Below are 922,746 nucleotides of genomic sequence, written 5' to 3' on the forward strand. Positions count from 1 at the left end.
CTGCGATGCTGGTGGCTGCGCAAGGGGAAGATGAAATTGCCACGGCGGCAAAACTGGCGGCTATTCTTGAGGAGCCGCCGCGTGGAGGCAACAGCGATCTGGGGCAGGCTTTTTCGCGCAATCAGGGAAACTGGCAGCAGCGGGCGCAGCAGCTGAGCAAACGCCTGAATAGCCGGGGAGGAGCGCCTGACAGCGATAAGATTGCCTTCCTGCTGGCCCAGGCCTTCCCGGACAGGATTGCGCGTCGGCGCGGGCTGGACGGTCGCTACCAGCTGGCAAACGGCATGGGTGCGATGCTGGACAGCGATGACGCCCTGACGCGTCATGAGTGGCTGATTGCGCCGCTCCTGCTGCAGGGCAGCCATTCTCCGGATGCGCGTATCCTGCAGGCGATAGCCGTAGATATTGACGCCCTGACGCGTACCTGTCCGCAGCTGCTTCAGCAATCTGATACCGTGGAGTGGGATGACGCCCAGGGCACGCTTAAGGCGTTTCGTCGCAGCCAGATTGGAAAGCTGACGCTTGGAACGAAGCCGCTGGCGAAGCCGTCGGAAGAAGAGCTGCATCAGGCGATGCTGAACGGTATTCGGGAAAAAGGGTTGAGTGCCCTGAACTGGACGCCGGAAGCGGATCAGTACCGCATTCGTCTGCACTGCGCCGCGAAGTGGCTACCGGAATATAGTTGGCCTGCGGTGGATGACGAGACGCTGCTGGCTACGCTTGAGCACTGGCTACTGCCGCAGATGAGCGGCGTACACTCTCTGCGAGCCCTTAAGGCGCTTGATGTTAAGACTGCGTTACAGAATTTACTGAACTGGTCATTACGTCAACGTCTGGATAGTGAACTGCCAGGGCATTACACTGTGCCGACCGGAAGCCGGATTACTATCCGTTATCATGAGGAAAATCCGCCGGCGCTGGCGGTTCGGATGCAGGAGATGTTTGGTGAAGCCACCACGCCGTCCATTGCGGAAGGGCGCGTGCCGTTGGTGCTTGAACTGCTGTCGCCTGCGCATCGCCCCTTGCAGATCACCCGAGATTTAGGGGCGTTCTGGGCGGGGAGCTACCGTGACGTGCAGAAAGAGATGAAGGGGCGATATCCCAAACACGTCTGGCCGGACGATCCGGCGAATACGGCGCCGACGCGGCGAACGAAGAAATATTCGTAAAAGGGAGTGTGGCCTGATGCCCTCACCCCGGCTCTCTCCCACGGGGAGAGGGAGAAAACAAATTTTGAGAGATTTCTTCTTTCACAGGCCTGTGAAAGAAAAGAAAATCTGGCCTTTGCGCCTGAAAGTTGCGGAGAAAAAGCATGGCGGGGAATGACCGCGAGCCAATAGGACGTAAGGGAAAACCAACGCGTCCGGCGAAGGAAAAAGTAAGCCGTCGTCGCCTCAGAGATGAGGACTATGACGATGACTATGAAGACGATGATGAGGATGAAGAACCGATGCCGCGTAAAGGGAAAGGCAAAGGGCGTAAGCCTCGGGGCAAGCGCGGCTGGTTCTGGCTGCTGCTGAAGCTGTTTATTGTTTTTGTCGTGCTGATGGCGATTTACGGCGTGTATCTCGATCAGAAGATCCGCAGCCGTATCGACGGTAAAGTCTGGCAGTTACCTGCGGCAGTGTATGGCCGTATGGTGAACCTTGAGCCAGATATGTCCATCACTAAGAACGAGATGGTTAAACTGCTGGAAGCCACCCAGTATCGTCAGGTGTCAAAAATGACGAGGCCTGGCGAATTTACCGTGCAGGCGAACAGCATTGAGATGATCCGTCGTCCGTTTGATTTCCCGGACAGCAAAGAGGGTCAGGTGCGAGCGCGTCTGACCTTTGACGGCGATCGTCTGGATACCATCGAGAACATGGATAATAACCGCCAGTTCGGTTTCTTCCGTCTAGATCCGCGTCTGATCACCATGCTCTCGTCGGCAAACGGCGAGCAGCGTCTGTTCGTGGCGCGTAATGGCTTCCCGGATCTGCTGGTCGATACCCTGCTGGCAACCGAAGACCGTCACTTCTACGAGCACGACGGCATCAGCCTCTACTCGATTGGTCGTGCGGTGCTGGCGAACCTGACGGCGGGTCGTACCGTGCAGGGGGCGAGTACGCTGACCCAGCAGCTGGTGAAGAACCTGTTCCTCTCCAGCGAGCGCTCCTACTGGCGTAAAGCGAACGAAGCCTATATGGCCGTGCTGATGGATGCGCGCTACAGCAAGGATCGTATCCTTGAGCTGTACATGAACGAGGTCTACCTCGGTCAGAGCGGCGATAACGAAATCCGCGGCTTCCCGCTGGCGAGCCTGTACTACTTTGGCCGTCCGGTGGAAGAGCTGAGCCTGGATCAGCAGGCGCTGCTGGTGGGCATGGTGAAAGGGGCGTCCATTTATAACCCGTGGCGTAACCCGAAACTGGCGCTGGAGCGTCGTAACCTGGTGCTGCGTCTGCTGCAACAACAGCAGGTGATCGACCAGGAGCTGTACGACATGCTGAGCGCACGTCCGCTTGGCGTTCAGCCGCGCGGTGGGGTGATCTCGCCTCAGCCTGCATTTATGCAGCTGGTGCGTCAGGAACTGCAAAGCAAGCTTGGCGATAAGGTCAAAGATCTCTCCGGCGTGAAGATCTTCACCACCTTTGACTCCGTGGCGCAGGATGCGGCAGAAAAAGCAGCGGTAGAAGGCATTCCGGCGCTGAAGAAACAGCGTAAGCTCTCCGATCTGGAAACCGCGATGGTGGTGGTTGACCGTAACACTGGCGAAGTTCGCGCGATGGTGGGCGGTGCCGAGCCGCAGTTTGCTGGCTATAACCGCGCCATGCAGGCGCGTCGCTCAATCGGTTCTCTGGCAAAACCAGCAACCTATCTCACTGCCCTGAGTCAGCCAAATCAGTATCGCCTGAATACCTGGATTGCGGATGCGCCGATCTCCCTGCGCCAGCCCAACGGCCAGGTCTGGTCACCGCAGAACGATGATAAACAGTTCAGCGGGCAGGTCATGCTGGTGGATGCGTTGACCCGTTCCATGAACGTGCCAACGGTGAACCTGGGCATGTCGCTGGGACTGCCAGCGATTGTCGATACCTGGCAAAAACTTGGCGTGGCGAAAGATCAGCTGCACCCGGTACCGGCGATGATCCTCGGGGCGCTTAACCTGACGCCAATCGAAGTGGCGCAGGCGTTCCAGACCATCGCCAGCGGCGGTAACCGCGCGCCGCTCTCCGCCCTGCGTTCGGTGATTGCCGAAGATGGCTCCGTGCTGTATCAGAGCTTCCCGCAGGCGGAGCGTGCAGTTCCTGCTCAGGCCGCCTATATGACGCTGTGGACGATGCAGCAGGTAGTGCAGCGCGGTACCGGGCGTCAGCTGGGTGCGAAGTATCCGGGTCTGCATCTGGCGGGTAAAACCGGGACCACCAACAACAACGTCGATACCTGGTTTGCCGGGATTGATGGCCGTGAAGTGGTGATCACTTGGGTAGGCCGCGATAACAACCAGCCGACCAAGCTGTACGGCGCGAGCGGGGCGATGTCGATTTACCAGCGCTATCTGGCAAATCAGTCCCCGGTGCCGCTGAACCTTGTCGCGCCGGAAGATATCGTCGATATGGGCGTGGACAGCTCCGGTAACTTCGTCTGCGGCGGCGGAATGCGTACTCTGCCGGTCTGGACAACCAACCCGGATTCCCTGTGCCAGCAGAGCCAGCCTGAACAGCCGACCGGTAACCCGTTCGACCAGTCTTCTCAGCCACAGCAGCCGCAGCAGCAACAGCCGCAGCAGCAGAATGAGAAGAAAGACAGCGACGGTGTTGCGGGCTGGATTAAAGACATGTTCGGCGGTAACTAACCTTGTAAAGCCCTCTTCCCCGGAAGGGGGCTTTTTTTACCCGTAGACCTCATTTAGTTAACCCTCGTTTTAACTCTGATTAACCCTTCGTTTTCTCTTGATGATTTCTTAAACCCTTAATTCTCATAGGGCCGCTTACTGCTTGCTATGCAACCAGCGTTTCGCATATTATTCTGGCGCTCATAATAATAATTCTCGTTTACGTTATCATTCACTTTCACATCAGAGATTCAACATGGCGCTTTCCAATACTGCTCAGCCAATGAACACGTCGCTGCGTAAACTCGCGGTCGTCGTCGCTACAGCGGTTGCCGGCATGTCAACTTATGCACATGCTGCCGAAACCCCGAAAAAAGAAGAAACCATTACGGTAACAGCAGCTCCTGCGGCACAGGAAAGTGCCTGGGGTCCTGCTGCTACCATCGCCGCAAGGCAATCCGCGACCGGAACCAAAACGGATACCCCTATTCAAAAGGTTCCGCAGTCTATTTCTGTCGTCACTGCCGAAGAGATGGCTCTGCATCAGCCGCGCTCGGTGAAAGAAGCCCTGAGCTATACGCCGGGCGTTGCGGTAGGCACGCGCGGTGCGTCTAACACCTATGACTATCTGATTATTCGCGGCTTCGCAGCCGATGGTCAGACGCAGAATAACTACCTCGACGGCATGAAAATGCAGGGGAACTTCTATAACGACGCGGTGATTGATCCGTATATGCTGGAGCGCGCCGAGATCATGCGCGGTCCGGTTTCCGTTCTGTACGGCAAAAGCAGCCCAGGCGGGTTGCTGAACATGGTCAGTAAGCGCCCAACAACCGAGCCCCTGAAAGAGATCCAGTTCAAAGTCGGCACGGACAGCCTGTTCCAGACCGGGTTCGACTTTAGCGATGCAATCGACGATGACGGCGTTTACTCTTACCGTTTAACGGGCGTTGCGCGTTCTAATAATTCCCAGCAGGAAGGTAAGGGCGAGCAGCGTTACGCCATCGCGCCATCGTTCTCCTGGCGTCCGGATGATAAAACCACCTTCACGTTCCTCTCCTATTTCCAGAACGAGCCTGAAACGGGCTACTACGGCTGGCTGCCAAAAGAGGGAACGGTTGATCCGCTGCCGAACGGCGATCGTCTGCCGACGAACTTCAACGAAGGCGCGAAGAACAATACCTATTCCCGTAACCAGAAAATGGTGGGATATAGCTTCGACCACGAGTTCAACGATACCTTTACCGTGCGTCAGAACCTGCGCTATGCGCAGAATAAAACTTCCCAAAACAGCGTCTACGGCTACGGCATGTGTTCCGATCCGCTCTACTCGAGTAATCCGGCATCCAGCCCTTGCGCGAGCGTTCCTCAGTCGCAGTGGGGTCATACGCTGACTCGCCAGTATGTGATCGATAACGAGAAGCTGGAAAACTTCACTGTTGATACGCAGTTGCAGAGCAAGTTCGCGACAGGTTCACTCGATCATACTCTGCTGACTGGGGTGGATTTCATGCGCATGCGTAATGACATCGACTCGTGGTTCGGCTATGCCGGTTCCGTTGCGCCATCTGATATCTATAACCTCGATCGTAGCGATTTCGATTTCGGTTCACATCCTGGACCGTCAGGTGCCTATCAGGTGTTGAACAAGCAAAAACAGACCGGCGTTTACGCTCAGGATCAAATTGAGTGGGACAAAGTCCTGGTAACCCTGGGCGGTCGTTATGACTGGGCCGATCAGGAATCCTACAACCGCGTGACGAACACCACCTCCAAACGTGATGATACCCAGTTCACCTGGCGCGGTGGCGTTAACTACCTGTTTGATAACGGTATAACCCCGTACTTTAGCTATAGCGAGTCGTTTGAACCGGCTTCTCAGACCGGAGCGAACGGCAACGTCTTTGCACCGTCTAAAGGCAAACAGTACGAAGCGGGCGTGAAATACGTGCCGAACGATCGTCCGATCGTCGTCACCGGTGCGTTGTACCAGTTGACCAAAACCAACAACCTGATGGCGGACCCGGCGGGCTCCTTCTTCTCGGTACAGGGCGGTGAAATCCGCGCGCGTGGCGTAGAGGTGGAAGCGAAAGCGGCACTGTCTGCGAGCGTTAACCTGGTGGGTTCTTATACCTATACCGATGCCGAATACACCACAGACACCACTTATAAAGGCAACACGCCTGCTCAGGTTCCAAAACACATGGCATCGCTGTGGGGTGATTACACGCTGTTTGACGGTACGCTGTCTGGCCTGACGCTGGGTACCGGCGTGCGTTACACGGGCTCAAGCTATGGCGATCCGGCGAACTCCTTCAAGGTGGGCAGCTATACCGTTGTCGATGCGCTGGTCAGATACGATCTGGCACGCGTTGGCATGGCTGGCTCAAACGTGGCGCTGCACGTGAACAACCTGTTCGATCGTGAGTACGTTGCCAGCTGCTTCAATACCTACGGCTGCTTCTGGGGTGCTGAACGTCAGGTTGTTGCCACCGCGACCTTCCGCTTCTAATCTCTCTTCGGGCACGGTTCGCCGTGCCCTTTTTATTTAAGTTGGCTGATATGCAGGATATTCAAACGCAACCCGACACCACCTTTACGCTCAACCATCTCTCCTTTCGCGTACCCGGGCGCACGCTGCTGCATCCGCTCTCTCTGACGTTTCCGGCCGGTAAAGTGACGGGACTGATTGGTCACAACGGTTCCGGTAAATCCACGCTGCTCAAGATGCTGGGGCGCCATCAGCCGCCTTCAGAAGGCGATATTCTGCTGGATGACCAACCGCTGGAGAGCTGGAGCAGTAAAGCCTTTGCCCGCAAAGTGGCCTATCTGCCGCAGCAGCTGCCGCAGGCGGAAGGGATGACGGTGCGTGAGCTGGTGGCAATTGGGCGTTATCCCTGGCACGGGGCGCTTGGGCGCTTTGGCGTTGCTGACAGAGAGAAAGTGGAAGAGGCGATTGCGCTGGTCGGGCTGAAACCGCTGGCGCACCGTCTGGTGGATAGCCTGTCCGGCGGCGAACGCCAGCGCGCGTGGATTGCGATGCTGGTGGCGCAGGACAGCCGCTGCCTGCTGCTGGATGAGCCAACCTCCGCGCTGGATATTGCCCATCAGGTCGACGTGCTGGCGCTGGTGCACCGCTTAAGCCAGGAACGTGGCCTGACGGTCATTGCGGTCCTGCACGATATCAACATGGCCGCGCGCTATTGTGACTACCTCGTCGCGCTGCGCGGGGGCGAGATGATTGCCCAGGGGACACCGGCCGAGCTGATGCGCAGCGAAACGCTGGAACATATTTACGGTATTCCGATGGGTATTCTGCCTCACCCGGCCGGGGCTGCACCGGTGAGCTTTGTCTACTGATGCTGAATAACACACGCATTAGCCGCCGTCGCCTGCTGACGGCGATGGCGCTCTCGCCGCTGCTGTTAAAAATGAATACGGCGCGTGCCGCCGCCGTCGATCCGCACCGTATTGTGGCCCTGGAGTGGCTGCCGGTTGAACTGATGATGGCGCTCGGCGTCACGCCCTATGGCGTGGCGGACATTCCTAACTATAACCTCTGGGTGAACGAGCCAAAGCTGCCGGACTCGGTAATCGACGTCGGTCTGCGAACGGAGCCAAACCTTGAGCTTCTCACCCAGATGAAACCCTCGTTCCTGTTCTGGTCAGCGGGCTACGGCCCGTCAGAGGAGACTATTGCGCGCATTGCGCCAGGACGTGGATTTGCTTTCAGCGACGGTAAAAAACCGCTGGCCGTGGCGAAAAACTCGATTAACGAGATGGCGCATTTCCTCAACCGCGAAGCGGAGGCCAAAAAGCATCTCGACGAATTTGATGCCCTGATAGACTCGCTGAAGCCGCGCTTTGCTCACCGGGGCGATCGTCCGCTGCTGATGGTGACGCTGCTGGATGCCCGCCATATGCTGGTTTTCGGTAAAAACTGTCTGTTCCAGGAGGTGCTGGACAGCTTCGGCATTCGCAATGCCTGGGAAGGGGAGATGACCTTCTGGGGCAGTACCGCCGTGGGTATCGATCGTCTGGCGGCGTTTCGCGATGTGGACGTGCTCTGTTTCGACCACGGTAACGAACGCGACATGCAAACCCTGATGGCGACCCCGCTCTGGCAGGCGATGCCGTTTGTACGCGAGAAGCGCTTCCAGCGCGCCCCGGCGGTCTGGTTCTACGGTGCGACGCTTTCGGCCATGCATTTTGCCCGCGTGCTGGATAACGCCCTGGGAGGTAAAGCATGAGTACGCGTATCGCCCACTTCCCGGCGCTGCTGTTATCCCTGCTTTTTCTGGTTGCGCTGGTATTAACCGGATTCAACCTCTCCGCGGCCTTACCACGCGCGCAGTGGGGGGCCGCTCTGGCCTCGCCGGATATCAACAATATTCAGCAGATGCTGTTCCACTACAGCCTGCTGCCGCGTCTGGCGATCTCCCTTTTGGTCGGGGCCGGCTTAGGGCTGGTGGGCGTGCTGTTCCAGCAGGTTTTACGTAACCCGCTGGCAGAGCCAACCACGCTCGGCGTCGCGACCGGCGCGCAGCTTGGGATCACCATCACCACGCTGTGGGCGCTGCCGGGAGCGTTAACCTCGCAGTTTGCGGCACTCGCGGGGGCGTGCGTGGTGGGCGCGCTGGTCTTTGGCGTGGCCTGGGGCAAGCGCCTTTCTCCCGTGACGCTTATTCTGGCCGGGCTGGTGGTGAGCCTGTACTGCGGGGCGATTAACCAGCTGCTGGTGCTGTTCCATCACGATCGGCTGCAAAGCATGTTCCTGTGGAGTACCGGCACGCTCACCCAAACCGACTGGAGCGTTGTCCTGCACCTGTGGCCGCAGCTGGCTGGCGGTGTCGTGCTGACGCTGCTGCTCCTGCGCCCTCTGACGCTCATGGGGCTGGATGATGGCGTGGCGCGTAACCTGGGGCTGGCGCTGTCGCTGGCTCGTCTGGCGGCGCTGACGCTGGCGATTGTATTAAGCGCCCTGCTGGTAAACGCGGTCGGCATCATCGGGTTTATCGGCCTGTTTGCGCCGCTGCTGGCGAAAATGCTCGGGGCGCGTCGCCTGCTGGCGCGTCTGATGCTGGCGCCGCTGATTGGGGCCCTGATCCTCTGGCTTTCCGATCAGCTTGTTCTCTGGCTGGCGCAGGTCTGGAGGGAAGTGTCCACCGGCTCGGTGACCGCGCTTATCGGGGCGCCGCTGCTGCTGTGGCTGCTCCCGCGCCTGCGCAGCATGAGCGCACCGGCGATGGACGCTGGCGACAAAGTCTACGCTGAACGTCAGTCGGTGCTGTGGTTTAGCCTTGCCGGTCTGGCGGTGCTGATTATCGCCTCGTTCGCGGCGCTCTCATTCGGACGCGATGCCTCGGGCTGGCACTGGGCAACGGGCGATTTACTCAACGACCTGCTGCAGTGGCGCTGGCCGCGTATCTTTGCTGCGCTGATCGCAGGGGTAATGCTGGCGGTAGCGGGGTGCATTATTCAGCGTCTTACCGGCAACCCGATGGCGAGCCCGGAAGTGCTTGGGATCAGCTCCGGCGCCGCCTTTGGCGTGGTGCTGATGCTATTCTTTGTGCCGGGGAATGCGTTTGGCTGGCTGATGCCTGCCGGCAGTCTCGGTGCGGCAGTTACGCTGATGATTATCCTGATTGCCGCCGGTCGCGGCGGGTTTTCACCGCACCGCATGCTGCTGGCGGGGATGGCGCTCAGCACCGCGTTCACGATGCTGCTGATGATGCTGCAGGCGAGCGGCGATCCGCGTATGGCGAAGATCCTGACCTGGATTTCCGGCTCAACGTACAACGCCACCGGCAGCCAGGTAATCTGGTCCGGGATCTCGATGTTCGTGCTGCTGGCGTTTGTGCCGCTGTGCCGCCGCTGGATGACCATTCTGCCGCTCGGCGGCGAAACCGCGCGCGCGGTGGGAATGGCGCTGACGCCAGCGCGCGTGGCCCTGCTGCTGCTGGCGGCGTGCCTGACGGCGACGGCAACCCTGACGATTGGACCGCTGAGCTTTGTCGGGTTAATGGCGCCGCACATTGCCAGAATGATGGGATTTCGCCGGACGATGCCGCATATCGTCATGTCGGCCCTGACGGGCGGGGTGATGCTGGTGTTCGCGGACTGGTGCGGAAGAATGGTGCTGTTCCCGTATCAGATCCCGGCGGGTCTGCTGTCGACCTTTATAGGTGCGCCGTACTTTATTTATCTGTTGAGAAAGCAGAGTCGGTAATAAAAGTAAACGGCAATCCTTTGATTGCCGTTTTAGTGTTTGCTCCCTCTCCCCGTGGGAGAGGGTTGGGGTGAGGGCATCAAGCCGCACATCTTACAGTTTCGCAAACACCTTACGCGCCGCGTCAATGGTGTTATTGATATCTTCTTCGCTGTGCGCCACGGACATAAAGCCCGCCTCGAATGCGGACGGTGCCAGGTAGACGCCTTCTTCCAGCATCAGATGGAAGAAGCGCTTGAAGCGTTCAACGTCGCACTTCACCACGTCCTGATAGCAGGTCACGGTTTTCGCGTCGGTGAAGAAAATCCCGAACATCCCGCCTACGTGGTTAACCACCAGCGGAATGCCGGCCTCTTCTGCCGCTTCCAGCAGGCCGTTTGCCAGCTGCGTGGTACGGTCGGTCAGGGTTTCGTGAATGCCTGGCTGAGCCACTTCGGTCAGGCAGGCAAAGCCCGCCGCCATGGCGATTGGGTTACCGGAGAGCGTGCCCGCCTGGTAAACCGGGCCGGTTGGCGCCAGAGCTTCCATCACGTCCTTACGCCCACCGAATGCGCCGACCGGCATGCCGCCGCCGATGATTTTGCCGAGGCAGGTCAGGTCCGGCTCGACGTTGTAGTAAGACTGGGCACCCGCCAGCGCCACGCGGAAGCCGGTCATGACTTCATCGATGATCAGCAGCGCGCCGAACTCGTCGCACAGGGCACGCAGGCCCGGCAGGAAGTCAGGCTGCGGTGGAATGCAGTTCATGTTGCCGGCAACCGGCTCAACGATGATGCAGGCGATCTCCTGCGGATACTGCTCGAACGCCGCGCGAACGGTAGCAAGATCGTTGTAGGTGCAGGTCAGGGTGTGCTTCGCGAAATCTGCCGGTACGCCCGGGGAGTTCGGCTGGCCGAGCGTCAGCGCGCCGGAACCGGCTTTCACCAGCAGGCAGTCCGCATGACCATGGTAACAGCCTTCAAACTTGATGATTTTATCGCGGCCGGTAAAACCGCGCGCCAGGCGGATGGCGCTCATGGTGGCTTCGGTACCGGAGTTCACCATACGCACCATGTCCATGGTAGGCACCAGTTCAGTCACCAGCTCCGCCATTTTCACTTCCATTTCGGTTGGCGCGCCGAAGCTCAGGCCGCGCTGGGCGGCTTCAATTACCGCGTTACGAATAGCCGGGTGGTTGTGACCCAGCACCATCGGGCCCCAGGAGCCGACGTAATCGATATAGGCTTTGCCATCGACATCATACAGATACGCGCCGTCAGCACGTTCGATAAACAGCGGCGTACCGCCCACGCCGGTGAAGGCGCGCACAGGTGAGTTCACGCCACCCGGAATAAGCTCGCGGGCTGCACTGTAGAGGTTTTCAGACTTGCTCATGGCGTCGTTCCTGGTTCGTATAAAATGGTTAAGCCCACTATTCTAAGTGATTCGGGGATGGTTATGAAATTTTTAGCCGGGTAATGCTTTAAGATTTGTTAAGTAATTTTCAGGAGACGGTAGGGCAGTCTCTGGTAAAATCCTCGCAGCTTTTTGTATGACGAATAAGAACAGGACATGAAATCAGATTCTCCGTCTTTTGAAGAACAACAGTTTACGCGCGCTCAGCACCGAATCAGCATTCGGCGGCTGCTTAACCGCGATAAAACGCCGCTGGCGATCCTTCTGGCTGCTGCCGTGGTGGGAACACTCGCCGGGCTGGTGGGCGTGGCGTTTGAAAAAGCGGTTAATGCCGTGCTCAACTGGCGAGTGGGCACCGTGGCCGGTTTCGCCGACAGCGAATGGCTGGTCTGGGTGTGGGCATTCGGGCTGTCCGCGCTGTTTGCCATGGTGGGGTATTTTCTGGTGCGTAAATTCGCGCCGGAGGCGGGGGGATCGGGCATCCCGGAAATTGAGGGCGCGCTCGAGGAGCTGCGTCCGGTGCGCTGGTGGCGGGTGATTCCGGTTAAGTTCATCGGCGGCATGGGGACTCTGGGCGCGGGAATGGTGCTTGGACGGGAAGGACCCACGGTACAGCTGGGGGGAAACGTCGGCCGCATGGTGGGCGATCTGTTTCGGATGCGAAGCGCCGAAGCGCGCCATACGCTGCTGGCAACCGGCGCGGCGGCGGGGCTTTCCGCCGCGTTTAACGCGCCGCTGGCAGGCATTTTGTTTATTATTGAAGAGATGCGCGCGCAGTTCCGCTACAACCTGATCTCGATTAAAGCGGTGTTTACCGGCGTCATTATGTCGAGCATCGTGTTTCGCATCTTTAATGGCGAGGGCGCGGTCATAGAGGTGGGTAAACTCACCAACGCGCCGGTCAACACCCTGTGGCTTTACCTGATCCTCGGCATGATTTTTGGCGTGGTGGGGCCGCTGTTTAACACCTTTATCCTGCGCGCTCAGGATATGTTCCAGCGCATTCACGGCGGGAACACCACGAAATGGGTGCTGATGGGCGGTTTGCTGGGTGGAATGTGCGGCGTACTCGGGTTTATCGAGCCGAATGCCGCAGGCGGCGGGTTCGGGCTGATTCCCATTGCGGCGGCGGGGAATTTCAGCGTGGGTCTGCTGCTGTTTATGTTTATCTCCCGGGTTATCACGACGGTACTGTGCTTCTCTTCCGGCGCGCCCGGGGGGATTTTTGCCCCGATGCTGGCGCTGGGTACGCTGCTCGGCACCGCATTTGGTATGGCGGCCGAAGTGGGCTTTCCCGCCTATCACCTTGAAGCCGGGACCTTTGCGGTGGCCGGAATGGGGGCGCTGCTGGCCGCGTCCCTGCGTGCGCCCTTGACCGGGATCGTGCTGGTGCTGGAGATGACGGACAATTACCAGCTCATTTTGCCAATGATCATTACCTGTCTCGGCGCGACACTATTAGCCCAGTTCCTGGGTGGAAAACCGCTATACTCCACCATCCTTGCGCGTACTCTGGCAAAACAAGAGGCGGAGCGGGCCGCCGCGCAGAATACTTGAATGAATTACCAGGGTATTAGATAATGACGAAAAGAATTGGGTGAATTTTACCCAATAGCAGTATTCATGGGAGCATAAGATGAGTGATGACGTAGCTGTGCCGCTGGAATTTACCGAAGCAGCAGCCAACAAAGTGAAAACCCTGATTGCCGACGAAGACAATCCGGATCTGAAACTGCGTGTTTATATTACCGGTGGTGGCTGCAGCGGCTTCCAGTATGGTTTTACCTTTGACGACCAGGTTAACGATGGCGATATGACTATCGAGAAACAGGGCGTCGCGCTGGTGGTTGACCCGATGAGCCTGCAATATCTGGTAGGCGGTTCGGTGGATTACACCGAGGGTCTGGAAGGTTCGCGCTTTGTGGTGACCAACCCGAACGCCACAAGCACCTGCGGGTGTGGGTCTTCGTTCAGCATCTAAGAGAGTGCGGGCTGATGCCCTCACTCCGGCCCTCTCTCACAGGGAGAGGGAGAAATACTAAAAACGGTAACCTGACGGTTACCGTTTTGCTTTTATCTTGCATTATCATCCAGCGCAAACGTCGGCAGCTTCAGGTGCCAGCGTATCGCCGCTAAACGTATCACCAGCGTCACGACCATCCCCAGCATTGCGGCGTTTTCCAGCGGAATTGCAAAGGTGTAGTACGCGGTCGCGTGAACAATGCCGCCCGCAATACAGGCCGTCGCGTAAATTTCAGTACGCAGGATCATCGGCACTTCACGCGCCAGAATGTCGCGAATGATGCCGCCGCCCACGCCGGTTAATACGCCCATGCAGATTGCCACCATCGGACCGGTGCCCGCATTAAACGCCTTATTGACGCCAATACCGGCAAACACGGCCAGACCGACGGCATCCAGTACCGGTAATATCCATTTTGGTAATCGGCGGGGCTGGCGAACCAGCACAATGGTTAACAGGCAGGTGACCATTGCGACCACCAGATCGGTCGGATCTTTCACCCAAAACACCGGCCCATTCGCCAGCGCCATATCGCGGATAGTCCCGCCGCCCACGGCGGTCACGACGCCCAGCACCAGCACGCCAAACGGATCCATGCGTAGTTTTCCGGCGAGCAGGACGCCGGAGATAGCAAAAACGGCTGTGCCAAGAATATCCAGCCAATAAACGAGCATCGTTAAATCCTCGAAAAGGGTCTTATGTTAGTGACTCTCTGCCAGCGCGGCACAGAGCTGTTTTGCGGCGAGGATAATACGCGGGCTGGCGCGTTCAAACCAGTCGCTGTTGAGAGGTATCACCGGTATTTTTAGCTGTCTTTGCCAGAATTGCTCAATTTTGGGAATTTCGCTCGCATTTCCGACCACGACGATGGCCTGTGGCTGGCGCGCCAGAACCTGCTCACGGCTTACCTGAGGCCACGGCACCCGGCTGGCTGCAAAGATGTTTTCACCGCCACAGACTTCCAGCACCTGGTTCTGAATCGACCCTTTCCCGGTGGTAAACAGCGGCTGGCTGCCAAACTGAAGGAAGATGCGCTTTTTAACAGGGGTATCGTATCGGGATTTCAGCGCCGCATAGTCGCTCAGCATCTGTTTTGCCGCGGCCTCTGCTTTTTTGGGGGTAGGGCTATAGGGTGCCAGGGCGCGGAGCGCCTGAGCGACCTGCTCAATGCTGACGGCATCTATCCACATCACCTTTATGCCAAGGGAAGTGAGCTGGTTGACCTGCCGCTCGGCGTTGCCGCCACGCCAGGCCAGCACGAGATCCGGTTTAAGCGCCACGATGCGCTCAAGGTTCATCCCCTGCCAGGTTGCCACTTGTTCAATACCCGCGGCCTGCGGTGGGTAATCCGAAAAGCTGCTCACGCCAACGGGAGTGATCCCGGCGGCAAATGCCAGTTCCGTATTCGCGGGAGAGAGGGTAATTACGCGCGGTAGCGCATAGAGCCACAGCGGTGCGAAAAGAAGCAGGGCGGCAAGCGCCCTGAGGGTATGTTTAGCCACGTGCCAGATTCTGCACCAGGCGTTCCACCATCACGGTGGACTGTTTTGCCGCAACGGTCAGGAACTCGTCGAAGCTGATGTGGGACTGCTGGTCTGCCACGTCAGAGATGGCGCGAACCACCACAAACGGTACGCTGAAGTTATGGCAAACGTGAGCAATCGCGGTCGCTTCCATCTCAACGGCTACCGCCTGAGGGAAGTTATGACGGATTTTCGCCAGACCCACGGAACCATTGATGAACGCATCACCGCTGACAATCAGACCGCGTACCGCGTTGAGGTTGAGCTCCGCAATGCAGGTCTCTGCCGCCGCAATCAGTTTGTCGTCAGCCTTAAATCCTGCCGGGCAGCCAGGAAGCTGGCCGTACTCGTAACCGAACGCGGTGACGTCCGCATCGTGATAGCGCGCTTCGTCGGAAACAACGATATCACCCACCTTCAGCGTCGGCGCCAGGCCGCCCGCAGAGCCGGTATTAATGATTACGTCCGGCTTGCAGCGCTCAAGCAGCAGGGTGGCACCCAGCGCCGCAGCGACTTTACCGATGCCTGATTTCAGCAGAGCCACGTCAACACCGTTTAGCTGACCGGTATAGATCTCACAACCACCCAGAGAGAGGGTCTGACGGTTCTCAATTTTGTCACGCAGGAGCGTAACTTCTTCTTCCATTGCACCAATAATGCCGATTTTCATAGATTTACTCGCGATGTGCCTTGTTAAGATGCATAGTCTATCATGCGGTTAAGGGGAAACGCATTCTCACGCGGGGGAGCACATGTCACCAATCGATTTTCGCACCAAAATTAACTGGCACCGACGTTTCCGTTCGCCGCAGGGCGACAAGAGCGAACATGAGATCCTGCGTATCTTTGAAAGCGATCGCGGGCGGATCGTTAACTCGCCCGCCATCCGCCGTCTGCAGCAAAAGACCCAGGTCTTTCCGCTGGAACGTAACGCCGCGGTGCGCACGCGTTTAACCCACTCCATGGAGGTGCAGCAGGTCGGGCGCTACATTGCCAAGGAGGTTTTGAGCCGTCTCAAAGAGCAGCGTTTACTGGAAACCTATGGTCTGGACGAGCTGACGGGGCCTTTTGAGAGCATCGTTGAGATGGCCTGCCTGATGCATGACATCGGCAACCCGCCTTTCGGTCACTTTGGTGAGGCGGCTATCAATGACTGGTTTAAACAACGGCTTTACCCTTCGGATGCGGTGAGCCAGCCGCTGAGCGACGATCGCTGCATCGTACGCGATTTACGCCTGCGTGAAGGCGAAGAGGGGCTGAACGATCTGCGCCGCAAGATACGTCAGGATCTTTGTCATTTTGAAGGCAACGCGCAGGGGATCCGTCTGGTCCACTCCCTGATGCGCATGAACCTGACCTGGGCACAGGTCGGCTGCATTCTAAAATATACGCGCCCCGCGTGGTGGATGGGGGATCCCCCCGCGTCCCACAGTTATTTAATGAAAAAACCGGGCTATTACCTTTCCGAAGAGGCCTATATTGAGCGGCTGCGTAAAGAACTTTCATTGACGCCAAACGGTCGTTTTCCATTGACCTGGATTATGGAAGCCGCCGATGATATCTCCTATTGCGTGGCCGATCTGGAAGATGCCGTTGAGAAAAGAATTTTCAGCGTCGAGGAGCTTTATCAGCATCTTTATGCGGCCTGGGGTACTCACGAAAAAGGCTCGCTGTTTGCGCAGGTTGTCGAAAATGCCTGGGAAAAATCGCGGTCAAATACATTAAGCCGCAGTACGGAAGACCAGTTCTTTATGTATTTGCGGGTCAATACATTAAATAAACTGGTGCCATACGCGGCGTCGCGCTTTATTGATAATTTGCCGCTCATTTTCAGCGGGGAATTCAACCACGCGCTGCTGGAAGATGACAGCAGTTTCAGCCAGCTCCTTGAGCTTTATAAACATGTTGCGATGCGGCATGTATTCAGCCATCCGGATGTCGAGCAGCTAGAGCTGCAGGGCTATCGGGTAATCAGTGGGTTACTGGAAATTTATTCCCCGTTGCTTCAGCTGTCGGTCGATGAATTCAGCGAGCTCGTGGAACACGAGCGCGTGCGCAGAATACCCATCGAATCGCGGCTTTATCAAAAACTCTCTACCCGGCATCGTCTGGCGTATGTCGAAGCGATTGGCAAGCTGGAACGCAACTCTCCCGAATGGCCGGTAATGGAATATTATTATCGCTGCCGTCTTATCCAGGACTATATCAGCGGTATGACGGATTTGTATGCCTGGGATGAATACCGCAAGCTGATGGCGGTGGAATAATCCCGGAGTTTTGTAAAGACGGCCAATAAATTTTTACCTTTTCCATAAACTTATCGCCGGAACTAAGCGGTATAAAACGAATCTGAGTTACACAGCAATTTTGCGTTACCTGTAAATCGAGATTGAGAAACATGAAAAAAACCACATTAGCAATGAGTGCACTGGCTCTGAGTTTAGGTTTAGCGCTGTCTCCTCTGACTGCTACTGCAGCCGAGACCGCGTCGTCGGCAGCAACCGCGCAGCAGATGCCAAGCCTGGCACCGATGCTCGAAAAAGTGATGCCATCGGTGGTGAGTATTAACGTTGAGGGCAGCACGACCGTCAATACGCCGCGTATGCCGCGTAACTTCCAGCAGTTCTTCGGCGACAATTCGCCGTTCTGCCAGGACGGTTCGCCATTCCAGAGCTCTCCGTTCTGTCAGGGCGGCGGTGCAGGGGATGACAGCCAGGGCGGCGGCCAGCAGCAGAAATTCATGGCGCTTGGCTCGGGGGTAATCATTGATGCAGCGAAAGGCTACGTCGTTACCAACAACCACGTTGTCGATAACGCTAACAGCATTAAGGTTCAGCTGAGCGATGGCCGTAAGTTTGACGCCAAAGTGGTCGGCAAAGACCCGCGCTCCGACATCGCGCTGATCCAGATCCAGGATCCGAAAAACCTGACGGCGATTAAAATTGCCGACTCCGACGCGCTGCGCGTGGGTGACTACACCGTGGCGATCGGTAACCCGTTTGGTCTGGGTGAAACCGTGACATCCGGTATCGTCTCTGCACTGGGCCGTAGCGGCCTCAATGCCGAAAACTATGAAAACTTCATCCAGACGGATGCAGCGATTAACCGCGGTAACTCCGGCGGTGCGCTGGTGAACCTCAACGGTGAGCTGATCGGTATCAACACCGCTATCCTGGCACCGGACGGCGGCAACATCGGGATCGGCTTTGCTATCCCAAGTAACATGGTGAAAAACCTGACCGCGCAGATGGTGCAGTATGGCCAGGTGAAACGCGGCGAGCTGGGTATCCTCGGTACGGAGCTGAACTCCGAACTGGCTAAGGCGATGAAAGTTGACGCCCAGCGCGGGGCATTCGTCAGCCAGGTGATGCCGAATTCCTCTGCGGCGAAAGCGGGCATTAAAGCAGGGGATGTGATCACCTCCCTGAACGGTAAGCCGATCAGCAGCTTTGCCGCCCTGCGCGCCGAAGTGGGCTCAATGCCGATTGGCAGTAAAGTGACCCTCGGCCTGCTGCGCGACGGTAAGCCGGTTAACGTGAGCCTGGAGCTGCAGCAGAGCAGCCAGAATCAGGTGGATTCCAGCACCATCTTCAGCGGGATTGAAGGTGCCGAGATGAGCAATAAAGGCGCAGACAAAGGCGTGGTGGTGAATAACGTGAAAGCGAATTCACCGGCAGCCCGTATCGGCCTGAAAAAAGGCGATGTGATCATGGGCGCTAACCAGCAGCCGGTTAAAAACATCGCTGAACTGCGCAAAATTCTCGACAGCAAGCCTTCCGTGCTGGCGCTGAATATCCAGCGTGGTGATACCTCTCTTTATCTGCTGATGCAGTAATCCTCTGAAGCCCCTGTTCGCAGGGGCTTTCTCGTTTCTGTGACTGTAACCACAACTCCATACTTTTCCCTCTCTCTTTGTGCATTTGCACAATGCAGCCGCAGCTGAACTTCCCTATGCTTGAGCTCTGCTCACGGGAGGGTTGCATGGCTGGCTGGCATCTTGATACCAAAATGGCGCAGGATATCGTGGCGCGCACCATGTGCATCATTGATACCAATATCAACGTGATGGATGCTCGCGGGCGCATTATCGGCAGCGGCGATCGCGAGCGTATTGGGGAATTGCACGAAGGTGCGCTGCTCGTGCTTTCTCAGGGGCGGGTAGTGGATATCGACGATGCGGTAGCGAAACACCTGCACGGCGTCCGTCAGGGCATCAATTTACCGCTGCGCCTTGAAGGTGAGATTGTGGGGGTCATCGGCCTCACCGGCGAGCCCGAGTCGCTGCGAAAATATGGTGAGCTGGTCTGCATGACGGCAGAGATGATGCTGGAACAGTCGCGCCTGATGCACCTGCTCGCTCAGGACAGCCGCCTGCGCGAAGAGCTGGTGATGAACCTTATTCAGGCGGAAGAGCATACGCCTGCACTGAGTGAATGGGCCCAGCGTCTGGGGATCGATCTAAACCAGCCGCGCGTGGTGGCGGTGATTGAGGTCGATAGCGGCCAGCTTGGCGTGGACAGCGCGATGGCCGAGCTGCAGCAGCTGCAAAATGCGCTGGCGACGCCGGAGCGCGATAACCTGGTGGCGATCGTTTCTCTGACGGAAATGGTGGTGCTCAAACCGGCGCTCAATGCGTTTGGCCGCTGGGATGCGGACGATCATCGTCGTCGCGTGGAGCTGCTGATCTCCCGGATGAAGGAGAATGGTCAGCTGCGTTTTCGCGTTGCGCTGGGCAACTACTTTACCGGGCCGGGCAGTATCGCCCGCTCCTGGCGTACCGCGCGAACCACCATGATGGTGGGCAAGCAGCGGATGCCGGAGAGCCGCAGTTATTTCTATCAGGATCTGATGCTGCCGGTGCTGCTCGACAGCCTGCGCGGGGGCTGGCAGGCCAATGAGCTGGCGCGGCCATTGGCGCGTCTGAAAGCCATGGACAACAACGGCCTGCTGCGCCGGACGCTGCAGGCGTGGTTCCGCCATAACGTGCAGCCGCTGGCGACCTCAAAGGCGCTGTTTATTCACCGCAATACGCTTGAGTATCGGTTAAACCGGATTTCAGAGCTGACGGGGCTGGATCTGGGAAACTTTGACGACAGGCTGCTGCTGTATGTGGCGCTTCAGCTGGACGAACAGAGATGACTGAGTGCGGTCTGGTGCACTTACCCCATCCCTCTCCGACGGGGAGAGGGCGCAAACACTAAAAACGGCAATCAAGGATTGCCGTTTTGCTTTTATTTCCGCGTTAATTTCTCAAGATCCGCTTCAATCTCGCTGATCTTATTTGTTACAACGCTTTCAAGGTGACGCAGATCGTCAAGGATCTTACGCTTGAGATCGACTTCGGTGCGGTCGCGCTGGCAGATCTGATCGAGTTCATCGATCACATAGCGCAGGTTAGGGCTGATTTCCTGTACTTCTTTGTAGCCCTGTCCTACACCGTCAGCCACAACGGTCTTACGCTGGCGTGGATATTTAAACTTCACGCTTTTGGCGAAAAACTCTCCTTTGTCCTTGTGAAAATAGATTTTCAGAATATCGTTATTGGCTTCCTGACGGAGGCTGTAACGATCAATTTCATCAGGATTGGTAATGCCCAGACTTTTCAGATTATCGTACATAGCGGTACCCTTGATCTCAACATAACCTTTGAATAATTAACGAAAAAATCTATTTTCGCCACCCTCAGATATAAAAAAAGCGGGGTTGCCCCCGCTTTTTGTTATACCCGATTAATCGATGGTGCGCAGCAATTCGTTGATGCCCACTTTACCGCGCGTTTTCGCATCCACTTTCTTCACGATAACCGCACAGTACAGGCTGTATTTGCCATCTTTTGACGGCAGGTTGCCGGAAACCACCACGGAGCCCGCCGGAACGCGACCGTAGTGAACTTCACCGGTTTCACGGTCGTAAATACGGGTGCTCTGACCGATGTAAACGCCCATGGAGATCACGGAGCCTTCTTCAACGATCACGCCTTCAACCACTTCAGAGCGCGCGCCGATGAAGCAGTTGTCTTCGATAATGGTCGGGTTAGCCTGCAGTGGCTCCAGAACACCACCGATGCCCACGCCGCCGGACAGGTGAACGTTTTTACCGATCTGCGCGCAGGAACCGACGGTCGCCCAGGTGTCGACCATGGTGCCTTCGTCAACGTAGGCACCGATGTTCACGTAGGATGGCATCAGCACGGTGTTACGTGCGATGAACGCACCCTGGCGAACCGCCGCAGGCGGTACCACGCGGAATCCTTCTTTCTGGAAACGCGCTTCGTCGTAGTCAGCGAATTTCATTGGCACTTTATCGAAGTAGCGGCTTTCTGCTCCGTCGATAACCTGGTTATCGTTGATGCGGAAAGAGAGCAGTACGGCTTTCTTCAGCCATTGATGAGTGACCCACTGACCGTCGATTTTTTCTGCCACGCGCAGCGCGCCGGAATCCAGAAGGGAAATCACCTGGTTTACCGCTTCACGGGTCACGGTATCCACATTTGCCGGGGTAATCTCGGCGCGACGCTCAAAAGCGGACTCAATAACGTTCTGTAACTGCTGCATTGTTTACTCTTTCCATTTCACTAAAAAACATATCACCCTTTATCGTTTGGATTGAGGGCTGCTGTCAACCGTTGTTGCACTTCAAGCTGCAGGTCATTATTAAGGGCACGCCGGTCGGCGGTGGCGATTATAAATAAATCTTCTACTCGCTCGCCAATCGTTGTAATTCGGGCCCCATGAAGCGAAATTCCCAGATCGGCAAAAACCTGGCCGACGCGGGCAAGCAGCCCTGGCTGGTCGAGCGCGATCAGCTCCAGGAACGATTTTCGGTCGGTGTGGGTCGGCAGGAAATTGACCTCGGTATCGACGGTAAAGTGGCGCAATTTCGCAGGCTGGCGACGCGGCTGCGGAGGCTGCCAGCTGCGCTGGGTAATCGCCTGCTCCAGACCAAAACGTATCCCTTCATGCCTGTCCGCCGAGAGCGGGCTGCCGTCCGGCTCAAGCACGATAAAGGTGTCCATCGCCATACCGTCGCGGGTGGTGAAGATCTGCGCGTCGTGAACGCTCAGATTACGCCTGTCCAGCTCGGCGCAGACCGCAGCAAACAGATAAGGGCGGTCCGGGCTCCAGATGAAAATCTCCGTCCCGCCGCGGGTGGCCTGCGGGCTCAGCAGGATCATCGGCTGGGACAGATCGTGCTTGAGCAGATGCCGCGCGTGCCACGCCAGCTGGTTTGGGCTGTGGCGGACAAAATAGTTGGCGCGACAGCGGGCCCAAATCTGATGCAGCGCCTCTTCATCAATGTTATCCATCCGCAGCAGCGCCAGCGCCTGCAGCTGATGATGGCGTACGCGTTCGCGCATATCCGGGGTGTTTTGCATCCCGCGGCGCAGCTGTTTTTCTGTGGCGAAGTACAGCTCGCGCAGCAGGCTCTGCTTCCAGCTGTTCCACAGGGTCTCGTTGGTGGCGCAGATATCGGCCACCGTCAGGCAGACCAGATAGCGCAGACGGTTTTCAGTCTGAACCTCTTCGGCGAACTGCTTAATGACTTCCGGGTCCTGAATATCCCGACGCTGCGCGGTGACCGACATCAGCAGGTGATGGCGCACCAGCCAGGCCACCAGCTGCGTTTCACGCGAGTTCAGGCCGTGCAGTTCGGCAAATTTCAGTACGTCCTGCGCGCCCAGCACCGAATGGTCACCGCCGCGACCTTTGGCGATATCGTGGAACAGGGCGGCAATCAGGATCAGTTCCGGATGGGTCAGGCGCGGCCACAGCTCCACGCACAGCGGGTGGCGGGAGCGCGTCTCTTCTTTCGCAAAGCTCTCCAGCTTGAGCATCACGCGGATCGTGTGTTCATCCACCGTGTAGGCGTGGAACAGATCGAACTGCATCTGCCCGACGATGTGCGACCACTGCGGCATATAGGCCCACAGCACGCTGTGACGGTGCATCGGCAGCAGCCCACGACTTACGGCACCCGGGTGGCGGAGCATGCTCAGGAACAGCGAACGCGCTTCCGGGATATAGCACAGCGGCTGCGTCAGATGACGGCGCGCATGACGCAGATGGCGCAGGGTGGTGGAATAGATCCCGGTGATGGTGCTGTTGCGCACCATGGTATAGAACATCCGCAGGATCGCTTCCGGCTCGCGGATGAACAATGTTTCGTCGCGCAGATCGATAAGCGTGCCGCGCAGCTGGAATTCGTCATCAATCGGGCGCGGCTTTTCGTCGGCCGTCAGGGCCAGAATGGCCTCGTCGAACAGCTGCAACAGCATCTGGTTCAGCTCGGTCACCCGGCGGGTGACGCGGAAGAAATCCTTCATCATCTGCTCAACCGGCTCGTTACCTTCGCCCTGGTAATTCAGGCGCTGAGCCACGCTGAGCTGGCGGTCAAACAGCAGACGGTTATCGTAGCGCGTAACTTCCAGATGCAGGGCAAAGCGGATGCGCCAGAGCAGGTGCAGGCACTCGTTTAGCTCGTTACGCTCGGCCTCGGTTAAAAAGCCGAAGCCGACCATCTCGTCCATCGAGGTGGCGCCAAAATGGCGGCGGGCGACCCACTGTAAAGTGTGGATGTCGCGCAGGCCGCCGGGGCTGCTTTTTATATCGGGTTCAAGATTATAGCTGGTGCCGTGATAGCGCTGGTGGCGCTGGTTTTGCTCCTCGACCTTCGCGGCGAAGAACTTTTCTGACGGCCAGAAGCCGTCGCTGAAGATGTGTTTTTGCAGCTCCAGGAACAGGGCAACGTCACCAATCAGCAGGCGGGTTTCAATCAGGTTGGTGGCGACGGTCAGGTCCGATAACCCTTCCAGCAGACACTCTTCCAGGGTGCGCACGCTGTGGCCCACCTCCAGCTTCACGTCCCAAAGCAGCGTCAGCAGTTCGCCAATTTTTTGCGCCTGTTCGTCCGGCAGCTTTTTGCGGCTCAAGATCAGCAGATCGATATCGGAAAGCGGATGCAGCTCACCGCGGCCGTAGCCCCCGACGGCAACCAGCGCAACATCGCTGATTTGCCCAAACCCATAATCGATCCACAGGCGCTGCAGCAGCTGGTCGATAAATTCGGTGCGCGCCTCAATCAGCTGTTCTGCCGATATGCCCGCATCAAATGCGCTGCCCAGCCAGCGGTGAAAGACATCCATGTGCGCCTTGATGCCGGCACAGGTCAGCTCGTGCGACGGCCAGACGCCCGGGTTATCGGGCTGGTCGGGGAGGGTGGGAAGTGCTGTGTTAGCATACTGTTCGGGTAAAAGATTACTCATCGTGCGCCACCCATAAGAAAAAGCTATAGCCATTAAAAAAGCCGGCATTTGCCGGCTTTTTTATCATTCATCGTGCGTCAGTATCGCCGGGATGGTGTCATCCTTGCGCAACGTCATAATTTCGCAGCCGTTGTCTGTTACCACAATAGTATGCTCGTACTGCGCAGACAAGCTTCTGTCTTTGGTTTTCACCGTCCAGCCGTCTTTCATGGTACGGATGCGATAGTCACCCGCGTTGACCATCGGCTCAATGGTAAAGGTCATGCCTTTTTGCAGCACCACGCCGCCGTCATCTGCATCATAGTGCAGGACCTGCGGTTCTTCATGGAAGACGCGACCAATGCCGTGACCGCAGTACTCGCGCACCACGGAGAAACCTTCCGCTTCCACAAACTTCTGGATTGCCGCACCTATGGTACGCAGGCGAATACCCGGTTTAACCATTTTCAGCGCCAGATAGAGGCTCTCTTGCGTCACTTTGCACAGACGCTCGCCAAGAATAGTCGGCTTGCCAACGATGAACATTTTTGAGGTGTCACCGTGGTATTCGTCTTTAATGACGGTCACGTCGATGTTAACGATGTCGCCGTCTTTCAGCAGTTTTTCATCGTCCGGAATACCGTGACACACCACTTCATTAATAGAGATGCAGACGGATTTCGGGAAACCGTGGTAGCCGAGGCAGGCGGAAACCGCGTGCTGCTCGTTCACGATATAGTCGTTACAGATTCGGTCCAGCTCACCGGTGCTGACGCCCGGCTTCACAAACGGCTCGATCATTTCCAGCACTTCCGCGGCCAGACGACCGGCGACGCGCATCTTTTCAATTTCTTCAGGTGTCTTAATAGAGATAGCCATGTAATCTGTCCATCGGTGTCGATTTTTTCGACAATACTAGTCTAAGTGTCGTCAATGGTATCAGTCAGGTACGCTCCGTGCCAAATTGAGAATCATTAACAGCACACTCCGCCAACAACTGTTGGTTTCTGGTCGTGTTTTGTGGTATAAAGCGCGCCGGACTTCCGATCCATCTCAGATACACAGGCTGGACGGAAGCGACAAATCTCACTTTGTGTAACAACACACACGTATCGGCACATATTCCGGGGTGCCCTTCGGGGTCGGTAATATGGGATACGTGGAGGCATAACCCCAACTTTCAATATAGAGGTTTTAAACATGGCAACTGTTTCCATGCGCGACATGCTCAAGGCTGGTGTTCACTTTGGTCACCAGACCCGTTACTGGAACCCGAAAATGAAGCCTTTCATCTTCGGCGCACGTAACAAAGTTCACATCATCAACCTTGAGAAAACTGTACCAATGTTCAACGAAGCCCTGGCTGAGCTGAACAAGATCTCTTCCCGTAAAGGTAAGATTCTGTTCGTTGGTACTAAGCGCGCTGCAAGCGAAGCTGTGAAAGATGCTGCTAACAGCTGCGACCAGTTCTTCGTGAACCATCGCTGGTTGGGCGGCATGCTGACCAACTGGAAAACTGTTCGTCAGTCCATCAAACGCCTGAAAGATCTGGAAACCCAGTCTCAGGACGGTACTTTCGACAAGCTGACTAAGAAAGAAGCGCTGATGCGCACTCGTGAACTGGACAAGCTGGAAAACAGCCTGGGCGGTATCAAAGATATGGGCGGCCTGCCAGACGCGCTGTTCGTAATCGATGCAGACCACGAGCACATCGCAATCAAAGAAGCTAACAACCTGGGTATCCCGGTATTCGCTATCGTTGATACCAACTCCGATCCGGACGGTGTTGACTTCGTTATCCCGGGTAACGACGACGCAATCCGTGCTGTTAGCCTGTACCTGAGCGCTGTAGCTGCTACCGTTCGTGAAGGCCGTTCCCAGGATCTGGCTTCTCAGGCGGAAGAAAGCTTCGTAGAAGCTGAATAATAAGGTTTTACCCCTTATTAGTACCGTGTATGAATAGGGGCCCATTACCGGCCCCTTTTTTCAATTTACACTGTTTGGCCTCCGGCCGGGCAGTTCACATCTCCCGAGGATTTAAGAATGGCTGAAATTACCGCATCCCTGGTAAAAGAGCTGCGCGAGCGTACTGGCGCAGGCATGATGGATTGCAAAAAAGCGCTGACTGAAGCGAACGGCGACATCGAGCTGGCAATCGAAAACATGCGTAAATCCGGTGCGATCAAAGCAGCTAAAAAAGCAGGCAACGTTGCTGCTGACGGCGTGATCATCACTAAGATCGACGGCAACTACGGCATCATTCTGGAAGTTAACTGCCAGACTGACTTCGTTGCTAAAGATGGCGGTTTCCAGGCATTTGCTAACAAAGTTCTGGACGCAGCTGTTGCTGGTAAAATCACTGACGTTGAAGTTCTGAAAGCACAGTTCGAAGAAGAACGTGTTGCGCTGGTTGCTAAAATCGGTGAGAACATCAACATCCGTCGCGTATCTTCGCTGGAAGGTGACGTTCTGGGCTCTTACCAGCACGGTGCACGTATCGGTGTTCTGGTTGCGGCTAAAGGCGCTGACGAAGAGCTGGTTAAACAGCTGGCAATGCACATCGCTGCAAGCAAGCCAGAATTCGTTAAGCCAGAAGACGTGTCTGCTGAAGTGGTAGAGAAAGAGTACCAGGTTCAGCTGGACATCGCGATGCAGTCTGGTAAACCAAAAGAAATCGCAGAGAAAATGGTTGAAGGCCGCATGAAGAAATTCACCGGCGAAGTTTCTCTGACTGGCCAACCATTCGTAATGGACCCAAGCAAGTCTGTTGCTCAGCTGCTGAAAGAGCACAACGCTGACGTAACTGGCTTCATCCGCTTCGAAGTGGGCGAAGGCATCGAGAAAGTTGAGACTGACTTCGCAGCAGAAGTTGCTGCAATGTCCAAGCAGTCTTAATGATTGAAAAGGAGCCGCCTGAGGGCGGCTTCTTTTTGTCACCCGTCACAGGAAATCAGACAGGCTCCAGTATCGCTGTACTGATTTGCGGCATATCATGTCGCCAGAATTAACCCCCATCTTAATCGTTGACAGTCTCAGGAAAGAAACATGGCTACCAATGCAAAACCCGTGTACAAACGCATTCTGCTTAAGCTGAGTGGCGAAGCGCTGCAGGGATCGGAAGGCTTCGGTATTGACGCAAGCATCCTTGATCGCATGGCACAGGAAATCAAAGAACTGGTCGAACTGGGTATCCAGGTTGGCGTGGTCATTGGCGGTGGCAACCTTTTCCGTGGTGCTGGTCTGGCGAAAGCGGGGATGAACCGCGTTGTGGGCGACCACATGGGTATGCTGGCAACCGTCATGAATGGCCTGGCGATGCGTGATGCGCTCCATCGCGCCTATGTGAACGCCCGCCTGATGTCCGCTATTCCACTGAATGGCGTATGCGATAATTACAGCTGGGCAGAAGCCATCAGCCTGCTGCGCAACAACCGCGTGGTGATCCTCTCCGCCGGTACGGGTAACCCGTTCTTTACGACCGATTCCGCTGCCTGTCTGCGCGGTATCGAGATCGAAGCCGATGTGGTACTGAAAGCGACCAAAGTTGACGGCGTGTTTACTGCCGACCCGGCAAAAGATCCTTCTGCCACCATGTACGATCAGCTGAGCTACAGCGAAGTGCTGGATAAAGAGCTGAAAGTGATGGATCTTGCCGCCTTCACGCTGGCTCGCGACCACAAACTGCCGATCCGTGTCTTCAACATGAACAAACCAGGCGCACTGCGTCGCGTGGTCATGGGCGAAAAAGAAGGCACTTTGATCACGGAATAATTTCCGTCGACGATAAATACAGGTAAGATTCCGCTTTATTTTGTAGTGGTATCTTACCCGGGCGCGCCTTTGGCGTTGTCATGAATTAAACGCGACTATACTTAGCACACCTGTAGCGCTGTGCTGGCGGATAGTCTGCCTGAGACAAGTTTTCAAGGATTCGTAACGTGATTAACGACATCAGAAAAGATGCTGAAGTACGCATGGAAAAATGCGTAGAAGCGTTCAAAACCCAAATCAGCAAAATCCGTACTGGCCGTGCTTCTCCAAGCCTGCTGGATGGCATCATTGTTGAGTACTACGGTACGCCAACTCCTCTGCGTCAGCTGGCGAGCGTAACGGTAGAAGATACCCGTACGCTGAAAATCAACGTGTTCGATCGTTCTATGGGCCCGGCGGTTGAGAAAGCGATCATGGCGTCTGACCTTGGTCTGAACCCAAGCTCTGCGGGCGCAGACATCCGCGTTCCACTGCCACCGCTGACCGAAGAGCGTCGTAAAGACCTGATCAAAGTGGTACGTGGCGAAGCTGAGCAGGGCCGTGTATCCGTGCGTAACGTCCGTCGCGACGCGAACGATAAAGTAAAAGCGCTGCTGAAAGAAAAAGAGATCAGTGAAGATGACGATCGTCGTTCTCAGGACGACATTCAGAAAATGACCGACGCTGCCATCAAGAAAATTGATGCGGCGCTGGCAGATAAAGAAGCGGAACTGATGCAGTTCTGATTTCTGTCGTACACTGATAAACGCCGTTCAGAGGGACTTCGGGTCTTGCTGGCGGCGTTTTGCTTTTATCTGGTCTAACTTTTCGGGCATCCCATGAAGCATTTAACACTCCTCGGCTCAACTGGTTCCATCGGTTGCAGCACTCTCGACGTTGTTCGCCATAATCCTGAACTTTACACCGTTACAGCGCTGGTGGCCGGTAAGAATGTGCAGCGAATGGTTGAGCAATGCCTGGAGTTTACGCCCCGCTATGCGGTGATGGATGACGAAGAGAGCGCGCGTCTGCTCAGAGCACGGCTGATTGAACAGGGCAGCCGAACCGAGGTGCTGAGTGGCCAACAGGCGGCCTGCGAGATGGCGGCGCTGAATGAGGTGGATCAGGTGATGGCGGCCATTGTCGGGGCGGCAGGATTATTGCCGACGCTTGCCGCGATTGATGCCGGTAAGGACGTTCTGCTGGCCAATAAAGAGTCGCTGGTCACCTGCGGACGCCTGTTTATGGACGCGGTGAAGCAGCGCGGCGCGCGTCTTTTGCCCGTCGACAGCGAGCACAACGCGATTTTTCAGAGTTTACCGCAACCTTTTCAACAGAACCTGGGGTACGCTGACCTGGAGCAGAATGGCGTAGTGTCGATTCTGCTTACCGGGTCTGGTGGCCCGTTCCGTGACACGCCACTGTCTGAACTGCGCGCCATGACGCCGGATCAGGCGTGCCGTCATCCGAACTGGTCGATGGGGCGTAAAATCTCCGTTGACTCTGCCACCATGATGAACAAAGGTCTGGAATACATTGAAGCGCGCTGGTTGTTTAATGCGTCAGCGAAACAGATGGAAGTACTGATTCACCCGCAATCGGTGATTCATTCGATGGTGCGTTATCAGGATGGCAGCGTGCTGGCACAGCTGGGTGAGCCGGACATGCGTACGCCGATTGCCCATTCAATGGCGTGGCCAAATCGAGTGAAATCCGGCGTGAAGCCGCTTGATTTCTGCAAGCTAAGTTCCCTGACGTTCAGTGAACCAGATTACGATCGCTATCCTTGTCTGAAGCTTGCGATGACTGCCTTTGACCAGGGGCAGGCGGCGACAACGGCACTTAATGCAGCCAATGAAATTACCGTTGAGGCATTTCTGAATCAGCAAATTCGTTTTACCGATATCGCGTCGTTAAATTTATCGGTACTGGAGATGATGGATTTGCGCGAACCACAAAGCGTGGAAGAGGTGCTGGCGGTGGATGCAGCTGCGCGTAATATTGCGCGCCAACAGGTGACACGTCTCGCAAGCTGGTGATAAAGCAAGCACTAGTCGTCGTGCTATTTGTTAGCGTTGGGCTTCAGTGATATAGTCTGCGCCACCTGATCGCAGGTATTTGACTTAATGTGGTCAGGTGAGCCGTGGTTTGACACGGCTTTTTTATGTATAGGCTTCAGTATTCCTGAGTACCGTTAAATCCTTTTCAGGGACAAAAAACGCGTTATGTTGTCTGCGAATCAACCAATAAGCGAAAATTTGCCAGCTCATGGCTGCCGTCATGTAGCAATCATTATGGATGGCAATGGCCGCTGGGCGAAAAGACAAGGGAAGATACGAGCCTTTGGGCATAAAGCGGGGGCGAAATCCGTTCGTCGCGCCGTTTCTTTTGCCGCCAACAACGGCATTGATGCGTTAACGCTCTATGCTTTTAGCAGTGAAAACTGGAATCGGCCTCTGCAGGAAGTGACTGCGTTGATGGAATTGTTTGTGTGGGCGCTAGACAGCGAAGTAAAAAGCCTGCACCGCCACAACGTCCGCCTGCGTATCATTGGCGATACCAGTCGTTTTAACTCACGTTTGCAGGAACGGATTCGTAAAGCAGAAGCGCTGACGGAAAATAATACCGGTCTTACGCTGAATATTGCGGCGAATTACGGCGGACGCTGGGATATTATCCAGGGCGTTCGGCATCTGGCCGAACAGGTTCAGGAAGGGCTGTTGAGACCCGACCAAATTGATGAAGAGGCGCTGAGCAAGCAAATCTGCATGAATGAACAGGCTCCCGTGGATTTGGTAATTAGGACAGGGGGGGAACATCGCATAAGTAACTTTTTGATATGGCAAATTGCCTATGCCGAACTTTACTTTACGGATGTTCTTTGGCCCGATTTTGATGAACAAGACTTTGAAGGTGCGCTGCATGCCTTTGCCAATCGAGAGCGTCGTTTCGGCGGCACCGAGCCTGGTGGCGACAAAGCCTGATGGGGGTAGCTTTTGCTGAAGTATCGCCTGATTTCCGCTTTTGTATTAATACCCATTGTCATTGCGGCGCTGTTTTTACTGCCCCCGGTGGGATTCGCTATTGTCACGCTGGTGGTGTGTATGCTCGCCGCGTGGGAATGGGGACAGTTTAGCGGCTTTACCTCGCGCACTCAGCGAGTATGGCTTGCGGTACTTTGTGGCTTTATCCTGGCCATAATGCTGTTTACGTTGCCTGAATATCACCATGATATTCATCAGCCACTGGTTGCCGGTTCCTTGTGGATATCGTTGGCCTGGTGGGTTGCCGCGCTGTTGCTGGTTCTTTTTTATCCAGGTTCTGCGGCATTATGGCGTAATTCAAAAGTGCTGCGACTGATTTTTGGTTTGCTCACAATTATTCCTTTTTTCTGGGGTATGGTTGCGCTGCGAGCCTGGCACTACGACGAAAACCACTACAGCGGTGCGATCTGGCTGCTTTATGTAATGATTCTGGTCTGGGGTGCTGACTCCGGGGCCTATATGTTTGGTAAACTGTTTGGCAAACATAAGCTGGCACCGAAGGTTTCTCCGGGCAAAACCTGGCAAGGATTCATCGGCGGCCTGTTTACGGCAGCGATCATCTCCTGGGGCTACGGCGTCTGGGCGAATCTTGAAGTGGCACCGTCAATACTGCTGGTGTGCTCGATTTTTGCTGCGCTTGCCTCCGTGCTCGGTGATTTGACCGAAAGTATGTTTAAGCGCGAAGCAGGGATTAAGGATAGCGGACACCTGATTCCAGGGCATGGCGGTATACTGGATCGCATTGATAGCCTGACAGCGGCTGTTCCAGTGTTTGCGTGTTTGCTTTTACTGGTATTCGGGACGATTTAACGGAAGGTTTTATGCTGAGCATTCTCTGGAATCTGGCGGCGTTCATTGTTGCACTGGGTGTACTGATTACCGTGCATGAATTTGGCCATTTCTGGGTTGCTCGCCGCTGTGGCGTGCGCGTAGAGCGGTTTTCCATCGGTTTTGGTAAATCACTCTGGACGCGCACAGATCGTCATGGCACAGAGTTTGTCATCGCCCTTATTCCGCTGGGCGGCTACGTCAAAATGCTCGACGAACGCGTCGAGCCTGTCGCTCCTGAGCTGCGACACAGCGCATTCAACAATAAAACCGTTGGACAACGCGCCGCCATCATTGCTGCCGGACCGGTAGCCAACTTCATCTTTGCGATTTTTGCGTACTGGCTGGTGTTTATCATCGGCGTCCCTGGCGTACGTCCTGTAGTGGGTGAAATTGCCCCCAACTCCATCGCGGCGAGTGCGCAAATTACATCCGGGATGGAACTTAAAGCGATTGATGGCATCGAAACCCCTGATTGGGATGCCGTGCGACTGCAGCTGGTAGCCAAAATTGGCGATCCGCAGACCACCATCAGCGTATCGCCGTTTGGTTCTGATACGCGTCAGGACAAAGTACTTGATTTACGCCACTGGCGTTTCGAGCCAGACAAAGAGGATCCCGTCGCTGCGCTGGGCATTCGTCCGCGCGGCCCGCAGATCGAGCCGGTATTAGCCGAAGTACAGGCAAATTCGGCAGCGAGCAAAGCGGGTTTGCAAGCGGGCGACAGGATCGTTAAAGTCGATGGTCAACCATTAACAGAGTGGATGACCTTTGTTACTCTGGTGCGCGATAATCCGGGAACGTCTCTCGCGCTGGAAGTTGAAAGACAGGGTAGTCCGCTTTCGCTGACGCTGATTCCGGATACGAAGTCGGTCGGCAAAAAGGCAGAAGGGTTTGCAGGTGTTGTGCCAAAAGTGATCCCGCTGCCAGATGAGTACAAGACAATACGCCAGTATGGGCCGTTCAGCGCCATCCTTGAAGCCACGGATAAAATATGGCAACTGATGAAGCTGACGGTCAACATGTTGGGGAAATTGATAACCGGTGATGTGAAACTGAACAACCTCAGTGGGCCAATTTCGATTGCTCAGGGGGCTGGGATGTCAGCGGAATTCGGGGTGATTTACTATCTCATGTTCCTCGCGCTCATTAGCGTGAACCTTGGGATAATCAACCTGTTCCCGCTTCCCGTTTTAGACGGGGGTCATCTGCTGTTTTTAGCGATTGAAAAGCTAAAAGGCGGACCGGTATCCGAGCGAGTTCAAGACTTTAGTTATCGCATTGGCTCGATTCTGCTGGTGCTGTTAATGGGGCTTGCACTTTTCAATGATTTCTCTCGGTTGTAAGAGAGTGTTAGGAAGAACGCATAATAACGATGGCGATGAAAAAGTTGCTCATAGCGTCGCTGCTGTTTAGCAGCGCCACCGTATACGGTGCTGACGGGTTCGTAGTGAAAGACATTCATTTCGAAGGCCTCCAGCGTGTCGCCGTTGGTGCGGCCCTCCTCAGTATGCCTGTACGCCCCGGCGATACGGTTAATGATGATGATATCAGTAACACCATCCGTGCTCTGTTTGCCACCGGCAACTTTGAGGACGTTCGCGTCCTGCGCGATGGTGATACGCTGCTGGTACAGGTAAAAGAACGTCCAACGATCGCCAGTATCACTTTCTCCGGTAACAAGTCGGTGAAAGATGACATGCTCAAGCAAAACCTTGAAGCATCGGGTGTTCGTGTGGGTGAATCTCTGGACCGCACAACCCTTTCAGACATTGAAAAAGGTCTGGAAGACTTCTACTACAGCGTCGGTAAATACAGCGCCAGCGTGAAAGCGGTTGTTACTCCGCTGCCACGTAACCGTGTTGACCTGAAGCTGGTCTTCCAGGAAGGTGTTTCTGCGAAGATCCAGCAGATCAACATTGTCGGCAACCATGCGTTCAGCACCGACGAACTGATCTCCACCTTCCAGCTGCGCGATGAAGTGCCATGGTGGAACGTGGTAGGCGATCGCAAATATCAGAAACAGAAACTGGCGGGCGACCTTGAAACCCTGCGCAGCTACTATCTCGATCGTGGCTATGCGCGTTTCAACATCGACTCGACTCAGGTCAGTCTGACTCCGGACAAGAAAGGCATCTACATTACGGTTAACATCACTGAAGGCGAGCAGTACAAGCTTTCTGGTGTTGAAGTGAGTGGTAATCTGGCGGGGCATTCTGCTGAAATCGAATCGCTGACCAAAATTCAGCCAGGCGACCTGTATAGCGGTTCCAAAGTAACCAAAATGGAAGACAGCATTAAGAAGCTGCTCGGCCGCTATGGTTATGCCTATCCGCGCGTACAGACTCAGCCTGAAATCAATGACGCGGATAAAACCGTTAAGCTGCATGTGAATGTTGATGCGGGCAACCGTTTCTACGTGCGTAAGATCCGCTTCGTCGGTAACGACACCTCCAAAGATTCCGTTCTGCGTCGCGAAATGCGTCAGATGGAAGGCGCATGGTTGGGTAGCGACCTCGTTGATCAGGGTAAAGAGCGTCTGAACCGTCTGGGTTATTTTGAAACGGTGGATACCGATACCCAGCGCGTACCGGGCAGCCCGGATCAGGTTGATGTCGTTTATAAAGTGAAAGAGCGCAATACCGGTAGCTTCAACTTCGGTGTGGGCTACGGTACTGAAAGCGGCGTCAGCTTCCAGGTCGGCGTGCAGCAGGATAACTGGCTGGGTACAGGTTACTCTGTCGGTATTAACGGCACCAAAAACGACTACCAGACCTACTCTGAGTTCTCTGTAACTAACCCATACTTCACCGTAGACGGTGTGAGCCTGGGCGGTCGTATTTTCTATAACGACTTTAAAGCAGACGACGCGGATCTGTCTTCTTACACCAACAAGAGTTATGGTGTAGACGGTACGCTTGGCTTCCCGGTTAACGAATACAACACCCTGCGTGCGGGCTTAGGTTACGTGCATAACGACCTGTCCAACATGCAACCTCAGGTGGCGATGTGGCGTTATCTGGACTCTATCGGCCAGTCAACCAGCAAAACTGGTCATGACAATGGCTTCGCGGCGGATGACTTCACCTTTAACTATGGTTGGACCTATAACCGTCTCGACCGCGGCTACTTCCCAACGGAAGGTTCTCGCGTCAACCTGAACGGTAAAGTTACAGTTCCGGGTTCCGATAACGAGTTCTATAAGGTCACGCTTGATACCGCATCCTACTTCCCGATCGATGACGATCATAAGTGGGTGGTTCTGGGTCGTACCCGTTGGGGCTATGGCGATGGTCTGGGTGGCAAAGAACTGCCGTTCTATGAAAACTTCTATGCGGGTGGCTCCAGCACCGTTCGTGGTTTCCAGTCCAACAACATTGGTCCGAAAGCGGTTTACTACGGCGGGAACGACAAAGATAACTGTAATAAGTCTTCCTCTTCCGAAGTCTGTAGCTCTGATGACGCGGTGGGCGGTAACGCCATGGCCGTTGCCAGCCTGGAGTTCATCACGCCAACGCCGTTTATCAGTGATAAATACGCGAACTCGGTCCGTACGTCCTTCTTCTGGGATGCAGGTACCGTGTGGGATACCAACTGGCAGAATACTGCCCAGATGCGCGCAGAGGGCGTTCCAGACTACAGCGATCCGAGCAATATTCGCATGTCTGCCGGTATCGCATTACAATGGATGTCACCGCTGGGGCCGTTGGTCTTCTCTTACGCCCAGCCGTTTAAGAAATACGATGGAGACAAAGCGGAGCAATTCCAGTTTAACATTGGTAAAACCTGGTAATAATCCGCTGCAAAGGAATGCGTTGGCAGTGTAGCGCTGACAACTGGCGATCGGTAACACGGTCGCCTTGCCACGCAAAGAACGGTACCTTCTGGTGCCAATGGGATGGTAAGGAGTTAATTGTGAAAAAGTGGTTATTAGCTGCAGGTCTCGGTTTAGCGATGGCAACTTCTGCTCAGGCAGCAGACAAAATTGCAATCGTCAACATGGGTAATTTGTTCCAGCAGGTTGCACAGAAAACAGGTGTTTCTGCGACTCTGGAAAACGAATTCAAAGGCCGTGCAAGCGAACTGCAGGGTATGGAAAACGATCTTCAGTCCAAAATGCAGCGTCTGCAGCGTGATGGTTCTACCATGAAAGCAAGCGACCGCAGCAAGCTGGAAAAAGACGTAATGGCTCAGCGCCAGACGTTCTCCCAGAAAGCGCAGGCTTTCGAGCAGGATCGTCAGCGTCGTTCTAACGAAGAACGCGGCAAGCTGGTGACTCGCATTCAGACCGCTGTTAAAGCAGTGGCTGCCGATCAGAGCATCGATCTGGTTGTTGATGCGAACGCCGTTGCTTTCAACAGCAAAGATGTTAAAGACATCACTGCTGATGTTCTGAAACAGGTTAAATAAGTAATGCCTTCAATTCGACTGGCTGATTTAGCTCAGCAGTTGGATGCAGAATTACACGGTGATGGCGATATCGTCATCACCGCTGTTGCGTCCATGCAATCTGCTAAAGCTGGCACGATTACCTTCATGGTAAGCCCTAAGTACCGTGAGCAACTGGCTCAATGCCAGGCGTCAGCTGTTGTACTGACGCAGGACGATCTTCCATTTGCCACTGTAAGCGCGCTGGTAGTGAAAAACCCCTACCTGACGTATGCACGCATGGCTCAAATTCTCGATACCACGCCGCAGCCGGCCCAGAACATTGCTGCCAGTGCAGCGATTGATGCGACGGCCAGGCTGGGTAACAACGTCGCCGTTGGCGCGAATGCGGTTATCGAATCCGGCGTTGTGCTGGGCGATAACGTCGTCATTGGCCCAGGTTGCTTCGTTGGGAAAAATACGAAAATCGGCGCCGGGACCCGTTTATGGGCCAACGTGTCCGTTTATCATGACGTTGAAATTGGCGAAAATTGCCTCGTCCAGTCCAGCACCGTGATTGGTTCCGATGGCTTTGGTTACGCTAACGATCGCGGTAACTGGGTTAAGATCCCGCAGCTTGGTCGCGTTATTATTGGCGATCGCGTAGAGATCGGCGCCTGTACCACCATTGACCGTGGCGCGCTTGACGACACGATCATTGGCAATGGTGTTATCATCGATAACCAGTGCCAGATTGCGCATAACGTTGTGATTGGCGACAATACCGCGGTTGCGGGTGGCGTCATCATGGCAGGCAGCCTGAAAATTGGCCGTTATTGCATGATTGGCGGCGCGAGCGTGATTAATGGCCATATGGAAATATGCGACAAGGTCACCGTGACGGGAATGGGCATGGTAATGCGTCCTATCACTGAACCTGGCGTCTATTCCTCGGGCATTCCGCTACAACCCAACAAGGTATGGCGTAAAACAGCAGCTCTGGTGATGAACATTGATGATATGAACAAGCGCCTCAAGTCTCTTGAGCGTAAGATCGATCAACAAGATTAAGCGTCATCCGTTTAACGCTATTTTTCCCGGCCTGTCGGCTTTCTAATAAACCGGCAGGCCGTGTTATTATTGTTATCAGTACATTTTGACAGGAAGAGTATTTTGACTACTGACACTCATACTCTGCATATTGAAGAGATTTTAGAACTTCTGCCGCACCGCTACCCGTTTCTGCTGGTAGACCGTGTGCTGGATTTTGAAGAAGGTCGTTTTCTGCGCGCAGTGAAAAATGTTTCCGTGAACGAGCCGTTCTTCCAGGGGCACTTCCCTGGGAAGCCTATCTTCCCGGGTGTGTTGATTCTGGAAGCGATGGCTCAGGCTACCGGTATCCTGGCGTTTAAAAGCGTCGGTAAACTGGAGCCAGGTGAGCTGTATTACTTCGCGGGTATTGATGAAGCGCGCTTTAAGCGCCCTGTCGTGCCTGGTGATCAGATGATCATGGAAGTCACTTTTGAAAAAACGCGTCGTGGCCTGACTCGCTTCAAAGGCGTAGCGCTGGTTGACGGCAAAGTTGTTTGCGAAGCGACGATGATGTGTGCTCGTAGCCGGGAGTCCTGATACGTGATTGATAAATCCGCCTTTATTCATCCTACCGCTATTGTGGAAACCGGTGCCATCATTGGCGCTAACGTCCATATTGGCCCGTTTTGTATTGTTGGACCCCATGTCGAAATTGGTGAGGGTACAGTACTGAAATCTCACGTTGTCGTGAACGGTCACACGACCATTGGCTGCAATAACGAGATCTATCAGTTCGCTTCCATCGGCGAAGTTAACCAGGATCTGAAATATGCTGGTGAGTCGACCCGACTGGAAATTGGCGATCGTAACCGTATTCGCGAAAGCGTCACCATTCATCGTGGAACAGTACAGGGTGGTGGGTTGACGAAGGTGGGCAGCGATAACCTGTTTATGGTTAATGCGCATATCGCGCACGACTGTACCGTAGGTGACCGCTGTATTCTTGCCAACAACGCAACGCTGGCAGGACACGTATCGGTTGATGACTTCGCAATTATTGGCGGCATGACCGCTGTCCATCAGTTCTGCATCATTGGTGCGCACGTGATGGTTGGCGGATGCTCCGGTGTGGCGCAGGACGTCCCACCGTATGTGATTGCGCAGGGCAACCATGCCACGCCGTTTGGCGTGAACATCGAAGGCCTCAAGCGTCGTGGTTTTAGTCGCGAAGCGATTACTGCCATCCGCAACGCGTACAAACTGCTGTACCGTAGCGGTAAAACGCTGGAAGAGGCGAAGCCGGAAATTGCCGAGCTGGCGAATAAGCACCCGGAAGTGAACGCGTTCATGGAATTCTTTGACCGTTCCACAAGGGGTCTGATTCGTTAATGGTCGACAGTCGTCCGCTTACGATAGCCCTGGTCGCCGGAGAAACCTCCGGCGATATTCTTGGTGCCGGTCTCATCCGCGCACTTAAGGCGCGTGTACCCAATGCTCGCTTTGTCGGCGTTGCTGGCCCGCTAATGCAGGCCGAAGGCTGTGAAGCCTGGTATGAAATGGAAGAGCTCGCCGTGATGGGCATCGTTGAGGTGCTGGGGCGGCTACGCCGTTTGCTACACATCCGCGCCGATCTCACCCGTCGTTTTACCGAACTCAAACCCGATGTGTTTGTCGGTATCGATGCGCCTGATTTCAACATTACCCTCGAAGGGAATCTGAAAAAGCAGGGTATCAAAACGATTCACTACGTCAGTCCGTCCGTCTGGGCGTGGCGACAGAAACGCGTTTTCAAAATCGGACGGTCCACCAACCTGGTGCTGGCTTTTCTGCCTTTCGAAAAAGCGTTTTACGACAGATTTAATGTTCCGTGCCGTTTTATCGGTCATACCATGGCGGATGCGATGCCCTTGGATCCGGATAAAAACGCGGCGCGCGACGTGCTGGGCATTCCCCATGATGTGCACTGTCTGGCCTTGCTGCCGGGCAGCCGTGGCGCAGAAGTGGAGATGCTGAGCGCCGATTTCCTCAAGACAGCGCAAATTCTTCGCCAGACGTACCCCGATCTCGAAGTGGTCGTGCCGCTGGTGAATGCCAAACGCCGCGAGCAGTTTGAGCGCATCAAAGCGGAAGTCGCCCCGGATCTCCACGTCCGTCTTCTGGACGGCAAAGGGCGGGAAGCGATGTATGCGAGCGATGCCGCGCTGCTGGCCTCCGGCACGGCGGCGCTGGAATGCATGCTGGCGAAATGTCCGATGGTGGTCGGTTATCGCATGAAGCCGTTCACTTTCTGGCTGGCAAAACGTCTGGTGAAAACGGATTATGTCTCCCTGCCGAACCTGCTTGCCGGGCGCGAGCTGGTGAAAGAACTGCTGCAGGATGAGTGCCAGCCGCAGGCGCTTGCCGATGCGCTGCTGCCGCTGCTCGCCAACGGCAAGACCAGCCACCAGATGCACGATACCTTCCGCGAGCTGCATCAACTGATCCGCTGTAATGCTGATGAGCAAGCGGCCGATGCGGTGCTGGAGTTAGCAAAATGATGGAATTTGTTTATCCTCACACCCATCTTGTGGCGGGCGTGGACGAAGTGGGTCGTGGTCCGTTAGTCGGGGCAGTGGTGACCGCTGCGGTGATCCTCGATCCGGCTCGGCCGATCGTCGGGCTGAACGACTCTAAAAAATTGTCTGAAAAGCGCCGGCTGGCGCTGTTTAGTGAGATTCAGGAGAAGGCGCTGGCCTGGAGCCTGGGGCGCGCTGAACCGCATGAAATAGATGAACTGAATATTTTGCACGCCACGATGCTGGCGATGCAGCGTGCGGTAGCGGGCCTGAAAATTTCCCCGGAATATGTCCTGATTGACGGCAACCGCTGTCCGGCATTGCCCATGCCTTCAATGGCGGTCGTCAAAGGCGATAGCCGGGTCGCAGAAATTAGCGCAGCTTCTATTATTGCCAAAGTGACGCGCGACGCCGAAATGGCCGTGCTGGACCTCACTTACCCTCAGTACGGTTTCGCCCAGCACAAGGGGTATCCCACACCTTTCCACCTGGAGAGGCTGGCTGAACATGGCGCAACCGAACACCACCGGCGCAGTTTCGGCCCGGTGAAACGCGCGCTGGGACGGGTGTCCTGAATCAATACGCAAGCAATTAAGTAACGCGGAATCTGAAGATGGCTGAACCACGTTTCGTACACCTGCGGGTGCATAGCGACTACTCCATGATCGATGGGCTGGCGAAGACCGGGCCGCTGGTAAAAAAGGCGGCCACCCTTGGCATGCCTGCGCTGGCGATCACCGATTTTACCAACCTGTGTGGCCTGGTGAAGTTCTACGGAACAGCGCACGGCGCGGGGATAAAGCCCATCGTCGGCGCGGATTTCCACGTGCAGAGCGACCTCATCGGGGATGAACTGACGCAAATCTCCGTGCTGGCGATGAACAACACGGGTTACCAAAACCTCACGCTGCTTATCTCAAAAGCCTATCAGCGCGGATATGGTGCGCTGGGCCCGTGGATCGACCGCGACTGGCTGGCCGAGCTCAACGAAGGGCTGCTGCTGATCTCCGGTGGCCGTATGGGTGACGTCGGCAAATCACTGCTGCGCGGTAACAGCGCGCTGGTGGATCAATGCGTCTCGTTCTACGAAGAGTATTTCCCGGATCGTTATTATCTGGAGTTGATCCGCACCGGTCGCCAGGACGAAGAGAGCTATCTTCATGCGGCGGTCGCACTTGCGGAAGAACGCGGTCTGCCCGTCGTCGCGACAAACGATGTACGCTTTCTCGAACCGGGAGATTTTGACGCGCACGAAATCCGCGTGGCGATCCACGATGGCTTTACGCTCGACGATCCGAAGCGGCCGCGTAATTACTCCGCTCAACAGTACATGCGCAGCGAGGAGGAGATGTGTGAACTCTTCTCCGATATTCCCGAAGCGCTGGAAAACAGCGTAGAGATCGCCAAGCGCTGCAACGTTACCGTCCGCCTCGGCGAATACTTCCTGCCGCAGTTCCCGACGGGTGACATGACCACGGAAGATTTCCTGGTCGCGAAATCAAAAGAAGGTCTGGAAGAGCGTCTGGAATTCCTGTTCCCGGATGAAGAAGAGCGTAAAAAGCGTCGTCCTGAGTATGACGAACGCCTGGACATTGAACTCCAGGTGATCAACCAGATGGGCTTCCCGGGCTACTTCCTGATCGTTATGGAGTTTATCCAGTGGTCGAAAGATAACGGCGTGCCGGTCGGGCCAGGGCGTGGCTCCGGTGCAGGTTCGCTGGTGGCGTATGCGCTGAAAATTACCGACCTCGATCCGCTGGAATTCGACCTGCTGTTCGAACGTTTCCTCAACCCGGAACGTGTCTCGATGCCCGACTTCGACGTCGACTTCTGCATGGAGAAACGCGACCAGGTGATTGAGCACGTGGCCGATATGTACGGCCGTGACGCGGTATCGCAGATCATTACCTTCGGTACGATGGCGGCAAAAGCGGTTATCCGCGACGTGGGCCGCGTGCTGGGCCACCCGTACGGGTTTGTCGATCGCATTTCTAAGCTGGTGCCGCCCGATCCGGGCATGACGCTGGCAAAAGCGTTTGAAGCCGAGCCGCAGCTGCCTGAAATCTACGAGGCGGACGAAGAGGTCAAAGCGCTGATCGACATGGCGCGCAAGCTTGAAGGCGTCACGCGTAACGCCGGTAAGCATGCGGGGGGCGTGGTTATTGCGCCGACCAAAATTACCGACTTCGCGCCGCTCTACTGCGATGAAGCCGGTGAGCATCCGGTTACTCAGTTTGATAAGAACGACGTGGAATACGCCGGGCTGGTGAAGTTTGACTTCCTCGGCCTGCGCACGCTGACGATCATCGACTGGGCGCTGAAGATGATCAACCCGCGCCGGGAAAAGCAGGGTCTTGAGCCGATAGACATTGCCGCCATCCCGCTGGATGACAAGAAAAGTTTCGACATGCTGCAGCGCTCGGAGACGACAGCCGTCTTCCAGCTTGAATCCCGCGGCATGAAAGATCTGATTAAACGTCTGCAGCCTGACTGCTTTGAAGATATGATCGCACTGGTCGCCCTGTTCCGTCCGGGCCCACTGCAGTCGGGGATGGTAGATAACTTTATCGACCGTAAGCACGGTCGCGAAGAGATTTCTTACCCGGACGTTCAGTGGCAGCACGAAAGCCTGAAGCCGGTACTGGAACCAACATACGGCATCATCCTGTATCAGGAACAGGTCATGCAGATTGCCCAGGTGCTTTCCGGCTATACGCTCGGCGGCGCGGACATGCTGCGTCGTGCGATGGGTAAGAAAAAGCCGGAAGAGATGGCCAAGCAGCGCTCCATTTTTGAAGACGGGGCGAAGAAAAACGGCGTTGACGGCGAGCTGGCGATGAAAATCTTCGACCTGGTGGAGAAATTCGCCGGGTACGGATTTAACAAATCTCACTCCGCCGCCTATGCTTTGGTGTCGTATCAAACGCTGTGGCTGAAGGCGCACTATCCTGCTGAATTTATGGCGGCGGTAATGACGGCCGATATGGATAACACCGAGAAGGTGGTTGGCCTGGTGGACGAGTGCTGGCGCATGGGACTCAAGATCCTGCCGCCGGATATTAACTCAGGGCTCTACCACTTCCACGTCAACGATGACGGAGAGATCGTTTACGGGATCGGCGCGATCAAAGGCGTAGGTGAAGGTCCGATCGAGGCGATCATCGAGGCGCGTAACAACGGCGGGTATTTCCGCGAGCTGTTCGATCTTTGCGCCCGTACCGATACCAAAAAACTGAACCGTCGCGTGCTGGAAAAACTGATCATGTCCGGCGCGTTTGACAGGCTGGGGCCGCACCGCGCCGCGCTGATGAATTCCCTCGGCGACGCCCTGAAAGCGGCGGATCAGCACGCAAAAGCGGAAGCCATTGGTCAGGCGGATATGTTCGGTGTGCTGGCGGAAGAGCCAGAGCAGATCGAGCAATCTTATTCCAACTGCCAGCCGTGGCCAGAACAGGTGGTACTGGATGGGGAGCGTGAAACGTTAGGCTTGTACCTGACGGGGCACCCGATCAACCAGTACATTAAAGAAATTGAGCGCTATGTCGGCGGCCACAGGCTTAAAGACATGCATCCGACAGAACGTGGTAAAATCACCACGGCTGCGGGGCTCGTGATTGCTGCAAGGGTTATGGTCACCAAGCGCGGCAATCGTATCGGCATCTGTACGTTGGATGACCGTTCCGGGCGTCTGGAGGTGATGCTGTTCACCGACGCGTTGGATAAATACCAGCAATTGCTGGAAAAAGACCGCATACTTATCGTCAGCGGACAGGTCAGCTTTGATGACTTCAGTGGGGGGCTTAAAATGACCGCCCGCGAAGTGATGGACATTGACGAAGCCCGGGAAAAATATGCTCGCGGGCTTGCTATCTCGCTGACGGACAGGCAAATTGATGACCAGCTTTTAAACCGACTCCGTCAGTCTCTGGAACCCCACCGCTCGGGGACAATTCCAGTACATCTCTACTATCAGAGGGCGGATGCACGTGCGCGGTTGCGCTTTGGTGCAACGTGGCGTGTCTCTCCGAGCGATCGTTTACTGAACGATCTCCGTGGCCTCATTGGTTCGGAGCAGGTGGAACTGGAGTTTGACTAATACAGGAATACTATGAGTCTGAATTTCCTTGATTTCGAACAGCCGATTGCTGAGCTGGAAGCGAAAATCGATTCTCTGACAGCGGTAAGCCGTCAGGATGAAAAACTGGATATTAACATCGACGAAGAAGTGCATCGTCTGCGCGAGAAAAGCGTAGAGCTGACGCGCAAAATCTTTGCCGATCTCGGCGCATGGCAGGTGGCCCAGCTGGCTCGCCATCCACAGCGTCCGTACACCCTGGATTATGTCCGCCTGGCGTTTGACGAATTTGACGAACTGGCAGGCGATCGCGCATACGCTGACGATAAAGCTATCGTTGGCGGTATCGCGCGTCTGGACGGACGCCCGGTGATGATCATTGGTCATCAGAAGGGTCGTGAAACCAAAGAGAAAATCCGTCGTAACTTCGGTATGCCAGCACCAGAAGGCTACCGTAAAGCCCTGCGTCTGATGGAGATGGCTGAGCGTTTCAACATGCCAATCATCACCTTCATCGACACCCCGGGGGCTTACCCTGGCGTGGGCGCGGAAGAGCGCGGTCAGTCTGAAGCCATCGCGCGCAACCTGCGCGAGATGTCTCGTCTGAAGGTGCCGGTCATCTGTACCGTTATCGGTGAAGGTGGCTCCGGCGGTGCGCTGGCAATTGGCGTGGGCGATAAAGTGAATATGCTGCAGTACAGTACCTATTCCGTTATCTCCCCTGAAGGCTGTGCGTCCATTCTGTGGAAAAGCGCCGACAAAGCGCCGCTGGCTGCAGAAGCAATGGGCATCATTGCGCCACGCCTGAAAGAGCTGAAGCTGATCGATTCCATCATCCCGGAACCGCTGGGTGGTGCACATCGTAAGCCGGAAGTGATGGCAGCGTCTCTGAAAGCGCAGCTACTGGCTGACCTGGCAGACCTGGACGTGCTGAGCAAAGACGATCTGCTCAACCGTCGTTACCAGCGTCTGATGACCTACGGTTACGCGTAAGCTTCACAATTATCTGAAAAGCCGCACACTGTTGCGGCTTTTTTTATACCTGCGGTTTAGCCGGACTATGCTTAGCTAATGTTTTTTAAGGAGGAAGCCCATGAATATCATTGCCATTATGGGGCCACACGGCGTCTTTTATAAAGATGAGCCGATTAAGGAGCTGGAGCAAGCTCTGCAGTCGCGTGGGTATCAGCTAATCTGGCCGCACAACAGCGCCGACCTGCTGAAGTTCATCGAGCATAACCCGCGTATCTGCGGCGTGATCTTCGACTGGGACGAATATGATCTCGAACTGTGCAGCGACATCAACAAGCTGAACGAATACCTCCCGCTGTACGCATTTATTAATACTCACTCAACCATGGACGTCAGCGCCAATGATATGCGTATGGCGCTGTGGTTTTTTGAATATTCCCTCGGCGTGGCGGATGATATTGCGACCCGAATTCAGCAATACACGAATGAATATCTCGATAACATCACTCCGCCGTTTACCCGCGCGCTCTTCACCTACGTGAAGGAGGGGAAATATACCTTCTGTACGCCAGGCCATATGGCGGGGACGGCCTACCAAAAAAGCCCGGTGGGCTGCCTGTTCTATGATTTCTTTGGTGGCAACACGCTGAAAGCGGACGTGTCAATTTCGGTCACCGAATTAGGCTCTCTGCTGGATCACACCGGCCCTCATCTGGAAGCCGAAGAGTATATCGCCCGCACCTTTGGGGCCGAGCAGAGCTATATGGTGACCAACGGCACCTCGACCTCGAACAAAATCGTCGGGATGTACGCCGCGCCTGCCGGCAGCACCCTGCTGATTGACCGTAACTGCCATAAATCGCTGGCGCACCTGCTGATGATGAGCGACGTCGTACCGCTCTGGCTGTCGCCCACGCGTAACGCGCTCGGTATTCTTGGCGGCATTCCGCGCCGGGAGTTTACCCATGAAGCCATTGAAAGTAAGGTCGCGGCAATTCCTGGCGCAAGCTGGCCTGTTCATGCGGTCATCACCAACTCGACCTATGACGGTCTGCTGTACAACACGAACTGGATCAAAAAGACGCTGGACGTGCCGTCGATCCACTTCGATTCCGCATGGGTGCCTTACACTAATTTCCACCCGATTTACGCGGGTAAAAGCGGCATGAGCGGCGAGCGCGTGCCGGGTAAAGTATTCTTCGAAACGCAGTCGACGCACAAAATGCTGGCGGCGTTTTCCCAGGCTTCGCTTATTCACATTAAAGGCGAGTACGACGAGGAGACCTTTAACGAAGCCTTTATGATGCATACCACCACCTCGCCGAGCTATCCGCTGGTGGCGTCTATCGAAACGGCCGCGGCGATGCTGCGCGGCAACCCGGGTAAACGTCTCATCAACCGTTCGGTGGAGCGCGCGCTGCATTTCCGTAAAGAGGTGCAGCGGCTGAAAGATGAAGCCGACGGCTGGTTCTTTGATATCTGGCAGCCGGAAGAGATTGATGAGGCAGAATGCTGGCCCGTCTCGCCCGGCGAAGACTGGCATGGTTTCCGGGATGCCGATAGCGACCATATGTTCCTCGACCCGGTAAAAGTGACGATCCTGACGCCGGGCATGGACGAGCAGGGCAGGATGAGCGATGAAGGTATTCCGGCCGCGCTGGTCGCGAAATTCCTTGATGAACGTGGCGTGGTGGTGGAGAAAACCGGTCCCTATAACCTGCTGTTCCTGTTCAGCATCGGGATCGACAAAACCCGGGCGATGGGATTGCTGCGCGGGCTGATGGAGTTTAAGCGAGCCTACGATCTCAACCTGCGGGTGAAGAACATGCTGCCGGATCTCTACGCGGAGGATCCTGACTTCTACCGTAATATGCGCATTCAGGATCTGGCCCAGGGGATCCACAGGCTGATCCGTCAGCACGATCTGCCGCGTCTGATGCTTCAGGCGTTCGATGTCTTACCGGAGATGAAGTTTATCCCGCACAAGGCATGGCAGCGCCAGGTGAAAGGGGAGGTCGAAACCGTTGAGCTGGAAAACCTGGTCGGGCGCGTATCGGCGAACATGATCCTGCCCTACCCGCCGGGCGTACCGCTCCTGATGCCGGGAGAGATGATTACCGAAGATAGTCGGGCCGTGCTCGATTTCCTGCTGATGCTCTGTTCGGTAGGGCGTCACTATCCCGGTTTTGAGACGGATATCCACGGTGCGAAGCGCGACGAAAACGGCGTTTACTGGGTGCGAGTCCTAAAATAAGGGTGACCGCTTGCATGGTGCGGGTTTTCGGTTGTAACGTTCAGGGATCATAAAAAGGAGAAGCTATGCTGGGTTTAAAAGCTGTTCATCATATTGCGATCATTGCGACCGATTACGCGAAAAGTAAGGCCTTCTACTGCGACATCCTTGGCTTCACGCTTATGAGTGAGGCCTACCGCGAGGAGCGCGACTCCTGGAAGGGTGACCTGGCGTTAAACGGGCAGTATGTGATTGAACTGTTCTCTTTTCCTTTTCCGCCTGCTCGTCCGTCCCGCCCGGAAGCCTGCGGCCTGCGCCATCTCGCCTTCAGCGTCGATGACCTGGATAGCGCGGTAAAACATCTGGAGGCGCACGGCGTGACGTGCGAAGCGATACGCGTCGATCCGTTCACCGACAAGCGTTTTACCTTTTTCAACGACCCGGACGGCCTGCCCCTGGAGCTTTATCAGCAGTAATGGTTGTCCTGTGTGATAATGCCCGCTCAGTTCGGGCATTTTTTATGTGTAATCTCCTATGACCTTACCCGCTATCGCACAAGCCGTTTCACCGTACCGCCAGCTGCTGGTGGGGTTTAGCGGTGGCTTGGATTCTACCGTGTTGCTGCATCGTCTAAAGCTTTGGCGCGATCGGGAACCTGACGTCCAGCTTCGGGCGATGCATATTCACCACGGATTAAGTCCTCACGCAGAGGCGTGGGTGGCGCACTGCGAAGCCTTGTGTGCGGCCTGGGCGATCCCGCTCATCGTTGAACGCGTCATGCTTGCGGAGGAAGGGCTGGGCATCGAGGCGCAGGCGCGGAAAGCCCGCTATGCCGCGTTTGCCGGGGCATTACGTGCTGGAGAAGCGCTGGTCACGGCTCAGCACCTGGACGATCAGTGTGAAACCTTTCTGCTGGCGCTTAAGCGGGGCAGCGGGCCGGCGGGGCTTTCTGCCATGCCGGCGCGTTCTGAATTTGCCGGCACAACGTTACTGCGTCCGCTGCTTGGCGAGACGCGCGCCTCGCTTGAAGCCTGGGCGCGAGAACATCAGCTGAGCTGGATCGAAGATGAGAGCAACCAGGATGACGGCTATGACCGCAACTTCCTGCGTCTGCGCGTCCTTCCGCTTTTAAGCGAACGCTGGCCGCATTTCGCCGACGCGACGGCAAGAAGCGCTATGCTGTGCGCCGAACAGGAGTCGCTGCTGGACGAGCTGTTGAGCGACGAGCTGGCGGAACTGATTTCTGAAGACGGAGCGCTAGCCATTGTACCGCTGACAGCGATGAGCCCGGTACGTCGCGCCGCGCTGCTACGACGCTGGCTGGCCTCTCATCACGCTGCGATGCCGTCGCGGGCGATGCTGAGCCGTATCTGGGACGAAGTTGCCATGGCGCGGGATGATGCTTCCCCGAGTGTCCACCTGAACGGTTTTGACGTTAGACGCTATAAAGGGGAACTCTGGTGGATAAAGTCCATGCCCTCGCTGACTGATGTGGTGCTCGACTGGCTTTCTCCTGACGAACTGCTGGTATTGCCCGGTGAGGCAGGACGCGTTTCTCTCCTGTCGTCTGGTCATGTGCGGCTGCCGAAGCCCGGTGAACCGGTAACGGTGCGTTTTAAGGCTGGGGGCATGCTGCATATTGCCGGGCGCAACGGGGGACGCAAGCTGAAGAAAATCTGGCAGGAGTGCAACGTGCCGCCGTGGCTGCGCGACACCACGCCGCTGCTGTTCTATGGTGAAACGCTTATCGCTGCGGCAGGGGTTTTCATTACGGAAGAGGGTTGGACAGAAGAGGGTGTCCGTTTTGAGTGGCAGAAAGCGTAACGGGCAGCCAGGCTGCCCGTTAGTGTCATCAGGATTCGCTCACCACGACGGTGCCGATTTGCGGGTGGCTGAAGCTGGCTATTTTGTCCAGGCGCAGCTCACGCGTCGCACCGGCATCTTCCACTATCAGGTATTCCACATTCTTGCGTGAAACCAGATCGCTGGCTTTTGCCTTCAACACTTCGCCATCTTTTAGCTCCAGCGTCAGTAATAAATGATGCTGGCAGGCGAGTTCGAGGTTGTCATAGTCATCACAATTGATGGGTTGATAAGTATCATTCATCGACATAATCGCTCACCAGTAAATTCGCCGCAGCATAAGCTGCTTTTTCCCTGACCGACTCTGAAAGGCTCTCATCAGAGGCCACTTCATTAAGCACTTTCAATACACAGCCCAACGCGTCCGGGACATACCCCAGATCTCCGCTGGCGATTTCCGCATACCGTTTGCGAATTAACTCACAATAATTATTCACATCCCCTCCCGCCAGCGCACTGACTTACTGTGAGATATCATTAAGCCTACGAAGATAAACTCGGTTTAGCAAGGTGACTATACCATACTCATTTAAGCAATATCAGCGCCTTGATAGCGGTGTATTTATCACCCCATAACAGCCTTTTGCCGCGGTTTTCGCTACAATGAGCGCCTGATTCGAATGGAGTTCTCTCATGGCGCTGAAAGCGACAATTTATAAAGCAGTGGTCAATGTGGCCGATCTTGATCGCAACCAGTTCCTCGACGCGTCGCTTACACTGGCACGCCATCCCTCCGAAACCCAGGAGCGCATGATGCTGCGCCTGCTGGCGTGGATTAAGTACGCCGACGAGCGTCTGCAGTTTACCCGTGGGTTAAGCGCAGAAGACGAGCCTGAAGCCTGGCTGCGCAACGATCATCTGGGTATCGACTTGTGGATCGAACTCGGCCTGCCTGACGAGCGCAGAATTAAGAAGGCCTGCACCCAGTCCGCTGAAGTGGCCTTATTCGCGTATAATCAGCGTGCTGCGGAGATTTGGTGGCAGCAAAACAAGAGCAAGTGCGGACAGTTTAAAAATCTCACGGTTTGGTATCTGGATGATGAGCAGCTGGCTCAGCTGAGCGAGTTTGCCAGCCGGACCATGGTGTTGCAGGCGACGATTCAGGATGGCGCCATCTGGCTCTCTGGTTCTCAGAATAATCTGGAAATTCATTTGACGGCGTGGCAGCCCGCGTCATGATCGTCTTGTCCCGTAACGTCAGCATTCCTGACAACGAGCTGGAGATTACCGCCATCCGTGCTCAGGGGGCCGGTGGGCAGCACGTCAACAAGGCGTCGACGGCTATCCATTTGCGTTTTGACATTCGGGCCTCGAGCCTGCCAGAGTATTATAAAGACAGCCTGCTTGCTGCCAGCCATCACCTGATCACCAGCGATGGTGTGATTGTGATCAAAGCCCAGGAGTACCGCAGCCAGGAGCTCAACCGGGAAGCGGCGATAGCCAGGCTGGTGGCGGTCATCAAAGAATTAACGGCAGTACAAAAAAGCCGCCGGGCAACGCGGCCAACCCGCGCATCGAAAGAGCGTCGGCTGTCCTCGAAGGCCCAAAAATCCACAGTGAAAGCACTACGCGGTAAAGTTCGTCGCCCAACAGAGTGACGAAAGGGAACACAATTTTCATAAGGAATTCATTGTGAAAAAAGCATTATGGTCAGCGATGGCAGTGAGCACGCTGTTTGCGCTTTTCGGGTGTAACAACCGCTCCGAAACGCAGATGTTACAACCCACGCAAACGGAAGAGTTAAAACCAATGCAGCAGAGCTGGCGCGGCGTATTGCCTTGCGCAGACTGCGAAGGCATTGAAACGTCTCTGTTCCTGCAAAAAGACGGCACCTGGGTAATGAACCAGCGCTATCAGGGCGCTAAAGAACCCTCGTCATTTGCAACTTACGGAACATGGGCGCGTACGGCTGAGAAGCTGGTTCTGACGGATACCTCCGGTGAGAAAACCTTTTTCCGCGCCAAAGGCGAGGGAATGGAGATGCTTGACCGCGAAGGCAACCCGATTGAATCCCAGTTCAACTACACGCTTGCGCCGGTAAAAGCGGCTCTGCCTGCCACGCCTATGGCAATGCGGGGGATGTACTTCTATATGGCGGATGCGGCGATCTTTACCGACTGCGCAACCGGCAGGAAGGTTAGCGTGGCAAACAATGCGCAGCTTGAACGTGATTACGCCGTGGCACGCGGTAATGACAGCAAGCCGGTATTGCTGACGGTTGACGGTCACTTTACGCTTGAAGCAAACCCGGATAGCGGAGAGATGGTGAAAACGCTGGTGGCGGATAAAGGCGCGAAATTTATTGCGGGCAAAGACTGTAACAGTAAATAAGCTGACGTAGCACCATTAAAAAACCCCGCCTGAGCGGGGTTTTTTTGTTTAGCCTTTAATGGCTTTCACCAGGTAATCAAGGATATCGCCGGTCTTGATCATCTGTTTTTCGCCGCTGCGACGGTATTTGTATTCAATCTCATCGCTGTCGAGGTTACGGTCGCCGATAACGACGGTATGTGGGATGCCGATCAGTTCCATATCGGCGAACATCACGCCCGGACGCTCTTTACGGTCATCCATCAGCACTTCGATGCCCTGAGCGCGCAGCTCGGCATACAGCTTCTCGGCCAGCTCCTGCACGCGGTAAGACTTGTGCATGTTCATTGGCAGAATGGCGACCTGGAACGGCGCGATATTGTCCGGCCAGACGATGCCGCGCTCGTCGTAGTTCTGCTCAATCGCCGCAGCCACCACGCGCGTCACCCCGATACCGTAGCAACCCATGGTCAGGATCTGGTTACGGCCATCTTCGCCCTGAACGGCGGCGTTCAGCGCACGAGAGTATTTATCGCCCAGCTGGAAGATGTGACCGACCTCGATGCCGCGCTTAATCATCAGGGTACCCTGACCGTCCGGGCTTGGATCACCTGCAACCACGTTACGGATGTCAGCCACTTCCGGCGTCGCCACGTCGCGATCCCAGTTGATGCCGAAGTAGTGTTTACCGTCGATGTTCGCACCAGCGGAGAAGTCGCTCATTGCAGCAACCGTGCGGTCAATAACAACCGGCACCGGCAGATTGACTGGACCCAGTGAACCTGGACCCGCATTCACCACGGCGCGGATTTCCGCTTCCGTGGCGAACGTCAGCGGGCTGGCGACCTGCGGCAGCTTCTCGGCTTTCACTTCGTTCAGCTCATGATCGCCACGCACCAGCAGGGCAACCAGCGGGTAAGCGCTGCCTTCGGTGGATTTCACCAGCAGCGTTTTCACGGTTTTTTCAACTGGCAGATTGAACTGCTCAACCAGCTCGGCGATGGTTTTCGCGTTTGGCGTATCAACCAGCGTCATCTCTTGCGTTGCTGCAGCACGCGGTTCTTTTGGTGCCAGCGCTTCTGCAAATTCGATGTTCGCCGCGTAGTCTGAAGAGTCAGAGAAGATCACATCGTCTTCACCGCTCTGCGCCAGTACCTGGAACTCATGGGATGCGCTACCGCCGATGGAGCCGGTATCAGCCTGCACAGCGCGGAAATCCAGACCCATACGGGAGAAGATTTTGCTGTATGCCGCGTACATTGCGTCGTAAGTCTCTTGCAGTGATTCCTGAGAGGTATGGAAAGAGTAGGCATCTTTCATCAGGAATTCGCGAGAGCGCATGACGCCGAAACGCGGGCGAACTTCGTCACGGAACTTGGTCTGGATCTGGAAGAAGTTCAGCGGCAGCTGTTTGTAAGAGCTCAGCTCATTACGAATCAGGTCGGTAATAACTTCTTCATGCGTTGGGCCGAGAACGAACGGACGCTCGCCGCGATCGACGAAGCGCAGCAGTTCAGGACCATATTGTTCCCAACGGCCACTCTCCTGCCACAGGTCAGCGGGCTGAACCACAGGCATGGACACCTCGATAGCACCGGCGTTGTTCATCTCTTCACGCACGATGTTTTCGACTTTTTTCAGGACGCGCACGCCGGTCGGCAGCCAGGTATATAACCCGGAGGCCAGCTTGCGGATCATCCCGGCGCGCAGCATCAGCTGATGGCTGATCACTTCGGCGTCGGCAGGCGTCTCCTTCAGAGTGGAGAGCAGATATTGGCTAGTACGCATGTTGTTACGGTTCCATTTCGACGATTGGAACAGGCTGAAACACCAGCCTGACACAAAAAAGTGGTTTAGTTTACCAGTGTGGCAAAGATGCCAAAAGAGAGGAGAACAAAATTACCTGGGTTCAAGGGCAAACACTTCAAAACCTGCCCCGGAGACGCGCCAGCGAACGTTAAAATCCATCAGCCAGACGGCGTACGTTTTTCCTGCTTCCTCTTCTTTACGGTAGGCCGGGCGCGGGTCCTGTGCCAGAACTTCGGTGATGAAATCCCGTAAGCGAGGATAGCGTTTCTCCAGCTGACCGAGCTGTGCGGTTATCTCAGGCGTAAAATACACCGGCATGTCCGCCTGTGGTGCGTCCTGAGCATAACTTGCACGCGCGTTCGGGAGCGCTTCGGCGAAGGGCAAATAGGGCTTGATGTCGATAACCGGCGTGCCGTCGACCAGGTCCAGGCTACCTAACTCCAGTATCACCCGATCTTTCTGGCAGCGTATGCCTTTCAGTTCAACCAGCGACATGCCAACCGGGTTTGGACGGAAGGTCGAGCGCGTTGCAAACACGCCCATTCTCGCATTGCCGCCAAGACGAGGAGGACGCACGGTAGGTCGCCAGCCGCCTTCCATCGTCTGGTGAAACACGAACACCACCCATAAATGGCTGAAAGCCTCGAGCCCGCGTACCGCATCGGCCTGATTGTAAGGCGCAATCAGGTGAAGCTCACCGCTTCCGCTGGTGACCAGACCGGGCTGGCGAGGGACGGCGAACTTCTCTTTATAAGGAGAGTGGATAACGCCTATCTGCTCGAACTGAAATGCACTCATTTCGCCGTGATGTTCAGCGCAGAACCGATGCAAACCGCCTGACGGTAGCAGCCCGGCGTGCCGCTGGTGACTTCACAGCTGTGCAGCAGAACCGCGTTAGCTTTCATTTTTGCGGCATTAATCTGCATGCGTTTACGCGCTGTCGGAATATTTGGTGGTGAGTCCTGATTGGTCGCCTGACAGGATTCGCCGCTCACTTCGCCCAGCTCACGGAACGGTTTACCGACGAGTTCGTCCGCTTTCGTGATAATGCGAACCGGCGCAGGGCGAACCACTTTCGGTTTCGCAGGCTCGGTCTTTGGCGGGGTTGCCGTGCTTTGAACAGGTTCAACGGGAGATCTGCTTAGCATAGAACAGCCGCTCAGCATGAGTGCTAAAAGACAGATCGGTAAAGCACGCATAATATTTCCTCAATGGATAATCAAAACGTCAGATATTGAATCAGTTGACTGCACAAATGACAAGACGGGCATAAGCCCGTCCTGATGATATTACACTGAGGTGAGATTACCAGCCTTTAACAGCGCCGCCGTTAAACACTTTGTTGGCTTCCTGGTAAACTTCATCTGACTGATAGGCCTGAACGAATTTCTTCACGTTTTCCGCGTCCTTGTTGTCTTCGCGAGTCACGATCAGGTTAACGTACGGGGAGTCTTTATCTTCAACGAAGATACCGTCTTTGGCTGGCGTCAGGCCAATCTGGCTGGCGTACGTGGTGTTGATAACGGCCAGAGCAATCTGTGCATCGTCCAGAGAACGTGGCAGCTGCGGTGCTTCCAGTTCAACGATTTTCAGATTTTTCGGGTTCTCGGTGACGTCCAGAACGGTTGGCAGCAGGCCAACACCGTCTTTCAGTTTGATCAGGCCCACTTTCTGCAGCAGCAGCAGGGAACGACCAAGGTTAGTTGGGTCGTTAGGGACGGCAACCTGAGAGCCCGGCTGCAGCTCGTCCAGGGATTTAATTTTCTTAGAGTAACCGGCAATTGGATAAACGAAGGTATTACCCACGCCCACCAGTTTATAGCCGCGATCTTTAATCTGCTGATCCAGGTATGGCTTATGCTGGAAGGCATTCGCGTCGATATCGCCTTTGCTCAGCGCTTCGTTCGGCAGAACGTAATCGTTGAAGGTGACCAGCTCTACGTCCAGGCCATACTTCTCTTTTGCTACTTTCTGAGCAACTTCTGCAACCTGCTGTTCTGCACCCACGATAACGCCCACTTTAATGTGGTTTGGATCCTTTTCGTCCTGACCGCAACCCACCAGTGCCAGAGAGCCGATCAGCGCGCCTACTGCTGCGAAGGTCTTTAATTTAAACGCCATGTTTTATCCTTAACTCGTAGAGTTTGTGTTGTGTGTAACGTTATTTGTGCGTAACAGCCCGGACGATGCGATCGCCAGAGAACTGGATTAAGTAAACCAGAACAACCAGCAATACCAGAACGGTATTCATCACGGTAGCGTTATATCCAATATAGCCGTACTGGTAACCAATCTGACCTAAACCGCCGGCACCAACGGCACCGCCCATCGCGGAATAACCGACCAGGGTGATAAGCGTAATAGTTGCCGCATTCACCAGCCCTGGCAGCGCCTCCGGCAGGAGAACCTTGCGGACGATCTGCATCGGTGTGGCACCCATCGCACGGGAAGCTTCGATCAAACCGGTTGGGATTTCCAGCAGGGCGTTCTCCACCATACGGGCGATAAACGGCGCAGCGCCAACGGTCAGCGGAACGATCGCCGCCTGCAGACCGATAGACGTTCCGACGATCACGCGGGTAAACGGAATCATCCACACCAGTAAAATAATGAACGGGATAGAACGAAAGATGTTCACCAGCGCAGAGAGCGTACGGTACAGCTTCGCGTTCTCAATGATTTGACCCGGACGCGTCACGTACAGCAACACGCCGACCGGCAGGCCAATCACAAAACCAAAGAAGCCAGAGACAAAGGTCATTGCCAGCGTTTCCCAAACGCCGCGAACCAGCAGCCACATCATCGGCTCAGACATAACCCAGTACCTCTACTTTTACGTGATGTTCTTGCAGCCAGGCAATAGCTGCCTGGGTTTCTTCTTGTGTGCCGTGCATTTCTGTCAGCATGATGCCGAACTTCACGCCACCGGCGTAATCCATCTGCGCGCTGATGATGTTGTTGTTCACGTTAAAGCGACGCGCGGTTTCGGAAAGCAGGGGAGCATCAACGGACTGACCGGTGAACTCCATGCGCAGCATCGGGACGCTGTCAGCAGCGGGTTCGGTCTTCAAACGCTCCAGATAGTCTTCCGGGATATCCAGATGCAGGGTGGACTGGATGAACTGCTGCGCCAGCGGGGTTTTCGGATGCGAGAACACTTCACTTACCGTGTCCTGCTCGATCAGTTCACCGTTGCTAATGACCGCCACGCAGTCGCAGATGCGTTTCACCACATCCATCTCGTGCGTAATAAGGAGGATCGTCAGGCCCAGACGACGATTAATGTCTTTCAGCAGTTCCAGAATAGAACGCGTGGTTGCGGGATCCAGTGCGCTGGTGGCCTCATCGCACAGCAGTACCTTAGGATTGCTGGCCAGCGCGCGGGCGATGGCCACACGTTGTTTTTGCCCTCCGGACAGATTTGCCGGGTAGCTATCATGTTTATCGCCCAGACCCACGAGGTCGAGCAGCTCGGTGACGCGACGCTTCACTTCTTCTTTCGGCGTGTTATCCAGCTCAAGCGGTAAGGCAACGTTGCCGAACACGGTGCGGGAAGCCAGCAGGTTAAAGTGCTGGAAAATCATGCCAATCTGACGACGCGCTTTGGTGAGTTCTTTCTCTGAAAGGGCGGTGAGTTCCTGACCGCCAACTTCTACGCTGCCCTGGGTTGGACGCTCAAGCAGGTTAACACAACGGATCAGCGTGCTTTTACCTGCACCCGATGCGCCAATGACGCCATAAATTTGGCCAGCAGGAACATGCAGGCTGACATTGTTCAGAGCCTGAATGGTTCGGTTCCCCTGCTGGAACACTTTGGTGATATTGGAAAGTTTAATCATTAGATTATTTTTATCGTATGTAAGTTAGCCGTGGCATTTTCTTCTGCCAGATACGGGTGATGGCCGTAAACAAAACGGATGTTAAGGCATCCAGACGTCTAAATCAATCCAACTATGCACGATGAGCACTTTATTGCGCTGCGATTCATGAGATACTAGTTGAACATGCCTTTTTCAGGAGCAAACCGGTGGCAAAATCAGTACCCGCAATTTTTCTCGATCGTGATGGCACTATTAATGTGGATCACGGTTATGTCCATGAGATTGATGAGTTCGAGTTTATTGAGGGCGCAATAGATGCCATGCGCCAGCTGAAAGAGATGGGGTATGCGCTGGTGGTCGTGACGAACCAGTCCGGTATTGCACGCGGTAAATTCACCGAAGCGCAGTTCGAAACGCTGACGGAATGGATGGACTGGTCGCTGGCCGACCGCGGTGTGGATCTCGATGGCATCTACTATTGTCCGCACCACCCACAGGGAACCGTAGAAGAGTATCGTCAGACCTGTGATTGCCGTAAACCGCATCCGGGGATGTTCATCTCTGCGCAGGAGTTCCTGCACATTGATATGGCGGCTTCTTATATGGTGGGCGATAAACTGGAAGATATGCAGGCAGCCACAGCAGCGGGTGTAGGGACCAAAATATTAGTGCGCACCGGCAAGCCTGTGACGCCAGAAGCTGAGAATGCGGCGGATTGGGTAATTAATAGTCTGGCCGAGCTGCCAAAAGAGATTAAAAAGCACCAAAAATAGCCTTTCTGGTGAAAAGATGAGCGGTTGAAATAAAAATGCATTTTTCCGCTTGTCATTCCTCGGCGGCCCCCTATAATGCGCCTCCATCGACACGGCGGATGTGAATCACTTCACAAACAGCCCAGTCGGTTGAAGAGAAAAAATCCTGAAATAACGGGTTGACTCTGAAAGAAGAAAGCGTAATATACGCCACCTCGCAACGGTGAGCAAAAGCCGCGTTGCACTGCTCTTTAACAATTTATCAGACAATCTGTGTGGGCACTCAAAGTGACATGGATTCTTAACGTCCTCGGACGAAAAATGAATACCAAGTCTCTGAGTGAACATACGTAATTCATTACGAAGTTTAATTCACGAGCATCAAACTTAAATTGAAGAGTTTGATCATGGCTCAGATTGAACGCTGGCGGCAGGCCTAACACATGCAAGTCGAGCGGTAACACAGGGAGCTTGCTCCTGGGTGACGAGCGGCGGACGGGTGAGTAATGTCTGGGAAACTGCCTGATGGAGGGGGATAACTACTGGAAACGGTAGCTAATACCGCATAACGTCGCAAGACCAAAGAGGGGGACCTTCGGGCCTCTTGCCATCAGATGTGCCCAGATGGGATTAGCTAGTAGGTGGGGTAATGGCTCACCTAGGCGACGATCCCTAGCTGGTCTGAGAGGATGACCAGCCACACTGGAACTGAGACACGGTCCAGACTCCTACGGGAGGCAGCAGTGGGGAATATTGCACAATGGGCGCAAGCCTGATGCAGCCATGCCGCGTGTATGAAGAAGGCCTTCGGGTTGTAAAGTACTTTCAGCGGGGAGGAAGGCGTTGAGGTTAATAACCTCAGCGATTGACGTTACCCGCAGAAGAAGCACCGGCTAACTCCGTGCCAGCAGCCGCGGTAATACGGAGGGTGCAAGCGTTAATCGGAATTACTGGGCGTAAAGCGCACGCAGGCGGTCTGTCAAGTCGGATGTGAAATCCCCGGGCTCAACCTGGGAACTGCATTCGAAACTGGCAGGCTAGAGTCTTGTAGAGGGGGGTAGAATTCCAGGTGTAGCGGTGAAATGCGTAGAGATCTGGAGGAATACCGGTGGCGAAGGCGGCCCCCTGGACAAAGACTGACGCTCAGGTGCGAAAGCGTGGGGAGCAAACAGGATTAGATACCCTGGTAGTCCACGCCGTAAACGATGTCGACTTGGAGGTTGTGCCCTTGAGGCGTGGCTTCCGGAGCTAACGCGTTAAGTCGACCGCCTGGGGAGTACGGCCGCAAGGTTAAAACTCAAATGAATTGACGGGGGCCCGCACAAGCGGTGGAGCATGTGGTTTAATTCGATGCAACGCGAAGAACCTTACCTACTCTTGACATCCAGAGAACTTTCCAGAGATGGATTGGTGCCTTCGGGAACTCTGAGACAGGTGCTGCATGGCTGTCGTCAGCTCGTGTTGTGAAATGTTGGGTTAAGTCCCGCAACGAGCGCAACCCTTATCCTTTGTTGCCAGCGGTTAGGCCGGGAACTCAAAGGAGACTGCCAGTGATAAACTGGAGGAAGGTGGGGATGACGTCAAGTCATCATGGCCCTTACGAGTAGGGCTACACACGTGCTACAATGGCGCATACAAAGAGAAGCGACCTCGCGAGAGCAAGCGGACCTCATAAAGTGCGTCGTAGTCCGGATTGGAGTCTGCAACTCGACTCCATGAAGTCGGAATCGCTAGTAATCGTAGATCAGAATGCTACGGTGAATACGTTCCCGGGCCTTGTACACACCGCCCGTCACACCATGGGAGTGGGTTGCAAAAGAAGTAGGTAGCTTAACCTTCGGGAGGGCGCTTACCACTTTGTGATTCATGACTGGGGTGAAGTCGTAACAAGGTAACCGTAGGGGAACCTGCGGTTGGATCACCTCCTTACCTTAAAGAACCTGCCTTTGTAGTGCTCACACAGATTGTCTGATGAAAAACAGCAGTAAAAATCTCTGCAGGCTTGTAGCTCAGGTGGTTAGAGCGCACCCCTGATAAGGGTGAGGTCGGTGGTTCAAGTCCACTCAGGCCTACCAAATTTTCCCTGATACTGCGTTGCGGCAACGCTCACATACTGATGTATGCTTCGCGTTACCACGCCTTGTCTCAGGAAAAATTACCGGTACAGAGATTGCAAACGATGGGGCTATAGCTCAGCTGGGAGAGCGCCTGCTTTGCACGCAGGAGGTCTGCGGTTCGATCCCGCATAGCTCCACCATCTTTTACTGCAAACACAAGAAAACTTCAGAGTGAACCTGAAAAGGTGCACTGCGAAGTTTTGCTCTTTAAAAATCTGGATCAAGCTGAAAATTGAAACGACACATCTTAATGGTGTGTTCGAGTCTCTCAAATTTTCGCAATCAGAAGTGAAACATCTTCGGGTTGTGAGGTTAAGCGACTAAGCGTACACGGTGGATGCCCTGGCAGTCAGAGGCGATGAAGGACGTGCTAATCTGCGAAAAGCGCCGGCGAGGTGATATGAACCTTTGACCCGGCGATGTCCGAATGGGGAAACCCAGTGCAATTCGTTGCACTATCGTTAACTGAATACATAGGTTAACGAGGCGAACCGGGGGAACTGAAACATCTAAGTACCCCGAGGAAAAGAAATCAACCGAGATTCCCCCAGTAGCGGCGAGCGAACGGGGAGCAGCCCAGAGTCTGAATCAGCTTGTGTGTTAGTGGAAGCGTCTGGAAAGTCGCACGGTACAGGGTGACAGTCCCGTACACGAAAGCACACAGGCTGTGAACTCGAAGAGTAGGGCGGGACACGTGGTATCCTGTCTGAATATGGGGGGACCATCCTCCAAGGCTAAATACTCCTGACTGACCGATAGTGAACCAGTACCGTGAGGGAAAGGCGAAAAGAACCCCGGCGAGGGGAGTGAAAAAGAACCTGAAACCGTGTACGTACAAGCAGTGGGAGCACCTTCGTGGTGTGACTGCGTACCTTTTGTATAATGGGTCAGCGACTTATATTCTGTAGCAAGGTTAACCGTATAGGGGAGCCGAAGGGAAACCGAGTCTTAACTGGGCGTTAAGTTGCAGGGTATAGACCCGAAACCCGGTGATCTAGCCATGGGCAGGTTGAAGGTTGGGTAACACTAACTGGAGGACCGAACCGACTAATGTTGAAAAATTAGCGGATGACTTGTGGCTGGGGGTGAAAGGCCAATCAAACCGGGAGATAGCTGGTTCTCCCCGAAAGCTATTTAGGTAGCGCCTCGTGAACTCATCTTCGGGGGTAGAGCACTGTTTCGGCTAGGGGGCCATCCCGGCTTACCAACCCGATGCAAACTACGAATACCGAAGAATGTTATCACGGGAGACACACGGCGGGTGCTAACGTCCGTCGTGAAGAGGGAAACAACCCAGACCGCCAGCTAAGGTCCCAAAGTCATGGTTAAGTGGGAAACGATGTGGGAAGGCACAGACAGCCAGGATGTTGGCTTAGAAGCAGCCATCATTTAAAGAAAGCGTAATAGCTCACTGGTCGAGTCGGCCTGCGCGGAAGATGTAACGGGGCTAAACCATGCACCGAAGCTGCGGCAGCGACACTATGTGTTGTTGGGTAGGGGAGCGTTCTGTAAGCCGTTGAAGGTGTGCTGTGAGGCATGCTGGAGGTATCAGAAGTGCGAATGCTGACATAAGTAACGATAAAGCGGGTGAAAAGCCCGCTCGCCGGAAGACCAAGGGTTCCTGTCCAACGTTAATCGGGGCAGGGTGAGTCGACCCCTAAGGCGAGGCCGAAAGGCGTAGTCGATGGGAAACAGGTTAATATTCCTGTACTTGGTGTTACTGCGAAGGGGGGACGGAGAAGGCTATGTTAGCCGGGCGACGGTTGTCCCGGTTTAAGCATGTAGGCGGAGGTTCCAGGTAAATCCGGTACCTTATTAACGCTGAGGTGTGATGACGAGGCACTACGGTGCTGAAGTAACAAATGCCCTGCTTCCAGGAAAAGCCTCTAAGCATCAGGTAACACGAAATCGTACCCCAAACCGACACAGGTGGTCAGGTAGAGAATACCAAGGCGCTTGAGAGAACTCGGGTGAAGGAACTAGGCAAAATGGTGCCGTAACTTCGGGAGAAGGCACGCTGATATGTAGGTGAAGCCCCTGCGGGTGGAGCTGAAATCAGTCGAAGATACCAGCTGGCTGCAACTGTTTATTAAAAACACAGCACTGTGCAAACACGAAAGTGGACGTATACGGTGTGACGCCTGCCCGGTGCCGGAAGGTTAATTGATGGGGTTAGCGGCAACGCGAAGCTCTTGATCGAAGCCCCGGTAAACGGCGGCCGTAACTATAACGGTCCTAAGGTAGCGAAATTCCTTGTCGGGTAAGTTCCGACCTGCACGAATGGCGTAATGATGGCCAGGCTGTCTCCACCCGAGACTCAGTGAAATTGAACTCGCTGTGAAGATGCAGTGTACCCGCGGCAAGACGGAAAGACCCCGTGAACCTTTACTATAGCTTGACACTGAACACTGGTCCTTGATGTGTAGGATAGGTGGGAGGCTTTGAAGCGTGGACGCCAGTCTGCGTGGAGCCGTCCTTGAAATACCACCCTTTAATGGCTGGTGTTCTAACGTAGACCCGTGATCCGGGTTGCGGACAGTGTCTGGTGGGTAGTTTGACTGGGGCGGTCTCCTCCCAAAGAGTAACGGAGGAGCACGAAGGTTAGCTAATCCTGGTCGGACATCAGGAGGTTAGTGCAATGGCATAAGCTAGCTTGACTGCGAGAGTGACGGCTCGAGCAGGTGCGAAAGCAGGTCATAGTGATCCGGTGGTTCTGAATGGAAGGGCCATCGCTCAACGGATAAAAGGTACTCCGGGGATAACAGGCTGATACCGCCCAAGAGTTCATATCGACGGCGGTGTTTGGCACCTCGATGTCGGCTCATCACATCCTGGGGCTGAAGTAGGTCCCAAGGGTATGGCTGTTCGCCATTTAAAGTGGTACGCGAGCTGGGTTTAGAACGTCGTGAGACAGTTCGGTCCCTATCTGCCGTGGGCGCTGGAGAATTGAGGGGGGCTGCTCCTAGTACGAGAGGACCGGAGTGGACGCATCACTGGTGTTCGGGTTGTCATGCCAATGGCACTGCCCGGTAGCTAAATGCGGAAAAGATAAGTGCTGAAAGCATCTAAGCACGAAACTTGCCCCGAGATGAGTTCTCCCTGAGACTTTAAGTCTCCTGAAGGAACGTTAAAGACTATGACGTTGATAGGTCGGGTGTGTAAGCGCAGCGATGCGTTGAGCTAACCGATACTAATGAACCGTGAGGCTTAACCTTACAACGCCGAAGATGTTTTGGCGAAGAGACAGAACAATCAAATTTCAGCCTGATACAGATTTAACAGAATTTGCCTGGCGGCTTTAGCGCGGTGGTCCCACCTGACCCCATGCCGAACTCAGAAGTGAAACGCCGTAGCGCCGATGGTAGTGTGGGGTCTCCCCATGTGAGAGTAGGGAACTGCCAGGCATCAAATTAAGTAGTAAGCCGGTGCATTAATCCGGTGGTTACAAGCAGTCTTCGGTGGAGCGGTAGTTCAGTCGGTTAGAATACCTGCCTGTCACGCAGGGGGTCGCGGGTTCGAGTCCCGTCCGTTCCGCCACTTATTAAAAGCCCTGAGCGTTAGCTCAGGGCTTTTTTCTTATCTGACGCTTAATTATTGCGAAATCAGCAAAAATCCTCTGCGTTTTGCGATCTTTTTCTCTATAACAACGCCAGCGATAATCGTCCTCAGTTTACGAACATAACGATTGAGGAATAGTATGACTCTCCCCGCATTTGGTCTGGGCACTTTCCGCCTGAAAGACGACGTTGTTATTGCATCAGTTAAAACCGCACTCGAACTGGGCTATCGCGCGGTTGATACGGCGCAGATCTATGAAAACGAAGCTGCCGTAGGACAAGCTCTCGAAGAGAGTGGTGTACCGCGTAATGAGCTGTTCATCACCACGAAAATCTGGATTGAGAATCTCAGCAAAGACAAGCTGATCCCAAGCCTGAAAGAAAGCCTGAAAAAACTGCGTACTGACTATGTAGATTTGACGCTGATCCACTGGCCATCACCGAATGATGCCGTCTCCGTGGAAGAATTCATGCAGGCATTGCTGGAAGCGAAAAAGCAGGGATTAACCCGCGAAATTGGGATCTCCAACTTCACGATCCCGCTGATGGAAAAAGCTATTGCTGCTGTTGGCGAAGAAAATATTGCGACCAACCAGATTGAGCTGTCTCCGTACCTGCAAAATCGTAAAGTCGTGGACTGGGCAAAACAGCACGGGATCCACATCACCTCATACATGACGCTGGCCTACGGTAAGGCGCTGAAAGATGAAGTGATTACGCGTATCGCTGAGAAACATAACGCGACTGCCGCGCAGGTCATTCTGGCATGGGCAATGGGTGAAGGTTATGCTGTGATCCCATCATCAACTAAGCGTGAAAACCTGGCCAGCAACCTGTTAGCAACGGATCTTCATCTGGATGCTGACGATAAAAAAGCGATTGCCGCGCTGGAGTGCAACGATCGTCTGGTCAGCCCGGAAGGTTTAGCTCCTGACTGGGATTAAGTTTGACCCGCCCTCTGTAACCTGAACCCTCACACCGCTCCTCCGGGAGCTGTTTTTATATGTTCACTCAGAAAATCAATAAAGGCACGAATGCGCGTACTCACAGCTCTGTCACTGTAATACACCGCGCTAAAAGGCATTTCGACCGGCAGGCGTTTATCGGCCATCAATTCCACCAGCTCACCCCGGGCAATCTCCTTATCAATCATATAGTCTGACAAGCAGGCGATACCATTTCCTTCAAGGCACAGCTGCTTCAGCGTTTCCCCGCTGTTAGATGACAATCCGCTCGTAATTTCATGAAGTTGACCATCATGACAGGCGACAGGCCAGGTGTTCAGCGATACCGGCTCCGTAAAGCCCAGGCACAGATGCTGCTTCAGTTCTTCAACCGTCTCCGGTTTACCATGTTCAGCAATATACTGTGGCGACGCGATAATTTTACGGTAGCTGGCAAACAGAGGGCGGGCACGCAAGCTTGAATCGGTCAGCGTTCCCGCCCGAATAGCCACATCCACTTTACGCTCGATGAGGTTAATAAACGTCTCTGAGGAGACGAGAGAAAGCGTCATCTCCGGATAGCGTTCGCGGAAAGGTTTAATCAGCGGCATCAGAAAGTGAAGCACAACCGGCGTGGCTGCATCAATGCGCAGCAATCCGCGCGGCGTGCTGCGGGTCTCCATTATCTCGGTCTCCGCTGCGGCCATCTCCTGCAGTACCGACTGCACGCGGCGAAAATAACGCTCTCCTTCTTCCGTCAGGCTCAGCTGTCGCGTCGTTCGGTTGAGTAGACTCACTCCAAGCTTCATCTCCAGTTTTTTTACCGAACGGCTAATGGCTGAGTTAGCCTGTCCCAGCTGGTCGGCCGCGCGGCTAAAGCTGCCGCTTTCAACGACGGCGACAAAGATTGTCAGCTCTTCCGATGTAGCTTTCATTGTTGCACCACCTGCAAAATTCTATTGAGATTTTGACCATTTTTGTTATTTAAGCACTGGCGCATACTGCCTGTCATCTTAATCCTGATGATACGGAGTATTTTATGCCACTGGCGCTACTTGCCCTGACGATCAGTGCCTTTGCAATTGGCACGACCGAATTTGTTATCGTGGGACTGGTTCCCACTATTGCTAATCAGCTTGCGATCTCGTTACCTTCTGCCGGGCTGTTGGTGTCTATCTACGCCCTGGGCGTCGCCGTCGGGGCGCCAGTGCTGACTGCACTGACCGGGCGTTTTCCGCGTAAGCAGCTGTTAGTCGCGCTGATGGTGCTGTTCACCGCCGGCAACATTCTGGCCTGGCAGGCGCCGGACTACACCACGCTGGTGATTGCCCGTCTGTTGACCGGCCTTGCGCACGGGGTGTTCTTCTCGATTGGTTCCACTATTGCAACCAGCCTGGTACCCAAAGAGAAAGCGGCCTCCGCCATTGCGATCATGTTTGGTGGACTTACCGTTGCACTCGTTACGGGCGTACCGCTGGGAACGTTCATCGGACAACACTTCGGCTGGCGCGAAACGTTCCTGGCCGTCTCCTTACTGGGGGTCATCGCCCTGGTGACCAGCCTGCTGCTGGTGCCGTCGAATATTCCAGGCCGGGCGAGCGCCAGCCTGCGCGATCAGCTGAAGGTGCTTACGCATCCGCGTTTGCTGATCATCTACGCGGTAACTGCATTGGGTTATGGCGGCGTATTCACCGCTTTCACCTTCCTGGCTCCGATGATGCAGGATCTGGCTGGCTTCTCCCCCAATGCCGTAAGCTGGATTTTGCTGGGATACGGTATTTCCGTTGCCATTGGCAATATCTGGGGCGGCAAGCTTGCAGATAAGCATGGCGCGGTACCAGCGCTGAAATTTATCTTCGCCGCGCTGGTTGTTCTGCTGATGATTTTCCAGTTCACCGCTTCGATACACTACGCCGCGCTGGTCACGGTACTGGTCATGGGGATCTTCGCCTTTGGCAATGTGCCCGGGCTTCAGGTTTACGTTGTCCAGAAAGCCGAGCTTTATACGCCTAATGCAGTGGATGTGGCTTCCGGCCTGAATATTGCCGCTTTTAATATTGGTATCGCGCTGGGCTCCATCGTTGGTGGGCAAACCGTCGAACACTTCGGATTAACCCAGACCCCGTGGATTGGAGCGGTGATTGTCCTGGTGGCCTTCCTGCTGATTGGCCTGAGTGGGCGCCTTGATAAACCTGCTCGCGTCGCGCTGGGTTAATATAAGTAAGCGCTTGCTTACAAAACTGGAAAGCGGTTTCTCAGAAATTGCGTTGAAAGTGTGACCTAAAGTCCCTATAACATTAGAACCAGTCCGTTTTCCGGACTGGTTCATGTTACAGAGGCTGTTTCCAAAAGTGCGAAAAAATACCTATGCCATGCGTTATGTAGCCGGAATGCCCGCGGAGAGGATCTTGCCTCCGGGGTCATTTGCGAGCATAAGCCAGGCATTACCCGCCGGCACGCCGTTAAGCAGCGATGAAAAAATCCGCGTACTGGTGTGGAATATCTTTAAGCAGCAGCGTGCCGAATGGTTATCGGTACTCAAGAATTTTGGAAAAGATGCCCACCTGGTTCTGCTCCAGGAGGCGCAAACCACCCCGGAGCTGGTACGGTTTGCCACCACGAACTATCTTGCCGCCGACCAGGTGCCTGCATTTGTTCTGCCGCAACATCCCTCAGGCGTGATGACGCTTTCTGCAGCACATCCCGTCTATTGCTGTCCGCTGCGCGAACGCGAGCCTATCCTGCGTCTGGCGAAATCGGCGCTGGTGACGGTCTATCCGCTGCCGGATACCAGAATGCTGATGGTTGTGAATATCCATGCGGTAAACTTCAGCCTGGGCGTGGATGTCTACAGTAAGCAGTTACTTCCGATCGGCGATCAGATAGCGCATCACAGCGGGCCCATCATTATGGCCGGCGATTTCAATGCCTGGAGCCGTCCTCGCATGAATGCGCTCTATCGCTTCGCGCGCGAAATGTCGCTGCGTGAAGTTCGTTTTAGCGACGACCAGCGCAAAAAAGCCTTTGGTCGTCCTCTCGATTTCGTCTTCTATCGTGGTTTGAGCGTGCACGATGCCTCTGTTCTGGTGACGCGCGCCTCGGATCATAACCCTCTACTCGTCGAATTCAGTCCCGGCAAACCTGATAAATAATGGTGTGTCAGGTCTGCCGTGGGGCAGGCCTGCGCGGGTGCTGCCCTTTATTTTTCACTCACAAAGGACAGTACGATGACAACAACACACTCCCATCATGACAACGTAGAAAGACAGTTTGGTTCTCAGGCAAGTGCCTATCTGAGCAGCGCTGTACACGCTTCAGGCCGCGATCTGGTGCGTCTCGGTGAGCGCCTGTCGGCATTTCCGCAGGCGCACGTGCTGGATTTAGGCTGCGGGGCAGGGCATGCCAGCTTTACGGCTGCGCAGCAGGTGGCACACGTTACCGCGTATGACTTATCCAGCCAGATGCTGGAGGTGGTTGCTGAAGCGGCGAAAGCGAAGGGGCTGGACAACATCAATACGCGCCAGGGCTATGCCGAATCCTTACCGTTTGATGATGCGTCGTTTGAGGTGGTTATCAGCCGTTATTCCGCTCACCACTGGCATGATGTCGGCCAGGCATTACGCGAGGTCAAACGCGTTCTGAAGCCGGGCGGCACATTCATCATTATGGATGTGATGTCACCTGGGCATCCGGTGCGCAATATCTGGCTGCAAACGGTAGAAGCGCTGCGCGATACCTCGCACGTGCAAAACTACTCCAGCGGAGAGTGGTTGTCGCTTATTACTGAAGCGGGGCTGATCGCGCGCGCGTTGATTACCGATCGCTTACCGCTGGAGTTCAGTTCCTGGATCGCTCGTATGCGCACCCCGGAAGTATTAAGTCAGGCGATCAGGCTGTATCAGGAGAGTGCATCCGCGGAGGTAAAGGCGTATTTTGAACTGCAGAACGATGGTTCATTCACCAGCGATACCATCATGGCTGAAGCGCAAAAAGCGGGATAAACAAAAAAGGCACCGAGGGGAATCGGTGCCTTTTTATCTTTCGATCGTGCTATCAGGAGTCTGGCGTAGCGCTGTTCTTCACAAACAGCGTCAGCTGGTCGCCAGGTTTCAGATTGTCAGTATCATTGTTCCAGCGCATCACATCCTTGATGTTTACGCCGTGTCGTTTTGCGATACTGGACAGTGAATCGCCCTTGCGCACGCGATAGGTAATGCTATCGCTGTTGCTGGCGAGACGCTGTGCGCTGCTACCTGCACCTACCGTCAGAGTCTGACCCACTTTCAGGCCGGAGCTGCGCAGATTATTCCACTGCTGCAGATCTTTCGCATTCACGCCAAGACGTGACGCAATGCCCGAAAGCGTATCACCTGAACGAACCTTATAGCTGCGGCTGTTGACTGATGATGCATCCGCGATCAGCGTTGACTGAACGGCGGCGATTTCACCAGAAGCTAAAGACTCACGTAACTGGTCAGCATGTTTCTGCGGAACCATTACATACTGCGGGCCACTTGCCCCCAGGGTTGAGCCTTTAACGCCAGCATTAAAGGTTTTCAATTTACTTACCGACATACCCGTCATATCAGCAACCTGTTGAATATCAACTGGATTGCTGAGGCGAACACGCGCCAGTGCACGACTTTCGTCTGGTGTTGGCAGTTGTACACCATAACGCTTGCTGTTCTTGAGAATATCGCTCAAAGCCAGCATTTTCGGTACGTAAATCTTTGTTTCCTGTGGCAGTGAGAGCGACCAAAAATCGGTGGATTTACCCCGTGCTTTATTCGCTTTCATTGCCTTCAGTACACGACCTTCGCCACTATTATACGCTGCGACCGTTAACAGCCAGTCGCCGTCAAACATCTTGTTCAGACGTTGCATCATGTCGAGAGCGGCTGTCGTTGAAGCGACAACATCGCGACGCGCATCATAGTTGCGGGTCTGTTTCAGACCATAGTTTCGCCCTGTGCTCGGAATGATCTGCCAAATGCCTGCGGCATTGGCGCCAGACGTCGCGTGTGGGTCAAAAGCGCTCTCCACTATGGGTAGGAGTACCAGCTCCATAGGCATGTTACGTTTCTTAACTTGCCCGGCTATCCAGTACATATACGGCTCTGCCCGTAACGTTACATCGTGGAGATAGCTCTTATTTCTTAAATACTTCTGTTTCTGTTCGCGAATCCGGGTATTTTCCGGAATTCCCATCTTTAGCTCGTCGCCAATAGAGGTCCACAAGTCTTGATCCTGCGCGAAAGATGTTCCATCGTCCATCCAGCGCGCCGAACTTGCAAACTTCCCTGCTTCCCCTTGACCAGCTGCAGAAAGGCTCTGTGCGTGCTGTTGTACGTTGCTGCCATTCTGTGACTGGCAACCTACAAGCAGGACAGAGGCGAGTAATATCGCTTTTGCCTTCATGTGTGTGTCAATAGTTGCTTAAAAGACGAGCGATGATAACGGCGAAATTTTGAAAAGGCAACCCGCAATTATCTGAAGTTATCTTTCTTTGACCTTAACCATGCAAATCGCTGTTCTGGTTGTTGCAAATTTGTTTCTTGGTTAATTTTATTAATTAAATCAGTATCATCTGTTCGTAAAAATAAATTAATTTGGCGCTCGTTTTTCAGAATTACGGGGAGTGTTTTTTGGTTTTTTGCACGTAACTCCTTCACTTTGTGATAATAATCCTGAATCGCCCGATCCTCAGGCAACAGGCTGACGGCAAACTTCATATTTCCTAATGTATACTCATGAGCGCAACAAATAACGGTGTCATCGGGCAATGCGTTAATCTTCTGTAAAGACTGGTACATTTGCGCTGGCGTACCTTCAAACAATCTTCCGCAGCCTCCGGAGAACAGGGTATCGCCGCAAAAAAGATAAGGCTTACTGTAGAAACACAGATGTCCCAAAGTGTGACCCGGTGTAGCAAATACGGAAAACTCCCACTCACGTATGAGGATATTTTCGCCTTCTTCGACTACATGCGTGATTCCCTTATCTTGTGCTTCTGCCGGTCCGTAAACCACAAGATGCGGAAAATGAGCGTGCAGTTCAGGCACGCCGCCAGTGTGATCGTTATGATGATGCGTCAACAGAATGGCTTCTGGCTGCCAGTCGTTCTCTTTTATTGCGCGCAGAACAGGGGCCGATTCTCCGGGATCGACAATGACGCATCGACGATCGTCGTCAACCAAAACCCAGATGTAATTGTCCTGAAACGCTGGAATACTGATAAGATTCATACATTACCTCTTATAGCGTGGCGGGTGTTTTGATGAAACCGGCAAGGATACCTCAGACTGTCGCAGCACCGGAACGTTGGGCGGAATTGCCCTGGGGTGAATATTATCGCGAAGCGTTAGAACAACAGCTGAAGCCCTGGCTTGCGAAAATGTATGGCTTTCACCTGCTTAAGATTGGCAATCTCAGCGCGGAAATCAATACCGAAAGCTGCGCTATCTCGCATCAGGTCAACGTCTCTCTCGGCGGATCGCCGGTTCAGGTAAAAGCAGATCCGTTGCATCTGCCGTTTGCGGAAAAATCCGTTGATGCGTGTTTACTCGCTCACACGCTGCCCTGGTGCAGCGATCCGCATCGTCTGCTTCGTGAAGCCGATCGCGTGCTTATTGATGACGGCTGGCTGGTACTTAGCGGATTCAATCCGTTAAGCCTGATGGGGCTGCGTAAGCTGGTGCCGGTGCTACGCAGGAATCCACCTTACAACAGCCGGATGTTCACCATGATGCGCCAGCTCGACTGGCTTTCACTGCTGAACTTTGAAGTGCTCTGCTACGGTGGTTTTCAGGTGCTGCCCTGGGCGCGTCAGGGTGGCGTGGTGCTGAGCACCCATCTCCCCGCCCTGGGCTGTTTGCAGTTTATCGTCGCGCGTAAGCGAACCATTCCCCTTACGCTTAACCCCATGAAGCAGAGCAAATCGAAAACGCCAATCCGCCAGACCGTTGGCGCCACGCGGCAATACAAAAAGCCGTGATCAGGATTCGGGCTGATAGCCCGCGTCCTCATGCGCAGGGTTAGCGGCCGCCGCACGCGCCAGCTCGTCACAACGTTCGTTTTCCGGATGGCCGGCGTGCCCTTTAACCCACTCCCATTTAATCTGGTGCTGACCCAGCGCAGCATCAAGACGTTTCCAGAGATCGACGTTCTTGACCGGTTTCTTATCGGCGGTTTTCCAGCCGCGTTTTTTCCAGTTATGGATCCACTGGGTGATCCCCTGACGCACGTACTGACTGTCGGTACTTAACACCACGTCACAATGTTCTTTTAATGCCTCCAGCGCCACGATGGCCGCCATCAACTCCATCCGGTTGTTGGTGGTCAGAAAATAGCCTTCACTAAAGGTTTTTTCGTGCTGGCGATAGCGCATAATCGCGCCGTAGCCGCCGGGCCCTGGGTTACCGAGACAAGATCCATCGGTGAAAATTTCTACCTGTTTACGCATCTCTGGTAGACTTCCTGTATTCGAAACGTTCAGTTAAACGATAAGTCTGACATAAATGACCGCTATGAGCACTGCAATTACTCGCCAGATCGTCCTCGATACCGAAACCACCGGTATGAACCAGATCGGCGCGCACTACGAAGGGCATAAGATCATCGAGATCGGCGCCGTTGAAGTGGTGAACCGTCGTCTTACGGGGAACAACTTCCACGTTTACCTCAAGCCCGATCGGCTGGTGGACCCCGACGCGTTCGGCGTTCACGGGATTGCCGATGAGTTCTTGCTGGATAAGCCGACGTTTGCGGATGTGGCTGACGAGTTCCTGGAATACATCAAGGGCGCCGAGCTTGTCATCCATAACGCCTCGTTCGATATCGGCTTTATAGACTATGAATTCAGCAAGCTTAATCGTGATATCCCGAAGACGAACACCTTCTGTAAGGTGACGGACAGTCTGGCGCTGGCAAGGAAGATGTTCCCCGGCAAGCGTAACAGCCTGGATGCACTCTGCTCGCGCTACGAGATAGACAATACCAAGCGAACGCTCCACGGGGCGTTGCTCGATGCCCAGATCCTGGCCGATGTCTATCTGACGATGACCGGCGGGCAGACGTCAATGAAGTTCAGTATGGAAAATGAGTCTCAGCAGACGCAGGGCGAAGCGGGTATTCAGCGTGTTGTCCGTCAGGCAAGCCGGCTACGGGTTGTTTTAGCCAGTGATGAAGAGCTGCTTAACCACGAATCCCGTCTTGATCTGGTGCAGAAGAAGGGCGGCAGCTGTCTGTGGCGTGCCTGAAAAAACGCCGGAATGCCTGTAAAATCATCGTTTGGGCGATTTTTGCAGCAAACGATTCAAAACGCGAGAAAAAGCGTTGACGAGATCGGAGGCGCACCGTAATATGCGCCTCGTTCCCCAAACGGGAACAGTGGAGCGGTAGTTCAGTCGGTTAGAATACCTGCCTGTCACGCAGGGGGTCGCGGGTTCGAGTCCCGTCCGTTCCGCCACTATTCAGAAGGCCTGAATCAGAAATGATTCAGGCCTTCGTCGTTTCAGCGTTCTGTAATCTCATCCTCTCTCTTTTCGTTAATAAAAAGTTAATGTTTTTAGTGCAATTAATTAACAATTGCACGGATGTGGTGCGTTATTTGCACTGTTGTTGTGCATTTTTCCACCGCGCCTCTCTTCAGACCTCATTCAGAATGTGTCTTTCTGTAAAAAAATCACGCAAAATCATTTGGTTATCTCCCGCGCCCAAAAAAAGACCGAACCAATTCAGTATTGGTTTGTTTATTGCTTAATCATTAGCACGATAAGCGTCATTCCATATCAATAACTTATCGTTAATAAAAATAAAGCAATGATGAAAGCGAGCGAACCAATATGGAAAAACCGTCACGGTTTCTGGCCAATTCCAGCACCGCGCTTGAGCAGTTGCGCGGGCTTATCAACCAGCACGAGTCAACACCAGGCATACCGCTGCCCACGGAACGTGAGCTGTCGGACACTCTCGGCGTAGGGCGACGTGAAGTGCGTCGTGCGCTCGACGTGCTGGAAGAAGAGGGGCGCATCTGGCGTAAGCAGGGCAAAGGGACCTTTATTGGCCCGGCGGCACCCGTTGAACCGCTGGCCCTTCAGGGATTGGTTCAGCAGACCAACCTTCTGGAAGTGATGGAAGCTCGTCTACAGCTCGAACCCGGCTTAGCCCGGCTTGCGGCACTGCGTGCCACCAGGGAAAACCTCGCGCTTATGCAGCGCATGCTGGAACGCATCGACAAGGTCAGCCCGGACGACCGCGATCTCAACGAACTCTGGGATAGCGCCTTTCACCGGGCTATTGCCGAGGCTGCGGGCAACCGCCTGATGCTCGGCCTGTTTGATGCCATTGATGCCGTTCGGCGCGAACCGGGCTGGCAGCATCTTCGTGAATTAGCCCGCACGCCCGAACGTGTCGACAGCTATAACGACCACCACCATAAGATCATGTCTGCGATTATCCATCGCCAGCCTAATGAAGCCGCGGCCGCCATGCGCGAACACCTGCTCAGCCTGCAAACCGCCCTGATTCAGGCGATCCACCTTGAGGACGACTTCACGCCATGACGACAATCCCCTTTAAGGACGCCACGCCCGTACTGCAAGTACAAAACCTCAACGTTACGTTCGCGGGCTCGCCGGTTAGCGTGCTTGACGGTATCTCGTTGACCGTCAGGGCGGGCGAAACGCTGGCGCTGGTGGGAGAATCCGGCTGTGGGAAAAGTATCACCTCCCTGGCGCTGATGGGGTTACTGCCCGCCAGCGCACGGATCGTCAGCGGGGAGATGCAGTTTCGTCGCCACGATCTGCGCAAGCTCTCGCTGCGGGAATATGCCGACCTGCGCGGCAGCGAGCTGGCGATGGTTTTTCAGGAGCCGATGACCTCGCTCAATCCGGCATTTACGCTGGGGGATCAGCTGAGCGAAGCGGTTATGCGACACCAGAACGTCTCGCGCGCAGAGGCGATGAAGGTCGCGCTGCAGATCCTCGAGAAAGTGCAGATCCCAGCGGCAGAGATGCGCCTCAAGGCTTATCCTCACCAGCTTTCCGGCGGCATGCGCCAGCGGGTGATGATTGCAATGGCGCTGATTAACCACCCCAAACTGCTGATTGCCGACGAACCGACCACTGCGCTCGACGTCACCATCCAGGCGCAAATCCTCGCCTTGCTCAACACCTTAAAAGAAGAAACCGGCACGGCGGTACTGATGATCACCCACGATTTGGGCGTGGTGGCAGAAGTCGCCCAGCAGGTAGCGGTGATGTATGCCGGACAGGTGGTAGAGCAGGGAAGCGTCGAGGCGATATTTGCCGATCCGCAGCACCCTTACACCATCGGCCTGATGGGCTCGATTCCCTCCCTTGGCGCACGCAAGGGCCAGCTCTCCACCATTCCCGGCGCGGTCCCGCTCCCGGAATCCATGCCGCAAGGCTGCCGTTTTGCGACGCGCTGCCCGTTTGCGCAGTCGCGCTGCCATGATGAAAAACCGCAGCTCACCACGCTCGGCGCGGGCCATCGGGTCGCCTGCTTCCGCGTGCCGCTCGAACATCACATTGCCCTGGGAGAGACCGCATGACCACGCCCATACTTGAAGCCCGTGACCTCAGCAAGCTTTTCCCAGGCCCCAAAAAGCTCTTTACTCCGGCGCGGTTTGTCACGGCGGTCGATCGCGTGTCGCTTGCCGTCATGCCGGGCGAAACGCTGGCGATTGTCGGCGAGTCCGGTTCCGGAAAATCCACGCTTGGCCGTCTGCTGCTGCGCCTGCTGGCCGCCAGCGAAGGGCGCGTATTTTATCAGGGGGAAGAGATCACCCACGCCTCGGGCGCGCGCCTCAATCAGCTCCGCCGCGAGCTGCAGATCATCTTTCAGGATCCCTTCGCCTCCCTGAACCCGCGCATGACGGTGGAGCAGATCGTCGGCGAGCCGCTGTGGCTGCACCAGAACATGAAGAAAGCGGACCGCCAGTACCGCGTTGCCGAGCTGCTTAAAACCGTGGGCTTGCCTGCCGCCTGGGCCGGGCGCTATCCGCACGAGTTTTCCGGCGGACAACGCCAGCGTATCGGCATTGCGCGCGCGCTGGCCTCGGGACCGAAGCTGCTGCTGGGGGATGAGCCGGTTTCCGCGCTGGACGTCTCCGTCCAGGCGCAGGTGGTTAACCTGCTGGAGAGCCTGAAGAACCAGCTGGGGCTGACGATGGTGATTGTCGCCCACGGTCTGGCGGTGATCCGCCACATGAGCGATCGCGTGGCGGTCATGTATCTCGGGCAAATCGTCGAGCTTGCCACCGTTGACGAGATTTTTGACGCGCCGCTGCACCCCTATACTCAGGCGCTGATCGCCTCGGCGCCGCAGATGCAGCCGGGCACTGAACGCGACGCGCCGCTGCTGCAGGGGGATCTGCCCAATCCGGCCAGCCCGCCGTCCGGCTGCCGTTTCCACACCCGCTGCCCGTACGTCACCGACGAATGCCGCCAGGTCGTGCCGATCAATCAGGTGCTCGACGGTGGACGTCAGGTTGCCTGCCACCGCTGGCAGGAGATCAACCGCGATCGCAGCGTTATTCAGATCGCACCGCCATCCGCCGCATTTCTGCGCCGCCGCGCGCTGTTTGAACACGCGGTTACCCACTCGTCCCTTCCTTCAAGGAACTCATGATAATGACAATCCGTAATTCTCTTTTGACCGTACTGGGAAGCGTTATGTTGCTTGGCGCGGTGCTGCCCGCCCATTCTGAAAGCGTGCTGCGTATTGGACTCGGGGCAGACCCGGACATGCTCGACCCGCATCTGGCGCGCACCTACTATGGCCGCTTCGTCTTCGCCTCCCTGTGCGACAGGCTGGTGGACTTGGATGAAAACCTGAAGGTCGTCCCCGGTCTGGCCAAAGACTGGGCGTGGAGTGACGACGGTAAAACCCTGACGCTCAATCTGCGCGAAGGCGTCACCTTCCACGACGGTGAGAAATTCGATGCTGCCGCGGCAAAATACAACCTCGACCGCGCCCTGACCTTAAAAGGCTCTCTGCGTAAAAGCGAGATCTCCTCCGTTGAATCGGTAGAGGTCACCGGCCCGATGCAGATTGCGCTGCACCTGAAAACGCCTGATGCCGCGCTGCTGATGCAACTCACCGACCGTGCGGGCGCCATGATGGCCCCTGAAGCGGCGAAAAAGCCTGACTTTGCCGCCCATCCGGTCTGCTCCGGCCCGTATAAATTCGACAGCCGCGTGTCCCAGGACCGCATCGTTTTGAGCCGCTTCGATAACTACTGGAACAAAGACGCCTACCACTTCGACAAAATTATCTATCTGCCGATCCCGGATGCCTCCGTGCGTCTGGCGAACCTGCGCGCGGGCGATCTTGACCTGACCGAAGGCATCGCCGCCAGCGACGTTAAAACCGTCGAAGCCGACAGCAAGCTGGCGCTGGCGAAGATAACCGGCCTGGGCTATCAGGGCATTACCTTCAACATCAACAACGGCAAGATGCCGGCCAACGACCCGTTCAAAGATGCCCGCGTGCGCGAGGCATTTTCTCAGGCTATCGACCGCGATGCGCTAAACCAGGTGGTCTTTGAAGGGTTGTATACGCCAGCCAACCAGGCGTTTTCGACGGTGAGTCCGTATCACGTCAACCTGCCGGTCCCGCCGCGTGACGTCGATAAAGCCAAAGCCCTGCTCAAAGCGGCAGGCGTCACCGCGCCGCTGACCGTCAACCTGCTGGTGCCGAACAATTCCACCTCACAGCAGGTGGGGCAGGTGCTGCAGGCGATGGTCGCCGAGGCGGGTTTTAACCTGAACCTGCAGATGACCGAATTCGCCACGCTGCTGGACCGCCAGCAGAGCGGGGATTATCAGCTGAGCTTCTCTGGCTGGTCGGGGCGCCCGGACCCGGACGGCAGCATCTACGGCTTTATCAACAGCAAAGGCACGCTTAACGACGGCCGCTACAGCAACGTGCAGGTCGATGAGTGGCTGATCCAGGCGCGCCAGAGCACCGACCAGGCCGCACGCCAGCCGCTGTACGACAAGGTGGTGAAGCAGCTGCAAACGGATATGCCGATTGCCTACCTCTACTTCGAGCCGCGCATTTTCGGTCTGAACAAAAGCGTGCAGGGCTTTAAGCCATACCCGGACGGCATCGTGCGTCTGGCGGGTTTGACGCTGGCGAAATAAACGTCCCGAGGAGAACCCATGCTGGAACTGATTTGCAAACGTCTGCTGCTGGCTATTCCGACGCTACTGCTGGTGAGCATGATGGTATTCGGGCTGCAAAAGCTGCTGCCCGGTGATCCGCTGATTGCTATGGCCGGCGAGGAACGCGATCCGGCGGTGATCGCCCAGCTGCGCGCGGAGCTGAACCTGGATGCGCCGATCCCGGTTCAGTATTTCCACTGGCTGACGCGGGCGCTGCAGGGCGATCTGGGCGTCTCCTTACGTACGCATGAACCGGTGACGCAGCTGATCGCCAGCAAGCTGCCGGTCACGCTGGAGCTGTCGCTGCTGGCGATGATTATCGCGCTGGTGTTTGGCATCAGCATGGGGATCCTCGCGGCGGTGAACAAAAACAGCTGGGTCGATCACGGGGCGAACTTCGTGGCGATCTCGGGGATCTCGATCCCGCACTTCTGGCTGGGGATCCTGCTGATTCTGGTCTTTTCGGTAAACCTGCAGTGGCTCCCCGCGTCCGGCTATGTGCCGTTCAGTGAAGATCCGCTCCAGAACCTGCGCACGCTGCTGCTCCCCGCATCCGTGCTCGGAACGGGTCTCGCGGCAACGCTGATGCGCCACACCCGCGCCTCGATGATTGCCGTGCTGAAGGCGGACTATATCCGCACCGCGCGGGCGAAAGGGCTACTACCGAAAGCGGTGATCCTGAAGCACGCCTTTCGCAACGCGCTGGTGCCGGTAATCACCCTCACCACGCTGCTGTTCGGCGAGCTGCTGGGCGGCGCGGTGCTGACCGAGCAGGTTTTCACCATTCCGGGCTTCGGCAAGATGATCGTTGATTCGGTTTTCAACCGTGACTACGCGGTGGTGCAGGGCGTAGTGCTGATTGTGGCAATCGGCTTCCTGATGCTCAACCTGCTGGCGGACGTGCTCTACGTCCTTATCAATCCGAAAATGCGAGGGTAACCATGGCGGAACTGACGACGCAAACCGTTGTGCCCGCGCTGCCGCGGGCGCAAAACCGGGTGCTGAAGAAATTCCTCGGCAATAAAAGCGCGGTGATCGGTGCGGTGGTGGTGGGTTTCTTTGTGCTGGTGGCGCTGCTGGCGCCGTGGATCGCCCCGTTTGACCCGGTTAAAGCTAACTTCCTGGCGGTGCGCAAAGCGCCGTCGGCGATGTACTGGTTCGGCACCGACGAACTGGGGCGCGACATTCTATCCCGCATTATCTGGGGGGCGCGCACCTCGCTGATGGCGGGCTGTATGTCGGTCGTTATCGCGGTGGTTATCGGCGTGCCGCTGGGGCTGGTGGCGGGCTACTTCCAGAAGATGTGGGACGGCGTGATCTCGCGGTTTATCGAGGCGCTGCTGGCGTGTCCGTTCCTGATCATGGCGATCGCGCTGGGGGCGTTTTTGGGCCCGAGCCTGACGAACGCCATGATCGCCATCGGTCTTTCGGCGATGCCGATCTTCGCCCGCCTGACGCGCGGTCAGGTGATCGCTATTCGCAACGAAGAGTATATCGACGGCGCGCGGGCGATTGGCCTGCCGGATCGCTGGATCATCATCAAATACGTCCTGCCCAACGTGATGTCGCCGATCCTGGTGCAGGCCACGCTGGCGATTGCCTCAGCGATTATCGCCGAAGCCAGCCTGTCGTTTTTAGGGCTGGGGCAGCAGCCGCCCAATCCGTCCTGGGGCTCAATGCTCAACACCGCGAAAGGGTTTCTTGAGCAGGCGCCGTGGATGTCTGTTTTCCCCGGCGTGGCGATTTTCCTTGCCGTGCAGGGCTTTAATTTACTTGGCGACGGGCTGCGCGATGCGCTCGATCCGCGCCACGACTAAGGAGTCATGATGACCAAAGCGCTTGATTTTACGTCCGGTTACGCTTCACGACGCCCGCCAATGATGGGCCATAATGCTGTTGCCACGTCGCAACCCCTGGCGGCGCAGGCGGGGATGAAGATGCTGCAGCTGGGCGGCAACGCCGTTGATGCGGCCATTGCCACCGCGATGGCGCTGACGGTGGTAGAGCCGACCGGTAACGGGATCGGCAGCGACGCCTTTGCCATCGTCTGGGACGGTGAAAAGCTGCACGGCCTGAACGCCTCCGGTCGTTCGCCTGCGAGCTGGCATGCGGATCTGTTTGCCGGTAAAACCGCGGTGCCGGAAATTGGCTGGGACGCGGTGACCGTGCCGGGTGCGGTATCCGGCTGGGTCGCGCTGGCGGAACGCTTCGGCACCCTGCCGCTGACCACGCTAGCGCAGCCCGCCATTGACTACGCGCGCAACGGTTTCCCGGTCTCCCCGCTGATTGGGCATCTCTGGCAGCGCGGCTATAGCAAGCTGAAAGATCAGCCGGGCTTCAGCGCCTGCTTCGCGCCGGAAGGCCGCGCCCCGCGCGTGGGGGAGATCTTCCGTAACCCGGCGCAGGCGAACTCGCTGGAGCTGATCGCCCGCACCAACGGCGAAGCCTTTTACCGCGGCGAGCTGGCGCAGAAAATTGCTGCCTTCGCCAAAGAGCATGGCGCGCACCTGACGGCCGAGGATCTGGCGAGCCATCGCGTGGACTGGGTAGAGCTGCTGTCGCGCGACTTCGCGGGCGGTTCGGTGCAGGAGCTGCCGCCAAACGGCCAGGGGATCGCCACGCTGATTGCGCTCGGCATTCTTGAGCAGTGCGGCATTGAGAAGCATCATCCGGATTCCGTGCAGTCCCTGCACCTGTCCATTGAGGCGATGAAGCTGGCGCTGGCGGATCTCGACCGCTACGTGGCGGATGAAGACCATATGGCGTTCGCGGCGAAAGAGCTGCTGAGCGACCATTATCTGAAGTCACGCGCGGCGCTTATCGATCATGACAAGGCGTCCGATTTTGTCTACGGTTCCCCGACCCAGAGCGGCACGGTCTACATCAGCACCGCCGACGCCAGCGGGATGATGGTGTCGTTTATTCAGTCCAACTACATGGGCTTCGGTTCAGGCATCGTGGTGCCTGACACCGGCATCAGCCTGCAAAACCGGGGCTGTGGTTTTTCGCTTGATCCCAGTCACCCGAACGCGCTGGCGGGCAGCAAGCGCCCGTTCCACACCATCATTCCGGGCTTTGCGATGGACGGCAACGGCCAGCCGCTGATGTCCTTCGGCGTGATGGGCGGCCCGATGCAGGCGCAGGGGCACATGCAGATGGCGCTGCGCATTATGCTGCACGGGCAAAACCCGCAGGCGGCAATCGACGCCCCGCGCTGGCGCGTGGTGCAGGGCAGGGAGGTGATCGTTGAATCGACGTTCGATCGCAACACGATTTCCGCCCTGCGCGAGCGCGGACATCAGATTGTGGTGGAAGATCCGCTTCATGATTACAACTTCGGTGGCGCGCAGGTAATTTACCGCCTGCCGGAAGGACACTACGTGGCCGCGACGGAAAGCCGCAAGGACGGGCAGGCGCTGGTGAGTTAATATTTTATCCTCCCTCTCCCTTTGGGAGAGGGGCGGGGTGAGGGGATAATTTCACTCAATGCTAAACGGGTCCGCATCCTGCCACGCCGGGAACTTCTCCCGATACTCCTTCAGCGCCGTCAACGACAGTTCGGCATCAATGCGCGTTGCCTGGTGCGGCTCGGCGGTGGCGATGATCTCGCCCTGCGGATTCACCACCCGGCTGTCGCCGCGATAGTGATGCCCGTTACCGTCCGTCCCCACGCGGTTGCAGCCCACCACGTACGCCTGGTTCTCAATCGCGCGCGCCACCAGCAGCGACTGCCAGTGCAGGGAGCGCGGTGCAGGCCAGTTGGCAACATACAGCGCCAGGTCATAATCGTTGCGGTTACGCGACCACACCGGGAAACGCAGGTCGTAGCAGACCAGCGGCAAAATACGCCAGCCGCGCCATTCAAACACCACGCGCTCGTTACCGGCTTCATAGTGATGATGCTCATCCGCCATGCGGAACAGGTGGCGTTTATCGTAGAAATGCACTTTCCCTTCCGGCTCCACCAGCAGGAAGCGGTTCACCGGCCCGCGTTCGGTCTGCAGAGCGGCGCTTCCGGCAATCAGCGCGTTGGTCTGCTGCGCTTTGGCGTGCATCCAGGCGACCACCTCATCCTGAGGCATTGACTGTTTTGCCGCTTCCATGGCGAAGCCGGTGGTGAACATTTCCGGCAGGACAATCACATCACGCCCGGTAATGTCTTCCAGTTGACGATCAAAGTGGCGCAGGTTGGCGGGGCCATCCATCCACACTAAAGGTTGCTGCAAAATAGAAATCTTCAGACCAGGCACAATTCAGACTCCTCACACGACCACTTTTTGACACTGTAGCACGACATAACGAGAAAATGTGGCAATAAAAAACCCCGCGCGAGGCGGGGTTTGTATAAGCGAAACGCGTTATGCCGCTTCAGGTTTGCGGTGCTTCTCCGGCAGCTTTACCGGCTGCGTCGCCAGCTCGTCCGGTTCGAAATCATCCACGTTAATGCTGCGCAGACGGCTCTCTTCGGCTTTCACCAGCAGAGCGGCTTCATCTTTATTGATAATACCGCCTGCGAGCGCCTGTTTTGCCAGTTCGTCCAGACGGGTAAACGGCAGGTTTTTGCCCAGCTGTTTACAGATCTTCTGATGAATCGGGTCGGCAGCCATCACGTCCAGCAGCGCCTCTTCCAGCAGACCCACCGGGTTATGCTGCGTCGGTGCCAGATACTGACCGCGACCGATGCGGGAGCGGGTTGCGCTCGGAACCTGCAGGATCTTCGCCACCTTGTGGTCCAGCTTGTCGGACGGCGCCAGATGGTGACGACCGGTCGGGAAGATCACCGCGCGCAGGGCACCCGCCACGAAGCGGTTCGGGAAGTTTGCCAGCAGATCGTCAATCGCCTGTTCAGCCTGATACATCGCATCCTGAACGCCCCAGTGTACCAGCGGCAGATCCGCTTCCTGACGGCCTTCATCGTCGTAGCGTTTCAGGACCGCAGAGGCCAGGAAGATCTGGCTCAACACATCGCCCAGACGGGCAGAGATACGCTCGCGACGCTTCAGGCTGCCGCCCAGCACCGCCATGGAGACGTCAGACAGCAGGGCCAGGTTGGCGCTCAGACGGTTCAGATGCTGGTAATAACGTTTGGTTGCATCGCCGGTCGGCGTGGCGCTGGTAAGGCCGCGCGTCAGGCCCAGCCAGAAGCTACGTACCTTGTTGCTGCCCACGTGACCGATATGTTTGAACAGCAGCTTATCGAAGGCATCCACGTCGTTGTTCTGCGCGGCGGCCATCTCTTCCAGCACGTACGGATGGCAGCGAATTGCGCCCTGACCGAAGATCATCATGCTGCGGGTCAGGATGTTTGCCCCTTCCACGGTGATGGCAATCGGTGCGCCCTGATAGCCGCGCGCCAGGAAGTTGCCTTCGCCGAGCATAATGCCTTTACCGCCAGCGATATCCATCGCGTCAATAATTGACTGCTGCGCGCGGTGGGTACAGTGGTACTTCACAATGGCCGACAGTACGGCTGGTTTTTCGCCCAGCATAATGCCGTAGGTAATCAGCGTGGCTGCGGCGTCCATCACGTAGGCATTGCCCGCGATACGCGCCAGCGGCTCTTCGATACCTTCCATCTTGCCGATGGAAATTTTGAACTGACGACGGATGTGCGCGTAGGCACCAATCCCCATCGCCACAGACTTCAGACCGCCGGTTGAGTTCGACGGCAGGGTAATGCCGCGACCCACAGACAGACATTCCACCAGCATACGCCAGCCCTGACCGGCCATTTTCGGACCACCGATGATATAGTCAATCGGAACAAAGATATCCTGGCCGCGTGTCGGACCGTTCTGGAACGGTACGTTCAGCGGGAAGTGACGACGACCAATTTCAACGCCTGGGGTAGAGGTTGGGATCAGCGCACAGGTAATGCCCAGATCTTCTTCGCCGCCCAGCAGTCTTTCCGGATCAGAGAGCTTAAAGGCCAGACCCAGCACGGTGGCGATAGGCGCCAGGGTGATATAACGTTTGTTCCAGGTCAGGCGCATACCCAGTACCTGCTCGCCCTGCCACTCGCCCATGCAGACCACGCCGGTATCCGGGATTGCGCCCGCATCGGAGCCCGCTTCCGGACTGGTCAGCGCGAAGCAAGGGATTTCCTGACCGCGTGCCAGACGCGGCAGGTAGTGATCTTTCTGCTCTTCAGTACCGTAATGCTGCAGCAGTTCGCCCGGGCCTAAGGAGTTAGGCACGCCAACGGTAATCGCCAGGATCCCGGAGACGCCCGCCAGCTTTTGCAGGACGCGGGCCTGAGCGTAGGCGGAGAACTCCAGGCCGCCGTACTCTTTCTTGATGATCATCGCGAAGAAGCGATGCTCTTTCAGGTACGCCCACAGTTCCGGCGGCAGGTCGGCCATTTCATGGGTGATGGCAAAGTCGTTTGCCATGCGGCACGCTTCTTCCACCGGGCCGTCAATAAAGGCCTGTTCTTCAGCGGTCAGGCGCGGCTGCGGATAGTTATGCAGCTTTTTCCAGTCCGGGTTGCCCTGGAACAGATCGCCTTCCCACCAGGTAGTGCCTGCGTCAATCGCTTCTTTCTCGGTACGCGACATTGGCGGCATCACTTTGCGAAATCCCTTGAACACCGGCGCAGAGATCATTGATTTACGCATCGGGGCAAAGTTAAACGGCAGAAGAATGATGGCAAGAGGGACTAAAAGCCAGATATTCCAGAGGCCTGCGACGCCAAGCGCAGCCGTCCAGGCCAGAAGAATCAGGCTGCTCAGGAATAAACTCACGCGGTGATAGAACAACACACCGAGCAGAACAACGGTTGCGAGAATGCTCAAAATCATCATAAAGAAAAGCTCCCTTGCTTGTAGGAGGTCTGACCACTTGTGATGATATGGTTGTAGTTGATGTGAATTCCTTTAGCAATGTGTTTACAAAATAATTACAACCTGGTTCACATTGTTCGTGTTTTAGCCGGCACAAAAAATCAAAACGCCGGACGATTCGCATGGCTTTAGCTTCTCGCTTTTCCCGCTATCCGGTACACTCCACTATGTTATTTCATCAATACTGAAGGATTATCCTCATGTACCAGGATCTTATTCGTAACGAACTGAACGAAGCGGCGGAAACGCTGGCTAACTTTCTGAAAGATGATGCCAATATTCACGCTATTCAGCGCGCAGCGGTCCTGCTGGCCGACAGCTTCAAAGCGGGTGGCAAAGTGCTCTCCTGCGGTAACGGCGGCTCTCACTGTGACGCGATGCACTTCGCAGAAGAGCTGACCGGACGCTATCGCGAAAACCGTCCTGGCTACCCGGCGATTGCGATTTCCGACGTGAGCCATATCTCCTGCGTGGGCAACGACTTCGGTTACGATCACATCTTCTCCCGCTATGTTGAAGCGGTAGGCCGTGAAGGCGACGTGCTGCTGGGGATTTCTACCTCCGGTAACTCCGGCAACGTGATCAAAGCGATCGCCGCCGCGCGTGAAAAAGGGATGAAAGTCATCACCCTGACGGGTAAAGATGGCGGTAAGATGGACGGTACGGCGGATGTCGAAATTCGCGTTCCGCACTTCGGTTATGCTGACCGCATTCAGGAAATTCACATCAAAGTGATCCACATCCTGATCCAGCTGATCGAAAAAGAGATGGCTAAGTAAGACTTCGCTGGGGGCATTCTTGCCCCCGCAGTTGTGGAGGTGATGTATGTGCGAACTGCTCGGGATGAGCGCGAATGTGCCAACCGATATCTGCTTTAGTTTCACCGGGCTGGTGCAGCGCGGTGGAGGAACCGGGCCGCATAAAGACGGCTGGGGCATCACCTTCTACGAAGGAAAAGGGTGTCGCACGTTCAAAGATCCACAGCCCAGCTTTAATTCACCGATTGCCAAACTGGTGCAGGACTACCCCATCAAGTCCCGCTCGGTGATCGCCCACATCCGCCAGGCTAACCGCGGCGAAGTGGCGCTGGAAAATACCCATCCGTTTACCCGCGAGCTGTGGGGCCGTAACTGGACCTATGCGCACAACGGGCAACTCACGGGCTATAAATCGCTGGAGACGGGCAATTTTCGCCCTGTTGGCGAAACGGACAGCGAAAAAGCCTTCTGCTGGCTGCTGCACAAGCTGACGGAGCGCTATCCCCGCACGCCCGGCAACATGACTGCCGTGTTCAAATATATCGCGACGCTGGCAACTGAACTGCGTGAAAAAGGCGTGTTCAACATGCTGCTCTCTGACGGCCGCTATGTGATGGCGTTCTGCTCGACGAATCTGTTCTGGATCACCCGCCGTGCGCCGTTTGGCGTTGCGACGCTTCTCGATCAGGATGTGGAGATAGATTTTCAGAAGGAGACCACACCGAACGATGTGGTCACTGTTATCGCAACGCAGCCGCTGACGGGCAACGAAACCTGGCAAAAGATTATGCCAGGCGAGTGGGTGCTATTTTGTCTCGGGGACCGTGTAATTTGACGCCAGCTGTGGATGGACGACTTCGTGGCTCAGCGGTTTGCTGACCACGTAACGGCCATCGACGATAGAGACCACCGGCGGCTTGTGGGTCTGCTCAAAATAGTCGTACCCTGGCTTCAGCTGTTTCCAGAAATCCGCGTAGTAAGAATATTTGTGACGCGCCATGTTGGCGTCCGTCATGCGGAACGGATAGATGCTGACCTGTACGTTAGGCTGCCCAAAGACCAGCGCGCCCGTCACGAACTGGAAAATCTCATCAATGCCGGAGTCGGTCATCGCATAACAGCCGATAGACACGCAGGCACCGTGGATCATCAGATATTTACCTTCATAACCGTGTGCACGGTCATAGGCATTCGGGAAGCCGATGTTAATGGCTTTATAGAAGCGGCTGTCAGGCTTGAGCTGGCTGCGCTGAACGTTGTAGAACCCTTCCGGACTTTTGAAATCGCCCTGACGCTGTTTTGGCCCCAGTCCGCCGGAGTAGTTACAAATTTTGTAACTATCAAGCAGCTGATATGTCTCGCCCATTTTCACAAACAGATCGAGAGTGCGCTCTTCCTTGAAGATCTGAATATAAACCGGCGATCCCATTAACTGCTGTTTATATTCCTTGCTGACCGGCGTCGTTGAGCTATTACTGCTGAGCAGTCCGGCAAACGACATGTACGGCATCAGAAGCATCGCAATGAACAATGCGATTTTACGCATACTACTAGTTCCTTGATAAAACCATGACCAACTTGCCAGGACGGCAAAAGAGACCCGAAATCAGATTATTCTGTTAGGAGCGCTCACATTAGCACCGCTATAGATTTTCGCAAGAGCCGGGCGGTGAGTTTACAAATTAGTTTTACTTAATAAACCATCAAAATTGCGATGGCTCCAGAAACTTTGCGCATTAGCTCGCAATTTGGCACGCGCAATGGCGGATACCCTGCCCGCGGAAAGGGGAAAATGTTACACTTTGCGCCCACTGGATTGTTGTTCATGGAAACCTGCTAACCACATGTTTAAAATAAAAAAAGGACTTGATCTGCCGATTGCAGGCGTGCCCGCGCAGCACGTTTCGACAGGCGCAAGCGTCCGTCATGTCGCCATTTTGGGCGACGACTATCTGGGAATGCGCCCTTCAATGCTTGTACAGGAGGGCGATCGCGTGATCAAAGGACAGGCGCTCTTCGAGGACAAAAAAAATCCCGGCGTGATGTTCACGGCCCCCACGAGCGGCACCGTTGTGGCCATCAACCGTGGCGAACGGCGCGTTCTGCAGTCGGTGGTTATCCGCATTGAAGGCGATGAAAAGCGTGAGTTTGCCCATTATGACGCCGCAGAACTCGCTGCGCTGAACCGTGACGCCGTTCAGGCTCAGCTTCTGGCGTCCGGTTTATGGACCGCGCTTCGTACGCGTCCCTTCAGCAAATCCCCTGTTCCGGGCACGGAACCGGCCGCGATTTTCGTCACGGCAATCGACACCAACCCGCTCAGCGTGGATCCGCAGCCGGTTATTCTGGCGCAGCGCAAAGCCTTTGATGCCGGACTGACCGTTTTAACCCGCCTGACTTCGGGGAAAGTCCACGTTTGCCAGGCCGGCGGCGGCAAGCTTGGGGGGCATCCGCAAGGGCAGGTCACGTTTAATGAGTTTGCTGGCCCGCATCCGGCGGGGCTGGTCGGGACGCACATCCATTTCCTTGAGCCAGTAAGCCTGACGAAACAGGTCTGGCACCTTAATTATCAGGACGTCATCGCCATCGGTAAGCTTTTCACCGCTGGTGAACTCTGCGCTGAACGGATAATCGCCATCGGTGGACCGCAGGCTGCAAACCCGCGCCTGGTGAAGACGTTGCTGGGGGCAGACATCAATGAACTGCTGGTGGGGGAAATGAAAGAGGGTGAAAACCGCCTGATTTCCGGTTCGGTCCTCAGTGGCCGCCATGCTGTCAATGCGCACGCGTATCTGGGACGTTTCCATCTGCAGGTCAGCATTGTGCAGGAAGGGCGCGAAAAAGAGCTGTTCGGCTGGGTGCTGCCCGGTGCGGAAAAATACTCCGTCACCCGGACTACGCTGGGCCACTTCCTGCGTAATAAGCTGTTTAGCTTCTCGACCAGCACGCACGGCGGCGAGCGCGCCATGGTCCCGATTGGCAACTACGAGCGCGTCATGCCGCTGGATATTCTGCCTACCATGCTGCTGCGCGATCTGCTCGCTGGGGATACCGATAGCGCGCAGGCGCTGGGCTGTCTGGAACTGGACGAAGAAGATCTGGCGCTCTGTACCTATGTCTGTCCGGGCAAATACGAATATGGACCGGTATTGCGCGAGGTGTTAACCCGCATTGAGCAGGAAGGATAACCGATGGGCTTAAAACACCTCTTTGAAAAAATTGAGCCGCACTTTACCGAAGGGAAGCTCAAAAAGTACTACCCGTTGTATGAAGCCACGATGACTATTTTCTACACGCCGGGGCTGGTGACGAAAGGGGCGGCGCACGTTCGCGATGCCATCGACCTTAAGCGCATGATGATCCTGGTATGGTTTGCGGTCTTCCCGGCGATGTTCTGGGGCATGTACAACGTCGGTCTGCAGACCATTCCGGCGCTGCACCATATGTACGATGCCCAGCAGCTGGCGCATGTGATCCAGTCTGACTGGCACTACCGCCTGGCGCAGTCGCTAGGGGTAAGCTTTGCTGCAGACGCGGGCTGGCTGAGCATGATGACGCTGGGCGCGGTGTTCTTCATGCCGATTTACATCACGGTATTTATCGTGGGTGGCTTCTGGGAAGTGCTGTTCGCCATCATCCGTAAACATGAGATCAACGAAGGTTTCTTCGTGACCTCGATTCTGTTTGCCCTGATTGTCCCGCCAACCTTACCGCTCTGGCAGGCGGCGCTGGGCATCAGTTTCGGCGTGGTCATTGCTAAAGAAATTTTCGGCGGCACCGGGCGGAACTTCCTCAACCCGGCGCTGGCGGGACGTGCGTTCCTCTTCTTTGCCTATCCGGCGCAAATCTCAGGCGATCTGGTCTGGACGGCGGCAGACGGCTTTTCCGGCGCGACGCCGCTTTCACAGTGGGCCGCACACGGCGGCGAAACGCTGGTGAACAACGCGACGGGTCAGCCCGTGACCTGGTTTGATGCCTTTATTGGCAACATTCCGGGCTCCATCGGAGAAGTCTCTACGCTGATGATTTTGCTCGGCGGCGCGATCATTCTTTTTGGCCGCGTGGCCTCCTGGCGAATTGTTGCGGGCGTGATGATCGGCATGGTGCTGACCGCCACCCTGTTCAACGTTATCGGTTCGACCACCAATCCGATGTTCTCCATGCCGTGGTACTGGCATCTGGTGCTGGGTGGCTTCGCGTTCGGCATGATGTTCATGGCAACCGACCCGGTCTCGGCCTCCTTCACTGACAAAGGTAAATGGAGCTATGGCGTGCTCATTGGCGCAATGTGTGTCCTGATCCGCGTGGTCAACCCGGCGTACCCGGAGGGGATGATGCTGGCCATTCTGTTTGCCAACCTGTTTGCGCCGCTATTCGATTACCTGGTGGTGCGGGCCAACATCAAGCGGAGGAAGGCGCGTGGCTGAAGTAAAAAATAACGACAGCATCAGCAAGACGCTGCTGGTGGTGCTGGTGCTTTGCCTGGTCTGCTCCATTGTCGTAGCCGGCTCTGCCGTGGGGTTAAAACCCCTGCAGCAGGAGCAACGTGCGCTGGATAAACAGCGCAACATTCTGGCCGTCGCCGGGCTGATGCAGGAAGGAATGAGCGCAGACGACGTTTCTGCCGTCTTTGCTGAACGTATTTCGGCGCGTCTGGTGGATTTAAAAACGGGTGAACTGCTCGATAAAGACCCGGCAAAATTCAACCAGGCGCTGGCGCTTAAAGATCCGCAGATGAGCCTGACGCTGGAGGCATCCCAGGATCCCGCGGGGATTAAGCGTCGCAGCAACCTTGCCGAAGTTTATCTGGTTCGCGATCCCCAAAAACGCATTCAGGAAGTGGTACTTCCTGTTTACGGTAATGGTCTGTGGTCAATGATGTATGCCTTTGTCGCTCTTGATACCGATGGCCGCACGGTCAAAGGCATTACGTATTACGACCAGGGCGAAACCCCGGGGCTGGGTGGTGAAGTTGAGAACCCTAACTGGCGGGCACAGTTTGTCGGCAAGAAAGTGCTCGACGATAACGGCCTGCCTGCGCTGAAGGTGATGAAAGGGGCGGCTCGTCCCGGTGACGACTACGCCGTTGACGGGCTTTCCGGCGCCACGCTCACATCAAAAGGCGTGCAGCACAGTTTTGATTTCTGGATGGGCGAGCTGGGCTTTGGTCCTTTCCTGAAAAACGTACGTGAAGGAGCGCTGAACAATGGCTGATACCGGTGAACTGAAAGAAGTCAAAAAAGTACTCATTGGCCCACTGCTCGCCAATAACCCGATCACGCTGCAGGTGCTGGGCGTCTGTTCAGCCCTGGCGGTGACGACCAAACTGGAAACGGCGGTAGTGATGACGCTGGCGGTTACGCTGGTCACGGCGTTCTCCAGCATGTTTATCTCGATGATCCGCCACCACATCCCCAACAGCGTGAGGATCATCGTCCAGATGGCGATCATCGCCTCGCTGGTGATCGTGGTCGATCAGCTGCTGCGCGCCTTTGCCTATGAAACCTCCAAACAGCTCTCGGTGTTTGTCGGGCTGATTATCACTAACTGTATCGTCATGGGGCGTGCGGAAGCCTACGCCATGAAAATGCCGCCGCTGGCGAGCTTTATGGACGGCATCGGCAACGGCCTCGGCTACGGCGTGATCCTGCTTACGGTTGGGTTTCTGCGCGAGCTGATTGGCAGCGGCAAGCTGTTTGGCATCACGGTGCTGGACACGGTGCAAAACGGCGGATGGTATCTGCCAAACGGCCTGTTCCTGCTGGCCCCTAGCGCATTTTTCATTATCGGTTTGTTGATCTGGCTGATTCGTACGTTGAAACCAGAACAGCAGGAAAAGGAGTAACCGACGATGGCTCATTACCTGAGTTTGTTTGTGCGCGCGGTGTTTGTTGAAAACATGGCGCTCGCGTTTTTCCTCGGCATGTGTACGTTCCTTGCTGTGTCTAAAAAGGTCTCCACGGCATTTGGCCTGGGCGTGGCAGTCACCGTTGTGTTGGGGCTTTCGGTTCCGATTAACAATCTGGTGTACAACTTCGTGCTGCGGGATGGCGCGCTGGTGGAGGGGGTTGATCTCAGCTTCCTGAACTTCATCACCTTTATCGGGGTGATCGCGGCGCTGGTGCAAATCCTGGAGATGATCCTCGATAAGTACTTCCCTTCACTCTACAACGCGCTGGGGATCTTCCTCCCGCTGATCGCGGTGAACTGCGCCATCTTTGGTGGCGTCTCGTTTATGGTTCAGCGTGATTACAACTTCAGTGAATCCGTGGTGTACGGTTTTGGTTCCGGCATCGGCTGGATGCTGGCGATTGTCACCATGGCGGGGATCCGCGAGAAAATGAAATATGCCAACGTGCCTGCGGGTCTGCGTGGCTTAGGGATCACCTTTATCACCACCGGGCTGATGGCGCTGGGCTTTATGTCCTTCTCCGGTGTGCAGCTATAAGGGCTAACAGATGGAAATTATTCTTGGCGTGGTGATGTTTACGCTGATCGTACTGGTGCTGTCAGGGTTAATTCTGGCGGCGCGCGCGAAGCTGGTGAATTCCGGTGACGTGGTGATTGATATTAACGACGACCCGCAGAGTCAGATCCGCACGCCAGCGGGTGACAAACTGCTCAATACGCTCTCGGGCAATGGGATCTTTGTCTCGTCAGCCTGCGGCGGTGGCGGCTCCTGCGGGCAGTGCCGCGTGACGGTAAAAGAGGGCGGTGGCGATATTCTGCCAACAGAGCTGGCGCATATCACAAAGCGTGAGGCAAAAGAGGGCTGCCGTCTGGCCTGCCAGGTCGCGGTGCGTCAGAACATGAAGATTGAGCTGCCGGAAGAGATCTTCGGCGTCAAAAAATGGGAGTGCGAGGTTATCTCAAATGATAACAAAGCCACCTTTATTAAAGAGCTGAAACTGCGGGTACCGGAAGGGGAAGATGTTCCGTTCCGCGCCGGAGGATACATTCAGATTGAGTGTCCTGAACATACCGTGGCGTATGCGGACTTCGACGTGCCGGATGAGTACCGCGCCGACTGGGACAAATTCAATCTCTTCCGTTTTGTATCGGAGGTAAAAGAGCCGACGCTGCGCGCCTACTCGATGGCTAACTACCCGGAAGAGAAAGGCATCATCATGCTCAACGTGCGTATCGCCACGCCGCCACCGAATGTGCCGGATGCACCGCCGGGCGTGATGTCGTCATACATCTGGTCCCTGAAGCCTGGCGATAAGGTGACTATCTCCGGTCCGTTCGGGGAGTTTTTCGCGAAAGATACCGACGCGGAAATGGTCTTTATCGGCGGCGGTGCCGGTATGGCCCCGATGCGCTCGCACATTTTTGACCAGCTCAAGCGGCTCGGCAGCAAGCGTAAAATCAGCTTCTGGTACGGGGCGCGCTCGCTGCGCGAGATGTTCTACGACGACGAGTTTGAACAGCTGGCGCGTGAAAACCCGAACTTTACCTTCCACGTTGCGCTTTCCGATCCGCAGCCGGAAGATAACTGGACGGGCTATAAGGGGTTCATCCACAACGTGCTGTATGAAAACTACCTCAAACAGCACCCGGCACCCGAGGACTGCGAGTTCTATATGTGTGGTCCGCCGATGATGAACGCCGCCGTGATTAAGATGCTGAAAGATCTCGGTGTCGAAGATGAGAACATCTTGCTCGACGACTTTGGAGGTTGATGATGCTGACGTTTCTGGCAACCTTTGTGGTTTTTGTGCTTGTCATCTTCGGCATGTCGTTAGGCTGGATCGTTAAGCGGAAAAGCATTCAGGGCAGCTGCGGCGGTATCTCCTCTATTGGGATGGAAAAGGTTTGCGACTGCCCGGAACCGTGCGATGCGCGGAAGAAAAGGATGGCCCGCGAACAGCAGCGCATTATTTAGTCTTGTCTGTCGGGTAAGGCGAAGCCGTCACCCGACAATTTCCACGCACGCTTCTCAACCCTCATTTGTTTACTGTATACTTATCCAGTGATAAGTGAGGGCATACTATGCGCAAAATAATCCATGTTGATATGGACTGCTTTTTTGCCGCAGTGGAGATGCGAGACAACCCGGCGCTGCGGGATATTCCCATCGCCATTGGCGGCAGCCGCGTTCAGCGTGGCGTCATCAGCACCGCCAACTATCCTGCGCGCAAATTTGGCGTGCGCAGCGCCATGCCGACGGCGATGGCCTTAAAGCTTTGTCCTCATCTCACGCTTCTGCCCGGCCGGTTTGAAGCCTATAAAGAGGCTTCCCTTCACATCCGGGAAATCTTCTCCCGCTATACCTCTCTCATAGAGCCGCTGTCGCTCGACGAAGCCTATCTGGACGTGACCGACAGCGTTCACTGCCACGGCTCCGCCACGCTGATGGCGAAGGAGATCCGCCAGACGATTTTCAACGAGCTGAATCTGACGGCGTCGGCGGGCGTCGCGCCCGTTAAATTCCTTGCCAAAATCGCCTCCGATTTAAATAAGCCCAACGGTCAGTACGTCATCACACCGGAAGAGGTGCCTGCATTTTTAAAAACGCTGCCGCTCGGCAAAATTCCCGGGGTAGGAAAAGTTTCTGCCGCAAAGCTGGAAAGCATGGGGCTACGGACCTGTGAAGACGTGCAGCAAAGCGATCTCGCCATGCTGCTCAAGCGTTTCGGGAAGTTTGGCCGCGTGCTGTGGGAGCGCAGCCAGGGAATTGACGATCGCGATGTGAACAGCGAGCGGCTCCGTAAATCCGTCGGCGTTGAGCGCACCCTCATTGAAGATATACATGACTGGTCCGAATGCGAAATGATCATCACGGAACAGCTTTATCCGGAGCTGGAACGGCGTTTAATCAAGGTGAAGCCGGACCTGCTGATTGCCCGTCAGGGTATCAAATTAAAATTCAACGACTTCCAGCAGACCACGCAGGAACACGTCTGGCCGCGACTGAATAAAGACGATCTTATCGCGACGGCAAAAAAGGCCTGGGAAGAGCGCCGGGGTGGGCGAGGGGTAAGGCTGGTGGGATTGCACGTCACGCTGCTGGATCCGCAGCTAGAGCGACAGCTGGTTCTGGGATTGTAAAAAAGCCCGGTGCGCTACGCTTACCGGGCCTGGATTTTTCACCCTCTTCCACAGGAAGAGGGCTGGGATGAAGATGTTATTTCGCAGGGATCGCTTTCAGCAGTTCAGTCAGCAGCGTCCAGTAGTGACCGACGCTTTCGATATGAACCTGCTCATCCGGCGAGTGTGGACCGGTAATGGTTGGCCCGATGGACACCATATCCATATCCGGATACGGTTTCTTGAACAGACCACATTCCAGACCCGCGTGGATCACCTGAATGTTTGGCGTGCTGTTGAACAGACGCTGGTAAGTTTCACGCACCAGCGCCATCACCGGAGAGCTTGCATCCGGCTGCCAGCCCGGGTAGCTGCCTTTTGCAGACGTTTTCGCGCCCGCCAGCGTGCCCAGAGACTCCAGCATGCTCACCACGTACTCTTTACCGCTGTCGATCAGCGAGCGGATCAGGCAGATGATTTCCGCGCTGTCGTCGCTCATGGTCACCACGCCCACGTTCAGTGAGGTTTCCACCACGCCTTTCGCCACGTCAGAGTTGCGGATCACGCCGTTTGGCGTCGCGTTCAGCAGCTGAACGAAGGTGTCACGAGACTGTACGGTCAGCGCGGCTTTATCTGTAGAAACAGATTCCAGCACTACGGTCAGGTTTTTCTCTTTCGCCGACAGTTCGTTTTTCAGGATATCCAGGTATACGGTGGAGAGTTTTTTCAGCTCGTCCGCTTTTGCTGCTGGAACCGCTACGGTGGCGAACGCTTCGCGTGGGATCGCGTTACGCAGGGTACCGCCGTTGAAATCCACCAGACGCAGATCCAGCTCGGCCGCATGGCCTGCCAGGAAGCGTGCCAGCAGCTTGTTGGCATTGCCCAGACCCAGGTGAATATCGCCGCCGGAGTGGCCGCCTTTCAGACCTTTCAGCGTCAGCTTGAAGGTCTGGAAGCCCGCAGGTATCGCTTCGCGAGACAGCGGCAGGGTAGAGATAAAATCAATCCCGCCCGCGCAGCCCATGTAGATCTCGCCTTCTTCTTCTGAGTCGGTGTTGATCAGGATATCCGCCTGCAGCCAGTTCGCCTGCAGACCGAACGCGCCGTCCATGCCCGCTTCTTCGGTCATGGTCAGCAGCACTTCCAGTGGACCGTGCTCAACGCTGTCGTCAGCCAGCACCGCCAGCGCAGACGCCATACCGATGCCGTTATCCGCGCCCAGCGTGGTACCGCGTGCTTTCACCCAGTCGCCGTCGATGTACGGTTGAATCGGGTCTTTGGTGAAGTCATGAACGGTATCGTTGTTCTTCTGTGGGACCATGTCCAGGTGCGCCTGCAGCACAACCGGTTTGCGGTTTTCCATGCCTGCGGTTGCAGGTTTGCGGATCAGAATATTGCCAACCTGGTCGCGTTCAGCATGCAGACCTTTTTCCTTCGCCCAGCCCATAATATGTTCGGCAAGCTGTTCTTCATGGTAGGAAGGGTGTGGAATGGAGCAGATTTTGGCAAAAATATCCCACAGCGGCTGCGGAGATAGTTGAGACAGTTCAGACACGATAAGTCTCCTTGTCGAGGCGCTGCAAACAGGGTTGCAGGTCACAGGGTTAGCAGGTTAATAGTTACCACAAGTCAGGCTTGCGAGATGAAACTGAGAATACCACTTTCTCTGCTGGCTGGTAGCATAAAGCATGTAAAAACTCAGGCAGAGGGCGCTAAACACTGGTTTTTAGTGCGTCAGATCTCTATAATCTCGCGCAACCTATTTCCCCCTCGAACACTTTTTAAGCCGTATAAAAACAGGCTGGGACACTTCACATGAGCGAAAAATACGTCGTCACCTGGGACATGTTGCAGATTCACGCACGCAAACTGGCTGCGCGTCTGATGCCTTCCGAACAGTGGAAAGGCATTATTGCCGTCAGCCGTGGCGGTCTGGTACCGGGGGCGCTGCTGGCACGTGAGCTGGGTATTCGTCATGTCGATACCGTTTGCATCTCCAGCTATGACCATGACAACCAGCGCGAGCTGACCGTGCTGAAACGTGCGGAAGGTGACGGTGAAGGCTTCATCGTTATTGATGACCTGGTGGATACCGGCGGTACTGCGGTCGCTATCCGCGAAATGTATCCTAAAGCGCACTTCGTCACTATCTTCGCTAAACCGGCTGGCCGCCCGCTGGTTGACGATTACGTGATTGATATCCCGCAGGATACCTGGATTGAACAGCCATGGGATATGGGCGTGGTCTTTGTACCGCCGATTTCAGGCCGTTAATACCAGTACGTAACTTTACACGCCCGGCTATGTCGGGCGTTGTTCTTTTTGGCCTGCCACGCGTTACAATAGTCTTCATATGACGTATTCATGGAGGCAACGCAATGACGCAGGCGAATCTCACCGAGACTCTCTTCAAACCCCGTTTCAAACACCCTGAAACGTCGACGCTGGTGCGTCGCTTTAATCCGGGTACCCAGCCTGCCGTCCAGTCCGCGTTAGACGGTAAAAACGTGCCTCACTGGTATCGCATGATTAACCGCCTGATGTGGATCTGGCGCGGTATCGACCCCCGTGAAATCCTCGATGTGCAGGCACGTATCGTGATGAGTGAAGCCGAGCGTACCGACAGCGAACTCTATGATACCGTGGTGGGCTACCGTGGCGGAAACTGGATCTATGAGTGGTCTAAACAGGCGATGGTTTGGCAGCAAAAAGCCAGCCAGGAAGAGGATGCCACGCGCAGCGGCAAGCACTGGCTGCATGCGGCCAATCTCTACGCCATTGCCGCGTATCCACATCTGAAAGGTGATGAGCTGGCTGAGCAGGCACAAGCGCTGGCGAATCGCGCTTACGAAGAGGCGGCTCAACGCCTGCCGGGCCAGATGCGCGAACTCGAGTTTACCATTCCGGGTGGGTCATCCATCACCGGGTTCCTGCATATGCCTGAAGGTGAAGGCCCGTTCCCGACTGTCCTCATGTGCGGGGGGCTGGATTCGCTGCAAATCGACTATTACAGCCTGTATGAGCGCTACTTCGCACCAAAAGGGATCGCGATGCTGACGCTTGATATGCCTTCAATTGGTTTCTCATCCAAATGGAAACTGACTCAGGATTCCAGCCTGCTGCACCAGCATGCGCTAAAAGCGCTGGAAAACATTCCGTGGGTTGATCACACCCGCGTGGCGGCATTCGGCTTCCGTTTCGGCGCTAACGTCGCGGTGCGTCTGGCTTACCTTGAATCTTCTCGCCTTAAAGCCGTCGCCTGCCTCGGCCCGGTCGTACACGCCCTGCTCAGCGATCCTGCCCGTCAGGGCAACGTACCTGAAATGTACCTTGATGTGCTGGCCAGCCGTCTTGGCATGCATGATGCATCAGACGAAGCGCTGCGCGTTGAGCTCAATCGCTACTCGTTAAAAACGCAAGGCTTGCTGGGACGTCGCTGCCCAACGCCGATGCTGTCGGGGTTCTGGAAAAACGATCCGTTTAGCCCGGAAGAAGAGTCGCGCTTAATCACTTCGTCATCTGCGGATGGCAAATTGCTTGAGGTGCCGTTCAGCCCGGTCTATCAGAATTTCGACAAAGCACTGAAAGAGATTACGCGCTGGATCGCTCAGAGATTGTGTTAATAGATTGCTAAATTTCGCTGGTTTGGTAAAACAGTGGCTTCACAAAAGGAGATCGCAATGACGTTACCGAGTGGACACCCGAAAAGTAGATTGATTAAGAAGTTCATGGCTCTTGGCCCGTATATTCGAGAAGAGCAGTGTGAAGAGAATCGCTTTTTTTTCGACTGCCTGGCTGTATGCGTCAACGTGAAGCCTGCACCCGAAAAACGTGAATTCTGGGGCTGGTGGATGGAAATGGAAGCAGAGGAAAAACGCTTTACGTATAGCTACCAGTTTGGCCTGTTTAATAAAGACGGCAACTGGCAGGCGACCACCATTAAAGATCAGGAAGTCATTGACCGCCTGGAATACACCCTGAAAGAGTTTCACGACAAAGCGAGCGCACTGCTGGCGACTCTGGATCTCAAGTTCGAACCCGCAGATGACTTTTCCAGCGAAGCGGTGAAGCTGACTGCCTGATAGCGTCACAGCGCCACCGGGCAAAAAAAATCCCGGCTCAACTGCCGGGATTTTCTTATTCGGATAATCTTAGAACTGGTAAGTCATACCCAGTGCAACGATGTCATCGCTGCTCACGCCCAGTTTATTTTTGTCGTCAATTTGGTTGATTTTATAATCAACAAAAGCGGACATATTTTTGTTGAAGTAATAGGTCGCGCCAACGTCAATATATTTGACCAGATCTTCGTCGCCAATACCTTCGATATCTTTGCCTTTAGACTGGACATAACCCAGGGACGGGCGCAGACCGAAGTCGAACTGATATTGTGCGACCACTTCAAAGTTCTGCGCTTTATTTGCAAACCCACCGGAAATTGGCGTCATATTGCGGGTTTCTGAATACATTGCAGCCAGATAAATATCGTTCGCGTCATATTTCAGACCGGTTGCCCAGGCTTCTGCTTTCTGGCCCTGGCCACGCGCCAGCAGGTTCTGAGCGTTGGTGCGGTCAGAGTTGGTGTAGGCGCCGCTGACGGCGAAATCGCTGCCGCCGAAGTCATAGGTCAGAGAGGTACCAAAACCGTCACCGTTCTGTTTCTTGGCGTCACGGTTTTCGTTTTTACCCTGGTACTGCAGGGTCATGTCCAGGCCGTCAACCGCGCCGAAGAAGTCGGTGTTACGGTAAGTGGCAAGACCGGTCGCACGCTTGGTCATGAAGTTATCGGTCTGCGCGGAAGAGTCGCCACCGAACTCAGGGAACATATCGGTCCATGCTTCGACGTCATACAGGGCACCCAGGTTACGACCGTAATCCAGTGAACCAAAGTTTTTCAGCTTCAGGCCTGCGAACGCCAGACGCGTCTTCTGAGTAGAGTCGCTCTCGGCTTTGTTACCTGCAAATTCAGATTCCCAACGGCCATAGCCCGTCAGCTGATCGTTAATCTGCGTTTCGCCTTTAAAACCGAAACGAACGTAAGTCTGATCGCCATCTTTGGTAGCATCATCGCTGATGTAGTGCATGGCTTTCACTTTGCCGTACACGTCCAGCTTATTACCATTTTTATTATAAACTTCAGCTGCGTGAACGGATGCAGAAGCCACTACGCCCATAACCATTAATGCCAGAGTGCTCTTTTTCATTTTCGATCCTGTCTTATAAACGCGCTAAAAAATTCGCTGGACGATAAGCTCATGCTTAAGTCCCGTGAAAAAACAGGAAGGGTTTTATCGTTCTGGAATGAAACTTTTATGACAAACTAAGAATAATTTTAAAAAACTGTGATTTATTATTTCGGTAATAAAACTGTCATATTCTCCCGCTACGCTTCCTGATCCCGCGCAACAAAGTGTTTCGCGATGTGCTAAGGCAGTTGGCAACGGGGCTGACTCCTGTTAAAACGTTCGTTTGACATTACTTTCCCTTATCGTTGAACGGCAGAGAATCATGAGTGACAGCCAGACGCTGGTGGTAAAACTCGGTACCAGTGTTTTAACAGGCGGATCGCGCCGCCTAAATCGCGCCCACATTGTTGAGCTTGTACGTCAGTGCGCTCAGTTACATGCCGCAGGGCATCGTATTGTGATTGTGACCTCCGGGGCGATTGCCGCCGGGCGTGAACACCTGGGTTACCCCGAACTCCCCGCGACGATCGCCTCCAAACAGCTGCTGGCCGCCGTGGGACAAAGCCGACTCATTCAACTCTGGGAACAGCTGTTCTCTATCTATGGCATTCATGTCGGGCAGATGCTGCTGACGCGTGCGGATATGGAAGACAGAGAGCGCTTCCTGAACGCCCGCGATACCCTGCGCGCGCTGCTGGACAATAATATCGTTCCGGTCATTAACGAGAATGATGCCGTTGCTACCGCTGAAATCAAAGTGGGTGATAACGATAACCTCTCTGCGCTGGCCGCTATTCTGGCTGGCGCCGATAAATTACTGTTGCTGACCGATCAGCAGGGGCTGTTCACCGCCGATCCGCGCGCTAACCCGGAAGCCGAGCTGATTACCGACGTTCACGGCATCGATGATGCGCTGCGCGCCATCGCCGGTGACAGCGTGTCCGGCCTCGGAACGGGCGGTATGGGGACCAAGCTGCAGGCCGCTGACGTGGCGTGCCGCGCCGGTATCGACACCATTATTGCGGCCGGCAGCCGCCCTGGCGTGATTGGCGACGTGATGGAAGGCATCTCCGTCGGCACCCGCTTCCACGCTCAGGAATCCCCGCTGGAAAACCGTAAGCGCTGGATATTTGGCGCGCCGCCTGCGGGCGAACTCGTCGTCGATGAAGGGGCAACCGCCGCGATTCTGGAACGAGGAAGTTCATTACTTCCTAAAGGAATTAAAAGCGTGACAGGCAACTTCTCCCGTGGTGAAGTGATCCGTATTCGTAACCTCGAAGGCCGCGACATCGCCCACGGCGTAAGCCGCTATAACAGCGATGCCCTGCGCCGCATCGCGGGTCACCATTCGCAGCAGATCGACGCCATTCTGGGCTATGAATATGGCCCGGTTGCCGTGCATCGCGATGACATGATTATTCGTTAAGGAGCCAGAACATGCTGGAACAAATGGGCGCCGCCGCGAAGGCCGCCTCTTATAAACTGGCGCTCCTTTCCAGCCGCGAGAAAAACCGCGTGCTGGAAAAAATCGCTGATTATCTCGAATCACAGTCCCAGGAGATTTTGCTCGCCAACGAGCAGGATTTACTGGAAGCGCGCCGCAACGGTCTGAGCGAAGCGATGCTCGACCGTCTGGCGTTGACCCCGGCCCGCCTGAAAGGGATTGCCGACGATGTTCGTCAGGTATGCAATCTGGCCGACCCGGTAGGGCAGGTGATTGACGGTGGGCTGCTGGACAGCGGTTTACGCCTGGAGCGCCGTCGCGTGCCGCTCGGCGTTATCGGCGTTATTTATGAAGCCCGTCCAAACGTGACGGTGGATGTCGCCTCCCTGTGCCTGAAAACCGGCAACGCCGCCATTCTGCGCGGTGGGAAAGAGACCTGGCGCACCAACGCCGCGACGGTGAAAGTCATTCAGCAGGCGCTGGAAGAGTGTGGCTTACCGGCGGGTGCCGTACAGGCCATCGAGAGCCCGGACCGCGCGCTGGTCAACGAAATGCTGCGCATGGACAAATACATCGACATGCTGATCCCACGCGGTGGCGCGGGCCTGCACAAGCTGTGCCGCGAGCAGTCGACGATTCCGGTGATCACCGGCGGTATTGGCGTGTGCCATATAGTGGTAGACGACAGCGCTGAGATTGCACCGGCGCTGAAGATTATCGTTAACGCGAAGACCCAGCGTCCGAGCACCTGTAACACCGTGGAAACGCTGCTGGTGCATCAGGACATTGCAAACGCCTTCCTGCCGGCCCTGAGCAAACAGATGGCAGAGAGCGGCGTGACGCTGCATGCTGACGCCAGTGCGCTCGCACTGCTGCAGGATGGCCCGGCTAACGTCGTTCCCGTCAACGCGGAGCAGTACGACGATGAGTTCCTGTCACTGGATCTGAACGTGAAAATCGTGAGCGATCTCGACGACGCCATTGCGCACATCCGTGAGCATGGCACGCAGCATTCTGACGCCATCCTGACGCGTACGCTGCGCAATGCCGATCGCTTCGTGAACGAAGTGGATTCTTCTGCGGTGTATGTGAATGCCTCCACCCGCTTCACCGACGGCGGTCAGTTCGGACTCGGCGCTGAGGTGGCGGTCAGCACGCAGAAACTGCACGCGCGCGGTCCGATGGGGCTGGAAGCACTGACCACGTATAAGTGGATCGGCTTCGGTGACGATACGATTCGTGCGTAAATAATCGCGGGTGATGCAAAAGTAGCCGTTTGATTCAAAAGGGCATTGACGCATCACCCGGTTAGATCTAACCTTTTGCCACGTGGTTACACTCGTAACCGGCCTCTCAGGGCCGATATAGCTCAGTTGGTAGAGCAGCGCATTCGTAATGCGAAGGTCGTAGGTTCGACTCCTATTATCGGCACCATCTCAACTTCCCCAAACGTCCGTATCAATCCATAAACACTCTGTTTTATCACGGTTTTACTAGGTTTTAGTCCATCGTAGTCCGTAACCATCCAGTAGAATCCGATACAGAATGTGTATAGGATTGTATATATGTTCCTGTTCGGTCTGCGCAGTCCGTGGTTAAACAACCAACAGATCTTCGTCATCATTTGCGTTCGGATGGGACGCTAATGTGGGTTGTCTGTCATCTTTCGCAGCAGTGTGCTTTCTTCTCAGTGTGCAGAACCCGTTCCTAATAGCCACACAACCGGCCATTACCTTCTATATTCGTGTCTTTGCCAGGTTTCCGGAATGAGCGATAATGTGGCACATAACGGTAGCGTAAAAGGGGCAACATGCTTCATCACAGCCAGGCAATGTCACTGGACGACATCTACCTTGAGGACATTCCTCACATTATTCACCCGGATACGGCGGCAGGAGACCTCGCAGATACTGCAAGGCCTAACCGCATCATTCAGGAGTGGAATTTGCCACAGGGCTACTCCCGGTTTGTCAGCCGGTATCAACTGTACCACTGGCAACATCCCTGGATGGCATACCGTGACACGCTCGACGACATCAAATCCGGGAAGCTCGTTCTGCTGAGAAAAGACATCACCGGCCATGTCATTTCGGGCGTGCTGACGACATCCGGTGACCTTCGCAATGACCTGCCTCTGTTCCTTCAAACCCGACTCCGACACATTCTGTCCCGGCAACTGAATCGCCCGAGATATCAGGTCCGCCATGCGGCACCGGTGCAACATGCCCAGACCGCAAAAACCATCAACAGCAAAACTGCCGGTCGGTTGCTGGCCGCGGGTGGGATCTATAATGGCAATATCGAGGGATTCCGTCAGACCGCGCAGCAGCTTGGTGGTGATGCACCGGCGGGTTACGATCAGGTTATGGATAATAAAGGGCTGATTATCGCTGGTGCTTCTTTTGCTGCGGGCCTTGGCCTGGGCAGACTGGGGACGGCGAGAGAGCTTAGCAATCTTCATGTTCTGGGAAAAGTCGAGGGTGAGTACTCGATGATAAAACCCGGACCATTACCTAAAGAGCTGGCTGAAACCTTCTCCAGTGGTACATATAAAGAGATCACGCTATCAACAGACACGAGTTTCTACAGAGGTGGCATTGAGGGCCGACCATTAGGTCAGTTTTTCGGATATGAACAACCTCAGGGAGTGCTCCAGACCAGAATAGATAAGGCCCTGCTCCCCAAATGGCCTAACGGAAGTGAATCCCCTCTTGATAGCTATCACAAGATACAAATACCCGCTGGAACGAAAGTATATGTTGGAGAAGTTGGCTATCAAACAGACCTTTTTTCCGGTGGCTCTGAGCAAGTTGTGATACCTACCCCGTGGAAAATACCTGGCGTTAAGATACTTGGAAGTGGTGGTTTGAAATGAAAAATGAAATAAAGAAAACGGTAACAGATATCATCAAAATCCTCTCCTCAAATGATGAGGCTTCATGGGCAAAAACATTCGAAAAACTAGCCATCGAGCTCGATGTTGATTGTGAGTCATCCATTTACTCGTTGAAAAAACTCTACGGCGGGATGGGATCATTTAACGATATTGTTCTTCATAAAAATGGATTACCTCTAATTCGGGAAAATGACGAGTTAGACGATTTGAGACACAAACTCTACAAGCAGCTTGACCATGCAATCGTTTTGTTAAAAGCACGTGATTTACCATAGCGTTAGTTTCCAGCGCCGCCAGTAAATTATTGGGTACGCCTCCAGCCTGACAGGGGAAGCGCAGAACCTTAAAACAGGCTCATGTGTGTTCGTCTCGTCAGCATCGATGCCCCCGAAAAGAACCTGCCCTTTGGGCAGCGTTCCCGGCAGACATTCTCATCGATAGTGGCGCAGTGTGCCGTCTCCATAACGTGCAGGAACGCAGATTTCTATGGTCCTCTGCTGGATACGGTGTGGCCTCACATGGAAAGCGCACAAAATAATGAAAGGCCGGTAGGCTTCTCACACCCGCTCCTGCCAGATGGAAACCATCAACACTTCTTACGCATCATGCGCCAGGTTCCTCTGACAGCCCCGACAAACCATCACACATCTCCTGCAACTCATTAAACATCCTTGCCACATGGAAGCCATCGCACACTGAATGATGGACCTGCACCGCGAGCGGCAGCAGTACTTTTCCATCCTGTTCGTAGTATTTTCCAAACGTGAACATAGGCGAAAAGAAGTTCTTCATGTGCGCAATGTTCATATTAAAGTTGGTAAACGTTACCCACGGAATAGACGAGACGAAAAAGACATTTTCCCGGGATTCTTCCTTAGGCCAGTACGAAAGGATATTTCCATAGCGGGCCGTATCTTCTGCATACGTGTTCTGGAAGTGATGAATATTGCCGTCATAGTGGCTCCACAATGACGAAAACGTCTCAGTTTCAGGGTGGAAAATGGTGTAGCTGGGATGAACTTCATTCCATATGACAAGCTCATTGTCCTTCATAGCCATGCGGAACTCAGGATGCCTGTTCATAATTTCAGACAGGAGAAAAATGATCGTCGGGTAAAACTTCCAGCCAACTTCTTTGATGTGTTTTCTCAGCGCGGTAATGTCGATCAGAACGGTTTGGTTAATTGTGCATTCAGCAAATGACTGGAAGACTTCAAAATGCTCCTTCCTTGGCCAACGAGATAAATCAACAGGCGTATAGGCCGGGGCTGTTTTTTTCATTGCTTAACCTTTGATTATCAATCGTCTATATGATTTTGGGCCATAAACTACCGGACAACCATTTCAACCGTATCTAATCTTACTGTCAATCTCAGCCTGGGGTTTTCCGAACAGGTATCCCTGCACGAGATCGCAGCCAAGCGCCTGAAGGCGTTCAAGCTGCGCTTCGGTTTCAACACCTTCTGCAATAACCCGCATATTGAGGCTCTTCGCCATGCCGGTAATTAACTTAACGATATTAAGGGCATCATCCTGCGTAGATATCGGATTCACAAAGGATTTGTCGATTTTTATTTTATCAAAATTGAGTTCGCTCAGTCGTGAGAGTGACGAATAACCCGTTCCGAAATCATCGATAGAAATTTTTACACCCAGCGCTCTGAGCTTTTTGAGAATAGTGATCGGCATGTTGCTGTCACTGAAGAGTGAAGACTCCGTTACCTCTAACTCAAGTCGGCTAGCCGGTAACCCAGTCTCTTTCAGGATGGACTGCACCATCGTTGTAAAAGATTTATTACCCAACTGAATAGGCGAAACGTTTACAGAGATCCTTGCCGGAACGGCCCAGGAAACTGCTTCCCGGCAGGCAAGCTCAAGCACGGTTTTGCCGATCTGATTGATCATCCCCGTTTTTTCAGCGACGGAAATAAAATAATCTGGGGCAAGCATCCCCTTCACCGGGTGTATCCAGCGAATCAGCGCTTCATAGCCGTAAATCTCATTGCTGAATGAATCGACAATAGGCTGATAATAAACAACGAATTCACGGTTATCGATCGCCAGTGCCATATCATGTTCAAGAGTTCTGCTTTCCTGCAACTTTTGCAGCATCCATTGACGGAAAACTTTTATCTGCTGTGAACCCTCTTTTTTGGCTTCGTAGAGCGCCAGATCGGCAAATTTATAAAGATAATCAGAGCGTCGTTCATTATCAGATAAAACGATACCCACGCAGGTGGCGATTTTTATCAGCTGGTTATTTATCGTGTAGGGCTGGCTAATATGCTCGCTGATTTCTTTGGCGCGTGAAACGGCAGCAGTTTCGGTGAGTCCACTCGACAGAAGGGCGAACTCGTCTCCGCCTAAACGGTAAAACGTATCCGTTGCGCTGCTCATCGAGGTCAGCCGTCGGGATACCTGATTCAGGAGCAAATCTCCCGTATCGTGGCCATAGGTATCGTTGACCTCTTTGAAGCGGTCTAAATCAAATAACATCACCGTGACGGGGACATGATTTTTATCTGCCTGAAGATTAATTTTGTTGAGATCGTCCCAGAAGAAAAGGCGGTTTTTCATGCCGGTGAGGGAGTCATGATAAACATCATACTCCAGCTTCGAGTTCTGAATTTGCAGTTTTTCTTTTGATATTTGAAGTTCATCAGCCAGGCTTTTGACCTGCATATGTGCTTTCAGAATGTTTTTATTCTGGTAGATCATTAGGAAGCCAAGAATAAAGCTTAAAATAACCAGGAGCAAAGAAAGTGCGGAGTAAATATAATACAGTATTTGTATTTTGTTGTTGGATTCATTAACAGTGTTAATATCTTTTGTTAATGCCGTTGCAGACAGCTGGCTGAGCGGTGCATCGAGCTCATGCATATTTGTAAGGTATGCCTTTAACTCCGGATGGCTCATTTTTTCAAGATGACTATCGAGATAGGTCAGTATTTTTTCTAAGCGTAAAGCCAGCTCCTGATGCGTTTTATCGCTGTCAATGTAGCGACCTAAATCTCCCCCCTTCATTAAATCGGCCTGGCTAAGCATAATTTCGAGGCGCATGCGGACCTGGTCTATCGTAACGTCATCGGTATCGGTTGCGTATAGACCAAGCCATGATTCAAAACGGTAATACTCTGATACCAGTTGTGCCACGGACCAGGACTCAGTGTATTGAGTCAGTTTTTGCAATTCCTGCTGTCGATCGTAAACAAGGAATGCAATATATCCTGTCGTGATAAAAAGAGAAAAAATGATACCAACCAGTATCCTGTTCATTATGTTCTCCTGAACGACTACTCAATCTTCATTTTGCTAACCTGCCATGCTGATCGTGAGTAATAAATCTGATTATTCAACTCAGGAAGACTGTCATAGGGGTATACAATGAACGATGGGCCTTTATCGCGGATGCGCATATATTCGCCATTGACCTTTAAGGCAAGTATGGCGTTGTATTTTTTAAAGTCGCTGAGAGGGATGACGGTTGAGTAATCATTGAGCGCAATAACATTAACGTTTGTACCTTTTGCACCCACATAATCCATGAGCTTGCTCATTGGGACACCCTCAAACTTCGTACGACCGTTATACCAGGGGGAGGTCGTCTCGAAACTCACTACTCCAAGTTTTTCAAGGCTGGCGAGATCAAACACTGCTTTTCCATTTTCGTTGGTATTTTCTATATTACCGTAAATCGTTAAAATGGGTTTACCAACTGGTTTTGGCAGGTCGCCAGCCCAGGTTACACTTTGTACAAGACAGCATAACAGCAGTAGGGTTAATCGCATTTTGACCTCCACCTTTTTAACGTAAGTATAAGAATTATAATTTAGATATCACACGAGTTGATATATTTTGTTGGGAAGTAAGGGGTTTTATCGTTTTTATTGATATAAACTCATTTTAATCAATGAGTTAGGTGTTGCAGGTGGCAGGGTGTTTGATACTCGAGCGACGCTTAACTTTTTGATAAAAGCTAAAATTGCGGGCATAAATGCTCTTCTGTTTAAAAAATAATCGCTTTAATTGATTGATATTAACTTCCGCGACAATTTTTGGATGTCCGTGGCTTTTTGGGACGCGAATCTGGAGACTAAATACGCGCCCCGGTTGTGTCCGTAGTTTCAGGATGACGTTGATAAGCGAGGACACGAACATCAGATTGTGCGTATCCCATACCGCTTTGCTTACTTGAGGCCATCCTGGGTGGCCGCCGCCGACTTACCCCCTTTCGCCATGCTGGAAAACACTGCGTCCCGGTAGATCCATGCATGAACGAGTGCCGCAGAGAGATGGACCAGCACCACAGCAAAAAGCAGCTTTGCCAGAAGCCTATGGGCGTCGTGACACCAGGCATACAGTGCTGGACTGGCAGGGACAATCGCCGGCAGGTTGACGCCATCAAACATCACAATCGGCAGGCCGGCTGCCGACAGTTGCGCCCAGCCCAGCAGCGGCATTGCCAGCATTAGCGCATACAGCATCCAGTGTGATGCCTTTGCGGCAAGCACCTGCCAGACGGGCAAATCGGCAGGAAGTGGCGGCGTCCGGCTAAGAAGCCGGTTGACCAGACGCACCAGTGCCAGCAGTAAAATGGCGACACCCAGCGGCCGGTGCAGGTCGATTAACCAAATCCGGTGATGCAACGACGTCATCATCGCGACACCGATGAACAGCATCGCCAGGATCATCACCGCCATCAGCCAGTGCAGGCTTCGCGCCAGGATATTGAAATGCTGCGGCGCGTGCTCTCGCATATCTTTATTCGAGCTCATTTTACCTCCTGCTTTTGCACGGCTTCGGTGGCCTTGCCGTAGCCGATTTCCCGCTCGCGGCGGCTGAAAGAGTGGGAGTAGGCAGCAGAGCGGGCGTTTAAGATGGGATCGTCAGACACCGCAACGCCTGCTGGAACGACAGAAGGATCAAAGTTAACGTCGCGGCACGCGCCTGTGGATTGTGCTTCGACGCGCGTCACTTCCAGCGTGCCGGCCACCATCTTTTTGCGATCGTCCGGCCATGGCTGGGAAGGATCGTCTACCGGATCGCCCGGCTGTGCGAGCTGCAAAACGTAATCCCAGTAGAGCGGCTTCTGCGCCAGGCGCTGACGCAGGTTTTCAAACAGGAAGTTGTCATCGGCTTTCTGTCGTTGCTCATCGCTTATCGACAGGAAAGGCTCGTGCGGACGCATCATCCAGCGAACGGCCTGGCGATCCCCCTGCGCGTTCACAAGGTAAAAGGCGTTAATGCTGTAAAACGTCGCGCCCGCGAAGCTGCCGGGCGCGGGTTTTTGTGCCGCCCATTTAAGATATTTCTCCGCCTCAGGGTACGCTTTTAAAAAGTCTTTGAGACGCTGCGGGTCCGGTTTTCCGGTGGCTGCATCAATAGCAGTGGCTTTTCGCAAGGCCAGAAAACCTTCCGGGCTGTGCGTGGCGAAGAAAGGCTCGTTGTTCATCGCCATTCGCCATTGTTGCTTGTCATCTGTCTTCAGCAGCAGCGCCATGCTCAGGGTTTTGGTCGTACTATCCGGGGCATGGGGATCGCCAGTACCAATAGAGAATCGGCCCACCACGGGCACTTCCTGCTGCGAGAAGAGGCGGGAGGTTGAAAGGGAATCAGCCGAGCCGTTTGGCGTAAAGGTACCGGCAAAGCAGACGCCTTTTCCATGCGCGCGACGAAAACCTGGCGGGAAGGGTTTCGGTGTTTCACCCACCAGTGCCTGGCTGACCGTGCGTGACCCAAGCCAGCCCGCCGTCCATGCAAAAGCAGAAGCCAGCGTACCGGCGACAACGGCGATCGCAGCCAGCGCGCCCCAGGTTTTTTTGGACCTCAAATCCAGTTTCGACATAGACGTTTTTCCAGAACAAAATACCATCACCTGTCATGCACAACGTATCGTGCATGACATGTGGTAATACAGTGGCGAATATGGCTCGAGTATAGGAACTAAGGGGCGTAAAGAAAGAATATCACGAAAAGTTTAAATCTTTCCGCTGTCATAAGACCGAATTACTCATCGTGTCGGAAATTTTGACCGAGTCGGTGACCCAGCGTGAAATAGTGGCGAAATATGTAATAGAGGGGGTTCCATTTCTCCACATTAAATTTTACACCTCTCTGAGTACGAATTAATAATGCTTCAGATATGTGGACGCAGGTTATCATGGCATCAACGGACACCAGGCTCCCCTGCGAACCGGTCAGCGGCGATCTTCCACAAACTTTAGCCTCTATTTGTACAGGACACTCCTTAATTCTCAACGAGTTAATCGTTACCGCCTTTTCTTTGTGGAAATTTCCGCAGCTAAACTTGTCCTGTTCAAAAACATATCCCATCTTTTTCTTCCATTCCGGTGGCGATGCTTTCCCCGTTTTATCTGCGATAGCTTCAATATTCTGCCAGAGCCTGCTGTCCGGTATGTTCAGGACAATATCGGGATTACCCGTGATATTTTCATAACACTTTCCGGAGGTGCCAAGCCCGAACACGATATTCCGGTCAAGGATCCACCACGACGAGATCGGGCTCAGGTTTGTTGAACCGTCAGGATTTTGGCTGGAGATAATGGCGACCGGTGTACCAAAATATAAAGAAGCAAAATCGACCTGCTGGGTTTTCATTTTTTATCCTTTGAGTAGCGGAGGCCCAGCCTACTTTGTGCAAACGTGCGTTACTTCGGTGAAGCGCGAAGTAAAACGCGCCTCACTACAATTCCCTGGAACGTAATCTTCACCACTTCCTTCTGAGCGGGAGAAAGACATCACGTGCAGCTTTTAAGGAAATAAAATCATCTGAAATTATGAGCCCATTTATGCTGGGCTCCTGGTTTACTTGCTCTTATTTTTGTAAAGCACTGAGAGGCAAGCGCCACAAATCATAGCGTTCTTCCCCCGGTTTAACGGCTCCCGCGAAGTGGTCATTGAGGCGACTCGAGGTAAATACCAGGTCTCCGTTCGGACGGATTGCCGGCGTGTCTGGCCAGCGCACCTCTTCGCTTGCCGCAATCAGCGACATGGAATGGGTTTTAGGATCGTATCTGACGATGCCATTGCGTGTAACATCGGTAATGTAGAGGTTACCTTTTACATCTGTCACCATTCCGTCGGTGTTGCCCCCCACGCTCCCCAGATTGCGGATCTGCCCGGCAATTTGCGCATCGGTTGACGCGGGCTGCCTCAGTATCGCAGTCGGTACCGCATAGGCGTGCGTGCCGGTTGTCACCGTCCAGTACAGCGTGCCCGCATCGGGTGAAAGCGCAATGCCATTGATACCTATCAGTAATGGTTTACCAGGCCAGACTTCAGTCCCGTGCGAGACGACGTTAACGCCAGGCTCAATCTGCAGCGCAGGATGACGATCGAGCACGCGTCGAGCCATACCGGCGGCGAAATCAACGATAATTAGTCCTACCTGGTTTTCAGGAGCACTCCGCGAGCCGCTGTCGGAGATATAGGCGACACGGCGGTTCTCATCGACAACCACATCATTAAGGAAACTTGCCTTGCGGTCCGCTACGCCGTCCAGGGCGATACGTTTAATGGTTCGGCCTGAGCTGAGATCCAGCACGACCAGTTTTTGCGACCCCACGGGGGACTCTGTTTCCCCTGCAACAAACCCCATGTCCAGCGCCCATAGCCAGCCGTTTTTACGGTCAATATAAAAACCGAGCACGTTACGCAGGCTCTGAGCGGGATCGGTGTTCACCGCATTCCCCTCGCGGGAGGGAAACGCCGTCAGGCGGGCAGGGCCGGACTGTACCGTTGTATCCAGAATGCTTAACGTGGCGGGTGCTGCGGCGGAAACCAGCCGGGGCGTGCTGACAAAGGCCCGGTCCTTTGCATCAAAGTGGATACCCGCAATAGGAGCATTGACCGAACCGGAGAACGCCGCCGGTATCTTTCCGTCTTGAGCGGTATCCCAGCTCACACCGGCATAGCTTCGCCAGCGATCCAGAGGCGCGTGGTTCGCCGCGTTGACAACACTCGGGAAAGAGAACAGCGCCGCCATTGCGATGGCGGGCAGAATAAGGGGGCGGTTGAACATTGACAGGCTCCAGTGGAACGTTCAGGTGATGAATGCTGGCCACTTTACTCATCGCCCAACGGGAGATAAATTAGCCAAATTGAAAAACATTTGTTCCTGAGAGAGCAAAATGAGCCGGAAATTCGATTACCTAGGCGACGTTGAAGTGTTCATTGCTGTGGTTGAACACGGCTCATTTACGGGCGCAGCGGTTGCCCTTTCAACCACCCCTTCGGTACTGAGCCGCGCGGTTACTCGCCTGGAGGCGCGTCTTGGACGACAGATGTTACAGCGCACGACCCGCCGGGTGGGGCTGACCGAAGCCGGACGCGTCTATCTTGAGCAGGCTCGCTCAGCGTTTTCTCTTCTCGATGACGCCGAACGCGTTGGCCGGGGTCAGGAGGGGGAGCTGACCGGTCGCGTGAGAATGAGTGTCCCGACCACCTATGCCCATTACCGCCTGCCGCCGCTGCTGGCGCACTATAATCAACGTTACCCGCGCGTACAGGTGGAGCTGAACATTACTAATCGCAACGTTGACCTGATCGCAGAGGGGTTCGATCTGGCGATCCGTCTGGGGCAGTTGCCTGACAGCGGGCTGGTGGCGCGTAAGCTGGAAGACGCGGCATTGCTTCTGGTCGCCTCTCCGGACTACCTGCATCGGAGAGGAAAGCCTCGGACGCTGGAAGAGCTGCAGCGACATCAGTGCCTGCCGTTTATCATGCCGCGCACCGGGCGTATCGCCCCCTGGGTATTTCATGACGAAGGGCGCGATATTGACTGGATGCCGGGTTCAACTATCGAAATATCAGACGATGTACTCGGCGTGGTTTCGCTGGCGGAGCAGGGGATGGGGATCTGCCAGAGCTATGAATTTATCGTTCGCGACAGAATAGAGCGCGGCCAGTTAGTTGAGGTGCTGCCGCACCTTCGGGGACGATCGCGACCTTTCTCCGTGCTGTTTGCCCCGCACCCACGTCAGTCAGCAGCCACCCGGGCAATGATTGACCTTCTGACCCGACAAGAATGACAAGGACGAGTCCACCATGAAAAAAGCGCGTTTTTCCTTGTGGATCCCTCTCATCGCGGGCGGGATAGCATTGATATCGGGTTTTGTGGTCTGGTCAGTCAACATTTACCGCGTGACATACCTTTCGATCCGCGGGGAGCAGTACCTTGCCTGTGGGACGTTGCTGCTGGCGCTGGTGCCGATGGTCTATTTCATCAGAAAGGGGAGACTGAAAGGTAAGCGCCTTGCTGACGCGGTAAAAATCTACCTCGGCTTCTTTATTTGCAGCCTGCCGGTTGCCATGTTCGTGGTCTTTACAACGGCCTGGCTGCTGGAGGGGGTCTATTCGGCCTGGAGCAAACCTTACCGGTATGAGTCCAGTACCCGCCACAGCTGCTCGGGTGCGGAAGTCTACGAGCCGGAATTAAAAAAAGAGATCCGCATCTGTAACCCGCAGGGTAACGTTTATTCCGATACCACCCTGTATGTGGAAAAGCGGAGCAATGCCCTGGGGATTGTGGTGCTTTGGGCTATCACGCGCGCCTGAATCGGGGAAAGTCAGGGCGCGAGAATCAGCGTCAGCCCGCCTCCAGCATTCCAAAACTCACAATCCGCGCGCGTCCCAGCTCTTTTGCCCGGTATAGCGCCACATCCGCAGCGCGCAGCAGGTTGTCGGTCTGGGCATGTTGTGGGTAGCTGGCAATGCCAATCGACACGTCCACCGGCCCAATCTCGGTCAGCCCGTAGCGAATCGACAGCTCATGCACGCTGGTGTAAATCTTCTGCGCGCAGGCGTACGCTTCTGCTTCATCGGCACCGGAAAGCAGCACCAGAAACTCCTCGCCCCCGTAGCGGAATGCCAGCCCGTTATCATGTGCGGCCCGCTGAACAATTGACGCCACGCTTTTGATCACCAGATCGCCTGCTTCATGACCGAAACGGTCGTTGATGCTCTTGAAGTGGTCAATATCAATCATCATGCAGCTTAACGGTACGCCAGTGCGTATCGCCTGCGCCGTTTGGGTTTGCAGGGTATCTTCCAGATGATGACGGTTACGCAGGCCGGTGAGCGGGTCAAACAACGCTTTTTCCAGCAACGCGTCGCGCAGACGCTGGTTGGCCAGCGCGAGCCCGAGCGCCTCGGCCATCAGTTCCAGATACGCGCGAGAAGGGGCATTGTCCGCTGTGATATTCTGGAAGGAGAGCAGGCCAATGGCCTCGCCCTGAGCGATAAGCGGCACGCAAAGCGCGCTTTCCGCCTGTGATGCGGGAAGATGGTAGCAGGCAATATCCGGCTCGCCGTTCACCGGCGGGTGACTCTGCCCGCGACGCACGGCCCAGCACTCGTCCGGATGGAACGTCGTCTCTTCCCCAACCGGCGAGAGCCATTGCGCTACGCAGCGCATCTGCCACGGTTCGCGGTCAAGGACGTAGAGTCGGCCCGCGATCCCCGGCGCGATATTGGGAGCAAACAGCTCCGCCACGTTAATCACATCGTTAAAGTTCTCACACCCCTGCAGCCGCTGGGTCATGCGCGCCAGCAGCTCGCGGATGGCCCAGTCGGCATCGCGCTCTTTTTCCAGACGCTGCCGCGCCAGGCCGTTTTCACGAAAGATGCTGATGGCCTGTGCCATATCGCCTATCTCATCAATCTGGTTGAAATTGGGCGTTTCAACCGCGTAATCCTGGGATGCCAGACGGTGCACCACGTCGCTCAGGCGGACCACGGGGCGCAGCACGCGGCGTTTTAATATAAAGCCGAGCACAAACAGGAACAGCAGGGCGGTCAGGCCGACCGTCAGCTCAGAGGCGGTACGCAGCGCTTTCGATTTTTTTGTCGCCTCCTGAACGGCGGCGATGACGCGCTTATCGAGTATCTGGCGGAAGTGATCGAGTTGATTCTGCGCGCGCTCAAGCTCCTGCTCATAGGGCTGACCATAGAGCAAGGCTACGGCCTGGGCGTCTTCTCCGCGTTCAAGGCTGGCGAGGGCGGTTTGCTGTTCGTCCTGCAGCTCATCGACGATCTTTATTCCTTCATGCAGCAGGGCCAGTTCTTCATCCGATGCGCCATTATCCTGCAGCTTTTCCAGCCGAAGCTCGATGCGCTTCAGACTGTTTTCTGCCTGGTTATATTCCTTGAGAGCCTGAGGATCTTTTTTGATGACGTACAGCCGTGCTAAATCAGACTGCGCCCAGATATCGGTTTCAATATCTTCCGTCAGCTGATCAAATTTCTGCCGTTGTTCAACGGCCTGGCGCTCGAGGTTATCCGCATTGGACGCCATCAGCATGATGATGCCGGAGGCGATGGTCAGGCAGACCGTGGCCCCATAGGCCCAGTTTGTTATCGTCGCGATTCGCACCAGATGATCCTTTTACGACATGAGTAGGATGGCGTTCTTCAAATTATAGAAAACGTCTGATTTAAGGCGAAAAAAAAGGCGGCTCAGTGCCGCCTGGTGTGGTCTTTATCGTCACGACCTTACAAATCTGGAGGATTTTTTCCTTCTTCGATGAAGTCGGGGTCCAGCTCTTCGGCGTTACCTTCGTGATCGCGCCCTGAGAAGAGGTTCCAGCAGGCGATAAACAGCGCGGCAATGAGCGGCCCAATCACAAAGCCGTTAATGCCGTACAGCTCCATGCCGCCGAGGGTGGAGATCAGAATCAGGTAGTCCGGCATTTTGGTGTCTTTTCCGACCAGCAGCGGGCGCAGGATATTGTCCACCAGTCCGACGACTATCACGAAGAAACCGACAATAAACAGCCCCTGCCAGATCTGGTGCGTGGCGAACAGGAAGATTGCGGCGGGCACCCAGACAATCGCCGAGCCGATGGCGGGCACCAGGGAAAGGAATGCCATCAGAGCGCCCCAGAGCACGCTGCCGTCAATACCGGCAATAGCAAACGCAATCCCGCCGAGGATGCCCTGAACAACCGCCACCGCCGCCGTACCTTTTACCGTGGCCCGCGACACGCCGACGAATTTGGCGAACAGGTGCTGCTTGGCGAAATCAGACAGCGGCAGAGAGTCGAGGATCTGGCGCACCAGATACGGGCCGTCTTTCAGCAGGAAGAACAGCAGATAAAGCATAATGCCGAAGCTAATCGCAAAGCCAAACGTGCCTTTGCCGATCAGGAACGCGCTGCCGGCGAGATATTGCCCGCCCTGTAGGGCGACATCGGAGAGTTTTTTCTGAATCTGCGCCGCGTTGGTCAGATTGTGGTCCGCCAGGAAGCCGCTGGCCCAGTCAGGCAGGTGGTTGAAGATGCTCGCCACCACTTCCGGGAACTGGGTATTGTTCTCCTGCAGTTTGGTGTAAACCACGTTCAGCTCAATGGCGAGCGAGGAGAGGATCACCATCAGCGGAATAAAGACGATCAGGCAGATAATACCGATGGTCAACAGCGAGGCCAGCCCGTTGCGATCCCCCAGCGCGGCGCGCAGCTTGTTTTTTACCGGATTGAAGATAACGGTCAGAATGGCGGCCCACAGAATGGCGGAGAAGTAGGGCGACAGCACGTCGAAGAAGGCCCAGGTGACGAGGGCGAGAATGAAAATAAAGAAACCTTTAGTCAGTCCATTAAAGCGCATAGTGATTCCTGGTAACGAATAAGCAGTGTCGACTATAGAACTGATTGTGAGAATTACCAACCCTTGCGCCGGGCAGTGTTGCGGTATGACTCCGCTCTTCACGGATACCACTTTCGACTGACCGAAGTTCGCCTTTTCCCGCACCATGCTGTAAGTATCTGCTTGCGGAGGTGCTTATGGCCTGGCGTCCGATTCTCTATGTGATCCTCACAACCCACCCCAGACTCAGCGCGCGGCGCGCCCGTTTGCGTCTGGTCATCTAGCTTTTTATTAACAATCGCGGTATAACACACCTTCTTTGGATGTTTAGATGTCCATACGTATAGAAGGTAATATGCAAACACAACAAGAAAATGGGCAGCTTAAGCGCACCATGAAAACACGCCACCTGATTATGCTCTCGCTGGGTGGCGTGATTGGGACAGGGTTATTCTTCAATACCGGCTACATCATTTCCACGACCGGGGCAGCGGGCACGCTGCTGGCCTACCTGATAGGCGCGCTGGTGGTCTGGCTGGTGATGCAGTGTCTGGGCGAACTTTCCGTGGCGATGCCGGAAACCGGCGCGTTCCACGTCTATGCCGCTCGCTATCTTGGCCCGGCGACGGGCTACACCGTGGCATGGCTCTACTGGCTCACCTGGACGGTAGCGCTCGGCTCGAGCTTCACCGCCGCGGGTTTCTGTATGCAGTACTGGTTCCCGCATGTGCCCGTCTGGGCGTGGTGCGTGGTCTTCTGCGTGGTGATTTTTGGCCTGAACGTCATCTCGACGCGCTTCTTTGCTGAAGGCGAATTCTGGTTCTCGCTGGTGAAAGTCATCACCATCATCGCCTTTATTATTCTTGGCGGCGCGGCGGTCTTTGGCTTTATCCCGATGCAGGATGGTTCACCCGCGCCGGGCTTAAGCAACATCACCGCCGAGGGCTGGTTCCCGCACGGCGGCCTGCCGATCCTGATGACCATGGTGGCGGTGAACTTTGCCTTCTCCGGGACCGAGCTCATCGGTATTGCGGCGGGGGAAACTGAAAATCCGCACAAGGTGATTCCGGTCGCGATCCGCACTACCATTGCGCGCCTCATTATCTTCTTTATCGGTACCGTGTTTGTGCTGGCGGCGCTGATCCCGATGCAGCAGGCGGGCGTGGAAAAGAGCCCGTTCGTGCTGGTGTTTGAAAAGGTCGGTATTCCTTACGCGGCGGATATTTTTAACTTCGTGATCCTGACGGCGATCCTCTCGGCGGCGAACTCCGGGCTGTACGCCTCCGGGCGCATGCTGTGGTCGCTTTCTAATGAGAAAACGCTCCCGCGCTGTTTTGCCCGCGTAAATAAAAACGGCGTGCCGCTGACGGCGCTGTCGGTTTCTATGCTCGGCGGCGTGCTGGCGCTGTTCTCAAGCGTGGTGGCGCCGGACACGGTGTTTGTCGCGCTCTCGGCGATTTCTGGCTTTGCGGTGGTGGCCGTCTGGATCAGCATCTGCGCGTCGCACTTCGTTTTCCGTCGTCGCCATCTGCAGTCCGGGCAGCCGCTCTCTGCGCTGCAGTACCGCGCGCCGTGCTATCCGCTGGTGCCGGTGCTCGGGTTTATCCTCTGCGTAGTGGCCTGTGTCGGCCTGTGGTTTGACCCAAGCCAGCGCATTGCCCTTTATTGCGGGATCCCGTTTGTCGCCCTGTGTTATGGTGCCTACTACCTGACCCGAAATATGACATCGCAGGAGCCTGAACATGTCGCAGAATAATCCGCTTACCGCCATCCTTGAAAAACAGCCGTTTGTGGTGCTGGATGGCGCGATGGCGACGGAGCTGGAAGCGCGCGGCTGTAACCTGGCAGACAGCCTCTGGTCTGCCAAAGTGCTGATGGAAAACCCGGAGCTTATCCGCGAAGTGCATCTGGATTACTACCGCGCGGGCGCGCAGGTGGCGATCACCGCCAGCTATCAGGCCACGCCTGCGGGCTTTGCGGCACGCGGCCTCGACGAGGCGCAGTCCCGGGCGCTTATTGGCAGAAGCGTGGAGCTGGCACGTAAGGCGCGTGAAGCGTATCTGGCTGAAAATCCGCATGCGGGCACGCTGCTGGTGGCGGGATCCGTTGGGCCGTATGGCGCGTATCTGGCGGATGGCTCAGAGTATCGCGGCGACTACGTGCGCAGTGCGGAAGCATTTACCGACTTCCACCGGCCGCGCGTGGAAGCGCTGCTGGACGCGGGCGCTGACCTGCTGGCCTGCGAAACGCTGCCCTCGTTTGCCGAGACTAAGGCGCTGGCGGCGCTTCTGGCCGAGTATCCCCGCGCCCGGGCGTGGTTCTCCTTTACCCTGCGGGACAGCGAGCACCTGAGCGACGGTACGCCGCTGCGTGACGTGGTCAGCGTGCTGGCAAACTCGCCGCACATTGTCGCACTGGGCATTAACTGTATCGCTCTGGAAAACACCACGGCCGCGCTGAAGCATCTGCAAAGCCTGACGCCGCTGCCGCTGGTGGTCTACCCGAACTCGGGCGAGCATTATGACGCGGTGACCAAAACCTGGCACCACCACGGTGAAGCCTGCGAGACGCTGGCGGGGTATCTGCCGCAGTGGCTGGAAGCCGGCGCGAAGCTGATTGGCGGATGCTGTCGCACCACGCCGAAGGATATTGCTGAGCTGAACGCGCAGCGCTGATGCCCTCACCCTGACCCTCTCCCACGGGGAGAGGGGAAAAAACGAACCGCACAAAACCAACTATCCTTTCCCGCTTTTTATCTAAAAACGAATCGTTATGAGCGATTCATTTTTATTCCTTTATCAAAATTCCCGCGTTGGAAATACTGCCCTCATAACAACAAGGGGAGCAGGCACTATGGCAATTTCATCGCGAATCACACTTCTCGGCGCACTGGCGCTGTGGGCATTTCAGGCGCAGGCGGTGGACGTCACCGTCGCGTATCAAACTTCTGCGGAACCGGCGAAAGTCGCGCAGGCGGACAACACCTTTGCCAAAGAGAGCGGCGCGAAAGTCGACTGGCGCAAGTTCGACAGCGGCGCGTCCGTGGTGCGTGCGCTAGCCTCCGGCGACGTGCAGATCGGCAATATCGGTTCCAGCCCGCTGGCGGTTGCGGCCAGCCAGCAGGTGCCGATTGAGGTGTTCCTGCTCGCCTCGCAGCTCGGTAACTCTGAAGCGCTGGTGGTGAAGAAAAGCATCACCAAACCGGAAGACCTGATCGGCAAACGCATCGCCGTGCCGTTTATCTCTACCACCCACTACAGCCTGCTGGCGGCGCTAAAACACTGGGGCATCAAACCGGGGCAGGTACAAATTATCAACCTGCAGCCACCGGCGATTATCGCGGCCTGGCAGCGTGGCGACATTGACGGGGCCTATGTGTGGGCACCTGCGGTGAACGAGCTGGAAAAAGACGGCACCGTGCTGACCGACTCCGAAAAAGTGGGCCAGTGGGGGGCGCCAACGCTCGACGTGTGGGTCGTACGTAAAGACTTCGCCGAGAAACATCCTGAGGTGGTGAAAGCCTTCGCCAAAAGCGCGATTGACGCTCAGCAGCCGTACATCAGCAACCCGGATGAATGGCTGAAGCAGCCCGCCAACCTGGAAAAACTCTCCCGCCTGAGCGGCGTGCCGGAAGCGGACGTGCCGGGGCTGGTGAAGGGCAATACCTATCTGACCCCCGCGCAGCAGGTGCAGCAGCTGACCGGGCCGGTAAACAAAGCGATTGTAGATACCGCCACCTTCCTGAAAGAGCAGGGCAAAGTGCCCGCGGTGGCGACGGATTACAGCCAGTACGTAACCGATCGTTTTGTGAAATAAGGAGTCCGCCATGCTGAATATTACAAATCTGTCTGCTGATTACGGTGGTAAACCCGCGCTGGAAGATATCAACCTGACGCTGGACAGCGGTGAACTGCTGGTGGTGCTGGGTCCGTCCGGGTGCGGAAAAACCACGCTGCTGAATCTGATCGCCGGGTTTGTCCCTTATCAGCATGGCACCATTCAGCTGGAAGGCAAAAAGGTGGAAGGCCCCGGCGCCGAGCGCGGCGTGGTCTTCCAGAATGAAGGCCTGCTCCCGTGGCGCAACGTGCAGGAAAACGTGGCGTTTGGGCTGCAGCTTGCGGGCATCAATCGTGAACAGCGGCTGGAAACGGCGCGGGCGATGCTGAAAAAAGTGGGGCTGGAAGGGGCGGAAAAACGCTATATCTGGCAGCTTTCCGGCGGCCAGCGACAGCGTGTCGGGATTGCCCGCGCGCTGGCAGCGAATCCGCAGCTGTTGCTGCTGGACGAGCCGTTCGGGGCGCTCGACGCCTTCACCCGCGAGCAGATGCAAACCCTGCTGTTGCGCCTTTGGCATGAGACGGGCAAGCAGGTGCTGTTGATTACCCACGATATCGAAGAGGCGGTATTTATGGCCACCGAGCTGGTGCTGCTCTCGCCGGGGCCGGGCCGCGTGCTGGAGCGTTTGCCGCTGGATTTCGCCCGCCGCTACGTCGCCGGGGAACCCGTGCGCGGCATCAAATCCGATCCGCTGTTTATCGAACAGCGTGAGTACGTTTTAAGCCGCGTGTTTGAACAGCGGGAGGCTTTCTCATGAGCATCGTCTTCAGTGAAAAAACGCGCCGCACGCGTCTGGCGCTGCGCTGGCCTTTCTCACGTCAAATCACGTTGAGCGTCGGTACGCTGCTGGTGCTGCTGGCGGTGTGGTGGGCAGTTGCTGCCCTGCAGTGGGTCAGCCCGCTGTTTCTGCCGCCGCCGGGACAGGTGCTGGCCAAACTCATTACCATCGCCGGCCCGCAGGGCTTTATGGATGCCACGCTCTGGCAGCACTTAGGCGCTAGCCTGGCGCGCATTCTGGTGGCGCTGCTGGCGGCGGTGATTATCGGCATTCCCGTGGGGATTGCGATGGGGCTGAGCCCGACGGTGCGCGGCATCCTCGACCCGCTGATTGAGCTTTACCGTCCGGTCCCGCCGCTGGCCTATCTGCCGCTGATGGTGATCTGGTTCGGCATCGGTGAAACCTCAAAAATCCTGCTGATTTATCTGGCGATTTTCGCCCCGGTGGCCATGTCGGCGCTGGCGGGCGTGAAGAGCGCCCAGCAGGTGCGGATCCGCGCGGCGCAGTCGCTGGGAGCCAGCCGCACGCAGGTGCTGCTGTTCGTTATTTTACCGGGCGCACTGCCGGAGATTTTAACCGGGCTGCGCATCGGCCTTGGCGTGGGCTGGTCCACGCTGGTGGCCGCAGAGCTTATTGCGGCCACGCGCGGCCTTGGCTTTATGGTGCAGTCGGCGGGGGAGTTCCTGGCGACTGACGTGGTGCTGGCAGGGATCGCGGTGATCGCCGCGATCGCCTTCGGATTAGAACTGGGGCTGCGTGCGTTACAGCGCCGTCTGACGCCCTGGCATGGAGAAATACAATGAGTGAACGTCTGACCATTACCCCGCTGGGGCCGCACATTGGCGCACAGGTATCGGGCCTGGATGTGACCCGTCCGCTGAGCGATAACCAGTTCGAGCAGCTGTACCACGCGGTGCTGCGTCATCAGGTAGTATTCCTGCGCGAGCAGGCGATCACTCCGCAGCAGCAGCGCGCGCTGGCCCTGCGCTTTGGCGATCTGCATATTCACCCCGTCTATCCGCATGCGGAAGGGGTGGAGGAGATTATCGTCCTCGACACCCACAACGATAATCCGCCGGACAACGACAACTGGCATACCGACGTAACCTTTATCGAGACGCCGCCTGCGGGGGCGATTCTGGCGGCAAAGCTGCTGCCGGATACGGGGGGCGATACGCTGTGGGCCAGCGGGATTGCGGCGTATGAGGCGCTGTCAGTGCCGTTCCGGACGCTGCTGAGCGGGCTGCGGGCGGAGCACGACTTCAAAAAATCATTCCAGGAATACAAGTATCGCAAGAGTGAAGAGGAACATCAGCGCTGGCAGGAGGCGGTTGCGAAACATCCTCCGCTGCTGCACCCGGTGGTGCGGACCCATCCGGTCACGGGCAAGCAGGCGCTGTTTGTGAACGAAGGATTCACGACGCGCATTGTGGATGTGTCCGAGAAAGAGAGCGAGGCGCTGTTAGGTTTCCTGTTCGCGCATATCACCAAACCGGAGTTCCAGGTACGCTGGCGCTGGCAGGAGAATGACCTGGCGATCTGGGATAACCGCGTGACGCAGCACTACGCCAATGCGGACTATCTTCCGCAACGCCGGATTATGCAGCGGGCGACGATTTTGGGGGATAAGCCGTTTTACCGTGCGCCTTGATCCCCTTACCCTAACCCTCTCCCTTTTAGGGAGAGGGCTGTAAATGCGCCTCAATATACCGCTGATAGCGGTTCGCCTTCAGATAACACAAATCCACCAGCACCAGCCCGTCAACACAGTTGCTGAACGCCGGGTCGCTGCCAAAATCAATAAACTGCACGCCGCCGGGCTCGCACAGCTCGGAATATTGCTTGTAGAGCGGCGGAATGCCGCACCCAAGATTGCCGAGCAGGGATTTCAGCTTTGTCAGATCGTCCACGTAATCCACGCCGCCAAACTGCGCGAGCACGTCCGGCAGCGATGCGGGATACGGCTGACGTGACGCGGCCAGCGGATGCGTCGCCGGGAACCACAGGCGATAAAATGCCACCAGCAGATCCCGCGCGGCAGGCGGTAAGCCGCCGGAAATGGAGACCGGGCCAAACAGGTAGCGGTAGTGCGGATAACGCGCCAGATAGGCACCAATGCCGGACCATAAATAGTCCAGGCCGCGGCGTCCCCAGTAGCGTGGCTGGATAAAGCTACGCCCCAGCTCAATGCCGTGCTCCAGCACGTCCTGCATTTTGTCGTCGTAGTGGAACAGACTATAGCTGTACAGCCCCTCAACGCCGCGCTTTTCGATCTGCATGGCCGTCGGCATAAAGCGATACGCCCCGACGATCTCCAGATCGTCCTCATCCCACAGGATCAGGTGCAGATAATCATCGTCGTAGCTGTCGGTGTCCCGGCGTTTGCCGCTCCCTTCCTCCACCGCGCGAAAGGCAATCTCGCGCAGGCGGCCCAGCTCGCGCAGCAGCGGGGCGTCTTCCTGGCCGTTTCGCTGCCAAAGATAGATGGTTTTACCGTCGCTGGTTTTTCCCAGGCTCTCGGCCTGCGCCAGCGCGCGTTTCAGTGTGGCCCGGTCTTCCGGACGGGCAATCGCGCACTGGGTTTTAAAGACCCCGGGCAATCCCTTGCCAAGACGCATCACGTGCTGACGGCACTGCTCGGCCATCTCACGCGACGAAAGGTTAGCGCTGTGCCAGTGATGCCACGTAATCTGCTGGCCGATTTTGATCGGCAGCTGGCTGTGGCGGCGGCGGAACATCTGCTGCATCAGCAGCAGCATCGACAGCGTCGGAGAGACCAGCGTGCTGGCATAAAAGAGCAGGCTGTTATGCGCCTGAATATGCACCGGCAGCAGCGGGGCGCGCAGCTTGCCGGCGAGTTTGATAAAGCCGGAGTGCCATTTCTTATCGCGAATGCCCTTGAGCGTAGGGCGGGAAACTTCTCCGGCCGGGAAGAAGATCAGCACGCCCGCGTTTTGCAGATGCTGTTCCATCTGCACCAGGGACGATTTCGCCGTCCTGCCGCCCATATTGTCCACCGGAATAAACAGCGAGCTGAGGGGCTCAAGGTGGGTCAGCATCCGGTTGGTTACGACTTTAACATCGCGCCGCACGCGGGAGACGGCATACAGCAGCGCCAGGCCGTCCAGCGTACCCGTCGGGTGGTTGGCAATGATGACCAGCGGGCCATGTTCGGGGATTTGTTCGAGATCGCGGGCGGAAACGGTGCAGAGAATATCAAGGTGCTCCAGAACCTGCTCCACCATATCCAGGCCTTTCAGGTGGCGGTGGGCTGCGGCAAATTGCTGAAATTCGTCTTCGTAGAACAGTCTTTTTAACAGACTTTTTTGCCAGGGGGCGGGCCTCGCCTGAGGCCAAAGATCGTCGAGAACGCTATCGAGGCTAAACATGGTTACTCCTCCTGCCGTCTTGCGAAGACAGTAGAAGGAGCAGATGTCGATTGTATTGCAGTTGGGTGAAGATTTGAGCAGAGAACAGGCCGGGCCAGGCGAAGCCGCCACCCGGCGCTAAAGCGGATTAACGCAGAATTTTTTTCTCGGCCAGATCCAGCGCGAAGTAGCTGAAGATCAGATCCGCGCCCGCGCGTTTGATCGCGCCCAGGCTTTCCAGGACCACTTTCTCTTCATCAATGGCACCCGCCAGGGCGGCGAATTTGATCATCGCGTACTCACCGCTGACCTGGTAAGCGCCCAGCGGCAGCTCGGTGCGATCGCGGATGTCGCGCAGGATATCGAGATACGCGCCAGCCGGTTTCACCATCAGGCTGTCTGCGCCCTGGGCTTCATCGAGCAGGGATTCACGAATCGCTTCCCGACGGTTCAGCGGGTTCATCTGATAGGTTTTACGATCGCCTTTCAGCGCCGTTCCCGCCGCTTCGCGGAACGGGCCGTAGAAGGAGGAGGCAAATTTGGTGGAGTAAGACATGATGGCGGTGTCGGTGAAACCGGCCGCGTCAAGGGCCTGACGAATCGCCTGAACCTGTCCGTCCATTGCGGCAGATGGCGCGATGAAGTCCGCACCCGCAGCGGCCGCGACGACCGCCTGCTTGCCGAGGTTCAGCAGGGTAGCATCGTTATCCACGCCGTGATCGCACAGCACGCCGCAGTGGCCGTGAGAGGTATATTCACAGAAGCAGGTGTCGGACATCACCACCATTTCCGGCACGGTCTCTTTGCAGATGCGGGACATGCGGGCGACGAGGCCATCTTCTTTCCACGCGTCGCTGCCGGTGGCGTCAGTATGGTGGGAGATGCCGAAGGTCATCACCGAGCGGATACCCGCGTTGGCGATACGTTCGATCTCACGCGCCAGATATTTCTCCGGAATGCGCATTACGCCCGGCATGGCTTCGATGGCTTTGTAGTCATCGATCTCTTCTTCGACAAAAATCGGCAACACCAGATCGTTTAAGGTCAGGGTTGTCTCTTCAAACATAGCGCGCAGTGCAGGTGACTTGCGCAGGCGGCGGGGACGTGCAATTAAATCGGTCATGGTATGCCTGATGTTTGTGGAACAAAGAAGGCTAGTGTACCTCAAAGTGGCGACGGGTGTTTTACTAAAGTGGGCATTTTGCTTTTGCAAAATGCGGCAGGTGAGTTTGCCTGTTACCAATAATATATAATGCAGGTCACTATAACTCTGAGAGAAGAATGAGATATTCGTGTTATTTCTATATGGTAATGAATGCATAATCAAAAATAATTTATTATTTTTATGGTGTTTTTTCGATTGATTTGGCCGTGCATTAACATTCTGTTTTTATAATATTTATTTTATGACGCCTTATGCTTTGTGGTCTGGATGTGTTTTTTGTCTGAATACGGACTTAATGGAAACATTCATTGAACCTTTTCGAAGTGAAACTGCATAATTCCCTCCGCAATTAAATATTGCAAATTCATTGATGGACAAACTTGCTTACGTCCCTGAGGAGGGATGACCCAATGCAAACATGGAAAAAGAAACTGGTTGTATCTCAACTTGCATTAGCCTGCACCCTGGCTATCGCTTCTCAGGCCAATGCGAAGGATATTTCTGGTACGACATATAATACCTTCGGATACGATAATACAGCGTCCAACCCCTGGTATTATGGTTATGCCGACTGGGATTACTCAGATGCCATCCACGATGGTGATATTTATCCTGTGATTAATAAAGCCACCGTGAATGGCGTTATTTCAACGTATTATCTTGATGATGGTATCAATGGTCGGGCAAATGCGTTGAGCATTTCCAACAGCACCATTAATGGCTTGATCACTTCTGAATGTATGACCGCCTCGTGTGCTGATGGTATAGATACCGACGGCACGGCCCATTCTCAGTACGATCGTTTTAGCCTGACCGTGGATAACTCTACGATCAACGATACCTATGAGCATTACGCTTATGACGTCGTAAATGGTCAGAGCACAGAAACGCATTATCTGGACACCTATGCTCTCGGTAACGCGATTACCCTGGATGTTGAATCTGATATTGTGATCCAGAATAACTCCCACGTTGCGGGGATTACCCTGACGCAGGGGTATCAGGAACTGGATAATACCCCATACGACGGAGTTGAAGGCGTAGCCAACAGCAGCAAAGTCTTTACCGACACGCTAGTTGTGAAAGATTCGGTACTGACTTCCGGTGCGTACAGCGATTTAGGGACCAGCGGATTCTACGGTCAAAGCGCGAAGCCGAGCGACTACGGTGAAACTAACGCGACAGCGGCAGATGATGCGGCGCTGATTGTGGCCGCCAGCGCGTCTGATAACGCGATGCAGACCACCGCCACGTTCGATCACTCCACCGTGACTGGCGATATTCTGTTCTCCAGCACCTTCGACAACAACTTCTTCCCGAACGGCGATCCGGCAACCGATACCACCGCAGACGGCATCTCTAACCCTACTACCAACGGCTGGGATGGCACCGATAAGCTGGATGTTACTCTCACCAACGGCAGCAAATGGGTCGGTGCAGCGCAGTCCAGCGTCGAGGCTATTGGCACGGCGCAGATGTATGGCCAGGGCTACAGCAACGTAGACTGGAGCACTCTGTCTCCTAACAGCATTTGGCCGGATTCCACCTATGACAGCAACGGACACGTTGCGGGCGAAGCGGTGTATCAGAGCGGTCTGTTTAACATCGCGCTGGATAACGGCTCCGAGTGGGATACCCGTAAGATGTCTAACATCGACACGCTGACGGTAAACAACCATTCTCAGGTCAATGTTGAAAGCTCTGGCCTGCTGGCGGATACCATCACTCTGACCAATGCTTCCTCATTGAATATCGGCGACAGCGGCGACGTAGCCACCGACCATCTGTATCTGGACAGCTATAGCCGTGCGGCACTGACGGAAGAAACGGCCGATCTTTATGCCAACACTATCACCGTGGATAACGGTGCAGAACTGGCGCTGGGGCTGGGCCAGGTTGATACGCACAATATGGTACTGACCGATGGCGGTGTGTTAAACGTTGCCAGCCGTGATTACGTGCTGAACAGCGATCTGAACAACGCTCGCTATATCACCAACGATAAGCGCAGCGCCGATTATGACTACGGCGTTGTGGCCATTAACTCTGACGGCCATCTGGCGGTGAACGGTGATGTTGCAGGCAACTACCAGGTCCGTATTGACGGCGCGACCGGAGCAGGTTCCGTTGCTGATTACAAAAACAAAGAGATTATTCGCGTTTATGACAATAACGCGGATACCACAGCCAGCTTCACTGCCGCAAACAGAGCCGATTTAGGTGCTTACACTTACCAGGCGCAGCAGCAGGGTGACTCCGTTGTCCTCCAGCAGAAAGCGCTGACCGACTACGCGAATATGGCGCTGAGCATTCCTTCTGCCAATACCAATATCTGGAATCTGCAGCAGGATACCGTAGGCTCGCGTCTGACAAACAGCCGTCACGGCCTGGCGGATAACGGCGGAGCGTGGGTGAGCTACTTCGGCGGCAACTTCGACGGTGACAGTGGCGTTATCAGCTACGATCAGGACGTGAGCGGTATTATGGTGGGTCTGGATACCCAGATTGACGGTAATAACGCGAAGTGGATCGTCGGTGGTGCGGCAGGTTTCGCGAAGGGTGATATCAGCGATCGTACCGGTCAGGTCGATCAGGACAGCCAGACGGCGATGATCTACGCGTCAGCCAAGTTCATGAACGACCTGTTCCTCGACAGCTCCCTGAGCTACACCCGCTTCAACAGCGATCTTTCCGCTAACATGAGCAACGGTCAGTATGTTGACGGTAATACCACCAGCGACGCTGTTGGTTTTGGGCTGAAGCTGGGCTATGACTGGAAACCAAACCTCTCTGGCTACGTTACGCCATACGCAGCCGTATCGGGTCTGTTCCAGTCTGGTGATGATTATCGTCTGAGCAATGACATGCGCATGGATGGGCAATCTTACGACAGCCTTCGTTATGAACTCGGTGTTGATACGGGTTATACCTTCAACTACGGCGGCGATCAGGCTCTGACCCCTTACTTCAAACTGGCCTACGTCTATGACGACGCCGATAACAATGCCGATATTAACGGCGACGGCATTGATAACGGCGTGAAAGGTTCAGCTGTTCGAGTTGGGCTGGGCACCCAGTTCAGCTTCACGAAGAACTTCAGTGCTTACACTGATGCCACTTATCTGGGCGGCGGTGACGTTGACCAGAACTGGGGCGCAAACCTGGGTGTGAAATATAACTGGTAATGCATAAAAGCGGGGGAGGGATGACCTCCCCACTTTTCCAAAAGCAATAAAAATAATATTGAACCGACAAATACGGATGTTTTGAGGTCTGCATGAACGTTAATGCGAAACCGCTTTCTGAATTACGCCGGCTCGAACAGTGTTTAATATCGGCCAGTACTCCTTTTACATGTACGCCCCAACAATTAATAACGTCAGATGAATGGAATGAGCCTCGTACGATTGTATTACAAACCGGTGTTATTGAGGTCTACCGTTCCTCTGATGAGCTGCTGGTTGGAATTGCGACTGCTCCTTTTATTTTCGGTCTGTCGACGGTGATGATTCATCACTCTCAGGAATATAGGGTGATGGCAAAAACAGCCTGTACCGGTTTTTATTTGTCTACGGAAACCACCCGTCAACTCATTCAACAGAATTCACTCTGGAAAGAGGCCTTCTGCTGGTTATCGTGGATAAATTACATTCTTGAAAAACGCGATATGCAGCTGGTTGGCAATAACTCCTATCACCAGATCCGCGCGATGCTGTTAAATATGGCAGAGTGGGATGAAACGCTGCGTTCAAAAATCGGTGTGATGAATCATATTCAGCAAAGCACACGTATTTCACGTTCTGTTGTTGCCGAGGTTCTGGCCGCCCTGCGACAGGGAAACTATATCAATATGAGCCGGGGCAAGCTGGTCAGCATCAACCGCTTGCCCACGGAATATTAATATCAGTTGGACGCGGTAAGAACCTGGGCTTTATTGGCGCTCAGCTCAGCCACCAGGTTATTAATCCCGTCACTCATATTGACGAAACGCGTATGCGGGGAGCGGGTCACCACCACAAACGCGCCCACGTTTGACTGGGGGATCATCGCCATATAGGTGATGAACCCGCCACCGCCACCAGTTTTCTGAATAATACCCGGACGGCCATTTTTTGGCGCCATATAGACCCAGCCCATGCCGAGCGCATCGGCTTTACCCGGCACGTCCATCCCGATGACGCGGTGCAGCTGGGTACGCTGATAAATCAGGGTTTGCATACGATCGGCCTGGCTGCTGCGAGCGTAGAAATCCGAGGAAAGGAACTGCTGCATCCAGCGCATCATGTCGCCAGGCGTGGAATAGACCCCGCCGCTGCCCACGGCCGCGAGCGTGTTATTACAGGGGCTTGCGCCTTTCTCCGCCACCATCAGGCGACGGCACTGATCCGGGGACGGGGTAAAGGTGGTGTCTTTCATGCCCAGCGGACGGGTTATCTGCTCTTCAAACAGCTGCGTATAAGGTTTGCCAGCCGCCGTTGAAAGGGCGTCCGCCAGCAGGTCAAAGGCCAGGTTTGAATAAGAGGCCTGCGAACCCGGAGCCGCCTTCAGCGTGGCGGTACTCAGATAGCTCCAGCGCTGGTCGCGCGTTGGCCAGACAAATACGTCACGGTGCGCCGCCCCGCCCGGCTGCTCACGCGGCAGGGCGCTGGTGTGGGTGGCAAGGTTCACAAGCCGAATCGGCGTACCCTGATAGGTTGGAACCCGGGCGCCTGGAGGCGCGTATTTGCTGAGCGGGTCGTCGAGCTTCACCACGCCCTGGTCGAGCAGTTTCACCAGCATTTCGCTGGTCATCAGCTTGGTTAAGGACGCGATGCGGATAACGGAATCCAGCTGCGGATGAATGTTATTTCCCGGGCGCGTTTCGCCAAAGCTGCGGAACACGCGCTGGTTTCCGTCGATGACGACCATCGCCATTCCGGTCGCGCCGCTGCCGTAATAGATAAGGTTCGCGTAGCGATCGGCAATATCTGAAGCTAAAACGGGAGCCGTCAGCGGTTGGGCTGCCTGGGCGGTAGAAAAGCTCACCGCACACAGCGCGGCAAAAGAGAGCAGACAACGTTTCAACGAAAAGCATCCATGAAGTGAAATAGGAAAGTTATGGGTATTTATACTACTAAACGGTACCGCGCAATGCCCCGAATTGCATAACGATAGCGAGAAAAACGTAACCATGGGTAAATATGAACAATTTACTTACGAGCCATCTCCCATTTTGTGACATCGGGCTTATGATAGGCACCAGTGTCACTCAATCTTACGGAGAACGGTATGTCTGAGAAGCGTGTGGTTATGGTTGTCGATATGCAGAACGGGGTATTTGAAACCCCTCGTCATCAGCGCGAAAAGTGTGTTTCTCTGATCAACCAGCTTACGCAGGCTGCCGACAAGGTGATTTTTATTCAGCACACCGAGGCCGGGGGGCTGGAAGAGGGAAGTGAAGGGTTTGCGCTACTGCCTGAACTCCATCAGCCGGCTGACGCGCTTTACGTGACCAAAACGGCCTGCGATGCCTTCTACAACACCGGGCTTGAGACGCTGCTGCGTGACCAGGGCATTCGCGAGTTTGTCATCTGCGGCTGCGCCACCGATTACTGCGTCGATGCGACGATCAAGAACGGCGTTAGCCGGGGTTATCACATCACAGTTGCGGAAGATGCCCATACCACATCCAACCGCCCGGCTGCTGAAGCACAGATCCTGATTAACCATCACAACGACGTCTGGCGTAACTTCATTGCGCCAGCGAACCCTCTCGCAGTGAAACGCACCGAAACAATTCTTGAAAACTGGAAAGCGAACTAATAATCAACCCTCGGGTCTGACCTTTTTGCCTGAGCCGGGAGGCTGGCCTGGGCAGGTATTTCGTTTGGTAACGTGTTGTGCACAGCAACAGCCATAACAACAAGAAGGAAGCATTATGTTTAAGTCTTTTTTCCCAAAGCCGGGGCCTTTTTTCCTGTCGGCATTTATTTGGGCACTGATCGCTGTCATTTTCTGGCAGGCGGGCGGGGGCGCATGGCTGACGCGCATCACGGGAGCGACAGGCGAGGTACCGATTAGCGCGGCGCGCTTCTGGTCACTCAGCTACCTGCTGTTTTATGCCTACTACACGGTGTGCGTAGGGCTGTTTGCCCTTTTTTGGTTTGTCTATTCTCCGCACCGCTGGCAGTACTGGTCGATCCTCGGCACATCGCTGATTATCTTCGTGACCTGGTTCCTGGTGGAAGTGGGCGTGGCGGTTAACGCCTGGTATGCGCCGTTCTACGATCTGATCCAGACCGCGCTGAGCTCGCCGCATAAGGTGACCATCAATCAGTTCTACCATGAAGTTGGCGTCTTCCTCGGCATCGCCCTGATTGCGGTTATCATCGGCGTGATGAACAATTTCTTCGTCAGCCACTACGTTTTCCGCTGGCGTACCGCGATGAACGAACATTATATGGCGCACTGGCAGCACCTGCGCCATATCGAAGGTGCCGCACAGCGTGTGCAGGAAGACACCATGCGTTTTGCCTCCACGCTTGAAGACATGGGCGTCAGCTTTATCAACGCCATTATGACGCTGATTGCCTTCCTGCCGGTGCTGGTAACGCTCTCGGCGCATGTACCGGATTTGCCGATTGTCGGCCATATTCCGTATGGTCTGGTGATTGCCGCGATCGTCTGGTCGCTGATGGGGACGGGCCTGCTGGCGGTGGTGGGGATCAAACTGCCGGGGCTGGAGTTTAAAAATCAACGCGTCGAAGCCGCATATCGTAAAGAGCTGGTTTATGGCGAAGACGATGCCAACCGCGCCTCGCCGCCGACCGTCCGCGAGCTGTTTGGCGCCGTGCGTCGCAACTATTTCCGTCTCTACTTCCACTATATGTATTTCAACATCGCGCGTATTTTGTATCTGCAGGTGGATAACGTTTTCGGTTTGTTCCTGCTGTTTCCGTCCATTGTTGCGGGTACGATTACGCTCGGTCTGATGACGCAGATCACCAACGTTTTCGGTCAGGTTCGCGGGTCGTTCCAGTACCTGATCAGCTCCTGGACCACGCTGGTAGAACTGATGTCCATCTACAAACGTCTGCGCAGCTTTGAACGCGAGCTGGACGATCGTGACCTGCAGGAAGTCACCAACACATTTAGCTAATACAGGAAGTTGCTATGTCTTTTGCCGTACCGCGCGCGTTACCGTTGACCATTCTGGCCGCTTTTGTACTGGCAGGCTGTGCCGAAAAGGGGGCTGCTCCGCTCAAAAAGGGCGAGAAGCCCGTTGATGTGGCGAGCGTTGTGCGGCAGAAAATGCCCGCCAGCGTAAAGGATCGCAATGCGTGGGCAGACGCGCTGGCAAAAACCTTTGAAAGCCAAAAGATCGCGCCGACCGAGGAGAACATCTGTTCGGTGCTGGCGGTGGCGCAGCAGGAGTCAATGTACCAGTCAGATCCGGCTGTGCCGGGTCTGAACAAAATCGCCTGGAAAGAGATCGACCGCCGCGCGGAGTCCATGCATATCCCGGTGTTCCTCGTGCATACCGCGCTTAAAATCACCTCACCGAACGGCAAAAGCTACAGCGAACGGCTGGATACGGTGAAAACCGAAAAACAGCTTAGCGCCATCTTTGATGATTTCATCAGCATGGTCCCAATGGGGCAGAAGCTGTTTGGCTCACTGAACCCGGTCCACACCGGTGGCCCAATGCAGGTAAGCATCGCGTTCGCGGAGAAACACACCGACGGCTATCCGTGGAAAATCGACGGTACGGTGCGTCAGGAGGTCTTCTCCCTGCGCGGAGGACTGTGGTTCGGCACGTATCACCTGTTGAACTATCCGGCGAACTACGATGAGCCGCTGTACCGCTTTGCCGACTTTAACGCCGGCTGGTATGCCAGCCGTAATGCGGCATTCCAGAGTGCGGTCAGCCGCGCAAGCGGCGTCAAGCTCGCGCTGGACGGCGATCTCATCGCTTACGGCAGCAGCGAAGCAGGGAGCACCGAGCTGGCCGTGCGGAAACTTTCGAGAACGCTGGGTCTGAGCAACAGCGACATTCGCCGTCAGCTTGAGAAAGGCGATAGTCTGGCCTTTGAGAGAACGGATCTGTACAAGAAGGTGTTTGCGCTCGCAGAGCAGAAAAGCGGGAAAACGTTACCGAGGGCTATCCTGCCGGGCATTCAGCTGGAAAGCCCGAAGATCACGCGTAACCTGACCACCGCGTGGTTCGCAAAACGCGTGGACGATCGTCGGGCTCGCTGTATGGGGCTTTAATGGCGACGGCGAAAGCGCAGGACGAGCGCGACAACGCCTAAAATCATGCATCCCGCGAGGAAGGGGATCAGGCCGAACAGGGTGCTGACGCCAAAGCCAATCTCAACTCGCGGGCGTCCGTTATCCTGCACCTGCATCAGATGTTCATAAACGCCAGGCGCATGGACCAGCATATTGAGCAGCTGTGAGCCGGCCCAGAAGCAGAACAGGACAAACAGGGCATACGCGATATTACCCGCCGTAGAGGTTTTTGGTTTTCCGCCAAAAATCGGTTTCGACAATGTAAAGTCAGCCATGATGACCTCCGGATAAATCGCTCTGTTAATACGCTTCGTACAGGGTGAGTTTGACAGGTCATCGCATTTGTCAATATCAGAATCGTGGTAATTTACGCGCCGGAATCCTCCTGGATTGTTGATTTCTGCAGCACGTCACAATTTATTAACTTAAGTGAAATTGCGTCGCGTTTCAGAATTTCCGTATCTGCCACAGACCTGGCCGTAAAACTGTGAGAGGATGTCTTTTTTTCCTGCCGGAGTTGTTATGAAGCTCACGTCCAAACTACGCCGTGACTGGCACTACTACGCCTTCGCTATCGGGCTGATCTTTATTCTTAACGGTGTTGTGGGCCTGTTGGGGTTTGAAGCAAAAGGCTGGCAAACGTATGCCGTAGGGCTGGTGACCTGGGTCATTAGTTTCTGGCTGGCGGGGTTGATTATCCGCCGTCGCCCTGAAGAGACGACAGCGGATGAGGCTGAGTCGGCGAAGCGCGCCGATTAACCGTTTACGGAACTTTTAAGCGCGCTGTCGGCGGCGTGACGCTCCAGCGCCAGCTCGATCAGGCGGGTGATCAATTCCGGGTAGCTCAGGCCGCTCGCCTGCCACAGCTTCGGATACATGCTGATGTTAGTGAACCCCGGCAGCGTGTTAATTTCATTGATCACCACCTCGTTTTCCGCCGTCAGGAACACATCCACGCGCGCCATGCCGCAGCAGCCGAGCGTCTGATAAGCGCGAATGGCGATCGCCCGGATCTTATCGTTAACCGCCGGATCGAGATCCGCAGGCACGACAACCTGCGCGCCTTTATCATCAATGTATTTGGTGTCGTACGAGTAGAAGTCGCTGTTTAAGACCACTTCACCGCAGGTGCTCGCCTGGGGAAAATCGTTGCCCAGCACGGCGCACTCAATTTCACGACCTTTGATGCCCTGCTCAACCACCACTTTATGGTCGAACTCAAACGCCAGGCGGACGGCTTGCGTGAACTCAGCTTCGCTGGTCACTTTGCTGACGCCCACGGAGGAGCCCTGGTTTGCAGGCTTCACAAACAGCGGCAGACCCAGCTCTGCGCTGATTTGCGTGAAGCTGTGTTTGTCGCGGTTGGCGCGGGTGAGCGTCACGAACGGCGCAATATTCAGCCCGGCATCGCGCAGCAGGCGTTTGGTGACGTCTTTGTCCATGCACGCGGCTGAGCCGAGGACGTCCGAGCCGACGAACGGCAGGTTGGCCATGCGCAGCATTCCCTGCAGGGAACCATCTTCGCCCAGGGTGCCGTGAACAATCGGGAAGACGACGTCGATCTGGGCGAGAGCCTGCGCATTGCCGGCGTCGATGAGCTGCCCTTTAACGACGCCGGGTACGGTGGCGACGCTAATTTCTGAAGGATTCAGGGCGATATGTGCCGGATCGTGGGCATTCAGCAGATACTGGCTGGCATCGTTAACGTGCCACTGGCCCTGTTTATCAATGCCCAGCAGCACCACGTCGAAACGGCTTTTATCGATCGCATCAACGATATTTTTGGCCGATTGCAATGACACTTCGTGTTCCGCTGATTTTCCCCCAAAGACAATACCTACGCGCTGCTTAGCCATCTCACTCTCTTCCAGTATGACGAAAAGCCAATAACATACCACGATGCCCGGCGGGTTTCGCGGCCTTCTGCCATAATGTTTTGGGGAATGTTGAGGGGGGAGTGTGAAAGGAAAAACGCTGCTGACCGTATTTATCATTTTGGCCATTGCAACGGTGGGTTACCGCTGGTTGCCGCCTTACTACAACCCTTTCATGCCGTTGACGCTTGACGACCCGCCGGGTCGAATCACCCAGTATAAGCTTCGGCGTTTAACCCCCGAGGCGTGCGCGAGCCTGCTCGCACAGGCTAATCAACGCGATCTCATCCGCACCCGGCCGGTGGCTGACAGCGGCGGCGCGTGTCCGCTTAATAACGTCGTGCGCGTGAGTGACTTCGGCCCGGTCGGGCTGAACAGCAGTTTTCTTGCCAGCTGCCCGCTGGCGCTCAGCTCAGCCCTCTATATCAGCCAGCAGGCCCGGCCGCTGACAAAACGTTATACGGGCAGTGACCTGGCGCGTATCGACCACCTCGGCAGCTTTGCCTGCCGCAATATTTATCATCGCCCTGACGCGCGCCGCAGTGAACATGCCACGGCGGAGGCGCTGGATATCGCTGCTTTTCGTCTGGCGAACGGTGAACGCGTCACGGTGCTGAACGGCTGGAAGGCGGCCACCACGCAGCCCTGGCTGAAGGCCATGCTGGCGGCGAGCTGTGGGTACTACGGAAACGGACTGGGGCCGGAGTATAACGCGGCGCATGCCAACCATTTTCATCTGGGAATGCGCGGTTTTGGCCTCTGCCATTGAAGCATAATATTCCGCCAGAAAATGGATGAATTGTGACTTATTTCACAAATATGATGACTGGGGAGATAAAACACCAAAGTCAGTCGGGCCGCATCTCTGGTGCGACGTTAATACGCGTAACTTGCTAATCTGTCGGCGAATTCGCCTAAAAATAAAGACTATTTCTTTATGGAATCCTGGAAAGTTAATCTCATCTCGGTTTGGTTCGGCTGCTTCTTTACCGGACTGGCCATTAGCCAGATTTTGCCGTTCCTGCCTCTGTACGTGTCGCAGCTGGGGGTGACCTCGCATGAAGCACTTTCCATGTGGTCCGGTCTGACGTTCAGCGTCACGTTTCTGGTTTCCGCCATTGTGTCACCGATGTGGGGCAGCCTGGCGGATCGGAAAGGCCGTAAGCTGATGCTTCTACGCGCTTCGCTCGGGATGGCGATCGCCATTCTGCTGCAGGCCTTCGCCACCAACGTCTGGCAGCTGTTCTTCCTGCGGGCGGTGATGGGGTTGACGTCCGGGTATATTCCAAACGCCATGGCGCTTGTCGCCTCGCAGGTGCCGCGCGAGCGTAGCGGCTGGGCGCTGAGTACGCTCTCCACGGCACAGATCAGCGGCGTCATCGGTGGGCCGCTGCTGGGGGGCTTTCTGGCGGACCACGTCGGACTGCGCGCGGTATTTATCATCACTGCGGTTCTGCTGGTGGTCAGTTTTCTGGTCACGCTCTTTCTGATTAAAGAAGGGGGCCGCCCGGTTATCAGTAAGTCTGAACGCCTCAGCGGCAAGGCCGTTTTCGCCTCGCTGCCTTATCCGGGCCTGATGATCAGCCTGTTTGTGACCACTATGGTGATCCAGCTCTGTAATGGTTCGGTGGGGCCGATTCTGGCGCTGTTTATCAAGTCGATGGAGCCGGAGAGCACGAATATCGCTTTTCTTAGCGGCATGATTGCCGCCGTGCCGGGCGTATCTGCCCTGATTTCCGCGCCGCGTCTGGGAAAACTGGGGGACAGGATCGGCACGGCGCGCATCCTGATGGCGACGCTGATCTTTGCGGTGGTGCTCTTCTTCGCGATGTCGTTTGTCACCTCTCCGCTTCAGCTTGGCATATTGCGATTTCTGCTCGGCTTTGCTGATGGCGCCATGTTGCCTGCGGTACAGACCCTGCTGGTCAAATATTCCAGCGACCAGGTGACGGGGCGTATTTTTGGATATAACCAGTCGTTTATGTATCTGGGGAATGTTGCCGGCCCGCTTATTGGCGCATCCGTTTCTGCGATGGCCGGTTTTCGTTGGGTATTTGCGGCGACAGCGATTGTCGTTTTAATCAATATTATCCAGCTGGCTATTGCGCTGCGACGCCGCAGACAAATAGCGGAGGCCAAATCGGCGAGATAACACTTTAGTTGATGTATTATATATTCTTATGGTAGCCGCATTTTTATATAACAAAATGCGGCGTCTTTTTTTAGAAAAACGTTTCGCTCACGGCGCTACCTCTTTATTTTTGTTCCTGTGTCACTTTTGCATACCATAATTAATTTCTTCTCTTTGCAATAGGGATTCAGAGTGATAACGTCAGACAAAACTGAAAAGGAACTGGCACGATGAAAAACCTCATTGCTGAATTGCTGGTCAAGCTTGCACAAAAGGAAGAAGAGTCAAAAGAGCTGGTGGCTCAGGTCGAAGCGCTTGAGATTGTGGTCACCGCGCTGCTGCGACAAATGGCGAAAACCGATCAGCAGGCGTTGATTGAGAGCGTGGAAGGCGCGCTGGAGAGCGTCAGGCCTGAATCGCAGGTACCGGTAGAGGATGCGGAGATGCTTCACCAGTACGTAAAGAAGCTGTTAAGGCATCCGCGCAGCTAAACCGTCACAGGACGTAACGACGTGTCATAGAATTGTCATGCAGGATGCCTATAGTCGCTCTGTTTTTATTTTTATGTATTTGTACATGGAGAAAATAAATTGAAACAGAGCGCACTTTTCATCGCATTACTTCCCCTGTTAATTACCCCTGCCATTTATGCTGATACGACGCAAACCAGCGTGCTGGATAATCGTGCGGCAAAAGGGGATATCACCCAGCCTGGCGGCGCGCGTCGTTTATCAGAAGATCAAACTGCTGCTATTCGCGCTTCGCTGAATGATAAGCCGGCGAAAAATATTATTCTGCTGATTGGCGATGGAATGGGGGATTCCGAAATCACGGCGGCGCGAAATTATGCCGAGGGTGCGGGCGGCTTTTTTAAAGGTATCGACGCATTACCGTTGACCGGACAATATACCCACTACGCGCTGGATAAAAAAACCGGTAAACCGGATTACGTAACGGACTCCGCGGCCTCTGCCACGGCGTGGTCCACCGGCGTGAAAACCTATAATGGTGCGCTGGGCGTGGATATTCACGAAAAAGATCATCAAACCCTTCTGGAGATGGCAAAAGCGGCGGGCCTGGCGACCGGCAACGTCTCCACCGCTGAACTTCAGGATGCGACGCCTGCGGCGCTGGTGGCACACGTGACCTCGCGTAAGTGCTACGGCCCGTCAGTGACCAGCGAAAAATGCCCTACAAATGCGCTGGAAAAAGGCGGCAAAGGTTCGATTACGGAACAGCTGCTGAACGCGCGTCCTGACGTGACGCTGGGCGGCGGCGCGAAAACCTTCGCGGAAACCGCGACGGCGGGCGAGTGGCAGGGCAAAACGCTGCGCGAGCAGGCGCAGGCTCGCGGCTATCAGCTGGTGAGTGACGCAAATGCTCTGGCGGCGATAAGCGAGGCGAACCAGGATAAACCGCTGCTGGGGCTGTTCTCTGACGGCAACATGCCCGTGCGCTGGGAAGGACCAAAAGCCTCGTATCACGGCAATATCGATAAGCCTGCGGTGACTTGTACGCCAAACCCGAAACGCACGGACAGCGTACCGACGCTGGCGGCGATGACCGATAAAGCGATCTCTCTGCTGAGCAAGAGCGAAAAAGGGTTCTTCCTGCAGGTAGAAGGCGCGTCGATCGATAAGCAGGATCATGCGGCAAATCCGTGCGGTCAGATTGGCGAAACCGTCGATCTGGACGAAGCGGTGCAGAAGGCGCTCGCGTTCGCGAAAAAAGACGGTAACACCCTGGTGATCGTCACCGCGGACCACGCGCACGCCAGCCAGATCGTTCCGCCAGATACCAAAGCCCCTGGCCTGACGCAGGCGCTGAACACCAAAGATGGTGCCGTCATGGTGATGAGCTACGGTAACTCTGAAGAAGAGTCCATGGAGCACACGGGCACCCAGCTGCGTATTGCCGCCTACGGCCCGCACGCGGCCAACGTGGTAGGCCTGACCGATCAAACGGATCTGTTCTACACCATGAAGGCGGCGCTGGGCCTTAAATAATAAAATCCCGGCGGAAATCACATCTGCCGGGTGGTTTTTTTCCTGTCACGAACCAGACTTACAGGGAATGTTCACAAAAGGATGGTGCAATGAAAACAACATTACTGGTTACTCTGCTCTCCGGCCTGTTCCTGGTCGCATCGGCGAACGCGGAAGAGAAAACGTTAACGCCGCAGCAGCAGCGTATGACCACCTGTAATCAACAGGCGACGTCTCAGAGTCTTAAGGGCGATGCTCGTAAGACCTATATGAGCGACTGCCTCAAAAACGGCGCCTCGAAGCCGGCTGAAAAAAGCCTCACGCCTCAGCAGCAAAAGATGCGCGAGTGTAATGCCAAGGCAACCGAACAGTCCCTTAAAGGGGATGACCGCAGCAAGTTCATGAGTGCCTGCCTGAAGAAAAAAGTGTAGTTCGAACGGGTGAGCGGCATCGGCGGCTCACCCGAAATTTCATACTTTCCCCGCAGACCCCCTCTCTATAATTTGGGAAAATGTTTCAGAATATTCCCAAAAATGATGAATGATGAAACGTATTACAACAAAAAGCGCATTCGGGAAGAGTGGAATTTAACCCTTTCTCAGGATGACCCTCACCGCGCCGGCATTCAGTTTGCCCGGCGAGTTCGGCTGGCGCGCGCCGCGGGGCTGGCAGCGATGTTTTTCCCGGTTGCGGGAATGCTGGTCACCCATTTTTTACCCGGAGGCTGGTGGCTTTTACTGGTCGGTTGGGCGTTCGTATGGCCCCATTTCGCCTGGCAGTTATCCTGCCGGGCCGCGTCACCTCAACAGCAGGAAGTGTTCAATCTTAAGATCGATGCCATCATTGCCGGGCTCTGGATCGGCGTGATGGGGATGAATGCGTTACCCTCGGCAGCGCTGGTGATGATGGTAGGGATGAATATGATGGGCTCAGGGGGCTGTCGTCTGTTTATCCCGGGGATCCTGTTGACCCTGCTCTCCGCGCTGGTGACGCTGCCGCTTGTCGGGAGCGTGGCCGTCTTCAGGCCCGACCCGGTAGAGTGGGGCCTAACGCTGCCCGTACTGGTGCTTTATCCCATGCTGTTTGCCTGGCTCAGCCACCGCACCGCCGTCAGGCTTGCAGAACACAAGCAGCGGCTGGAAATGATGAGCACCCGTGACGGCATGACCGGGGTCTTTAATCGCCGCCACTGGGAAATGCTGCTGCGAAATGAATTTGAGCATTGCCGCCGCGACCACTGCACCGCCACGATTTTGCTGATTGATATCGACCACTTTAAAAACATCAACGACACCTGGGGGCACGCTGTGGGCGACGAGGCGATCATCGCCATTACGCGTCAGCTCCAGCGGTCAGTACGGTCAGGCGATGCTATAGGCCGGTTTGGTGGGGATGAGTTTGCGGTGATTATGTCGCAGACCGCGGCGGAAAGCGCCATCGCGGTGATGTCGCGGTTGCATGAGCGGCTGGAAAAACTGACGTTACCGTGCGCACCAAAAGAGGCGCTGCGCATCAGCGTAGGCGTTGCCCCCTGGGGGCCGCAGTTTGGACATTATCGGGAATGGCTGAAGGCGGCTGACGTGGCGCTGTACAGGGCGAAAAATGCCGGGCGCGGCCGCACCGAAGTGGCCGCCTGACGCCCGGTCAGAAATCAGGATTTACTCAGCTTCTCTGATTTTTCCATGCATTTTGCCATTGCCTCAATGACGGCCGAGCGGAACCCGCGCTCCTCCAGCACCCGCACCGCTTCAATGGTGGTACCGCCAGGGGAGCAGACCATATCTTTCAGCTCACCCGGGTGTTTACCGGTCTCCAGCACCATTTTGGCGGAGCCCATGACGGCCTGCGCGGCGAACTTATACGCCTGGGCGCGCGGCATTCCGCCAAGCACGGCGGCATCGGCCATCGCTTCTAAAAACATGAAGACATACGCAGGGGCTGATCCACTGACGCCGACCACCGGATGGATCATCGATTCGGCAATCACTTCTGCTTCGCCGAAGCAGCGGAAAATGTTCAGTACATCAGCCACTTCTTCTGAGGTCACCAGCGCGTTAGACGTGACGGAGGTCATGCCGGCGTTGACCAGCGAAGGGGTATTGGGCATCGCGCGGACGATTTTACGATCGTGACCCAGCGCGCGCGCCAGCTGATCGAGGGTGACGCCCGCGGCAATCGACACGACCAGCGTCTCTTTATTCAGGCTGGAGGTGATGTCACTCAGCACTTTGATCATGATGTTCGGCTTGACGGCGCCAAAGACGATATCGGCGACCTGGGCCACTTCCTGCGCGCTTTCGGCGGCGTTGATCCCGTACTGATCGCGCAACGCTGCGACCTTGTCCGGTGACGGGGTATAGACCCAAATCTGACCCGGCAGCACCTGCCCGCTGGCGATCAGGCCGCCCAGGATGGCTTTGCCCATGTTACCGCAGCCGATAAACCCGATTTTCTTGTCCATCACGATTCTCCGTCATTATGCGTTGTTTTCTCTGATTGATAGCTTAACAACGAAATGCAGGCGACAATAGTCGGCAGAGTTATTATGGGGAGACAATATGGCGATTTGGGTTGATGCGGACGCGTGTCCGAATGTGATTAAAGAGATTTTATTTCGCGCCGCCGAGCGCGTTCAGATGCCGCTGACGCTGGTGGCGAACCAGAATATTCGCGTACCGCCTTCGCGCTTCATCCGCTCTTTGCGCGTGCCGGCCGGGTTCGACGTGGCGGATAACGAAATTGTCCGCCTGTGCAGCGCGGAGGATCTGGTGATCACGGCGGATATTCCGCTGGCTGCCGAAGTGCTGGAAAAAGGGGCGGCGGCGCTCAATCCGCGCGGAGAGCGATACTCGCCGTCGACCATTCGCGAGAAGCTCACCATGCGCGATTTTATGGATACGATGCGGGCCAGCGGCGTGCAGACCGGGGGACCGGACAGCCTGTCACAGCGCGATCGTCAGCAGTTTGCTGCCGAACTGGATAAATGGCTGCTGGAAGTGAAGCGCCGCACAGCGTAATGATAATTATTGTCAATTTGTGGTACAGTGTGGCTTCCACAGGGTTGTCATCCCGTACCGCTTTGCAGTAAAGTAATCGCAACATCTTCTGCAATTATTTCTTTACACTCTTCAGCCATCCGGCATCAAGGGGAACACCTGGCTATGACCCAACCCATCTTTTTAGTTGGCCCCCGCGGCTGTGGGAAAACCACCGTTGGCCTGGACCTGGCACGCGTGTGTCATCGCCAGTTTGTGGATACCGACCACTGGCTGCAAACCGAGGCTGGAAAAACCATCGCTGAGATTGTTGAGCAAGAGGGATGGGAGAGCTTTCGCGCGCGCGAAACGGCCGCGCTGAAAGCGGTCACCACCCCGTCTGCCGTGATCGCGACCGGGGGTGGCATTGTTCTGGCGGAGTGTAATCGTCACTTTATGCGCGAAAAGGGGATTGTGATCTACCTTAGCGCGCCGGTGTCGGCCCTGGTTGGGCGTCTGGAAGCCTTTCCGGAAGAGGGGCAACGCCCTGCGCTGACCTCCAGGCCGCTGAACGAAGAGGTGAGTGAAGTGCTGGCGGAACGCGATGCGTTATACCGCGAAGCGGCTCACCACGTGGTGGATGCGTCAGCCTCTCCTGAAGACGTTGTGATTCAGATTATTACCGCCCTGCGTTTGGCTTGTGCCAGCTAAGCGGCGTCTATACTTATAGCTCAGACATAAAAAAAGGATGAGCTATGCCAACCAGACCTCCCTATCCGCGTGAAGCGCGCATTGTAACCGTTGAAAAAGGCCATACGGGTCATACCGTGACCTGGTATCAACTGCGTGCCGATCACCCCAAGCCGGACTCGCTGATCAGTGAACACGAGACTGAACAGGAAGCGCTGGATGCGAAACGGCGCTATGAAGATCCCGACATAACCTGAATGTTTTCCTAAACGCTCCAGGATCGTGCCTGAATCACACTTTTTACTCATCGTGAAAGTTAAGCAGGAGTTAATATTTAGTTATTACAAGTAACTCTGGTATCGGCAGGCGATCTTTACATTTCGATGTCGGGATCACCTGCTACGCTTGGTGCTGTTTTGTTGAAAAAACGAACTGTGCAGCGTAGTGAGCCTGTACCTGTGTGCACGATGTTGGAGTAATGGAAGGCGATAAAGATGAAGGCAACGTTGGCGATCCTCACCATTGGTGTGGTCCCTGTAAGCGAAGTGTTACCGCTCTTAACCGAGCATGTATCTGAACAACAGATAACGCATCTTAGCCTGCTGGGGAAGATGAGTCGGGAAGAGGTCATGGAGGACTACGCTGTCGAGGCGGGGGAGGATCCCCTGGCGACGTTATTAAGTGACGGTAAACTGGCGCACGTTTCACGCCAGAAAATCGAGCGCTCGCTGCAGGGCGTGATAGAAGTGCTCGATAATCAAGGTTATGACGTTATTTTGCTGATGAGCACGGCTCCCATTAAGGGGCTCACGGCGCGCAATGCGATTTTGCTGGAACCTATGCGGATCATTCCGCCGCTGGTGGCCTCCATCGTGGATGGTCATCAGGTGGGGGTGATTGTCCCCATCGAGGAGCTCATGGATAACCAGGAGGCAAAATGGCACGTGCTGGAAAAAGTGCCCTTGTACGCGCTGGCGAATCCGTTCTGGGACAGCGAGGCCAAACTCATTGCGGCCGGGAAGGAACTGCTGGAGAGAGGGGCCGATGTCCTGATTCTGGACTGCCTGGGTTTCCACCAGCATCATCGTGATTTACTGCAAAAAGCGCTGGATGTCCCGGTGCTGTTATCCAACGTTCTGATGGCTCGCCTGGCCTCGGAACTGCTCGTGTAATGATTTTGCGTGACAGGTGATGAGCATGGCCCCTATAGTGAATTTTTATTTAAAAATATAAGGGCCAGTTCATGCTTCAGAGTAACGAATACTTTTCCGGTAAAGTGAAATCCATTGGTTTTACCAGCAGCAGCACTGGCCGCGCCAGCGTTGGCGTAATGGCGGAAGGGGAATACACCTTTGGCACGGCGGAAGCGGAAGAAATGACGGTCGTCAGCGGTGCGCTGAACGTCCTGCTGCCGGGCGAAACGGAATGGAAAGTTTACGCTGCCGGGCAAGTTTTCAACGTCCCTGGCCACAGCGAATTTCATTTGCAGGTGGCTGAGCCCACCTCTTATCTGTGCCGCTACCTGAAATAAAAAATTAGCCGGGTGGCGCTAACGCTTACCCGGCCTACGTTTTGCCCGTTATCGCTGCGCTTCGCCGCCGAGACCTTCCACCAGATTCTGAATCAACGCGGCCAGCTCGCCGGTCATCAGGATGAAATCCGCGTCAAAACGCTGGGCGTAATCTTCCCTGTCGATATCTTCGTTCTGATCGCGCAGCTCGTCGCAGAACTTCAGACGCTTCACGGAGCCGTCGTCGCACATCACGAACTGGATGCGCTGCTGCCAGTCGAGCGCCAGCTTGGTGACCACTTTACCCGCTTCGATGTGTACGGCGATCTCGTCGCTGACCAGATCCTGCTTCTTCGCGCGGATCACGCCGCCATCTTCCAGCAGGGCTTTCAGCTCGGCTTCATCAAGGATCTGGAAGCCCTGGGCCGCAGCGCCGCTGCGTACCCATTCGGTCAGCGTCAGCTCGATCGGCGTTTCCAGCGCCAGTGGAACGACCGGTAAAGATCCGATGCTTTTGCGCAGCAGGGCCAGCGTATCTTCTGCTTTCTTGGCGCTGGCGCAGTCCACCATGATCAGCCCGTTGACGGTGTCGATCCACATCATGGTCTGGCTGAAGCGGCTAAAGGCGCGCGGCAGCAGGGAGTGCAGTACTTCGTCCTTCAGCGAATCTTTTTCGGTTTTTTTCAGCTTGCGGCCCTGTTCGGCTTCCAGCTTAAAAATTTTCGCCTCGAGCGCCTGCTTAACCACCGGCGTCGGCAGGATTTTCTCTTCTTTACGGGCACAGACGATAATTTGACCCGTGCTGCTGGCGTGGGTCAGTGCATCGCTTTGTGAACCCATTGGCGGAACCCAACCGGTTTTTGCCATATCCTGGCTACCGCAAGGGGAAAAGGTATAAGCGGCTAACTGTTTTTCCATCTCTTCTGCACGCAGCGAAACGTCGCGGCTGAGACGGTAAACCATCAAATTTTTGAACCACAGCATGATAATTTCCACGGCCTTGTCGTTAAATCAGCGGGCATGATAACGAATTGTCGCATCGCTTGCATTGCTAATCGGGATGCGTGCTTCTACTCTGTTGATAATCAAAATAATGAGGAGAGTCTTGTGCGTATTGGGATCGATTTGGGTGGCACCAAAACAGAAGTTATCGCACTGAGCGAGCAGGGGCAGCAGCTGTTTCGCCATCGTCTGCCAACGCCGCGCGATGATTATCGCCAGACTATCGAGACGATTGCTCAACTGGTTGAGATGGCCGAGCAGGCGACAGGGCAAACCGGGAGCGTAGGGATGGGGATCCCGGGGTCGATCTCGCCGTATACCGGCGTGGTTAAAAATGCCAACTCCACCTGGCTCAACGGTCAGCCGTTCGATAAAGATTTGAGCCAACGTCTGAACCGGGAAGTGCGTCTGGCCAACGACGCTAACTGTCTGGCGGTCTCCGAGGCCATCGACGGCGCGGCGGCAGGTGCCCAGACCGTGTTTGCCGTGATCGTCGGTACCGGCTGCGGTGCGGGCGTGGCGTTTGGCGGACGCGCCCATATCGGCGGTAACGGCACCGCGGGTGAGTGGGGTCACAACCCGCTGCCGTGGATGGATGAAGACGAGCTTAAATACCGCGCTGAAGTGCCGTGCTACTGCGGAAAGCAGGGCTGTATTGAGACGTTTATCTCCGGTACCGGTTTTGCGACCGACTACCATCGCCTGAGCGGCCAGCAGCTTAAGGGAAATGAGATTATGCGTCTGGTCGAAGCACAGGATCCGGTGGCGGAGCTGGCGCTGAGCCGCTACGAAATGCGGCTGGCGAAATCGCTGGCCCATGTGGTGAATATTCTCGATCCAGACGTGATTGTGCTCGGCGGCGGCATGAGCAACGTCGACCGGCTGTACGCCACGGTACCGAACCTGGTGAAGCAGTGGGTCTTCGGCGGCGAGTGTGAAACCCCGATCCGCAAAGCTGTCCACGGTGACTCCAGCGGCGTGCGCGGCGCGGCGTGGCTGTGGCCGGAATAAAAGCAAATAGTGTTTATTCCCTCTCCCTGTGGGAGAGGGCAAGGGTGAGGGGCACCAGAACGCACCGTTCCACCCTTCACCCCACCGCAAATTCCTTATCCAGCCTGCTATACCCCAGCCCGTTAATTTTCTTCACCTTGATCTGCACCGGAATACGCTCTTTCATCGCCTCTACGTGGCTGATCACGCCGATGGTTTTCCCGGTGGCGTTCAGTGCGTCGAGCGCATCCAGCGCCGTATCCAGCGTCTCACTGTCGAGCGTGCCGAACCCTTCATCCAGGAACAGGGAATCGATCCGCGTTTTATGACTCACAAGATCGGAAAGCGCCAGCGCCAGCGCCAGGCTGACCAGGAAGCTCTCGCCGCCTGAGAGCGTGCGGGTATCGCGAACCGCATCCGCCTGCCACGTATCCACCACTTCCAGCTCCAGCGCGTCGCTGGCCTTACGCTGCAATAAATAACGCCCGTGCAGGCGGTTAAGCTGCTGGTTAGCAAGCCAGACAAGATTGTCCAGCGTCAGCCCCTGGGCGAACTTGCGGAACTTGTCGCCGGTGCTCGAGCCGATCAGCGCGTTCAGGTACCCCCAGTCGTCTGCCTGGCGCGCGGCCTCTTCAATTTCCTGCATCAACGCCAGCTGGTGCTGCCGGTTATCGCTGTCCTGCTTAAGCTGCTGACGGATCTCACCCTGATGTGTGGTGTTCTCGCGAAGCCGTTGCGCCAGCTGCTGCAGCTGGCTTTGCAGCGCAGGAGCATCTTCGTTGAGCCCTTCCGGCCGCAGCGCCAGATGAGCCTGCAGCTGCTGATTAGCCTGCCCGGAAAGGGCCGCGGCCTGCTGTATCTGATTTTCCAGCGATTGCTTCAGCTGTTCGAGGCGACGAATAGCGTCGTCATCCAGCAGGGCGGCAAGGAACGCCTCCCGATCGGCAAAGCAGCTCGCTGCGAGCGCCGCGGTGAACTGCGTCTGCGACTGCTGCAGGCGCTCTTGCTCCAGCTTTTCCTGCTGCTGCTGCGCGGTGAGCTGGCTTTGCAGCGACACGCATTCGTCGTGGATGGCGCGCCAGTTATCAGGGATAACCGGTTCGGCCTCTTCGCTGTGCGTTTCCGGAAGCGCGTCGAGCAGCGGCTTCAGGGCGTTTATGCGTTCCTGAAGCACGCCGTGCTGCGCGTGCTTCTCCTGCCACTGCGCGAATTCAGCTTCACGGGCCTGAAGCCAGGCGCCTTCCTGACCCTCTTCAGGTGCGTTAAGTGAGAGCGCGAGCAGGACATGTTCCAGCGCCTGGCGCGTGGCAGCCTGCTGCTGCTGATACTGCCGCTCCTGCGCTTCCTGTTCGTTCAGCTGGTTTTGCAGGGTCAGACGCTGACTGAGCTGATAAAGCTGGCGCTCGTACTGTTCCTGTTCGTTCAGCCATGGCGCGATATCATCCTGAATATTCAACGCAATGTTCAGGGACGTGCAGGCCGCCATCCACTCTTTAGTGAGCGCTTGCTCTTCCTGAGAAAGCGTCTGCGCGTCGTCTGTTTCACGCTGGATCTGCTGAGTCAGGGCATTAACCTGTCCCAGCACCAGCAGGCCTTCCTCTTTAAGCGCGGCGACCTCTTTTTCCAGGGCATCACGGCGGCGCTGGTTATCCGTCAGCTCAAGCGACTGATATTGCTCAACGGCCGGATGTTCGCAGGAACCGCACAGCGGACAGGGTTTACCCGCCTCAAGCTGCGAACGGTAATGCTCCAGCTTCTTGATTGTTGCTTCGGTTTCGCACAGGGCTTTCAGGTCGAGATAGTGCTGGTTTTTTTCTTTGTACTGCTGGCGGCGCAGCGTCAGCGTTTCATTGAGTTTATTTTGTTCGGCCTGCGCCTTCTGCACGCTTTCACCGCTCTGACGCAGGCGCTTTTGCAGCGGCTGATAGCGGGCATGCAGCGACGTCAGCTGCTGGCGCAGCGTGCGTGACCGGGACTGCTGCTCCATGGCTACGCTGACTTCGTCCGCCGTTAGCGTCAGCGCATTTTCCGGCATCGCAGCCAGCCTGTTGCGTAATTCACTTATCCGCGCCGCAAGCGAGGCTAACTGCGTTATATCGCGGTTAAGCTGCGAGAACTGGGCACGCCATCCGGCGATCTCCTGCCCCAGCAGGCGATAACGCTCGTGCTCCGCCAGCCACTGCGCCAGCGCCGTCAGTTCGGTCTGAAGCTGCTCGTGGTTACGCAGGGCGGTATTGCGAATACGCGAACGCAGCGCGGTTCTGGCTTGTAAGCGAGTATTTACTTCGATAATACGCTGCTGCGTTTGCGTCAGGCGTGCGGTTTGTTCCTGCTGATGCTCCCAAAGCGGTCGAAGTTGGGCGGCGGGCAGAGCAAGCTGGAGTTTTGCCAGCTCAGGTGCTGCGTCCGCCATCGCCTGTTGCGCATGCTGCTGGAGCGCGTTGACGCGCTGTTGCTCTCTTACGAGCTCTTCATGGCGCGTAAGCCACTGAAAATCTTTCTGTTGGCTTTGCTGCTGTTCCAGCAGGATTTTCTCTTCGTCAGTAAGTGCCTGCAAACTTTGCTGTAACTGCTGCTGTTGCTCTTCACTCAACAGCACGACGCCCGCCGCCTGCGCCTCGCATTTTTCAAGCACGCTGCGGGCGGCTTTGTGTTTTTCAAACACCATGGCGGAAATCTGGCCGTAGATCTCGGTGCCGGTCAGCTCTTCCAGCAGCTCGGCGCGATCGCTCGGCTTGGCATTAAGGAAGGCGGCAAACTGCCCCTGTGAGAGCAGCATCGAGCGGGTAAAGCGGCCATAGTCCAGCCCGGTGAGCGCGGCGGTTTGCTCCAGTTTATCCGTCACTTTGTCGGCCAGGATTTTGCCATCTTCGCAGCGCGCCAGCTCAACGCGCGGTGCCTGCAGGTTGCCGTCCGGCTGGTTGCGCGCCCGGTTCTGGCTCCAGAAGGCGCGGTAGGCGATGCCTTTTACCTCGAACTCCACTTCCGCCAGGCACTCGGCGGTGTCGCGCGTCATCAGATCGTTTTGCGCCTGGGAGACCTTATTCAGGCGCGGCGTTTCGTGATAAAGCGCCAGACAGATGGCGTCGAGCAGGGTAGTTTTACCTGCCCCGGTCGCGCCGGTGATGGCAAACAGCCCGTTGCTGGCAAACGGCTCAGCGGTAAAGTCAATTTTCCACTCGCCCTTGAGGGAGTTGATATTTTTCAGGCGCAGGCTCAGAATTTTCACGCGTTTTCTTCCTCATCATTGAGCGCATGCAGGGTATGGCTGAACAGTTCGCTGAGCCTTGCGCGCTTCGTGTCGTCGATTTCCTCCTGCGAGAGCCTGCGTTCAAACACCTCTTCAACCCGAAGCTCACTGAGCGTTTCGCGTTGAGCGCTTAACAGTATTTTCTCGCGCTGCTCGCGGCTGCGGCGCACCAGTAACACCTCTACCGGCAAGTCTTCGGTCAGCGCCTGGATTTTTCGCTGCATATCGTGCAGGTAGTCGTCGGTGGTGATTTCGATATCCAGCCAGATGGGGGGATCTTGCTCGACGCCGCGCCACTGCTCCAGCTGGGCGGTAATGGCGTCGAGATCGCCCTTTAGCACCGCCAGCGGCTGGGTGACGGGCACCTCCAGCGTGTCGACGGCGCTGAGTTTTCCGTCAGAGAAGGTCACCAGATGCACGGATTTGGCTTTGCCCGTTTCGTCAAAGCTGAGCGAAAGGGGGGAGCCGCAGTAGCGGATGTGCTCGCAGCCACCGACGATCTGCGCCCGGTGAATGTGGCCGAGCGCGATGTAGTCGGCTGGCGGGAAGTTTTGCGCCGGAAAGGCATCCAGCGTGCCGATATAGATGTCGCGCACGGCGTCACTTTTACTGGCCCCGACCGTGGTGAGATGCCCGGTTGCAATCACCGGTATCGGCTGGTCACCGCGCAATGCACAAGCTTCGGCGTGCTGCTGGTGGTAATAGTCGGTGATGGCCTGCAATAAATGCTGCTGCTTTTCCGCGCCCGACAGCCCCGCCTGGCTTTGCACGATGTCCCGTGGACGTAAAAAGGGAATCGGACACAGCACCGCCCCCGGCGACCCGTCGCGTTTTTTCAGGATCTGCGGGGCGTGCCCGGCGCTGGCGACGACGGTGGTATTGAGAAACGCCAGGATGTCGCGGGATTCATTCAGCGTTGCGACGGAATCGTGGTTGCCGGCGACAATCACCAGATGACACCCTGTTTGTTGCAAATTCACCACGAAGCGGTTGTACAGCTCGCGCGCATAGCTCGGCGGCGAGCCGGTATCAAAGATGTCACCCGCCACGATAATCGCATCCACCTCGTGCGTCCGGGCCGTTTCCAGCAGCCAGCCCAGGAACGCTTCATGTTCAGCCGCACGGCTTTTGCTGTAAAAATTTTGACCCAGATGCCAGTCCGAGGTGTGAAGTATGCGCATAGCTGATCCGTGGCAAAAAAGAGAAAGCAGGATTATAAACGTTCAGAGAAGGGAAAATAACCGCTGTAATAAAACAACGGTTTGCCCGTTAACGTGGTACTGTTTTTCATAAATCTGTCATAAATCTGACGCATAATGGCGCCGAATTACAAACTTGTAACGTAAATAAGATAAGACAGGGCAAAGTATGGCGAGACGTATTCTGGTCGTAGAAGATGAAGCTCCAATTCGTGAAATGGTGTGCTTCGTGCTCGAGCAAAACGGCTTCCAGCCGGTTGAAGCGGAAGATTATGACAGCGCAGTGAACCAGCTGAATGAACCCTGGCCCGATCTGATTCTGCTGGACTGGATGTTGCCCGGCGGCTCCGGACTGCAGTTTATCAAACACCTGAAGCGTGAAGCGCTGACCCGCGATATCCCGGTTGTGATGCTCACGGCGCGCGGAGAAGAAGAGGATCGCGTGCGCGGTCTGGAGACCGGTGCGGACGATTACATTACTAAACCGTTCTCCCCAAAAGAGCTGGTGGCTCGCATTAAAGCCGTGATGCGCCGTATTTCGCCGATGGCGGTGGAAGAGGTGATCGAAATGCAGGGGCTGAGCCTTGATCCTACTTCTCACCGTGTGATGACCGGTGAAAATCCCCTCGACATGGGGCCAACCGAATTTAAACTCCTGCACTTCTTTATGACCCACCCGGAGCGCGTTTACAGCCGCGAGCAGTTGCTGAATAACGTCTGGGGAACTAACGTGTATGTCGAAGACCGGACGGTTGACGTACATATCCGCCGACTGCGAAAAGCGCTGGAACTGAGCGGCCACGATCGCATGGTGCAGACGGTCCGCGGCACGGGTTATCGTTTTTCTACCCGTTTCTGAACAATGACAGGAGTGTGACGCGTGCTGGAACGTCTGTCATGGAAAAGGCTCGTCTTTGAACTGATCTTATGCTGTATTCCGGCCTTCATTCTGGGGGCCTTTCTTGGACACCTGCCGTGGTTTCTGCTGGCGTCGGTCACCGGGCTGCTCATCTGGCATTTCTGGAACCTGCTGCGCCTCTCCTGGTGGCTGTGGGTTGACCGAAGCATGACGCCGCCGCCGGGAAGCGGCAGCTGGGAGCCGTTGCTTTACGGTCTGCATCAGATGCAGATGCGTAATAAAAAGCGTCGCCGCGAGCTGGGAAGCCTGATTAAGCGTTTTCGCAGCGGTGCAGAGTCGCTGCCGGATGCCGTGATCCTGACCACCGAAGAAGGGACGATCTTCTGGTGTAACGGCCTGGCGCAGCAGCTGCTGGGCCTGCGCTGGCCGGATGACAATGGCCAGAATATCCTCAACCTTCTGCGTTATCCCGAGTTCACGCTGTATCTGAAAAAGCGTGATTTCACCCGTCCGCACAATCTTAAGCTCAATAATGGCCGCCATCTGGAAATACGCGTGATGCCCTACAGCGATAAGCAGTGGCTGATGGTGGCGCGCGATGTTACCCAGATGCACCAGCTGGAAGGGGCGCGTCGCAACTTCTTCGCCAACGTCAGTCACGAACTGCGTACCCCGCTGACCGTGCTTCAGGGCTACCTGGAGATGATGCAGGAGCAAACGCTTGAAGGTGCGCCGCGTGAAAAAGCGCTGCACACCATGCGCGAGCAAACGCACCGGATGGAAGGCCTGGTGAAGCAGCTGCTGACGCTCTCTAAGATTGAAGCGGCGCCAACGCTCGCGCTGAATGACACCATTGATGTCCCGATGATGCTGCGGGTCGTGGAGCGTGAAGCGCAGACGTTAAGCCACAAAAAGCATCACCTGACCTTTGACGTCGACAACACGCTGAAGGTGCTGGGCAGCGAAGATGAGCTGCGCAGCGCCATTTCCAACCTGGTATATAACGCGGTGAATCATACGCCGGAGGGGACGGATATCGTGGTGCGCTGGCACCATACCCCAACGGGGGCCGAGTTTAGCGTGGAGGACAACGGGCCGGGGATTGCGCCGGAGCATATTCCGCGTCTGACCGAGCGCTTTTACCGTGTGGATAAAGCGCGATCGCGCCAGACGGGCGGAAGCGGCCTGGGGCTGGCAATTGTGAAACACGCGGTCAATCACCATGAAAGCCGTCTCGATATTCAGAGTACGCTGGGTAAAGGAACCCGCTTCAGTTTCGTTATTCCGGAACGATTAATTGCCAAAAAGATCGCCTGACGGCAGGCGTGTCATTTTACCTTTCCACGGGGCAGCCATCGCTGGCCCGTTTGCTTTGCAGTCAAGCGAAACGCGGATGAATTTTATACGGCTGGCTGTTTTTTGTTCGCATGATTAGCCATGGGTTTTTCTTATAAACAGCGTATTGTGCTGGTGCGTATTTTCATGCTGGCATATTGTTCTGGTTTTGCGATCCCACCTTGCCTTTAAACGTTATAAGCGTTTAAATTGCGCCCCAGATACTGTCAGACCGACTGTATTTGCGTGGTAAATCGAAAAACTATTCTTCTCCACGCCAGGACGGGAGCATTTCCCGCTGAAATTGAGCAAATTTTCGGCTGTATCGTCCCGTGAGGGATATCGAAAATCTCAATGTTTTCAACACCACATCCACAGGCAGTAAGGTTTTATGACCCATCACTTAAAATCGCGTGACATCATCGCGCTGGGCTTTATGACATTTGCGCTGTTCGTTGGCGCAGGCAACATCATTTTCCCTCCAATGGTTGGCTTACAGGCGGGTGAACACGTCTGGACCGCCGCGTTTGGTTTCCTGATTACTGCCGTGGGTCTGCCGGTGCTGACCGTCATCGCGCTGGCGAAAGTCGGCGGCGGTGTGGATAGCCTCAGCACCCCGATTGGCAAAGTGGCGGGCGTTCTGCTGGCAACCGTCTGCTATCTCGCCGTTGGCCCGCTGTTTGCGACCCCGCGTACGGCAACCGTGTCCTTCGAAGTGGGTATTGCTCCCCTGACCGGTGACGGTGCGATGCCGCTGTTTATCTACAGCCTGATCTACTTCGCGATCGTGATTCTGGTTTCCCTCTATCCGGGCAAGCTGCTGGATACCGTGGGTAACTTCCTGGCTCCGCTGAAAATTGTGGCGCTGATTGTTCTGGCGGTAGCGGCCATCGTCTGGCCAGCCGGCCCGATTAGCGACGCGATGGACGCCTATAAAAACGCCGCGTTCTCTAACGGCTTTGTGAACGGCTACCTGACGATGGACACGCTGGGCGCGATGGTGTTTGGTATCGTGATCGTTAACGCCGCGCGTTCCCGCGGTGTGACCGAAGCGCGTCTGCTGACCCGCTACACCATCTGGGCTGGCCTGATGGCCGGTGTGGGGCTGACCCTGCTGTATCTGGCGCTGTTCCGTCTGGGTTCCGATAGCGCCATGCTGGTTGAGCAGAACGCCAACGGTGCGGCTATCCTTCACGCCTACGTGCAGCACACCTTCGGCGGTGCGGGCAGTATGCTGCTGGCAGCGCTGATCTTCCTGGCCTGTCTGGTTACCGCGGTTGGCCTGACCTGCGCCTGCGCAGAGTTCTTTGCACAGTATCTGCCGCTTTCTTACCGCACCCTGGTATTTATCCTCGGTATCTTCTCCATGGCGGTGTCTAACCTCGGTCTGAGCCACCTGATTCAGGTCTCTATTCCGGTGTTGACGGCGATTTATCCGCCGTGCATCGTACTGGTAGTGCTGAGCTTTACTCGTCCGTGGTGGAACAACTCTTCACGAATTATTGCGCCAGCCATGTTTATCAGCCTGATTTTTGGTATCCTTGACGGGATTAAAGCATCAGCTTTCGCGCACATACTGCCGGCATGGACACAGCGTCTGCCGCTGTCCGAGCAGGGTCTGGCCTGGTTGATGCCTACCGTTGTTGCACTGGTTCTGGCGATTATCTGGGACCGTGCTGCAGGGCGTCAGGTCGCATCGAACGCTCATTAATCAACGGCAACAAACTGTTTAACCACGGGGCTTAAGGCCCCGTGGTTTTTTGTTTTTTTCGTGTTGAATGGCAAGATTTAAATGGAAAGCACTAACAAACTTAAACGTGGATTGAGCACGCGCCACATCCGCTTTATGGCGCTGGGTTCTGCTATCGGCACCGGTCTTTTTTATGGCTCGGCAGATGCCATCAAAATGGCCGGTCCTAGCGTTCTGCTGGCGTACATTATCGGCGGCGTGGCGGCGTATATCATCATGCGCGCCCTCGGCGAAATGTCGGTTCACAACCCCTCCGCCAGCTCATTCTCCCGCTACGCGCAGGAAAACCTCGGCCCGCTGGCCGGGTTTATCACCGGCTGGACCTACTGCTTCGAAATCCTGATTGTTGCGATTGCCGACGTGACGGCGTTTGGCATCTACATGGGCGTCTGGTTCCCGGCGGTACCGCACTGGATTTGGGTGCTGAGCGTGGTGCTGATCATTTGCGCCGTCAACCTGATGAGCGTGAAGGTGTTCGGCGAGCTGGAGTTCTGGTTCTCCTTCTTCAAGGTCGCGACCATCATCATCATGATTGTGGCCGGTTTCGGGATTATTATCTGGGGGATTGGCAACGGCGGGCAGCCGACCGGGATCCACAACCTCTGGAGCAACGGCGGCTTCTTCAGCAACGGCTGGCTCGGGATGGTGATGTCGCTGCAGATGGTGATGTTCGCCTACGGCGGTATCGAGATTATCGGTATCACCGCCGGGGAAGCGAAAGATCCGGAGAAATCCATTCCGCGTGCCATCAACTCTGTGCCGATGCGTATTCTGGTGTTCTACGTGGGTACGCTGTTCGTGATTATGTCCATCTACCCGTGGAACCAGGTAGGCACCAACGGTAGCCCGTTTGTCCTGACCTTCCAGCATATGGGCATTGCGTTTGCGGCCAGCATTCTGAACTTTGTGGTGCTGACCGCGTCGCTTTCGGCGATTAACAGTGACGTCTTTGGCGTAGGCCGTATGCTGCACGGCATGGCGGAGCAGGGCAGTGCGCCGAAGGTATTCGCCAAAACCTCACGCCGCGGCACGCCGTGGGTGACCGTCGTGGTGATGACCGTGGCGCTGCTGTTCTCGGTTTACCTGAACTACATCATGCCGGAGAACGTCTTCCTGGTGATTGCGTCCCTGGCGACCTTCGCAACCGTCTGGGTGTGGATCATGATCCTGCTGTCGCAGATTGCCTTCCGCCGTCGCCTGTCGCCGGATGAGGCGAAAGCGCTGAAGTTCAAAGTACCGGGCGGCGTTGCGACGACCGTCGTGGGGCTGATCTTCCTGGTGTTTATCATTGGCCTGATTGGCTACCATCCGGACACCCGCATTTCACTGTACGTGGGCTGCGCGTGGATTGTGCTGCTGCTGGTGGGCTGGGTGTTTAAATGCCGCCGCGACCGTCAGCTGGCGGAAGCGCAGTAATCTTTTTTTCTCCCTCTCCTTGTGGGAGAGGGTTGGGGTGAGGGCATCAGGCTGCACTGGTGCCTCCTCCCCCGTCCTCCTCCCCCAATAAATCCCATCATGGTGAGCTATCCTTAACCACCCTGTGGCAAGGTGACGTCAATTTCATCAAAGGGGATTCGTGATGTTAAACGCCTGGCACCTTCCGGTTGCCCCATTTGTTAAGCAAAACAAAGACAACCTGGTGATTACGCTCTGGCTGGCGGGTGAAAACCAGCCTGAACGCGTGACGCTCCGCGCCGAAATCGATAACGAAGAGACCGGGTTGAAAATGCACAAGCTGCGCAGCCAGCCGCAGCCTGGCATCACGGCCTGGCGGGCGAATATCGACCTGCGCAGCGGGCAGCCGCGTCGCCGTTACAGCTTTAAGCTTTTATGGAACAACCGCCAGCTGTGGTTTACCCCGCAGGGATTTAGTCGTTTCCCGCCCGCACGGCTGGAACAGTTTGCGGTCGATTACCCGGATAACGGCCCGCAGTGGGTTAACGATCAGGTCTTTTACCAGATTTTCCCGGACCGTTTTGCGCGCAGCGAAAAGCGCACTGCCGACCAGGATAAGATCTATCACCACCATGCGGCGGGTCATGACATTATTCTGAAAGCGTGGGACGAGCCATTAACCGCGCAGGCGGGCGGATCGACCTTCTACGGCGGCGATCTCGACGGCATCAGCGAAAAGCTGCCGTACCTGAAAAAACTCGGCGTGACGGCGCTGTATCTCAACCCGGTGTTTAAAGCCCCGAGCGTACACAAATACGATACCGAAGATTATCGCCACGTTGACGCGCAGTTTGGCGGTGACGAGGCGCTGCTGCGCCTGCGTAGGAACACCCAAAACGAAGGCATGCGCCTGATTCTGGACGGCGTGTTCAACCACAGCGGAGATTCGCATACGTGGTTTGACCGGCATAACCAGTCGATGGGCGGGGCATGTCATAACCCGGACTCGCCGCAGCGCGACTGGTACAGCTTTAACGAGGAGGGGCGTGCGCTGGACTGGCTGGGTTACCCAAGCCTGCCGAAGCTGGATTTCCAGTCGCCGTCTCTGGTGAACGAGATTTACGGCGGGGAAGACAGCATCGTGCGCCACTGGCTGAAGGCACCATGGAATATGGACGGCTGGCGCCTGGACGTGGTGCATATGCTCGGTGAAGCGGGCGGAGCGCGGAATAACCTTCAGCACGTCGCCGGGATCACGCGCTCGGCGAAAGCGGCTCAGCCGGAGGCGTTCGTCTTTGGCGAGCACTTTGGTGACGCGCGCCAGTGGCTGCAGAACGATGCGGAAGATGCGGCGATGAACTATCGCGGCTTTACCTTCCCGCTGTGGGGATTCCTCGCCAACACCGATATCTCCTACGATCCAAATCATATCGACGCGGAAACCTGCATGGCGTGGATGGAGAACTACCGCGCCGGGCTGTCGCATCAGCAGCAGCTGCGGATGTTTAACCAGCTCGATAGTCACGACACCGCGCGCTTTAAATCCCTGCTCGGCAAGGATGTCGCGCGTCTGCCGCTGGCGGTGACCTGGCTCTTTACCTGGCCGGGCGTGCCGTGTATCTACTACGGAGACGAGGTGGGGCTGGACGGCAACAACGATCCGTTCTGCCGCAAAACTTTCCCCTGGGAGCCAGCGAAACAGGACAAGGTGCTGTTCAGCCTGTATCAGCGCCTGGCGAAGCTGCGTAAGCAGAGTCTCGCCCTGCGCTATGGCGGCTGTCAGGTGGTGTACGCCCACGATAACGTGGTGGTGTTTGCTCGCATCTATAACCAGCAGCGCGTGCTGGTGGCGATAAACCGGGGCGAGGCCTGCGAAGTGGTGCTGGATGATTCGCCGCTGCTGAAGGTGGCAGCATGGAAGAGTAAAGAGGGCAAGGCCACGATTCAGGACGGCGTGCTGGCGCTGCCTGCGATATCCGCGACGATCTGGTTCGGCAGCTAATGCGCTAATGTTTCCACCTTTTAAGATGGCGCAAATGCAACGATTTGTGTCAATCTTAACAGATCGTTTACGGTGAAGGTGGAAACATGGACGAGCTTTACATCCTTGGCTGTTTATTCCTGGTTTTTGCGCTGCTGGTTGCGCCCGTGCTTGCGGTTATCGGGTTTAATCGAAGTACGGCAGCGCGGCAGGAGATAGCCCTGCTGCGCCAGCGCATTGAGGCGCTTGAGCTGCGCGGCGTGTCTAAGAACGCGCCGGAACCGGTGCAGACCGCCGCGCCGGAGGCTGTTACCGCGCCGATAGTGGAGGAAGCTCCCGCGGCTGTTGACCCCTGGCGCCCCGATATTTCCGCTTCCGTGGCAGAACCCGCTCTGGCGCCTGCGCCAGCGGCAAAACAGCCTTCAGCCTTTGGCGGCATCCTGACGTCGCTGGCGCGCTGGTTCATGCAGGGCAATCCGCTGGCGAAGCTTGGCATTCTGCTGCTCTTCCTCGGCCTCTCTTTCCTGCTGCGCTATACCGTCGAACATTCCCTGTTCCCGCTTGAGCTGCGCCTCGTGGCAACGGCGCTGTTTGCCGTTGTTCTGCTGGCGATTGGGTGGCGGGTGCGGCACAGGCAGCGCGTCTATGCGCTGATCCTCCAGGGCGGGGCGACCGGCGTGCTCTACCTGACGGTGTTTGGTGCATTTCGGCTCTGGCAAATGTTGCCGATGACGCTGGCCTTTACGCTGCTGGTGGTGATTTGCGCGGCGAGCGTCGGGCTGGCGGTGCTGCAGAAGGCGCTGAGTCTTGCCATGCTGGCGAGCCTTGGCGGATATCTCGCACCGCTGCTCTTATCTACCGGGGGCGGCAGCTTTGTCGCGCTGTTCTCTTTCTATCTTCTGCTGTCCATCGGCATTCTCGCGATCAGCATCTGGCAGCACTGGCGCGAGCTGAACCTGCTCGGGCTGCTGTTTACGTTCGGCGTGGGCGGCCTGTGGGGGCTGAATGACTACCAGCCTGAAGACTATTGGATCTGCCAGCTGTTCCTGATTGCCAATACGCTGATATTCGGCGTGCTGAGCGTGGCGCTGTCGCTGCGGGCGCAGGAGAAAGGGAAGCAGATTATCGACGGCGTGCTGCTGTTTGCCCCGCCGCTGATCGGCTTCGGGATGCAGTACGGCATGACCCGACACTGGGAATATGGCCCGGCGCTGAGCGCGCTGGGATACGGAGCATTTTATCTCACCCTCGCATACCTCGCGCTGCGTCGCTATCCCTCCCTCGGACGACCGCTGGTCATGGCGGCGCTGGCGATCGGCGGCGGGTTCGCCACGCTCGCCATTCCGCTGGCGCTGTCGGCGCGCTGGACGGCGATGGCCTGGGCGCTGGAGGGGCTGGGGATTCTCTGGCTGGGCGTGCAGCAGCATCAGCGTCGCATGAGCTATAGCGGGACGGCGCTGCTGGTGCTGGCGCTCGGCAGCGCGCTGTGGGCACAAACGGACGGCGTTACGGCGCTGAGCCTGTTCCTCATCTTCGCCATCCTCAGCCTTTGCTGGCTGGCTGCGGCCTGGCTGTGGCGGACTCTCTTCCTGCCGGTCAGCTGGGCGCTGCTGGCAGGCGGGCTGCTGTTCTGGATAGTGGCGCAGCTGGGCGCGTCGCAGCTGGTACTGACGAAGGAATTACCGATTCTGGCGGGCGTGCTGGCGCTGACGGCGGCGTCGGTCTGGGGCTGGCGGCAGGTGGCTGCTCGCCTGACGTGGCGGGAGCTGAACGCCAGCAAATGGCTGCTGTGGCCGGTTATGCTGCTGATGGTGGGTTATCAGCTCTGGCATCAGCAGATCGTTACCGCCGGCTGGTCAAACCTGGCCTGGTGCGTTGCGCTTCCTGCCGCGCTAATGCTGTTGCGGCGCGATGGTGAAAGACTCCTGCCGCGCATCGCGATGGGGCTGCATTTGTCGCTGTTCTGGATGATTTTGCTGGCGCTGGCCGCGGAGCTTTACTGGTTTGCCCGGTCTCTGCCGTGGGGAATGGCGGCCTGGGGAAGCGGATTAGCGATGGCCGCAGGTGGCGGGATTATTATGGCACTTTCTGCAGCAGTACGGCGTCGCGTGTGGCCGTTCCGGGAGTGGCCTGCGCTCTATGCGTGTCTGGCACCGATCCCTGTCGTCGTGGCGCTGCTGGTATTGCTGGTGGTGACCAATTTCCAGGACGGCGTGGTCTATCGTCAGACCTGGCTGCCGCTGGTGAACCCGCTCGAGGAAGGTGCTGCGTTCGCGTTGCTGGGGCTGGTGGTCTTTTATCGGGTGGTGGATCGCTACTACCCGTCATGGCTTGCGCAAGCGCGCCCGTGGCCTGCCGTCGCGATTATGGCGTTTGGCTTCTGGTGGCTAAACGGTGTGCTGATGCGCGCCCTGGCCTGGTACGGCGACGTGGCCTGGAATATGGCATCGCTGTGGGATTCGCGGCTGATCCAGACAAGCTTTGCCCTGTTCTGGATGTTGAGCGCGCTGGTGGTCATGATCCATGCCACCCGCAGGGCTTCCCGGCAGGAGTGGCTTTGCGGTGCCGCGCTGCTGGGTGTGGTGATGGTGAAACTGATGCTGGTGGACAGCGCGGGCGGAGGCGGTCTGTCGCGCGCGGTGGCGTTTATCGGCGTGGCGATACTGGTACTGATAGTGGGCTATTTCTCGCCGCTACCGCCAAAAACAGGAGATGAAAAATGAAATGGATGAAAGCGGTTGCGTGTACCGCGCTGCTGGCGCTTTCCGGCCCGGCGTTCTGCGACGAAGTACCAACGGAATCGCCCCGTGACTATGCCTTTGGTCGTTCAATTGACACGTCCGTTCCTTCCCGGTGGTATCGGGTAATGCTGCCGCTTGCCGTCTATGAGCAAAGCACGTCGCCGGATCTGCACGATGTCCGCGTCTTTAACCAGTCGGGTGAGCCGGTTCCCTTTAGCCTGATCGCCGCGACGCGCCCGCAGGCGACAGCGCAGTCCACGGCGCTGCGCCTCTTTCCGCTGGATGCCTCGCCGCTCGCGGCTGCCTCAGACGCCGGTGACAGCGATAAGATCCGGCTCCGTTCCCGAAACGGCATTGAGATTGTGCTGGAGGGGCAAAAAGCCGCCGCGGCCGGGCAACATTACCTGCTGACCCTGCCGGAGCAGACGATGGGTGAACTGGCTATATCCCAGCTGCAGCTCCTCTGGAATACCCATGAGACGCCGTGGCAGGGAACGGCGTCGGTCTATTACAGCGAGGATCTCAAGCGGTGGTATACCCTGCGCGAGGATATGCCGCTGCTGGACGTCGTCAGCGGTCAGGATCGTCTTAAGCTCGATCGGCTCGATACCGATACGGTTTTATCTCCCGATGCGAATCGCTATCTCATGGTGGTGCTGAATACGCAGAGCCAGGGGGTAACGTTGACCGGCGTAAACGCAATCAGCGCACCTGCCCAGGCGGCCCCGGAAGAGATTAGTCTTGAAGGGGAAGGTGAGCAGCTATCGACAAGTGAAGCTCAGTGGCGCTGGGCGCGCCCGCAGCCGCTGAGTGCTGTCAGCATCTCGCTGAACGGCGATGGCGTCCTTCCCGTGGAGATAGCGTGGCGGAGTACCGAAAAAGAGGCATGGCACCCCCTGAAGAAAGAAGTGATTTACCGTCTGGAGGGGAAAACGTCCGGACCGGTTTCGCTTAGCGGGGGCCCGGTGCAGGCAGTGAAAATCACGACGCTGAATGCGCGTCTGCCAGAATACCTGCCGAGCGTTACGGGGCATCGCGACCGCTATGATCTTGTGTTCAACGCGCAGGGGAAAGCGCCGTACGTCCTCGCATGGGGCAACGGTGCCGCAAAGCCTGCCAGCGTGGAGCCTGACATGCTGATCCCAGCCGACCTGCGCAAGACCTATGATATGGCGAACCTGCCGCAGGCCGATATTGTGGATGATGTCGCGTTGGGCGGCGAGGGGCGGCTGAACGCCACCTCTGCAGCTGAGCGGGCGAGCTGGATGAACGCCCTGCTGGTATGGGGCGTACTGATTGCGGGCGTGATCCTGCTTGCGGGCATGGCCTGGCGCATCTGGCGAGAGACGCAGCGTAAGGCATAAAAAAAGGCCCGCATAAGCGGGCCTTTTTCGTAAACCGTGCCGATTACAGGCTGGATACGTTCTCAGACAGGTATTTAGCTACGCCGTCTGGGGAAGCAGCCATACCTTCTTTACCTTTTTCCCACTGAGCCGGGCACACTTCGCCGTGCTCTTCGTGGAACTGCAGCGCGTCAACCATGCGCAGCATTTCGTCGATGTTACGGCCCAGCGGCAGATCGTTCACAACCTGGTGACGAACGATGCCGTTCGCGTCGATCAGGAAGGAACCGCGCAGCGCAACGCCAGCGTCCGGATGTTCGATACCGTAAGCCTGCTGGATTTCGCGTTTGATGTCCGCAACCATTGCGTATTTCACCGCACCGATGCCGCCTTTGTCGACAGGGGTGTTACGCCATGCGTTGTGTACAAACTCAGAGTCGAAGGAGACGCCAACAACTTCCACGCCACGCTTCTGGAATTCTTCATAACGTTTGTCGAATGCGATCAGCTCAGACGGGCAAACGAAAGTGAAGTCCATTGGCCAGAAGAACAGAACGGTCGCTTTACCGTTGGTGTGCTGTTTGAAGTTGAAGTTTTCAACGATTTCACCGTTGCCCAGAACTGCTGCAGCTGTAAAATCCGGAGCCGGACGAGTTACCAGAACCATATGATTCTCCTGTAGATACTAAGGTTATTTGGAACGCAACGCGAGCCAGTATAGAGAGTGTGCATGGATAAGACAAAGAGGTGGTGACAATCGTTCCGCCAGCTTTTACCTATCAATGTGAATTCTGTTACAGCTGTTTGTTTTTCGCCTGCACCATCATGCGCGGGTAAAACTGCCAGAAGCGGGTCTCCAGCGCATCGTAATGTTTATCCAGGTCATACCAGGAATCCCGCAGCGCATCCAGGCGCGGGCGACGGCTCGCCATCCCATTCAACACGTTCTGAATGAAGTCCATCTCACGATAGCGCTCCAGCCAGCGTTCTGACCACAGGTAGTTATTCAGATTCACAAAGCGCGGCGGCGAGTCGGGCAGAATGATCGACACCTGCTGATGGGCATAACGCACAAATTCCGGCAGGGATAGCTCCGGCGAGAGCTGTGCCCAGTGGCGCGACAGGAAGTGATCCCACATCACGTCGAGGGTAATCGGCGCAACGCGGCGCGTTTCCGGCCGAAACCACGCTTTGGCTTCCGTCACTTCCGGCAGCTTATCCGTCAGCACGTCGATGCGGCGGTGCATAAAAATCCCGTCGACAACCTCAGGGGAGTAGTCCTCCGCGGGATTACCGCGTACGAAATCGGCCAGCAAATTGCCGGAAAGGGAGCTGTCAGCGAGGTGCGCGAGATGCAGGTGAGCGAGAAAATTCATGCGTTTTATTTGTCCGGGGGCGGCTAGTTGTTGCAGCAAAAGGGTGTGAGCACTAGACTATGCCGCCTGTTTTTAAGTCACGAGTATACGTCATGCGCGTCGCCGATTTCTCCTTTGAACTACCTGAATCCCTGATTGCTCACTATCCCATGCCTGAGCGCAGCAGCTGTCGCTTACTGTCACTGGATGGGCCAACGGGCGAGCTGACGCACGGTACTTTCACCGATTTGCTCGACAAGCTCAACCCTGGCGATCTGCTGGTCTTTAACAATACCCGCGTGATCCCGGCGCGCCTGTTCGGCCGCAAAGCCAGCGGCGGCAAGATAGAAGTGCTGGTCGAACGTATGCTCGATGATAAACGTATTCTGGCACATATTCGCGCATCTAAGGCGCCAAAGCCGGGTGCGGAGCTGCTGCTGGGCGATGATGAGAGCATCAAGGCGACCATGACCGCGCGCCACGACGCGCTGTTCGAGGTGGAGTTCAACGACGAACGCACGGTGCTCGATATCCTGAACGCCATCGGCCACATGCCGCTGCCGCCGTATATTGAGCGTCCGGACGAAGAGGCTGACCGCGAGCTGTACCAGACCGTCTACAGCCAGAAGCCTGGCGCCGTCGCTGCGCCGACCGCGGGCCTGCATTTTGATGAGCCGCTGCTGGAGAAACTGCGCGCGAAGGGCGTGGAGATGGCGTTCGTGACGCTCCACGTCGGCGCGGGGACCTTCCAGCCGGTGCGCGTGGACAGCATTGAAGATCACATCATGCACTCTGAGTATGCCGAAGTGCCGCAGGACGTAGTGGACGCGGTGCTGGCGGCGAAAGCGCGCGGCAGCCGCGTCGTGGCGGTCGGTACGACGTCCGTGCGCTCACTTGAGAGCGCCGCGCAGGCAGCGAAGAACGATCTTATTGAGCCATTCTTTGGCGATACGCAGATCTTTATCTACCCGGGCTATCAGTACAAAGTGATTGACGCGCTGGTGACCAACTTCCATCTGCCTGAATCGACGCTGATTATGCTGGTTTCCGCGTTTGCCGGTTATCAGCACACTATGGCGGCCTACAAGTCTGCGGTAGAACAAAAATATCGCTTTTTTAGCTACGGGGACGCGATGTTTATCACGTACAATCCGCTGGCTTTGAATGAGCGTGTCGGGGAATAAGTCCGCGGCACCGTGTTACAACGTTGGACTGTTTTTCTGACGTCGGAGAAAAAATGAAATTTGAACTCGATACCACCGACGGTCGCGCGCGTCGCGGTCGCCTGGTGTTTGATCGCGGCGTGGTGGAAACCCCCGCGTTTATGCCTGTGGGCACGTACGGCACCGTAAAAGGGATGACGCCGGAAGAAGTAGAAGCCACGGGCGCACAGATTATCCTCGGCAACACCTTCCACCTGTGGCTGCGTCCGGGTCAGGAGATCATGAAGCTCCACGGCGATCTGCACGATTTCATGCAGTGGAAAGGCCCTATCCTGACCGACTCCGGCGGCTTCCAGGTCTTCAGCCTGGGCGATATCCGTAAGATCACCGAACAGGGCGTTCACTTCCGTAACCCGATCAACGGCGATCCGATTTTCCTCGATCCGGAAAAATCGATGGAGATTCAGTACGATCTCGGATCTGATATCGTGATGATCTTCGACGAATGTACGCCATACCCGGCCGACTGGGATTACGCCAAGCGTTCAATGGAGATGTCTCTGCGCTGGGCGAAGCGAAGCCGTGACCGTTTTGACTCCCTGCAGAACAAAAATGCGCTGTTCGGCATTATCCAGGGCAGCGTTTACGAAGATTTACGCGATATCTCGGTTAAAGGTCTGGTAGAGATAGGTTTTGATGGCTACGCTGTCGGCGGTTTGGCTGTGGGTGAGCCGAAGGAAGACATGCACCGCATTCTGGAGCATGTCTGCCCGCAAATCCCGGCGGATAAACCACGATACCTGATGGGCGTGGGGAAACCGGAAGATCTGGTTGAAGGCGTACGCCGCGGCATTGATATGTTCGACTGCGTCATGCCAACCCGCAACGCGCGTAACGGCCATTTGTTCGTTACCGATGGCGTGGTGAAAATCCGTAACGCGAAGCATAAGAGTGACACCAGCCCGCTCGATTCCGAGTGCGATTGCTATACCTGTCGCAATTATTCTCGCGCGTATCTGCATCATCTCGATCGTTGCAACGAGATTTTGGGCGCGCGTCTCAATACCATTCATAATCTTCGTTATTATCAGCGCTTAATGGCTGGTTTACGTAAGGCTATCGAAGAGGGTAAATTAGAGAGCTTCGTGACCGATTTCTACCAACGTCAGGGGCGGGATGTTCCACCGTTGAACGTTGATTAATTTTAATAATGAGGGAATTTGAATGAGCTTTTTTATTTCTGATGCGGTAGCGGCAACAGGTGCTCCAGCGCAGGGCAGCCCGATGTCTCTGATTCTGATGCTGGTTGTGTTCGGTCTGATCTTCTACTTCATGATCCTGCGTCCACAGCAGAAGCGCACCAAAGAGCACAAAAACCTGATGAACTCCATTGCGAAAGGCGATGAAGTGCTGACTAACGGTGGTCTGGTCGGTCGCGTAACCAAAGTGGCTGAAAACGGCTACATTGCTATCGCCCTGAACGACACCACTGAAGTGGTCATCAAACGTGACTTCGTAGCTGCCGTTCTGCCGAAAGGCACCATGAAGGCGCTGTAATCCCAACTTTTCCCAAAGGGAACTGCCGTGTTAAACCGTTATCCTTTGTGGAAGTACATCATGCTGGTCGTCGTGATTCTCGTCGGCCTGCTGTACGCGCTTCCCAACCTGTATGGTGAGGATCCGGCTGTTCAAATCACTGGCGCGCGCGGTGTCGCCGCCAGTGAGCAAACGCTGATCCAGGTCCAGAAAACGTTACAAGAAGAAAAAATTACCGCTAAGTCTGTGGCTCTGGAAGAGGGCGCAATTCTTGCTCGCTTCGACACCACCGACACGCAGCTCCGCGCTCGCGAAGCGCTGATGGGCGTGCTGGGTGACAAATACGTCGTGGCGCTTAACCTTGCCCCTGCAACCCCGCGTTGGCTGGCTGCGATGAAAGCAGAGCCAATGAAACTCGGTCTTGACCTGCGTGGCGGCGTTCACTTCCTGATGGAAGTGGATATGGATACCGCGCTCGGCAAGCTGCAGGAACAGAATATCGACAGCCTGCGCAGCGATCTGCGTGATAAAGGCATCGCTTACACCACCGTGCGTAAAGAAGATAACTACGGCATGAGCATCACGTTCCGCGACAGCGCGGCGCGCGATCAGGCTGTAGATTATCTGACTCAACGTCACCGTGACCTGGTGATCTCCTCGCAGGGCAGCAACCAGCTGCGTGCGGTGATGACCGATGCGCGCCTGAAAGAAGCGCGTGAATATGCCGTTCAGCAGAACATCAACATTCTGCGTAACCGTGTAAACCAACTGGGTGTGGCCGAGCCGCTGGTACAGCGTCAGGGTGCTGACCGTATCGTGGTTGAACTGCCGGGTATTCAGGACACCGCGCGTGCGAAAGAGATTCTGGGTGCGACCGCAACCCTGGAATTCCGTCTGGTGAATACCAACGTTGACCAGTCTGCTGCCGCTTCTGGCCGTATTCCGGGTGACTCCGAAGTGAAACAGACCCGCGAAGGTCAGCCGGTTGTGCTGTACAAACGCGTGATTCTGACCGGTGATCACATCACCGACTCCACGTCGAGCCAGGACGAATACAACCAGCCGCAGGTTAACATCTCGCTCGATAGCGCGGGTGGTAACATCATGTCTAACTTCACCAAGGACAACATCGGTAAACCGATGGCAACCCTGTTCGTGGAGTACAAAGACAGCGGTAAGAAAGATGCAAACGGTCGTGCTGTGCTGGTGAAAGAGGAAGAGGTGATTAACATCGCCAATATCCAGTCTCGTCTGGGTAACAGCTTCCGTATCACCGGCATCAACAACCCGAACGAAGCGCGTCAGCTCTCCCTGCTGCTGCGTGCCGGTGCGCTGATTGCGCCAATTCAGATTGTTGAAGAACGTACCATTGGTCCAACTCTGGGTATGCAAAACATCCAGCAGGGCCTGGAAGCGTGTCTGGCCGGTCTGGTGGTCTCTATTCTGTTCATGATCTTCTTCTATAAGAAGTTTGGTCTGATTGCGACCTCTGCGCTGATTGCGAACCTGGTGCTGATTATCGGCATCATGTCCCTGCTGCCGGGGGCGACGCTGACCATGCCGGGTATTGCGGGTATCGTTCTGACCCTTGCGGTGGCGGTCGACGCCAACGTACTGATTAACGAACGTATCAAAGAAGAGTTGAGCAACGGTCGTTCTGTTCAGCAGGCGATTGACGAAGGTTATAAAGGCGCGTTCAGCTCTATCTTCGATGCGAACGTAACAACACTGATCAAGGTTCTTATCCTGTATGCAGTGGGTACCGGCGCTATCAAAGGCTTTGCGATTACAACCGGTATCGGTGTCGCAACGTCAATGTTTACCGCTATTGTCGGCACCCGTGCCATCGTGAACCTGCTGTACGGCGGCAAGCGCGTCAAAAAGCTGTCTATCTGAGGAGTGCGTTGTGGCACAGGAATATACTGTTGAACAATTGAACCACGGCCGTAAAGTCTGGGACTTTATGCGCTGGGACTACTGGGCCTTCGGCATTTCAGGTTTCCTGCTGATTCTGTCCATCGTCATTATGGGCGTGAAAGGCTTTAACTGGGGGCTCGATTTTACCGGTGGTACGGTAATTGAAATCTCCCTGGAAAAACCGGTCGATATGGACCAGATGCGCGAATCGCTGCAGAAAGCGGGCTTTGAAGAGCCGCTGCTGCAGAACTTCGGCAGCAGCCGCGACATTATGGTACGTATGCCGCCGGTGCACGATGCCAACGGCAGCCAGGAGCTGGGCAGTAAGGTTGTTAGCGTGATTAACGAAACAACCAGCCAGAACGCGGCGGTTAAGCGTATTGAGTTCGTCGGCCCAAGCGTAGGTGCTGACCTGGCGCAGACCGGCGCGATGGCGCTGCTGGTGGCGCTGATCTCCATCCTGGTGTACGTCGGTTTCCGCTTTGAGTGGCGACTGGCGGCCGGTGTGGTTATCGCCCTGGCGCACGACGTGGTGATCACCATGGGCATACTGTCGCTGTTCCACATTGAGATTGACCTGACGATCGTGGCATCACTGATGTCCGTTATCGGTTACTCGCTGAACGACAGTATCGTGGTATCTGACCGTATCCGTGAAAACTTCCGTAAGATCCGTCGCGGTACGCCGTACGAGATCTTTAACGTGTCGTTGACCCAGACGCTGCACCGTACCTTGATCACATCCGGTACCACCCTGATGGTGATCCTGATGCTGTTCCTCTTCGGTGGTCCGGTACTGGAAGGCTTCTCGCTGACCATGCTGATTGGTGTCACCATCGGTACGGCGTCGTCTATCTACGTTGCGTCCGCCCTGGCACTGAAACTCGGCATGAAGCGCGAGCACCTGCTCCAGCAGAAAGTCGAGAAAGAAGGGGCGGATCAGCCGTCCATTCTGCCGTAAGGCGACGTTTAGCGCGTTATCGAAATCCCGGTCGGTTGACCGGGATTTTTTTTATCTTCTCCTGACAAACACTCCTGACAGTATGCTGTCAGGAGCCCTGTCGTAGACTCCTTCTGAACCCAAACAACAGGCAGGAGGATGTATGAAACGCGTCGTTAACTGGTTTGAAATTCCGGTCTCGGATATGGATCGCGCGATTAAATTTTATGAGCCGGTGATGCAGCTCGCGCTGCGTCGCGAGAAAATGGACTGCGCGGAGCTGGCGGTTTTCCCGCATGAGGATCCCGCCACCGGAGGCGCACTGGCAAAATTTGACGGCATTACACCGTCTTTGCAGGGCGCTATTATTTACCTGCATACTGACAATCTGGCGGCCACGCTCGATCGCATCGCCTCTGCGGGCGGCGAGTGCGTGTTTGGTCCGCTGGAACTGCCGCATGGCATTGGCACTATCGCCTTGTTTACCGACAGCGAGGGCAACCGCGTCGGGCTCCATCAACCTGCCTGAGAGCGGACAAAGTTATGACCCGACGCGCTGACCGTTTGTTTCAGATTGTGCAGATCCTGCGGGGCAGGCGTCTGACAACGGCAGCGCATCTGGCGGACCGGCTTGGCGTCTCCGAGCGCACGGTTTACCGCGATATCCGCGACCTGTCGCTTTCCGGCGTGCCGGTGGAAGGTGAGGCGGGGAGTGGATATCGGCTGATGTCGGGCTTTGACCTGCCGCCGCTGATGCTGACAAATAAGGAGTCCGAGGCGTTGATCGTCGCGATTCGCCTGCTCAAAACCTGGGGTGGGGAATCGCTGTCGCGCGAGCTGGAGTCGGCTCAGGAGAAGGTGCTGGCTATCCTGCCCGAGGAGAGCCGCCGAAAGGCGGAGCAGACGCGGATCTACGCCCCGGATTTTTGCATGCAAAGCCACTCCCGCAGCGATTTTGACATGATTCATCAGGCGATTTCCGCCCAGCGCGTGCTGGCGCTGCATTACCGTGATGAAGCAGGACAGCTCTCAAAGCGCGAGGTTCAGCCGCTGGGCTTGTTCTTCTGGGGGGAGCGCTGGCTGCTGGCCGCGTGGTGTGAACGGCGCGATGACTATCGCTGTTTCCGGCTCGACCGATGCCTCAATATTGTGGCTACGGAAAGGCGGTTTAGCGAAAGTGCGGACAGGTCTCTGGCGGATTTTTTGCGGAAGGTGAAGCAGTAAAAAGCCGGGTGGCGGCTACGCCTTACCCGGCCTACATTTGGGTCGTAGGCCCGGTAAGCGTAGCGCCACCGGGCGAAACCCACACTGATTAGAAGTTGTAACCTACAACCAGGTAACCACCCCAACCGGTAGAACGGACGTTTTCTTTCATCCAATTCAGGTCGGCGTCGTCGTTCCACTGACCGCCGTTGTGCCAGTAACGCGCCACTACAGAGTAGTGCCAGTGATCGTAGTTCAGCGCCAGGATGTGGCTGGAGGCGATGGAGTCGTTAGTACGCTGTTTAATACCGTTCTCTGCGTAACCGCTCTTATCTCCCAGTTCTGAACCCCAGTCGAAGTTGGTGAAGCCGATGTAGCTCAGGTTACCGCCCCACAGCTGAGTGATTGGTACAAAGTATTTCACTTTGAAACGGTAGCCATCCCACTCATTCTGGTTTTCTGCACCGTAGTTCTGCCACTGGTATTTCGCGTAAACGTTCAGGGACAGGCTCATTGGCAGGCCGGTGTCAACATCGGTACCTAGACCCATATACCAGGTGCTCTGACGACCAGACTCGTTGCGGCCCATGTCGTAGATATAGTTGTTCGCGAAGTACCACTCTTTGAACGGACCGAAGCTGAGGTCGGTGCCGGTCAGCTTGTCGATGGAGAAGCGCGGCTCGATCTCCATGAACAGCGGAGAACCGTGGTTCCAGATACCTTTTGCCTGAGAGTTACCGCCGAAGAAGACCGGTGCATCCATGTAGCCGTAGAAATCAAACCAGTCTTTCTTGGCGAATGCTTCGTACTCCAGGTAGGTATCGTTGCGGATCTGTGGTCCGAAACGGGTGTGGTAGCTGCCGACTACGTTAACGCTCTGGTGCCACCAGTCGGAGAGGTATTGTGGTTTATCGTTTTCCGCTGCGTTAACAGTGAAAGAGGAAGAAAGTGCCAGCACGGCGCCAGCTGCGAGTAATGTTTTTTTCATAATCATGCCACTGATTGAAATTCCCTTTCGGGAGTGAAAAATGCGCGAATTGCGTTTCTAAATATTTCGTGTTTCTGCGGTGCCTATTATAGGAATCCCTGCTCACAAAAATATGTGTTGTTTCACATATCTCTCACACGCGTAATCGATTGCGTTCACGTTTGCGTACTTTAAACGGGCGGGATTGTAGCGGCAATCATTTATGTTGCCAATCCATACGAAATGTAAATGTTAGCGGAGTGACATTGCGCTCCGCTAAAAAGGAGGGGATTAGTGCGCGGCGGGTTGAATGTCGTGAATGCGGATAAAGCCTAACTGTTCCGGCGTAACGCCGCTTAACTGAAGCGGAATATCCACATCGCTTGGTGCTAAAACACTGGCCGGGGCAGTGAATAGCTGATTCTTCACGTTCACCTCCTGGTAATTCTCCGTTGTGCCCTGGATCTGGCCCCACTCGACGGTGCCGCTGAAGGCCGGAAGCGGATCGTTGGACTCTCCCTGGATGCGTAATGTTGCGCGAGTACCATCTGCGTTCGCCGCCACATTCACCAGAGACATTTTTAGCGTGCCGATCTGACTATTGAGACGCGCAGGCGTATTCGCGCCCGGCAGCAGATAAACCCCGCTGCTGGATTTGGCATTCAGCGCGTTTTGCTGGGTGATTTTCACCGTTTCTTTGTTCAGCTTGTCCATCGCCGTATTGAGCGTATTGACGCTCTGTTTCAACTGACGGACTTCGGTTTGCTGTGCACAGCCGCTAAGGGTGAAGAGGCTCCCCACCAGCAATATTTTCAGGTAACGTCTTGTCATTGCGTTTATTTCCTTGAAATAACGGATCGCCTTAATGGTAGCCAGCATCATCATGTGAGATATAGATCCTTTGTCTCAAAAAGCTCTTCCTTTGTTGTCAGGCCAGATCAGGGTAAAATGAAAATTAGTTAACCAGATAACAGGGATACCGTATGCATTGCCCATTCTGCTCCGCTGTGGATACCAAAGTCATCGACTCTCGTCTTGTGGGCGAAGGGTCATCCGTACGCCGTCGTCGGCAGTGTCTGGTGTGCAACGAGCGTTTCACGACCTTTGAGGTTGCAGAGCTGGTAATGCCGCGCGTGGTAAAAAGTAACGACGTGCGCGAGCCGTTTAACGAAGAGAAACTGCGCAGCGGGATGCTGAAGGCCCTCGAAAAACGTCCCGTCAGCGCAGACGACGTGGAGATGGCGTTAAACCACATAAAATCTTACCTTCGTGGTTTGGGTGAGCGTGAAGTGCCAAGCAAAATGATCGGCAACCTGGTGATGGAGCAGTTGAAAAAGCTCGATAAGGTCGCCTATATCCGCTTCGCCTCGGTCTACCGTAGCTTCGAAGACATCAAAGAGTTTGGCGAAGAGATCGCCCGCTTACAGGATTAAGCTCATGCAGGATGAGATTTACATGGCGCGAGCCATGAAGCTGGCGCAGCGCGGTCGTTTTACTACCCATCCCAACCCGAACGTCGGGTGCGTTATCGTCAACGATGGCGAGATTGTCGGAGAGGGGTTTCACTATCGGGCGGGCGAACCGCATGCCGAGGTTCATGCGTTGCGCATGGCCGGTGAGAAGGCGCGCGGTGCCACAGCCTACGTCACGCTGGAGCCCTGCAGCCATCACGGGCGTACGCCGCCGTGCTGTGAAGCGTTGATCGCGGCGGGTGTTTCACGCGTGGTCGCATCGATGCAGGACCCAAATCCGCAGGTGGCTGGACGCGGTCTGTATCGCCTGCAGCAGGAAGGCATTGACGTCAGTCATGGTCTGATGATGCAGGATGCGGAAGCGCTTAATAAAGGTTTCCTGAAGCGCATGCGCACGGGGTTCCCTTATATTCAGCTCAAGCTGGGCGCCTCGCTGGACGGCCGTACGGCAATGGCAAACGGTGAAAGCCAGTGGATCACTTCTCCACAGGCAAGGCGCGATGTGCAACGTCTGCGCGCGCAAAGCCATGCTATTCTCACCAGCAGTGAAACCGTTCTGGCTGACGATCCGGCCATGACCGTGCGCTGGGACGAGCTGAATGCCGATACCCAGGACCTGTACCCGCATGAGAACCTGCGTCAGCCGCTGCGTATTGTCATTGATAGCCAGAACCGCGTGACGCCGGAGCACCGCATCGTGCAGCAGCCGGGGGAAACCTGGATTGCCCGCACCAAAGAAGATACGCGCGAATGGCCGGAAGGCGTGCGCAGCATTCTGGTGCCGGAGCATAACGGCCATCTGGATCTGGTGGTGCTGATGATGCTGCTCGGCAAGCAGCAGGTGAACAGCATCTGGGTAGAGGCGGGGCCAACGCTCGCCGGTGCGTTCTTACAGGCCGGGCTGGTGGATGAACTGCTTGTTTACGTTGCGCCTAAACTGTTAGGCCACGACGCGCGCGGCCTGTTTGTGCTGCCCGGCCTTGAAAAACTGGCCGACGCACCGCAACTCACATTTAGCGAGATTCGTCCGGTAGGTCCGGATGTCTGCCTCCACTTAACGACAGCGTAATTGCTCCTGAAATAGGGAAGCAGTGCGCAAAGTATTATGATAAAATCCGCCCCCCTGCGGGGCCAAATGAACCCGTAAAGGAAGAGTATGAACATTATTGAAGCTGCTGTAGCTACCCCGGACGCTCGCGTCGCCATCACCATTGCGCGTTTCAACAACTTCATCAACGACAGCCTGCTGGAAGGTGCGATTGACGCCCTGAAACGTATCGGCCAGGTTAAAGATGACAACATTACCGTTGTTTGGGTTCCAGGCGCTTACGAACTGCCACTGGCGGCAGGCGCGCTGGCGAAAACCGGTAAATACGACGCGGTGATTGCGCTGGGTACCGTTATTCGTGGCGGCACTGCGCACTTCGAATACGTTGCGGGCGGTGCAAGCAACGGCCTGGCACACGTTGCGCAGGATGCTGAAATTCCTGTCGCATTCGGCGTGCTGACCACCGAAAGTATTGAACAAGCCATCGAACGTGCTGGCACCAAAGCCGGTAACAAAGGTGCAGAAGCTGCACTGACCGCGCTTGAAATGATTAATGTATTGAAAGCCATCAAGGCCTGATTTTTTTGTAAGGGGAATTCCGTGAAACCTGCTGCTCGTCGCCGCGCCCGTGAATGTGCCGTCCAGGCACTTTACTCCTGGCAGTTGTCCCAGAACGACATCGCTGATGTTGAATACCAGTTCTTGTCAGAACAGGACGTGAAAGACGTTGACGTTCTGTACTTCCGTGAACTGCTGTCGGGAGTGGCGACTAATAGCGCGTATCTCGATGGTCTGATGAAGCCTTATCTGTCCCGTCTGCTCGAAGAGCTGGGCCAGGTAGAAAAAGCAGTGTTGCGTATTGCGCTGTTTGAGCTGTCTAAACGTGATGATGTGCCGTACAAAGTGGCCATCAACGAAGCGATCGAACTGGCGAAAACCTTCGGCGCTGAAGACAGCCACAAGTTTGTAAACGGCGTACTTGATAAAGCTGCACCTGCGATCCGTCCCCACAAAAAGTGATCCGCAAACCGGAGTTCTGCATTGCCTGACGGGCGGTGCGGCTCCGGTTTTTTCTTTTATTTGCTGAGGCATAACGTATGGCATGCGGCGAATTCTCCCTGATTGCCCGTTATTTCGACCGTGTCAGAACCTCTCGTCTTGATGTTGAAACCGGCATCGGCGATGACTGTGCACTTCTCAATATTCCCGAAAAACAGACGCTGGCAATCAGCACCGACACCTTAGTGTGCGGACGTCATTTTTTACCGGATATCGATCCTGCCGATCTGGCCTATAAGGCGCTGGCGGTTAACGTCAGCGATCTGGCGGCGATGGGTGCCGATCCCGCGTGGTTAACGCTGGCGCTGACGCTGCCTGAGGTGGACGAATCCTGGCTTGAAGCTTTCAGCGATGCGCTGTTTGAGCAGCTTAACTACTACGATATGCAGCTGATTGGCGGTGATACCACTGCCGGGCCGCTGTCGATGACGCTGGCGATCCACGGCTATGTGCCGCTCGGCCGCGCCCTGAAGCGCTCGGGTGCAAAACCCGGCGACTGGATCTACGTCACCGGTACGCCGGGTGACAGTGCGGCAGGGCTGGCGATTCTCCAGGATCGCTTAACCGTAAAGGATGCCGACGACGCGGCGTATCTGGTGAAACGCCATCTGCGCCCGACGCCGCGTATTCTGCACGGCCAGGCGCTGCGCGAGCGCGCGAGCTCTGCTATCGACCTCTCTGACGGGCTGATCTCAGACCTTGGCCATATTTTAAAGGCCAGCGGCGTTGGGGCGCGCGTTGATCTGGATCTGTTCCCGCTGTCAGAGGAACTGCTTCGTCATGTCGAACCTGCGCAGGCGCTGCGCTGGGCGCTGTCCGGTGGTGAAGACTACGAGCTGTGCTTTACCGTTCCGGAGCTGAACCGTGGAACGCTCGACGTGGCGTTAGCGCACCTTGGTGCGAAATTCACCTGCATAGGTCAGATCATGCCGGAGAGTGAAGGGCTGAAGTTTGTGAAAGACGGTGCGCCGGTTACGCTGGACTGGAAAGGGTACGATCACTTCGCGTGATGTTGTACGCTCTGTATTGCCGGGCGGCGGCTCCGCCTTACCCGGCCTACAAAAGATGGGGCTTATTTAAACCCCACCACCGGATGCGGCTGATACGGGGTCTCCAGCTCGGCAACCTGTTCGGGCGTCAGCGTGATATCCACCGCGTTTAACAGTTCGTCCAACTGCTCTTCCCGGGACGTGCCGATAATGGGAGCCGCGACGCCGCGCTTGCCCAGCAGCCACGCCAGCGCCACCTGGGCGCGGGTTGCGCCGGTATCGTCGGCAATCCCGGCCAGGCGTTCGGCAATCAGTGCATCGCTGGCCTCTGTTCCTTCATAGAGATTTTTTCCCACTTCATCCGATACCAGGCGAGCCGTGGTTTCCCCCCACGGACGGGTCAGGCGGCCGCGCGCCAGCGGGCTCCACGGGATAACCGCCACGCCCTCCTGATGGCACAGCGGCAGCATCTCGCGCTCTTCTTCACGATAGATCAGATTGTAGTGATCCTGCATGGTGACAAAGCGCGCCCAGCCGTGTTGGGCCTGGAGATCCAGCGCCTGGGCAAACTGCGACGCGTGCATAGACGACGCGCCGATGTAGCGTGCTTTACCGGCTTTGACCACGTCGTTGAGCGCCTCAAGCGTCTCCTCGACTGGCGTGTTGTAATCCCAGCGGTGAATTTGCAGCAGGTCGACGTAATCCATGTTCAGGCGTCTGAGGCTGTCATCAATGGAGCGCAGGATCTGCGCGCGAGAAAGGCCCTGCGGCAGGTCACCCACCGGGTAGTAGACCTTGGTGGCAACGACGATGTCATCCCGACGGGCAAAATCGCGCAGGGCGCGGCCGACAATCTCCTCGCTGCTGCCGTCGGAGTAGCTGTTGGCGGTGTCAAAGAAGTTAATGCCGCCCTCGATGGCGCGTTTGATAATCGGACGGCTGCTCTCTTCCGGCAGCGTCCAGGCGTGGTTCCCCCGATCGGGCTCGCCAAAGGTCATGCAGCCCAGGCAAAGTCGGGAAACCTTAAGGTCCGTTTTTCCTAATGTTGTGTATTGCACGGTTCCGCTCCTGCTGTTTAAACACCAGGTTTAAGCATAGCAGGAGCGGAAAAGGGGAGGGATCAGTCCAGCCAGGCGCGGATTTTAGCTTCGATACCGGCAGCGTCCAGGCCAATCGCCGCGCGGGCTTCGTCCTGGGTACCTTGCGGAATGAAATGATCCGGCAGGCCGAGGTTCAGCACCGGCACGGCTTTACGATTTGCCATCAGTACCTCGTTCACGCCGCTGCCCGCACCGCCCATGATGGCGTTTTCTTCCAGCGTCACCAGCACGTCGTGGGCCTCAGCCATACTCAGGATCAGAGATTCGTCGAGCGGCTTCACAAAGCGCATATCCACCAGCGTGGCATTCAGCGTTTCAGCCACTTTCGCGGCCTCGGGCATCAACGTGCCGAAGTTCAGGATCGCCACTTTTTCACCGCGACGCTTAACCACTCCTTTACCAAGCGGCAGTTTTTCCAGCGGCTGAAGCTCAACGCCTACCGCATTGCCGCGCGGGTAGCGAACGGCGCTTGGGCCATCCTGATAGTGGTAGCCGGTAAACAGCATCTGACGACATTCGTTCTCGTCGCTTGGCGTCATGACAACCATATCCGGAATACAGCGCAGGAACGACAGGTCAAACGCGCCCTGGTGCGTCTGGCCGTCTGCACCGACGATGCCCGCACGATCGATAGCAAACAGAACCGGCAGCTTCTGGATCGCCACGTCGTGAATCACCTGATCGTAGGCGCGCTGCAGGAAGGTGGAATAGATAGCGACAACCGGCTTGTAGCCGCCGATCGCCAGGCCCGCTGCAAACGTCACCGCGTGCTGCTCGGCAATGGCCACGTCGAAATACTGGTCAGGGTATTTTCTGGAGAACTCCACCATGCCGGAGCCTTCGCGCATGGCCGGGGTGATCGCCATCAGCTTGTTGTCTTTTGCGGCGATTTCGCACAGCCAGTCGCCGAAGATTTTTGAATAGCTCGGCATGCCGCCGCTGCTTTTTGGCAGACAGCCGCTGGACGGGTCAAATTTAGGCACCGCGTGGAAGGTGATCGGATCTTTTTCCGCCGGTTCGTAGCCACGCCCTTTTTTGGTCATGATGTGCAGGAACTGCGGGCCTTTCAGGTCGCGCATGTTCTTGAGCGTGGTCACCAGACCCAGCACGTCGTGACCGTCAACCGGCCCAATATAGTTAAAGCCCAGTTCTTCAAACAGGGTGCCCGGCACGACCATGCCTTTGATGTGCTCTTCGGTGCGCTTGAGCAGCTCTTTAATCGGCGGTACGCCAGAGAAGACTTTCTTGCCGCCTTCACGCAGCGAGGAGTAAAGCTTGCCGGAGAGTAGCTGCGCCAGATGGTTATTCAGCGCGCCGACGTTTTCGGAAATCGACATTTCGTTATCGTTGAGGATAACCAGCATGTCCGGCTTGATGTCGCCCGCGTGGTTCATGGCTTCGAAGGCCATACCGGCGGTGATGGCGCCGTCGCCAATCACGCAGACGGTGCGGCGCTGCTTGTTCTCTTTCTCGGCGGCAACGGCAATACCGATGCCCGCCGAAATGGAGGTAGAGGAGTGGCCGACGCTCAGCACGTCGTACTCGCTCTCACCGCGCCACGGGAACGGGTGCAAGCCGCCTTTCTGACGAATGGTACCAATTTTATCGCGACGTCCGGTCAGAATTTTGTGCGGATAGGCCTGGTGACCCACGTCCCAGATGAGCTGATCGAACGGCGTGTTATAGACGTAGTGCAGCGCCACGGTCAGCTCTACCGTGCCAAGCCCGGAGGCGAAATGGCCGCTGGAGCGGCTTACGCTGTCGAGCAGGTAGCGACGCAGCTCGTCGCACAGCTTCGGCAGGCTCTCTTTCGGCAACAGACGTAACTCCTGGGTGGAGTCAACTAACGCCAGTGTCGGGTATTTGGCAATATCAAAACTCATCAAAGGCTCATCGAGATATATAGTTTATTTATCACGCTGGATTATATAGTCCGCTAGCGCTTCCAGTGCCGAGGTATCCAGCGATTGCGCAGCCAGTTCATTCAGCGACTGGCGGGCATCGTCAATCAGATCCCGGGCTTTACGTTGGGCTTGCTCAAGGCCCAGCAGGGCGGGGTAGGTACTTTTGCCAAGCTGCTGGTCCGCACCCTGACGTTTACCCAATGTTGCAGTATCGCCCACCACATCCAGAATGTCATCCTGAACCTGGAATGCCAGACCGATACTTTCTGCGTATCTGTCCAGAATCGGCAGGGCTTTGCGCCCTTGTTCACCCGCGCTCAGCGCGCCCAGGCGAACGGCGGAACGAATCAGTGCCCCGGTTTTATGGCGATGAATACGCTCCAGCTGTTCCAGATTAACCTGACGTCCTTCCGCTTCAAGATCCAGCGCCTGTCCGCCGCACATGCCGGCCACGCCGCTGGCCATTGCCAGCTCGGAGATCATCGCCAGACGGTCGCGGTCAGCCACTTCCGCCATTGGCGCGTCGCTCAGAATCGAGAACGCCAGCGTTTGCAGGGCATCACCCGCCAGGATGGCATTCGCCTCGCCAAACTTGATATGGCAGGTGGGTTTACCCCGACGCAAATCGTCGTCGTCCATGGCCGGGAGATCGTCGTGGATCAGCGAGTAGGCGTGAATGCACTCAACGGCGGCTGCCGGAGCGTCCAGCGTGCTATCGCTGATGCCAAACATATTGCCGGTGGCATACACCAGGAACGGGCGCAGGCGCTTTCCACCCAAGAGTGCGCCATAGTGCATGGCTTCAACCAGTGGAGTGTTCTGAAAAGGCTGTGGCGCAATAAAACGGCGCAGGGCGTCGTTGGCGCGTACGACACGCGCCTGAAGCTCGTTGGCAAAATCCATTTACTCGGCGTCCGGTGTGAAAGGCGTGGTTTTCGCGTCTTCGCTGTCGGAAAGCAGGATCTGCACGCGCTGCTCGGCCTGCTGCAGCTTGACCTGCCCCTGGCGCGCCAGCTGCACGCCACGCTCGAATTCGTTGAGCGCCTCTTCCAGCGGGAGATCGCCGCTCTCAAGACGGGTAACAATTTGCTCCAGTTCACTCAGCGCAGTTTCAAAACTGGCCGGTGCGTCGTTCTTCTTCGGCATAGTGAATTGACTCTTATATTCTTCGCCCCGACATGGTAACGGACTCGGGCGGATAAGCAAATAACGCGCAATGTGCACAGGAGCGGCGCGATGGTGGTATACTTGCGCGCCTGGATGCAGCCACGGGTGTGGGCTGCTGTACTCTTTTCCATTACAAGCCTTAACAGGCTTGCCTAAGAAACATTGCCGCCATGAAGTTTATCATTAAATTGTTCCCTGAAATCACCATCAAAAGCCAATCTGTGCGTTTGCGCTTTATTAAAATTCTCACCGGGAACATTCGTAACGTATTAAAGCACTACGACGAAACCCTCGCCGTGGTGCGCCACTGGGACCACGTTGAGGTCCGTGCGAAAGACGAAAACAAACGTCAGGATATTCGCGACGCGCTGACCCGTATTCCGGGGATCCACCATATCCTGGAAGTGGAAGATGTTCCGTTCAGCGATATGCATGACATCTTCGAGAAAGCGCTGGTCCAGTACCGTGACCAGATCGAAGGCAAAACCTTCTGCGTGCGCGTCAAGCGTCGCGGTAAGCACGAATTCAGCTCCATTGAAGTGGAACGTTATGTCGGCGGCGGTTTAAACCAGCACGTTGAAACGGCGCGCGTACGTCTGACCAACCCGGACGTGACGGTGAACCTGGAGATCGAAAACGATCGCCTGCTGCTGGTGAAAGGGCGCTATGAAGGTATCGGCGGCTTCCCTATTGGCACCCAGGAAGACGTATTATCCCTGATCTCTGGCGGCTTCGACTCCGGCGTCTCCAGCTATATGTTGATGCGTCGCGGCTGCCGTGTGCACTACTGCTTCTTCAACCTGGGCGGCGCGGCGCACGAAATCGGCGTTCGTCAGGTGGCGCATTACCTGTGGAACCGCTTCGGCAGCTCCCACCGCGTGCGTTTCGTGGCAATCAATTTCGAACCTGTGGTCGGCGAAATCCTCGAGAAAGTGGACGACGGTCAGATGGGCGTCATCCTTAAGCGCATGATGGTGCGTGCGGCGTCCAAAGTGGCTGAACGCTACGGCGTGCAGGCGCTGGTCACCGGCGAAGCGCTGGGCCAGGTCTCCAGCCAGACGCTGACCAACCTGCGTCTGATCGACAACGTATCTGATACGCTGATCCTGCGTCCGCTCATCTCCCATGACAAAGAGCACATCATCGATCTGGCGCGCGAAATCGGCACCGAAGATTTTGCCCGCACCATGCCGGAATACTGCGGCGTGATCTCTAAAAGCCCAACGGTGAAAGCGGTGAAGGCGAAGATCGAAGCGGAAGAAGAGAACTTCGATTTCAGCATTCTGGATAAAGTGGTGGAAGAAGCGTCCAACATTGATATCCGCGAGATTGCCCAGCAGACCGAGCAGGAAGTGGTTGAAGTGGAGACCGTGAGCGGTTTCGGCGCGAACGACGCTATTCTGGATATTCGCTCTATTGACGAGCAGGATGACAAGCCGCTGCAGGTGGAAGGCGTCGAAGTGGTTTCTCTGCCGTTCTACAAGCTGAGCACGAAGTTTGGCGATCTCGACCAGAGCAAAACGTATCTGCTGTGGTGTGAGCGCGGGGTGATGAGTCGCCTGCAGGCGCTGTATCTGCGCGAGCAGGGCTTTGCGAATGTGAAGGTGTATCGCCCGTAGTTTCTCGCCCGGTGGCGCTTCGCTTACCGGGCCTACGGTACCGTGCATTTGTAGGCTGGGTAAGGCGTAGCCGCCACCCGGCTTTTTTTATGCACTACTCTTCATAGTAATTATAAATCCCCGCAGGCATCACCAGCGATGATGCCACTTCGTAGGCCTTCTCGCGCCCGACCAGCAGGTCAATAATCTTTAAGCCAAAATCAATCGCAGTGCCAGGCCCCTGGCTGGTCAACAGGTTTACGCGCGGGTCCCAGACGACGCGTTTGTCCACCCAATGTTCTTCCGGGATCGTATCCTTCAGCCCCGGGAAGCCGGTCATATTGCCGACGGGGAAGATATCGTGCGGAACCAGAACCGTTCCCGCGGCGGCGCAGATAGCCGCGACGATACGGCCTGACAGATGGAACTGACGCACGGTCTCGACCAGCAGCGGGCTGTCGCGAAAACATTCCGCGCCTTTTAGGCCGCCGGGCAGCACGATGATGTCGTAATCTCCGTCTGCCACCTGAACAAGCGGCGCGTCTGCCAGGATTTTCACCCCGCGTGAACAGGTGATTGCAAGATTGCCGTCGCTGGCGACGCTGGCGGTGGTGATCTTAATTCCGCCGCGCACCATCAAATCAATGGTGGTGACCGCTTCCATCTCTTCGCTACCAGGGGCGAGGCAGATCAGTGCTGACGCGCTCATATTCACTCTCCTTACGTTTAACCAGGTCATACAGACGGGCGTTTTCCGGCACGGAAATGCCGTGTGCGCGGGCGCGTTTTAGCAGATAGCCGGTAATGTAGTCGATCTCCGTGTGGCGTAATGCCCGAACATCCTGCAGCATTGAGGAGATGTTTTCTGCTGTACTCTCAATGACCTGCTCGACATAGCAGCGCAAATCGTCTGCCGAGGTATGCAGCCCTTCCCGCTCAACGACCGCCGCGACTTCCGCACACAAAATGGCAACGTCCTGCGGATGATTTTTCAGCTCCCCGTTCGGGCAGTTCCACAGCGCCGTCAGCGGATTGATCACGCAGTTTACCGCAAGCTTACGCCACAGCTGAGGGCGGATGTTGTTGTGCCATGCGACGTCCGGCAAGACCTTTTGCAGAACATCGGCAAGATAGCTGTAGTCGCCATCCTGTGGTCTGGCAGGACCCATGTGCGTCACGCCGCTGGCGACATGCACAATGATGTTGCCGTCGCGACGGGCAGCGTGCGTGGTTGTCGCCATCAGCAGGGGCTGCGGGACGCTTTTCAGCTCATCGAGGGTACCCATGCCATTATGCAGCAACAGTATGGGCGAAGTGGGGGGGAGCTGCGCGGCCAGTGTCTTTACCGCGTCTGAGACCTGCCAGGCCTTGAGCGTCACCAGTAAAAGGTCGCTTTGCGCCAGGAAATCAGGATCGTTGGCGGTGAGAGATTCGTTAAAGATGCTTCCGTCTTCACCAATCAGGTTTACACTGCAGTAGGGTTGGGGCACTCGCAGCCAGCCCTGAACCTCATGTCCGTGCTTGCACAGCGCGGTCAGCCACAGCTGACCAAGCGCTCCGCATCCGAGCACCGTAATTTTCATTGTTCCTCCTCACCTGCAACTGCGCCAGGTGTTACAGCTTAATTATACAGCTAAGCTTCTGTTGAGTTATGCCTCGTAGCGGGTATTATGCAACGCAACAAAAGTGAAGGGAGAAGAAAAGATGCCATCTTTCGATATTGTTTCCGAAGTTGATATCCAGGAAGTTCGCAACGGCGTAGAGAACGCAACCCGCGAAGTTGAGTCACGTTTCGATTTTCGTGGCGTTGAGGCGTCGTTTGAGCTGAACGATGCAAATAAGACCATTAAGGTGCTGAGCGAGTCTGATTTCCAGGTGAATCAGCTGCTCGACATTCTGCGCGCCAAGCTGTTAAAGCGCGGCATCGAAGGGACGTCTCTCGATGTGCCGGAAGAGTTCGTGCACAGCGGTAAGAACTGGTTTGTAGAAGCCAAGCTGAAGCAGGGTATTGAGAGTGCGGTGCAGAAGAAAATCGTTAAGCTCATAAAAGACAGCAAGCTGAAGGTGCAGGCGCAGATCCAGGGTGAAGAAATTCGCGTGACCGGTAAGTCCCGCGACGATCTCCAGTCCGTAATGGCGCTGGTGCGCGGCGGCGATTTGGGACAACCGTTCCAGTTTAAAAACTTCCGCGATTAATATAAAAAGCCCGGTTAAACCGGGCTTTTTATCACGCCTTGAGCGCCTGCTCGACTTCGAAGCGGTTAGTCATTTTACTGTCTATCTTGACGTAAGCGCTGCGCTCTTCCGGGACAATGAGCACGTCCGTCACGCCCTCTTTTTCTTCCAGACGCTGCTTAAGCGCATCGCTGATTTCCACATCATCCGGGATTTCTATCCGCAGGCTGCTCACGTAGCGCGGCTCTTTCATGGTGCTGGCGACCAGCAGCCAGACTGTCGCTAACAGCGCACCGGCGAGAAACACGGTTTGTGAATCAAACAGGCCGTCCACCCAGCCGCCGAGCGAGCCGCCGATCGCCACGCCGAGAAACTGGCTGGTGGAGTAAATACCCATTGCCGTACCTTTGTAACCGGCGGGCGACTCTTTGCTGATAAGCGACGGCAGCAGGGCTTCCATCAGGTTAAAGGCCAGGAAGAACAGCTGCACGCCGGCAATCAGCTCCCAGAAGTGCGGACCGGCACCCCAGAGCACGATTTCGGCAATCAGCAGGACCGCCACGCAGCCCACGAAGACGCGCTTCATTTTGCGCTTCACTTCGGCGTAGATGATGAACGGCACGACGGAGACAAACGAAATCAGCATCGTGACCAGATAGATTTTCCAGTGCTCAGCCGCCGGGAAACCCGCTGCCGCAAGCTGGCCGGGCAGGGCGACAAAGGTCGACATCAGCAGGATGTGCAGACACATAATGCCAAAGTTCAGCTTCAGAAGGCGCGGCTCGACAATCACTTTGCTGAAGCAGCCTTTTACCATCCCGGATTCACGGTTGAGGACGTGGTTTTTGCTGTCCGGCACGACCCACAGGGTTAACGCAATACCAATGGTTGCCAGCACGGCAATCATCCAGAACAGGGCGTGCAGACCCAACGTGTGCGTAATGATGGGGCCAAGCACCATCGCAATCGCAAACGTTACGCCAAAGCTCACGCCGATGAACGCCATTGCTTTGGTGCGGTTTTGCTCGCGGGTTAAGTCGGACAGCAGCGCCATCACCGCGGCGGCAATCGCGCCGGAGCCCTGCAGGGCGCGGCCAAGAATAATCCCCCAGATGGAGTGGGAGAGGGCGGCAATCACGCTACCGAGCACAAAGACCAGCAGCCCGCCGACAATCAGCGGCTTTCTGCCCACCCGGTCAGAGAGCAGGCCAAACGGGATCTGGAAAACCGCCTGCGCCAGGCCGTAGATGCCGATCGCGAGTCCAATCAGCGCCTCGCTGGCCCCCTGCAGCGCCATACCGTACGTGGTCAGAACAGGCAGGACCATAAACATGCCAAGCATCCGTAGCGAGAAGACAGTCCCTAAGCCCCAGGTCGCGCGTAGCTCGCCTGGCGTCATTTTATAATCGTTCATTACCACCTCAGTTCAAAAGCAGGCCATAGTGTAGTGCGGGGAAGGGGCGGGGTAAATAAAGGGTTATTTAACAAATATTACATGCGTTATTAGTAGATTCAGTGAATAAAAAAGGGTGCCGAAGCACCCTTTTTTTGACCTGTTTGGCTTACCAGACGTAAGTCAGCAGGTTATGTGAATCCGGCACCATAAAGTCTACGGACATCATCACGGAAAGCGAGGTGATGGCCACAATCGAGAACACAAACAGCTTGCGCGCCCAGACTTTGTCATCTTCCACTTTGTAACCGCGCAGCGCCATACCGAGCCACCAGACGCTCACCGCAGCCGCTACCGCCAGATATTTATATCCAGCGTAACCACCCAGAGAGAGCATCAGCGTTGCCACGGCAAAGGCGATGATGTACAGCGTGATGTGGTTCTTGGCAACCGAAATGCCCTTCACGACCGGCAGAACCGGGATGTTCGCTGCCTGATAATCCTTAAAGCGGAAAATCGCGATGGCATAGGAGTGCGGCATCTGCCACAGGCTAAAGATAGCCAGCAGGATCAGCGCACCGCTGTCGAACTCGTTCGTGACCGCACAGTAGCCAATCACCGGCGGCGCAGCGCCGGAGAGAGAACCAATCAGCGTGCCGTAGACGGAGTGGCGTTTCATATACAGGCTGTAGACGCCCACATACACCACGAACCCCATCACCCCCAGCCAGCAGGCCAGTGGGTTAGCACCAAACCACAGCAGCATAAAGCCAGCAATACCCAGCAAGGTGGCGTACACCAGCGAGACGGAAGGGGCGATCAGGCCTTTCACCAGCACCCGATTTTTGGTCCTTTCCATCTTCTTGTCGATATCCATGTCGATGTAGTTGTTAAATACACAACCGGACGCAACAACCAGTGACACACCGACCAGCGTGTAGATAAAGAGGGTGTAATCAATGCTGCCCTTAGAGGCCAGCAGGAACCCTCCGATCACGGAGATCAGGTTGCCAAAGATGATGCCTGGTTTCGTTACTTGCAGGTATTGCTTAAACATACTCGCCGCTCTTAGTGAACCATCATGTTGTAGTTGAGGTTCCACATAATCCAGATGGAACCGACTACCAGGATAGCGATGATAATCACGGTAAAGATAAAGGCGGTCATATTCCAGCCTTCATCGGACTTGGTGTTCATGTGCAGGAAGCAAACCAGATGCACCAGAATCTGAATCACAGCGGTTACCAGGATTGCACCCAGGATAACCGGCTTAGACGCAGAACCGCTCATCACCATCCAGAACGGGATCACCGTCAGGATGATCGACAGGATGAAACCTGTCATGTAGGTTTTTACGCTGCCGTGGGAAGCGCCATGATCGTTAGAATGACTCATTACATCGCCCCCATCAGATAGACAACAGAGAACACACAGATCCACACCACGTCCAGGAAGTGCCAGAACAGGCTCAGGCACAGGATACGGGTACGGTTAGTACTGGTCAGGCCGCGACGGGAGATCTGGAACATCAGGACTGCCATCCAGATCAGACCGGAGGTCACGTGCAGACCGTGAGTGCCGACCAGCGCGAAGAACGCGGACAGGAAGCCACTGCGATCCGGGCCGAAGCCTTCCATGATCAGGTGATGGAATTCATAGATTTCCATCCCGATAAATCCAGCACCAAACAACCAGGTCAACGCCAGCCAGGAAACAACCTGGCTCTTGTTGTTTTTGTACATGGCGATAGCCGCCATGCCGTAGGTGATGGAGCTGAATAACAGCAGTGCGGTTTCAACCAGAACGAACGGCAGTTCAAAAATGTCCTTGCCGGTCGGGCCGCCCGCTGTGCCGTTCACCAGAACGGCATAGGTTGCGAACAGACAGCAGAACAGAATGCAGTCGCTCATCAGATAGATCCAGAAACCGAAGACTTTTGTCGGTCCTGTATCGTGGTGCGCATGTTCATGCGCGTGGGCAGTTGAGTGTGCCAGAGTATCAGTTGCCATTTTTCAGCCCCGCTTTAGAAATCTCGTCGAAATGCTGATTTTCCAGCTTCTCAACTTCACGGACTGGTACGTAGTAGTCCACGTCCTCGTCAAAGCTCTTCACAATCCAGCTGATTACGATGCCGGCGAAGCCAACAATCGCCATCCACCAGATGTGCCAGATCATTGCGAAACCAAATACCGTTGCGAAGGCGGCAATCACGATGCCCGCACCGCTGTTTTTCGGCATGTGAATCTCTTCGTAATGAGCAGGTTGCTTGTACGCTTCACCTTTCTCTTTCATTTCCCAGAATGCGTCACGTTCATGAACCTGCGGCACAATGGCGAAGTTATAGAAAGGAGGTGGAGAAGAGGTCGCCCACTCCAGCGTACGGCCACCCCATGGGTCACCGGTCAGGTCACGGTTCTGATCGCGGTCGCGAATAGACACGTAGAACTGAATCAGCTGAGACGCGATACCACAGGCAATCAGCACGGCACCGCCCGCTGCAACCATCAGCATTGGGTGGAACTGCGGATCGATCTGCTGGCTCAGGCGACGGGTCATACCCATGAAGCCCAGCACGTACAGCGGCATAAATGCTACGAAGAAGCCGATGATCCAGAACCAGAACGCGCGTTTACCCCATTTTTCGTTCAGCGTGAAGCCGAACGCTTTTGGCCACCAGTAGGTTACGCCAGCGAAGCAGCCGAAGACCACGCCACCGATGATAACGTTATGGAAGTGCGCAATCAGGAACAGGCTGTTGTGCAGAACGAAGTCAGCGCCCGGTACCGCCAGCAGTACGCCGGTCATCCCACCTACGGAGAAGGTTACGATGAAGCCGATGGTCCACAGCATCGCTGAGTGGAACACGATACGGCCCTGGTACATGGTGAACAGCCAGTTGAAGATCTTCACCCCGGTAGGGATGGCGATAATCATGGTGGTGATACCGAAGAAGGCGTTTACGTTCGCGCCCGCACCCATGGTGAAGAAGTGGTGCAGCCAAACGATGAACGACAGAACGGTAATACACACGGTTGCCCACACCAGAGAGGTGTAACCAAACAGACGTTTACGCGAGAAGGTTGCCGCGATTTCGGAGAACACACCGAACACAGGCAGAACCAGAATGTACACTTCCGGGTGACCCCAGGCCCAAATCAGGTTGATGTACATCATCATGTTGCCACCCATATCATTCGTGAAGAAATGGGTGCCCAGATAGCGATCCAGGGTCAGCAGCGCGATGGTGACGGTCAGAATTGGGAAGGAGGCAATAATCAGGATGTTGGCGCACAGAGATGCCCAGGTAAATACCGGCATCTTGAACATGGTCATGCCAGGGGCACGCATCTTGATAATGGTCACGAAGAAGTTGATACCGGTCAGGGTTGTACCAACACCGGAGAGCTGAAGCGCCCAAATCCAGTAGTCGACGCCAACGCCAGGACTGTACTCAATTCCTGACAGCGGTGGGTAAGCCAGCCAACCGGTCTGCGCGAATTCGCCCACACCCAGTGACAGGTTAACCAGGATAACGCCGACAACCGTGAACCAGAAGCTCAGGTTGTTCAGGAACGGGAACGCCACGTCGCGTGCGCCGATTTGCAGCGGAACGACAACGTTCATCAGACCGATAACCAGCGGCATCGCCACGAAGAAGATCATGATAACGCCGTGGGCGGTAAAGATCTGATCGTAGTGGTGCGGCGGCAGGAAGCCGGCTTCACCCGCAGAAGCGAGTGCCTGCTGGCTACGCATCATGATCGCATCCGCAAAGCCACGAATTAACATGACGATACCGACGATGCAGTACATGATACCGAGTTTTTTGTGGTCAACCGAAGTCAGCCACTCGTTCCACAGGTAGCTCCACTTACCGAAGTAAGTGATCAGGGCCAGTAAGGCCGCGCCACCAATGATAATTGCAGCCACCGTAACCACGATAATCGGTTCATGGTAGGGCACTGCATCCAGTGTCAATTTTCCGAACATTTTCTTCCTCGGCCCCTTAGTGAGCGGTTTCCGCGTGGCTCATGTCCATGCCTTCCATACCTTCGTGCGCGCTGTGCTCGCCTTCTGGCTGGGTCATGTCCATGCTCTTGCCGTGATCCATAAATTTGCCAATAACATCTTTGAACAAATCAGGTTTCACATTAGAGAAGTACTCCACCTTGTTGTATTCGCTTGGTGCAGCCACTTTTTCGAACGCCGCCATGTCAGACATGGTGTTTGGAGACTGCTTCGCTTTTTCAACCCACTGGTCGAAAGCGGCACGGTCTGGCGTCGCAATAGCTTTGAACTTCATACCTGAGAAGCCCGGGCCGCTATAGCTGGCGGAGATACCATCATAGGTGCCTGCTTCATTCGCGATCAGATGCAGGTTGGTCTGCATACCGGCCATCGCGTAAATCTGGCTACCCAGACGTGGGATGAAGAAGGAGTTCATTACGGAGTTGGAGGTCACTTTGAACTGAACCGGAGTGTTCGCCGGGAAGGCGATTTCATTCACGGTAGCAATACCCTGCTCTGGATAGATGAAGAACCATTTCCAGTCCATGGAGACCACTTCAATGGTAATAGGTTTCTCATCGTGAACCAGCGGTTTGCTTGGCTCAAGTGCGTGAGTGGTTTTCCAGGTCAGCACGGCAAGGAACAGGATGATCAGAATAGGTACCGTCCAGACCACAGCTTCCACTTTATTGGAGTGTGACCAGTTAGGGCTATACTTCGCATCTTTATTGCTCGCACGATACTTCCAGGCGAAACCAACAGCCATCAAAATGGCAGGAATAACCACAATCAACATCAGGCCAAAAGCCGTCAATATCAGTGAACGTTGTTCCAGTCCAATCTGTCCTTTGGGGTCTAGTAGTGCAGAATCACAGCCACTGAGTAATACAGTGCCCGCGAATAATGACAACCATCCCAAACTTTTATTGTATTTCCCGAGTCTCATTTAACGACCTCAATTCCACGGAGTCTGGTGGCGTTTAAAGTGTGCGGGCATTTTACGGGAAGGTTACATTACTGTAAACATCATTAGGCCTGTGTCAGGAAGGTGTTACCGGGTTCTGCCGCACGTGTCACAAGTGTTGCAAATTATGTCGGTTTTTATGACCGAAGCCGCACGGCATGGGCTTTATAACGAAAGGACCCCCAAGCATACCCTAAAAGGGGCAATTGGTATAACCATTGTTGAAAATAAACAAAAAATTAACAATTAATTATCAATAAAAAGACATATAAAAAACGAAAAATCAAACTATCGTATGCTGAATCGTTTAATGAAAAATAGCGTTTTGGAATAGGAACCAATAATTTCCAAATCCTATCCCGCACAAAACAACAAATATTTTTTTTGTGCCTGGCGGCTATTTCGTCGTTATAATTTCGGTTAGTGATTACAACGGGAAATAACCTTTCGCATTTTTCTTCAGGTCATCTGCGTTTTACGCAACGCCATGAAATCAAGCAGACCTCCGATCAGGATCCCGGCGATAGCCAGCAGGGCGCCTGCGTCCAGCAGAAGGGCTTCGAAAGGGAGTGCCAGAGAGGTGCTGGCATTGATAATAAGCACCGCGAGCCAGAGCGCCAGAGCAATGCAGCCCGCCATTAACAGACGTAACGCAAAACGGTAGGCGCGGTGATATTCGGTGCGCGGCATAAAGTGTTCTGTTCGCTGGGTATATTCCAGCGTCTGACGGCAGACCAGCAGCAATAAAATTCCCGGCACGGCAGCTACGACCGAGAAGAGATAAAATGTTGGCCAGCCATGGGCTTCCACGAACCAGCCGGCAATCGGGCCAACGTACACCCGGCCAACGGCTGAGAGCGCCGAGAGCAGAGCGAACTGGGTGGCTGAAAACGACTTATTGCACAGGGTCATCAGCAGGGCGACAAACGCCGCAGTGCCCATGCCGCCGCAGAGGTTTTCGAAGAATACCGCTGTGGCCATGCTGATCGTATGTTTGTCGGTAATCGACAGCAGCCAGTAGCCTGCGTTAGAGGCACCCTGAAGGATGCCGAAAATTAGCAGCGCGCGAAACAGCGTCAGACGCTGCATCAGCACGCCGCCATAAAGCGCGCCGACGATGGTCGCAAACAGCCCAAGCGTTTTATTCACCACGCCTACTTCACCGGCGTCAAAACCGACGCCGCGGATCAGGAAGGTGGTGGTCAGGCTCATGGCGAAAGCATCGCCCAGCTTATAAAGGACGATAAGCAACAGGATCAGCCAGGCGTTGTTGCGGCCAAAAAAGTCACGCAGCGGTTCGGCGACGGCCTGCTCCAGCGAGCGGGGTACCGGAATAACGTCACTCGGTTCGGGCGCGAACAGCGTCGCGATAATGCAGGGGACAAGCAGGGCGGCCATCAGCCAGTACATACCCTGCCAGCCGAGGTACCTGTCGGCGAGCCACAGCGCCAGCCCGCCGGAAACCAGCATCCCGAGGCGATAGCCCAGCACGCTGATTGCTGCACCAGCACCGCGCTCTTCCGCAGGTAACACGTCCGTCTTCCAGGCGTCGAACACGATATCCTGAGAGGCGGAACAGAAAGCAATCACTACCGCAAGTGCGGCCATCCAGCGAAGCTGGGTGGTGGGTTCAAGAAGGCCCATACCCGCGATAGCCAGCAGCAGCAGAATTTGCGTCATCACTAACCAGCCGCGCCGACGCCCGAGGAAAGGCGGCGTGTAGCGATCCATGACCGGAGACCACAGGAACTTAAAGACATAGGCCTGGCCGACAAGCGAGAAGAACCCAATGGTTTTAAGATCGATGTTTTCAACCGTCATCCACGCCTGAAGCGTGCCGGAAGTGAGCGCGAGGGGTAAACCGGAGGCAAAGCCGAGGATCAGCAGAATCGCTGATTTCGGTTGCTGGAAAATGCGTAAGTAATGGCTGGACATGTTCTTATAAAACTGACCCGGTGATACACCGGGTCAGCGAGCGGGTTTAACGCGCGTTCTGCTTGATGAAGTCGTGAATGCTGGTGTCCTGCGCCATATCGGCGATGGTATCGGTCAGCACGCTGTTAACGGCGTTAGCAATGTTCTGGTTGGAGGCCTGGAACGCACCTTCAACAGAATAGCTGGCGCGGTAGTTTTTGGTCATCTTGTTGCCATTCTTCGCGGTGGCAATGATGGCGATATCCGCTTTGGTCGCGATGTTGTAGCGCACGTTGCCCTGAGACACGTCAGCGTACAGGTTGTTCACGATGATCTGCAGATCGACCGCGCCGCTTGGGCCAATCATATACCCGCGAGCGGTCATCTGTTTCTCCAGCACTTCCTGCAACAGGAAGCGCAGGTCGCGGGACGCGGTGAGGGTAACCTGCTGGTTATCGCGGGTCACTTTAGCCAGCGCTTGATCCTGACGCTGATCGGCGCCGTTAATGCTCACGGTGACGCCCATCAGGCTTGGGTCCTGCTGAGGCAGGGTGATTTTTGGTGAGACATCAATAGTGGTTGGCGGGGTAGCGCAGCCTGCCAGCATAAAAAGGGCTACCAACGGAAAGAAGAGTTTTTTTAACATTTTCGGGTTCTCAACGAATCGTAAGCATATAAAGAGAAAAATTGTCGCCATCATAACATCGCCAACGGCAAGGGGAAGTGGTCAATGCATGTAAATTCATCGCCTTGTCCGAAAACTGACCAGTTCACCGTTTTTCTCAAACCGTGTATGACAAAACGTATGAGTCTCACAGTGAACTTCATTCGTTTGAATGAGAAAATCAGACGAAAGCTAAATATTTGTTGTCAAGGTGTAATGGAAACGGTAAAAGCGGCTAACATTTAAAGGGATGGGTGACATCCTGGCGTTGTCGGAGGAGTAATTTCATGATGATACGTGAGCATATAGAAGATAAATTAAGGGCAGCGTTCAACCCTGTGTTCCTCGAAGTCGTCGACGAAAGCTATCGTCATAACGTGCCGGCAGGTTCTGAAAGCCACTTTAAAGTGGTTCTGGTTAGCGATCGCTTCACGGGAGAACGTTTCCTGAATCGACACCGCTTGATCTACAGCACCTTGACGGAAGAACTCTCCACGACCGTGCATGCGCTGGCGCTGCATACCTACACCATTAAGGAATGGGAAGGTCTGCAGGATACGGTTTTCGCATCGCCACCTTGTCGCGGTGCAGGCACTATCGCCTGATAAATCGGATTTGCAACGGCTGGAGCTTTTCCAGTATGTTGCTTAGAGATTTCCTCAAAACGGCCTCCGGGCCGTTTTGTTTTGTCTACGTTTTGAGCGGATGGTGCGATTTTAAGGCTAAAAATAGCCTTAAAGTGTGAAAAAAGCCGCAGCAACATGCCCCAACCGTTCTCGACTCACCTAAGTGATGCCGCTATAATGCCGCGTCTTATTGAATGTCTTCGGGATGATTCTGGCGACAGGGAATGTGAATCTGCACTAAGAGAGCATCCCGGTATAACAGACAGATTCAGAGTTGACCGAGCACTGTGATTTTTTTGAGGTAACAAGATGCAAGTTTCAGTTGAAACCACTCAAGGCCTTGGCCGCCGTGTAACGATTACTATCGCTGCTGACAGCATCGAAACTGCTGTGAAAAGCGAGCTGGTCAACGTAGCAAAAAAAGTACGTATTGACGGCTTCCGCAAGGGCAAAGTACCAATGAATGTTGTTGCTCAGCGTTATGGCGCTTCCGTGCGTCAGGATGTGCTGGGTGAACTGATGAGCCGCAACTTTATCGATGCGATCATCAAAGAAAAAATCAATCCGGCCGGCGCGCCGAACTACGTTCCAGGCGAATACAAACTGGGCGAAGACTTCACCTACTCCGTAGAGTTCGAAGTGTACCCGGAAGTTGAGCTGAAAGGTCTGGAATCTATCGAAGTTGAAAAGCCAGTTGTTTCCGTGACTGACGAAGATGTTGACGGCATGCTGGAAACCCTGCGCAAGCAGCAGGCGAACTGGAAAGAGAAAGAAGGCGCTGTTGACGCTGAAGACCGTGTCACCATCGACTTCACCGGTTCTGTAGACGGCGAAGAGTTCGAAGGCGGTAAAGCGTCTGACTTCGTACTGGCAATGGGCCAAGGGCGTATGATCCCAGGCTTCGAAGACGGTATCAAAGGCCACAAGGCTGGCGAAGAGTTCACCATCGACGTGACCTTCCCGGAAGAATACCACGCTGAAAACCTGAAAGGGAAAGCAGCGAAGTTCGCTATCAACCTGAAGAAAGTTGAAGAGCGCGAACTGCCAGAACTGACTGAAGAATTCATCAAGCGTTTCGGCGTGGAAGATGGTTCCGTAGCGGGTCTGCGTACCGAAGTGCGTAAGAACATGGAACGCGAACTGAACGGCGCGGTGCGTAACCGTGTGAAATCTCAGGCGATCGAAGGTCTGGTTAAAGCCAACGAAATCGACGTTCCAGCTGCCCTGATCGACAGCGAAATCGACGTTCTGCGCCGTCAGGCTGCACAGCGTTTCGGTGGCAACCAGCAGCAAGCGATGGAACTGCCGCGCGAGCTGTTCGAAGAGCAAGCGAAACGCCGCGTTGTTGTTGGCCTGCTGCTGGGCGAAGTGATTCGTACCCACGAGCTGAAAGCTGACGAAGAGCGTGTGAAAGGCCTGATCGAAGAGATGGCTTCTGCATACGAAGATCCATCAGAAGTGATCGAGTTCTACGGTAAGAACAAAGAGTTGATGGACAACATGCGCAACGTTGCCCTGGAAGAGCAGGCTGTTGAAGCGGTACTGGCGAAAGCGAAAGTGACCGAAAAAGCGACCTCTTTCAACGAACTGATGAACCAGCAGGCGTAATTTCGCCCCAACGGTTTAAAGTTTGAACAGAAAACCCGTTGCCTTGCGGCAGCGGGTTTTTTTTATCGCAGCTATAGCCCAGGAAGAGTGCTAAAACGCCCTTTCGGTGTTAGCGTAACAACAAAAGGTTGTTATGCTTGAAATAGGGCACTGTAAACCCCATAAGTACGTAATCACGATGAATGAGACTGGCTGATAATCCGTCCGTAAGGTTACAATCAGTACAGCAGGTGTTTTCAATTTTGATCCAGGAGACGGAAATGTCATACAGTGGCGAACGAGATAACTTTGCACCCCATATGGCTCTGGTGCCAATGGTTATTGAACAGACCTCACGTGGTGAGCGTTCTTTTGATATCTATTCCCGTCTGCTCAAGGAACGCGTTATCTTTCTGACTGGCCAGGTGGAAGACCATATGGCTAACCTGATCGTGGCGCAGATGCTGTTTCTGGAAGCGGAAAACCCGGAAAAAGACATTTACCTGTACATTAACTCCCCGGGTGGCGTGATTACAGCAGGGATGTCCATTTATGACACCATGCAATTCATCAAACCTGATGTAAGCACTATCTGTATGGGTCAGGCTGCATCTATGGGCGCGTTCCTGTTAACAGCAGGAGCGAAGGGTAAGCGTTTCTGCTTGCCAAATTCCCGCGTGATGATTCACCAGCCGCTGGGCGGTTATCAGGGGCAGGCGACGGATATCGAAATCCACGCCCGCGAAATTCTGAAAGTAAAAGCGCGCATGAATGAACTTATGGCGCAGCATACGGGTCAACCACTCGAGCAGATCGAGCGCGATACCGAGCGCGATCGCTTCCTCTCTGCTCCAGAGGCAGTTGAGTACGGCTTAGTCGACTCCGTGTTGACCCATCGTAATTGATGCCCGCGACGCGAGTGTGCCGCTATACTAAGGTAGGGCGGCACGCTGCTCATTGCAGCTTGCGTCTTAGAATGGCATTTGCGTCGTCATGTGCGGCACAAAGAACTTAAAAAGAGGTTTGGACTCATGACAGATAAACGCAAAGATGGTTCGGGCAAACTGCTGTACTGCTCTTTTTGCGGCAAAAGCCAGCATGAAGTGCGTAAACTGATTGCCGGGCCGTCCGTGTATATCTGCGACGAATGTGTCGATTTATGTAACGACATTATTCGCGAAGAGATTAAAGAAGTCGCACCGCACCGTGAGCGCAGCGCGCTGCCAACGCCGCATGAAATTCGTCATCACCTTGACGACTACGTCATCGGACAGGAGCAGGCCAAGAAAGTGCTGGCGGTAGCGGTCTATAACCACTACAAACGTCTGCGTAACGGCGACACCAGCAATGGCGTAGAACTGGGTAAAAGTAACATTCTGCTGATCGGCCCAACCGGTTCCGGTAAAACGCTGCTGGCTGAAACCCTGGCGCGTCTGCTCGATGTTCCGTTCACGATGGCGGATGCCACCACCCTGACCGAGGCCGGTTACGTGGGTGAGGACGTTGAAAACATCATTCAGAAACTGCTGCAGAAGTGCGATTACGACGTACAGAAAGCCCAGCGCGGGATTGTTTACATCGATGAGATCGACAAGATCTCCCGTAAATCAGACAACCCGTCCATCACCCGTGACGTATCGGGTGAAGGCGTACAGCAGGCACTGCTGAAGCTGATTGAAGGTACGGTTGCCGCCGTTCCGCCACAGGGTGGTCGTAAACATCCGCAGCAGGAGTTCCTGCAGGTTGATACCTCCAAGATCCTGTTCATCTGTGGTGGTGCGTTTGCTGGTCTGGATAAAGTCATCTCCCACCGTGTTGAAACCGGCTCCGGCATTGGTTTTGGCGCAACGGTGAAATCGACGTCCGAAAAACCAAACGAAGGCGAGCTGCTGTCTCAGGTTGAACCGGAAGATCTGATCAAATTCGGTCTGATCCCTGAGTTCATCGGCCGTCTGCCGGTTGTGGCAACGCTGAATGAGCTGAGTGAAGACGCGCTGATCCAGATCCTGAAAGAACCGAAAAATGCGCTGACCAAGCAGTATCAGGCGCTGTTCAATCTGGAAGGCGTTGACCTGGAATTCCGCGACGAAGCGCTGGATGCTATTGCCAAGAAAGCGATGGTCCGTAAAACCGGTGCTCGTGGTCTGCGTTCAATTGTTGAAGCAGCACTGCTCGACACCATGTACGATCTGCCGTCGATGGAAGATGTTGAGAAAGTGGTGATTGACGAGTCCGTTATTAGCGGTCAAACCAAGCCGCTGCTGATTTACGGCAAACCGGAAGCGCAGCAGGCATCTGGCGAATAATTCACCAAACCATACAAGCAGTTAATCAAAAAGGGGGGATTTTATCTCCCCTTTACTTTTTCCGTATTCATAGCGTTGAATGTGTGGGAAACATCCCCATATACTGGATACATGTTAATGGTTATGTGAAGCACAGTGACATGACCAGCTTACCTGGCGGACACTAACTAAGAGAGAGCTCTATGAATCCTGAGCGTTCTGAACGCATTGAAATCCCCGTATTGCCGTTGCGCGATGTGGTGGTTTATCCGCACATGGTCATACCCTTATTTGTAGGGCGGGAAAAATCTATCCGTTGCCTTGAAGCCGCCATGGATCATGATAAAAAAATCATGCTGGTGGCGCAGAAAGAAGCATCAACGGATGAGCCGGGTGTAAACGATCTTTTCACCGTCGGGACCGTGGCCTCTATTTTGCAGATGCTGAAGCTGCCTGACGGCACCGTGAAGGTGCTGGTAGAAGGCCTGCAGCGTGCGCGTATTACCACTCTGTCAGACGACGGCGAACACTTCTCTGCCAAGGCAGAGTACCTTGATTCGCCTGAGCTTGATGAGCGCGAGCAGGAAGTACTGGTTCGCACCGCGATTAGCCAGTTTGAAGGCTACATCAAGCTGAACAAGAAAATCCCACCAGAAGTGCTGACGTCGCTGAACAGCATCGACGATCCTGCGCGCCTGGCGGACACCATCGCTGCCCATATGCCGCTGAAGCTGGCTGACAAGCAGTCCGTGCTGGAAATGTCCGACGTTAACGAGCGTCTGGAATACCTGATGGCGATGATGGAGTCTGAAATCGATCTGCTGCAGGTTGAGAAGCGTATTCGCAACCGCGTGAAAAAGCAGATGGAGAAATCTCAGCGTGAGTACTATCTGAATGAGCAAATGAAGGCCATTCAGAAAGAACTGGGCGAGATGGACGACGCGCCGGACGAAAACGAAGCCCTGAAGCGTAAGATCGACGCGGCGAAGATGCCGAAAGAGGCGAAAGAGAAGGCCGAAGCAGAACTGCAGAAGCTGAAAATGATGTCTCCAATGTCGGCTGAAGCGACCGTTGTACGCGGCTACATTGAGTGGATGGTGCAGGTTCCGTGGAACGCCCGCAGCAAGGTCAAAAAAGATCTGCGTCAGGCACAGGAAATCCTGGATACCGACCACTACGGCCTGGAACGCGTGAAAGACCGCATTCTTGAGTACCTCGCGGTACAAAGCCGTGTAAACAAAATTAAAGGCCCAATTCTGTGCCTGGTAGGACCGCCGGGGGTGGGTAAAACCTCTCTGGGTCAGTCCATCGCCAAAGCGACCGGACGTAAGTATATCCGTATGGCGCTGGGTGGCGTGCGCGATGAAGCGGAAATCCGCGGTCACCGCCGTACCTACATCGGTTCTATGCCGGGTAAACTGATCCAGAAGATGGCGAAAGTGGGAGTTAAAAACCCGCTGTTCCTGCTCGATGAGATCGACAAAATGTCGTCGGACATGCGTGGCGACCCTGCATCTGCACTGTTGGAAGTGCTTGATCCAGAACAGAACGTGGCGTTCAGCGATCACTACCTGGAAGTGGACTACGACCTGAGCGATGTGATGTTCGTAGCGACCTCCAACTCCATGAACATTCCGGCCCCGCTGCTGGACCGTATGGAAGTGATCCGTCTCTCGGGCTATACCGAAGACGAGAAGCTGAATATTGCTAAGCAGCACCTGCTGCCGAAACAGATTGAGCGTAACGCGCTGAAAGCCAATGAGCTGACCGTTGAGGACAGCGCGATTATCGGCATCATTCGTTACTACACCCGTGAAGCGGGCGTGCGTAGCCTTGAGCGTGAAATCTCGAAGCTGTGTCGTAAAGCGGTGAAACAGCTGCTGCTGGATAAGAGCCTGAAACACATTGTGATTAACGGCGACAATCTGCATGCCTATCTCGGCGTTCAGCGCTTCGACTACGGCCGCGCGGACAACGAAAACCGCGTTGGTCAGGTGACCGGACTCGCATGGACGGAAGTGGGCGGCGATCTGCTGACCATCGAAACCGCCTGTGTACCGGGTAAAGGCAAACTGACCTACACCGGCTCGCTGGGTGAAGTGATGCAGGAATCTATCCAGGCTGCGCTGACCGTGGTGCGTGCGCGTGCGGAGAAACTGGGAATTAACCCTGATTTCTACGAAAAACGCGACATCCACGTGCACGTACCTGAAGGGGCGACGCCAAAAGATGGTCCAAGCGCGGGTATTGCCATGTGTACCGCTCTGGTTTCCTGCCTGACCGGGAACCCTGTGCGTGCCGATGTGGCAATGACCGGTGAAATTACGCTGCGTGGCCAGGTTCTGCCGATTGGTGGTTTAAAAGAAAAACTGCTGGCGGCACACCGCGGTGGGATCAAAACCGTATTGATCCCTTACGAAAACAAACGCGATCTGGAAGAGATTCCGGACAACGTGATTGCCGATCTGCAGATCCATCCTGTTAAGCGAATTGAGGAAGTTCTCAGTCTCGCTTTGCAGAATGAACCCTCCGGAATGCAGGTTGTAACCGCAAAATAGTGACCTCGCGCAAAGAGCGTCAATAAAAACAAGGCTGGTAAGTGATTTCGCACTTGCCAGCCTTTTTTTGTATAGCTAATTTAGATTGCTGATTAGGTCAGCCATCAACAACGGGTGTTGTAAGGTCATGGCAGGCCTGATATAACTGCTGCGCGGTCGCGTTGTGAAGGATTCAGGCGCGATATAAATTATAAAGAGAGGAAGAGAACAGTGAATAAATCTCAACTGATTGACAAAATTGCTGCTGGTGCTGATATTTCTAAAGCTGCAGCTGGACGTGCGTTAGATGCATTAATTGCTTCTGTTACTGAATCTCTGCAGGCTGGGGACGACGTTGCACTGGTAGGCTTCGGTACTTTTGCTGTTAAAGAGCGTGCTGCCCGTACTGGCCGCAACCCTCAGACCGGTAAAGAGATCACCATTGCTGCTGCTAAAGTGCCGGGTTTCCGTGCAGGTAAAGCGCTGAAAGACGCAGTAAACTGATTGCTTTCCCGTTTCAGGGAAGCCGGAAAGTACAAGGGCGCATCATTTGATGTGCCTTTTTTGTTTGTCCAGACCTGATTTGTGCGAGTTTATGCGAGTTGTGGGCTGACAATCGCCCCGTTTTCTTGTCACAATACGCCTTCACGCGCGACGGGCAGGATTTTCCGTCAGCGTCAGGTAACCAGTCACCTACAGCGGAGTGTTGTTACACCATGATGGACAGCTTACGCACGGCTGCTAACAGTCTCGTGCTCAAGATTATTTTCGGTATCATTATCGTGTCGTTCATATTGACCGGCGTGAGCAGTTACCTTATTGGCGGTGGCGCAAACTACGCCGCAAAAGTGAATGGCCAGGAGATCAGCCGCGGTCAGTTCGAGAATGCTTTTGCCGGTGAACGTAACCGTATGCAGCAACAGCTGGGCGACCAATTCTCTGAACTGGCGGCGAACGAAGGGTACATGAAGACTCTGCGCCAACAGACGTTGAACCGTCTTATCGACGAAGCGCTGCTCGATCAGTATGCCAAAAAACTCGGCCTTGGCATTAGTGATGAGCAGGTAAAAAAAGCCATCTTCTCCACCCAGGCCTTCCAGTCTAACGGTAAATTCGACAACGCGCGTTACAACAGTATCGTCAACCAGATGGGGATGACGGCCGATCAGTACGCTCAGGCGCTGCGTAACCAGCTGACCACCCAGCAGCTCATCAATGCTGTCGTGGGCACCGATTTCATGCTCAAAGGTGAAACGGACGAACTGGCCGCGCTGGTGGCACAGCAGCGTGTTGTACGCGAAGCGACCATTGATGTTAACGCCCTGGCGGCGAAACAGCAGGTGAGCGACGCTGACGTTAACGCCTGGTACGAACAGAACAAGAATTCTTTTGTTTCTCCAGAGCAGTTCCGCGTGAGCTACATCAAGCTGGATGCGGCCGCGCTGCAGGAAAACGCGTCTGATGCAGAGATCCAGTCTTACTACGATCAGCATCAGGATCAGTTCACTCAGCCCCAGCGTAACCGCTACAGCGTGATTCAGACGAAAACCGAGGCTGATGCTAAAGCAGCGCTGGATGAGCTGAACAAAGGCGCTGATTTCGCGACCGTTGCGAAAGCGAAATCCACCGACATTATCTCGGCGAAAAACGGCGGTGATATGGGCTGGCTGGAAGACGCGACCACGCCTGACGAGCTGAAAAATGCCGGTCTGAAAGAGAAAGGCCAGCTTTCTGGCGTCATTAAGTCTTCCGTCGGTTTCCTGGTCGTGCGTCTGGACGACATCACCGCGGCGAAAACCAAGCCGCTGGCTGACGTCCGCGATGATATCGCAGCGAAAGTGAAACAGGAAAAAGCGCTGGATGCCTACTACGCGCTGCAGCAGAAGGTTAGCGATGCTGCCAGCAACGACAACGAATCTCTGGCAGGTGCAGAGCAGGCGGCGGGCGTGAAGGCGGTTGAAACTGGCTGGTTTGGTCGTGACAACCTGCCGGAAGAGCTGAACTTCAAACCGGTTTCCGATGCCATCTTCAACGGTGGTCTGGTGGGCGAGAACGGCACGCCGGGCAGTAACTCTGACATCATTACCGTCGACGGCGATCGTGCGTTTGTGTTGCGCGTCAGCGAGCATAAGCCAGAAGCGGTCAAACCGCTGGCGGAAGTGAAGGATCAGGTCATCGCTCAGGTTAAGCACAACAAAGCTGAACAGCAGGCGAAACTGGATGCTGAGAAGATTCTGTCCGATCTGAAAGCGGGTAAAGAAGACGCGCTGAAAGCGGCTGGCCTGAGCTTCGGTGAAGCGAAAACGCTGAGCCGTACCGGTCAGGACCCTATCAGCCAGGCCGCGTTTGGTCTGACTCTGCCTGCGAAGGACAAGCCAAGCTTCGGTACCACTACCGATGCGCAGGGTAACGTCGTTCTGCTGGCGCTGGATGAAGTGAAAGCCGGCACCTTACCAGAAGCGCAGAAGAAAGCGATGGTTCAGGGAATTACCCAGAACAATGCCCAGATTGCCTTCGAAGCCATGATGAGCAACCTGCGTAAAGAAGCCAAAATCAAGCTGGGTGATGTAATGACTCAGCAGCAGTAATTACGTGTCTGCTCGCAGATTTTCGTAACGCTCTGCAAAAACTAAAGGCCGCTTTCGCGGCCTTTTCCATTTCTGCAATCTGCTGTTTGTGCCGGTTTGAACTGGCGGCTATCGTGACGTGGCTGTCAACAAACAAGGAGATAACAGCATGAAATGTGGAATCAAAGCACTGTTAATTACGCTGGCTATTGCCACCACCGGGATGAGCGCGGGCGCGATGGCGTCGGCTCCCGCCGCCAAATCACAAACTACCCAGAGCAAGTCCGACGCGGCAGCGCCGGTGCAAGGGCAAACCAAAGCGATTGACGCCGGTAAAAATGCGGATGATGACGGTACGCGGGTCAGTATCAATTCTGCCTCTGCGGAAGATCTGGCCCGCGCGATGAATGGTGTCGGCCTGAAAAAAGCGCAGGCCATCGTCAGCTACCGCGAAGAGTATGGTCCTTTCAAAACGGTCGACGATCTCAAACAGGTGCCGGGCATGGGCAGCGCGCTGGTTGAGCGCAACCTCTCACACCTGACATTGTAATTACGCAATTTCTTGCACTGCGGCAAAATTTTGCCAGGATAAAGAGGTCATACCAGTTATGACCTCTCATCCTACAATAACAGTAAAGGCTATTGCGCTATGCAGACAAAAATCAAAGTACGCGGTTTTCATCTCGACGTTTATCAGCATGTGAACAATGCCCGCTATCTTGAGTTTCTTGAAGAAGCCCGCTGGGACGGGCTGGAAAATAGCGAAAGCTTTCAGTGGCTGACCGCGCACAACATCGCGTTCGTGGTCGTCAATATCAATATCAACTACCGCCGTCCGGCCGTGCTGGGCGATGTGCTCACGGTGACAAGCCAGGTGCAGCAAATCAATGGCAAAAGCGGGGTGTTAAGCCAGGTGGTGACGCTCGATCCAGAAGGGCAGGTGGTGGCTGATGCGCTGATCACCTTTGTCTGTATCGATCTGAAAACGCAGAAAGCGCTGCCGCTGGAAGGGGAGTTGCGTGAAAAGCTGGAGTTGATGATCGCGTAAGACTTGTTAAGGCGTACTCGTGCTGTCGACACCCGTTTTGCGACAGCACGGTCAAGTAGCCCTATTTTAGGCCGGTCTTTTTCTGCATCGCGGCCATCACGCCGGCTTTATCGGCAAGATAGTGGTTCAGTCCGTTAGCGCGAAGATTACAGGCCGCGCACTGGCCGCAACCGTCGCCTTTGATACCGTTATAGCAGGTGAGCGTTTCGCTGCGAACCAGGTCCAGCTTGCCCCAGTAATCCGCCAGCGCCCAGGTTTCGGCTTTATCCAGCCACATGAGCGGAGTTTCAAAGCGCGTCTCTTTCGCCATCCCCAGATTGACGGCGTGGTTTAGCGCTTTCACGAACTCATCACGACAGTCCGGGTAGCCGGAGAAATCGGTCTCGCAAACGCCCGTGATCACCGCTTCGGCTTTTACCTGGTAGGCGTAGATCGCCGTCAGGGTCAGGAAGAGGATATTACGGCCCGGCACGAAGGTATTCGGAATGCCGCTGGCATCAGGTTCGTAGTCCGGGACGGGAATACTGTCGCGTGTGAGGCTGCTCACGGCCAGTTCATTTAACAGCGTAACGTCCAGCACCTTGTGCGCGCGTGCACCCAGTTTCAGGGCAAGTTCACGGGCAACGTCGATTTCAGCGCGGTGGCGCTGACCATAATCGAAAGTGACACAGTGAACTTCATCGTACTGATGAAGGGCCTGAACCAGGCAGGTAGTAGAGTCTTGTCCTCCACTGAACACGACGACGGCACGTTTCATAAATCATCTCGACTGTTACGGTAAAAACGTTATGTTACCGTCTGCCTGTGGCGGCGACCAGCTTCTTCACGATTTAGGGGCGGGCAGCCAGGCTTCGGTAAAGTCAAACCAGCCGCGGGTATTGAGGCGTATACCATTCACGCCAGGCGGAGCACTGATTTGGTATTGATAATTAAAGAGTGGTGTCAGCACCGCACTTTCCATTAACCGGTTAAAGATGGCTTGCAGTCCCGCGTGTCTATCCCGAGCCTCTGCCTGCGTCTGTACCGCATCCAGCGTCGCTTGCAAATGGGCGTAAGCCGGTGCGCTAAGAACGTGCGGCCAGAGGGCATCGCAGCGCAGCCACTGTTCCAGCGTATATTCTGGCGCTTCGCCAATAAGCCTGTCGCCCATCATGATGTCTGCATCGGCAAGCTCCAGGCATCCGTCCCACGTCTTGGCGTCGTGAAAGATGACGGTCAGTTCACACCCCTGTAGCGCCAGGTATGTCTTCAACTGGCTGGCCATAGTGTGAAGCTCAACAGGTAGATGATAAACCAGCGTCAATGCTTCAGGGAGGGTTACGCCCGATAAATCAGGCCATTCGGGGATGGTCCACCCGGGAAGCAGCTCCTGGGTGGGCGTGATGAGCCCTTCGTTTAGCGGAAGTGTGTGAAGAAGCCTGGAGAGATGAATGATATTGATAAGCCGCTTTGCCTGGATCTCACTCAGGCGCGCGCTCTGTTTAAGCGTGAGGTAGCAGAACCCCAGGCTGGTGCTGCTGCTTACCAGCCGCAGACTTTCCAGCTCGTCGGCCTCGCCGATCGCGATTTGCACCGGGTGACGACAGCTGGTGCCCAGGCTGTAATCAAAAAGCTGGGGAGTGATCCAGTATTCGATGGCTTTGAGCAGCGGATGGCTCAGGTGATACTGCTCATGGCTTTCCAGACGAACCAGGTCGGGCTCAAAAGCGGCCAGCCGAAAGGGGCCACTGCCAACCGCAGGATGGTCGGGATGCGCCAGACGGCTACAGTAGGTTGCCAGCCTGTGCGGCAGCCAGTAGTCCGGTTGATGCAGCGTAAACGTCAGACACTGAGGATGCGTTGTTTCAATACATAAGACGCTCTGAAACAGAGTGCGCAGGGCAGGAAGCGTCAACAGCGCTGTCAGACTTCGCTGGAGTTGTGCCGTTTCTATTTTATCGCCGTTATGCCAGTGCAGGGTGGAGCGAATGTAGAAATGCCAGCGCATGCCGTCAGCAGAGACATCCCAGTGATGCGCCAGATCGCCCGTGGGTTCACTGCTGTTACCGTTAAAACGCGTCAGGCCTGAGAACACCTGTCCTGCCAGATGCTGCTCCGCCCGACCAGGTAAGAACCCCGGCTGCAGCGGCTCCAGGGAGCGATAGTAAGGAATGCGCAGCGTCGGCGTATCGTTTTGCCACTGCCCGCCCAAAAAAGGATGCAGTAATGACCGCAGCGCTTCAGGGGCAAGCTGGGCCAGTTCCAGCGCGTTATGCTGCTGCCCGCTCTTCAGCGCCTCCTCCATCATCGCATTGCGCAGTGACTCCGGCGCGACATGGAACGTCAGCTCACCGCGCTTACCGCGGCCAGACTGCGCTCGCCAGCTCAGCCAGCCCGCCTCCTGGGCCTGACGCAGCAACGTTCGGACATGCCGCTCGCTGCAAAAACAGCGAGCAGCCAGCTCGCTGATAGTGACCTGTTGCGTTGCACCCAGGGAAGGCTGCCAGAGGCGGTGATACTGATTGAGTCGATTGAGCTGGCGCATAAGAAACCCGGAACAATAATTTTCATCTATTCACTATTACTTCCGTATATCTCACACGATACTGATGCACAAGTTAACCGCATCACATTTCGGGAGTAATCATGGCTCGGCTCGCTGCATTTGATATGGACGGTACGCTGTTAATGCCGGATCACCGTTTAGGGGAAAAAACCCTGAACACGCTGAAGCGCCTGCACGAGCGTGATGTTACCCTGACGTTTGCCACTGGCCGCCATGTGCTGGAGATGCGCCATCTGCTTGGTGCGTTTTCCCTCGACGCTTTTCTGATTACCGGCAACGGGACGCGAATTCATTCTATAGAAGGCGATGTACTGCACCGTCAGGATCTCAATCCGGAAGTGGCGGATATCGTGCTGCACAGCACCTGGGACACTAAGGCCAGCGTCCACGTCTTTAACGATCGCGGCTGGTTTACCGGAAGCGAAATCCCGGAATTATTGCACGCGCATGTATACAGCGGCTTCAGGTACCAGCTTATCGATCTGCGTCGGATCCCCGCCCATGCGGTCACTAAGATCTGTTTCTGTGGCGATCACGACGATCTGTGTCGCTTACGGATTCAGCTGAATGAGGCGCTAGGCGACCGGGCGCATCTGACCTTCTCGGCGGTTGATTGTCTGGAAGTGCTGCCGGTGGGCTGTAACAAAGGTTCCGCTCTGGCGGTTCTGAGCGACCACCTGGGCTTAACGCTCCAGGAGTGTATGGCGTTTGGTGATGCCATGAACGACCGCGAAATGCTGGGTAGCGTAGGTCGCGGTCTGATCATGGGAAATGCGATGGCGCGGCTGAAAGCAGAACTTCCCCATCTGCCGGTTATTGGCCACTGCCGCAATGAAGCAGTGTCTCATTTTTTGACTCATTGGCTGGACAACAACAATCTCCCGTATTCCCCCGAATAGTGAGACCCTTCCAGCAAGCCAGACTTCGGTCTGGCTTTTTTTATTTCACCAGTTCTGCAATCTGCGCTTTCCACGGGGCGATATCGCCGATGTTGGCCTGCACCCACTCCGCATTGTAGTAAGTTTCAAGGTAGCGCTCTCCACTGTCGCACAGCAGCGTGACGATGGAACCGGTGCGGCCCTGTTCGCGCATGCGTGCGGCAAGCTGCAGTGCTCCCCACATATTGGTGCCCGTCGATGCGCCCACTTTGCGGCCCAGCTGCGTTTCCAGCCAGTGTGCCGTTGCCACGCTTGCGGCATCTGCCACGCGCATCATCTCGTCCACCACGTCGGGGATGAAAGAGGGCTCCACGCGCGGGCGGCCAATCCCTTCAATTTTACTGCCCACCGGGCTGCGCAGGCCGGCATCGCGATTTTGCCAGTAGTCGAGGAACACGGAGTTTTGCGGGTCAACCACCATCAGCTGGGTATCGTAACCCTGACAGCGGATGTAGCGTCCGATCGTGGCTGACGTGCCGCCGGTACCGGCGCTCATGACGATATAGGACGGAACCGGATGTGGTTCGTGGGTCATCTGGCGGAAAATACTGTCGGCAATGTTGTTATTGCCGCGCCAGTCCGTCGCGCGCTCGGCGAAGGTGAACTGGTCCATATAGTGGCCGTTCAGCTCGCGGGCCAGCATTTCAGAGGCGGCGTAGATTTCGCAGGCGCTTTCCACAAAGTGGCAGCGTCCGCCGTAAAATTCGATCTGTTCGATTTTGCGTTTTGCGGTGCAGGACGGCATTACCGCGATAAACGGCAGGCCCAGCAGGCGGGCAAAATAGGCTTCGGACACCGCCGTTGAACCGGACGAAGATTCAATGATAGTCGTGCCTTCTTTAATCCAGCCGTTACATAAACCGTATAAAAACAGCGAGCGCGCCAGGCGATGCTTCAGGCTGCCGGTAGGATGGGTGCTTTCATCTTTCAGATAGAGCTGAATGCCGTCAAATCCCGGCAGGGAAAGGCGAATCAGGTGCGTATCCGCCGAGCGCTGATAGTCGGCATTGATTTCGCTGATCGCATGTTTAACCCAGGTGCTATTCATCATCGTTATCCGTTTGTCATTTTGTGCCTAGGATAGCGAAAAGCACAGAAAAAATTGTTGCTATCTGGCCTTTAAAATAGAATGAAGGGAGAAAAATTTTCTCTGAGAGGTGGGTATGCTAGATAAAATTGACCGCAAGCTCCTTTCATTGCTGCAAAATGACTGTACCCTCTCTTTGCAGGCGCTGGCAGATGCCGTTAATCTGACCACCACCCCGTGCTGGAAGCGTCTTAAGAAGCTGGAAGATGACGGCATTCTTCTGGGGCGCGTCGCGTTGTTAGATCCCGAAAAGCTGGGGCTTGGGTTGACCGCATTTGTGCTGATAAAAACTCAGCATCACAGCAGCGAGTGGTATTGCCGCTTCGTCACCCAGGTGTCTGAGATGCCCGAAGTGCTCGGTTTCTGGCGCATGGCCGGCGAGTACGATTACCTGATGCGCGTCCAGGTGGCCGACATGAAGCGCTATGATGACTTCTACAAGCGGCTGGTGAACAGCGTGCCGGGGTTATCGGACGTCACCTCAAGCTTCGCCATGGAACAGATTAAATACACCACAGCATTACCTATTGAATAACTTAGTAAAATACCTTCAGGAACAAACCGCGTGCGATTATTTGCCCAATTAAGCTGGTACTTTCGTCGGGAGTGGCAACGCTACCTCGGTGCAGTCGCCCTGCTTATTATCATTGCCATCCTGCAGCTGATCCCGCCGAAAGTGGTGGGCTACGTCGTGGATGGCGTCACCGAACAGCATTACACCACCGCACGGGTGTTGATGTGGGTTGGCACGCTGGTGCTGACGGCGGTCATTGTTTATCTGCTGCGCTACGTCTGGCGCGTGCTGCTGTTTGGTGCGTCCTATCAGCTGGCCGTTGAGCTACGTGAAGATTTTTACCGCCAGCTGAGCCGACAGCATCCCGAATTTTATCTGCGCCATCGCACCGGGGATCTCATCGCCCGCGCGACGAACGACGTCGATCGCGTGGTCTTTGCCGCCGGGGAAGGGGTGCTGACGCTGGTGGACTCGCTGGTGATGGGCTGTGCGGTGCTGATCGTGATGTCCACGCAGATCAGCTGGCAGTTGACCCTGCTCGCCCTGCTGCCGATGCCGCTCATGGCTCTGGCGATTAATCGCTATGGTGAACAGCTACACGAGCGTTTTAAGCTGGCGCAGGCGGCGTTTTCGTCGCTGAACGATCGCACCCAGGAGAGCATGACCAGCATCCGCATGATCAAAGCGTTTGGTCTGGAAGACCGGCAGTCTGCGCTGTTTGCCGCCGATGCGGCAGACACGGGGGCGAAAAACATGCGCGTCGCGCGTATCGACGCCCGTTTCGATCCGACGATTTATATCGCAATCGGCATGGCAAATATGTTGGCCATTGGCGGCGGAAGCTGGATGGTAGTGCAGGGCACGCTTACCCTGGGGCAATTGACAAGCTTTGCGATGTATCTGGGTCTCATGATCTGGCCGATGCTGGCGCTGGCCTGGATGTTTAACATCGTGGAGCGCGGCAGCGCCGCCTACAGCCGTATTCGCGCCATGCTGGCCGAAGCGCCGGTGGTCAATGACGGCAGCGAAGTCGTACCGGAAGGACGCGGCGTCATGCATGTCGACGTCCGCAAGTTTGTCTATCCACAAACGGAGCATCCGGTGCTGGAGAACGTCAGCTTTACGCTTCAGCCGGGCCAGATGCTGGGCATCTGCGGCCCGACGGGAGCCGGTAAAAGTACCGTGCTCTCTCTGCTCCAGCGCCACTTTGACGTCACCGAGGGCGATATTCGTTTCCATGATATCCCCCTGACGAATCTGCTGCTGGACGAGTGGCGTGGTCGCCTGGCGGTCGTCAGCCAGACGCCGTTTTTATTTTCGGACACCGTGGCGAACAACATCGCCCTTGGCCGCCCTGGGGCGACGCAGGAAGAGATTGAACACGTGGCGCGTCTGGCCAGCGTTCATGATGATATTTTGCGTCTGCCGCAGGGGTACGAGACGGAAGTCGGGGAACGCGGCGTCATGCTGTCCGGCGGGCAAAAACAGCGTATCTCCATTGCCCGCGCGCTGCTGCTGAATGCTGAAATCCTGATTCTGGATGATGCACTTTCCGCCGTGGACGGCCGTACCGAGCATCAAATTCTGCATAACCTGCGCCAGTGGGGCGACGGACGCACGGTCATTATCAGCGCCCACCGTTTGTCTGCGCTAACCGAAGCCAGCGAAATTCTGGTCATGCAGCACGGGCACATTGCCCAGCGCGGGCAGCATGAAACGCTTGCCGAGCAGCCGGGCTGGTATCGCGATATGTACCGCTATCAACAGCTTGAGGCGGCGCTGGACGATGCGCCGGAAGAAGATGAGGAGGCCGCCAATGCGTAAGCTCGGAACGATGTGGCCGACGCTCAAACGTCTGCTGGCCTACGGCTCGCCGTGGCGTAAACCGCTCTCCGTTGCCGTGCTTTTACTCTGGATTGCGGCGATTGCTGAAGTGAGCGGTCCTTTGCTCATTAGCTACTTCATCGACAATATGGTCGCCAAAAGCTATCTGCCCCTGGGGCTGGTGGCGGGGTTAGGCGTGGCCTACGTTGGCCTTCAGCTGGCGGCGGCAGGGCTGCACTATGCTCAGTCGCTGCTGTTTAACCGTGCTGCCGTGGGCGTTGTTCAGCAACTGCGTACGGATGTGATGGACGCGGCGCTTCGCCAGCCGCTCAGCGAGTTTGATATCCAGCCGGTTGGGCAGGTAATTTCGCGCGTGACCAACGATACCGAGGTGATCCGCGATCTGTACGTCACCGTTGTGGCGACCGTATTGCGCAGCGCGGCGCTGATTGGCGCGATGCTGGTTGCGATGTTCAGCCTTGACTGGCGCATGGCGCTGGTGGCGATCACCATCTTCCCGGCGGTATTGATCGTCATGGTGATTTACCAGCGTTACAGCACGCCGATTGTGCGCCGTGTTCGCGCCTATCTGGCCGACATCAACGATGGCTTCAACGAAGTGATTAACGGTATGAGCGTCATCCAGCAGTTCCGCCAGCAGGCCCGCTTTGGCGAACGCATGGGAGAAGCCAGCCGTTCGCACTATATGGCGCGTATGCAGACGCTGCGGCTTGATGGTTTCCTGCTGCGTCCGCTGCTGAGCCTTTTCTCGGCGCTGGTGCTTTGCGGGCTGCTGATGCTCTTTGGGCTGAGCTCAAACGGTACGATTGAGGTGGGCGTGCTGTACGCCTTTATTAGCTATCTGGGACGCCTTAACGAGCCGCTGATCGAGCTCACTACCCAGCAATCGATGCTGCAGCAGGCGGTGGTCGCCGGTGAGCGCGTGTTTGAGCTGATGGACAGGCCGCGTCAGGCCTACGGCAATGACGAGCAACCTCTGCAAAGCGGGACTATCGCCTTTGATAACGTCTCGTTTGCCTATCGTGAAGACCGGCTGGTGCTGCAGGACATCACGCTTGACGTTCCGTCGCGCGGTTTCGTGGCGCTGGTGGGGCATACCGGCAGCGGTAAGAGCACGCTTGCCAGCCTGTTGATGGGCTATTACCCGGTCACGCGCGGCGAAATCCGCCTCGACGGGCGCCCGCTCGCGTCTCTCAGCCACACCGTGTTGCGTAAAGGCGTCGCGATGGTGCAACAGGATCCGGTCGTGCTGGCCGATACCTTCTACGCCAACGTGACTCTGGGGCGAGACTACACTCAGGAACAGGTCTGGGACGTGCTGGAAAAAGTGCAGCTGGCAGAGCTGGCGCGCGGGTTTAGCGATGGGATAAATACCAGACTGGGCGAGCAGGGGAATAATCTCTCTGTCGGGCAAAAGCAGCTCCTGGCGCTGGCGCGGGTGCTGATTGAAACGCCGCAGATCCTGATTCTGGATGAAGCCACTGCCAGTATTGACTCCGGCACCGAGCAGGCCATCCAGCAGGCACTCTCCGCCGTACGCGACCATACGACGCTGGTGGTGATTGCCCACCGTCTTTCCACCATCGTCGATGCCGATACCATTCTGGTGCTACATCGCGGACAGGCCGTTGAGAGTGGTACCCACCGTGAACTGCTGGAAGCAAAAGGGCGCTACTGGCAGATGTACCAGCTGCAGCTGGCGGGCGAAGAGCTGGCGGCCAGCGTGCGCGATGAAGAGTCGCTTAGCGCCTGATGCACCAAAAAGAGGCGGCGCGCTAACAGTCATTCCTGTTGGTGCAAAACTGAAACGCACCATGCACCGGCATGGTGCGTTTTTTTTCATCAGTTCGATTATCAAGGCCGTGTAATGCTCTGTGCGCCGCCGTTCCTCCTCGTTTTCATTTCTGGCACATCCCTTGCAATACCTTCAGCGTAAGCTACGGCCATTACCGAATTCTGACTGGAGGGGATCTATGAAGCTGGTTACGGTTGTAATCAAACCATTCAAACTCGAAGACGTGCGTGAAGCGTTGTCTTCAATGGGTATTCAGGGACTGACTGTCACCGAAGTGAAAGGCTTTGGTCGTCAGAAGGGTCATGCCGAGCTTTATCGCGGGGCGGAATACAGCGTTAACTTTCTGCCAAAAGTAAAAATTGATGTCGCGATTGCTGACGATCAGCTTGATGAAGTCATTGATGTCATTAGCAAAGCGGCCTATACCGGCAAAATTGGCGACGGCAAAATTTTCGTTGCCGAACTGCAGCGCGTCATTCGCATCCGTACCGGCGAATCTGACGAAGCGGCATTGTAAATAACGCCTGGCACACAGTGATAGGGATCGAGAAAATGAAGATAGCAACACTTAAAACGGGTCTGGGTTCGCTGGCGCTGCTGCCGGGCCTGGCGCTGGCTGCTGCCCCTGCGGTGGCTGATAAAGCCGATAACGCCTTTATGATGATCAGCACCGCGCTGGTGCTTTTCATGTCCATTCCGGGCATTGCGCTGTTCTACGGCGGCCTGATCCGTGGCAAAAACGTTCTCTCCATGCTGACGCAGGTTGCCGTGACGTTTGCGCTGGTCTGCGTGCTGTGGGTGGTTTACGGTTACTCGCTGGCGTTCGGTACGGGCAACGCGTTCTTTGGTAACTTCGACTGGGTGATGCTGAAAAATATTGAGCTGACCGCGCTGATGGGCAGCTTCTATCAGTATATTCACGTGGCGTTCCAGGGCTCCTTCGCCTGTATTACCGTTGGGCTTATTGTGGGCGCGCTGGCGGAGCGTATTCGTTTCTCTGCCGTTCTGATCTTCGTGGTGGTCTGGCTGACGCTCTCCTATGTGCCGATTGCGCACATGGTCTGGGGTGGCGGTCTGCTGGCAACGCACGGTGCGCTGGACTTCGCGGGCGGTACCGTTGTACACATCAACGCCGCGGTAGCGGGTCTGGTGGGGGCCTACCTGATTGGCAAACGCGTGGGCTTCGGTAAAGAAGCGTTTAAACCGCACAACCTGCCGATGGTGTTTACCGGTACAGCTATCCTCTACTTTGGCTGGTTTGGCTTCAACGCCGGCTCTGCGAGTGCGGCCAACGAAATCGCCGCGCTGGCCTTCGTGAACACCGTTGTTGCCACGGCGGGTGCGATTCTCTCCTGGGTGTTTGGCGAGTGGGCGGTGCGCGGTAAACCTTCTCTGCTGGGTGCCTGTTCGGGTGCGATTGCCGGTCTGGTTGGTATCACCCCTGCTTGTGGTTATGTCGGTGTCGGCGGTGCGCTGCTGGTCGGCCTGGTGTCGGGTCTGGCGGGTCTGTGGGGTGTCACCGCACTGAAACGTGTGCTGCGCGTCGACGACCCATGCGATGTATTCGGCGTGCACGGCGTGTGCGGCATAGTCGGTTGTATCATGACCGGTATCTTCGCGGCGAAATCGCTCGGTGGCGTGGGTTACGCGGAAGGTGTCACCATGGTTCATCAGGTGCTGGTGCAGCTGGAAAGTATTGCTATCACCGTTGTCTGGTCTGCCGTTGTGGCCTTCATTGGCTATAAGCTGGCGGATATGACGGTGGGTCTGCGCGTACCGGAAGAGCAGGAGCGCGAAGGTCTGGACGTCAACAGCCACGGCGAGAATGCGTATAACGCCTGATAAACTGCAAAACGGCAACTTCGGTTGCCGTTTTTAATGTGTATTCCCTCTCCCGGTGGGAGAGGGTGAGGGCATCAATCACCCGCGATTACGCATCACCCCTTCCTGCACCGTCGAAGCGACCAGCACGCCGTCCTGAGTATAAAATTCTCCACGCACAAATCCGCGCGCGCTCGACGCTGACGTGCTCTCCACGCTGTAAAGCAGCCACTCATTCATGTTGAACGGACGGTGGAACCACATGGAGTGATCGATCGTCGCGACCTGCATCCCTTTTTCCAGGAAACCAACGCCGTGCGGCTGCAGCGCCACCGGCAGGAAGTTGAAGTCAGACGCATAGCCCAGCAGATACTGATGGACGCGGAAATCTTCCGGCACGGTCCCGTTGGCACGGATCCAAACCTGGCGTTTCGGCTCTGCGGTATGGCCTTTCATCGGGTTGTGGAACTCAACCGGGCGGATCTCCAGCGGCTTATCGCAGAGAAACTTCTCTTTGACCTGCGGGGGAAGCAGATGCGCCAGCGCGCGAGCAATATCCGTCTCTGATTTTAAAGAGTCAGGTGACGGAGCCGGGGGCATCACTTTCTGATGCTCGTAGCCCGGCTCCGGCGCCTGGAAAGAGGCCGTCATGTAAAAGATCGGCTTGCCGCTCTGAATGGCCGCTACGCGGCGCGCGCTGAAGCTGTTGCCGTCTCGCAGAACTTCAACGTCATACACAATCGGTTTTGCGCTATCGCCAGGGCGTAAGAAGTAGCTGTGGAATGAATGCACCAGACGGTCTGCCGGGACAGTCTCCTTTGCTGCGTACAGTGCCTGTCCGACGACTTGCCCCCCGAATACCTGGCGTAAGCCGAGATCTTCGCTCTGTCCGCGAAAGAGTCCTTCCTCAATTTTTTCCAGATTTAGTAATGTCAGCAGATTGTTCAGTGCCTGACTCATAGTTGTCCTCAATAAACGCCGCAGCGAAAGATAGGCAGAGTATAACGCAGAAATGAAAGTGGTCCGATGGGTAGAATAATCTGAATATCGGCACGTTTTCAGGCATAAATCGGTGATCTGTGCCACACTTGAATACGTTATGTGATTGAAACGACATCGGATGGGATCGATCCCGCTGGTGCATTGATAAGGAGACTTCAATGAAACTCGTGCCCATGCTTAGTGGTGTAGCTATTGCGGTGGCGTTGTCCGCCTGTGCCGGTAAGAGCGCCCAGGTGCCGGTTCCAGCTGCAGATCCGAACGGGATTAACACCCTTTCACAGCAGTCCATTCAGCAGCCTAACGTTTCCGGTACAATCTGGATCAAGCAGAGAGTCGCTCTGCCACCGGACGCGGTACTAACGGTAACGCTGTCTGATGCTTCCCTGGCCGACGCGCCGTCTAAAGTCGTGGCCCAGCGTGCGGTCCGTACAGAAGGTAAGCAGGCGCCATTTAGCTTCGTGTTGCCGTATAACCCGTCGGACGTGCAGCCTAACGCCCGTATTCTGCTGAGTGCAGCGGTAACCATCAACGGTAAGCTGGTCTTTATCACCGATACGGTTCAGGAAGCAATCAACAACGGTGGGACAAAAATCGACCTGAACCTGGTGCCGGTGCAGCAGACCGAAGTACCGGTCGCACCGCAGACCAATCAGCCGTCTCTGCCAACCCCACCGACTCAGATGTAATTCCTGCATTTCCCCTCTCCTCCGGGAGAGGGGTCAATATATCCAGCGAAACTTCTGCAAATCAATCTGACCCGACCCTGTCACCTGGACACCCTCTGAAAGTAACGCCTGACGCTGACGCTGAAGATCCGGCCCGGTGAGCGAAATGGCGCCATGACGATTCACCACCCGATGCCAGGGCAGCGTACTGCCTTCCGGCAGCCGTTTCAGGACGCCGCCAACCTGTCGCGCCGCGCGCGGGGAACCGGCCAGGCGCGCAACATCACCATAGGTAGTGACATAGCCTTCCGGGATTGAGGCCACGATTTGCCATACGCGCTGTGGAAAGGAGTCGTGTTCGTCCATACCTTCACCTGTGGGGGGAGTTTCTGGAACGCTATGGTAAACGAAGATCTTCATGATTGCTGCGCCTGTTTGCGCAAGAAACCAGCATCCGGTTCCTGGTCACTTGCAATTGGGCTTTAGCACAGGGATAATGCGCCAGCGCGTTGGTTATCAACGCTCTCAATGGGGGCTCTGTTGGTTCTCCCGCAACGCTACTCTGTTCACCAGGTCAGGTCCGGAAGGAAGCAGCCAGGGCAGACGACGTGTGTGCCGGGATGTAGCTGGCAGGGCCCCCACCCATTTGTGCTCCCAATAATTCCTGTTTTCAGTGTTTCCCTGGTGCGGCGCAAGTGGCGTATCAATGCCTGCTGGATGTGAGCAGCTTGATGCTGTCGATCACGAGATGCGGTTTCCCACTAACCGTATATTTTTTCATTTATGAGTACTCAGAAATGGATAATTCTCTCAGACGTTTGTCACCTTTATTGAAAAGTGCCGTAGGAACGCCAGGTAAAGCAGGAAACTTTCAGCGCGACGTGATTATCGTGCAATACCTGTTTAATCTCATTAAGCCTATCATCCAGTATGACATCCCAGAAGATGGGATTATTTCCCCGACATTGATCAGAACCATCAGCCAGTTTCAGTCCATTCATTTGCGTTTCCAGCATCCCGATGGGGTTATTGAGCCAGAAGGGAAGACTTTCCGTGGATTAGTTGCTGCTGCGATGAAATATCCCCTTGCGTCTCAACAATCGTCTTTCACGTCTTCATTTTTTAGGCAACCTTCTGCCAATGAAAATAGCGTCCGTCAGCTGGTTAACGATTATCTGAGAAAAGAGCGCTACAACGTAGCAGATGAAACCCTTGAGCGAAGCAAGCTGATGGCACCTGGAATTGATGGGGCTGTATCGCTGACGGAACAGGACTTTACTGAAGCCTGGGAAAATCTTAATCGTCGGGTAGAACTGAATATCATCAAAGCTTTTTCTATTGTGGAGTCGGGCGGACGATCTGGGTTTAATGCTTTAAATCTACCGATTATTGCGTATGAAGGGCATATTTTCCGTAAATACACCAAAAGGAAATACGATCAAACCCACCCTTTTTTGTCTTATAAATATGTAAAGAAAGCGGGTCCGGAATGGCAAAAAAACAATATCGACCAGCTTTCTGCATGGAATACCCTGGCGAAGGCTTACGCACTTGATGCCGAAGCTGCGATAAAATCGTGTTCATGGGGGATGTTCCAGATTATGGGGTTTAATTACGAATCGTGCGGTTATAAAGATCTCGGCACATTTTTAAAAGATATGAAGTCAAATGCCGGTAAGCAATTAAATGCTTTTTTACATTTGTGCAATAGGAACAGCTCACTACTGTCGGCAATGGTAAATAAGGACTTTTATAATATGGCATTCAACTATAACGGAAGCGATTTCGGTGATTATGACGTTAAAATTCGCAGAACTTATGAAAACCTGGAGAAGGGGCGGAGATGAAAATTAAAATGATGCGCATAGTTTGCGGTTTTTCAGTTTTAATGGCGGCGTTTTCTTCGTATGCCACGACGCTACAGTCTGGCGTATATGAAAGTTTGTTACTCGCCGTCTCTCCGACGGGCAATATCACCGGGTATTACTCTGAATCGGCTGAAGACAGCGTAAAACGTACCTGCACTTTCTTTCTGACAGGCCATGTTTCAGCGCAACAGCCAGACACCATCACTTCATGGTCTTCATCTGTGCTCGCGGGCCATATTGCCGCGAATACCGCGGGTGTCACATTAGCCATTCCTGATGGGCAAAACCATGCTGGGTGTATGAATGTGCTGATGCCTGAAATTGCGACAGGTCTGGAACTGGAGAGGACGCGGCAGACACAGTGGCAAACGCTGATGAAGGTAAGCAGCCCGCGGGCTTATCTGAGCTCCACGCCTGATGCCGCGACCCGGCGTAAAGCCTGGATCGTTAAAGGAGACGTAGTAGGGGTAATACAAACCCAGGCTGGCTGGGCAGAGGTAGAGTTTGTCGCCCGTAGCGGAAAAACGACGCACGGCTGGGTGAATAGCAATGACGTTCAGCCGTTAACGCCTCCTGCATCCTGATCGATTTATTTCTCACCCTGAATTCAATATTGCCGGGCGATGCTTTCGCATCGGCAATCTCATTAAGCTAATCCGTAACGCTATTTTCCCCGCATGACCGCACCCTATGACACTGAAAATAAGAGTATAGCTAGCCGTCAAGGGCCCACCCATTTGTGCGACAGATATTCCGCTCCCGCTCTCACGGTAGATGAGATCGAACATGCCCGTCGTATGGCCCTGGCAGGTAAAATTGAAGCGTTCACACAATTTGTGAACTCTTGCCGGAGCGTGATCAAAAACTATTAGCCGCCAGTGTTCAAGTACACAGGGGAAAATGTGGTCGCTTTATCTTCTTGTACGGAGGTATCTTTAAGGACTGGGGTTAGTCGTCTGTATTATGGTTATGTTAAAAAAGCCGTAAAAGATGAACAGCCAGAAGACCTATTTACAGTCAAAGGCAGCAATACGAACCTCCAACCACTGATTGAAGAGGTTGGGCGATCCTACATGGTAGTGGAAAATGTGGCTTAGATGGAGTTTGGTCAAAAGCCATACAAAGCCGGGTCAGCCCCGGTTTTTTGTGTCTGTCGCATGAGAAAACGGCTTGCCAGTGTATACTTTTGGTGATACAAAATCATTGCCCCACCGCTTTTTAGTGCATTGAAATACATAGGTTTTGTTAGAAAAAGCTTAGCTGGCAGGGCCCCCACCCATTTCCGCCCTCATAAAATCTTCCTGCTTTCACCTCTCACTTTTGACTGCTATCCCACAATAATACTATGCCTATATCGTGTAATATATATTTCATCGTGCTGAAATATTATTGTCATAAACCTGTAATAATAGACTGTCATTTTATAATTGGACGTCTATTTTCTTCCATAACTCGAAAAAATTTATATCTGGATAACATTGTTAACTTCGTGTATTAAATAAAGTACTTATTCCGAAGGGAAGTGACAAACATGGCTACAGCGGTATTAAACGTTAAGATTGATGACGCGCTAAAAGAAAGGCTTCGCCACTATGCGGAACTCAATAACGAGAATTTAAGCGTGACAACAGAGAAACTGCTGCTGCTGGCATTCGAAGCAGTAGAAGAGGCGGGAGTATCGGAAGAGGATATTGATAATCAGCATACGGAAGAAGAGAGTGTTTCTCCTTTTACTCCTAAAGAAATCAAGGCTCTGCGTAAACTTCTGAAGAAGAGAAAATGAAACAACAACTGTCAACTGCCAGTGACTACAACGAGGCCTGCGATCTGTTGCGTTCAGGCTACGTGAAGCACGTACGTCTTGGCTGGAATGTTGGAAGCGATGAGTTCTTTCGTATTGCGTCTGACTGGTGTGATACCGGTGCAAAAATAAAGAAAGACGGTGATAATTTCGTTATTTCACTAAAAGGCTTTCCTATTCCTCCTCAGCATTAAACACTGACCAGTGAAAACTGCTGACTGCATATATTACAGTCAGCAGTTTTTATTTTATGATCTGCTTCAAATATTTAAATATTAGATTACGCTGCGTTTTAACGATGGCACGTTTTTATTCAGGGCGAGCCATAACGGTTTGATCCTCAGTAACGCCTGCTCAAGCTCTGTCGATTCCAGCGAGAAGGGCATACGTAAATAGCGGTCAAACGCCCCCGATAAACCAAATCGCGTCCCGGTTCCAAGGTTAATCCCGATTATTTCTGCCCGTGCGGCAAGCTGTGTCGCCAGCATGCCCGGTAGCTCTATCCAGTAGGAGAGCCCGCCTTGCGCCTCGTGGAATTTCCACTCCGGGAAATGTTCTCGCAGCAGGTCACCGCATCGATCGCGCCGTTCCGCCAGCATCTTCCGGCGTGCGGGCAGAAACGTCTCGCTGTTGTTAATGAGCCACTGCATTGCCAGCTGTTCCAGCAGCGGCGAGCCTAAATCCAGCGTATCCCGCGTCTGGGCAAGCGTGGCGATGGTGCGCGATGAGGCGCGGATCCAGCCTAGACGCAGCCCTCCCCAGAAGCTTTTGCCGGCGGAGCCTAAAGTGATGACGGTGGCCTGCGGGTTGAAGGCAGCCAGCGGTGGCGGGGGAGGCGCATCAAACCAGAGATCCACCATCGTTTCATCCACCACCAGCGCCGTGCGGGTTTGGGCTGCAATATCCGTGATGGCCTGACGGGTGGCAATATCCATACAGCGCCCGGTCGGATTATGAAAATCCGGCATCAGGTACGCCAGGCGCGGCGCGGTTTGGGCAAGCGTGGCGGCGAAGCCATCCGTATCCCAGCCGGTTTCCGGCAGCGACACCCCCACGGGCCGACACTGCGCGCCCTGAATGGCGGCAATCGCCAGCGGATAGGTGGGATGATCGACCACGACGCGATCCCCGGGCCCGGTCATCATCCGCAGGACCAGCGCGAAGCCGCTGACGGCGCCATTGACCACCATCACTTCGTCCGCGCGGGTGGGAAGACCACGCGCGGTATAGCGTGCAGCGATGGCTTCCCGCAGCGTCGGCAGCCCTAGCTGATCGTAGCCCGTCAGCGAGAGATGCTGGGTAATGGCCGTGAGCGCATGGGTATACGCCTGATGGATCTCCGGCCCGGCATTGAGGGCGGCAGTGGAGAGATCCAGTGCCGCGCTCGCCGCGGAAAGAGTGGGAACGGCACGCGTATCCGGGAGGATCACGCGTGACCCGCTGCCGTGGCGGCTTTCAAGATATCCCTCTTCACGCAGATGGGCGAGCGCGCTGCTGACGGTGGTACGGCTCACGTCCAGCGCCGCGGCCAGCTCACGCTCGCCCGGCAGCCGCGTATTCAGTGCCAGCCGTCCATCAAGGATTAATAAACGCAGCGCGTCGGCCAGCTGTCGCCAGAGCGGGGTTCGGGATGAAGCTTGTTGCCAGTGGCCTAAAAGGCGTACCAGAGACTGGCTTCCGAAGCGGCGTGATGACATATGCAGTCCACTATTTGAAAACTGGACATTAATCATAGTGCCATTTTAGGTCAGCATGAAAGCCTGGTTCACTGGAGAAGATAAAAATGGTACGTCGTCTGCTACAACTCTATGTCGGTTTAGGACTGTATGGCCTGTCCACCGCGATGTTTATTCGTTCCGATTTGGGCGTCGACCCCTGGGATGTATTTCACCTTGGGGTGGGGTTACAGCTGGGAATGACTATCGGAACGGTGATTATTGTGACCGGCGCTGCGGTGCTGCTGCTGTGGATCCCGCTGCGCCAGATGCCGGGGCTTGGCACGATCAGTAACGTGATTTGTATCGGTCTGGCGGCGGACGCCAGCATGGCGCTTATCCCGGAACTGGAATCGTTACCCGTTCGAATCGCTTTCCTGGTGTCGGGCATCGTGATGAACGCGATTGCGACCAGCATGTACATCGGGGCCGGTTTCGGGCCAGGCCCGCGCGACGGTCTGATGACCGGCATTCACGCCCGGCTGGGGTGGTCCATTCGTAGCGTGCGCACCTCAATTGAAGTGTCCGTCCTGCTGATTGGGTGCGTGCTTGGCGGCACCTTTGGCGTGGGAACCGTACTTTATGCCCTGACCATTGGCCCGCTTATCCAGCTCTGCCTGCCCTGGTTCCGCCAGAAGCCGCGCATTGCGGAAATACCCCAGCCGGAGCGGGTTGTTTAATTTTGCGAAGCGCTCACATGTTTTAACGGCGTCGCTGTGCCACAATAATGGGCCCCGACTCACGCGATGCCACAATGCATGAAAGCTATCACTCTCTATGATGTCGCCCTCCTTGCGGGGGTTTCTTATCAGACCGTTTCTCGCGTCATTAACGACGCGGAGCATGTTTCTGCCCGCACGCGGGAAAAGGTGCAGCAGGCGATGGCGGAGCTACACTACGTGCCTAACCTGCGCGCACAGCAGCTGGCGGGTAAACGCACCCGCACGCTGGGACTTATCACCACCGATCTGGCCCTGCATGCGCCCTCGCAAATTGTGTCGGCGGTAAAATCCCGCGCGGCGGAACAGGGGGCGAGCGTTCTTATCTCCATGGTGGAACAGCCGCAGCACTGTCAGGTCGCGCTTCAGGCGCTACTGGCGCAGCGGGTGGACGCGCTGCTGGTGAATGTTCCGCTTGACGATCGTGACGCTGAAGAACTCAGGGCACTGGCGTCGCCCGTCCCGGTGCTGTTCCTCGATGTGGCGCCTTCAGCGCGGGTAAACAGCCTCGTGTTTAACGCGGAGCAGGGGGCGCGTCTGGGCGTTGAGCATCTGCTTTCGCTGGGGCATCGACATATTGCTCTGCTGAGCGGGCCGGAAAGCTCGGTCTCTGCTCGGGCGCGTCTGGCGGGGTGGAGAGCCGCTCTGGCCCGCGCGGGGTATGAAGCCGCTGAGGTGGCTTACGGTGACTGGAGCGCCGCAAGCGGCTATGAGAAAGGGCATGTTCTTCTGTCGGGGACGGTATTACCGGATGCCATTCTGGTGGCTAACGATCAGATGGCGCTCGGGGTAATGCGCGCCTGCGCGGAAAAAGGGGTCGCTATTCCTGGCCAGATGTCGGTGGTCGGGTTTGACGATACGGCCGACAGCGCCTGGTTTTCCCCGCCGCTGACGACCATTCGTCAGGCGTTTCGCGATGCGGGTGAACGCAGCGTGGAATGGCTGCTGGCCCCCACCGGGGAGGAGGCGTGCTGGCAGGTTCAACTGCCGGTGACGCTGGTTACCCGTCATTCAAGCGCACGCCGCAACCCTAAGCAGGCTGAACGCGAGGATCTGGCGGAGCAGCTGAGAAGCCTGGCACTCCTTGCCGAGCAGATTGCCCGCAAATAAAACTTTGTGATCTGACTCGCTACCCTGCGAATGGGCGCTTTACCATCGCCGGGTGCCAGGGCATGTTAACCAAAATTGTGAGCGCTTCGCAAAGAGGTTACTATGTCCACCACTTCACCGCTGACCCTCAGCGCCATTCTGGCCCGTCGGGACTGGGAAAACCCCGGCGTCACCCAGTGGTACCGTCTGGCCGCACATGCGCCGTTACACAGCTGGCGCAATGAATCTTCCGCCAGAGATGACGCCGGATCTACCAGCAGGCGCTCTCTCAACGGGCTATGGCGGTTTAGCTATTTTTCAGCGCCGGAGCAGGTTCCTCAAGCATGGGCAATCGAAGATTGCGCGGATGCCGTCGCGATGCCCGTACCGTCGAACTGGCAGATGCAGGGGTTCGACACGCCCATCTACACCAATGTCACCTATCCCATCCCCGTTAACCCACCTTTTGTGCCGCAGGAAAACCCGACCGGTTGTTACTCGCTCACATTTGAAATGGATGACGCCTGGCTTCAGAGCGGGCAAACCCGAATTATTTTTGACGGTGTGAACTCGGCGTTCCATCTGTGGTGCAACGGGAAGTGGATAGGCTATTCCCAGGACAGTCGGCTGCCCGCCGAATTTGACCTCTCGGCGGCATTACGCCCCGGGCAGAACCGCCTGGCGGTCATGGTATTGCGCTGGTGCGACGGCAGCTATCTTGAAGATCAGGACATGTGGCGCATGAGCGGCATTTTCCGCGATGTGACTTTGCTGCATAAACCCGATACCCGGATTGCCGATTATCACGTGGTGACGGACCTGAATAAGGAGCTGGACCGCGCGGTGCTGAAGGTTGATGTCGCGCTGGCAGGCGCTGGCTTTGCAGACTGCGAGGTGGTTTTTACCCTGTGGCGCGCGGAGGAAAAATGCGCCTGCGTTTCCCGGCGTCCAGGGTCAGCCATCGTCGACGAGCGCGGCAGCTGGGCAGAGCGCTTAACGGCGGCGATGCCCGTTGAACAGCCCGCGCTCTGGAGCGCTGAAACGCCAGAACTGTATCGCCTGACGATTGCGCTTATCAACCCGCAGGGTGAAGTGCTTGAGATTGAGGCGTGCGACGTGGGCTTCCGCCGCGTTGATATCAGCAATGGCCTGCTGAAGCTCAACGGTAAACCGCTGCTGATCCGAGGGGTTAACCGGCACGAGCATCACCCGGAAAACGGCCAGGTGATGGACGAAGCGACCATGCGCCGCGATATCGAAATCATGAAGCAGCACAACTTCAACGCCGTGCGCTGCTCGCACTACCCGAACCATCCGCTGTGGTACCGGCTTTGCGACCGCTACGGGCTGTACGTTGTTGATGAAGCCAACATCGAAACCCACGGTATGGTGCCGATGAGCCGCCTTGCAGACGATCCGCGCTGGCTGCCCGCCATGAGCGAACGCGTGACCCGCATGGTGCAGCGCGATCGTAATCATCCCTCAATAATCATTTGGTCGCTGGGCAATGAGTCCGGGCACGGCGCAAACCACGACGCACTGTATCGCTGGGTGAAATCTACGGATCCGACGCGTCCGGTGCAGTATGAAGGCGGCGGCGCGAATACGGCGGCTACCGATATTGTTTGTCCGATGTACGCCCGTGTCGATCAGGATCAGCCCTTCCCGGCGGTGCCTAAATGGTCAATCAAAAAATGGATCGGTATGCCGGACGAAACGCGTCCGCTGATCCTCTGTGAATACGCTCACGCGATGGGAAATAGCTTTGGCGGGTTCGCGAAATACTGGCAGGCGTTTCGCAGCCACCCTCGCCTGCAGGGGGGATTTGTCTGGGACTGGGTCGATCAGGCCCTGACGAAACAGGACGAAGCTGGCAACGCGTTCTGGGCCTACGGGGGAGACTTTGGCGATAAGCCGAACGATCGGCAGTTCTGCCTCAATGGCCTGGTATTCCCCGATCGCACGCCGCACCCGGCGCTGTACGAGGCGCAGCGCGCCCAGCAGTTCTTTACCTTTACGCGGGTCAGCACCTCGCCGCTGGTGATTGAGGTGCAAAGCGGCTACCTGTTCCGCCACACCGATAACGAAGTGCTGAGCTGGACGGTTGCCCGGGACGGGGACGTGCTGGCCGAGGGCGAGGTGACGCTCTCGATGTCGCCTGAAGGCACCCAGCTTCTGGAGATCGACCTGCCGGAGCTGAAAGCCGGGCCGGGTGAGGTCTGGCTGAACGTAGAAGTACGCCAGCCGCGGGCAACGCCGTGGTCACCGGCTGACCATCGCTGCGCGTGGGAGCAGTGGCCGCTGCCGGCTCCACTCTTTATTGCTCCGCCAGCTCCGGTGGGCGAGCCGCCGGTCTTGACGCAAAACGATCGCGTTCAGGAGATCTCCCATCGTCAACAGCGCTGGCAATTCGATCGCGCAACCGGAAATCTGACTCAATGGTGGCGAAATGGCGTTGAAACGCTGCTTTCACCTCTGACGGATAACGTCAGCCGCGCGCCGCTGGACAACGACATTGGCGTAAGTGAAGCGACGAAGATCGATCCGAACGCCTGGGTTGAACGCTGGAAAGCGGCGGGCATGTACGATCTCACCTCGCGCGTTCTGCACTGTGAGGCAGAGCAGCACGCAGACGAGGTGGTGGTCACAACCCAGCACGTCCTTGAGTATCGCGGCAAAGCCCTGTTCATGAGCCGTAAAGTCTGGCGGGTGGACGAGCGAGGCGTTCTGCATGGCGATATTCAGGTTGATATTGCATCTGATATCCCGGAGCCTGCGCGCGTTGGCCTGAGCGTTCATCTTGCCGAAACGCCGGAAAACGTCTTCTGGCTGGGACTGGGGCCGCATGAAAACTATCCGGACAGAAAGCTGGCGGCACGGCAGGGGCGCTGGACATTACCCCTGGCGGAGATGCACACACCGTATATCTTCCCGACGGAAAATGGTTTGCGCTGTGATACGCGGGAGCTGACGCTGGGAACGCATCAGCTAAATGGCCAGTTCCACTTCTCGGTGAGCCGCTACAGCCAGCAGCAGCTGCGGAAGACAACCCACCACCATCTGCTGCGGGAAGAGCCGGGATGCTGGCTTAACCTCGATGCGTTCCATATGGGCGTGGGCGGCGACGACTCCTGGAGCCCCAGCGTTGCACCGGAATTCATTCTGCAGACACGTCAGCTTCGCTATACCTTCAGCTGGCAGCAGAACCCTTAACTGACCCTGGAGAGGCGGCCACAGAGCGTGGCCGCATGCTTACGCCAGAATGCCGCTCAGGCCATGCAGGCTCATGTAAATTCCTACCACGGTAATCAGCGCAGCGGAGATCCACGGTGCCTTACGGGAGAATTCGCTAAACCCGGGCCAGCGTTTGGTCGCGTGCTTGAGGCTTAAGGCGGCAATCGCGCCGGAAGCGACCAGCGTTAACGCCAGACCAATACTGAAGCTGAACACCAGCGTCGCGCCGAGGGCGAAATGCTTCAGCTGCAGGCAGATCAGCAGCACGGTGATGGACGCCGGGCAGGGGATAAGTCCGCCGGTCAGGCCAAACATCACAATCTGTCCGGTGGTGACATTTTGACCGCTGAAGCGGCGGTTAATATCCTGCGCGTGAGCGCGCTGGTGGGCGTCCTGCCACTCTTCTTCAATCAGCGTGTGTTCGTGGTGATGATGATCATGATGGTGGTCATGTTCATGTTCATGTTCATGTTCATGTTCATGGTCGTGGTGGTGATGGCTATCATGGTCGTGATGATGATCGTGCGGCTGGCTCTCTTTCCAGGTTCGCCACGCCATCCACAGGGCGATCGCAACGATCAGCACCCCGGAGATCAGCTGGAACCAGGGTTCGGACGTATGCGCATCCCAGCCCCGACCAAACCATAATCCCGCCATCGCAACGAGCCAGACCACCGCCGTATGGGAGAGCGTTGCCGCCAGGCCAAGCAGTACCGCCTGTTTCAGCGTGCCGCGGATGGCAACAATAAAGGCTGCCATCATTGTTTTTGAATGGCCCGGTTCCAGGCCATGCAGCGCACCGAGCAGGATAGCGCTGGGAACAAACAGCCAGGCATTGCCCTGCTGAAGAAGTGAAGCAAAATCGGTCATGGAAATTTCCGGAGTGGAAAGCGTGCGGAGATACTACTCCCCCCCAGTAGCGTAATACTACCCCCCAGTAGAAAAATACTCAGGGGGAGTAGAGCGTGATATGCTTTAAAAGCTAAAAAATTAGGGATACAGAGATGTCACATACCGTTAGAGACAAGAAGATGTTACTGACTCGCCTGAAGAAAATTCAGGGGCAAAGCACCGCGCTGGAAAAAATGCTTAACAGCGATCACGAATGCGCCGAGGTGTTACAGCAGCTGGCGGCGATCCGGGGGGCGGTCAATGGCATGATGATGCAGGTGATCGAAGGACATTTAACCGATCACGTGGTGAAAGAGCCTGAAGAAGCGCAGCGTGAAGCCGATCTTGGCGTGGTGTTGCGGGTGATCAAATCCTATCTTAAGTAGCGTGCGTGCCGAGGTTATTTTCTGCCCAAAGAATAAATTCCGTTTTTGGCAGTGCCTTGCTGTAGTACCACCCCTGCCCGTACTGCACGCCGTGACGGTGTAGCCAGGCGAGCTGCCCTGCGGTCTCGATGCCCTCCGCCACCATCGCCAGCTTCAACGACTTTGCGATTTCAATGATGTGCGGCGTCACGTTTTTATACTCCAGCGCATCGACGAACGATTTATCAATTTTTAGCGTGTCGACGTCCAGATCCTGCAGATAGCTCAGGCTGGAATAGCCCGTGCCAAAATCATCAATATAGACAGGATGCCCCGAACGGCGGAATGCGGCGATAGCCGGCGCGCTGATTTTGGGATCGGCAAAGCCGCGCTCGGTGAGCTCAAGGGCGATTTGTCGGGGTTGTATTTGCCACTTATTTAGTAGCTGACTCAGTAAAGGTGGCAGGATGCCGGAGGTTAAATCGGCAGGGGCGAGGTTAATGGAGATATGCTGATCGGGATGGCGTTGCAGCCAGTGGCCCATATCTTCAAACACCTTTTCGATGACTAACTGCGTCAGCTGTGAGATGAGCCCCGTTTGCTCGGCAAGGGGGACAAAAATATCCGGCGATAGGCTGCTTCCGTCTGGCTGTGGCCAGCGCGTCAGCGCTTCTGCGCCCACAATTTTTCCGCTACTGAGCGCCACGATGGGCTGATAGTGAACCACAAAATCCCGGCTGTTAATGGCGTCAAGCAGGCGATTGCGCGGCGACTGGATACGACGCAGGATCCGCAGGACAAACAGCGCGGCGAGCAGACTTATTAACATGCCGAACGGTAACCAGAAAAGAAGCTGCCGGTGCCAGGTTTCAGCCAGCGGTTTGAGCGTTGCCCATGCGACGACGGTAAATCCAAGCTCAGGTACAGACTTCATGACGTACATTGAACCGTTGTACTGCACGCTTTTGACATCCCGCTCCTGAACCATGTCGCGGATGTGAGAATTGAGCTTACTGCTGCTGGCGAATATGCGGTGTGTTGTAGTGCCTACCAGGGCGGCATCAATCGCTATCTCGCCGAAAGGAATAACGTCCACCAGCGAGGCAGGATCGACCATGACAAGGTAGTGGCCTTTTCCCAGCACTGCCATGTAGCGGTTAAACCCAAGATCGTTTTGCGTGGTCAGCCATGCGCTGTAGCCATCTTCGGTAATGCGCATCGGCGGCGGGAAAGGGGCTGCATGGCTGGTTTGCTCCAGGGAGGAGCAGAGCGGCTGAAGGTTATCGATATAAATCACTTCCTGAACATATCGCCACGAGAAAGCGACCCGGCGCATCTCTCTTAACTGCAACGGGCTACACGGCACCCCTTCAAAGGCCTGCAGGTGATCGAGCGCTTCTTTTGCCTGATCCACAACTCTGTCGGTTCTTACCAACACGCGTGACGCATAGTTATCCAGCGCATTGGCAAACTTATCTTCCGCCTGGCGATGGGCCAGCCAGATGCTCAGGCAAATGGGAACCAGCACAGAAAAGATAAGTATGCCAGTCACCAGACTGACCAGATGTCGGGTTTTCATGCTGTCGTGTCCTTCCTCGTATACCCGTTCCTGGGCATTGAGTTCCTTGCCTGAAGAGAAAGATTTTACCGCGAAATGATATAGTTATAGCACGTGGGCAGCCAGGTTTTCATTTTATCTCTGGCAAACGAGAAAATATCGCCTGGCGAGAGGGGGTTGTTTTTTCGAACTGGCCTGGATATCATTTTGTTATGTTATAACAAAACACAAAGGATTTACGATGAAGCCTGATATCCATCCAGCCTATCGCACCGTGGTATTCCACGACACCAGCGCTAATGAATACTTCAAGGTTGGCTCAACCATTAAGACCGACCGCGAAATTGAACTCGACGGTGAAACGTATCCGTACATCACCATTGAGGTTTCTTCAAAATCGCACCCGTTTTATACCGGCAAGCAGAAAACGTTCTCCACGGACGGTAGCGCCGCGCGCTTCCGCAAGCGTTTTGGCGGTTTTCTCAATGCGAAGCGGGGCTAACCATGCAGGTACTTAACTCATTACGCAGTGCAAAGCAGCGTCACCCGGATTGCCAGATAGTCAAACGCAAGGGACGCTTATACGTGATTTGCAAATCTAATCCGCGCTTTAAGGCGGTTCAGGGACGTAAAAAAAGACGCTAGACGCGCGTTTCTCGCCAGCTTTCCAGGGATCTTTTCTGTTTGCCATCGGCAGTAAAATTGTCGGTGGCAAGCCAGCTTTCAAAGGCGCTCGCCAGCGCCGGCCACTCTTTGTCGAGAATAGAAAACCAGTCGGTATCCCGGTTACGGCCTTTTATGACCAGCGCCTGGCGAAAGCGCCCCTCAAACTGAAAGCCCAGACGCAGCGCCGCTTTACGGGAAGGCTCGTTCAGGCTATTGCACTTCCATTCATAACGCCGGTAGCCCAGGGTATCGAACACGTACCGCATCAGCAGATATTGCGCCTCTGTCGACCCTGGCGTGCGGCTTAACAGAGGAGAGAAGTGAACGTGCCCCACTTCCACGACCCCGTTTTTAGGATCAATCCGCATCAGGGACAGCGTCCCGACAGGAGACTGGGTCTGGTTATCCATAACGGTAAAATGGATGGGATCGGATAACTCACTTACGCTCGCCACCCATTTGGCAAACTCTTCTGCGGTGGCATCGGGTTCACGCAGTAGCCACGTCCAGCTGCGGGTATCTTCGGCCAGGGAATAGGCGGAGAACAACGCGTGGGCATGCTCCACGCGCAGCGGCTCAAGCCGACAGTAGTGACCCTGAAGGACCACCCGGGACGGGTGTTGACGAGGTTGCCAGTCGATAAGGGCTTCACCTACAGGCTGTCCAAACTCATTGAATGTATCCATTTTTAATTCCATGGCGTTGAAAAGAACTCCAGATTAGTGAATTGCTGGTTCCTTAAAAAGAACCACCAGGCTATGTTTTTCTGGTACCACAAGGAGGGAAGATGAATATACCGGGTGATGAGCTTTACACTTTGCTCCATGCTGCGCTGAAAAAGCGTGGGCAAGAGACGCTCCAGCGCACGCTCTATCATGCTTTGCGGGAGGCGATACTGTGCGGCAGGCTCCAGTCCGGCAGCCAGCTGCCCGGTTCGCGAACGCTGGCGCAGCAGATCTCGGTTTCCCGAAACACCGTCAATGCGGCGCTGGACCAGCTCACGCTCGAAGGTTATTTGCTGCGTAACCGTCAGGGGACACGGGTGGGGCAATTAGCTCATCGTACGATTGCCCGGACGCTGCCCGATCCTGACGTCAGGCTGACAAAACGTGTCGCCCTGCTGCCCGCGCCTGTGCCGCGCGACACCCCTGTGATGGCGTTCACGCCGGGAACGCCTGCCATTAACTATTTTCCCTTGCCGCTGTGGCGGCGATTGTACGATCGTGTTCTGCGCGAGGAAGGAAGTGTCCTGTTAGGCTATGGCGATCCGGCCGGTGAACCGTCTCTGCGGGCAGCGATTGCCCGGCATCTTGCCTTGTCCCGCGGTATCGACTGCGACGCCAGCCAGATTGTGCTCACCGAAGGTGCGCTTGAGGGGGTCAATCTCTGCACGATGCTGTTAAGCGAGCCTGGCGATGTCGCCTGGGTAGAAAACCCTGGCTACAGCGGGGCAAAGAGTGCGTTTGTTAAAACCGGCCTGGCGATGACGGGGATACCGGTTGATGACGAGGGAATGTGCTGGGAAGGGCTGGATGCGCCTGCCCCCTCAATGATCTTTACATCGCCTTCGCATCAGTTCCCTTACGGGAGCGTGCTCAGCGCGCGGCGGCGGCTGGCGCTGCTTGACCTGGCCCGGCAGCACAACGCTTGGATCATTGAAGATGATTACGACAGCGAGTTCCGTTATGCCGGTGAGCCCGTACCGGCGATGCTGGGAATGGTCAACAATGCGCCCGTTGTGTATCTGGGGACGTTCAGTAAAACGCTGTTTCCGTCACTTCGCATGGGGTTCATGGTGTTACCGCCAGCGCTGGCTAAGGCGGTTCGTCCGGCCATCGGCTCGCTGTTGCGGGGTGGGCATCGTGCCGAACAGCGTACCCTGGCGCTGTTCATTGAAGAAGGTCATTACGCCCGCCACCTTGCCGCCATGCGTCGGCTCTATCGTAAACGCTACCGCCAGCTGCGGGAGGTGCTGGGCGCCGAGCTTCATTCTCCGCACCGCATTCTGGCAGGCGAAGGTGGGATGCATCTGACGCTGGCGATAGACGGTATTGACGACCTGAGGCTGGTGGCGAAGGCGAGAGCGTTTCAGCTGGCACCCGCTGCACTGAGCGGGTATTACCTGGAGGCGAAGCAGGGGCAAACCGGGCTGGTTTTAGGTTACGGTAATACCTCTGCTTCTCAGTTTGCGCCGGGGATCCGACGTCTGCAGGCGTTAATTACGCAGCAGCAGGGCGGGAAAGGGTAAAGACATCATAGAAAGAGAGCTGTCCTTTGGTGGAAACCATTTTCTGCAGCTTCTCTTTTTGCCCGGCTTCAACTGCCGGAGAGTGCATGATGTTTTCGATCAGCTCCTCTGGCACGTAACGCGTGTTGTACCATTCGCCGTTATAGCAGACCCGAAAATCGAGCACGTCGATATCTTCGTAACGGTAGCGCGGATTCACGTCGAAAAAGAAAAAGGCGTTAAAGACGACAAACAGTACAACCAGCAGCCAGACGGAGTCCACCAGCGTTTCGGACTTCAGCATAACAATAAGCGTCGCCAGCCAGGCGGCATACATGGCGACAAACAGGCCAGGATGTTTGCGAATAAAGCTAATGCTAAAGCGCGGGCGATTATCGCGCTTTTCGCGGAGGTTAAGATCGTCGATGGTGGCGGTAAGCAGGCGCTGTATCTCGGTCATTTTTTGCCTTCATGAGAGTTGACAATACAGGGTGTCTGCCAATTTTAGGGGAGCCATCAGGCTGAAAAAAGTAACAGTCTGGCGCTAAAAGACTATAACAGTTGACTCCCCGCGACTTCACAGCGTTTTGATAATTTTTGCCGGGTTGCCGCCAACCACGACGTTAGCCGGGACGTCTTTCGTCACGACCGCGCCGGAGGCCACCACCACATTATCACCAATGGTGACGCCAGGGTTAATGACCGCCCGGCCACCAATCCAGACGTTATTTCCAATATTGACGGGTTTTCCAAACTCCACGCCGCTGTTTCGTTCCTCCGCGTCCAGCGGGTGGGTTGCCGTATAAATATGAACACCCGGCGCGAGCATACAGTTATCGCCAATATGAACCGGGCAGACATCCAGCATCACGCAGTCGAAGTTAGCGTAAAAGTTTTTGCCCAGATAAATGTTATATCCGTAGTCGCAGCGGAAACTCGGTTCGATATAAGCGCCTTCGCTTTGCCCCAGCAGTTCCGCCAGGATGTTCTGGCGTTCTGTCTTTTCATCAGGCGCAGTGTGGTTATAGCGGTAAACAAGATGGCGGGCCCGCAGTCGGTCAGCCCGTAATGTCTCATCGCCGGGGCGATAATGTTCACCGGCAATCATTTTCTGTTTTTCTAAGCTCACTGGAAACCTCTCTGGATGTTATTACCGCAGATTAATCGGAACAGGCCAGGAGGGGAACGTTCCCGGAAAGCCAATGTGACTGGAGTCACAACATTGCTGCTGAACACGTTTTACACGGAGACCTGGCTTACGCACAGGGAGCATAACGGGATAGGTAAATACTCAGAACGAGGCGTAGAACTCTACAGACACCCTTCAAAGATTAACGGACAAATTTCCACACAGATGTAGGGATTTTGTCATACAGCTTATTCATTGTCAGTTCAGCAAGACGATGGTCAGCGGCTGAATAAAATACCGCCAGTTCATTATCAGAAAGCTCGTATTTATTCTTTTCAATGACGCGTTCAAGCGTGTCAATTGACTGACAACGTCGTAAGCGCATCAAATAATCGATCTTTGTGAGTGGTTTATCAGACATAAATTCACCTTAGTAATTGTAATAATTTTAACAGGAAAGACTCACCGGGTTAGCTCTGCTCACGTTGACGAAACAGCGGAATAGCCGATTTCCCGATTTACGCCATTTTTGCAAATCCTGAGCGTTAATGCCGTAACTGCTGAACAACATAAAGGTGTCGTCCAGGTATTCATCAATTTGCTCGATGAGCTTATTATCTTCATTGTACTTAATTTTATAATTAAGTGCGAAGGTTGCGATATGCTCTATCAGCTCATTCAACTGTAAATTGATGGCAGACGTTGGATCGTTTACCCAGCCATGGTTACTTTCATCAAGATTGGCAAGGCAGTCATGGTACAAGGATTCGCAGAGAAATTTCAACTGCGCGATATCATGCCTTTTTGGCGAGTACTCGTCCATAGCGCATCCCCTTCTGAGTGATTTCTTACTCACCGAACATCATTGTCGGGATGGATACAACTGACTTAGCTACATGAGTGCTGTGTTCCTGATAACCTAACTATAAGCCACTCCTTCCTGGATTTCACCGCGCTATTACGAAAAATTACAAATAAAACCGCAGGCTGGGAGCTTGAACGCAAATGGTCGTCCTGGACTCAACGTTTTTATCCAAATTAACGACGGTGCTTTATCGCTTCCTTACGTTTCATTGGCTTAGCAAAAATGATGAGAAAAGTTTAGATTCAGACTTATCTTTGTAAGAACTTCTTATTAGGAATATTCCTAATACTTTAAGCGGGGAAATGAAATTAAAAAAATCCCGATTTCACCGATTAAGTTATCAGTTAATTACGATATGTCTATTTAAGATGGCAGAAAATAAATTGAACCTCAATAAGCGTAATTTATGATTTTTTCTGAAAATGAAAAAGGCCGCTAATGCGGCCTTTTTATCATGTGAAACCGGTATCAGTGAGGTTCTACCGAATGACTGTGTTCAACATCTTCATTCTTTCGGCTAAAGCGGCGGCGAACCACCACGAAGAACACCGGTACGAAGAAGATGGCCAATACGGTCGCGGTAACCATACCGCCCATCACACCAGTACCTACTGCGTTCTGCGCACCGGAGCCCGCTCCGGAACTGATAACCAGCGGCAGTACGCCGAGGATAAACGCCAGTGACGTCATCAGGATCGGGCGCAGACGCATACGAACCGCCTCAAGCGTCGCCTCAATAAGACCTTTGCCTTCTTTCTCCATCAGATCTTTGGCGAATTCAACGATAAGTATCGCGTTCTTCGCCGACAGGCCAATGGTTGTCAGCAGGCCTACCTGGAAGTAAACGTCGTTGGTCAACCCACGGAACGTCGCCGCAAGCAGCGCACCGATAACCCCGAGTGGAACCACCAGCATAACGGAGAACGGAATCGACCAGCTCTCGTACAGTGCCGCCAGACACAGGAAGACCACAATCAGTGAAATGGCGTACAGAGCAGGGGCCTGGTTACCGGACAGACGTTCCTGATAGGACATACCGGTCCAGTCATAGCCGATACCCGCAGGCAGTTTGCTCGCCAGCTCTTCCATCAGGTTCATGGCTTCACCGGTGCTTCGGCCCGGTGCGGCCTGACCCAGGATCTCCATAGACGGCAGACCGTTATAGCGTTCCAGACGCGGTGAACCGTATTCCCAGCGTGACGTTGAGAACGCCGAGAACGGAACCATCTGACCATTGCTGCCGCGCACGAACCAGCTGTTGATATCGTTCGGCAACATACGGTACTGCGCCTCTGACATCACGTACACTTTCTTCACACGACCGCGATCGATGAAGTCGTTAACGTAGCTACCGCCCCAGGCTGCGCCCAGCGTGGTGTTGATGTCACTGATGGATACGCCCAGCGCCTGGGCTTTCTCCTGATCGATATCGATTTTGTACTGTGGCGTATCTTCCAGGCCGTTTGGACGCACGCCGACCAGCAGGTCAGGGTGTTTAGCGACTTCACCAAACAGCTGGTTACGCGCCTGCGTCAGTTTTTCGTGACCCAGACCGCCCTGGTCAATCAGCTGGAAGTCGAAGCCGGTCGCGGTACCCAGTTCAACAATCGCTGGCAGGTTAAAGGCGAATACCATCGCATCTTTAATCTGCGAGAAGGTGCCCATTGCACGGCCGGTGATGGCTTCAACCTTGTTCTTTTCGCCCGGACGTTCAGACCAGTCTTTCAGAGAAACGAAGGCAATACCGGTGTTCTGACCACGACCCGCAAAGCCAAAGCCGTTAACCGCAAACACGGATTCAACGTTGTCTTTCTCTTTGGTGAGATAGTAGTCCGTCACTTCATCCAGCACTTTCTGGGTACGCTCTTGCGAGGCACCTGCCGGAAGCTGCGCCATCGTCAGGAACACGCCCTGGTCTTCATCCGGCAGGAACGAGCTTGGCAGACGAACGAACAGGAAAGCCATGCCCACCACGATGATGATATAGAGCAGCAGGTAACGACCGGTGCTGCGCAGGATGTTACCCACGCTGTCGGTGTAGTGGTGCGTGCTTTTATCGAACATGCGGTTAAACCAGCCGAAGAACCCTTTATGCTCGCCGTGACCGCCTTTCTGAATCGGCTTCAGCATGGTGGCACACAGGGCAGGGGTCAGGATCAACGCCACCAGCACCGACAGCGCCATCGCGGAAACGATGGTAATGGAGAACTGACGGTAAATCGCACCGGTAGAGCCCCCGAAGAAGGCCATCGGAATAAATACCGCAGACAGCACCATCGCGATACCGACCAGCGCGCCCTGGATCTGACCCATCGATTTACGGGTGGCTTCCTTCGGCGGCAGACCTTCTTCCGCCATCACGCGCTCGACGTTCTCGACCACCACGATGGCGTCATCCACCAGCAGGCCGATGGCGAGCACCATCCCGAACATCGTCAGGGTGTTTATCGAGTAGCCAAATATCGACAGGATCGCAAAGGTCCCGAGCAGAACAACCGGCACGGCAATCGTTGGGATAAGCGTCGCGCGGAAGTTTTGCAGGAACAGGTACATAACCAGGAAGACGAGGATGATCGCCTCAACCAGCGTCTTAACCACTTCGTGAATCGAAATTTTGACGAACGGCGTGGTGTCGTACGGGTAAACGATTTTCAGACCTGACGGGAAGAACGGCTCCATCTTCTTCAGCTCTGCGCGGATCGCCGTGGCGGTATCCAGGGCGTTAGCGCCTGTCGCCAGTTTGATACCCAGACCGGAAGCCGGTTTACCGTTAAACTTCGCGATGATGTCGTAGTTCTCACCGCCCAGCTCGACTTTCGCCACGTCGCGCAGGCGAACCTGCGAGCCGTCCTGGTTCACTTTCAGCAGAATTTTGCTGAACTCATCGGCAGAGGTCAGACGGGTCTGCGCGATGATCGAGGCGTTAAGCTGCTGGCCTTTCACCGGCGGCGTACCGCCTAACTGACCGGCCGCTACCTGGGCGTTCTGCGCTTTAATCGCACTGATCACGTCAACCGGGGTCAGCTGGAAGTTGTTCAGCTTGTTCGGATCCATCCAGATACGCATCGCGTACTGGGAACCGAACAGCTGCACGTCACCCACACCGGAAGTACGGCTGATGGCGTCCTTCATGTTGGCGCCCACGTAGTCGGAAATATCCTCCTGCGTCATGGTGCCGTTGGTGTTGATAACGCCGACAACCATCAGGAAGCTACTGGACGATTTCTCGACGCTCACACCCTGCTGTTGTACTTCCTGCGGCAGCAAAGGCATCGCCAGCTGCAGTTTGTTCTGCACCTGAACCTGCGCAATGTCAGCATCCGTACCTGACTGGAAGGTCAGGGTGATCTGCACCGTACCGGTAGAGTCACTGTTTGAGGACATGTACATCAGGTTATCGATACCGTTCATGTTCTGTTCGATAACCTGGGTGACGGTGTCCTGCACCGTTTTCGCATCAGCCCCCGGGTAGGTTGCGGAAATTGTCACCGCCGGTGGCGCAATCGTAGGATATTGCGCGACAGGCAGCTTCAGGATCGCAAGTCCCCCGGCCAGCATGATGATAATGGCGATCACCCATGCAAATATGGGGCGATCGATAAAGAAATTAGGCATGTCTTAACGGCTCCTGTTTAAGTTAAGACTTGGTTTGTTCTGACTGGCCAGCGGCCGAAGCTTGTTGTTTATCGTCAGATTTCACTTCCTGTGCTTTAACCTGCGCGCCAGGACGAACTTTTTGCAAACCAGAAACAATTACGCGATCGCCATCTTTCAGACCTTCCGTCACCAGCCATTTATCGCCAATCGCCTGGGTGGCGGTGATATTGCGCGTTTCGACTTTGTTATCAGCCCCAACAACCAGCGCGCTCGCATCGCCGCGTGGCGTACGGGTCACACCCTGCTGTGGAACCAGAAGTGCGGTTGGATTTGTTCCTTCCTCCAGACGTGCGCGAACGAACATACCTGGCAGCAGATTTTTGTCAGGGTTCGGGAAAATCGCACGTAAGGTGATGGAACCGGTGGTCTGGTCGACCGTCACATCAGAGAATTCCAGGGTACCTTCCTGCGGGAACTTGATACCGTCGTTGGTAATCAGCTCCACCTTGGCTTTGCCGTTTTCCTGTTTCAGGGTGCCGTTAGCCAGCTCCTGTTTCAGGCGCAGGAAATCGTTGCTGGACTGCGTCACGTCAACGTAGATCGGATCGAGCTGCTGCACGGTCGCCAGCGCAGTGGTCTGACCGTTCTGCACCAGAGCCCCTTCCGTGACGGAAGACTTACCAATACGACCGCTAATCGGGGAGGTCACTTTGGTATAGGCAAGGTTAATGCGCGCGGTTTCGACGGCCGCTTTGGCTGCCACCACGGCTGCGTTAGCCTGCTGTGCATCTGCCAGGGCGGTATCGTAATCCTGTTGGCTGATGTACTTAGTGCCGAGCAGTTTTTGGTAGCGGTTCAACGTCAGCTGAGCAATTTTAGCCGCGGCCTGTGCTTTAGCCAGATCGCCTTTCGCGCTTTCATAAGACGCCTGATAGGTTGCGGGATCAATCTGATACAGAGACTCACCGGCCTTCACATCACCGCCTTCGGTGAAGTTACGCTTCAGGATAATGCCGCTAACCTGAGGACGCACTTCCGCAATGCGGTAAGCATTTGTACGGCCTGGTAATTCGGTGGTGATTTGTAGAGGTTCAGATTTGAGCGTAACAACGCCTACTTCTGGCGCCTGCTGAGCTCCTTGTTGAGCCGGTTTGTCGTCACATCCTGTTAGCGCTAAGCTGCCTGAGAGCATCAGAACGACCGCCAGAGGCGTTAACCCTCTGTTTTTGTTCATATGTAAACCTCGAGTGTCCGATTTCAAATTGATCAAGGGTCCTGAGTCTAAAACCCATTGCTGCGTTTATATTATCGTCATGCTATGGTACATACATTCACAAATGTATGTAAATCTGACTCCTGTAAATTCACCCACCTATGGCACGAAAAACTAAACAACAAGCGCTGGAAACCCGACAACACATTCTGGATGTGGCAATACGTTTGTTCTCGCAGCAGGGTGTTTCATCCACCTCGCTGGCGCAGATTGCTCAGGCTGCCGGTGTGACGCGAGGAGCGATTTACTGGCATTTTAAAGATAAGTCAGATCTGTTCAGTGAAATCTGGGAGCTTTCAGAGTCCAGCATTAGCGATCTCGAGAGTGAGTATCGGGCAAAATTCCCTGACGATCCACTCTCAGTATTGAGAGAAATATTAGTATATATCCTTGAAGCAACGGTAGTTGAAGAACGTCGCAGATTGATGATGGAGATTATTTTTCATAAATGCGAGTTCGTGGGCGAGATGGCGGTTGTGCAGCAGGCACAGCGCAGCCTAAGCCTGGAGAGCTATGACCGTATTGAACAGAACCTGAACCTGTGTATGCAGGCAAAACTATTACCGGCCAATCTCTTGACCCGACGGGCGGCAATCCTGATGCGCAGCTACATTTCCGGTCTGATGGAAAACTGGCTTTTCGCGCCGCAATCCTTTGACCTTAAAGAGGAAGCCCGCAGCTACGTGGCGATTTTACTGGAAATGCTACAGCTCTGCCCCACGCTGCGCAGCGACGCGCCTTCGCTAACGGCCTGATCCCTTTCCAGGATTTATCTCAGAGGATAACGTTCGCGCTATTCTGCTTTCGGCGAGCGTGATATTCTTCACGCCGGACTATTTTCGGTCATCTTCTGACATCATTCACAACTATGCTGCCCATCAATCGCTCGCAACATCCTGTTTTTGCATTGCTCTTTGCGATGCTGTTTTTCTTCGCCACGGCGCCGCTGACCTGGGCCCGCGCCGATAACAGCAACGATATTCCCTCGCGCGGCGATGTTCAGTCGCAGCTCGACACGCTGAACAAACAAAAAGATCTCTCCCCTCAGGAGAAACTCGTCCAGCAGGATCTGACAGAAACGCTGGAAACGCTGGATAAAATTGAACGCATAAAAGCAGAAACCGTCCAGCTTCGCCAGAAGGTGGCGCAGGCACCTGAAAACATGCGTAAGGCCACCGAAGCGCTGAATGCCCTCAGCGATGTGGATAACGACGACGAGACGCGCAAGACGCTCTCGACGCTCTCCTTACGTCAGCTCGAGTCCCGCGTGGCTCAACTGCTCGACGACCTGCAAACCGCACAGTCGGATCTCGCAACGTATAACAGCCAGCTTGTCTCTCTGCAGACCCAGCCCGAGCGCGTGCAAAACGCGATGTACGCCGCGTCTCAGCAGCTGCAGCAAATCCGCAACCGCCTCAACGGCACGACGGTAGGCGAAGGCACGCTGCGCCCGACGCAGAATACCCTGCTGCTGGTGCAGCAGACGTTGCTCAATGCGCAAATCGAACAGCAGCGTAAAAGCCTGGAAGGGAATACGGTGCTGCAGGACACCCTGCAGAAACAGCGCGATTACGTCACCGCGAATATTAATCGCCTCGAACACCAGCTTCAGCTGCTGCAGGAAGCGGTTAACAGCAAGCGCCTGACGCTAACGGAAAAAACCGCCCAGGAGGCCGTATCGCCTGACGAAACCGCCCGCATTCAGGCGAATCCGCTGGTGAAACAGGAGCTCGAGGCCAACCACCAGCTTAGCCAGCGCCTGATACTGGCAACGGAAAACGGCAACTCGCTGGTTCAGCAAAATATCAAGGTGAAGAACTGGCTGGATCGCGCCCTGCAGGCTGAACGCAACATCAAAGAGCAGATTGCTGTTCTGAAAGGCAGCCTCCTGCTGTCGCGTATTCTCTACCAGCAGCAGCAGACGCTCCCGTCCGCCGACGAGCTGGAGGACATGACCAACCGTATCGCGGATTTACGTCTGGAACAGTTTGACGTTAACCAGCAGCGCGATGCCCTTTTCCAGAGCGATACTTTTGTCGCCAAAATTGAAGAGGGGCATTCAAGCGACGTTAACCCGGAAGTGCACGATGCGCTGCTCCAGGTTGTGGATATGCGTCGCGAACTGCTGGACCAGCTCAACAAGCAGCTGGGCAACCAGCTGATGATGGCCATAAACCTGCAGATCAACCAGCAGCAGCTGGTGAGCGTCTCGAAAAGTCTGCAGGAAATCCTGACCCAGCAGATTTTCTGGGTGAACAGCAACAAGCCGATGGACTGGGACTGGGTCAAATCCTTCCCTGAGACGCTGAAAACGCAGATCAAGAGCATGAAGATCACCGTTAACTGGGAGAAAGCCTGGCCTGCGGTAATGATTGCTTTCCTGGCCGGTTTACCGCTGCTGCTGATTGCCGGCCTGATCCGCTGGCGTCTGGGCTGGCTGAAAAAATACCAGGCGAAGCTGGCCTCCGAAGTAGGACAGCTGCGCAACGATAGCCAGCTCCATACGCCAAAAGCGATTCTGATCGATCTCATCCGCGCCCTGCCGGTGTGTCTGATTATTCTGGCCGTGGGCCTGATTCTGCTCACCATGCAGCTCAACGTCAGCGATCTGCTGTGGGCGTTCAGTAAAAAACTGGCGCTGTTCTGGCTGGTGTTTGGCGTGTGCTGGAAGGTGCTGGAAAAAGACGGCGTGGCGGTGCGTCATTTCAACATGCCTGCGCAGCTGACCAGCCACTGGCGTCGGCAGATTGTGCGCATCAGCCTCGCGCTTCTGCCGCTGCACTTCTGGTCGGTTGTCTCTGAACTTTCCCCGCTGCATCTGATGGATGATGTGCTGGGCCAGCTGGTGATCCTGCTGAACCTGCTGCTGATTGCGATCCTGATGTGGCCGATGTGCCGTGACAGCTGGCGTGATAAAGAGTCCCACAATATTCGCCTGGTCACCGTGACGGTGCTGGCGATCATTCCGCTGGCGCTGATGGTGTTGACGGCAACGGGTTACTTCTATACCACGCTGCGCCTGTCCGGGCGCTGGATTGAAACGGTCTATCTGGTGATCGTCTGGAACCTGCTTTATCAGACCGTGCTGCGCGGCCTGAGTGTGGCGGCCCGCCGCATTGCCTATCGCCGCGCCATCGCGCGTCGTCAGCATCAGGTGAAAGAGGGGGCGGAAGGCGCGGAGCCACAGGAAGAGCCGACCATCGCGCTGGAGCAGGTTAACCAGCAGACGCTGCGTATTACCATGCTGGTGATGATCGCCCTGTTTGCCGTGATGTTCTGGGCTATCTGGTCCGATCTTATTACCGTTTTCGCCTATCTCGACAGTATTACCCTCTGGCAATACAACGGTACCGAAGCGGGCGCTGCGGTCATGAAAAGCGTGACCATGGGCAGCCTGCTGTTTGCGCTGGTGTCGTCGGTTGTAGCCTGGGCGTTGATCCGCAACCTGCCAGGCCTGCTTGAAGTGCTGCTCCTGTCACGTCTGAATCTCCGCCAGGGGGCGTCCTACGCCATTACCACGATCCTCAACTACGTGATCATTATTGTTGGGGCGATGACGGTCTTTGGCTCGCTTGGCGTCTCGTGGGATAAACTGCAGTGGCTGGCGGCGGCCCTCTCGGTCGGTCTTGGTTTTGGCCTGCAGGAGATCTTCGGTAACTTCGTGTCCGGCCTGATCATCCTGTTCGAACGTCCGGTACGTATCGGCGATACCGTCACTATCGGCACGTTCTCGGGAACGGTCAGCAAGATCCGCATTCGCGCTACCACCATTACCGACTTCGATCGTAAAGAGGTGATCATCCCGAACAAAGCGTTCGTGACCGAGCGTCTGATCAACTGGTCGCTCTCGGATACGGTAACGCGCGTGGTGATCCGCCTGGGCGTAGCCTATGGATCGGATCTGGATAAGGTGAAAGAGGTGTTGCTGAAGGCGGCGTCTGAGCATCCGAAAGTGATGCACGATCCGGCTCCGGCGGTGTTCTTTACCACCTTTGGGCCGAGTACGCTGGATCACGAGCTGCGTTTATACGTGCGTGAACTGCGCGACCGCAGCTACACGGTGGATGAGCTTAATCGCTCTATCGATCGTCTGTGTCGTGAAAACGATATTAATATCGCCTTCAACCAGCTTGAGGTTCACCTGCGTAACGAGAAAGGTGATGAGCATACGGAAGTGAAGCGCGACATTAAGGGCGACGACCCGACTCCGGCTTAATCTATTTTCCCTCTCCCACAGGGAGAGGGTTAGGGTGAGGGGGAAGTTTCCCCTCAAAATCCCGCCGCACAATCTCCAGCGCCTTAAGCACCGTCCCGGCGGGGATCTCATGATTCTCCAGCAGCATAATCAAATCGACGGCCAGCTTGACCTCATCGGGTGCATTTTCCAGTGACATGGGTGTGGCTCCTGTTAACGGGTCAAACGTTCAATGACGCGCTCAATTTCATCCAGCGCCTGACGGCAGCGGACGATGCGCCCTTCCAGCGCGCTAATCTCGCGCATTAATAGCTGCTGCTCTTCCAGCGTTTCGCTGTGGTTCAGACGCACCTCGCGTTCGCGCTTCATCTCAAACAGCCGGCGCTCAAACTCCTGGTTCTCCAGCCGCTTGCGCTGCCATTTACCGAGCCCCGGCGAGGCGCTGTCCCAGGCGCGCAGCGGCCAGGCGGTAATTTCGCGATCCAGGGCGGTGATCTGCTCAGTGAGATGCTCTGCAAGCCACGCCACCTGCTCCTGCTGTTCACTCTCAACCGCATGGCGAAGCTCGTCGAGGTTCGTCTGCGCTTCAGCAAGATAATCCCGAATGACGGTGCTGCGGGTACGAAAAAGCTGCCGGTCAAAGCGCGGCTTCAGCGTGGCGTGCCCCATTAGCGGCGTGGCCTGCTCCCGCAGAGCAATCAGCTGATTTTGCAGCCTCTCAAGAAGCAGTGCTGTTTTCAAGGCGCTCTCCAGTGGTAAAGTAGCCGTTCAGTTTGATAACGATTCGCATTATGCAGCGTACTATTTTAATCATCATTGGCTGGCTCGCGGTAGTGCTTGGCACGCTGGGGGTGTTTTTACCCTTGCTGCCGACCACGCCATTTATCCTGCTGGCGGCCTGGTGCTTCGCCCGCTCGTCGCCGCGTTTTCACCACTGGCTGCTCTACCGCTCATGGTTTGGCGGCTATCTGCGGCACTGGCAAAAACACCGGGCCATGCCGCCCGGCGCGAAGCCGCGCGCGATCGCAGCGATCCTCATCACCTTCGCTATTTCATTATGGCTGGTGAAAATGATGTGGGTGCGGATCCTGCTGCTGGTCATCCTGATCTGTCTGCTTATCTTTATGTGGCGGATCCCCGTGGTTGATGAAAAGCAACAAAAGCACTGAAGCCTCATCATGGCTGTTGCAATTATCACGCGCAGCCAGTAAATTCGACCGTTTTCGAGCACAGGTGCGCCTGGTCAAAGGTTAAACAATTGTTGCCTTGGCCGACTCGTTGCGCGCTGTGAGTAACACTGTTTCATTTAGGCAAAACCGATGACCGCAACTGCACAGCAGCTTGAATATCTGAAAAACAGCATCAAAAGCATCCAGGACTATCCAAAGCCTGGCATTCTTTTCCGTGATGTCACCAGCTTGCTGGAAGACCCGAAAGCGTACGCGCTCAGCATTGAACTGCTGGTCGAGCGTTATAAAAACGCCGGGATCACCAAAGTAGTAGGTACCGAAGCCCGTGGCTTCCTGTTTGGCGCACCGGTTGCGCTGGCAATGGGCGTGGGTTTTGTGCCGGTGCGTAAGCCGCGCAAGCTGCCGCGTGAAACCATCGCAGAAAGCTACGAGCTGGAGTACGGCACCGATCAGCTTGAGATCCACGTTGACGCGATCAAGCCTGGCGACAAAGTGCTGGTGGTTGACGATCTGCTGGCGACCGGCGGCACCATTGAAGCGACCGTGAAGCTGATCCGCCGTCTGGGTGGCGAAGTGACCGACGCGGCCTTCATCATCAACCTGTTCGATCTCGGCGGTGAACAGCGCCTGGAAAAACAGGGTATTACCAGCTACAGCCTGGTGCCTTTCCCGGGTCACTAATCCCGGTTTTCACAACCTCGCTCAATGGGTGAGGTTGTGATAGCATTCCCCTCCATAAATTCACCTTCCAGCGTTGCAGAGCCTGCCCATGAGTTATCAGGTGTTAGCCCGTAAATGGCGACCACAAACCTTTGCTGACGTTGTCGGTCAGGAACATGTGCTGACGGCCCTGGCGAACGGCTTGTCGCTAGGTCGCATCCATCACGCCTATCTTTTTTCCGGCACCCGCGGCGTCGGTAAGACCTCTATTGCCCGTTTGCTGGCAAAAGGTCTTAACTGCGAAACCGGGATCACCGCCACGCCGTGCGGCGTGTGTGATAACTGTCGGGAGATCGAGCAGGGGCGTTTTGTCGATCTGATCGAGATCGACGCCGCCTCGCGCACTAAAGTGGAAGATACGCGCGACCTGCTGGACAACGTCCAGTACGCCCCGGCGCGCGGCCGCTTCAAGGTCTACCTGATCGATGAAGTGCACATGCTGTCGCGCCACAGCTTTAACGCTCTGCTGAAGACGCTGGAAGAGCCGCCCGCGCACGTGAAGTTCCTGCTGGCGACTACCGATCCGCAAAAGCTGCCGGTCACGATTTTATCGCGCTGCCTGCAGTTCCATCTGAAGGCGCTGGACGTTGAGCAGATCCGCGCGCAGCTTGAGCATATTCTTGATGAAGAGAAGATTGTCCACGAACCGCGCGCCCTGCAGCTGCTGGCCCGCGCGGCGGACGGCAGCCTGCGTGATGCGCTCAGCCTGACCGACCAGGCGATTGCCAGCGGTGACGGGAAGCTTTCCACCGAGGCGGTCAGCACCATGCTCGGCACGCTGGATGACGATCAGGCGCTGTCGCTTATCGAAGCGATGATTGCCGCCAACGGCGAACGCGTGATGTCGCTGGTGAATGCCGCCGCTGCCCGGGGTATTGAATGGGAAGGACTGCTGGTTGAGATGCTCAGCCTGCTGCACCGCGTGGCGATGCTGCAGCTTTCTCCGTCCGCCATCGGTGCGGATATGGCTACCATTGAACAGCGGATGCGTGAGCTCGCGCGCACCGTGCCGCCTGCCGACGTGCAGCTGTATTACCAGACGCTGCTGATTGGCCGCAAAGAGTTACCGTTCGCGCCGGACCCGAGGATGGGCGTTGAAATGACGCTGCTGCGCGCGCTGGCGTTTCATCCGCGTATGCCATTGCCGGAGCCGGAAGTGCCGCGGCAGTCTTTCGCGCCGGTCGCCCCTACGGCGGTGATGTCGCCGCAGCAGGTCCCACCGCAGACGACACCGCCGCCGCAGCAAAACGTGCCGCTGTCGGATGCCACCAGTTCGGTGCTTGCCGCACGCAGCCAGCTGCAGCGTGCGCAAGGAGTAACCAAACCAAAAAAGAGTGAACCGGCAGCGCCAGGAAGAGCGCGGCCGGTGAACAACGCCGCGCTTGAACGACTGGCCTCGGTAACGGAGCGCGTACAGTCGCGTCCGGCACCGTCCTCGCTCGAGCAGAAAGCCCCGGTGAAAGAAGAGGCTTACCGCTGGAAGGCAACCACCATCACCGAAGCGGTGAAGGAAGAGGTCGCCACGCCGAAAGCGCTGAAAAAGGCGCTGGAGCATGAAAAAACGCCGGAGCTTTCCGCGAAGCTTGCCGAAGAGTCCATCGCGCGCGACGCCTGGGCCGCCGAGGTCAGTAAGCTCCAGCTGCCGAAGCTGGTCGAGCAGGTCGCGCTGAACGCCTGGAAAGAGCAGGACGGCAATCAGGTACGTCTGCACCTGCGTCCAGGCCAACGGCACCTCAATTCCCCTGGCGCGCAAAAGGCGCTGGCCGAGGCGCTCGCCGCATTACAGGGTGCGCCGGTTGAATTGACTATCATTGAAGATGATAATCCGGCAGTGAAAACGCCGCTCGAGTGGCGCCAGGCCATTTATGAAGAGAAGCTCGCGCAGGCGCGCGAGGCGATTATTGCGGATAACAACATTCAGACTCTGCGCCGGTTCTTCGACGCCGATCTGGATGAAGAGAGTATTCGCCCCATTTGATCGTGAGTCTGACTTACGGTTGTAATCCCTTAAATGTGAAAGAAGAGAGAAGCCTATGTTTGGTGGAAAAGGCGGTCTGGGTGGCCTGATGAAGCAGGCTCAGCAGATGCAGGAAAAAATGCAGAAGATGCAGGAAGAGATCGCTCAGCTGGAAGTCACGGGTGAGTCCGGAGCCGGTCTGGTCAAGGTGACCATCAACGGTGCGCACAACTGCCGTCGCGTTGAAATCGACCCGAGCCTGCTCGAAGACGACAAAGAGATGCTGGAAGATCTGGTTGCAGCCGCGTTTAACGATGCAGCTCGCCGTATCGACGAAACCCAGAAAGAGAAAATGGCCTCCGTTTCCAGCGGCATGCAGCTGCCGCCTGGCTTCAAGATGCCGTTCTGATGCAAACCAGTCCGCTGCTCACGCAGTTAATGGAAGCACTGCGCTGCCTGCCGGGCGTTGGCCCGAAGTCGGCGCAGCGCATGGCGTTTACGCTATTGCAGCGCGACCGCAGCGGCGGGATGCGCCTGGCGCAGGCTTTAACCCGCGCCATGTCAGAAATTGGTCACTGTGCGGATTGCCGTACCTTTACCGAGCAGGACGTGTGTAACATCTGCACGAACCCGCGTCGTCAGGAAAACGGCCAGATTTGCGTGGTGGAGAGTCCGGCGGACATCTACGCCATCGAACAAACCGGGCAGTTTTCCGGGCGCTATTTCGTGCTGATGGGGCATCTCTCCCCGCTGGACGGTATTGGCCCGGACGATATCGGTCTTGACCGCCTTGAACAGCGTCTTGAGTCCGAAACGATCAAAGAGGTGATCCTCGCCACTAACCCCACGGTGGAAGGGGAGGCAACCGCCAACTACATCGCCGAGCTGTGCTCGCAGTATGGCGTTGACGCCAGCCGCATCGCCCACGGCGTGCCGGTCGGCGGCGAGCTGGAGATGGTGGACGGCACCACGCTGTCACACTCCCTGGCCGGACGTCACAAGATTATTTTCTGACCAAACGGAGGCTGCGCGCGCGGCCTCCGCTTGAAAATTTCCCCCCGTATCCCCATCTCTCACTCAACGTTTTAAAACCCCATTAAATGGCATTGTTGAGGTCGACATAGATGAAAGGACAAGAAACCCGTGGTTTCCAGTCAGAAGTAAAACAGCTTCTGCACCTGATGATCCATTCCCTGTATTCCAACAAAGAAATTTTCCTGCGTGAGCTGATTTCCAACGCCTCGGATGCGGCGGACAAGCTGCGCTTCCGCGCGCTGTCTAACCCGGACCTGTACGAAGGCGACGGCGAGCTGCGCGTGCGCGTCTCGTTTAATAAAGAGAACCGCACCCTGACCATCGCCGATAACGGCATCGGGATGAACCGCGACGAGGTGATCGACCACCTCGGGACCATCGCGAAATCCGGCACCAAGGCGTTCCTGGAGTCCATGGGCTCAGACCAGGCGAAAGACAGCCAGCTGATCGGCCAGTTTGGCGTCGGTTTCTACTCGGCGTTCATCGTGGCGGATAAAGTCACCGTGCGCACCCGCGCGGCGGGCGACAGCGCTGAAAACGGCGTGCTGTGGGAATCCAAAGGGGAAGGCGAATACACCGTTGATGACATCACCAAAGCGGACCGCGGCACCGAAATCACCCTGCACCTGCGTGAAGGCGAAGATGATTTCCTGAACGACTGGCGCGTGCGCTCCATCATCAGCAAATATTCCGACCATATCGCCCTGCCGGTTGAGATTGAAAAACAGGAAGAGAAGGACGGTGAAACCATCGTTTCCTGGGAGAAAATCAACAAGGCGCAGGCGCTGTGGACGCGCAACAAGGCTGAAATCAAGGACGACGAGTACAACGAATTCTACAAGCACATCGCCCACGATTTTACCGACCCGCTGACCTGGAGCCACAACCGTGTGGAAGGTAAGCAGGAGTACACCAGCCTGCTGTACATCCCGGCACAGGCACCTTGGGACATGTGGAACCGCGATCACAAGCACGGCCTGAAGCTGTACGTGCAGCGCGTCTTCATCATGGACGATGCCGAGCAGTTCATGCCGAACTACCTGCGCTTCGTGCGCGGTCTGATAGATTCCAACGACCTGCCGCTGAACGTCTCCCGTGAAATTCTGCAGGACAGCGCCGTCACCCGTAACCTGCGCAACGCCCTGACCAAACGTGCGCTGCAGATGCTGGAAAAACTGGCGAAAGACGATGCGGAAAAATATCAGACCTTCTGGAAACAGTTCGGTCTGGTGCTGAAAGAAGGCCCGGCTGAAGACATGGCGAACGTTGAAACCATCGCCAAACTGCTGCGCTTCGCCTCTACGCACACCGACTCCTCCGCTCAGACCGTGTCGCTGGAAGAGTACGTCTCCCGCATGAAAGAAGGGCAGGAGAAGATCTACTACATCACCGCCGACAGCTACGCCGCGGCGAAGAGCAGCCCGCACCTGGAGCTGCTGCGTAAGAAAGGCATCGAAGTGCTGCTGCTTTCCGACCGCATCGACGAGTGGATGATGAACTACCTGACCGAGTTCGACGGTAAGGCGTTCCAGTCCGTTGCCAAAGCCGATGAGTCCATCGACAAGCTGGCAGATGAAGTGGATGAAAATGCGAAAGAAGCCGAGAAGGCGCTGGAGCCGTTCGTTGAGCGCGTGAAAACCCTGCTGGGCGACCGCGTGAAAGAGGTGCGTTTCACTCACCGTCTGACCGACACTCCGGCCATTGTCACCACCGATGCCGACGAAATGAGCACCCAGATGGCGAAGCTGTTCGCGGCGGCGGGCCAGGCGGTACCGGAAGTGAAATATATCTTTGAGCTTAATCCGGATCATCCGCTGGTGAAACGCGCGGCGGATACCCAGGACGACGCCCGCTTTGCCGAGTGGGTTGAACTCCTGCTGGATCAGTCCCTGCTGGCCGAACGCGGCACGCTGGAAGATCCTAACCTGTTCATTAAACGTGTGAATGCGCTGCTGCTGGCGTAACTGACCACGCCTCCCCTGGTCTTCTCCCTCTCCCTGTGGGAGTGGGCCGGGGTGAGGGCACCAGACCGCACTATCCCAAATTATCTCCCCCCATTAACCGTTTCAGCCTTCCCGCCTTCCTTGAGCGATGCCTGTTCTGGTGGTATTGTTTAGCGCTTTTGAAAAATTGAAACGACTTTTGAGGGGATTTTCGCAATGCGTATTATTCTGCTTGGCGCTCCGGGCGCGGGTAAAGGAACTCAGGCTCAGTTCATCATGGAGAAATACGGTATTCCGCAAATCTCCACCGGTGATATGCTGCGCGCCGCTGTTAAATCTGGCTCCGAGCTGGGTAAACAGGCGAAAGACATCATGGACGCAGGCAAGCTGGTGACCGACGAGCTGGTGATTGCTCTGGTTAAAGAGCGCATTGCTCAGGAAGACTGCCGTAACGGCTTCCTGCTGGACGGCTTCCCACGTACCATTCCTCAGGCTGACGCCATGAAAGAAGCGGGCATCAACGTGGACTACGTTCTGGAGTTCGACGTACCGGACGAGCTGATCGTTGACCGTATCGTTGGCCGTCGCGTACACGCTGCTTCTGGCCGCGTTTACCACATCAAATTCAACCCACCTAAGGTTGAAGGCAAAGATGACGTGACCGGCGAAGAGCTGACTACCCGTAAAGACGATCAGGAAGAGACCGTGCGTAAACGCCTGGTGGAATACCATCAGATGACCGCGCCGCTGATCGGCTACTACACCAAAGAAGCGCAGGCGGGTAACACCAAATACGCCAAAGTTGACGGCACCAAAGCCGTGGCTGACGTACGTGCAGAGCTGGAAAAAATCCTCGGCTAATCGCGCGCCTCTCACCCGGTCTTCCGGGTGAGAAATATTCTCATCTTACCTATTACAGCAATGGGTTTCGTTTAAACGCATTTCCGCTACAATTGACAACCTATCAAATGGTTAAGAGGCGTGAATGAGTCAGGCGAAAACCGGCATCCTGCTTGCCAATCTGGGCACTCCAGAAGCACCTACATCAGACGCGGTAAAACGCTACCTGCGACAATTTTTAAGCGACACGCGCGTCGTGGATTTCCCGCGACTGCTGTGGTGGCCGCTGCTGCGTGGCGTCATTCTGCCGATTCGTTCCCCGCGCGTCGCCAAACTCTATCAGTCCGTCTGGATGGAAGAGGGCTCGCCGCTGATGGTCTACAGCCGTCGCCAGGAAAAAGCGCTGGCCGCCCGCCTGCCGGATATGCCCGTCGCGCTCGGCATGAGCTATGGAAAACCGTCCCTGGAAAGCGCGGTGGAATCCCTGCTGGCGCAGGGCGTGGACCATATCGTGGTGCTGGCGCTCTACCCGCAGTACTCCTGCTCGACGGTGGCCGCCGTCTGGGACGAGCTGGCGCGCATACTGGCGACCCGCCGCCGCATTCCGGGCGTGACCTTTATTCGCGACTACGCGGATAACGAGCTCTACATCAAGGCGCTTGCTAACAGCGCGCGCGCGTCGTTTGAAAAACACGGCGAGCCGGATCTGCTGCTGCTCTCCTATCACGGGATCCCGCAGCGCTTCGCCAATGAAGGGGATGATTACCCGCAGCGCTGCCGCGATACCACCCGCGAGCTGGTCTCCGCCCTTGGCCTGCCGCCTGAGAAGGTGATGATGACCTTCCAGTCGCGCTTCGGCCGCGAGCCGTGGCTGACGCCGTACACCGATGAAACCCTCAAAATGCTGGGCGAGAAGGGCGTGAAGCACATTCAGGTGATGTCGCCGGGCTTCTCGGCCGACTGTCTGGAAACGCTGGAGGAGATTGCGGTGCAAAACCGGGAATTTTTCCTTGAGGCTGGCGGCGAAAAGTACGAATACATTCCGGCGCTTAACGACTCGCCTGAGCATATCGACATGATGGTCTCGCTGGTAACGAACGGTCGCTAATCGCACTTCGGGCCGGGTTTGTGCTACCATTCCCGGCCCATATTCTTCGTACAGTTCAGACCATGAAATTTCCCGGTAAACGCAAATCCAAACACTACTTCCCCGTCGATGCCCGCGATCCGCTCCTGCAGCAAATCCAGCCTGAAAATGAAACCAGTGCCGCATGGGTGGTGGGTATCGATCAGACGCTGGTGGATATTGAAGCCAAAGTGGATGATGCGTTTGTTGCCCGTTACGGTCTGAGCGCCGGCCACTCGCTGGTGATTGAGGATGATGTTGCCGAAGCGCTGTACCAGGAGCTGGTGCGCGAAAACCTGATTACCCACCAGTTCGCCGGCGGTACCATCGGCAATACCATGCACAACTACTCCGTGCTGGCAGACGACCGTTCGGTGCTGCTCGGCGTGATGTGCAGCAACATTGAAATCGGTGGCTATGCCTACCGCTATCTCTGCAACACCTCTAGCCGCACCGATTTGAACTACCTGCAGGGCGTCGACGGCCCGATTGGCCGCTGCTTTACCCTGATCGGTGAATCCGGCGAGCGCACCTTCGCCATCAGCCCGGGTCATATGAACAAGCTGCGCGCCGAGAGTATTCCGGAAGAGGTGATTGCGGGTGCCTCGGCGCTGGTGCTGACTTCCTATCTGGTGCGCTGTAAGCCGGGCGAGCCGATGCCGGAAGCGACCATGAAGGCGATTGAGTACGCGAAGAAGTACGACGTGCCCGTCGTTCTTACACTGGGTACTAAATTCGTTATCGCCGATAATCCTGAATGGTGGCAGGCGTTCCTGAAAGAGCACGTCTCGATTCTGGCGATGAACGAAGAAGAGGCCGAAGCGCTGACCGGCGAAAGCGATCCGCTGCTGGCGTCTGACAAAGCGCTGGACTGGGTGGATCTGGTGCTCTGCACCGCGGGCCCGGTTGGGCTGTATATGGCAGGCTTCACGGAAGAAGAGAGCAAACGCAAAACCCAGCACCCGCTGCTGCCCGGCGCGATTGCCGAGTTTAACCAGTACGAGTTCAGCCGCGGCATGCGTTATAAAGATTGCATTAACCCGCTTCGCATCTACTCGCACATCGCCCCTTACATGGGCGGACCGGAGAAGATCATGAACACCAACGGTGCGGGCGACGGCGCGCTGGCCGCGCTGCTGCACGACATTACCGCCAATGCCTACCACAAAACCAACGTGCCAAATTCCAGCAAGCATAAGTTCAGCTGGCTGACCTATTCGTCGCTGGCGCAGGTATGCAAGTACGCCAACCGCGTAAGCTATCAGGTGCTGAACCAGCACTCACCGCGCTTAACGCGTGGCCTGCCTGAACGGGAAGACAGCCTCGAAGAGGCTTATTGGGACAGGTAAAATCAAAACGGCAACCCAGGTTGCCGTTTTTAGTGTTTATTCCCTCTCCCTGTGGGAGAGGGCAAGGGTGAGGGGACCAGATCGCACCAAACTTACCCCGTCACCGCCTCTTCAACCGGTGGTTTCTCCAGCAGCGTCAGCATGGTGTTAGCAATCTCGCGCTCGCCCATCACCACTTTATCTGCACCGCGCTCGGTAATGTACTCCACCTCGTCGTCATAGTGCGCCCGGGCGATAATCTCAATCGTTGGGCACTTCGCGCGCGCGGAGGCCACAATCTCACCCGCTTCATAGCCGTTGGGTATGGTCAGCAGCAGCCAGCGCGCGCAGTCCAGATGCGCCAGATTCATAATCTCTTCGTTCGCCGCGTTGCCCAGTACCGCACGAATACCGCGCTCGCGAAGCTCGTCGACGCGGGTGCGTGAGGTTTCAATCACCACCAGCGGAATGCCCTGCGCCATCAGCTTCTCGCCGAGCAGGCTGCCCACGCGGCCAAAGCCGACCAGCAGGGCATGATTGCAAATATCAACCGGGATCTGCTTCTCTTCTTCGATGGCTTCTTCAAGCGTCTGCTCTTCCAGCGTTTCGGTTTTATCGAGGTATTTTTCCAGCAGGGCAAACAGCACCGGGTTCAGCATAATCGACAGGATCGCCCCCGCCAGCACCAGGTTTTGCCCCGCCTGCGGCAGCAGGTTCAGGGCCATGCCCAGACCGGCCAGAATAAAGGCGAACTCACCGATCTGCGCCAGGCTGGCGGCAATGGTCAGCGCCGTACGCGGGGAGTGGCCGAACATCCGCACCAGGAAGAAGGCGGCAAGCGACTTACCAAAAATAATGATCGCCAGCGTGCCCAGCACGGCCAGCGGCTGCTGGATCAGCACCAGCGGATCGAACAGCATCCCGACGGAGACGAAGAACAGCACGGCAAACGCATCGCGCAGCGGCAGCGTGTCGTGCGCCGCACGGTGGCTCAGCTCTGACTCGTTTAACACCATCCCGGCGAAGAACGCACCCAGGGCAAAGGAGACATCAAACAGCTCAACGGCACCAAAGGCGATACCCAGCGCCAGCGCCAGCACGGAGAGGGTGAACAGCTCGCGGGAGCCGGTTGCCGCGCTGCGGGACATGATCCACGGTACCAGACGGCGGCCCACCAGCATCATGATGGCGATAAACGCCACCACTTTACCGATGGTGATGCTCATATCCAGCGCCAGCGAGGCGAAGCCGACGTTGTCTTTTTCCATCATTCCGGCGACGGCGGGCAGCAGCACCAGCGTCAGGACCATGACCAGATCTTCAACAATCAGCCAGCCAATCGCGATCTGCCCGCGCTGGCTGTCAATCAGCTGTCTCTCCTCAAGCGCGCGCAGCAGCACCACGGTACTGGCGGTTGAGAGACACAGCCCAAATACGATGCCGGTCATCAACGACCAGCCCAGCACGGCCGAAAGCGCCATCCCAAGCAGCGTCGCCACCCCTATCTGGGCGATCGCTCCCGGTATGGCAATCGACTTTACCGCCATCAAATCCTTCAGGGAAAAATGCAGACCGACGCCAAACATCAGCAGAATCACGCCCAATTCCGCCAGCTCAGGGGCCAGTTTGGTATCCGCAACAAAACCTGGGGTAAACGGTCCCGCCAGCACACCTGCCAGCAGATAACCGACAAGAGGAGAAATACGCAGTTTATTGGCAATCATGCCGAGGATAAAAGCGAGCACAAGTCCACCAACAATGGTGGTGATAAGCGGTGTGGCGTGGTGCATTCCGTCTCCTTTCGTTGTGGGTGTTCCTTTTTGGTGAAAAACCAAAAAACCGAGTAATAGTTTATGACAATTTTTACCCTTATGTTTATGAATAATTGTTGAAGTTTGAATAAAACAGCAATATGCACGTAAAAAAGCGCATTTTGATAAATTCAGCGAGTGGAGAAAGAAGAAACCCTTATGGCATCAGGGTGTCAGGCAGCCAAAGTCAAACTTTGGCTGCCCGTAATTTACGCTTTGTGGCGGTTATCAGGCAGGAATATGGTCAACATCCCAAGAAGTGGCAGGAAAGCGCAGATTTTATAAACCAGGAAGATGCTGGTGTGATCCGCAACCATCCCTAAAACCGCTGCCCCAAGCCCCCCCATGCCGAAAGCGAAACCGAAAAACAGTCCGGAAACCATACCGATACGTCCGGGCAGCAGCTCCTGGGCATAGACCAGAATGGCGGAAAACGCGGAGGCGAGGATAAAACCAATAATCACGGTTAAAATGCCCGTCCATTCAAGGCTGGCGTACGGCAAAATGAGGGTAAAGGGCGCCACGCCGAGGATAGAGCCCCAAATGACATATTTACGCCCGATCTTATCACCCACGGGACCGCCAATGACCGTACCGGCCGCGACGGCGAACAGGAAGGCAAACAGGTGGATCTGCGCGTTTTGTACCGATAATCCGAATTTTTGCATCAGATAAAAGGTGTAATAGCTGCTGATGCTCGCCATATAGAAGTATTTCGAGAAAATCAGCAACAGCAGGATGGCAACCGCCAGGATAACCTTATTGCGCGGCAGGGGATTGATAGCCTTCGCTTTAGGTTTTCCTTTATTGACGCGATGCTGAGCGGCATACCAGCGGCTAATCTGTGCCAGCACGATAATCGCCAGCAGCGCGGCCAGCACAAACCACGCCACGTTGCCTTTACCGTACGGGGCAATAATCACCGCGGCCAGCAGCGGGCCGAGAGAGCTACCAAAATTACCGCCCACCTGGAAAAGTGACTGCGCCAGGCCATGACGACCGCCGGACGCCATGCGCGCCACGCGGGAAGACTCCGGATGGAACACGGACGAGCCGGTGCCTACCAGCGCGGCGGCGATCAGCACGGCTTCAAAACTCCCGGCCATGGCCAGCAGCACCAGGCCGCTTAGGGTAAAGCACATGCCTATGGGCAGCGACCACGGCATCGGGTATTTATCCGTCCAGTAGCCCACCACCGGCTGCAGCAGCGAGGAAGCCAGCTGGAAGGTCAGGGTGATCATCCCGATCTGCACGAAGGTTAACGAAAATTCGGACTGCAGCAGCGGGTAAATTGCCAGAATCAACGACTGGATCATATCGTTGAGCAGGTGCGAGAGACTGATTGCGCCTAAGACTTTAAAGGAGGTGCGCGATGCAGGCGGCGACGCCGGCGCGCCCGGAACGGGCTGAGTTGATTCACTGATTGCCATAGAGAGAAGTACCACGTCTTTAGTTATTAGAGGTGCAGGGTGTAATTATTATCCGACTAACATACCCGCCCGGGACATTTGAAGAAAGTCGCAATTCTGAAAACTTATTTGTCTATTCTTATTAGTCACTGTAATTTCTGCCTTTGTCTATTGGTCAGGGAGAGAGAAGATGAAGTTAATGAAGCGGGGCGTCGCGCTGGCGCTCATCGCGGCGTGGGGGCTGGTAAGCCTGCCCGCGCAGGCGTATGAAAAAGACAAAACCTATAAAATCACCATTCTGCATACCAACGACCACCACGGCCATTTCTGGCGCAGTGAATACGGCGAATATGGCCTGTCGGCGCAAAAAACGCTGGTGGACGGCATTCGTAAAGAGGTGGCAGCCCAGGGTGGCAGCGTGCTGTTGCTCTCAGGCGGCGATATCAATACCGGCGTGCCGGAATCCGACCTGCAGGACGCCGAGCCCGATTTCCGCGGCATGAACCTGATTGGCTACGACGCGATGGCCGTCGGTAACCATGAGTTTGATAATCCGCTGAGCGTCCTGCGTCAGCAGGAGAAGTGGGCCAAATTCCCGTTCCTCTCCGCCAACATTTACCAGAAAAGCACCGGCGAACGCCTGTTCAAGCCGTGGGCGCTGTTTAAGCGTCAGGATCTGAAGATCGCGGTCATCGGCTTAACCACCGACGATACGGCGAAAATTGGCAACCCTGAGTTCTTCACCGATATCGAATTCCGCAAACCGGCAGACGAAGCGAAGCTGGTGATTCAGGAGCTGCAGCAAAACGAAAAGCCGGACGTGATTATCGCCACCACGCACATGGGGCACTACGACAACGGTGAGCACGGCTCCAATGCGCCGGGCGACGTGGAGATGGCGCGCAGCCTGCCGGCGGGCTCGCTGGCGATGATTGTGGGTGGTCACTCACAGGATCCGGTTTGCATGGCGTCGGAGAATAAAAAGCAGGTGGACTACGTGCCGGGCACGCCGTGTGCGCCAGACCGTCAGAACGGTATCTGGATTGTGCAGGCGCACGAGTGGGGCAAATACGTAGGCCGGGCGGACTTTGAGTTCCGGAACGGAGAGATGAAGCTGGTGCATTATCAGCTCATTCCGGTCAACCTGAAGAAGAAAGTGACCTACCCGGACGGGAAGAGCGAGCGCGTACTTTACACGCCAGAAATCGCAGAAAACCAGCAGATGCTCTCCCTGCTGACGCCGTTCCAGAACAAAGGCAAGGCGCAGCTGGACGTGAAAATCGGCACGCTGAACGGGCGTCTGGAGGGGGACCGCAGTAAAGTTCGCTTCGTGCAGACCAACATGGGTCACCTGGTGCTGGCGGCGCAAATGGCGCGCACCGGGGCTGATTTTGGGGTGATGAGCGGCGGCGGTATTCGAGATTCCATCGAAGGTGGAAACATCACCTATAAAGACGTTCTGAAGGTGCAGCCGTTCGGCAACGTGGTGGTTTATGCTGACATGAGCGGAAAAGAGGTCATTGACTACCTCACCGCCGTGGCGCAGATGAAGCCGGATTCCGGGGCCTATCCGCAGTTTGCCAACGTGAGCTTCGTAGCGAAAGACGGCAAGCTTAACGATCTCAAGATCAAAGGCGAACCGGTTGACCCGGCGAAAACCTACCGTCTGGCGACGTTAAGCTTTAACGCCACCGGCGGCGACGGCTATCCGCATATTGATAATAAGCCGGGATACGTGAATACCGGCTTTATCGATGCGGAAGTGCTGAAGCAGTATATCGAGCAGAATTCGCCGATTGACGTGAATGCGTATGAGCCGAAAGGCGAGGTGAGCTGGCAGTAGTGCGGGGGTTGTGTGCCGGGTGGCGGCTTCGCCTTACCCGGCCTACATCCAAACCGTAGGCCCGGTAAGCGCAGCGCCACCGGGCAATTTCCTCAATCCCGGCGGGCAATATCCGCAAATTTCGCGTCCAGCATTTTTGCCAGATCGCCCGCGGCAAGCTCAATGTCCAGCCCGCGTTTGCCGCCGGAGATAAAGATGGTCTCAAATTCCTGTGAAGGGGCATCGATCAGCGTCGGCAGGCGTTTTTTCTGTCCGAGCGGACTGATCCCGCCCACCAGGTAGCCCGTGGTGCGTTGCGCCACCATGGGATCCGCCATATCCACCTTCTTCGCCCCCAGCGCTTTGGCGACCTTCTTCAGATCCAGCTGTCCTGCCACGGGCGTCACCGCGACGGCGAGGTGCTTCATATCGCCGTTCACCGCCACCAGCAGCGTTTTATAAACCTGGTCAGCGTTCAGCCCCAGCTTGCGCACCACTTCATCACCAAAGTTGGTTTCATTCGGATCGTGATCGTAGGTGTGAATCCGGAAAGAAATGTTGTTTTTTTCGAGTAATTTAACGGCGGGAGTCATAGCTATCCTTCTTACGACAGACAATTCATGCAGCCAGCATACGCCTGACGTTTGTCTAAAAAATAGCACCATCTTGCGCAATAGTATTGGCAGTGATGGTCACTTTGAGCGACAATCGGCTCAACCGAAGGTCTCCTTCGGCATAATAAAAACGATGAAATTCCTCTTTGACGGGCCAATAGAAATATTGGCCATTTTTTTATTTCAGCAACGACGGCAAGTTCCCTTCCCCGTACAAATGTAACGCCCCAACCGCCACCACGTAATGCCCCGCAGGTAAAGCATGCAGCGTCTCTCGCCAGGCTTTGTTACGCGCATTCATCAGCACATCATACAGCGATTCGCTGAACGTTGACGGTAACGCTAGCCTGCCGTCCGCGGGCGGCGCATCCAGCCACCAGCCAATCATCGTTTGCAGCAGGCGCGCGTTGGTGTGCCAGTGGGTCAGCGTATCGTCCAGCAGCATCAGACCGTCGTCGGGAAGCTGTCGCAGGAGCGCAATCTGGCTGTCCGTTCCTTCCAGCTCGATGATGGGCAGGCTGCGCGCCCTTGCCGCGTTCAGCAGCTGGTAATCAATACCGTAATCACCGCGCAGGCCCAGACGCTGCGCCTGCGTAGCCTGCAATACCATCGCGATTTGCCACAGCGGCAGGGTGTCAATCATGGAGAGCGAGACGCCCGTCTCATCGGCGACGCGCGTCAGTTCCGCAAGCTGGGCATCATCCAGACGTTCCGCCAGGGTGAGATCGCTCTCGAGCCCGGCAAACGGTGACTCCTGACCCGAAATGTCCGCCTCAACGACCAGCGCATCGGCGTGTTTCAGCAGTTTAATCAGGCCGGGAGGCAGGGGAGACATATCCTGCGTGCCCATATGGATGCTGCCAACCAGGTGCAGGTGTTGCCCGCCGGGAAGCGAGATATCCAGACCGGGCCAGGCGTAACGGCGAGGGAAAAGGGCGCGAAACGATGTTTTTATACGATGAAACAGACCCATACGCGCTCCATAAACGGAAAGGTTCATGCTAGCGCGTACGGGTACAAGGTTCAATCCTTCGGTTTAAAGCGCAACAGTCGGTTGGCGTTGCTGACCACGGTGATGGAGGAGAGCGCCATCGCCGCACCCGCGACGACCGGATTAAGCAGCGTGCCGGTCAGCGGCCACAAAATACCGGCAGCAATCGGAATACCGAGCGAGTTGTAGATAAACGCCCCCAGCAGGTTCTGCTTCATGTTGCGCAGCGTGGCTTTCGAAATGGCCAGCGCATCGGCCACGCCCATCAGGCTGTGGCGCATCAGCGTGATGGCCGCGGTTTCGATGGCCACGTCGCTGCCGCCGCCCATTGCGATCCCCACGTCCGCCTGGGCCAGCGCCGGGGCATCGTTAATGCCGTCGCCGACCATCGCCACCTGACGGCCCTGACTTTGCAGTTTCTTGATGGCGTCCGCTTTGCCGTCCGGCAGTACGCCTGCAATGACCTCATCAATACCGGCCTCTTTCGCGATGGCGTTGGCGGTGGTCGGGTTATCCCCGGTCAACATCACCAGACGATAGCCCGCACGGTGCAGGCGCTGTAAGGCATCCACGCTGTCCTGGCGAAGCGGATCGCGCACGGCCAGCAGCGCGGCGGCTTTGCCATCCACCGCCAGCAGAACCGGGGTGGCGCCCTGTGACGCCTGCGCCTTCAGCTCGTTTTCCAGCGCGGCGGTATCAATGCCGTTTTCATTGAGCAACGCCTGGTTGCCCAGCAGCAGCGCGTGGCCTTCTGCTTCACCGCTCACGCCGAGCCCGCGCAGGGTGCGGAACTGATTCACCTGCGGCAGGGCAGACGCATTGGCTTTATCGAGAATGGCGCGCGCCAGCGGATGGCTGGAGCCTTGCTCCAGCGCGGCTGCAAGACGCAGCGCATCCTCTTCCGAAATGCCCACGCAGTGGACGGCGACCACCTGCGGTTTACCTTCCGTCAGTGTGCCGGTTTTATCAAACACCAGCGTGTCCAGGGTGCTGGCCCGCTGCAGCGCGTCCGCGTCCCGCACCAGCACGCCAAATTCGGCCGCGCGGCCTACGCCGGAGATAATCGACATTGGCGTCGCCAGACCAAGGGCGCAAGGGCAGGCGATGATCAGCACCGTGGTGGCGATCACCAGGGTATACACAATCTGCGGCGCCGGGCCGAAGAAGTACCAGATCGCCGCACTCAGCAGGGCAATGCCGACCACAACCGGCACAAAAATGGCCGAGATTTTATCAGCAAGCTGGCCAATTTCCGGCTTGCTGCTCTGCGCCTGGCGCACCATGCGGATAATACGCGACAGCGTCGTATGGCTGCCGACGGCGCTGGCGGTAAACAGCACGCTGCCGTCCTGCACGACCGTACCAGCATGCACGGCGTCGCCGTCTGATTTCTGCTGAGGGATAGGCTCCCCGGTCAGCATCGCTTCATCCAGCCAGGCTTCGCCCTGGGTTATCTTACCGTCAACGGGAACCCGGTCGCCGGTGGTCAGACGCAGCGTCATGCCGGGCTGAACCTCGGCCAGCGGAACGCTTTTTTCCCCTTCGTCCGTGACCACGCGGGCCGTCGGTGGGGTTAAATCAAGCAATCTTTCCAGCGCTTTCGAGGAGCGCTGGCGGGCGCGCGCTTCCAGCATATGGCCTAAGTTAATCAGGCCGATAATCATCGCGCTCGCTTCATAATAGAGATGCCGCGCTTCCATCGGGAACCAATGGGGCCAGACGTTCACGCTCATCGAATAGAGCCACGCCGCGCCGGTACCGAGGGCGACCAGGGTATCCATCGTCGCGGTACGATTTTTCAGGCTCTTCCAGGCGCTGGTATAGAAATGTCCGCCTGCGAACACCATCACCGCAAGGGTAATCAAACCAATCACCAGCCACAGCGTGCGGTTGTCGTCGGTGACCATCATGTTGTCGCCGAGCATGCCCCACACCATCACCGGAATACCGACCAGCAGGGCGACAATCGCCTGCCAGCGGAAGCGCTTCATGGTGGCGATAGCCGTTTCCTGCTGGCGCTCGCGGCGTTCGGCATCATCTTCGATGGCCTCCGCGCCGTAGCCCGCTTTCTCAACGGCCTGCACTAACTCTGCGGCGGAGGCGCTGCCCATTACCAGCGCAGTACGCTCCGCAAGATTGACCCGTGCCTGCGCGACACCCGGTACCGCCTGCAGGGCGTTTTGTACCCGGGAGACGCAGCTGGCGCAGCTCATGCCGTTGATCAGCAGCTGTTGGCTGTCATCAATATCATCCGCTGCCGGAAGCTCAGGAGTGGCCGCTGTCAGTGCTTCCGACGGGGATGATGACTCTGCCAGCGGTTTAGCCTTTGGGTGGCTTAACTCCGCCCCGTAACCGGCCTGCTTGATGGTATCAATCAGCGCATCCGCGCTGGCGCTGCCGGTGACGGCTGCATGATCGATAGTCACGTCAGCGCTTTCAACGTCAGGGCGCTGTTCCAGGCTTTCTTTAACGCGTTTGACACAGTGGCCGCATGAGAGGCCGTCCAGCGTCAGGTCGATAGTGTGAGACATAACAAAACTCCCGTATAATGAACTGGTCAGTAGTTGACCGGAGTAACGCTTTTCGCTAACTGTTATGAAGGTTAAACCTTCCATCAAGGGGAAGGTCAAGGGGGAAATGTGAATATCAGTGATGTGGCAAAAAAAACCGGCTTAACCAGCAAAGCAATTCGCTTTTATGAAGAGAAGGGGCTGGTGACGCCGCCGCTGCGCAGTGAAAACGGCTACCGCAGCTACACGCAGCTGCATCTGGATGAGCTGACGCTGCTTCGCCAGGCAAGACAGGTCGGTTTTAATCTGGAAGAGTGCGGCGAGCTGGTAAACCTGTTCAACAATCCGAAGCGTCACAGCGCCGACGTGAAAAAACGCACGCTGGAAAAGGTGGCCGAAATTGAACGCCACATCGTCGAGCTGCAGGCGATGCGCGAACAGCTGCTGCAGCTCGCGGACTCCTGTCCGGGGGATGACAGCGCCGACTGCCCGATTATCGATAACCTTGCCGGCTGCTGCCACCGTAAAACCCACGCTTAGCAGGCTTTCACCCGCAGGGTAATACCTTCCACGGCAATGACCTCCACCCGCGTGCCGGCGCTGAGGTCATCGTCGGCCACCACCGGCCACGAGCTGTCGCCCACCCGCATGTGTCCGCGTCCGTTCACCAGCGCGGTGTCGAGCGTAAAACGCTTGCCGACAATCTGCTGTCCGCGCTGGTTAAGGTGGGCGTCGACCGGTTTCTGCTCTTTGACCCGCCGGTTAAGCCAGCGCCACCACAGCCAGGCGGCCACCAGCGTCAACGCGGCGAACAGCGCGCCCTGCCACGCCCAGTCCAGGGGAAGGATCCAGACCAGAAGACCCGTAATGACGGCGGCAACACCGCTCCAGAGCAGGTAGCCGTTGCCGCCCAGCATCTCCGCCGCCAGCAATAAGCCGCCGAGGCTTAGCCAGAAGGCGTGAGGATGTGCAACAATCAGCTCAATCATTTTTTACGCTCGTTTCCGCTGTCCTTGATCAGTTCGGCTATGCCCGCGATAGAGCCCATCAGGTTGCTGGCGTCCAGCGGCATCATCACCACTTTGCTGTTGTTCGCCGAGCCGATCTCTTTCAGCGCGTCGGTATATTTTTGCGCCACAAAGTAGTTCACGGCCTGGATATCACCGGCGGCGATTGCCTCGGACACCATCTGGGTGGCGCGGGCTTCCGCTTCGGCTGAACGTTCACGCGCTTCCGCCTGCAAAAACGCGGACTGACGGTCGCCTTCCGCTTTCAGGATCTGCGACTGTTTTTCCCCTTCCGCTTTGAGGATCTCCGCCTGGCGTACCCCTTCGGCTTCCAGAATGTAGGCTCGCTTGGTTCGCTCGGCCTTCATCTGGGCGTTCATGGAGGCAATCAGCTCCGCTGGCGGGCGCACGTCGCGGATCTCAATACGGGTAACTTTGATCCCCCACGGGTTGGTGGCCTCATCAACAATGTGCAGCAGGCGGGTGTTGATGCTGTCGCGCTGGGAAAGCATCTCGTCCAGCTCCATCGAGCCGAGCACGGTACGGATGTTGGTCATCGTCAGGTTGACGATCGCCAGCTCCAGGTTGCTGACCTCATAGGCCGCCTTCGGCGCGTCAATCACCTGAATAAAGCACACGGCGTCGATGGTGACGTTGGCGTTATCCTTTGAGATCACTTCCTGGGAAGGAATGTCCAGCACCTGTTCCATCATGTTGATCTTGCGTCCAATTCTGTCCATGAACGGGACAATCAGGCTTAAGCCGGGCTGGAGCGTGTTGGTGTATCGGCCGAAACGCTCGACGGTCCACTGATAACCCTGAGGGACAATTTTGACGCCAGCGCCCACGATAACCAGCGCAACGAAAATAAGGACGGGAACAACGATAAGCATAAAAACCTCCTGTTTTGCATGCCGTGATGAGTGAAAGTGTGTGTTTATTGCTCGTAAGTATAGGTAAAGTCAGAGATGAAGCCATCACCCGCTTCGGCAATGGCTTTGGATAATCCCTGGTAGTAATTCTCCAGCCCCAGCGCTTCGATGCGCTGGATCTGTTCGCGAATGGGGGCGCAGAACAGAACGGCATTTCCCGCCTCAACGCGTTTGTTATTCGGTGGAAGGTCGCCCGCGATGGCTTTAAACCAGGTTCTGATGCCCTGCTTTAAATTATGCGGCGCTTTTGTCAGGTTATCCATGCCCGTCAGGATCTGCAGAGTCGGGAACTCATCGGCCAGCACGGCGGTTTTCATGCGCGCAAAGAACTGGCTGAACAGCTCGAACGATCCCAGATCGGTGACGCGGGGTTTGGTGGTTTTACCGTTTTTATTGCCGATTTTGCCTGCCGCTGACGCCGCGGCCGGAACCGCATTCACCTTTTCCAGCTCCAGCCCGAATAACAAATTACAGTGCGCACGGCGCGCTTTCAGCGGGTATGACATCAGGACCTCAATGAACCGGGTGGCTTTCACATCCGCAAGATCGTGGTTGATAAGCCACTGTGTGCGTGAAAATTCCGCCGGAGAGACGAACCAGTCCGGCACTTCATTGAAGCGTTTTGATTTGCCTTTACCGTCAAATTCAAGGAAGTGTGTCCCGTTGTCGAAGGCGAAATAGCAATTTTTGAAGCTGCCGATAGTGGTGTTCACGATGAGCGCCTTCTTAACAAAGTCCACCACCTCTGCACCTATCACAAACCGCGTGAGCTCCGACGATTTGATGACTTCCATTAATGTTTCGACATCAGGAACACCAGGCTTCAGGGAAGGAAACTCATAAAAGATATGTGCCATGCTGCATACTTCCTGTAGTGATGGTGGTGACAATTTATAAACAAAAAGTTTAACACTTGCTTCAGCGTGAGGCTATTCGCGCTGTGCGGGCGAAAGGATTATGCTACAGGCGGTTATTACACGAAGCGGTTAACGGAAGCGCAATGAACGATAAAAAAAACCTTTTGCATCTCAGGGACGTCGGGTTTCGAGTCGGGGAAAACACGATCCTGCAGCACGTCGGGTTTAGCCTGTCGCCGGGCGAGTTTAAATTAATCACGGGTCCCTCAGGCTGTGGGAAAAGCACGCTGCTGAAGATTGTGGCGTCACTCCTCAGCCCGACGGAGGGAGCCATTCTGTTTGAAGGCGAGGATATCGCGTCGCTTTCCCCGGAAAGCTATCGCCAGCAGGTCTCGTACTGCGTGCAAACGCCCGCGCTTTTTGGCGATACGGTTTACGACAACCTGATTTTCCCGTGGCAAATTCGCAATAAAACGCCGGAGCCGGAAAAGTTTATCCAGGATCTGGCCCGCTTTGGCCTGGCGCAGGAGACGCTGACCAAATCCATCAACGCGCTGTCGGGCGGCGAAAAGCAGCGGGTCTCGCTGATCCGCAACCTGCAGTTTTTACCGAAGGTGTTGTTGCTGGACGAAATCACCAGCGCGCTCGATGACGTCAACAAGCGCAACGTTAACGAGATTATTCATCGTTACGCCCGGGAGCAGAACATTGCCGTGCTGTGGGTGACGCACGACGCTAACGAAATAACCCATGCGGATGACGTGATTACGCTCCAGCCGCACGGCGGAAAAATGCAGGAGGCAAACCATGGGTGAACATAACATTACCAACGAATCTCTGGCCTTTTCGATGGTGCTGGTGCTGATTGCGATTGTGGTCAGCTACCGGGAAAAGCTGGGGCTGGAAAAAGATATCGTGTGGAGTATCTGCCGCGCGGTGGTTCAGCTCATCATCGTCGGCTATGTGCTGAAGTATATCTTCAACGTTAACCACGCGGTGCTGACGCTGCTGATGGTGCTCTTTATCTGCTTTAACGCGGCGTGGAATGCGCAAAAGCGCAGCAAATACATTGATAAAGCGTTTGTTTCGTCGTTTATCGCGATTACCACCGGAACGGCGCTCACGCTGGCGGTGCTGGTGCTCTCCGGCTCGATTGAGTTTACGCCGATGCAGGTTATCCCTATCTCGGGGATGATCGCGGGGAACGCGATGGTGGCCGTTGGGCTCTGTTACAACAATCTCGGCCAGCGTTTCAGCAGCGAACAGCAGCAGCTGCAGGAAAAGCTAAGCCTGGGGGCGACGCCTAAAGTGGCCTCGGCGCGGCTGATTCGCGAGAGCATTCGCTCATCGCTGATCCCGACCGTGGATTCCGCCAAAACGGTGGGGCTGGTGAGCCTGCCGGGCATGATGTCGGGGCTGATTTTTGCCGGTATCGATCCGGTAAAAGCGATTAAGTATCAGATCATGGTGACGTTTATGCTGCTTTCCACGGCAAGCCTGTCGACCATCATTGCCTGCTACCTGACCTATCGGAAGTTCTACAACGCGCGCCACCAGCTGGTGGTGACGCAGTTGAAAAAGACGGGGTAATATCGGCATTTCCAGGCCCGGTAAGGCGAAGCCGCCACCGGGCTTTTTTTATCAGTACAGCAGCGCGTACAGCTGACGACGATACTTCGACGCCAGCGCGTCTCCGGTGCCCAGCGCGGCCAGGATCTCCTGGAACATCTTGCGCGCCTGACCGTCCGCGGCGGCTAAATCTTTTTGCAGATGGCTGAACAGCAGCTCAAGCGCTTCTTCGTTACGCCCCACCTGATGCAGCTGCAGCGCCAGCTGGCTTGCCAGCGCGGCATCCGCCGGGTTGTCGGCAACCTGCTGCTGCAGCTGCTGAATTTCCGGGGTATCCGCCGCCTGGTTCAGCAGCTCAATTTGTGCAACCAGCCCCTGATAGCGAGTGTCCTGATCCTGGAGCGGAACTGTCTTGAGTACGGCTTCTGCGTCTTCTGAGCGGTGCAGGGCGATCTGCGTTTCCGCCAGCAGCAGGCCAATCTGACTGTTCTGTTTTGACAGCTGCCATGCCTCTTTGAGCAGCGGCAGCGCCTCGTCGTATTTGCCTTCCTGCATCAGCGCCATGCCTTCCTGCGCTTTCAGCTCTTCTTCGCGCGGCAGCACTTTATCCAGCAGGGCGCGGATCGCCTCTTCCGGCTGCGGCCCCTGGAAACCATCAACAGGCTGGCCGTTCTGGAACAGATAGACGGTCGGGATGGCGCGCAGGCCAAACTGAGACGCGACCATCGGCTCGGCGTCACAGTCCAGCTTGGCGAGAATGAACTGACCGTTGTACTGGGCGGCAAGGCTTTCCAGCACCGGCGTCAGCTGCAGGCAGTGTTGGCTGCGTTCAGACCAGAAGTAGAACAGAACCGGTTTGGTCATCGACTGTTCAAGGGTCTGTTGCAGGTTAGCTTCTGTGATATTGACGATATTCTGTACGGACATGCGGCTTTCTCTTTTGTCGGTTTGTTCTTTACATGGGGATGAGCGTCGTCGCTTCAACTCAACCGCGCAAAATTTTGTCCATTATCCGGCCCGGCAGCAGGCGCTTTAACCAGCCTACGGCGTGGGTGACCAGCGTTACCGGATAGCGCATTTTGGGATGTTCACTCTCAAAAGCATGGCGCACTTTGGCTACCACCGCCTCTGGCCCGAGGGTAAAACGCGCGGCGATGCTGGGGTTTTCGACCGGTTTATCTGCCTGCGTCTGGTTCACGTTTTCGGTAAAGCGGGTGCGGATCGGGCCGGGCTCAATCAGGCTGACCTTAATGCCGCTGTGGCGTAACTCCATGCGCAGGGCGTCGGACCAGGCCTCCAGCGCATATTTGCTGGCGGCGTAGGCGCCGCGGCCCGGGGTGGAAATCAGTCCCATCACCGACGACGTCATCACGATGCGCCCTTCACCGTGCGGCAGCATCGCAGGGAGCAGACGCATGGTGAGCTGATGCACGCCGAAGAAGTTGGTCGAAAACTGCTTCTCCAGCGTTTCGCGGGAGAGCGTATCCAGCGGGCCATACACGCCGTAGCCGGCATTATTAAACAGCCCGTACAGACGATTACCGGTCAGCGCGATCACCTCATCGGCGGCGCGTTCAACGCTTTCCGGCGAGTCCATATCCAGCAGCACGCCGGTAAAGCCCAGGCTGTTCATGCGTTCGACGTCGTCAGGTTTACGACAGGCCGCCAGAACCCGAAACCCCTGGCGCTTCAGTTCGAGCGCGCTTTCCAGGCCGATTCCACTGGAACATCCTGTAATTAAGACCGATTTTTGCATAACTTTACCTGTCAGGATCTCCGCTTAATCAGGAGTCATGTTTAACTAAAGGAGCCAGCCGCGTTGCCATCCAGTCGGCAATAAACGGCTGCGCATCGCGATTGGGGTGGATCCCGTCGTCTTGCATCCACTGGGGTTTGAGATAGACCTCTTCCATGAAAAATGGCAGCAGCGGAATATCAAACTCTTTGGCAAGCTTAGGGTAGATCGCGCTAAAGGCCTCATTATACCGACGACCGTAGTTGGCGGGCAGGCGAATTTGCATCAGCAGCGGCTGGGAGTTTGCCGCCTTGATGTCCTGCAAAATGGTACGCAGCGTTTGCTCGGTTTGCTGAGGCTGGAAACCGCGCAGGCCATCATTACCGCCAAGCTCAACCAGCACCCACCGTGGCTGATGCTGTTTGAGCAGCGCAGGCAGGCGCGACAGGCCCTGCTGCGAGGTATCGCCGCTGATGCTGGCGTTGATTACAGCGGTCTTGCTCTGCCATTTGTCATTGAGCAGGGCGGGCCAGGCCGCGCTGGCCGCCATGCGATAGCCTGCGCTCAGGCTGTCGCCGAGAACCAGTAACGTGTCCGCTGCCGCCGCGCGGAAGGTCATCAGAATCAAAAACAGGAAGGGCAAATGCCAGCGGAAAACAGTGTTGAAGTTCATCATCTTAAGAAGTCCGTCGGTCAGGGGGAACACGAGCTTTCCATCCTTACCGGAGTTGAACTCGTTGTCAAACGCGCTGAAACCATCGCGCTGATTGGCGAATCCGGTTCCGGCAAGTCCACGCTGCTGGCGATTTTAGCCGGTCTGGACGACGGCAGCAGCGGCGAGGTCCACCTTGTCGGGCAGCCGCTGCATCAGCTTGATGAAGAGGCGCGGGCCGCGCTGCGCGCGCGTCACGTTGGTTTTGTCTTTCAGTCCTTTATGCTGATCCCGACCCTGAACGCCCTGGAAAACGTTGAGCTCCCGGCGCTGCTGCGCGGTGAAAATAGCCGTGAAAGCCGCGCTCACGCGAAGGCGCTGCTGGAGCAGCTCGGTCTGGGTAAACGTCTCGACCATCTTCCCGCCCAGCTTTCCGGCGGTGAGCAGCAGCGCGTGGCGCTGGCCCGCGCGTTTAACGGCCGCCCTGAGGTGCTGTTTGCCGATGAGCCTACCGGCAACCTTGACCGTAAAACCGGCGACAGGATTGCCGACCTGCTGTTTTCGCTCAACCGCGAGCACGGCACTACGCTTATCCTCGTGACCCACGATCCGCAGCTCGCGGCGCGCTGCGACCGTCGCCTGCGGCTGGTCAACGGTGTTCTGCAGGAGGAAGCATGATTACCCGCTGGTTCTGGCGCGAGTGGCGCTCGCCCTCGCTGCTGATTGTCTGGCTGGCGCTCAGCCTGGCGGTGGCCTGCGTGCTGGCGCTCGGCAGCGTCAGTGACCGCATGGAAAAAGGGCTCAGCCAGCAGAGCCGGGAGTTTATGGCGGGAGACAGGGCGCTGGAAAGCTCCCGCCCCGTGCCGTCGGGCTGGATTGAAGCAGCGCGCAAAGAAGGGCTGAAGGTGGGGGAACAAATCACCTTCCAGACCATGACCTTCGCGGGCGACACGCCGCAGCTGGCGAGCGTCAAGGCCGTCGATGATATCTACCCGATGTACGGTGACTTACAGACCAGCCCGCCGGGATTAAAGCCGACGCCCGGTACGGTGCTGCTGGCATCGCGTCTGATGGCGCTGCTGAACCTGAAACCTGGAGACAGTATCGACGTGGGCGACGCCACGCTGAAAATCGCCGGAGAAGTGGTGCAGGAGCCCGACGGCGGTTTTAACCCGTTCCAGCTTGCGCCTCGCCTGCTGATGAACACCGCTGATGTCGCGGCAACCCATGCGGTACAGCCGGGCAGCCGCGTCACCTGGCGCTATAAGTTTGGCGGCACGCCCGCCCAGCTTGCCGCGTATGAAAAATGGCTTCTGCCGCAGCTCAAACCGGAACACCGCTGGTACGGGCTGGAGCAGGACGAAGGGGCGCTGGGTAAATCTCTGGAGCGCTCTCAGCAGTTCCTGCTGCTGTCGGCACTGTTGACCCTGCTGCTGGCGGTGGCGGCGGTGGCCGTGGCGATGGGGCACTACTGCCGCAGCCGCTACGATCTGGTGGCGATCCTCAAAACCCTGGGCGCTGGAAGGGCGCAGCTGCGCAAGCTGATTGTCGGCCAGTGGCTGATGCTGCTGATCCTGTCCGCGCTGACCGGCGGAATAATAGGGCTGCTGTTTGAAAAACTGCTGATGGTGATGCTGAAACCGGTGCTCCCGGCCGCACTGCCGCCGGCCAGCCTCTGGCCGTGGCTGTGGGCGATGGGCGCGATGACGGTGATCTCGGTGCTGGTGGGGCTCCGACCCTACCGCCTGCTGCTCGCCACGCAGCCGCTGCGCGTGCTCCGCAACGATGTGGTGGCGAACGTCTGGCCGCTGAAGTTCTACCTACCGGTGATTATTGCGGTGGCGGTGGGGCTGCTGGCGTGGCTGATGGGGGGCAGCACGCTGCTGTGGGCGGTGCTGGCCGGAGCGGTTGTGCTGGCGCTGCTGTGCGGCGTGCTGGGCTGGATCCTACTCAACCTCCTGAAAAGGGTGACGGTAAAATCGCTGCCCGTGCGCCTGGCGGTCAACCGACTGCTGCACCAGCCCTGGTCTACGCTCAGCCAGCTGTCGGCGTTCTCGCTGTCGTTTATGCTGCTGGCACTGCTGCTGGTGCTGCGCGGCGATCTGCTCGATCGCTGGCAGCAGCAGCTTCCACCGGAAAGCCCGAACTATTTCCTGATCAATATCGCGCCTGAGCAGGTTACGCCGCTGAAGGGCTTCCTGGCGGAGCATCACATCATTCCCGAGTCGTTCTACCCCATCGTTCGCGCGCGTCTGACGCAGATCAACGGCCAGCCAACGGAGGGGAACAAGGACGAGTCGCTTAACCGCGAGCTGAACCTGACCTGGCAGGAGAAACGCCCTGGCCACAACCCGATAACCGCCGGCACCTGGCCGCCAAAAGCGGGGGAGGTGTCGATGGAGGAGGGGCTGGCGACGCGCCTGAACGTGAAGCTGGGGGACAGCGTCACCTTTACCGGCGATACCCAGGATTTTACCGCGAAGGTCACCAGCCTGCGTAAAGTGGACTGGGAAAGCCTGCGGCCCAACTTCTTCTTTATCTTCCCGCCGGGGGCGCTGGACGGGCAGCCGCAGAGCTGGCTGACCAGCTTCCGCTGGGAAAACGGCAACGGCATGCTGACCCAGCTCAACCGGGAGTTTCCGACGGTCAGCCTGCTGGATATCGGCGCGATCCTCAAACAGGTGGGGCAGGTGCTGGAGCAGGTGAGCCGTGCGCTGGAGGTCATGGTGGTGCTGGTAACGATCTGCGGCGTGCTGTTGCTGCTGGCCCAGGTGCAGGTGGGCATGCGCCAGCGCCATCAGGAGCTGGTGGTTTACCGCACGCTGGGGGCCGGAAAGCGGCTGCTGCGAATGACGCTCTGGAGCGAGTTTGCGCTGCTGGGGCTGGTGGCCGGTCTGGTGGCCGCCATTGGCGCAGAGACGGCGCTGGCGGTGCTGCAGACAAAGGTCTTCGACTTCCCGTGGGAGCCTGACTGGCGTCTTTGGTTGATCCTGCCTCTGTGCGGCGCTGCGCTGCTTTCTCTCTGCGGAGGCTGGCTCGGCACGCGGCTGTTAAAGGGCAAAGCCCTGTTCCGTCAATTTGCGAGTTGATTTAGTACGGTGATAATTACGCACCGGATTTTTATGCCGGTGCGTAGTGTTTAAATAGCACAAAGTGATAATACCCACTCATTTAGTAGCACAAAACATTAAAAACCCAACCACACAGCCCGATTATTTCCAGTTAATATTCACCCGCTAAATATTTAGCAGCGTGTCTATTAAGGAAAAATAATGACTATAAAAAAATCAGCGCTGGCGGCAACGATCGGCGCGGCAGTGGCATTGACTACTTTCGCTTCTCAGGCGGAAATCACGGTTCTTAAGCAGGATCCTCAGGCGGGTAACCCGCTGAGCCGCCTGAACTTCACCGTTGGCGGCAGCATTCGTCCTCAGTTCCAGAACATGACCGGCGACGACGGTAAAAACAGCTACAAGCGTAACGGTTTTGACGGCGGTACCCGCTTCCGTTTCGCTGCAGATTACTACCTGTTTGATGATATCAGCTGGGTAAGCTACTACGAGCTGGGCGTGAACTTCCCTGCAATGTTCAACTGGGATAACCACTACAGCGAGAGCGATCACGACACGACGCGTCGTATGCTCTACACCGGTCTCAAGAGCGACACCTGGGGTACGCTGACCTTCGGTCAACAGAACAGCGTTTACTATGATGTGGTGGGCGCGAAAACCGATATCTGGGACTACGACATGATTGGTCAGGCGCCGGGTAACGGGATCAAAGGCGATTACGACGGTTCTTACCGTTCACGTAAAATGCTGAAATATAAGAAAACCGTGGGCGATGCTGACATTTATGCATCCTACCTGTTTGAAGACAGTGAATACCTGCCGGGCAACGGCCTGCGCTACAAGCGTAAAGGCGGCGGCTCGCTGGGCCTGGATTACCACCTGACTACCGACCTGACCTGGGGCGCCGCGTGGAACTACACCCGCGCCGACATGCGTAACCCGGACAACGGCGACAGCAAAACCTACGACCAGAACATTCTCGGTACCGCGCTGAGCTGGACCCCGGACAACTGGACCTTCTCCGCAGGCGGCGGCTGGTATCAGAACTTCCTGACCACCAAAAAAGTGTCTGTTAACGATTACTTTGCGGGCGACGCGTGGGGTATTGAGTACTTCGCCGGTTATAAATTCCCAGTCGGTCAGTACGCGGTTAAATCCATCCAGCCTTACTTCATGGGTGATCGCATTGAGTACGTGAACGGCCGTAACTACCAGCGCATCGACAACGGCGTGGGTATCAGCTTCCAGCTGGATTACGGTTTCCGCGTGGATTACGAACACGTGTTCACTTCCAGCACCGACAACCTGGGCGACATGAACCTGGTGCGTCTGCGTTACGACTTCTAAGCCGTCTGTTCCCCGGTGGCGCTGCGCTTACCGGGGCTACAAATGCACGTGTAGGCCGGGTGAGGCGTAGCCACCACCCGGCTTTTTTCAGCGATTAAGCCAGTCAGCGACCTCGCCGTACGTCCCGCGATAGACAATCTTCTCCACCTTTTTCTCCAGCTGATAGCCGTACATCGGGTCGTAATAGTCGTTCAGCAGCGGCGCAAGCCAGCTGAAGTGCGCGTCCGTGCGGCCAGATCGTTGCTGTTCCAACAGCGCGGAATCTAGCAGCGCGGTGAATTCCGCATACCGCTGCAGCCCCAGACGGCGGCGAATGGCGAACAGGCCGTGATGCAGGTACTCGCTGTATTCTTTCCATCCCGCTTCTTCACCGTAGGCCGCAGAAAAATCCGCCCACATATGGTCGAAATACTCTTCGCGCAGCCGTTCAAGACGGATCTCAAACGGATCCTCGACCACCACGATAGGGGCTTCAACCATGCGGTCGCGCAGGCACTCCGGCAGGTGGTTGGAGCCAATCATCCGGCCTTCGTCTTCCAGCACCCAGCGTGCGGCGTCTTTTTTCAGGAGCTCAGCCGCAAGGTGGTTTTCAAAGCTGGCCTGGGAAAGCTGCGGCGTGAGCGTGCGGCCAAACGACGAACCGCGATGGTGCGCCAGCCCTTCCAGATCGATACCCTGCGCGTGCTGCTTCACCAGCAGGGTTTTACCGTTCCCGGTACAGCCGCCAATAAGCACCATCGGCTTTTGCGACTGCTCAATGGTCACCTGAATCGCCGTCTGGCGCAGGGCCTTATAGCCGCCGCGGATCAGCGGGTAGTCGATACCCGCCTCTTTCAGCCAGGCCTGCGAGATATGCGAGCGCTGGCCGCCGCGCGCGCAGCAGAGAAAACCCTCAGGATGGGCAAGACTGGCTTCCCGCCAGGCGTTGATGCGTGCTTCACGCGTGTTGCCGTTCACCAGGCGATGGCCGAGCGCCAGCGCGGCCTCGGGGCCCTGGCGTTTATAGCAGGTGCCGACGGCGGCGCGCTCGTCGTCATTCATCAACGGCAGATTAATGGCGGCGGGCATCGCACCCTGGGCAAATTCGATCGGCGCGCGAACGTCGATTAAAGGGGTATCAGACGCGAGGATCGCGCGATAGTCCGTTCCATCGTTCATGGTTATTCCAGAAGAAAACTCAGCAGCAATGGGCGGGGATTTTACGCCGGGGAAGGGGAAGGTCAACTCCCCGGCGCAGATGTCTTACTTGAGCTTTGACTGTGCCCAGACAATACCGCTCGCGTATTCCGGCGGCAGGAGAGGGATCATGGCTTCCAGGGTGGCGCTCAGGCGGCCCGTGTCGCTGTCGTTCAGGTTCAGGTGACCGACCTTACGACCCGCGCGAACCTCTTTGTCATACCAGTGCAGATGCACGAGCGGCAGCTTCAGCCAGTCGTAGTTCAGATCGGTGCCGATCAGGTTGATCATCACCGACGGGCTATTGACCACCGGCTGCGGCAGCGGCAGGTTGGTGATGGCGCGCAGGTGCAGTTCGAACTGGCTGATGGACGCGCCATTTTGCGTCCAGTGGCCGCTGTTGTGCACGCGCGGTGCCAGCTCGTTGATTAGCAGACCAGACGGCGTCACAAAACACTCCATCGCCATGACGCCCACGTAGCCCAGCTCGTGCATGATGGCAGAGAGCATCTCTTCCGCCTGCGCCTGCTGGTCAGCATTGGCGTGCGGGAAGGCGACGCTGGTGCGCAGAATGCCGTCCTGATGCAGGTTATGCGTCAGCGGATAAAACACCGTGCGGCCGTCATGCCCGCGCGCGCCAACCAGCGAGACTTCACCGCTGAAGTTAATGCCCTGCTCAACAATGCATTCGCCGTAGCAGTCGTCCGGCAGCTCGGCGGTGTCGTTTGCGCGAAGGCGCCACTGGCCGCGGCCGTCGTAGCCGCCCACGCGGCGCTTCACGATCGCCTGCTCGCCCAGCATGGCGAAGACGTCGTTCCACTCGCTTTTATCGGACAGGAGCTGCCACGGTGCGGTCGGCAAACCGAGCTTGTCGAACAGCTGCTTTTGCGTCAGACGGTCGGCAATGATTGGGAACACGTCGCGGTTAACAAAAGCGTTGTGACGCGCCAGCTCGCGGGTCAGAGCGGTCTCCGGCCAGCGTTCGATCTCGGCGGTGATCACGCTCTGGTGGAATGGGACGGCTTCCGGCTCGGCGTCCAGCCCGACGGGCCAGACGGCAATCCCCAGAGGTTCACCGGCCTGACGCAGCATGCGGCCTAACTGGCCATTACCGAGGACGCAAACCTGCTTCATGCCGCACCCCGCGGGTCTGGATTGTCCAGCACTTCGTCGGTCTGGGCTTTACGCCACTCCGCCAGACGCTGATGCAACGCTTTATCGTGTGTCGCCAGGATCTGCGCAGCCAGCAGGGCGGCATTGGCGGCACCCGCTTTGCCAATAGCCAGCGTGCCGACAGGAATACCGCGCGGCATCTGGACGATGGAGTAGAGGCTATCCACACCGCTTAACGCGGCGCTTTGTACCGGGACGCCCAGAACCGGTACCAGGGTTTTGGCGGCAATCATGCCCGGCAGATGTGCTGCGCCGCCCGCGCCGGCAATGATCACCTCATAACCATTCTCTTCGGCGCTTTCTGCGAAGCTGAACAGTTTGTCAGGCGTACGGTGCGCGGAGACCACTTCAACGTGGTGCGGAACATTCAGGATTTCAAAGATTTCGGCGGCGAACTGCATGGTAGCCCAGTCGCTTTTGGACCCCATCACGATGGCGACACGCGCCGGATTATTGCGGGAAGACATGCGTCTTAAAACTCCTGTGGTGCGAAACACACTGCTTTCGAGGGCACAGAGAATAGCATGTTATACGGGCAAGGAAAACGGTTGCGCGGTTAAATCTTGAGCCGTTGTTGCCGTCAATTCATAACAAAACAGACCGCATTCTGGCGGTCTGTTTTCGTCGATGGGCAATCATTATTTCGTCAGTTCTGCGGTCATATAGACGCGGTTGTCGACCTTCGCGCTGGTGATTTTGTAAGACGCACCCTGCTCAGCAGCCTGTGCAGCGATTTTCGCTTCTGCGCGGTCAAGGGTAGAGGCAGTTGCGCTCACGCTTTGAGCGAAAGAACCGAAAGAAGCCAGAGAAAGAGCAGCAACTGCAACGAAAGTTTTGATGGATTTCATGGTCGTATTCCTTAAGTGTTTTGTTTGGGATAGGGCGTTTTCCCTGATGTGATAAATAGTAGACCGACCACGGACTGATTAAAATCGAAACAATTTGCCGATATTGTTCAAAAAAATAGAATGATTTTTGAGGGGTTAAAACGGGAAAGCGATCAGCTCGACGCCCTCTGGCGTGACTTTGACCATGGAGCCTTCGGTGTGCCAGGCACCCAACACCACGCGATGGGCCGGTTCGCCGTTGGCGATAAGGGAATGGACGTCTGGACGATGGGTATGACCGTGGATCAACCACTGAACGCCATGCTTTTCCATCACGCTTACCACGGCCTGCGGATTCACGTCCATGATGGTCATGGATTTGCTGCTGTTGGCGGCTTTACTGCCCGCACGCATTCTGGCGGCGATACGGTTGCGGATAAACAGCGGCAGGGCAAGGAACACCTTCTGGATCCACGGGGTGTGGACTTTGGCGCGAAACGCCAGGTAGCCGGTATCGTCGGTGCAGAGCGTGTCGCCGTGCATGATCAGGACCCTGCGGCCATAGAGATCGAGCACCTGTTCTTCCGGCAGCAGCGTCATGCCGCTTTCGCGGGCGTAGCGCTTGCCGATCAGAAAATCACGGTTGCCGTGAATGAAGTAGCAGGGGACGCCGGAATCTACCAGCGCGTGAATGGCGGCGGCCATTTCACGGTGCAGCGGGTTAGGGTCGTCGTCGCCAATCCAGGCTTCAAACAGGTCGCCCAGGATGTACAGCGCATCGGCGCTTTTCGCTTCACCGCGTAAAAAACGCAGAAAACCGGCGGTAATCGCCGGTTCTTCTGTTTGCAGATGCAGATCTGCAATAAAGAGTGTCGCCACCAATTACTCGCTGACGGTCACGCTTGTAATCACAACGTCTTCTTTCGGAACGTCCTGGTGCATACCGCTGCGGCCAGTAGCGACGGCTTTGATCTTGTCAACCACGTCCATACCTTCAACCACTTCTGCGAATACGCAGTAGCCCCAACCCTGCAGGCTTTCGCCGGAGAAGTTCAGGAAGTCGTTGTCAGCCACGTTAATGAAGAACTGCGCGGTAGCAGAGTGAGGTGCCTGAGTACGCGCCATCGCCAGCGTGCCGCGGGTGTTTTTCAGGCCGTTGTTCGCTTCGTTTTTGATCGCTTCTTTGGTGGCTTTCTGGTTCATGCCAGGTTCGAAACCGCCGCCCTGGATCATAAAACCGTTGATCACGCGGTGGAAAATGGTGTTGTTGTAGAAACCTTCGCGGCAGTAGTCCAGGAAGTTTTTAACTGTTTCAGGCGCTTTGTCATCAAAGGTTTTGATTACGATATCGCCATGATTAGTGTGGAAAGTAACCATTTTTGCATCCTGTTCCGTTATTGTGGTACGTCGACCCGCGTTCGGGTCATCTATAGGGGCTTGTTATAGCATAACCACAGGATGCGATCACCTTGCATTGTGTGCTGCTTCGGGTTTGAATTACGGGTAGAATAGCCGGTTTTCAACCACACACGTGTTTACATGGAATCTTCGATGTTAAAAATCTTTAATACAATGACGCGCCAGAAAGAGGAATTTAAACCTATCCATGCCGGGGAAGTCGGCATGTACGTGTGTGGTATTACGGTTTACGATCTCTGTCACATTGGCCATGGCCGTACCTTTGTCGCTTTTGACGTGGTGTCACGCTACCTGCGTTTTCTGGGCTATACCCTTAAATACGTGCGTAACATCACCGACATCGACGACAAAATCATCAAGCGCGCAAATGAAAACGGCGAAAGCTTCGTTGCGCTGGTCGATCGCATGATCGTCGAGATGCATAAAGATTTTGACGCCCTGAATATTCAGCGCCCGGACAGCGAGCCGCGCGCGACCCACCACATTCACGAAATTATTGAGATCACCGAAAAGCTGATCGCACGCGGCCACGCGTACGTTGCGGACAACGGTGACGTGATGTTCTCCGTGCCGACGGACCCCACCTACGGTGCGCTTTCCCGTCAGGATCTGGATCAGCTGCAGGCCGGCGCGCGCGTTGACGTGGTTGACGTGAAGCGTAACCCGATGGACTTCGTGCTGTGGAAGATGTCCAAAGAGGGTGAACCAAGCTGGCCATCCCCGTGGGGCGAAGGCCGTCCGGGCTGGCACATTGAATGTTCCGCGATGAACTGCAAACAGCTGGGCAAACACTTCGACATTCACGGCGGCGGCTCAGACCTGATGTTCCCGCACCACGAAAACGAAATCGCGCAGTCCACCTGCGCCCACGGCGGCGAGTACGTGAACTACTGGATGCACTCCGGCATGGTAATGGTTGACCGCGAGAAGATGTCTAAATCGCTGGGTAACTTCTTCACCGTGCGCGACGTGCTGAAGTATTACGATGCGGAAACCGTGCGCTATTTCCTGATGTCCGGCCACTATCGCAGCCAGCTGAACTACAGCGAAGAGAACCTGAAACAGGCGCGCTCGGCGCTGGAGCGCCTGTATACCGCGCTGCGCGGTACCGACAGGTCTGTTCCTGCTGCAGGCGGCGAAGCGTTTGAAGCCCGCTTTGTTGAGGTGATGAACGACGACTTCAACACCCCGGAAGCGTACTCCGTGCTGTTCGACATGGCGCGCGAAGTGAACCGCCTGAAGTCAGAAGATATGGCAGCGGCGAATGCGCTGGCGTCCCATCTGCGTAAGCTCTCCTCCGTGCTCGGCCTGCTGGAGCAGGATCCGGACGCGTTCCTGCAGAGCGGTGCGCAGGCGGATGACGGTGAAGTGGCGGAAATTGAAGCGTTGATCAAAGCGCGTCTGGAAGCGCGTCAGGCAAAAGACTGGGCGGCGGCAGATGCGGCGCGCAATCGTCTGACCGAGATGGGAATCATTCTGGAAGATGGCCCGCAGGGAACGACCTGGCGTCGTAAGTAAGTCTGTAACGCCCGGTGGCGCTCACGCTTGCCGGGCCTACAGGCAAAAGTAGGCCGGGTAAGGCGTAGCCGCCACCCGGCTTTTTTTACCTTCTTTTCCACCACAACATTCCCATCAGCACCACCCCCGGCAGCCACACCCACAGCAGTTCCGAGATAATGACCTCATGCCCGTACGGCGTGGTATAGCGCGACAGCGCAAACGGCGCCACCTTAATCACCTGCCACGGCGCAAAGAAGCGTTCATCAGACCACGGCCACAGCCAGCCGACGCCTTTCCCGCCCGTGGTAATCGAATCCAGCAGGCTGTGCGACAGCAGTGACACGGTTAAAAACAGCCAGCATCGCGTCAGGCTGGTTCTGAACCAACGTCGTCCAGTCAGCACGCAAAGTATCGGCACTACAAAGGCAAACAGCAGGGAGTGGGTAAAGCCGCGGTGGCCGAAAACATTGCCGTACGCGACGCCAAATTTAAATGCCAGCACGTCGGCATCCGGAAGCATGGCGAGGATAATCCCGGCAAACAGCAGGCGGGGAGGAATCACTTTGGTTCCCAGGCCTAAGCCCAGGCAAAGCGGAACAGCAGCGTGCGTAATAACGGTAGGCATTGTAATTATCCATGGTAAATCATGGAAATATAGCAGTCATCCCGCGCTAAAAAACCTGTGCGAAATTCTGAATTTACGCCGACTCGCGTGCGATAAGCTGCCCGGAGAGCGTAATTCGCTGGGTTTGCAGCGTCGGCTCCTTCAGCGTGCGGATAATCAGCCCGGCCGCCTGACGCCCCGTCTCTTCGCTGGCGGACGAGACGTAGGTAAACGAGGGTGAGGTGAGGTTAACGTGGAGCATATCTTCGAAACCGACCAGCGCGACCTGCTGCGTCAGAAACACATCTTTACCCACCGTACGCCCGACCTGATGAATACCGGAGATGGAGCCGATCATGGCATCCGGCGAGTGGCAGAGCAGGGCGGTGATGGTGTTGTTTTTTTCCAGCAGCTGGCGGGTGGCGAAACCCGCGGCCAGCGTGTCATCGCTGCAGGCCGGAGAGTATTCATCGCGCCAGACCAGCCCGTTTTGCGCCATCGCGCTGCGAAAACCGCGCAGGCGCTGTTCGCGGATAAGGCAGCCTTCGCGTCCGCCAATGTAGGCAATATTGCGGTGACCGCGCTCGATAAGATAACGCACCGCCAGACTGGCCGCCTGTCGGTTATCGCGCATCACCAGATTGCATTTTTCATCCAGCAGAGACTGCGAGACCACCACCAGCGGCAGCGGGCAGCGGCGAATCTGTTCCGGCAGGGTAGACGTGCGGGTATCCGAGGCCAGATAGATAACTCCGGCGACGCCCTGCTGCTTAAACGACAGCAGGCAGCGCTCAAGATGGTCATGGTCGTTCTGGGGCTGACCGAGAAAAACCATATACCCCTGTTTTTCGAGATCCTGAACGATGCTCGCCATCACCTTGATGGAGAAACTGTCGCTAAAGTCACGGAGGATCAGGCCAATCAGGTTGGAGGTATTGGCGCGAAGGTTGGCAGCGGCAACGTTATGAACATAGCCCAGAGTATTGATGGCAGCGTTGACCTTCTCGATCGTTGCCTCTGAGATTTTCCCTTTCTGGCGCAGCACCAGCGAGACGGTGGAAACCGACACGCCCGCGTGCTTCGCGACATCAATAATGCTGACTTTCTTCAAAACCGCTCCCTGAAATTAACCGATTATCAGCCAGATAAAACACGTCTCCCAGCGTACAGGAGACGTGTCGTTCAGGTATCTTATTATTTGCCGATCATGGTGGACATGGTCTGGGCGATAAACTGTGCTCTGGCACCGAAAATCACCTGAATACCGTTGTCGCCGACAAACACTACGCCGCGCGCGCCGAGTCCGTTCAGGCCGTCTTTATCCACTGCCTCGCTTTTTGTCACTTCCAGGCGAAGACGAGTGATACAGGCGCCGACGGAGTCGATGTTATGCGCGCCGCCCAGCAGGGTGATGATCTCGGTCGCGAGTTCGGAATCCGATTTCTCATCCGCGTTGGCGGTTACTTCAGTGCGGCCCGGCGTTTTCACGTCGAAACGACGGATCACAAAGCGGAACGTGAAGTAATAAATCAGGCCCATTGGAATGCCGATGATAATGGCGCTCAGGAAGTGGGTCTGGTAGCCGTTAAAGGACGGCAGGATCCCGAATGACAGATAGTCGATAAAGCCCGCGGAGAACGACTTGGCGATATGCGCATGCAGCAGGTACATGGTCATGTAGGCCAGGCCCGCCATGATGGCGTTAAAGACGTACAGGATCGGCGCCACGAAGATAAAGGTAAACTCAACCGGTTCGGTGATCCCCGTCAGGAAGCAGGTCAGCGCCGCGGAGAACAGAATACCGGCCGCGATTTTCTTATTCTTCGTATGGGCTTCGTGATACATCGCCAGGCATGCCGCAGGCAGCGCGAACAGCATCAGCGGGAATTCACCCTGCATGAACTTACCAGCGTTCTGGTAGGTGTCGCTGCTGAAGGATTTCACCCCTTCTTCCAGCATCTTGAACCAGATGGTCTGGTCGCCGTGGATCACCTGGCCTGCCTGGGTGGTGTAATCCCCAAACGAATACCAGAAGGACGGATACCAGATATGGTGCAGACCTAGCGGGATCAGCGCGCGCTCTACCAGACCGAAGATAAAGGTCGACGCCGCCTGATTATCACCGTTCACCACCACGGAGAGCGCGTCGATACCGGCCTGAATATGCTGCCAGACGTATGGCAGCAGCAGCCCCATCAGGAACGAGAGGAACGCCGTTGCAATCGCCACGAAGCGCTTGCCGGAGAAGAAGCCGAGGAACTCCGGCAGCTGCATGGTGTGGAAGCGGTTATAGCACCAGGCCGCGAGAATACCGCAGATTAGGCCGCCGAAGACGCCCATCTGCAGCGTCGGAATGCCCACCACCATGGCGTATTTCCCGCCCTGAGAGGCCATTTCCGGCGTGATGCTCAGCACGGTGCTGATGGTGATATTCGTGACAAACACCGATACCGCCGCAGACAGCGCCGCGATGCCGGATTCTGACGCCAGACCCACGGCGGAGCCAATGGCAAACAGCATCGGCAGGTTATCAAAAATAACCCCGCCCGCGTTCATCATCAGCGGCAGGTGGAACTTATCGCCGAAGGCCAGCAGCAGGCCCGCAGCGGGGAGCAGTGAAATTGGCAGCATTAAGGCGCGACCAATCATCGATAACTTAGACAGCGATTTAACAAACCCTGATATCAGACTCATGCTGATTTCCCCCGAGTAGCGCTTTTTTTGCGCTGTTATTGTAAGTAGAACGTTTTAGTAGAACGTTCTACTTATCGTGGGCAAAGCGTGAAAAACGCGCAACTGAATTTTCACTTTTCAACAGACGAAATACTGATTATTTGAAGTGGATCGATAAATAACCGTGATGGGTGTGAGGGGATTTTATATCCCCTCTCCCTGTGGGAGAGGGTTAGGGTGAGGGCATCAAACGGCTCAGGCCGTAACGGTTACGCTCTGTCCTTCAAAGCTCACGGTCTGACCCGCGACAATCTTGCAGCGCTTGCGCGTTTCTACCACGCCGTCGACTAAAACCCGCCCGTCGGCGATAACGATTTTCGCCTGTGCGCCGCTTTCGCTCCAGCCTTCCAGCTTGAGCAGGTCGCACAGCTCAACGTGCGGGTGTTTACCTAATGAAAAAGTCGCCATCTTACGCATCCTCTACGTCGTGATATTCTTCGCACGCCTGCAGCGTGTTCTGAATCAGCGTTGCTACGGTCATCGGGCCTACGCCGCCCGGTACGGGGGTAATGTAAGACGCGCGCGCGGCGGCATCTTCATACACCACGTCGCCGACCACTTTGCCGTTTTCCAGACGGTTAATTCCGACGTCCACGACAATCGCGCCCTCTTTGATCCACTCGCCCGGAATAAAGCCCGGCTTGCCGACCGCGACGATCAGCAGATCGGCGTTCTCGACGTGGTGACGCAGGTTTTTGGTGAAGCGGTGGGTGACGGTGGTGGTGCAGCCGGCCAGCAGCAGCTCCATGCTCATCGGACGGCCCACGATGTTGGACGCGCCGATGACCACGGCATTCAGACCGTAGGTGTCGATATTATAACGCTCAAGCAGCGTCACGATACCGCGCGGCGTGCACGGGCGCAGACGCGGCGCACGCTGGCACAGGCGGCCAACGTTGTACGGGTGGAAACCGTCCACGTCTTTATCCGGTGCGATACGCTCCAGCACCTTCACGTTGTCGATACCGGCGGGTAGCGGCAGCTGAACCAGAATACCGTCGATTTCTTTATCGGCGTTCAGGGTGTCAATAAGTTCCAGCAGTTCTGCTTCGCTGGTGGTTTCCGGCAAATCGTAAGAGCGGGAGACGAAGCCCACTTCTTCACACGCTTTGCGCTTGCTGCCGACATAAATTTGCGATGCCGGGTTGCTGCCAACCAGCACAACGGCCAGCCCGGGGGCGCGTTTTCCGGCAGCTTTACGCGCCTTCACTTTTTCCGCGACCTCAGAGCGCACCTGCTGCGCAATCGTTTTACCGTCAATAATCTTTGCTGCCATCAGAGAGAAGATTCCGTCTGTAACGTTTGAAAGGGGGGATGGCGTGTATTTTGTCAGAAGCGAGCGTCGCTGTCAGTCACCCTTTACGCGTTTTTATCAGCGTGACGCAAAAACCCTTCTTAAGGGATGGTCAATTTCTTAGGCGGGATTAGGATGTGACCTGGCGAAATGGCAGCGTTTTGACATATTTAAAAACCGTGTCCTGAGCTACTTTGTCTCCTCCGAAATAAGCTTTCAATTCATCAATTGAACGTATTTCTTATTCCCGATTATTCGCGGGAAGGGTTATTTACATTTTAAAGGAATAGACATGAAACTCAGCAACATTGCTTCTACTGTTATTGCAACTTTGGCCCTGGTTGCGGGTGCCGCAAATGCAGCGGATCCTGCTGCGCCGGTTTCCGTAAATGGCGGTACCGTACATTTTAAAGGTGAGCTGGTTAATGCTGCTTGTTCAGTAAATACTGATTCTTCCGAGCAGACCGTTAATCTGGGTCAGTATCGTACCGCGAAATTCACCAAAGTGGGCGACACCACCTCTAATATCCCATTCAACATTGAACTGAACGATTGCGATCCGCTGGTTGCCAAAACTGCAGCCGTTGCGTTCACCGGTCAGATCGACCCAACCGACAAAACCCTGCTGGCCGTCACCTCCGGTAACAACGACAACACCGCGAAAGGCGTGGGTATCGAGATCCTCGACAGCAAATCCAGCGTTCTGACCCCGGACGGCGCGACCTTCTCTGCTGCGCAGACGCTGATCGAAGGGACGAACACCCTGAAGTTCACCGCGCGTTACAAATCAACGGCTGCCACCACTGAGCCAGGCCAGGCGAACGCTGACGCCACCTTCGTAATGAAATACGAGTAATTCCTCCGCACAGGGATGTTCAGGCCTCAGGGACGAGGCCCGTCATACGCTAATGCCAGGAACGAAGGATGACAAGGACTGGAACACTACTGCTGTTAACCCTTGCGATGGCTTGCCCGGCATCAGCGCATACCGTGGTGATCGAAGGCGGCAAGGTTCATCTCAGAGGTGAACTGGTGAACGGCGGCTGCGCCGTGGCGCCCGACAGCCAGAATATGCGCATCGACATGGGCCAGTACCGAACCAATTCATTTTCCGGTGTGGGCAGTTTTTCCACGGTGAATGTGCCTTTCACCGTACGGCTGCTGGACTGCAGCGTTGATGTTTCGCGCACCGTGGGGATCCAGTTTCAGGGCGTCACACCCGCAGAGGATCCGCAGGTCTTTCTGGCGACATCGCGGCCGGGTGAAACACCCGTCAGCAGCGGCGTCGGGCTGGCGCTCTTTGACGAACAGCAACGTCAGATAATCCCAAACGCTACGGCCGTCAGCTGGCTGCCTGTCGATACCCGCGAGCTCGCGTTCCATTTTAGCGCCCGCTATCGGGCTATTTCCGAACATCTCGAGCCAGGCAAAATTCAGTCGGATGTCTGGTTTACGTTGATTTATCCATAACACCTGCGAACACATTATTAAAGGTACGGTTGTGATGAATACCCTAATTAAACCAGGACTTTTTTTATCGTTTATTTTGATGATGGTTTCTGCATGCGCAAATGCATCCGGCGGTATTGCACTGGGGGCCACGCGCGTTATTTATCCGGCAGAGGCGAAGCAAACGTCGCTGGCGATCACCAACAGCAACAAACAGGAACGTTATTTAATTAACGCGTGGATCGAAAATGCAAGCGGGCAAAAAGAAAAAACGTTTGCCGTCACTCCGCCCCTTTTTGTTAGCGAGCCGAACAGCGAAAACACGCTGCGTATTATTTACGCCGGGCCGGCGCTGCCTGCCGATCGCGAATCGCTCTTTTACATGAACGTGAAGGCGATCCCGTCGGTGAACAAAGCGAAAACGGAAAACAATAACGTGCTGCAGCTGGCTATCCTTTCACGCATCAAGCTGTTTGTGCGCCCGAACAACCTGGCGATGCAGCCGGAAGAGGCGCTTTCCCAGCTGCGGTTTGAGCGCACGGGCAACCATCTCAAAGTCAGCAACGCGTCCCCGTATTACATCACGCTCGTTAATCTGAAGCTGGGCGGGCAGGCGCTGGACAACCTGATGGTTGCGCCGAAAAGTTCGTCTCAGCAGGTGCTGCCAGCCGGTGCCAGCGGTACGCTTTCCTGGCAGAGCGTGAATGACTACGGTGCCATCACCCCGGCGCGTAGCGTCAACCTGTGAGCAGAGTCAGGGCGATGAAAAACCACCAGGGACGTTACTGCCCGGTTGCACTGGCGCTGATGGCTGCGCTCTGGCCGCAGGCTGGCTGGAGCGAAAGTTATTTCAACCCGGCCTTTTTGTCCGACGATACCGCCAGCGTGGCGGATTTGTCGCGTTTTGAACAAGGACACCAGCAGGCACCCGGCGTTTATCGCGTGGATATCTGGCGTAACGATGAGTTTATCGGTACCCAGGACGTGCGTTTTGAGCAGGCAGAGAACACGCCGCCGGTGGCGGGCGGTTTGTCGGCGTGCATTACGCGCGCGATGCTCGATCGCTTTGGCGTCAACGTCGCGGCGTTTCCCGAGCTGGCTAAGGTGCAGGGCGAGACCTGCGTTCCGCTGACCACGGCTATACCCGGCAGCGAAACGGTATTCAACTTTGCCTCGCAGCGTCTGGACGTCAGCCTGCCGCAGGTGGCTTTGCAAAACAGCGCCCGGGGCTATATTCCGCCTGAACAGTGGGATGAAGGTATCCCCGCCGCACTGGTGAACTACAGCTTCTCCGGTAACCGGGGAAGCGAAGACGACAGCTATTACCTCAACCTGCAAAGCGGATTGAACTATGGCGCCTGGCGTTTACGTAACAACGGCGCATGGCGGTACACGCAGAATAACGGGCAGCGGCACAGCGAGTGGCAGAATATTGGCACCTGGGCGCAGCGCACCGTCATCCCGCTGAAAAGTGAACTGGTGCTGGGCGACAGCAATACCGGGAATGACGTCTTCGACAGCATGGGTTTTCGCGGCGGGCGGCTTTTCTCGTCTGACAGCATGTATCCGGACAGCCTGCAGGGCTACGCGCCGACCGTGCGCGGGATCGCCCGTACGCCCGCCAAAGTGGTCGTTCGACAGAATGGCTACGTTATCTATCAAAGCTATGTGCAGCCGGGCGCATTTGCCATCACCGATCTTAACCCCACCTCCTCAAGCGGTGACCTGGAAGTCACGGTCGAAGAGAAAGACGGCACCCAGCAGCGCTATACCGTGCCGTACTCCACCGTGCCGCTTCTGCAGCGTGAAGGGCGCTGGAAGTATGACCTCGTGGCGGGGGATTACCGCAGCGGTAACAGCGATCAGGATACGCCATTCTTCACCCAGGGAACCCTGATTACCGGTCTCGCCAACGGTTACACGCTCTACGGCGGAACTCAGCTGGCATCGCGCTATACCGCGGTGGCCGTCGGGGCCGGAAAAAACCTGGGCGATTGGGGCGCGGTCTCGCTCGATATCACCCACGCCCGCAGCCAGCTCGCGGACGACAGCAAGCATGAAGGGCAGTCTCTGCGCTTCCTCTACGCGAAATCCCTTAACGGCTTCGGCACCAACTTCCAGCTGCTGGGCTACCGCTACTCCACAAAAGGGTTTTACACCCTTGACGATGTGGCCTGGCGCTCAATGGAGGGCTATCAGTATGCCGATAGCAAGAACGATAACGATGTGCCGGACGTGCAGAGTTATCACAACCTGACGTGGAATAAAAAAGGTCGCTTCCAGCTCAACGTTTCTCAGTCGCTGGGGGACTATGGCTCGGTCTATATCTCCGGTAGCGAGCAGACCTACTGGGGAACAGACGAGACGAATCTCTGGTACCAGCTGGGCTACGCGGGAGGCATGAAGGGGATCAACTACTCCGTCTCGTGGTCGTGGAACAAATCCGTCGGGATCGACGGCACCGACCGCATCGCGTCGTTTAACGTCTCCGTGCCGTTCAGTATCTTTACCCGTCAGGGCTATCGCCGGGACAGCGCGATTGACCGCGCCTACGCTACGGCATCCGCCAGCCGGAACAGCGATGGCGACACAAGCTGGCAAACCGGCGTCAGCGGCACGCTGCTGGAAGACCGCAACCTGAACTACAGCGTGACCCAGGGACACGCCAGCACCAACGGCTCAAGCGGAAGCGCCAGCGCCAACTGGCAGGCGACCTACGGCACGTTGGGCGTCGGCTACAACTACAGCGACGATCAGCACGATCTCAACTGGCAGCTCTCCGGCGGGGTGGTCGGCCACGCCGATGGCGTGACCTTCAGCCAGCCGTTGGGGGACACCAACGTGCTGATCAAAGCTCCGGGGGCATCTGGCGTCAGCGTGGAAAACCAGACCGGCGTGAGAACCGACTGGCGTGGTTACGCGGTGATGCCGTATGCCACTGTCTACCGCTACAACCGTGTGGCGCTGGATACCAACACCATGAGAAACAACACCGATATCGAAAACAACGTGAGCAGCGTGGTGCCGACCAAAGGCGCGCTGGTGCGCGCCAGCTTTGATACCCGCATCGGCGTGCGCGCCCTGCTGACGGTGATGCGCGGCAACCAGCCGGTGCCGTTCGGCGCGGTGGTTCGCGAAAACCGAAGCGGCGTGACCAGCATGGTGGGGGATGACGGGCAAATTTACCTGAGCGGGCTGCCGCTGGAAGGCGAACTGCTGATCCAGTGGGGCGACGGGGCGCAATCCCAGTGTCGCGCGCCTTACAGCTTGTCTGAAAAGAGCCTGCAACAGGCAATCACACTTAAGGGGATCGGCTGTGATTAAAACTCAAATCTTTGCTTTGTCGCTTCTGGCGTTACTGCCCGCGACAAACGCATTAGCGACCGTGTGCGTCAATGAAAAAGGCGTGCCGACGGAAGTCCATTACGATCTGACGGATAAATTCAACAGCTCGAATAACCAGATCGGACAGGTCGTGACGCTCAGCGAGAAGTCGCAGTGGGTAGGGGTCAATGCCGTCTGCCCGAAGGGCACCGTCGGGAATACCACCAAGCGTAGCTATGTGACCGATTATCAGGTAACAGGAACGAGCGATGGCTACCAGTATCTGAAGCTTAACGACTATCTGGACGGGGCCATGAAAATCACGGACAGCTATGCTGGCGTGTTTTATCCGCCAAAAAGCTATATCCAGATGGGGAGCCATCCTAACGTCTCTAAAAACAAACCGTTTGGCGTTCAGGACTCCAGCCTTGTCTTCCGCCTTAAGGTGACCCGGCGTTTTATTAACATGGTCGTTATCCCGCGCGCCACCATGTTCCGCGTCTACGTCACCACCACCTCCTCGGATCCGCTCACCACGCCGGTCTATACCATTAGCTACAGCGGAACCATTCAGGTGCCGCAAAGCTGCGCCATTAATGCCGGTAACGTGGTGGAATTTGATTTCGGCGACATTGGCGCCTCCCTGTTCAGCAAGGCGGGCGTAGGTAACAAACCGGAGGGCGTCTCATCGCAGAGTAAAACCATCGCCATTAAATGCACCAACGTAGAGGCGAACGCCATGCTGACGATGCGCGTCGAGGCGGAAAAAGTCTCTGATAATGTGCTGGTGTCGGATAACCCGGATGTGGGATTCATCATTGCTAATCAGAGCGGGGCGCCGCTGACGCCTAACAACCTGACAAGTAAAATTCCGTTCCGCCTTGACGACAGCGCGCAGGCGCAGGTGGGGATCCGAGTCTGGCCGGTGAGCGTGACGGGCAATAAGCCTGCGGAAGGGCGCTTCACCTCGCGCGGGTATTTGCGCGTGGATTACGATTAAGGAGCCGATATGCGAAACGGGATCCGTTTAATCACTGTGGCGCTCTTTGCGCTTTGCACACAGGCCCAGGCGGACACCGCGTTGGGTGAGATCAACATTCGGCTCTACGGCAATATTGTCGATTTTACCTGCGTCGCGGAAGGCAGCGACAGCGACAAGACCGTCACGCTGGGCACCTGGCCCACCAAACAGCTCAGCACCACCGGGAGCCGCACGCAGCCCATGCCGTTTACGCTGAAGCTGACCGGCTGTCCGCCGGGCTCGGCGTCCATCACGTTTTCGGGTAAAGCCGACGGGAGCAATAGCGGCCTGCTGGCGCTGAATGACGCCAGTACTGCAAGTCGTGTCGCGGTAGAGATCAGGGATGCGGATAAAACGCGCCTGGCTCTCCAGCAGGCCAGCCAGCCGGTCTCGGTTGATGCGCAGGGGAATGCGATACTGTCGTTTTATGCTAATTATATTGCCACTGCCGATAACCCTCAGCCCGGACGAGCCGATGCGGATGCCACCTTTATGATTAACTATAATTAGCACTGACCGCACTCCCTGCAGCTCAGATAAGCTGCAGGGAGTGAATTCAGGTTAAAGCAGTTCGTGCGCTTTGGCGTAATCAATTAATTCCACGATGCTTTGCACACCCAGCTTGGAATAAATATTGGATTTATGCGCGCTAATGGTTTTGTTGCTTAATAGTAGCTGTTCAGCAATTTCCTTATTGGATAATCCATTCGCCAGATATCGTAATACCGTGACCTCGCGGTTCGATAATGGCATATCTACTGCCATCCCTTTCCCTGAACCCAAATGGTTTATAAAGTTCAGCGTTTCTGACGGGAAAAAGGAATAGCCCATCAGGATCATTTCTACGGCGTTGTAGATCTCACCCAAATCTTTACGCTTACTGACGAAGCCATTTGCCCCGGCGCGAATGGCGCGACCCGCGTAAAATAACTCTGATTTAGACGAGAGAAACAGAACCTTAATGTCTTTGTTTAAGTTTCTGATTCTCTTAAGCAAAGCGAAAGCATCCGTGCCCGTGAGTTCAATGTCAAGGATCACCAGATCGATAGGGTGATTGCGGATACAGTCAAGGACTTCATGGCTATCGCCAGACTTGAGCTTGACTGTGATATTCTTATTTTTCTGTAGCAGGACTTCTATCGACATTCTGACGATAGGATGTTCGTCCATAATGATAACGGATGCCGGTTTCATTTTTAATGCCTCAGATTGTTAAAAGCGTTGTGCAGAGTTTGTAAAACTCTCGAAATGCCGGAAGGATATAATGTGCAGATCCCTATACCGTAGTATTTCCCTGGAAAGAGCGAAAGCATCCTTGTTTACGTAATGAAAAGAACTATGCCTCAGCGCGGTCATCTCATTAGGCTGGTGTTGGCAAAAAGGTTTTTCTTATTCAGATTTGATACGCATCTTATTATACAGGGTAAGTTTTTTCCGAAAACCCTGTAAATTAATATCCGCTTATGGGTTTGTATTATCTTCTGGATCTGAATCGCTATTTTTTTAAATTTAGCGGAAATATCCTGTTATCTCATTTACCGCATATTTTCATCTTTATGTAATAACAAAAAATAACAGATATCTCTTTATGTTGATTAATTGTTAACGAAAATACCCATCATTTAGGGGGACTAACCCACGCTGATGAGCTCAACAATTGCCCTCGCAGGCCGCCAGTCCTTCATCTGAAAGCGCGCTGGTTGATTAGAAGGTCCGCATCTCCTGCACAGGAGAACATGTTATCCGCTTTGCTTTTTCCTCCCTGACGTTGCCGCTAAGCTGCTTGTTTTTACATCATTATCATCTTGTTAACGCTATCTGCATTCACTTAACGGATGGAGTAAAGTGCTGCCGTTTGTTCATTCTGTGGCATTTCACAATGTTCGCGTCCTTAAATTAGGAATAGTTATAAATTCGATTTAATTGTTAAAAATTAACATTTATGCAACGCAAGTGGTAAGTAAATTCCTAAACAGCTTTAGGAAATAAGGGGTTAGGACGTGAGTGAAAATGTGCAGTCTGAGAGGTTATTAAGAAGATGCAGCAATTCCTGACGATGGCTCAGCCCGAGCTTCACCAGGATGCAGCTGAGACGATAGATAATACGGCTATAGGGACGATTCTGCATAAGGGCAATCTGACGTAACGTCTTGCCCCGGGAAAGCTCCTGCAGGATGGGCCATTCGTTGCGTGAAAACCAGTCTTTCTCCGTACCCTGCGGAGGGAGGGTATCCAGCAGGCTCTGCTGGAGCGCAGCGGCATTCAGCTGGCGTTCGAGAACATGAAAGGGACCTGCCGCTTTGCAGAAGAGGCGGGTGTCGTAATTATCGGCCCTGACCAACAGCCAGGGCGTCAGGAACGGAGGAAACAGACTATGCCGTCTCAACTGATCCAGTTTCTCCAGAAGCCCCGTGGACCGGCTTTCAATATCCACGACCAGACGGGCTGAGGGCCACTGCGTCTGAGCGATGAGGGCATCGTCCAGCGTGGCGTAGTCGCAGCAGCTGCTCAGGGGAAATTGCCCGTTGAGAAAACCGGTGCGCAGGTAGTGATCCTCAGTCACCAGAAGGATAAAAGGGGCGTCTGTTTTGCGGGGCTGGCTGATGGACTGGCTCAAGAATTCGAGCCGGTCGAAAAAGGGGGGAGCAAAAGGTGAGCGCGTAAATCCCAGTGCATCACTTCCTGTACGCCGCCGCCGGTAACGGCGCACTGTCATTCGCATGGTCTCCCTCCTGGAAATGGCTTTCTAATCCTCCGGCCATGTCCAGGACGGCCAGTAATACCCCTGGCCGAGATCTGCGCCTGCCTGCAGTGCACAGGTACGATCGCGTTCAGTCTCAATACCTTCAATAAGCACTTTCCCGGCAAGCTGAAAGCAAAGGGAAACCAGTTGCCTCAACTCAGGGGTGTCGCGTAAACGCCAGAATGCTTCCTTATCTATTTTGATGCCGCTTAACGGGAGTCGAAAGGATAAAAACGACTGCACTAAGACGTCATCGATGTCGTCCAGCCAGATTGCGTGCCCTCGTCTGCTCAACTGATGGAGATTCTGAACCACGAACTGCTTCTGTGCGACGGAAAGCGCCAAAATGGACGCGGGGTCGACAAACTCAATATTGAGCGGCACGCAGGATAATCTTATAAGTCGCTGAAAAGACGTGGGCTCTGTCAGAACGGTTATCGGCAGATTAATAAAAAGGTTATGACCGTGCGGCGTATTTTTTAACGCGGCAAGCTGCGCTTCAAGCAGCGTTATCGACCAGTCTGCGGACCGATCGCAAAAAAAGTCCTCACTGTGCCGCGTGTCGGCCAGAACGCTAAGGACCTCGACGCCAACCTGACGTAAGGAGGTAAGGGCGACGATGGGCTCAAGCTTAATGCCGACGATGTCCTGAGATATGTACTGTAACCGGGGGGGCGTATCGATCAGGTTTTGCGCTGTCACTCCATTGTCCTGTTGTCTGTCAGCCTCCAGGCGGCCGGGATACCTGACTCTAGTGTGACGAGCTGACGTTCGGGAAAACAGCAGGCGTTACTTAAATGCAACTAAGCCTTTTCGCAGCGCTAAATTTTACGGTGAAACAGGACAAAATGTTGAGAAAATAGCCGTATTTACAATCGGCTAGCGGTAATTGACTCTGAAAACGGAAAAGGCATTGACTCACCTGCCATTGACCGTATAATTCTTCGCGTTTCACCGCCGCGAAGTACACACTTCTCAGTGCGCCCTTAGCTCAGTTGGATAGAGCAACGGCCTTCTAAGCCGTAGGTCGTAGGTTCGAATCCTACAGGGCGTGCCATTTAATTTCATAGAGTTACGCCTCCTTCACATCCTCCTGATTTCCATTGTGGGACATATTTGGGACATCACCCCTAAAACTTACCGGTCATGAAGGACATTTATGTGGTATCTACTCGCAACTTCGCTTGCCGCACTCTCTCTTAATAAAAGCCTGGCTTACCTGATGCTGGGATTAACGGCATTTCTCGGCTGGAAACAGAGTATTCTTGACGCCCCGGCGCTGCTGGTTATTGCATCAATCGTTGTTGGCTGGTCTGTTGTTGAATGGCTACGTAATAAAAATAATAAATACACATATCTGGTCGAAGGCCTGTGCGTGGTCATCGCCGTTGCCCTGGTTTTGCATGTGATCCCGGGTTTTCATAACCCAAAGGTGCTGGATGCTGTCGTCGTTGGTCCGCAAAGCAAACCGTTCAGTATGTACTTTAATATGGACAAGGCGGTGGTGCCGTTCTTTTTAATTACGTGTATGCCAACGTTATTCGTAGCAAAACCCCTCTATAAAGCTGGCAAGGTCGGCTGGGCGATATTGGTTCTTGCGGTACCCGCGCTGTTACTTCTGGCTGTGGCGTTGGGCGGGCTGAGAATTGAGCCACATGCGCCAGAATGGTTCGCGCAATTTGCCCTTGCGAATGTTTTCTTCGTCTCTTTGGCCGAGGAAGCCTTGTTCAGAGGCTACCTTCAGCAGCGATTGTCCCGGATCGTTCATCCTGTTGTCGCGCTGTTGATTGCCTCAGTCATCTTTGGGCTGATGCATTATAGCGGCGGTTTACTGCTGATTATTTTTGCCAGCCTCTCAGGCATTATTTACGGCCTGGCGTGGATGTGGAGCGGCAGGCTCTGGGTTGCAACGTTATTCCATTTTGGGCTGAACGGCCTGCATTTATTGTTCTTCACCTATCCTGTGTATGCCCCTCATGCGGTTATGTGATGCTTTTTAAATGAGTAGCCTTATAAATTTAGCTACCTCCGGATAAGCATACAAAGCCCCGCAATATCGGGGCTTTTATATCTGCCGGGCGCATGAATAACAGATTTACCTTCGCGTTATAATAAATAGAAGGCTAATTAATTCATTACAGGCAGGCTTAAGGTTTTCTTAATCTAATAATTATCTCTCATTAAAATTTGGATTTTTATCATTCTAAAATCTTCTAAAAAGAAATTTTACACTTTTACGACTAAACTCGATTGATACTAATTATCATTAGCGTTGTTGTATGCTTTAATCCTGTCCCACAAAGCTATGAGTGGTTACTCCCGTTGGTCTATTAAGGATATGTTCATGAATTCTCGCCTGCTGTCCTGCTTCTCGCTTGCCTTGTTGTCTTCCTCCCTTTTCTTTTCCACACAATCGGTTGCCGCCGATAACAACGAAGGTATCGTTGTTTATAACGCGCAGCACGAAAACCTGGTGAAGTCGTGGGTTGACGGTTTTACTAAAGAAACCGGTATTAAAGTCACGCTACGTAATGGTGATGACAGCGAGCTGGGTAACCAGCTGGTGCAGGAGGGCAGCGCGTCGCCGGCAGACGTATTCCTGACGGAGAACTCGCCGTCCATGGTGCTGGTGGATAATGCAAACCTGTTTGCGCCGCTGGATCCAGACACCCTGAAGCAGGTACCGGCGGAATATCGTCCTGCGCACGGCCGCTGGATCGGCATTGCCGCCCGCAGCACGGTATTTGTGTATAACCCGGCAAAACTCAGCGAACAGCAGCTGCCTAAGTCGCTGATGGATCTGGCGAAACCCGAGTGGAAAGGCCGCTGGGCGGCATCTCCTTCAGGCGCGGATTTCCAGGCCATCGTGAGCGCGATGCTGGCCCTGAAGGGCGAGAAGGCCACCCTGGAATGGCTTAAAGCGATGAAAGCCAATTTCGTTGCCTATAAAGGCAACAGCACCGTGATGAAGGCAGTCAATGCCGGCCAGATTGATGGCGGCGTGATTTATCACTACTACCGCTTTGTCGACCAGTCCAAAACCGGTGAAAACAGCAAAAACACTCAGCTCTACTACTTCAAACACCAGGATCCGGGCGCGTTCGTAAGCCTTTCCGGCGGTGGCGTGCTGGCGTCCAGCAAACACAAAGCGCAGGCGCAGGCCTTCATCAAGTACATTACCGGCAAAGAAGGTCAGGAAAGTCTGCGTACCAACAACGCCTTTGAGTATGCAGTGGGCGTGAACGCGGCCTCCAACCCGAAACTGGTTCCGCTGAAAGATCTTGATGCACCGAAAGTTGAACCTTCAACGCTCAACAGTAAAAAAGTTATCGAGCTGATGACGCAAGCCGGTCTGCTGTGATCCTGAGAGTGAAGTGAACGTCTTATGTCTGGTCTGAGTCTCGACATCGGAAAAAACAGAGTGCAGGAGCCTGTCCGCAGGCGTCCTGCACTGCCGATGGTTGCGTTAGCTGTGTTGTTTTCATTAATGGCGCTTCTGCCTTTGGGTTTTATCATTGCCATTGGCATTGAGACCGGCTGGGAAACCATTAAGGCGCTGGTGTTTCGCCCGCGTGTGGCTGAGCTGCTCGGCAACACGCTGTGGCTGACGGCCCTGGCGGTTCCGCTGTGTATCGTGACGGGCGTGGTGATAGCCTGGCTCACAGAGCGCACGCAGCTTGCCGGACGGGGCATCTGGTCCGCGCTGGCGGTCGCTCCGCTGGCCATTCCGGCGTTTGTGCAAAGCTATGCCTGGGTGAGCGTTGTTCCCTCCATGCACGGGCTCTCTGCGGGCGTGTTCCTTTCCGTACTTGCCTACTATCCGTTTATCTATATGCCGGTTGCGGCGGTGCTGCGTCGCCTTGACCCGACGCTTGAAGATGTCGCCGCGTCGCTCGGCACGCCGCCGTGGAAGGTCTTTTTCCGCGTGGTGCTGCCCCAGCTCAAGCTGGCTATCTGCGGCGGCGCGCTGCTGGTGGCGCTGCACCTGCTGGCGGAATATGGCCTGTACGTGATGATCCGCTTTGATACCTTCACCACGGCCATTTATGACCAGTTTCAGTCTACCTTCAGCGGTCCGGCGGCAAACATGCTGGCGGGCGTGCTGGCCTTGTGCTGCCTGGCTATATTAATGCTGGAAGGCGTGACGCGTGGAAAAGCCCGCTACGCGCGAATTGGCGCCGGGGCCGCGCGCGAGCAGAAACGCTGGCCGCTGAAGCCTGCGGCGGCCGCGCTGGGTCAGCTGTTTTTCATCGTGCTGATCGTGCTGGCGCTGGGCGTGCCGTTAATTGTTCTGTGTCGCTGGGTTTGGCTCGGCGGCGTGCAAAACTGGATGAGTGCCGATCTCTGGCACTCCCTGCGCCAGACGCTGATGCTCGGCGTGGGCGGCGCACTTCTCACGACCGTGTGCGTGATCCCCATCGCGTGGCTCGGTATCCGCTATCCACACCGCATCTTCCGGATGCTGGAAGGGTGCATCTATATCACCAGTTCGCTGCCGGGCATTGTCACGGCGCTGGCGCTGGTCACCGTCACTATTCATTACGCCCGTCCCATTTACCAGACGGAAATTACCCTGTTCCTGGCCTACCTGCTGATGTTTATGCCCCGTGCGCTCATCAACCTGCGGGCGGGGATTGCTCAGGCGCCGGTTGAGCTGGAAAACGTGGCGCGCAGCCTGGGCAGCACGCCCGCGAAGGCGCTCTGGAGCGTCACGATGCGGCTTGCCGCGCCGGGTGCGGCGGCGGGTTCCGCGCTGGTTTTCCTCGGCGTCAGCAACGAGTTGACCGCCACGCTGTTGCTCTCTCCTCTGGGCACGCGCACGCTCTCAACCGGATTCTGGGCGTTGACCAGCGAAATTGATTATGTGGCTGCAGCGCCTTACGCGATGCTGATGATCCTGATTTCACTCCCGCTGACCGCCATTCTCTATATGCAGTCGAAGAAAATTGCAGGGCTATGACATGCTTGAATTAACCGCCATTTCTAAATCGTTTTCTGATGTGCAGGTGCTCGACAGCTTAAACCTGAGCGTTGCGCCGGGGAGCAGGACGGCGATTGTCGGGCCGTCCGGGTCGGGTAAAACCACGCTGCTGCGTATTCTTGCTGGCTTTGAAACGCCCGACACGGGGCGCATTGTCATGCAGGGGAGAACGCTGTTTGATGAAAACAACTTTGTTCCCGCCCACCTGCGCCGGATCGGTTTTGTACCTCAGGAAGGGGCGCTTTTCCCCCACCTTAATGTGGCAGACAACATTGCCTGGGGGCTGGACGGTACCCGCCACGAGAAGCGCCAGCGCGTTGAGGCGCTGATGGAGATGGTCTCTCTGGACAGGCAGCTCGCAACGCACTGGCCCCATGAGATTTCCGGCGGACAGCAGCAGCGCGTGGCGCTTGCCCGTGCGCTGGCCCAGCGTCCTTCACTGATGCTGCTGGATGAACCTTTCTCGGCGCTGGACACCGGCCTGCGCGCCATGACCCGTAAAGCCACGGCCGATCTGCTGGCCGAAGCGGGCGTGGCCTCGATTCTGGTCACCCACGATCAGAACGAAGCGTTGTCCTTTGCCACGCAGGTCGCGGTCATGCGCTCCGGGCGCTTCACGCAGGTCGGGACGCCTTATGAGGTGTACACCCGTCCGGTTGACGAAGAGACGGCGCTGTTTCTTGGCGATGCGCTGATCCTGCCTGCGCAGCTCACCGCGGGCTACGCCCTGTGCGCCCTGGGTGAGGTGCCCACGGACAACGCGCAGGCTACAGGGCAGGGCAGAGTGATGCTGCGCCCGGAACAGCTGAGCGTGACGGCATGTGCCTCCCATGAAAGCCCAATCTCGATTCTTGATGTGGACTTCACCGGCCAGCTGTCGACGCTCACCCTTGGGCTCGCCGGGCAGCACGAGCCCGTGACCCTGAAGACCGTCAGCCAGCCTGGATGGAACCCTGGCACGGCGGTACGCATTGATATTGCTGGCACCGCGCGTGTATTCGAATATTCTTAATATTCGTTAGTAATTTCATGCAACGGGTTGTTATAAAAGATTTTTCCCGAACGTATGGCATTCTCTGAGATTCTCTACCATGCTCATAAAACCTCACCGCAATGCGTGAGGTTTTTCGTAGTTGCTGATTAATCTCAAGGAAAAAGGTTATGAAAAAGACGACTGCTATTTTGTTGGGAACGGCGTTACTGTTTACAACCAATGCTTTTGCTGCACAGCTACTCACTAAAAGCGAGTTCAAAAAAGTTGCATCTCAATATAAAAAAATCGGTACGGTAAACACCTCGAATGAAGTATCGGTGGATGATGCAAAAAAAGAACTGATTGAGAAAGCCGATAAGAAAGGCGCGGATGTCCTGGTGCTCACTTCAGGGAACACCAACAATAAAATTCACGGTACGGCCAATATCTACAAGAAAAAATAACGTCATTGCAGCCACCCCGAAACGGGGTGGTTGTTCACCCTCTTTTCTCGCCATACCTCCTCATGAACGCGGTTACACTTGCTAATGCATTTATAATGCGTATAGTTCTCATTTGCATTTCAGCAAACACATTCTAAGGCCCGACAACGGGTCATTTTTGCGCGCACTTTCAAATGAGTTAACGATGAACAACACCATCATGCACAAAACGCTGCTGGCGCTCGCCGTTGGCGCAATAACACATTCAGCCTTCGCGGCTGACGATCAAAAAGAAGATACCCTCATCGTGCAGGCTAAGCCTGCCAGCGAGTTCAAACCCGGTGGCGACCAGCTGGTACCGGCCTTCCTTGACGGACAGGTGGCGAACGGCGGACGCATGGGAATGCTGGGCCAGCAGAACGCCATGGACGTGCCGTTCAACATCATCAGCTACACCTCAAAGCTGGTGGAAGATCAGCAGGCGAAAACCATTGCTGACGTGGTCGCTAACGACGCGGGCGTGCAGTTCGTTCAGGGGTATGGCAACAGCGCGGAAACCTACCGCATCCGCGGCCTGAAGTTTGACGGTGACGACATGACCTTTGGCGGTCTGTCCGGCGTGCTGCCGCGGCAGGTAGTAGATACCCAGATGGTCGATCGCATCGAGATCTTCAAAGGGGCCAACTCGCTGATGAACGGCGCGGCGAGCTCCGGCGTGGGCGGGATGATCAACCTTGAGCCTAAACACGCGGGCGAACTCCCGCAGGCGAAAGTGGGCATCGACTATACCTCTGATTCCCAGATTGGCACCACGCTGGATGCGGGCCGTCGCTACGGTGACAGCGACCAGTTTGGCGCGCGGGTGAACCTGGTCCATCGAGAAGGGGAAACCGGCATACCGAATGACCGCCGCCGCACCACGCTGCTCTCTACCGGCCTGGATTACAGCGGTGACCGCTTCCGCACCTCGCTGGATCTCGGCTATCAGAAGAAAACCTTCCACGGCAGCCCGACCAGCGTTAATATCTCCGCGGTGGATTTCGTACCCGAGCCGCCGAAAAACGATCGCAACTTCTCTCAGAAGTGGGCCTACAGCGACATCGAAAACGAGTTTGGGATGTGGCGCAGCGAGTACGACATCACCGACGGCTGGACCGCCTACACCGGCCTGGGCGCGCAGCACGCGCACGAGGAAGGGATCTACAGCGCGCCGAAGCTGGTGGATAAAAGCGGCAAGGCAACGGTCAGCCGCCTTGATACCAACCGTATCAGCGATTCCGTCAGCGGCATGGCGGGCATTCGCGGTAACTTTGATACCGGTTTTATCTCGCACAAGGTCAACGTCGGCTATTCTGCGATGACCAAAAACGAAAAAATCGCGTGGAAAATGTCGGCTGCGAAGGATAACCCGACCACCAACATCTACCACAATACCGGCGTCGATATGCCGGACAGCACTAACTTCAACGGCTCCGGCGGAAAGTACAGCGACCCGCTGACCAGCGGACGCACGCGCACCCAGGGCTGGCTGCTGAGCGATACGCTGGGCGTGCTGGACGACAAACTGCTGTTCACCGCAGGCGCCCGCCATCAGAAGGTGGTCATTCGCGGCTATAACAAAATTACCGGTGCGGAAAACGCGGCGGATGGCTTCGACGGCAGCCGCTGGATGCCAACCTATGGTGTGGTCTACAAGCCGTGGGAGACGATCTCCCTCTATGCCAACCATACCGAAGCGCTGCAGCCGGGCAAAACCGCGCCTAATACCGCCACCAACTACGGCCAGAGCACCGGTATCGTTCACTCTAAGCAGAATGAAGTGGGCGTGAAGGCGGACTTTGGCCGCGTAGGCGGCTCGCTTGCGCTGTTCGAAATCAAAATGCCGTCGGCGATCCTCGACGACAGCGGTCACTACGGCCTTGACGCTGAACAGCGTAACCGTGGCGTGGAGCTGAACGTCTTCGGCGAGCCAATGCTGGGGATGCGTCTGAACGCCAGCGCTACCTGGCTGCAGGCTGAGCTAACCAAAACCAAAAACGGCGTAAATCAGGGTAACGATGCGATCGGTATTCCGAACTTTTACGCCGTGCTGGGCGCAGAGTACGACATTAAGCCGATTGACGGCCTGACTGCCACCGCCCGCGTGAATCACTCCGGCGCGCAATATGCTGACCTTGCAAACACCAAAAAGCTGGACAGCTACACCACGCTGGATCTGGGGATGCGCTATCGCTTCGCGGTGAACCACAATGCAAACCAGATGACCGTGCGCGCGGGCATCGACAACGTGACCAATGAAAACTACTGGGCCAGCGTGGACGATTCCGGTACCTATATTACGCAGGGCGAACCGCGCACCTTTAAGGTCTCGGTTGGCTACGAATTCTAAGCGTTCCATCTCGTTATCCGGGGCAGGGATGCCCCAATCCCTTGCTACCTCCAGCATGAAGTGTTAAAACGTGCCCCTTCTAAAAAAGAGACAGGGGTAGGACGTGAAAGACGCGTCATCCGCTTCAGGCCATGGTAGCGCCGAAGCCTCGTCGGATCAGAATCCGACGCTGCAACGTGGGTTGCAAAATCGACATATTCAGTTAATTGCCCTTGGCGGCGCAATCGGTACCGGGCTGTTTCTCGGCATAGGCCCCGCTATTCAGATGGCTGGCCCGGCGGTTCTGCTGGGTTATGGTATCGCCGGGATTATTGCCTTCCTGATCATGCGCCAGCTTGGCGAGATGGTCGTTGAAGAGCCGGTTTCAGGCTCCTTCGCGCACTTTGCTTATAAATACTGGGGCCCGTTTGCCGGCTTCCTGTCCGGCTGGAACTACTGGGTAATGTTCGTGCTGGTGGGGATGGCGGAGTTAACCGCCGCAGGCATCTATATGCAGTACTGGCTGCCGGATGTCCCGACGTGGGTCTGGGCGGCGGCCTTCTTCATCATTATTAACGCCGTTAACCTCGTCAACGTCCGCCTGTATGGCGAAACCGAATTCTGGTTTGCGCTGATCAAGGTGCTGGCGATTATCGGCATGATCGGCTTTGGCCTGTGGCTGCTGTTCTCTGGCCACGGCGGCGAGCGCGCCACGATCGACAACCTGTGGCAGCACGGCGGCTTCCTCGCCACCGGCTGGAAAGGGCTGATTCTCTCCCTGGCGGTGATCATGTTCTCCTTCGGTGGGCTGGAGCTAATTGGCATTACCGCCGCCGAAGCGCGCGACCCGCATAAAAGCATTCCCAAAGCGGTTAACCAGGTGGTGTATCGGATCCTGCTGTTCTACATCGGCTCGCTGGTGGTCTTGCTGGCCCTCTATCCGTGGGTGGAAGTGAAGTCCGACAGCAGCCCGTTCGTGATGATTTTCCACGATCTGAACAGCAACGTGGTCGCCTCGGCGCTGAACTTCGTCATTCTGGTGGCGTCGCTGTCGGTCTATAACAGCGGCGTTTACTCCAACAGCCGTATGCTGTTTGGCCTCTCCGTACAGGGCAACGCACCGCGCTTTTTAACCCGCGTTAGCCGTCGCGGCGTGCCGGTGAACTCTTTGTTGCTGTCAGGGGCCATCACGTCGCTGGTGGTGCTGATCAACTACCTCCTGCCGAAAGAGGCCTTCGGCCTGCTGATGGCGCTGGTTGTCGCCACGCTGCTGCTGAACTGGATCATGATCTGCCTGGCGCACCTGCGCTTTCGCGCCGCGATGCGCCGCAAGGGACGCGAAACGCAGTTCAAAGCGCTCCTTTACCCGGCGGGGAACTACATCTGTATCGCTTTCCTGGGGCTGATTCTGGTGCTGATGTGCACCATGGATGAGATGCGCCTGTCCGCGATGCTGCTGCCGGTGTGGGTTATATTCCTGTTTGTGGCGTTTAAGCTATCCCGAAAAAAGTGATCTGCTTTTCACCCTCTCCCCGTGGGAGAGGGCCGGGGTGAGGGCACCAGACCGCACCTGCCTTCACGCCCGGTGTCCGAAACTGATTATCTGACGATGACCCCCGACAGGGAGCGAATATCATTCCCCGTCGGCGACTGGTGAATACGCAAACCAAATTCATCCACCACCGCGAAAATATGGTCGAAGATGTCGGCCTGTATCTCCTCATATTCTGCCCAGACCACCGTATTGGTAAAGGCATATATTTCAATCGGCAAGCCATTCGCGTCAGGCGCCAACTGACGCACCATCAGCGTCATATCTTTGCGAATGCGCGGGTGGTTGCGAAGATATTCGTTCAGGTAGGCGCGGAAGGTGCCGATATTGGTCATCTTGCGAAGGTTTAATACCGATTCTCCTTCACCGTTCTTCTGATTCCACAGGTTTATTTCCTCATGTCGAGCGGCCAGATAGGGCTTAAGCAGTTTCGCCTGAATAAGTTTCTGCTGTTCCTGCTCGTCGAGAAAATGAATGCTGGTGGTATCAATGTTCAGGCTGCGCTTAATGCGTCGACCGCCGGAGGCCGACATGCCGCTCCAGTTGATAAAGGCGTCGGAGACCAGCGCCCACGTCGGAATGGTCGTAATCGTATTATCGAAATTTCGCACCTTAACGGTGGTCAGGCCGATGTCCGTCACCGTGCCGTTGGCACCGTATTTCGGCATCTCCAGCCAGTCGCCGAGCTTGAGCATGTCGTTGGCGGAAAGCTGAATCCCCGCCACAAGTCCGAGTATCGGGTCTTTAAACACCAGCATCAGAACGGCAGCCATGGCGCCCAGACCGCTGATCAGAATCGCCGGGGACTGGCCGATGAGCAGGGAGATAATCAATATCCCCACCAGGATGGCGCTCACCAGCTTGATGCCCTGGAAGATCCCCTTCAGCGGCAGCTGTGATGCGGTGGCCATTTTCTGCGACAGATTAAAAATCACGTCCAGCAGCGAGAAGAAGGAGAGCAGGGCATACACCATGACCCACAGCTTTGCGCATGTCGTGAGAATTTCCGCCGCTTCGCTGCCTTTTTGCAGCCACAGTACCGCCTGAACGTTGACGATTATCCCCTGAAGGGTGAAGGCCAGACGGTGAAATAATTTATTCTGGGTGATGATCTGCAGCCACAAATGGCTGCTGGCCTGCGCGCGTTTTTCGAAAGCGCGAAGCACCACTTTGTGCAGAATAAAATGAACGATGATGGCGGTAAGAAAAATAATACCAAAGATAATCACTAAAGAGGTGGTGTGATTAATTTCAATGCCTAACTCTTCAACCTGAGCAATTAATTCCTGCATAACGTCTCCTGTATTGATGCAGCCCCATAATGGCGGCTGCGGATCTATTATGCAAATTCACGGGCTTATTTGGTGGCCTGGCAGACCTTTACCACCGGCAGGCACAGGCGATGGCGGATGCGCAGCGTCGCCAGGGCAAGCACCACCATCATCGCCGTTTCCACCAACAGGAAGACGTTCACCGCCTGGGTGTAATCCCCGTGATGGTTCTGCAGCGCGTGGAGCAAAATCGCGCCGAAAATGGCCGGGCCAAGCCCCAGCGCGGCCTGCTGCAGGGTACTGAGAATGGCGCTCGCGGCCCCGGCATCGTCAGGCTGAATATCGCGCATCCCGATGCGGTAGAAACTGTTCACGATCAGCGCCTGACCGTAGCCCACCAGTCCGGTGGCGGGTGCCAGCGTCAGGGGGGTATTTTCCACGCCCCAAATGCGGAACGTGGCGATCAGAGCCAGCAGGCCGATAATCTGGATTGCCAGACCCGTCAGCAGAATAGTGCTGGTGCTGTAGCGGGCAATCAGCCGCGGCGCGAACCAGGCCGAAACAAAGTAGGTCACGCCAAGGGCGATAAAACTGTTTCCGGACTGCCATGGGGCCATCCCCAGACCGGTTTGCATGGTGAGCGCCATACAGAACATAAACCCGGACCAGACGCTGAAAAAGAGCATCGCAATCAGAATGCCAAAGCGAACGCTGCGAAGCGAAAGCAGGCGCGGCGGGATAAGCGGGTGAGCATTCTCACGCTCCTTTTTGCGCGCATTCAGCGCCGTCAGCCAGCCCAGCGGAATAATGGCGAGAAGCATAACCTTCAGCGGCCACGACCAGTGCCACTGTGGGCCGAGCGCCATCGGGAACAGCAGGCAGCAAAGAATGATCGCCAGCAGCACGGTTCCGGTCCAGTCGATGCGTGACGGCGTCTCGCGACGGGTTTCGGGTACGAAATGGCGACTTAGCGCCAGCACCACCAGACAGATCGGCACGTTGATAAAGAAGGCGTTACGCCAGCCCAGCCCGGCGATATCCGCCGACACCAGCCAGCCGCCGCCCATCTGGCCGACGATAAACGCAATCCCACCGATGCCGCCAAACAGGCTGATGGCTTTTGCGTGGGCGGTACCTTTCAGCGTCACGTGCAGCGTGACAAGAATTTGCGGCATGATGAGTGCGGCACCCGCGCCCTGAACGATGCGCGCGGCCAGCAGCTGTTCAATGTTCCCCGCTATTCCGCAGAGCAGCGAGGCCAGGCCAAAGCTCGCCACACCCCACATGAACAGACGGCGACGGCCAAAATTATCCCCCAGCTTGCTGCCGAGCGCGAGGCAGACGGCAAAGGCCACGCCGTAGAGCGCGACGATCAGCTCCAGCTCGGTGGCGGTAGCGTGCAGTGAATGGGTAATGGCGTCCAGCGCCACGTTGGTGATTGAGGTATCAATCATCGGCAGCATCTGGCCGGTTAACAGCAATATCAGGCCAGCGCGACCCGGTGAAACAACTGACGTATTCATGGTAACTCCATTGCGTCATTCAGCAGATGGTCGTAGCATCTACCATCAGATAAACGGGTACCAGTTCTTGCTTATACTGGTACTGGCACTACCATGCAGGGGGATTTATGGCGCTGATGTCTGAACCTGTCGTCTCACTTCAGGATGACACCCGAAAACAGCTCGGGGCATTTTTACGCGCCCGGCGTGAAAGCCTCGATCCGCAGCGTCTCGGCCTGCCGCGCAGCGGTCGTCGCCGCACGCCGGGTCTGCGCCGGGAAGAGGTGGCGATGCTCGCTGACGTGGGCGTGACCTGGTACACCTGGCTTGAGCAGGGCAGGGACGTCAATCCGTCCAGCGCGGTGATGGCGGCCGTGGCAAAAGCGCTGCAATGTACCCCAACTGAAGCCCGGCACCTGTTTGTATTAGCCGGTTTACCGCCGGGTGAAGCGCCGCAGGCGGTCTGCTGCGAGGGCATCAGCGAAGGCACGCGCCGCCTGCTGGATACGCTGATGCCGAAACCCGCCAGCATTCAGAAACCGAACTTCGATATCGTGGCGTGGAACGACAGCTTCGGGCATCTGATGGGCGTCGATTTCAATGACATCCCTCCCGAAGATCGCAACTGTATTTATCTGTTCCTCACCCATCCGGCGTGGCGCGCCCGCCTCGGCAGACGCGACGACGTGCTGCCCATCTTTGTCTCCTATTTCCGGGCGGCGATGGCCGAACACCGGGGCGATCCTCTGTGGGAGGCCAAACTGGCGCGCTTCTTTGCGGTGTCCGAAGAGTTTAAAACCCTGTGGCACCAGCGCAACGACGTGCGCGGCGTGGAGAACCAGCTCAAGCTGTTTACCCATCCCGAGCTGGGGGATTTTACGCTGCAGCAGATGTACTGGTATTCCGCGCCGCGAAACGGCTCGCGGTTGCTGGTGTATCTGCCGGTGGATGAGGCCGGGGAGCGGGCGATGGCGTGGCTGGCGGCGCAGGGGAAATAAGTTTTTTGCGAGACGGTTTCAGGGAATAAGAGCCGAATCTGCTAAGTGGAGGAGACCGGTGTAATGTTGGGTTTAGCTTAAACCCATCGACTGAATCGACATCATTTCGACGAGGTGTTAAGTCGTCTATACTCTCGCCATGAGCAACCACCATGTTGCCACTGATGATTGATTCCGCAGATTTCAGCCAAAAATTAGGCCTTATCTCCCGAAACGTCGAACATACCGAAGCGTTTCTTGCGCGGGGTACGGTGGATTTTCATCTGCCCGGATTTATGCTGCCGGTGGGATATCGCCTGATAAAATCGCGCTACGGTAATGAATATCGTCTCGTCACCATCGACGACGGAAAACCCTATACGGCGTATGCCGTTAGGTTGACGTTTCATAAAGAAATTACCTTTCCCCACGGGGCTGCGACACAGGTTATGGTCTGGCGTACGCCACGCGCTGTCCATCAGCGGGTAATCAGTGGATTACCCCAATCCTTCTTCCAGTGGGTGCTAAGCGAATACGACATTGTGGTTTCTGACAGCGAGCAAACCGGTGACGGACAGTGGTTTTGGTTACGCATGATCGACTGGGCGTTCAGCATGAATTATCGGATAAGCGTGGCGGACGGTACGGTAGGGGAAGAGTGGCACTTAACACCGGTGAGTTCATATGCCGAACTGGAGGAGCGCTGGATTGCGTTTGCCTGGAGATACGATCGCGACGTGCATCCACATCCCAGGTTAGTCATCAGTAAAGCGTAACGGGCCGCACAGAGCGGCCCGTGTTGATCAGCACTCGGTCACAATCGTGCTCAGCGGCAGGCGAGATTTTGGCAGCGTGGCGTTGAAATCTTCAACGCTGTGATGCCCAACCGGCACCACCACCAGGCTGGTGAAGCCCTTCTCTTTCAGGCCAAACTCTTCGTCGAGGATCGCGGCGTCGAAACCTTCAATCGGTACTGCGTCCAGGCCCAGCGCAGCAACGCCCAGCAGGAAGTTACCGACGTTCAGGTAAACCTGCTTCGCCATCCACTGGTCGTCATCTTTCAGATCCACGCGGTGCATGTCGGCGAAGTAGGTGCGGCCCTTATGGTTCGCGGCTTTAGCTTCCGGCGTGTTGAAACGGCCATCGGCCTCTTCCTGGTCGACAACGCGCTCCAGCCATGCATCGTCCATCGCGGTTTTCGCGCAGAACACCACCACGTGAGAGGCATCCAGCATTTTGCGTTCGTTGAACACATAGGTGCCCGCAGCGGATTTCGCCACGCGCGCTTTTCCTTCCTCGGTGCTGGCCACGATGAAGTGCCACGGCTGGGAGTTGGTGCTTGACGGGCTGTACTGCAGCAGGGTTTTGATTTTTTCCGCTTCTTCAGCGGTCAGTTTTTTGCTTGCGTCGAACGCCTTGGTGGAGTGGCGTTTCAGCGCAACAGAAATGATATCCATAACAACTCCTGATGATGAAATTCGCCCGCGTGCGGGCGCGAAAGGTGAGCAGATTACAGCGGGACGCGGAAAAAGATAAGGGCAATTCGAGCGCTTAATCTGTTCGTCTCAGACGAACAATCAGACCGGCCGGATCCACTTCTGGTCTTTTTTCGGCAGTTTATCCACCACCAGATGCCAGGAATCATTAATGAGATCGGTAACCAGTTCCGGCGTCACGTCTTCAGTGCCGTAAAGGGAAATCCAGTGCTTTTTGTTGAGGTGATAGCCCGGTTCAACGCCGCGATAAATCTGCTGATTTAACAGCGATTTTTCCGGGGCTGACTTCAGGCTGACGTGCGGCCGCCCGTGTGCGACGGCCACAATCATGAAAATTTTTCCACCCACTTTAAACACGTCAAACTCCGGCCCAAACGGCCAGCAGTGTTCGGTGAACGGCAGCTCCAGCGCCACGCGTTTTGCGTGCTCCTGCAACGTTTTACTGTCCATCGCTCTCTTCCTGGGCAAGCCCGCGCCACATCACCTCAAAGCCGAGCGCTTTAAACTCAACGGCGCGGGACGGATCGCGGGTGGCAAATTCCATCGTGGATTCGGCCAGCGATAAGAAAAGCGCATCGCCAAACGTTTTAAATTCATCAGACATAAACACCTGACGCACCGAGCGGCGGCAGAGTTCATGCAGCTCCGGGAACATCTCTTTCACCGCCTGTTCCGTTTCGGCGCTCAGCTTTTCACTGACGCCAATCTGGCGGATCGCCGCATGCGCAACGGGGTTACGAATACCCCAGTCCACATAGCTGTTCCAGATATTGCGGGTATGTTCTTTAGGCAGCGTGATGGTGCGATCGAGGTTCGCGAGCATGGTCTGGCAGAGATCTTGCTTCAGGTGCAGATAGAGGGCATTCAGCAGATCGTCTTTCGTAGCAAAGTAGCGGAACAGGGTGCCTTCGGCGACGCCCGCCTTACGGGCAATAAGCGCCGTTGAGGCGGCAATACCTGACTGTGCAAACGCCACCGTTGCGGCTTCCAGTAAGGCCTGTTTTTTATCTTCACTCTTCGGACGTGCCACTAAATTTTTCCTCCTGTCAATTATAAAAACCCTGATTGAAACACGTGCTTTGACACGCTGCAACGCGGAATGTCAAAGATCGAAAACGTCTTGACGACTTTATCATCATATCTATAATGAGTGCTTACTCACTCATAATCAAGTTTACCCTGCGCACGCTATCGGATGGGGCGCGTTTTCGGGTCAGGATATGAAAAAACCTCTCTTCATCTGCGTGGTGTTAATCATGATTATTGCTTCAGCCGCGAGTTTACCGTTTGTTCTGAATGCCGGATTCGGCCAGCCGCCGCAGGGTGAAAGGCTCACTGAAGTGGAGGCCTCCCCACAGTATCGCGAGGGGAAATTCCACAACACGCTGCCGACGCCGGGTTATAACGGTGACAAAAATATGCTGGTCGCGATGTGGGAGTTTCTGACCAAAAAAACCGAAAACGCCCGCCCGACCCGGCCGCTGCCGCTGGTGAAAACCGATCTTGCGAGCCTGCCGCTGGAGCAGGACACACTGGTGTGGCTCGGTCACTCATCGTGGTATCTGCAGCTCGCGGGTAAACGCATCCTGATTGACCCGGTTCTTGGCAACTATGCCGCGCCGTTCTCGTTCCTCAATAAGGCCTTTGCCGGCGAGTATCCGTGGCGCGCTGAACGCATGCCGGAGATCGACCTGCTGATTATTTCGCACGATCACTACGATCATCTGGATTACGCAACCATCCGGGCGCTAATGCCGAAGGTAAAGCGCGTGGTGACGCCGCTGGGCGTAGGATCCCACCTGCGCTACTGGGGGATGAAGTCCGAGATTATTGACGAGCGCGACTGGAACCAGTCGGTAAGCATCAGCGATGAATTGACGGTGCACGTTCTGCCAGCGCGTCACTTCTCCGGTCGCGGCATCAAACGCGATCGCACATTGTGGGGCAGCTTCATGTTCGTTACGCCAGAGCAGAATGTTTACTACAGCGGGGATTCCGGTTACGGCCCGCACTTCAAGGCCATCGGTGAACAGTTTGGCGAAGTGGACGTAGCCATCATGGAAAACGGCCAGTACGACCAGGACTGGAAGTACATCCACATGCTGCCGGAGGAAACGGCGCAGGCCTCGGCGGACCTGAACGCGAAAGCCGTGGTGCCGGGGCATAACGGACGCTTCGTGCTGGCGAAACACGCCTGGAACGATCCGCTGATCCAGCTGGCAAAAGCCAGCAAGGATAAAAATTATCGGTTGCTGACGCCGGAACTGGGCGAGCCCGTCCGGGTAAGCGACAGCGCACAAACCTTTCGTGCGTGGTGGGAATAATGTTTAAGCGAGAAGCAGAGGGGGACAGCAGTATGACCATTTCCGCTCAAGTCATCGACACTATCGTCGAATGGATCGACGACAATCTGCACCAGCCATTACGAATAGAAGAGATTGCCCGCCACGCGGGTTACTCGAAATGGCACCTGCAGCGGCTGTTTATGCAGTACAAAGGGGAGAGTCTGGGGCGTTATATCCGTGAACGTAAGCTGCTGCTGGCGGCGCGCGATCTGCGTGAATCCGACGCCCGGGTGTACGACATCTGCCTGCGTTACGGGTTTGACTCGCAGCAGACGTTTACCCGTATCTTCACCCGTACGTTCAACCAGCCGCCTGGAGCGTACCGCAAGGAGAACCACAGCCGGGCGCATTGAACGCAAACCAAAACAAGCCGGGCCAGGCGAAGCCGCCACCCGGCTTTTTTATTGGCTCAGGACGCGAGTGAAAACCAGCGTCGCCAGACGAAACGCAGCACGAAGAACTCAATCGCCCCGAGCAGTAAAAACCACACGCAGAACAGAATGGTATAGAGCTGGTTAAGATCGACCATGTGAAAGGTCTGAACCAGCTTCTGCGCCAGCACCAGACCCAGCGACGGTGCGGGTAACAGCAGGCAGGAAAGCAGGGCCAGTAATAAAATGCCGCCTGCGGTGAGCAGCGATTCTAGCGGGTGTTTCATCGTAATGTTAAGCGTCAGTTAAAAATGTCATTGTCCGGCATTCTGTAACGTAAAGCAATATCAGCCCCGCTGACCTTTTTGAATAAAACAAAGACATTATTACTGCGCGCAAATAACAACATACGACCCGGCGTTTATATTAATATCGCGTTATGTAAATAAACGTCCGCATCAGGAAAATAATTTTACAAATGTATAGGTGCTATAACCAATTAACGTGGCAATAACAATGGTCGCGATAACGTATAACACCAGTCTGCGCCCGCGATAAATACCCCACATGGTTCCCCCTCGTTTAGTTTTGGTTTAGAAATATTTTGTAAAAATCGGGTCATCGAAATAGTTTTAATCAATTTTGAATAACCGAGAAGTCATTATATTGCGGTAGATCAATTTTACCCGCAAGACTTTAAAATGAATTTATTTAAGCCCGAAAGGAATTCAGGCTTCTGTTCACCGGAAATTGAAGGAAAAATACGATGACTGAAAAAAAATTGACTCCTAACGTGCCGCCTTCCGGCGGGCTGGCATACCAGCAGACCGTAGAGCAGGCTCTTGCACATGCGCAGAGCCAGGCAAGCGGTCTGGACCGTGCAGAGGCGCAGGCGCGTCTGCAAAAAACAGGTCCGAACGCGCTGCCGGAGAAAAAAGGCAAACCCGCCTGGCTGCGTTTCTTAGCCCATTTTAATGATGTGCTGATTTATGTCCTGCTGGCCGCCGCCGTATTAACGGCAGTAATGGGCCACTGGGTTGATACGCTGGTTATTTTGGGCGTCGCGGTAATCAATGCTCTAATTGGTCATATTCAGGAAAGCAACGCGGAAAAATCCCTGAAGAGTATTCGTAATATGCTCGCCAGCGAGGCGCGCGTTGTTCGTAACGGCAGTCACGAAACAATCCCCACAACTGAAATCGTCCCGGGCGATATTATTGTATTACGCGCGGGGGATCGTATTCCGGCGGATATGCGTTTAATCGAAGCGCATAATTTACGCGTGGAAGAGGCGATTCTGACCGGTGAATCCACCGTGGTGGATAAACACGTTAATCCACTTAGCGGGGAATTACCGCTGGGCGATCGCACCAACATGGTCTTCTCCGGGACGACCGTCAGCGCGGGCGGCGGTATCGGTGTGGTCACCGCGACCGGTAAAGATACGGAACTCGGCCACATCAACCAGATGATGGCGGGTATCGAAAAGCACCGTACGCCGCTGCTGGTGCAGATGGACAAGCTGGGTAAAGCGATTTTCGTGATTATTCTGGCGATGATGGCCGCGCTGTTTGTCTTCAGCCTGGCGTTCCGCGAGATCCCGATGGGCGAGCTCCTGCTCTCCCTGATTAGCCTGGCGGTGGCCTCCGTACCGGAAGGTCTGCCGGCCATTATCTCCATCATCCTTTCGCTGGGCGTGCAGGCGATGGCGCGCAAGCGGGCGATTATCCGCAAGCTGCCGACGGTTGAAACGCTCGGCGCGATGACCGTGGTCTGCTCGGATAAAACCGGCACCCTGACCATGAACGAGATGACGGTTAAAGCGATCATCACCGCCGACGCCTGCTACCGCGTGGACGGCAACAGCTACGAGCCGGTAGGCAACATCTATCTGGAAGGTAGCGACGAGCCGGTCCACATCCAGCCGGGCACCGTGCTGGAGCAGTACCTGCGTACCATCGACCTGTGTAACGACAGCCAGCTGATTCAGGACGAGCGCGGCCTGTGGGGCATCACCGGTGGGCCGACCGAGGGCGCGCTGAAGGTGCTGGCGGCGAAGGCCAGCCTTGAGCCGGTAATGACCACGCTGGTTAACAAGATCCCGTTCGACTCGCAGTACAAGTACATGAGCACCCACTACCAGATTGGCAGCGAGGAGCAGATCCTGATCACCGGCGCGCCGGACGTGATTTTTGCCCTGTGTTCGCAGCAGCAGACCCGTCACGGTGCAGAAGCCTTCAACCGCACGTACTGGGAAAGTGAGATGGAGCGCTATGCGCGTCAGGGGCTGCGCATGGTTGCCGCGGCGTTCAAGCCGGCGAACGGCGAGCAGGAACTGACGCACGAAGACCTGAGCCACGGCCTGATCTTCCTCGGCATCGCCGGGATGATGGATCCGCCGCGCCCGGAAGCGATTGATGCGATTAACGCCTGCCAGCAGGCGGGGATCCGCGTGAAGATGATCACCGGGGATCACCCGCAGACGGCGATGAGCATCGGCCAGATGCTGGGGATCGCCAACAGCGAGCAGGCGGTCACCGGCTACGAGCTGGAGACGATGGACGACGCCGCGCTGGCGGAAGCCGCGGTGAAGTATGACATCTTCGCCCGCACCAGCCCGGAGCATAAGCTGCGCCTGGTGAAAGCGCTGCAGGACAAAGGCGAAATCGTTGGCATGACCGGCGACGGCGTAAACGACGCCCCGGCGCTGCGTCAGGCGGACGTGGGCATCGCGATGGGCATCAAGGGCACGGAAGTGACCAAAGAGGCGGCGGATATGGTCCTGACGGACGATAACTTCGCCACCATCGCCAGCGCGGTGAAAGAGGGGCGTCGCGTTTACGACAACCTGAAGAAGACCATCCTGTTCATCATGCCGACCAACCTGGCGCAGGGGCTGCTGATTGTGATTGCGCTGCTGGCGGGGAACATTATTCCGCTGACGCCGGTGCTGATTCTGTGGATGAACATGGCCACCTCAGCCACGCTCTCCTTCGGCCTGGCCTTCGAAGCTGCCGAGCGCAACATCATGCGCCGCCCGCCGCGTCAGACCGGGCAGCACGTGATGGATGCCTACGCCGTCTGGCGCGTGGCTTTCGTCGGTACCATGATTGCCATCGCCGCCTTTGCGCTGGAAGCCTGGCTGGCTCCGCGCGGCCACAGCGCGGAGTTCATCCGCACCGTGCTGCTGCAGATGCTGGTCTGCGCCCAGTGGGTATACATGATTAACTGCCGCAACACCGAAGGGTTCTCCCTCAACCGTGGTCTGCTGGCAAACAAAGGGATCTGGCTGGTGACGGGCGTGCTGTTCCTGCTCCAGGCGGCGATTATCTACCTGCCGTTTATGCAGATGCTGTTCGGCACCGAAGCCCTGCCGCTGCGCTACTGGTTTGTGACCCTGGCCGTTGCAGGCGTAATGTTCTTCGTCGTCGAAATCGAGAAGCGACTGACCCGCAGGTTCCGTAAGTCTGCATAACTAAAACCTTACCCCTCACCCTAACCCTCTCCCCACAGGGGAGAGGGGGCAGTCTGATACTCTCCCTTGGGCTCGGTTTTCTCCCTCGCCCCTGTGGGGCGAGGGCCGGGGTGAGGGGAGACAACGCTGAGGTACTCCCATGAAACTTCCACTCCTGTTCGCACTTCTTGTCAGTACCCTGCAACCCGTCTTCGCTGCCGCGATCCCCGTTCGCGTCGCCACCGTGGAGCAAACCGCCCACGCCGCCGAGCGCCAGATCCCGGGCCGCATCGAAGCCATCCACACCGTTGAGCTACGGGCGCGTACGGAAGGCATGATTACCAAAATTAACTTCCGCGACGGGCAGTATGTGAAAAAAGGTGACGTGCTGTTTGAGCTGGACGACGCCGAGCCGCGCGCAGCCCTGCGCCTGGCGCAGGCCGAAGTGAAAAGCGCCGAAGCCACGCTGCGCCAGGCGCAGCAGCAGCTTTCCCGCTTTGAAAGCCTGGGCAGCAGCAACGCCATCAGCCGTCACGACGTGGACAACGCCCGCATGCAGCGGGACGTGGCGAGCGCCGCGCTGGAGCAGGCAAAAGCCCGGCTCGAAACCCGTAATGTTACTCTGAACTACACCCGCATCACCTCACCGATTGACGGTCGCGTAGGGCACAGCCGGTTCCACGTCGGCAGCCTGGTCAACCCTGCCAGCGGCGTGCTGGTGGAGGTGGTGCAGCTCGATCCCATCCGCATCGCCTTTGCGCTGGAAGAGGGGGCATTTTCCACCAAAGCCGGACAGCATGCGGATATCAACGCCATGAAGCGTGCCTGGCAGGCGCTGATCGACAGCAACGGACAGCGCGTCAGCGGCGAGCTGACGTCAGTGGATAACCGCATTGACCCGCGTACCGCCAGCGTGATGCTGCGCGCCGAGTTTGCCAACCCGCGCCATCAGCTGCTGCCCGGCGGCAATGTGAACGTGTTTTTGCGTCCGGCAAGCGAGCAGCCGGTGCTGACCCTGCCTGCCGCAGCGGTGCAGCAGAACGGCGACGGGTTTTTTGCCTGGGTGGTAAATGCCGACGGAAAAGCCGAAATGCGCCCGCTGAAGGTCGCCGGACAGATCGGCCAGCAGTTCCGGATTTTATCCGGCGTGAAGTCCGGTGAGCGAGCGATTACTGACGGTGCGCAGCGCGTGCAGCCCGGCGCTGCCGTCCAGATACTGAATTAAGGAGCCATCATGCTGACGTTTTTCATCAAACGCCCGCGCTTCGCGATGGTGATTGCGCTGGTCATCACCCTGCTGGGGGCCATTGCGCTGAGGATTATTCCGGTGGAGCAGTACCCGCAGATCGCGCCGCCGGTGGTGAACGTCTCTGCCAGCTGGCCGGGCGCCAGCTCGGCTGACGTGGCGGAGGCCATCGCCACGCCGCTGGAGACGCAGCTGAACGGCGTGGACCATATGCTCTACATGGAGTCCACCAGTTCGGACGAAGGCACTTACAGCCTGAACATTACCTTTGCGGCGGGCACGGATCCGGATCTCGCGGCCATCGACGTGCAAAACCGCGTGGCGCAGGCCGTGGCGCAGCTGCCGACCGAGGCGCAGCAAAATGGCGTGCAGGTGCGCAAGCGTGCCACCAACCTGATGATGGGGGTAAGTCTTTACTCACCGAACAACACCCACACGCCGCTGTTCGTCAGCAACTACGCCAGCACCCAGGTGCGCGAGGCGCTGTCGCGTCTGCCCGGCGTGGGGCAGGTGCAGATGTTCGGCGCGCGCGACTACAGCATGCGCATCTGGCTGCGCCCGGACCGCATGAACGCCCTGAACGTCACCACCGACGACGTGGCGCAGGCGCTGCGCGAGCAGAACGTGCAGGGTGCGGCGGGCCAGGTGGGCACGCCGCCGGTGTTTAACGGCCAGCAGCAGACCCTGACCATCAACGGGCTGGGGCGCTTAAGCCAGGCCGACGACTTTGCCGATATCATCATCCGCGCGGGCGAGATGGGCCAGCTGGTGCGCCTGAAGGACGTCGCCACCATCGAGCTCGGCTCGCGCAGCTACAGCTCCGGCGCGCAGCTGAACGGGCACGATTCCGCCTACCTCGGCATCTACCCGACGCCGTCCGCCAACGCCCTGCGCGTGGCCGACGCGGTGCGCGCGGAGCTGGAGCGCCTCTCGACGCGCTTCCCGGACGACCTGGTCTACGAGGTGAAGTTCGACACCACCTCCTTTGTTGCCGCGACCATTAAAGAGATCGGCGTCTCGCTGGCGCTGACGATGCTGGCGGTGGTGATGGTCGTTTCCCTGTTCCTGCAGAGCTGGCGCGCGACGCTGATTGTCGCCCTCGCCATTCCGGTGTCGCTGGTGGGCACCTTCGCGGTGCTCTACACGCTCGGCTACTCCGCCAACACGCTCAGCCTGTTTGCCATTATTCTGGCGCTGACCATGGTGGTGGATGACGCCATCGTGGTGGTGGAGAGCGTCGAAACGCTGATGGCGGAAGGGCAGAGCCGCACGGCGGCGACCGCGCTGGCGCTGCGCCAGATTGCCGGGCCGGTCATCGCGACGACGCTGGTGCTGCTGGCGGTATTTGTGCCGGTGGCGCTGCTGCCGGGGATTGTCGGCGAACTCTACCGCCAGTTCGCGGTGACGCTCTCCACCGCCGTGACGCTCTCAAGCCTGGTGGCGCTGACCCTGACGCCCGCGCTGTGCGCGATGCTGCTGCTTCCGCGTCCGGAGAAACCTGCGGCCGTTTATCGCGCCTTCAACCGCGGGCTGGACGCTACGCGCGGTTTCTACACCCGCCTCGTGCATGTCTTAAACCTGCGTCCGTGGCTGGCGCTGCTGGCCACCGCAGGCGCGGCGGCAGTCGTGCTGTTCAGCTTTACGTCGATGCCAAAAGGCTTCCTGCCGCAGGAGGACCAGGGCTACTTCTTCGCCAGCGTTCAGCTGCCGGAAGCGGCTTCGCTGGAGCGCACCGAAGCGGTGATGACCACCGCACGGGAGCTGATCGCCCAAAATCCGGCGGTGGAGGACGTCATTCAGGTCTCCGGATTTAACATCCTCAACGGCACCAGCGCCTCCAACGGTGGGTTTATCTCCATCATGCTGAAGGACTGGAGCGAGCGTCCGCCGCTGGAGGAGGTGATGGGCAACCTGCAGCGCCAGCTGCTGGCCCTGCCGGAAGCCACCATCATGACCTTCGCGCCGCCGACGCTGCCGGGGCTGGGCAACGCCTCCGGCTTTGACCTGCGCATCCAGGCTCAGGCGGGGCAGAGCCCGGCGGAGCTGGAGCGCGTGACGCGTGAAGTGCTGGCGAAAGCCAACCAGCATCCGCAGCTGAGCCGCGTGTTCACCACCTGGAGCAGCAACGTGCCGCAGCTGACGCTGACCGTTGACCGCGAGCGCGCCGCGCGCCTCGACGTGCCGGTGTCGCGCATCTTCAGCAGCCTGCAAACCGCCTTTGGCGGCACGCGCGCCGGGGATTTCAGCGTCAACAACCGCGTCTACCACGTAGTGATGCAGAACGAGATGCAGTGGCGCGAGCGCGCCGAGCAGATCGGCGAGCTGTTCGTGCGCAGCAACAGCGGCGAGCGGGTACGCCTGAGCAACCTCGTCACCATCACGCCGACCGTCGGCGCGCCGTTCCTGCAGCAGTACAACCAGTTCCCGTCCGTTTCGGTGAGCGGCTCGGCAGCGGCTGGGGTGAGCAGCAGCACGGCGATGGCGGCGATGGGCGAGATTCTGGCGGAGAATTTGCCAGCGGGGTACGACTACGCCTGGAGCGGAATGTCGTATCAGGAGCAGCAGACCGGCAATCAGGCGATATGGATTGTGCTGGCGGCGGTGGTGATGGCGTGGCTGTTCCTCGTTGCCCAGTACGAGAGCTGGACGCTCCCGGCGAGCGTGATGCTCTCGGTGCTTTTCGCCATCGGCGGGGCGCTGGTCTGGCTGTGGTTGGCGGGCTACGCCAACGACGTGTACGTGCAGATTGGTCTGGTGCTGTTGATAGCCCTTGCCGCCAAGAACGCGATCCTGATCGTGGAGTTCGCCCGCGCGCGGCGCATGGACGGAATGGCGATTGTCGATGCCGCGCGGGAAGGGGCATCGCGCCGCTTCCGCGCGGTGATGATGACCGCCGTGTCGTTCATTATCGGCGTATTGCCGATGATGCTGGCGACCGGGGCGGGTGCCCAGAGCCGCCGCATCATCGGCACCACGGTGTTCAGCGGCATGCTGGTGGCGACCGTGGTGGGGATCCTGTTTATCCCCGCGCTGTTCGTGCTGTTCCAGCGCCTGCGCGAGTGGGGCCACGGACTTACGGACTCGTCGCCCACAGCTCGCAGTGCTTCTGAACCAGAGAAATCAGCGAGCCACCGTCGGCGATAAACTCCCGCATGCGCTGCGCCTCGCTCTTGCCCTGCTTTAACAGCAGGGCAATTTCATTGATTGCGCTCGTTGCGCCGAGCTTCTCGGCCGACGGTGCCACCTGCTCCAGCAGCCAGGCGATGTCTTCCGCCACGGTTTTTTGCTCCCCGGTATGCACGTCCGTCAGGATGCCTTCCAGCCCGTAGCGACACGCCTGAAAACGGTTAAAACGGTAGAGCAGAAAATCCCGTTCCTGATGCTTATACGGCCGCGTGGTCAGCAGCCAGTGCGACGTGGCCTGAATCAATCCGGCGATGTTAATCGCGTGGCCGAGCGTCAGCGGCGTATCCATCACCCGCACCTCCACGGTGCCAAAATGCGGGCTGGGGCGAATATCCCAGTGCAGATCTTTGATGCTGTCGATCATGCTGGTGGCGCTCAGGCGGCGGAACAGCCCTTCAAACTCCTGCCAGCTGTTGACCCACGGCATCTGTCCGTTATCCGGAAATCCCGAGAAGATGTTGAGCCGCGACGAGGAGAACTTCGTGTCCGTGCCCTGCATATACGGCGAGGCGGCCGCCAGGGCGATAAAGTGCGGCACGAAGCGCGACAGGCCGTGCAGGAGGTAAATGGCGTCATCCCCGGTCCGGCAGCCGACGTGAACGTGCTGACCGAACACCGTCGCCTGCAAAATCAGATAGCCAAAGCGCTCCAGCGTGACGTTATAGCGCTCGTCGTCGCACACCTCCTGGCGCTGCCATTTCTGGAACGGATGCGTCCCGCCGCCGCAGATCTGAATGTGCTGCTCCGCCGCGGCGCGCAGGATGCTCTGCTGCATCACCGAGAACTGCGCCGCCGCCTGGTCGATGGTCTGACACACGCCGGTGGCGATTTCGAGCATGCTTTCGGTGATGTCGTGTTTGACTTCACCGCCTTTAATGTCGTCTTTGACGGCGGCGATGAGCGCGGAGGAGTCCTGGCTGAGATCGTACCCCGGCGGGTTAACCACCTGCAGTTCGAGCTCGATGCCAAGGGTGAATGGTTCAGAGGATTTGAAATCGGGTAAAGGCATGGCGCACTCCGTTGTCTGTAGAGTGTTGAGTATAGACAACGGGTGTGGCGCGCTCGTCTCAGGGTGGTATAACTGATAGCAGGCTTAGCAAAAGGGGAGTGAATCATGTCTGACTATCCAACCGTTGCGCTGATAGGACCCGGTGCGATTGGCACCACCATTGCCGCGGTACTGCATGACGCTGACCGCACGCCATTGCTCTGCGGACGGACCGCGCATCCGAAATTACGCCTGTGCCACGACGAAGGTGAAACGGTGGTGCCCGGTCCGGTACTAACCGACCCGACGGCCATTACGCGTCCCGTTGATCTCGTGTTTATCGCAGTGAAAACGACGCAAAATGCCGACAGCGCCGGATGGCTGCGCGCGCTGTGCGATGAAAATACGGTGGTCTGCGCCCTGCAAAACGGCGTAGAGCAGAAGGCTCAGCTTGAGCATTTGGTCAGTGGCGCAACGGTGCTGCCGTCGGTAGTCTGGTTCCCGGCGCAGCGCGAGCCGGATGCCTCCGTCTGGCTGCGCGCCAAACCGCGCCTGACGCTGCCGGATGTGCCGCAGGCACAGCGGGTGGTGGAGGCGCTTCGCGGTACGCGCTGTGAAGTTGAACTCTCGGCAGATTTCCCCACCGTCGCCTGGCGCAAGCTGCTGCAAAACGCGGTCGCCGGGCTGATGGTGCTCGCCAACCGCCGCGCCGGGATGTTCAGGCGCGAGGATATCAGCGAACTTTCGCTGGCCTACCTGCGCGAGGGGCTGGCCGTCGCCCGCGCCGAAGGGGCGAAGCTGAACGATGACGTGGCGCAGGAGATTCTGGCGAACTTTCAGCGCGCGCCCGTGGACCTGGGTACGTCGATTCTGGCTGACCGTCAGGCGGATCGCCCGATGGAGTGGGATATCCGCAACGGCGTCATCCAGCGCTACGGCCGCAAACACGGCATTGCGGTGCCCATCAGCGACGTGGTGGTACCGCTGCTGGCGGCAGGGAGCGAGGGGCCGGGTTAACGGTTACTGTTTTTCCGTTCGGCGAGGGCTGGCGTTGGGCAATAATCTGGGGATAGTCAGCCTTAAACACATATGCGAAACTTGCCGCTTCTGAAAATATGTGGTGGGACCCGCTCAATGTCAGAACTACATTCGCAGTGCCTTTTCAGTGAAGGACAGATCACCTTTCCTGAGGGTTATCAGGATCGTACCGTCAACGTATTCGCGCCGCCCGCTGCGGATGCGCCGGCGTTCAATATCTCCCGCGATACCCTCAACCCCGGCGAAGCGCTTGCCGCGTATATCGATCGCCAGCTTGCCCTGATGGAAAAACACATCAAGGGCTGGAAGCAGGGTGAGCGCAGCGCCGCTACGCTTGGCGACAATCTTTCCCAGGGTGAAATTGTCCATGCCAGCTACCTGCGCGACGGGAAACGCATCTGGCAGCGGCAGGCCGTATTTAATGTCGACAGCGATAAAATTCTGGTCTTCACCATGACCTGCACCCGCGCGCTGGGCGATGCCGACAGCGCGCTGTTTGGCGATCTTCTCAGGAGCTTCCGCTTCCACCATTAACACCAGGGACAGTTGTTATGTTTGAAGCAGCACGCGTTGGCGATGATATCGGACACTCCGGTGCGCTGGCCGGGATGATTGCCGGAACGATTGTCGGTGGCCTGATTGCCGCCGCCGGGGGCATTCTGGCGGGGGCCATGTTTATTGCCGGTCTCGGCGCATCCTGTCTTGGCGTGGGCGTCCTGCTCGTCGGCGCCAGCCTGGCCGTGGGGTATTATACCGGGGAGCTGGCGACCGCCGCCCGGGACAGCATCGCGGACGCCGGGGCATCCAGCATGACGAAGAAAGGCGTCATCACCTCCGGCTCGCCGAACGTGTTTATCAACGGTAAACCCGCCGCGCTTGCCACCGATAGCACCGTCGACTGTTCTGACGACGGCTCGCAGCAGATGGCCGAAGGCTCTAAGCGCGTCTCCATTAACAGCCAGCCAGCCTCCCGCATCGGGGATCGCACCACCTGCGACGCGAAGGTCATGACCGGTTCGAACAACGTCATTATCGGCGGCGACCCGCAGCAAACCCTGCCCATTCAGTCTGAAGTGCCCGAGTGGCTCTACAAAGTCTCCGATCTTACCCTGCTGTTCGCCGGGCTTATCGGCGGCTGGGGCGGGGCCGCTGGCAAAGTCGGGGCGCTCTCTAAGCTGCTGGGCAAAATCCCCGGTATCAACAAGCTGGCCCGTATCGCCTGTCGCGCCGGCACGCTGATGACCGGCGTGGCGGCCGCGGGGATCATCGCCCGCCCGGTGGATATCGTCAGCGGACAGAAGTTTCTCAGCGGGGATGATGAGCTGGACTTCGTCCTGCCTTCCCGTCTTCCGGTGCGCTGGCAGCGCTACTGGCGCAGCGGCAACCCCGGCGACAGCGTGCTGGGCCGCGGCTGGAGCCTGTTCTGGGAAAGCCGCCTGGAGCCGTATCAGGACGGCCTGGTGTGGCGCGCGCCGTCCGGCGATTACGTCGCCTTCCCGAAGGTCCCGAAAGGGCTGCGCAGCTACTGCGAAAGCGAAAAGAACTGGCTTGAACATCACCAGGACGACAGCTGGTCGGTGTATGACGTCAGCGGCGAGCGCTGGCACTATGCGCCGCTGCGGGATGACGCCCCGTCGCTGCTCCAGCGCATCTCTGAATCCTGCGGCAACGATATCCTCTTCGAGTGGAACGCTGATAATACCCTGCATGCCCTGACCGACAGCGCGGGCCAGCGCGTGGTCTGCCGCTATGACCGCGACAGGCTCACCGGCGCCTGGCTGGATGACGAGATCTGCCTGGTCAGTTACGCTTATGATGAACAGCGCCAGCTGGTCTGTGTGACCGGCCGGGGCGGTAGCGTGCGCCGACGCTTCTGCTGGCAGGACGGGCTGATGAGCGCCCACGAGGACGCCAACGGCCTGCTGAGCGAATACCGCTGGCGCGAGATTGACGGCCTGCCGCGCGTGGTCGGCTTTCGCCACAGCGGCGGCGAACAGCTGACGTTCGAATATGATTTTGATAACGGCACCCGCCGCGCGACCCGCGAAGACGGCGCGCAGGCGCACTGGCTGGTGGATGACGACGACAACGTTGCCCGCTTCACGGATTACGACGGTCGCCAGACGACGTTTGTCTACCGCGACGGCGAGCTCTGCGACGTCATCCTGCCCGGCGGTGCGATGCGCCGCAGCACGTGGGACAAATACGGCCGCATGACCAGCGAGACGGACCCGGCGGGCCGCCGCACGGAGTATCACTGGCATCGCCTGACCGACCGCATCACCCGCACGGTCTACCCGGACGGTACCTCATCGCAGGCCATCTACGACCTTCGCGGTCGCCTGCTGTCGGAAACCGACCCGGCCGGTAGCACCACCGCGTATCGCTATCCCGACGATGAAGAAAACCTGCCGGAGAGCATCACCGACGCCATCGGCGGCGTGGTGCGCCTGGTCTGGAACCACCAGGGGCTGCTGACGCAGCGCACCGACTGCTCCGGCAGCGTGACCCGCTTCACCTACGACCGATTCGGGCAGCTGGTTGCCAGCGAGGATGCGGAAGGGAATATCACGCGCCGGGAGTGGAGCCGTGCCGGACTTTTGAGCGCCGTGATCCATCCGGACGGCAGCCGCGAGTCGCTGGTGTGGAACGAACGCGGCCAGCTCACGGGCTGGCGCGACCCGCTGGAAAGCGAGGTGAGCTGGGCCTATAACGCGCTCGGCCTCCCGGTCAGCCTCACCGACCGTATTGGCCGCGTGCGCCAGTGGCGCTACGACCCGCGCGGTAACCTGCTGCGGCTTGATAACGGCAACGGGGCGGAATACCGCTTCACCTACGACGCCGTGGGCCGCCCGCTCAGCGAAACGCGCCCGGACGAGACCGTGCGCCATATGGAATGGGACGCGCGAGGGTTCCTCTGCGCGCTCGAAGAAAACGGCCGGCCTGCCGCCGACGGCGGCATCGCCCGTCGCGTCCAGCAGTTCAGCTATGACGACAGCGGGCTGCTGATCGGGCGCACTCAGCGCCACGCGGAGTACCGCTACGTCCGTGACCTGAGCGGCCAGATCACCCGCATCCGCCGCACGCCAACAGCCGAAGGCGTTGCGCTGGGTATCGAAAGCGATGAGATTGCATACCGCCATGATGCCGCCGGGCGCGTGCTGAGCGAATCCGGCATTAACGGCGCGGTGGGCTATGAATGGGATGCCCTGAGTAACCTGACCGGCCTGACGCTGCCCGGCGAGCAAAAGCTGGCCTGGCTGCACTATGGCTCCGGCCATGTCAGCGCCATCCGCTTCGGGCAGCAGTTGGTGACCGAGTTCACCCGCGACCGCCTGCACCGCGAGGTGCGCCGCACCCAGGGCGCGCGCGAGCAGTTCCGCCAATATGACAGCCTTGGCAGACGTACCCTGCAGCGCAGTGAGCTAAGTACGGACGTGACCCTGCCGGAGCAGGCGATGCTGGAACGCCTGTATCGCTACACCGCACGCGGTGAGCTTTCCGGCGTTAGCGACACCCTGCGCGGTGAGGTGGATTACGGCTACGACGCCGAAGGACGTCTGCTGAAGCACTACGAGGCCCGACAGGGGCACAGCCGCGCGCAGTTCAGCTATGACGCCGCGGATAACCTCGCCGCCAATGACGATGCGGTACCGGTCACGGATAACCGCCTGCAGCACTGGCAGGCGCTGTTTATGAAATACGACCACTGGGGCAACCTGGTCAGCCGCCGCAACGGGCTGTATGAACAGCATTATGCGTATGATGCCGAGAACCGGCTGGTATCCGCCCGCGGAACCGGGCCGGAAGGGCGGTTTGAGGCGCACTATCACTACGACGCGCTGGGCCGCCGTACACGCAAAATCGTCACCACCGCGCACGGCACCACCGAAACGCGCTTCCTGTGGCAGGGCTACCGTCTGTTGCAGGAGCAGCAGGAGAGCGGGCTGTGCAGTACGTATATTTATGACCCGAATGAAGCCTGGAGCCCGCTGGCGCGCGTGGATCATCTCCGAGACCAGAGCAGCGGTGAGATTTACTGGTTCAACACCGACCTGAACGGCGCGCCGCTGGAAGTGACCGACGAGCGCGGCGCGGTGCGCTGGAGCGGCCAGTACGGCAGCTTTGGCGAGGTGCGCCATCAGAGCGAAGGGTTCTCACGGGTTGTGAATCGCACAGCGATGGCGCATCAACCGCTTCGATATGCAGGACAGTACGCTGACGGTGAGACGGGGCTGCACTATAACCTGTTCCGCTACTACGACCCGCAGGTCGGGCGGTTTATTGTGCAGGATCCGATTGGGCTGAATGGCGGGTGGAACCTTTATCAGTATGCGCCGAATCCGTTGGGGTGGATTGATCCTACTGGTCTTTCACGGTACCCAGGGGTAGATTTTTCAGGCAGTGATGCTTTATATCCACATGGAGAAAGTATCGTTAAAATTAAGATGACCGGCAGCAGATATGGTGATTTCAAGGCAGCTAATGAAATTGCAGGATATGCAAATGCTTCAGGTAATATCACTGGAAAATCACATCCGGAAAATTATACTTGGCACCATTTGAATGATTACGACCCTGTGACGAATACTTCCACAATGCAGCTTGTCAAAACTAGCGCGCATGAAGCGTCTTTCCCGCACTCAGGGTCTGTAAGCCAATTCGAAAAACATCATGGAGTTAAGTACGAGTCTGTTGAAGCTAAGAAAACCGCCAAATCATTGAATTGCAAATAAAATAGGAGGCGCAATGTCACTTGAACTGGATTTTTATGAAGACGATGAAGGTGTTTCAGTCGATTTAGTATTATCGGTATTTGGTCCTTCTCTCGTCCAGTGCATAAACCTTGAATCTGATTCGGTCGATGAAAAAATGAAAAAAGACATCGATTTTCTTATTAAGAAACAGAAAGATTTTTTCGAGAAAATCGCAACTGAAACCCATGTATATAGCAAGCGTATATATGGTGCGGATGCAAAGGACTTGATTTTGCTGAAAGTTTACCTTTCCCCAGATGAGGACAATGAATTTGGGTTCATGTTCTCGACCGATTTGGATCAGGAACATGGGATTGGCATCAAATTTAAAGGGCTTGAAGTGAAGAAAATTGGTAGTGGCGAAACAGCATTTTTATAAAATTAATTATGTCTATCCGATAGGGCAGACCCATTCCTGTGGCAGGACTACCGCCTGCTGCAGGATGCCGGGCTCTGCCGTACTTATATTTACAACCGAATGAAACCTGGATCTCCCTGACACGAGGTAACATCTTCGTGACTAGAGCAGTGGTGACATTTCCTGGTTCTAACAACCTTTTTATCTTGATGATCTACTCGCTCAGGATATGCATTTAATCGATGCCAGCGGTAAATCAATGACCACCATTTTTCCCGGATTTCATCCGATCCAGGCTGGGAAAGTACTTTAGCATGTCGTCTGGTGATGGATAGTGTTCCTTTTTTAGTACCCGGTAAAGATCGTCCAGAGCGGGTGCTTGATTAGGAAATTGTCTGGTGGCTGCGTCGAAAGGCGCTCTTGAGACTACGTGCATCCTTGCCCCTTGTTTTCAGACAGGAAACATTATAGGTGATGGTTGGTGGGTTGATAATGTAGAAACATTGATGGAGTGCAGTATTCATATGCTCGTGATGAAGGCGCTCATTTAATGTGTGCGAACACTTTATGAGGTGACTGTGAAAGAAATGTCCGCTTTGTGCCAGGAGCGGACGTTGTTAAAACAGCTTCTTTTTTTATTCGGGAGTTATTTAAGGATTTAATGTTCCCTCGCACTGCGTAATACGTGAACTTAAAATGATGTTGTAATACCCTGAAAAAGTTACTATCAGTAATGAAGTTCAGTTCATGCATTCAGCTACGGCTACGAGCTTAAAGAGGAAAAATGGATAAGTATGCGGAACGACTTACAGGATTTATGCGAGCTGTAGGCTGTATGAATGATGCGGCAAATCGTGTATCTGATTATTTTGTAGTAAAACTTAATAAAAGTGACAGCATTCTGACTTCTTTGGCGAGGTACCATTCATCCATTACAAATAAGTTTCCGGCCGCATACTGGCACCCACAACTTGAAGAATGTTCGCAAAAAATAGTTATGGAAACAGTAAAAAGATGGTTCTTTGAACATGAGGACATGCAGCTTCTGCCATCCACATTGAAGGAGAATATCCTCGCCAATTTCCTGGACGATCTCAATGAAATGACTGGTAATGCGCTTTTCTACAGCCTCATCACTAGTCCACCAGTGTGGTATGGCTCCCTACACGAAGAGTTTGTCATCGAATCACAATATGGCAGATACCTCATTCATTTCAGTTGTCACTGACCTCTTTGTCACAATTCAACGTCAGCAAACCTTTCCTCCGGTTAGCGAAATAGGCTGAATGCTTGGCTCGCTTGAGAAATGAAAAAACACCATAAATTATTCATTACTAATATCCGCTCCTCGCTCTATACGGACATCGTGCCCAGACGAGACGCAAGCGCCCTCCTCAGGTATATACCAGTAGTCACTACTTCCTTGACGTCAGACCCGGTACGCCGGGGATCCGAAGGAGGACACCTGACTTTAGAGAGTTTCAGGTTTAATGATCATGAAACCGGGGACGCAACTCCATTTATCGCGCGGGTTTTAAACGTGAAATATTTCCGGTCGCCATAACGGCGACCGGTTCAATTAAAACGACCAGCGCACACCCGCGTTGTAACGCCATCCTTTCGCGCCGTTGCCGTCGATCTCTTTGCGGTAAACCGCGCAGCGTATGAGTCAAGCCATTGCATAATCAATAAGCCCCGACTTTATTGTCATTAATCTCTGGCGAATAAGGCTTTAACTCCGCCGTCCTCGACAGTAAGATAGGGAACATCAAACCTTGCGCAGCCACAAGGCTTAGTAACAACGGATTTAATTTGAACACAAAGTATTCCTCAACAAAGTAAGAGAATGCGCGCAACGGCGTTCCGCTGCGCTGGAAGTTAAGTCGCCGATATACTTTACTTCAGAAATTTAATGTTTGGCGTCTGGTGGAATGAGTATCTACGTATTGCACGGGAAACGTCTAATTTGAGTTAAGTAATTGTGAGGCGGGAGATGGGATTTAGGAAGTTGGCTTGGAGCAATAATATAATTTTTGGAACTAAAAATAAGTAAGGCTGGTTATTGAATATTCTAAACAGCCCAACTTATAACTCTAAAAACTATCTGGCAGGCTTCAAGGCGAAATTAGCAGGCATTGCTTCCTTCTTCTCTGAATATATCCCATTATAAGTCTTAGTAGCTGGCGTGACATGATCATGAAATCTTAAATGACAAAATTTTACACCCGGATATATTTTAATTGAATTGCAGGAGTTATTAATTATTTCAAAAGTAATTGATGATGGTTTATTTTCACCAAAAGATGCCGCAACATGACATGAGCTAAAATTAACTCCAAGACCTATACGAGCATAGCAAGATAGTTGGTAAAGTTCGGCACAAACTGTATGATCCAATGAAATCATTTCGACTGATGATGCTAATACAAACTCCCCGGGATGAATTATTATCCCATTATCGTCCAAGTCAATCTCATCAAAAAACACTGAAGTATCTGTATGTTTAGTATCTATCAATGACTCAGTTTTTTTCATCCGAAATATTTTTTTGTCCATCCTGAGCAAATAACTTGATGGCCTCATACATTCATCAGAGTAGTTAGCAATCGTTATCGATCCTGCCTCAACTTTTGAAATGATGTCTATATTGGAATAAATCATGACTTAATCTCCGTGTAGTAATCTTTACTACCAAAACCATAAGATTCTTTCTTAAAAGAAAAGTTAGATAATATCTCAGGAGGAATAATTAGTGCTTTTGGTTTTACATTTTCTAATATATCTAAAGCTTCAGAGTCCAGTAAATAATTCCCAACCACCTCTACAGATTTCAACCTAATGTTCTCTATACTCCACTCAGTCACTTTGGTGGGTGTATTAAAACCTACATAATATGTTGGCGCACCTTCCTTTATAAACAGGATAAGATCGGCTTCAACTATTGGTGCAACACTGGCAGCAAGGCTGTCAGTTGATAGAGTGTTGGGATTGGGCTTAATGAAATAGCATGAATAATTACTATAATTGGGATCATCCAAGCCGTCCAGACCGACTTCCACAGGACAAACTTGTACATCACGTTCAATTAAACTTCCAATAAGAATTTTATGCAGGACGCTCACAATTTCACATCCAACTTCCGATGTAATTTTATCATCCAGATTAATTGCATTAGAGAAGTTGGTATACATGAAAGCACCGACTCCTCCCGAAATAAAATAAAAAATACAATCAGGATTAGATTTTATAATACTGGATATTCCTAAGTAAAATTCAGGGTCGATATGAAACCCCCTATATCCCCACCAAGAAATATCTTGATGTTGATTTTTTTCTTTAATTCTTCCACCACCAGGAAGTCTTATGATTATCTTATTCACTTATATACCCCAATCTCTCCATGATTAATGATGCACCTTGAGTGAACTCGTGCTTCATTGAACTTAATTTATCTAAAGGCACCCATTCAAGATATTCTATTTCTGTACCATCAAAATCAATATTGCTAATATCTTTAATTTGATTTGAATAAAAAATATACCAATCATGCAAGTCTAAACCATGTCGGCACTTATCGTGAACTTCTACTTCCTTTTTAATGAAACAATAGCTATCCAACTTAATCCCAATTTCTTCTCTAACCTCTCTTTTTATCGCCTCTACTGGACTTTCACCATTTTCTAAATGACCGGCTACTATACTTAATTTATTACCATAAGCCTTGTCAGACTTCCTAATCATCAACAAACTGTTATCTTTAACAAATATTGTAGCAACAGTTATATGATATAAATTCCCAATATTGTTTTGTCCAACAAAGATCCCCGGAGTTTTACATGAGTTATACCTTTTCGTATATATTTCGCATAAGTCAAGATTTAATCCTAAGCTAATTTTCACTTCATCTCTGGCTTTACGAAGAGAATTAGTTATTTTATCAATTCTCAAAAGAAATTTGTCATCAACAATTTTTGCCATTAACATATCTCTATGCTTTAGCATTTTTTCAGGTGTCACTCCCCTTTCTAGAAGCCAAAGAGTTAGCTCAGATAACGCTTCATTTTCAAAGTTATTCAACCTATCAGAAATTAAGGGTACTTCCTCAACAAACTCACTATTCTCTTTATATATGTTAACTTTATTTAAAACATCATTAAATAGACTTGATGAGTCGGTCTCAACTCCAAACCTATATAAGTTATTTGCGTATGAAAGATTCCCTGGTTGAATCTGTATAAACTTGCTATTTTTTAGCACCTTCAACTTAAGGCCTGGATACTCTTTTTTAAAAATATTCACTTCTATTGAAACTTTTTTTTCATTAGAAAACTCAACCAAATTATGAATTGAGCTAATTATTTTCAATACACGCCTCGTCGCATCCATTTCGATATCAACAGTCCCTGTTTCATTTTGGATAAACTGCATTTTTGGCGTTGCAAACGAAGGATTATTATACTCAGAAAACATACTTCTTATTGCACCATGCTTCAGTATAAAAGGACTGCAAATATAGAAATTAAACTTTTTTATACTAGAGTGATGGCTCGATATAATATTTATCATTCCAGAAGACACTTGCGATGTAGTGCTAAAGATAATTATCTCGTCATCTTTAGAAGCTAAGATCCGTTTATAAAATGAATCATCCGATTCACTTTTCAATTCTTCAGCCACATGATATTTGTTATCATTTAAAAGTAAGATTTCTTTATTATTACACCCTAAGTTTTGCAAGGAATTAGACAAAAGTATTGTCCTATACTGAATATTCATAGCTGCCTTTCTAGCTATTTCTCTAAAGTCACTAACAGAAAGATCAGGTGCTATCGTGAATGGATTTTTTTCATCCTGCATTGCAAACATTAGCGCTGCACACTCATAGTCAGAAGACTTATCAATGAATTTTTTATCAAGAATTTCTTTTTCGAAGTATTTTTTAACATCAATTTTTAGTTTCGTAACTAGACTTGGAATGTTAAAGCTTTCTTGATAACTATCAATAGTTTTCTTTAAGTTTCGTTTAAACACCTCTCTCTTACTGAAGTAAATTATTTTATCTAAAACTTTAGGGTCTGCTATTGGTATTGAAATTAGCGAAATTATAAACGATCCCAGACAACTGTATAGAACTTCTTGATTTAAATATAACTTAAGAAAACCCATGGCACATAGAAATATAAAACAATATGTAATAACACGCCGAGTTACAATTGACATAAGGCATCCTTTTTTGAAAAAAACCTATAGAATATTCAGACTACTGAACGCTAATCGGCCAAGCCGCCACTCCCTATATCTCCTTCAACACAAACATACTTTGCATCTCTTTAATCACTGACAATCTAAGAATCACCGACATCGCGAAATCCGCATACGCACCCATATCTGCCGCGACCACTTGAAATAAGAAATCCGCATAGCCAACGATGCTGTAGCAGGAAACCACATTATCTAGCGCCATCACTTCTTGTTCGAATTTGCGTGCTTCGGCTTCGCTGTAGCTATCAATGGTGACGCGTACAAATACCATAACATCAAGGCCAATCTTTTTTCGAGTAAACACGGCGCGATAACCTTGGATCACATCGTCCTCTTCCAGCTTTCGGACTTTGCGCCAGGTCGGCGATGCGGAGAGACCAATTTCATCGGCGAGGTGTTGATTGGTGATGCGTGCGTCCTGCTGCAACTGTTGGAGGATTTGAATATCTGTCATGCTCAAGCTCATTAGAGGAATATCCTTTCCATATATTTGCGGTTAGCGAATGATTTATCACTAATTAACTATTTTTTCACTGCATTACGCAAGCACCTTTCTCGCGCCCTGCCGCATACTGTTTGGACATTAACCGCTTAAGTGAGAAGCCCATGGAATTCGGCGCAAACACGCATCGCTGCACTATCGTGATCGATCAACAGCTGCCCGCTGGATTGGCAATGAATGCTGCAAGTGTTATCGGCATCAGTTTTAGAAAGTTGATGGGTAATTAAGTTGGAGCGGACCAATTAAGCGCGGATATCGTGAATTATCCCGGCGTGATTGTTGCGCCGCTACCAGCGTTATTGGCGGAAGCCAAGTATCTGCGCGAGTTGCAGCAGGTGAGCAGCGCGGACAGCGAGATTGTCGCCATGCCGTTTAGCGTGTTGGCACAATCATGCAAAACCTACGCGGAATATGGCGAATGCATCTGACCTGCTCCCTGTTTAATACACCACGTTTTAAGTAATGACTTCACTATACTGCGAATGTCTTCTCCTCGCTCTTAACGGACATTCAACAGACAACATTGTACTTTGCGTAAGGCCGAAACCCTGCTTTTACCTAGCAGAACCTCGGCCTCCCATCCCCCGCCTCAGTGCGCCGAAATATACGGCTCCTTCACAAAATCCGCCAACAGCCAGACCATATCATGCAGTAGCCCGACGAGTTCTTTCACCACGCTCGCAGGCAGTGTCCCGCCCATCACCGCCAGCGTTAACGCCACGGCATAATCCACCTGCAACGTCGTTTCCTGCCAGCAGTCCGGCACGCAGGAGGTAATCTTTTCCCCTGCGATCAACTGTTCAACAAGATACTGCGGAAGTTCATCATCGCAGCATTCCCGCAGCCGCTTCAGCACAGCCAGCAATCGCTCACAGAGTGTGGCAAACGTCACCGCGTCGTCGGTTTCCACCAGCACGCTAACATACGCAGTGCAGGCGTCTGCCAGCTCAAAGAGATCCGCAGAATCGGGAAGTTGTACGTGGAGAAGGTGATAAACAGCGCTTTCTTCAGTAAGCGCGTAAGAAAATCTAGGGATAGTAGCCATAAGGCATCCTCTTTATGCAAAAAAATATTAACCGCCCGATGAGTTCCTACGCTCAGAGGGGGTAGCGCTGACGGAGGTAGGAATACCGTGCATAAAGAAAAACGGCCAGCCTTGCGGCTGCTCCGTCAGCGCCACCGTGATTCTAACGGGATATGCGCTGTCGCGACAAAAAATATCGCTTTATGCTAACGGGTTCCTACGCCCGGTTACGGATGTGCCGCAACGCAAGCACTTTACGACCGCGAAGAAGGGATGAAAAGGGATGCCCATGAATTACATAAGGTTGCTTGCAGGTTTGCGAGGCGGCTTCCAGAAGGGCATTGCCGGATGGCGGTTACGCCGTATCCGACCTACAAAAACCACCAACCAAACCGGCCGCTACTCCTCGCTTATCATCGTCAAGAACCGCTTCACCGTCCGCGAGCGTTCAAAGCGCCGCCAGCAGAGCGCGATATCGGTATAAAGCTCGGGTGAACTCAGCGCGTGGTAGGTGACATTCGGCGGAGAGATGGCCGCCATCGATTTCGGCACCAGCGCGAATCCACCGCCTGCAGAGACCATGCTCAGGGAGGACGAGAGCTGAGACGACTGCAGCGCGTGCTGTACGTCTATTCCGGCCCGTTCGCAGCAGCTGTAAACCCGGTCGAACAGGCCGGGCGCGACCTCCTGCGGGAACAGCACCACTGGCGTATCCCGGAGCTGCTCCAGCGCCAGATCGCCGCTTGTTGCGAGCGGATGGTCGCGATGCAGCGCCACCACCATCGGCTCCCGGTCGAGGATTTTTAACTCGAATGCCTTGCTGCTCTCACACGGCAGCCGCACGAAGGCGATATCCAGTTCCCCCTCCGCCAGCATCGCCGTCAGAGAAGACATATTGGCCTCCACCTGGTGTACCTGCACCGCCATGTTCTGTACCTGAAACTGACGAATGAGCGCGAAAATTTTGGGATGAAAAGCATCTGAACTGGTGATGCCAATCGACAGGTTACCGTTCAGACCGCGCGCGATGCCGCGGGCTTTCTCCAGCGCGGCGTCGCTCAGCGCCAGGATCTTACAGGCGTCCTCGTAGAAGGCTTCTCCCGCTTCGGTTAGCTCCACACCTCTCGTCAGACGCCTGAACAGCGGCGTGCCCACTTCCTCTTCGAGCCGTTTGATCTGCTGACTCAGAGGAGGCTGTGAAATACCCAGCGCTTTGGCCGCCCTGGTGAAGTGTCGCTCGCGTGCAACCGCGACAAAATACCGCAGATAACGAAGTTCCATATCTAAAACGTCTCAAACCAGCATGGATTCTATATTGGAACTCTCTGCTGAATCGGGTCAACATTTATTTAACCTTTATAAATAAAGTTGAAGAGGACGAGCATGATGATGCACTCATCTGCCTGCGACTGTGAAGCCAGCCTGTGCGAGACCCTGCGCGGGTTCTCTGCCCAGCATCCTGACAGCGTGATCTATCAGACATCGCTAATGAGCGCCCTGCTAAGCGGCGTGTATGAAGGAGAGACCACCATCGCCGATCTGCTGGCACACGGTGATTTTGGTCTGGGCACCTTCAACGAGCTGGACGGCGAAATGATTGCCTTCAGCAGCCAGGTGTACCAGCTGCGCGCCGACGGCAGCGCCCGGGCCGCGAAGCCGGAGCAGAAAACGCCGTTCGCGGTGATGACCTGGTTCCAGCCGCAGTACCGTAAAACCTTCGACGCGCCGGTCAGCCGTCAGCAGATCCACGACGTCATCGACCAGCAGATCCCCTCCGATAACCTGTTCTGCGCGCTGCGCATTGACGGCAACTTCCGCCATGCCCACACCCGCACCGTACCGCGCCAGACGCCGCCGTACCGCGCGATGACCGACGTGCTGGACGACCAGCCGGTGTTCCGCTTTAACCAGCGCGAAGGGGTGCTGGTCGGGTTCCGCACGCCGCAGCATATGCAGGGGATCAACGTGGCGGGTTACCACGAACACTTCATCACCGACGATCGTCAGGGCGGGGGCCATCTGCTTGACTACCAGCTGGAGAGCGGCGTGCTCACCTTCGGTGAAATTCACAAGCTGATGATTGACCTGCCCGCCGACAGCGCTTTTTTACAGGCCAACCTTCACCCCAGCAATCTGGACGCAGCGATCCGTTCCGTCGAAAACTAACAGGAGAACTATCGTGAACAGTGAGAAACAGTCACGTCAGTGGGCGCACGGCGCCGATTTGGTTGTCGGCCAGCTGGAAGCGCAGGGCGTGAAGCAGGTGTTCGGGATCCCGGGGGCGAAAATCGACAAGGTCTTTGACTCCCTGCTGGACTCCTCCATCGAGATTATTCCGGTGCGTCACGAAGCCAACGCGGCGTTCATGGCGGCGGCGGTAGGGCGTCTGACCGGCAAGGCCGGGGTGGCGCTGGTGACCTCCGGGCCCGGCTGTTCGAACCTGATCACCGGCATTGCCACCGCCAACAGCGAAGGCGACCCGGTCGTGGCGCTGGGCGGGGCGGTGAAGCGGGCAGATAAAGCCAAACTGGTGCACCAGAGCATGGACACCGTTGCCATGTTCAGCCCGGTCACCAAATACGCCGTCGAAGTGAGTGCGCCGGACGCGATTGCTGAGGTGGTTTCCAACGCGTTTCGCGCCGCCGAGCACGGCAGGCCGGGGAGCGCGTTCGTCAGCCTGCCGCAGGATATTGTCGATCAGCCCGCCACGGGGGCGATTTTGCCTGCCAGCGGCCCGGCGCTGATGGGCCCGGCACCGGAATCCGCCATTAACGACGTGGCGAAGCTTATCGAAAAGGCCAAAAACCCGGTCATCCTGCTGGGGCTGATGGCGAGCCAGCCCGCCAACAGCGCCGCGCTGCGTAAGCTGCTGGAGAAAAGCCGTATTCCGGTCACCAGCACCTATCAGGCCGCCGGGGCGGTGAATCAGGAGCACTTCACCCGCTTCGCCGGACGCGTCGGTCTGTTCAATAACCAGGCGGGCGACCGGCTGCTCCATCTGGCGGATCTGATTATCTGCATCGGCTACAGCCCGGTGGAGTACGAGCCGTCCATGTGGAACAGCGGTGACGCCACGCTGGTGCACATCGACGTGCTGCCTGCCTATGAAGAACGTAACTACGTGCCGGATCTGGAGCTGGTGGGGGACATTGCCGAAACGCTGAATCTGCTCGCTAACCGTATCGATCATAAGCTCGAGCTGAGCCAGCGGGCCTCCGAAATTCTGGTCGATCGCCAGCATCAGCGCGATCTGCTCGATCGTCGCGGCGCCTCGCTCAACCAGTTTGCCCTGCACCCGCTGCGCATCGTGCGGGCCATGCAGGACATCGTGAATAACGACGTGACGCTCACCGTCGACATGGGCAGCTTCCACATCTGGATCGCCCGCTACCTCTACAGCTTCCGTGCACGTCAGGTGATGATCTCCAACGGTCAGCAGACCATGGGCGTCGCGCTGCCGTGGGCGATTGGCGCGTGGCTGGTCAACCCGCGCCGCAAGGTGGTGTCGGTCTCCGGCGACGGCGGCTTCCTGCAGTCAAGCATGGAGCTGGAAACCGCGGTGCGCCTCAACGCTAACGTGCTGCACATCATCTGGGTGGATAACGGCTACAACATGGTTGCTATTCAGGAAGAGAAAAAATACCAGCGTCTTTCCGGCGTCGAGTTCGGCCCGGTCGATTTCAAAGTCTATGCCGACGCCTTTGGCGCGAAAGGCTTTGCCGTGGAGAGCGCCGACGCGCTCGAACCCACGCTGCGCGCGGCGATGGATGTGGATGGCCCGGCCGTGGTGGCCATTCCCGTCGACTACAGCGATAACCCGCTGCTGATGGGCCAGCTCCATCTCAGCCAGATTTTGTGACTCAACATAAGGACAGAGAAATGCAAAAAGTTGCTCTCGTAACAGGCTCAGGCCAGGGGATTGGTAAAGCGATTGCGCTTCGCCTGGTGAAAGATGGCTTTGCCGTCGCCATCGCCGACTATAACGCGGAGACGGCCAGAGCCGTAGCCGATGAAATCATCCGTAACGGCGGGAAAGCCGTTGCCGTGAAGGTGGACGTCTCTGACCGCGAGCAGGTATTTGCGGCGGTAGAGAAAGCCCGCACCGCGCTGGGCGGTTTCCACGTGATCGTCAATAACGCCGGGGTTGCGCCGTCCACGCCAATCGAATCCATCACGCCGGAGATTGTCGACAAGGTCTACAACATCAACGTGAAAGGGGTGATCTGGGGGATCCAGGCCGCGATTGACGCGTTCCGCAAAGAGGGGCACGGCGGCAAGATCATCAACGCCTGCTCCCAGGCGGGCCACACCGGTAACCCGGAGCTGGCCGTCTACAGTTCCAGTAAATTCGCGGTGCGCGGCCTAACCCAGACCGCCGCGCGGGATCTTGCTCCGCTGGGGATCACCGTTAACGCCTACTGCCCGGGCATCGTGAAAACGCCGATGTGGGCGGAGATCGACCGTCAGGTCTCCGAGGCGGCGGGTAAACCGCTCGGCTACGGTACCGAAACCTTTGCCAAACGCATCACGCTTGGCCGCCTGTCCGAACCGGAAGATGTCGCCGCCTGCGTTTCATACCTGGCGGGACCGGATTCCGACTACATGACCGGCCAGTCTCTGCTCATCGATGGCGGGATGGTGTTCAACTAAATTCTAATAAGCTCTGACATGAGTTTTCCCCTGCACCCGTGCAGGGGCTTTTTTTTGTCTCCTCATCCATTGTGCATTACACTGCGCGCTGCAAAACTTTAGTCATTACGATCTGACAGGCGGTAACAGCGATGAACGGTACAATCACAACGTGGTTTAAAGATAAAGGCTTTGGATTTATCAAAGATGAAAACGGCGACAACCGCTATTTTCATGTGATTAAGGTCGCGAACCCCGATCTGATTAAGAAAGATGCCGCGGTGACCTTCGAGCCAACCACCAACAACAAAGGCCTTTCCGCCTACGCGGTGAAGGTGATCCCCGAAAGCAAACATCTCTATATCGCAGGCGAGCGCGTGAAGCTCAGCTCGATCAAGTCCTTCGTGGTGTTCAGCGAAGAAGAGCCTGCCGATACCAAAATCGACAAAGAGAATGCGGTGCTGTCGGTGGGGCTGCTGATGAACAGCATCAAGCCGAAATCTGATAAAAAGCCGGGCGAAATGCGCACGGTGAAGAAGCTGGCGATCACCACCTTCCAGAACACGACGCTGATCTTCACCGAAGATGAGATCGACATTGATGCCACGGTGAAGCTGCTGAAGTAATTGTAGGCCGGGTGGCGGCGATGCCTTACCCGGCCTGGAAAACCCGCGCCGCCGCACGGTTTACCCCATCCTGTGCTCGCCTCTTAACATAGTCTCACGGTCAAACACCTTCTGGATCGCCCCGTGCGCCATAAACGCCGCCCGGTCGGACATATGAGCAATCACGTCCGCGTCGTGGCTCACCAGCAGATAGGTCATCTCGTGCTCGGCCTTAAGACGGTTGAGCAGGTTCAGGATCTCTGCCTGCACCGACATATCCAGCGCCGAGGTCGGCTCGTCCAGCAGCAGAAGCTGCGGGCGCAGCAGCAGCGCGCGGGCAATAGCCACGCGCTGGCGCTGGCCGCCGGAAAGCTGGTGCGGGTAGCGCCTGCCCGCGTCGGCGGAAAGCCCCACCTGCTGCAGCGCATCCGCCACCTTTTCGGCAATCTGCGTTTCGCCGTGGATTTTTAACGGCTCCGACAGGGTGCGCGCAATGGTGTGGTTCGGGTGCAGCGACGCCCACGGATCCTGAAATACCATCTGCACGTTGCGGCGAAGCTCGCCTTCAAAACGTCGTCCTGGCGTTAACGCTTCTCCCAGTAGCGCAATACTGCCGCGCCACTCGCGCTGCAGCCCAGCCAGCACGCGCAGAAGGGTAGATTTGCCGCAGCCGGATTCACCGATCAGGCTGAACGTCTCGCCTCTCTCAATGCTAAAGCTGGCGGCCGAAACCGCCGTTTTTTCCCCAAAGGTGACCTGCACCTGGTTAACCTCAACGAGCGCCATCGTTGGCCTCCTTCCACGGCTGCGAACGATCGAGCGTCGGCAGCATCTGTCCATAGGTATTGGCGTCTGGACGACAGGTCCACAGGGTTCGCGTGTACGGATGCGTCGCCTGCGGGAGATGGCTTGCCGCCATCTCATCAACCTTTTCGCCCTGATACATCACCAGCACGCGGTCGCAGTGCTCCGCCACCAGCGGCAGATCGTGGCTGATTAACAGCATCGCCATCTGGCGTTCTTCGCACTGCTGCACCAGCAGCTCGAGGATCTGGTTGCGCAGGCGGGCGTCCAGCGCGGAGGTGGGTTCATCGGCAATCAGCACCTGCGGGTTGTTGATCAGCGCCATCGCAATCATCACCCGCTGGCCCATGCCCCCGGAGAGTTCGCCGGGGTAGCGCTGGAGGACATGTTCGTTGAGTCCGACGGCGCGGAGGATGTCGTGAATGCGCGCCAGGCGTTCAGCGCGGGGCAGGCGCTGATGCAGGGTCAGCGCCTCATCAAGCTGAGCGGCGACGTTTTTCGCCGGATTCAGCGCGTAGCGCGGGTCCTGCAGGACCATCGCAATCCCGTTACCGCGCAGCGCCTGCCAGCGGCGGGCGTTCAGGGTCAGCAGGTCGTTGCCAAGCACGTTAAGCCGGTTGGCGCTCACGATACCGGGTTTTCGCACCAGACCCATCAGCGCGCGGGCGGACATGGACTTGCCGGAGCCGGATTCCCCCACCAGCGCCAGCCGCTCGTTGCCAAGCGTAAAGCTCAGGTTGTTGACCACGCGCGCGGCGGGGTAGTCGATATTCAGCGCATCGACGATGACGCGGGGTTCAGTCATGCTGTGGCTCCAGTACGTCGCGCAGGCCATCGCCCAGCAGGTTAAACGCCAGGCTGGCAAACAGGATGGCCCCGCCCGGAATGGCGGCAATCCACCACTGGTCGAAAATCACCTGCATGCCGTCGGCAATCATCGCTCCCCATTCGGCCATGGGCGGACGTGCGCCAAGGCCGAGGAAGCCGAGACCGGCGGCGGCCAGAATAATGCCTGCCAGATCCAGCGCCAGCCGCACAATCGCGGACGGCAAACACAGGGGCAGAATATGCCCGACCAGCAGGCGCAGGCCGCGAATGCCCATCATCTCCGCGGCGGCCAGGTAATCGCTGTGGCGCAGACGCTGAATTTCACTCCGCGCCTGACGCGCGTATGCGGGCCAGGTGGTTAAGGCCAGCGCCAGCGCGCCGTTGACCAGCCCCGGGCCAAGCATCGCCACAAACGCGAAGGCGAGGATCAGGCGCGGCATTGACATCACCACGTCGGTAAAACGCATCAGGATGCGCTCCAGCCAGCCGTCGTAGTAGCCGGACAAAATTCCCACCAGCAGCCCGGCGGGCAGGGTAATAACGGTGACTAACGCCACCAGCCCGAGCGCCGGACGGGTGCCGTAAATCAGGCGCGAAAGCAGATCGCGACCGTAGCTGTCTGTGCCCAGCCAGTGCTGGCCGTTCGGTGCCTGCAGGCGCGCGGCGGCGTCCTGCCAGTTCGGGTCAACCGGCGCCAGCCACGGCGCGAACAGGGCAATAACCCCCAGCAGCGTGATGGCAACCAGCCCGCAAAATGCGGCAGGGGAGCGGCGCAGCCGGCGTAAGAAGAGATATAACGGCATCAGCGTACCCTGGGATCGGTTGCCCGCACGAGCAGGTCGGTAAGGTTATTGATCAGGACAAAGCAGACGCCAATCAGCAGCGTGCCGCCCATGACCGCGGTGGTGTCTCCTGCGAACAGGGCGGTGGTGAGATAGCGCCCGATCCCCGGCCATGAGAAGACGGTTTCGGTTAATACCGCGCCCTCCAGCATGCTGGTGTAGGCCAGGGCAATCACCGTCAGTAGGGTGCCGCGAATGTTCGGCAGCACGTGTCGCAGCAGGATGGCCATCTCCCCGGCACCTTTTGCGCGGGCAAGCAGGATGTACTCTTTGTTCATCTCGCTCAGGCAGGCCGAGCGCGTCAGGCGGGTAATGCTTGCCAGCGAGTAATAGGCCAGCAGCAGCACCGGCAGCACCAGGTGGCTGAGGGCGTTGCGGAACGCCTCGCGATCGCCGTAAAGCCAGGTATCTATCAGCGCAAAGCCGGTGCGCTGCTCGACGGTGAACTGCCAGATATCGTCCAGCCTGCCGGGGCCTGCGCTCCACTGCAGCTTCGCGTAGAACAGGGCCAGCATCAGCAGGCCGAGCCAGAAGATCGGCACCGAGTTGCCGAGCAGGGTGAGGGTTCTGATGGCTAAATCGAGCGGCGAACCGGCGTAGCGAGCGCACAGCACTCCGGCAGTCACGCCGAGCACGGCGCCGATGATTAACGCCAGCGTTGCCAGCTCCAGCGTGGCGGGGAAGGCGTGCAGCAGATCCTGCAGCACCGGCTGTCCGGTGGCGCTGGCGGTGCCTAAATCCCCGTGGGCGAGGTTTTGCAGGTAGTGCCAGAACTGCACGGGCAGGGGACGATCCAGCCCAAGCTGGTGGCGAACCTGATCGTACGTCGACTGGCTGGCGTGATCGCCGACGATCTGCAGCACGCGATCGACCGGTGAAAACGCCGAGAGCGCAAAGGTGACGAGCAGCAGCCCGAAGAGCGTGAGCAGCAGGGTCAGCAGACCCTGAAGCACGCGGGTGGAAAGATGTGGCATGGGAAATCTCTTCATGCCGGGTGCGGCTTCGCCTTACCCGGCCTACAAAAACCGAGAACACAGGCCGGGTCAGCGCAGCGCCACCCGGCAACAAGGGCTATTTCGTGACGCGATCGTACCAGACCATATCCGCGTTCAGCCCCTGCTGATACCCCTTCACGTTATCGCGCACCACGATCTGGGTTTTGCCCTGATCGACGAACACGTACGGCGAGCTCTGCTGAAGCTGTTCCTGCATTTTCTTGTACAGGTCCAGACGCTTCGCCGGATCCGGCTCGGCAACCGCCGCCAGCGTGGCCTTGTTCAGCTCCGGGATTTTCCAGCCGTTCAGACCGGCCACGGTGCTGGATTTACCGTCGTTCCACGCGAAGGCGCTGGCATTGGAGTGCGCATCGAAGTAGTCAGGGATCCACAAACGAATCGCCGCCTGATGCTGCTTAGCGCGCACGCGGGCATAGACCTGGCTCCCGGCTGCAGGCAGCAGATCCACCTTCACGCCGCCCTGCGCAAAGCTCGCCTGCATTGACTGGGCAATGGTGATAAACGGCGGCTTGTTCTCCACGTCCAGCGTGAAGTGCGCGTCCTTAATGCCCGCTTTGGCGAGGATGTCTTTCGCTTTTGCAGGGTCAAACTTAAACGGGTTGTCTTCCAGCGCGCCCGGCAGCCCGACCGGCAGGAAGCTCTGATGAACAAAATACTGGCCTTTCAGCAGATTTTTGGTGATGCCTTCATAATCGACCAGCCAGCGCGAGGCTTCCCAGAACGCCGGGTTGTTCAGAAGCGGGTTGGCGCTGTTGCCGGTGTTAAACACCAGGTAATTCTGCTCCGCAGACGGGATGCTCAGCACCTTCACGCCCGGCTTGCCGTCCAGGGCGCTTATCTGATCTGCACCGAGATCGCGCGCCACGTCCGCATCACCCTGCTGGATCAGCAGGCGGCGCGAAGCCGGATCGGGGACGTTTTTAATGATGATGCTTTTCAGCTTCGGCGCGCCGCCGGGGGCGGAGTCGTTGGCTTCCAGCACGATGGCCTGATGCGGCTGATAGACGCGCATTTTGAACGCGCCGCTGCCCGCCGAGTGCATTTTTAGCCACGCGTTACCGAAGTCATTATCCTTCACGTTCGCGGCGACCTGTTTTTCATCCACGATAGAGGCAATCGGCGTGGAGAGAATATTCAGCGCCACCGACGGGCTGACGTCCGCCGTCCAGTGAAGCTGGAGGGTGTGCTCGTCCACCTTTTTCAGCTGGCTGGCGATGTTGCTCGCGTCCCAGCCCAGTACGTTGAGGATAAAGGCCGGGGATTTGTTCAGCGTCACGGCGCGGGTATAAGAGAAGATCACGTCTTCCGGGCGCAGCGGGTTGCCGGAGGCGAATTTCGCATCGGGCTTAAGCTTGATGGTCAGGGTTTTTGCTGCCGCGTCCGCTTCCCAGCTTTCTGCCAGAATCGGCGTGATTTTTTCCGGATTATCGCGGTCCGGCTGCACCAGACGCTGGTACAGGCTCGGCACGGTCTGGATGCTGGAGAGCTCGTTGGCTTCGGCCGGGTCGAGGCTCACGATGTCATCAAGCCCCTGGGCAACCACCAGCGTGTTGGGCGGAGTAGCGGCGTGGGCTGCGCCTGCGAGCGCAGTCAGTACCAGTAACGGCAGCAGTTTTTTCGTCATAGCGATCCCTGAGAAGAATATATTGTGATTGTTTTATGCTCCGCTACGTTAGGTCGAGTGTGACATTCCGCAAAGTCGAAATTCAGCTTTACTTATGCCTTCCGGGAATATCGCATGCGCTCGTGCTATTAAAACACGCTGCTTTTCGCCTGCTTTTTAACCTGCTATAACAAACTCCTTACCTTTCAGGGAGTCACCGCGTGCTGGGTCATAGCGAAGGTGATGGACGATGAGTTGGCGCCATTTGCCGTCATTGACTTACGCACCGAACGTGCGGCTGGAGTGGAAGTGCGATTCGATGAACGTTGCCTAACGCAGGGCGGCTTGAGGCGTTTCGGTTATAAGTTTTTTATGTAGGGTACAGCGTAAGCGCGCGGCTAATCCGCGGAAATTGCGATTTCAATCAGGTTGGTTTTTCCTGACTGTAGCCCGCGCGTCACCGCTTCGGCGATATCTGCAGCCTCGGTTACCCGGCAGCAGTGGACGCCCATGGCGGTGGCAAGCGACTGAAAATCAATATGCGGGTTCACCAGGTCCATCCCGATAAAACGCCCCAGCCGCGTTGAGCTGTAGTCAGCCTGGCTCTTCATAAAGTTTTTCAGGATGTTGTACTCCCTGTTATTCATGACGATAAAGGTGACCGGCAGATTTTCGTGTGCCGCCGTCCAGAGCGCCTGCGGCGAGTACAGAGAGGCCCCGTCGCCTATCAGGCAGACCACCGGCTCCCGTCCGCGTCCCAGCGAGTGCCCTACTGAGGCAGGCATCCCCCAGCCCAGTCCGCCGCCGCGCATAAAGTAGTAGCGCTGGTGCTGCTGGTCAGAGATGAACCGGCGGACATGCCTGGCGGTCGCTATCGCCTCATCAACGATGGTGGTACCCGCCGGAATGGATCGGATGACTTCCCAGGCTGCGACCATCGGGGAGATCGCCGGGCGTAGCCGCTCGGCGGCCAGACGTTCCTCCTGCTGCTGCCACTCCTTCTCCCGTTCGTCGCGGGCCGCAACCAGCAGCCGCTGGTGGACCAGCGTGCTGGCGATCAGTCGCTGCTTAAGCTTTGGCAGTAGTTCATGCAGGGACAGTTTGATATCCCCCATCACTGAAAGGCGAGTGGCATAGGTGCGGCCAAGCTCGTGCATATCCGCCGAAAGCTGATATACCGCGCAGGTTTCCGGAATGGCCTCGCCCTCGCTGTACAAAATGGTGATCAGGCTTCTGCCGCCGATGATAAATACGGCATCGTAGGCGTTGATGATGCTGGCGATTTCGCTGGCGGTGGTGGGCATATTGCCCCGCCAGAGCGCATGCTGCGTAGGGAAGGGCAAATTCAGGGGCCAGGAGGAGCCGTAGACATGGGCGCTGAGCGCTTCAGCAAGCTGGACAATCTCCTGCGTCGAGCCGCTGGAGTGAACTTCATCTCCCGCCACAATCATGATCCTGCCCGGGGTGACTTCGCTGAGCGCCTCCGCCAGCTCGTCCAGCGAGCCCGCCACGGTGTGGTAGTTCACTTTTGAGGCCGTCTGTATCCCGGCGTCGCTCAGCTCTTCCATGACGTTCATCGGGAGTGAAAGCAGGACCGGGCCACCCGGAGGGTAGCTGGCCGCGTGAAACGCGCGGCGCACAAGAACCGGGAGCTGGTCGGCGCTGGTAACCTCCTGCGCCCATTTCATGACCGGGGAGCCTATGGAAACAATATCGTCATACAGCAGCGGGTCGCGGACGTAGTGCCGCGTGTCCTGCTGTCCGACGGTGACCACCAGCGGAGTTTTCATGATCCGCGAATTAATGAGGTTCCCCATGCCGTGCCCCAGGCCGCTGGCGGTATGCAAATTAATAAAGCCCGTTTTGCCGGAGGCTTTTGCGTAGCCGTCGGCAATGGCCACTACGGTGCTTTCCTGAAGCGCGAGAATATAGTGAATATTTTCATGGCGAAGCAGGGCATCAATGAGCGGAAGTTCGGTTGTTCCGGGGTTGCCAAAAATATATTCCACCCCTTCACTCTCCAGCACTTCAAGAAGAATGTCGGCACCCGATCGCATATTTAAATCTGATAAGGACGTTAATGATTTAATCATAATGACACCTCATTCAGCATTATTTAACGCCGGCTAAAATTCTTCCTGCGTCGGACGAACAACAATTTCATTAATATCAACGTCGCCAGGCTGTTCAATAGCAAATAAAACCGCGCGGGCAATTGCGTCAGCCGGAATAGCCTGCTTGTAAAATTCATGCAGGAACTGTTTGCTTGGGGCATCAGAGCTGCCGAACTGCAGTTCGCTTTCGACGGCACCGGGAGAAATAAGCGTCGTGCGGATGGTTTTACCCGCCTCCTGACGTAAGCCTTCACTCAGCGCGCGGACGGCGAATTTCGTGGCGCTATACACCACGCCGCCAGGGGCCAGCACTTTGATGCCCGCGACGGAGGCAACGTTTATAAAATGCCCGCGGCCCTGACGCTGGAACACCGGGAAAGCCGCGGCGATGCCGTACAGCACCCCTTTCAGATTGGTATCAATCATCTTGTCCCATTCGTCGGTTTTCAGCTCGCTGAGCGGGGCGATAGCCATAAAGCCCGCGTTATTGATCAGCACATCCACGCGCTGGTAGGCGGCAACGGCAGCGTCAATGGCGCGCTGCACCTCTTCCTGACGGGTGACATCGGCTTTTACGGCTATCGCCTGGCCACCCTGCTGGATGATGCGGTCCACCAGGGCATTAATTTTCTCCAGACGACGGGCAACAAGCACCAGTGAAAAAGGTTTATCTGCCAGATGAAGGGCGATGGCCTCACCAATACCGCTGCTGGCGCCGGTGATAACAACAACTTTGTTTGCACTATTATTCATGATCTTATCTCGCTATTGAGTGATGCAAAAAATAAAAGGCAGAGAAGCGTTAATGAATAATGACAAATTCATTAACGCGGTTTTTGATATATTGTGTATCAGGAATAAAAGGATGTTCGTATAAAACTTAATGGAGTGCGGAAGAGTCTGTCAATGTCGTTTTTTTACAATTAAACTAATTGCAGGCCTAATATTTAATTCTTATAGGTAACCGAGAATAGCATATAAATGAAATGGGGTCACGATAGCGGCCCTGCGAACAGGGCCTGAGGATTACAATTTGCCACTGTAAAGCACCGGGCCTGTGGGGAGCCCAGTGGGCGATCCGCCCTCTGGTTCAAGGCTTATGGCTATCGTGGCGTCAGGAGGGAGCGTTGTGTTCCTGAGGGTGACGCGTGTCGGTATGTCGTTATGCAGCAGCCCCATGGAGACCGGCGCCTGCCCGCCTGGGATCAGCCAAAGCTGCAGGCTGTGTTGCGCCGCGACGGCCGTCGGCCGAAGAGGGGCAATGCTCAAGTGCTGGCGGCTGGCATCCGCGCTGACGACCCACTCCCCGTGCTGTTGGGCATCGTTGAGGACCATCAGCGGAACGAGTTCCGGTGTACGGGTGGCATACCAGGCTACGACCGTCAGGGCGGCGAGGGAGGCCGCAACCATCCAGCCGAGATAAGGCCGACTTTGGCGTAAAGGCTTTTTGGGCGGCAGGTCGAGGGTGATTCTTTTCCACACCGTCTCGGGTGGAGGGACGGGCACAAGATGACTATCCAGCGTGCTGAACATTTCCTGCCAGTACGCGACGCGGGCGGCCAGGGCGGGTTCATGGGCAACCCGTTTCTGGAACTGAAGCCGCGCTCCTCCCCGCAGCGTGCCGAGGGCATACTCTGCTGCCAGCATGTCGTCGCGTTTTTCTGCGTCATTCATAGCCCGACACACTCCCGAAGATGGTCCATTGCCCGACGTATCCAGCTTTTCACCGAGCCAAGAGGCTGCTGGAGCCAGTCGGCAATGTCGCTGTGAGACATTCCCTGATAGTAGGCGAGCGTAATGCTCTGGCGCTGCTCGCTGCTCAAATGTTCGAGACACTGCCTGAGCCGTGCTGCCTGCGCGTCGTCGTGCCAGTTATTCTGCTCATCGTTCTCGCAAGGCAAAAGCGCTTCGTTATACGCCGTCTCGCGGTCGGCAGCCCGGGTTTGCCCGCTTCGCAGCCAGTCGATACAGCGGTTGCGCACAATATGCGTAAGCCAGGTCATCGGGGAGCTCAGTGCAGCGTTGTAGGTTTCAGCTTTACTCCAGACGGTGATAAAACAGTCGTGAAGGATCTCTTCTGCCCATGCGCGGTCGTGCAGCATGCGCAGCGCAACGGCAAACAGGTGTGGCGATGTGAGTCGATAAAGTTGTTCAAATGCACGGCGATCGCCGTTTGCGACCGCCTGCATTAATTTCAGCTGCTGTTCAGCCAGCGCGTTATCCATATTATTCCCGGAAGGCAACGTCACACTTCCGAAGTATAGACAACTACTTAGGCATCAGGACGGTATCAATCACATCGATCACGCCGTTTTTTTGATGAACGTCATAGGTGCTAATGTTCGCCACATTACCTTTACCATCCTTAAGCTGAATATTGTGCGGGCCGTTGCTCATGATCCACAGCGGCTGACCGTTAACGGTCTTCAGCTCCGCGCGGCCGCCGCCCTGTTTAATTTTCTGCTCCAGCGCTTTCATATCGTAATTACCGGCGACCACGTGATAGGTCAGGATGCTGGTGAGCGTGGCTTTGTTTTCGGGTTTGACCAGGTTCTCGACGGTGCCGGCAGGCAATTTCGCAAACGCCGCATTGGTTGGGGCAAACACGGTGAATGGCCCTTTGCTCTGGAGCGTATCCACCAGCCCGGCCGCTTTGACGGCGGTCACCAGCGTGGTGTGATCTTTCGAGTTCACGGCGTTTTCAACAATATTTTTGCTCGGGTACATTTCCGCTCCGCCCACCATCACGGAGCCTGACGTCATGGCTGCTGATGCGCCTGCACAGAAGAGTAAAGCGCTGGTTACGAATGCAACACGGGTTAGCTTTTTCATCATCTTTCCTCGGATTAGGGAGCAAAGGGGTTGCTCACATATGCATATACGAGGGGAGGGGGGAAACTGGATGCAGGAAAATACAAAAATTTTGGGTGGGAAGATAAACGCCCTCTCCCTTGAGGGAGAGGGCTCGGGTGAGGGGAAATATCCTCAGCGGCGAACCGGCGCCCCGTTGGCCACATAATACGCGGCCGTACTTTTTGCCAGCGGCTCGCGCCCGCGAATGGCGTCGGCAATCTTTTCACCGATCATAATAGTGGTGGCGTTCAGGTTGCCGGTGATGATCTGCGGCATAATCGACGCATCCACCACGCGCAGCCCTTCCAGCCCGTGAACGCGGCCTTCGCCGTCGACCACCGCCATCTCGTCGTAACCCATCTTGCAGGTGCCGCACGGGTGGAACGCGGTTTCGGCGTGGTTACGCACGAACTCGTCCAGCTGCTCGTCGGTCTGGCAGTCAATACCCGGACTGATTTCACGGCCGCGGTACTTGTCCAGCGCGGGCTGGTGCATGATCTCGCGGGTGATGCGGATCGCGTCGCGGAACTCCTGCCAGTCCTGCTCGTGGGACATATAGTTGAACAGGATCGCCGGATGCTGGTGCGGATCGCGCGACTTAATGCGCACGTGCCCGCGGCTCGGGGAGCGCATGGAGCCAACGTGGCACTGGAAGCCGTGCTCTTTCACCGCGTTCGAGCCGTTGTAGTTAATCGCCACCGGCAGGAAGTGGTACTGAATGTTCGGCCACTCGAACTCCTCGCGGCTGCGGATAAACCCGCCCGCTTCGAAGTGGTTGCTCGCGCCCACGCCGGTGCCGCCAAACAGCCACTCGGCGCCAATCTTCGGCTGGTTCCACCACTGCAGGGCAGGGTAGAGAGAGACCGGCTCTTTGCATTCATACTGGAGGTACATCTCCAGGTGATCCTGCAGATTTTCCCCCACGCCGGGCAGGTCGTGCACCAGCGGGATATCAAACTGCTTCAGCAGGTCAGCGTTGCCCACGCCGGAGCGCTGGAGGATCTGCGGGGAGGCAATCGCCCCGGCGCTCAGCAGCACTTCTTTCTTCGCCGTTGCTTTGGACGGAATGGTGCTTTCGCCCTCCAGCCACTCGACACCCACGGCGCGCTTGCCGTCAAACAGAATGCGATCGGTCATGGCGTGGGTGCGGATGGTCAGATTCGGACGGGGTTTCGCCTGATCCAGATAGCCGCGCGCGGTGCTGGCGCGTCGGCCCTGCGGCGTGACCGTGCGGTCCATCGGGCCGAAGCCTTCCTGCTGATAGCCGTTGAGATCGTCGGTGCGCGGATAGCCCGCCTGCACGCCCGCTTCCACCATCGCCTCAAACAGCGGGTTCACGCCCGGCTTCGAGGTGGTGACGCTCACCGGACCGTCGCCGCCGTGATAGTCGTTCGGCCCCACGTCGCGGGTCTCTGCCTTGCGGTAGTAGGGCAGGCAGTTGAGGTAGCTCCAGTGCTCCAGGCCCGGCTCTTTTGCCCAGTGGTCGAGGTCCATCGCGTTACCGCGGATGTAGCACATGCCGTTGATCAGCGACGAGCCGCCCAGCCCTTTGCCGCGCCCGCACTCCATGCGGCGGTTGTTCATGTACGGCTCTGGCTCGGTTTCGTACGCCCAGTTATAGCGCTTGCCCTGCAGCGGGAACGCCAGCGCGGCGGGCATCTGGGTTCGGAAGTCAAAGCGGTAGTCCGGCCCGCCTGCCTCAAGCAGCAGGACGGTAGTGTTCGGATCTTCAGTCAGTCGTGTAGCCAGCACGTTGCCGGCAGAGCCGGCCCCGATAATGATGTAGTCAAATTGCAAATAAACCTCCCGGTTAAAATATGGACTGGAATTTACCCATCTCAACCTGGATGGACTTCACCTGGGTGTAGCTCTGGAGCGTCATGACGCCGTTCTCGCGGCCAATGCCGGAGTGCTTGTAGCCGCCGACCGGCATCTCTGCAGCGGATTCACCCCAGGTGTTGATCCAGCAGATGCCCGCTTCGAGCTGATGAATGGCGCCGTGGGCGCGGTTCAGGTCTGTCGTGACGATGCCCGCCGCCAGACCGTAGTCGGTATCGTTGGCGCGGCGAATCGCTTCTTCATCGGTGTCATAGGTCAGGATGGACATCACCGGGCCGAAGATCTCTTCGCGCACGATGGTCATCTTGTCGGTGCAGTCGGTGAACACGGTCGGGGCCACCCACGCGCCGTTATCGAAGCCTTCGCCCTTCAGCACGTCGCCGCCGCACAGCACGCGCGCGCCTTCCTCTTTGCCTTTGGCGATGTAGCGCATCACGCTGTCGCGGTGCGGGAAGCTGACCATCGGACCAAAGTTAGTGGTTTCATCGAACAGATCGCCCGCTCGGATGCGGCCCACGCGCTCAACGATTTTCTGCTCAAACACGGCTTTGAACTTAGCCGGAACAAACACGCGGGTGCCGTTGGTGCACACCTGGCCGGAGCTGAAGAAGTTGGCCATCATGGCGATGTCCGCCGCGAGATCGAGATCGGCATCGTCGAAAATAATCAGCGGGGATTTGCCGCCCAGCTCCATCGTCACCTCTTTCAGGGACGAGGCCGCCGAGTTGGCCATCACTTTTTTGCCGCTGGCGACGCCGCCGGTAAAGGAGACTTTGGCGATGCCCGGATGCTCGGTCAGGTACTGACCGGTCTCCGCGCCCACGCCCGGCAGGACGTTAAACACGCCGTCCGGCAGGCCCGCTTCGGTGTAGATCTCTGCAAGCTTCAGGGCGGTAAGCGGCGTCACTTCGCTCGGCTTGAAGATCATTGCGTTGCCCGCCGCCAGCGCCGGGGCGGATTTCCACAGGGCTATCTGGATCGGGTAGTTCCACGCGCCGATGCCCGCCACCACGCCCAGCGGCTCGCGGCGGGTGTAGACGAACGAGGTCTCACGCAGCGGGATCTGGCTGCCTTCCAGCGCCGGGATCAGCCCCGCGTAGTATTCCAGCACGTCCGCGCCGGTGACGATGTCGACGGTTGAGGTTTCGGAATACGCTTTACCGGTGTCGAGGGTTTCCAGCTTTGCCAGCTCGTCGTTGCGCTCGCGCAGGATGTCGACGGCGCGACGCAGGATGCGCGAGCGCTCCATGGCGGTCATCGCCGCCCAGACTTTTTGCCCGCGCGTTGCGCTTTCTACGGCGCGATCGATGTCCTCGCGCCCGGCGGCCTGTACGGTCGCCAGGACTTCACCGTTGGCCGGGTTGATGGTCTCGAAGGTGCGACCGCTGGTGGCCGATGTATAACCACCATTGATATAAAGCTGCTGTTCTGCCATTCGGGACATAAATTCTCCTCGGTTATTCGGTCGGTAAATGCTGGCTGATAAAGTGGCTGGTCAGTGACTGGGCCTGGGTCTTATCCAGCGGTTTGCCACTCAGCGCGGCGCGCAGCCACAGCCCGTCGATCAGCGCCGCCAGCCCGTAGCCCGCCTCCTGGGCCTGTTCGCGCGGAAGCTCGCGGCGGAACTCGTACACCAGGTTCGACAGCAGGCGGCGGCTGCTCACCTGCTGCAGACGGTAGAGCATCGGCTGGTGCATGCTGCTCGCCCAGAAGGCCAGCCAGGCCTTCATTGCCGCGCCGCTGGTCTGGGTTTCATCAAAATTGCCGCCGACAATCGCCTGCAGACGCTGCTCCGCGCTGCCGTTCGGCAGGGCGTGCAGGCGGCTCAAAACCGCGTCGCGCAGCTGGCCGGTGATGTCGCGCATGGTCGCTTCCAGCAGGCCGTTTTTGTCTTTGAAGTAGTGACTGATGATCCCCGTGGAAACGCCCGCCCGACGGGCGATCTGCGCGATCGTCGCGTCATGCATTCCCACTTCATTTATTGCTTCCAGCGTGGCGTCGATAAGCTGCCTGCGCCGGATCGGCTGCATCCCCACTTTGGGCATTGTTGCCACTCCATTCATCAGCGTTGGTTATACATTAAAGCGGTTTTTGATTGGACGTTCAATATAAAATGTGTCTTAATTGTTGCTGATTTGGATTTTAATAGTTACAAAAACAGTGAGGATACTGGATGACAGACCTTTCACAGGACAGAGAAAAAGACAAAATCAACCCGGTCGTTTTTTATACGTCCGCCGGGCTGATTTTGTTGTTTTCCCTGACAACGATCTTCTTTCGTGATTTTTCTGCCGAGTGGATTGGGCGCACCCTGAACTGGGTGTCGAAGACCTTCGGCTGGTACTACCTGCTGGCGGCGACGCTCTATATTGTCTTCGTGGTCTGCATTGCCTGCTCGCGCTTTGGTTCGGTAAAGCTCGGGCCTGAGCAGTCCAAGCCCGAGTTCAGCCTGCTGAGCTGGGCCGCAATGCTGTTTGCCGCGGGCATCGGCATCGACCTGATGTTCTTCTCCGTGGCGGAACCGGTCACGCAGTATATGCAGCCGCCGGAAGGGGCAGGGCAGACGATGGAGGCCGCGCGCCAGGCGATGGTCTGGACGCTGTTCCACTACGGACTGACGGGCTGGTCGATGTACGCCCTGATGGGCATGGCGCTGGGATACTTTAGCTATCGTTATAATTTACCCCTCACCATTCGCTCTGCGCTCTACCCGATCTTCGGTAAAAAGATTAACGGCCCGATTGGCCACAGCGTCGACATTGCGGCGGTGATCGGCACTATCTTCGGCATCGCGACAACGCTCGGGATCGGCGTGGTGCAGCTCAACTACGGGCTGAGCGTGCTGTTTGATATTCCGGACTCGATGGCGGCGAAAGCGGCGCTGATCGCGCTCTCCGTCATTATCGCCACCATTTCGGTGACGTCGGGTGTCGATAAGGGCATCCGCGTACTCTCCGAGCTGAACGTGGCGCTGGCGCTGGGCCTGATCCTGTTCGTGCTGTTTATGGGTGATACCTCGTTCCTGCTCAATGCCTTAGTGCTGAACGTGGGCGACTACGTGAACCGCTTTATGGGCATGACGCTGAACAGCTTCGCCTTCGACCGCCCGGTAGAGTGGATGAACAACTGGACGCTGTTCTTCTGGGCGTGGTGGGTGGCGTGGTCGCCGTTTGTTGGCCTGTTCCTCGCGCGCATTTCGCGTGGCCGCACCATTCGTCAGTTCGTAATGGGCACGCTGATTATCCCGTTCACCTTTACCCTGCTGTGGCTGTCGATTTTCGGCAACAGCGCGCTGCACGAGATCATCCACGGCAATGCAACCTTCGCGCAGGAAGCGATGGCGCACCCGGAGCGCGGCTTCTACAGCCTGCTGGCGCAGTACCCGGCGTTTACCTTTAGCGCCTCCGTGGCGACCATCACCGGCCTGCTGTTTTACGTCACCTCGGCCGATTCCGGGGCGCTGGTGCTGGGCAACTTCACCTCGAAGCTCAAAGACATCAACAGCGACGCGCCGAACTGGCTGCGCATCTTCTGGTCCGTCGCCATTGGCCTGCTGACGCTCGGGATGCTGATGACCAACGGCATCTCGGCGCTGCAGAACACCACGGTGATCATGGGGCTGCCGTTCAGCTTCGTCATCTTCTTTGTGATGGCCGGGCTGTATAAATCGCTCAAGGTGGAAGACTACCGCCGCGTCAGCGCCAGCCGCGACACCGCGCCGCGTCCGATGGGGGCGCAGGACAGGCTGAGCTGGAAGAAACGCCTGTCGCGACTGATGAACTACCCGGGCACGCGCTACACCAAACAGATGATGGAGACCGTCTGCTTCCCTGCGATGGAAGAGGTGGCGCAGGAGCTTAAGCTGCGTGGCGCCTACGTGGAGCTCAAAAATCTGCCGCCGGAGGAGGGCGAGACCCTGGGGCACCTGGATCTGCTGGTGCACATGGGCGACGAGCAGAACTTTGTCTACCAGATCTGGCCGCAGCAGTACTCGGTGCCCGGGTTTACCTACCGGGCGCGCAGCGGGAAGTCGACCTACTACCGGCTGGAGACCTTCCTGCTGGAAGGAAGCCAGGGGAATGATTTGATGGACTACAGCAAGGAGCAGGTGATTACGGACATTCTGGATCAGTATGAACGGCACCTGAACTTTATCCATCTCCACAGGGAAGCGCCGGGTAATAGCGTGATGTTCCCGGATGTTTGAGCCTTGATCTGAAGAACGTATAAAGGCATCGCCGCTGTCCTCATGCCGGGTGGCACTGCGCTTACCCGGCCTACAAACCGCTTTACTGTAGGCCTGATAAGCGTTGCGCCATCAGGCTTTTAGCAGTGTCCACACGCTCGTATCATTATTCTGCCAGATGAGGGTGAAGCGTTTACCCTCAGGATAGTCTCCAGCCGGGTGCGAAAGCGCCAGCGTGATTGTTTTTTCCGTTAACTCTGTGACTCTCGCCCACTCAAACCCCATAAAAGTCTTCACCTGCGGAAAGAACGCCTTAAACAAACTTTCTTTGGCGCTAAAAGTGAGCGTCAGCGCCAGCGCAAAAGGGTAGCCCGAGTGCGTCAGGCACATCGCTTCCTGTGCATCAATGATGCCGTCCTGGATTTCGCGGGCTTCACGGTCTGGAAGAATGGCTTCGCAATCAATACCCACAAGCGCATCTGGATGATTGACGACAACCGCCATCGCCTGCGTGCCGCTGTGGGTGATGCTCCCTGAGACGCCTTCCGGCCAGAGCGGTTCACCGCTGGGGCCGATACCGGGAATTACGCGTTCATTTATCGCACTGAGGGCATGCGCGGCGGCAGTGCGGCCTGCCAGATGCTCGGCTTTTCGTTTGCGTCCGGCGTTTGAAAGCTCTGCGTGATGGGGGAGCCAGAGAAGATCGGCGTCGGTGAAGGTGGTAGGGTCGAAGGTGACGTGGTGGACGGTGTGGCCGGCGAGAATGAACGTGGTGTGGGTTGTGCGCATGTTTTCCCCTCTATCAACAAATAGTGCGGCCTGATGCCCTCAACCCGGCCCTCTCCCACGGGGAGAGGGAGCAAACACTAAAAACGGCAACTGGGTTGCCGTTTTGTTTTTACCTTAGAAACGCGTATTTACGCTCATGTACCAGGTTCGACCCGGTTCATTATACGTGTAGGCCCCCGCACCGTACATATACGCGCCGGTGGTGGCGTTCCCGGTCGTCTGGGCATTCCCCGCACGCCACTGGCGCTTGTCGAAGACGTTATCCACGCCACCGGTCAGGCTGACGTTTTTCGTCATGTCCCAGGTTGCGCTCAGACCAACGATGCTGTACGGACTGACTTCGTCTTTCTCAGACCCTGTCACAGGCTGGCCTTTGTAGTTGTACTTCTTCGGCTGCTGCTTGCCGTACCAGGTAAAGGTCGACTGGAGCGACACGTCCTGATGCACCTGCCAGCTCAGGGTCGAGTTCAGCGTGTACTCTGGAATAATCGACAGACGATCGCCGGTCTCCTTGTTCTTGCTCTGCAGCATGTATGTAATATTGTTGGTCCAGTTAATGGTGTCGCTGACCGGTACGTTCAGGGAGCCTTCCAGGCCCTCGACCACCGCCTTCGGTACGTTTTCCCACTGGTAGATATCCGTCTTCACTTTACCGGACGAGGTGTGACCGATCGGCGCGTAGCCCGCTTCGATCTTGTCGCGGTAGTCGTTACGGAACCAGGTCACGCCCGCCAGCCAGCCGTCGCGTTTCCACTCCAGGCCAATCTCTTTGTTGATGCTGGTTTCGGCCTTCAGGTCGTCGTTACCCATCATGTAGCAGCCCACGCCGTCGGAGCTGGCGTAGCAGCCCTGACCTTTGCTGTAGAGCAGGTAGTTCGGGTTGGTCTGGTACAGGCTCGGCGCTTTGTAGGCGCGGGCGATCCCCATCTTCAGCGTGAAGTCATCCCCCAGACCCTGCGACAGGTTAAGTGACGGGCTCCAGTTGTTGCCGACGATGGTGTGATGGTCGAAGCGCAGGGCAGGGGTCAGCATGGTGCTGTCGGTCAGCTCCATGTTGTTCTCGGCGAACAGCGAGAAAATCTCTGCCGAGGTGTAAGGGCTGCGGTCGTTGCTCATGCCCGGAATGATGCCGCCCTGCTGGGTTTGCGTGAAGGAGGTGGAGTCCTTCATACGCTGCTGGTTCCACTCGGTGCCCAGCGTCAGGTTCTGGTTAACGAGGAAATCAATCGGCAGGTTGATTTCACTGTGCAGCATCACGTCGGCCAGATCGGTGTCGGTGAATTTATTACTGTTGAACAGGCCTTCCAGACCGCCCGCCAGCCCTTCGCCCAGACGGGAGTTGCGGGTGTGCTCGTACTGTGCCCAGTTGCTGGTCGTGATGCCGTTATCCCAGCCGCCGTTCCAGGTCACCGCGAAGTTCTGGCGATAGATACGGTTGGTCTCTTTGCCGTAGTTCTTCTTCACCAGGCCGCTGGAGCTGTTGTCGTTGTTGGTGTTCTGGGTATCACCGGCGTAGAGGTTATTCTGACGGCTGTAGCCCGCCTCAAATTCCAGAGACTGCATCGGCGCAAAGTCCCAGCGCACCACGCCGTTGATGTCTTTATTTTCCACCCCTTCACGGCCCGCGGGCAGCGTGTCGGCGTAGGCACCTGTACGATCTGACTGATGGCCCTGGTTGATGTCCCACGCGTCGGCCTGGGTTTTGTCCAGGTTACCGAACATGCGGAAGCTGAAGTCGCCGCCCAGCGGGCCGCTCAGGCTGAAGTTGGTGCGTTTGGTGGAACCTTCATCCTTGTGCTCAGGCGCATTCAGGTAGGTATTCCAGGAGCCGTGCCACTGGTCATCGAATTTTTTGGTGATGATGTTCACCACGCCGCCTGCCGCGCCGTTGCCATAGCGCGCGGCGGCCGGACCGCGGATCACTTCGATGCGCTCGATCATCTCCGGCGGCACCCAGCCGGTATCGCCGCGCGTATCACGCTCGCCGCGCCAGCCCAGACGGATGGAGTTACGGCTGGTCACCGGCTTGCCGTCGATCAGGATCAGGGTGTTTTCTGGCCCCATGCCGCGGATATCAATCTGACGGTTATTCCCGCGCTGGCCGCTGGTGGAGTTACCGGTCAGGTTAACGCCCGGCATGGTGCGGATGATTTCCGCCACGTCCCGCGCGGGCGGGTTTTTACGTATCTCATCGGCGGTGATGGTCGATACCCCCGGCGCCTGCAGATTCTGCTCGGCGGCGGTGATCACCATCGTGTCTTCGTGCTGCGCAGAGGCGGTGTTGTCGTCTGCCAGAGCGGGCAGCGCGACGCCGTAAATCCCTAAATTGACCAGCAAGGCCAGAGAGTGAATCTTCTTATTCATTGTACGTCCTGCTTTTGTGGTTGTTTTATGAGCGCTTCCCACAGCGCGGGCACTACGCTATTGCAAATGCAAATAGTTATCAATAATATTATCAATAAAATTTGCTCTGAAACAAAAAAGACTGTTAAACATGAGGTTATAAGGGTGACGGCGTTAACAACGGGAAGTGAGGCGTGGTGGCAGTCGAAAAACGGGCCTGAATGGAAGCCGGAAAAGGGAAACTATCGCGTCACGTTCTGGTGGCGTGACCCGGCAGGAACGCAAACAACGTCACCGATCAAACGCGTCTGGCTCTACGTCACCGGCGTGACCGATCATCACCAAAATGCCCGTCCGCAGTCCCTCAAACGCATTCCCGATACCGACGTCTGGCAGTGGCAGGGTGAGTTCAGCCCCGAGTGGCGCGGGAGCTACTGCTTTATCCCTTCCGTGAATGAAAACGATTTTGCCAGCGTAGTGTTTGAAGGCGAGCAGCCGGAACGCATGGCGCTGCGCGAGGGCTGGCGCAGGCTGCTGCCGCACGCGGTTGCAGACCCGCTGAATCCGCAGAGCTGGCGCGGCGGGCGCGGCCATGCCGTCTCCGCGCTGGAGATGCCGGACGCGCCGGTTCAGCCGGGCTGGAATCATCCCGATACGCCGTATCAACCTCCGATTTGCATTGAGTGGGAAAGCGCGCGCCTGAAAAATCGCCGCCGCGTCTGGATTTTCACCACCGGGGACGACAACCTGGAACGTCCGCTGGCGGTGCTGCTCGACGGGCAGTTCTGGGCCGAAAGCATGCCGGTCTGGCCTGCGCTGGCGTCTCTCACCGCCGAGCGCAAATTACCGCCTGCGGTCTACGTCTTAATCGATGTTATCGACATGCAGCATCGCAACCGCGAGCTGCCGTGCAATCCCGATTTCTGGCTGGCGGTGCAGGAAGAACTTCTCCCCCTTGTCCAAAAACGCGCGCCGTTCAGCGACCGCGCCGACCGTACGGTGGTCGCAGGCCAAAGCTTTGGCGGGCTCGCGTCTCTTTATGCAGGCCTCAACTGGCCGCAGCGTTTTGGCTGCGTGCTCAGCCAGTCCGGCTCCTGGTGGTGGCCGCACCGCGGCGGGCAGCAGGAAGGGCTGTTAATCGAACAACTTAAAGCCGGTGAAATAACCCCTCGCGGGCTACGCATCATTCTTGAAGCCGGGCGCAACGAGCCGCTCATCTTCCGCGCGAATCAGGCGATTTACGCCGCGATGCAGACGCACCAACCGGTTATCTGGCGTCAGGTTGACGGCGGACACGACGCGCTTTGCTGGCGCGGTGGGCTGACGCAGGGGCTGATGACCCTCTGGCAGCCGCTTATTCACTAACGGAGTCTGTATGGAATTCAGCAATCCTTTCGATAATCCGCAGGGACAGTTCGCCATTTTGCAAAATGACCAGGGGCAGTACAGCCTGTGGCCGCAGCAGTGCGAACTGCCGGCAGGGTGGCGCGTGGTGTGCGAAGCACAGTCTCAGGAGGCGTGCCAGCAGTGGCTGGCGGAACACTGGCAGACGCTTGAGCCGTCTCACTTTTCGGGGGAGAACGCATGAACCGTCTTCCTCTCGTCGCTGCCCAGCCGGGTATCTGGATGGCGGAACAGCTGTCCACGCTGCCAAACGCCTGGAGCGTGGCGCACTACACCGAGCTGAAAGGCGATATTGATGCGCCACTGCTGGCAAAAGCCATTGCCGCAGGCATGATGCAGGCCGATACCCTGCGCATGCGCTTTGCGGAAGAAAACGGTGAGGTGTGGCAGTGGGTGGATGACACCTTCATTCTGCCGGAACCGCCCGTTGTTCGCGTTGATTCCCACGCCGCCGCCGTGGCGCTGATGGAATCCGATCTTAACCAGAACCTGCGCGTCGACAGCGGCCAGCCGCTGGCATTTCACCAGCTGATTCAGGTCGGTGAAAACCACTGGTACTGGTATCAGCGCTATCATCATCTGGTAGTGGATGGCTTCAGCTTCCCGGCCATTACCCGCCAGATAGCCGCAATTTATGCCGCGTGGAAAAAGGGCGACCCCACGCCGGAATCCCCGTTTACCCCATTTGCAGAGGTGGTGGACGAGTACCAGCGCTATCGCGACAGCGAGGCGTACCGGCGCGACGGCGCCTTCTGGGCCGAGCAGCGTAAACAGCTGCCTTCTCCGGTCTCGCTCTCCTCCGCGCCGCTGCCTGGACGCGCCGCCACGACCGATATTCTTCGCCTGAAGGTTGACGCCGACGGTCGCGCCTTTAGCCAGCTTGCTCAGGCGGCAGGGCAGACGCAGCGTACTGAACTGGCGCTTGCGCTGGTGGCGCTGTGGCTGGGCCGTCTTACCGGACGCCTGGACTACGCCGCCGGGTTTATCTTTATGCGCCGCATGGGGTCTGCCGCGCTGACCGCGACCGGCCCGGTGCTTAACGTCCTGCCGCTGGCGGTCAATATCAATGCGCAGGAAAGCCTGCCCGCGCTGGCGCTGCGCCTGGCGAACCAGCTGAAAAAAATGCGCCGCCACCAGCGCTACGACGCCGAGCAGATCGTGCGAGACAGCGGGAAAGCGGCGGGTGATGAAGCGCTGTTTGGTCCCGTGCTGAACGTTAAGGTGTTTGATTATCAGCTGGATATCGACGGCGTGGAGGCCATCACCCACACGCTGGCGACCGGACCGGTGAACGATCTGGAGCTGGCGTTGTTCCCGGACGAGCAGGGCGGATTAAGCATTGAGATCCTCGCCAATAAGCAGCGTTACGATGAAGCGACGCTGAAGCGTCACGTCGCTCGCCTGAACGCGATGCTGATTCAGTTTGCGGCCAACCCGGACCTGCGCTGTGGTGAAGTGGAAACCGTTTCTGAACAGGAATACGCGCAGCTTGAGCGCATCAACGATACCGGACTGGCGCTGCCGTCCACCACGCTCGCGGATCTGGTGGCGGAACAAGCGAGCAAAACGCCGGACGCCCCGGCGCTGGCGGATGCGCATATTGAGCTGAACTATAGCCAGATGCGCGAGCAGGTCGTCGCGCTGGCAAACCAGCTGCGCGAGCGCGGCGTGAAGCCGGGCGACAGCGTGGCGGTGGCCCTGCCGCGTTCGGTATTCCTGACGTTAGCATTACACGGCATTGTGGAGGCGGGCGCCGCATGGCTGCCGCTCGACACCGGCTACCCGGACGATCGCCTGCGGATGATGCTCGAGGACGCGAAGCCGTCGCTGCTCATTACCACTGACGAACAGCTTCCGCGCTTTAGCGATCTGCCGATTACTGCCTTTAGTTACAACACACTCTTACCGGCCACCGATGCTGAACCGCTGCGTCTGGCGAAGCCGGAGCAGACGGCGTATATCATCTTTACCTCCGGTTCGACCGGGCGTCCGAAAGGGGTCATGGTCGGCCATACCGCTATCGTCAACCGCCTGAAGTGGATGCAGGATCGCTACCCTCTGAACGCGAGCGACGTGGTGGCGCAGAAAACGCCGTGCAGCTTTGACGTGTCGGTGTGGGAGTTCTGGTGGCCGTTTATCGCCGGGGCGAAGCTGGTGATGGCCGAGCCGGACGCGCACCGCGATCCGCAGGCGATGCAGAGCTTCTTCACCCACTACGGCGTGACCACCACCCACTTCGTGCCGTCGATGCTGGCGGCGTTTGTTGCCTCACTGACGCCGGAAAACGTCGACTGCTGCAAAACGCTTAAGCAGGTGTTCTGCAGCGGCGAAGCGCTGCCGACGGAACTGTGCCGCGAGTGGGAACAGCTGACCCACGTGCCGCTGCACAACCTCTATGGCCCGACGGAAGCGGCGGTAGACGTCAGCTGGTATCCGGCGTATGGCCCTGAGCTGGCGGCAGTTGCAGGCAACAGCGTGCCGATCGGCTTCCCGGTGTGGAACACGGGCCTGCGCATTCTGGATGCCATGATGCGCCCGGTGCCGTTCGGCGTGGCGGGGGATCTTTATCTCACCGGTATTCAGCTGGCGCAGGGGTATCTGGGCCGTCCGGACCTCACCGCCAGCCGCTTTATTGCTGACCCGTTCGCTCCCGGCGAGCGCATGTACCGCACCGGCGACGTTGCCCGCTGGCTGGATAACGGCGCGGTGGAATATCTCGGCCGCAGCGACGATCAGCTAAAAATTCGCGGTCAGCGCATTGAGCTGGGCGAAATCGACCGGGCGATGCTGTCGCTGCCGGACGTGGCCCAGGCCGTGGCGCACGCCTGCGTCTTCAACCAGGCGGCTGCAACGGGTGGCGATGCCCGTCAGCTGGTGGGGTACGTGGTTTCTGGATCCGGTTTACCGCTGGATCGTGACGCTCTGCTGGAATCACTCAAAGCCCAGTTGCCGCCGCATATGGTGCCGGTTGTGCTGCTGCAAATCAGCGCGCTGCCGCTGAGCGCCAACGGCAAGCTTGACCGCAAGGCGCTGCCGCTGCCGGAACTGACCCGCAATACCTCCGGGCGGGCGCCGGAAAGCGAAACCGAAATCGCCGTCGCGCGGGCTTTTACCGCGCTGCTGGACTGCGAGATCAATGACATCGAGGCGGATTTCTTTGCCCTCGGCGGCCACTCGCTGCTGGCCATGCGTCTGGCGGCGAAGCTTAGCCGCACGTTCAACCGCAAGGTGACGCCGGGGCAAATTATGGTCGCCTCCACGGTGAGCAAGCTTAGTGCGCTGTTGGATTCTGCGATGAGCGACGAGCAGGCGCAGCGTCTGGGGTTTGAAACGCTTCTGCCGCTGCGTGAGAGCGACGGCCCGACGCTGTTCTGCTTCCATCCGGCGTCCGGCTTCGCCTGGCAGTTTAGCGTCCTGGCGCGCTATCTCAGCCCGCGCTGGTCAATCGTCGGCATTCAGTCGCCGCGCCCGGACGGCCCGATGCAGCAGTGCGCGGATCTCAATGGGGTGATCGAACATCATCTGAACACGTTGCGTAAGCAGCAGCCGCAGGGGCCGTATTACCTGTTCGGTTATTCCCTCGGCGGCACGCTGGCGCAGGGTATTGCAGCTCGTCTGCGCGAGCAGGGTGAAGAGGTGTCGTTCCTCGGCCTGCTGGATACCTGGCCGCCGGAAACCCAGAACTGGGCGGAAAAAGAGGCTAACGGTCTCGACCCGGCGGTGCTGGCGGAGATCGAGCGCGAGCGTCAGGCGTTTATCGCCGCCCAGCAGGGACAGGGCTCCAGCGAGCTGTTTAACGCCATTGAGGGCAACTACGCCGATGCGGTGCGGCTGCTCACCACGGCGCACAGCGCGCGCTTTAACGGCAAAGCGACGCTGTTTGTCGCCGAGCGCACGCGCACGATGGATCCGCAGGCCGCATGGGCGCCGTGGGTGGCGGAACTTGAGGTGAACAGCCAGGACTGCGCCCACGTGGATATCATTTCACCGCAGGCGTTTGAAAAGATTGGGCCGGTACTGAAGGAAATTTTAGGATAGTGCAAATGCCCGGTGGCGCTGCGCTTGCCGGGCCTACGGGAGCTAAATGTAGGCCGGGTAAGGCGTAGCCGCCACTCGGCAATTACCGCCGACCTAACGGCACCACCAGCGGCGTACCCGCCACCGGATCGTCGATTATCATGCAGCGCATGCCGTAGATCCGCTCTATAAGCTCCGGCGTGACAATCTCTTTCGGCGCACCCTGGGCCACAATCTCACCGTCCCGCAAGGCAATCAGGTGCGTGGCGTAGCGGCATGCCTGGTTTAAATCGTGCAGTACCGCCGCCAGGGTGTACCCCTGCGTGCGGTTCAGCTCGCTCAGCAGCTCCAGCAGGTCAATCTGATGGCTGATGTCCAGCCACGTTGTCGGCTCGTCCAGCAGCATGATCGACGTCTCCTGCGCCAGCACCATCGCAATCCACGCTCGCTGACGCTGGCCGCCGGAGAGGGTGTCCACGCTCTGCCGGGCGAGATCGGCGATCCCCGTCGCCTGCATCGCGCGGTTCACCGCCTCGTCGTCCTCTTTACGCCAGCGGGTAAACAGCGGCTGGTGCGGGTAGCGCCCGCGCGAGACCAGCTCCTGCACCGTGATGTCCCCCGGCGTGGTGGCGTTTTGGGCCAGCAGCCCGATGCGGCGTGCCACCTCTTTGCTGGCGAAGCGCTGGATCTGCTCCCCGTCGAGGAAGACGCTACCTTCCACCGGCGTCATCAGGCGGCTCAGCGTGCGCAGCAGGGTAGATTTGCCGCAGCCGTTCGGGCCGATAATTGCCGTAAAGTGGCCGTCCGGAATGGCAACGGTTAAGTCTCGGGCAATGATTTTTTTGCCGTAGCCGAGGGTGAGGTTTTCGCCGCGCAAGCGAGTGGTTGTATCTGTCATTTCTTGCGTGACTCCTGAACGAGCAAGACGATGAGGTAAATCCCGCCGAGGCTGACGGTCACTACGCCCACCGGCAGCTGATAAGGCATAAACAGCTGCTGGGCGCAGAGATCGGCGGCCAGCAGCAGCAGCGCGCCGCACAGCGCCGCCTGGGTTAATCCCCAGCGCGCCGTCCCGCTAAGACGTCGCGCGATATGCGGTGCCACGAGGGCTATAAACGAGATTGGCCCGGCGATCGCCGTAGAGGCTGCGGTCAGCAGTACGGCGACCAGCATCAGCATCAGGCGCGAGCGCTCGACGCTCACGCCCAGCGCGCAGGCGCTGTCGTCGCCCATCTCCAGCAGCCGCATGCGGCGAACCAGCAGCAGCGCGCCGATAAACATCAGCACAATCAGCGGCGCGGCGGGCCAGGTTTTGCCCCACGTCAGGCCGTTAAGGGAACCTGCGTACCACAGCCCGGCGGAAAGCGCCGTTTCCAGCGAGGCCTGCAGCAGCAGCCAGGTATTGAAGGCCATCAGCATCGCACGGATGCCGATACCGATAATGATCAGCCGGAAGGTATCGATGCCGTTGCGCCAGGCCAGCAGCCAGATAACCAGCGACGTCAGAATGCCGCCCGCCATTGCCGTAAAGGTGATGGCCGTCAGGTGCTGGCCGAACAGCACCATCGCCACCAGCACGCCGCTCCAGGCCCCGGTGTTGAGGCCCATCACGTCCGGGCTGCCGAGCGGGTTGCGCATCAGCGACTGGAATATCGCACCGCTGACGCCGAGCGCCGCACCTACCAGAATCGCCATCGCCACGCGCGGCAGGCGCCATTCGGTGACAACCAAGGTGATATTGCGCGGCGCGCTGCCGAGCAGGGCGTTAAGCACCTGAGAAAAATCGAGCGTCACCGCGCCGCTGCGCAGGCTCCAGACCGCCAGCAGCAGAATGAGGATACTTAGCAGCGAGACGCTGGTGAGTAAACGACGGGACGGGGCCATCATGCGCCACCTCCGCGTCTACGTCGTACCATGAAGATCAGCACCGGCGCGCCGATAAAGGCGCTGACCACCGAGACGCGCAGCTCGCCCGGCACCAGCAGGCGACCCAGCACGTCGGCAAACAGCAGCAGCGCAGGAGTAGCCAGCAGCGTGACCGGCAGCGACCAGCGGTGATCCGTCCCCACCAGCCAGCGCGCCATGTGCGGCATCATCAGGCCGATAAAGGCAATCGGGCCGACCACGGCGGTCGCGCTGCCGCACAGGACGGTGATGGCCAGCAGACCAATCAGCTGCGTGCGCGCTACCCGATTGCCGAGGGCGGTGGCGGTGTCGCTGCCGAGGCTCAGGCTGTTCAGCGCCCGGCTTAAAAACAGCGCCACGGCGGCAGCAATAATGACCGGGAACGCCACCACTTTCAGGGTTTCAAGGGTGCGGATATCCAGCGAGCCGGCCTGCCAGAAGCGCAGCTGGTCGTAGACGTCCGGGTTGAGCAGGGCGATGCCGTTAGATAAGCCTTCCAGCACCGCCGCGAGCGCCACGCCCGCCAGCGTCAGGCGTACCGGACTCAGCTGGCCGCCGCCCTGGCTGCCGGTAAACGCCACTAGCAGCGAGGCGGCCAGCGCGCCGCAGAAAGCCATCGCCAGCTGTTCAGAGGGAGAAGTAAACCCAAACAGCGCCGCTCCGAGCACGATGGCAAAGCTGGCGCCAGAGTTAACGCCGAGAATGCCGGGGTCCGCCAGCGGATTGCGGGTGAGGGTTTGCATCAGGGAACCGGCAAGGCCGAGTGCGCCACCGGCCAGCAGCCCGGCAAGGGTGCGGGGCAGGCGAGCGTCGAGCACGATAGTGCAGTCAGCGCTTTGGCAGGTGCCAGTGAGCGCATCAACGATGACGGACGCGGGAAGCGGCTTCGCGCCGACCAGCAGGCTGAGTGCAGTCGCAAAGATCAACAGCAGCAATAAAACGGGCACGGCAATGGCGCGCACCGAAGAAGAGGAAAACGACATAGCAACATCCATGATTTGATAATGATAGTGATTATCGTTATCTATCTTATTTGGCTATGTTAGCATGTGCGCCCATGGAATGGGTAGAATTACACTCAAGGCTTTGTCATGAATCAAAAATCCTGGCTGCTTAACCTCAGCCTGCTCAAAACGCACCCGGCCTATCGCGCCGTGTTTATCGCTCGCTTTATCTCCATTTTATCCCTCGGCCTGCTCGGCGTGGCCGTGCCGGTCCAGATCCAGACCATGACGCACTCCAGCTGGCTGGTGGGATTATCGGTTACCTTAACCGGCGGGGCGATGTTTATCGGCCTGATGGTTGGCGGCGTGCTGGCGGACCGCTACGAGCGCAAGAAGCTGATCCTGCTGGCGCGCGGCACCTGCGGCGTGGGCTTTATCGGGCTGTGTCTGAACGCCATGCTGCCTGAGCCGTCGCTGATCGCCATTTATGCCCTGGGGCTGTGGGACGGCTTTTTCGCCTCGCTGGGCGTGACGGCGCTGCTGGCGGCCACGCCCGCGCTGGTCGGGCGAGAAAATCTGATGCAGGCGGGGGCGATCACCATGCTCACCGTGCGCCTCGGCTCGGTGATTTCACCGATGGTGGGCGGCCTGCTGCTGGCGACCGGCAACGTGGCGTGGAACTACGGGCTGGCGGCGGCAGGGACCTTTATCACCACGCTGACGCTGCTGCGCCTGCCGCTGCTGCCGCCTCCGCCGCAGCCGCGCGAGCATCCCCTGAAATCGCTGATGGCCGCGATTCGTTTCCTGTTCAGCAACCCGCTGATTGGCGGCATTGCGCTGCTCGGCGGCCTGCTGACCATGGCGAGCGCCGTGCGCGTGCTGTATCCGGCATTAGCGGGAGAGTGGCAGATGAGCGCCTCGGAGATTGGCATTCTCTACGCGGCCATTCCGCTCGGCGCGGCGTGCGGGGCGCTGACCAGCGGCAACCTGGCGCAGAGCGCGCGTCCGGGGCTGATTATGCTGCTTGCCACTCTGGCGTCGTTTATCGCCATCGGCTTCTTTAGCCTGATGCCGGCGTGGGCGCTCGGGGTGTTGTGCCTGGTGATTTTCGGCTGGCTGAGCGCCATCAGTTCGCTGCTGCAGTACACCCTGATCCAGACCCAGACGCCGGAAGGGATGCTCGGGCGCATCAACGGCCTGTGGACGGCGCAGAACGTCACGGGCGATGCGATTGGCGCGGCGATCCTCGGCGGGCTGGGGGCGATAATGACCCCGGCGGCGTCGGCGAGCAGCAGCGGGTTTGCGTTAGCGATGGTTGGCGTGATTTTGTTAGTGGCGTTGGTGAAATTGCGGCGGTTCAGGCAGGAGGTTGTGTTGAACGACGGTGTGGCCTGATGCCCTCACCCCGGCCCTCTCCCACAGGGAGAGGGTGGGAAAATGCCTACTTAAACAACGTATTCAATCTGTCTAACACCAGCATCGCGCTGTAATAATCCAGGCGGAACGTCTCGGTTCCCAATGCCCAAACCCGTTTGTTTTTCACCGACGGCAGATGCGCCAGCAGCGGGTTGGCGTAAATCGCATCCACATCTTTCTGGTCGCCGGCAAACACGAACAGCCCTTCGCCGTTCAGTCCCGTTGCCAGGTTTTCACCGCCCAGCTGGATAATATCGTGCCGCTTGCCCTGGCTTGTTGAGGTCTGCAAACCGGCGGGCAGGTCCGCCAGCGTAAAGCCCAGCTGTTGCAGCAGCTTGCCCTGCGCCGATTCTGCGGTCCACAGGTTGGCGCTGTGCGCGGCGGCGGTGTAGACGATGGCGTTCACCGGCTCCGGCGGCAGCTTCATCTGCTGTTTCACCTGCGCGAGCTGTTTATCAAACGCGGCAATGCGCTCTTCGGCCTGTTTTTCCTGCCCGGTGATGGTGCCCAGTTGCGTCAGCAGTGCCTGCCAGCTCTTGTCGTCGTAGTTGATGATAAGCGTCGGCGCGATGGCGGAGAGCTGATCGTACAGCGCCAGCGCGGAATCACCGCCGGTGGCGCTGATCAAAATCAGATCCGGCATTTGTGCGGCGACCGCTTCGGCGCTCGGTTCGCCAATATACATCCGCGCAACCTGACGCTGTTTCGCAATATCGCCCCACTGGCGCAAAAAGCCCTGCGCATCGGCAACGCGGTTGTTCGGCGTGGTCGCGCCGCTGGCGACGACCGGGGCGTCAATCGCCAGCAGGGAGCCGGTTAAGGTCACGCTGGTAGAGACAATGCGCGTCGGTTTGCTCTCTAGCGTGTGAACGCCGCGGCTGTCAGTCACCTGACGCGGCCAGTCGGCGGCAGCGGCTGAGGTAAGTCCTAAAACAAAAAGTGCCAATAAAAGCAGGGGATTACGGAAAATGGCAGGGAATTTCACAGCGCGGGATCCTGTTTTTGTTGAGGATAATGCTTCTCATTTTCATGGTTGCAGCATCTGGATGCAAGCTTTTGTCGCACAAGTTATTTGCCCGACGGTTGACAGCGGAGCGATGTGGGATTAGGTTAGCCGACGAAAATATAAATGATAATCATTATTGCTTCTTTTATCATTTTAAGGAGGATGATATGGATACGTCCCTGGCTGAGGAAGTTCAGCACGCCGCAACCACGCTGGAATCAGACCGTTTTTTCTTTATGTCGCCTTACCGCAGCTTTACTACGTCCGGCTGCTTTGCCCGCTTCAGTGAACCCGCAGTTGGCGGTGACGATCCGGCGGGTCGCTTCCAGCAAAAATTAGCCCAGGCCTTCCTGAATGCGAAAGCCAGCGGTATCGCTCATCCGGTGATGGTAGGGGCTATCCCGTTCGATACCCGCAAGCCGTCCTCTCTGTTTATTCCCCAACGCTGGCAGACCTTTTCCCGTCCGGCACGTCAGCAGTCTGCACGCTATTTTTCCGGCGCGCAGGCACTGAAGGTGGAACAACGCACCGAGATCCCGCCGCAGCCCGTTTTCGAAGAGATGGTGGCTCGCGCCGCGTCGCTCACCGCCACACCGCAGGTGAACAAGGTGGTGCTGTCGCGCCTGATTGATATCGCGACCGACAAAAACATGGACAGCGGCGCCCTGATGGAGCGCCTGATCGCCCAGAACCCGGCGAGCTTCAACTTCCACGTGCCGCTGGAAGACGGCGGCGTGCTCCTCGGCGCCAGCCCTGAACTGCTGCTGCGCAAAGAGGGCGCGCACTTTAGTTCGCTGCCGCTGGCAGGCTCGGCGCGTCGTCAGCCCGATGATGTATTAGATCGCGAAGCGGGCAATAAGCTGCTGGCCTCTGAAAAGGATCGCCACGAGCACGATTTGGTGACCCAGGCGATGAAGGCCATTCTGGCACCGCGCAGCCATCATCTCACCATGCCTGATTCTCCTCAGTTGATTACCACGCCGACGCTGTGGCATCTGGCGACGCCGGTTGAAGGTGACGCGCGTGAAAACGAAAACGCCCTGACCCTGGCCTGCCTTCTGCACCCGACCCCGGCGCTTAGCGGTTTCCCGCATCAGGCGGCGAAAGAACTGATCGCCGAGCTTGAGCCGTTCGACCGCGAGCTGTTCGGCGGCATCGTCGGCTGGTGCGACAGCGAAGGCAACGGCGAGTGGGTGGTGACCATCCGCTGCGCGCGTCTGCATAAAAATACCGTTCGCCTGTTTGCCGGCGCGGGCATTGTGCCTGCCTCCTCGCCGGTGGGCGAGTGGCGCGAGACGGGCGTGAAGCTCTCCACCATGCTCAACGTATTTGGTTTGCACTAAGGAAGACTCATGACCATTCCCTTTACCCGCTGGCCTGAGGCATTTGCCCGCCGCTACCGTGAAAAAGGCTACTGGCAGGATCTGCCGTTGACCCACATCCTGACGGATCGCGCGGACAGCGATGCCGTGGCGATAATTGACGGCGAGCGGCACATCACCTACCGCGCGCTGAATCAGGCGGTGAACAACCTGGCCTCAGCCCTTCAGGGGCGTGGGCTGCATCGCGGCGAGACCGCGCTGGTGCAGCTTGGCAACGTGGCCGAGTTCTACATCACCTTCTTCGCGCTGCTGCAAATCGGCGTCGCGCCGGTCAACGCGCTCTTTAGCCACCAGCGCAGCGAGCTGAACGCCTACGCGGCGCAGATCAACCCCGCCGTGCTGATCGCCGATCGCGACCATGCGCTGTTTGCGGGCGATGACTTCCTCAACGCTTTCGTGGATGAACACCGTTCGGTACGCGTCGTGCTCCTGCGCGGCGATAAGGGTGAACATGCCCTGGAAGCGGCGATGGCCCGTCCCGCGGACAACTTCATCCCGAACCCGACGCCCGCCGACGAAGTGGCCTTCTTCCAGCTCTCCGGCGGCAGCACCGGCACGCCGAAGCTGATCCCGCGCACGCATAACGACTACGACTACAGCATCCGCCGCAGCAACGAGATCTGCGGCATTACCGCCGAAACGCGTTACCTGAACGCGCTGCCCGCGGCGCACAACTACGCCATGAGTTCGCCGGGATCGCTAGGCGTCTTCACCGCGGGCGGCTGCGTGGTGCTGGCGAACGATCCGAGCGCTACGCTCTGCTTCCCGCTGATTGAACGACATCAGATTAACGTCACCTCGCTGGTCCCGCCGGCGGTGAGCCTCTGGCTGCAGGCGATTGCCGACGGCGCGGGCAGCGCGCAGCTTAAATCACTGAAGCTGCTGCAGGTGGGCGGCGCGCGCCTCTCCGCCACGCTCGCGGCGCGCATTCCGGCGGAAATCGGCTGCCAGCTTCAGCAGGTGTTCGGCATGGCGGAAGGGCTGGTGAACTACACCGCGCTCGACGACGCGCCGGAGCGCATCATCAACACCCAGGGCCGCCCGATGTGCCCGGACGACGAAGTGTGGGTGGCCGACGAGCATGGCAACCCGCTGCCGCGCGGGGAGGTCGGACGCCTGATGACGCGCGGCCCGTATACCTTCCGCGGTTATTTCAACAGCCCGGAACACAATGCCAGCGCCTTCGACGCCGACGGCTTTTACTGCTCCGGGGATCTGATCGCCATTGACGAGCAGGGCTACATCACCGTGCAGGGTCGTGAGAAAGATCAGATCAACCGCGGCGGGGAGAAGATCGCCGCCGAAGAGATCGAGAACCTGCTGCTGCGCCATGAGTCGGTGATCCACGCCGCGCTGGTGAGCATGGAGGACAGCCTGCTGGGCGAGAAGAGCTGCGCGTATCTGGTGGTGAAACAGCCCCTGCGCGCGGTCGAGGTGCGTCGCTTCCTGCGCGAGCAGGGCGTTGCCGAATTCAAGCTGCCGGACCGCGTGGAGAGCGTGGATGCGCTCCCGCTAACGCCGGTCGGCAAAGTCGATAAGAAACAGTTGCGCCTGTGGCTTGCTGAACGCGCCCGGGGCTGAGGAACAGAGTATGGCCATCCCAAAATTAACCGCTTACGCGCTGCCAACCGCCGCAGAGTTGCCGACCAACAAGGTGAACTGGGCGTTTGAGCCCGAGCGCGCGGCGCTGCTGATCCACGATATGCAGGAGTATTTCCTGAACTTCTGGGGCGAAAATAGCGCGATGATGCAGCAGGTAGTAGCGAACATCGCTAAACTGCGCACGTACTGCAAAGAACACAATATCCCGGTTTACTACACCGCGCAGCCAAAAGAGCAGAGCGATGAAGACCGCGCCCTGCTGAACGACATGTGGGGGCCGGGCCTGACCCGCTCGCCGGAGCAGCAGCGCATCGTCGCCGAGCTGACCCCGGACGAAGCGGACACGGTGCTGGTGAAGTGGCGCTACAGCGCATTTCACCGCTCGTCGCTGGAGCAGATGCTGAAAGAGACGGGCCGCAACCAGCTGCTGATTACCGGCGTGTACGCTCACATCGGCTGCATGACCACCGCCACCGACGCCTTTATGCGCGACATTAAGCCGTTCTTTATTGCCGACGCGCTGGCAGATTTCACCCGTGACGAGCACCTGATGTCCCTGAACTACGTGGCCGGACGCTCGGGCCGCGTGGTGATGACCGACGAGCTGCTGCCGTCCGTTCCGGCCTCGAAAGCCGCGCTGCGCGAGCTGATCCTTCCGCTGCTGGACGAGTCCGACGAGCCGATGGATGACGAAAACCTGATCGACTACGGCCTGGATTCAGTGCGCATGATGGCGCTTGCCGCCCGCTGGCGCAAAGTGCACGGCGATATCGACTTCGTGATGCTGGCAAAAAATCCCACTCTCGACGCCTGGTGGGCGCTGCTTTCCCGCGAGGTGAAGTAATGGCGGGATTCGATTTTACCGGCAAAACCGTCTGGGTGACGGGCGCGGGGAAGGGGATTGGCTACGCGACTGCACTGGCGTTTGCCGAAGCAGGCGCACAGGTGACCGGGTTCGATCTGGCCTTCCCGCAGGATGACTATCCGTTTGCCACCGAAACGCTGGACGTGGCGGATGCCGCACAGGTACATGAGGTGTGCGGGCGCGCGCTGGCTTCGCTCGAACGGCTGGACGTGCTGGTCAACGCCGCGGGCATTCTGCGCATGGGGGCGACGGACCAGCTCTCGCAGGATGACTGGCAGCATACCTTCGCGGTCAACGTCGGCGGCGCGTTCAACCTTTTCCAGCAGACGATGGGCCAGTTTCGCCGCCAGCAGGGCGGGGCGATGGTCACCGTGGCCTCCGACGCGGCGCACGCGCCGCGCATCGGCATGAGCGCCTACGGCGCATCGAAAGCGGCGCTGAAAAGCCTGGCCCTGACCGTCGGGCTGGAGCTGGCGGGCAGCGGCGTGCGCTGCAATCTGGTGTCGCCGGGCTCAACGGACACCGATATGCAGCGCACCCTGTGGAAAAGCGACGATGCGGAACAGCAGCGCATCCGCGGCTTCGGCGAGCAGTTTAAGCTCGGCATTCCGCTGGGCAAAATTGCCCGCCCGCAGGAGATAGCTGCGACCGTGCTGTTCCTTGCCTCCGATGCCGCCAGCCACATCACCCTGCAGGATATCGTGGTGGACGGCGGCTCCACGCTGGGGGCATAAATGATCTGGAAACGTCATTTATCGCTTGAAGAACTGAACGCCACCAGCGTGAATACCCTGGTGGCGAACCTGGGCATCATCTATACCCGCCTCGGGGATGACACGCTGGAAGCGGAGATGCCGGTAGATGCGCGAACCCATCAGCCGTTTGGCCTGCTTCACGGCGGTGCCTCGGCGGCGCTGGCGGAAACGCTCGGCTCAATGGCCGGATTTCTGATGACCCGCGACGGGCAGAGCGTGGTGGGAACGGAGCTGAACGCCACGCATCATCGGGCAGTTTCCCACGGTAAGGTTCGCGGCGTGTGTCAGCCGCTGCATCTTGGGCGTTCGAGCCAGAGCTGGGAGATTGTGGTCTTCGACGAGCAGGGGCGGCGGTGCTGCACCTGCCGGTTAAGTACGATGGTGCTGGGCTAACCCAGGCAGATCAAAGTGATCGGCTTAACACTGTGGTGTAAATCTCTGGTTTGACCACGCATTATTGCGTTTCAAAGTTGTTAAATTTTTCCGGTTGTTCTAGAAACAAAATGTAACATCTCACTGTTTCACAACAACGGACAACAACTATGAACAACTCAGGGAAATACCTTACATGGGCAGGGCTCTCCGTTGTGGGAGCCTTTGCCCTGGGCTACATCGCCCTCAACCGGGGGGAGCAGATCAACGCGCTCTGGATCGTCGTCGCCTCGGTCTGCGTTTACCTGATCGCCTATCGTTTTTATGGCCGCTATATCGCGAAGAACGTCCTGGGCGTTGACGCAACGCGCATGACGCCTGCCGTTCGCCATAACGACGGTCTGGACTACGTGCCGACCGATAAGAAAGTGCTGTTCGGTCACCATTTTGCGGCGATTGCCGGGGCAGGCCCGCTGGTGGGGCCGGTGCTGGCGGCGCAAATGGGCTACCTGCCGGGGATGATCTGGATCCTGGCGGGCGTGGTGCTGGCAGGCGCGGTGCAGGACTTTATGGTGCTGTTCGTCTCTACCCGCCGCGACGGACGTTCGCTGGGTGAGCTGGTGAAAGAGGAGATGGGGGCCACTGCCGGGGTGATTGCGCTGGTGGCGACCTTTATGATCATGGTGATCATCCTCGCGGTGCTGGCGATGATCGTGGTGAAAGCGCTGACCCACAGCCCGTGGGGAACGTATACCGTTGCCTTTACCATTCCGCTGGCGCTGTTCATGGGGATCTACATCCGCTACCTGCGTCCGGGTCGGATTGGTGAAGTGTCGGTGATTGGCCTGGTATTCCTGGTGTTCGCCATTATCTCCGGCGGCTGGGTGGCGGAAAGCCCGACCTGGGCGCCGTTCTTCGACTTTACCGGCGTACAGCTGACCTGGATGCTGGTGGGCTATGGCTTTGTGGCGGCGGTGCTGCCGGTATGGCTGCTGCTGGCTCCGCGTGACTATCTCTCAACGTTCCTGAAAATCGGCACTATTGTCGGGCTGGCGATCGGCATTCTGATTATGCGCCCGACCCTGACCATGCCTGCATTAACCAAATTCATCGACGGTACCGGCCCTGTCTGGACCGGCAATCTCTTCCCGTTCCTGTTTATCACCATCGCCTGCGGCGCGGTGTCGGGCTTCCACGCGCTGATTGCCTCCGGTACCACGCCGAAGATGCTGGCGAATGAAAATCAGGCCTGCCTGATCGGCTACGGCGGTATGCTGATGGAGTCCTTCGTGGCCATTATGGCGCTGGTCTCCGCCTGCATTATCGACCCGGGCGTGTATTTCGCGATGAACAGCCCGATGGCGGTACTGGCCCCGGCCGGCACCGTTGACGTGGTAGCGTCTGCCGCGCAGGTGGTGAGCGGCTGGGGCTTTGCGATCACCCCTGATACGTTGACGAGCATCGCCAGCGAAGTGGGCGAGCAGTCGATTATCTCCCGCGCGGGCGGCGCGCCGACGCTGGCGGTCGGCATGGCGTATATTCTTCACGGCGCGCTGGGCGGGCTGATGGACGTGTCGTTCTGGTATCACTTCGCCATCCTGTTTGAAGCGCTGTTTATCCTGACGGCGGTGGATGCGGGAACCCGTGCGGCGCGCTTTATGCTGCAGGATCTGCTGGGCGTCATCTCCCCGAACCTGAAGCGGACCGATTCGCTCCCGGCTAACCTGCTGGCGACGGCCCTGTGCGTGCTGGCGTGGGGGTATTTCCTGCATCAGGGCGTGGTCGATCCGCTGGGCGGGATTAACACCCTGTGGCCGCTGTTCGGTATCGCCAACCAGATGCTGGCGGGCATGGCGCTGATGCTCTGCGCGGTGGTGCTGTTCAAGATGAAGCGCCAGCGTTACGCGTGGGTGGCGCTGGTGCCGACCGCGTGGCTACTGATCTGTACCCTGACGGCGGGCTGGCAGAAGGCCTTCAGCCCGGATAACAAGGTGGGCTTCCTGGCGATTGCCAACAAGTTCCAGGCGATGATCGACAGCGGCAAGATCCCGGCGCAGTACACCGAATCGCAGCTGTCGCAGCTGGTGTTTAACAACCGTCTGGACGCCGGGCTGACCATCTTCTTTATGGTGGTGGTCGTGGTGCTGGCATTGTATTCTCTCAGGACCGCGCTGGCGGCGTTGAAAAATGATAAGCCAACGGCGAAAGAGACGCCGTACGAGCCGATGCCTGAAAACCTGGAAGAGATTGTGACCCAGGCCAAAGGGGCGCATTAACCCGTGTGCCGGGTGGCGGCTTCGCCTTACCCGGCCTACATTTCTTATCCGGCCTCTCCCTCCGGGAGAGGGCCGGAAACAAACGAGAAACTGATTATGTTCGACACTCTTTCCAGAGCAGGTAAATACCTGGGCCAGGCCGCTAAAATGATGATTGGCGTGCCGGACTACGACAACTACGTCGAGCATATGCGCGTCAATCATCCGGAACAGACGCCCATGACCTACGAAGAATTTTTCCGTGACCGCCAGGACGCCCGCTACGGCGGCAAGGGCGGGGCGAAGTGCTGTTAACCCTCTTTCGGTAAATAGAGGCTGATCTGTTCTTGCTTACAGCCGTAGATCGCCGCCAGCTTTTCGCGGGTGCGCTTTTGCGGACGGGAGTCCAGCGCTTCCAGCTGTGACACGGCGGACTGGCTGATGCCGAGTTTCTCCGCCACCTCCTGCTGGGATAGCCCGCGCAGGATACGCCACGCGGCCTGCAGGCTGACGTTCTCGTTATGCATGACGTCGCATACTTCACCAGGTAATCCTACGTCATCATAACAATCATGTTCGACTTCAATATCCTCTAGATCATCATCGGTTTCGTCGTCAATTTCTGCCATCTGTAAGCACATACGAAAGTATTCATCATAGGGAATAACGACGTACTGCGCTTTTCCGTCATCGTCCTTAATTAGCTGAACAGCCATAGGGGGCTTTCTCCTCGTGAAGGTAGGTCGTTGATGTTCTGCGCTTGACGGCCAAAACATAACAATGGTTATCGGGATCGTCCCGAAGTGTAATCAGAGTGCGGTAATCGCCAACGCGTAGCCGAAAATGATTTTCTGTTGCCGATATTTTTTTGATATCGGGCCGGGGAGCTGAGCGATCGTCCAGCTCAGCAAGTTTTGCTTTGATTCTTCGCTGATATCGGCCATCGATTTTGGAAAACTCTTTCTTTGCATTCTTTGACCAGACAATCTTCATCCGTACCTCCACTGTACGCCCACACAAAATATAAGGAAATAATAAGACTATTAGATAAATTCCGAATTTCTTATGGGGTACTGTAGAGCGGAGAAAAAATACAGGTAAGAGGCAAAACGCATACCGTCGAGGCGGCTCGAAAAGGCCTCTGCCGGGCGACAGAGGCTTGCATGGAGATTGCGATCAGGCGTTCAACCCGCCGTCCACATCCAGGCCGGTACCGGAGATCTGCCCGGCGGCTGGGCTGGCAAGAAACGTGACCGCCGCCGCGATGTCTTCCGGCTGGCCGTAGTGGCCGACGGCGATCATCTGGCGCTGAGCTTCCGCCTGTTCGCCGTCTTCCGGGTTCATATCGCTGTTGGTGGGGCCGGGGTGGACAAGGTTAACGGTAATACCGCGCGGCCCCAGATCGCGCGCCAGGCCGCGGGTGAGGGAGTTGAGGGCAGACTTGGTCATCGAGTAAACGGCAATACCCGGCATCGCCACGCGGTTGGCCAGACAGCTGCCGATGTTGATAATGCGCCCGCCGTCAGACATGTGCACCAGCGCTTCCTGAATGGCGATCACCACGCCGCGAATGTTGACGTTGATGAGCGCGTCGATGTCCGCCAGGGTCATGGATTCCAGCGGGCCGCCGCGCGCGATCCCGGCGTTGTTGACCAGAATGTCCAGCCCGCCAAGGGAACGCGCAGCATGGGTGATGGCATCCTGAATCGCCTGTGCGCTGGCGCTGTCGGCCTGCACGGCTTCGCTGTGTCGTCCCAGCGCCTTAATCTCCTCAGCGACCGCCTGGGCTTTATCGGCAGATTTTTCATACGTAATAATCACATCCGCACCGGCGCGCGCCAGCGACAGTGCAATAGCCCGACCCAACCCGCGGCTGGCACCGGTAACCAGCGCCTTTTTACCTGTTAAATCGATCTGCATGATGACCTCGTTACGAGAGTGGTAAGAATCATCATTAGGTATAGACGGTCAGGGAGATTAACGGCTGAAGTATTCCACCTTCTCAAACGCCGCGCGCAGAACGTCGGGCGTTAACGTCACCGGCAGATAATGAATTGACTCCACCGGACGCAGGGTGTGGGCAATCACCTTATCCAGCTCCTCTCGGCTGTTAATATCGACCTCCAGCGCGCGAAGCGTGGTCGGCAGGTTAAAACGCCGATACGCCGAGACCAGCTGTGCCAGCACGTCGTCCTGGCCGAGCAGGGCGCTCTGCACCAGAATGCCGTAGGCCACCTTGGTGCCGTGCAGGTATTTCTCAGTCTGCGGCAGCACGGTCAAACCGTTGTGCACCGCATGCGCCGCCGCCACGCGGGTATAGCGTTCGCCCAGACCGCCGACCATCCCGCCGCCTGCGATAATCGCATCCACCACGTCCCGGAACGCCTGCGTCTGTTCACCGCGCTGCTGGTCAGCCAGGGCTTCCTCACTGTGCTCCAGCAGCACGTCGCGGATAGCCAGCGCGCCGTTGATGCCCAGCCGCACGGTCAGCGGCAGCTTTTCAGGCTGCGGGGCGAGCACTACCGCTTCGTACCACTTCGCCAGCGTATCGCCGATGCCCGCCAGCAGATACTCCGCGGGTGCGTTAAGGACGATCTGCGGCTCCACCAGCACCAGGAAGTTGGCGTCGTCGAAGATCTCAAAATGCAGCGCCTGACCGGCATCGTTGTACCAGACCGAGAGCGGGGTCCACGCCGCGCAGGTGGCGGCAATAGTGGGGATGCCCACGAACGGCACTCCTAAGCGGTGCGCCACGGCCTTGACGGCATCGAGCACCGCGCCGCCGCCAACGCCAATCACCACGCTGGCGTCGCTGCCGGATTCATTCACCAGATGGGTGACGTCGCGCTCGCTGCAGTGGCCTTTAAACAGCAGGTGTTTCGCCCCCGGCGCATTAAAGCTCTCCGGCAGGAAAGGGCGCGCGCCTTCGATCGCGCGCTCGCCGTAGATCCACACCGCGCGGGAAAGCTGTTCAGGGGTAAAGAAGTCATTCAGATGCGCAAGGCTTCCGGAATGAGAGAAGTAATTCGCCGGGCCAGGCACGACGCGGATATCGGTGTTGCTCATGATGGTGTCCTTTTTGGGAAGCGCTAACCCGATGTTATGTCTGGACATCTGGATGGCTAATAATATTTCGCTTTAACTTATGCCTTTTCCGTCGTTGTCAGTCAACCGGAGCTGTGAAAAATTCGATAAATCAGAAGAGTAATGAAGGATTTACGCGGATGGTTTCCAGTCGCCTTGAAATGCGCGGTATCAGCCTGGCCTTTTCCGGCTTTCAGGCGCTGTCGCGCGTGAATTTCACCTTATCCGGCGGCTCCGTACATGCGCTGACCGGCGCCAACGGCGCGGGAAAATCGACGCTGATGGCGGTGCTGTGCGGGACGCACGACCACTATGAGGGCGAGATCAGCATTAACAACCAGCCGGTAAACATCCGCGAACCGCTCGATGCCAAACGGCTGGGGATCCACCTTGTGCAGCAGGAGGTGGACGTGGCGCTGATCCCGGGGTTAAGCATCGCCGAGAACATCATGCTCGACCAGCTGGCGCAGCCGGGGCATCGCTTCAGCTGGCGCGCGATCCGTCAGCAGGCGAGACAGGCGCTGGCGCAGCTGGATGTTTCTCTGGACGTACGCCGTTCCATCGACAGCTGCACGCTTGCCGAAAAGCAGCAGATTTTGCTGGCGCGGGCGCTATCCCACCACTGCCGTTTTTTGATTCTTGATGAGCCCACCGCGCCGCTGGACGCGCACGAGAGCGAGCGCCTGTTTGCGGTAGTCAGACGCTTAAAGCAGCAGGGCATCGGCGTGGTGTTTATCTCCCACCGCATTCACGAGCTGAAGGCCATCTGTGACACCCTGACGGTGCTGCGCGACGGCAAGCTGATTGAGTCCGGACCGATGGCCGATCTTAGCGGAGAAGCGATCGTCGAGAAGATGCTCGGCCACGTGCTGAGCGATATCTATCCGCCCGCGCGGCCACCGCACGGCGAAGAGACGCTCCTGCGGGTAGAAGGTCTGCACGACGACGCGCTGCTGAAAGATATCTCCCTGCACCTGCGCAAGGGCGAAATTCTTGGTATTGCCGGGCTGGCGGGGGCGGGAAAAACCGAACTCTGTAAGGCGCTGTTTGGCGCCAGCAAAAGCCGCGTGGCGCGCGGTGAGCTGAATCAACAGCCCTGGCAGCCGCGCGATCCGGCGGACTCGGTGCTGCGCGGGCTGGCGCTGGTGCCGGAAGAGCGGCGTAAAGAGGGTATTTTTATCGACGAGCCGGTGAGCATGAACCTTGCCGTGTGCGCTGATAACAGCTTCTCGCGCTGGAGCCTGTTCGGCCATCGTCAGGCGTGGCGCTGGGCGGAGGAGGTGATCGCCCGCGTCGGCGTTCGCGCGCGCGGTCCCGGGCAGGTTTTGCGACGTCTCTCCGGCGGTAACCAGCAGAAGGTGGCTATCGGCAAGTGGCTGCGCAATGACGCGAGCGTGCTGATCTTCGACGAGCCGACCAAAGGCGTGGACGTGAAGGCCAAAACCGATCTTTTCCAGCTGATTGACGGCCTGGCGCGCGAGGGCAAAGGGGTGATTTACGCCTCCGGCGAATTTGCCGAGCTGGTCGGGCTGTGCGACCGCATCTGCGTGCTGTGGGACGGGCGCATCGTGGCGGAAATCGCCGGGACCGAGGCCCGTGAAGAGACATTACTTTATTATTCAACCGGAGGAACGGCGTCGTGAGCAAGGCCCTTTCAGTAAACGCGACGGCGTCTGGCCGTCAGCAGATTTTCGATTTTCTCTACAGGTGGGGCATGTTGCTGACCGTCGTCGCGCTGGTGGCCGTCTTTGGCCTGGCGTCGGACAGCTTCCTCGATCCGAATAACATCATCAATATCCTGCGCTCGATTGCCATCGTGACGGTGATTGCCATAGGCGTGTCGATTTCGCTGACCATCGGCGGATTCGATCTCTCCGTGGGGTCTACCGCGTCGCTGGCGAACGCGCTGGTGATTTCCCTTTTCGTCTGGCACGGCTTCGGCACCACCGAGTCGATTCTGATTACCCTCGCGCTCTGCACGCTGGTGGGGCTGTTTAACGCCTTTCTGATCGTCATCCTGCGCATTCCGGACATGCTCGCGACGCTGGCCAGCCTGTTTGTGATCCAGGGCGTGGCGATGACCTACAGCTACGGCGGGTCGATTACCGAAAACATGGTGCTGCCGAGCGGCGATATGGCGGAAGGGACTATTCCGGCGACGTTCAGCCTGCTGGGACAGGTGCCGACCATCGTGATCGTCATGCTGGTGGTGACCGTGCTGGCACAGCTGGGGCTGTCGCTCACCACTCATGGACGCCGGATGTACGCCATTGGCGGTAACCCGGAAGCGGCGCGTCTCTCCGGCATTCGCACCACCCGCTACAAGGTGGCGGCCTACGTGATTGCCTCGCTGCTGGCGGGCCTGGGCGGGATTTTGCTGGCCTCGCGCATTGGCTCGTCGCAGGTGAACGCAGGCGGCGGATATCTGATGGATGCGGTAGCGGCGGCGTGGATTGGCTTCTCGCTGGCCGGGTCCGGCAAGCCGAACGCGCTGGGGACCCTGGTCGGGGCGGTTATTCTCGGCGTGCTGTCGAACGGGCTGGTGATGCTCTCCGTGCCGTATTACGCCATGGACATTATAAAAGGGCTGGTGCTCGCGGTAGCGCTGGCGATTACCTACATACAAAAACGCTGACAACACAACGGGATAAAAAATGAAAAAGATTGCACTCTCTTTGGTGGCATTAGGGTTATTCACCGCTCTGCCTGGCTTCGCGGCCACGCCCGCACCGCTTCCGGCGGCCATTGCCAACCATGACGGCCCGATCCGCATCGCGGTGATCCGTAACCTCGGCTCAGACGACAACACCACGCAGTTTATTGCCGGGGCCATTCAGGAAGGGAAGAAGCTCGGCTTTAAGGTCAGCACCTTTTTAAGCAACGGGGACGACGCCAAATTCCAGGACTTCGTGAACCAGGCCATCAGCCAGAAGTACGACGGGATTATCCTGTCTCAGGGCCGCGATCCGTACTCCACCGCGCTGGTGAAGAAGGCGGTGGACGCCGGGATTAAGGTCGCGGTATTTGATACCGCCGTCAACGGCGAGATCCCGGGCGTGACCGTTACCCAGCAGGATGATGCCTCCCTGACGAACCTCTCCTTCGGCCAGCTGGCGAAAGATTTCAACGGCAAGGCCAATATCGTCAAGCTGTGGGTGGCGGGCTTCCCGCCGATGGAACGTCGTCAGGCGGCCTATAAAGAGCTGCAAAAACAGTATCCGGACATTAAAGAGCTGGAGTCTATCGGCGCGGTCTCTTCCGACGTGCAGGGCGACACCGCCAACAAGGTGGGCGCAATCCTCGCTAAATACCCGAAAGGCAAAATCGATGCCATCTGGGGAACCTGGGACGCCTTCAGCCAGGGCGCGTATAAGGCGCTGAAAGAGAACGGCCGCACCGAGATTAAGCTCTACAGCATCGACATCTCTAACCAGGATCTGCAGCTGATGCGCGAGCCGGGCAGCCCGTGGAAGGTGAGCGTGGCGGTGGATCCGAAGCTGATTGGCGCGACCAACGTGCGTCTGGTGGCGAACAAGATTGCCGGGGAAGCGACGCCAGCGACCTACGATTTTAAGGCAGCCGCCATTCCGCAGGCGCTGCTGACCGCCCAGCCGGGCGCGGTGAACGTGGCGTCGCTGGGCAAAATCATTCCGGGCTGGGGCCAGACGGAAGATTTTATCGCGCCGTGGTTTGCGACGCTGGAAGCGAAAAATAAATGAGCGAGCTCCCTACGCCCGAATACAGCCGCAATATGCGGCTGATTGGCCATAGCGATCAGGGTGGTCGCCCGGACGGCGTGCAGCTGATGGTGCATCGCGGTTTCGCCTATATAGGCCATATGGTGTCGCAGGGCTTTTCGATTGTCGACGTGCGCGATCCGAAAAACCCGAAAGCGGCGGGATACGTGCCCGCACCGCCGGGCACCTGGAACGTGCACCTCCAGGCGCATGACGATCTCCTGCTGGTCATCAACGCGCGGGATCTTTTTGCCGATGCGCGTTTTGCCGACGAGAAGGTCTACTACACCCGGCAGGTGGGCGAGACCGTGAGCGACGTGCAGGACAAAGGCTGGAGCGCGGGGCTTCGCGTTTTTGATATCTCCACGCCGGACAACCCGCGCGAAATCGGTTTTCTGTCGCTGAGCGGTATCGGCATCCACCGCATCTGGTACGTCGGCGGACGCTGGGCGTACGTGTCGGCGCTGATCGACGGCTTTACCGACTACATCTTTTTGACGATCGACCTGGCCGACCCGCGTAAGCCTGAGGTGGCAGGGCGCTGGTGGCTGCCGGGGATGAACCAGGCTGAAGGTGAACAGCCGAACTGGCCGGAAGGGAAACGCTACGCGCTCCACCATGCGATTATTGCAGGCGATACCGCGTACGGCAGCTGGCGCGACGGCGGCCTGACGCTGCTGGACGTGAAGGATCGTACCCAGCCTAAGCTCATTAGCCACCGTAACTGGAGCCCGCCGTTTGGCGGCGGCACGCACACCGCGCTGCCGCTGCCCGACCGCGATCTGCTGGTGGTGCTGGACGAAGCGGTGCTCGATAACCAGGAAGACGGCGAGAAGCTGATCTGGCTGTTTGATATCCGCGAGCCGTCGAATCCGGTCAGTATTTCTACCTTCCCCCAGCCGGATGAAACCGACTACGTGGCGAAAGGGGCGCATTTCGGGCCGCATAACCTGCACGAGAACCGGCCGGGGAGCTTTGTCAGCTCAACGCTAATTTTTGCCACCTATCAGAATGCGGGCGTGCGCGCGTATGACATTTCCAATCCGTATCGACCGGTTGAAACGGGGGCGCTGGTGCCTGCGGCACCGGAGAAAATGATGGATACTCGACCGAATCGCCCGCAGGTGATCCAGTCGTGTGACGTGTTTGTGGATGCGCAGGGAATTATCTACAGCACGGACTATAACGGCGGGCTGTCGGTGATTGAGTATTTGGGGTAAGCGCAGTTTGATGCCCTCACCCCGGCCCTCTCCCGCAGGGAGAGGGTGAAAATCAACTGTACTGCCGCACCCGCGCCACCAGATCTTCCGCACTGTCGATGCGGTCGGCAATCACAATCAGCGCTTTACCGAGCGTTATCGCGTGGCGCAGGCATTCGTGGCGCATCGCCTCGTCCTGAATGGTGTCGATATCCGCGACGTGGGAAAGCCCGACGCTGCGGCGAATGAGTTCGGTGCCGCAGAAGCCGATGGCGTCATGCCAGACCTTTTTCAGGAACGCGGAGGCGTAACCCGACGCGCCGAGCGCGGCGTCGCGGGCTTTCTCGTTTGCCAGCGCCTGGAAGCGTTCCGCGAAGGTGTTCCACAGCTCCTGAATATCGGTCAGGCGCTGCTCGCGCGCGGCGGCGGCATCGCGAATGCCCAGGTGCCCCGGCAGGCCGCAGAAGTTCAGCAGCAGGTTGCCGATGGCGGTACCGACGTCAAAGCCAATCGGGCCAAAGTAGCCAAACTCGGCGTCGATGGCCTTCAGGCTGCCGTGCGCCACAAAAATCGACCCGCTGTGAATATCGCCGTGCAGGAGCGCTTCGGCGTGCGAGAAGAAGCGGTGCTTCAGGGAGGCCACGGCAATTTTCAGCTGGGCGTCGTCGCGCAGCGCCGCGACGTCATTTTCCAGCTCGGCCGGGTAGCTGTTGCGCTCGTGGATCTGGTACGGATCGTTGAAGAACAGATCTTCGGTGATCTCGCACATCTCCGGGTTGATGAATTTCGCCACCTGCGCTTTCTTCTCGTGCGGGTGCAGGTAGAAATCGCTGGTGTAGAACAGCGCGTGCGCGAGGTATTCACCCAGCTGACGCGCCGCCAGCGGGTAATAATTATTTTTGATCAGCTCGCCGCGCCAGATGCGATGGCTGGAGAGATCTTCCATCACCATCACCGCCAGTTCCGGGTCAAAGTGGTGGATTTTCACGGTGTGCTGCGGGCTGTGCCGGTAGTGCTCGACCAGGGTTTGCGCCTCCAGACGGGCGCGGTCCAGCGTCAGCGGCCAGGACTCGCCGACGCAGCGCACGTAGGGCAGCGCCTGCTTTACGATGATGCGGCTCACGCCCGCGCTGTCGAAAATTTTAAAGACCAGATTGAGGTTGCCGTCGCCAATCTCCTGCGCCTCTACCAGCGATGAAGGATCGTCAAGTCCGCCAAACTGCCTGGCATACTCCACGGCGTCCTGAGCGGTAAAGGTACGGTATTGCGACATGGCCTGCTCCTCACGAGTTTTTAAATTAAGACATGTAGACGTCTATACATCTGGATTTCATCCTGACACAATGTGCTACAACAACGCAACAGGGAATTAACGACATGCAGACATTACAGACGACCAGCCTGCGGGTGGCGAATAATCAGCTCTTTATTCTCGACCAGCAGGCCCTCCCGCAGGAAATACGCTGGCTGGATGCCTCGACCGTAGAGGCGCTGGTTGGGCATATCCACGCCCTGCGCGTGCGCGGCGCGCCGCTGATTGGTCTCTCTGCAAGCCTGCTGCTGGCGCTGCTGGCGGAAAACGGCAAAAACCGTGACGAGCTGGCGATTGCGCTGGAAACCCTGCGCGCGTCCCGCCCGACGGCGGTGAACCTGATGAACAATCTCGACCGCATGAAGATTGCGCTGTGGCAGGAAGAGTATGTTCCGGCGCTGGTGTCGGAGGCGCTGCGCCTGATTGATGAAGATAAACGACTCTGTGATGCCATTGCGAAAGCGGGCAGCGCGCTGGTGAAGCCCGGCAGCCGCCTGCTGACCCACTGCAACACCGGCGGACTGGCAACGGCGGGGGTCGGTACGGCGCTTGGGGTCATTGCTCGCGCGCACCGGGAAGGCAACGTCAGCAACGTCTGGGTCGATGAAACCCGCCCGCTGCTGCAGGGCGGTAGATTGACCGCGTGGGAGCTTGGCGAGCTGGGCGTGCCGTATCAGCTGATTACCGATTCCATGGCCGCCAGCCTGATGGCGAAAGGGCAGGTAGACGCCGTGTGGGTGGGCGCAGACCGCATTGCGGCTAACGGCGACGTGGCGAACAAAATCGGCACCTACTCTCTGGCGGTGCTGGCAAAATTCCACGGCATTCCGTTCTATGTGGCCGCGCCGCAAACGACCCTCGATCTGGACTGCCCGAACGGTGACGCGATCCCGATTGAGCAGCGCGCCGCCAGCGAGGTGACGGGCGTCGCCGGAAGCTTTGGCGCGGTGCAGTGGGCGCCGGAAAACGCGCAGGTCTACAACCCGGCGTTTGACGTTACGCCAGCCTCGCTGATTAGCGGCTGGGTGCTGGATACGGGCGTGGTCACGCCGGAAGAGGTTGCGGAAGGGAAATTTGCCTGAGTCCGGCTATCCTTTAAGGGGCTCCCTTAAGAGGACAACATCGTGACGCTCGATCCTGAAACTGACTTAAAACTGGAGCGCGTGGTGGATGCACCGCGCGACCTGCTTTGGCTCTGCTGGACTACGCCGGAACACATCAAAAACTTCTTCATTCCTGCTCCCCATAAGGTGACCGAATGCGATCTCGACCTGCGCGTGGGCGGGCGGTTCAACACCGTGTTTGAGGTGGACGGTCAGCGGATGGATAACCGGGGCGTCTTCCTTGAAATCGATCCCGGTAAAAAGCTGGTCTTTACCGACGGCTATACCGAAGGCTGGAAACCGGCCGAGAAGCCGTTTATGACGGCGATTTTATTGCTGGAAGATGTCGGGGAGGGGAAAACCCGCTATACGGCGATTGCGCGTCATCCGACGAAGGAGATCCGCGAGCAGCATGAACAGATGGGCTTCCACGAAGGATGGGGGATTGTGCTGGATCAGCTGGTGGGATATGTGAAGGGATTGAAGGTGTAACGCGCGCGGATGCCCTCACCCCTACCCTCTCCCACAGGGAGAGGGAGAAAAGATCATGCCAGGCGTGGATACGCATCCGCGATGGCATCACCGGTAAACTGTGCCACCCAGCCTTCCGGGTTATCGAAAATACGAATGGCGGTAAAGTTCGGCTCTGAGCCCATATCAAACCAGTGCGGCGTGCCCGCGGGGACGGAGATCAGGTCGTTTTTCTCGCACAGCACCTGATACACCTCATCGCCAATGTGCAGGCAGAACAGCCCCGCGCCTTCCACGAAAAAGCGTACCTCGTCTTCGCCGTGGGTGTGTTCGTTCAGGAACTTCGCGCGTAGCGCATCTTTCTGCGGATTGTCGGCGCGCAGGCTGATCACGTCCCAGCTCTGGTAACCCTTCTCTGCCACCAGTTTGTCGATCGCATGTTGATACGCCTCGATCACGGCTTCAGGCGCGGGATCGTGTCCTAAATCGCGATCCGCAGCCCAGCGTTCAAACCGCACGCCTTTGGCGTTGAGCTGTTGGGCAATCTCGGCGGCGTCGGTACTGTGCCACTGGTGTTGACTGGCGTCTTTGTCGGAATAAATGGTCAATGCGCTCATGAAGGGATCTGCTCCGGGTTAATCTCGTCAAACTGGTGGACCTGATGGTGGTGGCTTGCGCCGTCATCATCACCGCGAATCAGCTGCAGGGTACGAAAACCTGCCTGTTCAGCCGCGTCCAGCTCCTGATGAATATCGGACAGGAACAGGATCTGCGACGGGGCAATGCCCGTTTGCGCCGCGATGTTCTGATAAGACTGCACCTCGCGCTTGGCGCCGATGTGGGTATCGAAATAGCCGCTGAACAGATGAGTAATATCACCTTCGTCGCTGTAGCCAAATAACAGTTTCTGCGCGGCGACGGAGCCAGAGGAATAAACATAGAGATCAATCCCTTGCGCTTTCCACTTTTCCAGCGCAGGCAGCACGTCGGGGTAGAGGTGTCCGGTAAAGTCGCCGTTAACGTAGCCGTCGTGCCAGATGATCCCCTGCAGGGCTTTGAGCGCGGTCGATTTGCGGTCTTCGTCCATAAAGGCAAACAGAGCGTCGATAAGTTCGCCGACGCTGGCGTGCGGGTTATCGATTTCATCACGCAGGTTGTCCAGAATGGATTTGACCGGCTCGGCGTACTGCTGCGCGGTCACGAAGGCCGCCAGCCGCTCACGCGCGTAGGGGAACAAAACGTTATGGACAAAACGAATATCGCTGGTGGTCCCTTCAATATCCGTCACAATCGCGCGAATCATATTCTCTCCAGTTGTCGTAAACGCATTTCGCATTCAAATAAGAATTCTAGCCCTTCCAGATGACGGCGGGCCTCGGCCACATCGCGGCCCCAGCAGGTTAAGCCATGACCGCGCAGAAGAAAACCATAATTAAGCGGGCGTTCCTCTGCGTAATGGGCGATTCGGGAGGCGAGGGCGTCCATATCCTGGTCGTTATCAAAGATCGGGATAGCCACCGTGTCCATATGCGTGGTCTGCCCGGTGAGGGATTTTTGCATCTCAAAGCCGCTGATGTTGAGCTCGGCTTCTTTAACCAGACGGGACAGCACCGTGGCGTTAACCGTGTGAACGTGAAGGACGGCGTTGGCTTCAGGAAACAGACGATAGATAAGGGTGTGCAGCCCGGTCTCCGCCGACGGTTTACGACCGGACGGGGCGCGATTGGTGGCAATCTCGACCTGCAGGAAGTCATCGGTGGTGAGGCTGCCTTTGTCCTTTCCGGATTCGCTGAGCCAGCACAGATGTTCGTCCTGACGCACCGACATATTGCCGCCTGTGGCGGGGGCCCAGCCTTTGGCACCAATCCAGCGGCAGGCGTCGACCAGATGCGTGAGTTGCAGGTTATCTCTCATTTCCTTTTACCCTCTCGGCCAGGAATATTCATATGGTTTAGACGTCTAAGCGTCTTGATTGCCAAAGACTAACATCGTGTTATAGTGGCAGCAACATAAGTATTACAGGCAGGCACGACACAATGAGCAATAACGCATTGATTCCGCAGAGTAAACTTCCCAATCTCGGTACCACCATCTTTACGCAGATGAGCGCTCTGGCGCAAAAGCACAACGCCATTAACCTTTCTCAGGGGTTCCCGGATTTCGATGGCCCGACGTATCTGCAGGAGCGCCTGGCGTACCACGTGGCGCAGGGGGCAAATCAGTATGCACCGATGACGGGCGTGCAGGCGCTGCGGGAAGCCATTGCGGATAAAACGGCGGAACTGTATGGCCATAAGCCCGATGCGAACACCGACATCACGGTGACGGCAGGGGCAACCGAAGCACTGTATGCGGCCATCACCGCACTTGTGCGCGCGGGGGATGAAGTCATCTGTTTTGATCCGAGCTACGACAGCTATTCGCCTGCGGTTGAACTCTCCGGCGGCGTGGTGAAACGCGTGGCGCTCCAGCCGCCGCATTTTCGTCCTGACTGGCAGGCGTTTGCTGCGCTGCTGAGCGACAAAACCCGCCTGGTGATCCTGAATACCCCGCACAATCCGTCGGCGACGGTGTGGCAAAAAGCCGATTTCGCCGCGCTGTGGCAGGCAATTGCGGAACGCGAGATTTACGTGCTGAGCGATGAGGTCTATGAGCACATCTGCTTTGCTGAAGAGGGACACGCCAGCGTGCTGGCCCTTCCGCAGCTTCGCGAGCGTGCTATCGCCGTCTCTTCGTTTGGTAAGACCTACCATATGACCGGCTGGAAGGTAGGGTACTGCGTGGCCCCGGCGGCCATCAGCGCTGAGCTGCGCAAGGTGCACCAGTACCTGACCTTTGCCGTGAACACGCCGGCCCAGCTGGCGCTGGCGGATATGCTGCTCGCTGAGCCCGCGCATTACCGCGAGCTGCCGCACTTCTATCGTGAACGTCGGGATCTGTTTGTGACGGCATTAAGCAAAAGCCGTCTGGAAATTTTGCCCTCAGAAGGCACCTATTTCCTGCTCGCCGACTACAGCGCGATATCGGAGCTGGACGACGTGAGTTTCTGCCAGTGGCTGACGAAAGAGGTCGGCGTGGCCGCCATTCCGCTGTCGGTGTTCTGCGCCGATCCTTTCCCGCATAAGCTGATCCGTCTTTGCTTTGCGAAGCAGGAATCGACGCTGCTGGCGGCGGCAGAGCGTCTTAACACGCTCTGATTATTTCACCGTCCAGGCTTCTGAGTAACGGCGGTCTGCAAACAGCTCCAGCAGACCGTTGATTTGCTTGAGGCGCAAGACTTCATCGCCGTCCATTCCCAGCTCCTTGCTTATTCTCTCGTCATTCCAGCCAAGCTGCACCAGCTCGCGAACGATCTCCGACATGGCGTTAATCTGGTGTCGACCCCGCGCCCGGTTGTGACGAATAGTGGCAGCCATACGGTCATGTTTATCCTGTCGGTCCTGGCGCAGGAAGGTGACGGGGAGATACCCCTTGAGCTGATGCTTCAACGCCGCCCGATTTTTACCGATTTCATGGCGATGAAAACCATCCACAATTTCGTAGTGTTGCGGTTCACTTTCTGTCACAACGATAGGTTGGGTGAATCCATCGAGTTCCAGCGACTTACTGAGCAGCCGTTTTTCTGGTGGAGCAACGTTATTGGGGTTGTAATCGTTAGCGGTAATAGCGTCCTGTCTTATCCAGAGGACGCAGTCTATCGGTTGCTCGCGAAACGGACTGTGTTTATGGATCGCCTCACGAAAAGCATTTATTGCGTTAATGCGGTCCTCTTCTGAAAGTGACTGAAGGTACGTTTCCATCTCGGTGATTAGTCTTTGTCGCATAATATGCCCCACTCCTTGCGTTTCGCCTTCACTCTGTCGCTGTAGCGCTGATAATGTTTGGGTTTGTTTGGGCTGAACGATAGCGCCCTGCACCAGTAGTCGTTATTAAGGAGAACCTTACAAATACGGCGCCATGAGGGAATGTCTTTGGCTCCGATATCATCGTCCTGAGTATCGGGAATATCCTCCAGGCCTCTCTTCTGATACCAGTGCAGATAAATGGCGATTTTATTGCGGTAATGCTCAGCCGTATTTTGCGGCATGCTGTCGAGGAGCAGCATGGCATATTCCCGCCAGCAGAGGTGTTCGGGTTTCAGAATTTTTCGATGACCATAAAAATGGTTATCGTGTCCGGCGTACATCCCTCCGCTGCGCGCGCCGCTCACGCGCTCGCACATTGCCGCCCAGCGATCGGGCTCAACAACGTGGTAGAGCCATAATCCCTGGCGCTGCTCCGGGCCAAAAGGTTCACAAATACGCATGTAGCGTAGCGGCACGCCGGCCTGAAACATCAGGTCATAGAGCGGGTTATAGCAACATCCCGATTTGGCGAACCAGGTCCATATATCGGCGGTTTTCCAGTCGTAGAGGGGATAGATATACCAGGCATGTCCTCCCGGTGCGACGGTAGTCCAGGGTTTATCGTCGGCAAACCGCTGCTTACGCGCCGATGCAATAGCCAGGAAACGGTTGTAAGACTCATCGGCGCGGATGCCAATCAGTACCGCCGCCGGGCGATTGAGAGAGAACCAGTCGCAGAAACTGCGGACAAAGGTTTCAAACGTCATGCCAGGCTGGTAGAAAGGAAAATAAGCGGGATCGGTTATCGCATCGTCAGGAGGCTGGCGGACCCATTGGGTACCGGGTTCCCAGCATTGCCATTCCGGCTGGAATTGCGAAAGTGAATTTTGCGTTGTCAGGGGAAGCGCGACCCACCAGAAATGATCGATGACATCGCTGTACAATTCACGCATATGTTGCACATGGTTAATGGTATGGGAAAACTGCGCCTCCCAGTCAATAAAGAGCACATCTATTTTGACTTTCATCTGTCGCGCCTGTTGGGCAACCAGATGCAGCATGACGGTGGAGTCTTTTCCACCTGAAAAAGAAACACAGGTTCTGGGAAAATTTTCGAGAGTCCATTTTATTCGCTCCCGAGCAGCAGTAAGAACATCCTGGTTTAAAGGGTATTTATAAATTGACATGCTTATTCTCATCCTGAGGAATAAATACCAGACTGTAGCTTCAATACTAAAGAGAGGATTATATTAATCAATAATTAATTGAATATATGACGGTTATGTCGCGTAGTTCTATAACGGTGGTGTATGTTTTAACAGTATGTTTCCCATTTGGTGCGAAAACCCCATCAATATCTCACGGTAATGATATTTCTTCAATAAAACTGGCGAATGCCGAGCTATTGAGCGCCGAACGATTATACATCATGTAAATATCAATGCTGGGGAAATGAATGTCTGTTTCCACTTTGCGCAGGTTGAGGGCGGGCCCATATTGTTCGAAGGCCGACGTGGGTACTAAACCTATGAGATCGGATGAACCGATCATCGACAGAAGGGATATAAAAGAGTCGCTACGATAGACGATATTTCTTTCGAATAACAGGTTATCGGCCTTGTCCTGATAGCCTTTGAAGCTGTTCTCACCGTTCAGGCAGGCGGTGAAGTTTTCATTCAGAATTTCTTCACGCGTAGGATTTTCACCGAGACGGGGATGACCCTCCCGACAAACGAGAACGAAAGGAAGTTTATGGTAGAGGCTACAGGCGACAGAATGACTGTTAGAAGAGGAATACGAGAATATCAAGTCCGCTCTTCTGTAGGCCAGGAGATCTTCCGCTGAATCAGGAGAAAGAAAAATATCATGTAATTCAATTGAATAGTTATGGTTGTTCATGAGCAGTTTTATAGGGTCAAGGGTTGCTTTCGTACTCATAAAATGCGGGCAATAAATGACAAAATTCTTCTTCAACCCGCTGCTGTGCATGATATTGATAGTCTGCTCTAGCTGGTTCAGGTTCTGTTCCAGATGATGATGCAAATTGACGCCGACGGTCGTGGGCGTGATCCCTTTTCCGGAACGGATAAACAGAGGATCGTTAAGTTGTCCTCTCAGGCGTTGCAGTGACTGGCTCACGGCAGAGGGCGTGATATACAGCGTCTCGGCGGCTTTACTGATACTAAGGTGTTGGTAAATACACTCAAAAATGACTAACAGATTAAGATCGAATTTTTTAAGGTCATAGAGGTTTGCCATGTTTCGTCCTGAGATGCTGCGTTTGCTGTGGTTATCATATAACTGATAACAATAGTTTGAAGCTAACCATTAACAATCCGTTCGGTTAACTTTCTTAGTTTTAAATTAAAATCATCTTAATATATCACGGTGCCAGATTATTGATATAGCGCTTCGAAGACGATTAGGATAATTTTATCCTCGAGGAGGGAGTGAGCGTATTAAATGACAATTGTCACTTATATATTGTGATTGTTTTATAATAAAAATAAATTTATAACGCTCCGGAATGATGTTCGACATAGCCTATCACAGCCATAGGCAGGAATGCCTCTCTTATGGATTGCTCAATCCCAGCGCGGGTGGTGTAATCAAACGGCTGTTACCGCCTTGATATAAAGGGTTGTAGAGCGCAACGCAACGCCAGTTTCGGCTGGCACTGAATGTACCTGCGGGGAATTCAGGTATCAGGGCCGCCCGTTGAGGCGGCCTTTTTACTTTCAGGCTTTCCTGTAAAAGGTTCACCTTGTTGTCTTGTCGACGTTGTAAGGTTTGGCTGATTGATTTGATAAAGCATACGCATTAGCCCCGATGAATAAAGTTGGTTACCTTACATCTCAACGAAAACACGGAGGAAGTACAGATGTCTTTGATTAATACCAAAATTAAACCTTTCAAAAACCAGGCGTTCAAAAACGGTGAGTTCATCGAAGTTACCGAGAAAGATACCGAAGGCCGCTGGAGCGTCTTCTTCTTCTATCCGGCTGACTTTACCTTCGTTTGCCCGACTGAACTGGGCGACGTGGCAGACCATTACGAAGAACTGCAGAAGCTGGGCGTAGACGTTTACTCTGTCTCTACCGATACCCACTTCACCCACAAAGCATGGCACAGCAGCTCTGAAACCATCGCCAAAATCAAATACGCGATGATCGGCGACCCGACTGGCGCCCTGACCCGTAACTTCGACAACATGCGTGAAGATGAAGGCCTGGCTGACCGCGCCACCTTCGTTGTTGATCCGCAGGGCATTATCCAGGCTATCGAAGTTACCGCTGAAGGTATCGGCCGTGATGCTTCTGACCTGCTGCGTAAAGTGAAAGCCGCTCAGTACGTGGCTTCTCACCCAGGCGAAGTGTGCCCGGCAAAATGGAAAGAAGGCGAAGCAACGCTGGCTCCATCCTTAGATCTGGTTGGTAAAATCTAAGTTTTGCCCATTCAGTAATCAATGGGCGCACCGCGCCCATTTCATTCCAGCACCATGATGCAAGTTGCATTCAGGCCGCCCGTATAAGGCAGCTTGCATGATGACGTCTTAAGAGAGGGAAGAACAATGCTCGACACAAACATGAAAACCCAGCTCAAGGCCTACCTTGAGAAACTGACCAAACCCGTTGAGCTGATTGCTACGCTTGACGACAGCGCCAAATCGGCAGAGATCAAGGAACTGCTGGCGGAGATCGCCGAGCTGTCGCCGAAAGTGACCTTCAAAGAAGACAACGCGCTGCCGGTCCGTAAGCCCTCTTTCCTGATTACCAACCCAGGGTCCGATCGGGGACCACGCTTTGCCGGTTCTCCGCTGGGTCACGAGTTTACCTCACTGGTGCTGGCGCTGTTGTGGACCGGTGGTCATCCGTCAAAAGAAACGCAGGCGCTTCTGGAGCAAATCCGCGATATCGACGGTGATTTCGAGTTTGAAACCTACTACTCACTCTCCTGCCACAACTGCCCGGACGTGGTGCAGGCGCTGAACCTGATGTCGGTCCTGAACCCGCGCATCAAGCACACGGCGATTGATGGCGGTACCTTCCAGAATGAAATCACCGATCGCAACGTGATGGGCGTTCCGGCGGTCTACATGAACGGCAAAGAGTTCGGCCAGGGCCGCATGACGCTGACTGAAATCGTTGCCAAAGTGGATACCGGTGCTGAAAAACGTGCGGCGGAAGAGCTGAACAAACGCGATGCCTACGACGTGCTGATCGTCGGTTCCGGCCCTGCCGGCGCGGCAGCAGCGGTGTATTCCGCGCGTAAAGGTATTCGTACCGGCCTGATGGGCGAACGCTTTGGCGGCCAGGTGCTCGATACCGTGGACATCGAAAACTACATCTCCGTGCCGAAGACCGAAGGCCAGAAGCTGGCGGGGGCGCTGAAGGCGCACGTCAGCGACTATGACGTGGACGTGATCGACAGCCAGAGCGCCAGCAAGCTGGTTCCGGCAGCGGTCGAGGGTGGTTTACACCAGATTGAAACCGCTTCCGGCGCGGTGCTGAAAGCCCGCAGCATTATCATTGCCACCGGTGCGAAATGGCGCAACATGAACGTCCCGGGTGAAGATCAGTATCGCACCAAAGGCGTGACCTACTGTCCGCACTGCGACGGTCCACTCTTCAAAGGTAAACGCGTGGCGGTGATCGGCGGCGGTAACTCCGGCGTGGAAGCGGCCATTGACCTGGCGGGGATTGTTGAACACGTAACCCTTCTGGAGTTCGCTCCGGAGATGAAAGCCGACCAGGTTCTTCAGGATAAAGTTCGCAGCCTGAAAAACGTCGACATCGTACTGAACGCGCAGACGACGGAAGTGAAGGGCGACGGCAGCAAAGTGACCGGTCTGGAATATCGCGACCGCGTGAGCGGCGACGTGCACAGCGTTCAGCTGTCAGGGATCTTTGTGCAGATTGGTCTGCTGCCAAACACCACCTGGCTGGAAGGCGCGATTGAGCGTAACCGCATGGGCGAAATCATCATTGATGCGAAGTGTGAAACCAGCGTGAAAGGCGTGTTTGCGGCGGGCGACTGCACCACCGTGCCGTACAAACAGATCATTATCGCCACGGGCGAAGGGGCGAAGGCGTCTCTGAGTTCATTTGACTATCTTATTCGCACCAAAACCGCATAAGAAAAGAAAGTAAGGCTACACCTGCAATAGCGAGAGGCCACCGAAAGGTGGCCTCTTTTTTTATCTGACGACCATCACCGGTATATGGGTGTGGCGGATGACGCTGGAGGCGTTAGAGCCCAGCAGATGCGTGGTAATGGAAGGGTTGCGCGAACCGATGACCACCACGTCTGCCTTCAGTTCGTTCGCCAGTTCGTTTACCGCATCGCGAACGCTGCCGAATCTGACGTGCGTTTTGATTCGTGAAGGGTCGATGCTGAAGTGGCTGACCATGGTTTGCAGGCGCGTTTCCGCCTCGTGCTGCAGATGCTCTTCGAAGCGACGCACGTCGGCAGCAAAGCGGTGCAGGCTCAGGCTGGCGGAGCCTGGCAGTACGTGTAAAAGATGGATAACACCGTCCTGCTGCGCCAGGAACTCCGCATGGCGAACGGCCTTGTCGCTCAGCTCCATCTCAAAAACATCAACCGGCATAATAATTCTCTGATACATACCCGTTTCTCCTTGTTTATAAACGCTGAACTCATTTAACCATAAAATATTAATGGTTTCTGTAAGCGCTCCGTCAGTTTTCTTATCTCACCAGGATAAATCTCAAAAGCCCCGTATTCCAGGGCAGACCTTCAGGGGTAGCTACCCTTATACACTTACCTGAAGCCTTTCGGAGGTCGCATGAAAGCACTTACGTATCACGGTCCGCACCATGTTCGCGTCGAGAATGTCCCCGATCCCATCATCGAACAGCCTGACGATATCATTCTGCGCGTTACGGCCACGGCTATATGCGGCTCCGATTTGCATCTTTATCGCGGAAAGATCCCGAAGGTGCAGCACGGCGACATTTTTGGCCATGAGTTTATGGGGGAAATCGTCGAGTGCGGCGCAGAGGTGAAGAATTTGCAAAAAGGCGATCGCGTGGTGATCCCCTTTGTCATCGCCTGCGGAGACTGTTTCTTCTGTCGTCTGCAGCAATACGCGGCCTGTGAGAATACCAATGCCGGGCAGGGTGCCGCGCTGAACAAAAAGCAAATACCCGCACCGGCCGCGCTGTTTGGCTATAGCCATCTCTACGGCGGCGTGCCGGGGGGACAGGCGGAATATGTCCGCGTGCCAAAAGGCAACGTCGGGCCGTTTAAGGTCCCGCAGCTTCTTTCCGATGATAAAGCATTATTCCTTTCCGATATTTTGCCCACGGCCTGGCAGGCGGCAAAAAATGCGCAGATTGAAAAAGGCTCAAGCGTAGCGGTTTTCGGTGCCGGGCCGGTGGGGCTACTGACCATTGCCTGCGCGCGGCTGTTAGGGGCTGAGCAGATCTTTGTTATCGATCATCATCCGTACCGGTTGCGATTTGCAGAGGCGCGTTACGGCGCAATCCCTATCAACTTTGATGATGATAACGACGCGGCGGAAAAAATCATCGAACAGACCGCGGGCCATCGCGGCGTTGACGCCGTGATTGATGCAGTCGGGTTTGAAGCGAAAGGTAGCACCACTGAAACGATCCTCAGCAATCTTAAAATTGAAGGTAGTAGCGGCAAAGCGTTGCGTCAGTGCATTGCTGCCGTACGGCGCGGTGGGGTGGTCAGCGTACCCGGCGTGTACGCTGGGTTTATTCATGGCTTCCTGTTTGGCGATGCCTTCGATAAGGGGCTGACGTTTAAGATGGGCCAGACGCACGTCCATGCCTGGCTGGGTGAACTGTTACCGCTGATCGAAAAAGGGCTGCTTACCCCGGAAGAGATCGTGACCCATTATCTTCCCCTTGCGGATGCGGAACGCGCCTATAAGGTATTCGAAAAACGGGAGGAAGAGTGCCGGAAGGTGATTCTGGTCCCTGGTGCGGAAACGCCAGAGGCCGCAGAGCAGAAAGTTAAGGGCCTGGTAAATGCTTTCCCGGGTGGGGTTGCATGAGTTCTCGCTTAACTGTGGCGTTCAAGATAAAGCACGGCCGCGACGATAATCGCCACAATAATGAGAAAAATAAGTGTGATAGCCAGTATCTCACTCATGACCGTCCCCGCGGCACCAAAACAGATTAAGCCTGGGTTAAGGGTCTTTTGCGCGATATAAGAAAATGGGGTGAATTTACGGAAAGAGGATGCGGCTGCATCCTCTGTGCAAAGCGGGTGGGCGCTTGTTCAGAAGTGTTTAACGCAGGTAATCGCCCGCAGCTTCTGGCTGGTAGAGCAACGCCAGTACTTCCAGATGGGCAGAGGCGCCGCCCGGCAATTCCCAGTGGATCGTATCCCCCGTACGCAGCCCCAGCAGTGCGGCGCCCACAGGGGCCAGAACAGAAAGCTGTGTGCTGCTGTCGGTCATCTGAGCTGGGTAAACCAGCGTGCGGGTCAGCTCTTCCGCGGTGGTCAGGTTGCGGAATTTCACCTGGCTGTTCATAGTGACCACGTCATGCGGCATCGTCTCAGGCGTGCACATCTGTGCCCGATCGAGCTCCTCATTAAGGGCGTCGGCCACGGGGAGCGAGGCGAACTCCGCTTTTTCCAGCAGTCTGTCGATACGTTCTGCGTCGAGCTCATTGATGATAATGGTAGGTCTGGACATTTTTTACTCCATGTCGTTAATGCTGCGTCTAACGCAGAAACTGATCCAAAAGAAAACCCTCGCCGTCTGGCAGCGAGGGTTTAACTCTCCCGATGATACTGGCTGAGCGCGCAAGTTTGAAGTGATGAAGGTCACATTCATGGCCCATATGAATTTTCGCTGAAATTTATTCAGTCTTCATTCCCGGCGGAATACGTTACGCTGAGTGTCCTGAATCCGGGCGTTGCCCACCAACGAGAGAGCACTATGTACTTCTATCAACCGTCCCAGGGGCACGGCCTGCCGCATGACCCGCTAAACGCCATTATTGGTCCACGTCCGATTGGCTGGATCTCCTCCTGCGATAAGGCCGGTCAGCTCAATCTGGCGCCGTATAGCTTCTTTAACTGCTTTAACTATCGTCCGCCGATCATCGGCTTTTCCAGCAACGGCTGGAAGGACAGCGTGCGTAATATTACCGAAACAAAGGAATTTGTCTGGAACCTGGCAACGCGCGATCTCGCGCACGCGATGAATCAAACCTCTGCAATGCTTCCGCACGATCGGGATGAATTTAGCTTTGCCGGGCTCACGCCAGCGGCAAGTCAACTGGTTAACGCGCCCCGCGTCGCAGAAAGCCCGGTGAACTTTGAGTGCCGCCTGTCGCAGTGCATTCAGCTTACCGGTGCCGACGGCACACCGGTCGATACCTGGCTGGTGTTGGGGGAGGTGGTCGGTATCCATATTGCCGAAACGCTGCTGGAAGAGGGGATATACCAGACGGCAAAAGCGCAGCCCATCCTGCGTGCAGGTGGGCCGACGGCGTATTATGGCATCAGTGACGAAAACCGGTTTGATATGGTGCGCCCGACTGTGGGTCAGTAACCTGCTTTATCAATCACGAATTGATTTCCGCAGTTACCTGGATGTGGCTGCGGCGCAAATGACGCTGCAGAAAGCGGGTTGTTGATAGTGTCAGCCTTCAGCGAAATCTGCATCTCGGTCAGATACGCCGGGTTGCCGTTGCATGTCAGCTTGATCGCTTTGATGTTCTCCCTGCCCCAGCTTTTGGCAACGGCACTGTCAAAGTCGCTGCGATTGACGGGTTTTCCGTAGTTATCGGCAAGGAATTTACCGACCGCACTGTTTTTAACTTCCTGGTTCATTCGCACCATCGTGCCGAAATAGGCATCCGGATCGAAACCAAAGCAGACGCCATGTTTGGCGTATTCGTAGCGTTCCAGGCAGGAATTACCGCCTGCACCCGGCATCACGTCGTTGAGCTTTGCGGCAGCGGAAAGCGACAGCCCGGTTTCGGCGGCATCGCATTTGCGGCTGGCCTTCACTTCCGGCATGTTTGGAATGGGGCGCGTGGCGCAGCCAAAACGCATCCATCGACGCTCATCCACCCCGCGTGCGGCGATGGATTTTGGCAGGCCGGGCCATAGTCCGTGAACGGTCAGAAAATCGGCTTTATTATCACGCTCTTTTTGCAGGCGACATTCGTCAGGTTCATTGCGGTTGCGTTCGACCATGCTCTGGCAAAACCCGGTTTGCCAGGACAGAGCCAACACATAGCGATCGAAATCGCCGTACTGTGTTGCCTTCAGCGGTTCCGCCTGTGCGGAGAAGATACAGAGAGCAAGCGCCATTGCGCCAGACGGGACGACGATATCCTTCCTGAACATATGATTTCCTGATCGAATGAGCACGATTAATTTCTGGAAGTTATTAAAGCACAAAAAGCGCCCGCAGGCGCTTTTGGGATATCAGTAATTTAGCTTAGGCCGCGCCGGGAACCAGCACTTCCGTGGCGATAATCACGATAATCAGACCAACCAGAACGGGTACTGAGGTGCGCTTGACGACTTCAAATGGCGAGATTTTCGCCATTCCGGCAACGGCAACGACCACGCCCGACACCGGCGAAATGGTTCGGCCCAGGTTTGACGCCTGCAGCATAGGAATGGAGAGATAGGCCGGGTTAATGCCGGACGAGTGAGCCAGCTTCGGGATCATCTCAACGAAAGCGTAGAAAGGGGCATTGCCGGAACCGGTGGTCATCGCCGCCAGCATGGTCAGCACCACCAGAACCAGCATCAGGATAATACTGGCCGAGCCGAACGAGGTGGCGATAGAGATCAGGCTCTGGATAAAGCCGATCGTGCTCAGACCCTGGGCAAAAACGCCCGCTGCAACCAGCAGCATCACCACGCCAGCGAAGGCATCCGCCATACCGCGATACGCTACTTCCAGACCCGAGAAGACCTTTTGCGTGTTAAAACCGCGCACAAACTCCAGCGCGGCGGCAAGCAGCATACAGATAACCAGAATGGTGATGATGTGCAGCTGTGGACCCCATTTGCCGTCAAAAATCAGCACTCCGACGATCGGAGTGAACGGCAGAATGGCATAGAGCGCGGGAGCGGTGGTGGTGATTTCACTCACATCCATCATTTCATGGCTGATGTTTTCTTTCTTGTCGAGATAGCGTTGCCAGAAGAAATGCGCGATCCCCATGCCCACTATGGCAACGATTGAGATCGGTAACGTGGTTTTAAAGGCGAAGTCGATGAGTGACATCTCCGCCGCCTTTGCCGCCAGCACAACGTCGCCGGATGTTGGGGAGAGAATAATGGCCGCAGGAGAGGCACAAATTGCCGCTGCTGCACCACGGCTGATGCCCACGTTCACCATAACCGGGAACAGCGTGGCCATCAGCAGTACGCCAAGTCCGGTAGCCGACGAAACGGCCAGCGACATCAGGCAGGCGAGGAAATAGGCCGCGACCATCAGCAGATATGGCGAATTGATGTATTGCAGAGGTTTGGAGGCAAGCTTAACGACCATATCGTTAGCGCCGATGTGGGTCATATAGGCCGCAAAACCACACAGCATCATGATCATCATGCCCAGATCGCCGCCGCGGCTCATGAGCAATATTTTAATGTATTCAACAATATCTGTAGCGCTGTAACCGGTGCTGGTCGCGCTGGCAGGTAACACCTGATGCCCCATTATTGCGCTGATAATCAGCAGTGTTAAACCGCCAACAAATAATACGCCCGTGGCCGAGTAGCCTTTAATGATGTAGCGTGCGACGCCGACAATGACGACGACTCCAATAAGGAGTTCGAATAGCGTAAGCATGATTTCCCCTGTATCTCTGCTGCAATGGAGCACAAAAAATCAATAAAAAAAGAAGGATGAAAATGTGCCGAATAATTGGCCTGTTCTTGCTGATTAAAATCAATAAACAGACGACTAGAGAACAGAACAACCGTGTTTTTGCCATGGTTCATACATTTATGTCATGAGGCCCTTGACCGCCAGAAATAGCGCAACATGTCCCAATAATGATAACAAATTGTTAATGCTTTGTGTGGTTTTGCATGTCACTGATTATGAAGGTTAAAGTATAAGCCCACACTCCGAATGTGTTTATTTGGGCGTGCTGCATGCTCTCTTTAAGAATATTCCCGGAAAGAGGCCGAATAATTAGGAATAACGCCGATGTCGTTAAGACTTGATTCAACTACTTTATGGTAAACTTTGCTTCGAATACTAAGAATGGTAATTGCATTGTGATCGTACGTAATACATTTTTCTCTATTTTGTTGTTTATTTTTGGGCAGTTAACGTTTTCTTCTGTTGCACAGGCAGAAGGCAAAGAGGCGGATAAAGGCTGGTTCTCAACCTTTACGGATAATGTTTCCCAGACATGGACTGCACCTGAACATTATGATCTCTATGTTCCGGCAATAACGTGGCATGCGCGGTTTGCTTATGACAAAGAGAAAACCGATAAATACAACGAGCGTCCATGGGGTGCGGGTTTTGGTCAGTCGCGCTGGGATGAGAAGGGAAACTGGCATGGCATCTATCTGATGGCCTTCAAAGACTCGTTTAATAAATGGGAGCCTATTGGGGGTTATGGTTGGGAGAAAACCTGGCGCCCGCTAGCGGACGAAAACTTCCACGTCGGTTTGGGCTATACCGCCGGGGTCACTGCACGTGACAACTGGAACTACATCCCGATCCCAGTGCTGCTGCCGTTGGCCTCTATTGGCTATGGCCCCGCAACGTTCCAGATGACCTACATTCCGGGTACGTACAACAACGGTAACGTTTACTTCGCATGGATGCGTTTTCAGTTTTAACTGACAAAACGTTACATGCTGGTGAAAAAACGCGCAGACGTTGATTCATAAGCGATAAAAATCTGTCAGTGAAAATTAACGCGACTTTAGTCACTTTTTATCAAAGATCCGCTGGACAAAAGGTCCCACAATTGATGTACTGATAACCGACACAGCATTTGTGTCGTTTTTTAATGTAAAGGTAATTTTGATGTCTAAGATTAAAGGTAACGTTAAGTGGTTTAATGAGTCCAAAGGATTCGGTTTCATTACTCCTGAAGATGGCAGCAAAGACGTGTTCGTACACTTCTCTGCAATCCAGTCTAATGGTTTCAAAACTCTGGCTGAAGGTCAGCGTGTAGAGTTCGAAATCACTAACGGTGCCAAAGGCCCTTCTGCTGCTAACGTAATCGCTCTGTAATTCAGACGCGTCAGCAAGAATTTCAAAACCCGCTCAACGAGCGGGTTTTTTTCGTGTTGAATCAGCCAAGCAGATACATTTTCAGGAAGCTGGCAACGATCAGCACGCTCAATAACACCATTCCTGCGCTCATCAGACTCTGTTTCATTCTGTCACCCTCGTTCAGTACTGCATTCAGAGTGACAGAGAAAAATTAAGCCAACATTAACGGTTCGGCTGTTAATGCGCGCTTGCGGAAGAAAATAGCCAAAATGCGATCCCCGTCATCGCAAAAGAGCCGAGCATATTGATCGCCATATTCATCAGCGCCCAGCCGATACGGCCTTCCTGAAAGAGAAAAACTGTCTCCGCAGAAAAGGTTGAGAAGGTGGTCAAACCGCCGCAAAATCCGGTGGTAATCAATACCTTCCACATTGGGTCGATATGCGTCATTCGGTTAAACCAGGCCAGCCCCATGCCAATGATAAAAGCACCAATCAGGTTAGCGGCAAGCGTCCCCATGGGAATCGCCTGATGCAGGGGATTAAACCGCATACTCAGAAACCACCGCGCAACGCTACCCGTTCCCCCACCAATAAAAACGGCTAAAAGTAGTTGTAACACGCTAAATACCTGCTATTTGATGTGTAAGAGAAGCGAGTTTAACGCCGTTTATGATAAGGGGACAAATATGTATGTTGCGGTAGGGCAGTTTGTGGTCACGCCTGAGTGGCATAAAAATGCGCTCACGTGCGTCAACCTGATGAAGCAGGCCGGGCAGAAAGGGGCGTCGCTGCTGGTTCTCCCCGAGGCGCTGCTGGCCAGGGATGATAATGACCCGGATTTATCCGTGAAGTCCGCGCAGCCGCTGGACGGCGAATTTTTACAACATTTGCTCGCCCAGAGCGCGGGCAATACGATGACGACAATCTTAACGATCCATGTTCCCTCCACGCAGGGCCGTGCAGTGAATACGCTGGTGGCGATTCGTGACGGGGCCATAGTCGCACATTACGCCAAGCTTCATCTCTATGACGCGTTCAGCATCCAGGAGTCGAGGCTCGTTGACCCCGGAGACAATATCCCACCGCTGCTGGAGATTGACGGATTCAGGATCGGGCTGATGACCTGCTATGACCTGCGTTTTCCCGAGCTGGCGCTGCATCTGGCGCTGCAGGGTGCGGACGTACTGGTGCTGCCTGCCGCGTGGGTCAAAGGGCCGTTAAAAGAGCACCACTGGGCAACGCTGCTTGCGGCACGCGCGCTGGATACCACCTGCTATGTCGTTGCCGCAGGAGAATGTGGCACGAAAAACATCGGGCAAAGCAGGGTGGTTGATCCGCTGGGGGTGACGATAGCCGCCGCCGCTGAAGCCCCGGACTTGCTGGTTGCGGAGATAAAACCAGAGAGAATTGCGCTTGCGCGTCAGCAATTACCCGTTCTTCTTAATCGTCGGTTTGCGCCACCGCAATTATTGTGATGTTTTTTTCAACAATGCTTGATTCACCTTGTTACAGATTGCTATTGTGTGCACGCGCTAAATGACCGTTAATACAATCAGGTTTTGGCGCTGAATGCAGCCTGTTATAAGTAAAGAAGGTATCTATGGGTGAGATTAGTATTACCAAACTGCTGGTGGTTGCCGCACTGGTCGTCCTGCTGTTTGGTACCAAGAAGTTACGCACGCTGGGTGGTGACCTGGGGGCTGCCATCAAAGGCTTTAAGAAAGCGATGAACGATGATGATGCAGCGGCGAAGAAAAGCACCGAGGATGCCGTCCCGGCAGATAAGCTTTCTCACAAAGAGTGACAGCATCGCCCAAGGGCTTGCGAAAAAAAACCGGCTCATGTGGCCGGTTTTTTCGTATTACTGTAAATGAATATTACAGCATTATTTCACTTCTTCGCCTTTAGCCTGCATATCGGCATGGTATGAAGAGCGAACAAATGGGCCGCATGCTGCGTGGGTGAAGCCCATCGCCATCGCTTCGGCTTTCATTTCATCGAACTCGTCCGGGCTCACGTAGCGCTGTACCGGCAGGTGGTGACGGCTTGGCTGGAGATACTGTCCCAGGGTCAACATGGTCACACCGTGGCGGCGAAGATCGCGCATCACCTCGATGATTTCGTCGTTAGTTTCACCCAGACCCACCATCAGACCAGACTTAGTCGGAATATGTGGATGCGCTTCTTTGAAACGCTCCAGCAGTTTCAGAGACCAGTTATAGTCAGCACCCGGGCGTACCTGACGGTAGATACGCGGCACGTTCTCCAGATTGTGGTTAAACACATCTGGCGGCGTAGCGGTGAGGATATCCAGCGCGCGGTCCATACGGCCACGGAAGTCAGGCACCAGCGTCTCGATTTTGATGTTTGGACTTTTCTCGCGAATGGCCGTAATACAGTCGGCGAAGTGCTGCGCTCCGCCGTCACGCAGATCGTCACGGTCAACGGAGGTGATAACTACGTAACGCAGCGCCATGTCGGCGATAGTCTGCGCCAGCTTCTGGGGTTCGTTAGCATCAGGTGCGACTGGACGGCCATGAGCAACATCGCAGAACGGGCAGCGACGGGTACAGATAGCACCCAGAATCATAAACGTCGCGGTACCGTGATTGAAACATTCAGCAAGGTTAGGACAAGAGGCTTCTTCACAAACGGAGTGAAGGCCATTCTTGCGCATCGCCGCTTTGATCCCCTGGATACGCGAAGAGTCGGCCGGAAGTTTGATTTTCATCCATTCCGGTTTTCTTAACAGCGCCTCGCGCTCTGTAGCCACGTTTTTAACCGGGATAAGGGCCATTTTATCGGCATCGCGGTATTTAACACCGCGTTCCATCACAATGGGTTTACTCATAGCGTGCGTGTTCCAGTTGCGAATATCGAAGGAAAGCGTTTCAATTCAAGGGAATGTTGTATTTATCAACTATTTTTGAACGAACGACAGGCAGTATATCATTGAAACGGTCATTAAAGCAGCCTGCCAGATCGCCAATTTGTAAAATAGTTGTTGTTTTGTGCCTTTTGCCCTGCCCGTTGCAGGGACTTGTGCTGGGTAAACCTGTCAGAAGGCCTGACGGATAATGCGGATGACGTTTTCCAGGACCGGATCGCGCAAACTCAGCTTGTTATAATGAAGTGAAATCTCGATAGATTCCGCATTAAGCTGGCTGAGCGGAATGCTTTCCAGCGGCCAGCATTTTCGTAGCAGACTGTACAGGCGTGATGGCATAACGCACAGCATGTCGCTGCTACCGATCAGGGATGCGGTGGTAAACATATTGTAGCTGCTGAAGCTGATCTGTCGTTCAGGGAAAATTTCATCAATGCGCTGACGAAGTGCATGGTTAGACTGCCCTTCGGTCATGAAAGACGAATGGTCGTAGTTGCGAAGGTTTTCGATGGTCAACGGCTCGCTAAGAGCAGGATGCTGCTGGCGGCAAACCAGCACCAGATTATCTGCATAGAGCACATTTTGACCGAGCGCTCTGGCACTGAAGCTGCCGCTTTCTATAATCAGGTCCGTCTGGAACTGGGCAAGTTGAATGTCAGGTTCATTGAGAGGCACATTGCGAAGCAGGAGCTGCGGAGCATGCTCTTTCACGGCCTGAAAGATCGCAGGCATGACCAGTACACCCACAGAAGGGGAACAGCCGATGGTGATGGTTCTTTGCTTATCATAGCTCCCGGTTAAATCCAGTGCGCCCAGAATCGACTCCAGACCCTGGCTGATATACTCATGCAGATGCGTGGCGTAAGCCGTCGGCGTTACCCCCTGGCCCTTACGGATAAATAACGGGTCAGGAAATATAGCGCGCAGCTTTTGGATTGACTGGCTTATTGCTGAAGGCGTGAGATTAAGAATTTTCGCAGCGTTAACGATACCCTTATGGACATATACTGCCTCAAAAATAGTCAATAAATTGAGATCAATATTACGTAAAGTCCGAAAAATTTGCGGCTTGTCTTCGCCACCAGGTTCATTCAGTCGTTTGGCTGGTAAATTATTATACTCCACGCTTTCACTCCGTATACATTCACAATATGAATGATAGTTGAATTTATTTATTATGCTTGTAGAGATTCGTAAAGTGTTGGTTTTGTTTAACTTGTTTATCAAAAGCAAACACTTGTGTGATAATTGCTCACGTTACTTATGCCGTGTTTGCCGTACTTGCTGGAGGCTAAATAATATGTAGCGGTAATATTCGGGCGCTTCGAAAATATAGAATCTGTGGAATATTGTAAAGCGCAAAAACGGTAAATAAACGGTGGCCCGCCAAATTAGCGAGCCATGTTGTATGGTATATTAAGCAGCGATATATTCGTGTGGGGGATTGTTAAGTAGTGCTAAAACATTCTTCAAAAGCACGGGACGAATACTGTCTGGCGTAGCGGTTTCAACCCACTGACGCACTTGCGTCATTTCCATGCCGGCGTAGCCGCAGGGGTTTATGCGCTGGAAAGGGGCGAGATCCATATTAATGTTCAATGCCAGGCCGTGGAACGAACAGCCTTTACGAATACGCAGCCCCAGAGAGCAGATTTTCATTTCCCCAACGTACACCCCAGGCGCATCGGCTCGCGGATGCGCATCAATACCATATTCCGCCAGCGTGTTGACGACAGTTTGTTCCAGTAAGGTAACCAGTTCGCGGACACCCAGCTTTCTGCGCTTCAGGTTGAGCAGGACGTACATCACCTGCTGCCCGGGTCCATGGTAAGTGACCTGACCGCCGCGATCGCTCTGAATAACCGGGATATCTCCCGTCATTAACAAATGTTCTGCTTTACCCGCCTGACCCTGAGTAAATACCGGCAGGTGTTCGACAAGCCAGATCTCATCCGGGGTGCTGTCATCGCGTGAATCGGTGAAGTCATGCATAGCCTGGGAGACAGGCTCATAAGGTTGCAGCCCGAGGTGACGGACCAGAATTTTATCCTGATACAAAACTGCGTCTCCGAAGACGAGGGACAAAAGGTGTGCGGGATTATATCACAGCGGGGAGAGGGGTTACCCGGCAAACCGGGTAACCGCAAAGGGGCTACAGCACCATACGAACAATTTCGATATTGCCGAGTTCTTCGTAAAGCGTTTCAACCTGCTCAATATGTGTCGCAGTGATGGTAATAGAAACCGAGTGGTAGTTGCCCTTGCTGCTTGGTTTTACTGACGGAGAGTAGTCACCGGGCGCATGGCGCTGTACCACTTCAACCACCTGATCAACCAGCTCAGGTTTCGCCAGACCCATTACTTTGTAGGTAAATGAGGTAGGGAATTCAAGCAGTTCGTTAAGTTTGGTTTTCATGTCAGCTCCGGCGTAACGTCAAAAAATAATAACTCCCACGTCAGGTGGGAGTTATCAGGATACTTAGTATATGGGGATCAAAATCACACTTTCAAGTGTTCAATTTTTAACCAAACCAGTGGTGGAACATCAATTTAATGTAATCAATGATTTTGCCGAAGAAATTGCCTTCAGGAATTTCTTGCAGGACCACCAGCGGACGCTGATCGATCGTTTTGCCATCCAGCTGGAAGTTGATCGTGCCCACAACCTGGTTTTTCTGCAGCGGGGCGTGCAGCTCGGTGCTGTTCAGTACGTAGCTGGCTTTCAGATCCTTCATACGACCACGCGGAATGGTCAGGTACAGGTCTTTATCAACGCCAAGAGAAGCACGGTCGTTGTCGCCGAACCAGACGGGTTCAGACGCAAACTCTTTGCCTGCTTTCAGTGGATTCACGGTTTCGAAGAAACGGAAGCCCCAGGTCAGCAGCTTCTTGCTTTCTGTTTCACGGCCTTTAAAGGTGCGACCCCCCATCACGGCAGAGATCAGACGCATCTGGCCTTCAGTGGCAGAGGCCACCAGGTTGTAACCCGCTTTGTCGGTGTGGCCAGTTTTGATGCCGTCAACGTTCAGGCTGTTATCCCACAGCAGACCGTTACGGTTGGTTTGACGAATGCCGTTGAAGGTGAACTCTTTCTCTTTATAGATAGAGTATTCATTTGGGACATCGCGGATCAGCGCCTGACCAATCAGCGCCATGTCACGTGCGGAGCTGTACTGGCCTTCTGCATCCAGGCCGTGTACGGTCTGGAAATGGCTATTTTTCAGACCCAGCGCGTTCACGTAGCTGTTCATCAGGCCCACGAAGGCGTCCTGGCTACCGGCGGCGAAATCGGCCATTGCCACACAGGCGTCGTTACCCGACTGCAGGTTGATACCGCGAATCAGCTGGGAAACAGGAACCTGCATACCCGGCTTCAGGAACATCAGAGAGGAACCTTTGAAAACAGGGTTCCCGGTTGCCCACGCATCGTTACCGATGGTGACCAGATCCGATTCTTTGAATTTACCTGCCTTCATCGCCTGGCCGATAACGTAGCTGGTCATCATTTTGGTCAGGCTGGCCGGGTCACGGCGGGCATCGGCATTCTGTTCTGCCAGCACTTTGCCAGAGTTGTAATCGATCAGGATGTAGGATTCCGCGTCGATTTGCGGAACGCCAGGGATCATGGTCTTGATATTCAGGTCATCGGCGTGAGCTGCAGAGAGCGCAGCCGCGCAAAGGGCCGTGGTCAGCGCCATGCGCTGCACAAAACGAGCAGAAAAAGTGGTCTTCATGGTCAGAACTACGACATCCGTGATGGAATTAAAAAAAGTGCCTTACTATAGCAAATGCTATTCAGGCAGGCATCCGACTTTAAGCATGAGTTTGTGAATGCGTTTTACACAAACTGACAATTCGGATACCGCCGGTTAATTATTTTGCAACAGCGATAAATGACTGAAGCTGAGCTTCATTCTGCAAACGCTGCTGCAGGGAGGCGGCCTGCGATTTGCTGGCAAACGGCCCCATCTGAATGCGCCAGACCGCACCGTTCTGCTCAACGCGTCCTGGTACGCTAAATTGCTGGCTCAGACGCTGCTGATACTGTTTGGCCCGGGCCTGATCGCTCACTGCACCGACCTGAACCACATAGCTGCCGCTGGCTGCTGTTGGAGCCGCCACCGCCGCACTTTGCGTGGCCGCGGGCGCCGTTACGGGAGCTTGCTGGGTCGCTGGTGCAGCAACGGGAGCTGGGGCTGGGGTAGGCTCACTGCCTTCCAGCACGCCCGAGGCTAAGGTCGTTGGGGCGCCAAGAAAACCGCTACTCTTTACCGGCGCGCCGGTAGAATCCTCGCTTTGCAGCGTATCATTACTGATCGGGCGGATTTCTCCCCCCGGCTGAGCAGGCTCTGCCGGAGACGAGACGCTTCCCATTCCGCCGTCAAGATTTGGGCGGTCAGGAAGGGCATAGGTCTGTTTTGCGACCGTCGTACACGCGGTTCCCGGCCCGGAGAGCGAACCATCCTGCGAGACGATAATCGGGTCAATACGGACCTTGGTGTTGTTCGAGGTGTTCAGGCGATCGGCAGACGCGCGCGACAGGGAAATCACCCGGTCATTCCCGTACGGGCCGCGGTCGTTGATGCGCACGACGATCATACGGCCGTTCGCCAGGTTGGTGATACGAGCGTAGCTCGGGATAGGCAGCGTCGGATGTGCTGCCGTCAGCTGCATTGGGTCAAACGCTTCCCCGGATGCCGTCAGGTTACTGCCTGGCTCGGCATCATAAATGGCGGCAAAGCCCGCCTGACTGAAACGGGAAGGGTCCTGAACAATTTTATAGCTTTTGCCGTCGCGCTCGTAATCCTGATTGGCACTGGCATTCAGCGGTTCATAAACGGGATCGGCACCGCTGATTTCAACGATCGGGCCATTACACACCGCAGGCTGCGGCGGCGCGACGGTTGCCTGTTGCTGACCATCATCACTTGTGCAGGCCGCAAGTAAACTTGCCGCAATGCAGATCCCCAGCCACTGCTTACGCATTCCGATCCCCTTATTTTTATACGCTTTTTGACAACATTTTTCTGTGGGTATGGATCGACATCACGATACCAAACCCGGCCATCAACACGATCAGTGCCGAGCCTCCGTAACTCACCAGCGGCAGCGGTACGCCTACCACCGGCAGAATACCACTCACCATACCAATATTTACGAAGACATAAACGAATAAAATCAGCATCAACCCGCCAGCCATGACGCGACCAAAGGTGGTTTGCGCGCGTGCTGCAATCCACAATCCACGCATGATCAGCAGTACATAAAGCGCCAGCAATATTAAGATGCCAACCAGTCCCAGTTCTTCCGCCAGTACGGCAAAGATAAAGTCGGTGTGGCGTTCCGGTAAAAATTCCAGCTGAGACTGCGTGCCGTGCAGCCAGCCTTTACCGCGCAGCCCGCCGGAGCCAATCGCAATCTTTGACTGAATAATATGATAGCCCGCGCCCAGCGGATCGGTTTCCGGATCGAGCAGCATCATAACGCGCTGGCGCTGGTAGTCATGCATTAGGAAGAACCACAGGATAGGAATGAAAGCCGCAATCAGCACCACCGCGATACCAATCAGGCGCCAGCTCAGTCCCGACAGGAACAGGACAAACAGGCCGGAGAGGGCAATAAGGATTGAGGTCCCCAGGTCAGGCTGTGCCGCAACCAGCAGCGTTGGCAGGAAAATCAGCACCAGCGCGATAGCGGTATTCTTCAGAGACGGCGGACAGACGTCGCGGTTGATAAAGCGTGCCACCATCAGTGGAACGGCGATTTTGGCAATTTCAGAGGGCTGGAAGCGGACAACGCCCAGATCCAGCCAGCGCTGCGCCCCTTTTGAAATGGCGCCAAACGCATCGACCGCAACCAGCAGAATAATACAGAAGATGTAGAGATAGGGCGCCCAGCCTTCGTAGACGCGCGGCGGGATCTGCGCCATCACCACCATGATAATTAGACCCATGGCGATCTGGCCGATTTTGCGCTCCATCATCCCGATGTCCTGGCCGCTGGCGCTCCAGATAACCAGCGCGCTGTAAACCAGCAGAGCCAGCAGGATCAGCAGCATGGCTGGGTCGATGTGGATTTTGTCCCACAGCGATTTTTTATTTGGATTATCCGTCATGATTATTGGTCCTCCGCCGCAGCGGCGGCCGGGTTTTCAGCCGGCAGTTCGGTGTTGTTATCACCCAGCATGATGTGGTCAAGGATCTGGCGCATGATGGTCCCTACTGCAGGCCCGGCACCGCCGTTCTCGAGAATCATTGCCACCGCGACCTGCGGGTTGTCATAAGGAGCAAACGCCGTCATCAGCTTATGGTCACGCAGACGTTCAGCAATGCGGTGCGCGTTATAGGTTTCATTGGCCTTAAGACCAAACACCTGCGCAGTACCGGACTTCGCCGCCACTTTGTACGGCGTCCCGGCGAAATACTTGTGTGCGGTACCGTTCGGGCGGTTTGCCACGCCGTACATACCGTCTTTCGCAATTTCCCAGAAGCCTGAATGTATGTCACCCACCGGGGCTTCATGCGGCTGGTTCCACGGCACTTTTTTGCCGTCTTCAACCGTACTCTGCAGCAGATGCGGCACTTTCACCACGCCGTCATTGATGAGGATCATCATGGCTTTGTTCATCTGAAGCGGCGTTGCCGTCCAGTAGCCCTGACCGATACCCACCGGAATGGTGTCGCCCTGATACCACGGTTTTTTAAAACGCTTCAGCTTCCATTCGCGCGTCGGCATGTTGCCGGAGCGTTCTTCTGCAAGGTCAACGCCGGTATAGTGTCCGTAGCCGAATTTGCTCATCCATTCTGACAGGCGGTCGATCCCCATGTCATACGCCACCTGATAGAAGAAGGTATCCGCAGACTCCTCCAGCGATTTGGTGACGTTCAGATGACCGTGGCCCCATTTTTTCCAGTCACGATAGCGCTTATCTGAGCCAGGCAGCTGCCACCAGCCTGGGTCAAACAGGCTGGTATTACGGTTGATGACGCCGGCACTCAGCGCAGAAACCGCGACGTACGGTTTAACCGTTGATGCCGGCGGGTAAACCCCTTGCGTTGCACGGTTCACCAGCGGCGTGTTCGGATCGTTCAGCAGACCGGAATAGTCTTTACTGGATATGCCGTCAACGAAGAGGTTCGGGTCATAGCTAGGCATGGAGACCATCGCCAGGATGCCGCCGGTACGAGGATCGGTGACCACTACGGCTGCACGACTGCCCGCCAGCAGGGTTTCAATATACTGCTGAAGCTTGAGGTCGAGCGTCAGATAGACGTCATGCCCCGCCTGAGGCGGCACTTCTTTCAGCTGGCGGATCACGCGGCCACGGTTGTTAACCTCAACCTCTTCATAGCCGGTTTGCCCGTGCAGAACGTCTTCGTAGTAACGTTCGATCCCCAGCTTACCGATATCGTGCGTTGCGGCGTAGTTGGCCAGCTTGCCGTCTTTATCAAGACGGTCAACGTCTTTGTCGTTAATCTTGGAAACGTAGCCAATCACATGCGTCAGGGCGGAGCCGTAGGGATAGTAGCGACGCTTATAGCCCTTCACTTCCACGCCGGGGAAACGGTACTGGTTCACCGCAAAGCGGGCCACCTGAACTTCCGTCAGATTGGTTTTAACCGGAATGGAGGTAAAACGGTGAGAGCGGGCGCGCTCTTTTTTGAAGGCGGCGATATCGTCATCGTTAAGGTCGACAACGCTCTTTAGCGCTTCCAGCGTATCCTGAACGTTATCGACTTTTTCCGGCATCATCTCGATTTGATAGATGGTGCGGTTCAACGCCAGCGGGGTGCCGTTACGATCGTAAATAATGCCGCGGCTGGGTGCTATAGGCACCAGCTTAATACGGTTTTCGTTTGAACGCGTCTGGTAGTCGGTAAAGCGGACAATTTGCAGATTATAGAGGTTGGCGATCAGCACGCCGGTAAGCAGCAAAATCCCGGTAAAGGCGACCAGCGCCCGGCGCACAAACAGCGCGGACTCAGCCGTATAGTCGCGAAAAGAATTCTGTAGTTTCATCCGCTGCTTAATCTACCCTGGTCAGTCATTACTCGCGGTGATAGGGGTGGTTGGTAGTAATGCTCCACGCGCGATACAGGCTTTCAGCCACCAGTACCCGAACGAGCGGGTGGGGAAGCGTCAGCGCGGAGAGGGACCAACTTTGTTCAGCCGCCGCTTTGCAGGCAGGGGATAACCCTTCTGGCCCGCCAATCAACAGACTGACGTCACGGCCATCCTGCTTCCAGCGCTCCAGTTCTTGCGCCAGGTGCGGCGTATCCCAGGGTTTACCTGGAATATCGAGGGTGACGATGCGGTTCTTGCCTGCGGCAGCCAGCATCAGTTCGCCCTCTTTATCGAGAATACGTTTGATATCAGCGTTCTTGCCGCGCTTACCGGCGGGAATTTCCACCAGCTCGAACGGCATGTCTTTTGGAAAACGACGCAGATATTCAGTAAAACCGGTTTGTACCCAGTCCGGCATTTTGGTGCCGACGGCGACCAGCTGCAACTTCACGCATTAACTCCAGAGTTTTTCCAGCTCATACAGGCGACGGCTCTCGTCCTGCATGACGTGGACAATCACATCGCCGAGGTCGACTACTACCCAGTCAGCCGTCGCTTCACCTTCAACGCCCAGCGGCAACAGCCCTGCTGCACGCGATTCCTGAACCACGTGATCGGCAATTGAAACAACATGACGCGTCGATGTACCGGTGCAGATGATCATGCAGTCGGTAATACTGGATTTACCCTTAACGTCGATAGCGATGATGTCCTGACCTTTCAGGTCATCAATTTTGTCAATAACAAAATCCTGGAGTGCTTTACCCTGCAAGTTTTCCCCCTGGGGTGAATGAGATTGTAAAACTTTGAATTCGTAGCCAGACAGTATACCTGAACTCACGCCTGTGTCGGGACAAATGTCTCAGGTCGGGCTTCAGAAGGCGGGTATCATCCCACCCTCCGCCTGAGATTGCATCGCCATTTTTGTAAAACAATTTCTGTAAAGCAATTATCGGCGGGAAAGTCTGGCAGCGGAGAATAACAGTATGGCTTACCCTGTCAAGGCAGGATAAACAATAAGCCCCTTTTTATGCCCTCCGGCTATTCATCTGCGCTTTTCTGATACAAACCGTGCGCATGGATATAGGCTAACACCGGTGCGGGGAGCAGATCGTCACAGGCTAAACCCTGCTGTAAACGCTCACGAATGAGGGTCGCAGAGATATCGAACCACGGCGTTTCCGCCAGATAGATCTTCCCGGCAGGCTGATTATGAAGATCTTCAACATTATCGGTGAGATGGTCTTCCAGCCACTGCTGGTACTGCGCTTCGCGCATGGTCAGCGGATAGCCTGGACGGCGGCAGACCAGCAGGTGGCTGTTCTCCAGAATAGTTTCATACTGATGCCATGTGGGGAAATTCAGCAGGGAATCCTGGCCGATGATAAACGCCAGCGGCTGGTCTGGCCCTTGTTCGGCGCGCCACTCCTGAAGCGTCTGAGATGTCCAGGAGGGTGTGTCGCGACGCAGTTCACGCTCGTCAAGCCGGAAGAGCGGCTTATCTGCGATGGCCAGGGCAAGCATCTCTTTTCGCTGCTCGCTGGTCGCCTCGGGCTGTGGACGATGGGGCGGGACATTGTTGGGCATAATGGTGACGCGCTGAAGGCCGATCAGATTCGCCAGAATTTCAACCGGCTTCAGATGCCCGTAATGTACCGGGTCGAAGGTGCCGCCATATAAGGCCTGTAAAGAATGCATGCTATCCATCAATAAAAACGTCTGCCAGCGCCTTGTGGCAGAGCAGCAGAGAAAGGCTTTCCAGCTCCGCCCACACCGACTGGCCATAATCTTGTTTTAACGTGAGCTCTGCGCGCATCAGAAGCTGTACAGCCTGACGAAGCTGTTCATGACTCAGGCGGTTGACGGCCTCGGTGGTCAAAGCCCGGCGATTTTGCCACACGCGGTGTTTATCAAACAGCGAACGCAGCGGCGTATGGGCAGACTGACGCTTGAGCGTAATCAGCAGCAGTAATTCGCGCTGCAGCGTACGCAGCAGAATAACGGGTTCGCTCCCTTCGAGACGCAGCTGTTGCAGAATATGCAGGGCGCGTTTGCTTTTCGCCGACAGCAGCGCGTCCACCCAGTGGAACGGCGTGAAGTGTGCCGCGTCGTTAACGGCCTGCTCGACGCGCGGCAAGGTCAGCTTGCCATCCGGCCAGAGCAGGGAGAGTCTGTCCAGCGCCTGTGCCAGTGCAAGCAGATTGCCTTCATAGCAGTAGCAGAGCAGTTGGTTCGCCGCATCATCCAGCTGAAGGTTGTTCTGCTTCGCTCTCGCTGCGACCCATTTTGGCAGATGCGCCTGTTCAGGCGTCTGACAGGTGACCTGCACCGCGTGGGCTGCGAGTTGGGTGAACCACGCCGCGTTTTCCTGCGCTTTGGTAAGCTTGTTACCGCGCACAATCAGCAGCAGATCGCTGTGAAGCAGGCTGACCAGCGTGGCCAGCTGTTCATTGATGGCCGCGTTAGGGCCGTTCTCCGGCAGCAGGATCTGAATAGTCTGGCGCGACGCAAAAAGGCTCATCGCCTGACAGAGTGAGAAGAGGGCATTCCAGTCGGTGCTGTTATCCAGTTGGACGGTGTGGTGTTCATCGAAGCCCTGAGAAGCGGCCTCATGCCGCACGGCATCAAGGCTTTCCTGAAGTAATAACGGATCGTTTCCAAGAAGCAGATACGCCGCGCGCAGCCCTTCTTTGAGCTGCGCGCGGAGTTGTTCAGGATACAGCCTGATCATCATTTACCCAGAGAGTTAGCAGCAGGAAGCGTGCCGGCAACCGGTTTTTCAACAATGTCAGAGCCTTGTTTGGTAGACGCTGCAATACTTGGCAGTTTACGGATCAGCTGTTCCGCCGCCTTGTCGTACATTTCGTTGATGATAATCTGCTGTTCGGCATCTTTTGCCAGCGCCGTCTGCGGGTTATCGAAGAACGAACGGTACACTTTCGTGCTGATCGGATAGATGTCTTTACCCGGGATTAGGACCGCTGCGCTGACCGTCAGCACCATCTGATATTCAGCTGTACGTCCATCCTGGAAGATAGAAGCGGTATCTCTTGACAGACCTCCTCCTATAATACGCAGAGACGGTACATCCTGGCGCAGCGTTTGTTTCTCAACAAGCTCAACGCCGTTCAGACGCAGCTGATTACGAATTGCCCGGCTGAGTGGGCCATTCGGATCTGATGAGTCGAAAATCATCGTTTTCATCTCAGCAGGCACCGCCGTGGTATTGCGCAGGTGCCATCCGCAGCCAGCGGTGACAAGCACCGCCAGTGATAAGAGTATTGTTGCCAGTTGTCGCACGTTTCCTCCCGCGCTTAGCCAACGACCAGATTGAGCAGTTTACCCGGTACGTAGATCACTTTACGTACGGTAACGCCCTCAAGATATTTTGCGACCAGAGGTTCCTGACCCGCACGCTCGCGAACCTGTTCTTCGGTTGCATCGACCGCCACGGTAATTTTACCGCGGACTTTACCGTTCACCTGAACCACTACCAGCGTCGTGTTTTCCACCATCGCGGCTTCGTCAGCCTGCGGCCACGGCGCGTTGTCGATATCGCCTTCGCCTTTCAGCTCCTGCCACAGGGTGAAGCTAACGTGTGGAGTGAACGGGTTCAGCATGCGAACGACGGCCAGCAGCGCTTCACGCATTAAGGCGCGATCCTGCTCACCGTCCTGCGGGGCCTTCGCCAGCTTGTTCATCAGTTCCATAATAGCCGCAATTGCGGTATTGAAGGTCTGACGACGACCAATATCATCGGTTACTTTCGCAATCGTTTTATGAACATCACGACGCAGCGCCTGCTGATCTTCAGTCAGTGCGGCGGCGTTCAGCGCCGGGGCATCACCCAGAGCAGTATGTTCATAAACCAGTTTCCAGACGCGTTTCAGGAAACGGTTAGCGCCTTCAACGCCAGATTCCTGCCACTCCAGAGTCATATCAGCCGGAGAGGCAAACATCATGAACAGACGAACGGTGTCCGCACCGTAGCGCTCAACCATCACCTGTGGGTCGATACCGTTGTTTTTCGACTTGGACATCTTGCTCATGCCGGTATAAACCAGTTCATGGCCTTCGGCGTCTTTCGCCTTCACGATACGGCCTTTCTCGTCGCGCTCGACGATGGCGTCAACCGGAGAAACCCAGTTACGCTCGCCGTTGGCACCGACGTAATAGAATGCATCTGCCAGCACCATGCCCTGACACAGTAGCTGTTTGGCCGGTTCGTCAGAGTTCACCATGCCCGCATCGCGCATCAGCTTGTGGAAGAAGCGGAAGTAAAGCAGGTGCATGATGGCGTGTTCAATGCCGCCGATGTAGATATCTACCGGCAGCCAGTAGTTTGCCGCTTTGGAATCCAGCATGCCTTCCTGATACTGCGGACAGGTGTAGCGAGCATAGTACCAGGATGACTCCATAAAGGTGTCAAAGGTGTCTGTTTCGCGCAGCGCAGGCTGACCGTTGACGGTGGTTTTTGCCCACTCAGGATCGGCTTTGATCGGGCTGGTGATGCCGTCCATGACGACGTCTTCCGGCAGGATCACCGGGAGCTGATCTTCCGGCGTTGGCATCACGGTGCCATCTTCCAGCGTCACCATTGGGATTGGTGCACCCCAGTAACGCTGACGGGAAACACCCCAGTCGCGCAGACGGAAGTTAACCTTACGCTCACCCACGCCCAGAGAGGCCAGCTTATCGGCGATGGCGTTGAAGCCCTCTTCGAAGCTCAGACCGCTGAACTCGCCGGAGTTGAACAAGGTCCCTTTTTCGGTCAGCGCTTGTTCAGACAGGTCTGGTTCTGAACCGTCAGCCGCCAGGATAACAGGCTTGATGGTCAGGCCATATTTGGTGGCAAATTCGTAGTCGCGCTGATCGTGACCCGGAACGGCCATCACGGCGCCCGTGCCGTATTCCATCAGTACGAAGTTGGCGGCCCAGACAGGGATCGCTTCGCCAGTCAGCGGGTGAATGGCTTTAAAGCCGGTATCAACGCCTTTTTTCTCCATCGTTGCCATATCGGCTTCGGCCACTTTGGTGTTGCGGCATTCGTCGATGAAGGTAGACAGTTCCGGATTGTTTTCTGCCGCTTTCTGCGCCAGCGGGTGACCTGCGGCCACGGCCAGGTAGGTCGCGCCCATGAAGGTGTCCGGACGGGTGGTGTAGACGGTCAGGGTCTGGTCGTAGTTCTCAACGTTGAAGGTGATTTCCACGCCTTCGGAACGGCCGATCCAGTTGCGCTGCATGGTCTTAACGGTATCTGGCCAGTGGTCCAGATTATCCAGATCGTTCAGCAGCTCATCAGCGTAAGCGGTGATTTTGATAAACCACTGAGGGATCTCTTTACGCTCAACTTTGGTGTCACAGCGCCAGCAGCAGCCATCAATAACCTGTTCGTTCGCGAGAACGGTCTGGTCGTTCGGGCACCAGTTAACGGCAGAGGTCTTCTTATACACCAGCCCTTTTTTGTACAGCTCGGTGAAGAACTTCTGCTCCCAGCGATAGTATTCTGGGGTACAGGTTGCCAGCTCGCGGCTCCAGTCATAGCCAAAGCCCAGCATTTTGAGCTGGTTTTTCATGTACGCGATGTTGTCGTACGTCCACGGTGCCGGTGCGGTGTTGTTTTTGACCGCTGCGCCTTCCGCAGGAAGACCGAACGCATCCCAGCCGATAGGCTGGAGCACGTTTTTGCCGAGCATGCGCTGGTAACGCGCAATCACATCGCCGATGGTGTAGTTACGCACGTGGCCCATGTGTAGTCGACCAGAAGGATAGGGAAGCATCGACAGGCAGTAATACTTCTCTTTGCTCTCGTCTTCGGTTACTTCAAAGGTGCGCTTCTCGTCCCAGTGTTGCTGGACTTTTGATTCTATCTCTTCCGGGCGGTATTGCTCTTGCATGGCAGCCAGTGGTCCTGTTTTCAATACAGCTACAAATGTAGCCAATGGATGTGGTAATTCAGATCCGCATAGCATAGCCCAAACGCCCGCGTCAAAACAGCCTTTCGCACAAATGCGCTTTGCAGGAATTTACCGGGTCTGTGCTTCACCTGACAAAGTGGCGGTGAAATAAGGTCTATTATTAGAAATAGTTACTTACCCGGGAGGCAAAATGATGAACAAGGTTGCTCAATTTTACCGCGAACTGGTGGCGACACTGACGGAGCGGCTGCGTAACGGCGAGCGCGATATCGACGCGCTGGTGGAGCAGGCGCGTGCCCGTGTGTCGCAAACGGGTGAGTTAACGCGAACCGAAGTGGAAGAGGTGACGCGTGCCGTTCGTCGCGATCTGGAAGAGTTTGCTCGCAGCTACCAGGAGAGCCAGGAGGAGGTCACGGACAGCGTTTTCATGCGGGTGATCAAAGAGAGCCTGTGGCAGGAGCTGGCCGACATCACGGATAAAACGCAGCTGGAGTGGCGTGAAGTCTTTCAGGATTTGAACCACCACGGTGTGTACCACAGCGGTGAGGTGGTCGGGCTGGGAAATCTGGTGTGCGAGAATTGCCACCACCATATTGCGGTCTATACGCCGGACGTGCTGCCGCTGTGTCCGAAATGCGGCCACGATCAGTTCCAGCGTCGGCCGTTTGAGCCCTAGGTAAAGCGCAGGTTTGCGCCCTCTCCCTGTGGGAGAGGGCCGGGGTGAGGGCATCAGGCCGCACTACGCACTATAGTAAGCCAGCCTCTCCGCCAGCAAATCCACAAACGCCTCCCGGTCAATATCCACCATCACCGTAGTATTCGGCTTATTTCCCGTCAGTGAGTAGTAGTCCACCACCGTCATGCCCTGGGTGTATTTCCCCTGCGTTTCGACGCCAACCCATCTGTGAACCGTAGTAAACATCTCCGGTTTTAACAGCCAGGCAATGGTACACGGATCGTGCAGCGGCGCGCCGTGGAAGCCCCACTTCTCGGCTTTGTGATACTCCATAAAGAAGTCGAGCAGCTCAGCCACGGTTGTCGCGACCGGATTACCCACGGCACGGAAGCGCTCAATGTCGTCTGCCATAATCTGTGCGCGATGGGTCACGTCCAGCCCTGCCATCACAACTGGCAAGCCTGACTGGAACACAATCTCCGCCGCTTCCGGGTCGACAAAAATGTTGAATTCTGCGGACGGCGTCCAGTTTCCCAGCCCCATGGCTCCGCCCATGATGACGATACGGGCGATTTTACCGTGCAGTTCAGGATGGCAGTTCAGCAGCAGCGCGACGTTGGTTTGCGGTCCCGTTGCCACCAGCGTGACGGGCTCCGCGCTCTCGCGCAGCACCTTCGCCATCAGTTCCACGGCGGTACAGTTTTGCGGCGTAAAGCCCGGCTCCGGCAGTGCCGGACCGTCCAGCCCGCTTTCACCATGCACGTTATCCGCGATAATTAATTCACGCATCAGGGGCTTGAGGGCGCCACCGGCGACGGGAATATCGGTGCGCCCAAGCAGCGTCAGCATGCGCAAAACGTTACGCAGGGTTTTATCCGGCGTCTGGTTTCCGGCGGAAGAGGTGACGGCTTTGACGTCGAGTTCGGGGGAGGCAAATGCAAGAACGAGCGCGATCGCGTCATCATGACCCGGATCGCAATCGAAAATGATGGGTTGTGCCATAGCGTTCTCCATTCATAGCGTTATTTTGTGACAAGGTTAACGCTGCAATGTGACGCCGAATAGATAAAGAGAGTTAAAGCGTGAAGCAGTGCGCAATCCGCAGATTGCGCACCGGGAAGATTAATGCAGGATTTTGGCGAGGAAATCTTTTGCACGTTCAGATTTCGGGTTGGCGAAGAACTCCTCTTTCGGAGAATCTTCGACAATTTTCCCTTCGTCCATAAAGATCACGCGGTTGGCCACCTTACGGGCGAAGCCCATTTCGTGGGTCACAACCATCATGGTCATCCCTTCGTGCGCCAGCTCGACCATCACATCCAGCACTTCGTTGATCATCTCCGGATCGAGCGCCGACGTTGGCTCATCAAACAGCATCGCCACCGGATCCATGCACAGCGCGCGGGCGATCGCCACACGCTGCTGTTGGCCGCCGGAGAGCTGAGCCGGGAACTTATCGGCATGCGCAGAGAGGCCAACGCGTTCCAGGAGCTTCAGACCTTTCTCGCGCGACGCTTTTTTATCACGCTTAAGCACTTTTACCTGCGCCAGCGTCAGGTTCTCAATAATGGAGAGGTGTGGGAACAGCTCAAAATGCTGGAACACCATGCCAACGTGAGAGCGAAGCTGGGCGAGGTTGGTTTTCTTGTCGTTGACTTTGGTGCCGTTGACGACGATCTCACCCTGCTGGACCGGCTCCAGTCCGTTAACAGTTTTGATCAGCGTCGATTTACCGGAACCGGACGGCCCGCACACCACTACCACATCACCTTTTTTTACCTCGGTGGAGCAGTCGGTCAGCACCTGAAAGTGCCCATACCATTTAGAAACATTTTTCAGGGAAATCATTATACCGTCCTTTTCTTCAGCCAGCTGACCAACAGCGACGCGCTTAAACTAATCACAAAATAGACCGCACCCGCAAAGAGCACCATCTCAACCTGCGTACCATCACGCTCACCGATGGTTGACGCGGTACGGAAGAAGTCTGCCAGGCTCAGCACGTAGACCAGCGAGGTATCCTGGAACAACACGATACCCTGGGTAAGCAGGAGCGGAACCATGGCGCGAAACGCCTGCGGCAGAATAATGAGCTGCATGGACTGCCAGTGCGTCATCCCCAGGGCCAGCGCGGCGCTGGATTGCCCACGGGAGATACTCTGAATGCCCGCTCGGATAATCTCAGAGTAGTAAGCGGCCTCAAACATTGAGAACGCCACCATGGCGGAGATCAGACGGATATCGGTTTTCGGCGACAGCCCCAGCACGTTTTGCAGGAAGCCGGGCACGATCAGGTAAAACCACAACAGCACCATCACCAGCGGGATGGAGCGGAACACGTTAACGTAGGCGGTCGCAAACCATGCGAGCGGCTTAAAGCTCGACAGGCGCATGACGGCCAGCAGGGTGCCCCAGACGATACCGACGATGATGGCAATGACGGTGATTTTTAAGGTAATCATCAGTCCATCAAGCAGGTAAGGCATGGATGGAACGACAGAACTCCAGTCAAATTCGTACATTATTTGCCCCCCACGTTGCCCGGCAGGCGAATTTTGCGTTCAACCAGGTTCATCACCAGCATGATGAAAGCGTTAATCAGAACATACGCGAGCGTGATCGCGGTGAAGGATTCCCACGCGTGAGCGGAGTAATCCAGCAGTTTGCCCGCCTGCGCGGCCATATCGACCAGGCCGATAGTCGAGGCGATGGCCGAGTTTTTCACCAGGTTCATCATCTCTGAGGTCATCGGTGGAACGATAACGCGGTAGGCGTTTGGCAGCAGCACGTAGCGGTAGGTTTGGGGCAGCGTCAGGCCCATCGCCAGGCCCGCATTTTTTTGTCCGCGCGGCAATGACTGAATGGCGGCACGCACCTGCTCGCAAACGCGCGCAGCGGTAAACAGCCCCAGACACATCATGGAGGAGACAAAGAACTGCACGTTCGGATCCAGTTCCGACTTGAACCACATGCCAATATTTTCCGGCAGCAGTTCCGGGATAACCAGATACCAGGTAAAGAATTGCACGATCAGCGGAACGTTACGGAACAGTTCCACATACAGGGTGCCAAGTGTTGAAAGAAAGCGGTTAGGGACGGTGCGCAGAATACCGAACAAAGAACCGACAAGAAACGCGATAATCCACGCCGTTATCGATAATGCCACGGTGACCTGAAAGCCGCTCCACAGCCAGCCAAGATAGGTGGTGTTGCCGAACGGGGCTTGTTGCAGGAATATGCCCCAGTTCCAGTCTATTGACATAATAAACTCCAGAAAAAAAAGGGTAGCAGCGCTACCCTCGAAGATTGGTGAGAAGCTCATTTTTCGCGCTGAGTGGGGAACGACCACTCAACGTATAGTCTGTCCATGCTTCCCGACAATCGAGAGGGCAGGAGATCCCGCCCCTGTTGTTCTAATTAGTTAAGAGCCTTGTCATTTGGAGATTTGAACAGCGCTTTCATGTCGTCAGACAGTTCAAAATTCATGTTCAGGTTTTTCGGTGGAATCGGGTTCTTGAACCATTTGTCGAACCATTTTTCCGCTTCGCCGGAGGTCTGCACCTGAGCGATGGTGTCATCGATCAGCTTTTTAAACTGCGGATCGTCTTTACGCAGCATACAGCCGTAGGCTTCTTTCGACTGCGCGGTACCGACGATATCCCAGTTGTCTGGTTTTTTCGCTTTCGCACGCTCGCCCGCCAGCAGGGCGTCATCCATCATAAACGCGACGGCGCGACCGCTTTCCAGGGTACGGAAGGAGTCGCCATGGTCTTTCGCGCTGATGATGCGCATGTCCATTTTCTTCTCGTCGTTCAGCTTGTGGAGCAGCACTTCTGACGTGGTACCGGAGGTCACGACAACCGCTTTACCTTTCAGGTCAGCGAAGTCTTTGATCTCACCGCCTTTCTTCGTCAGCAGGCGGGTACCCACGACAAAGATGGTGTCAGAGAAAGCAGCCTGTTTCTGACGCTCCAGGTTGTTAGTGGTGGAGCCACACTCGAAGTCAAAGGTGCCGTTTTGCAGCAGTGGAATACGGTTCTGTGAAGTGATTGGGATCAGCTTCACCTGCAGGTCAGGTTTGTTCAGCTTTTTCTTCACGGCTTCAACGATGGCGTTGGAGTAATCCTGTGAATAGCCCACGACTTTTTGCGTGTTGTCGTAGTAAGAGAACGGGACAGAAGATTCACGGTGGCCGACCACGATAACGCCGTTTTTGGCAATCTTGTCGAGAGTACTGCCTGCTGCAGGCGCATCTTCAGCGTGAACCACGCCTGCAGACATTCCCATAACCAGCATTGCTGTGGCCAGTTTACGTAATTGCATACCCAACTCCTTTTTTATCAGCGCCAGCGACGCATTGATACCCATTGTGATGTTGTTATATCTCGCGCAATGCGAGTGCAGTGTTATGCAAGCTTGTTAACATTTAGTCTGGCTTAATGTAAAGATTTTGCTGCGTTATTGTTTATTTTTGCGAAGCGCGCCGCACCATTCAGAGGCAAATATCTCCCGTTGCACCGTTACGGTGCTGCCGGTGATCTACGCTGGTGCGACAAAGTTGCACGTTAAGCCAAACTGCGTTTACCTGAATAAACAAAGCAATAGGCGTGCCAGTTTTAAGATTTGGGAGGGATTGCCGGGTAAGGCGTAGCCGCCACCCGGCAACAGAAGGGAAGGTTATTTACGACGCTGGCGCAGGCTCATCAGCACCGCGCCAAAGCCGAATAGCGCGGTCAGGATCCACAGCGGCCAGTTGCCGGTGCGCGCATATGGAGTCAGGCCTGTGGTTGGCGTGACATTCGTGGTCAGCACCTCTCGGGTAAACTGCGGGATCATCGCCTGGATTTCACCCTGCGGACCAATCACGGCGGTGATGCCGTTGTTGGTGCTGCGCAGCAGCGGACGCGCCAGCTCCAGAGAGCGCATACGTGCCATCTGGAAGTGCTGCCACGGGCCGATAGACTTACCAAACCAGGCATCGTTGGAGATGGTCAGCAGATAGTCTGTATCAGGGCGGAAGTTATCACGCACCTGCTCGCCGAGGATGATTTCGTAGCAGATAGCCGCCGTCAGGGCTGCGCCGTGCGCGTGCAGCTGAGGCTGTACGTACGGGCCGCGGCTGAAGGAGGACATCGGCAGGTCGAAGAACGGGGCCAGCGGGCGCAGAATCGACTCCAGCGGGACAAATTCACCGAACGGCACCAGATGGTTCTTGTTGTACCGGTCAGTGGAGTGGTAGCTGTATTCGCTGTCTTTTCCGAGCGTAATGATGGTGTTGTAGGTGTCGTAGCGGTTCTGCTGATTCAGACGTGCATCGACAATCCCGGTGATTAGCGTGCTGCCACGCGAGAGCAGCAGGTCGTTCATCATGTTGAGGAACGGCTGCTGGTTGATCTCCAGATCGGGAATGGCAGACTCCGGCCAGATAATCAGCTGCGATTTACCCATCACCTCTTCGGTGGCGTTGGCGTAGATCTTCAGCGTGTTCAGCAGCTCTTTCTCGTCCCACTTCATGGACTGCGGGATGTTCCCCTGAACCATGGAAACCTGCATGGCGCGCGCGGGCTCAGGCGTGAACCACTGGATATAGCGCAGCGGGAAGGGCAGGGCGAACAGCACCAGCGCCACAACCAGCGGCTTCCAGCCGCGCGTGACCAGCGCCAGGACCAGCAGGCCGCTGACCACCATCAGCAGGAAGTTAATGGCCTCAACGCCCATGACCGGCGCCAGGCCATTGAGCGGGCCGTCAATCTGACTGTAGCCGAACTGCAGCCACGGGAAGCCGGTCAGCACCCAGCCGCGCAGGAACTCCGTGATTTGCCAGACCACCGGTGCGGCAATGGCGACGCGCAGCCAAGTGGTTTTGGGCCACAGGCGAGAAAGGATGCCGGCGAACAGGCCGGTATAAAGCGAGAGATACGCGGCGAGCAGGACCACCAGGAAGACGTTTACCGGGCCAGGCATACCGCCAAACTGGGCGATGCTGACGTAGACCCAGTTAATACCTGAGCCAAACAGCCCCAGTCCCCAGAAGTAGCCGATAGCGGCAGCCTGTACCGGACGACGGTTCAGGGTCAGACCCTGAAGCCCCATCAGGGAGAGTATGGCCGCGGGCCAGATATCGTAAGGAGAAAAAGCCAGCGTACCGCTGGCTCCGAGTAACAGCGCCAGCAGCAAACGGACGCGCTGGCGTTCAAGCAATGGGGCAAATGCCATTTACATTAATCTTCCAGTTTTGGCACCGGTGAGTCGTCCGGCGTTCTGACATGAACCTGTATAATACGTCGGCTGTCGGCCATGGCTACTTTGAACTGGTAACCGTCGATGTCAACGGTCTCACCGCGCGCCGGGAGGTGGCCAAAGGCCTGCATCACCAGCCCGCCAATGGTATCGACCTCTTCATCGCTGAAGTGGGTCCCGAAGGCGTCGTTGAAGTCCTCAATGGAGGCCAGCGCGCGCACGGTCCAGGTGTGGCGGCTGAGCTGACGGAAGTCGATATCCTCTTCTTCGTCGTACTCGTCTTCGATTTCGCCCACGATCAGCTCAAGGATATCCTCGATCGTGACCAGACCGGAGACGCCACCAAATTCATCAATAACAATCGCCATGTGGTAACGCTGAGAGCGAAACTCTTTCAGCATCCGATCCACACGTTTACTTTCCGGCACAACCACGGCCTGGCGTAACACTTTTTCCATGCTGAAGGCTTCGGCATCGCTGCGCATAAACGGCAGCAGATCTTTCGCCATCAAAATCCCTTCGATGTGATCTTTGTCTTCGCTGATGACCGGGAAACGCGAGTGGGCGGATTCGATGATGACATCGAGGCACTCGTCCAGGGTCTGGTTACGTTTCAGGGTGATCATCTGCGAGCGGGGGATCATGATATCGCGAACGCGCTGGTCGGCGATGTCCATAACCCCTTCGAGCATTTCGCGCGTATCTTCGTCGATAAGGTCGTTCTGCCCGGAATCACGAATCAGCTCCAGCAGTTCATCACGGTTTTTGGGTTCGCCGTGGAAAAGCTGGTTCAGAATGAGGGAGAAAAATCCCTTTTTACTGGTTGTCGTGTCGCTACTGTGTGAATTGTCGTCGCTCATGGCGTTTGTTAAGGGTTCTCTTGTTAGTTCAACGTTTACCGCCACGCGATATCCTTTCGTGGCGGCAGGTGAGTCAGTCAGGTGACGGACTATTCTTTCTCGGCAATGTACGGATCCTCATAGCCCAGAGCAAGCATTATCTCTGTCTCGAGGGACTCCATCTCTTCCGCTTCGTCGTCTTCAATATGATCGTAGCCGAGCAGATGCAGGCTGCCGTGTACCACCATATGCGCCCAGTGGGCCTCAAGCGGCTTTTGCTGCTCTTTGGCTTCCTGTTCAACCACCTGACGGCAGATGATCAGATCGCCCAGCAGCGGCATCTCAATGCCCGGAGGCGCTTCGAACGGGAAAGAGAGCACGTTGGTCGGCTTATCTTTCCCGCGATAGGTCAGGTTAAGCTCATGGCTTTCCGCTTCATCCACCAGGCGAATCGTGACTTCTGATTCTTCCTGAAACTGAGGAATAACGGCATCCAGCCATTTCTGAAACTGTGCCTCATCTGGCATGCCGGAATTGTCTTCACAGGCCAGCTGTAAATCGAGGATCACCTGACTCATTTCTGTTCTTGCTCCTGCGCTTCGCGCTTACGTTCTGCGGCCAGTTCGGCCTTACGCTTCTGATCCGCCTCTTCCCAGGCTTCATAGGCGTTTACGATACGCGCGACCACCGGGTGGCGTACCACGTCTTCACTGTGGAAGAAGTTAAAGCTGATTTCGTCGACCTCGGCCAGCACCTCGATAGCGTGGCGCAGGCCGGATTTGGTGCTGCGCGGCAGGTCGATCTGGGTGACGTCGCCGGTGATGACCGCTTTTGAGTTAAAGCCGATACGCGTCAGGAACATCTTCATCTGTTCGATGGTGGTGTTCTGGCTCTCATCGAGAATGATGAACGCATCGTTCAGCGTACGACCGCGCATGTAGGCGAGCGGGGCAACTTCGATAACGTTACGCTCAATGAGCTTCTCGACCTTCTCAAAGCCCAGCATTTCGAACAGCGCATCGTATAAAGGACGCAGATACGGGTCGACCTTCTGGCTCAGATCGCCCGGCAGGAAGCCCAGCTTTTCGCCCGCTTCAACGGCCGGACGGGTCAGCAGAATTCGACGGATCTCCTGGCGTTCCAGCGCATCGACCGCCGCTGCAACGGCCAGATAGGTTTTACCCGTGCCCGCCGGCCCCACCCCGAAGGTGATGTCGTGGTCGAGGATATTGGCGATGTACTGTGCCTGGTTTGGCGTACGCGGCTTAATGACGCCACGTTTCGTCTTGATATTGATTGCCTTACCGTAGTCCGGCACGCTTTCCGCGCTTTGCTCAAGCACGCGCGCCTCTTTAATAGCGAGGTGAATTTGTTCCGGTTCGATATCCTGAATTTCGCCGCGCATGGGGGAGGTATCGACATACAGGCTACGCAGAATGTCCGCAGCGGCGTTGACGCAGATAGGGCGCCCGGTAAGTTTGAAATGATTATCGCGACGATTGATTTCGATACCGAGACGTCGCTCCAGTTGTTTGATGTTGTCATCAAACGGCCCGCACAGGCTCAGCAGGCGAGCGTTGTCTGCTGGCTCAAGGCTAATTTCACGCGTATCTATGTTCAAACTGTTCCTCTTTAATTGGTTAACTGACCTGCTGCCACACGGCGTAATAAAACGGTCATTACCGAAATTATTCACGCCACAGAATAAAGGCGCAAGCGTTGCGGAAGATATTGGGGACGATGAGAGGAAATACAAGGCCTGCCGGAAGGGCAGGCCAGAAGGATTATGGCTGGTAAATCCCAACGCCAGAATCGTTTTCTTTGCGAGTACGAGAGATGACGGATTCCGGTGACTCGGCAATACGCAGGCCCATTTCGTCCTCGGTGCGGACCACTTTTGCGCGCAGCGAGTTGGTCAGCACTTCGACGATCTCGACGTCCACGAATTTACCGATCATATCCGGGGTGCCTTCAAAGTTCACCACGCGATTATTTTCGGTACGACCAGAGAGTTCCATAATGCTCTTGCGGGAGGTGCCTTCCACCAGAATGCGCTGAACGGTGCCGAGCATGCGGCGGCTCCAGGCGTTGGCCTGCTGGTTAATACGCTCCTGCAGAATATACAGACGCTGCTTTTTCTCTTCTTCCGGCACATCGTCAACCATATCGGCCGCCGGTGTCCCTGGACGCGCAGAGAAGATGAAGCTGTAGCTGACGTCAAAATTCACTTCACCGATGAGCTTCATGGTGCGCTCGAAGTCATCAGCGGTTTCGCCAGGGAAGCCGACGATAAAGTCAGAGCTAATCTGGATATCCGGACGCGCTTCACGCAGCTTGCGAATGGTGGACTTATATTCCAGCACCGTATGCGGGCGGCCCATCAGGTTCAGCACGCGGTCAGAGCCGCACTGAATCGGCAGGTGCAGGAAGCTCACCAGTTCTGGCGTATCGCGATAGACGTCAATGATGTCGTCGGTAAACTCCATCGGATGGCTGGTGGTAAAGCGAATGCGGTCGATGCCGTCAATCGCGGCCACCAGGCGCAGCAGCTCGGCAAAGCTGCCGGTCGTGCCGTCGTAGTTCTCACCGCGCCAGGCGTTAACGTTCTGGCCCAGCAGGTTCACTTCGCGCACACCCTGCGCGGCAAGCTGCGCGATTTCAAACAGAATGTCATCTGCCGGGCGGCTGACCTCTTCACCACGTGTGTACGGCACCACGCAGTACGTGCAGTATTTGTTGCAGCCTTCCATGATGGAGACGAAGGCGGTCGGGCCATCGGCACGTGGCTCAGGCAGACGGTCAAATTTTTCGATTTCCGGGAAGCTGACGTCAACGACCGGGCTACGGTTACCGCGAACCTGATTGATCATCTCCGGCAGGCGGTGGAGGGTCTGAGGACCAAAGACAATATCCACATACGGGGCTCTCTGGCGGATCAGCTTGCCTTCCTGCGACGCGACGCAGCCGCCCACCCCAATGATCAGGTCCGGATTTTTTCGTTTGAGAAGTTTCCAGCGTCCTAATACGTGAAAGACTTTTTCCTGCGCTTTTTCACGAATCGAACAGGTGTTCAGCAGCAGCACGTCCGCTTCTTTCGCATTTTCAGTCAGCTGGTATCCGTGGGTGGTATCCAGCAGATCGGCCATCTTGGATGAATCGTATTCGTTCATCTGACAGCCCCAGGTTTTTATATGGAGTTTTTTAGTCATCGACTTGCTCAGCTCAGGATTGCAAGCCGCGTATTGTAATGCTTTGGTGGGGTTGTGACCAGTATGAAGGTTGTGTGTCTCAGGACCGCAAAAATCCGGTAAACTTAAGGGATTCTCCAATAAGGAAAATTGACCATGACACTCCTACACACCGAAGTTGCCGTTGTCGGCGGCGGTATGGTCGGCGGCGCGCTGGCGCTGGGGCTGGCGAAGCAGGGATTTGAGGTAACGATAATTGAACAGGCTGCTCCCCCGGCCTTCGATCCCGCCAGCAAACCGGATGTGCGCATATCTGCGATCAGCGCGGCGTCCGTCGATCTGCTGCGCGGGCTGGGCGTCTGGGAGGCGGTGCTGGAAATGCGCGCGCACCCCTATAGCCGTCTTGAAACCTGGGAGTGGGAAAATGCCCACGTCGCGTTTGATGCCGCTGAGCTGAAGCTGCCGCGCCTGGGCTATATGGTGGAAAACAACGTGCTCCAGCGGGCGCTCTGGCAGTCGCTGGAGGCGCATCCGCAGGTGACGCTGCGAGTGCCTGCGTCGCTTAAGGCGCTGCATCCTCACGAGAGTGGCTATCTACTGACGCTCGATAGAGGCGATGAGCTGGCCGTGAAGCTGGTTATCGGGGCGGACGGCGCCAATTCGCAGGTCAGACAGATGGCGGGTATCGGGGTGCATGCCTGGCAGTACGAGCAGTCCTGTATGCTGATTACCGTCCAGTGCGAGAATGCGCCGGGCGAGAGTACCTGGCAGCACTTTACCCCGAATGGCCCGCACGCCTTTTTACCGCTGTTCGATAACTGGGCGTCGCTGGTGTGGTACGACAAACCGGCGCGCATTCGCCAGCTGCAGGGGCTTTCAATGGAACAATTGCAGCGGGAAATTCTGCTGCATTTCCCGAGCCGTCTGGGCAACGTCACGCCGGTCGCCGCAGGGGCATTCCCGCTCACGCGTCGTCATGCGTTGCAGTATGCCCGTGAAGGGCTGGCGCTGGTGGGCGATGCGGCACACACCATTCATCCGCTGGCCGGGCAGGGCGTGAACCTGGGATATCGTGACGTCGATGCGTTACTGGATGTGCTGGGCAGCGCCCGCGAACACGCGGAAAACTGGGCCAGCCATCAGGTCCTGAAGCGTTATCAGACGCGACGCATGGCGGATAACTTTATCATGCAGTCGGGAATGGATCTGTTCTATGCCGGGTTCAGCAATGATTTAGCCCCGGTGCGCATTCTGCGTAATATTGGATTGATGGCAGCGGAGCGTGCCGGTGGTCTGAAGCGTCAGGCGCTGAAATACGCCCTGGGACTTTAATATTGATGCCCTCTCCCCGTGGGAGAGGGCATCAGGCTACTCGATTCTGAACAACAAAAACAAACAAGCCCGCAGAGCGGGCTTGTTTGTTACTAAGTGGCTGGGGTGCAGGGATTCGAACCCCGGAATGCTGGTATCAGAAACCAGAGCCTTACCGCTTGGCGACACCCCAATTGCGTTAAACAAACTGCTTAACGACTTTTTAAATTGGCTGGGGTACGAGGATTCGAACCTCGGAATGCCGGAATCAGAATCCGGTGCCTTACCGCTTGGCGATACCCCAACAATTTGTCTTGATTACCGAAAAATCGACAATCTTAATTTGGTGGCTACGACGGGATTCGAACCTGTGACCCCATCATTATGAGTGATGTGCTCTAACCAACTGAGCTACGTAGCCAGTACTGCAATCTTCGATGGCTGGGGTACCTGGATTCGAACCAGGGAATGCCGGTATCAAAAACCGGTGCCTTACCGCTTGGCGATACCCCAATACCGCGGAGAACCGCAAAATCGAAGAAATATGGCTGGGGTACCTGGATTCGAACCAGGGAATGCCGGTATCAAAAACCGGTGCCTTACCGCTTGGCGATACCCCATCCGTGCAACGCTTACCCGGGAATGGTGCGGGAGGCGAGACTTGAACTCGCACACCTTGCGGCGCCAGAACCTAAATCTGGTGCGTCTACCAATTTCGCCACTCCCGCAAAAAAGATGGTGGCTACGACGGGATTCGAACCTGTGACCCCATCATTATGAGTGATGTGCTCTAACCAACTGAGCTACGTAGCCATCTTTTTTCGCGTTACCTTATCGGCGTTGCGGGGCGCATTATGCGTATAGACCCTTGCAGCGTCAACACCTTTTTCAACGAAAATAGCCGGAATGTGACTGTTTGGTTAGGTTGCGAACAGCGTGACCGAATATTCGGCAATTATTGGTTATTAATCAGATTTAGGCGGTGAAATGTGAGGCAAAAAAAACAGGCCCCTGAGGGGCCTGATTGCGATCTAGGTGATTATTTGTAGGCTGACTGGTGAACGCCTACCGCGCGTCCTGATGGATCGTTCATGGATTTGAACGATTCATCCCATTCAATCGCTTTGGCAGAAGAGCAGGCGACGGAAGGGCCACCCGGTACGCACTCCGCAGCACTCGGCACCGGGAACAATTCTTCAAAAATTTCACGGTAGAGATACGCTTCTTTCGAGCCCGGCGTGTTGTACGGGAAGCGGAAGCTTGCGGTTTCCAGCTGTTGGTCAGAAACCTGTTTCGCCGCGACCTCTTTCAGGGTGTCGATCCAGCTATAGCCTACGCCATCAGAGAACTGCTCTTTCTGACGCCATGCCACGCTCGCCGGCAGGTAGGATTCAAAACATTCACGCAGGATATGTTTTTCCATTTTGCCGTTGCCGCACATCTTGTCCTGCGGGTTGATGCGCATCGCCACGTCGAGGAATTTCTTATCGAGGAACGGCACGCGCGCTTCCACGCCCCAGGCCGACATCGCTTTGTTGGCACGCGCACAGTCGAACATGTGCAGCGCCTGCAGCTTGCGCACGGTCTCTTCGTGCAGCTCTTTGGCGTTTGGCGCCTTGTGGAAGTACAGGTAGCCGCCAAACACTTCGTCAGACCCTTCACCGGAGAGCACCATCTTGATGCCCATCGCTTTGATCTTACGCGACATCAGGTACATCGGCGTTGAGGCGCGGATAGTGGTTACGTCATAGGTTTCAATGTGATAGATCACATCGCGGATCGCATCCAGACCTTCCTGCACGGTGAAGTGAATCTCATGGTGCACGGTGCCGAGGTGGTTCGCCACTTCCTGCGCGGCTTTCAGGTCAGGTGCGCCTTCCAGGCCAACGGCAAAAGAGTGCAGCTGTGGCCACCAGGCTTCTGAGCGCTCCTGATCTTCCACGCGACGGGCCGCGAATTTCTTGGTGATCGCGGAGATCACGGAGGAGTCCAGACCGCCGGAGAGCAGCACGCCGTACGGCACGTCGGACATCAGGTGGCTTTTCACGGAATCTTCCAGGGCCTGACGCAGCTCGGCTTTGTCCGTGACGTTGTCTTTCACCGCATCATAGTCGAACCAGTCACGCTGGTAATAGGAGCGGATCTCGCCGTCTTTGCTCCACAGATAGCTGCCTGCCGGGAACTCTTTAATGGTGCGGCAGACCGGCACCAGGGCTTTCATTTCAGAGGCGACGTAGAAGTTGCCGTGCTCATCGTGACCCATGTACAGCGGGATAATGCCGATATGGTCACGGCCAATGAGGTAAGCGTCTTTTTCGCTGTCGTACAGGGCGAAGGCAAACATGCCCTGCAGGTCGTCCAGGAACTCGGGCCCTTTCTCCTGATACAGCGCCAGGATCACTTCACAGTCAGAACCGGTCTGGAACGCGTAGCGGTCGCCGTATTCGGCGCGCAGCGCCTGGTGGTTGTAGATTTCACCGTTGACAGCCAGCGCGTGCGTTTTTTTCTCGTTATACAGCGGCTGTGCACCGGCGTTGACGTCAACAATAGACAGACGTTCGTGAGCCAGAATCGCTTTGTCACTGGCGTAAACGCCTGACCAGTCCGGACCGCGGTGGCGCATCAGGCGGGACAGTTCGAGTGCCTTTTTACGCAGTTCGCCCGCGTCAGTTTTAATATCCAGTACGCCAAAAATTGAACACATAACCTTCTCCGTTAACCCTGTTGCTTTGTAATGTTGCTTGCTTATGAAAATGCCGCAAAGGGGCAGGGCGCGCAAGCGTTTTACGGGTGAAAACGGAAATAGTGCAATAGTGATTGCGGAATAGTGAAAAAAGAGTACTTCATGGATTCTTTTATTGATGATTGTGTAATAAAACGTGTTTTTTGTTAGATGGTGTTCTGTTTGTGTAGGCTATAAATGAAAAACCACGCCCTGTGGCGTGGTTCGGTATCAGATGATGTCGATTTCATCGACGGAGGGGTAAATCCAGCTTGGCCGGAACGGCATCGAATCAATGTCATCAAGTTGAGAGACGCCGGAGAGGACCAGAATCGTCTCCAGACCCGCCTGAAATCCGGCCAGAATATCGGTGCGCAGGTTGTCGCCGACAATAACGGTTTCTTCAGAGTGGGCCTGCATCTTGTTGAGCGCGGCACGAATGATCCACGGGCTCGGTTTACCGACCACGAACGGCTGACGCCCTGAGATTTTCTCGATACCGGCGCAGAGCGCGCCGCAGGCCGGATAAAAACCACGGCCATGCGTATCCGGGTTGGTGGCGATAAAGCGTGCACCGCTGGCGACAAAGTATGCTGCTTTATGCATCATCTCCCAGTTAAAGGAACGCGTCTCGCCGACAATCACAAAGTCCGGGTTCACGTCAGTGATGGTAAAGCCTGCTTTGTAGAGCTCGTGTATCAGCGCACCTTCACCCACCACGTAGGCTTTCTTTCCTTCCTGACGCTTCAGAAAATCCGCCGTGGCCATCGCCGAGGTATAAAATACGCTGTCCGGGACGTCGACGCCCGCCGTGGCAAAGCGGTTTGCCAGATCCTGACCGGTTTGAGAAGGGTAGTTCGTGAGCAGAACCAGTGGCATTCCTTTGTCGATGATACGGTGAAGAAACTCCGCAGCACCCGGCACGGCAACGTTGTCGTGCATCAGCACGCCGTCGATATCACAAATTACGTTCTTAATGGTCATGGATATTCCGACATCAAAAAAAGAAGGCGTTACTATAAGGTTCGATCAGCTTTCCAGCAAATGCTGGAGCAGAATTCCGTTGAGCATGGCGCGTTTGACCAGCGCGAACGCGCCAATCGCCGAGCGATGGTCAAGCTTTGAACGAACCACCGGAAGATTCTGGCGGAATGCTTTCAGCGCCTGGGTGTTAATACAGCCTTCAATCGCAGGGAGCAGAACCTTTTCCGCTTCCACAATTTCACCGGCGATCACCACTTTTTGTGGGTTAAACAGGTTAATGGCGATGGCGATGGTTTTCCCCAGATGGCGCCCCACCTGCTCGATCACTTCACAGGCCAGCGCGTCGCCTTTATTAGCGGCTTTGCAGATGGTGCCTATCTTGCAGTCGTCCAGCGTGACGCGGCTTTGATAACCCTGTTCAAGCAGATGGCGAACGCGCTGCTCGATGGCCGTGTTGGCGGCGATCGTTTCAAGGCAGCCAAAGTTGCCGCAGTGGCAGCGCTCCCCGAGGGGTTCAACCTGAATGTGGCCGATCTCTCCGACGTTACCGTTGCGCCCAATAAAAATCCGGCCGTTAGAGATAATGCCTGCACCCGTACCGCGGTGGACGCGCACCAGAATAGAGTCTTCACAGTCCTGGCTCGCACCAAAGTAGTGCTCTGCCAGCGCCAGAGAGCGGATGTCGTGACCCACAAAGCAGGTCACTTTAAAACGCTTTTCCAGCGCGTCGACCAGCCCCCAGTTTTCAACCTGAATGTGCGGCATATAGCGGATCACGCCGCTTTCCGGGTCGACCAGGCCGGGCAGGATCACGGAGATGGCGATGAGTTCGCGGATCTTGCGCTGACAGCTTTCAATAAACTGCGCGATGGTATTGAGCAGCGCATGTTCCAGCGTCTCCTGGGTGCGTTCCGGAAGAGGGTAGTGTTCTTCCGCAATGGCTTTACTGCTCAGATCGTACAGCGTGAGGGTAGTGTCATGGCGGCCCAGACGGACGCCAATAGCCTGAAAATTGCGGGTTTCGGTAATAATAGAGATGGCGCGGCGGCCCCCGGTGGAGGCCTGCTGATCGACTTCTTTGATCAGACCGCGCTCAATGAGCTGGCGGGTAATTTTTGTCACGCTGGCGGGAGCAAGCTGGCTTTGTTCGGCTATCTGAATCCGCGAGATGGGGCCGTGCTGGTCAATCAGGCGGTATACCGCCGCACTGTTAAGTTGTTTAACGAGATCGACATTACCGATTTGAGCTTGTCCGCCAGGTGTCATACTTTTACTTACTCAGTGACGACCTCGTTACCATTAACGATGGTCTTAATAATTTTATAATCGTGTGTGAATGCCGTCAGGTTTGCAACCATACCTGGTGCAATTCCGCCGAGCTGTTTATCCACGCCCATTGCGCGAGCCGGATACAGGGTTGCCATACGCAGGACTTCATCAAGCGCAATCCCGCAATGTTCTACCAGGTTACGCACCCCTTCAATCATGGTCAAAGAGGAACCGCTCAGCGTACCGTTTTCATCCACACACAGTCCATTGCGGTAGTATATTGTTTTACCGGCAAAAATGAACTGCTCAATATTTGCACCTGCCGGTGCGGTGGCATCCGTCACCAGACAAAGCTTGTCACCTTTCAGCCGCTTAGCGTTGCGAATGTTGGTGTAATCGACGTGTAAGCCGTCAGCAATAATGCCGCAGTAGACGTCTGGCTCATCCAGAATCGCCCCGACCAGACCCGGTTCACGGCCTGTGATATACGGCATGGCGTTGTAAAGGTGAGTTGCGAAAGTAATTCCCGCGCGGAAACCGGCTTTCGCTTCTTTCAGCGTTGCGTTTGAGTGGCCTGCTGAAACGATAATCCCGGCGGCGGCCAGCTTGCTGATTACATCCGTACCCGTCATTTCAGGCGCCAGCGTCACTTTGGTGATCACATCGGCGTTGGCACACATGTAGTCAACCAGCTCTGCATCAGGTTTACGCACGTAGTCCGGGTTATGCGTTCCTTTCTTGACCATATTCAGCCATGGCCCTTCAAGGTGCAGACCCAGCGCCTGGTTAGGATGTTTGGCCAGGTATTCTCGCATCACGCGGATACCCTGCTTCATAAGGTCATCACTGCTGGTGATGAGCGTTGGCAGATAGCTGGTGCAGCCGGATTTCTCGTTGGCTTTCTGCATGATCTCCAGAGTTTCTACCGTCACCGCATCCGCGGTGTCATTGAATTGCACACCGCCGCAGCCGTTGAGCTGCACGTCGATGAAACCGGGGGAGATTACTGCTCCATTGAGTGAGCGCTGTTCAATCTCCGGCGGCAGTTCTGCCAGCGGGCAAACACGTTCAATCAGGCCATCAGCGATAACAATCGCATGGTCATCCAGAATATCATGGCCGGTATAAATCCGACCGTGGGTTAAAGCGTACATAACTACCCCCGGTTAAAAAAAGCGGCCGCCTCTTGATGAAGAGGCGGTTATTCAATTACAGACCTTTGATGTTCTCAGCTTCTAACTCGTTGAAGTACTTCAGCGTTTTAACCTTCAGCTCCATCGTGGATGGTTCGTCGCAGACGATGACTGATTTCGGATGCAGCTGCAGGCAGCTTATGGTCCACATATGGTTTACGTTGCCTTCAACGGCAGCCTGGAGCGCCTGGGCTTTCACGCTGCCCAGCACCAGAATCATCACTTCTTCAGCATCCAGCAGGGTGCCTACGCCTACGGTCAGGGCGTATTTTGGAACCTGGTTAACATCGCCGTCAAAGAAGCGGGAGTTTGCCACGCGCGTGTCATGGGTCAGCGTTTTAATACGGGTGCGGGAAGCCAGAGATGACGCCGGTTCGTTAAACGCGATGTGACCATCATTACCTACACCACCCATAAACAGGTGGATCTTACCGTAAGAACGGATTTTTTCTTCATACTGACGGCATTCTGCGTCAATATCAGGCGCGTTTCCATTCAGCAGGTTAATATTTTCAGCTGGAATATCAACGTGATCAAAGAAATTACGGTGCATAAAGCTATGGTAGCTTTCCGGGTGGTCTTTCGGTAAGCCAACGTATTCATCCATGTTGAATGTCACAACATGCTTGAAGCTAACCTGGCCTGCTTTATGCATCTCAACCAGCGCCTTGTAGGCGGTCAGCGGTGTGCCGCCTGTCGGAAGTCCAAGAACGAAAGGACGATCGGCAGTTGGTTTAAAGGCGTTGATACGGTTAACGATATGGCGAGCGGCCCATTTACCAACTTGTTCAGCAGTTACCAGGGGAATCAGTCTCATTGTTCACCTCAAGAGTTAAAGTAGAAGAGTGGGCGGATAGCTATCGGAACCTGATACTTAAGCGTAACCTGGAAACTTTCAGGCCGGATCAATCCGTCTTGATTTTTTGAATGATAAAATAAGTTTTCACTGTTAGCCAGTGAAAGGGAGGGTTAATAACGATATTTGGTGACAAAAATCACAAAAAGTACGCGTTTAATTTGCGATACGAATTAATTTTTCACACACTCACAATGCCAGTGAAGCATCAACTGTATCTATAGTTCGTGACACAATAAAAAACAGAGCTGAGAACATGCCTTAAACGGGGTCTCATAGGGGGAAGAAAGTGAGTATTCTAGGTTATTTACAAAAGGTTGGCCGCGCACTTATGGTGCCGGTCGCCACGCTGCCTGCCGCAGCCATCCTGATGGGTGTCGGCTACTGGATCGACCCCAACGGCTGGGGTAATACCAGCGCGCTGGCGGCGTTCTTTATCAAGTCAGGTTCCGCCATTATCGACAATATGTCCGTGTTGTTCGCGATTGGTGTGGCTTACGGTATGTCCAAAGACAAAGACGGTGCCGCTGCGCTGACCGGTTTTGTCGGTTTCCTCGTCTTAACCACTCTCTGCTCACCTGCAGCAGTGGCCATGATCCAAAAAATTCCGGCGGACCAGGTTCCGGCGGCATTCGGTAAGATCAGCAACCAGTTTGTCGGTATCCTTGTGGGTATCATCTCTGCCGAACTGTATAACCGCTTCAGCAGCGTAGAGCTGCCAAAAGCGCTCTCCTTCTTTAGCGGCCGCCGTCTGGTCCCTATCCTGACCTCGTTTGTGATGATCGTTGTCGCGTTCATCATGATGTACGTCTGGCCGATGATTTTCGACGGTCTGGTGAACTTCGGTGAGCACATCCAGAAACTGGGTTCTGTCGGTGCGGGCGTGTACGCGTTCTTCAACCGTCTGCTGATCCCGGTTGGTCTGCACCACGCGCTGAACTCCGTGTTCTGGTTCGACGTTGCCGGTATTAACGATATCCCTAACTTCCTGGGTGGCGCACAGTCCATCGAAGCAGGTAAAGCGGTTGTCGGTATCACCGGTCGTTACCAGGCGGGCTTCTTCCCGATCATGATGTTTGGTCTACCGGGTGCTGCGCTGGCTATCTACCACTGCGCGCGTCCAGAGAATAAAGCGAAAGTGCTGGGTATCATGATGGCGGGCGCGTTCGCGGCCTTCTTCACCGGTATCACCGAGCCGCTGGAGTTCTCCTTCATGTTCGTGGCGCCGGTTCTGTATGTGATCCACGCCGTGCTGACCGGTATCTCCGTGTTCATCGCTGCCAGCATGCAGTGGATTGCCGGTTTCGGCTTCAGCGCCGGTCTGGTGGATATGGTGCTTTCGTCCCGTAACCCGCTGGCGACCCACTGGTGGATGCTGATCCCGCAAGGTCTGGTGTTCTTCGCGATCTACTACGTAGTGTTCCGTTTCACTATCACCAAATTTAACCTCATGACACCGGGTCGTGAACTGGCCGTGGCCGGTAGCGAAGCGGATGGTCAGGATATGAACGTGAGCGGTGCTCAGGACCAGGACGTTTCAGGTCTGGCGCGTCAGTACATCGCCGCAGTAGGCGGTTCTGACAACCTGACCGGTATCGATGCCTGTATCACTCGTCTGCGTCTGAACGTCAAAGACTCTTCCCTGGTGAACGAAGCGCTGGCCAAACGTCTGGGCGCGTCCGGTGTTATCCGCCTGAACAAAACCAGCGTGCAGATTATCGTTGGCTTTGTGGCAGAGAAAATTGCTAATGCCATGAAAACTACCGGCCCGGTAGCCGCAGCAGAAGCTTCTGCCGCCCCTGCCGCCGCGCCAGCGGCTGCAAAACCGCAGGCGGTACCCAACGCCAAAACGATAGCCGCGCTGGTTTCACCGGTAACCGGTGAAGTGGTTGCGATTGAGCAGGTGCCTGATGAAGCCTTCGCCAGCAAAGCGGTGGGTGACGGTGTGGCGGTGAAACCAACGGAAAAAATCGTTGTGTCTCCGGCGGCCGGTACCATCGTGAAAATCTTCAACACCAACCACGCGTTCTGCCTCGAAACCGAAAATGGCGCGGAGATCGTTGTCCATATGGGTATCGATACCGTTGCGCTGAACGGTCAGGGCTTTACTCGCCTGGTGGAAGAGGGCGCTGAAGTGGTGGCCGGGCAGCCGATTCTGGAAATGGATCTGGACTTCCTGAACGCCAACGCGCGCTCCATGATAAGCCCGGTCGTTTGCAGCAACATCGACGACTTCAGCGGCCTGGTCATTCAGGCGAAAGGTCAGGTTGTTGCGGGTCAAACACCGCTGTACGAGATTAAAGGCAAGTAATCGCTCCTGAGTAGAGTCATGCCTTAAGCGGCGGGGGAGATCCTCCGCCGCTTTTTTTTGCAGCAAATGCCCCCATTATTTTCTTCAGAGACGTTTTAAGGGTTGTCACTACGTCCGGCTTATAAGATCATATGCCGTTATACGTTGTTTACGCTTTGAGGAATCCACGATGAGTGAGGCTGAAGCCCGCCCGAGTAACTTTATTCGTCAGATCATCGATGAAGATCTGGCCAGTGGTAAGCACACCACAATTCATACCCGCTTTCCGCCGGAGCCGAACGGCTACCTGCATATCGGGCATGCGAAGTCCATCTGCCTGAACTTTGGCATTGCGCAAGACTACCAGGGACAGTGCAACCTGCGTTTCGATGACACCAACCCAGTAAAAGAAGACATCGAATACGTTGAGTCCATTAAGAACGACGTGCAATGGCTGGGCTTCAACTGGTCTGGCGATATCTGCTACTCCTCTGACTATTTTGATCAGCTGTACGCCTATGCGGTAGAGCTTATCAACAAAGGTCTGGCGTATGTCGACGAGCTGTCTGCTGACGAGATCCGTGAGTATCGCGGTACGCTGACCGCACCAGGCAAAAACAGCCCGTTCCGCGACCGCAGCGTGGAAGAGAACCTGGCGCTGTTTGAAAAAATGCGTGCCGGTGGCTTCGAAGAAGGCAAAGCGTGCCTGCGTGCCAAAATCGACATGGCGTCTCCGTTCATCGTGATGCGCGATCCGGTGCTGTACCGCATTAAGTTTGCGGAACACCACCAGACCGGCAACAAGTGGTGCATCTACCCGATGTACGACTTTACCCACTGCATCAGCGATGCGCTGGAAGGCATTACGCACTCCCTGTGTACGCTGGAGTTCCAGGACAACCGTCGTCTGTACGACTGGGTTCTGGATAACATCACCATTCCTGTGCATCCGCGCCAGTACGAGTTCTCTCGTCTTAACCTGGAATACACCGTGATGTCCAAGCGTAAGCTGAACCTGCTGGTGACCGACAAGCACGTTGAGGGCTGGGACGATCCGCGTATGCCAACCATCTCGGGTCTGCGTCGTCGTGGTTACACTGCCGCCTCTATTCGTGAGTTCTGCAAACGTATCGGCGTGACTAAGCAGGATAACACCATCGAGATGGCCTCCCTGGAATCCTGCATTCGCGAAGATCTCAACGAAAACGCTCCGCGCGCGATGGCGGTTATCGACCCGGTGAAACTGGTTATCGAAAACTATCCGCAGGGTGAAAGCGAGCTGGTCTCCATGCCTAACCATCCGAACAAACCGGAAATGGGTAGCCGTGACGTGCCGTTCAGCGGTGACATCTGGATTGACCGCGCTGACTTCCGCGAAGAAGCCAACAAGCAGTACAAGCGTCTGGTGCTGGGTAAAGAAGTGCGTCTGCGTAATGCCTACGTCATCAAAGCCGAGCGCGTTGAGAAAGATGCAGAAGGGAATATCACCACCATCTTCTGTTCTTATGATGCTGAAACGCTGAGCAAAGATCCTGCGGATGGCCGCAAGGTGAAAGGCGTTATCCACTGGGTGAGCGCATCCCACGCGCTGCCGGTAGAAATTCGTCTGTACGATCGTCTGTTCAGCGTGCCTAACCCTGGTGCTGCGGAAGACTTCCTGGCGACCATCAACCCGGAATCTTTGGTGATTAAGCAGGGCTATGCGGAGCCTTCTCTGAAAAACGCTGAAGCAGGCAAAGCGTTCCAGTTCGAACGTGAAGGTTACTTCTGCCTGGACAGCCGACACAGCACGGCAGAAAAACCGGTATTTAACCGTACCGTAGGTCTGCGTGATACCTGGACGAAGATCGGCGAATAATATTGCTGGTCTGGTCAATGAGAGACAAACGCCGCACTATGCGGCGTTTTTTTATTTAACGATCAGGGTATTAAGCCAGGGCCTAAAAAGGTGTGATAAAAATATCAGGTCAATGAGGTGCTACTTATTTTTCAAAAAAAAGTTTGTGTCATTAGGAAAAACAAAAAGGTTATAAGAAAGGGAAGATGTTTCTCGTCTAGCCACTGAAATACTTGAAAATTTCCCGCCATTCCTCGCCTCCCTGCAAATGTTACAAAGCACTACTAATTATGTGCACTTCGTCATAATCCTGACTTTTGTCCGCTAAAAAGCATTGATAATTCGCGTCGCGAAAAATAACCTAACGACGGTAGTTAATTCGAGGGTATTTAAAACTACCCCTGACCATTTGGTCTTTTTTATTTACGCCGTTTCAGGCGTTTTAATTCGTCAAAGAGGAATAATCTATGCGTACGTTCAGTGGCAAACGTAGTGCGCTGGCGCTGGCTATTGCCGGTGTGACAGCAATGTCGGGCCTGGTGGTGACACCAGAGGCGAAAGCGGCAGGCTTCATCGACGATTCTACCCTCACGGGCGGTATCTATTACTGGCAGCGTGAACGTGACCGTAAAGACGTCACCGAAGACAAATACAAAACCAACCTTTCTCATTCCACCTGGAACGCCAACCTGGACTTCCAGTCAGGCTATGCCGCGGATATGTTCGGTCTGGATATTGCTGCGTTTACCGCGATTGAAATGGCGGAAAACGGCGACAGCGCCCACCCGAATGAAATTGCCTTCTCCTCCAGCAATAAAGCGTATAAAGAAGACTGGTCCGGGGATAAGAGCGGCATCAGCCTTTACAAAGCCGCTGCAAAATTTAAATACGGTCCGGTATGGGCGCGCGGTGGTTATATTCAGCCAACTGGCCAGACCCTGTTAGCACCGCACTGGAGTTTTATGCCGGGTACCTATCAGGGTGCGGAAGCCGGGGCGAACTTTGACTACGGTGATGCGGGTGCGTTGAGCTTCTCCTATATGTGGACCAACGAGTACAAAGCACCCTGGCACATCGAGATGGACAAGTTCTACCAGAACGATAAGAAAACCAAAGTCGATTATCTCCACTCGCTGGGGGCGAAATACGACTTCAAAAACGATCTGGTTCTCGAAGCAGCATTTGGCCAGGCGCAAGGGTATATCGATCAGTACTTTGCCAAGGCCAGCTATAAGTTTGATGTCGCGGGTAGCCCGCTGAGTACCAGCTATCAGTTCTACGGTACGCGCGACAAAGTCAGCAACGGTGGCGTCAATGACATTTATGATGGCACCGCGTGGCTGCAGGCGCTAACCTTCGGCTATAAGGTCGGTCAGGTTGATTTACGTCTGGAAGGAACATGGGTGAAGGCGGAAGGGCAGCAGGGCTACTTCCTGCAGCGTATGACCCCGACCTATGCCTCATCCAACGGTCGTCTTGATATCTGGTGGGATAACCGCTCAGACTTCAACGCCGACGGCGAGAAAGCGGTCTTCTTCGGCGCAATGTACGACCTGAAAAACTGGAACCTGCCTGGCTGGGCGGTGGGCGCTTCTTACGCTTACGCCTGGGATGCAAAACCTGCCGATATGGCAACTCCGGACGCATACTACGATCCCAACTATCGCCTGAAAGAGTCTTCTTACAGCCTCGATGCTATCTATACCCTGCAGGATGGCCGCGCGAAAGGCACAATGTTCAAACTGCACTTCACTCAGTATGACAACCACTCCGATATCCCGAGCTACGCGGGCGGTTACGGCAACATCTTCCAGGATGAACGTGACGTGAAATTCATGGTTATCGCACCGTTCACTATCCTCTGATGAATCTTCCGGCGGGTTAGATCCCGCCGGACCGGAGACTGCATATGATGAAAAAAATCGTAATCGTCGCGTTACTGGCATCAGGGCTGGTGGCGTGTGCTCAGAGTGAGGCACCGAAAGAAGATTCCCGGCTGAAGGAGGCCTATAGCGCCTGTATTAATACAGCAGAAGGATCGCCGGAGAAAATTGAAGCCTGTCAGAGCGTGCTGAACGTGCTGAAGAAAGAGAAAGCGCATGAGCAGTTTGCGACGCGGGAGAATGTCCGCGTGATGGATTACCAGGCCTGTATCCAGGCGCGTAAAACCGGTAACGATCAGGAAGTGGCCAAGCGTTGCAATAAGATCTGGAACGAGATACGCAACAATAATAAATAAGTTGTTTTACGCCCGGTGGCGCTGCGCTTACCGGGCTTTTTTCTGGCAAAAAAAAGCCAACCTTTCGGCTGGCTCAGAGTATGAACACTTGCTTATTTTGCGTCGTGCGCGTGGTCATCTTCGCGGCAGTCGCCTTCAGCGCAGTGACCGTAAAGGTACAGGCTGTGGTTGGTCAGGCGGATACCGTGACGCGCGGCGATTTCACGCTGGCGCGCTTCGATGGAATCATCGCTGAATTCAATGACCTTGCCGCAGTCGAGGCAGATCAGATGATCGTGGTGCTGCTGCTGGGTCAGTTCGAAAACAGATTTACCGCCTTCGAAATTATGACGGGTGACAATGCCCGCGTCATCAAACTGGTTCAGCACGCGATAGACGGTAGCCAGCCCAATCTCTTCACCCATGTCGATAAGACGTTTATAAAGGTCTTCCGCACTGACATGGTGATTGTCTGGACCCTGAAGCACTTCGAGGATTTTTAACCGAGGAAGCGTAACTTTCAGGCCAGCCTTCTTTAATGCGGTATTGTTGTCAGTCATGCGGAATCTGTCCTGTTGCTAAACGATTCACTTCTGTAGGAAGTGACAGAAAATGCACCTGGGATAATGCGTCTCATTATAGAACTGCCATGGCTAAATGAAAACTGCAAGTCTCAGGCAAAATATGCTTATAAAAATGGGGTATCACCAACAAACTTGCTCAATGGAAAACCACATTTTATCAGGGAGACATTGTACAGGTCTGGGCGAAAAAGTTAAAAGATTGTAGCAATTAATTTAATCGGTTTGACCTGGTGCGCGGGCGCAACCGCCGTTGCGCCGCGAGAAAAATCAGGCGTTAAGAATATCGTCCAGGTGCAGTTCTTCACGGATCTGCTTAACCCATTTCTCAACGCGCTCTGCGGTCAGTTCTGGCTGACGGTCTTCGTCGATGGCCAGACCCACGAAATGATCGTCATCGGCCAGGCCTTTAGACGCTTCGAAGTGGTAACCAGCGGTCGGCCAGTGGCCTACGATAACCGCGCCGTTCGGCTCAATGATGTCGCGGATGGTCCCCAGCGCGTCACAGAAATACTCAGCGTAGTCTTCCTGGTCACCGCAGCCAAACAGGGCAACCAGCTTACCGTTGAAGTCCACTTCTTCCAGCGTCGGGAAGAAATCATCCCAGTCGCACTGGGCTTCACCGTAGTACCAGGTTGGGATACCCAGCAGCAGAATGTCATAGCCTTCCAGATCTTCTTTGCTGCTCTTGGCAATGTCATGCACATCAGCAACGTCTTTACCGAGCTGTTTTTGAATGTTTTTTGCGATATTTTCGGTATTGCCGGTATCACTGCCAAAGAAAATGCCGATGATTGCCATGAGTAAAATAACCTCTTGAAACTTAATAGTATGGTGGCGCAATTCGGCCACGGATAAGGGCAATAATAGCAGAACTGGCAACCCTGCGGAAACAGCTATCGCGCAGGACTGCACTCTGTGCTACATGAAAAGGGTAATAAAGAGGATTTTCAGACTTATGCCTGGCTGCGTAACGTCTCAAGCTGGGCGATTAACATCTCTTCAATGAGCTCGCTGCGGCTGATATTTCGCGCGTCAGCCAGCTCGTTCAGCGCATCGACGGCGTCGGCGTTAAGCTTCAGTTCGACACGCTTAAGCCCGCGATTTTTATCGCGTTTAAGCTGATTGCGTTTATTGATACGCAGCTGTTCATCGCGCGAAAGCGGATTCGTCTTCGGTCGTCCCGGGCGACGCTCATTCGCGAACAGATCTAGTGTCGTACGGTCCGTTTGTTCTTTGGCCATGATTCTGAGACTTCGGGGGAAACACGCCGCCCTGCTAATGCCCGGGCGATAAGCGCGCCATCATACATCACCAAAAACGGCACGCCAACGACTGGAAGCCCGCAGCCTTCCAGTCGCTTTCTTTTTAATCAATTTGTCGTATCAGCGAGATAGCGGCGAATGGCGCGCAGCACGGCGTCAGGTTTTTCCGCATGCACCCAGTGCCCGGCACCGGCAATCACGTGGGCGCGAGCCTGCGGGAATTGGGCCAGCAGCGTGTCGCGGTACGCGTCGGTAACGTAAGGAGAGTTACCGCCGCGAATAAAGAGGGTAGGGTGCGGCCAGGCGGGGACGGTTTCCCAGCCCACGATGTTGTTGTACTGGTTCCAGAGCACCGGCACGTTAAAACGCCATTGGCCGTCAACAAACGACTTCAGCAGGAACTGGACTACGCCTTCTTCATCAAGATGCTCACGCATGACGGCAGCCGCCTGCTGGCGTGTCGCGACGCCCGCTTTGGTGACCGCATTGATGGCGGCAAAAATTTCGTCGTGGCGGCGGACGTCGTAATCCACGGGCGCAACATCAATTACAACCAGGCCGTTAATACGCTCCGGGGCCAGTGCCGTCAGGGCCATCACCGCTTTGCCACCCATTGAATGCCCGATGAGGGTCACCTTTTGCAGGTCGTTGGCATCCAGCGTATCCAGCAGATCCTGCGCCATCGCCGCGTAGGTCATCTCGTCGGATCGGCCGGAAAGACCGTGATTGCGCATATCGACCTGTAAAATATCGTGGTCAGTAACCAGATCGCGCGCCAGCACGCCCAGGTTATCCAGGCTGCCAAAAAGCCCGTGAACCAGTACGATGGGAGAATTATTGTTCGGCGATTGTGCAGTTTGCGCTCGGGTATTCAATTTCATGGCAAAGTTCTTTTTTTACGTATGTCAGGTTAGGGTATCATGTTGACCATTCTGCCGCCCGGCTGCAAGGTTCCAGTTTAATCTGACTTTTGCCGCCAACCTGGTTTGACGCTATCCGCTGTTGGGATTTGACCTTATAATCCCAATGACTTGTATTCAGATAAGATATCGCACTGGATTAAGATGAAAACAATCGAAGTTGATGACGAACTCTATCAGTATATTGCCAGCCAGACGCGGCATATCGGGGAGAGCGCGTCCGACATTTTACGGCGCATGCTTAAAATTTCCGCCGCTTCACAGCCTGCTACCCCAGTCACCAAAGATGTCGTGTCTCAGCCAAGCGTTGTTGCACAAGCAAAACCTGCCGTGACGCCGGCAAAAGATAAAGTGCGTGCGATGCGCGAGCTGCTGCTCTCCGATGAATACGCGGAGCAGAAAAAGGCGGTTAACCGCTTTATGCTGGTGCTGTCTACACTTTACTCACTGGATAACAAAGCGTTTGCTGAAGCGACCGAGTCGCTGCACGGTCGTACTCGCGTCTATTTCGCGGGCGACGAGCAGACGCTGCTGCAAAATGGCAATCAAACCAAACCCAAACATGTTCCTGGCACCCCGTACTGGGTGATCACCAATACCAATACGGGCCGCAAGTGCAGCATGATTGAACACATCATGCAGTCCATGCAGTTCCCGGCGGAATTGATTGAAAAGGTTTGCGGTACAATTTAACCCTTGCATCAGAAGGACCCGGTAATGGCAAATCACAGCCGTGCAGGCCAACCTGCACAACAAAGCGATTTGATTAACGTCGCTCAGCTGACCGCGCAGTATTACGTGCTGAAGCCGGTCGTGGGCAACGCAGAACACGCAGTGAAGTTTGGTACATCTGGTCACCGCGGCAGCGCGGCGCGCCACAGCTTTAACGAACCGCACATTCTGGCCATTGCTCAGGCCATTGCGGAAGAGCGCGCTAAAAACGGCGTTACCGGTCCGTGCTACGTGGGGAAAGATACCCATGCCCTGTCTGAACCGGCGTTCATCTCTGTTGTGGAAGTGCTGGCGGCAAACGGCGTTGATGTGATTGTTCAGGAGAACAACGGCTTCACCCCAACGCCTGCGGTCTCTAACGCCATCCTGGTGCACAACAAAAAAGGTGGCGCGCTGGCTGACGGTATCGTTATCACGCCATCCCACAACCCGCCGGAAGACGGTGGTATCAAATATAACCCACCTAACGGTGGCCCGGCAGACACCAACGTCACCAAAGTGGTGGAGGATCGCGCGAACGCGCTGCTGGCTGATGACTTGAAAGGCGTGAAGCGCATCTCTCTGGATGCGGCCATGGCGTCCGGTCACGTGAAAGAGCTGGATCTGGTTCAGCCGTTCGTGGAAGGCCTGGCGGATATCGTCGATATGGCGGCCATCCAGAAAGCCGGCCTCAAGCTGGGCGTGGATCCGCTGGGCGGCTCCGGTATCGAATACTGGAAACGTATCGCCGAGCACTACAAGCTGGATCTGACCATCGTCAACGATCACGTCGATCAGACCTTCCGCTTTATGCACCTGGACAAAGACGGCGCGATCCGTATGGACTGCTCCTCCGAGTGCGCGATGGCGGGCCTGCTGGCGCTGCGTGATAAATTCGATCTGGCGTTTGCTAACGACCCCGATTATGACCGTCACGGTATCGTCACCCCTGCCGGGCTGATGAACCCGAACCACTATCTTGCGGTCGCAATTAACTATCTGTTCCAGCACCGCCCGCAGTGGGGGAAAGAGGTGGCCGTCGGTAAAACGCTGGTTTCCTCCGCGATGATCGACCGCGTGGTTGAGGCGCTGGGCCGCAAGCTGGTGGAAGTGCCGGTGGGCTTCAAATGGTTTGTTGACGGTCTGCACGACGGCAGCTTTGGCTTCGGTGGTGAAGAGAGCGCGGGAGCTTCTTTCCTGCGCTTCGACGGCACGCCGTGGTCAACCGATAAAGACGGCATCATCATGTGCCTGCTGGCGGCGGAAATCACCGCGGTCACCGGTAAAAACCCGCAGGAACATTACAACGACCTGGCGGCACGCTTTGGTGCGCCAAGCTATAACCGTATTCAGGCCAGCGCAACGTCAGCCCAGAAAGCGGCCCTGTCCAAACTCTCTCCTGAGATGGTCAGCGCAAGCACCCTGGCCGGCGACCCGATCACCGCGCGTCTGACGGCGGCACCGGGTAACGGCGCCTCCATTGGTGGGCTGAAAGTGATGACCGAAAACGGCTGGTTCGCTGCTCGCCCATCCGGCACGGAAGATGCGTATAAAATCTATTGCGAAAGCTTCCTCGGCGCTGAGCATCGTCAGCAGATTGAGAAAGAAGCGGTAGAGATTGTCAGCGAAGTGCTGAAAAACGCGTAAGTGCGGTTTGGGTGCGGGCTGATGCCCTCATCCTGACCCTCTCCCGAAGGGAGAGGGAGAAAACAATAAAACGGCAACCCTTGGGTTGCCGTTTTGCTTTGACCTAACTGTGCTTATTCTTCAATTCAAACCGCGGTGACACCAGACCGTACAGCGTCCAGCCCATAAAGGTTACCATTGCCCCGTAGAGCATAGCCTCCTGGCCCGATGAGTAGAGCGCATAGAAGCTGTAAATCGCGCCAATCAGCGCCACGATATTGGCCGCGCGCGCTTTGCGTGGATCCACCTTCGCCACCTTCTGAATGATCACCAGCGCCGCCATCGACAGAATATACGGAATGATGTTCGTCACGACCGCCAGGTTGACCAGCACGTTGAACTGGCTGTTCAGCGACGGGCTAATGGTCATCAGCGACAATCCGCTCTGGAAGATGACAATCGCCAGCATGCCCTGCACCGGCGCATCGGCTTTGGTCACGCGGGAGAAGATTTTTGGGAAGTACCCTTCATCAGCCGAGGATTTAAACACCTGCGCGATGGTGAACTGCCAGCCAAGGAGTGAACCGCAGCACGACATGACCATCAGACCCATAATCACTTTCCCGACTTCCGGCGTGAACATCTGCGCGAAGGCCAGTCCGAACGGCGCCGTGGAGTTAGCCAGATCCATATTCGGTACGATGCCCGCAATCACGTTAGTCGAGACGATATAGATCACCGCCGCGCCCAGCGTACCGCCGAGGACCGCAATCGGGACGTTCTTTTCAGGGTTATCAACGACTTCTGCGTTCGCGCAGGCGGATTCCAGACCGAGAAAGGCCCAGAGCGTCATGGCGATAGAAGAGCCGACTGCGCTGAAGAACGGCACATGGTGCGGGTTCCAGGAGTTGGCGTACAGGGTCGGGCTGAACCAGAACCAGCCGATGATGCACAGGCCTACAACGGGAATAATTACCCCCCAGACGGTGATGCTGGAGAGCTGTCCGGTGATACGCGCCCCGCCAAAGTTAGCCACGGTGCAGATCCACAGCACGCCGATTGTGGCCAGGCCAATCTGTACCGGGCTGAGCGTCGCGCCAAACAGCTCCGTACCGTAGCCCACGGCGGAGATGGCAATCGCCACGTTGGCGATCAGCAGTGACACCCCGTAGGTATAGTTGGCCATAAAGTTGCCAGACTTACCAAAGGCATACTCGGCGTAGCCCCCCATGCCGCCTGACTTGCGGCTGAACATCCCGCACTTGGCAAACGCCCACGCCAGCGCCATTGAGCCTACGGCGGTCACCAGCCAGGAGATGATAGAGATGGTACCCACCTCAGCCAGTTTGGTTGGCAGCATGATAATCCCGGAGCCCATCATGTTCACCATGGTGAGGATAGTTAGCTGCACCACGCCCATCTTATTGGACTTACTCATAATTTCTCTCCTTTCAGCAGCGCGGGCTGAGCGGCGGGTTGTTTGATGACGTTACAGCGAACCTGTTTGCGGCCCTCGCACTCTTCGACGTACACACCCTGCAGCTCCGGCGCGAAGCCCGGCAGCAGGTTGATGCCTTCTTCCAGCGCCGCGAAGTAGTGCAGCACGGAGCCGCCCCAGACCTCCCCAGGGACCACGCACAATACCCCCGGCGGATAAGGAAGGGCGCCTTCCGCGGCGATGCGGCCTTCCGCGTCGCGCAGTGAAACCAGTTCAACTTCACCGCGCAGATAGGCGTAGTTGGCGTCCTGCGGGCTCATCATCACGCGTGGGAAATGGGACTTGCGGAACATCTCTTTCTGCAGCTGCTTCACGTTGTGGCGGGCATACAGGTCATGCATCTCCTGGCAGATCTGGCGCAGGGTGTAATCCGCGTAACGTTCCGGATGCTGTTTGTAGAGAGAAGGCAGGACGTCTTTCAGCGGAACATCGCTCTCGAGCAGTTTTTCGAAGCGCACCAGCTGCGCCACCAGCTGCTGCAGTTTGCCCATATCTTCCGCAGGCGTGAGCAGGAACAGGATCGAGTTGAGATCGCATTTTTCCGGCACGATGCCGTTTTCACGCAGGAAGTTAGCGAGGATAGTGGCGGGCACGCCGAAGTCGTCATACTCCCCGGTGCGGGCGTTAATGCCCGGCGTGGTTAGCAGGAGCTTGCACGGGTCGATAAAGTACTGATGCTCAGCGTAGCCTTCAAAGGCGTGCCAGTTTTCACCCGGTACGAAGTGGAAGAAGCGCAGATCGGTCGCAATTTCCGCCGTGTCCCAGCTTTCCCACGGACGGCCATCCACCGTCTCCGGCACGAAGGGGCGCAGATAATGGCAGTTTTCCAGAATCAGCTTGCGCGCTTCGATACCGTTCACCACGCAGTCCATCCACATGTTGCGGCCGCTCTGGCCTTCATGCATACGGGCGTTAATGTCCAGCGCAGCGAACAGCGGATAAAACGGGCTGGTGGAGGCGTGCATCATAAAGGCATTATTCAGCCGCTTGTGCGGGACATAGCGCTGCTGTCCTTTGATGTGGCTATCTTTCTTGTGGATTTGCGAGGTCTGGGAGAAGCCCGCCTGCTGTTTATGCACGGACTGGGTAACCAAAATCCCCGGGTCGTTTTCGTTCAGCTCCAGCAGCAGCGGAGAGCAGTCGGCCATCATCGGGATAAACTGCTCGTAACCCACCCAGGCGGAGTCAAACAGGATGTAATCACACAGATGCCCAATCTTATCCACCACCTGACGGGCGTTATAGATAGTGCCATCGTAGGTACCCAGCTGGATCACCGCCAGGCGGAACGGACGCGCATCGCGCGCACGGCCGTGTTCTACTTCGGCCACCAGCTCGCGTAGATAGCTTTCTTCAAAACAGTGGGCGTCAATGCCGCCGATAAAGCCGTACGGGTTGCGCGCCGTTTCCAGATAGACCGGCGTTGCACCGGCCTGGAGGAGGGCACCGTGATGGTTAGATTTGTGGTTGTTGCGGTCGAACAGCACCAGGTCGCCCGGCGTGAGCAGGGCGTTAAGTACCACTTTGTTGGATGACGAGGTGCCGTTCAGCACGAAGTAGGTCTTATCGGCATTAAAGACCTTCGCCGCATGTTGCTGCGCAACGCACGGCGCGCCTTCGTGAATCAGCAGATCGCCCATCGCCACGTCGGCGTTACACAGGTCGGAGCGGAAAAGCGTCTCGCCAAAGAAATCCACAAACTGATTGCCGGCAGGATGGCGGCGGAAGAACTGGCCGCCCTGATGGCCCGGGCAGTCGAACGCACTGTTGCCCTGCTTCACGTAGTCGACAAGGGCGCGGAAAAACGGCGGGCGCAGCTGGGTTTCATACTTTTGGGCTGCCGCTTCCAGCTGGCGTCCATAAAAGTCGTTGCTGGTGTCTGAATACTCAAATACGCCATGAATGCGCGATAAATAGTCTGCCGGAATGAACTCTTCTTTCTGCGTCGCGACAAATACGGGAATGCCAAAACCGGTGGCTTCTATTTCGTCCAGTATCCCGCCGGTAATATCACTGACCGCCAGAACAATAGCGGCGACATCGATATAATCAGAGGCTCTGACATCCACCAGTTCACGCTGGGTGGTAAAGCAATCAGGACAAGCGCGGCTGGCTGCGATTTTTAAACTTTTCATCTTTCTCTCTTTATTTTAGGTAATAAGCGTCCCTCGATTTCTTGCAAGAAAGAAATCGATAATTTTCCGGAAAAAAAGCAAAGGGTGGTCGCTGATTAAAATCAGTACATTGCTTTTTTGAAGATTGAAATTCAGTCCGCCCGGTGCGGATGAGTCTGAATCAAGATGAATGAGCGCACGAGTTCACAGGCAAATACCTGTAAAATAATATGTTTCAGGATAACCTGTAAGCGAGTGCGCCAGAAGTCGAAGGACTACCGGGCATTAAAGAGATGAAAGTCAAAGCAGTTTCGGTGGGCAAACATCATAATATGCGTTGTCCGCCTTATATGGGGCATTAAGCGATTGTTGTTTTCCATGTTTCATTTTCCTTTCAGTAATTGAAAGCATGGTCATTTTATCCAGGAAAAAGCGATTAACTGTGAACAAGATCACCGTTAACCGATCAAATCAGAAATAAATATTCGTTTTTGATGAATATCGCAGATCAAAATTCTGATTTGTTGGTGTTGCGTTAACAGGTTGTATTATCAATGTTTTAAATGAGCAAAAGTAGCCCGTAAAAATAACGTATGGGTTATTTATGAAATATTGTCTGAGGTATTTCGGTTTTATTTAAAAATAAATTGAATAGTTATTCAAAGCATAAACCGATAACCGATACCGGTTTCAGTTAATAGATGGCGAGGGCGAGCGGGGTCGACTTCGAGTTTCTGACGAAGATGTCCCATATATATGCGTAAATAATGACTATGTTCCACGGCGTTGGGTCCCCACACCTGACTTAGCAGCTGGCGCTGGGTGAGAACCTTGCCGTGATTGTTAAGCAGTACGGCGAGCAGGCGAAACTCAATGGGCGTAAGATGAATTTCCTCTTCGCCGCGCAAAATGCGCCGCGCGGCCAGGTCAACCCGGATATCCCCAAACGCGTAGGTTGGATCGGCAGGCGTGGTGGCGCTGTGGCGACGCAGCGCCACGCGAAGGCGAGCCTGAAGCTCGCCGATACCAAACGGTTTAATCAGATAGTCATCCGCCCCGGCATCCAGCGCGGCGATTTTATCCGTCTCTTCAGTACGGGCGGAGAGCACGAGGATCGGCATCTGGCTCCACTGGCGGACTTCACGAATAAAATCGATGCCGTCGCCGTCCGGGAGTCCAAGATCGAGGATCACCAGGTCCGGCTTGCGGGTGGCGGCCTCAATTAAACCCCGCTGAAGCGTACCCGCATCATGAACGCGCAGACCGTCTCCTTCCAGCGCAGCGCGCAGAAAACGGCTAATGGCGATCTCATCTTCAACAATCAGAACGTTGATCACAAATCCTCTGGTAATTCATTAAGTTCTGGCGGGGTTTCCAGAGGAAGTGTAACACAAAAACGCGCACCGCCTTCCGGACGATTCTCCGCGGAAATGGAGCCGCCATGCACGTCAATGATCGCCTGGCAAATCGCCAGCCCCAGCCCCACGCCCGGAATGGCCGACTCCTTATTGCCGCGTGCAAATTTCTCGAAAATAGCCAACTCCTGCCCGGCTGGAATGCCGGGGCCGGTATCCCAGACGTTAAGGCGAAGCGTGCCATCTTCCACCGTCGCATCTACCCCAATCTGAGCATTGGCACCCGCATATTTGGCGGCATTTTCCAGCAGGTTGATCAGCACCCGTTCAAACAGCGGACCATCGACATGAATTAACGTCAGGGGCTCGGGCATGTTCAGCGCGATATGTCGCCCGCCCAGACCGGGTTCGAGCATTTTCAGCGCGCTGCCCACCACCTCTTCCAGCGTGAGCCACTCTTTTTTGAGGTTAAAACCGCCCGACTGGATACGCGCCATGTCGAGCAGGTTATTCACCAGGCGCGTGGTATTCAGCACGTGCTGGCGGATCTCGCTGGCCTGAAGGGCATGTTTAGAGCCTTCCGCCGCCAGGTCCAGCGTCAGAATTTCTGACTGACCGAACAGGACGGTGAGCGGGGTTCGCAGATCGTGAGAGAGCGCCGCCAGCAGCGAGTTACGAATGCTTTCCCGCTCGCTCGCCAGACGGGCCTGTTCCTCGCTGGCGGTGAGGGCCAGTCGTTCCAGCGCGCTGGCAACCAGCAGCGTAAACGTCTCCAGTAAACGCTGCTGTTCGGGGATCATCAGCTGGCGCAGGTTGGAAGGCTCCACGATGACCAGCCCCTGATTTTTATCGGCGCTGCGCAGCGGCAGAATTTGATAGGGAACGCCGGGGAGGGTGTCGGTCCCTGCGCCCGCCGGTAAGCCTTTGTCAAAGCTCCAGCGCGCGATGGCTTCGTCCCAGGGCGTCATGCCTGAGGCCGACGTCAGCGGGCGCAGCTTGCCGTGTTCGTCCGGAAGTAAAATCAGGTTGCTGGCATGAAACGTCGAGCGGATAAACTGCTCGCTGGTCTGTACGATATCCAGCGGCGTGCGGCCCACCGCCAGCGATTTCGACATCTCATAGAGATGGCGCGTGCGCTGTTCGCGATAGCGGGCGATACGCGCCTGATAGCGCACGCCCGCCGTCAGATTGCCGATCACCAGCCCGACGGTGAGCATCACGGCAAAGGTGAGGATGTACTGCACGTCCGAGACGGCGAGCGTCCCGCGGGGAGCAATAAAGAACAGATCGAAGCTGATGACGTTAATCACCGTCGCCAGGACCGACGGCCAGCGCCCGTAAAAGAGCGCCACCACCACCACGCCGAGAAGGTAGATCATCACCAGGTTGGCGGCGTCAAACGCAATCAGCCACTGGCTGGCAATCACGGTAATCAGGGCACAGAGCACGACGGCGACAAGACAGCCGCGAAGCTGAATGCGCCATTTATCGCTGAAGGTGCGGCTGTCTGGCGCACGATTGGGTAAGGGGGTAGGTTTGTCGTCCAGCGCCACGATCACCAGATCCAGATCCGGCGCGCGACGGGCCAGCTTGTCGGCAAAGGATTCGCGGCTAAACCAGCGGCGATGCTGACGACGGCCAATGACGATTTTCCCCAGGTTATGCTCGCGCGCGTAGCGCAGAATGGCTTTATCTTCCTGAGGATCGGAAAGGGTGGCGGTTTCCGCACCCAGCTCCTGCGCAAGGCGAAGCGAACTCAGGATCGCGCGACGCTGGTTTTCGGGCAGCGCGTGCAGCTGCGGCGTTTCGACATACACCGCATGCCAGACGCTGCCAAATTTGGCAGCCAGGCGCGCGGCGGTGCGGACAAGCTTTTCATTGCCGCTGCCGTGGCCCACGCACAGCAGGATGGCATCCCGCGTGTGCCAGACGCGTTCCTGGCCCTGCAGGTCGCGCCAGGCGCGCATCTGATCGTCCACCCGGTCGGCGGTTCGGCGCAGGGCCAGCTCGCGCAGGGCTATCAGGTTGCCTTTACGGAAGAAATGTTCGATGGCGCGCTCGGCCTGGCCGGCGATATAGACTTTGCCTTCGTGCAGGCGCTGGCGCAAATCATCGGGCGGCAGGTCGACCAGCACCACCTCGTCTGCGGAATCGAAGAAGGGATCGGGCACCGTTTCGCGCACCTGAATGCCGGTCACGCCGCTGACCACATCGTTCAGGCTTTCGAGATGCTGAACGTTAACCGTCGTGAACACATCGATGCCGGCTTCCAGTAATTCTTCAACGTCCTGCCAGCGTTTAGGGTGGCGCGAGCCTGGCGCATTGCTGTGCGCCAGTTCGTCCATCAGGATAAGGGCAGGACGGCGGGCGAGGGCGGCATCGAGATCGAATTCAGTGACTAACCGACCGCGATGGCTGATGCGGCGGGGCGGCTGGGTTGCCAGCCCCTTCAGCAGTGATGCCGTCTCTTTACGTCCGTGGGTTTCAACCACGCCGATCAGAATATCGAGCCCCTGCGCCCGAAGCCGCTGGGCTTCCGTCAGCATAGCGAAGGTTTTCCCGACGCCCGCGCAGGCGCCGAAGAAAATTTTCAGTTTGCCGCGATGGGCTTCAGCCGTCTGTTCAAGCAGCCTGTCCGGATCCGGGCGCATGGGCTCGTCGGTCATTTAGTTTTTCCTTAGCGCGTCCAGCGCCAGATTCAGCTCAACAATATTTACCACGGGCATGCCGATGAAGCTGACCAGCGGCTTTTGCGTGTGCTCGGCAACCAGCTGGCTCACCTGTTCGACGGTCAGCTGACGGGCGGCGGCGACGCGCGGGATCTGCCATGCCACGGCTGCCGGCGTCAGGCTGTAGTCCAGCCCGCTGGCCGAGGCGGTCACCAGCTCCACGGGAACGTCACGGCTGGCCTGTGGATTCGCGGCACGCAGGGCAGCCACGCGCTCAGTAACGGCTTTATCCAGCTCGGGGTTGCTGCCCGCCAGGTTACTGCCGCCGGATGCCATCGGATTATACGGGCTTTCGGCAGTGGCGGAAGGGCGTCCCTGGAAGTAGCGGGCATCCGTAAAGTTCTGACCAATCAGGCGAGACCCGCGGTTTTCACCGTTTTGCATAATCAGCGAGCCGTTAGCCTGATCCTTAAACCACCACTGGCCCAGCGCGGTGGTCACCAGCGGGTACAGCCCGCCGGTAATGAGAGACAGCAGAATAAACAGAAGTATAGCGGGGCGTAACATCGTCATTTGATTCACCTTTTAAACCAGGCCGAACAGCGTCAACAGCAGGTCGATAACCTTGATGCCGACGAAGGGCACCACCAGCCCGCCCAGGCCGTAAATCCACAGGTTGCGGCGCAGCATGGCCGCCGCCGTGAGCGGCTTATAGCTCACGCCCTTCAGCGCCAGCGGGATCAGGAAGACAATAATCAGGGCGTTAAAGATGACTGCGCTCAGAATGGCCGAGGCCGGAGAGTGCAGGTGCATCACGTTCAGGGCGTTTAACTGCGGATAGGTCGCGGCAAACGCGGCCGGAATGATGGCGAAATACTTCGCCACGTCGTTGGCGATGCTGAACGTGGTCAGCGAGCCGCGCGTCATCAGCATCTGCTTGCCGATGTGCACCACTTCAATCAGCTTGGTCGGGTTTGAGTCGAGGTCGACCATGTTGCCCGCCTCTTTGGCTGCCTGCGTACCGGAGTTCATCGCCACCGCCACGTCGGCCTGCGCCAGGGCAGGGGCATCGTTGGTCCCGTCGCCGGTCATCGCCACCAGACGGCCTTCCGCCTGATACTGACGAATCAGCGCCAGCTTGGCTTCCGGTGTGGCTTCAGAAAGGAAATCATCCACGCCCGCTTCGGCGGCAATCGCCGCGGCGGTAAGACGGTTATCCCCGGTGATCATCACCGTTTTGATCCCCATCTTACGCAGCTGGGCAAAGCGCTCCTTGATGCCGCCTTTGACGATATCCTTCAGCGCAATCACCCCGAGCACGCGCGCGCCTTCGGCCACCACCAGCGGCGTTGCCCCCTGACGGGCCACGCTTTCAACCAGGTTGTCCACTTCCGGTGGGAAGTGACCGTTGTTGGCCTCAATGTGGCGGCGGATCGCGTCAACCGAGCCTTTACGGATCATGCGATCCTGGATGTTGATGCCGCTCATGCGGGTTTGCGCCGTAAAGGGCACGAAGGTGGCATGCAGGCTCTGAACGTCGCGCTGGCGCAGGTTAAAGCGCTGCTTGGCGAGGATCACAATGCTGCGGCCTTCCGGGGTTTCATCAGCAAGCGAGGAGAGCTGCGCGGCATCCGCCAGCGTTTTTTCATCCACGCCCGGGGCGGGTAGGAAATCTGACGCCTGACGGTTACCAAGGGTAATGGTGCCGGTTTTATCCAGCAGCAACACATCCACGTCACCGGCGGCTTCTACAGCACGCCCGCTGGTGGCGATAACGTTGGCTCCGAGCATACGGCTCATGCCGGCCACGCCGATGGCCGACAGCAGGCCGCCGATGGTGGTGGGGATCAGGCAGACCAGCAGCGCCACCAGCACCGTGACGGTGACCGCGGTACCGCCATAGGCAGAGAACGGCCACAGCGTCGCGGTTGCCAGCAGGAAGACAATGGTCAGGGCCACCAGCAGGATGGTCAGGGCTATCTCGTTTGGCGTTTTACGGCGCTGGGCGCCTTCCACCATGGCGATCATCCGGTCGAGGAAGGTTTCACCCGGGTTAACGCTGCACTGGATCACCAGCCAGTCGGAGAGAATGCGCGTCCCGCCCGTCACGGAGGCGAAATCACCGCCGGATTCACGGATAACCGGCGCGGATTCCCCTGTGATGGCGCTTTCATCCACCGATGCACCCCCTTCAATGACTTCGCCGTCGCAAGGGATGATGTCACCGGCTTCCACCAGCACCACATCGCCTTTACGCAGTTCATCTGCCGGAACGTGGTCCATCTGCGCGCCGTATTTCGGCTCACGTAGCTTGCGCGCGAAGGCGGTTTTTTTCACCCCTTTCAGGCTGTTGGCCTGGGCTTTACTCCGGCCTTCCGCCAGCGCTTCCGCAAAGTTGGCGAACAGCACGGTAAACCACAGCCACAGGCTGATGGCGCCGGTAAACATCGCATTTCCCGGCATATGGCCCGTTCCCATGGCAATCGCCAGTGCGGTGGTAAGGACGCTTCCCGCCCAGACGATAAACATCACCGGGTTGTGCCACTGCACGCGCGGGCTCAGCTTTTTCACCGCATCCATGAGCGCCTGGCGAACTAATGACGGTTCGAACAGGGCCAGTTGTTTACGACTCATGACAATTTCTCCGCAAAATCAGCGTAAAGAGAGGTATTCCGCGACCGGGCCTAACGCGAGGGCGGGGATAAAGGTCAGGGCGCCGACCAGCAACACGGTGCCCGTCAGCAGGCCGATAAATAGCGCGCCGTGGGTCGGTAATGTCCCGGTGGTGGTCGGTTGGATTTTTTTATTCACCAGCGATCCGGCAATCGCCATGACCGGCATAATGATCCCGAAGCGACCCACAAACATGCAGAACGCCAGCAGGCAGTTCCAGAACGGTGAGTTGGCGCTTAGGCCCGCAAAGGCGCTGCCGTTGTTGTTGGCGGCCGAGGAGACGGCATACAGCACTTCACTAAAACCGTGAATGCCGGGGTTAAAGATGCCGCTGCGTCCGGCCTCGGTCATCAGCGCCAGCGCGGTGCCGAGCAGCACGAGAGCCGGGGTGACCAGAATCGCCAGCGCGGTTAATTTCATCTCGCGAACGTCGATTTTTTTACCCAGATATTCCGGCGTGCGGCCAATCATCAGACCGGCAATAAACACCGCCAGCAGCACGAACAGCAGCATGCCGTAAAGACCGGAGCCCACGCCGCCAAACACCACCTCGCCAATCTGCATCAGCCACATCGGGATCATGCCGCCCAGCGCCGTAAAGGAATCATGCATGGCATTGACGGCCCCGCACGAAGCTGCCGTGGTGACCACCGCATACAGGCTGCTGGCGAGAATGCCAAAGCGGCTCTCTTTACCTTCCATGTTGATTGCGCTATCGGCACCGAGTGAGAGGAAGTGCGGGTTACCCTGCCATTCGGCCCACATCACCAGCGCAACACAGACCACAAAGATCAGCGACATGGTCCAGAGCAGGGTACGGCCCTGACGGCGATCGTTAACTACGTCACCAAAGGCAAAGCAGAGCGCGGCGGGGATCAGGAAAATTGCCAGCATCTGCACAAAATTAGTCAGGGCGGTCGGGTTTTCAAACGGGTGCGAGGAGTTGGCGTTGAAGAAGCCCCCGCCGTTCGTTCCGAGCATTTTGATGGCTTCCTGCGACGCCACTGGCCCCATCGGCAGGAGCTGTTTTGCGCCTTCCAGCGAGGTATATGGCGCGTAAGGCAGCAGGTTTTGCAGGCTGCCCTGCTGAATGAAGAACAGCGCGATCAGCAGCGCAATCGGCAGCAGGATCCACAGCGTAATGCGCGTCAGGTCTACCCACGCGTTACCCAGCGTACTCACTTTCTGACGCGCAAACGCACGCGTCAGCGCGAAGATCACCGCAATACCGCTGGCGGCAGAGAGGAAGTTCTGCACGGTTAGCCCGACCATCTGGCTGAAGTAGCTGAGCGTGGTTTCACCAGCATAGGACTGCCAGTTGGTGTTAGTGACAAAACTGACTGCCGTGTTCAGCGCGAGATGCCAGGACAGGCCCGGCAACTGTTGCGGATTCAAAGGCAGGATACCCTGCAGCATCAGCATGGCAAAAAGCGCAATGAGCCCGACGATGTTCAGCAGCAGAATGGCGATCAGATAGTCACGCCAGTTCATTTCCCGATCGTCTATACCCAGTACGCGCCAGATCCCTTTTTCAACGCCTCCCGTGCCGGGCAGGGGAACGTTATTGATTAGCCGTGCCAGCCCCGAGCCCAGTGGCCTTGCCAGAACGAACAACACCACTAAGAAACTGGCAATAAGCAAAAACGCCTGAGCAGCCATCAGAATGCCTCCGCATTAATCAGGGCATAAACCAGATAACCCAATAACAGGAACACCAGCACGATGCCGGCAATAAGACCTGCACTCACAATCCACCTCCGGGTGACTTTTGTTGTTGTGTTAACGGTAGGATTTATGGCGCAAAGATTTCGCAAAAATGAGAAGGGCGGGTGTAAAAAAAGTATAAAAATGGCAAAGCCCGTAATTTAACTATTGATAAGTAAATCGTTAACTTTTTTGTAACTTAATTACGGCTTGAATGTAAATTTTCGCTAAACGGACGAAAATAAGTGGTCGGATGAGTAGTAAAATTACAAACAAAGCGATATTATTTTAGCCAGGTCACAGATTTTGAATTTTCCGGATGACGTTTCCGGCCAACTATAGGGGAGAAAAATATGGATCTTTATAAAGAGTTTCCGGCTCATATCGTGTTCATGCGCCGCGCTTTCGCCGTAGTGGCTGGCGTGCTGGCTCTGCCGGTGATGCTGTTCTGGAAAGATCGTGCGCGTTTTTATAGCTATCTGCACCGCGTCTGGGCGAAAACCAGCGAGAAGCCGGTGTGGATGGATCAGGCCGAGAAAGCGACCTGCGACTTTTACTAAGACTACACACAGCAATAAAAAAACCGCCAACAGCAATGTGGCGGTTTTTTTGTCCCTCCGGATTCGCGGTCCGTTGGGTGGTCTTGCAGCCCCTACCCGGGATTTTTATCATACCCTCCTGTAAGCAGATGGCAATCCCTGGAAGCCTTTATAAAATCCTAATTTTCTTCGAGTATCTTATCTTTGCAGCGGATGTTCATTATGATGCGGCGTCCCTTTCCGCCATCTCGTAAATGGGCATCGGTCCTGGGAAAGGTATTTTTACAGCCGTAAAGCAGTCCGCCTACCCGGGCTTGTGTCCACCGACTTATCACCGGTGGTGAACGGTGGAGCGGTTAGCAGCAGGGACCGCATAATGAAACGCTATTTTTGCATCGCGTTCATTGTCGCCAGCGTACTCGTTGTCAAAAGTGATGAACCGATCGGGTTTGTTGCATTTAACACGATAGCGCAGGACAAGTAGCGTTAAGGCCGCCTTGGGCGGCCTTTTTTATTTCATCCCGTCTACACTTCATGGCAAAGTAGTTCAATGCATGCTTTTTCCTTTTACGGCATGCCCTTACGGACATAATGGATATTTGCCTGGAGTTTTATGCCCACCCATCTGGTTTGGTTTCGCGCGGACCTGCGCGTACATGACAACATCGCCCTGGCGGCGGCCTGCCGCGCCAAAGACGCTAACGTACTGGCTCTGTTTGTGGCTACGCCCGAGCAGTGGCGGCAGCATGATATGGCGCCACGCCAGGCGGCCTTGCTGCGTGCGTATCTGACCGATCTGCAGCATTCGCTTGCCGGAAAAGGCATACCGCTGATTTATAAAGAGGTAAGTGATTTTGCCGCACAGCTGCAGACGGTGCAGGAGACCTGTAAGCAGCACAACGTCACGCATCTTTTTTACAACTATCAGTACGAATTCAACGAGCAGCAGCGCGACCGTCAGCTGGAGAAGATGCTGGAGGATGTGGTCTGTGTAGGATTTGATGACAGCGTGATGCTGGCGCCGGGCAGCGTGATGACCGGCAACCGTGAGATGTATAAAGTTTTCACTCCGTTTAAAAATGCCTTTATCAAGCGTCTGAAAGAGTCGCTGCCGGAGTGCGTTGCCGCGCCTGCCGCGAGGGGCGAACCCCTGAAGGACCTGTCTGAACTGACGTTTGACTACCCTCAGGAGCCGTTTGATAAAGCGCTGTTCCCCGCCGATGAAAAAGCGGCCATCGCGCAGCTCCGCCAGTTCTGCAAACAGGACGCGGCCAACTACGACGCGCGGCGGGATTTTCCGGCCATCGAGGGCACCAGCCGCCTGTCGGCCTGTCTGGCGCTGGGCGCGATCTCTCCTCGCCAGTGTTTACACCGCCTTCTGGCCGAGCAGCCGCAGGCGCTGGATGGGGGCACCGGTTCTGTCTGGCTGAACGAGCTTATCTGGCGTGAGTTCTACCGCCATCTGATGACGTATCATCCCGATCTCTGTAAGCATCGTCCGTTCATTCCCTGGACCGACAACGTAAAATGGCAGCACGATGAGGCACTTTTACAGGCCTGGCAAAAAGGGGAGACGGGCTATCCGATTGTTGATGCTGCCATGCGCCAGCTGAATGAAACCGGGTGGATGCACAACCGCCTGCGAATGATTACAGCCAGCTTTCTGGTGAAGGATCTGCTTATCGACTGGCGTATCGGAGAGCGCTATTTTATCTCTCAGCTGATCGATGGCGATCTCGCCGCGAATAACGGCGGCTGGCAGTGGGCTGCCTCTACGGGCACCGATGCGGCTCCCTATTTCCGGATTTTTAATCCAACCACTCAGGGACAAAAATTTGATGCCAACGGCGACTTTATCCGCCGCTGGTTGCCCGCGCTCAGGAACGTTCCTGCGAAAGCGATCCACGACCCGTGGGCATGGGCGGATAAACAGGGCGTAAAGCTCGATTATCCCCGCCCGATTGTTGACCATAAACAGGCGCGTGTCGCCACGCTGGAAGCGTACGAAGCCGCCAGAAAAGTTTGAGAGCATAAAGATGAAAAACAGTGAACTGGAACGCCTGATTAACGAAAAACTCAATACCGCCTCCTTTAGCGACTACGGTCCTAATGGCCTGCAGGTAGAAGGGCGCGAAACGGTACAGAAAATTATCACCGGCGTCACGGCAAGCCTGGCGCTGCTCGACGAGGCTGTCCGTCAGGAGGCCGATGCGGTGATTGTCCATCACGGTTACTTCTGGAAAAACGAATCACCGATTATTCGCGGCATGAAGCGCAACCGCCTGAAAACGTTGCTGGCAAATGACATCAACCTGTACGGTTACCACCTGCCGCTGGACGCACATCCGGAGCTTGGTAACAACGTTCAGCTTGCCCAACTGTTGGGGATTACCGTAATGGGCGAAATCGAGCCGCTGGTGCCGTGGGGCGAGCTGGCGATGCCGGTTCCGGGGCTGGAACTGGCTTCCTGGATTGAAGCGCGCCTGGGGCGTCGTCCGCTGTGGAGCGGCGATACCGGTCCGGATACGGTGAAGCGTGTTGCCTGGTGCACCGGAGGCGGGCAGGGCTTTATCGACAGCGCCGCGCGCTTCGGTGTTGATGCCTTTATCACCGGCGAGGTTTCCGAGCAGACCATTCACTCGGCGCGTGAACAGGGGCTGCATTTTTACGCGGCAGGCCATCATGCCACCGAGCGCGGCGGCATTCGCGCCCTCAGCGAGTGGCTGACGGAAAATACCGATCTGGATGTGACCTTTATTGATATTCCTAACCCGGCCTGATGAGAGGTGCCTGAGTGCAGCGAGCGCGTTGTTATCTTCTGGGAGAAACGGCAGTGGTTCTGGAGCTCGAGCCGCCGGTGACCCTTGCCACGCAAAAGCGTATCTGGCGGCTAACCCAGCGTCTGGTCGATCTGCCGGATGTGGTTGAAGCCATTCCGGGGATGAATAACATCACGGTGGTGCTGCGTAGTCCGCATACGCTGGCGCTGGATGCCATTGAACGTTTACAGCGCTGGTGGGAAGAGAGCGAGGCGCTGGAGCCGGAATCGCGTGCCATTGAGATCCCGGTCGTTTATGGCGGTACGGGGGGACCGGATCTTGGTGTGGTCGCAGACCACTGCGGACTCACGGAAAAGCAGGTTGTTGAGTTGCACAGTTCGGTTGACTACGTCGTCTGGTTCCTGGGATTCCAGCCCGGATTCCCGTATCTGGGGGGATTATCTCCCCGGTTGTATACGCCGCGCCGCGCAGAGCCGCGCCTGAGCGTACCGGCGGGGACGGTGGCTATCGGTGGTGAGCAGACCGGCGTTTATCCGCTGACATCGCCCGGTGGATGGCAGCTTATCGGGCATACCGCCACCCAGTTATTTGAACCCGGGCTGGAGACGCCGATACTCCTGCGGCCCGGCGACACCCTTCGCTTTATCCCGCAGAAGGAGGGGGTATGTTAACGCTTATTCGCGCCGGGCTTTACACCTCCGTACAGGATGCCGGGCGCTTTGGCATGCGTCAGTCCGGCGTGAGCTATTGTGGTGCGCTGGACCGTCCAGCGCTGGAAATCGCTAACGTGCTGGTGGGCAACCCCGGCAGCACGGCGGCGCTCGAAATTACGCTCGGCCAGTGTGTCATTGAGTTTGGTCAGGAGACCTGGTTCGCGCTCACCGGCGCAGGCTGTGATGCCACGCTGGACGGCAAAGCGGTGTGGACCGGCTGGCGTCTGCGGGCGAAAGCCGGACAGCGTCTGACCTTAAAGCGTCCTCTGCACGGCGTGCGTAGCTATCTTGCGGTGGCTGGCGGCATTGATGTGCCTGACGTGCTGGGCTCATCCAGTACCGATCAGAAAGCCGGGATTGGCGGTCACGAAGGACGGTTGTTGCGCGATGGCGATCGCCTGGCGATTAAGCCCTCTTCGCGTCACTTCTCGACGGCTCAGGGGGTAAAACAACTCCTCTGGGGAAACCAGATCCGCGCCTTACCGGGGCCGGAATATCATGAGTTCGACGAGGCCTCAAAAGAGTCCTTCTGGCGCTCGCCGTGGAAGCTCAGTCCGCAGAGTAACCGTATGGGTTATCGCCTGCAGGGGCAGCCGCTGATCCGGACGACCGACAGAGAACTGCTCTCCCACGGTTTATTGCCAGGGGTTATTCAGGTTCCGGGCAACGGGCAACCGATCGTCTTAATGAACGACGCGCAGACGACGGGGGGCTACCCGCGAATTGCCTGCATCATTGAAGCCGATCGCTACCATCTGGCGCAAATTCCCCTCGGACAGCCGATTCACTTCGTTCAATGTTCGCTGGAGGAGGCGCTAAAGGCGCGGCAGGATCAGCAGCGCTATCTCGAACAGCTGGCGTGGAGGCTCGATGGTAAAGATTGATTTAAACGCCGATCTGGGCGAGGGCGGCAGCGCCGATGCGGCGCTGATGACGCTGGTCTCCTCGGTCAATATCGCCTGCGGCTTCCACGCGGGCGATGCGCAAACCATGCTGGATAGCGTGCGTAACGCCATCAAAAACGGCGTCGCGATAGGCGCACATCCGAGCTTCCCTGACCGGGAAAACTTTGGCCGCACCGCGATGGACCTGCCGCCTGAGACGGTCTACGCTCAGGTGCTCTACCAGATTGGCGCGCTGGAGGCGATGGTGCGCGCTGAGAACGGTGTGCTGCGCCACGTGAAGCCGCACGGCATGCTCTATAACCAGGCGGCAAAAGCTCCGGCGCTGGCGGACGCTATAGCCCGTGCGGTGCGGGACTCTAATCCGCAGCTGATTCTGATCGGCCTGGCGGGCAGCGAGCTTATTCGTGCCGGAGAACGGCTGGGGCTGACCACGCGGCAGGAGGTGTTTGCCGATCGGGGATACATGCCTGATGGCAGCCTTGTACCGCGTACGCAGGCCGGTGCGCTGATTACCGATGAAGCGAAAGCGCTGGCCCAGACGCTGGAGATGGTGCGCTACGGGCGAGTGACCGCCGTGGATGGCACAACGGCGCACGTTCAGGCTGATACGGTATGTTTGCACGGCGATGGCGAGCATGCGCTCCAGTTCGCGCGCCGCCTGCGGGCCGCGTTCGCTGAAGAGGGCATTCTTGTCAGCGCAGATTAATCATAAAAGGATAGAAAAATGCCAGAAGGCCCGGAGATCCGCCGCGCGGCGGATAGCCTCGAGGCGGCGATAAAGGGCAAACCGCTGACGGAGGCCTGGTTTGCTTTTCCTCAACTGAAACCGTTTGAATCACAGCTGGTGGGGCAGTCGGTAACGCATATTGAAACGCGCGGCAAAGCATTGCTCACGCATTTTTCCCATAACCTGACGTTATACAGCCATAACCAGCTTTACGGCGTCTGGCGCGTGGTGGAGGCGGGTGAACAGCCGCAAACGACACGCGTGCTGCGCGTCAGGCTGCAAACGGCGGATAAGGCGATCCTGCTCTATAGCGCCTCTGATATCGAAATGTTAACGCCTGAGCAGGTGCTCACGCACCCGTTCTTACAGCGGGTTGGGCCGGACGTGCTGGATATGCGCCTGACGGCGAGCGATGTGAAGGCCCGGCTGTTATCGCCTGCATTCCGCAACCGGCAGTTTTCCGGCCTGTTTCTTGACCAGGCCTTTCTGGCCGGGCTTGGCAACTACCTGCGGGTGGAAATCCTCTGGGAAGTCGGGCTGGCGCCGCAGCATAAAGCCTCTCAGCTGAGCGATGAACAGCTGGAGGCGCTGTCCCACGCGCTGCTGGACATCCCGCGGCTGTCGTACAACACGCGTGGCGTAGTGGATGAAAACAAGCATCACGGGGCGCTGTTCCGCTTTAAGGTGTTTCATCGGGCGGGGAAAAAGTGCGAGCGGTGCGGCGGGATTATCGACAGGATGATGCTCTCTTCAAGACCCTTCTACTGGTGCCCGCACTGCCAGAAATAAAAGTAAAACGGTAACCCTTGGGTTACCGTTTTTAATGTTTTCACCCTCTCCCTGTGGGAGAGGGCCGGGGTGATGGCATCAGGCCGCACCCAACATCTTTTAGCGCTTCAGGTCAGACTTAAAATCACGCTGCTCGTAGCCGGTATACAGCTGACGAGGACGCGCGATCTTCATGCCTTCGCTGTGCATTTCGTTCCAGTGCGCAATCCAGCCTACGGTACGCGCCATAGCGAAGATCACGGTGAACATGGAAGACGGAATGCCCATCGCTTTCAGAATAATGCCAGAGTAGAAATCAACGTTCGGGTAGAGTTTCTTCTCGATGAAGTACGGGTCGTTCAGCGCGATGTGTTCCAGCTCCATCGCCACTTCCAGCAGATCATCTTTGGTACCCAGCTCTTTCAGCACTTCGTGGCAGGTCTCACGCATCACAGTGGCGCGCGGGTCGTAGTTTTTGTAAACACGGTGACCGAAGCCCATCAGGCGGAAGGAATCATTCTTGTCTTTCGCGCGACGCACGAACTCAGGAATGTGCTCAACGGTGCTGATCTCTTCCAGCATCTTCAGTGCCGCTTCGTTCGCGCCGCCGTGCGCCGGTCCCCACAGGGAGGCGATGCCCGCAGCGATACAGGCGAACGGGTTCGCGCCTGAAGAGCCCGCGGTACGGACGGTAGAGGTAGAGGCGTTCTGTTCGTGGTCAGCGTGCAGGATCAGAATACGGTCCATCGCGCGTTCCAGAACCGGGTTCACTTCGTACTCTTCGCACGGCGTGGAGAACATCATGCGCAGGAAGTTACCCGCGTAGGAGAGGTCGTTGCGCGGATACACAAACGGCTGGCCGATGGAGTATTTGTAGCACATCGCCGCCATGGTAGGCATTTTGGACAGCAGACGGTAAGCGGCGATTTCACGGTGACGCGGGTTATTCACGTCAAGGGAGTCGTGGTAGAACGCTGCAAGCGCACCGGTAATACCGCACATCACCGCCATTGGGTGAGAGTCACGACGGAACGCATGGAACAGACGGGTAATCTGCTCATGGATCATGGTGTGACGGGTCACGGTGGTTTTAAATTCATCGAACTGGGCCTGCGTCGGTTTTTCGCCGTTCAGCAGGATGTAGCACACTTCCAGGTAGTTGGATTCGGTGGCTAACTGATCGATAGGGAAGCCGCGATGGAGCAGGATACCTTCGTCACCGTCAATGAAGGTGATTTTGGATTCGCAAGATGCGGTAGAGGTAAATCCAGGGTCAAAGGTGAACATCCCTTTGGAACCCAGCGTACGGATATCAATAACATCCTGACCGAGCGTGCCTTTTAGCACATCCAGTTCAATAGCAGTGTCACCATTTAGGGTGAGCGTTGCCTTTGTATCAGCCATTTACGGTCTCCTTAGCGCCTTATGCTTAAGACTGCGCTTTACCGGATTTGCTTTCAGCTGTTAATCACCGTTACCAGATTGTTATTTGGCTTACCGCTCAGCTCACGAGGACAAACCAGGGTACAGAGCTATGGCGCCTTGCAGGTAAACGAATGAAATATCAGTGAAACAACAGCAAATCAGCGTTTTTGCAGTCCGAATTATTCAAACCTGTATATCACTAATAACTGTCCTGATAACTTCGGTCAATACCATCACACTGTTACATAACTATTTGTCAGGTGAAAGAGAGACCTCATAACTTTTGCGCATTATATGCCTTTTCTGATGACGTTTGTAACAATATTGTTTAACATTTGTCAAATCAGATGATTAAAAATTAAAAAGATGTTGTTATCGTGACCCTGATCACTGTTCCAGAGAAAACCCGACAAACTGTATGTAGGTTAATTGTAATGATTTTGTGAACGGCCTATACTGCCGCCAGGTCTCCGGAACACCCTGCAATCCCGAGCCACCCAGCGTTGTAACGTGTCGTTTAAGCATCTGGAAGCAGTGTTTTGCATGACGCGCAGTTATAGAAAAGGAACGCTGCTTGACCCGCATCGCAGTCCGGAGGAAGGAAACAATAAGAACAGCATGTGGGCGTTATTCATGATAAGAAATGTGAAAAAACAAAGACCTGTCAATCTGGATCTCAAAACGATCCGGTTCCCCGTAACAGCAATAGCGTCCATTCTGCACCGTGTTTCTGGTGTGATTACGTTTGTGGCGGTCGGTATTCTGCTGTGGTTACTGGGCACCAGCCTCTCTTCCCCTGAAGGATTCCTCCAGGCCTCTGCCATCATGAACAGCTTCTTCGTGAAATTCATCATGTGGGGCATTCTGACCGCGCTGGCGTACCACGTCGTCGTGGGTGTTCGCCATATGCTGATGGACTTTGGCTACCTGGAAGAGACTTTCGAAGCCGGGAAACGCTCCGCTAACATTTCATTTGTGATTACTGTCGTGCTTTCACTTCTCGCAGGAGTTCTCGTATGGTAAGCAACGCCTCCGCATTAGGACGCAACGGCGTACATGACTTCATTCTGGTCCGTGCTACCGCCATCGTTCTCACTCTTTACATCATCTATATGATCGGTTTCTTCGCGACCAGCGGCACGCTGACGTGGGAAATCTGGAGTGGGTTCTTCGGATCCGCCTTCACCAAAGTGTTCACCCTGCTGGCCCTGTTCTCTATCCTTATTCATGCATGGATTGGCATGTGGCAGGTGTTGACCGATTACGTTAAACCGCTGGCGATTCGCCTCCCACTGCAGCTGGCCATTGTGGTTGCACTGGTGGTTTACGTTATTTATGGATTCGTTGTGGTGTGGGGTGTGTAATGAAACTGCCAGTCAGAGAATTTGATGCTGTTGTAATTGGTGCCGGTGGCGCAGGTATGCGTGCCGCACTGCAAATTTCCCAGAGCGGCCAAACCTGTGCGCTGCTCTCTAAAGTTTTCCCGACCCGTTCCCATACTGTGTCCGCGCAGGGCGGTATTACCGTTGCGCTGGGTAACTCCCATGAAGATAACTGGGAATGGCACATGTATGACACGGTAAAAGGTTCCGATTACATCGGCGACCAGGATGCCATCGAATATATGTGTAAAACCGGTCCGGAAGCGATTCTGGAGCTGGACCACATGGGTCTGCCGTTCTCCCGTCTGGAAAATGGCACTATCTATCAGCGTCCATTTGGCGGCCAGTCGAAAAACTTCGGCGGCGAGCAAGCGGCACGCACCGCGGCGGCGGCTGACCGTACCGGTCACGCGCTGCTGCACACCCTGTATCAGCAGAACCTGAAAAACCACACCACCATCTTCTCCGAGTGGTATGCGCTGGATCTGGTGAAAAACGCCGATGGCGCGATTGTTGGCTGTACCGCGCTGTGCATCGAAACCGGTGAAGTGGTTTACTTCAAAGCGCGCGCTACCGTGCTGGCGACCGGCGGTGCAGGCCGTATCTATCAGTCCACCACCAACGCCCACATCAACACCGGTGACGGTGTCGGTATGGCTATCCGAGCGGGCGTGCCGGTGCAGGATATGGAGATGTGGCAGTTCCACCCAACCGGTATCGCCGGTGCAGGCGTTCTGGTAACAGAAGGCTGCCGCGGTGAAGGTGGCTACCTGCTGAACAAACACGGCGAACGCTTCATGGAGCGTTATGCCCCGAATGCGAAAGACCTGGCGGGTCGTGACGTGGTGGCGCGTTCCATCATGATCGAAATCCGTGAAGGCCGCGGCTGCGACGGCCCATGGGGTCCGCACGCGAAGCTGAAACTCGACCATCTGGGTAAAGAAGTTCTGGAGTCCCGTCTGCCGGGCATCCTGGAACTTTCCCGCACCTTCGCACACGTCGACCCGGTGAAAGAGCCGATTCCGGTTATCCCAACCTGCCACTACATGATGGGCGGTATTCCGACCAAAGTGACCGGTCAGGCGCTGACCGTGAACGAGCAGGGCGAAGACGTGGTCATTCCTGGCCTGTTCGCGGTGGGCGAAATCGCCTGCGTATCCGTACACGGTGCAAACCGTCTGGGCGGCAACTCCCTGCTGGATCTGGTGGTGTTTGGTCGCGCAGTGGGTCTGCATCTGCAGGAATCCATTGCCGAGCAGGGTGCGCTGCGTGACGCAACCGACGACGAAATTGATGCCTCTCTGGAGCGCCTCAACCGCTGGAACGGCAACCGTAACGGCGAAGATCCGGTGGAAATCCGTAAAGCGCTGCAGGAATGTATGCAGCACAACTTCTCGGTATTCCGTGAAGGCGACGCGATGGCCAAAGGTCTTGAGCAGCTGAAAGCGATCCGCGAGCGTCTGAAAAATGCCCGTCTGGACGACACCTCCAGCGAGTTTAACACCCAGCGCGTTGAGTGCCTGGAGCTGGATAACCTGATGGAAACCGCGTTCGCGACCGCGATGTCGGCAAACTTCCGTACCGAAAGCCGTGGCGCCCATAGCCGCTTCGACTTCCCGGAGCGTGATGACGAAAACTGGCTGTGTCATTCCCTGTATCTGCCAGAGTCGGAAACCATGACGCGTCGTAGCGTCAACATGGAACCGAAACTGCGTCCGGCGTTCCCGCCGAAGATTCGTACTTACTAATGCGGAGACAGGATAATGAAACTCGAATTCTCAGTTTATCGTTATAACCCGGATGTTGATGACGCTCCGCGCATGCAGGACTACACCCTGGAAGCGGAAGAAGGTCGCGACATGATGCTGCTGGATGCCTTAATCCAGCTGAAAGAAAAAGATCCAACGCTGTCGTTCCGCCGCTCCTGCCGTGAAGGGGTCTGCGGTTCTGACGGTGTGAACATGAACGGCAAAAATGGCCTGGCCTGCATCACGCCCATTTCAGCGTTGCAGCGTCCCGGTCAGAAAATTGTTATCCGTCCTCTGCCAGGCCTGCCGGTCGTGCGTGATTTGGTGGTAGACATGGGGCAATTCTATGCACAATATGAGAAGATTAAGCCTTACTTATTGAATAATGGGCAAAATCCACCGGCTCGCGAGCACTTACAGTCTCCTGAGCAGCGTGAAAAACTCGACGGTTTGTACGAGTGTATTCTCTGCGCATGCTGTTCTACGTCCTGCCCGTCGTTCTGGTGGAACCCGGACAAGTTTATCGGTCCGGCCGGTCTGCTGGCTGCCTATCGCTTCCTGATCGACAGCCGCGACACCGAAACCGACAGCCGTCTGGAAGGACTGAGTGACGCTTTCAGCGTATTCCGCTGCCATAGCATCATGAACTGCGTCAGTGTGTGTCCGAAGGGGCTGAACCCGACGCGCGCCATCGGCCATATTAAGTCGATGCTGCTGCAGCGCAGTGCGTAAGTAGTGAGAGGGGAGTGCTGTTCCCCTCACCTTAACCCTCTCCCACAGGGAGAGGGAATAGATTGCAGAAACCTTTAAAAACTGCCCTGAAGTCTAGACAGTTTCTAAAGGTTCCTTCGCGGGCCACAAAGAGCTCGCAGGTGAACCCCGGCACGTACACGTGGTGTGCGTGGTAGTTTCTACGGCGAAAGTAAGCATAAAAATGCTTAAGGGATCACGATGCAGAACGGCGCAATGAAAGCCTGGCTGGACTCTTCTTACCTCTCTGGTGCCAACCAGAGCTGGATAGAACAGCTCTATGAAGACTTCTTAACCGATCCTGACTCAGTGGACGCAAACTGGCGTTCCATGTTCCAGCAGTTGCCTGGTACAGGGGTCAAACCGGATCAATTCCATTCCAAAACACGTGATTATTTCCGTCGTCTGGCGAAGGATGCCTCACGTTACTCTTCTGCGATTTCCGACCCTGACACCAATGCGAAGCAGGTTAAAGTCCTGCAGCTTATCAACGCTTATCGCTTCCGTGGTCACCAGCATGCGAATCTCGATCCGCTGGGACTGTGGAAACAAGACCGTGTGGCCGATCTCGATCCGGCATATCACGATCTGACCGAGGCCGATTTCCAGGAAAGCTTTAACGTAGGTTCCTTTGCCATCGGCAAAGACACGATGAAGCTGGGCGATCTGATTGACGCGCTCAAGCAAACCTACTGCGGCTCCATCGGCGCGGAATACATGCACATTACCTCTACCGAAGAGAAGCGCTGGATCCAGCAGCGTATCGAATCCGTAGCGGGCCACGCGACCTTCTCGGCTGACGAGAAAAAGCGCTTCCTCAGCGAACTGACCGCAGCGGAAGGCCTTGAGCGCTATCTGGGCGCGAAGTTCCCGGGCGCAAAACGCTTCTCTCTGGAAGGCGGTGACGCCCTGGTGCCGATGCTGAAAGAGCTGATTCGTCACGCAGGCAAGAGCGGCACCCGTGAAGTGGTGCTAGGCATGGCGCACCGTGGTCGTCTGAACGTGCTGGTTAACGTGCTGGGTAAAAAACCGCAGGACCTGTTCGACGAATTCGCGGGCAAACATAAAGAACACCTCGGCACCGGCGACGTGAAGTACCACATGGGCTTCTCGTCGGATATCGAAACCGAAGGCGGTCTGGTTCACCTGGCGCTGGCGTTTAACCCGTCACACCTGGAAATCGTCAGCCCGGTGGTTATCGGTTCCGTGCGCGCGCGTCTGGATCGTCTGGACGAGCCAAGCAGCAATAAAGTTCTGCCAATTACCATCCACGGTGATGCGGCGGTAACAGGGCAGGGCGTGGTGCAGGAAACCCTGAACATGTCCAAAGCGCGTGGTTATGAAGTGGGCGGTACCGTTCGCATCGTGATCAACAACCAGGTGGGCTTCACCACCTCTAACCCGCTGGATGCGCGTTCTACCCCGTACTGCACCGACATCGGTAAGATGGTGCAGGCGCCGATCTTCCACGTTAACGCGGATGACCCGGAAGCCGTGGCTTTCGTGACCCGTCTGGCGCTGGACTTCCGTAATACCTTCAAACGCGATGTGTTCATTGACCTCTTCTGCTACCGCCGTCACGGCCACAACGAAGCGGATGAGCCAAGTGCAACCCAGCCGCTGATGTATCAGAAAATCAAAAAACACCCGACTCCGCGCAAAATCTATGCTGACAAGCTGGAAGGCGACAAAGTGGCGACGCTGGAAGATGCGACCGAAATGGTCAACCTCTACCGCGACGCGCTGGATGCGGGCGAATGCGTAGTGAAAGAGCTGCGTCCGATGAACATGCACTCCTTTACCTGGTCGCCGTACCTCAACCACGAGTGGGATGAGAGCTACCCGAATAAGGTTGAGATGAAGCGCCTGCAGGAGCTGGCTAAACGCATCAGCACCGTGCCGGACGCTATCGAGATGCAGTCTCGCGTGGCGAAAATTTATGCTGACCGTCAGGCCATGGCGGCAGGCGAGAAGCTCTTCGACTGGGGCGGCGCGGAAACGCTGGCCTACGCGACGCTGGTTGACGAAGGCATTCCTGTTCGTCTGTCCGGTGAAGATGCGGGCCGTGGGACCTTCTTCCACCGTCATGCGGTCGTTCACAACCAGTCTAACGGTTCAACCTACACCCCGCTGCAGCACGTGCACAACGGTCAGGGCCAGTTCAAGGTCTGGGACTCCGTGCTGTCTGAAGAAGCGGTACTGGCTTTCGAATACGGTTACGCCACGGCAGAACCGCGCACCCTGACCATCTGGGAAGCGCAGTTCGGTGACTTCGCCAACGGTGCGCAGGTGGTTATCGACCAGTTCATCTCCTCCGGCGAACAGAAATGGGGCCGTATGTGTGGCCTGGTAATGCTGCTGCCGCACGGTTATGAAGGTCAGGGTCCGGAGCACTCTTCCGCGCGTCTGGAACGTTATCTGCAGCTCTGCGCCGAGCAGAACATGCAGGTCTGCGTGCCGTCTACTCCGGCTCAGGTGTACCACATGCTGCGTCGTCAGGCGCTGCGCGGTATGCGTCGTCCGCTGGTGGTGATGTCGCCGAAGTCCCTGCTGCGTCACCCGCTGGCGGTGTCGAGCCTGGATGAACTGGCAAATGGCACCTTCCTGCCGGCCATCGGTGAAATTGACGAGCTGGATCCGCAGGCCGTGAAGCGTGTGGTGATGTGTTCTGGTAAGGTTTATTACGACCTGCTGGAACAGCGCCGTAAGAACGATCAGAAAGATGTCGCCATCGTGCGTATCGAACAGCTTTATCCGTTCCCGCACCAGGCGGTGCAGGAAGCGCTGAAACCGTACGCTCACGTTCATGATTTTGTCTGGTGCCAGGAAGAGCCGCTTAACCAGGGCGCATGGTACTGCAGCCAGCATCATTTCCGTGAAGTGATTCCATTTGGGTCAGCCCTGCGCTATGCAGGTCGCCCGGCCTCCGCCTCTCCGGCGGTAGGGTATATGTCCGTTCACCAGAAGCAGCAACAAGATCTGGTCAATGACGCGCTGAACGTCGATTAATTAAAGGATACATAATGAGTAGCGTAGATATTCTTGTTCCCGACCTGCCTGAATCCGTAGCAGATGCGACCGTCGCTACCTGGCACAAAAAACCAGGCGATGCCGTTAAGCGCGATGAAGTGCTGGTAGAAATCGAAACTGACAAAGTGGTACTGGAAGTACCGGCTTCGGCGGATGGCGTTCTGGACGCGGTGCTGGAAGATGAAGGTACTACCGTCACCTCTCGTCAGATCCTGGGTCGCCTGCGAGAAGGCAACAGCGCGGGCAAAGAGTCCAGCGCAAAATCTGAAGAGAAAGCCTCTACGCCGGCTCAGCGCCAGCAGGCTTCTCTGGAAGAGCAGTCTAACGACGCTCTCAGCCCGGCGATCCGTCGCCTGCTGGCGGAACACAGCCTCGACCCGGCAGCCATTAAAGGCACCGGTGTGGGCGGCCGTCTGACCCGTGAAGACATCGACAAGCATCTGGCGAAAGCGCCTGCTCAGGCCGAAGCGAAAGCCCCTGCGGCGGCGCCAGCAGCGCAGCCTGCACTGGGTGCCCGCAGCGAAAAACGCGTGCCGATGACTCGCCTGCGTAAACGCGTAGCCGAGCGTCTGCTGGAAGCGAAAAACTCTACCGCGATGCTGACCACCTTCAACGAAGTGAACATGAAGCCAATCATGGACCTGCGCAAGCAGTACGGTGACGCGTTTGAAAAACGTCACGGTATCCGTCTGGGCTTTATGTCCTTCTACGTGAAGGCGGTGGTTGAAGCGCTGAAACGCTATCCGGAAGTGAACGCGTCCATCGATGGCGATGACGTGGTTTACCACAACTATTTCGACGTCAGCATGGCGGTTTCTACTCCACGCGGCCTGGTAACGCCGGTTCTGCGTGATGTGGATACTCTGGGTATGGCTGACATCGAGAAGAACATTAAAGAGCTGGCTGTTAAAGGCCGCGACGGCAAGCTGACCGTAGACGACCTGACCGGCGGTAACTTCACCATTACCAACGGCGGCGTATTCGGCTCGCTGATGTCTACCCCGATCATTAACCCGCCGCAGAGCGCGATCCTGGGTATGCATGCCATCAAAGATCGCCCTATGGCGGTAGACGGTAAAGTTGAGATCCTGCCAATGATGTACCTGGCGCTCTCTTACGATCACCGCCTGATCGACGGCCGCGAGTCCGTGGGCTTCCTGGTTGCGATTAAAGAGCTGCTGGAAGATCCAACCCGTCTGCTGCTGGACGTCTAGTTTTGCAGTCTTGCCCGGCGGCGTATGGCTGCCGGGCCAATAAAAGCACGACCTAACGATTACCTGAAGGATGGATAGAACACATGAACTTACATGAATATCAGGCCAAACAGCTGTTTGCCCGGTATGGCTTACCGGCTCCGGTGGGTTATGCCTGTACTACCCCGCGTGAAGCAGAAGAAGCCGCATCTAAAATCGGTTCCGGCCCTTGGGTAGTTAAGTGTCAGGTTCACGCTGGTGGCCGTGGTAAAGCGGGCGGTGTGAAGGTTGTTAAGAGCAAAGAAGAGATTCGTGCGTTTGCTGAACATTGGCTCGGCAAGCGTCTGGTAACGTACCAGACAGATGCGAACGGCCAGCCGGTTAACCAGATCCTGGTGGAAGCGGCGACCGATATCGCGAAAGAACTTTATCTGGGCGCGGTTGTTGACCGTAGCTCCCGTCGCGTGGTGTTCATGGCGTCTACCGAAGGCGGCGTGGAAATCGAAAAAGTGGCGGAAGAAACCCCGCACCTGATCCACAAAGTGGCTATCGATCCGCTGGCAGGCCCAATGCCTTACCAGGGTCGCGAGCTGGCGTTCAAGCTGGGCCTGGAAGGTAAACTGGTTCAGCAGTTCACCAAGATCTTCATGGGTCTGGCAACTATCTTCCTGGAGCGCGATCTGGCGCTGATCGAGATCAACCCACTGGTGATCACCACCCAGGGCGATCTGATCTGCCTCGACGGCAAGCTGGGCGCTGACGGCAACGCGCTGTTCCGCCAGCCGGATCTGCGCGAAATGCGCGACCAGTCTCAGGAAGATCCGCGTGAAGCACAGGCTGCGCAGTGGGAACTGAACTACGTGGCGCTGGACGGCAACATCGGCTGCATGGTTAACGGTGCGGGCCTGGCAATGGGCACCATGGACATCGTTAAGCTGCACGGCGGTGAGCCAGCAAACTTCCTCGACGTAGGCGGTGGCGCAACCAAAGAGCGCGTAACCGAAGCGTTCAAAATCATTCTCTCTGACGACAACGTGAAGGCCGTTCTGGTTAACATCTTCGGCGGCATCGTACGTTGCGACCTGATCGCCGACGGTATCATCGGTGCGGTAGAAGAAGTGGGTGTTAACGTTCCGGTGGTTGTGCGTCTGGAAGGTAACAACGCTGAACTCGGCGCGAAAAAACTGGCTGACAGCGGCCTGAATATTATTGCAGCGAAAAGTCTGACGGATGCAGCTCAGCAGGTTGTTGCCGCAGTGGAGGGGAAATAATGTCAGTTTTAATTAATAAAGATACCAAGGTTATCTGCCAGGGCTTCACCGGTAGCCAGGGGACTTTCCACTCCGAACAGGCAATTGCCTACGGTACGCAGATGGTTGGCGGTGTTACGCCAGGTAAAGGCGGCACCACCCACCTGGGCCTGCCGGTGTTTAACACCGTGCGTGAAGCCGTAGAAGCGACGGGCGCCACCGCGACCGTGATCTACGTTCCGGCACCGTTCTGCAAAGACTCTATTCTGGAAGCGATCGACGCAGGCATCAAACTGATCATCACCATCACCGAAGGCATCCCGACGCTGGATATGCTGACCGTGAAGGTGAAGCTGGATGAAGCTGGCGTGCGTATGATTGGCCCGAACTGCCCAGGCGTTATCACCCCGGGCGAATGCAAAATCGGCATCATGCCGGGCCACATTCACAAACCGGGTAAAGTGGGCATCGTGTCCCGTTCCGGTACCCTGACCTATGAAGCGGTTAAGCAGACCACCGACTACGGTTTCGGCCAGTCCACCTGCGTGGGCATCGGCGGTGACCCGATTCCGGGCTCTAACTTCATCGACATCCTGAAGCTGTTCCAGGAAGATCCACAGACCGAAGCGATCGTGATGATCGGTGAGATCGGTGGTAGCGCGGAAGAAGAAGCGGCTGCTTACATCAAAGAACACGTGACCAAGCCAGTTGTGGGCTACATCGCGGGTGTGACTGCGCCGAAAGGCAAGCGTATGGGTCACGCAGGCGCGATCATCGCCGGTGGTAAGGGTACGGCTGATGAGAAATTCGCAGCGCTGGAAGCCGCAGGCGTGAAAACCGTTCGCAGCCTGGCGGATATCGGCGAAGCACTGAAATCCATCATTAAGTAAGTCCTCTCTGCTCCCCGAAAGGGGGGCGTTGCAGTATAAAAATGTCCGTTTCGACATGGTTGGCCGCTGTAAAGCGGCCTTTTTTATTGCCTGCCGGGCGTCATGCAATAGTCACAATTGGGTGTTAATTAGGAGGATGTAAAAGTAAAATAATTGTTATTTATTTGCCTTTAAGAGAGCAGATGGAAAAAAATAAAAAACGCACTAAAATTTATGTCCTGAATAAATCAGTCATTAAGCGTAACTGAGTTAATAAAAATCACTTCTGTTTATATTCATCCGTCGATTCGATAACCTTAATTGTATTTCATATACATATCTTTAACATGGTTTTTACCATGTTCACCACATCAAAACACAATTAACATTAAGAATTGTTTTTGATTTAAATCAATATTTAATCCTTGGAAAAAGGCGCTGAAAAGCGCTAAATTGTTCCCGATCAAAATGGCCGAAAAGTGGTAATTTTGCTATAAATTGATCGCCGTCGAAAAACGTAAATGTGATTCAATAAAAACCTGTTTATTGTAAGGGTTTTGCAGCGTATTATATTTGCGGGATCAATTTGAGTTTTTTATTAACGTATTTGTAACCTCACGTCATCGTTTTTATCCTCCCTCAGGGTAATAACGACGACAAGGATGCGAATAATTTGTATTGGGGCATGCGTGTGGATCTCTTTCTGACGGGGTCCACTCTCGGAGTCTTCATGCGATGAGCAAGGAGTCATGATGTTAGATATAGTCGAACTGTCGCGCTTACAGTTTGCCTTGACCGCGATGTACCACTTCCTGTTTGTGCCACTGACGCTCGGTATGGCGTTCCTGCTGGCCATTATGGAAACGGTATACGTTCTCTCCGGCAAACAGATTTATAAAGATATGACCAAGTTCTGGGGCAAGTTGTTTGGTATCAACTTCGCACTGGGCGTGGCAACCGGTTTGACCATGGAGTTCCAGTTCGGGACTAACTGGTCTTACTATTCCCACTATGTAGGGGATATCTTCGGTGCGCCGCTGGCCATTGAAGGTCTGATGGCATTCTTCCTCGAATCCACCTTTGTAGGTCTGTTCTTCTTCGGTTGGGACCGTCTGGGTAAAGTCCAGCATATGGCGGTGACCTGGCTTGTGGCATTAGGTTCGAACCTGTCCGCGCTGTGGATCCTGGTTGCGAACGGCTGGATGCAGAACCCTATCGCGTCTGATTTCAACTTCGAAACCATGCGTATGGAGATGGTCAGCTTTGCCGAGCTGGTCCTGAACCCGGTTGCTCAGGTTAAATTCGTTCACACCGTCGCTTCTGGATACGTGTGCGGCGCGATGTTTGTGCTGGGCATCAGTTCTTACTATATGCTGCGTGGTCGTGACTTCGCGTTTGCTAAGCGCTCCTTTGCTATCGCTGCAAGCTTCGGTATGGCTGCCATCCTCTCTGTTATCGTTCTGGGTGATGAATCCGGTTACGAAATGGGTGACGTGCAAAAAACCAAACTGGCCGCCATCGAAGCCGAATGGGAAACCCAGCCGGCGCCTGCTGCCTTTACGCTGTTCGGTATTCCCGATCAGGACGCGCAGGAAAACCGCTTTGCCATTCAGATTCCTTACGCGCTGGGTATCATTGCCACTCGTTCTGTTGATAAGCAGGTGACGGGTCTGAAAGAGCTGATGGTTCAGCACGAAGAGCGTATTCGTAACGGTATGAAAGCCTACTCGCTGCTGGAACAGCTGCGTGCTGGCTCTACAGACCAGACCGTCCGCGACCAGTTTAACGACGTGAAGAAAGATCTGGGTTATGGCCTGTTGCTGAAGCGTTATACCCCGAACGTTTCTGATGCGACGGAAGCGCAGATCCAGATGGCAACCAAAGACTCGATTCCACGCGTTGCGCCTCTGTACTTCGCATTCCGTATCATGGTGGGCTGCGGCATCATCATGCTGCTGATCATTGCGGCGTCCTTCTGGTCTGTGATTCGCAACCGCATCGGCGAGAAAAAATGGCTGCTGCGCACCGCGCTTTACGGTATTCCACTGCCGTGGATCGCAATTGAGTCCGGCTGGTTTGTTGCGGAGTATGGCCGTCAGCCATGGGCGATCGGTGAGGTCCTGCCAACGGCGGTGGCGAACTCGTCCCTGACCGCAGGCGACCTGATCTTCTCCATGCTGCTGATTTGTGGTCTGTACACCCTGTTCCTGGTGGCTGAACTGTTCCTGATGTTCAAGTTCGCGCGCCTTGGCCCAAGCAGCCTGAAAACCGGTCGCTATCACTACGAGCAGTCCACTGCGACTACTCAGCCGGCACGCTAAGACAGGAGTCATCAAATGATCGATTATGAAGTATTGCGTTTTATCTGGTGGCTGCTGGTCGGCGTTCTGCTGATCGGTTTCGCCGTCACGGATGGTTTCGACATGGGGGTGGGGATGCTCACCCGTTTCCTCGGTCGTAATGACACCGAGCGTCGAATCATGATCAACTCCATCGCCCCGCACTGGGACGGTAACCAGGTGTGGCTGATCACCGCAGGCGGCGCGCTGTTCGCTGCCTGGCCGATGGTCTACGCGGCTGCGTTCTCCGGTTTCTATGTGGCGATGATTCTGGTGCTGGCCTCTTTATTCTTCCGTCCGGTCGGTTTCGACTACCGTTCGAAGATTGAAGATACCCGCTGGCGCAACATGTGGGACTGGGGCATCTTCATCGGTAGCTTCGTTCCACCGCTGGTGATCGGCGTGGCGTTTGGTAACCTGCTGCAGGGCGTACCGTTCCACCTGGACGAATACATGCGTCTTTACTACACCGGTAACTTCTTCCAGCTGCTGAATCCGTTTGGTCTGCTGGCCGGCGTAGTGAGCGTGGCGATGATCATCACTCAGGGCGCAACCTATCTGCAGATGCGTACCGTGGGCGAGTTGCACCTGCGTTCTCGCGCGACGGCTCAGGTTGCTGCGCTGGTAACGCTGGTTTGCTTCGCGCTGGCCGGCGTGTGGGTGGTGTACGGCATTGATGGCTACGTGGTGACCTCTGCAATCAACCACACTGCACCGTCTAACCCGCTGACCAAAGAAGTGGCTCGTCAGGCTGGCGCATGGCTGGTGAACTTCAACAATACCCCTGTGCTGTGGGCGATCCCGGCTCTGGGCGTGCTGTTGCCGCTGCTGACCGTGTTGACGTCTCGTCTGGAGAAAGGCGCTCTGGCGTTCGTGTTCTCATCACTGACCCTGGCGTGCATCATCCTGACGGCGGGTATTGCGATGTTCCCATTTGTCATGCCATCCAGCACCATGCTGAATGCTAGCCTGACCATGTGGGATGCAACGTCCAGCCATATGACGCTGAACCTGATGACATATGTTGCTTGTGTGTTCGTTCCGATTGTTCTGGCTTACACCATCTGGTGCTACTGGAAAATGTTCGGTCGCATCACGAAAGAACATATCGAAAGCAACACCCACTCTATGTACTAAGTAAGGAGCTGAATATGTGGTATTTCGCATGGATTTTAGGGACGCTTCTTGCCTGTGCATTTGGTGTCATCACTGCCCTGGCGCTTGAGCACGTTGAAGCGACCAAAGCGGGTGAAGAAAAACACTGATGAATATTATCGCGAAACTTTACGCGGTAATGGATAAGCGCCCGTTACGGGCGCTTTCTTTAGTGATGGCATTACTGCTGGCAGGCTGTATCTTCTGGGACCCTTCGCGCTTTGCAGCGAAAACCAGCGAGCTTGAAATCTGGCACGGCTTCCTTATTATGTGGGCGGTGTGTGCAGGTGTGATCCACGGCGTGGGCTTTCGTCCGAAAGCCGTTCACTGGCAGGGAATTTTCTGCCCGCTGATTGCCGATCTGGTGCTTCTCGCCGGTTTGATTTTCTTCTTCTTCTGAATAAGAAATGTCCGTTAACGTTATGGGCTTACCCGAGCCCATAAAAATTTACTCTCCGTTTACTTTCCCCCATTCCCAACCCTCTTTCCCGCGCGTATAGTAGCGAAGTTTAAAAGCTCTAACTTTTGTTGCATTACCGGGATGTAAAGTGAATACAACGCTGTTTCGATGGCCGGTTCGTGTCTATTACGAAGATACCGATGCCGGTGGTGTGGTTTACCACGCCAGCTACGTTGCTTTTTATGAACGGGCACGCACAGAGATGCTGCGCCATCATCACTTTAGTCAACAGGTTCTGTTGGCTGAGCGAGTTGCCTTCGTGGTACGCAAGATGACGCTTGAGTATTTTGCGCCTGCCAGACTCGACGATATGCTCGAAGTCCAAACTGAAATTACATCAATGCGTGGGACCTCACTGGTTTTCACGCAGCGGATAGTCAACGCAGAGAATACTGTACTGAACTCAGCTGAAGTACTGATTGTTTGTGTTGATCCAACCATAATGAAGCCTCGTGCGCTTCCTAAGTCTATTGTCGCGGAGTTTAAGCAGTGACTGACATGAATATCCTTGATTTGTTCCTGAAGGCAAGCCTTCTGGTTAAACTTATCATGTTGATTTTGATTGGTTTTTCAATCGCATCCTGGGCCATCATCATCCAGAGAACGCGTATCCTCAATGCCGCCGGCCGTGAAGCTGAAGCGTTTGAAGATAAGTTCTGGTCGGGTATTGAGCTTTCTCGTCTGTACCAGGAGAGCCAGGGACGCCGTGAAAACCTGACCGGCTCCGAGCAAATTTTCTACAGCGGTTTCAAAGAGTTTGCTCGTCTGCATCGTGCAAACAATCATGCGCCGGAAGCGGTGGTGGAAGGTGCCTCGCGTGCGATGCGTATCTCTATGAACCGTGAACTGGAAAACCTTGAAACGCACATTCCTTTCCTCGGCACTGTCGGTTCCATCAGCCCGTATATCGGTCTGTTTGGTACCGTGTGGGGGATCATGCACGCCTTTATCGCGCTGGGCGCGGTGAAGCAGGCGACGTTGCAGATGGTTGCACCGGGTATCGCTGAAGCACTGATTGCGACCGCTATCGGTCTGTTTGCGGCAATTCCTGCGGTTATGGCTTACAACCGTCTGAACCAGCGCGTGAACAAACTGGAACTGAACTACGACAACTTTATGGAAGAGTTCACTGCGATTCTGCACCGTCAGGCGTTTACCAGCACCGAGAGCAACAAGGGATAAACCATGGCCAGATCGCGTGGACGAGGTCGTCGCGAGCTCAAGTCCGAAATCAATATCGTTCCACTGCTGGATGTCCTGCTGGTACTGCTGCTGATATTCATGGCAACAGCGCCAATCATTACCCAGAGCGTGGAAGTGGATCTGCCGGATGCGACAGAATCACAGGCGGTGAGCACCAATGACGATCCTCCGGTTATCATTGAGGTTTCCGGCGTAGGGCAATACAGCGTCGTAGTAGAGAAAGATCGTATGGATCAGCTGCCGCCTGAGCAGGTTATTGCTGAAGCGCAGCGTCGTCTGGAGTCAAATCCGAAAACGGTCTTCTTAATCGGTGGCGCAAAAGACGTACCCTACGATGAAATTATTAAAGCGCTGAACTTGCTACATAGTGCGGGTGTTAAGTCAGTTGGCTTAATGACCCAACCTATTTGATCATCCGCGTAGTTTTTGGGAACCGATAGTGTCAAAGGCAACCGAACAGAACGACAAGCTTAAGCGAGCGATAATCGTCTCCGCAGTGCTGCACCTGATTCTCTTTGCAGCGCTGATCTGGAGTTCGTTCGACGAGCATATTGATGCATCAGCCGGCGGCGGTGGAGGGTCTTCCATTGACGCCGTGATGGTGGATCCCGGTGCGGTAGTACAGAACTATAATCGCGAACAACAGCAGAAGGCGAGTGCCAAACGGGCTGAAGAGCAGCGTGAAAAACAGGCGCAACAGCAGGCGGAAGAACTGCGTGAAAAGCAGGCCGCAGAGCAGGAGCGTCTGAAGCAGCTTGAGAAGGAACGTTTGCAGGCGCAGGAAGCCGCGAAAGCGCAGGCAGAGCAGCAGAAACAAGCCGAAGAGGCCGCGAAGAAAGCACAGGAACAGCAAAAGCAGGCGGAAGAGGCGGCAGCTAAAGCCGCAGCGGACGCGAAAGCACGGGCTGATGCCCAGGCAAAATTAGCGGCAGAAGCGGCGAAGAAAGCCGCTGCTGATGCTCAGAAGAAAGCTGAAGCGGAAGCCGCGAAGAAAGCCGCTGCTGATGCCCAGAAGAAAGCTGAAGCGGAAGCCGCGAAGAAAGCCGCTGCCGATGCTCAGAAGAAAGCCGAAGCGGAAGCCGCGAAGAAAGCCGCTCAGGAAGCAGAGAAGAAAGCTGCTGCCGAGGCCGCGAAGAAAGCGGCTGCTGCTGAGAAAGCGGCTGCAGAAAAAGCCGCGGCAGAAAAAGCTGCAGCCGCCGAAAAAGCCGCTGCGGACAAAAAAGCTGCAGCTGAGAAGGCCGCTGCCGATAAGAAAGCTGCTGCTGAAAAAGCGGCAGCTAAAAAGGCTGCCGCCGCTGAAAAAGCCGCTGCTGCCGCAGGGGTTGACGATCTGCTGGGCGATTTGAGCTCAGGTAAGAATGCACCGAAAACGGGCGGTGGGGCGAAAGGAAACAACGCAGCGCCGACGGGAAGTGGTAACACTAAGAGTAACGGTGCGACAGGGGCTGAAATCAACGGTTATGCCGCGCAGATTAAATCCGCTATTGAAAGCCGATTCTATGATGCGTCTTCCTATACCGGTAAAACGTGTACGTTGCGTATAAAACTGGCTCCGGACGGCATGCTGTTGGATATCAAGTCTGAAGGTGGCGACCCAGCTTTATGTACTGCGGCCCTGGCTGCAGCGCGTCAGGCGAAGATGCCTAAACCGCCGTCTCAGGCTGTTTACGAAGTCTTCAAAAATGCGCCGCTGGACTTCAAACCTTAAGTTACATTTTCCCCGTGCAAACGGGGAAAAATAGACCAGGTTTAGTCACAGGGTTCTGGTAGTTTTGTCTATTTGAGTTTGTTAACATTCTGCTAAATTATCGTGGGTAAGGTTACCCGGATAAGGGAGATATGATGAAGCAGGCATTACGTGTAGCATTTAGTTTTTTAATGCTGTGGGCAGCAGTACTGCACGCAGAAGTACGTATCGAGATCACCCAGGGGGTGGACTCGGCGCGCCCAATCGGTGTTGTTCCGTTCCAGTGGGCAGGTCCTGGCGCTGCGCCTGAAGATGCCGGTGGCATCGTGGCGGCTGACCTGCGTAACAGCGGTAAATTCAACCCGTTAGATCGTTCTCGTCTGCCTCAGCAGCCGGGTAGCGCGCAGGAAGTACAGCCTGCAGCATGGTCTGCGCTGGGTATTGATGCCGTGGTTGTGGGTCAGGTTACGCCTAACCCGGACGGCTCTTACAACGTTGCCTGGCAGCTGGTGGATACCGGCGGTGCACCGGGTACCGTTCTGGCACAGAACTCTTACAAGGTCACTAAGCAATACCTGCGCTATGCTGCACATGCTGCCAGCGATGCGGTATTTGAAAAACTGACCGGCATTAAAGGTGCGTTCCGTACCCGTATCGCGTACGTGGTGCAGACCAACGGTGGTCAGTTCCCGTACGAACTGCGCGTATCTGACTACGACGGCTACAACCAGTTCCTGGTTAAACGTTCTTCACAGCCGCTGATGTCTCCAGCCTGGTCTCCGGACGGTTCTAAACTGGCCTATGTAACCTTCGAAAGCGGCCGCTCAGCGCTGGTTATCCAGACGCTGGCAAACGGTGCTGTTCGTCAGGTAGCGTCGTTCCCACGTCACAACGGTGCGCCTTCGTTCTCTCCGGACGGCTCTAAACTGGCCTTTGCGCTGTCAAAAACCGGTAGCCTGAACCTGTACGTGATGGATATTGGCTCTGGTCAGATCCGTCAGGTTACCGACGGTCGCAGCAACAACACTGAACCTTCATGGTTCCCGGACAGCCAAAACCTGGCGTTTACTTCTGACCAGGCCGGCCGTCCACAAATCTACAAAGTCAACATCAACGGCGGTGCTCCGCAGCGTATTACCTGGGAAGGTTCGCAGAACCAGAACTCAGACGTGAGCAGCGACGGTAAATTTATGGTAATGGTGAGCTCCAACGGTGGGCAGCAGCACATTGCTAAACAAGATCTGGTAGCGGGTGGCGTTCAAGTTCTGTCGTCAACGTTCCTGGATGAAACGCCAAGTCTGGCACCTAACGGCACGATGGTAATCTACAGCTCTTCTCAGGGGATGGGATCTGTGCTGAATCTGGTTTCTACAGATGGGCGTTTCAAAGCGCGTATTCCGGCAACTGATGGACAGGTAAAATCACCTGCCTGGTCGCCGTATCTGTAAATAATAATTAATTGATTACTAAAGGAATCATAGAAATGCAACTGAACAAAGTGCTGAAGGGGCTGATGATCGCTCTGCCTGTAATGGCAATCGCAGCGTGTTCTTCTAACAAGAACGCCAGCAATGACCAGAGCGGCGAAGGCATGATGGGTGCCGGCACCGGTATGGACGCGAACGGCAATGGCAACATGTCTTCTGAAGAGCAAGCGCGTCTTCAGATGCAGCAGCTGCAGCAGAACAACATCGTTTACTTCGATCTGGATAAATACGACATCCGTTCTGACTTCGCTGCGATGCTGGATGCGCACGCTAACTTCCTGCGTAGCAACCCATCTTACAAAGTCACCGTAGAAGGTCACGCGGACGAACGTGGTACCCCAGAGTACAACATCTCCCTGGGTGAACGTCGTGCTAACGCTGTTAAAATGTACCTGCAGGGTAAAGGCGTTTCTGCTGACCAGATCTCCATCGTTTCTTACGGTAAAGAAAAACCTGCAGTACTGGGTCACGACGAAGCGGCTTACTCCAAAAACCGTCGTGCCGTACTGGTTTACTAAGAGAATTGCATGAGCAGTAACTTCAGACATCATCTGTTGAGTCTGTCGTTACTGGTTGGAATAGCGGCCCCCTGGGCCGCTTTTGCTCAGGCACCAATCAGTAGTGTCGGCTCAGGCTCGGTAGAAGACCGGGTCACTCAACTCGAGCGTATTTCTAACGCTCATAGCCAGCTTTTAACCCAACTCCAGCAACAACTTTCCGATAACCAGAATGATATTGACTCTCTCCGCGGTCAGATTCAGGAAAGCCAGTATCAGCTTAACCAGGTTGTGGAACGTCAGAAGCAAATCTTGTTGCAGATAGATAGCCTGAGCAGCGGTGGTGCAGCAGCACAGCCAGCCGCAGGCGATCAGAGCGGTGCTGCGACGTCTGCGCCAGCGACATCTGCTGATGCTTCAGCCTCAACAGGCGCGCCTGTACAGAGCGGTGACGCGAATACTGACTACAATGCGGCTATTGCCCTGGTGCAGGATCAATCTCGTCAGGATGACGCGATTGCTGCGTTTCAGAACTTTGTTAAGAAATACCCTGATTCCACTTATCAGCCAAATGCCAATTACTGGCTCGGTCAGTTGAATTACAACAAGGGTAAAAAGGACGATGCGGCGTTTTATTTTGCCTCCGTGGTAAAAAACTACCCGAAATCGCCAAAAGCGCCTGATGCGATGTACAAAGTGGGCGTCATCATGCAGGACAAAGGCGACACTGCGAAAGCCAAAGCGGTTTATCAGCAGGTGGTCTCTAAATTCCCGGGCACCGAAGGTGCTAAGCAGGCGCAAAAACGTCTGAATTCGATGGGATGATTATCGCATGACCAGAAATCGCGTTATTTCTGGTCGTGCAGCATGATTACTAAGCAGTTAAGTGATCTTCATCGAAATTTTTGTTGCGCAGAATTCTTAAATCAGTAATATATGCCGCCGTTGCCACGCGATATCAAACAACGTGAAAACAGCATAAAAGTGGGTCGTTAGCTCAGTTGGTAGAGCAGTTGACTTTTAATCAATTGGTCGCAGGTTCGAATCCTGCACGACCCACCACTTAACGCAGTTCCGGCAGTACAGAGTGGGTGATTAGCTCAGTTGGTAGAGCATCTCCTTTACACGGAGGGGGTCGGCGGTTCGAGCCCGTCATCACCCACCACTCGGGTCGTTAGCTCAGTTGGTAGAGCAGTTGACTTTTAATCAATTGGTCGCAGGTTCGAATCCTGCACGACCCACCAATTTTATTGGTGCCGAGTGATAATTCAGGCAACACCCGAATGGGTCGTTAGCTCAGTTGGTAGAGCAGTTGACTTTTAATCAATTGGTCGCAGGTTCGAATCCTGCACGACCCACCAGCCTGAATAAATTTGCAGTACATCCCGCAAGGGGTCGTTAGCTCAGTTGGTAGAGCAGTTGACTTTTAATCAATTGGTCGCAGGTTCGAATCCTGCACGACCCACCAGTGTAGAAAGGCGCCCTAAAGGCGCCTTTTTGCTATCTGCGGTACAACAAATGCTCCGCCCATCTATTCCCGGTGACTTTTCACTCCAGATTCGCTATCTTGTTTAGTATACAAAACACAATTGCCACGCGTTTTGCTATGTCAGGCAAATGAAAGGCAATATTGTTAAGCCCGTAAAACGAGAAGCCATAATGAGTGTGATGTTTGATCCTGAAGCCGCAATCTATCCGTTTCCGCCAAAGCCTGTCCCGCTGAGCCAGGACGAAAAGCAGTTCTACCGCGAGAAGATCAAACGTCTTCTCAAAGAGCGCGATGCGGTAATGGTGGCACATTACTACACCGACCCGGAAATACAGCAGCTGGCTGAAGAGACCGGGGGCTGCATTTCTGACTCACTGGAGATGGCGCGCTTCGGTGCACGACATCCCGCTTCCACGCTGCTGGTTGCCGGTGTGCGTTTTATGGGCGAAACGGCAAAGATCCTGAGCCCGGAAAAAACCATTCTGATGCCCACGCTTAACGCGGAGTGTTCCCTGGATCTCGGCTGTCCGATTGACGAATTCACGGCCTTCTGTGACGCTCACCCTGACCGGACCGTGGTGGTCTACGCTAACACCTCTGCGGCGGTAAAAGCGCGGGCCGATTGGGTGGTCACATCGAGTATCGCCGTTGAACTGATTGAACATCTGGATAGCCTGGGCGAGAAAATTATCTGGGCGCCCGATCGCCATCTCGGCAATTATGTCCAGAAGCAGACGGGTGCTGATGTTCTCTGCTGGCAGGGCGCCTGTATCGTTCATGACGAGTTCAAGACCCAGGCGCTGGCGCGCATGAAGGCGCTTTATCCTGACGCAGCCATTCTTGTTCACCCTGAATCTCCGCAGTCGATCGTCGACATGGCGGATGCCGTGGGTTCCACCAGCCAGCTTATCAACGCTGCCAGAACGTTGCCTCACAAGCAGCTTATCGTGGCGACCGATCGCGGTATCTTCTACAAGATGCAGCAGGCCGTACCGGAGAAAGAGCTTCTTGAAGCGCCAACGGCAGGCGAGGGCGCAACGTGTCGCAGCTGTGCACATTGCCCGTGGATGGCGATGAACGGCCTGAAAGCGATTGCCGAGGGGTTAGAAACCGGTGGTGCGGCGCATGAAATCCATGTGGATGCCGCCCTGCGTGAAGGCGCGTTAATTCCACTTAACCGCATGCTGGATTTTGCGGCTACACTACGTACTTAATTCAAAACGCCCCGGGGAAAAGATGGATTTTTTTAGCACACATAACATTCTGGTTCATATACCGATTGGTACAGGTGGCTATGACCTGTCATGGATTGAGGCCGTTGGCACGCTGGCGGGATTACTCTGTATCTGGCTGGCAAGCCTGGAGAAGATAAGCAATTACGCGTTCGGTCTGATTAACGTCACGCTGTTTGCGATTATCTTCTTCCAGATCCAGCTGTACGCCAGCCTGCTTTTGCAGCTGTTCTTCTTTGCCGCCAATATTTACGGGTGGTATGCCTGGTCGCGTCAGAACAGCCAGCAGGAGGCCGAGCTGCAGATCCGATGGCTGCCCCTGCCGAAAGCCATCGCCTGGTTCGTCGCCTGCGTGGTGGCCATTGGCTTAATGACCGTTTACATCAATCCCGTGTTTGCCTTCCTGACCCGCGTTGCCGTTTCGGTCATGTCCGGCCTCGGCATGAACGTAACGATGCCAGAACTCCAGCCGGATGCTTTCCCGTTCTGGGATTCCTGCATGATGGTGCTGTCGATTGCAGCGATGATTCTGATGACCCGTAAATACGTTGAGAACTGGCTGCTGTGGGTCATCATCAACGTGATCAGCGTGGCGATCTTCGCCCTGCAGGGCGTCTATGCGATGTCGCTGGAATATCTGCTGCTGACCTTCATCGCGCTGAACGGCAGCCGGATGTGGATTAACAGCGCGCGCGAGCGAGGCTCTCACGCGCTTTCCGGCTAGTGGTCATGATGATGTGAATGACCGGACTGCGCCTCGTTAAGGTGGCAGTCCGGTCCGCTACAGGGCTGATACTCCATCTGAACGGTGGCATGGCTAATGTCGTAGTGATGTTCCAGGAAGTGCTGGATGCGATCGAGCAGCGCATCGTGATCATGAGGGGGGATCACCTGGACGTGCAGCGTCATGACCGGTTTCTCTCCCACCAGCCAGACGTGAACATGATGAACGTTGCGTACTTCCGGGACTGAACGGCGCAGGTTGCGCTTCAGCTCGTCGATATCCATGGAAGCTGGCGCCCCTTCAAGCAGTTCATTCACGCTCTCCTTCAGCAGCCGCCAGGCGCTACGCAAGACCAGACACGACACCAGTATGGACAGAATCGGATCGACAGGCGTCCAGCCGGTGTAGAGGATCACCAGCGCGGCGACAATCGCCCCGACTGAGCCGAGCAAATCACCCATAACATGCAGAGCCGCAGCGCGTACGTTGAGGTTCTTTTCCCCGCCGCCGCGGTGCAAAATCCAGAAGGCCAGAATATTCGCCAACAGTCCTGCTACGGCAATCACCATCATGGTTGCCCCGGCGATCGGCTGCGGGTGTCTGAAGCGCTGTATTGCCTCCCAGACGATAAGAATGGTAATGACCACCAGCGCAATAGCGTTAACAAACGCGGCCAGTGTGGTCAGTCGCAGCCAGCCGAAGGTATGGCGCGCATTTGGAGGACGACGCGCAAACTGCACGGCCATCAGGGCGAAGAGCAGGGCGGCTGCATCGGTCAGCATGTGTCCGGCATCAGCCAGAAGCGCCAGAGAGCCGGAAATCAGGCCGCCAATGACCTCGATAACCATAAACGTTGCTGTGACGCCAAAGGCCAGCATCAGTCGTTTAGCGTTGTCGTTGCCGGATGAGTGCGAGTGTGAATGGGAGTGCGCCATGTCTGCTTTCCTGATGTGTTATTGTTTTTAGTGTAGCGTTTTTAATAGGTTACTCCAAAAAGAAAGGAGAGCCTGAGCTCTCCTTTTTCTGACGGTTCATAACAAATTACTGTGTAGTGCCATCGGTTTTGGTATTGGCGTCGTTACCCACTTTGTCGTTAGGGTCCGGGCATTTGCCGTCCTTGCACATTGAGTTCTTATGGACTTCATCTGAACTCATATTGTCATGGTTCATAGTGCCGGAACCGCTACCGTCTGGATGCAGCATGGTGCCGCCGGTGTTGGTGTTGCCGGTATTGATCTGGCTGTTGTCGACATTATTCGGGGCGATATTCTGTTTCGCATCAGGCGCGGGCTGGCCTGCTGCCGCAGCCGCATTGGCATCACCGTTGCTGTCTGAGGTGCCCGTTTCCGCAGCCAGGACGCTGCCGCTGGCCAGAGTGAGTGTAGCGGTCAGGAAGAGGGTTGCCAGTTTTGTCATTTTCATCATGGTGCTCCTGTTCGTATCGTTACGCTGGATAACATTCTCCAACAGTGCATCTTTTTCATAGGCGAAAGATCCCGCCTTACGGACTTACGTCAGTAGGGAATCGCGTTTAAGCGTGTAAAATTGGTTGTTACAGTTAAAAAGCTTAGGTTAGATCTCGTTTTTCGCTATTTTGTGGCAATTTTTAGGCGAATTCCAGGAATTATCTGCGTGAAGTGTAAAACCGTGTTTACACTTCCTGGTCGACAAGATAGATTGAAAGGATTGCTTTCATTACTAAAGATATGGCAGAGCTGGAACGAAGATGAATTATCAGAATGACGATTTACGCATTAAAGAGATCAATGAGTTATTACCTCCTGTAGCGCTCCTTGAGAAATTCCCCGCCACTGAAAATGCCGCAAACACGGTTTCTCATGCTCGTAAAGCGATCCATAAGATCCTGAAAGGTAATGACGATCGTCTTCTGGTGGTGATTGGTCCGTGCTCCATTCACGATCCGGCTGCCGCGAAAGAATACGCCGCCCGTCTGCTCACCCTCCGTGAAGAGCTAAAGGATGAGCTGGAAATCGTCATGCGCGTCTATTTTGAAAAACCGCGCACCACCGTGGGCTGGAAAGGGCTGATTAACGATCCGCACATGGATAACAGCTTCCAGATCAACGACGGCCTGCGCATTGCGCGCAAGCTGCTGCTTGAGATCAACGACAGCGGCCTGCCTGCGGCCGGTGAATTCCTGGACATGATTACGCCACAATACCTTGCGGACCTGATGAGCTGGGGCGCAATTGGTGCGCGCACGACTGAATCTCAGGTCCACCGCGAGCTGGCGTCGGGTCTTTCTTGCCCGGTTGGTTTCAAAAATGGCACTGACGGCACCATTAAGGTGGCTATTGATGCTATCAACGCCGCTGGTGCGCCGCACTGCTTCCTGTCCGTGACCAAATGGGGTCACTCCGCCATCGTTAACACCAGCGGGAACGGTGACTGCCACATCATTCTGCGCGGCGGTAAAGAGCCGAACTACAGCGCGAAACACGTGGCAGAAGTGAAAGTCGGGCTGGAAAAAGCCGGACTGCCGCCGCAGGTGATGATCGATTTCAGCCATGCGAACTCCAGCAAGCAGTTTAAAAAGCAGATGGAAGTGGGTTCAGACGTCTGCCAGCAGATTGCCGGCGGTGAGAAGGCGGTGATTGGGGTGATGATCGAAAGCCATCTGGTTGAAGGTAACCAGAACCTGGAAGGCAGCGAGCCGCTGGTGTACGGCAAAAGCGTGACCGATGCCTGCATCGGCTGGGACGATACCGACGCTATCCTGCGCCAGCTGGCAAATGCGGTAAAAGCGCGCCGCGGCTGAATTCTCAGGCACAAATAAAAAAGCGCGGAAGGCTCCGCGCTTTTTTTATGTCTGGCGAAAATTACTTCGCTTTACCCTGGTTCGCAACAGCCGCTGCTTTCGCCGCGATCTCTTCTGCGTTACCCAGATAGTAGTGTTTGATTGGCTTGAAGTTTTCGTCGAACTCATACACCAGCGGTACGCCGGTTGGGATGTTCAGTTCGAGGATTTCGTCTTCACCCATGTTGTCCAGGTATTTCACCAGCGCACGCAGAGAGTTACCGTGAGCCGCGATGATCACGCGCTCGCCGCTTTTCAGGCGTGGCAGAATGGTTTCGTTCCAGTAAGGCACAACGCGGTCGATGGTCAGCGCCAGGCTCTCGGTGGTTGGCAGCTCAGCGTCGGTCAGCTTCGCGTAACGCGGGTCGTGTCCCGGGTAGCGCTCGTCATCTTTGGTCAGCTCTGGCGGGGTGATTGCGAAGCCGCGACGCCACTGTTTAACCTGCTCGTCACCGTATTTCTCAGCGGTTTCCGCTTTGTTCAGGCCCTGCAGTGCACCGTAGTGACGTTCGTTCAGTTTCCAGGACTTCTCAACCGGCAGCCAGGCCTGATCCAGTTCGTCCAGCACGTTCCACAGGGTGTGGATGGCACGTTTCAGCACAGAGGTGTAAGCAAAATCAAAGCTGAAGCCTTCTTCCTTCAGCAGTTTACCTGCTGCTTTTGCTTCGCTTACGCCTTTCTCGGACAGATCAACGTCGTACCAACCGGTAAAGCGGTTTTCGTTGTTCCACTGGCTTTCGCCGTGACGCACCAGGACCAGCTTAGTAATAGCCATCTCTTACTCCTCAAGCATTTTTAGAATGATAACAATTCTCATTATATTGCCGTGGCCGTGCCAGCAGCAACGCTTAACCCTAACCATAGCGAAAATAGTCTCTGAGTGTAAGATGCTTGTGAATCCAGGGTTATGATTTTGTCTGCGATCGGCGCTATTTTCAGCAAGGCGTGCAGAAAAAAGCCCTCCGGAGGGAGGGCTGAATATTAATGTGGAATAAAATGGTATTCCGTCACGCTCACGTACTCTTCACCCGGGCGCAGCACGCAGTCTGGCTGCGGCCATTCCGGATGATTCGGGCTGTCCGGCAGGAACTCGCTCTCCAGCGCCAGGCCTTGCCAGTCGCTGTACTCTTCGTGTTCGCGCGCCGTTGTGCCGCCGAGATAGTTACCTGAGTAAAACTGCAGGGCAGGGGCAGTGGTATAAACCGTCATCTGCAGCTTCTCATCCGCAGACCAGACCTGTGCGGCAGGCCGCTTCACATCACCTTTGGCCTGCAGCAGGAAAGCGTGATCGTAGCCTTTCACCTTACGCTGATCGTCTTCGCTCAGGAAATCCCGGGCGATGGTTTTCGCGCTGCGGAAGTCAAAGCTGGTGCCGCTCACGTCTTTGAGGCCCTGATATGGAATGCCCATCTCGTCAACCGGCAGATACGCATCCGCCAGGATCTGCAGCTTGTGCTCACGCACGTCGCACTGGCTACCATCCAGATTAAAGTACGCGTGATTGGTCAGGTTGACCGGACACGGCCTGTCGACCTTCGCACGGTATTCAATGGCGATACGGTTGTCATCGGTCAGCGTAAAGCGCGCGGATGCGGTAAGGTTCCCCGGGAAGCCCTGATCGCCATCAGGCGAATCCAGTGAGAACAGCACTTCACCGTCGTTTTGACGAACAATCTTCCAACGGCGTTTATCAAACCCGTCCGGCCCGCCGTGCAGCTGGTTCTCACCGTGGCTTGGAAGCAGGGTGTACTGCTCGCCGTTGAGTTCAAAACGGCTTTTCGCGATGCGGTTAGCATATCGCCCAACGGACGCGCCCAGATAGGCGGACTGATTGACGTACTGCTCAGGCGAGGCGCAGCCGAGCAGGGTCTCGCGCACGCTGCCGTCCGGCATCGGTACGCGGGCAGAAAGAAGGGTAGCACCCCAGTCCATCAGCGTAACGACCATCCCAGCGCTGTTGCGCAGGGTTAACAGGCGATACGGCAGACCATCCGGTGCGAGTGTAGGTGTTTCGTTTAGCACTGTCCGGCTCCTTGTGATGCTTTACAAACATAGAAGGTTTCTTTGATGCCTGTTTTGGCTTCGTACTGCTTCGCCACGGCATCCTGTATGGCAGGGACCAACTCTTCTGGCACCAGCGCAACGATACAGCCGCCAAAACCGCCGCCCGTCATGCGCACGCCGCCTTTGTCGCCAATGGTCGCTTTGATGATTTCCACCAGGGTGTCGATCTGCGGAACGGTGATTTCAAAATCATCGCGCATGGAGGCATGCGATTCCGCCATCAGCTCACCCATGCGTTTCAGGTCACCTTTCGCCAGCGCGGACGCGGCTTCAACCGTACGGGCATTTTCCGTCAGCACGTGACGAACGCGTTTGGCGACAACCGGATCCAGCTCGTGCGCCACTTTGTTAAATTCATTGAGCGTCACGTCGCGCAGGGCTGGCTGCTGGAAGAAACGGGCGCCGGTTTCGCACTGTTGGCGGCGGGTGTTGTATTCGCTGCCCACCAGCGTGCGCTTAAAGTTGCTGTTAACGATCACCACGGCCGCGCCTTTTGGCAGGGGAACGGCTTTGGTTCCCAGCGAACGGCAATCAATTAACAGTGCATGCTCTTTTTTCCCGAGCGCGGAAATCAGCTGGTCCATAATGCCGCAGTTACAGCCCACGAACTGGTTTTCTGCTTCCTGACCATTCAGGGCGATTTGCGCGCCATCCAGCGGCAGATGGTAAAGCTGCTGGAATACGGTGCCGACGGCAACTTCCAGAGACGCAGAGGAGCTTAAGCCCGCACCCTGCGGCACGTTGCCGCTGATGACTAAATCCGCACCGCCGAAGTTCTTGTTACGCTTCTGAAGGTGTTTGACGACGCCGCGCACGTAGTTAGACCACTGCTGGCTGTCGTGCGTCACAATCGAGCCATCGAGGGAAAATTCGTCCGTCTCATTACCGTAATCAGCCGCAATCACGCGGACTTTACGGTCGTCGCGTTTCGCACAGCTAATAACCGTCTGATAATCGATGGCGCACGGCAGCACGAAACCATCGTTATAGTCGGTGTGTTCACCGATCAGGTTAACGCGGCCTGGCGCCTGGATAACGTGGGTGGCAGGGTAGCCAAATTTCTCAGCAAACAGGGATTGTGTTTTATCTTTCAGACTCATTTTTTAGACTCCTGATTCGCGATAGTGGACGTCGCTAACGGCACGCAGACGTTCTGCCGCCTGTTCCGCCGTCAGGTCACGCTGGGTTTCTGCCAGCATTTCGTAGCCCACCATAAATTTACGTACCGTCGCAGAGCGCAGCAGCGGCGGATAGAAATGGGCATGCAATTGCCAGTGCTGATTCTCTTCCCCGTTGAACGGCGCGCCGTGCCAGCCCATGGAGTACGGGAAGGAGCACTGGAACAGATTGTCGTAACGGCTGGTCAGCTTTTTCAGCGCCAGGGCAAGGTCGTCGCGCTGCGCGTCGCTGAGATCGGTAATACGCAGAACATGTGCTTTCGGCAGCAGCAGCGTCTCAAACGGCCACGCGGCCCAGTAAGGCACGACGGCCAGCCAGTGTTCGGTTTCCACCACGGTACGGCTGCCGTCGGCCTGTTCACGCTGCGCGTAATCCACCAGCATCGGCGAGCCGTTTTCCGCGTAATACGCTTTCTGCAGACGGTCTTCACGCTCGGCTTCGTTAGGCAGGAAGCTGTTCGCCCAGACCTGGCCGTGCGGATGGGGGTTCGAGCAGCCCATGGCCGCGCCTTTGTTTTCGAACACCTGCACCCACGGATAGCTCTGCCCCAGCTCTGCGGTTTGCGCCTGCCAGGTGCTGACGACCTCTTTCAGCGCGTCCACGCTCAGCTCCGGCAGCGTCTTGCTGTGATCGGGCGAGAAGCAGATCACGCGGCTGGTTCCGCGCGCGCTTTCGCAGCGCATCAGCGGATCGTGGCTTTCAGGCGCGTCCGGCGTGTCGGTCATCAGGGCGGCAAAATCGTTTGTGAACACGAAGGTGCCTTTGTAGTCCGGGTTTTTATCCCCGGTAACGCGCGTGTTGCCTGGACAGAGGAAGCAGTCCGGGTCGTGCTGCGGCAGGGTCTGTTTTGCAGGCGTCTCCTGCGCCCCTTGCCAGGGGCGCTTAGCGCGATGCGGAGAAACTAAAATCCATTGCCCGCTCAACGGGTTAAAACGACGATGCGGATGATCGACGGGATTAAATTGCGTCATGACGGATCCTTAGTCCGGATAGCCTTGCGGGTGGCGTGACTGCCAGTGCCAGGTATCCTGTGCCATTTCATCAAGCGTGCGCGTCACACGCCAGTTAAGCTCTTTGTCGGCTTTGGTGGCATCGGCCCAGTAAGCAGGCAGATCGCCCTCGCGACGCGGTGCGAAGTGGTAGTTCACCGGCTTGCCGCAGGCTTTGCTGAAGGCGTTAACCACGTCCAACACGCTGCTGCCGACTCCGGCGCCGAGGTTGTAAATATGCACGCCCGGTTTGTCAGCCAACTGCTGCATGGCCGCAACGTGACCGTCGGCCAGATCCATTACGTGGATGTAGTCGCGCACGCCGGTGCCGTCTTCGGTCGGATAGTCATTGCCAAAAATCGCCAGCGACTCGCGGCGGCCTACGGCAACCTGGGCGATATACGGCATCAGGTTGTTTGGGATGCCCTGGGGGTCTTCACCCATATCGCCAGACGGATGCGCGCCGACCGGGTTGAAGTAGCGCAGCAGCGCGATGCTCCACTCCGGCTGGGCTTTTTGCAGGTCGGTCAGGATCTGCTCCACCATCAGCTTGCTTTTGCCGTACGGGCTTTGCGGGGTACCGGTCGGGAAGCTTTCAACGTAAGGAATTTTCGGCTGATCGCCGTAGACGGTGGCGGAGGAGCTAAAGATGAAGTTTTTGACGTTCGCCGCGCGCATGGCGGAGATGAGACGCAGAGTGCCGTTGACGTTGTTGTCGTAATACTCGAGCGGCTTCGTAACGGATTCACCGACCGCTTTCAGACCCGCGAAGTGGATCACCGCTTCTATGGCGTGGTCGTGAAGGATCTCGGTCATCAGCACTTCGTTGCGGATGTCGCCTTCCACAAAAGTCGGTTGTTTACCGCCAAGACGTTCAATCACAGGCAGCACGCTGCGCTTACTGTTGCACAGGTTGTCGAGAATGATGACGTCATGGCCGTTTTGCAGCAGCTGCACGCAGGTATGGCTACCTATGTAACCGCTACCACCTGTTACCAGAACTCGCATATTTCGCTCCATTGGGCTTATGGTATGTAATAACCATAGCATAACAGAGACGCGAAAAGTGTGACATGGGATAAAATAGTGGAATCGTTTACACTCGTTTTCACACTCACTTTTTTCATGACTGAGAGCATTCTAGATCAAAGAGATAGCGATGTATTGATGCAAGTTATCTGAAAAAGAGGAGGGCAGAGCCCTCCACGGTTAATCAACGTTGCTGAGAAGGTAGCGATAACCCTCATCGTCCGGAACAAACTCCAGGCGATGCGTGATGCAGGCGGGGGCATCTTCGGCATGATGTGAAACGAAAAGCAGCTGCGTTTCACCTTCGCTAATCAGCACGTCCACAAAGCGGCGGATAAGCTGGCGGTTCAACGGGTCGAGTCCCTGCAGCGGTTCGTCGAGGATCAGAAGCGTAGGGTGTTTCACCAGCGCGCGAACGATCAGGGCCAGGCGCTGCTGCCCCCACGACAGGCTATGAAACGGCGCGTCAGCGATCCGGGTGTCCATGCCCAGGATATCCAGCCACTGCTGGGCCAGCTTGTGCTGTTTGTCCGACACCGCCTGATAAATACCGATGGAATCAAAATATCCGGAAAGGATCACGTTGCGTACCGTGGTACTGACCCGGTAATCCAGATGCAGGCTGCTGCTGACGTAGCCGATATGCTTTTTGATATCCCAGATGGTTTCTCCGCTGCCGCGACGCCGACCAAACAGCGTCAGATCGTTGCTATAGCCCTGCGGGTGATCGCCGGTGATCAGGCTCAGCAGCGTGGATTTTCCCGCGCCGTTGGGGCCGACAATCTGCCAGTGCTCGCCCGGATTGACCGTCCAGCTGAGGCGGTTAAGGATCGAGCGATCGTCATAAGAGACCACACCATCGCGCAGCACGATGCGCGGCTGGTGGGGATCGAGCGCATGGCGGGCCGAAGGGGCGTCAGGTTCCGGAAGAGTAATTCCGTCGAGCTGTTCGCTGTGGGCGAGCTGGGCAATCAGCGCCTGCTTAAGCAGTGCGGTTTTTTCGCCTGTCTCGGTCAGGTTACAGTCGGCCAGGACGCCCGCGTGCTGGATAAAGTCCGGAATTTCATCGAAGCGGTTAAGCACCAGCACGAGGGTATATCCCTGCTGATTAAGCGACGCCAGCAGGGACGCCAGCTGCGCCCGGGACTGCACGTCAAGACCGTCGAACGGTTCGTCCAGAATAAGCAGCTCGGGCTCGCTCATCAGCGCCTGACAAAGCAGCGTTTTTCGCGTCTCGCCGGTTGAAAGGTATTTAAAGCGCCGGTTCAGCAGAGGGGTGATACCGAACTGTTCTGCCAGGCGCTGACAGCGTGCGGGGTCTTTGACCTCATCCTGAATAATTTCCGCGGTCGTTCGGCCGGTATCGTCTTCGCCAGGGCTGAGCAAATCGGTGTTGTTGCGCTGCCACTCGTCGCTGACCAGCTTTTGCAGTTGTTCAAACGACAGGCGCGTCAGGCGCGTAAAGTCGCTCTGGTATTCGCCTTTGAGGAGGTTGAGCTCTCCCGCCAGCGCGCGGGCCAGCGCGGATTTACCGCTGCCGTTAGTGCCGACAAACGCCCAGCTTTCACCCGCGCGAATCGTCAAATCAGCAATCGTTAGCGTTCGGGTATCGCTAAGACGAAACGTGCCTTGCGAAATATGCAATGATGACATGATTTATCCCTGTTTTTGCAGCACCAGATATCAGGGATACGCACTGTCGGTTCGATTGTCAATGCGCTCAGCACAAAGTGGCGATAATCACCCGGTCCGCGTTGAAATAAGCGGTGACGACAGCACCTTCTTCTAAGTCGTCCGACTCGCTGAGCGGAATGGTCGCACAAAGCGGTTGCCCATCTGCCAGGGTCATCAGCACTTCGCATTGCGCCTGGCCGCGTTCGATATGGCTGATTGTGCCCGGCAGCTGGTTATCTGCTGCCTTTGCCGCGTCGGGATCGCGCGTGATAGTGACCCACGGCGCTTTCAGCAGCACCAGCACCTCTTTACCTTCATCCAGTTCAAGACGTTCCGCGCTTTGCGCCGTTATGGCGGCCTTCAGACGGGTGGTGCCATCGGCAAGCAGGATCTCAATATGCTGCTGTATCTGCAGATTGTCGCGCGCCGTCACCGTACCAAACCACTGGTTGCGGGCGCTGGTTTGAAGCGAGAAGCGGGAAATGGCGGCCAGCAGACTGTCCAGCGGAACGTTATCGTCATCGCTCAACACATCAAACGCTTTTTGCTGGATCTGCGCCAGCAGATCGTAAAGCTGAATAAGGCGCTGGCCATAACGCGTCACGATCGCACCGCCGCCGCCTTTGCCGCCCGTGGCTCTGTCCACCAGCGGGTGTTCGCTCAGAGTGTTCATCTCATTGATGGCGTCCCAGGCGCTTTTATAGCTGATTCCCGCGTTTTTCGCCCCCTGGCTAATCGAGCCCGTTTGTTCTATTTGTTTAAGCAGGGCGATACGTCGCGGATCGGCGAAAAGCTTTTGCTGAAGTCGTAGAGTGAGGAGAATTTCGGCCTGCATAACAGTGTCCTGGCAAAAAGAGTATTGTGACCCAAATGGTGCAGGGCGCAAAGGGTACCGCACAAAAGGGGATGTTTTTCTCACTATTCAGGGTAGAATGAGTCATTCACAATATCTGGAGAAAACCATGTTAGAGTTGTTGAAAAGTCTGGTATTCGCCGTGATCATGGTACCAGTAGTGATGGCCATCATCCTCGGTGCCATCTACGGCCTGGGTGAAGTGTTCAACGTCTTTTCGAACATTGGTCACAGAGACCAGGCTAAAAAACAGCATTGATTCCCCACAAAACGCCCGGCTTGCCCGGGCGTTTTGCTCTCAAGATTTTCCCGTTTTCGCCGATATAATTTAACGCATCACACCGGTTTACCCATTCAGCGGTACGATTAAACGCTGGGATCTCCCTGACGTTATCGTTATATTAATGTGTATATAACGCTACTCACAGGAGTTACAGATGGCACGTTCATGGGTACGCCTTTTTGCAGGGGCAACATTGACGCTTTCCCTTACCGGACACGCGCTGGCGGACGAGGGTAAAATCACGGTCTTTGCGGCGGCGTCGTTGACTAACGCGCTGCAGGATATTGCGGCGGCGTATAAAAAAGAGAAAAACGTCGAGGTGGTCTCCTCTTTTGCCTCTTCCTCGACGCTGGCTCGCCAGATAGAAGCGGGCGCACCGGCGGATCTGTTCATCTCGGCGGATCAGAAGTGGATGGATTACGCGGCGGAGAAGAAATCGATTGATGCGACAACCCGCGAAACGCTGCTGGGGAATAGCCTGGTTGTCGTGGCGCCAAAAGGCAGCGCGCAGGCGGACATCACTATCAACAAACAGACCAACTGGACGAGCCTGCTGAACGGTGGCCGTCTGGCGGTGGGCGACCCGGCGCACGTTCCGGCCGGGATTTATGCCAAAGAAGCGCTGCAAAAGCTGGGCGCATGGGAGACGTTGTCGCCGAAGCTGGCCCCGGCCGAAGACGTGCGCGGCGCGCTGGCGCTGGTGGAACGCAACGAAGCCCCGCTGGGCATTGTGTATGGTTCTGATGCCGTAGCCAGTAAGGGGGTGAAAGTGGTGGCAACGTTCCCGGAAGACTCCCACAAGAAAGTGGAATATCCTGTTGCGATTGTTGATGGACATAAAAATGCGACCGTGACGGCTTTCCGCGATTATCTGAAGGGGCCTGAAGCGTCCGCTATCTTTAAACGTTACGGATTTACGACTCACTGATGATATTGACCGATCCTGAATGGCAGGCTGTTCTGCTGAGCCTTAAAGTCTCTTCCCTGGCGGTTGCGCTGAGTTTGCCCTTTGGGATCTTCTTTGCCTGGCTACTGGTTCGCTGTCAGTTTCCCGGCAAAACGCTGCTCGACAGCGTGCTTCATCTTCCGCTCGTGTTGCCGCCCGTAGTGGTCGGTTACCTGCTGCTGATTTCGATGGGGCGACGCGGTTTTATCGGCGAGAAGCTCTACGACTGGTTTGGGCTGACGTTCGCTTTTAGCTGGCGCGGTGCGGTACTGGCTGCGGCGGTGATGTCATTCCCACTGATGGTGCGGGCGATACGTCTCGCTCTGGAAGGCGTGGACATGAAGCTTGAACAGGCGGCCCGCACGCTGGGCGCCGGGCGCTGGCGCGTCTTTTTCACCATCACGCTTCCGCTGACGCTGCCGGGCATTATTGTCGGCACGGTGCTGGCCTTCGCCCGCTCGCTCGGCGAGTTTGGCGCGACGATCACCTTTGTGTCGAACATACCCGGCGAGACGCGGACGATTCCGTCGGCAATGTATACCCTGATTCAAACGCCGGGCGGTGAAGGCGCGGCGGCGCGGCTGTGTATTATTTCAATTGTGCTGGCGCTGGCATCGCTGATGGTGTCTGAATGGCTGGCGCGGCTCAGCCGCGAGCGGATGGGGAAATAAGCATGCTGGAACTCCATTTTACCCAGACGCTGGGAAACCATACCCTGACGCTTAACGAGACGCTGCCTGCAAGCGGAATCACCGCCATCTTTGGCGTGTCGGGGGCGGGAAAAACGTCGCTGATTAATGCCATCAGCGGCCTGACCCGCCCGCAGTCTGGCCGGATTGTTCTGAATGACCGCGTCCTGAATGACGTGGAGAATAAGGTTTACCTCTCGCCGGATAAACGCCGCATCGGCTATGTTTTCCAGGATGCACGCCTGTTCCCGCACTACAGCGTGCGCGGCAACCTGCGTTACGGCATGGCGAAAAGCATGGCCGGGCAGTTTGATAAGCTGGTGACGCTTTTAGGTATTGAGCCATTGCTCGACAGGCTGCCATCCTCACTCTCCGGTGGAGAAAAACAGCGCGTGGCCATTGGCCGCGCGTTGCTGACCGCACCCGAACTGCTGCTGCTCGACGAACCGTTGGCCTCGCTCGATATTCCGCGTAAACGTGAGCTCCTGCCCTACCTGCAGCGCCTGACGCGGGAAATTAATATTCCGATGCTCTACGTCAGCCATTCGCTGGACGAAATCCTCCATCTGGCCGACAAGGTGCTGGTGCTGGAAGAGGGCAGCGTTAAGGCGTTTGGCAACCTGGAAGAGGTGTGGGGCAGCAGCGTGATGCACCCCTGGTTGCCCCGGGAACAGCAGAGCAGCATTCTGAAAGTAAGCGTCCTGGAACATCATCCGCACTACGCGATGACGGCGCTGGCGCTGGGCGATCAGCACCTGTGGGTCAATAAGATCGACAAGCCGTTACAGTCCGCGCTGCGTATTCGTATTCAGGCGTCGGACGTCTCGCTGGTGCTGCAGCCCCCGCTGCAAACCAGTATTCGAAATATCCTGCGCGCCAAAGTGGCGGAATGTTTTGATGATAACGGGCAGGTGGAAGTGAAGCTCGAGGTCGGCAGCAGGACGCTCTGGGCGCGCATCAGCCCGTGGGCCAGGGATGAGTTAGGGATCAAACCCGGACTGTGGCTTTACGCGCAAATTAAGAGCGTCTCGATCACCGCCTGATTACAGCAGGTGGGTATAAATGTACTGCGCGATGCTGTCGGTGGTGTTGTCGCCAATCACCACGTTCGCGCGCGCTTTGACCGCGTCGTCGGCATTGCCCATCGCCACGCCCGTACCGACGGCTTCCAGCATGCTTATGTCGTTGTAGTTGTCGCCGAAGGCGATCGCGTCCTGCATCGACCAGCCTTTTGATTCCACATACTGCGTCAGGCGTTTGCCTTTGCTGTTGCCTTTGCGGGCAATATCCACCTGATCGTGCCAGGACCATTCGCACTCCAGACCCAGCGTCTGTTCCACGTGTTTCGCGAAGGCATTCAGCTTGGTGGTGTCTTCATCCGTCAGGGCGAATTTCCAGATAGCCTCAACGTCCTGGGCCGCCTGACGCAGGGAGGAAACCTGGGTAAAGACGGGACGCTGCGCTTCAGGCAGGGACAACGCCCAGTTGCTGGTGCGCACCACGTGGCCGGTAGGGCGCTCGTAGACCATTGCGTTATCCACATACATCAGGCCGTGAACGGCATGCTCATCCAGCAGATCAATCAGTTGCAGCGCCTGGGGAACCGGCAGCGGGTCGGATTCTAAAACCTTTTTTGCCTGATAATCATACAAATAAGTGCCATTACAACAAATTGCAGGTGTATCTAACGCCAGTGCCTGATAAAAAGGGTGAATGGCAACGTGATGTCGACCCGTTACGATAAGGAGTTGATATCCCGCTTCCTGCGCGCGTTTAAGCGCTTCCAGAGAAGAGGGGAGAAGGGTTTTTTGCGGCGTCAGTAAGGTACCGTCTAAATCCAGAGCAATCACACGCGAGGTCATCTGTTTTTCCGGGTTAATATTGAATTTACGTTTTGATGGGATGGTACACCGAGAGGCGAACGCTTCAAAATTCCTGTCGACAATTCAGCATTCACCGTCAAAAGTTAACTACTTTCATGCGCAGTGAGGAGTGAATATTCATGAAACAAACCGTTTATACCGCCAGTCCTGAAAGCCAGCAGATCCACGTCTGGCGCTTAAATACCGAAGGGACACTCACGCTGGTTCAGGTTGTTGATGTGCCAGGCCAGGTACAGCCGATGGTCATCAGCCCGGATAAACGTTTCTTGTACGTGGGTGTGCGCCCGGAGTTTCGCGTGCTGGCCTATCGCATTTCTCCGGACGACGGCGCGCTGACGTACACTGCTGAAGCCCCGTTGCCGGGCAGCCCAACCCATATCTCTACCGATCGCAAAGGCAACTTTGTCTTCAGCGGCTCGTATAACGCGGGCTGCGTCAGCGTAACGCGTCTGGAAGACGGCATTCCGGTCGAAACCGTGGATGTGGTGGAAGGGCTTGAAGGCTGCCACTCGGCGAATATCTCTCCGGATAACCGCACGCTGTGGGTGCCTGCGCTGAAGCAGGATCGTATCTGCCTGTTCACCCTGAGCGACGATGGTCACCTGGTGGCGCAGAATCCAGCTGAAGTTACGACTGTTGAAGGCGCTGGTCCGCGTCATATGGTCTTCCATCCGAACCAGCAGTATGCCTACGTGGTCAACGAACTGAACAGCTCAGTGGACGTATGGGAACTGAAAGATCCAAACGGTCAGATTGAGTGCGTGCAGACGCTGGACATGATGCCGTCTGATTTCTCCGACACCCGCTGGGCGGCGGATATCCACATTACGCCAGATGGCCGCCATCTGTACGCCTGCGACCGTACCTCCAGCCTGATTACCGTGTTTAGCGTTTCCGAAGACGGCAGCGTGCTGGCGGTTGAAGGCTTCCAGCCGACGGAAACCCAGCCGCGCGGCTTTAATATCGATCACAGCGGCAAATACCTGATTGCAGCGGGGCAGAAATCCCACCATATCGCGCTGTACGAAATTAAAGGCGAGCAGGGGCTGCTGGAAGAGAAAGGGCGCTACGCCGTAGGCCAGGGGCCGATGTGGGTGGTGGTTAACGCTCACTAAGCGGCTGAAAACAAAAAACCTCGCGAATGCGAGGTTTTTTTATCTCTGTGTGCCGGGTAAGGCGAAGCCGCACCCGGCAAAACAGCTTACTGCTTCGGCTCAGCAACCACTTTGCTACCCAGACCGCGGTTGTTGTACTCCCACATGCGGTTGAAGTTAGCGTCGTTCAGGTTGCGCTGCACGTTCCCTTTATCATCCACCGCACCGGTGTTGCCGGAGAATGGACGTTTGGAGATCGCGGCATCCGCCCACGGTTTCGCCATGTTGAAGCCTTCGTTGATCACGCTGTCGCGGATCACAACCTGACCGTTGGTGGCTGAGTCCACGTCCAGGGAACGTCCCAGCTGCGCCACGCCGTCACCGGCAGCATTAAAGCGGCTGTTCACGGCCAGGAAGCCGAAGAAGAGGTTCGACTGGGTTGCCGGAGCAAACACGTAACCTTCCTGCTGAGTACGTGAATTCACCACGCGGAAATCGGTATTATCAAACACCACCGCGCCGCGACCGGACACCAGGTCCACGTCACCTTCAACGTAGCTGTTGGTCACAAGGGTACGGGTCAGACGGTTATTCTGCAGGGTGTTCTGCACGCCGCTGTTGGTCACGAAGAAGGTGTTCTGACGGCCCAGAATGTTGACGTTGTTAATCTGCACCTTATCGCCATCGCTACGCAGCGCAACGGCCTGGTGGTTACCGGCATCAACGCTGTCGCCCAGGGTATTCTGAATGGTCAGGTTCTGCAGCTGCAGACCGTTATTCTGAGACCAGAATACCGCCGAGCACATCACGCCAATGGTGGCGGAACGCTTGCTCTGGCAGTTATCAAACATATACCACGCCGGTTTGCCCGGCATATATTTACCGGCCGGGTTCACCAGGTGACGCCAGGTGTTGCTGTCGATTTCGGAATCAATCGCCAGACCAATTTTTACGTCAATCGCCTTTTCGCCCAGACCGTAAAGCGTAATGCTGCCTGGTGCCGCCGGAACATACACGGTGCCTTCATATTCACCAGGCAGGATCGCGATGTACTGGCGAGACGCGCTGTGTTTAGTGATGGCAGCATCAACCGCAGCCTGAATTGAGGTATGCGTTACGCCCTGCGCACCCGCCGGGCCAACCACGAAGTCAGGCTGTTTCGGCAGATTAATAGACGACGGGGTCCACGGCGCAGCGTTAGGATCCATCGCTGAGAAGTAGTGTGCACGGTCGAAGTTCTTCGCTTCATCAGCGGACAAAATCGGGCGGGAGACGGTACCGGGCGCAACCTGCTCAGAAGGGCGCTGATCCGGTGGTGTTGAACTGCATGCGGATAAGGTCACGCCAAAGGCGAGTGCTAACGCCAGACGGGAAATCCTGGAAATGTTCAAGGTAGAGCTCCTGGGTATGCAAGTCTTTACGGGACAGACGAAATAGCCTGCTTTTTTATACTAAGTTGAGCGAAACGGGAAGATAAAAAGGGTAAAAGTTCCATTTTTAGCCCGAGAGCGGCAAGTAAGTGATCACAAATAACTAACATTTTCCTTCAAGGCGGTTGACAGTAGACGGTGGATGCAAATAAATGTCTATACAACCCATGACAAGTGGAATGCCCATGCAGCAGATTCATCCCGACGATGTGATATGGCGAAATGCGCGACTGGCTACGATGGCGCCGGACGTACCTGCGCCTTACGGACTGAAAGAGCAACACGCCCTGGTCGTGCGCGGCCACACTATTCTGGGCGTGATCCCTGAATCTGACATTCCTTCCGGACACCGACACTGTGTCGATCTTCAGGGACGTCTGGTCACGCCTGGCCTGATTGACTGCCATACCCACCTGGTATTTGGCGGCGACCGCGCGGCGGAGTGGGAGCAGCGTCTGAACGGCGTCTCTTATCAAACCATCAGCGCCCAGGGGGGCGGGATTAACGCTACCGTGACGGCGACCCGCAGCAGCTCCCCCGAAACCCTGCTTAAGCTGGCGCAGCAGCGGCTTCAGCGACTGATGAATGAAGGCGTCACTACGGTTGAAATCAAGTCGGGATACGGTCTAAACCCCGAGGCCGAAGAGAAGATGCTGCTGGTCGCGCGCCAGCTGGGCCTCAATAATCCGATCGATATCAGCCCAACGCTGCTGGCGGCCCATGCGGTTCCGCCGGAATACCGGCAGGATCCTGATGCGTACCTCACGCTGGTCTGTGAGCAGATACTGCCCACGCTGTGGCAAAAAGAGTTATATGAAGCAGTCGACGTGTTTTGTGAAAACGTCGGCTTTACCCCGTCGCAAACCGAACGCCTCTTCAAGGCCGCCGCCGCGCTGGGTATCCCGGTGAAAGGGCATGTCGAACAGCTGTCGAATCAGGGCGGCGCGGCGCTGGTCAGCCAGTATAAGGGCCTTTCCGCCGACCATATTGAGTATCTCGACGACGCAGGCGTTCAGGCGATGGCGCAAAGCGGCACGGTTGCCGTCCTGTTGCCGGGTGCGTTCTATTTTCTTCAGGAGCGCCAGCGTCCACCGATTGAACAGCTCAGAAAACAGGGCGTGCCGATGGCGGTCGCCACCGACTATAACCCCGGCACCAGCCCGTTTGCGAGCCTGCACCTGGCGATGAACATGGCCTGCGTCCAGTTTGGCCTGACCCCGGAAGAAGCCTGGGCTGGCGTCACGCGCCATGCCGCGCAGGCGCTGGGCCGCGGGGAAACCCACGGACAGCTGCGGGCCGGGTTTGTCGCCGATTTTATCGTCTGGGATGCTCATCATCCGGTAGAGATGGTCTACGAGCCGGGACGCAACCCGCTGTATCAACGTATTTTCCGTGGGGAGGCAGTATGAGGTTATGGCGGCCCGTAGCCGAAACCGTCTGGCAGGGGCGCGATGACAGCGCCGAGGCCAGCAGCGCAAAGCGCATTTTCCAGACGATAAAGCAGCAGGGCCAGTTCACGCCGCTTTCATCCGGCATCGCGCTGATAGGCTTTGAATGTGATGAAGGGGTAAAACGCAATCAGGGCAGGCCCGGCGCCGTGCAGGCACCGGATATGCTGCGAAAAGCGCTGGCAAATATGGCAAGCCATCAGGGGCATGACCGGCTGGCGGATATGGGCTCGGTTTACGTTGAAGGGGACGAGCTTGAGGCGGCACAGCAGGCTTTAAGCGATGCCGTGACGTCATGCCAGCGGTCCGGGATGCGCACGCTGGTGTTTGGCGGCGGGCACGAAACCGCGTGGGCGCACGGTCGCGGCGTGCTGGACGCCTTCCCGGACGAGCGGGTGGTCATTATCAACCTGGATGCCCATCTCGATCTGCGCAAGGCCGACCGGGCGACGTCCGGCACCCCGTTTCGCCAGCTGGCGCGCTACTGCGATGAGCGCGGGCGGGAATTTCACTACGCCTGCCTTGGCGTGAGCCGGGCGGCGAACACGCAGGCTTTGTGGGATGAGGCCGAACGCCTGAACGTCACGCTGGTGGAAGATCTCCATTTCAGGCGCGATGCGCTATCCGCCCTGGAAAAGGTACTGGCGCAGGCCGATCGTATTTATCTGACGATCGATCTGGACGTCCTGCCCGCCAGCGAAATGCCTGCCGTGTCCGCACCGGCTGCGTTAGGCATACCGGCGCTGGATCTTCTCCCGGTTATCGAACAAATCTGCCGCAGCGGTAAGCTACAGGCCGCCGATCTGGTAGAGTTTAACCCGCAGTACGATCGGGACGGGCAGGGCGCTAAGCTCGCCGCCCGCCTGGCCTGGCAAATTGCTCACTGGTGGGCATAACACTATTCAAGGAGTCACGATGTTTTCACGCTCACCTCTGCCGCAGTCGAGCCCTCCCGCGCCTTTCTATGAAAAGGTGAAGCAGGCAATTAGCGAAAAAATCGCTACCGGCGTCTGGCGCCCGCACGATCGCATTCCTTCGGAGGCCGAGCTGGTGGCACAGTTTGGTTTTAGCCGGATGACCGTCAACCGGGCGCTGCGCGAGCTGACCGACGAAGGGCTTCTGGTGCGCCTACAGGGCGTGGGGACGTTTGTGGCGGAACCGAAAGGACAGTCGGCGCTGTTTGAAATCCGCAGCATTGCGGACGAGATAGCCGCGCGTAATCATCAGCACCGCTGTGAGGTGCTGGTGCTCGAAGAGACCCAGGCCAGCGCCGAGCAGGCCACAGAGCTTAACGTCAAGGAGGGAAGCCGCATCTTCCACTCCGTGATGGTGCATTTCGAAAACGACATTCCGGTGCAGATTGAAGATCGCTGCGTTAACGCTGAGCGGATACCGGACTATCTGAACCAGGATTACACCCAGACCACGCCGCATGCCTATCTCTCGCTCGTCGCACCGCTGACGGAAGGGGAGCACATTGTGGAGGCCGTGCGCGCCACGCCGCAGGAGTGCGAAAGGCTGCGCATTAAAGAGCACGATCCGTGCCTGCTGATCCGCCGCCGTACCTGGTCCTCGTCGCACATTGTGTCGCATGCCCGGCTGCTTTTCCCGGGGAACCGTTACCGGCTGCAGGGCCACTTTATGTCATAAGTTTTATAAGCGTGATCGCTAACGCAATATAATAAAATTGTATCTTTTTTGTTAAATCTGGCCTTGTGTGTGCTTGTCTATACAAGTATATCTAAATGCATCATCTGTCCCGTATAGGAGCACACAATGTCGTCAGGTAAATACCGCCAGCAGGACGTCCGCGCCGCGCGCGGCACCACCCTTACTGCCAAAAGCTGGCTCACCGAAGCCCCGCTGCGCATGTTGATGAACAACCTTGATCCTGAGGTGGCGGAAAACCCCCACGAGCTGGTGGTCTACGGCGGCATTGGTCGCGCCGCGCGCAACTGGGAATGCTATGACGCCATTGTTAAGGCACTGACCGAACTCGAAAACGACGAAACCCTGCTGGTGCAGTCCGGCAAGCCGGTTGGCGTGTTTAAAACGCATAAAAACGCCCCGCGCGTGCTGATCGCCAACTCTAACCTCGTGCCGCACTGGGCCACCTGGGAGCACTTCAACGAACTCGACGCCAAAGGGCTGGCGATGTATGGCCAGATGACCGCCGGGAGCTGGATCTACATCGGCAGCCAGGGGATTGTGCAGGGCACCTACGAGACCTTCGTGGAAGCCGGTCGCCAGCACTACAACGGCTCGCTGAAAGGCCGCTGGGTGCTCACAGCAGGTCTCGGCGGCATGGGCGGCGCGCAGCCGCTGGCCGCCACGCTGGCCGGCGCGTGCTCGCTGAACATAGAGTGCCAGCAGAGCCGCATTGATTTCCGTCTGCGCACCCGTTACGTCGACGAACAGGCCGAGAATCTCGATGACGCGCTGGCGCGCATTAAAAAATACACGTCCGAAGGCAAAGCGGTGTCGATTGCCCTGTGCGGCAACGCGGCGGACATTCTTCCTGAACTCGTCGCCCGCGGCGTGCGTCCGGATCTGGTCACCGACCAGACCAGCGCCCATGACCCGCTGCACGGTTACCTGCCGAAAGGCTGGACGTGGGAAGCCTATCAGCAAAAAGCGGAAACCGATCCGGAAGGGACGGTGCTTGCCGCGAAGCGCTCCATGGCCGAGCACGTCTCCGCCATGCTGGCTTTCAGCCAGATGGGCATTCCGACCTTTGATTACGGCAACAACATTCGCCAGATGGCGAAAGAGATGGGCGTAAATAACGCCTTCGACTTCCCCGGCTTCGTTCCGGCCTATATCCGTCCGCTGTTCTGCCGCGGTATCGGTCCGTTCCGCTGGGTTGCCCTGTCCGGTGACCCGGAGGATATCTACAAAACCGACGCCAAAGTGAAGGAGATCGTCGCTGATGACGAACATCTTCACCACTGGCTGGACATGGCCCGCGAGCGCATTAACTTCCAGGGCCTGCCGGCGCGTATCTGCTGGGTAGGGCTGGAGTGGCGTCAAAAACTCGGCCTCGCCTTCAACGAAATGGTGCGCAGCGGTGAAGTCTCCGCGCCGATCGTCATCGGCCGCGACCACCTGGACTCCGGCTCCGTCGCCAGCCCGAACCGCGAAACCGAAGCCATGCGCGACGGCTCGGATGCGGTCTCCGACTGGCCGTTGCTGAACGCTCTGCTGAATACCGCCAGCGGCGCGACCTGGGTGTCGCTGCACCACGGCGGCGGCGTGGGGATGGGCTTCTCCCAGCATTCCGGGATGGTCATCGTCTGCGACGGAACGGATGAAGCCGCCGCGCGTATCGCTCGCGTACTGCACAACGACCCGGCAACCGGCGTGATGCGTCACGCGGATGCGGGTTACGAAATTGCCATTGACTGTGCCAAAGAGCAGGGCCTTAACCTGCCGATGATCCCTGCCACACAAGGAAAGCATTAATGAACGCATTAACACTCACTCCCGGCTCGCTGACGCTCAAGCAGCTGCGTAACGTCTGGCGCAAGCCGGTCACCCTTTCGCTGGATGCAAGTGCCCATGCCGCCATTAACGACAGCGTCGCCTGCGTCGAAGCCATCGTTGCCGAAGGGCGCACCGCCTACGGGATTAACACCGGCTTTGGCCTGCTGGCGCAGACCCGCATCGCGACACACGATCTGGAAAACTTACAGCGATCGCTGGTGCTGTCGCATGCGGCGGGCGTGGGTCAGCCGCTGGATGATGAGATTGTCCGTCTGATGATGGTGCTCAAAATCAACAGCCTGGCGCGCGGTTTCTCCGGCATTCGCCTGAGCGTGATCCAGGCGCTGATGGCGCTGGTTAATGCAGAGGTCTATCCGTGGATCCCGGCGAAGGGCTCCGTCGGGGCCTCCGGCGATCTCGCGCCGCTGGCGCACATGTCGCTGCTGCTGCTGGGTGAAGGCAAAGCGCGCTGGCAGGGCGAGTGGCTTCCGGCGAAAGAGGCGCTGAAAAAAGCCGGCTTAACGCCGATCACGCTGGCGGCGAAAGAGGGGCTGGCGCTGCTGAACGGCACGCAGGCATCGACAGCTTTCGCGCTGCGCGGCCTGTTTGAAGCGGAAGATCTGTTTGCCTCGGCGGTGGTGTGCGGTGCGCTGACCACCGAAGCGGTGCTGGGCTCGCGTCGCCCGTTCGATGCCCGCATCCACGAGGTGCGCGGTCAGCGCGGGCAGATCGATGCCGCCGCGATGTACCGTCAAGTGCTTACCGACACCAGCGAGATCGCGGATTCACACCACAACTGTGAAAAGGTGCAGGATCCCTATTCCCTGCGCTGCCAGCCGCAGGTGATGGGCGCGTGCCTGACGCAGCTGCGCCAGGCGGCGGAGGTGCTGCTGGTGGAGGCCAACGCGGTGTCCGATAACCCGCTGGTGTTCGCCCAGGAAAACGAGGTGGTCTCAGGCGGTAACTTCCACGCCGAGCCGGTGGCAATGGCTGCGGACAACATCGCGCTGGCGATTGCCGAAGTCGGCGCGTTGTCCGAGCGCCGCATCGCGCTGATGATGGATAAACACATGTCCCAGTTGCCACCGTTCCTGGTGCGTAACGGCGGGGTCAACTCGGGCTTTATGATTGCTCAGGTGACGGCCGCAGCGCTGGCAAGCGAGAACAAGGCGCTGTCGCATCCGCACAGCGTGGACAGCCTGCCCACCTCGGCGAATCAGGAAGATCACGTTTCGATGGCACCGGCTGCCGGGCGTCGTCTCTGGGAAATGGCGTCCAACACCCGCGGCGTGCTGGCGGTGGAATGGCTGGCGGCGAGTCAGGGTATCGATCTGCGTGAAGGGCTCAAATCCAGCCCGCTGCTGGAGCAGGCGCGTCAGGTGCTGCGCGAGCACGTATCGCATTACGACGACGACCGCTTCTTTGCGCCGGATATTGATAAGGCGATGCAGCTTCTGGAAGAAGGGCGGCTGGTGGGTCTGCTACCTTCGGTGCTGTGATTTTTTTGTCCGGTGGCGCTGCGCTTACCGGGCCTACGAATGCGAAATCCAGGCCGGGTAAGGCGTAGCCGCCACCCGGCTTTTTTTACGAATACATCGCCGTAATCGACGCGCTCCCCAGGGAATGGAAATGCACGTTAAACCCGACCATCGCGCCGCTCGCGCCTTCATCGACGTCAATCTTCTCCACGTCCAGCGCGTGCACCGTGAAGATGTAGCGGTGGGTTTCCCCTTTTGGTGGCGCCGCGCCGCCGTAGCCCGCTTTACCAAAATCGGTGCGCGTCTGAATCGCGCCCTCAGGCAGGGCAACCAGGTCAGAGCCGGAACCCTGCGGCAGGACGCGCGTGTCGGCAGGCAGGTTCGCCACGATCCAGTGCCACCATCCGGAACCGGTTGGCGCATCCGGGTCGTAGCAGGTCACGACAAAGCTTTTGGTGCCTGCCGGAACCTCGTCCCACGCCAGGTGCGGGGAGATATTATCTCCCTGATACCCCATGCCGTTGAAAACGTGCCGTTCCGGGAGTTTTTCTCCGTCGCGCAGATCTTTACTGATGATTTTCATACGGTTTACCCTTGTTGATCGCTCGTTCAGCAAGTGTAATGCATTGGGTTAAATCATGAAATGCGCGGGAATGTTAACGGCTGTTACAACCGCGTCGGTTAATTTTCGAAGCTGCTCTGGCGTGATGCTGTACGGCGGCATCAGGTAGATAAGCTTGCCGAAAGGCCGCACCCACACGCCCTGGTCCACAAAGAAGCGCTGCAGCGCCGCCATATTCACCGGATGGGTGGTTTCAATCACCCCGATGGCGCCCAGCACGCGCACGTCCGCCACGAAATTCGCGCCCGAGGCGGCGCTCAGCTCCGCTTTCAGCTGCGCTTCTATCGCCGCAACCTGCGTCTGCCACTCGCCGCTCTCCAGAATCGCAAGGCTTTCACTCGCCACGGCACAGGCCAGCGGGTTACCCATAAACGTCGGACCGTGCATAAAGCAGCCCGCTTCACCGTCGCTGATGGTGTCGGCCACCTGGCGGGTCGTGAGCGTGGCGGAGAGCGTCATGGTGCCGCCCGTCAGCGCTTTGCCGAGGCACAGAATATCCGGGGCGATACCCGCATGCTCGCAGGCAAACAGCTTGCCGGTGCGGCCAAAGCCGGTGGCAATCTCATCGGCAATCAGCAGAATGCCCTCGCGGTCGCACATCCTGCGAATACGCCTCAGCCATTCCGGATGGTACATCCGCATTCCGCCCGCGCCTTGCACAATAGGCTCAAGGATCACGGCGGCAATCTCATGACGATGCGCCGCCATCAGCCGCGCGAAGCCGACCATGTCCATCTCGTTCCACTCGCCGTCGAAGCGGCTCTGCGGCGCAGGGGCAAACAGGTTTTCCGGCAGATACCCTTTCCACAGGCTGTGCATGGAGTTCTCCGGATCGCAAACCGACATCGCCCCGAAGGTATCCCCGTGATAGCCGTTGCGGAAGGTGAGGAACCGCTGGCGCGTTTCGCCTCTGGCGTGCCAGTACTGCAGCGCCATTTTCATCGCCACTTCCACCGCCACGGAGCCGGAATCGGCCAGGAATACGCACTCCAGCGAGTCAGGCGTCATCGCCACCAGACGACGGCATAAATCCACCGCGGGCTGATGGGTGATCCCGCCAAACATCACGTGCGACATCTGGTCAATCTGGGCCTTCATCGCCGCATTCAGGCGCGGGTGGTTGTACCCGTGAATCGCCGCCCACCACGAAGACATGCCGTCAACGAGCCGCTCGCCGCTGGCGAGGTGCAGCTCGCAGCCGTGGGCGGAGGCAACCGGATAGACGGGAAGGGGGCGGGTGGTGGAGGTGTAAGGGTGCCAGATATGCTGCTTGTCGAAGGCGAGATCGTCCTGGGTCATAATCGACTTGTAAACCATTTTGAAAAGTTTTAGGTTTACGAGTATAAACCGAACCGAAAATTAACAAAACCCTTTGGAGAAGCCCGATGGCTCACCACGCACGCTGGACGATGTCGCAAGTTACTGAATTATTTAACAAACCTTTCCTTGAGCTGATGTTCGAAGCCCAACAGGTGCATCGTCAGCACTTCGATCCCCGCCATGTTCAGGTCAGCACGCTGCTGTCGATCAAGACCGGCGCCTGCCCCGAAGACTGCAAATATTGCCCGCAGAGCGCGCGCTACAAAACCGGTCTGGAGTCAGAGCGCCTGATGGAAGTCGAGCAGGTCCTCGACTCCGCGCGCAAGGCGAAAAACGCCGGCTCGACCCGCTTCTGCATGGGCGCGGCGTGGAAGAACCCGCACGATCGCGACATGCCGTATCTGGAGCAGATGGTGAAGGGCGTGAAGGAGATGGGCCTCGAAGCTTGCATGACCCTCGGTACGCTCAACGAAGAGCAGGCGCAGCGCCTCTCGGCGGCGGGGCTGGATTACTACAACCACAACCTTGACACCTCGCCGGAATTTTACGGCAACATCATCACCACGCGTACCTACCAGGAGCGTCTGGATACGCTGGATAAAGTGCGTGACGCGGGGATCAAGGTCTGCTCCGGCGGCATCGTGGGCTTAGGCGAAACCGTGAAAGACCGCGCGGGCCTGCTGCTGCAGCTGGCGAACCTGCCGACCCCGCCGGAAAGCGTGCCGATCAACATGCTGGTGAAGGTCAAGGGCACGCCGCTGGCGGATAACGAGGACGTGGATGCGTTTGATTTTATCCGCACCATCGCGGTGGCGCGCATCATGATGCCAACGTCTTACGTTCGCCTCTCAGCGGGTCGCGAGCAGATGAACGAACAGACCCAGGCCATGTGCTTTATGGCCGGAGCCAACTCCATCTTCTACGGCTGCAAGCTGCTGACCACGCCGAACCCGGAAGAAGATAAAGACGTTCAGCTGTTCCGCAAGCTGGGGTTGAACCCGCATCAGACCGAAGTGCTGACGGGCGATAACGAGCAACAGCAGCAGCTGGAGCAGCAGATTTTCAACGCCGACACCGAACAGTTCTACAACGCGGCAGCCGTATGACCTGGCAGGCACGTATCAACTCTGCGCTTGACGACCGTCGGGCGGCAGAGGCATTTCGCGTTCGCAGGGTGGTGGAAAACGGCGCGGGCCGTTTTCTTACCCGTGAAGGCCAGCGGTTCTGCAATTTCTCCAGCAACGACTATCTCGGGCTGAGCCAGCATCCGGCCATTATCCGCGCCTGGCAGAAGGGCGCGGAGCGGTTTGGCGTGGGCAGCGGCGGATCGGGGCACGTCAGCGGGTACACCACGGCGCATCATGCGCTGGAAGAGGCGCTTGCCGACTGGCTGGGCTACCCGCGCGCGCTGCTGTTTATCTCCGGCTTTGCCGCCAATCAGGCGGTTATTACGGCCCTGATGGGGAAGGACGATCGCATTGTTGCCGATCGCTTAAGCCATGCGTCCCTGCTGGAGGCGGCAAATTTAAGCCCGGCTCAGCTGCGGCGTTTTGCCCATAACGATGCGGGACAGCTCGCAGCGCTGCTGGATAAACCCTGCGAAGGACAACAGCTGGCTGTCACCGAAGGAGTGTTCAGCATGGACGGCGACAGCGCGCCGCTTGCCGCGCTGCACGAGGCCGCAAAGCGACAGAATGCCTGGCTGCTGGTGGACGATGCCCACGGCACCGGCGTGATGGGCGACGAAGGGCGCGGAAGCGCGTATCAGCAAAACGTGAAGCCTGAACTGCTGATTGTCACCTTTGGCAAGGGCTTTGGCGTTAGCGGCGCCGCCGTGCTGTGCAGCGAATCCGTCGCCGACTATCTGCTGCAGTTTGCCCGCCACCTGATCTACAGCACCAGCATGCCCCCGGCGCAGGCCGTTGCGCTGTCTGCGTCGCTGGCTGTGATACGCAGCGCGGAAGGGGATGAACGTCGCCAGCGGCTGGCAGAGCATGTTGCCCGCTTCCGTCAGGGATTAGCGGCGCTGCCTTTCCACAGTCCCGATTCGCAGAGCGCTATCCAGCCGGTGATTGTCGGAGAAAACGGCCGCGCGCTGGCGCTGGCACAGGCGCTGCGCCAGCGCGGCATGTGGGTCACCGCCATCCGCCCGCCAACCGTCCCACCGGGCACGGCGCGTCTGCGCTTAACCCTGACGGCGGCGCATGAACGACAGGATATTGAGACGTTGCTGGAGGCGCTCCATGATGCCGGTGAATAAGCAGGCCATCGCGGCGGCATTTGGCCGCGCCGCGCAGAGCTATTCGCAGCACGATGAGCTGCAGCGTCTGAGCGCGCAGGGGCTTCTGGCCGCGCTTGGCGAGAACCGTTTTCCACAGGTGCTGGACGCCGGCTGTGGTCCCGGCAGCAACAGCCGCTACTGGCGCGGGGCGGGAAGCCAGGTGACGGCTATCGATCTCTCAGCCCAGATGCTTGAAGAGGCGCGCCAGCAGCAGGCGGCGCATCGCTATCTGCTGGCCGATATCGAGGCGATCCCGCTGGCGGACGCGCAGTTTGATCTGGTCTGGAGCCATCTGGCGGTTCAGTGGTGCAGCAGCCTGCCGCAGGCCTTGCGCGAGCTTTATCGCGTCGCGCGACCGGGCGGGAAGGTGGCGTTTACCACCCTGCTGGAAAGTTCGCTGCCGGAGCTGAATCAGGCCTGGCAGGCAGTCGATGAACAGCCGCACGCTAACCGGTTTTTATCGCATGAGCAGGTGACGCAGGCGCTGGCAGGCTGGCGCGCTCGCAGCGTAGTGCAGACCATCACGCTCAATTTTAGCGATGCGTTCAGCGCCATGCGTTCGCTGAAGGGCATAGGCGCCACGCACCTGCATACCGGACGCGAGAAAAAACCGCTCACCCGCGGTCAGCTGCAGCGCCTTGAGCTGGCCTGGCCGCAGCAGCGGGGTCAATTCCCGCTCTCCTATCAACTTTTTCATGGGATTATCGAACGTGACTGAACGTTATTTTGTCACCGGCACGGACACAGAAGTGGGTAAAACGGTGGCCAGCTCGGCGCTGCTGCAGGCGGCACGGATGCTCGGGAAAAACACCGCCGGATATAAGCCAGTGGCGTCCGGCAGCGAGATGACGGCGGAAGGGTTACGCAACACCGACGCGCTGGCGCTCCAGCGTAACAGCACCCTTGAACTCGCCTATTCCGCGGTGAATCCGTACACCTTTGCCGAGCCGAGCTCGCCGCACATTATCAGCGCTGCTGAAGGTCGTCCTATTGATTTCGCCGTGCTGTCCGCCGGATTGCGGACGCTGGAAAATCAGGCCGACTGGGTGCTGGTGGAAGGGGCTGGCGGCTGGTTTACGCCGCTTTCGGACACGCAGACGTTTGCCGACTGGGTGAAGTCCGAGCAGCTTCCGGTCATTCTGGTCGTCGGCGTCAAGCTGGGATGCATCAATCACGCCATGTTGACCGCGCAGGCCGTACAGCAGGCCGGACTGCGTCTGGCGGGCTGGATAGCCAACGACGTGGTTGCGCCGGGTAAACGCCATCAGGAGTATCTGGCGACGCTCAGGCGCGTCCTTCCCGCGCCGTGCCTCGGGGAAATCCCCTGGCTTGCTGACGGCGCGGAAAATGCCGAAACCGGGCGTTATCTCGATCTCAGCGTCTTGCTTCCCGCGACATCCAGTGCGCAATAAGCTCGTCATCCAGTTCGTTAACGTGGCCCTGCGCCACGTTACGCCCGCGATAGAGCATACAGAAACGGTCAGCCACCCGGCGGATAAACGACATCTGCTGCTCTGCTAACAGCACCGTCATGCCTAACTCCCGGTTTAAGCGCACCAGCAGCTGTCCCAGCTTCTGGGCGAAGCTGTGCCCCGCGCCGTGCAGGGGCTCATCGAGGATCAGCAGGTGTGGACGGTTCACCAGCGCATTAGCCAGCGCCAGCTGATACTGGTCGTCCGGAGAGAGCGTGTTGGCACGGGTCTGTCGCACCCCATAGAGCGCCGGAAACAGGTCGTAAACGTCATTTTTTGCGTTCGGGTTAGGTTTCCCCGTCGCGCGCATGGCGATATGCAGGTTCTCCTCAATCGTTAGCTGGGAGAAGATCCGCCTGTCCTGCGAGACATAGCCAATTTCCGGCCCGGAACGCTGTTCTGGCGGCGGGTTTAGCAAATCACGCGGCGGCGCGCCCGCCTCATACCAGATGATGCTGCCGCTTTCGACAGGCACCTTCCCGGCGATGCAATTCATTAGGGTGGTTTTACCCATGCCCGGCAGGCCAACGACGCCTGTACACATCCCTTGCGGAAAATCTAAATCCACATTCCATAGCGTATGTTGACTTCCGTAAAACTGATTCACAGCACGCAGACTCAACATCTTTCTCTCCTTAAAAATGTGTGTAGGTGAGGCTCGCTGTTGATTCTGCAAAACCCCTGCCATAAAGCGGAAAGTGATTAAAAAAGCGACTTTTTTAGGAATAAGTCACCGGAAAGCGGTTTATAAAAAACCGGATTGCACATTGACGGTGCCGCCGGTGATGAGTTGTGGTGCAGAACCCGAAATGATGAAAATGTGAGCAAGATCCCATCGGTTGGTTATGAATGACGCAACTGTTAATCAGCAAAAAATAGCTATAAAAATTTTTTGTCGCCGTCTCGTGGGAAAATCCGGGAATTTGCAGAGCGCCAGTCTGTATGGGCTGGAAGCAGTTATCCACTATTCCTGTGGATAACCATGTGCATTAGAGTTAGAAAACACGCGATAAGCGAGAGAAGACGCGGCTTTCGCCCAAATTGACGCGAAACGCGGCTTTAGAAAATATCGTTTATTTTTTAATTGCTTAGATAAAAGCAATTCCCGTCATGAAAGTGTCACCGGTTGCCATAAAACTATCATTACCTGGCTTGACAAATGTTAAAAAAGAAAAAGTTCTGGGGATAACCTGACCTGACTGGTGTTTTATGTTGCCACTGTCCAAATTTTGGCCGCTATCGCGCTAATCATTCAGGCGCTATGCTAAATATCCTGACATGCTACTGGTTTTTCATCCAGTGTTTTTTACTGGCATTCCTGGCAACAAGGAGTAAAATTACACACCTGCCGCTTATAACGTCATCAGGTTGTCGCCCATGAGTAAACCGTTCAAATTGAATTCTGCTTTCCGTCCATCAGGCGATCAGCCTGAGGCGATCCGTCGTCTGGAAGAGGGGCTGGAAGATGGGCTGGCGCACCAGACGCTGCTGGGGGTAACCGGCTCGGGTAAAACGTTCACCATCGCCAACGTGATTGCGGATCTCCAGCGCCCAACGATGGTGCTGGCACCCAATAAAACCCTGGCGGCGCAGCTATACGGCGAAATGAAAGAGTTCTTCCCGGAAAACGCGGTGGAGTATTTCGTCTCCTACTACGATTACTACCAGCCTGAAGCCTATGTGCCGAGCTCTGACACCTTCATCGAGAAGGATGCCTCGGTGAACGAACACATCGAGCAGATGCGACTGTCGGCCACTAAGGCGCTTCTTGAGCGTCGTGATGTGGTGGTCGTCGCCTCGGTTTCCGCGATCTACGGTCTTGGCGATCCGGATCTCTATCTCAAGATGATGCTGCACCTGACGCAGGGGATGATCATCGACCAGCGTGCGATTTTGCGTCGTCTGGCGGAGCTGCAGTACACCCGCAACGATCAGGCCTTCCAGCGCGGCACCTTCCGCGTGCGCGGCGAAGTGATCGACATCTTCCCGGCAGAATCGGACGATATGGCGCTGCGCGTCGAGCTGTTTGACGAGGAGGTCGAGCGCCTGTCGCTCTTCGACCCGCTGACCGGACACGTTGAGTCAGTGATCCAGCGCTTCACCATCTACCCGAAAACGCACTACGTGACGCCGCGCGAGCGTATCGTACAGGCGATGGAAGAGATCAAAGTGGAGCTGGCGGAACGCCGTAAGGTTCTGCTGGCGAACAATAAGCTGCTCGAAGAGCAGCGCCTGAGCCAGCGTACCCAGTTTGACCTTGAGATGATGAACGAGCTGGGCTACTGCTCCGGCATTGAAAACTACTCGCGCTTCCTCTCCGGGCGCGGGCCCGGCGAGCCGCCGCCGACGCTGTTTGATTACCTTCCGGCCGACGGTTTGCTGGTGATCGACGAATCCCACGTCACGATCCCGCAGATCGGCGGGATGTACCGCGGCGACCGGGCGCGTAAAGAGACGCTGGTGGAGTATGGTTTCCGCCTGCCGTCAGCGCTGGATAACCGTCCGATGAAGTTTGAAGAATTTGAGGCGCTGGCGCCGCAAACCATCTACGTCTCGGCCACGCCGGGCAACTACGAGCTGGAAAAATCCGGCGATGAGGTGGTGGACCAGGTGGTGCGTCCGACTGGATTGCTGGACCCGATCATCGAGGTGCGTCCGGTGGCAACGCAGGTGGACGACCTGCTCTCTGAGATCCGCGCCCGTTCCGCCATTAACGAGCGCGTGCTGGTGACCACGCTCACCAAGCGTATGGCGGAAGACCTCACCGAGTATCTCGAAGAGCACGGCGAGAAGGTGCGTTATCTTCACTCGGATATCGATACCGTGGAGCGCATGGAGATCATCCGCGATCTGCGTCTGGGCGAGTTTGACGTGCTGGTAGGGATCAACCTGCTGCGAGAAGGTCTGGATATGCCGGAGGTCTCGCTGGTGGCGATTCTGGACGCGGATAAAGAGGGCTTCCTGCGTTCCGAGCGTTCGCTGATTCAGACCATTGGCCGCGCCGCGCGTAACGTCAACGGTAAAGCGATTTTGTACGGTGACAAAATTACCCCGTCGATGGCGAAAGCGATTGGCGAGACGGAACGCCGCCGCGAGAAACAGCAGCGCTACAACGAAGAACACGGCATTACGCCGCAGGGGCTGAACAAGAGGGTGGTGGATATTCTGGCGTTGGGTCAGAACATTGCCAAAACCAAAGCGAAAGGCCGCGGCAAGGCGCGTTCAGTGGTGGAAGAAGATACCGTCGTGCTGACGCCGAAAGCGCTGCAGCAGAAAATCCACGAGCTGGAAGGGCAGATGATGCAGCACGCGCAGAACCTGGAGTTCGAAGAGGCGGCGCAGATCCGCGACCAGCTACATCAGCTGCGGGATCTGTTTATCGCGGCATCATAGGTTAGTTTTGCCCGGTGGCGCTGCGCTTACCGGGCCTGCGGGATTCGCGCCTTTTGTCGCTCCGCTAAGCGCAGCGCCACCGGGTTTTATTGTCAGCCCAGCGCCTGAATCGCCTTCTCCAGCGCCTCGCGCAGCAGATGGCGATCGTGGCGATATTTAATGTCTGAAGCCTCCAGCGGCTCCTGAATCACCACACGATCGCCGATGCCGGACACATCCACCTTCGGCCCAACCACCACGCCGTCAATGATCTTCTTACCGACGTAATGCTCCATCAGGCTGAGTTTATCCGCCAGCGACAGGCTTGCGGCTGCCGGACTCAGCTCACGGCCTAAATTGCCGATGTAAACCATCGGGGCAGGAGTGCGGCGCAGCGCCTGCGCCAGCTCTTTCACCAGCAGAATGGGCATCAGGCTGGTGTAAAAACTGCCCGGACCGATCAGGATAAGATCCGCTTCCCCGATGGCCTCCACCGCTTCTCGCGTGGCGGGCACGCTCGGATAGGTCATCAACTCCGCTGGCGGCAGGAGGAGCTGGTCGATATTCACCTCGCCGTAAACTTCGTGCCCTTCGGCGTCGATTGCCATTAAGTCAACCGGTTGTTCAGACATGGGGATCAGGAATGCGTCCACTTTCAGCAGATTACGGATCAAGTTAATGGCTTCCAGAGGCCGTACGCTCAGGTGATCCAATGCCTTTAACATCAGATTTCCAAGGTTATGCCCGGAAAGTTCGCCATTGCCGCCAAAACGGTACTCAAACATCGCCGATGCGACGCTCGGCTCGGTAATTAACTGGTTCAGGCAGTTGCGCATATCTCCCCAGGCAATGCCGCCTTCGGCACGACGAATGCGCCCGGTTGAGCCGCCGTTATCGGTGGTAGTCACTATCCCTGTCAGCCTTGAGCCGAGTGACGATAAAGAGGACATAACCCGGCCTAAGCCGTGTCCTCCGCCAAGAGCGACCACTCGGTCAAGATCCGCAAAAGTGCGATTGCGCATACGTATTCCTTATCACGTTCGATCGCGTAACAGTAACCTAACTACCCCTAAAAGACGATGCCTCACCCGATGCAAAATGACGTATATCAATGTGAATATGCGGTTTTTAGGTATTCTGTAGCGAAAATGCAGGATTGATTCGCTATATACGTAATTATATAGCGAAAGGCGACAATGGCGCCGTGAGAATTTCCGCGCTACTATCGCCCTAACCACGTTTTCAAAAATGAAAACATACACTCTAGCCCTTGTGCCTGTGTCGAAAGATATGGCGCTCTGGCCGTGGCGAATTTGCCACCAGGGTACAGAAAGAAATGACTGTGCCTCCCGATCTGGAAAGGTGTACATGGCTTCACAACTTACTGATGCTTTCGCGCGTAAGTTTTATTACTTACGTCTGTCGATTACCGATGTGTGCAACTTCCGTTGCACCTACTGCCTGCCCGACGGCTACAAACCGGGCAGCGTTACCAATAACGGCTTTCTCTCCGTGGATGAAGTGCGCCGCGTCACGCGCGCCTTCTCTGAGCTCGGCACCGAAAAAGTTCGCCTTACCGGCGGTGAACCCTCGCTGCGCCGCGATTTCCCCGACATCATTGCCGCCGTGCGTGAAAACGAACGTATCCGCCAGATTGCGGTGACCACCAACGGTTACCGTATGGCGCGTGACGTGGCCACCTGGCGCGATGCGGGCCTAACCGCCATTAACGTCAGCGTGGACAGTCTGGATGCCCGCCAGTTCCACGCCATTACCGGCCAGGATAAATTCCAGCAGGTCATGGACGGTATCGATGCTGCATTTGCGGCCGGCTTCGAAAAAGTCAAAGTCAACACGGTGCTGCTGCGCGATGTAAACCATCATCAGCTGGACACCTTCCTGGCGTGGATCCAATCCCGCCCCATTCAGCTGCGTTTTATCGAGCTGATGGAAACCGGCGAGGGCAGCGAGCTGTTTCGCCGCCATCACATCTCCGGCATGGTGCTGCGCGACGAGCTGCTGAGACGCGGCTGGATCCACCAGATCCGCCAGCGCAGCGACGGTCCGGCGCAGGTCTTCTGCCATCCTGATTACGAAGGCGAAATTGGGCTTATCATGCCTTACGAGAAAGACTTCTGTGCCAGCTGCAACCGCCTGCGCGTCTCCTCCGTGGGCAAGCTCCATCTCTGCCTGTTCGGCGACGGCGGCGTGGACCTTCGCGATCTGCTGGAAGACGATGCTCAGCAGGACGCGCTTGAAGCACGCATTTCTGAAGCGCTGACGCATAAAAAACAGACCCACTTCCTGCATCAGGGCAATACCGGTATTACTCAGAACCTGTCCTACATCGGCGGGTAATCAGGCTTAAGAAGGAATCAGAAGATGAGTCAGGTAAGCGCAGAATTTATCCCGACACGCATTGCTATTCTTACCGTTTCCGACCGCCGTGGCGAAGAGGATGATACCTCCGGCCACTGGCTGCGCGATGCGGCCCATGACGCAGGACATAACATCGTTGATAAAGCGATCGTGAAGGAGAACCGCTACGCCATTCGCGCGCAGGTCTCTCAGTGGATCGCCAGCGATGAAGTTCAGGTGGTGCTGATCACCGGCGGCACCGGCTTTACTGCAGGCGATCAGGCCCCCGAAGCGCTAATCCCGCTGTTCGACCGCGAGGTGGAAGGCTTCGGCGAAGTGTTCCGCATGCTCTCCTTTGAAGAGATTGGTACCTCCACGCTTCAATCGCGCGCCGTGGCGGGCGTGGCTAACAAAACCCTGATTTTCGCCATGCCGGGCTCGACCAAAGCCTGCCGCACCGCGTGGGAAAACATCATCGCCCCGCAGCTGGATGCCCGTACCCGTCCGTGTAATTTCCATCCCCATTTAAAGAAATAAGCTATGTCACAACTGACCCACATTAACGCCGCCGGTGAAGCGCATATGGTGGATGTTTCCGCCAAAGCGGAAACGGTGCGCGAGGCGCGCGCGGAAGCGTTCGTCACCATGCTGCCGGAGACGCTGGCGATGATTATCGACGGCAGCCATCATAAGGGTGACGTGTTTGCAACCGCGCGCATTGCGGGAATTCAGGCCGCCAAACGGACCTGGGATCTCATTCCGCTGTGCCATCCGCTGATGCTGAGCAAAGTGGAAGTGAACCTGCAGGCGCAGCCGGAGCACAATCGCGTGCGCATTGAGTCACTCTGCCGCTTAACCGGCAAAACCGGCGTGGAGATGGAGGCGCTGACGGCGGCCTCCGTTGCCGCGCTGACCATCTACGACATGTGCAAAGCGGTGCAGAAAGATATGGTGATTGGCCCGGTGCGTCTGCTGGCGAAAAGCGGTGGCAAATCCGGTGATTTTAAGGTGGACAGCCATGATTAAGGTGCTCTTTTTTGCGCAGGTGCGCGAGCTGGTGAATACCGATAGCCTGACGCTGGATGCGTCTTTTGATAACGTTGCTGCCCTGCGCGCGCATCTGGCGGCACAAAGCGACCGCTGGGCGCTGGCGCTCGACGAAGGCAAGCTGCTGGCCGCCGTTAACCAGACGCTGGTGGAATTCACCCATCCGCTGAACGCAGGGGATGAAGTGGCCTTCTTCCCGCCGGTGACAGGGGGCTAAGATGGCTGAAACCCGAATTCTGGTGAGTCCTGAGCGTTTTAACGTAGGGACCGAATACGGCTGGCTGGCGGAACGCGATGAAGACGGCGCGGTCGTGACCTTTACCGGCAAGGTGCGCAATCACAACCTCGGTGACAGCGTGAAGGCGCTGACGCTGGAGCACTATCCCGGCATGACGGAGAAATCGCTGGCGGAGATTGTCGACGAGGCGCGAGGCCGCTGGCCGCTCGGGCGCGTCACGGTTATTCACCGTATCGGCGAGATGTGGCCCGGCGAGGAGATTGTCTTCGTCGGCGTGACCAGCGCCCACCGCGGCAGCGCGTTTGCGGCAGGGGAGTTCATTATGGATTTCCTCAAAACCAAAGCCCCGTTCTGGAAGCGCGAAGCCACGCCGGAAGGGGATCGCTGGGTAGAATCTCGCGACAGCGATAAGCAGGCCGCCAGCCGTTGGTAGTTGGTTTACGTGGATGTGTTACTCTTAACGAGTGTGTCTACTTAATCTTAATCAGGAGTGAATCATGGACCGATTTCCGCGTTCCGATTCAATAGTACAGCAGACCCGTAGCGGCCTGCAGACGTATATGGCTCAGGTGTATGGCTGGATGACGGTTGGCCTGCTGCTTACCGCGTTTATCGCGTGGTATGCAGCGAACACGCCGGAGCTGATGATGTTTATCTTCTCCAGCAAAATCACCTTCTTTGGGCTGATTATCGCGCAGCTGGCGCTGGTGTTTGTGCTTTCTGGTCTGGTGCACAAGCTGAGTGCCGGCATGGCAACGACCCTGTTTATGCTCTATTCGGCGCTAACGGGCCTGACGCTTTCCAGTATTTTCATCGTTTACACCTATTCATCCATCGCCAGCACCTTCGTGGTGACCGGCGGGATGTTTGGTGCGATGAGCCTGTACGGTTACACCACGAAGCGCGATCTGAGCGGCTTCGGCAGCATGCTGTTTATGGGGCTGATCGGGATTGTGCTGGCGTCGCTGGTGAACCTGTGGCTGAAGAGCGACGCGCTGATGTGGGCTGTGACCTATATCGGGGTGGTACTCTTCGTGGGGTTAACGGCCTATGACACCCAGAAGCTGAAAAACATCGGTGAGCAGATCGACGTGCGCGACAGTTCCAACCTGCGCAAATACTCGATTCTGGGCGCGCTGACGCTGTATCTGGACTTCATCAACCTGTTCCTGATGCTGCTGCGAATTCTTGGCAACCGTCGTTAAGATTGCTTTGCCGGGTGGCGGCTTCGCCTTACCCGTCCTGCGAAGCGCGAACCGTAGGTCGGGTAAGGCGAAGCCGCCACCCGACTTATTCACTTCGCGAGCATCCTCTCATTCTTCGCCCGCAGCTTTTTCGCCCGGCTCTCCAGAACCAGATAGCAGACCGTTGCCAGCGCCAGCGGCAGGAAGTAATACAGCATGCGGTACGCCAGCAGGGCCGCAATAATCGTTCCCTGAGAGACATGCTCCCCGGCCAGCAGGGCAATAAATACCGCTTCCAGCACGCCGATCCCCGCCGGAATATGCACAATCACCCCGGCAATGCTGCTCACCAGCAGCACGCCCAGCACGAAGAAGTAGTTCACGTCCTCGCCGATTAGCAGCCAGATAATGGCCCCCATCGCCATCCAGTTGGCGCTAGAGACCGCCATCTGCAGCACCGCAAACTTCCACGAGGGCAGCACCAGCTTTTGCCCCTTGATGGTCATATGGCGGCGTCTGGCAAACGCGCAGGCCCACAGATACACGGCGATGATCAGCAGCAGTACGATGCCCAGAATGCGCAGAGTGGCCTCATCGATATACCAGTGCGCGGGCAGCTGCACCACGCCGATGGTGAAGATCACCCCGCCGAGCAAAATATAGCCCAGCCAGTTGGTGGTGATGCTTAACGAGAAAATGCGCGTGATGGTCCCGCCCGGCAGGCCGAGCCGCGAGTAGAGGCGATAGCGCATGCCAATCCCCCCAACCCAGGTGCTCAGCGTCAGGTTAAAGGCGTAGCAGATAAACGACACCAGCATCACCTGACGTTTGGCCAGCTTGTGGCCGCAGTAGGCGCGACCCAGCAGGTCATAGCAGCCGTACATCAGGTAGCTCACAATGACCAACCCTGCAGCGCCCAGCAGCACCATCCGGTTATAGTTGCGGATAACCTTCCACACCTCTTCCCAGTCAACTTTCTGCGCGTAGACCACCAGCAGAACCGCGACCGCAATAAAAAACAGCCATGTCAGGATCTTTTTTGCCAGCCGCCAGCGTGGATGCGATTTCGACATCAGGGTTTGCCTCCATCTTCCGCTTCTATGCGGTCCTGGGTTTCCATTTCGGGTTGTACCGGCGGGTCCACCTGCGCCAGCTTCGGCGTATGCGCCGGCAGCCAGCCGACCATCGCCGGGAAATGCCGCAGGAAGTGGAACACCACCACGCTGATGCCCAGGTTCCACCAGGTGCGTTTGGGAACCATGGACTCATCCACACGCACGCAGTCATTGACGATTAGCGCCTGCAGGTTATCCCGCAGGGTCTGATTAAACTGACGATCGTGAATGATCAGGTTGGCTTCAAGATTCAGCGACAGGCTCAGCGGATCGAGGTTACTGGAGCCCACGGTGGCCCAGTGATCGTCCATCAGCGCGACTTTGCCGTGCAGCGGCCGACGGCGGTATTCGTAGATCTGTACGCCGCCCTTCACCAGATAGTTATAAAGCAGCCGCGCCCCGACTTTGACGATCGGCATATCCGGTTCGCCCTGTACAATCAGCTTCACGCGTACCCCGCGCCGGGCCGCATTGCGCATGGCGTGCAGCAGGCGATAGCCGGGGAAAAAGTAGGCGTTAGCAATAATCACTTCGCGCTTCGCGTTGGCGAGCATCTTGAGATAATGACGTTCGATATCGTCCCGGTGCTCGCCGTTATCACGCCAGACGAAAAGGGCCTGCGCTTCGCCTGGCTTCCGGTTCTCTTCCGGGCGATGACGTCGTCGCCACCAGCGGCGAACGGCCTCTTTCCCCGGCAGGTTCTCCAGCTCAAACAGCAAAATGTCCTGCACTACCGGGCCTTCAATGCGAATGGCGTAATCCTGCTTCGCTTCCGGGCCGTAGTCGGACATATGCTCCGCGGAGTAGTTAATGCCGCCAACAAACGCCACCGTCTCATCCACCACCACAATTTTGCGGTGCATCCTGCGGAAAAGGTTGGTCCGCATGCCGAAAAGGCGAGGGCCGGGATCGTAGTAGCGGAACACCACCCCCGCGGTGGTCAGTTCGTTGACGAACGCATCGCTGAGGTCCGGCGAGCCATAGCCATCCAGCAGCACTTCAATTTTGACGCCGCGCTGGGCGGCGCGCAGCAGCACGCTGTGCAGCTGCTTGCCGACGTTGTCTTCGAACCAGATAAAGGTTTCGAGGATCACCTTCTGCTGGGCATTATCAATCGCCTTAAACACGGCCGGGTAATACTCGTCCCCGTTGACCAGCAGCGTGATCCGGTTGCCTTCCTGCCAGGAACATTTCATAGGTGGATCTCCGCGCTGAGCGGCGCATGGTCGGAAAGATGCCGCCAGTTGAGGAGCGCCAGGGCGGTTGGGCTGCTGGCGTGGGCATTTTTCACATAGATGCGGTCAAGCCGCAGCAGCGGGAAACGGACCGGAAACGTGCGCGCAGGCCTGCCGTTGGCGCGCGTAAAAACCTCCTCCAGTCCGGCCTCCACCTTTAGCGGATGATTTGCCCGCTGTCGCCAGTCGTTGAAGTCGCCCGCGACCACCACCGGTTCACCTTCGGGAAGCGCATTGGTCCATTCGGCCAGCATTTTCAGCTGCGCCTGACGATGGGCTTCGCGCAGGCCCAGGTGAACGCAGCCGACATGGATGGGCAGCTCAAGGTCGGGAGGCGTAATGCGGCAGTAGAGCAGGCCGCGTTTTTCGCTCTCCCCGACGGAAACGTCGCGGTTTTCATAATGTTCAATGGGATAACGCGACAGCACCGCGTTGCCGTGATGCCCTTCCGGATAGACCGCGTTGCGGCCGTAGGCGTAATCACTCCACATGGTGTCGGCCAGAAACTCATAGTGCGGCGTGTCGGGCCAGTTCTCAAAGTGAAGCGGATGCACTTCATGTGCGCCCATCACCTCCTGCAGGCAGACAATATCCGCGCTGACGGTGCGCACCGCGTCGCGCAGCTCCGGTAAAATGAAGCGGCGATTAAATGCTGTGAAGCCCTTATGAATGTTTATCGTCAGCACCTTAAGCGAGAAATGCTGCATTTTTTTCGTCATAAGCTCCTTCCTGAGTGACTATCCCAATGAAAATAAAGTGTAGTCGGCGTCACAAAAAGATGCGGCGTTACGGAATTTTCCGTAAAGTGCGGTAGTCTGATTAAGCAGAGAAAAATCCTTCAGGAGAGAAGCCATGAAGTGGCAACAACGTGTTCGTGTCGCAACTGGCCTGAGTTGCTGGCAGATAATGTTGCATTTACTGGTCGTGGCCGTACTGGTGATGGGCTGGATGAGCGGCACGCTGGTGCGCGTTGGCCTGGGGCTATGCGTCCTTTACGGCGTCACCGTGCTGTCGATGCTGTTCTTACAGCGCCACCATGAAGCGCGCTGGCGCGAGGTGGGTGACGTGCTCGAAGAGCTCACCACCACCTGGTACTTTGGTGCGGCGATGATTGTTCTGTGGCTGCTGTCACGCGTGCTGCAAAACAACCTGCTGCTGGCCCTGGCGGGTCTGGCTATCCTCGCAGGGCCTGCGGTGGTCTCGTTGCTGACCAAAGAGAAAAAGCTACGCGATGTTGCGTCTAAACATCGCGTACGCCACTGAGCCCGTCGTGGCCGCTATGACCAGTAGTGGCCACAAACTTCCCCAGACGATATCCAGACTCGCATCCTTCAGATAGATTTGCTTGGTGATGTCCGTAAAGTGTCGAATCGGATTTACCCACGTCAGATCCTGTAGCCATACCGGCATGTTCTCGACGGGAGAAACATAGCCCGAGAGCAAAATCGCGGGCATCATAAAGACGAATACCCCGATAAACGCCTGCTGCTGCGTCGAGCAGAGCGCCGAGATCAGCAGCCCAAACCCCACCAGCGACAGCCCGTAAATCACCATCGTGAAGTAAAACAGCGCCAGCGAACCTGCGAACGGGATCTGATAGGCCCAAATACCGACTCCCAGCACGATGGTGGCCTGGAACGTCGCGACGATCAGCGCCGGCACCGCTTTGCCGACGAAAATTTGCCAGGTGGCGAGCGGGGAGACCAGCAGCTGATCCAGCGTGCCCTGTTCACGCTCGCGGGCGACGGAGAGAGAGGTCACAATCATCACCCCGATGGTGGTGATCATGGCGATTAGCGACGGCACCACGAACCACTTGTAGTCCAGATTCGGGTTATACCAGTTGCGCACCACCAGCTCGCTGTTGTTGGGCTTCGGTTTGCCGTCCATCAGCTCCTGCTGGTAATCCTTCACCACCTGCTGCAGATAGTTGGCGGCTATCTGGGCGCTGTTGGAGTTACGCCCGTCGAGGATCAGCTGCATCGGCGCGGTCTGGAAGGTATCCAGATTACGGGAAAAATCCGCCGGGAACCGCACCAGCAGCAGCGCTTTTTGCGTGTCGATGGTGGGCTGGATCTCCTGCGGGCTTTTCAGCAGCAGGATGTGGGTAAAGGCTTTCGCACGCGCAAAGCGCTGCGTTAGCTCGACGGAGTGTTTGCCGTTGTCTTCGTTGTAAATGGCAATGGTGGCGTTGGTCACCTCCAGCGTGGCGGCAAACGGGAACAGTAATACCTGGATCAGCACCGGCAAGACCAGAATGGCGCGGGTTTGCGGCTCGCGCAGCAGGGATTGCAGCTCTTTGCGTATTAACGTCCATAAACGGTGAAACATGCGCGCTCCTTAATCTAACCGCCGTTTGGTTTTCATCCACGTCAAACCGATAAACATCACCGCCGACGCCATTAAAAACAGCGTGTTGATAATCAGCACTACCGGAATATTCCCCGCCAGGAACAGGCTTTGCAGCGTGCTCACGAAGTAGCGCGCCGGGATAATGTAGGTCACGGCGCGGATGACGGCAGGCATACTGTCTATCTGGAAGATAAACCCTGAGAGCATTATTGACGGCAGAAAAGCGGCGTTCAGCGCCACCTGCGCGGCGTTAAACTGGTTGCGGGTGATGGTGGAGATGAGTAACCCCATGCCAAGCGTGCTGAGTAAAAACAGGCTGGTGATAAAGAACAGCACGACCAGCGAGCCGCGATACGGCACGCCGAGGATAAAGACGGACACCAGCATACAGAGCAGCATCGCCAGCATGCCGAGGAAGTAGTAGGGAATAAGCTTGCACAGCAGCAGCTCGACGCGCGTCACTTCGGTTGAAAGCAGCGCCTCCATGGTGCCGCGCTCCCACTCGCGGGCGATCACCAGCGAGGTTAGGATCGCGCCAATCACCGTCATGATAATCGTCACCGCGCCCGGAATAATAAAGTGCTGGCTGATGGCGGCGGGGTTAAACCAGTAGCGGGTCTGTACGTCGATCAGCGGTTTAAATTCTTCACCCCGATCTTCCGCCCGCTGCATTTGCCACAGCTGCCAGATCCCCTCCGCGTAGCCCTGCACGAAGTTCGCGGTGTTTGGCTCGCTGCCGTCGGTAATCACTTGGATCGGCGCATCGGTATTTGCCCGCGCCATGTTGGCGGCAAAATTCACCGGAATGACGATCAGACCGCGAATCTTCCCGGCCTGCATCTTCTGGATCAGTTCCTGACGATTGTCGCTGATGGTGGCGTCAATGTAGGGCGAACCGGTCATGGCGTGGGTAAAGTCCAGCGCCTCTTTGCTCTGCTGCTCCAGCAAAATCCCGACCCGCAGCTTGCTGGAATCCAGGTTAATGCCGTAGCCAAAGATAAACAGCAGCAGCAGGGGGATCACTACCGCAATCAGCCAGCTGCTGGGGTCACGCACGATCTGCCGCGTCTCTTTAACGCACAGCGCGCGCACCCGGCGCCAGGAAATGGCCTTACTGCGCATGGGCATTCTCCTTATCCCAGTCGTGGATGAGGGTGATAAACGCCTGCTCCATGGTCGGGTCCGGTACCGCATCGTCGGCGGCCTGGTTTTTCAGGTCGTCCGGCGTGCCGTGGGCAATCAGCTTGCCGCGATACACCAGCCCGATGCGGTCGCAGTACTCCGCCTCGTCCATGAAGTGGGTGGTCACCATCACGGTCACGCCTTTTTCCACCATGCTGTTGATATGCAGCCAAAACTCGCGGCGGGTAATGGGATCAACGCCAGACGTGGGTTCATCCAGAAACAGAATATCCGGCTCGTGCATCAGCGAGCAGGCCAGCGCCAGCCGCTGCTTAAAGCCGAGCGGCAGCTCGTCGGTGGCGTGTGAAGCAATGTTCGTTAACCCGAAGGCATCGCTCATGCGGCGGATTTTGTCGTTCTGCGCCCGCCCGCGCAGGCCATACACGCCGGAGAAAAAGCGCAGATTCTGCTCGACCGTCAGGTTGCCATACAGGGAAAACTTCTGCGCCATGTAGCCCAGGTGCTGGCGCGCCTTGCCGGAGCTGACCTTCAGGTCCATATCCAGCACCAGCGCCTTGCCGGACGTCGGCACCAGCAGGCCACACATCATCTTAAAGGTGGTCGATTTTCCCGCGCCGTTAGGCCCGAGCAGGCCAAAAATCTCACCGCGCTTCACGGCAAAATTCACGTTGTCGGTGGCGGCGAAATCCCCGAACTTTTTGGTGAGGGATTTGGCTTCGATCACCGTTTCGCCCGGCGTGCCTTCCACCGTGTGCAGAATCGCCCCAAGCGGCGATTCTGACGTGCCCGCGCCGCCCAGCAGGTCGATAAACGCGTCCTCAAAGCGCGGCGCGGTCTCTTCCATCTCAATCGTCGGCATGCCGGGCGCATGGCGAATATCGTCGACTGTGACCTCTTTTTTGAGGATCACCCGTACCGAGCGGCCCTGAATCATCCCGTCGCTGACCTGCGGCAGTTTGAGAACCCGCTGCAGCAGCCTGCGGTTGGACTCCTGCGGGCTGTGCAGCAGAAAGCTGCGCCCGGCCATGCTCTGCGTCAGCGTCGTCGGCTCGCCCTGATAAAGCAGTTCGCCTTCGTTCATCAGCAGTACGTCACGGCACTGCTCCGCTTCGTCGAGGTAGGAGGTGCTCCAGAGGATCAGCATCCCGTCGCCCGCCAGCTCGTGCACCATCTGCCACAGTTCTCGTCGCGAAATCGGGTCCACGCCAACGCCGGGCTCGTCCAGCAGCAGCACCTTTGGCTCGCCGACCAGCGTGCAGGCCAGCCCCAGCTTCTGCTTCATCCCACCGGACAGCTTGCCCGCCAGCCGGTCTGTGAACGGGCCGAGGGAGGTGAACGCCAGCAGGCGGGCGAAGGTCTTCTGTCGGGCTTCGCCGGTTACGCTGCGCAGGTCGGCGTACAGGTTCAGGTTTTCCATCACCGTCAGGTCTTCATACAGGCCAAACTTCTGCGGCATATAGCCGAGCATGGCGTGAAGGGCTCCGTCATCCTCGATCGGGTCAAGACCGAGCACGCTGGCGCTTCCTTCATCCGGCTTCAGCAGCCCGGCCAGCATCCGCATCAGCGTAGTTTTCCCCGCGCCGTCCGGGCCGACCAGCCCGGTCACATAGCCTTTCTGGATAGTGCAGTTCAGCGGCGCGACGGCCGGTTTGTCCATTCCCGCGAAGCGTTTAACCAGATTATTGAGCTGAATAACCGCGTCATTCATGTCGTTCCCCGTTGTCTACTTTTACGGTGACGGGCATGCCCTGACGCAGCGCGTCGTCCGCATCGGTCACGATGATGCGCAGGCGATACACGAGGTCGGTACGCAGGTCCGGTGTTTCAACGGTTTTCGGCGTGAATTCGGCGGTAGGGGAGACAAAGCCCACTTTGCCGTGATACGGCTTGTCCGGGCGGCCATCGGTATAGAGCAGCAGCTCGCGGCCCGGCTGCATCTGGCCAAGGTTTGGCTCATCAACGTAGGCGCGGACCCACACCGGGCGGGTCAGGGAGAGCGTTAAGACGGTGCTGCCCGCGCTGAGCATGCTGCCCGGCTCCACGGCGCGGGTCATCAGCATGCCGTCAGACGGCGCGATCAAGGTGGTGTCGTGCAGATCAAGCTCTGCCTGGGCCAGCTGCGCCTGCGCCTGTTCAAGGCTGGCCTTCGCCTGGGCGATATCCTGCGGGCGGTTACCGGTGTGGTACTGGCTTAATTTATCCTGCGCGGACTTCAGCGTTGCCTGCGCCTGGTCGCGGGACGAGCGTGCATTTTCCAGATCGTTGGCGGAAATAGTGCGGCTTTTCCACAGCCCCTGCTGGCGCGCGTAGAAGTTCTGCGCGTAGTCATAGGCGGCTTGCGCCTGCTTAACGGCGGCGGCGGCCTGGGCGATCTCTTCGTCGCGATAGCCAGCCAGCATCAGGTCATACTGCGCCTGGGCGACGGACACGCCCGCTTTGGCCTGCAGCAGCGCATTTTCATAGGGCGCTTTATCCAGCATCCCCAGCGTCTGCCCGCTTTTAATGGCATCGCCTTCGTCCACGCTCAGCGAGGCGAGACGACCGCCTACGCGGAAGCTCATGTTCACCGTGCGAATATCCACGTTACCGTACAGCGTCAGGCCTTTATCCTGATGGCCTTGATACCACAGCCATCCACCGACGCCTGCGGCAAGCAAAACAACGACCACCAGAACGATGGCGACAGGTTTTTTCATGACTTCGGGCTCCTTTGCGTTAAGCCTTGCAGGATCAGATCGAGATGACAGGCGATGACCTGGCTAATCTGCGCGGCTTTATCCTCATCAAATTGTGTCCAGCCGGTGCGTAACAGGATGGTTTCCCTGCCCAGACGGAAGGCCAGAATTTCACCCAGCAGGGCGTGGGTATGCAAAATTGTCTCGGTATCACTGGCGTCCCGCCCGGTATAGGCGGCGATCAGCCGGGTCAGGTGGGTATGCATCGGAGCAATGACCCGATCGTGTACCCGCTGGTAGGCGGCAGTGGGGGAGAGCTGCTCGCGGGAGATAAACTTGCTCAGGTTGAGCGTATCGTCGTGCGTCAGCAGGCGGATCATGTTGTTACAGGCATTGAGGATCAGCTGGCGGATGGCCTCGCGATCGGGCGACGGCTGGCCGAGCAGCGCGGTGGCTTCCTCTACGTGTGGGTGAAACTGCGTGCCGATAAAATCGGCAATCCACTCGGCGCAGGCGAGATATAAATCTTCTTTTGAGCCAAAATAGTAGGTAATCGCCGCAATGTTCTGCCCGGCCAGCGCGGCGATATCGCGCGTGGTTGCATGCAGGCCGTACTCACCAAACTGCGCCAGCGCGGCGGCGATAAGCTGGTTTTTGGCCTGTTCACCTTTGGTTGTTGTGGGTGTCGTATTCATGGCGGCATTAAGAATTAATCAATCGATTGATTAAGATTATGCCTGATTCCCGCTAACGTCGAGGGAATGCGGAGGGATATTTTATGCGCCACGTCACAAAAGCTGCTACACTCCGCTCCTTCGCGACATTGTGGTTTTTGTCCTCTCAATTGTTATATCTCCCTGAAAACTACACCTGTGATGGTCGGGGCGGTTCGGAGTTTTTATGTCTTTTGATTCCCTTGGCCTGAACCCGGAAATTCTGCGCGCGATCGCAGAGCAGGGCTACGTTGAGCCAACCCCAATCCAGCAGCAGGCGATCCCCGCCGTTCTTCAGGGACGTGACCTGATGGCCAGCGCCCAGACCGGCACCGGTAAAACCGCGGGCTTTACCCTGCCGCTGTTAGAGCTGCTGGTAAAAAATCAGCCGCACGCCAAAGGCCGTCGTCCGGTTCGTGCCCTGATCCTCACCCCAACCCGCGAGCTGGCCGCGCAGATTGGCGAGAACGTGCGTGACTATAGCCGCTATCTCAACATTCGCTCGCTGGTGGTTTTCGGTGGCGTCAGCATCAACCCGCAGATGATGAAGCTGCGCGGCGGCGTGGACGTGCTGATAGCAACGCCGGGCCGTCTGCTTGACCTCGAACACCAGAACGCGGTGAAGCTCGATAGCATTGAAATTCTGGTGCTGGACGAAGCCGACCGCATGCTCGACATGGGCTTCATCCATGATATTCGTCGCGTGCTGGCCAAGCTGCCTGCACGTCGTCAGAACCTGCTCTTCTCTGCGACCTTCTCCGACGAGATCAAGGCGCTGGCGGAAAAGCTGCTGCATAACCCGCTGGAAGTGGAAGTGGCGCGCCGCAACACCGCCTCCGAGCAGGTGACGCAGCACGTTCACTTTGTGGATAAAAAGCGCAAGCGGGAACTGCTCTCCCAGATGATAGGCCAGGGTAACTGGCAGCAGGTGCTGGTCTTTACCCGCACCAAGCACGGTGCCAACCACCTGGCTGAACAGCTGAACAAAGACGGCATCCGCAGTGCGGCGATCCACGGTAACAAGAGCCAGGGCGCGCGGACCCGTGCGCTGGCGGACTTCAAGTCCGGCGACATCCGCGTGCTGGTGGCCACCGACATCGCTGCCCGTGGCCTCGACATTGAAGAGCTGCCGCACGTGGTGAACTACGAGCTGCCAAACGTGCCGGAAGATTACGTGCACCGTATCGGCCGTACCGGCCGTGCGGCGGCCACCGGTGAAGCGCTCTCTCTGGTTTGCGTGGACGAGCACAAGCTGCTGCGCGACATCGAGCGCCTCCTGAAGAAAGAGATCCCGCGCATCGAAACCCCGGGCTATGAAGTGGACCCGTCAATCAAAGCCGAGCCGATTCAGAACGGTCGTCAGGGCGGTCGCGGTCAGGGCGGCGGCGGTCGCGGCCAGCAGCCGCGTCGTGCCGAAGGTGGCGCGCCGAAGTCATCCGGCAAACCGCCGCGTCGTAGCAACGACGGCAAACCGGCCGGCGAAAACCCGTGGCGCAGCGGCGAAGGCAAGCCGGCAGGGGAAGGGCAGCGTCGACGCCGCCCGCGTAAACCTGCTAACCCGCAGTAATATGGAAGCCCGGTCGTAAAGCCGGGCTTTTCTTTTGCGGCAGAGAAGAGAAAGTGCCACAATAGTGGCTGTTTATACAGTGTTTCAGGTTTTCCGATGGCTTTAACCGCTGCGCTGAAAGCGCAAATTGGCGCATGGTATAAGGCGCTACAACAGCAGATCCCCGACTTTATCCCCCGAGCGCCGCAGCGGCAGATGATTGCCGACGTGGCAAAAACGCTCGCCGGGGACGACGGGCGACATCTGGCGATTGAAGCCCCGACCGGCGTCGGGAAAACCCTGTCGTATCTCATTCCCGGCATCGCGATTGCGCGGGAAGAGGACAAAACGCTGGTGGTCAGCACCGCCAACGTGGCCTTGCAGGACCAGATCTTTAGTAAAGATTTACCGCTGCTGCGCAAAATCATCCCCGACCTGCGGTTTACGGCCGCCTTCGGCCGCGGGCGCTACGTCTGCCCGCGTAACCTGGCAGGGCTTGCCAGCAGCGAGGCGTCGCAACAGGATTTGTTGGCGTTCCTCGACGACGATCTCACGCCAAACAACAAAGCCGAGCAGGAGCTCTGCGCAACGCTGAAAGGCGATCTTGATGGCTATAAGTGGGACGGCCTGCGCGATCACACCGATAAAGCCATCAGCGACGATCTGTGGCGCAGGCTCAGCACCGACAAAGCCAGCTGTCTGAACCGCAACTGTCACTACTACCGCGAATGCCCGTTCTTCGTCGCGCGGCGCGAAATTCAGGAAGCCGAAGTGGTGGTGGCTAACCACGCCCTGGTGATGGCGGCGCTGGAGAGCGAAGCGGTGCTGCCGGAGCCGAAAAACCTGCTGCTGGTGCTCGACGAAGGACACCATCTGCCCGACGTGGCGCGCGACGCGCTGGAGATGAGCGCGGAAATTACCGCGCCCTGGTTCCGCCTGCAGCTGGATCTCTTCTGCAAGCTTGTCGCCACCTGCATGGAGCAGTTCCGCCCGAAAACCACGCCGCCGCTGGCGGTACCGGAGCGTCTGAGCGACCACTGTGAAGAGGTTTACAGCCTTATCTCGTCGCTGAACAACATCCTGAATCTTTATCTTCCGGCAACCCAGGAGGCCGAACATCGCTTTGCCATGGGCGAACTGCCGGACGAGGTGATGGAGATCTGCCAGCAGCTGGCGAAGCATCTGGAAAAGCTGCGCGGGCTGGCGGAGATGTTCCTGAACGATCTCAGCGAGAAAACCGGCACCCATGACGTTGTTCGCCTTCACCGTATCCTTCTGCAAATGAACCGTGCGCTGGGGATGTTCGAAGCGCAGAGCAAGCTCTGGCGGCTGGCCTCGATGGCGCAGGCGTCGGGCGCGCCGGTCACCAAATGGGCCACCCGTGAAGTGCGAGACGGCCAGGTGCATCTCTTTTTCCACTGCGTGGGCATCCGCGTGGCCGATCAGCTGGAAAAGCTCATCTGGCGCAGCGTACCGCACGTGGTGGTCACCTCCGCCACGCTGCGCTCCCTGAACAGTTTTTCTCGTTTGCAGGAAATGAGCGGGCTTAAAGAGAAAGCGGGCGATCGTTTTGTCGCGCTGGACTCGCCGTTTAACCACTGCGAGCAGGGGAAGCTGGTGATCCCGCGCATGAATTACGAGCCGCTCATCGACAACGAAGAGCAGCACATTGCGGAAATGGCGGCCTACTTCCGTGAACAGGTTGAGAGCAGGAAATACCCCGGCATGCTGGTGCTGTTTGCCAGCGGACGCGCGATGCAGCGCTTCCTCGAACACGTCACCGATCTGCGTTTATTGCTGCTGGTGCAGGGCGATCAGCCGCGCTACCGGCTGGTGGAAACGCACCGCAAACGCATTGATAACGGCGAGCGCAGCGTGCTGGTCGGATTACAGTCCTTCGCGGAAGGTCTGGATTTGAAGGGCGATTACCTGACGCAGGTGCATATACATAAAATCGCCTTCCCGCCTATCGATAGCCCGGTGGTGATCACCGAAGGGGAGTGGCTGAAAAGCCTCAATCGCTATCCGTTTGAGGTGCAAAGCTTACCTGCGGCGTCGTTTAACCTCATTCAGCAGGTCGGTCGCTTGATTCGAAGCCACGGCTGCTGGGGAGAGGTGGTGATTTATGATAAACGCCTGCTCACCAAAAATTACGGCCAACGGCTACTGAACGCGCTGCCGATCTTCCCGATCGAACAGCCAGAGGTGCCCGAGGTAAAAAAACGCCCGGCAAAACCAGCCGCCGGGCGCAAGAAAAGCATCCGTGCTAAGGGGCGCGGTCCTACTGGTAAATGAAGGTCACCTGCACCACGCTGCTGAACGTTCCTGCCGTGACCGGCAATGAGGTGGCGTAATAGCGGGCGGCCAGCGGGAAATCCGCCGTGTGATTGTTCTGGTTGATCAGCACGCTGAAGCTGGCGTCCGGGGCAAGCGAGATCTGGTCCTGCGGGTCGGCAAGCTCCAGCGCCAGTCCTTTCGCGGTTCCGGTGCTGGCGAATTTAGTCGGATGAAGGCTGTCTGGCTGACCGTGAAAGGTGGCCGTGGCCAGCACGGAAGTGGTTGGGCATTTCGACAGGGTTAAGTCGAATGATTTCCATTGTCCGGTATCGCCCACATCCTTAAAATCGCCGGTATTCGCTTTGCCCAGATTGACCGTCAGGTTCTGGCTGGCGCTGTCCACCTGGCAGGCGTTGGCATAAATGTTTCCGCGAACATCGAGTTGAATTTCTTCCGCCAGGCTCTGGCTGGCCACTCCAAGCAGTAAAAGGGTTAATAACGTTTTCATTTGTAGGCTACCGTAATGGTTGCGACGGCATTCGCCGTTCCGGGCGTCACCTCCGAACTGGTTTGTTCGTAAGAGACGCTGAAGGGATATTGCGACTGGATATTGGCATAGGCGGTAAAGGTATTCATATATTGCCCGAAAACAGGTATCTGGCCGTTAAAGAGCATTTTCACCCCCACGCCGGTGGCGACGCCGCTTTCCGGCGTTAATTTGATCACGCCGGGAAAATTCGTTTCATAGCCATTAGCGCTGGTGATCATCATTTCCGGCTGTACATCCCGATCGCAGAGCATGCCGATATTGAATACCGACTGGGAGACCAGTGTTCCCGGACCGGTAAAACGGCTTACCGGAAAATCACCCAGCGTGACGGTCAGGGATTTAGGTGACACCGAACAGGTCACTGCTTTTACCTGAACATTGCCTGAGTAAGAGACGGTATTAGGGTCACCCAGGGCCTCAACGCGTCCCACTGCAAGGTTGAATTGCGTATTGCTCATTGTCAGTGCGCCCGAAGCCACGGTTTCGCTGGTTTTTACCAGTTCCAGCATCACGTCAAAGCTAAAGGGGATGGTAGAGTCGCTGTTTATCGTACCGGAGACCTGACCTACGGGCATGTTCGCCGAACAAATCTGGTCCGCTGCGCCGGTCACGCGCTGTCCTTTATCATTTCTTAGCGAGATGCCGATACCAGCAACGCCTGTTTCATAGACGCCAGGGAGCCCGGGGATCTCTTTGCCGAAGCCGTTGTAGCACGCGATGATTGGCTGACCCGCATCCGGCGCGTAGTAACAGTTTCCCGATATGTGCACGGTGCGTTCAGTTCCCGGAATGGTCGAACCTACGGGCAGGCTGGTGGAGACTGAAATCGACGTTAATGATAGTAGCGCGGGCAGGCTCGGCGATTGGCAAGAAGCTTTCGCATGCGGCATAAAGAGTGCCGCCGTCGCCAGAACTAAAAGTAAGAAAAATGATCTTGCTATCTGCATCATGATCGGTCCGGTGTTAATCAGTGACACTGCGCCGCAGCGTTAATAATGTTGGTGTTATCTTTCTCTTGCATCAGGGCGTAATCGGCGACGCAATGCTCGCTCCCCTCCTTGCCCCAGGAAACGAAAAGGCGTCCGTGCTGCGGCAGTCCGGTGAGATACACCACGCCGTCGTTACCGACGATAAATTCACTGCTCTTATCTTCCGTGGTAACCGTTGCGCCGAAGGGTAGCGGTTTGTCTTTCCAGGCCAGCGTCATTAAGACGCGGTTGCCCACGCGTGTATCGAAGCTGGCACGAACTATCGCGCCGCGTGTTGGTGTAACCGTCTGCGAGGTGTGCGTCACGTCGGCATCTTCTGGCAGTGTCTCCGTGTCCAGCGAAATTGGGGTGTGACGCCACGGAGTGACAAACGGCACCAGCGTATAGCCGCGATAGTCCGTTTCCACGCCCGTCTGGTTGGCAACGTGTGTGCCATGCGTGCCCGGCGCTTTAATCAGCACCACGGTTTCTCCCAGGGTCTGACCGAAGGTGATGCCGTCAGAGTGGGCGACAATGCCGCCCTGGATCCCGGCGTTCACGGTGTGCTGATGGCTGTCCTGGCTTACGCCGCCGTGCACTTCACCGTAGGTGCCTTTGTAATCCGCATTCATACTGGTGGCGGTGTTGTTATTGGCGCTGTCCAGCCCCTGCTGCACGTTCCAGCTCAGCTTGTCTCCCTCCAGCGCGGTACCATTCAGCCCCAGGTTGTGGGTGGTGCCGTCTTTACTGTTGTTCAGGCTGTAGTTTGCCCAGGTGTTAGGCAGCCAGCGGTCGAGTGGAACCGACACGTTGAGGCCGATTTGTCGGTCATAGCTGATGGATTTACCGTCCTCGTCCGTGTCGTTGCTGTTTTTATTGACGCTGTAGCTCAGGCTATAGCTCACGCCGTGCCAGCTGTTGTTGTAGTTAACGCTCAGGGAGGTCATATCCTGACTCTGGCTCCAGTAACGCTCTTTCACCAGGCTTAGCGTCACCGAACCCCACTTGTCGCCCAGGGTCTGGTCGATGGTGGCCTCCGCCCGCGAGCGGCGCTGCTGTGGAGCGGACCAGTCGTTTGCACTGGTCCAGGACTCCATGGTGTCCTGCAGGGTATAAAACCCTTTGCTGTTGTAGCGATAACCCGCCAGCGAAAAGTTAGTGCCGGTCGCGGTAAAATTTTTGCTGTAGCGCAGACGAAGGGATTGTCCTTTGCTGGTTTTGCGCTTTTTCAGTAACGCTTTGGCGCGGGTAACGTCCAGGGAGAACGCTCCGAGATCGCCAAAGTTTTTCCCTGCACCGAGCGCGGCGGAGTGGTAATGCGAACTTTGTTGCGTACCGCCGTAAACGGTGACGCCGTGTGACAGGCCATAGATGGCGCTGCCCTGGGCGAAAGGGGTCTTCTCAACCTCTTTATCGTATGAACGGTAGCGCCCCGCAGCGACGCTGTACTTCAGGTGTTTTTCCCGCTGCAGCACCGGCACGGAGGCAAACGGCACCACGAAATGACTCTCGCTGCCGTCGGTCTCTTTTACCGTGACGTTCAGATCGCCGCTGCTGCCGGTAGGGTAGAGATCGTTAATCTCAAACGCGCCCGGGGCGACGGTGTTTTGGTAGATAACGTAGCCATTCTGGCGAACCACCACCTGGGCGTTACTGTGCGCCGTACCGCGTACCACCGGGGCATACCCGCGCTCGCTGTCCGGCAGCATGTCGCTTTCGGTAGCCAGCTGTGCGCCAGTGTAAGAGACACTGTCGAAAACGTCGGCCTGGGTGCTGCTCTGTCCCACGGTCAGCTCGCTCTTCAGCCCCACGATATCGCGCTGGGCATAGGTGTAGACCGTGTTCAGCTTGCCGTCGTCCTGACCGCCATCCGAATTGTGGTTCCAGGTAATGTAATTACGCACGCGCCAGGCACCAATGTTAAAACCGGGGCGCAGGTTAATAAACTGGCTGCTGTTGTCCGCTTCTCCTTGTTGGCGAGCGCGGCTTTGGCTGGCGTTAACGCTATAGTTCAGGATGCCCGCGGTGATCCCTTCGTCATACTCTTTTGGGTCGATGTAGCCGCGAGGCACCTGGCCCAGAGCCGACTGGGGAATACTCAGCAGTAGTTGCTGGTTTTTAATGCGGAAAGTTGCCGAGGCCGAAGGAATGGCGCTGAGGTCCGCGCATTCCCCTTTTGCCGCCAGCGTTGGATAATCTTTGGTCTTGATGCCCAGACGCGTTAATTCATCCAGACTCAGGCAAGGCTGCAGGGAATCTTCTCCCTGAGCATCTTTTTGTAATGTAAAAAGGACGTCACGGGTGTCGATTTTATTGTTATTGACGAACACCGTGACCTGATATTTACCTGGCGCCTGACCGGGACCTTTTTCATAAACAGAGAGATCGGTCTTTGCCTGCTCTGGATTATCAATATCCAGCAGGGCAGGGTTAAAATAATCATCAGCGTGGGCCTGCAGCGCGCAGCATGTCACCGCTATTCCACAAAAAGTGGGCAGCATTTCACGCAGTCGACGTAATAGCGGCTTATTTGTGCTGTACATGATTATTCAGGCGTCAACAGAGTATTAACGAACGGATGCAGACCAGGTTTTACTGATGCTTCCGTAATCGGTAATGACCGACCAGCTTACGGTGTTACCGCGCATATTTACCGGAAGAGCAAAGCGGGTAGAGGTATTTGGCACAGCCCAGGTCGCTTTTGCCACTTTTTGGCCGTTCAGCGTAACGCTCTGGAAATTCATATAGAAAGGCGTGGGATTGTTTACCACCAGATCATTGCCTTCGCGGTGCCATTCCAGTTTGTCAGCAACTGCTTCGGGTTTACCTTTAATCGATGCAGGGCGATACAGCAATTTAATACGGGTATTAATGGCTATTTGTAATGTATTAATGCCCTCTTCATGGCTTGAAGAAGGAATGGCTTTAATATTTAACCAGTACAACGACTCGCGGTCTTCTGGCATATTTCCGCCGGTGCGCACTACACGCAACACGTTATCTTCTTTAGCGTTCAGACGGAACAGCGGTGGAGTAATCAGAAATGGCGCTTTACCGCCTTTTTTCAAACCGGTATCCACCCAGGACTGTACCAGATAGTTAATCTCATCCGGATTGGAAATCCCAATCGAAGACTCTTTTTTCTCTCCCTGATAAACCAGTCGAGTGCCATTAATAATCACACCTGCATGGGCTGTTACTGCGGTCAGTAAAAGTGCGCTTAATAAATAACTGTGTCGCATAAATCTGTCTCAATGAAAGAGGAAATATTAGCCTTCGCGTGAAGACGAATATCTCCTCATTGATCGTATCAGTTATAAATAACTGTAAAAGTAGAGGCTGAGTTAGCCTGGCCGGCAGTGATCGATGCCTGAGTCTGAATATAACGCGCGCCAAACTCCAGATTATTTACCGTCGTTCCAGCAGCTAAAGGGTACTGCTTGGAAGGCGTATATAAACTGACAGGCTGTTCGGAAGAATCAACCAGCTGAATCGCCACGCCAGCTGCAGTCGTCGCACCCGGGGTCAAGGACAGCGTGGTGTTATTGTCCGCATCTGGCGTACCACCGAAATTAATGGCTGCAGACGTGACCGTTTCCGGGCAGTCTTTTAACTGAATATCAAATTTCGTTAAGGTGCTGGTAGAGCCTACACCAGTAAATGTTGTTTTGGATACTTTGCCCAGCGCAACATTCAGCGGACTGCTTAAGCCGTTAACGACCTGACAGGCGGAATCGATAATTTCACCTGTGAAGTTAATTTGCCCTTCACCGGTGGATGCTGCGAACGAAGATGCAGAGCATCCCAGCGCGGCAGTAATGAATAAACCTAAAGTGACTTTTTTCATATTTAAACCTGTATATTTCTCCTTTCGACTTCTGCATCACGCATTATTCGAAGTTATGTCTCAACTACTCACCGCTGGTTATTTAATCAGAAAACTCGGACCGGGAAAGGTCCCGCGCGGCTTCCAAATAATTCAATTAATTCTTGCAAAATAAATTTCCTCAACAAAACAATTAATTATAAAATTCAGCAGGGCGGCCAAAAAAACTAACGGCGGAGTCATTATCAGGGCTATATTGTTGATAACCTGCTGTAAGGAGAAATGTCGTGGATTATCGCAAAATTATCAAAGAGGTAGGGCGCGGGAAAAATCATGCCCGCGATCTGGACCATGAAACCGCGCGTGCGCTTTATACCCGCATGCTGGAGGGCGACGTCCCCGACCTGGAGATGGGGGGCATTCTGATCGCGCTGCGTATCAAAGGCGAAGGTGAAGCGGAGATGCGCGGGTTCTATGAAGCCATGCAGGCGCAAACGCTGCGCTTAACGCCGCCGGTGGCAAAACCGATGCCGATCGTGATCCCGAGCTACAACGGTGCGCGCAAGCAGGCAAACTTAACCCCGCTGCTCGCTATCCTGTTACACAAGCTGGGGTTCCCGGTGGTGGTGCACGGCGTTAGCGAAGATCCCACCCGCGTGCTGACGGAGACCATTTTCGGGATGCTGGGCATCGAGCCAACGCGTCATGCCGGTCAGGCGCAGGCGAAGCTGGATGGCCATCAGCCTGTTTATATCCCGGTCGGCACGCTCTGCCCGCCGCTGGAAAAGCAGCTCGATATGCGCTGGCGCATGGGCGTGCGCAACAGCGCGCACACGCTGGCGAAACTGGCCACGCCGTTTGGCGAAGATGTCGCCCTGCGTCTCTCCAGCGTTTCGCATCCGGAATACGTGGCGCGCGTGGGGCAGTTCTTTGAGGCAATTGGCGCAAGGGCGTTACTGATGCACGGCACGGAAGGCGAGGTTTATGCGAACCCGCAGCGCTGTCCACAGGTGATGCTGATCGATTCTGCCGGAACGCGCGCCGTTCTGGAACGCGGGGAAGAGAATAGCGGTGTGATATTGCCTGAGGCAAAAGATCCCCATACTACAGCCCACTGGATTGAGCAGTGTCTTGCCGGAAATGTTCCTGTTCCGCATTCAATCAAGCTGCAGATGGCCTGCTGTTTGCTGGCAACCGGCGAAGTGGAATCTGTCCAGGCCGGGCTTGAACGTGTGGCGCAGGCGTTTTAGACAAAAAAAAGCCCGTCCAGTGGCGGACGGGCAAGCAAGGGTAACAACAACAGGGTCAATGAGGGTGGAGCAGCTCACCAGAGGGTATGGCGAGGGGACAGCATTCATTCAGTCGATTACTTGTAGATAACCGCGGTACCGCTCAGCTTGTTATTACCGTTAGCGGAAGTAATGGTGTATCCACTTGCACCAGCAGCAGCGGCTTTTTCAGCCAGTTTGGCTTCCAGGCCGTCCAGCGTGGTGGCGCCATCAGCACTGACCACACCGACTTTATTCATGTTCTGTGCCTGAGCAGAAGAGACAGGCTCGACAGCAAAAGCGCCGAAAGACAGAGCGGACAGGGCAACAGCAGCTACAGCATATTTGATGGTTTTCATAATTAATCTCTCGCAGGTGTTTCTGTTAAGGGGACGATGTTCCGTCGATGTGATAAGTATCACGGTTTTTCTCGAGAGATAAAATCGAAGAGAATTGACGTGGTTGCTCAAAAAAATTGAATGACAAATAACTTATTGAATATTAATAAATTCAAAGCACCGCTTTACACTTCTTGTGGATACGCTTTACAGACGCGAAATGAAGGGCACATTTTGCTACGCGGTTCGCTAAAAATCGTGAGCGTAAAGCTAAGGGCCGGCGCGGTTAACTTAGGTAAAGGAAAGTCAACGTAGCTGGCTGTCTTTTGAACCTCTGCGATTATATCCCGAGTGCGATGAGTTTTTCGAATCTTTATGCTGCTGGCAGGTAATGCAAAGCCTTACTCCGGGAATGGCTTTTCGGCGCGCTTCCGGAATGGGGTCTCCGCATTCTTCACATTCAGTTAGGCTTTCGCCGCGCGGAATTTCACCGCGGGCACGCGCAACCGCATCTTCAATAGTACTGTTGATCTGTTCGTTAACAGCGTCGTCATTTGCCCAGCCGGAAGCCATAGCGCCCTCCTGAAATCGGTTTAAGCTATACGTTCACTATGACGTTAAAAAATGAACAATCAAGGTGAAGGGAGAAGAGAACTGCACCCGTTGGGCAGATGCAGTCTTGTGGAAGAGAAAGATTATTTATAGATGGTCGCGGTGCCGTACATATGGTTGTCACCGCCAGCGGAGTTCACCACGAATCCTTTTGCACCCTCCTGGCGGGCTTTTTCAGCAAGTTTAGCCTGTAGATCGTCAAGGTTACTGGCGCGGCTAACCGAAACGGTGCCCGCAGGACGAAGCTGGCTGGTGTCGGTACTCTGGGTCAGCGACTGAACGGCCATGGCAGAAAATGACGCGGTCGTCAGGGCGGCTGCGATAACAGCAAGGGTCAGGTACTTTTTCATAATCACATCCTCATGAGGAAACAACAGGTGATTCCCCTTAAGTTTAGAAGCCTGACGAGTGTGACTTAGCGCAAATATTTGATGATGATCTGCTTATTTTTTGAACGATATAAGTTGACAATTCGCTGACGGATCATAGACATAAAGGTGCTTGATTTATGGCGAGTTTCTAAGCGCTGCAGAGAAAGATTTACCGTTGAGCCAGCACAGGGTATCTTACGCCGCTGTTTAAAGGAGAATGCCATGACTGCCCAAAAGCCGGGATTACACCCGCGAAATCGCCACCGCAGCCGCTACGACATGAACGCGTTATGCCTGAGCTGCCCGCCGCTGCAGGACTACCTTGTTCAGACCCCAGCGGGTGAGCCCTCGGTCAACTTTGCTGACCCGCAGGCGGTGAAAATGCTGAACAAAGCCCTGCTGGCGCATTTTTACGGTGTGGCTCAATGGGATATTCCGGAAGGCTTTCTCTGTCCACCCGTACCGGGCCGGGCTGATTACATTCACCACCTTGCTGACCTTCTTGCCGAAGGTAATGAGGGTGTTGTTCCACAGCAGGCCACCATTCTGGATATTGGCACCGGGGCAAACCTGATTTACCCGCTGATTGGCGCGCATGAATACCAGTGGCGCTTTACCGGAAGCGAAATCGGTGACGAGGCCTTTGCCAGCGCCCAGGCGATTATCAACGCTAACCCGGGATTAAGCCGCGCCATTCGCCTGCGTCGACAGAAAGATACGGCTTCGATCTTCAACGGCATTATTCACAAAAACGAAAGCTATGACGCCACGATGTGCAATCCACCTTTCCATGATTCGGCGGCATCGGCCCGTGCGGGCAGCGAGCGCAAGCGCCGCAACCTGGGTCAGGCTGAGGATGCCGCGCTGAATTTCGGTGGTCAGCAGCAGGAGCTCTGGTGTGAAGGGGGCGAAGTGGCGTTTATCCTGCGCATGATTGCGGAAAGCAAACAGTTTGGGCGTCAGGTGAAGTGGTTCACGACCCTGGTATCCCGCGGAGATAACCTGCCGCCACTTTACCGCGCCCTGACCGAGGCGGGCGCCGTAAAAGTGGTGAAAAAAGAGATGGCGCAGGGCCAGAAGCAAAGCCGCTTTATCGCCTGGTCGTTTATGGACAATAACAAACGTCGCAAATAGCACTCCGTCGCAGGCCGGGTAAGGCGAAGCCGCCACCCGGCAACCAGGCTACAGCGTCGGCTCCTGCGGAGGGAGTGGCGATGCGGGCGGCGGCAGTACCTGATACGTCTGCACGGGCATCCGCACGTTCGCCAGATCGAAGTGTTTTTTCACCATGCTGTCGAGGGCAAAGCGCACCGTCCACTGCTTCAGCGGCTGGGTGGTGAACGACACGCGCAGGGTAAACGCCGTGTTCGTCAGCCCGACAATGCCGGCAAATGACGGCTCGCCAATCACCAGTCCGCGAATATCCTCCATCTGCATCAGCTCTTCTACCGCATCGCGCAGCGCCTGTTTCGCTTTATCGGCATCCTCATGACGATCCACATCGTAGTTCGCCACCACGGAACCAATGCCGCGCACAAAGTTGGCGAAGGTGGTTATCGAGGACCAGGGAATGATGTGGTACGCCCCGGTGTCCTGGCGCACGCCAACTGAACGGATGGACATCCTCTCAACGGTGCCGGTTAACGGCCCGATGGTTACCAGATCGCCCGTGTTCATCCCGTTCTCAAACTGGATAAAGATGCCGGTAATAATATCCTTCACCAGCGTTTGCGACCCGAAGGAGATCGCCAGGCCCAGGGCACCGGCACCGGCCAGCAGCGGGGCGATATTCACCCCGATTTCCGACAGCACAATCATGATGGTGATGGTACTGATAATGACCGCCAGCGCGTTACGGAACAACGTTAACAGCGTTCTTGCCCGCGCGCTGGGCAGAGGCCTGCCGTGAATATCCGATACCAGACGGTTCTCGATGAGGCTCGCCAGCAGCGTCCAGCCGACGGCAGAGAAGAACAAAATCAACGCGATGCGAATCAGGATGTCGACCGTTTTCTCACCCGCACCGTTGTGCAGCCAGTTCCAGAAATCAAACAGGCTCCAGGCATTCAGGAGCAGCATGATCGCCACGCAGACGGTGAGGATGCGCGCCACCTTCAGCGATACCGACATCCAGCCGTTTACCCGTTTTTGCAGTTCCGGGTAATTACGCTGTACCTGCGGCGACAGGGTGATGGTTTTCGAGATCCATCGCGAGAGCAGCCCCGACACAAACGCCGCGATCCCGATAATGGCCAGGCTTTTGAACGTCGCCCCCATCATAAATTTCAGGCTATTGCCTGGGTCGAACAGCGAGAAGAAGCACAATACGATGAAGTAGGCGCTTGCCAGCCAGTGCCACACCAGGGCGAAAGCGCGGATAAAGAGGCTAAAGAACGAAAGGGAGCGATCGGCCAGATTCAGCAGGCTTTGGGTAATGGTTTTTTTGTTGTGGAAGATAAGATACAGCGACCAGACGGTAATGCAGATCATGATAATGACGTTTGCCAGCGCGCCAAACTGGACGTTCACCTGGTTGGAAATGATTGGCACGGCAACCAGCAGACCGTAGCCAATCAACCCGCTGAGCACGCTCAGACGCAGCGCCCAGTACCTGGCGCTCGCATCGCGAATTGAGAAGGGACGTAGCTCCGGTACGTGCGGACAAAAGAGTAACCGCAGCAGCGCCTTGAAGAACTCGATCAGGGCAAAGGCATTCAGGAAAAGCGACTGCTGAAAGGCGATGGTTTTATTGCCCGCGTTCAGCCTGTCGGCGAGCATCTGGCCTAAAAACAGCGTCAAGGCCAGCAGCAGTAAATCGATGATAAACGCTGAGGCTATCATCAACGGCAGGTGCAGCCAGCTGCTTTTATGCTGATTCTTCCTTCGTCCCCATTGTCCCATTTTGCGGTACAGCGGCCACGCGCACAGGCGCACCAGCCAGTAAAAAAGAAATACCGCACCGGCCAGCATCAGGAACTGCGTGGCCGCGGCGGTAAACGTGTGTGGGTTAAACGGCTTATGCGGCGATCCAATCAGGTTGCGGTAGAGCTGAGCAAAGCGCGAGGAGAGGGCTTCCCCATAGTGGCGGCTTACGTCGGTGACATTTTCCAGCACCGTTTTTTGCTCCTCCACCTGGAGTGGGGTGATAGCAGGCACCGGCTCCTGCGGTGGCGTGGCGGCCACTTTCCTCAGCTGGCTGATGAGTTCCTGCCGGGAAGTGTCGTTCTCAAGGACGTCGGCAAGGGCGCTGTAGGCGGCTTTTTTCTGTTCGACATCCGGTTCCGGCGGGGGAGTATTTTGCTGGCTGGCGGTTGTTCCGGTGGTCACGCCGGGGATCGCGACGGCGAACGATGGCGCACTAAACAGGCTAATCAACAGCAACAGGATCCACGGCACGGCGTCCTCCGGTGAAAATGTCGAACAAAATGATAAGTATAGAAGTCGGGACGCGGGGGGGGATTTTTGGGAACAATCTGGCGTAAAAAAGCCGGGCATGCCCGGCTTACGTGTAAAGCGATAGGTCAGGATACGTGCTGCAGGAACTCCTGCAAACGCTGACTCGGCGGGTTCGCAATCAATTCCTGCGGGTTACCGTCTTCCGCGATACGGCCTTTATCAATAAAGATCAGGCGGGACGCCACTTTCTCAGCGAAGCCGATTTCGTGGGTCACGATAACCATCGTCATCCCTTCTTCCGCCAGATCCTGCATGACTTTCAGCACCTCGTGGCGCAGCTCCGGGTCGAGTGCGGACGTAGGCTCATCAAACAGCATCATTTTCGGTTTGACCGCCAGGGCGCGGGCAATCGCCACGCGCTGCTGTTGACCACCGGACAGCTCGGAAGGGTAGTGGTGCGCGCGTTCAGCCAGGCCGACTTTCGCCAGCAGATCTTTTGCCAGCGCTTCCGCCGCCGCTTTGTTGGCACCTCGCACGCGCAGTGGGCCAAACATCACGTTCTCCAGCGCCGTCAGGTGCGGGAACAGGTAGAACTGCTGGAACACCATGCCCGCTTCCTGACGAATCAAGCGCTCGTCGACTTTCGGGTCGTTCACTTTCAGGCCGTCGACGATCAGATCGCCGCTGGTGATCTCTTCCAGCTTGTTGATGCAGCGCAGCAGGGTGGATTTACCGGAGCCGGATGGCCCAATAATCACCACCACTTCACCCTGTTTAATGTTCAGATCGATATTGTGCAGCACCTGGGTTGGGCCAAAGTGCTTGGAAACGTTTTTAAATTCAATCACAGGATTTTCATCCTTCTTTCAAGACGACGCAGAACGAAGCTCAGAACCAGAGTAATGATCAGGTAGACAACGGCTACCGCACTCCAGATTTCCAGCGCGCGGAAGTTGCCAGCAATGATCTCCTGACCCTGACGGGTCAGCTCGGCCACGCCGATAACAATGAACAGCGACGTATCTTTAATGCTGATGATCCACTGGTTGCCGAGCGGTGGCAGCATGCGACGCAGCGCCAGCGGCAGAATAACGTGGCGGATCGTTTCGCGACGAGAAAGACCTAACGCCAGACCGGCTTCACTGAAACCTTTATGAATCGACAGCACCGCACCGCGGGTGATTTCCGCAATATAGGCACCTGAGTTGATCATAATGGTGACAACGGCTGCGCTGAACGGGTCGATGCGCAGGTCGGTGAATGCCATTGGCAGGGCGAAGTAGATGAACATGACCTGCACAACAATAGGTGTGCCGCGGATCACTTCGATGAAAACCAGTGCGATGTGGTTTGCGATCCAGCCGCCGTAGGTGCGAGCGAAACCGGCGACAAGACCGATAATCAACCCACCAACCAGACCCAGGACCGAAATCCAGAGGGTCATTTTAGCGCCTTCAAGCAAGATAGGAATGGCAGGCCAGATGGCGCTCCAGTCAAACTGCATGATAATTTCCTGTTACTGTTACCGTGTTTCAAAAATAGCAGGGGCGAAAGGTCGCCCCCGAGTGAACGTCATTTTTACGTCTTATTATTTAGGCTCGGTACCGAACCATTTTTTGTAGATTTCGTTATAGGTGCCGTTCTCTTTCAGCGTTTTCAACGCGCCGTTAACTTTCGAGCGCAGGTCGTCGCTGCCTTTCGGGAACGCGATACCGTACTGCTGTGCTTCCAGAGACTCGCCAACGGCTTTGAACTTACCGTTACCGGCTGTTTTGATGAAATACAGGATGTTAGGCGTGTCGTGCAGAACAGCGTCAGCACGGTTGGTGCCGAGTTCCATGTACGCGTTGTCGATGTTCGGGAACTGGCGCAGGTCTTTGGTTTTGATATTTGCTTTCGCGTAATCAACAGAACCGGTGCCGCTCTTCACCGCAACCACTTTGCCGTCGAGATCTTTCACGCTTTTTACGTCGTTATTATCGGCTTTGACCATGACCAGCAGGCCGCTTTTGTAGTAGCCGTCAGAGAAGTCGATCGCTTTTTTACGTTCATCGGTAATGGTGATACCTGCCAGCGCCAGATCAACGTTCTTGGTTTGCAGTGCCGGGATAATGCCGCTGAAGTCCATAGGCTTCAGGGTGTAATCCAGTTTGAGTTCTTTTGCGATAGCGGCCCACAGATCCACATCAAAACCAACGTATTTATCACCCTGTTTGAATTCAAACGGAACGAACGCCGTGTCGGTCGCCACAACCAGTTTGTCGGCAGCCTGAGAGGACACTGCAAAAGCCAGGGTAAGTGCAGCCAGTGAAACTTTTAATACAGACTTCATAGCATTTCCTTTTATATCCACGGGGCGATCCCCTGCGAGAACAGCTGGCACAATGAAAAAATCGTGCCAACTTTACAAGCTATTGTTTTGCAAAGGGGATGATGTCATGCATTGCACAATTAATGGGGCAATGAGGTTTTATTGCACCAAAGTGGAGCACTGTTTTGGTGCGCTTCGTTTGGCTCAACTGACGGGGAGATATTTAGCGTAAATTCTGACGAAAAAACAATCTTCCGTTAACGGTTGTGTGAGGTGATTATTACAATTTTTTCACTTTTGCACTGTCTCAGGCAAAAAACGTGCACCATAGATGTGCAAAACCCTCACCGGAAGGCGAGGGTTGGATAGAAATTTCGTATGAATTATTCGATGTTAGATTCGATGAACCACAGGAATTGATCCAGGTCGCGGGACGCGGCGGTAAAGATATCTGCAGTATCTTCATCTTTAGCTTCGCCAATCGCTTTGCGCACATCGTTTGCCACAATCGCGTAGCGGTCCGCCAGCTCTTTAAGGTGATCCTGAACGGTATGGATATCGAGCGGATAACTCTTCAGAGGCGTTTTGCTGTTGATCACCTGTGTGGTTCCCAGCGCCACGCCGCCAAGCTGAACGGCACGCTCAGCCATCGTATCGAGGTGGGTAACCAGTGCTGTGCGGAAGCCATCCAGCATTTCATGAACGGCAATAAAGTTTGCACCGCGCATATTCCAGTGGGCCTGTTTGGTGATCAGCGAAAGATCGATGAACTGGATCACCTGGCGATTCAGCAACTCAATGGTCGCTTTTTTGTCGCTGTCCGGTACATCGTTACGGGTATAAAGCAGATTAGACGCTTTCGTTTTCACCAGTTTAGCGGTACTCATAATCTCATATCCTCTTGATGTTTATGTCCCAGGTAATTACGGAACTAAGTATAGCACCGGATTTTTTCTCTGCGGTTTGGCTGTGCCTATCGGTTTAATAGCGAGAAGTGGGTTGAGAATTTAATTTATTGAAATTAGTGACTAATTTTTAAATTTATACAGATCAATCTTAATTGCTGGATGGGGACGCAAACGTAGAGGGATATTTCGAAAATAGAGCAAAGTGTGTAAGAAATTATAACGTCTGTCTTTCTGGCCTTTATTCTGCATGGCGTGGAAGCCATGCAGAATATATGGCCTTAGCTGATATCCACCTTTTCAACTTTAGGTTCCGGGCGCATAGTGAGCGTAGAGCCCATTGAAGCCGCGATAATCGAGCAGAGCGCCAGCGTCTGGGTCAACGTGAGGGTTTCGCCGAGAAACACCATGCCGGAAATGGCGGCAAGGGCAGGCTCCATGCTCATCAGGGTGCCAAATATGCGTGTCGGCAGACGCGTAAGGGCAATCATCTCCAGAGAATAGGGAAGTGCGGTAGAGAGAATCGCGACTGCCAGTCCGATGGGCATGACGGACCATTGCCAGATAGATTCCGTCGCCTGCGCCATGCCGATGGGCACAAATACGATGGCCGCAATCAGAGAACCCAACGCCACCGTTGCCGGACCGTGCTCTTCGCCTGCACGCTGCCCCGTGAGAATATAGACAGCCCAGCAGGCGCCTGCACCCAGCGCCAGCGCGGCGCCCGTCAGATCAATCTCAGCGACACTCTGGCCCAGGGGAAGCAGGAACCATAAGCCCAGAACGGCTAGCACGACCCAGATAAAATCGACCGGACGTCGCGAGGAGAAAAGCGCCACCGCCAGCGGACCGGTAAACTCCAGCGCGACGGCGATCCCCAGTGGTATCGTCTGAATAGAGAGGTAGAACAGATAGTTCATTGCTCCCAGGGAGAGTCCATAAAACAGCAGGGGTAAACGCTGCTCCTTTTTGAAACGCAAACGCCAGGGTTTGAAAATGACCACCAGTATCGCCGTTCCCAGCACAATGCGCAGGGCGGTCACCCCTGGCGCACCGACCAGAGGAAAAAGTGATTTTGCAAGCGAAGCACCGCTTTGAATGGACAACATGGCAATGAGTATCACTGCGACCGGCAACCAGACCGACGATGTGCGGGATAACCCAGGCATCCTTTCTCCTGTCAGCTTATGTCAAATGAGGTAAAGGTTGCAGTGTAAAGGAAATATGCGGCAACGGTTGAGGCGCTGTTGAAAAAAAACCACGTGAAATCCGTAAAATGGTTAAGCGCTGGTGGATTTATCGCCTGTCAGATTAGGAATAATCTGGATGAATGTAACGGCGCAGACGCGCACTATGCGCATTTAGTAGTGAAAATTTCATGTGATTTGAAAGAGATAGCTTAGGCTGGAAACGTTCTGTTACAGGAAAGGTTTCATTAGACATCACGAATCACAAAGAGTTTCGCAAATTTTTTTGATATATTTAAAACTTACGGACTTACTTGAAGCACATTTGAGGTGGTTATGAAAAAAATTGCATGTCTTTCAGCACTGGCCGCTGTACTGGCTGTTTCCGCAGGTACCGCTGTAGCTGCTACTTCTACTGTTACTGGTGGTTACGCTCAGAGCGACTATCAGGGCGTGATGAACAAAGCTAACGGCTTCAACCTGAAGTATCGCTACGAGCAGGATAACAACCCACTGGGCGTGATCGGTTCTTTCACCTACACCGAGAAAGATCGTTCTGAAAACGGCGCATACAACAAAGGCCAGTACTACGGTATTACCGCTGGTCCAGCTTACCGTCTGAATGACTGGGCGAGCATCTACGGTGTTGTAGGTGTTGGCTACGGTAAATTCCAGCAGACTGAAAACCAGAGCGAAAGCCGCACTGCAAGCAACAGCGACTACGGTTTCTCCTATGGCGCAGGCCTGCAGTTCAACCCAATCCAGGACGTTGCTCTGGACTTCTCCTATGAGCAGAGCCGTATCCGCAACGTTGACGTTGGCACCTGGATCGCGGGCGTAGGCTACCGCTTCTAATCACTTCGGTGATTAAATAAAAAATCCGCCCACTGTGGCGGATTTTTTTTGGCTTTTTTCCTCTCCCCGTGGGCCAGGGTGAGAGCATCGAACCGCTACTTACTCTTAATATCAAAAATATCCGTACCCAGATGGTTGTAGTCAACTTTCTGTAACTTGAAGTTGGTAACGTACACTGGGGGAGCTTTCTTGTTAGAGACAAACGGGTAAGCCGTTTTTATCTGTTCGGCTGTAATCCCCGTCCACTGCGAGAAGAACTGCAGGAAATCATTTGCCGAACGGCGCGCTTTAATAACGCGATGCGTTTTATCATCACTCGACAGCACCATAAACGGCACCTGGAAGTTCTGCTGGAACTTGTCATCGTGCGCCAGATACTGCACCTCTTTACCACGCTCTTTAAACGCCAGCCCGTGATCCGAGAAATAGACCATAGAGAAGCTGTCGCCCGTATTGCGTAGCTGATCGTACAGCTTGCTCAGCAGATCGTCGGTTTGCGTCATGGTGTAGAGGTAGCACGAGGTCTCTTTGGACTGCACGAACTCCGCGTACTTCCCGCCCGTCCGATCGCAGGCCTGCGGATGCGACCCCATCAGGTGCAGGACGATCAGCTGAGGCTGCGTGCGCGGGGTGGCGAAGACCTGTGCCGTCATTTTCAGCAGCGCTTCGTCTTTGGTGTTTTTGTCGGCTTCAAAATCGCCGTTTTTCAGGAACTGCACTTCGTCAGCCCGTTTGGCGATGCTGGCGATGGCCGTATCGTATTCGCCAATTTGCCCCTGATTGGAGAACCACCAGGTCTGATAACCTGCGCGGTTTGCCAGAGTGACAAAATTATCCTGATACTGCGGTTTACCATCTACCACTCGGTTAAGGGTCAGACCGAGCGATTTCTGCGTTGAGCCGCTGGCCGCGACATAATCGGTAAACAGAGTGCCTTTGACCGAACTCGCAAACGGGGTGTTGTCCCAGTGGCCGCCAAACGCCCCCATTGCATCGCGACGCGCGCTTTCGCCAATCACCACCACATAGGTGTGATATTTCGGCTTAACGGCCAGCACGTTCCAGGTGTCTTTCATATTGGAAAGCTCAGCCATGCGCGCCTGTTCGTCGAGAACCTCTTTATTATTTACAACAACGTCTTTAACGAAGCGGAAAACCGGATAGCCGATATTGATGAGCCTTAACTTACCGTCCCAGGGAATATTCTGGATGGGGGCGACAAACGCCACGGCAATGCTGAACACCAGACAGAGTATTTCGATCTTACCCCAGGATTTTTTCTCGCCCGACTGACGGCGGATGGCAATAACGCCCAACGCGAAGATAAAAAGCCCGACCACATAGCTGTACCACGGGAAGATCGTCAGGATCTCCGTCGACTCTTCCATATTGGTCGAGTGCAGCGCCAGCAGGGTATTAAAGTTTGGCGAGCCGTAAGCCTGACCGAACGGGAAATAGAGTGCAGCAACCAGCGAACAGATCCCGATTACTGTTTTTTGCACGCGCGGGGCGGCTCGCCACAGCACATGCAGAATGCAGGTGAAGGCTACCGCGTAGAGCAGACTAAAGGGATAACCCAGCGCAAAGTTAATCAGTAATGACTGCAAAAAGTAAAAACCCGTCCACGGGCTTAAGGCCCGGCTGCGGGTAACAACGGTATCTATCAGGGTTACATTCATAGGTCACTATCATGGATGAAAACGCCATGTGCTCACCCTGGCGTCAAGGGTCATAACCTGCCTGACAGTGCGTGGAGAGGGAATGAGGGTCCGCTTCAGCGAGCCGCAAATTGTGCAGGGCTGCAAGAAGATAGTGCGAGCGCTAAAGAATATCAACAGTTGCTAAGCAGATGTTTTGCGAAGGGGATTGCAAATCCGTAAAAAAGATCGGGAATAAGGCGGCTGAAAGCCAGTTTACAGCGAGAATGTGACGGGAAAATGAAGCGGCGTACCGCAACGCCGCTTAGTTGGAAGGTTTATCGTCCTGATGCGGTTTGTTGTTAAACATATCGCACAGCATGTTCAGCAGCATTAAGCGCACTTTAAAGGGGGAGTGGGTAAACACGGTCATGCACCTCTTGAATTCATTCATAAGACCTCCTGAGTTTTGATCCCTTCGATCCATGAAGGGTGACTGCATTACATACAGATATAGCACAGGCTATATTGTATAGCTATGGCTATTTCGTTAATTTTTTGTGCTTGCAGAGCTATGGTTTACAATGTGCGCTCTCGAAACCGGGCGCTGGAAGCGTCACCCCACTGAGGAAGTACAATGAACCGTCGCGCAGGTCATCCGACAATGAGGAAAACGACGCAACTGGTGAATGTTGAAGAACATGTCGAAGGTTTTCGCCAGGTCCGTGAAGCGCACCGGCGTGAACTGATTGATGATTATGTTGAACTCATTTCCGATCTGATTCGTGAGGTTGGTGAAGCGCGCCAGGTCGATATGGCCGCCAGGCTGGGGGTTTCACAGCCAACTGTCGCTAAAATGTTAAAACGCCTGGCCTCCGTGGGCTTAATTGAAATGATCCCCTGGCGCGGTGTTTTTCTGACGCCGGAGGGGGAGAAACTCGCGCAGGAGAGCCGCGAGCGCCATCAGCTTGTCGAGAATTTTTTACTGGTGCTGGGCGTCAGCCCGGAGATTGCCCGCCGGGATGCGGAAGGCATGGAACACCACGTCAGCGAAGAGACGCTGGTGAAGTTTCGCGAATTTACCCTTAAATATGGTCCCTCCGCTGAATGAAAATCCCTGGACTGCAGGCCCTGGCACGCGATCGTTTCTTCCATCTCCTATTACTCATTGGCGCAGGGTTAAGCCTCTTTGTGCCGTTTGCGCCGCAGGCCTGGCCCGCCGCGATTGACTGGCGCACCATCATTACCCTGAGCGGCCTGATGATGCTCACCAAAGGGGTCGAGCTGAGCGGCTACTTTGACGTTCTTGGCCGTAAAATGGTTCGCCGCTTTGCCACCGAACGCAGGCTGTCCCTGTTTATGGTGTTTTCTGCCGCGGTGCTGTCGACGTTTCTGACCAACGATGTGGCGCTGTTTATCATCGTGCCCCTCACGCTTACGCTGCGTAAGCTGTGCGAGATCCCGGTCAGCCGTTTGATCATCTTTGAAGCGCTCGCCGTCAATGCAGGCTCACTTCTGACGCCAATCGGCAATCCGCAAAATATCCTCCTCTGGGGACGTTCCGGGCTGTCGTTCGCTGCCTTTACCTGGCAGATGGCCCCTCTGGCGCTGGTGATGATGCTGTCGCTGCTGGCGGTATGCTGGTTTGCGTTTCCTGATAAAAAACTGCAGTACCACAGCGGTACAACGGGCCCGCAGTGGCAGCCGCGTCTGGTGTGGAGCTGCCTCGGGTTATATATTGTCTTTCTCTTTGTGCTGGAGCTGAAGTATGAGCTGGCGGGCGTCCTGCTCGTTGCCGCAGGCTTTGTCGTCCTCGCGCGACGCGTGCTGGTCAGCGTGGACTGGACGCTGCTGCTGGTCTTTATGGCGATGTTCATCGACGTGCATCTGCTTATTCAGCTCCCGGTACTGCAAACCGTCCTGCACAGCGTCAGCAGTCTGCCGCAGGCAGGGCTGTGGCTGACGGCGATTGGCCTGTCGCAGTTTATCAGCAACGTGCCTTCCACCATTCTGCTGCTCAACTACGTTCCGCCGGACACGCTTCTGGCCTGGGCGGTGAACATCGGCGGGTTTGGGCTGCTGCCCGGCTCGCTGGCAAACCTGATAGCCCTGCGCATGGCCAACGATCGTCGTATCTGGTGGCGTTTCCACATCTGGTCGATTCCGATGCTGGTTTGGGCCGCGGCGATCGGTTTCGGAATATTCCTTCTCATATAGTGCGCAATTTGTCAGTTTTTCCTGGCAAACGTATAGCAACGTCCTAGCTTTAGTGAACGGCATAGTGTGATGCCGCTCACTGACAGGACCGTTGCTGAACTATGGCTGAAGATCAAAACCCGCCTGCTGACGAGCAGGACAAAAACAATAATGAGCGTAAGCGCCCGGGCAAGAAACCGTTAATTATCCTCGGCATTGTCGTCGTGGTAATGGTCGTCGTGGCGCTGGTCTGGTGGTTTTTAACCCGTAACGAAGAGACGACTGACGACGCCTTTACCGACGGCGACGTGGTGACGATTGCCCCGAAAACGGCGGGCTACGTCACCGAGCTTCGGGTGCGCGATAACCAGCGCGTGAAAAAGGGCGATCTGCTGGTGGTCATCGATCCGCGAGATACCACCGCGCAGCGCGATCAGGCCCAGGCCCAGCTTGGGCTGGCTATCGCGCAGCTGCATCAGGCCCAGGCGCAGCTGGCGCTTTCAAAAGTCCAGTATCCCGCCCAGCGTGACGAAGCCAAAGCGCAGGTGCTGAAAGCGCAGGCCGATCTGGCTAACGCACAGGCGGAGTACCGTCGCCAGCGCGGCGTCGACCCGCGGGCAACCACCCAGCAAAGCATTGATTCCGCGAACGCTCAGCTGCGTAGCGCCCAGGCAGGGCTGGCCAGCGCCCAGGCGCAGCTGGAAGTGGCAGAGCAGGTACAGCTGCAAATCCGCCAGCAGGAAACCAACGTTGAAGCGCGCGAGCGTCAGGTCGATCAGGCGAAAGCGCAGCTTGAAACGGCCAATCTGAATCTCTCTTACACCGAAGTCCGCGCCCCGTTCGACGGATTTGTCACCAAACGCAACGTGCAGCCCGGCACCCTGGTGCAGGCGGGAACGGCGCTGTTCTCACTGGTTTCGCCGAACGTGTGGGTGGTGGCGAACTTCAAAGAGTCCCAGCTTGAGCGCATGAAGCCGGGCGATAAGGTCACCGTGTCCGTCGACGCGTGGCCGGATATGGAGCTTGAGGGGCACGTAGACAGTATCCAGCAGGGCAGCGGCTCGCGCTTCTCCGCCTTCCCGGCAGAAAATGCCACCGGTAACTTCGTCAAAATTGTGCAGCGCGTGCCGGTCAAAATCGTGATTGATAAAGGCCTCGATCCGAACAAACCGCTGCCGCTGGGGCTGTCGGTTGCACCGAAGGTGACGGTGGAATGACGGATCACAGCCACGACAGCTGGAAGCCCGCCAGCAATCCGTGGGCGGTGGCGATTGTCGTCACCCTGGCGGTGTTTATGGAAATTCTGGACACCACCATCGTCAACGTGGCGCTGCCCCACGTGGCGGGTTCGCTCTCGTCCAGCTATGACGAATCTACCTGGGTATTAACCAGCTACCTGGTCGCGAACGGCATCGTGTTGCCCATCTCGGCGTTTCTGAGCCGCGTGTTCGGCCGCAAGCAGTTCTTCCTGATCTGCATCGTCATGTTTACCGTCTGCTCGTTTCTGTGCGGGATTGCCACCGAGCTGTGGCAGATCATCCTGTTCCGCGTGATGCAGGGCTTTTTTGGCGGCGGGCTGCAGCCCACGCAGCAGTCGGTGCTGCTCGACTACTTCAAGCCGGAGGACAGGGGCAAAGCGTTTGGGCTCTCATCCATCGCGATTATCGTTGCACCGGTCCTCGGCCCGACGCTGGGCGGCTGGATCACCGACAACTACTCCTGGCGCTGGGTGTTCTTTATCAATATTCCGGTGGGGATTGTCACGGTGCTGGCGATCTACCAGCTGCTGGAAGATCCTCCGTGGGAGAGCAAATCAAAAGAGAAGCTGAGTATCGACTGGACGGGGATCGGCCTGATCGCGTTAGGGCTTGGCTGCCTGCAGGTGATGCTTGACCGGGGAGAGGATGAGGACTGGTTCTACTCGAACTTTATCCGTACCTTCGCGGTGTTAACGCTAATCGGCATTATCGGTGCCATTTACTGGCTGGTGTATGCCAAAAAGCCGGTGGTGGATCTGCACTGCATGAAGGACCGCAACTTTGCCATCTCCAGCCTGCTGATGGCGGGGATGGCGATGATTTTGTACGGCAGTTCCGTGGTGATCCCGCAGCTGGCGCAGCAGGACCTGGGCTATACCGCCACCTGGTCCGGGCTGGTGCTGTCGCCCGGGGCGGTGCTGATTGTGCTGACTATTCCGCTGGTGCTGAAGCTGATGCCGGTTGTACAGACGCGCTGGATTATCGCCTTTGGCTTTACCTGTCTGGCGGTGTCGTTCTTCTGGTCGCGCACGCTGACCCCGGATATCGACTTCGAGACGCTGGTACTGTTCCGCAGCGCCCAGTCGCTGGGACTGGGATTCCTGTTTGTGCCCCTGACCACCATTGCCTTTATTTCGATCCCAAGACGGCTGAATGCCGATGCGGCGGCGCTGTTTACCATGTTCCGCAACGTGGCGGGCTCGGTCGGGATCTCGCTGTCGACGGCGGCCATCACCGAACGGTCTCAGGCGCACAGTGCGCACCTTGCGTACCACGCCTCGCCGTTTAACGAGCAGTTCCAGCTGGCAATACGCGAAAGCGCCCAGGCAATCCAGAACTTCACCACCCAGGTAGGGGACCCCATCGGGATTGCCACCGGACGCATGTACCAGACCATGATTGAGCAGTCGCGCTTTTTGGCCTACATCGACGTCTTCACCATCCTGAGCGCCGTGGCCTTGTTACTGATTCCGTTTTGTTTGTTGCTCTCGCCGGTTAAGAGCGAGGGGAGTGCAGGAGCACATTGATGATACACAGACGTTTACACCCCCTGATGATAATGATGCTGCTGGCAGGCTGCGCCGTCGGGCCGGACTATCAGCCGCCCGCACCCCCTGCCGTCACGCACTGGAACGATAAGGTCGACAGCACGGTGAAATCGCAGACTACCTCCGCCGCGACAAACCCGCGCTGGTGGAAAACCTTCGGTTCGCCGCAGTTAGATAGCCTGGTTGAGCGCGCCATCGCCGGGAACCTGACGCTGCAGCAGACGGTGCTGCGCATCGCCGGAGCGCGTGAGCAGATTAACCAGGCGGGCGGGGCGTTTTACCCGTCGGTGAACGGCAATCTGCGGGCGACGCGCCAGCAGCTCGGGCTGGAAGGGGAGCTGAAGTCCCACGGCGTGTACGACCAGCTGGATAATGTCGATCCTGAGCTGCGGGGCGCGTTAGGCCCCCTGACGCAGCCGATCAACCTCTACCAGGGCAGCTTCGACGCCCAGTGGGAAATCGACCTGTGGGGCAAGGTACGCCGGCAGGTGGAAGCCGCCGAAGCGCAGCAGAAAGCCGCTATCGAGCAGCGTAACGACGCGCTGGTGTCGCTGGAGGCGGAAGTGGCGCGCGCGTGGCTCCAGCTGCGCGGGGCGCAGAGCATTATCGCCACGCTGAACACCCAGATTAAAAGCGCGCAGCAGACGCTGGATCTGACCGAAAGCCGCCAGCGGGGCGGGCTGTCGCCGCAGATGGATGTAGAAAATGCGCGGGCGCAACTGGGCAACCTGGAGGCGCAGCTGCCGCAGTACCAGGCGCAGGAGCGGCAGGCGATGAACGGTCTGGCGATCCTCCTCGGCAAGCCGCCGGGTGCGCTCGATGCGGAGTTACAAAGCGTGCAGCCGATGCCCGCATTGCCGGATATCGTGCAGACCGGCATTCCGTCTACGCTCGCGCGACGCCGTCCGGACGTGCGCGAAGCTGAGGCGAACCTCCATGCTGCTACGGCGCAAATTGGCGTCTCGGTGGCGGAGCTGTTCCCGAGCTTTACCCTCTCCGGGCAGTTTGGCCTGCGCAACAGCGAAACCAACTGGCTGACCGACTGGAGCAGCCACTTCTACAGCTTTGGCCCGCAGGTCTCCATTCCCATCTTCCAGGGCGGGCGGCTGGTTTCCAGCGTGAAGGTGGCGCGCGCGCAGCAGGGGGCGGCGGTGCTGGACTATCGTCAGACGGTGCTCACCGCGCTTGGCGATGTCGAAAATGCGCTGGTGAGCTATCGCACCGACCAGCAGCGTGAGGCGGGCCTGGCGAAAACCATTGATGCCCTGCAAAACGCCTTCGATTTAGCCAGCGACAGCTACCGCCAGGGGATCGCCAGCTTTATCGACGTGCTGGACGCCCAGCGTCAGCTGGCGCAGGCCCAGCAGCAGCGCGCGCAGGCGCAGGTGCAAAGCGCGCTCGATCTGGTGGCGCTCTACAAGGCGCTCGGCGGCGGCTGGGAACCGTATCAGCAGGTGCAATTACCGGACTACAGCGTCTTTGGCGACGCCCCGCGCGGATAAATTCAGAGGATTGGGCAAGAAACGGACAGGAACACCACATTCGCGATGGCTGAGGGGCGGGTATAACTATCGTGTACCCCTTAAACGACATGCGAGGATTATCTTATGCGTTATCAAAAACTGGGCAATACCGGTCTGTTCGTTTCTGAACTGTGCCTCGGCACCATGACGTTCGGCGGTGAAGGCGGCATGTGGGGCAAGATTGGACAGCTCCAGCAAAGCGAAGCAGAACAGCTGGTGGGCCGCGCGCTGGATGCCGGGATCAACTTTATCGACACCGCGGATGTCTACTCGGAAGGGCGTTCGGAGGAGATCGTCGGCCAGGCGCTGAAAAACCTGAAAATTCCGCGCGAGAACGTGGTGGTCGCGACCAAAGTGTTTGGCGAAACCGGAACGGCAGGGGTGAACTCGCGCGGCAGCTCGCGCTATCACATCATCAGCAGCGTGAAGGAGAGCCTGCGCCGCCTGCAGCTCGATCATATCGATCTCTATCAGCTGCACGGCTTCGACCCGGCCACGCCGATTGAAGAGACACTGTATGCGCTGGATAACCTGGTGCAGCACGGCCACGTGCGCTATATCGGCGTCTCGAACTGGGCGGCGTGGCAGATTGCCAAAGCGCTGGGCATTTCCGAGCGTCTCGGGCTGGCGCGTTTCGCATCCCTCCAAGCGTATTACACCATCGCCGGACGCGATCTTGAGCGCGAGCTGGTGCCGATGATGCAGAGCGAAGGCGTCGGGCTAATGGTCTGGAGCCCGCTGGCAGGCGGCCTGCTGAGCGGAAAATATGGCCGCGACGGGCAGAGCGAAGCCGGTAGCCGCCGTCTGGAGTTTGACTTCCCGCCGGTGAACAAAGAGCGCGCCTTTGACTGCGTGGACGTGATGCGCGTGATTGCCGAAAGCAAGGGCGTCTCCGTCGCGCAAATCGCGCTGGCCTGGCTGCTGCATCAAAAAGCCGTGACCAGCGTGATTATCGGGGCCAAACGCGTCGAACAGCTGGACGACAACATTGCCGCCACCGGGATCCGCTTAAGCGAAGACGAGCTCAAACAGCTGGATGCGGTGAGCGCGCTGCCGCGGGAATACCCTGGCTGGATGCTGGAGCGTCAGGGGGAATATCGCAGCAATCAGCTAGCGCAACAGTAACCTTCCTTTTCCCCGGTGGCGCTTCGCCTGCCGGGGATGAGAGATAAGTAAATGACGAGATGCTGCTTTTTAAAGGCAAACCGTATCACTACTGTAATTAGGAATTCAGGATGTCTATGAACAAAGAAATGTGGTGAATGAAAAATAAAAGCTATAAAATGTAAGTCATGGCAAACGTTCTTAGTGTGGTTTCTTTAAGTGCAGAGCTCAATTCCTCTTCGTTTACTAGAAGTAAACTCTTCGCTGATCTGGCACTGGCCATACTTGCAGAATGTCATTTCAGTGATGATAAGGGACAAATTTAATGGGCTTGTCATTAATCAGCAGAATTTATTATCTTTATTAGTCCCTCCTTCAAAGTATTGCCAACATGGTCGTGAAAATCTGTTGCGTGAGCACCAGGAACATTTATTGTATTTGCAACGATTATGTCGTTATTGTCAGGCATCGGGTATTGGAGTTTGGTTGCAAGGCGAAGCACTGCCGCGGGATGGAAAAATACAAGAAAAATATCCAGAATATGCTTTGGTTGATAATATTAGTGCAGATGAAATTTTCTGGAAAAATTTTTATCAACACGCACTCTTTGAAGCCTTAGAACAGTTATCCGGCATTGATGGAATGATTGTTAATCTTCATCGACATCAACCTTATAAAGCCAGCTGGGTCTCAACAATCCCCTTCCTCTATCAGACATTGCGAAGTCTGGGAAAAAAAATGGTCCTGCGTGACTATATGGAGGATGAGGCAGCATCATGGCAATTAGTCAATGCGTTGCAGGTATTACCTCCGGATGTGAGGGTATCGATAAAAGCGGTTGCTCATGGTTATCGCCCGGGTTTTGTAAATAATCCTCTATTGACTCAGCTTGCAGGGCGGATCAAGTGGATTGAGTTTGATATGTGGGGGCTGGAGTATGGCTGGACTCTGCTACCGTGCTACTTATTAGAGGAAATACAGGGCCGTCTGAGTTGGGTCGAAAGTATGGCCGGTGAGGAGCTGGAAGCGATTACGGGACGGCTTAGTTGGGAATGGATCTCTAACAGTTCCCTGATTAATTCAGTAAATTCAGTGAACCTGCATGGCTTAGCGATGTTTGGCCGTGAAATATTTATGTCCGAAAAACAGGCGTTTCACTGCTGGCTCACGGATATGCTTGAGCGTAAGGTAGATGTGGCTGAATTAAACATCTTTCATCAATTGTACGCCTGCAGCTATGAATGGATGAGGAAGACACCCTATATTTTGGGACATGTTTTACACCATTTTAGCCAGGTCCCGGTAAGCTATGCGCAAGCCGTAAAACAACTGCAGTTGCATTTGCTTAAATCTGATGATTATGCGGCGACGGTCTTGTTCCCGATAAACGATCCCGATATCGGACGGCAACAGTTCCAGCAATTAGTGTTAGAGAAAGAACGCGCTATGTTTTTGGCACAAGACTCGCGTAACCGGCTCTTTCAAATAATACAGTCTATTGAGATGTCGGATGATAAAAAAGATTTATTCAAACGCGTCTGGGATCGCGTCCCGTACTACACTGAAATGTTCAACAGAGTCGCGCGAAGTGTCGCTATGAAAATCATGGTAGATCGTTACGGCCACGAGAGTGGCATATCGACATTTGAATTAAATAACGAAATTAATGAACTGCGCCTTCTGGCCATTCGGATTTCTGGGTGGATTGATAAAGAAGAACAACAACAGCCACACTATCTGGCTATGCTATTTGATCCTGCCAGGCTACTTAGCCTGGCAGAAAGTTTGACAGAAAATTGATCAATTATGACCCGGCATTTTTTAATTGCTGATAAAAATCACGCAATACATAAAATGCTTTTTTACGCGTTATTTTATCTGCGGTAATCAGTCCCTTGCAATTGAATCCTTTCTGATAGGGGTTCTGACGTCTTTCCGTACGGTAGTCATACAACAACCATGGGGTAAAACCGCGCACATAATTGAGTTTTGGCAGATACTCGGTCTGTTTGCGATAAACATCCGCCATGTAGTTCTCCGAGAATGGCCCCGACTGAGGCGCATGTTCGCCCGGAACGCCCTCGGCACCAGTTTCAGTGATGACAACAGGCTTTGTTGGCGACGAGTTTTCACCGAGCACAATCAGATCGTCAAAATTCTCTTCGTACCAGCCGTAATACTCATTCAGACCGATAATATCAAGATAATCTGCCAGACGATCTTCAATCTTCATTTTTGCATGATTGACAAGGCAGGCGGCAGAAATCAAACGGCTGGGATCGGCCTTGCGGGCAGCTTCAATCAACATGCTCATAAAATCCAGGCGCTCATCGGTATCGGCATTTTCATTACCTACGGACCAGATAATTACGCTGGCACGGTTTCGATCGCGATAGATTAACTCCATTAACTGGTTATGCGCATCGCGCTGCGTTGCCGGATTTTTAAAATCTATCGCCCAGTAGTTTGGAATTTCTTCCCAAAGCAACAAACCGACCTCATCCGCAATACGCGCGACCATCTCATGGTGAGGGTAATGCGCCAGCCTCAGGTAGTTGCAGTTGAGCTCCTTAGCATCATGAAAACGGCGGCGGATATCCGCTTCGTTGGTCATTTTTCCCAATAATACGTCATCTTCGTGGCAATTTACGCCGCGTAGATAGAGCGACTTACCGTTTAGACGAATATCCGTACCTACAACGTCAATTTGCCTGAAACCCACGCGGTCGCTGACACAGTCTCGTCCCAGCGATGCCATAACACGATACAATTTAGGGTACTCAGGAGACCAAATCTGCGGCTCAGCAGACAGGTTAGCTTCAGCAACGCCATTAATCACCGGCAGTGTTACGGAGATGCCCAGTTCAGCGAGAGAGAAATTCACCTCTCGCGCATCACCTTCCACTGCTATTCTCACGGCTATTTTATTGTATTTTCCGTCTGGAACTAAATAAACGAACAGATCCTTGATATAAGTTTGCGGCGTTCGAATAATATCAATCTCGCGGTATATCCCGCCGTAGTTGAACCAGTCATTATTTCTCAAGGGTAGCCTGTCAGTAGTGCGGGTGTTATTCACACATAACATCACCACATTTTTTCCCGGTTGCAATGCAGGCGTTAATTCAGCGCAAAATGGGGTAGAGCCCCCATAGTGGTTACCTATAAACTGATGATTGACAAAAATTTTGCAATCGTAATTGGCTGCGCCTATGCGTAAGAAAATACGTTCATCCACGTCCTGTTTGAGGTAATCAATTTCCCGGGTGTACCACGCGCTCCCTTCAAAATAAAACCATTTTTCTTTCATCATTTGCCAGCATCCCGGCACCGGAACGGTATCGCCCGAAAAAGGATCGTAATCGTAAGGATCGCGACGTGTTTCAGCATCGATTTCCTCTAATAGATACCATTTTTGTCTTAATCCTGTGTCGTGAAGATCCAGCGTAAAGCGCCATTCGCCACTCAGGCTTTCACGGTCTCGGCCACCCGTGAATAACAGATTAGTATGATTGAGATTCTGCTTATTATACGGCTGGTCATATTGCTCGTTATGTAAGCATTCAACGGCGTTTTCAGCCAGGTCTGATTTTTCCAGCATGGGATATCCTTCATAAAAGAGGTGTTTCTGAAGAATAACGGCTCGAATTCAGACGCTGGAGATGTTCTTCATCAACAGAGGAGCAGTAGAGAGGAAAAAACATGTAAATGTGATGGAGGTCAAATAGGACCCCAATTTTGATGTGATGCAAATCTCATAATTGATTTTACCAGGGTGATTTTGATCACATCTGTAACCCTGAGGCGCGATATGACTCACATAAAATGAGGGCAGGACTTCAGGGATCTCACTTCTGTTTCTTATCCGTCATTCATCCAGAGCGGATCACGTACACTGGTTGAAAATGATGACTACAGGGTCTGTTTGGATACGATTATTAAATCGTGACGGAGGAAATACGATGGGTCAGTTGCAGGATGGTGTCAGTAATGAGGCAGTAAATATTGGTTCTACAACCAGTCGATATAGATGGACAATTTGCGCGTTGCTCTTTTTTTCAGTGACCATAAATAATCTCGACAGATCTATTTTAGGGTTGCTCGCCCCAATATTACAAAAAGATATTGGCTGGAATGAAATTGAATACGGTAATATAGTTACGGCATTTCAGGCTGCCTATGCCTTAGGTTTATTCCTGTGTGGACGTTTCGTCGACGTTTATGGTGCACGCCTGGTTTTACCTATCGCACTGGCCATCTGGAGTTTAGCTGCGATGGCTCACGGAATGGTCGGTACCGTTATCGGATTTATTTACGCGCGAATTTTCCTTGGGTTGGGGGAGAGTGCTAACTTCCCTTCAGCTGTGAAGGTTGCCGCAGAATGGTTCCCGAAACGAGAGCGTGCTTTCGCAACGGGTATTTTTAATTCGGGTTCCAATGTCGGTAATATTTTTGCTCCTGTTATTATTCCCTGGATAGCATTACAGTGGGGGGGGCGTGAAGCATTCATCGTAACCGGTGCCGTAGGGTTTATCTGGATTGTTTTCTGGTTAATATTATACGGAAAGCCGGAGAGAATTAAAAAGGTTAATAAAGAAGAATTATCCTGGATTAATCAGGATGATGAAGCAGGTATTAAAGAACAAACACCTCAAAAAATCAGCTGGTTGGGTTTGCTGAAATATAAGCAGACCTGGGCATTCGCCATTTGCAAATTTCTCACTGACCCGATTTTCTGGTTCTTCCTTTTTTGGTTACCGAAGTGGCTGCATGACGCTCGCGGTATTGATATGGCACATATGGCGATGCCCCTGGTTATAATCAATATTCTGGCAACGATGGGCGGTCTTGCAGGTGGTTATCTCCCGGCATGGATGGTAAACCGTGGTATGGCCGTCAATAAAGCGCGTAAAGCGACATTATTGTTATGCGCTACCTGCGTGCTTCCTATTTTACTGGTCTCGAATGTTTCCAGTCTTTGGTGCGCTGTGCTGCTGATTGGGCTTGCTGTGGCAGCGCATCAGGGCTGGTCAGTCAATCTTTATACCAGCGTATCCGATATGTTCCCAAAACAGGCGGTGGGTGCTGTTGTTGGTATTGGTTGCCTGATCGGTTCTCTCGGTTCAATTCTTTTTACGCAGGCCACAGGACATATTTTACAGGCAACTGGAAGCTATTGGTCTATTTTCCTGATGGGCGGTTTTGCCTATTTACTGGGTTTCCTGATAATGCATTTATTAATTCCTGCAATGTCTGCGGCTAAATTTAAGTAATAATAACTCTACGGGTACCGAACATGTCATTTACCGATAGTCTGTTAAAGGAACGTATTCTTGCAGCCAGAGAGAAAAGTCTTCTTTGGCTAAAGAAAATGCAACACCCCAACGCAACGCCTGGCGTGTTACGCGTTAGCGAACTTCACCAGCCCGAACAATGGCCACAGATGCTTCTGCCGGGAACCTATGATGGCACGATGGCTCGCATTTTATTGGGTGATGAGATCGCCGGGAAAGAAGCGCTTGCGGACTGGATATTGGGCCATCAGCGGGAGGACGGTTTTTTCCAGTTGCCGGGATTGTGCTGGAACGAAACATGGAAAGGACCGGATGCTGAAAAAACGCGCCAGTACATGCTTTTTCATACAACAAATTATTGTATGGGGACGCTGGAAGTGCTGGATCAACTGGATAGAATCGAGCTGCCATTTTTGAAACCCTACCTCGACGCTCAGTATTTTTGGGCATGGTTAGGTCAACGTGATATGCGCGATCCCTGGCTGGAAGGTAACAATATCGTCAATATCGGAAGTTTTTTGTTACTCGAACAGCTGAGAGATCCGAACGGTCCTGCGACTCAACGTTTGCAGGATATGATCTTCTGGCATAATCAGCAAAGCGAGCCCTATTCAGGTTTTTGGGGCCCGGGTCAACAGTACAGCCAGGAAGCTTTATTGTTTGCGCTCTGCGGTGCGACGCATAATTTACATGTATTTTATGCACTCGATGAAAATATTCCCTATTTTAACCAGTCAATAAGCCGCTGCCTGGAACAACCACTAGCCATTCGCAGCGGCTGTATTGATGTCGATATTATCGATATTCTGGCGCACGGCCACGCGCGTTGCCCATATCGCAGTGATGAAATTGAACAATGGCTCCGCAGTATGCTCGTGAAATTGCTGGACTTCCAGAACGCGGATGGTGGATTCCCGGACACCTTAATTGGCGAGCGAGGGTATGATGGATGGGTGAAGGGATATAAAGAGCCTCAGGGATATAGTAATACGTTTGCCACCTGGTTCCGATGGATAGCTATCGCGATGATCGCCCATGTTTTATGGCCTCAATGGCAGGACTGGCGTTTCCGTAAGACGATTGGGATTGGATATTTTAAAAACGTATCGAGGTGATTTTTAAATTTCTTTGCCCATCGTTACAGCAATCGGCGAAAGCGGCTTATTTCACTGAGCATGCTTTTGCCGATTCAACGATGGGCTCTGGCGGAAATCAGCAACCGTCTTTGCAGGTTGCCGCTGGATTTTGCTCAAGAACTCTTACCAGCAGGGCTCGGGGCTCTCTGACTACATCTGTTCCAATTGACAGTACTTTGCCGTCCCGTTCTGCTGAATACTTCGCGACAACATCACCGAACGCATTTCGCTGCAGGGCGACTTCTTGTCCTGCTTTTACCGTATCGCCGGGCTTAACGAATACTTCCGCAAACCCACCCGTGGCTGCTCGTATTGAACTGATAGCATTACCAATATACGTTTTATTGCTGCTGGCGGTTGCGCCGATTTTGCCTTCAATCACTTTGTAATGGATCAGTACATTGCGGGCACCCTCTACACCCCGGGCAATCATATCCTGCTGGTAAATCCTCGGCTCTCCCGTCTCGGCCGTTATCGCCGGGATACCATTTTGAATAAAGGTAGTTTCCATTGAGCCGGCTTCACCGGGATCTTTCTTGATTTGATCTGCCGGAAAAAGTTCTGCAATAGTCCGGGCATCCGCATTGCGGTAGTCAGCATAAATGAACAGCGGATAAGCCGTTCCGGTAGACTGGGTGTGATAGTCAATCGCCAGGTCGACATTTCCCTTGTAAACGTTATTCCACATCATCCATGCCTGACGCTCGGCAGGGTTACCCGTTTCTTTTCCCGGATGCACGCGGTTGTAGTCGATCGTCTCACCCCCATCGGTTGAAACGGACCATGTCCGGGAGACCCTTTCAAGTCCAGAACGGTTTGGACCTATAATGCCAATAACGCTGCCGTTCATTTTTGCGGGGTCCAGTTGTTCCATTACTTTTTGTACGATGCGCACTCCGTTTAGCTCATCCCCGTGGACGCCCGCCTGCAGCAGAACTTTCTTCCCGTCCGTTTTCCCTTTTGCCACCATGATGGGTACATACCAGCGCTGTCCCGTTCCTGTCTCAACCCCCTCGAACATGAAGCGATGTTGTCCTGCTGTCAGGTCTGATACATCCAGAGTCGAGATGACCGGCACTCCCTGTACCTTATCACCCGTATACACCGTTGCCGCGTAAGTCATTGAGCATGGCAGCGCTAAGCTGAGAGCGAATGCGATACGGCCAGTAGATATCTTCATGAGCGTCATTTTCCATTTGATAGAGTTAAGATTTTTATTTTCCGGCCTGGGCCGTGGTTCGTGCTCATTAAGTTAATAGTGATTTTATGAGGCCAGCCAGCGGCACGAGCGGGAAATGTGATTTTGCATAGGCTAAGGCACCGGCTTCAATAACAGGGTTTGCGCGATTCATTTCCTGCCCGACGTTTTCTTTCCGACATGTCTCACAAAAAACGATCCTCCGCTTTGATCGACATGCCATCTTCACCTATATGACTAGTCATGAATTTTTAAATGACTAGTCATATAGGGAGAGACCATGAACAATCAGCTGCCGGCAAACTTTTTATGGGGCAACTCGGTATCGAGCATGCAGACGGAAGGTGCCTGGAATGAGGGCGGAAAGGGGATGTCTGTGTACGACATTCGTGAAGCCGGGGAGAATGTCTCCGACTGGAAAGTGGCGACCGACTCCTATCACCGCTACCGGGAGGATTTCGACCTGATGCAGGATCTGGGGATGAACTGCTACCGCTTCCAGATCTCATGGAGCCGCGTCTGCCCGCTGGGTGACGGCCCGTTCAATGACGAAGGCATCGCGTTTTACGACCGCTTTATCGACGATCTCATCGCCCGCGGCATCGAGCCGATGATCTGCCTGTACCACTTCGATATGCCGCTGGCGCTGGCGCAGGAGTACAACGGCTTCAACAACCGCCGCGTGATGGACGCCTTTATCCGCTACGGCAAAAAGATGATTGACTGCTATGGCGATCGCGTAAAGTACTGGCTGACCTTCAACGAGCAGAACATCTTCCATATGCCGGAAGCGTTTCGCATATCCGGCTACATGAAAGGGGAGAAAACCCTGCGCGAGCTGTACGAGCTGCAGCACCACACCATGGTGGCGCACATGTCGCTGACCGAGTACCTGCACCAGACCAAACCGGGCCAGCTGATGGGTGGCATGCTGGCGCACCAGCTGATCTACCCGGCCACCTGCAAACCGCGCGATATTTTCTGCGCCCAGCAGTACGACGAGTTCCTCAACCAGAACCTGCTGCGCGTCTTTGCCGGGCAGGGCTACAGCCCGGCGGTGATGGCGGTGGTGGAGCAGGAGGGCTTTGGCGATATCTACCGCGCTGAAGATTTAGCGCTGCTGGCGCGCACCAAAAACGACTATATGGCCTTCAGCTACTATGCCAGTAAAACGCTGGACAGCGATGCGATCCCGGAAGGCACTCCCGTGAACTATTACCTGCTGCACGGCGAGAAAAACAATCCGTACCTGAAAGCCACCGAGTGGAACTGGCAGATCGACCCGCTCGGTTTTCGCACCATCATTACCCGTTATTACAACGACTGGCGCCTGCCGGTGTTCCCGATCGAGAACGGCATCGGGGTGATTGAGTCCTGGGACGGCGTGAACCCGATTGAGGACAACTACCGCATTGACTACCACCGGGCGCATATCAATGCCATGAAAGAGGCGATGTTCGAAGACGGAGCAGAAGTTCTCGGCTACCTCGGCTGGGGCCTGATCGACATTCTCAGCTCTCAGGGTGATATGCGTAAGCGCTACGGCGTGGTCTATGTCAACCGTGAAAACCACGACCTGAAAGACCTGAAGCGCGTGCCGAAGAAGAGCTACGCGTGGTTAAAACAGGTTATCCATACCAACGGACGCGAGATGTAAGCCGTACGCTGCCGGGCCGTTTTTGTGACTGATTGATGGGAAATATCCGCTATGTCTGAAACAAAAATAACACCGCACATGCAGTCTTTTGTCGATAAATTTGTAGAGTTCTCGGCGCGCCTGGCAAACCAGGTGCACCTTCGCTCCCTGCGCGACGCCTTCGCCACGGTGATGCCCATTTTCATCCTCGCCGGTCTGGCGGTGCTGGTGAACAACGTGGTGTTTCCGTGGATTTTTCACGGCGACACGCTCGCGCAGTTTAAGGTGTGGGGTGAGGCGATTATCAACGGCACGCTGAACATCGCCGCGCTGCTGCTAGCCCCGATGATTGCCTGGTCGCTGGCGCGCAACAAAGATTTCGACAATCCGATCTCGGCAGTGGTTATCGCCGTCAGCAGTTTTATCATCATGATGCCGATGCGCTTACAGGTTACGCCCGTTGGCAGCGACGCTGCGGTGAACGTCACGCAGGTGCTGACGTTCGCCAATATCGGCTCCACCGGCATTTTCGCCGGGGTGCTGATTGGGCTGCTCTCAACGGAAGTGTTTATCGCTATTTCGCGCCTGAAGGCGCTGCACATATCGCTCGGGGAAAATGTGCCCCCGGCGGTGAGCAAATCCTTTACCGCGCTGATCCCGACGATCCTCACGCTCTCCCTGTTCGCGGTGCTGGCGGCGATACTGGCAAACGTGCTGCATACGGACCTGATCCATCTCATTACGACCTTTATCCAGCAGCCGCTGCGGCTGATCAACACCAGCCTGCCGGGGACGATTTTTATCTACAGCTTCGGTAACTTCCTGTTCACGCTCGGCATTCATCAGTCAGTCGTTAACAGCGTGGTGCTGGAGCCGTTCCTGCTGATCAACACCAACGAGAACATGCTGGCCTTCGCCAACGGCCAGCCGATCCCGCACATCATCAACAACATCTTCGTGCCGACCTTTGGCATGGTGGGCGGGACGGGCAGCACCATCTCGCTGCTGATTGCCATCTTTATCTTCTCCCGACAAAAGTCGGCGAAGCAGGTGGCGCGTCTGTCGCTGGCGCCGGGCCTGTTTAACATCAACGAACCGGTGATTTTTGGCCTGCCGATTGTGTTTAACCTGCCGCTGATGATCCCGTTTGTGCTGCTGCCCGCCATCGGCATTTACTTCGCCTGGCTCTGTACCACGCTGGGGTTAATGTCGCGCTGCGTGGTGATGATCCCGTGGACCACGCCCCCGATTCTCAGCGCCTGGCTGGCGACGGCAGGGGACTGGCGGGCGGTAGTGGTGCAGTTGGCAATCATCGTATTTGGTGTATTCTTCTACCTGCCTTTCCTCAAAATTGCCGAGCGAGTGGCCTTGAAAAACAGCGGGATAGAAAACTAACTGAAAGGAAGGACGATGGCGGCGAAGTACATCACCATAGCGCGGGAAATCAAGAAACGCATTATCAGCCAGCAGTACGCCGCCAATGAACCGCTCCCGGACCAGTTTGCGCTGGCGGCGGAGTTCAGCACCAGCCGGATGACCATTCAGCAGGCGATGCGCCAGCTGATCGTCGAAGGTCTGGTCTATACCCGTCAGGGCCAGGGCACGTTTATCCGCAAAAACTTCCTCCAGCTCTCGCAGTGGGATCTCTCCGGCAGCGACTACTTCGGCGCGACTAAAACCTGGGAACACCTGGGCAAGGTAACCAGCCAGGTGGTGCATTTTGAGCTGCGCTTCCCGAACGAGAAAGAGCAGGCGTCGCTGATGATCAATGCCGATGCGCCGATCTATGACTTCATTCGCCTGCGTTTGCTGAACGGTGAACCTATGTCGCTGGATTCCACGGTGATGCCGATGAATCTGGTGCCGGGCCTGACGAAAAATCATCTTGAAGGTTCAGTGTTCCAGTACGTGCAGGAGACGCTGGGGCTGAAAATTATGGGGTCGTATCGGGTGGTGCGGGCGCTTAAGCCCAGCGCGCTGGACAGGGAGCATCTGGTCTGCGAGGAAACTGATCCGGTTCTGGAGGTGGAGCAGGTCATTTATCTGGAAGATGGCACAGCGCTGGAGTATGCCCACTGTCACTATCGGTACGACCACGGCGGGATTGTGATCGTGAATAACGGGTAAAAAAAAGCGGGCAGCGAGGCCCGCTTTTTTAATGCTTCTCTATCAGTTCAAACGCACCGGCATACCGGAGCGGTTCTGAACGGCCTGGTCAACAATCGCCGTTTCTACGTCAGGCTGAGAAGTCACCGCCTGTACCGCGCTGTTCAGCGTAACAGGGACGACTTCGTTGTTGTTGATCTGGTCTTCGCTGGTGGACAGCGGGTTGTGCACTTCGATGTAGCGGCTGCCGTCTGGCTCAGAGGTCGCTTTCACCGGTTCGTTGATGAACTGCACGCGCGTACCGACCGGCACGTTTTCGAACAGGAATTTAATGTCATCGTTACGCAGGCGCACGCAGCCGTGGCTCACGCGCAGGCCGATACCGAAGTTGGCGTTAGTACCGTGGATAGCGTACAGGCGACCAATGTACAGGGCATACAGACCCATCGGGTTATCCGGGCCTGCCGGTACTACGGCTGGCAGCGGTTCGCCCGCAGCGATGTATTCCGCGTGCATTTTGGCAGTCGGCGTCCAGGTTGGGCCCGCTTTCTTACGCTCGACTTTCGTGGTCCAGTTCATCGGGGTGTCTTTACCCAGCTGGCCGATACCGATTGGCAGCACGATAACGGTGTTGGTGCCTTTCGGGTAGTAATACAGACGCATTTCGGCACTGTTAATCACGATACCTTCATGAACGGTATCCGGCAGGATCAGCTGCTGAGGAATATTCAGCACGGTACCCGCTTTTGGCAGATACGGGTCAACGCCCGGGTTTGCTTCCAGCATGTTAGACAGGCCCAGCTGGTACTGCGCCGCGAAATACTCCAGCGGCTGAGAGTTACCTTCTGGTACCGTCACAACCTGGTTCTGGCCTACCAGACGGCTACCGTCTGTTGGCAGGGGATACGTCACCGCAGACGCGGTCTTACAAAAACCTACTACGGCTAACGCCGCCGCAAAAAGCGTTGTTAATTTCATGTTCATGTTGTGCGAGGTATCTAAGCCATTCTGGCGATGAGTTGATAAGTCTGAATCTGTGATGGGAGCGCATTATATGTGCATTCCCGCTAACAGGGAATTCAGATGTGTACGAAATCACATTTTTTTCGATTTTGTTAAAGTTTAGTGGATTGCCGCAACACGGGATCTCAATTCGGAATTGTGGCATAATGCCATGTTTATCACACTTTTCGCAGGAATCTCCCCGTGTTAGTTACCAGCAACGTCACTATGCAGTTTGGCAGTAAGCCGCTGTTCGAAAACATTTCCGTCAAATTTGGCGGCGGCAACCGTTACGGCCTGATTGGTGCCAACGGTAGCGGAAAATCCACCTTTATGAAGATCCTCGGCGGCGATCTGGAGCCGACCCTCGGCAACGTCTCGCTCGACCCTAACGAGCGTATCGGTAAGCTGCGTCAGGATCAGTTCGCCTTCGAAGAGTTCACCGTGCTCGACACCGTGATCATGGGGCACGCGGAGCTGTGGGAAGTGAAGCAGGAGCGCGATCGCATTTACGCGCTGGCCGAAATGAGCGAAGAAGATGGCTATAAGGTGGCCGATCTGGAAACGCAGTACGGCGAGATGGACGGTTACTCTGCGGAAGCGCGCGCGGGCGAGCTGCTGCTGGGCGTGGGGATCCCTGTTGAACAACATTACGGCCCGATGAGCGAAGTCGCGCCAGGCTGGAAGCTGCGTGTGCTGCTGGCACAGGCGCTGTTCTCTAACCCGGACATCCTGCTGCTCGACGAACCGACGAACAACCTGGACATCGACACCATCCGCTGGCTGGAGCAGACGCTGAACGATCGCGACAGCACCATGATCATCATCTCGCACGACCGTCACTTCCTGAATATGGTCTGTACGCACATGGCGGATCTGGACTACGGCGAGCTGCGCGTGTATCCGGGCAACTACGACGAGTACATGACGGCGGCCACCCAGGCGCGTGAACGTCTGCTGGCGGACAACGCCAAGAAGAAAGCGCAGATTGCCGACCTGCAGTCCTTCGTCAGCCGCTTCAGCGCTAACGCCTCTAAATCGCGTCAGGCGACCTCGCGCGCCCGTCAGATTGATAAAATCAAGCTGGAAGAGGTTAAAGCCTCCAGCCGTCAAAACCCGTTCATCCGCTTCGAGCAGGACAAGAAGCTGTTCCGTAACGCGCTGGAAGTGGAAGCTCTTACCAAAGGCTTCGATGAAGGCCCGCTGTTTAAAAACTTCAACCTGCTGCTGGAAGTGGGCGAGAAGATTGCCATTCTGGGCGCCAACGGCGTGGGTAAGTCCACCATGCTGAAAACCCTGGTCGGCGAACTGCAGCCGGACAACGGTACCGTGAAATGGTCCGAAAACGCGCAGATTGGTTACTACGCGCAGGACCATGAATATGAGTTCGAGAATGACCTGACCGTCTTCGACTGGATGAGCCAGTGGAAGCAGGAAGGCGACGACGAGCAGGCGGTGCGCAGCATTCTGGGTCGTCTGCTGTTCAGCCAGGACGACATCAAGAAGCCGGCTAAAGTGCTTTCCGGTGGCGAGAAGGGACGCATGCTGTTCGGCAAGCTGATGATGGAAAAACCAAACATCCTGGTGATGGACGAACCGACTAACCACCTGGATATGGAATCGATCGAATCCCTGAACATGGCGCTGGAGATGTATCAGGGCACCCTGATCTTCGTCTCTCACGACCGTGAGTTCGTCAGCTCCCTGGCGACCCGCGTGATCGAAATTACGCCAGAGCGCGTGGTGGACTTCACCGGTAACTACGAAGATTACCTGCGCAGCAAAGGTATCGACGGCTAAAAAAAAGCCCTGTGGCGCTTCGCTTACCGGGCCGACGGGTGACTTTGTAGGCCGGGTAAGGCGAAGCCGCCACCCGGCAATCTTCAGAGCACCCACTCACTCCTTTCAACCCCGTTCACCCGCAGCGTACGTTTCTCCCCCGCCGGTAACGACACTTTCAGCGCTTTCCACGCTGGACGATAATCCCCGCGCGCGTTCACCTTCAGGTTGATGGTTGCGCCGTCGCACACCATCTCCCAATCCACCCACAGCGCATTGCCGTTCTGGTAGCCCCAGCTTTCACCGTCGTCTTCAAACAGCAGCCCGGAGGTTGTGCCGACGCCTTTCACCGGGAACAGCTTCAGCTCGCGTGCCGTATCTTTTTCGGCACTCACATGCGTGATGCGCTCGCTCAGCGGCAGACCGGCTCCGGCGCGCACCAGCAGCGGCAGTTTTTCCAGCGGCGCATCGAGGACGATGGATTGCCCGCCTGCATACCACGCGTGGGTGTAAAAATCGTACCAGCCTGTTTCGTTATCCGGCAGCCAGACCCTGCGCTCGCGCTGTCCGGCCTCAACGACGCTGGCGACCAGCAGGTCGCGGCCCAGCAGGAAGTCGTCGCACTCTTCGAAAGTCTGCGCGTCGCGCTCGTGGTCGAGGAAGGTCGGGCGCAGCATCGGCTCGTCGTCGGCGTGCGCCTGCCAGAGCAGGGTGTAAAGATACGGCAGCAGGCGGTAGCGCAGCTCAATCGCGCCGCGAATGGCAGGCGTGACGCCCGGATACATCCACGGCTCGTTGACGGTGTGGTCATCGTTCCACGAGTGAATGGTAAAGCGCGGGTGCATCACGCCGTTCTGCACCCAGCGCACGAACAGCTCGGCGTCCGGCTTGTCGCCGGAGAAACCGCCGACGTCGTGGCCGACGTTGAACAGCCCGGACAGGCTCATGCCCAGCCCCATGCGGATGTTATAGCGCAGCGTGTCCCAGCTGGTGCGGTTGTCGCCGCTCCAGGTCTGAACGTAGCGCTGCATCCCGGCGCATCCGGAGCGGGAGATGAGGTAAGGGCGTTTTTCTGGCGCAAAGCGCTGCTGTGCTTCCAGCGAGGCGCGCATCATCAGCAGCGGCATGACCGGGCGAATATGCTTGATGGCGATCTCCTTGCCGAAGCCAAAGCAGCGGGCTTCTCCGTCCCACACTTCATATTCGTTGTTGTCGTTCCAGGTAGAGTCGATGCCCATCTCCAGCAGTTGCGTAGTGACGCCGTTCTGCCACCACTGCACCGTCTGCGGGTTGGTAAAGTCAAGGTGCGAGCCTTCGTCATCCCAGAAGCTGGAGCGTTCGGGTGCATCGGTTTCCGAATCGCGAATGAACAGGCCGCTCTCCGCCACTTCGTTGTAGCGCGGATGGTCCTGCAGCAGGCACGGCTTGATGTTAGCCGCAAGCTTCAGTCCCGCGTCGTGGAACGCCTGGCTCATTACCTTCGGCTGCGGCACCTTGTCGTAGTTCCAGTTGAAGACGTAGCGCTTGCCGTTGATGGAGGTATAGCCGGAGGAGAGCTGGAACGAGTCGCACGGAATGGCGTGCTCTTCGCACAGGCGGATGAAGTTCATCAGCTGGTTTTGCGCGTCCGGCGCGTCGGTGTAGTGCATGGTCGAACCGCTGTAGCCCAGGCTCCATTTCGGTCCGAACAGCGTTTTCCCGGTGAGGCGAACAAAGGCTTTGGTAACGTCCAGCACGCGTTTGCCGGTAAAAATGTAGTAGTCGATATCGCCCGCTTCCGCCTGCCAGCGGCGATAGGCGGTATGGTAGTTGTCGATCTCGTTGCCCAAATCCAGCCAGCAGCTGCTCAGGTTGTCGTAGAACAGGCCGTAGCTCACGTCGTCGCGGCGGGTGATAGTGAAAGGAATATGCTTGTAGAGCGGGTCGGTGCTGGCGGCGTTATAGCCCATGGCGTCGAGGTTGCGCATCTCATAGCGTTTACCGTTGCGCTGCAGATCGCCCGCTTTCTCGCCCAGTCCGTAGAAGCGCTCGTCCTTACGGCGGCTCAGATAGTGCGCCACGCCGTCGCCGTGGGCGTTCAGCAGGTAGGCGCTGGTGGGGCGGTCGTTGACCAGCGGCTGCCACTCGCCCGCGTCATTGCGATAGTGCCACTCCAGCCACAGCGGCTGGTGCACGGTGACGCGCAGCTGTTCGGTTGCCACGGTTAACGTGTCGTCCTGCTGCGTCAGCGCCCAGGTCGGGCAGGTGAAGCCGCTGATATCGTCACGACGGCGCCCTTCCCACGGCACGTCTTTTTCCGGCGCGATGCTCCAGGTGCGGTCCAGCGCCAGCTCGCCTTTGCGTTTGATCAGCACGCGGAACAGGTTCTCTTCCAGCACATACAGGCACAGGCGGTGCTGGTTATCGACCAGCAGTTCCAGATGGTTTGCCGACTGCGTATCCAGGGTCCAGTTTTTCAGGGTTTTCATATGCAATACATCCACTATCAGGCGCGCTTGGCGCGACGTTCAGCAATAAATGCTACCAGGAAGACGGCGCCAATCAGGTCAAAGAAGCCCATGGCGATAAAGAGCGGGTTAAAGCCGATTTTGTCGGCGGTCACACCGATTAACAGGGAGAACAGGAAGCTGGCGATCCACGCCGCCGAGCCGCGCATGCCGTTGACGGTCGCCATCTGACCTTTGTCGAACGACTCCACGACCAGGGCGCTCAGCATGCAGGAAATAATCTGGTGCCCGAAACCGCCGATGGAGATCAGCACGATGGTGATATACGGGTCGCGGGTAATGGCCACGATCGCCAGAGAGATCATCAGGAACGCGCCCGTCACGGAGCTGGCGACGACCGAGTTAACGCGTGAGCAGCCGAACATGCGGGTGTACAGACGCGTCAGGTAGCCGCTCGCCACGCTGCCGAGGTCGGCGGCGAGGAACGGCAGCCAGGCAAACATCGCAATCTGCTTCAGGTCCATGCCGTGCTCTTTGGCGAGGTACAGCGGTACCCAGAAGCTCAGCACCGCCCAGGCCGGTTCCGCCATAAAGGCCGGGATGGCGATACCGTAGAAGCGTTTGTTTTTCGAGACGGTTTTCAGCGCGGTAAGGAAGGGCAGCTTCACCGCAGGCGGTTCGTTGTCCTGCTTGATAAACGCCAGCTCGTCCTTGCTCAGGTTCGGGTGCTGCTCCGGGTTGTGGTAGAACGCCCACCACAGGATCACCCACAGCAGCGCCAGCACGCCGGTAAACATAAACGCGCCCTGCCAGCCAAACGAGGCGTGAGCAAAGTAGATGATAGGCGGAGCCAGCATCGCGCCGATGGAGAAGCCCACGCCCGCCCAGCCGGCAGCAACGGGACGCTCTGATTTCGGGAACCATTCGCCGATGGTTTTGGCGTTCGCCGGGGTAGCGGCGGCCTCAGAGGCACCCATAAAGAAGCGCAGAATGGCCAGGTGCAGCCAGCTTCCGGCACCCGCGTGGAAAATACACATCAGAGCCCAGATCCCGGCGCAGACCATAAAGCCAATCTTCAGGCCAATGACGTCAATCAGCCAGCCGCACAGGGGCTGGAAAATGGTGTAGGCGATCTGGAAAGCTCCTACGATCCAGGAGTACTGCTCGGTGGTGATCCCGAGGCTCTCTTTCAGTTCCGGGGCGAGGATCCCGAGCGAGTTTCGGGTGATGTAGTTAACGGTAACGCCAAGTAAGAACAGCACCAGCACGTACCAGCGCAGGTTCTTGATGACGCGACGGGTTTTGCTTGTCGCAACGGTGTTATTGATGTCCTGACTCATTTTACTCTCCACAAGACGGACGGTAAGGGGACGGAGGTTCAGGTGTCACACGGATTTTTATGACTTTGATTTTTATCCGTTTAAAATTCTTAATCTGGTATACAACTAGTATGGAAGTTGTGTGACAAGTTCACCTTAAGGAAGAAAATGAGTGGGCAAAAGTGGATTTTGTGCAAAATTTCTCATAACTGACGAAAAGCCTCTGGCAAGATGGTATTTATGTCAGTTATTGCCTGACGAATACGCTATGAAAATTTTTTCATTTCGCAAATGGAGCCAGATCACAAAATGGACAAAAGGCTAAAAATCACCGAAATCGCGGCCCGCACGCAGCTCTCGATCAGCACCGTGTCGCGGGTGCTGGCGGGAAAAGCGAATACCAGCGAAAAGGCGCGCGCAAAGGTGCTGGCGTGCGCGCGGGAGCTAGGGGTGATGGAGGCTATGGCGGCGGGACGATTGCTGCTCAATAGCCTGATGGTTTTTGCCCCTCAGCGTGCGTTCGACGAGCGGTCCGACATCTTTTACTACCGTGTGATCCAGAGCGTGAGTAAAGGCCTTGCATCCCACGATGTGCGCCTGCGCTACTGCGCGCTGGAAGAGAACGATAGCGATGCCCAGCTGTTTCTGGCGCGCATGAACGAGGCGGATACCCAGGCGGCAATCCTTCTTGGCATCGACGACCCGCATATCCACGATCTGGCTGTGGATGTCGGCAAACCCTGCATGCTGATTAACTGCCGTGACCGCCACATGCGCCTGCCTGCCGTCGCGCCGGATCATCGCGCCATTGGCGAGCGGGCGGCGGAATATCTGTTTGAGATGGGACACCGTGAGGTAATGAGCGTGCTGTGCCTGCGCCGCTATACCATGGAGCTTCGCCTGGCGGGGATCCGCGACGCGTGGCAGTCTCACAACCTGAAATTCAGCGACAAGCGCGATCTGCTGGTGGTCCCCAGCTTCAGCGCACGCGAAAGTGAACAGGTAGTCAGCAGCTGGCTCAGCGAAATGCAGGGCAAGGATTTGCCAACCGCATTTTTGGTTGGCGGCGATTTTATGGCGGCGGGCACCATCAGCGCATTGCAAAAAAGAGGATTGCGCGTGCCGCAGGACGTGTCGGTGATGAGCATTGACGGGTTTAACCTGGCGGCAATCCAGGATGTTCCATTAACGGCCGTGCACGTTCCCCGCGATGAGCTGGGAACGGAAGCGGTTTATATGCTCCAGCAGCGGCTCATGCGCCCGGACGCGCCGGTGGGGACGTTACTGCTTAACGGCACGCTGGCCGTGCGGGAATCGGTACGGCGGATACGTCAGGGGAAACGACGCACCGCCGTTGAGCGGGAAGGTTTGTATGACAGTTAAACCATGCCCAGCGCGCGCTTGCCGTGGATGTTGAGATCGTTCACGGTAAAGCGGTCCTGCCAGCTCTTTTCATAATCTTCGCGCGGGAAATCTCCCGGTGACGCGCCGGTTTTAAGCGCTTCCTTGACCTTTTTGGCGTACGCGAGGTTCTTCTCGCACATCGGCGCGGCAGGAATGTACATCACGTTGCCCCAGCCCTGCTGATTTTCCACCGGCGCGACGGAGTGGATCACATCGCAGTGCCACCACACGGAATCGCCCGCGTCGAGTGCCGGAATGCTGCTTAATGCTTCGATGAGCAGCGGGTGCCACTTCTCGGAAACCGGCAGCACGCGCCCCGGCGCCACGCCGCACAGCTCGTCTTCCGGCACGTCGTCCAGCAGCGGACGCAGCAGAATGTACGCCATCGCTTCCGGGATTGGCACCACGTGCAGCAGCCCCTGACCGGGGATCATGTCCGACAGCGCCGTCCAGCCCTGGAAGGTGCGGAATACCGAGCATTTGGTGGTGTTATCGACGGTATACTCTTCCACTTCGGTACGGTGCGCGGCGTTCCACGGATCGTATTTCTCGACGTTGCCGTCAAACACGCGGGCAAAGACCTGCTGATAGGCCGGCAGCAGCCAGCGCTCCAGCGCGCCGGAGTCGGTATGGGCGCCGAGTCCTTTCGAGGTGGTTCCCGGCGGACGGCGGCGAATACGGTCCGGATAAATCACGCTCACGTCCGGGTCGAACCACTGCTTGCCGTTGCTCTCGAACGTCCATAAACGGTTCAGGAACGACTGCACCTGCGCCATCTCTTCGCTCTGACGCGCCTGCATTTGCGCCTGCGACCAGTAGATCGGGTAAATCTCCGGACGGGAGGCCGTTAAGGTGCCGAAGAAGTTATCGCCAGGCCCTTTGTACACTTCGTCAAACTTGTTCAGATCGAGGTAGTCGAGCATCGACTGATCCCACGCCAGCGCCTGCTCGCGGGGGAAGTGACCTTTAATCACCGCGCAGCCGCGGCGTTTAACGGCTTCGCGCTGTGCGTTGGTAATCGTGCCGTTTTTCACATCCGCAAACGGAATCACCGGCCAGACGGATTCGCCTTTGTTCTTAAGAGCGTTGATTTCCGCCACGCGGGTGGCAATTTTATCGCTGAGCTTATTGAACACCGCCTGCACGTCGCCGATCTGCGCGCGCAGCTCACGTTTCAACTGACGGATTGCCGCTTTGTGATCCGCCGGTAAAGTTTCACTGGTAAAGGTCATAACTGCCTCACATCTTTCATTCGAAAGTAAAAGTGTCTACAAGTGATACTTTAAGTTAAAATTAAGTTAATGCAAGTTTAAAAACTTGACGCAAGCCACAGGACGGGAAAAGAGTCAGGCTGCCGGAGCAAGGCTCCGGCGAGGAGAAGATCAGGCGTCGAACGGGGAATGGTTGTCGAGCACGGCCTGAATGACGTTCAGCGCGCCCTGATGGTTGTTGTCGTCGGTGCTGTAGCGGCTGATTTCTTTGATGCTTTCCGCCGCGTTACCCATCGCAAAGGAATATTTTACCAGCTTCAGCATCTCGGCATCATTGCCGCTGTCGCCAATGGCCACGCACTCCTGAGGGGAGATTTTCCAGCGCTTCAGCAGACGGCTGATGCCGTTGGCTTTGTGCAGGCCGGGGATAATCAAATCGACAAACCCAAAGCCGCTGGTGACCGGCTTCATGATGCCGTCCAGGGAGACGTGCAGCTTATCCACCAGCGTCGGAATATCGCTGTCCGGCAGGTTCAGGGAGAACTTAAACAGCACGTCGTCAATGTCGCGGTAATCGCTGATGCGCTTTAAGCGGTGGTAGTGCTTTGACATCAGCGCCACAAAGGCGTCCGGGGCTTTGTCGCTGACGTAGGCGCTCTCCAGCCCGCAGGCCACGAAGTTCAGGCCTTTGTCTTTCAGCAGTTCGCCAATCACGATCTGCGATTCATGGCGGGTCAGCTCGCCGTGAAAAATCTGTTCTCCGCGGTCGAACACCAGCGCGCCGTTTTCCGCCACGAAGGAGATCCGATCTTTTAGCTCTGGAAAGAAGGAGATGAGCTGGTAATACTGGTTGCCGCTGGCGACAACGAATTCAATATCGCGGGCTTTAAGCTGTTCAAACTGTGCCTCGAAGCGGTCACGATCGTACTGCTTGGCATCATCAAGGAAAGTTCCGTCCATATCGGTGACGATAACTTTAACGGTCATACTGTGCTCCTGGGTCACTGCGTTTTGAAACATTCTAATAACAAGGTGACGGGGAGCACAAATTTAATTTCATTCGAAAGTAAAAACGAAACGGCAATCGAGGTTGCCGTTTTTAGTGTTTTCTCCCTCTCCCCGTGGGAGAGGGTCGGGGTGAGGGCATCAGCGTGCGCTTTTCCCCTGAGGGGATGCACCGTTACAGCGTATGCTCAGTACGGGCAATAATATCGTCCTGCGCATCCGGCGACAGGGCGGTGAAGAACGCCGAGTAACCCGCGACGCGCACCACCAGGTCACGATACTGGTCAGGGTGTTTCTTCGCCTCCAGCAGCGTTTCGCGGGAGACAATGTTGTACTGAATATGCCAGCCCTTATGCACCTCGAAGAAGGTCCGCAGCAGCACCATCAGCTTCTGGCGATCGCTGTCGTTTTCCAGCGTTGACGGATTCAGCTTCTGGTTCAGCAGCACGCCGCCGAGAATCGCTTCCGTCGGCAGTTTGCCCACCGAGCCAATTACCGCCGTCGGGCCAAGGTGGTCGGTACCGGAAGCCGGGCTAGCCCCTTCCGCCAGCGGCGTGTGTGCCTTACGTCCGTCCGGCGTTGCCATCGTCGCCGCGCCAAACGGCACGTTTGCGGAGATGGACGACGTGCCCGCGTAGTAGTTACCGCCAATCGGGCCGCGGCCGTAGCGAGGGTTGTGGTACTGCTTAAGCTCTTCAATGTAGGTCTGATAAGCACGGGTCAGCAGCATATCCACGCTGTCATCGTCGTTACCGTACTTCGGCGCGCCGTTAATCAGACGTTGACGCAGCTGCTCGTGAGTCAGCCCGTCGAAGTCATCCGCCAGCGCCGCCGCCAGCTGCTGTTGGCCGATAGTGCCCTGTTCGAACACCAGCTTTTTCACCGCTGCCAGGCTGTTGCCGAGATTGGCGATACCCACCTGCAGGCCGGATACCCAGTCATACTTCGCGCCGCCCTGCTTGATGCTTTTCGCGCGCTCGATGCAGTCGTCCACCAGCGCCGAGCAGAGAATATCGTGGACGTTCTCTTCCAGCATGGTGTCCACCACGTACTCAATCTCAATGGACTTGCGGGTGTAGTAGCGGATCTGGCTATCCCACGCCGCCATCACCTCCTCGAAATTATCGAAGTTACCTGCAGAGAGCGCTTTCTCCTGCGGCAGGAATACCTTGCCGCTGGTGGCGTCGCGGCCGCCTTCCAGCGCGGCCAGCATCACGCGGGCGAAGTTGATGAAGCTCATGCCGGTGCAGCGATAGCCCCACTTGCCGCCCACTGCGGTTTCGATACAGCCAATGGCCGCGTAGTCGTAGGCGTCGTCGCGCTCAACGCCGAGCTTGATGAATTCCGGAATGACGATTTCATCGTTGTTGAACGCCGGCATCCCGAAGCCGCAGCGGATCACCTGCACGCACGCATCGAGGAAGTCGTTGCTCATGCCCGCGTGATAGCGCACGCTCAGGTTCGGCTGGGTGGAGCGCAGGCGACCGCAGGACTCCAGGATCGCGTAGGAGAGCGGGTTCACCGCGTCCATCGGCTCACCGTTGACCAGCTTCTGGCCGCCGATGGTGACGTTCTGGTACAGCGGGCTACCGGCAGAGGCTTTGGAGTGCGAGCCAGATCGGATCTTGTTCACTTCCAGCAGCTTCAGCCAGCAGCTGTGCAGCAGCTCAATGGCGTGCTCGCGGTCGAGACTCTGGTTCAGCTCCACGTCGCGGCGGTAGTACGGATAGAGATACTGGTCCATACGCGCAAAGGAAACGGAGTGGCCGTTGGACTCAATCTGCAGGATCAGCTGAATGAAGTAGCACAGCTGCAGCGCCTGCCAGAAGGTTTTCGGCGGCTCGTGGGCAATCACGTCGCAGTTTTCCGCCATTGCCAGCAGCTCGTCGCGGCGGCTTACGCGGGTTTCGGTCGCGGCCATTTCGCGCGCCAGGTCGGCAAAACGTTTGATGTGCAGGCTTACCGCTTCCAGCACGATATCGATCGCCTTCAGGAACTGATCGCCGTGCAGGTCTTCCAGCACCGTCAGGTTGATGCGCGAGCGGCGTTCGGCCACTTTGGCGCGCAGGCCGTCGAGACCTTTCTCCAGCACCAGCGGGAAGTTCACCGCCAGGTGCGCGTCGCCTGAGGTCATGTTGCCTTCGGCTTTGATGATGCCGGTTTCCAGCAGGCCTTTCTGCTCGTCGGTGAACATGCCGTAGCAGCGATCCTGCACCGTCTGGCCGCGCCACCAAGGGCAGATCTCGTGCAGCACACGCTTGTTCTGTTCGCTCACCGCAAAGCCCGCGCCCGGGCGGTCTGCCAGGTCGTCGATCTCTTTCTCAATCCAGGAGACGGTGTATTCCGGGAAGATCGGCGCGGCGCGCACCTCGCTTGCCTGGTTACCGATAATCAGCTCGTCGTGTTTGATCCAGATGGTACGTTCGGCCAGGTGATGCGCCAGCGCCAGAGCGCGACGCACCGGGATCGGCTTGTCCATGTGCTGCTGGTACATTTCGGTGTAATGCTGCGCGCGCTCGGTACAGACTGGCGGCTTGACGATATGCACCAGGGCCGTTTTGTGCGCCTTAATGCGTTCGCTGAGGGTATTGAGATTCAGAGTGGTCATAAGTTTATCCTCGTAAGGTCGCGGTTAACCCTTTCTGGCGGGCGTACTGCTGCGCAAAGTCCAGCAGAGCAGGGTTATCCAGCGGTTTGTCAGGGGCAGAGTAGGGTTGGCCGAGCAGGGTGTATTTGTTCATGCCCAGCGTGTGATACGGCAGAAAATGAATATCGTCGACGCCGAGTTCATCGGCAGCGAAGTTGGTGATGGCGGTTATGGAGGCTTCATCTGCGTTGAAGCCCTGGATGAGCGGTACGCGGATGGTGATGTTTTTCCCTGCGGCGGCCAGGCGTTTTAGGTTATCCAGGATGCGCTTAGCCGAACCGTCCGTCCACTGCTTGAAAAGGTCACCGTCGACATGCTTCAGGTCTGCGAGGAACAGATCGACGTACGGTAATGACGGCTCGATATAGTGCCACGGCACGTGAAGGCAGGTTTCGACGGCGGTGTGGATCCCCTGGTCAAGGCTGGCTTTAAACAGGGCCTGCGCCAGATCCGGGTTCATAAACGGCTCGCCGCCGGAGAGGGTGATCCCGCCACCGCTGCGGTCGTAGAAGGGCTTGTCGCGCAGTACGGTCGCCATGATCTCCTCGACATGCTGTTCTTCGCCACAGACGGTCAGCGCCTGCGTCGGGCAGCAGTCGGTGAGGGCGTTAAGCTTCTCTTCACTCAGCTTTTCGCGGTGGATGATCGGGCCATTCAGCGCGCGTTCGATGCAGCCCGGCGCTGCCTGCTGGCACAGGTCGCAGCCGTCCAGGCACAGACGTGCATCAAACAGCACGTCCCGGCTGCGGGAGCGGCTTTCCGGGTTCTGGCACCAGCGACAGCCCAGCGAGCAGCCTTTCAGGAACACCACGGTACGAATACCGGGGCCGTCGTGGGTAGAGTAACGCTGAATATTGAAGATCATGTTTTTGCCTCTCATCTTGCATATGAAGATTAAATTACTTTCGAATGAAAGTTATCTTGATGCAGGTCAACTCTTCAGCAGGTTTTGTCGTGATAGGGTAAGTGCAGGCTAATTTTGAGGGTGACATCATGGAACTTTATCTCGACACATCTGACGTTGCGGCAGTCAAAAAGCTGGCGCGTATCTTCCCGCTGGCGGGCGTGACCACCAATCCAAGCATCGTAGCTGCCGGTAAAACGCCGGTCGATGAACTGCTGCCCGCGCTGCACGACGCGCTTGGTGGTAAAGGTCGTCTGTTCGCACAGGTGATGGCGACCTCCGCCGAAGGGATGGTGGAAGACGCGCGTAAGCTTCGCGCCATCATTAACGATCTGGTGGTGAAAGTGCCGGTAACCGCAGAAGGGCTGGCGGCGATCAAGATGCTAAAAGCGGAAGGGATCCCGACGCTGGGCACGGCGGTATACGGTGCTGCGCAGGGGATGTTGTCCGCGCTGGCGGGGGCGGAGTATGTGGCCCCTTACGTTAACCGCATGGACGCGCAGGGCGGGGACGGGATTCAGACCGTAACTGAGCTGCAACAGCTGCTGACGCTGCACGCGCCGCAGTCAAAGGTGCTGGCCGCGAGCTTTAAAACCCCGCGTCAGGCGCTGGACTGCCTGCTGGCAGGGTGCAAGTCCATCACGCTGCCGCTGGACGTGGCGCAGCAGTTTATTGCCTCTCCTGCGGTAGAGGCTGCAATTGTGAAGTTTGAGCAGGACTGGCTGGGGGCGTTTGGCAGGACGTCGATTTGACGGGGGCGGCCTGATGCCCTCACCCCAACCCTCTCCCACAGGGAGAGGGAGCAAACACTAAAACGGCAACCTGAAGGTTGCCGTTTGCTTTAACCTCCGCACACCTCACACCCCGGGTTACGCATCAGCTTCATCTCGCGGAACTGGCAGGTTATCGCGTCATACATCACGATTTTCCCCGCTGCCGGCGTGCCGTAATTCGCCAGCACCTTGATCGCTTCCATTGCCTGCAATGAGCCAATCACGCCGACGAGCGGCGCCATCACGCCCGCCTCAACGCAGGTCAGCGCATTCTCGCCAAACAGACGGCTCAGGCAGCGGTAGCAGGGTTCACCCTCGGCGTACGTGAAGACGCTGATTTGCCCCTCCATGCGGATAGCCGCGCCGGAAACCAGCGGCGTTTTATGGGCAAAACAGCCCGCGTTGAGCTGGTTACGGACGGTGACGTTATCGGTGCAGTCCAGGACCAGATCGTGCCGGGAAATCTGCGCGGAGAGCGCGTCGTCATCCAGCATTGCGTCAATCAGCGTGAACCGAACGTGGGGGTTGATGCGCGCCAGCGCAGCCCTTGCGGATTCCACTTTCGGCTGGCCCACCGTCGCGTCGCTGTGCAGCGTCTGGCGCTGCAGGTTGGACACCGACACGGTATCGAAATCCAGCAGCGTCATCCTGCCCACGCCCGCCGCGGCAAGGTATTGCGCGGCGGCGCAGCCCAGCCCGCCCAGCCCGACGACCAGCACGTTTGCCGCCTTGAGCGCTTCCTGGCCTTCGAAGTCAAACCCGCGCAGCACAATCTGGCGGTTGTAGCGCATCATCTCCGGGTCGCTCAGCTCCACCGTCATATCAGCCTCCGAACAGGTGGTTAAAGCGCTCTATCTCAACCCATTCGCCGGCTTCCACGTTGCCGCGCTCGCGCTCCAGCACGATAAAGCAGTTGCCCTGGCTGAAGGAGCTGAAAATGTGTGAGCCCTGGTGCCCGGTGGTACTCACTTCGAGCTCGCCGTCCGCGCTGCGCGCCAGAATACCGCGCTGGAAATCGAGGCGGCCCGGTGATTTTTTCAGGCACGTGGCGGCACGCACGCGCTGGCGTTCAGGCAGCGGGCTGGCGCTGTTGCCGGAAAGCTTCGCCAGCAGCGGGATCGCCAGCTGGTAGAAGGTGAGTGCCGCCGAGACCGGATTACCCGGCAGGCCACAGAACCAGCTGTGTGGAAGCTTGCCAAACGCGAACGGCTTGCCCGGCTTGATCGCCAGCTTCCAGAAGGCGATTTCGCCCAGCTCTTCAAGAAGGGTTTTGGTGTAATCCGCTTCGCCCACGGAGACGCCGCCGGAGCTGATGACCACGTCGGCGGATTTATCCGCCTCGATAAACGCCGCGCGCAGTTTTTCCGGGTCGTCTGGAATGATGCCGAGGTTAATCACCTCGCAGCCCAGTTGCTCCAGCATCAGGTGTACCGCCAGGCGGTTGGTGTCGTAAATCTGGCCGTCCTGCAGCGGCTGGCCCGGAAGCTGCAGCTCGTCGCCGGTGGAGAAGACGGCGACGCGCACTTTGCGGATAACGTCGACTTCCGCGATGCCGAGCGAGGCCAGCACCGGCAGTTCACCTACCGTCAGCTTCTGTCCGGCGGCAAAGACCGTTGCGCCAAGGGTGATATCTTCACCCGTGCGGCGGATGTTCTGGCCCGCTTTAACGTTCGCGGTAAAACGCACGCCGTCGTCGGTCTGTTCGGTCTCTTCCTGCATCACCACGGCGTCGCAGCCGGCCGGAACCGGCGCGCCGGTCATGATGCGCACGCAGGTGCCCGCAGGCCATTCACCGCTAAACGGTTGACCCGCAAAGGCTTTGCCCGCCACCAGCAGGGCGTTACCCGTCTCGAGATCCGCCAGGCGTACCGCGTAACCGTCCATCGCTGAGTTATCAAACCCCGGCACGTTAAGCGGAGAGACGATATCGCGCGCGGCAATACGGCCAAAACAGCGCACGAGGGGCAGCGTCTCTACGTCATGCAGCGGGGAAACTCGGTCAAGCATCTGCGTGAGTGCCGTCTCAAGCGGCATCAGTCCGGCGGTAAAATCCATGGTGGGCTCCTGCGGAGTAACAACGAAAGCGTCCATTATGGCAGAAAAGTGCGGCTAACTGTATGACCGAAGGGTGCACGCTTTACATCACTGTTACGTCTTTCTATATTCAAAAATCATCTGAAGTTTCGTCGACGATAATGATATTTATAGAAAAAGCCGCAAAACAGGCTAACGGGTGATGCGAATGGTTAATGCGGTAATCGCAATTCATGGTGGCGCCGGGGCAATCACCCGAGCACAGCTCAGTCCCGAGCAGGAAAAGCGCTACATCGACGCGCTGTACGCCATTGTGGAAACGGGCCAGAGAATGCTGGAAGCGGGCGAAAGCGCGCTGGACGTGGTCACCGAGGCGGTGCGCCTGCTGGAAGAGTGCCCGTTATTTAATGCGGGGATCGGTTCGGTCTTTACCCGGAATGAAACGCACGAGCTGGATGCCTGCGTGATGGACGGTATTACCCTGAAAGCGGGCGCCGTGGCGGGCGTCAGTCACCTGCGTAATCCGGTGCTGGCGGCGCGTCTGGTGATGGAAGAGAGTCCGCACGTGCTGCTGACGGGGGCCGGGGCGGAGACCTTTGCCTTCGAACACGGGATGGAGCCGGTATCGCCCGATCTGTTTTCAACGGAAGCGCGCTATCAGCAGTTACTGGAAGCTCGTTCGGCGGGCATGACGCAGCTTGACCATACTGCGCCGCTGGATGAGCGCAGCAAAATGGGCACGGTCGGCGCGGTGGCGCTCGATAAAGCCGGCAACCTCGCGGCGGCGACGTCAACGGGTGGGATGACCAACAAGCTGCCTGGACGCGTCGGCGACAGCCCGCTGCCGGGCGCCGGCTGCTATGCCAATAACGCGACGGCGGCGGTGTCGTGTACCGGCACCGGGGAAGTTTTTATTCGCGCCCTCGCGGCCTACGACATTACCGCGCTGATGGATTACGGCGGCTTAAGCCTGAGCGAGGCCTGCGAGCGCGTGGTGATGGAAAAACTGCCTGCCCTGGGCGGCGTCGGCGGACTCATTGCGGTGGATCGTGAGGGCAACGTGGCCCTGCCGTTCAACAGCGAAGGCATGTATCGCGCCTGGGGCTATGCCGGCGATGAGCCGAGCACGGGGATCTATCGTGAATAAGGGGGCAGCGCGTGCCGCACAGTGAAGAGCTGGACAACCGCGAAGTATTGGCTGTCCATCAGCTGAATATTGCGTTTCAGGAAGAGCGGCAGTTCTTCCCCGCAGTACAGAATTTATCGTTCACGCTCAGGCGCGGCGAGACGCTGGCGATTGTTGGCGAATCCGGTTCCGGGAAATCGGTTACCGCGCTGGCGCTGATGCGCCTGCTGGAACAGACGGGCGGGCAAATCAGCAGCGAGAAAATGCTCCTGCGCCGCCGTAACCGGCAGGTCATTGATTTAAATGAGCTGAGCGGTGCGCAGATGCAGGGCGTGCGCGGGGCGGATATTGCCATGATTTTCCAGGAACCGATGACCTCTCTGAACCCGGTGTTCCCGGTCGGGGAGCAAATTGCCGAGTCCATCCGCCTGCATCAGGGGCTGAGCGGCGATGAAGCGCTCAAAGAGGCCCGACGGATGCTTGAGCTGGTGCGCATTCCGGAGGCGCAGGCCATTCTGGGCCGCTATCCGCATCAGCTTTCCGGCGGCATGCGCCAGCGGGTAATGATTGCCATGGCGCTCTCCTGCCGTCCGGCGGTGCTCATTGCCGACGAGCCGACAACGGCGCTGGACGTGACCATTCAGGCGCAGATCCTGCAGCTCATCAACGTGCTGCAGCAGGAGATGGAGATGGGGGTGATCTTTATCACCCACGATATGGGCGTGGTTGCCGATATCGCCGATCGCGTACTGGTGATGCACAAGGGCAGCGCGGTGGAAACCGGCCCGGTTGAGCAGATTTTTCACGCGCCGGTTCATCCTTACACCAAAGCGCTGCTGGCGGCGGTCCCGCGACTGGGGGCGATGAACGGCAGCGATCTGCCGCGCCGTTTCCCGCTGATTTCCCTTGAAGCGTCCGAGCCGCACGAAGATGAGCGCGAGCAGGATACCGTGGTGCCGGGCAAACCCATTCTGGAAGTGCGCAATCTGGTTACCCGGTTTCCGCTGCGCAGCGGCGTACTGAACCGCGTGAAGCGCGAAGTGCACGCGGTGGAAAACGTCAGCTTCGATCTCTGGCCGGGCGAAACGCTGGCGCTGGTGGGGGAGTCCGGCTGCGGTAAATCCACCACCGGGCGCGCGTTGCTCCGGCTGGTGGAATCACAGGAAGGCAGCATTACCTTTAACGGCGAGCGCATTGATACCCTTCCGGACAGCAGGCTGCAGGCGGTGCGGCGGGATATCCAGTTTATTTTCCAGGATCCGTACGCCTCCCTCGATCCGCGCCATACGGTGGGGTATTCGATCATGGAGCCGCTGCGGGTGCATAACTTGCTCGACGGCGAAGCGGCCCAGCGCCGCGTGGCCTGGCTGCTGGAGCGCGTCGGCCTGAAGCCGGAGCACGCCTGGCGTTATCCGCACGAGTTTTCCGGCGGACAGCGACAGCGTATCTGCATCGCCCGCGCGCTGGCGCTGAACCCGAAAGTGGTGATTGCGGATGAATCCGTCTCTGCGCTGGATGTCTCTATCCGGGCGCAAATCATCAATTTGCTGCTTGATTTACAGCGGGATATGGGTATCGCCTTCCTGTTTATCTCGCACGACATGGCGGTGGTCGAGCGCATCAGCCATCGCGTGGCGGTAATGTTTATGGGGCAGATCGTGGAGATTGGGCCGCGAAGGGCAGTGTTCGAGAACCCGCAGCACCCGTACACCCGCAAGCTTATTGCGGCGGTTCCGGTTGCCGATCCCGCGCATCGTCACGGCCAGCGCGTGCTGCTGCAGGATGATATGCCGGGCAATATTCATAAACTCGGCGAGGCCGTGGAGCGCGTGACGCTTCGCGAGGTCGAGCCGGGTCATTTCGTCGCTCCCCCGCGTCAGGACAATGCTTTTTCGCGGTTATAACTTACAACAGGCAGGAGAACACAATGGTTACATTTGTAGCGCGTAGATGGTTGTTAGCCGCGAGCGTGACGGCAGCCCTGGCCGCTGCCCCCGCGTTCGCTGCCAAAGATGTGGTGGTTGCAGTCGGCTCCAATTTCACCACGCTCGATCCGTATGACGCCAACGACACGCTCTCTCAGGCGGTGGCGAAATCGTTCTACCAGGGCCTGTTCGGCCTGGATAAAGAGATGAAGCTCAAAAACGTGCTGGCGGAGGGGTACACCGTGTCCGACAACGGGCTGGTCTACACCATCAAGCTCAGAACCGGCGTGAAGTTCCAGGACGGGACAGACTTCAATGCGGAGGCGGTGAAGATTAACCTCGATCGCGCCAGCAATCCTGAAAACAGCCTCAAGCGCTATAACCTTTATAAAAACATCGCCAAAACCGAGGTGGTCGACCCGGCGACGGTAAAAATCACCCTGAAAGAGCCGTTCTCCGCGTTTATCAATATTCTGGCGCATCCGGCAACGGCGATGATTTCCCCTGCTGCGCTGCAGAAATACGGCAAAGAGATCGGTTTCCACCCTGTTGGCACCGGCCCTTACGAACTGCTCACCTGGAACCAGACCGATTTTGTGAAGGTGAAGAAGTTCGCGGGCTACTGGCAGCAGGGGCTGCCGAAGCTGGATACCATCACCTGGCGCCCGGTGGTGGACAACAACACCCGCGCGGCGATGCTGCAAACCGGCGAGGCGCAGTTTGCCTTCCCGATCCCGTATGAGCAGGCCGCCATTTTGCAGAAAAACAGCAAGCTGGAGCTGGTCGCCAGCCCGTCGATCATGCAGCGCTACATCAGCATGAACGTCACGCAAAAGCCGTTCGATAACCCGAAGGTGCGCGAAGCTATTAACTATGCCATTAACCGTCAGGCGCTGGTGAAGGTCGCTTTTGCGGGCTATGCCACCCCGGCCACCGGCGTGCTGCCGCCGGCTATCGCCTATGCGCAAAGCTATCAGCCGTGGCCGTACGATCCGGCTAAAGCGCGCGAGCTGCTGAAAGAGGCGGGCTTCCCGAACGGTTTTAGCACCACGCTGTGGTCGTCGCATAATCACAGCACCGCCCAGAAGGTGCTGCAGTTTACCCAGCAGCAGCTGGCGCAGGTGGGTATCAAGGTACAGGTCACGGCAATGGATGCCGGACAGCGTGCGGCAGAAGTGGAGGGGAAAGGGCAGAAAGAGAGCGGCGTGCGGATGTTCTACACCGGCTGGTCGGCATCGACTGGTGAAGCCGACTGGGCGCTGTCGCCGCTGTTTGCCTCGCAGAACTGGCCGCCAACCCTGTTCAACACCGCGTTCTACAGCAACCCGCAGGTGGACAAAGACCTGGCCGATGCGCTGAAAACCACTAAACCGGACGAGAAAGCTCGTCTCTATAAGGACGCACAGGACATCATCTGGAAAGAGTCGCCGTGGGTGCCGCTGGTGGTGGAGAAACTGGTGTCAGCCCATAACAAAGCGTTGACCGGGTTCTACATCATGCCTGATACGGGCTTTAGCTTTGACGATGCGGATTTAAAATAACGCCCATGCTGAATTATGTTTGTAAACGCCTGCTGGGGCTTATTCCGACGCTGGTGATTGTGGCGGTGCTGGTGTTTTTGTTTGTCCATATGCTGCCGGGCGATCCGGCGCGTCTGGTTGCCGGGCCCGAAGCGGATGCCACGGTCATTGAGCTGGTGCGTAAACAGCTGGGTCTTGACCAGCCTCTGTATATGCAGTTTCTGCACTACATTGGCAACGTTCTTCAGGGTGACTTTGGTATTTCGATGGTGTCGCGTCGTCCGGTGTCGGAGGAGATCGCCACCCGCTTTATGCCGACGTTCTGGTTGACGATTGCCAGCATGAGCTGGGCAGTCGTGTTTGGGCTTGGCGCCGGTATTGTCGCTGCCGTCTGGCGCAACCGCTGGCCGGACAAGCTCGGCATGGCGCTGGCGGTGACCGGCATCTCCTTCCCGGCGTTCGCGCTGGGGATGCTGCTGATGCAGATCTTCTCCGTTGAGCTGGGCTGGCTGCCGACCGTCGGGGCCGATACCTGGAAGCATTACATCCTGCCTTCCATGACGCTTGGGGCTGCCGTGTCGGCCGTGATGGCCCGCTTTACCCGCGCCTCGTTCGTTGACGTGCTGAGCGAAGATTATATTCGCACCGCGCGGGCGAAAGGGGTCAGCGAGAAGTGGGTCATTCTCAAGCACGGGTTCCGCAACGCGATGATCCCGGTGGTGACGATGATGGGGCTGCAGTTTGGCTTCCTGCTGGGCGGCTCTATCGTGGTGGAAAAAGTCTTCAACTGGCCGGGGCTGGGACGCCTGCTGGTCGATTCCGTCGAGATGCGCGACTACCCGGTGATTCAGGCGGAAGTGCTGCTTTTCTCGCTGGAATTTATTCTTATCAACTTAGTGGTGGACGTGCTCTACGCCGCCATTAACCCGGCCATCAGGTATAAGTAAGATGCGATTATTGAACTGGCGACGTCAGGCCGTTTTAAACGCGATGCCGGGGCTCAAACCGGACCACGTCCACACCCCGTGGTCTGAATTCTGGCGGCGTTTTCGCCGTCAGCCGGTCGCGATGACCGCGGGGCTGTTTGTGCTGCTGCTTATTGCAGTGGCGGTGATTGCGCCGTGGGTGGCGCCATTTGATGCGGAAAACTATTTTGACTATGACCGTCTGAACGACGGACCGTCGATGCTGCACTGGTTCGGCGTGGACTCCCTCGGGCGCGATATCTTTAGCCGCGTGCTGGTCGGGGCGCAAATCTCGCTTGCCGCCGGGGTGTTCGCGGTGCTGATCGGCGCGGCCATCGGTACCGTGCTGGGGCTCGTTGCCGGATATTACGAAGGCTGGTGGGACCGCATCATCATGCGCATCTGCGACGTGCTGTTTGCTTTTCCCGGCATTCTGCTGGCGATTGCGGTGGTGGCGATCATGGGCAGCGGCATGGCCAACGTCATCATTGCGGTCGCGGTGTTTTCGATTCCGGCGTTTGCGCGCCTGGTGCGCGGCAACACGCTGGTGCTGAAACAGCAGACCTTTATAGAATCTGCCCGCAGCATGGGGGCCAGCGACGCCACCATCCTGTTCAGCCATATTCTGCCGGGTACGGTGTCGTCCATCGTGGTCTATTTCACCATGCGTATCGGCGTGTCGATTATCTCGGCGGCCAGCCTGTCGTTTTTAGGGTTGGGTGCTCAGCCTCCAACGCCGGAGTGGGGCGCGATGCTGAACGAGGCGAGGGCGGATATGGTGATTGCACCGCACGTGGCGATCTTCCCGAGCCTGGCGATTTTTCTGACCGTGCTGGCGTTTAACCTGCTGGGTGACGGTCTGCGCGACGCGCTGGATCCGAGGATTAAGGGATAGCGCAGTGAAATGTGCCGGGTGGCGGCTACGCCTTACCCGGCCTACAAAAGAGGAGCAGGAAGATTAAACCCGGCTACCCCACAGGTCATACTCGTCCGCGTTTTCAACCTTCACGCGAATAATATCACCCGGCTTAACGCTGGTTTCGCCGTTCAGGTACACCGCACCGTCGATTTCAGGGGCGTCCGCCATGCTGCGGCCAATCGCGCCTTCTTCGTCAACTTCGTCGATAATAACCATGATCTCGCGGCCCACTTTTTCCTGCAGACGCTCGGCAGAAATCTGCTGCTGCAGCTGCATGAAGCGGTTCCAGCGTTCTTCTTTCACCTCTTCCGGCACCTGGTCCGCCAGCTCGTTGGCGGTTGCGCCTTCTACCGGGCTGTACTTGAAGCAGCCGACGCGGTCCAGACGCGCTTCTTTCAGGAAGTCGAGCAGCATCTGGAAGTCTTCTTCGGTTTCACCCGGGAAGCCGACGATAAAGGTGGAGCGCAGCGTCAGATCCGGGCAGATCTCACGCCACTGCTTGATGCGGGCCAGCTGGCGGTCAACGGAGCCAGGACGTTTCATCAGCTTCAGGATACGCGGGCTCGCGTGCTGCAGCGGGATGTCCAGGTACGGCAGAATTTTGCCTTCCGCCATCAGTGGGATGACATCGTCAACGTGCGGGTACGGGTAGACGTAGTGCAGGCGCGTCCAGATACCGAGTTTGGACAGCTGCTCGCACAGGCCAACCATGCTGGTTTTCACCGGCTCGCCGTTGTGGAAACCGGAGCGGTGCTTCACGTCCACGCCGTAGGCAGAGGTGTCCTGGGAGATGACCAGCAGCTCCTTCACGCCCGCGTCGGCCAGACGTTTGGCTTCAGCCAGCACTTCGCCAATCGGACGGCTCACCAGATCGCCACGCATGGATGGGATGATGCAGAAGGTGCAGCGATGGTTGCAGCCTTCGGAAATTTTCAGGTACGCGTAGTGGCGCGGCGTCAGCTTCACGCCCTGTTCCGGCACCAGGCTCAGGAACGGGTTATGCTTTGGTTTTGGCACGTAGTGATGAACATGTTGCAGCACCTGCTCGTAGCTGTGCGGGCCGGTGATCTCCAGCACCTTCGGGTGCACTTCGCGGATCTGGTCTTCTTTCGCGCCCAGACAGCCGGTCACGATCACTTTACCGTTTTCCGTCAGGGCTTCACCGATGGCTTCCAGTGATTCCTGGACCGCGCTGTCGATAAACCCGCAGGTGTTAACGATCACCATATCGGCGTTGTCGTAGCTTGGCACCACGTCATAGCCCTCGGTGCGCAGTTCGGTCAGGATGCGTTCTGAATCCACCAGGTTTTTCGGGCAGCCCAGGGAGACGAAGCCGATTTTCGGCTGGTGCGTAACATTGCTCATAGGTTAAAAATTCATCAATTATGGAGTTATCAGGGCGGGATTTTACAGCGTATCGCGGGGGATTTATACACTCTTTGCAAGGTGGATGCGTCGGGCTGACGTTGTAACATTGTAAATAATGTTAATCAGTTAATAAAAATTGATCCCAGGCATTAAACTGTACAAAAAATGTACTTATCCTGACTATGCACCATGGCTGACAGAGGAGGAAAGAGCATGACCGTTGACAGACTAAAACGCGATCTGCTGAACAAGCTGATCAACGCCCGAATCGACCTGGCCGCGTACCTGCAGTTGAGGAAGGCAAAAGGGTATATGTCAGTCAGCGAAAGCGAACATCTGCGTGATAACCTGTTTGAACTTTGTAATTTCATGCGTGAAAAAGCACCGACCCTGAAGGCGAATTACGGCGAAAGTGAGCTGATCGCGCTGCGCCGCGCCGCTGAGGTGCTCTCCATCGCTGGGGTATGTCTGATGAACGGACGCCACGACTGCCCGAACTTTATCGCCGTAAACGCGGAGAAGCTTGAAAACTGCCTGACAACGCTCTCTCTATGCATCATGTGCCTGAACGAGCACGAGAAGCTTGAACAGCACTGATCCCGGGGGAGGCAACTCCCCCTTCTGCTTAAGCTTTTGTAAAAGTGCTAACGCGCCCGGACGCAGTGGCTAATCTTTATGCCATATGCCGATAAAGGAGTGCGTTATGCCTCGATCCTCGCTGATTTCCCTGCCTGTATTATTCATTCCGTTTTCACTTCTTGCTGCGCCGGAGGCGGTGAAGGTCGAGGTGCTGCAAAACAGACTCGATCACCCCTGGTCCCTGGCGTTCCTGCCGCATAATGACGGGCTGCTGGTGACCCTGAAGGGTGGTCAGCTCAAACGCTGGCAGGCCGGAAAAGGGCTCTCCGATCCGATTGTCGGCGTGCCGAAGGTCTGGGCAAACGGTCAGGGAGGGTTGCTGGATGTGGTGCTTGCCCCGGATTTTGAGAAGTCGCGCCGCGTCTGGCTGAGCTACGCCGAGGCCGGGCATGACGGCAAAGCCGGCACGGCGGTAGGCTATGGCCGCCTGAGCGACGACTATTCCCGCATCGAGGGATTCCAGGTGGCGTTTCGCCAGATGCCGAAACTCTCAACCGGTAACCATTTTGGCGGGCGGCTGGTGTTCGACGGCAAAGGCTCTCTCTTTATTGGACTCGGCGAGAATAATCAGCGTCCGACGGCGCAGGATCTGGATAAATTGCAGGGTAAAGTGGTGCGCCTTACCGAAGACGGAAAAGTCCCGCCGGATAACCCCTTTGTGAATACCCCCGGTGCGCGACCCGAAATCTGGTCTTACGGCATTCGCAACCCGCAGGGGATGGCGATGAACCCCTGGAGCGACACGCTCTGGCTGAACGAGCACGGCCCGCGAGGCGGGGATGAGATAAACATTCCGGAGAAAGGAAAAAACTACGGCTGGCCGCTGGCGACGCACGGCATTAACTACAGCGGCCTGAAAATCCCGGAAGCTAAAGGCGAGCACGTTGAGGGAACCGAAAAACCGCTGTTCTTCTGGAAAGTCTCACCCGCGGTGAGCGGCATGGCGTTTTACAACAGCGACGTTTTCCCGCAGTGGAAAAACAAGCTGTTTATCGGCGCGCTGAAGGAAAAGGACGTTATCGTGCTGAGCGTGGAGGGCAATAAGGTAACGGAGGACGGGCGAATTCTGGGCGACCGGGATAAACGTATTCGCGATGTGCGGGTCGGGCCGGATGGATATCTGTATGTCCTGACCGACGAGACGGACGGGCAACTGTTGAAAGTCAGCCCGTCCGGCGCGTAATCAGGTGACCGGGATCATCACGACGTTACGGTAAGCCGGGCGATCGCTCAGCTGTTTAAGCCAGCGCTCCAGGTGAGGGCGCGGCGTCCACTTCAGACCCATATTGGTCAGGTTCCAGACGAAGGGTGCCACGGCGATATCGCCTGTGCCGAACGCCTCGCCGGAGAACCAGGCGTGCTTCGCCAGCTCGTCATCCATCATCGCAAACAGATTTTCGCAGGCATCCTGCGCGGCGTGAATTGCGGGATAGTCGCGTTCAGCTTCCGGCGTGCGGATAAGCCCCATCAGGATCACGCGGTGGGTCGGGGACAGCGTCTGGTTCGCCCAGTCCATCCACTTTTCGCCCTGAGCGCGCCGGGCGGGATTCTCAACCCACAGGCGGCTCTGACCGTACTGCGCGGCGAGGTAACGGACAATGGTGTTGGACTCCCAAAGCGTCGCGTCTGTTTCATCATCGCGCAGCAGCGGCACCAGGCCGTTCGGGTTCATGGCCAGATAGTCGGCCTCTTTGTTTACGCCGAACGACATGCCGGCCATGATTTGATTGAACGGTAAATCCAGCTCCTCGAGCGTCCAGAGCACTTTCTTAACGTTGGTCGAGTTGTTCCTGCCCCAAAGCGTAATCATATTTACTCCTGATGAGATGTGAATCCGTGTCAGCTTTCGCCATGGTGAGATAAACCTAACAATTACGCAACAGAAGACAAAAAAATCGTCTGAATCAAAGCGTATCTGAATGTTATTGCATAAACTTTAATAACTTTACCCTCGTTGGGTTTCTTTAACCGTTTTAGTGCGCTATTACTCATCGCTTCTTGCGACACGGTGATGTGACGTAATTTTTGAATGGACACTCGGGTGGCATTTATGACGCGTAAAATGACTTCTCTGCGCAGCCTTGCGACAGGCTCTGCGCTCCTTTTCCTGTTTGCACCAACTCTCTACGCAGCTGAGCAGGCTGCGCCCGAAGCGCCGCCTGTGGACGCGCGCGCCTGGATCCTGATGGATTATTCCAGCGGTAAAGTGCTGGCGGAAGGTAATGCAGATGAGAAACTCGATCCGGCAAGCCTGACCAAAATCATGACCAGCTATGTGGTCGGCCAGGCGCTGAAAGCGGGCAAGATCAAGCTGGACGATATGGTCACCATCGGGAAGGATGCCTGGGCGACCGGCAACCCGGCGCTGCGGGGCTCTTCGGTGATGTTCCTGAAGCCGGGGGATCAGGTCTCCGTTTCCGATCTGAACAAAGGGGTAATTATTCAGTCGGGAAATGATGCATGTATCGCGCTGGCCGATTACGTTGCCGGCAGTCAGGATTCTTTCATTGGTTTGATGAATGGCTACGCGCAGAAATTGGGCTTAACCAACACCACGTTCAAAACGGTTCACGGTCTGGATGCACCGGGACAGTTCAGTACCGCGCGCGACATGGCGCTGCTGGGGAAAGCGCTGATCCACGACGTGCCGGATGAATACGCCATCCACAAAGAGAAAGAGTTTACCTTCAATAAAATCCGTCAGCCGAACCGCAACCGCCTGCTGTGGAGCAGCAACGTTAACGTGGACGGAATGAAAACCGGCACCACGGCGGGCGCGGGCTATAACCTGGTGGCCTCCGCGACCCAGGGCGACATGCGCCTGATTTCGGTGGTGCTGGGCACCAAAACCGACCGTATTCGCTTTAATGAGTCAGAAAAACTGCTGACGTGGGGCTTCCGCTTCTATGAAACCGTGACGCCGATTAAACCGGATGCCACGTTCGTCAGCCAGCGCGTCTGGTTTGGTGACAAGAGCGAAGTGAACCTGGGCGCGGGTGAGGCGGGCTCGGTGACCATTCCGCGTGGTCAGCTGAAAAACCTGAAGGCCAGCTACACCCTGACCGACCCGCAGCTCACCGCGCCACTGAAAAAAGGTCAGGTAGTCGGGACGATTGATTTCCAGCTAAACGGTAAATCAATTGAACAGCGTCCGTTAATTGTAATGGAAGCGGTCGAAGAGGGCGGCTTCTTCAGCCGGATGTGGGATTTCGTGATGATGAAATTCCACGGGTGGTTCGGCAGCTGGTTCAGCTAAACCTGATGGGTTTTCTCCCTCTCCCTGTGGGAGAGGGCTGGGGTGCGGGCATCAGACCGCACCCTCTTAATACATCAATTTCACCTGCTGCGCCTTCGCGTGGGCCACAATCTCGTCGTCCGGGCGGCAGTCGCTGACGATGGCGTCGAACTGCGCCAGCTCGCCCATTCTTGCCGAACGGACCTTACCAAACTTGCTGTGATCGACCACCAGAACATGGTACTGCGCGGCGCTTAATGCCCAGTGCTTCACCGGCAGCTCTTCCAGGTTAAAGCAGGTTGCGCCCTGGCGCACGTTGACGCCCGCCGCGGAATAAAACGCGATATCCGGGCAGAGATTGCTGAGCGTGTCCTGCAGGTTGAGCGGCTTAAAGATGGCGTTGCTGGCGTGAAACTCGCCGCCGCACAGGATCACCCGGCACTCGGGTTTCTCCTGAAGCGCCAGAAAGGTGTTCAGGGAGTAGCACACGGCAGTAAAAGGAATGCTGCTGTCGATGGCCTCGATAATCCACGGCGTGGTGGTGCCGCAATCAAAAAATAGCGTCTGGTGCGGCTGTACCAGCGAGGCTGCAAGCCGGGCGGCTTTGCGTTTCTCTTCCACCAGGCGCGTCTTCTGGTCGCTGATCAGATAATGGCTGGCGCTACGCGGCTCAAGCACAATATACCCGCCCAGCAGCACGACGGGCGCGCTTTCGCTGTTAAGATCCCGACGAATGGTCATCTCTGAGACGCCGAGGAGGTTGGCGGCTTCCTTAAGATGCAGCTTATCGCTGCGCTTCAGCGCCTGTAGCAGCTGAGCAATGCGGTCATCGCGACGTGTTTCCATAGTTCCTCGGGATAAAAAAGTGAACCCCCGCAGGGCGGGGGTTCAAGTGTAACCTGTCAGGTTGGGGTTAGTCACGTATCCAGCCTTTGCGGATCGGGATAGCGAAAATGGCGCGATAGAGTGATGACAGCGTGCGGTAGAGCGCTTCACCAAAGAGGCTCCACAGGATAGCCGCGCTCACGCAGCCAATCAGCCCGACCAGGAAGCCGCCCACCATATCCAGCGGCCAGTGGACGCCCAGGTAAACGCGAGACCAGGCGATGGCCACGGCGACCACCATCAGCACCGAACCAGACCACAGGCGATGCCAGAACAGGAAGGCTAGCGCAAAGGTGAAGATCACCGTACCGTGATCGCTCGGGAACGAGTCATCCGGCGCATGATGCAGGAAGGTATAGCCGACGTGATCGACAAACGGACGATCGTGCGGGAACGCGTGGCCCAGAATGTAGCTCACCAGGACGCTTACGCCGAGAGCCATCGCCACTTTGATTACCAGCTTGCGCTGTGCTTTCACCTGGCTACGAGGCCCCCACAGCCAGAGGATGGTTGCCAGCGCGGGCACGATACCGATCAGGTCTTTTGCCAGAAAGGTGGCAAAGTCGATCATCCACTCGGGCGAGGCCGGTGTGGCGTTGATCAGATTAAACAGCTGATAATTCAGATTCTCTAGCATAGCGTTATCACTCTTTAGCAAACCGGGTGGAAATCAGCCCGTAGACCACCACCTGGGAAAACCAGACCCACCACCCGGCCCACAGGTTGTGAGAGAAAAAATGCGCCCCGCGCATGACCTGACCGAAGCCCATCGCCAGACCTAACACCACGCCCAGCGCGACGAAGCACCAGGCGAGACGCGGACGTTCGCGCCAGAAGGCAAAAAACAGCCCCATCACCATAAAGCCGCTGGAGGCATGACCGCCGGGGAAACAGCGCCCCGGACCGCTGTCAGCAGGAATGGCGCTGAACAGGGGGTAGGACACGGCCTTCCCGCCATATTCCACCAGATCCCACGGACAGCTGTGATGGCTCATGCTTTTCAGCAGGCCCACCACCAGCGCGCCAACGCCCATCAGCAGCGCTGCCGTAACCAGCCTTGCGTTACGCTTGTAGGCGCCGTAAACCAGCGCCACGGCGCCAAAGGCGATGGCAATGTACTTCGCCAGTCGGTGGTTGAGCAGATCCAGCAGGTGGTCTTTCTGCAGCGGAAAGCTCTGCGTCGCCGCGTCATACCAAAAGCCGGTAATCCATCTGTCGAGCGCTTCATTGCGCGATAGCCACGTAAATACCACGGCAAGGGCAATCAGTATGAAAAGCTGATAACCATAAAAGCGGGACGGTAAGCGGTAAAGGCGTTTTGTCTTATTTGTCTGTAACTTAGACAATTCTGAACGGCTGGAGGTAAGTGCCATGATTTGGGGTCGTTGACGAGTAATGGGGCTATCATAAAAGTGTCAACTTAAGGAAACCTTAAACGAAGACGATATGTGCTTTATTTCTGTTTATCTTCGATAAATCACTATCTCGGGCTGCGGCATTTCATTACACTCGTCGCGATTTTGTCATTATAAAGAGATTGCATGTTAAACCGTTCTTCTTCTGGTTCACGTCTGGGTCGTCAGGCGTTGCTTTTCCCTCTGTGTCTGGTGCTCTACGAATTTTCTACCTATATCGGCAACGATATGATCCAGCCCGGTATGCTGGCCGTGGTGGCGCAGTACAACGCCGGAATCGAGTGGGTACCGACCTCCATGACCGCCTATCTGGCCGGCGGCATGTTTTTGCAGTGGCTGTTAGGCCCGCTGTCGGATCGCATTGGCCGCCGTCCGGTGATGCTGACGGGCGTGGTGTGGTTTATCGTCACCTGTCTTGCCACGCTGCTGGCGCAAAACATTGAACAATTTACCTTGCTGCGCTTCCTGCAGGGGGTGAGCCTGTGCTTTATCGGCGCCGTGGGGTATGCCGCCATTCAGGAATCGTTTGAAGAGGCGGTGTGTATCAAAATTACCGCGCTGATGGCGAACGTGGCGCTCATTGCCCCCTTACTCGGGCCGCTGGTGGGTGCCGCGTGGGTGCATATGGCGCCATGGGAAGGGATGTTTGTGCTGTTTGCCGTTCTCGCCGCCATCGCGTTCTTTGGTCTGCACCGGGCGATGCCGGAAACGGCCACCCGCATCGGCGAGAAACTCTCGCTGAAAGAGCTGGGTCGGGACTATAAAGAAGTGCTGAAGAATGGCCGCTTTGTGGCGGGCGCGCTGGCGACCGGGTTTGTTAGCCTGCCGCTGCTGGCGTGGATCGCCCAGTCTCCGGTTATTATCATCAGCGGCGAAAAGCTCAGCAGCTATGAGTATGGTCTGCTGCAGGTGCCGATCTTTGGCGCGCTGATTATCGGCAACCTGGTGCTGGCACGTCTGACGTCACGCCGCACCGTGCGTTCGCTTATTATCATGGGCGGCTGGCCGATTGCGGCAGGGCTGATTCTGGCGGCGGTGGCGACCGTCGCGTCATCACACGCTTATCTGTGGATGACGGCAGGGCTGAGCATTTACGCCTTCGGGATTGGCGTGGCCAACGCCGGTCTGGTGCGCCTGACGCTGTTCGCCAGCGAGATGAGTAAAGGCACGGTCTCCGCGGCGATGGGGATGCTGCAGATGCTGATTTTTACCGTCGGTATCGAGGTGAGCAAGCATGCCTACGCGATGGGCGGCAACGGGCTGTTCAGCCTGTTTAACCTCGCCAACGGCGTGCTGTGGGTTGCCCTGATGGTGGTGTTCCTGAAAGACAAACGCGTCGGAAACGCCCTGCAACCTTAACTGTTTATTCCCTCTCCCTGTGGGAGAGGGGTAGGGTGAGGGCACCAGACCGCACGGTGTTAATTAAACGGTGCCTCTCCATCCAGCACCTTATCAATCACATCCAGCACGCCTTCATCGTTATTGTGCGGCGCTTCAAAACGCGCCGCCGCTTTGATATGCGGTCTGGCATTCGCCATCGCAAAGCTGAATCCGGACTGGCGTAGCATCTCCACGTCGTTGCCGCTGTCGCCGAAGGCCACCACTTCGCTATCGTCTATGCCCCAGCGCTTTTGCAGGATCCGCAGGCCGTTAGCCTTATGCACGCCGGGTATGATCAGGTCGATACTGCCGTGACCGGTGGTGACGGGCACCATGATGTCACTCAGCTTTTCATGCAGCAGCGCCTGAATACGCGGAATTTCATCGTCAGACACGTTGAGCCCGAACTTGAAGAAAATATCGTTCAGGTTGTCGAAATCGCTGACCATTTCCAGACGGTGATAGTACTTCGCCGCGATACCCTTAAAACCTTCGTCATAGCACTTCAGCGTGTAGGCGCTGCTCTTCCCGCAGGCGATAATCTCAATGCCGGGAACGTCGCTTAACACGTTCGCAACGGTCTCGAAATGGGCTTTCGACAGTTCACCGTTAAAGACGTCTTCACCCTCACTTACGACCCAGCCGCCGTTTTCGGCGACGAATGAAATTTCATGCGCAATCTCCGGGAAAAAGGAGATCAGCTGGTAGAACTGGTTGCCGCTGGCGACCACGAAGCGAATGCCTTGCGCCTTCATGCGGGCGTACTGCGTCAGAAAGCGCGGGCGATTGTAGGTCTTGGCATCGCTCAGGAATGTGCCATCCATGTCGACGGCGATCAGTTTAACGCTCATATCCCTTCTCCAGTGTCGTTTGATTCGTTTCCGGCTTTGCCACCGCGCGCGCCACCAGCGCCGCGATGATGACCAACCCTAATACCACCAGCATGGCGCTGCGCAGCCCGTAGTGCTCGCCGAGGAAGCCAAGCAGCGGCGGCCCGACCAGGAAGGCGAGATAGCCCGTGGTTGCCACCACGCTGACGCGCGTCGGGGCATCCGGGCCGGTATCGCTGGCGGCTGAAATGGTCAGCGGGAAGCCGAGGGACGCGCCCAGCCCCCAGAGGATCACCGAGACGCCGGCAATCCAGTCCACATCCACAAAGATGATCATCGCGATACCCAGGCCGCCCAGCAGGGCGCTGGCGCGCACCACCGCCACGCGGCTGTAGCGGTCGATAAACCAGCCGCCGGTGAAGCGCCCGACGGTCATCCCCAGCGTAAACCCGGCGTAAATCAGCGAGCCGGAGGTCGGGCTAAAGCCGTGACCGTCTACCATCAGCAGCGGCAGCCAGTCGTTGGCGGACCCTTCGGCGAAGGCCATAGCCAGCACCACCACGCCGATCAGCATCAACTGGAAGTCGCGGTAGAAGGGCAGCCCTTTTTCGGCCGAGTGCTGTTCGTCAGCGGAGTTCTTACCTGTGCCGTCCGGGATCGCCCGGATGCCGGTCAGAATCGGAATGATGCACACCAGCGCTGCCAGCAGGATATGCAGATTGGCGCTCACGCCAGTGGCCGTCAGCGCCATTCCCACGCCCGCACCGGCCAGCGTGCCGAGGCTGTAAAAACCGTGCATCATCGGCAGCACGGTTTTGTTCATCTCACGCTCGACAGCCGCTCCTTCAACGTTGATGGCAACTTCCGCCGAACCGAAGCTGCCGCCAAATACCGTCAGCCCCAGCGCAAACAGCACCGGTGAGGCAAACCACAGCGCGACGCTGAGCACGATCATCCCGAACACCGCGAAGCACATGGTGGTGCGGATCACCGCCCGCGTACCGAAGCGCTTCACCAGCCACGCGGAGCAGAGGATGCCGCTCATGGAGCCTATCGACAGGCCAAACAGCACGATACCCATCTCAGCTGTAGAGACGGACAAAATGTCGCGAATGGCGGGGGTGCGCGTGGCCCAGGAGGCCATCAGCAGACCGGGAATAAAGAAGAACATAAACAGCGCCCACATGCGGAGCTGCAGGGCTTTGCGGGAAGAGGTCAGCGTCATTGGGGTAGCACCAGAAGTACAACAATAGCGACAACACTAGCAAGTTTGTGTACATTTGTACACAAACCAGGTGAGGAAATGATGAGCAGACCACCCAACGATCCGCATCGCCGGGAAAAAATCCTGCAGGCGACCCTCGACACCATTGCTGAACACGGTATTCACGCCGTCACGCACCGGAAAATCGCCACCTGCGCGGGCGTGCCGCTGGGGTCGATGACCTACTATTTCGACGGTATGGAGCCGCTGCTGGAGGAGGCCTTCACGTGGTTTACCCGCCAGATGTCGCAGCAGTATCGGGATTTCTTTGCGGGCGTCAACGGGCCGGAAATGGCGTGCGAAGCCATCACCACGCTGATCCACAGCTCGCAGGTGACCACGCCGCACAACATGGCGCTGATGTATCAGCTTTACGCTTTTATGCACCGCAGCGCGGCGCTCAAAACGGTGATGCAGGACTGGATGAAGATGAGCCAGACAACGCTCGAGCAGTGGTTCGACCCGGTGACCACCCGCGCGCTGGATGCCTTTATTGAAGGAATGACGCTGCACTACGTCACCGACCGGGCGCCGCTATCCCGCGAAGAGATCCGGGCGATGGTGGGGAGAATTGCGGGCGAGGAGAACCCTTAGGTATCGCTCGCCCTGCCAGTTTCACCTGTGTTCGATTTTTTTCCCGCTGGCGTCCACCACCGCTTCGCCATCCTCTTTCGTAAACGCCCCTTTCTGCGCATCCGGCAGGATGTCGAGGACGACTTCAGACGGGCGGCAGAGGCGGGTGCCCAGCGGCGTCACCACGATCGGACGGTTAATCAGGATCGGGTGTTGCAGCATAAAATCGATAAGCTGCTCGTCGGTGAAGTTATCTTCAGCAAGGCCGAGCTGTTCATAGGGCTCCACGTTTTTACGCAGCAGATCTCGCACTGAAATGCCCATCTCGGCAATCAGAGCGGTCAGCGTATCGCGCGACGGCGGGGTTTCCAGATAGAGGATAATCTCTGGCTCGGTGCCGCTGTTGCGGATCATCTCCAGCGTGTTGCGCGAGGTTCCGCAGGCCGGGTTGTGATAAATGGTGATGTGGCTCATATCAGTGGCTCATTACAGTGTGAAGGAGAGACGTAGCGCCAGCGCGGCGAGCGTCACAAACAGGACCGGCAGCGTCATGATGATGCCCGTCCGGAAATAGTAGCCCCAGGTGATCGTCATGTTCTTCTGCGCCAGCACGTGGAGCCAGAGCAGGGTGGCGAGGCTGCCGATAGGCGTGATTTTCGGCCCCAGATCGCAGCCAATCACGTTGGCGTAAATCATCGCTTCCTTAATCAATCCTGTCGCCGTACTGCCCTCGATGGAGAGCGCGCCAATCAGCACCGTGGGCATATTGTTCATTATGGATGAGAGAAACGCAGTGATAAACCCGGTTCCCAGCGTGGTGGCCCACAGTCCGTGTCCGGCCAGGCTATTCAGTACGCCTGAGAGATATTCCGTCAGCCCGGCATTGCGCAGGCCGTACACCACCAGATACATCCCCAGCGAGAAGATCACGATTTGCCACGGTGCGCCGCGCAGCACTTTTCCGGTGTTTATCGCATGTCCGCGTTTTGCGACGGCGAATAAAATCAGCGCGCCGACGGTCGCAATGGCGCTGACAGGAATGCCGAGCGGTTCAAGTACGAAGAAGCCGACGAGAAGTAGCAGCAGCACAATCCAGCCCGTTCTGAACGTCGGGAGATCGTGAATGGCCCGAGTGGGCTCGCGGAGTTTTGCCAGGTCATATTTCGGGGGGATTTCCTTGCGAAAGAACAGATGCAGCATGACCAGAGTTGCGGCAATCGCGGCGATATCTACCGGGATCATCACCGAGGCGTATTCGCTGAACCCCAGCTTAAAGAAGTCTGCCGACACGATGTTGACCAGGTTGGACACAATCAGCGGCAGGCTGGCGGTATCGGCGATGAAGCCCGCCGCCATCACAAACGCCAGCGTGGCCTGCTTGCTGAACCCCAGCGCGAGCAGCATGGCGATGACGATAGGCGTCAGGATCAGCGCCGCGCCGTCATTGGCAAACAGCGCCGCCACGGCTGCACCCAGCAGCACGATATAAGTAAACAGCAATCGCCCGCGACCGTTCCCCCAGCGGGCGACGTGCAGCGCCGCCCACTCGAAAAAGCCGGACTCGTCCAGCAGCAGGCTGATGATAATGACGGCAATGAACGTCGCCGTAGCGTTCCAGACGATATTCCACACCACAGGTATATCGTTAATGTGAATCACGCCGCTGGCCAGCGCCAGCACGGCACCGATGGTCGCGCTCCAGCCGATACTGAGTCCCCTGGGCTGCCAGATGACCAGTACCAATGTGAATAAAAAAATCGCTCCTGCCAGAAACATCGCTTACTCCGTTATATCTGTTTTTGTGAATGTATTGTTATCAACACGAGCCTGAAAGTCGGTTTTTCAGCTTCATGCGCGTCTCTTCCCGCAGGCAGTTCCAGCTGTTGTCGATAACGACTGCCGCCCACGCAGGCATGTTGGGAGAGAGACGGTAATGGACCCATTTCCCTTCACGGCGATCGATAACCAGCCCGGACTCGCGCAGCAGCGCCATGTGGCGGGAGACCTTCGGCTGCGACTCGGCGGTCGCGGCGCAGAGATCGCAGACGCACAGCTCGCCCGCTTCGCGGAGCAGCATGACGATGGCGAGCCGCGTTTCGTCGGAGAGGGTTTTGAAGAGCTGGAGCGGGTGGATCATGGGATTTCCTGCAGGTGTGATTTTATATATGTTTAATCATATGTGTTTTCGTGGCAAGAGAGAAGAAAAGAATAGAGGAAGGTGAATTTCAGGCAACAAAAAACCCATCAACCTTGAACCAAAACGGCGGGGTTGATGGGCTCCACAAATTGGGGACATCAAAGAAAAGCAGTGGCACTAGTTATGACTGCCCCCTGATAAAAAAGTTCTGCGCGTAACGAAAATATTTTCCCCGCGCGCAAACTTAGGAGTTATCCGAGTCCAGGCCAGATGATTATAATCAGCGTACCCGCCAGCGTCAGCAGCACGTTAGCTATAGCATATGTGCCCGCATAGCCCAGCGCCGGGATGTTGCTGCGTGCGGTATCGCTGATGATTTCCATGGCTGGCGCACAGGTACGCGCGCCCATCATTGCCCCAAAGAGCAGGGCGCGGTTCATGCGCAGCACGTAGGCGCCGAACAGGAAGCAGATCACCACCGGCACCAGGCTGACGATCAGTCCGGACACCAGCATCTGCCAGCCGACGGCGCCCAGGCTGTGGCCGATACCGCTTCCCGCGCTTAAGCCCACGCCCGCCATAAAGACCATCAGACCGAACTCTTTCACCATGTTCAGCGCGCCCTGCGGAATGTAGCCGAAGGTCGGGTGGTTGGCTCGCAGGAAGCCCAGCATGATCCCGGCAAACAGCAGCCCGGCGGCGTTACCGATGCCGAAGCTAAAGTTGCTGAACTGGAAGGTGATCATCCCGATCATCAGGCCAACGATAAAGAAGGCGCAGAAGGCCAGCAGGTCGGTGACCTGGCTGTGAATGGAGATAAAGCCGATGCGGTCGGCAACGGTTTTCACGCGTCGTGCGTCGCCGCTAACCTGCAGTACGTCGCCTTTGTTGAGCACGACGTTGTCGTCGATAGGCATCTCAATCTGGCTGCGGATCACGCGGTTGAGGAAGCAGCCGTGGTCGGTCAGCTTCAGCTGCGCCAGGCGGCGGCCAACGGCGTTATGGTTTTTCACCACGATCTCTTCGGTGACGATACGCATGTCGAGCAGGTCGCGGTCGAACACTTCTTTGCCGTTACGGAAGCTCGGGTCGAGACGGGCGTGGGCGTCCGGGTAACCCACCAGCGCGATGTCGTCGCCCATCTGCAGCACCGCATCGCCGTCCGGGTTCGCCAGAATGCCGTTGCGGCGGATACGTTCGATATAGCAGCCCGTCTGGCGGTAAATCCCCAGCTCGCGCAGATTTTTGCCGTCTGCCCATGCGACCAGCTCTGGCCCAACGCGATAGGCGCGGATCACCGGGAGATAGACTTTACGTTTGGAATCGGTATCCAGACCGCGCTCGCGGGCGATTTGCTGGGCGCTGGTCTGCAGATCCTGATGCTGCAGTTTTGGCAGATAGCGTGCGCCGACAATCAGGCTCACCAGACCAATCAGATAGGTCAGGGCATAGCCCAGGCTCAGGTGGTCGAGTGCGGCAGAAAGCTGTGCGCCGGCCATGCCGGAATGACGCAGGGTATCACCGGCACCCACCAGCACCGGGGTGGAGGTCATCGAACCTGCCAGCATACCGGCCGTTAACCCGATATCCCAGCCAAACAGTTTACCCAGTCCTAACGCGATCAGCAGCGCGCTGCCGACCATCACCAGCGCCAGCATCAGATAATTTTTGCCGTCGCGGAAGAAAATTGAAAAAAAGTTCGGTCCCGCTTCCACGCCAACACAAAAAATAAACAGCATAAAACCTAAGTTGAGCGCGTCCGTGTTAATGCTGAAGTGCTGTTGACCTAATAATAAGGAGACGACTAAAACGCCAATGGAATTACCAAGTTGAACTGAACCCAGGCGCAATTTACCCAGGCAAAGGCCCAGCGCCAGTACCACAAATAATAACAGGATGTAATTCCCATTTAACAAGTCTGCGACGTTTATATTCACGGAGGCTAACTTCTTGTTTACCAGTAAGTTGTTGAATGAAAGGACTATTTGGGCTACTGTTTTCTGGGTCAGGGAAAGGCGTTAACGCTCCCTGTTTCCTGCTTTATTCCCTAAAACATTAGCTGGCGTGTAGTTTAATCGCATTAGCTACTGACAGCTACCTATTATCGCATCACCCTGTGCGTACTTTGGCAAGGATTGCCGCATTGCTTTATCTGACCGGGCGTCTACCCGACGAAGCTGTATTTGATAGAGATAAGTCAGGAGGATAGTTTGAACATTAAACGAAACTGGGCGGGGGTGATCAGCTGCTTTTTGCTGTTTACCGTCGTGTGCATGTCGCTCGCTTTTAATCTGAAAGGGGCATTCAGGGCTGCCGGACACCCGGAGCTGGGGCTGCTCTTTTTTACCCTGCCGGGAGCGGCAGCCAGTTTTCTTTCCCGTAAAGGGGAAGTGGTCAAGCCGCTAATTGGCGCCATGCTGGCGGCACCGCTGTGTCTGCTGCTGATGCGCATGCTGTATGTTTCAACGCGAAGTTTCTGGCAGGAGCTGGCGTGGTTGATGAGCGCCGTATTCTGGTGCGCCCTTGGCGCGCTCTGCTACTTATTTGTGCGCAGTCTGCTTCAACGCCGACGGCACCACAAATAAAAACGCCCTCTCGGTGAGGGCGTCCTTTCATTACTGGGCAGCAAACAGGCCCAGGTGCTCTTTGGCGTAAGCTTCGAAGTCCGTGCAGCCGCCGATGTGTTTCTGATCGAGGAAGATCTGCGGTACGGTTTCAACCGGCTTACCGACGGTTTTTTCGAGATCCGCTTTCGTGATGCCTTCCGCGTGGATATCCACGTAGCGGAAGTTGAAGTCATCGCGCTCTTCGGTCAGTTTCTCAGCCAGCTCTTTCGCGCGCACACAGTAAGGGCACCCTGGACGACCAAAAATTACTGCAAACATTTCTCTCTCCTCAAAAAACAAGCCTGACGGCGAATGACACGTATAGTGCCCCATAACCTGTCGTCATAAAAGAAGGTTTCGCCTGTCGTTATAATATCTATGAGCTATGTTTCGCCAATTACACCGCGCATATCATTGCCTATACTGGCTGCCATACGTATTAAGCAAGACAAAGAGAGACAAGATGACGCCAACCATAGACCTGCTCCTTTCCCATCGTTCCATTCGCCACTTCACCGATGAGCCGATTACCGATGCGCAGCGCGAAGCGATTATTAACAGCGCAAGGGCGACTTCAAGTTCCAGCTTCCTGCAGTGCAGCTCCATTATCCGCATTACCGACCCGGCCATGCGTGAACAGCTGGTGACGCTGACCGGCGGGCAGAAGCATGTGGCTCAGGCAGCCGAGTTCTGGGTATTCTGCGCCGACTTTAACCGCCACCTGCAGATCTGCCCTGAGGCCGAGCTCGGGCTGGCCGAACAGCTGCTGTTGGGCGTGGTGGATACCGCGCTGATGGCGCAAAACGCCTTTACGGCGGCGGAGTCGCTGGGATTAGGCGGCGTCTACATCGGAGGCCTGCGTAACAACATTCAAAGCGTGACCGACCTGCTGAAGCTGCCAAAACACGTGCTGCCGCTGTTTGGCCTGTGCCTGGGCTGGCCGGCGGATAACCCGGATTTGAAGCCGCGCATTCCTGCGGCGATGCTGGTGCATGAAAACCACTACCAGCCGGTCGATCAGGACGTCCTGAATCAATACGATGAAGAGCTGGCGAACTACTACCTGACGCGCGGCAGCAATAACCGTCGCGACACCTGGACTGACCATATTCGCCGCACCATCATTAAAGAAAATCGCCCGTTTATTCTTGATTATCTGCACAAACAGGGCTGGGCTACGCGATAGTCCATTTATCCTGCGCCTGCCTGCGTATATGATACGCAGGCTTTTTCCATGTCTTCAGAGAGGTGCAGGGTGAAAATTGCCATATTGTCCCGGGATGGAACGCTCTATTCATGTAAGCGTCTTCGAGAAGCGGCGGCGAAACGTGGACATCAGGTTGAGATCCTCGACCCGATGTCCTGCTATATGAACATTGACCCTGCCGCCTCGTCGATTCACTACAAAGGCCGCAAGCTGCCGCACTTTGATGCGGTGATCCCCCGCATCGGCTCCCAGATAACCTTTTACGGCACCGCTGCATTGCGCCAGTTCGAGATGCTGGGCAGCTATCCGCTCAACGAATCCGTCGCCATTTCACGCGCCCGCGACAAGCTGCGCTCGCTGCAGCTGCTCGCGCGCCAGGGGATCGATCTTCCCGTCACCGGGATTGCCCATTCACCGGACGACACCAGCGATCTGATCGACATGGTGGGCGGTGCCCCTTTGGTGATCAAGCTGGTGGAAGGCACACAGGGCATTGGCGTGGTGCTGGCGGAGACGCGTCAGGCAGCGGAGAGCGTGATTGACGCCTTCCGCGGGCTGAATGCCCATATTCTGGTGCAGGAGTACATTGAAGAGGCCAAAGGGCGCGACATCCGGTGTTTCGTGGTGGGAAACGAGGTGGTGGCGGCCATCGAGCGCCAGGCCAAAGAGGGCGATTTCCGCTCTAACCTTCACCGCGGCGGCATTGCCAGAATCGCCGATATCAGCGACCAGGAGCGGGAAATTGCCGTCAAAGCGGCGCAGACTTTGGGGCTGGACGTGGCAGGCGTAGACCTGCTACGGGCGACGCGAGGGCCACTGGTTATGGAAGTGAACGCCTCGCCGGGGCTTGAAGGCGTGGAAAAAACCACAGGGGTCGATATTGCGGGTAAAATGATCTTATGGATCGAGCGTCATGCGACGCCGGGCTACTGTCTGAAAACGGGTGGTTAAATGGATTACCGCGCGCTTTTTAAGTACCCTATGCGAAGTTTTTATTAAAGAGGCTGCAACGCGATGGATTTACAGGTCGTACCTACACTGGATACGTTACGTCAATGGCTTGATGATGCGGGAATTACGTTTTTCGAATGCGATTCCTGCCAGGCGCTGCATCTGCCTCATATGCAGAATTTCGACGGCATTTTCGATGCCAAAATCGATCTGATTAACGACGTGATCCTTTTCTCCGCGCTGGCCGAAGTGAAGCCCTCTGCGCTGCTGGCGCTGGCTTCCGACCTGTCAGCGATTAACGCCAGTTCTTTGACGGTGAAAGCATTTCTCGACATACAGGATGATAATCTGCCAAAACTGGTCGTTTGCCAGTCTTTATTCTCCGGTGCCGGGCTGTCGTTCAAGCAGTTCTCATGGTTTATGCGCCTGAGCGAAGAGCAAATTTCGATGGTCATGATGGAAGCCAATGCACACCATCTGCTGTATAGCGCGGAAGATGATGCAGAGAATAATGATGCATCTCCCAATTTTCTTCACTAAGCCTGTCTGACTTTTGCGCAGTCGCTGCCATAGCGGCTGCAGAAGGCCATTTTTTCTGCTGCTTTTAACCTTTCTTTAAAGAATTATTCACCTCCCTGAAGGCCGTTTCGGCTTATCACGTAGACTTAACCTGCATAAAAAATTGATAAAAGGCGTTTTTTCGTCTGGGCTATAGCCGGGGACACGGGCTACAGTTATTCTTGCGATGCTTCAAAAAGCGAGCGGAAGCTGCCGGGTAAAGAGGTTTCTTTTTATTTTGAGCAGAGCGACAAACTATGCATGATTTTTGCATACATTCAGATTGCACAGTTTTAGTTCGTTTGTTAACGAGCTTTCAGAAGGAATAACACTATGATCGCCTTGAATAAAAAATGGTTATCGGGTCTGGTTGCGGGTGCTCTGATGGCCGTCTCTGCCGGCACGCTCGCTGCGGAACAAAAAACGCTGCACGTTTATAACTGGTCTGACTATATTGCGCCGGACACGGTGGCGAATTTTGAAAAAGAGACCGGCATTAAAGTCGTCTATGACGTGTTCGATTCCAACGAAGTGCTGGAAGGAAAACTGATGGCGGGCAGCACCGGGTTTGACCTCGTGGTGCCTTCCGCAAGCTTCCTCGAGCGTCAGCTGACGGCAGGCGTCTTCCAGCCGCTGGATAAGAGCAAGTTACCGAACTGGAAAAATCTCGATCCGGAAGTGCTGAAGCTGGTGGCCAAGCACGACCCGGACAATAAATACGCCATGCCTTACCTGTGGGCGACTACCGGTATCGGCTACAACGTCGATAAAGTCAAAGCCGCGCTGGGCCCGGACGTCAAGCTGGACAGCTGGGACGTGGTGCTGAAGCCGGAAAACCTTGAGAAGCTGAAAAGCTGCGGCGTCTCCTTCCTCGATGCGCCGGAAGAGATTTTCGCAACCGTGCTGAACTACCTGGGCAAAGATCCGAACAGCAATAAAGCCGATGATTACACTGGCCCGGCGACCGATCTGCTGCTGAAGCTGCGTCCAAACATTCGTTACTTCCACTCATCTCAGTACATCAACGACCTGGCGAACGGCGACATCTGCGTCGCGATTGGCTGGGCAGGGGACGTATGGCAGGCGGCTAACCGCGCGAAAGAGGCGAAAAACGGTGTGAACGTCTCCTACTTCATTCCGAAAGAAGGGGCGCTGGCCTTCTTCGACGTCTTCGCGATGCCGGCTGATGCGAAAAACAAAGATGAAGCGTATCAGTTCCTCAACTATCTGATGCGTCCTGAGGTGATCGCCCACATCAGCGACCACGTTTACTACGCGAACGGTAACAAGGCCTCCGTGCCGCTGGTGAGCGAAGAAATCCGTAATAACCCGGCTATCTATCCGCCAGCGGATGTGTTCGCCAAGCTCTTCACCCTGAAAGTCCAGGATCCAAAAATTGACCGCGTACGTACCCGTGCGTGGACCAAGGTGAAAAGCGGTAAATAACCCTTTGTTACAGGCCGGGCAAGCGAAGTGCCCCCGGCAACAGGCGCACCGTTCTGGTGCGCCTGCACCATGATTTGATTTCTGCCGGAGAGCACCCCGTGAATGACGCGATCCCCCGCCCGCAGGCGAAAGTCCGTAAAGCGCTGACCCCGCTTCTTGAAATTCGTAACCTCACCAAATCTTTCGATGGCCAGCATGCCGTGGACGACGTCAGCCTGACGATTTATAAAGGCGAGATTTTTGCTCTTCTGGGAGCTTCTGGCTGCGGTAAATCGACCCTGCTGCGTATGCTGGCCGGTTTTGAACAGCCCACCGCCGGGCAGATCATGCTCGATGGCGTGGATCTCTCCAGCGTACCGCCGTATCAGCGCCCGATTAACATGATGTTCCAGTCCTACGCGCTGTTCCCGCACATGACGGTGGAGCAGAACATCGCCTTTGGCCTGAAGCAGGACAAGCTGCCGAAGGCCGAAATTACCGCGCGCGTGGCCGAGATGCTGAGCCTGGTACACATGCAGGAGTTCGCGAAGCGTAAACCGCACCAGCTCTCCGGCGGCCAGCGCCAGCGCGTGGCCCTGGCCCGCAGCCTGGCAAAACGCCCGAAACTGCTGCTGCTCGATGAGCCGATGGGCGCGCTGGATAAAAAGCTGCGCGACCGTATGCAGCTTGAAGTGGTCGATATCCTCGAGCGCGTAGGCGTGACCTGCGTGATGGTTACCCACGACCAGGAAGAAGCCATGACCATGGCCGGACGTATCGCGATCATGAACCGCGGGAAGTTCGTGCAGATTGGCGAGCCGGAAGAGATTTATGAGCATCCAACCACCCGCTACAGCGCGGAGTTCATCGGCTCGGTCAACGTCTTCGAAGGGCTGCTGAAAGATCGTCAGGAAGATGGTCTGGTCATCGAATCGCCGGGGCTGCAGCATCCGCTGAAGGTCGATCCGGATAACTCCGTGGTGGATAACGTGCCGGTCTACGTCGCGCTGCGTCCGGAGAAGATCATGCTCTGTGAGGATCCGCCTGCCGATGGCTATAACTTTGCCGTCGGCGAAGTGGTGCACATTGCCTATCTTGGCGACCTCTCCATCTATCACGTGCGCCTGAAAAGCGGGCAGATGCTCAGCGCGCAGTTACAGAACGAACATCGCTACCGCAAGGGGCAGCCGACCTGGGGCGACGAAGTGCGCCTGTGTTGGGATGCAGACAGTTGCGTTGTGCTGACGGTATAAGGAGCGGCCAATGAGTACACTTGAACCTCCAGCCCGCGCAGGCAAACCGGGCGGTTTTGCCCAGTGGCTGACGCGAATGCAGATGAAACACGGCCGCAAGCTGGTGATCGCCATGCCGTACGTGTGGCTGATCCTGCTGTTCCTGCTGCCGTTCCTGATTGTTTTCAAGATAAGCCTGGCGGAAATGGCGCGGGCAATCCCGCCTTACACCAACCTGCTGGACTGGGCCGACGGGCAGCTGACGCTGACCTTAAACCTGGGTAACTTCCTGCAGCTCACCGACGACCCGCTCTATTTCGAAGCCTATCTGCAGTCGCTGCAGGTGGCGGCCATCTCGACGCTCTGCTGTCTGGTGATGGGCTACCCGCTGGCGTGGGCGGTGGCGCACAGTAAGCCGTCGACCCGCAACATCCTGCTGCTGCTGGTAATCTTACCGTCGTGGACCTCGTTCCTGATCCGCGTTTACGCCTGGATGGGGATCCTGAAAAACAACGGCGTGCTGAACAACTTCCTGATGTGGCTCGGGGTTATCGATCAGCCCCTGACGATCCTGCACACCAACCTCGCGGTCTATATCGGTATTGTGTACGCCTATCTGCCGTTTATGGTGCTGCCGATCTACACGGCGCTGACCCGTATCGACTATTCGCTGGTGGAAGCGTCGCTCGATCTCGGCGCCCGTCCGTTAAAAACCTTCTTCAGCGTCATCGTCCCGCTGACCAAAGGCGGCATTATCGCCGGGTCGATGCTGGTCTTTATCCCGGCGGTGGGGGAGTTTGTGATCCCGGAACTGCTCGGCGGGCCTGACAGCATCATGATTGGTCGCGTGCTGTGGCAGGAGTTCTTCAATAACCGCGACTGGCCGGTGGCGTCAGCTGTGGCGATTATCATGTTACTGCTGCTGATCGTGCCGATCATGTGGTTCCACAAGCATCAGCAGAAACAGATGGGAGATCGCGGATGAACAACTTACCGGTAGTGCGCTCCCCGTGGCGAATTGCGATCCTGGTCATCGGCTTTACCTTCCTGTATGCGCCGATGCTGATGCTGGTGATCTATTCGTTTAACAGCTCCAAGCTGGTGACGGTCTGGGCAGGCTGGTCGACGCGCTGGTACAGCGAGCTGTTCCACGATGATGCAATGATGAGCGCGGTGGGGCTAAGCCTGACCATTGCGGCGCTGGCGGCGACCATGGCGTCGGTGCTGGGCACGATCGCCGCGCTGGTGATGGTGCGTTTCGGGCGTTTTCGCGGTTCGAACGGCTTCGCCTTTATGATTACCGCCCCGCTGGTCATGCCGGACGTGATCACCGGTCTCGCGCTGCTGCTTCTGTTCGTGGCCATGGCGCACGCCATCGGCTGGCCGGCAGATCGCGGCATGCTCACCATCTGGCTGGCGCACGTCACTTTCTGTACGGCCTACGTAGCGGTAGTGATCTCCTCGCGCCTGCGCGAGCTGGATCGCTCCATTGAAGAGGCGGCGATGGATCTCGGCGCGACGCCGCTGAAGGTCTTTTTCATCATCACCCTGCCGATGATTATGCCGGCGGTGATCTCCGGCTGGCTGCTGGCGTTTACCCTGTCGCTCGACGATCTGGTTATCGCCAGCTTTGTCTCCGGTCCGGGGGCGACCACGCTGCCGATGCTGGTCTTCTCCAGCGTGCGTATGGGGGTCAACCCGGAGATCAACGCCCTGGCCTCTATCATCCTCGGCGTGGTCGGAATTGTCGGATTTATCGCCTGGTATTTGATGGCGCGCGCGGAAAAACAGCGCGTGCGCGATATCCAGCGTGCAAGACGCGGCTGAAGGATTTAAAATTTCCAGTGATGTGCCGCGCATGACGCGGCACTGTTTTTCAGGGAAGTAAAACATTGGGATTATTAAAAAAATCACGTATTACGCACGCGCGTCCTAACGTACCTGCGCTGGTTCAGGTGGCGGCGCTCGCCATTATTATGATCCGCTGCCTGGACGTGCTGATGATTCTCAACACCCTGGGCGTGCGCGGCATCGGTGAATTCATTCACCGCAGCGTGCAGACGTGGAATCTGACGCTGGTCTTTTTGAGCAGCCTGGTGCTGGTGTTTATCGAGATCTACTGCGCGTTTTCGCTGGTTAAAGGGCGCAACTGGGCGCGATGGGTCTATCTGCTGACGCAAATTACCGCCGCAAGCTATCTGTGGGCCGCCTCGCTGGGGTATGGCTACCCGGAGCTGTTCAGCATTGCCGGTGAATCCAAACGGGAGATCCTGCGCGCGCTGTTTATGCAAAAACTGCCGGACATGCTGGTGCTCTTTCTACTCTTCGTTCCGGCTTCCAGTCGGAGATTCTTCCGCCTGCAATAATGTGTATAATCGCAGCCCTCGTGATTTTTAAGGTTTTCATATGCAGTGCGCACTCTATGACGCAGGACGCTGCCGCTCCTGTCAGTGGATAGAACAGCCGGTCCCTCAACAGCTCACCGCTAAAATGGCCGACCTGCAACAGCTGCTGGCAGAACACGCGGTGGGCGAGTGGTGCGCACCCGTCAGCGGCCCTGAACAGGGTTTTCGCAATAAAGCCAAAATGGTGGTCAGCGGCAGCGTAGAAAAACCGCTGCTGGGGATGCTGCACCGCGACGGCACGCCGGAAGACTTAACCGACTGCCCGCTGTATCCCGACTCGTTTGAGCCTGTCTTTGCCGCACTGAAACCGTTTATCGCGCGGGCGGGCTTAACGCCCTACAGCGTGGCCCGCAAGCGCGGCGAGCTGAAATACCTTCTGCTGACGGAAAGCCAGAAAGACGGCGGCATGATGCTGCGCTTCGTGCTGCGCTCTGAAACCAAGCTGGAGCAGCTGCGCGCGGCGCTGCCGTGGCTGCAGGCGCAGCTTCCGCAGCTGAAGGTCATTACGGCAAACATTCAGCCCGTGCATATGGCAATCATGGAAGGGGAGAAAGAGATTTTCTTCACCGACCAGCACGCGCTGGCCGAAAGCTTCAACGGGGTGCCGCTGTGGATCCGCCCGCAAAGCTTCTTCCAGACCAACCCGACCGTGGCAAGCAGCCTGTACGCCGCCGCCCGCGACTGGGTTCGTGCGTTGAACGTTCACCACATGTGGGATCTCTTCTGCGGCGTGGGCGGTTTTGGCCTGCACTGCGCCACGCCGGAGATGCAGCTCACCGGCATTGAGATCTCTGCCGAAGCGATTGCCTGCGCGAAGCAGTCCGCCGCCGAACTTGGGTTAACGAATCTGCACTTCCAGGCGCTCGACTCCACGCGGTTCGCGACCGGCCAGGGCAACGTGCCTGAGCTGGTGCTGGTCAACCCGCCGCGCCGCGGCATCGGCAATGCGCTGTGCGACTACCTGAGCCAGATGGCGCCGGAATACATCATCTATTCCAGCTGCAACGCGCAGACCATGGCAAAAGACATTGCGCAACTACCGGGCTATCGCGTTGAACGCGTTCAGCTTTTTGATATGTTCCCGCACACCGCACACTATGAAGTGCTGACGTTGCTCGTAAAATCTTAAACAAAATGTGAACTCTTCATCCCGGCGAAATCAGGTAAGCTTACGTCATAAGAAATGAATGAAGGCTTACCCATGAAGCAGATCCTGCTGGTGGAAGACGACCACGATATCGCGGCGCTTCTGCGACTCAATTTAGAAGACGAAGGCTACGCCATCACCCACGAACCCGACGGGGGCAAAGCCCTGCAGCGTCTTGAAGCTCAGACGTGGGACGCGGTGCTCCTCGACCTGATGCTGCCCAGCGTTGACGGCCTGGAGATTTGCCGCCGCATCCGTCAGATGACGCGCTACCTGCCGGTGATCATCATTAGCGCCCGCAGCAGTGAAACCGACCGCATCACCGGGCTGGAAACCGGCGCCGATGACTATCTGGCAAAACCGTTCTCCGTGCAGGAGCTGATTGCGCGCATCAAAGCGCTGTTCCGTCGCCAGCAGGCGATGGGGCAGGCGCAAACCGACGGTCAAATTCAGGCTCACGGACTGACCATCGATCCGCTGGCGCGCAGCGTGCTGCTTCACGGCCAGGTGGTGGATCTCACCCCGCGCGAGTTCGAACTGCTCTACTTCTTTGCCCGTCATCCCGGCGAGGTGTTCTCCCGTCTGGCGCTGCTGGAGCAGGTCTGGGGCTACCAGCACGAAGGCTATGAGCACACCGTCAACACCCATATCAACCGCCTGCGCATCAAGATTGAGAAGGACGCCGCCGAGCCGGAGATTATTCGCACCGTCTGGGGCAAGGGCTACAAATTTGCGGAGCCAAATCATGATGCGCCGCTTTAGCCTGAGCCAGCGCCTGACGCTGCTCTTCATCCTGCTGATGATGCTCTGCGCCGCCGTTGCCTGTGCGGTACAGCTCTACAGCAGCATGCAGTACGGTAATGCGATGGTGCAGCGTTTGTCTGGCGGGCTGGCGCAGCAGATCGTTCAGCGCGAACCAATTCTGGACGCGCAGGGTAGGGTTGACCGCAGCGCGCTGAAACCGCTGTTTGGCCGGCTGATGACCTTTAATCCGAGCGTTGAGCTGTACGTTATCTCTCCTGACGGTGATATCCTCGCCGATGCCGCACCGCCGGGCCATATTCAGCGGCAAAAAATCGATCTGGCTCCGGTGCAGAGCTTCCTCAGCGGCACCGCCATGCCGGTGCTGGGCGACGATCCGCGCAGTCAAAATCAAAAAGTCTTTAGCGCCACGCCGCTGCGGCAGGATGGCGAGCTAAAAGGCTATCTGTACATTATTTTGCAGGGCGAGGAGTCAAATGCTCTTGCGGAGATGGCCTGGCATAAGGCGCTGTGGAGCACGGTGCTGTGGTCATTGCTGTGGGTCGCGCTGTTTGGCCTGCTGGCCGGTTTACTGGTCTGGTATTGGGTCACGCGTCCGGTCAAACAGCTGACGGTGGAAGTCGCCGGGCTGGAGCAAGACAGCATAAGCGCTATCAGACAGCTGGCGGCACAGACGCCGGACGCGGCGGCAAAAGATGAGGTGGCGATCCTGCGCAACAGTTTTATCGAGCTGGCGCGCAAAATCACCCAGCAGTGGGATCGGCTGGCCGACAGCGATCGCCAGCGCCGGGAGTTTATCGCCAATATTTCGCACGATCTCCGTACGCCGCTGACCTCGCTGCTGGGCTATCTCGAAACCCTGTCGCTCAAATCCGCCACGCTGACGCCGCAGGAGCACCAGCAGTATCTCGCCACCGCGCTGCGCCAGGGACAAAAGGTCCGTCATCTTTCTCAGCAGCTGTTTGAGCTGGCGCGCCTGGAGTACGGCGGTATTAAACCCCAGCGCGAGCGGTTCGCGATGGGAGAGCTGATTTCCGACGTGGCGCAGAAGTTTGAGCTCACCGCCCGCACGCGCGAGGTCAATCTGCATATTGACGTGCCGGGGCCGCTGCCGCTGATAAACGCCGATGTGTCGATGATTGAACGCGTGGTGACCAACCTGCTGGATAACGCGATGCGCCATACGCCTGGCGGCGGGGAGATTCGCCTGGCGGTGTGGCAGGAAAATGAACGGCTGCAGGTTGAAGTCTCCGACAGCGGAGCGGGCGTGGATGCCTCGCTGCGCGACGATTTGTTCCAGCGGCCGTCGGCGCTCAATACTCAGGCGTCGAGAGAGAATCGCGGCGGGTTGGGGCTGCTGATTGTGAAACGGATGCTGGAGCTGCACGGGGGTGGGATCAGGCTGATGGAGTCGGCGAGCGGAGCACGGTTCAGGTTCTTTGTGCCACTCTGAGAAATTGCCGGGTGGCGGCTTCGCCTGACCCGGCCTACAGACTACCACCCCCGTAGGCCGAGCCACCCGGCAAAAAAATCTTACTGCGGGAACCACTGCTCGCTAATTTTCTGGTAAGTACCGTCTGCTTTAATCGCTTTCAGCGCACCGTTCAGTTTTTCCAGCAGGGCTTTGTTATCCGGACGTACCGCGATACCCAGACCCGTGCCGAAGTACTGCGGATCGGTCACTTTCTCGGTTGCAGTGCCCAGCTGCGGATTGGTTTTCAGCCACTCGTTCACCACGGCGGTGTCGCCGAAGACCCCGTCGATACGGCCATTTTTCAGGTCGATAATCGCGTTCTGGTAGCTGTCATAGGCCACGGTCTTCACTTCCGGATGTTTGTCCTGGAGGTATTTCTGATGCGTGGTGCCGTTTTCCATCCCGATGCGTTTGCCTTTCAGCTGATCGAATGAGGTATAAGCGCCTTTCTTCGCAATCACCACCGCCGAGTTGGCGTAGTACGGGTCGGTGAACGCGACCTGCTTGCTGCGCTCAGGCGTGATGTCCATCCCGGAGATCACCGCGTCGTATTTTTTGAACTTCAGCGACGGGATCAGGCTGTCAAAAGCATGGTTAGTAAAGGTGCAGTCGGCCTGCATTTGTTTGCACAGCGCTTTCGCCAGATCGATATCGAAACCGACGATCTGGTTGCTGGCATCCAGCGACTCAAACGGCGGATAGGTGGCGGACACGCCGAAATTGATTTTATCAGCTGCGGATGCGCCAGCGGCGAAGGTGGCGAGTAATGCGGCCAGAACTAACTTTTTCATTGTAATGCTCCCGTCTGTCTTATTGATGCGCCGTGTCTGCGGCCTGGATGTACAATGCCAGTTAATGAATTTATATGCAATAAAAATGATTAAGTATTATCTTTATCGCAAAAAAAAACGGATAACCCATCAGGTTACCCGCTTCATGAATACCGTTTTATGCATTTTCGTGGTTAATTTCTGCGCTCAAACGCCAGCGCTTTACGCTCGATCAGGCGCATCATCAGCGTCAGCAGACCGTTCACCACCAGATACACCACGCCCGCCGCGCCGAACACCATCACGTCATAGGTGCGCCCGTACAGCAGCTGTCCGTGACCCATCACTTCCATCAGGGTGATGGTGTAGGCCAGCGAGGTACTCTTGAATACCAGCACCACTTCGTTGGAATAGGAGGAGAGGGCGCGCTTAAAGGCGTACGGCAGCAGGATCGCCAGCGTGTCTTTCTTGCTCATGCCCAGCGCCCCGCAGGACTGCCACTGGCCTTCCGGGATGGCGCGGATCGCTCCGTAGAACAGCTGGGTGGTATAGGCCGCGCTGTTCAGCGAAAGGGCAATCAGGGCACACAGCCACGGCTCAGAGAGCAGATGCCAGATAACCGGATACTCCTGCAGCGACGGGAACTGGCCCGGGCCGTAGTAAATCAGGAAGATCTGCACCAGCAGCGGCGTACCGGTAAACAGGGTGATGTACCCGCGCACAATCCACACCAGCACCGGCGTTTTCAGCGTCAGGATGATGGTGAAGATGAGCGCCAGGATCAGCGCCACGATAATGGACGCCACGGTCAGCGTCAGGCTGGTATGCAGCCCTTTCATCAACTCGGGGAAATATTCAAGCATCAGCCTGGTCTCCGTTCAAAGCGCGTCGCACGCAGGTCAATACGCTTGAGGATGTACTGACTGAGCAACGTGATCACCAGGTAGATTGCCGCCGCCACAATGTACCAGGTAAACGGCTCCTGGGTACGGGTGGCGATGCTTTTGGTTTGCAGCATCAGATCGTTAACGCTGATCAGGCTCACCAGCGCGGTATCTTTCAGCAGCACCAGCCACTGGTTGCCGAGGCCCGGCAGGGCATGACGCCACATCTGCGGCATCACCAGACGGAAGAAGATGGCGGATTTTGACAACCCTAACGCCTGACCCGACTCCCACTGTCCCTGCGGCACGGCCTTCAGCGCACCGCGCAGGGTTTGCGACGCGTACGCGGAGTAGAGCAGGGAGAGGGCAATCACGCCGCACAGGAACGGGCTGACGTCGAAGTTTTCAATCTGCATCTGCACCGGGATCTGCGCAAAGCCGAGATTAAGGGTGAAGCCGTCCGACAGCGTGAGCAGCAGCTGTGAGGAACCGAAATAGATAAACAGGACCACCAGAATTTCCGGTAGCCCACGCAGCACGGTGACCAGCGCGGAGCCTGTCCAGGCGACGGGGAACCATTTCGCGGATTCCCACACCGCAAAGAACATCGCCAGCACGAGGCCGATAATCAGTGCGCAAACGGCAAGGCCGACGGTCATCCCGGCGGCGCTTGCTAAAGGAAAAATTTCATTCATCAGGAATTACTTCTGGAACCATTTTTTGTAGATGGTTTCGTAGGTGCCGTCTTTCTTCACTTTTTCCAGCGCAGCGTTGAATTTCTGCTGCAGCTCAGTGTTGCCCTGACGAACGGCAATCCCCAGACCGGTACCGAAGTAATCCTTATCGGTCACTTTGTCGCCCACTGGCGCCAGCTTGTCGTTGGCTTTCAGCCACTCGGTCACGACAGCGGTATCGCCAAATACGCCGTCGATACGGCCATTTTGCAGATCCAGCTTCGCGTTCTGGTAGCTGTCATACGGAACGGTGGTGATTTCCGGATGCTTATCCATGATGAATTTCTGGTGCGTGGTGCCGTTCTGCACGCCCACTTTTTTGCCTTTCAGCTGATCGACAGAGGTGAATTTGCCTTTCTGACCAATGAACAGGGCAGAGTTGTCGTAGTAAGGGGTGGTGAACAGCACCTGCTTTTCACGCTCCGGGGTGATGTCCATACCGGCCATTACGGCGTCGATACGGCGGAACTTCAGGCTTGGGATCAGGCTGTCGAACGCCTGGTTGCTGAAGGTACAGGTAGCATCGATCTCTTTACACAGGGCGTTTGCCAGGTCTACGTCGAAGCCCACAATTTTGTTGTTCGCATCAATGGATTCAAACGGAGGGTAAGAGGCTTCCGTGGCAAAACGAATGGTCTGAGCTGCGGAAGCGGAAAGGGTAACGCCAGCAAGCAGCACGGCAAGTAATACTTTTTTCATTATATTTCCCCTGACACAATCAATGAGATAAATAGTTTTTGAAGGCATCGGTTTGCGGGTTAGCGAAGCAGCTCGCATCACCTTGCTCAACGATATACCCGTTTTCCATGTACACCACACGGCTGGCGGTTTTACGCGCCACTTCCACTTCGTGGGTAACGATAACCTGCGTAATGTTGGTTTCCGCCAGCTCGCGAATGATGCTGACGATCTGGGCGGTGATTTCCGGATCCAGCGCCGCGGTCGGTTCATCAAACAGCAGTACCGCGGGCTCCATCATTAGCGCACGGGCAATGGCCACACGCTGCTGCTGACCACCGGACAGGTGCAGCGGGTAGCGGTCGCTGTAGGGCTTAAGGCGCAGACGATCCAGCAGCTTTTCAGCACGGGCGATCGCCTGATCCTTGCTTAACCCCAGCACGCGGCACGGGGCTTCAATCAGATTCTGCAGCACGGTCAGGTGCGGCCAGAGATTGTATTGCTGGAAGACCATGCCGACGTTTTGACGCAGCTCGCGAATCGCTTTATCAGACGGCGTCTTCGCGAAATCAAAGTGGTTACCGGCAATCGCCAGCGTACCTGAACGGGGCATTTCAAGCAGATTAAGGACGCGCAGAAGGGAGCTTTTGCCTGCACCGCTTGGGCCAAGCAAAACCAGCGTTTCGCCTTCCGGGCAGTTCAGCGTGATGTCAAACAGCGCCTGGTGTGCGCCGTAGAAGCAGTTAATGCCGTTTAGTTTAATACTCATCGGGGCAGTCTTTACTCATCCAGGCAATTTATAGCAATTGAGGCCGCAGATAGTACCGTTGACAGAATAGTTATGCAATATTTCTGCGTTAAAAGTTAAATATAACCCGTGTTTCCTCTTAAACATAGCACAAAATAGCGAACGGCAAGGTCGGCGAGTATAAATGTCGGCATTCCGCAAGAAATGCCGCACATTTTACGGGGGTTACCAGGTTATATCGGCGGGTTTAGCGATTTTCAATCGACTGGCGCAGCGTGCCTGCCGGGGCATGAACGCTACCGCCCACGTAGCGCACGTCGTCTACCGCCCAGCACTGTCCTTCACGGATCATCAGCACTTCATCCTGCCAGGTTTGGGTTCCCTGCGTCAGCTTCACGCGCAGCGGAATATTGCGGGCATCCGTGTTCGGAATGGTTGACGCGCTCGCCACTTCGGCGCTGTCCGGCAGCGTGGCGCGGCTGGAGAACGGATCGGATTTCAGCAGGGCGTTATGCTGCGGATCGCGGGTGGCATCGTTAAGCAGTTTTGCCAGACCATCGCTCAGATACGGGCGCAGGCCGGTGAGATCGTTGCTGCGGTGCTGAATGCGATAATCATAGAACTGCTGCGCCACGGTGTCCGGACCGCCCTCAATGCAGGGGCCGCTGCGGGTACCGATATCCTTAAAGGCTGGCGTGACCGTGGTGGTACAGGCGCTGAGCACCAGCGCGCAGGGCACTAAAAGTGTTAAAGCTGAATAGCGCATGTTGATTTCCTTATTTATTAACTATCCTTTCAATCATAGCGTAACGAACCGATAATGCTGTGCCTAAGGCATTGAACGCTAAAGAAGGAGAGAAACCATGCAGTTTTCAACAACGCCAACCCTGGAAGGGCAGACCATCACCGAGTACTGCGGCGTGGTCACCGGTGAAGCGATTCTCGGCGCCAATATCTTCCGTGACTTTTTTGCCGGCATCCGCGATATCGTTGGCGGCCGCTCGGGCGCATATGAAAAAGAGCTGCGTAAAGCGCGTGAAATCGCCTTTAAAGAGCTTGGCGAGCAGGCGGAAGCCCTCGGCGCTGATGCGGTCGTGGGGATTGATATCGACTACGAGACGGTCGGGAAAGATGGCAGCATGCTGATGGTGAGCGTAAGCGGTACGGCGGTGAAAACCCTGAGATGAGGCGTTCGTTTGCCGCGCTCCTGCTGGCGCTGCTGCTGGCAGGATGTGCCTCGGAAAAAGGGGTTATCGACAAAGGCGCCTACGAGCTGGATACGCGTCATCAGGCTCAGGCGGCTTATCCGCGCATCAAGGTGCTGGTGATCCACTACACCGCGGATGATTTTGACAGCTCGCTGGCCACGCTGACGGATAAAAACGTCAGCTCTCACTATTTGATCCCTGCCAGGCCTCCCGCACCGGACGGCAAGCCGCGCATCTGGCAGCTGGTACCCGAGAGCGAACTGGCCTGGCATGCGGGCATCAGCTTCTGGCGCGGCACCAACCGCATCAATGATACGTCTGTCGGCATTGAGCTGGAGAACCGTGGCTGGCAAAAGACGTCGGGCGTTAAGCACTTTACCCCTTTTGAGCCAGCGCAGATTGCGGCGCTGGTGCCGCTCGCCAAAGACATTATCACCCGCTACAACATCAAACCTGAAAATGTGGTGGCCCATTCTGATATCGCCCCGCAGCGCAAAGACGATCCCGGCCCGCTGTTCCCATGGCGTCAGCTGGCGCTGCAGGGGATTGGCGCATGGCCCGACCCGGCGCGGGTGGCGTTTTACCTGAACGGCAAGCCGCGAGATGAGCTTGTTGAGCCGAAGGTGCTGCTCGATCTGCTGGCGCGCTACGGCTATGAGGTGACCGATAACATGACGAACGCACAGCAGAAGCGCGTGATCGTCGCGTTTCAGATGCATTTTCGCCCGGCGCGCTGGGACGGCGTGGCCGATCGCGAAACGCTGGCAATCGCGGAGGCGCTGTTAGAGCGCTACGGGCAGGGGTAATCCCTCGGGTTACCCGACTCCACTTTTACACGGTCTCCTTTTGGACTAATTTTCTAATCACATTCGCGGCGTAAATGTTTTATAGTTTCCTCAGTCGAAATTACTCGCAAACGTGGTTGACAATCTATCAGCACGGCAAATAAGAAATAGGGATGTGCTAGCGTCTTAGCCTGGCTTAGCTTTACTTTACATTTATTAAATGGACTGCGCATTTATGCGCTGTGATTGCACACGTTCACCTTTTTCAATTTAATATTAATGGGTATAACTATGTTAAGTATCTACAGTAAAAATAGCCGTCCAAAAGATGAACTCGACGCCCTTATCGCGGCAACTGAAGGTTTTGAAGAAAGAATCTTACGCAAATGGCAGCGTATTAGTACAGAAAATAACGAAGATATTCATTTTATCATTAGCGGTGAAGTTGAATTCCGCCGCAAGTCGGATGAACTGTGTGTATTCACCTTACAGAATAAATGTATTTTCGGTCTATCCTCTATTTATTACAATTCAGCGCATATGTACGGTCTGGTGCGTGCAAATACCGTGGTGCGCACTATTAAAAAGGATGATTTTTTCCGTCTGATGAGCGAAAAAAACCTGTGGGAAGCCTTGAGTAAAGTCCTCTCCTGGTATATTTGCCTGCTCAGCAAGCGTGACGAAGTGTTGGTCGCCCGCAGCGCGTACTCGATTGTTCGCGAGTTCTTGCTGGAAATTAACGAACTGATGGTACATCATCAGCGCGATATCAATGTTTACGACTATATTCAGGAATATACCAGTCTGGCCCGGAGTACCATTATTAAAATCCTCGCAGACCTGAAAAAAGGTAATTATATCCAGGTTGACAAAGGTCGTCTTATGTATTTGTCGACGTTGCCGGAAAAATATTAATCGCTTCTCACCCCCTTTTTAACTGAAAGGGGGACTACGTTTAAGTGTATTATTTTCCTGCGTTCCTGCCGCGGTTTCTTCAACGGGGGGGGCGGGTATTTTTCCCTGCGAATAATCTTTCTCCTGCTCTTTTAACGCCTTCATCAATAATGCTTTGATAGCCCCGTCATCAACTATGTGACCGGTATTATCCTGTTCGGGAATAGCAGAATTGTTCATTTCTGTTCCCGGCAATGTATCCCGGGAAATATCACGCGGTACTTCACCGTCGGGCGCCTGCTGCCAGTCGGCATCGCCGCTATCAATTGGCATCTCCTGCAGTGGCGGCATCTCTTTTGTCATCGGTTCTTGCTTTGGTTCAGGCCGCGGGAACGGTTTACTGACATAGACGTAATGCATATCCGATAGCTTCGTTTCTGGCCTGACGGCGCTCGCTTTTACTGGCTCAGGTACCGGATGACGAAGATCCCAGTAGATATGTGCGTAAAGTCCCGCGGCGATCGTCATCACTATCCCCATCAACCAGATCAGGGTGGCAAAGACCGCTTTTTTCAGCGAGGGGCGCCGGTAAGAAAACCAGACCGGTGCGTTCAGGGTATAGCTGCGCTGGGCAGCCAGAGTAATCGTGGACATTATGAATGCTTCTCCTGCGCGGTGGGGGTCGCAGATATATTTGCGGACTGAATAAGCACGCTTGGCGTAGTCCTGGTTTCACGCATTAACTGCATCAATGTATCTTCACCCGCAATCCCGTCCACATGCAGATGCATTTTCTGCTGAAACTCGCGGGTACGTTGCATTAGTTCCGCCGTCCACACCTTTGCGTGGGTTTCGGGCAGATTCAGCGCCAGGCTAAGTTGCTGATCCATCCAGCCCAAATCTTTGACGCTACTTTCGGCGCTCACGGCATCTTTCCCCTGCGGCGTAAGGCGGTGCAATAGGGTGTAATTGCCCGTTGCATGCTGGTTAAACCATCTGCGGCTCACCTGCCAGGTGCGATTATTCATCAGCAGATCCAGCGAGTTATCATCTACTCTGGCCACCACGGCATAGTTCAGGTGATCGCCCGTTTTGATCTCGCCGATCCAAGGGTAACCCTCTTTTGCCAACTCCTCGACCGGAGCGCTACCCTCCTTACACATCAGGTTGACCCGCCCGGCGTTCTGGCAGAGCGCCTCTTCCATCGTGGCGTCATAACCCCACATGGTATAAAGCTGATGCATCGCATCGGGCTTGTTCACCACTTCATTATCAATAACCGGCACCGCTGGGGCGTCGGTTTTTGGCGTCTGCGGTTTCCAGCTGGCCATCACGGGCAGCTGTACCGGCAGTCTGGCGGTAATGGCGGGCATCAATGTCCAGCCGCAGGCGGCAAACAGTACAGAGGCAAAAAGGCCCATAACGGCAAGGCGTTTGCCCCTCGGTTTCGCCGGCAGAACTTCTCCTGCGGCGAGGCGCAGATGGCGCGGCGATACCTGCGCTGAACGTTCGGTCCAGGCGGCGAGCATCGCAAGGTGCGCCAGCTCGTTGAGTTTGCCTGCCTGTCCTTTGGTCAGAACATGCATTTTGCGCACGCGGGCCCGGGTGAACGGCGTCGCGTCGCTGCCATGCGCTTCACACTGGGCCTGAACATAGCTCAGGGATTCGCGGCAGGTGAGAGGCCGGAGCGTGTGACGCGTATGAAGAGATTCACGCAACCCGGACTGCTGGAGGGCGGCTTCCTGGTCGGCCGATCCCATCAGCACAACCGACAAAGGCACATCCAGCTCCTGCGCGCGGGTTAACAGCATGGACAGTGCGTCATGGCAATTCGCTTTCATCGACTGAATATGCGAGATGACCAGTACTTTACGTGAGGTTTTGCGGGACAACATCTCGTCCTGCCACTGACGCAGCACAGTATCAATAGCCTGGATCCGGGTTTTGCTCTCTTTAGTGGTGGTGTTGAGTTTATAGAGCATGCCGCTGGCGCTGAGTTTCGGGAAGGCGTTAATGGCAATCAGCGTGCCGTCATGCTTTTTAAGCGCATCGCAAAACTGCGAGGTGAGATAGCTGTCGTCGCTAAAGAGCGCAGTAACGCCTGTTGTCTGGCACTTCTCTTTCAGCAAACCGAACACATCCTGATGATACGGAACAAAAAAATCACCTGGCATCCGGCTAATAGTCCGGAAAGGCTGGGTAGTGAAATTAAAATGGCGCATATACATAGCGTATTACCGTCTCTTTCATTCATAACAAGGAGACGGAAAAGTAAAGGATACAGGCGGAAGGGGCAATTTGAATGCAGGATAAAAATATTCGGCCTGCGCTTCTAACATAGGTTTATTTAGCGTTCAATCTTTTTCTGAATTATTGTTGGCGGAAGTATAAATGGGCGGGGGAGAGGGAACGCATTAGTATTTACGCCACTTACTCATACAGCCCTGTGCTGTGAATTACTGACTGGCAGAAAGGCTCGTTAAAAAATGCGGATGTCATTTGTTAATCAATTGATTATGCCCTGCGTAATGTTTGTGCTGCTCATTTTCTGCGGCCAGCAAGGGTATATGGTTTATAAAGATTATAAGAAAGTTACGAACAGATTGTCTGATTCAAAGCAGAAGATGCAAAATAAAAGTCATGATGAAACTCAGTTTGTACTTTTTACGCCGGCGGTGATGCCAGAGAAACAGCCAGCGGCAGTGAAAAAGCCGCTCAGTGCGGAAATCGAAGGTATTCTCAACAGCGACGAAGCCTGGCTGTCCTTTGCGGTGATAAAAACCCCCTCCGGACAAAAGAGCTATCGCGAGGGCGAAATGCTCGCCGGTTTTGACAATGCCTATATTGCCGAAATTCATCCCGATAATGTGGTGGTGAATTATGAAGGCGCACCTCAGGTTATTTCACTTAAAAAACCAGACTATTTTAAAGGCGGCGTTGACAGCGGCCCGGTAACCAAATCGAAGAAAGATGCAGGGTTAGATAATCTGCATCTGGATGATTATCTGGTGTTAAAACCATTAATCGAGAAAGGCCAGCTGGAAGGCTACAACATTAATCCACGCAATGCGTCTCCTTTCTACAGCCATGCTGGCCTGGAAAAAGGTGATGTGGTGGTAAAAGTTGACGATGTGGATATGACTAAAGAGGCGCAGGCAAAAGAGATCGTTGCCCGCTGGTCAAAAATGAAAGAAGCGGATGTCACTATTCGGCGTCACGCTCACCTTGAAAATATTCGGGTCAATGTTCTAAACAATTAATAAGTGTACAGACATGAAGAAATTTCCATGGGCGTGCGTAGCGCTGACCGCATTGTCATTATATTCCGGTTCGCTGTTCGCGGCGAACTTTAGCGCCAGTTTTAAAAATACCGATGTCCGCGAATTTATCGATACCGTCGGGCGTAACCTTAATAAAACCATTCTGGTCGATCCTTCCGTTCAGGGAACGGTGTCGGTGCGTACCTACAACGTGCTGACGGAAGAGGAATATTATCAGTTCTTCCTGAGCGTGCTGGATCTCTATGGTCTGTCGGTGATCCCGATGGATAACGGGATGGTAAAAGTCGTGCGCTCTTCGGTGGCCCGCATGTCGGGCGCACCGATTGCCGACAGCAAAAACCCCGGCAAAGGCGATGAAATCATCACCCGCGTGGTGCGAATGGAGAACGTCCCGGTACGTGAGCTGGCCCCCCTGTTGCGTCAGTTAAACGACGCCTCCGGCATCGGCAACGTGGTCCATTTTGAACCGTCAAACGTGCTGTTGTTAACCGGCAAAGCCTCGGTGGTTAACCGCCTGGTCGATCTGGTACAGCGTGTGGATCAAAGCGGCGTCCAGCGCCGTGAAATCGTGCCACTGCGTTTTGCCTCGGCCAAAGATCTTTCTGACATGTTGAACAATCTCAACAACGAAGAGCAGAAAGGGCAAAACGCCCCGCAGCTGGCGACCAAAGTGGTCGCCGACGATGAAACCAACAGCCTGGTGATTAGCGGCAGCCCGGACGCGCGTCAGCGCACCCGGATGCTCATCTCCCAGCTCGATCGCGAGCAGAACAACGAGGGCAACACCCGCGTCTTCTACCTGAAATACGCCAATGCCAGCAAAGTGGTGCCGGTGCTGACGGGGATCGGAGAGCAATTGAAAGATAAAGCGGGCGGCGGTAAGAGCAAAGCCGCGCCGATGGCAGGCGACCTGAATATTACCGCCGACGAGTCTACCAATTCGCTGGTGATCACCGCCCAGCCAAACGTCATGAACTCGCTGGAAAAAGTGATCGATAAGCTGGATATCCGCCGTCCGCAGGTACTGGTGGAGGCGATCATCGCCGAAGTTCAGGATGGTAACGGTCTGGATCTTGGCGTGCAGTGGACCGGTAAACACGGTGGGGTTCAGTTTGGTTCGACCGGCCTGCCGATCAGCCAGATCAAGAAGTCAAAAGTCATTGGCAGCTATACGGGCCTGGCGACCGGGTTCTTTAACGGCGACTTTGGCGCGCTGATGACGGCGCTGTCCACTAACGGCAAAAACGACATTCTGTCGACGCCGAGCGTGGTGACGCTGGATAACAAAGAGGCGTCGTTCAACGTCGGTCAGGACGTGCCGGTGCTCTCCGGTTCGCAGACCACCAGCGGTGATAACGTCTTTAACTCGGTGGAACGTAAAACCGTTGGTACGAAGCTGAAAATCGTTCCGCAGATCAACGATGGCGACATGATCCATCTGAAGATCGAGCAGGAAGTTTCCAGCGTGGATAACACCTCGACGGCCGATGCCAGCCTGGGCCCAACGTTCAACACCCGCACCATCAACAACGAAGTGATGGTCCACAGCGGGCAGACGGTGGTGCTGGGCGGCCTGATGGAAAACGTCACCAAACAGTCGGTCTCGAAAGTGCCGCTGCTGGGTGATATTCCGGTCGTGGGGCAGTTGTTCCGCTATACCTCGCAGGACAGCGCCAAACGTAATCTGATGGTGTTTATCCACACCACCGTACTGCGCGACGACGACAACTACAGCGCGGCTTCGAAAGAGAAATACGATCAGATCCAGGCGCGTCAACAGCAGCGTATGGAGGAGCATAAGCTGGGTATTATCGAGAATGCGGACAATCCAATACTGCCGGCCTATCCGTCCCAGAGCCACGCCGCACCGGTGAGCGCCAGTGCGCCGGTGTTGTCCCGCAACCCGTTTAAAGAGTGAGGCGCAAGCGACATGACCGAGATGAGTAATGCGCTCTGTACCAGCACCTGGGCGAAAGAGAACGGGGTCCTGTTCTATAACGACGAGGTTTATATCCGCGAGGATGCGCAGGCGTATGCCCTGCTGGAGATGCGCCGCGTGCTGGGGCGCTCCTATGCCCCGACGATCCTGACGGCGGACGCGTTTGACGAACTGCTGACCAACATCTGGCAGCAGAACAGCGGCGTCTCGCAGCAGCTGGTGGACGACATGGACGCCGATATTGACCTGATGGCGTTAACCGAGGAGATACCTGACAACGAAGATCTGCTCGATAACGACGAGAACTCGCCGGTGATCCGCCTGATCAACGCCATTATGGGCGAAGCGGTGAAAGAGGGGGCCTCCGATATTCATATCGAGACCTTCGAGCGCACCCTGAGCATTCGTTTTCGCGTTGACGGCGTGCTGCGTCCGGTGCTGCAACCGGCGCGCAAGCTCGCGCCGCTGCTGGTGTCGCGTATCAAAGTGATGTCCAAACTGGATATCGCCGAAAAACGTCTCCCCCAGGACGGTCGTATTTCGCTGCGCATTGGTCGTAAGGCTATTGACGTGCGTGTCTCCACTATTCCGTCTCAGTACGGAGAACGCGTGGTGATGCGTCTGCTGGATAAAAGCAACCTTAAGCCGGACATCAACAAGCTCGGTCTGATTGACGAAGAGCTGGTGAAGTTAAAGGGACTGATTGAACGTCCGCACGGCATCATCCTGGTGACCGGCCCGACCGGTTCGGGGAAAAGTACCACCCTGTACGCGCTGCTGTCGGCGCTTAACGGTCATGAACGCAACATTCTGACCGTGGAAGATCCGATCGAGTATGAACTGGAAGGGGTAGGACAGACCCAGGTCAACCCGCGCGTGGATATGACCTTTGCACGCGGGCTGCGCGCCATTCTGCGCCAGGATCCAGACGTGGTAATGATCGGGGAAATTCGTGACGGTGAAACCGCGCAAATCGCGGTGCAGGCGTCGCTCACCGGTCACCTGGTAATGTCTACGCTGCACACCAACAGTGCGGCGGGCGCCATTACCCGTCTGCGTGATATGGGGCTGGAGTCTTTTTTAATTGGTTCGTCGCTGCTTGGCGTCATTGCCCAGCGTCTGGTGCGTCGGCTGTGTCCACACTGCCGCACGACCAGTCCGCTGGATGACAATGAGAAAGCGCTGTTCACCTTTATGGAAACGCCACCGAAAGCGATTTATCGCGCCGTGGGTTGCGAACAGTGTCGCCAGAGCGGCTACCAGGGACGCGCAGGCATCCATGAATTTCTGGTAGTCGACACCGCCATGCGCCGTGCGATCCATGAAGATAAAGATGAGATGTCCATCGAAACGCAGCTTTTCAAAGAGGCCTACAGCCTGCGTGAAAACGGCCTGCTGAAGGTGATCTCCGGCGTGACCTCGCTGGAAGAGGTGATGCGCGTCACCGCCGAGCGCGGAGGGGATGCGTAATGGCCTGGTATGCGTGGTCCGCGACGGACGCCGCCGGGAAAACCCAGCGCGGCAACCTGCAGGCCGAAGGGCCAAAGCAGGTGCGCCAGATGCTGCGCGAACAAAAGCTGATGCCGGTGAATATCTCCCCAGCCAGCGATCCGGCGGCGGGGAAAAACGCCCGTAAAGGGGCAAAACTGTCGATTCCGGTGCTGTCGATGTTTACCCGACAGCTTGCGACGCTGGTCAATGCCGCGCTGCCGCTGGAGAGTGCGCTAAAGGCAATTGCGAAGCAGACGGAAGATAAAACCCTGGCGGCGATGGTGACCGAGATCCGCGACAAGATCGTGGAAGGCCACACGCTGTTCGACGCCTTCAGCCAGTTTCCGCGCAGCTTCGATAAGCTCTACTGCACCCTGGTGATGGCCGGTGAAAAGACCGGTCATCTCGGGGGCGTGCTGGAAAAGCTCGCCCAATACAACGAGCAGCGCCAGAAGATGAAAAGCAAGCTCACCCAGGCGATGGTGTACCCCATCACCCTGACGGTAGTGGCGATCGCGGTGATCTCCATTCTGCTGGTCGCCGTGGTGCCGCAGGTCATCGACCAGTTCACCCATATGAAACAGGAGCTGCCGATAACCACCCGCACGCTGATTGCGGTGAGCGACTTCTTACAGGCCTGGGGCATCGTGATCGCCGGCGGCCTGTTCGGGGCGTCGGCGAGCTTTAAATTTTGGATAAAAAAAGAAAAGAACCGATTTGTTTATCATCGGTGGTTGTTGCTAAATTCACCGCTGAAAAAACTGGTCTGCGCCATCAACAGCGCGCGCTACATCCGCACGCTGAGTATTTTGCAGGCCAGCAGCGTTCCGCTGCTGGAAGGGATGTATATCGCGATGGACGGGATAGAAAACCTCTATGCCCGGCAGGTGCTTGAGCAGGCGGCGGACACCGTGCGCCAGGGGGCATCTCTCTACAACGCGCTGGAACAGGCGAAAATTTTCCCACCCACCATGCTTTATATGGTGGCCTCCGGGGAGGAGAGCGGCGAGCTGGGCTCGTTGATGGATCGCGCGGCGGAAAACCAGGAATCTGCATTACAGCATCGAATTACTTTAACGCTGTCGGTATTTGAGCCGGCACTGGTAGTAACTATGGCGACCGTTGTTCTATTTATCGTTCTTTCAATATTACAACCGCTTCTTCAACTTAATAATATGGTGGGTTAATCATGTCTTTGAAAAAGAATAGCCTGAAGCGTCAGGCGGGATTCACGCTGCTCGAATTAATGGTAGTTATCGTTATTCTCGGTGTGCTGGCCAGTATGGTCGTGCCTAATTTAATGGGCAATAAAGAAAAAGCCGATATTCAGAAAGCGACCAGCGATATTGTGGCGCTGGAAGGTTCGCTAGATATGTACAAGCTCGACAACCATCGCTATCCGACCACCGAGCAGGGGTTGCAGGCGCTGGTGACCAAACCTGAAATTGCGCCCATTCCGAAAGGCTACCGTGACGACGGCTATATTCGCCGCCTGCCGCAGGACCCGTGGGGCAATGACTATATTCTGGTCAGCCCGGGTGAGCATGGCGCTGTCGATATTTTCTCCGCCGGTCCGGATGGAGAAGCGAATACTGCCGACGATATCAGCAACTGGTCTTTTGATAAAAAAGATAAGTAATGAATAAGCAACGTGGATTTACCCTGCTGGAAATTATCGTGGCGCTGGTGATATTCGCCCTGAGCGCCATGATGGTGGTCACCACCATTCCATCACGCAGCGGCGCAGATACATTTGGTCAGCAGCTAAAATCCCTCGTTGAATATGGTTCTGACCGTGCGGTAATGGACGGAAATATTGTCGGGCTGGTGATGACCTCGTCAGAATTTGAACTGGTGACACAGGTTGGAAATAACGGCGAACGCCACTGGGCACCGCTAAAGGCGGGACGGATCGCGACCCGCGGCGAGTTTCCTGAGGAGATGCATGTCTCCCTCTCGCCGCGAACGCTGGCGGCCACGCTGGACGATGAACCGCAAATCATTTTTTTGCCGGACGGCGAGCTTAGCCGCTTCACGCTCAGCCTCGAAAGCCTGGATAAAAAGCAGCGCTTTCACGTGACGTCACAGGGCTCTGTTCCCGTGGTGGTGGAAAACGATGACTAAACGCAAAACCAAAGAGCAGGGGATGACCCTGCTGGAAGTGATGGTGGCGCTGGTGATTTTCTCCACCGCGGCGCTGGCGCTCATGAACTCCGTCACCCTGAACGTGCGCTTTACCCACAGCCTGTCGGAAACACTGCAGGCCGGCTGGGTGGCGGAAAATCAACTGGCGCAAGCGCAGCTTGCTCAGACCGATTTTCCGGATGCCGAGCAGGTAGGAACCGAAACCATGGGCGGACAAACCTGGACCTGGCATATCCAGCGGGTGAAAACCGCCGAAAATACCTTTGCCGATGAGGTACGGGTTTACAGCGAAGGAAGCGATGCGCAACCGGTGGTGGCACTTCAGCTCGACGAACCGGAGGTGGATCGTGAGTAAGGCGCAGCGTCAGCAGGGCTTTACCCTTCTGGAAATCATGATTGCGCTGGCCATCTTCGCGGTGATCAGCATTCTCGCCTGGCAAATTCTCGACGGCGCGATGCGCACCTCGACGGCCAGCGACGAGGCGGCGACAAAAGTGACGGCGCTTCAGCGCACGTACAATCTGCTTTCGCGCGACTTTTATCAGCAGCAGGCGCGCGCGCCGCGCAACAGCGGCGAGGTGTTCGTTCAGCAGCAGAATGGTCTGGAAATGACAACCCTTAACGGTATCAGCGGTCAGGTGCAGCTAGAGCGGGTGAGCTGGACGTTAAAGGACAAGCGCCTGTGGCGCAACGTCTGGGCTGCTATCGACGGCACCGCCAGCGCGCAGCCGGAAGAAGTACCGATTCTGAACGATGTGAAAGCGATGAAATGGCGTTTCTGGCACGAAGGCTGGCAGGAGAAATGGACCGACATCGCCCATCAGCCTGATGGCGTTGAGCTGAATCTGACTATGGAAAACGGCGAAACCTGGCGCTGGGTTTTTATCACTCCCGGCGATATGCCTGAGATCCAGACCGCACCAAAAGAGACGAATGCGGATCCGGCGCAGCCGGCAGCGGAGAATGCGGCGCAGCCCGTAACCAACCCGCAGCCCGATACGGCAGCACAACCAGGAGTGAGTTCATGAGCGGCAAACCTGCGCGGAAAGAGCGTGGCGTGGCGCTACTGGTGGTGCTGATCCTGCTGGTAATGATGTCCGCCCTGGCGGCGAAAATCAGTCAGCAGTTCTGCCGCCACCTGCAAAAAACGCATTATCAGGTCAGCCAGCAGACGCTGCGCTGGGCCATTGCCCGTCAACAGAAGGTACTGGAAAACGTATTGCAGAAAGCGGCCAGTTCAGAGGGGGCAGGGCTGTCGCCGCGAGGTGACTGGGCCCAGCCCCTGGAAACCCACGGGGATAATTACACCGTGGTGAGTCAGGTGGAGGATGCCCGGACCTGCTTTAACGTCAATAGTCTGCTGGCCGTTGACGCGGCGCCAGCGGCCCCGGCCGACGCCACTGCGCTGCCGGAAAAACCGGTCAAAGAGCAGATTGTCGAACAGCTGCTGGCAGAAGGCGGCGTCGGTACGCTGGCGGCAGAAGAGATTTACCAGCAACTGGTGGATTATCTTGACGCCGACGACGTGACGGCGAAACAGGGCCAGGAGGCCGATGCCTGGGCGAGCGTGACGCCCGCCCGTGGTCCGGCGAATCAAATGATGCGCACCATCAATGAAATAAGACTGCTGCCCGCCTTTCCGCAGGCCGCATGGCCGAAGGTCAGCAAACTGCTGTGCGCCTTGCCGGATACGGATGGCACCATAAATGTGAATACCTTAACACGAGAACAGTCGCCGCTGCTGGCGGCGGTTTTTACCGGCGTGTTAAACACGGACGATGCTGCCCGCCTGATCGATTCACGCCCGGAAGAGGGCTGGGAGTCGCTGGAGGCATTCAGCAAAGTGCTGGAGAGCAACTATCCGCAGACCAAAGATATCCTGGCGCAGATTCAGGACAGGGTTGCGGTCAACAGTCGTTATTTTCGGGTGGATACCACCGGCAATACCGATGATTTAACGCTGCGCGTCGTCAGCCAGCTTCACGTTGACAGTGAGGCTGGCAAGGTCGTTACCTGGCAACGCCGCTACCGAATGGTTGAATAAGATAAGTAGAAGATGATGAAAAAGGTGCTTTTTATTCGTCCCGATACCCGTGAGGACGGCAAAATTTGGTGGTGTGAATCCGGTAACGATCGGGTGGAATATCTGACGGGCTGGAGCGCACTGAGCGAACTTTCCTGTCATCCGCTTTCTCAGCAGGTGTGCCTTTTGCTGCCGGCGAGCGAGACGATTTTTCGTCATTTTACCCTGCCGAAAAAAGGACTTTCAGCCCAGACGGCGCAGTTCTCGTGGATGGCGGAAGAGACATTGCTCGGCGAGGTGGAGACGCTGCACTGGACGGTGCTGAACAAAAAGGGGCCAGAAGTGGATGCCGTGGCCATCGACGCTGAACGTCTGCGCCACTGGCTTGAGCTGTTCGCTCAGGCGGGGCTCACGGTGGTCCAGGCGCTGCCGGATGCCTGGCTGCTGCCGGTGAGCGAAGGGGGTACTACGCTGGTGAGCCTGGAAGAGAGCTACTGGCTGCGTTTTTCTCCCAGCAGCGCTGGCGAAGCCGATGCGGTCCTGCTGCCGCTGCTGTTGAGTAAATGCCCGACGGGTGAGGTGTGCTGCTATGGCGATGCGCCGCAGGAGGTACAGGTGGATGAGCTGCTGGCGTGGCAGCATCCGCTGGTGCTGATCCAGACCCAGTGGCAGGGCTGTCGTATCAACATGCTGCACGGAGAGTTTTCCGGGCGCAGCGCCAGCGGCCCGCGTTTTCGCCACGCGAAAACTGCCCTCGCTGCGGCGGCGCTGGTTTGTGTCGGCCTGCTGATCGGCCCCCGCGTAGGTATGGCGTTGATGCTCACTCACCAGCAAAACGAGATCCACCGTGAGATGACCACCGTAGCGCAGCACTATTTCCCGACCCTGCGCCAGACCAGCAACCTGAAGTACTACGTCGGGCAGAATATCAGCAAGGCTAAGAAAGGGGTCTTCCTGCAGCTCGAAGCGCTGAATCAAATCAAGCAGTCACTGCCGTCTCTGGAGATCAATAACGTGGAATATGACGAAACGCAAAATCAGCTGACGTTGAATGTGAAATCCATGGATAAACAGACCCTGCAGGATTTTGTCGCCCGCAGCGCCGATACCTTTGAATTTGCGATGCAGCCGATTTCCGGCGAGGCGCCATATACCGCCATTATTACCGGGAGCTATAAATGAAAACGCAAATAGCCCAGTTAAAAAACCGTTGGCAAAATTATAGTCCACGCGAGCGTAATTTATTTAAACTCTGCGGCGGGGCACTCTGCTGTGCGATGGTTTATTACGGCGCGATGATGCCGCTCGATACTCTGATCAAAAATAACGAGGCCGTGTTATTTAAGCAGAAGCAGACGCTGAACTGGATGCGCCAGGAAATTGATAAAAACCATCTCCAGTCCAGAATAGTCAATACCCCGAATCCGCGCAGCGTGGTGGAAGAAAGTGCCAAAGTCGTGCACGTCGCGTTGACAGACGTGCGTCAGGAAGAGCAGTCGCTAACCTTTGTTGTCGAGCGCGTCAACATTTCTGCCCTGCAAAACTGGCTGCGTGAGATGAACGTTTCTTCCGGTATACACCTGGAGAAACTCGCGTTAACGCCGGTGGATCGTCAGAGTGACGTGAAGGCACGCGTTACGCTGAGCTGGGCGAAAAGCGCATGAACCCGCTAATGCTGTTGCAGCAAGCGAATCTGCCGGGACTGTGCGTGATGAGCGGAGCGCTGGGGGCAATCCTCGGCAGTTTCCTGGGCGTAGTCGCGGAGCGTATTCCGCCGCTGGTAATGGAAGAAGAGGGGGCAGGCAATCTGCTGTTTCCCGCCTCTCACTGCCCGAAGTGCCAGCAAGCCCTGAGCGCGTGGGAAAATATTCCCATCATTAGCTGGTGTGCGCTGCGCGGTCGCTGCCGACACTGCAATAGCGCGATTCCGCTGCGGCTGCTGCTGGTGGAAGTCTGTAGCGCTGCCTTTTTCGCCGCCAGCGCCGCGCTGGCACCGTCGTTTTCGGCGCTCATCGCGCTGTGGGTGATGTGGAGTTTTCTGCTGCCGCTGGCGGTGATCGATGCGCGCCATATGCTGCTGCCGGACTGCCTGACCCAGCCGCTGCTGTGGACGGGGCTGATGTTCCATGCCCTGTTCCGGACGCTACCGCTGACCGATGCTATCTTTGGCGCGGTGGCGGGATATCTGTCGCTCTGGCTGGTTTACTGGGCATTCCGCCTGCTGACCGGCCGGGAAGGGTTAGGCTATGGTGATTTTAAGCTGCTTGCGGCGCTAGGCGCGTGGTGCGGATGGCAGGCGTTACCCTCTATTTTGCTGATCGCGGCGCTGGGGGGCATCATTATGCATTGCCTTTTAAAACCCTTTGAGAATAAAAATAACCTTATTTCCTTTGGCCCATATATTGCGTTTTCCGGGCTGGCTGTCTTTATTTGTCAAATTCTCCATTTCATCTTTTAAATAATGCAGTCAAGTTTTTTTTGAGGTTTTTTCATTGAGGGAATGAAAGGAAAAATTAAATTCCCCGCTGTATTCTCCTCTCCGCAATAAAATATTTGTTGAAGGTTTTATGAGTGGGGGAAAGTACGGCGTAATAATAAGAAGGTCTTTCGTGAACCTGAAGCGTTCACGATTAATTTATCAGTCAATAACGTTCGTCCATGTTTAATGGAAAAGCATGGGTATTTAATTTCACAAATCGTATTATCAGGATCAAATAATGAAATTTCTGAAGCCTAAATATCTGGCACTCTTCGTTGCAGCGGCTGCAAGCCCGGTGTTCGCAGCAGTGCCCGGTAAAGCAACGATCGCCAGTGGTAATGATAAATTTGCCATTGTTGAAGTTGATCAGTCTGCTTCTGCTTACAACAACCTCGTCAAAGTCCATGATGGCGCCGATGTTAAAGTGCAGTGGGACGTCTGGAGCGGCGCGGCGCCGACTTCAGCGAAAGTGCTGCTCGACGGCAAAACCGTCTGGACCGGCGCAGGCAGCATGTCCGGCACGGCTACGTTTAAAGTGAAGAAAGGTGGTCGTTATCAGGAAACGGTTGAGCTCTGCAATGCCAGCGGCTGCAGCACCAGCGCCAGCAAACTGATTATCGTCGCGGATACCGACGGTAGCCATCTGCTGCCACTTAACACCACCATGCAGGAAAATAACAAAACCCTCTCTAAGCACACTGATAAAGTGGTGGGTGCCTATTTCCCTGAGTGGGGTGTTTACGACCGTAACTTCCCCGTAGACAAAATCCCGGCGGCTAACCTTAACCACATTCTGTATGGCTTCATTCCAATCTGCGGCGGCGACGGCATCAACGACAGCCTGAAAACCATTGAGGGCGGTAACAGCTTCGAAGCGCTTAAGCGCGCCTGTGCGGGCCGTCAGGACTTCCAGGTGGCGATCCACGACCCGTGGGCCGCACTGCAGAAGCCTCAGACTGGCGTAAGCGGCTGGGACGATCCCTACAAAGGTAACTTCGGCCAGCTGATGGCAATGAAGAAAGCCAACCCGGGCCTGAAAGTGCTGCCTTCTATCGGTGGCTGGACCCTTTCCGATCCGTTCTTCAAAATGCATGACAAAGCGATCCGCGATCGCTTCGTGGCTTCCGTTAAAGATTTCCTGAAAACCTGGAAATTCTTCGACGGTGTGGATATCGACTGGGAATTCCCGGGCGGCGGCGGTCAGAACGAAACGCTGGGCAACCCGCAGCAGGATAAAGAGACTTATACCGCACTGATGCGCGAACTGCGCGCCATGATGAATGAACTGTCAGCCGAAACCGGCCGTACCTTTGAACTGACCTCAGCAATCGGCTCGGGCAGCGACAAAATTGAAGACGTTGATTACACCACTGCACAGCAGTACATGGATCACATCTTCCTGATGAGCTACGACTTCTACGGCGGCTGGAGCAACACCGATCTGGGTCACCAGGCGGCACTGCGTGCGCCGGCGAACAAACCGGATACTAATTACACCACCGAAAACGGCGTGAATGCACTGCTCGCGCAGGGGGTACAGCCTGGCAAAATTGTCGTGGGGACGGCCATGTATGGTCGCGGCTGGACCGGCGTTCACGGTTACAGCAATAACAACCCGTTCACCGGCACGGCAACGGGCATGGTGAAAGGGACCTGGGAACCGGGCGTGGTTGACTATCGTCAGATCGTTAACGAGTACAAAGGTAAAGCGGGCTGGGAATATAACTATGATACTACCGCTGAAGCGCCGTATCTGTTTAACAAAACCACCGGCGATCTGATCACCTATGAAGATGCCCGTTCCGCAACGGCGAAAGGTCAGTATGTGCTGGCGAAAAATCTGGGCGGTCTGTTTGCCTGGTCTATCGACTCCGATACCGGAGACATTCTGAACGCGATGAATGAAAGCCTGACAGGCGGCGGCGCTGCGCCGGTTGATCCGGTCGTGACCAATCATGCGCCTGTGGCGACTGCCGCTGACCAGAGCGTAACCGGTCCGGCGACGGTGACCCTGGATGGCTCGGCTTCCACCGATCCGGATGGCGATGCCATCACCTACAAGTGGACGCAGATCTCTGGCCCGTCGGTGACTATCACCAACAGCACCAAAGCGAAAGCGACCTTCAACGTTGCCGCTGTCACCAGTAACCAGACTCTGGCGTTCCGCCTGACGGTTACTGACGCGAAAGGGTTGAGCAGTACTGCTGACGTCCAGGTCGTGAACAAAGCGCCGAAAGCAAACCAGGCGCCGGTTGTGAACCAGATGGAAGCCGTGACGCTGGAAGCGGGCCAGAGCTACTCTCTGCACGCTCAGGCTAACGATCCTGATGGCGACGCGCTGACATACTCCTGGAGCGTTCCTGCGAATATGCAGGCGACAGGCGCAGACACCGCGAACCTGAACATCACCGCACCGGACGTGGACACGGAATCAACTTACACGCTGACCGTGGTGGTAAGCGATGGCAAGTCCAGCGTACAGACTAACGTACAGGTGACGGTAACGCCTAAAGCAGCGGAAACGCCGTCTGACGAAGGCAACACCCCATCCGATGAAGACAACGCGCCGTCTGACGAAGGAAATACCCCATCCGATGAAGGCAACACGCCATCTGACGAAGGTAACACCCCATCAGATGAAGGCAACACGCCATCTGACGAAGGTTCTGCCACCAATAGCTGCGATAAGCCTGTTGACGCCAACGCCAGTAAATATGCTGCCTGGAGCGCAAGTAAGGTTTACAACGCGGGGAATACCGTCAGCTTCGACAACCTGGTCTGGAAAGCAAAATACTGGACTCAGGGCAACCAGCCGGGCTTCGGTGTGGATGCATGGGAGCTGGTAAGTCAGGTGAAATTCAACTGGCGCTCCGACGTGGTTTATAACGGCGGCGACACCACTACCTACAACGGTTACACCTACACCGCGAAATGGTGGACGAAGGGTGATAAACCAGGTAGCAGCGATGTATGGGTGAAAAAAGGCCCGGCGACTGACTGCCAGTAAGCCACTGCTATAACGATGCGGGTAAGAAATTTGCCCGCTATTACGGTCCACGTCCCGAGACGGACGTGGGCCGTAAATCAGGAAAAGAGTAATAACCGCGTAAGGAGACAATGAAAAAGAGCCGGACTGAAAATGAAAACGTTATTTTTATTGTTGCTGGTAATAAGCCATAGCGTCTTTGCCAACTGCTGGGATAAAGCCGCCAGTTATTATCATGTGGATCCTTATCTGTTATATGCCATTGCTAATGTTGAATCGGGAATGAATCCCAATGCGATTGGACTGAATCATGATGGCACGCGTGATGTCGGACTGATGCAGATTAACAGCTCACATTTTTCCGAGCTGGAGCGCAAAGGCATTAATGAATACCGGTTAATTACCGAGCCCTGCATCTCGATTATGGTTGGCGCATCGATATTATCCGGAATGATTAAAATTTATGGCTATAACTGGGAGGCGGTCGGCGCCTATAACGCGGGTCTGAAAAAAGAGAATTTCGCGCAGCGCATGGTCTATGCCCGCAAGGTCTGGAATAAATATCAGAAGTTAAAACGTAGCACCCGCAACCGTTATTATTATTGATTTTTGTTTTTTGAAGAGTACCGACTGGTGTTCTTCATAAAACGAAACTGCTCCCGGGTTTATTTATTAAATGATTAATAAATAAACCGCGAAAAAATTAACTTTTATTGACCCTTAATATAATTAAGAGGACTATTGACATGAACAAAAGGACATTACTCAGTGTTCTTATCGCGGGCGCATGCGTTGCACCCTTTATGGCTCAGGCAACCCTGCTGCAGGCCAGCAGCGAACCTTACACCGTTAAGGCCAGCGATCTGCAGAAGAAAGAGCAGGAGTTGACCAACTTCCCGCTTATGGCTTCAGTGAAGTCAACCATCCGCACGCTGGACAACAGCCTGGTGGAACAAATTGAGCCGGGTAAATCGACAAACCCGGAAAACGTCAAGCGCGTGGAAGGGATTATCAAGGCCAGCGACTGGGACTATCTCTTCCCACTGCGTGCGCCGGAATATACTTACAGCAACTTCCTGAAAGCGGTCGGTAAATTCCCGGCACTGTGCCAGACCTATACCGATGGTCGTAACAGCGATGCCATCTGCCGTAAGTCTCTGGCAACCATGTTTGCGCACTTTGCGCAGGAAACCGGCGGCCACGAGTCGTGGCGTCCGGAAGCCGAGTGGCGACAGGCGCTGGTCTACGTGCGTGAGATGGGCTGGAGCGAAGGTCAGAAGGGCGGCTACAACGGTGAATGTAACCCGGATGTCTGGCAGGGCCAGACCTGGCCGTGCGGTAAAGACAAAGATGGCGATTTCGTTAGCTACTTTGGTCGCGGTGCGAAACAGCTCTCCTATAACTACAACTACGGCCCGTTCTCTGAAGCGATGTACGGCGACGTCCGTGTACTGCTGGACAAACCTGAGCTGGTGGCGGACACCTGGCTGAACCTTGCTTCCGCGATCTTCTTCTTCGCCTACCCGCAGCCGCCAAAACCGAGCATGCTGCAGGTTATCGACGGCACATGGCAGCCGAACGATCACGATAAGGCGAATGGTCTGGTACCAGGCTTCGGCGTGACCACGCAGATCATCAACGGCGGCGTGGAGTGTGGCGGCCCGACTGAGATTGCCCAGTCTCAAAACCGTATCAAATATTACAAAGAGTTCGCCAACTACCTGAAAGTACCAGTTCCTTCTAACGAAGTGCTGGGCTGCGCCAACATGAAACAGTTCGACGAAGGCGGTGCCGGCGCGCTGAAGATCTACTGGGAACAGGACTGGGGATGGAGCGCGGATACTCCGTCAGGCCAGACCTACTCTTGCCAGCTGGTGGGTTACCAGACGCCATTCAGCGCCTTTAAAGAGGGGGACTACACCAAATGCGTGAAGCATTACTTCAATGTGAACGTGGTAGGTGAAAACGGGACTTCCGACGGCGGCAGCGTCACGCCAACCCCGACGCCAACACCGACCCCTGTCGACCCAACGGACGAAGGCAACACCACGCCGGTGCCAGACGATAATACGCCAGCGCCTGTAAACCATGCGCCGGTAGCAAAAATCTCCGGCCCGGTGGGGGCGGTTGAAGCGGGTAAATCTGTTTCTCTGAACGCGTCTGGCTCGACTGACGAAGACGGTAACCACCTGACTTATACCTGGACCGCTCCGAACGGCCAGACCGTAAGCGGCGAAGATAAAGCGATTATTACCTTCAATGCGCCAGACGTGGCCGCGGCGACGCAGTATCAGATCAACCTGACCGTCAGTGACGGCGAGCTGAGCAGCAGCACCAGCTATACGCTGAACGTACAGCCTAAACAGGCCAGCGGCGGCCAGACCGGGACTTACCCAACCTGGACGTCCAAAACCAAATGGAAAGCAGGCGATATCGTTAACAACCGCGGCCAGCTGTTCCAGTGCAAACCTTACCCGTACAGCGGCTGGTGCAATAACGCGCCATCCTACTACGAGCCTGGTAAAGGGATTGCATGGCAGGACGCCTGGACTGCGCTGTAATCAGCAAAATGACAAACGGCAACCTTCGGGTTGCCGCTTTTTTTCATCGTAAAAATGTCGGGCCCGATCTACCGAGGAAGCTTCCCGTGATCCCGCAGCCACGCCGCGGTGCGCATAATCCCTTCATCCAGCGTCACAACCGGTTTATAACCCAGTTCACTCTCCGCTCGCGAAATATCCAGCGTGAAATCAAAGTTAAGCTTCGATACGCCGTAATGCGTCAGCGCAGGCTCTTTGGCTGATTTACTGCCAAAGCGCTCCATGCTGCGGGCAATCATATCCAGCATTGGATAGGGAACAGAACGGATACGGCAGTCGATCTGCAGCTCGTCAATTAAGCGCTGCACAATGCTGCGCAGCGTGCAGGGTTCGCCGTTCGTGATGTTGTAGGCGCGACCGGAGATGAGCTTATCGCAGTCCGGCTGGCTTGCCAGCCACATGGCGTGGACGGCGTTTTCGTAATAGGTCATATCCACCAGCGCATCGCCGCCACGCGGCAGCAGCACGCTGCCGTAGTGGTGCATCATCTGCGCCAGGCGCGGAATAAACACTTTGTCGTGCGGCCCGAACAGGCTCTGCGGACGCAGGACCGTAAAGCGGGTATGCGGGTTTGACTGCGCCAGCAGGTCGATGACCTCTTCGCTGGCCGCCTTGCTGCGGGCAAACTCGCAGGCAAAGCGAGCAGGGCGGAAATCTTCCTGCACGTCACGATGGTGGTGATAGTCGAAATAGAGTGACGGTGACGAGATATGAATAAAGTTACGCACGCCCCAGGCAACGGCCCATTCACCCAGACGGCGGGTAGCCCGCACGTTGGCGAGATCGAAGGCTTCCTGGGTTCCCCACGGGGAGGTAAAACTGGAGCAGTGCCACAGCGTGTCGATACCGGCGAGCATCACCTTCGCCTGCGAGGAGACCAGCTCCGTCAGGTCGGCATGGACGAACTCTGCGCCCATTTTTTGCAGCAGTTTTCCCATCGCTTCGTTGCGACCGGTAGCCCTGACGCTGATGCCCTTGTTGCGCAGAAATTCGACCGCATTTCGGCCTAAGCCGCTGGTCGCCCCGGTAACCAGTACCTTCATATCAATCCACTGTGTTGAAAAGAATTTCGTGCGCATTCTTTCGTGAATTACGGCGCTATGCAATGGGAAAGGTGAAAGAAAGAGAGTTTTATTTAGATCTTTTCCGTCTTTTGTTCTGCCAGTTGCGCAATGCGTTTCGCCATCCCCCGGAAGATAAACAGGTGGGCAGGGATCATCAACAGCCAGTAGAACAGACCCGGCATTCCGTGGGGATGCCACCAGGCGCGGACGTCCAGTTCACGACAATCGCCTTTGTCTTTCAGGGTAAAGCAGAGTCGACCCAGCCCCGGGGCTTTCATGCCGAACAGCAGCGCCAGCTGTTTTTCTGGCTCGACGATGATCACCTTCCAGCTGTCTACCGTGTCGCCCACCGCAAGATACGGGTTTTCCGGGCGGCCTTTTGCCAGCCGGTGGCCCACCAGCAGGTCCATCGCCCCGCGCGTTTGCCAGAGGATATTACCGAAGAAATACCGTTCTTTGCCGCCAATCTGGTTCACCACTTCCCACAGCGCGGCCAGGCTGGCGTTGGTTTTCACCGTGCAGCCCGCCTGTTTCGGGTAATAGCCGTACTCCGGGCGCCAGCGGGCAAACGCCTGAGCGTCGTAACCCCAGTCGCTGGAGTTCACCAGCTGTTCTTCTTCTTTCAGCGTCTTGCGCACGGCATCGTCAAAGCGGATCAGCTCCTGGGGAATTAAGGCGCGCAGCTCGCGATCGTCCGCCAGTAAATCGTGCTTCAGCCCCTGGATAAGCGCTTTGGCGGTCGTCGGCGGCACGGAGGTGATCACATTCAAAAACCACACCGAAATCCAGCGGGTCGGGAAGGGGATGGGGATCAGCCAGCGGCGGCGTCCGCTGACGTGCATGAAATGTTCGAACTGCTCCTGATAGCTCAGCACTTCCGGGCCTGCCGCCTCCAGCACGCGGTGCTGCTCCGCCGGGCGATCCAGCAGGGCCACCAGATAATGCAGCAAATTCTCCAGCGCAATCGGCGTGGTGCGCGAACGCACCCAGCGCGGCGGCGTGAGTACGGGCAGGTTGTAGACCATATCGCGCATGACTTCGAAGGCGGCGGAGCCTGCGCCAACGATGATCCCGGCGCGCAGTTCGGTGACGGGAATATTGGCGCCGCGCAGGGTCTCAGCCGTCAGCTGGCGGGCACGCAGATGATCGGATTGCTCATGCTCGGGAGCCTGAAGCGAGCTTAAAAAAATCACCTGCTTAACCGGGGTTTGCAGTAGCGCATCGCGAACGTTCATCGCCACCTGCCGCTCGTGGGCGATGAAATCCCCGCCTTCGCCCATGCTGTGCACCAGGTAGTAAAGCGTGTCGACCCCTTCCAGCAGGGCGGGAAGTTCCTTCGGCCAGTTGAGGTCAACGCTGTGGCAGGTAACGCCAGGCAAACCGAGTTTTTGCAGGCGTTCGGTGTTGCGTGCCGCAGCCAGCACCTGATGTCCCTGCTGGCTTAACGCCGCGGTGAGATGCTGACCGATATACCCGCTGGCGCCGAGCACCAGAATGCGTTGCGGCACGTGATGCTCCTTATCGCTGTAAAAACGCCTGCCAGTGTTTCACCACGTCCGCCAGCTGTTCGCGGCTCACGTCGAGATGCATGACCAGGCGCACGACAGGTGAGGCGTTGATCAGCACGCCACGTGATTTCATAAATTCGCCAAGCGCAGCGGCGCGATCCTCGCCCACGCGGACGAACAGCATGTTGGTGTCGTGGCGCATCACGTCGGCGCCAATCTCGCGCAGCTGCGCCGCCATCCACGCGGCGTTGTCGTGATCGTCCTTCAGACGCGCCACGTTGTTTTTCAGGGCATACAGCCCGGCAGCCGCCAGAATACCCGCCTGACGCATCCCGCCGCCGGTCATTTTGCGCCAGCGGTTGGCGCGCTTGATGTAGTCCGTATTGCCAACCAGCAGTGAACCTACAGGCGTGCCCAGTCCTTTTGACAGGCAGATGGTGAACGAGTCGCAGTATTGCGTAATCTCTTTCAGCTCGCAGCCATACTCCACTACGGCGTTAAAGATACGCGCGCCGTCCACGTGCAGGCCGAGTTTACGCTCGCGGGTAAATTCCCACGCCGCCTTCAGGTACTCGCGCGGCAGCACTTTGCCGTTGTGGGTGTTTTCGAGGCTGAGCAATTTGGTACGGGCGAAATGAATATCGTCGGCTTTGATTTTCGCCGCGACCTTATCGAGCGGCAGGGAGCCGTCCGGCGCGGCGTCAATCGGCTGCGGCTGAATGCTGCCGAGCACGGCCGCACCGCCGGCTTCGTAGAGATAGTTATGCGCACCCTGGCCGGCGATATACTCTTCACCTCGCTCGCAGTGGCTGAGCAGCGCGACCAGGTTCGCCTGTGTGCCTGTCGGCATAAACAGGGCGGCCTCCTTGCCGCTCAGTTCTGCCGCATAGCGCTGCAGTTCGTTTACCGTCGGATCGTCACCGTAGACGTCGTCCCCGACCGGAGCGGCCATCATCTCTTCGAGCATGGCCCGACTCGGGCGGGTAACGGTATCACTGCGTAAATCAATCATTTCACATCCCTTTAATTTAAGAGGTCATGCGAAATGTTTTACCTGAGCCAGTTGGTTTTTGCCAGTTCGATCACCTCGTCGCCTCGGCCGCTGATGATTGCGCGCAGCATGTACAGGCTAAAGCCTTTGGCCTGCTCAAGCTTGATCTGCGGCGGGATCGCCAGCTCTTCTTTGGCGACGACGACATCCACCAGCACCGGGCCGTCGATGGAGAAGGCGCGCTGCAGGGCTTCATCCACCTCGGAGGCTTTCTCCACGCGAATACCGGTGATGCCGCAGGCCTCGGCGATGCGCGCGAAGTTGGTGTCGTGCAGCTCGGTACCGTCCGTGAGATAGCCTCCGGCCTTCATTTCCATCGCCACGAAGCCCAGCACGCTGTTGTTAAACACCACGATTTTTAGCGGGAGCTTCATCTGTACTACCGACAGGAAATCCCCCATCAGCATGCTGAACCCGCCGTCGCCGCACATCGCCACCACCTGACGCTCCGGCGCCGTGGCTTTTGCGCCCAGCGCCTGCGGCATGGCGTTGGCCATCGAGCCGTGGTTAAACGAGCCGAGCAGGCGACGTTTGCCGTTCATCTTCAGATAGCGTGCCGCCCAGACGGTTGGCGTGCCCACGTCGCAGGTAAAAATGGCGTCTTCGTCCGCGAAATGACTGATCTGCTGCGCCAGGTACTGCGGGTGAATGGCTTTGTCGCTCGGTTTGGCGAGATCGTCCAGCCCCTTGCGGGCATCGCGATAGTCGCTTAGCGCCTTATCAAGGAACTTGCGATCGGTTTTCTCTTCCAGCAGCGGCAGCAGGGCGGAAAGGGTGGATTTGATATCGCCCACCAGCGCCATATCGACCTTGCTGTGCGCGCCGATACTGGCAGGGTTGATATCAATTTGAATGATTTTGGCATCCGTCGGGTAGAACGCGCGATACGGGAACTGGGTACCAAGCAGGATCAGCGTGTCGGCGTTCATCATGGTGTGGAAGCCTGAAGAAAAACCGATCAGTCCGGTCATGCCAACATCGTAGGGGTTGTCGTACTCGACGTGCTCTTTGCCGCGCAGGGCGTGGACAATCGGCGCTTTCAGCTTACCGGCAAATTCCAGCAGCTCCTTGTGCGCGCCAGCGCAGCCGCTGCCGCACATCAGGGCGATATTGCTGGAGTAACGCAACAGCTGCGCCAGCTTTTTTAGCTCCTCTTCTGCTGGCGTGACGACGGGCTGCGGGGCGTGATACCAGTGAGTGCTTGCCCCTTCTGGCGCAGCCTTGAGGGCCACATCGCCCGGAATAACGACCACAGAAACGCCGCGATTCAGCACGGCTTTACGCATGGCGATCGCCAGCACCTGAGGGATCTGCTCCGGGGATGAAACCAGCTCGCAATAATGGCTGCATTCACGGAACAGCTCCTGCGGATGCGTCTCCTGAAAATAGCCGCTGCCGATTTCGGAAGAGGGGATATGAGCGGCAATCGCCAGCACCGGCACGTGATTGCGGTGGCAGTCGAAGAGGCCGTTGATCAGGTGCAGGTTACCCGGCCCGCAGGATCCGGCGCAGACGGCCAGTTCACCCGTAAGCTGCGCTTCAGCGCCTGCGGCGAAGGCGGCAACCTCTTCATGGCGGGTCGGCATCCATTCGATGGTCTTCATCTTGTTGAGGCTGTCGCTGAGTCCGTTCAGGGAGTCGCCGGTGACGCCCCAGATACGTTTTACGCCAGCCTGTTCGAGCGTTTTCGCTATATATGCAGCAACGGTTTGTTTCATGGTTGTCCGTCTCCTTTTTGTGATAACGCTTACAAGCTTAGAAGAAAGTCTCCGTATTGCCCGTCGCATCCCCACAATTAAAAGGTGCTTTTCACGCGCAATTATTCGGCATAATCTGGGAGTGTCTCAGTTAAAACAGGAATAATTTCAAATGGTTAAATCATTGTTAATTGCTGTTAATGAAAAGCTATCGTGCGACGATCTTGGCAAACTCTTGTTACGACTTGCCGTCGGCGGGCTGATGCTTTTTCACGGTTTGCGCAAGCTTTTTGGCGGCGTGGGGTTTATCAGCGGCATGCTGGTGGAAAAAGGGCTGCCGGGATTTATCGCCTACGGCGTGTTGGTTGGCGAAGTCGTGGCGCCGATCCTGATTATTGTCGGGCTGTTTACGCGCCCGGCCGCGCTGGTGCTGGCCTTTACGATGATTGTGGCGTGGCTGATGGTGGGAATGGGTGAAACGTTCGCCCTTGATAAGGTTGGGGCATGGGCGATTGAAAGCCTGGTGTACTTCTTTATCGGCTCGCTGGCTGTCGCGTTTTTAGGGGCAGGGCGGTTTGCGCTGGGTAAAGCGCCCGCGTGGCGGTAAAATTGCAGGTTGGGTAAACGCAGTACCGCCCGGCAAAAAAGCCCGGTGGCGCTGACGCTTACCGGGCCTACGAACGAACGTTTATCGTTTATGCGAGGACCAAATCCCCCTGCGGATGGCACGAGCACGCCAGCACGTAACCCTCGGCAATTTCCGCGTCGGACAGCGTCATGGTGCTGGTGACGGTGTACTCACCGGAAACCACTTTGGTTTTACAGCAGCCACACACGCCAGCACGACAGGCAGCCGCTACCGGCACCTTGTTGCTTTCCAGCGCCTCCAGCAGCGTGGTCCCCACGCGGCCAAAGAAGGTCTGGGCAGGCTGCAGTTTGGTGAACCTAACTCCGCTGCTTGCCGCTTCCGCCACCGGCGTGAAGAACTGCTCTTTGAAGAAGCGGGTTACGCCAAGCGCTTTCACTTCTTCTTCCACAATAGCCATGTACGGCGCCGGGCCGCAGGTCATCACCGTTCGGTTCGCAACATCCGGCACGCTTTGCAGCAGCTCGCGGCTCAGGCGACCGGGCACAAAACCGTGGGTCGCGTTGTGCTCAGCCACCAGCGTCACCGGGTATTCACGCCACTCCTCGGCAAAAATCACATCTTCCGGGGAACGGACGCTGAAGATCGTCTGCACGTCGGCCTGGGGGCGGTTCTTCGCCAGCCAGCGGCGCATTGACATAATCGGCGTTACGCCACAGCCCGCCGCCAGCAGCAGGAATTTATCGTCAGCTTTGTCGTCACAGGTGAATTCCCCCTGCGCGTCGGACAGCCAGATGTAATCCCCGCGCTTCACGTCCTGCGTCAGCCACTGGGAGCCCGCGCCGTCGTCAATGCGGCGGACGGTGAGCGTAATGTATTCGCTCACGCCCGGCGTCGAGGAGATCGTGTAGGCGCGCAGGGTGTTCGCCGAATTGCGAATGCTGACCAGCGCATACTGGCCTGCACGATATGGATAGTAGTCATGGCACAGCAGCGACAGCGTCCACACATCCGGCGTCTCCTGACGGATGTGATGAACCTGCATCCGCCACGGGCATTGTGAGGTTGGCATGGTCATGAATAACTCCTTACGCGCTCAGCAGCTGTTTCATATCGTCTTCAACGTTGGTCACGGAACGCAGGCCGAATTTCTCGTTCAGCACGGCCAGCAGGTCCGGCGTCAGGAAGCCTGGCGCGGTCGGTCCGGTCACGATGTTGGTGACGCCAAGAGAGAGCAGGGTCAGCAGGATGACAATCGCTTTCTGCTCAAACCACGAGAGCACCAGCGACAGCGGCAGGTCGTTCACGCCGCAGCCCAGTTTCTCCGCCAGGGTGACCGCCAGAATGATGGCCGAGTAAGCATCGTTACACTGGCCCGCATCGATCAGGCGCGGCAGACCTTCGATGTCGCCGAAGTCCAGCTTGTTGAAACGGTATTTGCCGCATGCCAGGGTCAGGATCAGGCAGTCTTCCGGCACGCTGGTGGCGAAATCGGTGAAGTAGTTACGCTCGCCGCGCGCGCCGTCGCAGCCGCCGACGAGGAAGATGTGGCGCAGCTTTTCACGGCTGACGAGATCGATCAGCGAATCAGCGGCACCCAGCAGGGTTTCACGACCGAAGCCGACGGTAATAAGGTGCGGAATTTCGCTGTACGGGAAGCCCGCCATCTGCTGCGCCTGGGCGATAACCGGACCGAAATCGTCACCTTCAAGATGGCTCACGCCCGGCCAGCCGACGATGCTGCGGGTCCAGATGCGGTCATCGTACGCGCCGACGGTCGGGTCGATGATGCAGTTAGAGGTCATCACGATAGGGCCAGGGAAGCGGGCGAACTCCACCTGCTGGTTCTGCCAGCCGCTGCCGTAGTTACCGATGAGATGCTTAAATTTACGCAGCTCCGGGTAGCCGTGCGCGGGCAGCATTTCACCGTGGGTATAAACGTTAACGCCGGTGCCTTCGGTTTGCTTCAGCAGGTTGTAGAGATCTTTCAGGTCGTGACCGGAAATCAGGATGCACTTGCCTTCGGTAGCCTTGACGTTGACCTGCGTTGGCGTCGGGTGGCCGTAGGTGCTGGTTTCACCGGCGTCCAGAATGCTCATCACCCTGAAGTTCATCTGGCCGATTTCCATTGAGCACTCAAGCAGGGCATTCATATCGGCAGGCCAGGTGCCCAGCCACGCCATGATTTTGTGGTACTGCGCATAAATCTCATTGTCGTACTGACCCAGAACGTGCGCGTGCTCCATATACGCCGCAGCGCCTTTCAGGCCGTACAGGCACAGCAGGCGCAGGCCGAGAATGTTTTCCCCAATCGCCGCTTTGTCTTTGTTCGGGGTGAATTCTGCCGCCTGGCGCTGGAGGTCGCCCAAATCGTTACTGACCAACTGAAGTTCTGACATCGGGTTTTCCACGCGGGCGCTGGCATCCGCCTTCAGGCACTGTGCCTTCAGCGCTTCACGCAGGGCAATCGCTTCGCGGGCGTAGCCGACAATGCGCGGAGAGTCGAAGTTAACGTTGGTCAGCGTGGAGAAAAACGCGCGCGGGGCGAAGCTGTCGACGTAGTGGTCGACTATGCCGTATTCGCGGGCTTTGAACGCCCAGGCGGAAAGGCCTTGCAGAGCCGCAATCAGCAGGTCCTGCAGGTCAGATGTTTCTGCGGTTTTGCCGCACATACCCTGTGCGTAGGAGCAGCCGTTGCCTGCCGGGGTACGGATGGTTTGTTCACATTGCACACAAAACATAATCACACCTGTTAAAGTTATATTTGATATACATGTTTAAGGTTATGCTCGTGCCTGAACGGTGGAAAGGGCTTTCTGCTACAAAATAGAGGGAGATTGATTTAGCGCAATTTTGGCGGCAGGAAACCTACCGCCAAAGAAGTATCAGGCTGAGAAAAAGGCCATCAGAACCGGAACCAGCAGGCTTAAAATGAAGCCGTGAACGATAGCCGCGGGCACCATCTCCAGCCCGCCGGAGCGTTGTAATACCGGCAGGGTAAAGTCCATCGACGTCGCACCGCACAGGCCCAGCGCGGTAGAACGACTGCGGCGAACCAGGCTCGGGATCAGCATGATGGCGATCAGCTCTCGCGCCAGATCGTTAAAGAAGGCGGCGCTACCGATCACCGGGCCGAATGATTCAGTAAGCAGAATACCGGAGAGGGAGTACCAGCCAAAACCTGACGCCATCGCCAGGCCGGTTTTCAGCGGCAGATCGAGCACAAAGGCATTAATGACGCCCGCCACCATGGAACTGGCGACAACAATGACGGCAACCATCATTCCCCGACGGTTCAGGACAATTTGCCTCAGGGTCATGCCATTATTTCGCAGCTGAATACCAATCAGGAACAGCAGGAAGATCAGCGTATATTCACTGGCCTCTGTCGCGTGCTGTAAAAAAGCCCAACCGGTCAGCCCAAGAAGAAAACCGAGCACCACGACGCCGCATAATTTTAATGATTCAAGCGCCATTGCAATTCGTGAAGGAAGCTTTTCCTGATGATGGTGATTTTTCCATGGAATAGTGCGTTCCAGCCACAGCAGCGCAGCAATATTGCACAGCAAAATAACGACTACGGTGACGACAGAATAATGGAGAATTGAGAGTAAATTCGCTGACAGGTTGTCCAGAAATGCCAGGCTAATCCCCATAAAGAAAAGAATCACGTAGACAATCCAGCTGAGGAATCGATTAATGAGCCTTAATGCGGATTCACGATGGAGCGGAATAAGATAGCCCACGATCAAGGGCAACAAAATGATGAGGAGTCCTGAAAACATGAACAGCCGGTCCTTTTTGAGTATCGGTTAAGCGCCAGTGACACTACCCAATAAAGGCTGTTCAGTAAAGCGACAAAAGAAAGCCGGGTAGCGGCTACGCCTTACCCAGCCTACAATTGCACTCTCACGTAGGTCGGGTAAGCGTTAGCGCCACCCGACACCGCGAGCAATTAATCGCGTTTTTCCAGCAGGGTGCGGTACAGCACGCCGCCCAGGATACCACCGATAATTGGCATCACCCAGAACAGCCACAGCTGCTCGAGCGCCCAGCCGCCCTGGAAGATGGCGACGGCGGTACTGCGTGCCGGGTTAACGGAGGTGTTGGTGACCGGAATAGAAATCAGGTGGATAAGCGTCAGCGCCAGACCAATGGCAATCGGGGCAAAACCAGCCGGCGCATGTTTGTCGGTTGCGCCGTGGATCACCAGCAGGAAGCCGGCGGTCAGCACAATTTCAATCACGATGGCAGACAACATGGAGTAGCCGCCCGGAGAATGCTCGCCGAAGCCGTTAGAGGCAAAGCCGCTGGCCGCCGCGTCGAACCCGGCTTTACCGCTGGCAATCACGTACAGAACGCCAGCCGCAATAATACCGCCAACCACCTGCGCCACAATATAACCAATTACCTCTTTCGCCGGAAAACGACCGCCGGCCCATAAACCTAATGTCACGGCCGGGTTAAAATGACCGCCGGAAATATGCCCCACGGCAAACGCCATGGTTAATACGGTTAAACCAAAAGCCAGCGCGACGCCGACAAAACCAATACCTAATTCCGGGAATGCTGCTGCCAGAACGGCACTACCGCAGCCACCAAATACCAGCCAGAATGTACCAAAGCATTCTGCTGCCAATTTTCTAAACATAACCACCTCAAAAATTTTCCGCACGCTTTCCCGCGCGCGGGATATATCGCCATAAAGGGATGACGACTCGAAGAGCCCGTATTTTAGAAACCAACAACATCCCTTCGCCACTTAAATAAATTCGATTAATTTGATTTAAGGCAATGTGATGTCAATCCTTGTTCAAATCAGCGGTAAATAGAGCATAGACCAATTCTTGTAAGGGTGAATGTTATGCTGTCGTGACAGAGCACCTCCCGCTATACTGCTGATAACTTGAAGGAAAAAGTGATCATTTGTCGGGGGATTTATGCTTCTCGAACGTGTGGAAATTGTCGGGTTTCGCGGTATTAACCGCCTGTCACTGCAGCTGGAGCAAAACAACGTCCTGATCGGCGAGAACGCTTGGGGCAAGTCCAGCCTGCTGGATGCATTGACGCTACTGCTTTCGCCCGAGGACGATCTGTATCACTTTGTTCGCGACGATTTCTGGTTTCCCCCCGGCGACGTGACGGGGCGCGAGAAGCACCTGCACATCATCCTGACGTTCCGCGAATCCGAGCCCGGACGTCACCGCGTGCGTCGCTTCCGCCCGCTGTCACCCTGTTGGGTGCCGTGCGATGACGGTTTTCAACGGATTTTCTACCGGCTGGAAGGTGAGATGGCGGAGAACGAGGGGGTACTCACCCTGCGTGATTTTCTCGATGAGAAAGCTAACCCCATCCCGCTGGACAATATCGACGATCTGGCCCGTCACCTGATCCGTCTGACGCCTGTGTTACGCCTGCGCGATGCGCGTTTTATGCGGCGTATTCGTAACGGTACCGTACCCAATATGCCGGAAGTGGAAGTCACCGCCCGCGAGCTGGATTTTCTGGCAAGAGAGCTGGTGTCGCGTCCGCAGAATCTTACTGATGGTCAAATTCGTCAGGGGTTGTCCGCAATGGTACAGCTTCTGGAGCACTATTTTTCCGAACAGGGAACGTCTGAGTCGCGCCATCGCCTGATGCGCCGCCGCTCTCATGATGAGCAGCGAAGCTGGCGTTATCTCGACATCATTAACCGGATGATCGACCGGCCCGGAGGTCGTACCCATCGGGTGATTCTGCTGGGGCTGTTTTCAACGCTTCTGCAGGCCAAAGGCACCGTTCGTCTTGACCGGGACGCCCGACCGCTGCTGCTGGTGGAAGACCCGGAAACGCGCCTCCATCCCATCATGCTCTCCGTGGCATGGCATCTGCTGAATCTGCTGCCGCTCCAGCGTATTACGACCACCAATTCCGGGGAGCTATTATCGCTGACGCCGGTAGAACACGTCTGTCGCCTGGTGCGTGAATCCTCCCGCGTCTCTGCTTTCCGGCTTGGGCCGGGCGGTTTGAACGCGGAAGACGGGCGGCGCATCGCGTTCCATATTCGCTTTAACCGGGCGTCGTCGCTCTTTGCCCGCTGCTGGCTGCTGGTTGAGGGGGAAACGGAAACCTGGGTCATCAACGAACTGGCGCGCCAGTGCGGCCACCATTTTGATGCGGAAGGCATCAAGGTAATCGAGTTCGCCCAGTCGGGATTAAAGCCGCTGATAAAATTTGCCCGCCGGATGGGTATCGAGTGGCACGTTCTGGTCGACGGCGATGAGGCGGGCAAAAAATATGCCTCGACCGTGCGAAGCCTGCTGAGTAACGAGCGAGAGGAAGAGCGCGACCATTTAACTATGCTGCCCGCCATGGACATGGAACACTTTATGTATCGTCAGGGGTTTGACGACGTATTCCACCGAATTGCCATGGTGCCGGTCGATGTCCCGATGAATATGCGGCGCGTGATCGCCAAAGCTATTCATCGTTCCTCAAAACCGGATTTAGCCATTGAAGTGGCGACGGAGGCGGGGAGGCGGGGCGTGGAGGCGGTACCGACCCTGTTGCGGAAGATGTTCTCCCGCGTGCTGTGGCTGGCTCGCGGGAGAGCAGATTAACGTTGGGTCGCCTGTTTCACCTGCTGAATCAGGCTATCCAGCAGCTCGTAGCGGCGGCGATATTCGGAACGCTTTTTGCTGGCGATCTCTTCCATCGGTTTACGCGGCATGACGAGCGGCAGCATAAAGTTACCGCTGTCCTGCTTTTCACCGCCGATGGAGATCCAGAAACTGTCGTAATCGGCCAACAGTTTCCCCTCTTTTTTCTTGCGGTAGCGCCAGCTGCGATAAATGTGCGTATCGTTACTGACGGCGACAATTTGCTCTACCGGGAACGCGGCGCCGAGGGTCATGGCGGCCTCGACCAGCAGACGTTTCGGGAACAGGCCATGGCAGGCTTTCGTCGCACCCTGGATCAGCTCATGCGGAACATGCGCTTTTGCGCCCTGCAAACCGCCAATGAACAGCGTCGATTTTCCCTCAAACTGGCAGAGGGTAAAGGTCATCTCCGCCAGCGCCGTATTTTGACCGTCACAGAAAACGAGGGTAGCTTCTCCCTCTTTATCCATAAACGCATCGGCACACAGACGGACGGTAAATTGCTGTTCATCTTTTCCGGTTAAGGTCAGCAGAGTCACGCCCTGCTTTGAAAGGTAACCACTGGTCAGCTTTGCCGGCAGCTGGCGACACATCATCTGATAGTGCCATGACAGCGATTCCAGCGTACGCTGTCTATCCATATTGACCGTCAACCACGGACGATGAAGGCGGCAGGGCAGTCCCGGCTGAACCTGGAGCATTTGCATCAGGTGCGGATGTTCTGCAAGGTCAGACAGCAGGCGAGCGGTGCTGAGCGGTGTCGCCAGTGAACGCAGCATGAACTTACGTCTGTAGGCGGTTTTTTCCCATGCCAGCCCGGGCGCGATCTCACCGAAAGCCAGTTTTTTGAAGAGCTGCCAGCCGGATTTAGGCTGCGGCAGGTTTGAAAGTGATGTGTCGACGATAGAAGACATGGTAGATCCTGATCCTTTTGGAATATCGCTATTTCAACAGGAGAAATGTCAACGTCTCGTAAACAAATTAGGGCGATTTCAGAGAACAGGGGTTTCGTTGAGGAGTCGTTTAGATAGAATCAACATTTATAATTGCCAGAACATTTATTTGGAATATTTATGAATCTCAAGGGAAAACGCAGAACGCTGTTTCTGCTGCTGGCGGTCGTGGTTTTAGTCGGTGGGTACTGGCTATGGCAGGTGCTGAATGCGCCGGTGCCGCAGTATCAGACACTGATTGTTCGCCCGGGCGAACTGCAGCAAAACGTCCTTGCGACGGGCAAGCTTGACGCTTTGCGCAAGGTTGACGTCGGCGCGCAGGTTAGCGGCCAGCTGAAAACGCTGTCGGTTGAGATTGGCGATAAGGTGAAAAAAGGCCAGCTGCTCGGCGTTATCGACCCTGAGCAGGCTGAGAACCAGATCCGCGAGGTGGAAGCCACGCTGATGGAGCTGCGCGCGCAGCGTGCGCAGGCGCTGGCAGAACGTAACCTGGCGCAGGTGACGCTGACCCGACAGCAGGCGCTGGCCAAAACCCAGGCGATTTCGAAGCAGGATTTAGACACGGCCACCACGGAACTGGCGGTGAAACAGGCGCAGATTGGCACGATTGACGCGCAAATCAAGCGCAATCAGGCCTCGCTGGATACGGCAAAAACCAACCTCGACTACACCAAAATCGTCGCGCCCATGGCGGGTGAAGTGACCCAGATCACTACGCTGCAGGGCCAGACGGTGATTGCCGCGCAGCAGGCGCCAAACATTCTGACGCTGGCGGACATGAGCACTATGCTGGTCAAAGCCCAGGTTTCAGAGGCGGATGTTATCCATCTTAAGCCGGGACAGAACGCCTGGTTTACGGTGCTGGGTGATCCGCAGACGCGCTACGAAGGCGTGCTGAAAGACATTCTGCCGACGCCGGAAAAAGTTAACGACGCTATTTTTTACTATGCCCGCTTTGAGGTGCCAAACCCGCAGGGCGTGCTGCGTCTGGACATGACCGCACAGGTGCATATCCAGCTGACCGGCGTGAAGAACGTGCTGACCATTCCGCTCTCCGCGCTCGGCGAATCCGCCGGGGATAGCCGTTATAAAGTGAAAGTGCTGCGCAACGGCGAAACGCGCGAGCGTGAGGTTGTGATAGGCGCGCGCAACGACACCGACGTGGTGGTGGTGAAAGGACTGGAAGAGGGCGAGGAGGTTGTTGTCAGCGAAAGCCTGCCCGGAGCCGCCAAATGACGGCGCTGCTTGAGCTGAAGGACATTCGTCGCAGCTATCCGTCGGGCGACGGCCCGGTGGAGGTGCTGAAGGGCATCTCCCTGCGCGTGGAGGCGGGCGAGATGGTGGCGATTGTCGGGGCATCGGGTTCCGGTAAATCGACGCTGATGAACATTCTCGGCTGTCTGGATAAACCCACCAGCGGCACGTACCGCGTGGCCGGAACGGATGTCTCCACGCTGAACGGTGACGCGCTGGCGAAGCTGCGCCGGGAACATTTCGGCTTTATCTTCCAGCGTTACCATCTGCTTTCTCATCTTAATGCGGCGCAGAACGTTGAAGTTCCGGCGGTCTATGCGGGCGTCGAGCGGAAAAAACGGCTCGAACGCGCGCAGATGCTGCTGACGCGTCTGGGGCTGGCGGAGCGGGTTGAATACCAGCCCTCGCAGCTGTCCGGCGGGCAGCAGCAGCGCGTGAGTATTGCCCGTGCCCTGATGAACGGCGGGCAGGTGATCCTCGCGGATGAGCCGACCGGGGCGCTCGACAGCCATTCCGGCGAAGAGGTGATGGCGATCCTGCATCAGCTTCGCGATCGGGGGCACACCGTCATCATCGTGACCCACGATCCGCAGGTGGCGGCGCAGGCGGAGCGCATAATTGAGATCCGCGACGGCGAGCTGGTCAGCAACCCGCCGCCGCGTGAGTCCAGAGCTGCGGCATCTAAAGAAGCATTGCCAGCATCAACCGGCTGGGGACAGTTTTCCAGCGGCTTTCGTGAAGCGCTGACCATGGCCTGGCTGGCGATGGCGGCCAATAAAATGCGTACCCTGCTGACGATGCTCGGCATCATTATCGGTATCGCCTCGGTGGTGTCGATTGTGGTGGTGGGCGACGCGGCCAAGCAGCTGGTGCTGGCAGATATCCGCGCTATTGGCACCAATACCATTGACGTCTATCCCGGCAAAGACTTTGGCGACGACGAGCCGCAGTATCAACAGGCACTGAAATACGACGACCTGGCGGCCATTCAGAAGCAGCCATGGGTCAACTCTGCCACGCCTGCGGTGTCACAGAACCTGCGCCTGCGCGTGGGCAATGTTGATGTGGCAGCCAGCGCGAACGGCGTGAGCGGAGACTACTTCAACGTCTACGGTATGACCTTCAGCGAAGGCGCCACCTTCAACGCCGAGCAGCTGGCGGGCAGGGCGCAGGTAGTGGTGCTGGACGCGAATTCGCGCAGACAGCTCTTCCCCAATAAAGCCAACGTGGTGGGCGAAGTGATCCTGGTCGGCAACATGCCTGCCACGGTTATCGGCGTGGCGGAAGAGAAGCAGTCGATGTTTGGCAGCAGCAAGATCCTGCGCGTCTGGCTGCCCTATACCACCATCTCCGGGCGGATTATGGGGCAGTCCTGGCTCAACTCCATCACCGTGCGCGTGAAGGAGGGCTACGACAGCGCGCTGGCCGAACAGCAGCTTGAGCGGCTGTTAACCCTGCGCCACGGGAAGAAAGATTTCTTCACCTGGAATATGGACGGCCTCTTGAAAACGGCGGAAAAGACCACACGTACTCTTCAGCTGTTCCTCACGCTGGTGGCGGTGATTTCGCTGGTCGTCGGCGGTATCGGGGTGATGAATATCATGCTGGTGTCGGTAACCGAACGTACCCGGGAGATTGGCATCCGCATGGCGGTCGGGGCCCGGGCCAGCGACGTGCTGCAGCAGTTTTTGATTGAAGCCGTGCTGGTGTGTCTGGTCGGCGGTGCGATGGGGATTGCGCTCTCGATGATGATCGCCTTCGCGCTCCAGCTCTTTTTACCCGGCTGGGAAATTGGCTTCTCGCCGGTGGCCATTATTACCGCATTCTTGTGTTCAACCTTTACCGGCATTTTGTTTGGCTGGTTGCCCGCCCGCAACGCGGCGCGGCTGGATCCGGTGGACGCGCTGGCTCGGGAATAACCCGAAAATAAAAATGCCAGCCGATCGGGCTGGCATTTTGACTGCGGGATGTACACAATAAAACAGAGAGCTATGCAACCGTCTCAGCTTCAATGGGGACGATAAGGCTGGCATGATTGCCTTTTGGTCCCTGGTGAACATCGAACCGGACGGACTGCCCGGCTTTGAGCGTTCTGTAACCATCCATCTGAATGGTGGAATAGTGAGCGAAGATATCCTCGCCGCCGCCTTCGGGGCAGATGAAGCCAAACCCTTTGGCGTTGTTGAACCACTTAACAGTACCCATTTCCATGCTTCGACATCCTTCGTAAATCTTATAAGTTAAGATGGAATGAACCGGTGGTGGAGTGGGGGCTGTTCAAAACCTCGCCATCTCACGCTTGTACAATTTAGAGAAACGAAAGAAGTCGTCAAGCGTTTGGCGCTGGAGATGGGACAATAATCAACCAAAGTTTGAAGCAGTTAACGCTATTGCAACAGTTTGTGACAGACATCGCGGATGACAGTAATAGATGATTGTTATCTAACATCTGAGGTAGATTCAAAGTGGTTATGCATAATGGGTAAGACCAACGATTGGCTGGATTTTGACCAGCTGGCGGAAGACAAAGTGCGCGACGCGCTAAAACCGCCATCTATGTATAAAGTTATGTTAATGAACGATGATTACACGCCGATGGAATTTGTTATTGACGTGCTACAAAAGTTCTTTTCTTATGATGTAGAACGTGCAACGCAACTGATGCTTACCGTTCATTATCGTGGCAAAGCTATCTGCGGCATCTTCACAGCCGAAGTGGCGGAAACCAAAGTGGCGATGGTGAACGACTATGCGAGGGAGAACGAGCATCCGTTGCTGTGTACGCTGGAAAAGGCCTGATAAGGCATAAAATTGGGGGAGGTGCCTATGCTCAATCAAGAACTGGAACTCAGTTTAAACATGGCTTTCGCCAGAGCGCGTGAGCACCGACATGAGTTTATGACCGTCGAGCATTTACTGCTCGCACTGCTTAGCAACCCATCTGCCCGCGAAGCGCTGGAAGCCTGCTCCGTGGATCTGGTGGCGCTACGTCAGGAACTCGAAGCCTTCATCGAACAAACCACACCGGTGCTGCCAGCCAGTGAAGAAGAGCGCGACACGCAGCCGACGCTCAGCTTCCAGCGCGTGCTGCAGCGCGCGGTATTCCACGTCCAGTCTTCCGGGCGTAGCGAAGTGACTGGCGCAAACGTCTTGGTCGCCATCTTCAGCGAGCAGGAGTCACAGGCTGCCTATCTGCTGCGCAAACACGAAGTCAGCCGCCTCGACGTGGTTAACTTTATCTCTCACGGAACGCGCAAAGATGAGCCTAACCAGGCATCGGATTCCAGCAATCAGGTCAATAACAATGAAGAGCAAGCAGGCGGGGAGGATCGTATGGAAAACTTCACCACCAACCTTAACCAGCTTGCTCGCGTTGGCGGTATCGACCCGCTGATTGGTCGCGATAAAGAGCTGGAGCGCGCGATCCAGGTGCTGTGCCGTCGCCGCAAGAACAACCCGCTGCTGGTGGGGGAGTCAGGCGTGGGTAAAACCGCGATTGCCGAAGGGCTTGCCTGGCGCATTGTGCAGGGCGATGTGCCGGAAGTGATTGCCGACTGCACCATCTACTCGCTGGATATCGGCTCGCTGCTGGCGGGCACAAAATACCGCGGTGATTTTGAAAAACGCTTCAAGGCGCTGTTGAAACAGCTGGAGCAGGACACCAACAGCATCCTGTTTATCGATGAAATTCACACCATCATCGGGGCAGGTGCGGCCTCCGGTGGCCAGGTGGATGCCGCGAACCTGATCAAACCGCTGCTCTCCAGCGGCAAGATCCGCGTGATTGGCTCCACCACCTACCAGGAGTTCAGCAACATCTTTGAGAAAGACCGTGCGCTGGCGCGCCGCTTCCAGAAAATCGACGTGACCGAACCGTCCGTCGAGGAAACGGTGCAGATCATCAACGGCCTGAAGCCGAAGTACGAAGCGCACCACGACGTGCGTTACACCGCGAAAGCGGTACGTGCGGCGGTGGAGCTGGCGGTGAAATACATCAATGACCGTCATCTGCCGGATAAGGCGATTGACGTGATTGATGAGGCCGGGGCGCGTGCGCGCCTGATGCCGGCCAGCAAGCGTAAGAAAACCGTTAACGTGGCGGATATTGAGTCCGTGGTGGCCCGCATCGCGCGTATCCCCGAGAAGAGTGTTTCTCAGAGCGACCGCGACACGCTGCGCACCCTCGGTAATCGCCTGAAAATGCTGGTCTTTGGTCAGGATAAAGCCATTGAGGCCTTAACCGAAGCGATCAAGATGGCCCGTGCCGGGCTGGGGCATGAGCACAAGCCTGTTGGTTCCTTCCTGTTTGCCGGCCCGACCGGCGTGGGGAAAACCGAGGTAACGGTTCAGCTCTCCAAAGCGCTGGGCATTGAGCTGCTGCGCTTTGATATGTCCGAGTATATGGAGCGTCACACCGTCAGCCGTTTGATTGGTGCGCCTCCTGGCTACGTGGGCTTTGACCAGGGCGGCCTGCTCACCGACGCGGTGATCAAGCACCCGCACGCGGTACTGCTGCTCGATGAAATCGAGAAAGCGCACCCGGACGTGTTCAACATCCTGCTGCAGGTGATGGACAACGGGACGCTGACCGACAACAACGGGCGCAAAGCTGACTTCCGCAACGTGGTGCTGGTAATGACCACTAACGCCGGGGTGCGAGAAACCGAGCGTAAGTCCATCGGCCTTATCCACCAGGATAACAGCACCGATGCGATGGAGGAGATCAAGAAGATCTTCACGCCGGAGTTCCGTAACCGTCTGGACAACATTATCTGGTTCGATCACCTGTCTACCGAGGTGATCCATCAGGTCGTGGATAAATTCATCGTCGAGCTGCAGGTTCAGCTGGATCAGAAAGGCGTGTCGCTGGAAGTGAGCCAGGAGGCCCGAAACTGGCTGGCCGAGAAAGGCTACGACCGTGCGATGGGCGCCCGTCCAATGGCGCGTGTAATTCAGGACAACCTGAAGAAACCGCTGGCGAACGAGCTGCTGTTTGGCTCGCTGGTGGACGGCGGCCAGGTGACCGTGGCGCTGGATCAGGCGAAGAACGAACTCACGTACGATTTCCAGAGTGCGGCGAAGCACAAGCCGGAAGCGGCTCACTGAGTGAGTGGAAGGCTAATGTTAGAAACCGGGCATTTGCCCGGTTTTTTTATTCCTGCTTTTCTCCCTCTTACAGTGGGAGAGGGCCGGGATGACGGCATCAGGCCGCAGAGGAATTTTGCGAGGCGCTTTCCACTTTTGTTCGACGTTGGTTTCTGGATAAATCCACAGTAATAAAATGGCGGCGAACCTGCAAATCAGGTGTCAGGACTGGCATCCTGTAAGTGTATGAATTGACAATCTTACGTGCTCACCTTAACGTACGTTATTGCCTGGAGCCGGTCTATAAGACGTAAAATACGGGCTCACAGAATCAATTTTTGGTTATAAATACAGCCAAGACCCACTAAATGCTGGCTCACAACCCGGGCTCCATAGTTATGACACTGTAATGACCATGGATGGGCTTTCAGCCAGGCACCAAATGCAGTGCAGGGTGCAAGCGTAATCAAAGCGGGTACCGCTGTACTTTGCTGTCCGGTTAGGAGGCCAATCATCTTGCATCTCTCGCCATTATCCCAGCGCTCCCATACATTCTTCCACCATCCCATTTTCCAGCTGCCAGTCAGGTAAAATGACTTTTCAGAGAGCATGGCAGTTTCAGGCTTTTCAGACACAAACCACAGATTGGTTTTTCCAAGGCGAACCTCTGTTGACCAGGCCGTAATTGCACCGCCACGCAAGACGCACTCATGCGCGAGATAATGATCGGTTACACCCGGGAATCGTCGTTTTAATCGCTGAAAATGACTGTGTATGGTTATGACAGGACGGACTATGCTTCCCCGGTCGTTTCGCTTAAGTTCGGCGCTACCGTACTGAATTTCATCGAACTGACTCCGCGTCAGAAATTGCTTCTCTTGTTCACGAATAAGATCAACATCGCTCGACGGTAATATCGCAGAAGGGCTGGGCTGTGAGCTTTTATAGAGCAACGAATCGCCTGCTTTCCAGTCGCTATAGTTAGTTGTGATTTGCATAATTTTCCCTGAATCAGCATCGGCGCTGATCACAACATATAATTTCTGCCTCGCAGCGCGGCCCTGAAACGGTATTACCATCGTCGTCGTTGACACCCTTGTTAATCCAGGGACAGAGGCATGAAGAACGTGTTCAAACCCGTTAACCGCTTGTGCAAGCGCCCTTTGGTTTGTCGTTTCACCAGAATGCACGCCTTGTTCGAGCCGGGAAAGAAGGGTGATATTTTTATCCTGACATTGAGCATTGTCATAGTGTGGAGTAAACACATAGCGGCAGGTACAACATTGAAGGCGTGGGGTTCTGGCTTTTGTGTATCCATAGTGAATGATGCGAGTTGTAAAACAGCGAGGACAACCTTGTCCTGTATTTCCCAATTTTTGTTGCATGAAGTGTCTGAACCACTCGTCACATTCTTTTTTATTAAACAAGGGCGGAAGGCTGCCACATTTTTGACATTCAAGAGCAGCGTAGCCGAGACGATAAACAGGAACAACATAATCACTCGCATCGGGTATTCCAAGATTAGGGCATGACCAGCTTTTACAAACATTCAGGTCTATTTTTGGAGCGCATTCCATGCATATCACCAACTGATTCTGTGAGTCGATGATTTTCACGCCTCTCTTTTTTATATGCCGTGAGAAAGTTCACAAAATCTGTTTTTTGCTAATCGATAATGAAACTCTTCTTTTAATTAGAGAGTTGAAATATGAAAAAAACAGTAATCGCAGTTTTATTATTGTCGGGATATGCTTCGCTAAGTCCAGCGCAGGACGTTACCGTCATTTATACTAATGATCTGCATGCCCATGTTGAGCCTTATAAACTCCCCTATGTTGCAGAGGGAAAAAGAGCTGTGGGTGGTTTTGCAAATATTGCAACATACGTTAAGCAAGAAAAGAAAAACAATAAGGCTACTTTTTATTTCGATGCTGGGGATTATTTTACCGGTCCGTATATCAGTAGCCTGACAAAAGGGAAGGCAATCATAGATATTATGAATACAATGTCATTTGATGCTGCGTCTGTCGGCAATCATGAGTTCGATCATGGTTGGGATAATACCCTTATACAGCTCAGTCAGGCTAAATTCCCGATACTGTTAGGGAACGTCTTTTATAAAAACAGTAATGTCCTCTTCTGGAATAATCCCTATACCATCATCGAAAAGGATGGCATTAAAATTGGGGTTATTGGGTTGCACGGTGTGTTTGCGTTCGATGATACCGTTTCATCGTCAATGCGTCAGGGGATTGAAGCGCGTGACGAGGTGAAATACCTCCAGCGGTATCTGGATGAACTCCGTGGAAAAGTGGATATTACCGTTGCACTCATGCATGAAGGTTTCCCTGCACGCCAGTCCAGTATCGGCAATACAGACGTGAAGCGCGCCCTTGATAAGGATATTCAGACGGCTAAGCAGGTGAAGGGCCTGGATATTCTGATTACCGGACATGCGCATGTTGGAACAGTGGAGCCGCTCAAAGTAGGCAACACGTTGGTACTTTCGACTGACAGTGGGGGGATTGATATCGGTAAGCTGGTTCTCGATGTGGATCTAAAAACGCATCACCATAAAATAAAAAGCTTCGAACTTAAAACCCTGTATGCCGATGAATGGAAACCCGATCCGGCAACTCAGAGCGTTATTGATACCTGGAATAAAAAACTGTCCGAAACGGTTCGCCAAAAAGTTGGTGAGACGCCTGTTACGCTTACGCGCGCCTATGGTGAATCATCTTCACTTGGAAATTTATTTACCGATGCAATGCTTGCTGCAGCGCCTGATGCGCAGCTGGCGCTCACTAATTCAGGTGGTCTTCGCGCAGACTTGAATGCCGGTCCGATAACCCTTGGCGATGTTATCAGCGCTTTTCCGTTTCCAAATGAGCTAACTGTCATGGATTTGAAAGGGAAATCCTTACGCAATCTTATGGAACACGGTGCGTCACTTACAAATGGTGTTTTGCAGATGTCGAAAGGACTGGAAATGCGATACGACCAACATAAACCTGTTGGGCACCGCGTTGTGCTATTTACGCTTAATGGTAAGCCGATTGTAGATACTGATACCTATCGCGTAGCGACAAATAGTTTCCTTGCCCCTGGGGGCGATGGTTTTACCGCATTTATCGATGGTCAGAACAAACAGGTAAAAGGTGGGTATAACCTTTCTGATGCGGTTATTGATTATCTGGTGAAAGGAAATAAGATCATTCCCCAACAGGTGAAAGAAATGCGAGTAAAAGAAGTTAAACAGTAATAGTTAACAACAGGTGAACTACATGGCAATTACCTATCTTGGAATGGATCTCGCGCCTGCAAATAACCAGCTTGCAGTATATCTGAAGTTTAGAATTGATGAGGCGGTAACATATTCCTATACAGTTTTGGGAAGATTAACTTGCGCATCAAGTTTAGATTTTACGTATTCATCAAATGACATTATCTCTTTACCTGAGATAAAAATTCCGGTTATTGGACTTTACGCAAACTATCTTAATCAAGTGCAGGTTGTTTTTAAAAACCTTAGCGGAGTGGAAATTTTTAACCAAACTATTCAGGTAAGCACACAGGAACAAGTCTATCGCGATGCGACAATTTTCCATATCGATATTGAGCAAACGGATCCCACTAAGTTTGCGGCCGTATGGGGAAATAGTTGGTTAATGACCACCAATTGTGATGGTTACGACCAAAATGGCGATCTTCGTTGCTATTATGCTCAGCCCTATCGTAATCAGATGCTAAAAACGCATAATGGTTATTTCTATATCGGAAGTGATGAAGATGAACACTGGTATGGTCGACGCTTTTTTAAAATTGATATTTTAGGCAATGAGATTCTGGAATTTGATTTACGTGACCGCGATGGCAACCGCTATGCTAATACCCACGATCTGATCTGGGATTCAGCCGGTAATCTTTTCATGATTGGTAATGATAACCCGGATCGTTCGACCAATACGATGAGGCAGGATGCATCAATTTTAAAATTTGATGAAAAGACAGGCATGATGCTGTGGGCAAAAAATTATACGCGTGCATTCGATAATACGCAGATCCTGAATAATAGCCCGACAAACGATGCTCACCTTAACTCGCTTTCGTGGATCCCCGAGGGTGAAGCAAACTCTGAAGCGATTGTTGTCCATACTCGCTCTGCAGGCCTGACGTTTGGTATTTCTCCTGCCGATGGTACGATATTATGGAGTATTAATACCGGTGGATTTAACCCTGGTTTCGCAGCGGGGCAGGGCGTTACGCAGATAGAAACTTCCGGTATTACGAATTTTGAAAATGGTGCTCATACCGTATTCGTCACTAAAAATAGCGCTTTTGCTGGATTAAACAATGAGGCCGAAGGCAAATTCGTTCTTTCGCTATTTGATAATCGCTCCTGCGTTGATAATGAAGGAAACGCGGTTACTCGTGATATTACTCTTGATCCAACGGCTGATGTTTACAAAACCGATCCTGCAAGGGTCATGTTCTATGCTGTTGATCTGGTTGCCAAAACAGCAACTCAGACAGGTAGCATTATCCAGTTACCTTCCTCTCGCGTTCCTCAAATCACTGATTTTATGGGGGCTGCAATCGATTATGGTGACTACTATGGCATCTACACCAACCACGCTCGCTCTTTCTTTATCAGTGATGCGACAGGCCATATTATTGCCACAATCTACGATCTGATTTGTACTCTGGATGGCTATCCCGAGTTTCCGGGCGAGTGCTATCGGGCAAGGTTGTTTGCGAAAGACGAGCTTGATGCTTTGATAAATATAGGTTACCAGGTGGCAAACGGCTGAAAGCATAGCGAGACACAGCCATTAAAGGACATTGCGGCTGCTAATGTCGGTCACTTTCAGTGGCTGGCATTGCTGTCGAACAGACAGCCCTGACGCTGAATCGAATGGTCAAATAATCGCCTGCAGCACAAAAAAGTAAGGCCGGGAAAATCCCGGCCTTATTTAATATTCATCTGCCATTACAGGCGAAAACAATTAGCGACTACGGAAGACAATGCGGCCTTTGCTCAGGTCGTACGGGGTCAGTTCAACAGTCACTTTGTCGCCCGTCAAAATGCGGATGTAGTTTTTGCGCATTTTACCGGAGATGTGCGCAGTTACCACGTGACCGTTTTCCAGCTCTACGCGAAACATGGTATTAGGCAACGTATCAAGTACGGTACCCTGCATTTCAATATTGTCTTCTTTGGCCATCTAATCCTCTGGGGTATCACTACCAAGTTTTGAACCGGCAAGATAATGCCGAAATTCATCAATTAAGTAAAGAATTGCGCGATTAAAACGCAGCAAAACAGTTTCGGCGCATTGCCCAAGCGTCACGGTACAACCGAACAGGAAGCGCATTCGTAAAGGGGAGACAACAGGATAAACGTCAGGACGTTATCTGAAGCGAGGGTCCCAAACGGCGGCGGGGCAACAGGCAGAAGCTACTCTGCGGCATAATTATAACACCCTCACAAAAAATATGCGGAAAACATTTAGGCATTGGGCATAAAGAGCGTTCTCGGTATCCAGAAGTCGCGGGGGAGCTTCTCCTGACGGCTGACATCCAGATGCTCAATGTACTGGCGTCGCGGGATCTCAACGGCACCGAGAGAGGCCGTGTGCTCGTTGAGCACCTGACAATCGATCAGGCGTCCGCCGCGCTGGGCAAATGCCTGGCAGAAGACCAGCAGCGCCGTTTTCGAGGCGTTAACCGCGCGGGAGAACATCGACTCACCGCAAAACAGCGTGCCCTGCGCCACGCCATACATGCCGCCGACGAGTGCTCCGCCGTCCCACACCTCGATTGAGTGGGCGTAGCCAAGCTCATGAAGCTGGTGGTAGGCGGTAATAATATCGCGGGTTATCCATGTTCCCTCAAAGCGGTCTTCGGCACAGCCTTCAATGACCTGACCAAAGGCGTGATTAAGGGTGACGCGGTACGGTGATTTTGCATGGAAACGCTTCATGCTGCGGCTCAGGTGAAACTGATCTGGCCACAGCACGGCGCGCGGATCGGGAGACCACCATAAAATCGGATCGCCGGGAGAAAACCAGGGGAAGATACCGCGCTGGTATGCCATCAATAGTCGAGCAGGACTGAGGTCACCGCCAAGGGCCAGCAGCCCATTGGGCTCACGCAGCGCCCCTTCCGGAGAAGGGAACGCGATGTTATGACGAGAAAGCTGGACCAGGCGCATGACAGCAAAACTCCAGTACGCGAGTGAGGACGCTACAAATATAGTCTACAGACGCTGTTTAAACTGGTAGTAGCGACCCTGTTTCGCCAACAGCTCTGCGTGACTACCTTGCTCAATAATGTGTCCGTTGTCCATCACAATTATCCGATCAAAACTCGCCAGTCCGCGCAGGCGATGCGTGACCATCAGGACGGTTTTACCGGTCATGACATTGGCCAGCAAATCAAGGATTTGGCTCTCGGTCGTGGCGTCAAGCCCTTCGGTGGGCTCGTCAAGCAGCATCAGCGGCGCATCGTGCAGCAGCGCGCGCGCAATTGCCAGACGGCGCAGTTCACCGCCGGAGAGCTGACGGCCGCCTTCGCCCAGCCAGCTGTTCAGCCCGTCGTCCTCAAGCAGTTTTTGCAGCCCGACCTGCTCCAGCACGGCGCGAAGCGTATCATCAGTGGCCTCTGGGGCTGCCAGCAGCAGGTTATCGCGCAGGGTGGCGCTAAACAGATGCACGCGCTGCGGAACGACGCTGACGGTTTTGCGCAGGGCTTGCTCGCTAAAATCGATCAGCGACGTGTTATTAAAACGAATCTGACCGCGCTGCGGATCCCAGGCGCGGGTCAGCAGCTGCAGCAGCGTCGATTTACCGCAGCCGGTACGGCCGAGGATCGCAATCCGCTGTCCGGCATTAACAGAAAGGGTGATACCCTCCAGCGCGTTCTGTGCCTGTTTGTCATAGCTGAAGGTGACATCGTCAAGCGTCAGCGCAACCTGCTCTGGTACCGCGGTCTGTCCGGCACTGAACGTGACTTCAGGCTCCTGCTCGGCAATCTGGGTGATGCGCAGGGCAGAGGCGATAACCTGACCCAGGTGCTGGAAGGCGCCCGTCACCGGGGCCAGCGCTTCAAATGCGGCCAGCGCACAGAAAACGAAAAGGGCAATAAGAGGACCCGGCTGTGTATTTCCCCCGATATCGCCGGAAGCCAGCCACAGCATGGCAATCACCGCCACACCGCCGATTAGCATCATTAGCGCTTGAGAAAAAGCCGTCAGTTCCGACTGGCGGCGCTGGGCTTCATGCCAGTTTAGCTCCGTACTTTCCATGCGGGCGCGGTAGCGCTTGCTGGCACCAAAAATGGTCAGCTCTGCCTGGCCCTGAAGCCAGGAGGTCAGCTGCTGTCGATAGTCCCCACGCAGACGAGTCAGGTTTTCCCCGGTGGATTTCCCGGCGCGGTAAAACAGCGGCGGTAGAACGATAAGCGTTAACAGCATTATCCCGCCCAGCGTCAGCGCAACGGGAACATCCAGAACAGACAGCCCCAGCGTGACCACCACAATCACCACAAACGCGCCCACGATGGGGGAAATTACGCGCAGATAAAGATGATCCAGCGTGTCGACATCCGCCACCACGCGGTTAAGCAACTCGCCCTGACGAAAACGCGCCAGCCCGGCAGGGGAGAGGGGCAGCAGTTTGCTGAAGGTGTAGATACGCAGGTGCTGCAGCACGCGGAAGGTGGCGTCGTGGCTCACCAGGCGTTCGAAATAGCGTCCGGCAGTACGGGTGATGGCGGTACCGCGAACCCCGGCAGCCGGAAGCATATAGTTGAAGCTGTATAAACCGGCGAACCCTGCGACGGCCGAGGCCGACAGGAACCAGCCAGAAAGCGTGAGCAGGCCAATGCTGGCGAGCAGCGTGACAATCGCCAGCACAATCCCCAGCGTCAGCATCCATTTATGGCGTTTATAGAGCGCAAGATAAGGCAGCAGAGCGCGCATCAGATATCCTCCTGACGGTTCGCCAGCAGGGCGGCAAATGGTCCCTGGGCGGCAACGAGAGAGGCGTAATCGCCTTGCTCAACAATACGACCGTTCTCCATGACCCAGATCTGGTCCCAGTCGGCAATGCCTTCCAGCTGATGGGTGACCATCAGGGTAGTTTGCTGCCGGGAGGCGGCGTTCAGGGCTTCCATTACGCGCTGCTCGCTGTGGGCATCCAGGCTGGCGGCGGGCTCGTCCAGCAGCATCAGCTGGCATGGGTTAAGCAGCGCTCGGGCAACGGCCACGCGCTGCGCCTGCCCGACCGACAGCCCGGCGGACTGATCGCCGACCACGGTATCCACCCCTTTCGGCAGCAGCGGCAGAAATTCGCTGACCCAGGCGCGGTCGAGAACCGATTGCAGCTCATCTTCACGCGCATCCGGGCGCGCCAGAAGCACGTTTTCACGCAGCGTAGAAGCCGGGAGCTGCGGGTTTTGTCCTACCCAACTGAGCTGTTTACGCCAGGCGTCAGGCTCGAGGTTGCGCAGTTCGGTTTTGTTGATCCGCAGTGAACCCGTGTAGGCCATAAAACCGGATAGCGCGTTCAGTAGAGAGCTTTTCCCGGAACCGCTGGTGCCGACGAGCACCACGCGTTGTCCGGCAGGTAAGGTAAAGTTCAGCGGACCGGCGAGGACTTTGCCTTCGGGCGACAGAATGGAAAAGTCCTGCGCTTCAATCGTCACCGGATCTTTAGCATTCAGCGTTACGTCACCCCGCTCCGGGTGGGCCAGCGGCGTTTCCAGAAACATTTTCAGGCTATCGGCGGCGCCAACCGCCTGCGCTTTGGCGTGATAGAAGGTTCCCAGATCGCGAAGCGGCTGGAAAAATTCCGGCGCCAGGATCAGCGCCAGGAAACCGGCAGAAAGAGTCACTGTCGTGCCGTAATGGCCGAAATCCAGCGCGCCAAGGTAGGAGAAGCCGAAGTAGACCGCCACGAGGGCAATCGACAGCGAGGTGAAGAATTCCAGTACGCCGGAAGATAAGAAGGCGAGGCGTAAGACTTCCATGGTGCGCTGACGGAAGTCCTGCGACGCCAGGCGAATATTTTCGGTTTCCGCTTCACCGCGGCCAAAGATGCGCAATGTCTCCATGCCGCGAAGACGATCGAGGAAATGGCCACTCAGGCGACCCAATGCCAGGAAGTTACGGCGGTTGGCATCCGCTGCCCCCATCCCGACCAGCGCCATAAATAGCGGGATCAGCGGGGCGGTTCCCATCAGAATCAGCGCCGCCATCCAGTTCACCGGGAAGATAGCGATAACGATCAGCAGCGGAACGAAGACGGCAAGGGCCATCTGCGGCAGATAGCGCGCGTAGTAGTCGTGCATATCGTCAATCTGCTCAAGGATCAGCGTCGCCCAGCTACCGGCCGGTTTACCCTGGATCCAGGCGGGCCCGGCTTCCTGAAGCCTGTCGAGCACCTGACGGCGGATCTCGTAACGGATGTGCTGTCCGGCGTGAAAACCGACGCGCTCACGCAGCCATACCACCCAGGCGCGCAGAACAAAAATCAGGATCAGGACAATAAAGGGCAGCAGGAGCGCTTCGCGTGGAATGTTCTCCATGATCATGTGATTAAGAATGCGGGCCAGCAGCCATGCCTGGGCAACAATCAACAGACCGCTAACGAATCCCAGGAGACGGGAAATCGTAAGCCAGCGGCGGGAAATAACGCTTTGCTGTTTCAGCCAGCGTGTTAACTCTTGTTGACGGGTTTTTTCCATTGCGTACTTTGCAGGTGACGTTATTAGAAGTTGGGCAGCGCAATGTTACAACGGGGAGACAATAAAGGCGACTTATCGCCGCCTTTATTTACGTTTGTTACTGACTTGTAAAGATTATTTACCTTGTTCAGCCAGTCCATCGAGGTAGCGTTCAGCGTCCAGCGCGGCCATACAGCCGGTACCCGCTGAGGTGATCGCCTGACGGTAAATGTGGTCCATCACGTCGCCGGCCGCGAACACACCCGGGATGCTGGTCTGGGTCGCATTACCGTGAATACCGGACTGCACTTTGATGTAGCCGTTTTCCAGCTCCAGCTGACCGTCGAAGATCGCGGTGTTCGGACTGTGACCGATCGCCACAAAAAGGCCCGCCACTTCCAGCGTTTCGACGTTATCGGTGTTCTGGGTATCACGGATACGCAGACCGGCAACGCCCATCTGGTCGCCCGTCACCTCTTCCAGGGTACGGTTGGTATGCAGCACGATGTTGCCGCTTGCTACTTTATCCATCAGACGTTTGATCAGGATCTTCTCCGCGCGGAAGGTTTCGCGACGGTGGATCAGGTGCACCTCAGAGGCAATGTTTGCCAGATAGAGTGCTTCTTCCACTGCGGTGTTGCCGCCGCCGATGACCGCGACTTTCTGATTACGGTAGAAGAAACCGTCGCAGGTTGCGCAGGCAGAGACGCCGCGGCCCTTGAACGCTTCTTCGGATGGCAGACCGAGGTAACGGGCAGAAGCACCCGTGGCGATGATCAGCGCGTCGCAGGTGTATTCGCCGCTGTCGCCCGTCAGGCGGAACGGACGGTTCTGAAGATCGACCTTATTGATGTGGTCGAACAGAATTTCGGTTTCGAATTTAGCGGCATGCTCGTGCATACGTTCCATCAGCAGCGGCCCGGTCAGGTCGTTCGGGTCCCCTGGCCAGTTTTCCACTTCGGTGGTGGTGGTCAGCTGACCGCCTTTTTCCATACCGGTAATGAGTACCGGGTGCAGGTTAGCGCGTGCAGCATAGACCGCTGCGGTATATCCCGCAGGTCCAGAACCAAGGATTAGCAGCTTACTGTGTTTGGCCGTGCCCATGAGATCCCCATTGTTGTTGGCAGACATTTGGCTGGATTGTAGGGAATTTGTTGCCGTAAAAAAAGAGCGCAGCAATTTTGATATCAATCTGTGTAATAGCCATGGACGATGAATAGCGCGCGATAACCTCACGCTTTCTCGATAAAAGCGGTCGTTTCTAAGGCAATAAAATGAGGATTAATACCCTGCCGTAATGAATATCCGGCATGTTGTACTAAAAAACGATGTTTTGCTTTGACAATCCCCTGCGCTTTTGCGAAAACATTCAAGGAAGAAAAAAAACCGCGTTAACCGTATGCCGCATAGGCATGCACGTAAATGCCATTTTTACCGGGTCAGTGAAATCTACGCATGGCGTGGACAGACGCCATACGTGATGTCGGTGACAGCCTTCGGGCAACGGTCTTCTTACCAACAGAACCCGAATCCGCATCGCGTCTATTACATAATCAGGCGATGTGATGACTAACGGGTACAGGCTCTGAACAGTGATGTGCACAGGGTCCAGGCAGGAGTAGGGAAGGAATACAGAGAGACAATAATAATGGTAGATAGCAAGAAGCGCCCTGGCAAAGATCTCGACCGTATCGATCGTAACATTCTTAATGAATTGCAAAAGGATGGGCGTATTTCCAACGTCGAGCTTTCAAAACGTGTGGGACTTTCCCCGACGCCGTGCCTTGAGCGTGTGCGCCGACTGGAAAGACAGGGTTTCATTCAGGGCTACACTGCTCTGTTGAACCCGCATTATCTGGATGCCTCACTTCTGGTATTTGTTGAGATTACTCTGAATCGTGGTGCGCCGGATGTGTTTGAACAATTCAACGCCGCTGTACAAAAACTTGAAGAAATTCAAGAGTGTCATCTGGTGTCCGGTGATTTCGACTACCTGTTGAAAACCCGAGTGCCTGATATGTCCGCCTACCGTAAGCTGCTGGGGGAAACCCTGCTGCGTCTGCCAGGCGTGAACGACACCCGTACATATGTGGTGATGGAAGAGGTCAAACAGAGCAATCGTCTGGTTATTAAGACGCGCTAACACGGAACAGGTGCAAAATCAGCTTAGTTTGATTACACTCCTGTTAATCCATACAGCAACAGTGCCGGGGAGTCCCGGCGCTGTTGTCCGTTTTAGCAAAAAGGCAGGATATGCCTGATACCTGGAGAGCCTTTTTTGAGCCAGGAATACACTGAAGACAAAGAAGTCACACTATCGAAGCTAAGCAGCGGACGTCGTCTCCTCGAGGCTTTGCTGATTGTTATTGCCCTTTTTGCCGTCTGGCTGATGGCAGCCTTATTCAGTTTCAATCCTTCAGATCCCAGCTGGTCACAAACTGCATGGCATGAGCCTATCCATAATTTAGGCGGTGTCCCTGGTGCCTGGCTGGCGGATACGCTGTTTTTCATTTTCGGTGTGATGGCCTACACCCTCCCCGTTATTATCATTGGCGGCTGCTGGTTTGCGTGGCGTCATCGTCAGAACGATGATTACATCGACTATTTCGCCGTGTCGCTGCGCCTGATTGGCGCGCTGGCGCTGATCCTTACTTCGTGCGGGCTGGCGGCAATCAATGCGGATGATATCTGGTACTTCGCCTCTGGTGGTGTAATCGGCAGCTTACTCAGTTCTGCGCTACAGCCGATGCTGCACAGCAGCGGCGGCACGCTGGCGCTGCTGTGCATTTGGGCGGCCGGGCTAACGCTGTTTACCGGCTGGTCATGGGTGAGCATTGCCGAGAAAATTGGTAGTTTTATCCTCACCATTCTGACCTTCGCCAGCAACCGTACCCGCCGTGACGATACGTGGGTTGATGAAGACGAGTACGAAGATGAAGAGGAAGATGACGCGCCTGTGCAGCGTCGCGAATCTCGTCGTGCGCGTATTCTGCGCGGCGCGCTGGCGCGTCGTCAGCGTGTTGCTGAGAAATTTGCCAACCCGCTAGGTCGTAAAACCGATGAGGCGCTCTTCTCCGGTAAACGCATGGATGAAGACGAGCAGGTGGCGTATCGCGCTGCGGGTGTAGCAGTCGATCCTGACGATGTGCTCTTCTCTGGCAGCCGGGCCACACCCGGGGACTTTGACGAATACGACCCGCTGTTAAACGGTCACTCGGTCACTGAACCGGTTGCGGCAGCCGCAGCCGCGACAACCGCAGCGCAGGCGTATGCCGCGCCTGTCGACGCCGTGATGCCATCCGCGCCGGTTTCGCCGCCGGAATCCGTTATTCAGCAACCTCAGGTTGACTGGCAGACTGCTCCCGGTGTTCACACGCCGGAGCCCGTTATCGCGCCTGAACCAGAGAGCTATGTCCCTGTGCAGCAGGAGCAGTGGCAGCAGCCATATCAGCCGCCGCAGCCTGCGTATGAACCGCAAGATTACCCTCACTTTGAACAGCCTGTGGCCCAACCGTATCAGGAGTATGTGCCTGAACCGGTTGAACCTGTGCAGCCTCATGTTGCGCTGCAGCCTGAACCTGAAATCGTGGAAGAGGTGAAGCCAGCCCGTCCACCGCTGTACTATTTTGAAGAAGTCGAAGAGCGCCGCGCGCGTGAACGCGAACAGCTGGCTGCCTGGTATCAGCCTGTGCCTGAACCGGTGCAGGAGCCGGTGACAAAAGCGCCTTCTGTCCCAGTTCCACCGGTCGACCCGACACCTGTAGTTGCACCCGTAGCGGAAAGCGTGAAGCAGGCTACCCCGGCCGCTGCCGTGGCTGCACCTGTCTTTAGCCTGGCAACAGGGGGCGCGCCACGTCCTCAGGTGAAGGAGGGGATTGGTCCGCAACTGCCTCGTCCTAACCGCGTTCGCGTACCAACCCGTCGTGAACTTGCCTCTTATGGTATCAAGCTGCCTTCCCAGCGCATGGCGGAAGAGAAAGCGCGCGAGCATGAGTACGAAGATGACGTCGATGAGATGCAGCAGGACGAGCTGGCCCGCCAGTTCGCCGCGCAGCAGAATCAACGCTACGGTGAAGAATATCAGCACGATGAACCTGTGCCTGAAGACGAAGATGACGCTGCAGAAGCGGAATTAGCGCGCCAGTTCGCCGCCACCCAGCAGCAACGTTATTCCGGTGAACAACCGGCTGGTGCAAATCCGTTCTCACTGTCTGATTTTGAATTCTCGCCGATGAAGGATCTGGTGGATGATGGCCCGAGCGAGCCTTTATTTACCCCGAGCGTGATGCCGGAAGTTGAGCCTGTGCGCCAGCAGCCCGTTCATCAGCCATATGCGCAACCGCAACAACCAGTTCAGCAACCGCAGCCGCCGCAGTTCCAGCAGCCTGCGCCTCAGCCGCAGGAGAGCCTGATTCACCCGCTGCTGATGCGTAACGGTGACAGCCGTCCGCTCCAGCGTCCAAGCACGCCGCTGCCTTCTCTGGATCTGTTAACGCCGCCGCCGTCGGAAGTGGAACCCGTCGATACCTTCGCGCTGGAGCAGATGGCGCGTCTGGTGGAAGCCCGTCTGGCCGACTTCCGTATCAAGGCTGACGTGGTGAACTACTCGCCGGGCCCTGTTATCACCCGTTTTGAACTGAACCTGGCGCCAGGCGTTAAAGCCGCGCGTATTTCTAACCTGTCCCGCGACCTGGCGCGTTCCTTGTCGACCGTTGCGGTACGTGTGGTGGAAGTGATACCGGGCAAACCTTACGTTGGTCTTGAGCTGCCGAACAAGAAACGTCAGACCGTCTACCTGCGTGAAGTGCTGGATAACACCAAATTCCGCGATAACCCATCCCCGCTGACCGTGGTGCTGGGTAAAGATATCGCTGGCGATCCGGTGGTGGCAGACCTCGCAAAAATGCCTCACCTGCTGGTCGCGGGTACTACCGGTTCCGGTAAGTCTGTCGGTGTGAACGCCATGATCCTCAGCATGCTCTATAAAGCGCAGCCGGAAGATGTGCGTTTCATCATGATCGACCCGAAAATGCTCGAACTGTCGGTCTATGAAGGTATTCCTCATCTGCTGACCGAAGTGGTCACCGACATGAAAGACGCCGCCAACGCCCTGCGCTGGAGCGTCAATGAGATGGAACGCCGCTACAAGCTGATGTCTGCGTTGGGCGTACGTAATCTGGCCGGTTATAACGAGAAAATCGCCCAGGCTATGCGTATGGGACGTCCGATCCCGGATCCTTACTGGAAGCCAGGTGACAGCATGGATGCCCAGCATCCGGTGCTGGAAAAACTGCCTTATATCGTCGTGCTGGTCGATGAATTCGCTGACCTGATGATGACCGTTGGTAAGAAAGTGGAAGAGTTGATTGCCCGTCTGGCGCAGAAAGCGCGTGCGGCTGGTATTCACCTTGTGCTGGCGACCCAGCGTCCTTCCGTGGACGTTATCACCGGTCTTATCAAAGCGAACATTCCGACGCGTATCGCCTTTACCGTATCAAGCAAAATTGACTCCCGTACCATTCTTGATCAGGGTGGCGCAGAGTCGCTGCTGGGAATGGGGGACATGCTCTATTCCGGCCCGAACTCCACTTCTCCGGTGCGTGTTCACGGTGCGTTTGTCCGCGACGAGGAAGTTCACGCCGTTGTGCAGGACTGGAAAGCGCGCGGTCGTCCACAATATATTGACGGCATTACCAGCGATACGGAAAGCGAAGGCGGCGGCGGTGGCTTCGACGGTGGTGAAGAGCTGGATCCGTTATTCGATCAGGCGGTTAACTTCGTTACCGAAAAACGCAAAGCGTCCATCTCAGGCGTGCAGCGTCAATTCCGCATCGGGTATAACCGCGCAGCGCGTATCATCGAGCAGATGGAAGCGCAGGGCATTGTGAGCGAGCAGGGGCATAACGGTAACCGCGAGGTGCTGGCGCCGCCGCCGTTTGATTAACCTTCAGCGTTTGCAAAGAAGGGTAAATCAGCCAAATTTAAGCATTTTCTTCTGTCGCCTGCCTTCGGGCAGGTCCAGAATAGAAGACGGAAATCCCATATCGGGAAGACGTATTTTAAGGAATAACAATGAAAAAAATCGCCATCGCCTGTGCATTACTCACCAGTTTTGTTGCCAGCAGCGTCTGGGCTGATGCAGCCAGCGACCTTAAAAGCCGACTGGATAAAGTAAGCAGCTTCCACGCCAGCTTCACGCAAAAAGTGACGGACGGCAGCGGCAACGCGGTGCAGGAAGGCCAGGGAGATTTGTGGGTAAAACGCCCAAATCTGTTCAACTGGCACATGACCCAGCCGGATGAGAGCATTCTGGTGTCTGACGGTAAAACCTTATGGTTCTACAACCCGTTCGTTGAGCAGGCTACTGCGACCTGGCTGAAAGATGCCACCAGCAATACGCCGTTTATGCTGATTGCCCGTAACCAGGCCAGCGACTGGCAGCAGTACAATATTAAACAGACGGGTGACGAGTTTGTCCTGACGCCGAAAGGCAGCAACGGCAACCTGAAGCAGTTCACCATTAACGTGAGCACCAACGGTACCATTAATCAGTTCGGCGCGGTTGAGCAGGACGATCAGCGCAGCAGCTACCAGCTAAAATCTCAGCAGAACGGCGCCGTTGATGCATCGAAATTCACCTTTACCCCGCCGAAGGGCGTGACGGTGGACGACCAACGCAATAAGTAAGAGGCGTGAGTGGGCAATCTGTCGCTCGATTTTTCAGATAACGCGTTTCAACCTCTGGCCGCCCGTATGCGGCCAGAAAATTTAGCGCAGTACATCGGCCAGCAGCACCTGCTGGCTGCCGGTAAGCCATTGCCACGCGCCATTGAGGCGGGGCATCTTCACTCCATGATCCTCTGGGGGCCCCCTGGCACCGGCAAGACCACGCTTGCAGAAGTGATCGCCCGCTATGCCAACGCGGACGTTGAACGCATCTCGGCGGTGACCTCCGGCGTGAAGGAGATCCGTGAGGCGATCGAGCGTGCGCGGCAGAACCGCAATGCCGGGCGGCGCACCATCCTCTTCGTGGACGAAGTCCACCGCTTCAACAAGAGCCAGCAGGATGCCTTCCTGCCGCATATTGAAGATGGCACGATCTTCTTCATCGGTGCGACCACCGAGAATCCGTCGTTTGAATTGAACTCGGCGCTACTCTCCCGCGCGCGCGTTTATCTGCTCAAATCGCTGACCACCGAGGATATTGAAAAGGTTCTCACCCAGGCGATGGACGACAAAACGCGCGGCTACGGCGGGCAGGATATCTTTCTGCCCGACGACACGCGTCGTGCGATTGCCGAGCTGGTCAACGGCGATGCGCGTCGGGCGCTGAATACGCTGGAAATGATGGCCGATATGGCCGAAGTCGACGATGCCGGGAAGCGGGTGCTTAAACCGGAACTGCTCACCGAAATTGCTGGTGAACGCAGCGCCCGTTTCGACAATAAAGGCGACCGTTTTTACGACCTGATCTCGGCGCTGCATAAGTCGGTACGCGGCAGCGCACCGGATGCGGCGCTTTACTGGTACGCGCGCATTATCACCGCGGGCGGCGATCCGTTATATGTCGCGCGCCGCTGTCTGGCGATTGCGTCTGAAGATGTTGGCAATGCCGATCCACGCGCTATGCAGGTCGCGCTGTCGGCCTGGGACTGCTTCACCCGCGTTGGACCTGCGGAGGGCGAACGTGCCATTGCGCAGGCGATTGTTTATCTGGCCTGCGCGCCGAAAAGCAATGCGGTTTATACCGCGTTTAAAGCGGCGATGTCGGATGCGCGTGAACGTCCGGACTACGATGTTCCGGTTCATTTGCGTAATGCACCGACCAAACTGATGAAAGAGATGGGGTATGGGCAGGAGTACCGCTACGCTCATGATGAACCCAATGCCTACGCCGCAGGGGAGGAATATTTCCCGCAGGAGATGGCACAAACGCGCTATTATCGCCCCACAAACAGAGGTCTTGAAGGCAAGATTGGTGAAAAGCTCACCTGGCTCGCCGGACAGGATCAAAATAGCCCTATAAAACGCTACCGTTAGTTCAATCGTTGCGGTAATGTTGGCGTAGTATCCTTGTGGCCGCAGGCTGTGGTCACATTTTCCTATTTTAATTCGATAAGCACAGGATAAGCATGCTCGATCCCAATCTGCTGCGTAATGAGCCAGACGCAGTCGCTGAAAAACTGGCACGCCGGGGCTTTAAGCTGGATGTAGATAAGCTACGCGCTCTTGAAGAGCGTCGTAAAGTACTGCAGGTACAAACTGAAAATCTGCAGGCAGAGCGTAACTCTCGATCGAAATCCATCGGCCAGGCGAAAGCGCGCGGGGAAGATATTGAGCCATTACGCCTGGAAGTGAACAAGCTGGGTGAAGAACTGGATCAGGCGAAAGCTGAGCTGGACGTTCTTCAGGCCGAGATTCGTGATATTGCCCTGGCTATCCCGAATATTCCTGACGACAGCGTGCCTGTCGGCAAAGATGAAAACGACAACGTTGAAGTGAAGCGCTGGGGTACGCCTCGTGAGTTTGACTTCGAAGTACGCGATCACGTGACGCTGGGCGAAATGCACGCGGGCCTGGACTTTGCGGCAGCGGTTAAGCTGACAGGTTCTCGCTTCGTGGTGATGAAAGGCCAGATTGCCCATCTGCACCGCGCGCTGGCGCAGTTCATGCTGGATCTGCACACCGAGCAGCATGGCTACAGCGAAACCTACGTGCCGTATCTGGTCAACCACGATACGCTGTACGGTACGGGCCAGTTGCCGAAATTTGCCGGCGACCTGTTCCATACCCGCCCGCTGGACGAAGAAGCAGACAGTAGCAACTACGCGCTGATCCCAACCGCGGAAGTGCCGCTGACTAACCTCGTGCGTGATGAGATCATCGACGAAGACGATCTGCCGATCAAACTGACGGCACATTCACCGTGCTTCCGTTCTGAAGCCGGTTCTTACGGTCGCGACACGCGCGGTCTGATCCGTATGCACCAGTTCGACAAAGTTGAGATGGTGCAGATCGTTCGTCCAGAAGAATCTATGGACGCGCTGGAAGAGATGACCGGCCACGCGGAGAAGGTTCTGGAGCTGCTGGGTCTGCCGTACCGTCGTATGGCTCTGTGTACCGGTGATATGGGCTTTGGCGCCTGCAAAACCTTCGATCTGGAAGTGTGGGTGCCTGCGCAGAACACCTACCGTGAAATCTCCTCCTGCTCTAACGTCTGGGATTTCCAGGCGCGCCGCATGCAGGCACGCTGCCGCAGCAAATCTGACAAGAAAACCCGTCTGGTGCATACCCTGAACGGTTCTGGTCTGGCTGTGGGCCGTACGCTGGTTGCCGTGCTGGAAAACTATCAGCAGGCAGACGGTCGTATCGAGATCCCTGAAGTGCTGCGTCCATACATGAAAGGCCAGCAGTACATCGGTTAATATTTGTCTTAAAACAAAAAAGCGCCTCAGGGCGCTTTTTTTATGCTTATGAATTGATACGACGCAATACCCCCTCCCTCTAAAGTAGTAATACTCCTCCGAATGAAAGTCAGCATAAAACGCTGATAACGAAAATATTCGTTATATATAAAACTACATAGCGGTTTGCGCCGCCACTCTTTTCTTTGTGAGCAACCAAAGTGAGTCTCTATGAAAATCAACGCGCCTGAAGCATTAATGGCTGCCGAGGTCACTCGCCGTGGGTTGATGAAAACCACGGCAATAGGCGGCCTGGCCGTAGCCAGCAGCGCCTTCACGCTCCCCTTTACCCGACTGGCCTCAGCGGCGGATGTACTATCCCCAGCCTCAGCTCCGGAAAAAGTGGTGTGGAGTGCCTGTACCGTAAACTGCGGTAGCCGTTGTCCGCTGCGTATGCATGTAGTGGATGGCGAAATTAAATATGTCGAAACCGACAATACCGGGGACGATAACTACGAAGAGTTACATCAGGTCCGTGCCTGCCTGCGCGGTCGCTCCATGCGTCGTCGCGTCTATAATCCTGACCGCCTGAAATACCCGATGAAGCGCGTCGGTAAGCGTGGGGAAGGGAAGTTCGAGCGGATTAGCTGGGATGAAGCCTACGATATCATTGCCACTAACATGCAGCGTTTGATTAAAGAGTTCGGCAACGAATCCATCTACCTGAACTACGGTACCGGGACGCTTGGCGGCACGCTGACCCGTTCCTGGCCACCGGGTAAAACGCTGGTGGCGCGCCTGATGAACTGCTGCGGCGGTTATCTCAATCACTATGGTGACTACTCATCGGCGCAGATTGCTGCTGGCCTGAACTACACCTATGGCGGCTGGGCGGACGGAAACAGCCCGTCTGATATCGAAAATAGTAAGCTGGTGGTGCTGTTCGGCAATAACCCGGGTGAAACGCGCATGAGCGGCGGTGGGGTAACCTACTACCTCGAACAGGCCCGCGCCAAATCCAATGCCCGCATGATCATCATCGACCCACGCTATACCGACACCGGCGCCGGACGTGAAGACGAGTGGATCCCCATTCGTCCGGGGACCGACGCGGCGCTGGTCTCCGCCCTGGCGTGGGTGATGATCACTGAGAATCTTGTCGATCAGCCTTTCCTGGACAAATACTGCGTCGGCTATGACGAGAAAACTCTGCCAGCCAGCGCGCCGGCAAACGGTCACTACAAGGCGTATATTCTCGGACAGGGCAGCGACGGCGTGGCGAAAACGCCGGAGTGGGCGTCCACCATCACCGGCATCCCGGCTGAGCGTATCGTTCAGCTGGCGCGTGAAATTGGTTCAGCCAAACCGGCCTATATCAGCCAGGGCTGGGGTCCGCAGCGTCATGCGAACGGCGAAATCGCGACCCGGGCCATCTCCATGCTCTCCATTCTGACCGGCAACGTCGGCATTCACGGCGGTAACACCGGCGCGCGTGAAGGTTCATATGAAGTGCCGTTCGAACGTATGCCAACGCTGGATAACCCGGTTCAGACCAGCATCTCCATGTTTATGTGGACCGATGCGATTGAACGCGGCCCGGAAATGACCGCCCTGCGCGACGGCGTGCGCGGCAAGGACAAGCTGGACGTGCCGATCAAGATGATCTGGAACTATGCCGGTAACTGCCTCATCAACCAGCATTCAGAAATCAACCGTACCCATGAAATCCTGCAGGACGACAAGAAGTGCGAGATGATTGTGGTGATCGACTGCCACATGACCTCTTCGGCGAAATATGCCGATATCCTGCTGCCGGACTGCACCGCCTCTGAGCAGATGGATTTCGCGCTGGATGCATCCTGCGGCAACATGTCCTACGTGATTTTTACCGACCAGGCGATTAAACCGCGCTTTGAGTGCAAAACCATTTATGAGATGACCTCCGAGCTGGCGAAACGTCTTGGCGTTGAGCAGCAGTTTACCGAGGGGCGGACTCAGGAAGGGTGGATGCGCCATCTGCATGAACTCTCCCGTAAGGCCATTCCTGACCTGCCGGACTTTGACACCTTCCGCAAGCAGGGGATGTACAAACAGCGCGATCCGGAAGGGCACCACGTGGCGTACAAAGCGTTCCGTGAAGATCCGCAGGCGAACCCGCTGACCACGCCGTCGGGCAAAATCGAAATCTATTCCGAAGAGTTGGCAAAAATTGCGTCAACCTGGGAACTGCCGGAAGGGGACGTTATCGATCCGCTGCCGATCTACACGCCGGGCTTTGAAAACTACAACGATCCGCTGACGGCGAAATTCCCGCTGCAGCTGACCGGCTTCCACTACAAAGCGCGTGTTCACTCTACCTACGGTAACGTCGACGTGCTGAAAGCCGCCTGCCGACAGGAGATGTGGATCAACCCGATGGATGCCAAAGCGCGAGGCATCAGCAATGGGGATCGCGTGCGGATCTTCAACGGTCGCGGCGAGGTTCACATTGAAGCCAAAGTGACGCCGCGCATGATGCCCGGCGTAGTGGCGCTGGGTGAAGGTGCCTGGTATAGCCCTGATGCAAACCGCATCGACCAGGCTGGCAGTATTAACGTACTGACCACGCAGCGTCCGTCGCCGCTGGCGAAAGGCAACCCATCCCACACAAACCTTGTCCAGGTTGAAAAGGTTTAAGGAGTAGCCGATGACAACCCAGTATGGATTTTTTATTGATTCCAGCCGTTGCACCGGGTGCAAAACCTGCGAGCTGGCCTGTAAAGATTACAAAGACCTGACCCCTGACGTCAGCTTCCGCCGTATTTATGAATACGCCGGGGGGGACTGGCAGGAAGATAACGGCGTCTGGCATCAGAACGTTTTTGCCTATTACCTGTCAATTGCCTGTAACCACTGTGAAGATCCGGCCTGTACCAGGGTCTGCCCGAGCGGGGCGATGCACAAGCGTGAAGACGGTTTTGTGGTGGTGGACGAAGATGTCTGCATCGGCTGTCGGTACTGCCATATGGCGTGCCCGTACGGCGCGCCGCAGTACAATGCCGCCAAAGGTCATATGACCAAATGCGACGGTTGCCACACCCGCGTAGCGGACGGCAAAAAGCCGATTTGCGTCGAGTCCTGCCCGCTGCGCGCGCTGGACTTCGGTCCGATTGAAGAGCTGCGTCAAAAACACGGTCAGCTCGCTGCCGTGGCGCCGCTGCCGTCTGCGCACTTCACGAAGCCGAGTATTGTGATTAAACCTAACGCCAACAGCCGTCCTACAGGTGATACCACCGGCTACCTGGCAAATCCGAAGGAGGTGTGAGATGGGAAGTGGATGGCATGAATGGCCGCTGATGATCTTCACGGTCTTTGGTCAGTGCGTGGCGGGTGGTTTCATTGTGCTCGCGCTGGCGCTGTTGAAAGGTCGCCTTAATGCTGAACAGCAGCAGCGTTTAGTGTTGAGCATGTTTGGCCTGTGGGTGCTGATGGGGATTGGGTTTATCGCCTCTACGCTTCACCTGGGTTCGCCTATGCGCGCGTTTAACTCCCTGAACCGCGTGGGTGCCTCATCCCTCAGTAACGAGATTGCCAGCGGAGCAATTTTCTTTGTCGTCGGTGGGCTGGGCTGGCTGCTGGCCGCCATGAAAAAATTGCCTGCGGGTCTGCGCAGCCTGTGGCTAATCGTGACCATGGTGTTGGGCGTGGTGTTCGTGTGGATGATGGTGCGCGTCTATAACACCATCGATACCGTTCCAACCTGGTACAGCGTCTGGACGCCAATGAGCTTCTTCCTGACGATGTTGATCGGCGGACCGCTGCTGGGCTACCTGCTGCTGCGCGTGGCGGGCGTAGACGGGTGGGCAATGCGTTTGTTGCCCGCTGTTTCGCTGCTGGCGCTGGTGGTGAGTGCGATGGTCGCCCTGATGCAGGGAGCAGAACTGGCAACCATTCACAGCTCTATCCAGCAGGCTTCTGCCCTGGTACCGGACTACGGTGCTCTGATGGCCTGGCGCATCGTTCTGCTGGCCGCCGCGTTGGTATTCTGGATTGCTCCTCAGCTCAAAGGTTATCAGCCCGCGCTGCCGCTGCTGTCACTGGCTTTTGTGCTGGTACTGGCGGGTGAACTGATTGGTCGCGGCGTGTTCTACGGGTTGCATATGACTGTAGGTATGGCTATCGCAAGTTAACGTTGTATTTGGTTATATCAAGCCGGGCCTGAGTGCCCGGCTTTTTCTTTTTTCGATCATGAAATTTTTCGACTGTCGTTTTGTTTTAATTTTGCCCATTAATAAATGAAAACAGAGACATAATTAATATCTATAGCAGGCGTGGCATTAGCAGGATAAGTTTTTTAAATCGACAGGGAACATATTGTGCGAGGCGGCTAAATCAGTGGATTGACTTTGTTTTTGCCAGTGGCATGATGCGCACGAAATCTGAACTTCCTCACGGCTTTTTAATCCATGACCACCTATACCCGGCCAGTGCTGCTGTTGCTCTGTGGCTTGCTTCTGTTGACCCTGGCGATCGCAGTGTTAAATACGCTCGTCCCGCTGTGGCTTGCCCATGAAAACTTACCGACCTGGCAGGTGGGTATGGTCAGCTCGTCCTTTTTTACCGGCAACCTTCTTGGAACCCTGGTGACCGGGAGCCTGATTAAGCGCTTTGGCTTTAACCGCAGCTATTATCTGGCTTCGCTGATTTTCGCTGCCGGGTGTGCGGGGCTGGGCCTGATGGTCGGCTTTTGGAGCTGGATGGCATGGCGCTTTATCGCCGGTGTAGGCTGCGCGATGATTTGGGTAGTTGTTGAAAGTGCGCTGATGTGCAGCGGCACCTCCCGTAATCGTGGACGCCTGCTGGCAGCCTATATGATGGTTTATTACGTCGGCACCGTACTGGGGCAACTGATGGTCAGCAAGCTGCCAACCGACCTCATGAGCGTTCTGCCGTGGGTAACGGGTATGGTGCTGGCCGCGATCTTGCCTTTGCTCTTCACGCGCATCGTGAACCAGAACAGCGAACACCAGGAAGCAACCCACGTCTGGCCAATGCTCAGACTGCGTCATGCGCGTCTGGGCGTTAACGGCTGCATTATATCGGGGATTGTACTGGGCTCGCTCTATGGTCTGATGCCGCTCTATCTGAATCATCAGGGCGTCAGCGATTCCGGAATTGGATTCTGGATGGCGGTCATGGTGAGTGCGGGGATCGTCGGGCAGTGGCCGATTGGCCGTCTGGCGGACCGCTTTGGTCGTTTGCTGGTGCTGCGCGTTCAGGTCTTCGTGGTCATCATGGGATGTCTTGCCATGCTCAGCAACGCCGCAATGGCGCCTGCGCTGTTCATTCTCGGGGCCGCCGGCTTTACGCTCTATCCGGTGGCGATGGCCTGGGCCTGTGAGAAAGTTGAGCATCACCAGCTGGTGGCAATGAACCAGGCGCTGTTACTGAGCTATACCATCGGCAGCTTATTAGGGCCGACGTTTACCGCGATGCTGATGCAGAATTACTCCGACAATTTACTGTTTATCATGATTGCCAGCGTGTCGTTTATATATCTCTTAATGCTGCTGCGTAAAGCAGGTGAGCATCCAACGCCTGTGGCACATGCCTGATTAAATTAAAGCCTGTCGATGACAGGCTTTTTTGTCCCCATCACAACTAAGAGTTTTACTTATTGTTTGTTTATTGCGCCAGGCGATAATTCATGTGAGTCCTAATACTATAAGGCAGCAATCATGTCTATTCGTCGTTTTTCCACTACCGCACTTGCCGTAGTGTTGTCTTTAACGTTTGCAACTGCTCCGGTCATGGCTAATCCTGGAAACGGGAACGGCGGTGGTCACGGAAACGGTGGCGGACAAGGTAATGGCGGTAATCATGGTAACGGGAATTCTGGTAACTCCGGCAACCATGGAAATAAGCAAAATAGCGGACAGGATAACCCTGGAAAATCGAATAAGAGCTTCAAAAATAGCAAAGATGTCGGTAATGATGTTGATGCTCGCGTGAGCTTCGATCATGCGCGTCACCTGGCGCTGAATTATGGCTTAACGGGTTATGACTCTCTGCCTCCGGGCATCGCGAAAAACCTGGCGCGCGGTAAGCCGCTTCCTCCGGGCATTGCGAAGAAAACCGTGCCAGCCTCTATGCTGGACCAGCTTCCTTCCTACCCAGGCTATGAATGGCGCGTGGTCGGGGACGACCTGGTCTTAATTGCGCTGAGCACAGCCATTGTGACGTCCGTTATTAACGGTGTATTTAAATAGAATATAAAAAAGGCCCGGTTTTACCGGGCCTTTTCTTTAATACATGACCTTGTGGCCATACTGCTCGAGAATACCTTTCACGCGTTCCATCGTCTCTTTTTTCGGCGGCTTCACGCCATCGAGTTTGTACTCTTCGCCCATGGCCACCCATTTATGTTTACCCAGCTCGTGATAGGGCAGAAGCTCGATTTTCTCGACGTTGCCCATGTCACGGGTGAATTCCCCCAGGCGGTGCGCGGAGTCGTCGTCGTCTGACCAGCCAGGAACAACCACGTAGCGGATCCAGGTTTTGATGCCTTTGTCGGCTATGTATTTGGCAAACTCCAGCGTGCGGTGGTTTGAGACACCAACGAGGTTCTGGTGGATCTCATCGTTCATCTGTTTGAGATCGAGCATCACCAGATCGGTCACTTCAAGCAGTTCATCAATCACCGGATCGTAGCGACGTACAAAGCCATTGGTATCCAGGCAGGTATGTATGCCTTCTTTGTGGCAGGCGCGGAACCAGTCACGGACAAATTCAGCCTGAAGAATGGCTTCACCGCCGGATGCGGTGACGCCGCCACCGGACGCGTTCATAAAGTGGCGGTAAGTCACCACCTCTTTCATCAAGTCTTCAACGGTCACTTCTTTGCCGCCGTGCGTGTCCCAGGTATCGCGGTTATGGCAGTACAGGCAGCGCATCAGGCAGCCCTGGAAAAAGGTGATAAAGCGGATGCCCGGGCCATCAACGGTGCCACAGGATTCAAAGGAGTGAATACGACCAATAGTTGACATTGCGGTGATATCTCCATCATCGGCCCGTCCCGGGCCTGTGTATGCACAGCTCAAAGCCGGCTGTGTTAAGTCTGTTTTGGCTGTTATCCATTAAGTATAGATAGCGGACAAAAGAGACTGAGGTGGAGAGGGTGCTAAAAAGGCCCCACTGACGTGGAGCCTTTATTGTACGCTTGTTAACGCGTGATTTCAGTCAATTCCACTTACATGGACTGAGTGAAAGTACGGGTGATAACGTCCTGCTGCTGTTCTTTAGTCAGGGAGTTAAAACGTACTGCGTAGCCAGATACGCGGATGGTCAGCTGAGGATATTTCTCAGGGTGTTCCATCGCGTCGAGCAGCATTTCACGGTTCATGACGTTCACGTTCAGGTGCTGACCACCTTCGATGGACGCTTCGTGGTGGAAGTAACCATCCATCAGACCCGCGAGGTTAGTTTTACGCACTTCGTCGTCTTTACCCAGCGCGTTTGGCACGATAGAGAAGGTGTAAGAGATACCATCTTTCGCGTAAGCAAACGGCAGTTTAGCGACGGAAGTCAGAGAGGCAACCGCACCTTTCTGGTCACGACCGTGCATTGGGTTAGCACCTGGGCCGAATGGCGCGCCAGCACGACGACCGTCTGGGGTGTTACCGGTTTTCTTACCATACACAACGTTAGAGGTGATGGTCAGAACAGACTGAGTCGGGATAGCGTTACGGTAGGTAGTCAGTTTCTGAATTTTCTTCATGAAACGTTCTACCAGGTCAACCGCCATGTCATCAACGCGAGAATCGTTGTTACCAAACTGCGGATATTCGCCTTCGATTTCGAAGTCGATAGCCAGACCGTCTTCGTCACGAATTGGCTTAACTTTCGCATATTTGATTGCAGACAGGGAGTCAGCAGCAACGGACAGACCTGCGATACCACACGCCATGGTGCGGATAACGTCACGGTCGTGCAGCGCCATCAGAGAGGCTTCGTAGCTGTACTTGTCGTGCATGTAGTGGATAACGTTAAGTGCAGTGACGTACTGTTTAGCCAGCCAGTCCATGAAGTGGTCCATGCGCTCCATGACTTCATCATAGTTCAGCACATCGCCTTTGATCGGCTCAGATTTAGGACCAACCTGCATTTTCAGTTTTTCATCAACGCCGCCGTTGATTGCGTACAGCATGGTTTTCGCCAGGTTTGCACGCGCACCGAAGAACTGCATTTGTTTACCAACAACCATTGGGCTTACGCAGCAAGCGATAGCGTAATCGTCGTTGTTGAAGTCCGGACGCATCAGGTCATCGTTCTCGTACTGCAGAGAAGAGGTATCGATGGACACTTTAGCCGCGAATTTCTTGAAGTTCAGAGGCAGTTTTTCAGACCACAGAACGGTGATGTTCGGCTCCGGAGAAGGACCCATGGTGTACAGGGTGTTCAGGAAGCGGAAGCTGTTTTTGGTTACCAGAGTACGGCCGTCAACGCCCATACCGCCGATGGATTCAGTTGCCCAGATTGGGTCACCGGAGAACAGCTCATCGTATTCAGGGGTACGCAGGAAGCGAACCATACGCAGTTTCATGACCAGGTGGTCAATCATTTCCTGAGCGTCTTGCTCGGTGATTTTGCCTGCTTTCAGGTCACGTTCGATGTAGGCATCCAGGAAGGTGGATACGCGACCGAAGGACATTGCTGCACCGTTCTGAGACTTAACTGCGGCCAGGTAGCCGAAGTAGGTCCACTGGATAGCTTCCTGAGCGTTGGTAGCAGGACCAGAGATATCGCAGCCATATTTCGCCGCCATCTCTTTGATCTGACCCAGCGCGCGGTGCTGTTCAGCGATTTCTTCACGCAGACGAATAGTCGCTTCCAGGTTTACGCCATTTTCCAGGTCGGACTGCAGGGAAACAAACTGCGCGTACTTGTCTTTCATCAGGAAGTCGATACCGTACAGCGCAACGCGACGGTAGTCACCGATGATACGGCCACGGCCATACGCATCTGGCAGACCAGTCAGAACGCCAGATTTACGGCAGTTCAGAATGTCTTTGGTGTAAACATCGAATACACCCTGGTTGTGGGTTTTACGGTATTCGGTGAAGATTTTTTTCAGCATTGGATCCAGCTCGCGGTTATACGCTTTGCAGGAACCTTCAACCATTTTGATACCACCGAACGGGATGATTGCGCGTTTCAGTGGTGCTTCAGTCTGCAGACCAACGATTTTCTCAAGGGCTTTGTTGATGTAGCCAGCATCGTGAGAAGTGATGGTGGAAGCAACGGAGGTGTCAAAATCAACTGGCGCGTGAGTGCGGTTTTCCAGTTTAACGCCTTCCATTACGCTGTCCCACAGCTTGGTGGTCGCGTCAGTTGCGCCAGCCAGGAAGGATTCGTCACCTTCATACGGGGTATAGTTTTTCTGAATGAAGTCACGTACGTTTACTTCATTCTGCCAGTCACCTTTCGCAAAACCTTCCCAGGCTGTGGCTAACTTTTCATTAAGCTCGGACATGTAACACCTACCTTCTTAAGTGGATTTTTTATTTACTGCCTGAGAAAACCATCAATGATGATCGTCGCCACGCAGGTAAATGACCCAGTATGTCAACCCAACTAACAGACCCCCACCGATAATGTTCCCGATAGTGACAGGGATCAGGTTATCAGTAATGAAATTCATAATAGTCAGGTGTGAGAAACTTTCCGGGGATGAACCAACTGCGGTCCAGAACTCCGGGCTCGCAAAGTCGCGGATGACAATGCCCATTGGGATCATGAACATATTCGCGATACTGTGCTCAAAGCCGCTGGCAACAAACATCGCAACCGGCAGAACCATAATTAAGGCTTTGTCCATCAGGCTACGACCCGAGTAGCTCATCCATACAGCCAGGCAGACCATCAGGTTAGCGAGGATGCCGAGAGCAACGGCTTCGATAAATGTGTGGTGCATTTTGTGGTCGGCGGTTTGCAGGACGTTAAGGCCCCAGCCACCGTTGGCGGTCATGTACTCGCCAGAAAGCCACATCAACAAAACAAAGAGCAGACAGCCAACCAGGTTACCCACGTAGACGTTAAGCCAGTTACGTGCCAGCTGACCCCAGGTAATTCTTCCGCTGGCCTTTGCCACGACAATCAGCACCGTTGAGGTGAAGAGGTCGGCGCCGCAGATGACGCAGAGAATCAGACCCAGTGAGAAACAAATGCCGCCAATCAGTTTGGCCATACCGAAAGGCATTCCGGCAGTACCGGTGGTGGCGGTGATGTAGAAGACGAAAGCGATAGAGATGAACACACCAGCCGTGATCGCCAGATAGAACGTCTTCATCGGGTGTTTCGTTGCTTTATAGACACCCGCTTCTTCGGCAACTTTGGCCATCGCAGCAGGGAGTAAAAGATCAAAAGGGTTGTCAGCTTTCACACTAACTCTCTCTTTATTAAGTCGGCGACGAGATACTAACAAAGCATTATAGAAGAGAAATTGATATAGATCATATCTCGCCTGGCTTATAGGCCCGCAGTGTGTATGGATTTACAGCAAATGCGGAGTAAGTGTTTGATTATCTGTATAAAAATAAATTTTAAAAGTTATGAAAAGAGTTGAATTTTTTCGTTCAGCCACCTCGGATACAGTTAATTAATATGGAGTATTTACCATAAAAAGTAACAGTAAAGCCCAGGTAAATATTATTATATTTACCCATGTTTAACTTTATTATTACAATCAACAGTCATTGCCGAAGAAAATAAAAAACGGGGCAATGAAATTGCCCCGTAATATAGCCCAGACGATTGAATACGCCTACTGCTGGTAATGTTATGTGCGCTTATTTTGACCAGTAAGCGGCTTTTGCTTTCTGCAGTTTTTCGTAGGCCTTCAGCAGCGACTGGTGCGCCGGGAAGGCTTTCAGATCGCTATCAACAGCCTGTAGGCCATAAAACGGCGCTTCGCCGCTCAGGGCCGCGCTGGCTGCTTCTACAGCCTCAGCACCGTACATGCGCACGAAAGCGTTCAGGTATTGCAGCGGTTCGCGATCCTCTTCCTGTGCAAGCAGCAGCAGGGTTTGCAGGCAACGGTAATAGTTGGTGCGCTCGGCAGAGAAGACCGACTGGTTGAATTCCATGGTCCACTCGGTCCAGGCCAGGGCCTGATCCAGGTCGCCACCCGCCAGGGCCAGCATCGCTTTCAGCTCACCAATACGCAGGGTGTACCAGCCGTTGTCTTTACCGGTCGCCAGACCCAGCAGTTCGCGTACGCGGGTGAAGTCGTCGTGGCCTTCCTCGTCCAGTTGGGCGATCAGGTTCAGATAATCTTCTTTCTCCCACTCGCTGCCCGGAAGAGCCAGCAGCGTTTCGCGCAGATGTGCACCCATGCTGTTATTCGCCAGCCACAGATCTTCTGCAGGGTAGATGTCGGACATGCCGGGAACAATAATGCGGCATGCATAGACGCCCAGGTGCTCGTAGTCGGCAATGTAAACTTCCTGGTCTTCGGCTTTGAAAATCGCCATCAGCGTTGCGAACTCTTCTTCCGTTGTTCCTGCAAAGCTCCAGTCCACGAACGGATAGTCTGCGTCCTGTTTGAACATATCCCAGGAGATCAAACCGCTGGAGTCAATGAAGTGGGTTTCGAGGTTGGTATGTTCAGCCACCTCTTCATCGTCAAACGTTGGCGGTGTGAACACGTCGAGATCTTTCAGGCTACGGCCCTGCAGCAGCTCGGTGACGGTACGCTCCAGCGCCACGCCGAAGTCAGGGTGCGCGCCAAAGGAGGCGAAACAGGTGCCGTTTGTCGGGTTGAACAGCACGACGCAGATAACCGGGTACTTGCCGCCCAGCGAACCGTCATAGGCAAAGATTGGGAAACCTTCTGCTTCCAGCTTAGCGATGGATTCCACCACGCCCGGGTAGCGCGCCAGCACGTCGGCCGGAATTTCAGGCAGGCTAATGGATTCGGCGATGATGCGGTTTTTAATGTGGCGTTCAAAGACTTCGGAAAGGCCCTGCACGCGCGCTTCATTGCGGGTGTTACCCGCGGACATGCCGTTGGACACATACAGGTTGCCGACGATGTTCATCGGGATATAGACGGTCTGCTCGTCAGACTGACGGGTAAACGGCAGGGCGCAGATCCCACGATCCTCATTGCCAGACTGCAGATCGATCAGCATGCTGGCGGTCAGTTCGTTGTCTGGATCGTAGAAGGCACGCAGGCGTGCGTCGAGAATACCTTCCGGCAGTTCGTCGTCTTCGGTCAGCGGGAACCATTTTTCATTTGGATAGTGAACGAACGGGCCGTTAGCGATGGTCTCGCCCAGCCAGAAGTCAGCGAAGAAATAGTTGGTGGACAGACGCTCAAAATACTCACCCAGCGCAGAGGCCAGTGCCGCTTTTTTTGTCGCGCCTTTACCGTTGGTAAAGCACAGGGCACAGTCTTTATCGCGAATATGCACGGACCAGACGTGAGGCACCGGATTGAGCCAAGAGGCTTCTTCGATGTTAAAACCCAGGTCGGTCAGTTTCTGCTGGAAGCGAGCGATGGAATCTTCCAGAGCGGCATCTTTGCCGGGGATAAACGTTTGAGTCATGGCGTTCACTTTTATCGTACGTAAAGCGCGCAATGATACGGGTTTTGAGTGACGGGTGCTATCTTCGGCGAAAATAAATGGCTGGGCTATGCTTAGTGGCAGTAACTGACTGTTAAGGCATAGAAAAATGAAAGCATTTGATCTCCAGCGGATGGCGTTTGATAAAGTTCCTCCTGAATTTCTGGGCGAAGTGGCGCTCCGCAGCCTGTATACCTTCGTACTTGTCTTCATGTTTCTTAAAATCACCGGCCGTCGCGGCGTACGGCAGATGTCGCTCTTTGAGGTGTTGATCATCCTGACGCTGGGCTCGGCGGCGGGGGATGTCGCCTTCTATGATGATGTGCCGATGGTGCCGGTGTTTATCGTTTTTGTTTCACTGGCGCTTCTTTATCGCCTTGTCATGTGGCTGATGTCGAAAAGCGAAAAGCTGGAAGATCTGCTTGAGGGGAAGCCGGTCGTTATCGTCGAGGACGGGCAGTTGGCCTGGGAAAATGTACAAAGCGCCAATATGACCGAGTTCGAGTTCTTTATGGAGCTACGACTGAATAGCGTTGAACAGCTCGGGCAGGTGCGTCTGGCGATCATGGAGACCAACGGGCAGATCAGCGTCTATTACTATTCTGACGACGAGGTGAAGCCGGGACTGTGTATCCTGCCGGATATGCTGATCGAGCGTTTCAGAACCGTACCTGAGTCAGGCGAGTATGCCTGCGTGAGATGTAGTCATGTGCTCGCGATGCACCCGGGGGAGCGTCAATTATGCCCCCGCTGTGCAAATCCGGAATGGACGAAGGTTAGCCGGGCCAAACGCATCACCTGACAGCCATTTTGTCGGTTTTGTGATGGCGAGGCGGCAGATTGTTTTGTGTGACGCGGGACACATTTCACGGGTCATAAGTTTTAGACATTGCGGCGCGTGTCACTGAATGATAAAACCGATATCCACAGTTATAACTTATGGCTTTTAGCGTGGTGAAGGGAAATGGCTCAAGTCTTTAATTTCAGTTCAGGTCCGGCAATGTTACCGGCAGACGTGCTTAAACAGGCTCAACAGGAACTCTGTGACTGGAACGGTCTCGGTACGTCGGTGATGGAAATCAGCCACCGTGGTAAAGAGTTTATTCAGGTGGCCGAAGAGGCAGAAAAGGATTTTCGCGATCTGCTGAATATTCCCTCGAACTACAAAGTATTGTTCTGCCACGGCGGTGGACGCGGCCAGTTTGCAGGCGTTCCGCTGAATATCCTCGGTGACAAAACGACGGCTGACTACGTTGACGCGGGCTACTGGGCTGCGAGCGCCGTTAAAGAAGCGCATAAATACTGCACGCCGAATGTTATCGACGCCAAAGTGACCGTTGATGGCCTGCGCGCCGTGAAGCCAATGAGCGAGTGGCAGCTTTCTGATAACGCAGCCTATCTGCACTACTGCCCGAACGAAACCATTGACGGGATTGCCATCGACGAGACGCCAAACTTCGGCAGCGATGTCGTGGTTGCCGCCGACTTCTCCTCCACCATTCTGTCTGCGCCAATTGATGTCAGCCGCTACGGCGTTATCTATGCGGGCGCGCAGAAAAATATCGGTCCGGCCGGTTTGACTATCGTCGTCGTGCGTGAAGACCTGCTGGGTAAAGCACATACATCCTGCCCGTCGATTCTCGATTACACCGTGCTGAACGATAACGATTCTATGTTCAACACCCCACCAACGTTTGCCTGGTATCTTTCAGGCCTGGTCTTCAAATGGCTGAAGCAAAACGGCGGCGTGGCGCAGATGGACAAGGTGAATCAGCAGAAAGCTGAACTGCTGTATGGCGTGATCGACAAAAGCGATTTCTATCGCAACGATGTGGCGAAAGCTAACCGTTCCCGGATGAACGTGCCGTTCCAGCTGGCGGACAGCAGCCTGGATAAAGTGTTCCTTGAAGAGTCCTTCTCGGCAGGCCTGCATTCGCTCAAAGGTCACCGTGTCGTTGGCGGCATGCGTGCCTCCATCTATAACGCTATGCCGCTGGAAGGCGTTAAAGCTCTGACGGATTTCATGATCGACTTCGAACGTCGCCACGGTTAATAGCGCTGTTTTCACCCCCGTAGCCTGCTGCGGGGTTTTTATTATGTTGAGTTGAGAGTTAAGTTTTCATGGAATCCCTGACGTTACAACCTATCGCGCGGGTAGATGGCACCATTAATCTGCCTGGTTCAAAAAGTGTCTCGAACCGCGCTCTGCTGCTGGCAGCACTGGCAAACGGCACCACCGTCCTTACAAACCTGCTGGACAGCGATGACGTACGCCATATGCTCAATGCGCTGAAAGCGTTGGGTGTTCATTACATTCTCTCCGACGATCGTACCCGCTGCGAAGTGACCGGCAGCGGCGGCGCGCTGCAGACGGATGAAGAGCTTGAGCTGTTTCTGGGCAACGCGGGTACCGCGATGCGTCCGCTGGCGGCGGCCCTGTGTCTTGGGCGCAACAACATTGTGCTGACCGGCGAACCTCGCATGAAAGAGCGTCCGATTGGCCATCTGGTGGATGCCCTGCGTCAGGGCGGCGCGCAGGTTGAGTATCTGGAGCAGGAAAACTATCCGCCACTGCGTCTGCGCGGTGGTTTTAACGGCGGTCATGTCGAGGTTGACGGCAGCGTCTCCAGCCAGTTCCTGACGGCACTGCTGATGACCGCGCCGCTGGCACCGCAGGATACGGTTATTACGATTAAAGGCGAACTGGTCTCCAAACCTTATATTGATATCACCCTGCACCTGATGAAAACCTTCGGTGTCGAGGTGGAAAACCAGTCTTATCAGCGCTTCGTGGTGCGTGGAGCGCAGCAGTACCAGTCTCCGGGCAGCTATCTGGTTGAAGGCGACGCTTCTTCGGCTTCTTACTTCCTGGCTGCGGGTGCGATCAAAGGCGGTACCGTGAAGGTCACCGGTATTGGTCGCAATAGCGTGCAGGGCGACATACGTTTTGCGGACGTGCTGGAAAAAATGGGCGCGGTTGTGACCTGGGGTGATGACTTCATCGCCTGTACCCATGGCGATCTGAATGCCATCGACATGGACATGAACCATATTCCGGATGCGGCGATGACCATTGCCACTGCGGCGCTGTTTGCAAAAGGCACCACCACGCTGCGTAATATCTACAACTGGCGCGTAAAAGAGACTGACCGTCTGTTCGCGATGGCGACCGAGCTGCGTAAGGTCGGCGCTGAGGTGGAAGAGGGCGAAGACTACATTCGCATCACGCCTCCTGCAAAACTGCAGGTTGCCGAGATCGGAACCTACAACGATCACCGTATGGCGATGTGCTTCTCGCTGGTGGCGTTGTCAGACACGCCTGTGACCATCCTTGACCCGAAATGTACGGCGAAAACTTTCCCGGACTACTTCGAACAGCTGGCACGCATTAGCACGCTGGCCTGATAACATCTTGCCGCATCGCCTGATGCGGCATTTCCTTACGCTTCCTGACGAACACTTCCGTTCATTTCTTCTACACTCTGCTTCAATCAATCCGTAATTTGCACGCAAAGGTAACAGTTGCGCACGTTGACGCGTATAATGCGCGGCGTTCATGTAAACGGTATGCCTTATTTAAGGAGAAAAAGATGACGGCAATTGCCCCGGTAATCACCATTGATGGGCCGAGTGGCGCAGGGAAAGGGACTCTGTGCAAAGCGATGGCGGAAGCATTGCAATGGCATCTTTTAGATTCGGGAGCAATCTATCGCGTGCTGGCTCTGGCTGCGCTACATCATCACGTGGACGTGGCGTCAGAAGAAGCGCTGGTTCCGCTGGCCGCGCATCTTGATGTGCGTTTCGTGTCGACCGATGGCAACCTGGAAGTGATCCTTGAAGGGGAAGACGTGAGCGGGGAAATCCGTACTCAGGAAGTGGCGAATGCGGCCTCTCAGGTAGCGGCCTTCCCGCGCGTTCGTGAGGCGTTGTTACGTCGTCAGCGCGCGTTTCGTGAAGCCCCGGGTTTGATCGCGGACGGACGCGATATGGGAACCGTGGTATTCCCTGATGCACCTGTGAAAATTTTCCTTGACGCCTCTTCGGAAGAACGCGCTCAGCGCCGCATGCTTCAGTTGCAGGAGAAGGGGTTTAGTGTTAACTTTGATCGCCTTTTATCCGAGATAAAAGAGCGCGATGACCGCGATCGTAACCGCGCCGTCGCTCCACTTGTTCCAGCAGAAGATGCATTAGTTCTGGATTCAACCAGTTTAACTATTGAGCAAGTGATTGAAAAAGCGCTACAATATGCGCGCCAAAAACTGGCACTCGCGTAATCGCGACCGATTTAGCAGTACCCCCGCTGCAATGGATTGACGGCGGGTATGTGAAACAACCCCATCCGGCACGGAGCCAGGTGGACGTTAATATTAACCTGAAGATTAAACATGACTGAATCTTTTGCTCAACTGTTTGAAGAATCCTTAAAAGAAATCGAAACCCGCCCGGGTTCCATCGTTCGCGGTGTTGTTGTTGCTATCGACAAAGACGTAGTACTGGTTGACGCCGGTCTGAAATCTGAGTCCGCCATTCCGGCAGAGCAGTTCAAAAACGCCCAGGGCGAGCTGGAAATCCAGGTTGGCGACGAAGTTGACGTTGCTCTGGACGCAGTAGAAGACGGCTTCGGTGAAACCCTGCTTTCTCGTGAGAAAGCGAAACGTCACGAAGCTTGGATCACGCTGGAAAAAGCTTACGAAGAAGCTGAAACTGTGGTCGGTGTTATCAACGGCAAAGTTAAAGGTGGCTTCACTGTTGAGCTGAATGGTATTCGTGCGTTCCTGCCAGGTTCTCTGGTAGACGTTCGTCCAGTCCGTGACACCCTGCACCTGGAAGGCAAAGAGCTTGAGTTCAAAGTAATCAAGCTGGACCAGAAGCGTAACAACGTTGTTGTTTCCCGTCGTGCCGTTATCGAATCTGAAAACAGCGCAGAACGCGATCAGCTGCTGGAAAACCTGCAGGAAGGCATGGAAGTCAAAGGTATCGTTAAGAACCTCACTGACTACGGCGCATTCGTTGACCTGGGCGGCGTTGATGGCCTGCTGCACATCACCGACATGGCGTGGAAACGCGTTAAGCACCCAAGCGAAATCGTGAACGTGGGCGACGAAATCACTGTTAAAGTGCTGAAGTTCGACCGCGAGCGTACTCGTGTATCCCTCGGCCTGAAACAGCTGGGCGAAGATCCATGGGTAGCTATCGCTAAGCGTTACCCAGAAGGTACTAAACTGACTGGTCGCGTAACCAACCTGACTGACTACGGCTGCTTCGTTGAAATCGAAGAAGGCGTTGAAGGTCTGGTGCACGTTTCCGAAATGGACTGGACCAACAAAAACATCCACCCATCCAAAGTTGTTAACGTTGGTGATGTAGTGGAAGTAATGGTTCTGGATATCGACGAAGAACGTCGTCGTATCTCCCTGGGCCTGAAACAGTGCAAAAACAACCCATGGCAGCAGTTCGCGGAAACCCACAACAAGGGCGACCGTGTTGAAGGTAAAATCAAGTCTATCACTGACTTCGGTATCTTCATCGGCCTGGACGGCGGCATCGATGGCCTGGTTCACCTGTCTGACATCTCCTGGAACGTTGCAGGCGAAGAAGCAGTTCGTGAATACAAAAAAGGCGACGAAATCGCTGCAGTTGTTCTGCAGGTTGACGCAGAGCGTGAGCGTATCTCCCTGGGTGTTAAACAGCTCGCAGAAGATCCGTTCAACAACTGGGTTGCACTGAACAAGAAAGGCGCAATCGTAAACGGTAAAGTAACTGCAGTTGACGCTAAAGGCGCAACCGTAGAACTGGCTGACGGCGTTGAGGGTTACCTGCGCGCTTCTGAAGCTTCCCGTGACCGCGTTGAAGATGCCACTCTGGTTCTGAACGTAGGCGACGACGTTGAAGCTAAGTTCACCGGTGTTGACCGTAAGAACCGTGCAATCAGCCTGTCTGTTCGTGCTAAAGACGAAGCTGATGAGAAAGATGCAATCGCAACTGTTAACAAACAGGAAGATGCAAACTTCTCTAACAACGCAATGGCTGAAGCTTTCAAAGCAGCTAAAGGCGAGTAATATCAGGTTCTCTGCATCATTTGCGCTGTAACGCATTTACAGCGTGAAGGATGAGGAGCAAACTTGACAGATTGCAGGATTCGTCCTGTAATCAATAACAAAGGGCGGCTACGGCCGCCCTTGTTTAATGAGCTGTTCAGCTAATTGGTTTGAAAGGAACCGGAGGAATCATGACCAAGTCAGAATTGATTGAAAGACTTGCCAGTCAGCAACCGCATATCCCTGCCAAGGCAGTGGAAGATGCCGTAAAAGAGATGCTGGAGCATATGGCCTCCACTCTTGCCCAGGGCGAGCGCATTGAAATCCGCGGTTTCGGTAGTTTTTCTCTGCACTATCGTGCTCCACGTACCGGGCGTAACCCGAAAACTGGCGATAAAGTCGAGCTGGAAGGTAAGTACGTTCCACACTTTAAGCCGGGTAAAGAACTGCGCGATCGCGCCAATATTTACGGTAACTGAGTTTAGCCAGCCGGTTAAACTGGGTTCGAAAGAAAGCACCTGCGGGTGCTTTTTTTGTGTCTGTCGCTTTTATTCTGAAGATGTCCCGCATTTTCAGTTTCGTTTTCTGTAAGCCGATAAAAACAACACAGCGCGCGCTGCAAAACGCATTTTTCTCATCTGACATTTCGCACTGCTTGCATACATACTGCCGCTCTGAAACAGGGAGGTAGCAATGGGAATTCCCACGCTTAGTATCTGCGCCATTCTGGCGATAGCCCCGTTACTCTGGTTACCTGAACTGCCATCACCTTACACCGTGTGGGTCATGGTGGCTGGCGGGATAGTGCTTGCTGCATGGCAAAACCATCGAGTGAAGTATGCTGGTATTACGCTGTTATTTTGTGCGTGGGGCATTCTGGCCGCGCAGGAGAGCGTCTGGCCGATGCAGCATTTAACCACGGGGGCTGTGCAGGCTGAGGTAGAGCTCACATCGACCGACGGCGCTACTCTGCATCAGGGAAACATTCGCAGCATTGATGGCAAGCGATGGTGGGCTTCAACCGGCGTAACGCTGTATGGCAACTATCTGCCACAGAAAGCGTGTGCCGGTCAGCGCTGGACCATGACGCTCAGGCTCAGGCCTGCCCATGGCGAACTGAACGACGGCGGTTATGATTCTCAGCGCAGCGCCTTTGCCCAACATCAAACGCTGAGTGGGCGCTTCACCCGTGCTGAACTCGTCGATGGGCGCTGCAGCCTGCGAGCGCAATACCTGATGTCACTGCAAAACCGACTTTCTGCTTACCGCTGGGGTGCGGTTATCCTCGGACTGGGGATGGGGGAACGTCTGGATGTTCCCCGGGAAATAAAAGACCTGATGCGTGAAACCGGGACGCTGCATTTGATGGCGATTTCGGGCCTGCATATCGCGCTGGCGGCATCCCTCGTCTGGTTACTTGCACGTGGACTCCAGTTTTTATTACCCAGCCATCGGGTCCACTGGCAAATGCCTCTCCTGGCTGGGTTATGCTTTGCCGCCTTCTATGCCTGGCTTACCGGTCTGCAACCTCCTGCGCTACGAACGGTCATCGCGCTTGCTGTGCTTGCAATGTTGCGGATCGCTGCCCGCCAATGGTCTCCCTGGCAGGTATGGGGATGCTGCATCGCAGCGATCCTGATAAGCGATCCCTTAGCCGTACTTTCGCAGAGTCTTGCCCTGTCCGCATTTGCCGTCGCCGCGCTGATTTTCTGGTTTCAGTGGCTGCCTCTTCCAGACTGGCAACGGGCTCGACGTATACGGCCGCTGCTGAACCTGCTCTCTCTGCAGGTCGGTATGCTGATGCTGCTGATGCCGTTACAGGTTCTGATTTTCCATGGCTTCAGCTTCACCTCACTGGTCGCGAATCTCTTTGCCGTTCCTCTGGTGACGTTTGTCTCCGTACCGCTGATCCTGCTCGGCATGCTGCTTCATCTGCTGCCGCTGGAAGCACTGGAAAGCGTTGTCTGGTTTGCAGCCGATAAGTCACTTGCGGGGCTATTCTGGATCCTCATGCGCCTGCCTGATGGCTGGCAGAGTGTAGATCAACGCTGGCAGTACATGACACTACTGCCCTGGCTTATCATCATTGGCTGGCGTTTTCGTGCCTGGAAAACCCTTCCCGCCGTTATTTTTGCAGGAAGTGTCTTACTGACATTTCCTCTCTGGAGAACGGAAAAAAGCGAGAGCTGGACTCTACATATGCTGGATGTGGGGCAGGGGCTGGCAATAGTCATTGAACGGCAGGGGAAAGCCATTCTCTATGATACCGGGCTCGCCTGGCCGGGCGGGGACAGCGGACAGCGGTTAATTATCCCGTGGCTTCGCTGGCATCACCTGCGGCCTGAAGGCGTTATTCTCAGTCATGAGCACCTCGACCATGCGGGAGGCCTCGCATCGTTGCAAAAAGCATGGCCTGACCTGTGGGTAAGAAGCCCATTGCGCCTGGCGGGGCATCACCCCTGTTTTCGCGGGGAGAGATGGAGATGGCAGGGACTCTCCTTCACCGTACACTGGCCCCCTGAAAATTACCCGGCTCAGGGAAACAACCATTCCTGCGTGGTAAAAATCGACGACGGTGAGCAGAGTGTTCTGCTAACAGGAGATATTGAAGCGCAGGCGGAACAGGCTATGCTTAGCCATTACTGGCGTTATCTGACCTCTACCCTCATACAGGTGCCCCATCATGGCAGCATTACTTCTTCTTCCTTGCCGCTGGTACAGCGGGTGGAAGGTAGAATCGCCCTGGATTCAGCGGCCCGCTATAACGCATGGCGATTCCCGTCAGCAAAAGTTGTCCGACGCTATCGAAAAGAGGGGTATATCTGGCACGATACCCCTCATTCTGGACAAATATCGGTGACATTCTCGCAACATCACTGGCAAATCCGGCGCTTGCGAGAGCAATTTTTACCCGTTTGGTATCATCAGTGGTTTGGCGCGCCCGTCGATAACGGGTAGAATATGCGGCTATTTCAACGAATGCTGGTTTTTTGAATGCATAACGACAAAGATCTCTCCACGTGGCAAACCTTCCGCCGTCTCTGGCCGATGATTGCGCCCTTTAAAACAGGCCTGATCGTGGCGGGAGTAGCGTTAATCCTCAACGCAGCCAGCGATACTTTTATGCTATCGCTTCTCAAACCGTTACTGGACGACGGTTTTGGTAAAACGGATCGCTCAGTGCTGCTATGGATGCCTCTGGTGGTTATCGGACTGATGATCTTACGCGGTATCACCAGCTACATCTCCAGCTACTGCATTTCCTGGGTATCCGGGAAAGTGGTGATGACCATGCGCCGTCGCCTGTTCAGCCACATGATGGGCATGCCGGTCTCGTTCTTTGACAAGCAGTCTACCGGGACGCTGCTATCGCGTATTACCTACGACTCCGAGCAGGTTGCCTCCTCGTCCTCAAGCGCACTGATCACCGTTGTGCGTGAGGGCGCGTCAATCATCGGCCTGTTCGTGATGATGTTCTATTACAGCTGGCAGCTGTCGCTCATCCTTATCGTTCTGGCGCCGGTAGTTTCTATTGCCATCCGCGTCGTCTCAAAGCGCTTCCGCAATATTAGTAAGAATATGCAGAACACGATGGGGCAGGTGACCACTAGCGCGGAACAGATGCTGAAAGGGCATAAGGAAGTGCTGATATTCGGCGGTCAGGAAGTCGAAACAAAACGCTTTGATAAAGTCAGCAACAAAATGCGTCTTCAGGGGATGAAAATGGTCTCAGCCTCTTCCATCTCTGACCCTATTATTCAGCTGATTGCGTCACTGGCGCTGGCATTCGTCCTGTATGCGGCAAGCTTCCCAAGCGTAATGGAGACGCTGACGGCAGGTACCATCACCGTGGTCTTCTCCTCAATGATTGCCCTGATGCGTCCGCTGAAATCCCTGACAAACGTCAACGCCCAGTTCCAGCGTGGGATGGCGGCCTGTCAGACCCTGTTCAGCATTCTGGATTCCGAGCAGGAAAAAGATGAAGGTAAGCGCGTCATTGAGCGTGCAAACGGCGACGTCGAGTTTCGCAATGTGACCTTTACCTACCCTGGCCGCGAAACACCGGCCCTGCGTAATATCAACCTGTCCATTCCGGCGGGTAAAACCGTGGCGCTGGTAGGCCGTTCCGGCTCGGGTAAATCGACCATTGCCAGTCTGATCACCCGTTTTTACGATATTAACGAAGGTGAGATCCTGTTAGATGGGCATGACCTGCGGGAGTATACCCTTCAGTCGCTGCGTAACCAGGTTGCTCTGGTTTCTCAGAACGTGCATCTGTTTAACGATACGGTCGCCAACAACATCGCTTACGCGCGCACTGATGAGTACAGCCGCGAGCAGATTGAGAACGCCGCGCGTATGGCCTACGCAATGGACTTTATCAATAAGATGGATAACGGTCTGGATACGATAATCGGTGAAAACGGGGTACTGCTCTCCGGTGGTCAGCGTCAGCGTATTGCCATTGCGCGTGCTCTACTGCGCGATAGCCCGATTCTGATTCTGGACGAAGCGACCTCTGCGCTGGATACGGAATCTGAACGTGCTATTCAGTCTGCGCTGGATGAGCTGCAAAAAAACCGTACCTCGCTGGTGATTGCACACCGTCTGTCGACTATCGAGCAGGCTGACGAAATCGTCGTGGTTGAGGACGGTATCATTGTTGAACGCGGAAGCCATGCTGACCTGCTGGAGCACCGCGGCGTTTACGCCCAGCTTCATAAGATGCAGTTTGGCGAATGATTGCACGCATCTGGTCCGGTGAGAACCCGCTGTGGCTGCTGCTTTTGCCGCTCTCCTGGCTATACGGCCTGGTGAGCGGCATTATCCGTCTGCTTTACCGTCTGGGGCTGAAGCGTTCCTGGCGCGCGCCGGTGCCGGTTGTGGTTGTCGGTAATCTTACGGCAGGCGGCAACGGTAAAACGCCGGTGGTGATCTGGCTGGTGGAGCAATTGCAAAAACGCGGCATCCGCCCCGGCGTGGTGTCGCGTGGGTATGGTGGTAAAGCGGCGCACTACCCATTGCTGCTGTCGGCGGAAACCACGACCGCAGAAGCGGGTGATGAGCCAGTATTGATTTTCCAGCGTACCGGCGCGCCGGTTGCGGTCTCTCCTGTGCGCAGCGACGCCGTTCAGGCGCTGCTTGCCGAACAGGCGGTACAAATCATCATCACTGACGATGGCTTGCAGCACTATGCCCTGGCGCGTGATAAAGAGATAGTGGTCATCGACGGTGTTCGCCGTTTCGGTAACGGCTGGTGGTTGCCTGCCGGCCCTATGCGTGAACTTGCTTCGCGACTGAAGTCCGTTGATGCGGTGATTGTGAACGGTGGAGAGGCAAAATCGGGCGAAATCGCGATGCACCTGCAGCCGGGTCTGGCGGTCAACCTGGCGACGGGTGAACGCCGGTCGGTTGCTGAGCTACCTTCACCGGTGGCGATGGCGGGAATTGGTCATCCCCCGCGCTTCTTCGCGACGCTGGAACAGTGTGGTGCCCGGCTTGAAAAACGCGTTCCGCTGGCCGACCACCAGGCGCTGGTGGAAGGGCAGGTTGACGCCCTGACTGTGCCCGGACAGTCGCTGATCATGACCGAAAAAGATGCGGTAAAATGCCGTGCCTTTGCGAAAGATAACTGGTGGTATCTGCCGGTTGACGCTGAACTCAGCGGCGAGCAGCCGGAACACTTGCTCCAGGAACTGATTGCGTTGGTGCAGTAAAGGGCTTACGCGGTTCCGGTGGCGCTTAGACTGACAGGAAAACGCATGTCATTACCGCAACTCTCGCTTTCAGCCGCACGTCATTTACACCTTGCCGCGCAGGGGCTGCTCAAAAAGCCCCGCCGCCGCGCACAGCCTGCCGATATTCTCTCTACCGTCCAGCGCATGTCGCTGCTTCAAATCGACACCATTAACATTGTGGCCCGTAGCCCTTACCTGGTCCTGTTTAGTCGACTGGGGAATTATCCTTTGCAGTGGCTGGATGAAGCGCTAAGCAAGGGGGAGTTAATGGAGTACTGGGCGCACGAAGCCTGTTTTCTGCCCCGCAGCGATTTTGCCCTGGTTCGTCACCGCATGCTCGCGCCGGAAAAGATGGGCTGGAAATACCGACAGGCGTGGATGCAGGAGCATGCGGCTGAAATTGAGCAGCTCATCGCGCATATTCAGGAAAACGGTCCCGTCCGCTCTGCCGATTTTGAACACCCGCGCAAAGGCACCAGCGGCTGGTGGGAGTGGAAGCCGCACAAACGTCATCTCGAAGGGCTGTTCACCTCAGGTAAAGTCATGGTGATTGAGCGGCGTAATTTTCAGCGCGTCTACGACCTGACGCATCGCGTGATGCCGCACTGGGACGACGAGCGTGACCTGCTTACCCAGGAGACTGCCGAGGCCATCATGCTGGAGAACAGCGCCCGCAGCCTGGGGATTTTCCGCCCCCAATGGCTGGCAGACTATTACCGCCTTCGCCAGCCCGCGCTGAAACCGCTGCTGGACATCTGGCAACGCGAACAGCGCATCATCCCCGTCACGGTGGAAACGCTGGGCGAAATGTGGCTGCATGCGGATCTCCTCCCGCTGCTGCCTCTGGCCCTAGAGGGGAAACTTCAGGCAACCCACAGTGCGGTGCTGTCGCCTTTCGACCCAGTCGTCTGGGACAGAAAACGCGCCGAGCAGCTGTTCGATTTTAGCTACCGGCTGGAATGTTATACCCCGGCTCCAAAGCGCCAGTACGGCTATTTTGTTTTACCGCTGCTGCACAAGGGGCAACTGGTCGGGCGTATGGATGCCAAAATGCACCGCAAGACCGGAACGCTTGAAATCATTGCGCTTTATCTGCAAGAAGGCGTCAGGGTGACGGCGAGCCTGGAAAAAGGGTTAACGTCCGCCATTAGCGAATTCGCGTGCTGGCAGGGTGCCCGCGACGTGATGCTGGGCCGGGTACCCGATGGATTGTTTACATCCTGTCGAAGTGGCTGGGAAACAGGCACGCCCTGAAAAGGGAATGTGTTAAGCTTTAGCGATTACCCATACGGAGGAACTATGGATCACCGTTTACTTGAAATTATTGCCTGCCCGGTATGCAACGGCAAACTCTACTACAGCCAGGACAAACAGGAGCTGATTTGCAAGCTGGACAGCCTGGCTTTCCCGCTGCGTGACGGCATTCCGGTACTGCTGGAAAATGAAGCCCGCTCCCTGGTAGCAGAAGAGAGCAAACCATGAGTTTTGTTGTCATTATCCCTGCGCGTTATGCCTCAACGCGTCTGCCGGGTAAACCGCTGGTGGATATCAACGGTAAACCGATGATTGTGCATGTCCTTGAGCGCGCGCGTGAATCCGGTGCCGATCGCGTAATTGTTGCTACCGACCATCCTGACGTCGCCCGTGCGGTTGAGGCAGCAGGCGGTGAGGTATGCATGACCCGCGCCGATCACCAGTCCGGCACCGAACGTCTGGCGGAAGTGGTTGAGAAATGTGGTTTCAGTGATGATACGGTCATCGTAAACGTGCAGGGTGACGAGCCGATGATCCCGGCGGTGATTATCCGTCAGGTGGCCGAAAACCTGGCCCAGCGTCAGGTCGGAATGGCCACGCTGGCGGTACCCATTCACCACGCTGAAGAGGCATTCAATCCGAATGCGGTGAAGGTCGTCATGGATGCGGAAGGCTATGCGCTCTATTTCTCCCGAGCTACGATTCCGTGGGATCGCGATCGCTTTGCGCTTTCTAAAGAGACCATCGGTGATACCTTCCTGCGTCATATTGGGATCTACGGCTATCGCGCCGGCTTTATTCGCCGCTATGTGGCCTGGGCGCCGAGCCCGCTGGAGCATATCGAAATGCTGGAGCAGCTTCGCGTGCTCTGGTATGGCGAGAAAATTCACGTTGCCGTTGCTGAGGAAGTTCCCGGCACGGGCGTAGACACCCCTGAAGATCTTGAGCGCGTTCGAGCCGAATTGCGTTAATCTTACCGGCATCTCTCCGCAGTGAGGGATGCACTCTCCGCTTTATTTTTCACTTTCTTTTTCCTGATTGATCTCTTCCGGGTGACATCTTCATTAAGGACGCTCATTATAAAAGCAGTAGTCTTAATGGGGGTAATCTCATATGGAACAGCTGCGTGCCGAACTTAGCCATCTGCTGGGTGAGAAATTAAGCCGGGTAGAATGCGTGAGTGAAAAGGCCGATACCGCGCTTTGGTCATTGTATGACAGTCAGGGCAACCCAATGCCGCTGATGGCCAGAAGTTTCACCTCGCCGGGAGTAGCCAGGCAGCTTGCATGGAAAATGTCGATGCTGGCGCGGGAGGGGACCGTCCGTATGCCGACGGTGTACGGCGTGATGACCCACGAGGAACACCCCGGCCCGGACGTGCTGCTGATTGAGCGTTTACGCGGTGTGTCCGTTGAAGCGCCTGCGCGCACGCCGGAACGCTGGGAGCAGTTAAAAGACCAGATTGTCGAGGCGCTGCTGGCCTGGCACCGTCAGGATAGCCGCGGGCTTGTTGGTCCGGTCGACAGCACTCAGGAAAACCTGTGGCCGCAGTGGTACCGCCAGCGGGTGGAAGTGCTCTGGGGGACGCTTAACCAGTTCAACAATACCGGTTTAACCATGCAGGACAAACGTATTCTGTTTCGCACCCGCGAGTGCCTACCGGCACTGTTCGACGGCTTTAATGACAACTGCGTTTTGATCCACGGTAATTTCACCCTGCGCAGCATGCTCAAAGATGCCCGCAGCGATCAGCTTCTGGCGATGCTCGGGCCGGGGATCATGCTCTGGGCTCCGCGCGAATATGAGCTCTTCAGGCTCAGCGACAGCGGGGCGGCGGAAGGTTTACTGTGGCATTACCTTCAGCGCGCCCCTGTTGCGGAAGCATTTCTCTGGCGGCGCTGGCTCTACCTGCTCTGGGATGAAGTCGCGCAGCTGGTGAACACCGGACGTTTTAATCGCGCAAACTTCGATCTGGCAACAAAATCACTGTTGCCCTGGCTCGCCTGACGATCCCTTCAGCCACTGCCAGAGGCGTCCAAGCGTCTCATAGCCGACGCGGTCGCTATGCATCAGCCACGCCGGGGAGGGGATAGCCCGCTCCCACGGGTTGAGCGGCGCGTCGACGGCCATCTGGTTTGCCGGCGCGGGAAGCGGGTGCAGGCCTTGCTTCTCAAAGAAAATCATCGCGCGCGGCAGGTGTGAGGCGGAGGTCACCAGTAAGAACGGGGCATCGCCAATCGCCTGCTTCACAGCGGCAGCCTCTTCTTCGGTATCTTTTGGGCTGTCGAGAGTGATTATTGAAGAACGCGGTACGCCGAGCGATTCAGCGACCCTGGCGCCCGCTTCAGCCGTGCTCACCGGGTTCGTTTTGGCCGCCGCGCCGGTGAAGATTATTCTTGATCCCGGATTCGCCAGCCATAGGCGAATACCTTCGTTCAGCCGCGGCAGGCTGTTGTTGATCAGGTTTGAACTGGGGGCCCAGTCAGGATCCCAGGTATATCCGCCGCCCAGCACCACGATGTACGCCACTTTCTGCTTTCCCTGCCATGTCGGGTACTTGTTTTCGATGGGGCGTAGCAGACCATCCGCGACCGGTTGCAGGCTTAACAGCAGCAAGACTAACCAGCCGAGCGTGATAAGCGTTTTGCCACTTTTCTGAAAGCGACTGAACCACACCAGCGCCAGCCCCAGCGCGATGATGATGAGCAGCAGCGGAAGGGGAAGCATCATCCCTCCAATGTATTTCTTAAGGGTAAAAAGCATCCTTTTTGGTTCCTTTTTTGACCATATAGCAGGTGATTACCCGTGATATTACACCAGAGAGGTTCATTCTCCGCGCGGGTGTGACAAAATAGCGGTTTTGCAGTTAGCGAGTGGAACTCTCCCAATGCGGGATCGCAATTTTGATGACATCGCGGAAAAGTTTTCGCGCAACATTTATGGCACCACGAAAGGGCAGCTCCGTCAGACGATCCTCTGGCAGGATCTGGACACCATTCTCGCTACGTTCGGTGGTCAAACGTTGCGCGTGCTGGACGCCGGTGGCGGTGAAGGGCAGACGGCCATAAAAATGGCTGAACGCGGTCATCACGTCACGCTTTGCGATCTTTCTGCTGAAATGGTCGCCCGGGCGACGCGTGCGGCAGAAGAGAAAGGTGTGAGCGACAACATGCATTTTATACAATGCGCCGCTCAGGACATCGCACAGCATTTGGAAACCCAGGTTGATCTGATATTGTTTCATGCGGTGCTGGAGTGGGTTGCCGATCCGCAAAGCGTGTTACAAACCCTGTGGTCGATGTTGCGCCCTGGCGGCACGCTGTCGCTGATGTTCTACAATGCTAACGGCTTTCTGATGCACAACATGGTTGCAGGAAACTTCGACTATGTTCAGGTCGGGATGCCCAAAAAGAAAAAGCGCACGCTTTCCCCGGACTATCCGCGCGATCCGCAGCAGGTTTATGGCTGGCTGGAAGCGATTGGCTGGCAGATAGTCGGGAAGACGGGCGTCAGGGTGTTTCATGATTATCTGCGTGAAAAACACAAACAGCGTGACTGTTTTGACACCTTAACAGAATTAGAAACGCGGTATTGCCGTCAGGAGCCTTTTATCAGCCTTGGCCGCTATATTCACGTCACCGCGCACAAGCCGCAGATGCAAGGATAACCTATGAGTGAATTTTCCCAGACAGTCCCCGAACTGGTTGCCTGGGCCAGGAAAAACGATTTCTCCATCTCGCTGCCGGTAGACAGACTCTCTTTCCTGCTGGCGGTTGCCACGCTGAACGGTGAACGGCTGGATGGTGAAATGAGCGAGGGTGAACTGGTGGATGCGTTCCGCCATGTCAGTGATGCGTTTGAGCAAACCAGCGAAACCATTAGCGTGCGTGCCAACAACGCGATCAACGATATGGTGCGTCAACGTCTGCTGAACCGCTTTACCAGCGAGCAGGCGGAAGGAAACGCCATCTATCGTCTGACGCCACTGGGCATCGGCATCACCGATTATTATATCCGCCAGCGTGAATTTTCCACGCTGCGTCTTTCCATGCAGCTCTCGATCGTGGCGGGTGAGCTTAAGCGCGCTGCCGACGCGGCGGATGAAAACGGTGACGAATTCCACTGGCACCGTAACGTCTACGCGCCGCTGAAATATTCGGTGGCCGAGATTTTCGATAGTATCGATCTCACCCAGCGCCTGATGGACGAGCAGCAGCAGCAGGTGAAAGACGATATCGCGCAGCTGCTGAATAAAGACTGGCGAGCGGCCATCTCCAGCTGCGAACTTCTGCTGTCAGAAACCTCCGGCACGCTGCGTGAGCTCCAGGATACGCTGGAAGCCGCAGGGGATAAGCTTCAGGCGAACCTTCTGCGCATCCAGGATGCGACCCTGGCGCACGACGATCTGCACTTTATTGACCGTCTGGTGTTCGACCTGCAGAGCAAACTCGACCGTATTATCAGCTGGGGCCAGCAGTCGATCGACCTGTGGATCGGCTATGACCGACACGTGCATAAATTTATCCGTACCGCGATCGATATGGATAAAAACCGCGTGTTTGCTCAGCGTCTGCGTCAGTCGGTACAGACCTATTTCGATGCGCCGTGGGCGTTGACCTACGCCAATGCCGATCGTCTGCTGGATATGCGTGACGAAGAGATGGCGCTGCGCGATGAAGAGGTGACCGGTGAACTGCCGCCGGATCTGGAATACGAAGAATTTAACGAAATTCGCGAGCAGCTTGCGGCGATGATCGAAGAACAGCTCGCGGTCTACAAAACCAGACAAGCTCCGCTGGATCTTGGACTCGTGGTGCGCGACTATCTGGCGCAATATCCTCGTGCGCGCCACTTCGACATTGCCCGCATTGTGGTAGACCAGGCGGTGCGCCTGGGTATCGCGCAAGCAGATTTCACCGGACTGCCGCCGAAGTGGCAGCCAATTAACGATTACGGAGCCAAGGTACAGGCGCATGTCATTGACAAATATTGAACAAGTGATGCCGGTTAAGCTGGCACAGGCGCTGGCGAATCCGTTATTTCCGGCGCTGGACAGCCAGCTGCGTGCCGGTCGTCACATTGGCTTAGACGAGCTGGATAATCACGCCTTTTTGATGGACTTTCAGGAGTACCTGGAAGAGTTTTACGCGCGCTACAACGTGGAGCTTATCCGCGCGCCGGAAGGGTTTTTCTACCTGCGCCCGCGCTCCACGACGCTGATTCCGCGTTCCGTGCTTTCCGAGCTGGATATGATGGTCGGCAAAATTCTTTGCTACCTCTACCTCAGCCCGGAACGTCTGGCGAATGAAGGGATCTTCACCCAGCAGGAACTTTACGACGAGCTGTTGACGCTGGCAGATGAGAGCAAGCTGCTCAAGCTGGTGAACAACCGTTCCACGGGTTCGGATCTTGACCGTCAGAAATTACAGGAAAAGGTTCGCTCTTCCCTGAACCGTCTGCGTCGTCTGGGAATGGTCTGGTTTATGGGCCATGACAGCAGCAAATTCCGCATTACGGAATCTGTCTTCCGCTTCGGCGCCGACGTGCGTGCGGGCGATGACGCGCGTGAAGCGCAGCTTCGCATGATCCGTGACGGTGAAGCGATGCCGGTGGAAAACCATTTGCAGCTCAATGATGAGCATGAAGAGAATCTGCCGGATAGCGGGGAGGAAGAGTAATGATTGAACGCGGTAAATTTCGCTCACTGACGCTGATTAACTGGAACGGCTTCTTTGCCCGAACGTTCGATCTGGATGAGCTGGTCACGACGCTCTCCGGCGGTAACGGGGCGGGTAAATCCACCACCATGGCGGCCTTTGTCACGGCGCTGATCCCTGACCTGACGCTGCTTCACTTCCGTAACACCACCGAAGCGGGGGCAACAAGCGGCTCCCGTGATAAAGGTCTGCACGGTAAGCTGAAGGCCGGCGTCTGTTATTCGGTTCTGGACGTCATTAACTCCCGCCATCAGCGTGTAGTCGTGGGCGTGCGCCTGCAGCAGGTCGCCGGCCGCGACCGTAAAGTGGATATCAAGCCGTTTGCGATTCAGGGCTTGCCGACCTCCGTGCAGCCGACGGCGCTGCTGACGGAAACTCTGAACGAACGCCAGGCGCGCGTGCTAACGCTGCAGGAGCTGAAAGATAAGCTCGAAGCGATCGAAGGCGTGCAGTTCAAGCAGTTCAACTCGATTACCGACTACCACTCGCTCATGTTCGATCTGGGCGTGGTGGCGCGTCGTCTGCGTACCGCATCAGACCGTAGCAAATACTACCGCCTGATTGAAGCGTCTCTGTACGGCGGTATCTCCAGCGCGATTACCCGCTCCCTGCGCGACTACCTGCTGCCGGAAAACAGCGGGGTGCGTAAGGCCTTCCAGGATATGGAAGCGGCGCTGCGTGAAAACCGTATGACGCTGGAAGCGATTCGCGTTACCCAGTCCGATCGTGACCTGTTTAAACACCTGATCAGCGAAGCCACCAACTACGTGGCGGCGGACTACATGCGCCACGCCAACGAGCGCCGCGTCCACCTCGATCAGGCATTAGAATACCGTCGCGAGCTGTTTACCTCCCGTAAACAGCTGGTGGCCGAGCAGTACAAGCACGTCGAAATGGCGCGCGAACTCGGTGAGCACAACGGTGCCGAGGGCGACCTTGAAGCCGACTACCAGGCCGCCAGCGATCACCTGAACCTGGTGCAAACTGCGCTCCGTCAGCAGGAAAAAATCGAGCGCTATGAAGCGGACCTCGACGAGCTGCAGATCCGTCTCGAAGAGCAAAATGAAGTGGTGGCCGAAGCCGCCGACATGCAGGAAGAGAACGAAGCCCGCGCCGAAGCCGCCGAGCTGGAAGTGGATGAGCTGAAAAGCCAGCTTGCCGATTACCAGCAGGCGCTGGACGTGCAGCAGACGCGCGCGATTCAGTACACCCAGGCACTGCAGGCATTGCAGCGCGCGAAAGAGCTGTGCCATCTGCCTGACCTGACGCCGGAAAGCGCCGACGAGTGGCTGGATACCTTCCAGGCCAAAGAGCAGGAAGCCACCGAAAAACTGCTGTCCCTCGAACAGAAAATGAGCGTCGCGCAAACGGCGCACAGCCAGTTTGAGCAGGCTTATCAGTTAGTCGTTGCGATTAACGGCCCGCTGGCGCGTAGCGAAGCCTGGGACGTTGCCCGTGAGCTGCTGCGCGACGGCGTGAACCAGCGCCATCTGGCCGAGCAGGTTCAGCCGCTGCGTATGCGTCTGAACGAGCTGGAGCAGCGCCTGCGCGAGCAGCAGGAAGCCGAGCGTCTGCTGGCGGAATTCTGCAAGCGTCAGGGAAAAAATTACGATTTCGACGAGCTTGAGGCCCTGCATCAGGAGCTGGAAGCGCGTATCGCTGCGCTTTCAGACACGGTCTCCAGCGCCAGCGAACAGCGTATGACTCTGCGTCAGGAGCTGGAGCAGCTTCAGTCCCGTTCGAAGACGCTTCTGGAGCGGGCGCCGGTCTGGCTGGCGGCTCAAAGCAGCCTGAACCAGCTCAGCGAACAGTGCGGCGAGCAGTTCGAATCCAGCCAGGAAGTGACAGAATACCTGCAGCAGCTGCTGGAGCGCGAGCGCGAAGCCATTGTTGAGCGTGATGAAGTGGGCGCGCGCAAGCGTGACGTCGACGAAGAAATTGAACGCTTAAGCCAGCCGGGCGGGTCAGAAGATCCGCGCCTGAATGCACTCGCCGAGCGTTTTGGCGGCGTGCTGCTGTCCGAGATTTATGACGATGTAGGTCTTGATGATGCCCCGTACTTCTCCGCGCTGTACGGTCCATCCCGCAACGCGATAGTGGTCCCGGATCTGTCGCTGATTTCTGAGCAGCTTGCCGGCCTGGAAGATTGTCCGGAAGATCTCTACCTGATCGAAGGGGATCCGCAGTCGTTCGATGACAGCGTATTCAGCGTCGACGAGCTGGAAAAAGCGGTGGTAGTGAAAATCGCCGACCGTCAGTGGCGCTATTCCCGCTTCCCTGAGCTGCCGCTGTTTGGCCGCGCCGCGCGCGAAAGCCGCATCGAAAGCCTGCACGCCGAGCGTGAAACGCTGTCTGAACGTTTTGCGACCCTGTCGTTTGACGTGCAGAAAACCCAGCGCCTGCATCAGGCGTTCAGCCGCTTTATCGGCAGCCATCTGGCCGTGGCCTTTGAAGCTGACCCGGAAGCGGAAATCCGCAAGCTCAATACCCGTCGCGGCGAGCTGGAGCGGGCGATTGCCAGCCATGAAAGCGACAACCAGCAGAGCCGCGTCCAGTTCGAGCAGGCGAAAGAGGGCGTCGCGGCCCTTAACCGTATTCTGCCGCGCCTGAATCTGCTGGCGGATGACACCCTGGCCGATCGCGTGGACGAGATCCAGGAGCGTCTGGATGAAGCGCAGGAAGCCGCGCGCTTCGTGCAGCAGCACGGCAATCAGCTGGCGAAGCTGGAGCCTGTTGTTTCTGTTCTGCAGAGCGACCCGGAGCAGTTTGAGCAGTTAAAAGAAGATTATGCCTGGTCACAGCAGGTGCAGCGCGAGGCGCGTCAGCAGGCGTTTGCCCTGACGGAGGTGGTGCAGCGTCGCGCCCACTTCGGCTACTCCGATTCGGCGGAAATGCTGAGCGGTAACAGTGACCTGAACGAAAAGCTGCGTCAGCGTCTTGAGCAGGCTGAAGCGGAACGTACTCGCGCCCGCGAAGCAATGCGCAGCCACTCCGCTCAGCTGAACCAGTACAACCAGGTGCTGGCCTCGCTGAAAAGCTCCTTCGACACCAAGAAAGAGCTGTTAAACGATCTGCAGAAAGAGCTTCAGGACATCGGCGTTCGTGCCGACAGCGGGGCAGAAGAGCGTGCGCGTATCCGTCGTGACGAACTGCATTCGCAGCTCAGCAATAACCGTGCGCGTCGTAATCAGCTGGAAAAAGCGCTGACCTTCTGCGAAGCCGAAATGGATAACCTGACCCGTCGCCTGCGCAAGCTGGAACGCGATTATCACGAAATGCGTGAGCAGGTCGTGACCGCCAAGGCGGGCTGGTGCGCGGTGATGCGCATGGTGAAAGACAATAACGTTGAGCGTCGTCTGCACCGTCGTGAGCTGGCATATCTCTCCGCCGATGAGCTGCGTTCCATGTCGGATAAGGCGTTGGGTGCCCTGCGTCTGGCGGTGGCGGATAACGAACACCTGCGCGATGTCCTGCGCATGTCAGAGGATCCGAAACGTCCTGAACGTAAAATCCAGTTCTTCGTGGCGGTTTACCAGCACCTGCGCGAGCGTATTCGCCAGGACATCATCCGTACTGACGATCCGGTCGAAGCCATCGAACAGATGGAAATCGAGCTGGGCCGTCTGACGGAAGAGCTGACCTCCCGCGAGCAGAAGCTGGCAATCAGCTCCCGCAGCGTGGCGAACATTATTCGTAAAACCATTCAGCGCGAGCAGAACCGTATCCGCCAGCTCAACCAGGGGCTGCAGAGCGTGTCGTTTGGTCAGGTGAACAGCGTGCGCCTCAACGTTAACGTGCGTGAAGCGCATGCCACCCTGCTGGAAGTGCTTTCTGAGCAGCACGAGCAGCATCAGGATCTGTTTAACAGTAACCGTCTGACCTTCTCCGAAGCGCTGGCGAAGCTCTATCAGCGCCTGAACCCGCAGATTGATATGGGGCAGCGTACGCCGCAAACCATCGGTGAAGAGCTGCTGGACTACCGTAACTATCTGGAAATGGAAGTTGAGGTAAACCGTGGCTCAGACGGCTGGCTGCGTGCGGAATCCGGAGCGCTCTCTACCGGTGAAGCGATCGGTACCGGTATGTCAATTCTGGTGATGGTGGTACAGAGCTGGGAAGACGAAGCGCGCCGCCTGCGCGGCAAAGACATCTCCCCATGCCGACTGCTGTTCCTTGATGAGGCTGCGCGTCTTGATGCGCGCTCCATTGCCACGCTTTTTGAGCTTTGCGAACGTCTCGATATGCAGCTCATCATTGCGGCACCTGAGAACATCAGTCCCGAAAAAGGGACAACCTACAAGCTGGTGCGTAAAGTGTTCCAGAACAGCGAACACGTTCACGTTGTTGGGCTGCGTGGCTTTGCGCCGCAGCCGCCAGAATCATTGCCTGAAACCACGGCGGACGCTTCCTGAAGCGTCTTCTGACCCGAAGCGGCGCCCTGGCGCCGCTTTTTTTTAAACTTAACTTGTGCTTAGGGCTGCGTTATCTTTAAACTTCTTTACATAAGGTAAGGCAACAGCTTAGCCGTCTACCTATAATGAAAGAAAGCCCCAACGTGATGGGCATGTCGTGAAAACAGGGGGCAAGGGATGTTGCTTAAGAAAGAATGTGGTCGTCAGCTGTCGGCGCTAAGTTTATGCCTGGCAGTGATGTTTGCTCCACTGTTAACCGCCCAGGCCGACGAGCCTGAAATTGTGCCGACTGACAGCTCGGCAACGACGGGCGCGCAGCCAACGTCGTTGTCCCAGCCTCTGGACCAGTCTCCGGCAACGGCTATCATGGCCGGTATTAAGCCGCTGCCGGAAGGCATCGACGCCGAATCGCTCAGCCAGCAGCTGCAGTCGGGGCTGCCGTCCGGGTACGCGCCTGTCTATCTCAATCAGCTCACGCTCCTTTATGCTGCCCGCGATATGAAACCGATGTGGGAAAACCGCGATGCCGTTCGCGCCTTCCAGCAGCAGCTGGCGGAGGTCGCGATTGCAGGGTTTCAGCCGCAGTTTACAAAATGGGTTGAGCTGTTAACCGATCCTGCCGTCACCGGGCAGGCGCGGGACGTAGTGCTTTCCGATGCCATGATGGGCTACCTGCAGTTCGTGGCGGGTATTCCGGTCAACGGCAACCGTTGGCTTTACAGCGATAAGCCGTACAAGCTGGCGACGCCGGCACTGTCGGTGATTAACCAATGGCAGTTAGCGCTGGATAACGGCGAACTGCCGCGCTTTATCGCCAGCCTCGCACCGGCGCACCCACAATATGCCACTTTGCACCAGTCGCTCCTCGCGCTGGTGGGTGACTCGCGCCCATGGCCTCAGATGCGCGGCACCGCGACGCTGCGTCCGGGGCAGTGGAGCAGCGATGTGCCTGCCCTGCGCGAGATCCTGACTCGCTCCGGTCTTCTTGATGGCGGGCCACATATTGCGTTGCCAGGCGACGATCCGCAAAATGCGGCGGTCAGCCCGTCAGCTCCCGTGAAAGAGAAAAAAACGATTGCCGTCAGCAATAAACCCGCAGCATACGATCGCGAGCTGGTTGCGGCAGTGAAGCAATTCCAGACCGCACAGGGGCTGGGGGCCGATGGCGTCATTGGCCAGACGACGCGAGACTGGCTGAACGTATCGCCTGCGCAGCGGGCAGGGGTGCTGGCGCTCAATATCCAGCGTTTGCGCCTGCTGCCGGGAACACTCTCTACCGGAATTATGGTTAACATTCCGGCTTATTCCCTGGTCTATTATCAGGACGGTAGCGAAAAACTGGCGTCGCGCGTGATTGTCGGGCGTCCGGATCGTAAAACACCGATGATGAGCAGCGCGCTGAATAACGTGGTGGTTAACCCACCATGGAACGTGCCGCCGACGCTGGCGAGAAAAGACATTCTGCCGAAGGTCTGGAACGATCCGGGGTATCTGGAACGTCATGGCTATACGGTGATGCGCGGATGGAACAGTAAAGAGGCCATCGATCCTTATATGGTCGACTGGTCGACAATTACGGCTTCTAATCTGCCGTTCCGTTTCCAGCAGGCACCCGGGGCGCATAACTCTTTAGGGCGTTACAAGTTCAATATGCCGAGTTCAGACGCTATATATCTGCACGATACGCCGAACCACAACCTGTTCCAGAAAGATACTCGCGCGCTGAGTTCTGGCTGCGTACGCGTGAACAAAGCCTCGGAGCTTGCCAATATGCTATTGCAGGATGCGGGCTGGAACGATACGCGCATTTCGGATGCCCTGAAGCAGGGGGATACGCGTTACGTTAATATTCGACACAACATTCCGGTCAATCTCTACTATCTGACGGCGTTTGTTGGCGAAGACGGGCGTACTCAGTACCGTACAGATATTTACAATTATGATCTCACCGCGCGATCCGGCGCACAAATTTTGCCAAAAGCGGAACAATTAATCAGGTAAATGAAGCAGTTCGGGAAAAATGATTGTCGTAAGTTAGGGTGAATAAGGGGCAATATCGCTGTAAGCCGCGTATTCACTGGGGTTGGGCGCCTTGACGTACCCGGTTTTGCCAGTTAAGGTGCCCTTCGTGCGCTAAGCATATTACGATTTCTTTTACCTGTAGACCTGATTATCATGGACAAATTTGACGCTAATCGCCGCAAACTGCTGGCGTTAGGTGGTGTTGCGCTTGGCGCAGCGGCCATCTTGCCGACGCCAGCATTTGCCACCCTCTCGACACCTCGTCCGCGAGTTTTAACGCTCAACAATCTTCATACCGGTGAGTCGTTAAAAGCGGAGTTTTTCGATGGCAGAGGCTATATTCAGGATGAATTAGCAAGACTTAACCATTTTTTCCGTGATTTCCGCGCGAATAAAATAAAAGCCATCGATCCAGGACTGTTTGATCAGCTTTTCCGCCTTCAGGGCCTGCTGGGCACCAGCAAGCCGGTTCAGCTCATTTCTGGCTATCGCTCGATTGATACCAATAATGAACTGCGCGCCCACAGTCGCGGGGTAGCGAAAAAAAGCTATCACACGAAGGGACAGGCAATGGACTTCCATATTGAAGGCGTTTCGTTAGCCAATATTCGCAAAGCTGCGTTATCTATGCGCGCAGGTGGTGTAGGATATTACCCCAGCAGCAACTTTGTGCATATTGATACCGGTCCGGTTCGGCACTGGTAATAACGAAACACAGGAGCAGTATGAACTATCGTATTATTCCGGTTACCGCGTTCTCCCAGAATTGTTCATTGATCTGGTGCGAACAGACTAAACTGGCCGCGCTTGTCGATCCCGGCGGTGACGCTGAGAAGATCAAGCAGGAAGTCGCCGACAGCGGCGTGACGCTCATGCAGATTTTACTGACGCATGGTCACCTCGACCATGTGGGTGCAGCGGCTGAACTGGCTGAACACTACGGCGTGCCGATAGTTGGTCCGGAAAAAGAAGATGAGTTCTGGCTGCAGGGGTTACCCGCCCAAAGCCGCATGTTTGGCCTGGATGAGTGTCAGCCTTTGACGCCCGATCGCTGGCTGAACGAAGGAGAGCGCGTTAGCATAGGGAATGTGACTTTACAGGTGTTGCATTGTCCTGGGCATACGCCAGGCCATATCGTCTTCTTCGATAACCAGTCCCGTCTGCTGATTTCCGGCGATGTGATCTTCAAAGGTGGCGTAGGACGCAGCGATTTTCCGCGCGGTGACCACGGTCAACTGATTCAGTCGATTAAACAGAAGTTATTGCCGCTGGGTGATGATGTAACGTTTATCCCTGGACACGGTCCGATGTCGACGCTGGGCTATGAACGGCTCCATAACCCGTTCCTTCAGGATGAAATGCCTGTCTGGTAACCCGAATAAAAAAAGCCTGCATAACGCAGGCTTTTTTATGGGCGCAAATTACAGTACGGCGACAATCGCTTCGCACAGTGGCGCCATGTTGTCAGGCGTCATGCCTGCAACGTTCACGCGGCCAGAGGCCACGGCGTACACGCCAAACTCTTCACGCAGACGCAGAACCTGCTCTTTGGTCAGGCCGCTGAACGAGAACATACCGTTCTGTTTGATGATAAAGCTGAAGTCGCGATCCGCGCCTTTCTCAGCCAGGGTGTTCACAAACAGCAGGCGCATGCGCTGGATGCGCTGACGCATATCGTTCAGTTCTTGTTCCCAGATAGCGCGCAGCGCATCGTTGCTCAGGATAGTCGCAACAACAGACGCACCGTGTGCCGGTGGGTTAGAGTAGTTAGCGCGGATAACCGATTTCATCTGGCTGAACGCACGATCGACGGTCTCTTCGTTAGCGGCAACCAGCGTACAGGCACCCACGCGCTCATTGTACAGACCGAAGTTCTTAGAATACGAGCTTGCGACAATCAGCTCCTGGTGCACGGCTGCGAACGCGCGCAGGCCTTCGGCATCTTCTTCCAGGCCACGGGCGAAGCCCTGGTAGGCAAAATCAAACAGCGGCAGCCAGCCTTTCTCTACGGACAGCTTCGCCAGGTGTTGCCACTGCTCAAGCGTCGGGTCGATACCGGTTGGGTTATGGCAGCAGCCGTGGAACAGCACCACGTCACCTGCCTGCGCCTCGCTCAGGCTCGCCAGCAGGCCGTCAAAGTCGAGAGAGTGGTTTGCCGCGTCGTAGTAGGCGTATTCACGCACTTCCAGACCCGCAGAGTTAAACACGCTCTTGTGGTTAGGCCAGCTTGGGTTGCTTACCCATACGCGCTTAACAGAGGTGTTTTTCGCAAGGAAATCCGCCGCCACGCGCAGCGCACCGGTACCGCCTGGGGTCTGTGCTGTACGGGCACGTTTGTCACTCACAATTGCACTGCCTTTACCGAACAGCAGCTCCTGGGTGCAGCGACCAAATTCAGGGATACCATCAATACCGAGGTAGTTTTTGGTGGTTTCGTTTTCCAGCAGATACTGCTCAGCTTTCTTAACGCTGGTCAGTACCGGAGTTTTGCCGGTTTCATCTTTATATACACCAATACCCAGGTTGATTTTGCCAGGGCGGTCGTCGGCACGAAACAGATCGGCCAGGCCCAGAATCGGGTCGGCAGGAGCGGCGGTAATGTTCTCAAACATGACGAAGTTCCATTGTGATTACAGAAGTGAAATCCGCTATCAGGTTAACGGTAGATTTACAAAATGCCAACCGTTTGCGACGAAAAGCGTGCGGCTTTTCAAAAGTCGCCATTATTTTCTGTCAGGCATAAAAAAACAGGGCCGAAGCCCTGTTCATTAAGCATATAACAAAGTGGTGTACTGATTAGAACTGGTAGGTTACGCCAACGGTAGCCTGGTTGTCAGAGCCAACCCAGCTGGTGGACGCATCTTTGTCGTCCAGCAGGTTGAAGCGGTAGTCACCGTACACGTTGAAGTTCTTGTTGAAGTAGTAAGTCGCACCAGTGGTGATGTATTTCGCCAGGTCACGGTCGCCGATGCCGTTCAGGTCTTTACCTTTGGACTGAACGTAAGAAACGGAAGGACGCAGGCCGAAGTCGAACTGGTACTGAGCGATAACTTCGAAGTTCTGAGTCTTGTTAGCAATGTTATAAACATTACCATCATCATTCGGAACATAGTTTTCGCCGCTGTTACCCAGGCGGCTCATGTTGCGAGTCTCTGCATAAACGGTCGCGAGGTAGATGTTGTTTGCGTCGTATTTCGCGCCAACAGCCCAGGATTCAGCTTTATCGCCTTTACCATCTTTTTTCTGCTCAAGCGTACGGTTAGCGGTGCTGTAGGCACCGATCAGACCGAAGCCTTCACCGAACTCGTAACCCAGTGACAGACCAACGCCGTCGCCGTTTGCTTCATTCAGGTTTTTACGATCGTTTTTACCCTGGTATTGAACGCCAAAGTTCAGACCATCAACCAGACCGAAGAAGTTGTTGTTACGGTAGGTCAGCAGGCCAGTAGAACGGCTGGTCATGTAGTTATCAACATAACCGCCACCCCAGGTTTCGCCAGAGAAGGATGGAGCCATATCGGTGTAGGATTCTACGTCATACACGATACCGTAGTTACGACCGTAGTCCAGAGAACCCGCGTCAGCGATTTTCAGGCCAGCGAAAGCCAGACGAGTTACGTTAGTCTGGTCACCTTCAGCTGCACCGGCGCGTGCACGGTATTCCCACTGGCCGTAACCGGTCAGCTGATCATTGATCTGAGTTTCGCCTTTGAAGCCGATCTGGCCATAAGAGGAGTCAGCGTTTTTGTGTACGCCAGAAGTGGTGAAGCCGTGTTCACCCACAACTTTACCGTAGAAGTCCAGCTTGTTGCCGTTCTTGTTATAGATTTCTGCAGCGTTAGCTGCACCGGCTACCAGCAGGGCAGGGATTACCACTGCCAGAATATTGCGCTTCATCATTATTTATTACCCTCATTGGTTTTTTTATGACACTCGCCACTGCCGTCAATAAATTCTGTCAATAAATATTTCCGGAACTATTGATGAGAGTTAGGTGTCTTTATGTATCTGACAGGCATCTTTCCATTCGCCGAAGCGTTTCGCTAGCCTGAAAGTGCTACAATTCTCAAGATTGAGTAACAGAAAGAAAATATGTGTAACTAAATATGTATTTTTGGGAACTTTGTGAACCACCTCAAACTTCAGAGTGCCCTGGCGAATTAAACAACAGAGCATATCCTATATATATGAATTCCTTATGATTAATTTGGATAAAGGCAATTCATATAAACAGACGCTAAACGACCCGTTTTTTCTTATGACTCCTGAAAGCCTTCTGGATGGCTGTAAAAATGGTTGAAATTTGTGCTATTGCCCGATGATGAAATAATCGCAATAAGAATAGGGTTTATTTTTTGTGGCTGGATGTTTCGCGGAAACAAAACGTAACAGGTAGTGGTTGTGACGGGGCGAAGGTTTAAAGACGCTGACTTTAAGCTGACGAAAACTGACAATACAGAATAAAATAATGGCCAGCATCTGCTGGCCATTTTAGTCTTTTAGCGATTAGAAGCTGGCGTTACGTGGAGTACGTGGGAACGGAATCACGTCGCGTACGTTCTGAACACCGGTCACGTAGGCAATCAGACGCTCGAAGCCCAGACCAAAACCGGCGTGCGGTACGGTACCGTAACGGCGTAGATCGCGGTACCAGCTGTAATCAGCTGGGTTGAGCCCCATCTCTTCCATACGCGCGTCCAGCACGTCAAGACGCTCTTCACGCTGAGAGCCACCGATGATTTCACCAATGCCCGGCGCCAGGACGTCCATCGCTGCCACAGTTTTACCGTCTTCGTTAAGGCGCATATAGAAGGCCTTAATGTCTTTCGGGTAGTTTTTAACGACAACCGGCGCTTTGAAATGCTTCTCGGCCAGATAGCGCTCGTGCTCAGACGCCAGGTCTACGCCCCAGTAAACCGGGTTCTCGAACTTCTCACCGCATTTCTCGAGGATCGCCACCGCGTCGGTGTAGTCCACCTGCGCAAAGTCGGCTGAGACAAAACGCTCCAGACGCGCTACTGCATCGCTGTCTACGCGTTCTGCAAAGAATTTCATGTCGTCAGGACGCTCTTCCAGCACCGCTTTGAAGACGTACTTGAGCATCGCTTCCGCCAGGCCCGCAACATCGTCCAGGTCGGCGAACGCCACTTCCGGCTCCAGCATCCAGAATTCCGCCAGGTGACGGCTGGTGTTGGAGTTTTCTGCGCGGAAGGTAGGGCCGAAGGTGTAGATCTTAGACAGCGCACAGGCGTACGTTTCGCCGTTGAGCTGACCGGAAACGGTCAGGAAGGCCTCTTTACCAAAGAAGTCTTTGTCATAGTCCACTTTACCTTCCGGCGTGCGCGGCAGGTTTTCGAGATCCAGCGTTGAGACACGGAACATCTCACCGGCACCTTCTGTGTCGGACGCGGTAATCAGCGGGGTCGACACCCAGAAGTAACCCTGTTCATCGAAGAAACGATGCAGCGCCTGCGCCAGCGTATGACGCACGCGCGCCACCGCACCAATCAGGTTGGTACGCGGACGCAGGTGGGCCACTTCACGCAGATATTCGATGCTGTGACGTTTAGCCGCCATCGGATAGGTATCCGGATCTTCAACCCAGCCGGTGACTTCAATGGCAGAAGCCTGAATTTCGAAGCTCTGGCCCTGACCCGGTGATGCTACAACCACGCCGGTAACAATGACGGAACAGCCCGTTGTCAGGTGCAGAACGTCATCATTGTAATTGGGCAGAGAATTATTAATGACGGCCTGTACAGGATCAAAGCAGGAACCGTCATAGACGGCGAGGAAGGAGATGCCAGCTTTAGAATCTCGGCGGGTACGCACCCATCCGCGCACGGTGACTTCCTGGTCAACGGCGACACGGCCCTGGAGTACGTCGGCTACAGGCACAACGCTCATAATATTCTCTCTGTTAATAGTCGGAAAAAATAAACACTTGTCCACCCTTATGGGGGGATATCTATGTTACCTGCCATCCGCTATCAGACAAGTAAATTTCGCAGTCAAAAGAGAAGAATTGAGAAATAAATAAGGGAAGGGAGCCATAAAGGCTCCCGTAAGCGCTTAACTGGCTTTTTTAATCAAGGGGAGATCGAACGCTTTGCGCAATGCGCGGACAAACGCTTTGTCATGGCAGATGGTTTTACCCGGACTGTCGGAGAGTTTCGCCACCGGCTTGCCGTTACATTCCACCAGCTTTATCACGATATTCAGAGGTTTTACCTGAGGAATGTCGCAGGTCAACCGGGTACCAATCCCGAAGCTCAGGTTCACTCTGGTGTTGAAATGACGATAGAGTTCGACCGCTTTCGCCAGGTCGAGATTATCCGAGAAGACGAGCACTTTGCTCATCGGGTCAATGCCAAGTTTCTCGTAATGGGCAATCGCCTTCTCGCCCCACTCGATCGGATCCCCTGAATCGTGGCGTAACCCCTGATATCGCTCTGCAAATTCAGGTCCAAAGTCGCGAAGGAAGGCATCCATCGTAATGCAGTCGGTGAGGGCGATCCCGAGTTGATTCGGGTACTCCTCAAGCCATGCGGCCAGCGCCGCGCGCTGGCTGTTGGCCAGGTCAGGGCTGATCTGCTGATGCGCCTGGAACCACTCGTGCGCCTGGGTACCCATTGGCGTCAGGTTGAGGCGACGGGCCAGATCGTAGTTACTGGTGCCCACGAACCACGGCTCCTGCTGCAGACGTTTAACGATGGCCTCCTGTACGTCGCGCGAAAAACGGCGCCGCGTACCAAAGTCCATCAGGCGGAAGCGGGACATGTCCAGCCCTGCGGTCAGCGTGGAGAAGCCAGCGAGTTTATTTTCCAGCGCGGCGACCGCCTGCTCGACGCCTTTTTCCGGCGAACGGTAGCGGTGAGCCAGTTCACTGATCACCGCCAGAAGCGGCACTTCCCACATGATCACTTCCCGCCACGGACCTTCAAGGCGAATATCCAGCTTGCCGTTATCGTTAAGCACGGTGACCTGCTCCGGCTTATAGCGGAAATCGCGCAGCCAGTTCAGGTAGTCGGCTTTGAAGAAAGGCAGGCCAGAAAGCCACTGATATTCCTCGTCCTGCAGCGTCAGATGCTGCATAGCATCGACCTGTTCACGAATGGCGTCTGCGTAGATACCGAGCAAGTCGTCGCCACGACAGCGGAATTCCGCCGCGACGTGAACGTCATAGTAGTGGTGGAAAACGGCTTGCTGCATATGCAGTTTATACGCGTCGGTATCCAGCAACGTATGCAGAACTGGAGAAGCGAATTGAGTCATAGGTGCGCAGTAGCATCCTCTCACAGGAGCGTTTAGTACAATAAACAACTCCGGAGTATACCTTGTTTAGTGATTTATTGAACCCCGATCACAACATAAGCGCGTTTTATGGTCGAGGGCATTTTGTGCCCCGTGTTATACAAATGTAGCAAAAAAGGGTTTTGACCCTGAAAAGATGAACATTCTGCATAGCGCGATTTGCGCAACAGGAATATATTGAAACGTTACTCGACAAACGATGCATAAGGTTTTCTATGACACAACAGCCACAAGCCAAATACCGCCACGACTACCGTGCGCCGGATTACCTGATTAGCGAAATCGATCTGACTTTTGACCTGGATGCCACAAAAACCGTTGTCACGGCGGTGAGTCAGGTGACGCGCCACAGCGCAACCGCCGTTCCGCTGCGTCTGGATGGCGAAGACCTGACGCTGGTCTCCCTGCATATCAATGATGAAGCCTGGTCGGACTATAAAGAAGAAAACAACCAGCTGGTCATCGACAACCTGCCGGAACAGTTTACGCTGCGCATCGTGAATGAAATCAGCCCGGCCGCCAACACCGCGCTGGAAGGGCTTTACCAGTCTGGCGTGGCGCTGTGTACCCAGTGTGAAGCGGAAGGGTTCCGCCACATTACCTGGTATCTCGATCGCCCGGACGTCCTGGCGCGCTTCACCACCAAAATCATCGCCGATAAAACCCTGTATCCCTTCCTGCTCTCCAACGGCAACCGCGTAGGTGAAGGCGAGCTGGAGAATGGCCGTCACTGGGTTCAGTGGCAGGATCCGTTCCCGAAACCGTGCTACCTGTTTGCGCTGGTGGCGGGGGACTTCGACGTGCTGCGTGACACCTTCAAAACGCGCTCAGGCCGCGAGGTGGCGCTGGAGCTGTTCGTAGACCGCGGTAACCTTGACCGCGCGCCGTGGGCGATGACCTCGCTCATCAACTCCATGAAGTGGGACGAAGAGCGCTTCGGCCTCGAATATGACCTCGACATCTATATGATCGTCGCCGTTGATTTCTTCAACATGGGCGCAATGGAGAATAAAGGCCTCAACGTCTTTAACTCCAAATACGTGCTGGCGCGCACCGATACCGCTACCGATAAAGATTATCTCGATATCGAACGCGTCATCGGCCACGAATATTTCCACAACTGGACCGGTAACCGCGTCACCTGTCGCGACTGGTTCCAGCTGAGCCTGAAAGAGGGCCTGACCGTCTTCCGCGATCAGGAGTTCAGCTCCGATCTGGGGTCACGCGCGGTGAACCGCATCAACAACGTGCGAACCATGCGCGGCCTGCAGTTTGCAGAAGATGCCAGCCCAATGGCGCATCCGATCCGCCCGGATAAAGTCATTGAGATGAACAACTTCTACACCCTGACGGTGTACGAAAAAGGCGCAGAAATTATCCGCATGATCCACACCCTGCTGGGGGAAGAGAACTTCCAGAAAGGGATGCAGCTCTACTTCGAGCGTCATGACGGCAGCGCGGCCACCTGCGACGATTTCGTGCAGGCGATGGAAGATGCCTCTAATGTCGATCTTTCCCACTTCCGCCGCTGGTACAGCCAGGCCGGTACGCCAATTGTTACCGTCAAAGACGACTACAATCCGGAAACCGAGCAGTACACGCTGACCATCAGTCAGCGCACGCCGCCGACGGCAGAGCAGGAAGAGAAATACCCGCTGCATATTCCGTTCAGCATTGAGCTGTACGATAACGAAGGCAAAGTCATCCCACTGCAGAAGGGCGGCCACCCGGTACACCACGTATTGAACGTGACCCAGGCCGAGCAGACCTTTATCTTTGATAACGTCTACTTCCAGCCGGTGCCTGCTCTGCTGTGCGAATTCTCCGCGCCGGTGAAGCTGGAGTACAAGTGGAGCGATCAGCAGCTGACGTTCCTGATGCGTCACGCGCGCAACGATTTCTCCCGCTGGGATGCGGCGCAAAGCCTGCTGGCGACCTACATCAAGATCAACGTAAACCGTCACCAGCAGGGCCAGCCGCTGTCGCTGCCTGTGCACGTGGCTGACGCGTTCCGCGCGATCCTGCTGGATGAGAAGATTGACCCGGCGCTCGCCGCTGAAATTCTGACCCTGCCGTCAGCAACGGAAATCGCCGAGTTGTTCGAGATTATCGATCCGATCGCGATCGTGGCGGTGCGTGAAGCGCTGACCCGTACGCTGGCTGCTGAGCTGGCGGACGAGTTCCTCGCCATTTATAACGCCAACAAGCTTGATGCTTATCGCGTTGAGCACGCGGACATTGGTAAACGTTCTCTGCGTAATACCTGCCTGCGCTACCTGGCGTTTGGTGAAACCGAGCTCGCGAACACCCTTGTGAGCAAGCAGTATCATGAAGCGGATAACATGACCGACGCGCTGGCCGCGCTGGGTGCAAGCGTTGCCGCTGAGCTGCCGTGCCGCGACGCGCTGATGCAGGAGTACGACGACAAGTGGCATCAGGATGGCCTGGTGATGGACAAGTGGTTCATCCTGCAGGCGACCAGCCCGGCGGCCGATGCGCTCAGCAACGTGCGCAGCCTGCTGAAGCATCGTTCCTTTACCCTGAGCAATCCGAACCGCGTGCGTTCGCTGATTGGCGCGTTTGCAAGCAGCAACCCGGCCGCGTTCCACGCCGAAGACGGCAGCGGTTATCAGTTCATGGTGGAAATGCTGACCGAGCTGAACAGCCGTAACCCGCAGGTGGCGTCGCGCCTGATTGAGCCGCTGATCCGTCTGAAACGCTACGATGCGAAGCGTCAGGCGAAAATGCGTGCCGCGCTTGAGCAGCTGAAAGGGCTGGAAAACCTGTCTGGCGATCTGTACGAGAAGATTGCTAAAGCCTTAGCGTAATAAAAGTTAACCCGGCCCTCTCCCTGTGGGAGAGGGCCGGGGTGAGGGCATCAGGCATTAGCCTTAGCTCGCTGTAACTCCGTCCCCCCTCGCTTCATCACTCGATCCAAAACTTCCGCTTCCAGCTCCGCCAGTCTTGCCGAGCCCACGCGACGAGGCCGCGGAAGATCTACCGTCAGATCCAGACCTATTTTGCCATCTTCTATTAACAGCACCCGGTCGGCCATTGCGACGGCTTCGCTCACGTCATGCGTCACCAGCAGTACCGTAAAGCCGTGTGCCTGCCAGAGAGATCCAATCAAATCCTGCATTTCGATTCGCGTCAGGGCGTCGAGCGCGCCCAGCGGTTCATCAAGCAACAGCAGGCCCGGACGGTGAATTAACGCGCGCGCCAGCGCCACGCGCTGCTTCTGCCCACCCGAAAGTGCTGCAGGCCATTCATCGGCGCGATTTTCCAGCCCAACGGCGGCCAGCGCCTGGCGGGCTTCATCCCGCCAGTTGCCCTTAAGACCGAGCCCGACATTGTCGATAACCGTTTTCCACGGCAGCAGGCGCGCGTCCTGGAACATCATGCGGGTATCGTCCTGGATATTCGAAAGCGGCGTTGTCCCTGCCAGAATGTCGCCGCCGTTGGGGGCTTCCAGTCCGGCCAGAAGCCGTAGCAGGGTACTCTTTCCGCCGCCGCTGCGCCCGACAACAGCCACAAACTGTCCGGCGGGAATATGCAGATCCAGCCCGTTAAGAATGGTGTTATCGCCGTAGCGTTTAGTGACGCCGTTCAGCAGTAGCGGTGTCCCCTGATTCAGTCGTGCAGTATTCATGCTTTCGCCTCCTGAAGGGTATAGGCCGGGTTCCAGCACAGCCAGCTGCGCTCCAGCCACTGGGCGCTGACGTCGGCGAGTTTGCCGAGCAGGGCGTAAAGGATAATCGCAACCACCACCACGTCCGTTTGCAGGAATTCGCGGGCGTTCATCGCCAGGTAGCCAATCCCGGAGTTGGCCGAGATGGTTTCCGCCACAATCAGCGTTAGCCACATCAGGCCGAGCGCGAAACGCACCCCGACCATAATAGAGGGCAGGGCGCCCGGCAGGATCACGTGAATAAACAGGGAAAAACCGGACAAGCCGTAGCTGCGCGCCATCTCGACCAGACCGCGATCGATATTGCGGATGCCGTGCCAGGTGTTGATGTAAATGGGGAACAGCGTGCCCAGCGCCACGAGGAAAATCTTGGCGCTCTCATCAATTCCAAACCACAGGATGACCAGCGGGATCAGCGCCAGATGCGGCACGTTGCGCAGCATCTGGATGGAGGTGTCCAGCAGCCGCTCGCCCCAGCGTGAAAGACCGCTGATCAGGCCCAGGACCAGACCGATGCTGCCGCCGATGGAAAACCCGATCGCCGCGCGCCAGGAGCTGATCGCCAGGTGCTGCCGCAGCTCACCGCTGACGCTCAGCGACCAGAACGCTTCTACAACACCCTCCGGAGAGGGCAGAATGCGGCTCGACAGCCAGCCGGTGGACGACGCGAGCTGCCAGAGTGCCACAATGCCGACGGGTAAAAACCACGGCGCGGCGCGCAGCAGCCATTTTTGTGAGGTGGCAGACATGGTCGCTCCTTAGCTCTGCGCGGCTTTGCGTGGAATAAACTCGTTCGCCACGGCTTCGCCCTGAAGCTGAAGCCGCTGCGGCTGTGGAATTTCCGGAATGGCGACATCCAGATGCGGAAATAACAGCTCGCCCACCTTGTACGCCTCTTCCAGATGCGGATAGCCGGAGAGAATGAAGCTGTCGATACCCAGCTCGGCGTATTCGTTGATGCGCGCGGCCACGGTCGGTCCGTCGCCGACCAGCGCCGTGCCCGCACCGCCGCGCACCAGACCAACGCCCGCCCACAGGTTCGGGCTGATCTCCAGATTCTCGCGCTTGCCGTTGTGCAGGGATGCCATCCGGTGCTGCCCGACGGAGTCGGTTTTGGCAAATGCGGCCTGGGCTCTGGCGATCGTTTCATCATCCAGATGGGAGATCAGGCGGTCCGCCGCCTGCCAGGCTTCTTCACTGGTTTCGCGCACAATCACGTGCAGGCGAATGCCGAAGCGCACCTTACGGCCATGGGCGGCCGCCTTAGCGCGTACCTGGGCAATTTTTTCTTTCACCAACTCAGGCGGTTCGCCCCAGGTCAGATAGAGATCGACCTGTTCTGCCGCCAGATCCTGGGCCACATCCGACGATCCGCCAAAATAGAGCGGCGGTCGCGGCTGCTGTACCGGCGGGAAGTAGAGTTTCGCGTCACGAACGTGAATATGCTTGCCTTCAAAGGTAACTGTTTCACCTTCCAGCAGGCGTCGCCAGACGCGGGTGAACTCGGCGGAAGCTTCATAGCGTTCGGTATGGTCGAGGAACACGCCGTCGCCCGCCAACTCCTGCGGATCGCTGCCCGTCACCAGGTTAAACAGGGCGCGGCCGTTGGACAGTCTGTCCAGCGTTGCCGCCTGGCGTGCCGCCACGGTAGGGGAGACGACGCTAGGACGTAACGCAACCAGGAACTTCAGACGCTGGGTGACCGGAATCATTGATGCGGCGACCAGCCAGGCATCTTCACATGAACGTCCGGTCGGGATGAGCACCCCAGTGAAACCGATTCGGTCCGCCGCCTGCGCAATCTGCTGCAGATAGCCGTGGTCAACCGGGCGCGAGCCCTCTTCTGTACCAAGATAGTGTCCATCACCGTGGGTGGGTAAAAACCAGAAAAGATTCAGACTCATGATTTAGCTCCTTCTTTGCCTGCGGGCTGCCAGATGCGTTCGCGAATAGTGACCTGTTTTGGCACCAGGTGGTTTTGATAGAAAAGGTCAGCCGTTTGTTGCTGAAGCGCGGCGACGCGTGCGTCCACCGGGGTAATGGTGGTCGGCGGACGGTGGTTGAGATAGCTCGCGATCACCGGCTCAGGTAAGCCCATGGTTTTCGCCAGCAGGGAAATGCTCTCCTGACGCTGGGTCTGGGTCAGGGCATCGGCCTGGGTAAAGGTTTCCAGCACGCCCTGAATAAATGCGCCGTTCTTTTCCGCATAAGGACGTGCGGCCAGATAGAACGAGCCGGTCTGCTTCAGCGTGGTACCGTCTTTCAGCACGCGAACGCCGCCCTGCAGCAATGCGGCGGAGTAGTACGGGTCCCAGATGGCCCAGGCATCAACGTTCTTCTGCTGGAACGCGGCGCGCGCGTCAGCGGGAGTCAGGTAGACGGGCTGAATGTCGGTGAACTTGAGTCCGGCCTCTTGCAGAGCTCGCAGCAAAAGGTTGTGTGAGCTGGAACCTTTCTGGAAAGCAACTTTATGTCCTTTAAGGTCGGCGACGCTTTTAATGTCGCTGTTTTCAGGCACCAGGATCACCTCGGCCTTCGGCTTAGGCGGCTCCACGCCTACATAGACGAGGTCCGCTCCCGCGGCCTGGGCGAAAATGGGCGGAATATCGCCAGTGCTGCCGAGATCGATACTGCCGACGTTCAGGGCCTCCAGCATCTGCGGGCCGGCAGGGAACTCCACCCAGGAGAATTTAGTATCCGGGAAGCGTTTTTCCAGAAGCTGGTGGCTTTTCGCCAGCACCATGCTGACGCTGCCTTTCTGATACCCGATGCGTAAACTTTCCGGAGCTGTTTCTGCGGCATGGGCCAGCGAGGTAAGGGCCATCAGACCTGCCAGACCGATACGGGTGAACGTTTTAAACATGTGCGACTCCTTGAGGCTGACCAAACGCCGGGGCCTGGATATCTCTGCGGTGAAGGGCATGCCAGAACGTTTCCAGAGCGTTATCGAGGCGGGTTTGCAGGTTGGGCGTAAAGTGTGGTTTGTGTTGATAGTCAATGACCTGCGAGTCATCGGCGAAAACCCCGTGGAGGATCTCCTGCGCTTTCAGCGCGTTCAGTACCGGCTTCAGGGCGTAATCCACGGCCAGTAAATGGGCAACCGTACCGCCCGTTGCCAGCGGCAGCACGACTTTGCCGTCCAGGGCGCGTTCCGGAAGCAGATCGAGCAGGGTTTTCAGCGCGCCGGAAAAAGAGGCTTTATAAATGGGCGTTGCCACTATTAAGCCGTCAGCGCCGTTAAGCTGCTCGATGAGCGTTTTCAGCGCAGGGCTGTCAAAACGGGCATAAAGCAGATCTTCAGGTTCGAAGTTATGCAGGTTCCAGTGGCACACTTCCACATCCAGAGCATTGAGTTTTTCGCGGGCATATTCCAGCAGGGCGCTGGAGCGCGATGGGAATCGTGGACTTCCGGCAAGGGTAATGACGCGCATACTTCCTCCTTATAACTAATTGTTTGCTTTTATCTAACATTCATAACAATTTTCAGGAGTGTGACACCGCACGGTTATTCCACTAAATGATTTATCTGCAATTAAAATGCGAAAAAGTGCATAAGAAATAGACGGGAAGGTAAACGATTGCGTTTTGCGCTGATTTTTTGCCGCAGGTCAATTCCCTTTCGCGCCTGGATCGCCCATAATCCCCTCCCGGTTTGCACACCGGGAATCCAGGAGAGTTCATGTACTACCCCTTCGTTCGTAAAGCCCTTTTCCAGCTCGACCCTGAGCGCGCTCATGAATTTACATTCCAGCAATTACGTCGTATTACCGGAACGCCGCTGGCCGCTCTGGTGCGTCAGAATGTGCCGGTAAAACCTGTGCAGTGCATGGGGCTGACCTTTAAAAATCCGCTAGGTCTGGCGGCCGGTCTGGACAAAAATGGCGAGTGCATTGATGCCCTGGGCGCGATGGGCTTTGGCTCCATTGAAATCGGTACCGTCACCCCGCGCCCGCAGCCGGGAAATGACAAGCCGCGCCTGTTCCGACTGGTGGAAGCCGAAGGGCTGATCAACCGCATGGGCTTTAATAACCTCGGTGTTGATCACCTGGTTGAGAATGTAAAAAAAGCCCATTTTGACGGGATATTAGGCATCAATATCGGCAAAAATAAAGACACGCCGGTAGAGCAGGGTAAAGATGACTATCTGATTTGTATGGAAAAAGTCTACGCCTATGCCGGTTATATTGCGGTGAATATTTCTTCACCCAATACCCCGGGGCTGCGCTCTTTACAATATGGCGAAGCGCTGGACGATCTTCTGAGTGCCATTAAAAATAAACAAAATGAACTTCAGTCGATCCACCATAAATATGTTCCGGTCGCGGTTAAGATCGCCCCGGATCTTTCTCCCGAAGAATTGATCCAGGTTGCCGACAGTTTGGTTCGCCATAATATTGATGGTGTGATTGCAACCAATACCACTCTCGATCGTTCCCTCGTGCAGGGAATGAAAAACTGTGACGAAGCGGGTGGGTTAAGTGGCCGTCCGGTACAATTAAAAAGCACCGAAATTATTCGCGCCCTGTCTGCGGAATTAAAAGGTCGTCTGCCGATTATTGGCGTCGGCGGCATTGACTCCGTGATTGCTGCGCGCGAGAAAATGGCGGCGGGTGCGTCGCTGGTGCAGATCTATTCCGGCTTTATTTTTAAAGGACCGCCGCTGATTAAAGAAATCGTTACTCATATCTAATCTTTTCTCTTAATCAGATAACCAGGGCTTTATTTCCAGCCCTGGTTGTTTTATATTCCGTCACTGTTGCTTATTTAGTCATTATAGTCTTTTATTAATGGTGTTATAAACGAGGCGGCAAACAGGACATTTTTAGTACAGGACGTTTGGGGACGGGAGAGACACATGCGAATTAAACCTGACGATAACTGGCGCTGGTATTTTTGCGACGAGCATGACCGAATGATGCTCGACTTAGCCAATGGCATGTTGTTTCGTTCTCGTTTTGCCCGCCGAATGTTAACCCCGGATGCGTTTTCCCCGTCGGGCTTTTGCGTTGACGATGCAGCGCTTTATTTCTCCTTTGAGGAAAAATGCCGCGATCTGGTGCTCTCTAAAGAGCAGCGCGCCGAGCTGGTATTAAATGCGCTGGTGGCTATCCGTTTCCTGAAACCGCAAATGCCAAAGAGCTGGCATTTCCTGCCCCACGGCATGAACTGGACCCCGGCAACGGGCGATGCGGCGAGCGTAAATCTGAGCGATACCGCAGAAGAGGTGAGCCTGCTGGTGGTTGAGCCTGGCGAAAATGCTGCACTCTGTCTGCTGGCGCAGCCCGGCGTAACGATTGCCGGGCGGACGATGCAGCTTGGGGATGCGATTAAGGTCATGAACGACAGGCTGAAGCCCCAGCTTCGCGTGGATGCCTTCAGCCTCGAGCAGGCGGTTTAAGCTTCCAGCTGTACGGACGTTTTCGGTATGCAGCTACAGCAGAGAATTGTGCCGTCACTTCCAATTGCTGATTTTTTCAGCGCACTCACTTCGCCATCCACCAGCCTGATGCGGCAGCATCCGCAAATGCCTGCGCGACAGGAATAGGGGATGCGGATCCCTGCTTGTTCCAGCTGTTCAAGCAAAACCTGTTGGTTATTACCCCGGATCACGTTGCCCTGCCAGTGAATCTCTACCGCAGCGGCGACGTTTGTCTCAACGTCGACAAACTCCTCTTCCTGACCCGAGCCGTAAACCCTTGCTGGCCCACGGGCGAGCACTTCTACCTCATCACCGACGCGGATCGCGCCGCTGGAGCGCGGGATCAGGTTCTGGCCGAAATCGACATCGCCGTTGTCCTGCGCGGTGCGGAATGATTGCAGGGTTTTCAACGGTTCGCCGGAAGGGTGTTTCTGGCCTTTCTCCGGACTCACCGTCGTGAAAATGCAGCGGCTGCACGGCTTCACCACGTCAAAAATGACGCTGCCAATGCGGATCACTTTCCAGGTGTCTTCATCCCAGGCGTCTGCGCCCGTTACTACCAGGTTCGGACGGAACTGTTCCATCTGAACGCTGGCTTTGCAGCGGCCTTGCAAATCACGCAGTGAAGCTTCGTTAGTCAGCAGGAACGGGAAGCCATCGGCGAAGGAGAGGGGAACGGCGTCGTGGCGCTTCACGCGACGCGTCAGTTCAGGCCCAACCCAGCGCAGCTGCATGTCGCGGGAGAAGAAGCCGCTCAGCCAGCGGTTAATCTCATCCGGGGCGATGCGCGCGGTAAAATGATTGCGCCACACTTCCGTCGGCGCATCGACGGGCGCAAAATCAGCAAAGCGAATCACCGCGCTGGAACCGTCCGGCGCGGTAAGGTGCAAACCGTCATGAAGCGGGGAAGGGGTAAAGCGAACCATCTGAGGGAACTGGCGTGCGGTAATGAACGTTCCGTCAGGCTCGGTGACCATAAAAATACGATCGAAGGCAAATCCGCTCATGTCGGCAAGCGCGTGAGAGACGCCGATGCCGCGCATGGATTTCACCGGATGAATAAAAAGCCTGGATAACGTCGCCACTGCACACTCCCTCGAATGAAAATAAGCCTTCAACTTTATGACATACACGCCATATTAGCTATAATGCGCGACAATTTTCTAAGAGTAAAAGTGACGATATGAATTCTCTGTTTGCCAGTACGGCCCGTGGGCTGGAAGAGCTGTTAAAAACTGAACTGGAAAGCCTGGGCGCGCAAGAGTGCCAGGTGGTTCAGGGTGGTGTCCATTTTGAGGGCGACACGCGGCTTATTTACCAGAGCCTGATGTGGAGCCGCCTGGCGTCGCGCATCATGCTGCCGATGAAGGAGTGCAAGGTTTATAGCGATCTTGACCTCTATACCGGCGTACAGATGATCGACTGGACAGAGATCTTCACCCCGAATGCTACCTTTGCGGTGCATTTCAACGGCGTGAACGACGAGATCCGCAACAGCCAGTACGGTGCCCTGCGCGTAAAAGACGCCATTGTGGACTGCTTCACCCGTAAAAATAAGGAACGTCCGAACGTCGATCGTGAAAACCCCGATCTGCGTATTAACGTCTGGCTGAACGGCGACACGGCGAATATCTCCCTCGATCTGAGCGGCGCGGGCCTGCACCTGCGCGGCTACCGCGATCGTACCGGCATGGCACCCATCAAAGAGACCCTGGCGGCCGCCATTGTGATGCGCTCCGGCTGGCAGCCGGGCACGCCGCTGCTCGATCCGATGTGCGGTTCCGGTACGTTGCTGATTGAAGCGGCCATGCTGGCCACCGACCGCGCGCCGGGACTTCACCGCGGCCAGTGGGGCTTCAAGGGCTGGGCGCAGCACGATGAAGCGCTCTGGAAAGAGGTCAAAGACGACGCGCAGACCCGCGCACGTAAGGGGCTGGCGGAATATACCTCTCATTTCTACGGCTCTGATAGCGACCCTCGCGTCATTGAGCGTGCGCGCAGCAACGCCCGCCGTGCCGGTATCGGCGAGCTGGTCACCTTTGAAGTGAAAGACGTGGCGAACCTGACCAACCCGCTGCCAAAAGGCCCGTACGGTACCGTCATCAGCAACCCGCCATACGGCGAACGTCTCGACAGCGAACCGGCGCTGATTGCCCTGCACAGCCTGCTGGGCCGCAATATGAAGGACCACTTCGGCGGCTGGAACCTGTCTCTGTTCAGCGCCTCGCCGGAGCTGCTGAGCTGCCTGCAGCTGCGCGCCGATCGCCAGTTTAAAGCGAAAAACGGCCCGCTGGACTGCGTGCAGAAAAACTACCATCTGGCGGAGAAGGCGGCCGACAGCAAGTCGTCCGGCGTGGCGGAAGATTACGCTAACCGTCTGCGCAAGAATCTGAAGAAATTTGAGAAGTGGGCGAAGCAGGAGGGCATTGAATGCTACCGCCTGTATGATGCCGACCTGCCGGAGTACAACGTGGCGGTTGACCGCTACGCGGACTGGGTGGTGATTCAGGAATATGCGCCGCCGAAAACCATTGATGCGCAAAAAGCGCGTCAGCGCATGCTGGACGTCATTGCCGCCACCATCGCCGTGCTGGGTATTGCGCCAAACAAGCTGGTGCTGAAAACGCGTGAACGTCAGAAAGGCAAAAATCAGTACCAGAAGATGGGCGAGAAGGGCGACTTTATCGAAGTGGGCGAATACAACGCGCGCCTGTGGGTCAACCTGACCGACTATCTGGATACCGGTCTGTTCCTCGATCACCGTATCGCCCGCCGCATGCTGGGCCAGATGAGTAAAGGCAAGGACTTCCTGAATCTCTTCTCCTACACCGGCAGCGCCAGCGTGCATGCCGGTCTGGGCGGCGCGCGCAGCACTACCACGGTAGATATGTCCCGCACCTATCTGGAGTGGGCGGAGCGCAACCTGCGCCTTAACGGCTTAACCGGACGTCAGCATCGCCTGATGCAGGCCGACGTGCTGGGCTGGCTGCGCGATACCGACGAGCAGTTCGACCTGATCTTTATCGATCCTCCGACCTTCTCCAACTCCAAGCGTATGGAAGATAGCTTTGACGTTCAACGCGATCACCTGCGCCTGATGACCGACCTGAAGCGCCTGCTGCGCAAAGGCGGCACCATTATGTTCTCGAACAACAAACGCGGCTTCCGTATGGATCATGACGGCTTAGCAGCCCTGGGACTGAAAGCACAAGAAATCAGCCAAAAAACGCTGTCTCAGGACTTTGCCCGTAACCGTCAAATCCATAACTGCTGGTTTATTACCGCGGTCTGAAAGGAAAAATAAATGTCTTTAATTAGTATGCACGGCGCGTGGCTCTCTTTCAGCGACTCACCGCTTCTCGATAATGCAGAGCTGCACATCGAAGATAACGAGCGCGTCTGTCTGGTGGGCCGTAACGGCGCGGGTAAATCCACGCTGATGAAAATCCTTAACCGTGAACAGGGCCTGGATGACGGACGCATTGTTTACGAACAGGATCTGATCGTCTCCCGCCTCCAGCAGGACCCGCCGCGTCACGTGACCGGCAGCGTTTACGATTTCGTTGCGGAAGGGATCTCCGAACAGGCCGAATACCTGAAGCGCTATCACGAGATTTCGCATCTGGTGATGACCGATCCGAGCGACAAAAACCTCAACGAACTTGCAAAAGTGCAGGAGATGCTCGATCACCACGGTCTGTGGCAGCTTGAAAACCGTATTAATGAAGTGCTGGCACAGCTCGGTCTGGAACCCGATATGGAGCTGTCGGCGCTCTCCGGCGGCTGGCTGCGTAAGGCGGCCCTGGGCCGCGCGCTTGTTAGCGGGCCGAAGGTGCTGCTGCTGGACGAACCGACTAACCACCTGGATATCGAAGCGATCGACTGGCTGGAAGGCTTCCTGAAAACCTTCAGCGGCACCATTATTTTCATCTCACACGACCGTTCGTTTATCCGCAATATGGCGACGCGTATTGTCGATCTCGACCGCGGCAAGCTGGTCACCTATCCCGGCGATTACGATACCTATCTGCTGGAGAAAGAAGAAAACCTGCGCGTGGAAGAGCTGCAGAATGCCGAGTTCGACCGCAAGCTGGCGCAGGAAGAGGTCTGGATCCGCCAGGGCATCAAAGCCCGCCGTACCCGTAACGAAGGCCGCGTGCGCGCCCTGAAGGCGATGCGTCGCGAGCGCAGCGAACGCCGTGAAGTGATGGGCAGCGCCAAAATGCAGGTGGAAGAGGCGTCCCGCTCCGGCAAGATTGTCTTCGAAATGGAAAACGTCAACTACCAGGTTGACGGTAAAGTGCTGGTGAAAGACTTCTCCGCACAGGTCCAGCGCGGCGACAAAATCGCCCTGATTGGCCCGAACGGCTGCGGTAAAACCACGCTGCTGAAGCTGATGCTGGGCCAGCTGCAGGCCGACAGCGGCCGCATTCACTGCGGGACCAAGCTGGAGGTCGCCTACTTCGACCAGCACCGCGCGGAGCTGGATCCGGACCGTACGGTGATGGATAACCTCGCTGAAGGTAAGCAGGAGGTGATGGTAAACGGCAAGCCGCGCCACGTGCTGGGCTACCTGCAGGACTTCCTGTTCCATCCGAAACGCGCCATGACGCCGGTGCGCGCGCTGTCAGGCGGTGAGCGCAACCGTCTTCTGCTGGCGCGCCTGTTCCTGAAGCCAAGTAACCTGCTGATTCTCGATGAACCAACGAATGACCTGGATGTCGAAACGCTGGAACTACTCGAAGAGCTGATCGACGGCTATCAGGGTACCGTGATGCTGGTTAGCCACGATCGTCAGTTCGTTGACAACACCGTGACCGAGTGCTGGATCTTCGAAGGTGAAGGGCGAATTGGTCAATACGTAGGCGGTTATCACGACGCAAAAGGGCAGCAGGCACAGTCGCTGGCGACGAAGCAGTCAAAGTCCAAAATTGGTCCTGAAGCTACTGTAACAAAAGCAGAAACTGTCAAGAAAACCTCGGCTAAACTAAGCTATAACCTGCAGCGCGAACTGGAGGGACTGCCGCAGCGTCTTGAAGAGCTGGAGGCCGCGCTTGAGGATCTGCAAAAACAGGTTGCTGATGCGTCATTCTTTACCCAATCGCATGACTATACTCAGAAAGTACTGTCAGAACTGTCCGCGGCTGAAAAAGCCCTGGAAGAAGCATTTGAGCGCTGGGAGTACCTTGAGTCTCTGAAAAACGGCGCATAAACAGGGATAACATATGTGTGACCAGCACCATGCCGACAGGCATATTTTATGCTCGCAATGCGATATGCTCGTGGCGTTGCCAGAGCTTGGTCACGGACATAAAGCCCTGTGTCCACGTTGCGGTGCGACGTTGACAACCGAGTGGGACGCGCCGCGGCAGCGTCCCACTGCTTACGCTCTTGCAGCACTTTTTATGCTGCTGCTCTCTAATCTCTTCCCCTTCATCTATATGAAGGTGGGTGGGATAACCAGCCAGGTGGATTTGCTTGAGATCCCGGGCGTGATGTTCTCAGAAGATTACGCTAGCCTCGGCACTTTTTTTCTCCTGTTTGTCCAGATAGTCCCGGCTTTTTGCCTGGTCGTAATCCTTTTACTGGTCAACCGCGTCAGGATGCCCGCATCACTGAAAATCCGGCTTGCGCGTATCCTTTTTCAGCTCAAAAGCTGGGGCATGGCCGAGATCTTTCTGGCGGGCATTCTGGTCAGTTTCGTGAAGCTGATGGCGTACGGCGACGTGGGGATCGGCAGCAGCTTTATTCCGTGGTGTCTGTACTGCGTCCTCCAGCTGCGTGCATTCCAGTGCGTTGACAGGCGCTGGGCGTGGGATGATATCGCCCCGGCACCGACGCTTGCGCAGACGGTGAAGGTCGGCGTGCCCGGCATTCGTCAGGGGCTGCGTTCCTGCCCATGCTGTACCGCCGTGCTGCCCGCCGATCTCGACGTTTGTCCGCGCTGCGAAACGAAAGGGCACGTGCGGCGTAAAAATAGTCTTCAGTGGACGATGGCGCTGCTGGTCACGTCCATCATGCTGTATCTGCCTGCTAACATTCTGCCAATCATGATCACCGATTTGCTCGGTGACAAAATGCCCTCAACGATCCTGGCCGGGGTGATACTGCTTTGGGGCGAGGGTTCCTATCCGGTCGCTGGCGTTATCTTTATCGCCAGTATTATGGTGCCAACCTTAAAAATGATCGCCATCGCCTGGCTCTGTTGGGATGCGAAGGGCCATGGGAAGCGCGACAGCGAACGCATGCACCTGATTTATGAAGTGGTCGAGTTTGTTGGACGCTGGTCAATGATAGACGTGTTTGTCATCGCCGTTCTCTCTGCGCTGGTGCGGATGGGCGGTTTGATGAGTATTTATCCCGCGATGGGGGCTTTAATGTTTGCACTGGTCGTGATCATGACCATGTTTGCGGCCATGACCTTCGACCCTCGTTTATCGTGGGATCGTGAGCCTGAATCAAGCCATGAGGAAGAGTAAGAGCATGGAAAATAAGAGTGGAGAGGCGAAAGTGCAGAAGGTCAAAAACTGGTCACCGGTGTGGATTTTTCCCATCGTGACCGCGCTGATCGGTGCATGGATCCTGTTTTATCATTACAGCCATCAGGGACCGGAAGTCACGCTGATAACCACCAATGCCGAGGGGATTGAGGGCGGTAAAACGACCATCAAAAGCCGTAGCGTGGATGTGGGCGTGGTCGAAAGCGCAACCCTGACCGACGATTTAACCCATGTGGAGATTAAGGCGCGCCTTAATGCCGGCATGGAGAAACTGCTGCACGACGATTCCGTTTTCTGGGTCGTTAAACCGCAGGTAGGGCGTGAAGGGATCAGCGGCTTAGGAACGCTGCTTTCGGGCGCCTACATAGAGCTGCAGCCCGGCGCTAAGGGTAACCAGCCTGCCAAATACCAGCTTCTGGATTCACCGCCGCTTGCGCCGCCTGATGCCAAGGGCATCCGCGTGATCCTCGACAGCAAAAAAGCAGGTCAGCTCACGGCCGGCGACCCGGTCCTGTTCCGCGGCTACCGCGTCGGGTCGGTTGAGAAAAGCACGTTCGATCCGCAGAAACGCGCAATTAGCTATCAGCTCTTCATCAATGCGCCAAACGATCGCCTGGTCACCAGCAACGTCCGTTTCTGGAAAGACAGCGGGATCGCGGTGGATCTGACCTCGGCAGGCATGCGCGTTGAAATGGGTTCGCTGACCACGCTGTTTGGCGGCGGCGTGAGTTTTGACGTGCCGGAAGGCCTGGATTTGGGGCAGCCGGTTGCAGAGAACACTGCTTTCCGCCTCTTTGACGATCAAAAAAGCATTCAGGATGCACTCTATACCGATCACGTTGACTTCCTGATGTTCTTCAAAGACTCCGTTCGCGGCCTGCAGCCGGGGGCGCCCGTTGAGTTCCGCGGTATTCGCCTCGGTACGGTTGGGCAAGTGCCGTTCTTCGTCCCGGGTCTGAGCCAGATGCTGGATGATGACTATCGCATTCCGGTGCTGATCCGCATTGAACCAGAGCGTCTGCTTAACCAGATTGGTGAAAATCAGGATATCGCTACCCATATCACCCAACTGATGGAACGCGGTCTACGCGGGTCGCTGAAAACCGGCAACCTGGTAACCGGCGCGCTGTATGTGGATATGGACTTCTACCCGAAAGCACCGCCGATTACCGGTATCCGTGAATTCGGCGGCTACAAGATCATCCCAACGGTGAGCAGCGGTCTGGCGCAGATCCAGCAGCGTCTGATGGAGACGCTGGACAAGATCAACAATCTGCCACTGAATCCGATGATTGAAGCGGCGACAAACTCGCTGAGCGAAAGCCAGGCAACGATGCGCCGTCTGCAAACCACGCTGGATAACATTAACAAGATCACGGCGAGCCAGAGCATGCAGCAGCTGCCGCAGGACATGCAGAAAACGCTGCGTGAGCTGAACCGCAGTATGCAGGGCTTCCAGCCGGGATCTGCGGCCTATAACAAGATGGTGGCAGATATGCAGCGTCTTGATCAGGTCCTGCGTGAACTGCAGCCGGTGCTGAAAACGCTCAACGAGAAGAGCAATGCGCTGGTGTTCGAAGCGAAAGATAAAAAGGATCCTGAGCCGAAGAGGGCAAAAGAATGAAAAAATGGCTATTAATGGTTGGCGCTCTGCTGTTAACGGCGTGCAGTTCAGGGGGAGATAATAAAAGTTATTATCAGCTGCCTGTGGCAACCCACAGCGGTGGGCAAAGCACGGCCAGTCAGGGAAACCGCCAGCTGTGGGTTGAGCAGGTCGCCGTGCCGGATTATCTGGCAGGAAACGGCGTGGTCTATCAGACCAGCGACGTTAAATACGTGATTGCGACCAACAACCTGTGGGCCAGCCCGCTGGATCAGCAGCTGCGCAACACGCTGGTGGCTAACCTGGGCAGCCAGCTTCCGGGCTGGGTAGTCGCGTCGCAGCCGCTGGGTAACGATCAGGATACGCTGAACGTCACCGTAACGGGCTTCCACGGCCGCTATGACGGTGCGGTGGTGATCAGCGGGGAGTGGTTGCTGAACCATCAGGGGCAGCTGATTAAGCGTCCTTTCCATCTGGAGCTGAAGCAGCAGAAGGATGGCTATGACGAAATGGTGAAAGTCCTGGCTCAGGGTTGGGCGCAGGAGTCGGCCAGTATCGCGAGGGAGATTTCCCGGCTGCCATAAGTAAAATTCATCATTAAAACCGCAGTTGGCCTGTCGCTGATTGCGGTTTTTTTTCGTTTTCAACTCAGGTTGTTACTTGTGCCACGTCACAATTTTTGTACAAATGAACTTCCATGTAGCTCACAGATATGACACCCGTATGAATTTTGAACATTGACGATGCGACTAATTCGGGGTATTCGTTATCTGTGCCTGTGCAGATAGTGCAGACACTGTTTTCTTTCCACCAGACAAAAGAATGAGGGAAACGAGGCATGAAGAGACAGAAACGAGATCGCCTGGAACGGGCTCATCAACGTGGTTATCAGGCCGGCATCGCTGGACGTTCTAAAGAAATGTGTCCTTATCAGACGATAAATCAAAGGTCACAGTGGCTTGGAGGCTGGCGAGAAGCCATCGGCGACAGGGCACTCATAGCCTGATAACGTCTCTTTCAAAAAAGAAACCTCCGCATTGCGGAGGTTTCGCCTTTCCGGGGTTCGAAAAGCACGATCAGAACGCAGAAGTGTCCTGGAACAGGCCAACCTTCAGGTCGCTTGCGCTATAGATCAGACGACCGTCGACCAGTACTTCACCATCTGCCAGGCCCATAATCAGGCGGCGGTTTACGATGCGCTTGAAGTGAATACGATAGGTCACTTTCTTCGCTGTAGGCAGAACCTGGCCTGTGAATTTCACTTCGCCCACGCCCAGTGCGCGGCCTTTACCTTCGCCACCCAGCCAGCCCAGATAGAAGCCAACCAGCTGCCACATGGCATCCAGGCCCAAACAGCCAGGCATTACCGGATCGCCAATAAAGTGGCAACCGAAGAACCACAGGTCCGGGTTGATATCGAGTTCTGCTTCTACGTAACCCTTATCGAAGTTGCCGCCGGTTTCGGTCATTTTCACGACACGGTCCATCATCAGCATGTTCGGGGCCGGCAACTGTGGGCCTTTTGCGCCAAACAGTTCGCCGCGACCAGAGGCAAGAAGATCTTCTTTTGTATAGGATTCGCGTTTATCTACCATGTTCTCAGTAAGCCTTATTTTAGTGAAGGACGCAGGATAGCTAACACGTGTACGCTGAACAAGTCCGATCAGTTCGAACTAAACCAGCCCAGCCAGCGTAACGGCCATGGATAACGGTGACGAGCATCCTGCTGTGTTGCCTGAGCAATGCGCTCCTGGATAGTCTGCATCAGGGTGGTTTGCCCTTCGCCATCCCATACCAGGTTTGTCAGTAAGGGTAGTGCATCCTCAATCCCTTCGATGGCCCAGATGGCGAACTGCTCTTGTTCAACCGCATCCAGAATCTCCTGGCTGAGGCTTAAATGGCGTGCGTTAGGAGCAGGAATAATTACACCCTGCTTGCCGTTTAAACCGCGCTGCTGGCAGATAGAGAAGAAGCCTTCAATTTTTTCGTTGAGGCCGCCGACAGGCTGGGCACGACCGAATTGGTCCACCGAGCCGGTGATCGCGATGTTCTGATTGATGGGCACTTCCGCCAGGGCGCTGATTAAGGCGCACAGTTCAGCCATAGAGGCGCTATCGCCATCCACTTCGCTGTAGGACTGCTCAAACGTCAGCGAGGCCGAGAAGGGGATCTGTTGCTCAAGCTGCAGCTCAGACATCAAAAACGCCTGCATGATCATCATGCCTTTGGCGTGAATGTTTCCACCCAGCTCGGCTTTGCGTTCGATGTCGGTAAATTCGCCATCGCCAATATGCACAACGCAGCTGATACGGGACGGTTCCCCGAATGCGCGCGGATGGCCAGGAAATTCAATCACCGACAGGGCGTTGATCTGCCCGACGCGTTCGCCTTCGGTTTCCACCAGAATTTGTTCCAGCAGAATTTCATCCTGCATACGGTCAGCAAGATAGCTTTCTCGCCACTCTCGCTGAGCCAGCATCTGGGTGAGCTGCTCTCCGGTGAACGCACCGTTACCGCTAATCACACCCACTTCACGCAGCTGTTTGCCGATCCAGAGCGGGCAGAGTGGCAGCGTTTCCTGGTCACCGGTATAGCGCACCGCTTCGCGGATCAGGCCTGGCCACGCGTCAGCCGCAGGCGTTGGCAGCGCAAAACGTTCTGCAACGGTCATCACCCACTGGCACCACTGCGCCATATCGTCGGCATCGGCAATCTGGATATTATCTTCGTATTCGCTATATACCGCCTGCTCAGCCAGTTCAGGCTCCATTTCCTGGAAGTCCGCCAACGACTCACGGTCGCCCGTCAGCACGACGGTTAACGACAGCGGCATAGACGGAATCGAGACAGGCAGGGGACGAGACTCATCGTAGCCGACCCAGTCGAAACGCTGCTGATGCACGATGGTTTTCAGACGCATCCACAGTAGCGGCTGCGAGAGCAGGGTACGCAGTGAGATGATGAGAACACCGCCATTTGCGCGATGTACCAGCCCCGGCTGCAGCGAAAGTTCGCCGTTAAACTGGCGCAGACAACCAAAGAGTTGTTCCGCCTCGACCCAGTTAGCGGTAACCACCTCGCCCTTAGCGGCAAAAGCGCCATCGGCCTGCGCCGCAGGTTCGAAAGTGACATCATGTCCCGCAATACGATACTGCCCGCCAAAAACGGCGTTCGCTTCCGGCTTCAGCTGGCGCACGGCATCTCCGAGCAGCGTCAGGTATTCCGCTTCTTCCGGGGCTTTGAGCAGCATGAAGGGCGCAGTTGCCCAGGGGCTTAACACCTGCTCCAGCGCGTAATGCAAACGGGGCTGCGTATCGCTAAGGATGAATTCGTGTTCTTTTGCGAGTTCGGGCTGTGCAAACAGTTCCTGGTAACTTTCGGTATCCGGAACAAGGTCACGCCATGCAAGTTTCGTAATGGTCAAAGTTGATGTTTTTTAGTCAGATGTAAAAGCGTGGAGTATACCGTAAGCGGGGGGCTGTACCCAAGCAGGATTGGGGATTTCGACAGGGTGATTGGATGCATTCACTCACAGGATATGATTTCTTTTCAGCAGATTGCTAAAAAACTGATATTCTGAACAGAGTTACGTGGTAACACTGAGATCGCAATGAAATATCAACAACTGGAAAATCTCGAAAGCGGCTGGAAATGGAAATACCTGGTCAAAAAGCACCGTGAAGGGGAGCTGATCACCTGCTATATCGAAGCCAGCGCTGCGCAAGAAGCCGTGGATATTTTGCTGACCCTCGAAAATGAACCGGTACAGGTTAACGGGTGGATTGAGAAACACATCAATCCTGCGTTGTTAAACCGGATGAAGCAAACTATCCGCGCGCGACGCAAACGGCATTTTAATGCTGAGCATCAGCACACTCGCAAAAAATCAATCGACCTTGAGTTCGTTGTCTGGCAGCGCTTGGCCGGGCTGGCACAACGACGGGGAAAAACGCTGTCGGAAACCATCGTGCAGCTGATTGAGGATGCAGAACATAAAGAGAAGTACGCCAACCAGATGTCGACGCTGAAGAACGACCTTCAGGCTCTGTTGGGTAAAAAGTAGATTTTTTACTTTTCTTCAGACAATAAAAAACCCCGCATGGCGGGGTTTTTTTATAAGACGATAACTTATGCCGCTGGCTGAGTTACAACGTCTTTGATGCCTTTAACTTCGATCTCTACGCGACGATCTGGAGCCAGGCAGTCGATCAGTGCAGCGCGAGCTTTCACGTTGTCACAGGTGTTGCCAGTAACTGGGTTAGATTCGCCCATACCACGTGGGGAGATCTTGTTAGCTGGGATACCTTTAGAGATCAGGTAATCAACAACAGACTGAGCACGTTTCTCAGACAGTTTCTGGTTGTAAGCGTCAGAACCGATACGGTCGGTGAAGCCCAGAACCACTACAGAACCGTCTTTAGGATCCAGGTTGCTCAGCTGGGTGTACAGCTGATCCAGTGCCTGCTGACCTTCTGGTTTCAGAGTCGCTTTGTTGAAGTTGAACAGAACGTCAGACTTCAGAGTGAAGTGCTTGGTCTGTACTTCTGGAGCTGGAGCCGGCGCTGGAGCAACAACTGGTGCTGCTTCTTCTTGCTGGCCGAAACGGTAGGAAACACCTACGCTCAGCATGCCGTTGTCTGGACGAACACCAACGGTGTTGCCGTCGCCGATGTTGTTAACCCACTGGTATTCCAGACGGGTAGCGATGTCACGGGTCATAGCCCACTCAACGCCACCAGCGAATACTGGGGAAACACCGGTGTCATGGTTGTCGCCAGAAATGTTGTTGCTGGAGTCAGCACGCCATACCATGCCGCCCAGACGGGTGTACACGTCCAGATCGTCAGTGATTGGGTAGCCCAGTTTAGCGGTCAGTTGAACGCCCTGTGCTTTGAAAGCGCCGTTGATGGTGTCGCCTTTGTATGGCATACGACCTAACCAGTCGTAACCCATTTCAAAACCAACATACGGGTTAACCTGATAGCCACCGAACGCACCTGCACCAAGCTGGCTCTCGTGAGTTGGGCCATCATTGTTCAGGCTGCTGTTGTACCAGCCAGTGTCGTGGAACTGAGACCAGCCCAGTTTACCACCTGCATACCAGGTATTATCTTTCGGAGCGGCCTGCGCTACGGTAGCGAAGCCAGCCAGTGCCACTGCAATCGCGATAGCTGTCTTTTTCATTTTTTGCGCCTCGTTATCATCCAAAATTCGCCATGAAAGTCTCAAGAGAGAATCACGGTTAAATCCTTCACCGGGGGGCGTGGTCAAATATAAATCTACCGATATCTTCGGCTTAGGCCGAGCACCCCTGGCGATGTAAAGTCTACAACGTAGCTGAAAACTTACAAGTGTGAAGTCCGTCAGGCATATGAAAAAAAAAGTTCCGTATACCGATTATTTAACATTTTTCGAACGAATTTTGTGCAATAAAATTAAGGAGAACCGCACCAGACAAGCCTTGCCGCAATTTTTAGGTCGGGAACTTAAATCCCATCTTGCGGTCAAAAAAAATTCCAGGAAAAATCTTAATTTCACTCAATGATACAAATTTGAGTGAATTTTTAGCCCAGAAAGTTGTCCTCTGCGGTAAGAATCCGATCGAACCGGACGCATAATGAACCCGATCGCATTCCCTTCTTCAGCGGCTTCAGTCAGACGGAAATGTTCTTCTTCAGTCAATTCTTCCGGTAACCATCCAATCACCACGCTGTAATTCCCTGTGCGTAACGCGCGGATCATCGACTCAACGGTATCGCAAGGCGAGAGTTGATTAATTTGCATGACTTTCGTCAGCGGCAGGCCGGCGGACTGAACCCACTCACGGCTCAGCTTTTGCTGAGGCGTGAGCCAAAGCTGCCAGCGCGATTGCTGACCGAGCTGTTGTAATAACGGCAGTAACAGAAGTTGCGTTAACAAGGGCTGGTCTTCACGATAAACCACTTCACTGATAAGCCCCGTGGAAACACGCTCGATGGAATTCTGCGAGACATTGCCTGCAGCAGAAGAGAGAGAGGTAGCGCGATTTGCATAGCCTGAAGTGTGCATATTCATTCCAGCCCTGTAGTTACTGTATGGATATACAGTAACCCCTGTATACCCAAAGATCAACCTCATTTTCGGAAAGCGACTCGCAAAATTCATTCAATCTTGATGCTCCTCGAAAAATCATCTTGCTCAACGACGTTAAGTTGCCTATTTTCCTGCTAACGGATCCGCTAGTAAGAAATTTAGTTGTTACTTTATGATTTTGAAGGGAAATATCATGAAAAAGATATCTTATGAACGGATTTATAAATCTCAGGAATACCTCTCCCCGTTGGGCGAGATTCATCACCGCGCGTTGTTTGGCGGCTATACCCTTGCGGTGGATGATGCTGTTTTTGCCATGGTCTCAGATGGCGAGCTTTACCTTCGCGCCTGTGAGGAGAGTGCCAAATACTGTGTAAAAAATGCCTCCTCTTTTTTGACGTTGATGAAGCGAGGCCGTCCGGTGCTGCTCAACTATTATCGTGTTGATGACGGATTATGGCAGGACAGGGAGCGGTTACTTCAGCTCTCCTCGTTTGCGCTCAGTGCGGCAAGAAAAGAGCGTTATCAGCGCCATCAACGAAACCGACTAAAGGATCTGCCTAACCTGACCTTTCAGCTTGAAGTCTTGCTCTTTGAAGCTGGCATCACCAATGAGGAAATGTTGCGGGAGCTTGGTGCCAGGGCGTGCTGGCTAAAGATGCGGGCAAAAAATAAAGCGCTGAGTATTAAAGTACTCTTCGCGCTGGAAGGGGCTATCGAGGGGCTGCATGAAGCGGCACTCCCGGCAGACATTCGCCGGGAGCTCACGGAGTGGTTTAATGCGTTGACTGAGCCACAGGAGAATCACTCCTCCAGGTAGCAATGTGCTGTTGCAGCCGGCAAATTTCAGGCAGCAGAGCGATAAGCAGGCCTATCTGCTGAAGCACCAGAGGTGCTTTACTGTCATTTCCCGGGTCTAGATGCGCAATGCGTTGAGCCAGTTCATCCAGCGCCTGTTGAACGCGCGGCTCATCGGCTGGTCGATGATGAAGCGCGTCATCGACATAACAGACGGCGTCATCGAGCAGGTTGAGAATACCCGGGTTGGTGAGTTTCTCACGGTGAGCGCCCAGCGTCGAAATATAGCTGGTGAACGTATGGTTCAGGCAGAGCAGGCGGAACGCGGTCTCACGAATATCCGCCGTGGCGCGAGGCTCCGTCGACATGTTAGAGACTACGGAGGCCAGTTCCGCATCACTGTTGTGCGCGTCGCGGCGGGCTATCCGGTAAGCCAGGCGGTTATCGCGGCCCTGATGATACTGCTCCAGGATCGCGTCAAGGTATCGACAGTTGGCGTTCATCGCCCTGTCTACCACGCGCGGCAAATTTCGGAAACGCCAGTCCGGCCAGATAAAGCTGACCGCGGCCCAGGCAATCGCACAGCCAATCAGGGTATCGATCACGCGGGGCAGGGCGACTTCAAACCCTTCACCCAGCAGGTTAAAGCAGAGCAGCACCAGCAGCGTGATGAACATGGTGGCATGGGCGTACTGCACGTTGCGAAACGCGAAGAACAACACGCCGGTGATCACGATCAGGATCAATTGACCTTCAACGGAGGGCACGAAATAGAGCACCGGAAGGCCAATCGCGACGCCAACCAGCGTGCCGATAATACGCAGCGCAAGACGATGTCGGGTGGCATTATAGTTCGGCTGGCAGACGAACAGGCTGGTCAGCAGGATCCAGTAGCCGTGATGCAGCCCGGTAATCTGGATAAAGGCATACCCCACGCACAGCACCAGCGACATTCGCACGGCGTGCCGAAAGAGAGCCGACTCCGGCGTAAAGTTGCGGCTCAGCCGTAGCCACATATCGCTAACGCTGTGTACGCTGTCATCAGCAAGCTGGTTTTCCACCTCACTGCCCGGCAGCGCCATCGCTTGTTCGGACTCAATGGTTGCCAGCTGGGCATCAATCGCACGCAGGTTGTTAAGCAGAAAACCCAGCGCTTTGATGTGTTCCGGTGACGTTCCGCTGGCCTGAACGCGGTCGAGTGCCGCATCAAGATGGCTGAATACGCGTTCAAAGCGGGGGTCATGCTGATAGGGTGTGCGCAGCAGAATGGAGTGCGAGAGCTGTTGGCACGCCTGGGATTGCATGGACAGCAGACGCTGGAAGCGGAACATCACGTCGCTGTAGCGGAACTTCTCGCGCAGGGCGGCATACTGAACGTGCGAGGAGCTGGCGCGTTCATGAATGTCCTGGGCGGCAAAATAGTAGTGAAGCGTCCGTCGTGTTCCGCGCTGACCGCGATCGCCGCGCAGACGGGTAAGCAGGGAAGCTTTTGTCTGATTAAGGGTGGCGACCAGCTGGCCATTTGCCAGGGCCAGATCGTAGAGCGGTGCCTGGCTTTCTTCCTCGATGTCCGGGTCGAACAGCCGGGATTTCAGTTCCAGATAGCGGGCTAGCTGCTCAAAGCTGCGGGCAAGGTTATCCTGCAGCGGGCGAACCGGGAAAATCAGATGACCGGTTAGCGTCAGCAGGTTATACCAGATGGCGCCCAGCAACAGCAGAACCGGCTGCTGGTACCACTGGTCGTACAGGGAAACGCCCAGCATGGTGTAGATAGCGATCAGCAATGCACCAAACGCGATGGTGGCATAGCGCTGCCCAAGCCCGCCCAGCAAAATAAACCCGCTGGTTGAGAGCGTAAGGCCCAGGGCAAACAGCCAGGGCCACGGGAAAAGCAGCTCAACGGAAGCTGACGCAATAAAAAAGCAGACGAGCGTAATGACCAGGTTACGTAAACGCCCGGCCAGACGGTCGTCCAGATCCGCCAGCGCCCCGGCGACCACCCCCAGCGTGAGCGGAATGGTGAGCTTGACATCATTCAGCCACCAGGGCAGGGCAACCGTGCCGCAAAGCGCGATTAATATCCTGACGTTATAAAGCCAGGTGCTGTTCCAGGTATAACGGTGAAGCAGTGGGCTTAGCATAAACGCGGCCAGTCCTTATTTACTGAAAACGACGGCGCGCGTTTGCTTCGCGCGCCGCTCTGGCCACTTCTACCGGAACAACCCTGCGACCAACGGGCCAAAGGGCGATAGCGGCGATCTTAAAGTTTGCGATCCCCACAGGAATACCAATAATCGTGATGCACTGTGCAATACCGGCAAAAATATGCATGATGCACAGCCACCAGCCAAAGAAAATCAGCCACAGAATGTTAAGCAGGGTTCCGCCCGTATTCATCAGAGCGTTTTTGCTCTCCGGATTCAGCTCGTCAACGTGGATGGCTTCATTCCCGTAGGGGATTAAGGAGAGTTTTGTGATTTCCCAGCAGGAACGGGTCAGGGGAAGCGTGAAAATCAGGACGATGCTCACCAGCGTGGCAAAAAGCCAGGAAAGGGTGGTGGCAAAACCGCCCAGCACAAAATTCAACACATTCAGAACGGTACGCATAAACGCTCACTTCCTTTCGATATAATTAACGCCCAATGATTGTAACGTTTTTTTAGGCTGGAGCACCTTAAAACTGGCAGTTAAACTGTCAGGTAAATTATCTCTTCGTGGATTTGGCGGAACATGGAACTGAAAGCAACGTCGCTGGGCAAACGCCTGGCACAACACCCTTACGACAGGGTTGTTCTCCTTAATGCCGGGGTGAAAGTCTCCGGGGAACGCCACGAATACCTTATTCCGTTTAATCAGCTTCTGGCTATTCATTGCAAGCGCGGTCTGGTGTGGGGCGAGCTGGAGTTCGTTCTGCCTGACGATAAAGTCGTGCGTCTTCATGGTACCGAGTGGGCGGAAACCCAGCGTTTCCATCATCATCTGAACGCACTCTGGCAGCAGTGGAGCCAGGATATGAGCGTAATTGCCGCCCAGGTGCTGCAGCAGGTCCTGGACGATATCGCCCAGAGCAACGCGCAGCACGCGTGGCTGACCCGTCAGCAGACTGCCGGCCTGCAGCAAAAGATCCGGCAGGCACTCTCGGCGCTGCCGCTCTCCGTGACGCGTCTCGACGAGTTTGACAACTGTCGCGACGCCTGGCGCCAGTGTCAGGCCTGGCTGAATGAAAAGGATAAAAGCCGTCTCGCCCATAACCAGGCCTGGACGGATGCCATGCTTACCCAATACGCCGATTTTTTCAGTACGGTGGAATCTTCACCGCTCAATCCGGCTCAGGCGCGCGCGGTGGTCAACGGCGAGCAGTCGCTGCTGGTGCTGGCGGGAGCCGGTAGCGGTAAAACGTCGGTGCTGGTCGCGCGTGCCGGCTGGCTGCTGACAACCGGGGAAGCGGTCGCCGATCAAATTCTGCTTCTTGCCTTTGGCCGTAAGGCCGCGCAGGAGATGGACGAACGGATCCAGGAGCGCCTGCACACCCGGGATATCACGGCCAGAACCTTCCATGCCCTTGCGCTGCATATTATTCAGCAGGGCAGTAAAAAAGTGCCTTCCATCAGTAAGCTGGAAAACGACGCGCAGGCGCGTCAGGCGCTGTTCATCAAAACGTGGCGCCAGCAGTGCAGCGAGAAAAAGGCGCAGGCGAAAGGGTGGCGTCAGTGGCTGGAAGAGGAGCTTAACTGGGAGGTGCCTGAGGGCAGCTTCTGGCAGGATGACAAACTGGCGCGTCGGCTGGGTTCGCGACTTGACCGTTGGGTCAGCCTGATGCGAATGCACGGCGGATCGCAGGCTGAGATGATTGAAAGCGCGCCGGAGCCAATCCGCGAGCTGTTTTCGAAGCGGGTCAAGCTGATGGCGCCGCTGCTGAAGGCCTGGAAAACAGCATTGAAAGAAGAAAATGCGGTCGATTTCTCCGGTTTGATCCATCAAGCCATCATCATTCTTGAAAAGGGACGTTTTGTCAGCCCGTGGAAACATATTCTGGTGGATGAGTTCCAGGATATTTCTCCACAGCGTGCGGCTCTGCTCTCGGCGCTGCGGGCACAAAATAAACATACCTCTCTGTTTGCGGTGGGGGATGACTGGCAGGCCATCTATCGCTTCAGCGGGGCACAGCTTTCGCTGACGACCGCATTCCATCACTATTTTGGCGAAGGCGATCGCAGCGATCTGGACACGACCTACCGCTTCAATTCACGGATTGGTGAAATCGCCAACCGCTTTATCCAGCAGAACCCTCATCAGCTGGCAAAACCGCTCAATAGCCTGCGGCCTGGGGATAAAAAAGCAGTGACCCTGCTGGCGGACGATCAGCTGGAACCGCTGCTGGACAAGCTCAGCGGCTACGCGAAGCCCGATGAGCGTATCCTGGTGCTGGCACGCTACCATCACCTTAAACCTGAGGCGCTGGAAAAAGCCGCCACCCGCTGGCCGAAACTGCAGCTTGAATTTATGACGATTCATGCCAGCAAAGGGCAGCAGGCCGATTATGTGATCGTGGTGGGGCTGAAAGAGGGGAGCGACGGTTTCCCGGCCCCGGCCCGTGAGTCGGTGATGGAACAGGCCCTGCTGCCGGAGCCGGAAGATTTCCCGGATGCCGAAGAGCGGCGTTTGCTGTATGTGGCAATGACCCGCGCGCGCCATCGCGTGTGGCTGCTGTTCAATAAAGAGGAGCCATCCGTGTTTGTCGATATTTTGAAGAGTATAGATGTGCCGGTGGCGCGGAAGCCATAACGCCGCCGGGCAAGGATGGGTAGGCCGGGTAAGGCGTAGCCGCCACCCGGCTAAAAAAGCTACTTCAATCTCTCTGAAAGATAACGCTGATAGTCCGGAATAAGGATATCTACCGGTGAGTTAAACTGCGGCGATTCGATGATGAAATCCGCCGTCGAGAGGTTTGTCGCTACCGGAATATTCCACACCGTCGCCAGGCGCAGCAGCGCTTTGACATCCGGATCGTGCGGAACCGCGTTCAGCGGGTCCCAGAAGAAGATCAGCACATCAATTTTCCCTTCGGAAATCTGCGCGCCGACCTGCTGATCGCCGCCCATCGGGCCGCTCAGCATCGCATTCACCTGCAGACCCGTTTCGCGCTGGATCAGGTTACCGGTTGTACCGGTCGCCGACAGGGCGTGTTTTTCCAGCAAAGACTGATGGCGGCGAACCCAGTTAAGCAGCATTTGTTTACAGTGATCGTGCGCCACAAGAGCAATGTGTTTGCGCTCAGGTAGCGTGCGTGTTGTCAGTTCCATAATCATATCCATCAGGTTAACTGACTACACGATGACGGGAACCGTCTGACGCTGCAAGAGAAAGGCGTAAAAAATGTGGCTTATGATGAAGGTTGTTGTTTTGCCCACTGTAAAAAACGGGCCCGCGTGTCGGGATCGGCCTGCTGGAACCAGAACTTAAGGCGCTGTTCCGTCAGGGTCTGGGACTGGGGAGGAATGACGTCCAGTTCGGAGACGCCGGACAAAAGCGTACTGTCGTCCGCCATCATAGTGGCAAACTGAGGAAGAGAGGCGCGTTTACCCGCTTTGTTATAGGTCTGGGTCGCTGCCTCGTAGTCCGGACCTTTCGGTGAGGTCGTCAGCGCCAGAATATCCAGCTTCACCGGAATCGGCATCGCATCCCCGTCCAGCAGTTCAACGCGGGGTGAAGCGTCGAAGGCCGCAGATTCCTTCTCCGTTTCAAGGCGAGGCAGGGTGATATTCACCTGACTGATTTGCCGGGTATTAAAGCTGACGATCAGCGGCGGCGAGATGTACATCCTTTGCTCGTGATTCGCCAGACCGATCGATTTTTCCACCCTGAATACCAGCTGATGCGGCCCGTTATCCAGCTCGATGCTGTCCGCACCGCGCAATAACGAGCTGGAGACCTTTTTTCCGTCCAGTACAAGGAGATCAATGTCGGTAGAGAGCCGGAGCGTGGTAGCAAAAACCCAGACCGGCATCACTAACGCAATCAGAGCAGTGGCAATACCGGTTTTCATAGAAGGCTCCCGTCAGAAATCCTGTCGCCGCATTAATGTATCTAAATTTTTCGATAATCACGTTTACTAACATATAGACATATTTCGCCGTTTTGCCCTCATGCATCTGTATGGGATAGATGGTTGAGATGTGCGGTTTGGCGTACACTTTTAAAAAAGCCAGGAGAAAAACCATGAAAGAGAACGATATTGCCGAGATTCTGACATCTACGCGTACCATTGCGCTGGTGGGCGCGAGCGATAAACCCGATCGTCCAAGCTATCGGGTAATGAAATACCTTCTCGATCAGGGCTATCACGTCATCCCGGTCTCGCCAAAAGTGGCGGGAAAAACCTTACTGGGTCAGCAGGGGTATGCCACGCTCGCTGACGTGCCGGAAAAAATTGATATGGTTGATGTCTTTCGAAATTCCGAGGCAGCGTGGGAAGTGGCGCAGGACGCTATTGCCGTCGGGGCGAAAACGCTGTGGATGCAGCTGGGCGTGATTAACGAGCAGGCTGCGGTGCTGGCGCGGGATGCGGGGCTGAACGTCGTCATGGACCGCTGTCCGGCGATCGATATCCCCCGTCTGGGGCTGGCGAAGTAATAAAAAAAAGCCCGTTCATCGGGCTTTTTTTACACGCTTAGTTCCGCAGGCGCGGAGCCTGTAACTGTTTGCGGATAGTCTGAGCAAGTTCATCCATAGTGGGTTGCTCCGGATGCTCATCCTGCAGCTCGCTACTCAGCTGCGCTTCGGCGAGGTAGGTGTGGACGGGTTGTCCATCATCACCTTCCATCACCACATGGTACCAGGGCGCGGCGCGAAGCTCTGCGTTGACCGCCAGCTCGTCTGCTGACGGTTCATCAAGGGAATACTCCGGGTCGATATCCACGACCACACCCAAATACCCGAGCAAAGTGTGGCGGACCTGCTGGCCGATACCGAATTTGCTGGCAATCATAGTCACCTCCCGGGAAATACGACTTACACGTTATGTGCGGGCAATATTTCTCTTTTCAAGTTACATGACGCGACAGGCAAACCCTTTCAGATACAGTCCTTCCGGGTAGGTAGCAATCACGGGATGATCGGCTGCCTGACGGAACTGCTCTATAAATTGTACATCACGGCCAGCATCTATTGCGGCATCGGCGATGATTTTCTGAAATAAATCTGTGGTCATCAGGCCGGAGCAGGAGAACGTGAGCAGAACCCCGCCCGGGTTCAGCAGCTGGATGGCCAGCATGTTGATATCTTTATACCCACGGCACGCGCCCATCAGCTGGCTTTTATTTTCCACAAACTTTGGCGGATCCATCACGATGACGTCGAACTTCTCGCCCTGATCGCGATATTTACGCAGCAGCTTGAACACGTCATCGCGTACAAATTCCGCTTTGCTCAGATCCAGCTTGTTCAGCTCGACGTTCTGTTTTGCCACGTCCAGCGCTTCCTGCGAGGTATCCACGCTGACAACCTGGGCACAGCCGCCCATCAGAGCTGAAACGGCAAAACCGCCGGTATAGGAGAAGCAGTTCAGCACGCGTTTGTCGGCAACGTACTGACGCGTAGCCAGACGACTGTCGCGCTGGTCGAGGTAATAACCCGTTTTGTGCCCGCCCTGAATATCCACCAGCAGCTTCATGCCGTGCTCTTCAATCGGCAGCAGGGCAGGCGGCAGTTCGCCGGTCACTGGGCCTTGCGTCAGCTCCATGCCCTCTTTTTTGCGCACCGCCACATCGCTGCGGTCGTAAATGGCACACTGCGGGAACAGGGTTTGCAGGGCGCTAATCAGCGCGGCACGCTGGTATTCCGCCCCGGCGCTCAGAAGTTGCAGCACCAGGAAGTTGCCGAAGCGATCGATGGTTACACCTGGCAGCCCGTCGGACTCACCGGCAATCAGGCGGTAGCTGTCCAGCCCGTCGCGTTTTGCCAGCCATTCGCGCCACTGCTGCGCCTGCTGCAGGCGGCGGACGAAGAAGTCGATATCGATGGTTTCATCTTTATCGAAGGTCCAGACGCGGGCACGGATCTGGGACGCTGGCGAGTAAGCGCCTCGCGCTAACCATTTCCCCTGATGGTCAACGATATCAATGGTTTCACCGAGGCTGGCTTTACCTTCCATACGGGCAACCGCGCCGGAAAAGACCCAGGGATGACGGCGCAGTAATGATTTCTCGCGCCCTTTGGCTAACACTAAACGTACACTCATAATTTGCTGTTCTGTCGATTTCAGGAAATGGCGCGTAGATTACCACATTCAGCAAGGCGCAATCATCTGCGGATGCCGTTGAGCGTTTCGGCACAAAATCAAATCGCTTAGGCACATTACGATATTGCCGCTGGGTTTAGAGTGGGGCTTCCGGTACAGCAGAGGGAGCACCCATGAAAAAGCGCAGTGTCATCACAATAGCCGCTCTGACGGCGATGAGTTTTCAGGTTTTAGCCACAACGCCTTTCGACGTCACCAGCCAAGATATTTCCGGCGAAAGGCGACTGGCGCAACAGCAGGTATTTGAAGGATTTGGCTGCCACGGTGGAAATACTTCACCACAGCTGGCATGGAAGAATCCCCCCGGCGGTACGAAAAGTTTTGCCGTTACGGTATATGACCCGGATGCACCTACCGGCAGCGGCTGGTGGCACTGGACAGTAGCCAATATTCCGGCGAAGACAATGACGCTGCCCGCTGATGCCGGTAATCCAAACGGCGAGAAATTACCTGTAGGCGTTGTGCAGGGGCGTAATGATTTCGGCTATTCTGGATTCGGCGGCGCATGTCCACCCGCCGGAGATAAGCCTCACCGCTATCAGATTACCGTCTGGGCGCTGGACGTGGATAAACTGCCCGTAGACAAAAATGCCAGCGGCGCGCTGGTCGGTTTTATGATCAACAGTCACGCTCTGGCAAAGGCTCAGTTAACAGCAACCTATAGCAGATAAGGATGGCGGGGTGCAGGGGTTTCATTTTCGACATAAACATCTTACCGCGGGTGAAGTGACTGCCAGCAAAATGCATCGCCTGCACCAGGTTAAGCTGTTTTTTCCGGCTATTTGTCATATCACTCACGGCAGTAAGGTGATTGTTCAGGATGATAACCGCCTGGAGGCGACACGGGATGAGCTCATCATTATCCCTGCCAATACGTCGATGGAAATTATCAATCAGCCTGTAAACGGGCTGTTTCACTCGGATTTGCTGATGTTATCGCCGGAAATTGTTGCCGAGTTTAAAGCGCATTACCTGAAATCCTGGCCGCGCACGACGCTGCATTCGCTCTGTGCTCCGCTGAGCGAGGGGCTGGCATTTATGTGGGACAACCTGCTGCACGCCGTGCGTCAGGAGTTACCGGAAGCGCTACAAAAGCATCAGGCCTTCGGTCTGTTGCTGGCCTTGCTGCATGATGGCGTGGCGGGGCCGCTGCTTGTTGAGCGAAACAGTAACCTGACCGAGCAGGTGCGGCAGTTCATTATGCTGTCGCCCGCCAGAGACTGGACCGCGCAGGACGTTGCCAGCCGTCTCGCATTAAGCGTGCCGACGCTGCGCAGGCGATTACGTGAAGAGTCGCAGAGTTTTCGCCAGATTGTGGAGGAGGTGAGGATGGCCGTGGCTTTGTCACAGCTACAGTCAACCCGATTACCGATCGGCGAAATCGCATTACAATGTGGGTATCTGTCCAGCTCTCGTTTCACCGCCCGTTTCCGGCAGCACTATGGTTGTTTGCCGAAAACGCTACGTTAAGGAGAAGAAGAATGTCTAAAGTCTGCACTATTGCCTGGGTTCACGGCGTTGTTCAGGGCGTCGGGTTCCGCTACAGCACCCAGCGCGAAGCGGTTGAGCTTGGGCTAACGGGATACGCGCGAAATATGGACGACGGAAGCGTTGAGGTGGTCGCCTGCGGCGAAGCGGAGCAGGTCGACAAGCTGGTGGCGTGGCTGAAAGCGGGTGGGCCGCGCAGCGCGCGGGTTGATAAGGTCTTAACTGAACCCCATCAACCGGGGCGCGAATACGTAAACTTCGGGATTCGGTATTAAATACACTTCACCGGCTTAGGCAGGCCTGCAATTTTGGTGGCCTGTTTTGCCGGGCCTTTCGGGAACAGACGATACAGATAGCGGCTGTTGCCTTTCTCTTCGCCGAACTTATTGGCCATCGCCTTGACCAGCATGCGGATGGCCGGAGAGGTGTTGAATTCAAGATAGAACTCGCGAACAAAACGCACCACTTCCCAGTGTTCGGGGGAGAGGGTTATCCCTTCGTTTTCCGCAATTTTCTCCGCCAGCGGTTCGCTCCACTGGCCACTCTCTTTCAGATAACCGTCGTTATCGGTCTCGATCTCTTTGCCTTCAAAACTCAACATAGTCATTCACGCGTCAGTCAAAAACCGCAGCAGTGTACCAAAAAACAAAGCCCCGCATAAGCGGGGCCAGGTTCACAGCGCTGCGGTTTAATCCCGACTGGCGAAGCCCAGGATGCTCAACAGGCTGACGAAGATGTTATACAGCGACACGTACAGGCTCACGGTGGCGCGGATATAGTTCGTCTCACCGCCGCGAATGATGTTGCTGGTTTCAAACAGGATCGCGCCTGAAGAAATCAGAATAAACACGGCGCTGATCGCCAGGTGCAGGGCAGGCAGCTGCAGGAAGATGTTTGCCACCATGCCCACCAGCACTACCACAACACCCGCCATCAGCATGCCGCCGAGGAAGGACATGTCCTTACGGGTGGTCAGCACGTAGGCCGAGCAGCAGAAGAACACCAGCGCGGTACCGCCCAGCGCCATGCCGATAAGGTCGCCCATACCGGCAGACAGATACGCGTTCAGCATCGGTCCCAGGATGTAGCCCAGGAAGCCGGTGAAGGCAAACGCCGACAGAATACCGACCGGTTTGTCAGCGGTTTTGTAGGTCAGGAACATCAGACCGTACATACCCACCAGCGTCAGAATGAGCCCCGGAGACGGCAGCATCAGCACGGTGCTGGCGGTGGCGGTGATCGCTGAAAACGCCAGCGTCAGGCTGAGCATGAAATAGGTATTGCGCAGCACCTTGTGGGTGCTGAGTAGCGATGTGCGGTCGCGTGAGGAAGTAATTATACGATCCATGAGTCACTCTCTTATGACAGATGTAATTAACGGAAAGAATAGGAAACGGTGCGCCAGTCTCAAAGTGGTTTTACCCATCTTTACTCAGCAGGTTAGCGCTGGAGCTGGTTGTTTCTTCTGAATAAATACATTTCACTAGTATGAACAGCGGTTTGACACGATTAATCAGATCAACCTCTTATAGGTTACTGAAAATTATTGCGTTATTACCACAAGGCCGCTAAGAGTTATTTCCGGATCGTCACAAAAACAGACAATAAGGCGAAGGAAATGAAACCACAAACACGCACGCGCTTTACGCTCTCTTTACTTACCGCAGGGATCCTGTGCGCCAGCACGACAACCTGGGCGGCTAACGTGCCGGCAGGAACGCAGCTGGCCGATAAGCAGGAACTGGTCAGGAACAACGGTAATGAGCCCGCTTCGCTCGACCCGCATAAAGTCGAAAGCGACGTCGAATTCAATATTATCAGTGATTTATTCGACGGGCTGGTCAGCGTTTCCCCGTCGGGTCAAGTTCAGCCCCGACTGGCGGAAAAATGGGAGAACAAGGACAACACCGTCTGGACGTTCCATCTGCGCCCGGGCATCACCTGGAGCGACGGCACTGCCATCACCGCGGAAGATGTGGTCTGGAGCTGGCAGCGTCTGGTTGATCCTAAAACCGCTTCACCATATGCCAGCTATCCAGGCAACATGCACATCGTAAATGGTGCGGACATCGCGCAGGGGAAAAAAGCCCCCGATACGCTGGGCGTGAAAGCCATTAACGACACCACGCTGGAAGTGACATTGACTCAGCCTAACGCGGCGTTCCTCGCGATGCTGGCGCACCCGTCGCTGGTGCCGGTGGATAAAGTGCTGATTAGCCGCTTTGGCGACAAGTGGACCAAGCCTGAACATATCGTCACCAGCGGGGCGTATAAGCTTTCGCAGTGGGTGGTCAACGAACGTATTGTGGCGGAGCGCAACCCGCGTTACTGGGATAACGCGCATACCGTGATTAATAAGGTCACCTACCTGCCCATCAGGTCCGAGGCTTCGGATGTGAATCGCTATAAAGCGGGTGAAATTGATATCGTGTACACCGTGCCGATCAACCAGTTTGCCCAGCTTAAGAAGACTCTGGGCAGCCAGCTGGATGTTTCTCCGCAGCTGGCGACCTATTACTACGAATTCAATACCACCCGGCCGCCGTTCAACGACGCCCGCGTACGTAAGGCGCTGAACATGGCGCTCGATAAAGACATCATTGCCGGAAAAGTGTTAGGGCAGGGGCAGCGCCCGGCCTGGCTCATCAGCCAGCCGGATATTGGCGGCGTTAAGCTCCAGAACCCGGACTACGCCAGCTGGCCGCAGGACAAGCGCATCGCTGAGGCGAAAAAACTGCTCAACGAGGCCGGGTACAACGAAAGCCACCCTCTGAGCTTCAACCTGCTCTATAACACCTCTGAATCGCACCAGCGTATCGCGATTGCGGCCAGTTCCATGTGGAAAAAGAACCTCGGCGTGGAGGCGAAGCTGCAAAATCAGGAATGGAAAACCATGCTGGATACCATGCACACCCACAACTTTGACGCGGTGCGGTACGCGTGGATTGCCGATTACGACGATGCGGCGACCTTCCTGAACACCTTCCGCACCGGCGACAGCGAAAACACCAGCCAGTACAGCAATCCGGAATACGACCAGGCGCTGGTGAATGCCGCAAAAGCCAAAACAACGGAAGAGCGGGGTAAGTTCTACCAGCAGGCGGAAGATCTGCTGGGTCGTGATGTGCCGGCCATTCCGGTTTATCACTACGTTCGCACTCACCTGGTGAAACCGTGGGTGGGTGGGTTTACGCCGGATAAGCTGGGGTACTATTACACCAAAGACATGTACATCAAAAAACACTAAGCCTGAGCGCGGGAGACTGTGCTGATAAAATCGTCGATGTGTCGTCAGTTCAACCGATTAAACACGTTTTGACTATTTTTACAGCGAACGAGTGCAGCCACTCTTTACAGCACGCGGTGAGGTGTTTATAGTTCGCCTCACTTAGGAAGTGTGGCCGAGCGGTTGAAGGCACCGGTCTTGAAAACCGGCGACCCGAAAGGGTTCCAGAGTTCGAATCTCTGCGCTTCCGCCAGATATAAACCCCAGGTTACTCGTGAACCTGGGGTTTTTGTTTTGGAATGACCGATCCGCCTCACACTTTCAAGACCCCGTTATTTCCCCGCAAAAATCAGGCGCTATTATTCACCCCGTAAATACCTTTTCATCTCTCATCGAGGCTTTGATGCTGGAGAATGTTTTCATCAGATAATCAGTTTCCCGACCTTTTCAGGACGGACTGGTTATCGCTGCGCTTAAACCTTACGCACGCACCTGCGGGTGTGGGCTCGTTTTTACGCATGATGATTACACAGGTTTTCCAGTATGAATTTATCCCGTCAGGAACAACGTACCTTACACGTTCTCGCCAAAGGTGGGCGTATTGTGCACGTCCGCGACAGTTCCGGCCGCGTCACGTCCGTTGAGTGCTACACCCGTGAAGGGCTGGTGCTGAGCGACTGCACGCTGAACGTCTTCAAAAAACTCCGCTCTAAAAAGCTGATCCGATCCGTGAACGGGCAGCCTTACCGCATCAACACCACCGGGCTGAACAACGTTCGCGCCCAGCTGGATAATCGCTAAGCGGAATAGACAACGCCACCCTCGGGTGGCGTTCATGCATTAAACTGAATATTGTGGCGGAATGTAGGCCGGGTAAGCGCAGCACCACCCGGCAAGAAACGCAGCGTTATGAGCGAATGAAAGCCAGAATGTCCGCGTTGATAGTATCCGCATGGGTGGTATGCATCCCGTGCGGGAAGCCCGGATAAATTTTCAGTACGCTGTTCGCCAGCAGCTTGTCCTGCAGCAGGGCGGCATTCTTATACGGCACGACCTGATCGTCGTCGCCCTGCATCACCAGAACGGGAACCGTGATGGTTTTTAAATCTTCCGTCTGATCGGTTTCAGAAAATGCCTTAATCCCCTCATAGTGGGCCTTGGCGCTGCCGATCATGCCCTGACGCCACCAGTTCTGAATCGTACCGTGTGAAATCTTGGCTCCCTCACGGTTAAAACCATAGAAAGGACCGCTGGCGACGTCGAGGTAAAACTGGGCGCGGTTAGCCGCCAGCGCTTTGCGGAAGCCATCGAAAACCTCGATCGGCGTTCCGCCGGGGTTAGTCTCCGTTTTTACCATGAGAGGCGGAACAGAGCTGACGAGCACCGCTTTGGCAACGCGTCCCTGCGGTTGGCCGTACCGGGCAACATAGCGGGCGACCTGGCCGCCGCCGGTGGAGTGACCGACGTGCACGGCATTACGCAGATCCAGGCTTTCAACCACGGCTGACGCATCGGCCGCATAATGATCCATATCGTGTCCTTCACTCACCTGGTCCGAACGCCCGTGACCGCGGCGATCGATAGCGATAACGCGATAGCCTTCAGCAAGGAAGAAGAGCATCTGGTTATCCCAGTCATCGGCACTCAACGGCCAACCGTGGTGGAAGACAATGGGCTGGGCCTCTTTGGAGCCCCAGTCTTTGTAGTAAATGTTGACGCCGTCTTTCGTGGTTACGAATGCCATACTGCAGACTCCTCTGTTAAAGGCAAAACGATCGCAACCCGAGCGGAGAGCGAATCATTAATGCCTTAATTAAGTTGGCTTTTTTCTATTTCCCGTACCGACAGTACCCCTAAAGTGTAGGTGAAATTGTAAAAGCAGTGGGTTTCATTCCTGTGAAAGGCAGCGTTTTGCTCTCAGGCGGGAGGGGGAACGAAAAAAGGCTCTGGGGAGATCCTCCAGAGCCTTCAGGGCAGCATTAACTGCAGGGGCGTTTAGCGGTTTTCTTCAATATAGCGGGCCAGGTCAGCCGGGGTTTTCAGCACCGTCGCTACGTCAGTTGGCGGGATCATACAGCCGTAAACGTCCTGCACTTCCAGCACCATATCGACCGCCAGGATGGAGTCGAGAATGTCGGATTCAATCAGTTCATCGTGAAAGCCCACCTTACGGGATAACACTTTTTCGAACAGGGCGAGAATTTCTTGTTCCATAATTTTTCCTGGAGTCATTAATTTGTGCGGGCGTAAGCGTCCAGCAGCTTGCGGTCAATTTTGCCGTTGGGATTCAGCGGCAAAGCGTCTTTTACGATAATTTGTGAAGGCACCATATAGTGCGGAACCACCTTAGAAAGCGACGTTTTGATGGTATCCGGCGCCATATCGGTCACGCAGAACGCGGCAATGCGCAGCACGCTGCCGCAGGATTTCATCAGCGGCAGAACCACCGCTTCGTTGATGCCGGACATGGCCAGCAGGCGGTTTTCAATCTCGTTAATTTCAATACGGTAGCCATTCAGTTTGACCTGGCTATCGTTGCGGCCCTGGCAGTAGATAAGTCCCGCTTCATAGCCCAAATCGCCGGTCCGGTAACCGCGAAATGCTTCATTTTCCCGACGGAGTAATTTTTCTGCGTTCTCCTGCGGCAGGCCGAGGTAGCCGCGCATGACGTTTTTACCCCAGATAATCAGCTCGCCTTCAGCGGAAATTTCCATTCTGCTCTCTGGCATCATGACCCCCACCGGCAGCACGGCGCTGTCGCTGTTCAGGATCTCATCCGTGATTTCAACCACGGTGGTCGCGATGGTTGCTTCCGTTGGACCATAGGAGTTAATGATTTTTGCTTGCGGGAAGCGGCGGCGAAGCTGTTTAACCAGCGCTTTATTCAACACTTCACCAATGAAGATAAAGACGTTGAGTTCAGGTAAATACTCGCTGTTAAACTGCGGGGAAAGCAGCTGCTGGTAAGCAAAAGAGGGGGTGGAAATCCAGGCGGAGACGGCATTGCTTTTCAGTCGTTCCAGCCAGTTCTCTTTTTGAATGTCTTCTTTGGCGTTCAGCACAATGTGTCCACCCATCGCCAGATTCGCCAGCAAAGGGATCAGGGAGAGGTCAAAACTGAACACCGCGTGGTTCATCAGCACCGGTTTTTGCGGTAGCGAAAAGTCCTGGCTGACCCATTTCATGAAGTGCCATACGCTTTCACGCCCAATCTGCACCCCTTTAGGCTTGCCGGTACTGCCTGAGGTAAACATGATATAGGCCAGATCCTGCTCCTCCAGCACCTTGCCCGGTTCACCGGTGGCGATAAACTGCCGGGTCGCGACGTCGTAATAGTAAGGGGCGCTGGCCAGATGGCAGATCTCCCGCAGGCGCTCCTGCGGGTAGATGCAGTCCACCGGAATATACGGAATGTTGTGCAGCAGGCAGCTATAAATCGCCACGGCGAACTCGGCCTGCTGGTGTCCGTACAAGACGACCGGCGTACCGGCAACAGGCTGGCAGCGCTGATAGCGCTGCGCCCAGTCCGTCACGGCCGCGGAAAGCTGCAGCCAGCTTAAGGCTTCGTCGCTGCCGCTGATGGCTGGCTGCTGCGGGGAGGCGGGATCGCATAATGCCGCACGCAAGAAATCGTACATTTCCTGAAGATCGGAGTGATTTTTCATAGAGGTGACATTCCACTAAAGATGTAAAGGGAGCCCGCGGCGCTTCCCAGCGTCAGAATGCGTCCCAAAAACGCAACGGCCGGATACTGCAACCCGCGGTGTAACGTCGGGCTGCGTTTGGCTGACCACAGCAGCATGTTATGGGCGACAGAAATGCCGCCAAACAGCGCGCCGCTGATGACGTAATGGCGTTCCAGGCCATTCCATGCCCCCATGCAGAACAGGGTGCAAAAAATACCGATATTTTGCGCCAGCGTTTTGTTCTGACGGAAAAAGTTAAACTTCATCAGGTTCATATAGACGGGCATAAAGACCACATCGCGCAGCCATTCAGACAGGCTGATGTGGAAGCGGCGCCAGAAATCCTGCGGGTTCTTTGCCAGAAGCGGCATATTGAAGTTTGCCGGAATGTTGAGTCCAAACAGGCGGCCTGCGCCGATGGCCATATTGCTGTAGCCCGCAAAATCAAAGTACAGATAGGCGCTATAGGCAATCGACATCACCACGCCCACGGTCAGCGTAAACGGCTTATGGCTCCAGGGCTGCACGACGAGTGAATCAACCAGCATCGCAAACAGGAACTTCTGGACAATGCCGGTAATGATTTGCTCCAGCGCCACTAAAAACTGTTCGCGAGTAAGAGCAAAGACGGGCTTGCTGACGTCGCTCATCCATGTCCGCCAGCGGTACATTGGGCCCGCCAGAATAATAAAGGGCATAAACAGATAGCAGAAATAGTGCAGGAAATTCTGCCCTTCTTTTTTACTGCGATAGAGCAGCACGTCGACCGCGCGGAACGTCATAAAAGAGAGGCCGATCATACCGAGATGATGATTAACGTGCAGTTTCACCAAAAATAAAGGAAGCAGCGTTAACACAATCGCCTGCCAGGTTTTTAACCATCCTTTTTCTTTTAACGCGGCGACAAGGTAAAAACTAAAAAAAACGACCGCGGGAACACGGTAATCACCCTGAAAAATATAGCCCCAGCCTAATGCGGCCAGGACGGATAAGGCCGATAAATAAGTCAGGCGATGGCGTAATACGCGATTGACCAGCGCAAACGCCAGGGCGGATAAAAACAAATAGACAAAAAACATTCCTGAGCTATACATCATTCGGCCTCAGAACTTTTGATATTCAAAATGCAGCTGCATACTCATGCTGTCATCGACAGAGGTCCACGCGACGACGGTAATCGCCATCAGGAGATAAAGGAAAAAAAGACGGATCGCAATTTTCATCATTTAAAACTCTGTGCAATAAAGCGAATCATAGGAACCCAGGCCAGTTCGGAAGGGTGCAAACGATCCCAGTTCCAGCCATTCTGATAAGGCATGGCGTACATATCTAAATAGGGGATCTGGTTTTTTTCCAGAATGGTTTTAATTTGCTTATCAACCGGGCGGAAGGTCTCGGTGTTGTAAAGCGCCCAGGGGTTAACCGGGTCGACGATAGCAATCACCTGCACGTGATGTTCTTTCAGCAGCTGGACGGTTTTACTGAAAGCGGCGATTTGCGCAGGCACGACCGGCGTGTCGTCCCACTGTTGCCGCGTACCGTCCTCTTCGTAAATCGTTTTGTCCATCCACAGGGTGGCCGCGCTCTGCTGGCGTTTTTTATTTAACTCGCGGGCATTCGCCAGCTCTTTATCCCAGTCAGGGATAATGTGGGTGGCTGGCTGCGGCGGCCAGGTCTGAACCGTCTGGGGCCTAATGTTGAGCAGCGACAGCCAGTCGTTTTTTATCATGGTACAGACGTTCGCAAACTGGAAGCTCAGCTCGTCCCAGATCAGATCGGGATGCCAGCCAAAGACGCGCATTTGGCCAAAGGTTAAATGGCTTATTTCTTTACTATCAATATGCTTTAAATAATTAACCAGCAGCGGGCGCGCCTGCGGATCCTTCATCAGTGGATTAAAAATAGAGCCGGGGAAATTATCGGCATAAATAGCCGGTGGCAGCCCTTTTGAGTAAAAGCTGTCAGGCGCCAGCAGCAACACGACTTTACTGTTTGCGTTAAGGCTATTTTTAAAACGTGAGAATAGTAAAAATTGCGTTTCATCATCGACAAACGCATCGCCATACGCCACGACGGGTTTGTGTAATTGCTTATTAAAGTAATTATATACAGCGTAATGTTCATCTTCTGAGGTGGCAACCTCAGACGCGCCAATGAAGAAAATAGCATTCCCTTCTAAGGCATGAGAAATAGTGCCAATTTTTTCCGCCTGTTCTTTAGGCGTGCCCGCCATTGATTTAATCAGCGGCTGGAAGGTGAGCGGCGGATCGAAGCTCGTCACCAGCGGGTGAACACAGAGAAACAAAATGGCCAGCGTCGCCATCAGGATATGTAAGCAAAGCGAATTTTTGATTTTCATCATCAACCAGTAACACTGCATGGCAGTAATTTCTAAATCTGTGGCTACTCAGATTTATAACAATTACACAACAAATGACCGTTTATTTTTGTGGCATTCTATACCAGAGCGTTTTAAAACGATGAGCGTTGCTATGTTACGGTATGTACAAGGTCGCGGAGAGTGATGTGAAGTCAGCGTTTGGGTGACTTTTTGCGCAGTCAAACGCCTGTGGGGAAAAATAGAAAAATTCCTGCTTTACAAGGCGCTAATAGATGTTTATAGTGAGCCTCACTTTGGAAGCGTGGCCGAGCGGTTGAAGGCACCGGTCTTGAAAACCGGCGACCCGAAAGGGTTCTAGAGTTCGAATCTCTACGCTTCCGCCAAATTCGAAAACCCTGCGATAGCAATATCGCAGGGTTTTTTTCGTTTTACAGCCCAATCACCAGCTCCCCGGAATGGCTTCGCGAACAGCACAGCGCCACCTGCTGGTTCGTCGCGCTTTTTTCCGCCTCCGACTGCACGCTATCCCGGTGATCCACCACGCCGTCAATCACCGGCGTCAGGCACGCGCCGCAGATCCCCATTTCGCATGACAGCGGAACGTCCACCCCGTTTTCCTGTAATACCTGGGCGATGGTCTTATCCGCAGGCACCGGCCAGCGCTCACCGGTGGAGGCCAGTTTGACCGTGAAGATCTCCCCGGTTTCACCGCCTGCGGCGGGCGCAACGGGCTGAAACGCCTCGCTGTGAAGGTGGGCGTAATCCCACCCTTTTGCCGTCGCGACCTCACGCACTTTTTCCATAAACCCTGCCGGTCCGCATATCCAGGCGTGAAGCCCCGCCTCGGGCGCGGGGAGATGCTCTGCCAGCGTTGTGCGCGGGCTGGCGGTATGAACGAGGCACTCATCGAACCGGGAGAGTTCACGCGTAAACGCCGCGCTTTCGCGGTTTCTGAGGTAATAGTGCAGCGTAAACGGCGTTCCGGTCGCCTTCAGCTGCAGGGCCATCGCGTACAGCGGCGTAATGCCAATGCCCGCCGCCAGCAGCAAAACCCGCTCAGCCTGCTGAAGCGGAAACAGGTTGCGCGGGGCCGATATCATCAGCTTCTGCCCGGGACGCAGCGTCTCGTGAACGTAGCGCGACCCGCCGCGCGAGGCGGTTTCACGCCCCACGCAAATAAGATAGCTCTCGTCCCCACATGCCCCGGTCAGTGAATACTGGCGCACCACGCCGCAGGGCAGGTGGACATCAACGTGCGCGCCGGCCTGCCACGCCGGGAGCGCTTCGCCGTTTTCAGCCACCAGCCTGACGGCGAGGCTTTTGTCGCCCTCGCGCCACAGCCCGTCAACAATTACGCTCAGCATATCGGCCTCCGTCATACCAGGAAAAATTCGCCAAAGCCCATCTTCTTCAGCCCCCGACGGTAGGCAATTGAGCTTTTATCTGCGGGAATATGGGCTTCCAGCGTCAGATCCAGCGGCAGGCTTTCCGGGCGCTGGGTTTCGACCATCAGGCGATCCTCTTCAAAAATGCGCAGGTTAAAGGCATGCACATCCTCCACCGGAATATGCAGGTCAAAGTTGCGGGCGATAGGGGCGAACATGCGGGTCACGCGCGACGACACGGGCGACGCGGCGTTCATAATGACCAGTCTCGACTCTCCCGGAAAATGAATCGTCAGGGTAGCGGTAAACGGCAGGTGCATTTCAAAATGGCGCAGCCACTGGAACCCTTCTGGCGCCTGCACGTCCGAACTGGCGGGATAGTTGCTCACGGAGCTCCAGTAATCCGCCACGAAGCCGAACGGCGTCTCCTGCGGCTGATAGGCAGGCACAAGCTGATTATTGGGGTCGGCAAAGGTTTCGGTGTGGATCCACGCAAAGTGCGCCACGTCCAGAAACCCCTCCACCTGTCGCCCGGCAAAGCCATTCACCTCAAACGCCGGGCAGTTAATCTGCTGAAATCCGTCGTCATCCCAGTGCGGCATGGCGGGCAGCGGCGCGGGGTTATCCGGATCAAAGGCCAGGCAGGTCCAGATCAGCCCGTACCGCTCTTCCACGGCGTAGTTAATCAGATTCAGCTTCGCCGGAACGGGCTGGTCGGGGCTGGAAGGAATACGGTTGCAGCGCCCGTCCTCCCCAAAGCGTAAACCATGATAGGGGCAGATAATCCCGTGCTCATCGTGAAAGCCGAGCGTCAGCGGCACGCCGCGGTGCGGGCAAACGTCACGGGCGACCACGACCTGGTCGTTTATCCGGTAAATCACCAGCTGTTCATCCAGCAGCGTCGCTTTGACCGGCGCCGGGCCGACGTCGCAGGCGCGCGCGACCGGATGCCAGCATTTCGCCAGACGCAGCCAGTCCTCTGGCTCAAACGTACAGTGGGCGGGTGGGGTCGGTTCTCTTTTCATCGTTGTCCCTCTTGCGTTCAGCCTAACGGGCCGCCCTGAATGGTCTCGCACAGACCGTTGATGATGCGCTCTCCGGTCTCTTCGCTAAGCTCCTGATACCAGGCCTGCGTCAGCGCCATGTCTTTGCCGTGGGTGACGTCGCAGCGCTTACGCGCCTTCAGCACCAGGTCGCGCACCCGGTCGCAGCGCAGCGCCTCGTACTGCCGCAGCGCCAGCGTAATATTATGGTTTTCACGCAGGCACTCCCCCAGCACTACGGCATCTTCCATCGCCGCGCAGCCGCCCTGGCCGATATCCGGCGTGGTGCTGTGCCCGGCATCGCCCAGCAGCGCGACGTTGCCGCGCACCAGGCTGTCGAACGGCTCAATGTCGTGGATTTCAATGCGGTTGGTGGTTTCAGGATCCAGCGCAGCGATAAGCTTCTGCACCGGCGGCGCCCAGCCGCGGAAGTAGCCCGTGAGATCGGCGCGCAGGGTGGTGCGATCTTCCGCCAGGCCAGCGGGCAGCGGCACGTCAAAAAAGAAGTAGAAGCGTCCGCCGGAGACGGGCATCAGCGACACGCGTTTGCCTTCGCCAACGAAGGTGGTCCACTGGTGCGCCGGGGCAATCTCTTCGTCAATCTTCACCAGCCCGTTCCAGTTTACGTACCCGGCGTAGCGGCGCTCCGGGGTATACCCCAGCACATACGGGCGAACCGCCGAGTGGCTGCCGTCGGCGGCAATCAGAAAATCGCCGGTTGCCGTGGTGCCATCGGTGAAGGTGACGTTCACGCCCGCGTCGTCTTCATGGAGGTGTTCCACGCGCTTGCCGAACTGCACCCTGTCGCGCCCCCAGAAGTCCAGCATTTCGCGCTGGAGTTCAGCGCGCGAGACGGGGCAGGGACGCCCGCCGGTACGCTCAACCAGCGGGGCAAGGCTAAAGCGGGTCAGAGTCTCGCCGCGCCGGTAATCCTTGTAGGCCATAAAACGCATCGGCCCGCCCCAGGTCTCGATGATGTCGCCCATGCCGAGGTGCTGCATGCATTTCACGCCGTTAGGCCAGATGGAGATGGCCGCCCCGACGGGCCTGATCTCCTTTACGGCTTCAAACACGGTACAGTCGATGCCCGCTTTCTTCAGCGCCACGGCAGCGCTCAGGCCGCCAATACCCGCGCCAATCACGATTGCTTTCATGCTTCTCTCCTTTTGCAGGGTGTAAAGACATTCAGCAATTTGCGTACCAGGCTGCAGAGTGGCGAAAACGGTGTTGTGAGGGAGACGTTTGCACTGCTAAGGTGCGCAAACGCGGTGAGCGTGCCTTTTTTTGAATCAAAAATTTCCTGATCAGCCTTCCGGAATCGACTGTTTCACGCCCGCGTTCAGGGTGGCGTGGTTTGTGCAATAGCCTGGCGAAGGATAATAAAGGAGACACTATGATCGCACTGCACGACTTCAATCAGCTTCCTGAGAAAGATGCTCTTACGCTGCTTCAGCCCTGCGTGGCGATACCCGGCTGGGCCGACGCGCTGGCTCTGGGGCGGCCATACGCCAGCCGGGACGAATTACTCAGTACGGCAAACGCGCTGACGCAAAACTGGGATGAAGCGGGTCTGACGCAAGCCCTGAGCGCCCATCCGCGCATCGGGGAAAAGCCCGCGGGTTCAGCGGCGGAGGCGGCGCTGTCGCGTCAGGAGCAGGGCGCTGTGAACGATCGCGATGGCGCCCTTGCCCAGGCGCTGCGCGAGGGGAATGCCCGCTACGAGGCCCGCTTCGGACGCGTGTTTCTGATCCGCGCGAAGGGACGCAGCGGCGAGGAGATATTGCGGGCCCTGCACGCGCGGCTGGAGAACAGCGACGCGCAGGAAATCCGTGCCGCGCTGCAACAGCTGCGGGAAATTACCCTGCTGCGTCTGGAAGGAGTCATTCACGAATGAGCACACTCAGCACCCATATTCTCGATATTTCAACGGGCAAGCCCGCGGAGGGCGTAACGGTTCATCTGCAACAGGACGGGAAGACGCTGGCCACGGGCGTGACCAACGCCCAGGGGCGCATAGCCGCGTTCGTTCCCTCTCTGCCCGCAGGTCGCTATCGGCTGGTGGCGGAGATCGGGGCGTGGTTTAGCGAAACCGGTCGCGACACGCTCTATCCCAGTGCGCAAATTGATTTTTTGACGGGAGAAATGGCAGACGAGCATTTCCATCTGCCGTTTGTGATTGCCCCCGGCGGATGGTCAACCTACCGGGGCAGTTGACCACACCCGCTCGCCGTTGACCCAGGTCTCGCTGATGTTGCGCTCGTCTCCGAGGGTCATCAGCACAAAAAGCTGCTCGTAGATATCCTGACAGCGGCGATTGCGCAGGCGCAGCAGCGGCGTTACGTCGGGGTCGATAACCACAAAATCCGCCTCTTTGCCGGGTGTGAAGTTGCCAATCTTATCGTCCAGCCGGAGGGCGTGCGCGCCGCCCAGCGTGGCGTGGTAAAACGCCTCGCTGGCGCGCAGGCGGTAGTTCTGAAGCTGGCCGACCTTGTAGGCTTCCCCCAGCGTGCGCAGCATGCTGAAGGTCGTGCCCGCCCCAACGTCGGTGCCGATGCCCATCCGCACCCTGTGCTGCCAGCAGGCGGGGAGGCGAAAGAGCCCGCTGCCGAGAAACAGGTTAGAGGTGGGGCAAAACGCCACCGCCGAGCCGGTGTCATGCAGGCACTGCCACTCGCTGTGGTGCAGATGGATCGCGTGGGCAAACACGCTGCGCTCGCCGGTCAGGCCGTAGTGGTGATACACGTCCAGATAGCGCTCGTGCTCCGGCCAGAGGTCGCTTACCCAGGCCACTTCGTTGGGGTTTTCGCTCAGATGGGTCTGCAGCCAGGTGTCCGGGAACTCCTCTCTGAGCAGGCTGACCGCCGCAAGCAGTTCGGGGGATGACGTCGGGGCAAAGCGCGGCGTAATGGCATAGCCCAGCCGTCCCCGGTGGTGCCAGCGCTGGATTAGCGCCCGCGTCTGCCGGTAGCTCTGCTTCGCGTCTTCGCTCAGGTAGTCCGGCGCGTGTCTGTCCATCATCACCTTTCCGGCGATAAGGCGCATGTTGAGGCGCAGGGCCTCGGTAAACAGCGCCTCGACCGATTCAGGATGCAGCGTGCAAAACACCAGCGCGGTGGTGGTGCCGTTGCTTACCAGCTGGTTAATGAAAAATTCGGCGATCTCTTTCGCGTAGGCCTCATCGGCAAACTGGCTCTCCACCGGGAAGGTGTAGGTGGTCAACCACTCCAGCAGCTGTTCGCCAAAGGCGCCGATCATCTCCGTTTGCGGGTAATGGACGTGGGTGTCGACAAAACCGGGCAGAAGCAGCCTGCCGCGCAGGTCGGTGTAGCCCTTGTGGGGGTCAAGATACTGCTCGCCCTCCTGCCACGGCATCTGCGCCAGAATTTTCCCGCTCTGTATAAACAGCAGCCCGTCCTCAAGGTAGCGCGCGTGTTGAGCAATGGCGTCTGCGCTGTCGCAGACCCGGGCAATATCAAAAAATGCACCGCGTATCGCAGTCTGGTATTCCATCATGGTTCCTGCCTTCGTGTTTGCGTAGCGGGGGGTGAGAAGGCTCAGCAAGAACGGTGCCAGAATGAAAGGGCCGCAGATACGCTGCGGCCGGAGGGAGGGGGTTACTCTTTTTGCGTTGCCACGCGGGAGCTGAACGACGTCGCGCCCGCCGTCTCACGATCTTCCCGCGCCAGCCAGCGGTACGTCACGCCGCCGAGGAAGACGCCGATAAACCAGCTGAAGTTCGCCGCCTCATGCAGGGCCGGGATAAAGCTAATCACCAGGCCCACGGCAACGGACGGGATCAGCGCGCCAATGGCTTTCGGGTTAAAGCCGTTGCGGTACCAGTATTTGCCCTTTGGCGTGTCGTCGAACAGATCGTCAACCGACACCTTGCCGCGCTTAATCAGGTAGAAGTCGGCAATCAGAATGCCGAACAGCGGGCCGATGAACGCCCCGAGCACGTCCAGGGTGTAGTGGATAAGCTCCGGCGAGTTGAACAGGTTCCACGGGGTGAGCAGGATCGAGCCGACGGCGGCAATCATGCCTCCGGTGCGGAAGCTAATTTTCTGCGGCGAGCAGTTAGAGAAATCAAACGCCGGGGAGACGAAGTTTGCCACGATGTTGATCCCGATGGTGGCGGTGATCATCGTCAGCAGGCCAATCGCCACGGCCAGATCGTTGCCCACGCGGCTGACGGTTTCAATCGGATCGGTAATCATGCGGCCAAACAGCGACTGGGTGCCGGAGACAATGACCACGGTGACGATGGAAAACAGCAGGAAGTTGAACGGCAGGCCCCAGCGGTTGCCGCGGCGGATCTCGCCCATGCTTTTGCCGTAGCGGGAGAAGTCGCCAAAGTTGAGCAGCGGGCCGGAGAAGTAGGAGACCACCAGCGCGGTCGCGGTGATCATCTGCCAGGTCTGCTCGCCCGCGCTCAGGGATTTGCTGGCGAGGGTAAAGGAGATCCCGTCAAAACCGGTCTTGTATACAATCCAGCCTGCGAGGGCAAGCATCACCACGTAGACCGCCGGACCGGCGATATCAATAAAGCGCTTGATGGCGCTCATGCCGTGCCAGAAGACCATCGCCTGCAGGACCCACATAATAGCGAAGCAGATCCAGCCCAGATGAGACAGGCCCAGGAACGCGCCGGCGGTGAGCGAAGAGAGCGATGGCCAGAACTTCAGCGCCACCAGCATCAGGGCGTTGGCGGCCAGATAGGTCTGGATGCCGTACCACGCGAAGGCGATCAGCCCGCGGATCACCGCCGGAATATTGGCTCCGAAGACGCCGAACGCCTGACGGCTGATCACCGCATAGGGCACGCCAGCCATCTGGCTTGGTTTGGCCACCAGGTTGGCGCACAGCTGCACGATGCAAATCCCCACCAGCAGGCAGAGCAGCACCTGCCAGCTTGCCAGCCCGAGCGTAAAGAAGCTCGCGGCGACAACATAACCCCCCATGCTGTGAACGTCCGACATCCAGAACGAAAAGATGTTGTACCAGCTCCAGTTCTGGTCACGCGTCGGTGCCAGATCCTCATTGCAAAGACGTGGGCTGTAAACCGCACCGGAATCAGCGGCCGTACCTTGCTGTGCGTTTTGACTGTTTGGCATGAAACCTGCTCCTGTGAATGAAAACCCGTTAAGCGGGAGTGCAAACGGTGTTGCAGGATCCAGGCCAAAATAATAAATCTTGTATGCAATATTTTATTTTTATGTATACGATTCGATAACGAAGAGTAAAAGACGGAGTGGTGAATGAACAACATAAACGCCCTGCAGACCGCGCCAGACCTGCATGACAAAGACGAATCGATCTTTCAGGCGCTGATGACCGCGATTGTCGAACATCAGCTGCTGCCGGGGAGCAAATTGCCGGAAGAGGCGCTGGCCGAGGTGTTTGGCGTAAGCCGCACGGGCATCCGCAAGGTGCTTCAACGACTCGCCGCTGTGCAAATGGTCACCCTGACGCCCAAGCGTGGTGCACACGTCGCCAGCCCGACGGTGGAAGAGGCGCGACACATCTTTCGCACCCGCGCGCTGCTGGAGGTCGCTAACCTTCCGGACGTGCTGGCGCACTGCCAGCCGCCGCACCTTGCCGCGCTGGAGACCATTATTCGCCAGGAGCAGCAGGCGCACGAGGCCTATGACGGCCCGGCGGCGATTCGCTACTCCGCCAATTTCCACATTCAGCTGCAGGCCATCTCCGGCAACCAGGTGCTCACTGAGATGGTGACCAGCCTGAGCCAGCGTTCTTCGCTGGTGATTGCCACCTGGGGCGCGCCGTGGCGTCAGGGCTGCCGCTGCAACGATCACGAACAGCTTGTGGATCTGCTGCGCCAGAAGGCGCTTGAGCCATTAAGCGATGCCCTCATGCACCATTTTGAACATATCGTCGCCAGCCTCTGCTTCGAGCGGGCGGGCGAGTGCCTGCCTGATTTTGCCCGGCTGTTTGCCGGCCACAAGGAGTCGTAATGTCTGTCTGTATACAAGTGATCAACCCCAACACCAGCCTCGCCATGACGGAAACCATCGGCGCGGCGGCGCGCGCGGTGGCGGCGCCGGGGACAGAGATCCTCGCGGTCTGCCCGAGCGCGGGCGTGCCGTCTATAGAAGGCCACTTTGATGAGGCCATCGCCGCCGTCGGTGTCCTGGAACAGATCAAAAAAGGCAGGGAACAGGGCGTGTCGGGTCACGTGATTGCCTGCTTTGGCGATCCGGGCCTGCTGGCGGCGCGCGAGCTGGCCCAGGGGCCGGTTATCGGCATTGCCGAAGCCGCGATGCACATGGCGACGCTGGTGGCGACGCGTTTTTCGGTGGTTACCACGCTGCCGCGCACGCTGATTATTGCCCGTCATCTGTTGCACCAGTATGGCTTTCAGGACCATTGCGCGGCGCTGCACGCCATCGACCTTCCGGTGCTCGCGCTGGAGGATGGCAGCGGTCTGGCGCAGGAAAAAGTGCGCGCGCGCTGTATACAGGCTCTGAAAGAGGATGGCTGTGGCGCCATCGTGCTGGGCTGCGGCGGCATGGCGACGCTGGCGCAGGAGCTGACCCGCGAGCTGCGCGTGCCGGTGATCGACGGCGTCAGCGCGGCGGTGAAGATGGTGGAATCGCTGGTGGCGCTGGGGCTGTCGACCAGCAAGCACGGGGATCTGGCATTCCCGGAGAACAAACCGTTAAGCGGGCATTTTCAGGCATTGAATCCATTTTAATTTTTGGGGGTGGCAATGGGGCTTTTTGAACAGGATTATCCGCGGGATTTGCGCGGCTACGCGGGCAACCCGCCGCACGCGCGGTGGCCGAATCAGGCGCGCATCGCCGTGCAGTTTGTGCTCAACTATGAGGAAGGGGCGGAAAACCACGTTCTGCACGGCGATGCCGGATCCGAGCAGTTCCTGTCGGACATTATCGGCGCGGCCAGCTACCCGGATAAGCACATGTCGATGGACTCCCTCTACGAATACGGCAGCCGCGCCGGGTTCTGGCGGATCCACAATGAATTTCAAAAGCGCGGCCTGCCGCTGACGGTCTTTGGCGTGGCGATGGCGCTGGCGCGACACCCGGAGATCGTTGAGGCGATCAAAGCCGCGGATTACGACGTGGTCAGCCACGGCTGGCGCTGGATCCATTATCAAAACATGGACATCAGTCAGGAGCGCGAACACCTGCATAAGGCGGTGCACGTTCTGACCGACCTGTTCGGCAAGCCGCCAGCGGGCTGGTACACCGGACGAGACAGCCCCAACACGCGCCAGCTGGTGGTGGAGCACGGTGGTTTTGACTACGACAGCGACTATTACGGCGACGATTTGCCCTTCTGGACGGAAGTAGCCTGCAGCGACGGCACCCGCAAGCCGCACCTGATTGTGCCGTATACGCTGGATGCGAACGACATGCGCTTCGCGACCGCGCAGGGGTTTAACACCGCCGAGCAGTTCTATACCTACCTGAAGGACAGTTTTGACGTGCTGTACGAAGAGGGAGAAAGCGCGCCGAAGATGATGTCCATCGGCATGCACTGTCGCCTGCTGGGCAGACCGGGGCGTTTTCGCGCGCTGCAGAAGTTCCTGGATTATGTGCAGCAGCACGAGCGGGTATGGGTCTGTACCCGCCAGCAGATTGCCGACCACTGGCGGGAGGTGCATCCGTTTCAGAAATAACTGAGCCGTCTTTAGCCGGGTGGCGGCTGCGCCTTACCCGGCCTACGACTACGACATCAAACTCACCTGCGCCGCCACGATCCGCCACCCGTAGGCAAACCGCACCCACGTCTGCTGCTGGCGGCCAATGCGTTCCGTCCCCTCGCGGGTAAACTCGGTGCTGCACACGGCATAATCCTCCCCGAAGGTGGTAATCACTGTGTGGCGCAGCGTCCGCTGCAGCCCGGCGGCGGGGCGCGCTGCCCGAAAGGCGCGGATTTCATCAATCCCGTACAGGTTTTCACCCGCCCCCAGCCGCACCGTGCTTTTGTCGTGCCAGAACAGCTCGTCCAGCACCGCAACGTTGTTGCTCACCAGCGCGTCCTCATAGCGGTAAAACGCGGCGGTCACCTCGGCAACCACCCACGGGAGGTTAATGTCATCGTGATTCATCATGCTGCTATCTCCGCCGGGCGGGCATCGGTGATGCCGTTCTCTTCCAGAACCCGCGCGACGCGCAGGCAGGCCTGCTCGTTAAACGGCGCGGCAATCAGCTGCAGGCCGATAGGCGCACCCTGCGCGGTGCGCAGGGGAACGGTGGTCACGGGCAGGCCCAAAAACGAAATTGGCTGGGTCAGCATCCCCATGCTGGCGCGAATGGGCAGCGGCTGGCCGTTAATCTCCATGGTCTGCTCACCCGCCAGCGTGGCGCTGCGCGGAGTGGCCGGGGCGATCAGCACGTCGGCCTGCGCAAATAAGGTTTTGAACGCCTGCCGGGCGTGCGCGCGGAACCGCTGGGCCTGGATGTACCAGGCGGAGGGGATCATCGCCCCGGCCAACAGCCGTTCGCGAGAGTGCGGCTCAAAACGCGCCGGTTCATGGCGAAGCGCGGGCAGGTACTGATTTCCCCCTTCGGAGGCGCTGATGATAAACGCAGCGGAACGCGCCAGCTCTGCGTCAGGGAACTGCAGCTCATCCTGCACGTCGAGCGCTTTCGCCACCCGCGCCACGGCGGCTCTGGCGTCTGCGTCGCACCAGGTGGTGAAATAGCCGCCGAGCACCGCGCAGCGCAGGCCATCAAGCCCGCGATCGAGCAGGGGGCGCGTCTGTTCCCGGGAGCACTCGGCCTGAAAACCGTCGCTGGTATCCCGTCCCTGCAGCGCATCATACACGGACGCCAGGTCGCACACGCGGCGGGCGAAGGGGCCGATATGATCCAGGCTCGCGACAAACGGATGGCTGCCGGATCGCGACAGGCGGCCAAAGGTGGGCTTCAGGCCATAGATACCGCACAGGGAGGCCGGAACGCGAATCGAGCCGTTGGTGTCGGTGCCGAGCGAAAAGTGCACCAGCCCGGCGGCCACCGCGGCGGCTGAACCGCCGGACGACCCGCCCGCAATGCGCGTCAGGTCGTGCGGATTACGCGTCGTGCCGTAGTGGCTGTTCTCGGTGGTAAAACCGTAGGCGTAGGCGTCCATATTGACCATCCCGGTCAGCAGCCCGCCCGCGCTGCGCAGCTGGCGCACCGCAAAACTGTCAGCGGCGGCGGCAGGGCGCTGGCTGAACAATTCGGCTCCTGCGAGGGTGGTGTGACCGGCAACGTCGAACAGATTTTTTACCGCGTAGGGCACGCCCGCCAGCGGCGGCAGGGGGCGCTTTTCCCGTCGCAGGGTATCGATATTGTCGGCCTCGGCGAGCATGCGTGCTTCCGTCACGGCGGTCCAGGCGCCGATCTGCGGGTTAACGCGCGCAATCCCCTCCAGCGTCTGTCGGGCGATCTCGCGAGCGCTCAGCTCCCCAGCGCTTAGCGCCTGCTGGATCGCGCTGATACTCATCTCGTGTAGCGTCATGCTTTATATACTCCTGCGATCTCAAGACGGTCGTCGAGCGGCAGCGCCATCAGCGGGGCGGCCATGGTGGCTATGCGGCTGAACTGCAGCTGCAGCTCGGCGCGGCGGGCGTCATCCAGCGTCACGCCGAGTACAGTTTCCATTTGCGCCAGGTATGCCTGCCAGTCGGGTTGGTGTGTCGTCATTTTTTTTCTCCTCAGAATCCGGCGGCCGCGCCGTTGCTGCGTGGGTCAAATGCCCCTTCGAACAGCCCGTTGGGGTGGCGGACAATCGCGCCCGCGTGGCCCATGGCTTCACTAAAGTCAGGGAAAAGCTCCACCTCGTGACCGAGTGCCCGCAGGCGCACGACCGTCTCGGGTGAAAAACGTCCTTCAAGCTTTAAGGTGTCCGAGGTTTGTCCCCAGGTGCGCCCCAGCAGCCAGCGCGGGCGGGAAATGCTCTCCTGTAAAGGCACGCCCTGAATCGCGTAGCGGGTAAAGAGCGCGGCCTGGGTCTGCGGCTGTCCGTCGCCGCCCATCGATCCGTAGACCATCACGCGCCCGTCCTTCAGACGCGCCGCCGCCGGGTTCAGGGTGTGGAACGGCTGTTTGCCCGGCGCGAGGGCCAGAAGATGGGCGGGATCGAGGCTGAAGGATGTGCCCCGGTTCTGCCAGACGATGCCGGTATCGGGCAGGACAACGCCGCTGCCGAACTCGTGATAGATGCTCTGGATAAACGACACGGCAAGCCCGCTGCTGTCCATCACCCCCATCCACACCGTATCGCCGGGGCCTTTTCCGGTTCCCCACGGTGCGGCGCGGCCGTCGTCAACCCTGTTAGCTAGCGCCTGCAGAGCGGCGGGATCCAGCAGATCCTGAATATCGGTTTTCAGCTCGCGCGGGTCGGTGATGTGGGCATCACGCAGGCCAAAGGCCAGCTTGGTGGCTTCAACGATGCGGTGAAGGGTTTCGGCGTCGTCGGCCTCCGCCATGTTCAGGCGGTCGGTGATGCCGAGTATCGCCAGCGAGACCAGCCCCTGCGTCGGCGGAGCGTGGTTAAAGACCTCCCCCTGCTGATGCTGCAGCTTCAGCGGCGCGGTGCGCCGGGCTGCGTGGGCGTGTAAATCGGCCAGCGTAACGGGCAGGCCCAGCGTCTCCATGCCGTGCGCCAGGACTTCCGCCAGCGGGCCGCGATAAAAACTGTCCAGACCGTCTTCCGCCAGGCGCCTCAGGGTTGTAGCCATGGCGGGCTGGTAAAAGCGGCTCCCGGCCTGCGGCGGCTTGCCGTCGACCAGCCAGGTTTCCGCGAAGCCCGGCACATCCTTCAGCTCGTCGAACTTGCTGGCGGCGGCGTGAGCCTGAGAGGCCGTGACCGGCGTGCCGTTCTGCGCGTAGTCAATGGCGTCGGCCAGCAGGCGGGCCAGCGGCAGCGACTTACCGGTCATCTCACGGGAAACCTTCAGCGCCTCGTCCCAGCCGCTGACCGTGCCGGCGACGGTTAGCGCCGCCTGCGGTCCGCGATGGGGGATCTGCTTGAGCCCATCGTAGGCGGCCAGCGTCGCGTGCGATCCCGCCGCGCCGCTGGCGTCAATGGCGATGGGGTCGCCTTCCGGCGGCACGATAAGCCAGAAGCCATCGCCGCCCAGCCCGTTCATATGCGGGTAGACCACGGCGATGGTGGCCGCCGCCGCGACCATCGCTTCTATCGCGCTGCCGCCTTCGCGTAGCACCGCCAGCGCGCTCTGGCTGGCGAGGTGGTGGGGCGCAACCGCCATACCGTGTGTGGAGACATTACTTTGCATGAAGAGTCCTCGTAACCCTAAAAGTCACAAGGCGCTGCAAAAGCTGTTCCAGTTCTGAAAGAAAAGTTTCAGTAAACTGGCACGTATAATGAAAGGTAGAATGAAAACCAAAATGTGATGAAACAAAAGTTACAGAGGCGCTATGGAACAACTGGATGAACGTCTGAAAGCACAATACCCGTCGCTGTCGCCGCAGGAGCAGCGGGTGGCGGACTTTATTTTTGATCATTTTGACGATCTCATTAGCTACAACAGCGCCGAGCTGGCGCAGCTGAGCGGGGCGTCGAAAGCCACGGTGAGCCGTCTGTTTAAGCGTCTGGGCTATGAGAAATATAAGGATATGCGTGAAGAGCTGCGCACCCTGCGCCAGAGCGGGATGCCGCTCACCGACAATCGCGATGCGGTGCAGGGCAATACGCTGCTGGCGCGCCACTACAAGCAGGAGATGGCAAACCTGACCCAGTGGGTCAATGCCCTCGATGCGCAGCAGTTTGCCGACGCCATGGCCTGCATGGTCAGGGCGCGCCGCATTGTCATTATCGGCATGCGTAACGCCTATCCGGCGGCGCTGCACCTGCGCCAGCAGCTGCTGCAGGCGCGCGGTCAGGTGCTGGTGCTGCCGCAGCCGGGGCAGAGCCTGAGCGAGGAGCTGGTGGACTTAACGCCGGACGATCTGGTGGTCATGATGGCCTTCCGCCGCCGTCCGCGCATTATCCGCCCGCTGATGCAGCAGCTTCAGAGCAGCGGTATTCCGGTGCTGCTGATGTGCGAGCCGCAGGCCCACAGCCTGTTTCCGCTCGCCAGCTGGCAGCTCTGCGCCCCGCTGGACAGCGTCTCGGCCTATGACAGCTATTCCTCGGTTAACAGTCTGATCAACCTGCTGGCGAACGCCTTCCTGCATGAGATCCTCGATAAAGGCCGTCCGCGCATTCACGAGATTGCCTCCCTCTATCAGCAGCTGGACGAGCTCGAACAGCGATAATGGGGCATCAGGCTGGTGCTTTGCATTAAAATGGTGCGTAATGGCGGGGCGAAAATGGAGAGCATTTTCGCCCTGCCCGCGTTTTATAAGGCTTTAAAAGAATATTTCCCGCTTCACCTTATCTGGCACATTAGTTGCAAAATCACATTCAAAGAATCTTTTGTTTCATGTTAACGTTACGGGGAAGCACCATGAAAAAATTGTTGATTGCACTGGCCGGGGCAGCATGCCTCTTCACACAGCTGCCGGCAAAGGCTGACCAGCTACAGGATATCGAGAAGCGCGGCACTATCCGTATTGCCGTTCCGCAGGACTTCCCGCCGTTTGGCTCGGTGGGGACCGATCTGCAGCCCCAGGGGTACGACATCGATATGGCGCGCTATCTCGCTAAACAGATGAAGCTCAAACTGCAGCTGGTGCCGGTGACCAGCGCCAACCGCGTGCCGTACCTGCAAACCGATAAGGTGGACCTGGTCATTTCCAGCCTCGGTAAAAACCCGGAGCGCGAGAAGGTGATCGACTTCAGCCGCGCCTACGCGCCGTTCTTCCTTGGCGTGTTTGGTCCAAAAGGGGCCGAGCTGAAGGACGCCGCCGCGCTGAGCGGAAAAACCATCGGCGTGACGCGCGGGGCGGTGGAGGACATGGTGCTGACTGGACTGGCGCCGAAAGACGCGGACGTGAAGCGCTACGAAGACAATAACACCACGCTCTCCGCTTACCTGTCGGGGCAGGTGCAGTACGTGGCAACCGGTAACCTCGTGGTGGCGGCCATTTCGCGCCAGAACGCGGATAAAGCCCCGGTGCCGAGCTTTATGCTGAAAGATTCGCCGTGCTTTATTGGCCTGAAGAAAAACGAACCGGCCCTGAAGGCAAAAGTGGATGCGCTGATTGAGCAGGGCATCAAGGACGGCACGCTAAACGGCCTGTCTGAGCAATGGCTGAAGGCCCCGCTGCCGGCAAACCTTGGCGCCTGAGCCGATGACTGAGCAACTTGATTTCTCCGCGCTCTGGCCGCACTGGCCAGAGCTGCTTGCAGGGCTGTGGGTCACCGTTCAGCTGACGGTGATGGCGACCGTCGGCGGGCTGGCGATAGGGATTTTCGGGGCGGCGCTCCGCAGCGGACGCACGACCTGGTTCAGCCGGATCTGGGGCGGCTACGTGGAGATCATCCGCAACACGCCGTTTGTGGTACAGCTGTTTTTCATTGTCTTCGGCCTGCCAAATCTTGGCCTGAAGATGACGGCGGGTGAAGCGGCGCTGCTGGCCATGGTGGTAAACCTGGGCGCCTACAGCACCGAGATTATCCGCGCGGGCATTCAGGTCACGCCGAAAGGGCAGTGGGAAGCCGGACGCGTGCTGGGGCTCACCCGCCTGCAGACCTTTATTCGCGTGGTGCTGCCGCCCGCGCTGCAGCGCATTTACCCGGCGCTGGTGAGCCAGTGCATCATCGTGATGCTCGGCTCGTCGGTGGTGTCGCAGGTCTCCTATGAAGAGCTGACCTTCGCCGCCAACCTGATCCAGTCCAGAACGTTTTTGAGCTTTGAGGTTTATCTGGTGACAACCGGGATTTACCTGGCGCTGTCGATAACCCTGCGCCAGCTGATGATGGCGGCAGGACGCAAATGGCTGGGGGTACAGGCATGATGACCACCTTTACCGACTGGGACATTATTCGCAACCTGCTGCTGGCCGGACGCTGGACGGTGCTGCTGTCGCTGGTGGCGTTCGTCGGCGGGGCGGTGGTAACGCTGCCGCTCCTGCTGCTGCGCCTGACGGGCGGGCGCACGGTGAAGCGCATTATCCGCGGCTATATTGAGCTGTTTCAGGGCACGCCGCTGCTGATGCAGCTGTTCCTGGCCTTCTTCGGCGTGGCGCTGTTCGGCATCGACGTCTCGCCGTGGACCGCCGCCTCGCTGGCGCTGACGTTTTACACCAGCGCGTTTCTGCTCGATATCTGGAACGGCTGCATTCGCGCTTTACCGAAGGGGCAGTGGGAAGCGTCGCGCTGCCTGGGGCTGACCTTCGGCCAGACCCTGTTTCGCGTCGTCGCCCCGCAGGCGCTGCGCATCGGCATCGCGCCGACGGTCGGCTTTGCCGTGCAGGTGATCAAAGGCACCGCGCTGGCGTCGATTATCGGTTTTGTCGAGCTGACCAAGGCCGGAACCATGCTGACCAACGTGACCTATCAGCCGTTTAAGGTCTTTGCGCTGGTGGCGCTGGGCTACTTTATTCTGTGTTATCCGCTGTCGCGCTACAGCCGCTATCTGGAGACGAAATTCAATGCCTCTCATCACCATTAATCAGGTGCAGAAGTACTACGGCGATAACCACGTGCTCAAGGGCGTCGATCTGGATATCGACATGGGCCAGGTAATCTCCATTATCGGGCGCAGCGGATCGGGCAAAAGCACGCTGCTGCGCTGCATTAACGGTCTGGAAGGCTATCAGGACGGCAGCATCAAGCTGGGCGGCATGACAATTACCGACCGGGATTCCCAGGCGCGTGAAATCAGCCGCTCGGTGGGGATGGTGTTCCAGAGCTTCAACCTGTTCCCGCACATGACGGCGCTGGAAAACGTGATGCTCGCCCCGCGTCGGGTGCTGAAGAAAAGCGCCACCGAATGCCGCGAGCTGGCGCAGCGCATGCTGGAGAAGGTTGGCCTCGGCGATCGTCTGGATTACTACCCGTCGAGCCTCTCCGGCGGCCAGCAGCAGCGCGTGGCGATTGCCCGCGCGCTGGCGATGTCGCCGAAAGTATTGCTCTGCGATGAGATCACCTCCGCGCTCGACCCGGAGCTGGTGGGCGAAGTGCTCAAAGTTCTGGAGCAGCTGGCGGCCGAGGGGATGACGCTCATACTGGTTACCCATGAAATGAATTTTGCCCGCGAAGTGGGCGACCGCGTGGTGTTTATGCACCAGGGGAAAGTCTGGGAGCAGGGCGACAGCAAAACGCTGTTCGCCAACCCGCAGACCACGGAACTGAAGCAGTTCATCTCCTCCGTGCGCGGCCTCAACTGATAAGGACTTAACAATGGATATCGCACACTTTCCGCAAATCAACCCGCCGCAGCGCCTGCTGATGGGGCCGGGCCCGATCAACGCCGACCCGCGCGTGCTGCGCGCCATGTCGAGCCAGCTGATCGGGCAGTACGACCCGGCCATGACCCATTACATGAACGAGGTGATGGCGCTTTATCGCGGGGTATTCCGCACCGAAAACCGCTGGACGATGCTGGTGGACGGTACCTCCCGCGCGGGGATTGAAGCCATTCTGGTCTCCGCCATCCGCCCGGGAGATAAGGTGCTGGTGCCAGTCTTTGGCCGCTTTGGCCACCTGCTGTGCGAAATTGCCCGCCGCTGCCGCGCGGAGGTGCATACCATCGAGGTGCCGTGGGGCGAGGTGTTTACCCCGGATCAGGTCGAGGATGCGATTAAGCGTATTCGTCCGCGCCTGCTGCTGACCGTGCAGGGCGACACCTCCACCACCATGCTGCAGCCGCTCGCCGAGCTGGGCGCGATCTGCCGCCGCTACGACGTGCTGTTTTACACCGATGCCACCGCGTCGCTCGGCGGTAACGCGCTGGAAACCGATGCCTGGGGGCTGGATGCCGTCTCCGCCGGGATGCAGAAATGCCTCGGCGGCCCGTCGGGCACCTCGCCGATCACCCTGAGCGCGCGCATGGAGGAGGCGATCCGCCGCCGCAAATGCGTTGAGGAAGGCATACGCACCGACGCCCACCGCGACGGCGACGAGGAGATGATCTACTCCAACTACTTCGATCTCGGCATGGTGATGGACTACTGGGGGCCGGAACGTCTTAACCACCACACCGAAGCCACCACCGCGCTGTTTGGCGCCCGCGAGTGCGCGCGTCTGATCCTGCAGGAAGGGCTGGATAACGGCATCGCTCGCCACAGGCTGCACGGCGATGCGCTCCTGAAGGGCATTCAGGCGATGGGGCTGGAGACCTTCGGCGACCTGAAGCACAAGATGAACAACGTGCTGGGCGTGGTGATCCCGCAGGGCATCAACGGTGACCAGGTGCGTAAGCTGATGCTGGAGGATTTCGGGATTGAAGTCGGCACCTCGTTTGGCCCGCTGCACGGCAAAGTTTGGCGCATTGGCACCATGGGCTACAACGCACGCAAGGACTGCGTGATGACCACCCTGAGCGCGCTGGAGTCGGTGCTCAACTACCTGAAATTCTCCACCACGCAGGGGGCCGCCATGCAGGCCGCGTGGGACCACTATCGCCGCGAGACGCCGCAATGAGCCCGGCGGCAGAGCGGGTGATGGCGCGCGCCGACGCGCTGGCCGCCATCAGCGAAACCCCGGACGGCCTGACGCGGGTCTATCTCTCCACGCAGCATCTGCAGGCTAACCAGCTGGTCGGAGAGTGGATGCGCCAGGCGGGCATGACCGTCTGGCAGGACAGCGTGGGCAATATCTGCGGACGCTATGAAGGCCAGCAGGAGGGGGCGCAGGCGGTGCTGCTCGGCTCGCATCTCGATACCGTGCGCAATGCCGGGCGCTACGACGGCATGCTCGGGGTGCTTGCCGCCATTGAGGTGGTGGACAGCCTGCACCAGCAGGGTGTGCATCTGGCGCAGGCCATCGAGATTGTCGGCTTTTGCGACGAAGAGGGGACCCGCTTCGGCATTACGCTGTTAGGCAGCCGGGGCATCACCGGCACCTGGCCGCAGGGCTGGCTGGAGAAAGCCGACGCCAGCGGAATCAGCGTGGCGCAGGCGATGACCCTGGTGGGGCTCGATCCTGCCCGCGTGTTGCATGCCGCGCGCCGTCAGGAGGATTTCAGCGCCTATCTGGAACTGCATATTGAGCAGGGGCCGTGCCTTGAGCAGGAGACGCTCGCCCTGGGCGTGGTGCAAGCCATTAACGGCGCGCGTCGTCTGAACTGTCGCTTTACCGGCGAGGCCGGGCACGCGGGAACCGTGCCGATGCACCACCGCAGGGATGCGCTGGCCGCCGCCGCCGAGTGGATGGTCATCATCGAAAACGCTACCCGACAGCAGGGCGGAAACCTGGTGGCGACGGTTGGCGAACTGCGCTGCCTGCCGGGGGCGGTGAACGTGATCCCCGGCGAGGTTCAGCTCTCGCTGGATATTCGCGGCCCGCAGGATGCGCCGCTGGATCGGTTGCTTAACGAGCTGCTGGAGCATGCGCAGGCGATCTCATCGCGCCGCAATCTGGACTTCAGCGCCGAGGAGTTTTACCGCATTGCCGCCACGCCGTGCGATACCCACCTGCAAAACGTGCTGGAGGAGGCGGTCAAATCGGTACAGGGTCGCTCGCTATCGCTACCCAGCGGTGCGGGCCATGATGCGATTGCCATCGCGGAACGCTGGCCGGTCGGCATGCTGTTTGTGCGCTGCAAAGGAGGCGTCAGCCACCATCCGGCGGAATCGGTGATGGCTGAAGATGTCGCCCTGGCGATTGAGGCGTTTTCGCGAGCGGTGATCCAGCTGGCGGACCGCGTTACTCCAGCCCCAGCGTATATTGCGCGATCTTAAAGTAGATAATCAGCCCGGTACCGTCGATAAGCGTCGCAATAAACGGCGCGGAGACGACAGCCGGGTCAATGCCGCAGCGCTTGAGCACCATCGGAATGACGGACGAGACAATCGCACTCCAGAGCGTAATGCACACCAGCGTCAGGCTGACGATGAGCGTAATCTCCAGCCCAATCCCCATCATCCAGGCGCGGATACACCCTGCGATACCGAGCGTGGCGGCAATCATCAGCGAGGTGGTCATCTCTTTACGCAGCACGCGGCCAACGTCGCGCAGACGGACTTCTCCCAGCGCCATGGCGCGCACCAGCGTGGAGGTGATCTGCGTCCCGCTGTTGCCGCCCGTGCCGATCAGCAGCGGAATAAAGAACGCCAGCGCGATGGCGGACTCCAGCGCCTCTTCGAAATGCTGGATCACCGAGCTGGTGTAGGCTTCTGCGACAAAAAGCAGCAGCAGCCAGACGGAGCGTTTCTTCCACAGGCTATACGGACTGGTATCCAGATAGGGCTTCTCCAGCGGTAGCGTCGCCCCCTGAAGCTGGGCGTCTTCAGTGACGTCATCTTCCAGCAGATGGGCGATTTCGCGCTCCGTCAGGCAGCCGACGAGCTTGCCGTGGGTGACCACAGGCACCACATCCGCGCCGCCGTGCGCCAGCAGTCCGGCAACGTCGGCACGTTCATCCTCCGGTTTGACCTGCAAAAACTGCGAAATCATCAGCGATTTCACCGGCTGGACCGTGTCGGCGGTTTGCAGCAATTTACGCACGGCAATCATGCCCGCCAGGCGACCATTGTCTTCAATAAAAATATGAGACGGAATATCGTCGTCTTTTAATTTTTCGAAGAATTGCTCGCGCGCCAGCGCCACGCATAATGAAATATCGAGGACAATAAAATCGGTATTCATATATTGCGCGACAGCGCTGTCATTGAATGCCAGGTTTTGATTGTGAATAGCGTAAGACATAGTGAATTCCCTTTGAATAATAACATCTCTCAGGGGCGAGCAAGACAGGGCATGTCGAAGAGGAGATCCCCACGTCCTGGGTTCAGCACTGTACACCGTATCCCGTGAGGGAAGTTATACTGACAAAGCCTTGATTCGACAGTGCCTGTTTTACCCTGTGCCGGTTCTCTCGAACCTACCAGAGCGATAACGTGTATTTGTACAGGAGCCTCGCCATAACGAGATCGTTGTAAAACGAGGGAAATAATACGCCTGTTTAAATTTACCGCTCAGGAAATTAAATAATGTTTAAGAACGGTTTAGATAAATATTATTAATAAAGCGTTGAGGGTTTATTTAGGTTTATTCATTTTAAATGGTGGATTAAATAATTAACGGAGGAGAGAAAATGGCGTGGCTTGATAATCTGCTGAATCATTTTGCGCTGTATCCGGCACATCTTTTCGCGCTGTTATTTGTGATGGCGCTGAGTAAATCGACGGTGCTGATCTCCTCCGTGCTGCCGCCCGCGTCGGTGATGCTGCTGGCGGGCATTACCGTCAGCCAGGGGAGCATGCATCCTGCGTTGGCATGGCTGGCTGTAGTGATGGGGGCAACGGCGGGATCGGTGCTGAACTACCACTTAGGGCAGCTGATGGGGCACACCCGGCTGGTCACGCGCTTTACGTCGAAGCATGCCGCTACGTTTTTACGGGTACAGCATCAGCTGCAAAAGAACGGCGTCATCGCACTGTTTACGTCGCGCTTTCTGGCGGTGCTGCGTTACATCGTGCCGCTGGCAGCGGGTATGCTCAGGCTGAATGCAGCAAAGGTCTACGCCGTCAGCCTGCTTTCCGCCTGCGCGTGGGCGGCGCTGTATGTCGGCGCGGTCACCGGCATCAGCGCCTTTTGAGTTACAGGCTCCCCATTCCGCCGTCCACCAGAAGCTCCGTTCCTACGGTGTAGCTCGACTCGTCGGACGCCAGATAGAGCGCGGCTTTTGCCAGCTCCGTCGTCGAGCCCATTCTGCCGAGCGGCACCAGCTTGATGATTTCCGCCATCATTGCGTTAAGCGCCTCGTCGCTTAAGCCCGTTTTGGTAAACGCCGGGGTCTCCACCGGACCGGGGCTCAGGCCGTTGACGCGTATCCCGCGCGGCAGCAGTTCCGCCGAGAGCGTGCGCGCCAGCGACAGCAGGGCGGCCTTGCTCGCGGCATACACGCTGCTGGTGGGCAGGCCGATGCGCGCGCTCACGGAGCCGCAGAGGATCACCGACGACGGGTTATTCAGCAGCGGCAGCAGCGCCTGAATCAAAAAGAACGGTCCCTTCAGGTTGATGCCCATCAGGCGATCCCAGGTCTCTTCCCGCCACTCTTCCAGCGGCGCGTGCGTTACGTCGCCGGCGTTGAGGAACACCGCGTCCAGGCGCGGCCAGCGGGCGGCGAGGGTTGCCGCCAGCGCTTTTTGCGACGCGATATCGCCCGCATCGGTTGGGATCACCCAGGCCTTATCGCCAAGAATACGTTCTGCTTCGGCGAGGGTGTCCGGGTTACGCCCGGTCACGGCGACGCGCGCGCCTTCGGCGATAAACGCCTGCGCGGTGGCGAGGCCGATGCCGCTGGTGCCGCCGGTAATCAGCGTATATTTATCTGTTAAACGACCCATATTCTTCTCCTGAAATGTCACTGGAGAAAGCACTATAGAAACGTTAGTATCGAAAGGAAACCAGGTACCAAATGGATACTAAAGAGGCAAGAGGTGTGCTATGGCAGAAATGCTGGAGGTGTGCTGCGAAAAAAAATCTGAGGCGTATACCTGCCCGATGACGCAGTTTGTGAACCTGATTTCCGGTAAATGGGCGAACCCATTCTCTATCGCCTGATTGTCTTTAATACGCCCGTACGCTTTGGCGATCTGCTGCGGGCGGCTGCCCCCATCACGCAGAAAGAGCTGACTAAGCAGCTGCGCCTGTTTGAGCAGCGCGGGCTGGTGACGCGGACGGTCTACCCGGAGATCCCGCCGCGCGTGGAGTATCAGATAACCGAGCTGGGGTTAACCCTGCAGGACGCACTCTCCCCGCTGGCCGCCTGGATGAGCGAGTACGGCGACCAGCTTGAGCGTTAGGCTACTGTTTTACGTAGCGCGGTGCCGGGATGCCGGTGCGCGCGCTGTTGAACAGCTCAAGGCGCGCCGCTTCGTAGCGGTCCCACAGGCCAGCGTCATGCATCGGCGGGATGGTGATCGGTTCACCCTGATCCAGACCCGCCAGCGACGCATCCACCATGTTGTCGGTGGTCATCACCGATCCTTCCGGCAGATCGTCCACCGTGACGCCTGAATGGCTCCAGATTTCAGTCGCCGTGGCGGCAGGCAGTACGGCCTGAATGCGCACGTTGCTGTCGGCAAATTCTTCCTGTAACCCACGTGTAAAGCTCAACACCCACGCCTTGGTGGCGCTGTAAAGCGCGCTGCCCGCCCGGACGTGCAGGGCCAGCACGGACGCGATATTGATCAGCGTGCCGCGATTGTTCTGCGCCAGGCGCGGCAGGATGGCGTAGGTCAGACGCATCAGCGCCGTGGTGTTCAGGGTATTGATGGCCTGATGCTGCGCCACCTCGCCCGCGAGGAACGGTGCCATCTGCGCGGTGCCCGCGTTGTTAACGAGCGTATCAATGGCGGTATTGCTGCGCAGCTCTTCTTCCACGGCGCGGATCCCGGCTTCATCGGTGAGATCGGCAACCAGAATATCGACGGCCACGCCATAGCGCGCGCGCAGGTCGGCGGCGAGGATTTTCAGGCGATCCTCGCGACGGGCGACCAGCACCAGGTTAGCGCCGCGCGCGGCAAGGCGGTCAGCATAGACGGCACCGATCCCGGAAGAGGCACCCGTAATCAGGGCGGTGGTGATTTGCGTAGTCATCTGTGTTACCTCAAAGCAGAGTGGGTTATTTGGTTTCAATATGAAACTGAATAAACTCTCTGCTATTTGGTTCTATAATGCAACCATATTTGCGAGCATTTTGTGCTTTTGCCGTCGGGAACGGTCAGGAGGGGAGTTTAGCCACGATCTCTTCAGGCGTCAGTTCGCGCCCGTCGTCGGCGATAAGCGCCAGTTTACGCAGAGGTTTGCGCTGTTCGGTATCGACCAGCACGGTGCCGCATTCGTTTTCCGCGAACAAAAACTCGTTGCCCCACTGTGAGAGCGCAACCAGCACCGTTTGCAGGGCGCGCCCTTTATCGGTCAGGACATACTCCTGCCAGGCGCTGCCGTCAGACGCGGGCTGAAGCCGGAGGATGCCCTCGTCGACCAGCAGTTTTAGCCGCGTAGTCAGCATATTTTTTGCGATACCGAGGCTTTTCTGGAACTCGCCGAAGCGTTTAATCCCGCGTAGCGCGTCGCGAACAATCAGCAGCGACCACCAGTCGCCTATAATATCCAGCGAACGGGCGACGGGGCAGGTGCTCTCTTCAAGGCGGGTACGTTTCACAGCGAATTCTCCGGTGGGGTGTGGTTTTATTATAAAACTAATCTGCACGCGTCGTAAGCATGTTAATCATCAGTTTGAGAAATGCTTCCCGGAAAATTGTCACGAATCTGTCACACTGAACGCGACATTTTAAAACGAGTGAGGAATTAGGGATGAGAAAAGCACTACTCGCGCTGGCAGTCGCCGGTTCCATTTCAGCAACGTTTGGCGTGCAGGCGCAAGAGACGCCGGAAGGGTATCAGCTGGAGCAAGTTTTAATCATGAGTCGCCACAACCTGCGCGCGCCGCTCGCCAACAACGGCAGCGTGCTGGAGCAGTCCACGCCGAAGCAGTGGCCGGAGTGGGACGTGCCGGGCGGTCAGCTCACCACCAAAGGCGGCGTGCTGGAAGTCTATATGGGCCATTACATGCGCGAGTGGCTGTCAGAGCAGGGGATGGTGAAGACGGGAGAGTGTCCGCCAGCGGATAGCGTGTATGCTTACGCCAACAGCCTGCAGCGTACTGTCGCCACCGCGCAGTTCTTTATTACCGGCGCGTTCCCGGGCTGCGATGTGCCCGTGCACCACCAGGAAAAAATGGGCACCATGGACCCAACCTTCAATCCGGTGATTACCGACAACTCGCCGGAATTCCGCGAAAAAGCGCTGAAGGCGATGGAGACCGAGCGGCAGAAAATGCAGCTTGGCGAAAGCTATAAGCTGCTGGAGCAGATGACAAATTACGCCGATTCCCCGTCCTGCAAAGAGAAAAAAGTCTGCTCTCTGGCGGACGCAAAAGATACCTTCAGCGCCGACTATGAAAAAGAGCCTGGCGTATCCGGGCCGCTGAAGGTGGGTAACTCGCTGGTGGACGCGTTTACGCTGCAGTATTACGAAGGCTTCCCGGCCGACCAGGTGGCCTGGGGAGAAATCAAAACCGACCAGCAGTGGCGCGTGCTGTCGAAGCTGAAGAACGGCTATCAGGACTCGCTGTTTACCTCAACCGAGGTGGCGCAAAACGTAGCGAAGCCGCTGGTGAAATATATCGATAAAACGCTGGTCACCGACCAGGCTAAAGCGCCTAAGATCACCCTGCTGGTGGGACATGACTCGAACATTGCTTCCCTGCTCACCGCCCTGGATTTCAAACCGTATCAGCTGCACGATCAGCAGGAACGTACCCCGATCGGCGGCAAGATTGTCTTCCAGCGCTGGCATGACAAAAATGCCAACCAGGAGCTGATGAAAATTGAGTATGTCTATCAGAGCTCAGAGCAGCTGCGCAACGCCAGCGTGCTGTCGCTGCAGTCGCCTGCACAGCGCGTGACGCTGGAGCTGAAAGGCTGCCCGGTAGATGCGAATGGCTTCTGTCCTGTCGACAAATTCAATGCGGTGATGAATAACGCGGCGAAGTAAAAGAGAACCCCCCGCTGCGGCGGGGGGAAACGCTTAGACGTTTTTACGTTCGATGGTTTGCTCGCCCCAGAAGAGCGAGTCTTTATCCGTTTTTTCGAAGGCGCGCACCAGCACCTCATCGTTACCTTCCTCCCAAATCTGCTCGGCCAGCTTTTCATCGTATTTCGCGACTTCAAAGATAGCTTCGGCAATCTCCGGAGAGGTGTTGCGTAAACTTGCCCATTCGCCCACGTGGTGAGCTTTGGATTCTTGAGTTGGCATGCTTGTCCTCCTGTTGGGTGTTAGCCGTTCAGTTTTTTGGCCAGACCCGCGACGTATTCACCCTGATAGCGGGCGATAGACAGTTCTTCATTGCTTGGCTGACGTGAGCCATCACCACCGGCAATGGTGGTTGCGCCGTACGGCGTACCGCCACGCACCTGGGAAATGTCAAACAGCTCCTGCGCGCCGTAGCCAATCGGCACAATCACCATCCCGTGATGAGCAAGGGTAGTCCAGGTTGAGGTAATCGTCTGCTCCTGACCGCCGCCGGTGCCGGTTGAGCTGAATACGCTGGCGAGTTTGCCGTAGAGCGCGCCGGATGCCCAAAGCCCGCCGGTTTGATCGAGGAAGGTGCGCATCTGGCCTGACATATTGCCGAAGCGGGTCGGGGTGCCGAAGATAATGGCATCATAATCCGCCAGCTCCTGCGGGGTGGCGACCGGGGCGTTTTGCGTTTTCCCCCCGGCTTTCAGGAAGGCTTCCGCCTGCATGGTTTCCGGTACGCGTTTCACCACAACCTCAACGCCGTCAACCCTGTTTGCACCTTCTGCTACCGCGTGAGCCATGGTTTCAATGTGTCCATACATGGAATAATAGAGCACCAGAACTTTTGCCATTTTGCTTCACTCCTCGTTGGTTTCTCTGACAGCGGATCGCTGCGCTCTTTTAAAGATATGCCATCACGGCCAGACTGCAAAAATGAACGCCATTTATTTGATTTATAACAACATGAGTAGAAAAATGGCTTTGTAGCAAAATGATACAACTTTCCCGGTGCGGATTTTTAAAATGATAAGAAAGGCTTATGCATCCCCGCCGCGTCATCTCACCTGAAAGACTGAGATCATGTTGCAGGATATTACCTGTGGCTTGCCGGACAGCCTCAGTCCACTAAGCTTAGTTTCACGCGGCACAGATTGAGGCGTCGTCCTTGCGCCGCGAGGTGAAAGAATCCTCTTTTACTGAATGCAATATGATGTCTAATGTTTCACACTCTGGAGGTTAGAGATGGCAAACCATCGTGGTGGTTCAGGTAATTTCGCTGAAGACCGTGAAAGAGCATCAGAAGCAGGTCGTAAAGGTGGCCAGCACAGCGGGGGCAATTTTAAAAATGACCCTCAGCGCGCATCAGAAGCTGGTAAAAAAGGGGGGAAAAACAGCCACGGCAGCAGTAAGTAATACGCCGGGTTGAACCTCTGCCGCCGGGATCTCCCGGCGGTTTTTTTATTTCTGCAACATTGAACTGTAACCAAAGGCAACGCACACTACAGAATTGTTTTCTCTTTCTGGTGCCGCATGTCTGTCTCACGCTTCAAATTCTCCGTTAAACCGCAGGAAGCCATCCTCATTCTCATCACCATGTTCTGGGGCGGGACGTTTCTGGCCGTTCAGTACGCGGTGACCCTCAGCGATCCGTTCTTTTTTGTTGGCCTGCGCTTTGCGACGGCGGCTCTTGCCGTGGGGCTAATTTCGCTTAAAACGCTGAGGGGGCTGACGCTGAAAGAGCTTAAGGCCGGCGTGGCGATTGGGGTGGCGATAGCGATGGGCTACAGCCTCCAGACGTGGGGATTGCAGACCATCTCCAGCAGCAAATCCGCATTTATCACCGCCATGTATGTGCCCCTGGTGCCGCTGCTGCAGTGGCTGTGCCTGGGTCGGCTGCCGGGGCTGATGTCCTGTATTGGCATCGTGCTGGCGTTTATCGGTCTGATTTTGCTGGCCGGGCCGGAAAACAATCTTCTGGCACTGGGGCCGGGCGAAATCATTACCCTGATTGGGGCGATCGCCATTGCGGCGGAAATTATTCTGATTAGCGCCTGGGCGGGCAAGGTCGACGTCAAACGCGTAACGGTGGTGCAGCTCGCGACGGCGTCTCTGGTGGCCTTTGCGGCGATGGTTCCGGCAGGGGAGTCCGTGCCGCAGATGTCCACCGGTCTGGTGGTAGTCGCACTGGGGCTGGGTATCTTCAGCGCCATTATCCAGGTCACCATGAACTGGGCGCAGCGCAGCGTGTCGCCGACGCGGGCAACGGTGATCTACACCGGTGAGCCGGTCTGGGCAGGCATTTTCGGGCGACTCGCCGGCGAGCGTTTGCCGCTGCTGGCCCTGGTGGGCGCGGCGTTTATTGTCGCCGGGGTGCTGGTGAGCGAGCTGAAGCTCAAGCGGAAGAAAAACGCGCTGCCAGAAGATGACAGCGCGACGTTAAATCACGAATCCTGACGCACCACCTCGCCCTGCGGCGCAGCGGCCATCCGGCGGCTCAGCAGGGCGTTAAGCAGGATCGCGCCGAAGGTGGCCGTACCAATCCCGCCGATCGTAAACCCGCCCAGCGTCAGGGCAAAATCGCCCGCGCCCAGCACCAGCGTGACGGCCACCATAATCAGGTTGCCGTTCTGGCTGAGATCGACCCGATGCTGCACCCAGATACGCGCGCCGGCCACGGCGATCAGCCCAAACACCACGATTGAGGCCCCGCCGATGACCGGTGACGGAATGGTGTGGATCAGCGCGCCGAACTTCGGCGAGAAGCCGAGCAGCATCGCCATCACCGCCGCCGCGACAAAGACCAGCGTCGAATAGACTTTGGTTACCGCCATCACGCCGATGTTTTCGGCATAGGTGGTGACGCCGCTGCCGCCCACGGAACCGGAGAGCATGGTCGCCAGCCCGTCGCCGACGAAAGCGCGGCCCATGTACGGGTCCATACTGCGCCCGGTCATTCCCGCGACCGCCTTCAGGTGACCAAGGTTTTCCGCCACCAGGATCACCGCCACCGGTGCGATAAGCATCATCGCCTGGGTGTTAAAGGTGGGCGAGGTGATTTTCGGCAGGCCGAACCAGGCGGCCTGATGAAGCAGCGTAAAGTCAACCGGCTTGCCCAGACCAAAAACGTTCGCCAGCACGGCATACACCAGACAGGCGAAAATCAAACCGACCAGGATCAGCAGCCTCTGGATCATGCCTCGCGTAAAGACCGCCACCAGACCGATGCACAGCACGGTCACGACGGCCATCCAGCTTTCAAAGGGCGAGCCGGAGACGCTTTTCACCGCAATCGGCGCAAGGTTCAGGCCAATCGCCATCACCACCGCGCCGGTCACAACTGGAGGCATCATGCGTTCGATCCAGCGCGTGCCGATCTTCATCACCACCAGACCAATCAGGGTATACACCAGACCGCAGGCGATGATGCCGCCGAGGGCCACGCTCAGGTTGGGGTTGATTCCCTGACCGTTAAACCCGGTAGTGGCGATGACCACCCCGACAAAGGCGGCGCTGGATCCCAGATAGCTGGGCACGCGCCCGCCGGTGACAAAAAAGAACAGCAGGGTACCGATACCCGACATCAGAATAGAGAGGTTGGGATCGAGTCCCATCAGCATCGGCATCAATACCGTGGCGCCAAACATGGCGACCGCGTGCTGGACGCCCATCACCATAGTCTGCCCGAGCGGGAGTCGTTCATCCGGCGCGACCACGCCAGCTTCTGTGGAGGTCGATTTCAACTGCCATTGGGGAAATCCGAACATGGTCTGTCTCCTTAAGGCGGGTTAACAGGCGGGTCGCATAAGCGCGTGGTAGCCTCGGTCAAACCACACCAGGCCCTGCGGCGCGGGGTGGCGAATAATCGAAACGATGTCGCAAAACAGAATGTCGTGCGTACCGACGCTCACCACCTGGCTGATCCGGCAGTCAAACGAGGCCAGCGCCTCCTCCAGGCGCGGACAGCCCGTGTCGCCCGTTTGCCAGCGGGCGGCGGCGAAGCGTTCTTCCATCGGCGTTTTGCCGCCAAAGAGGTTTGAGAGCGGCTCCTGTCCGGCGCTCAGGGTATTCACGCAAAGGGTGCGGTTTTCGCTGAACGTCGGCCAGACGGACGCGCCGCGGTTCAGGCACACCAGCAGGGTGGGCGGTGAATCCGTGACGCTGCACACCGCGCTGGCGGTGAAGCCCGCCAGCCCCGCCGGGCCGTCGGTGGTGATGATATTCACCGCCGCGCCAACGCAGGCCATGGCGTCGCGAAAGGTTTGCTTATCCGGTGTTGTCATGCTCGCTCCTTACGCCAGCCCGCAGGCATCGTCGAAGGTCAGGCGCGGCAGGCGGCCGTAAAGTTTGCCCGGGTCGCCGTAGCCAATGTTGATCAGCAGGTTGCTTTTAAGCGTCGTGCTGGTGAAAAAGGCCTCGTCGACCTTTTGGCGGTCAAATCCCGACATCGGGCCGGTGTCCAGCCCCAGCGCGCGACAGGCGAAAATCATGTAGGCGGCCTGCAGCGAGCTGTTGCGAAAGGCGGTCTCTTCCGCCAGCGCGGGGCTTGCGGTAAACCAGCTTCGGGCATCGCCGTGCGGAAACAGCTCAGGCAGGCGCTCGTAGAATTCACCGTCCCAGGCGACAATCGCCGTGACCGGAGCGGTAAGCGTTTTCTCCAGGTTGCCGCTGGAGAGCGCCGGGCGCAGCTTCTCTTTTCCCTCAGCGCTTCGCACAAACACAATCCGCGCCGGGGAGCAGTTGGCGGACGTGGGCCCCCATTTCATCAGGTCGTAGATTTCGCGCAGCGTCTCGTCGCTGACGGCAATATCCTGCCAGCCGTTATGGGTGCGGGCGCCGGTGAACAGCGTTTCCAGCGCGGCGGGGGTAATGGCTTCGCTCATTAAAGCTCCTTATAAAGCGGGTTCAGGGCTGTGCAGCAGGCTGGCCAGCCCGTTCAGCAGCAGGGTGTTGAAGGTGTCCGGCTCGGTGACGTTGCAGGCATGCCCGCCCTGGCGCATCACCGCGCTGTGGCTGTGCGGGATCGCTGCCTGCAGCTCAGACGAGCAGACAGAGGGCACCAGCATGTCGTCGGCGGAACAGATGATCTGTACCGGGCAGCGGATGCGCGCCGCATGGCGGCTGAAGTCGGCCTTTTTCAGGGCGCTGAGCCTGTGCAGCAGGTTGGCTTTTCCCTGAAAATGGGCCAGCGCCAGCGCTTCTTCGGCCTCAAGACGGGGCGCGCGAGCGGCCATCCAGTCTGCCGGGTAGAGAAACAGCGGCTGCGCCTCAACCCACGCCTGTGGGCCACCGTAATGCAGCAGGCGCTCGCGGATCTGAAAGCAACGGCGGGTATGGGAGTTGAGGGTCAGCCAGCCGTTGACGCACACCAGCGCGGTGAGGGCGTCGGGCCTGTCGAGGGCCAGCTGCAGGCCGACCAGCGCCCCCAGCGCGTGGCCGACGACGCTGTAGCGTGCAATTCCGGCCTCAGCCAGCGCCTGGTCCAGTTCGTCCGCCATCTCTGCAAGGCTGTACCCTTCCGGCAGGACGTCGGGGTTATTGCCCGTTCCGCGCTGGTCATAGCACACCACCTGATACTCCGGCTCCAGCGCGGCCAGCTGTGGCAGCCAGTAGCTGCCGCTGCCGCCGAGACCGGCAATAAGGACCACCACGGGTGCACCTTCGTACGGTGGCGGCGAGATGGAGAGTTTCATATCTGCCTCACTTCGCGATGTGCGCAACGGTGGCGATCTCAACCAGCGCCTCCGGCTTCACCAGGCCGCACTGAATGCAGAACCGGGCCGGCTTATCGCCGGGGAAGAACTCCGCGTAGATTTCGTTAATCGCGGCGTAGTTTTTCCAGTCGGTGATAAAGATGCTGTTGAAGGTCACATCCTCCATCGTGCCACCCGCCGTTTCGATCACGGTTTTGATCGTCTCCAGCACGTGGCGGGTTTGCGCCTTTGGGTCGTTGATAAACAGCACGTTGTTGTCTTTATCAAACGGCAGCGTGCCTGAGACATACACCACGCCGTCGGCAAGGGTGCCGGGGACAAACGGGGCGATGGGCGTGCTGGTGCCCGGCGGGATGATTACAGATTTCGGCATCGTGTGTCTCCTCAGGCGATACGGGCGAGCGGGGGATTCAGGGCGTCGCAGAACTCGGCGACGCTGCTGACCCAGCCAAAAAAGGTTTCGATATTGAACAGGGCCGCCTTCTGGGCGAATTCCGGCCCGGCCTGATGGGTCGCGTCTTCCAGCACCACGCCGAAATACTCGAGGAAAAAGCCGTCGCGCAGGGTCGACTCCACGCAAACGTTGGTGGCAATGCCGGTGAAGACCAGGTGGCGAATGCCCCGGCTGCGCAGCAGGCTGTCGAGCGGCGTGTTGAAAAAGCCGCTGTAGCGCGGTTTCGGCAGGACAATATCACCCGCCTGCGGGACCAGCTCATCCACCAGCTGATAATCCCAGCCGCCTTTTGCCAGCAGCTTGCCCTGCAGTTCGGGCTGCTTGCGCATGGTTTTCAGGGCGTTCGACTTGTGGAAGTTCGGTGAACCGGGGCCACCGGCCTCAACGTACTGGTCATCCCAGCCGTTCTGGAACCATATGATAAGCATGCCCGCGGCGCGCGCGGCGGCGACGGCGGTTTTGATATTCGCTATCACAGGCTGCGTAGCGGAGACGTCGAAGCCCGCCAGATCAAGATAACCACCGGGGCTGGCGTAGGCGTTTTGCATGTCCACCACGATCAGCGCGCTCTGCTGTGGCGTGAAGGTAATGGCTTCCGGGCGTGCGTTAAGTGTTGTCATTACGCCACCTCCTTCGTGACGGCAGGGATGTGGGCGCGGCACTGCATCAGCGGCTGGATGCGCTCGCCGAAGGTCTCCACGCCGGTGAGGAAGTCATCGAAGGTCAGCAGGACGCCTTCCGCACCGGGAACGGCAGCCACTTCATCGAGCATTCTGGCAACGCTGGCGTACGAGCCGACCAGCGTGCCCATGTTGATATTGACGGCGGAGGTCGGGTCGGCCATCTGACGAACGTTGGTATCCGCCCCGGAGCGGGTGTCCTTCTGGCTCTGCTCGGTGAGCCAGCTCAGAGCTTCCTCGTCGGCGCCGTCCTTATAGCGCTCCCATTTCGCGCGCGCGGCGTCGTCGGTTTCGTCTGCTATCACCATGAACAGCACGTAGGAGCCCACGTCGCGCCCGGTTTTGTCGGCGGCCTCTTTCATGCGAGCGGCGGTCGGGGCGAAGGCGGCAGGCGTGTTAACGCCTTTACCGAAGCAGAAGTTGAAGTCGGCGTATTTGGCGGAGAATTCCATTCCCGCGTCGCTCTGTCCGGCGCAAATCACCTTCATCGGCACCGACGGCTGCGGGCTGACGCGACAGTCGTTCATGGTGAAGAAGTCACCCTTAAAATCGCTTTTGCCGGTACCCCACAGGTCGCGCAGAACCTGCACGTATTCGGTCAGGTAGTCGTAGCGACGCGAGAAGTAATCGTCACCCGGCCAGAGCCCCATCTGCTCGTACTCGGGTTTTTGCCAGCCGGTCACCAGGTTGACGCCAAAGCGTCCGCCTGAGATGGAGTCAATGGTGGAGGCCATGCGCGCGACGATCGCCGGGGGCAGGGTAAGCGTGGCGGCGGTGGCGTAGATCTGGATCCGCGAGGTGACTGCCGCCAGCCCAGCCATCAGGGTGAAGGACTCCAGGTTGTGATCCCAGAATTCGGTTTTGCCGCCAAAGCCGCGCAGCTTGATCATCGAAAGCGCAAAGTCGAAATGGTAGTGCTCCGCTTTCTGCACGATGGCTTTATTGAGCTCAAAGGTCGGCATGTATTGCGGTGCAGTGGTCGAGATAAGCCAGCCGTTGTTGCCGATGGGTACAAATACGCCAATTTTCATCACGAACCTCTCTTCATTACGTCGCAGGTGTAACGGTGATTTTGCAAAGGCAGTGCCAGTTTTGAAAATGGCAGTGTTATTAGTGTGTTAATCAGAAGTTGGTGGATTGATGCAGCTAAATGTGGACTAACTGGTCAAAAACATTGCACAGAAAACAGGCATTCATGCGCGATCGGAGTGCAGGATGTCGTGGTGAGACGGGGGTTTTGCTATGCTGAGGGCAACGCAGAATAAGGAGAGCGGGAATGACACAAGGCGCAGTGAAAACACCAGGTAAACGTTCGCAGGCGGTGAGCGCCAAGAAGCAGGCGATCCTCAGCGCGGCGCTGGAGACGTTTTCGCAGTTTGGCATTCACGGCACGCGCCTGGAGCAGGTGGCGGAGCAGTCCGGGGTATCCAAAACCAATCTGCTCTACTATTACCCGTCGAAAGAGGCGCTGTATGTCGCGGTGATGCAGCAGATCCTCGATATCTGGCTGGCGCCGCTGAAAGCGTTTCGCGAAGAGCTGGCCCCGCTGGTAGCAATCAAGGAGTACATTCGCCTGAAGCTGGAGGTGTCGCGCGATTACCCGCAGGCATCAAGGCTGTTTTGTCTTGAGATGCTGCAGGGCGCGCCGCTGTTGCAGGCGGAGCTGACCGGAGATTTAAAACAGCTGGTGGACGACAAGTCGGCCATTATTGCCGGATGGGTTGCCAGCGGAAAGCTGGCCCCGGTCGATCCGCATCATCTGATCTTTATGATTTGGGCCTCCACCCAGCATTACGCTGACTTTGCGGCCCAGGTCGAGGCGGTGACCGGAAAAACGCTCCAGGACGAAGCGTTTTTCCACAGCACCCTGGAAAACGTGCAGCGGATGATTATTGAAGGGATCCGCTTACGTTAGTTTGCCGGCGGGAGAGGGCAGCTTAAGTCGCCCTCTTCACACTGCATCAGCGAGGCCAGAAACGCTTCGCGCTCCACGGTTTTTTCAGCCAGGCACTGGTTAACAATCATTGGCTGAACGCTCCCGCCTTCCGTACCCGAACCGATAAACGCGCAGTCCGCATCGCGCAGGGTAATCCACGCCTGCTGCGCTTTTTTCAGCAGATCTCGCTGAGGAGCTGCCGCACGCTTAACGGCCGCCTGGTACGTCTGGTTGAGCTTTTTATCGGCAGCCTGGTACTGCTGCGCGCTACAGGTATTCAGTTCAAGCTGGGTGGTCGCTTTGTCGCACTCGTCGGCCAGCGCGCTGGCGCTCAGCAGCAGCGCTGCACTGGCGATAAGATATCGTTTCATATATTCCCCAATAAAATAAGGCTCCGTCTCCGGAGCCTTATTAGCACAGCGTTAACCTATTGTCATCAGACTGGCGTTACCACCCGCCGCCGCGGTGTTGACGCTGAGCGAGCGCTCCACGTACAGACGCTCCAGCAGCAGGTTGGTTTCCCCGCGCGCAAAGCCCTGCACCGAAACAATCGCCCCGCTGCGGGCCGCAACCTGCTCGCACAGCTCGCGCAGCTGATCGGAATCACCGTGGTAGATCACCGCATCAAACGGCTGGGTGAGCAGGATATCGGCTTTCGCAAAGCGAATGCGGGCCGAGACCGCCTTCGGCAGCTGTTTAGCGAGATCGCGATGCAGAGCATCTTCCGGCCACAGCACTTCACAGCCGGTGGCCATGGCGGCGGCCAGCTGTACCAGCGCGTCCTGCTCGTTATCCGCCACGCACAGCACGCGCTCGCGCGGCATCAGCGTCCAGGTGTTGCGCTCGCCGGTTGGTCCCGGAAGCAGACGCTGCGTACCGGCCTGCGCCAGCTCGCCGTACTGCTGTGCGACAGCACGCAGTTCAGGACGTTTTTCCGCCCAGGCGATCAGCGCCTCCAGCGGCTGGGTCAGCACGGCTTTCAGCTGCGCATCCGCCGGATACTCCGCATCCTGACGCGCCAGGGTGACGCCCAGCGCGTTCTCCGGACGGTTCGCCAGCAGACGGTACAGGTAGAGCGGACCGCCCGCTTTCGGACCGGTGCCGGAAAGGCCTTCACCGCCGAACGGCTGCACGCCCACGACCGCGCCAACCATGTTGCGGTTAACGTACAGGTTGCCCACTTTGGCGCTGCCGGTCACCTGCGCAATGGTCTCGTCGATACGGGTATGCACGCCGAGCGTCAGGCCATAGCCGGAGGCGTTGATCTGCTCAACCAGCTCGTTGAGGTTGTTACGGTTGTAGCGCACCACGTGCAGCACCGGGCCGAAGACCTCTTTTTTCAGCTCGTCGAAGCTTGCCAGCTCGATAAGCGTAGGCGGCACAAAGGTGCCGGAACGCCACTCGCGGGCGTCTTCGCTGTTGTCTCGCACCGCCTGGAACACCGGACGGCCTTTCGAGCGCATGGCCTGAATGTGGTTTTCAATATTGGCTTTGGCTTCCGCGTCGATCACCGGCCCGATGTCGGTGGTGAGACGGCCCGGGTTGCCCATGCGGCATTCGGCCATCGCGCCGCGCAGCATCTTCAGCGTGTGGTCTGCCACGTCATCCTGCAGGCACAGCACGCGCAGGGCGGAACAGCGCTGACCGGCGCTGTCGAAGGCGGAGGCCAGCACGTCAACCACCACCTGCTCGGTGAGGGCAGAGGAGTCGACTATCATGGCGTTCATGCCGCCGGTTTCCGCGATGAGCGGCGTAGGACGACCCTGCGCATCCAGACGGGTGGCAATATTGCGCTGCAGCAGCGAGGCCACTTCGGTCGAACCAGTAAACATCACGCCGCGCACGCGGTTATCGGAGGTCAGTTTGGCGCCCACGGTTTCACCGCGGCCCGGCAGCAGCTGGACCACGCCCGCCGGTACGCCTGCCTCCAGAAGAATGTTGATGCCCTGCGCGGCAATCAGCGGGGTCTGCTCTGCCGGTTTTGCCAGCACGCTGTTGCCTGCGGCCAGCGCGGCGGCAATCTGGCCGGTGAAGATCGCCAGCGGGAAGTTCCACGGGCTGATACAGACGACCGGACCCAGCGGACGGTGGGTTTCGTTATCGAAATCATCGCGCACCTGACCGGCATAGTAGTGCAGGAAGTCGACGGCCTCGCGTACTTCTGCGATTGCGTTGCTGAAGGTTTTACCCGCTTCGCGCACCAGAATGCCGATGAGCGACTGCATCTGATCTTCCATCAGCACCGCCGCGCGTTCCAGAATGGCGGCGCGCTCCTGCGGCGGCGTGGCGAACCAGATAGGGGCGTTATTCACCGCGCTGTCCAGCGCCTGATCCACTTCCGCTTCTGTCGCTTCACGCACGTAGCCGACGATATCTTTTGGCTCTGCCGGGTTGATGACCGGCTGCATGTCGCCGTCATCAACGAGCTGCTCCAGCATCGGTTTGGCCTGCCACTTCTGCAGCGCGCTGTTGAGCAGGGCAGAGGAGAGGGACGCCAGACGGTGTTCGTTGGCGAGATCCAGACCCGCCGAGTTGACGCGGCCTTTGCCGTACAGCTCGCGCGGTAGGGCAATTTTTGGATGCGGCAGACCAATCTGGCCTTCCTGCGCGGCCATCTTCTCAACGGCCTGTACCGGGTCGGCCACCAGCTCGTCCAGCGGCAGCGTGGTATCGGCGATGCGGTTAACGAAGGAGGTGTTCGCGCCGTTTTCCAGCAGACGACGAACCAGGTACGCCAGCAGGGTTTCGTGCGTGCCCACCGGAGCATAGATACGGCACGGGCGGTTCAGCTTGCCGTCCGCCACTTTACCGGTCACCTGCTCGTAAAGCGGTTCACCCATGCCGTGCAGGCACTGGAACTCATACTGGCCCGGATAGTAGTTTTGCCCGGCCAGACTGTAGATCGCCGCCAGGGTGTGGGCGTTGTGGGTAGCGAACTGCGGATAGATCAGGTTCGGCACGCCGAGCAGCTTTTTCGCGCAGGCGAGGTAAGAGACGTCGGTGTAAACCTTACGGGTATAGACCGGATAGCCTTCCAGCCCTTCCATCTGGGCGCGTTTGATTTCGCTGTCCCAGTAGGCCCCTTTCACCAGGCGGATCATCAGGCGACGACGGCTGCGGCTGGCCAGGTCAATCAGGTAATCAATGACGAACGGACAACGCTTCTGGTAGGCCTGGATAACGAAACCGATGCCGTTCCAGCCCGCCAGCTCCGGCTCGAAGCACAGTTTTTCCAGCAGATCGAGGGAGATCTCCAGACGGTCGGCCTCTTCGGCGTCGATGTTGATGCCGATGTCATACTGGCGCGCCAGCAGGGTCAGGGATTTCAGGCGCGGGTAGAGCTCTTCCATCACCCGGTCATACTGCGCGCGGCTGTAGCGCGGGTGCAGGGCGGAGAGCTTTATCGAGATGCCCGGGCCTTCATAAATACCGCGACCGTTGGACGCTTTACCAATGGCGTGGATCGCCTGCTGGTAAGAAACCATGTAGGCCTGCGCGTCGGCGGCGGTCAGGGCCGCTTCACCGAGCATGTCGTACGAATAGCGGAAACCTTTGTCTTCCAGCTTGCGGGCGTTCGCCAGCGCTTCGGCAATGGTTTCTCCGGTGACGAACTGCTCGCCCATCAGGCGCATCGCCATGTCCACGCCCTTGCGGATCAGCGGCTCGCCGCTCTTGCCGATGATGCGGTTCAGGGAGCGTGACAGGTTGGCTTCGTTATGGGTCGAAACCAGTTTGCCGGTAAACAGCAGGCCCCAGGTTGCCGCGTTAACGAACAGCGACGGGCTGCGGCCAATGTGCGAATGCCAGTTGCCGTTGCTGATCTTGTCGCGGATCAGCGCGTCGCGGGTGGCTTTATCCGGAATACGCAGCAGCGCTTCCGCCAGGCACATCAGCGCCACGCCTTCCTGAGAGGAGAGGGAGAACTCCTGCAGCAAACCCTGAACCATTCCGGCGCGGCCGGTGGCGGTTTTCTGGTTACGCAGCTTGTCGGCTAACTGATACGCCAGGCTGTGCGCCTGTGCGGCAATGGCGTCAGGCAGGCGAGCCTGCTCCAGCAGCATCGGCACGGCGTCGGTTTCGGCGCGGCGGTAGGCGCCGGTAATGGCGGCGCGGCTGACGGACTGCGGCAGGATCTGCTCGGCGAATTCAAGGAACGGCTGATGGCTTTCGTCGCCAGCGGCCGGCGCCTCTTCGCTTTCATTGGCGGCACCGGCGAGCAGGGCAGGCAGCTCCGGCAGGCCCTCATCGCTCTCGAGTCTTTCGAGATAGTTAAAAATCGCCTGCTTAATTAACCAGTGCGGCGTGCGGTCAATGCGGGTTGCTGCGGTCTTAATCCGTTCGCGGGTCGCGTCATCCAGCTTAACCCCCATGGTGGTCATACCCATGCCAAAGCTCCTGTTGTTCTGTAATAGCGTTCTGTAGATAGCGTGAAATATCCTCCATGTTGCAACTTTGTGCAACCGTGTTAAATGTGACCTGGTTTGCAACCCAGAAAATGAATGGATTGTTAACGAATGGTTAGCTGGAAAAACGTGCTGGCTTTGTCGCGGAAAGCCTGTTTTTATGCGGAAGTTAACACTTTTCAAAGGTGCAACCCGTAAAAGCGTGAGCGAGTGCAACCTATAGGAAACTCGTATCAAACCGGGGATGAAATTGATGTAAATGCAGTGTTAAATCGTTTGTCAGCGGAGGGCGCATACGGCAGGATAGCGCGCCCAACCGAAACACAAGATACCGTCACCTCGTTCCGGTGATCATATAACAAGGCAACCCGGACGGTTGTCGCTCGACACTTTTGGAGAATTTGAATGGCTATTAGCACACCGATGCTGGTGACATTTCTCGTTTATATTTTTGGCATGATCCTGATAGGGTTTTTGGCGTGGCGTTCTACAAAGAACTTTGACGACTACATTCTGGGCGGACGCAGTTTAGGCCCGATGGTGACCGCGCTCTCCGCGGGCGCATCCGACATGAGCGGCTGGCTGCTGATGGGTCTGCCGGGTGCGATTTTTATCTCCGGTATCTCGGAAAGCTGGATCGCCATCGGTTTGACCGTCGGCGCGTGGATCAACTGGAAGCTGGTGGCAGGCCGTCTGCGCGTGCATACCGAAGCCAATAACAACGCCCTGACGCTGCCGGACTACTTCACCGGACGTTTTGAAGATAACAGCCGCATCCTGCGTATTATCTCTGCGGTGGTTATCCTGCTGTTCTTCACCATCTACTGCGCCTCCGGCATCGTGGCCGGCGCGCGCCTGTTCGAAAGCACCTTCGGCATGAGCTACGAAACCGCTCTGTGGGCCGGTGCCGCTGCGACCATTCTCTATACCTTCGTGGGCGGTTTCCTGGCGGTAAGCTGGACCGACACCGTGCAGGCGAGCCTGATGATCTTCGCCCTGATCCTGACCCCGGTGATTGTGATTTTCACCGTTGGCGGCTTTGGCGAATCGCTGGAAGTGATCAAGCAGAAGAGCATTGAAAACGTCGACATGCTGAAAGGGCTGAACTTCGTGGCCATCGTCTCTCTGATGGGCTGGGGTCTAGGCTACTTCGGTCAGCCGCACATTCTGGCGCGCTTTATGGCGGCGGATTCTCACCACACCATCGTACATGCCCGTCGCATCAGTATGACGTGGATGATCCTGTGTCTGGCGGGTGCGTGCGCTGTTGGCTTCTTCGGTATCGCCTACTTCAGCAACAACCCGGCGCAGGCGGGTGCGGTGAACCAGAACGCCGAACGCGTGTTTATCGAGCTGGCGCAAATTCTGTTTAACCCGTGGATTGCCGGTATTCTGCTCTCCGCGATCCTGGCGGCGGTGATGTCCACCCTGAGCTGCCAGCTGCTGGTCTGCTCCAGTGCGATCACCGAAGACCTCTATAAGGCCTTCCTGCGTAAAAACGCAAGCCAGAAAGAGCTGGTGTGGGTCGGGCGCTTCATGGTGCTGGCGGTTGCGCTGGTGGCGATTGCGCTGGCGGCCAACCCGGAGAACCGCGTGCTGGGTCTTGTTAGCTACGCGTGGGCGGGCTTCGGTGCGGCGTTTGGTCCGGTCGTCCTGTTCTCCGTTATGTGGTCCCGTATGACCCGTAACGGCGCGCTGGCGGGGATGATTATCGGTGCGGTGACCGTTATCGTCTGGAAACAGTTCGCCTGGCTGGGCCTGTACGAAATCATTCCTGGCTTCATCTTCGGCAGTATCGGCATCGTGGTCTTCAGCCTGCTGGGTAAAGCGCCGTCTGCCTCCATGCAGAAACGCTTTGCGGAAGCCGACGCGCATTACCACACTGCGCCGCCGTCTAAGCTTCAGGCAGAATAATTTTTCTCGCTGCACAATACAGGCCGGGTGAGCGCAAGCGCCACCCGGCTTTTTTCTTGCCAAAATCCGTAATTTCCTGTGATATCCATGTGCTTATAACAATGAGGATAGCGAAGCATGACAATCAAAACAGGGTTAATGGCGGCGGCATTATTGATGCTGGCGGGCTGCAACGCGCCATCGCAGCATGCGGCGGTGGAGACCTGCAAAGCGGATAACCAGATGCAGCAAACCACGCTCTATTTCGGCTTAAACCGTCCTGCCGGGGCACAGATTACCAGCAACGAGTGGCAGCAGTTTGTTGACCAGGACGTGACGCCGCGTTTCCGCGATGGCTTAACGGTGTTTGACGCGCGCGGGCAGTGGCTGGGGAACGACGGGAAAGTGGCGCGCGAACCCAGCAAAGCATTAATGCTGATCCACGGTAAAGATGCGCAGAGCGAGAAGAACATCGAAGCGTTGCGCGGGATTTATAAATCACGCTTCGCGCAGGAGTCGGTGATGCGCGTCGACCAGCCGGTGTGCGTGCAGTTCTAATAAAAACGGCGGGAAATCCCGCCGTTGCTGTATCGTAGGCCCGTGCAAGCGAAGCGCCGCCGGGCAAAAACACTTACAACACCAGCCCCGCAAAGCTCGCCGACAGTAAACTTACCAGCGTTGCTCCATACACCAGACGCAGGCCGAAACGCGACACCACGTTCCCCTGCTGCTCGTTAAGACCCTTAATCGCTCCGGCCACAATGCCGATGGATGCGAAGTTCGCGAACGACACCAGGAAGACGGATAAAATCCCTAGCCCGCGCGGGGACATCTGATGCGCGATTTTTTGCAGCTCAATCATCGCCACAAATTCATTCGCCACCAGCTTGGTCGCCATAATACTGCCCGCGTTCAGGGCGTCACCCAGCGGAATACCCACCAGCCACGCCAGGGGATAAAATACATAGCCCAGAATCTGCTGGAAACTCATGCCAAATACGCTGGAGAAGAGGGCGTTAACGGCGCTAATAAGCGCGATAAAGCCAATCAGCATGGCCAGAATAATCATCGCCACTTTAAAACCGGCCAGAATATACTCGCCGAGCATCTCGAAGAAGCTCTGGGATTCATGCAGTTTTTCCAGCTTGATATCCGGCTCCGCTTCCGGGCGTGCCGGGTTGATGACCGAAAGAATAATAAAGGTGCTAAACATGTTCAGAATCAGCGCGGCGACGACAAATTTAGCGTCGAGCATGGTCATATACGCGCCGACAATCGACAGGGAGACCGTCGACATCGCCGTGGCTGCCATGGTGAAGAGACGACGGGAAGAGAGGTCCCCCAGCACGCCCTTGTAGGCAATGAAGTTTTCCGACTGGCCGAGAATCAGCGAGCTAACCGCGTTAAAGGATTCCAGCTTACCCATGCCGTTCAGTTTCGACAGCAGCGTACCGATCACCCGAATAAAAATCGGCAGGATCCGCCAGTGCTGAAGAATACCAATCAGCGCGGAAATAAAAATAATCGGGCAAAGCACGCCGAGGAAAATGAACGCCAGCCCTTTTTCACCCATACCGCCAAAGACGAAATTGGTGCCTTCGCCAGCAAATTTGAGCAGTGACTCAAAAAATCCCGAGACGTATTTAATCAGGAATAACCCGCTTTCGGCGTGCAGGAAAAAGAACGCCAGGGCAATTTCAATGACAATCAGCTGTAAAACAAAACGAATGCGAATTTTTCGGCGGTCGAAACTTACCAGCCAGGCAAGCGCGAGAATAATAACCAGCGCCAGCAGGAAATGGACAATTTTAAACATAATTTATTTTCACCAGGTGTTTGAGGCGGATATTTAGCCACAGCCCTGAATCAGCGTAAATGGGCATTTTCGTTATAACTTATAAACTTGAACGTAACGTATGTAACTATTATCAGGCTGGGCGTTTACAACTCGTCATCAAAACACCGCACATTTCGCTTGTTTTTCTTTTCGCCGTAATGATAATCACTATCACAAGAATTTACCTTTCTTTGCATCAGTTGACCGCGATAAACATTTAAGGTGTCGGCATGTTTGTTCCATTTCTCATTATGTTACGTGAAGGGCTCGAAGCCGCCCTTATCGTGAGCCTCATCGCCAGTTATCTGAAGCGAACCCAGCGCGGACGCTGGATTGGCGTCATGTGGGTCGGGGTATTCCTTGCCGCGGCGCTCTGCCTGGGCTTAGGTGTCCTCATCAACGAAACCACCGGCGAGTTCCCGCAGAAAGAGCAGGAGCTGTTTGAAGGTATCGTCGCCGTGATTGCGGTGGTGATCCTCACCTGGATGGTGTTCTGGATGCGTAAGGTCTCCCGTAACGTGAAGGTGCAGCTGGAGCAGGCGGTGGATAACGCGCTGCAAAAGGGGAATAACCACGGCTGGGCGCTCATTATGATGGTCTTTTTCGCCGTCGCGCGCGAAGGGCTGGAGTCTGTTTTCTTCCTGCTGGCGGCGTTTCAGCAGGATGTGGGGATCTGGCCGCCGCTCGGGGCCATGCTGGGCCTCGCCACGGCCGTGGTGCTTGGTTTCCTGCTGTACTGGGGCGGTATCCGCCTGAACCTGGGCGCTTTCTTCAAGTGGACCAGCCTGTTTATTCTGCTGGTGGCGGCAGGGCTGGCGGCAGGGGCGATTCGCGCCTTCCATGAAGCGGGCCTGTGGAACCACTTCCAGGACGTCGCGTTCGACCTTAGCAACGTGCTCTCCACGCACTCTCTGACCGGCACTCTGCTCGAAGGTATCTTCGGCTATCAGGAAACGCCGAGCGTCAGCGAAGTGGCGATTTACTTTATCTATCTGGTTCCGGCGCTGGTGCTGTTCGCAATGCCGCCGCGTACCGGCACGCAGGCGTCTCGCGTTACGCCATAATAGTTGATTTAGTTACAACATACTTTTTAAAGGGAAGAGTCATGGCAATTCAGTTCCGTCGTAGTGCGTTATGCGCAGGCATTGCCGCGCTGTTCGCTTCTGCATTCTCCGCCTGGGGCGCGGATGTTCCACAGGTTAAGGTCACCGTCAACGACAAGCAGTGTGAGCCGATGACCCTCACGGTGAAAAGCGGAAAAACCCAATTTATTATTCAGAACCACAGCCAGAAGGCGCTGGAATGGGAGATCCTTAAAGGCGTTCTGGTGGTGGAAGAGCGTGAAAATATCGCTCCTGGCTTCAGCCAGAAGATGACCGCCAACCTGCAGCCGGGCGAGTATGAGATGACCTGCGGCCTGCTGACTAACCCGAAAGGTAAGCTTATCGTCAAAGGCGAAGCGACGGCCGATGCGGCAAAAGGCGCTGCGGTACTGAGCCTGGGCGATGCGATTACGGCGTATAAAGCCTATGTCACGAAAGAGACGGCGGATCTGGCGATGGCAACCAAAGCCTTTACCGATGCGGTGAAGGCCGGTGACATCGAAAAAGCGAAATCCCTCTATGCGCCATCCCGTCAGCACTACGAGCGTATCGAGCCGATCGCCGAGCTGTTCTCTGACCTTGATGGCAGCATCGACGCCCGCGAAGATGATTTCGAGCAGAAGGCCGCCGATCCGAAATTCACCGGTTTCCACCGTCTGGAGAAAGCCCTGTTTGGCGATAATTCCACCAAAGGGATGGAGAAATACGCTGAGCAGCTGAACGGCGACGTGCTGGAGCTGCAAAAGCGCATCAGCGAGCTGGCCTTCCCGCCGTCAAAAGTGGTGGGCGGCGCGGCCGGCCTGATTGAAGAAGTGGCCGCGAGCAAAATCAGCGGCGAAGAAGATCGCTATAGCCATACCGATCTGTGGGACTTCCAGGCCAACGTCGACGGCGCGCAGAAAATCGTTAACCTGCTGCGTCCTCAGCTGCAGAAAGAGAACGGCGAGCTGCTGGGCAAGGTGGATGCCAACTTCAAAAAAGTCGACACCATCCTGGCGAAGTACCGCACCAAAGACGGGTTTGAGACCTACGATAAGCTGACCGACGCCGACCGTAACGCGCTGAAAGGCCCGATTACCGCCCTGGCGGAAGATCTCTCCCTGCTGCGTGGCGTACTGGGTCTGGACTAAGCACGATGAATAAGCATAGCGAGAACGACGTGGTTGAGCCTTCACGTCGTCGGTTGTTAAAAGGGGTAGGGGCGCTGGGGGGCGCGCTTGCTCTGGCTGGCGGGTGTCCGGTAGCGCATGCGGCAAAACCGCAAAGCGCGCCCGGCACGCTGTCACCCAATGCCCGCATGGAGACGCAGCCGTTTTATGGCGAGCATCAGTCGGGCATCCTGACGCCGCAGCAGGCGTCCATGATGCTGGTGGCCTTTGATTCGCTGGCCAGCGATAAAGCCGATCTGGAACGTCTGTTCCGCCTGCTGACGAAGCGCATTGCGTTTCTCACCGCCGGTGGACCGGCGCCCGATACGCCGAACCCGCGTCTGCCGCCAATGGACTCCGGCATTCTGGGGCCGTTTATCGCCCCTGACAACCTGACCATTACCGTTTCGCTGGGGGAATCGCTGTTTGATACACGCTATGGGCTGGCAAAACAGAAGCCGAAAGCGCTGCAGAAAATGACGCGTTTCCCGAATGACTCGTTGGACGCTGCGCTGTGTCATGGCGACCTGCTTCTGCAAATTTGTGCCAACACCCAGGATACGGTGATCCACGCCCTGCGCGACATCATCAAGCACACGCCGGATCTGCTGAGCGTGCGCTGGAAGCGGGAAGGGTTTATCTCGGACCACGCCGCCCGCAGCAAGGGGAAAGAGACTCCGGTGAACCTGCTGGGCTTCAAGGACGGCACTGCCAATCCGGACAGCCACGATGGTGCGCTCATGAAGGAGGTGGTGTGGGTCACTGCCGATCAGGGCGAACCGGCATGGGCGGTGGGCGGCAGCTACCAGGCGGTGAGGATTATCCAGTTCCACGTGGAGTTCTGGGACCGCACGCCGCTGAAAGAGCAGCAGACGATCTTCGGTCGCGATAAGCAAAGCGGCGCGCCGCTCGGCATGAAGAACGAGCATGACGTGCCCGACTACGCCAGCGATCCTAATGGCGATGTGATTGCGCTGGACAGCCACATTCGTCTGGCCAATCCGCGCACCAAAGAGACGCAGTCGAGCCTGATGATGCGTCGGGGATACAGCTACTCGCTCGGCGTGACTAACTCCGGTCAGCTCGATATGGGGCTGCTGTTCGTCTGCTACCAGCACGATCTGGAAAAGGGCTTCCTCACCGTGCAGAAGCGCTTAAACGGAGAGGCGCTGGAAGAGTACATTAAACCCATCGGCGGCGGCTATTTCTTTGCCCTGCCGGGCGTGCGCGACAGCAACGCGTATCTCGCGCAGGGTCTTATTGAAGCCTGATAATTGTCCCTGCGACGATTCGCAGGGACATTATTTTTTCATATGACTATCCTCCTGTTATATTTCTGTAATATTTCTATATGAGACTGATTTCAACTGTAGGGACAGTCCTAAAAGTTGCATTCAGGTAAAATAAATGTTGCATTTATGATAACTCCTGATGTACTTAAGATAAGACAGCGGTAGTTCCCGGCAGTGACGCTGAATCACTATGGAGATCGCGAATGGTTGCGTCCTGTACTGGACAAGGTAAACATAACAACCGCAGCACCCGGCGCGGAGGCTCAGACTCCGGCAGCGATTTCCTCACCACTAAATTTTCCCCCCTCCCTCAAGAATCTGATTCGACCGACGTGCAGAACGGTGCGCGTAGCTGTTCCGTATCGTCATCCGATAGTGCAAGCAATGGCTTACAAGGAAGCCAACCCTCTGATGTTCGTGCGCATAATCGTGCCGACGCTGGCGCGTGTGATGAATACCAACAACTCAAGGTGCTATCCATGGGAAGACAAAAAGCAGTGATCAAAGCTCGTCGCGAAGCAAAACGTGTGCTGAGACGGGATTCACGTAGCCATAAACAGCGTGAAGAAGAATCGGTCACCTCGCTTGTGCAGATGAGTGGCGTAGAAGCAATTGGCATGGCCCGAGACAGCCGTGATAATTCTCCAATTGTGGCGCGCAATGAGGCTCAGGCGCACTACCTGAATGCTATCGAGAGTAAACAGCTCATCTTTGCAACCGGTGAAGCCGGATGCGGGAAAACATGGATCAGTGCAGCCAAAGCGGCGGAAGCGCTGATCCATAAGGACGTGGAAAGAATCATTGTTACCCGTCCGGTACTGCAGGCTGATGAAGATCTCGGCTTCTTGCCCGGTGATATTTCGGAGAAGTTTGCCCCGTACTTCAGGCCCGTCTATGACGTGCTGGTGAAGCGATTAGGTGCATCCTTTATGCAGTACTGCCTGCGGCCAGAGATTGGCAAGGTGGAAATCGCGCCGTTCGCCTACATGCGCGGACGTACATTTGAAAATGCGGTCGTCATTCTTGACGAGGCTCAGAACGTGACCGCTGCGCAAATGAAGATGTTTTTAACGCGCCTCGGGGAGAACGTGACGGTTATCGTTAACGGCGATATTACCCAGTGTGACCTGCCGTCCGGCGTAAAATCCGGGCTGAGCGACGCCATGTCACGTTTTGGGGAAGATGAGATGATTGGGGTGGTACGTTTCACCAAAGAGGACTGCGTGCGATCGGCGCTCTGCCAGCGCACGCTGCAAGCGTATTACTGAGTTTGCTGTTGCGTTCAAGGCCCGGGAAACCGGGCTTTGTTTTTTGTGCGGGCAGCCTGTTCGCTGCGCTCACGGTCTGTCCAACTGGCTGCGCCAGTTGTCGAACCCCGGTCGGGGATTCTCATCCCCCCCTTTTCGGAGAATATAAAAGAAAAAAGCCCGTACTTTCGTACGAGCTCTTATCTCAAATATGGCGGTGAGGGGGGATTGACTCGCTTTGCTCGCCCTGCGGGCAGCCTGTTCGCTGCACTCACAGTCTGTCCAACTGGCTGCGCCAGTTGTCGAACCCCGGTCGGGGATTCTCATCCCCCCTTTTCGGAGAATATAAAAGAAAAAAGCCCGTACTTTCGTACGAGCTCTCATCTCAAATATGGCGGTGAGGGGGGGATTGACTCGCTTTGCTCGCCCTGCGGGCAGCCTGTTCGCTGCACTCACAGTCTGTCCAACTGGCTGCGCCAGTTGTCGAACCCCGGTCGGGGATTCTCATCCCCCCTTTTCGGAGAATATAAAAGAAAAAAGCCCGTACTTTCGTACGAGCTCTCATCTCAAATATGGCGGTGAGGGGGGGATTCGAACCCCCGATACGTTGCCGTATACACACTTTCCAGGCGTGCTCCTTCAGCCACTCGGACACCTCACCATATTGTTTTGCTGCCTGACCGCTTGGGGGGCAACGGGGCGCTACTATAGGGAGTTGCGCTGACACGGTCAAGCAGATTTTCAGCTTTAGTGCCTGTTCGGTTAAGCAATAATCAGCTCCACGGTTTTTACGCCGTGGAGCAGGGGATAACGCTGTGAATCGAGAACTTGACGGTTCAAGGGGGCGCTGGATCTTGGAGATCGCAGCGGCAGTCCTCCTTTATTACGTTCAGATCTGGCCGAAGCGGCCGGAATTGAAATCACGAATGGCTTCGTTGATTTCACTCTTAGTGTTCATCACAAACGGGCCATAGCCCGCGATCGGTTCATTCAGCGGCTCGCCGGCCATCAGCAGCACTTTTGCATCGCTGTTCGCCTCCAGGTGCAGTTTGTCACCTTCCTGACTCAATACGACCAGCTGGGCTTCACCCGCCTGAGTTACACCGTTCAACGTGATGCTGCCTTCAAGCACGACCAGCGCCGTGCTCCAGCCTTCAGGCTGATTGAGCGTCAGATGGCTTCCCTGGTTCAGCGCGATGTCCCAGACGTTAAGCGGCGAGAAGGTGTGCGCCGGGCCTGTCACCGTGTCGTAGTGACCGGCAATAACTCGCAGCGAACCGCTGTTATCCGGCAGCGTCACCACCGGGATGTCGGCTTTCGTGATGCTCTGGTAGCCCGGTGCCGCCATCTTGTCTTTCGCCGGCAGGTTGACCCAAAGCTGCATCATTTTCAGTTCCCCGCCTTTCTGCGAGAACGCGCTGGAGTGGAACTCCTCGTGCAAAATGCCTGCCCCTGCGGTCATCCACTGCACGTCGCCGGGACCAATGACGCCGCCTTTACCCGTGGAGTCGCGATGCTCCACTTCACCGGCATAGACGATAGTGACCGTTTCAAAACCCCGGTGAGGGTGTTGACCCACCCCACGTTTCGCACCATCAGCCGGAAAGGTATACGGGCCCGCGTAGTCCAGCAACAGGAACGGGCTGAGCGGCTCGCCGTGCGTCTGATAAGAAAACATTGAACGGACCGGGAAACCATCGCCAACCCAGTGCTGGCGGGGAGCGGTATAAACGCCTGTTACGTTTTTCATGATTAACTCCTGATGTTCTGTTGATGTAATTAGCTTATATTCAGGGTCAATATCCCGGTAGATAGTGAAAATGGCATTCACTGTTCTGAAAATAGAACGATGAGGTTTTATGCAGGATCTCAATGACTTTGTCTGGTTTGTGAAGGTGGTGGACTACGGTGGCTTTGCTGCGGCGGGAAGGGCGCTTGACCTGCCAAAGTCCAGGCTAAGCCGCCGGATTGCGCAGCTGGAAGAGCGGCTTGGCGTACGGCTCATCCATAGAACAACCCGGCATTTTACGGTGACCGAGGTCGGCCAGACGTTCTATCAGCACTGCAAAGCGATGATGGTGGAGGCCGAGGCTGCCGAGGAAGCCGTGGCGGCACTGCAGGCCGAACCGCGCGGTATCGTCAGGATCACGTGCCCGATAACCTTACTGCATGTCCACGTTGGTCCGATGCTGGCAAGATTTATGGCGCGCTACCCCGGGATCAATCTTCAGCTTGAGGCGACTAACCGGCGGGTAGATCTGGTGGGAGAGGGCGTGGATATCGCGATCCGCGTACGCCCGCGTCCGTTTGATGACAGTGACCTGGTGCTAAGGGTGCTGGCTGACAGGGGGCATTGCCTGGTGGCAAGCCCGGCGTTGATTGCCCGTCTGGGGGAACCGTCAATGCCGTCTGAACTCAGCGCCTGGCCTGGATTAAGTATGGGGGAGGGAAAGCACAACCATAAGTGGGCACTTTCCGGACCCGACGGGGCGAAAGCGGAGATCCATTACCATCCCCGTTTGATCAGTACGGATATGCTCGCGCTGCGTGAAGCCGCCATGGCAGGCATTGGCGTGGTGCAGTTGCCGATTTTGATGGTGAAGGATCAGCTTGCGTCCGGTGAGCTGGTCCGGGTGCTTGAGGCATGGGAACCCAGACGGGAAGTGATTCACGCCGTTTATCCTTCAAGACGCGGTTTGCTGCCCTCCGTTAGGGCGCTGGTGGATTTTCTGACCGAAGAGTATGCGAAGATGGTGGAAGACTAGTTTTTTCCAGGTCGGGTAAGCGCAGCGCTACCCGACATGAGTTTCGCACAGAGCCACAAGGTTCGAATCCCCCCTGCGTGCGTACAATATGCGAAAAAAAAGCCCGCATTTTCATGCGAGCTCTCCTTTAAATATGGCGGTGAGGGGGGGATTCGAACCCCCGATACGTTGCCGTATACACACTTTCCAGGCGTGCTCCTTCAGCCACTCGGACACCTCACCATATTGTCATCCTGTTGTTGACGGGACGGGCGCTAATGTAAGGAAAAGCCGAACTGCCGTCAACTCACTTTTTCAGTAATTTAGCGCGTTTAGACAAACTTCAGGCAACATGATTCTTAAATGTGCATAAAATGCCTCTTTTATCAGCAACGCGGTTTCCTGATAAATTTGTTATGCTGACAATCCACTTGAAAATGAAAGCAAAACAGCGCAATAAAAGGCAGGAATGACCATGGATATTCTCTTCTATCACCCTACATTTGATAACGCTTACTGGATTGACGCACTTTCGGCGGCGCTGCCCGGCGCACGCGTACGCGAGTGGAAGCGCGGCGATAATGAACATGCTGACTATGCCCTGGTCTGGCATCCTCCGGTAGAAATGCTCCAGGGACGCAAGCTGAAGGCCGTTTTTGCCCTTGGAGCCGGCGTGGATTCCATTCTGAGCAAACTTAAGGCACACCCTGAAATGCTGCCGGAAGACGTTCCACTGTTTCGCCTGGAAGATACCGGAATGGGCCAGCAGATGCAGGAATATGCCGTGAGCCAGGTTCTGCACTGGTTCCGCCGCTTTGATGACTATCAGGCATTTAAGCAGCAGGCCCGCTGGGAGCCGCTGCCGGATTACCGTCGTGAAGACTTTACCATCGGCATCCTCGGCGCGGGCGTGCTGGGCTCAAAAGTGGCTGAAGCCCTTGCTCCGTGGGGCTTTCCGCTGCGCTGCTGGAGTCGCAGCCGCAAAGATTATCCGGGCGTAGAGAGCTTTGCCGGGACGGATGAACTCCCGGCCTTTCTGAACGGGACGCGCGTGCTCATCAACCTGCTGCCCAATACGGCGGAAACGGTCGGTATCATCAATGAAGCGTTGCTCAATCAGCTCGTCGATCGGAGCTACCTGATGAACCTGGCGCGCGGGGTGCATCTGGTCGAGCCCGATCTGCTGAAGGCGCTGGACAGTGGAAAGCTTAAAGGTGCCATGCTGGATGTCTATAGCCGTGAGCCGCTACCCGCGGAAAGCCCGCTGTGGGCGCACCCGCGCGTCGCGATGACCCCTCACGTGGCCGCCGTGACGCGTCCGGCAGAAGCGGTGGCGTATATATCCCATACCATCAGCGAAATGGAAAAGGGTAACCCGGTCACCGGCCAGGTCGACAGACAGCGCGGCTACTGAGAGAAACCCGGCGTTCGCCGGGTTTTTGCTAATATTCGCCGCTGATAACTGCTATCCTTTGGAAAAACCGCAGAGGAGAGAGAGATGTATCCCGTTGACCTGCATATGCACACCGTCGCCAGTACCCACGCTTATAGCAACCTCCATGATTATATCGCCCAGGCGAAGCTTAAAGGCATCAAGCTGTTCGCGATCACCGATCATGGCCCGGATATGGCGGATGCGCCGCACTACTGGCATTTTGTGAATATGCGGATCTGGCCACGTCTGGTGGACGGCATTGGGATACTGCGCGGCATTGAGGCAAACATCAAAAATACCGACGGTGAGATCGACTGCACCGGACCGATGCTGACGTCTCTTGACCTTATCCTCGCCGGCTTCCATGAGCCGGTTTTTGCTCCTCAGGATAAAGAGACCAATACCGCGGCGATGATTGCCACCATTGCCAGCGGCAATGTGCACATTATCAGTCATCCCGGTAACCCAAAATATCCGATTGATATTCAGGCTGTCGCGCAGGCGGCAGCGAAGCACCGCGTGGCGCTGGAGATTAATAACTCCTCTTTTGTTCACTCGCGTAAGGGCAGTGAAGCCAACTGTCGCGAAGTGGCGGCCGCCGTCCGCGATGCGGGCGGCATGGTGGCGTTGGGCTCAGATTCTCATACCGCGTTTACGCTGGGTGATTTCAGCGAGTGCCTGAAAGTGCTGAATGATGTTAACTTCCCGGAAGCGCAAATCCTGAACGTTACTCCGCGCCGCATGCTCGATTTCCTCGAGTCCCGCGGCATGGAGCCGATTGCCGAATTTGCCGATCTTTAATTGTGTAATGGAATAATAAAAATGAACGAGTTTTCCATCCTCTGCCGCGTGCTGGGTACGCTCTATTATCGCCAGCCGCAAGACCCGCTGTTGGTTCCGCTTTTTACGTTGATTCGTGAAGGTAAACTGGCGCAGAACTGGCCGCTGGAACAGGATGATTTACTGGAACGTCTGCAAAAAAGCTGCGATATGCAGCAGATTGCGACGGACTACAATGCACTGTTCGTCGGCGATGAGTGCCGCGTTTCGCCATACCGTTCTGCCTGGCAGGAAGGGGCGACGGAAGCGGAAGTCCGCGCTTTCCTCTCAACCCGCGGTATGCCGCTGAGCGATACGCCGGCGGATCATATCGGTACGCTGCTGCTTGCTGCCTCCTGGATCGAAGACAACGCCGGGGATGATGAGAACGAAGCTATTGAAACCCTGTTCGAAACGTACCTGCTGCCGTGGGTCGGAACATTCCTTGGTAAAGTCGAAGCGCATGCCACCTCGCCATTCTGGAGAACGCTGGCACCGCTCACGCGCGACGCGATCGCGGCGATGTGGGATGAGCTCGAAGAAGAGAATGGAGAGTGATCTAGGTCACATAAATTCTGCAATCTTGCATTTCAATTTGCACATAATGTGCTTCTGATCGCATTTCTATGGTGCGCTTCTGCTAAGATGCGCGCCATGAACATATTACTTTGTATCGCAATAACGACGGGCATTCTCTCCGGGCTTTGGGGATGGGTGGCCATGTCTCTCGGATTACTCAGCTGGGCCGGATTCCTTGGCTGTACGGCCTATTTCGCCTGCCCGCAGGGGGGCGTCAAAGGGCTCTTTATCTCTGGCTGCACCCTGATGAGCGGCGTTATCTGGGCGTTGGTGATCATGAAAGGCAGCGCGCTGGCGCCGCATCTGGAGATGCTGGGATACGTGATGACGGGCGTTGTTGCCTTTTTAATGTGCATCCAGGCTAAGCATCTGCTGCTTTCATTTGTTCCTGGAACCTTTATGGGGGCGTGTGCGACCTTTGCAGGGCAGGGTGACTGGAAGCTGGTGGTCCCCTCACTGGTGCTGGGGTTGCTGTTTGGCTATGCCATGAAAAACAGTGGTCTTTGGCTGGCGTCGCGGCGGGAAAAAGCGCAAAACGTCACGGCAGTGAGCGAATAAAAAAAGGCGAGATAATCATCTCGCCTTTTTTATGCGCTTCCTGTCAGGATTCCGGAGGGACTGACATATCGCGGTATTTCACCAGTATCGGGTTCTGCACGTCTGCTTTGTTTTGCAGATCCCACAGCCCGCGGTCAATACCGTCGTTGATTAAGAAGATCACGCCGGTTTCAATGGCTGACATCAGACACATCATGACCGGCTCGTTGGAGGTGTAGCCAATTTCACCCTCCAGCAAACGCTGGTAATCGATGAAGCGGAATACCCCTGCCTGAACTTCATAGGACAGTATGGTTTTGCTGGTGTTCACCGAAGAGAGCACTTCGCCTGTACTGACGTTGACTACACGCAGGTTAACGGCAATTTGGTCGAGCTGGTATTGGGTATCCGCGCCGATACCGAAGTACCGTGCGCCCGCTCCACCCGATTTAACGTTACTTTCGTAGCCAATAATCGATCCTTCAATCATCACGTTCGCTGCCGCCAGAGATTCCAGAGGCGTACGGTTATTGGCCGCGACGGTACCATTTTCCTGTGCTGCACGAATGATTTTACGTTCATTCAACAGGTTCTGAAGACCTTGACGTTCCAGGGGAATAAACCAGTGCGAATCCTTGAGCGCGGTAACCAGCATCGCGGTGGCGCTTTGCGGCACGGCCGTGGAGAAGTTACTTGCCGGGTAAGGTTTGAATTGCCCGGTTTCATCCTGAATGTTGTATACGGAGACAAATATTTTCCCCGTTGGAGCAGGTAAATGCGTTAAATCACGATAACTCTGGGCCCGAGGCATTAATGTAGGTTTTGCAGCTTCTTTAGGTGGAGCAGTTAAACAACCGCTCAATAAGCACACTGCAACAAAAATCAGGAAGCGCTGCATGATCGTTGTCCTTATTTAGCTATTGTTTAAAAGTCAGTTGAATTACTTTGTAGACCGGAAACCTGAATGGTGGAGATTCTTCCGGTTTTACGATCGGTCACGTTCAACTGAAGCTGTCCGTCAGTGTTGGCGATATCAACGATAAAGTCGTTGGTCACCATCCGGCCGGGTTTACCGGTATTAATGTTGGTCAGTAACCCACCTAAAATCTGCGACTGAATAGCTTGAGTGAAGTTGTCCAGTGCGGACGGGGTATCAATGCTAAAATCCTTTAAGCTGGGATCCTTATAGGAGTTTTGCGCCTGAGCTTCATTCAGCAGGAACGCGCCGTTGTTAGGGTTACCGCCAAAGTTAGGGTTACGGAACTGAAACGTCATGTTTCCGGCCCAGCTTATGGGTGTTATTAGCATTATCGAAACAACTGCATATGCAATACGCATGACAGCCTCCGCATATCGGTTCGCTAGAACTCGTCTTTTGCTAAATCGCTGGTGCTTAATAGGGCTTTATCTATTTGCAGGCGATTAATAGCGTCTTCTGATTGTGCCAGTGCCAGGGCTACGTTTTTATCGAAGTCCATTTTTGTGGGGAATAAAAACGTTTGATAAATAACGTACTGATTAGCCGTTATTGTTATCCAACTTCCCCATCGTGCACTGGGCCGCTCGTTGATCGTTATATTTCCGGTATAAGTACTGTCCCATTTATCACTAAAGGCACGGTAAAAACTGTGCCCGACCGATGAAACAGTGTGGTCTGTTAACAATCCGGGAACTTCGACCTCGACGGCCTTCAGATTCCCGGCAGCGAGCAGGAAACTCGCTGCGGCGATCCAACTCAACGTGCGCTTCATGTGATTAACGCCTGAGGTTATCGTTTGCCCACGAAACAGCCTGAGTTCTGTTTTTCACAGCTATCTTCTTGAAAAGATTATAAAGGTGCGTCTTTACCGTATTTTCGCTGATAAATAACGAACGGGCGATTTCAATATTTGAAGCACCAATGCGTAACTTATTCAGGATCTCTTTCTCACGGTGCGTGAGCAGTGCTGACTCTGAGCTGTTATAACGATAATTTCCCGAGTGCGTGATGAGATAACTGGCAAGCTTTTGCGAAAAATAACACTCTCCGCGCAATATACCTTGCAGACCCTCAACTACCCGGTCTTCTTCTTCTGTGACGTAGAACACGCCATTGATATGCGGCCAGCTTTCAATATCTCTGAAAGGATATTCATCAGGCGTATTCAACAATAGCACACGGATATTGTTGTTTTTCCTGCTTAAAATATCTTGCCAGTAATGGATAAGTTTTTTATCCGCTTCCATCATATCGAAAAGAATGATGCTGCCAGGTGCAATATCATCAAAAGAACGTTGAATATTATGCAATTTCCCGTTCAGTGATAAAGATTGCTTTAAATGTTGTAATAATGCTGTCGCTTGCAGAGAAGGTTTTGTGATCAACAGTAATGTATGACCATGTAAACTATGGACTTCATTATACATGATGAAACCCCACTTTAATTGGCACCTGGCAGCTGTCCTCCTGTTTAAAAGAGGACACCAGAAGTACTGACAGATGTTGCACTGCTGTGTGTAGAATCAGACCATAACCTCCACAGGGAGGTAAATATAAAACCAATTTCGTACATCTAATTTCAATCTAGCTTTTACGAAGTTTAAAGCAAGTGTTAAACATGTAACATAATGTAAAAATCAATATTAATTTGTGAAATTGAGTTGTTTTGAATGGCGAGAATTGATGAGAAAGTTGTACACATAAATAGAGCTGCACAGATTTTAAAAATCATACAAATATTTTTAATTGCATGATTTAAATGGATATTTTTTATTTTTATAAAGCAATAATTTTGTATGAGTTACAGGTTTTTACTAAGCCCTCGAATGAGCAGCAGTTTGGCTTAAGAAAAGAGGCCTCGTGTCACGTGCTGAGAAAAAATGTTCTCATGCCGTTACGTTTAAACACCCCGGGAGGAGGCTTGGACAGCTTTTATCTTGCTGTACAACCCTTTCGAAAAATGCATTTAATAAAAAATATAAGCTGGCCTGAATAAAGTGGTTTTTGATGTAAATTACGACTTTGTGGTGATCTGAAAAATAAAAATAAGCCGCGCGGGTGAGATATTTAAAATGTTTCAGCGGACATACTCTTCACCGTAACGACGCGTTAACACAATACGAATCGTTTTTACATGTGACACTGTTATAGGGTTATGGAGTTATTCAATAACCAGGTCCAGGGTGACAACATGAAATACACATCGTTATTTATGATGTTTACATTACTGGGTGCGCCTGGATTTGTAACCGCAGCGAATTCAGATTTAGCAAATGCTGAATATAACTTTGCGGTTAACGAATTAAGTCTTTCATCACTCAATCAGGCAGCCATTATTGGTCAACAGGGTGTTTTCAATGACGCTCAGGTTCGCCAGGAAGGTTCGAAACTATTGTCCATTGTTTCCCAGGATGGGGCAGGCAACAGAGCAAGAGTTGATCAATCAGGGAGTTACAATATAGCCTGGATCGATCAGAGCGGAAACGCGAATGATGCAGGTATTACGCAAGATGGATACGGTAATAGCGCGAAAATTATCCAGAAAGGGTCGGGTAATAGAGCAAATATTACGCAGTACGGTACGCAGAAAACCGCAGTTGTAGTGCAGAAACAGTCGCAAATGGCGATTAACGTTATTCAACATTAGCGCTTTCGCGACGACTTTAATCAATCCGATGGGGGTTTACCATGAAATTTCTCAAAGTGGCAGCGCTTGCAGCAATCGTAGTTTCTGGTAGTGCTATGGCGGGTTCTATTAATCAGGGCGGCTGGGGTCATGGGCATGGTCATGGCGGATACAGTGGTCCAAATTCAACCCTGAATATTTATCAGGACGGTGGCGGTAACTCCGCGGTTGCTCTGCAGACAGACGCCAGAAATTCCGTGCTGAATATTACCCAGAAAGGTGGCGGTAACGGCGCTGACGTTGGTCAGGGTTCTGATGACAGTAAAATCAACCTGACCCAGAAAGGATTCGGCAACAGTGCAACACTTGATCAGTGGAACAGTAAAAAATCTGTTATGAACGTTAGCCAGTCCGGCGGCTTTAACGGCGCACTCGTTGACCAGACTGCCTCTAACTCTACTGTCAACGTTACCCAGATCGGTTTTGGTAACCACGCGACAGCTCATCAGTACTGATACTGAAATCTGTGCTACAAAAAAACAGGGCATCAGCCCTGTTTTTTTTCGGGAGTTCATCATGAATACCTTAATTCTCCTGGCCGCGCTTTCCAGTCAGATCACCTTCAAAACGTCGCAGCAGGAAAATATGACCACTATTATTCCTCAGGTCACTCTTACGCAGTCGTGTGATTGTCAGGTTCAGATTGTTTCTTTACGAGAAGGGCAGGGGGGGCAAAGTTCTTCCCGGCAGCAAAACACACTTTTTATACCCGCTAATCAGACGATTGATTTAATGCGCCTGAGTTTAAATATTAATGCAGGAGACACGGTAAAAATCGTTGTCACCGTTACAGATGGAAAATCGCTTCATTTATCACAACAGTGGTCGCCAGCGGAACGCCCGCTATAAAAATGTATTAAATCAATATGTTGTGAATGTGGCGGGTCTGTGCCGTTGAGCTATGCTGATATCAGGGACCAGGTCGTTATGTTCCGTAACGTGAAACTTCGTTTGCCGTAATAAATGAAGCGCGTTTACCCCTCATGGACGATTTTCATTGAGGAGTACCTATAATGAACAACTATTTTGCTCGACTCGTAGCAGGTCTGGGTCTGGTCGTTTCTGCTTTGAGTATCCCGGCTTATTCGGCCACAGTTGTTGACGGCGGTGTCATACATTTTCGCGGTGCTATCGTCGCCGACCCTTGTGAAGTCACTCCGCAGAAGCAACAATTTGCAATGTCATGTCCAAATAATAACCGTATGCAAACGCGTATGGTCAGCTATGAAGAGGCGCTTAACGGGAAAGTGAGCTACTCAAACCTGGCAACGCTCAATATGAAATACCTTAATCCTGAAAAAACGCTTGCAGTTATTGAAATCCAGTATCGCTAATGCGCGTTCTCCCCGCCCTGCGGTGGAAGAGGATTTTTTCTGATAGTTTTTTCTCCCGGTCACCTCTGCGATACACTTAAGAAAAAGGCGGATTGCAGAGGGGCTTTATGAAACCGCAAATTGAAATTATTCAAGGCGATATTACGACAATGCACGTCGACGTCATCGTCAATGCGGCCAATCCTTCCCTGATGGGGGGAGGCGGTGTGGACGGGGCTATTCACCGTGCTGCCGGACCGCAGCTGCTCGAAGCCTGTAAAACCGTGCGGCAACAGCAGGGCGAATGTCCTCCCGGTCATGCGGTAATTACGCTGGCGGGCAATCTGCCCGCCAGAGCGGTTATTCATGCCGTTGGGCCCGTCTGGCACGGTGGCGATCGGCACGAGGCGAGTATTCTGGAAGAGGCTTACCGGAACTGTCTGCGACTGGCCGCCGACAACGGTTATAAAACGATGGCGTTCCCGGCTATCAGCACCGGCGTGTATGGTTATCCTAAGGCGGCAGCCGCAACGATCGCTGTAGAAACCGTTTACCGCTATCTGTCGTTAAAACCGCTGCCAGAGAAGGTGATTTTTGTCTGTTTTGACGACGACACCACGCATCTTTATCAGCGGCTTCTGACTCAGCGCAAACAAGAGCTGGAAAGCTGAAGCAAACGCGGCGCATCTGGTGCGCCGCGTGGTTTATGAGGCTTTTGCCTGCGGTTTTCCTGAAAAGAGGAAACGCAGGAGCGGGATCCGCAGATGGATTTCGTAAAGTACGATCGCCACCCCTACCACAAAAACCAGCCCGGTAAAGAAGCCCAGCGTGTTGGAGGCGATGTGCGGTGTGATGTAAGCCCCGAAGAAAAGCGTCAACGGATGATGCACCAGATAGATAAACAGTGATGCATTAACGAAGTAAGTCACGCGGCTGGACTTAAAGTTCAGCAAGCGATGGCCCAGCGCGAATACCACGTTCACCATCCACAGGCCCAGCAGCATCGTGATCACGCTTTCGGTTTCATACATCCAGGCGTCGCCGCTGCCGTAGCGCTGATTCAGCAGATATGCAGCGAACGCGAAGGTTGCCCCCAGCGCGCACCACGGTGACGGGGTGACAAACAGCGATTTAAGCTTTGGATGAATAAAAGCCAGCGCGCCGATTAAAAAGAACGGAATGTAGAACAGTGACTGCATCACCACGAAATTAAATAACCCGTCGCTCAAAATAGGCGGATAGACGATAAGCAGCGTCCGTCGCACGGCGGCATAAGCGATCCCCAACAGCAAGAAGAGCACTGACAGTTTGCCCATCGTAACGTTGGCGAAGAAGGTGTCGGCTTTTGTGCTCAGATGGTGGCGCAGGCGACTAAAAATCAACAGACTTACCGTTGTGAGCACCACTAGGACCAGCAGGAACCACAGGTGAGACACCAGCTCCCAGACCAACGTATTGTACTTTTCATACAGCGTCAGATTCGGCCAGTTCTCCGCTTTGCCTTTGACGTATTGCAGCATAATGAACTGAGGCAGCGTCAGCAGCGGAATTGCGGTGAGCATGGGGATGCCCACGCGCTCCACGCGTACTTTCCACCATCGCTTAAGCGGGTATCGCAGAAACAGCATGTAAGAAAAATAGCCGGATATGACGAAGAAAACCTGCATACGAAAGGCGTGAATAAAGTCGTTAAACAGCGTCAGCCACCAGGAGGGCATCTGGCTATTCACGTGCCAGGTATGGCTGGAGTAAATCAGTGAAATGTGAAAGGGGATCCCCAATAGCATCAGCCAGGCCCTGATCGAGTCGAGGAAATATTCACGTTCTGTTGGTGTTGTGCTCATATAACGTTGTGCATTCTCAGACTTTTCGTCTTATCCCTAAGACTCATAATGGTTACATTCGAAGCCAACCCTACACCAAGACCGACACCCTGTCTCCAGGATAAGCACGCAAAGTGAATAGCGGGTTCTTTCATTTGCTTAATCCATGAGCCAGCAGCTGAACAAAGCAGTGATAATGTTGTCGGATTGCCTGAGTTTCCATTAAAATGGATCGGATCGATATAAGCACACAAAGGGGGAAGTGCTTACTTATTATGAAACATAAACCACAGATGATGAAAATGCGTTGGTTGGGTGCTGCAGTGGTGTTATCACTGTATACCTCATCGGCACTGGCCTTTAACATCGACGATGTCGCAAAACAGGCAAAATCGATGGCAGGCAAGAGCTACGAAGCGCCGAAAAGTAACTTGCCCTCCGTTTTCCGCGACATGAAGTATGCGGACTATCAGCAGATCCAGTTCAATCACGACAAAGCGTACTGGAGCAATATTAAAACCCCGTTCAAGCTTGAGTTTTATCATCAGGGTATGTACTTCGACACGCCTGTTGCCATCAATGAAGTGACGGCAACAGCGGTACGTAAGATCAAATACAGCCCGGATTACTTCAATTTTGGCAATGTGCAACACGACAAAGATACGGTGAAAGACCTGGGCTTCGCAGGCTTTAAGGTGCTTTACCCGATCAACAGCAAAGATAAAAACGACGAAATCGTCAGCATGCTTGGTGCCAGCTACTTCCGCGTGATTGGCGCGGGGCAGGTATACGGGCTTTCTGCGCGCGGACTGGCTATTGATACCGCGCTGCCATCAGGTGAAGAGTTCCCACGTTTCCGTGAGTTCTGGATTGAACGTCCAAAACCAACGGATAAACGTCTGACTATTTACGCGCTGCTGGATTCGCCGCGTGCGACCGGGGCCTACCGCTTTGTGATTATGCCGGGCCGCGACACGGTGGTTGACGTACAGTCTAAGGTTTACCTGCGTGATAAAGTGGGCAAACTTGGCGTTGCGCCGCTAACCAGCATGTTCCTGTTTGGGCCGAACCAGCCGTCACCGGCAACTAACTTCCGCCCGGAACTGCACGACTCCAACGGTCTGTCGATTCATGCCGGTAACGGTGAGTGGATCTGGCGTCCGCTGAATAACCCGAAACATCTGGCGGTGAGCAGCTTCGCGATGGAAAACCCACAAGGTTTTGGCCTGCTGCAGCGTGGTCGTCAGTTCTCCCGTTTTGAAGATTTGGACGATCGCTATGACCAGCGTCCAAGCGCCTGGGTCACGCCAAACGGTGACTGGGGTAAAGGTAAGGTCGAGCTGGTAGAAATTCCAACCAACGACGAAACCAACGATAACATCGTTGCTTACTGGACGCCGGATCAGCTGCCGGAAGCCGGTAAAGAGATGAACTTCAAGTACACCATTACCTTCAGCCGCGACGAAGATAAGCTGCATGCGCCGGATAACGCGTATGTGATGCAGACTCGCCGCTCAACGGGTGATGTGAAGCAGTCTAATCTGATTCGTCAGCCTGACGGTACCGTGGCGTTTGTCGTGGACTTCACAGGCCAGGATATGAAGAAACTGGCACCGGACACCGCCGTTGCCGCTCAGGCCAGCATCGGTGATAACGGTGAAATCGTTGAGAATACCGTGCGTTATAACCCGGTAACCAAAGGCTGGCGTCTGACCCTGCGCGTGAAAGTGAAAGATCCGAAACAGACCACTGAAATGCGTGCTGCGCTGGTCAGTAACGATCAGCCGCTGAGTGAAACCTGGAGCTATCAGCTACCTGCCAATGAATAATACATCTGAATATATTGATGCCATGCCGCTGACGGATATCGAAAAAGCGGCACTGCCTAAGAGCGACATCCGCGCAGTTCACACCGCGCTGGATGGTGAACATCGTCAGTTTTCCCGTGATGATGATACGCCGCTTGGGTCAGTCAAGGCGCGTCTGGAGCAGGCCTGGCCGGACTCGCTGGCGGAAGGGCAGTTGATTAAAGACGATGAAGGACGCGATCAGCTTCAGGCGATGCCGAAGGCCACGCGTTCCTCTATGTTCCCCGATCCGTGGCGCACCAACCCGGTGGGTCGCTTCTGGGATCGCCTGCGTGGACGTGATGTGACGCCGCGCTATCTGTCACGCCTGACGAAAGAAGAGCAGGCGTCTGAACAGAAATGGCGTACCGTGGGGACAATCCGTCGCTATATCCTGCTGCTTCTGACGCTTGCGCAGACGGTCGTCGCGACCTGGTATATGAAAACCATCCTGCCGTATCAGGGCTGGGCATTCATAAACCCGACGGACATGATGGGCCAGGATCTCTGGGTCTCCTTCATGCAGCTGCTGCCGTACATCCTGCAGAGCGGCATCCTTCTGCTGTTCGCGGTTCTCTTCTGCTGGGTCTCAGCCGGCTTCTGGACCGCGCTGATGGGCTTCCTGCAGCTGCTAATGGGGCGTGACAAATACAGCATTTCGGCGTCAACGGTCGGGGATGAACCCCTCAATCCTGAGCACCGTACCGCGCTGATTATGCCTATCTGTAACGAAGACGTTGACCGCGTATTCGCGGGCCTGCGTGCAACCTGGGAGTCCGTAAAGGCCACCGGCAACGCGGAGCATTTCGACGTTTACATCCTGAGCGACAGCTACAACCCCGATATCTGCGTGGCAGAACAAAAAGCGTGGATGGAGCTGATTGCGGAAGTGCAGGGCGAAGGACAGATCTTCTACCGCCGCCGTCGTCGTCGTGTGAAGCGTAAAAGCGGTAACATTGATGACTTCTGCCGTCGCTGGGGTAACCAGTACAGCTACATGGTGGTGCTGGATGCTGACTCCGTCATGAGCGGAGATTGCCTGAGTGGTCTGGTGCGTCTGATGGAAGCCAACCCAAACGCGGGTATTATCCAGTCCTCACCAAAAGCGTCCGGAATGGACACCCTTTATGCACGCTGCCAGCAGTTCGCCACCCGTGTTTACGGGCCGCTGTTTACGGCAGGTCTGCACTTCTGGCAACTGGGTGAATCGCACTACTGGGGTCACAACGCCATTATCCGCGTGAAGCCGTTCATTGAGCACTGTGCGCTGGCGCCGCTACCGGGCGAGGGTTCGTTTGCCGGCTCTATTCTGTCGCACGACTTCGTAGAAGCGGCGCTGATGCGCCGTGCCGGCTGGGGCGTCTGGATTGCCTACGACCTGCCGGGATCGTACGAAGAGCTGCCGCCGAACCTGCTGGACGAGCTCAAGCGTGACCGCCGCTGGTGTCACGGTAACCTGATGAACTTCCGCCTGTTCCTTGTTAAAGGAATGCACCCGGTTCACCGTGCGGTGTTCCTGACGGGCGTGATGTCTTATCTCTCCGCACCGCTGTGGTTTATGTTCCTTGCGCTCTCCACTGCGCTGCAGGTCGTCCATGCCCTGACGGAGCCGCAATACTTCCTCCAACCGCGGCAGCTGTTCCCGGTTTGGCCGCAGTGGCGTCCGGAGCTGGCGATCGCGCTGTTTGCCTCGACCATGGTGCTGCTGTTCTTGCCTAAGCTGCTCAGCATCATCCTGATCTGGTGCAAAGGCTCGAAAGAGTACGGCGGTTTCTTCCGCGTGACCCTTTCACTGCTGCTGGAAGTCCTGTTCTCCGTGCTGCTGGCGCCGGTGCGTATGCTGTTCCACACCGTGTTCGTGGTCAGCGCATTCCTGGGCTGGGAGGTGGTCTGGAACTCACCGCAGCGTGATGACGACTCCACGCCGTGGAGCGAAGCCTTTATGCGCCATGGTTCACAGCTGCTGCTGGGTCTGGTGTGGGCGGCCGGGATGGCGTGGCTGGATCTGCGCTTCCTGTTCTGGCTGGCGCCGATTGTCTTCTCGCTGATCCTGTCGCCGTTTGTCTCCGTGATCTCCAGCCGTTCGACGGTGGGGCTGCGGACCAAACGCTGGAAGCTGTTCCTGATCCCGGAAGAGTATTCCCCGCCGCAGGTGCTGGTGGATACCGATCGTTACCTGGAGCAGAACCGAAATCGCACGCTGGATGACGGCTTCATGCACGCCGTGTTTAACCCGTCATTCAACGCCCTGGCAACGGCTATGGCGACGGCGCGTCACCGCGCAAGCCAGGTGCTGGAGATTGCCCGCGATCGTCACGTTGAGCAGGCGCTTAACGAGACTCCGGAAAAACTCAACCGCGACCGTCGTCTGGTCCTGCTGAGCGACCCGGTCACGATGGCGCGTCTTCACTACCGCGTGTGGTCCGCTCCGGAGAGATACTCTTCGTGGGTAAACTACTATAAGGAACTGAAACTTAACCCGCTGGCGTTGAAGGCGAAGTAAGTTGTTAAGTAGGGCGGGTAAGCGAAGCGCCTCCCGCCAAATAAAATACCGGCTTAATCGCCGGTATTTTTTTAGAGGTTACTCATGAAAATAATCATCGTCGTACTGATGGCATGCCTGCTCAGCGGCTGCGGCAGTATCATCAGTCGCACCATTCCAGGGCAAGGCCACGGGAATCAGTATTACCCTGGCGTGAAATGGGATCTCCGTGATTCCGCATGGCGCTACCTGACTGTGCTCGATCTGCCGTTCTCGCTGATTTTCGACACGCTGCTGCTGCCGATTGATGCCAGCCACGGCCCTTACGAATAACCTACATTAACGTTCGTCCCACTCATCGGCTGCGGTTTGACCTTCTTCCGTATCAAGCGGCGGCTCGAGCTGAAACTCACCCTCATCCCACTCGTGCAGGGTGTTCTCTTCCAGCCATTCCTGCCGAAGTTCGATTTCGTCATAATCGCCGTCAAAGACGGCCTGCGCACCTTCACCACTTAATATCGGCAAACATTCCCCTTCTTCACCTTCATCGGCAAAGAATTCGGCCTGCCACATAATATCCCCATCCTGCAGAACGTATTTCTGGATATTAAGCTGTTGCACGTCAGCATCTTCTTCTTCAACGCCGGGGTTGTCGGCGAGGAACTCTTCACGAGCGGCATCAATAGCTTCTTCCAGCGTGGCGTACATGGTCATTGGTGTCTCCCTGTTTTCCAGAAGGTTTCAGGGAAAGAATAGCTGAATATCTGATTCTGCAAGTATGAATACGAAAATAAGCTGTCAGGCGTTCGTCTTATTCCGTCACCGGCCGTAACGCGCGGGATAAACTAAACCATGAATAAATGGCATTGAACAACACGACGCCCGCCGTCACGATAAAGACGGCGCGAAAACCGAAGCTGGCGGAGACCCCAGCCCCGAGCAGCGGTCCGGTGACGTTACCGATGTCCCGGAACGACTGGTTATAGCTGAAAATACGCCCGGCAATCTGGTTTGTAGAGTTGTAGACCAGCAGGGTCTGAACGGCGGGCAGTAACGCGCCGTCGGCTGCACCCAGTAAAAAGCGCAGGACGCCCAGTTGCCATGGCGTTTGCACCATCGACATCGGGATAAGCAGCAGGACGGAAATCACCAGCGCGCAGATCAGTATTTTTTCCGGACCCACCCGGTCCCCCAGTTTTCCGAGCCTCGGGGCGCTCAGCAGCGCCGCCACGCCGGGTACGGAGGCAATGAGTCCGCTGATAAACGCAATGTTGCTGACGTTACCCGCCAGATCGCGAACGTAAAGCGTCAGAATAGGGGCAATCGACCCGGTAGCCACCTGGATAATCATTGTCGTCACGAACAGGCTCAGCACCAGTCTGGGATTTTTGAGCGAGGTCAGCACTTCCCTGGCGTGGAGCATCTCTTTTTTGGCGACAGGCGTGAAGTTTTCACGAATACAGAGCAGGGTGACGATGAAGCACAGGAACAACACGCTGGCGGTGATAAAGAAAACCGGCCGCAGTCCATAGCTATCGGCCAGGAGTCCGCCGGCCAGTGGCCCCAGCAGGGCACCGCTCACGCCGCCCGTTGAGAGCGTGCCCAGCGCCCAGCCGCTTTTATGGCGGGGAATTTGTGTGGCAATCAGGGCGTTCGCGTTGGGAATAAATCCTCCCAGCAGGCCCAGCAGCGCGCGCAAAATCAGGAACTGCCAGACGTTTTGCGCCACGCCCATCAGCGCCATGATGATGGCCATCCCCAGCGCCGAACGCAGCAGCATGATTTTTCGCCCCTTACGGTCGGCAAGGCCGCCCCAGAAGGGTGAGGCTATCGCGGAAAACAGGAACGTGATGCTGAATACCAGGCCGGACCACATATTGAGCGCACTGTGGCCCGTCACGCCCAGCTGTTCGACGTAGAGCGGCAGGAAAGGCATAACCAGGCTAAACGCCGCGCCGGTGAGGAAACAGCCAAGCCACGCAACCGTGAGGTTACGCTTCCAGTTTATGGGGGCATCTGAGGGTGACATAACAATCCGCATAATGAGGTGCTGAGCACCTGAAGCATGAAGTAATAAGCCTGCTAATTATGCGCCTGGGTTATGAATGCCGCAATGAGGGGGTGCTTTTAAAGCTAAAACAGCATGCGGCCCTGAGGGCCGCATGAGAATTAATAGCGAGACGGCGTGCCTTGTGGCCGCGTTTTAAAGCGGCGGTGCAACCACATGTACTGCTCGGGCGCCAGCATAATGCACTTCTCCACAACGCTGTTCATCCAGCGCGCGGTAGTTTCCGCATCGTCGAGCGGCGGCGCGAGTTCCGGCTCCAGCATCATCAGCTCGTAGCCTGAACCATCCGGCTTACGGCGGGGAACAAAAGGCACGATGGCGGCTTTGGACATCCGCGCCAGCATCCAGGTTCCGGTCGTTGTGGCGGCCTCTTCAACGGCGAAGAAGGGGACAAATACGCTGGCCTGCGGGCCATAGTCGTGGTCGGGGGCGTACCAGACCACTTCACCGGATTTCAGCGCGCGGATCATTCCCTTCAGATCTTTACGGTCGATCATGCTTTTGTTGGAGCGCATGCGGCCATTGGTCTGGATTAAATCGATGACCGGGTTATCGTTAGGGCGATAAACGCCAATGCCCGGCGCCTGCATGCCGAACATGCGCGCCCCGATTTCGAGCGTCAGGAAATGGACGCCGATCAGCAGAACGCCCCTCTGGTTGGCCTGAAGCGTATGCACCGGATCCATGCCGGTGCCCGTCACCTCGCTCCAGCGAGCCATGCGTTTGTCCGGCCAGAACCACGCCATGCCGGTTTCCATAAGGCCCATCCCGACGGATTCGAAATTCTTCGCGACCATATCGTGACGCTCTGACTCGCTCATCTGCGGAAAACACAGCTCAAGATTGCGGTACGCGATTCTGGCTCGACGTTTCATAAACAGTTGCGCGAAGCGGCCCAGAAATTTACCCAACCGAAAAATAACAGGGTAGGGAAGCTGTACCAGAAGCCATAAAAAGCCGATGCCAAGCCAGGTCAACCAATAGCGGGGATGCAAAAGGGCGGCAGTAAATTTTGGTAACTGGGTCATGTCTTTCCTGTGTTCAAACGTCCTGTTTTGCTAGTGTCTCATTTTTTGAGACGTAGCCAAAATATCTGCTTTCGAAGCGTGCACGAATACAGCAATTGTTAAGCCTGATTAATCAGGGTGTGTGAAATGTAGCGTAAATTGTGTGGATGTAAATTGGTTTTGTTTGCTATATGATGCCGACCGATTTTTCATTCTCTCTAACGAATCCAGGACTGTACACCATGCCAGTGTTACATAACCGCGTTTCGAATGAGATGTTAAAAGCGCGTATGTTGGCTGAAACCGAACCGCGCACAACCATCTCATTCTATAAATACTTCACGATCGACGATCCGCAGGCGACCCGCGATGCGCTTTATCAGGCGTTCACGGCGCTTAACGTCTTCGGCCGGGTCTACCTTGCCCGTGAAGGCATCAACGCGCAGATTAGCGTACCGGAAAGCAAAGTCAGCGCCTTCCGTGACGTACTTTATCAGTTTGACCCTGCACTCGACGGCTTACGCCTGAACATTGCCCTGGATGATGACGGGAAATCCTTCTGGGTGCTGCGAATGAAGGTGCGTGAACGCATCGTGGCGGACGGTATCGACGATCCTGAGTTTAACCCGTCGGACGTCGGTGAATACCTCAAGGCGGCGGAAGTGAATGCGATGCTGGACGATCCGGATGCCGTATTCATTGATATGCGTAACCACTATGAGTACGAAGTGGGACATTTCGAGAACGCGATGGAAATTCCGGCTGATACCTTCCGCGAGCAATTGCCCAAAGCGGTTGAGATGATGCAGGAGCATAAAGATAAAAAGATCGTTATGTACTGCACCGGCGGTATCCGCTGTGAGAAAGCCAGCGCGTGGATGAAGCACAACGGATTCAATAAGGTCTGGCACATTGAAGGCGGCATTATCGAGTACGCCCGCCGCGCCCGCGAGCAGGGGTTGCCGGTACGCTTTATCGGGAAAAACTTTGTCTTTGACGAGCGGATGGGTGAGCGTATCTCTGAAGACGTTATTGCCCAGTGCCATCAGTGCGGCGCGCCGTGCGATACCCACACCAACTGCAAAAACGACGGCTGCCATCTGCTGTTCATTCAGTGCCCGGCCTGTGCCGAGAAGTTTAACGGCTGCTGTAGCGAGCTGTGCAGTGAAGAGAGCATCCTGCCGGAAGAAGAGCAGCGTCGCCGTCGCGCAGGACGTGAAAACGGCAACAAGATTTTTAATAAATCACGCGGTCGTCTGAATACCAAACTGGGTATCCCTGACCCGGAATGATAATAACGCCCGGCACGGTGAAAACCTGCCGGGCGAAGTTATTATGATTTCTGCTGTACCCCTTCAACGGAAATAATCAGCTCCACGTCCTGAGACGCCGGGCCTAAATCCGTTGTGATATTAAAATCTTTCAGGTGAATTTTCCCTGCCGCTTCAAAGCCTGCGCGTTTACCGCCCCACGGATCGTCACCCTGGCCCAGTAATTTAGCATCAAGCGTGACCGGTTTGGTTACGCCGTTAAGCGTCAGGTTGCCGGTAATATTCAGCTTATCACCGTCTTTCTTCACCTCAGTAGAAGTGAAGGTCGCCTGCGGGAATTTCGCGACGTTGAGGAACTCCCCACTGCGCAGGTGTTTATCGCGCTCTGCGTGGTTCGTGTCGACGCTGTTCGTATTAATCGTCACATTGACTTTATCGGCCGCGGGATTTTTCTCGTCAAAAGTGAACGTGCCGTCAAAATCCTTAAAGGTGCCGTACAGCCAGCTGTAGCCCAGGTGCTGAATACGGAAATTGACGAAAGCGTGCTGGCCCTCTTTATCAATTTTATAATCCGCCGCCACGGCATTACCGGCGGTGAATAACAGAGAACCCAGGGCGATACCCAGCAGGTGTTTTTTCATTTTATGCTCCAGAGTCAACTGACGAGCGGCCAAGCATGCGCTTTAGCGTATCGTCTTTATCAATAAAATGGTGCTTGAGGGCGGCAAGCCCGTGCAGCACGGAGAGGATCACCACGCTCCAGGCAAGCCAGAGGTGAACTACCCCCGCCGTATCGGCCTGCGCCCCGGCATCGCTAAGCGTTGCCGGAACCTCGAACAGGCCAAAAACGTTAATCGGCTTACCGTCAGCCGTCGAAATGAGATAGCCGCTAATCAGGATGGCAAACAGCAGCGCATAGAGGGCAATATGCGCGGCGACTGCACTAACGCGGGTAAATTTGCTGTGTGACGTTGGCGCGGCGGGCGGCGGGGAGATATGTCGCCAGATCACGCGGAAGACCAGCCCCAGCATCAGCAGGACACCAATACTTTTATGCAACTCTGGCGCCTGGTGATACCAGCCATCGTAATAGCTGAGCGTGACCATCCAGAGCCCAAGTCCAAACATACCGTAGACGGCAAGAGCAAATATCCAGTGCAAACTTATGGATATTATTCCGTAGCGCCGGGAGGAGTTACGCAATTGCATCAGAATGTCCATTTTCATATTAACCGAAAGGTAAAAATGAACGGGAAGAGGTGATATTGCAACTGAAATAATTGTCTATTGATTTTTATTTCATTTATTTCAGCGTTTTTGAACAGGATCAATAAATGTAATTCAATGTCTTCGTGCAAGATGAAATTGAGAGTTTCAGCAAAGCTAAATAAACGTCAATTATTGTCAATCATGGTTTTCAATAAAATACGATGTAAACAAAATCAATAATGGCCAGCAGCGCCCACAGTAAGATATAGAGCATAAAATGCTCGCGAATATTATTCATAAGAAAGTTAACGATCCTGCGCATAACGCCCCAACATGCAGTGTAAATGAAACGGGCTCCGGGACGTCCGGAGCCCGTGGCGGATTATGCGTTAAATCGCGAGAGGGAGAAGGGCGTCAGATCAAACTGCGGCGTGATGCCCTGGGCAAACTGTGCGGCGATCTCGCCCAGCACGGACGCGAACTTAAAGCCATGGCCGCTCAGCCCGGTAATCAGCAGGACGTTGTCATGCCCCGGCAGGGTGTCAATGATAAAGTCTTCATCCGGCGTGTTGTCGTAGGTACAGGCCGCGCCATACAGCAAGCCACCGACGCCTGGAAGAATATTGCGCAGGAACGAGAAGGCCTCTGAACCATCCTGTGGGAAGGCGCCGAAGGGCTTACGCTCGTCAGGAGAGGCGATAGCCTGGCCCCCGTTGTGTTTACCGATTTTCAGCGCGTCTTTCTCGGAAGGGAAACCGTAGAACTGATCGCCATTCGGCAATTCGCCGGTAAAGGCCGGGAATTTATTCTGCGCGCTGTAGCGCCCATCCGACTGGAACCAGGAGAAGACCTTACGCACCGGCTGGACAGGCAGTTCCGGCAGCAGGCGCGTGACCCAGGTTCCTGCGCTGACGAGCAGGCGGGACGCTGAATAGTCGCCGTCAATAGTCGTTACCGTGACGCCATTCTCGTCATGGGTGATAGCCTCTACCGGACAGTTAAACAGCTGCGCGCAGCCGGCTTTCGCGGCAAGATCGATCCAGGTTTTGATCGCCGTTTCACAGTGCAGCACGCCGGAGTGGGCTTCAAAGAGGCCAATGTAATCGTCGGGGACGGTAATTTCAGGCCAGCGCGCGGTAACGCCCGTCGCGTCCAGCTTCTCGACATCAAGATTAAAGGCTTTTGCGCTGCGCTCGACGCTGGCGAGAAAATCAGAATTAGCAGGGCCAAGGTTGATAACGCCGGTACGCTCGAAAATACGCTCTTCGGTCTGCTTCGCCAGCTCGTCCCACAGCGTCTGGGCGCGAAGCACCAGCGGTACATAGCGCTCGCCTTCTCCATACGCGTGGCGCATGAGGCGGGTATCGCCATGATGGCTGCCCTCTGAATGAGGAGGAAGGTGGGCATCGATCATCAGGACCTTCAGGCCTGCCTGTGTTGCGTAATAACCGGCGGCGGAACCCACGGAGCCGCTACCAATAATGATTAAGTCGTATTTCATATGCATCTCATAAACTGACGTTTTGTTAGCAGAGTAATTAACAACGCGGGGTTAGACAAGGGAGAAATAAATAAGGCACCGCGAGGGTGCCTGTAGAGAGAAAAGTGGGCATAAGCTTAGTGCCGTTTATACTCATTTTCCTGATAGTCGCCAGATTCTATTTTTGCAATACCTGCTTCTAAAATAGAAATAAACTGACGGGCGACGTCTGTTGTTAGCCACAGCGTCTGTCCAACTTCCGCTTCTTCACGGTTGAGTTGATTCGGGGTCTGGTAGTGCAAACGCAGCATCAGCGCATCGTAGCTATCTACGGTACTGATATCCCAGCCTACAAGTGGATGGGTCTGGATCACTTCACTATTCTTTTCCATTATAACCCCCTTAATGCGTGTTAGAAGACAACGGCTTTGAGGTTCAATGCATGTTTTTCTGAAAGCATCTTCAGTATACCAAGTAATAAGGGTTCCGACGGGAAAAATAAACAGCTGGCAACACATTTTTCTGCTTTTTAGGATTGTTCGAACAATAAAACACCATCTTGTTCACGATTCTTAAAGAAGATGCCGAATTAATTTGAACTTGCAGGATTTTTAGACAAAAAAAAGCCGGGGCGACCCGGCAAAAAACACAATGAGGGAGCAGTGTTAATCTGTGATAAACCAGTCGTCTGCGCTTTCCCACGTTTCCTGCAGGATTTCGCTGATGCGATCTTTATCTTCTTTCGCAGCACCAATGACGAAGAGGTTGTTCGCCGAGGCGTAACGCACCGTTACGGCACCCGCGTTATCGGGAAAGGTGTTGTTAATACGGCGGGATAATTCGCCTGCCAGTGCATCAAGCGCGCCGGCAGGCAGAACGGTAGTTTTGGCTATGGTGACTTCAATACGCATAAATGCCCCCTGTGTAATATACTGTTTATTTATACAGGTATATTATCTTTTTGACAACAAGGGGGATTGATTTTTTAACGTTTTACCGTCCAGTTAACGGTTTCACCCGCCAGGAATGGGATCAGCGTATCATCCGTCAGGGCAATGGACTCCTCAACGTGGCTCGCTTTCCGCTCCAGCTCGATGAAGGTGTCGTTGACCGGCAGGCCGTAGAAGCGCGGGCCGTTAAGGGAGCAGAATGCTTCGAAATGTTCCAGCGCGTTCATCTCTTCAAATACGGTTGCGTAGCTGGCAAGCGCCGTTGGGGCGTTGAAGCAGCCTGCACAGCCGCAACTCGCCTCTTTACGATGGCGGGCGTGAGGTGCGGAGTCGGTACCGAGGAACGCGCGGGAGAACCCGCTGGCGACCAGCTCGCGCAGCGCCTGCTGGTGGATGTTGCGCTTGAGGATAGGCAGACAGTAGAGGTGAGGGCGCACCCCGCCCACCAGCATGTGGTTACGGTTAAACATCAGGTGCTGTGGCGTAATGGTGGCAGCGATAAGATCGTTGCCGTCACGCACGTACTCTGCCGCGTCTTTGGTGGTGATATGCTCAAATACCACCTTTAGCGCGGGCAGGCGCTGGCGCAAAGGCTCCATCACGGTCTCGATAAAACGGGCTTCACGGTCGAAGATATCAATCTCCGCGTGCGTGACTTCACCATGGACCAGCAGCGGCATACCCAGTTTCTGCATGCGTTCCAGAACCGGCATGATGGCATCAATGCTGGTGACGCCGTGGCTGGAGTTGGTGGTGGCATTCGCCGGGTAGAGTTTCGCTGCCGTAAAGACGCCTTCGTTAAACCCACGCTCCACTTCGTTCGGGTCCAGCGAGTCGGTCAGATAGCAGGTCATCAGCGGGGTAAAATCGTGTCCCGCAGGCACGGCATCCAGGATGCGCTGGCGATAGGCTATCGCGGCATCGACGGTGGTGACTGGTGGAACCAGGTTAGGCATGACAATCGCGCGGCCATAAATTTCGCTGGTATAAGGCACGACGGTTTTCAGCATATCGCCATCGCGCAGATGGATATGCCAGTCGTCAGGGCGGCGGATTTTAAGAACCTGGGGTTGTGCAGTCATGGAAGCTCCGGCTTGTCAGGAATCAGTCATAAGGATGGCTGTTTTTGCCGGACACAAATCATAAGCGGAAACGTTTTCGTTTGCACACTTTTCCGTGAAAAAAAAGGGCGCCAAAGCGCCCTTCAGGTTAATCGGTGAAAGGAATGATAATTTCGCCCGGTTTCACCTCTATGCCCTTTGCGTATTTTTTCGCCAGGGCTTCACCCTTGCTTTTGTCTTCACTTAAGACGTACGCGGGCTGCTGGTTAAAATAATTACGCAGCGACTGGTTCAGATAGGGCATCAGGGTTTGCAGAACCGGTGCCATCTTGTCCGGAGACACCTGCGCATCGACCACTTCCATCTCCTGCAGGAAAATCGCCCCTTTCTCTTTGTTGAAAACAGGGAGTGCCTTCAGCTTGAGCTTGATGTTGGCTTTCTGATTGCCAAACAGGGAGGACATATCGAGGTCCGCATCACCGGCCAGGGTGACTTTGTTTGGCTCTTCACGTCCGATCTGGCTACTCAGGTTTGTGAGCACGATATGCGCGTCTGCCAGCCCCGGCACGCCAATGTCTTTCGAGAAATTGTTATGTTTTTCCAGCGCCTGATTAATTTCCTGTTCACTGACGGTATATTGCGTGAGCTGGTTACAGCCAACCAGCAGGCCGCTGACAACTAATGCAGCGGCAAAGAAAATTTTCTTCATAGTGTTCCTCAACGAAAAATCGGCGCTTCTGTCCTGTTACGCCAGTATGTCAGCGTGAATGGGCAGAAACCAGCAGAAAAAACTGAGAAGTGGGGCGGGAGAGGCTCCCGCCCGAGGGAAAGGCTACGCGCCAGGCTCGAGCATCCCGCTCGCGCTGCGTTTCTGGCTGAACTGCCACCACAGGGCAAGGAGCGTCATAAAGCCCACCGCGCCGAGCATCATCCACGGGAGTTCGGGCTGGCTTAACGCTTTTCCGGCATCAAACAACCAGCCGCCACCGGCGTAACCTAATGCGCCGCCAAGCGCCAGCCCCAGCCGGCTGAAACCCATATAGCTGCCGCGCGCACGCGCATCCGCAAGCGAGGCGCTCAGCGTTTCACGGGCAGGCTCGGCGATGATTGAGCCAATATAGAACGTGCAAATCAGCGTAAACAGCTGCTGGAGAGAGTTCACCAGACCGATCGGCATCATGCTCAGCGTCATCAGGAGCAGCCCGGCCATCAGGCGATGCTCCAGACGAAAATGCCGTTCGCTCCAGCGGGCAATCGGATAAAGCAGCGTTAACGACAGGCAGGCTTCGATGGCGTACATCCATTTAACGGCTGCAGGCGTGCCCGCAATGTCGTTAACCATGATCGGCAGCATCAGCATGACCTGCACAGCCAGCATGTAATAGCCCGTCAGGGTCAACACATAGGTGACAAAACGCCTGTCGCGCACGACCCGGCCAAGCCCTTCCCGGACCGGCGCTTTGACCGTCGACAGTTTCCAGGCGGGCAGGAACAGGCCATTGAACAGCGCGCACAGAATAAAGAGCACCGCCCCAGCCGCGCAGACCAGACGGAAGTCATACTGCAGCAGCCAGCTTCCCAGCAGGGCGCCGATAACCGCCCCGGCACTGTCCTGCATCATCAGAATCGAGAAGAAACGGCCGCGGTGCTGAGGGCGAATCAGCTTCACCACCAGCGCGGTACGTGGCGGATCGAACAGCGTGCCCCCGATGCCGGAGAGGAAACAGGAGAACCAGAGCAGCCAGGGCTCCTGGGCGACCGCCATCGTGGCAAACCCTGCCGCGCGTAGCAGCATACCGGTAACGATCATCGGTTTAGCGCCAAAGCGGTCGGCGATAGCCCCGCCAAAGACGCCCAGGCCCTGCTGGACAAACTGGCGTAACCCCAGGGCAATGCCAACCATTAATGCAGCCCAGCCCATCTGATCGACAAAGCGGATCGATATAAGGGGAAAAACGACAAAAAAGCCGAGCACGACCAGCATGTTATCGACGAGCAGGAAATATTTACCCAGGCTCCTGGCCTGTGATACGCGGGACATTTTCCCTCCAGGGAAAATAAGATGGTGAGCACGCTAACATTCTGCGGTGTCGCCGCGTTTTTTCCCACCCCCGGGCGTGACAATATTTTTTTATCAAAAGGCTGCTTTGATAGAGAGTTCTCATCGAAAATAGTGAAAAGCGAGCAAAATGGTATGTCACTGTTTTCACAGACGGCGCAGGCGCAGGTATAGTAAAGCTAATGGGTAAGCAGAAGTGACGGGAAGGAGTGGGATCGATGTTTGGCTATCGCAGTAATGTGCCAAAAGTGCGTCTGACAACGGACAGGCTGGTCGTTCGTCTGGTGCATGAGCGTGATGCCTGGCGTCTGGCGGATTATTACGCCGAGAATCGCCAGTTTTTAAAACCATGGGAACCCGTTCGGGATGAGAGCCATTGTTACCCTTCCGGCTGGCAGGCGCGCCTCAGCATGATTACGGAATTTCACAAGCAGGGCAGCGCGTTTTATTTCGCGCTGCTGGATCCCGAAGAGAAAGAGATTATCGGGATCGCCAATTTTTCAAACGTGGTGCGCGGGTCGTTTCACGCCTGCTACCTTGGCTACTCCATCGGCCAGAAATGGCAGGGACAGGGGCTGATGTACGAGGCGTTAACGGTGGCGATCCGCTATATGCAACGCACGCAGCATATCCATCGCATCATGGCGAACTATATGCCGCATAATCAGCGCAGCGGCAATTTGCTGGCGCGTTTAGGGTTCGAGAAAGAGGGTTACGCCAAAGACTATCTGTTGATAGACGGAGAGTGGCGCGACCACGTTCTGACGGCGTTAACCACCCGGGACTGGACCGCAGGTCGTTAAGGAGAAAAGATGAAGTATCAGCTAAACGGTACAGAAGCGCGCGTGATTGGGTGCTTACTCGAAAAACAGGTCACCACGCCGGAGCAGTATCCGCTCTCCGTCAACGCCGTGACCATGGCCTGCAACCAGAAAACCAACCGCGAGCCGGTGATGAACCTCAGCGAGCATGACGTTCAGGACGTGCTGGATGCGCTGGTAAAACGCCACTATTTGCGCACCGTCAGCGGCTTCGGCAACCGCGTGACCAAGTACGAACAGCGCTTTTGTAACTCCGAATTCGGTGACCTGAAGTTGAGCAGCGCGGAAGTGGCGGTCATCACCACGCTGCTGCTGCGCGGGGCGCAGACGCCGGGAGAACTGCGCACGCGCGCTTCCCGTATGCATGAGTTCAGCGATATGCAGGAAGTTGAGCAGACCCTGGAAGGGCTGGCTTCTCGCGAAGACGGCCCGTACGTGGTGCGTCTGGCGCGCGAGCCGGGCAAACGTGAAAGCCGCTATATGCATCTGTTCAGCGGCGACGTCGATGTCGCTACCGTGGAGAGCGACGCGATATCCTCAGCAGGCACAGACACTCTTGCCGCGCGCGTAGAAGCGCTGGAAGAAGAGGTCGCCGGGCTGAAACAGCGTCTGGATGCCTTGCTGGCACATCTGGGAGACTGACGGTGAAAAAATTACGCGTAGGCGTGGTGGGGCTGGGCGGCATCGCGCAAAAAGCCTGGCTGCCTGTTTTAGGTGCGGCGACGGACTGGACCCTGCAAGGGGCATGGTCACCCACGCGAGAAAAGGCAGAACGTATCTGCGAAACCTGGCGCATTCCGTACGCTGCCTCCCTGCAGGATCTGGCCCGCGAGTGTGATGCGGTTTTTGTGCATACCTCAACGGCAACTCACTATCAGGTGGTGAGCGAGCTGCTCAATGCGGGGGTTCACGTCTGCGTGGATAAACCGCTGGCGGAAAATGTTCCGGACGCGGAACGTCTGATCGAACTGGCGGCGCGCAAAAAACTGACGCTGATGGTGGGCTTCAACCGTCGCTTCGCGCCGCTTTACCAGCAGCTTAAGGCACAGTCGGGCACGCTTTCCTCGCTGCGAATGGATAAGCACCGTACCGACAGCATTGGGCCAAACGATCTGCGGTTCACCCTTCTGGATGATTACCTGCATGTGGTGGATACGGCGCTGTGGCTGACCAACGGTAATGCGCAGCTGAAAAGCGGCACCCTCGTGACAAACGATCAGGGGCAAATGGTCTACGCTGAACACCACTTTTCCGTTGAGCATCTTCAGATTACCACCAGCATGCACCGTCGGGCGGGTAGCCAGCGTGAATCCGTGCAGGCGGTGACCGACGGCGCGCTGTACGACATTACGGACATGCGCGAGTGGCGTGAAGAGAAGGGCAACGGCGTGGTGACGCTCCCGGCGCCAGGCTGGCAGAGCACCCTCGAGCAGCGCGGTTTCGCAGGATGCGCCCGCCACTTTATCACCTGCGTGCAAAATCAGACGGTTCCTGAAACGTCCGGCGAGCAGGCCATTATGGCGCAGCGCATTGTAGAAAGGCTCTGGCGCGATGCCATGAGTGAATAACTCGCTGTAACATCTGCGGATAGTAATTCGTTGAAATCCGGGTAGACTAAGCGCCGCTTGTAGGCTTTGCCGGGTGGCGCTTACGCTTGCCCGTCCTGGAAATCCGTATGGTTCTGGAAATTCACGTTAATGAACTTATTAAAATCGCTGGCGGCCGTCAGCTCGATGACCATGTTTTCCCGCGTGCTGGGTTTTGCACGCGACGCCATTGTGGCAAGGGTATTTGGTGCAGGGATGGCCACGGACGCCTTTTTCGTCGCGTTCAAATTGCCGAACCTGCTGCGTCGTATTTTTGCTGAAGGGGCGTTTTCCCAGGCATTCGTGCCCATTCTGGCGGAATATAAAAGCAAGCAGGGTGAAGACGCGACGCGCGTCTTTGTTTCTTATGTCTCCGGGTTGCTGACGCTGGCTTTAGCTGTGGTGACCGTACTCGGGATGCTGGCCGCGCCCTGGGTAATTATGGTGACCGCACCCGGGTTTGCCGATACGGCTGACAAATTTGCCCTGACCTCGCAGCTTTTGCGCATTACTTTCCCCTATATTCTGCTCATCTCGCTGGCTTCGCTGGTGGGGGCGATCCTGAATACCTGGAACCGCTTCTCTGTACCGGCGTTTGCGCCGACGTTTCTTAACGTCAGCATGATCGGTTTTGCCCTGTTTGCCGCGCCGCACTTCAACCCGCCGGTGCTGGCGCTGGCCTGGGCGGTCACCGTCGGCGGCGTGCTGCAGCTGGCGTATCAGCTGCCGCATCTGAAAAAAATCGGCATGCTGGTGCTGCCGCGCATCAATCTCAAAGATGCCGGGGCGATGCGCGTGATCAAGCAGATGGGACCCGCCATTCTCGGCGTCTCAGTCAGCCAGATCTCGCTTATCATCAACACCATCTTTGCCTCTTTCCTCGTGTCCGGTTCGGTTTCCTGGATGTACTACGCCGACCGCCTCATGGAATTTCCGTCCGGGGTGCTGGGCGTGGCGCTGGGGACCATTCTGCTGCCGTCGCTGTCGAAAAGTTTTGCCAGCGGCAATCACGATGAATATTGCCGCCTGATGGACTGGGGATTACGTCTCTGTTTCCTGCTGGCCCTGCCAAGCGCGGTGGCGCTGGGTATTCTGGCTAAACCGTTAACGGTGTCGCTCTTCCAGTACGGGAAATTCACCGCTTTTGATGCTGCCATGACCCAGCGCGCGCTGATTGCCTACTCGGTCGGATTGATGGGGCTGATCGTCGTCAAGGTGCTGGCGCCAGGGTTCTACTCGCGTCAGGACATCAAAACGCCGGTGAAAATTGCTATCGTGACGCTGATTATGACGCAGCTGATGAACCTGGCGTTTATTGGGCCGCTGAAGCATGCGGGCCTGTCATTATCGATTGGGCTGGCGGCCTGTCTGAATGCCGGGCTGTTATACTGGCAGCTGCGCAAGCAGGATATTTTTACGCCGCAGCCGGGCTGGGGGAGTTTCCTGGCGCGTCTGATCGTTGCGGTACTGGTAATGTCTGCCGCGCTGCTTGGCATGATGTACGTGATGCCGGAATGGTCCCTGGGCACCATGCCTTACCGTCTGATGCGGCTGATGGCCGTGGTAGGCGTCGGGGTGGTGGCTTATTTTGCCACGCTCGCGGTGCTGGGGTTCAAAGTGAAAGAGTTTGCCCGCCGTACGGCATAAACGCCAAAAGGGGAGTTCACCTTATGGTGCTCCCCGCTGCATGATTTGTCGCTCAGGCGTCAAATCGAAATCTTTTTAACTCCCGCAATACGCGCAGTCGCTGTCTGACCATCCGCACCGTACAGTGCGGTTTCTTTATGCGGTTTCAATACCTCAAGCGCCTGCTGGTTACGCTCAATCTGACCTTCCAGTAGCCAGCCGTTGTGCTGATTAAGATCGCGCAGATGCTGGGTTTTTTCGGTAATGGTTTGCCAGCGCTCAATAATATCGTCATTGGCGCTACGCTTAGGATCCTGCTCAGCGCGGCGCTGCTGCTCCAGATAATCCAGCGTCGCCAGGAGTGAACTCTTATCTTCAGTAATACGCTGCAGCGCACTGCCGTTGATGTGACCGGAAGAGAGATGCTGTTGTTCAGCGTCCATTACCGTTTTCAGGTCGTTAAGAACAACCGTCATTTGATCCAGTATTTCTGACAGTCGACTCATACGGTTAGTTACTCTGTAAGAAACTCTGTGCTTCCTGAATCAGGGCGTCAGCGATTTTGCTGGTGTCCATTTTCAGCTCACCGTTACGAATAGCCGTTTTCAGCGCTTCAACACGTTCCATATTGATATCGTTGCTGCCTGGCTGCATCAGTTTTGCCTGCGCGTCGCTCAGGGTAACGCTGGTGCTGTTGGACGTTGACGGTTTTTCCAGACGCGTTTTCTGCGCAGGAGCGTCATTCGTTTCGCGAGGTTGTACAGCGCTTACCGGCTTCAGGGCTGATGTACGATCAATGCTCATAGTGTTGTCCTCATCGAGGGTTCGCGGCGTTTGCGCCTGATATCATCATTAGTGGAATATTTATCGGCACGCGCAGCGAAATCTTTAAAAAGATTATAGGTTAATCAGAATATTCCCATCAGCATCGACGGTTCCGCTCACCACCTGGCCTGAGGACATTCTGACGCGGGCGTTTTGCGCCACCGCGGCATTGTTTAACGCTTTCCCTTCACTGTTGATGCTAAAGCCATCTCCGTTGGCCACCACCATCACCTGTTGACCCGCTTTTACCCGCCATGCCTGACGCAGCATTGAGAGCTGTATCGGCTGGCCGGGGGCGACATCACGCAGGCTGACGGCGTCCTGTGCCTGGTTCATATCAAGCATGGTGCGTGGCGGCAGCTGATCCAGACGCCCGCGTTTTAACGTCACGCTGTTCGTCTGCAGCACGCTGCCGCGCGCAATGGGCACGGCGGCGACAACATAATTGCCCGTCGCCTGAACTGCAACCTGTAAATAGCGTTTTTCGTTGGCGCAGCGTGCCAGCACGTTCACATTCCCCCAGAGCTTTGTGAACCCTACCACGCTGAAGGACGGCTGGTCACACGTCGGGTACAGATTCGGTGGCGTGCGCACGGTAACGGTAACGTCATCGCTAAAGCCTGCCAGTTTTTCAGCAAAAAAAGCCGTCAGCCGATCCTGTAAGCCATCAGCCTGCACCAGAGGACTAAACAGCAAGAAAGTTGCCACCAGGCCACGTATTAACGTTTGCATCGCAAGTTCCACCGTTTCCAGAGTTGAATGAATTTTACCTGCAGTGGTTTTGCATCAACGCAATAAATAGCGACGCATTTTGCGCTTATTCCGTCGATAGGGGAGACCGGGTGAGATTTAAGCTGTGAACTGAAATTTTGCCATCAGCGGAGGAGACATGCTCGATAAACTCGACGCCGCGTTACGTTTTCAGCAGGAAGCGCTCAACTTACGCGCCCAGCGGCAGGAGATTTTAGCCGCCAACATCGCTAACGCCGATACCCCAGGGTTTCAGGCGCGCGATATTGATTTTTCCAGTGAACTCAAAAAGGTGATGGAGCGTGGACGTGCCGAAGGAACGGGTGTTGCACTCGCCATGACATCCTCTCGCCATATTCCTGCTCAGGCGATGACCGCGCCAGCGACCGATTTACTTTACCGCATTCCCGATCAGCCCTCACTCGACGGTAACACCGTGGATATGGACCGGGAGCGTACGCAGTTTGCCGATAACAGCCTGAAATACCAGACGGGCCTGACCGTACTCGGCGGACAAATCAAAGGCATGATGAACGTCCTGCAGGGGGGGAACTGATAGATGGCCTTGTTGAATATTTTTGATATTGCCGGTTCGGCGTTAACCGCGCAGTCCAAACGCCTGAACGTGGCCGCCAGTAACCTGGCGAACGCCGACAGCGTAACCGGACCCGACGGCCAGCCTTATCGTGCCAAACAGGTTGTCTTTCAGGTCGATGCGGTGCCAGGCGCGGCGACGGGCGGTGTGAAGGTGTCTGATGTGGTAGAGAGCCAGGCGCCGGACAGGCTGGTGTATGAGCCGGGTAACCCGCTCGCGGATGCCAGCGGATACGTGAAAATGCCAAACGTGGATGTGGTGGGTGAGATGGTGAACTCCATGTCGGCTTCCCGTAGCTACCAGGCCAACGTCGAAGTGCTTAATACCGTGAAGAGCATGATGCTCAAAACACTCACTCTCGGCCAGTAAAGGAGACATGCATGTCCATCGCCGTAAATGTGAATGATCCTACGAACTCGGGTGTTAATAACACGAAGAGTACGACGGGTTCTAACTCCCTGACCGGGAGCAATGCCTCCGATCTTCAGGGCAGCTTTCTGACGCTGCTGGTGGCGCAGCTTAAGAACCAGGATCCCACCAACCCAATGCAGAACAACGAACTGACCACGCAGCTTGCGCAGATCAGCACCGTGAGCGGCATTGAGAAGCTCAACACTACCCTCGGTGCCGTTTCCGGCCAGATTGGCAGCAGCCAGTCTCTGCAGGCAGCGAGCCTGATTGGGCACGGGGTGATGATCCCTGGAACCACGATTCTGGCGGGCACCAGCACCACTGAAGGGAACACCACAACGACCACCACGCCGTTTGGCGTTGAGCTGCAGCAGGCGGCGGAGAAAGTTACCGCAACCATTACCGACAGCAACGGCACGGTCGTGCGCACCATTGATATCGGTGAGCTGAAGGCGGGCGTTCACACCTTTACGTGGGATGGCAGCCTGACCGACGGCACTAAAGCACCAAACGGTTCTTACAAAGTAGCGATCAGCGCCAGCAACGGGACGACCCAGCTGGTGGCGCAGCCGCTGCAGTTCGCGCTGGTCCAGGGCGTGATTAAAGGAAGCGACGGCAACAAACTGGATTTGGGAACCTCTGGTTCCACCACACTCGACGAAGTTCGGCAGATTATCTAAGCCTTAACACTTATCAGGAGTAAGTCATGGCCTTTTCTCAAGCGGTCAGCGGCCTGAATGCTGCGGCCACCAACCTGGACGTCATTGGCAACAACATCGCCAACTCCGCGACCTATGGTTTTAAATCCGGTTCTGCTTCTTTTGCAGACATGTTTGCCGGTTCCAAAGTGGGTCTGGGCGTTAAAGTTGCAGGCATCACTCAGGACTTTAGCGACGGCACCACCACCAACACCGGCCGTGGCCTGGACGTTGCCATCAGCCAGAACGGGTTCTTCCGTATGGTCGATTCTAACGGTTCTGTGTTCTACAGCCGTAACGGCCAGTTCAAACTGGATGAAAACCGTACGCTGGTTAACATGCAGGGCATGCAGCTGACGGGCTACCCGGCAGCAGGAACGCCTCCAACCGTTCAGACCGGTGCGAATCCTCAGGCGATTACTATCCCGAATACCCTGATGGCGGCGAAATCAACCACCACCGCCACGCAGCAGATCAACCTGAACTCAACCGATCCTGTTCAAACCGCCCCCTTCGATGCGACCAACCCGGATACCTATAACAAAAAAGGTACCGTGACCGTATTCGACAGCCAGGGTAACGCCCATAACATGTACGTCTACTACGTTAAGACGGCCAACAATAAATGGGATCTTTACACTCAGGACGGCAGCGTTGCGGGTTCTGCTGCGACGAAAGCGGCGCAGATGAACTTTGATGCGAACGGTAACCTGGCGGGTGTCTATAACTACGACGCGGCGGGCGTGCTGAGCGCAGCGCCAAACGCCACGCCGGCCATTAACATCACCACGGGTTCTGTCAGCGGTGCGACGGCGGCGACCTTCTCCCTGAGTTTCCAGAACTCCATGCAGCAGAACACCGGTGCAAACAGCGTGGTGGCAACCAATCAGAACGGCTACAAGCCTGGCGACCTGGTGAGCTACCAGATCAACGACGATGGCACCGTGGTGGGAAGCTACTCTAACGAACAGTCTCAGGTTCTGGGTCAGATCGTGCTGGCAAACTTCGCCAACAACGAAGGCCTGAAGTCTGAAGGCGACAACGTCTGGTCTGCCACACAGTCTTCCGGCGTGGCGCTGCTGGGTACCGCGGGCACCGGTAACTTCGGCAAGCTGACCAACGGCGCGCTGGAAGCCTCCAACGTGGATATGAGTAAAGAACTGGTGAACATGATCGTCGCGCAGCGTAACTATCAGTCGAACGCGCAGACCATCAAAACCCAGGACCAGATCCTCAACACGCTGGTTAACCTGCGTTAAGCGGCTAACAGGAAAGCGCAATGGATCACGCAATATATACCGCGATGGGCGCGGCAAGTCAGACGCTCAATCAGCAGGCCGTTACCGCCAGCAACCTGGCAAACGCCTCAACGCCGGGCTTTCGCGCCCAGCTTAATGCGCTGCGCGCGGTGCCGGTAGAAGGGCTTTCCCTGCCGACCCGTACGCTGGTGACAGCATCAACCCCTGGCGCCGATATGACGCCAGGGCAGATGGATTACACCTCACGCCCGCTGGACGTTGCCCTGCAGCAGGACGGCTGGCTGGCGGTGCAAACGGCGGACGGCAGCGAAGGCTATACCCGTAACGGCAACATCCAGGTGAGCGCGACGGGCCAGCTGACGATTCAGGGGCATCCGGTGATGGGGGAAGCAGGTCCGCTGACCGTGCCGGAAGGCTCTGAGCTCACTATCGCTGCGGACGGCACCATTTCGGCGCTGAATCCGGGCGACCCGGCCAACACCGTTGCGCCCGTCGGACGTCTGAAGCTGGTGAAGGCGGAAGCCAAAGACGTGCAGCGTGGCGACGACGGCATGTTCCGCCTGACCCTGGCGGCTCAGGCGACGCGTGGCGCCACGTTACAGGCCGATCCGAGCATCCGCGTGATGTCCGGCGTTCTGGAAGGCAGTAACGTCAAGCCGGTCGAAGCCATGACCGACATGATCGCCAGCGCCCGTCGTTTTGAAATGCAGATGAAGATCATCAGCAGCGTGGATGAAAACGCGGGCAAGGCTAACCAACTTCTGGCTATGAGTTAACAGGACTCCTTATGATCAGTTCTTTATGGATCGCGAAAACTGGCCTGGACGCCCAGCAAACCAATATGGACGTGATTGCCAACAACCTGGCAAACGTGAGCACCAATGGTTTCAAGCGCCAGCGCGCCGTTTTCGAAGATTTGCTTTATCAAACCATCCGCCAGCCGGGGGCGCAGTCTTCTGAACAGACGACGCTGCCATCAGGTCTGCAGATCGGTACCGGTGTTCGTCCGGTGGCCACCGAACGTCTGCACAGCCAGGGCAACCTGTCTCAGACCAACAACAGCAAAGACGTGGCAATCAAAGGCCAGGGCTTCTTCCAGGTGCAGCTGCCTGACGGGACCTCTGCCTATACCCGCGACGGTTCGTTCCAGGTCGATCAGAACGGCCAGCTGGTGACGGCGGGCGGTTTCCAGGTTCAGCCTGCGATTACCATCCCGGCGAACGCCCTGAGCATCACCATCGGACGTGACGGTGTGGTCAGCGTGACCCAGCAGGGACAGGCCGCGCCGGTTCAGGTCGGGCAGCTCAACCTGACCACCTTCATGAACGATACCGGCCTGGAAAGCATTGGTGAGAACCTCTACACCGAAACGCAATCCTCCGGTACGCCGAATGAGAGCACCCCGGGCCTGAACGGCGCGGGTCTGCTGTACCAGGGTTATGTTGAAACGTCCAACGTGAACGTGGCGGAAGAGCTGGTGAATATGATCCAGGTCCAGCGCGCGTATGAAATTAACAGTAAAGCAGTGTCGACGACCGACCAGATGCTGCAGAAACTGACGCAACTCTAAGGTGTAGCCCGGTGCGGTAAACGCCGCGCCGGCTCCCTGTTTTCGAAGATGAAGGCAATGCAAAAAAACGCGGCGTTTCGTTATCCGATACTGACTGTTCTGGCTGTCACCCTTAGCGGGTGTGCTTTGATCCCGTCTAAACCATTGGTCCAGGGTGCGACGACTGCCCAACCCGTTCCTGGCCCCGCGCCAGTGGTAAACGGCTCCATTTTCCAGACCGCGCAGCCGATTAATTACGGCTATCAGCCGCTGTTTGAAGATCGCCGCCCGCGTAACGTCGGCGATACATTGACCATTGTGCTGCAGGAAAACGTCAGCGCGAGCAAGAGCTCGTCGGCGAACGCCAGCCGCGATGGCAAAACCAATTTTGGCTTCGATACCGTGCCACGCTATCTGCAGGGCCTGTTCGGCAATGCCCGTGCGGATGTTGAGGCCTCCGGCGGCAACACCTTTAACGGTAAAGGCGGTGCCAACGCCAGCAACACCTTCAGCGGCACGCTGACGGTCACGGTTGACCAGGTACTGGTTAACGGCAACCTACACGTTGTGGGTGAAAAACAGATCGCCATCAACCAGGGCACTGAATTCATTCGCTTCTCGGGCGTGGTTAACCCTCGCACCATCAGCGGCACCAACACCGTTCCATCTACCCAGGTGGCGGATGCGCGCATTGAGTACGTCGGGAACGGCTATATCAATGAAGCGCAAAATATGGGTTGGCTGCAGCGCTTCTTCCTTAATTTATCGCCAATGTAAGCGAGGTGACCCATGTTTAAATCGATCTTCGCCGTGGCGCTCGCGCTGGTGGCAACATTTGCCCAGGCTGACCGTATTCGCGACCTCACCAGCGTTCAGGGCGTACGTGAAAACTCCCTGATTGGCTATGGCCTGGTGGTTGGTCTGGATGGCACCGGTGACCAGACCACCCAGACGCCTTTCACTACCCAAAGCCTGAACAACATGCTTTCCCAGCTCGGCATTACCGTGCCGGCGGGAACTAACATGCAGCTGAAAAACGTGGCGGCAGTAATGGTCACCGCGTCCTACCCGGCGTTTGCTCGTCAGGGGCAGACCATTGACGTGGTGGTCTCCTCAATGGGTAACGCCAAAAGCCTGCGCGGCGGTACGCTGCTGATGACCCCGCTGAAAGGCGTCGACAGCCAGGTCTATGCGCTGGCGCAGGGGAACATTCTGGTTGGCGGTGCGGGCGCATCCGCAGGCGGAAGCAGCGTGCAGGTGAACCAGCTTAACGGTGGACGTATCACCAACGGGGCGATCATTGAGCGTGAACTGCCGACCCAGTTTGGCGCGGGCAACACCATCAACCTGCAGCTCAATAATGAAGACTTCACGATGGCGCAGCAAATTGCCGATACCATCAACCGCAGCCGCGGCTACGGTAATGCAACGGCACTCGATGCGCGCACCGTGCAGATCCGTACCTCTACCGGCAGCAGCAACCAGGTGCGCATGCTGGCAGATATCCAGAATATGGAAGTGAACGTTCCGGTTCAGGATGCCAAGGTGATCATCAACTCCCGTACCGGCTCGGTGGTCATGAACCGGGAAGTGTCGCTGGACAGCTGTGCCGTAGCGCAGGGCAACCTCTCCGTAACGGTAAACCGCTCCGCGAACGTGAGCCAGCCGAATACGCCATTTGGTGGCGGTCAGACGGTGGTGACGCCGCAAACGCAGATTGATATGCGTCAGAGCGGCGGGTCGCTGCAGAGCGTTCGCTCCAGCGCCAACCTGAACAGCGTGGTGCGAGCCCTGAACGCCCTGGGTGCAACGCCGATGGACCTGATGTCCATTCTGCAATCCATGCAAAGCGCGGGCTGCCTGCGCGCCAAACTGGAAATCATCTAATGCTGACCGATAGCAAACTGTTGACCAGTGCAGCCTGGGATGCCCAGTCGCTCAACGAACTGAAAACCAAAGCAGGAAAAGACCCGGCGGCGAACATCCGCCCGGTCGCCCGCCAGGTGGAAGGGATGTTTGTACAGATGATGCTGAAAAGCATGCGTGAAACCCTGCCGAAAGACGGGATGTTCAGCAGTGATTCAACGCGTCTCTACACCAGCATGTATGACCAGCAGATTGCGCAGCAGATGACCGCCGGTAAAGGCCTCGGCCTGGCTGACATGATTGTGAAACAGACCGAAGCCGCGCAGGGCATTCAGCCTCAGGAACAGACGCAGCAGGTGCCGATGAAGTTCGACCTGGAAACGGTGACCAGTTATCAGAACCAGGCTCTGACGCAAATGGTGCGTAAAGCGATGCCAAAAGCCACGGGCAGCGGCGATGAGCCGCTCTCCGGTGACAGCAAAGACTTCCTGGCGCAGCTTTCTCTGCCCGCGCGCCTTGCCAGCGAACAGAGCGGCGTGCCGCATCATCTGATTCTGGCGCAGGCCGCGCTGGAGTCGGGCTGGGGCCAGCGCCAGATCCGCAAGGAAAACGGCGATCCGAGCTTCAACATCTTCGGCGTGAAGGCCACCTCCAGCTGGAAGGGGCCAACAACGGAGATCACGACCACCGAATACGAGAACGGTGCGGCGGTGAAGGTCAAAGCAAAATTCCGCGTCTACAGCTCTTATCTGGAAGCATTGTCCGACTACGTTGGCCTGCTGAGCCGAAATCCGCGTTATACCGCCGTTACGCAGGCGGCGACGGCGGAGCAGGGCGCTCAGGCCTTACAAAACGCGGGCTACGCGACTGACCCGAACTATGCACGCAAGCTCACCAGCATGATCCAGCAGCTGAAATCCATGGGCGAGAAGGTCAGCAAAGCCTATAGCACAGATATTGAAAATCTGTTCTGAAAGTTCTCAAGTCCCGGTGGAGGTTGCCGATAACCTTCATCAGGACTCGTGTCTGAACGTATAAAAGGAACCCCCATGTCCAGTTTGATTAACAGCGCCATGAGTGGCCTCAGTGCTGCGCAGTCGGCACTCAATACCGTCAGTAATAATATTTCAAGCTATAACGTGGCAGGTTACACCCGCCAGACCACGGTGCTGGGCGCATCTAACAGCACGCTGACCGGCGGTGGCTGGGTGGGTAACGGGGTGTATGTCTCCGGTGTCCAGCGTGAGTATGACGCCTTCATCACCAACCAGCTGCGCGCCGCGCAGACGCAGAGCAGCGGTCTGACGACGCGCTATCAGCAGATGTCAAAAATCGACGATGTGCTCTCTGATACCACCAACTCGCTTTCCACCACCCTGCAGGATTTCTTCAAAAGCCTGCAAACGCTGGTGAGCAACGCGGAAGACCCGGCTGCACGTCAGACGGTGCTGGGTAAAGCGGGTGGTCTGGTCAATCAGTTCAAAACCAACGATCAGTATCTGCGCGATCAGGATACGCAGGTCAATACCGCCATTGGGACCAGCGTGTCTCAGATCAACAACTATGCCAAACAGATTGCGAACCTGAACGATCAGATCTCTCGTCTGACCGGCGTCGGCGCGGGCGCATCGCCTAACGATCTGCTCGACCAGCGCGATCAGCTCGTCAATGAGCTGAACAAAATCGTCGGCGTGGAAGTGTCTGTTCAGGATAGCGGTACGTTTAACATCTCTTTCGGCAACGGTTACAGCCTGGTTCAGGGCAGCAAAGCTAACCAGCTGGCTGCCGTGAAGTCGAGTGCAGATCCGGCCCGTACCACCGTGGCCTATGTCGACGACGTAGCGGGTAATGTCGAGATCCCGGAAAAGATGATTACCACCGGTTCTTTGGGCGGTTTACTGACCTTCCGCACGGAAGATCTTGATAAAGCTCGTAACACCCTGAACCAGATGGCGCTGGCCTTTGCAGATTCAATGAACACGCAGCATGAAGCCGGCTTTGATGCGAACGGTGATGCGGGCGGTAAGCTGTTCAACTTCGGCTCTCCGGCGGTCCTGTCCAGCAGCAAGAACGGCGGTTCGGCGGTTGTTACGGCTTCTGTAGCGGACAGCAAGCAGGTCCAGGCGACAGACTATAAGCTGCAGTTTAACGGCACTGACTGGACGGTTACCCGTACTTCAGACAAAACCAGCTTTACGATGAGCCCGGATGCCAGCGGCAATCTGTCGTTTGATGGCCTAAACGTCAACGTAAGCGGTACGGCAAACACCAAAGACAGCTTTACCGTGAAGCCTGTTTCCAACGTCATCATGAACATGGAACTCGCGATCAGCGACGAGTCCAAGCTGGCGATGGCATCGGTGCAGAACGGCGGCGAGAGTGATAATCGCAACGGCCAGAAACTGCTCGATCTGCAAAACGGCAAAGTGGTGGGGGGAAACAAAACCTTCAACGATGCGTATGCCTCTCTCGTCAGTACCGTCGGTAGCTCAACGGCGTCACTGAAGGTGAGCAGCCAGACGAAAGCCAACGTGGAGACGCAGTTAATCAAGCAGCAGCAGACCATCTCTGGGGTAAACCTCGACGAAGAGTATGGCAATTTGCAGCGTTATCAGCAGTATTACCTGGCGAACGCCCAGGTTCTCCAGACTGCCAGTACGCTCTTCGATGCAATTATCAACATTCGTTAAGGTTGAGGTGAACAATGCGTATTAGCACCCAGATGATGTACGAGCAGAACATGCGTGGGATCACCGATTCCCAGAGCAGATGGCTGAGCTACGGTGAGCAGATGTCCACCGGCAAGCGCGTCAATCGTCCTTCAGACGATCCTATCGCCGCGTCGCAGGCCATCGTTCTGTCACAGTCTCAGTCGCAAAACAGCCAGTTTGCGCTCGCGCGCACCTTTGCTACACAGAAGGTCTCGCTGGAAGATAACGTGTTAACCCAGGTCAACACCGCGATCTCGAGCGTGCGCGAGAAGCTCGTTTATGCGTCGAACGGCACGTTAAGCGATGACGACCGTCTTTCTCTGGCGACCGATATTCAGGGGATCCGCGATCAGCTTATGAACCTGGCCAACACGACGGATGGTAATGGTCGCTTTATCTTTGCGGGATACAAAACCGAGAGCGCACCGTTTGATGCCGCGACCGGGGATTACAACGGCGGCGCAGAGGCCATCACGCAGCAGGTTGATACGGCGCGAAATATGACCATTAGTCATACCGGCCAGCAAATTTTCGAAAGCATTACCAGTAATGCAGAACAGCTGCCGGGCGGTGGATATGGCCAGACGAACATGTTCAAAATCCTGGATTCTGCGATTGCGTCGCTGAAGACGCCGATTGAAAACGATCCGGCTGCTGCCACGGCGCAAAGCCAGGTGATTGCCAATGCGCAAATCGGCATCAAAAACTCCCAGAACAATGTCCTGACGGTCGTTGCGGATGTGGGAACCAAGATGAACGAGCTGGAAAAACTCGATACGCTGGGTGATGACCGCGCGCTGGGTCAGACCAAGCAGATGAGCGATCTGGTGGATGTTGACTGGAACGAAGCGATTTCCTCTTACACCATGCAGCAGGCGGCCTTGCAGGCGTCTTATAAAGCGTTTAGCGATATGCAGGGCATGTCTCTGTTCCAGCTGAACAAATAACATCTTGACCTCTTGGAACATGTCTTGAAACTGGGCATGTTTTACTGCCCAATCCGCCTGGATTGGGCATTTTTTTTATGCAACTTCTGCTGATGCGGAGGCGACACGCGCGCTTTCAATCAGACGAATTGCCAGTGCAATGACGCCACAGACTGTCGCCAGCGCGACCACACCCGTCCAGCCAGTCAGCGAGTAGATATTGCTGCCTAACGCGGAACCCAGCGCCATCCCGATAAAGACCACCGTAAAGAGCAGGGCGTTGAGACGACCCCGAGCCTGTGGTTCAAGGCTGTATACCAGGTTCTGGTGAGCGACCAGGCTTGACTGCAGACCCAGGTCGAACCCGACGGCAGAGATGGCGATCAGAATCAGCTGTCCATGAACGCCCAGCGCGGGCATCAGGAACATCAGGGCAAATGAGACGGTCACCAGAACGGCACCAAGCTGCGTGACTTTTCCTGCGCCCAGTTTATCCGCCAGACCCCCTGCCAGCGGGGCAGCTAACGCACCGGCGGCACCTGCAATACCAAAACCACCCGCTACGGCACTGCCCAGGTGATAGTGCTCAAGCAGCATGACCGCAAGCGTAGACCAGAAGGCGCTAAAGGCAATCGACAGAAAGCCTTGAGCCAGCGCCGCACGGCGCAGCGCCGGATAGCGACGCCACAGGTGTTCCATTGAGCGCATCAGCGCGGGGTAGCTCAGCGTGGAGTGAATGGCAAAACGGGGAAGCACAAACCACATCATCACGCCGATGAACGCAATGCTCGCCGCCGCCAGCTGGTACATGACGCGCCAGCCAAACGCTTCACCCACCACGCCGCTCACGGTTCTTGATAATAAGATACCCATCAGCAGCCCGGTCATTACCGTGCCCACGGTTTTCCCCTGTTTACCTTCCGGCGCAAGGATGGCCGCGGCAGGGACGATATCCTGTGCCATGGTGGCGGCCATGCCGATGAGCAGGCTTGCCAGCAGCAGAGAGTGGATCTGCCCGGTCAGGCTACAGCCGAGAAGAAACAGCGCCAGCGCCGCACTCTTTATCAGGATTAACGTCCTGCGGTCGTGGCGATCGCCGAGCGGAAGCAGGAACAGGATCCCCAGGGCATATCCCGCCTGGGTGAGCGTCGGGACCATGCCCATTCCTTCGATGCTCAGGTGAAGGTCTGCGCCCATCAGCGGCAGCAGAGGCTGGGCATAATAGATTGATGCCACGCTGAAACCTGCACCGATCGCCAGCATTAAAATCACCCAGCGGCTCACGGCATGGGCGGCGGTTGTTGTGTTCATAAGAAGTTCCTCATTCGTCGTGTGAGGCTATTTTTTATCAGTACGCCTTGCGACGGTAGCGGGCCCGGTGGTAAAACGCTTATACGTTGAACGTATAAGTGAAAAGGCAATGAAAAGAGCTGAGCGTATAGACAGGGTGGAGTTAATGCGGACGTTTGTTCGCATCGTGGAGGCGGGTTCCCTCTCTGCGGCGGCACGGCAGCTGGCCACCACCCAGGCCACTGTGAGCAGACGGTTACAGTCGCTTGAGACCATGCTGGGCGTACGCCTGATATTGCGCACCACCCACACGACGCGGCTGACGGATGACGGCGAGCGCTGCTATCAGCACGCCCGTCGGGTGATTGACAGCTGGCTGGCGCTGGAAGATGAGGTGGGGCAGACGGAAGATGAGCCGGTAGGCGTGCTGCGGGTGCGAGCTCCCCACGCGTTTGGTCAGGATCAGCTTCTTAAACCCGTAACCGAATTTTTGCAACGCTATCCGCAGCTTTCGATTGAGTGGATGCTCAACGACAGGTCGGCGGATTTCCTCGGTGACAACCTGGACTGTGCTATTCGGGTAGGCGTGGAGGTCGATCCGGCGACCGTATCCGTGCTGCTGGCGGAGGTGCCGCGCTCGGTGGTCGCTTCTCCGGCACTGCTGGCCCGTTTTCCAGCGGTTACCACGCCGGAGGATTTGCAGCAGTTTCCCTGGATAGCCATCAGCTCTTTCTACCAGCGCCACGTGGAGCTATTTCACGATGCTTCGCCCGCCACCGCGCGGATTGCTATTACGCCACGGCTAAGCACCGACAGCCTGTATGTCGCACGTAACACTGCACTCACCGGGCTTGGCGTGGCGGTGGTCTCCAGCTGGACGGTACAGGACGATATTCAGGAAGGGCGGCTGGTGCATTTGCTGCCGGAGTGGCAGCCAGCGGCGTTACCGGTGCATCTGGTTTATCCCTGGTCCCGTTATTATCCGGCACGCTTGCGGCGTTTTCTGGAGTTGATGCGGCAGGTCATGCCGGAGGTGACCGGGATGAGGAAGCCCGTGCAGCAGCCATAAAAAAAGCCGACCCTCAGGTCGGCTTTTTACTTTCAGCGTCGTTTGTCGTTATTCGACAGACTGTGGACGCGTTGCCGGTGCAGTCGCCTGATGCGTTGCACTGTGGCCACCGGCTGCGCCTTTACCTTCGAAGCTGAATGCCGGGCGAACCCAGTCGCTGTGACGCGGTGCTTCAGGCACGTAATCCGGCGCCGGAGCGCGCGTCATTGGTGCTGTCGCCACGTGGGCAGCGGCTGGCGCAGAAACAACCGGCTCAGATTTCACTTCAGGCGCTTTCGGTTCTTCAACAACCGGTTCAACCTCAATCTCAACGTCCTGAACGATTTCTTCAGCGGTCGTTTCGACGATGGCTTCAGCGGTGTCTTCCACTGCGGCTACAGGTTCAGCTTCTTCAGCGATTTCCTCAGCCACCACGACATCTTCTTCAGCAATAAGCTGCGGTGCGGCATCAACCGGCGCGGCAATCACTTCCGGATGCGTGGTTTCGACTTCAGCTGCCTGAGGGGCTGCAGTTTCAACAACCTGAGGTTCTACCACCGTTGCCGCTTCAGTCACGACCTCTTCTACCGCTGCCGCAGGTGCAATAACCTCTTCGGTTACTGGCTGTTCTTCAACAACCTGCTCCGGACGCGCTACCGGGTAGCGGATCCAGACTTTGCCGGAGGCCATTTCTGGTGAAGCACAGGCAATGGTCAGCGGCATTGGCGACTGAGTTGGGTAACGCTCGTCACGATAGCGACGACGGCGCTGGCCGCTGACGCGCAGATGACGTGGGGAACGACGTGAACGGCGCGGCATGCCGGCGTTATCACGGTTTTCACCGTTATCATCCTGCTCAACGTTGTTATCAACGACCGCTGGCAGGTCAACTTTTGCAAGCTGAGTACCGGCTGCGCTCTCGCGGGTTTCAACCGGGACAATTGCTGACTCTTCGGTTGCTTCGGAGGCGAAACGAACTTTCTGAGCAAGCTGGCGCTGCTTACGACGCGGCATGACCTGAGTACGTTCTTCCTGCTCGCCGTCCTGCTGTTCAACAGGCTCTTCGCGGTTCAGGTTTTTGACTTCCTGCTGTGCCTGACGCTTCTCGTCGTTACGGCGACGGTTGCGTTCACGGCGCGGCTGCTGGTCGTCACGCTGTTTGCTCTTCTCAGACTCATCGCCCGCCTGCTGGCGAATTTCACGATCTTCAACATTCTGCTGTTGTTTCTCGCGACGGTTGCGACGGTTGTCTTCGCGTTGCTCACGGCCTTCGTTATTCTCAGAGCGGTTATCACGGTTGTCACGACGCTCGCTGCGGTCATTGCGCTCGCTACGGTCGTTACGGTCGCGGCGGTTGTTCTGACGCTTACGGCGGTCCTGCTGACGCTCAGGCTTGGCCGCTTTTGGCTCTTCTTTCGGCTGCTCTGGCTGAACTTCCTCACCGGCAAACATCTTCTTAAGCGCGCCGAAGAAGCGGCTCAGCAGACCAGGCTGCGCCGGCTGGGCTTTCGCTGCCATTGCTTCAGGTTTCTGCGCCGCAGGTTTGGCCGCCGGTTTTTCCAGGGCTGCTTCAGGCGGTGCTTCAGGCATAATGAAGGTCGCTAACGCAGGCTGCTCAGGCAGCTTGCGCTCGGCTGGCTCTTCATCGGACGGCAGGGCCATCTCTTCTTCATGCAGCTTCGGCAGCAGGTAGCTGAGCGTTGACGTCTCTTCGCCTTTACGGACACGCAGCACGTGATAGTGCGGGGTTTCCATCTGATCGTTTGGCACGATGATGCAGCGAACGCCGCCCTGGCGAGCTTCAATTGCACTTACTGCTGCACGTTTTTCGTTCAGCAGGTAGGAGGCAATTGGCACAGGGACAATCGCGTGAACCTCTTTGGTATTCTCTTTCAGCGCTTCTTCTTCAATCAGACGCAGAATCGAGAGGGACAGCGATTCGTTATCACGCACGGTACCGGTGCCGGAGCAGCGTGGGCAGACGTGATGGCTGGACTCACCCAGCGACGGGCTCAGACGCTGACGGGACATCTCCAGCAGGCCAAAGCGTGAGATATGGCTAATCTGAATACGCGCTCTGTCCTGACGCACCGCTTCGCGCAGACGGTTTTCAACCGCACGCTGGTGGCGAACAGGGGTCATGTCGATGAAGTCGATAACAATCAGACCACCCAGGTCGCGCAGGCGGAGCTGGCGGGCGATTTCATCAGCGGCTTCGAGGTTAGTGTTGAAAGCAGTCTCTTCGATATCTCCACCGCGAGTTGCACGCGCGGAGTTGATGTCGATAGCGGTCAGCGCTTCAGTGGTATCAATAACGATAGAACCGCCGGATGGCAGACGTACTTCACGCTGGAAGGCGGACTCAATCTGGGATTCGATCTGATAGTGGCTGAACAGCGGTATTTCACCGGTGTATAGTTTAATTTTGCTGGTGAAATCCGGACGACCCAGCGCGGCAATGTGCTGGCGCGCCAGCTCAAGTACTTTCGGGTTATCGATCAGAATTTCACCGATGTCCTGACGCAGGTAGTCACGGAAGGCACGCACGATAACGTTGCTTTCCTGGTGGATCAGGAACGGAGCAGGGCGGCTTTCCGCTGCTTTCTGGATGGCTTCCCAGTGCTTCAGACGGAAGCTCAGGTCCCACTGCAGCGCTTCGGCGGATTTGCCAACGCCTGCGGTACGCACGATAAGCCCCATGCCATCAGGCAGCTCGAGGCTTGCCAGCGCTTCTTTCAGCTCGGTACGGTCATCACCTTCGATACGGCGAGAGATGCCACCCGCACGCGGGTTGTTTGGCATCAGAACCAGATAGCTCCCTGCCAGGCTGATAAAGGTTGTCAGTGCGGCACCTTTGTTGCCGCGCTCTTCTTTATCAATCTGAACGATAACTTCCTGACCTTCACGCAGCACATCTTTGATGTTTGGGCGGCCATGGGCGTTGTAGTTTGCAGGGAAATATTCGCGGGCAATTTCTTTCAGAGGGAGGAAACCATGACGCTCAGCACCGTAATCGACAAATGCAGCTTCAAGGCTTGGTTCAATGCGGGTGATTTTACCTTTGTAAATGTTCGCTTTTTTCTGTTCGTGTCCAGGACTTTCGATATCCAGATCGTACAGGCGCTGCCCATCCACAAGGGCGACACGCAACTCTTCTTGCTGAGTTGCGTTGATTAACATTCTTTTCATCGTAACTTACTCGTTATTCTTACATTGACGACAAAGCTGCGGGCAAGGTGACGCTTTCCGGGGTATGAACCGATGGCCTCGTGTCTGTTCACGTCGCCAACCTCACGGTTGTCGCTCGCTTAAGAGGCGCAGAGTGTCGGTTGCCTGTATTTCATACGGAAACACAGCGCAATTATCAGGGGAATTGCCTGGGTAGAACTCTCCAGAGAACAATCCTTATACCGGGAAGTACTGCAACCCGCAGCCCGCTAACTGCCTGAAAGATCAATACGTCTTACGCCATTGCTGCGTGGATGATCGGTCAGACAAAATTGGTCATTCCGTCAACATCCTTACTTAACCAGGATTTAACACGGAAAACAGCCTCATTATTCCACTGCTCGCCGGGTTATAGCAAGATGACTTTTACCAATTATCACCCGGTTACTCACAGTTTCTTCACTTCAGAATGGCGATTGGTTTAATAACCACCAAATCGGTTGCGCGAAACGGGTAGCAGGCCGGATAAAAGTAAATATAAGCATAGAAAAATGAGTGGCGCTAATGGCTGGCGATATTTAGAATCGCCAACCATGAAAACAGAGACTCCAGCCGTAAAAATGGTTGCCATCGCCGAAGATGAAGCGGGGCAGCGTATCGATAACTTTTTGCGCACCCAGCTAAAAGGGGTGCCAAAGAGCATGATTTACCGCATTCTGCGTAAGGGCGAGGTGCGGGTTAACAAAAAACGCGTGAAGCCCGAGTACAAACTCGAAGCCGGTGACGAAGTGCGTATTCCACCGGTGCGCGTGGCAGAGCGTGAAGAAGAGACCGTATCACCGAAGCTACAGAAAGTGGCGGCCCTGAGTGATGTGATCCTTTATGAAGACGACCACATTCTGGTGCTGAACAAACCGTCAGGGACGGCTGTTCATGGCGGTAGCGGTCTGAGCTTCGGGGTGATTGAAGGGCTGCGTGCCCTGCGCCCGGAAGCGCGCTTCCTTGAACTGGTGCATCGTCTTGACCGCGACACCTCTGGCGTTCTGCTGGTGGCGAAAAAGCGTTCCGCGCTGCGTTCTCTGCATGAACAGCTGCGTGAAAAAGGGATGCAGAAAGACTATCTGGCGCTGGTGCGCGGCCAGTGGCAGTCCCATGTTAAAGTGGTGCAGGCGCCGCTGCTGAAAAATATTCTGCAAAGCGGTGAGCGTATTGTCCGCGTGAGCCAGGAAGGGAAACCGTCTGAGACGCGCTTTAAGGTTGAAGAGCGCTATGAGTTTGCCACGCTGGTGCGCTGCAGTCCGGTCACCGGTCGCACCCACCAGATCCGCGTGCATACGCAGTTTGCAGGGCATCCCATCGCGTTTGATGACCGCTATGGCGACCGCGAGTTTGATAAGCAGCTGGCGGGAACGGGGCTGTCGCGTCTGTTCCTGCATGCGGCAGCGCTGAAGTTTACCCATCCGAATACCGGTGAAGTGATCCGTATTGAAGCGCCGCTGGATGAGCAGCTGAAACGCTGTCTTAAGGTTTTGCGCGGCTGATTTTGCCTTCCTCCCTCTCCCTGTGGGAGAGGGGCGGGTGAGGGCATCAGGCCGCAACGTCCCAGTCACATCGTCAGCGGATTACACTCTTCTCGTCTTAACATCTGACACAGGGCAATTAGCGGTAACCCCACCAGGGTGTTGGGATCCCGACCGTCCAGCTTGTCGAAAAGTGCAATCCCCAATCCTTCACTTTTAAAGCTCCCCGCGCAGTTCAGCGGTCGCTCACGGCGCACATAATCCATAATCTCCTGCTCGCTGAGATGGCGGAAGTGCACGTCGAACGGTTCGCATTCAGTTTGCAGATGACCGGAAGCGGAGTTGTAAAGCGCCAGGCCGGTATAAAAGGTCACGATAGTGCCTCGCGCACGCAGAAGCTGCTGGCAGGCGTTCTCCTCCGTATGGGGCTTGCCGGTGATTTCGCCGTCCAGTACGCAAACCTGATCGGAGCCTATAATCAAATGTGCGGGATAACGTGCTGCCAGCGACTGCGCTTTCTCTTTAGCGAGACGCGTCACCAGATGACGCGGTGATTCACCCGGCTGTGGCGTCTCATCAACCTCTGGCGCGGCGCATTCAAACGGGATCCCGAGCTTTTCCAGCAGCATTCGGCGATAGGGAGACGTGGAAGCAAGGACGAGATTTGGCATATTTTTATCACCAGATATAGCGTATCGATGCCAGCCATTTTAAACTACAGGCCGCAATGTGTGCGAATAATTGGCAAAAGGCAGCTCTGGTTGCCTTTTTCTTTGACTCTATGACGTTACAAAGTTAATATGCGCGCCCTATGCAAAAGGTAAAATTACCCCTGACTCTTGATCCGGTTCGTACGGCTCAAAAACGCCTCGATTATGAAGGTATCTATACTTCCGATCAGGCTGAGCGTATTGCCGAATCCGTAGTCAGTGTGGACAGTGATGTAGAATGCTCCATGTCGTTCGCTATCGACAACCAGCGTCTCGCCGTTTTAACCGGTGATGCGAAGGTAACGGTAACGCTCGAGTGTCAGCGTTGCGGGAAACCGTTTGTACAGCATGTTCACACAACGTATTGTTTCAGTCCGGTCCGTTCTGACGAACAGGCTGAAGCACTCCCGGAAGCGTATGAGCCGATTGAGGTTAACGAATTCGGTGAAATCGATCTTCTGGCTCTGGTTGAAGATGAAATCATCCTCACCTTGCCAGTAGTTCCGGTGCATGATTCTGAACACTGTGAAGTGTCCGAGGCGGACATGGTCTTTGGGGAACTGCCTGATGAAGCGCAAAAACCAAACCCATTTGCCGTATTAGCCAGCTTAAAGCGTAAGTAATTGAGGAGTAAGGTCCATGGCCGTACAACAGAATAAACCAACCCGTTCCAAACGTGGCATGCGTCGTTCCCATGACGCGCTGACCGCAGTTACCAGCCTGTCTGTAGACAAGACTTCTGGTGAGAAACACCTGCGTCACCACATCACCGCTGACGGTTTCTACCGCGGCCGCAAGGTTATCACTAAGTAATCACGCGCAAGCGTGATTAGGCTTAGTGAGGATTTCCCCGTGTAAACGGGGAATTTACCGAACCAGGCTGCGACGATACCTTGACACGTCTAACCCTGGCGTTAGATGTCATGGGGGGAGATTTTGGCCCTTCCGTGACAGTGCCTGCAGCATTGCAGGCACTGAATTCTAATTCGCAACTCACACTTCTTTTAGTCGGCAATCCCGACGCAATCACGCCATTACTCGCAAAAGCTGACTTTGAACAACGTTCGCGTCTGCAGATTATTCCTGCGCAGTCAGTTATTGCCAGTGATGCCCGACCCTCGCAGGCTATTCGCAATAGTCGTGGCAGCTCTATGCGGATAGCGCTGGAGTTGGTGAAAGAAGGGCGAGCCCAGGCTTGCGTTAGCGCGGGGAATACCGGCGCGCTGATGGGGCTGTCGAAATTACTGCTCAAACCTATTGAAGGTATTGAGCGCCCGGCGCTGGTGACGGTATTACCGCATCAGCAGAAGGGCAAGACGGTGGTGCTCGATTTAGGCGCTAACGTCGACTGTGATAGTACTATGCTGGCACAGTTTGCCGTGATGGGATCGGTGCTGGCAGAAGAAGTTGTCGGGATCAACACTCCCCGTGTTGCGTTACTGAACATTGGTGAAGAAGAGACCAAAGGCCTGGACAGCATTCGCGAAGCGGCTGAATTGCTCAAACAGGTTCCCTCCATCAACTATATTGGTTATCTCGAAGCCAATGAGTTGTTGACGGGTAAAACGGATGTTCTGGTGTGCGATGGCTTCACCGGAAACGTCACGTTGAAGACCATGGAAGGGGTCGTGCGCATGTTTCTTTCTCTGCTGAAATCTCAGGGAGAAGGCAAAAAAAGCGCCTGGTGGCTCATTTTATTGAAGCGTTGGCTACAAAAGAGCCTGACGCGGCGATTCAGTCACCTCAACCCCGACCAGTATAATGGCGCCTGTCTGTTAGGATTGCGCGGCATCGTGATTAAGAGTCATGGCGCCGCCAATCAGCGAGCATTTGCTGTCGCGATTGAACAGGCAGTGCAGGCGGTGCAGCGACAAGTCCCTCAGCGGATTGCCGCTCGCCTGGAATCTGTATTAGCTAAAAGTGACTGAGCGTACATGTATACGAAGATTTTAGGTACCGGCAGCTACCTGCCAAAACAAGTGCGTACCAACGCCGATCTGGAAAAAATGGTAGATACGTCTGACGAGTGGATTGTCACGCGCACAGGTATCCGTGAACGTCGTATTGCCGCGCCAGACGAAACAGTGTCGACCATGGGTTACGAAGCCGCACAGCGTGCTATCGAAATGGCGGGCATTGATAAAGAACAGATTGGTTTGATCGTGGTCGCCACGACGTCTGCCACGCATGCATTCCCAAGTGCAGCGTGCCAGGTGCAAAACATGCTCGGCATTAAAGGCTGTCCGGCGTTTGACGTCGCTGCAGCGTGCGCAGGCTTCACCTATGCGCTGAGCGTTGCCGATCAGTACGTGAAATCCGGTGCCGTTAAATATGCGCTGGTGATCGGTGCTGACGTGCTGGCGCGCACCTGCGATCCAACCGATCGCGGAACGATCATTATTTTTGGTGATGGCGCAGGCGCGGTGCTGCTGGGGCAGTCCGAAGAGCCGGGTATCATCTCTACGCATCTGCATGCTGATGGCAGCTACGGCGAGCTGTTGACTCTGCCTAACGCCGATCGCGTTAATCCGGACAACTCGATTTACCTGACCATGGCAGGGAACGAGGTGTTCAAGGTGGCGGTGACTGAGCTGGCACACATCGTTGATGAAACGCTGGAAGCGAATAACCTTGAGCGTTCCTCGCTCGACTGGCTGGTGCCGCATCAGGCGAACCTGCGCATCATCAGCGCGACCGCGAAAAAGCTGGGCATGTCGATGGATAACGTTGTTGTGACCCTTGATCGTCACGGCAACACTTCTGCGGCGTCGGTACCGTGCGCATTTGATGAAGCGGTACGCGATGGACGAATCAAACGGGGCCAGCTGGTCTTGCTTGAAGCCTTCGGTGGCGGGTTCACCTGGGGTTCCGCGCTGGTTCGTTTCTAGGATAAGGAATAAAAAATGACGCAATTTGCTTTTGTGTTCCCGGGCCAGGGCTCTCAAACCGTTGGGATGTTGTCTGAAATGGCAGCAAACTATCCGGTCATTGAGGAGACTTTCCGTGAAGCTTCTGATGCACTGGGTTATGATTTATGGGCGCTGACCCAGCAGGGGCCGGCCGAAGAGCTGAACAAAACCTGGCAGACCCAGCCAGCACTGCTGACCGCATCTGTTGCGCTGTGGCGCGTCTGGCAGCAGCAGGGCGGTAAAGCGCCAGCGCTGCTTGCAGGCCATAGCCTGGGTGAATACTCTGCGCTGGTGTGCGCCGGCGTGATCGGGTTTGCTGACGCGGTACGTCTGGTGGAACTGCGTGGTAAATTCATGCAGGAAGCGGTGCCGGAAGGCACGGGCGGCATGTCTGCCATTATCGGTCTGGATGATGCTGCAATTGCAAAAGCGTGTGAAGAATCTGCTGAAGGCCAGGTTGTCTCGCCGGTGAACTTCAACTCGCCGGGTCAGGTGGTTATCGCAGGCCATAAAGAAGCGGTTGAGCGTGCCGGTGCGGCCTGTAAAGCAGCGGGCGCTAAGCGTGCGCTGCCGCTGCCTGTCAGCGTGCCGTCTCACTGCGCGCTGATGAAGCCTGCTGCCGAGAAGCTGGCGGTTGAGCTGGAAAAAATTACCTTTAACGCACCGACGATTTCCGTTGTGAACAACGTCGATGTGAAATGCGAAACCGCGCCGGAAGCTATCCGTGACGCGCTGGTTCGCCAGCTCTATAGCCCGGTACAGTGGACCAAAACCGTTGAGTTTATGGCCGCACAGGGCGTTGAGCATCTGTATGAAGTCGGCCCAGGTAAAGTCCTCACCGGTCTGACAAAACGTATTGTTGACACCCTGACAGCCTCGGCGATTAACGAGCCGGAAGCGATGTCAGCGGCACTCTCGCAATAAAAGAGGAATACCATGAGTTTTGAAGGAAAAATCGCCCTGGTCACTGGCGCAAGCCGCGGTATCGGGCGTGCAATTGCTGAAACACTGGTTGCGCGCGGCGCGAAGGTGATTGGTACAGCAACCAGCGAGAATGGCGCTCAGGCCATCAGCGAGTATCTGGGTGCAAACGGTAAAGGTCTGGTACTGAATGTGACTGAACCTGCATCTATCGAATCTGTTCTGGAAAATATTCGCGCAGAGTTTGGCGAAGTGGATATTCTGGTAAACAATGCCGGGATCACTCGCGATAACCTGTTAATGCGAATGAAAGACGACGAGTGGAACGATATCATCGAAACCAACCTGTCATCTGTATTCCGTCTGTCAAAAGCGGTAATGCGCGCTATGATGAAAAAGCGTCATGGTCGTATTATCACTGTCGGTTCTGTGGTAGGTACCATGGGAAATGCTGGTCAGGCTAACTACGCTGCGGCGAAAGCAGGTCTGATTGGTTTCAGTAAGTCGCTGGCGCGTGAAGTTGCGTCCCGCGGTATTACGGTAAACGTTGTTGCTCCGGGCTTTATTGAAACGGACATGACGCGTGCGCTGACTGATGAGCAGCGTGCGGGTACGCTGGCGGCAGTTCCGGCGGGTCGTCTTGGCGACCCTAAAGAAATCGCCAGTGCGGTTGCATTTTTAGCCTCTGACGAAGCGGGTTACATCACTGGTGAGACCCTCCACGTCAACGGCGGGATGTATATGGTTTAACCACGATAAAAAAATTTGCGTTATTTGGGTAAAAGGCCTCAAAATAACGTAAAATCGTGGTAAGAACTGCCGGGATTTAGTTGCAAATTTTTCAACATTTTATACACTACGAAAACCATCGCGAAAGCGAGTTTTGATAGGAAATTTAAGAGTATGAGCACTATCGAAGAACGCGTTAAGAAAATTATCGGCGAACAGCTGGGCGTTAAGCAGGAAGAAGTTGTGAACTCCGCTTCCTTCGTTGAAGACCTGGGCGCAGATTCTCTTGACACCGTTGAGCTGGTAATGGCTCTGGAAGAAGAGTTTGATACTGAGATTCCGGACGAAGAAGCTGAGAAGATCACCACCGTTCAGGCTGCCATTGATTACATCAACGGTCACCAGGCGTAAGTGAACATCTCCAGGCGGTCATTCGACCGCCTGAGTTTTATCTTTTTTAGTCCCACGAATCTCTTTTTTTATCCCTCCCTGGAGGACAAACGTGTCTAAGCGTCGTGTAGTTGTGACCGGACTTGGCATGTTGTCTCCTGTCGGCAATACCGTAGAGTCCACCTGGAAAGCTCTCCTTGCCGGTCAGAGCGGCATCAGCCTAATCGACCATTTCGATACTAGCGCCTATGCAACGAAATTTGCTGGCTTAGTAAAGGATTTTAACTGTGAAGAGATCATCTCGCGTAAAGAACAGCGCAAGATGGATGCCTTCATTCAATATGGAATTGTCGCTGGCGTTCAGGCCATGCAGGATTCTGGCCTTGAGATTACGGAAGAGAACGCAACCCGTATCGGCGCCGCTATCGGCTCCGGGATTGGCGGCCTTGGCCTGATCGAGGAAAACCATACATCTCTGATGAATGGCGGCCCGCGTAAGATCAGCCCGTTCTTCGTTCCGTCCACGATTGTTAATATGGTGGCAGGTCACCTGACCATCATGTTCGGCCTGCGTGGGCCAAGCATTTCTATCGCGACCGCCTGTACGTCTGGCGTACATAACATCGGCCAGGCCGCGCGCATTATTGCGTACGGCGATGCAGATGCTATGGTTGCCGGCGGTGCTGAAAAAGCCAGTACCCCGCTGGGTGTTGGCGGTTTCGGCGCAGCCCGTGCGCTGTCTACCCGTAATGATAACCCGCAGGCGGCAAGCCGTCCGTGGGATAAAGACCGTGACGGCTTCGTGCTGGGCGACGGGGCGGGCATAATCGTACTGGAAGAGTACGAACACGCGAAAAAACGCGGTGCGAAAATTTATGCTGAAGTCGTTGGCTTTGGTATGAGCAGCGATGCGTACCACATGACGTCTCCTCCGGAGAACGGTGCAGGTGCTGCGCTGGCGATGGAAAACGCAATCCGTGATGCGGGTATTACCCCGGCTCAGATTGGCTATGTTAACGCGCACGGCACGTCTACTCCTGCAGGCGATAAAGCTGAAGCTCAGGCGGTTAAATCTATCTTCGGCGAGTCTGCCAGCCGCGTACTGGTGAGCTCCACGAAGTCCATGACCGGTCACCTGCTGGGCGCGGCGGGTGCAGTAGAGTCAATCTACTCCATCCTTGCGCTGCGCGATCAGGCTGTTCCGCCAACCATCAACCTGGATAACCCGGATGAAGGTTGCGATCTGGACTTCGTTCCTCACGAAGCGCGTCAGGTTAGCGGTATGGAGTACACCCTGTGTAACTCCTTCGGCTTCGGCGGCACCAACGGTTCTCTGATCTTCAAAAAGATCTGATCCTGACCTCCCGATAGCTTTTAAAAAGGTCCGCTTGCCGGGCCTTTTTTATTAAGGCTAATCTTCTTGTCGGCTGCATGACATCCTGCCAGACTAAACGCCCACGCATAAGGAGCCACCATGTTTTTAATCAATGGCCTTGAGCAGGACACGCTGCCTGCCAGCGACAGGGCGATACAGTTCGGTGATGGTTGCTTTACGACGGCGCGCATTCTGGATGGCGATGTCTGCCTGCTGGAGGCGCATATTCGACGCCTGCAGCATGGCTGTGAAAAGCTAATGATCCCTTTTACGCACTGGGACATGCTGCGTCAGGAAATGTGCCAGCTGGCTACGGGGAAGGACAGCGGGGTACTCAAAGTCATTATCAGCCGCGGCAGTGGTGGCCGGGGTTATAGCGCTGCATCGTGTCTCAACCCAACGCGAATCCTCTCCGTATCAGCTTATCCCGCGCATTACTCTCGCTGGCGAGAAGACGGCGTCACGCTGACGCTGAGCCCGGTGCGACTGGGACGAAACCCGATGCTGGCCGGGCTTAAGCATCTCAATCGCCTGGAGCAGGTGCTCATTCGTGCTCATCTTGAACAGACGGACGCCGATGAGGCGCTGGTTCTTGACAGCGAAGGGTTCATTACGGAATGCTGTGCGGCTAATTTATTCTGGCGGCAGGGGGGAGAAGTATTCACTCCTTCGCTGGAACACGCTGGCGTAAATGGGTTAATGCGTCAGTTTTGTCTGGAACAGCTGGCACGCTCTGACTTTCGCGTTGTCGAAGTTAGTGCAGGAGAAACCGCACTAAAGGCCGCAGATGAAGTCATCATCTGCAACGCGCTGATGCCTGTTGTACCCGTCCGTGCGTATGGTCAACAACCCTGGTCCTCGCGCGAGCTGTTTCAGTTTTTAGCCCCGATATGTGAGCAAATCAGATAGTCATGAAAAAAATGTTGCGCTTTGTCCTTATCCTCATCGTCGCGCTGGGCATCGCCGGCGGAGCAGGCGTATGGAAAGTTCGCCAGCTGGCGGACAGCAAGATCCTGGTTAAAGACGAAACGATCTTTACCCTGAAAGCGGGAACCGGCCGTCAGGCGCTTGGGGAACAGCTCTATGGCGACAAGATTATTAATCGTCCACGGGTATTCCAGTGGCTATTGCGCGTGGAGCCTGAGCTGTCACATTTCAAAGCCGGCACCTATCGCTTTACGCCAGGAATGACCGTCCGGGAGATGCTGCAGCTGCTGGAAAGCGGCAAAGAAGCCCAGTTCCCTCTGCGGTTTGTGGAAGGTATACGCCTGAGCGATTACCTTAAACAGCTTCGTGACGCGCCGTATATCAAACATACGTTAAAAGACGATAGCTATCAGACGGTGGCAGAAGCGCTGAAGCTTGAACATCCGGAATGGGTGGAAGGCTGGTTCTGGCCAGACACCTGGATGTACACGGCAGGCACGACCGATGTGGCCATCCTTAAGCGGGCGCACAAAAAAATGGTCGCCGCAGTGGATGCCGCCTGGCAGGGGCGAATGGAAGGATTGCCTTACAGCGATCAGAACCAGTTCGTGACCATGGCCTCGATCATTGAGAAAGAGACCGCCGTTGCCGCCGAGCGCGATCGGGTGGCGTCGGTATTTATCAACCGTCTGCGTATCGGCATGCGTCTGCAAACCGATCCTACCGTTATCTACGGCATGGGCGAGAGCTATGCCGGCAAGATCTCAAGAAAAGATCTGGAGACGCCAACGGCGTATAATACCTACGTGATTAGCGGTTTACCGCCGGGCCCGATTGCCACGCCGAGCGAGGCGTCGCTAAAAGCAGCCGCGCATCCGGCTAAAACACCGTATCTCTATTTTGTGGCTGATGGAAAAGGGGGGCATACCTTTAACACCAACCTTGCCAGCCACAATCGCTCTGTTCAGGACTATCTGAAGGCACTTAAGGAAAAAAATGCGCAGTAAATACATAGTCATTGAGGGACTCGAAGGGGCGGGTAAAACCACTGCCCGCAACGTGGTAGTGGATACGCTCAAATCACTTGGCGTGGTGGACATGGTATTTACCCGCGAGCCGGGCGGCACGCAGCTGGCTGAAAAGCTTCGCAGCCTGGTGCTGGATATCAAATCCGTCGGCGACGAAGTTATCACTGACAAAGCCGAAGTGCTGATGTTCTACGCGGCGCGCGTGCAGCTGGTTGAGACGGTGATCAAACCCGCCCTGGCCGAGGGTAAGTGGGTGATCGGTGACCGCCACGATCTGTCGACTCAGGCGTATCAGGGCGGCGGACGCGGCATCGACCAGACCATGCTGGCAACGCTGCGTAATGCCGTACTGGGAGATTTTCGCCCCGACCTGACGCTCTATCTGGATGTAACGCCTGAAGTGGGTCTCAAGCGTGCCCGTGCGCGCGGCGAGCTGGACCGCATAGAACAAGAGTCGTTTGATTTCTTTAACCGCACCCGTGCGCGCTATCTTGAACTGGCCGCGCAGGACAGCTCAATTTGTACTATCGATGCGACGCAGTCCCTGGACGACGTCACGCGTGACATCCAGCAAACCGTGACGCAGTGGGTGCAGGAGCAGAAGGCATGAAATGGTATCCATGGTTGCGCCCGCACTTTGAACAGCTGATCGGCAGCTATCAGGCGGGGCGGGGGCATCATGCGTTACTGATTCAGGCATTGCCGGGAATGGGCGATGACGCGTTGATTTATGCCATCACCCGTTTTCTGATGTGCCAGCAGCCGGAAGGGCATAAGAGCTGTGGCAAATGCCGTGGCTGCCAGCTGATGCAGGCGGGTACACATCCTGACTACTACACCCTTGAGCCTGAGAAGGGTAAAAGCGCGTTGGGTATCGATGCCGTGCGGGAAGTCAGTGAAAAATTGTATGAACACGCGCGGCTGGGCGGCGCTAAAGTGGTCTGGCTTAAAGACGCCACGCAGCTGACCGAGGCGGCCGCTAATGCCCTGCTGAAAACCCTGGAAGAGCCGCCGTTAAAAACGTGGTTTTTCCTCTCGTGCCGCGACCCGGGAAGATTACTGGCGACGCTGCGTAGCCGCTGTCGTCTTCATCACCTTGCGGTTCCTCAGGAATCGTGGGCGCTGAGCTGGCTGGAACGAGAGGTGACAACGTCACCTGAGAGCGCGCTGTCCGCCTTGCGCCTGAGCAGCGGCGCGCCTGCGGCGGCGCTGGCATTACTGCAGCCTGACGTCTGGTCAGAGCGAGAAACGCTCTGCCGTACCATCGAAACGGCACTGAATAACCACGACTGGCTAGGTTTACTGCCTGCGCTTAACAGCGAGCGGGCCGTTGATCGGCTGCACTGGCTGGCCTCCTTGCTGCTGGATGCGCTCAAAATCCAGCGAGGGGCAACGCTTCTAACCAATCCGGACGCGTGGCCGCTGGTGAATACGCTGGCGAACCGCCTCTCAGGGACGGTTCTTCACGCTATGCTTCATGAAATTTGCCAAAGCCGTGAACAGCTTTTAACCGTGACGGGGCTTAATCGCGAGCTTTTACTGACCGACCAGTTACTGCGTATCGAACATTACCTGCAACCCGGCGTCACACCGCCTGTTTCCCATCTCTGAGAGAGACATTATGTTTTTAGTCGACTCACACTGCCATCTTGATGGCCTGGATTATCAATCCCTGCATAAAAACGTGGATGACGTGCTGGAAAAAGCCGCTGCCCGCGATGTGAAATTTTGCCTTGCGGTGGCGACGACGCTGCCGGGCTATCGCTCCATGCGTGAGCTGGTTGGCGTTCGTGATAACGTGGTGTTCTCCTGCGGCGTGCACCCGCTGAATCAGGACGAGGCCTACGACGTTGAGGATCTTCGCCGCCTGGCAGCAGAAGAGGGCGTGGTGGCGATGGGCGAAACCGGGCTGGACTATTTTTACACGCCGGAAACCAAATCTCGCCAGCAGGAGTCCTTCCGCAACCATATTCGCATTGGCCGTGAACTGAATAAGCCGGTTATCGTCCACACCCGCAATGCACGTGCGGATACGCTGGCGATCCTCCGGGAAGAAAACGTGACGGATTGCGGTGGCGTACTACACTGTTTCACAGAAGACAGAGAAACGGCGGGTAAGCTGCTTGATTTAGGCTTTTATATCTCGTTTTCGGGGATCGTGACGTTCCGTAACGCTGAGCAGCTGCGTGATGCTGCACGTTATGTTCCGCTCGATCGCATTCTGGTGGAGACAGATTCTCCGTACCTGGCACCGGTACCGCATCGCGGTAAAGAGAACCAGCCCGCTATGACGAGAGATGTGGCTGAGTACATGGCCGTTCTGAAGGGCGTCAGCATCGATGAGCTGGCCCGCGTGACGACGGAAAACTTCTCCGCGCTGTTCCATATTGACCCCGCCCGCCTGCAATCTGTCTGATACACCTGTTTTTTTTAGGCTCGTAATTAATAAGTAAAGCGAGTAAAGTTCACCGCCTCATTTGGGGCGGTGAGGGTGTTTTTAGACACATCCGGACATGCTTTTTGTAAATAACTGAAAGTTTTTCGACCGCCTTAAGCTGAAACGTGATAGCCGTCAAACAAACTCAGAGGGAATTATTTTACTCTGTGTAATAAATAAAGGGCGCTTAGATGTCCTGTCCACGGCACGGTACTCCCCCCGGGCCAATGCGTGAAAGCGTAAAAAAAGCACAAATACTCAGGAGCACTCTCAATTATGTTTAAGAATGCATTTGCTAACCTGCAAAAGGTCGGTAAATCGCTGATGCTGCCAGTATCCGTACTGCCTATCGCAGGTATCCTGCTGGGTGTCGGTTCTGCTAACTTCAGCTGGCTGCCAGCCGTAGTGTCCCACGTGATGGCCGAAGCAGGCGGTTCTGTCTTTGCTAACATGCCACTGATCTTCGCGATCGGTGTGGCTCTGGGCTTCACCAATAACGACGGCGTTTCTGCGCTGGCTGCAGTGGTTGCCTACGGCATCATGGTGAAAACCATGGCTGTTGTTGCGCCGCTGGTTCTGCATTTACCGGCAGAAGAGATCGCCGCGAAACACCTGGCAGACACCGGTGTTCTGGGCGGTATCATCTCCGGTGCGATTGCAGCGTATATGTTTAACCGCTTCTATCGCATCAAGCTGCCTGAGTATCTGGGCTTCTTTGCGGGCAAGCGTTTCGTTCCGATCATTTCTGGTCTGGCAGCGATTTTCACTGGCGTGATCCTGTCCTTCATCTGGCCACCAATCGGCTCTGCTATCCAGACCTTCTCTCAGTGGGCTGCTTACCAGAACCCGGTTGTGGCGTTTGGTATCTACGGCTTCATCGAGCGTTGTCTGGTGCCATTCGGTCTGCACCACATCTGGAACGTTCCTTTCCAGATGCAGATTGGTGAATTCACCAACGCGGCAGGCCAGGTATTCCACGGCGATATCCCACGTTACATGGCGGGCGACCCAACTGCAGGTAAACTGTCTGGTGGCTTCCTGTTCAAAATGTACGGTCTGCCAGCAGCGGCGATTGCTATCTGGCACTCTGCTAAGCCAGAGAACCGTGCAAAAGTGGGCGGTATTATGATCTCCGCAGCGCTGACCTCGTTCCTGACCGGTATCACCGAGCCGATCGAGTTCTCCTTCATGTTCGTTGCGCCGATCCTGTACGTTATCCACGCGATTCTGGCGGGCCTGGCGTTCCCAATCTGTATCCTGCTGGGTATGCGTGACGGTACGTCCTTCTCTCACGGCCTGATCGACTTCATCGTTCTGTCCGGTAACAGCAGCAAACTGTGGCTGTTCCCTATCGTGGGTGCGTGCTATGCCGTTGTTTACTACACCATCTTCCGCGTGCTGATTAAAGCACTGGACCTGAAAACTCCGGGTCGTGAAGATGCGACAGAAGACAGCAAAGCTGGCGCTACCAGCGAAATGGCTCCGGCACTGGTCGCAGCGTTCGGCGGTAAAGAGAACATCACTAACCTGGACGCGTGCATCACTCGTCTGCGTGTGAGCGTTGCCGACGTAGCGAAAGTAGACCAGCCGGGTCTGAAAAAACTGGGCGCAGCGGGCGTAGTTGTTGCAGGTTCTGGTGTACAGGCAATCTTCGGTACCAAATCCGATAACCTGAAAACCGAAATGGATGAGTACATCCGCAGCAACTAAGTTGTGACCTGGGGAGACTAAGGCAGCCGAATGGCTGCCTTTTTTATTTGTGTCTTAAAAAACGCCACTGAGGCACAAGAGCGGTCACTCTTCAGTCAGCTGATGAACATTCAGGAAAGAAATCGAGGGAGGAGGTTGAAAGGACAGGAGAAACTCGCTCATACTCTTGCATTGTGTCACACACCGATCCCGGGAGTGTGTTTACAGCGGACGCATTGCGCCAGATTAAACAAAAAAGGAAAAGGTCATGGCTGAAGAAACGATTTTCAGTAAAATTATCCGCCGCGAAATTCCGTCGGATATCGTCTATCAGGATGAACTAGTGACGGCTTTCCGGGACATTTCCCCTCAGGCCCCGACGCACATCCTTATTATTCCCAATATTCTGATTCCGACTGTAAACGACGTAAAAACCGAGCATGAAGTGGCGTTAGGTCGTATGCTGACGGTGGCCGCGAAAATCGCTGAACAGGAAGGCATTGCACAAGACGGTTATCGTCTGATCATGAACTGCAACCGTCACGGTGGCCAGGAAGTTTATCATATTCACATGCATCTGCTGGGTGGTCGTCCTCTGGGACCGATGCTGGCACATAAAGGTCTTTGACATGCTTAAAGGGCGTATTGCAGCGCTGATAATGACGATGATGATTGTGGGGTGCAGCTCGCGCCCGGCGATCCCCGTGAATGATGAACAGACGCTGGTCATGGAATCCTCCGTGCTTGCCGCGGGCATCACGGCGCAACAGCCCGCGTTGACTATCAGTGAAATCAACTCATCTGCCTCCTCTACGCTCTTTAATGAAAGACATGAGCCCGTGACGGTCCACTACCGTTTTTTCTGGTATGACGTAAGAGGTCTTGAAATGCATCCGCTGGAGGCGCCTCGCAGCGTCACCATTCCGGCCAGGTCGTCGGTAACGCTCTATGGCAGCGCCAACTATCTGGGTGCACATAAGGTGAGACTTTATCTTTATCTCTGAGGGGTGAACCTTGATTAAAAATTTGAGCCGCTATGCGCTCGTGACAGCTTTCGCTCTGTTCCTGGCAGGGTGTGTGACCCGAACTGAACAGCCAGCGCCTGTGGAAGAGGCGAAACCGGGCACTGAACAGCCGACGCCGCCAACGCAGCAGCAGCCAACCGTGCCGTCTGTGCCGTCTATTCCGTCACAGCCAGGCCCGATTGAACATCCGGACCAGACGTCACAACCCACGCCGCGCGTGCGTCATTACGACTGGAACGGCGCAATGCAGCCCATGGTCGGCAAAATGCTGCAGGCACAGGGCGTGACGGCAGGTAGCGTGTTGCTGGTTGATAGCGTGAACAACCGTACCAACGGTTCGCTGAATGCGGGTGAAGCGACGGAAACTCTGCGCAATGCCCTGGCAAACAACGGTAAGTTTACGCTGGTCTCGGCTCAACAGCTCGCTGTAGCCAAACAGCAGCTGGGCCTTTCGCCGCAGGATAGCCTCGGTACCCGCAGCAAGGCGATCGGTATTGCCCGTAACGTTGGCGCACAGTATGTGCTTTACTCTAACGCCACCGGTAACGTGAATACACCAGCCCTGCAGATGCAGCTGATGCTGGTTCAGACAGGCGAAATTATCTGGTCAGGTAAAGGTGCGGTTACGCAACAATGACAGCACGCGTGAAGAGATTCTGACGCGCTATTTTCCTCAGTACCGCCTTATCGCGCCGCAGGCCCATTCCGGGCTTGGCGGCGCGAGTTGCATTATAGCGCAGGGCGAACAACGTCTGGTCTTGCGGCAAAACCATGACCCCGATGCGCCTGCCTCCCATTTCCGTCGTCAGTTTCGCGCCCTGAGGCGTCTACCGTCAGATCTCGTGCCTGCCCCTCGTTTTTTCAGACAGGGCTGGATGGCCGTCGACTATCTGGAAGGTGATGTTAAAAGCGCGCTGCCGGACACGCCTGTGCTCGCGGCGATGCTGTATCATCTGCACCAGCAGCCACGTCTGGGATGGCGAATTACGTTATTCCCGCTGCTTGAACACTACTGGCAGCAGGCCCTGCCTGACAGGCGCACCCCAATGTGGCTGGCGCATCTCAAGCGGCTGCATAAAACGGGCGAGCCGCAGCCGATACGGCTCTCGCCGCTGCACATGGATGTTCATGCCGGAAATATTGTGCATACGTCAGCGGGCATTAGGCTTATCGACTGGGAATATGCCGGAGATGGCGATGTCGCGCTGGAGCTGGCGGCCGTCTGGACGGAGAGTGAAGCCGCGCGGCAAATGCTCATCATGGACTACGCCCAGGTGGCACACATTAACGCCGACGCGCTGAAGCGTCAGGTTAAACGCTGGCGGCCCTGGGTCGTCATGTTAATGGCTGGCTGGTTTGAAATGCGCTATCGGCAGTCCAGAGACAAACAATTTATTGCGCTGGCAGACGATGCCTGGCGTCAGTTACAAACTAAAGGATAAGAGAGGTGGATGTGGGTCCAGTCATGTTGGATGTAGAAGGGTTTGAGCTGGATGCGGAGGAGCGTGAAATTCTGGCGCATCCGCTGGTGGGGGGGCTTATCCTGTTTACCCGCAACTATCACGATCCGGCGCAGCTGCGTGAGCTGGTGCGTCAGATCCGCGCCGCGTCGCGCAACCATCTGGTGGTCGCCGTCGATCAGGAAGGCGGACGCGTGCAGCGTTTTCGCGAAGGGTTTACCCGCCTGCCGGCAGCCCAGTCTTTTGCCGCGCTGCTCGGCACGGAAGAGGGCGGGAAACTGGCGCAGGAGGCTGGCTGGCTGATGGCCAGTGAAATGATTGCCATGGATATCGACATCAGTTTTGCCCCGGTTCTGGACGTGGGGCATATCAGTGCCGCCATTGGCGAGCGCTCGTACCATGACGATCCGCGCATTGCGCTTGCCATGGCGACCTGGTTCATCGACGGAATGCACGATGCCGGGATGAAAACCACCGGGAAACACTTCCCGGGCCACGGGGCGGTCACGGCGGACTCGCATAAAGAGACCCCGCGCGATCCGCGCCCGGAAGCGGAGATCCGCGCCAAAGATATGTCGGTGTTCAGGTCGCTTATCACCGACAACAAGCTTGATGCCATCATGCCTGCGCACGTGATTTATAGCGACGTTGACCCGCGTCCTGCCAGCGGCTCTCCGCACTGGCTGAAAACCGTTTTGCGTCAGGAACTGGGCTTCAATGGCGTGATCTTCTCTGACGATTTATCGATGGAAGGGGCGGCGATTATGGGCAGCTACGCTGAACGTGGTCAGGCGTCGCTGGATGCAGGTTGCGATATGATCCTGGTCTGCAATAATCGTAAAGGTGCCGTTAGCGTGCTGGATAACCTGTCGCCGATCAAAGCTGAGCGTGTTACACAATTGTATCATAAAGGTTCATTTAGCCGTCAGGAGCTGATGGATTCGGCGCGCTGGAAGACGGTCAACGCCCGGCTTGAAGACCTGAATGAGCGCTGGCAGGCACATAAAGCCAGCCTGTAAACCCTCCCGGAAGGCGTAGCGTGGTGAGAAGACGATGATCATCTATTTACACGGTTTTGACTCAAACAGCCCTGGTAATCATGAGAAGGTGCTGCAGCTGCAGTTTATCGATCCGGATGTACGGTTGATCAGCTACAGCACGCGCCATCCGAAGCACGATATGCAGCATCTGCTCAAAGAGGTGGACAAGATGTTGCAGCTCAACGTCGACGATCGCCCGTTGATCTGCGGCGTGGGGCTGGGCGGCTACTGGGCGGAGCGCATTGGCTTCCTGTGCGACATCCGTCAGGTGGTATTCAATCCTAACCTGTTCCCGAACGAGAACATGGAAGGCAAAATTGACCGCCCGGAAGAGTATGTCGATATTGCGACCAAGTGCGTGAGCAATTTTCGTGAGAAAAACCGTGACCGCTGTCTGGTGATCCTGTCGCGTAACGATGAGGCGCTCAACAGCCACCGGGCGGCAGAGCTGCTGCATCATTATTACGAAATTGTCTGGGACGAAGAACAGACCCACAAGTTCAAAAACATCTCCCCGCACCTGCAGCGTATCAAAGCATTTAAAACGCTGGGTTAATTCCTTGCCTGCAGGCGTCGAAGCCCGGCCGTGAAAGCGTGCCGGGCTTTCTTTTTGACCAGAATTGTCTACTTTTAAGCCATCAAAACTTGATGCATATCAATTTTGGTATGACCAATGCGCCTGACGTGGTATTCTCAATGCACCTGAATGGTTTCAGTGCTGTAACCTGTTGTTAATTAAGGGTTATTTTTATAACCTTTAATTAACAATTGGTTAATAATTTGAGGGGGTCACGTTGACTACGCCATTGAAAAAGATAGTGATTGTAGGCGGTGGTGCTGGCGGGCTGGAGCTGGCGACACAGTTGGGTAAGAAGCTGGGTCGCGGTAAAAAAGCCAAAATCACGCTCGTGGATCGTAACCACAGCCACCTGTGGAAACCGCTGCTGCACGAAGTGGCGACCGGCTCTCTGGATGAGGGCGTGGACGCGCTCAGCTATCTGGCGCACGCGCGCAACCACCATTTCCAGTTCCAGCTGGGCTCGGTGGTGGACATCAACCGTGAAAGCAAAACCATCACTCTGGCAGAGCTGCGCGATGAAAAAGGGGAGCTGCTGGTTCCCGAGCGTAAATTGGCGTATGACACGCTGGTCATGGCGCTGGGCAGTACCTCCAACGACTTCAACACGCCGGGCGTGAAAGAACACTGTATCTTCCTCGATAACCCGCACCAGGCGCGTCGTTTCCATCAGGAAATGCTGAACCTGTTCCTGAAGTACACCAGCAATATGGGTGCGAACGGTAAGGTGAATATCGCCATTGTCGGCGGCGGTGCGACGGGCGTTGAGCTGTCTGCGGAGCTGCACAATGCGGTGAAGCAGCTGCACAGCTACGGTTATAAAGGATTAACGAATGAAGCGCTGAACGTCACGCTGGTCGAAGCCGGTGAACGCATTCTGCCCGCGCTGCCTCCGCGTATTTCCGGTGCGGCGCACAATGAACTCACCAAGCTGGGCGTGCGGGTGTTGACGCAGACCATGGTGACCAGCGCCGACGAAGGCGGCCTGCACACCAAAGACGGCGAGTATATCAAAGCGGATCTGATGGTCTGGGCGGCCGGCATCAAAGCGCCTGACTTTATGAAAGATATCGGCGGCCTGGAAACCAACCGCATCAATCAGCTGGTGACGGAGCCGACGCTGCAAACCACGCGTGACCCTGAAATCTTTGCTATCGGTGACTGCGCCTCCTGCGCGCGTCCTGAAGGTGGATTTGTGCCGCCGCGCGCGCAGGCCGCTCACCAGATGGCAAGCCTGGTCCTGCACAACATTCTGGCGCAGTACAAAGGCAAGCCAATGAAAGCCTATGTCTACAAAGACCATGGTTCTCTGGTGTCTCTGTCAAACTTCTCTACCGTCGGCAGCCTGATGGGTAACCTGATGCGCGGCTCGATGATGGTAGAAGGGCGCATTGCCCGCTTCGTGTATATCTCCCTGTATCGTATGCACCAGATTGCGCTGCACGGCTATTTCAAAACCGGGCTGATGATGCTGGTCGGCAGAATCAACCGCGTGATCCGTCCGCGTCTGAAGCTGCACTAATCTTTCACTCCCTCCGGGCTCTCCGGAGGGAGTTTTTAGCATTTCATGCTGTAGATCACAGATTGAGTGCATAAGAGTTCTCCTAAATACAATATATCTCCTCTGAACACCCCTTTTTTGATCCTTTATCTGATTGGCGAAGCCGTGCCTCCATTGCAAAATTGTTACCAATAGCAACAAAGGAGGAAGTCCCGTGAATAAATCAATGTTGGCGGGTATAGGGATTGGCGTCGCGGCTGCGTTAGGTGTGGCTGCCGTTGCCAGTCTCAACGTATTAGATCGCGGCCCGCAGTATGCGCAGGTGGTTTCTGCTACACCGATTAAAGAAACGGTAAAAACGCCTCGTCAGGAGTGCCGTAACGTCTCCGTGACGCATCGTCGTCCGGTGCAGGATGAAAACCGTATCGCCGGTTCTGTTCTGGGCGCGGTAGCGGGTGGCGTGATTGGTCACCAGTTCGGCGGCGGCCGGGGTAAAGATGTGGCGACCGTGGTCGGCGCGCTGGGTGGCGGCTATGCCGGTAACCAGGTGCAGGGCGCGATGCAGGATAACGATACCTACACCACGACTCAGCAGCGCTGCAAAACCGTCTATGACAAGTCGGAAAAAATGCTGGGCTATGACGTGACGTACAAAATTGGCGATCAGCAGGGCAAAATCCGCATGGATAAAGACCCGGGCACGCAAATTCCACTGGATGGAAATGGCCAGCTGGTTCTGAATAACAAAGTGTAAAAAAGATGTTCTCTGAATTTAGCTCCTCATGCGCTCAGGCTGAGGAGCTTTTTTTTGCTTCAGATTTTCAGTAGCTCAGGCCACAGCCGCAGCGTGGTTTCGCTTATATTCTGCAGTTTTTCCAGCGTAGCCCCTTCACGGGCGCTGATCGACATCCCCTGCAAAATACAGCTCAGGTATTGCGCCAGCAGCTGTGGGTTGCACTGGGCAGGGATTTCACCGCGCTGCTGGCGCTGAGCCAGAAATGCGCTAAGCGTCTCCTCCTGCATGGCATGCCGCGATTTCACCGTATTGGCAATCTCTTTAGAGGACGCCGCCAGGGTGGCAGAGGTATTAATCATAAAGCAGCCCGCAGGCGTCTCTTTACTGGTGAAGCAGGTCGCGACGGCGGTGAAATAATCCCGAAGCGCCTGTTCGACGCTTTTCTCTTCACAAAACAGCTGGGCTTCGTGTTTCGCCGCAAAGCGCGAAATGTATCTGTCCAGCACCGCCCTGAACAGCCCCTCTTTATTGGTAAATTCGGCATACAGCGTCGGCGCTTTTGCTCCGGTAGCTTCTACCAGATCGGAAAGCGAGGTTGCTTCATACCCATGTTGCCAGAAGAGAGTCATGGCCTTATCAAGCGCTGCATCCCTGTCAAACACTTTTGGTCGGCCACGGCTTTTCTTCGCACAACTCGTGACGTCGGTTGTCATGTGCCGTTGGTCCTCTGTTGGTTTGTTGAATGACCATTATAAAAATAAACGCAAGTCACCACCAGCGCTGAATGCTTAAAAATAAATTAATCATATGAGTATGAAAAATAACGACTTTAAAATTAAGTTAACGACCATTATAAAATTGTGTTGACGCGTGATGTGGATCACATTTATGATTTACATATCGATCGTTAACTAAATGATTAACGACCTCCAAATTCATCTGCTAAAGGTAAACATCATGAAAAACGTAAAAACCCTCATCGCTGCCGCTGTTCTGAGTTCACTCTCTTTCGCAAGCTTTGCTGCTGTACAGGTGCAATCCACCCCTGCTGACCAGCATAAAGTCGGGACGATCTCTGCCTCTGCCGGGACTAACCTGGGTTCCCTGGAAGATCAGCTGGCGCAAAAAGCGCAAGAGATGGGCGCAAAATCTTACCGCATCACCTCTGTGACCGGTCCTAACACCCTGCACGGCACCGCCGTCATCTACAAATAAGCCGGGCATAAACCCTCATTTATGCCACTGCAATAGAAAACGCCCTGCTGAGCAGGGCGTTTTTTTATTTCTGATTTACATCGACTGCTGGGCAACATCGTGATGCCGGGTGACATCGGTCGGCATGCCTGAGCGGGCCTCCATTGCGCGCTCCATCACCTCGCTGTTGGTATTCGCATTCGTTTTGAAGCTTACCATCGCGGCATTCAGGTTAATGGGCAGCGTCTGCGGATCGTCGCCAATGTTTTTCGATAGCGGCTGATGAATTTCAACCAGCCGCACTCCGCCCGGCTCCTCAGAAACCTTAATCGGCGTATTGATAATATTCACTTTGGTACCCGGCGTAACGACGTTAAACAGCGTTTTGATATCGTCATCGCGCAGACGAATGCAGCCGGAGCTGACGCGCATGCCGATGCCAAAGTCCGCATTCGTTCCGTGCAGCAGGTAAACGCCGCCGTAGGCCGCCAGACGGATTGCGTGGTGACCCATCGGGTTATCCGGGCCTGCTGGCACCACGGCCGGAAGATCGATGCCCTGAGCTTTATAACGGGCACGAATATTGGCCGTCGGGGTCCAGGTTGGATTCGCGCGTTTATCCGAGACGGTTGTGACCATCGTCGGCGTCAGGGTGTCGCCGCCCAGCTGACCAATACCAATCGGGTAGACGGTCACCTCATTTTTACCCGGCGGATAATAGTACAGGCGTAGCTCCGCCAGGTTTATCACGATCCCCTCACGCGGGGCGTCCGGAAGGATAGTCTGTAACGGGATTGTCAATACGCTGCCCGCGCGCGGGACGTACGGGTCGACGCCGGGGTTCGCCTGCAGCAGAGCCAGAAAACCGACGTTATATTTTTTGGCAATGGCTTCCAGCGAACCGCCATTATTTTCAACCACATGAAAGCGGTTTTCACCCACCACCTTGCTGCCGGGCGGAGGAAGGGGCCAGGTATTTGCGCGAGCGGGAAGCGCCACCGCGACGGTGGCTGCCAGCGCAATCAGGGTTAACCAGCGAGTAAAACGCGAAGAGGTCATCATCACCATAATCCATGCAAATGATAAGGTTATTGTTTTATAAGGCGTTAACGATAATTATGGCGAATGGGTGTGTCGGGAAGATCGGGTGAAGTGCAAAGAGTTTGTAAATTGTCCCCCGTTAGCGCTGGGCTAACGGGGGAAGGGAGGTCAGGTGATCGCGTTCTCTTCCAGCTGGCGCATAAAGTTACGCACCCAGTCCATGCGGGTTTTGCGCTCCGTCAGCTCCTGGGTAAATTTCAGACGCGTTGGGCCATCCAGACGGAAATGCTGCGGCTGTTTTTGCAGCAGGCCGATCAGCCACATCGGGTTGACGTGGTTCTTCTCCGCGAACTCAATCACGCCGCCTTTTTCGTTGCCTTCGAGCTTACGAATGCCCAGCTTCTGCGCCTGCTGGCGCAGGCGCGCGATATCCAGCAGATTTCGCGCCGCATCGGGCAGCAGACCAAAGCGGTCGATCAGCTCAACCTTAATCTCTTCCAGCTCGTTTTCCGTCTTCGCGCTGGCAATGCGCTTGTAGAACGACAGGCGGGTATTCACATCCGGAATGAAATCATCCGGCAGCAGGGAAGGCATACGCAGCTCGACCTCGGTCTGCTGGCTGGTGAGATCTTCCAGCGACGGCTCGCGTCCGGCCTTCAGGGCATCAACCGCGTTCTCCAGCAGCTCCATATAGAGCGAGAAGCCGATGGTCTCCATGGAGCCGCTTTGGTCCTCACCCAGCAGCTCGCCGGCGCCGCGGATCTCGAGATCGTGCGTGGCCAGCGCGAAGCCTGCGCCGAGGTCTTCCAGCGAGGCGATGGCTTCCAGACGCTTCTGCGCGTCGGTGGTCATCGCTTTCGGATGCGGCGTCAGCAGCCAGGCGTAGGCCTGATGGTGCGAACGCCCGACGCGGCCGCGCAGCTGGTGAAGCTGCGCCAGACCAAAGTGATCCGCGCGTTCAATAATGATGGTGTTCGCCGTCGGAATGTCGATCCCCGTTTCGATGATGGTGGTGCACACCAGCACGTTAAAGCGCTGGTGGTGGAAGTCGTTCATCACCCGTTCCAGCTCGCGCTCGCGCATCTGCCCGTGACCGATAGCAATGCGCGCTTCCGGCACCAGCTCCGCCAGCCTGTCCGCCGCTTTCTGGATGTTTTCCACGTCGTTGTACAGGTAATAGACCTGACCCCCGCGCAGCACTTCACGCAGTATTGCCTCACGCACAACCAGATTATCGTACTCACGGACGAAGGTTTTCACCGCCAGACGGCGCGCCGGCGGCGTGGCAATAATTGACAGATCGCGCATGCCGCTCATCGCCATGTTCAGGGTTCGCGGGATCGGCGTTGCTGTCAGGGTCAGGATGTCGACGTCGGCGCGCATCGCTTTGATGCGCTCTTTATGGCGCACCCCGAAGCGATGCTCTTCGTCGACGATCAGCAGCCCCAGATCTTTCCACTTCACGTCGCTTTGCAGCAGCTTGTGGGTGCCGATTAGAATATCGATTTTGCCTTCGCTTGCCTGTTCGAGGATCTGCGTCTGTTCTTTGGTGCTGCGAAAACGCGACAGCATCTCGATGCGTACCGGCCAGTTGGCAAAGCGGTCGCGGAAGTTGTCGAAGTGCTGCTGAGCGAGCAGGGTGGTCGGCACCAGCACTGCCACCTGCTTGTTGTTTTCCACCGCAAGGAAGGCGGCGCGCATCGCCACTTCGGTTTTACCGAAGCCGACGTCGCCGCACACTAAACGGTCCATTGCCAGCGGCTGGCACATGTCGCTCAGCACGGCGTTAATAGCCTGAGCCTGATCCGGCGTGGTTTCAAACGGGAAGCTGTCGCAGAACAGTTGATACTGTTCCTTATCATGCTTAAAGGCGAAGCCCTCTTTGGCCGCGCGCTGGGCGTAGATATCCAGCAGCTCGGCGGCCACGTCACGCACTTTTTCCGCGGCCTTCTGGCGCGCGCGCGCCCAGGCGTCGCCGCCCAGCTTATGCAGCGGCGCGTTCTCTTCGGCACCGCCCGCGTAGCGGCTGATCAGATGCAGGGACGACACCGGAACATACAGTTTGGCGTCGTTCGCGTAGGTCAGCATCAGGTATTCACCTTTAATGCCGCCCGCTTCCAGCGTGGTCATCCCCTGATAGCGCCCAACGCCATGCTCCAGGTGCACAATCGGCTGGCCCGGATGCAGCTCGGCCAGGTTGCGGATCAGCGTGTCCGGGTTGATGGTTCGACGGCTGTCCTGACGGCGGCGCGCGACGCGCTCGCCCAGCAGGTCGCTTTCGCAAATCAGCGCCAGGTTGTTGAGCGTGTCGATAAAACCGTGCTCGGCGGCGCCAATCATCAGGTAACGACCGTTTCCGGTCGCTTCGCTCAGGCGCAGGATGCGCTTCGGCGCCACCTTGATGCGTCCCAGCAGCTCACCCAAAGCTTCGCGGCGGCCTTCACTCTCAACGGAGAACACCACCGGGCCGGTAAAGGACTCCAGGAACTTGCGCAGATTATCCAGCGGGGATTTCTGCTGCGCCTGGACGGCCAGGTCCGGCAGCGTCCGGAAGGCGAGGTTGGTGTTGGCGGCCTTGTCGGCAAGCGAATCGGTTTTCAGCTGCATGCGCGGCCAGCGCTTCAGCTCGGCGTTGAGCTCGTCGGTACGCAGCCACAGCGCTTCCGGCGGCAGCAGCGGACGCATCGGGTCAACGCCCCGGTTTTCAAAGCGGGCGCGGGTTTCGCTTTCAAAGCGGCTGGCGCTGGCGTCGATATCGCCGGTGTTAACAATCAGCGTATTCGCCGGGAAGTAGCTGAACAGGGCAGGCAGCGGCTCGTTAAAGAATAGCGGCTGCCAGTATTCGATCCCGGCAGGCAGCGTGCCTTTGCTGACCTGCTGATAAATATGTTCCGCGTCGCGCTTCACCTCGAACCTATCGCGCCACTGGCTGCGGAACAGTTCGATAGCGGTTTTGTCCGTGGGGAACTCATGCGCAGGCAGTAAATTGATGGACTCCACTTCCTCCAGCGTGCGCTGCGTGTCGGCGTCAAAGACGCGCAGGCTGTCGATTTCATCATCAAAGAAGTCAAGACGATACGGCTGGTCGCTGCCCATCGGGTAAAGGTCGAGCAGCGCGCCGCGGGTCGCGTATTCCCCATGTTCCATGACCTGATCGACGTGGCGATAGCCGGCCCCGTCAAGCTGCGCCCGCAGGGCATCACGGGACAGGCGCTGGCCCTTTTTCATCACCAGCGCGTGGCCGTGCAGGTAGCTGTGCGGACAGACGCGCTGCATCAGGGTGTTCACCGGTACAATCAGCACGCCGCGCTGCATGGTCGGAAGCTGGTAGAGCGTCGACAGGCGCGAGGAGATGATCTCCTGATGCGGAGAGAAGCTGTCATAGGGCAGCGTTTCCCAGTCGGCCAGGCTGAACACCAGATTATCGGTGAACTGGCGAATTTCATCGTGCAGGCGCAGGGCGTTTTGCATATCCGGGGCAACCAGGATCACCGGCCCTTGATGACGCTCGGCGATTTCCGCCACCAGCGTGGCGCACGCCGCGCCCGTGAGTTCACCCAGCTGGCGCTGGTCGCCCGCTTTGACAGGCAAGGAATAACGATAGTGTTCAGGCATGGCTATGTCAGAGTCTCTTATGGATATACCAACAGTATTGGGGCATATCACTGATACGCAATGTCTTTATTATCCTCGATCGTTTTGCATAAGCAAATCGTAACCGCACGGCAGGGCTAAACGCCCCCGTAGCGGGGGCGGAGAGGGCATTAACGCGTTGAGGGGGACAGGGTCAGCGTAGACGGAGGAGAGAAGAAAACGTCGCCAAACAGCGCGGTGGAAATTTTACGCACCCCGAGTCCAGCCAGGGTACAGATCAGCAGGCTGGCAAACGGGTAGACCAGAATTAAGGTGAGTTCAGCCCAGACCGGCCAGTAAGCGGCATTCATCTCGCCAATCAGGAACAGGCTGAAGGCCTCAATTAAGATGCGGTGGGTGGTATAAATCGCAATGGTATTGGAGCCAATCACGTTCAACAGGTTGTCAGGGTGAACGGCATAGCGCTGCTCAAAGCTGTAGAATAGCTTCATGATCAGCACAATCGACAGCAATGAGAGCAGCAGCGGAACGTTAGCAAACCACAGCACCACGGAGACGGCGGCGAAAGCGACGGTTGCCAGCGAGAGGCGGCGCAGGCTGACGCTTTTCATCCACGCCATCAGCGTCGCGCCATACCACGCCCCGAGACTGTAGTAGATCATGTTGCGGACCACGCTGTTCATTCCCCACCACGGCAGCGGCAGGAAGTTGATCGCGATGCTTGCCAGCGCCAGCAGCCCCAGCATCGGCAGCTTCCAGCGGCTCAGCAGTTTACACAGCGTGAAGTACACTACCAGGGCATACAGATACCACAGGCTGGTGCTGGCAGTGAGCATCCCCAGCACAAATCCTGAGAACGAGTCGGCGTAGGCCGCGTTCGACGAGGTGGCAAGCTCGCGATCGGGGGCCAGCCAGGCATTCAGGTGGGTCAGCGCCTGCCATTGCAGAATCCCCCACAGCGCCAGGACCCAGACAATGCTCCAGATTCGCTTGTCGAGACTGGTTCGCCAGTCCACCTCGTCAATATAACGACGGATCAGATAGCCGGAGATAAAGAAAAAGACAGGCATACGGAAGGGGGCAAGATAGAGATTAAAATAGACCCAGCATTTGGCGAGAAGGCCGGAGAGCGGGTGTTGCAGCCCGATCAGATGCGGATAAAACGTGATAACCGAATGATAGATAACCACCAGGCAGATACACAGCCCTTTTATCTGGTTAATCCATAATGCTTTTTGCTTCATTGTTCGCAACTACCTTATTGCCATAGACGAACGAGCAATTGTTGTTAAACGAAACCGTGCTGTAATGGGTAACAGTCTGTATCAGGAGGTTTTTCGGAAAAGGTGGAGGTTATGAGGTGCGGTTTCAGATATTAGTATCCTGATTTATCTGAATTTTTTGGAAAAATGATTACCAAAGCTTACGGTTTCAGTCATTTACGCTTAACGGATTCGCTTATATACTCGTGGGTCTGCTATCAGCAAACAGACGGACTTCATGTATCAACCTGTCGCACTCTTCATAGGCTTACGCTACATGCGTGGGCGCGCCGCGGACCGCTTCGGTCGCTTTGTCTCCTGGCTATCGACTATTGGCATTACGCTTGGCGTGATGGCTCTGGTGACGGTGCTTTCCGTCATGAATGGCTTTGAGCGCGAGCTGCAAAACAACATCCTGGGGCTGATGCCGCAGGCCGTACTCTCATCCACTAACGGCTCGGTTAACCCGCAGCAGCTGCCGGAAAGCGCGGCGAAGTTACAGGGCGTCACGCGCGTAGCGCCGTTGACCACCGGCGACGTGGTGCTGCAAAGCGCCCGCAGCGTGGCGGTCGGCGTGATGCTGGGTATCGACCCGACGCAAAACGATCCGCTGACGCCGTATCTCGTTAACGTGAAGCAGACCGACCTGGAAGCCGGGAAATACAACGTGATTCTGGGCGAGCAGCTTGCCGGACAGCTTGGCGTCAACCGTGGCGATCAGCTGCGCGTAATGGTCCCTTCTGCCAGCCAGTTTACGCCGATGGGGCGCCTGCCAAGCCAGCGTCTGTTTAACGTGATTGGTACTTTTGCTGCCAACAGCGAAGTCGATGGCTACCAGATGCTGGTTAACATTCAGGACGCGTCACGCCTGATGCGCTACCCGGCAGGAAATATCACCGGCTGGCGACTGTGGCTCGACGCGCCGCTGAAGGTCGATACTCTCAGCCAGCAAAAACTGCCGGACGGCACCAAATGGCAGGACTGGCGCGAGCGTAAAGGCGAGCTGTTCCAGGCCGTGCGGATGGAGAAAAACATGATGGGGCTGCTGCTGAGCCTGATCGTCGCCGTGGCGGCATTTAACATCATCACCTCGCTGGGTCTGATGGTGATGGAGAAGCAGGGCGAGGTTGCTATCCTGCAAACCCAGGGGCTCACGCCGCGCCAGATCATGGCGGTGTTTATGGTGCAGGGCGCCAGCGCCGGTATCATCGGCGCGCTGCTCGGGGCGGTGCTGGGTGCGCTGCTTGCCAGTCAGCTTAATAACTTAATGCCGATCATCGGCGCCCTGCTCGACGGCGCGGCGCTGCCGGTGGCTATCGAGCCGCTGCAGGTGGTCGGTATTGCGCTGGCCGCGATGGCCATTGCGCTGCTTTCTACGCTTTATCCTTCCTGGCGCGCCGCCGCCACTCAACCCGCTGAGGCTTTACGTTATGAATAAGATCCTGTTGCAATGCGACAACCTGTCCAAACGCTATCAGGAAGGCACTGTGCAAACCGACGTGCTGCACAATGTGAGCTTCAGCGTGGGCGAAGGCGAGATGATGGCGATTGTCGGCAGCTCCGGCTCGGGCAAAAGTACGCTGCTGCATCTGCTGGGCGGGCTGGATACCCCAACCAACGGCGACGTGATTTTCTCCGGCCAGCCGATGAGCAAAATGTCCTCGGCGGCGAAGGCCGAGCTGCGCAACCGCGAGCTGGGCTTTATCTACCAGTTTCACCATCTGCTGCCGGACTTCACGGCGCTGGAAAACGTCGCGATGCCGCTGCTGATTGGCAAAAAGAAACCGGCAGAGATTAACGCTCGCGCCAGCGATATGCTCAAAGCGGTAGGGCTGGGGCATCGCGGTAACCACCGTCCGTCGGAGCTCTCCGGCGGCGAGCGCCAGCGCGTGGCGATTGCCCGTGCGCTGGTCAACAACCCGCGTCTGGTGCTGGCGGATGAGCCCACCGGTAACCTGGACGCCCGCAATGCGGACAGTATTTTCCAGCTTCTGGGCGAGCTGAACGCTTCGCAGGGCACCGCGTTTCTGGTGGTGACCCACGATCTGCAGCTGGCAAAACGCATGGGACGTCAGCTTGAGATGCGCGACGGCCATCTGAACGCGGAACTGACCCTGATGGGAGCAGAGTAATGGCGTCACCGTTATCATTACTCATCGGTTTACGTTTTAGCCGCGGCCGCCGTCGCGGCGGCATGGTGTCGCTGATCTCCGTCATCTCGACCATCGGTATTGCGCTGGGCGTGGCGGTGCTGATTGTCGGCTTAAGCGCGATGAACGGTTTTGAGAGGGAGCTGGATAACCGCATTCTGGCGGTGGTGCCGCACGGGGAGATCGAGCCGGTTAACCAGCCGTGGACGAACTGGAGCGATGCGCTCACCAAAGTTGAAAAAGTGCCGGGCATCGCCGCGGCCGCGCCCTACATTAACTTTACCGGGCTGGTGGAAAGCGGGGTAAACCTGCGCGCCATTCAGGTGAAAGGGGTCAACCCGGCACAGGAAGCGCGTCTCAGCGCGCTGCCAAACTATGTGCAGAACGGCGCGTGGGCCAACTTCAGGGCGGGCGAGCAGCAGATCATCATGGGTAAAGGCGTTGCTGATGCCCTGAAGGTGAAGCAGGGCGACTGGGTGTCAATCATGATCCCCAACGCCAGCGCCGATCACAAACTGCAGCAGCCAAAACGCGTGCGCCTGCACGTTACCGGTATTCTTCAGCTGAGCGGCCAGCTTGACCACAGCTTTGCGATGGTGCCGATGGAGGATGCGCGCCAGTATCTCGACATGGGCGACAGCGTGACGGGCATTGCGATTAAGGTGAACGACGTCTTTAACGCCAACAAACTGGTGCGCGACGCGGGCAGCGTGACCAATAACTATGTCTACATCAAAAGCTGGATCGGCACTTACGGGTATATGTACCGTGATATCCAGATGATCCGCGCCATTATGTATCTGGCGATGGTGCTGGTGATTGGCGTCGCGTGCTTTAATATCGTCTCGACGCTGGTCATGGCGGTCAAGGACAAGAGCGGCGACATCGCCGTGCTGCGTACCCTCGGAGCAAAAGACGGTCTTATTCGCGCCATCTTCGTCTGGTACGGTTTGCTGGCGGGTCTGTTCGGTAGCCTGTGCGGCGTGGTGATTGGCGTGGTGGTTTCCCTGCAGCTGACGCCGATTATCAACGGTATTGAAAAGCTTATTGGTCACCAGTTCCTGTCGGGTGATATCTATTTTATTGACTTCCTGCCGTCTGAACTGCACTGGCTGGATGTTTTTTATGTGCTGCTTACAGCACTTTTACTGAGTCTGCTGGCAAGCTGGTATCCGGCGCGTCGCGCAAGCCGAATTGATCCGGCGAGGGTATTAAGTGGCCAGTAATTACGTCATGATCTAGCGGCTTTCGGGTCGCCAGATCGAAAGAGGAATGCGTTATGTATTATGGATTTGATATTGGCGGCACCAAGATTGCGCTCGGCGTGTTTGATAAAAACCTCAAACTGCAGTGGGAAACCCGTGTTCCTACGCCGCGCGAAAGTTATGACGAATTTTTAACCGCCATTGCCGCGCTGGTGGCTCAGGCGGATGAACGCTTTGGGGTCAAAGGCAGCGTCGGCATTGGCATTCCGGGCATGCCCGAAACCGACGACGGTACGCTGTACGCGGCCAACGTGCCTGCCGCCAGCGGTAAACCGCTGCGTGCCGATCTCTCAGCTCTCCTTGAACGCGACGTGCGTTTAGACAACGATGCCAACTGCTTCGCGCTCTCTGAAGCCTGGGATGATGAATTCCGTCAATATTCTCTGGTGATGGGGCTGATCCTCGGTACCGGCGTCGGCGGAGGAATCGTCATCAACGGTAAGCCCATCACCGGCCGCAGCTACATTACCGGCGAGTTTGGCCATATCCGCCTGCCGGTGGACGCGCTGGAAGTGGTGGGGCGTGATTTCCCGCTGACACGCTGCGGCTGCGGGCAGCACGGCTGTATTGAGAACTACCTGTCAGGCCGCGGGTTTGCATGGCTTTACGAACACTTCTATCATCAGAAACTTGAGGCCCCTCAAATCATTACCCTGTGGGAGCAAGGGGATGCGCAGGCGCGTGAGCACGTCGAGCGCTACCTGGATCTGCTGGCGGTGTGTCTGGGAAATATTCTCACCATCGTCGACCCGGATCTGCTGGTGATCGGGGGAGGGCTTTCAAACTTTACCGCGATTACGGAACGGTTGTCCGGGCGTTTGCCCCGACATTTATTGCCGGTTGCCCGCGTGCCGCGTATTGAACGCGCGCGACACGGGGACGCAGGAGGCATGCGCGGAGCCGCATTCCTTCATCTCACCGATTAGTTTACGAGGTTTCTATGCTGTCGCGTCGCCAGGGTCGACTCAGCCGTTTTCGCAAAAACAAACGCCGCTTGCGTGAGCGCTTGCGCCAGCGGATCTTTTTCAGAGACAGAATGATGCCAGAAGCGATGGATAAACCCAGAGTGGTGGTGCTGACCGGAGCGGGGATCTCGGCCGAGTCAGGAATTCGAACCTTCCGCGCGGCGGACGGACTGTGGGAAGAGCACCGCGTGGAGGATGTCGCCACGCCGGAAGGCTTTGCCCGTGACCCGGATCTCGTGCAGGCATTTTACAACGCACGCCGTCGTCAGCTTCAGCAGCCTGACGTCGCGCCGAATGCGGCGCATCTGGCGCTGGCGAAGCTGGAAGAGGCGCTGGGCGATCGTTTTCTGCTGGTGACGCAGAATATCGACAACCTCCACGAACGGGCCGGTAACAAGAACATCATCCACATGCACGGCGAGCTGCTCAAGGTTCGCTGCGCATGGAGCGGTCAGGTGCTGGACTGGAAAGAGGACGTGCTGCCAGAGGATAAGTGCCACTGCTGCCAGTTCCCGTCGCGCCTGCGTCCTCACGTGGTCTGGTTTGGCGAAATGCCGCTGGGAATGGATGAGATCTACAGCGCGCTGGCGATGGCCGACGTGTTTATCGCCATCGGAACATCCGGCCACGTTTACCCTGCGGCAGGGTTTGTCCACGAAGCGCGACTGCACGGTGCGCATACGGTAGAGCTCAACCTTGAGCCAAGCCAGGTAGGCAGCGAGTTTGAAGAGAAACACTATGGCCTGGCAAGCACGGTCGTCCCGGAGTTTGTCGACAAGCTGCTGAAAGGGCTGTAACGGCAATCGCCTGAAAAGGCACCCGTCCAGCGGGTGCCTTTTTATTTATGAATGGAAGAACGCCAGCGTCTTCTCGAGAGATTTAGCCTGCTCATCCAGCGAGAGCGCCGCAGCGGAGATCTGCTGAACCAGAGAGGCGTTCTGCTGGGTGGTGCTGTCCATCTGGTTAACGGCGGTACTGACCTGGCTTATCCCGCGGTTCTGCTCGTCCAGCGCCTGAACAATGTCGTTGATGACCAGATGCACGTGCGACACCGCCTCAATCACCTGTTTCATCATTACGCCGGTTTCATTGACCAGCTCAACGCCTTTGCTGACGCGGCCTGAGGACTCGGCAATCAGCTGGGAAATTTCTTTAGCCGCGTTAGCGCTTCGCTGGGCAAGGTTGCGCACTTCACCTGCGACAACTGCGAAACCGCGACCCTGTTCGCCCGCGCGCGCCGCTTCAACGGCCGCATTCAGCGCCAGAATATTGGTCTGGAAGGCGATGCCGTCGACGATGCTGTTAATCTCACCGATCTTTCGCGCGCTCTCGTCAATCTCTCCGATCACCATCACCACGTCGTTTACCAGCGTTTCGCCATGCCCGGCGAGGCTCGCGGCGCGATCGGTCAGCGTGGTCGCCTTGTGGGCGTTGTCGGCATTATTTTTAACCGTGACCGAAATCTCTTCCATGCTGGCTGCTGTTTCAACAATCGCCGCCGCCTGTTCTTCGGTACGTGAGGCGAGGTCAAGGTTGCCCGCCGAAATTTCGCTGGTGCCGCCGTGCACGGAGTGGCTGGCTTCGCTGATGTTGTCGACGATGCGCTTGAGCTGCGTCTGCATGGTGTGCAGGGCATAAAAAATGCTGTGGGTATCCCCGGAACGAACCGGGATGGTGTTGTTCAGCTCTCCCCGGGCAACGGCCAGGGCGATCCCGGCGGCCTCCGAAGGTTCCCCTCCAACCGGACGGTCAACCTTGCGGGTAAAGATCTGGGCCATCACCAGGCTGACCGCAACGATGCTTAACATCATCATGATGATGGCTTTCAGTAAAAATGCCCGCGCTTCGGCCATCACTTCGCTAACCGGAGTAATAATGGCCAGCTTCCACGGCGTCTGGCTGTTACCGACGGCGATGTCCTGCCAGGTGATGAACACCTCTTCCATCAGCAGCGGATCGTTTACCCGGGTGACGTCATGACCGGCAATCTGACCCGCGTATGGCTTGCCTGCCGCCTGTTTGTCCGGGCTGGACACCACGTTATTACCCGCTGAGAGGAGCAGGGCGTAGCCTGTGCCGTTCCACGGTTTAATCGCGCCGATCGTGGACTGCAGCGTGGCGAGGGAGAAGTCAGAGGTGACCGAACCCAGAAACTGTCCGTCACGCATGATGGGTGCGGCAATCGAGGTGAGCATCACGTCCACGCCGTTGTAGGGGTAAATATAGGGCTCGATGATCACATCTTTATGCCGCTGTTTCGGCAGCAAATAATAATCACCGCTGCCGGGTGTTTCGATGTCAGTCAGCAGGTGTAATGCCGGTTTGCCGGTGGCATCGCGGTCGACGTAGCGGGCGTAGCGTCCGGCAGGATCTTCACCGCTCTGACCGGCAAAGGCGGCATCTTTATCGTCGAACGCGTTGGGCTCAAAGGCCATCGACATGGAGAGAAACTGTGGGTGAGCCGAGAGGTAGTGGATAAGCAGCTGGTTCAGGCTCTGGCGGTCGGATACGCCCGCCTCGCGCAGTGCCAGGGCGCTGTTGCCCATATCCCGGGCGGCAGTCAGGGCGGAATCCAGCTGTTTGCTGACCTGTAAAGCCTGTACCTCGGCTATCTGGCGGATATGTTTTTTGGCCAGCACCTCCTGCTGCGCCATCCACTGCCACATCATAAACCCGATCGTTGCCGTAAAGCCCACCGTCACGGTGAGGAAAATGGACAATAGCATCAACGTCTTGACTCTTATTTTTTGTTTTCGGACCATGGCGTCTTTCATTCTCATCTCCCGTAATGTTGTGCATGTCGGGCAGGCACACAGTACTTATCGGATATTTCATCCTCTTTCTGTAGAGCGCCGGATATATTTAATTTAAATTCCAGAATATTTAATCCCGTTAATTAGTGTGGATGCTTTTATTTTGTGCATTCAATCAAAATAGCGCTCGATAATGCTCGTTATCATCGTGTAGAAAGAGGATGCTAATAAATATTAAGTGGTAAAGGAGGATGGGATATGTACGGATTTATTGCGCGACAACCCATTTTTAACCCTGAGATGAAGACGGTGGCCTATGAGCTGCTCTTCAGAGACGGGATGACAAACCGTTTTCCGGATGTGTCGGCGGAATATGCCACCTCCAGAATGATATCCGATCAGTTTTTATGCGTGCCGTCCCAGCGCATCGCCGGGGCTCATACGTCGTTTATTAATTTCCCTTCGCGAATGGTCATAGACCGCAGTGGAGAAGCGCTGGATAAAGAGAGCGTGGTCATTGAGATCCTTGAAGATGCTGTGCCGGGAGCGGAACTGCTGCAGGCCGTCAGGGAGATGAATGCGCATGGTTATCAGTTTGCGCTTGATGATTTCACCCTTGCACCAGAATGGGATGCTTTTTTACCCTATATTTCAATACTGAAATTTGACGTCAGAAATTACACCTTAGCGCAAATTAAACAGTATCTGAAAACGCGTAAACATCTGACCGGTCATATTAAATATCTCGCTGAAAAAATTGAGACTAAAGAGGAATTCAACCAATACAGGGACGAAGGGTTTTCCCTTTTTCAGGGCTATTTTTTCTGCCGCCCGGAGGTCATTAAATATAAACGGCTGTCGCAAAATCAGCTGGCGATTTTTCGACTGCAAATGGAGGTCGGACGCAATAAGCCTGATTTTCGAATTATCGAGTCGTTGATAAAAACCGATCTCACGCTCTCTTATAAAATCATGCGCTATATGAAGCATACGGCGTTTAAGCATGTCGGCGCCTGTAATTTCAGCAAGTTAACCCTGAGCGAGGTGCTCAGGTATCTTGGCGAAAATCAGCTCCGACGGTTTGTTGCCGTCGTGGTCCTCGCCAGTGCGGGCAATGATACCGTCAGCGAGCTTTATCCGCTGAGCATGATGCGCGGCAAGTTCTGCGAGCTGATCGCAGAGACGATGAACGAACCGATTCTGGCTGAAAATGCGTTCATGTGCGGCCTGTTTTCTCTTCTGGATACCCTCCTTGAGCTGCCGATGGCAGAGTTGATGAAGCAAATTGCGGTCCCGCAGAGCGTGAGCAACGCGCTTTGTCATCAGGAAGGACGGTTAGCCGATATGATTAACCTTTGCCGTTACTATGAACAGCAGCAGTGGGACGAAGCGACCCGGGTTCGTCAGGCGCTGGGTCTGTCGGATGAGGATGTGGTTGAGGCGATGAGAAAGGCGACAATCTGGGCAGGGCAGAATGCGGTCAGTTAATCCTTCCTCACGCCGTACGGGCGGCGTGAGGAAGAACGCGATACCGTTACCGGCCCGCTTTTAATTTCTGGTAATACTCTTCGTAGAGGCGGCTGGCGTCACCAACATCGTTCTGCCATTCACCTTTGCTGATGGTTTCGGCATCCGGATAGAGCGATTTATCGTTAGCTACCTCAGGCTTCAGCAGCTTGCGTGCGGCGAGGTTTGGCGTCGGGTAGCCAATCGTCTCGGCAACCTGTTTCGCCACGTCCGGGCGCAGCAGGAAGTTAATCAGCTTATGCGCCCCTTCAACGTTTTTCGCATTGGCCGGAATAGACAGGCTGTCCATCCAGAAAATCCCACCTTCTTTCGGCCAGACCACCTCAAGCGGCGTACCGGCCTGACGGGCAACATACGCGGAGCCGTTCCAGACCATCCCCAGATTTACTTCGCCTTCCATATACGGGTTTGCCGGGTTATCAGAGTTGAATGCCGCCACGTTAGGCATCAGCTTTTTCAGCTCGGCATACGCCGCTTCAATCTCTTTAGGAGCCGTCGTATTGCCCGAGTAGCCCAGCTTGCGCAGTGCCACCTGGAACACTTCGCGCGCGTCGTCGGTCAACAGCAGGCTGCCCTTGTATTCCGGTTTCCACAGATCGGCCCAGCTTGTCACCGATTTCGGTTCGACGGCCTCGCTGTTAACGCCAATCGCGGTTGCCCCCCAGATATACGGAATGGAGTAGTCGTTATTCGGGTCGAACGGCTTGTTGAGCATCTCAGGATCGAGGTTTGAAAAATGGGTAAGCTTCGTTTTGTCGATCTTCTGGATCATGCCCTCTTTGCGCATTTTGTCGACAAAGTAGGTGGAAGGAACCACCAGATCGTACGCGCCATCTTTGTAAGTTTTCAGCTTGGCGTACATGGTTTCATTCGACTCGTAGGTCGAGTAGATCACCTTGATGCCCGTCTCCTTTGTGAACTGTTCCAGCAGGCCCGGCGGCACGTACTCGGTCCAGTTGTAGAAGTAGAGCGTTTTGCTGTCATCAGCGTGCGCGGCACCCATGCCGAGCACCAGCGCCGCAGCGGCGAGCATTTTTTTCATTTCATTGTCCCCTGAGATTTTGTTTTATCACGAGCAATAACCTGGCTGGCGATCACCAGAACCAGCGAAAATACCAGCAGAATGGTCGCCAGCGCGTTCACCTCGGGTGAAACGCCGACTTTCACCATCGAATAGATTTTCAACGGCAGAATTTCATAGCTCGGCCCGGTCACGAAGGAGGAGACCACCACGTCATCCATCGACAGGGTAAAGCTCAGCAGCCATCCGGCCGCCACGGCGGGCATCGCCAGCGGCAGGATGATTTTGCGCAGGATTGTCATCTCGCTGGCGCCCAGATCTTTCGCCGCCTCCAGCATGCGCACGTCGAACCCTTTCAGGCGCGCAAAGACGGTCACCACCACAAACGGCAGGCAGAAGGTGATATGGGAAAACAGCAGCGACCAGAAGCCAAGCTGTACGCCCAGCAGCATAAACAGCACCAGCAGCGAAATCGCCATCACGATATCCGGCGACATCATCACCACAAACAGCATGCCGCTGACGAACGGTTTACCGCGAAAGCGGTAGCGGTAGAGCGCCACGGCGGTCAGAGAACCAATTAGCGTGGCAAAGGTGGCGGAGAAGATCGCCATAGTCAGGGAGTGCTGAGCGGCCTGCAGCAGGCTGTCGTTGTTCATCAGCAGGCTGTACCAGCTAGTGGTAAAGCCCTGCCAGTTAATCCCGAAGCGTGAGCTGTTAAACGAGTTCACGATCAAAATAACGATCGGGATATACAGGTAAGCGTAAATGGCGGTCATAAAACCGCCGCGAAGCAGTCGACCGATCATTCGAGTTCCACCTTCTTGTTCAGCAGCCGTGAAGCGCGCCAGTAGACCAGCAGCATCAGACCCATCACCACCGTCAGCGTGATGCTGGTGGCGGACCCGAACGGCCAGTCGCGAATGTTCAGGAACTGACTCTTGATCACATTCCCAATCAGCAGGTTTTTCGCGCCACCCATCAGGTCAGAAACGTAGAACAGACCCATGGCCGGAAGCATTACCAGCAAACAGCCCGCGATAATGCCGGGCATGGTCAACGGGATGATAATGCGGGTAAAGGTCTGGAGCTTGTTGGCACCCAGATCTCTTGCCGCTTCCAGCAGCGGTTTATCCAGCTTCTCTATGCTGGAGTAGAGCGGCATCACCATAAACGGCAGCAGGATATAGACCAGGCCGATAATGACCGCGCTCGGGGTAAACATGATGCGGATCGGCGTATCAATCACCCCCAGCCACAGTAGAAACTCATTGAGGTAGCCTTTGGTGCTGAGGAAGATTTTCAGCCCGTAGATGCGGATTAACGAGTTGGTCCAGAATGGAACAATCAGTAAAAACAGCAGCAGGGGCCGCACCTTTTGCGGCAGGCCCGCGAGGAACCATGCGAAAGGATACCCGAGCACCAGGCAGGCAACGGTGGCAATTAGCGCCATATTGAGCGAGTGCAGCAGCACGTCAAAATAGAGCGGATCGAGCAGGCGCGCGTAGTTATCCAGCGTAAAGACCAGCGAAACGAAGTTAGCGTCGTCGCGGGTCAGGAAGCTGGTGGCAACGATCATCAGGTTGGGTAAAAAGACAAACAACACAAGCCAACCGACGATCGTGGCAATCACCACATTCTGGAACTTACTTGTGTTCTTCATCAGCCAGCACAACCTCCCAGCTTTCTACCCAGTTGACAACCATTTTCTGGTCGAGCGAGTGGTCGAAGTCAGGGTCGTCCTCGTTAAAGAACTCGCTGACCATCACCATTTTACCGTTCTCCAGCTCGACGACAGACTCCAGGGTCATCCCTTTGTAGTTGCGCTCGCGGATATAGCCGATTAACCCTTCGGCCTCGGTATTGCCGTGAATTTCATCGACGCGCAGATCTTCCGGGCGCAGCAGAACGTTGAGCTTTTGTCCCTTTTCGACGGGGAAATTCACCGTGATATTGCACTCGCGTCCTTCGACGCTGGCTCGCACGCGCTGGTCGTCCAGACGCTCAATCACCGTGGCGTCGAAGATATTGATCTCGCCAATGAAGCTGGCGACAAAAAGATTCTTCGGCTCTTCGTAGATTTCGCGCGGCGTGCCGTCCTGCTCGATTTTGCCGTCGCGCATCACCACGATGCGGTCGGACATGGTCAGGGCCTCTTCCTGATCGTGGGTAACGAAGACAAAGGTAATGCCGAGCTTGCGCTGCAGGGCTTTTAGCTCGTTCTGCATCTGCTTGCGTAGCTTGTAATCCAGCGCGGAGAGGGATTCATCCAGCAGGAGCAGACGCGGCTTGTTGACCACGGCGCGGGCGATGGCCACGCGCTGCTGCTGGCCGCCGGAAAGCTGATGGGGTTTACGCTGGGCAAACGTCTCAAGCTGCACCATGCGCAGGGCGTCGGTGACGCGCGGTTCGATCTCATGCGCCGGCGTTTTTTGCATCCGCAGGCCAAACGCCACGTTTTCAAACACGGTCATGTGCGGGAACAGGGCGTAGCTCTGAAAGACGGTATTGACGTGGCGATCTTCGGCGGGAACCCGGGTGATGTCCTGGTTCTCAAGATGGATATGGCCGTTATCGACGCTTTCCAGCCCGGCGATAAGGCGCAGTACGGTTGTTTTGCCGCAGCCGGAGGGGCCAAGCAGCGTCAGAAACTCACCGTCATTGATGGTGAGAGTGAGGTCGGAAATAACGTCTTTGCCATCAAAACTTTTACGAATTCGTTCCAGTTTCACCAGCGGTGAACGGGTTTGTGTATTCAATTTTTGCGCTGTCCCATATAGACGCCTCAGGCAGCAGACTGAAGCGGGGTTTGTGTGTAACCACCTTGGTGACTCGTAATGAGGGCGGACATTCTACGGCAATCCCCGGTAATCGCCAATCCTTGTCACTGATTTATAAGCTACATTTACTAACGCATAACGATATAAACGGAAAATATTCTCGTTTGCGGGATAAAAGTGACCTGACGCAATATTTGCGTTTTGATGCTTATTGATAATGTTGTCACAAAAAGTGAGGGTGACTGCATGGATAAATTACTTGAGCGTTTTTTACAGTACGTTTCGCTGGATACCCAATCTAAACCGGGTGTTCGCCAGGTGCCGAGCACCGAAGGCCAGTGGAAGTTATTAAACCTGCTGAAAGAGCAGCTTGACGCCATGGGGCTGGTCAACGTCACGTTAAGCGAAAAAGGCACTGTGATGGCAACGCTGCCGGCGAATGTCCCGGGTGACATTCCGGCGATTGGCTTTATCTCCCATGTCGACACCTCTCCTGATTTTAGCGGTAAAAATGTGAACCCGCAGATTGTGGAAAATTACCGCGGCGGCGACATTGCGCTGGGCATTGGCGACGAAGTGCTCTCGCCCGTGATGTTCCCGGTGCTGCATCAGCTGCTGGGCCAGACGCTGATCACCACCGACGGGAAAACCCTGCTGGGGGCGGATGACAAAGCGGGGATCGCGGAAATCATGACGGCGCTGGCGGTGCTGAAGGGCAAAGATATTCCGCACGGCGACATCCGCGTGGCCTTTACGCCGGATGAAGAGGTCGGCAAGGGCGCGAAGCACTTCGACGTGGACGCCTTTAACGCCCAGTGGGCCTACACCGTCGACGGTGGCGGCGTCGGTGAGCTGGAATATGAAAACTTCAATGCCGCGTCCGTCACGATCAAAATTGTCGGCAACAACGTTCACCCCGGTTCGGCGAAAGGCGTCATGGTGAACGCGCTTTCGCTGGCGTCGCGAATTCATGCGGAAGTCCCGGCGGAAGAGAGCCCCGAACAGACCGAGGGGTATGAAGGTTTCTATCACCTGACCAGCATCAAAGGCACCGTGGACAGCGCGCAGATGCACTACATCATCCGCGATTTCGACCGTAAAGCCTTTGAGGCACGCAAGCGTAATATGATGGAGATCGCCAAGAAGGTGGGTAAGGGCCTGCATCCCGACTGCTACATTGAGCTCATCATCGAAGACAGCTATTACAATATGCGCGAGAAGGTGATGGCGCATCCGCATATTCTCGATATCGCCCAGCAGGCGATGCGCGACTGCGATATTGAACCGACATTAAAACCGATTCGCGGCGGCACCGACGGCTCTCAGCTGTCATTCATGGGGCTACCGTGCCCGAACCTGTTTACCGGTGGCTACAACTACCATGGCAAGCATGAGTTTGTGACGCTGGAAGGAATGGAAAAAGCGGTGAAGGTGATAGTGCGGATAGCGGAGTTGACCGCGAAGCGGTAAGAAAAGCCCGGTGGCGAAGCGCCACCGGGCATTAAGGCGACTCAGTCCTCAAAGAACCAGTACCCGCTGTTAACCAATGCGGCCAGCATTGCGAGGAAAGACGGGTCTTCCAGCGCATCGCCAAAGGTATCGGCAGTCAGCACCAGATGGCTGGCAATGGAATCGAGCGCTGGACGGTGCGGAGAGTCCAGCTTCTCGCCGTTGACGAATACCTCCTCGCCAATGCGCAGCACGCGCAACCCGCCCAGACGTACCAGCTTGTCGCCCTGCTGGAGCGCATCATAAATCTCGTCAGCCTGATAAGGCGGCTCCGGTGGCGCAACGTCCAACTCATGACGA

The 922,746-nt window shown here is 56.1% G+C and carries 847 protein-coding genes, 22 tRNA genes, 3 rRNA genes, 3 other RNA genes, 4 pseudogenes, 2 riboswitches and 1 other annotated feature (2 of these 882 running past the window's edge); of the genes and pseudogenes, 494 read left to right on the forward strand and 385 right to left on the reverse strand.

The window, feature by feature from the left end; all coding sequences use genetic code 11:
* From hrpB to fhuB, 6 genes are all read left to right on the forward strand, one after another.
* A protein-coding gene (gene hrpB, locus ACW9E7_RS02650) for an ATP-dependent helicase HrpB (RefSeq protein ID WP_458727214.1) crosses the window boundary here: on the forward strand, positions 1-1,169 show its 3' end. 1,261 nt of this gene lie to the left of the window's left edge; only the last 1,169 of its 2,430 coding nucleotides appear in the window; the start codon falls outside the window, past its left edge; the stop codon is at positions 1,167-1,169.
* 143 nt (positions 1,170-1,312) lie between these two features.
* Positions 1,313-3,838: a bifunctional glycosyl transferase/transpeptidase gene (gene mrcB, locus ACW9E7_RS02655; protein ID WP_458727215.1), complete on the forward strand. Its 2,526-nt coding sequence runs from the start codon at positions 1,313-1,315 to the stop codon at positions 3,836-3,838.
* 235 nt (positions 3,839-4,073) lie between these two features.
* Positions 4,074-6,329, forward strand: coding sequence for a ferrichrome porin FhuA (gene fhuA / locus ACW9E7_RS02660; RefSeq protein WP_458727216.1), 2,256 nt, complete (start codon positions 4,074-4,076; stop codon positions 6,327-6,329).
* 50 nt (positions 6,330-6,379) lie between these two features.
* Positions 6,380-7,177 carry a Fe3+-hydroxamate ABC transporter ATP-binding protein FhuC gene (gene fhuC, locus ACW9E7_RS02665; RefSeq protein WP_458727217.1) on the forward strand — a complete coding sequence of 266 codons (798 nt, stop codon included), beginning with the start codon at positions 6,380-6,382 and terminating at the stop codon, positions 7,175-7,177.
* Entirely contained in the window at positions 7,177-8,067 is an 891-nt protein-coding gene (gene fhuD, locus ACW9E7_RS02670) for a Fe(3+)-hydroxamate ABC transporter substrate-binding protein FhuD (RefSeq protein WP_458727218.1), read from the forward strand. The genes fhuC and fhuD overlap by 1 nt, the downstream gene beginning before the upstream one ends.
* Positions 8,064-10,046, forward strand: a complete 1,983-nt coding sequence (gene fhuB, locus ACW9E7_RS02675; RefSeq protein ID WP_458727219.1) for a Fe(3+)-hydroxamate ABC transporter permease FhuB — start codon at positions 8,064-8,066, stop codon at positions 10,044-10,046. The genes fhuD and fhuB overlap by 4 nt, the downstream gene beginning before the upstream one ends.
* Before the next feature lie 93 nt (positions 10,047-10,139).
* Here fhuB and hemL read toward each other — a convergent pair whose 3' ends face one another.
* Complete coding sequence (gene hemL, locus ACW9E7_RS02680; RefSeq protein ID WP_458727220.1) at positions 10,140-11,420, reverse strand: glutamate-1-semialdehyde 2,1-aminomutase; 1,281 nt, start codon at positions 11,418-11,420, stop codon at positions 10,140-10,142.
* Between the two features lie 177 nt (positions 11,421-11,597).
* Here hemL and clcA point away from each other — a divergent pair, with 177 nt between their 5' ends.
* Positions 11,598-12,998, forward strand: a complete 1,401-nt coding sequence (gene clcA / locus ACW9E7_RS02685; RefSeq protein ID WP_421626958.1) for a H(+)/Cl(-) exchange transporter ClcA — start codon at positions 11,598-11,600, stop codon at positions 12,996-12,998.
* A gap of 79 nt (positions 12,999-13,077) precedes the next feature.
* Entirely contained in the window at positions 13,078-13,422 is a 345-nt protein-coding gene (gene erpA, locus ACW9E7_RS02690) for an iron-sulfur cluster insertion protein ErpA (RefSeq protein WP_008501923.1), read from the forward strand.
* Positions 13,423-13,514: 92 nt separating this feature from the next.
* Here the strand turns inward: erpA and ACW9E7_RS02695 are convergent, their stop codons facing one another.
* The 3 genes from ACW9E7_RS02695 to mtnN are packed head-to-tail and all read right to left on the reverse strand — an operon-like array spanning position 13,515 to position 15,657.
* Positions 13,515-14,138 carry a TRIC cation channel family protein gene (locus ACW9E7_RS02695; RefSeq protein WP_458727221.1) on the reverse strand — a complete coding sequence of 208 codons (624 nt, stop codon included), beginning with the start codon at positions 14,136-14,138 and terminating at the stop codon, positions 13,515-13,517.
* 27 nt (positions 14,139-14,165) lie between these two features.
* The gene (btuF, locus tag ACW9E7_RS02700) at positions 14,166-14,966 is read right to left on the reverse strand and encodes a vitamin B12 ABC transporter substrate-binding protein BtuF (protein WP_111963999.1); all 801 of its coding nucleotides are present in this window, start codon (positions 14,964-14,966) and stop codon (positions 14,166-14,168) included.
* Complete coding sequence (mtnN, locus tag ACW9E7_RS02705; protein WP_115876408.1) at positions 14,959-15,657, reverse strand: 5'-methylthioadenosine/S-adenosylhomocysteine nucleosidase; 699 nt, start codon at positions 15,655-15,657, stop codon at positions 14,959-14,961. Before mtnN ends, btuF begins: the two co-directional genes overlap by 8 nt.
* A gap of 82 nt (positions 15,658-15,739) precedes the next feature.
* Between mtnN and dgt the strand changes: the two genes are divergently transcribed.
* The 3 genes from dgt to ACW9E7_RS02720 all read left to right on the forward strand — a co-directional run bounded on the left by dgt (position 15,740) and on the right by ACW9E7_RS02720 (position 20,126).
* Complete coding sequence (gene dgt / locus ACW9E7_RS02710; RefSeq protein ID WP_458727222.1) at positions 15,740-17,254, forward strand: dGTPase; 1,515 nt, start codon at positions 15,740-15,742, stop codon at positions 17,252-17,254.
* 131 nt (positions 17,255-17,385) lie between these two features.
* Positions 17,386-18,822, forward strand: a complete 1,437-nt coding sequence (gene degP, locus ACW9E7_RS02715) for a serine endoprotease DegP (RefSeq protein ID WP_024907518.1) — start codon at positions 17,386-17,388, stop codon at positions 18,820-18,822.
* A gap of 146 nt (positions 18,823-18,968) precedes the next feature.
* On the forward strand, positions 18,969-20,126 hold the full coding sequence (locus ACW9E7_RS02720; RefSeq protein WP_458727223.1) for a CdaR family transcriptional regulator: 1,158 nt from the start codon (positions 18,969-18,971) through the stop codon (positions 20,124-20,126).
* 92 nt (positions 20,127-20,218) lie between these two features.
* On the opposite strand, the gene ACW9E7_RS02725 is transcribed toward ACW9E7_RS02720, so the two are convergent.
* From ACW9E7_RS02725 to map, 4 genes are all read right to left on the reverse strand, one after another.
* Entirely contained in the window at positions 20,219-20,605 is a 387-nt protein-coding gene (locus ACW9E7_RS02725) for a DUF3461 family protein (protein ID WP_014168696.1), read from the reverse strand.
* 111 nt (positions 20,606-20,716) lie between these two features.
* Positions 20,717-21,541, reverse strand: coding sequence for a 2,3,4,5-tetrahydropyridine-2,6-dicarboxylate N-succinyltransferase (gene dapD / locus ACW9E7_RS02730; RefSeq protein ID WP_008501915.1), 825 nt, complete (start codon positions 21,539-21,541; stop codon positions 20,717-20,719).
* Positions 21,542-21,573: 32 nt separating this feature from the next.
* The gene (gene glnD, locus ACW9E7_RS02735) at positions 21,574-24,249 is read right to left on the reverse strand and encodes a bifunctional uridylyltransferase/uridylyl-removing protein GlnD (protein WP_274242095.1); all 2,676 of its coding nucleotides are present in this window, start codon (positions 24,247-24,249) and stop codon (positions 21,574-21,576) included.
* 63 nt (positions 24,250-24,312) lie between these two features.
* Positions 24,313-25,107, reverse strand: coding sequence for a type I methionyl aminopeptidase (gene map, locus ACW9E7_RS02740; RefSeq protein ID WP_023310454.1), 795 nt, complete (start codon positions 25,105-25,107; stop codon positions 24,313-24,315).
* A 321-nt stretch (positions 25,108-25,428) separates the two neighbouring features.
* Here map and rpsB point away from each other — a divergent pair, with 321 nt between their 5' ends.
* From rpsB to tilS, 20 genes are all read left to right on the forward strand, one after another.
* A complete protein-coding gene (rpsB, locus tag ACW9E7_RS02745) occupies positions 25,429-26,154 on the forward strand; it encodes a 30S ribosomal protein S2 (protein ID WP_003856207.1) in 726 nt (241 codons plus the stop codon).
* A gap of 117 nt (positions 26,155-26,271) precedes the next feature.
* Positions 26,272-27,123, forward strand: a complete 852-nt coding sequence (gene tsf, locus ACW9E7_RS02750; protein WP_014882627.1) for a translation elongation factor Ts — start codon at positions 26,272-26,274, stop codon at positions 27,121-27,123.
* Positions 27,124-27,273: 150 nt separating this feature from the next.
* Entirely contained in the window at positions 27,274-27,999 is a 726-nt protein-coding gene (pyrH, locus tag ACW9E7_RS02755) for a UMP kinase (RefSeq protein WP_008501910.1), read from the forward strand.
* Between the two features lie 167 nt (positions 28,000-28,166).
* Positions 28,167-28,724, forward strand: a complete 558-nt coding sequence (frr, locus tag ACW9E7_RS02760; RefSeq protein ID WP_008501909.1) for a ribosome recycling factor — start codon at positions 28,167-28,169, stop codon at positions 28,722-28,724.
* A gap of 93 nt (positions 28,725-28,817) precedes the next feature.
* Positions 28,818-30,017 carry a 1-deoxy-D-xylulose-5-phosphate reductoisomerase gene (gene ispC, locus ACW9E7_RS02765; RefSeq protein ID WP_458727224.1) on the forward strand — a complete coding sequence of 400 codons (1,200 nt, stop codon included), beginning with the start codon at positions 28,818-28,820 and terminating at the stop codon, positions 30,015-30,017.
* 186 nt (positions 30,018-30,203) lie between these two features.
* On the forward strand, positions 30,204-30,962 hold the full coding sequence (ispU, locus tag ACW9E7_RS02770) for a (2E,6E)-farnesyl-diphosphate-specific ditrans,polycis-undecaprenyl-diphosphate synthase (RefSeq protein WP_024907522.1): 759 nt from the start codon (positions 30,204-30,206) through the stop codon (positions 30,960-30,962).
* 12 nt (positions 30,963-30,974) lie between these two features.
* Positions 30,975-31,832: a phosphatidate cytidylyltransferase gene (cdsA, locus tag ACW9E7_RS02775; RefSeq protein WP_023310457.1), complete on the forward strand. Its 858-nt coding sequence runs from the start codon at positions 30,975-30,977 to the stop codon at positions 31,830-31,832.
* 11 nt (positions 31,833-31,843) lie between these two features.
* Positions 31,844-33,196 (forward strand): sigma E protease regulator RseP, encoded by a 1,353-nt coding sequence (gene rseP, locus ACW9E7_RS02780; RefSeq protein WP_458727225.1) that lies wholly within the window; start codon positions 31,844-31,846, stop codon positions 33,194-33,196.
* Between the two features lie 29 nt (positions 33,197-33,225).
* Entirely contained in the window at positions 33,226-35,643 is a 2,418-nt protein-coding gene (gene bamA, locus ACW9E7_RS02785; RefSeq protein WP_111963993.1) for an outer membrane protein assembly factor BamA, read from the forward strand.
* Between the two features lie 122 nt (positions 35,644-35,765).
* Positions 35,766-36,260: a molecular chaperone Skp gene (gene skp, locus ACW9E7_RS02790; RefSeq protein ID WP_045907838.1), complete on the forward strand. Its 495-nt coding sequence runs from the start codon at positions 35,766-35,768 to the stop codon at positions 36,258-36,260.
* Positions 36,261-36,263: 3 nt separating this feature from the next.
* Complete coding sequence (gene lpxD, locus ACW9E7_RS02795; RefSeq protein WP_111963991.1) at positions 36,264-37,289, forward strand: UDP-3-O-(3-hydroxymyristoyl)glucosamine N-acyltransferase; 1,026 nt, start codon at positions 36,264-36,266, stop codon at positions 37,287-37,289.
* A gap of 102 nt (positions 37,290-37,391) precedes the next feature.
* The gene (gene fabZ / locus ACW9E7_RS02800; protein WP_010426706.1) at positions 37,392-37,847 is read left to right on the forward strand and encodes a 3-hydroxyacyl-ACP dehydratase FabZ; all 456 of its coding nucleotides are present in this window, start codon (positions 37,392-37,394) and stop codon (positions 37,845-37,847) included.
* A 3-nt stretch (positions 37,848-37,850) separates the two neighbouring features.
* On the forward strand, positions 37,851-38,639 hold the full coding sequence (gene lpxA / locus ACW9E7_RS02805) for an acyl-ACP--UDP-N-acetylglucosamine O-acyltransferase (protein ID WP_023310462.1): 789 nt from the start codon (positions 37,851-37,853) through the stop codon (positions 38,637-38,639).
* Positions 38,639-39,787 (forward strand): lipid-A-disaccharide synthase, encoded by a 1,149-nt coding sequence (gene lpxB / locus ACW9E7_RS02810; RefSeq protein ID WP_090418985.1) that lies wholly within the window; start codon positions 38,639-38,641, stop codon positions 39,785-39,787. Before lpxA ends, lpxB begins: the two co-directional genes overlap by 1 nt.
* On the forward strand, positions 39,784-40,380 hold the full coding sequence (rnhB, locus tag ACW9E7_RS02815; protein ID WP_458727226.1) for a ribonuclease HII: 597 nt from the start codon (positions 39,784-39,786) through the stop codon (positions 40,378-40,380). The genes lpxB and rnhB overlap by 4 nt, the downstream gene beginning before the upstream one ends.
* Before the next feature lie 38 nt (positions 40,381-40,418).
* Entirely contained in the window at positions 40,419-43,901 is a 3,483-nt protein-coding gene (gene dnaE / locus ACW9E7_RS02820; RefSeq protein ID WP_458727227.1) for a DNA polymerase III subunit alpha, read from the forward strand.
* A 12-nt stretch (positions 43,902-43,913) separates the two neighbouring features.
* Positions 43,914-44,873, forward strand: a complete 960-nt coding sequence (gene accA, locus ACW9E7_RS02825; protein WP_023310466.1) for an acetyl-CoA carboxylase carboxyl transferase subunit alpha — start codon at positions 43,914-43,916, stop codon at positions 44,871-44,873.
* Positions 44,874-44,973: 100 nt separating this feature from the next.
* Positions 44,974-47,106: a lysine decarboxylase LdcC gene (locus ACW9E7_RS02830; protein WP_458727228.1), complete on the forward strand. Its 2,133-nt coding sequence runs from the start codon at positions 44,974-44,976 to the stop codon at positions 47,104-47,106.
* Positions 47,107-47,171: 65 nt separating this feature from the next.
* The gene (locus ACW9E7_RS02835) at positions 47,172-47,561 is read left to right on the forward strand and encodes a VOC family protein (protein ID WP_023334583.1); all 390 of its coding nucleotides are present in this window, start codon (positions 47,172-47,174) and stop codon (positions 47,559-47,561) included.
* Positions 47,562-47,619: 58 nt separating this feature from the next.
* A complete protein-coding gene (tilS, locus tag ACW9E7_RS02840; RefSeq protein ID WP_458727229.1) occupies positions 47,620-48,909 on the forward strand; it encodes a tRNA lysidine(34) synthetase TilS in 1,290 nt (429 codons plus the stop codon).
* 28 nt (positions 48,910-48,937) lie between these two features.
* Here the strand turns inward: tilS and rof are convergent, their stop codons facing one another.
* A complete protein-coding gene (rof, locus tag ACW9E7_RS02845; RefSeq protein ID WP_008501890.1) occupies positions 48,938-49,198 on the reverse strand; it encodes a Rho-binding antiterminator in 261 nt (86 codons plus the stop codon).
* On the reverse strand, positions 49,185-49,385 hold the full coding sequence (locus tag ACW9E7_RS02850; RefSeq protein WP_008501889.1) for a YaeP family protein: 201 nt from the start codon (positions 49,383-49,385) through the stop codon (positions 49,185-49,187). The genes rof and ACW9E7_RS02850 overlap by 14 nt, the downstream gene beginning before the upstream one ends.
* A gap of 196 nt (positions 49,386-49,581) precedes the next feature.
* Here ACW9E7_RS02850 and ACW9E7_RS02855 point away from each other — a divergent pair, with 196 nt between their 5' ends.
* Genes ACW9E7_RS02855 through nlpE form a run of 3 tightly spaced genes read left to right on the forward strand, consistent with a single transcriptional unit; the run spans position 49,582 to position 51,279 of the window.
* A complete protein-coding gene (locus ACW9E7_RS02855) occupies positions 49,582-50,127 on the forward strand; it encodes a YaeQ family protein (protein ID WP_115876397.1) in 546 nt (181 codons plus the stop codon).
* Positions 50,124-50,546, forward strand: coding sequence for an alternative ribosome rescue aminoacyl-tRNA hydrolase ArfB (arfB, locus tag ACW9E7_RS02860; protein ID WP_271368683.1), 423 nt, complete (start codon positions 50,124-50,126; stop codon positions 50,544-50,546). The genes ACW9E7_RS02855 and arfB overlap by 4 nt, the downstream gene beginning before the upstream one ends.
* A gap of 34 nt (positions 50,547-50,580) precedes the next feature.
* Positions 50,581-51,279 carry an envelope stress response activation lipoprotein NlpE gene (nlpE, locus tag ACW9E7_RS02865; RefSeq protein ID WP_223581289.1) on the forward strand — a complete coding sequence of 233 codons (699 nt, stop codon included), beginning with the start codon at positions 50,581-50,583 and terminating at the stop codon, positions 51,277-51,279.
* A gap of 48 nt (positions 51,280-51,327) precedes the next feature.
* On the opposite strand, the gene proS is transcribed toward nlpE, so the two are convergent.
* The 6 genes from proS to metN all read right to left on the reverse strand — a co-directional run bounded on the left by proS (position 51,328) and on the right by metN (position 56,906).
* Positions 51,328-53,046, reverse strand: a complete 1,719-nt coding sequence (gene proS / locus ACW9E7_RS02870) for a proline--tRNA ligase (RefSeq protein WP_090418973.1) — start codon at positions 53,044-53,046, stop codon at positions 51,328-51,330.
* Between the two features lie 111 nt (positions 53,047-53,157).
* Positions 53,158-53,865, reverse strand: a complete 708-nt coding sequence (gene tsaA, locus ACW9E7_RS02875) for a tRNA (N6-threonylcarbamoyladenosine(37)-N6)-methyltransferase TrmO (protein ID WP_271368681.1) — start codon at positions 53,863-53,865, stop codon at positions 53,158-53,160.
* A complete protein-coding gene (gene rcsF / locus ACW9E7_RS02880) occupies positions 53,862-54,266 on the reverse strand; it encodes an Rcs stress response system protein RcsF (RefSeq protein ID WP_008501883.1) in 405 nt (134 codons plus the stop codon). Before rcsF ends, tsaA begins: the two co-directional genes overlap by 4 nt.
* A 106-nt stretch (positions 54,267-54,372) precedes the next feature.
* On the reverse strand, positions 54,373-55,188 hold the full coding sequence (metQ, locus tag ACW9E7_RS02885; RefSeq protein WP_014168729.1) for a methionine ABC transporter substrate-binding lipoprotein MetQ: 816 nt from the start codon (positions 55,186-55,188) through the stop codon (positions 54,373-54,375).
* 40 nt (positions 55,189-55,228) lie between these two features.
* Positions 55,229-55,882: a methionine ABC transporter permease MetI gene (locus tag ACW9E7_RS02890; RefSeq protein WP_003856130.1), complete on the reverse strand. Its 654-nt coding sequence runs from the start codon at positions 55,880-55,882 to the stop codon at positions 55,229-55,231.
* Positions 55,875-56,906, reverse strand: a complete 1,032-nt coding sequence (gene metN, locus ACW9E7_RS02895; protein ID WP_023310475.1) for a methionine ABC transporter ATP-binding protein MetN — start codon at positions 56,904-56,906, stop codon at positions 55,875-55,877. The genes ACW9E7_RS02890 and metN overlap by 8 nt, the downstream gene beginning before the upstream one ends.
* Positions 56,907-57,094: 188 nt before the next feature.
* Between metN and gmhB the strand changes: the two genes are divergently transcribed.
* From gmhB to dkgB, 8 genes are all read left to right on the forward strand, one after another.
* On the forward strand, positions 57,095-57,661 hold the full coding sequence (gene gmhB, locus ACW9E7_RS02900; RefSeq protein ID WP_111963981.1) for a D-glycero-beta-D-manno-heptose 1,7-bisphosphate 7-phosphatase: 567 nt from the start codon (positions 57,095-57,097) through the stop codon (positions 57,659-57,661).
* 368 nt (positions 57,662-58,029) lie between these two features.
* Positions 58,030-59,569: ribosomal RNA gene (locus tag ACW9E7_RS02905) — 16S ribosomal RNA — on the forward strand.
* A 69-nt stretch (positions 59,570-59,638) separates the two neighbouring features.
* Positions 59,639-59,715: transfer RNA gene (locus ACW9E7_RS02910), tRNA-Ile, on the forward strand.
* A gap of 106 nt (positions 59,716-59,821) precedes the next feature.
* Positions 59,822-59,897: transfer RNA gene (locus tag ACW9E7_RS02915), tRNA-Ala, on the forward strand.
* A 170-nt stretch (positions 59,898-60,067) separates the two neighbouring features.
* Positions 60,068-62,972 (forward strand): 23S ribosomal RNA (locus ACW9E7_RS02920).
* Between the two features lie 73 nt (positions 62,973-63,045).
* Positions 63,046-63,161 (forward strand): 5S ribosomal RNA (gene rrf, locus ACW9E7_RS02925).
* Together the 16S, 23S and 5S rRNA genes with 3 tRNA genes alongside form the textbook arrangement of a ribosomal RNA operon.
* 56 nt (positions 63,162-63,217) lie before the next feature.
* A tRNA-Asp gene (locus ACW9E7_RS02930) sits at positions 63,218-63,294 on the forward strand.
* A gap of 160 nt (positions 63,295-63,454) precedes the next feature.
* Positions 63,455-64,258, forward strand: coding sequence for a 2,5-didehydrogluconate reductase DkgB (dkgB, locus tag ACW9E7_RS02935; protein ID WP_458727230.1), 804 nt, complete (start codon positions 63,455-63,457; stop codon positions 64,256-64,258).
* Positions 64,259-64,287: 29 nt separating this feature from the next.
* Here the strand turns inward: dkgB and yafC are convergent, their stop codons facing one another.
* Positions 64,288-65,193: a DNA-binding transcriptional regulator YafC gene (yafC, locus tag ACW9E7_RS02940; protein ID WP_458727231.1), complete on the reverse strand. Its 906-nt coding sequence runs from the start codon at positions 65,191-65,193 to the stop codon at positions 64,288-64,290.
* 104 nt (positions 65,194-65,297) lie between these two features.
* Here yafC and ACW9E7_RS02945 point away from each other — a divergent pair, with 104 nt between their 5' ends.
* From ACW9E7_RS02945 to ACW9E7_RS02955, 3 genes are all read left to right on the forward strand, one after another.
* Positions 65,298-66,473 (forward strand): MFS transporter, encoded by a 1,176-nt coding sequence (locus tag ACW9E7_RS02945; RefSeq protein WP_115874285.1) that lies wholly within the window; start codon positions 65,298-65,300, stop codon positions 66,471-66,473.
* A gap of 136 nt (positions 66,474-66,609) precedes the next feature.
* Positions 66,610-67,410 (forward strand): endonuclease/exonuclease/phosphatase family protein, encoded by an 801-nt coding sequence (locus ACW9E7_RS02950; protein WP_024909448.1) that lies wholly within the window; start codon positions 66,610-66,612, stop codon positions 67,408-67,410.
* Positions 67,411-67,485: 75 nt separating this feature from the next.
* A complete protein-coding gene (locus tag ACW9E7_RS02955; protein ID WP_458727232.1) occupies positions 67,486-68,259 on the forward strand; it encodes a class I SAM-dependent methyltransferase in 774 nt (257 codons plus the stop codon).
* Between the two features lie 52 nt (positions 68,260-68,311).
* On the opposite strand, the gene mltD is transcribed toward ACW9E7_RS02955, so the two are convergent.
* Together mltD and gloB are read right to left on the reverse strand one after the other, a co-directional pair.
* Positions 68,312-69,676 (reverse strand): murein transglycosylase D, encoded by a 1,365-nt coding sequence (mltD, locus tag ACW9E7_RS02960; RefSeq protein WP_115874287.1) that lies wholly within the window; start codon positions 69,674-69,676, stop codon positions 68,312-68,314.
* A 68-nt stretch (positions 69,677-69,744) separates the two neighbouring features.
* On the reverse strand, positions 69,745-70,503 hold the full coding sequence (gene gloB / locus ACW9E7_RS02965) for a hydroxyacylglutathione hydrolase (RefSeq protein ID WP_115874288.1): 759 nt from the start codon (positions 70,501-70,503) through the stop codon (positions 69,745-69,747).
* 32 nt (positions 70,504-70,535) lie between these two features.
* Here gloB and ACW9E7_RS02970 point away from each other — a divergent pair, with 32 nt between their 5' ends.
* The gene (locus ACW9E7_RS02970) at positions 70,536-71,252 is read left to right on the forward strand and encodes a class I SAM-dependent methyltransferase (RefSeq protein ID WP_115874289.1); all 717 of its coding nucleotides are present in this window, start codon (positions 70,536-70,538) and stop codon (positions 71,250-71,252) included.
* Here ACW9E7_RS02970 and rnhA read toward each other — a convergent pair whose 3' ends face one another.
* Positions 71,253-71,720 (reverse strand): ribonuclease HI, encoded by a 468-nt coding sequence (gene rnhA / locus ACW9E7_RS02975; RefSeq protein ID WP_008500276.1) that lies wholly within the window; start codon positions 71,718-71,720, stop codon positions 71,253-71,255. It lies immediately after the preceding gene.
* 64 nt (positions 71,721-71,784) lie between these two features.
* Here rnhA and dnaQ point away from each other — a divergent pair, with 64 nt between their 5' ends.
* The 9 genes from dnaQ (at position 71,785) to ACW9E7_RS03020 (ending at position 80,876) form a co-directional block, all read left to right on the forward strand.
* Positions 71,785-72,516: a DNA polymerase III subunit epsilon gene (dnaQ, locus tag ACW9E7_RS02980; protein WP_458727233.1), complete on the forward strand. Its 732-nt coding sequence runs from the start codon at positions 71,785-71,787 to the stop codon at positions 72,514-72,516.
* A gap of 132 nt (positions 72,517-72,648) precedes the next feature.
* A tRNA-Asp gene (locus ACW9E7_RS02985) sits at positions 72,649-72,725 on the forward strand.
* Between the two features lie 376 nt (positions 72,726-73,101).
* Positions 73,102-73,821, forward strand: coding sequence for a FadR/GntR family transcriptional regulator (locus ACW9E7_RS02990; RefSeq protein ID WP_023334601.1), 720 nt, complete (start codon positions 73,102-73,104; stop codon positions 73,819-73,821).
* Entirely contained in the window at positions 73,818-74,831 is a 1,014-nt protein-coding gene (locus ACW9E7_RS02995) for an ABC transporter ATP-binding protein (protein ID WP_458727234.1), read from the forward strand. Before ACW9E7_RS02990 ends, ACW9E7_RS02995 begins: the two co-directional genes overlap by 4 nt.
* Positions 74,828-75,910 carry an ABC transporter ATP-binding protein gene (locus ACW9E7_RS03000; RefSeq protein ID WP_458727235.1) on the forward strand — a complete coding sequence of 361 codons (1,083 nt, stop codon included), beginning with the start codon at positions 74,828-74,830 and terminating at the stop codon, positions 75,908-75,910. Before ACW9E7_RS02995 ends, ACW9E7_RS03000 begins: the two co-directional genes overlap by 4 nt.
* A 2-nt stretch (positions 75,911-75,912) precedes the next feature.
* Positions 75,913-77,427: an ABC transporter substrate-binding protein gene (locus tag ACW9E7_RS03005; RefSeq protein ID WP_458727236.1), complete on the forward strand. Its 1,515-nt coding sequence runs from the start codon at positions 75,913-75,915 to the stop codon at positions 77,425-77,427.
* Positions 77,428-77,445: 18 nt separating this feature from the next.
* Positions 77,446-78,387, forward strand: coding sequence for an ABC transporter permease (locus ACW9E7_RS03010; RefSeq protein ID WP_023310491.1), 942 nt, complete (start codon positions 77,446-77,448; stop codon positions 78,385-78,387).
* A gap of 2 nt (positions 78,388-78,389) precedes the next feature.
* On the forward strand, positions 78,390-79,265 hold the full coding sequence (locus ACW9E7_RS03015) for an ABC transporter permease (RefSeq protein WP_111965866.1): 876 nt from the start codon (positions 78,390-78,392) through the stop codon (positions 79,263-79,265).
* A 9-nt stretch (positions 79,266-79,274) separates the two neighbouring features.
* Positions 79,275-80,876, forward strand: coding sequence for a gamma-glutamyltransferase family protein (locus tag ACW9E7_RS03020; RefSeq protein WP_458728363.1), 1,602 nt, complete (start codon positions 79,275-79,277; stop codon positions 80,874-80,876).
* A gap of 51 nt (positions 80,877-80,927) precedes the next feature.
* Here the strand turns inward: ACW9E7_RS03020 and ACW9E7_RS03025 are convergent, their stop codons facing one another.
* Positions 80,928-81,698 (reverse strand): amidohydrolase, encoded by a 771-nt coding sequence (locus tag ACW9E7_RS03025; RefSeq protein WP_023343415.1) that lies wholly within the window; start codon positions 81,696-81,698, stop codon positions 80,928-80,930.
* Between the two features lie 108 nt (positions 81,699-81,806).
* Positions 81,807-84,251 carry an acyl-CoA dehydrogenase FadE gene (fadE, locus tag ACW9E7_RS03030; RefSeq protein ID WP_115874293.1) on the reverse strand — a complete coding sequence of 815 codons (2,445 nt, stop codon included), beginning with the start codon at positions 84,249-84,251 and terminating at the stop codon, positions 81,807-81,809.
* A 239-nt stretch (positions 84,252-84,490) separates the two neighbouring features.
* Here fadE and lpcA point away from each other — a divergent pair, with 239 nt between their 5' ends.
* Positions 84,491-85,069, forward strand: coding sequence for a D-sedoheptulose 7-phosphate isomerase (gene lpcA, locus ACW9E7_RS03035; RefSeq protein WP_021242877.1), 579 nt, complete (start codon positions 84,491-84,493; stop codon positions 85,067-85,069).
* Between the two features lie 46 nt (positions 85,070-85,115).
* Entirely contained in the window at positions 85,116-85,883 is a 768-nt protein-coding gene (locus ACW9E7_RS03040) for a class II glutamine amidotransferase (protein WP_111965862.1), read from the forward strand.
* On the opposite strand, the gene dpaA is transcribed toward ACW9E7_RS03040, so the two are convergent.
* Positions 85,854-86,594: a peptidoglycan meso-diaminopimelic acid protein amidase gene (gene dpaA / locus ACW9E7_RS03045; protein WP_458727237.1), complete on the reverse strand. Its 741-nt coding sequence runs from the start codon at positions 86,592-86,594 to the stop codon at positions 85,854-85,856. The genes ACW9E7_RS03040 and dpaA overlap by 30 nt on opposite strands.
* Before the next feature lie 298 nt (positions 86,595-86,892).
* On the opposite strand from dpaA, the gene ACW9E7_RS03050 reads away from it, so the two are divergent.
* The 8 genes from ACW9E7_RS03050 (at position 86,893) to dinB (ending at position 94,099) form a co-directional block, all read left to right on the forward strand.
* Complete coding sequence (locus tag ACW9E7_RS03050; RefSeq protein WP_115874294.1) at positions 86,893-88,236, forward strand: Na(+)-translocating NADH-quinone reductase subunit A; 1,344 nt, start codon at positions 86,893-86,895, stop codon at positions 88,234-88,236.
* Between the two features lie 3 nt (positions 88,237-88,239).
* Positions 88,240-89,475: an NADH:ubiquinone reductase (Na(+)-transporting) subunit B gene (locus ACW9E7_RS03055; RefSeq protein WP_458727238.1), complete on the forward strand. Its 1,236-nt coding sequence runs from the start codon at positions 88,240-88,242 to the stop codon at positions 89,473-89,475.
* On the forward strand, positions 89,468-90,262 hold the full coding sequence (locus ACW9E7_RS03060) for a Na(+)-translocating NADH-quinone reductase subunit C (protein WP_458727239.1): 795 nt from the start codon (positions 89,468-89,470) through the stop codon (positions 90,260-90,262). The genes ACW9E7_RS03055 and ACW9E7_RS03060 overlap by 8 nt, the downstream gene beginning before the upstream one ends.
* The gene (locus tag ACW9E7_RS03065) at positions 90,255-90,893 is read left to right on the forward strand and encodes an NADH:ubiquinone reductase (Na(+)-transporting) subunit D (RefSeq protein ID WP_014882676.1); all 639 of its coding nucleotides are present in this window, start codon (positions 90,255-90,257) and stop codon (positions 90,891-90,893) included. Before ACW9E7_RS03060 ends, ACW9E7_RS03065 begins: the two co-directional genes overlap by 8 nt.
* Positions 90,894-90,899: 6 nt before the next feature.
* Positions 90,900-91,496, forward strand: coding sequence for an NADH:ubiquinone reductase (Na(+)-transporting) subunit E (nqrE, locus tag ACW9E7_RS03070; protein ID WP_023334613.1), 597 nt, complete (start codon positions 90,900-90,902; stop codon positions 91,494-91,496).
* A 10-nt stretch (positions 91,497-91,506) separates the two neighbouring features.
* Positions 91,507-92,730 carry an NADH:ubiquinone reductase (Na(+)-transporting) subunit F gene (gene nqrF, locus ACW9E7_RS03075; protein ID WP_458727240.1) on the forward strand — a complete coding sequence of 408 codons (1,224 nt, stop codon included), beginning with the start codon at positions 91,507-91,509 and terminating at the stop codon, positions 92,728-92,730.
* Positions 92,730-92,933 carry a (Na+)-NQR maturation NqrM gene (gene nqrM, locus ACW9E7_RS03080; protein ID WP_023615899.1) on the forward strand — a complete coding sequence of 68 codons (204 nt, stop codon included), beginning with the start codon at positions 92,730-92,732 and terminating at the stop codon, positions 92,931-92,933. The genes nqrF and nqrM overlap by 1 nt, the downstream gene beginning before the upstream one ends.
* Before the next feature lie 107 nt (positions 92,934-93,040).
* Positions 93,041-94,099, forward strand: coding sequence for a DNA polymerase IV (dinB, locus tag ACW9E7_RS03085; protein WP_111965857.1), 1,059 nt, complete (start codon positions 93,041-93,043; stop codon positions 94,097-94,099).
* A gap of 76 nt (positions 94,100-94,175) precedes the next feature.
* On the opposite strand, the gene pepD is transcribed toward dinB, so the two are convergent.
* Positions 94,176-95,633: a cytosol nonspecific dipeptidase gene (gene pepD / locus ACW9E7_RS03090; protein ID WP_047748040.1), complete on the reverse strand. Its 1,458-nt coding sequence runs from the start codon at positions 95,631-95,633 to the stop codon at positions 94,176-94,178.
* A gap of 260 nt (positions 95,634-95,893) precedes the next feature.
* Between pepD and gpt the strand changes: the two genes are divergently transcribed.
* From gpt to crl, 3 genes are all read left to right on the forward strand, one after another.
* Positions 95,894-96,352, forward strand: a complete 459-nt coding sequence (gene gpt / locus ACW9E7_RS03095; protein ID WP_010427903.1) for a xanthine phosphoribosyltransferase — start codon at positions 95,894-95,896, stop codon at positions 96,350-96,352.
* A 104-nt stretch (positions 96,353-96,456) separates the two neighbouring features.
* Positions 96,457-97,701 carry an esterase FrsA gene (gene frsA / locus ACW9E7_RS03100; protein ID WP_149366156.1) on the forward strand — a complete coding sequence of 415 codons (1,245 nt, stop codon included), beginning with the start codon at positions 96,457-96,459 and terminating at the stop codon, positions 97,699-97,701.
* Positions 97,702-97,758: 57 nt separating this feature from the next.
* Positions 97,759-98,160, forward strand: a complete 402-nt coding sequence (crl, locus tag ACW9E7_RS03105) for a sigma factor-binding protein Crl (RefSeq protein ID WP_008500249.1) — start codon at positions 97,759-97,761, stop codon at positions 98,158-98,160.
* Between the two features lie 69 nt (positions 98,161-98,229).
* On the opposite strand, the gene phoE is transcribed toward crl, so the two are convergent.
* On the reverse strand, positions 98,230-99,282 hold the full coding sequence (phoE, locus tag ACW9E7_RS03110; RefSeq protein WP_111965853.1) for a phosphoporin PhoE: 1,053 nt from the start codon (positions 99,280-99,282) through the stop codon (positions 98,230-98,232).
* A gap of 304 nt (positions 99,283-99,586) precedes the next feature.
* On the opposite strand from phoE, the gene proB reads away from it, so the two are divergent.
* From proB to ACW9E7_RS03140, 6 genes are all read left to right on the forward strand, one after another.
* On the forward strand, positions 99,587-100,690 hold the full coding sequence (proB, locus tag ACW9E7_RS03115) for a glutamate 5-kinase (protein WP_021242883.1): 1,104 nt from the start codon (positions 99,587-99,589) through the stop codon (positions 100,688-100,690).
* 11 nt (positions 100,691-100,701) lie between these two features.
* The gene (gene proA / locus ACW9E7_RS03120; RefSeq protein WP_127729690.1) at positions 100,702-101,955 is read left to right on the forward strand and encodes a glutamate-5-semialdehyde dehydrogenase; all 1,254 of its coding nucleotides are present in this window, start codon (positions 100,702-100,704) and stop codon (positions 101,953-101,955) included.
* Between the two features lie 111 nt (positions 101,956-102,066).
* Positions 102,067-102,142 (forward strand) — tRNA-Thr (locus ACW9E7_RS03125).
* A gap of 376 nt (positions 102,143-102,518) precedes the next feature.
* Positions 102,519-103,583: a hypothetical protein gene (locus tag ACW9E7_RS03130; RefSeq protein WP_458727241.1), complete on the forward strand. Its 1,065-nt coding sequence runs from the start codon at positions 102,519-102,521 to the stop codon at positions 103,581-103,583.
* Positions 103,580-103,879, forward strand: a complete 300-nt coding sequence (locus tag ACW9E7_RS03135) for a DUF6966 domain-containing protein (protein ID WP_325813111.1) — start codon at positions 103,580-103,582, stop codon at positions 103,877-103,879. The genes ACW9E7_RS03130 and ACW9E7_RS03135 overlap by 4 nt, the downstream gene beginning before the upstream one ends.
* 81 nt (positions 103,880-103,960) lie before the next feature.
* Entirely contained in the window at positions 103,961-104,269 is a 309-nt protein-coding gene (locus ACW9E7_RS03140) for a thermonuclease family protein (RefSeq protein ID WP_325813112.1), read from the forward strand.
* Here the strand turns inward: ACW9E7_RS03140 and catA are convergent.
* The 7 genes from catA to ACW9E7_RS03175 form a co-directional block, all read right to left on the reverse strand.
* Positions 104,208-104,885, reverse strand: coding sequence for a type A chloramphenicol O-acetyltransferase (gene catA / locus ACW9E7_RS03145; protein ID WP_458727242.1), 678 nt, complete (start codon positions 104,883-104,885; stop codon positions 104,208-104,210). The genes ACW9E7_RS03140 and catA overlap by 62 nt on opposite strands.
* A gap of 63 nt (positions 104,886-104,948) precedes the next feature.
* Complete coding sequence (locus ACW9E7_RS03150) at positions 104,949-106,880, reverse strand: putative bifunctional diguanylate cyclase/phosphodiesterase (protein ID WP_274242187.1); 1,932 nt, start codon at positions 106,878-106,880, stop codon at positions 104,949-104,951.
* 17 nt (positions 106,881-106,897) lie between these two features.
* Positions 106,898-107,392 (reverse strand): putative pterin-binding protein, encoded by a 495-nt coding sequence (locus ACW9E7_RS03155; RefSeq protein ID WP_024909477.1) that lies wholly within the window; start codon positions 107,390-107,392, stop codon positions 106,898-106,900.
* Positions 107,393-107,791: 399 nt separating this feature from the next.
* Positions 107,792-108,379 (reverse strand): cytochrome b, encoded by a 588-nt coding sequence (locus ACW9E7_RS03160; RefSeq protein WP_115874307.1) that lies wholly within the window; start codon positions 108,377-108,379, stop codon positions 107,792-107,794.
* Positions 108,376-109,449: a catalase family peroxidase gene (locus ACW9E7_RS03165; RefSeq protein WP_458727243.1), complete on the reverse strand. Its 1,074-nt coding sequence runs from the start codon at positions 109,447-109,449 to the stop codon at positions 108,376-108,378. The genes ACW9E7_RS03160 and ACW9E7_RS03165 overlap by 4 nt, the downstream gene beginning before the upstream one ends.
* Before the next feature lie 161 nt (positions 109,450-109,610).
* A complete protein-coding gene (locus ACW9E7_RS03170; protein WP_458727244.1) occupies positions 109,611-110,222 on the reverse strand; it encodes a flavin reductase family protein in 612 nt (203 codons plus the stop codon).
* A gap of 217 nt (positions 110,223-110,439) precedes the next feature.
* Positions 110,440-111,645: an L-dopachrome tautomerase-related protein gene (locus ACW9E7_RS03175; protein WP_458727245.1), complete on the reverse strand. Its 1,206-nt coding sequence runs from the start codon at positions 111,643-111,645 to the stop codon at positions 110,440-110,442.
* 109 nt (positions 111,646-111,754) lie between these two features.
* Between ACW9E7_RS03175 and ACW9E7_RS03180 the strand changes: the two genes are divergently transcribed.
* Both ACW9E7_RS03180 and ACW9E7_RS03185 read left to right on the forward strand, forming a co-directional pair.
* On the forward strand, positions 111,755-112,654 hold the full coding sequence (locus ACW9E7_RS03180) for a LysR family transcriptional regulator (RefSeq protein WP_458727246.1): 900 nt from the start codon (positions 111,755-111,757) through the stop codon (positions 112,652-112,654).
* 16 nt (positions 112,655-112,670) lie between these two features.
* Positions 112,671-113,180 (forward strand): hypothetical protein, encoded by a 510-nt coding sequence (locus ACW9E7_RS03185; RefSeq protein WP_458727247.1) that lies wholly within the window; start codon positions 112,671-112,673, stop codon positions 113,178-113,180.
* Positions 113,181-113,211: 31 nt separating this feature from the next.
* Here the strand turns inward: ACW9E7_RS03185 and ACW9E7_RS03190 are convergent, their stop codons facing one another.
* Both ACW9E7_RS03190 and ACW9E7_RS03195 read right to left on the reverse strand, forming a co-directional pair.
* Positions 113,212-114,996, reverse strand: a complete 1,785-nt coding sequence (locus tag ACW9E7_RS03190; RefSeq protein WP_458727248.1) for a GGDEF domain-containing protein — start codon at positions 114,994-114,996, stop codon at positions 113,212-113,214.
* A gap of 119 nt (positions 114,997-115,115) precedes the next feature.
* A complete protein-coding gene (locus ACW9E7_RS03195) occupies positions 115,116-116,225 on the reverse strand; it encodes an AI-2E family transporter (protein WP_024906767.1) in 1,110 nt (369 codons plus the stop codon).
* 334 nt (positions 116,226-116,559) lie between these two features.
* On the opposite strand from ACW9E7_RS03195, the gene mmuP reads away from it, so the two are divergent.
* From mmuP to tauD, 6 genes are all read left to right on the forward strand, one after another.
* Positions 116,560-117,960, forward strand: a complete 1,401-nt coding sequence (mmuP, locus tag ACW9E7_RS03200; RefSeq protein ID WP_350587675.1) for an S-methylmethionine permease — start codon at positions 116,560-116,562, stop codon at positions 117,958-117,960.
* A complete protein-coding gene (gene mmuM, locus ACW9E7_RS03205) occupies positions 117,947-118,879 on the forward strand; it encodes a homocysteine S-methyltransferase (RefSeq protein WP_111963462.1) in 933 nt (310 codons plus the stop codon). The genes mmuP and mmuM overlap by 14 nt, the downstream gene beginning before the upstream one ends.
* A gap of 178 nt (positions 118,880-119,057) precedes the next feature.
* Positions 119,058-120,020 (forward strand): taurine ABC transporter substrate-binding protein, encoded by a 963-nt coding sequence (tauA, locus tag ACW9E7_RS03210; protein ID WP_136195242.1) that lies wholly within the window; start codon positions 119,058-119,060, stop codon positions 120,018-120,020.
* 10 nt (positions 120,021-120,030) lie between these two features.
* Positions 120,031-120,798, forward strand: coding sequence for a taurine ABC transporter ATP-binding subunit (tauB, locus tag ACW9E7_RS03215; RefSeq protein ID WP_458727249.1), 768 nt, complete (start codon positions 120,031-120,033; stop codon positions 120,796-120,798).
* Positions 120,795-121,622 carry a taurine ABC transporter permease TauC gene (gene tauC / locus ACW9E7_RS03220; RefSeq protein WP_048225831.1) on the forward strand — a complete coding sequence of 276 codons (828 nt, stop codon included), beginning with the start codon at positions 120,795-120,797 and terminating at the stop codon, positions 121,620-121,622. Before tauB ends, tauC begins: the two co-directional genes overlap by 4 nt.
* Complete coding sequence (gene tauD, locus ACW9E7_RS03225) at positions 121,619-122,470, forward strand: taurine dioxygenase (RefSeq protein ID WP_133293860.1); 852 nt, start codon at positions 121,619-121,621, stop codon at positions 122,468-122,470. The genes tauC and tauD overlap by 4 nt, the downstream gene beginning before the upstream one ends.
* Before the next feature lie 25 nt (positions 122,471-122,495).
* On the opposite strand, the gene ACW9E7_RS03230 is transcribed toward tauD, so the two are convergent.
* Together ACW9E7_RS03230 and hemB are read right to left on the reverse strand one after the other, a co-directional pair.
* Positions 122,496-124,208, reverse strand: a complete 1,713-nt coding sequence (locus ACW9E7_RS03230; RefSeq protein ID WP_252092581.1) for a bifunctional ornithine lipid synthase OlsF — start codon at positions 124,206-124,208, stop codon at positions 122,496-122,498.
* Positions 124,209-124,335: 127 nt separating this feature from the next.
* On the reverse strand, positions 124,336-125,310 hold the full coding sequence (gene hemB, locus ACW9E7_RS03235; protein WP_458727250.1) for a porphobilinogen synthase: 975 nt from the start codon (positions 125,308-125,310) through the stop codon (positions 124,336-124,338).
* A gap of 452 nt (positions 125,311-125,762) precedes the next feature.
* Here hemB and ACW9E7_RS03240 point away from each other — a divergent pair, with 452 nt between their 5' ends.
* The gene (locus ACW9E7_RS03240; protein WP_458727251.1) at positions 125,763-128,537 is read left to right on the forward strand and encodes an autotransporter outer membrane beta-barrel domain-containing protein; all 2,775 of its coding nucleotides are present in this window, start codon (positions 125,763-125,765) and stop codon (positions 128,535-128,537) included.
* Between the two features lie 92 nt (positions 128,538-128,629).
* Positions 128,630-129,253, forward strand: a complete 624-nt coding sequence (locus tag ACW9E7_RS03245; RefSeq protein WP_127729731.1) for a helix-turn-helix domain-containing protein — start codon at positions 128,630-128,632, stop codon at positions 129,251-129,253.
* A 2-nt stretch (positions 129,254-129,255) separates the two neighbouring features.
* Here the strand turns inward: ACW9E7_RS03245 and ampH are convergent, their stop codons facing one another.
* A complete protein-coding gene (ampH, locus tag ACW9E7_RS03250; protein WP_111963450.1) occupies positions 129,256-130,416 on the reverse strand; it encodes a D-alanyl-D-alanine-carboxypeptidase/endopeptidase AmpH in 1,161 nt (386 codons plus the stop codon).
* Between the two features lie 204 nt (positions 130,417-130,620).
* Here ampH and ACW9E7_RS03255 point away from each other — a divergent pair, with 204 nt between their 5' ends.
* The 3 genes from ACW9E7_RS03255 to ACW9E7_RS03265 all read left to right on the forward strand — a co-directional run bounded on the left by ACW9E7_RS03255 (position 130,621) and on the right by ACW9E7_RS03265 (position 133,602).
* Positions 130,621-131,154, forward strand: a complete 534-nt coding sequence (locus ACW9E7_RS03255) for an isochorismatase family protein (protein WP_115874321.1) — start codon at positions 130,621-130,623, stop codon at positions 131,152-131,154.
* Positions 131,155-131,269: 115 nt separating this feature from the next.
* A complete protein-coding gene (sbmA, locus tag ACW9E7_RS03260; RefSeq protein ID WP_104949290.1) occupies positions 131,270-132,490 on the forward strand; it encodes a peptide antibiotic transporter SbmA in 1,221 nt (406 codons plus the stop codon).
* Positions 132,491-132,504: 14 nt separating this feature from the next.
* Entirely contained in the window at positions 132,505-133,602 is a 1,098-nt protein-coding gene (locus tag ACW9E7_RS03265) for a DUF1615 domain-containing protein (RefSeq protein WP_111963447.1), read from the forward strand.
* On the opposite strand, the gene ACW9E7_RS03270 is transcribed toward ACW9E7_RS03265, so the two are convergent.
* Entirely contained in the window at positions 133,599-133,898 is a 300-nt protein-coding gene (locus tag ACW9E7_RS03270; RefSeq protein WP_021241681.1) for a DUF2755 family protein, read from the reverse strand. The two genes, ACW9E7_RS03265 and ACW9E7_RS03270, sit on opposite strands and share 4 nt — an antisense overlap.
* 247 nt (positions 133,899-134,145) lie before the next feature.
* On the opposite strand from ACW9E7_RS03270, the gene ACW9E7_RS03275 reads away from it, so the two are divergent.
* The gene (locus ACW9E7_RS03275) at positions 134,146-134,382 is read left to right on the forward strand and encodes a DUF2754 domain-containing protein (protein ID WP_023334666.1); all 237 of its coding nucleotides are present in this window, start codon (positions 134,146-134,148) and stop codon (positions 134,380-134,382) included.
* Here ACW9E7_RS03275 and ddlA read toward each other — a convergent pair.
* Positions 134,379-135,479 (reverse strand): D-alanine--D-alanine ligase, encoded by a 1,101-nt coding sequence (gene ddlA / locus ACW9E7_RS03280; protein WP_111963444.1) that lies wholly within the window; start codon positions 135,477-135,479, stop codon positions 134,379-134,381. The two genes, ACW9E7_RS03275 and ddlA, sit on opposite strands and share 4 nt — an antisense overlap.
* 103 nt (positions 135,480-135,582) lie before the next feature.
* On the opposite strand from ddlA, the gene ACW9E7_RS03285 reads away from it, so the two are divergent.
* The 6 genes from ACW9E7_RS03285 (at position 135,583) to adrA (ending at position 141,250) form a co-directional block, all read left to right on the forward strand.
* Entirely contained in the window at positions 135,583-136,266 is a 684-nt protein-coding gene (locus ACW9E7_RS03285) for an extensin-like domain-containing protein (protein WP_458727252.1), read from the forward strand.
* A gap of 168 nt (positions 136,267-136,434) precedes the next feature.
* Entirely contained in the window at positions 136,435-137,649 is a 1,215-nt protein-coding gene (locus tag ACW9E7_RS03290) for a multidrug efflux MFS transporter (RefSeq protein WP_458727253.1), read from the forward strand.
* 209 nt (positions 137,650-137,858) lie between these two features.
* Positions 137,859-138,119, forward strand: a complete 261-nt coding sequence (gene iraP, locus ACW9E7_RS03295) for an anti-adapter protein IraP (protein WP_023293178.1) — start codon at positions 137,859-137,861, stop codon at positions 138,117-138,119.
* Between the two features lie 99 nt (positions 138,120-138,218).
* Entirely contained in the window at positions 138,219-139,634 is a 1,416-nt protein-coding gene (gene phoA, locus ACW9E7_RS03300; protein WP_274242213.1) for an alkaline phosphatase, read from the forward strand.
* Positions 139,635-139,723: 89 nt separating this feature from the next.
* A complete protein-coding gene (gene psiF, locus ACW9E7_RS03305; protein WP_008503278.1) occupies positions 139,724-140,044 on the forward strand; it encodes a phosphate starvation-inducible protein PsiF in 321 nt (106 codons plus the stop codon).
* A gap of 102 nt (positions 140,045-140,146) precedes the next feature.
* On the forward strand, positions 140,147-141,250 hold the full coding sequence (adrA, locus tag ACW9E7_RS03310; RefSeq protein ID WP_458727254.1) for a diguanylate cyclase AdrA: 1,104 nt from the start codon (positions 140,147-140,149) through the stop codon (positions 141,248-141,250).
* A gap of 14 nt (positions 141,251-141,264) precedes the next feature.
* On the opposite strand, the gene proC is transcribed toward adrA, so the two are convergent.
* Positions 141,265-142,074, reverse strand: a complete 810-nt coding sequence (gene proC, locus ACW9E7_RS03315; protein WP_458727255.1) for a pyrroline-5-carboxylate reductase — start codon at positions 142,072-142,074, stop codon at positions 141,265-141,267.
* A 97-nt stretch (positions 142,075-142,171) separates the two neighbouring features.
* On the opposite strand from proC, the gene ACW9E7_RS03320 reads away from it, so the two are divergent.
* The 5 genes from ACW9E7_RS03320 to ppnP all read left to right on the forward strand — a co-directional run bounded on the left by ACW9E7_RS03320 (position 142,172) and on the right by ppnP (position 144,809).
* The gene (locus tag ACW9E7_RS03320; RefSeq protein ID WP_010428006.1) at positions 142,172-142,630 is read left to right on the forward strand and encodes a YaiI/YqxD family protein; all 459 of its coding nucleotides are present in this window, start codon (positions 142,172-142,174) and stop codon (positions 142,628-142,630) included.
* Between the two features lie 144 nt (positions 142,631-142,774).
* On the forward strand, positions 142,775-143,299 hold the full coding sequence (aroL, locus tag ACW9E7_RS03325; RefSeq protein WP_248172671.1) for a shikimate kinase AroL: 525 nt from the start codon (positions 142,775-142,777) through the stop codon (positions 143,297-143,299).
* Between the two features lie 44 nt (positions 143,300-143,343).
* Positions 143,344-143,535: a protein YaiA gene (gene yaiA / locus ACW9E7_RS03330; protein ID WP_023334675.1), complete on the forward strand. Its 192-nt coding sequence runs from the start codon at positions 143,344-143,346 to the stop codon at positions 143,533-143,535.
* A gap of 237 nt (positions 143,536-143,772) precedes the next feature.
* Complete coding sequence (locus ACW9E7_RS03335) at positions 143,773-144,450, forward strand: AroM family protein (RefSeq protein ID WP_032661586.1); 678 nt, start codon at positions 143,773-143,775, stop codon at positions 144,448-144,450.
* A gap of 71 nt (positions 144,451-144,521) precedes the next feature.
* Positions 144,522-144,809 carry a pyrimidine/purine nucleoside phosphorylase gene (ppnP, locus tag ACW9E7_RS03340; protein WP_008503270.1) on the forward strand — a complete coding sequence of 96 codons (288 nt, stop codon included), beginning with the start codon at positions 144,522-144,524 and terminating at the stop codon, positions 144,807-144,809.
* A gap of 48 nt (positions 144,810-144,857) precedes the next feature.
* Here ppnP and rdgC read toward each other — a convergent pair whose 3' ends face one another.
* Complete coding sequence (gene rdgC / locus ACW9E7_RS03345; RefSeq protein ID WP_023310540.1) at positions 144,858-145,772, reverse strand: recombination-associated protein RdgC; 915 nt, start codon at positions 145,770-145,772, stop codon at positions 144,858-144,860.
* A gap of 123 nt (positions 145,773-145,895) precedes the next feature.
* Between rdgC and mak the strand changes: the two genes are divergently transcribed.
* Positions 145,896-146,801, forward strand: a complete 906-nt coding sequence (mak, locus tag ACW9E7_RS03350; RefSeq protein WP_143344746.1) for a fructokinase — start codon at positions 145,896-145,898, stop codon at positions 146,799-146,801.
* Positions 146,802-146,877: 76 nt separating this feature from the next.
* On the opposite strand, the gene sbcC is transcribed toward mak, so the two are convergent.
* Both sbcC and sbcD read right to left on the reverse strand, forming a co-directional pair.
* The gene (sbcC, locus tag ACW9E7_RS03355; RefSeq protein ID WP_458727256.1) at positions 146,878-150,009 is read right to left on the reverse strand and encodes an exonuclease subunit SbcC; all 3,132 of its coding nucleotides are present in this window, start codon (positions 150,007-150,009) and stop codon (positions 146,878-146,880) included.
* Positions 150,006-151,211, reverse strand: a complete 1,206-nt coding sequence (gene sbcD / locus ACW9E7_RS03360) for an exonuclease subunit SbcD (protein ID WP_458727257.1) — start codon at positions 151,209-151,211, stop codon at positions 150,006-150,008. The genes sbcC and sbcD overlap by 4 nt, the downstream gene beginning before the upstream one ends.
* A gap of 187 nt (positions 151,212-151,398) precedes the next feature.
* Between sbcD and phoB the strand changes: the two genes are divergently transcribed.
* The 7 genes from phoB to ACW9E7_RS03395 all read left to right on the forward strand — a co-directional run bounded on the left by phoB (position 151,399) and on the right by ACW9E7_RS03395 (position 162,654).
* Positions 151,399-152,088 (forward strand): phosphate response regulator transcription factor PhoB, encoded by a 690-nt coding sequence (gene phoB / locus ACW9E7_RS03365; protein ID WP_008503265.1) that lies wholly within the window; start codon positions 151,399-151,401, stop codon positions 152,086-152,088.
* Between the two features lie 21 nt (positions 152,089-152,109).
* Complete coding sequence (gene phoR / locus ACW9E7_RS03370; RefSeq protein WP_045909799.1) at positions 152,110-153,405, forward strand: phosphate regulon sensor histidine kinase PhoR; 1,296 nt, start codon at positions 152,110-152,112, stop codon at positions 153,403-153,405.
* A gap of 409 nt (positions 153,406-153,814) precedes the next feature.
* Positions 153,815-155,134: a branched-chain amino acid transporter carrier protein BrnQ gene (gene brnQ / locus ACW9E7_RS03375; protein ID WP_111963434.1), complete on the forward strand. Its 1,320-nt coding sequence runs from the start codon at positions 153,815-153,817 to the stop codon at positions 155,132-155,134.
* An 81-nt stretch (positions 155,135-155,215) separates the two neighbouring features.
* Positions 155,216-156,589 (forward strand): proline-specific permease ProY, encoded by a 1,374-nt coding sequence (gene proY, locus ACW9E7_RS03380; RefSeq protein ID WP_008503261.1) that lies wholly within the window; start codon positions 155,216-155,218, stop codon positions 156,587-156,589.
* 163 nt (positions 156,590-156,752) lie between these two features.
* Positions 156,753-158,570 carry a maltodextrin glucosidase gene (malZ, locus tag ACW9E7_RS03385; RefSeq protein ID WP_458727258.1) on the forward strand — a complete coding sequence of 606 codons (1,818 nt, stop codon included), beginning with the start codon at positions 156,753-156,755 and terminating at the stop codon, positions 158,568-158,570.
* Positions 158,571-158,656: 86 nt separating this feature from the next.
* On the forward strand, positions 158,657-161,272 hold the full coding sequence (locus tag ACW9E7_RS03390) for a DUF2339 domain-containing protein (RefSeq protein ID WP_458727259.1): 2,616 nt from the start codon (positions 158,657-158,659) through the stop codon (positions 161,270-161,272).
* Positions 161,269-162,654 carry a DUF3999 domain-containing protein gene (locus ACW9E7_RS03395; RefSeq protein WP_458727260.1) on the forward strand — a complete coding sequence of 462 codons (1,386 nt, stop codon included), beginning with the start codon at positions 161,269-161,271 and terminating at the stop codon, positions 162,652-162,654. The genes ACW9E7_RS03390 and ACW9E7_RS03395 overlap by 4 nt, the downstream gene beginning before the upstream one ends.
* Before the next feature lie 43 nt (positions 162,655-162,697).
* Here ACW9E7_RS03395 and ACW9E7_RS03400 read toward each other — a convergent pair whose 3' ends face one another.
* Together ACW9E7_RS03400 and acpH are read right to left on the reverse strand one after the other, a co-directional pair.
* Positions 162,698-163,300, reverse strand: coding sequence for a peroxiredoxin (locus ACW9E7_RS03400; protein WP_008503347.1), 603 nt, complete (start codon positions 163,298-163,300; stop codon positions 162,698-162,700).
* A 127-nt stretch (positions 163,301-163,427) separates the two neighbouring features.
* Positions 163,428-164,009, reverse strand: coding sequence for an ACP phosphodiesterase (gene acpH, locus ACW9E7_RS03405; RefSeq protein WP_133293874.1), 582 nt, complete (start codon positions 164,007-164,009; stop codon positions 163,428-163,430).
* A gap of 92 nt (positions 164,010-164,101) precedes the next feature.
* Here acpH and queA point away from each other — a divergent pair, with 92 nt between their 5' ends.
* From queA to ACW9E7_RS03440, 7 genes are all read left to right on the forward strand, one after another.
* Entirely contained in the window at positions 164,102-165,172 is a 1,071-nt protein-coding gene (gene queA / locus ACW9E7_RS03410) for a tRNA preQ1(34) S-adenosylmethionine ribosyltransferase-isomerase QueA (protein ID WP_115874337.1), read from the forward strand.
* Between the two features lie 53 nt (positions 165,173-165,225).
* Positions 165,226-166,353 carry a tRNA guanosine(34) transglycosylase Tgt gene (gene tgt / locus ACW9E7_RS03415; RefSeq protein WP_003859110.1) on the forward strand — a complete coding sequence of 376 codons (1,128 nt, stop codon included), beginning with the start codon at positions 165,226-165,228 and terminating at the stop codon, positions 166,351-166,353.
* A gap of 22 nt (positions 166,354-166,375) precedes the next feature.
* Positions 166,376-166,708 (forward strand): preprotein translocase subunit YajC, encoded by a 333-nt coding sequence (gene yajC / locus ACW9E7_RS03420; protein WP_003859109.1) that lies wholly within the window; start codon positions 166,376-166,378, stop codon positions 166,706-166,708.
* Between the two features lie 27 nt (positions 166,709-166,735).
* Complete coding sequence (gene secD, locus ACW9E7_RS03425; protein WP_071957349.1) at positions 166,736-168,583, forward strand: protein translocase subunit SecD; 1,848 nt, start codon at positions 166,736-166,738, stop codon at positions 168,581-168,583.
* A 10-nt stretch (positions 168,584-168,593) separates the two neighbouring features.
* Positions 168,594-169,565, forward strand: a complete 972-nt coding sequence (gene secF, locus ACW9E7_RS03430; protein WP_008503342.1) for a protein translocase subunit SecF — start codon at positions 168,594-168,596, stop codon at positions 169,563-169,565.
* A gap of 142 nt (positions 169,566-169,707) precedes the next feature.
* Complete coding sequence (locus tag ACW9E7_RS03435) at positions 169,708-170,073, forward strand: VOC family protein (RefSeq protein WP_458727261.1); 366 nt, start codon at positions 169,708-169,710, stop codon at positions 170,071-170,073.
* 14 nt (positions 170,074-170,087) lie between these two features.
* Positions 170,088-170,768, forward strand: coding sequence for a helix-turn-helix transcriptional regulator (locus ACW9E7_RS03440; protein WP_111963426.1), 681 nt, complete (start codon positions 170,088-170,090; stop codon positions 170,766-170,768).
* Between the two features lie 88 nt (positions 170,769-170,856).
* On the opposite strand, the gene ACW9E7_RS03445 is transcribed toward ACW9E7_RS03440, so the two are convergent.
* Together ACW9E7_RS03445 and ACW9E7_RS03450 are read right to left on the reverse strand one after the other, a co-directional pair.
* Entirely contained in the window at positions 170,857-171,735 is an 879-nt protein-coding gene (locus tag ACW9E7_RS03445; protein WP_111963496.1) for a nucleoside-specific channel-forming protein Tsx, read from the reverse strand.
* A 270-nt stretch (positions 171,736-172,005) separates the two neighbouring features.
* The gene (locus tag ACW9E7_RS03450) at positions 172,006-172,545 is read right to left on the reverse strand and encodes a SadB/YajI family lipoprotein (RefSeq protein WP_143344754.1); all 540 of its coding nucleotides are present in this window, start codon (positions 172,543-172,545) and stop codon (positions 172,006-172,008) included.
* A 152-nt stretch (positions 172,546-172,697) separates the two neighbouring features.
* On the opposite strand from ACW9E7_RS03450, the gene nrdR reads away from it, so the two are divergent.
* The 5 genes from nrdR to thiL all read left to right on the forward strand — a co-directional run bounded on the left by nrdR (position 172,698) and on the right by thiL (position 176,303).
* A complete protein-coding gene (gene nrdR / locus ACW9E7_RS03455) occupies positions 172,698-173,147 on the forward strand; it encodes a transcriptional regulator NrdR (protein ID WP_008503337.1) in 450 nt (149 codons plus the stop codon).
* A 4-nt stretch (positions 173,148-173,151) separates the two neighbouring features.
* On the forward strand, positions 173,152-174,255 hold the full coding sequence (ribD, locus tag ACW9E7_RS03460; RefSeq protein WP_458727262.1) for a bifunctional diaminohydroxyphosphoribosylaminopyrimidine deaminase/5-amino-6-(5-phosphoribosylamino)uracil reductase RibD: 1,104 nt from the start codon (positions 173,152-173,154) through the stop codon (positions 174,253-174,255).
* An 87-nt stretch (positions 174,256-174,342) separates the two neighbouring features.
* The gene (ribH, locus tag ACW9E7_RS03465) at positions 174,343-174,813 is read left to right on the forward strand and encodes a 6,7-dimethyl-8-ribityllumazine synthase (RefSeq protein WP_006176874.1); all 471 of its coding nucleotides are present in this window, start codon (positions 174,343-174,345) and stop codon (positions 174,811-174,813) included.
* A 21-nt stretch (positions 174,814-174,834) separates the two neighbouring features.
* A complete protein-coding gene (nusB, locus tag ACW9E7_RS03470) occupies positions 174,835-175,254 on the forward strand; it encodes a transcription antitermination factor NusB (RefSeq protein WP_006809908.1) in 420 nt (139 codons plus the stop codon).
* Positions 175,255-175,331: 77 nt separating this feature from the next.
* On the forward strand, positions 175,332-176,303 hold the full coding sequence (thiL, locus tag ACW9E7_RS03475; protein WP_111963424.1) for a thiamine-phosphate kinase: 972 nt from the start codon (positions 175,332-175,334) through the stop codon (positions 176,301-176,303).
* Positions 176,304-176,365: 62 nt separating this feature from the next.
* On the opposite strand, the gene ACW9E7_RS03480 is transcribed toward thiL, so the two are convergent.
* The 4 genes from ACW9E7_RS03480 to xseB all read right to left on the reverse strand — a co-directional run bounded on the left by ACW9E7_RS03480 (position 176,366) and on the right by xseB (position 180,432).
* The gene (locus ACW9E7_RS03480; RefSeq protein WP_115874342.1) at positions 176,366-177,340 is read right to left on the reverse strand and encodes an aldo/keto reductase; all 975 of its coding nucleotides are present in this window, start codon (positions 177,338-177,340) and stop codon (positions 176,366-176,368) included.
* A gap of 62 nt (positions 177,341-177,402) precedes the next feature.
* Positions 177,403-179,265: a 1-deoxy-D-xylulose-5-phosphate synthase gene (gene dxs, locus ACW9E7_RS03485; protein ID WP_458727263.1), complete on the reverse strand. Its 1,863-nt coding sequence runs from the start codon at positions 179,263-179,265 to the stop codon at positions 177,403-177,405.
* A 24-nt stretch (positions 179,266-179,289) separates the two neighbouring features.
* A complete protein-coding gene (gene ispA, locus ACW9E7_RS03490) occupies positions 179,290-180,189 on the reverse strand; it encodes a (2E,6E)-farnesyl diphosphate synthase (protein WP_133293879.1) in 900 nt (299 codons plus the stop codon).
* Positions 180,190-180,432: an exodeoxyribonuclease VII small subunit gene (xseB, locus tag ACW9E7_RS03495; protein ID WP_008503331.1), complete on the reverse strand. Its 243-nt coding sequence runs from the start codon at positions 180,430-180,432 to the stop codon at positions 180,190-180,192.
* A gap of 191 nt (positions 180,433-180,623) precedes the next feature.
* Here xseB and thiI point away from each other — a divergent pair, with 191 nt between their 5' ends.
* A complete protein-coding gene (gene thiI, locus ACW9E7_RS03500; protein ID WP_111963420.1) occupies positions 180,624-182,072 on the forward strand; it encodes a tRNA uracil 4-sulfurtransferase ThiI in 1,449 nt (482 codons plus the stop codon).
* Between the two features lie 94 nt (positions 182,073-182,166).
* On the opposite strand, the gene yajL is transcribed toward thiI, so the two are convergent.
* Both yajL and panE read right to left on the reverse strand, forming a co-directional pair.
* Entirely contained in the window at positions 182,167-182,760 is a 594-nt protein-coding gene (gene yajL / locus ACW9E7_RS03505; protein WP_133293882.1) for a protein deglycase YajL, read from the reverse strand.
* Entirely contained in the window at positions 182,723-183,634 is a 912-nt protein-coding gene (gene panE, locus ACW9E7_RS03510) for a 2-dehydropantoate 2-reductase (protein WP_248172688.1), read from the reverse strand. The genes yajL and panE overlap by 38 nt, the downstream gene beginning before the upstream one ends.
* 121 nt (positions 183,635-183,755) lie before the next feature.
* Here panE and ACW9E7_RS03515 point away from each other — a divergent pair, with 121 nt between their 5' ends.
* Positions 183,756-184,247 (forward strand): YajQ family cyclic di-GMP-binding protein, encoded by a 492-nt coding sequence (locus ACW9E7_RS03515; RefSeq protein ID WP_023334701.1) that lies wholly within the window; start codon positions 183,756-183,758, stop codon positions 184,245-184,247.
* Between the two features lie 31 nt (positions 184,248-184,278).
* On the opposite strand, the gene ACW9E7_RS03520 is transcribed toward ACW9E7_RS03515, so the two are convergent.
* From ACW9E7_RS03520 to ACW9E7_RS03555, 8 genes are all read right to left on the reverse strand, one after another.
* A complete protein-coding gene (locus tag ACW9E7_RS03520; protein ID WP_115874347.1) occupies positions 184,279-185,640 on the reverse strand; it encodes an MFS transporter in 1,362 nt (453 codons plus the stop codon).
* 148 nt (positions 185,641-185,788) lie between these two features.
* Complete coding sequence (cyoE, locus tag ACW9E7_RS03525) at positions 185,789-186,676, reverse strand: heme o synthase (RefSeq protein WP_013095848.1); 888 nt, start codon at positions 186,674-186,676, stop codon at positions 185,789-185,791.
* Between the two features lie 11 nt (positions 186,677-186,687).
* On the reverse strand, positions 186,688-187,014 hold the full coding sequence (locus ACW9E7_RS03530; RefSeq protein WP_006176899.1) for a cytochrome o ubiquinol oxidase subunit IV: 327 nt from the start codon (positions 187,012-187,014) through the stop codon (positions 186,688-186,690).
* Positions 187,014-187,628, reverse strand: coding sequence for a cytochrome o ubiquinol oxidase subunit III (locus ACW9E7_RS03535; RefSeq protein ID WP_008503324.1), 615 nt, complete (start codon positions 187,626-187,628; stop codon positions 187,014-187,016). The genes ACW9E7_RS03530 and ACW9E7_RS03535 overlap by 1 nt, the downstream gene beginning before the upstream one ends.
* Complete coding sequence (gene cyoB, locus ACW9E7_RS03540; RefSeq protein WP_014168864.1) at positions 187,618-189,609, reverse strand: cytochrome o ubiquinol oxidase subunit I; 1,992 nt, start codon at positions 189,607-189,609, stop codon at positions 187,618-187,620. Before cyoB ends, ACW9E7_RS03535 begins: the two co-directional genes overlap by 11 nt.
* Positions 189,610-189,625: 16 nt before the next feature.
* Positions 189,626-190,573, reverse strand: coding sequence for a cytochrome o ubiquinol oxidase subunit II (gene cyoA, locus ACW9E7_RS03545; protein WP_014882770.1), 948 nt, complete (start codon positions 190,571-190,573; stop codon positions 189,626-189,628).
* 477 nt (positions 190,574-191,050) lie between these two features.
* Positions 191,051-192,526 carry a muropeptide MFS transporter AmpG gene (gene ampG, locus ACW9E7_RS03550; RefSeq protein ID WP_458727264.1) on the reverse strand — a complete coding sequence of 492 codons (1,476 nt, stop codon included), beginning with the start codon at positions 192,524-192,526 and terminating at the stop codon, positions 191,051-191,053.
* Positions 192,527-192,572: 46 nt separating this feature from the next.
* The gene (locus tag ACW9E7_RS03555; RefSeq protein ID WP_023310568.1) at positions 192,573-193,151 is read right to left on the reverse strand and encodes a lipoprotein; all 579 of its coding nucleotides are present in this window, start codon (positions 193,149-193,151) and stop codon (positions 192,573-192,575) included.
* A 305-nt stretch (positions 193,152-193,456) separates the two neighbouring features.
* On the opposite strand from ACW9E7_RS03555, the gene bolA reads away from it, so the two are divergent.
* The 9 genes from bolA (at position 193,457) to ACW9E7_RS03600 (ending at position 203,819) form a co-directional block, all read left to right on the forward strand.
* On the forward strand, positions 193,457-193,774 hold the full coding sequence (gene bolA / locus ACW9E7_RS03560) for a transcriptional regulator BolA (protein ID WP_021241655.1): 318 nt from the start codon (positions 193,457-193,459) through the stop codon (positions 193,772-193,774).
* A gap of 330 nt (positions 193,775-194,104) precedes the next feature.
* Positions 194,105-195,403 (forward strand): trigger factor, encoded by a 1,299-nt coding sequence (tig, locus tag ACW9E7_RS03565; protein ID WP_133293885.1) that lies wholly within the window; start codon positions 194,105-194,107, stop codon positions 195,401-195,403.
* A 260-nt stretch (positions 195,404-195,663) separates the two neighbouring features.
* Positions 195,664-196,287: an ATP-dependent Clp endopeptidase proteolytic subunit ClpP gene (gene clpP / locus ACW9E7_RS03570; RefSeq protein ID WP_010428105.1), complete on the forward strand. Its 624-nt coding sequence runs from the start codon at positions 195,664-195,666 to the stop codon at positions 196,285-196,287.
* A 126-nt stretch (positions 196,288-196,413) separates the two neighbouring features.
* A complete protein-coding gene (gene clpX, locus ACW9E7_RS03575) occupies positions 196,414-197,688 on the forward strand; it encodes an ATP-dependent protease ATP-binding subunit ClpX (RefSeq protein ID WP_023310570.1) in 1,275 nt (424 codons plus the stop codon).
* 182 nt (positions 197,689-197,870) lie between these two features.
* Positions 197,871-200,225 carry an endopeptidase La gene (gene lon / locus ACW9E7_RS03580; protein WP_023334706.1) on the forward strand — a complete coding sequence of 785 codons (2,355 nt, stop codon included), beginning with the start codon at positions 197,871-197,873 and terminating at the stop codon, positions 200,223-200,225.
* 210 nt (positions 200,226-200,435) lie between these two features.
* The gene (gene hupB / locus ACW9E7_RS03585; protein ID WP_002444653.1) at positions 200,436-200,708 is read left to right on the forward strand and encodes a nucleoid-associated protein HU-beta; all 273 of its coding nucleotides are present in this window, start codon (positions 200,436-200,438) and stop codon (positions 200,706-200,708) included.
* Between the two features lie 212 nt (positions 200,709-200,920).
* Positions 200,921-202,792, forward strand: coding sequence for a peptidylprolyl isomerase (gene ppiD / locus ACW9E7_RS03590; RefSeq protein WP_136195262.1), 1,872 nt, complete (start codon positions 200,921-200,923; stop codon positions 202,790-202,792).
* Between the two features lie 148 nt (positions 202,793-202,940).
* The gene (locus ACW9E7_RS03595; protein WP_133293886.1) at positions 202,941-203,321 is read left to right on the forward strand and encodes a helix-hairpin-helix domain-containing protein; all 381 of its coding nucleotides are present in this window, start codon (positions 202,941-202,943) and stop codon (positions 203,319-203,321) included.
* A gap of 99 nt (positions 203,322-203,420) precedes the next feature.
* A complete protein-coding gene (locus ACW9E7_RS03600; RefSeq protein ID WP_024906822.1) occupies positions 203,421-203,819 on the forward strand; it encodes a YbgC/FadM family acyl-CoA thioesterase in 399 nt (132 codons plus the stop codon).
* 61 nt (positions 203,820-203,880) lie between these two features.
* Here the strand turns inward: ACW9E7_RS03600 and queC are convergent, their stop codons facing one another.
* A complete protein-coding gene (gene queC / locus ACW9E7_RS03605; protein ID WP_008503311.1) occupies positions 203,881-204,576 on the reverse strand; it encodes a 7-cyano-7-deazaguanine synthase QueC in 696 nt (231 codons plus the stop codon).
* A gap of 66 nt (positions 204,577-204,642) precedes the next feature.
* Positions 204,643-206,343, reverse strand: a complete 1,701-nt coding sequence (locus tag ACW9E7_RS03610; protein WP_143344758.1) for an SgrR family transcriptional regulator — start codon at positions 206,341-206,343, stop codon at positions 204,643-204,645.
* A 101-nt stretch (positions 206,344-206,444) separates the two neighbouring features.
* Here ACW9E7_RS03610 and cof point away from each other — a divergent pair, with 101 nt between their 5' ends.
* A complete protein-coding gene (cof, locus tag ACW9E7_RS03615) occupies positions 206,445-207,263 on the forward strand; it encodes an HMP-PP phosphatase (RefSeq protein ID WP_458727265.1) in 819 nt (272 codons plus the stop codon).
* A gap of 40 nt (positions 207,264-207,303) precedes the next feature.
* Here cof and ACW9E7_RS03620 read toward each other — a convergent pair whose 3' ends face one another.
* On the reverse strand, positions 207,304-208,353 hold the full coding sequence (locus tag ACW9E7_RS03620; RefSeq protein WP_240741447.1) for a PLP-dependent cysteine synthase family protein: 1,050 nt from the start codon (positions 208,351-208,353) through the stop codon (positions 207,304-207,306).
* Positions 208,354-208,465: 112 nt separating this feature from the next.
* Here ACW9E7_RS03620 and ACW9E7_RS03625 point away from each other — a divergent pair, with 112 nt between their 5' ends.
* From ACW9E7_RS03625 to amtB, 5 genes are all read left to right on the forward strand, one after another.
* A complete protein-coding gene (locus tag ACW9E7_RS03625) occupies positions 208,466-208,924 on the forward strand; it encodes an Lrp/AsnC family transcriptional regulator (RefSeq protein WP_023310581.1) in 459 nt (152 codons plus the stop codon).
* Between the two features lie 30 nt (positions 208,925-208,954).
* The gene (locus ACW9E7_RS03630) at positions 208,955-210,727 is read left to right on the forward strand and encodes a SmdA family multidrug ABC transporter permease/ATP-binding protein (protein ID WP_458727266.1); all 1,773 of its coding nucleotides are present in this window, start codon (positions 208,955-208,957) and stop codon (positions 210,725-210,727) included.
* Complete coding sequence (locus tag ACW9E7_RS03635) at positions 210,720-212,501, forward strand: SmdB family multidrug efflux ABC transporter permease/ATP-binding protein (RefSeq protein ID WP_133293890.1); 1,782 nt, start codon at positions 210,720-210,722, stop codon at positions 212,499-212,501. Before ACW9E7_RS03630 ends, ACW9E7_RS03635 begins: the two co-directional genes overlap by 8 nt.
* Positions 212,502-212,721: 220 nt before the next feature.
* The gene (gene glnK, locus ACW9E7_RS03640; RefSeq protein ID WP_008503304.1) at positions 212,722-213,060 is read left to right on the forward strand and encodes a P-II family nitrogen regulator; all 339 of its coding nucleotides are present in this window, start codon (positions 212,722-212,724) and stop codon (positions 213,058-213,060) included.
* A gap of 35 nt (positions 213,061-213,095) precedes the next feature.
* Positions 213,096-214,385, forward strand: coding sequence for an ammonium transporter AmtB (amtB, locus tag ACW9E7_RS03645; RefSeq protein WP_008503303.1), 1,290 nt, complete (start codon positions 213,096-213,098; stop codon positions 214,383-214,385).
* 78 nt (positions 214,386-214,463) lie between these two features.
* Here amtB and tesB read toward each other — a convergent pair whose 3' ends face one another.
* A complete protein-coding gene (gene tesB, locus ACW9E7_RS03650) occupies positions 214,464-215,324 on the reverse strand; it encodes an acyl-CoA thioesterase II (protein ID WP_023310585.1) in 861 nt (286 codons plus the stop codon).
* A 200-nt stretch (positions 215,325-215,524) separates the two neighbouring features.
* Between tesB and ACW9E7_RS03655 the strand changes: the two genes are divergently transcribed.
* Complete coding sequence (locus ACW9E7_RS03655; protein ID WP_024906833.1) at positions 215,525-216,052, forward strand: YbaY family lipoprotein; 528 nt, start codon at positions 215,525-215,527, stop codon at positions 216,050-216,052.
* Between the two features lie 33 nt (positions 216,053-216,085).
* Here the strand turns inward: ACW9E7_RS03655 and ACW9E7_RS03660 are convergent, their stop codons facing one another.
* A complete protein-coding gene (locus ACW9E7_RS03660) occupies positions 216,086-216,397 on the reverse strand; it encodes an MGMT family protein (RefSeq protein ID WP_458727267.1) in 312 nt (103 codons plus the stop codon).
* A 172-nt stretch (positions 216,398-216,569) separates the two neighbouring features.
* On the opposite strand from ACW9E7_RS03660, the gene ffs reads away from it, so the two are divergent.
* The 5 genes from ffs (at position 216,570) to ACW9E7_RS03685 (ending at position 219,894) form a co-directional block, all read left to right on the forward strand.
* An RNA gene (gene ffs, locus ACW9E7_RS03665) (signal recognition particle sRNA small type) lies at positions 216,570-216,666 on the forward strand.
* 162 nt (positions 216,667-216,828) lie between these two features.
* Positions 216,829-217,878, forward strand: a complete 1,050-nt coding sequence (locus ACW9E7_RS03670) for an N-acetylmuramidase domain-containing protein (RefSeq protein WP_458727268.1) — start codon at positions 216,829-216,831, stop codon at positions 217,876-217,878.
* Entirely contained in the window at positions 217,875-218,483 is a 609-nt protein-coding gene (locus ACW9E7_RS03675) for an SH3 domain-containing protein (protein ID WP_115874362.1), read from the forward strand. Before ACW9E7_RS03670 ends, ACW9E7_RS03675 begins: the two co-directional genes overlap by 4 nt.
* A gap of 947 nt (positions 218,484-219,430) precedes the next feature.
* The gene (locus ACW9E7_RS03680; protein WP_032638522.1) at positions 219,431-219,682 is read left to right on the forward strand and encodes a hypothetical protein; all 252 of its coding nucleotides are present in this window, start codon (positions 219,431-219,433) and stop codon (positions 219,680-219,682) included.
* Complete coding sequence (locus tag ACW9E7_RS03685; protein ID WP_023310588.1) at positions 219,679-219,894, forward strand: hypothetical protein; 216 nt, start codon at positions 219,679-219,681, stop codon at positions 219,892-219,894. Before ACW9E7_RS03680 ends, ACW9E7_RS03685 begins: the two co-directional genes overlap by 4 nt.
* An 81-nt stretch (positions 219,895-219,975) precedes the next feature.
* Here the strand turns inward: ACW9E7_RS03685 and yczR are convergent, their stop codons facing one another.
* Complete coding sequence (yczR, locus tag ACW9E7_RS03690; RefSeq protein ID WP_136195268.1) at positions 219,976-221,397, reverse strand: MocR-like transcription factor YczR; 1,422 nt, start codon at positions 221,395-221,397, stop codon at positions 219,976-219,978.
* An 86-nt stretch (positions 221,398-221,483) separates the two neighbouring features.
* Between yczR and yczE the strand changes: the two genes are divergently transcribed.
* The 3 genes from yczE (at position 221,484) to ACW9E7_RS03705 (ending at position 226,436) form a co-directional block, all read left to right on the forward strand.
* Complete coding sequence (gene yczE / locus ACW9E7_RS03695; RefSeq protein WP_111963402.1) at positions 221,484-222,095, forward strand: membrane protein YczE; 612 nt, start codon at positions 221,484-221,486, stop codon at positions 222,093-222,095.
* A gap of 78 nt (positions 222,096-222,173) precedes the next feature.
* On the forward strand, positions 222,174-223,244 hold the full coding sequence (locus ACW9E7_RS03700) for a LacI family DNA-binding transcriptional regulator (RefSeq protein ID WP_302234273.1): 1,071 nt from the start codon (positions 222,174-222,176) through the stop codon (positions 223,242-223,244).
* 102 nt (positions 223,245-223,346) lie between these two features.
* Complete coding sequence (locus ACW9E7_RS03705) at positions 223,347-226,436, forward strand: beta-galactosidase (RefSeq protein ID WP_458727269.1); 3,090 nt, start codon at positions 223,347-223,349, stop codon at positions 226,434-226,436.
* Between the two features lie 39 nt (positions 226,437-226,475).
* On the opposite strand, the gene ACW9E7_RS03710 is transcribed toward ACW9E7_RS03705, so the two are convergent.
* The gene (locus ACW9E7_RS03710; protein ID WP_458727270.1) at positions 226,476-227,327 is read right to left on the reverse strand and encodes a nickel/cobalt efflux protein RcnA; all 852 of its coding nucleotides are present in this window, start codon (positions 227,325-227,327) and stop codon (positions 226,476-226,478) included.
* A gap of 134 nt (positions 227,328-227,461) precedes the next feature.
* Here ACW9E7_RS03710 and ACW9E7_RS03715 point away from each other — a divergent pair, with 134 nt between their 5' ends.
* Positions 227,462-227,734, forward strand: a complete 273-nt coding sequence (locus ACW9E7_RS03715; protein WP_115874368.1) for a metal-sensing transcriptional repressor — start codon at positions 227,462-227,464, stop codon at positions 227,732-227,734.
* Here the strand turns inward: ACW9E7_RS03715 and ACW9E7_RS03720 are convergent.
* Positions 227,727-229,292, reverse strand: coding sequence for an EAL domain-containing protein (locus ACW9E7_RS03720; protein ID WP_115874369.1), 1,566 nt, complete (start codon positions 229,290-229,292; stop codon positions 227,727-227,729). The genes ACW9E7_RS03715 and ACW9E7_RS03720 overlap by 8 nt on opposite strands.
* Before the next feature lie 220 nt (positions 229,293-229,512).
* On the opposite strand from ACW9E7_RS03720, the gene ACW9E7_RS03725 reads away from it, so the two are divergent.
* Together ACW9E7_RS03725 and ykgO are read left to right on the forward strand one after the other, a co-directional pair.
* Complete coding sequence (locus ACW9E7_RS03725; RefSeq protein WP_010428154.1) at positions 229,513-229,773, forward strand: type B 50S ribosomal protein L31; 261 nt, start codon at positions 229,513-229,515, stop codon at positions 229,771-229,773.
* Between the two features lie 2 nt (positions 229,774-229,775).
* Positions 229,776-229,916 (forward strand): type B 50S ribosomal protein L36, encoded by a 141-nt coding sequence (ykgO, locus tag ACW9E7_RS03730; protein WP_003859006.1) that lies wholly within the window; start codon positions 229,776-229,778, stop codon positions 229,914-229,916.
* On the opposite strand, the gene ACW9E7_RS03735 is transcribed toward ykgO, so the two are convergent.
* Positions 229,913-230,623 (reverse strand): GNAT family N-acetyltransferase, encoded by a 711-nt coding sequence (locus ACW9E7_RS03735; RefSeq protein WP_458727271.1) that lies wholly within the window; start codon positions 230,621-230,623, stop codon positions 229,913-229,915. The genes ykgO and ACW9E7_RS03735 overlap by 4 nt on opposite strands.
* 101 nt (positions 230,624-230,724) lie before the next feature.
* Between ACW9E7_RS03735 and pdxR the strand changes: the two genes are divergently transcribed.
* Positions 230,725-232,185 (forward strand): MocR-like pyridoxine biosynthesis transcription factor PdxR, encoded by a 1,461-nt coding sequence (gene pdxR / locus ACW9E7_RS03740; protein ID WP_458727272.1) that lies wholly within the window; start codon positions 230,725-230,727, stop codon positions 232,183-232,185.
* Here pdxR and ACW9E7_RS03745 read toward each other — a convergent pair.
* The 6 genes from ACW9E7_RS03745 to acrA all read right to left on the reverse strand — a co-directional run bounded on the left by ACW9E7_RS03745 (position 232,157) and on the right by acrA (position 238,989).
* Positions 232,157-232,624: a YlaC family protein gene (locus ACW9E7_RS03745; protein ID WP_023310598.1), complete on the reverse strand. Its 468-nt coding sequence runs from the start codon at positions 232,622-232,624 to the stop codon at positions 232,157-232,159. The two genes, pdxR and ACW9E7_RS03745, sit on opposite strands and share 29 nt — an antisense overlap.
* Positions 232,625-232,741: 117 nt before the next feature.
* On the reverse strand, positions 232,742-233,293 hold the full coding sequence (maa, locus tag ACW9E7_RS03750) for a maltose O-acetyltransferase (protein WP_458727273.1): 552 nt from the start codon (positions 233,291-233,293) through the stop codon (positions 232,742-232,744).
* A gap of 202 nt (positions 233,294-233,495) precedes the next feature.
* Entirely contained in the window at positions 233,496-233,714 is a 219-nt protein-coding gene (locus ACW9E7_RS03755; RefSeq protein WP_008499287.1) for an HHA domain-containing protein, read from the reverse strand.
* Positions 233,715-233,741: 27 nt separating this feature from the next.
* On the reverse strand, positions 233,742-234,116 hold the full coding sequence (gene tomB, locus ACW9E7_RS03760) for an Hha toxicity modulator TomB (RefSeq protein WP_008499288.1): 375 nt from the start codon (positions 234,114-234,116) through the stop codon (positions 233,742-233,744).
* Positions 234,117-234,626: 510 nt separating this feature from the next.
* A complete protein-coding gene (acrB, locus tag ACW9E7_RS03765) occupies positions 234,627-237,773 on the reverse strand; it encodes a multidrug efflux RND transporter permease subunit AcrB (RefSeq protein WP_029741964.1) in 3,147 nt (1,048 codons plus the stop codon).
* A 22-nt stretch (positions 237,774-237,795) separates the two neighbouring features.
* Positions 237,796-238,989 (reverse strand): multidrug efflux RND transporter periplasmic adaptor subunit AcrA, encoded by a 1,194-nt coding sequence (gene acrA, locus ACW9E7_RS03770; protein ID WP_115874373.1) that lies wholly within the window; start codon positions 238,987-238,989, stop codon positions 237,796-237,798.
* Positions 238,990-239,129: 140 nt separating this feature from the next.
* Between acrA and acrR the strand changes: the two genes are divergently transcribed.
* Both acrR and mscK read left to right on the forward strand, forming a co-directional pair.
* Complete coding sequence (gene acrR, locus ACW9E7_RS03775) at positions 239,130-239,783, forward strand: multidrug efflux transporter transcriptional repressor AcrR (protein ID WP_023310602.1); 654 nt, start codon at positions 239,130-239,132, stop codon at positions 239,781-239,783.
* 113 nt (positions 239,784-239,896) lie between these two features.
* Positions 239,897-243,244 carry a mechanosensitive channel MscK gene (gene mscK / locus ACW9E7_RS03780; RefSeq protein ID WP_136195273.1) on the forward strand — a complete coding sequence of 1,116 codons (3,348 nt, stop codon included), beginning with the start codon at positions 239,897-239,899 and terminating at the stop codon, positions 243,242-243,244.
* A gap of 1 nt (position 243,245) precedes the next feature.
* Here mscK and rsmS read toward each other — a convergent pair whose 3' ends face one another.
* Complete coding sequence (rsmS, locus tag ACW9E7_RS03785) at positions 243,246-243,422, reverse strand: pleiotropic regulatory protein RsmS (protein ID WP_032644839.1); 177 nt, start codon at positions 243,420-243,422, stop codon at positions 243,246-243,248.
* 14 nt (positions 243,423-243,436) lie between these two features.
* Positions 243,437-243,964 (reverse strand): primosomal replication protein N'', encoded by a 528-nt coding sequence (gene priC / locus ACW9E7_RS03790; protein WP_458727274.1) that lies wholly within the window; start codon positions 243,962-243,964, stop codon positions 243,437-243,439.
* 50 nt (positions 243,965-244,014) lie between these two features.
* Between priC and ACW9E7_RS03795 the strand changes: the two genes are divergently transcribed.
* The 9 genes from ACW9E7_RS03795 (at position 244,015) to ACW9E7_RS03835 (ending at position 253,383) form a co-directional block, all read left to right on the forward strand.
* Positions 244,015-244,392 carry a DUF454 family protein gene (locus ACW9E7_RS03795; protein ID WP_458727275.1) on the forward strand — a complete coding sequence of 126 codons (378 nt, stop codon included), beginning with the start codon at positions 244,015-244,017 and terminating at the stop codon, positions 244,390-244,392.
* 150 nt (positions 244,393-244,542) lie between these two features.
* A complete protein-coding gene (gene apt / locus ACW9E7_RS03800; protein ID WP_000127359.1) occupies positions 244,543-245,094 on the forward strand; it encodes an adenine phosphoribosyltransferase in 552 nt (183 codons plus the stop codon).
* A gap of 88 nt (positions 245,095-245,182) precedes the next feature.
* Complete coding sequence (gene dnaX / locus ACW9E7_RS03805; RefSeq protein ID WP_127729810.1) at positions 245,183-247,111, forward strand: DNA polymerase III subunit gamma/tau; 1,929 nt, start codon at positions 245,183-245,185, stop codon at positions 247,109-247,111.
* Positions 246,441-246,505 (forward strand) — a sequence feature (DnaX frameshifting element). (Overlaps the previous gene by 65 nt.)
* 55 nt (positions 247,112-247,166) lie before the next feature.
* Positions 247,167-247,499, forward strand: coding sequence for a YbaB/EbfC family nucleoid-associated protein (locus ACW9E7_RS03810; RefSeq protein ID WP_003858972.1), 333 nt, complete (start codon positions 247,167-247,169; stop codon positions 247,497-247,499).
* A complete protein-coding gene (gene recR, locus ACW9E7_RS03815; RefSeq protein WP_008499298.1) occupies positions 247,499-248,104 on the forward strand; it encodes a recombination mediator RecR in 606 nt (201 codons plus the stop codon). The genes ACW9E7_RS03810 and recR overlap by 1 nt, the downstream gene beginning before the upstream one ends.
* A gap of 110 nt (positions 248,105-248,214) precedes the next feature.
* Positions 248,215-250,089 (forward strand): molecular chaperone HtpG, encoded by a 1,875-nt coding sequence (gene htpG, locus ACW9E7_RS03820; protein ID WP_136195275.1) that lies wholly within the window; start codon positions 248,215-248,217, stop codon positions 250,087-250,089.
* A gap of 195 nt (positions 250,090-250,284) precedes the next feature.
* The gene (gene adk, locus ACW9E7_RS03825; protein WP_006809841.1) at positions 250,285-250,929 is read left to right on the forward strand and encodes an adenylate kinase; all 645 of its coding nucleotides are present in this window, start codon (positions 250,285-250,287) and stop codon (positions 250,927-250,929) included.
* Between the two features lie 124 nt (positions 250,930-251,053).
* A complete protein-coding gene (gene hemH, locus ACW9E7_RS03830; protein WP_249575777.1) occupies positions 251,054-252,016 on the forward strand; it encodes a ferrochelatase in 963 nt (320 codons plus the stop codon).
* 62 nt (positions 252,017-252,078) lie between these two features.
* The gene (locus tag ACW9E7_RS03835; protein ID WP_045909745.1) at positions 252,079-253,383 is read left to right on the forward strand and encodes an inosine/guanosine kinase; all 1,305 of its coding nucleotides are present in this window, start codon (positions 252,079-252,081) and stop codon (positions 253,381-253,383) included.
* Positions 253,384-253,475: 92 nt separating this feature from the next.
* On the opposite strand, the gene ybaL is transcribed toward ACW9E7_RS03835, so the two are convergent.
* A complete protein-coding gene (ybaL, locus tag ACW9E7_RS03840; RefSeq protein ID WP_045909744.1) occupies positions 253,476-255,152 on the reverse strand; it encodes a YbaL family putative K(+) efflux transporter in 1,677 nt (558 codons plus the stop codon).
* 230 nt (positions 255,153-255,382) lie between these two features.
* Positions 255,383-256,603, reverse strand: coding sequence for an MFS transporter (locus tag ACW9E7_RS03845; RefSeq protein WP_458727276.1), 1,221 nt, complete (start codon positions 256,601-256,603; stop codon positions 255,383-255,385).
* 169 nt (positions 256,604-256,772) lie between these two features.
* Between ACW9E7_RS03845 and ushA the strand changes: the two genes are divergently transcribed.
* Positions 256,773-258,425: a bifunctional UDP-sugar hydrolase/5'-nucleotidase UshA gene (gene ushA / locus ACW9E7_RS03850; RefSeq protein ID WP_115874381.1), complete on the forward strand. Its 1,653-nt coding sequence runs from the start codon at positions 256,773-256,775 to the stop codon at positions 258,423-258,425.
* Positions 258,426-258,517: 92 nt separating this feature from the next.
* On the opposite strand, the gene ybaK is transcribed toward ushA, so the two are convergent.
* From ybaK to copA, 3 genes are all read right to left on the reverse strand, one after another.
* Entirely contained in the window at positions 258,518-258,997 is a 480-nt protein-coding gene (ybaK, locus tag ACW9E7_RS03855) for a Cys-tRNA(Pro)/Cys-tRNA(Cys) deacylase YbaK (protein ID WP_023310615.1), read from the reverse strand.
* 199 nt (positions 258,998-259,196) lie between these two features.
* A complete protein-coding gene (locus ACW9E7_RS03860) occupies positions 259,197-259,991 on the reverse strand; it encodes a TraB/GumN family protein (RefSeq protein WP_458727277.1) in 795 nt (264 codons plus the stop codon).
* Between the two features lie 50 nt (positions 259,992-260,041).
* Positions 260,042-262,540, reverse strand: coding sequence for a copper-exporting P-type ATPase CopA (gene copA / locus ACW9E7_RS03865; RefSeq protein ID WP_458727278.1), 2,499 nt, complete (start codon positions 262,538-262,540; stop codon positions 260,042-260,044).
* Positions 262,541-262,648: 108 nt separating this feature from the next.
* Here copA and cueR point away from each other — a divergent pair, with 108 nt between their 5' ends.
* Positions 262,649-263,059 (forward strand): Cu(I)-responsive transcriptional regulator, encoded by a 411-nt coding sequence (gene cueR / locus ACW9E7_RS03870; RefSeq protein ID WP_458727279.1) that lies wholly within the window; start codon positions 262,649-262,651, stop codon positions 263,057-263,059.
* Here cueR and ACW9E7_RS03875 read toward each other — a convergent pair.
* The 3 genes from ACW9E7_RS03875 to ACW9E7_RS03885 are packed head-to-tail and all read right to left on the reverse strand — an operon-like array spanning position 263,056 to position 265,315.
* On the reverse strand, positions 263,056-263,508 hold the full coding sequence (locus tag ACW9E7_RS03875; protein ID WP_032656590.1) for an NfeD family protein: 453 nt from the start codon (positions 263,506-263,508) through the stop codon (positions 263,056-263,058). The two genes, cueR and ACW9E7_RS03875, sit on opposite strands and share 4 nt — an antisense overlap.
* Positions 263,505-264,419, reverse strand: a complete 915-nt coding sequence (locus ACW9E7_RS03880; protein ID WP_458727280.1) for an SPFH domain-containing protein — start codon at positions 264,417-264,419, stop codon at positions 263,505-263,507. Before ACW9E7_RS03880 ends, ACW9E7_RS03875 begins: the two co-directional genes overlap by 4 nt.
* A 44-nt stretch (positions 264,420-264,463) precedes the next feature.
* Entirely contained in the window at positions 264,464-265,315 is an 852-nt protein-coding gene (locus ACW9E7_RS03885) for a hypothetical protein (protein ID WP_458727281.1), read from the reverse strand.
* 143 nt (positions 265,316-265,458) lie between these two features.
* Here ACW9E7_RS03885 and fetA point away from each other — a divergent pair, with 143 nt between their 5' ends.
* Both fetA and fetB read left to right on the forward strand, forming a co-directional pair.
* A complete protein-coding gene (gene fetA, locus ACW9E7_RS03890; RefSeq protein WP_458727282.1) occupies positions 265,459-266,130 on the forward strand; it encodes an iron efflux ABC transporter ATP-binding subunit FetA in 672 nt (223 codons plus the stop codon).
* Positions 266,123-266,905 carry an iron efflux ABC transporter permease subunit FetB gene (fetB, locus tag ACW9E7_RS03895; protein WP_115874387.1) on the forward strand — a complete coding sequence of 261 codons (783 nt, stop codon included), beginning with the start codon at positions 266,123-266,125 and terminating at the stop codon, positions 266,903-266,905. Before fetA ends, fetB begins: the two co-directional genes overlap by 8 nt.
* A 51-nt stretch (positions 266,906-266,956) precedes the next feature.
* On the opposite strand, the gene ACW9E7_RS03900 is transcribed toward fetB, so the two are convergent.
* The 3 genes from ACW9E7_RS03900 to tesA are packed head-to-tail and all read right to left on the reverse strand — an operon-like array spanning position 266,957 to position 269,292.
* Positions 266,957-267,811: a co-chaperone YbbN gene (locus ACW9E7_RS03900; protein ID WP_458727283.1), complete on the reverse strand. Its 855-nt coding sequence runs from the start codon at positions 267,809-267,811 to the stop codon at positions 266,957-266,959.
* A gap of 58 nt (positions 267,812-267,869) precedes the next feature.
* Complete coding sequence (locus ACW9E7_RS03905; protein ID WP_458727284.1) at positions 267,870-268,640, reverse strand: SDR family oxidoreductase; 771 nt, start codon at positions 268,638-268,640, stop codon at positions 267,870-267,872.
* Positions 268,641-268,668: 28 nt separating this feature from the next.
* Entirely contained in the window at positions 268,669-269,292 is a 624-nt protein-coding gene (gene tesA / locus ACW9E7_RS03910) for a multifunctional acyl-CoA thioesterase I/protease I/lysophospholipase L1 (protein WP_458728364.1), read from the reverse strand.
* Between tesA and ybbA the strand changes: the two genes are divergently transcribed.
* The 3 genes from ybbA to ACW9E7_RS03925 all read left to right on the forward strand — a co-directional run bounded on the left by ybbA (position 269,263) and on the right by ACW9E7_RS03925 (position 273,689).
* Positions 269,263-269,949 carry a putative ABC transporter ATP-binding protein YbbA gene (gene ybbA / locus ACW9E7_RS03915; protein WP_008499319.1) on the forward strand — a complete coding sequence of 229 codons (687 nt, stop codon included), beginning with the start codon at positions 269,263-269,265 and terminating at the stop codon, positions 269,947-269,949. The genes tesA and ybbA overlap by 30 nt on opposite strands.
* A complete protein-coding gene (gene ybbP / locus ACW9E7_RS03920) occupies positions 269,946-272,360 on the forward strand; it encodes a putative ABC transporter permease subunit YbbP (RefSeq protein WP_458727285.1) in 2,415 nt (804 codons plus the stop codon). Before ybbA ends, ybbP begins: the two co-directional genes overlap by 4 nt.
* A 183-nt stretch (positions 272,361-272,543) precedes the next feature.
* On the forward strand, positions 272,544-273,689 hold the full coding sequence (locus tag ACW9E7_RS03925; protein ID WP_115874391.1) for a porin: 1,146 nt from the start codon (positions 272,544-272,546) through the stop codon (positions 273,687-273,689).
* Between the two features lie 87 nt (positions 273,690-273,776).
* Here ACW9E7_RS03925 and mnmH read toward each other — a convergent pair whose 3' ends face one another.
* The 6 genes from mnmH to ppiB form a co-directional block, all read right to left on the reverse strand.
* Positions 273,777-274,847, reverse strand: a complete 1,071-nt coding sequence (gene mnmH / locus ACW9E7_RS03930; protein WP_133293917.1) for a tRNA 2-selenouridine(34) synthase MnmH — start codon at positions 274,845-274,847, stop codon at positions 273,777-273,779.
* Between the two features lie 84 nt (positions 274,848-274,931).
* Positions 274,932-275,999 (reverse strand): 5-(carboxyamino)imidazole ribonucleotide synthase, encoded by a 1,068-nt coding sequence (gene purK, locus ACW9E7_RS03935; protein WP_458727286.1) that lies wholly within the window; start codon positions 275,997-275,999, stop codon positions 274,932-274,934.
* The gene (purE, locus tag ACW9E7_RS03940; protein ID WP_014882834.1) at positions 275,996-276,505 is read right to left on the reverse strand and encodes a 5-(carboxyamino)imidazole ribonucleotide mutase; all 510 of its coding nucleotides are present in this window, start codon (positions 276,503-276,505) and stop codon (positions 275,996-275,998) included. Before purE ends, purK begins: the two co-directional genes overlap by 4 nt.
* A gap of 171 nt (positions 276,506-276,676) precedes the next feature.
* Positions 276,677-276,886 carry a YdgH/BhsA/McbA-like domain containing protein gene (locus ACW9E7_RS03945; protein WP_111963370.1) on the reverse strand — a complete coding sequence of 70 codons (210 nt, stop codon included), beginning with the start codon at positions 276,884-276,886 and terminating at the stop codon, positions 276,677-276,679.
* Positions 276,887-277,021: 135 nt separating this feature from the next.
* Positions 277,022-277,744, reverse strand: a complete 723-nt coding sequence (lpxH, locus tag ACW9E7_RS03950; RefSeq protein WP_039263987.1) for a UDP-2,3-diacylglucosamine diphosphatase — start codon at positions 277,742-277,744, stop codon at positions 277,022-277,024.
* 3 nt (positions 277,745-277,747) lie between these two features.
* Positions 277,748-278,242 carry a peptidylprolyl isomerase B gene (gene ppiB, locus ACW9E7_RS03955; RefSeq protein WP_111963369.1) on the reverse strand — a complete coding sequence of 165 codons (495 nt, stop codon included), beginning with the start codon at positions 278,240-278,242 and terminating at the stop codon, positions 277,748-277,750.
* Between the two features lie 174 nt (positions 278,243-278,416).
* Here ppiB and cysS point away from each other — a divergent pair, with 174 nt between their 5' ends.
* A complete protein-coding gene (gene cysS, locus ACW9E7_RS03960) occupies positions 278,417-279,802 on the forward strand; it encodes a cysteine--tRNA ligase (protein ID WP_045400770.1) in 1,386 nt (461 codons plus the stop codon).
* An 85-nt stretch (positions 279,803-279,887) separates the two neighbouring features.
* Here cysS and ACW9E7_RS03965 read toward each other — a convergent pair whose 3' ends face one another.
* The 5 genes from ACW9E7_RS03965 to folD form a co-directional block, all read right to left on the reverse strand.
* Entirely contained in the window at positions 279,888-280,409 is a 522-nt protein-coding gene (locus tag ACW9E7_RS03965; protein WP_136195304.1) for a metal-dependent hydrolase, read from the reverse strand.
* A 73-nt stretch (positions 280,410-280,482) separates the two neighbouring features.
* The gene (malI, locus tag ACW9E7_RS03970; RefSeq protein ID WP_458727287.1) at positions 280,483-281,499 is read right to left on the reverse strand and encodes a Mal regulon transcriptional regulator MalI; all 1,017 of its coding nucleotides are present in this window, start codon (positions 281,497-281,499) and stop codon (positions 280,483-280,485) included.
* An 83-nt stretch (positions 281,500-281,582) separates the two neighbouring features.
* Entirely contained in the window at positions 281,583-283,082 is a 1,500-nt protein-coding gene (locus ACW9E7_RS03975; protein ID WP_045909726.1) for a PTS transporter subunit EIIC, read from the reverse strand.
* A gap of 234 nt (positions 283,083-283,316) precedes the next feature.
* Complete coding sequence (ybcJ, locus tag ACW9E7_RS03980; RefSeq protein ID WP_045356450.1) at positions 283,317-283,529, reverse strand: ribosome-associated protein YbcJ; 213 nt, start codon at positions 283,527-283,529, stop codon at positions 283,317-283,319.
* Between the two features lies 1 nt (position 283,530).
* Positions 283,531-284,397, reverse strand: coding sequence for a bifunctional methylenetetrahydrofolate dehydrogenase/methenyltetrahydrofolate cyclohydrolase FolD (gene folD / locus ACW9E7_RS03985; RefSeq protein WP_008499332.1), 867 nt, complete (start codon positions 284,395-284,397; stop codon positions 283,531-283,533).
* A 310-nt stretch (positions 284,398-284,707) separates the two neighbouring features.
* On the opposite strand from folD, the gene fimA reads away from it, so the two are divergent.
* From fimA to sfmF, 6 genes are all read left to right on the forward strand, one after another.
* Positions 284,708-285,271: a type 1 fimbrial major subunit FimA gene (gene fimA, locus ACW9E7_RS03990; protein ID WP_023310641.1), complete on the forward strand. Its 564-nt coding sequence runs from the start codon at positions 284,708-284,710 to the stop codon at positions 285,269-285,271.
* Between the two features lie 68 nt (positions 285,272-285,339).
* Positions 285,340-285,885, forward strand: coding sequence for a type 1 fimbrial protein subunit FimI (gene fimI, locus ACW9E7_RS03995; RefSeq protein WP_133293923.1), 546 nt, complete (start codon positions 285,340-285,342; stop codon positions 285,883-285,885).
* A 34-nt stretch (positions 285,886-285,919) separates the two neighbouring features.
* Positions 285,920-286,612: a type 1 fimbria chaperone FimC gene (fimC, locus tag ACW9E7_RS04000; protein WP_111963364.1), complete on the forward strand. Its 693-nt coding sequence runs from the start codon at positions 285,920-285,922 to the stop codon at positions 286,610-286,612.
* Between the two features lie 14 nt (positions 286,613-286,626).
* A complete protein-coding gene (locus ACW9E7_RS04005; protein ID WP_458727288.1) occupies positions 286,627-289,188 on the forward strand; it encodes a fimbrial biogenesis usher protein in 2,562 nt (853 codons plus the stop codon).
* Positions 289,181-290,188, forward strand: coding sequence for a type 1 fimbria D-mannose specific adhesin FimH (gene fimH / locus ACW9E7_RS04010; protein WP_115874401.1), 1,008 nt, complete (start codon positions 289,181-289,183; stop codon positions 290,186-290,188). The genes ACW9E7_RS04005 and fimH overlap by 8 nt, the downstream gene beginning before the upstream one ends.
* 9 nt (positions 290,189-290,197) lie before the next feature.
* Positions 290,198-290,719, forward strand: a complete 522-nt coding sequence (sfmF, locus tag ACW9E7_RS04015) for a fimbria assembly protein (protein ID WP_115874402.1) — start codon at positions 290,198-290,200, stop codon at positions 290,717-290,719.
* Positions 290,720-290,770: 51 nt separating this feature from the next.
* Here sfmF and fimZ read toward each other — a convergent pair whose 3' ends face one another.
* From fimZ to ACW9E7_RS04030, 3 genes are all read right to left on the reverse strand, one after another.
* The gene (fimZ, locus tag ACW9E7_RS04020; protein ID WP_008499339.1) at positions 290,771-291,403 is read right to left on the reverse strand and encodes a fimbria biosynthesis transcriptional regulator FimZ; all 633 of its coding nucleotides are present in this window, start codon (positions 291,401-291,403) and stop codon (positions 290,771-290,773) included.
* Between the two features lie 799 nt (positions 291,404-292,202).
* A complete protein-coding gene (locus ACW9E7_RS04025) occupies positions 292,203-292,931 on the reverse strand; it encodes a helix-turn-helix transcriptional regulator (protein WP_111963361.1) in 729 nt (242 codons plus the stop codon).
* A gap of 24 nt (positions 292,932-292,955) precedes the next feature.
* Positions 292,956-293,654 carry an EAL domain-containing protein gene (locus ACW9E7_RS04030; RefSeq protein ID WP_115874403.1) on the reverse strand — a complete coding sequence of 233 codons (699 nt, stop codon included), beginning with the start codon at positions 293,652-293,654 and terminating at the stop codon, positions 292,956-292,958.
* A 278-nt stretch (positions 293,655-293,932) separates the two neighbouring features.
* Here ACW9E7_RS04030 and ACW9E7_RS04035 point away from each other — a divergent pair.
* The 8 genes from ACW9E7_RS04035 (at position 293,933) to pheP (ending at position 303,230) form a co-directional block, all read left to right on the forward strand.
* A tRNA-Arg gene (locus ACW9E7_RS04035) sits at positions 293,933-294,009 on the forward strand.
* Positions 294,010-294,111: 102 nt separating this feature from the next.
* Positions 294,112-294,942, forward strand: a complete 831-nt coding sequence (locus tag ACW9E7_RS04040) for a lysostaphin resistance A-like protein (RefSeq protein WP_458727289.1) — start codon at positions 294,112-294,114, stop codon at positions 294,940-294,942.
* Positions 294,943-295,296: 354 nt separating this feature from the next.
* Positions 295,297-296,313, forward strand: a complete 1,017-nt coding sequence (locus tag ACW9E7_RS04045; RefSeq protein WP_458727290.1) for an iron ABC transporter substrate-binding protein — start codon at positions 295,297-295,299, stop codon at positions 296,311-296,313.
* Between the two features lie 24 nt (positions 296,314-296,337).
* Positions 296,338-297,912 carry an ABC transporter permease gene (locus ACW9E7_RS04050; RefSeq protein WP_458727291.1) on the forward strand — a complete coding sequence of 525 codons (1,575 nt, stop codon included), beginning with the start codon at positions 296,338-296,340 and terminating at the stop codon, positions 297,910-297,912.
* Between the two features lies 1 nt (position 297,913).
* Positions 297,914-298,945, forward strand: a complete 1,032-nt coding sequence (locus tag ACW9E7_RS04055; protein ID WP_111963356.1) for an ABC transporter ATP-binding protein — start codon at positions 297,914-297,916, stop codon at positions 298,943-298,945.
* 149 nt (positions 298,946-299,094) lie between these two features.
* Positions 299,095-299,370 carry a DUF1471 family periplasmic protein YahO gene (gene yahO / locus ACW9E7_RS04060; RefSeq protein WP_023310654.1) on the forward strand — a complete coding sequence of 92 codons (276 nt, stop codon included), beginning with the start codon at positions 299,095-299,097 and terminating at the stop codon, positions 299,368-299,370.
* Positions 299,371-299,554: 184 nt separating this feature from the next.
* Entirely contained in the window at positions 299,555-301,738 is a 2,184-nt protein-coding gene (locus tag ACW9E7_RS04065; protein ID WP_458727292.1) for a TonB-dependent receptor, read from the forward strand.
* Positions 301,739-301,841: 103 nt separating this feature from the next.
* The gene (pheP, locus tag ACW9E7_RS04070; protein ID WP_115874408.1) at positions 301,842-303,230 is read left to right on the forward strand and encodes a phenylalanine transporter; all 1,389 of its coding nucleotides are present in this window, start codon (positions 301,842-301,844) and stop codon (positions 303,228-303,230) included.
* A gap of 86 nt (positions 303,231-303,316) precedes the next feature.
* Here pheP and ACW9E7_RS04075 read toward each other — a convergent pair whose 3' ends face one another.
* Complete coding sequence (locus ACW9E7_RS04075; RefSeq protein ID WP_133293931.1) at positions 303,317-304,561, reverse strand: mechanosensitive ion channel family protein; 1,245 nt, start codon at positions 304,559-304,561, stop codon at positions 303,317-303,319.
* Between the two features lie 65 nt (positions 304,562-304,626).
* On the reverse strand, positions 304,627-306,063 hold the full coding sequence (locus ACW9E7_RS04080) for an MFS transporter (protein ID WP_252092613.1): 1,437 nt from the start codon (positions 306,061-306,063) through the stop codon (positions 304,627-304,629).
* 107 nt (positions 306,064-306,170) lie between these two features.
* Here ACW9E7_RS04080 and ACW9E7_RS04085 point away from each other — a divergent pair, with 107 nt between their 5' ends.
* Together ACW9E7_RS04085 and ACW9E7_RS04090 are read left to right on the forward strand one after the other, a co-directional pair.
* The gene (locus ACW9E7_RS04085) at positions 306,171-307,040 is read left to right on the forward strand and encodes a helix-turn-helix transcriptional regulator (protein WP_104949205.1); all 870 of its coding nucleotides are present in this window, start codon (positions 306,171-306,173) and stop codon (positions 307,038-307,040) included.
* Between the two features lie 152 nt (positions 307,041-307,192).
* Complete coding sequence (locus ACW9E7_RS04090) at positions 307,193-307,795, forward strand: hypothetical protein (protein ID WP_133293934.1); 603 nt, start codon at positions 307,193-307,195, stop codon at positions 307,793-307,795.
* Between the two features lie 27 nt (positions 307,796-307,822).
* On the opposite strand, the gene nfsB is transcribed toward ACW9E7_RS04090, so the two are convergent.
* The 3 genes from nfsB to ACW9E7_RS04105 form a co-directional block, all read right to left on the reverse strand.
* A complete protein-coding gene (gene nfsB, locus ACW9E7_RS04095) occupies positions 307,823-308,476 on the reverse strand; it encodes an oxygen-insensitive NAD(P)H nitroreductase (RefSeq protein WP_021241586.1) in 654 nt (217 codons plus the stop codon).
* Positions 308,477-308,596: 120 nt separating this feature from the next.
* Entirely contained in the window at positions 308,597-308,965 is a 369-nt protein-coding gene (locus ACW9E7_RS04100) for an MmcQ/YjbR family DNA-binding protein (protein ID WP_325813199.1), read from the reverse strand.
* A complete protein-coding gene (locus ACW9E7_RS04105; RefSeq protein WP_302234345.1) occupies positions 308,955-309,545 on the reverse strand; it encodes a TetR/AcrR family transcriptional regulator in 591 nt (196 codons plus the stop codon). Before ACW9E7_RS04105 ends, ACW9E7_RS04100 begins: the two co-directional genes overlap by 11 nt.
* Positions 309,546-309,735: 190 nt before the next feature.
* Between ACW9E7_RS04105 and ACW9E7_RS04110 the strand changes: the two genes are divergently transcribed.
* The gene (locus ACW9E7_RS04110) at positions 309,736-310,839 is read left to right on the forward strand and encodes an MBL fold metallo-hydrolase (RefSeq protein WP_149366075.1); all 1,104 of its coding nucleotides are present in this window, start codon (positions 309,736-309,738) and stop codon (positions 310,837-310,839) included.
* A gap of 32 nt (positions 310,840-310,871) precedes the next feature.
* Positions 310,872-311,213, forward strand: a complete 342-nt coding sequence (locus ACW9E7_RS04115) for a RamA family antibiotic efflux transcriptional regulator (protein ID WP_014830972.1) — start codon at positions 310,872-310,874, stop codon at positions 311,211-311,213.
* A 56-nt stretch (positions 311,214-311,269) separates the two neighbouring features.
* On the opposite strand, the gene ACW9E7_RS04120 is transcribed toward ACW9E7_RS04115, so the two are convergent.
* Positions 311,270-311,518 (reverse strand): DUF1158 domain-containing protein, encoded by a 249-nt coding sequence (locus tag ACW9E7_RS04120; protein WP_013097677.1) that lies wholly within the window; start codon positions 311,516-311,518, stop codon positions 311,270-311,272.
* 479 nt (positions 311,519-311,997) lie between these two features.
* On the opposite strand from ACW9E7_RS04120, the gene ACW9E7_RS04125 reads away from it, so the two are divergent.
* From ACW9E7_RS04125 to ACW9E7_RS04135, 3 genes are all read left to right on the forward strand, one after another.
* Entirely contained in the window at positions 311,998-314,706 is a 2,709-nt protein-coding gene (locus tag ACW9E7_RS04125) for a cation-transporting P-type ATPase (RefSeq protein WP_458727293.1), read from the forward strand.
* A gap of 139 nt (positions 314,707-314,845) precedes the next feature.
* Positions 314,846-315,910 (forward strand): efflux RND transporter periplasmic adaptor subunit, encoded by a 1,065-nt coding sequence (locus ACW9E7_RS04130; protein WP_458727294.1) that lies wholly within the window; start codon positions 314,846-314,848, stop codon positions 315,908-315,910.
* 9 nt (positions 315,911-315,919) lie between these two features.
* Positions 315,920-319,075 (forward strand): efflux RND transporter permease subunit, encoded by a 3,156-nt coding sequence (locus ACW9E7_RS04135; RefSeq protein ID WP_458727295.1) that lies wholly within the window; start codon positions 315,920-315,922, stop codon positions 319,073-319,075.
* Here ACW9E7_RS04135 and ACW9E7_RS04140 read toward each other — a convergent pair.
* Complete coding sequence (locus ACW9E7_RS04140) at positions 319,005-320,126, reverse strand: YbdK family carboxylate-amine ligase (protein ID WP_458727296.1); 1,122 nt, start codon at positions 320,124-320,126, stop codon at positions 319,005-319,007. The two genes, ACW9E7_RS04135 and ACW9E7_RS04140, sit on opposite strands and share 71 nt — an antisense overlap.
* Positions 320,127-320,231: 105 nt before the next feature.
* Here ACW9E7_RS04140 and ACW9E7_RS04145 point away from each other — a divergent pair, with 105 nt between their 5' ends.
* From ACW9E7_RS04145 to ACW9E7_RS04165, 5 genes are all read left to right on the forward strand, one after another.
* Positions 320,232-321,122, forward strand: coding sequence for an oxidoreductase (locus ACW9E7_RS04145; protein ID WP_458727297.1), 891 nt, complete (start codon positions 320,232-320,234; stop codon positions 321,120-321,122).
* A gap of 117 nt (positions 321,123-321,239) precedes the next feature.
* Positions 321,240-321,677 (forward strand): DcrB-related protein, encoded by a 438-nt coding sequence (locus ACW9E7_RS04150; RefSeq protein ID WP_458727298.1) that lies wholly within the window; start codon positions 321,240-321,242, stop codon positions 321,675-321,677.
* A 17-nt stretch (positions 321,678-321,694) separates the two neighbouring features.
* A complete protein-coding gene (locus ACW9E7_RS04155; RefSeq protein WP_458727299.1) occupies positions 321,695-325,879 on the forward strand; it encodes an RHS repeat-associated core domain-containing protein in 4,185 nt (1,394 codons plus the stop codon).
* 13 nt (positions 325,880-325,892) lie between these two features.
* Positions 325,893-326,279: a hypothetical protein gene (locus tag ACW9E7_RS04160; protein WP_038418866.1), complete on the forward strand. Its 387-nt coding sequence runs from the start codon at positions 325,893-325,895 to the stop codon at positions 326,277-326,279.
* Positions 326,280-327,042: 763 nt separating this feature from the next.
* Entirely contained in the window at positions 327,043-327,486 is a 444-nt protein-coding gene (locus tag ACW9E7_RS04165) for a hypothetical protein (protein ID WP_161670497.1), read from the forward strand.
* Positions 327,487-328,358: 872 nt separating this feature from the next.
* On the opposite strand, the gene dcd is transcribed toward ACW9E7_RS04165, so the two are convergent.
* From dcd to ACW9E7_RS04185, 4 genes are all read right to left on the reverse strand, one after another.
* Complete coding sequence (dcd, locus tag ACW9E7_RS04170; protein WP_071788476.1) at positions 328,359-328,919, reverse strand: dCTP deaminase; 561 nt, start codon at positions 328,917-328,919, stop codon at positions 328,359-328,361.
* The gene (locus tag ACW9E7_RS04175; RefSeq protein ID WP_161670496.1) at positions 328,916-329,638 is read right to left on the reverse strand and encodes a hypothetical protein; all 723 of its coding nucleotides are present in this window, start codon (positions 329,636-329,638) and stop codon (positions 328,916-328,918) included. Before ACW9E7_RS04175 ends, dcd begins: the two co-directional genes overlap by 4 nt.
* Positions 329,631-331,478, reverse strand: coding sequence for an NUDIX hydrolase (locus ACW9E7_RS04180; RefSeq protein ID WP_248048626.1), 1,848 nt, complete (start codon positions 331,476-331,478; stop codon positions 329,631-329,633). The genes ACW9E7_RS04175 and ACW9E7_RS04180 overlap by 8 nt, the downstream gene beginning before the upstream one ends.
* 73 nt (positions 331,479-331,551) lie before the next feature.
* A complete protein-coding gene (locus ACW9E7_RS04185) occupies positions 331,552-331,986 on the reverse strand; it encodes an Lrp/AsnC family transcriptional regulator (RefSeq protein WP_248048625.1) in 435 nt (144 codons plus the stop codon).
* A gap of 140 nt (positions 331,987-332,126) precedes the next feature.
* Here ACW9E7_RS04185 and ACW9E7_RS04190 point away from each other — a divergent pair.
* A pseudogene (locus tag ACW9E7_RS04190) lies at positions 332,127-332,447 on the forward strand (DUF2000 domain-containing protein); the annotation flags it as partial.
* A gap of 164 nt (positions 332,448-332,611) precedes the next feature.
* Here ACW9E7_RS04190 and ACW9E7_RS04195 read toward each other — a convergent pair.
* The 3 genes from ACW9E7_RS04195 to ACW9E7_RS04205 form a co-directional block, all read right to left on the reverse strand.
* Complete coding sequence (locus ACW9E7_RS04195; protein ID WP_395998537.1) at positions 332,612-333,067, reverse strand: hypothetical protein; 456 nt, start codon at positions 333,065-333,067, stop codon at positions 332,612-332,614.
* Between the two features lie 27 nt (positions 333,068-333,094).
* Positions 333,095-333,202 carry an ash family protein gene (locus tag ACW9E7_RS04200; protein ID WP_163363337.1) on the reverse strand — a complete coding sequence of 36 codons (108 nt, stop codon included), beginning with the start codon at positions 333,200-333,202 and terminating at the stop codon, positions 333,095-333,097.
* Positions 333,203-333,445: 243 nt separating this feature from the next.
* On the reverse strand, positions 333,446-334,327 hold the full coding sequence (locus tag ACW9E7_RS04205; RefSeq protein ID WP_020684590.1) for a LysR family transcriptional regulator: 882 nt from the start codon (positions 334,325-334,327) through the stop codon (positions 333,446-333,448).
* Between the two features lie 105 nt (positions 334,328-334,432).
* Here ACW9E7_RS04205 and budA point away from each other — a divergent pair, with 105 nt between their 5' ends.
* The 4 genes from budA to ACW9E7_RS04225 all read left to right on the forward strand — a co-directional run bounded on the left by budA (position 334,433) and on the right by ACW9E7_RS04225 (position 338,301).
* Positions 334,433-335,212: an acetolactate decarboxylase gene (gene budA, locus ACW9E7_RS04210; protein ID WP_458728365.1), complete on the forward strand. Its 780-nt coding sequence runs from the start codon at positions 334,433-334,435 to the stop codon at positions 335,210-335,212.
* 13 nt (positions 335,213-335,225) lie between these two features.
* Entirely contained in the window at positions 335,226-336,905 is a 1,680-nt protein-coding gene (gene alsS / locus ACW9E7_RS04215) for an acetolactate synthase AlsS (RefSeq protein ID WP_367897125.1), read from the forward strand.
* A 20-nt stretch (positions 336,906-336,925) separates the two neighbouring features.
* The gene (locus tag ACW9E7_RS04220; RefSeq protein ID WP_111964452.1) at positions 336,926-337,696 is read left to right on the forward strand and encodes a (S)-acetoin forming diacetyl reductase; all 771 of its coding nucleotides are present in this window, start codon (positions 336,926-336,928) and stop codon (positions 337,694-337,696) included.
* A gap of 131 nt (positions 337,697-337,827) precedes the next feature.
* The gene (locus ACW9E7_RS04225; protein ID WP_111964451.1) at positions 337,828-338,301 is read left to right on the forward strand and encodes a cold-shock protein; all 474 of its coding nucleotides are present in this window, start codon (positions 337,828-337,830) and stop codon (positions 338,299-338,301) included.
* Between the two features lie 60 nt (positions 338,302-338,361).
* Here ACW9E7_RS04225 and ACW9E7_RS04230 read toward each other — a convergent pair whose 3' ends face one another.
* The 5 genes from ACW9E7_RS04230 to ACW9E7_RS04250 all read right to left on the reverse strand — a co-directional run bounded on the left by ACW9E7_RS04230 (position 338,362) and on the right by ACW9E7_RS04250 (position 343,394).
* Positions 338,362-339,066: an ABC transporter ATP-binding protein gene (locus ACW9E7_RS04230; protein WP_458727300.1), complete on the reverse strand. Its 705-nt coding sequence runs from the start codon at positions 339,064-339,066 to the stop codon at positions 338,362-338,364.
* A complete protein-coding gene (locus ACW9E7_RS04235) occupies positions 339,053-339,889 on the reverse strand; it encodes an ABC transporter ATP-binding protein (protein WP_458727301.1) in 837 nt (278 codons plus the stop codon). Before ACW9E7_RS04235 ends, ACW9E7_RS04230 begins: the two co-directional genes overlap by 14 nt.
* Entirely contained in the window at positions 339,882-340,715 is an 834-nt protein-coding gene (locus tag ACW9E7_RS04240) for an ABC transporter permease (protein WP_458727302.1), read from the reverse strand. The genes ACW9E7_RS04235 and ACW9E7_RS04240 overlap by 8 nt, the downstream gene beginning before the upstream one ends.
* Positions 340,715-341,728, reverse strand: coding sequence for an ABC transporter permease (locus tag ACW9E7_RS04245; RefSeq protein WP_458727303.1), 1,014 nt, complete (start codon positions 341,726-341,728; stop codon positions 340,715-340,717). The genes ACW9E7_RS04240 and ACW9E7_RS04245 overlap by 1 nt, the downstream gene beginning before the upstream one ends.
* A gap of 97 nt (positions 341,729-341,825) precedes the next feature.
* Positions 341,826-343,394 carry an ABC transporter substrate-binding protein gene (locus tag ACW9E7_RS04250; protein ID WP_458727304.1) on the reverse strand — a complete coding sequence of 523 codons (1,569 nt, stop codon included), beginning with the start codon at positions 343,392-343,394 and terminating at the stop codon, positions 341,826-341,828.
* Between the two features lie 195 nt (positions 343,395-343,589).
* On the opposite strand from ACW9E7_RS04250, the pseudogene ACW9E7_RS04255 reads away from it, so the two are divergent.
* Positions 343,590-343,704, forward strand: a pseudogene (locus ACW9E7_RS04255) (hypothetical protein); the annotation flags it as partial.
* A 67-nt stretch (positions 343,705-343,771) separates the two neighbouring features.
* Here ACW9E7_RS04255 and ACW9E7_RS04260 read toward each other — a convergent pair.
* From ACW9E7_RS04260 to betI, 8 genes are all read right to left on the reverse strand, one after another.
* On the reverse strand, positions 343,772-345,466 hold the full coding sequence (locus ACW9E7_RS04260; protein WP_458727305.1) for a thiamine pyrophosphate-binding protein: 1,695 nt from the start codon (positions 345,464-345,466) through the stop codon (positions 343,772-343,774).
* 33 nt (positions 345,467-345,499) lie between these two features.
* Complete coding sequence (locus ACW9E7_RS04265) at positions 345,500-346,240, reverse strand: SDR family oxidoreductase (protein WP_111964443.1); 741 nt, start codon at positions 346,238-346,240, stop codon at positions 345,500-345,502.
* 273 nt (positions 346,241-346,513) lie between these two features.
* Positions 346,514-347,161, reverse strand: coding sequence for an anti-sigma factor (locus tag ACW9E7_RS04270; protein WP_458727306.1), 648 nt, complete (start codon positions 347,159-347,161; stop codon positions 346,514-346,516).
* Positions 347,158-347,712 carry an RNA polymerase sigma factor gene (locus ACW9E7_RS04275; RefSeq protein ID WP_133293960.1) on the reverse strand — a complete coding sequence of 185 codons (555 nt, stop codon included), beginning with the start codon at positions 347,710-347,712 and terminating at the stop codon, positions 347,158-347,160. Before ACW9E7_RS04275 ends, ACW9E7_RS04270 begins: the two co-directional genes overlap by 4 nt.
* 43 nt (positions 347,713-347,755) lie before the next feature.
* A complete protein-coding gene (locus tag ACW9E7_RS04280; protein ID WP_458728366.1) occupies positions 347,756-348,319 on the reverse strand; it encodes a fasciclin domain-containing protein in 564 nt (187 codons plus the stop codon).
* Between the two features lie 153 nt (positions 348,320-348,472).
* Entirely contained in the window at positions 348,473-350,137 is a 1,665-nt protein-coding gene (betA, locus tag ACW9E7_RS04285; protein ID WP_127729938.1) for a choline dehydrogenase, read from the reverse strand.
* 13 nt (positions 350,138-350,150) lie between these two features.
* Positions 350,151-351,623 (reverse strand): betaine-aldehyde dehydrogenase, encoded by a 1,473-nt coding sequence (gene betB / locus ACW9E7_RS04290; protein ID WP_458727307.1) that lies wholly within the window; start codon positions 351,621-351,623, stop codon positions 350,151-350,153.
* 13 nt (positions 351,624-351,636) lie between these two features.
* Positions 351,637-352,224 (reverse strand): transcriptional regulator BetI, encoded by a 588-nt coding sequence (gene betI, locus ACW9E7_RS04295; protein WP_111964437.1) that lies wholly within the window; start codon positions 352,222-352,224, stop codon positions 351,637-351,639.
* A gap of 128 nt (positions 352,225-352,352) precedes the next feature.
* On the opposite strand from betI, the gene betT reads away from it, so the two are divergent.
* Entirely contained in the window at positions 352,353-354,386 is a 2,034-nt protein-coding gene (gene betT / locus ACW9E7_RS04300) for a choline BCCT transporter BetT (protein ID WP_029741651.1), read from the forward strand.
* 111 nt (positions 354,387-354,497) lie between these two features.
* Here betT and entD read toward each other — a convergent pair whose 3' ends face one another.
* Positions 354,498-355,154 carry an enterobactin synthase subunit EntD gene (gene entD / locus ACW9E7_RS04305; protein ID WP_458727308.1) on the reverse strand — a complete coding sequence of 219 codons (657 nt, stop codon included), beginning with the start codon at positions 355,152-355,154 and terminating at the stop codon, positions 354,498-354,500.
* Between the two features lie 114 nt (positions 355,155-355,268).
* Complete coding sequence (locus ACW9E7_RS04310; RefSeq protein WP_115874453.1) at positions 355,269-357,518, reverse strand: TonB-dependent siderophore receptor; 2,250 nt, start codon at positions 357,516-357,518, stop codon at positions 355,269-355,271.
* Positions 357,519-357,662: 144 nt separating this feature from the next.
* Here ACW9E7_RS04310 and fes point away from each other — a divergent pair, with 144 nt between their 5' ends.
* Genes fes through entF form a run of 3 tightly spaced genes read left to right on the forward strand, consistent with a single transcriptional unit; the run spans position 357,663 to position 362,939 of the window.
* Entirely contained in the window at positions 357,663-358,862 is a 1,200-nt protein-coding gene (gene fes / locus ACW9E7_RS04315) for an enterochelin esterase (RefSeq protein ID WP_458727309.1), read from the forward strand.
* A gap of 10 nt (positions 358,863-358,872) precedes the next feature.
* Positions 358,873-359,085 carry an MbtH family protein gene (locus ACW9E7_RS04320; RefSeq protein ID WP_274242300.1) on the forward strand — a complete coding sequence of 71 codons (213 nt, stop codon included), beginning with the start codon at positions 358,873-358,875 and terminating at the stop codon, positions 359,083-359,085.
* Positions 359,082-362,939, forward strand: coding sequence for an enterobactin non-ribosomal peptide synthetase EntF (gene entF, locus ACW9E7_RS04325; RefSeq protein ID WP_458727310.1), 3,858 nt, complete (start codon positions 359,082-359,084; stop codon positions 362,937-362,939). Before ACW9E7_RS04320 ends, entF begins: the two co-directional genes overlap by 4 nt.
* Before the next feature lie 82 nt (positions 362,940-363,021).
* Here entF and fepC read toward each other — a convergent pair whose 3' ends face one another.
* The 3 genes from fepC to fepD are packed head-to-tail and all read right to left on the reverse strand — an operon-like array spanning position 363,022 to position 365,806.
* The gene (gene fepC, locus ACW9E7_RS04330) at positions 363,022-363,816 is read right to left on the reverse strand and encodes an iron-enterobactin ABC transporter ATP-binding protein (protein ID WP_136195328.1); all 795 of its coding nucleotides are present in this window, start codon (positions 363,814-363,816) and stop codon (positions 363,022-363,024) included.
* Entirely contained in the window at positions 363,813-364,802 is a 990-nt protein-coding gene (gene fepG / locus ACW9E7_RS04335) for an iron-enterobactin ABC transporter permease (RefSeq protein WP_458728367.1), read from the reverse strand. Before fepG ends, fepC begins: the two co-directional genes overlap by 4 nt.
* Complete coding sequence (fepD, locus tag ACW9E7_RS04340; RefSeq protein WP_458727311.1) at positions 364,802-365,806, reverse strand: Fe(3+)-siderophore ABC transporter permease; 1,005 nt, start codon at positions 365,804-365,806, stop codon at positions 364,802-364,804. Before fepD ends, fepG begins: the two co-directional genes overlap by 1 nt.
* A gap of 108 nt (positions 365,807-365,914) precedes the next feature.
* On the opposite strand from fepD, the gene entS reads away from it, so the two are divergent.
* Entirely contained in the window at positions 365,915-367,162 is a 1,248-nt protein-coding gene (entS, locus tag ACW9E7_RS04345) for an enterobactin transporter EntS (protein WP_133293969.1), read from the forward strand.
* Between the two features lie 46 nt (positions 367,163-367,208).
* On the opposite strand, the gene fepB is transcribed toward entS, so the two are convergent.
* A complete protein-coding gene (fepB, locus tag ACW9E7_RS04350) occupies positions 367,209-368,168 on the reverse strand; it encodes a Fe2+-enterobactin ABC transporter substrate-binding protein (protein ID WP_143344812.1) in 960 nt (319 codons plus the stop codon).
* A gap of 188 nt (positions 368,169-368,356) precedes the next feature.
* On the opposite strand from fepB, the gene entC reads away from it, so the two are divergent.
* The 7 genes from entC to ACW9E7_RS04385 all read left to right on the forward strand — a co-directional run bounded on the left by entC (position 368,357) and on the right by ACW9E7_RS04385 (position 375,735).
* Positions 368,357-369,532, forward strand: coding sequence for an isochorismate synthase EntC (gene entC / locus ACW9E7_RS04355; RefSeq protein ID WP_458727312.1), 1,176 nt, complete (start codon positions 368,357-368,359; stop codon positions 369,530-369,532).
* A 9-nt stretch (positions 369,533-369,541) separates the two neighbouring features.
* Positions 369,542-371,152: a (2,3-dihydroxybenzoyl)adenylate synthase EntE gene (gene entE / locus ACW9E7_RS04360; RefSeq protein WP_458727313.1), complete on the forward strand. Its 1,611-nt coding sequence runs from the start codon at positions 369,542-369,544 to the stop codon at positions 371,150-371,152.
* Between the two features lie 10 nt (positions 371,153-371,162).
* Positions 371,163-372,017, forward strand: coding sequence for an isochorismatase (locus tag ACW9E7_RS04365; protein ID WP_458727314.1), 855 nt, complete (start codon positions 371,163-371,165; stop codon positions 372,015-372,017).
* On the forward strand, positions 372,017-372,772 hold the full coding sequence (gene entA, locus ACW9E7_RS04370; RefSeq protein WP_252092632.1) for a 2,3-dihydro-2,3-dihydroxybenzoate dehydrogenase EntA: 756 nt from the start codon (positions 372,017-372,019) through the stop codon (positions 372,770-372,772). The genes ACW9E7_RS04365 and entA overlap by 1 nt, the downstream gene beginning before the upstream one ends.
* Positions 372,773-373,186 (forward strand): proofreading thioesterase EntH, encoded by a 414-nt coding sequence (entH, locus tag ACW9E7_RS04375; protein WP_127729977.1) that lies wholly within the window; start codon positions 372,773-372,775, stop codon positions 373,184-373,186. It abuts the gene before it with no gap.
* 149 nt (positions 373,187-373,335) lie between these two features.
* The gene (gene cstA, locus ACW9E7_RS04380) at positions 373,336-375,441 is read left to right on the forward strand and encodes a pyruvate/proton symporter CstA (RefSeq protein ID WP_136195333.1); all 2,106 of its coding nucleotides are present in this window, start codon (positions 373,336-373,338) and stop codon (positions 375,439-375,441) included.
* 96 nt (positions 375,442-375,537) lie between these two features.
* Positions 375,538-375,735 (forward strand): YbdD/YjiX family protein, encoded by a 198-nt coding sequence (locus ACW9E7_RS04385; protein WP_458727315.1) that lies wholly within the window; start codon positions 375,538-375,540, stop codon positions 375,733-375,735.
* On the opposite strand, the gene ACW9E7_RS04390 is transcribed toward ACW9E7_RS04385, so the two are convergent.
* From ACW9E7_RS04390 to ACW9E7_RS04405, 4 genes are all read right to left on the reverse strand, one after another.
* Entirely contained in the window at positions 375,732-376,136 is a 405-nt protein-coding gene (locus tag ACW9E7_RS04390; RefSeq protein WP_127729982.1) for a helix-turn-helix domain-containing protein, read from the reverse strand. The two genes, ACW9E7_RS04385 and ACW9E7_RS04390, sit on opposite strands and share 4 nt — an antisense overlap.
* A complete protein-coding gene (locus ACW9E7_RS04395) occupies positions 376,117-376,413 on the reverse strand; it encodes a type II toxin-antitoxin system RelE family toxin (protein WP_252092633.1) in 297 nt (98 codons plus the stop codon). Before ACW9E7_RS04395 ends, ACW9E7_RS04390 begins: the two co-directional genes overlap by 20 nt.
* 183 nt (positions 376,414-376,596) lie before the next feature.
* Complete coding sequence (locus ACW9E7_RS04400) at positions 376,597-377,340, reverse strand: SDR family NAD(P)-dependent oxidoreductase (RefSeq protein WP_458727316.1); 744 nt, start codon at positions 377,338-377,340, stop codon at positions 376,597-376,599.
* A 57-nt stretch (positions 377,341-377,397) separates the two neighbouring features.
* Positions 377,398-378,486: an oxidoreductase gene (locus tag ACW9E7_RS04405; protein ID WP_133293976.1), complete on the reverse strand. Its 1,089-nt coding sequence runs from the start codon at positions 378,484-378,486 to the stop codon at positions 377,398-377,400.
* A 158-nt stretch (positions 378,487-378,644) separates the two neighbouring features.
* Here ACW9E7_RS04405 and ACW9E7_RS04410 point away from each other — a divergent pair, with 158 nt between their 5' ends.
* The 4 genes from ACW9E7_RS04410 to ACW9E7_RS04425 are packed head-to-tail and all read left to right on the forward strand — an operon-like array spanning position 378,645 to position 383,461.
* Positions 378,645-380,147 (forward strand): sugar ABC transporter ATP-binding protein, encoded by a 1,503-nt coding sequence (locus ACW9E7_RS04410; RefSeq protein WP_127729989.1) that lies wholly within the window; start codon positions 378,645-378,647, stop codon positions 380,145-380,147.
* The gene (locus ACW9E7_RS04415; protein ID WP_115874471.1) at positions 380,144-381,139 is read left to right on the forward strand and encodes an ABC transporter permease; all 996 of its coding nucleotides are present in this window, start codon (positions 380,144-380,146) and stop codon (positions 381,137-381,139) included. The genes ACW9E7_RS04410 and ACW9E7_RS04415 overlap by 4 nt, the downstream gene beginning before the upstream one ends.
* Before the next feature lie 19 nt (positions 381,140-381,158).
* The gene (locus ACW9E7_RS04420; protein WP_048026943.1) at positions 381,159-382,223 is read left to right on the forward strand and encodes a sugar ABC transporter substrate-binding protein; all 1,065 of its coding nucleotides are present in this window, start codon (positions 381,159-381,161) and stop codon (positions 382,221-382,223) included.
* Positions 382,220-383,461, forward strand: coding sequence for an LVIVD repeat-containing protein (locus ACW9E7_RS04425; protein ID WP_136195337.1), 1,242 nt, complete (start codon positions 382,220-382,222; stop codon positions 383,459-383,461). Before ACW9E7_RS04420 ends, ACW9E7_RS04425 begins: the two co-directional genes overlap by 4 nt.
* A gap of 52 nt (positions 383,462-383,513) precedes the next feature.
* Here ACW9E7_RS04425 and mtnK read toward each other — a convergent pair whose 3' ends face one another.
* Complete coding sequence (gene mtnK, locus ACW9E7_RS04430; protein WP_458727317.1) at positions 383,514-384,713, reverse strand: S-methyl-5-thioribose kinase; 1,200 nt, start codon at positions 384,711-384,713, stop codon at positions 383,514-383,516.
* Between the two features lie 104 nt (positions 384,714-384,817).
* Here mtnK and mtnA point away from each other — a divergent pair, with 104 nt between their 5' ends.
* Positions 384,818-385,834: an S-methyl-5-thioribose-1-phosphate isomerase gene (gene mtnA, locus ACW9E7_RS04435; RefSeq protein ID WP_458727318.1), complete on the forward strand. Its 1,017-nt coding sequence runs from the start codon at positions 384,818-384,820 to the stop codon at positions 385,832-385,834.
* Positions 385,835-385,876: 42 nt separating this feature from the next.
* On the forward strand, positions 385,877-386,347 hold the full coding sequence (locus ACW9E7_RS04440; RefSeq protein ID WP_127730001.1) for an SRPBCC family protein: 471 nt from the start codon (positions 385,877-385,879) through the stop codon (positions 386,345-386,347).
* Positions 386,348-386,400: 53 nt separating this feature from the next.
* Here ACW9E7_RS04440 and ACW9E7_RS04445 read toward each other — a convergent pair whose 3' ends face one another.
* The 3 genes from ACW9E7_RS04445 to ACW9E7_RS04455 are packed head-to-tail and all read right to left on the reverse strand — an operon-like array spanning position 386,401 to position 388,240.
* Entirely contained in the window at positions 386,401-386,943 is a 543-nt protein-coding gene (locus ACW9E7_RS04445; RefSeq protein ID WP_023293046.1) for a 1,2-dihydroxy-3-keto-5-methylthiopentene dioxygenase, read from the reverse strand.
* Entirely contained in the window at positions 386,940-387,629 is a 690-nt protein-coding gene (gene mtnC, locus ACW9E7_RS04450; RefSeq protein ID WP_149366036.1) for an acireductone synthase, read from the reverse strand. The genes ACW9E7_RS04445 and mtnC overlap by 4 nt, the downstream gene beginning before the upstream one ends.
* The gene (locus tag ACW9E7_RS04455) at positions 387,626-388,240 is read right to left on the reverse strand and encodes a methylthioribulose 1-phosphate dehydratase (RefSeq protein WP_271367109.1); all 615 of its coding nucleotides are present in this window, start codon (positions 388,238-388,240) and stop codon (positions 387,626-387,628) included. Before ACW9E7_RS04455 ends, mtnC begins: the two co-directional genes overlap by 4 nt.
* 122 nt (positions 388,241-388,362) lie before the next feature.
* On the opposite strand from ACW9E7_RS04455, the gene ACW9E7_RS04460 reads away from it, so the two are divergent.
* A complete protein-coding gene (locus ACW9E7_RS04460) occupies positions 388,363-389,523 on the forward strand; it encodes a pyridoxal phosphate-dependent aminotransferase (protein ID WP_458727319.1) in 1,161 nt (386 codons plus the stop codon).
* On the opposite strand, the gene ACW9E7_RS04465 is transcribed toward ACW9E7_RS04460, so the two are convergent.
* The 3 genes from ACW9E7_RS04465 to citR form a co-directional block, all read right to left on the reverse strand.
* Entirely contained in the window at positions 389,524-390,150 is a 627-nt protein-coding gene (locus ACW9E7_RS04465) for an IbrB-like domain-containing protein (protein WP_133293982.1), read from the reverse strand.
* Positions 390,135-391,358, reverse strand: coding sequence for a phosphoadenosine phosphosulfate reductase (locus ACW9E7_RS04470; protein ID WP_252092638.1), 1,224 nt, complete (start codon positions 391,356-391,358; stop codon positions 390,135-390,137). The genes ACW9E7_RS04465 and ACW9E7_RS04470 overlap by 16 nt, the downstream gene beginning before the upstream one ends.
* A gap of 172 nt (positions 391,359-391,530) precedes the next feature.
* On the reverse strand, positions 391,531-392,430 hold the full coding sequence (gene citR / locus ACW9E7_RS04475; RefSeq protein WP_127730016.1) for a DNA-binding transcriptional repressor CitR: 900 nt from the start codon (positions 392,428-392,430) through the stop codon (positions 391,531-391,533).
* A 622-nt stretch (positions 392,431-393,052) separates the two neighbouring features.
* Here citR and ahpC point away from each other — a divergent pair.
* Entirely contained in the window at positions 393,053-393,616 is a 564-nt protein-coding gene (gene ahpC, locus ACW9E7_RS04480) for an alkyl hydroperoxide reductase subunit C (protein WP_014882974.1), read from the forward strand.
* A gap of 126 nt (positions 393,617-393,742) precedes the next feature.
* Positions 393,743-395,308, forward strand: a complete 1,566-nt coding sequence (gene ahpF, locus ACW9E7_RS04485) for an alkyl hydroperoxide reductase subunit F (RefSeq protein ID WP_458727320.1) — start codon at positions 393,743-393,745, stop codon at positions 395,306-395,308.
* A gap of 60 nt (positions 395,309-395,368) precedes the next feature.
* On the opposite strand, the gene uspG is transcribed toward ahpF, so the two are convergent.
* Positions 395,369-395,797 (reverse strand): universal stress protein UspG, encoded by a 429-nt coding sequence (gene uspG / locus ACW9E7_RS04490; RefSeq protein WP_023310731.1) that lies wholly within the window; start codon positions 395,795-395,797, stop codon positions 395,369-395,371.
* Between the two features lie 180 nt (positions 395,798-395,977).
* Here uspG and ACW9E7_RS04495 point away from each other — a divergent pair, with 180 nt between their 5' ends.
* On the forward strand, positions 395,978-397,216 hold the full coding sequence (locus ACW9E7_RS04495; protein ID WP_115874484.1) for a zinc-dependent alcohol dehydrogenase: 1,239 nt from the start codon (positions 395,978-395,980) through the stop codon (positions 397,214-397,216).
* 8 nt (positions 397,217-397,224) lie between these two features.
* Here ACW9E7_RS04495 and yldA read toward each other — a convergent pair whose 3' ends face one another.
* Positions 397,225-397,314, reverse strand: coding sequence for a small membrane protein YldA (gene yldA, locus ACW9E7_RS04500; RefSeq protein ID WP_271367125.1), 90 nt, complete (start codon positions 397,312-397,314; stop codon positions 397,225-397,227).
* 139 nt (positions 397,315-397,453) lie between these two features.
* Positions 397,454-397,864, reverse strand: coding sequence for a nucleoside diphosphate kinase regulator (gene rnk, locus ACW9E7_RS04505; RefSeq protein ID WP_458727321.1), 411 nt, complete (start codon positions 397,862-397,864; stop codon positions 397,454-397,456).
* Between the two features lie 246 nt (positions 397,865-398,110).
* Between rnk and ACW9E7_RS04510 the strand changes: the two genes are divergently transcribed.
* Entirely contained in the window at positions 398,111-398,728 is a 618-nt protein-coding gene (locus ACW9E7_RS04510) for a flavin reductase family protein (protein WP_111964405.1), read from the forward strand.
* On the opposite strand, the gene rna is transcribed toward ACW9E7_RS04510, so the two are convergent.
* Positions 398,722-399,495 carry a ribonuclease I gene (gene rna, locus ACW9E7_RS04515; RefSeq protein WP_411800868.1) on the reverse strand — a complete coding sequence of 258 codons (774 nt, stop codon included), beginning with the start codon at positions 399,493-399,495 and terminating at the stop codon, positions 398,722-398,724. The two genes, ACW9E7_RS04510 and rna, sit on opposite strands and share 7 nt — an antisense overlap.
* Before the next feature lie 130 nt (positions 399,496-399,625).
* Entirely contained in the window at positions 399,626-400,993 is a 1,368-nt protein-coding gene (gene dcuC, locus ACW9E7_RS04520) for an anaerobic C4-dicarboxylate transporter DcuC (protein ID WP_111964403.1), read from the reverse strand.
* A gap of 392 nt (positions 400,994-401,385) precedes the next feature.
* Between dcuC and pagP the strand changes: the two genes are divergently transcribed.
* Together pagP and cspE are read left to right on the forward strand one after the other, a co-directional pair.
* Positions 401,386-402,003 (forward strand): lipid IV(A) palmitoyltransferase PagP, encoded by a 618-nt coding sequence (pagP, locus tag ACW9E7_RS04525; protein WP_249429395.1) that lies wholly within the window; start codon positions 401,386-401,388, stop codon positions 402,001-402,003.
* 190 nt (positions 402,004-402,193) lie between these two features.
* Complete coding sequence (cspE, locus tag ACW9E7_RS04530) at positions 402,194-402,403, forward strand: transcription antiterminator/RNA stability regulator CspE (RefSeq protein WP_002439184.1); 210 nt, start codon at positions 402,194-402,196, stop codon at positions 402,401-402,403.
* Between the two features lie 219 nt (positions 402,404-402,622).
* Here cspE and crcB read toward each other — a convergent pair whose 3' ends face one another.
* Positions 402,623-403,006, reverse strand: coding sequence for a fluoride efflux transporter CrcB (crcB, locus tag ACW9E7_RS04535; RefSeq protein ID WP_008501029.1), 384 nt, complete (start codon positions 403,004-403,006; stop codon positions 402,623-402,625).
* 67 nt (positions 403,007-403,073) lie between these two features.
* On the opposite strand from crcB, the gene ACW9E7_RS04540 reads away from it, so the two are divergent.
* A complete protein-coding gene (locus ACW9E7_RS04540; protein ID WP_458727322.1) occupies positions 403,074-403,862 on the forward strand; it encodes a deaminated glutathione amidase in 789 nt (262 codons plus the stop codon).
* A 125-nt stretch (positions 403,863-403,987) separates the two neighbouring features.
* The gene (tatE, locus tag ACW9E7_RS04545; protein ID WP_458727323.1) at positions 403,988-404,191 is read left to right on the forward strand and encodes a twin-arginine translocase subunit TatE; all 204 of its coding nucleotides are present in this window, start codon (positions 403,988-403,990) and stop codon (positions 404,189-404,191) included.
* Positions 404,192-404,272: 81 nt separating this feature from the next.
* Here tatE and lipA read toward each other — a convergent pair whose 3' ends face one another.
* The 14 genes from lipA to leuS all read right to left on the reverse strand — a co-directional run bounded on the left by lipA (position 404,273) and on the right by leuS (position 419,235).
* Complete coding sequence (gene lipA / locus ACW9E7_RS04550) at positions 404,273-405,238, reverse strand: lipoyl synthase (protein ID WP_028019480.1); 966 nt, start codon at positions 405,236-405,238, stop codon at positions 404,273-404,275.
* Between the two features lie 207 nt (positions 405,239-405,445).
* Positions 405,446-406,399: a YbeF family transcriptional regulator gene (locus ACW9E7_RS04555; protein ID WP_115874489.1), complete on the reverse strand. Its 954-nt coding sequence runs from the start codon at positions 406,397-406,399 to the stop codon at positions 405,446-405,448.
* Positions 406,400-406,690: 291 nt separating this feature from the next.
* On the reverse strand, positions 406,691-407,332 hold the full coding sequence (gene lipB / locus ACW9E7_RS04560) for a lipoyl(octanoyl) transferase LipB (protein ID WP_111964398.1): 642 nt from the start codon (positions 407,330-407,332) through the stop codon (positions 406,691-406,693).
* 94 nt (positions 407,333-407,426) lie between these two features.
* Positions 407,427-407,690: a DUF493 family protein YbeD gene (ybeD, locus tag ACW9E7_RS04565; RefSeq protein WP_006177135.1), complete on the reverse strand. Its 264-nt coding sequence runs from the start codon at positions 407,688-407,690 to the stop codon at positions 407,427-407,429.
* Between the two features lie 106 nt (positions 407,691-407,796).
* On the reverse strand, positions 407,797-409,008 hold the full coding sequence (dacA, locus tag ACW9E7_RS04570; protein WP_136195346.1) for a D-alanyl-D-alanine carboxypeptidase DacA: 1,212 nt from the start codon (positions 409,006-409,008) through the stop codon (positions 407,797-407,799).
* 139 nt (positions 409,009-409,147) lie between these two features.
* Positions 409,148-410,260, reverse strand: a complete 1,113-nt coding sequence (gene rlpA / locus ACW9E7_RS04575; protein WP_458727324.1) for an endolytic peptidoglycan transglycosylase RlpA — start codon at positions 410,258-410,260, stop codon at positions 409,148-409,150.
* A 16-nt stretch (positions 410,261-410,276) separates the two neighbouring features.
* Positions 410,277-411,389, reverse strand: a complete 1,113-nt coding sequence (mrdB, locus tag ACW9E7_RS04580; protein WP_023310746.1) for a peptidoglycan glycosyltransferase MrdB — start codon at positions 411,387-411,389, stop codon at positions 410,277-410,279.
* 2 nt (positions 411,390-411,391) lie between these two features.
* Positions 411,392-413,293: a peptidoglycan DD-transpeptidase MrdA gene (gene mrdA, locus ACW9E7_RS04585; RefSeq protein WP_008501038.1), complete on the reverse strand. Its 1,902-nt coding sequence runs from the start codon at positions 413,291-413,293 to the stop codon at positions 411,392-411,394.
* A 28-nt stretch (positions 413,294-413,321) separates the two neighbouring features.
* On the reverse strand, positions 413,322-413,789 hold the full coding sequence (gene rlmH / locus ACW9E7_RS04590) for a 23S rRNA (pseudouridine(1915)-N(3))-methyltransferase RlmH (RefSeq protein WP_126329005.1): 468 nt from the start codon (positions 413,787-413,789) through the stop codon (positions 413,322-413,324).
* Positions 413,790-413,792: 3 nt separating this feature from the next.
* Complete coding sequence (gene rsfS, locus ACW9E7_RS04595) at positions 413,793-414,110, reverse strand: ribosome silencing factor (protein WP_115874490.1); 318 nt, start codon at positions 414,108-414,110, stop codon at positions 413,793-413,795.
* Between the two features lie 269 nt (positions 414,111-414,379).
* Positions 414,380-415,045, reverse strand: a complete 666-nt coding sequence (gene nadD / locus ACW9E7_RS04600) for a nicotinate-nucleotide adenylyltransferase (RefSeq protein ID WP_045402141.1) — start codon at positions 415,043-415,045, stop codon at positions 414,380-414,382.
* Entirely contained in the window at positions 415,038-416,069 is a 1,032-nt protein-coding gene (holA, locus tag ACW9E7_RS04605; protein WP_223582399.1) for a DNA polymerase III subunit delta, read from the reverse strand. The genes nadD and holA overlap by 8 nt, the downstream gene beginning before the upstream one ends.
* The gene (lptE, locus tag ACW9E7_RS04610) at positions 416,069-416,638 is read right to left on the reverse strand and encodes an LPS assembly lipoprotein LptE (protein WP_111964394.1); all 570 of its coding nucleotides are present in this window, start codon (positions 416,636-416,638) and stop codon (positions 416,069-416,071) included. Before lptE ends, holA begins: the two co-directional genes overlap by 1 nt.
* Before the next feature lie 14 nt (positions 416,639-416,652).
* Positions 416,653-419,235: a leucine--tRNA ligase gene (gene leuS, locus ACW9E7_RS04615; RefSeq protein WP_143344829.1), complete on the reverse strand. Its 2,583-nt coding sequence runs from the start codon at positions 419,233-419,235 to the stop codon at positions 416,653-416,655.
* Between the two features lie 214 nt (positions 419,236-419,449).
* Here leuS and ACW9E7_RS04620 point away from each other — a divergent pair, with 214 nt between their 5' ends.
* Positions 419,450-419,932: a zinc ribbon-containing protein gene (locus tag ACW9E7_RS04620; protein ID WP_111964474.1), complete on the forward strand. Its 483-nt coding sequence runs from the start codon at positions 419,450-419,452 to the stop codon at positions 419,930-419,932.
* Positions 419,933-419,995: 63 nt separating this feature from the next.
* Here ACW9E7_RS04620 and rihA read toward each other — a convergent pair whose 3' ends face one another.
* The 10 genes from rihA to miaB all read right to left on the reverse strand — a co-directional run bounded on the left by rihA (position 419,996) and on the right by miaB (position 430,220).
* Entirely contained in the window at positions 419,996-420,934 is a 939-nt protein-coding gene (gene rihA / locus ACW9E7_RS04625) for a pyrimidine-specific ribonucleoside hydrolase RihA (RefSeq protein ID WP_127730037.1), read from the reverse strand.
* Positions 420,935-421,054: 120 nt separating this feature from the next.
* Positions 421,055-421,780 (reverse strand): amino acid ABC transporter ATP-binding protein, encoded by a 726-nt coding sequence (locus ACW9E7_RS04630; RefSeq protein ID WP_014883001.1) that lies wholly within the window; start codon positions 421,778-421,780, stop codon positions 421,055-421,057.
* Positions 421,780-422,454: a glutamate/aspartate ABC transporter permease GltK gene (gene gltK / locus ACW9E7_RS04635; protein WP_111964391.1), complete on the reverse strand. Its 675-nt coding sequence runs from the start codon at positions 422,452-422,454 to the stop codon at positions 421,780-421,782. Before gltK ends, ACW9E7_RS04630 begins: the two co-directional genes overlap by 1 nt.
* Positions 422,454-423,194, reverse strand: a complete 741-nt coding sequence (locus ACW9E7_RS04640) for an amino acid ABC transporter permease (RefSeq protein WP_127730040.1) — start codon at positions 423,192-423,194, stop codon at positions 422,454-422,456. The genes gltK and ACW9E7_RS04640 overlap by 1 nt, the downstream gene beginning before the upstream one ends.
* Positions 423,195-423,349: 155 nt before the next feature.
* Complete coding sequence (locus ACW9E7_RS04645) at positions 423,350-424,255, reverse strand: amino acid ABC transporter substrate-binding protein (RefSeq protein ID WP_008501049.1); 906 nt, start codon at positions 424,253-424,255, stop codon at positions 423,350-423,352.
* 354 nt (positions 424,256-424,609) lie between these two features.
* Positions 424,610-426,148 carry an apolipoprotein N-acyltransferase gene (gene lnt, locus ACW9E7_RS04650; protein WP_458727325.1) on the reverse strand — a complete coding sequence of 513 codons (1,539 nt, stop codon included), beginning with the start codon at positions 426,146-426,148 and terminating at the stop codon, positions 424,610-424,612.
* A gap of 5 nt (positions 426,149-426,153) precedes the next feature.
* The gene (gene corC / locus ACW9E7_RS04655) at positions 426,154-427,032 is read right to left on the reverse strand and encodes a CNNM family magnesium/cobalt transport protein CorC (protein ID WP_021242574.1); all 879 of its coding nucleotides are present in this window, start codon (positions 427,030-427,032) and stop codon (positions 426,154-426,156) included.
* Positions 427,033-427,121: 89 nt separating this feature from the next.
* Positions 427,122-427,589 (reverse strand): rRNA maturation RNase YbeY, encoded by a 468-nt coding sequence (gene ybeY, locus ACW9E7_RS04660; RefSeq protein WP_008501052.1) that lies wholly within the window; start codon positions 427,587-427,589, stop codon positions 427,122-427,124.
* On the reverse strand, positions 427,586-428,632 hold the full coding sequence (locus ACW9E7_RS04665; protein WP_008501053.1) for a PhoH family protein: 1,047 nt from the start codon (positions 428,630-428,632) through the stop codon (positions 427,586-427,588). Before ACW9E7_RS04665 ends, ybeY begins: the two co-directional genes overlap by 4 nt.
* A 163-nt stretch (positions 428,633-428,795) precedes the next feature.
* Complete coding sequence (gene miaB / locus ACW9E7_RS04670; RefSeq protein ID WP_028012350.1) at positions 428,796-430,220, reverse strand: tRNA (N6-isopentenyl adenosine(37)-C2)-methylthiotransferase MiaB; 1,425 nt, start codon at positions 430,218-430,220, stop codon at positions 428,796-428,798.
* 135 nt (positions 430,221-430,355) lie between these two features.
* Here miaB and ubiF point away from each other — a divergent pair, with 135 nt between their 5' ends.
* On the forward strand, positions 430,356-431,531 hold the full coding sequence (gene ubiF / locus ACW9E7_RS04675; protein ID WP_458727326.1) for a 3-demethoxyubiquinol 3-hydroxylase: 1,176 nt from the start codon (positions 430,356-430,358) through the stop codon (positions 431,529-431,531).
* Between the two features lie 97 nt (positions 431,532-431,628).
* Here the strand turns inward: ubiF and ACW9E7_RS04680 are convergent.
* The 12 genes from ACW9E7_RS04680 to nagB all read right to left on the reverse strand — a co-directional run bounded on the left by ACW9E7_RS04680 (position 431,629) and on the right by nagB (position 438,495).
* Positions 431,629-431,703, reverse strand: a tRNA-Gln gene (locus tag ACW9E7_RS04680).
* Between the two features lie 36 nt (positions 431,704-431,739).
* A tRNA-Gln gene (locus ACW9E7_RS04685) sits at positions 431,740-431,814 on the reverse strand.
* Between the two features lie 40 nt (positions 431,815-431,854).
* A tRNA-Met gene (locus ACW9E7_RS04690) sits at positions 431,855-431,931 on the reverse strand.
* Between the two features lie 17 nt (positions 431,932-431,948).
* Positions 431,949-432,023, reverse strand: a tRNA-Gln gene (locus ACW9E7_RS04695).
* Between the two features lie 32 nt (positions 432,024-432,055).
* Positions 432,056-432,130: transfer RNA gene (locus ACW9E7_RS04700), tRNA-Gln, on the reverse strand.
* Between the two features lie 23 nt (positions 432,131-432,153).
* Positions 432,154-432,238 (reverse strand) — tRNA-Leu (locus tag ACW9E7_RS04705).
* Between the two features lie 8 nt (positions 432,239-432,246).
* Positions 432,247-432,323 (reverse strand) — tRNA-Met (locus ACW9E7_RS04710).
* A 226-nt stretch (positions 432,324-432,549) separates the two neighbouring features.
* Positions 432,550-434,214 (reverse strand): asparagine synthase B, encoded by a 1,665-nt coding sequence (asnB, locus tag ACW9E7_RS04715; RefSeq protein WP_023310762.1) that lies wholly within the window; start codon positions 434,212-434,214, stop codon positions 432,550-432,552.
* A gap of 249 nt (positions 434,215-434,463) precedes the next feature.
* Positions 434,464-435,216 carry a ribonucleotide monophosphatase NagD gene (gene nagD / locus ACW9E7_RS04720; protein WP_023310763.1) on the reverse strand — a complete coding sequence of 251 codons (753 nt, stop codon included), beginning with the start codon at positions 435,214-435,216 and terminating at the stop codon, positions 434,464-434,466.
* Positions 435,217-435,261: 45 nt separating this feature from the next.
* A complete protein-coding gene (nagC, locus tag ACW9E7_RS04725) occupies positions 435,262-436,482 on the reverse strand; it encodes a DNA-binding transcriptional regulator NagC (RefSeq protein WP_021242995.1) in 1,221 nt (406 codons plus the stop codon).
* 8 nt (positions 436,483-436,490) lie between these two features.
* Complete coding sequence (gene nagA, locus ACW9E7_RS04730; protein ID WP_127730047.1) at positions 436,491-437,639, reverse strand: N-acetylglucosamine-6-phosphate deacetylase; 1,149 nt, start codon at positions 437,637-437,639, stop codon at positions 436,491-436,493.
* A 55-nt stretch (positions 437,640-437,694) separates the two neighbouring features.
* Positions 437,695-438,495, reverse strand: a complete 801-nt coding sequence (gene nagB, locus ACW9E7_RS04735; protein ID WP_458727327.1) for a glucosamine-6-phosphate deaminase — start codon at positions 438,493-438,495, stop codon at positions 437,695-437,697.
* A gap of 328 nt (positions 438,496-438,823) precedes the next feature.
* On the opposite strand from nagB, the gene nagE reads away from it, so the two are divergent.
* From nagE to chiQ, 4 genes are all read left to right on the forward strand, one after another.
* Entirely contained in the window at positions 438,824-440,845 is a 2,022-nt protein-coding gene (gene nagE, locus ACW9E7_RS04740) for an N-acetylglucosamine-specific PTS transporter subunit IIBC (RefSeq protein WP_458727328.1), read from the forward strand.
* 169 nt (positions 440,846-441,014) lie between these two features.
* Entirely contained in the window at positions 441,015-442,682 is a 1,668-nt protein-coding gene (glnS, locus tag ACW9E7_RS04745) for a glutamine--tRNA ligase (RefSeq protein WP_458727329.1), read from the forward strand.
* 446 nt (positions 442,683-443,128) lie between these two features.
* Positions 443,129-444,526 (forward strand): chitoporin ChiP, encoded by a 1,398-nt coding sequence (gene chiP / locus ACW9E7_RS04750; protein WP_458727330.1) that lies wholly within the window; start codon positions 443,129-443,131, stop codon positions 444,524-444,526.
* A 47-nt stretch (positions 444,527-444,573) separates the two neighbouring features.
* Positions 444,574-444,900: a ChiQ/YbfN family lipoprotein gene (chiQ, locus tag ACW9E7_RS04755; RefSeq protein ID WP_458728368.1), complete on the forward strand. Its 327-nt coding sequence runs from the start codon at positions 444,574-444,576 to the stop codon at positions 444,898-444,900.
* 92 nt (positions 444,901-444,992) lie between these two features.
* Here chiQ and fur read toward each other — a convergent pair whose 3' ends face one another.
* The 4 genes from fur to ybfF all read right to left on the reverse strand — a co-directional run bounded on the left by fur (position 444,993) and on the right by ybfF (position 447,606).
* A complete protein-coding gene (gene fur, locus ACW9E7_RS04760; protein ID WP_014169146.1) occupies positions 444,993-445,439 on the reverse strand; it encodes a ferric iron uptake transcriptional regulator in 447 nt (148 codons plus the stop codon).
* Between the two features lie 291 nt (positions 445,440-445,730).
* Positions 445,731-446,261 carry a flavodoxin FldA gene (fldA, locus tag ACW9E7_RS04765; RefSeq protein ID WP_008501067.1) on the reverse strand — a complete coding sequence of 177 codons (531 nt, stop codon included), beginning with the start codon at positions 446,259-446,261 and terminating at the stop codon, positions 445,731-445,733.
* Positions 446,262-446,416: 155 nt separating this feature from the next.
* Positions 446,417-446,704 carry a LexA regulated protein gene (ybfE, locus tag ACW9E7_RS04770; protein ID WP_023334913.1) on the reverse strand — a complete coding sequence of 96 codons (288 nt, stop codon included), beginning with the start codon at positions 446,702-446,704 and terminating at the stop codon, positions 446,417-446,419.
* A gap of 128 nt (positions 446,705-446,832) precedes the next feature.
* On the reverse strand, positions 446,833-447,606 hold the full coding sequence (ybfF, locus tag ACW9E7_RS04775; protein WP_133293994.1) for an esterase: 774 nt from the start codon (positions 447,604-447,606) through the stop codon (positions 446,833-446,835).
* 183 nt (positions 447,607-447,789) lie between these two features.
* Between ybfF and seqA the strand changes: the two genes are divergently transcribed.
* Both seqA and pgm read left to right on the forward strand, forming a co-directional pair.
* The gene (seqA, locus tag ACW9E7_RS04780; RefSeq protein ID WP_008501070.1) at positions 447,790-448,338 is read left to right on the forward strand and encodes a replication initiation negative regulator SeqA; all 549 of its coding nucleotides are present in this window, start codon (positions 447,790-447,792) and stop codon (positions 448,336-448,338) included.
* A 24-nt stretch (positions 448,339-448,362) separates the two neighbouring features.
* Positions 448,363-450,003, forward strand: coding sequence for a phosphoglucomutase (alpha-D-glucose-1,6-bisphosphate-dependent) (gene pgm / locus ACW9E7_RS04785; protein WP_458727331.1), 1,641 nt, complete (start codon positions 448,363-448,365; stop codon positions 450,001-450,003).
* A gap of 103 nt (positions 450,004-450,106) precedes the next feature.
* On the opposite strand, the gene potE is transcribed toward pgm, so the two are convergent.
* The 9 genes from potE to kdpF form a co-directional block, all read right to left on the reverse strand.
* Entirely contained in the window at positions 450,107-451,420 is a 1,314-nt protein-coding gene (gene potE, locus ACW9E7_RS04790; protein ID WP_008501072.1) for a putrescine-ornithine antiporter, read from the reverse strand.
* Complete coding sequence (gene speF, locus ACW9E7_RS04795) at positions 451,417-453,615, reverse strand: ornithine decarboxylase SpeF (protein ID WP_458727332.1); 2,199 nt, start codon at positions 453,613-453,615, stop codon at positions 451,417-451,419. Before speF ends, potE begins: the two co-directional genes overlap by 4 nt.
* A gap of 254 nt (positions 453,616-453,869) precedes the next feature.
* Entirely contained in the window at positions 453,870-453,974 is a 105-nt protein-coding gene (gene speFL / locus ACW9E7_RS04800; protein WP_003858645.1) for a leader peptide SpeFL, read from the reverse strand.
* Between the two features lie 279 nt (positions 453,975-454,253).
* Positions 454,254-454,931, reverse strand: coding sequence for a two-component system response regulator KdpE (gene kdpE, locus ACW9E7_RS04805; RefSeq protein WP_111964377.1), 678 nt, complete (start codon positions 454,929-454,931; stop codon positions 454,254-454,256).
* Positions 454,928-457,615, reverse strand: coding sequence for a two-component system sensor histidine kinase KdpD (gene kdpD / locus ACW9E7_RS04810; RefSeq protein ID WP_458727333.1), 2,688 nt, complete (start codon positions 457,613-457,615; stop codon positions 454,928-454,930). Before kdpD ends, kdpE begins: the two co-directional genes overlap by 4 nt.
* Positions 457,616-458,191, reverse strand: a complete 576-nt coding sequence (kdpC, locus tag ACW9E7_RS04815; RefSeq protein WP_136195355.1) for a potassium-transporting ATPase subunit KdpC — start codon at positions 458,189-458,191, stop codon at positions 457,616-457,618.
* A 12-nt stretch (positions 458,192-458,203) separates the two neighbouring features.
* The gene (gene kdpB / locus ACW9E7_RS04820; protein ID WP_136195356.1) at positions 458,204-460,252 is read right to left on the reverse strand and encodes a potassium-transporting ATPase subunit KdpB; all 2,049 of its coding nucleotides are present in this window, start codon (positions 460,250-460,252) and stop codon (positions 458,204-458,206) included.
* An 18-nt stretch (positions 460,253-460,270) separates the two neighbouring features.
* On the reverse strand, positions 460,271-461,950 hold the full coding sequence (kdpA, locus tag ACW9E7_RS04825; RefSeq protein ID WP_458727334.1) for a potassium-transporting ATPase subunit KdpA: 1,680 nt from the start codon (positions 461,948-461,950) through the stop codon (positions 460,271-460,273).
* Entirely contained in the window at positions 461,950-462,039 is a 90-nt protein-coding gene (gene kdpF, locus ACW9E7_RS04830; protein ID WP_014069365.1) for a K(+)-transporting ATPase subunit F, read from the reverse strand. The genes kdpA and kdpF overlap by 1 nt, the downstream gene beginning before the upstream one ends.
* 309 nt (positions 462,040-462,348) lie before the next feature.
* Here kdpF and ACW9E7_RS04835 point away from each other — a divergent pair, with 309 nt between their 5' ends.
* The 7 genes from ACW9E7_RS04835 to nei all read left to right on the forward strand — a co-directional run bounded on the left by ACW9E7_RS04835 (position 462,349) and on the right by nei (position 468,448).
* Complete coding sequence (locus ACW9E7_RS04835; protein ID WP_008501079.1) at positions 462,349-462,555, forward strand: YbfA family protein; 207 nt, start codon at positions 462,349-462,351, stop codon at positions 462,553-462,555.
* Between the two features lie 592 nt (positions 462,556-463,147).
* A complete protein-coding gene (gene phrB, locus ACW9E7_RS04840) occupies positions 463,148-464,560 on the forward strand; it encodes a deoxyribodipyrimidine photo-lyase (RefSeq protein ID WP_458727335.1) in 1,413 nt (470 codons plus the stop codon).
* Between the two features lie 10 nt (positions 464,561-464,570).
* Positions 464,571-465,314 carry a type 2 GTP cyclohydrolase I gene (locus ACW9E7_RS04845; protein ID WP_458727336.1) on the forward strand — a complete coding sequence of 248 codons (744 nt, stop codon included), beginning with the start codon at positions 464,571-464,573 and terminating at the stop codon, positions 465,312-465,314.
* Positions 465,315-465,328: 14 nt separating this feature from the next.
* The gene (gene pxpB, locus ACW9E7_RS04850; protein ID WP_458727337.1) at positions 465,329-465,985 is read left to right on the forward strand and encodes a 5-oxoprolinase subunit PxpB; all 657 of its coding nucleotides are present in this window, start codon (positions 465,329-465,331) and stop codon (positions 465,983-465,985) included.
* Positions 465,979-466,911 (forward strand): 5-oxoprolinase subunit PxpC, encoded by a 933-nt coding sequence (gene pxpC, locus ACW9E7_RS04855; protein ID WP_111964371.1) that lies wholly within the window; start codon positions 465,979-465,981, stop codon positions 466,909-466,911. The genes pxpB and pxpC overlap by 7 nt, the downstream gene beginning before the upstream one ends.
* Positions 466,898-467,638: a 5-oxoprolinase subunit PxpA gene (gene pxpA, locus ACW9E7_RS04860; RefSeq protein ID WP_458727338.1), complete on the forward strand. Its 741-nt coding sequence runs from the start codon at positions 466,898-466,900 to the stop codon at positions 467,636-467,638. Before pxpC ends, pxpA begins: the two co-directional genes overlap by 14 nt.
* 18 nt (positions 467,639-467,656) lie before the next feature.
* Positions 467,657-468,448: an endonuclease VIII gene (gene nei / locus ACW9E7_RS04865; RefSeq protein WP_115874511.1), complete on the forward strand. Its 792-nt coding sequence runs from the start codon at positions 467,657-467,659 to the stop codon at positions 468,446-468,448.
* A 99-nt stretch (positions 468,449-468,547) separates the two neighbouring features.
* Here the strand turns inward: nei and ACW9E7_RS04870 are convergent, their stop codons facing one another.
* A complete protein-coding gene (locus ACW9E7_RS04870; RefSeq protein WP_045909567.1) occupies positions 468,548-469,831 on the reverse strand; it encodes a citrate synthase in 1,284 nt (427 codons plus the stop codon).
* 639 nt (positions 469,832-470,470) lie between these two features.
* On the opposite strand from ACW9E7_RS04870, the gene sdhC reads away from it, so the two are divergent.
* The 26 genes from sdhC (at position 470,471) to pnuC (ending at position 492,347) form a co-directional block, all read left to right on the forward strand.
* Positions 470,471-470,875 carry a succinate dehydrogenase cytochrome b556 subunit gene (gene sdhC / locus ACW9E7_RS04875; RefSeq protein ID WP_020684965.1) on the forward strand — a complete coding sequence of 135 codons (405 nt, stop codon included), beginning with the start codon at positions 470,471-470,473 and terminating at the stop codon, positions 470,873-470,875.
* Positions 470,869-471,216 (forward strand): succinate dehydrogenase membrane anchor subunit, encoded by a 348-nt coding sequence (sdhD, locus tag ACW9E7_RS04880; protein ID WP_008501088.1) that lies wholly within the window; start codon positions 470,869-470,871, stop codon positions 471,214-471,216. Before sdhC ends, sdhD begins: the two co-directional genes overlap by 7 nt.
* Entirely contained in the window at positions 471,216-472,982 is a 1,767-nt protein-coding gene (gene sdhA, locus ACW9E7_RS04885; protein WP_024908800.1) for a succinate dehydrogenase flavoprotein subunit, read from the forward strand. The genes sdhD and sdhA overlap by 1 nt, the downstream gene beginning before the upstream one ends.
* A gap of 15 nt (positions 472,983-472,997) precedes the next feature.
* On the forward strand, positions 472,998-473,714 hold the full coding sequence (sdhB, locus tag ACW9E7_RS04890; RefSeq protein ID WP_008501090.1) for a succinate dehydrogenase iron-sulfur subunit SdhB: 717 nt from the start codon (positions 472,998-473,000) through the stop codon (positions 473,712-473,714).
* Positions 473,715-473,933: 219 nt separating this feature from the next.
* Complete coding sequence (sucA, locus tag ACW9E7_RS04895) at positions 473,934-476,741, forward strand: 2-oxoglutarate dehydrogenase E1 component (protein WP_133294003.1); 2,808 nt, start codon at positions 473,934-473,936, stop codon at positions 476,739-476,741.
* Positions 476,742-476,755: 14 nt separating this feature from the next.
* Entirely contained in the window at positions 476,756-477,976 is a 1,221-nt protein-coding gene (gene odhB, locus ACW9E7_RS04900) for a 2-oxoglutarate dehydrogenase complex dihydrolipoyllysine-residue succinyltransferase (RefSeq protein ID WP_008501093.1), read from the forward strand.
* Positions 477,977-478,059: 83 nt separating this feature from the next.
* Positions 478,060-479,226 carry an ADP-forming succinate--CoA ligase subunit beta gene (gene sucC / locus ACW9E7_RS04905; protein ID WP_006809579.1) on the forward strand — a complete coding sequence of 389 codons (1,167 nt, stop codon included), beginning with the start codon at positions 478,060-478,062 and terminating at the stop codon, positions 479,224-479,226.
* Positions 479,226-480,095 (forward strand): succinate--CoA ligase subunit alpha, encoded by an 870-nt coding sequence (gene sucD / locus ACW9E7_RS04910; RefSeq protein ID WP_008501094.1) that lies wholly within the window; start codon positions 479,226-479,228, stop codon positions 480,093-480,095. Before sucC ends, sucD begins: the two co-directional genes overlap by 1 nt.
* 731 nt (positions 480,096-480,826) lie before the next feature.
* A complete protein-coding gene (gene cydA, locus ACW9E7_RS04915; RefSeq protein WP_032638923.1) occupies positions 480,827-482,395 on the forward strand; it encodes a cytochrome ubiquinol oxidase subunit I in 1,569 nt (522 codons plus the stop codon).
* Positions 482,396-482,410: 15 nt separating this feature from the next.
* Positions 482,411-483,550, forward strand: coding sequence for a cytochrome d ubiquinol oxidase subunit II (gene cydB, locus ACW9E7_RS04920; RefSeq protein ID WP_048226125.1), 1,140 nt, complete (start codon positions 482,411-482,413; stop codon positions 483,548-483,550).
* A 14-nt stretch (positions 483,551-483,564) separates the two neighbouring features.
* Entirely contained in the window at positions 483,565-483,678 is a 114-nt protein-coding gene (cydX, locus tag ACW9E7_RS04925; RefSeq protein WP_003858598.1) for a cytochrome bd-I oxidase subunit CydX, read from the forward strand.
* Complete coding sequence (gene ybgE, locus ACW9E7_RS04930) at positions 483,678-483,968, forward strand: cyd operon protein YbgE (protein WP_008501100.1); 291 nt, start codon at positions 483,678-483,680, stop codon at positions 483,966-483,968. Before cydX ends, ybgE begins: the two co-directional genes overlap by 1 nt.
* Positions 483,969-484,116: 148 nt before the next feature.
* Complete coding sequence (gene ybgC / locus ACW9E7_RS04935; RefSeq protein ID WP_003858593.1) at positions 484,117-484,521, forward strand: tol-pal system-associated acyl-CoA thioesterase; 405 nt, start codon at positions 484,117-484,119, stop codon at positions 484,519-484,521.
* On the forward strand, positions 484,518-485,210 hold the full coding sequence (tolQ, locus tag ACW9E7_RS04940; protein WP_008501101.1) for a Tol-Pal system protein TolQ: 693 nt from the start codon (positions 484,518-484,520) through the stop codon (positions 485,208-485,210). The genes ybgC and tolQ overlap by 4 nt, the downstream gene beginning before the upstream one ends.
* A gap of 3 nt (positions 485,211-485,213) precedes the next feature.
* Entirely contained in the window at positions 485,214-485,642 is a 429-nt protein-coding gene (gene tolR, locus ACW9E7_RS04945) for a colicin uptake protein TolR (protein WP_003858589.1), read from the forward strand.
* A gap of 28 nt (positions 485,643-485,670) precedes the next feature.
* Entirely contained in the window at positions 485,671-486,939 is a 1,269-nt protein-coding gene (gene tolA / locus ACW9E7_RS04950) for a cell envelope integrity protein TolA (RefSeq protein WP_458727339.1), read from the forward strand.
* Positions 486,940-487,073: 134 nt separating this feature from the next.
* Entirely contained in the window at positions 487,074-488,366 is a 1,293-nt protein-coding gene (tolB, locus tag ACW9E7_RS04955) for a Tol-Pal system beta propeller repeat protein TolB (RefSeq protein ID WP_008501103.1), read from the forward strand.
* A 35-nt stretch (positions 488,367-488,401) separates the two neighbouring features.
* The gene (pal, locus tag ACW9E7_RS04960) at positions 488,402-488,923 is read left to right on the forward strand and encodes a peptidoglycan-associated lipoprotein Pal (RefSeq protein WP_003858578.1); all 522 of its coding nucleotides are present in this window, start codon (positions 488,402-488,404) and stop codon (positions 488,921-488,923) included.
* Positions 488,924-488,932: 9 nt separating this feature from the next.
* Positions 488,933-489,727, forward strand: coding sequence for a cell division protein CpoB (cpoB, locus tag ACW9E7_RS04965; RefSeq protein ID WP_248173043.1), 795 nt, complete (start codon positions 488,933-488,935; stop codon positions 489,725-489,727).
* Between the two features lie 161 nt (positions 489,728-489,888).
* Positions 489,889-489,964, forward strand: a tRNA-Lys gene (locus tag ACW9E7_RS04970).
* Positions 489,965-489,991: 27 nt separating this feature from the next.
* Positions 489,992-490,067 (forward strand) — tRNA-Val (locus tag ACW9E7_RS04975).
* Positions 490,068-490,070: 3 nt separating this feature from the next.
* Positions 490,071-490,146, forward strand: a tRNA-Lys gene (locus ACW9E7_RS04980).
* A 41-nt stretch (positions 490,147-490,187) separates the two neighbouring features.
* Positions 490,188-490,263 (forward strand) — tRNA-Lys (locus tag ACW9E7_RS04985).
* Between the two features lie 31 nt (positions 490,264-490,294).
* Positions 490,295-490,370: transfer RNA gene (locus ACW9E7_RS04990), tRNA-Lys, on the forward strand.
* A 191-nt stretch (positions 490,371-490,561) separates the two neighbouring features.
* On the forward strand, positions 490,562-491,605 hold the full coding sequence (nadA, locus tag ACW9E7_RS04995) for a quinolinate synthase NadA (protein WP_008501105.1): 1,044 nt from the start codon (positions 490,562-490,564) through the stop codon (positions 491,603-491,605).
* Between the two features lie 22 nt (positions 491,606-491,627).
* A complete protein-coding gene (pnuC, locus tag ACW9E7_RS05000; protein ID WP_127730077.1) occupies positions 491,628-492,347 on the forward strand; it encodes a nicotinamide riboside transporter PnuC in 720 nt (239 codons plus the stop codon).
* On the opposite strand, the gene zitB is transcribed toward pnuC, so the two are convergent.
* Both zitB and ACW9E7_RS05010 read right to left on the reverse strand, forming a co-directional pair.
* Positions 492,344-493,282 (reverse strand): CDF family zinc transporter ZitB, encoded by a 939-nt coding sequence (gene zitB, locus ACW9E7_RS05005; RefSeq protein ID WP_143344842.1) that lies wholly within the window; start codon positions 493,280-493,282, stop codon positions 492,344-492,346. The genes pnuC and zitB overlap by 4 nt on opposite strands.
* Positions 493,283-493,388: 106 nt before the next feature.
* Complete coding sequence (locus tag ACW9E7_RS05010) at positions 493,389-493,769, reverse strand: protein YbgS (RefSeq protein WP_149366353.1); 381 nt, start codon at positions 493,767-493,769, stop codon at positions 493,389-493,391.
* 304 nt (positions 493,770-494,073) lie between these two features.
* Here ACW9E7_RS05010 and aroG point away from each other — a divergent pair, with 304 nt between their 5' ends.
* Positions 494,074-495,126 carry a 3-deoxy-7-phosphoheptulonate synthase AroG gene (aroG, locus tag ACW9E7_RS05015; RefSeq protein ID WP_136195362.1) on the forward strand — a complete coding sequence of 351 codons (1,053 nt, stop codon included), beginning with the start codon at positions 494,074-494,076 and terminating at the stop codon, positions 495,124-495,126.
* 61 nt (positions 495,127-495,187) lie between these two features.
* Here the strand turns inward: aroG and gpmA are convergent, their stop codons facing one another.
* From gpmA to modE, 7 genes are all read right to left on the reverse strand, one after another.
* The gene (gpmA, locus tag ACW9E7_RS05020; protein ID WP_023310804.1) at positions 495,188-495,940 is read right to left on the reverse strand and encodes a 2,3-diphosphoglycerate-dependent phosphoglycerate mutase; all 753 of its coding nucleotides are present in this window, start codon (positions 495,938-495,940) and stop codon (positions 495,188-495,190) included.
* A 206-nt stretch (positions 495,941-496,146) separates the two neighbouring features.
* Positions 496,147-497,187, reverse strand: a complete 1,041-nt coding sequence (gene galM, locus ACW9E7_RS05025; RefSeq protein ID WP_458727340.1) for a galactose-1-epimerase — start codon at positions 497,185-497,187, stop codon at positions 496,147-496,149.
* A complete protein-coding gene (gene galK, locus ACW9E7_RS05030) occupies positions 497,181-498,329 on the reverse strand; it encodes a galactokinase (protein ID WP_249575689.1) in 1,149 nt (382 codons plus the stop codon). Before galK ends, galM begins: the two co-directional genes overlap by 7 nt.
* Positions 498,330-498,332: 3 nt before the next feature.
* On the reverse strand, positions 498,333-499,379 hold the full coding sequence (galT, locus tag ACW9E7_RS05035; protein WP_111963799.1) for a galactose-1-phosphate uridylyltransferase: 1,047 nt from the start codon (positions 499,377-499,379) through the stop codon (positions 498,333-498,335).
* A gap of 9 nt (positions 499,380-499,388) precedes the next feature.
* Positions 499,389-500,405: a UDP-glucose 4-epimerase GalE gene (galE, locus tag ACW9E7_RS05040; protein ID WP_458727341.1), complete on the reverse strand. Its 1,017-nt coding sequence runs from the start codon at positions 500,403-500,405 to the stop codon at positions 499,389-499,391.
* Between the two features lie 201 nt (positions 500,406-500,606).
* Complete coding sequence (gene modF, locus ACW9E7_RS05045) at positions 500,607-502,079, reverse strand: molybdate ABC transporter ATP-binding protein ModF (protein ID WP_458727342.1); 1,473 nt, start codon at positions 502,077-502,079, stop codon at positions 500,607-500,609.
* Between the two features lie 67 nt (positions 502,080-502,146).
* Positions 502,147-502,935, reverse strand: a complete 789-nt coding sequence (gene modE / locus ACW9E7_RS05050; RefSeq protein ID WP_458727343.1) for a molybdenum-dependent transcriptional regulator — start codon at positions 502,933-502,935, stop codon at positions 502,147-502,149.
* A gap of 127 nt (positions 502,936-503,062) precedes the next feature.
* On the opposite strand from modE, the gene ACW9E7_RS05055 reads away from it, so the two are divergent.
* The 4 genes from ACW9E7_RS05055 (at position 503,063) to modC (ending at position 505,914) form a co-directional block, all read left to right on the forward strand.
* Entirely contained in the window at positions 503,063-503,212 is a 150-nt protein-coding gene (locus ACW9E7_RS05055; protein ID WP_008501118.1) for an AcrZ family multidrug efflux pump-associated protein, read from the forward strand.
* Between the two features lie 178 nt (positions 503,213-503,390).
* The gene (modA, locus tag ACW9E7_RS05060; RefSeq protein WP_111963802.1) at positions 503,391-504,164 is read left to right on the forward strand and encodes a molybdate ABC transporter substrate-binding protein; all 774 of its coding nucleotides are present in this window, start codon (positions 503,391-503,393) and stop codon (positions 504,162-504,164) included.
* Positions 504,164-504,853: a molybdate ABC transporter permease subunit gene (gene modB / locus ACW9E7_RS05065; protein WP_032641645.1), complete on the forward strand. Its 690-nt coding sequence runs from the start codon at positions 504,164-504,166 to the stop codon at positions 504,851-504,853. The genes modA and modB overlap by 1 nt, the downstream gene beginning before the upstream one ends.
* Positions 504,854-504,855: 2 nt before the next feature.
* Entirely contained in the window at positions 504,856-505,914 is a 1,059-nt protein-coding gene (modC, locus tag ACW9E7_RS05070) for a molybdenum ABC transporter ATP-binding protein ModC (RefSeq protein ID WP_032661184.1), read from the forward strand.
* On the opposite strand, the gene ACW9E7_RS05075 is transcribed toward modC, so the two are convergent.
* The gene (locus tag ACW9E7_RS05075) at positions 505,915-506,733 is read right to left on the reverse strand and encodes a pyridoxal phosphatase (protein WP_127730091.1); all 819 of its coding nucleotides are present in this window, start codon (positions 506,731-506,733) and stop codon (positions 505,915-505,917) included.
* A gap of 140 nt (positions 506,734-506,873) precedes the next feature.
* Between ACW9E7_RS05075 and pgl the strand changes: the two genes are divergently transcribed.
* A complete protein-coding gene (pgl, locus tag ACW9E7_RS05080; protein WP_045909472.1) occupies positions 506,874-507,869 on the forward strand; it encodes a 6-phosphogluconolactonase in 996 nt (331 codons plus the stop codon).
* An 86-nt stretch (positions 507,870-507,955) separates the two neighbouring features.
* Here pgl and ACW9E7_RS05085 read toward each other — a convergent pair whose 3' ends face one another.
* Positions 507,956-509,239, reverse strand: a complete 1,284-nt coding sequence (locus ACW9E7_RS05085; protein WP_271367206.1) for a putative acyl-CoA thioester hydrolase — start codon at positions 509,237-509,239, stop codon at positions 507,956-507,958.
* A gap of 224 nt (positions 509,240-509,463) precedes the next feature.
* Between ACW9E7_RS05085 and hutI the strand changes: the two genes are divergently transcribed.
* The 5 genes from hutI (at position 509,464) to hutH (ending at position 515,708) form a co-directional block, all read left to right on the forward strand.
* Positions 509,464-510,687, forward strand: a complete 1,224-nt coding sequence (hutI, locus tag ACW9E7_RS05090) for an imidazolonepropionase (RefSeq protein WP_458727344.1) — start codon at positions 509,464-509,466, stop codon at positions 510,685-510,687.
* On the forward strand, positions 510,684-511,622 hold the full coding sequence (gene hutG / locus ACW9E7_RS05095) for a formimidoylglutamase (RefSeq protein WP_458727345.1): 939 nt from the start codon (positions 510,684-510,686) through the stop codon (positions 511,620-511,622). The genes hutI and hutG overlap by 4 nt, the downstream gene beginning before the upstream one ends.
* A gap of 19 nt (positions 511,623-511,641) precedes the next feature.
* Positions 511,642-512,376 carry a histidine utilization repressor gene (locus tag ACW9E7_RS05100; RefSeq protein WP_023310841.1) on the forward strand — a complete coding sequence of 245 codons (735 nt, stop codon included), beginning with the start codon at positions 511,642-511,644 and terminating at the stop codon, positions 512,374-512,376.
* A 126-nt stretch (positions 512,377-512,502) separates the two neighbouring features.
* Positions 512,503-514,188 carry a urocanate hydratase gene (hutU, locus tag ACW9E7_RS05105; protein WP_458727346.1) on the forward strand — a complete coding sequence of 562 codons (1,686 nt, stop codon included), beginning with the start codon at positions 512,503-512,505 and terminating at the stop codon, positions 514,186-514,188.
* A complete protein-coding gene (gene hutH / locus ACW9E7_RS05110) occupies positions 514,188-515,708 on the forward strand; it encodes a histidine ammonia-lyase (RefSeq protein ID WP_136195370.1) in 1,521 nt (506 codons plus the stop codon). The genes hutU and hutH overlap by 1 nt, the downstream gene beginning before the upstream one ends.
* A gap of 85 nt (positions 515,709-515,793) precedes the next feature.
* On the opposite strand, the gene ACW9E7_RS05115 is transcribed toward hutH, so the two are convergent.
* Positions 515,794-516,270: a kinase inhibitor gene (locus tag ACW9E7_RS05115; protein ID WP_032674406.1), complete on the reverse strand. Its 477-nt coding sequence runs from the start codon at positions 516,268-516,270 to the stop codon at positions 515,794-515,796.
* A gap of 48 nt (positions 516,271-516,318) precedes the next feature.
* Complete coding sequence (gene bioA, locus ACW9E7_RS05120; RefSeq protein WP_458727347.1) at positions 516,319-517,608, reverse strand: adenosylmethionine--8-amino-7-oxononanoate transaminase; 1,290 nt, start codon at positions 517,606-517,608, stop codon at positions 516,319-516,321.
* Between the two features lie 86 nt (positions 517,609-517,694).
* Between bioA and bioB the strand changes: the two genes are divergently transcribed.
* Genes bioB through bioD form a run of 4 tightly spaced genes read left to right on the forward strand, consistent with a single transcriptional unit; the run spans position 517,695 to position 521,322 of the window.
* Positions 517,695-518,735: a biotin synthase BioB gene (bioB, locus tag ACW9E7_RS05125; protein WP_115874533.1), complete on the forward strand. Its 1,041-nt coding sequence runs from the start codon at positions 517,695-517,697 to the stop codon at positions 518,733-518,735.
* Complete coding sequence (gene bioF, locus ACW9E7_RS05130; protein WP_458727348.1) at positions 518,732-519,889, forward strand: 8-amino-7-oxononanoate synthase; 1,158 nt, start codon at positions 518,732-518,734, stop codon at positions 519,887-519,889. The genes bioB and bioF overlap by 4 nt, the downstream gene beginning before the upstream one ends.
* Positions 519,873-520,628: a malonyl-ACP O-methyltransferase BioC gene (gene bioC / locus ACW9E7_RS05135; protein ID WP_133294022.1), complete on the forward strand. Its 756-nt coding sequence runs from the start codon at positions 519,873-519,875 to the stop codon at positions 520,626-520,628. The genes bioF and bioC overlap by 17 nt, the downstream gene beginning before the upstream one ends.
* On the forward strand, positions 520,621-521,322 hold the full coding sequence (gene bioD / locus ACW9E7_RS05140) for a dethiobiotin synthase (protein WP_458727349.1): 702 nt from the start codon (positions 520,621-520,623) through the stop codon (positions 521,320-521,322). Before bioC ends, bioD begins: the two co-directional genes overlap by 8 nt.
* On the opposite strand, the gene ACW9E7_RS05145 is transcribed toward bioD, so the two are convergent.
* On the reverse strand, positions 521,285-522,007 hold the full coding sequence (locus ACW9E7_RS05145) for an ABC transporter ATP-binding protein (RefSeq protein ID WP_127730105.1): 723 nt from the start codon (positions 522,005-522,007) through the stop codon (positions 521,285-521,287). The two genes, bioD and ACW9E7_RS05145, sit on opposite strands and share 38 nt — an antisense overlap.
* Positions 522,008-522,759: 752 nt before the next feature.
* On the opposite strand from ACW9E7_RS05145, the gene uvrB reads away from it, so the two are divergent.
* A complete protein-coding gene (gene uvrB, locus ACW9E7_RS05150; RefSeq protein ID WP_458727350.1) occupies positions 522,760-524,775 on the forward strand; it encodes an excinuclease ABC subunit UvrB in 2,016 nt (671 codons plus the stop codon).
* A gap of 92 nt (positions 524,776-524,867) precedes the next feature.
* Here the strand turns inward: uvrB and yvcK are convergent, their stop codons facing one another.
* On the reverse strand, positions 524,868-525,776 hold the full coding sequence (yvcK, locus tag ACW9E7_RS05155; RefSeq protein WP_127730109.1) for a uridine diphosphate-N-acetylglucosamine-binding protein YvcK: 909 nt from the start codon (positions 525,774-525,776) through the stop codon (positions 524,868-524,870).
* Between the two features lie 225 nt (positions 525,777-526,001).
* A riboswitch (molybdenum cofactor riboswitch) is annotated at positions 526,002-526,135 on the forward strand.
* On the opposite strand from yvcK, the gene moaA reads away from it, so the two are divergent.
* From moaA to ACW9E7_RS05185, 6 genes are all read left to right on the forward strand, one after another.
* Positions 526,123-527,112 carry a GTP 3',8-cyclase MoaA gene (moaA, locus tag ACW9E7_RS05160; RefSeq protein ID WP_458727351.1) on the forward strand — a complete coding sequence of 330 codons (990 nt, stop codon included), beginning with the start codon at positions 526,123-526,125 and terminating at the stop codon, positions 527,110-527,112. (Overlaps the previous riboswitch by 13 nt.)
* 24 nt (positions 527,113-527,136) lie before the next feature.
* On the forward strand, positions 527,137-527,649 hold the full coding sequence (moaB, locus tag ACW9E7_RS05165) for a molybdenum cofactor biosynthesis protein B (RefSeq protein ID WP_115874539.1): 513 nt from the start codon (positions 527,137-527,139) through the stop codon (positions 527,647-527,649).
* A gap of 3 nt (positions 527,650-527,652) precedes the next feature.
* On the forward strand, positions 527,653-528,138 hold the full coding sequence (gene moaC, locus ACW9E7_RS05170) for a cyclic pyranopterin monophosphate synthase MoaC (RefSeq protein ID WP_008501142.1): 486 nt from the start codon (positions 527,653-527,655) through the stop codon (positions 528,136-528,138).
* Positions 528,131-528,376, forward strand: a complete 246-nt coding sequence (gene moaD / locus ACW9E7_RS05175; RefSeq protein WP_111963820.1) for a molybdopterin synthase sulfur carrier subunit — start codon at positions 528,131-528,133, stop codon at positions 528,374-528,376. The genes moaC and moaD overlap by 8 nt, the downstream gene beginning before the upstream one ends.
* A 1-nt stretch (position 528,377) precedes the next feature.
* Positions 528,378-528,830 (forward strand): molybdopterin synthase catalytic subunit MoaE, encoded by a 453-nt coding sequence (moaE, locus tag ACW9E7_RS05180; RefSeq protein WP_045403777.1) that lies wholly within the window; start codon positions 528,378-528,380, stop codon positions 528,828-528,830.
* 64 nt (positions 528,831-528,894) lie between these two features.
* Positions 528,895-529,602, forward strand: coding sequence for a Bax inhibitor-1/YccA family protein (locus ACW9E7_RS05185; protein WP_008501145.1), 708 nt, complete (start codon positions 528,895-528,897; stop codon positions 529,600-529,602).
* 89 nt (positions 529,603-529,691) lie between these two features.
* Here ACW9E7_RS05185 and ACW9E7_RS05190 read toward each other — a convergent pair whose 3' ends face one another.
* Genes ACW9E7_RS05190 through ACW9E7_RS05200 form a run of 3 tightly spaced genes read right to left on the reverse strand, consistent with a single transcriptional unit; the run spans position 529,692 to position 532,650 of the window.
* Positions 529,692-530,654: a lysylphosphatidylglycerol synthase transmembrane domain-containing protein gene (locus ACW9E7_RS05190; protein WP_115874542.1), complete on the reverse strand. Its 963-nt coding sequence runs from the start codon at positions 530,652-530,654 to the stop codon at positions 529,692-529,694.
* A complete protein-coding gene (gene clsB, locus ACW9E7_RS05195) occupies positions 530,654-531,892 on the reverse strand; it encodes a cardiolipin synthase ClsB (RefSeq protein ID WP_111963823.1) in 1,239 nt (412 codons plus the stop codon). Before clsB ends, ACW9E7_RS05190 begins: the two co-directional genes overlap by 1 nt.
* Complete coding sequence (locus ACW9E7_RS05200) at positions 531,889-532,650, reverse strand: endonuclease/exonuclease/phosphatase family protein (RefSeq protein WP_115874543.1); 762 nt, start codon at positions 532,648-532,650, stop codon at positions 531,889-531,891. The genes clsB and ACW9E7_RS05200 overlap by 4 nt, the downstream gene beginning before the upstream one ends.
* 133 nt (positions 532,651-532,783) lie before the next feature.
* Here ACW9E7_RS05200 and ACW9E7_RS05205 point away from each other — a divergent pair, with 133 nt between their 5' ends.
* Complete coding sequence (locus ACW9E7_RS05205; protein ID WP_023334980.1) at positions 532,784-533,194, forward strand: YbhQ family protein; 411 nt, start codon at positions 532,784-532,786, stop codon at positions 533,192-533,194.
* Here the strand turns inward: ACW9E7_RS05205 and ACW9E7_RS05210 are convergent.
* From ACW9E7_RS05210 to cecR, 5 genes are read right to left on the reverse strand one after another with little or no spacing between them, the layout of a single operon-like run.
* The gene (locus tag ACW9E7_RS05210) at positions 533,156-534,262 is read right to left on the reverse strand and encodes an ABC transporter permease (RefSeq protein WP_039261395.1); all 1,107 of its coding nucleotides are present in this window, start codon (positions 534,260-534,262) and stop codon (positions 533,156-533,158) included. The genes ACW9E7_RS05205 and ACW9E7_RS05210 overlap by 39 nt on opposite strands.
* Before the next feature lie 9 nt (positions 534,263-534,271).
* Positions 534,272-535,405 (reverse strand): ABC transporter permease, encoded by a 1,134-nt coding sequence (locus tag ACW9E7_RS05215; protein ID WP_458727352.1) that lies wholly within the window; start codon positions 535,403-535,405, stop codon positions 534,272-534,274.
* Positions 535,395-537,134 (reverse strand): ATP-binding cassette domain-containing protein, encoded by a 1,740-nt coding sequence (locus tag ACW9E7_RS05220; protein WP_458727353.1) that lies wholly within the window; start codon positions 537,132-537,134, stop codon positions 535,395-535,397. The genes ACW9E7_RS05215 and ACW9E7_RS05220 overlap by 11 nt, the downstream gene beginning before the upstream one ends.
* Entirely contained in the window at positions 537,127-538,122 is a 996-nt protein-coding gene (gene hlyD / locus ACW9E7_RS05225; protein WP_458727354.1) for a secretion protein HlyD, read from the reverse strand. Before hlyD ends, ACW9E7_RS05220 begins: the two co-directional genes overlap by 8 nt.
* Positions 538,119-538,796: a transcriptional regulator CecR gene (gene cecR, locus ACW9E7_RS05230; protein WP_115874548.1), complete on the reverse strand. Its 678-nt coding sequence runs from the start codon at positions 538,794-538,796 to the stop codon at positions 538,119-538,121. Before cecR ends, hlyD begins: the two co-directional genes overlap by 4 nt.
* A gap of 205 nt (positions 538,797-539,001) precedes the next feature.
* Between cecR and rhlE the strand changes: the two genes are divergently transcribed.
* A complete protein-coding gene (gene rhlE / locus ACW9E7_RS05235; RefSeq protein ID WP_133294033.1) occupies positions 539,002-540,381 on the forward strand; it encodes an ATP-dependent RNA helicase RhlE in 1,380 nt (459 codons plus the stop codon).
* A gap of 96 nt (positions 540,382-540,477) precedes the next feature.
* A complete protein-coding gene (gene dinG / locus ACW9E7_RS05240) occupies positions 540,478-542,655 on the forward strand; it encodes an ATP-dependent DNA helicase DinG (protein ID WP_133294034.1) in 2,178 nt (725 codons plus the stop codon).
* On the opposite strand, the gene ACW9E7_RS05245 is transcribed toward dinG, so the two are convergent.
* The 5 genes from ACW9E7_RS05245 to ACW9E7_RS05265 all read right to left on the reverse strand — a co-directional run bounded on the left by ACW9E7_RS05245 (position 542,642) and on the right by ACW9E7_RS05265 (position 548,002).
* The gene (locus ACW9E7_RS05245; RefSeq protein ID WP_133294035.1) at positions 542,642-543,145 is read right to left on the reverse strand and encodes a fimbrial protein; all 504 of its coding nucleotides are present in this window, start codon (positions 543,143-543,145) and stop codon (positions 542,642-542,644) included. The two genes, dinG and ACW9E7_RS05245, sit on opposite strands and share 14 nt — an antisense overlap.
* Positions 543,142-544,134 carry a fimbrial protein gene (locus tag ACW9E7_RS05250; protein ID WP_458728369.1) on the reverse strand — a complete coding sequence of 331 codons (993 nt, stop codon included), beginning with the start codon at positions 544,132-544,134 and terminating at the stop codon, positions 543,142-543,144. The genes ACW9E7_RS05245 and ACW9E7_RS05250 overlap by 4 nt, the downstream gene beginning before the upstream one ends.
* 20 nt (positions 544,135-544,154) lie before the next feature.
* Positions 544,155-546,698, reverse strand: a complete 2,544-nt coding sequence (locus ACW9E7_RS05255; RefSeq protein ID WP_458727355.1) for a fimbria/pilus outer membrane usher protein — start codon at positions 546,696-546,698, stop codon at positions 544,155-544,157.
* A gap of 24 nt (positions 546,699-546,722) precedes the next feature.
* Entirely contained in the window at positions 546,723-547,397 is a 675-nt protein-coding gene (locus tag ACW9E7_RS05260; protein ID WP_320739404.1) for a fimbrial biogenesis chaperone, read from the reverse strand.
* Between the two features lie 68 nt (positions 547,398-547,465).
* Positions 547,466-548,002, reverse strand: coding sequence for a fimbrial protein (locus tag ACW9E7_RS05265; RefSeq protein ID WP_252092664.1), 537 nt, complete (start codon positions 548,000-548,002; stop codon positions 547,466-547,468).
* 266 nt (positions 548,003-548,268) lie between these two features.
* Here ACW9E7_RS05265 and ybiB point away from each other — a divergent pair, with 266 nt between their 5' ends.
* Positions 548,269-549,231 carry a DNA-binding protein YbiB gene (gene ybiB, locus ACW9E7_RS05270; protein ID WP_458727356.1) on the forward strand — a complete coding sequence of 321 codons (963 nt, stop codon included), beginning with the start codon at positions 548,269-548,271 and terminating at the stop codon, positions 549,229-549,231.
* A 116-nt stretch (positions 549,232-549,347) separates the two neighbouring features.
* Here ybiB and ybiJ read toward each other — a convergent pair whose 3' ends face one another.
* The 3 genes from ybiJ to mcbA all read right to left on the reverse strand — a co-directional run bounded on the left by ybiJ (position 549,348) and on the right by mcbA (position 550,549).
* A complete protein-coding gene (gene ybiJ / locus ACW9E7_RS05275; RefSeq protein WP_013097471.1) occupies positions 549,348-549,608 on the reverse strand; it encodes a DUF1471 family protein YbiJ in 261 nt (86 codons plus the stop codon).
* A gap of 285 nt (positions 549,609-549,893) precedes the next feature.
* Entirely contained in the window at positions 549,894-550,160 is a 267-nt protein-coding gene (locus ACW9E7_RS05280; RefSeq protein WP_115874557.1) for a DksA/TraR family C4-type zinc finger protein, read from the reverse strand.
* A 122-nt stretch (positions 550,161-550,282) separates the two neighbouring features.
* Positions 550,283-550,549, reverse strand: coding sequence for a DUF1471 family periplasmic protein McbA (gene mcbA, locus ACW9E7_RS05285; protein ID WP_111963837.1), 267 nt, complete (start codon positions 550,547-550,549; stop codon positions 550,283-550,285).
* Between the two features lie 243 nt (positions 550,550-550,792).
* Between mcbA and rlmF the strand changes: the two genes are divergently transcribed.
* Positions 550,793-551,704, forward strand: a complete 912-nt coding sequence (rlmF, locus tag ACW9E7_RS05290; RefSeq protein ID WP_164850618.1) for a 23S rRNA (adenine(1618)-N(6))-methyltransferase RlmF — start codon at positions 550,793-550,795, stop codon at positions 551,702-551,704.
* Positions 551,705-551,752: 48 nt separating this feature from the next.
* Here rlmF and ybiO read toward each other — a convergent pair whose 3' ends face one another.
* From ybiO to rhtA, 6 genes are all read right to left on the reverse strand, one after another.
* Positions 551,753-553,966, reverse strand: coding sequence for a mechanosensitive channel protein (ybiO, locus tag ACW9E7_RS05295; protein WP_458727357.1), 2,214 nt, complete (start codon positions 553,964-553,966; stop codon positions 551,753-551,755).
* A gap of 125 nt (positions 553,967-554,091) precedes the next feature.
* Positions 554,092-554,814 carry a glutamine ABC transporter ATP-binding protein GlnQ gene (glnQ, locus tag ACW9E7_RS05300; RefSeq protein WP_028012446.1) on the reverse strand — a complete coding sequence of 241 codons (723 nt, stop codon included), beginning with the start codon at positions 554,812-554,814 and terminating at the stop codon, positions 554,092-554,094.
* On the reverse strand, positions 554,811-555,470 hold the full coding sequence (glnP, locus tag ACW9E7_RS05305; RefSeq protein WP_014169254.1) for a glutamine ABC transporter permease GlnP: 660 nt from the start codon (positions 555,468-555,470) through the stop codon (positions 554,811-554,813). Before glnP ends, glnQ begins: the two co-directional genes overlap by 4 nt.
* Before the next feature lie 84 nt (positions 555,471-555,554).
* Positions 555,555-556,298 (reverse strand): glutamine ABC transporter substrate-binding protein GlnH, encoded by a 744-nt coding sequence (gene glnH, locus ACW9E7_RS05310; RefSeq protein ID WP_133294043.1) that lies wholly within the window; start codon positions 556,296-556,298, stop codon positions 555,555-555,557.
* Between the two features lie 362 nt (positions 556,299-556,660).
* Positions 556,661-557,164, reverse strand: coding sequence for a DNA starvation/stationary phase protection protein Dps (dps, locus tag ACW9E7_RS05315; RefSeq protein ID WP_063408106.1), 504 nt, complete (start codon positions 557,162-557,164; stop codon positions 556,661-556,663).
* Positions 557,165-557,463: 299 nt separating this feature from the next.
* A complete protein-coding gene (gene rhtA / locus ACW9E7_RS05320) occupies positions 557,464-558,351 on the reverse strand; it encodes a threonine/homoserine exporter RhtA (RefSeq protein ID WP_023334998.1) in 888 nt (295 codons plus the stop codon).
* Positions 558,352-558,705: 354 nt separating this feature from the next.
* Between rhtA and ompX the strand changes: the two genes are divergently transcribed.
* Positions 558,706-559,224 (forward strand): outer membrane protein OmpX, encoded by a 519-nt coding sequence (gene ompX, locus ACW9E7_RS05325; protein ID WP_023310884.1) that lies wholly within the window; start codon positions 558,706-558,708, stop codon positions 559,222-559,224.
* Between the two features lie 95 nt (positions 559,225-559,319).
* Here the strand turns inward: ompX and ACW9E7_RS05330 are convergent, their stop codons facing one another.
* Both ACW9E7_RS05330 and mntS read right to left on the reverse strand, forming a co-directional pair.
* Positions 559,320-560,903 carry a phosphoethanolamine transferase gene (locus ACW9E7_RS05330; RefSeq protein WP_115874560.1) on the reverse strand — a complete coding sequence of 528 codons (1,584 nt, stop codon included), beginning with the start codon at positions 560,901-560,903 and terminating at the stop codon, positions 559,320-559,322.
* A 283-nt stretch (positions 560,904-561,186) separates the two neighbouring features.
* The gene (gene mntS, locus ACW9E7_RS05335; protein ID WP_111963843.1) at positions 561,187-561,315 is read right to left on the reverse strand and encodes a manganase accumulation protein MntS; all 129 of its coding nucleotides are present in this window, start codon (positions 561,313-561,315) and stop codon (positions 561,187-561,189) included.
* A 183-nt stretch (positions 561,316-561,498) separates the two neighbouring features.
* Between mntS and mntR the strand changes: the two genes are divergently transcribed.
* From mntR to ACW9E7_RS05370, 7 genes are all read left to right on the forward strand, one after another.
* A complete protein-coding gene (gene mntR, locus ACW9E7_RS05340; RefSeq protein ID WP_023310887.1) occupies positions 561,499-561,972 on the forward strand; it encodes a manganese-binding transcriptional regulator MntR in 474 nt (157 codons plus the stop codon).
* The gene (locus ACW9E7_RS05345; RefSeq protein WP_458727358.1) at positions 561,969-563,078 is read left to right on the forward strand and encodes an anion transporter; all 1,110 of its coding nucleotides are present in this window, start codon (positions 561,969-561,971) and stop codon (positions 563,076-563,078) included. Before mntR ends, ACW9E7_RS05345 begins: the two co-directional genes overlap by 4 nt.
* A 101-nt stretch (positions 563,079-563,179) precedes the next feature.
* A complete protein-coding gene (locus tag ACW9E7_RS05350) occupies positions 563,180-564,274 on the forward strand; it encodes an HlyD family secretion protein (protein ID WP_047742414.1) in 1,095 nt (364 codons plus the stop codon).
* Entirely contained in the window at positions 564,271-565,842 is a 1,572-nt protein-coding gene (locus ACW9E7_RS05355; protein WP_458727359.1) for a DHA2 family efflux MFS transporter permease subunit, read from the forward strand. Before ACW9E7_RS05350 ends, ACW9E7_RS05355 begins: the two co-directional genes overlap by 4 nt.
* Positions 565,842-567,365, forward strand: a complete 1,524-nt coding sequence (locus ACW9E7_RS05360) for an efflux transporter outer membrane subunit (RefSeq protein ID WP_458727360.1) — start codon at positions 565,842-565,844, stop codon at positions 567,363-567,365. The genes ACW9E7_RS05355 and ACW9E7_RS05360 overlap by 1 nt, the downstream gene beginning before the upstream one ends.
* A gap of 105 nt (positions 567,366-567,470) precedes the next feature.
* Positions 567,471-568,511, forward strand: coding sequence for an aldo/keto reductase (locus ACW9E7_RS05365; RefSeq protein ID WP_133294049.1), 1,041 nt, complete (start codon positions 567,471-567,473; stop codon positions 568,509-568,511).
* A 198-nt stretch (positions 568,512-568,709) separates the two neighbouring features.
* Complete coding sequence (locus ACW9E7_RS05370) at positions 568,710-570,290, forward strand: hypothetical protein (protein ID WP_458727361.1); 1,581 nt, start codon at positions 568,710-568,712, stop codon at positions 570,288-570,290.
* 4 nt (positions 570,291-570,294) lie between these two features.
* Here ACW9E7_RS05370 and ACW9E7_RS05375 read toward each other — a convergent pair whose 3' ends face one another.
* Entirely contained in the window at positions 570,295-572,091 is a 1,797-nt protein-coding gene (locus ACW9E7_RS05375) for a glycoside hydrolase family 2 protein (RefSeq protein ID WP_458727362.1), read from the reverse strand.
* Between the two features lie 361 nt (positions 572,092-572,452).
* On the opposite strand from ACW9E7_RS05375, the gene ACW9E7_RS05380 reads away from it, so the two are divergent.
* The gene (locus ACW9E7_RS05380; protein ID WP_458727363.1) at positions 572,453-573,763 is read left to right on the forward strand and encodes an MFS transporter; all 1,311 of its coding nucleotides are present in this window, start codon (positions 572,453-572,455) and stop codon (positions 573,761-573,763) included.
* Positions 573,764-573,786: 23 nt separating this feature from the next.
* Positions 573,787-574,899 (forward strand): hypothetical protein, encoded by a 1,113-nt coding sequence (locus ACW9E7_RS05385; RefSeq protein ID WP_458727364.1) that lies wholly within the window; start codon positions 573,787-573,789, stop codon positions 574,897-574,899.
* A 97-nt stretch (positions 574,900-574,996) separates the two neighbouring features.
* Here the strand turns inward: ACW9E7_RS05385 and ACW9E7_RS05390 are convergent, their stop codons facing one another.
* Positions 574,997-576,100 carry a M14 family metallopeptidase gene (locus tag ACW9E7_RS05390; protein WP_458727365.1) on the reverse strand — a complete coding sequence of 368 codons (1,104 nt, stop codon included), beginning with the start codon at positions 576,098-576,100 and terminating at the stop codon, positions 574,997-574,999.
* 298 nt (positions 576,101-576,398) lie between these two features.
* On the opposite strand from ACW9E7_RS05390, the gene ACW9E7_RS05395 reads away from it, so the two are divergent.
* From ACW9E7_RS05395 to ACW9E7_RS05405, 3 genes are read left to right on the forward strand one after another with little or no spacing between them, the layout of a single operon-like run.
* Positions 576,399-577,775, forward strand: a complete 1,377-nt coding sequence (locus ACW9E7_RS05395) for a glycoside hydrolase family 1 protein (RefSeq protein WP_458727366.1) — start codon at positions 576,399-576,401, stop codon at positions 577,773-577,775.
* Positions 577,776-577,826: 51 nt separating this feature from the next.
* Entirely contained in the window at positions 577,827-579,149 is a 1,323-nt protein-coding gene (locus tag ACW9E7_RS05400; RefSeq protein ID WP_458727367.1) for a PTS sugar transporter subunit IIC, read from the forward strand.
* A 15-nt stretch (positions 579,150-579,164) separates the two neighbouring features.
* A complete protein-coding gene (locus ACW9E7_RS05405) occupies positions 579,165-579,881 on the forward strand; it encodes a GntR family transcriptional regulator (RefSeq protein ID WP_115874566.1) in 717 nt (238 codons plus the stop codon).
* A 42-nt stretch (positions 579,882-579,923) separates the two neighbouring features.
* On the opposite strand, the gene ldtB is transcribed toward ACW9E7_RS05405, so the two are convergent.
* Positions 579,924-580,844, reverse strand: a complete 921-nt coding sequence (gene ldtB, locus ACW9E7_RS05410; RefSeq protein ID WP_023335026.1) for a L,D-transpeptidase — start codon at positions 580,842-580,844, stop codon at positions 579,924-579,926.
* A 222-nt stretch (positions 580,845-581,066) separates the two neighbouring features.
* Here ldtB and ACW9E7_RS05415 point away from each other — a divergent pair, with 222 nt between their 5' ends.
* On the forward strand, positions 581,067-582,662 hold the full coding sequence (locus ACW9E7_RS05415; protein ID WP_008501187.1) for an ABC-F family ATPase: 1,596 nt from the start codon (positions 581,067-581,069) through the stop codon (positions 582,660-582,662).
* Positions 582,663-582,745: 83 nt separating this feature from the next.
* Here ACW9E7_RS05415 and ACW9E7_RS05420 read toward each other — a convergent pair whose 3' ends face one another.
* On the reverse strand, positions 582,746-585,109 hold the full coding sequence (locus tag ACW9E7_RS05420) for a glycoside hydrolase family 31 protein (protein ID WP_458727368.1): 2,364 nt from the start codon (positions 585,107-585,109) through the stop codon (positions 582,746-582,748).
* 17 nt (positions 585,110-585,126) lie between these two features.
* Positions 585,127-586,428, reverse strand: coding sequence for an MFS transporter (locus ACW9E7_RS05425; protein WP_127730155.1), 1,302 nt, complete (start codon positions 586,426-586,428; stop codon positions 585,127-585,129).
* A 288-nt stretch (positions 586,429-586,716) separates the two neighbouring features.
* Between ACW9E7_RS05425 and ACW9E7_RS05430 the strand changes: the two genes are divergently transcribed.
* Positions 586,717-587,790, forward strand: coding sequence for a LacI family DNA-binding transcriptional regulator (locus ACW9E7_RS05430; RefSeq protein ID WP_458727369.1), 1,074 nt, complete (start codon positions 586,717-586,719; stop codon positions 587,788-587,790).
* Here ACW9E7_RS05430 and ACW9E7_RS05435 read toward each other — a convergent pair.
* From ACW9E7_RS05435 to ACW9E7_RS05450, 4 genes are all read right to left on the reverse strand, one after another.
* Positions 587,787-589,043, reverse strand: a complete 1,257-nt coding sequence (locus ACW9E7_RS05435) for a DUF1479 domain-containing protein (protein ID WP_248173125.1) — start codon at positions 589,041-589,043, stop codon at positions 587,787-587,789. The genes ACW9E7_RS05430 and ACW9E7_RS05435 overlap by 4 nt on opposite strands.
* 150 nt (positions 589,044-589,193) lie before the next feature.
* Entirely contained in the window at positions 589,194-590,009 is an 816-nt protein-coding gene (locus tag ACW9E7_RS05440; protein ID WP_458727370.1) for a Cof-type HAD-IIB family hydrolase, read from the reverse strand.
* Between the two features lie 193 nt (positions 590,010-590,202).
* Positions 590,203-592,635 carry a formate C-acetyltransferase/glycerol dehydratase family glycyl radical enzyme gene (locus ACW9E7_RS05445; protein ID WP_133294057.1) on the reverse strand — a complete coding sequence of 811 codons (2,433 nt, stop codon included), beginning with the start codon at positions 592,633-592,635 and terminating at the stop codon, positions 590,203-590,205.
* A gap of 4 nt (positions 592,636-592,639) precedes the next feature.
* Positions 592,640-593,539, reverse strand: a complete 900-nt coding sequence (locus ACW9E7_RS05450; protein WP_458727371.1) for a glycyl-radical enzyme activating protein — start codon at positions 593,537-593,539, stop codon at positions 592,640-592,642.
* A 128-nt stretch (positions 593,540-593,667) separates the two neighbouring features.
* Here ACW9E7_RS05450 and fsa point away from each other — a divergent pair, with 128 nt between their 5' ends.
* Positions 593,668-594,330 carry a fructose-6-phosphate aldolase gene (gene fsa, locus ACW9E7_RS05455; protein WP_458727372.1) on the forward strand — a complete coding sequence of 221 codons (663 nt, stop codon included), beginning with the start codon at positions 593,668-593,670 and terminating at the stop codon, positions 594,328-594,330.
* An 89-nt stretch (positions 594,331-594,419) separates the two neighbouring features.
* Here fsa and moeB read toward each other — a convergent pair whose 3' ends face one another.
* Both moeB and moeA read right to left on the reverse strand, forming a co-directional pair.
* Positions 594,420-595,172, reverse strand: coding sequence for a molybdopterin-synthase adenylyltransferase MoeB (moeB, locus tag ACW9E7_RS05460; protein ID WP_143344865.1), 753 nt, complete (start codon positions 595,170-595,172; stop codon positions 594,420-594,422).
* A 1-nt stretch (position 595,173) separates the two neighbouring features.
* Positions 595,174-596,406 carry a molybdopterin molybdotransferase MoeA gene (gene moeA / locus ACW9E7_RS05465; protein WP_458727373.1) on the reverse strand — a complete coding sequence of 411 codons (1,233 nt, stop codon included), beginning with the start codon at positions 596,404-596,406 and terminating at the stop codon, positions 595,174-595,176.
* A gap of 187 nt (positions 596,407-596,593) precedes the next feature.
* On the opposite strand from moeA, the gene iaaA reads away from it, so the two are divergent.
* From iaaA to gsiD, 5 genes are read left to right on the forward strand one after another with little or no spacing between them, the layout of a single operon-like run.
* A complete protein-coding gene (gene iaaA, locus ACW9E7_RS05470) occupies positions 596,594-597,532 on the forward strand; it encodes a beta-aspartyl-peptidase (protein ID WP_115876043.1) in 939 nt (312 codons plus the stop codon).
* 11 nt (positions 597,533-597,543) lie between these two features.
* On the forward strand, positions 597,544-599,415 hold the full coding sequence (gsiA, locus tag ACW9E7_RS05475) for a glutathione ABC transporter ATP-binding protein GsiA (RefSeq protein WP_458727374.1): 1,872 nt from the start codon (positions 597,544-597,546) through the stop codon (positions 599,413-599,415).
* A gap of 23 nt (positions 599,416-599,438) precedes the next feature.
* Positions 599,439-600,977, forward strand: a complete 1,539-nt coding sequence (gsiB, locus tag ACW9E7_RS05480) for a glutathione ABC transporter substrate-binding protein GsiB (RefSeq protein WP_115874577.1) — start codon at positions 599,439-599,441, stop codon at positions 600,975-600,977.
* A gap of 5 nt (positions 600,978-600,982) precedes the next feature.
* A complete protein-coding gene (gsiC, locus tag ACW9E7_RS05485; RefSeq protein ID WP_458727375.1) occupies positions 600,983-601,903 on the forward strand; it encodes a glutathione ABC transporter permease GsiC in 921 nt (306 codons plus the stop codon).
* Position 601,904: 1 nt separating this feature from the next.
* Complete coding sequence (gsiD, locus tag ACW9E7_RS05490) at positions 601,905-602,816, forward strand: glutathione ABC transporter permease GsiD (RefSeq protein ID WP_115874579.1); 912 nt, start codon at positions 601,905-601,907, stop codon at positions 602,814-602,816.
* 63 nt (positions 602,817-602,879) lie between these two features.
* Here the strand turns inward: gsiD and rimO are convergent, their stop codons facing one another.
* The gene (gene rimO, locus ACW9E7_RS05495) at positions 602,880-604,205 is read right to left on the reverse strand and encodes a 30S ribosomal protein S12 methylthiotransferase RimO (RefSeq protein ID WP_023335043.1); all 1,326 of its coding nucleotides are present in this window, start codon (positions 604,203-604,205) and stop codon (positions 602,880-602,882) included.
* A gap of 216 nt (positions 604,206-604,421) precedes the next feature.
* Here rimO and bssR point away from each other — a divergent pair, with 216 nt between their 5' ends.
* Both bssR and ACW9E7_RS05505 read left to right on the forward strand, forming a co-directional pair.
* On the forward strand, positions 604,422-604,805 hold the full coding sequence (gene bssR, locus ACW9E7_RS05500) for a biofilm formation regulator BssR (protein WP_111963863.1): 384 nt from the start codon (positions 604,422-604,424) through the stop codon (positions 604,803-604,805).
* Positions 604,806-604,911: 106 nt separating this feature from the next.
* On the forward strand, positions 604,912-606,030 hold the full coding sequence (locus ACW9E7_RS05505; protein WP_458727376.1) for a PQQ-dependent sugar dehydrogenase: 1,119 nt from the start codon (positions 604,912-604,914) through the stop codon (positions 606,028-606,030).
* On the opposite strand, the gene ACW9E7_RS05510 is transcribed toward ACW9E7_RS05505, so the two are convergent.
* Positions 606,031-606,657, reverse strand: coding sequence for a glutathione S-transferase family protein (locus ACW9E7_RS05510; RefSeq protein ID WP_458727377.1), 627 nt, complete (start codon positions 606,655-606,657; stop codon positions 606,031-606,033). It abuts the gene before it with no gap.
* Positions 606,658-606,897: 240 nt separating this feature from the next.
* Between ACW9E7_RS05510 and dacC the strand changes: the two genes are divergently transcribed.
* Positions 606,898-608,103 (forward strand): serine-type D-Ala-D-Ala carboxypeptidase, encoded by a 1,206-nt coding sequence (dacC, locus tag ACW9E7_RS05515; protein ID WP_059446479.1) that lies wholly within the window; start codon positions 606,898-606,900, stop codon positions 608,101-608,103.
* Positions 608,104-608,169: 66 nt separating this feature from the next.
* Here the strand turns inward: dacC and deoR are convergent, their stop codons facing one another.
* The 3 genes from deoR to ACW9E7_RS05530 form a co-directional block, all read right to left on the reverse strand.
* Positions 608,170-608,928 carry a DNA-binding transcriptional repressor DeoR gene (gene deoR, locus ACW9E7_RS05520; protein WP_008503427.1) on the reverse strand — a complete coding sequence of 253 codons (759 nt, stop codon included), beginning with the start codon at positions 608,926-608,928 and terminating at the stop codon, positions 608,170-608,172.
* 67 nt (positions 608,929-608,995) lie between these two features.
* The gene (gene ybjG, locus ACW9E7_RS05525) at positions 608,996-609,604 is read right to left on the reverse strand and encodes an undecaprenyl-diphosphate phosphatase (protein ID WP_325848044.1); all 609 of its coding nucleotides are present in this window, start codon (positions 609,602-609,604) and stop codon (positions 608,996-608,998) included.
* A 7-nt stretch (positions 609,605-609,611) separates the two neighbouring features.
* Positions 609,612-610,340 carry a phosphatase PAP2 family protein gene (locus tag ACW9E7_RS05530; RefSeq protein WP_248173142.1) on the reverse strand — a complete coding sequence of 243 codons (729 nt, stop codon included), beginning with the start codon at positions 610,338-610,340 and terminating at the stop codon, positions 609,612-609,614.
* 168 nt (positions 610,341-610,508) lie between these two features.
* On the opposite strand from ACW9E7_RS05530, the gene ACW9E7_RS05535 reads away from it, so the two are divergent.
* A complete protein-coding gene (locus tag ACW9E7_RS05535; protein ID WP_111963868.1) occupies positions 610,509-611,741 on the forward strand; it encodes an MFS transporter in 1,233 nt (410 codons plus the stop codon).
* A gap of 59 nt (positions 611,742-611,800) precedes the next feature.
* On the opposite strand, the gene ACW9E7_RS05540 is transcribed toward ACW9E7_RS05535, so the two are convergent.
* Together ACW9E7_RS05540 and ACW9E7_RS05545 are read right to left on the reverse strand one after the other, a co-directional pair.
* A complete protein-coding gene (locus tag ACW9E7_RS05540) occupies positions 611,801-612,613 on the reverse strand; it encodes a Cof-type HAD-IIB family hydrolase (RefSeq protein ID WP_458727378.1) in 813 nt (270 codons plus the stop codon).
* A complete protein-coding gene (locus ACW9E7_RS05545) occupies positions 612,603-613,817 on the reverse strand; it encodes an MFS transporter (protein ID WP_127730188.1) in 1,215 nt (404 codons plus the stop codon). The genes ACW9E7_RS05540 and ACW9E7_RS05545 overlap by 11 nt, the downstream gene beginning before the upstream one ends.
* An 81-nt stretch (positions 613,818-613,898) precedes the next feature.
* On the opposite strand from ACW9E7_RS05545, the gene ACW9E7_RS05550 reads away from it, so the two are divergent.
* A complete protein-coding gene (locus ACW9E7_RS05550) occupies positions 613,899-614,450 on the forward strand; it encodes a TetR/AcrR family transcriptional regulator (protein WP_458728370.1) in 552 nt (183 codons plus the stop codon).
* A 21-nt stretch (positions 614,451-614,471) separates the two neighbouring features.
* Here ACW9E7_RS05550 and arsC read toward each other — a convergent pair whose 3' ends face one another.
* The 4 genes from arsC to ACW9E7_RS05570 form a co-directional block, all read right to left on the reverse strand.
* Complete coding sequence (gene arsC, locus ACW9E7_RS05555) at positions 614,472-614,903, reverse strand: glutaredoxin-dependent arsenate reductase (protein ID WP_047173479.1); 432 nt, start codon at positions 614,901-614,903, stop codon at positions 614,472-614,474.
* A gap of 12 nt (positions 614,904-614,915) precedes the next feature.
* Positions 614,916-616,205: an arsenic transporter gene (locus tag ACW9E7_RS05560; protein WP_023310925.1), complete on the reverse strand. Its 1,290-nt coding sequence runs from the start codon at positions 616,203-616,205 to the stop codon at positions 614,916-614,918.
* Positions 616,206-616,245: 40 nt separating this feature from the next.
* A complete protein-coding gene (locus ACW9E7_RS05565) occupies positions 616,246-616,566 on the reverse strand; it encodes a metalloregulator ArsR/SmtB family transcription factor (RefSeq protein ID WP_133294072.1) in 321 nt (106 codons plus the stop codon).
* Positions 616,567-616,817: 251 nt separating this feature from the next.
* Positions 616,818-618,503, reverse strand: coding sequence for an aspartate:alanine antiporter (locus ACW9E7_RS05570; protein ID WP_111963874.1), 1,686 nt, complete (start codon positions 618,501-618,503; stop codon positions 616,818-616,820).
* A gap of 273 nt (positions 618,504-618,776) precedes the next feature.
* On the opposite strand from ACW9E7_RS05570, the gene ACW9E7_RS05575 reads away from it, so the two are divergent.
* Entirely contained in the window at positions 618,777-619,151 is a 375-nt protein-coding gene (locus ACW9E7_RS05575; RefSeq protein WP_111963875.1) for an inner membrane protein YbjM, read from the forward strand.
* 30 nt (positions 619,152-619,181) lie between these two features.
* Here ACW9E7_RS05575 and ACW9E7_RS05580 read toward each other — a convergent pair whose 3' ends face one another.
* Complete coding sequence (locus tag ACW9E7_RS05580; protein WP_006809455.1) at positions 619,182-619,451, reverse strand: GrxA family glutaredoxin; 270 nt, start codon at positions 619,449-619,451, stop codon at positions 619,182-619,184.
* A gap of 184 nt (positions 619,452-619,635) precedes the next feature.
* Between ACW9E7_RS05580 and nfsA the strand changes: the two genes are divergently transcribed.
* The 11 genes from nfsA to ACW9E7_RS05635 all read left to right on the forward strand — a co-directional run bounded on the left by nfsA (position 619,636) and on the right by ACW9E7_RS05635 (position 630,312).
* Entirely contained in the window at positions 619,636-620,358 is a 723-nt protein-coding gene (gene nfsA, locus ACW9E7_RS05585) for a nitroreductase NfsA (RefSeq protein ID WP_111963876.1), read from the forward strand.
* A 69-nt stretch (positions 620,359-620,427) separates the two neighbouring features.
* Positions 620,428-621,330 carry a 30S ribosomal protein S6--L-glutamate ligase gene (gene rimK, locus ACW9E7_RS05590; protein WP_111963877.1) on the forward strand — a complete coding sequence of 301 codons (903 nt, stop codon included), beginning with the start codon at positions 620,428-620,430 and terminating at the stop codon, positions 621,328-621,330.
* A gap of 63 nt (positions 621,331-621,393) precedes the next feature.
* A complete protein-coding gene (locus ACW9E7_RS05595) occupies positions 621,394-621,870 on the forward strand; it encodes a YbjN domain-containing protein (protein ID WP_014169308.1) in 477 nt (158 codons plus the stop codon).
* A gap of 351 nt (positions 621,871-622,221) precedes the next feature.
* Positions 622,222-623,334 (forward strand): spermidine/putrescine ABC transporter substrate-binding protein PotF, encoded by a 1,113-nt coding sequence (gene potF, locus ACW9E7_RS05600; protein ID WP_008503444.1) that lies wholly within the window; start codon positions 622,222-622,224, stop codon positions 623,332-623,334.
* Positions 623,335-623,432: 98 nt separating this feature from the next.
* Positions 623,433-624,566 carry a putrescine ABC transporter ATP-binding subunit PotG gene (potG, locus tag ACW9E7_RS05605; protein WP_024907855.1) on the forward strand — a complete coding sequence of 378 codons (1,134 nt, stop codon included), beginning with the start codon at positions 623,433-623,435 and terminating at the stop codon, positions 624,564-624,566.
* A gap of 10 nt (positions 624,567-624,576) precedes the next feature.
* Positions 624,577-625,530 (forward strand): putrescine ABC transporter permease PotH, encoded by a 954-nt coding sequence (gene potH, locus ACW9E7_RS05610; RefSeq protein ID WP_115874590.1) that lies wholly within the window; start codon positions 624,577-624,579, stop codon positions 625,528-625,530.
* Complete coding sequence (gene potI, locus ACW9E7_RS05615; protein ID WP_100122374.1) at positions 625,527-626,372, forward strand: putrescine ABC transporter permease PotI; 846 nt, start codon at positions 625,527-625,529, stop codon at positions 626,370-626,372. The genes potH and potI overlap by 4 nt, the downstream gene beginning before the upstream one ends.
* A 65-nt stretch (positions 626,373-626,437) precedes the next feature.
* Positions 626,438-626,911: a YbjO family protein gene (locus tag ACW9E7_RS05620; protein ID WP_024907853.1), complete on the forward strand. Its 474-nt coding sequence runs from the start codon at positions 626,438-626,440 to the stop codon at positions 626,909-626,911.
* A 40-nt stretch (positions 626,912-626,951) separates the two neighbouring features.
* Positions 626,952-628,079, forward strand: a complete 1,128-nt coding sequence (gene rlmC / locus ACW9E7_RS05625) for a 23S rRNA (uracil(747)-C(5))-methyltransferase RlmC (RefSeq protein WP_149366239.1) — start codon at positions 626,952-626,954, stop codon at positions 628,077-628,079.
* Between the two features lie 72 nt (positions 628,080-628,151).
* Positions 628,152-628,859, forward strand: coding sequence for a response regulator transcription factor (locus ACW9E7_RS05630; protein WP_458727379.1), 708 nt, complete (start codon positions 628,152-628,154; stop codon positions 628,857-628,859).
* A complete protein-coding gene (locus tag ACW9E7_RS05635; RefSeq protein ID WP_143344877.1) occupies positions 628,843-630,312 on the forward strand; it encodes a sensor histidine kinase in 1,470 nt (489 codons plus the stop codon). Before ACW9E7_RS05630 ends, ACW9E7_RS05635 begins: the two co-directional genes overlap by 17 nt.
* A gap of 80 nt (positions 630,313-630,392) precedes the next feature.
* Here ACW9E7_RS05635 and artJ read toward each other — a convergent pair whose 3' ends face one another.
* From artJ to ACW9E7_RS05665, 6 genes are all read right to left on the reverse strand, one after another.
* Entirely contained in the window at positions 630,393-631,124 is a 732-nt protein-coding gene (gene artJ / locus ACW9E7_RS05640; RefSeq protein WP_021240923.1) for an arginine ABC transporter substrate-binding protein ArtJ, read from the reverse strand.
* 173 nt (positions 631,125-631,297) lie between these two features.
* Positions 631,298-631,966 carry an arginine ABC transporter permease ArtM gene (gene artM, locus ACW9E7_RS05645; protein WP_023310940.1) on the reverse strand — a complete coding sequence of 223 codons (669 nt, stop codon included), beginning with the start codon at positions 631,964-631,966 and terminating at the stop codon, positions 631,298-631,300.
* Positions 631,966-632,682, reverse strand: coding sequence for an arginine ABC transporter permease ArtQ (gene artQ, locus ACW9E7_RS05650; protein ID WP_025756069.1), 717 nt, complete (start codon positions 632,680-632,682; stop codon positions 631,966-631,968). The genes artM and artQ overlap by 1 nt, the downstream gene beginning before the upstream one ends.
* 6 nt (positions 632,683-632,688) lie before the next feature.
* On the reverse strand, positions 632,689-633,420 hold the full coding sequence (artI, locus tag ACW9E7_RS05655) for an arginine ABC transporter substrate-binding protein ArtI (protein WP_044596922.1): 732 nt from the start codon (positions 633,418-633,420) through the stop codon (positions 632,689-632,691).
* Between the two features lie 19 nt (positions 633,421-633,439).
* Positions 633,440-634,168: an arginine ABC transporter ATP-binding protein ArtP gene (artP, locus tag ACW9E7_RS05660; protein WP_023310942.1), complete on the reverse strand. Its 729-nt coding sequence runs from the start codon at positions 634,166-634,168 to the stop codon at positions 633,440-633,442.
* 226 nt (positions 634,169-634,394) lie between these two features.
* Positions 634,395-634,913 carry a lipoprotein gene (locus ACW9E7_RS05665; RefSeq protein ID WP_059445567.1) on the reverse strand — a complete coding sequence of 173 codons (519 nt, stop codon included), beginning with the start codon at positions 634,911-634,913 and terminating at the stop codon, positions 634,395-634,397.
* Between the two features lie 97 nt (positions 634,914-635,010).
* On the opposite strand from ACW9E7_RS05665, the gene ACW9E7_RS05670 reads away from it, so the two are divergent.
* From ACW9E7_RS05670 to ACW9E7_RS05680, 3 genes are all read left to right on the forward strand, one after another.
* Positions 635,011-635,334 carry a heavy metal-binding domain-containing protein gene (locus ACW9E7_RS05670; RefSeq protein ID WP_008500028.1) on the forward strand — a complete coding sequence of 108 codons (324 nt, stop codon included), beginning with the start codon at positions 635,011-635,013 and terminating at the stop codon, positions 635,332-635,334.
* Positions 635,331-636,161 carry an N-acetylmuramoyl-L-alanine amidase gene (locus tag ACW9E7_RS05675; RefSeq protein WP_133294078.1) on the forward strand — a complete coding sequence of 277 codons (831 nt, stop codon included), beginning with the start codon at positions 635,331-635,333 and terminating at the stop codon, positions 636,159-636,161. The genes ACW9E7_RS05670 and ACW9E7_RS05675 overlap by 4 nt, the downstream gene beginning before the upstream one ends.
* Positions 636,162-636,431: 270 nt before the next feature.
* A complete protein-coding gene (locus ACW9E7_RS05680; RefSeq protein ID WP_458727380.1) occupies positions 636,432-637,055 on the forward strand; it encodes a helix-turn-helix domain-containing protein in 624 nt (207 codons plus the stop codon).
* 18 nt (positions 637,056-637,073) lie between these two features.
* On the opposite strand, the gene ACW9E7_RS05685 is transcribed toward ACW9E7_RS05680, so the two are convergent.
* Together ACW9E7_RS05685 and ACW9E7_RS05690 are read right to left on the reverse strand one after the other, a co-directional pair.
* Positions 637,074-637,688: a hypothetical protein gene (locus ACW9E7_RS05685; protein WP_458727381.1), complete on the reverse strand. Its 615-nt coding sequence runs from the start codon at positions 637,686-637,688 to the stop codon at positions 637,074-637,076.
* Positions 637,688-639,262 (reverse strand): ExeA family protein, encoded by a 1,575-nt coding sequence (locus ACW9E7_RS05690; protein ID WP_248173261.1) that lies wholly within the window; start codon positions 639,260-639,262, stop codon positions 637,688-637,690. Before ACW9E7_RS05690 ends, ACW9E7_RS05685 begins: the two co-directional genes overlap by 1 nt.
* A 300-nt stretch (positions 639,263-639,562) precedes the next feature.
* On the opposite strand from ACW9E7_RS05690, the gene gspC reads away from it, so the two are divergent.
* From gspC to ACW9E7_RS05765, 15 genes are all read left to right on the forward strand, one after another.
* The gene (gspC, locus tag ACW9E7_RS05695) at positions 639,563-640,294 is read left to right on the forward strand and encodes a type II secretion system protein GspC (protein ID WP_458728371.1); all 732 of its coding nucleotides are present in this window, start codon (positions 639,563-639,565) and stop codon (positions 640,292-640,294) included.
* Positions 640,295-640,307: 13 nt separating this feature from the next.
* A complete protein-coding gene (gene gspD / locus ACW9E7_RS05700; protein ID WP_248173263.1) occupies positions 640,308-642,233 on the forward strand; it encodes a type II secretion system secretin GspD in 1,926 nt (641 codons plus the stop codon).
* A gap of 12 nt (positions 642,234-642,245) precedes the next feature.
* A complete protein-coding gene (gene gspE / locus ACW9E7_RS05705; RefSeq protein ID WP_458727382.1) occupies positions 642,246-643,724 on the forward strand; it encodes a type II secretion system ATPase GspE in 1,479 nt (492 codons plus the stop codon).
* Positions 643,724-644,932 carry a type II secretion system inner membrane protein GspF gene (gene gspF, locus ACW9E7_RS05710; protein ID WP_458727383.1) on the forward strand — a complete coding sequence of 403 codons (1,209 nt, stop codon included), beginning with the start codon at positions 643,724-643,726 and terminating at the stop codon, positions 644,930-644,932. The genes gspE and gspF overlap by 1 nt, the downstream gene beginning before the upstream one ends.
* Before the next feature lie 2 nt (positions 644,933-644,934).
* Positions 644,935-645,384, forward strand: coding sequence for a type II secretion system major pseudopilin GspG (gspG, locus tag ACW9E7_RS05715; RefSeq protein WP_111963893.1), 450 nt, complete (start codon positions 644,935-644,937; stop codon positions 645,382-645,384).
* On the forward strand, positions 645,384-645,869 hold the full coding sequence (gene gspH, locus ACW9E7_RS05720; protein WP_136194600.1) for a type II secretion system minor pseudopilin GspH: 486 nt from the start codon (positions 645,384-645,386) through the stop codon (positions 645,867-645,869). Before gspG ends, gspH begins: the two co-directional genes overlap by 1 nt.
* Complete coding sequence (gene gspI, locus ACW9E7_RS05725; protein ID WP_136194601.1) at positions 645,862-646,245, forward strand: type II secretion system minor pseudopilin GspI; 384 nt, start codon at positions 645,862-645,864, stop codon at positions 646,243-646,245. The genes gspH and gspI overlap by 8 nt, the downstream gene beginning before the upstream one ends.
* The gene (gspJ, locus tag ACW9E7_RS05730) at positions 646,238-646,918 is read left to right on the forward strand and encodes a type II secretion system minor pseudopilin GspJ (protein WP_458727384.1); all 681 of its coding nucleotides are present in this window, start codon (positions 646,238-646,240) and stop codon (positions 646,916-646,918) included. The genes gspI and gspJ overlap by 8 nt, the downstream gene beginning before the upstream one ends.
* On the forward strand, positions 646,915-647,934 hold the full coding sequence (gene gspK, locus ACW9E7_RS05735; RefSeq protein WP_111963897.1) for a type II secretion system minor pseudopilin GspK: 1,020 nt from the start codon (positions 646,915-646,917) through the stop codon (positions 647,932-647,934). Before gspJ ends, gspK begins: the two co-directional genes overlap by 4 nt.
* Positions 647,935-647,949: 15 nt before the next feature.
* Positions 647,950-649,095 carry a type II secretion system protein GspL gene (gspL, locus tag ACW9E7_RS05740; protein ID WP_271367685.1) on the forward strand — a complete coding sequence of 382 codons (1,146 nt, stop codon included), beginning with the start codon at positions 647,950-647,952 and terminating at the stop codon, positions 649,093-649,095.
* Complete coding sequence (gspM, locus tag ACW9E7_RS05745) at positions 649,092-649,577, forward strand: type II secretion system protein GspM (protein ID WP_115874608.1); 486 nt, start codon at positions 649,092-649,094, stop codon at positions 649,575-649,577. Before gspL ends, gspM begins: the two co-directional genes overlap by 4 nt.
* Positions 649,574-650,371 (forward strand): prepilin peptidase, encoded by a 798-nt coding sequence (locus ACW9E7_RS05750; RefSeq protein WP_458727385.1) that lies wholly within the window; start codon positions 649,574-649,576, stop codon positions 650,369-650,371. The genes gspM and ACW9E7_RS05750 overlap by 4 nt, the downstream gene beginning before the upstream one ends.
* Before the next feature lie 259 nt (positions 650,372-650,630).
* The gene (locus ACW9E7_RS05755; RefSeq protein ID WP_458727386.1) at positions 650,631-653,399 is read left to right on the forward strand and encodes a glycosyl hydrolase family 18 protein; all 2,769 of its coding nucleotides are present in this window, start codon (positions 650,631-650,633) and stop codon (positions 653,397-653,399) included.
* Positions 653,400-653,531: 132 nt separating this feature from the next.
* On the forward strand, positions 653,532-653,984 hold the full coding sequence (gene iagB / locus ACW9E7_RS05760) for a type III secretion system invasion protein IagB (protein ID WP_458727387.1): 453 nt from the start codon (positions 653,532-653,534) through the stop codon (positions 653,982-653,984).
* Between the two features lie 140 nt (positions 653,985-654,124).
* A complete protein-coding gene (locus ACW9E7_RS05765; protein WP_458727388.1) occupies positions 654,125-655,939 on the forward strand; it encodes a chitinase in 1,815 nt (604 codons plus the stop codon).
* Positions 655,940-656,007: 68 nt separating this feature from the next.
* Here the strand turns inward: ACW9E7_RS05765 and ACW9E7_RS05770 are convergent, their stop codons facing one another.
* The 4 genes from ACW9E7_RS05770 to poxB form a co-directional block, all read right to left on the reverse strand.
* A complete protein-coding gene (locus tag ACW9E7_RS05770) occupies positions 656,008-657,021 on the reverse strand; it encodes an NAD-dependent epimerase/dehydratase family protein (RefSeq protein WP_115876045.1) in 1,014 nt (337 codons plus the stop codon).
* 92 nt (positions 657,022-657,113) lie between these two features.
* Positions 657,114-658,550 (reverse strand): SDR family oxidoreductase, encoded by a 1,437-nt coding sequence (locus tag ACW9E7_RS05775; RefSeq protein ID WP_458727389.1) that lies wholly within the window; start codon positions 658,548-658,550, stop codon positions 657,114-657,116.
* A gap of 10 nt (positions 658,551-658,560) precedes the next feature.
* A complete protein-coding gene (gene ltaE / locus ACW9E7_RS05780; protein ID WP_458727390.1) occupies positions 658,561-659,562 on the reverse strand; it encodes a low-specificity L-threonine aldolase in 1,002 nt (333 codons plus the stop codon).
* Between the two features lie 38 nt (positions 659,563-659,600).
* Entirely contained in the window at positions 659,601-661,319 is a 1,719-nt protein-coding gene (gene poxB, locus ACW9E7_RS05785; RefSeq protein WP_325849138.1) for a ubiquinone-dependent pyruvate dehydrogenase, read from the reverse strand.
* 151 nt (positions 661,320-661,470) lie between these two features.
* On the opposite strand from poxB, the gene ACW9E7_RS05790 reads away from it, so the two are divergent.
* Positions 661,471-661,905 carry a DoxX family protein gene (locus ACW9E7_RS05790; RefSeq protein WP_458727391.1) on the forward strand — a complete coding sequence of 145 codons (435 nt, stop codon included), beginning with the start codon at positions 661,471-661,473 and terminating at the stop codon, positions 661,903-661,905.
* 88 nt (positions 661,906-661,993) lie between these two features.
* Here the strand turns inward: ACW9E7_RS05790 and hcr are convergent, their stop codons facing one another.
* The 4 genes from hcr to aqpZ all read right to left on the reverse strand — a co-directional run bounded on the left by hcr (position 661,994) and on the right by aqpZ (position 666,535).
* Positions 661,994-662,962: an NADH oxidoreductase gene (gene hcr, locus ACW9E7_RS05795; RefSeq protein ID WP_458727392.1), complete on the reverse strand. Its 969-nt coding sequence runs from the start codon at positions 662,960-662,962 to the stop codon at positions 661,994-661,996.
* Positions 662,963-662,972: 10 nt separating this feature from the next.
* On the reverse strand, positions 662,973-664,625 hold the full coding sequence (hcp, locus tag ACW9E7_RS05800; RefSeq protein ID WP_458727393.1) for a hydroxylamine reductase: 1,653 nt from the start codon (positions 664,623-664,625) through the stop codon (positions 662,973-662,975).
* A 144-nt stretch (positions 664,626-664,769) separates the two neighbouring features.
* Positions 664,770-665,669 (reverse strand): LysO family transporter, encoded by a 900-nt coding sequence (locus tag ACW9E7_RS05805; protein ID WP_111963907.1) that lies wholly within the window; start codon positions 665,667-665,669, stop codon positions 664,770-664,772.
* 170 nt (positions 665,670-665,839) lie between these two features.
* Entirely contained in the window at positions 665,840-666,535 is a 696-nt protein-coding gene (gene aqpZ, locus ACW9E7_RS05810) for an aquaporin Z (protein ID WP_008499998.1), read from the reverse strand.
* Between the two features lie 289 nt (positions 666,536-666,824).
* On the opposite strand from aqpZ, the gene ACW9E7_RS05815 reads away from it, so the two are divergent.
* Positions 666,825-668,483 (forward strand): ATP-dependent endonuclease, encoded by a 1,659-nt coding sequence (locus ACW9E7_RS05815; RefSeq protein WP_115874620.1) that lies wholly within the window; start codon positions 666,825-666,827, stop codon positions 668,481-668,483.
* Here the strand turns inward: ACW9E7_RS05815 and ACW9E7_RS05820 are convergent.
* Entirely contained in the window at positions 668,480-669,436 is a 957-nt protein-coding gene (locus ACW9E7_RS05820; protein WP_111963909.1) for a VirK/YbjX family protein, read from the reverse strand. The genes ACW9E7_RS05815 and ACW9E7_RS05820 overlap by 4 nt on opposite strands.
* Before the next feature lie 159 nt (positions 669,437-669,595).
* Here ACW9E7_RS05820 and macA point away from each other — a divergent pair, with 159 nt between their 5' ends.
* Entirely contained in the window at positions 669,596-670,711 is a 1,116-nt protein-coding gene (gene macA, locus ACW9E7_RS05825; RefSeq protein ID WP_127730241.1) for a macrolide transporter subunit MacA, read from the forward strand.
* The gene (gene macB / locus ACW9E7_RS05830) at positions 670,708-672,648 is read left to right on the forward strand and encodes a macrolide ABC transporter ATP-binding protein/permease MacB (protein WP_115874622.1); all 1,941 of its coding nucleotides are present in this window, start codon (positions 670,708-670,710) and stop codon (positions 672,646-672,648) included. The genes macA and macB overlap by 4 nt, the downstream gene beginning before the upstream one ends.
* 70 nt (positions 672,649-672,718) lie before the next feature.
* On the opposite strand, the gene cspD is transcribed toward macB, so the two are convergent.
* Complete coding sequence (gene cspD / locus ACW9E7_RS05835) at positions 672,719-672,940, reverse strand: cold shock-like protein CspD (protein ID WP_008499993.1); 222 nt, start codon at positions 672,938-672,940, stop codon at positions 672,719-672,721.
* 267 nt (positions 672,941-673,207) lie between these two features.
* On the opposite strand from cspD, the gene clpS reads away from it, so the two are divergent.
* On the forward strand, positions 673,208-673,528 hold the full coding sequence (clpS, locus tag ACW9E7_RS05840) for an ATP-dependent Clp protease adapter ClpS (protein WP_006174393.1): 321 nt from the start codon (positions 673,208-673,210) through the stop codon (positions 673,526-673,528).
* A gap of 27 nt (positions 673,529-673,555) precedes the next feature.
* On the forward strand, positions 673,556-675,835 hold the full coding sequence (gene clpA / locus ACW9E7_RS05845; RefSeq protein WP_014831269.1) for an ATP-dependent Clp protease ATP-binding subunit ClpA: 2,280 nt from the start codon (positions 673,556-673,558) through the stop codon (positions 675,833-675,835).
* 302 nt (positions 675,836-676,137) lie between these two features.
* On the opposite strand, the gene ACW9E7_RS05850 is transcribed toward clpA, so the two are convergent.
* Positions 676,138-677,430, reverse strand: coding sequence for a hypothetical protein (locus tag ACW9E7_RS05850; protein WP_458727394.1), 1,293 nt, complete (start codon positions 677,428-677,430; stop codon positions 676,138-676,140).
* Positions 677,431-677,522: 92 nt separating this feature from the next.
* Between ACW9E7_RS05850 and ACW9E7_RS05855 the strand changes: the two genes are divergently transcribed.
* Both ACW9E7_RS05855 and ACW9E7_RS05860 read left to right on the forward strand, forming a co-directional pair.
* Positions 677,523-679,076, forward strand: a complete 1,554-nt coding sequence (locus tag ACW9E7_RS05855) for a bifunctional metallophosphatase/5'-nucleotidase (protein WP_458727395.1) — start codon at positions 677,523-677,525, stop codon at positions 679,074-679,076.
* 22 nt (positions 679,077-679,098) lie between these two features.
* Positions 679,099-680,625, forward strand: a complete 1,527-nt coding sequence (locus ACW9E7_RS05860; RefSeq protein WP_458727396.1) for an aryl-sulfate sulfotransferase — start codon at positions 679,099-679,101, stop codon at positions 680,623-680,625.
* Positions 680,626-680,820: 195 nt separating this feature from the next.
* Here ACW9E7_RS05860 and infA read toward each other — a convergent pair whose 3' ends face one another.
* The 5 genes from infA to trxB form a co-directional block, all read right to left on the reverse strand.
* Positions 680,821-681,039: a translation initiation factor IF-1 gene (infA, locus tag ACW9E7_RS05865; protein WP_002211347.1), complete on the reverse strand. Its 219-nt coding sequence runs from the start codon at positions 681,037-681,039 to the stop codon at positions 680,821-680,823.
* A gap of 284 nt (positions 681,040-681,323) precedes the next feature.
* Complete coding sequence (gene aat / locus ACW9E7_RS05870) at positions 681,324-682,028, reverse strand: leucyl/phenylalanyl-tRNA--protein transferase (protein WP_143344884.1); 705 nt, start codon at positions 682,026-682,028, stop codon at positions 681,324-681,326.
* Between the two features lie 45 nt (positions 682,029-682,073).
* The gene (gene cydC / locus ACW9E7_RS05875) at positions 682,074-683,795 is read right to left on the reverse strand and encodes a heme ABC transporter ATP-binding protein/permease CydC (RefSeq protein ID WP_288462817.1); all 1,722 of its coding nucleotides are present in this window, start codon (positions 683,793-683,795) and stop codon (positions 682,074-682,076) included.
* Positions 683,795-685,561 (reverse strand): heme ABC transporter permease/ATP-binding protein CydD, encoded by a 1,767-nt coding sequence (gene cydD, locus ACW9E7_RS05880; protein ID WP_458727397.1) that lies wholly within the window; start codon positions 685,559-685,561, stop codon positions 683,795-683,797. The genes cydC and cydD overlap by 1 nt, the downstream gene beginning before the upstream one ends.
* A gap of 114 nt (positions 685,562-685,675) precedes the next feature.
* A complete protein-coding gene (gene trxB, locus ACW9E7_RS05885) occupies positions 685,676-686,644 on the reverse strand; it encodes a thioredoxin-disulfide reductase (RefSeq protein WP_032638969.1) in 969 nt (322 codons plus the stop codon).
* Between the two features lie 544 nt (positions 686,645-687,188).
* On the opposite strand from trxB, the gene lrp reads away from it, so the two are divergent.
* The 10 genes from lrp to ACW9E7_RS05935 all read left to right on the forward strand — a co-directional run bounded on the left by lrp (position 687,189) and on the right by ACW9E7_RS05935 (position 701,192).
* Entirely contained in the window at positions 687,189-687,683 is a 495-nt protein-coding gene (gene lrp / locus ACW9E7_RS05890) for a leucine-responsive transcriptional regulator Lrp (protein ID WP_000228469.1), read from the forward strand.
* A 135-nt stretch (positions 687,684-687,818) separates the two neighbouring features.
* Positions 687,819-691,484: a DNA translocase FtsK 4TM domain-containing protein gene (locus ACW9E7_RS05895; protein WP_458727398.1), complete on the forward strand. Its 3,666-nt coding sequence runs from the start codon at positions 687,819-687,821 to the stop codon at positions 691,482-691,484.
* Between the two features lie 128 nt (positions 691,485-691,612).
* Complete coding sequence (gene lolA / locus ACW9E7_RS05900) at positions 691,613-692,227, forward strand: outer membrane lipoprotein chaperone LolA (RefSeq protein WP_021240884.1); 615 nt, start codon at positions 691,613-691,615, stop codon at positions 692,225-692,227.
* 9 nt (positions 692,228-692,236) lie between these two features.
* Entirely contained in the window at positions 692,237-693,580 is a 1,344-nt protein-coding gene (gene rarA / locus ACW9E7_RS05905) for a replication-associated recombination protein RarA (protein WP_458727399.1), read from the forward strand.
* 92 nt (positions 693,581-693,672) lie between these two features.
* Positions 693,673-694,965 (forward strand): serine--tRNA ligase, encoded by a 1,293-nt coding sequence (serS, locus tag ACW9E7_RS05910; protein ID WP_008499983.1) that lies wholly within the window; start codon positions 693,673-693,675, stop codon positions 694,963-694,965.
* Positions 694,966-695,175: 210 nt separating this feature from the next.
* Complete coding sequence (gene dmsA / locus ACW9E7_RS05915) at positions 695,176-697,620, forward strand: dimethylsulfoxide reductase subunit A (RefSeq protein WP_458727400.1); 2,445 nt, start codon at positions 695,176-695,178, stop codon at positions 697,618-697,620.
* 10 nt (positions 697,621-697,630) lie between these two features.
* Positions 697,631-698,248: a DMSO/selenate family reductase complex B subunit gene (locus ACW9E7_RS05920; RefSeq protein ID WP_115874632.1), complete on the forward strand. Its 618-nt coding sequence runs from the start codon at positions 697,631-697,633 to the stop codon at positions 698,246-698,248.
* Position 698,249: 1 nt separating this feature from the next.
* Positions 698,250-699,113: a dimethyl sulfoxide reductase anchor subunit family protein gene (locus ACW9E7_RS05925; RefSeq protein WP_458727401.1), complete on the forward strand. Its 864-nt coding sequence runs from the start codon at positions 698,250-698,252 to the stop codon at positions 699,111-699,113.
* 276 nt (positions 699,114-699,389) lie between these two features.
* On the forward strand, positions 699,390-700,538 hold the full coding sequence (locus ACW9E7_RS05930; RefSeq protein WP_111963924.1) for an MFS transporter: 1,149 nt from the start codon (positions 699,390-699,392) through the stop codon (positions 700,536-700,538).
* A 123-nt stretch (positions 700,539-700,661) separates the two neighbouring features.
* On the forward strand, positions 700,662-701,192 hold the full coding sequence (locus tag ACW9E7_RS05935) for an anti-virulence regulator CigR family protein (RefSeq protein ID WP_111963925.1): 531 nt from the start codon (positions 700,662-700,664) through the stop codon (positions 701,190-701,192).
* A 36-nt stretch (positions 701,193-701,228) separates the two neighbouring features.
* On the opposite strand, the gene pflA is transcribed toward ACW9E7_RS05935, so the two are convergent.
* The 4 genes from pflA to ycaO all read right to left on the reverse strand — a co-directional run bounded on the left by pflA (position 701,229) and on the right by ycaO (position 707,531).
* Positions 701,229-701,969, reverse strand: a complete 741-nt coding sequence (gene pflA, locus ACW9E7_RS05940) for a pyruvate formate lyase 1-activating protein (protein WP_045630022.1) — start codon at positions 701,967-701,969, stop codon at positions 701,229-701,231.
* A 203-nt stretch (positions 701,970-702,172) separates the two neighbouring features.
* Positions 702,173-704,455: a formate C-acetyltransferase gene (pflB, locus tag ACW9E7_RS05945; protein ID WP_008499975.1), complete on the reverse strand. Its 2,283-nt coding sequence runs from the start codon at positions 704,453-704,455 to the stop codon at positions 702,173-702,175.
* Between the two features lie 51 nt (positions 704,456-704,506).
* Positions 704,507-705,364: a formate transporter FocA gene (gene focA, locus ACW9E7_RS05950; RefSeq protein WP_008499974.1), complete on the reverse strand. Its 858-nt coding sequence runs from the start codon at positions 705,362-705,364 to the stop codon at positions 704,507-704,509.
* A gap of 406 nt (positions 705,365-705,770) precedes the next feature.
* The gene (ycaO, locus tag ACW9E7_RS05955; RefSeq protein WP_325848051.1) at positions 705,771-707,531 is read right to left on the reverse strand and encodes a 30S ribosomal protein S12 methylthiotransferase accessory factor YcaO; all 1,761 of its coding nucleotides are present in this window, start codon (positions 707,529-707,531) and stop codon (positions 705,771-705,773) included.
* Positions 707,532-707,658: 127 nt separating this feature from the next.
* Here ycaO and ACW9E7_RS05960 point away from each other — a divergent pair, with 127 nt between their 5' ends.
* The 13 genes from ACW9E7_RS05960 to ACW9E7_RS06020 all read left to right on the forward strand — a co-directional run bounded on the left by ACW9E7_RS05960 (position 707,659) and on the right by ACW9E7_RS06020 (position 722,586).
* Entirely contained in the window at positions 707,659-708,351 is a 693-nt protein-coding gene (locus ACW9E7_RS05960; protein WP_458727402.1) for a DUF421 domain-containing protein, read from the forward strand.
* 162 nt (positions 708,352-708,513) lie between these two features.
* The gene (gene serC / locus ACW9E7_RS05965; RefSeq protein WP_133294097.1) at positions 708,514-709,602 is read left to right on the forward strand and encodes a 3-phosphoserine/phosphohydroxythreonine transaminase; all 1,089 of its coding nucleotides are present in this window, start codon (positions 708,514-708,516) and stop codon (positions 709,600-709,602) included.
* A 68-nt stretch (positions 709,603-709,670) separates the two neighbouring features.
* Entirely contained in the window at positions 709,671-710,954 is a 1,284-nt protein-coding gene (gene aroA / locus ACW9E7_RS05970; RefSeq protein WP_127730265.1) for a 3-phosphoshikimate 1-carboxyvinyltransferase, read from the forward strand.
* 185 nt (positions 710,955-711,139) lie between these two features.
* Entirely contained in the window at positions 711,140-711,823 is a 684-nt protein-coding gene (gene cmk, locus ACW9E7_RS05975) for a (d)CMP kinase (RefSeq protein ID WP_024907794.1), read from the forward strand.
* Between the two features lie 111 nt (positions 711,824-711,934).
* A complete protein-coding gene (gene rpsA, locus ACW9E7_RS05980; RefSeq protein ID WP_008499966.1) occupies positions 711,935-713,608 on the forward strand; it encodes a 30S ribosomal protein S1 in 1,674 nt (557 codons plus the stop codon).
* A gap of 170 nt (positions 713,609-713,778) precedes the next feature.
* Positions 713,779-714,066, forward strand: a complete 288-nt coding sequence (ihfB, locus tag ACW9E7_RS05985; protein WP_008499965.1) for an integration host factor subunit beta — start codon at positions 713,779-713,781, stop codon at positions 714,064-714,066.
* Positions 714,067-714,280: 214 nt separating this feature from the next.
* Positions 714,281-716,545, forward strand: coding sequence for a ComEC family protein (locus ACW9E7_RS05990; RefSeq protein WP_458727403.1), 2,265 nt, complete (start codon positions 714,281-714,283; stop codon positions 716,543-716,545).
* Positions 716,546-716,581: 36 nt separating this feature from the next.
* On the forward strand, positions 716,582-718,330 hold the full coding sequence (gene msbA / locus ACW9E7_RS05995; RefSeq protein ID WP_111964565.1) for a lipid A ABC transporter ATP-binding protein/permease MsbA: 1,749 nt from the start codon (positions 716,582-716,584) through the stop codon (positions 718,328-718,330).
* Positions 718,327-719,304 (forward strand): tetraacyldisaccharide 4'-kinase, encoded by a 978-nt coding sequence (lpxK, locus tag ACW9E7_RS06000; protein WP_458727404.1) that lies wholly within the window; start codon positions 718,327-718,329, stop codon positions 719,302-719,304. The genes msbA and lpxK overlap by 4 nt, the downstream gene beginning before the upstream one ends.
* Positions 719,305-719,349: 45 nt before the next feature.
* A complete protein-coding gene (locus ACW9E7_RS06005; RefSeq protein WP_458727405.1) occupies positions 719,350-720,579 on the forward strand; it encodes a winged helix-turn-helix domain-containing protein in 1,230 nt (409 codons plus the stop codon).
* A gap of 45 nt (positions 720,580-720,624) precedes the next feature.
* Complete coding sequence (gene ycaR / locus ACW9E7_RS06010; RefSeq protein WP_006174474.1) at positions 720,625-720,807, forward strand: protein YcaR; 183 nt, start codon at positions 720,625-720,627, stop codon at positions 720,805-720,807.
* Complete coding sequence (gene kdsB, locus ACW9E7_RS06015) at positions 720,804-721,550, forward strand: 3-deoxy-manno-octulosonate cytidylyltransferase (protein WP_008499959.1); 747 nt, start codon at positions 720,804-720,806, stop codon at positions 721,548-721,550. The genes ycaR and kdsB overlap by 4 nt, the downstream gene beginning before the upstream one ends.
* A 142-nt stretch (positions 721,551-721,692) precedes the next feature.
* Complete coding sequence (locus ACW9E7_RS06020; protein ID WP_111964561.1) at positions 721,693-722,586, forward strand: YcbJ family phosphotransferase; 894 nt, start codon at positions 721,693-721,695, stop codon at positions 722,584-722,586.
* Here ACW9E7_RS06020 and elyC read toward each other — a convergent pair.
* Positions 722,563-723,342: an envelope biogenesis factor ElyC gene (elyC, locus tag ACW9E7_RS06025; RefSeq protein ID WP_458727406.1), complete on the reverse strand. Its 780-nt coding sequence runs from the start codon at positions 723,340-723,342 to the stop codon at positions 722,563-722,565. The genes ACW9E7_RS06020 and elyC overlap by 24 nt on opposite strands.
* Positions 723,343-723,466: 124 nt before the next feature.
* On the opposite strand from elyC, the gene cmoM reads away from it, so the two are divergent.
* The 7 genes from cmoM (at position 723,467) to ACW9E7_RS06060 (ending at position 734,103) form a co-directional block, all read left to right on the forward strand.
* A complete protein-coding gene (gene cmoM / locus ACW9E7_RS06030; RefSeq protein ID WP_023311004.1) occupies positions 723,467-724,246 on the forward strand; it encodes a tRNA uridine 5-oxyacetic acid(34) methyltransferase CmoM in 780 nt (259 codons plus the stop codon).
* Positions 724,247-724,249: 3 nt separating this feature from the next.
* Positions 724,250-725,572, forward strand: coding sequence for a chromosome partition protein MukF (gene mukF, locus ACW9E7_RS06035; protein ID WP_458727407.1), 1,323 nt, complete (start codon positions 724,250-724,252; stop codon positions 725,570-725,572).
* Complete coding sequence (gene mukE / locus ACW9E7_RS06040; RefSeq protein WP_008499954.1) at positions 725,553-726,257, forward strand: chromosome partition protein MukE; 705 nt, start codon at positions 725,553-725,555, stop codon at positions 726,255-726,257. Before mukF ends, mukE begins: the two co-directional genes overlap by 20 nt.
* Positions 726,257-730,708 (forward strand): chromosome partition protein MukB, encoded by a 4,452-nt coding sequence (gene mukB, locus ACW9E7_RS06045; protein ID WP_248173311.1) that lies wholly within the window; start codon positions 726,257-726,259, stop codon positions 730,706-730,708. The genes mukE and mukB overlap by 1 nt, the downstream gene beginning before the upstream one ends.
* Before the next feature lie 177 nt (positions 730,709-730,885).
* On the forward strand, positions 730,886-732,709 hold the full coding sequence (gene ldtD, locus ACW9E7_RS06050) for a L,D-transpeptidase (RefSeq protein ID WP_115874641.1): 1,824 nt from the start codon (positions 730,886-730,888) through the stop codon (positions 732,707-732,709).
* Between the two features lie 174 nt (positions 732,710-732,883).
* Complete coding sequence (locus tag ACW9E7_RS06055) at positions 732,884-733,435, forward strand: YcbK family protein (RefSeq protein WP_032639289.1); 552 nt, start codon at positions 732,884-732,886, stop codon at positions 733,433-733,435.
* Positions 733,436-733,455: 20 nt separating this feature from the next.
* Positions 733,456-734,103, forward strand: a complete 648-nt coding sequence (locus tag ACW9E7_RS06060; RefSeq protein WP_458727408.1) for an MBL fold metallo-hydrolase — start codon at positions 733,456-733,458, stop codon at positions 734,101-734,103.
* A 48-nt stretch (positions 734,104-734,151) separates the two neighbouring features.
* Here ACW9E7_RS06060 and aspC read toward each other — a convergent pair whose 3' ends face one another.
* From aspC to pncB, 4 genes are all read right to left on the reverse strand, one after another.
* Complete coding sequence (aspC, locus tag ACW9E7_RS06065; RefSeq protein ID WP_033145106.1) at positions 734,152-735,342, reverse strand: aspartate transaminase; 1,191 nt, start codon at positions 735,340-735,342, stop codon at positions 734,152-734,154.
* A gap of 184 nt (positions 735,343-735,526) precedes the next feature.
* Positions 735,527-736,630 carry a porin gene (locus ACW9E7_RS06070; RefSeq protein ID WP_047651295.1) on the reverse strand — a complete coding sequence of 368 codons (1,104 nt, stop codon included), beginning with the start codon at positions 736,628-736,630 and terminating at the stop codon, positions 735,527-735,529.
* A gap of 606 nt (positions 736,631-737,236) precedes the next feature.
* The gene (asnS, locus tag ACW9E7_RS06075) at positions 737,237-738,637 is read right to left on the reverse strand and encodes an asparagine--tRNA ligase (RefSeq protein ID WP_111964555.1); all 1,401 of its coding nucleotides are present in this window, start codon (positions 738,635-738,637) and stop codon (positions 737,237-737,239) included.
* Positions 738,638-738,802: 165 nt separating this feature from the next.
* Positions 738,803-740,005, reverse strand: coding sequence for a nicotinate phosphoribosyltransferase (gene pncB / locus ACW9E7_RS06080; protein ID WP_149366276.1), 1,203 nt, complete (start codon positions 740,003-740,005; stop codon positions 738,803-738,805).
* A gap of 254 nt (positions 740,006-740,259) precedes the next feature.
* Between pncB and pepN the strand changes: the two genes are divergently transcribed.
* Positions 740,260-742,872 carry an aminopeptidase N gene (gene pepN / locus ACW9E7_RS06085; RefSeq protein ID WP_115874643.1) on the forward strand — a complete coding sequence of 871 codons (2,613 nt, stop codon included), beginning with the start codon at positions 740,260-740,262 and terminating at the stop codon, positions 742,870-742,872.
* A 50-nt stretch (positions 742,873-742,922) separates the two neighbouring features.
* On the opposite strand, the gene ssuB is transcribed toward pepN, so the two are convergent.
* The 5 genes from ssuB to ssuE are packed head-to-tail and all read right to left on the reverse strand — an operon-like array spanning position 742,923 to position 747,163.
* Positions 742,923-743,693 carry an aliphatic sulfonates ABC transporter ATP-binding protein gene (gene ssuB, locus ACW9E7_RS06090; RefSeq protein ID WP_458727409.1) on the reverse strand — a complete coding sequence of 257 codons (771 nt, stop codon included), beginning with the start codon at positions 743,691-743,693 and terminating at the stop codon, positions 742,923-742,925.
* The gene (gene ssuC, locus ACW9E7_RS06095) at positions 743,690-744,481 is read right to left on the reverse strand and encodes an aliphatic sulfonate ABC transporter permease SsuC (protein ID WP_458727410.1); all 792 of its coding nucleotides are present in this window, start codon (positions 744,479-744,481) and stop codon (positions 743,690-743,692) included. The genes ssuB and ssuC overlap by 4 nt, the downstream gene beginning before the upstream one ends.
* A gap of 9 nt (positions 744,482-744,490) precedes the next feature.
* The gene (gene ssuD / locus ACW9E7_RS06100; RefSeq protein ID WP_111964550.1) at positions 744,491-745,636 is read right to left on the reverse strand and encodes an FMNH2-dependent alkanesulfonate monooxygenase; all 1,146 of its coding nucleotides are present in this window, start codon (positions 745,634-745,636) and stop codon (positions 744,491-744,493) included.
* Positions 745,633-746,595, reverse strand: coding sequence for an aliphatic sulfonate ABC transporter substrate-binding protein (locus ACW9E7_RS06105; RefSeq protein ID WP_458727411.1), 963 nt, complete (start codon positions 746,593-746,595; stop codon positions 745,633-745,635). Before ACW9E7_RS06105 ends, ssuD begins: the two co-directional genes overlap by 4 nt.
* Complete coding sequence (ssuE, locus tag ACW9E7_RS06110) at positions 746,588-747,163, reverse strand: NADPH-dependent FMN reductase (RefSeq protein ID WP_008499940.1); 576 nt, start codon at positions 747,161-747,163, stop codon at positions 746,588-746,590. The genes ACW9E7_RS06105 and ssuE overlap by 8 nt, the downstream gene beginning before the upstream one ends.
* Positions 747,164-747,411: 248 nt before the next feature.
* Here ssuE and pyrD point away from each other — a divergent pair, with 248 nt between their 5' ends.
* Together pyrD and zapC are read left to right on the forward strand one after the other, a co-directional pair.
* The gene (gene pyrD / locus ACW9E7_RS06115) at positions 747,412-748,422 is read left to right on the forward strand and encodes a quinone-dependent dihydroorotate dehydrogenase (RefSeq protein ID WP_111964548.1); all 1,011 of its coding nucleotides are present in this window, start codon (positions 747,412-747,414) and stop codon (positions 748,420-748,422) included.
* Positions 748,423-748,587: 165 nt separating this feature from the next.
* Positions 748,588-749,130 (forward strand): cell division protein ZapC, encoded by a 543-nt coding sequence (gene zapC, locus ACW9E7_RS06120; protein ID WP_032651189.1) that lies wholly within the window; start codon positions 748,588-748,590, stop codon positions 749,128-749,130.
* On the opposite strand, the gene ACW9E7_RS06125 is transcribed toward zapC, so the two are convergent.
* Entirely contained in the window at positions 749,127-750,236 is a 1,110-nt protein-coding gene (locus ACW9E7_RS06125; RefSeq protein ID WP_458727412.1) for a YcbX family protein, read from the reverse strand. The two genes, zapC and ACW9E7_RS06125, sit on opposite strands and share 4 nt — an antisense overlap.
* 98 nt (positions 750,237-750,334) lie before the next feature.
* On the opposite strand from ACW9E7_RS06125, the gene rlmKL reads away from it, so the two are divergent.
* The 6 genes from rlmKL (at position 750,335) to rmf (ending at position 758,260) form a co-directional block, all read left to right on the forward strand.
* On the forward strand, positions 750,335-752,443 hold the full coding sequence (rlmKL, locus tag ACW9E7_RS06130) for a bifunctional 23S rRNA (guanine(2069)-N(7))-methyltransferase RlmK/23S rRNA (guanine(2445)-N(2))-methyltransferase RlmL (RefSeq protein WP_458727413.1): 2,109 nt from the start codon (positions 750,335-750,337) through the stop codon (positions 752,441-752,443).
* Between the two features lie 12 nt (positions 752,444-752,455).
* A complete protein-coding gene (locus tag ACW9E7_RS06135; protein WP_127730291.1) occupies positions 752,456-754,363 on the forward strand; it encodes an ABC transporter ATP-binding protein in 1,908 nt (635 codons plus the stop codon).
* A gap of 13 nt (positions 754,364-754,376) precedes the next feature.
* Positions 754,377-755,630 (forward strand): membrane integrity-associated transporter subunit PqiA, encoded by a 1,254-nt coding sequence (gene pqiA, locus ACW9E7_RS06140; RefSeq protein ID WP_023335152.1) that lies wholly within the window; start codon positions 754,377-754,379, stop codon positions 755,628-755,630.
* 4 nt (positions 755,631-755,634) lie between these two features.
* On the forward strand, positions 755,635-757,275 hold the full coding sequence (pqiB, locus tag ACW9E7_RS06145) for an intermembrane transport protein PqiB (RefSeq protein ID WP_136194632.1): 1,641 nt from the start codon (positions 755,635-755,637) through the stop codon (positions 757,273-757,275).
* Positions 757,272-757,838, forward strand: coding sequence for a membrane integrity-associated transporter subunit PqiC (gene pqiC / locus ACW9E7_RS06150; protein ID WP_008499932.1), 567 nt, complete (start codon positions 757,272-757,274; stop codon positions 757,836-757,838). The genes pqiB and pqiC overlap by 4 nt, the downstream gene beginning before the upstream one ends.
* A 254-nt stretch (positions 757,839-758,092) precedes the next feature.
* Complete coding sequence (rmf, locus tag ACW9E7_RS06155; protein WP_013097261.1) at positions 758,093-758,260, forward strand: ribosome modulation factor; 168 nt, start codon at positions 758,093-758,095, stop codon at positions 758,258-758,260.
* A 70-nt stretch (positions 758,261-758,330) separates the two neighbouring features.
* On the opposite strand, the gene fabA is transcribed toward rmf, so the two are convergent.
* Together fabA and ACW9E7_RS06165 are read right to left on the reverse strand one after the other, a co-directional pair.
* Positions 758,331-758,849 carry a 3-hydroxyacyl-[acyl-carrier-protein] dehydratase FabA gene (fabA, locus tag ACW9E7_RS06160; protein WP_008499931.1) on the reverse strand — a complete coding sequence of 173 codons (519 nt, stop codon included), beginning with the start codon at positions 758,847-758,849 and terminating at the stop codon, positions 758,331-758,333.
* 68 nt (positions 758,850-758,917) lie between these two features.
* Positions 758,918-760,678, reverse strand: a complete 1,761-nt coding sequence (locus ACW9E7_RS06165; protein WP_458727414.1) for an AAA family ATPase — start codon at positions 760,676-760,678, stop codon at positions 758,918-758,920.
* Between the two features lie 186 nt (positions 760,679-760,864).
* Between ACW9E7_RS06165 and matP the strand changes: the two genes are divergently transcribed.
* Positions 760,865-761,317, forward strand: a complete 453-nt coding sequence (gene matP, locus ACW9E7_RS06170) for a macrodomain Ter protein MatP (RefSeq protein ID WP_008499929.1) — start codon at positions 760,865-760,867, stop codon at positions 761,315-761,317.
* A 65-nt stretch (positions 761,318-761,382) separates the two neighbouring features.
* On the opposite strand, the gene ompA is transcribed toward matP, so the two are convergent.
* Both ompA and sulA read right to left on the reverse strand, forming a co-directional pair.
* Positions 761,383-762,438 carry a porin OmpA gene (gene ompA, locus ACW9E7_RS06175; RefSeq protein ID WP_023311028.1) on the reverse strand — a complete coding sequence of 352 codons (1,056 nt, stop codon included), beginning with the start codon at positions 762,436-762,438 and terminating at the stop codon, positions 761,383-761,385.
* A gap of 354 nt (positions 762,439-762,792) precedes the next feature.
* Positions 762,793-763,302 carry an SOS-induced cell division inhibitor SulA gene (sulA, locus tag ACW9E7_RS06180; RefSeq protein WP_111964573.1) on the reverse strand — a complete coding sequence of 170 codons (510 nt, stop codon included), beginning with the start codon at positions 763,300-763,302 and terminating at the stop codon, positions 762,793-762,795.
* Positions 763,303-763,519: 217 nt separating this feature from the next.
* Between sulA and ACW9E7_RS06185 the strand changes: the two genes are divergently transcribed.
* Entirely contained in the window at positions 763,520-764,146 is a 627-nt protein-coding gene (locus ACW9E7_RS06185; protein ID WP_127730297.1) for a TfoX/Sxy family DNA transformation protein, read from the forward strand.
* Here ACW9E7_RS06185 and yccS read toward each other — a convergent pair.
* Both yccS and ACW9E7_RS06195 read right to left on the reverse strand, forming a co-directional pair.
* The gene (yccS, locus tag ACW9E7_RS06190) at positions 764,103-766,265 is read right to left on the reverse strand and encodes a YccS family putative transporter (protein WP_458727415.1); all 2,163 of its coding nucleotides are present in this window, start codon (positions 766,263-766,265) and stop codon (positions 764,103-764,105) included. The genes ACW9E7_RS06185 and yccS overlap by 44 nt on opposite strands.
* A 19-nt stretch (positions 766,266-766,284) precedes the next feature.
* Positions 766,285-766,731, reverse strand: coding sequence for a YccF domain-containing protein (locus ACW9E7_RS06195; RefSeq protein WP_111964540.1), 447 nt, complete (start codon positions 766,729-766,731; stop codon positions 766,285-766,287).
* A gap of 123 nt (positions 766,732-766,854) precedes the next feature.
* On the opposite strand from ACW9E7_RS06195, the gene helD reads away from it, so the two are divergent.
* The gene (helD, locus tag ACW9E7_RS06200; RefSeq protein WP_458727416.1) at positions 766,855-768,909 is read left to right on the forward strand and encodes a DNA helicase IV; all 2,055 of its coding nucleotides are present in this window, start codon (positions 766,855-766,857) and stop codon (positions 768,907-768,909) included.
* A gap of 59 nt (positions 768,910-768,968) precedes the next feature.
* On the opposite strand, the gene mgsA is transcribed toward helD, so the two are convergent.
* The gene (mgsA, locus tag ACW9E7_RS06205) at positions 768,969-769,427 is read right to left on the reverse strand and encodes a methylglyoxal synthase (protein ID WP_045330803.1); all 459 of its coding nucleotides are present in this window, start codon (positions 769,425-769,427) and stop codon (positions 768,969-768,971) included.
* 80 nt (positions 769,428-769,507) lie between these two features.
* A complete protein-coding gene (gene csgI / locus ACW9E7_RS06210; protein WP_127730303.1) occupies positions 769,508-770,170 on the reverse strand; it encodes a curli synthesis inhibitor in 663 nt (220 codons plus the stop codon).
* Between the two features lie 173 nt (positions 770,171-770,343).
* Between csgI and ACW9E7_RS06215 the strand changes: the two genes are divergently transcribed.
* Positions 770,344-770,757: a CoA-binding protein gene (locus ACW9E7_RS06215; RefSeq protein ID WP_008499920.1), complete on the forward strand. Its 414-nt coding sequence runs from the start codon at positions 770,344-770,346 to the stop codon at positions 770,755-770,757.
* 37 nt (positions 770,758-770,794) lie between these two features.
* On the opposite strand, the gene hspQ is transcribed toward ACW9E7_RS06215, so the two are convergent.
* Positions 770,795-771,112 carry a heat shock protein HspQ gene (gene hspQ / locus ACW9E7_RS06220; protein WP_013097248.1) on the reverse strand — a complete coding sequence of 106 codons (318 nt, stop codon included), beginning with the start codon at positions 771,110-771,112 and terminating at the stop codon, positions 770,795-770,797.
* Positions 771,113-771,172: 60 nt separating this feature from the next.
* Positions 771,173-772,363 carry a 23S rRNA (cytosine(1962)-C(5))-methyltransferase RlmI gene (rlmI, locus tag ACW9E7_RS06225; RefSeq protein ID WP_014883260.1) on the reverse strand — a complete coding sequence of 397 codons (1,191 nt, stop codon included), beginning with the start codon at positions 772,361-772,363 and terminating at the stop codon, positions 771,173-771,175.
* Positions 772,364-772,536: 173 nt separating this feature from the next.
* Between rlmI and ACW9E7_RS06230 the strand changes: the two genes are divergently transcribed.
* From ACW9E7_RS06230 to yccX, 3 genes are read left to right on the forward strand one after another with little or no spacing between them, the layout of a single operon-like run.
* Positions 772,537-773,094 carry a kinase inhibitor gene (locus ACW9E7_RS06230; protein ID WP_458727417.1) on the forward strand — a complete coding sequence of 186 codons (558 nt, stop codon included), beginning with the start codon at positions 772,537-772,539 and terminating at the stop codon, positions 773,092-773,094.
* 10 nt (positions 773,095-773,104) lie between these two features.
* Positions 773,105-773,893 carry a helix-turn-helix domain-containing protein gene (locus ACW9E7_RS06235; RefSeq protein WP_458727418.1) on the forward strand — a complete coding sequence of 263 codons (789 nt, stop codon included), beginning with the start codon at positions 773,105-773,107 and terminating at the stop codon, positions 773,891-773,893.
* An 11-nt stretch (positions 773,894-773,904) separates the two neighbouring features.
* On the forward strand, positions 773,905-774,186 hold the full coding sequence (gene yccX / locus ACW9E7_RS06240) for an acylphosphatase (RefSeq protein ID WP_029739909.1): 282 nt from the start codon (positions 773,905-773,907) through the stop codon (positions 774,184-774,186).
* On the opposite strand, the gene tusE is transcribed toward yccX, so the two are convergent.
* Positions 774,183-774,512: a sulfurtransferase TusE gene (gene tusE, locus ACW9E7_RS06245; protein ID WP_032658335.1), complete on the reverse strand. Its 330-nt coding sequence runs from the start codon at positions 774,510-774,512 to the stop codon at positions 774,183-774,185. The two genes, yccX and tusE, sit on opposite strands and share 4 nt — an antisense overlap.
* A gap of 87 nt (positions 774,513-774,599) precedes the next feature.
* Entirely contained in the window at positions 774,600-775,259 is a 660-nt protein-coding gene (gene yccA / locus ACW9E7_RS06250; RefSeq protein ID WP_023335168.1) for an FtsH protease modulator YccA, read from the reverse strand.
* A gap of 270 nt (positions 775,260-775,529) precedes the next feature.
* Between yccA and ACW9E7_RS06255 the strand changes: the two genes are divergently transcribed.
* The 3 genes from ACW9E7_RS06255 to ACW9E7_RS06265 all read left to right on the forward strand — a co-directional run bounded on the left by ACW9E7_RS06255 (position 775,530) and on the right by ACW9E7_RS06265 (position 777,938).
* The gene (locus tag ACW9E7_RS06255; protein ID WP_458727419.1) at positions 775,530-777,158 is read left to right on the forward strand and encodes an ABC transporter substrate-binding protein; all 1,629 of its coding nucleotides are present in this window, start codon (positions 775,530-775,532) and stop codon (positions 777,156-777,158) included.
* Between the two features lie 144 nt (positions 777,159-777,302).
* Positions 777,303-777,390, forward strand: a tRNA-Ser gene (locus ACW9E7_RS06260).
* Between the two features lie 290 nt (positions 777,391-777,680).
* Positions 777,681-777,938: a YjhX family toxin gene (locus ACW9E7_RS06265; RefSeq protein ID WP_115874665.1), complete on the forward strand. Its 258-nt coding sequence runs from the start codon at positions 777,681-777,683 to the stop codon at positions 777,936-777,938.
* Between the two features lie 106 nt (positions 777,939-778,044).
* Here ACW9E7_RS06265 and ACW9E7_RS06270 read toward each other — a convergent pair whose 3' ends face one another.
* The 6 genes from ACW9E7_RS06270 to ACW9E7_RS06295 all read right to left on the reverse strand — a co-directional run bounded on the left by ACW9E7_RS06270 (position 778,045) and on the right by ACW9E7_RS06295 (position 783,182).
* Positions 778,045-778,881, reverse strand: a complete 837-nt coding sequence (locus ACW9E7_RS06270; protein ID WP_458727420.1) for an alpha/beta fold hydrolase — start codon at positions 778,879-778,881, stop codon at positions 778,045-778,047.
* Positions 778,882-779,132: 251 nt separating this feature from the next.
* Positions 779,133-779,351: an acyl carrier protein gene (locus ACW9E7_RS06275; protein WP_008499867.1), complete on the reverse strand. Its 219-nt coding sequence runs from the start codon at positions 779,349-779,351 to the stop codon at positions 779,133-779,135.
* A 17-nt stretch (positions 779,352-779,368) separates the two neighbouring features.
* Positions 779,369-780,802 carry an AMP-binding protein gene (locus tag ACW9E7_RS06280; RefSeq protein ID WP_458727421.1) on the reverse strand — a complete coding sequence of 478 codons (1,434 nt, stop codon included), beginning with the start codon at positions 780,800-780,802 and terminating at the stop codon, positions 779,369-779,371.
* Positions 780,799-781,917 carry an MBOAT family O-acyltransferase gene (locus tag ACW9E7_RS06285; RefSeq protein WP_458728372.1) on the reverse strand — a complete coding sequence of 373 codons (1,119 nt, stop codon included), beginning with the start codon at positions 781,915-781,917 and terminating at the stop codon, positions 780,799-780,801. The genes ACW9E7_RS06280 and ACW9E7_RS06285 overlap by 4 nt, the downstream gene beginning before the upstream one ends.
* A gap of 9 nt (positions 781,918-781,926) precedes the next feature.
* The gene (locus ACW9E7_RS06290) at positions 781,927-782,049 is read right to left on the reverse strand and encodes a hypothetical protein (protein WP_458727422.1); all 123 of its coding nucleotides are present in this window, start codon (positions 782,047-782,049) and stop codon (positions 781,927-781,929) included.
* Positions 782,046-783,182 carry a D-alanyl-lipoteichoic acid biosynthesis protein DltD gene (locus ACW9E7_RS06295; protein WP_458728373.1) on the reverse strand — a complete coding sequence of 379 codons (1,137 nt, stop codon included), beginning with the start codon at positions 783,180-783,182 and terminating at the stop codon, positions 782,046-782,048. The genes ACW9E7_RS06290 and ACW9E7_RS06295 overlap by 4 nt, the downstream gene beginning before the upstream one ends.
* 277 nt (positions 783,183-783,459) lie before the next feature.
* Between ACW9E7_RS06295 and ACW9E7_RS06300 the strand changes: the two genes are divergently transcribed.
* A tRNA-Ser gene (locus ACW9E7_RS06300) sits at positions 783,460-783,547 on the forward strand.
* A 45-nt stretch (positions 783,548-783,592) separates the two neighbouring features.
* On the opposite strand, the gene ACW9E7_RS06305 is transcribed toward ACW9E7_RS06300, so the two are convergent.
* The 3 genes from ACW9E7_RS06305 to hpxO are packed head-to-tail and all read right to left on the reverse strand — an operon-like array spanning position 783,593 to position 786,746.
* Complete coding sequence (locus ACW9E7_RS06305; RefSeq protein ID WP_458727423.1) at positions 783,593-784,528, reverse strand: PDR/VanB family oxidoreductase; 936 nt, start codon at positions 784,526-784,528, stop codon at positions 783,593-783,595.
* Positions 784,529-784,539: 11 nt separating this feature from the next.
* Positions 784,540-785,574 carry a molybdenum cofactor-independent xanthine hydroxylase subunit HpxD gene (hpxD, locus tag ACW9E7_RS06310; protein ID WP_458727424.1) on the reverse strand — a complete coding sequence of 345 codons (1,035 nt, stop codon included), beginning with the start codon at positions 785,572-785,574 and terminating at the stop codon, positions 784,540-784,542.
* A gap of 17 nt (positions 785,575-785,591) precedes the next feature.
* A complete protein-coding gene (hpxO, locus tag ACW9E7_RS06315) occupies positions 785,592-786,746 on the reverse strand; it encodes an FAD-dependent urate hydroxylase HpxO (RefSeq protein ID WP_458727425.1) in 1,155 nt (384 codons plus the stop codon).
* 239 nt (positions 786,747-786,985) lie between these two features.
* On the opposite strand from hpxO, the gene uraD reads away from it, so the two are divergent.
* A complete protein-coding gene (uraD, locus tag ACW9E7_RS06320) occupies positions 786,986-787,486 on the forward strand; it encodes a 2-oxo-4-hydroxy-4-carboxy-5-ureidoimidazoline decarboxylase (RefSeq protein ID WP_458727426.1) in 501 nt (166 codons plus the stop codon).
* On the forward strand, positions 787,483-787,806 hold the full coding sequence (gene uraH / locus ACW9E7_RS06325) for a hydroxyisourate hydrolase (protein WP_458727427.1): 324 nt from the start codon (positions 787,483-787,485) through the stop codon (positions 787,804-787,806). The genes uraD and uraH overlap by 4 nt, the downstream gene beginning before the upstream one ends.
* Here uraH and guaD read toward each other — a convergent pair.
* The gene (guaD, locus tag ACW9E7_RS06330; RefSeq protein ID WP_458727428.1) at positions 787,786-789,105 is read right to left on the reverse strand and encodes a guanine deaminase; all 1,320 of its coding nucleotides are present in this window, start codon (positions 789,103-789,105) and stop codon (positions 787,786-787,788) included. The two genes, uraH and guaD, sit on opposite strands and share 21 nt — an antisense overlap.
* Before the next feature lie 101 nt (positions 789,106-789,206).
* Entirely contained in the window at positions 789,207-790,703 is a 1,497-nt protein-coding gene (locus ACW9E7_RS06335; protein ID WP_458727429.1) for an NCS1 family nucleobase:cation symporter-1, read from the reverse strand.
* Positions 790,704-790,847: 144 nt separating this feature from the next.
* Here ACW9E7_RS06335 and ACW9E7_RS06340 point away from each other — a divergent pair, with 144 nt between their 5' ends.
* The 3 genes and pseudogenes from ACW9E7_RS06340 to puuE all read left to right on the forward strand — a co-directional run bounded on the left by ACW9E7_RS06340 (position 790,848) and on the right by puuE (position 793,252).
* Positions 790,848-791,564, forward strand: a complete 717-nt coding sequence (locus ACW9E7_RS06340) for a GntR family transcriptional regulator (RefSeq protein ID WP_136194653.1) — start codon at positions 790,848-790,850, stop codon at positions 791,562-791,564.
* A pseudogene (hpxA, locus tag ACW9E7_RS06345) lies at positions 791,564-792,435 on the forward strand (allantoin racemase). The gene ACW9E7_RS06340 and the pseudogene hpxA overlap by 1 nt, the downstream one beginning before the upstream one ends.
* Positions 792,353-793,252: an allantoinase PuuE gene (gene puuE / locus ACW9E7_RS06350; protein WP_232057393.1), complete on the forward strand. Its 900-nt coding sequence runs from the start codon at positions 792,353-792,355 to the stop codon at positions 793,250-793,252. Before hpxA ends, puuE begins: the two are co-directional and overlap by 83 nt.
* A 48-nt stretch (positions 793,253-793,300) precedes the next feature.
* Here puuE and hpxZ read toward each other — a convergent pair whose 3' ends face one another.
* From hpxZ to hpxW, 4 genes are read right to left on the reverse strand one after another with little or no spacing between them, the layout of a single operon-like run.
* Positions 793,301-793,687, reverse strand: a complete 387-nt coding sequence (hpxZ, locus tag ACW9E7_RS06355; protein WP_115874679.1) for an oxalurate catabolism protein HpxZ — start codon at positions 793,685-793,687, stop codon at positions 793,301-793,303.
* Positions 793,684-795,081: an AtzE family amidohydrolase gene (locus tag ACW9E7_RS06360; RefSeq protein ID WP_149366302.1), complete on the reverse strand. Its 1,398-nt coding sequence runs from the start codon at positions 795,079-795,081 to the stop codon at positions 793,684-793,686. The genes hpxZ and ACW9E7_RS06360 overlap by 4 nt, the downstream gene beginning before the upstream one ends.
* Positions 795,078-795,266, reverse strand: coding sequence for an oxalurate catabolism protein HpxX (gene hpxX / locus ACW9E7_RS06365; protein WP_045334723.1), 189 nt, complete (start codon positions 795,264-795,266; stop codon positions 795,078-795,080). Before hpxX ends, ACW9E7_RS06360 begins: the two co-directional genes overlap by 4 nt.
* A gap of 11 nt (positions 795,267-795,277) precedes the next feature.
* Entirely contained in the window at positions 795,278-796,861 is a 1,584-nt protein-coding gene (hpxW, locus tag ACW9E7_RS06370; RefSeq protein ID WP_458727430.1) for an oxamate amidohydrolase, read from the reverse strand.
* A 142-nt stretch (positions 796,862-797,003) separates the two neighbouring features.
* Here hpxW and hpxU point away from each other — a divergent pair, with 142 nt between their 5' ends.
* The 7 genes from hpxU to hpxK all read left to right on the forward strand — a co-directional run bounded on the left by hpxU (position 797,004) and on the right by hpxK (position 803,375).
* Positions 797,004-797,843, forward strand: a complete 840-nt coding sequence (hpxU, locus tag ACW9E7_RS06375) for a MurR/RpiR family transcriptional regulator HpxU (RefSeq protein ID WP_458727431.1) — start codon at positions 797,004-797,006, stop codon at positions 797,841-797,843.
* 191 nt (positions 797,844-798,034) lie between these two features.
* Positions 798,035-798,817 (forward strand): transporter substrate-binding domain-containing protein, encoded by a 783-nt coding sequence (locus ACW9E7_RS06380; RefSeq protein ID WP_023311064.1) that lies wholly within the window; start codon positions 798,035-798,037, stop codon positions 798,815-798,817.
* 4 nt (positions 798,818-798,821) lie between these two features.
* Positions 798,822-799,487: an amino acid ABC transporter permease gene (locus ACW9E7_RS06385; protein ID WP_458727432.1), complete on the forward strand. Its 666-nt coding sequence runs from the start codon at positions 798,822-798,824 to the stop codon at positions 799,485-799,487.
* Positions 799,487-800,143 carry an amino acid ABC transporter permease gene (locus tag ACW9E7_RS06390; RefSeq protein WP_168708008.1) on the forward strand — a complete coding sequence of 219 codons (657 nt, stop codon included), beginning with the start codon at positions 799,487-799,489 and terminating at the stop codon, positions 800,141-800,143. The genes ACW9E7_RS06385 and ACW9E7_RS06390 overlap by 1 nt, the downstream gene beginning before the upstream one ends.
* Positions 800,124-800,861, forward strand: coding sequence for an amino acid ABC transporter ATP-binding protein (locus ACW9E7_RS06395; RefSeq protein ID WP_115874685.1), 738 nt, complete (start codon positions 800,124-800,126; stop codon positions 800,859-800,861). Before ACW9E7_RS06390 ends, ACW9E7_RS06395 begins: the two co-directional genes overlap by 20 nt.
* A gap of 13 nt (positions 800,862-800,874) precedes the next feature.
* Positions 800,875-802,116, forward strand: coding sequence for a pyridoxal-phosphate-dependent aminotransferase family protein (locus ACW9E7_RS06400; RefSeq protein ID WP_458727433.1), 1,242 nt, complete (start codon positions 800,875-800,877; stop codon positions 802,114-802,116).
* Positions 802,113-803,375 (forward strand): allantoate amidohydrolase, encoded by a 1,263-nt coding sequence (hpxK, locus tag ACW9E7_RS06405; RefSeq protein WP_458727434.1) that lies wholly within the window; start codon positions 802,113-802,115, stop codon positions 803,373-803,375. The genes ACW9E7_RS06400 and hpxK overlap by 4 nt, the downstream gene beginning before the upstream one ends.
* On the opposite strand, the gene ACW9E7_RS06410 is transcribed toward hpxK, so the two are convergent.
* Positions 803,341-804,342, reverse strand: coding sequence for a magnesium transporter (locus ACW9E7_RS06410; RefSeq protein WP_111964506.1), 1,002 nt, complete (start codon positions 804,340-804,342; stop codon positions 803,341-803,343). The two genes, hpxK and ACW9E7_RS06410, sit on opposite strands and share 35 nt — an antisense overlap.
* A 60-nt stretch (positions 804,343-804,402) precedes the next feature.
* A riboswitch (M-box (ykoK) riboswitch) is annotated at positions 804,403-804,572 on the reverse strand.
* 158 nt (positions 804,573-804,730) lie between these two features.
* On the opposite strand from ACW9E7_RS06410, the gene ACW9E7_RS06415 reads away from it, so the two are divergent.
* Positions 804,731-805,234 carry a DedA family protein gene (locus tag ACW9E7_RS06415; protein ID WP_136194661.1) on the forward strand — a complete coding sequence of 168 codons (504 nt, stop codon included), beginning with the start codon at positions 804,731-804,733 and terminating at the stop codon, positions 805,232-805,234.
* A gap of 1 nt (position 805,235) precedes the next feature.
* On the opposite strand, the gene ACW9E7_RS06420 is transcribed toward ACW9E7_RS06415, so the two are convergent.
* The gene (locus ACW9E7_RS06420; protein WP_458727435.1) at positions 805,236-805,985 is read right to left on the reverse strand and encodes an SDR family oxidoreductase; all 750 of its coding nucleotides are present in this window, start codon (positions 805,983-805,985) and stop codon (positions 805,236-805,238) included.
* 100 nt (positions 805,986-806,085) lie between these two features.
* Between ACW9E7_RS06420 and ACW9E7_RS06425 the strand changes: the two are divergent.
* Positions 806,086-806,444, forward strand: a pseudogene (locus ACW9E7_RS06425) (winged helix-turn-helix transcriptional regulator).
* A gap of 1 nt (position 806,445) precedes the next feature.
* On the opposite strand, the gene ACW9E7_RS06430 reads toward ACW9E7_RS06425, so the two are convergent.
* Entirely contained in the window at positions 806,446-807,240 is a 795-nt protein-coding gene (locus tag ACW9E7_RS06430; protein ID WP_133294139.1) for an SDR family NAD(P)-dependent oxidoreductase, read from the reverse strand.
* Between the two features lie 124 nt (positions 807,241-807,364).
* Positions 807,365-807,808, reverse strand: a complete 444-nt coding sequence (locus tag ACW9E7_RS06435) for a winged helix-turn-helix transcriptional regulator (RefSeq protein WP_111964502.1) — start codon at positions 807,806-807,808, stop codon at positions 807,365-807,367.
* A gap of 152 nt (positions 807,809-807,960) precedes the next feature.
* Here ACW9E7_RS06435 and agp point away from each other — a divergent pair, with 152 nt between their 5' ends.
* Positions 807,961-809,202 (forward strand): bifunctional glucose-1-phosphatase/inositol phosphatase, encoded by a 1,242-nt coding sequence (gene agp, locus ACW9E7_RS06440; protein WP_458727436.1) that lies wholly within the window; start codon positions 807,961-807,963, stop codon positions 809,200-809,202.
* Positions 809,203-809,235: 33 nt separating this feature from the next.
* Here agp and ACW9E7_RS06445 read toward each other — a convergent pair whose 3' ends face one another.
* On the reverse strand, positions 809,236-809,463 hold the full coding sequence (locus ACW9E7_RS06445; RefSeq protein WP_008499832.1) for a YccJ family protein: 228 nt from the start codon (positions 809,461-809,463) through the stop codon (positions 809,236-809,238).
* A gap of 20 nt (positions 809,464-809,483) precedes the next feature.
* Entirely contained in the window at positions 809,484-810,080 is a 597-nt protein-coding gene (gene wrbA / locus ACW9E7_RS06450; protein WP_023311076.1) for an NAD(P)H:quinone oxidoreductase, read from the reverse strand.
* Between the two features lie 391 nt (positions 810,081-810,471).
* Between wrbA and ACW9E7_RS06455 the strand changes: the two genes are divergently transcribed.
* Together ACW9E7_RS06455 and ACW9E7_RS06460 are read left to right on the forward strand one after the other, a co-directional pair.
* Positions 810,472-810,642 carry a con-10 family general stress protein gene (locus ACW9E7_RS06455; protein WP_023311077.1) on the forward strand — a complete coding sequence of 57 codons (171 nt, stop codon included), beginning with the start codon at positions 810,472-810,474 and terminating at the stop codon, positions 810,640-810,642.
* A gap of 117 nt (positions 810,643-810,759) precedes the next feature.
* The gene (locus tag ACW9E7_RS06460; protein WP_458727437.1) at positions 810,760-811,683 is read left to right on the forward strand and encodes a DMT family transporter; all 924 of its coding nucleotides are present in this window, start codon (positions 810,760-810,762) and stop codon (positions 811,681-811,683) included.
* Here the strand turns inward: ACW9E7_RS06460 and rutG are convergent.
* Genes rutG through rutA form a run of 7 tightly spaced genes read right to left on the reverse strand, consistent with a single transcriptional unit; the run spans position 811,671 to position 817,105 of the window.
* Positions 811,671-812,993 carry a pyrimidine utilization transport protein G gene (gene rutG, locus ACW9E7_RS06465; protein WP_458727438.1) on the reverse strand — a complete coding sequence of 441 codons (1,323 nt, stop codon included), beginning with the start codon at positions 812,991-812,993 and terminating at the stop codon, positions 811,671-811,673. The two genes, ACW9E7_RS06460 and rutG, sit on opposite strands and share 13 nt — an antisense overlap.
* A 21-nt stretch (positions 812,994-813,014) precedes the next feature.
* Positions 813,015-813,509 (reverse strand): NADH-dependent FMN reductase RutF, encoded by a 495-nt coding sequence (rutF, locus tag ACW9E7_RS06470; RefSeq protein ID WP_115874696.1) that lies wholly within the window; start codon positions 813,507-813,509, stop codon positions 813,015-813,017.
* A gap of 9 nt (positions 813,510-813,518) precedes the next feature.
* On the reverse strand, positions 813,519-814,109 hold the full coding sequence (locus ACW9E7_RS06475) for a malonic semialdehyde reductase (RefSeq protein ID WP_458727439.1): 591 nt from the start codon (positions 814,107-814,109) through the stop codon (positions 813,519-813,521).
* Between the two features lie 9 nt (positions 814,110-814,118).
* Entirely contained in the window at positions 814,119-814,919 is an 801-nt protein-coding gene (gene rutD, locus ACW9E7_RS06480) for a pyrimidine utilization protein D (RefSeq protein WP_458727440.1), read from the reverse strand.
* Positions 814,920-814,926: 7 nt separating this feature from the next.
* Positions 814,927-815,313, reverse strand: coding sequence for a pyrimidine utilization protein C (gene rutC, locus ACW9E7_RS06485; protein WP_126787227.1), 387 nt, complete (start codon positions 815,311-815,313; stop codon positions 814,927-814,929).
* An 11-nt stretch (positions 815,314-815,324) separates the two neighbouring features.
* A complete protein-coding gene (rutB, locus tag ACW9E7_RS06490; protein ID WP_458727441.1) occupies positions 815,325-816,014 on the reverse strand; it encodes a pyrimidine utilization protein B in 690 nt (229 codons plus the stop codon).
* On the reverse strand, positions 816,014-817,105 hold the full coding sequence (gene rutA, locus ACW9E7_RS06495) for a pyrimidine utilization protein A (protein ID WP_023617762.1): 1,092 nt from the start codon (positions 817,103-817,105) through the stop codon (positions 816,014-816,016). Before rutA ends, rutB begins: the two co-directional genes overlap by 1 nt.
* A gap of 245 nt (positions 817,106-817,350) precedes the next feature.
* On the opposite strand from rutA, the gene rutR reads away from it, so the two are divergent.
* A complete protein-coding gene (gene rutR / locus ACW9E7_RS06500; RefSeq protein WP_008499819.1) occupies positions 817,351-817,989 on the forward strand; it encodes an HTH-type transcriptional regulator RutR in 639 nt (212 codons plus the stop codon).
* On the opposite strand, the gene ACW9E7_RS06505 is transcribed toward rutR, so the two are convergent.
* Both ACW9E7_RS06505 and putA read right to left on the reverse strand, forming a co-directional pair.
* Positions 817,986-818,381, reverse strand: coding sequence for a lysozyme inhibitor LprI family protein (locus tag ACW9E7_RS06505; RefSeq protein WP_115874700.1), 396 nt, complete (start codon positions 818,379-818,381; stop codon positions 817,986-817,988). The two genes, rutR and ACW9E7_RS06505, sit on opposite strands and share 4 nt — an antisense overlap.
* Positions 818,382-818,432: 51 nt before the next feature.
* Positions 818,433-822,395, reverse strand: a complete 3,963-nt coding sequence (putA, locus tag ACW9E7_RS06510) for a trifunctional transcriptional regulator/proline dehydrogenase/L-glutamate gamma-semialdehyde dehydrogenase (protein ID WP_458727442.1) — start codon at positions 822,393-822,395, stop codon at positions 818,433-818,435.
* A gap of 423 nt (positions 822,396-822,818) precedes the next feature.
* Between putA and putP the strand changes: the two genes are divergently transcribed.
* Positions 822,819-824,327: a sodium/proline symporter PutP gene (gene putP / locus ACW9E7_RS06515; RefSeq protein WP_111964491.1), complete on the forward strand. Its 1,509-nt coding sequence runs from the start codon at positions 822,819-822,821 to the stop codon at positions 824,325-824,327.
* Between the two features lie 117 nt (positions 824,328-824,444).
* Positions 824,445-824,864 (forward strand): DUF3574 domain-containing protein, encoded by a 420-nt coding sequence (locus ACW9E7_RS06520; protein WP_032648964.1) that lies wholly within the window; start codon positions 824,445-824,447, stop codon positions 824,862-824,864.
* A gap of 73 nt (positions 824,865-824,937) precedes the next feature.
* Here ACW9E7_RS06520 and ACW9E7_RS06525 read toward each other — a convergent pair whose 3' ends face one another.
* Positions 824,938-826,122 carry a NupC/NupG family nucleoside CNT transporter gene (locus ACW9E7_RS06525; RefSeq protein ID WP_127730349.1) on the reverse strand — a complete coding sequence of 395 codons (1,185 nt, stop codon included), beginning with the start codon at positions 826,120-826,122 and terminating at the stop codon, positions 824,938-824,940.
* Between the two features lie 251 nt (positions 826,123-826,373).
* Between ACW9E7_RS06525 and efeU the strand changes: the two genes are divergently transcribed.
* From efeU to phoH, 4 genes are all read left to right on the forward strand, one after another.
* On the forward strand, positions 826,374-827,207 hold the full coding sequence (gene efeU / locus ACW9E7_RS06530; protein ID WP_111964489.1) for an iron uptake transporter permease EfeU: 834 nt from the start codon (positions 826,374-826,376) through the stop codon (positions 827,205-827,207).
* Between the two features lie 41 nt (positions 827,208-827,248).
* Positions 827,249-828,376 (forward strand): iron uptake system protein EfeO, encoded by a 1,128-nt coding sequence (gene efeO / locus ACW9E7_RS06535; protein WP_458727443.1) that lies wholly within the window; start codon positions 827,249-827,251, stop codon positions 828,374-828,376.
* A gap of 5 nt (positions 828,377-828,381) precedes the next feature.
* A complete protein-coding gene (gene efeB / locus ACW9E7_RS06540; RefSeq protein WP_458727444.1) occupies positions 828,382-829,665 on the forward strand; it encodes an iron uptake transporter deferrochelatase/peroxidase subunit in 1,284 nt (427 codons plus the stop codon).
* Positions 829,666-830,165: 500 nt separating this feature from the next.
* A complete protein-coding gene (gene phoH / locus ACW9E7_RS06545) occupies positions 830,166-830,954 on the forward strand; it encodes a phosphate starvation-inducible protein PhoH (protein WP_458727445.1) in 789 nt (262 codons plus the stop codon).
* A 191-nt stretch (positions 830,955-831,145) separates the two neighbouring features.
* Here the strand turns inward: phoH and ACW9E7_RS06550 are convergent.
* The 4 genes from ACW9E7_RS06550 to ACW9E7_RS06565 all read right to left on the reverse strand — a co-directional run bounded on the left by ACW9E7_RS06550 (position 831,146) and on the right by ACW9E7_RS06565 (position 832,683).
* A non-coding RNA gene (locus ACW9E7_RS06550) (RtT sRNA) lies at positions 831,146-831,280 on the reverse strand.
* Between the two features lie 45 nt (positions 831,281-831,325).
* Positions 831,326-831,462, reverse strand: a non-coding RNA gene (locus tag ACW9E7_RS06555) — RtT sRNA.
* Between the two features lie 44 nt (positions 831,463-831,506).
* A tRNA-Ser gene (locus ACW9E7_RS06560) sits at positions 831,507-831,594 on the reverse strand.
* Positions 831,595-831,822: 228 nt separating this feature from the next.
* Positions 831,823-832,683: a pirin family protein gene (locus ACW9E7_RS06565; RefSeq protein ID WP_458727446.1), complete on the reverse strand. Its 861-nt coding sequence runs from the start codon at positions 832,681-832,683 to the stop codon at positions 831,823-831,825.
* A 109-nt stretch (positions 832,684-832,792) separates the two neighbouring features.
* Between ACW9E7_RS06565 and ACW9E7_RS06570 the strand changes: the two genes are divergently transcribed.
* On the forward strand, positions 832,793-833,698 hold the full coding sequence (locus ACW9E7_RS06570; RefSeq protein ID WP_252092729.1) for a LysR family transcriptional regulator: 906 nt from the start codon (positions 832,793-832,795) through the stop codon (positions 833,696-833,698).
* 134 nt (positions 833,699-833,832) lie between these two features.
* Here ACW9E7_RS06570 and ACW9E7_RS06575 read toward each other — a convergent pair.
* Positions 833,833-833,920, reverse strand: a tRNA-Ser gene (locus tag ACW9E7_RS06575).
* Between the two features lie 232 nt (positions 833,921-834,152).
* On the opposite strand from ACW9E7_RS06575, the gene ghrA reads away from it, so the two are divergent.
* From ghrA to ACW9E7_RS06595, 4 genes are all read left to right on the forward strand, one after another.
* Complete coding sequence (gene ghrA / locus ACW9E7_RS06580) at positions 834,153-835,091, forward strand: glyoxylate/hydroxypyruvate reductase GhrA (protein ID WP_115874709.1); 939 nt, start codon at positions 834,153-834,155, stop codon at positions 835,089-835,091.
* Positions 835,092-835,175: 84 nt separating this feature from the next.
* On the forward strand, positions 835,176-835,913 hold the full coding sequence (locus ACW9E7_RS06585; RefSeq protein ID WP_008500850.1) for a phosphatase: 738 nt from the start codon (positions 835,176-835,178) through the stop codon (positions 835,911-835,913).
* A 21-nt stretch (positions 835,914-835,934) separates the two neighbouring features.
* Positions 835,935-836,489 carry a TorD/DmsD family molecular chaperone gene (locus ACW9E7_RS06590; protein WP_458727447.1) on the forward strand — a complete coding sequence of 185 codons (555 nt, stop codon included), beginning with the start codon at positions 835,935-835,937 and terminating at the stop codon, positions 836,487-836,489.
* A gap of 96 nt (positions 836,490-836,585) precedes the next feature.
* Positions 836,586-837,068 carry a DUF1097 domain-containing protein gene (locus tag ACW9E7_RS06595; RefSeq protein ID WP_146749032.1) on the forward strand — a complete coding sequence of 161 codons (483 nt, stop codon included), beginning with the start codon at positions 836,586-836,588 and terminating at the stop codon, positions 837,066-837,068.
* Between the two features lie 43 nt (positions 837,069-837,111).
* On the opposite strand, the gene csgG is transcribed toward ACW9E7_RS06595, so the two are convergent.
* The 4 genes from csgG to csgD are packed head-to-tail and all read right to left on the reverse strand — an operon-like array spanning position 837,112 to position 839,453.
* Complete coding sequence (gene csgG / locus ACW9E7_RS06600) at positions 837,112-837,945, reverse strand: curli production assembly/transport protein CsgG (protein WP_021240792.1); 834 nt, start codon at positions 837,943-837,945, stop codon at positions 837,112-837,114.
* A 26-nt stretch (positions 837,946-837,971) separates the two neighbouring features.
* Complete coding sequence (csgF, locus tag ACW9E7_RS06605; RefSeq protein WP_023311106.1) at positions 837,972-838,385, reverse strand: curli production assembly/transport protein CsgF; 414 nt, start codon at positions 838,383-838,385, stop codon at positions 837,972-837,974.
* Positions 838,386-838,408: 23 nt separating this feature from the next.
* Complete coding sequence (csgE, locus tag ACW9E7_RS06610) at positions 838,409-838,798, reverse strand: curli production assembly/transport protein CsgE (RefSeq protein ID WP_008500845.1); 390 nt, start codon at positions 838,796-838,798, stop codon at positions 838,409-838,411.
* A gap of 4 nt (positions 838,799-838,802) precedes the next feature.
* Positions 838,803-839,453 carry a biofilm master transcriptional regulator CsgD gene (gene csgD, locus ACW9E7_RS06615; RefSeq protein WP_021240790.1) on the reverse strand — a complete coding sequence of 217 codons (651 nt, stop codon included), beginning with the start codon at positions 839,451-839,453 and terminating at the stop codon, positions 838,803-838,805.
* Positions 839,454-840,217: 764 nt separating this feature from the next.
* On the opposite strand from csgD, the gene csgB reads away from it, so the two are divergent.
* The 5 genes from csgB to ymdB all read left to right on the forward strand — a co-directional run bounded on the left by csgB (position 840,218) and on the right by ymdB (position 842,696).
* Positions 840,218-840,673, forward strand: a complete 456-nt coding sequence (csgB, locus tag ACW9E7_RS06620) for a curli minor subunit CsgB (protein ID WP_111966173.1) — start codon at positions 840,218-840,220, stop codon at positions 840,671-840,673.
* Positions 840,674-840,714: 41 nt separating this feature from the next.
* On the forward strand, positions 840,715-841,167 hold the full coding sequence (gene csgA, locus ACW9E7_RS06625) for a curli major subunit CsgA (protein WP_008500842.1): 453 nt from the start codon (positions 840,715-840,717) through the stop codon (positions 841,165-841,167).
* A gap of 61 nt (positions 841,168-841,228) precedes the next feature.
* Entirely contained in the window at positions 841,229-841,561 is a 333-nt protein-coding gene (csgC, locus tag ACW9E7_RS06630) for a curli assembly chaperone CsgC (RefSeq protein ID WP_133294153.1), read from the forward strand.
* 164 nt (positions 841,562-841,725) lie between these two features.
* Positions 841,726-842,046 carry a type 1 fimbrial protein gene (locus ACW9E7_RS06635; protein ID WP_458727448.1) on the forward strand — a complete coding sequence of 107 codons (321 nt, stop codon included), beginning with the start codon at positions 841,726-841,728 and terminating at the stop codon, positions 842,044-842,046.
* 107 nt (positions 842,047-842,153) lie between these two features.
* On the forward strand, positions 842,154-842,696 hold the full coding sequence (gene ymdB, locus ACW9E7_RS06640) for an O-acetyl-ADP-ribose deacetylase (protein ID WP_133294154.1): 543 nt from the start codon (positions 842,154-842,156) through the stop codon (positions 842,694-842,696).
* A 33-nt stretch (positions 842,697-842,729) separates the two neighbouring features.
* Here ymdB and mdoC read toward each other — a convergent pair whose 3' ends face one another.
* Positions 842,730-843,869, reverse strand: a complete 1,140-nt coding sequence (gene mdoC, locus ACW9E7_RS06645; RefSeq protein WP_115874712.1) for a glucans biosynthesis protein MdoC — start codon at positions 843,867-843,869, stop codon at positions 842,730-842,732.
* Between the two features lie 254 nt (positions 843,870-844,123).
* Here mdoC and mdoG point away from each other — a divergent pair, with 254 nt between their 5' ends.
* From mdoG to ACW9E7_RS06660, 3 genes are all read left to right on the forward strand, one after another.
* Positions 844,124-845,677 carry a glucans biosynthesis protein MdoG gene (mdoG, locus tag ACW9E7_RS06650; protein ID WP_111966168.1) on the forward strand — a complete coding sequence of 518 codons (1,554 nt, stop codon included), beginning with the start codon at positions 844,124-844,126 and terminating at the stop codon, positions 845,675-845,677.
* Positions 845,670-848,198: a glucans biosynthesis glucosyltransferase MdoH gene (gene mdoH, locus ACW9E7_RS06655; RefSeq protein WP_045908288.1), complete on the forward strand. Its 2,529-nt coding sequence runs from the start codon at positions 845,670-845,672 to the stop codon at positions 848,196-848,198. The genes mdoG and mdoH overlap by 8 nt, the downstream gene beginning before the upstream one ends.
* A gap of 84 nt (positions 848,199-848,282) precedes the next feature.
* A complete protein-coding gene (locus ACW9E7_RS06660) occupies positions 848,283-848,510 on the forward strand; it encodes a YceK/YidQ family lipoprotein (protein WP_032650824.1) in 228 nt (75 codons plus the stop codon).
* A 6-nt stretch (positions 848,511-848,516) separates the two neighbouring features.
* Here the strand turns inward: ACW9E7_RS06660 and ACW9E7_RS06665 are convergent, their stop codons facing one another.
* The 3 genes from ACW9E7_RS06665 to ACW9E7_RS06675 all read right to left on the reverse strand — a co-directional run bounded on the left by ACW9E7_RS06665 (position 848,517) and on the right by ACW9E7_RS06675 (position 851,273).
* Entirely contained in the window at positions 848,517-848,891 is a 375-nt protein-coding gene (locus ACW9E7_RS06665) for a MysB family protein (protein WP_023311118.1), read from the reverse strand.
* Between the two features lie 97 nt (positions 848,892-848,988).
* Positions 848,989-850,206, reverse strand: coding sequence for a multidrug efflux MFS transporter MdtG (gene mdtG, locus ACW9E7_RS06670; protein ID WP_115874715.1), 1,218 nt, complete (start codon positions 850,204-850,206; stop codon positions 848,989-848,991).
* A gap of 140 nt (positions 850,207-850,346) precedes the next feature.
* A complete protein-coding gene (locus ACW9E7_RS06675) occupies positions 850,347-851,273 on the reverse strand; it encodes a Kdo(2)-lipid IV(A) acyltransferase (protein ID WP_458727449.1) in 927 nt (308 codons plus the stop codon).
* 221 nt (positions 851,274-851,494) lie between these two features.
* Here ACW9E7_RS06675 and trhO point away from each other — a divergent pair, with 221 nt between their 5' ends.
* Entirely contained in the window at positions 851,495-852,544 is a 1,050-nt protein-coding gene (gene trhO / locus ACW9E7_RS06680; protein ID WP_111965842.1) for an oxygen-dependent tRNA uridine(34) hydroxylase TrhO, read from the forward strand.
* A gap of 41 nt (positions 852,545-852,585) precedes the next feature.
* Here the strand turns inward: trhO and ACW9E7_RS06685 are convergent, their stop codons facing one another.
* The 9 genes from ACW9E7_RS06685 to mdtH all read right to left on the reverse strand — a co-directional run bounded on the left by ACW9E7_RS06685 (position 852,586) and on the right by mdtH (position 859,264).
* The gene (locus ACW9E7_RS06685) at positions 852,586-853,164 is read right to left on the reverse strand and encodes a YceI family protein (RefSeq protein ID WP_133294157.1); all 579 of its coding nucleotides are present in this window, start codon (positions 853,162-853,164) and stop codon (positions 852,586-852,588) included.
* Between the two features lies 1 nt (position 853,165).
* Positions 853,166-853,732, reverse strand: a complete 567-nt coding sequence (locus ACW9E7_RS06690) for a cytochrome b (RefSeq protein ID WP_111965848.1) — start codon at positions 853,730-853,732, stop codon at positions 853,166-853,168.
* A 208-nt stretch (positions 853,733-853,940) separates the two neighbouring features.
* A complete protein-coding gene (locus ACW9E7_RS06695) occupies positions 853,941-854,054 on the reverse strand; it encodes a YceO family protein (protein WP_032639612.1) in 114 nt (37 codons plus the stop codon).
* A gap of 60 nt (positions 854,055-854,114) precedes the next feature.
* Positions 854,115-855,233 carry an N-methyl-L-tryptophan oxidase gene (solA, locus tag ACW9E7_RS06700; RefSeq protein WP_458727450.1) on the reverse strand — a complete coding sequence of 373 codons (1,119 nt, stop codon included), beginning with the start codon at positions 855,231-855,233 and terminating at the stop codon, positions 854,115-854,117.
* Positions 855,234-855,349: 116 nt separating this feature from the next.
* A complete protein-coding gene (bssS, locus tag ACW9E7_RS06705) occupies positions 855,350-855,604 on the reverse strand; it encodes a biofilm formation regulator BssS (protein WP_008500827.1) in 255 nt (84 codons plus the stop codon).
* Positions 855,605-855,877: 273 nt separating this feature from the next.
* Positions 855,878-856,123, reverse strand: coding sequence for a DNA damage-inducible protein I (gene dinI / locus ACW9E7_RS06710; RefSeq protein ID WP_458727451.1), 246 nt, complete (start codon positions 856,121-856,123; stop codon positions 855,878-855,880).
* Between the two features lie 74 nt (positions 856,124-856,197).
* Positions 856,198-857,244 (reverse strand): dihydroorotase, encoded by a 1,047-nt coding sequence (pyrC, locus tag ACW9E7_RS06715; RefSeq protein WP_023311125.1) that lies wholly within the window; start codon positions 857,242-857,244, stop codon positions 856,198-856,200.
* Positions 857,245-857,371: 127 nt separating this feature from the next.
* Complete coding sequence (locus tag ACW9E7_RS06720; RefSeq protein WP_115874720.1) at positions 857,372-857,932, reverse strand: lipoprotein; 561 nt, start codon at positions 857,930-857,932, stop codon at positions 857,372-857,374.
* A 123-nt stretch (positions 857,933-858,055) separates the two neighbouring features.
* Positions 858,056-859,264 (reverse strand): multidrug efflux MFS transporter MdtH, encoded by a 1,209-nt coding sequence (gene mdtH / locus ACW9E7_RS06725; RefSeq protein ID WP_325848064.1) that lies wholly within the window; start codon positions 859,262-859,264, stop codon positions 858,056-858,058.
* Positions 859,265-859,500: 236 nt separating this feature from the next.
* Here mdtH and rimJ point away from each other — a divergent pair, with 236 nt between their 5' ends.
* The 4 genes from rimJ to murJ all read left to right on the forward strand — a co-directional run bounded on the left by rimJ (position 859,501) and on the right by murJ (position 863,336).
* A complete protein-coding gene (gene rimJ, locus ACW9E7_RS06730; protein ID WP_008500822.1) occupies positions 859,501-860,085 on the forward strand; it encodes a ribosomal protein S5-alanine N-acetyltransferase in 585 nt (194 codons plus the stop codon).
* Positions 860,086-860,094: 9 nt separating this feature from the next.
* Positions 860,095-860,745 (forward strand): YceH family protein, encoded by a 651-nt coding sequence (locus tag ACW9E7_RS06735; RefSeq protein ID WP_136194678.1) that lies wholly within the window; start codon positions 860,095-860,097, stop codon positions 860,743-860,745.
* 2 nt (positions 860,746-860,747) lie between these two features.
* A complete protein-coding gene (locus tag ACW9E7_RS06740; RefSeq protein WP_458727452.1) occupies positions 860,748-861,671 on the forward strand; it encodes a Gfo/Idh/MocA family protein in 924 nt (307 codons plus the stop codon).
* Positions 861,672-861,800: 129 nt separating this feature from the next.
* Positions 861,801-863,336: a murein biosynthesis integral membrane protein MurJ gene (gene murJ / locus ACW9E7_RS06745; RefSeq protein WP_048975864.1), complete on the forward strand. Its 1,536-nt coding sequence runs from the start codon at positions 861,801-861,803 to the stop codon at positions 863,334-863,336.
* A 59-nt stretch (positions 863,337-863,395) separates the two neighbouring features.
* Here the strand turns inward: murJ and flgN are convergent, their stop codons facing one another.
* From flgN to flgA, 3 genes are all read right to left on the reverse strand, one after another.
* On the reverse strand, positions 863,396-863,821 hold the full coding sequence (gene flgN / locus ACW9E7_RS06750; protein ID WP_458727453.1) for a flagella biosynthesis chaperone FlgN: 426 nt from the start codon (positions 863,819-863,821) through the stop codon (positions 863,396-863,398).
* Positions 863,822-863,825: 4 nt separating this feature from the next.
* Positions 863,826-864,119, reverse strand: a complete 294-nt coding sequence (flgM, locus tag ACW9E7_RS06755) for a flagellar biosynthesis anti-sigma factor FlgM (protein ID WP_023311133.1) — start codon at positions 864,117-864,119, stop codon at positions 863,826-863,828.
* Between the two features lie 93 nt (positions 864,120-864,212).
* Entirely contained in the window at positions 864,213-864,872 is a 660-nt protein-coding gene (gene flgA, locus ACW9E7_RS06760) for a flagellar basal body P-ring formation chaperone FlgA (RefSeq protein ID WP_458727454.1), read from the reverse strand.
* A gap of 157 nt (positions 864,873-865,029) precedes the next feature.
* Between flgA and flgB the strand changes: the two genes are divergently transcribed.
* From flgB to flgL, 11 genes are all read left to right on the forward strand, one after another.
* Complete coding sequence (gene flgB / locus ACW9E7_RS06765; RefSeq protein ID WP_023311135.1) at positions 865,030-865,446, forward strand: flagellar basal body rod protein FlgB; 417 nt, start codon at positions 865,030-865,032, stop codon at positions 865,444-865,446.
* A 3-nt stretch (positions 865,447-865,449) separates the two neighbouring features.
* Positions 865,450-865,854: a flagellar basal body rod protein FlgC gene (gene flgC, locus ACW9E7_RS06770; RefSeq protein ID WP_458727455.1), complete on the forward strand. Its 405-nt coding sequence runs from the start codon at positions 865,450-865,452 to the stop codon at positions 865,852-865,854.
* Positions 865,855-865,865: 11 nt separating this feature from the next.
* The gene (gene flgD / locus ACW9E7_RS06775) at positions 865,866-866,576 is read left to right on the forward strand and encodes a flagellar hook assembly protein FlgD (protein ID WP_111965533.1); all 711 of its coding nucleotides are present in this window, start codon (positions 865,866-865,868) and stop codon (positions 866,574-866,576) included.
* A gap of 26 nt (positions 866,577-866,602) precedes the next feature.
* On the forward strand, positions 866,603-867,853 hold the full coding sequence (gene flgE, locus ACW9E7_RS06780) for a flagellar hook protein FlgE (protein ID WP_111965534.1): 1,251 nt from the start codon (positions 866,603-866,605) through the stop codon (positions 867,851-867,853).
* 20 nt (positions 867,854-867,873) lie between these two features.
* Positions 867,874-868,629, forward strand: a complete 756-nt coding sequence (locus ACW9E7_RS06785; protein ID WP_458727456.1) for a flagellar basal body rod protein FlgF — start codon at positions 867,874-867,876, stop codon at positions 868,627-868,629.
* A gap of 11 nt (positions 868,630-868,640) precedes the next feature.
* Positions 868,641-869,423: a flagellar basal-body rod protein FlgG gene (gene flgG / locus ACW9E7_RS06790; RefSeq protein WP_008500810.1), complete on the forward strand. Its 783-nt coding sequence runs from the start codon at positions 868,641-868,643 to the stop codon at positions 869,421-869,423.
* A 57-nt stretch (positions 869,424-869,480) separates the two neighbouring features.
* The gene (gene flgH, locus ACW9E7_RS06795) at positions 869,481-870,179 is read left to right on the forward strand and encodes a flagellar basal body L-ring protein FlgH (RefSeq protein WP_023311139.1); all 699 of its coding nucleotides are present in this window, start codon (positions 869,481-869,483) and stop codon (positions 870,177-870,179) included.
* A 12-nt stretch (positions 870,180-870,191) separates the two neighbouring features.
* Entirely contained in the window at positions 870,192-871,289 is a 1,098-nt protein-coding gene (locus ACW9E7_RS06800; protein WP_029740346.1) for a flagellar basal body P-ring protein FlgI, read from the forward strand.
* Positions 871,289-872,242, forward strand: coding sequence for a flagellar assembly peptidoglycan hydrolase FlgJ (flgJ, locus tag ACW9E7_RS06805; protein WP_023311141.1), 954 nt, complete (start codon positions 871,289-871,291; stop codon positions 872,240-872,242). Before ACW9E7_RS06800 ends, flgJ begins: the two co-directional genes overlap by 1 nt.
* A 75-nt stretch (positions 872,243-872,317) precedes the next feature.
* A complete protein-coding gene (gene flgK / locus ACW9E7_RS06810) occupies positions 872,318-873,958 on the forward strand; it encodes a flagellar hook-associated protein FlgK (RefSeq protein WP_111965536.1) in 1,641 nt (546 codons plus the stop codon).
* A 14-nt stretch (positions 873,959-873,972) separates the two neighbouring features.
* A complete protein-coding gene (gene flgL, locus ACW9E7_RS06815) occupies positions 873,973-874,926 on the forward strand; it encodes a flagellar hook-associated protein FlgL (protein ID WP_033145208.1) in 954 nt (317 codons plus the stop codon).
* A gap of 75 nt (positions 874,927-875,001) precedes the next feature.
* On the opposite strand, the gene ACW9E7_RS06820 is transcribed toward flgL, so the two are convergent.
* Positions 875,002-876,216, reverse strand: coding sequence for an MFS transporter (locus ACW9E7_RS06820; RefSeq protein WP_458727457.1), 1,215 nt, complete (start codon positions 876,214-876,216; stop codon positions 875,002-875,004).
* A 145-nt stretch (positions 876,217-876,361) separates the two neighbouring features.
* Between ACW9E7_RS06820 and ACW9E7_RS06825 the strand changes: the two genes are divergently transcribed.
* Positions 876,362-877,264 carry a LysR family transcriptional regulator gene (locus ACW9E7_RS06825; RefSeq protein WP_458727458.1) on the forward strand — a complete coding sequence of 301 codons (903 nt, stop codon included), beginning with the start codon at positions 876,362-876,364 and terminating at the stop codon, positions 877,262-877,264.
* 48 nt (positions 877,265-877,312) lie between these two features.
* On the opposite strand, the gene rne is transcribed toward ACW9E7_RS06825, so the two are convergent.
* Positions 877,313-880,432, reverse strand: coding sequence for a ribonuclease E (gene rne, locus ACW9E7_RS06830; protein WP_458727459.1), 3,120 nt, complete (start codon positions 880,430-880,432; stop codon positions 877,313-877,315).
* 572 nt (positions 880,433-881,004) lie between these two features.
* On the opposite strand from rne, the gene rluC reads away from it, so the two are divergent.
* On the forward strand, positions 881,005-881,952 hold the full coding sequence (gene rluC / locus ACW9E7_RS06835) for a 23S rRNA pseudouridine(955/2504/2580) synthase RluC (RefSeq protein ID WP_021240761.1): 948 nt from the start codon (positions 881,005-881,007) through the stop codon (positions 881,950-881,952).
* A 65-nt stretch (positions 881,953-882,017) separates the two neighbouring features.
* Here rluC and ACW9E7_RS06840 read toward each other — a convergent pair whose 3' ends face one another.
* The gene (locus tag ACW9E7_RS06840; RefSeq protein ID WP_458727460.1) at positions 882,018-882,602 is read right to left on the reverse strand and encodes a Maf family protein; all 585 of its coding nucleotides are present in this window, start codon (positions 882,600-882,602) and stop codon (positions 882,018-882,020) included.
* Positions 882,603-882,742: 140 nt separating this feature from the next.
* Between ACW9E7_RS06840 and yceD the strand changes: the two genes are divergently transcribed.
* The 22 genes from yceD (at position 882,743) to ACW9E7_RS06950 (ending at position 901,403) form a co-directional block, all read left to right on the forward strand.
* Entirely contained in the window at positions 882,743-883,264 is a 522-nt protein-coding gene (gene yceD, locus ACW9E7_RS06845) for a 23S rRNA accumulation protein YceD (protein ID WP_014883375.1), read from the forward strand.
* Positions 883,265-883,280: 16 nt separating this feature from the next.
* Complete coding sequence (rpmF, locus tag ACW9E7_RS06850; protein ID WP_003857964.1) at positions 883,281-883,454, forward strand: 50S ribosomal protein L32; 174 nt, start codon at positions 883,281-883,283, stop codon at positions 883,452-883,454.
* 80 nt (positions 883,455-883,534) lie between these two features.
* Entirely contained in the window at positions 883,535-884,569 is a 1,035-nt protein-coding gene (plsX, locus tag ACW9E7_RS06855; protein ID WP_060568787.1) for a phosphate acyltransferase PlsX, read from the forward strand.
* Between the two features lie 6 nt (positions 884,570-884,575).
* The gene (locus ACW9E7_RS06860) at positions 884,576-885,529 is read left to right on the forward strand and encodes a beta-ketoacyl-ACP synthase III (protein ID WP_115874729.1); all 954 of its coding nucleotides are present in this window, start codon (positions 884,576-884,578) and stop codon (positions 885,527-885,529) included.
* Positions 885,530-885,544: 15 nt separating this feature from the next.
* Positions 885,545-886,474 carry an ACP S-malonyltransferase gene (fabD, locus tag ACW9E7_RS06865; RefSeq protein WP_458727461.1) on the forward strand — a complete coding sequence of 310 codons (930 nt, stop codon included), beginning with the start codon at positions 885,545-885,547 and terminating at the stop codon, positions 886,472-886,474.
* 12 nt (positions 886,475-886,486) lie between these two features.
* Positions 886,487-887,221, forward strand: a complete 735-nt coding sequence (gene fabG / locus ACW9E7_RS06870; protein WP_008500795.1) for a 3-oxoacyl-ACP reductase FabG — start codon at positions 886,487-886,489, stop codon at positions 887,219-887,221.
* Positions 887,222-887,374: 153 nt separating this feature from the next.
* A complete protein-coding gene (acpP, locus tag ACW9E7_RS06875) occupies positions 887,375-887,611 on the forward strand; it encodes an acyl carrier protein (protein ID WP_003857954.1) in 237 nt (78 codons plus the stop codon).
* A 91-nt stretch (positions 887,612-887,702) separates the two neighbouring features.
* Positions 887,703-888,944, forward strand: coding sequence for a beta-ketoacyl-ACP synthase II (fabF, locus tag ACW9E7_RS06880; protein ID WP_458727462.1), 1,242 nt, complete (start codon positions 887,703-887,705; stop codon positions 888,942-888,944).
* Between the two features lie 120 nt (positions 888,945-889,064).
* Positions 889,065-889,874 carry an aminodeoxychorismate lyase gene (gene pabC, locus ACW9E7_RS06885; RefSeq protein WP_458727463.1) on the forward strand — a complete coding sequence of 270 codons (810 nt, stop codon included), beginning with the start codon at positions 889,065-889,067 and terminating at the stop codon, positions 889,872-889,874.
* Between the two features lie 2 nt (positions 889,875-889,876).
* The gene (gene yceG, locus ACW9E7_RS06890) at positions 889,877-890,899 is read left to right on the forward strand and encodes a cell division protein YceG (RefSeq protein ID WP_458727464.1); all 1,023 of its coding nucleotides are present in this window, start codon (positions 889,877-889,879) and stop codon (positions 890,897-890,899) included.
* Complete coding sequence (gene tmk, locus ACW9E7_RS06895) at positions 890,889-891,530, forward strand: dTMP kinase (protein WP_249575906.1); 642 nt, start codon at positions 890,889-890,891, stop codon at positions 891,528-891,530. Before yceG ends, tmk begins: the two co-directional genes overlap by 11 nt.
* The gene (gene holB / locus ACW9E7_RS06900) at positions 891,527-892,531 is read left to right on the forward strand and encodes a DNA polymerase III subunit delta' (protein ID WP_458727465.1); all 1,005 of its coding nucleotides are present in this window, start codon (positions 891,527-891,529) and stop codon (positions 892,529-892,531) included. Before tmk ends, holB begins: the two co-directional genes overlap by 4 nt.
* 10 nt (positions 892,532-892,541) lie before the next feature.
* Complete coding sequence (locus ACW9E7_RS06905; protein ID WP_458727466.1) at positions 892,542-893,336, forward strand: metal-dependent hydrolase; 795 nt, start codon at positions 892,542-892,544, stop codon at positions 893,334-893,336.
* A 297-nt stretch (positions 893,337-893,633) separates the two neighbouring features.
* A complete protein-coding gene (gene ptsG / locus ACW9E7_RS06910; RefSeq protein ID WP_023311158.1) occupies positions 893,634-895,067 on the forward strand; it encodes a PTS glucose transporter subunit IIBC in 1,434 nt (477 codons plus the stop codon).
* Between the two features lie 247 nt (positions 895,068-895,314).
* Positions 895,315-895,674: a purine nucleoside phosphoramidase gene (hinT, locus tag ACW9E7_RS06915; RefSeq protein WP_014069796.1), complete on the forward strand. Its 360-nt coding sequence runs from the start codon at positions 895,315-895,317 to the stop codon at positions 895,672-895,674.
* Position 895,675: 1 nt separating this feature from the next.
* Entirely contained in the window at positions 895,676-896,050 is a 375-nt protein-coding gene (locus tag ACW9E7_RS06920; protein WP_111965547.1) for a YcfL family protein, read from the forward strand.
* Between the two features lie 13 nt (positions 896,051-896,063).
* Positions 896,064-896,708, forward strand: a complete 645-nt coding sequence (gene lpoB / locus ACW9E7_RS06925; protein WP_197737691.1) for a penicillin-binding protein activator LpoB — start codon at positions 896,064-896,066, stop codon at positions 896,706-896,708.
* On the forward strand, positions 896,689-897,513 hold the full coding sequence (gene thiK / locus ACW9E7_RS06930; protein ID WP_248173492.1) for a thiamine kinase: 825 nt from the start codon (positions 896,689-896,691) through the stop codon (positions 897,511-897,513). The genes lpoB and thiK overlap by 20 nt, the downstream gene beginning before the upstream one ends.
* A gap of 11 nt (positions 897,514-897,524) precedes the next feature.
* Positions 897,525-898,550: a beta-N-acetylhexosaminidase gene (gene nagZ / locus ACW9E7_RS06935; protein ID WP_143345713.1), complete on the forward strand. Its 1,026-nt coding sequence runs from the start codon at positions 897,525-897,527 to the stop codon at positions 898,548-898,550.
* A 34-nt stretch (positions 898,551-898,584) separates the two neighbouring features.
* Complete coding sequence (gene ycfP, locus ACW9E7_RS06940; protein WP_008500781.1) at positions 898,585-899,127, forward strand: alpha/beta hydrolase YcfP; 543 nt, start codon at positions 898,585-898,587, stop codon at positions 899,125-899,127.
* Positions 899,128-899,365: 238 nt separating this feature from the next.
* Positions 899,366-900,670: an NAD(P)/FAD-dependent oxidoreductase gene (locus ACW9E7_RS06945; RefSeq protein ID WP_127730402.1), complete on the forward strand. Its 1,305-nt coding sequence runs from the start codon at positions 899,366-899,368 to the stop codon at positions 900,668-900,670.
* 193 nt (positions 900,671-900,863) lie between these two features.
* Positions 900,864-901,403, forward strand: a complete 540-nt coding sequence (locus tag ACW9E7_RS06950) for a glycine zipper 2TM domain-containing protein (protein WP_008500779.1) — start codon at positions 900,864-900,866, stop codon at positions 901,401-901,403.
* Positions 901,404-901,462: 59 nt separating this feature from the next.
* Here ACW9E7_RS06950 and ACW9E7_RS06955 read toward each other — a convergent pair whose 3' ends face one another.
* Positions 901,463-902,098, reverse strand: a complete 636-nt coding sequence (locus ACW9E7_RS06955) for a TetR/AcrR family transcriptional regulator (RefSeq protein ID WP_024909039.1) — start codon at positions 902,096-902,098, stop codon at positions 901,463-901,465.
* A gap of 244 nt (positions 902,099-902,342) precedes the next feature.
* Here ACW9E7_RS06955 and bhsA point away from each other — a divergent pair, with 244 nt between their 5' ends.
* A complete protein-coding gene (gene bhsA / locus ACW9E7_RS06960) occupies positions 902,343-902,600 on the forward strand; it encodes a multiple stress resistance protein BhsA (protein WP_023616599.1) in 258 nt (85 codons plus the stop codon).
* A 75-nt stretch (positions 902,601-902,675) separates the two neighbouring features.
* Here bhsA and ldtC read toward each other — a convergent pair whose 3' ends face one another.
* The 3 genes from ldtC to ACW9E7_RS06975 form a co-directional block, all read right to left on the reverse strand.
* Complete coding sequence (gene ldtC, locus ACW9E7_RS06965) at positions 902,676-903,641, reverse strand: L,D-transpeptidase LdtC (RefSeq protein ID WP_111965550.1); 966 nt, start codon at positions 903,639-903,641, stop codon at positions 902,676-902,678.
* Positions 903,642-903,788: 147 nt separating this feature from the next.
* Entirely contained in the window at positions 903,789-907,235 is a 3,447-nt protein-coding gene (gene mfd, locus ACW9E7_RS06970; RefSeq protein ID WP_458727467.1) for a transcription-repair coupling factor, read from the reverse strand.
* Between the two features lie 149 nt (positions 907,236-907,384).
* On the reverse strand, positions 907,385-908,458 hold the full coding sequence (locus ACW9E7_RS06975; RefSeq protein WP_458727468.1) for an acyltransferase family protein: 1,074 nt from the start codon (positions 908,456-908,458) through the stop codon (positions 907,385-907,387).
* Positions 908,459-908,714: 256 nt separating this feature from the next.
* On the opposite strand from ACW9E7_RS06975, the gene lolC reads away from it, so the two are divergent.
* From lolC to cobB, 5 genes are read left to right on the forward strand one after another with little or no spacing between them, the layout of a single operon-like run.
* On the forward strand, positions 908,715-909,914 hold the full coding sequence (gene lolC / locus ACW9E7_RS06980) for a lipoprotein-releasing ABC transporter permease subunit LolC (protein ID WP_127730410.1): 1,200 nt from the start codon (positions 908,715-908,717) through the stop codon (positions 909,912-909,914).
* Positions 909,907-910,608: a lipoprotein-releasing ABC transporter ATP-binding protein LolD gene (lolD, locus tag ACW9E7_RS06985; RefSeq protein ID WP_008500772.1), complete on the forward strand. Its 702-nt coding sequence runs from the start codon at positions 909,907-909,909 to the stop codon at positions 910,606-910,608. Before lolC ends, lolD begins: the two co-directional genes overlap by 8 nt.
* Entirely contained in the window at positions 910,608-911,852 is a 1,245-nt protein-coding gene (gene lolE / locus ACW9E7_RS06990; RefSeq protein ID WP_458727469.1) for a lipoprotein-releasing ABC transporter permease subunit LolE, read from the forward strand. Before lolD ends, lolE begins: the two co-directional genes overlap by 1 nt.
* Positions 911,853-911,905: 53 nt before the next feature.
* Complete coding sequence (nagK, locus tag ACW9E7_RS06995; RefSeq protein WP_271367666.1) at positions 911,906-912,817, forward strand: N-acetylglucosamine kinase; 912 nt, start codon at positions 911,906-911,908, stop codon at positions 912,815-912,817.
* A 14-nt stretch (positions 912,818-912,831) separates the two neighbouring features.
* Complete coding sequence (gene cobB, locus ACW9E7_RS07000; RefSeq protein WP_021240739.1) at positions 912,832-913,653, forward strand: Sir2 family NAD+-dependent deacetylase; 822 nt, start codon at positions 912,832-912,834, stop codon at positions 913,651-913,653.
* A gap of 45 nt (positions 913,654-913,698) precedes the next feature.
* Here cobB and ACW9E7_RS07005 read toward each other — a convergent pair whose 3' ends face one another.
* Positions 913,699-915,630: a methyl-accepting chemotaxis protein gene (locus ACW9E7_RS07005; protein WP_115874746.1), complete on the reverse strand. Its 1,932-nt coding sequence runs from the start codon at positions 915,628-915,630 to the stop codon at positions 913,699-913,701.
* 237 nt (positions 915,631-915,867) lie between these two features.
* Between ACW9E7_RS07005 and ACW9E7_RS07010 the strand changes: the two genes are divergently transcribed.
* Positions 915,868-917,097 (forward strand): EAL and HDOD domain-containing protein, encoded by a 1,230-nt coding sequence (locus ACW9E7_RS07010; RefSeq protein ID WP_458727470.1) that lies wholly within the window; start codon positions 915,868-915,870, stop codon positions 917,095-917,097.
* A 46-nt stretch (positions 917,098-917,143) separates the two neighbouring features.
* Here ACW9E7_RS07010 and potD read toward each other — a convergent pair whose 3' ends face one another.
* The 4 genes from potD to potA are packed head-to-tail and all read right to left on the reverse strand — an operon-like array spanning position 917,144 to position 920,946.
* Entirely contained in the window at positions 917,144-918,178 is a 1,035-nt protein-coding gene (potD, locus tag ACW9E7_RS07015; protein ID WP_458727471.1) for a spermidine/putrescine ABC transporter substrate-binding protein PotD, read from the reverse strand.
* A complete protein-coding gene (gene potC / locus ACW9E7_RS07020) occupies positions 918,175-918,966 on the reverse strand; it encodes a spermidine/putrescine ABC transporter permease PotC (RefSeq protein ID WP_033145228.1) in 792 nt (263 codons plus the stop codon). Before potC ends, potD begins: the two co-directional genes overlap by 4 nt.
* Positions 918,963-919,820, reverse strand: a complete 858-nt coding sequence (gene potB / locus ACW9E7_RS07025; RefSeq protein WP_271367667.1) for a spermidine/putrescine ABC transporter permease PotB — start codon at positions 919,818-919,820, stop codon at positions 918,963-918,965. The genes potC and potB overlap by 4 nt, the downstream gene beginning before the upstream one ends.
* Positions 919,804-920,946, reverse strand: a complete 1,143-nt coding sequence (potA, locus tag ACW9E7_RS07030) for a spermidine/putrescine ABC transporter ATP-binding protein PotA (RefSeq protein ID WP_458728374.1) — start codon at positions 920,944-920,946, stop codon at positions 919,804-919,806. The genes potB and potA overlap by 17 nt, the downstream gene beginning before the upstream one ends.
* A gap of 237 nt (positions 920,947-921,183) precedes the next feature.
* Between potA and pepT the strand changes: the two genes are divergently transcribed.
* Complete coding sequence (gene pepT / locus ACW9E7_RS07035; protein WP_458727472.1) at positions 921,184-922,407, forward strand: peptidase T; 1,224 nt, start codon at positions 921,184-921,186, stop codon at positions 922,405-922,407.
* Positions 922,408-922,448: 41 nt separating this feature from the next.
* On the opposite strand, the gene ACW9E7_RS07040 is transcribed toward pepT, so the two are convergent.
* On the reverse strand, positions 922,449-922,746 hold the 3' end of the coding sequence (locus ACW9E7_RS07040; protein WP_115874750.1) for a ribosomal protein uL16 3-hydroxylase. 824 nt of this gene lie beyond the right edge of the window; the window shows 298 of its 1,122 coding nt (coding positions 825-1,122); its start codon lies off the right edge, out of view — the gene reads right to left on this strand; it ends in the stop codon at positions 922,449-922,451.

This window comes from Enterobacter sp. H2G27, from assembly GCF_054403075.1.

Bases quoted from the DNA above. Each gene is read 5' to 3' on its own strand.
- mrcB (WP_458727215.1), top strand. From the start codon at position 1,313: ATGGCGGGGAATGACCGCGAGCCAATAGGACGTAAGGGAAAACCAACG.
- fhuA (WP_458727216.1), top strand. From the start codon at position 4,074: ATGGCGCTTTCCAATACTGCTCAGCCAATGAACACGTCGCTGCGTAAA.
- fhuC (WP_458727217.1), top strand. From the start codon at position 6,380: ATGCAGGATATTCAAACGCAACCCGACACCACCTTTACGCTCAACCAT.
- fhuD (WP_458727218.1), top strand. From the start codon at position 7,177: ATGCTGAATAACACACGCATTAGCCGCCGTCGCCTGCTGACGGCGATG.
- fhuB (WP_458727219.1), top strand. From the start codon at position 8,064: ATGAGTACGCGTATCGCCCACTTCCCGGCGCTGCTGTTATCCCTGCTT.
- hemL (WP_458727220.1), bottom strand. From the start codon at position 11,420: ATGAGCAAGTCTGAAAACCTCTACAGTGCAGCCCGCGAGCTTATTCCG.
- clcA (WP_421626958.1), top strand. From the start codon at position 11,598: ATGAAATCAGATTCTCCGTCTTTTGAAGAACAACAGTTTACGCGCGCT.
- erpA (WP_008501923.1), top strand. From the start codon at position 13,078: ATGAGTGATGACGTAGCTGTGCCGCTGGAATTTACCGAAGCAGCAGCC.
- ACW9E7_RS02695 (WP_458727221.1), bottom strand. From the start codon at position 14,138: ATGCTCGTTTATTGGCTGGATATTCTTGGCACAGCCGTTTTTGCTATC.
- mtnN (WP_115876408.1), bottom strand. From the start codon at position 15,657: ATGAAAATCGGCATTATTGGTGCAATGGAAGAAGAAGTTACGCTCCTG.
- dgt (WP_458727222.1), top strand. From the start codon at position 15,740: ATGTCACCAATCGATTTTCGCACCAAAATTAACTGGCACCGACGTTTC.
- degP (WP_024907518.1), top strand. From the start codon at position 17,386: ATGAAAAAAACCACATTAGCAATGAGTGCACTGGCTCTGAGTTTAGGT.
- ACW9E7_RS02720 (WP_458727223.1), top strand. From the start codon at position 18,969: ATGGCTGGCTGGCATCTTGATACCAAAATGGCGCAGGATATCGTGGCG.
- ACW9E7_RS02725 (WP_014168696.1), bottom strand. From the start codon at position 20,605: ATGTACGATAATCTGAAAAGTCTGGGCATTACCAATCCTGATGAAATT.
- dapD (WP_008501915.1), bottom strand. From the start codon at position 21,541: ATGCAGCAGTTACAGAACGTTATTGAGTCCGCTTTTGAGCGTCGCGCC.
- glnD (WP_274242095.1), bottom strand. From the start codon at position 24,249: ATGAGTAATCTTTTACCCGAACAGTATGCTAACACAGCACTTCCCACC.
- map (WP_023310454.1), bottom strand. From the start codon at position 25,107: ATGGCTATCTCTATTAAGACACCTGAAGAAATTGAAAAGATGCGCGTC.
- rpsB (WP_003856207.1), top strand. From the start codon at position 25,429: ATGGCAACTGTTTCCATGCGCGACATGCTCAAGGCTGGTGTTCACTTT.
- tsf (WP_014882627.1), top strand. From the start codon at position 26,272: ATGGCTGAAATTACCGCATCCCTGGTAAAAGAGCTGCGCGAGCGTACT.
- pyrH (WP_008501910.1), top strand. From the start codon at position 27,274: ATGGCTACCAATGCAAAACCCGTGTACAAACGCATTCTGCTTAAGCTG.
- ispC (WP_458727224.1), top strand. From the start codon at position 28,818: ATGAAGCATTTAACACTCCTCGGCTCAACTGGTTCCATCGGTTGCAGC.
- ispU (WP_024907522.1), top strand. From the start codon at position 30,204: ATGTTGTCTGCGAATCAACCAATAAGCGAAAATTTGCCAGCTCATGGC.
- rseP (WP_458727225.1), top strand. From the start codon at position 31,844: ATGCTGAGCATTCTCTGGAATCTGGCGGCGTTCATTGTTGCACTGGGT.
- bamA (WP_111963993.1), top strand. From the start codon at position 33,226: ATGGCGATGAAAAAGTTGCTCATAGCGTCGCTGCTGTTTAGCAGCGCC.
- lpxD (WP_111963991.1), top strand. From the start codon at position 36,264: ATGCCTTCAATTCGACTGGCTGATTTAGCTCAGCAGTTGGATGCAGAA.
- lpxB (WP_090418985.1), top strand. From the start codon at position 38,639: ATGGTCGACAGTCGTCCGCTTACGATAGCCCTGGTCGCCGGAGAAACC.
- rnhB (WP_458727226.1), top strand. From the start codon at position 39,784: ATGATGGAATTTGTTTATCCTCACACCCATCTTGTGGCGGGCGTGGAC.
- dnaE (WP_458727227.1), top strand. From the start codon at position 40,419: ATGGCTGAACCACGTTTCGTACACCTGCGGGTGCATAGCGACTACTCC.
- accA (WP_023310466.1), top strand. From the start codon at position 43,914: ATGAGTCTGAATTTCCTTGATTTCGAACAGCCGATTGCTGAGCTGGAA.
- ACW9E7_RS02830 (WP_458727228.1), top strand. From the start codon at position 44,974: ATGAATATCATTGCCATTATGGGGCCACACGGCGTCTTTTATAAAGAT.
- ACW9E7_RS02835 (WP_023334583.1), top strand. From the start codon at position 47,172: ATGCTGGGTTTAAAAGCTGTTCATCATATTGCGATCATTGCGACCGAT.
- tilS (WP_458727229.1), top strand. From the start codon at position 47,620: ATGACCTTACCCGCTATCGCACAAGCCGTTTCACCGTACCGCCAGCTG.
- rof (WP_008501890.1), bottom strand. From the start codon at position 49,198: ATGTCGATGAATGATACTTATCAACCCATCAATTGTGATGACTATGAC.
- ACW9E7_RS02855 (WP_115876397.1), top strand. From the start codon at position 49,582: ATGGCGCTGAAAGCGACAATTTATAAAGCAGTGGTCAATGTGGCCGAT.
- arfB (WP_271368683.1), top strand. From the start codon at position 50,124: ATGATCGTCTTGTCCCGTAACGTCAGCATTCCTGACAACGAGCTGGAG.
- proS (WP_090418973.1), bottom strand. From the start codon at position 53,046: ATGCGTACTAGCCAATATCTGCTCTCCACTCTGAAGGAGACGCCTGCC.
- tsaA (WP_271368681.1), bottom strand. From the start codon at position 53,865: ATGAGTGCATTTCAGTTCGAGCAGATAGGCGTTATCCACTCTCCTTAT.
- rcsF (WP_008501883.1), bottom strand. From the start codon at position 54,266: ATGCGTGCTTTACCGATCTGTCTTTTAGCACTCATGCTGAGCGGCTGT.
- metQ (WP_014168729.1), bottom strand. From the start codon at position 55,188: ATGGCGTTTAAATTAAAGACCTTCGCAGCAGTAGGCGCGCTGATCGGC.
- ACW9E7_RS02890 (WP_003856130.1), bottom strand. From the start codon at position 55,882: ATGTCTGAGCCGATGATGTGGCTGCTGGTTCGCGGCGTTTGGGAAACG.
- metN (WP_023310475.1), bottom strand. From the start codon at position 56,906: ATGATTAAACTTTCCAATATCACCAAAGTGTTCCAGCAGGGGAACCGA.
- dkgB (WP_458727230.1), top strand. From the start codon at position 63,455: ATGACTCTCCCCGCATTTGGTCTGGGCACTTTCCGCCTGAAAGACGAC.
- yafC (WP_458727231.1), bottom strand. From the start codon at position 65,193: ATGAAAGCTACATCGGAAGAGCTGACAATCTTTGTCGCCGTCGTTGAA.
- ACW9E7_RS02945 (WP_115874285.1), top strand. From the start codon at position 65,298: ATGCCACTGGCGCTACTTGCCCTGACGATCAGTGCCTTTGCAATTGGC.
- ACW9E7_RS02955 (WP_458727232.1), top strand. From the start codon at position 67,486: ATGACAACAACACACTCCCATCATGACAACGTAGAAAGACAGTTTGGT.
- mltD (WP_115874287.1), bottom strand. From the start codon at position 69,676: ATGAAGGCAAAAGCGATATTACTCGCCTCTGTCCTGCTTGTAGGTTGC.
- gloB (WP_115874288.1), bottom strand. From the start codon at position 70,503: ATGAATCTTATCAGTATTCCAGCGTTTCAGGACAATTACATCTGGGTT.
- ACW9E7_RS02970 (WP_115874289.1), top strand. From the start codon at position 70,536: ATGAAACCGGCAAGGATACCTCAGACTGTCGCAGCACCGGAACGTTGG.
- rnhA (WP_008500276.1), bottom strand. From the start codon at position 71,720: ATGCGTAAACAGGTAGAAATTTTCACCGATGGATCTTGTCTCGGTAAC.
- dnaQ (WP_458727233.1), top strand. From the start codon at position 71,785: ATGAGCACTGCAATTACTCGCCAGATCGTCCTCGATACCGAAACCACC.
- ACW9E7_RS02990 (WP_023334601.1), top strand. From the start codon at position 73,102: ATGGAAAAACCGTCACGGTTTCTGGCCAATTCCAGCACCGCGCTTGAG.
- ACW9E7_RS02995 (WP_458727234.1), top strand. From the start codon at position 73,818: ATGACGACAATCCCCTTTAAGGACGCCACGCCCGTACTGCAAGTACAA.
- ACW9E7_RS03000 (WP_458727235.1), top strand. From the start codon at position 74,828: ATGACCACGCCCATACTTGAAGCCCGTGACCTCAGCAAGCTTTTCCCA.
- ACW9E7_RS03005 (WP_458727236.1), top strand. From the start codon at position 75,913: ATGACAATCCGTAATTCTCTTTTGACCGTACTGGGAAGCGTTATGTTG.
- ACW9E7_RS03010 (WP_023310491.1), top strand. From the start codon at position 77,446: ATGCTGGAACTGATTTGCAAACGTCTGCTGCTGGCTATTCCGACGCTA.
- ACW9E7_RS03015 (WP_111965866.1), top strand. From the start codon at position 78,390: ATGGCGGAACTGACGACGCAAACCGTTGTGCCCGCGCTGCCGCGGGCG.
- ACW9E7_RS03020 (WP_458728363.1), top strand. From the start codon at position 79,275: ATGACCAAAGCGCTTGATTTTACGTCCGGTTACGCTTCACGACGCCCG.
- fadE (WP_115874293.1), bottom strand. From the start codon at position 84,251: ATGATGATTTTGAGCATTCTCGCAACCGTTGTTCTGCTCGGTGTGTTG.
- lpcA (WP_021242877.1), top strand. From the start codon at position 84,491: ATGTACCAGGATCTTATTCGTAACGAACTGAACGAAGCGGCGGAAACG.
- ACW9E7_RS03040 (WP_111965862.1), top strand. From the start codon at position 85,116: ATGTGCGAACTGCTCGGGATGAGCGCGAATGTGCCAACCGATATCTGC.
- dpaA (WP_458727237.1), bottom strand. From the start codon at position 86,594: ATGCGTAAAATCGCATTGTTCATTGCGATGCTTCTGATGCCGTACATG.
- ACW9E7_RS03050 (WP_115874294.1), top strand. From the start codon at position 86,893: ATGTTTAAAATAAAAAAAGGACTTGATCTGCCGATTGCAGGCGTGCCC.
- ACW9E7_RS03055 (WP_458727238.1), top strand. From the start codon at position 88,240: ATGGGCTTAAAACACCTCTTTGAAAAAATTGAGCCGCACTTTACCGAA.
- ACW9E7_RS03065 (WP_014882676.1), top strand. From the start codon at position 90,255: ATGGCTGATACCGGTGAACTGAAAGAAGTCAAAAAAGTACTCATTGGC.
- nqrE (WP_023334613.1), top strand. From the start codon at position 90,900: ATGGCTCATTACCTGAGTTTGTTTGTGCGCGCGGTGTTTGTTGAAAAC.
- nqrF (WP_458727240.1), top strand. From the start codon at position 91,507: ATGGAAATTATTCTTGGCGTGGTGATGTTTACGCTGATCGTACTGGTG.
- nqrM (WP_023615899.1), top strand. From the start codon at position 92,730: ATGATGCTGACGTTTCTGGCAACCTTTGTGGTTTTTGTGCTTGTCATC.
- dinB (WP_111965857.1), top strand. From the start codon at position 93,041: ATGCGCAAAATAATCCATGTTGATATGGACTGCTTTTTTGCCGCAGTG.
- gpt (WP_010427903.1), top strand. From the start codon at position 95,894: ATGAGCGAAAAATACGTCGTCACCTGGGACATGTTGCAGATTCACGCA.
- frsA (WP_149366156.1), top strand. From the start codon at position 96,457: ATGACGCAGGCGAATCTCACCGAGACTCTCTTCAAACCCCGTTTCAAA.
- crl (WP_008500249.1), top strand. From the start codon at position 97,759: ATGACGTTACCGAGTGGACACCCGAAAAGTAGATTGATTAAGAAGTTC.
- phoE (WP_111965853.1), bottom strand. From the start codon at position 99,282: ATGAAAAAGAGCACTCTGGCATTAATGGTTATGGGCGTAGTGGCTTCT.
- proB (WP_021242883.1), top strand. From the start codon at position 99,587: ATGAGTGACAGCCAGACGCTGGTGGTAAAACTCGGTACCAGTGTTTTA.
- proA (WP_127729690.1), top strand. From the start codon at position 100,702: ATGCTGGAACAAATGGGCGCCGCCGCGAAGGCCGCCTCTTATAAACTG.
- ACW9E7_RS03130 (WP_458727241.1), top strand. From the start codon at position 102,519: ATGCTTCATCACAGCCAGGCAATGTCACTGGACGACATCTACCTTGAG.
- ACW9E7_RS03135 (WP_325813111.1), top strand. From the start codon at position 103,580: ATGAAAAATGAAATAAAGAAAACGGTAACAGATATCATCAAAATCCTC.
- ACW9E7_RS03140 (WP_325813112.1), top strand. From the start codon at position 103,961: ATGTGTGTTCGTCTCGTCAGCATCGATGCCCCCGAAAAGAACCTGCCC.
- catA (WP_458727242.1), bottom strand. From the start codon at position 104,885: ATGAAAAAAACAGCCCCGGCCTATACGCCTGTTGATTTATCTCGTTGG.
- ACW9E7_RS03150 (WP_274242187.1), bottom strand. From the start codon at position 106,880: ATGAACAGGATACTGGTTGGTATCATTTTTTCTCTTTTTATCACGACA.
- ACW9E7_RS03155 (WP_024909477.1), bottom strand. From the start codon at position 107,392: ATGCGATTAACCCTACTGCTGTTATGCTGTCTTGTACAAAGTGTAACC.
- ACW9E7_RS03160 (WP_115874307.1), bottom strand. From the start codon at position 108,379: ATGAGCTCGAATAAAGATATGCGAGAGCACGCGCCGCAGCATTTCAAT.
- ACW9E7_RS03165 (WP_458727243.1), bottom strand. From the start codon at position 109,449: ATGTCGAAACTGGATTTGAGGTCCAAAAAAACCTGGGGCGCGCTGGCT.
- ACW9E7_RS03170 (WP_458727244.1), bottom strand. From the start codon at position 110,222: ATGAAAACCCAGCAGGTCGATTTTGCTTCTTTATATTTTGGTACACCG.
- ACW9E7_RS03175 (WP_458727245.1), bottom strand. From the start codon at position 111,645: ATGTTCAACCGCCCCCTTATTCTGCCCGCCATCGCAATGGCGGCGCTG.
- ACW9E7_RS03180 (WP_458727246.1), top strand. From the start codon at position 111,755: ATGAGCCGGAAATTCGATTACCTAGGCGACGTTGAAGTGTTCATTGCT.
- ACW9E7_RS03185 (WP_458727247.1), top strand. From the start codon at position 112,671: ATGAAAAAAGCGCGTTTTTCCTTGTGGATCCCTCTCATCGCGGGCGGG.
- ACW9E7_RS03195 (WP_024906767.1), bottom strand. From the start codon at position 116,225: ATGCGCTTTAATGGACTGACTAAAGGTTTCTTTATTTTCATTCTCGCC.
- mmuP (WP_350587675.1), top strand. From the start codon at position 116,560: ATGCAAACACAACAAGAAAATGGGCAGCTTAAGCGCACCATGAAAACA.
- mmuM (WP_111963462.1), top strand. From the start codon at position 117,947: ATGTCGCAGAATAATCCGCTTACCGCCATCCTTGAAAAACAGCCGTTT.
- tauA (WP_136195242.1), top strand. From the start codon at position 119,058: ATGGCAATTTCATCGCGAATCACACTTCTCGGCGCACTGGCGCTGTGG.
- tauB (WP_458727249.1), top strand. From the start codon at position 120,031: ATGCTGAATATTACAAATCTGTCTGCTGATTACGGTGGTAAACCCGCG.
- tauC (WP_048225831.1), top strand. From the start codon at position 120,795: ATGAGCATCGTCTTCAGTGAAAAAACGCGCCGCACGCGTCTGGCGCTG.
- tauD (WP_133293860.1), top strand. From the start codon at position 121,619: ATGAGTGAACGTCTGACCATTACCCCGCTGGGGCCGCACATTGGCGCA.
- ACW9E7_RS03230 (WP_252092581.1), bottom strand. From the start codon at position 124,208: ATGTTTAGCCTCGATAGCGTTCTCGACGATCTTTGGCCTCAGGCGAGG.
- hemB (WP_458727250.1), bottom strand. From the start codon at position 125,310: ATGACCGATTTAATTGCACGTCCCCGCCGCCTGCGCAAGTCACCTGCA.
- ACW9E7_RS03240 (WP_458727251.1), top strand. From the start codon at position 125,763: ATGCAAACATGGAAAAAGAAACTGGTTGTATCTCAACTTGCATTAGCC.
- ACW9E7_RS03245 (WP_127729731.1), top strand. From the start codon at position 128,630: ATGAACGTTAATGCGAAACCGCTTTCTGAATTACGCCGGCTCGAACAG.
- ACW9E7_RS03255 (WP_115874321.1), top strand. From the start codon at position 130,621: ATGTCTGAGAAGCGTGTGGTTATGGTTGTCGATATGCAGAACGGGGTA.
- sbmA (WP_104949290.1), top strand. From the start codon at position 131,270: ATGTTTAAGTCTTTTTTCCCAAAGCCGGGGCCTTTTTTCCTGTCGGCA.
- ACW9E7_RS03265 (WP_111963447.1), top strand. From the start codon at position 132,505: ATGTCTTTTGCCGTACCGCGCGCGTTACCGTTGACCATTCTGGCCGCT.
- ACW9E7_RS03270 (WP_021241681.1), bottom strand. From the start codon at position 133,898: ATGGCTGACTTTACATTGTCGAAACCGATTTTTGGCGGAAAACCAAAA.
- ACW9E7_RS03275 (WP_023334666.1), top strand. From the start codon at position 134,146: ATGAAGCTCACGTCCAAACTACGCCGTGACTGGCACTACTACGCCTTC.
- ddlA (WP_111963444.1), bottom strand. From the start codon at position 135,479: ATGGCTAAGCAGCGCGTAGGTATTGTCTTTGGGGGAAAATCAGCGGAA.
- ACW9E7_RS03290 (WP_458727253.1), top strand. From the start codon at position 136,435: ATGGAATCCTGGAAAGTTAATCTCATCTCGGTTTGGTTCGGCTGCTTC.
- iraP (WP_023293178.1), top strand. From the start codon at position 137,859: ATGAAAAACCTCATTGCTGAATTGCTGGTCAAGCTTGCACAAAAGGAA.
- psiF (WP_008503278.1), top strand. From the start codon at position 139,724: ATGAAAACAACATTACTGGTTACTCTGCTCTCCGGCCTGTTCCTGGTC.
- adrA (WP_458727254.1), top strand. From the start codon at position 140,147: ATGATGAATGATGAAACGTATTACAACAAAAAGCGCATTCGGGAAGAG.
- proC (WP_458727255.1), bottom strand. From the start codon at position 142,074: ATGGACAAGAAAATCGGGTTTATCGGCTGCGGTAACATGGGCAAAGCC.
- ACW9E7_RS03320 (WP_010428006.1), top strand. From the start codon at position 142,172: ATGGCGATTTGGGTTGATGCGGACGCGTGTCCGAATGTGATTAAAGAG.
- aroL (WP_248172671.1), top strand. From the start codon at position 142,775: ATGACCCAACCCATCTTTTTAGTTGGCCCCCGCGGCTGTGGGAAAACC.
- yaiA (WP_023334675.1), top strand. From the start codon at position 143,344: ATGCCAACCAGACCTCCCTATCCGCGTGAAGCGCGCATTGTAACCGTT.
- ACW9E7_RS03335 (WP_032661586.1), top strand. From the start codon at position 143,773: ATGAAGGCAACGTTGGCGATCCTCACCATTGGTGTGGTCCCTGTAAGC.
- ppnP (WP_008503270.1), top strand. From the start codon at position 144,522: ATGCTTCAGAGTAACGAATACTTTTCCGGTAAAGTGAAATCCATTGGT.
- rdgC (WP_023310540.1), bottom strand. From the start codon at position 145,772: ATGCTGTGGTTCAAAAATTTGATGGTTTACCGTCTCAGCCGCGACGTT.
- sbcD (WP_458727257.1), bottom strand. From the start codon at position 151,211: ATGCGCATACTTCACACCTCGGACTGGCATCTGGGTCAAAATTTTTAC.
- phoB (WP_008503265.1), top strand. From the start codon at position 151,399: ATGGCGAGACGTATTCTGGTCGTAGAAGATGAAGCTCCAATTCGTGAA.
- brnQ (WP_111963434.1), top strand. From the start codon at position 153,815: ATGACCCATCACTTAAAATCGCGTGACATCATCGCGCTGGGCTTTATG.
- proY (WP_008503261.1), top strand. From the start codon at position 155,216: ATGGAAAGCACTAACAAACTTAAACGTGGATTGAGCACGCGCCACATC.
- malZ (WP_458727258.1), top strand. From the start codon at position 156,753: ATGTTAAACGCCTGGCACCTTCCGGTTGCCCCATTTGTTAAGCAAAAC.
- ACW9E7_RS03390 (WP_458727259.1), top strand. From the start codon at position 158,657: ATGGACGAGCTTTACATCCTTGGCTGTTTATTCCTGGTTTTTGCGCTG.
- ACW9E7_RS03395 (WP_458727260.1), top strand. From the start codon at position 161,269: ATGAAATGGATGAAAGCGGTTGCGTGTACCGCGCTGCTGGCGCTTTCC.
- ACW9E7_RS03400 (WP_008503347.1), bottom strand. From the start codon at position 163,300: ATGGTTCTGGTAACTCGTCCGGCTCCGGATTTTACAGCTGCAGCAGTT.
- acpH (WP_133293874.1), bottom strand. From the start codon at position 164,009: ATGAATTTTCTCGCTCACCTGCATCTCGCGCACCTCGCTGACAGCTCC.
- queA (WP_115874337.1), top strand. From the start codon at position 164,102: ATGCGCGTCGCCGATTTCTCCTTTGAACTACCTGAATCCCTGATTGCT.
- tgt (WP_003859110.1), top strand. From the start codon at position 165,226: ATGAAATTTGAACTCGATACCACCGACGGTCGCGCGCGTCGCGGTCGC.
- yajC (WP_003859109.1), top strand. From the start codon at position 166,376: ATGAGCTTTTTTATTTCTGATGCGGTAGCGGCAACAGGTGCTCCAGCG.
- ACW9E7_RS03435 (WP_458727261.1), top strand. From the start codon at position 169,708: ATGAAACGCGTCGTTAACTGGTTTGAAATTCCGGTCTCGGATATGGAT.
- ACW9E7_RS03440 (WP_111963426.1), top strand. From the start codon at position 170,088: ATGACCCGACGCGCTGACCGTTTGTTTCAGATTGTGCAGATCCTGCGG.
- ACW9E7_RS03445 (WP_111963496.1), bottom strand. From the start codon at position 171,735: ATGAAAAAAACATTACTCGCAGCTGGCGCCGTGCTGGCACTTTCTTCC.
- ACW9E7_RS03450 (WP_143344754.1), bottom strand. From the start codon at position 172,545: ATGACAAGACGTTACCTGAAAATATTGCTGGTGGGGAGCCTCTTCACC.
- nrdR (WP_008503337.1), top strand. From the start codon at position 172,698: ATGCATTGCCCATTCTGCTCCGCTGTGGATACCAAAGTCATCGACTCT.
- ribD (WP_458727262.1), top strand. From the start codon at position 173,152: ATGCAGGATGAGATTTACATGGCGCGAGCCATGAAGCTGGCGCAGCGC.
- ribH (WP_006176874.1), top strand. From the start codon at position 174,343: ATGAACATTATTGAAGCTGCTGTAGCTACCCCGGACGCTCGCGTCGCC.
- thiL (WP_111963424.1), top strand. From the start codon at position 175,332: ATGGCATGCGGCGAATTCTCCCTGATTGCCCGTTATTTCGACCGTGTC.
- dxs (WP_458727263.1), bottom strand. From the start codon at position 179,265: ATGAGTTTTGATATTGCCAAATACCCGACACTGGCGTTAGTTGACTCC.
- ispA (WP_133293879.1), bottom strand. From the start codon at position 180,189: ATGGATTTTGCCAACGAGCTTCAGGCGCGTGTCGTACGCGCCAACGAC.
- xseB (WP_008503331.1), bottom strand. From the start codon at position 180,432: ATGCCGAAGAAGAACGACGCACCGGCCAGTTTTGAAACTGCGCTGAGT.
- thiI (WP_111963420.1), top strand. From the start codon at position 180,624: ATGAAGTTTATCATTAAATTGTTCCCTGAAATCACCATCAAAAGCCAA.
- yajL (WP_133293882.1), bottom strand. From the start codon at position 182,760: ATGAGCGCGTCAGCACTGATCTGCCTCGCCCCTGGTAGCGAAGAGATG.
- panE (WP_248172688.1), bottom strand. From the start codon at position 183,634: ATGAAAATTACGGTGCTCGGATGCGGAGCGCTTGGTCAGCTGTGGCTG.
- ACW9E7_RS03515 (WP_023334701.1), top strand. From the start codon at position 183,756: ATGCCATCTTTCGATATTGTTTCCGAAGTTGATATCCAGGAAGTTCGC.
- ACW9E7_RS03520 (WP_115874347.1), bottom strand. From the start codon at position 185,640: ATGAACGATTATAAAATGACGCCAGGCGAGCTACGCGCGACCTGGGGC.
- cyoE (WP_013095848.1), bottom strand. From the start codon at position 186,676: ATGTTTAAGCAATACCTGCAAGTAACGAAACCAGGCATCATCTTTGGC.
- ACW9E7_RS03530 (WP_006176899.1), bottom strand. From the start codon at position 187,014: ATGAGTCATTCTAACGATCATGGCGCTTCCCACGGCAGCGTAAAAACC.
- ACW9E7_RS03535 (WP_008503324.1), bottom strand. From the start codon at position 187,628: ATGGCAACTGATACTCTGGCACACTCAACTGCCCACGCGCATGAACAT.
- cyoB (WP_014168864.1), bottom strand. From the start codon at position 189,609: ATGTTCGGAAAATTGACACTGGATGCAGTGCCCTACCATGAACCGATT.
- cyoA (WP_014882770.1), bottom strand. From the start codon at position 190,573: ATGAGACTCGGGAAATACAATAAAAGTTTGGGATGGTTGTCATTATTC.
- ampG (WP_458727264.1), bottom strand. From the start codon at position 192,526: ATGTCCAGCCATTACTTACGCATTTTCCAGCAACCGAAATCAGCGATT.
- ACW9E7_RS03555 (WP_023310568.1), bottom strand. From the start codon at position 193,151: ATGTTAAAAAAACTCTTCTTTCCGTTGGTAGCCCTTTTTATGCTGGCA.
- bolA (WP_021241655.1), top strand. From the start codon at position 193,457: ATGATGATACGTGAGCATATAGAAGATAAATTAAGGGCAGCGTTCAAC.
- tig (WP_133293885.1), top strand. From the start codon at position 194,105: ATGCAAGTTTCAGTTGAAACCACTCAAGGCCTTGGCCGCCGTGTAACG.
- clpP (WP_010428105.1), top strand. From the start codon at position 195,664: ATGTCATACAGTGGCGAACGAGATAACTTTGCACCCCATATGGCTCTG.
- clpX (WP_023310570.1), top strand. From the start codon at position 196,414: ATGACAGATAAACGCAAAGATGGTTCGGGCAAACTGCTGTACTGCTCT.
- lon (WP_023334706.1), top strand. From the start codon at position 197,871: ATGAATCCTGAGCGTTCTGAACGCATTGAAATCCCCGTATTGCCGTTG.
- ppiD (WP_136195262.1), top strand. From the start codon at position 200,921: ATGATGGACAGCTTACGCACGGCTGCTAACAGTCTCGTGCTCAAGATT.
- ACW9E7_RS03595 (WP_133293886.1), top strand. From the start codon at position 202,941: ATGAAATGTGGAATCAAAGCACTGTTAATTACGCTGGCTATTGCCACC.
- ACW9E7_RS03600 (WP_024906822.1), top strand. From the start codon at position 203,421: ATGCAGACAAAAATCAAAGTACGCGGTTTTCATCTCGACGTTTATCAG.
- queC (WP_008503311.1), bottom strand. From the start codon at position 204,576: ATGAAACGTGCCGTCGTCGTGTTCAGTGGAGGACAAGACTCTACTACC.
- ACW9E7_RS03610 (WP_143344758.1), bottom strand. From the start codon at position 206,343: ATGCGCCAGCTCAATCGACTCAATCAGTATCACCGCCTCTGGCAGCCT.
- cof (WP_458727265.1), top strand. From the start codon at position 206,445: ATGGCTCGGCTCGCTGCATTTGATATGGACGGTACGCTGTTAATGCCG.
- ACW9E7_RS03620 (WP_240741447.1), bottom strand. From the start codon at position 208,353: ATGATGAATAGCACCTGGGTTAAACATGCGATCAGCGAAATCAATGCC.
- ACW9E7_RS03625 (WP_023310581.1), top strand. From the start codon at position 208,466: ATGCTAGATAAAATTGACCGCAAGCTCCTTTCATTGCTGCAAAATGAC.
- ACW9E7_RS03635 (WP_133293890.1), top strand. From the start codon at position 210,720: ATGCGTAAGCTCGGAACGATGTGGCCGACGCTCAAACGTCTGCTGGCC.
- glnK (WP_008503304.1), top strand. From the start codon at position 212,722: ATGAAGCTGGTTACGGTTGTAATCAAACCATTCAAACTCGAAGACGTG.
- amtB (WP_008503303.1), top strand. From the start codon at position 213,096: ATGAAGATAGCAACACTTAAAACGGGTCTGGGTTCGCTGGCGCTGCTG.
- tesB (WP_023310585.1), bottom strand. From the start codon at position 215,324: ATGAGTCAGGCACTGAACAATCTGCTGACATTACTAAATCTGGAAAAA.
- ACW9E7_RS03655 (WP_024906833.1), top strand. From the start codon at position 215,525: ATGAAACTCGTGCCCATGCTTAGTGGTGTAGCTATTGCGGTGGCGTTG.
- ACW9E7_RS03660 (WP_458727267.1), bottom strand. From the start codon at position 216,397: ATGGACGAACACGACTCCTTTCCACAGCGCGTATGGCAAATCGTGGCC.
- ACW9E7_RS03670 (WP_458727268.1), top strand. From the start codon at position 216,829: ATGGATAATTCTCTCAGACGTTTGTCACCTTTATTGAAAAGTGCCGTA.
- ACW9E7_RS03675 (WP_115874362.1), top strand. From the start codon at position 217,875: ATGAAAATTAAAATGATGCGCATAGTTTGCGGTTTTTCAGTTTTAATG.
- ACW9E7_RS03680 (WP_032638522.1), top strand. From the start codon at position 219,431: ATGGCTACAGCGGTATTAAACGTTAAGATTGATGACGCGCTAAAAGAA.
- ACW9E7_RS03685 (WP_023310588.1), top strand. From the start codon at position 219,679: ATGAAACAACAACTGTCAACTGCCAGTGACTACAACGAGGCCTGCGAT.
- yczR (WP_136195268.1), bottom strand. From the start codon at position 221,397: ATGTCATCACGCCGCTTCGGAAGCCAGTCTCTGGTACGCCTTTTAGGC.
- yczE (WP_111963402.1), top strand. From the start codon at position 221,484: ATGGTACGTCGTCTGCTACAACTCTATGTCGGTTTAGGACTGTATGGC.
- ACW9E7_RS03700 (WP_302234273.1), top strand. From the start codon at position 222,174: ATGAAAGCTATCACTCTCTATGATGTCGCCCTCCTTGCGGGGGTTTCT.
- ACW9E7_RS03705 (WP_458727269.1), top strand. From the start codon at position 223,347: ATGTCCACCACTTCACCGCTGACCCTCAGCGCCATTCTGGCCCGTCGG.
- ACW9E7_RS03710 (WP_458727270.1), bottom strand. From the start codon at position 227,327: ATGACCGATTTTGCTTCACTTCTTCAGCAGGGCAATGCCTGGCTGTTT.
- ACW9E7_RS03715 (WP_115874368.1), top strand. From the start codon at position 227,462: ATGTCACATACCGTTAGAGACAAGAAGATGTTACTGACTCGCCTGAAG.
- ACW9E7_RS03720 (WP_115874369.1), bottom strand. From the start codon at position 229,292: ATGAAAACCCGACATCTGGTCAGTCTGGTGACTGGCATACTTATCTTT.
- ACW9E7_RS03725 (WP_010428154.1), top strand. From the start codon at position 229,513: ATGAAGCCTGATATCCATCCAGCCTATCGCACCGTGGTATTCCACGAC.
- ykgO (WP_003859006.1), top strand. From the start codon at position 229,776: ATGCAGGTACTTAACTCATTACGCAGTGCAAAGCAGCGTCACCCGGAT.
- ACW9E7_RS03735 (WP_458727271.1), bottom strand. From the start codon at position 230,623: ATGGATACATTCAATGAGTTTGGACAGCCTGTAGGTGAAGCCCTTATC.
- pdxR (WP_458727272.1), top strand. From the start codon at position 230,725: ATGAATATACCGGGTGATGAGCTTTACACTTTGCTCCATGCTGCGCTG.
- ACW9E7_RS03745 (WP_023310598.1), bottom strand. From the start codon at position 232,624: ATGACCGAGATACAGCGCCTGCTTACCGCCACCATCGACGATCTTAAC.
- ACW9E7_RS03755 (WP_008499287.1), bottom strand. From the start codon at position 233,714: ATGTCTGATAAACCACTCACAAAGATCGATTATTTGATGCGCTTACGA.
- tomB (WP_008499288.1), bottom strand. From the start codon at position 234,116: ATGGACGAGTACTCGCCAAAAAGGCATGATATCGCGCAGTTGAAATTT.
- acrB (WP_029741964.1), bottom strand. From the start codon at position 237,773: ATGCCTAATTTCTTTATCGATCGCCCCATATTTGCATGGGTGATCGCC.
- acrA (WP_115874373.1), bottom strand. From the start codon at position 238,989: ATGAACAAAAACAGAGGGTTAACGCCTCTGGCGGTCGTTCTGATGCTC.
- acrR (WP_023310602.1), top strand. From the start codon at position 239,130: ATGGCACGAAAAACTAAACAACAAGCGCTGGAAACCCGACAACACATT.
- mscK (WP_136195273.1), top strand. From the start codon at position 239,897: ATGCTGCCCATCAATCGCTCGCAACATCCTGTTTTTGCATTGCTCTTT.
- rsmS (WP_032644839.1), bottom strand. From the start codon at position 243,422: ATGTCACTGGAAAATGCACCCGATGAGGTCAAGCTGGCCGTCGATTTG.
- ACW9E7_RS03795 (WP_458727275.1), top strand. From the start codon at position 244,015: ATGCAGCGTACTATTTTAATCATCATTGGCTGGCTCGCGGTAGTGCTT.
- apt (WP_000127359.1), top strand. From the start codon at position 244,543: ATGACCGCAACTGCACAGCAGCTTGAATATCTGAAAAACAGCATCAAA.
- dnaX (WP_127729810.1), top strand. From the start codon at position 245,183: ATGAGTTATCAGGTGTTAGCCCGTAAATGGCGACCACAAACCTTTGCT.
- ACW9E7_RS03810 (WP_003858972.1), top strand. From the start codon at position 247,167: ATGTTTGGTGGAAAAGGCGGTCTGGGTGGCCTGATGAAGCAGGCTCAG.
- recR (WP_008499298.1), top strand. From the start codon at position 247,499: ATGCAAACCAGTCCGCTGCTCACGCAGTTAATGGAAGCACTGCGCTGC.
- htpG (WP_136195275.1), top strand. From the start codon at position 248,215: ATGAAAGGACAAGAAACCCGTGGTTTCCAGTCAGAAGTAAAACAGCTT.
- adk (WP_006809841.1), top strand. From the start codon at position 250,285: ATGCGTATTATTCTGCTTGGCGCTCCGGGCGCGGGTAAAGGAACTCAG.
- hemH (WP_249575777.1), top strand. From the start codon at position 251,054: ATGAGTCAGGCGAAAACCGGCATCCTGCTTGCCAATCTGGGCACTCCA.
- ACW9E7_RS03835 (WP_045909745.1), top strand. From the start codon at position 252,079: ATGAAATTTCCCGGTAAACGCAAATCCAAACACTACTTCCCCGTCGAT.
- ybaL (WP_045909744.1), bottom strand. From the start codon at position 255,152: ATGCACCACGCCACACCGCTTATCACCACCATTGTTGGTGGACTTGTG.
- ACW9E7_RS03845 (WP_458727276.1), bottom strand. From the start codon at position 256,603: ATGGCAATCAGTGAATCAACTCAGCCCGTTCCGGGCGCGCCGGCGTCG.
- ushA (WP_115874381.1), top strand. From the start codon at position 256,773: ATGAAGTTAATGAAGCGGGGCGTCGCGCTGGCGCTCATCGCGGCGTGG.
- ybaK (WP_023310615.1), bottom strand. From the start codon at position 258,997: ATGACTCCCGCCGTTAAATTACTCGAAAAAAACAACATTTCTTTCCGG.
- ACW9E7_RS03860 (WP_458727277.1), bottom strand. From the start codon at position 259,991: ATGGGTCTGTTTCATCGTATAAAAACATCGTTTCGCGCCCTTTTCCCT.
- copA (WP_458727278.1), bottom strand. From the start codon at position 262,540: ATGTCTCACACTATCGACCTGACGCTGGACGGCCTCTCATGCGGCCAC.
- ACW9E7_RS03875 (WP_032656590.1), bottom strand. From the start codon at position 263,508: ATGATTGAGCTGATTGTTGCACATCCTCACGCCTTCTGGCTAAGCCTC.
- ACW9E7_RS03880 (WP_458727280.1), bottom strand. From the start codon at position 264,419: ATGCTTATCGTTGTTCCCGTCCTTATTTTCGTTGCGCTGGTTATCGTG.
- ACW9E7_RS03885 (WP_458727281.1), bottom strand. From the start codon at position 265,315: ATGGCACATATCTTTTATGAGTTTCCTTCCCTGAAGCCTGGTGTTCCT.
- fetA (WP_458727282.1), top strand. From the start codon at position 265,459: ATGAACGATAAAAAAAACCTTTTGCATCTCAGGGACGTCGGGTTTCGA.
- fetB (WP_115874387.1), top strand. From the start codon at position 266,123: ATGGGTGAACATAACATTACCAACGAATCTCTGGCCTTTTCGATGGTG.
- ACW9E7_RS03900 (WP_458727283.1), bottom strand. From the start codon at position 267,811: ATGTCCGTACAGAATATCGTCAATATCACAGAAGCTAACCTGCAACAG.
- ACW9E7_RS03905 (WP_458727284.1), bottom strand. From the start codon at position 268,640: ATGCAAAAATCGGTCTTAATTACAGGATGTTCCAGTGGAATCGGCCTG.
- ybbA (WP_008499319.1), top strand. From the start codon at position 269,263: ATGCCAGCGGAAAACAGTGTTGAAGTTCATCATCTTAAGAAGTCCGTC.
- tesA (WP_458728364.1), bottom strand. From the start codon at position 269,292: ATGAACTTCAACACTGTTTTCCGCTGGCATTTGCCCTTCCTGTTTTTG.
- ybbP (WP_458727285.1), top strand. From the start codon at position 269,946: ATGATTACCCGCTGGTTCTGGCGCGAGTGGCGCTCGCCCTCGCTGCTG.
- ACW9E7_RS03925 (WP_115874391.1), top strand. From the start codon at position 272,544: ATGACTATAAAAAAATCAGCGCTGGCGGCAACGATCGGCGCGGCAGTG.
- mnmH (WP_133293917.1), bottom strand. From the start codon at position 274,847: ATGAACGATGGAACGGACTATCGCGCGATCCTCGCGTCTGATACCCCT.
- purK (WP_458727286.1), bottom strand. From the start codon at position 275,999: ATGAAGCAGGTTTGCGTCCTCGGTAATGGCCAGTTAGGCCGCATGCTG.
- purE (WP_014882834.1), bottom strand. From the start codon at position 276,505: ATGTCTTCCCGCAATAATCCGGCGCGTGTCGCCATCGTGATGGGGTCC.
- ACW9E7_RS03945 (WP_111963370.1), bottom strand. From the start codon at position 276,886: ATGAAATCCATCAAAACTTTCGTTGCAGTTGCTGCTCTTTCTCTGGCT.
- ppiB (WP_111963369.1), bottom strand. From the start codon at position 278,242: ATGGTTACTTTCCACACTAATCATGGCGATATCGTAATCAAAACCTTT.
- cysS (WP_045400770.1), top strand. From the start codon at position 278,417: ATGTTAAAAATCTTTAATACAATGACGCGCCAGAAAGAGGAATTTAAA.
- ACW9E7_RS03965 (WP_136195304.1), bottom strand. From the start codon at position 280,409: ATGCCTACCGTTATTACGCACGCTGCTGTTCCGCTTTGCCTGGGCTTA.
- ACW9E7_RS03975 (WP_045909726.1), bottom strand. From the start codon at position 283,082: ATGAGTCTGATATCAGGGTTTGTTAAATCGCTGTCTAAGTTATCGATG.
- ybcJ (WP_045356450.1), bottom strand. From the start codon at position 283,529: ATGGCGACTTTTTCATTAGGTAAACACCCGCACGTTGAGCTGTGCGAC.
- folD (WP_008499332.1), bottom strand. From the start codon at position 284,397: ATGGCAGCAAAGATTATTGACGGTAAAACGATTGCGCAGCAGGTGCGC.
- fimA (WP_023310641.1), top strand. From the start codon at position 284,708: ATGAAACTCAGCAACATTGCTTCTACTGTTATTGCAACTTTGGCCCTG.
- fimI (WP_133293923.1), top strand. From the start codon at position 285,340: ATGACAAGGACTGGAACACTACTGCTGTTAACCCTTGCGATGGCTTGC.
- fimC (WP_111963364.1), top strand. From the start codon at position 285,920: ATGAATACCCTAATTAAACCAGGACTTTTTTTATCGTTTATTTTGATG.
- ACW9E7_RS04005 (WP_458727288.1), top strand. From the start codon at position 286,627: ATGAAAAACCACCAGGGACGTTACTGCCCGGTTGCACTGGCGCTGATG.
- sfmF (WP_115874402.1), top strand. From the start codon at position 290,198: ATGCGAAACGGGATCCGTTTAATCACTGTGGCGCTCTTTGCGCTTTGC.
- fimZ (WP_008499339.1), bottom strand. From the start codon at position 291,403: ATGAAACCGGCATCCGTTATCATTATGGACGAACATCCTATCGTCAGA.
- ACW9E7_RS04025 (WP_111963361.1), bottom strand. From the start codon at position 292,931: ATGCGAATGACAGTGCGCCGTTACCGGCGGCGGCGTACAGGAAGTGAT.
- ACW9E7_RS04040 (WP_458727289.1), top strand. From the start codon at position 294,112: ATGTGGTATCTACTCGCAACTTCGCTTGCCGCACTCTCTCTTAATAAA.
- ACW9E7_RS04045 (WP_458727290.1), top strand. From the start codon at position 295,297: ATGAATTCTCGCCTGCTGTCCTGCTTCTCGCTTGCCTTGTTGTCTTCC.
- ACW9E7_RS04050 (WP_458727291.1), top strand. From the start codon at position 296,338: ATGTCTGGTCTGAGTCTCGACATCGGAAAAAACAGAGTGCAGGAGCCT.
- ACW9E7_RS04055 (WP_111963356.1), top strand. From the start codon at position 297,914: ATGCTTGAATTAACCGCCATTTCTAAATCGTTTTCTGATGTGCAGGTG.
- yahO (WP_023310654.1), top strand. From the start codon at position 299,095: ATGAAAAAGACGACTGCTATTTTGTTGGGAACGGCGTTACTGTTTACA.
- ACW9E7_RS04065 (WP_458727292.1), top strand. From the start codon at position 299,555: ATGAACAACACCATCATGCACAAAACGCTGCTGGCGCTCGCCGTTGGC.
- ACW9E7_RS04075 (WP_133293931.1), bottom strand. From the start codon at position 304,561: ATGCAGGAATTAATTGCTCAGGTTGAAGAGTTAGGCATTGAAATTAAT.
- ACW9E7_RS04080 (WP_252092613.1), bottom strand. From the start codon at position 306,063: ATGAATACGTCAGTTGTTTCACCGGGTCGCGCTGGCCTGATATTGCTG.
- ACW9E7_RS04085 (WP_104949205.1), top strand. From the start codon at position 306,171: ATGGCGCTGATGTCTGAACCTGTCGTCTCACTTCAGGATGACACCCGA.
- ACW9E7_RS04090 (WP_133293934.1), top strand. From the start codon at position 307,193: ATGTTGCCACTGATGATTGATTCCGCAGATTTCAGCCAAAAATTAGGC.
- nfsB (WP_021241586.1), bottom strand. From the start codon at position 308,476: ATGGATATCATTTCTGTTGCGCTGAAACGCCACTCCACCAAGGCGTTC.
- ACW9E7_RS04100 (WP_325813199.1), bottom strand. From the start codon at position 308,965: ATGGACAGTAAAACGTTGCAGGAGCACGCAAAACGCGTGGCGCTGGAG.
- ACW9E7_RS04110 (WP_149366075.1), top strand. From the start codon at position 309,736: ATGAAAAAACCTCTCTTCATCTGCGTGGTGTTAATCATGATTATTGCT.
- ACW9E7_RS04115 (WP_014830972.1), top strand. From the start codon at position 310,872: ATGACCATTTCCGCTCAAGTCATCGACACTATCGTCGAATGGATCGAC.
- ACW9E7_RS04120 (WP_013097677.1), bottom strand. From the start codon at position 311,518: ATGAAACACCCGCTAGAATCGCTGCTCACCGCAGGCGGCATTTTATTA.
- ACW9E7_RS04125 (WP_458727293.1), top strand. From the start codon at position 311,998: ATGACTGAAAAAAAATTGACTCCTAACGTGCCGCCTTCCGGCGGGCTG.
- ACW9E7_RS04130 (WP_458727294.1), top strand. From the start codon at position 314,846: ATGAAACTTCCACTCCTGTTCGCACTTCTTGTCAGTACCCTGCAACCC.
- ACW9E7_RS04135 (WP_458727295.1), top strand. From the start codon at position 315,920: ATGCTGACGTTTTTCATCAAACGCCCGCGCTTCGCGATGGTGATTGCG.
- ACW9E7_RS04140 (WP_458727296.1), bottom strand. From the start codon at position 320,126: ATGCCTTTACCCGATTTCAAATCCTCTGAACCATTCACCCTTGGCATC.
- ACW9E7_RS04145 (WP_458727297.1), top strand. From the start codon at position 320,232: ATGTCTGACTATCCAACCGTTGCGCTGATAGGACCCGGTGCGATTGGC.
- ACW9E7_RS04150 (WP_458727298.1), top strand. From the start codon at position 321,240: ATGTCAGAACTACATTCGCAGTGCCTTTTCAGTGAAGGACAGATCACC.
- ACW9E7_RS04155 (WP_458727299.1), top strand. From the start codon at position 321,695: ATGTTTGAAGCAGCACGCGTTGGCGATGATATCGGACACTCCGGTGCG.
- ACW9E7_RS04160 (WP_038418866.1), top strand. From the start codon at position 325,893: ATGTCACTTGAACTGGATTTTTATGAAGACGATGAAGGTGTTTCAGTC.
- ACW9E7_RS04165 (WP_161670497.1), top strand. From the start codon at position 327,043: ATGGATAAGTATGCGGAACGACTTACAGGATTTATGCGAGCTGTAGGC.
- dcd (WP_071788476.1), bottom strand. From the start codon at position 328,919: ATGATTTATTCCAATATAGACATCATTTCAAAAGTTGAGGCAGGATCG.
- ACW9E7_RS04180 (WP_248048626.1), bottom strand. From the start codon at position 331,478: ATGTCAATTGTAACTCGGCGTGTTATTACATATTGTTTTATATTTCTA.
- ACW9E7_RS04185 (WP_248048625.1), bottom strand. From the start codon at position 331,986: ATGAGCTTGAGCATGACAGATATTCAAATCCTCCAACAGTTGCAGCAG.
- ACW9E7_RS04195 (WP_395998537.1), bottom strand. From the start codon at position 333,067: ATGGCTACTATCCCTAGATTTTCTTACGCGCTTACTGAAGAAAGCGCT.
- ACW9E7_RS04205 (WP_020684590.1), bottom strand. From the start codon at position 334,327: ATGGAACTTCGTTATCTGCGGTATTTTGTCGCGGTTGCACGCGAGCGA.
- budA (WP_458728365.1), top strand. From the start codon at position 334,433: ATGATGCACTCATCTGCCTGCGACTGTGAAGCCAGCCTGTGCGAGACC.
- ACW9E7_RS04220 (WP_111964452.1), top strand. From the start codon at position 336,926: ATGCAAAAAGTTGCTCTCGTAACAGGCTCAGGCCAGGGGATTGGTAAA.
- ACW9E7_RS04225 (WP_111964451.1), top strand. From the start codon at position 337,828: ATGAACGGTACAATCACAACGTGGTTTAAAGATAAAGGCTTTGGATTT.
- ACW9E7_RS04230 (WP_458727300.1), bottom strand. From the start codon at position 339,066: ATGGCGCTCGTTGAGGTTAACCAGGTGCAGGTCACCTTTGGGGAAAAA.
- ACW9E7_RS04235 (WP_458727301.1), bottom strand. From the start codon at position 339,889: ATGACTGAACCCCGCGTCATCGTCGATGCGCTGAATATCGACTACCCC.
- ACW9E7_RS04240 (WP_458727302.1), bottom strand. From the start codon at position 340,715: ATGCCGTTATATCTCTTCTTACGCCGGCTGCGCCGCTCCCCTGCCGCA.
- ACW9E7_RS04245 (WP_458727303.1), bottom strand. From the start codon at position 341,728: ATGCCACATCTTTCCACCCGCGTGCTTCAGGGTCTGCTGACCCTGCTG.
- ACW9E7_RS04250 (WP_458727304.1), bottom strand. From the start codon at position 343,394: ATGACGAAAAAACTGCTGCCGTTACTGGTACTGACTGCGCTCGCAGGC.
- ACW9E7_RS04260 (WP_458727305.1), bottom strand. From the start codon at position 345,466: ATGATTAAATCATTAACGTCCTTATCAGATTTAAATATGCGATCGGGT.
- ACW9E7_RS04265 (WP_111964443.1), bottom strand. From the start codon at position 346,240: ATGAATAATAGTGCAAACAAAGTTGTTGTTATCACCGGCGCCAGCAGC.
- ACW9E7_RS04270 (WP_458727306.1), bottom strand. From the start codon at position 347,161: ATGAATGACGCAGAAAAACGCGACGACATGCTGGCAGCAGAGTATGCC.
- ACW9E7_RS04275 (WP_133293960.1), bottom strand. From the start codon at position 347,712: ATGGATAACGCGCTGGCTGAACAGCAGCTGAAATTAATGCAGGCGGTC.
- ACW9E7_RS04280 (WP_458728366.1), bottom strand. From the start codon at position 348,319: ATGAAAAAGCTAACCCGTGTTGCATTCGTAACCAGCGCTTTACTCTTC.
- betB (WP_458727307.1), bottom strand. From the start codon at position 351,623: ATGTCCCGAATGGCAGAACAGCAGCTTTATATCAATGGTGGTTATACA.
- betI (WP_111964437.1), bottom strand. From the start codon at position 352,224: ATGCCCAAAGTGGGGATGCAGCCGATCCGGCGCAGGCAGCTTATCGAC.
- betT (WP_029741651.1), top strand. From the start codon at position 352,353: ATGACAGACCTTTCACAGGACAGAGAAAAAGACAAAATCAACCCGGTC.
- entD (WP_458727308.1), bottom strand. From the start codon at position 355,154: ATGCGCACAACCCACACCACGTTCATTCTCGCCGGCCACACCGTCCAC.
- ACW9E7_RS04310 (WP_115874453.1), bottom strand. From the start codon at position 357,518: ATGAATAAGAAGATTCACTCTCTGGCCTTGCTGGTCAATTTAGGGATT.
- ACW9E7_RS04320 (WP_274242300.1), top strand. From the start codon at position 358,873: ATGGAATTCAGCAATCCTTTCGATAATCCGCAGGGACAGTTCGCCATT.
- entF (WP_458727310.1), top strand. From the start codon at position 359,082: ATGAACCGTCTTCCTCTCGTCGCTGCCCAGCCGGGTATCTGGATGGCG.
- fepC (WP_136195328.1), bottom strand. From the start codon at position 363,816: ATGACAGATACAACCACTCGCTTGCGCGGCGAAAACCTCACCCTCGGC.
- fepG (WP_458728367.1), bottom strand. From the start codon at position 364,802: ATGGCCCCGTCCCGTCGTTTACTCACCAGCGTCTCGCTGCTAAGTATC.
- fepD (WP_458727311.1), bottom strand. From the start codon at position 365,806: ATGTCGTTTTCCTCTTCTTCGGTGCGCGCCATTGCCGTGCCCGTTTTA.
- entS (WP_133293969.1), top strand. From the start codon at position 365,915: ATGAATCAAAAATCCTGGCTGCTTAACCTCAGCCTGCTCAAAACGCAC.
- entC (WP_458727312.1), top strand. From the start codon at position 368,357: ATGGATACGTCCCTGGCTGAGGAAGTTCAGCACGCCGCAACCACGCTG.
- entE (WP_458727313.1), top strand. From the start codon at position 369,542: ATGACCATTCCCTTTACCCGCTGGCCTGAGGCATTTGCCCGCCGCTAC.
- ACW9E7_RS04365 (WP_458727314.1), top strand. From the start codon at position 371,163: ATGGCCATCCCAAAATTAACCGCTTACGCGCTGCCAACCGCCGCAGAG.
- entA (WP_252092632.1), top strand. From the start codon at position 372,017: ATGGCGGGATTCGATTTTACCGGCAAAACCGTCTGGGTGACGGGCGCG.
- entH (WP_127729977.1), top strand. From the start codon at position 372,773: ATGATCTGGAAACGTCATTTATCGCTTGAAGAACTGAACGCCACCAGC.
- cstA (WP_136195333.1), top strand. From the start codon at position 373,336: ATGAACAACTCAGGGAAATACCTTACATGGGCAGGGCTCTCCGTTGTG.
- ACW9E7_RS04385 (WP_458727315.1), top strand. From the start codon at position 375,538: ATGTTCGACACTCTTTCCAGAGCAGGTAAATACCTGGGCCAGGCCGCT.
- ACW9E7_RS04390 (WP_127729982.1), bottom strand. From the start codon at position 376,136: ATGGCTGTTCAGCTAATTAAGGACGATGACGGAAAAGCGCAGTACGTC.
- ACW9E7_RS04395 (WP_252092633.1), bottom strand. From the start codon at position 376,413: ATGAAGATTGTCTGGTCAAAGAATGCAAAGAAAGAGTTTTCCAAAATC.
- ACW9E7_RS04400 (WP_458727316.1), bottom strand. From the start codon at position 377,340: ATGCAGATCGATTTAACAGGTAAAAAGGCGCTGGTTACCGGTGCCAGC.
- ACW9E7_RS04405 (WP_133293976.1), bottom strand. From the start codon at position 378,486: ATGAGCAACACCGATATCCGCGTCGTGCCTGGCCCGGCGAATTACTTC.
- ACW9E7_RS04410 (WP_127729989.1), top strand. From the start codon at position 378,645: ATGGTTTCCAGTCGCCTTGAAATGCGCGGTATCAGCCTGGCCTTTTCC.
- ACW9E7_RS04420 (WP_048026943.1), top strand. From the start codon at position 381,159: ATGAAAAAGATTGCACTCTCTTTGGTGGCATTAGGGTTATTCACCGCT.
- ACW9E7_RS04425 (WP_136195337.1), top strand. From the start codon at position 382,220: ATGAGCGAGCTCCCTACGCCCGAATACAGCCGCAATATGCGGCTGATT.
- mtnK (WP_458727317.1), bottom strand. From the start codon at position 384,713: ATGTCGCAATACCGTACCTTTACCGCTCAGGACGCCGTGGAGTATGCC.
- mtnA (WP_458727318.1), top strand. From the start codon at position 384,818: ATGCAGACATTACAGACGACCAGCCTGCGGGTGGCGAATAATCAGCTC.
- ACW9E7_RS04445 (WP_023293046.1), bottom strand. From the start codon at position 386,943: ATGAGCGCATTGACCATTTATTCCGACAAAGACGCCAGTCAACACCAG.
- mtnC (WP_149366036.1), bottom strand. From the start codon at position 387,629: ATGATTCGCGCGATTGTGACGGATATTGAAGGGACCACCAGCGATATT.
- ACW9E7_RS04455 (WP_271367109.1), bottom strand. From the start codon at position 388,240: ATGAGAGATAACCTGCAACTCACGCATCTGGTCGACGCCTGCCGCTGG.
- ACW9E7_RS04460 (WP_458727319.1), top strand. From the start codon at position 388,363: ATGAGCAATAACGCATTGATTCCGCAGAGTAAACTTCCCAATCTCGGT.
- ACW9E7_RS04465 (WP_133293982.1), bottom strand. From the start codon at position 390,150: ATGCGACAAAGACTAATCACCGAGATGGAAACGTACCTTCAGTCACTT.
- ACW9E7_RS04470 (WP_252092638.1), bottom strand. From the start codon at position 391,358: ATGTCAATTTATAAATACCCTTTAAACCAGGATGTTCTTACTGCTGCT.
- citR (WP_127730016.1), bottom strand. From the start codon at position 392,430: ATGGCAAACCTCTATGACCTTAAAAAATTCGATCTTAATCTGTTAGTC.
- ahpC (WP_014882974.1), top strand. From the start codon at position 393,053: ATGTCTTTGATTAATACCAAAATTAAACCTTTCAAAAACCAGGCGTTC.
- ahpF (WP_458727320.1), top strand. From the start codon at position 393,743: ATGCTCGACACAAACATGAAAACCCAGCTCAAGGCCTACCTTGAGAAA.
- uspG (WP_023310731.1), bottom strand. From the start codon at position 395,797: ATGTATCAGAGAATTATTATGCCGGTTGATGTTTTTGAGATGGAGCTG.
- ACW9E7_RS04495 (WP_115874484.1), top strand. From the start codon at position 395,978: ATGAAAGCACTTACGTATCACGGTCCGCACCATGTTCGCGTCGAGAAT.
- yldA (WP_271367125.1), bottom strand. From the start codon at position 397,314: ATGAGTGAGATACTGGCTATCACACTTATTTTTCTCATTATTGTGGCG.
- rnk (WP_458727321.1), bottom strand. From the start codon at position 397,864: ATGTCCAGACCTACCATTATCATCAATGAGCTCGACGCAGAACGTATC.
- ACW9E7_RS04510 (WP_111964405.1), top strand. From the start codon at position 398,111: ATGTACTTCTATCAACCGTCCCAGGGGCACGGCCTGCCGCATGACCCG.
- rna (WP_411800868.1), bottom strand. From the start codon at position 399,495: ATGGCGCTTGCTCTCTGTATCTTCTCCGCACAGGCGGAACCGCTGAAG.
- dcuC (WP_111964403.1), bottom strand. From the start codon at position 400,993: ATGCTTACGCTATTCGAACTCCTTATTGGAGTCGTCGTCATTGTCGGC.
- pagP (WP_249429395.1), top strand. From the start codon at position 401,386: ATGGTAAACTTTGCTTCGAATACTAAGAATGGTAATTGCATTGTGATC.
- cspE (WP_002439184.1), top strand. From the start codon at position 402,194: ATGTCTAAGATTAAAGGTAACGTTAAGTGGTTTAATGAGTCCAAAGGA.
- ACW9E7_RS04540 (WP_458727322.1), top strand. From the start codon at position 403,074: ATGTATGTTGCGGTAGGGCAGTTTGTGGTCACGCCTGAGTGGCATAAA.
- tatE (WP_458727323.1), top strand. From the start codon at position 403,988: ATGGGTGAGATTAGTATTACCAAACTGCTGGTGGTTGCCGCACTGGTC.
- lipA (WP_028019480.1), bottom strand. From the start codon at position 405,238: ATGAGTAAACCCATTGTGATGGAACGCGGTGTTAAATACCGCGATGCC.
- ybeD (WP_006177135.1), bottom strand. From the start codon at position 407,690: ATGAAAACCAAACTTAACGAACTGCTTGAATTCCCTACCTCATTTACC.
- dacA (WP_136195346.1), bottom strand. From the start codon at position 409,008: ATGAAGACCACTTTTTCTGCTCGTTTTGTGCAGCGCATGGCGCTGACC.
- rlpA (WP_458727324.1), bottom strand. From the start codon at position 410,260: ATGCGTAAGCAGTGGCTGGGGATCTGCATTGCGGCAAGTTTACTTGCG.
- mrdB (WP_023310746.1), bottom strand. From the start codon at position 411,389: ATGACGGATAATCCAAATAAAAAATCGCTGTGGGACAAAATCCACATC.
- mrdA (WP_008501038.1), bottom strand. From the start codon at position 413,293: ATGAAACTACAGAATTCTTTTCGCGACTATACGGCTGAGTCCGCGCTG.
- nadD (WP_045402141.1), bottom strand. From the start codon at position 415,045: ATGGATAGCATGCATTCTTTACAGGCCTTATATGGCGGCACCTTCGAC.
- holA (WP_223582399.1), bottom strand. From the start codon at position 416,069: ATGATCAGGCTGTATCCTGAACAACTCCGCGCGCAGCTCAAAGAAGGG.
- leuS (WP_143344829.1), bottom strand. From the start codon at position 419,235: ATGCAAGAGCAATACCGCCCGGAAGAGATAGAATCAAAAGTCCAGCAA.
- ACW9E7_RS04620 (WP_111964474.1), top strand. From the start codon at position 419,450: ATGAACAAGGTTGCTCAATTTTACCGCGAACTGGTGGCGACACTGACG.
- rihA (WP_127730037.1), bottom strand. From the start codon at position 420,934: ATGGCACAACCCATCATTTTCGATTGCGATCCGGGTCATGATGACGCG.
- ACW9E7_RS04630 (WP_014883001.1), bottom strand. From the start codon at position 421,780: ATGATTTCCCTGAAAAATGTTTCTAAATGGTATGGGCACTTTCAGGTG.
- gltK (WP_111964391.1), bottom strand. From the start codon at position 422,454: ATGTACGAATTTGACTGGAGTTCTGTCGTTCCATCCATGCCTTACCTG.
- ACW9E7_RS04640 (WP_127730040.1), bottom strand. From the start codon at position 423,194: ATGTCAATAGACTGGAACTGGGGCATATTCCTGCAACAAGCCCCGTTC.
- ACW9E7_RS04645 (WP_008501049.1), bottom strand. From the start codon at position 424,255: ATGCAATTACGTAAACTGGCCACAGCAATGCTGGTTATGGGAATGTCT.
- lnt (WP_458727325.1), bottom strand. From the start codon at position 426,148: ATGGCATTTGCCCCATTGCTTGAACGCCAGCGCGTCCGTTTGCTGCTG.
- corC (WP_021242574.1), bottom strand. From the start codon at position 427,032: ATGAGCGACGACAATTCACACAGTAGCGACACGACAACCAGTAAAAAG.
- ybeY (WP_008501052.1), bottom strand. From the start codon at position 427,589: ATGAGTCAGGTGATCCTCGATTTACAGCTGGCCTGTGAAGACAATTCC.
- miaB (WP_028012350.1), bottom strand. From the start codon at position 430,220: ATGACTAAAAAACTCCATATAAAAACCTGGGGCTGTCAGATGAACGAA.
- ubiF (WP_458727326.1), top strand. From the start codon at position 430,356: ATGACACTCCTACACACCGAAGTTGCCGTTGTCGGCGGCGGTATGGTC.
- asnB (WP_023310762.1), bottom strand. From the start codon at position 434,214: ATGTGTTCAATTTTTGGCGTACTGGATATTAAAACTGACGCGGGCGAA.
- nagD (WP_023310763.1), bottom strand. From the start codon at position 435,216: ATGACCATTAAGAACGTAATTTGTGATATCGACGGCGTGCTGATGCAC.
- nagC (WP_021242995.1), bottom strand. From the start codon at position 436,482: ATGACACCTGGCGGACAAGCTCAAATCGGTAATGTCGATCTCGTTAAA.
- nagA (WP_127730047.1), bottom strand. From the start codon at position 437,639: ATGTACGCTTTAACCCACGGTCGGATTTATACCGGCCATGATATTCTG.
- nagB (WP_458727327.1), bottom strand. From the start codon at position 438,495: ATGAGACTGATTCCCCTGGTAACTGCTGAACAAGTTGGTAAATGGGCC.
- glnS (WP_458727329.1), top strand. From the start codon at position 441,015: ATGAGTGAGGCTGAAGCCCGCCCGAGTAACTTTATTCGTCAGATCATC.
- chiP (WP_458727330.1), top strand. From the start codon at position 443,129: ATGCGTACGTTCAGTGGCAAACGTAGTGCGCTGGCGCTGGCTATTGCC.
- chiQ (WP_458728368.1), top strand. From the start codon at position 444,574: ATGAAAAAAATCGTAATCGTCGCGTTACTGGCATCAGGGCTGGTGGCG.
- fur (WP_014169146.1), bottom strand. From the start codon at position 445,439: ATGACTGACAACAATACCGCATTAAAGAAGGCTGGCCTGAAAGTTACG.
- fldA (WP_008501067.1), bottom strand. From the start codon at position 446,261: ATGGCAATCATCGGCATTTTCTTTGGCAGTGATACCGGCAATACCGAA.
- ybfE (WP_023334913.1), bottom strand. From the start codon at position 446,704: ATGGCCAAAGAACAAACGGACCGTACGACACTAGATCTGTTCGCGAAT.
- ybfF (WP_133293994.1), bottom strand. From the start codon at position 447,606: ATGAAATTGAATACCCGAGCGCAAACTGCACAATCGCCGAACAATAAT.
- seqA (WP_008501070.1), top strand. From the start codon at position 447,790: ATGAAAACAATCGAAGTTGATGACGAACTCTATCAGTATATTGCCAGC.
- pgm (WP_458727331.1), top strand. From the start codon at position 448,363: ATGGCAAATCACAGCCGTGCAGGCCAACCTGCACAACAAAGCGATTTG.
- potE (WP_008501072.1), bottom strand. From the start codon at position 451,420: ATGAGTAAGTCCAATAAGATGGGCGTGGTGCAGCTAACTATCCTCACC.
- speF (WP_458727332.1), bottom strand. From the start codon at position 453,615: ATGAAAAGTTTAAAAATCGCAGCCAGCCGCGCTTGTCCTGATTGCTTT.
- speFL (WP_003858645.1), bottom strand. From the start codon at position 453,974: ATGGAAAACAACAATCGCTTAATGCCCCATATAAGGCGGACAACGCAT.
- kdpD (WP_458727333.1), bottom strand. From the start codon at position 457,615: ATGACCGACGAGCCCATGCGCCCGGATCCGGACAGGCTGCTTGAACAG.
- kdpC (WP_136195355.1), bottom strand. From the start codon at position 458,191: ATGACGATGTTACGCCCCGCTATACTTCTGTTTATTCTGCTGTCTCTC.
- kdpB (WP_136195356.1), bottom strand. From the start codon at position 460,252: ATGAGTCGTAAACAACTGGCCCTGTTCGAACCGTCATTAGTTCGCCAG.
- kdpA (WP_458727334.1), bottom strand. From the start codon at position 461,950: ATGGCTGCTCAGGCGTTTTTGCTTATTGCCAGTTTCTTAGTGGTGTTG.
- ACW9E7_RS04835 (WP_008501079.1), top strand. From the start codon at position 462,349: ATGGATCTTTATAAAGAGTTTCCGGCTCATATCGTGTTCATGCGCCGC.
- phrB (WP_458727335.1), top strand. From the start codon at position 463,148: ATGCCCACCCATCTGGTTTGGTTTCGCGCGGACCTGCGCGTACATGAC.
- ACW9E7_RS04845 (WP_458727336.1), top strand. From the start codon at position 464,571: ATGAAAAACAGTGAACTGGAACGCCTGATTAACGAAAAACTCAATACC.
- pxpC (WP_111964371.1), top strand. From the start codon at position 465,979: ATGTTAACGCTTATTCGCGCCGGGCTTTACACCTCCGTACAGGATGCC.
- pxpA (WP_458727338.1), top strand. From the start codon at position 466,898: ATGGTAAAGATTGATTTAAACGCCGATCTGGGCGAGGGCGGCAGCGCC.
- nei (WP_115874511.1), top strand. From the start codon at position 467,657: ATGCCAGAAGGCCCGGAGATCCGCCGCGCGGCGGATAGCCTCGAGGCG.
- ACW9E7_RS04870 (WP_045909567.1), bottom strand. From the start codon at position 469,831: ATGGCTGATACAAAGGCAACGCTCACCCTAAATGGTGACACTGCTATT.
- sdhC (WP_020684965.1), top strand. From the start codon at position 470,471: ATGTGGGCGTTATTCATGATAAGAAATGTGAAAAAACAAAGACCTGTC.
- sdhD (WP_008501088.1), top strand. From the start codon at position 470,869: ATGGTAAGCAACGCCTCCGCATTAGGACGCAACGGCGTACATGACTTC.
- sdhA (WP_024908800.1), top strand. From the start codon at position 471,216: ATGAAACTGCCAGTCAGAGAATTTGATGCTGTTGTAATTGGTGCCGGT.
- sdhB (WP_008501090.1), top strand. From the start codon at position 472,998: ATGAAACTCGAATTCTCAGTTTATCGTTATAACCCGGATGTTGATGAC.
- sucA (WP_133294003.1), top strand. From the start codon at position 473,934: ATGCAGAACGGCGCAATGAAAGCCTGGCTGGACTCTTCTTACCTCTCT.
- odhB (WP_008501093.1), top strand. From the start codon at position 476,756: ATGAGTAGCGTAGATATTCTTGTTCCCGACCTGCCTGAATCCGTAGCA.
- sucC (WP_006809579.1), top strand. From the start codon at position 478,060: ATGAACTTACATGAATATCAGGCCAAACAGCTGTTTGCCCGGTATGGC.
- sucD (WP_008501094.1), top strand. From the start codon at position 479,226: ATGTCAGTTTTAATTAATAAAGATACCAAGGTTATCTGCCAGGGCTTC.
- cydA (WP_032638923.1), top strand. From the start codon at position 480,827: ATGTTAGATATAGTCGAACTGTCGCGCTTACAGTTTGCCTTGACCGCG.
- cydB (WP_048226125.1), top strand. From the start codon at position 482,411: ATGATCGATTATGAAGTATTGCGTTTTATCTGGTGGCTGCTGGTCGGC.
- cydX (WP_003858598.1), top strand. From the start codon at position 483,565: ATGTGGTATTTCGCATGGATTTTAGGGACGCTTCTTGCCTGTGCATTT.
- ybgE (WP_008501100.1), top strand. From the start codon at position 483,678: ATGAATATTATCGCGAAACTTTACGCGGTAATGGATAAGCGCCCGTTA.
- tolR (WP_003858589.1), top strand. From the start codon at position 485,214: ATGGCCAGATCGCGTGGACGAGGTCGTCGCGAGCTCAAGTCCGAAATC.
- tolB (WP_008501103.1), top strand. From the start codon at position 487,074: ATGAAGCAGGCATTACGTGTAGCATTTAGTTTTTTAATGCTGTGGGCA.
- pal (WP_003858578.1), top strand. From the start codon at position 488,402: ATGCAACTGAACAAAGTGCTGAAGGGGCTGATGATCGCTCTGCCTGTA.
- cpoB (WP_248173043.1), top strand. From the start codon at position 488,933: ATGAGCAGTAACTTCAGACATCATCTGTTGAGTCTGTCGTTACTGGTT.
- nadA (WP_008501105.1), top strand. From the start codon at position 490,562: ATGAGTGTGATGTTTGATCCTGAAGCCGCAATCTATCCGTTTCCGCCA.
- pnuC (WP_127730077.1), top strand. From the start codon at position 491,628: ATGGATTTTTTTAGCACACATAACATTCTGGTTCATATACCGATTGGT.
- zitB (WP_143344842.1), bottom strand. From the start codon at position 493,282: ATGGCGCACTCCCATTCACACTCGCACTCATCCGGCAACGACAACGCT.
- ACW9E7_RS05010 (WP_149366353.1), bottom strand. From the start codon at position 493,769: ATGAAAATGACAAAACTGGCAACCCTCTTCCTGACCGCTACACTCACT.
- aroG (WP_136195362.1), top strand. From the start codon at position 494,074: ATGAATTATCAGAATGACGATTTACGCATTAAAGAGATCAATGAGTTA.
- gpmA (WP_023310804.1), bottom strand. From the start codon at position 495,940: ATGGCTATTACTAAGCTGGTCCTGGTGCGTCACGGCGAAAGCCAGTGG.
- galK (WP_249575689.1), bottom strand. From the start codon at position 498,329: ATGAGTCTGAAAGATAAAACACAATCCCTGTTTGCTGAGAAATTTGGC.
- galT (WP_111963799.1), bottom strand. From the start codon at position 499,379: ATGACGCAATTTAATCCCGTCGATCATCCGCATCGTCGTTTTAACCCG.
- galE (WP_458727341.1), bottom strand. From the start codon at position 500,405: ATGCGAGTTCTGGTAACAGGTGGTAGCGGTTACATAGGTAGCCATACC.
- modF (WP_458727342.1), bottom strand. From the start codon at position 502,079: ATGTCATCATTGCATATTTCGCAAGGCACGTTTCGTCTTAGCGATACC.
- modE (WP_458727343.1), bottom strand. From the start codon at position 502,935: ATGCAGGCCGAAATTCTCCTCACTCTACGACTTCAGCAAAAGCTTTTC.
- ACW9E7_RS05055 (WP_008501118.1), top strand. From the start codon at position 503,063: ATGTTAGAGTTGTTGAAAAGTCTGGTATTCGCCGTGATCATGGTACCA.
- modA (WP_111963802.1), top strand. From the start codon at position 503,391: ATGGCACGTTCATGGGTACGCCTTTTTGCAGGGGCAACATTGACGCTT.
- modB (WP_032641645.1), top strand. From the start codon at position 504,164: ATGATATTGACCGATCCTGAATGGCAGGCTGTTCTGCTGAGCCTTAAA.
- modC (WP_032661184.1), top strand. From the start codon at position 504,856: ATGCTGGAACTCCATTTTACCCAGACGCTGGGAAACCATACCCTGACG.
- ACW9E7_RS05075 (WP_127730091.1), bottom strand. From the start codon at position 506,733: ATGACCTCGCGTGTGATTGCTCTGGATTTAGACGGTACCTTACTGACG.
- pgl (WP_045909472.1), top strand. From the start codon at position 506,874: ATGAAACAAACCGTTTATACCGCCAGTCCTGAAAGCCAGCAGATCCAC.
- hutI (WP_458727344.1), top strand. From the start codon at position 509,464: ATGCAGCAGATTCATCCCGACGATGTGATATGGCGAAATGCGCGACTG.
- hutG (WP_458727345.1), top strand. From the start codon at position 510,684: ATGAGGTTATGGCGGCCCGTAGCCGAAACCGTCTGGCAGGGGCGCGAT.
- ACW9E7_RS05100 (WP_023310841.1), top strand. From the start codon at position 511,642: ATGTTTTCACGCTCACCTCTGCCGCAGTCGAGCCCTCCCGCGCCTTTC.
- hutU (WP_458727346.1), top strand. From the start codon at position 512,503: ATGTCGTCAGGTAAATACCGCCAGCAGGACGTCCGCGCCGCGCGCGGC.
- hutH (WP_136195370.1), top strand. From the start codon at position 514,188: ATGAACGCATTAACACTCACTCCCGGCTCGCTGACGCTCAAGCAGCTG.
- ACW9E7_RS05115 (WP_032674406.1), bottom strand. From the start codon at position 516,270: ATGAAAATCATCAGTAAAGATCTGCGCGACGGAGAAAAACTCCCGGAA.
- bioA (WP_458727347.1), bottom strand. From the start codon at position 517,608: ATGACCCAGGACGATCTCGCCTTCGACAAGCAGCATATCTGGCACCCT.
- bioB (WP_115874533.1), top strand. From the start codon at position 517,695: ATGGCTCACCACGCACGCTGGACGATGTCGCAAGTTACTGAATTATTT.
- bioF (WP_458727348.1), top strand. From the start codon at position 518,732: ATGACCTGGCAGGCACGTATCAACTCTGCGCTTGACGACCGTCGGGCG.
- bioC (WP_133294022.1), top strand. From the start codon at position 519,873: ATGATGCCGGTGAATAAGCAGGCCATCGCGGCGGCATTTGGCCGCGCC.
- ACW9E7_RS05145 (WP_127730105.1), bottom strand. From the start codon at position 522,007: ATGTTGAGTCTGCGTGCTGTGAATCAGTTTTACGGAAGTCAACATACG.
- uvrB (WP_458727350.1), top strand. From the start codon at position 522,760: ATGAGTAAACCGTTCAAATTGAATTCTGCTTTCCGTCCATCAGGCGAT.
- yvcK (WP_127730109.1), bottom strand. From the start codon at position 525,776: ATGCGCAATCGCACTTTTGCGGATCTTGACCGAGTGGTCGCTCTTGGC.
- moaA (WP_458727351.1), top strand. From the start codon at position 526,123: ATGGCTTCACAACTTACTGATGCTTTCGCGCGTAAGTTTTATTACTTA.
- moaB (WP_115874539.1), top strand. From the start codon at position 527,137: ATGAGTCAGGTAAGCGCAGAATTTATCCCGACACGCATTGCTATTCTT.
- moaC (WP_008501142.1), top strand. From the start codon at position 527,653: ATGTCACAACTGACCCACATTAACGCCGCCGGTGAAGCGCATATGGTG.
- moaD (WP_111963820.1), top strand. From the start codon at position 528,131: ATGATTAAGGTGCTCTTTTTTGCGCAGGTGCGCGAGCTGGTGAATACC.
- moaE (WP_045403777.1), top strand. From the start codon at position 528,378: ATGGCTGAAACCCGAATTCTGGTGAGTCCTGAGCGTTTTAACGTAGGG.
- ACW9E7_RS05185 (WP_008501145.1), top strand. From the start codon at position 528,895: ATGGACCGATTTCCGCGTTCCGATTCAATAGTACAGCAGACCCGTAGC.
- ACW9E7_RS05190 (WP_115874542.1), bottom strand. From the start codon at position 530,654: ATGTCGAAATCGCATCCACGCTGGCGGCTGGCAAAAAAGATCCTGACA.
- clsB (WP_111963823.1), bottom strand. From the start codon at position 531,892: ATGAAATGTTCCTGGCAGGAAGGCAACCGGATCACGCTGCTGGTCAAC.
- ACW9E7_RS05200 (WP_115874543.1), bottom strand. From the start codon at position 532,650: ATGACGAAAAAAATGCAGCATTTCTCGCTTAAGGTGCTGACGATAAAC.
- ACW9E7_RS05205 (WP_023334980.1), top strand. From the start codon at position 532,784: ATGAAGTGGCAACAACGTGTTCGTGTCGCAACTGGCCTGAGTTGCTGG.
- ACW9E7_RS05210 (WP_039261395.1), bottom strand. From the start codon at position 534,262: ATGTTTCACCGTTTATGGACGTTAATACGCAAAGAGCTGCAATCCCTG.
- ACW9E7_RS05215 (WP_458727352.1), bottom strand. From the start codon at position 535,405: ATGCGCAGTAAGGCCATTTCCTGGCGCCGGGTGCGCGCGCTGTGCGTT.
- ACW9E7_RS05220 (WP_458727353.1), bottom strand. From the start codon at position 537,134: ATGAATGACGCGGTTATTCAGCTCAATAATCTGGTTAAACGCTTCGCG.
- hlyD (WP_458727354.1), bottom strand. From the start codon at position 538,122: ATGAAAAAACCTGTCGCCATCGTTCTGGTGGTCGTTGTTTTGCTTGCC.
- cecR (WP_115874548.1), bottom strand. From the start codon at position 538,796: ATGAATACGACACCCACAACAACCAAAGGTGAACAGGCCAAAAACCAG.
- rhlE (WP_133294033.1), top strand. From the start codon at position 539,002: ATGTCTTTTGATTCCCTTGGCCTGAACCCGGAAATTCTGCGCGCGATC.
- dinG (WP_133294034.1), top strand. From the start codon at position 540,478: ATGGCTTTAACCGCTGCGCTGAAAGCGCAAATTGGCGCATGGTATAAG.
- ACW9E7_RS05245 (WP_133294035.1), bottom strand. From the start codon at position 543,145: ATGAAAACGTTATTAACCCTTTTACTGCTTGGAGTGGCCAGCCAGAGC.
- ACW9E7_RS05250 (WP_458728369.1), bottom strand. From the start codon at position 544,134: ATGCAGATAGCAAGATCATTTTTCTTACTTTTAGTTCTGGCGACGGCG.
- ACW9E7_RS05255 (WP_458727355.1), bottom strand. From the start codon at position 546,698: ATGTACAGCACAAATAAGCCGCTATTACGTCGACTGCGTGAAATGCTG.
- ACW9E7_RS05260 (WP_320739404.1), bottom strand. From the start codon at position 547,397: ATGCGACACAGTTATTTATTAAGCGCACTTTTACTGACCGCAGTAACA.
- ACW9E7_RS05265 (WP_252092664.1), bottom strand. From the start codon at position 548,002: ATGAAAAAAGTCACTTTAGGTTTATTCATTACTGCCGCGCTGGGATGC.
- ybiJ (WP_013097471.1), bottom strand. From the start codon at position 549,608: ATGAAAACCATCAAATATGCTGTAGCTGCTGTTGCCCTGTCCGCTCTG.
- ACW9E7_RS05280 (WP_115874557.1), bottom strand. From the start codon at position 550,160: ATGGCTTCCGGCTGGGCAAATGACGACGCTGTTAACGAACAGATCAAC.
- mcbA (WP_111963837.1), bottom strand. From the start codon at position 550,549: ATGAAAAAGTACCTGACCCTTGCTGTTATCGCAGCCGCCCTGACGACC.
- rlmF (WP_164850618.1), top strand. From the start codon at position 550,793: ATGACTGCCCAAAAGCCGGGATTACACCCGCGAAATCGCCACCGCAGC.
- glnP (WP_014169254.1), bottom strand. From the start codon at position 555,470: ATGCAGTTTGACTGGAGCGCCATCTGGCCTGCCATTCCTATCTTGCTT.
- glnH (WP_133294043.1), bottom strand. From the start codon at position 556,298: ATGAAGTCTGTATTAAAAGTTTCACTGGCTGCACTTACCCTGGCTTTT.
- dps (WP_063408106.1), bottom strand. From the start codon at position 557,164: ATGAGTACCGCTAAACTGGTGAAAACGAAAGCGTCTAATCTGCTTTAT.
- rhtA (WP_023334998.1), bottom strand. From the start codon at position 558,351: ATGCCTGGGTTATCCCGCACATCGTCGGTCTGGTTGCCGGTCGCAGTG.
- ompX (WP_023310884.1), top strand. From the start codon at position 558,706: ATGAAAAAAATTGCATGTCTTTCAGCACTGGCCGCTGTACTGGCTGTT.
- ACW9E7_RS05330 (WP_115874560.1), bottom strand. From the start codon at position 560,903: ATGAATGTAACCCTGATAGATACCGTTGTTACCCGCAGCCGGGCCTTA.
- mntS (WP_111963843.1), bottom strand. From the start codon at position 561,315: ATGAATGAATTCAAGAGGTGCATGACCGTGTTTACCCACTCCCCCTTT.
- mntR (WP_023310887.1), top strand. From the start codon at position 561,499: ATGAACCGTCGCGCAGGTCATCCGACAATGAGGAAAACGACGCAACTG.
- ACW9E7_RS05345 (WP_458727358.1), top strand. From the start codon at position 561,969: ATGAAAATCCCTGGACTGCAGGCCCTGGCACGCGATCGTTTCTTCCAT.
- ACW9E7_RS05350 (WP_047742414.1), top strand. From the start codon at position 563,180: ATGGCTGAAGATCAAAACCCGCCTGCTGACGAGCAGGACAAAAACAAT.
- ACW9E7_RS05355 (WP_458727359.1), top strand. From the start codon at position 564,271: ATGACGGATCACAGCCACGACAGCTGGAAGCCCGCCAGCAATCCGTGG.
- ACW9E7_RS05360 (WP_458727360.1), top strand. From the start codon at position 565,842: ATGATACACAGACGTTTACACCCCCTGATGATAATGATGCTGCTGGCA.
- ACW9E7_RS05365 (WP_133294049.1), top strand. From the start codon at position 567,471: ATGCGTTATCAAAAACTGGGCAATACCGGTCTGTTCGTTTCTGAACTG.
- ACW9E7_RS05375 (WP_458727362.1), bottom strand. From the start codon at position 572,091: ATGCTGGAAAAATCAGACCTGGCTGAAAACGCCGTTGAATGCTTACAT.
- ACW9E7_RS05380 (WP_458727363.1), top strand. From the start codon at position 572,453: ATGGGTCAGTTGCAGGATGGTGTCAGTAATGAGGCAGTAAATATTGGT.
- ACW9E7_RS05385 (WP_458727364.1), top strand. From the start codon at position 573,787: ATGTCATTTACCGATAGTCTGTTAAAGGAACGTATTCTTGCAGCCAGA.
- ACW9E7_RS05390 (WP_458727365.1), bottom strand. From the start codon at position 576,100: ATGAAGATATCTACTGGCCGTATCGCATTCGCTCTCAGCTTAGCGCTG.
- ACW9E7_RS05395 (WP_458727366.1), top strand. From the start codon at position 576,399: ATGAACAATCAGCTGCCGGCAAACTTTTTATGGGGCAACTCGGTATCG.
- ACW9E7_RS05400 (WP_458727367.1), top strand. From the start codon at position 577,827: ATGTCTGAAACAAAAATAACACCGCACATGCAGTCTTTTGTCGATAAA.
- ACW9E7_RS05405 (WP_115874566.1), top strand. From the start codon at position 579,165: ATGGCGGCGAAGTACATCACCATAGCGCGGGAAATCAAGAAACGCATT.
- ldtB (WP_023335026.1), bottom strand. From the start codon at position 580,844: ATGAACATGAAATTAACAACGCTTTTTGCGGCGGCGTTAGCCGTAGTA.
- ACW9E7_RS05420 (WP_458727368.1), bottom strand. From the start codon at position 585,109: ATGAAAACCCTGAAAAACTGGACCCTGGATACGCAGTCGGCAAACCAT.
- ACW9E7_RS05425 (WP_127730155.1), bottom strand. From the start codon at position 586,428: ATGAGTCAGGACATCAATAACACCGTTGCGACAAGCAAAACCCGTCGC.
- ACW9E7_RS05430 (WP_458727369.1), top strand. From the start codon at position 586,717: ATGGACAAAAGGCTAAAAATCACCGAAATCGCGGCCCGCACGCAGCTC.
- ACW9E7_RS05435 (WP_248173125.1), bottom strand. From the start codon at position 589,043: ATGACCTTTACCAGTGAAACTTTACCGGCGGATCACAAAGCGGCAATC.
- ACW9E7_RS05440 (WP_458727370.1), bottom strand. From the start codon at position 590,009: ATGACCGTTAAAGTTATCGTCACCGATATGGACGGAACTTTCCTTGAT.
- ACW9E7_RS05445 (WP_133294057.1), bottom strand. From the start codon at position 592,635: ATGACCACTCTGAATCTCAATACCCTCAGCGAACGCATTAAGGCGCAC.
- ACW9E7_RS05450 (WP_458727371.1), bottom strand. From the start codon at position 593,539: ATGATCTTCAATATTCAGCGTTACTCTACCCACGACGGCCCCGGTATT.
- fsa (WP_458727372.1), top strand. From the start codon at position 593,668: ATGGAACTTTATCTCGACACATCTGACGTTGCGGCAGTCAAAAAGCTG.
- moeB (WP_143344865.1), bottom strand. From the start codon at position 595,172: ATGACGGTGGAGCTGAGCGACCCGGAGATGATGCGCTACAACCGCCAG.
- moeA (WP_458727373.1), bottom strand. From the start codon at position 596,406: ATGGATTTTACCGCCGGACTGATGCCGCTTGAGACGGCACTCACGCAG.
- iaaA (WP_115876043.1), top strand. From the start codon at position 596,594: ATGGTTAATGCGGTAATCGCAATTCATGGTGGCGCCGGGGCAATCACC.
- gsiB (WP_115874577.1), top strand. From the start codon at position 599,439: ATGGTTACATTTGTAGCGCGTAGATGGTTGTTAGCCGCGAGCGTGACG.
- gsiC (WP_458727375.1), top strand. From the start codon at position 600,983: ATGCTGAATTATGTTTGTAAACGCCTGCTGGGGCTTATTCCGACGCTG.
- gsiD (WP_115874579.1), top strand. From the start codon at position 601,905: ATGCGATTATTGAACTGGCGACGTCAGGCCGTTTTAAACGCGATGCCG.
- rimO (WP_023335043.1), bottom strand. From the start codon at position 604,205: ATGAGCAATGTTACGCACCAGCCGAAAATCGGCTTCGTCTCCCTGGGC.
- bssR (WP_111963863.1), top strand. From the start codon at position 604,422: ATGACCGTTGACAGACTAAAACGCGATCTGCTGAACAAGCTGATCAAC.
- ACW9E7_RS05505 (WP_458727376.1), top strand. From the start codon at position 604,912: ATGCCTCGATCCTCGCTGATTTCCCTGCCTGTATTATTCATTCCGTTT.
- ACW9E7_RS05510 (WP_458727377.1), bottom strand. From the start codon at position 606,657: ATGATTACGCTTTGGGGCAGGAACAACTCGACCAACGTTAAGAAAGTG.
- dacC (WP_059446479.1), top strand. From the start codon at position 606,898: ATGACGCGTAAAATGACTTCTCTGCGCAGCCTTGCGACAGGCTCTGCG.
- deoR (WP_008503427.1), bottom strand. From the start codon at position 608,928: ATGGAAACACGTCGCGATGACCGCATTGCTCAGCTGCTACAGGCGCTG.
- ybjG (WP_325848044.1), bottom strand. From the start codon at position 609,604: ATGCTAGAGAATCTGAATTATCAGCTGTTTAATCTGATCAACGCCACA.
- ACW9E7_RS05530 (WP_248173142.1), bottom strand. From the start codon at position 610,340: ATGGCACTTACCTCCAGCCGTTCAGAATTGTCTAAGTTACAGACAAAT.
- ACW9E7_RS05535 (WP_111963868.1), top strand. From the start codon at position 610,509: ATGTTAAACCGTTCTTCTTCTGGTTCACGTCTGGGTCGTCAGGCGTTG.
- ACW9E7_RS05540 (WP_458727378.1), bottom strand. From the start codon at position 612,613: ATGAGCGTTAAACTGATCGCCGTCGACATGGATGGCACATTCCTGAGC.
- ACW9E7_RS05545 (WP_127730188.1), bottom strand. From the start codon at position 613,817: ATGACGCTGACCTCTTCCCGCAAAGCCCTGCAGCTCCGCATGTGGGCG.
- ACW9E7_RS05550 (WP_458728370.1), top strand. From the start codon at position 613,899: ATGAGCAGACCACCCAACGATCCGCATCGCCGGGAAAAAATCCTGCAG.
- arsC (WP_047173479.1), bottom strand. From the start codon at position 614,903: ATGAGCCACATCACCATTTATCACAACCCGGCCTGCGGAACCTCGCGC.
- ACW9E7_RS05560 (WP_023310925.1), bottom strand. From the start codon at position 616,205: ATGTTTCTGGCAGGAGCGATTTTTTTATTCACATTGGTACTGGTCATC.
- ACW9E7_RS05565 (WP_133294072.1), bottom strand. From the start codon at position 616,566: ATGATCCACCCGCTCCAGCTCTTCAAAACCCTCTCCGACGAAACGCGG.
- ACW9E7_RS05580 (WP_006809455.1), bottom strand. From the start codon at position 619,451: ATGTTTGCAGTAATTTTTGGTCGTCCAGGGTGCCCTTACTGTGTGCGC.
- nfsA (WP_111963876.1), top strand. From the start codon at position 619,636: ATGACGCCAACCATAGACCTGCTCCTTTCCCATCGTTCCATTCGCCAC.
- ACW9E7_RS05595 (WP_014169308.1), top strand. From the start codon at position 621,394: ATGGATTTACAGGTCGTACCTACACTGGATACGTTACGTCAATGGCTT.
- potF (WP_008503444.1), top strand. From the start codon at position 622,222: ATGATCGCCTTGAATAAAAAATGGTTATCGGGTCTGGTTGCGGGTGCT.
- potH (WP_115874590.1), top strand. From the start codon at position 624,577: ATGAGTACACTTGAACCTCCAGCCCGCGCAGGCAAACCGGGCGGTTTT.
- potI (WP_100122374.1), top strand. From the start codon at position 625,527: ATGAACAACTTACCGGTAGTGCGCTCCCCGTGGCGAATTGCGATCCTG.
- rlmC (WP_149366239.1), top strand. From the start codon at position 626,952: ATGCAGTGCGCACTCTATGACGCAGGACGCTGCCGCTCCTGTCAGTGG.
- ACW9E7_RS05630 (WP_458727379.1), top strand. From the start codon at position 628,152: ATGAAGCAGATCCTGCTGGTGGAAGACGACCACGATATCGCGGCGCTT.
- ACW9E7_RS05635 (WP_143344877.1), top strand. From the start codon at position 628,843: ATGATGCGCCGCTTTAGCCTGAGCCAGCGCCTGACGCTGCTCTTCATC.
- artJ (WP_021240923.1), bottom strand. From the start codon at position 631,124: ATGAAAAAGTTAGTTCTGGCCGCATTACTCGCCACCTTCGCCGCTGGC.
- artM (WP_023310940.1), bottom strand. From the start codon at position 631,966: ATGCTTGAATATTTCCCCGAGTTGATGAAAGGGCTGCATACCAGCCTG.
- artQ (WP_025756069.1), bottom strand. From the start codon at position 632,682: ATGAATGAAATTTTTCCTTTAGCAAGCGCCGCCGGGATGACCGTCGGC.
- artI (WP_044596922.1), bottom strand. From the start codon at position 633,420: ATGAAAAAAGTATTACTTGCCGTGCTGCTTGCTGGCGTTACCCTTTCC.
- artP (WP_023310942.1), bottom strand. From the start codon at position 634,168: ATGAGTATTAAACTAAACGGCATTAACTGCTTCTACGGCGCACACCAG.
- ACW9E7_RS05665 (WP_059445567.1), bottom strand. From the start codon at position 634,913: ATGCGCTATTCAGCTTTAACACTTTTAGTGCCCTGCGCGCTGGTGCTC.
- ACW9E7_RS05670 (WP_008500028.1), top strand. From the start codon at position 635,011: ATGCAGTTTTCAACAACGCCAACCCTGGAAGGGCAGACCATCACCGAG.
- ACW9E7_RS05675 (WP_133294078.1), top strand. From the start codon at position 635,331: ATGAGGCGTTCGTTTGCCGCGCTCCTGCTGGCGCTGCTGCTGGCAGGA.
- ACW9E7_RS05680 (WP_458727380.1), top strand. From the start codon at position 636,432: ATGTTAAGTATCTACAGTAAAAATAGCCGTCCAAAAGATGAACTCGAC.
- ACW9E7_RS05685 (WP_458727381.1), bottom strand. From the start codon at position 637,688: ATGTCCACGATTACTCTGGCTGCCCAGCGCAGCTATACCCTGAACGCA.
- ACW9E7_RS05690 (WP_248173261.1), bottom strand. From the start codon at position 639,262: ATGTATATGCGCCATTTTAATTTCACTACCCAGCCTTTCCGGACTATT.
- gspC (WP_458728371.1), top strand. From the start codon at position 639,563: ATGTTTGTGCTGCTCATTTTCTGCGGCCAGCAAGGGTATATGGTTTAT.
- gspD (WP_248173263.1), top strand. From the start codon at position 640,308: ATGAAGAAATTTCCATGGGCGTGCGTAGCGCTGACCGCATTGTCATTA.
- gspE (WP_458727382.1), top strand. From the start codon at position 642,246: ATGACCGAGATGAGTAATGCGCTCTGTACCAGCACCTGGGCGAAAGAG.
- gspF (WP_458727383.1), top strand. From the start codon at position 643,724: ATGGCCTGGTATGCGTGGTCCGCGACGGACGCCGCCGGGAAAACCCAG.
- gspG (WP_111963893.1), top strand. From the start codon at position 644,935: ATGTCTTTGAAAAAGAATAGCCTGAAGCGTCAGGCGGGATTCACGCTG.
- gspH (WP_136194600.1), top strand. From the start codon at position 645,384: ATGAATAAGCAACGTGGATTTACCCTGCTGGAAATTATCGTGGCGCTG.
- gspI (WP_136194601.1), top strand. From the start codon at position 645,862: ATGACTAAACGCAAAACCAAAGAGCAGGGGATGACCCTGCTGGAAGTG.
- gspK (WP_111963897.1), top strand. From the start codon at position 646,915: ATGAGCGGCAAACCTGCGCGGAAAGAGCGTGGCGTGGCGCTACTGGTG.
- gspL (WP_271367685.1), top strand. From the start codon at position 647,950: ATGAAAAAGGTGCTTTTTATTCGTCCCGATACCCGTGAGGACGGCAAA.
- gspM (WP_115874608.1), top strand. From the start codon at position 649,092: ATGAAAACGCAAATAGCCCAGTTAAAAAACCGTTGGCAAAATTATAGT.
- ACW9E7_RS05750 (WP_458727385.1), top strand. From the start codon at position 649,574: ATGAACCCGCTAATGCTGTTGCAGCAAGCGAATCTGCCGGGACTGTGC.
- ACW9E7_RS05755 (WP_458727386.1), top strand. From the start codon at position 650,631: ATGAAATTTCTGAAGCCTAAATATCTGGCACTCTTCGTTGCAGCGGCT.
- iagB (WP_458727387.1), top strand. From the start codon at position 653,532: ATGAAAACGTTATTTTTATTGTTGCTGGTAATAAGCCATAGCGTCTTT.
- ACW9E7_RS05765 (WP_458727388.1), top strand. From the start codon at position 654,125: ATGAACAAAAGGACATTACTCAGTGTTCTTATCGCGGGCGCATGCGTT.
- ACW9E7_RS05770 (WP_115876045.1), bottom strand. From the start codon at position 657,021: ATGAAGGTACTGGTTACCGGGGCGACCAGCGGCTTAGGCCGAAATGCG.
- ltaE (WP_458727390.1), bottom strand. From the start codon at position 659,562: ATGATTGATTTACGCAGTGATACCGTTACCCGCCCGAGTCGGGCCATG.
- poxB (WP_325849138.1), bottom strand. From the start codon at position 661,319: ATGAAACAAACCGTTGCTGCATATATAGCGAAAACGCTCGAACAGGCT.
- ACW9E7_RS05790 (WP_458727391.1), top strand. From the start codon at position 661,471: ATGGTTAAATCATTGTTAATTGCTGTTAATGAAAAGCTATCGTGCGAC.
- hcr (WP_458727392.1), bottom strand. From the start codon at position 662,962: ATGACCATGCCAACCTCACAATGCCCGTGGCGGATGCAGGTTCATCAC.
- hcp (WP_458727393.1), bottom strand. From the start codon at position 664,625: ATGTTTTGTGTGCAATGTGAACAAACCATCCGTACCCCGGCAGGCAAC.
- ACW9E7_RS05805 (WP_111963907.1), bottom strand. From the start codon at position 665,669: ATGTTTTCAGGACTCCTCATCATTTTGTTGCCCTTGATCGTGGGCTAT.
- aqpZ (WP_008499998.1), bottom strand. From the start codon at position 666,535: ATGTTTAGAAAATTGGCAGCAGAATGCTTTGGTACATTCTGGCTGGTA.
- ACW9E7_RS05815 (WP_115874620.1), top strand. From the start codon at position 666,825: ATGCTTCTCGAACGTGTGGAAATTGTCGGGTTTCGCGGTATTAACCGC.
- ACW9E7_RS05820 (WP_111963909.1), bottom strand. From the start codon at position 669,436: ATGTCTTCTATCGTCGACACATCACTTTCAAACCTGCCGCAGCCTAAA.
- macA (WP_127730241.1), top strand. From the start codon at position 669,596: ATGAATCTCAAGGGAAAACGCAGAACGCTGTTTCTGCTGCTGGCGGTC.
- macB (WP_115874622.1), top strand. From the start codon at position 670,708: ATGACGGCGCTGCTTGAGCTGAAGGACATTCGTCGCAGCTATCCGTCG.
- cspD (WP_008499993.1), bottom strand. From the start codon at position 672,940: ATGGAAATGGGTACTGTTAAGTGGTTCAACAACGCCAAAGGGTTTGGC.
- clpS (WP_006174393.1), top strand. From the start codon at position 673,208: ATGGGTAAGACCAACGATTGGCTGGATTTTGACCAGCTGGCGGAAGAC.
- clpA (WP_014831269.1), top strand. From the start codon at position 673,556: ATGCTCAATCAAGAACTGGAACTCAGTTTAAACATGGCTTTCGCCAGA.
- ACW9E7_RS05855 (WP_458727395.1), top strand. From the start codon at position 677,523: ATGAAAAAAACAGTAATCGCAGTTTTATTATTGTCGGGATATGCTTCG.
- ACW9E7_RS05860 (WP_458727396.1), top strand. From the start codon at position 679,099: ATGGCAATTACCTATCTTGGAATGGATCTCGCGCCTGCAAATAACCAG.
- infA (WP_002211347.1), bottom strand. From the start codon at position 681,039: ATGGCCAAAGAAGACAATATTGAAATGCAGGGTACCGTACTTGATACG.
- aat (WP_143344884.1), bottom strand. From the start codon at position 682,028: ATGCGCCTGGTCCAGCTTTCTCGTCATAACATCGCGTTCCCTTCTCCG.
- cydC (WP_288462817.1), bottom strand. From the start codon at position 683,795: ATGCGCGCTCTGCTGCCTTATCTTGCGCTCTATAAACGCCATAAATGG.
- cydD (WP_458727397.1), bottom strand. From the start codon at position 685,561: ATGGAAAAAACCCGTCAACAAGAGTTAACACGCTGGCTGAAACAGCAA.
- trxB (WP_032638969.1), bottom strand. From the start codon at position 686,644: ATGGGCACGGCCAAACACAGTAAGCTGCTAATCCTTGGTTCTGGACCT.
- lrp (WP_000228469.1), top strand. From the start codon at position 687,189: ATGGTAGATAGCAAGAAGCGCCCTGGCAAAGATCTCGACCGTATCGAT.
- lolA (WP_021240884.1), top strand. From the start codon at position 691,613: ATGAAAAAAATCGCCATCGCCTGTGCATTACTCACCAGTTTTGTTGCC.
- serS (WP_008499983.1), top strand. From the start codon at position 693,673: ATGCTCGATCCCAATCTGCTGCGTAATGAGCCAGACGCAGTCGCTGAA.
- dmsA (WP_458727400.1), top strand. From the start codon at position 695,176: ATGAAAATCAACGCGCCTGAAGCATTAATGGCTGCCGAGGTCACTCGC.
- ACW9E7_RS05920 (WP_115874632.1), top strand. From the start codon at position 697,631: ATGACAACCCAGTATGGATTTTTTATTGATTCCAGCCGTTGCACCGGG.
- ACW9E7_RS05925 (WP_458727401.1), top strand. From the start codon at position 698,250: ATGGGAAGTGGATGGCATGAATGGCCGCTGATGATCTTCACGGTCTTT.
- ACW9E7_RS05930 (WP_111963924.1), top strand. From the start codon at position 699,390: ATGACCACCTATACCCGGCCAGTGCTGCTGTTGCTCTGTGGCTTGCTT.
- ACW9E7_RS05935 (WP_111963925.1), top strand. From the start codon at position 700,662: ATGTCTATTCGTCGTTTTTCCACTACCGCACTTGCCGTAGTGTTGTCT.
- pflA (WP_045630022.1), bottom strand. From the start codon at position 701,969: ATGTCAACTATTGGTCGTATTCACTCCTTTGAATCCTGTGGCACCGTT.
- pflB (WP_008499975.1), bottom strand. From the start codon at position 704,455: ATGTCCGAGCTTAATGAAAAGTTAGCCACAGCCTGGGAAGGTTTTGCG.
- ycaO (WP_325848051.1), bottom strand. From the start codon at position 707,531: ATGACTCAAACGTTTATCCCCGGCAAAGATGCCGCTCTGGAAGATTCC.
- ACW9E7_RS05960 (WP_458727402.1), top strand. From the start codon at position 707,659: ATGAAAGCATTTGATCTCCAGCGGATGGCGTTTGATAAAGTTCCTCCT.
- serC (WP_133294097.1), top strand. From the start codon at position 708,514: ATGGCTCAAGTCTTTAATTTCAGTTCAGGTCCGGCAATGTTACCGGCA.
- aroA (WP_127730265.1), top strand. From the start codon at position 709,671: ATGGAATCCCTGACGTTACAACCTATCGCGCGGGTAGATGGCACCATT.
- cmk (WP_024907794.1), top strand. From the start codon at position 711,140: ATGACGGCAATTGCCCCGGTAATCACCATTGATGGGCCGAGTGGCGCA.
- rpsA (WP_008499966.1), top strand. From the start codon at position 711,935: ATGACTGAATCTTTTGCTCAACTGTTTGAAGAATCCTTAAAAGAAATC.
- ihfB (WP_008499965.1), top strand. From the start codon at position 713,779: ATGACCAAGTCAGAATTGATTGAAAGACTTGCCAGTCAGCAACCGCAT.
- ACW9E7_RS05990 (WP_458727403.1), top strand. From the start codon at position 714,281: ATGGGAATTCCCACGCTTAGTATCTGCGCCATTCTGGCGATAGCCCCG.
- msbA (WP_111964565.1), top strand. From the start codon at position 716,582: ATGCATAACGACAAAGATCTCTCCACGTGGCAAACCTTCCGCCGTCTC.
- lpxK (WP_458727404.1), top strand. From the start codon at position 718,327: ATGATTGCACGCATCTGGTCCGGTGAGAACCCGCTGTGGCTGCTGCTT.
- ACW9E7_RS06005 (WP_458727405.1), top strand. From the start codon at position 719,350: ATGTCATTACCGCAACTCTCGCTTTCAGCCGCACGTCATTTACACCTT.
- ycaR (WP_006174474.1), top strand. From the start codon at position 720,625: ATGGATCACCGTTTACTTGAAATTATTGCCTGCCCGGTATGCAACGGC.
- kdsB (WP_008499959.1), top strand. From the start codon at position 720,804: ATGAGTTTTGTTGTCATTATCCCTGCGCGTTATGCCTCAACGCGTCTG.
- ACW9E7_RS06020 (WP_111964561.1), top strand. From the start codon at position 721,693: ATGGAACAGCTGCGTGCCGAACTTAGCCATCTGCTGGGTGAGAAATTA.
- elyC (WP_458727406.1), bottom strand. From the start codon at position 723,342: ATGCTTTTTACCCTTAAGAAATACATTGGAGGGATGATGCTTCCCCTT.
- cmoM (WP_023311004.1), top strand. From the start codon at position 723,467: ATGCGGGATCGCAATTTTGATGACATCGCGGAAAAGTTTTCGCGCAAC.
- mukF (WP_458727407.1), top strand. From the start codon at position 724,250: ATGAGTGAATTTTCCCAGACAGTCCCCGAACTGGTTGCCTGGGCCAGG.
- mukE (WP_008499954.1), top strand. From the start codon at position 725,553: ATGTCATTGACAAATATTGAACAAGTGATGCCGGTTAAGCTGGCACAG.
- mukB (WP_248173311.1), top strand. From the start codon at position 726,257: ATGATTGAACGCGGTAAATTTCGCTCACTGACGCTGATTAACTGGAAC.
- ldtD (WP_115874641.1), top strand. From the start codon at position 730,886: ATGTTGCTTAAGAAAGAATGTGGTCGTCAGCTGTCGGCGCTAAGTTTA.
- ACW9E7_RS06055 (WP_032639289.1), top strand. From the start codon at position 732,884: ATGGACAAATTTGACGCTAATCGCCGCAAACTGCTGGCGTTAGGTGGT.
- ACW9E7_RS06060 (WP_458727408.1), top strand. From the start codon at position 733,456: ATGAACTATCGTATTATTCCGGTTACCGCGTTCTCCCAGAATTGTTCA.
- aspC (WP_033145106.1), bottom strand. From the start codon at position 735,342: ATGTTTGAGAACATTACCGCCGCTCCTGCCGACCCGATTCTGGGCCTG.
- ACW9E7_RS06070 (WP_047651295.1), bottom strand. From the start codon at position 736,630: ATGATGAAGCGCAATATTCTGGCAGTGGTAATCCCTGCCCTGCTGGTA.
- asnS (WP_111964555.1), bottom strand. From the start codon at position 738,637: ATGAGCGTTGTGCCTGTAGCCGACGTACTCCAGGGCCGTGTCGCCGTT.
- pncB (WP_149366276.1), bottom strand. From the start codon at position 740,005: ATGACTCAATTCGCTTCTCCAGTTCTGCATACGTTGCTGGATACCGAC.
- pepN (WP_115874643.1), top strand. From the start codon at position 740,260: ATGACACAACAGCCACAAGCCAAATACCGCCACGACTACCGTGCGCCG.
- ssuB (WP_458727409.1), bottom strand. From the start codon at position 743,693: ATGAATACTGCACGACTGAATCAGGGGACACCGCTACTGCTGAACGGC.
- ssuC (WP_458727410.1), bottom strand. From the start codon at position 744,481: ATGTCTGCCACCTCACAAAAATGGCTGCTGCGCGCCGCGCCGTGGTTT.
- ssuD (WP_111964550.1), bottom strand. From the start codon at position 745,636: ATGAGTCTGAATCTTTTCTGGTTTTTACCCACCCACGGTGATGGACAC.
- ACW9E7_RS06105 (WP_458727411.1), bottom strand. From the start codon at position 746,595: ATGTTTAAAACGTTCACCCGTATCGGTCTGGCAGGTCTGATGGCCCTT.
- ssuE (WP_008499940.1), bottom strand. From the start codon at position 747,163: ATGCGCGTCATTACCCTTGCCGGAAGTCCACGATTCCCATCGCGCTCC.
- pyrD (WP_111964548.1), top strand. From the start codon at position 747,412: ATGTACTACCCCTTCGTTCGTAAAGCCCTTTTCCAGCTCGACCCTGAG.
- zapC (WP_032651189.1), top strand. From the start codon at position 748,588: ATGCGAATTAAACCTGACGATAACTGGCGCTGGTATTTTTGCGACGAG.
- rlmKL (WP_458727413.1), top strand. From the start codon at position 750,335: ATGAATTCTCTGTTTGCCAGTACGGCCCGTGGGCTGGAAGAGCTGTTA.
- ACW9E7_RS06135 (WP_127730291.1), top strand. From the start codon at position 752,456: ATGTCTTTAATTAGTATGCACGGCGCGTGGCTCTCTTTCAGCGACTCA.
- pqiA (WP_023335152.1), top strand. From the start codon at position 754,377: ATGTGTGACCAGCACCATGCCGACAGGCATATTTTATGCTCGCAATGC.
- pqiB (WP_136194632.1), top strand. From the start codon at position 755,635: ATGGAAAATAAGAGTGGAGAGGCGAAAGTGCAGAAGGTCAAAAACTGG.
- pqiC (WP_008499932.1), top strand. From the start codon at position 757,272: ATGAAAAAATGGCTATTAATGGTTGGCGCTCTGCTGTTAACGGCGTGC.
- rmf (WP_013097261.1), top strand. From the start codon at position 758,093: ATGAAGAGACAGAAACGAGATCGCCTGGAACGGGCTCATCAACGTGGT.
- fabA (WP_008499931.1), bottom strand. From the start codon at position 758,849: ATGGTAGATAAACGCGAATCCTATACAAAAGAAGATCTTCTTGCCTCT.
- matP (WP_008499929.1), top strand. From the start codon at position 760,865: ATGAAATATCAACAACTGGAAAATCTCGAAAGCGGCTGGAAATGGAAA.
- ompA (WP_023311028.1), bottom strand. From the start codon at position 762,438: ATGAAAAAGACAGCTATCGCGATTGCAGTGGCACTGGCTGGCTTCGCT.
- sulA (WP_111964573.1), bottom strand. From the start codon at position 763,302: ATGCACACTTCAGGCTATGCAAATCGCGCTACCTCTCTCTCTTCTGCT.
- ACW9E7_RS06185 (WP_127730297.1), top strand. From the start codon at position 763,520: ATGAAAAAGATATCTTATGAACGGATTTATAAATCTCAGGAATACCTC.
- yccS (WP_458727415.1), bottom strand. From the start codon at position 766,265: ATGCTAAGCCCACTGCTTCACCGTTATACCTGGAACAGCACCTGGCTT.
- ACW9E7_RS06195 (WP_111964540.1), bottom strand. From the start codon at position 766,731: ATGCGTACCGTTCTGAATGTGTTGAATTTTGTGCTGGGCGGTTTTGCC.
- helD (WP_458727416.1), top strand. From the start codon at position 766,855: ATGGAACTGAAAGCAACGTCGCTGGGCAAACGCCTGGCACAACACCCT.
- mgsA (WP_045330803.1), bottom strand. From the start codon at position 769,427: ATGGAACTGACAACACGCACGCTACCTGAGCGCAAACACATTGCTCTT.
- csgI (WP_127730303.1), bottom strand. From the start codon at position 770,170: ATGAAAACCGGTATTGCCACTGCTCTGATTGCGTTAGTGATGCCGGTC.
- ACW9E7_RS06215 (WP_008499920.1), top strand. From the start codon at position 770,344: ATGAAAGAGAACGATATTGCCGAGATTCTGACATCTACGCGTACCATT.
- hspQ (WP_013097248.1), bottom strand. From the start codon at position 771,112: ATGATTGCCAGCAAATTCGGTATCGGCCAGCAGGTCCGCCACACTTTG.
- rlmI (WP_014883260.1), bottom strand. From the start codon at position 772,363: ATGAGTGTACGTTTAGTGTTAGCCAAAGGGCGCGAGAAATCATTACTG.
- ACW9E7_RS06230 (WP_458727417.1), top strand. From the start codon at position 772,537: ATGAAAAAGCGCAGTGTCATCACAATAGCCGCTCTGACGGCGATGAGT.
- yccX (WP_029739909.1), top strand. From the start codon at position 773,905: ATGTCTAAAGTCTGCACTATTGCCTGGGTTCACGGCGTTGTTCAGGGC.
- tusE (WP_032658335.1), bottom strand. From the start codon at position 774,512: ATGTTGAGTTTTGAAGGCAAAGAGATCGAGACCGATAACGACGGTTAT.
- yccA (WP_023335168.1), bottom strand. From the start codon at position 775,259: ATGGATCGTATAATTACTTCCTCACGCGACCGCACATCGCTACTCAGC.
- ACW9E7_RS06255 (WP_458727419.1), top strand. From the start codon at position 775,530: ATGAAACCACAAACACGCACGCGCTTTACGCTCTCTTTACTTACCGCA.
- ACW9E7_RS06265 (WP_115874665.1), top strand. From the start codon at position 777,681: ATGAATTTATCCCGTCAGGAACAACGTACCTTACACGTTCTCGCCAAA.
- ACW9E7_RS06270 (WP_458727420.1), bottom strand. From the start codon at position 778,881: ATGGCATTCGTAACCACGAAAGACGGCGTCAACATTTACTACAAAGAC.
- ACW9E7_RS06275 (WP_008499867.1), bottom strand. From the start codon at position 779,351: ATGGAACAAGAAATTCTCGCCCTGTTCGAAAAAGTGTTATCCCGTAAG.
- ACW9E7_RS06280 (WP_458727421.1), bottom strand. From the start codon at position 780,802: ATGAAAAATCACTCCGATCTTCAGGAAATGTACGATTTCTTGCGTGCG.
- ACW9E7_RS06285 (WP_458728372.1), bottom strand. From the start codon at position 781,917: ATGTATAGCTCAGGAATGTTTTTTGTCTATTTGTTTTTATCCGCCCTG.
- ACW9E7_RS06290 (WP_458727422.1), bottom strand. From the start codon at position 782,049: ATGATGAAAATTGCGATCCGTCTTTTTTTCCTTTATCTCCTGATGGCG.
- ACW9E7_RS06295 (WP_458728373.1), bottom strand. From the start codon at position 783,182: ATGAAAATCAAAAATTCGCTTTGCTTACATATCCTGATGGCGACGCTG.
- ACW9E7_RS06305 (WP_458727423.1), bottom strand. From the start codon at position 784,528: ATGCTGAGCGTAATTGTTGACGGGCTGTGGCGCGAGGGCGACAAAAGC.
- hpxD (WP_458727424.1), bottom strand. From the start codon at position 785,574: ATGAAAAGAGAACCGACCCCACCCGCCCACTGTACGTTTGAGCCAGAG.
- hpxO (WP_458727425.1), bottom strand. From the start codon at position 786,746: ATGAAAGCAATCGTGATTGGCGCGGGTATTGGCGGCCTGAGCGCTGCC.
- uraD (WP_458727426.1), top strand. From the start codon at position 786,986: ATGATCGCACTGCACGACTTCAATCAGCTTCCTGAGAAAGATGCTCTT.
- uraH (WP_458727427.1), top strand. From the start codon at position 787,483: ATGAGCACACTCAGCACCCATATTCTCGATATTTCAACGGGCAAGCCC.
- guaD (WP_458727428.1), bottom strand. From the start codon at position 789,105: ATGATGGAATACCAGACTGCGATACGCGGTGCATTTTTTGATATTGCC.
- ACW9E7_RS06335 (WP_458727429.1), bottom strand. From the start codon at position 790,703: ATGCCAAACAGTCAAAACGCACAGCAAGGTACGGCCGCTGATTCCGGT.
- ACW9E7_RS06340 (WP_136194653.1), top strand. From the start codon at position 790,848: ATGAACAACATAAACGCCCTGCAGACCGCGCCAGACCTGCATGACAAA.
- hpxZ (WP_115874679.1), bottom strand. From the start codon at position 793,687: ATGATGAATCACGATGACATTAACCTCCCGTGGGTGGTTGCCGAGGTG.
- ACW9E7_RS06360 (WP_149366302.1), bottom strand. From the start codon at position 795,081: ATGACGCTACACGAGATGAGTATCAGCGCGATCCAGCAGGCGCTAAGC.
- hpxX (WP_045334723.1), bottom strand. From the start codon at position 795,266: ATGACGACACACCAACCCGACTGGCAGGCATACCTGGCGCAAATGGAA.
- hpxW (WP_458727430.1), bottom strand. From the start codon at position 796,861: ATGCAAAGTAATGTCTCCACACACGGTATGGCGGTTGCGCCCCACCAC.
- hpxU (WP_458727431.1), top strand. From the start codon at position 797,004: ATGGAACAACTGGATGAACGTCTGAAAGCACAATACCCGTCGCTGTCG.
- ACW9E7_RS06380 (WP_023311064.1), top strand. From the start codon at position 798,035: ATGAAAAAATTGTTGATTGCACTGGCCGGGGCAGCATGCCTCTTCACA.
- ACW9E7_RS06385 (WP_458727432.1), top strand. From the start codon at position 798,822: ATGACTGAGCAACTTGATTTCTCCGCGCTCTGGCCGCACTGGCCAGAG.
- ACW9E7_RS06390 (WP_168708008.1), top strand. From the start codon at position 799,487: ATGACCACCTTTACCGACTGGGACATTATTCGCAACCTGCTGCTGGCC.
- ACW9E7_RS06395 (WP_115874685.1), top strand. From the start codon at position 800,124: ATGCCTCTCATCACCATTAATCAGGTGCAGAAGTACTACGGCGATAAC.
- ACW9E7_RS06400 (WP_458727433.1), top strand. From the start codon at position 800,875: ATGGATATCGCACACTTTCCGCAAATCAACCCGCCGCAGCGCCTGCTG.
- hpxK (WP_458727434.1), top strand. From the start codon at position 802,113: ATGAGCCCGGCGGCAGAGCGGGTGATGGCGCGCGCCGACGCGCTGGCC.
- ACW9E7_RS06410 (WP_111964506.1), bottom strand. From the start codon at position 804,342: ATGTCTTACGCTATTCACAATCAAAACCTGGCATTCAATGACAGCGCT.
- ACW9E7_RS06415 (WP_136194661.1), top strand. From the start codon at position 804,731: ATGGCGTGGCTTGATAATCTGCTGAATCATTTTGCGCTGTATCCGGCA.
- ACW9E7_RS06420 (WP_458727435.1), bottom strand. From the start codon at position 805,985: ATGGGTCGTTTAACAGATAAATATACGCTGATTACCGGCGGCACCAGC.
- ACW9E7_RS06430 (WP_133294139.1), bottom strand. From the start codon at position 807,240: ATGACTACGCAAATCACCACCGCCCTGATTACGGGTGCCTCTTCCGGG.
- agp (WP_458727436.1), top strand. From the start codon at position 807,961: ATGAGAAAAGCACTACTCGCGCTGGCAGTCGCCGGTTCCATTTCAGCA.
- ACW9E7_RS06445 (WP_008499832.1), bottom strand. From the start codon at position 809,463: ATGCCAACTCAAGAATCCAAAGCTCACCACGTGGGCGAATGGGCAAGT.
- wrbA (WP_023311076.1), bottom strand. From the start codon at position 810,080: ATGGCAAAAGTTCTGGTGCTCTATTATTCCATGTATGGACACATTGAA.
- ACW9E7_RS06455 (WP_023311077.1), top strand. From the start codon at position 810,472: ATGGCAAACCATCGTGGTGGTTCAGGTAATTTCGCTGAAGACCGTGAA.
- ACW9E7_RS06460 (WP_458727437.1), top strand. From the start codon at position 810,760: ATGTCTGTCTCACGCTTCAAATTCTCCGTTAAACCGCAGGAAGCCATC.
- rutG (WP_458727438.1), bottom strand. From the start codon at position 812,993: ATGTTCGGATTTCCCCAATGGCAGTTGAAATCGACCTCCACAGAAGCT.
- rutF (WP_115874696.1), bottom strand. From the start codon at position 813,509: ATGACAACACCGGATAAGCAAACCTTTCGCGACGCCATGGCCTGCGTT.
- ACW9E7_RS06475 (WP_458727439.1), bottom strand. From the start codon at position 814,109: ATGAGCGAAGCCATTACCCCCGCCGCGCTGGAAACGCTGTTCACCGGC.
- rutD (WP_458727440.1), bottom strand. From the start codon at position 814,919: ATGAAACTCTCCATCTCGCCGCCACCGTACGAAGGTGCACCCGTGGTG.
- rutC (WP_126787227.1), bottom strand. From the start codon at position 815,313: ATGCCGAAATCTGTAATCATCCCGCCGGGCACCAGCACGCCCATCGCC.
- rutB (WP_458727441.1), bottom strand. From the start codon at position 816,014: ATGACAACACTTAACGCACGCCCGGAAGCCATTACCTTCACGCCACAG.
- rutA (WP_023617762.1), bottom strand. From the start codon at position 817,105: ATGAAAATTGGCGTATTTGTACCCATCGGCAACAACGGCTGGCTTATC.
- rutR (WP_008499819.1), top strand. From the start codon at position 817,351: ATGACACAAGGCGCAGTGAAAACACCAGGTAAACGTTCGCAGGCGGTG.
- ACW9E7_RS06505 (WP_115874700.1), bottom strand. From the start codon at position 818,381: ATGAAACGATATCTTATCGCCAGTGCAGCGCTGCTGCTGAGCGCCAGC.
- putA (WP_458727442.1), bottom strand. From the start codon at position 822,395: ATGGGTATGACCACCATGGGGGTTAAGCTGGATGACGCGACCCGCGAA.
- putP (WP_111964491.1), top strand. From the start codon at position 822,819: ATGGCTATTAGCACACCGATGCTGGTGACATTTCTCGTTTATATTTTT.
- ACW9E7_RS06520 (WP_032648964.1), top strand. From the start codon at position 824,445: ATGACAATCAAAACAGGGTTAATGGCGGCGGCATTATTGATGCTGGCG.
- ACW9E7_RS06525 (WP_127730349.1), bottom strand. From the start codon at position 826,122: ATGTTTAAAATTGTCCATTTCCTGCTGGCGCTGGTTATTATTCTCGCG.
- efeU (WP_111964489.1), top strand. From the start codon at position 826,374: ATGTTTGTTCCATTTCTCATTATGTTACGTGAAGGGCTCGAAGCCGCC.
- efeO (WP_458727443.1), top strand. From the start codon at position 827,249: ATGGCAATTCAGTTCCGTCGTAGTGCGTTATGCGCAGGCATTGCCGCG.
- efeB (WP_458727444.1), top strand. From the start codon at position 828,382: ATGAATAAGCATAGCGAGAACGACGTGGTTGAGCCTTCACGTCGTCGG.
- phoH (WP_458727445.1), top strand. From the start codon at position 830,166: ATGGGAAGACAAAAAGCAGTGATCAAAGCTCGTCGCGAAGCAAAACGT.
- ACW9E7_RS06565 (WP_458727446.1), bottom strand. From the start codon at position 832,683: ATGAAAAACGTAACAGGCGTTTATACCGCTCCCCGCCAGCACTGGGTT.
- ACW9E7_RS06570 (WP_252092729.1), top strand. From the start codon at position 832,793: ATGCAGGATCTCAATGACTTTGTCTGGTTTGTGAAGGTGGTGGACTAC.
- ghrA (WP_115874709.1), top strand. From the start codon at position 834,153: ATGGATATTCTCTTCTATCACCCTACATTTGATAACGCTTACTGGATT.
- ACW9E7_RS06585 (WP_008500850.1), top strand. From the start codon at position 835,176: ATGTATCCCGTTGACCTGCATATGCACACCGTCGCCAGTACCCACGCT.
- ACW9E7_RS06590 (WP_458727447.1), top strand. From the start codon at position 835,935: ATGAACGAGTTTTCCATCCTCTGCCGCGTGCTGGGTACGCTCTATTAT.
- ACW9E7_RS06595 (WP_146749032.1), top strand. From the start codon at position 836,586: ATGAACATATTACTTTGTATCGCAATAACGACGGGCATTCTCTCCGGG.
- csgG (WP_021240792.1), bottom strand. From the start codon at position 837,945: ATGCAGCGCTTCCTGATTTTTGTTGCAGTGTGCTTATTGAGCGGTTGT.
- csgF (WP_023311106.1), bottom strand. From the start codon at position 838,385: ATGCGTATTGCATATGCAGTTGTTTCGATAATGCTAATAACACCCATA.
- csgE (WP_008500845.1), bottom strand. From the start codon at position 838,798: ATGAAGCGCACGTTGAGTTGGATCGCCGCAGCGAGTTTCCTGCTCGCT.
- csgD (WP_021240790.1), bottom strand. From the start codon at position 839,453: ATGTATAATGAAGTCCATAGTTTACATGGTCATACATTACTGTTGATC.
- csgB (WP_111966173.1), top strand. From the start codon at position 840,218: ATGAAATACACATCGTTATTTATGATGTTTACATTACTGGGTGCGCCT.
- csgA (WP_008500842.1), top strand. From the start codon at position 840,715: ATGAAATTTCTCAAAGTGGCAGCGCTTGCAGCAATCGTAGTTTCTGGT.
- csgC (WP_133294153.1), top strand. From the start codon at position 841,229: ATGAATACCTTAATTCTCCTGGCCGCGCTTTCCAGTCAGATCACCTTC.
- ACW9E7_RS06635 (WP_458727448.1), top strand. From the start codon at position 841,726: ATGAACAACTATTTTGCTCGACTCGTAGCAGGTCTGGGTCTGGTCGTT.
- ymdB (WP_133294154.1), top strand. From the start codon at position 842,154: ATGAAACCGCAAATTGAAATTATTCAAGGCGATATTACGACAATGCAC.
- mdoC (WP_115874712.1), bottom strand. From the start codon at position 843,869: ATGAGCACAACACCAACAGAACGTGAATATTTCCTCGACTCGATCAGG.
- mdoG (WP_111966168.1), top strand. From the start codon at position 844,124: ATGAAACATAAACCACAGATGATGAAAATGCGTTGGTTGGGTGCTGCA.
- mdoH (WP_045908288.1), top strand. From the start codon at position 845,670: ATGAATAATACATCTGAATATATTGATGCCATGCCGCTGACGGATATC.
- ACW9E7_RS06660 (WP_032650824.1), top strand. From the start codon at position 848,283: ATGAAAATAATCATCGTCGTACTGATGGCATGCCTGCTCAGCGGCTGC.
- ACW9E7_RS06665 (WP_023311118.1), bottom strand. From the start codon at position 848,891: ATGACCATGTACGCCACGCTGGAAGAAGCTATTGATGCCGCTCGTGAA.
- mdtG (WP_115874715.1), bottom strand. From the start codon at position 850,206: ATGTCACCCTCAGATGCCCCCATAAACTGGAAGCGTAACCTCACGGTT.
- ACW9E7_RS06675 (WP_458727449.1), bottom strand. From the start codon at position 851,273: ATGACCCAGTTACCAAAATTTACTGCCGCCCTTTTGCATCCCCGCTAT.
- trhO (WP_111965842.1), top strand. From the start codon at position 851,495: ATGCCAGTGTTACATAACCGCGTTTCGAATGAGATGTTAAAAGCGCGT.
- ACW9E7_RS06685 (WP_133294157.1), bottom strand. From the start codon at position 853,164: ATGAAAAAACACCTGCTGGGTATCGCCCTGGGTTCTCTGTTATTCACC.
- ACW9E7_RS06690 (WP_111965848.1), bottom strand. From the start codon at position 853,732: ATGCAATTGCGTAACTCCTCCCGGCGCTACGGAATAATATCCATAAGT.
- ACW9E7_RS06695 (WP_032639612.1), bottom strand. From the start codon at position 854,054: ATGCGCAGGATCGTTAACTTTCTTATGAATAATATTCGCGAGCATTTT.
- solA (WP_458727450.1), bottom strand. From the start codon at position 855,233: ATGAAATACGACTTAATCATTATTGGTAGCGGCTCCGTGGGTTCCGCC.
- bssS (WP_008500827.1), bottom strand. From the start codon at position 855,604: ATGGAAAAGAATAGTGAAGTGATCCAGACCCATCCACTTGTAGGCTGG.
- dinI (WP_458727451.1), bottom strand. From the start codon at position 856,123: ATGCGTATTGAAGTCACCATAGCCAAAACTACCGTTCTGCCTGCCGGC.
- pyrC (WP_023311125.1), bottom strand. From the start codon at position 857,244: ATGACTGCACAACCCCAGGTTCTTAAAATCCGCCGCCCTGACGACTGG.
- ACW9E7_RS06720 (WP_115874720.1), bottom strand. From the start codon at position 857,932: ATGAAGAAAATTTTCTTTGCCGCTGCATTAGTTGTCAGCGGCCTGCTG.
- mdtH (WP_325848064.1), bottom strand. From the start codon at position 859,264: ATGTCCCGCGTATCACAGGCCAGGAGCCTGGGTAAATATTTCCTGCTC.
- rimJ (WP_008500822.1), top strand. From the start codon at position 859,501: ATGTTTGGCTATCGCAGTAATGTGCCAAAAGTGCGTCTGACAACGGAC.
- ACW9E7_RS06735 (WP_136194678.1), top strand. From the start codon at position 860,095: ATGAAGTATCAGCTAAACGGTACAGAAGCGCGCGTGATTGGGTGCTTA.
- murJ (WP_048975864.1), top strand. From the start codon at position 861,801: ATGAACTTATTAAAATCGCTGGCGGCCGTCAGCTCGATGACCATGTTT.
- flgN (WP_458727453.1), bottom strand. From the start codon at position 863,821: ATGAGTCGACTGTCAGAAATACTGGATCAAATGACGGTTGTTCTTAAC.
- flgM (WP_023311133.1), bottom strand. From the start codon at position 864,119: ATGAGCATTGATCGTACATCAGCCCTGAAGCCGGTAAGCGCTGTACAA.
- flgA (WP_458727454.1), bottom strand. From the start codon at position 864,872: ATGCAAACGTTAATACGTGGCCTGGTGGCAACTTTCTTGCTGTTTAGT.
- flgB (WP_023311135.1), top strand. From the start codon at position 865,030: ATGCTCGATAAACTCGACGCCGCGTTACGTTTTCAGCAGGAAGCGCTC.
- flgC (WP_458727455.1), top strand. From the start codon at position 865,450: ATGGCCTTGTTGAATATTTTTGATATTGCCGGTTCGGCGTTAACCGCG.
- flgD (WP_111965533.1), top strand. From the start codon at position 865,866: ATGTCCATCGCCGTAAATGTGAATGATCCTACGAACTCGGGTGTTAAT.
- flgE (WP_111965534.1), top strand. From the start codon at position 866,603: ATGGCCTTTTCTCAAGCGGTCAGCGGCCTGAATGCTGCGGCCACCAAC.
- ACW9E7_RS06785 (WP_458727456.1), top strand. From the start codon at position 867,874: ATGGATCACGCAATATATACCGCGATGGGCGCGGCAAGTCAGACGCTC.
- flgG (WP_008500810.1), top strand. From the start codon at position 868,641: ATGATCAGTTCTTTATGGATCGCGAAAACTGGCCTGGACGCCCAGCAA.
- flgH (WP_023311139.1), top strand. From the start codon at position 869,481: ATGCAAAAAAACGCGGCGTTTCGTTATCCGATACTGACTGTTCTGGCT.
- ACW9E7_RS06800 (WP_029740346.1), top strand. From the start codon at position 870,192: ATGTTTAAATCGATCTTCGCCGTGGCGCTCGCGCTGGTGGCAACATTT.
- flgJ (WP_023311141.1), top strand. From the start codon at position 871,289: ATGCTGACCGATAGCAAACTGTTGACCAGTGCAGCCTGGGATGCCCAG.
- flgK (WP_111965536.1), top strand. From the start codon at position 872,318: ATGTCCAGTTTGATTAACAGCGCCATGAGTGGCCTCAGTGCTGCGCAG.
- flgL (WP_033145208.1), top strand. From the start codon at position 873,973: ATGCGTATTAGCACCCAGATGATGTACGAGCAGAACATGCGTGGGATC.
- ACW9E7_RS06820 (WP_458727457.1), bottom strand. From the start codon at position 876,216: ATGAACACAACAACCGCCGCCCATGCCGTGAGCCGCTGGGTGATTTTA.
- ACW9E7_RS06825 (WP_458727458.1), top strand. From the start codon at position 876,362: ATGCGGACGTTTGTTCGCATCGTGGAGGCGGGTTCCCTCTCTGCGGCG.
- rne (WP_458727459.1), bottom strand. From the start codon at position 880,432: ATGAAAAGAATGTTAATCAACGCAACTCAGCAAGAAGAGTTGCGTGTC.
- rluC (WP_021240761.1), top strand. From the start codon at position 881,005: ATGAAAACAGAGACTCCAGCCGTAAAAATGGTTGCCATCGCCGAAGAT.
- ACW9E7_RS06840 (WP_458727460.1), bottom strand. From the start codon at position 882,602: ATGCCAAATCTCGTCCTTGCTTCCACGTCTCCCTATCGCCGAATGCTG.
- yceD (WP_014883375.1), top strand. From the start codon at position 882,743: ATGCAAAAGGTAAAATTACCCCTGACTCTTGATCCGGTTCGTACGGCT.
- rpmF (WP_003857964.1), top strand. From the start codon at position 883,281: ATGGCCGTACAACAGAATAAACCAACCCGTTCCAAACGTGGCATGCGT.
- ACW9E7_RS06860 (WP_115874729.1), top strand. From the start codon at position 884,576: ATGTATACGAAGATTTTAGGTACCGGCAGCTACCTGCCAAAACAAGTG.
- fabD (WP_458727461.1), top strand. From the start codon at position 885,545: ATGACGCAATTTGCTTTTGTGTTCCCGGGCCAGGGCTCTCAAACCGTT.
- fabG (WP_008500795.1), top strand. From the start codon at position 886,487: ATGAGTTTTGAAGGAAAAATCGCCCTGGTCACTGGCGCAAGCCGCGGT.
- acpP (WP_003857954.1), top strand. From the start codon at position 887,375: ATGAGCACTATCGAAGAACGCGTTAAGAAAATTATCGGCGAACAGCTG.
- pabC (WP_458727463.1), top strand. From the start codon at position 889,065: ATGTTTTTAATCAATGGCCTTGAGCAGGACACGCTGCCTGCCAGCGAC.
- yceG (WP_458727464.1), top strand. From the start codon at position 889,877: ATGAAAAAAATGTTGCGCTTTGTCCTTATCCTCATCGTCGCGCTGGGC.
- tmk (WP_249575906.1), top strand. From the start codon at position 890,889: ATGCGCAGTAAATACATAGTCATTGAGGGACTCGAAGGGGCGGGTAAA.
- holB (WP_458727465.1), top strand. From the start codon at position 891,527: ATGAAATGGTATCCATGGTTGCGCCCGCACTTTGAACAGCTGATCGGC.
- ACW9E7_RS06905 (WP_458727466.1), top strand. From the start codon at position 892,542: ATGTTTTTAGTCGACTCACACTGCCATCTTGATGGCCTGGATTATCAA.
- ptsG (WP_023311158.1), top strand. From the start codon at position 893,634: ATGTTTAAGAATGCATTTGCTAACCTGCAAAAGGTCGGTAAATCGCTG.
- hinT (WP_014069796.1), top strand. From the start codon at position 895,315: ATGGCTGAAGAAACGATTTTCAGTAAAATTATCCGCCGCGAAATTCCG.
- ACW9E7_RS06920 (WP_111965547.1), top strand. From the start codon at position 895,676: ATGCTTAAAGGGCGTATTGCAGCGCTGATAATGACGATGATGATTGTG.
- ycfP (WP_008500781.1), top strand. From the start codon at position 898,585: ATGATCATCTATTTACACGGTTTTGACTCAAACAGCCCTGGTAATCAT.
- ACW9E7_RS06955 (WP_024909039.1), bottom strand. From the start codon at position 902,098: ATGACAACCGACGTCACGAGTTGTGCGAAGAAAAGCCGTGGCCGACCA.
- bhsA (WP_023616599.1), top strand. From the start codon at position 902,343: ATGAAAAACGTAAAAACCCTCATCGCTGCCGCTGTTCTGAGTTCACTC.
- ldtC (WP_111965550.1), bottom strand. From the start codon at position 903,641: ATGATGACCTCTTCGCGTTTTACTCGCTGGTTAACCCTGATTGCGCTG.
- mfd (WP_458727467.1), bottom strand. From the start codon at position 907,235: ATGCCTGAACACTATCGTTATTCCTTGCCTGTCAAAGCGGGCGACCAG.
- ACW9E7_RS06975 (WP_458727468.1), bottom strand. From the start codon at position 908,458: ATGAAGCAAAAAGCATTATGGATTAACCAGATAAAAGGGCTGTGTATC.
- lolC (WP_127730410.1), top strand. From the start codon at position 908,715: ATGTATCAACCTGTCGCACTCTTCATAGGCTTACGCTACATGCGTGGG.
- lolD (WP_008500772.1), top strand. From the start codon at position 909,907: ATGAATAAGATCCTGTTGCAATGCGACAACCTGTCCAAACGCTATCAG.
- lolE (WP_458727469.1), top strand. From the start codon at position 910,608: ATGGCGTCACCGTTATCATTACTCATCGGTTTACGTTTTAGCCGCGGC.
- nagK (WP_271367666.1), top strand. From the start codon at position 911,906: ATGTATTATGGATTTGATATTGGCGGCACCAAGATTGCGCTCGGCGTG.
- cobB (WP_021240739.1), top strand. From the start codon at position 912,832: ATGCTGTCGCGTCGCCAGGGTCGACTCAGCCGTTTTCGCAAAAACAAA.
- ACW9E7_RS07005 (WP_115874746.1), bottom strand. From the start codon at position 915,630: ATGAAAGACGCCATGGTCCGAAAACAAAAAATAAGAGTCAAGACGTTG.
- ACW9E7_RS07010 (WP_458727470.1), top strand. From the start codon at position 915,868: ATGTACGGATTTATTGCGCGACAACCCATTTTTAACCCTGAGATGAAG.
- potD (WP_458727471.1), bottom strand. From the start codon at position 918,178: ATGAAAAAAATGCTCGCCGCTGCGGCGCTGGTGCTCGGCATGGGTGCC.
- potC (WP_033145228.1), bottom strand. From the start codon at position 918,966: ATGATCGGTCGACTGCTTCGCGGCGGTTTTATGACCGCCATTTACGCT.
- potB (WP_271367667.1), bottom strand. From the start codon at position 919,820: ATGAAGAACACAAGTAAGTTCCAGAATGTGGTGATTGCCACGATCGTC.
- pepT (WP_458727472.1), top strand. From the start codon at position 921,184: ATGGATAAATTACTTGAGCGTTTTTTACAGTACGTTTCGCTGGATACC.